Source organism: Bradyrhizobium sp. 191 (assembly GCF_023100985.1).
Lineage (GTDB): Bacteria > Pseudomonadota > Alphaproteobacteria > Rhizobiales > Xanthobacteraceae > Bradyrhizobium > Bradyrhizobium diversitatis.
This window is the reverse complement of record NZ_CP064692.1, coordinates 6,359,178-7,273,244: the sequence shown is the minus strand read 5'-3', so window position 1 is coordinate 7,273,244 and position 914,067 is coordinate 6,359,178. Positions and strand designations below refer to the sequence as shown.

The 914,067-nt window shown below is 64.2% G+C and carries 852 protein-coding genes, 1 tRNA gene, 2 other RNA genes, 9 pseudogenes and 1 riboswitch (1 of these 865 cut by a window edge); of the genes and pseudogenes, 410 read left to right on the top strand and 454 right to left on the bottom strand.

Annotated features, from left to right (window positions below):
* The first annotated feature begins 133 nt into the window (after positions 1–133).
* From IVB23_RS34075 to IVB23_RS34065, 3 genes are read left to right on the top strand one after another with little or no spacing between them, the layout of a single operon-like run.
* The gene (locus IVB23_RS34075; RefSeq protein ID WP_061878857.1) at positions 134–844 is read left to right on the top strand and encodes an SDR family oxidoreductase; all 711 of its coding nucleotides are present in this window, start codon (positions 134–136) and stop codon (positions 842–844) included.
* Between the two features lie 16 nt (positions 845–860).
* Entirely contained in the window at positions 861–1,091 is a 231-nt protein-coding gene (locus IVB23_RS34070; RefSeq protein WP_197966905.1) for a 4-oxalocrotonate tautomerase family protein, read from the top strand.
* Between the two features lie 28 nt (positions 1,092–1,119).
* Complete coding sequence (locus tag IVB23_RS34065) at positions 1,120–2,349, top strand: YbfB/YjiJ family MFS transporter (protein WP_061878855.1); 1,230 nt, start codon at positions 1,120–1,122, stop codon at positions 2,347–2,349.
* Positions 2,350–2,367: 18 nt separating this feature from the next.
* Here IVB23_RS34065 and IVB23_RS34060 read toward each other — a convergent pair whose 3' ends face one another.
* The 4 genes from IVB23_RS34060 to IVB23_RS34045 all read right to left on the bottom strand — a co-directional run bounded on the left by IVB23_RS34060 (position 2,368) and on the right by IVB23_RS34045 (position 8,100).
* The gene (locus tag IVB23_RS34060; protein WP_247801446.1) at positions 2,368–3,828 is read right to left on the bottom strand and encodes an NAD(P)/FAD-dependent oxidoreductase; all 1,461 of its coding nucleotides are present in this window, start codon (positions 3,826–3,828) and stop codon (positions 2,368–2,370) included.
* 158 nt (positions 3,829–3,986) lie between these two features.
* A complete protein-coding gene (gene ahcY, locus IVB23_RS34055; protein WP_061878853.1) occupies positions 3,987–5,408 on the bottom strand; it encodes an adenosylhomocysteinase in 1,422 nt (473 codons plus the stop codon).
* 79 nt (positions 5,409–5,487) lie between these two features.
* On the bottom strand, positions 5,488–6,684 hold the full coding sequence (gene metK, locus IVB23_RS34050) for a methionine adenosyltransferase (RefSeq protein WP_061878852.1): 1,197 nt from the start codon (positions 6,682–6,684) through the stop codon (positions 5,488–5,490).
* A 60-nt stretch (positions 6,685–6,744) separates the two neighbouring features.
* Complete coding sequence (locus tag IVB23_RS34045) at positions 6,745–8,100, bottom strand: hypothetical protein (RefSeq protein WP_061878907.1); 1,356 nt, start codon at positions 8,098–8,100, stop codon at positions 6,745–6,747.
* A gap of 111 nt (positions 8,101–8,211) precedes the next feature.
* Here IVB23_RS34045 and IVB23_RS34040 point away from each other — a divergent pair.
* A pseudogene (locus tag IVB23_RS34040) lies at positions 8,212–8,432 on the top strand (caspase family protein); the annotation flags it as partial.
* A 168-nt stretch (positions 8,433–8,600) separates the two neighbouring features.
* Here IVB23_RS34040 and IVB23_RS34035 read toward each other — a convergent pair.
* From IVB23_RS34035 to IVB23_RS34010, 6 genes are all read right to left on the bottom strand, one after another.
* Entirely contained in the window at positions 8,601–9,719 is a 1,119-nt protein-coding gene (locus tag IVB23_RS34035; protein WP_061878851.1) for a cobalamin-independent methionine synthase II family protein, read from the bottom strand.
* Positions 9,720–9,792: 73 nt separating this feature from the next.
* Positions 9,793–10,509, bottom strand: coding sequence for an ABC transporter ATP-binding protein (locus IVB23_RS34030; RefSeq protein ID WP_247801445.1), 717 nt, complete (start codon positions 10,507–10,509; stop codon positions 9,793–9,795).
* A complete protein-coding gene (locus IVB23_RS34025) occupies positions 10,502–11,257 on the bottom strand; it encodes an ABC transporter ATP-binding protein (protein ID WP_247801444.1) in 756 nt (251 codons plus the stop codon). Before IVB23_RS34025 ends, IVB23_RS34030 begins: the two co-directional genes overlap by 8 nt.
* Positions 11,254–12,282 (bottom strand): branched-chain amino acid ABC transporter permease, encoded by a 1,029-nt coding sequence (locus IVB23_RS34020; protein ID WP_247801443.1) that lies wholly within the window; start codon positions 12,280–12,282, stop codon positions 11,254–11,256. The genes IVB23_RS34025 and IVB23_RS34020 overlap by 4 nt, the downstream gene beginning before the upstream one ends.
* An 8-nt stretch (positions 12,283–12,290) precedes the next feature.
* On the bottom strand, positions 12,291–13,160 hold the full coding sequence (locus IVB23_RS34015) for a branched-chain amino acid ABC transporter permease (RefSeq protein WP_035674417.1): 870 nt from the start codon (positions 13,158–13,160) through the stop codon (positions 12,291–12,293).
* 170 nt (positions 13,161–13,330) lie between these two features.
* The gene (locus tag IVB23_RS34010; RefSeq protein ID WP_247801442.1) at positions 13,331–14,521 is read right to left on the bottom strand and encodes an ABC transporter substrate-binding protein; all 1,191 of its coding nucleotides are present in this window, start codon (positions 14,519–14,521) and stop codon (positions 13,331–13,333) included.
* 503 nt (positions 14,522–15,024) lie between these two features.
* On the opposite strand from IVB23_RS34010, the gene IVB23_RS34005 reads away from it, so the two are divergent.
* Entirely contained in the window at positions 15,025–15,309 is a 285-nt protein-coding gene (locus tag IVB23_RS34005) for a hypothetical protein (RefSeq protein WP_247801441.1), read from the top strand.
* Between the two features lie 113 nt (positions 15,310–15,422).
* On the opposite strand, the gene purU is transcribed toward IVB23_RS34005, so the two are convergent.
* A complete protein-coding gene (purU, locus tag IVB23_RS34000; RefSeq protein ID WP_197966914.1) occupies positions 15,423–16,286 on the bottom strand; it encodes a formyltetrahydrofolate deformylase in 864 nt (287 codons plus the stop codon).
* Between the two features lie 152 nt (positions 16,287–16,438).
* Here purU and IVB23_RS33995 point away from each other — a divergent pair, with 152 nt between their 5' ends.
* Positions 16,439–17,278 carry a uroporphyrinogen-III synthase gene (locus IVB23_RS33995; protein WP_247801440.1) on the top strand — a complete coding sequence of 280 codons (840 nt, stop codon included), beginning with the start codon at positions 16,439–16,441 and terminating at the stop codon, positions 17,276–17,278.
* A 124-nt stretch (positions 17,279–17,402) separates the two neighbouring features.
* Positions 17,403–18,665 (top strand): MFS transporter, encoded by a 1,263-nt coding sequence (locus tag IVB23_RS33990; RefSeq protein ID WP_247801439.1) that lies wholly within the window; start codon positions 17,403–17,405, stop codon positions 18,663–18,665.
* 92 nt (positions 18,666–18,757) lie between these two features.
* Here IVB23_RS33990 and IVB23_RS33985 read toward each other — a convergent pair whose 3' ends face one another.
* Positions 18,758–19,432 (bottom strand): Crp/Fnr family transcriptional regulator, encoded by a 675-nt coding sequence (locus IVB23_RS33985; RefSeq protein ID WP_028137580.1) that lies wholly within the window; start codon positions 19,430–19,432, stop codon positions 18,758–18,760.
* A gap of 335 nt (positions 19,433–19,767) precedes the next feature.
* Here IVB23_RS33985 and IVB23_RS33980 point away from each other — a divergent pair, with 335 nt between their 5' ends.
* Both IVB23_RS33980 and IVB23_RS33975 read left to right on the top strand, forming a co-directional pair.
* Positions 19,768–20,589 (top strand): ABC transporter ATP-binding protein, encoded by an 822-nt coding sequence (locus IVB23_RS33980; RefSeq protein ID WP_035674435.1) that lies wholly within the window; start codon positions 19,768–19,770, stop codon positions 20,587–20,589.
* A complete protein-coding gene (locus tag IVB23_RS33975) occupies positions 20,586–22,517 on the top strand; it encodes a long-chain fatty acid--CoA ligase (protein ID WP_247801438.1) in 1,932 nt (643 codons plus the stop codon). Before IVB23_RS33980 ends, IVB23_RS33975 begins: the two co-directional genes overlap by 4 nt.
* 68 nt (positions 22,518–22,585) lie before the next feature.
* Here the strand turns inward: IVB23_RS33975 and IVB23_RS33970 are convergent, their stop codons facing one another.
* Positions 22,586–22,951, bottom strand: coding sequence for an endonuclease domain-containing protein (locus tag IVB23_RS33970; RefSeq protein WP_061878906.1), 366 nt, complete (start codon positions 22,949–22,951; stop codon positions 22,586–22,588).
* Positions 22,952–23,034: 83 nt separating this feature from the next.
* Between IVB23_RS33970 and IVB23_RS33965 the strand changes: the two genes are divergently transcribed.
* From IVB23_RS33965 to IVB23_RS33950, 4 genes are all read left to right on the top strand, one after another.
* On the top strand, positions 23,035–23,928 hold the full coding sequence (locus IVB23_RS33965; protein WP_061878841.1) for a branched-chain amino acid ABC transporter permease: 894 nt from the start codon (positions 23,035–23,037) through the stop codon (positions 23,926–23,928).
* Positions 23,929–23,931: 3 nt separating this feature from the next.
* Positions 23,932–25,005 (top strand): branched-chain amino acid ABC transporter permease, encoded by a 1,074-nt coding sequence (locus IVB23_RS33960; RefSeq protein ID WP_197966918.1) that lies wholly within the window; start codon positions 23,932–23,934, stop codon positions 25,003–25,005.
* A 44-nt stretch (positions 25,006–25,049) separates the two neighbouring features.
* The gene (locus IVB23_RS33955) at positions 25,050–26,333 is read left to right on the top strand and encodes an ABC transporter substrate-binding protein (RefSeq protein ID WP_061878839.1); all 1,284 of its coding nucleotides are present in this window, start codon (positions 25,050–25,052) and stop codon (positions 26,331–26,333) included.
* A 130-nt stretch (positions 26,334–26,463) separates the two neighbouring features.
* A complete protein-coding gene (locus IVB23_RS33950; RefSeq protein WP_239625278.1) occupies positions 26,464–27,303 on the top strand; it encodes an ABC transporter ATP-binding protein in 840 nt (279 codons plus the stop codon).
* A 60-nt stretch (positions 27,304–27,363) separates the two neighbouring features.
* Here the strand turns inward: IVB23_RS33950 and IVB23_RS33945 are convergent, their stop codons facing one another.
* Positions 27,364–28,518 carry an AGE family epimerase/isomerase gene (locus IVB23_RS33945; RefSeq protein ID WP_247801437.1) on the bottom strand — a complete coding sequence of 385 codons (1,155 nt, stop codon included), beginning with the start codon at positions 28,516–28,518 and terminating at the stop codon, positions 27,364–27,366.
* Positions 28,519–28,604: 86 nt separating this feature from the next.
* Here IVB23_RS33945 and IVB23_RS33940 point away from each other — a divergent pair, with 86 nt between their 5' ends.
* From IVB23_RS33940 to IVB23_RS33900, 9 genes are all read left to right on the top strand, one after another.
* Positions 28,605–29,828 carry an AMP-binding protein gene (locus tag IVB23_RS33940; protein WP_197966921.1) on the top strand — a complete coding sequence of 408 codons (1,224 nt, stop codon included), beginning with the start codon at positions 28,605–28,607 and terminating at the stop codon, positions 29,826–29,828.
* A 323-nt stretch (positions 29,829–30,151) separates the two neighbouring features.
* On the top strand, positions 30,152–31,528 hold the full coding sequence (locus IVB23_RS33935; protein WP_061880724.1) for a CBS domain-containing protein: 1,377 nt from the start codon (positions 30,152–30,154) through the stop codon (positions 31,526–31,528).
* 22 nt (positions 31,529–31,550) lie between these two features.
* On the top strand, positions 31,551–33,470 hold the full coding sequence (locus IVB23_RS33930; RefSeq protein WP_247801436.1) for an N-acetylneuraminate synthase family protein: 1,920 nt from the start codon (positions 31,551–31,553) through the stop codon (positions 33,468–33,470).
* A complete protein-coding gene (locus tag IVB23_RS33925; RefSeq protein WP_247801435.1) occupies positions 33,470–34,159 on the top strand; it encodes an acylneuraminate cytidylyltransferase family protein in 690 nt (229 codons plus the stop codon). The genes IVB23_RS33930 and IVB23_RS33925 overlap by 1 nt, the downstream gene beginning before the upstream one ends.
* Positions 34,152–34,916: an SDR family oxidoreductase gene (locus IVB23_RS33920; RefSeq protein ID WP_247801434.1), complete on the top strand. Its 765-nt coding sequence runs from the start codon at positions 34,152–34,154 to the stop codon at positions 34,914–34,916. Before IVB23_RS33925 ends, IVB23_RS33920 begins: the two co-directional genes overlap by 8 nt.
* Positions 34,913–35,761, top strand: a complete 849-nt coding sequence (locus IVB23_RS33915; protein ID WP_247801433.1) for a TIM barrel protein — start codon at positions 34,913–34,915, stop codon at positions 35,759–35,761. The genes IVB23_RS33920 and IVB23_RS33915 overlap by 4 nt, the downstream gene beginning before the upstream one ends.
* Positions 35,758–36,519, top strand: coding sequence for an SDR family NAD(P)-dependent oxidoreductase (locus tag IVB23_RS33910; protein ID WP_247801432.1), 762 nt, complete (start codon positions 35,758–35,760; stop codon positions 36,517–36,519). The genes IVB23_RS33915 and IVB23_RS33910 overlap by 4 nt, the downstream gene beginning before the upstream one ends.
* A gap of 15 nt (positions 36,520–36,534) precedes the next feature.
* Entirely contained in the window at positions 36,535–37,374 is an 840-nt protein-coding gene (locus IVB23_RS33905) for an SDR family oxidoreductase (RefSeq protein ID WP_247801431.1), read from the top strand.
* 94 nt (positions 37,375–37,468) lie between these two features.
* Entirely contained in the window at positions 37,469–39,448 is a 1,980-nt protein-coding gene (locus IVB23_RS33900) for an acyltransferase family protein (protein WP_247801430.1), read from the top strand.
* Between the two features lie 721 nt (positions 39,449–40,169).
* Here the strand turns inward: IVB23_RS33900 and IVB23_RS33895 are convergent.
* Together IVB23_RS33895 and IVB23_RS33890 are read right to left on the bottom strand one after the other, a co-directional pair.
* Complete coding sequence (locus IVB23_RS33895; RefSeq protein WP_247801429.1) at positions 40,170–41,093, bottom strand: hypothetical protein; 924 nt, start codon at positions 41,091–41,093, stop codon at positions 40,170–40,172.
* Positions 41,094–41,103: 10 nt separating this feature from the next.
* Positions 41,104–41,844, bottom strand: coding sequence for a hypothetical protein (locus IVB23_RS33890; RefSeq protein ID WP_247801428.1), 741 nt, complete (start codon positions 41,842–41,844; stop codon positions 41,104–41,106).
* 465 nt (positions 41,845–42,309) lie between these two features.
* On the opposite strand from IVB23_RS33890, the gene IVB23_RS33885 reads away from it, so the two are divergent.
* Positions 42,310–43,194 carry a class I SAM-dependent methyltransferase gene (locus IVB23_RS33885; protein WP_247801427.1) on the top strand — a complete coding sequence of 295 codons (885 nt, stop codon included), beginning with the start codon at positions 42,310–42,312 and terminating at the stop codon, positions 43,192–43,194.
* A 42-nt stretch (positions 43,195–43,236) separates the two neighbouring features.
* On the opposite strand, the gene IVB23_RS33880 is transcribed toward IVB23_RS33885, so the two are convergent.
* Entirely contained in the window at positions 43,237–44,646 is a 1,410-nt protein-coding gene (locus IVB23_RS33880; RefSeq protein ID WP_247801426.1) for a DUF6418 domain-containing protein, read from the bottom strand.
* 10 nt (positions 44,647–44,656) lie between these two features.
* Entirely contained in the window at positions 44,657–45,526 is an 870-nt protein-coding gene (locus IVB23_RS33875; protein ID WP_247801425.1) for a hypothetical protein, read from the bottom strand.
* A gap of 426 nt (positions 45,527–45,952) precedes the next feature.
* Between IVB23_RS33875 and IVB23_RS33870 the strand changes: the two genes are divergently transcribed.
* The 5 genes from IVB23_RS33870 to neuB all read left to right on the top strand — a co-directional run bounded on the left by IVB23_RS33870 (position 45,953) and on the right by neuB (position 51,751).
* Positions 45,953–47,155, top strand: a complete 1,203-nt coding sequence (locus IVB23_RS33870) for an HAD-IIIA family hydrolase (RefSeq protein ID WP_247801424.1) — start codon at positions 45,953–45,955, stop codon at positions 47,153–47,155.
* A gap of 134 nt (positions 47,156–47,289) precedes the next feature.
* On the top strand, positions 47,290–48,309 hold the full coding sequence (locus IVB23_RS33865; RefSeq protein ID WP_247801423.1) for an NAD-dependent 4,6-dehydratase LegB: 1,020 nt from the start codon (positions 47,290–47,292) through the stop codon (positions 48,307–48,309).
* A 19-nt stretch (positions 48,310–48,328) separates the two neighbouring features.
* Positions 48,329–49,513, top strand: a complete 1,185-nt coding sequence (locus IVB23_RS33860; protein ID WP_247801422.1) for a LegC family aminotransferase — start codon at positions 48,329–48,331, stop codon at positions 49,511–49,513.
* Positions 49,506–50,684: a UDP-N-acetylglucosamine 2-epimerase gene (neuC, locus tag IVB23_RS33855; RefSeq protein WP_247801421.1), complete on the top strand. Its 1,179-nt coding sequence runs from the start codon at positions 49,506–49,508 to the stop codon at positions 50,682–50,684. The genes IVB23_RS33860 and neuC overlap by 8 nt, the downstream gene beginning before the upstream one ends.
* A complete protein-coding gene (gene neuB / locus IVB23_RS33850) occupies positions 50,681–51,751 on the top strand; it encodes an N-acetylneuraminate synthase (protein ID WP_247801420.1) in 1,071 nt (356 codons plus the stop codon). Before neuC ends, neuB begins: the two co-directional genes overlap by 4 nt.
* Here the strand turns inward: neuB and IVB23_RS33845 are convergent.
* The gene (locus IVB23_RS33845; RefSeq protein WP_247801419.1) at positions 51,748–52,317 is read right to left on the bottom strand and encodes an acetyltransferase; all 570 of its coding nucleotides are present in this window, start codon (positions 52,315–52,317) and stop codon (positions 51,748–51,750) included. The two genes, neuB and IVB23_RS33845, sit on opposite strands and share 4 nt — an antisense overlap.
* 6 nt (positions 52,318–52,323) lie before the next feature.
* Here IVB23_RS33845 and IVB23_RS33840 point away from each other — a divergent pair, with 6 nt between their 5' ends.
* The 11 genes from IVB23_RS33840 to IVB23_RS33790 all read left to right on the top strand — a co-directional run bounded on the left by IVB23_RS33840 (position 52,324) and on the right by IVB23_RS33790 (position 64,091).
* Entirely contained in the window at positions 52,324–53,607 is a 1,284-nt protein-coding gene (locus IVB23_RS33840; protein WP_247801418.1) for a nucleotidyltransferase family protein, read from the top strand.
* Complete coding sequence (locus IVB23_RS33835; protein ID WP_247801417.1) at positions 53,604–54,512, top strand: Gfo/Idh/MocA family oxidoreductase; 909 nt, start codon at positions 53,604–53,606, stop codon at positions 54,510–54,512. The genes IVB23_RS33840 and IVB23_RS33835 overlap by 4 nt, the downstream gene beginning before the upstream one ends.
* Positions 54,509–55,210, top strand: a complete 702-nt coding sequence (locus IVB23_RS33830) for an acylneuraminate cytidylyltransferase family protein (protein WP_247801416.1) — start codon at positions 54,509–54,511, stop codon at positions 55,208–55,210. Before IVB23_RS33835 ends, IVB23_RS33830 begins: the two co-directional genes overlap by 4 nt.
* A 13-nt stretch (positions 55,211–55,223) precedes the next feature.
* The gene (locus IVB23_RS33825) at positions 55,224–56,045 is read left to right on the top strand and encodes an SDR family oxidoreductase (protein WP_247801415.1); all 822 of its coding nucleotides are present in this window, start codon (positions 55,224–55,226) and stop codon (positions 56,043–56,045) included.
* A 10-nt stretch (positions 56,046–56,055) separates the two neighbouring features.
* On the top strand, positions 56,056–57,579 hold the full coding sequence (locus IVB23_RS33820; protein WP_247801414.1) for a hypothetical protein: 1,524 nt from the start codon (positions 56,056–56,058) through the stop codon (positions 57,577–57,579).
* Positions 57,580–58,470, top strand: a complete 891-nt coding sequence (locus IVB23_RS33815; protein ID WP_247801413.1) for a class I SAM-dependent methyltransferase — start codon at positions 57,580–57,582, stop codon at positions 58,468–58,470.
* The gene (locus IVB23_RS33810; RefSeq protein ID WP_247801412.1) at positions 58,467–59,399 is read left to right on the top strand and encodes a hypothetical protein; all 933 of its coding nucleotides are present in this window, start codon (positions 58,467–58,469) and stop codon (positions 59,397–59,399) included. Before IVB23_RS33815 ends, IVB23_RS33810 begins: the two co-directional genes overlap by 4 nt.
* A gap of 25 nt (positions 59,400–59,424) precedes the next feature.
* Positions 59,425–60,813 carry a surface carbohydrate biosynthesis protein gene (locus tag IVB23_RS33805; protein ID WP_247801411.1) on the top strand — a complete coding sequence of 463 codons (1,389 nt, stop codon included), beginning with the start codon at positions 59,425–59,427 and terminating at the stop codon, positions 60,811–60,813.
* Between the two features lie 4 nt (positions 60,814–60,817).
* On the top strand, positions 60,818–62,224 hold the full coding sequence (locus IVB23_RS33800) for a capsule biosynthesis protein (protein WP_247801410.1): 1,407 nt from the start codon (positions 60,818–60,820) through the stop codon (positions 62,222–62,224).
* Between the two features lie 12 nt (positions 62,225–62,236).
* On the top strand, positions 62,237–62,986 hold the full coding sequence (locus IVB23_RS33795) for a glycosyltransferase family 2 protein (protein ID WP_247801409.1): 750 nt from the start codon (positions 62,237–62,239) through the stop codon (positions 62,984–62,986).
* 142 nt (positions 62,987–63,128) lie between these two features.
* Positions 63,129–64,091, top strand: a complete 963-nt coding sequence (locus tag IVB23_RS33790; RefSeq protein WP_131873044.1) for a UDP-glucuronic acid decarboxylase family protein — start codon at positions 63,129–63,131, stop codon at positions 64,089–64,091.
* Between the two features lie 39 nt (positions 64,092–64,130).
* Here IVB23_RS33790 and IVB23_RS33785 read toward each other — a convergent pair whose 3' ends face one another.
* Entirely contained in the window at positions 64,131–67,094 is a 2,964-nt protein-coding gene (locus tag IVB23_RS33785; RefSeq protein ID WP_247801408.1) for a M10 family metallopeptidase C-terminal domain-containing protein, read from the bottom strand.
* 197 nt (positions 67,095–67,291) lie between these two features.
* Here IVB23_RS33785 and IVB23_RS33780 point away from each other — a divergent pair, with 197 nt between their 5' ends.
* Positions 67,292–67,606: a hypothetical protein gene (locus tag IVB23_RS33780; protein ID WP_247805009.1), complete on the top strand. Its 315-nt coding sequence runs from the start codon at positions 67,292–67,294 to the stop codon at positions 67,604–67,606.
* A gap of 153 nt (positions 67,607–67,759) precedes the next feature.
* Positions 67,760–68,953: a CoA transferase gene (locus IVB23_RS33775; RefSeq protein ID WP_247801407.1), complete on the top strand. Its 1,194-nt coding sequence runs from the start codon at positions 67,760–67,762 to the stop codon at positions 68,951–68,953.
* A 292-nt stretch (positions 68,954–69,245) separates the two neighbouring features.
* On the opposite strand, the gene IVB23_RS33770 is transcribed toward IVB23_RS33775, so the two are convergent.
* The 6 genes from IVB23_RS33770 to IVB23_RS33745 form a co-directional block, all read right to left on the bottom strand.
* A complete protein-coding gene (locus IVB23_RS33770) occupies positions 69,246–70,763 on the bottom strand; it encodes a tripartite tricarboxylate transporter permease (protein WP_247801406.1) in 1,518 nt (505 codons plus the stop codon).
* A 13-nt stretch (positions 70,764–70,776) separates the two neighbouring features.
* Positions 70,777–71,319 carry a tripartite tricarboxylate transporter TctB family protein gene (locus IVB23_RS33765; protein WP_197966950.1) on the bottom strand — a complete coding sequence of 181 codons (543 nt, stop codon included), beginning with the start codon at positions 71,317–71,319 and terminating at the stop codon, positions 70,777–70,779.
* Positions 71,320–71,491: 172 nt separating this feature from the next.
* Positions 71,492–72,478, bottom strand: a complete 987-nt coding sequence (locus IVB23_RS33760) for a tripartite tricarboxylate transporter substrate-binding protein (RefSeq protein ID WP_247801405.1) — start codon at positions 72,476–72,478, stop codon at positions 71,492–71,494.
* 142 nt (positions 72,479–72,620) lie between these two features.
* The gene (locus IVB23_RS33755) at positions 72,621–73,418 is read right to left on the bottom strand and encodes an enoyl-CoA hydratase/isomerase family protein (protein ID WP_061877952.1); all 798 of its coding nucleotides are present in this window, start codon (positions 73,416–73,418) and stop codon (positions 72,621–72,623) included.
* Positions 73,419–73,448: 30 nt separating this feature from the next.
* Positions 73,449–74,648, bottom strand: coding sequence for an aminotransferase class V-fold PLP-dependent enzyme (locus IVB23_RS33750; protein WP_247801404.1), 1,200 nt, complete (start codon positions 74,646–74,648; stop codon positions 73,449–73,451).
* Between the two features lie 139 nt (positions 74,649–74,787).
* Positions 74,788–75,990, bottom strand: a complete 1,203-nt coding sequence (locus tag IVB23_RS33745; RefSeq protein ID WP_247801403.1) for an alanine--glyoxylate aminotransferase family protein — start codon at positions 75,988–75,990, stop codon at positions 74,788–74,790.
* Between the two features lie 133 nt (positions 75,991–76,123).
* On the opposite strand from IVB23_RS33745, the gene IVB23_RS33740 reads away from it, so the two are divergent.
* From IVB23_RS33740 to IVB23_RS33730, 3 genes are all read left to right on the top strand, one after another.
* Positions 76,124–76,873, top strand: coding sequence for a GntR family transcriptional regulator (locus IVB23_RS33740; protein WP_247805008.1), 750 nt, complete (start codon positions 76,124–76,126; stop codon positions 76,871–76,873).
* Between the two features lie 103 nt (positions 76,874–76,976).
* The gene (locus IVB23_RS33735; protein ID WP_247801402.1) at positions 76,977–79,952 is read left to right on the top strand and encodes an FAD-binding and (Fe-S)-binding domain-containing protein; all 2,976 of its coding nucleotides are present in this window, start codon (positions 76,977–76,979) and stop codon (positions 79,950–79,952) included.
* Complete coding sequence (locus IVB23_RS33730; protein ID WP_247801401.1) at positions 79,945–80,373, top strand: heme-binding protein; 429 nt, start codon at positions 79,945–79,947, stop codon at positions 80,371–80,373. Before IVB23_RS33735 ends, IVB23_RS33730 begins: the two co-directional genes overlap by 8 nt.
* Before the next feature lie 318 nt (positions 80,374–80,691).
* Here IVB23_RS33730 and IVB23_RS33725 read toward each other — a convergent pair whose 3' ends face one another.
* From IVB23_RS33725 to IVB23_RS33700, 6 genes and pseudogenes are all read right to left on the bottom strand, one after another.
* A complete protein-coding gene (locus tag IVB23_RS33725; protein WP_247801400.1) occupies positions 80,692–81,474 on the bottom strand; it encodes an enoyl-CoA hydratase/isomerase family protein in 783 nt (260 codons plus the stop codon).
* A gap of 132 nt (positions 81,475–81,606) precedes the next feature.
* Positions 81,607–83,693: pseudogene (locus IVB23_RS33720) on the bottom strand (molybdopterin oxidoreductase family protein).
* A gap of 209 nt (positions 83,694–83,902) precedes the next feature.
* Positions 83,903–84,709: an SDR family oxidoreductase gene (locus IVB23_RS33715; protein ID WP_247801399.1), complete on the bottom strand. Its 807-nt coding sequence runs from the start codon at positions 84,707–84,709 to the stop codon at positions 83,903–83,905.
* Positions 84,710–84,731: 22 nt separating this feature from the next.
* Positions 84,732–86,024, bottom strand: coding sequence for a TRAP transporter large permease (locus tag IVB23_RS33710; protein ID WP_247801398.1), 1,293 nt, complete (start codon positions 86,022–86,024; stop codon positions 84,732–84,734).
* On the bottom strand, positions 86,015–86,566 hold the full coding sequence (locus IVB23_RS33705; protein ID WP_061877944.1) for a TRAP transporter small permease: 552 nt from the start codon (positions 86,564–86,566) through the stop codon (positions 86,015–86,017). Before IVB23_RS33705 ends, IVB23_RS33710 begins: the two co-directional genes overlap by 10 nt.
* 66 nt (positions 86,567–86,632) lie before the next feature.
* Positions 86,633–87,604: a TRAP transporter substrate-binding protein gene (locus IVB23_RS33700; RefSeq protein ID WP_247801397.1), complete on the bottom strand. Its 972-nt coding sequence runs from the start codon at positions 87,602–87,604 to the stop codon at positions 86,633–86,635.
* A gap of 285 nt (positions 87,605–87,889) precedes the next feature.
* Between IVB23_RS33700 and IVB23_RS33695 the strand changes: the two genes are divergently transcribed.
* Positions 87,890–88,666, top strand: coding sequence for a cyclase family protein (locus tag IVB23_RS33695; RefSeq protein ID WP_247801396.1), 777 nt, complete (start codon positions 87,890–87,892; stop codon positions 88,664–88,666).
* A 10-nt stretch (positions 88,667–88,676) separates the two neighbouring features.
* Here IVB23_RS33695 and IVB23_RS33690 read toward each other — a convergent pair whose 3' ends face one another.
* The 3 genes from IVB23_RS33690 to IVB23_RS33685 form a co-directional block, all read right to left on the bottom strand.
* Entirely contained in the window at positions 88,677–89,405 is a 729-nt protein-coding gene (locus IVB23_RS33690) for a Crp/Fnr family transcriptional regulator (RefSeq protein WP_061877941.1), read from the bottom strand.
* 286 nt (positions 89,406–89,691) lie between these two features.
* On the bottom strand, positions 89,692–89,820 hold the full coding sequence (locus IVB23_RS39375; protein WP_256439371.1) for a hypothetical protein: 129 nt from the start codon (positions 89,818–89,820) through the stop codon (positions 89,692–89,694).
* A 92-nt stretch (positions 89,821–89,912) separates the two neighbouring features.
* Positions 89,913–90,626 (bottom strand): helix-turn-helix domain-containing protein, encoded by a 714-nt coding sequence (locus tag IVB23_RS33685; protein ID WP_247801395.1) that lies wholly within the window; start codon positions 90,624–90,626, stop codon positions 89,913–89,915.
* 153 nt (positions 90,627–90,779) lie between these two features.
* Between IVB23_RS33685 and IVB23_RS33680 the strand changes: the two genes are divergently transcribed.
* On the top strand, positions 90,780–91,097 hold the full coding sequence (locus IVB23_RS33680; protein ID WP_061877939.1) for a cytochrome c: 318 nt from the start codon (positions 90,780–90,782) through the stop codon (positions 91,095–91,097).
* A gap of 6 nt (positions 91,098–91,103) precedes the next feature.
* Here the strand turns inward: IVB23_RS33680 and IVB23_RS33675 are convergent, their stop codons facing one another.
* From IVB23_RS33675 to IVB23_RS33665, 3 genes are read right to left on the bottom strand one after another with little or no spacing between them, the layout of a single operon-like run.
* Positions 91,104–92,207, bottom strand: coding sequence for an MlaD family protein (locus tag IVB23_RS33675; RefSeq protein WP_247801394.1), 1,104 nt, complete (start codon positions 92,205–92,207; stop codon positions 91,104–91,106).
* A gap of 3 nt (positions 92,208–92,210) precedes the next feature.
* Positions 92,211–92,978, bottom strand: coding sequence for an ATP-binding cassette domain-containing protein (locus IVB23_RS33670; protein ID WP_061877937.1), 768 nt, complete (start codon positions 92,976–92,978; stop codon positions 92,211–92,213).
* A 2-nt stretch (positions 92,979–92,980) separates the two neighbouring features.
* A complete protein-coding gene (locus tag IVB23_RS33665; RefSeq protein ID WP_061877936.1) occupies positions 92,981–94,117 on the bottom strand; it encodes an ABC transporter permease in 1,137 nt (378 codons plus the stop codon).
* A gap of 174 nt (positions 94,118–94,291) precedes the next feature.
* On the opposite strand from IVB23_RS33665, the gene IVB23_RS33660 reads away from it, so the two are divergent.
* Both IVB23_RS33660 and IVB23_RS33655 read left to right on the top strand, forming a co-directional pair.
* Positions 94,292–94,567: a hypothetical protein gene (locus IVB23_RS33660; RefSeq protein WP_247801393.1), complete on the top strand. Its 276-nt coding sequence runs from the start codon at positions 94,292–94,294 to the stop codon at positions 94,565–94,567.
* On the top strand, positions 94,568–95,056 hold the full coding sequence (locus IVB23_RS33655) for a phage holin family protein (protein WP_247801392.1): 489 nt from the start codon (positions 94,568–94,570) through the stop codon (positions 95,054–95,056).
* Between the two features lie 37 nt (positions 95,057–95,093).
* Here IVB23_RS33655 and IVB23_RS33650 read toward each other — a convergent pair whose 3' ends face one another.
* On the bottom strand, positions 95,094–97,787 hold the full coding sequence (locus tag IVB23_RS33650; protein WP_247801391.1) for a bifunctional acetate--CoA ligase family protein/GNAT family N-acetyltransferase: 2,694 nt from the start codon (positions 97,785–97,787) through the stop codon (positions 95,094–95,096).
* Between the two features lie 64 nt (positions 97,788–97,851).
* Positions 97,852–98,685, bottom strand: coding sequence for a universal stress protein (locus IVB23_RS33645; protein ID WP_247805007.1), 834 nt, complete (start codon positions 98,683–98,685; stop codon positions 97,852–97,854).
* Between the two features lie 170 nt (positions 98,686–98,855).
* On the opposite strand from IVB23_RS33645, the gene IVB23_RS33640 reads away from it, so the two are divergent.
* The 3 genes from IVB23_RS33640 to IVB23_RS33630 are packed head-to-tail and all read left to right on the top strand — an operon-like array spanning position 98,856 to position 102,387.
* Positions 98,856–99,839, top strand: coding sequence for a zinc-dependent alcohol dehydrogenase family protein (locus IVB23_RS33640; RefSeq protein ID WP_061877931.1), 984 nt, complete (start codon positions 98,856–98,858; stop codon positions 99,837–99,839).
* Positions 99,840–99,862: 23 nt separating this feature from the next.
* On the top strand, positions 99,863–101,401 hold the full coding sequence (locus tag IVB23_RS33635) for a bifunctional aminoglycoside phosphotransferase/ATP-binding protein (RefSeq protein ID WP_061877964.1): 1,539 nt from the start codon (positions 99,863–99,865) through the stop codon (positions 101,399–101,401).
* 11 nt (positions 101,402–101,412) lie between these two features.
* Positions 101,413–102,387 carry a CHAD domain-containing protein gene (locus tag IVB23_RS33630; protein ID WP_061877930.1) on the top strand — a complete coding sequence of 325 codons (975 nt, stop codon included), beginning with the start codon at positions 101,413–101,415 and terminating at the stop codon, positions 102,385–102,387.
* Here IVB23_RS33630 and IVB23_RS33625 read toward each other — a convergent pair.
* Positions 102,384–104,237: an alpha/beta fold hydrolase gene (locus IVB23_RS33625; protein ID WP_247801390.1), complete on the bottom strand. Its 1,854-nt coding sequence runs from the start codon at positions 104,235–104,237 to the stop codon at positions 102,384–102,386. The genes IVB23_RS33630 and IVB23_RS33625 overlap by 4 nt on opposite strands.
* 207 nt (positions 104,238–104,444) lie before the next feature.
* On the opposite strand from IVB23_RS33625, the gene IVB23_RS33620 reads away from it, so the two are divergent.
* The gene (locus tag IVB23_RS33620) at positions 104,445–105,173 is read left to right on the top strand and encodes a CBS domain-containing protein (protein ID WP_061877928.1); all 729 of its coding nucleotides are present in this window, start codon (positions 104,445–104,447) and stop codon (positions 105,171–105,173) included.
* 40 nt (positions 105,174–105,213) lie between these two features.
* Here the strand turns inward: IVB23_RS33620 and IVB23_RS33615 are convergent, their stop codons facing one another.
* From IVB23_RS33615 to IVB23_RS33605, 3 genes are all read right to left on the bottom strand, one after another.
* Positions 105,214–105,678, bottom strand: a complete 465-nt coding sequence (locus IVB23_RS33615) for a RidA family protein (RefSeq protein ID WP_197488662.1) — start codon at positions 105,676–105,678, stop codon at positions 105,214–105,216.
* 15 nt (positions 105,679–105,693) lie between these two features.
* A complete protein-coding gene (locus IVB23_RS33610) occupies positions 105,694–107,385 on the bottom strand; it encodes a benzoate-CoA ligase family protein (RefSeq protein WP_061877927.1) in 1,692 nt (563 codons plus the stop codon).
* A 147-nt stretch (positions 107,386–107,532) separates the two neighbouring features.
* Positions 107,533–108,051 carry a MarR family transcriptional regulator gene (locus IVB23_RS33605; protein WP_028181148.1) on the bottom strand — a complete coding sequence of 173 codons (519 nt, stop codon included), beginning with the start codon at positions 108,049–108,051 and terminating at the stop codon, positions 107,533–107,535.
* A 251-nt stretch (positions 108,052–108,302) separates the two neighbouring features.
* Here IVB23_RS33605 and IVB23_RS33600 point away from each other — a divergent pair, with 251 nt between their 5' ends.
* Together IVB23_RS33600 and IVB23_RS33595 are read left to right on the top strand one after the other, a co-directional pair.
* On the top strand, positions 108,303–109,478 hold the full coding sequence (locus IVB23_RS33600) for an ABC transporter substrate-binding protein (RefSeq protein WP_247801389.1): 1,176 nt from the start codon (positions 108,303–108,305) through the stop codon (positions 109,476–109,478).
* Between the two features lie 85 nt (positions 109,479–109,563).
* Positions 109,564–110,019 (top strand): cupin domain-containing protein, encoded by a 456-nt coding sequence (locus IVB23_RS33595; protein ID WP_247801388.1) that lies wholly within the window; start codon positions 109,564–109,566, stop codon positions 110,017–110,019.
* A gap of 9 nt (positions 110,020–110,028) precedes the next feature.
* Here IVB23_RS33595 and IVB23_RS33590 read toward each other — a convergent pair whose 3' ends face one another.
* The 4 genes from IVB23_RS33590 to IVB23_RS33575 form a co-directional block, all read right to left on the bottom strand.
* On the bottom strand, positions 110,029–111,279 hold the full coding sequence (locus IVB23_RS33590) for a flavin-dependent oxidoreductase (protein WP_247801387.1): 1,251 nt from the start codon (positions 111,277–111,279) through the stop codon (positions 110,029–110,031).
* A gap of 51 nt (positions 111,280–111,330) precedes the next feature.
* Positions 111,331–113,682, bottom strand: a complete 2,352-nt coding sequence (locus tag IVB23_RS33585) for a bifunctional salicylyl-CoA 5-hydroxylase/oxidoreductase (protein ID WP_247801386.1) — start codon at positions 113,680–113,682, stop codon at positions 111,331–111,333.
* A 101-nt stretch (positions 113,683–113,783) separates the two neighbouring features.
* Positions 113,784–114,620 carry an enoyl-CoA hydratase family protein gene (locus IVB23_RS33580; RefSeq protein WP_131871000.1) on the bottom strand — a complete coding sequence of 279 codons (837 nt, stop codon included), beginning with the start codon at positions 114,618–114,620 and terminating at the stop codon, positions 113,784–113,786.
* 43 nt (positions 114,621–114,663) lie between these two features.
* Positions 114,664–115,425: an SDR family oxidoreductase gene (locus tag IVB23_RS33575; RefSeq protein WP_247801385.1), complete on the bottom strand. Its 762-nt coding sequence runs from the start codon at positions 115,423–115,425 to the stop codon at positions 114,664–114,666.
* A gap of 211 nt (positions 115,426–115,636) precedes the next feature.
* Between IVB23_RS33575 and IVB23_RS33570 the strand changes: the two genes are divergently transcribed.
* From IVB23_RS33570 to IVB23_RS33550, 5 genes are read left to right on the top strand one after another with little or no spacing between them, the layout of a single operon-like run.
* Positions 115,637–116,434 (top strand): alpha/beta fold hydrolase, encoded by a 798-nt coding sequence (locus IVB23_RS33570; RefSeq protein ID WP_247801384.1) that lies wholly within the window; start codon positions 115,637–115,639, stop codon positions 116,432–116,434.
* A 12-nt stretch (positions 116,435–116,446) separates the two neighbouring features.
* Positions 116,447–117,736 (top strand): acyl-CoA dehydrogenase family protein, encoded by a 1,290-nt coding sequence (locus IVB23_RS33565; RefSeq protein WP_247801383.1) that lies wholly within the window; start codon positions 116,447–116,449, stop codon positions 117,734–117,736.
* A 2-nt stretch (positions 117,737–117,738) separates the two neighbouring features.
* Positions 117,739–119,274, top strand: coding sequence for a long-chain fatty acid--CoA ligase (locus IVB23_RS33560; protein WP_247801382.1), 1,536 nt, complete (start codon positions 117,739–117,741; stop codon positions 119,272–119,274).
* Positions 119,271–120,359, top strand: a complete 1,089-nt coding sequence (locus tag IVB23_RS33555) for an NAD/NADP-dependent octopine/nopaline dehydrogenase family protein (RefSeq protein WP_247801381.1) — start codon at positions 119,271–119,273, stop codon at positions 120,357–120,359. The genes IVB23_RS33560 and IVB23_RS33555 overlap by 4 nt, the downstream gene beginning before the upstream one ends.
* A gap of 3 nt (positions 120,360–120,362) precedes the next feature.
* Positions 120,363–121,355, top strand: coding sequence for a 3-hydroxybutyryl-CoA dehydrogenase (locus IVB23_RS33550; protein WP_247801380.1), 993 nt, complete (start codon positions 120,363–120,365; stop codon positions 121,353–121,355).
* On the opposite strand, the gene IVB23_RS33545 is transcribed toward IVB23_RS33550, so the two are convergent.
* The 6 genes from IVB23_RS33545 to IVB23_RS33520 form a co-directional block, all read right to left on the bottom strand.
* Positions 121,352–122,398: a peptidase M29 gene (locus tag IVB23_RS33545; protein ID WP_247801379.1), complete on the bottom strand. Its 1,047-nt coding sequence runs from the start codon at positions 122,396–122,398 to the stop codon at positions 121,352–121,354. The genes IVB23_RS33550 and IVB23_RS33545 overlap by 4 nt on opposite strands.
* 32 nt (positions 122,399–122,430) lie before the next feature.
* Complete coding sequence (locus IVB23_RS33540) at positions 122,431–123,198, bottom strand: ABC transporter permease subunit (RefSeq protein WP_028180297.1); 768 nt, start codon at positions 123,196–123,198, stop codon at positions 122,431–122,433.
* Positions 123,195–123,980, bottom strand: coding sequence for an ABC transporter permease (locus tag IVB23_RS33535; protein ID WP_247801378.1), 786 nt, complete (start codon positions 123,978–123,980; stop codon positions 123,195–123,197). The genes IVB23_RS33540 and IVB23_RS33535 overlap by 4 nt, the downstream gene beginning before the upstream one ends.
* On the bottom strand, positions 123,977–124,789 hold the full coding sequence (locus IVB23_RS33530) for an ABC transporter ATP-binding protein (RefSeq protein WP_245311933.1): 813 nt from the start codon (positions 124,787–124,789) through the stop codon (positions 123,977–123,979). The genes IVB23_RS33535 and IVB23_RS33530 overlap by 4 nt, the downstream gene beginning before the upstream one ends.
* Positions 124,790–124,916: 127 nt before the next feature.
* On the bottom strand, positions 124,917–126,611 hold the full coding sequence (ilvD, locus tag IVB23_RS33525) for a dihydroxy-acid dehydratase (RefSeq protein WP_247801377.1): 1,695 nt from the start codon (positions 126,609–126,611) through the stop codon (positions 124,917–124,919).
* Positions 126,612–126,685: 74 nt separating this feature from the next.
* Positions 126,686–127,669: an ABC transporter substrate-binding protein gene (locus IVB23_RS33520; RefSeq protein ID WP_061877910.1), complete on the bottom strand. Its 984-nt coding sequence runs from the start codon at positions 127,667–127,669 to the stop codon at positions 126,686–126,688.
* Between the two features lie 166 nt (positions 127,670–127,835).
* Here IVB23_RS33520 and IVB23_RS33515 point away from each other — a divergent pair, with 166 nt between their 5' ends.
* Complete coding sequence (locus tag IVB23_RS33515) at positions 127,836–128,753, top strand: NAD(P)-dependent oxidoreductase (protein WP_061877909.1); 918 nt, start codon at positions 127,836–127,838, stop codon at positions 128,751–128,753.
* Between the two features lie 15 nt (positions 128,754–128,768).
* Here IVB23_RS33515 and IVB23_RS33510 read toward each other — a convergent pair whose 3' ends face one another.
* From IVB23_RS33510 to IVB23_RS33495, 4 genes and pseudogenes are all read right to left on the bottom strand, one after another.
* Complete coding sequence (locus IVB23_RS33510; RefSeq protein ID WP_061877908.1) at positions 128,769–129,332, bottom strand: flavin reductase family protein; 564 nt, start codon at positions 129,330–129,332, stop codon at positions 128,769–128,771.
* A gap of 9 nt (positions 129,333–129,341) precedes the next feature.
* On the bottom strand, positions 129,342–130,547 hold the full coding sequence (locus IVB23_RS33505; protein ID WP_245311932.1) for an acyl-CoA dehydrogenase family protein: 1,206 nt from the start codon (positions 130,545–130,547) through the stop codon (positions 129,342–129,344).
* A 90-nt stretch (positions 130,548–130,637) separates the two neighbouring features.
* Positions 130,638–131,906, bottom strand: a complete 1,269-nt coding sequence (locus IVB23_RS33500; RefSeq protein ID WP_197966984.1) for a CoA transferase — start codon at positions 131,904–131,906, stop codon at positions 130,638–130,640.
* Positions 131,907–132,145: 239 nt separating this feature from the next.
* Positions 132,146–132,283 (bottom strand): annotated as a pseudogene (locus IVB23_RS33495) (GNAT family N-acetyltransferase); the annotation flags it as partial.
* A 714-nt stretch (positions 132,284–132,997) separates the two neighbouring features.
* Between IVB23_RS33495 and IVB23_RS33490 the strand changes: the two are divergent.
* Together IVB23_RS33490 and IVB23_RS33485 are read left to right on the top strand one after the other, a co-directional pair.
* A complete protein-coding gene (locus IVB23_RS33490; RefSeq protein ID WP_247801376.1) occupies positions 132,998–133,198 on the top strand; it encodes a hypothetical protein in 201 nt (66 codons plus the stop codon).
* A complete protein-coding gene (locus tag IVB23_RS33485; RefSeq protein WP_245311931.1) occupies positions 133,162–133,422 on the top strand; it encodes a hypothetical protein in 261 nt (86 codons plus the stop codon). Before IVB23_RS33490 ends, IVB23_RS33485 begins: the two co-directional genes overlap by 37 nt.
* Here the strand turns inward: IVB23_RS33485 and IVB23_RS33480 are convergent.
* The 3 genes from IVB23_RS33480 to IVB23_RS33470 form a co-directional block, all read right to left on the bottom strand.
* On the bottom strand, positions 133,416–133,685 hold the full coding sequence (locus tag IVB23_RS33480) for a hypothetical protein (RefSeq protein WP_197966986.1): 270 nt from the start codon (positions 133,683–133,685) through the stop codon (positions 133,416–133,418). The two genes, IVB23_RS33485 and IVB23_RS33480, sit on opposite strands and share 7 nt — an antisense overlap.
* A gap of 144 nt (positions 133,686–133,829) precedes the next feature.
* On the bottom strand, positions 133,830–134,078 hold the full coding sequence (locus IVB23_RS33475; RefSeq protein ID WP_061877902.1) for a hypothetical protein: 249 nt from the start codon (positions 134,076–134,078) through the stop codon (positions 133,830–133,832).
* A 433-nt stretch (positions 134,079–134,511) separates the two neighbouring features.
* Positions 134,512–134,739 (bottom strand): hypothetical protein, encoded by a 228-nt coding sequence (locus IVB23_RS33470; protein WP_197966987.1) that lies wholly within the window; start codon positions 134,737–134,739, stop codon positions 134,512–134,514.
* Positions 134,740–135,222: 483 nt separating this feature from the next.
* Here IVB23_RS33470 and IVB23_RS33465 point away from each other — a divergent pair, with 483 nt between their 5' ends.
* The 5 genes from IVB23_RS33465 to IVB23_RS33445 all read left to right on the top strand — a co-directional run bounded on the left by IVB23_RS33465 (position 135,223) and on the right by IVB23_RS33445 (position 139,476).
* The gene (locus tag IVB23_RS33465) at positions 135,223–135,543 is read left to right on the top strand and encodes a hypothetical protein (RefSeq protein ID WP_247801375.1); all 321 of its coding nucleotides are present in this window, start codon (positions 135,223–135,225) and stop codon (positions 135,541–135,543) included.
* Positions 135,544–135,554: 11 nt separating this feature from the next.
* Entirely contained in the window at positions 135,555–136,181 is a 627-nt protein-coding gene (locus IVB23_RS33460; RefSeq protein ID WP_197966988.1) for a general stress protein, read from the top strand.
* A gap of 231 nt (positions 136,182–136,412) precedes the next feature.
* Positions 136,413–136,598, top strand: coding sequence for a hypothetical protein (locus IVB23_RS33455; RefSeq protein WP_035676373.1), 186 nt, complete (start codon positions 136,413–136,415; stop codon positions 136,596–136,598).
* Between the two features lie 238 nt (positions 136,599–136,836).
* Complete coding sequence (locus tag IVB23_RS33450; RefSeq protein ID WP_247801374.1) at positions 136,837–138,123, top strand: divalent metal cation transporter; 1,287 nt, start codon at positions 136,837–136,839, stop codon at positions 138,121–138,123.
* Positions 138,124–138,261: 138 nt separating this feature from the next.
* On the top strand, positions 138,262–139,476 hold the full coding sequence (locus IVB23_RS33445; protein WP_247801373.1) for a mandelate racemase/muconate lactonizing enzyme family protein: 1,215 nt from the start codon (positions 138,262–138,264) through the stop codon (positions 139,474–139,476).
* A 3-nt stretch (positions 139,477–139,479) separates the two neighbouring features.
* On the opposite strand, the gene IVB23_RS33440 is transcribed toward IVB23_RS33445, so the two are convergent.
* Together IVB23_RS33440 and rocF are read right to left on the bottom strand one after the other, a co-directional pair.
* The gene (locus tag IVB23_RS33440) at positions 139,480–139,764 is read right to left on the bottom strand and encodes a hypothetical protein (protein ID WP_061877895.1); all 285 of its coding nucleotides are present in this window, start codon (positions 139,762–139,764) and stop codon (positions 139,480–139,482) included.
* A gap of 175 nt (positions 139,765–139,939) precedes the next feature.
* The gene (rocF, locus tag IVB23_RS33435) at positions 139,940–140,917 is read right to left on the bottom strand and encodes an arginase (RefSeq protein ID WP_061877894.1); all 978 of its coding nucleotides are present in this window, start codon (positions 140,915–140,917) and stop codon (positions 139,940–139,942) included.
* A 259-nt stretch (positions 140,918–141,176) separates the two neighbouring features.
* Here rocF and IVB23_RS33430 point away from each other — a divergent pair, with 259 nt between their 5' ends.
* Positions 141,177–141,437, top strand: a complete 261-nt coding sequence (locus IVB23_RS33430) for a hypothetical protein (protein WP_061877893.1) — start codon at positions 141,177–141,179, stop codon at positions 141,435–141,437.
* 15 nt (positions 141,438–141,452) lie between these two features.
* On the opposite strand, the pseudogene IVB23_RS33425 reads toward IVB23_RS33430, so the two are convergent.
* Positions 141,453–141,770, bottom strand: a pseudogene (locus IVB23_RS33425) (EAL domain-containing protein); the annotation flags it as partial.
* Here IVB23_RS33425 and IVB23_RS33420 point away from each other — a divergent pair.
* The 3 genes and pseudogenes from IVB23_RS33420 to IVB23_RS33410 form a co-directional block, all read left to right on the top strand.
* A pseudogene (locus tag IVB23_RS33420) lies at positions 141,770–141,982 on the top strand (ShlB/FhaC/HecB family hemolysin secretion/activation protein); the annotation flags it as partial. The pseudogenes IVB23_RS33425 and IVB23_RS33420 sit on opposite strands and share 1 nt — an antisense overlap.
* Before the next feature lie 148 nt (positions 141,983–142,130).
* Entirely contained in the window at positions 142,131–142,961 is an 831-nt protein-coding gene (locus IVB23_RS33415) for an alpha/beta fold hydrolase (protein ID WP_197966992.1), read from the top strand.
* A gap of 291 nt (positions 142,962–143,252) precedes the next feature.
* Positions 143,253–143,570 (top strand): cytochrome c, encoded by a 318-nt coding sequence (locus IVB23_RS33410; RefSeq protein WP_061877890.1) that lies wholly within the window; start codon positions 143,253–143,255, stop codon positions 143,568–143,570.
* Between the two features lie 190 nt (positions 143,571–143,760).
* On the opposite strand, the gene IVB23_RS33405 is transcribed toward IVB23_RS33410, so the two are convergent.
* The gene (locus IVB23_RS33405; protein ID WP_028178910.1) at positions 143,761–144,102 is read right to left on the bottom strand and encodes a phasin; all 342 of its coding nucleotides are present in this window, start codon (positions 144,100–144,102) and stop codon (positions 143,761–143,763) included.
* 132 nt (positions 144,103–144,234) lie between these two features.
* Complete coding sequence (locus IVB23_RS33400; protein WP_061877889.1) at positions 144,235–144,420, bottom strand: hypothetical protein; 186 nt, start codon at positions 144,418–144,420, stop codon at positions 144,235–144,237.
* Positions 144,421–145,047: 627 nt separating this feature from the next.
* Between IVB23_RS33400 and IVB23_RS33395 the strand changes: the two genes are divergently transcribed.
* Complete coding sequence (locus IVB23_RS33395) at positions 145,048–145,404, top strand: hypothetical protein (protein WP_247801372.1); 357 nt, start codon at positions 145,048–145,050, stop codon at positions 145,402–145,404.
* 45 nt (positions 145,405–145,449) lie between these two features.
* Here the strand turns inward: IVB23_RS33395 and IVB23_RS33390 are convergent, their stop codons facing one another.
* Together IVB23_RS33390 and IVB23_RS33385 are read right to left on the bottom strand one after the other, a co-directional pair.
* A complete protein-coding gene (locus tag IVB23_RS33390) occupies positions 145,450–146,025 on the bottom strand; it encodes a hypothetical protein (protein ID WP_197966996.1) in 576 nt (191 codons plus the stop codon).
* Between the two features lie 46 nt (positions 146,026–146,071).
* Positions 146,072–146,605, bottom strand: a complete 534-nt coding sequence (locus IVB23_RS33385; RefSeq protein ID WP_247801371.1) for a GcrA family cell cycle regulator — start codon at positions 146,603–146,605, stop codon at positions 146,072–146,074.
* A gap of 156 nt (positions 146,606–146,761) precedes the next feature.
* On the opposite strand from IVB23_RS33385, the gene IVB23_RS33380 reads away from it, so the two are divergent.
* Entirely contained in the window at positions 146,762–147,370 is a 609-nt protein-coding gene (locus IVB23_RS33380; protein WP_035705094.1) for a S24 family peptidase, read from the top strand.
* 110 nt (positions 147,371–147,480) lie between these two features.
* The gene (locus IVB23_RS33375; protein ID WP_197966998.1) at positions 147,481–147,756 is read left to right on the top strand and encodes a hypothetical protein; all 276 of its coding nucleotides are present in this window, start codon (positions 147,481–147,483) and stop codon (positions 147,754–147,756) included.
* A 38-nt stretch (positions 147,757–147,794) separates the two neighbouring features.
* On the opposite strand, the gene IVB23_RS33370 is transcribed toward IVB23_RS33375, so the two are convergent.
* Positions 147,795–148,769 carry a quinone oxidoreductase gene (locus IVB23_RS33370; protein ID WP_197966999.1) on the bottom strand — a complete coding sequence of 325 codons (975 nt, stop codon included), beginning with the start codon at positions 148,767–148,769 and terminating at the stop codon, positions 147,795–147,797.
* 223 nt (positions 148,770–148,992) lie between these two features.
* Between IVB23_RS33370 and IVB23_RS33365 the strand changes: the two genes are divergently transcribed.
* From IVB23_RS33365 to IVB23_RS33355, 3 genes are all read left to right on the top strand, one after another.
* Positions 148,993–149,193, top strand: coding sequence for a hypothetical protein (locus tag IVB23_RS33365; RefSeq protein WP_061877882.1), 201 nt, complete (start codon positions 148,993–148,995; stop codon positions 149,191–149,193).
* Between the two features lie 147 nt (positions 149,194–149,340).
* On the top strand, positions 149,341–150,288 hold the full coding sequence (locus IVB23_RS33360) for a MoxR family ATPase (protein ID WP_035678446.1): 948 nt from the start codon (positions 149,341–149,343) through the stop codon (positions 150,286–150,288).
* Positions 150,289–150,293: 5 nt separating this feature from the next.
* Positions 150,294–151,670, top strand: a complete 1,377-nt coding sequence (locus IVB23_RS33355; protein ID WP_247801370.1) for a VWA domain-containing protein — start codon at positions 150,294–150,296, stop codon at positions 151,668–151,670.
* A 19-nt stretch (positions 151,671–151,689) separates the two neighbouring features.
* Here IVB23_RS33355 and IVB23_RS33350 read toward each other — a convergent pair whose 3' ends face one another.
* Entirely contained in the window at positions 151,690–151,872 is a 183-nt protein-coding gene (locus tag IVB23_RS33350; protein ID WP_061877881.1) for a hypothetical protein, read from the bottom strand.
* A gap of 352 nt (positions 151,873–152,224) precedes the next feature.
* On the opposite strand from IVB23_RS33350, the gene IVB23_RS33345 reads away from it, so the two are divergent.
* Entirely contained in the window at positions 152,225–152,443 is a 219-nt protein-coding gene (locus IVB23_RS33345) for a hypothetical protein (protein WP_035678447.1), read from the top strand.
* Positions 152,444–152,451: 8 nt separating this feature from the next.
* Here the strand turns inward: IVB23_RS33345 and IVB23_RS33340 are convergent, their stop codons facing one another.
* Positions 152,452–153,837 carry a hypothetical protein gene (locus tag IVB23_RS33340; protein WP_061877879.1) on the bottom strand — a complete coding sequence of 462 codons (1,386 nt, stop codon included), beginning with the start codon at positions 153,835–153,837 and terminating at the stop codon, positions 152,452–152,454.
* Between the two features lie 95 nt (positions 153,838–153,932).
* Positions 153,933–155,207: an allantoate amidohydrolase gene (locus IVB23_RS33335; protein ID WP_247801369.1), complete on the bottom strand. Its 1,275-nt coding sequence runs from the start codon at positions 155,205–155,207 to the stop codon at positions 153,933–153,935.
* 386 nt (positions 155,208–155,593) lie between these two features.
* Between IVB23_RS33335 and IVB23_RS33330 the strand changes: the two genes are divergently transcribed.
* From IVB23_RS33330 to IVB23_RS33310, 5 genes are all read left to right on the top strand, one after another.
* On the top strand, positions 155,594–156,079 hold the full coding sequence (locus IVB23_RS33330) for a nucleoside deaminase (protein ID WP_247801368.1): 486 nt from the start codon (positions 155,594–155,596) through the stop codon (positions 156,077–156,079).
* A gap of 220 nt (positions 156,080–156,299) precedes the next feature.
* The gene (locus IVB23_RS33325; RefSeq protein ID WP_247801367.1) at positions 156,300–157,871 is read left to right on the top strand and encodes an ABC transporter ATP-binding protein; all 1,572 of its coding nucleotides are present in this window, start codon (positions 156,300–156,302) and stop codon (positions 157,869–157,871) included.
* A complete protein-coding gene (locus IVB23_RS33320) occupies positions 157,855–158,946 on the top strand; it encodes an ABC transporter permease (protein WP_247801366.1) in 1,092 nt (363 codons plus the stop codon). The genes IVB23_RS33325 and IVB23_RS33320 overlap by 17 nt, the downstream gene beginning before the upstream one ends.
* A complete protein-coding gene (locus tag IVB23_RS33315; RefSeq protein ID WP_247801365.1) occupies positions 158,933–159,850 on the top strand; it encodes an ABC transporter permease in 918 nt (305 codons plus the stop codon). Before IVB23_RS33320 ends, IVB23_RS33315 begins: the two co-directional genes overlap by 14 nt.
* 75 nt (positions 159,851–159,925) lie before the next feature.
* Positions 159,926–161,002, top strand: a complete 1,077-nt coding sequence (locus tag IVB23_RS33310) for a BMP family ABC transporter substrate-binding protein (protein WP_247801364.1) — start codon at positions 159,926–159,928, stop codon at positions 161,000–161,002.
* 110 nt (positions 161,003–161,112) lie between these two features.
* On the opposite strand, the gene IVB23_RS33305 is transcribed toward IVB23_RS33310, so the two are convergent.
* A complete protein-coding gene (locus IVB23_RS33305) occupies positions 161,113–162,462 on the bottom strand; it encodes an 8-oxoguanine deaminase (protein WP_247801363.1) in 1,350 nt (449 codons plus the stop codon).
* 153 nt (positions 162,463–162,615) lie between these two features.
* Here IVB23_RS33305 and IVB23_RS33300 point away from each other — a divergent pair, with 153 nt between their 5' ends.
* Both IVB23_RS33300 and IVB23_RS33295 read left to right on the top strand, forming a co-directional pair.
* Positions 162,616–163,443 (top strand): FAD binding domain-containing protein, encoded by an 828-nt coding sequence (locus tag IVB23_RS33300; RefSeq protein WP_061877873.1) that lies wholly within the window; start codon positions 162,616–162,618, stop codon positions 163,441–163,443.
* Complete coding sequence (locus IVB23_RS33295; RefSeq protein WP_247801362.1) at positions 163,440–166,166, top strand: molybdopterin cofactor-binding domain-containing protein; 2,727 nt, start codon at positions 163,440–163,442, stop codon at positions 166,164–166,166. Before IVB23_RS33300 ends, IVB23_RS33295 begins: the two co-directional genes overlap by 4 nt.
* Here the strand turns inward: IVB23_RS33295 and uraD are convergent.
* From uraD to IVB23_RS33275, 4 genes are all read right to left on the bottom strand, one after another.
* Positions 166,163–167,050, bottom strand: coding sequence for a 2-oxo-4-hydroxy-4-carboxy-5-ureidoimidazoline decarboxylase (gene uraD, locus IVB23_RS33290; RefSeq protein ID WP_197967014.1), 888 nt, complete (start codon positions 167,048–167,050; stop codon positions 166,163–166,165). The genes IVB23_RS33295 and uraD overlap by 4 nt on opposite strands.
* Before the next feature lie 4 nt (positions 167,051–167,054).
* On the bottom strand, positions 167,055–167,990 hold the full coding sequence (gene puuE / locus IVB23_RS33285; RefSeq protein WP_197967006.1) for an allantoinase PuuE: 936 nt from the start codon (positions 167,988–167,990) through the stop codon (positions 167,055–167,057).
* Complete coding sequence (locus IVB23_RS33280; RefSeq protein ID WP_131870951.1) at positions 167,991–168,404, bottom strand: DUF3830 family protein; 414 nt, start codon at positions 168,402–168,404, stop codon at positions 167,991–167,993.
* A 1,295-nt stretch (positions 168,405–169,699) separates the two neighbouring features.
* Positions 169,700–170,098, bottom strand: a complete 399-nt coding sequence (locus tag IVB23_RS33275) for a hypothetical protein (RefSeq protein WP_061883442.1) — start codon at positions 170,096–170,098, stop codon at positions 169,700–169,702.
* Between the two features lie 316 nt (positions 170,099–170,414).
* On the opposite strand from IVB23_RS33275, the gene IVB23_RS33270 reads away from it, so the two are divergent.
* Positions 170,415–170,666 carry a DUF2798 domain-containing protein gene (locus IVB23_RS33270; RefSeq protein WP_247801361.1) on the top strand — a complete coding sequence of 84 codons (252 nt, stop codon included), beginning with the start codon at positions 170,415–170,417 and terminating at the stop codon, positions 170,664–170,666.
* Positions 170,667–170,673: 7 nt separating this feature from the next.
* Here IVB23_RS33270 and IVB23_RS33265 read toward each other — a convergent pair whose 3' ends face one another.
* The gene (locus IVB23_RS33265) at positions 170,674–172,461 is read right to left on the bottom strand and encodes a chloride channel protein (RefSeq protein ID WP_247801360.1); all 1,788 of its coding nucleotides are present in this window, start codon (positions 172,459–172,461) and stop codon (positions 170,674–170,676) included.
* Between the two features lie 13 nt (positions 172,462–172,474).
* Positions 172,475–173,128 (bottom strand): class II aldolase/adducin family protein, encoded by a 654-nt coding sequence (locus IVB23_RS33260; RefSeq protein ID WP_247801359.1) that lies wholly within the window; start codon positions 173,126–173,128, stop codon positions 172,475–172,477.
* Between the two features lie 341 nt (positions 173,129–173,469).
* On the opposite strand from IVB23_RS33260, the gene IVB23_RS33255 reads away from it, so the two are divergent.
* The 5 genes from IVB23_RS33255 (at position 173,470) to IVB23_RS33235 (ending at position 177,453) form a co-directional block, all read left to right on the top strand.
* On the top strand, positions 173,470–173,676 hold the full coding sequence (locus tag IVB23_RS33255) for a hypothetical protein (protein ID WP_061883443.1): 207 nt from the start codon (positions 173,470–173,472) through the stop codon (positions 173,674–173,676).
* A 110-nt stretch (positions 173,677–173,786) separates the two neighbouring features.
* On the top strand, positions 173,787–174,353 hold the full coding sequence (locus tag IVB23_RS33250) for a DUF892 family protein (protein ID WP_061883444.1): 567 nt from the start codon (positions 173,787–173,789) through the stop codon (positions 174,351–174,353).
* A 165-nt stretch (positions 174,354–174,518) separates the two neighbouring features.
* Entirely contained in the window at positions 174,519–174,902 is a 384-nt protein-coding gene (locus tag IVB23_RS33245; RefSeq protein WP_197969438.1) for an Hsp20/alpha crystallin family protein, read from the top strand.
* A gap of 8 nt (positions 174,903–174,910) precedes the next feature.
* Positions 174,911–177,292 (top strand): endopeptidase La, encoded by a 2,382-nt coding sequence (gene lon, locus IVB23_RS33240; RefSeq protein WP_247801358.1) that lies wholly within the window; start codon positions 174,911–174,913, stop codon positions 177,290–177,292.
* 5 nt (positions 177,293–177,297) lie between these two features.
* On the top strand, positions 177,298–177,453 hold the full coding sequence (locus tag IVB23_RS33235; RefSeq protein WP_162832024.1) for a hypothetical protein: 156 nt from the start codon (positions 177,298–177,300) through the stop codon (positions 177,451–177,453).
* Between the two features lie 70 nt (positions 177,454–177,523).
* On the opposite strand, the gene IVB23_RS33230 is transcribed toward IVB23_RS33235, so the two are convergent.
* The 6 genes from IVB23_RS33230 to IVB23_RS33205 all read right to left on the bottom strand — a co-directional run bounded on the left by IVB23_RS33230 (position 177,524) and on the right by IVB23_RS33205 (position 183,776).
* Positions 177,524–177,826 carry an HU family DNA-binding protein gene (locus IVB23_RS33230; RefSeq protein ID WP_035705209.1) on the bottom strand — a complete coding sequence of 101 codons (303 nt, stop codon included), beginning with the start codon at positions 177,824–177,826 and terminating at the stop codon, positions 177,524–177,526.
* 343 nt (positions 177,827–178,169) lie between these two features.
* Positions 178,170–179,402 carry an acetyl-CoA C-acetyltransferase gene (locus tag IVB23_RS33225; protein ID WP_247801357.1) on the bottom strand — a complete coding sequence of 411 codons (1,233 nt, stop codon included), beginning with the start codon at positions 179,400–179,402 and terminating at the stop codon, positions 178,170–178,172.
* 261 nt (positions 179,403–179,663) lie between these two features.
* Positions 179,664–181,127: a GH1 family beta-glucosidase gene (locus IVB23_RS33220; protein WP_247801356.1), complete on the bottom strand. Its 1,464-nt coding sequence runs from the start codon at positions 181,125–181,127 to the stop codon at positions 179,664–179,666.
* 171 nt (positions 181,128–181,298) lie between these two features.
* Positions 181,299–182,870 carry a hypothetical protein gene (locus tag IVB23_RS33215; RefSeq protein WP_247801355.1) on the bottom strand — a complete coding sequence of 524 codons (1,572 nt, stop codon included), beginning with the start codon at positions 182,868–182,870 and terminating at the stop codon, positions 181,299–181,301.
* Positions 182,871–183,138: 268 nt separating this feature from the next.
* Positions 183,139–183,546, bottom strand: a complete 408-nt coding sequence (locus IVB23_RS33210; RefSeq protein ID WP_061883449.1) for a hypothetical protein — start codon at positions 183,544–183,546, stop codon at positions 183,139–183,141.
* 62 nt (positions 183,547–183,608) lie between these two features.
* Positions 183,609–183,776 carry a hypothetical protein gene (locus IVB23_RS33205; RefSeq protein WP_197488839.1) on the bottom strand — a complete coding sequence of 56 codons (168 nt, stop codon included), beginning with the start codon at positions 183,774–183,776 and terminating at the stop codon, positions 183,609–183,611.
* A gap of 297 nt (positions 183,777–184,073) precedes the next feature.
* On the opposite strand from IVB23_RS33205, the gene IVB23_RS33200 reads away from it, so the two are divergent.
* The 5 genes from IVB23_RS33200 (at position 184,074) to IVB23_RS33180 (ending at position 188,629) form a co-directional block, all read left to right on the top strand.
* Positions 184,074–185,033, top strand: coding sequence for an AraC family transcriptional regulator (locus IVB23_RS33200; protein ID WP_247801354.1), 960 nt, complete (start codon positions 184,074–184,076; stop codon positions 185,031–185,033).
* A 97-nt stretch (positions 185,034–185,130) separates the two neighbouring features.
* Positions 185,131–185,400 carry a hypothetical protein gene (locus tag IVB23_RS33195; RefSeq protein WP_197969448.1) on the top strand — a complete coding sequence of 90 codons (270 nt, stop codon included), beginning with the start codon at positions 185,131–185,133 and terminating at the stop codon, positions 185,398–185,400.
* Positions 185,401–185,521: 121 nt separating this feature from the next.
* Positions 185,522–186,727 carry an NAD(P)/FAD-dependent oxidoreductase gene (locus IVB23_RS33190; protein ID WP_247801353.1) on the top strand — a complete coding sequence of 402 codons (1,206 nt, stop codon included), beginning with the start codon at positions 185,522–185,524 and terminating at the stop codon, positions 186,725–186,727.
* 91 nt (positions 186,728–186,818) lie between these two features.
* Positions 186,819–187,736 carry an MBL fold metallo-hydrolase gene (locus IVB23_RS33185; protein ID WP_197969444.1) on the top strand — a complete coding sequence of 306 codons (918 nt, stop codon included), beginning with the start codon at positions 186,819–186,821 and terminating at the stop codon, positions 187,734–187,736.
* Positions 187,737–187,831: 95 nt separating this feature from the next.
* Positions 187,832–188,629, top strand: a complete 798-nt coding sequence (locus tag IVB23_RS33180) for an SDR family oxidoreductase (protein ID WP_247801352.1) — start codon at positions 187,832–187,834, stop codon at positions 188,627–188,629.
* Between the two features lie 113 nt (positions 188,630–188,742).
* Here the strand turns inward: IVB23_RS33180 and IVB23_RS33175 are convergent, their stop codons facing one another.
* A complete protein-coding gene (locus IVB23_RS33175) occupies positions 188,743–191,178 on the bottom strand; it encodes a TonB-dependent receptor (protein ID WP_247801351.1) in 2,436 nt (811 codons plus the stop codon).
* A 353-nt stretch (positions 191,179–191,531) separates the two neighbouring features.
* On the opposite strand from IVB23_RS33175, the gene IVB23_RS33170 reads away from it, so the two are divergent.
* Together IVB23_RS33170 and IVB23_RS33165 are read left to right on the top strand one after the other, a co-directional pair.
* Positions 191,532–193,700, top strand: a complete 2,169-nt coding sequence (locus IVB23_RS33170; protein WP_197969446.1) for a PQQ-dependent dehydrogenase, methanol/ethanol family — start codon at positions 191,532–191,534, stop codon at positions 193,698–193,700.
* Between the two features lie 100 nt (positions 193,701–193,800).
* Positions 193,801–194,439 carry a response regulator transcription factor gene (locus IVB23_RS33165; RefSeq protein WP_063816744.1) on the top strand — a complete coding sequence of 213 codons (639 nt, stop codon included), beginning with the start codon at positions 193,801–193,803 and terminating at the stop codon, positions 194,437–194,439.
* A 16-nt stretch (positions 194,440–194,455) separates the two neighbouring features.
* On the opposite strand, the gene IVB23_RS33160 is transcribed toward IVB23_RS33165, so the two are convergent.
* On the bottom strand, positions 194,456–194,854 hold the full coding sequence (locus IVB23_RS33160; RefSeq protein ID WP_156505554.1) for a calcium-binding protein: 399 nt from the start codon (positions 194,852–194,854) through the stop codon (positions 194,456–194,458).
* A 259-nt stretch (positions 194,855–195,113) separates the two neighbouring features.
* Between IVB23_RS33160 and IVB23_RS33155 the strand changes: the two genes are divergently transcribed.
* Positions 195,114–196,013, top strand: coding sequence for a transposase (locus IVB23_RS33155; protein WP_247801350.1), 900 nt, complete (start codon positions 195,114–195,116; stop codon positions 196,011–196,013).
* Between the two features lie 192 nt (positions 196,014–196,205).
* Here the strand turns inward: IVB23_RS33155 and IVB23_RS33150 are convergent, their stop codons facing one another.
* Positions 196,206–197,564, bottom strand: coding sequence for a histidine kinase (locus tag IVB23_RS33150; protein ID WP_197968731.1), 1,359 nt, complete (start codon positions 197,562–197,564; stop codon positions 196,206–196,208).
* A 207-nt stretch (positions 197,565–197,771) separates the two neighbouring features.
* Between IVB23_RS33150 and IVB23_RS33145 the strand changes: the two genes are divergently transcribed.
* Together IVB23_RS33145 and fghA are read left to right on the top strand one after the other, a co-directional pair.
* On the top strand, positions 197,772–198,392 hold the full coding sequence (locus IVB23_RS33145) for a response regulator transcription factor (RefSeq protein WP_028180673.1): 621 nt from the start codon (positions 197,772–197,774) through the stop codon (positions 198,390–198,392).
* Positions 198,393–198,461: 69 nt separating this feature from the next.
* Complete coding sequence (gene fghA / locus IVB23_RS33140; RefSeq protein WP_247801349.1) at positions 198,462–199,307, top strand: S-formylglutathione hydrolase; 846 nt, start codon at positions 198,462–198,464, stop codon at positions 199,305–199,307.
* 46 nt (positions 199,308–199,353) lie between these two features.
* Here fghA and IVB23_RS33135 read toward each other — a convergent pair whose 3' ends face one another.
* Entirely contained in the window at positions 199,354–199,926 is a 573-nt protein-coding gene (locus tag IVB23_RS33135) for a DUF3280 domain-containing protein (protein WP_131870933.1), read from the bottom strand.
* Positions 199,927–199,986: 60 nt separating this feature from the next.
* Here IVB23_RS33135 and IVB23_RS33130 point away from each other — a divergent pair, with 60 nt between their 5' ends.
* The 6 genes from IVB23_RS33130 to IVB23_RS33105 all read left to right on the top strand — a co-directional run bounded on the left by IVB23_RS33130 (position 199,987) and on the right by IVB23_RS33105 (position 205,009).
* Positions 199,987–201,168: an ABC transporter substrate-binding protein gene (locus tag IVB23_RS33130; protein WP_247801348.1), complete on the top strand. Its 1,182-nt coding sequence runs from the start codon at positions 199,987–199,989 to the stop codon at positions 201,166–201,168.
* 218 nt (positions 201,169–201,386) lie between these two features.
* Positions 201,387–202,325: a YVTN family beta-propeller repeat protein gene (locus IVB23_RS33125; protein WP_061883460.1), complete on the top strand. Its 939-nt coding sequence runs from the start codon at positions 201,387–201,389 to the stop codon at positions 202,323–202,325.
* Complete coding sequence (locus IVB23_RS33120; protein ID WP_247801347.1) at positions 202,322–203,131, top strand: ABC transporter ATP-binding protein; 810 nt, start codon at positions 202,322–202,324, stop codon at positions 203,129–203,131. Before IVB23_RS33125 ends, IVB23_RS33120 begins: the two co-directional genes overlap by 4 nt.
* On the top strand, positions 203,128–203,976 hold the full coding sequence (locus IVB23_RS33115) for an ABC transporter permease (RefSeq protein ID WP_247801346.1): 849 nt from the start codon (positions 203,128–203,130) through the stop codon (positions 203,974–203,976). The genes IVB23_RS33120 and IVB23_RS33115 overlap by 4 nt, the downstream gene beginning before the upstream one ends.
* Positions 203,973–204,581, top strand: a complete 609-nt coding sequence (locus IVB23_RS33110; protein WP_247801345.1) for a hypothetical protein — start codon at positions 203,973–203,975, stop codon at positions 204,579–204,581. The genes IVB23_RS33115 and IVB23_RS33110 overlap by 4 nt, the downstream gene beginning before the upstream one ends.
* A 125-nt stretch (positions 204,582–204,706) precedes the next feature.
* Positions 204,707–205,009 (top strand): copper-binding protein, encoded by a 303-nt coding sequence (locus IVB23_RS33105; protein WP_061883464.1) that lies wholly within the window; start codon positions 204,707–204,709, stop codon positions 205,007–205,009.
* A 55-nt stretch (positions 205,010–205,064) separates the two neighbouring features.
* Here the strand turns inward: IVB23_RS33105 and IVB23_RS33100 are convergent, their stop codons facing one another.
* A complete protein-coding gene (locus tag IVB23_RS33100) occupies positions 205,065–205,625 on the bottom strand; it encodes a PQQ-dependent catabolism-associated CXXCW motif protein (protein ID WP_061883465.1) in 561 nt (186 codons plus the stop codon).
* A complete protein-coding gene (locus IVB23_RS33095) occupies positions 205,622–206,506 on the bottom strand; it encodes a substrate-binding domain-containing protein (RefSeq protein WP_061883466.1) in 885 nt (294 codons plus the stop codon). Before IVB23_RS33095 ends, IVB23_RS33100 begins: the two co-directional genes overlap by 4 nt.
* Before the next feature lie 128 nt (positions 206,507–206,634).
* On the opposite strand from IVB23_RS33095, the gene IVB23_RS33090 reads away from it, so the two are divergent.
* Both IVB23_RS33090 and IVB23_RS33085 read left to right on the top strand, forming a co-directional pair.
* Positions 206,635–207,558: a quinoprotein relay system zinc metallohydrolase 2 gene (locus IVB23_RS33090; protein WP_247801344.1), complete on the top strand. Its 924-nt coding sequence runs from the start codon at positions 206,635–206,637 to the stop codon at positions 207,556–207,558.
* A 53-nt stretch (positions 207,559–207,611) separates the two neighbouring features.
* Positions 207,612–208,430 carry a quinoprotein dehydrogenase-associated SoxYZ-like carrier gene (locus IVB23_RS33085; RefSeq protein WP_247801343.1) on the top strand — a complete coding sequence of 273 codons (819 nt, stop codon included), beginning with the start codon at positions 207,612–207,614 and terminating at the stop codon, positions 208,428–208,430.
* A 119-nt stretch (positions 208,431–208,549) separates the two neighbouring features.
* Here the strand turns inward: IVB23_RS33085 and IVB23_RS33080 are convergent, their stop codons facing one another.
* The gene (locus IVB23_RS33080; RefSeq protein WP_061883635.1) at positions 208,550–208,909 is read right to left on the bottom strand and encodes a hypothetical protein; all 360 of its coding nucleotides are present in this window, start codon (positions 208,907–208,909) and stop codon (positions 208,550–208,552) included.
* A 138-nt stretch (positions 208,910–209,047) separates the two neighbouring features.
* Between IVB23_RS33080 and IVB23_RS33075 the strand changes: the two genes are divergently transcribed.
* From IVB23_RS33075 to IVB23_RS33055, 5 genes are read left to right on the top strand one after another with little or no spacing between them, the layout of a single operon-like run.
* Positions 209,048–209,995 (top strand): ABC transporter substrate-binding protein, encoded by a 948-nt coding sequence (locus tag IVB23_RS33075; protein ID WP_247801342.1) that lies wholly within the window; start codon positions 209,048–209,050, stop codon positions 209,993–209,995.
* Between the two features lies 1 nt (position 209,996).
* Complete coding sequence (locus IVB23_RS33070; RefSeq protein ID WP_247801341.1) at positions 209,997–210,734, top strand: ABC transporter permease subunit; 738 nt, start codon at positions 209,997–209,999, stop codon at positions 210,732–210,734.
* Entirely contained in the window at positions 210,724–211,464 is a 741-nt protein-coding gene (locus tag IVB23_RS33065) for an ABC transporter ATP-binding protein (RefSeq protein WP_061883469.1), read from the top strand. Before IVB23_RS33070 ends, IVB23_RS33065 begins: the two co-directional genes overlap by 11 nt.
* A 48-nt stretch (positions 211,465–211,512) precedes the next feature.
* Positions 211,513–212,304 carry a pentapeptide repeat-containing protein gene (locus tag IVB23_RS33060; protein ID WP_247801340.1) on the top strand — a complete coding sequence of 264 codons (792 nt, stop codon included), beginning with the start codon at positions 211,513–211,515 and terminating at the stop codon, positions 212,302–212,304.
* A 26-nt stretch (positions 212,305–212,330) separates the two neighbouring features.
* Positions 212,331–212,678 carry a hypothetical protein gene (locus tag IVB23_RS33055; RefSeq protein WP_197968722.1) on the top strand — a complete coding sequence of 116 codons (348 nt, stop codon included), beginning with the start codon at positions 212,331–212,333 and terminating at the stop codon, positions 212,676–212,678.
* A 22-nt stretch (positions 212,679–212,700) separates the two neighbouring features.
* Here IVB23_RS33055 and IVB23_RS33050 read toward each other — a convergent pair whose 3' ends face one another.
* The 5 genes from IVB23_RS33050 to IVB23_RS33030 all read right to left on the bottom strand — a co-directional run bounded on the left by IVB23_RS33050 (position 212,701) and on the right by IVB23_RS33030 (position 215,365).
* A complete protein-coding gene (locus IVB23_RS33050) occupies positions 212,701–212,910 on the bottom strand; it encodes a hypothetical protein (protein WP_028181807.1) in 210 nt (69 codons plus the stop codon).
* A 188-nt stretch (positions 212,911–213,098) separates the two neighbouring features.
* Entirely contained in the window at positions 213,099–214,187 is a 1,089-nt protein-coding gene (locus tag IVB23_RS33045) for a hypothetical protein (protein WP_247805006.1), read from the bottom strand.
* A gap of 2 nt (positions 214,188–214,189) precedes the next feature.
* Entirely contained in the window at positions 214,190–214,270 is an 81-nt protein-coding gene (gene pqqA / locus IVB23_RS33040; protein WP_008562446.1) for a pyrroloquinoline quinone precursor peptide PqqA, read from the bottom strand.
* A gap of 216 nt (positions 214,271–214,486) precedes the next feature.
* Positions 214,487–214,822 (bottom strand): hypothetical protein, encoded by a 336-nt coding sequence (locus tag IVB23_RS33035; RefSeq protein ID WP_247801339.1) that lies wholly within the window; start codon positions 214,820–214,822, stop codon positions 214,487–214,489.
* A 138-nt stretch (positions 214,823–214,960) separates the two neighbouring features.
* Positions 214,961–215,365: an EF-hand domain-containing protein gene (locus IVB23_RS33030; RefSeq protein WP_247801338.1), complete on the bottom strand. Its 405-nt coding sequence runs from the start codon at positions 215,363–215,365 to the stop codon at positions 214,961–214,963.
* A gap of 343 nt (positions 215,366–215,708) precedes the next feature.
* Between IVB23_RS33030 and IVB23_RS33025 the strand changes: the two genes are divergently transcribed.
* The 4 genes from IVB23_RS33025 to IVB23_RS33010 all read left to right on the top strand — a co-directional run bounded on the left by IVB23_RS33025 (position 215,709) and on the right by IVB23_RS33010 (position 219,841).
* Complete coding sequence (locus IVB23_RS33025; RefSeq protein WP_247801337.1) at positions 215,709–217,373, top strand: methanol/ethanol family PQQ-dependent dehydrogenase; 1,665 nt, start codon at positions 215,709–215,711, stop codon at positions 217,371–217,373.
* 11 nt (positions 217,374–217,384) lie between these two features.
* Entirely contained in the window at positions 217,385–217,741 is a 357-nt protein-coding gene (locus IVB23_RS33020) for a cytochrome c (RefSeq protein ID WP_061883475.1), read from the top strand.
* A complete protein-coding gene (locus IVB23_RS33015) occupies positions 217,738–218,667 on the top strand; it encodes a transporter substrate-binding domain-containing protein (RefSeq protein ID WP_247801336.1) in 930 nt (309 codons plus the stop codon). The genes IVB23_RS33020 and IVB23_RS33015 overlap by 4 nt, the downstream gene beginning before the upstream one ends.
* Before the next feature lie 172 nt (positions 218,668–218,839).
* On the top strand, positions 218,840–219,841 hold the full coding sequence (locus IVB23_RS33010) for a tripartite tricarboxylate transporter substrate binding protein (RefSeq protein WP_061883477.1): 1,002 nt from the start codon (positions 218,840–218,842) through the stop codon (positions 219,839–219,841).
* A gap of 60 nt (positions 219,842–219,901) precedes the next feature.
* Here IVB23_RS33010 and IVB23_RS33005 read toward each other — a convergent pair whose 3' ends face one another.
* Complete coding sequence (locus tag IVB23_RS33005; RefSeq protein WP_197968719.1) at positions 219,902–220,870, bottom strand: helix-turn-helix domain-containing protein; 969 nt, start codon at positions 220,868–220,870, stop codon at positions 219,902–219,904.
* A 513-nt stretch (positions 220,871–221,383) separates the two neighbouring features.
* Between IVB23_RS33005 and xoxF5 the strand changes: the two genes are divergently transcribed.
* The 7 genes from xoxF5 to IVB23_RS32970 all read left to right on the top strand — a co-directional run bounded on the left by xoxF5 (position 221,384) and on the right by IVB23_RS32970 (position 229,277).
* On the top strand, positions 221,384–223,189 hold the full coding sequence (xoxF5, locus tag IVB23_RS33000; protein ID WP_061883479.1) for a lanthanide-dependent methanol dehydrogenase XoxF5: 1,806 nt from the start codon (positions 221,384–221,386) through the stop codon (positions 223,187–223,189).
* A gap of 122 nt (positions 223,190–223,311) precedes the next feature.
* Positions 223,312–223,803 (top strand): c-type cytochrome, methanol metabolism-related, encoded by a 492-nt coding sequence (locus IVB23_RS32995; protein WP_028177982.1) that lies wholly within the window; start codon positions 223,312–223,314, stop codon positions 223,801–223,803.
* A 61-nt stretch (positions 223,804–223,864) separates the two neighbouring features.
* A complete protein-coding gene (locus tag IVB23_RS32990; protein ID WP_061883481.1) occupies positions 223,865–224,974 on the top strand; it encodes an S-(hydroxymethyl)glutathione dehydrogenase/class III alcohol dehydrogenase in 1,110 nt (369 codons plus the stop codon).
* Between the two features lie 33 nt (positions 224,975–225,007).
* Entirely contained in the window at positions 225,008–225,571 is a 564-nt protein-coding gene (gfa, locus tag IVB23_RS32985; RefSeq protein WP_061883482.1) for an S-(hydroxymethyl)glutathione synthase, read from the top strand.
* Positions 225,572–226,195: 624 nt separating this feature from the next.
* The gene (locus IVB23_RS32980; RefSeq protein WP_061883483.1) at positions 226,196–226,648 is read left to right on the top strand and encodes a (2Fe-2S)-binding protein; all 453 of its coding nucleotides are present in this window, start codon (positions 226,196–226,198) and stop codon (positions 226,646–226,648) included.
* 1 nt (position 226,649) lies between these two features.
* Complete coding sequence (locus tag IVB23_RS32975; protein WP_247801335.1) at positions 226,650–228,962, top strand: molybdopterin cofactor-binding domain-containing protein; 2,313 nt, start codon at positions 226,650–226,652, stop codon at positions 228,960–228,962.
* 54 nt (positions 228,963–229,016) lie between these two features.
* A complete protein-coding gene (locus IVB23_RS32970; protein ID WP_061883485.1) occupies positions 229,017–229,277 on the top strand; it encodes a hypothetical protein in 261 nt (86 codons plus the stop codon).
* Between the two features lie 166 nt (positions 229,278–229,443).
* Here IVB23_RS32970 and IVB23_RS32965 read toward each other — a convergent pair whose 3' ends face one another.
* The 4 genes from IVB23_RS32965 to IVB23_RS32950 form a co-directional block, all read right to left on the bottom strand.
* A complete protein-coding gene (locus IVB23_RS32965) occupies positions 229,444–231,168 on the bottom strand; it encodes a methanol/ethanol family PQQ-dependent dehydrogenase (protein WP_247805005.1) in 1,725 nt (574 codons plus the stop codon).
* A 128-nt stretch (positions 231,169–231,296) separates the two neighbouring features.
* Positions 231,297–231,950, bottom strand: coding sequence for a Rieske (2Fe-2S) protein (locus tag IVB23_RS32960; protein ID WP_061883486.1), 654 nt, complete (start codon positions 231,948–231,950; stop codon positions 231,297–231,299).
* 242 nt (positions 231,951–232,192) lie between these two features.
* Entirely contained in the window at positions 232,193–232,657 is a 465-nt protein-coding gene (locus IVB23_RS32955) for a group III truncated hemoglobin (protein WP_061883487.1), read from the bottom strand.
* A 285-nt stretch (positions 232,658–232,942) separates the two neighbouring features.
* A complete protein-coding gene (locus IVB23_RS32950) occupies positions 232,943–233,794 on the bottom strand; it encodes a 3-hydroxybutyryl-CoA dehydrogenase (protein ID WP_247801334.1) in 852 nt (283 codons plus the stop codon).
* A gap of 296 nt (positions 233,795–234,090) precedes the next feature.
* Between IVB23_RS32950 and IVB23_RS32945 the strand changes: the two genes are divergently transcribed.
* Complete coding sequence (locus IVB23_RS32945; RefSeq protein ID WP_061883489.1) at positions 234,091–234,789, top strand: ABC transporter permease; 699 nt, start codon at positions 234,091–234,093, stop codon at positions 234,787–234,789.
* Here the strand turns inward: IVB23_RS32945 and IVB23_RS32940 are convergent.
* Positions 234,763–235,572, bottom strand: coding sequence for a substrate-binding domain-containing protein (locus IVB23_RS32940; protein ID WP_197968714.1), 810 nt, complete (start codon positions 235,570–235,572; stop codon positions 234,763–234,765). The two genes, IVB23_RS32945 and IVB23_RS32940, sit on opposite strands and share 27 nt — an antisense overlap.
* Before the next feature lie 187 nt (positions 235,573–235,759).
* On the opposite strand from IVB23_RS32940, the gene IVB23_RS32935 reads away from it, so the two are divergent.
* From IVB23_RS32935 to IVB23_RS32915, 5 genes are all read left to right on the top strand, one after another.
* A complete protein-coding gene (locus IVB23_RS32935; RefSeq protein WP_197968713.1) occupies positions 235,760–236,356 on the top strand; it encodes a hypothetical protein in 597 nt (198 codons plus the stop codon).
* Positions 236,353–238,929, top strand: a complete 2,577-nt coding sequence (locus tag IVB23_RS32930; RefSeq protein WP_247801333.1) for an autotransporter outer membrane beta-barrel domain-containing protein — start codon at positions 236,353–236,355, stop codon at positions 238,927–238,929. Before IVB23_RS32935 ends, IVB23_RS32930 begins: the two co-directional genes overlap by 4 nt.
* A 191-nt stretch (positions 238,930–239,120) precedes the next feature.
* A complete protein-coding gene (locus tag IVB23_RS32925) occupies positions 239,121–240,245 on the top strand; it encodes a hypothetical protein (RefSeq protein ID WP_247801332.1) in 1,125 nt (374 codons plus the stop codon).
* A gap of 63 nt (positions 240,246–240,308) precedes the next feature.
* Positions 240,309–240,587 carry a TonB-dependent receptor plug domain-containing protein gene (locus IVB23_RS32920; protein WP_061883493.1) on the top strand — a complete coding sequence of 93 codons (279 nt, stop codon included), beginning with the start codon at positions 240,309–240,311 and terminating at the stop codon, positions 240,585–240,587.
* 295 nt (positions 240,588–240,882) lie between these two features.
* Complete coding sequence (locus tag IVB23_RS32915; RefSeq protein ID WP_247801331.1) at positions 240,883–242,892, top strand: EAL domain-containing protein; 2,010 nt, start codon at positions 240,883–240,885, stop codon at positions 242,890–242,892.
* A 102-nt stretch (positions 242,893–242,994) separates the two neighbouring features.
* Here the strand turns inward: IVB23_RS32915 and IVB23_RS32910 are convergent, their stop codons facing one another.
* Genes IVB23_RS32910 through IVB23_RS32875 form a run of 8 tightly spaced genes read right to left on the bottom strand, consistent with a single transcriptional unit; the run spans position 242,995 to position 251,355 of the window.
* A complete protein-coding gene (locus IVB23_RS32910) occupies positions 242,995–243,714 on the bottom strand; it encodes an ABC transporter ATP-binding protein (protein ID WP_247801330.1) in 720 nt (239 codons plus the stop codon).
* On the bottom strand, positions 243,707–244,462 hold the full coding sequence (locus IVB23_RS32905; protein WP_061883496.1) for an ABC transporter ATP-binding protein: 756 nt from the start codon (positions 244,460–244,462) through the stop codon (positions 243,707–243,709). The genes IVB23_RS32910 and IVB23_RS32905 overlap by 8 nt, the downstream gene beginning before the upstream one ends.
* On the bottom strand, positions 244,459–245,457 hold the full coding sequence (locus IVB23_RS32900) for a branched-chain amino acid ABC transporter permease (RefSeq protein WP_061883497.1): 999 nt from the start codon (positions 245,455–245,457) through the stop codon (positions 244,459–244,461). The genes IVB23_RS32905 and IVB23_RS32900 overlap by 4 nt, the downstream gene beginning before the upstream one ends.
* Positions 245,454–246,329: a branched-chain amino acid ABC transporter permease gene (locus IVB23_RS32895; protein ID WP_124161847.1), complete on the bottom strand. Its 876-nt coding sequence runs from the start codon at positions 246,327–246,329 to the stop codon at positions 245,454–245,456. The genes IVB23_RS32900 and IVB23_RS32895 overlap by 4 nt, the downstream gene beginning before the upstream one ends.
* A gap of 11 nt (positions 246,330–246,340) precedes the next feature.
* Complete coding sequence (locus IVB23_RS32890) at positions 246,341–247,582, bottom strand: ABC transporter substrate-binding protein (protein ID WP_247801329.1); 1,242 nt, start codon at positions 247,580–247,582, stop codon at positions 246,341–246,343.
* 22 nt (positions 247,583–247,604) lie between these two features.
* A complete protein-coding gene (locus IVB23_RS32885) occupies positions 247,605–249,980 on the bottom strand; it encodes a xanthine dehydrogenase family protein molybdopterin-binding subunit (RefSeq protein WP_247801328.1) in 2,376 nt (791 codons plus the stop codon).
* Positions 249,977–250,498, bottom strand: a complete 522-nt coding sequence (locus IVB23_RS32880) for a (2Fe-2S)-binding protein (RefSeq protein WP_247801327.1) — start codon at positions 250,496–250,498, stop codon at positions 249,977–249,979. Before IVB23_RS32880 ends, IVB23_RS32885 begins: the two co-directional genes overlap by 4 nt.
* Positions 250,495–251,355, bottom strand: a complete 861-nt coding sequence (locus tag IVB23_RS32875) for a xanthine dehydrogenase family protein subunit M (protein WP_247805004.1) — start codon at positions 251,353–251,355, stop codon at positions 250,495–250,497. Before IVB23_RS32875 ends, IVB23_RS32880 begins: the two co-directional genes overlap by 4 nt.
* A gap of 254 nt (positions 251,356–251,609) precedes the next feature.
* Here IVB23_RS32875 and IVB23_RS32870 point away from each other — a divergent pair, with 254 nt between their 5' ends.
* Positions 251,610–252,230, top strand: coding sequence for a TetR/AcrR family transcriptional regulator (locus IVB23_RS32870; protein ID WP_247801326.1), 621 nt, complete (start codon positions 251,610–251,612; stop codon positions 252,228–252,230).
* 5 nt (positions 252,231–252,235) lie between these two features.
* On the opposite strand, the gene hutU is transcribed toward IVB23_RS32870, so the two are convergent.
* Genes hutU through hutI form a run of 3 tightly spaced genes read right to left on the bottom strand, consistent with a single transcriptional unit; the run spans position 252,236 to position 256,687 of the window.
* Positions 252,236–253,906: a urocanate hydratase gene (gene hutU, locus IVB23_RS32865; RefSeq protein WP_247801325.1), complete on the bottom strand. Its 1,671-nt coding sequence runs from the start codon at positions 253,904–253,906 to the stop codon at positions 252,236–252,238.
* Between the two features lie 10 nt (positions 253,907–253,916).
* Entirely contained in the window at positions 253,917–255,476 is a 1,560-nt protein-coding gene (gene hutH, locus IVB23_RS32860) for a histidine ammonia-lyase (RefSeq protein ID WP_247801324.1), read from the bottom strand.
* Complete coding sequence (gene hutI, locus IVB23_RS32855) at positions 255,473–256,687, bottom strand: imidazolonepropionase (protein WP_247801323.1); 1,215 nt, start codon at positions 256,685–256,687, stop codon at positions 255,473–255,475. Before hutI ends, hutH begins: the two co-directional genes overlap by 4 nt.
* Positions 256,688–256,769: 82 nt before the next feature.
* Here hutI and IVB23_RS32850 point away from each other — a divergent pair, with 82 nt between their 5' ends.
* From IVB23_RS32850 to IVB23_RS32815, 8 genes are all read left to right on the top strand, one after another.
* Positions 256,770–258,128, top strand: a complete 1,359-nt coding sequence (locus IVB23_RS32850; protein ID WP_247801322.1) for a formimidoylglutamate deiminase — start codon at positions 256,770–256,772, stop codon at positions 258,126–258,128.
* Positions 258,125–258,850, top strand: coding sequence for a histidine utilization repressor (hutC, locus tag IVB23_RS32845; RefSeq protein WP_061883505.1), 726 nt, complete (start codon positions 258,125–258,127; stop codon positions 258,848–258,850). The genes IVB23_RS32850 and hutC overlap by 4 nt, the downstream gene beginning before the upstream one ends.
* A gap of 105 nt (positions 258,851–258,955) precedes the next feature.
* Positions 258,956–259,900: an ABC transporter substrate-binding protein gene (locus IVB23_RS32840; protein ID WP_061883642.1), complete on the top strand. Its 945-nt coding sequence runs from the start codon at positions 258,956–258,958 to the stop codon at positions 259,898–259,900.
* A 71-nt stretch (positions 259,901–259,971) separates the two neighbouring features.
* Positions 259,972–260,745 (top strand): ABC transporter permease, encoded by a 774-nt coding sequence (locus tag IVB23_RS32835; protein WP_247801321.1) that lies wholly within the window; start codon positions 259,972–259,974, stop codon positions 260,743–260,745.
* Positions 260,742–261,527: an ABC transporter ATP-binding protein gene (locus tag IVB23_RS32830; protein ID WP_247801320.1), complete on the top strand. Its 786-nt coding sequence runs from the start codon at positions 260,742–260,744 to the stop codon at positions 261,525–261,527. The genes IVB23_RS32835 and IVB23_RS32830 overlap by 4 nt, the downstream gene beginning before the upstream one ends.
* A complete protein-coding gene (locus tag IVB23_RS32825; protein ID WP_247801319.1) occupies positions 261,520–262,752 on the top strand; it encodes a Zn-dependent hydrolase in 1,233 nt (410 codons plus the stop codon). The genes IVB23_RS32830 and IVB23_RS32825 overlap by 8 nt, the downstream gene beginning before the upstream one ends.
* A 571-nt stretch (positions 262,753–263,323) precedes the next feature.
* Complete coding sequence (locus IVB23_RS32820; RefSeq protein WP_247801318.1) at positions 263,324–264,484, top strand: MFS transporter; 1,161 nt, start codon at positions 263,324–263,326, stop codon at positions 264,482–264,484.
* A 261-nt stretch (positions 264,485–264,745) separates the two neighbouring features.
* The gene (locus IVB23_RS32815) at positions 264,746–267,589 is read left to right on the top strand and encodes a winged helix-turn-helix domain-containing protein (protein WP_247801317.1); all 2,844 of its coding nucleotides are present in this window, start codon (positions 264,746–264,748) and stop codon (positions 267,587–267,589) included.
* 209 nt (positions 267,590–267,798) lie between these two features.
* Here IVB23_RS32815 and msrA read toward each other — a convergent pair whose 3' ends face one another.
* The 7 genes from msrA to IVB23_RS32780 all read right to left on the bottom strand — a co-directional run bounded on the left by msrA (position 267,799) and on the right by IVB23_RS32780 (position 273,200).
* Positions 267,799–268,317: a peptide-methionine (S)-S-oxide reductase MsrA gene (gene msrA, locus IVB23_RS32810; RefSeq protein WP_061883644.1), complete on the bottom strand. Its 519-nt coding sequence runs from the start codon at positions 268,315–268,317 to the stop codon at positions 267,799–267,801.
* A 29-nt stretch (positions 268,318–268,346) separates the two neighbouring features.
* The gene (locus IVB23_RS32805) at positions 268,347–268,802 is read right to left on the bottom strand and encodes a cupin domain-containing protein (protein ID WP_247801316.1); all 456 of its coding nucleotides are present in this window, start codon (positions 268,800–268,802) and stop codon (positions 268,347–268,349) included.
* A gap of 22 nt (positions 268,803–268,824) precedes the next feature.
* On the bottom strand, positions 268,825–269,247 hold the full coding sequence (locus tag IVB23_RS32800; RefSeq protein WP_061883511.1) for an OsmC family protein: 423 nt from the start codon (positions 269,245–269,247) through the stop codon (positions 268,825–268,827).
* 114 nt (positions 269,248–269,361) lie between these two features.
* Positions 269,362–270,210 carry an enoyl-CoA hydratase/isomerase family protein gene (locus IVB23_RS32795; RefSeq protein ID WP_247801315.1) on the bottom strand — a complete coding sequence of 283 codons (849 nt, stop codon included), beginning with the start codon at positions 270,208–270,210 and terminating at the stop codon, positions 269,362–269,364.
* Positions 270,211–270,241: 31 nt separating this feature from the next.
* On the bottom strand, positions 270,242–271,555 hold the full coding sequence (locus IVB23_RS32790) for an epoxide hydrolase family protein (RefSeq protein WP_247801314.1): 1,314 nt from the start codon (positions 271,553–271,555) through the stop codon (positions 270,242–270,244).
* A 241-nt stretch (positions 271,556–271,796) separates the two neighbouring features.
* Positions 271,797–272,486 (bottom strand): VOC family protein, encoded by a 690-nt coding sequence (locus tag IVB23_RS32785; protein ID WP_247801313.1) that lies wholly within the window; start codon positions 272,484–272,486, stop codon positions 271,797–271,799.
* 45 nt (positions 272,487–272,531) lie between these two features.
* The gene (locus tag IVB23_RS32780; protein ID WP_247801312.1) at positions 272,532–273,200 is read right to left on the bottom strand and encodes a sensor histidine kinase; all 669 of its coding nucleotides are present in this window, start codon (positions 273,198–273,200) and stop codon (positions 272,532–272,534) included.
* 327 nt (positions 273,201–273,527) lie between these two features.
* On the opposite strand from IVB23_RS32780, the gene IVB23_RS32775 reads away from it, so the two are divergent.
* From IVB23_RS32775 to IVB23_RS32765, 3 genes are all read left to right on the top strand, one after another.
* Complete coding sequence (locus IVB23_RS32775; RefSeq protein WP_247801311.1) at positions 273,528–276,371, top strand: winged helix-turn-helix domain-containing protein; 2,844 nt, start codon at positions 273,528–273,530, stop codon at positions 276,369–276,371.
* Between the two features lie 118 nt (positions 276,372–276,489).
* The gene (locus tag IVB23_RS32770) at positions 276,490–277,197 is read left to right on the top strand and encodes a hypothetical protein (RefSeq protein ID WP_247801310.1); all 708 of its coding nucleotides are present in this window, start codon (positions 276,490–276,492) and stop codon (positions 277,195–277,197) included.
* A 128-nt stretch (positions 277,198–277,325) separates the two neighbouring features.
* Positions 277,326–278,282: an alpha/beta hydrolase gene (locus IVB23_RS32765; protein ID WP_247801309.1), complete on the top strand. Its 957-nt coding sequence runs from the start codon at positions 277,326–277,328 to the stop codon at positions 278,280–278,282.
* A gap of 25 nt (positions 278,283–278,307) precedes the next feature.
* Here the strand turns inward: IVB23_RS32765 and IVB23_RS32760 are convergent, their stop codons facing one another.
* On the bottom strand, positions 278,308–281,187 hold the full coding sequence (locus IVB23_RS32760) for a winged helix-turn-helix domain-containing protein (protein WP_247801308.1): 2,880 nt from the start codon (positions 281,185–281,187) through the stop codon (positions 278,308–278,310).
* A gap of 353 nt (positions 281,188–281,540) precedes the next feature.
* Between IVB23_RS32760 and IVB23_RS32755 the strand changes: the two genes are divergently transcribed.
* A complete protein-coding gene (locus tag IVB23_RS32755; RefSeq protein WP_061883518.1) occupies positions 281,541–282,518 on the top strand; it encodes an AraC family transcriptional regulator in 978 nt (325 codons plus the stop codon).
* 235 nt (positions 282,519–282,753) lie between these two features.
* On the opposite strand, the gene IVB23_RS32750 is transcribed toward IVB23_RS32755, so the two are convergent.
* Both IVB23_RS32750 and IVB23_RS32745 read right to left on the bottom strand, forming a co-directional pair.
* Complete coding sequence (locus IVB23_RS32750; RefSeq protein ID WP_247801307.1) at positions 282,754–285,075, bottom strand: molybdopterin guanine dinucleotide-containing S/N-oxide reductase; 2,322 nt, start codon at positions 285,073–285,075, stop codon at positions 282,754–282,756.
* Between the two features lie 463 nt (positions 285,076–285,538).
* A complete protein-coding gene (locus IVB23_RS32745) occupies positions 285,539–285,733 on the bottom strand; it encodes a hypothetical protein (protein WP_061883519.1) in 195 nt (64 codons plus the stop codon).
* Positions 285,734–285,819: 86 nt separating this feature from the next.
* On the opposite strand from IVB23_RS32745, the gene IVB23_RS32740 reads away from it, so the two are divergent.
* Entirely contained in the window at positions 285,820–286,335 is a 516-nt protein-coding gene (locus IVB23_RS32740) for a ferritin-like domain-containing protein (protein ID WP_061883520.1), read from the top strand.
* 91 nt (positions 286,336–286,426) lie between these two features.
* Here the strand turns inward: IVB23_RS32740 and IVB23_RS32735 are convergent, their stop codons facing one another.
* Positions 286,427–287,284, bottom strand: a complete 858-nt coding sequence (locus IVB23_RS32735) for an SDR family oxidoreductase (RefSeq protein ID WP_247801306.1) — start codon at positions 287,282–287,284, stop codon at positions 286,427–286,429.
* Between the two features lie 443 nt (positions 287,285–287,727).
* On the opposite strand from IVB23_RS32735, the gene IVB23_RS32730 reads away from it, so the two are divergent.
* On the top strand, positions 287,728–288,639 hold the full coding sequence (locus IVB23_RS32730) for a DMT family transporter (protein ID WP_247801305.1): 912 nt from the start codon (positions 287,728–287,730) through the stop codon (positions 288,637–288,639).
* Between the two features lie 30 nt (positions 288,640–288,669).
* On the opposite strand, the gene modD is transcribed toward IVB23_RS32730, so the two are convergent.
* From modD to IVB23_RS32690, 8 genes are all read right to left on the bottom strand, one after another.
* On the bottom strand, positions 288,670–289,587 hold the full coding sequence (gene modD / locus IVB23_RS32725) for a ModD protein (RefSeq protein WP_247801304.1): 918 nt from the start codon (positions 289,585–289,587) through the stop codon (positions 288,670–288,672).
* 252 nt (positions 289,588–289,839) lie between these two features.
* Positions 289,840–290,139 carry a hypothetical protein gene (locus tag IVB23_RS32720; RefSeq protein WP_247801303.1) on the bottom strand — a complete coding sequence of 100 codons (300 nt, stop codon included), beginning with the start codon at positions 290,137–290,139 and terminating at the stop codon, positions 289,840–289,842.
* A 425-nt stretch (positions 290,140–290,564) separates the two neighbouring features.
* Positions 290,565–291,350, bottom strand: a complete 786-nt coding sequence (locus tag IVB23_RS32715) for an ABC transporter permease (RefSeq protein ID WP_247801302.1) — start codon at positions 291,348–291,350, stop codon at positions 290,565–290,567.
* Complete coding sequence (locus IVB23_RS32710) at positions 291,347–292,159, bottom strand: ABC transporter permease (protein WP_247805003.1); 813 nt, start codon at positions 292,157–292,159, stop codon at positions 291,347–291,349. The genes IVB23_RS32715 and IVB23_RS32710 overlap by 4 nt, the downstream gene beginning before the upstream one ends.
* A 148-nt stretch (positions 292,160–292,307) precedes the next feature.
* Complete coding sequence (locus tag IVB23_RS32705; protein WP_247801301.1) at positions 292,308–293,357, bottom strand: ABC transporter substrate-binding protein; 1,050 nt, start codon at positions 293,355–293,357, stop codon at positions 292,308–292,310.
* Between the two features lie 28 nt (positions 293,358–293,385).
* Entirely contained in the window at positions 293,386–294,693 is a 1,308-nt protein-coding gene (locus tag IVB23_RS32700; protein ID WP_061883651.1) for an FAD-binding oxidoreductase, read from the bottom strand.
* A 16-nt stretch (positions 294,694–294,709) separates the two neighbouring features.
* Positions 294,710–295,426: an HAD family hydrolase gene (locus IVB23_RS32695; RefSeq protein WP_061883531.1), complete on the bottom strand. Its 717-nt coding sequence runs from the start codon at positions 295,424–295,426 to the stop codon at positions 294,710–294,712.
* Between the two features lie 34 nt (positions 295,427–295,460).
* Positions 295,461–296,540 carry an ABC transporter ATP-binding protein gene (locus IVB23_RS32690; protein WP_247801300.1) on the bottom strand — a complete coding sequence of 360 codons (1,080 nt, stop codon included), beginning with the start codon at positions 296,538–296,540 and terminating at the stop codon, positions 295,461–295,463.
* Positions 296,541–296,750: 210 nt separating this feature from the next.
* Here IVB23_RS32690 and IVB23_RS32685 point away from each other — a divergent pair, with 210 nt between their 5' ends.
* Positions 296,751–297,689, top strand: a complete 939-nt coding sequence (locus IVB23_RS32685) for a LysR family transcriptional regulator (protein ID WP_061883533.1) — start codon at positions 296,751–296,753, stop codon at positions 297,687–297,689.
* A 160-nt stretch (positions 297,690–297,849) separates the two neighbouring features.
* On the opposite strand, the pseudogene IVB23_RS32680 reads toward IVB23_RS32685, so the two are convergent.
* The 3 genes and pseudogenes from IVB23_RS32680 to IVB23_RS32670 form a co-directional block, all read right to left on the bottom strand.
* Positions 297,850–298,170, bottom strand: a pseudogene (locus tag IVB23_RS32680) (BamA/TamA family outer membrane protein); the annotation flags it as partial.
* Between the two features lie 281 nt (positions 298,171–298,451).
* Positions 298,452–299,690 carry a cytochrome P450 gene (locus tag IVB23_RS32675; RefSeq protein ID WP_247801299.1) on the bottom strand — a complete coding sequence of 413 codons (1,239 nt, stop codon included), beginning with the start codon at positions 299,688–299,690 and terminating at the stop codon, positions 298,452–298,454.
* A gap of 166 nt (positions 299,691–299,856) precedes the next feature.
* On the bottom strand, positions 299,857–300,477 hold the full coding sequence (locus IVB23_RS32670; protein ID WP_247801298.1) for a DUF1127 domain-containing protein: 621 nt from the start codon (positions 300,475–300,477) through the stop codon (positions 299,857–299,859).
* A 296-nt stretch (positions 300,478–300,773) separates the two neighbouring features.
* On the opposite strand from IVB23_RS32670, the gene IVB23_RS32665 reads away from it, so the two are divergent.
* The 3 genes from IVB23_RS32665 (at position 300,774) to IVB23_RS32655 (ending at position 305,165) form a co-directional block, all read left to right on the top strand.
* Complete coding sequence (locus IVB23_RS32665) at positions 300,774–302,126, top strand: nucleotide disphospho-sugar-binding domain-containing protein (protein WP_247801297.1); 1,353 nt, start codon at positions 300,774–300,776, stop codon at positions 302,124–302,126.
* An 88-nt stretch (positions 302,127–302,214) separates the two neighbouring features.
* Positions 302,215–303,474 carry an MFS transporter gene (locus IVB23_RS32660; protein WP_247801296.1) on the top strand — a complete coding sequence of 420 codons (1,260 nt, stop codon included), beginning with the start codon at positions 302,215–302,217 and terminating at the stop codon, positions 303,472–303,474.
* 380 nt (positions 303,475–303,854) lie between these two features.
* Positions 303,855–305,165 (top strand): glycosyltransferase, encoded by a 1,311-nt coding sequence (locus IVB23_RS32655; RefSeq protein ID WP_247801295.1) that lies wholly within the window; start codon positions 303,855–303,857, stop codon positions 305,163–305,165.
* A gap of 236 nt (positions 305,166–305,401) precedes the next feature.
* Here IVB23_RS32655 and IVB23_RS32650 read toward each other — a convergent pair whose 3' ends face one another.
* From IVB23_RS32650 to IVB23_RS32620, 7 genes are all read right to left on the bottom strand, one after another.
* Positions 305,402–306,601 carry an LLM class flavin-dependent oxidoreductase gene (locus IVB23_RS32650; RefSeq protein ID WP_247801294.1) on the bottom strand — a complete coding sequence of 400 codons (1,200 nt, stop codon included), beginning with the start codon at positions 306,599–306,601 and terminating at the stop codon, positions 305,402–305,404.
* 7 nt (positions 306,602–306,608) lie between these two features.
* A complete protein-coding gene (locus tag IVB23_RS32645) occupies positions 306,609–307,478 on the bottom strand; it encodes a LysR family transcriptional regulator (protein WP_197964665.1) in 870 nt (289 codons plus the stop codon).
* A gap of 336 nt (positions 307,479–307,814) precedes the next feature.
* Positions 307,815–308,249, bottom strand: a complete 435-nt coding sequence (locus IVB23_RS32640; protein WP_061883542.1) for a cupin domain-containing protein — start codon at positions 308,247–308,249, stop codon at positions 307,815–307,817.
* A gap of 443 nt (positions 308,250–308,692) precedes the next feature.
* A complete protein-coding gene (locus IVB23_RS32635) occupies positions 308,693–309,679 on the bottom strand; it encodes a tripartite tricarboxylate transporter substrate binding protein (protein ID WP_197964664.1) in 987 nt (328 codons plus the stop codon).
* Positions 309,676–311,313, bottom strand: coding sequence for a hydantoinase B/oxoprolinase family protein (locus IVB23_RS32630; RefSeq protein WP_247801293.1), 1,638 nt, complete (start codon positions 311,311–311,313; stop codon positions 309,676–309,678). The genes IVB23_RS32635 and IVB23_RS32630 overlap by 4 nt, the downstream gene beginning before the upstream one ends.
* Positions 311,310–312,932 (bottom strand): hydantoinase/oxoprolinase family protein, encoded by a 1,623-nt coding sequence (locus tag IVB23_RS32625; RefSeq protein ID WP_061883545.1) that lies wholly within the window; start codon positions 312,930–312,932, stop codon positions 311,310–311,312. The genes IVB23_RS32630 and IVB23_RS32625 overlap by 4 nt, the downstream gene beginning before the upstream one ends.
* Positions 312,929–314,167: an FAD-dependent oxidoreductase gene (locus tag IVB23_RS32620; protein ID WP_061883546.1), complete on the bottom strand. Its 1,239-nt coding sequence runs from the start codon at positions 314,165–314,167 to the stop codon at positions 312,929–312,931. The genes IVB23_RS32625 and IVB23_RS32620 overlap by 4 nt, the downstream gene beginning before the upstream one ends.
* Before the next feature lie 70 nt (positions 314,168–314,237).
* Here IVB23_RS32620 and IVB23_RS32615 point away from each other — a divergent pair, with 70 nt between their 5' ends.
* Positions 314,238–315,182 carry a LysR family transcriptional regulator gene (locus IVB23_RS32615; RefSeq protein ID WP_247801292.1) on the top strand — a complete coding sequence of 315 codons (945 nt, stop codon included), beginning with the start codon at positions 314,238–314,240 and terminating at the stop codon, positions 315,180–315,182.
* Positions 315,183–315,372: 190 nt separating this feature from the next.
* Here IVB23_RS32615 and IVB23_RS32610 read toward each other — a convergent pair whose 3' ends face one another.
* The 8 genes from IVB23_RS32610 to IVB23_RS32575 are packed head-to-tail and all read right to left on the bottom strand — an operon-like array spanning position 315,373 to position 323,697.
* Positions 315,373–316,497 (bottom strand): mandelate racemase/muconate lactonizing enzyme family protein, encoded by a 1,125-nt coding sequence (locus IVB23_RS32610; RefSeq protein WP_247801291.1) that lies wholly within the window; start codon positions 316,495–316,497, stop codon positions 315,373–315,375.
* A 39-nt stretch (positions 316,498–316,536) separates the two neighbouring features.
* Complete coding sequence (locus IVB23_RS32605; protein WP_247801290.1) at positions 316,537–317,574, bottom strand: tagatose 1,6-diphosphate aldolase; 1,038 nt, start codon at positions 317,572–317,574, stop codon at positions 316,537–316,539.
* On the bottom strand, positions 317,571–318,518 hold the full coding sequence (locus tag IVB23_RS32600; RefSeq protein WP_247801289.1) for a sugar kinase: 948 nt from the start codon (positions 318,516–318,518) through the stop codon (positions 317,571–317,573). Before IVB23_RS32600 ends, IVB23_RS32605 begins: the two co-directional genes overlap by 4 nt.
* Positions 318,519–318,526: 8 nt before the next feature.
* The gene (gene ugpC, locus IVB23_RS32595; RefSeq protein ID WP_247801288.1) at positions 318,527–319,600 is read right to left on the bottom strand and encodes a sn-glycerol-3-phosphate ABC transporter ATP-binding protein UgpC; all 1,074 of its coding nucleotides are present in this window, start codon (positions 319,598–319,600) and stop codon (positions 318,527–318,529) included.
* Positions 319,601–319,606: 6 nt separating this feature from the next.
* Positions 319,607–320,611, bottom strand: a complete 1,005-nt coding sequence (locus IVB23_RS32590) for a zinc-binding dehydrogenase (protein WP_247801287.1) — start codon at positions 320,609–320,611, stop codon at positions 319,607–319,609.
* Positions 320,612–320,616: 5 nt separating this feature from the next.
* Entirely contained in the window at positions 320,617–321,444 is an 828-nt protein-coding gene (locus IVB23_RS32585; protein WP_247801286.1) for a carbohydrate ABC transporter permease, read from the bottom strand.
* A 4-nt stretch (positions 321,445–321,448) separates the two neighbouring features.
* Positions 321,449–322,336 carry a sugar ABC transporter permease gene (locus IVB23_RS32580; RefSeq protein ID WP_197964654.1) on the bottom strand — a complete coding sequence of 296 codons (888 nt, stop codon included), beginning with the start codon at positions 322,334–322,336 and terminating at the stop codon, positions 321,449–321,451.
* Positions 322,337–322,395: 59 nt separating this feature from the next.
* Complete coding sequence (locus tag IVB23_RS32575) at positions 322,396–323,697, bottom strand: sugar ABC transporter substrate-binding protein (RefSeq protein ID WP_197964653.1); 1,302 nt, start codon at positions 323,695–323,697, stop codon at positions 322,396–322,398.
* Positions 323,698–323,885: 188 nt separating this feature from the next.
* On the opposite strand from IVB23_RS32575, the gene IVB23_RS32570 reads away from it, so the two are divergent.
* From IVB23_RS32570 to IVB23_RS32560, 3 genes are all read left to right on the top strand, one after another.
* Positions 323,886–324,926: a LacI family DNA-binding transcriptional regulator gene (locus IVB23_RS32570; protein WP_247801285.1), complete on the top strand. Its 1,041-nt coding sequence runs from the start codon at positions 323,886–323,888 to the stop codon at positions 324,924–324,926.
* A 10-nt stretch (positions 324,927–324,936) separates the two neighbouring features.
* The gene (locus IVB23_RS32565) at positions 324,937–325,671 is read left to right on the top strand and encodes an SDR family oxidoreductase (protein ID WP_247801284.1); all 735 of its coding nucleotides are present in this window, start codon (positions 324,937–324,939) and stop codon (positions 325,669–325,671) included.
* A 352-nt stretch (positions 325,672–326,023) separates the two neighbouring features.
* Positions 326,024–326,269, top strand: a complete 246-nt coding sequence (locus IVB23_RS32560; protein ID WP_156505568.1) for a hypothetical protein — start codon at positions 326,024–326,026, stop codon at positions 326,267–326,269.
* Here IVB23_RS32560 and IVB23_RS32555 read toward each other — a convergent pair.
* From IVB23_RS32555 to IVB23_RS32545, 3 genes are all read right to left on the bottom strand, one after another.
* The gene (locus IVB23_RS32555) at positions 326,262–328,448 is read right to left on the bottom strand and encodes a xanthine dehydrogenase family protein molybdopterin-binding subunit (RefSeq protein WP_247801283.1); all 2,187 of its coding nucleotides are present in this window, start codon (positions 328,446–328,448) and stop codon (positions 326,262–326,264) included. The two genes, IVB23_RS32560 and IVB23_RS32555, sit on opposite strands and share 8 nt — an antisense overlap.
* Positions 328,448–328,891, bottom strand: coding sequence for a (2Fe-2S)-binding protein (locus tag IVB23_RS32550; protein ID WP_247801282.1), 444 nt, complete (start codon positions 328,889–328,891; stop codon positions 328,448–328,450). Before IVB23_RS32550 ends, IVB23_RS32555 begins: the two co-directional genes overlap by 1 nt.
* A gap of 170 nt (positions 328,892–329,061) precedes the next feature.
* The gene (locus IVB23_RS32545; protein ID WP_247801281.1) at positions 329,062–330,054 is read right to left on the bottom strand and encodes a DUF3108 domain-containing protein; all 993 of its coding nucleotides are present in this window, start codon (positions 330,052–330,054) and stop codon (positions 329,062–329,064) included.
* 40 nt (positions 330,055–330,094) lie between these two features.
* Here IVB23_RS32545 and IVB23_RS32540 point away from each other — a divergent pair.
* Positions 330,095–330,936, top strand: a protein-coding gene (locus IVB23_RS32540) for an IS5 family transposase (RefSeq protein ID WP_247801096.1) whose coding sequence is annotated in 2 segments (ribosomal slippage) — positions 330,095–330,467 and positions 330,467–330,936 — 843 coding nt in all. Because the reading frame shifts where the segments join, the coding sequence is not laid out codon by codon here.
* Between the two features lie 109 nt (positions 330,937–331,045).
* On the opposite strand, the gene IVB23_RS32535 is transcribed toward IVB23_RS32540, so the two are convergent.
* Together IVB23_RS32535 and IVB23_RS32530 are read right to left on the bottom strand one after the other, a co-directional pair.
* Entirely contained in the window at positions 331,046–331,636 is a 591-nt protein-coding gene (locus IVB23_RS32535; protein WP_247801280.1) for an SRPBCC family protein, read from the bottom strand.
* Between the two features lie 254 nt (positions 331,637–331,890).
* Positions 331,891–332,805, bottom strand: coding sequence for an SDR family oxidoreductase (locus tag IVB23_RS32530; protein ID WP_247801279.1), 915 nt, complete (start codon positions 332,803–332,805; stop codon positions 331,891–331,893).
* 368 nt (positions 332,806–333,173) lie between these two features.
* Between IVB23_RS32530 and IVB23_RS32525 the strand changes: the two genes are divergently transcribed.
* Positions 333,174–333,794 carry a TetR/AcrR family transcriptional regulator gene (locus IVB23_RS32525; protein ID WP_197964647.1) on the top strand — a complete coding sequence of 207 codons (621 nt, stop codon included), beginning with the start codon at positions 333,174–333,176 and terminating at the stop codon, positions 333,792–333,794.
* Positions 333,795–333,922: 128 nt separating this feature from the next.
* On the opposite strand, the gene IVB23_RS39310 is transcribed toward IVB23_RS32525, so the two are convergent.
* Positions 333,923–334,465 carry a helix-turn-helix domain-containing protein gene (locus tag IVB23_RS39310; protein WP_346659129.1) on the bottom strand — a complete coding sequence of 181 codons (543 nt, stop codon included), beginning with the start codon at positions 334,463–334,465 and terminating at the stop codon, positions 333,923–333,925.
* Positions 334,462–334,641, bottom strand: coding sequence for an AraC family transcriptional regulator N-terminal domain-containing protein (locus IVB23_RS39505; RefSeq protein ID WP_346659159.1), 180 nt, complete (start codon positions 334,639–334,641; stop codon positions 334,462–334,464). The genes IVB23_RS39310 and IVB23_RS39505 overlap by 4 nt, the downstream gene beginning before the upstream one ends.
* A gap of 57 nt (positions 334,642–334,698) precedes the next feature.
* On the opposite strand from IVB23_RS39505, the gene IVB23_RS32510 reads away from it, so the two are divergent.
* Together IVB23_RS32510 and IVB23_RS32505 are read left to right on the top strand one after the other, a co-directional pair.
* Positions 334,699–335,154, top strand: coding sequence for a DUF2141 domain-containing protein (locus tag IVB23_RS32510; protein ID WP_247805001.1), 456 nt, complete (start codon positions 334,699–334,701; stop codon positions 335,152–335,154).
* A gap of 1,135 nt (positions 335,155–336,289) precedes the next feature.
* Positions 336,290–337,720, top strand: coding sequence for an aminotransferase class V-fold PLP-dependent enzyme (locus IVB23_RS32505; RefSeq protein ID WP_247801278.1), 1,431 nt, complete (start codon positions 336,290–336,292; stop codon positions 337,718–337,720).
* A gap of 208 nt (positions 337,721–337,928) precedes the next feature.
* On the opposite strand, the gene IVB23_RS32500 is transcribed toward IVB23_RS32505, so the two are convergent.
* From IVB23_RS32500 to IVB23_RS32485, 4 genes are read right to left on the bottom strand one after another with little or no spacing between them, the layout of a single operon-like run.
* Positions 337,929–338,108, bottom strand: a complete 180-nt coding sequence (locus tag IVB23_RS32500; protein WP_247801277.1) for a hypothetical protein — start codon at positions 338,106–338,108, stop codon at positions 337,929–337,931.
* A 25-nt stretch (positions 338,109–338,133) separates the two neighbouring features.
* Positions 338,134–339,009 carry a DUF3313 domain-containing protein gene (locus IVB23_RS32495; RefSeq protein ID WP_247801276.1) on the bottom strand — a complete coding sequence of 292 codons (876 nt, stop codon included), beginning with the start codon at positions 339,007–339,009 and terminating at the stop codon, positions 338,134–338,136.
* 6 nt (positions 339,010–339,015) lie between these two features.
* Positions 339,016–340,173 carry an acetylhydrolase gene (locus IVB23_RS32490; protein WP_247801275.1) on the bottom strand — a complete coding sequence of 386 codons (1,158 nt, stop codon included), beginning with the start codon at positions 340,171–340,173 and terminating at the stop codon, positions 339,016–339,018.
* Positions 340,174–340,186: 13 nt separating this feature from the next.
* On the bottom strand, positions 340,187–340,891 hold the full coding sequence (locus IVB23_RS32485; protein WP_346659158.1) for an efflux RND transporter permease subunit: 705 nt from the start codon (positions 340,889–340,891) through the stop codon (positions 340,187–340,189).
* A 120-nt stretch (positions 340,892–341,011) separates the two neighbouring features.
* Between IVB23_RS32485 and IVB23_RS39500 the strand changes: the two genes are divergently transcribed.
* A complete protein-coding gene (locus tag IVB23_RS39500; protein ID WP_346659128.1) occupies positions 341,012–341,281 on the top strand; it encodes a helix-turn-helix domain-containing protein in 270 nt (89 codons plus the stop codon).
* Positions 341,282–341,656: 375 nt separating this feature from the next.
* Here the strand turns inward: IVB23_RS39500 and IVB23_RS32475 are convergent, their stop codons facing one another.
* From IVB23_RS32475 to IVB23_RS32460, 4 genes are all read right to left on the bottom strand, one after another.
* Positions 341,657–342,880 (bottom strand): allantoate amidohydrolase, encoded by a 1,224-nt coding sequence (locus IVB23_RS32475; RefSeq protein ID WP_061883569.1) that lies wholly within the window; start codon positions 342,878–342,880, stop codon positions 341,657–341,659.
* The gene (locus tag IVB23_RS32470; RefSeq protein WP_197964639.1) at positions 342,877–344,049 is read right to left on the bottom strand and encodes an iron-containing alcohol dehydrogenase; all 1,173 of its coding nucleotides are present in this window, start codon (positions 344,047–344,049) and stop codon (positions 342,877–342,879) included. Before IVB23_RS32470 ends, IVB23_RS32475 begins: the two co-directional genes overlap by 4 nt.
* A gap of 64 nt (positions 344,050–344,113) precedes the next feature.
* Positions 344,114–345,481: a glutamine synthetase gene (locus tag IVB23_RS32465; protein ID WP_247801273.1), complete on the bottom strand. Its 1,368-nt coding sequence runs from the start codon at positions 345,479–345,481 to the stop codon at positions 344,114–344,116.
* Positions 345,482–345,498: 17 nt separating this feature from the next.
* Complete coding sequence (locus tag IVB23_RS32460) at positions 345,499–346,842, bottom strand: aspartate aminotransferase family protein (RefSeq protein ID WP_247801272.1); 1,344 nt, start codon at positions 346,840–346,842, stop codon at positions 345,499–345,501.
* Between the two features lie 340 nt (positions 346,843–347,182).
* Here IVB23_RS32460 and IVB23_RS32455 point away from each other — a divergent pair, with 340 nt between their 5' ends.
* The 3 genes from IVB23_RS32455 to IVB23_RS32445 all read left to right on the top strand — a co-directional run bounded on the left by IVB23_RS32455 (position 347,183) and on the right by IVB23_RS32445 (position 349,924).
* On the top strand, positions 347,183–348,019 hold the full coding sequence (locus IVB23_RS32455) for a DeoR/GlpR family DNA-binding transcription regulator (RefSeq protein WP_247801271.1): 837 nt from the start codon (positions 347,183–347,185) through the stop codon (positions 348,017–348,019).
* Between the two features lie 13 nt (positions 348,020–348,032).
* A complete protein-coding gene (locus IVB23_RS32450; protein ID WP_061883573.1) occupies positions 348,033–349,067 on the top strand; it encodes a helix-turn-helix domain-containing protein in 1,035 nt (344 codons plus the stop codon).
* A 65-nt stretch (positions 349,068–349,132) separates the two neighbouring features.
* Positions 349,133–349,924, top strand: a complete 792-nt coding sequence (locus IVB23_RS32445) for an inositol monophosphatase family protein (RefSeq protein WP_247801270.1) — start codon at positions 349,133–349,135, stop codon at positions 349,922–349,924.
* A 20-nt stretch (positions 349,925–349,944) separates the two neighbouring features.
* Here the strand turns inward: IVB23_RS32445 and IVB23_RS32440 are convergent, their stop codons facing one another.
* Together IVB23_RS32440 and IVB23_RS32435 are read right to left on the bottom strand one after the other, a co-directional pair.
* Entirely contained in the window at positions 349,945–350,901 is a 957-nt protein-coding gene (locus IVB23_RS32440) for a choline/ethanolamine kinase family protein (RefSeq protein ID WP_061883574.1), read from the bottom strand.
* Entirely contained in the window at positions 350,898–351,665 is a 768-nt protein-coding gene (locus tag IVB23_RS32435) for a phosphotransferase (protein WP_247805000.1), read from the bottom strand. The genes IVB23_RS32440 and IVB23_RS32435 overlap by 4 nt, the downstream gene beginning before the upstream one ends.
* A 408-nt stretch (positions 351,666–352,073) precedes the next feature.
* Between IVB23_RS32435 and IVB23_RS32430 the strand changes: the two genes are divergently transcribed.
* Complete coding sequence (locus tag IVB23_RS32430; protein WP_247801269.1) at positions 352,074–353,480, top strand: amidase; 1,407 nt, start codon at positions 352,074–352,076, stop codon at positions 353,478–353,480.
* Between the two features lie 3 nt (positions 353,481–353,483).
* Here the strand turns inward: IVB23_RS32430 and IVB23_RS32425 are convergent, their stop codons facing one another.
* The 4 genes from IVB23_RS32425 to IVB23_RS32410 all read right to left on the bottom strand — a co-directional run bounded on the left by IVB23_RS32425 (position 353,484) and on the right by IVB23_RS32410 (position 358,882).
* On the bottom strand, positions 353,484–355,304 hold the full coding sequence (locus IVB23_RS32425) for an ABC transporter ATP-binding protein (protein WP_061883576.1): 1,821 nt from the start codon (positions 355,302–355,304) through the stop codon (positions 353,484–353,486).
* A 1-nt stretch (position 355,305) separates the two neighbouring features.
* Entirely contained in the window at positions 355,306–356,223 is a 918-nt protein-coding gene (locus IVB23_RS32420; protein WP_061883577.1) for an ABC transporter permease, read from the bottom strand.
* Between the two features lie 2 nt (positions 356,224–356,225).
* On the bottom strand, positions 356,226–357,206 hold the full coding sequence (locus tag IVB23_RS32415) for an ABC transporter permease (RefSeq protein ID WP_061883578.1): 981 nt from the start codon (positions 357,204–357,206) through the stop codon (positions 356,226–356,228).
* A gap of 113 nt (positions 357,207–357,319) precedes the next feature.
* On the bottom strand, positions 357,320–358,882 hold the full coding sequence (locus tag IVB23_RS32410) for an ABC transporter substrate-binding protein (RefSeq protein ID WP_247801268.1): 1,563 nt from the start codon (positions 358,880–358,882) through the stop codon (positions 357,320–357,322).
* A 316-nt stretch (positions 358,883–359,198) separates the two neighbouring features.
* Here IVB23_RS32410 and IVB23_RS32405 point away from each other — a divergent pair, with 316 nt between their 5' ends.
* Together IVB23_RS32405 and IVB23_RS32400 are read left to right on the top strand one after the other, a co-directional pair.
* On the top strand, positions 359,199–359,426 hold the full coding sequence (locus IVB23_RS32405; RefSeq protein ID WP_247801267.1) for a hypothetical protein: 228 nt from the start codon (positions 359,199–359,201) through the stop codon (positions 359,424–359,426).
* 23 nt (positions 359,427–359,449) lie between these two features.
* Positions 359,450–360,406 carry a phosphotransferase gene (locus IVB23_RS32400; protein ID WP_247801266.1) on the top strand — a complete coding sequence of 319 codons (957 nt, stop codon included), beginning with the start codon at positions 359,450–359,452 and terminating at the stop codon, positions 360,404–360,406.
* A gap of 8 nt (positions 360,407–360,414) precedes the next feature.
* On the opposite strand, the gene IVB23_RS39370 is transcribed toward IVB23_RS32400, so the two are convergent.
* The gene (locus IVB23_RS39370) at positions 360,415–360,543 is read right to left on the bottom strand and encodes a hypothetical protein (protein WP_256469029.1); all 129 of its coding nucleotides are present in this window, start codon (positions 360,541–360,543) and stop codon (positions 360,415–360,417) included.
* A gap of 121 nt (positions 360,544–360,664) precedes the next feature.
* On the opposite strand from IVB23_RS39370, the gene IVB23_RS32395 reads away from it, so the two are divergent.
* The 14 genes from IVB23_RS32395 to IVB23_RS32330 all read left to right on the top strand — a co-directional run bounded on the left by IVB23_RS32395 (position 360,665) and on the right by IVB23_RS32330 (position 376,171).
* Positions 360,665–361,420, top strand: a complete 756-nt coding sequence (locus IVB23_RS32395; protein ID WP_247801265.1) for an ATP-binding cassette domain-containing protein — start codon at positions 360,665–360,667, stop codon at positions 361,418–361,420.
* Positions 361,417–362,139 carry an ABC transporter ATP-binding protein gene (locus tag IVB23_RS32390; RefSeq protein ID WP_247801264.1) on the top strand — a complete coding sequence of 241 codons (723 nt, stop codon included), beginning with the start codon at positions 361,417–361,419 and terminating at the stop codon, positions 362,137–362,139. The genes IVB23_RS32395 and IVB23_RS32390 overlap by 4 nt, the downstream gene beginning before the upstream one ends.
* Before the next feature lie 2 nt (positions 362,140–362,141).
* Positions 362,142–363,056 (top strand): branched-chain amino acid ABC transporter permease, encoded by a 915-nt coding sequence (locus tag IVB23_RS32385; RefSeq protein ID WP_247801263.1) that lies wholly within the window; start codon positions 362,142–362,144, stop codon positions 363,054–363,056.
* Positions 363,057–363,095: 39 nt separating this feature from the next.
* A complete protein-coding gene (locus tag IVB23_RS32380) occupies positions 363,096–364,133 on the top strand; it encodes a branched-chain amino acid ABC transporter permease (protein ID WP_245312273.1) in 1,038 nt (345 codons plus the stop codon).
* Between the two features lie 28 nt (positions 364,134–364,161).
* Positions 364,162–365,349 (top strand): ABC transporter substrate-binding protein, encoded by a 1,188-nt coding sequence (locus IVB23_RS32375; RefSeq protein WP_247801262.1) that lies wholly within the window; start codon positions 364,162–364,164, stop codon positions 365,347–365,349.
* Positions 365,350–365,438: 89 nt separating this feature from the next.
* The gene (locus tag IVB23_RS32370) at positions 365,439–366,167 is read left to right on the top strand and encodes a LamB/YcsF family protein (protein ID WP_247801261.1); all 729 of its coding nucleotides are present in this window, start codon (positions 365,439–365,441) and stop codon (positions 366,165–366,167) included.
* A gap of 37 nt (positions 366,168–366,204) precedes the next feature.
* Complete coding sequence (locus tag IVB23_RS32365) at positions 366,205–366,447, top strand: acetyl-CoA carboxylase (protein WP_061883588.1); 243 nt, start codon at positions 366,205–366,207, stop codon at positions 366,445–366,447.
* Between the two features lie 16 nt (positions 366,448–366,463).
* Positions 366,464–367,864, top strand: a complete 1,401-nt coding sequence (locus IVB23_RS32360; RefSeq protein ID WP_197964624.1) for an acetyl-CoA carboxylase biotin carboxylase subunit — start codon at positions 366,464–366,466, stop codon at positions 367,862–367,864.
* 43 nt (positions 367,865–367,907) lie between these two features.
* Positions 367,908–368,783 (top strand): carboxyltransferase domain-containing protein, encoded by an 876-nt coding sequence (locus IVB23_RS32355; protein WP_197964623.1) that lies wholly within the window; start codon positions 367,908–367,910, stop codon positions 368,781–368,783.
* Positions 368,773–369,750 (top strand): biotin-dependent carboxyltransferase family protein, encoded by a 978-nt coding sequence (locus IVB23_RS32350; protein ID WP_197964622.1) that lies wholly within the window; start codon positions 368,773–368,775, stop codon positions 369,748–369,750. Before IVB23_RS32355 ends, IVB23_RS32350 begins: the two co-directional genes overlap by 11 nt.
* Before the next feature lie 211 nt (positions 369,751–369,961).
* Entirely contained in the window at positions 369,962–370,927 is a 966-nt protein-coding gene (locus tag IVB23_RS32345) for a LysR family transcriptional regulator (protein ID WP_247801260.1), read from the top strand.
* Positions 370,928–371,057: 130 nt separating this feature from the next.
* Positions 371,058–372,017 carry a helix-turn-helix domain-containing protein gene (locus IVB23_RS32340; protein WP_247801259.1) on the top strand — a complete coding sequence of 320 codons (960 nt, stop codon included), beginning with the start codon at positions 371,058–371,060 and terminating at the stop codon, positions 372,015–372,017.
* 164 nt (positions 372,018–372,181) lie between these two features.
* On the top strand, positions 372,182–374,206 hold the full coding sequence (locus IVB23_RS32335; RefSeq protein WP_346659157.1) for a hydantoinase/oxoprolinase family protein: 2,025 nt from the start codon (positions 372,182–372,184) through the stop codon (positions 374,204–374,206).
* 3 nt (positions 374,207–374,209) lie between these two features.
* Positions 374,210–376,171, top strand: coding sequence for a hydantoinase B/oxoprolinase family protein (locus IVB23_RS32330; RefSeq protein WP_247801257.1), 1,962 nt, complete (start codon positions 374,210–374,212; stop codon positions 376,169–376,171).
* Between the two features lie 569 nt (positions 376,172–376,740).
* Here the strand turns inward: IVB23_RS32330 and IVB23_RS32325 are convergent.
* Positions 376,741–377,334: a winged helix DNA-binding protein gene (locus tag IVB23_RS32325; protein WP_063816741.1), complete on the bottom strand. Its 594-nt coding sequence runs from the start codon at positions 377,332–377,334 to the stop codon at positions 376,741–376,743.
* Positions 377,335–377,538: 204 nt separating this feature from the next.
* Here IVB23_RS32325 and IVB23_RS32320 point away from each other — a divergent pair, with 204 nt between their 5' ends.
* From IVB23_RS32320 to IVB23_RS32280, 9 genes are all read left to right on the top strand, one after another.
* A complete protein-coding gene (locus IVB23_RS32320) occupies positions 377,539–378,771 on the top strand; it encodes a dienelactone hydrolase family protein (protein WP_061883595.1) in 1,233 nt (410 codons plus the stop codon).
* Positions 378,772–378,855: 84 nt separating this feature from the next.
* Complete coding sequence (locus tag IVB23_RS32315) at positions 378,856–380,394, top strand: ABC transporter substrate-binding protein (RefSeq protein ID WP_197488843.1); 1,539 nt, start codon at positions 378,856–378,858, stop codon at positions 380,392–380,394.
* 32 nt (positions 380,395–380,426) lie between these two features.
* Positions 380,427–381,434, top strand: coding sequence for an ABC transporter permease (locus tag IVB23_RS32310; RefSeq protein ID WP_061883597.1), 1,008 nt, complete (start codon positions 380,427–380,429; stop codon positions 381,432–381,434).
* Positions 381,427–382,314: an ABC transporter permease gene (locus IVB23_RS32305; protein WP_247801256.1), complete on the top strand. Its 888-nt coding sequence runs from the start codon at positions 381,427–381,429 to the stop codon at positions 382,312–382,314. The genes IVB23_RS32310 and IVB23_RS32305 overlap by 8 nt, the downstream gene beginning before the upstream one ends.
* The gene (locus IVB23_RS32300) at positions 382,311–383,186 is read left to right on the top strand and encodes an ABC transporter ATP-binding protein (protein ID WP_247801255.1); all 876 of its coding nucleotides are present in this window, start codon (positions 382,311–382,313) and stop codon (positions 383,184–383,186) included. The genes IVB23_RS32305 and IVB23_RS32300 overlap by 4 nt, the downstream gene beginning before the upstream one ends.
* Entirely contained in the window at positions 383,183–384,037 is an 855-nt protein-coding gene (locus IVB23_RS32295) for an ATP-binding cassette domain-containing protein (protein WP_247801254.1), read from the top strand. Before IVB23_RS32300 ends, IVB23_RS32295 begins: the two co-directional genes overlap by 4 nt.
* Positions 384,034–384,753 (top strand): SDR family oxidoreductase, encoded by a 720-nt coding sequence (locus tag IVB23_RS32290; RefSeq protein WP_197964612.1) that lies wholly within the window; start codon positions 384,034–384,036, stop codon positions 384,751–384,753. The genes IVB23_RS32295 and IVB23_RS32290 overlap by 4 nt, the downstream gene beginning before the upstream one ends.
* A gap of 46 nt (positions 384,754–384,799) precedes the next feature.
* Entirely contained in the window at positions 384,800–385,402 is a 603-nt protein-coding gene (locus IVB23_RS32285; protein WP_247801253.1) for a VOC family protein, read from the top strand.
* A gap of 1,347 nt (positions 385,403–386,749) precedes the next feature.
* Positions 386,750–386,896 carry a hypothetical protein gene (locus IVB23_RS32280; RefSeq protein WP_197488844.1) on the top strand — a complete coding sequence of 49 codons (147 nt, stop codon included), beginning with the start codon at positions 386,750–386,752 and terminating at the stop codon, positions 386,894–386,896.
* A gap of 23 nt (positions 386,897–386,919) precedes the next feature.
* On the opposite strand, the gene IVB23_RS32275 is transcribed toward IVB23_RS32280, so the two are convergent.
* The 7 genes from IVB23_RS32275 to IVB23_RS32245 form a co-directional block, all read right to left on the bottom strand.
* The gene (locus IVB23_RS32275; protein ID WP_247801252.1) at positions 386,920–387,711 is read right to left on the bottom strand and encodes a crotonase/enoyl-CoA hydratase family protein; all 792 of its coding nucleotides are present in this window, start codon (positions 387,709–387,711) and stop codon (positions 386,920–386,922) included.
* Positions 387,712–387,761: 50 nt separating this feature from the next.
* Positions 387,762–388,862, bottom strand: coding sequence for an NADH:flavin oxidoreductase (locus IVB23_RS32270; RefSeq protein WP_247801251.1), 1,101 nt, complete (start codon positions 388,860–388,862; stop codon positions 387,762–387,764).
* A gap of 64 nt (positions 388,863–388,926) precedes the next feature.
* On the bottom strand, positions 388,927–390,120 hold the full coding sequence (locus IVB23_RS32265; RefSeq protein WP_247801250.1) for an ABC transporter substrate-binding protein: 1,194 nt from the start codon (positions 390,118–390,120) through the stop codon (positions 388,927–388,929).
* Between the two features lie 83 nt (positions 390,121–390,203).
* Positions 390,204–391,799 (bottom strand): AMP-binding protein, encoded by a 1,596-nt coding sequence (locus IVB23_RS32260; RefSeq protein ID WP_247801249.1) that lies wholly within the window; start codon positions 391,797–391,799, stop codon positions 390,204–390,206.
* Positions 391,800–392,031: 232 nt separating this feature from the next.
* Positions 392,032–392,811, bottom strand: a complete 780-nt coding sequence (locus tag IVB23_RS32255; protein WP_197964607.1) for an SDR family oxidoreductase — start codon at positions 392,809–392,811, stop codon at positions 392,032–392,034.
* 120 nt (positions 392,812–392,931) lie between these two features.
* Positions 392,932–393,936 (bottom strand): NADP-dependent oxidoreductase, encoded by a 1,005-nt coding sequence (locus tag IVB23_RS32250; protein ID WP_197964606.1) that lies wholly within the window; start codon positions 393,934–393,936, stop codon positions 392,932–392,934.
* Positions 393,937–393,970: 34 nt separating this feature from the next.
* Positions 393,971–394,834, bottom strand: coding sequence for an alpha/beta hydrolase (locus IVB23_RS32245; RefSeq protein WP_247804999.1), 864 nt, complete (start codon positions 394,832–394,834; stop codon positions 393,971–393,973).
* Positions 394,835–394,993: 159 nt separating this feature from the next.
* On the opposite strand from IVB23_RS32245, the gene IVB23_RS32240 reads away from it, so the two are divergent.
* Positions 394,994–395,425, top strand: coding sequence for a helix-turn-helix domain-containing protein (locus IVB23_RS32240; RefSeq protein ID WP_247801248.1), 432 nt, complete (start codon positions 394,994–394,996; stop codon positions 395,423–395,425).
* Between the two features lie 78 nt (positions 395,426–395,503).
* Here IVB23_RS32240 and IVB23_RS32235 read toward each other — a convergent pair whose 3' ends face one another.
* The 4 genes from IVB23_RS32235 to IVB23_RS32220 form a co-directional block, all read right to left on the bottom strand.
* A complete protein-coding gene (locus tag IVB23_RS32235; RefSeq protein WP_247801247.1) occupies positions 395,504–396,325 on the bottom strand; it encodes an enoyl-CoA hydratase-related protein in 822 nt (273 codons plus the stop codon).
* A gap of 70 nt (positions 396,326–396,395) precedes the next feature.
* Positions 396,396–397,100, bottom strand: coding sequence for an SDR family NAD(P)-dependent oxidoreductase (locus tag IVB23_RS32230; protein WP_247801246.1), 705 nt, complete (start codon positions 397,098–397,100; stop codon positions 396,396–396,398).
* A 17-nt stretch (positions 397,101–397,117) separates the two neighbouring features.
* Positions 397,118–399,439: a molybdopterin-dependent oxidoreductase gene (locus IVB23_RS32225; protein ID WP_247801245.1), complete on the bottom strand. Its 2,322-nt coding sequence runs from the start codon at positions 399,437–399,439 to the stop codon at positions 397,118–397,120.
* Between the two features lie 14 nt (positions 399,440–399,453).
* Entirely contained in the window at positions 399,454–400,077 is a 624-nt protein-coding gene (locus IVB23_RS32220) for a TetR/AcrR family transcriptional regulator (protein ID WP_247801244.1), read from the bottom strand.
* 161 nt (positions 400,078–400,238) lie between these two features.
* Between IVB23_RS32220 and IVB23_RS32215 the strand changes: the two genes are divergently transcribed.
* On the top strand, positions 400,239–401,435 hold the full coding sequence (locus IVB23_RS32215) for an acetyl-CoA C-acyltransferase (protein WP_247801243.1): 1,197 nt from the start codon (positions 400,239–400,241) through the stop codon (positions 401,433–401,435).
* A gap of 96 nt (positions 401,436–401,531) precedes the next feature.
* Positions 401,532–402,734 (top strand): multidrug effflux MFS transporter, encoded by a 1,203-nt coding sequence (locus tag IVB23_RS32210; RefSeq protein WP_247801242.1) that lies wholly within the window; start codon positions 401,532–401,534, stop codon positions 402,732–402,734.
* A 118-nt stretch (positions 402,735–402,852) separates the two neighbouring features.
* Here the strand turns inward: IVB23_RS32210 and IVB23_RS32205 are convergent, their stop codons facing one another.
* From IVB23_RS32205 to IVB23_RS32170, 8 genes are all read right to left on the bottom strand, one after another.
* A complete protein-coding gene (locus IVB23_RS32205; protein ID WP_247801241.1) occupies positions 402,853–403,509 on the bottom strand; it encodes a flavin reductase family protein in 657 nt (218 codons plus the stop codon).
* 127 nt (positions 403,510–403,636) lie between these two features.
* The gene (locus IVB23_RS32200) at positions 403,637–404,650 is read right to left on the bottom strand and encodes a nitronate monooxygenase family protein (RefSeq protein ID WP_247801240.1); all 1,014 of its coding nucleotides are present in this window, start codon (positions 404,648–404,650) and stop codon (positions 403,637–403,639) included.
* A 22-nt stretch (positions 404,651–404,672) separates the two neighbouring features.
* Positions 404,673–405,860 (bottom strand): acetyl-CoA C-acyltransferase, encoded by a 1,188-nt coding sequence (locus IVB23_RS32195; RefSeq protein ID WP_247801239.1) that lies wholly within the window; start codon positions 405,858–405,860, stop codon positions 404,673–404,675.
* A gap of 14 nt (positions 405,861–405,874) precedes the next feature.
* A complete protein-coding gene (locus IVB23_RS32190) occupies positions 405,875–407,011 on the bottom strand; it encodes an acyl-CoA dehydrogenase family protein (protein ID WP_247801238.1) in 1,137 nt (378 codons plus the stop codon).
* A gap of 23 nt (positions 407,012–407,034) precedes the next feature.
* On the bottom strand, positions 407,035–408,216 hold the full coding sequence (locus IVB23_RS32185; protein WP_061883619.1) for an acyl-CoA dehydrogenase family protein: 1,182 nt from the start codon (positions 408,214–408,216) through the stop codon (positions 407,035–407,037).
* 14 nt (positions 408,217–408,230) lie between these two features.
* On the bottom strand, positions 408,231–408,968 hold the full coding sequence (locus tag IVB23_RS32180; protein WP_061883620.1) for an SDR family oxidoreductase: 738 nt from the start codon (positions 408,966–408,968) through the stop codon (positions 408,231–408,233).
* Positions 408,969–408,986: 18 nt separating this feature from the next.
* The gene (locus IVB23_RS32175) at positions 408,987–410,378 is read right to left on the bottom strand and encodes an AMP-binding protein (protein ID WP_247801237.1); all 1,392 of its coding nucleotides are present in this window, start codon (positions 410,376–410,378) and stop codon (positions 408,987–408,989) included.
* Positions 410,375–410,590, bottom strand: a complete 216-nt coding sequence (locus IVB23_RS32170) for a hypothetical protein (RefSeq protein ID WP_247801236.1) — start codon at positions 410,588–410,590, stop codon at positions 410,375–410,377. Before IVB23_RS32170 ends, IVB23_RS32175 begins: the two co-directional genes overlap by 4 nt.
* A gap of 235 nt (positions 410,591–410,825) precedes the next feature.
* Here IVB23_RS32170 and IVB23_RS32165 point away from each other — a divergent pair, with 235 nt between their 5' ends.
* Together IVB23_RS32165 and IVB23_RS32160 are read left to right on the top strand one after the other, a co-directional pair.
* A complete protein-coding gene (locus IVB23_RS32165; protein ID WP_197964597.1) occupies positions 410,826–411,569 on the top strand; it encodes an SDR family NAD(P)-dependent oxidoreductase in 744 nt (247 codons plus the stop codon).
* A gap of 1 nt (position 411,570) precedes the next feature.
* Positions 411,571–412,248 (top strand): glutathione S-transferase family protein, encoded by a 678-nt coding sequence (locus IVB23_RS32160; protein WP_197964596.1) that lies wholly within the window; start codon positions 411,571–411,573, stop codon positions 412,246–412,248.
* A 25-nt stretch (positions 412,249–412,273) separates the two neighbouring features.
* Here the strand turns inward: IVB23_RS32160 and IVB23_RS32155 are convergent, their stop codons facing one another.
* Both IVB23_RS32155 and IVB23_RS32150 read right to left on the bottom strand, forming a co-directional pair.
* Positions 412,274–413,473, bottom strand: a complete 1,200-nt coding sequence (locus IVB23_RS32155; RefSeq protein ID WP_061883624.1) for a CoA transferase — start codon at positions 413,471–413,473, stop codon at positions 412,274–412,276.
* A 101-nt stretch (positions 413,474–413,574) separates the two neighbouring features.
* On the bottom strand, positions 413,575–414,207 hold the full coding sequence (locus IVB23_RS32150; protein WP_061883625.1) for a 2-hydroxychromene-2-carboxylate isomerase: 633 nt from the start codon (positions 414,205–414,207) through the stop codon (positions 413,575–413,577).
* 241 nt (positions 414,208–414,448) lie between these two features.
* On the opposite strand from IVB23_RS32150, the gene IVB23_RS32145 reads away from it, so the two are divergent.
* Positions 414,449–414,964, top strand: a complete 516-nt coding sequence (locus IVB23_RS32145; protein WP_060735362.1) for a helix-turn-helix domain-containing protein — start codon at positions 414,449–414,451, stop codon at positions 414,962–414,964.
* 430 nt (positions 414,965–415,394) lie between these two features.
* Here the strand turns inward: IVB23_RS32145 and IVB23_RS32140 are convergent.
* The 8 genes and pseudogenes from IVB23_RS32140 to IVB23_RS32105 form a co-directional block, all read right to left on the bottom strand.
* Positions 415,395–415,589: pseudogene (locus IVB23_RS32140) on the bottom strand (amidohydrolase family protein); the annotation flags it as partial.
* Between the two features lie 7 nt (positions 415,590–415,596).
* A complete protein-coding gene (locus tag IVB23_RS32135) occupies positions 415,597–415,860 on the bottom strand; it encodes a PepSY domain-containing protein (protein WP_247801235.1) in 264 nt (87 codons plus the stop codon).
* 187 nt (positions 415,861–416,047) lie between these two features.
* Entirely contained in the window at positions 416,048–416,683 is a 636-nt protein-coding gene (locus IVB23_RS32130; protein WP_197964594.1) for a response regulator transcription factor, read from the bottom strand.
* 163 nt (positions 416,684–416,846) lie between these two features.
* Positions 416,847–417,476, bottom strand: a complete 630-nt coding sequence (locus IVB23_RS32125; protein ID WP_061880476.1) for a response regulator transcription factor — start codon at positions 417,474–417,476, stop codon at positions 416,847–416,849.
* 105 nt (positions 417,477–417,581) lie between these two features.
* Positions 417,582–418,577: a sensor histidine kinase gene (locus tag IVB23_RS32120; protein ID WP_247801234.1), complete on the bottom strand. Its 996-nt coding sequence runs from the start codon at positions 418,575–418,577 to the stop codon at positions 417,582–417,584.
* Positions 418,578–419,357: 780 nt separating this feature from the next.
* Positions 419,358–420,485, bottom strand: coding sequence for a hypothetical protein (locus IVB23_RS32115; protein ID WP_247801233.1), 1,128 nt, complete (start codon positions 420,483–420,485; stop codon positions 419,358–419,360).
* Positions 420,443–421,705: an arginine deiminase gene (arcA, locus tag IVB23_RS32110; protein ID WP_247801232.1), complete on the bottom strand. Its 1,263-nt coding sequence runs from the start codon at positions 421,703–421,705 to the stop codon at positions 420,443–420,445. Before arcA ends, IVB23_RS32115 begins: the two co-directional genes overlap by 43 nt.
* 25 nt (positions 421,706–421,730) lie before the next feature.
* Positions 421,731–423,164, bottom strand: a complete 1,434-nt coding sequence (locus IVB23_RS32105) for a basic amino acid/polyamine antiporter (protein WP_247801231.1) — start codon at positions 423,162–423,164, stop codon at positions 421,731–421,733.
* Positions 423,165–423,518: 354 nt separating this feature from the next.
* On the opposite strand from IVB23_RS32105, the gene IVB23_RS32100 reads away from it, so the two are divergent.
* Positions 423,519–424,022 carry a DUF1269 domain-containing protein gene (locus IVB23_RS32100; protein ID WP_061880480.1) on the top strand — a complete coding sequence of 168 codons (504 nt, stop codon included), beginning with the start codon at positions 423,519–423,521 and terminating at the stop codon, positions 424,020–424,022.
* A 19-nt stretch (positions 424,023–424,041) separates the two neighbouring features.
* On the opposite strand, the gene IVB23_RS32095 is transcribed toward IVB23_RS32100, so the two are convergent.
* A complete protein-coding gene (locus IVB23_RS32095) occupies positions 424,042–424,755 on the bottom strand; it encodes a Bax inhibitor-1/YccA family protein (protein ID WP_247801230.1) in 714 nt (237 codons plus the stop codon).
* Positions 424,756–425,010: 255 nt separating this feature from the next.
* On the opposite strand from IVB23_RS32095, the gene IVB23_RS32090 reads away from it, so the two are divergent.
* The 11 genes from IVB23_RS32090 (at position 425,011) to IVB23_RS32040 (ending at position 435,893) form a co-directional block, all read left to right on the top strand.
* Positions 425,011–425,238, top strand: coding sequence for a hypothetical protein (locus IVB23_RS32090; protein ID WP_197964724.1), 228 nt, complete (start codon positions 425,011–425,013; stop codon positions 425,236–425,238).
* Between the two features lie 149 nt (positions 425,239–425,387).
* On the top strand, positions 425,388–426,827 hold the full coding sequence (locus tag IVB23_RS32085) for a basic amino acid/polyamine antiporter (RefSeq protein WP_247801229.1): 1,440 nt from the start codon (positions 425,388–425,390) through the stop codon (positions 426,825–426,827).
* Positions 426,828–426,856: 29 nt separating this feature from the next.
* Positions 426,857–427,096, top strand: a complete 240-nt coding sequence (locus tag IVB23_RS32080) for a hypothetical protein (RefSeq protein WP_247801228.1) — start codon at positions 426,857–426,859, stop codon at positions 427,094–427,096.
* 41 nt (positions 427,097–427,137) lie between these two features.
* Positions 427,138–428,259 (top strand): AI-2E family transporter, encoded by a 1,122-nt coding sequence (locus IVB23_RS32075; protein ID WP_247801227.1) that lies wholly within the window; start codon positions 427,138–427,140, stop codon positions 428,257–428,259.
* A gap of 84 nt (positions 428,260–428,343) precedes the next feature.
* Positions 428,344–429,095, top strand: a protein-coding gene (locus IVB23_RS32070) for an IS5 family transposase (protein WP_247800519.1) whose coding sequence is annotated in 2 segments (ribosomal slippage) — positions 428,344–428,674 and positions 428,674–429,095 — 753 coding nt in all. Because the reading frame shifts where the segments join, the coding sequence is not laid out codon by codon here.
* 58 nt (positions 429,096–429,153) lie between these two features.
* Positions 429,154–429,687: a hypothetical protein gene (locus IVB23_RS32065; RefSeq protein ID WP_247801226.1), complete on the top strand. Its 534-nt coding sequence runs from the start codon at positions 429,154–429,156 to the stop codon at positions 429,685–429,687.
* On the top strand, positions 429,688–430,173 hold the full coding sequence (locus IVB23_RS32060; RefSeq protein WP_082822080.1) for a DUF992 domain-containing protein: 486 nt from the start codon (positions 429,688–429,690) through the stop codon (positions 430,171–430,173).
* 138 nt (positions 430,174–430,311) lie between these two features.
* Positions 430,312–430,869: an HdeD family acid-resistance protein gene (locus IVB23_RS32055; RefSeq protein ID WP_061880487.1), complete on the top strand. Its 558-nt coding sequence runs from the start codon at positions 430,312–430,314 to the stop codon at positions 430,867–430,869.
* Between the two features lie 465 nt (positions 430,870–431,334).
* Entirely contained in the window at positions 431,335–431,478 is a 144-nt protein-coding gene (locus tag IVB23_RS32050; protein WP_245312071.1) for a hypothetical protein, read from the top strand.
* Between the two features lie 54 nt (positions 431,479–431,532).
* Complete coding sequence (locus IVB23_RS32045) at positions 431,533–432,774, top strand: efflux RND transporter periplasmic adaptor subunit (protein WP_247801225.1); 1,242 nt, start codon at positions 431,533–431,535, stop codon at positions 432,772–432,774.
* A complete protein-coding gene (locus IVB23_RS32040) occupies positions 432,771–435,893 on the top strand; it encodes a multidrug efflux RND transporter permease subunit (protein ID WP_247801224.1) in 3,123 nt (1,040 codons plus the stop codon). The genes IVB23_RS32045 and IVB23_RS32040 overlap by 4 nt, the downstream gene beginning before the upstream one ends.
* A 197-nt stretch (positions 435,894–436,090) precedes the next feature.
* Here IVB23_RS32040 and IVB23_RS32035 read toward each other — a convergent pair whose 3' ends face one another.
* The 4 genes from IVB23_RS32035 to IVB23_RS32020 all read right to left on the bottom strand — a co-directional run bounded on the left by IVB23_RS32035 (position 436,091) and on the right by IVB23_RS32020 (position 440,379).
* Positions 436,091–436,858 (bottom strand): DeoR/GlpR family DNA-binding transcription regulator, encoded by a 768-nt coding sequence (locus IVB23_RS32035; RefSeq protein ID WP_061880491.1) that lies wholly within the window; start codon positions 436,856–436,858, stop codon positions 436,091–436,093.
* A 148-nt stretch (positions 436,859–437,006) separates the two neighbouring features.
* Positions 437,007–438,005 carry a 4-hydroxythreonine-4-phosphate dehydrogenase PdxA gene (gene pdxA / locus IVB23_RS32030; protein ID WP_247801223.1) on the bottom strand — a complete coding sequence of 333 codons (999 nt, stop codon included), beginning with the start codon at positions 438,003–438,005 and terminating at the stop codon, positions 437,007–437,009.
* Complete coding sequence (locus tag IVB23_RS32025; protein ID WP_247801222.1) at positions 438,002–439,309, bottom strand: four-carbon acid sugar kinase family protein; 1,308 nt, start codon at positions 439,307–439,309, stop codon at positions 438,002–438,004. Before IVB23_RS32025 ends, pdxA begins: the two co-directional genes overlap by 4 nt.
* Before the next feature lie 29 nt (positions 439,310–439,338).
* Positions 439,339–440,379, bottom strand: coding sequence for a 2-keto-3-deoxygluconate permease (locus tag IVB23_RS32020; RefSeq protein ID WP_247804998.1), 1,041 nt, complete (start codon positions 440,377–440,379; stop codon positions 439,339–439,341).
* A 960-nt stretch (positions 440,380–441,339) separates the two neighbouring features.
* On the opposite strand from IVB23_RS32020, the gene IVB23_RS32015 reads away from it, so the two are divergent.
* The gene (locus IVB23_RS32015) at positions 441,340–441,540 is read left to right on the top strand and encodes a hypothetical protein (RefSeq protein ID WP_247801221.1); all 201 of its coding nucleotides are present in this window, start codon (positions 441,340–441,342) and stop codon (positions 441,538–441,540) included.
* Here the strand turns inward: IVB23_RS32015 and IVB23_RS32010 are convergent.
* The 11 genes from IVB23_RS32010 to IVB23_RS31960 all read right to left on the bottom strand — a co-directional run bounded on the left by IVB23_RS32010 (position 441,528) and on the right by IVB23_RS31960 (position 451,794).
* A complete protein-coding gene (locus IVB23_RS32010) occupies positions 441,528–442,439 on the bottom strand; it encodes a flagellin (RefSeq protein ID WP_247801220.1) in 912 nt (303 codons plus the stop codon). The two genes, IVB23_RS32015 and IVB23_RS32010, sit on opposite strands and share 13 nt — an antisense overlap.
* A 12-nt stretch (positions 442,440–442,451) precedes the next feature.
* A complete protein-coding gene (flgK, locus tag IVB23_RS32005; RefSeq protein ID WP_247801219.1) occupies positions 442,452–444,227 on the bottom strand; it encodes a flagellar hook-associated protein FlgK in 1,776 nt (591 codons plus the stop codon).
* 19 nt (positions 444,228–444,246) lie between these two features.
* Positions 444,247–444,711, bottom strand: a complete 465-nt coding sequence (locus tag IVB23_RS32000; protein WP_135168687.1) for a flagellar protein FlgN — start codon at positions 444,709–444,711, stop codon at positions 444,247–444,249.
* 9 nt (positions 444,712–444,720) lie between these two features.
* Positions 444,721–444,981, bottom strand: a complete 261-nt coding sequence (locus IVB23_RS31995; protein WP_025037908.1) for a hypothetical protein — start codon at positions 444,979–444,981, stop codon at positions 444,721–444,723.
* Positions 444,982–444,984: 3 nt separating this feature from the next.
* Complete coding sequence (flgE, locus tag IVB23_RS31990) at positions 444,985–446,250, bottom strand: flagellar hook protein FlgE (protein ID WP_247801218.1); 1,266 nt, start codon at positions 446,248–446,250, stop codon at positions 444,985–444,987.
* A 31-nt stretch (positions 446,251–446,281) separates the two neighbouring features.
* Positions 446,282–446,950 (bottom strand): FlgD immunoglobulin-like domain containing protein, encoded by a 669-nt coding sequence (locus IVB23_RS31985; protein WP_197964580.1) that lies wholly within the window; start codon positions 446,948–446,950, stop codon positions 446,282–446,284.
* A 571-nt stretch (positions 446,951–447,521) separates the two neighbouring features.
* A complete protein-coding gene (locus IVB23_RS31980; protein ID WP_247801217.1) occupies positions 447,522–447,794 on the bottom strand; it encodes a hypothetical protein in 273 nt (90 codons plus the stop codon).
* A gap of 169 nt (positions 447,795–447,963) precedes the next feature.
* Entirely contained in the window at positions 447,964–448,389 is a 426-nt protein-coding gene (locus IVB23_RS31975; RefSeq protein ID WP_247801216.1) for a flagellar export chaperone FliS, read from the bottom strand.
* A gap of 2 nt (positions 448,390–448,391) precedes the next feature.
* Entirely contained in the window at positions 448,392–450,065 is a 1,674-nt protein-coding gene (gene fliD, locus IVB23_RS31970) for a flagellar filament capping protein FliD (protein ID WP_247801215.1), read from the bottom strand.
* 62 nt (positions 450,066–450,127) lie between these two features.
* Entirely contained in the window at positions 450,128–450,952 is an 825-nt protein-coding gene (locus IVB23_RS31965; protein ID WP_061880515.1) for a flagellin, read from the bottom strand.
* Positions 450,953–451,095: 143 nt separating this feature from the next.
* On the bottom strand, positions 451,096–451,794 hold the full coding sequence (locus IVB23_RS31960) for an RNA polymerase sigma factor (RefSeq protein ID WP_247801214.1): 699 nt from the start codon (positions 451,792–451,794) through the stop codon (positions 451,096–451,098).
* 747 nt (positions 451,795–452,541) lie between these two features.
* On the opposite strand from IVB23_RS31960, the gene IVB23_RS31955 reads away from it, so the two are divergent.
* The 3 genes from IVB23_RS31955 to IVB23_RS31945 are packed head-to-tail and all read left to right on the top strand — an operon-like array spanning position 452,542 to position 456,634.
* The gene (locus IVB23_RS31955) at positions 452,542–454,716 is read left to right on the top strand and encodes a hypothetical protein (protein ID WP_346659127.1); all 2,175 of its coding nucleotides are present in this window, start codon (positions 452,542–452,544) and stop codon (positions 454,714–454,716) included.
* A 60-nt stretch (positions 454,717–454,776) separates the two neighbouring features.
* Positions 454,777–456,084: a hypothetical protein gene (locus tag IVB23_RS31950; protein WP_247801212.1), complete on the top strand. Its 1,308-nt coding sequence runs from the start codon at positions 454,777–454,779 to the stop codon at positions 456,082–456,084.
* A 13-nt stretch (positions 456,085–456,097) separates the two neighbouring features.
* Positions 456,098–456,634, top strand: a complete 537-nt coding sequence (locus IVB23_RS31945; RefSeq protein ID WP_247801211.1) for a hypothetical protein — start codon at positions 456,098–456,100, stop codon at positions 456,632–456,634.
* 97 nt (positions 456,635–456,731) lie between these two features.
* Here the strand turns inward: IVB23_RS31945 and bamA are convergent, their stop codons facing one another.
* Positions 456,732–459,245, bottom strand: a complete 2,514-nt coding sequence (gene bamA, locus IVB23_RS31940) for an outer membrane protein assembly factor BamA (protein ID WP_247801210.1) — start codon at positions 459,243–459,245, stop codon at positions 456,732–456,734.
* A 293-nt stretch (positions 459,246–459,538) separates the two neighbouring features.
* On the opposite strand from bamA, the gene IVB23_RS31935 reads away from it, so the two are divergent.
* From IVB23_RS31935 to IVB23_RS31900, 8 genes are all read left to right on the top strand, one after another.
* Positions 459,539–459,907 (top strand): hypothetical protein, encoded by a 369-nt coding sequence (locus IVB23_RS31935; RefSeq protein WP_061880508.1) that lies wholly within the window; start codon positions 459,539–459,541, stop codon positions 459,905–459,907.
* 914 nt (positions 459,908–460,821) lie between these two features.
* Positions 460,822–462,369 (top strand): efflux transporter outer membrane subunit, encoded by a 1,548-nt coding sequence (locus IVB23_RS31930; protein WP_346659126.1) that lies wholly within the window; start codon positions 460,822–460,824, stop codon positions 462,367–462,369.
* Complete coding sequence (locus IVB23_RS31925) at positions 462,366–463,598, top strand: efflux RND transporter periplasmic adaptor subunit (RefSeq protein ID WP_247801209.1); 1,233 nt, start codon at positions 462,366–462,368, stop codon at positions 463,596–463,598. The genes IVB23_RS31930 and IVB23_RS31925 overlap by 4 nt, the downstream gene beginning before the upstream one ends.
* Position 463,599: 1 nt before the next feature.
* Entirely contained in the window at positions 463,600–465,561 is a 1,962-nt protein-coding gene (locus tag IVB23_RS31920) for a MacB family efflux pump subunit (RefSeq protein WP_247801208.1), read from the top strand.
* A gap of 91 nt (positions 465,562–465,652) precedes the next feature.
* Positions 465,653–466,366, top strand: coding sequence for a response regulator (locus IVB23_RS31915; protein WP_197964572.1), 714 nt, complete (start codon positions 465,653–465,655; stop codon positions 466,364–466,366).
* A complete protein-coding gene (locus tag IVB23_RS31910; protein WP_247801207.1) occupies positions 466,363–467,679 on the top strand; it encodes an ATP-binding protein in 1,317 nt (438 codons plus the stop codon). Before IVB23_RS31915 ends, IVB23_RS31910 begins: the two co-directional genes overlap by 4 nt.
* A 305-nt stretch (positions 467,680–467,984) precedes the next feature.
* Complete coding sequence (locus IVB23_RS31905) at positions 467,985–469,436, top strand: type II and III secretion system protein family protein (RefSeq protein WP_247801206.1); 1,452 nt, start codon at positions 467,985–467,987, stop codon at positions 469,434–469,436.
* A 424-nt stretch (positions 469,437–469,860) separates the two neighbouring features.
* Positions 469,861–470,337 carry a GntR family transcriptional regulator gene (locus IVB23_RS31900; protein ID WP_247801205.1) on the top strand — a complete coding sequence of 159 codons (477 nt, stop codon included), beginning with the start codon at positions 469,861–469,863 and terminating at the stop codon, positions 470,335–470,337.
* Between the two features lie 459 nt (positions 470,338–470,796).
* Here the strand turns inward: IVB23_RS31900 and IVB23_RS31895 are convergent.
* The 5 genes from IVB23_RS31895 to IVB23_RS31875 all read right to left on the bottom strand — a co-directional run bounded on the left by IVB23_RS31895 (position 470,797) and on the right by IVB23_RS31875 (position 475,377).
* Positions 470,797–470,872 (bottom strand) — tRNA-Lys (locus IVB23_RS31895).
* 177 nt (positions 470,873–471,049) lie between these two features.
* Positions 471,050–471,658, bottom strand: coding sequence for a Spy/CpxP family protein refolding chaperone (locus IVB23_RS31890; RefSeq protein WP_061879266.1), 609 nt, complete (start codon positions 471,656–471,658; stop codon positions 471,050–471,052).
* A 197-nt stretch (positions 471,659–471,855) separates the two neighbouring features.
* Entirely contained in the window at positions 471,856–472,860 is a 1,005-nt protein-coding gene (locus tag IVB23_RS31885; protein WP_197967830.1) for a TRAP transporter substrate-binding protein, read from the bottom strand.
* A gap of 283 nt (positions 472,861–473,143) precedes the next feature.
* Positions 473,144–474,706: a 2-isopropylmalate synthase gene (locus IVB23_RS31880; protein WP_061879268.1), complete on the bottom strand. Its 1,563-nt coding sequence runs from the start codon at positions 474,704–474,706 to the stop codon at positions 473,144–473,146.
* Between the two features lie 398 nt (positions 474,707–475,104).
* Positions 475,105–475,377, bottom strand: coding sequence for a hypothetical protein (locus tag IVB23_RS31875; protein ID WP_061879269.1), 273 nt, complete (start codon positions 475,375–475,377; stop codon positions 475,105–475,107).
* Between the two features lie 176 nt (positions 475,378–475,553).
* Between IVB23_RS31875 and IVB23_RS31870 the strand changes: the two genes are divergently transcribed.
* Positions 475,554–476,792, top strand: coding sequence for an SMP-30/gluconolactonase/LRE family protein (locus IVB23_RS31870; protein WP_247801204.1), 1,239 nt, complete (start codon positions 475,554–475,556; stop codon positions 476,790–476,792).
* Entirely contained in the window at positions 476,789–476,974 is a 186-nt protein-coding gene (locus tag IVB23_RS31865; protein WP_247801203.1) for a hypothetical protein, read from the top strand. Before IVB23_RS31870 ends, IVB23_RS31865 begins: the two co-directional genes overlap by 4 nt.
* A gap of 204 nt (positions 476,975–477,178) precedes the next feature.
* Here the strand turns inward: IVB23_RS31865 and IVB23_RS31860 are convergent, their stop codons facing one another.
* The gene (locus tag IVB23_RS31860; protein ID WP_197967831.1) at positions 477,179–477,535 is read right to left on the bottom strand and encodes a hypothetical protein; all 357 of its coding nucleotides are present in this window, start codon (positions 477,533–477,535) and stop codon (positions 477,179–477,181) included.
* Between IVB23_RS31860 and IVB23_RS31855 the strand changes: the two genes are divergently transcribed.
* The 5 genes from IVB23_RS31855 (at position 477,526) to IVB23_RS31835 (ending at position 483,578) form a co-directional block, all read left to right on the top strand.
* Positions 477,526–478,401: a branched-chain amino acid ABC transporter permease gene (locus tag IVB23_RS31855; RefSeq protein ID WP_061879272.1), complete on the top strand. Its 876-nt coding sequence runs from the start codon at positions 477,526–477,528 to the stop codon at positions 478,399–478,401. The genes IVB23_RS31860 and IVB23_RS31855 overlap by 10 nt on opposite strands.
* Position 478,402: 1 nt before the next feature.
* Entirely contained in the window at positions 478,403–479,329 is a 927-nt protein-coding gene (locus tag IVB23_RS31850; protein WP_247801202.1) for a branched-chain amino acid ABC transporter permease, read from the top strand.
* Positions 479,329–480,810: an ATP-binding cassette domain-containing protein gene (locus IVB23_RS31845; RefSeq protein WP_247801201.1), complete on the top strand. Its 1,482-nt coding sequence runs from the start codon at positions 479,329–479,331 to the stop codon at positions 480,808–480,810. The genes IVB23_RS31850 and IVB23_RS31845 overlap by 1 nt, the downstream gene beginning before the upstream one ends.
* Before the next feature lie 40 nt (positions 480,811–480,850).
* Positions 480,851–482,086 carry an ABC transporter substrate-binding protein gene (locus IVB23_RS31840; protein ID WP_247801200.1) on the top strand — a complete coding sequence of 412 codons (1,236 nt, stop codon included), beginning with the start codon at positions 480,851–480,853 and terminating at the stop codon, positions 482,084–482,086.
* 181 nt (positions 482,087–482,267) lie between these two features.
* Positions 482,268–483,578, top strand: a complete 1,311-nt coding sequence (locus IVB23_RS31835) for an ABC transporter substrate-binding protein (protein ID WP_247801199.1) — start codon at positions 482,268–482,270, stop codon at positions 483,576–483,578.
* A gap of 194 nt (positions 483,579–483,772) precedes the next feature.
* On the opposite strand, the gene IVB23_RS31830 is transcribed toward IVB23_RS31835, so the two are convergent.
* The 3 genes from IVB23_RS31830 to IVB23_RS31820 all read right to left on the bottom strand — a co-directional run bounded on the left by IVB23_RS31830 (position 483,773) and on the right by IVB23_RS31820 (position 486,137).
* Positions 483,773–484,942 (bottom strand): Gfo/Idh/MocA family oxidoreductase, encoded by a 1,170-nt coding sequence (locus tag IVB23_RS31830; RefSeq protein WP_247801198.1) that lies wholly within the window; start codon positions 484,940–484,942, stop codon positions 483,773–483,775.
* A 44-nt stretch (positions 484,943–484,986) separates the two neighbouring features.
* Positions 484,987–485,301 (bottom strand): septal ring lytic transglycosylase RlpA family protein, encoded by a 315-nt coding sequence (locus IVB23_RS31825; RefSeq protein WP_061879275.1) that lies wholly within the window; start codon positions 485,299–485,301, stop codon positions 484,987–484,989.
* 374 nt (positions 485,302–485,675) lie between these two features.
* Positions 485,676–486,137, bottom strand: a complete 462-nt coding sequence (locus tag IVB23_RS31820) for a hypothetical protein (RefSeq protein ID WP_197967837.1) — start codon at positions 486,135–486,137, stop codon at positions 485,676–485,678.
* 348 nt (positions 486,138–486,485) lie between these two features.
* Between IVB23_RS31820 and glgC the strand changes: the two genes are divergently transcribed.
* The 3 genes from glgC to IVB23_RS31805 are packed head-to-tail and all read left to right on the top strand — an operon-like array spanning position 486,486 to position 489,492.
* Complete coding sequence (gene glgC / locus IVB23_RS31815) at positions 486,486–487,748, top strand: glucose-1-phosphate adenylyltransferase (RefSeq protein WP_197967838.1); 1,263 nt, start codon at positions 486,486–486,488, stop codon at positions 487,746–487,748.
* Positions 487,745–489,199 carry a glycogen synthase GlgA gene (gene glgA / locus IVB23_RS31810; protein WP_247801197.1) on the top strand — a complete coding sequence of 485 codons (1,455 nt, stop codon included), beginning with the start codon at positions 487,745–487,747 and terminating at the stop codon, positions 489,197–489,199. Before glgC ends, glgA begins: the two co-directional genes overlap by 4 nt.
* A 32-nt stretch (positions 489,200–489,231) precedes the next feature.
* The gene (locus tag IVB23_RS31805) at positions 489,232–489,492 is read left to right on the top strand and encodes a SemiSWEET transporter (protein ID WP_061879279.1); all 261 of its coding nucleotides are present in this window, start codon (positions 489,232–489,234) and stop codon (positions 489,490–489,492) included.
* Positions 489,493–489,539: 47 nt separating this feature from the next.
* Here IVB23_RS31805 and IVB23_RS31800 read toward each other — a convergent pair whose 3' ends face one another.
* On the bottom strand, positions 489,540–490,334 hold the full coding sequence (locus tag IVB23_RS31800) for a class III extradiol ring-cleavage dioxygenase (protein ID WP_247801196.1): 795 nt from the start codon (positions 490,332–490,334) through the stop codon (positions 489,540–489,542).
* A 158-nt stretch (positions 490,335–490,492) separates the two neighbouring features.
* Here IVB23_RS31800 and IVB23_RS31795 point away from each other — a divergent pair, with 158 nt between their 5' ends.
* Positions 490,493–490,672 carry a hypothetical protein gene (locus IVB23_RS31795; RefSeq protein WP_247801195.1) on the top strand — a complete coding sequence of 60 codons (180 nt, stop codon included), beginning with the start codon at positions 490,493–490,495 and terminating at the stop codon, positions 490,670–490,672.
* 7 nt (positions 490,673–490,679) lie between these two features.
* On the opposite strand, the gene IVB23_RS31790 is transcribed toward IVB23_RS31795, so the two are convergent.
* Both IVB23_RS31790 and IVB23_RS31785 read right to left on the bottom strand, forming a co-directional pair.
* Complete coding sequence (locus IVB23_RS31790; protein ID WP_061879280.1) at positions 490,680–492,146, bottom strand: carboxylesterase family protein; 1,467 nt, start codon at positions 492,144–492,146, stop codon at positions 490,680–490,682.
* Positions 492,147–492,221: 75 nt separating this feature from the next.
* Positions 492,222–492,470 (bottom strand): hypothetical protein, encoded by a 249-nt coding sequence (locus tag IVB23_RS31785; RefSeq protein ID WP_061879281.1) that lies wholly within the window; start codon positions 492,468–492,470, stop codon positions 492,222–492,224.
* 190 nt (positions 492,471–492,660) lie between these two features.
* On the opposite strand from IVB23_RS31785, the gene IVB23_RS31780 reads away from it, so the two are divergent.
* The 3 genes from IVB23_RS31780 (at position 492,661) to IVB23_RS31770 (ending at position 496,136) form a co-directional block, all read left to right on the top strand.
* A complete protein-coding gene (locus tag IVB23_RS31780) occupies positions 492,661–495,342 on the top strand; it encodes an alpha/beta hydrolase fold domain-containing protein (RefSeq protein ID WP_247801194.1) in 2,682 nt (893 codons plus the stop codon).
* Positions 495,343–495,472: 130 nt separating this feature from the next.
* Complete coding sequence (locus tag IVB23_RS31775) at positions 495,473–495,745, top strand: hypothetical protein (RefSeq protein ID WP_061879283.1); 273 nt, start codon at positions 495,473–495,475, stop codon at positions 495,743–495,745.
* Positions 495,746–495,830: 85 nt separating this feature from the next.
* Positions 495,831–496,136, top strand: coding sequence for a hypothetical protein (locus tag IVB23_RS31770; protein ID WP_247801193.1), 306 nt, complete (start codon positions 495,831–495,833; stop codon positions 496,134–496,136).
* Between the two features lie 100 nt (positions 496,137–496,236).
* On the opposite strand, the gene IVB23_RS31765 is transcribed toward IVB23_RS31770, so the two are convergent.
* The 19 genes from IVB23_RS31765 to IVB23_RS31675 form a co-directional block, all read right to left on the bottom strand.
* Positions 496,237–496,401: a hypothetical protein gene (locus IVB23_RS31765; RefSeq protein WP_197488710.1), complete on the bottom strand. Its 165-nt coding sequence runs from the start codon at positions 496,399–496,401 to the stop codon at positions 496,237–496,239.
* A gap of 104 nt (positions 496,402–496,505) precedes the next feature.
* Positions 496,506–497,024: a septal ring lytic transglycosylase RlpA family protein gene (locus IVB23_RS31760; RefSeq protein WP_061879285.1), complete on the bottom strand. Its 519-nt coding sequence runs from the start codon at positions 497,022–497,024 to the stop codon at positions 496,506–496,508.
* 190 nt (positions 497,025–497,214) lie between these two features.
* Entirely contained in the window at positions 497,215–498,810 is a 1,596-nt protein-coding gene (locus tag IVB23_RS31755) for an NAD-dependent malic enzyme (RefSeq protein WP_061879286.1), read from the bottom strand.
* 341 nt (positions 498,811–499,151) lie between these two features.
* A complete protein-coding gene (locus IVB23_RS31750) occupies positions 499,152–501,482 on the bottom strand; it encodes a mechanosensitive ion channel domain-containing protein (protein ID WP_197967840.1) in 2,331 nt (776 codons plus the stop codon).
* Between the two features lie 805 nt (positions 501,483–502,287).
* Positions 502,288–503,325 carry a patatin-like phospholipase family protein gene (locus IVB23_RS31745; protein ID WP_061879287.1) on the bottom strand — a complete coding sequence of 346 codons (1,038 nt, stop codon included), beginning with the start codon at positions 503,323–503,325 and terminating at the stop codon, positions 502,288–502,290.
* A complete protein-coding gene (locus tag IVB23_RS31740) occupies positions 503,322–504,251 on the bottom strand; it encodes a polyphosphate kinase 2 family protein (RefSeq protein WP_247801192.1) in 930 nt (309 codons plus the stop codon). The genes IVB23_RS31745 and IVB23_RS31740 overlap by 4 nt, the downstream gene beginning before the upstream one ends.
* Positions 504,211–505,230 (bottom strand): branched-chain amino acid ABC transporter permease, encoded by a 1,020-nt coding sequence (locus IVB23_RS31735; RefSeq protein WP_247801191.1) that lies wholly within the window; start codon positions 505,228–505,230, stop codon positions 504,211–504,213. The genes IVB23_RS31740 and IVB23_RS31735 overlap by 41 nt, the downstream gene beginning before the upstream one ends.
* Positions 505,227–506,108 carry a branched-chain amino acid ABC transporter permease gene (locus IVB23_RS31730; protein ID WP_197967844.1) on the bottom strand — a complete coding sequence of 294 codons (882 nt, stop codon included), beginning with the start codon at positions 506,106–506,108 and terminating at the stop codon, positions 505,227–505,229. The genes IVB23_RS31735 and IVB23_RS31730 overlap by 4 nt, the downstream gene beginning before the upstream one ends.
* Before the next feature lie 5 nt (positions 506,109–506,113).
* Positions 506,114–506,818 carry an ABC transporter ATP-binding protein gene (locus tag IVB23_RS31725; protein ID WP_061879291.1) on the bottom strand — a complete coding sequence of 235 codons (705 nt, stop codon included), beginning with the start codon at positions 506,816–506,818 and terminating at the stop codon, positions 506,114–506,116.
* Between the two features lie 3 nt (positions 506,819–506,821).
* Positions 506,822–507,589, bottom strand: a complete 768-nt coding sequence (locus tag IVB23_RS31720) for an ABC transporter ATP-binding protein (RefSeq protein WP_061879292.1) — start codon at positions 507,587–507,589, stop codon at positions 506,822–506,824.
* Between the two features lie 15 nt (positions 507,590–507,604).
* Positions 507,605–508,927: an ABC transporter substrate-binding protein gene (locus IVB23_RS31715; RefSeq protein WP_247801190.1), complete on the bottom strand. Its 1,323-nt coding sequence runs from the start codon at positions 508,925–508,927 to the stop codon at positions 507,605–507,607.
* A 92-nt stretch (positions 508,928–509,019) separates the two neighbouring features.
* Complete coding sequence (locus tag IVB23_RS31710; protein ID WP_247801189.1) at positions 509,020–509,724, bottom strand: NUDIX hydrolase; 705 nt, start codon at positions 509,722–509,724, stop codon at positions 509,020–509,022.
* A gap of 30 nt (positions 509,725–509,754) precedes the next feature.
* A complete protein-coding gene (locus IVB23_RS31705) occupies positions 509,755–510,780 on the bottom strand; it encodes an ABC transporter substrate-binding protein (protein WP_247801188.1) in 1,026 nt (341 codons plus the stop codon).
* A 141-nt stretch (positions 510,781–510,921) separates the two neighbouring features.
* A complete protein-coding gene (locus IVB23_RS31700) occupies positions 510,922–511,695 on the bottom strand; it encodes an anti-sigma factor (protein ID WP_061879296.1) in 774 nt (257 codons plus the stop codon).
* Positions 511,692–512,210: a sigma-70 family RNA polymerase sigma factor gene (locus IVB23_RS31695; protein ID WP_247801187.1), complete on the bottom strand. Its 519-nt coding sequence runs from the start codon at positions 512,208–512,210 to the stop codon at positions 511,692–511,694. The genes IVB23_RS31700 and IVB23_RS31695 overlap by 4 nt, the downstream gene beginning before the upstream one ends.
* Before the next feature lie 39 nt (positions 512,211–512,249).
* Positions 512,250–513,719 (bottom strand): YncE family protein, encoded by a 1,470-nt coding sequence (locus tag IVB23_RS31690; RefSeq protein WP_247801186.1) that lies wholly within the window; start codon positions 513,717–513,719, stop codon positions 512,250–512,252.
* Positions 513,720–513,730: 11 nt separating this feature from the next.
* Complete coding sequence (locus IVB23_RS31685) at positions 513,731–514,273, bottom strand: DUF305 domain-containing protein (protein ID WP_247801185.1); 543 nt, start codon at positions 514,271–514,273, stop codon at positions 513,731–513,733.
* Between the two features lie 101 nt (positions 514,274–514,374).
* Complete coding sequence (locus IVB23_RS31680; protein ID WP_247801184.1) at positions 514,375–515,163, bottom strand: ABC transporter permease; 789 nt, start codon at positions 515,161–515,163, stop codon at positions 514,375–514,377.
* Positions 515,163–515,981 (bottom strand): ABC transporter ATP-binding protein, encoded by an 819-nt coding sequence (locus IVB23_RS31675; protein WP_247801183.1) that lies wholly within the window; start codon positions 515,979–515,981, stop codon positions 515,163–515,165. Before IVB23_RS31675 ends, IVB23_RS31680 begins: the two co-directional genes overlap by 1 nt.
* A gap of 129 nt (positions 515,982–516,110) precedes the next feature.
* On the opposite strand from IVB23_RS31675, the gene IVB23_RS31670 reads away from it, so the two are divergent.
* Positions 516,111–516,893 carry an ABC transporter ATP-binding protein gene (locus IVB23_RS31670; RefSeq protein ID WP_247801182.1) on the top strand — a complete coding sequence of 261 codons (783 nt, stop codon included), beginning with the start codon at positions 516,111–516,113 and terminating at the stop codon, positions 516,891–516,893.
* Complete coding sequence (locus IVB23_RS31665) at positions 516,890–518,446, top strand: glycine betaine ABC transporter substrate-binding protein (protein WP_247801181.1); 1,557 nt, start codon at positions 516,890–516,892, stop codon at positions 518,444–518,446. Before IVB23_RS31670 ends, IVB23_RS31665 begins: the two co-directional genes overlap by 4 nt.
* Positions 518,447–518,601: 155 nt before the next feature.
* Here the strand turns inward: IVB23_RS31665 and IVB23_RS31660 are convergent, their stop codons facing one another.
* The 10 genes from IVB23_RS31660 to miaA all read right to left on the bottom strand — a co-directional run bounded on the left by IVB23_RS31660 (position 518,602) and on the right by miaA (position 529,386).
* Positions 518,602–520,314 (bottom strand): sulfatase-like hydrolase/transferase, encoded by a 1,713-nt coding sequence (locus tag IVB23_RS31660; protein ID WP_247804996.1) that lies wholly within the window; start codon positions 520,312–520,314, stop codon positions 518,602–518,604.
* 173 nt (positions 520,315–520,487) lie between these two features.
* A complete protein-coding gene (locus IVB23_RS31655; protein WP_247801180.1) occupies positions 520,488–520,757 on the bottom strand; it encodes a hypothetical protein in 270 nt (89 codons plus the stop codon).
* Between the two features lie 655 nt (positions 520,758–521,412).
* On the bottom strand, positions 521,413–522,432 hold the full coding sequence (gene ilvC, locus IVB23_RS31650) for a ketol-acid reductoisomerase (RefSeq protein ID WP_027577255.1): 1,020 nt from the start codon (positions 522,430–522,432) through the stop codon (positions 521,413–521,415).
* 133 nt (positions 522,433–522,565) lie between these two features.
* Positions 522,566–523,168, bottom strand: coding sequence for a LysE family translocator (locus IVB23_RS31645; RefSeq protein WP_247801179.1), 603 nt, complete (start codon positions 523,166–523,168; stop codon positions 522,566–522,568).
* Between the two features lie 7 nt (positions 523,169–523,175).
* The gene (locus IVB23_RS31640) at positions 523,176–524,051 is read right to left on the bottom strand and encodes an EamA family transporter (protein ID WP_247801178.1); all 876 of its coding nucleotides are present in this window, start codon (positions 524,049–524,051) and stop codon (positions 523,176–523,178) included.
* 49 nt (positions 524,052–524,100) lie between these two features.
* Entirely contained in the window at positions 524,101–524,796 is a 696-nt protein-coding gene (locus IVB23_RS31635; RefSeq protein ID WP_197967856.1) for a class I SAM-dependent methyltransferase, read from the bottom strand.
* Between the two features lie 3 nt (positions 524,797–524,799).
* Entirely contained in the window at positions 524,800–525,342 is a 543-nt protein-coding gene (ilvN, locus tag IVB23_RS31630) for an acetolactate synthase small subunit (protein ID WP_028177127.1), read from the bottom strand.
* A gap of 23 nt (positions 525,343–525,365) precedes the next feature.
* The gene (locus tag IVB23_RS31625) at positions 525,366–526,337 is read right to left on the bottom strand and encodes a threonine dehydratase (RefSeq protein ID WP_247801177.1); all 972 of its coding nucleotides are present in this window, start codon (positions 526,335–526,337) and stop codon (positions 525,366–525,368) included.
* 4 nt (positions 526,338–526,341) lie between these two features.
* Complete coding sequence (locus IVB23_RS31620) at positions 526,342–528,117, bottom strand: acetolactate synthase 3 large subunit (protein WP_247801176.1); 1,776 nt, start codon at positions 528,115–528,117, stop codon at positions 526,342–526,344.
* Between the two features lie 327 nt (positions 528,118–528,444).
* Positions 528,445–529,386, bottom strand: coding sequence for a tRNA (adenosine(37)-N6)-dimethylallyltransferase MiaA (gene miaA, locus IVB23_RS31615; protein WP_247801175.1), 942 nt, complete (start codon positions 529,384–529,386; stop codon positions 528,445–528,447).
* 10 nt (positions 529,387–529,396) lie between these two features.
* Here miaA and serB point away from each other — a divergent pair, with 10 nt between their 5' ends.
* The gene (serB, locus tag IVB23_RS31610) at positions 529,397–530,302 is read left to right on the top strand and encodes a phosphoserine phosphatase SerB (RefSeq protein WP_197967859.1); all 906 of its coding nucleotides are present in this window, start codon (positions 529,397–529,399) and stop codon (positions 530,300–530,302) included.
* A 95-nt stretch (positions 530,303–530,397) separates the two neighbouring features.
* Here serB and IVB23_RS31605 read toward each other — a convergent pair whose 3' ends face one another.
* The 12 genes from IVB23_RS31605 to IVB23_RS31550 all read right to left on the bottom strand — a co-directional run bounded on the left by IVB23_RS31605 (position 530,398) and on the right by IVB23_RS31550 (position 541,131).
* Entirely contained in the window at positions 530,398–531,915 is a 1,518-nt protein-coding gene (locus IVB23_RS31605; protein WP_061879312.1) for a Do family serine endopeptidase, read from the bottom strand.
* A gap of 143 nt (positions 531,916–532,058) precedes the next feature.
* The gene (locus tag IVB23_RS31600) at positions 532,059–532,265 is read right to left on the bottom strand and encodes a DUF2065 domain-containing protein (RefSeq protein WP_028177121.1); all 207 of its coding nucleotides are present in this window, start codon (positions 532,263–532,265) and stop codon (positions 532,059–532,061) included.
* Positions 532,266–532,336: 71 nt separating this feature from the next.
* Positions 532,337–533,233: a protease modulator HflC gene (locus IVB23_RS31595; RefSeq protein WP_061879313.1), complete on the bottom strand. Its 897-nt coding sequence runs from the start codon at positions 533,231–533,233 to the stop codon at positions 532,337–532,339.
* Complete coding sequence (gene hflK, locus IVB23_RS31590) at positions 533,230–534,366, bottom strand: FtsH protease activity modulator HflK (protein WP_061879314.1); 1,137 nt, start codon at positions 534,364–534,366, stop codon at positions 533,230–533,232. The genes IVB23_RS31595 and hflK overlap by 4 nt, the downstream gene beginning before the upstream one ends.
* A 153-nt stretch (positions 534,367–534,519) precedes the next feature.
* Positions 534,520–535,029, bottom strand: coding sequence for a dihydrofolate reductase (locus IVB23_RS31585; protein ID WP_247801174.1), 510 nt, complete (start codon positions 535,027–535,029; stop codon positions 534,520–534,522).
* Entirely contained in the window at positions 535,029–535,514 is a 486-nt protein-coding gene (locus tag IVB23_RS31580; RefSeq protein WP_131869806.1) for a GNAT family N-acetyltransferase, read from the bottom strand. Before IVB23_RS31580 ends, IVB23_RS31585 begins: the two co-directional genes overlap by 1 nt.
* A 5-nt stretch (positions 535,515–535,519) precedes the next feature.
* Complete coding sequence (locus IVB23_RS31575; RefSeq protein WP_247801173.1) at positions 535,520–536,314, bottom strand: thymidylate synthase; 795 nt, start codon at positions 536,312–536,314, stop codon at positions 535,520–535,522.
* A gap of 184 nt (positions 536,315–536,498) precedes the next feature.
* Positions 536,499–537,479, bottom strand: coding sequence for a tripartite tricarboxylate transporter substrate binding protein BugD (locus IVB23_RS31570; RefSeq protein WP_247801172.1), 981 nt, complete (start codon positions 537,477–537,479; stop codon positions 536,499–536,501).
* 148 nt (positions 537,480–537,627) lie between these two features.
* On the bottom strand, positions 537,628–539,142 hold the full coding sequence (locus tag IVB23_RS31565; RefSeq protein WP_197967863.1) for a tripartite tricarboxylate transporter permease: 1,515 nt from the start codon (positions 539,140–539,142) through the stop codon (positions 537,628–537,630).
* A 7-nt stretch (positions 539,143–539,149) separates the two neighbouring features.
* The gene (locus tag IVB23_RS31560; protein ID WP_061879319.1) at positions 539,150–539,911 is read right to left on the bottom strand and encodes a tripartite tricarboxylate transporter TctB family protein; all 762 of its coding nucleotides are present in this window, start codon (positions 539,909–539,911) and stop codon (positions 539,150–539,152) included.
* Between the two features lie 96 nt (positions 539,912–540,007).
* Entirely contained in the window at positions 540,008–540,538 is a 531-nt protein-coding gene (locus IVB23_RS31555) for a chromate transporter (RefSeq protein WP_197967864.1), read from the bottom strand.
* Positions 540,535–541,131, bottom strand: coding sequence for a chromate transporter (locus IVB23_RS31550; protein ID WP_131869800.1), 597 nt, complete (start codon positions 541,129–541,131; stop codon positions 540,535–540,537). The genes IVB23_RS31555 and IVB23_RS31550 overlap by 4 nt, the downstream gene beginning before the upstream one ends.
* An 84-nt stretch (positions 541,132–541,215) precedes the next feature.
* Here IVB23_RS31550 and ssrA point away from each other — a divergent pair.
* The 8 genes from ssrA to IVB23_RS31510 all read left to right on the top strand — a co-directional run bounded on the left by ssrA (position 541,216) and on the right by IVB23_RS31510 (position 547,423).
* Positions 541,216–541,581, top strand: a transfer-messenger RNA (tmRNA) gene (ssrA, locus tag IVB23_RS31545).
* Between the two features lie 117 nt (positions 541,582–541,698).
* Positions 541,699–542,217, top strand: coding sequence for a ClpXP protease specificity-enhancing factor SspB (locus IVB23_RS31540; RefSeq protein WP_061879322.1), 519 nt, complete (start codon positions 541,699–541,701; stop codon positions 542,215–542,217).
* An 86-nt stretch (positions 542,218–542,303) separates the two neighbouring features.
* On the top strand, positions 542,304–543,731 hold the full coding sequence (gene fumC / locus IVB23_RS31535; RefSeq protein WP_061879323.1) for a class II fumarate hydratase: 1,428 nt from the start codon (positions 542,304–542,306) through the stop codon (positions 543,729–543,731).
* Between the two features lie 287 nt (positions 543,732–544,018).
* Entirely contained in the window at positions 544,019–544,207 is a 189-nt protein-coding gene (locus IVB23_RS31530; RefSeq protein WP_028177109.1) for a DUF4169 family protein, read from the top strand.
* Complete coding sequence (locus IVB23_RS31525) at positions 544,204–544,455, top strand: ribbon-helix-helix domain-containing protein (RefSeq protein ID WP_025038043.1); 252 nt, start codon at positions 544,204–544,206, stop codon at positions 544,453–544,455. Before IVB23_RS31530 ends, IVB23_RS31525 begins: the two co-directional genes overlap by 4 nt.
* Before the next feature lie 115 nt (positions 544,456–544,570).
* On the top strand, positions 544,571–544,846 hold the full coding sequence (locus IVB23_RS31520; protein ID WP_061879324.1) for a FeoA family protein: 276 nt from the start codon (positions 544,571–544,573) through the stop codon (positions 544,844–544,846).
* 35 nt (positions 544,847–544,881) lie between these two features.
* Entirely contained in the window at positions 544,882–546,750 is a 1,869-nt protein-coding gene (locus IVB23_RS31515) for a ferrous iron transporter B (RefSeq protein WP_247801171.1), read from the top strand.
* A 175-nt stretch (positions 546,751–546,925) separates the two neighbouring features.
* Positions 546,926–547,423 (top strand): GNAT family N-acetyltransferase, encoded by a 498-nt coding sequence (locus IVB23_RS31510; RefSeq protein ID WP_197967879.1) that lies wholly within the window; start codon positions 546,926–546,928, stop codon positions 547,421–547,423.
* A gap of 94 nt (positions 547,424–547,517) precedes the next feature.
* Here the strand turns inward: IVB23_RS31510 and IVB23_RS31505 are convergent, their stop codons facing one another.
* Both IVB23_RS31505 and IVB23_RS31500 read right to left on the bottom strand, forming a co-directional pair.
* Positions 547,518–548,003: a DUF417 family protein gene (locus IVB23_RS31505; RefSeq protein WP_061879326.1), complete on the bottom strand. Its 486-nt coding sequence runs from the start codon at positions 548,001–548,003 to the stop codon at positions 547,518–547,520.
* 235 nt (positions 548,004–548,238) lie between these two features.
* Positions 548,239–548,421 (bottom strand): hypothetical protein, encoded by a 183-nt coding sequence (locus tag IVB23_RS31500; protein ID WP_197967880.1) that lies wholly within the window; start codon positions 548,419–548,421, stop codon positions 548,239–548,241.
* Between the two features lie 116 nt (positions 548,422–548,537).
* Here IVB23_RS31500 and IVB23_RS31495 point away from each other — a divergent pair, with 116 nt between their 5' ends.
* Both IVB23_RS31495 and IVB23_RS31490 read left to right on the top strand, forming a co-directional pair.
* On the top strand, positions 548,538–550,049 hold the full coding sequence (locus IVB23_RS31495) for an ATPase domain-containing protein (RefSeq protein WP_197967867.1): 1,512 nt from the start codon (positions 548,538–548,540) through the stop codon (positions 550,047–550,049).
* A complete protein-coding gene (locus IVB23_RS31490) occupies positions 550,049–551,767 on the top strand; it encodes an ATP-binding protein (protein ID WP_197967868.1) in 1,719 nt (572 codons plus the stop codon). The genes IVB23_RS31495 and IVB23_RS31490 overlap by 1 nt, the downstream gene beginning before the upstream one ends.
* Before the next feature lie 32 nt (positions 551,768–551,799).
* On the opposite strand, the gene IVB23_RS31485 is transcribed toward IVB23_RS31490, so the two are convergent.
* The 4 genes from IVB23_RS31485 to IVB23_RS31470 all read right to left on the bottom strand — a co-directional run bounded on the left by IVB23_RS31485 (position 551,800) and on the right by IVB23_RS31470 (position 558,571).
* Positions 551,800–552,042, bottom strand: coding sequence for a hypothetical protein (locus IVB23_RS31485; RefSeq protein WP_197967869.1), 243 nt, complete (start codon positions 552,040–552,042; stop codon positions 551,800–551,802).
* A 47-nt stretch (positions 552,043–552,089) separates the two neighbouring features.
* The gene (locus IVB23_RS31480; protein WP_197967870.1) at positions 552,090–553,214 is read right to left on the bottom strand and encodes a DUF2336 domain-containing protein; all 1,125 of its coding nucleotides are present in this window, start codon (positions 553,212–553,214) and stop codon (positions 552,090–552,092) included.
* Positions 553,215–553,537: 323 nt separating this feature from the next.
* Complete coding sequence (locus IVB23_RS31475; RefSeq protein WP_247801170.1) at positions 553,538–557,209, bottom strand: AsmA-like C-terminal region-containing protein; 3,672 nt, start codon at positions 557,207–557,209, stop codon at positions 553,538–553,540.
* A gap of 132 nt (positions 557,210–557,341) precedes the next feature.
* Positions 557,342–558,571 carry a cytochrome P450 gene (locus IVB23_RS31470; RefSeq protein ID WP_247801169.1) on the bottom strand — a complete coding sequence of 410 codons (1,230 nt, stop codon included), beginning with the start codon at positions 558,569–558,571 and terminating at the stop codon, positions 557,342–557,344.
* A 130-nt stretch (positions 558,572–558,701) separates the two neighbouring features.
* On the opposite strand from IVB23_RS31470, the gene IVB23_RS31465 reads away from it, so the two are divergent.
* Together IVB23_RS31465 and IVB23_RS31460 are read left to right on the top strand one after the other, a co-directional pair.
* Complete coding sequence (locus IVB23_RS31465) at positions 558,702–559,340, top strand: TetR/AcrR family transcriptional regulator (RefSeq protein WP_061879333.1); 639 nt, start codon at positions 558,702–558,704, stop codon at positions 559,338–559,340.
* A gap of 208 nt (positions 559,341–559,548) precedes the next feature.
* A complete protein-coding gene (locus IVB23_RS31460; protein WP_247801168.1) occupies positions 559,549–560,340 on the top strand; it encodes a CPBP family intramembrane glutamic endopeptidase in 792 nt (263 codons plus the stop codon).
* A gap of 290 nt (positions 560,341–560,630) precedes the next feature.
* Here IVB23_RS31460 and IVB23_RS31455 read toward each other — a convergent pair whose 3' ends face one another.
* Positions 560,631–561,896, bottom strand: a complete 1,266-nt coding sequence (locus IVB23_RS31455; RefSeq protein WP_247801167.1) for an IS256 family transposase — start codon at positions 561,894–561,896, stop codon at positions 560,631–560,633.
* Between the two features lie 834 nt (positions 561,897–562,730).
* Here IVB23_RS31455 and IVB23_RS31450 point away from each other — a divergent pair.
* Complete coding sequence (locus IVB23_RS31450) at positions 562,731–563,654, top strand: catalase (RefSeq protein WP_247804995.1); 924 nt, start codon at positions 562,731–562,733, stop codon at positions 563,652–563,654.
* 9 nt (positions 563,655–563,663) lie between these two features.
* On the opposite strand, the gene IVB23_RS31445 is transcribed toward IVB23_RS31450, so the two are convergent.
* Both IVB23_RS31445 and IVB23_RS31440 read right to left on the bottom strand, forming a co-directional pair.
* A complete protein-coding gene (locus IVB23_RS31445) occupies positions 563,664–564,596 on the bottom strand; it encodes an AraC family transcriptional regulator (protein ID WP_247801166.1) in 933 nt (310 codons plus the stop codon).
* A 421-nt stretch (positions 564,597–565,017) separates the two neighbouring features.
* Entirely contained in the window at positions 565,018–565,362 is a 345-nt protein-coding gene (locus tag IVB23_RS31440) for a hypothetical protein (protein WP_247801165.1), read from the bottom strand.
* A 349-nt stretch (positions 565,363–565,711) separates the two neighbouring features.
* On the opposite strand from IVB23_RS31440, the gene IVB23_RS31435 reads away from it, so the two are divergent.
* The 3 genes from IVB23_RS31435 (at position 565,712) to IVB23_RS31425 (ending at position 566,680) form a co-directional block, all read left to right on the top strand.
* The gene (locus IVB23_RS31435) at positions 565,712–565,978 is read left to right on the top strand and encodes a hypothetical protein (protein WP_131869778.1); all 267 of its coding nucleotides are present in this window, start codon (positions 565,712–565,714) and stop codon (positions 565,976–565,978) included.
* Complete coding sequence (locus IVB23_RS31430) at positions 565,971–566,267, top strand: hypothetical protein (RefSeq protein ID WP_247801164.1); 297 nt, start codon at positions 565,971–565,973, stop codon at positions 566,265–566,267. Before IVB23_RS31435 ends, IVB23_RS31430 begins: the two co-directional genes overlap by 8 nt.
* Before the next feature lie 122 nt (positions 566,268–566,389).
* Entirely contained in the window at positions 566,390–566,680 is a 291-nt protein-coding gene (locus IVB23_RS31425) for a DUF1488 domain-containing protein (RefSeq protein ID WP_061877615.1), read from the top strand.
* A 90-nt stretch (positions 566,681–566,770) separates the two neighbouring features.
* On the opposite strand, the gene rpsU is transcribed toward IVB23_RS31425, so the two are convergent.
* Positions 566,771–567,046, bottom strand: a complete 276-nt coding sequence (rpsU, locus tag IVB23_RS31420) for a 30S ribosomal protein S21 (protein ID WP_025038058.1) — start codon at positions 567,044–567,046, stop codon at positions 566,771–566,773.
* A gap of 438 nt (positions 567,047–567,484) precedes the next feature.
* On the opposite strand from rpsU, the gene IVB23_RS31415 reads away from it, so the two are divergent.
* The 3 genes from IVB23_RS31415 (at position 567,485) to IVB23_RS31405 (ending at position 568,307) form a co-directional block, all read left to right on the top strand.
* Complete coding sequence (locus IVB23_RS31415) at positions 567,485–567,694, top strand: cold-shock protein (protein ID WP_028181638.1); 210 nt, start codon at positions 567,485–567,487, stop codon at positions 567,692–567,694.
* A gap of 96 nt (positions 567,695–567,790) precedes the next feature.
* Positions 567,791–568,033 (top strand): transcriptional regulator, encoded by a 243-nt coding sequence (locus IVB23_RS31410; RefSeq protein WP_082821951.1) that lies wholly within the window; start codon positions 567,791–567,793, stop codon positions 568,031–568,033.
* Positions 568,034–568,085: 52 nt separating this feature from the next.
* Entirely contained in the window at positions 568,086–568,307 is a 222-nt protein-coding gene (locus IVB23_RS31405) for a hypothetical protein (protein WP_061877614.1), read from the top strand.
* A 377-nt stretch (positions 568,308–568,684) separates the two neighbouring features.
* On the opposite strand, the gene IVB23_RS31395 is transcribed toward IVB23_RS31405, so the two are convergent.
* The 3 genes from IVB23_RS31395 to IVB23_RS31385 all read right to left on the bottom strand — a co-directional run bounded on the left by IVB23_RS31395 (position 568,685) and on the right by IVB23_RS31385 (position 575,273).
* Complete coding sequence (locus IVB23_RS31395; protein ID WP_247801163.1) at positions 568,685–571,270, bottom strand: EAL domain-containing protein; 2,586 nt, start codon at positions 571,268–571,270, stop codon at positions 568,685–568,687.
* A gap of 158 nt (positions 571,271–571,428) precedes the next feature.
* A complete protein-coding gene (locus IVB23_RS31390; protein WP_247801162.1) occupies positions 571,429–572,727 on the bottom strand; it encodes an MFS transporter in 1,299 nt (432 codons plus the stop codon).
* A 152-nt stretch (positions 572,728–572,879) separates the two neighbouring features.
* Entirely contained in the window at positions 572,880–575,273 is a 2,394-nt protein-coding gene (locus tag IVB23_RS31385) for an EAL domain-containing protein (RefSeq protein ID WP_247801161.1), read from the bottom strand.
* A 326-nt stretch (positions 575,274–575,599) separates the two neighbouring features.
* On the opposite strand from IVB23_RS31385, the gene IVB23_RS31380 reads away from it, so the two are divergent.
* The gene (locus tag IVB23_RS31380) at positions 575,600–576,766 is read left to right on the top strand and encodes an ABC transporter substrate-binding protein (RefSeq protein ID WP_247801160.1); all 1,167 of its coding nucleotides are present in this window, start codon (positions 575,600–575,602) and stop codon (positions 576,764–576,766) included.
* A gap of 6 nt (positions 576,767–576,772) precedes the next feature.
* Here IVB23_RS31380 and IVB23_RS31375 read toward each other — a convergent pair whose 3' ends face one another.
* From IVB23_RS31375 to IVB23_RS31365, 3 genes are read right to left on the bottom strand one after another with little or no spacing between them, the layout of a single operon-like run.
* Positions 576,773–577,750: a hydroxyacid dehydrogenase gene (locus tag IVB23_RS31375; RefSeq protein WP_061877610.1), complete on the bottom strand. Its 978-nt coding sequence runs from the start codon at positions 577,748–577,750 to the stop codon at positions 576,773–576,775.
* Positions 577,751–577,761: 11 nt separating this feature from the next.
* Positions 577,762–579,615, bottom strand: coding sequence for a TRAP transporter large permease subunit (locus tag IVB23_RS31370; protein ID WP_247804994.1), 1,854 nt, complete (start codon positions 579,613–579,615; stop codon positions 577,762–577,764).
* Positions 579,616–579,622: 7 nt separating this feature from the next.
* A complete protein-coding gene (locus IVB23_RS31365) occupies positions 579,623–580,654 on the bottom strand; it encodes a TRAP transporter substrate-binding protein (RefSeq protein WP_061877609.1) in 1,032 nt (343 codons plus the stop codon).
* Between IVB23_RS31365 and IVB23_RS31360 the strand changes: the two genes are divergently transcribed.
* Positions 580,653–580,967: a hypothetical protein gene (locus IVB23_RS31360; RefSeq protein WP_197968114.1), complete on the top strand. Its 315-nt coding sequence runs from the start codon at positions 580,653–580,655 to the stop codon at positions 580,965–580,967. The two genes, IVB23_RS31365 and IVB23_RS31360, sit on opposite strands and share 2 nt — an antisense overlap.
* A 37-nt stretch (positions 580,968–581,004) precedes the next feature.
* On the opposite strand, the gene IVB23_RS31355 is transcribed toward IVB23_RS31360, so the two are convergent.
* The gene (locus IVB23_RS31355) at positions 581,005–581,448 is read right to left on the bottom strand and encodes a DoxX family protein (RefSeq protein ID WP_061877608.1); all 444 of its coding nucleotides are present in this window, start codon (positions 581,446–581,448) and stop codon (positions 581,005–581,007) included.
* A 96-nt stretch (positions 581,449–581,544) separates the two neighbouring features.
* On the opposite strand from IVB23_RS31355, the gene IVB23_RS31350 reads away from it, so the two are divergent.
* Both IVB23_RS31350 and IVB23_RS31345 read left to right on the top strand, forming a co-directional pair.
* The gene (locus IVB23_RS31350) at positions 581,545–582,465 is read left to right on the top strand and encodes a LysR family transcriptional regulator (RefSeq protein ID WP_247801159.1); all 921 of its coding nucleotides are present in this window, start codon (positions 581,545–581,547) and stop codon (positions 582,463–582,465) included.
* A gap of 204 nt (positions 582,466–582,669) precedes the next feature.
* Complete coding sequence (locus IVB23_RS31345; protein WP_246515731.1) at positions 582,670–584,079, top strand: caspase family protein; 1,410 nt, start codon at positions 582,670–582,672, stop codon at positions 584,077–584,079.
* A 127-nt stretch (positions 584,080–584,206) separates the two neighbouring features.
* On the opposite strand, the gene IVB23_RS31340 is transcribed toward IVB23_RS31345, so the two are convergent.
* Entirely contained in the window at positions 584,207–585,631 is a 1,425-nt protein-coding gene (locus IVB23_RS31340) for an FAD-linked oxidase C-terminal domain-containing protein (RefSeq protein ID WP_247801158.1), read from the bottom strand.
* 85 nt (positions 585,632–585,716) lie between these two features.
* Here IVB23_RS31340 and IVB23_RS31335 point away from each other — a divergent pair, with 85 nt between their 5' ends.
* The gene (locus IVB23_RS31335; RefSeq protein ID WP_247801157.1) at positions 585,717–586,223 is read left to right on the top strand and encodes a thioesterase family protein; all 507 of its coding nucleotides are present in this window, start codon (positions 585,717–585,719) and stop codon (positions 586,221–586,223) included.
* A 3-nt stretch (positions 586,224–586,226) separates the two neighbouring features.
* Here IVB23_RS31335 and IVB23_RS31330 read toward each other — a convergent pair whose 3' ends face one another.
* Positions 586,227–586,400: a DUF1328 domain-containing protein gene (locus IVB23_RS31330; RefSeq protein WP_018319670.1), complete on the bottom strand. Its 174-nt coding sequence runs from the start codon at positions 586,398–586,400 to the stop codon at positions 586,227–586,229.
* Between the two features lie 236 nt (positions 586,401–586,636).
* Between IVB23_RS31330 and IVB23_RS31325 the strand changes: the two genes are divergently transcribed.
* Positions 586,637–589,282 carry a UvrD-helicase domain-containing protein gene (locus IVB23_RS31325; RefSeq protein WP_197968127.1) on the top strand — a complete coding sequence of 882 codons (2,646 nt, stop codon included), beginning with the start codon at positions 586,637–586,639 and terminating at the stop codon, positions 589,280–589,282.
* 12 nt (positions 589,283–589,294) lie between these two features.
* Here IVB23_RS31325 and IVB23_RS31320 read toward each other — a convergent pair whose 3' ends face one another.
* Positions 589,295–590,122 (bottom strand): hypothetical protein, encoded by an 828-nt coding sequence (locus IVB23_RS31320; protein ID WP_247801156.1) that lies wholly within the window; start codon positions 590,120–590,122, stop codon positions 589,295–589,297.
* Between the two features lie 77 nt (positions 590,123–590,199).
* Between IVB23_RS31320 and IVB23_RS31315 the strand changes: the two genes are divergently transcribed.
* The 8 genes from IVB23_RS31315 (at position 590,200) to IVB23_RS31280 (ending at position 595,875) form a co-directional block, all read left to right on the top strand.
* A complete protein-coding gene (locus tag IVB23_RS31315) occupies positions 590,200–590,484 on the top strand; it encodes a type II toxin-antitoxin system HicB family antitoxin (protein WP_197968129.1) in 285 nt (94 codons plus the stop codon).
* 88 nt (positions 590,485–590,572) lie between these two features.
* The gene (locus IVB23_RS31310; RefSeq protein ID WP_061877602.1) at positions 590,573–590,989 is read left to right on the top strand and encodes a hypothetical protein; all 417 of its coding nucleotides are present in this window, start codon (positions 590,573–590,575) and stop codon (positions 590,987–590,989) included.
* The gene (locus IVB23_RS31305) at positions 590,989–591,654 is read left to right on the top strand and encodes an OmpA family protein (protein WP_197968130.1); all 666 of its coding nucleotides are present in this window, start codon (positions 590,989–590,991) and stop codon (positions 591,652–591,654) included. The genes IVB23_RS31310 and IVB23_RS31305 overlap by 1 nt, the downstream gene beginning before the upstream one ends.
* Positions 591,655–591,825: 171 nt before the next feature.
* The gene (locus tag IVB23_RS31300; RefSeq protein ID WP_197968131.1) at positions 591,826–592,344 is read left to right on the top strand and encodes an Mpo1-like protein; all 519 of its coding nucleotides are present in this window, start codon (positions 591,826–591,828) and stop codon (positions 592,342–592,344) included.
* A 28-nt stretch (positions 592,345–592,372) separates the two neighbouring features.
* Entirely contained in the window at positions 592,373–593,404 is a 1,032-nt protein-coding gene (locus tag IVB23_RS31295; protein ID WP_197968132.1) for an NAD-dependent epimerase/dehydratase family protein, read from the top strand.
* 27 nt (positions 593,405–593,431) lie between these two features.
* A complete protein-coding gene (locus tag IVB23_RS31290) occupies positions 593,432–594,058 on the top strand; it encodes an isoprenylcysteine carboxylmethyltransferase family protein (protein ID WP_061877598.1) in 627 nt (208 codons plus the stop codon).
* 163 nt (positions 594,059–594,221) lie between these two features.
* Positions 594,222–594,431 (top strand): hypothetical protein, encoded by a 210-nt coding sequence (locus IVB23_RS31285; RefSeq protein WP_061877597.1) that lies wholly within the window; start codon positions 594,222–594,224, stop codon positions 594,429–594,431.
* 139 nt (positions 594,432–594,570) lie between these two features.
* Complete coding sequence (locus IVB23_RS31280) at positions 594,571–595,875, top strand: sorbosone dehydrogenase family protein (RefSeq protein WP_061877596.1); 1,305 nt, start codon at positions 594,571–594,573, stop codon at positions 595,873–595,875.
* Between the two features lie 199 nt (positions 595,876–596,074).
* On the opposite strand, the gene IVB23_RS31275 is transcribed toward IVB23_RS31280, so the two are convergent.
* A complete protein-coding gene (locus tag IVB23_RS31275) occupies positions 596,075–596,899 on the bottom strand; it encodes an aspartate dehydrogenase (protein ID WP_061877624.1) in 825 nt (274 codons plus the stop codon).
* A gap of 148 nt (positions 596,900–597,047) precedes the next feature.
* Between IVB23_RS31275 and IVB23_RS31270 the strand changes: the two genes are divergently transcribed.
* A complete protein-coding gene (locus IVB23_RS31270) occupies positions 597,048–598,121 on the top strand; it encodes a tartrate dehydrogenase (RefSeq protein WP_247801154.1) in 1,074 nt (357 codons plus the stop codon).
* Positions 598,122–598,183: 62 nt separating this feature from the next.
* On the opposite strand, the gene IVB23_RS31265 is transcribed toward IVB23_RS31270, so the two are convergent.
* The 4 genes from IVB23_RS31265 to IVB23_RS31250 form a co-directional block, all read right to left on the bottom strand.
* Positions 598,184–599,131, bottom strand: coding sequence for a LysM peptidoglycan-binding domain-containing protein (locus IVB23_RS31265; protein ID WP_061877595.1), 948 nt, complete (start codon positions 599,129–599,131; stop codon positions 598,184–598,186).
* A 115-nt stretch (positions 599,132–599,246) separates the two neighbouring features.
* Positions 599,247–599,630: a hypothetical protein gene (locus IVB23_RS31260; RefSeq protein WP_247801153.1), complete on the bottom strand. Its 384-nt coding sequence runs from the start codon at positions 599,628–599,630 to the stop codon at positions 599,247–599,249.
* 9 nt (positions 599,631–599,639) lie between these two features.
* Complete coding sequence (locus IVB23_RS31255) at positions 599,640–599,885, bottom strand: hypothetical protein (RefSeq protein ID WP_197968137.1); 246 nt, start codon at positions 599,883–599,885, stop codon at positions 599,640–599,642.
* Positions 599,886–599,890: 5 nt separating this feature from the next.
* Positions 599,891–600,229 (bottom strand): hypothetical protein, encoded by a 339-nt coding sequence (locus tag IVB23_RS31250; RefSeq protein WP_346659125.1) that lies wholly within the window; start codon positions 600,227–600,229, stop codon positions 599,891–599,893.
* A gap of 162 nt (positions 600,230–600,391) precedes the next feature.
* Between IVB23_RS31250 and IVB23_RS31245 the strand changes: the two genes are divergently transcribed.
* Positions 600,392–601,054, top strand: a complete 663-nt coding sequence (locus IVB23_RS31245) for a TetR/AcrR family transcriptional regulator (protein ID WP_061877591.1) — start codon at positions 600,392–600,394, stop codon at positions 601,052–601,054.
* Between the two features lie 166 nt (positions 601,055–601,220).
* Here the strand turns inward: IVB23_RS31245 and IVB23_RS31240 are convergent, their stop codons facing one another.
* Complete coding sequence (locus IVB23_RS31240; protein WP_061877590.1) at positions 601,221–601,940, bottom strand: hypothetical protein; 720 nt, start codon at positions 601,938–601,940, stop codon at positions 601,221–601,223.
* A gap of 281 nt (positions 601,941–602,221) precedes the next feature.
* Between IVB23_RS31240 and IVB23_RS31235 the strand changes: the two genes are divergently transcribed.
* Both IVB23_RS31235 and IVB23_RS31230 read left to right on the top strand, forming a co-directional pair.
* Positions 602,222–603,145, top strand: coding sequence for an ABC transporter ATP-binding protein (locus tag IVB23_RS31235; protein ID WP_247801152.1), 924 nt, complete (start codon positions 602,222–602,224; stop codon positions 603,143–603,145).
* Complete coding sequence (locus IVB23_RS31230; protein ID WP_247801151.1) at positions 603,142–603,903, top strand: ABC transporter permease; 762 nt, start codon at positions 603,142–603,144, stop codon at positions 603,901–603,903. The genes IVB23_RS31235 and IVB23_RS31230 overlap by 4 nt, the downstream gene beginning before the upstream one ends.
* A 114-nt stretch (positions 603,904–604,017) precedes the next feature.
* Here IVB23_RS31230 and IVB23_RS31225 read toward each other — a convergent pair whose 3' ends face one another.
* Positions 604,018–604,341 carry a hypothetical protein gene (locus IVB23_RS31225; protein WP_197968140.1) on the bottom strand — a complete coding sequence of 108 codons (324 nt, stop codon included), beginning with the start codon at positions 604,339–604,341 and terminating at the stop codon, positions 604,018–604,020.
* A 330-nt stretch (positions 604,342–604,671) separates the two neighbouring features.
* On the opposite strand from IVB23_RS31225, the gene IVB23_RS31220 reads away from it, so the two are divergent.
* Both IVB23_RS31220 and IVB23_RS31215 read left to right on the top strand, forming a co-directional pair.
* Entirely contained in the window at positions 604,672–605,457 is a 786-nt protein-coding gene (locus IVB23_RS31220) for a L,D-transpeptidase (protein ID WP_247801150.1), read from the top strand.
* A 38-nt stretch (positions 605,458–605,495) separates the two neighbouring features.
* The gene (locus tag IVB23_RS31215; RefSeq protein ID WP_247801149.1) at positions 605,496–606,491 is read left to right on the top strand and encodes a glycerophosphodiester phosphodiesterase; all 996 of its coding nucleotides are present in this window, start codon (positions 605,496–605,498) and stop codon (positions 606,489–606,491) included.
* A gap of 149 nt (positions 606,492–606,640) precedes the next feature.
* Here the strand turns inward: IVB23_RS31215 and IVB23_RS31210 are convergent, their stop codons facing one another.
* Positions 606,641–608,920: a fused MFS/spermidine synthase gene (locus IVB23_RS31210; RefSeq protein ID WP_247801148.1), complete on the bottom strand. Its 2,280-nt coding sequence runs from the start codon at positions 608,918–608,920 to the stop codon at positions 606,641–606,643.
* 217 nt (positions 608,921–609,137) lie between these two features.
* Between IVB23_RS31210 and IVB23_RS31205 the strand changes: the two genes are divergently transcribed.
* Positions 609,138–610,748: an NAD(P)/FAD-dependent oxidoreductase gene (locus tag IVB23_RS31205; RefSeq protein ID WP_247801147.1), complete on the top strand. Its 1,611-nt coding sequence runs from the start codon at positions 609,138–609,140 to the stop codon at positions 610,746–610,748.
* Positions 610,749–611,032: 284 nt separating this feature from the next.
* Here IVB23_RS31205 and IVB23_RS31200 read toward each other — a convergent pair whose 3' ends face one another.
* Positions 611,033–611,197 (bottom strand): Flp family type IVb pilin, encoded by a 165-nt coding sequence (locus tag IVB23_RS31200; protein WP_035700501.1) that lies wholly within the window; start codon positions 611,195–611,197, stop codon positions 611,033–611,035.
* Between the two features lie 153 nt (positions 611,198–611,350).
* Between IVB23_RS31200 and IVB23_RS31195 the strand changes: the two genes are divergently transcribed.
* Positions 611,351–612,238, top strand: coding sequence for a 50S ribosomal protein L11 methyltransferase (locus IVB23_RS31195; RefSeq protein ID WP_247801146.1), 888 nt, complete (start codon positions 611,351–611,353; stop codon positions 612,236–612,238).
* 35 nt (positions 612,239–612,273) lie between these two features.
* On the opposite strand, the gene IVB23_RS31190 is transcribed toward IVB23_RS31195, so the two are convergent.
* The gene (locus IVB23_RS31190) at positions 612,274–612,453 is read right to left on the bottom strand and encodes a hypothetical protein (RefSeq protein ID WP_082821949.1); all 180 of its coding nucleotides are present in this window, start codon (positions 612,451–612,453) and stop codon (positions 612,274–612,276) included.
* A 186-nt stretch (positions 612,454–612,639) separates the two neighbouring features.
* On the opposite strand from IVB23_RS31190, the gene IVB23_RS31185 reads away from it, so the two are divergent.
* Together IVB23_RS31185 and IVB23_RS31180 are read left to right on the top strand one after the other, a co-directional pair.
* Entirely contained in the window at positions 612,640–614,469 is a 1,830-nt protein-coding gene (locus IVB23_RS31185) for an aminopeptidase P family protein (RefSeq protein ID WP_247801145.1), read from the top strand.
* A gap of 296 nt (positions 614,470–614,765) precedes the next feature.
* Positions 614,766–616,040: a multidrug effflux MFS transporter gene (locus IVB23_RS31180; RefSeq protein ID WP_247801144.1), complete on the top strand. Its 1,275-nt coding sequence runs from the start codon at positions 614,766–614,768 to the stop codon at positions 616,038–616,040.
* A gap of 117 nt (positions 616,041–616,157) precedes the next feature.
* Here IVB23_RS31180 and ligA read toward each other — a convergent pair whose 3' ends face one another.
* From ligA to rsmH, 20 genes are all read right to left on the bottom strand, one after another.
* Complete coding sequence (gene ligA / locus IVB23_RS31175; RefSeq protein ID WP_247801143.1) at positions 616,158–618,311, bottom strand: NAD-dependent DNA ligase LigA; 2,154 nt, start codon at positions 618,309–618,311, stop codon at positions 616,158–616,160.
* A 179-nt stretch (positions 618,312–618,490) separates the two neighbouring features.
* Positions 618,491–620,179 (bottom strand): DNA repair protein RecN, encoded by a 1,689-nt coding sequence (gene recN / locus IVB23_RS31170; RefSeq protein WP_197968149.1) that lies wholly within the window; start codon positions 620,177–620,179, stop codon positions 618,491–618,493.
* A 13-nt stretch (positions 620,180–620,192) separates the two neighbouring features.
* Positions 620,193–621,083, bottom strand: coding sequence for an outer membrane protein assembly factor BamD (locus IVB23_RS31165; RefSeq protein ID WP_028177055.1), 891 nt, complete (start codon positions 621,081–621,083; stop codon positions 620,193–620,195).
* 246 nt (positions 621,084–621,329) lie between these two features.
* A complete protein-coding gene (lpxC, locus tag IVB23_RS31160; protein ID WP_061877578.1) occupies positions 621,330–622,292 on the bottom strand; it encodes a UDP-3-O-acyl-N-acetylglucosamine deacetylase in 963 nt (320 codons plus the stop codon).
* Positions 622,293–622,653: 361 nt separating this feature from the next.
* Positions 622,654–624,447, bottom strand: coding sequence for a cell division protein FtsZ (gene ftsZ / locus IVB23_RS31155; RefSeq protein ID WP_061877577.1), 1,794 nt, complete (start codon positions 624,445–624,447; stop codon positions 622,654–622,656).
* A 90-nt stretch (positions 624,448–624,537) separates the two neighbouring features.
* A complete protein-coding gene (gene ftsA / locus IVB23_RS31150; RefSeq protein ID WP_061877576.1) occupies positions 624,538–625,860 on the bottom strand; it encodes a cell division protein FtsA in 1,323 nt (440 codons plus the stop codon).
* Positions 625,857–626,891: a cell division protein FtsQ/DivIB gene (locus IVB23_RS31145; protein ID WP_247801142.1), complete on the bottom strand. Its 1,035-nt coding sequence runs from the start codon at positions 626,889–626,891 to the stop codon at positions 625,857–625,859. The genes ftsA and IVB23_RS31145 overlap by 4 nt, the downstream gene beginning before the upstream one ends.
* 350 nt (positions 626,892–627,241) lie before the next feature.
* Positions 627,242–628,228 (bottom strand): D-alanine--D-alanine ligase, encoded by a 987-nt coding sequence (locus IVB23_RS31140; protein ID WP_247801141.1) that lies wholly within the window; start codon positions 628,226–628,228, stop codon positions 627,242–627,244.
* 96 nt (positions 628,229–628,324) lie between these two features.
* Positions 628,325–629,245, bottom strand: coding sequence for a UDP-N-acetylmuramate dehydrogenase (murB, locus tag IVB23_RS31135; protein WP_247801140.1), 921 nt, complete (start codon positions 629,243–629,245; stop codon positions 628,325–628,327).
* A 187-nt stretch (positions 629,246–629,432) separates the two neighbouring features.
* Positions 629,433–630,836, bottom strand: coding sequence for a UDP-N-acetylmuramate--L-alanine ligase (gene murC, locus IVB23_RS31130; RefSeq protein WP_247801139.1), 1,404 nt, complete (start codon positions 630,834–630,836; stop codon positions 629,433–629,435).
* A gap of 218 nt (positions 630,837–631,054) precedes the next feature.
* Positions 631,055–631,885, bottom strand: coding sequence for a class I SAM-dependent methyltransferase (locus tag IVB23_RS31125; protein ID WP_247801138.1), 831 nt, complete (start codon positions 631,883–631,885; stop codon positions 631,055–631,057).
* 90 nt (positions 631,886–631,975) lie between these two features.
* The gene (gene murG / locus IVB23_RS31120) at positions 631,976–633,076 is read right to left on the bottom strand and encodes an undecaprenyldiphospho-muramoylpentapeptide beta-N-acetylglucosaminyltransferase (RefSeq protein WP_247801137.1); all 1,101 of its coding nucleotides are present in this window, start codon (positions 633,074–633,076) and stop codon (positions 631,976–631,978) included.
* A 176-nt stretch (positions 633,077–633,252) separates the two neighbouring features.
* A complete protein-coding gene (ftsW, locus tag IVB23_RS31115) occupies positions 633,253–634,404 on the bottom strand; it encodes a putative lipid II flippase FtsW (RefSeq protein WP_247801136.1) in 1,152 nt (383 codons plus the stop codon).
* A gap of 239 nt (positions 634,405–634,643) precedes the next feature.
* Positions 634,644–636,044, bottom strand: a complete 1,401-nt coding sequence (gene murD / locus IVB23_RS31110) for a UDP-N-acetylmuramoyl-L-alanine--D-glutamate ligase (protein ID WP_247801135.1) — start codon at positions 636,042–636,044, stop codon at positions 634,644–634,646.
* A 108-nt stretch (positions 636,045–636,152) separates the two neighbouring features.
* Positions 636,153–637,256, bottom strand: coding sequence for a phospho-N-acetylmuramoyl-pentapeptide-transferase (mraY, locus tag IVB23_RS31105; RefSeq protein WP_061877567.1), 1,104 nt, complete (start codon positions 637,254–637,256; stop codon positions 636,153–636,155).
* 180 nt (positions 637,257–637,436) lie between these two features.
* Complete coding sequence (gene murF, locus IVB23_RS31100; protein ID WP_247801134.1) at positions 637,437–638,819, bottom strand: UDP-N-acetylmuramoyl-tripeptide--D-alanyl-D-alanine ligase; 1,383 nt, start codon at positions 638,817–638,819, stop codon at positions 637,437–637,439.
* Complete coding sequence (locus tag IVB23_RS31095; RefSeq protein WP_247804993.1) at positions 638,816–640,288, bottom strand: UDP-N-acetylmuramoyl-L-alanyl-D-glutamate--2,6-diaminopimelate ligase; 1,473 nt, start codon at positions 640,286–640,288, stop codon at positions 638,816–638,818. The genes murF and IVB23_RS31095 overlap by 4 nt, the downstream gene beginning before the upstream one ends.
* An 83-nt stretch (positions 640,289–640,371) precedes the next feature.
* Complete coding sequence (locus IVB23_RS31090) at positions 640,372–642,126, bottom strand: penicillin-binding protein 2 (protein WP_247801133.1); 1,755 nt, start codon at positions 642,124–642,126, stop codon at positions 640,372–640,374.
* Positions 642,123–642,515: a hypothetical protein gene (locus tag IVB23_RS31085; RefSeq protein WP_061877563.1), complete on the bottom strand. Its 393-nt coding sequence runs from the start codon at positions 642,513–642,515 to the stop codon at positions 642,123–642,125. Before IVB23_RS31085 ends, IVB23_RS31090 begins: the two co-directional genes overlap by 4 nt.
* Positions 642,516–642,518: 3 nt before the next feature.
* Positions 642,519–643,508 carry a 16S rRNA (cytosine(1402)-N(4))-methyltransferase RsmH gene (gene rsmH / locus IVB23_RS31080; protein WP_247801132.1) on the bottom strand — a complete coding sequence of 330 codons (990 nt, stop codon included), beginning with the start codon at positions 643,506–643,508 and terminating at the stop codon, positions 642,519–642,521.
* Between the two features lie 441 nt (positions 643,509–643,949).
* Here rsmH and IVB23_RS31075 point away from each other — a divergent pair, with 441 nt between their 5' ends.
* Positions 643,950–644,813: an N-acetylmuramoyl-L-alanine amidase gene (locus tag IVB23_RS31075; protein ID WP_247801131.1), complete on the top strand. Its 864-nt coding sequence runs from the start codon at positions 643,950–643,952 to the stop codon at positions 644,811–644,813.
* Positions 644,814–644,932: 119 nt separating this feature from the next.
* Here IVB23_RS31075 and IVB23_RS31070 read toward each other — a convergent pair whose 3' ends face one another.
* Complete coding sequence (locus IVB23_RS31070) at positions 644,933–646,165, bottom strand: RNA polymerase sigma factor (RefSeq protein ID WP_247801130.1); 1,233 nt, start codon at positions 646,163–646,165, stop codon at positions 644,933–644,935.
* Between the two features lie 136 nt (positions 646,166–646,301).
* Positions 646,302–646,655 (bottom strand): YciI family protein, encoded by a 354-nt coding sequence (locus IVB23_RS31065; protein WP_131869719.1) that lies wholly within the window; start codon positions 646,653–646,655, stop codon positions 646,302–646,304.
* Between the two features lie 151 nt (positions 646,656–646,806).
* On the opposite strand from IVB23_RS31065, the gene rnpB reads away from it, so the two are divergent.
* Positions 646,807–647,225: RNase P RNA component class A (gene rnpB, locus IVB23_RS31060), an RNA gene on the top strand.
* A 245-nt stretch (positions 647,226–647,470) separates the two neighbouring features.
* Here the strand turns inward: rnpB and IVB23_RS31055 are convergent.
* Together IVB23_RS31055 and IVB23_RS31050 are read right to left on the bottom strand one after the other, a co-directional pair.
* Positions 647,471–648,184 carry an alpha/beta hydrolase gene (locus IVB23_RS31055; RefSeq protein ID WP_247801129.1) on the bottom strand — a complete coding sequence of 238 codons (714 nt, stop codon included), beginning with the start codon at positions 648,182–648,184 and terminating at the stop codon, positions 647,471–647,473.
* Between the two features lie 66 nt (positions 648,185–648,250).
* Positions 648,251–648,721, bottom strand: a complete 471-nt coding sequence (locus IVB23_RS31050; RefSeq protein WP_247801128.1) for a DUF983 domain-containing protein — start codon at positions 648,719–648,721, stop codon at positions 648,251–648,253.
* 49 nt (positions 648,722–648,770) lie between these two features.
* Between IVB23_RS31050 and IVB23_RS31045 the strand changes: the two genes are divergently transcribed.
* Positions 648,771–650,141, top strand: a complete 1,371-nt coding sequence (locus IVB23_RS31045; RefSeq protein ID WP_247801127.1) for a PLP-dependent aminotransferase family protein — start codon at positions 648,771–648,773, stop codon at positions 650,139–650,141.
* A 1-nt stretch (position 650,142) separates the two neighbouring features.
* On the opposite strand, the gene IVB23_RS31040 is transcribed toward IVB23_RS31045, so the two are convergent.
* Positions 650,143–650,406 (bottom strand): hypothetical protein, encoded by a 264-nt coding sequence (locus IVB23_RS31040; protein WP_247801126.1) that lies wholly within the window; start codon positions 650,404–650,406, stop codon positions 650,143–650,145.
* Between the two features lie 228 nt (positions 650,407–650,634).
* Here IVB23_RS31040 and IVB23_RS31035 point away from each other — a divergent pair, with 228 nt between their 5' ends.
* Complete coding sequence (locus tag IVB23_RS31035; RefSeq protein ID WP_247801125.1) at positions 650,635–651,378, top strand: sulfite exporter TauE/SafE family protein; 744 nt, start codon at positions 650,635–650,637, stop codon at positions 651,376–651,378.
* On the opposite strand, the pseudogene IVB23_RS31030 reads toward IVB23_RS31035, so the two are convergent.
* Both IVB23_RS31030 and IVB23_RS31025 read right to left on the bottom strand, forming a co-directional pair.
* Positions 651,379–651,471, bottom strand: a pseudogene (locus IVB23_RS31030) (IS5/IS1182 family transposase); the annotation flags it as partial.
* A gap of 208 nt (positions 651,472–651,679) precedes the next feature.
* Positions 651,680–652,681: a transporter gene (locus IVB23_RS31025; RefSeq protein WP_197968222.1), complete on the bottom strand. Its 1,002-nt coding sequence runs from the start codon at positions 652,679–652,681 to the stop codon at positions 651,680–651,682.
* Between the two features lie 652 nt (positions 652,682–653,333).
* Between IVB23_RS31025 and IVB23_RS31020 the strand changes: the two genes are divergently transcribed.
* The 3 genes from IVB23_RS31020 (at position 653,334) to IVB23_RS31010 (ending at position 658,612) form a co-directional block, all read left to right on the top strand.
* Complete coding sequence (locus IVB23_RS31020; protein ID WP_247801124.1) at positions 653,334–655,796, top strand: arylsulfatase; 2,463 nt, start codon at positions 653,334–653,336, stop codon at positions 655,794–655,796.
* Between the two features lie 88 nt (positions 655,797–655,884).
* The gene (locus IVB23_RS31015; RefSeq protein ID WP_247801123.1) at positions 655,885–656,166 is read left to right on the top strand and encodes a hypothetical protein; all 282 of its coding nucleotides are present in this window, start codon (positions 655,885–655,887) and stop codon (positions 656,164–656,166) included.
* A gap of 46 nt (positions 656,167–656,212) precedes the next feature.
* Positions 656,213–658,612, top strand: coding sequence for a multiheme c-type cytochrome (locus IVB23_RS31010; RefSeq protein WP_247801122.1), 2,400 nt, complete (start codon positions 656,213–656,215; stop codon positions 658,610–658,612).
* A gap of 190 nt (positions 658,613–658,802) precedes the next feature.
* Here the strand turns inward: IVB23_RS31010 and IVB23_RS31005 are convergent, their stop codons facing one another.
* The 4 genes from IVB23_RS31005 to IVB23_RS30990 form a co-directional block, all read right to left on the bottom strand.
* A complete protein-coding gene (locus tag IVB23_RS31005) occupies positions 658,803–660,212 on the bottom strand; it encodes an MATE family efflux transporter (protein WP_247801121.1) in 1,410 nt (469 codons plus the stop codon).
* A gap of 54 nt (positions 660,213–660,266) precedes the next feature.
* Complete coding sequence (locus IVB23_RS31000) at positions 660,267–662,063, bottom strand: ABC transporter ATP-binding protein (RefSeq protein ID WP_247801120.1); 1,797 nt, start codon at positions 662,061–662,063, stop codon at positions 660,267–660,269.
* Between the two features lie 349 nt (positions 662,064–662,412).
* Positions 662,413–663,999 (bottom strand): DHA2 family efflux MFS transporter permease subunit, encoded by a 1,587-nt coding sequence (locus IVB23_RS30995; protein WP_197968171.1) that lies wholly within the window; start codon positions 663,997–663,999, stop codon positions 662,413–662,415.
* Positions 664,000–664,214: 215 nt separating this feature from the next.
* Positions 664,215–665,522 (bottom strand): HlyD family secretion protein, encoded by a 1,308-nt coding sequence (locus IVB23_RS30990; protein WP_247801119.1) that lies wholly within the window; start codon positions 665,520–665,522, stop codon positions 664,215–664,217.
* Between the two features lie 196 nt (positions 665,523–665,718).
* Here IVB23_RS30990 and IVB23_RS30985 point away from each other — a divergent pair, with 196 nt between their 5' ends.
* On the top strand, positions 665,719–666,354 hold the full coding sequence (locus IVB23_RS30985; protein ID WP_247801118.1) for a TetR/AcrR family transcriptional regulator: 636 nt from the start codon (positions 665,719–665,721) through the stop codon (positions 666,352–666,354).
* A gap of 43 nt (positions 666,355–666,397) precedes the next feature.
* A complete protein-coding gene (locus IVB23_RS30980) occupies positions 666,398–666,742 on the top strand; it encodes a DUF6665 family protein (RefSeq protein WP_247801117.1) in 345 nt (114 codons plus the stop codon).
* A 40-nt stretch (positions 666,743–666,782) separates the two neighbouring features.
* On the opposite strand, the gene IVB23_RS30975 is transcribed toward IVB23_RS30980, so the two are convergent.
* Complete coding sequence (locus IVB23_RS30975; protein WP_247801116.1) at positions 666,783–667,988, bottom strand: extensin family protein; 1,206 nt, start codon at positions 667,986–667,988, stop codon at positions 666,783–666,785.
* 86 nt (positions 667,989–668,074) lie between these two features.
* Between IVB23_RS30975 and IVB23_RS30970 the strand changes: the two genes are divergently transcribed.
* The 3 genes from IVB23_RS30970 to IVB23_RS30960 all read left to right on the top strand — a co-directional run bounded on the left by IVB23_RS30970 (position 668,075) and on the right by IVB23_RS30960 (position 670,990).
* Complete coding sequence (locus IVB23_RS30970; RefSeq protein ID WP_247801115.1) at positions 668,075–668,260, top strand: hypothetical protein; 186 nt, start codon at positions 668,075–668,077, stop codon at positions 668,258–668,260.
* 339 nt (positions 668,261–668,599) lie between these two features.
* Positions 668,600–669,358: a DUF2147 domain-containing protein gene (locus IVB23_RS30965; RefSeq protein WP_247801114.1), complete on the top strand. Its 759-nt coding sequence runs from the start codon at positions 668,600–668,602 to the stop codon at positions 669,356–669,358.
* A gap of 285 nt (positions 669,359–669,643) precedes the next feature.
* Positions 669,644–670,990: a FecR domain-containing protein gene (locus IVB23_RS30960; protein WP_247804992.1), complete on the top strand. Its 1,347-nt coding sequence runs from the start codon at positions 669,644–669,646 to the stop codon at positions 670,988–670,990.
* Positions 670,991–671,041: 51 nt separating this feature from the next.
* Here the strand turns inward: IVB23_RS30960 and IVB23_RS30955 are convergent, their stop codons facing one another.
* Both IVB23_RS30955 and asd read right to left on the bottom strand, forming a co-directional pair.
* A complete protein-coding gene (locus IVB23_RS30955) occupies positions 671,042–671,608 on the bottom strand; it encodes an NUDIX hydrolase (RefSeq protein WP_061877546.1) in 567 nt (188 codons plus the stop codon).
* A 64-nt stretch (positions 671,609–671,672) separates the two neighbouring features.
* Positions 671,673–672,536 (bottom strand): archaetidylserine decarboxylase, encoded by an 864-nt coding sequence (gene asd / locus IVB23_RS30950; protein ID WP_061877545.1) that lies wholly within the window; start codon positions 672,534–672,536, stop codon positions 671,673–671,675.
* Between the two features lie 35 nt (positions 672,537–672,571).
* Between asd and IVB23_RS30945 the strand changes: the two genes are divergently transcribed.
* Positions 672,572–674,236 (top strand): aminotransferase class III-fold pyridoxal phosphate-dependent enzyme, encoded by a 1,665-nt coding sequence (locus IVB23_RS30945; protein ID WP_247801113.1) that lies wholly within the window; start codon positions 672,572–672,574, stop codon positions 674,234–674,236.
* Positions 674,237–674,541: 305 nt separating this feature from the next.
* Here the strand turns inward: IVB23_RS30945 and IVB23_RS30940 are convergent, their stop codons facing one another.
* From IVB23_RS30940 to IVB23_RS30930, 3 genes are all read right to left on the bottom strand, one after another.
* Entirely contained in the window at positions 674,542–675,201 is a 660-nt protein-coding gene (locus tag IVB23_RS30940) for a hypothetical protein (protein WP_061877543.1), read from the bottom strand.
* A gap of 176 nt (positions 675,202–675,377) precedes the next feature.
* A complete protein-coding gene (locus tag IVB23_RS30935; protein WP_061877542.1) occupies positions 675,378–676,067 on the bottom strand; it encodes a methyltransferase domain-containing protein in 690 nt (229 codons plus the stop codon).
* A gap of 33 nt (positions 676,068–676,100) precedes the next feature.
* Positions 676,101–677,153, bottom strand: a complete 1,053-nt coding sequence (locus tag IVB23_RS30930) for a glycosyltransferase family 1 protein (RefSeq protein WP_061877541.1) — start codon at positions 677,151–677,153, stop codon at positions 676,101–676,103.
* Positions 677,154–677,426: 273 nt separating this feature from the next.
* On the opposite strand from IVB23_RS30930, the gene IVB23_RS30925 reads away from it, so the two are divergent.
* Together IVB23_RS30925 and IVB23_RS30920 are read left to right on the top strand one after the other, a co-directional pair.
* On the top strand, positions 677,427–678,152 hold the full coding sequence (locus IVB23_RS30925; protein ID WP_061877540.1) for a L,D-transpeptidase: 726 nt from the start codon (positions 677,427–677,429) through the stop codon (positions 678,150–678,152).
* A gap of 97 nt (positions 678,153–678,249) precedes the next feature.
* On the top strand, positions 678,250–678,678 hold the full coding sequence (locus tag IVB23_RS30920; protein WP_247801112.1) for a c-type cytochrome: 429 nt from the start codon (positions 678,250–678,252) through the stop codon (positions 678,676–678,678).
* A 13-nt stretch (positions 678,679–678,691) separates the two neighbouring features.
* On the opposite strand, the gene IVB23_RS30915 is transcribed toward IVB23_RS30920, so the two are convergent.
* Entirely contained in the window at positions 678,692–679,087 is a 396-nt protein-coding gene (locus IVB23_RS30915) for a nuclear transport factor 2 family protein (RefSeq protein WP_247801111.1), read from the bottom strand.
* A 131-nt stretch (positions 679,088–679,218) separates the two neighbouring features.
* On the opposite strand from IVB23_RS30915, the gene IVB23_RS30910 reads away from it, so the two are divergent.
* Complete coding sequence (locus IVB23_RS30910) at positions 679,219–679,698, top strand: Lrp/AsnC family transcriptional regulator (RefSeq protein WP_247801110.1); 480 nt, start codon at positions 679,219–679,221, stop codon at positions 679,696–679,698.
* A gap of 115 nt (positions 679,699–679,813) precedes the next feature.
* Here the strand turns inward: IVB23_RS30910 and IVB23_RS30905 are convergent, their stop codons facing one another.
* Together IVB23_RS30905 and IVB23_RS30900 are read right to left on the bottom strand one after the other, a co-directional pair.
* Positions 679,814–680,086, bottom strand: a complete 273-nt coding sequence (locus IVB23_RS30905; RefSeq protein ID WP_247801109.1) for a hypothetical protein — start codon at positions 680,084–680,086, stop codon at positions 679,814–679,816.
* The gene (locus IVB23_RS30900; protein ID WP_247801108.1) at positions 680,079–680,873 is read right to left on the bottom strand and encodes a DUF899 domain-containing protein; all 795 of its coding nucleotides are present in this window, start codon (positions 680,871–680,873) and stop codon (positions 680,079–680,081) included. The genes IVB23_RS30905 and IVB23_RS30900 overlap by 8 nt, the downstream gene beginning before the upstream one ends.
* 147 nt (positions 680,874–681,020) lie before the next feature.
* Here IVB23_RS30900 and IVB23_RS30895 point away from each other — a divergent pair, with 147 nt between their 5' ends.
* The 7 genes from IVB23_RS30895 (at position 681,021) to IVB23_RS30865 (ending at position 689,632) form a co-directional block, all read left to right on the top strand.
* Positions 681,021–682,241, top strand: a complete 1,221-nt coding sequence (locus IVB23_RS30895; RefSeq protein WP_197968183.1) for a helix-turn-helix domain-containing protein — start codon at positions 681,021–681,023, stop codon at positions 682,239–682,241.
* Between the two features lie 29 nt (positions 682,242–682,270).
* Positions 682,271–682,909: a PQQ-binding-like beta-propeller repeat protein gene (locus IVB23_RS30890; RefSeq protein WP_061877535.1), complete on the top strand. Its 639-nt coding sequence runs from the start codon at positions 682,271–682,273 to the stop codon at positions 682,907–682,909.
* Between the two features lie 236 nt (positions 682,910–683,145).
* Positions 683,146–684,714: a DUF4403 family protein gene (locus IVB23_RS30885; protein WP_247801107.1), complete on the top strand. Its 1,569-nt coding sequence runs from the start codon at positions 683,146–683,148 to the stop codon at positions 684,712–684,714.
* A gap of 321 nt (positions 684,715–685,035) precedes the next feature.
* On the top strand, positions 685,036–686,145 hold the full coding sequence (locus IVB23_RS30880) for an ABC transporter ATP-binding protein (protein WP_061877532.1): 1,110 nt from the start codon (positions 685,036–685,038) through the stop codon (positions 686,143–686,145).
* Positions 686,146–686,201: 56 nt separating this feature from the next.
* Positions 686,202–687,260: an ABC transporter substrate-binding protein gene (locus IVB23_RS30875; protein WP_247801106.1), complete on the top strand. Its 1,059-nt coding sequence runs from the start codon at positions 686,202–686,204 to the stop codon at positions 687,258–687,260.
* 282 nt (positions 687,261–687,542) lie between these two features.
* Complete coding sequence (locus IVB23_RS30870) at positions 687,543–688,805, top strand: ABC transporter permease (protein ID WP_061877530.1); 1,263 nt, start codon at positions 687,543–687,545, stop codon at positions 688,803–688,805.
* Positions 688,802–689,632, top strand: a complete 831-nt coding sequence (locus tag IVB23_RS30865; RefSeq protein WP_247801105.1) for an ABC transporter permease — start codon at positions 688,802–688,804, stop codon at positions 689,630–689,632. The genes IVB23_RS30870 and IVB23_RS30865 overlap by 4 nt, the downstream gene beginning before the upstream one ends.
* Positions 689,633–689,740: 108 nt before the next feature.
* Here IVB23_RS30865 and IVB23_RS30860 read toward each other — a convergent pair whose 3' ends face one another.
* Both IVB23_RS30860 and IVB23_RS30855 read right to left on the bottom strand, forming a co-directional pair.
* The gene (locus IVB23_RS30860) at positions 689,741–690,256 is read right to left on the bottom strand and encodes a PRC-barrel domain-containing protein (RefSeq protein WP_061877528.1); all 516 of its coding nucleotides are present in this window, start codon (positions 690,254–690,256) and stop codon (positions 689,741–689,743) included.
* A gap of 225 nt (positions 690,257–690,481) precedes the next feature.
* On the bottom strand, positions 690,482–691,030 hold the full coding sequence (locus tag IVB23_RS30855; RefSeq protein ID WP_197968189.1) for a hypothetical protein: 549 nt from the start codon (positions 691,028–691,030) through the stop codon (positions 690,482–690,484).
* A 180-nt stretch (positions 691,031–691,210) separates the two neighbouring features.
* Here IVB23_RS30855 and IVB23_RS30850 point away from each other — a divergent pair, with 180 nt between their 5' ends.
* Both IVB23_RS30850 and IVB23_RS30845 read left to right on the top strand, forming a co-directional pair.
* A complete protein-coding gene (locus tag IVB23_RS30850) occupies positions 691,211–691,951 on the top strand; it encodes a response regulator (RefSeq protein ID WP_247801104.1) in 741 nt (246 codons plus the stop codon).
* A gap of 11 nt (positions 691,952–691,962) precedes the next feature.
* Positions 691,963–693,285, top strand: a complete 1,323-nt coding sequence (locus IVB23_RS30845; RefSeq protein ID WP_197968190.1) for an ATP-binding protein — start codon at positions 691,963–691,965, stop codon at positions 693,283–693,285.
* Positions 693,286–693,291: 6 nt separating this feature from the next.
* Here IVB23_RS30845 and IVB23_RS30840 read toward each other — a convergent pair whose 3' ends face one another.
* The gene (locus IVB23_RS30840) at positions 693,292–693,507 is read right to left on the bottom strand and encodes a hypothetical protein (RefSeq protein ID WP_028178064.1); all 216 of its coding nucleotides are present in this window, start codon (positions 693,505–693,507) and stop codon (positions 693,292–693,294) included.
* 286 nt (positions 693,508–693,793) lie between these two features.
* Between IVB23_RS30840 and IVB23_RS30835 the strand changes: the two genes are divergently transcribed.
* The 13 genes and pseudogenes from IVB23_RS30835 (at position 693,794) to IVB23_RS30780 (ending at position 703,933) form a co-directional block, all read left to right on the top strand.
* Complete coding sequence (locus IVB23_RS30835; RefSeq protein WP_247801103.1) at positions 693,794–694,342, top strand: lytic transglycosylase domain-containing protein; 549 nt, start codon at positions 693,794–693,796, stop codon at positions 694,340–694,342.
* Between the two features lie 188 nt (positions 694,343–694,530).
* Positions 694,531–694,659: riboswitch (TPP riboswitch) on the top strand.
* The gene (locus tag IVB23_RS30830) at positions 694,647–695,672 is read left to right on the top strand and encodes an FAD-dependent oxidoreductase (RefSeq protein WP_247801102.1); all 1,026 of its coding nucleotides are present in this window, start codon (positions 694,647–694,649) and stop codon (positions 695,670–695,672) included. Its footprint overlaps the riboswitch before it by 13 nt.
* Complete coding sequence (gene thiS, locus IVB23_RS30825; protein WP_247801101.1) at positions 695,663–695,860, top strand: sulfur carrier protein ThiS; 198 nt, start codon at positions 695,663–695,665, stop codon at positions 695,858–695,860. Before IVB23_RS30830 ends, thiS begins: the two co-directional genes overlap by 10 nt.
* 253 nt (positions 695,861–696,113) lie before the next feature.
* Entirely contained in the window at positions 696,114–696,896 is a 783-nt protein-coding gene (locus IVB23_RS30820; protein ID WP_247801100.1) for a thiazole synthase, read from the top strand.
* The gene (locus tag IVB23_RS30815; protein WP_247801099.1) at positions 696,883–697,491 is read left to right on the top strand and encodes a thiamine phosphate synthase; all 609 of its coding nucleotides are present in this window, start codon (positions 696,883–696,885) and stop codon (positions 697,489–697,491) included. Before IVB23_RS30820 ends, IVB23_RS30815 begins: the two co-directional genes overlap by 14 nt.
* 168 nt (positions 697,492–697,659) lie before the next feature.
* Positions 697,660–699,558, top strand: coding sequence for a phosphomethylpyrimidine synthase ThiC (gene thiC, locus IVB23_RS30810; protein ID WP_247801098.1), 1,899 nt, complete (start codon positions 697,660–697,662; stop codon positions 699,556–699,558).
* Between the two features lie 92 nt (positions 699,559–699,650).
* Positions 699,651–700,217 carry a hypothetical protein gene (locus IVB23_RS30805; protein ID WP_247801097.1) on the top strand — a complete coding sequence of 189 codons (567 nt, stop codon included), beginning with the start codon at positions 699,651–699,653 and terminating at the stop codon, positions 700,215–700,217.
* Positions 700,154–700,995, top strand: a protein-coding gene (locus IVB23_RS30800; protein ID WP_247801096.1) for an IS5 family transposase whose coding sequence is annotated in 2 segments (ribosomal slippage) — positions 700,154–700,526 and positions 700,526–700,995 — 843 coding nt in all. Because the reading frame shifts where the segments join, the coding sequence is not laid out codon by codon here. The genes IVB23_RS30805 and IVB23_RS30800 overlap by 64 nt, the downstream gene beginning before the upstream one ends.
* Before the next feature lie 251 nt (positions 700,996–701,246).
* The gene (locus tag IVB23_RS30795) at positions 701,247–701,558 is read left to right on the top strand and encodes a hypothetical protein (protein ID WP_247801095.1); all 312 of its coding nucleotides are present in this window, start codon (positions 701,247–701,249) and stop codon (positions 701,556–701,558) included.
* A 36-nt stretch (positions 701,559–701,594) separates the two neighbouring features.
* Positions 701,595–701,915: a hypothetical protein gene (locus IVB23_RS30790; RefSeq protein WP_247801094.1), complete on the top strand. Its 321-nt coding sequence runs from the start codon at positions 701,595–701,597 to the stop codon at positions 701,913–701,915.
* A 133-nt stretch (positions 701,916–702,048) separates the two neighbouring features.
* Positions 702,049–703,191, top strand: coding sequence for a hypothetical protein (locus IVB23_RS30785; RefSeq protein WP_247801093.1), 1,143 nt, complete (start codon positions 702,049–702,051; stop codon positions 703,189–703,191).
* 101 nt (positions 703,192–703,292) lie between these two features.
* Positions 703,293–703,464, top strand: a pseudogene (locus IVB23_RS39495) (uracil-DNA glycosylase family protein); the annotation flags it as partial.
* Positions 703,465–703,606: 142 nt separating this feature from the next.
* Entirely contained in the window at positions 703,607–703,933 is a 327-nt protein-coding gene (locus tag IVB23_RS30780; protein ID WP_247801092.1) for a hypothetical protein, read from the top strand.
* 148 nt (positions 703,934–704,081) lie between these two features.
* Here IVB23_RS30780 and IVB23_RS30775 read toward each other — a convergent pair whose 3' ends face one another.
* On the bottom strand, positions 704,082–704,567 hold the full coding sequence (locus IVB23_RS30775) for a DUF4262 domain-containing protein (protein WP_247801091.1): 486 nt from the start codon (positions 704,565–704,567) through the stop codon (positions 704,082–704,084).
* A gap of 102 nt (positions 704,568–704,669) precedes the next feature.
* Between IVB23_RS30775 and IVB23_RS30770 the strand changes: the two genes are divergently transcribed.
* The 3 genes from IVB23_RS30770 to IVB23_RS30760 all read left to right on the top strand — a co-directional run bounded on the left by IVB23_RS30770 (position 704,670) and on the right by IVB23_RS30760 (position 707,006).
* Complete coding sequence (locus tag IVB23_RS30770) at positions 704,670–705,179, top strand: mismatch-specific DNA-glycosylase (RefSeq protein ID WP_247801090.1); 510 nt, start codon at positions 704,670–704,672, stop codon at positions 705,177–705,179.
* Between the two features lie 258 nt (positions 705,180–705,437).
* A complete protein-coding gene (locus IVB23_RS30765) occupies positions 705,438–706,088 on the top strand; it encodes a glutathione S-transferase family protein (protein WP_247801089.1) in 651 nt (216 codons plus the stop codon).
* Positions 706,089–706,310: 222 nt separating this feature from the next.
* Positions 706,311–707,006 (top strand): glutathione S-transferase family protein, encoded by a 696-nt coding sequence (locus IVB23_RS30760; protein ID WP_247801088.1) that lies wholly within the window; start codon positions 706,311–706,313, stop codon positions 707,004–707,006.
* A 143-nt stretch (positions 707,007–707,149) separates the two neighbouring features.
* Here IVB23_RS30760 and IVB23_RS30755 read toward each other — a convergent pair whose 3' ends face one another.
* Positions 707,150–707,584 carry a hypothetical protein gene (locus tag IVB23_RS30755; RefSeq protein WP_061879483.1) on the bottom strand — a complete coding sequence of 145 codons (435 nt, stop codon included), beginning with the start codon at positions 707,582–707,584 and terminating at the stop codon, positions 707,150–707,152.
* 462 nt (positions 707,585–708,046) lie between these two features.
* Between IVB23_RS30755 and IVB23_RS30750 the strand changes: the two genes are divergently transcribed.
* The 3 genes from IVB23_RS30750 to IVB23_RS30740 all read left to right on the top strand — a co-directional run bounded on the left by IVB23_RS30750 (position 708,047) and on the right by IVB23_RS30740 (position 709,267).
* A complete protein-coding gene (locus tag IVB23_RS30750; protein WP_061879482.1) occupies positions 708,047–708,430 on the top strand; it encodes a RidA family protein in 384 nt (127 codons plus the stop codon).
* Positions 708,431–708,571: 141 nt separating this feature from the next.
* Positions 708,572–708,832, top strand: a complete 261-nt coding sequence (locus IVB23_RS30745) for a hypothetical protein (protein ID WP_061879481.1) — start codon at positions 708,572–708,574, stop codon at positions 708,830–708,832.
* A gap of 183 nt (positions 708,833–709,015) precedes the next feature.
* Positions 709,016–709,267: a hypothetical protein gene (locus IVB23_RS30740; protein ID WP_061879480.1), complete on the top strand. Its 252-nt coding sequence runs from the start codon at positions 709,016–709,018 to the stop codon at positions 709,265–709,267.
* Positions 709,268–709,380: 113 nt separating this feature from the next.
* On the opposite strand, the gene IVB23_RS30735 is transcribed toward IVB23_RS30740, so the two are convergent.
* Complete coding sequence (locus IVB23_RS30735) at positions 709,381–709,923, bottom strand: transposase (protein ID WP_247801087.1); 543 nt, start codon at positions 709,921–709,923, stop codon at positions 709,381–709,383.
* Positions 709,924–709,983: 60 nt separating this feature from the next.
* Positions 709,984–710,469, bottom strand: coding sequence for a J domain-containing protein (locus tag IVB23_RS30730; RefSeq protein ID WP_247801086.1), 486 nt, complete (start codon positions 710,467–710,469; stop codon positions 709,984–709,986).
* Between the two features lie 111 nt (positions 710,470–710,580).
* Here IVB23_RS30730 and IVB23_RS30725 point away from each other — a divergent pair, with 111 nt between their 5' ends.
* The 3 genes from IVB23_RS30725 to IVB23_RS30715 all read left to right on the top strand — a co-directional run bounded on the left by IVB23_RS30725 (position 710,581) and on the right by IVB23_RS30715 (position 712,668).
* On the top strand, positions 710,581–711,348 hold the full coding sequence (locus IVB23_RS30725; RefSeq protein ID WP_061879478.1) for an SDR family oxidoreductase: 768 nt from the start codon (positions 710,581–710,583) through the stop codon (positions 711,346–711,348).
* A 357-nt stretch (positions 711,349–711,705) separates the two neighbouring features.
* Complete coding sequence (locus IVB23_RS30720; protein ID WP_061879477.1) at positions 711,706–711,954, top strand: helix-turn-helix domain-containing protein; 249 nt, start codon at positions 711,706–711,708, stop codon at positions 711,952–711,954.
* A gap of 198 nt (positions 711,955–712,152) precedes the next feature.
* Positions 712,153–712,668 carry a collagen-like protein gene (locus IVB23_RS30715; protein WP_247801085.1) on the top strand — a complete coding sequence of 172 codons (516 nt, stop codon included), beginning with the start codon at positions 712,153–712,155 and terminating at the stop codon, positions 712,666–712,668.
* 9 nt (positions 712,669–712,677) lie between these two features.
* Here IVB23_RS30715 and IVB23_RS30710 read toward each other — a convergent pair whose 3' ends face one another.
* Together IVB23_RS30710 and IVB23_RS30705 are read right to left on the bottom strand one after the other, a co-directional pair.
* Complete coding sequence (locus IVB23_RS30710; protein ID WP_247801084.1) at positions 712,678–712,893, bottom strand: hypothetical protein; 216 nt, start codon at positions 712,891–712,893, stop codon at positions 712,678–712,680.
* Positions 712,894–712,987: 94 nt separating this feature from the next.
* The gene (locus IVB23_RS30705; RefSeq protein ID WP_028182409.1) at positions 712,988–713,257 is read right to left on the bottom strand and encodes a DUF2277 domain-containing protein; all 270 of its coding nucleotides are present in this window, start codon (positions 713,255–713,257) and stop codon (positions 712,988–712,990) included.
* 282 nt (positions 713,258–713,539) lie between these two features.
* Here IVB23_RS30705 and IVB23_RS30700 point away from each other — a divergent pair, with 282 nt between their 5' ends.
* Positions 713,540–713,893, top strand: a complete 354-nt coding sequence (locus IVB23_RS30700) for a hypothetical protein (protein WP_247801083.1) — start codon at positions 713,540–713,542, stop codon at positions 713,891–713,893.
* Between the two features lie 71 nt (positions 713,894–713,964).
* The gene (locus IVB23_RS30695) at positions 713,965–714,567 is read left to right on the top strand and encodes an MSMEG_1061 family FMN-dependent PPOX-type flavoprotein (RefSeq protein ID WP_197968209.1); all 603 of its coding nucleotides are present in this window, start codon (positions 713,965–713,967) and stop codon (positions 714,565–714,567) included.
* Between the two features lie 182 nt (positions 714,568–714,749).
* Here the strand turns inward: IVB23_RS30695 and bfr are convergent, their stop codons facing one another.
* From bfr to IVB23_RS30680, 3 genes are all read right to left on the bottom strand, one after another.
* Positions 714,750–715,238: a bacterioferritin gene (gene bfr / locus IVB23_RS30690; RefSeq protein WP_024339472.1), complete on the bottom strand. Its 489-nt coding sequence runs from the start codon at positions 715,236–715,238 to the stop codon at positions 714,750–714,752.
* A gap of 131 nt (positions 715,239–715,369) precedes the next feature.
* Positions 715,370–715,642, bottom strand: coding sequence for a (2Fe-2S)-binding protein (locus IVB23_RS30685; protein WP_061879473.1), 273 nt, complete (start codon positions 715,640–715,642; stop codon positions 715,370–715,372).
* Between the two features lie 162 nt (positions 715,643–715,804).
* Positions 715,805–716,116, bottom strand: a complete 312-nt coding sequence (locus IVB23_RS30680; RefSeq protein ID WP_247801082.1) for a hypothetical protein — start codon at positions 716,114–716,116, stop codon at positions 715,805–715,807.
* Between the two features lie 128 nt (positions 716,117–716,244).
* Between IVB23_RS30680 and IVB23_RS30675 the strand changes: the two genes are divergently transcribed.
* Together IVB23_RS30675 and IVB23_RS30670 are read left to right on the top strand one after the other, a co-directional pair.
* Positions 716,245–716,565: a hypothetical protein gene (locus IVB23_RS30675; protein WP_197968211.1), complete on the top strand. Its 321-nt coding sequence runs from the start codon at positions 716,245–716,247 to the stop codon at positions 716,563–716,565.
* 213 nt (positions 716,566–716,778) lie between these two features.
* Positions 716,779–717,063 carry a hypothetical protein gene (locus tag IVB23_RS30670; RefSeq protein WP_028179902.1) on the top strand — a complete coding sequence of 95 codons (285 nt, stop codon included), beginning with the start codon at positions 716,779–716,781 and terminating at the stop codon, positions 717,061–717,063.
* 79 nt (positions 717,064–717,142) lie between these two features.
* Here the strand turns inward: IVB23_RS30670 and IVB23_RS30665 are convergent, their stop codons facing one another.
* Positions 717,143–718,369: a lytic murein transglycosylase gene (locus tag IVB23_RS30665; RefSeq protein ID WP_061879471.1), complete on the bottom strand. Its 1,227-nt coding sequence runs from the start codon at positions 718,367–718,369 to the stop codon at positions 717,143–717,145.
* Positions 718,370–718,376: 7 nt separating this feature from the next.
* Positions 718,377–720,026, bottom strand: coding sequence for an energy-dependent translational throttle protein EttA (ettA, locus tag IVB23_RS30660; RefSeq protein ID WP_197968213.1), 1,650 nt, complete (start codon positions 720,024–720,026; stop codon positions 718,377–718,379).
* Positions 720,027–720,260: 234 nt separating this feature from the next.
* Between ettA and IVB23_RS30655 the strand changes: the two genes are divergently transcribed.
* Both IVB23_RS30655 and IVB23_RS30650 read left to right on the top strand, forming a co-directional pair.
* Positions 720,261–720,476, top strand: coding sequence for a hypothetical protein (locus IVB23_RS30655; protein WP_061879469.1), 216 nt, complete (start codon positions 720,261–720,263; stop codon positions 720,474–720,476).
* A 129-nt stretch (positions 720,477–720,605) separates the two neighbouring features.
* The gene (locus IVB23_RS30650) at positions 720,606–721,568 is read left to right on the top strand and encodes a D-2-hydroxyacid dehydrogenase family protein (protein WP_061879468.1); all 963 of its coding nucleotides are present in this window, start codon (positions 720,606–720,608) and stop codon (positions 721,566–721,568) included.
* Positions 721,569–721,626: 58 nt separating this feature from the next.
* Here the strand turns inward: IVB23_RS30650 and IVB23_RS30645 are convergent, their stop codons facing one another.
* On the bottom strand, positions 721,627–722,820 hold the full coding sequence (locus tag IVB23_RS30645) for a L,D-transpeptidase (RefSeq protein WP_197968215.1): 1,194 nt from the start codon (positions 722,818–722,820) through the stop codon (positions 721,627–721,629).
* Between the two features lie 367 nt (positions 722,821–723,187).
* Here IVB23_RS30645 and IVB23_RS30640 point away from each other — a divergent pair, with 367 nt between their 5' ends.
* Entirely contained in the window at positions 723,188–723,955 is a 768-nt protein-coding gene (locus IVB23_RS30640) for a hypothetical protein (protein WP_247801081.1), read from the top strand.
* A gap of 141 nt (positions 723,956–724,096) precedes the next feature.
* On the opposite strand, the gene sseA is transcribed toward IVB23_RS30640, so the two are convergent.
* From sseA to IVB23_RS30625, 3 genes are all read right to left on the bottom strand, one after another.
* The gene (gene sseA, locus IVB23_RS30635) at positions 724,097–724,951 is read right to left on the bottom strand and encodes a 3-mercaptopyruvate sulfurtransferase (protein ID WP_247801080.1); all 855 of its coding nucleotides are present in this window, start codon (positions 724,949–724,951) and stop codon (positions 724,097–724,099) included.
* A gap of 137 nt (positions 724,952–725,088) precedes the next feature.
* On the bottom strand, positions 725,089–725,502 hold the full coding sequence (locus tag IVB23_RS30630; protein WP_028179894.1) for a rhodanese-like domain-containing protein: 414 nt from the start codon (positions 725,500–725,502) through the stop codon (positions 725,089–725,091).
* 129 nt (positions 725,503–725,631) lie between these two features.
* Positions 725,632–726,807: a VWA domain-containing protein gene (locus IVB23_RS30625; RefSeq protein ID WP_061879466.1), complete on the bottom strand. Its 1,176-nt coding sequence runs from the start codon at positions 726,805–726,807 to the stop codon at positions 725,632–725,634.
* A 164-nt stretch (positions 726,808–726,971) separates the two neighbouring features.
* On the opposite strand from IVB23_RS30625, the gene IVB23_RS30620 reads away from it, so the two are divergent.
* On the top strand, positions 726,972–727,217 hold the full coding sequence (locus IVB23_RS30620) for a GlsB/YeaQ/YmgE family stress response membrane protein (protein ID WP_028179892.1): 246 nt from the start codon (positions 726,972–726,974) through the stop codon (positions 727,215–727,217).
* 106 nt (positions 727,218–727,323) lie between these two features.
* On the top strand, positions 727,324–728,166 hold the full coding sequence (locus IVB23_RS30615) for a MoxR family ATPase (RefSeq protein ID WP_247801079.1): 843 nt from the start codon (positions 727,324–727,326) through the stop codon (positions 728,164–728,166).
* A 978-nt stretch (positions 728,167–729,144) separates the two neighbouring features.
* Here the strand turns inward: IVB23_RS30615 and IVB23_RS30610 are convergent.
* Entirely contained in the window at positions 729,145–729,582 is a 438-nt protein-coding gene (locus IVB23_RS30610) for a DUF5958 family protein (protein ID WP_247801078.1), read from the bottom strand.
* A 44-nt stretch (positions 729,583–729,626) separates the two neighbouring features.
* Here IVB23_RS30610 and IVB23_RS30605 point away from each other — a divergent pair, with 44 nt between their 5' ends.
* Complete coding sequence (locus tag IVB23_RS30605) at positions 729,627–729,998, top strand: hypothetical protein (RefSeq protein WP_247801077.1); 372 nt, start codon at positions 729,627–729,629, stop codon at positions 729,996–729,998.
* A 158-nt stretch (positions 729,999–730,156) separates the two neighbouring features.
* Here IVB23_RS30605 and IVB23_RS30600 read toward each other — a convergent pair whose 3' ends face one another.
* The 4 genes from IVB23_RS30600 to IVB23_RS30585 all read right to left on the bottom strand — a co-directional run bounded on the left by IVB23_RS30600 (position 730,157) and on the right by IVB23_RS30585 (position 734,685).
* On the bottom strand, positions 730,157–731,803 hold the full coding sequence (locus tag IVB23_RS30600) for a GMC family oxidoreductase N-terminal domain-containing protein (RefSeq protein ID WP_247801076.1): 1,647 nt from the start codon (positions 731,801–731,803) through the stop codon (positions 730,157–730,159).
* 222 nt (positions 731,804–732,025) lie between these two features.
* Positions 732,026–732,619, bottom strand: coding sequence for a GNAT family protein (locus tag IVB23_RS30595; protein WP_247801075.1), 594 nt, complete (start codon positions 732,617–732,619; stop codon positions 732,026–732,028).
* Positions 732,620–732,777: 158 nt separating this feature from the next.
* Complete coding sequence (locus IVB23_RS30590; RefSeq protein WP_247801074.1) at positions 732,778–733,704, bottom strand: SMP-30/gluconolactonase/LRE family protein; 927 nt, start codon at positions 733,702–733,704, stop codon at positions 732,778–732,780.
* A gap of 135 nt (positions 733,705–733,839) precedes the next feature.
* Positions 733,840–734,685 carry an AraC family transcriptional regulator gene (locus IVB23_RS30585; protein ID WP_197968793.1) on the bottom strand — a complete coding sequence of 282 codons (846 nt, stop codon included), beginning with the start codon at positions 734,683–734,685 and terminating at the stop codon, positions 733,840–733,842.
* Positions 734,686–734,857: 172 nt separating this feature from the next.
* Between IVB23_RS30585 and IVB23_RS30580 the strand changes: the two genes are divergently transcribed.
* On the top strand, positions 734,858–735,961 hold the full coding sequence (locus IVB23_RS30580) for a mandelate racemase/muconate lactonizing enzyme family protein (protein ID WP_247801073.1): 1,104 nt from the start codon (positions 734,858–734,860) through the stop codon (positions 735,959–735,961).
* A 9-nt stretch (positions 735,962–735,970) separates the two neighbouring features.
* Here the strand turns inward: IVB23_RS30580 and IVB23_RS30575 are convergent, their stop codons facing one another.
* On the bottom strand, positions 735,971–736,327 hold the full coding sequence (locus IVB23_RS30575; RefSeq protein WP_247801072.1) for a hypothetical protein: 357 nt from the start codon (positions 736,325–736,327) through the stop codon (positions 735,971–735,973).
* A gap of 184 nt (positions 736,328–736,511) precedes the next feature.
* Between IVB23_RS30575 and IVB23_RS30570 the strand changes: the two genes are divergently transcribed.
* Entirely contained in the window at positions 736,512–736,736 is a 225-nt protein-coding gene (locus IVB23_RS30570; protein WP_024339451.1) for a hypothetical protein, read from the top strand.
* Between the two features lie 278 nt (positions 736,737–737,014).
* On the opposite strand, the gene IVB23_RS30565 is transcribed toward IVB23_RS30570, so the two are convergent.
* Positions 737,015–737,671 (bottom strand): glutathione S-transferase family protein, encoded by a 657-nt coding sequence (locus IVB23_RS30565; RefSeq protein WP_197968796.1) that lies wholly within the window; start codon positions 737,669–737,671, stop codon positions 737,015–737,017.
* 147 nt (positions 737,672–737,818) lie between these two features.
* Between IVB23_RS30565 and phaZ the strand changes: the two genes are divergently transcribed.
* Positions 737,819–739,042: a polyhydroxyalkanoate depolymerase gene (gene phaZ / locus IVB23_RS30560; protein WP_156505032.1), complete on the top strand. Its 1,224-nt coding sequence runs from the start codon at positions 737,819–737,821 to the stop codon at positions 739,040–739,042.
* Between the two features lie 6 nt (positions 739,043–739,048).
* Here the strand turns inward: phaZ and IVB23_RS30555 are convergent, their stop codons facing one another.
* From IVB23_RS30555 to IVB23_RS30530, 6 genes are all read right to left on the bottom strand, one after another.
* Positions 739,049–740,917, bottom strand: coding sequence for an ABC transporter ATP-binding protein (locus IVB23_RS30555; protein WP_247801071.1), 1,869 nt, complete (start codon positions 740,915–740,917; stop codon positions 739,049–739,051).
* A gap of 201 nt (positions 740,918–741,118) precedes the next feature.
* Positions 741,119–742,045, bottom strand: coding sequence for a glyoxylate/hydroxypyruvate reductase A (locus IVB23_RS30550; protein WP_247801070.1), 927 nt, complete (start codon positions 742,043–742,045; stop codon positions 741,119–741,121).
* A 7-nt stretch (positions 742,046–742,052) separates the two neighbouring features.
* The gene (locus tag IVB23_RS30545; RefSeq protein WP_247801069.1) at positions 742,053–743,381 is read right to left on the bottom strand and encodes an FAD-binding oxidoreductase; all 1,329 of its coding nucleotides are present in this window, start codon (positions 743,379–743,381) and stop codon (positions 742,053–742,055) included.
* Between the two features lie 66 nt (positions 743,382–743,447).
* Positions 743,448–744,323 carry an ABC transporter permease gene (locus tag IVB23_RS30540; RefSeq protein ID WP_247801068.1) on the bottom strand — a complete coding sequence of 292 codons (876 nt, stop codon included), beginning with the start codon at positions 744,321–744,323 and terminating at the stop codon, positions 743,448–743,450.
* A 2-nt stretch (positions 744,324–744,325) separates the two neighbouring features.
* A complete protein-coding gene (locus IVB23_RS30535; protein WP_247801067.1) occupies positions 744,326–745,276 on the bottom strand; it encodes an ABC transporter permease in 951 nt (316 codons plus the stop codon).
* Between the two features lie 27 nt (positions 745,277–745,303).
* Positions 745,304–746,995, bottom strand: a complete 1,692-nt coding sequence (locus tag IVB23_RS30530; protein WP_247801066.1) for a peptide ABC transporter substrate-binding protein — start codon at positions 746,993–746,995, stop codon at positions 745,304–745,306.
* Positions 746,996–747,213: 218 nt separating this feature from the next.
* Between IVB23_RS30530 and IVB23_RS30525 the strand changes: the two genes are divergently transcribed.
* Positions 747,214–747,858 (top strand): cupin domain-containing protein, encoded by a 645-nt coding sequence (locus tag IVB23_RS30525; protein ID WP_247801065.1) that lies wholly within the window; start codon positions 747,214–747,216, stop codon positions 747,856–747,858.
* 8 nt (positions 747,859–747,866) lie between these two features.
* Here the strand turns inward: IVB23_RS30525 and IVB23_RS30520 are convergent, their stop codons facing one another.
* Positions 747,867–748,892, bottom strand: a complete 1,026-nt coding sequence (locus IVB23_RS30520) for an AraC family transcriptional regulator (RefSeq protein WP_247801064.1) — start codon at positions 748,890–748,892, stop codon at positions 747,867–747,869.
* 187 nt (positions 748,893–749,079) lie between these two features.
* Between IVB23_RS30520 and IVB23_RS30515 the strand changes: the two genes are divergently transcribed.
* From IVB23_RS30515 to IVB23_RS30490, 6 genes are all read left to right on the top strand, one after another.
* The gene (locus IVB23_RS30515) at positions 749,080–749,529 is read left to right on the top strand and encodes a cupin domain-containing protein (RefSeq protein ID WP_061027189.1); all 450 of its coding nucleotides are present in this window, start codon (positions 749,080–749,082) and stop codon (positions 749,527–749,529) included.
* 184 nt (positions 749,530–749,713) lie between these two features.
* Entirely contained in the window at positions 749,714–751,207 is a 1,494-nt protein-coding gene (locus IVB23_RS30510; protein ID WP_247801063.1) for an NAD(P)/FAD-dependent oxidoreductase, read from the top strand.
* A gap of 99 nt (positions 751,208–751,306) precedes the next feature.
* Positions 751,307–752,377, top strand: a complete 1,071-nt coding sequence (locus tag IVB23_RS30505; RefSeq protein WP_247801062.1) for a hypothetical protein — start codon at positions 751,307–751,309, stop codon at positions 752,375–752,377.
* A 69-nt stretch (positions 752,378–752,446) separates the two neighbouring features.
* The gene (locus tag IVB23_RS30500) at positions 752,447–753,442 is read left to right on the top strand and encodes an NAD-dependent epimerase/dehydratase family protein (RefSeq protein WP_247801061.1); all 996 of its coding nucleotides are present in this window, start codon (positions 752,447–752,449) and stop codon (positions 753,440–753,442) included.
* Between the two features lie 275 nt (positions 753,443–753,717).
* Complete coding sequence (locus tag IVB23_RS30495) at positions 753,718–754,911, top strand: efflux RND transporter periplasmic adaptor subunit (RefSeq protein WP_247801060.1); 1,194 nt, start codon at positions 753,718–753,720, stop codon at positions 754,909–754,911.
* 13 nt (positions 754,912–754,924) lie between these two features.
* Positions 754,925–758,080 (top strand): multidrug efflux RND transporter permease subunit, encoded by a 3,156-nt coding sequence (locus IVB23_RS30490; protein ID WP_247801059.1) that lies wholly within the window; start codon positions 754,925–754,927, stop codon positions 758,078–758,080.
* A gap of 120 nt (positions 758,081–758,200) precedes the next feature.
* On the opposite strand, the gene IVB23_RS30485 is transcribed toward IVB23_RS30490, so the two are convergent.
* Both IVB23_RS30485 and IVB23_RS30480 read right to left on the bottom strand, forming a co-directional pair.
* Positions 758,201–760,468: a cation:proton antiporter gene (locus tag IVB23_RS30485; protein ID WP_197968812.1), complete on the bottom strand. Its 2,268-nt coding sequence runs from the start codon at positions 760,466–760,468 to the stop codon at positions 758,201–758,203.
* A gap of 398 nt (positions 760,469–760,866) precedes the next feature.
* Positions 760,867–762,039: an MFS transporter gene (locus IVB23_RS30480; RefSeq protein WP_247801058.1), complete on the bottom strand. Its 1,173-nt coding sequence runs from the start codon at positions 762,037–762,039 to the stop codon at positions 760,867–760,869.
* A gap of 51 nt (positions 762,040–762,090) precedes the next feature.
* On the opposite strand from IVB23_RS30480, the gene IVB23_RS30475 reads away from it, so the two are divergent.
* Both IVB23_RS30475 and IVB23_RS30470 read left to right on the top strand, forming a co-directional pair.
* Positions 762,091–762,930 (top strand): helix-turn-helix transcriptional regulator, encoded by an 840-nt coding sequence (locus tag IVB23_RS30475; protein WP_197968814.1) that lies wholly within the window; start codon positions 762,091–762,093, stop codon positions 762,928–762,930.
* A gap of 333 nt (positions 762,931–763,263) precedes the next feature.
* Positions 763,264–764,616: a malonyl-CoA decarboxylase gene (locus IVB23_RS30470; protein ID WP_247801057.1), complete on the top strand. Its 1,353-nt coding sequence runs from the start codon at positions 763,264–763,266 to the stop codon at positions 764,614–764,616.
* A 462-nt stretch (positions 764,617–765,078) separates the two neighbouring features.
* Here IVB23_RS30470 and tarD read toward each other — a convergent pair whose 3' ends face one another.
* From tarD to IVB23_RS30450, 4 genes are all read right to left on the bottom strand, one after another.
* The gene (tarD, locus tag IVB23_RS30465; RefSeq protein ID WP_247801056.1) at positions 765,079–766,248 is read right to left on the bottom strand and encodes a D(-)-tartrate dehydratase; all 1,170 of its coding nucleotides are present in this window, start codon (positions 766,246–766,248) and stop codon (positions 765,079–765,081) included.
* A 154-nt stretch (positions 766,249–766,402) separates the two neighbouring features.
* On the bottom strand, positions 766,403–766,645 hold the full coding sequence (locus tag IVB23_RS30460; RefSeq protein ID WP_029674077.1) for a DUF3297 family protein: 243 nt from the start codon (positions 766,643–766,645) through the stop codon (positions 766,403–766,405).
* A gap of 11 nt (positions 766,646–766,656) precedes the next feature.
* Complete coding sequence (locus tag IVB23_RS30455; RefSeq protein WP_061879436.1) at positions 766,657–767,133, bottom strand: glutathione peroxidase; 477 nt, start codon at positions 767,131–767,133, stop codon at positions 766,657–766,659.
* Between the two features lie 2 nt (positions 767,134–767,135).
* Positions 767,136–768,536: an amidase family protein gene (locus IVB23_RS30450; RefSeq protein ID WP_247801055.1), complete on the bottom strand. Its 1,401-nt coding sequence runs from the start codon at positions 768,534–768,536 to the stop codon at positions 767,136–767,138.
* Positions 768,537–768,877: 341 nt separating this feature from the next.
* Here IVB23_RS30450 and IVB23_RS30445 point away from each other — a divergent pair, with 341 nt between their 5' ends.
* Entirely contained in the window at positions 768,878–770,149 is a 1,272-nt protein-coding gene (locus IVB23_RS30445) for an IS110 family transposase (protein WP_247799878.1), read from the top strand.
* A gap of 149 nt (positions 770,150–770,298) precedes the next feature.
* Here the strand turns inward: IVB23_RS30445 and IVB23_RS30440 are convergent, their stop codons facing one another.
* Entirely contained in the window at positions 770,299–770,556 is a 258-nt protein-coding gene (locus tag IVB23_RS30440; protein ID WP_061879435.1) for a hypothetical protein, read from the bottom strand.
* A 261-nt stretch (positions 770,557–770,817) separates the two neighbouring features.
* Here IVB23_RS30440 and pqqA (IVB23_RS30435) point away from each other — a divergent pair, with 261 nt between their 5' ends.
* The 11 genes from pqqA (IVB23_RS30435) (at position 770,818) to IVB23_RS30385 (ending at position 782,842) form a co-directional block, all read left to right on the top strand.
* A complete protein-coding gene (pqqA, locus tag IVB23_RS30435; RefSeq protein WP_007595659.1) occupies positions 770,818–770,898 on the top strand; it encodes a pyrroloquinoline quinone precursor peptide PqqA in 81 nt (26 codons plus the stop codon).
* 165 nt (positions 770,899–771,063) lie between these two features.
* Positions 771,064–771,993: a pyrroloquinoline quinone biosynthesis protein PqqB gene (gene pqqB, locus IVB23_RS30430; protein WP_247801054.1), complete on the top strand. Its 930-nt coding sequence runs from the start codon at positions 771,064–771,066 to the stop codon at positions 771,991–771,993.
* A complete protein-coding gene (pqqC, locus tag IVB23_RS30425) occupies positions 771,990–772,769 on the top strand; it encodes a pyrroloquinoline-quinone synthase PqqC (RefSeq protein WP_061879433.1) in 780 nt (259 codons plus the stop codon). Before pqqB ends, pqqC begins: the two co-directional genes overlap by 4 nt.
* Before the next feature lie 12 nt (positions 772,770–772,781).
* The gene (gene pqqD / locus IVB23_RS30420) at positions 772,782–773,093 is read left to right on the top strand and encodes a pyrroloquinoline quinone biosynthesis peptide chaperone PqqD (protein ID WP_247801053.1); all 312 of its coding nucleotides are present in this window, start codon (positions 772,782–772,784) and stop codon (positions 773,091–773,093) included.
* The gene (pqqE, locus tag IVB23_RS30415; protein WP_247801052.1) at positions 773,090–774,271 is read left to right on the top strand and encodes a pyrroloquinoline quinone biosynthesis protein PqqE; all 1,182 of its coding nucleotides are present in this window, start codon (positions 773,090–773,092) and stop codon (positions 774,269–774,271) included. Before pqqD ends, pqqE begins: the two co-directional genes overlap by 4 nt.
* On the top strand, positions 774,261–775,247 hold the full coding sequence (gene pip / locus IVB23_RS30410; protein ID WP_247801051.1) for a prolyl aminopeptidase: 987 nt from the start codon (positions 774,261–774,263) through the stop codon (positions 775,245–775,247). Before pqqE ends, pip begins: the two co-directional genes overlap by 11 nt.
* 160 nt (positions 775,248–775,407) lie before the next feature.
* Positions 775,408–776,085: a DUF4286 family protein gene (locus IVB23_RS30405; RefSeq protein ID WP_061879429.1), complete on the top strand. Its 678-nt coding sequence runs from the start codon at positions 775,408–775,410 to the stop codon at positions 776,083–776,085.
* 298 nt (positions 776,086–776,383) lie between these two features.
* Positions 776,384–777,655, top strand: a complete 1,272-nt coding sequence (locus IVB23_RS30400; protein WP_247799878.1) for an IS110 family transposase — start codon at positions 776,384–776,386, stop codon at positions 777,653–777,655.
* Positions 777,656–777,997: 342 nt separating this feature from the next.
* Complete coding sequence (locus IVB23_RS30395) at positions 777,998–779,797, top strand: FAD-dependent oxidoreductase (protein WP_247801050.1); 1,800 nt, start codon at positions 777,998–778,000, stop codon at positions 779,795–779,797.
* The gene (locus IVB23_RS30390) at positions 779,767–781,614 is read left to right on the top strand and encodes a 2-oxoacid:acceptor oxidoreductase subunit alpha (RefSeq protein WP_061879427.1); all 1,848 of its coding nucleotides are present in this window, start codon (positions 779,767–779,769) and stop codon (positions 781,612–781,614) included. Before IVB23_RS30395 ends, IVB23_RS30390 begins: the two co-directional genes overlap by 31 nt.
* Before the next feature lie 172 nt (positions 781,615–781,786).
* Positions 781,787–782,842, top strand: a complete 1,056-nt coding sequence (locus tag IVB23_RS30385; RefSeq protein WP_061879426.1) for a 2-oxoacid:ferredoxin oxidoreductase subunit beta — start codon at positions 781,787–781,789, stop codon at positions 782,840–782,842.
* Here the strand turns inward: IVB23_RS30385 and IVB23_RS30380 are convergent, their stop codons facing one another.
* Both IVB23_RS30380 and IVB23_RS30375 read right to left on the bottom strand, forming a co-directional pair.
* Entirely contained in the window at positions 782,843–783,292 is a 450-nt protein-coding gene (locus tag IVB23_RS30380; protein ID WP_061879425.1) for a DUF4399 domain-containing protein, read from the bottom strand. It abuts the gene before it with no gap.
* 118 nt (positions 783,293–783,410) lie between these two features.
* Positions 783,411–784,949 (bottom strand): SUMF1/EgtB/PvdO family nonheme iron enzyme, encoded by a 1,539-nt coding sequence (locus IVB23_RS30375; protein ID WP_061879424.1) that lies wholly within the window; start codon positions 784,947–784,949, stop codon positions 783,411–783,413.
* Between the two features lie 309 nt (positions 784,950–785,258).
* Between IVB23_RS30375 and IVB23_RS30370 the strand changes: the two genes are divergently transcribed.
* The 6 genes from IVB23_RS30370 (at position 785,259) to IVB23_RS30345 (ending at position 788,048) form a co-directional block, all read left to right on the top strand.
* Positions 785,259–785,897, top strand: coding sequence for a hypothetical protein (locus IVB23_RS30370; protein ID WP_247801049.1), 639 nt, complete (start codon positions 785,259–785,261; stop codon positions 785,895–785,897).
* Between the two features lie 40 nt (positions 785,898–785,937).
* On the top strand, positions 785,938–786,387 hold the full coding sequence (locus IVB23_RS30365) for a DsrE family protein (protein WP_197968827.1): 450 nt from the start codon (positions 785,938–785,940) through the stop codon (positions 786,385–786,387).
* A gap of 214 nt (positions 786,388–786,601) precedes the next feature.
* On the top strand, positions 786,602–786,925 hold the full coding sequence (locus IVB23_RS30360; protein WP_061879421.1) for a metalloregulator ArsR/SmtB family transcription factor: 324 nt from the start codon (positions 786,602–786,604) through the stop codon (positions 786,923–786,925).
* Positions 786,922–787,353, top strand: a complete 432-nt coding sequence (locus IVB23_RS30355) for an SRPBCC domain-containing protein (protein WP_197968920.1) — start codon at positions 786,922–786,924, stop codon at positions 787,351–787,353. Before IVB23_RS30360 ends, IVB23_RS30355 begins: the two co-directional genes overlap by 4 nt.
* A 42-nt stretch (positions 787,354–787,395) precedes the next feature.
* Positions 787,396–787,611 (top strand): hypothetical protein, encoded by a 216-nt coding sequence (locus tag IVB23_RS30350; protein WP_247801048.1) that lies wholly within the window; start codon positions 787,396–787,398, stop codon positions 787,609–787,611.
* Positions 787,611–788,048, top strand: a complete 438-nt coding sequence (locus tag IVB23_RS30345; protein ID WP_247801047.1) for a DUF1801 domain-containing protein — start codon at positions 787,611–787,613, stop codon at positions 788,046–788,048. The genes IVB23_RS30350 and IVB23_RS30345 overlap by 1 nt, the downstream gene beginning before the upstream one ends.
* A 377-nt stretch (positions 788,049–788,425) precedes the next feature.
* Here the strand turns inward: IVB23_RS30345 and IVB23_RS30340 are convergent, their stop codons facing one another.
* The gene (locus IVB23_RS30340; RefSeq protein WP_247801046.1) at positions 788,426–788,902 is read right to left on the bottom strand and encodes a universal stress protein; all 477 of its coding nucleotides are present in this window, start codon (positions 788,900–788,902) and stop codon (positions 788,426–788,428) included.
* Positions 788,903–788,937: 35 nt separating this feature from the next.
* Between IVB23_RS30340 and IVB23_RS30335 the strand changes: the two genes are divergently transcribed.
* Positions 788,938–790,091 (top strand): IS3 family transposase gene (locus IVB23_RS30335; protein ID WP_247800703.1). Its coding sequence is split into 2 segments (ribosomal slippage): positions 788,938–789,187 and positions 789,187–790,091, totalling 1,155 coding nucleotides; the frame shifts between segments, so codons are not numbered across the junction.
* Between the two features lie 420 nt (positions 790,092–790,511).
* On the opposite strand, the gene IVB23_RS30330 is transcribed toward IVB23_RS30335, so the two are convergent.
* The 4 genes from IVB23_RS30330 to IVB23_RS30315 form a co-directional block, all read right to left on the bottom strand.
* The gene (locus IVB23_RS30330) at positions 790,512–790,883 is read right to left on the bottom strand and encodes an Arm DNA-binding domain-containing protein (protein WP_197968916.1); all 372 of its coding nucleotides are present in this window, start codon (positions 790,881–790,883) and stop codon (positions 790,512–790,514) included.
* Between the two features lie 406 nt (positions 790,884–791,289).
* On the bottom strand, positions 791,290–792,828 hold the full coding sequence (locus IVB23_RS30325; protein ID WP_061877062.1) for a SpoVR family protein: 1,539 nt from the start codon (positions 792,826–792,828) through the stop codon (positions 791,290–791,292).
* Positions 792,825–794,102: a YeaH/YhbH family protein gene (locus tag IVB23_RS30320; protein ID WP_197488628.1), complete on the bottom strand. Its 1,278-nt coding sequence runs from the start codon at positions 794,100–794,102 to the stop codon at positions 792,825–792,827. The genes IVB23_RS30325 and IVB23_RS30320 overlap by 4 nt, the downstream gene beginning before the upstream one ends.
* A 30-nt stretch (positions 794,103–794,132) precedes the next feature.
* The gene (locus tag IVB23_RS30315; RefSeq protein WP_061877064.1) at positions 794,133–796,076 is read right to left on the bottom strand and encodes a PrkA family serine protein kinase; all 1,944 of its coding nucleotides are present in this window, start codon (positions 796,074–796,076) and stop codon (positions 794,133–794,135) included.
* Positions 796,077–796,382: 306 nt separating this feature from the next.
* On the opposite strand from IVB23_RS30315, the gene IVB23_RS30310 reads away from it, so the two are divergent.
* The 7 genes from IVB23_RS30310 (at position 796,383) to IVB23_RS30280 (ending at position 804,523) form a co-directional block, all read left to right on the top strand.
* On the top strand, positions 796,383–796,916 hold the full coding sequence (locus IVB23_RS30310; protein ID WP_247801045.1) for a hypothetical protein: 534 nt from the start codon (positions 796,383–796,385) through the stop codon (positions 796,914–796,916).
* Between the two features lie 109 nt (positions 796,917–797,025).
* A complete protein-coding gene (locus IVB23_RS30305) occupies positions 797,026–799,875 on the top strand; it encodes a bifunctional transaldolase/phosoglucose isomerase (protein ID WP_197968914.1) in 2,850 nt (949 codons plus the stop codon).
* A gap of 13 nt (positions 799,876–799,888) precedes the next feature.
* Complete coding sequence (gene gnd / locus IVB23_RS30300; protein ID WP_197968913.1) at positions 799,889–800,887, top strand: phosphogluconate dehydrogenase (NAD(+)-dependent, decarboxylating); 999 nt, start codon at positions 799,889–799,891, stop codon at positions 800,885–800,887.
* Between the two features lie 37 nt (positions 800,888–800,924).
* Entirely contained in the window at positions 800,925–802,436 is a 1,512-nt protein-coding gene (gene zwf, locus IVB23_RS30295) for a glucose-6-phosphate dehydrogenase (RefSeq protein WP_061877067.1), read from the top strand.
* Positions 802,436–803,185 (top strand): 6-phosphogluconolactonase, encoded by a 750-nt coding sequence (gene pgl, locus IVB23_RS30290; RefSeq protein ID WP_247801044.1) that lies wholly within the window; start codon positions 802,436–802,438, stop codon positions 803,183–803,185. Before zwf ends, pgl begins: the two co-directional genes overlap by 1 nt.
* Positions 803,172–803,714, top strand: coding sequence for a gluconokinase (locus tag IVB23_RS30285; RefSeq protein ID WP_247801043.1), 543 nt, complete (start codon positions 803,172–803,174; stop codon positions 803,712–803,714). The genes pgl and IVB23_RS30285 overlap by 14 nt, the downstream gene beginning before the upstream one ends.
* Positions 803,711–804,523 carry a Cof-type HAD-IIB family hydrolase gene (locus IVB23_RS30280; protein ID WP_061877070.1) on the top strand — a complete coding sequence of 271 codons (813 nt, stop codon included), beginning with the start codon at positions 803,711–803,713 and terminating at the stop codon, positions 804,521–804,523. Before IVB23_RS30285 ends, IVB23_RS30280 begins: the two co-directional genes overlap by 4 nt.
* Before the next feature lie 165 nt (positions 804,524–804,688).
* Here IVB23_RS30280 and IVB23_RS30275 read toward each other — a convergent pair whose 3' ends face one another.
* Positions 804,689–806,488: a glycoside hydrolase family 15 protein gene (locus IVB23_RS30275; protein ID WP_247801042.1), complete on the bottom strand. Its 1,800-nt coding sequence runs from the start codon at positions 806,486–806,488 to the stop codon at positions 804,689–804,691.
* Between the two features lie 31 nt (positions 806,489–806,519).
* The gene (gene malQ, locus IVB23_RS30270) at positions 806,520–808,481 is read right to left on the bottom strand and encodes a 4-alpha-glucanotransferase (RefSeq protein WP_247801041.1); all 1,962 of its coding nucleotides are present in this window, start codon (positions 808,479–808,481) and stop codon (positions 806,520–806,522) included.
* Between the two features lie 204 nt (positions 808,482–808,685).
* On the opposite strand from malQ, the gene IVB23_RS30265 reads away from it, so the two are divergent.
* Genes IVB23_RS30265 through treY form a run of 6 tightly spaced genes read left to right on the top strand, consistent with a single transcriptional unit; the run spans position 808,686 to position 822,683 of the window.
* Entirely contained in the window at positions 808,686–810,632 is a 1,947-nt protein-coding gene (locus IVB23_RS30265; RefSeq protein WP_247801040.1) for a maltotransferase domain-containing protein, read from the top strand.
* Between the two features lie 11 nt (positions 810,633–810,643).
* A complete protein-coding gene (treS, locus tag IVB23_RS30260; protein ID WP_247801039.1) occupies positions 810,644–813,937 on the top strand; it encodes a maltose alpha-D-glucosyltransferase in 3,294 nt (1,097 codons plus the stop codon).
* On the top strand, positions 813,930–816,068 hold the full coding sequence (glgB, locus tag IVB23_RS30255) for a 1,4-alpha-glucan branching protein GlgB (protein ID WP_061877075.1): 2,139 nt from the start codon (positions 813,930–813,932) through the stop codon (positions 816,066–816,068). Before treS ends, glgB begins: the two co-directional genes overlap by 8 nt.
* 3 nt (positions 816,069–816,071) lie before the next feature.
* Positions 816,072–818,150, top strand: coding sequence for a glycogen debranching protein GlgX (gene glgX / locus IVB23_RS30250; RefSeq protein WP_247801038.1), 2,079 nt, complete (start codon positions 816,072–816,074; stop codon positions 818,148–818,150).
* On the top strand, positions 818,147–819,895 hold the full coding sequence (gene treZ, locus IVB23_RS30245) for a malto-oligosyltrehalose trehalohydrolase (protein WP_197968906.1): 1,749 nt from the start codon (positions 818,147–818,149) through the stop codon (positions 819,893–819,895). Before glgX ends, treZ begins: the two co-directional genes overlap by 4 nt.
* A gap of 1 nt (position 819,896) precedes the next feature.
* Entirely contained in the window at positions 819,897–822,683 is a 2,787-nt protein-coding gene (gene treY, locus IVB23_RS30240) for a malto-oligosyltrehalose synthase (protein WP_247801037.1), read from the top strand.
* Between the two features lie 2 nt (positions 822,684–822,685).
* On the opposite strand, the gene IVB23_RS30235 is transcribed toward treY, so the two are convergent.
* Positions 822,686–823,003 carry a polyhydroxyalkanoic acid system family protein gene (locus IVB23_RS30235; RefSeq protein WP_061877079.1) on the bottom strand — a complete coding sequence of 106 codons (318 nt, stop codon included), beginning with the start codon at positions 823,001–823,003 and terminating at the stop codon, positions 822,686–822,688.
* A gap of 181 nt (positions 823,004–823,184) precedes the next feature.
* Here IVB23_RS30235 and IVB23_RS30230 point away from each other — a divergent pair, with 181 nt between their 5' ends.
* The gene (locus IVB23_RS30230) at positions 823,185–823,349 is read left to right on the top strand and encodes a DUF3309 family protein (protein ID WP_074117325.1); all 165 of its coding nucleotides are present in this window, start codon (positions 823,185–823,187) and stop codon (positions 823,347–823,349) included.
* Between the two features lie 114 nt (positions 823,350–823,463).
* On the opposite strand, the gene ligD is transcribed toward IVB23_RS30230, so the two are convergent.
* Positions 823,464–826,145 carry a DNA ligase D gene (gene ligD, locus IVB23_RS30225; protein WP_247801036.1) on the bottom strand — a complete coding sequence of 894 codons (2,682 nt, stop codon included), beginning with the start codon at positions 826,143–826,145 and terminating at the stop codon, positions 823,464–823,466.
* A 116-nt stretch (positions 826,146–826,261) separates the two neighbouring features.
* Here ligD and IVB23_RS30220 point away from each other — a divergent pair, with 116 nt between their 5' ends.
* Positions 826,262–827,146, top strand: a complete 885-nt coding sequence (locus IVB23_RS30220; RefSeq protein WP_197968902.1) for a Ku protein — start codon at positions 826,262–826,264, stop codon at positions 827,144–827,146.
* Positions 827,147–827,281: 135 nt separating this feature from the next.
* Here the strand turns inward: IVB23_RS30220 and IVB23_RS30215 are convergent, their stop codons facing one another.
* The 6 genes from IVB23_RS30215 to IVB23_RS30190 all read right to left on the bottom strand — a co-directional run bounded on the left by IVB23_RS30215 (position 827,282) and on the right by IVB23_RS30190 (position 835,741).
* A complete protein-coding gene (locus IVB23_RS30215; RefSeq protein WP_197968901.1) occupies positions 827,282–827,971 on the bottom strand; it encodes a response regulator transcription factor in 690 nt (229 codons plus the stop codon).
* Positions 827,968–830,691 carry a sensor histidine kinase KdpD gene (locus tag IVB23_RS30210; RefSeq protein ID WP_247801035.1) on the bottom strand — a complete coding sequence of 908 codons (2,724 nt, stop codon included), beginning with the start codon at positions 830,689–830,691 and terminating at the stop codon, positions 827,968–827,970. The genes IVB23_RS30215 and IVB23_RS30210 overlap by 4 nt, the downstream gene beginning before the upstream one ends.
* Before the next feature lie 237 nt (positions 830,692–830,928).
* A complete protein-coding gene (locus IVB23_RS30205; protein WP_247801034.1) occupies positions 830,929–831,534 on the bottom strand; it encodes a K(+)-transporting ATPase subunit C in 606 nt (201 codons plus the stop codon).
* A gap of 158 nt (positions 831,535–831,692) precedes the next feature.
* Positions 831,693–833,810, bottom strand: a complete 2,118-nt coding sequence (gene kdpB, locus IVB23_RS30200; RefSeq protein WP_247801033.1) for a potassium-transporting ATPase subunit KdpB — start codon at positions 833,808–833,810, stop codon at positions 831,693–831,695.
* A 24-nt stretch (positions 833,811–833,834) separates the two neighbouring features.
* Positions 833,835–835,538, bottom strand: a complete 1,704-nt coding sequence (gene kdpA / locus IVB23_RS30195; RefSeq protein ID WP_247801032.1) for a potassium-transporting ATPase subunit KdpA — start codon at positions 835,536–835,538, stop codon at positions 833,835–833,837.
* 113 nt (positions 835,539–835,651) lie between these two features.
* Positions 835,652–835,741, bottom strand: coding sequence for a K(+)-transporting ATPase subunit F (locus tag IVB23_RS30190; RefSeq protein ID WP_239626727.1), 90 nt, complete (start codon positions 835,739–835,741; stop codon positions 835,652–835,654).
* Between the two features lie 598 nt (positions 835,742–836,339).
* Between IVB23_RS30190 and IVB23_RS30185 the strand changes: the two genes are divergently transcribed.
* The 7 genes from IVB23_RS30185 to IVB23_RS30155 all read left to right on the top strand — a co-directional run bounded on the left by IVB23_RS30185 (position 836,340) and on the right by IVB23_RS30155 (position 841,248).
* Complete coding sequence (locus tag IVB23_RS30185; RefSeq protein WP_247801031.1) at positions 836,340–836,807, top strand: hypothetical protein; 468 nt, start codon at positions 836,340–836,342, stop codon at positions 836,805–836,807.
* Positions 836,808–836,817: 10 nt separating this feature from the next.
* A complete protein-coding gene (locus IVB23_RS30180; protein ID WP_197968896.1) occupies positions 836,818–837,096 on the top strand; it encodes a hypothetical protein in 279 nt (92 codons plus the stop codon).
* A gap of 139 nt (positions 837,097–837,235) precedes the next feature.
* Positions 837,236–837,490 (top strand): hypothetical protein, encoded by a 255-nt coding sequence (locus tag IVB23_RS30175; protein ID WP_197968895.1) that lies wholly within the window; start codon positions 837,236–837,238, stop codon positions 837,488–837,490.
* 18 nt (positions 837,491–837,508) lie between these two features.
* Positions 837,509–838,426, top strand: coding sequence for a 4-hydroxy-tetrahydrodipicolinate synthase (gene dapA / locus IVB23_RS30170; protein ID WP_247801030.1), 918 nt, complete (start codon positions 837,509–837,511; stop codon positions 838,424–838,426).
* A 212-nt stretch (positions 838,427–838,638) separates the two neighbouring features.
* Entirely contained in the window at positions 838,639–838,827 is a 189-nt protein-coding gene (locus IVB23_RS30165) for a hypothetical protein (protein ID WP_247801029.1), read from the top strand.
* A 177-nt stretch (positions 838,828–839,004) separates the two neighbouring features.
* The gene (gene upp / locus IVB23_RS30160; RefSeq protein WP_247801028.1) at positions 839,005–839,640 is read left to right on the top strand and encodes a uracil phosphoribosyltransferase; all 636 of its coding nucleotides are present in this window, start codon (positions 839,005–839,007) and stop codon (positions 839,638–839,640) included.
* Positions 839,641–839,673: 33 nt separating this feature from the next.
* Positions 839,674–841,248, top strand: a complete 1,575-nt coding sequence (locus IVB23_RS30155) for an AMP-binding protein (RefSeq protein WP_247801027.1) — start codon at positions 839,674–839,676, stop codon at positions 841,246–841,248.
* Positions 841,249–841,280: 32 nt separating this feature from the next.
* On the opposite strand, the gene IVB23_RS30150 is transcribed toward IVB23_RS30155, so the two are convergent.
* Complete coding sequence (locus IVB23_RS30150; protein ID WP_061877093.1) at positions 841,281–842,447, bottom strand: acyl-CoA dehydrogenase family protein; 1,167 nt, start codon at positions 842,445–842,447, stop codon at positions 841,281–841,283.
* Between the two features lie 231 nt (positions 842,448–842,678).
* Here IVB23_RS30150 and IVB23_RS30145 point away from each other — a divergent pair, with 231 nt between their 5' ends.
* Positions 842,679–843,131, top strand: a complete 453-nt coding sequence (locus IVB23_RS30145) for a MaoC family dehydratase (RefSeq protein ID WP_197968891.1) — start codon at positions 842,679–842,681, stop codon at positions 843,129–843,131.
* On the top strand, positions 843,131–843,982 hold the full coding sequence (locus tag IVB23_RS30140) for a CoA ester lyase (RefSeq protein WP_197968890.1): 852 nt from the start codon (positions 843,131–843,133) through the stop codon (positions 843,980–843,982). The genes IVB23_RS30145 and IVB23_RS30140 overlap by 1 nt, the downstream gene beginning before the upstream one ends.
* 64 nt (positions 843,983–844,046) lie before the next feature.
* On the opposite strand, the gene IVB23_RS30135 is transcribed toward IVB23_RS30140, so the two are convergent.
* On the bottom strand, positions 844,047–844,430 hold the full coding sequence (locus IVB23_RS30135; RefSeq protein ID WP_247801026.1) for a hypothetical protein: 384 nt from the start codon (positions 844,428–844,430) through the stop codon (positions 844,047–844,049).
* A 368-nt stretch (positions 844,431–844,798) separates the two neighbouring features.
* Here IVB23_RS30135 and IVB23_RS30130 point away from each other — a divergent pair, with 368 nt between their 5' ends.
* Positions 844,799–845,017: a hypothetical protein gene (locus IVB23_RS30130; RefSeq protein WP_131869881.1), complete on the top strand. Its 219-nt coding sequence runs from the start codon at positions 844,799–844,801 to the stop codon at positions 845,015–845,017.
* Positions 845,014–845,190, top strand: a complete 177-nt coding sequence (locus IVB23_RS30125; protein WP_247801025.1) for a hypothetical protein — start codon at positions 845,014–845,016, stop codon at positions 845,188–845,190. Before IVB23_RS30130 ends, IVB23_RS30125 begins: the two co-directional genes overlap by 4 nt.
* A 62-nt stretch (positions 845,191–845,252) precedes the next feature.
* On the opposite strand, the gene IVB23_RS30120 is transcribed toward IVB23_RS30125, so the two are convergent.
* The 5 genes from IVB23_RS30120 to IVB23_RS30100 all read right to left on the bottom strand — a co-directional run bounded on the left by IVB23_RS30120 (position 845,253) and on the right by IVB23_RS30100 (position 849,491).
* The gene (locus tag IVB23_RS30120; RefSeq protein WP_247804991.1) at positions 845,253–846,359 is read right to left on the bottom strand and encodes a trypsin-like peptidase domain-containing protein; all 1,107 of its coding nucleotides are present in this window, start codon (positions 846,357–846,359) and stop codon (positions 845,253–845,255) included.
* Positions 846,360–846,522: 163 nt separating this feature from the next.
* Positions 846,523–846,858, bottom strand: coding sequence for a hypothetical protein (locus IVB23_RS30115; RefSeq protein ID WP_061877098.1), 336 nt, complete (start codon positions 846,856–846,858; stop codon positions 846,523–846,525).
* A gap of 85 nt (positions 846,859–846,943) precedes the next feature.
* Complete coding sequence (locus tag IVB23_RS30110; protein WP_247801024.1) at positions 846,944–847,435, bottom strand: Hsp20/alpha crystallin family protein; 492 nt, start codon at positions 847,433–847,435, stop codon at positions 846,944–846,946.
* Between the two features lie 77 nt (positions 847,436–847,512).
* Positions 847,513–847,974: an Hsp20 family protein gene (locus IVB23_RS30105; protein WP_061877099.1), complete on the bottom strand. Its 462-nt coding sequence runs from the start codon at positions 847,972–847,974 to the stop codon at positions 847,513–847,515.
* Positions 847,975–848,189: 215 nt separating this feature from the next.
* Positions 848,190–849,491, bottom strand: coding sequence for an MFS transporter (locus IVB23_RS30100; protein ID WP_247801023.1), 1,302 nt, complete (start codon positions 849,489–849,491; stop codon positions 848,190–848,192).
* A 363-nt stretch (positions 849,492–849,854) separates the two neighbouring features.
* On the opposite strand from IVB23_RS30100, the gene IVB23_RS30095 reads away from it, so the two are divergent.
* From IVB23_RS30095 to IVB23_RS30085, 3 genes are read left to right on the top strand one after another with little or no spacing between them, the layout of a single operon-like run.
* Positions 849,855–851,069, top strand: a complete 1,215-nt coding sequence (locus IVB23_RS30095) for an ABC transporter substrate-binding protein (RefSeq protein WP_247801022.1) — start codon at positions 849,855–849,857, stop codon at positions 851,067–851,069.
* An 8-nt stretch (positions 851,070–851,077) separates the two neighbouring features.
* The gene (locus tag IVB23_RS30090; protein WP_247801021.1) at positions 851,078–852,811 is read left to right on the top strand and encodes an FAD-dependent oxidoreductase; all 1,734 of its coding nucleotides are present in this window, start codon (positions 851,078–851,080) and stop codon (positions 852,809–852,811) included.
* A 20-nt stretch (positions 852,812–852,831) separates the two neighbouring features.
* Positions 852,832–853,626 (top strand): IclR family transcriptional regulator, encoded by a 795-nt coding sequence (locus IVB23_RS30085; RefSeq protein WP_247801020.1) that lies wholly within the window; start codon positions 852,832–852,834, stop codon positions 853,624–853,626.
* A 152-nt stretch (positions 853,627–853,778) separates the two neighbouring features.
* Here IVB23_RS30085 and IVB23_RS30080 read toward each other — a convergent pair whose 3' ends face one another.
* The 5 genes from IVB23_RS30080 to IVB23_RS30060 all read right to left on the bottom strand — a co-directional run bounded on the left by IVB23_RS30080 (position 853,779) and on the right by IVB23_RS30060 (position 859,390).
* Positions 853,779–854,558 carry an SDR family oxidoreductase gene (locus tag IVB23_RS30080; RefSeq protein ID WP_247801019.1) on the bottom strand — a complete coding sequence of 260 codons (780 nt, stop codon included), beginning with the start codon at positions 854,556–854,558 and terminating at the stop codon, positions 853,779–853,781.
* A gap of 140 nt (positions 854,559–854,698) precedes the next feature.
* Positions 854,699–855,442: an aspartate/glutamate racemase family protein gene (locus tag IVB23_RS30075; protein WP_247801018.1), complete on the bottom strand. Its 744-nt coding sequence runs from the start codon at positions 855,440–855,442 to the stop codon at positions 854,699–854,701.
* Between the two features lie 9 nt (positions 855,443–855,451).
* On the bottom strand, positions 855,452–856,717 hold the full coding sequence (locus IVB23_RS30070) for an FAD-binding oxidoreductase (RefSeq protein ID WP_247801017.1): 1,266 nt from the start codon (positions 856,715–856,717) through the stop codon (positions 855,452–855,454).
* 4 nt (positions 856,718–856,721) lie between these two features.
* Positions 856,722–858,383 (bottom strand): thiamine pyrophosphate-binding protein, encoded by a 1,662-nt coding sequence (locus IVB23_RS30065; protein WP_247801016.1) that lies wholly within the window; start codon positions 858,381–858,383, stop codon positions 856,722–856,724.
* Positions 858,384–858,643: 260 nt separating this feature from the next.
* A complete protein-coding gene (locus tag IVB23_RS30060; RefSeq protein WP_247801015.1) occupies positions 858,644–859,390 on the bottom strand; it encodes a metallophosphoesterase family protein in 747 nt (248 codons plus the stop codon).
* A gap of 218 nt (positions 859,391–859,608) precedes the next feature.
* Between IVB23_RS30060 and IVB23_RS30055 the strand changes: the two genes are divergently transcribed.
* Positions 859,609–860,298 (top strand): aspartate/glutamate racemase family protein, encoded by a 690-nt coding sequence (locus IVB23_RS30055; protein WP_197968881.1) that lies wholly within the window; start codon positions 859,609–859,611, stop codon positions 860,296–860,298.
* 128 nt (positions 860,299–860,426) lie between these two features.
* Complete coding sequence (locus IVB23_RS30050; RefSeq protein WP_197968880.1) at positions 860,427–860,834, top strand: nuclear transport factor 2 family protein; 408 nt, start codon at positions 860,427–860,429, stop codon at positions 860,832–860,834.
* A 24-nt stretch (positions 860,835–860,858) separates the two neighbouring features.
* Here IVB23_RS30050 and IVB23_RS30045 read toward each other — a convergent pair whose 3' ends face one another.
* The gene (locus tag IVB23_RS30045; protein WP_247804990.1) at positions 860,859–861,668 is read right to left on the bottom strand and encodes an HAD family hydrolase; all 810 of its coding nucleotides are present in this window, start codon (positions 861,666–861,668) and stop codon (positions 860,859–860,861) included.
* A 113-nt stretch (positions 861,669–861,781) separates the two neighbouring features.
* On the opposite strand from IVB23_RS30045, the gene IVB23_RS30040 reads away from it, so the two are divergent.
* Positions 861,782–862,630, top strand: a complete 849-nt coding sequence (locus IVB23_RS30040) for an SDR family oxidoreductase (RefSeq protein ID WP_247801014.1) — start codon at positions 861,782–861,784, stop codon at positions 862,628–862,630.
* Positions 862,631–862,752: 122 nt separating this feature from the next.
* Positions 862,753–864,018, top strand: a complete 1,266-nt coding sequence (locus IVB23_RS30035; RefSeq protein ID WP_247801013.1) for a serine hydrolase domain-containing protein — start codon at positions 862,753–862,755, stop codon at positions 864,016–864,018.
* Positions 864,019–864,074: 56 nt separating this feature from the next.
* On the opposite strand, the gene IVB23_RS30030 is transcribed toward IVB23_RS30035, so the two are convergent.
* On the bottom strand, positions 864,075–864,962 hold the full coding sequence (locus IVB23_RS30030; RefSeq protein WP_247801012.1) for a dienelactone hydrolase family protein: 888 nt from the start codon (positions 864,960–864,962) through the stop codon (positions 864,075–864,077).
* Positions 864,963–865,627: 665 nt separating this feature from the next.
* Here IVB23_RS30030 and IVB23_RS30025 point away from each other — a divergent pair.
* Complete coding sequence (locus IVB23_RS30025) at positions 865,628–866,206, top strand: MarR family transcriptional regulator (RefSeq protein ID WP_061877114.1); 579 nt, start codon at positions 865,628–865,630, stop codon at positions 866,204–866,206.
* A gap of 8 nt (positions 866,207–866,214) precedes the next feature.
* Here the strand turns inward: IVB23_RS30025 and IVB23_RS30020 are convergent, their stop codons facing one another.
* A complete protein-coding gene (locus tag IVB23_RS30020) occupies positions 866,215–867,180 on the bottom strand; it encodes a hypothetical protein (RefSeq protein ID WP_247801011.1) in 966 nt (321 codons plus the stop codon).
* A 214-nt stretch (positions 867,181–867,394) separates the two neighbouring features.
* Between IVB23_RS30020 and IVB23_RS30015 the strand changes: the two genes are divergently transcribed.
* Both IVB23_RS30015 and IVB23_RS30010 read left to right on the top strand, forming a co-directional pair.
* The gene (locus tag IVB23_RS30015) at positions 867,395–867,667 is read left to right on the top strand and encodes a hypothetical protein (protein WP_197968876.1); all 273 of its coding nucleotides are present in this window, start codon (positions 867,395–867,397) and stop codon (positions 867,665–867,667) included.
* A gap of 329 nt (positions 867,668–867,996) precedes the next feature.
* Positions 867,997–868,767 (top strand): winged helix-turn-helix domain-containing protein, encoded by a 771-nt coding sequence (locus IVB23_RS30010; RefSeq protein ID WP_035670259.1) that lies wholly within the window; start codon positions 867,997–867,999, stop codon positions 868,765–868,767.
* A gap of 186 nt (positions 868,768–868,953) precedes the next feature.
* Here IVB23_RS30010 and IVB23_RS30005 read toward each other — a convergent pair whose 3' ends face one another.
* The 37 genes from IVB23_RS30005 to motA form a co-directional block, all read right to left on the bottom strand.
* On the bottom strand, positions 868,954–869,412 hold the full coding sequence (locus tag IVB23_RS30005; RefSeq protein ID WP_061877116.1) for a hypothetical protein: 459 nt from the start codon (positions 869,410–869,412) through the stop codon (positions 868,954–868,956).
* Positions 869,409–869,921 carry a flagellar biosynthesis protein FlgN gene (locus tag IVB23_RS30000; protein WP_247801010.1) on the bottom strand — a complete coding sequence of 171 codons (513 nt, stop codon included), beginning with the start codon at positions 869,919–869,921 and terminating at the stop codon, positions 869,409–869,411. The genes IVB23_RS30005 and IVB23_RS30000 overlap by 4 nt, the downstream gene beginning before the upstream one ends.
* 39 nt (positions 869,922–869,960) lie before the next feature.
* Positions 869,961–870,431, bottom strand: coding sequence for a rod-binding protein (locus IVB23_RS29995; protein ID WP_247801009.1), 471 nt, complete (start codon positions 870,429–870,431; stop codon positions 869,961–869,963).
* Entirely contained in the window at positions 870,428–870,847 is a 420-nt protein-coding gene (locus IVB23_RS29990) for a hypothetical protein (RefSeq protein ID WP_247801008.1), read from the bottom strand. Before IVB23_RS29990 ends, IVB23_RS29995 begins: the two co-directional genes overlap by 4 nt.
* 7 nt (positions 870,848–870,854) lie before the next feature.
* Entirely contained in the window at positions 870,855–871,607 is a 753-nt protein-coding gene (fliR, locus tag IVB23_RS29985) for a flagellar biosynthesis protein FliR (RefSeq protein ID WP_247801007.1), read from the bottom strand.
* Positions 871,604–873,685, bottom strand: coding sequence for a flagellar biosynthesis protein FlhA (flhA, locus tag IVB23_RS29980; RefSeq protein WP_061877120.1), 2,082 nt, complete (start codon positions 873,683–873,685; stop codon positions 871,604–871,606). Before flhA ends, fliR begins: the two co-directional genes overlap by 4 nt.
* A gap of 76 nt (positions 873,686–873,761) precedes the next feature.
* The gene (gene fliQ / locus IVB23_RS29975) at positions 873,762–874,028 is read right to left on the bottom strand and encodes a flagellar biosynthesis protein FliQ (protein WP_027572776.1); all 267 of its coding nucleotides are present in this window, start codon (positions 874,026–874,028) and stop codon (positions 873,762–873,764) included.
* Entirely contained in the window at positions 874,025–874,447 is a 423-nt protein-coding gene (flgD, locus tag IVB23_RS29970; protein WP_061877121.1) for a flagellar hook assembly protein FlgD, read from the bottom strand. The genes fliQ and flgD overlap by 4 nt, the downstream gene beginning before the upstream one ends.
* 15 nt (positions 874,448–874,462) lie before the next feature.
* Positions 874,463–874,873, bottom strand: coding sequence for a flagellar biosynthesis repressor FlbT (flbT, locus tag IVB23_RS29965; RefSeq protein ID WP_061877122.1), 411 nt, complete (start codon positions 874,871–874,873; stop codon positions 874,463–874,465).
* A complete protein-coding gene (flaF, locus tag IVB23_RS29960; RefSeq protein WP_061877123.1) occupies positions 874,873–875,217 on the bottom strand; it encodes a flagellar biosynthesis regulator FlaF in 345 nt (114 codons plus the stop codon). Before flaF ends, flbT begins: the two co-directional genes overlap by 1 nt.
* A 69-nt stretch (positions 875,218–875,286) precedes the next feature.
* Positions 875,287–876,333 (bottom strand): flagellar hook-associated family protein, encoded by a 1,047-nt coding sequence (locus tag IVB23_RS29955; RefSeq protein ID WP_061877124.1) that lies wholly within the window; start codon positions 876,331–876,333, stop codon positions 875,287–875,289.
* Between the two features lie 3 nt (positions 876,334–876,336).
* On the bottom strand, positions 876,337–877,812 hold the full coding sequence (flgK, locus tag IVB23_RS29950) for a flagellar hook-associated protein FlgK (RefSeq protein WP_247801006.1): 1,476 nt from the start codon (positions 877,810–877,812) through the stop codon (positions 876,337–876,339).
* Positions 877,813–877,846: 34 nt separating this feature from the next.
* Entirely contained in the window at positions 877,847–879,079 is a 1,233-nt protein-coding gene (locus tag IVB23_RS29945) for a flagellar hook protein FlgE (RefSeq protein WP_131869544.1), read from the bottom strand.
* Positions 879,080–879,169: 90 nt separating this feature from the next.
* The gene (locus IVB23_RS29940; protein ID WP_247801005.1) at positions 879,170–879,751 is read right to left on the bottom strand and encodes a transglycosylase SLT domain-containing protein; all 582 of its coding nucleotides are present in this window, start codon (positions 879,749–879,751) and stop codon (positions 879,170–879,172) included.
* Positions 879,702–881,054 (bottom strand): flagellar hook-length control protein FliK, encoded by a 1,353-nt coding sequence (locus IVB23_RS29935; protein ID WP_247801004.1) that lies wholly within the window; start codon positions 881,052–881,054, stop codon positions 879,702–879,704. Before IVB23_RS29935 ends, IVB23_RS29940 begins: the two co-directional genes overlap by 50 nt.
* Entirely contained in the window at positions 881,051–882,229 is a 1,179-nt protein-coding gene (locus IVB23_RS29930; protein ID WP_247801003.1) for a chemotaxis protein, read from the bottom strand. Before IVB23_RS29930 ends, IVB23_RS29935 begins: the two co-directional genes overlap by 4 nt.
* On the bottom strand, positions 882,226–883,539 hold the full coding sequence (locus IVB23_RS29925) for a MotB family protein (RefSeq protein WP_061877130.1): 1,314 nt from the start codon (positions 883,537–883,539) through the stop codon (positions 882,226–882,228). Before IVB23_RS29925 ends, IVB23_RS29930 begins: the two co-directional genes overlap by 4 nt.
* Before the next feature lie 6 nt (positions 883,540–883,545).
* Positions 883,546–884,238 (bottom strand): hypothetical protein, encoded by a 693-nt coding sequence (locus IVB23_RS29920; protein WP_061877131.1) that lies wholly within the window; start codon positions 884,236–884,238, stop codon positions 883,546–883,548.
* Entirely contained in the window at positions 884,235–885,860 is a 1,626-nt protein-coding gene (fliF, locus tag IVB23_RS29915) for a flagellar basal-body MS-ring/collar protein FliF (RefSeq protein WP_165935957.1), read from the bottom strand. Before fliF ends, IVB23_RS29920 begins: the two co-directional genes overlap by 4 nt.
* 305 nt (positions 885,861–886,165) lie before the next feature.
* The gene (locus tag IVB23_RS29910) at positions 886,166–887,080 is read right to left on the bottom strand and encodes a flagellin (protein ID WP_061877133.1); all 915 of its coding nucleotides are present in this window, start codon (positions 887,078–887,080) and stop codon (positions 886,166–886,168) included.
* 277 nt (positions 887,081–887,357) lie between these two features.
* Positions 887,358–888,266: a flagellin gene (locus tag IVB23_RS29905; protein WP_061877134.1), complete on the bottom strand. Its 909-nt coding sequence runs from the start codon at positions 888,264–888,266 to the stop codon at positions 887,358–887,360.
* A gap of 265 nt (positions 888,267–888,531) precedes the next feature.
* The gene (fliP, locus tag IVB23_RS29900) at positions 888,532–889,272 is read right to left on the bottom strand and encodes a flagellar type III secretion system pore protein FliP (RefSeq protein ID WP_197968869.1); all 741 of its coding nucleotides are present in this window, start codon (positions 889,270–889,272) and stop codon (positions 888,532–888,534) included.
* Entirely contained in the window at positions 889,269–889,712 is a 444-nt protein-coding gene (locus IVB23_RS29895; protein WP_247801002.1) for a flagellar basal body-associated FliL family protein, read from the bottom strand. Before IVB23_RS29895 ends, fliP begins: the two co-directional genes overlap by 4 nt.
* 42 nt (positions 889,713–889,754) lie before the next feature.
* Positions 889,755–890,462, bottom strand: a complete 708-nt coding sequence (gene flgH / locus IVB23_RS29890; RefSeq protein WP_247801001.1) for a flagellar basal body L-ring protein FlgH — start codon at positions 890,460–890,462, stop codon at positions 889,755–889,757.
* Positions 890,463–891,233 (bottom strand): MotE family protein, encoded by a 771-nt coding sequence (locus IVB23_RS29885; RefSeq protein WP_247801000.1) that lies wholly within the window; start codon positions 891,231–891,233, stop codon positions 890,463–890,465.
* Positions 891,234–891,300: 67 nt separating this feature from the next.
* The gene (gene flgI, locus IVB23_RS29880; protein ID WP_061877138.1) at positions 891,301–892,431 is read right to left on the bottom strand and encodes a flagellar basal body P-ring protein FlgI; all 1,131 of its coding nucleotides are present in this window, start codon (positions 892,429–892,431) and stop codon (positions 891,301–891,303) included.
* Positions 892,428–892,904, bottom strand: coding sequence for a flagellar basal body P-ring formation chaperone FlgA (flgA, locus tag IVB23_RS29875; protein ID WP_081494926.1), 477 nt, complete (start codon positions 892,902–892,904; stop codon positions 892,428–892,430). The genes flgI and flgA overlap by 4 nt, the downstream gene beginning before the upstream one ends.
* A gap of 13 nt (positions 892,905–892,917) precedes the next feature.
* On the bottom strand, positions 892,918–893,706 hold the full coding sequence (gene flgG / locus IVB23_RS29870; RefSeq protein ID WP_035670189.1) for a flagellar basal-body rod protein FlgG: 789 nt from the start codon (positions 893,704–893,706) through the stop codon (positions 892,918–892,920).
* A gap of 18 nt (positions 893,707–893,724) precedes the next feature.
* Positions 893,725–894,054, bottom strand: coding sequence for a flagellar hook-basal body complex protein FliE (locus IVB23_RS29865; RefSeq protein ID WP_061877139.1), 330 nt, complete (start codon positions 894,052–894,054; stop codon positions 893,725–893,727).
* A gap of 2 nt (positions 894,055–894,056) precedes the next feature.
* Entirely contained in the window at positions 894,057–894,473 is a 417-nt protein-coding gene (gene flgC / locus IVB23_RS29860) for a flagellar basal body rod protein FlgC (protein ID WP_035670180.1), read from the bottom strand.
* Positions 894,474–894,484: 11 nt separating this feature from the next.
* A complete protein-coding gene (gene flgB / locus IVB23_RS29855) occupies positions 894,485–894,886 on the bottom strand; it encodes a flagellar basal body rod protein FlgB (protein ID WP_061877140.1) in 402 nt (133 codons plus the stop codon).
* A 66-nt stretch (positions 894,887–894,952) separates the two neighbouring features.
* On the bottom strand, positions 894,953–896,038 hold the full coding sequence (gene flhB, locus IVB23_RS29850; protein ID WP_197968867.1) for a flagellar biosynthesis protein FlhB: 1,086 nt from the start codon (positions 896,036–896,038) through the stop codon (positions 894,953–894,955).
* A 13-nt stretch (positions 896,039–896,051) separates the two neighbouring features.
* On the bottom strand, positions 896,052–897,092 hold the full coding sequence (locus IVB23_RS29845) for a flagellar motor switch protein FliG (protein WP_035670173.1): 1,041 nt from the start codon (positions 897,090–897,092) through the stop codon (positions 896,052–896,054).
* A gap of 2 nt (positions 897,093–897,094) precedes the next feature.
* Positions 897,095–897,469: a flagellar motor switch protein FliN gene (fliN, locus tag IVB23_RS29840; RefSeq protein WP_061877142.1), complete on the bottom strand. Its 375-nt coding sequence runs from the start codon at positions 897,467–897,469 to the stop codon at positions 897,095–897,097.
* A 76-nt stretch (positions 897,470–897,545) separates the two neighbouring features.
* On the bottom strand, positions 897,546–897,860 hold the full coding sequence (locus tag IVB23_RS29835; RefSeq protein ID WP_061877143.1) for a hypothetical protein: 315 nt from the start codon (positions 897,858–897,860) through the stop codon (positions 897,546–897,548).
* Positions 897,841–898,782 (bottom strand): FliM/FliN family flagellar motor switch protein, encoded by a 942-nt coding sequence (locus IVB23_RS29830; RefSeq protein WP_061877144.1) that lies wholly within the window; start codon positions 898,780–898,782, stop codon positions 897,841–897,843. Before IVB23_RS29830 ends, IVB23_RS29835 begins: the two co-directional genes overlap by 20 nt.
* Positions 898,779–899,675 carry a flagellar motor stator protein MotA gene (gene motA, locus IVB23_RS29825; protein ID WP_247800999.1) on the bottom strand — a complete coding sequence of 299 codons (897 nt, stop codon included), beginning with the start codon at positions 899,673–899,675 and terminating at the stop codon, positions 898,779–898,781. Before motA ends, IVB23_RS29830 begins: the two co-directional genes overlap by 4 nt.
* 142 nt (positions 899,676–899,817) lie before the next feature.
* Here motA and IVB23_RS29820 point away from each other — a divergent pair, with 142 nt between their 5' ends.
* From IVB23_RS29820 to IVB23_RS29805, 4 genes are all read left to right on the top strand, one after another.
* Positions 899,818–900,606: a DUF1217 domain-containing protein gene (locus tag IVB23_RS29820; protein WP_061877146.1), complete on the top strand. Its 789-nt coding sequence runs from the start codon at positions 899,818–899,820 to the stop codon at positions 900,604–900,606.
* 3 nt (positions 900,607–900,609) lie between these two features.
* The gene (gene flgF / locus IVB23_RS29815) at positions 900,610–901,338 is read left to right on the top strand and encodes a flagellar basal-body rod protein FlgF (protein ID WP_061877147.1); all 729 of its coding nucleotides are present in this window, start codon (positions 900,610–900,612) and stop codon (positions 901,336–901,338) included.
* A gap of 102 nt (positions 901,339–901,440) precedes the next feature.
* Complete coding sequence (gene fliI / locus IVB23_RS29810) at positions 901,441–902,781, top strand: flagellar protein export ATPase FliI (RefSeq protein ID WP_061877148.1); 1,341 nt, start codon at positions 901,441–901,443, stop codon at positions 902,779–902,781.
* 807 nt (positions 902,782–903,588) lie between these two features.
* The gene (locus IVB23_RS29805; RefSeq protein WP_061877149.1) at positions 903,589–904,224 is read left to right on the top strand and encodes a MarR family transcriptional regulator; all 636 of its coding nucleotides are present in this window, start codon (positions 903,589–903,591) and stop codon (positions 904,222–904,224) included.
* Positions 904,225–905,582: 1,358 nt separating this feature from the next.
* Here IVB23_RS29805 and IVB23_RS29800 read toward each other — a convergent pair.
* Positions 905,583–907,124 (bottom strand): porin, encoded by a 1,542-nt coding sequence (locus IVB23_RS29800; protein WP_061877150.1) that lies wholly within the window; start codon positions 907,122–907,124, stop codon positions 905,583–905,585.
* A 534-nt stretch (positions 907,125–907,658) separates the two neighbouring features.
* Here IVB23_RS29800 and IVB23_RS29795 point away from each other — a divergent pair.
* Positions 907,659–908,138 carry a MarR family transcriptional regulator gene (locus IVB23_RS29795; RefSeq protein WP_061877151.1) on the top strand — a complete coding sequence of 160 codons (480 nt, stop codon included), beginning with the start codon at positions 907,659–907,661 and terminating at the stop codon, positions 908,136–908,138.
* Between the two features lie 80 nt (positions 908,139–908,218).
* Here IVB23_RS29795 and IVB23_RS29790 read toward each other — a convergent pair whose 3' ends face one another.
* Positions 908,219–909,301, bottom strand: a complete 1,083-nt coding sequence (locus tag IVB23_RS29790) for a hypothetical protein (protein ID WP_061877152.1) — start codon at positions 909,299–909,301, stop codon at positions 908,219–908,221.
* Positions 909,302–909,939: 638 nt separating this feature from the next.
* Between IVB23_RS29790 and IVB23_RS29785 the strand changes: the two genes are divergently transcribed.
* The 3 genes from IVB23_RS29785 (at position 909,940) to IVB23_RS29775 (ending at position 913,922) form a co-directional block, all read left to right on the top strand.
* The gene (locus IVB23_RS29785; RefSeq protein ID WP_247800997.1) at positions 909,940–911,004 is read left to right on the top strand and encodes a 2-dehydropantoate 2-reductase; all 1,065 of its coding nucleotides are present in this window, start codon (positions 909,940–909,942) and stop codon (positions 911,002–911,004) included.
* 479 nt (positions 911,005–911,483) lie between these two features.
* On the top strand, positions 911,484–912,302 hold the full coding sequence (locus IVB23_RS29780; RefSeq protein ID WP_247800996.1) for a YkgJ family cysteine cluster protein: 819 nt from the start codon (positions 911,484–911,486) through the stop codon (positions 912,300–912,302).
* A gap of 105 nt (positions 912,303–912,407) precedes the next feature.
* Positions 912,408–913,922, top strand: coding sequence for an ATP-binding protein (locus IVB23_RS29775; protein ID WP_247800995.1), 1,515 nt, complete (start codon positions 912,408–912,410; stop codon positions 913,920–913,922).
* A 10-nt stretch (positions 913,923–913,932) separates the two neighbouring features.
* On the opposite strand, the gene IVB23_RS29770 is transcribed toward IVB23_RS29775, so the two are convergent.
* On the bottom strand, positions 913,933–914,067 hold the 3' portion of the coding sequence (locus IVB23_RS29770) for a HoxN/HupN/NixA family nickel/cobalt transporter (protein ID WP_247800994.1). It continues 954 nt past the right edge of the window; only the last 135 of its 1,089 coding nucleotides appear in the window; the start codon falls outside the window, past its right edge; it ends in the stop codon at positions 913,933–913,935.

The following is a 914,067-nucleotide window of genomic DNA, read 5'->3' as shown; positions in this document are numbered from 1 at the left end:
CCCGCATTCGTTCGCGCGGCGAAAGGGTGTGTGCCGGACAGCGGCTATTCGCGACCGGGCCGCCGCGGCGTACCTCAGCACGCAAGCCAGCCGCTGCTGGCGCAGATCTCAAAGCCAACAACAGGAGCCCATCATGGGTATCGAGCAGAAGGTCGCCATCGTCACCGGTGCATCGCAGGGTATCGGCGCCGCATTGGTGCAGGGCTTTCGCGATCGCAACTACCGCGTCGTCGCGACGGCGCGCTCCATCAAGCCGTCCAGCGACGATGATGTCCTCGCCGTTCCCGGCGACATCGCCGACCGTTCCACTGCCGAGCGCGTCGTCTCGCAAGCGATCGCCCGCTTCGGCCGGGTCGACACGCTGGTCAACAACGCCGGCATCTTCGTCGCAAAGCCGTTCACGCAATACACGGCCGAGGACTATGCGGCGGTGATGGGAACGAACGTCGCGGGCTTCTTCAACATCACGCAGCTCGCCATCGCCGAGATGGAGAAGCAGGGGTCCGGCCACGTGGTGCAGATCACGACCACGCTGGCGGATCAAGCCAATTCCAACGTGCCATCCGTGCTGGCCTCGCTGAGCAAGGGCGGGCTGAACGCTGCGACCAGATCGCTCGCGATCGAGTACGCCAAGCGCGGCATCCGCGTGAACGCGGTCTCACCCGGCATCATCAAGTCGCCGATGCATCCGGTCGCGACGCATGCGCAGCTCAGTGCGCTGCACCCGGTCGGCCACATGGGCGAGATGTCCGACATCGTCGATGCGGTCCTCTATCTCGAGGGGGCCTCCTTCGTCACCGGCGAAATCCTGCATGTCGACGGCGGCCAGAGCGCCGGCCATTGAGACGAGGAGAAGCACGATGCCCATCGTCACCATTCAAGTCACCCGCGAGGGAACGACGCCGGAAGCGGCGTCGCTCACTGCGGAGGAGAAGGCCGCGCTGATCAAGGGATCGAGCCAGCTCCTGCTCGACGTGCTCGGCAAGCCGCTCGATTCCACCTTTGTGGTGATCGAGGAAGTGGACACCGACAATTGGGGCTGGGGCGGCCTGCCGGTGCAGGAATTCAGGCGCCGCCGCGCCGCCCGATGATCCACGCCCCCTCGCGCAGGAGGATGACATGACCAACGCAGACACGAAGCGACATCTCGAGACCCATCCGCAACCGCGGCCGGGCTCGGCCTCACGAACAACCTGGCGGTATGCCGTGGCGGGTTTGTCCGCATCGCTGGTCGGGCTTGGCCTCGCCCGCTTCTCCTACACGCCGCTGATCCCGGCTTTGATCGCCGCAAAATGGTTCAGCGCATCCGACGTCGTCTATCTCGGCGCTGCGAACCTCGCCGGCTATCTCGCCGGCGCGCTCGCAGCACGAGCGCTTGCCACCCGCATCGGCGCGGTCCGCGCGTTACGGGCGATGATGCTGCTCGCCACCCTCTCCTTCCTCGCCAGTTCGGCCCCGCTGTCGTTCAGCTGGTTTTTCGCGTGGCGCTTCCTCGCCGGCCTCACCGGCGGCATCATCATGGTGCTGGCGGCGTCCGTCATTCTGCCACATACATCGGCCGCACGGCGCGGCATCGTCGGCGGTGTGATCTTCGCAGGCGTCGGCCTCGGCGTCGCGGCATCGGGCACGCTGGTGCCATTGTTGCTGCAACAGGGTTTACAGCAGAGCTGGTATGGCCTCGGCATGCTGTCCGCCTTGCTCACGCTCGCGAGTTGGTGGAACTGGCCTGCTGAGATCAAGGCCGATACTGCGCCTTCGCATCCAGCCAAACCTCATCGCGTCTCGCCGGCCGCCCGCGCGCTGCTGGTTCAGTACGGCCTCAACGCCGTGGCGCTGGTGCCGCACATGGTCTTTATCGTCGACTTCGTGGCGCGCGGCCTTGGCCAGGGCATTGCCGCGGGATCGCGCTATTGGGTGCTGTATGGCCTCGCCGCGATCGTCGGCCCGTTGATCACCGGTCATGTCGGTGACCGCTCGGGTTTCGGCCCGGCCCTGCGCGCGGCCTTCCTGATCGAGGCGGCAGCCGTGCTGCTGCCAACCGTCAGCACCGCGCCGGTTTCATTGATCGTGTCGAGCGTCGTGGTCGGCGGCTTCACGCCAGGCATCGTACCGCTGGTGCTGGGTCGCATCCATGAGCTCGTGCCTCACTCCAGCCTACAGCAACGCGCGATATGGAGTCATGCCACCACCAGCTTTGCGCTGTTCCAGGCGACCGCCGCTTACGGCTTCTCCTGGATCTACGCCCAGACGGGCGGCGACTACCTGTTGCTGTTCGGCCTCGGCGGCGGCGCAGCGGTGCTGGCGCTCGCGATCGATCTTGGGTTCGCGCTCACCACACGCAAGGCATAGAGGCGATCAGCGGCGCGATCAGGAATATTGCATCACACCGTCGTCGATCCGGCCGAAGCGCAGGGAGACGATGTCGAGCGCGTAGTTCTGGTGCAGCCGCCACGGCCGCTTGGAACCCTGCTTCGGCAGTTTTGCCACCGAGCGCTGCACGTAGCCCGAGGTGAAATCGAGCGAGGGCTGCGCGGTGATCTCGGGGTCGTCATTGTGCGGCATGCATTGACGGAAATTATGCCGGTCCATGTAGTTGATGAGCCGGCAGACATATTCGCAGGTGAGATCGCATTTCAGCGTCCAGGATGCATTGGTGTAGCCGAACGCCGAGGCCATGTTGGGCACGTCGGCATACATCATGCCCTTGTAGGTCAGCGTATTGGCGAAATCGACGGCGCGGCCGTCGACGCTGACCTCGAGACCGCCGACGACCTGGAGCACCAGCCCGGTCGCCGTCACGATGATGTCGGCCGCAAGCTCGCTTCCGTCCTTCAGACGGATACCGTCGCGGGTAAACGTGTCGATCTCGCTGGTGACGACGGAGGCGCGCTGCTCGCGGATCGCCTTGAACAGATCGCCGTCGGGAACAAGGCATAGCCGCTGGTCCCAGGGATTGTAGCGCGGCGTGAAATGGGTGGCGACGTCATAGCCGGGGCCGAGCGCCATCTGCACGCCTTTGAGGATAAGGTCCTTCACCTTGGCCGGACGGCGCCGACTGAGCTGGAAGAAGAACATCCCCCACATCACGTTGCGCCAGCGGATCAGATGATAGGCGAGCCGCGCCGGCAAATTGCGGCGCAGCTTGTTGGCGAGGGGATCCTGCGCCGGGCGCGACACCACATAGGTCGGCGAGCGCTGGAGCATGGTGACCTGCGCCGCTGTCTTGGCGAGTTCCGGCACGAGGGTCACCGCTGTGGCGCCCGAGCCGATCACCACGACACGCTTGCCCGCGTAGTCGATGTCCTCGGTCCACTTCTGCGGATGCACGATGCAGCCGGCGAAATCCGCCGTGCCCTTGAACTCCGGCGTGTAGCCCGCTTCGTATTTGTAATAGCCCGAGCACAAGAACAAGAAATTGCAGGTGAACCGCACGAGCTCGGTCGCGCCCTCGCCCGAGATGCGCTCGGCCTCGACGGTCCAGCGTGCATCAGGCGTCGACCACGACGCGCGCTTGACGCGATGGCGGAAGCGGATGTGCCTGTCGATGCCGTTCTCGGCCGCGGTCTCGCGCACATAATTCAGGATCTGCGGTCCGTCGGCGATCGCCTTCGGATCCGTCCACGGCTTGAAGGAGTAGCCGAGCGTGAACATGTCGCTATCGGAGCGGATGCCGGGATAGCGGAACAGGTCCCAGGTACCGCCGATGCATTCGCGCCCCTCGAGGATGACGTAGCTCTTGGTCGGACACCTGGTCTGCAAATGATAGCCCGCGCCGATGCCCGACAGGCCGGCACCGACGATGAGGACGTCGACATGTTCTGGTTGCATGGTTTCCTCCGCCGCCGGGGAGTGTCCGCCCGCCGCTGCTGGCCGTCAATCCGCAATCAGCCGTGCAGCAACTAAAAGGCGAACCGAATTCCATGCCCCGAAAACAACGAAGCCCCGGATCGCTCCGGGGCTTCGCGTCGAGATCGATCGAACCAGCATCAGTACCGGTAGTGGTCCGACTTGTACGGGCCTTCCTGCTTGACGCCGATGTAGTCGGCCTGATCCTTGCGCAGTTCGGTGAGCTTGACGCCGATCTTGGCGAGGTGCAGGCGCGCGACCTTCTCGTCGAGCGTCTTCGGCAGCACGTAGACCTTCTTCTCGTACTTGCCGTCCTTGTTGTTGGCGAACAGCTCGATCTGCGCCAGCGTCTGGTTGGTGAAAGACGCCGACATCACGAAGGACGGATGGCCCATGGCGTTGCCGAGGTTCACGAGGCGGCCTTCCGACAGCATGATGATGCGGTGCTTGTCGGGGAATTCGATCTCGTCGACCTGCGGCTTGATGTTGGTCCACTTCAGATTGCGGAGCGCCGCGATCTGGATCTCGTTGTCGAAGTGACCGATGTTGCAGACGATGGCGCGATCCTTCATCGCGCGCATGTGCTCGATGGTGATGATGTCCTTGTTGCCGGTGGCGGTGACGAAGATGTCGGCGCGGGGCGCGGCGTCTTCCATGGTCACGACCTCGTAGCCCTCCATCGCGGCCTGCAGCGCGCAGATCGGATCGACTTCCGACACCATGACGCGGCAGCCGGCCTGGCGCAGCGAGGCCGCCGAGCCCTTGCCGACGTCGCCGAAGCCGGCGACCATCGCGACCTTGCCCGACAGCATCACGTCGGTACCGCGGCGGATGCCGTCGACTAGCGATTCACGGCAGCCATAGAGGTTGTCGAACTTCGACTTGGTGACGCTGTCGTTGACGTTGATCGCGGGGAACAGGAGCGTGCCCTTGTTGGCCATCTCGTAGAGGCGATGCACGCCCGTGGTGGTCTCTTCGGAGACGCCCTTGATGTTCTTGGCGATCTCGCCGAAATAGCCCTTCGGCTTCTCCTTGAGGAGGCGCTTGACCAGCGCGTAGAAGATCTCTTCTTCCTCCGAGCCCGGCTTGTCGAGGAAAGCGGTGTCGCCCTTCTCGGCGCGGACGCCGGCATGCACCAGCATGGTGGCATCGCCGCCGTCATCGAGGATCATGTTCGGCGTGCCGCCGCCATGCCAGTCGAACAGCTTTGCGGTGTAGTCCCAGTACTCGGTCAGCGTCTCGCCCTTGACGGCGAACACCGGAATGCCGGCGGCGGCGATCGCGGCCGCGGCGTGATCCTGCGTCGAATAGATGTTGCAGGAGACCCAGCGGATGTCGGCGCCGAGCGCTGCCAGCGTCTCGATCAGCACCGCGGTCTGAATGGTCATGTGCAGCGAGCCGGCGATGCGCGCGCCCTTCAGCGGCTGCTTTGGGCCGTACTCCTCGCGGGTGGCCATCAGGCCGGGCATCTCGGTCTCAGCGAGCGAGATCTCCTTGCGGCCGAAATCGGCGAGCGAAATGTCCTTGACGATGTAATCGGTGAAGCCGGGCTTCGCGTTCATAGGGGGTTCCTGTTTGTTGGCTGGTCATTCCGGGACGCTCGTGAAACGAGCGAACCCGGATGACGCAAGAGAACTAGAACTAGAGTGCGCGCTTGAGCGGCTCGACGAGATCGGTCTTCTCCCAGGAGAAGCCGCCCTCGTTGTCGGGCGTGCGGCCGAAATGCCCGTAGGCAGACGTCCGCGCGTAGATCGGGCGGTTGAGGTCGAGATGGCTGCGGATGCCGCGCGGCGTGAGATCCATCGCCTGCGCCGCCGCCTTCTCGAGCTGATCCTCCGACACCTTGCCGGTGCCGTGGGTGTCGATGTAGATCGACAGCGGACGCGCGACACCAATGGCGTAGGCGAGTTGGAGCGTGCAGCGGTCGGCAAGACCGGCCGCGACGATGTTCTTGGCGACGTAGCGCGCAGCGTAGGCCGCCGAGCGGTCGACCTTGGTCGGATCCTTGCCGGAGAACGCGCCGCCGCCGTGCGGGGCCGCGCCGCCATACGTGTCGACGATGATCTTGCGGCCGGTCAGGCCGGTGTCGCCGTCGGGACCGCCGATGAAGAACTTGCCGGTCGGATTGATGTGCCAGATCGTCTTCGGCGTGATCCAGTCCCTTGGCAGCGCTTCGCGCACATAGGGCTCGACGATGTCACGGATTTGCTTGGAGGTGAGGTCCTCGACCAGATGCTGGTGCGAGACCACGATCTCGCGCACGGCGACCGGCTTGCCGTTCTCGTACTGCACGGTGACCTGGCTCTTGGAATCCGGGCCCAGCACCTTCTCCTTGCCGGAGTGACGGGCTTCGGAGATCAGGCGCAGGATCTTGTGGGCGTAGAAGATCGGCGCCGGCATCAGGTCGGGCGTCTCGTTGGTGGCGTAACCGAACATGATGCCCTGGTCGCCCGCGCCTTCTTCCTTGACCTCGCCCGGCTGAAGCGCATCGACGCCCTGGGCGATGTCGGCCGACTGCGGATGCAGGAGGATCTCGATGTCGCAGGTCTTCCAGTGAAAGCCCTCCTGCTCGTAGCCGATGTCCTTGATCGCGCCCCGGACGACGCTCTCGATCTGCTCGTTGGTCACCGACTCCGGACCGCGGGTCTCGCCGGCGATCACCACCTTGTTGGTGGTTGCGAGCGTCTCGCAGGCGGCGCGGATGGCCCACGGATCGATGCCCGCCTTCGGCCCTTCGCGATAGAACAGGTCGACGATCTCGTCGGAGATCCGGTCACAGACCTTGTCCGGATGGCCCTCGGACACGGACTCGCTGGTGAAGAGATAGGACGCGCGCATCAGTAACCCCTTGTTCCGCCGCTAGCCGGCGGGCGTTTGCGATGTTTACCTTTAATGATGTCAATCACGCCGGCGCGAGATGACGTAGGATTCGTCGAGAAACCAGAGCCCATTGTACTTTCGAAGCACGTCCCTGGCGGCGTCCAGGGTGCGGCTGTTTTGAGTCATTTCCGTCAACCGGTCGTCCTCAATCTGAGCGACATACACTGCCGCATTCCACGCTGCAAAGGCCGTCGAGGTTCCGATAGTGCCCGTGACCTCGTTGGGCAGAGCTTCCATATCATACCTGAAGATCGAACGGTTGTCCGCGTAGGCATTAAAATTTAAGTCGCGGCCCACCGATCCAAGTTCATACTTAACTGCGCGCAATAGCTCATGACGGCTCACTGAGAAAGGGTTTTCTCCCGGCCAGATCGCCTGGATCATTTCCATGCCCGGATCCTGGCCGTGGGAGTGGATTCCGATCAGCCGCCCCCCCGGTCGAAGCGCCCGCGCCAGGGGGGCAATGATGCGCTTGGCCCGGAAATTGACCGAGGACAGGGCCCGGTAGGGCTGGGAAGCGATGACGAGGTCGAAATTGGCCTCGGCCTGGCCCGGCCGCGGAATGGTCGCATCCAGAAGAAACCTGTGGTCCTCGCGATAGAGCACGAGGACGACGGGCCGCTCGTAGAGCGGCATGGCGGTGCGGGGGCTGATCGCGGCGCGCCAGTTCTGCTCCAGGAATGGCCTCAGCTCCGCGATCTGCTGCTCGAACTCGCCCGACGAAGCGCCGCGGAGCGGCACCTCGTGCCAGACGGTAGCGGCCGCCGCAGCCGGCGATGCCGGCGTGAGCCAGGGCGCCTCCGCGTAAAACATGTTGGTGAAGACGAATACCGATGCCGGATGCTCGAAAATGCGATCCGGCACCTTTTCCAGGGTCAGGCGCAGGTCCTCCAGACTGAGCTCCTTGCCGGCGACATAGAACGGCATGTGCGGAAAGCGCTGATGCGTTGCGCGCAGCACCCGCGCCAGCACCGTGCCGTCGCCGACGCCGGCATCGAACAGGCGCAAGGCCGGCGGGCGCGGATGGATGGAGGCCAGTTCCAGCGCGACCCTGTCTGCGATCACTCGCTTTTCGCTGCAGGTGTGGACGAACAGCAGGTATTTCTGGCGGTTCTCGAAGAACCGGAAATTGCCGCGTGGATCGCGCTTTTCGGGCGGGACCTGAAGTCCCCGCGGCGGCGGCATGCCGCCGGCGATCGATGCGGCCATATAGGCCTGGATCCGCTCCAGGGTGTCGATGGTGATGCGTTTTCCCTCGCGCAGGCGATGCACGAGCTTCCCATCATTCACCGCGCGCCGGCCGAACGTCGATTCCGCCATGTCCGCCTTGCGGCAGAACTCCGTGATCTGGCTCAGGATTTCGTCGTTCTTCATGAAGTGGGACACAGTGGGCAGGTAGGTTGGGTTCTGTGTCCTAGCAAATTCTGCCCACTCGGGGAATAGCGCATATGTCCGGCGCCTCGATCCGTCCGCGGCGAGCCGCCGCTGATGGGCTACGCGACCGCGCCAGGAGAGGTTCCACCCGACGGCGAAGGCGCGAGCTCGCGGTGCTCCGCCGCTCTCGCGCCAACTCGGCACGCCGGGCGTGGAGGCGCAGAAGATGTTGAGGCGGGTGCGGGCTGAGGTTGATGTCGGCCACGAAGAACAATCAGGTGCCGTGGTCGAACTCGTCGCTGCTGGGGGAGGTCGATCGGGCGGAGCGGTGAGATGCTCTCGTGCCCCGGACGCAGCGCAGCGCCTCTTCAGCGGTGCGCTGCAGAGCCGGGGCCCATATCTCCGAAGAGCAAGTCGAGCAGCATGGATCCCGGCTCTGCGCAGCAACGCAAGAGCGTTGCAGCGCGTCCGGGACATGCGTGAGCCTTAGCTGCGGAGACTTACTGGCCCCACACTTCCTTCGCGATCTCGACCGCAAGGCTGAGCTTGGCCCATTGCTCCTCCTCGGAGAGGACGTTGCCCTCTTCCGTCGAGGCAAAGCCGCATTGCGGCGAGAGTGCGAGTTGCTCCAGCGGGGCGAACTTGGCGGCTTCTTCCAGGCGGCGCTTGATGTCGTCCTTCTTCTCGAGCTCACCGAACTTCGAGGTGATGACGCCGACCACGACGACCTTGTTGCCCTTGGGCAGGAAGCGAAGCGGCTCGAAGCCGCCGGCGCGGTCGCTGTCGTATTCGAGGAAGTAACCGTCGTAATTGGTGCCGGCGAGCATGGTCTCGGCCACCGGCTCGTAGCCGCCCGAGGAGATCCAGGTGGAGCGGAAATTACCGCGGCAGACATGCGTCGTCACCACCATGTCGGCTGGCTTTTCGGCCAGCGCATAGTTGATGATGCGCGCATAGATCTGCTGGAGACCATCCGGGTTGTCGCCGCGCTCACGCGCCTTCTGCAATTCGTCCTGCGAGCAGAGATAGGCCCAGACGGTATCGTCGAACTGGAGATAGCGGCAGCCGGCGTCATAGAAGGCCTTCAGCGCCTTGCGATAGGTCTTGCCGAGATCCTCGTAGAACGCATCGAGATCGGGATAGACGTCCTTGGAGATCGACTTGCGGCCGCCGCGGAAGTGGAGCACCGCCGGCGACGGGATCGTCATCTTGGCGGTAACGTGGGCCTGGTCTGCGTATTTCTTCAGGAAGCGGAAGTGATCCAGCATCGGGTGGTTGTCGGGGAAATCGAGCTTGCCGATGACGCGGACCGCATCGTGGCGGGTTTGCACGCCCGCGAACTGGATGCCGGTGTCGGGGTGGAACAGCTCGCAGCCGGTGAGCTTGGCCAGGAAGTCGAAATGCCACCAGGAGCGGCGGAATTCGCCGTCGGTCGCGAGCTTCAGGCCAATCGAGGCCTGCTTGTGCACGACCTTCTCGATCTCCAAATCCTCGATCTTGCGCAGATCGTCGGCCGAGATCTCGCCCTTCTCGAGCCTGGCGCGCGCCTCCTTGATCTTGGCCGGACGCAGGAGACTGCCGACCTCGTCGGCGCGGAAAGGGGCTCTGGTTCGCTGCATTTTTGTTTCTCCCGAAATTTCAGTCAGCGCTCGTTGTACTCCTTCTCCCCGCAAGCGGGGAGAAGCGAAGAAATCAGTGGACCGCTGCCCCTGCGACGCCGAGGTGGCGTTCCAGGACCGAGGGATCGGCCTTCAGCGCGGCACTCGGGGCGTCGTGGACGATCGTTCCGCGCTCCAATATCACAACGCGGTCGGCGAGCCCCAGAATCTTTTGGGCATTTTGCTCGACGATGATCGAGCAGATGCCGCCCGCCCGGGTGATGGTCCCGATCGCCTTGAGCAGCTCCTCGACGATAATGGGGGCGAGGCCCTCGGTCGGCTCGTCCAGCAGCAGGACTTTCGGGTTGAGGGTCAGCGCGCGGCCGATCGCCAGCATCTGCTGCTCGCCGCCGGAGAGCTGGTTGCCAAAGTTGCTGCGCCGTTCCTTCAGCCGCGGGAACATCTCGTAAACCTTCTCGACGGTCCAGGGACCGGGCTGCTCCACCGCCGTCATGTTCTCTTCCACCGTCAGCGAGCGGAAGATGTTGCGCTCCTGCGGCACCCAGCCGATGCCGGCGCGGGCCCGCTGGTCGGGACGCAGCGTCGTGACGTCGGCGCCGGCGAGCGCGATGCTGCCTGCGAAGCGGCGGGTGACGCCGACGATGGAGTTGATCAGCGTGGTCTTGCCGGTGCCGTTGCGGCCGAGCAGCGCCAGCACCTGGCCCTCGGCGAGGCGCAGGGACATGTTGGGCAGGACCACCGCCTCGCCATAGCCGGCGCGCAGGGAATCGATCGCGAGCAGGTCAGACATTGACCGCCTCCTCGCCGAGATAGACAGCCTTCACCTGCGGATCGCGCGCGACCTGCTCGGGTGCCCCCTCGGTGAGCAGCGCGCCCGAGACCAGCACCGAGATGCGGTCGGCGAAGGAGAATACGAGATCCATGTCGTGTTCGATCAGGAGCACGGTGACGTCGCGCGGCAGGCTGCCTACGACGGCGAGAATGTCATGGCGCTCGCTTTCGGGCACTCCGGCGGCGGGCTCGTCGAGCAGCAGCACGCGCGGCTTGGCGGCGATTGCGACCGCAATCTCGAGCAGGCGCTGCTTGCCGTAGGGCAGCGTCACGGTCTGTTCGTTCATGACGTCGAGCAGGTGGAAGCGCGCCAGCAGCTCGGCAATCTCGTCATTGACGTCATTGCGCGTGCCCATCCGTCGCCACCAGTCGCCGCCATGGCCGAGACGCTCGGAAACGGCAAGGCCGATGGTCTCGAGCGGGGTCAGGTCGGGATAGAGCTGGTTGATCTGGAAGGTGCGCGACAGGCCGCGCAGCACGCGCTTGTGCACCGGCAGATCGGTGATGTCCTGGCCTTCGAGCAGGATGCGGCCCGAGTTCGGCTTGAGCACCCCGGTGAGCTGGTTGATGACCGTGGTCTTGCCCGCGCCGTTCGGGCCGATCAGCGCGTGGCGGGCGCCCTGCTCGATCCTCAAGGACAAATCGCGGGTGACGCGCAGGCCGCCGAACTGCTTTTCGAGATTCTTCGTTTCGAGCGCGATGGTCATGCGTCGCTCTCCGGCACGGCGACGACGGCCTTGCGCCCGGCGACCTGCTTGATGATCAGGTTGGGTACGTAGAGCACCCAGCGATGCAGCCGCTGGCGGCCGACCAGAACGATCACGACCAGCACGAGCCCGATCCAGAACTGCCAGTATTGCGGCGTGATGGTCGAGAACAATTCCTGGAGCATGCGGAACACCACCGCGCCGATCAGCCCGCCATAGAGATAGCCGGTGCCGCCGATCACGAGCACCAGCATCAGGTCGGCGGATCGCTCGAAAGCGAACACATCGAGCGAGGCGATCGCAGTGGTCTGGGTGAACAGCGCGCCCGCGATGCCGGCATAGAACGCAGCCAGCGTGTAGATCGCGACCAGGCGGCGGTTGACCGGAATGCCGATGGCGGCGGCCCGGAGCGGATTGTTCTTGATCGCGCGCAGCGACAGGCCGAACGGCGAATGCACGACACGGCGGGCGAACAGGAACAGCAGGAACAGGACAGCCAGCGAATAGAAGAAGCCGGCCTTGCCGAACATGTCGAAGGGGATCACGCCGAAGATCGGCTGCATCTCGATGCCCTGCAGGCCGTCGGTGCCGCCGGTGATGTTGGAGAAGCGCTCGGCGAGCGCCTCCAGCAGCAGGGCGATGCCGAGCGTCACCATCAAACGCGTCAGGTCGACGCCGCGGATCACCAGGAAGCTGGTGGCAAAGCCGAGCACCATCGCGGCAAGACCGGCGACGACCAGCGCCAGCACGGGCTCGGTGACGATGCCATGAAGCGCAAGGAGTCCCGCGGCATAGGCGCCAACGCCGAAGAACGCGGCATGGCCGAGCGAGACGATGCCGGCATAGCCGAGGATCAGGTCGAGCGACATCGTGAACAGCGCGAGCCGCAGGATGTCGGTCATGATCAGATAGCGGTTGGGAAAGGCGAAGCCGCAGGCCAGCACGATCAGCCAGAAGGCGACTTCACCGTAGTGCCACCGCGCGTGGCGCTGGGCGTGATAACCGACGTCGGACGAAGCGCTCATCGGCGAACTCAACGCGCGGCCGTGCGGCCGAACAGGCCGTTCGGGCGCCAGATCAGGATCACGATCATCATGGTGTAGATCACGAACGGCCCCATCTTCGGCACGTAATATTTGCCGGCGACGTCGCCGATGCCGAGCAGGAGCGAGGCCAGGAACGGGCCGGTGATCGAAGAGGAGCCGCCCACGGTGACCACGATCAGGAAGTAGATCATGAACTTCAGTGGAAAATATGGGTCGAGGCCGAGGATCTCGGCGCTGAGCGCGCCGCCAAGGCCGGCGAGCCCGCATCCGAAGGCGAAGGTGAAGGCGAACACCTGCGGCACGTTGATGCCGAGGCCGCTCGCGGCGCGCGGGTCGTCGACCGCGGCGCGCAGGCGGCTGCCGAAGCGCGTCTTGGCCAGCACCATCTGAAGCGCGATGGTGAGCAGGCCGCAGATCACGATGATCATCAACCGGTAGCGGCCGATGCCGACGCCGAACAGGTCGAACTGGCCCTGGAGCGCGGCCGGCAAATTGATGAAGACGCGCGAAGAGCCCTGGATGTAGTCGACGGCCGCCACCGACATGAAGGTCAGGCCGATCGTGAACAGAACCTGGTCGAGATGGCTGCGCGCATAGAGGTGGCGGTACAGCGTGCGTTCGAGCACAATACCGATTGCAGCCGAAGAAACGAAAGCGAGCGGCAGGGCGGCGAAGAATGGCCAGCCCATCCGGTTGACCAGCACCATGCAGACATAGCCGCCGGCCATGGCGAAGGCGCCATGGGCGAGATTGACGAAATTCATCAGGCCGAGCGTGACCGCGAGCCCGCAGGCGAGCACGAACAGCAGCATGCCGTAAGCAACGCCATCGAACAGGTTGGTGAGGATTGCGGTCATTGTCTCAGCTTGGAGTTGGTCGTCATGGCCGGGCTCGTCCCGGCCATCCACGTTCTTGTCCGGGCCGCCGCGTGGATGCCCGGGTCAAGCCCGGGCATGACGCTGGAGCAAGCGGCATGAGATCCCGGTTTCGCGCTAATGCGCGCTCCGGGATGACGCGCTTTCGCGCGTCACTTCTTGGTCTTGCCGAGGTCCTTGACGGCTTCGAAGGTCGCGAACTCGACGTTGTAGAGCTCGCCGTCGACCTTCTCGACCTTGCGGATGTAGATGTTCTGCACGATGTCACGGGTCTCGGGATCGATCGAGATCGGGCCGCGCGGGCTTTCCCACTTCATCCCCTTCATGGCCTCGACAAGCTTGGTGCCGTCCGTGTCGCCGCCGGTCTTCTTCAGCGCCTCGTAGATCAGATGGATGCCGTCATAGCCGCCCACGGCCATGAAGCCCGGACGGTTGCCGAAGGCCTTCTTGTAGGCTGCGACGAAATCCTTGTTCGTCTGCGAGGGATGCGCCGCAGAATAGAGGTGCGCGGTGACGGTGCCGAGCACGGCATCGCCCATGTTGTTGAGCAGGTCGTCGTCGGTGACGTCTCCGGGCCCGATCACCTTGATGCCGGCCTTGTCGAGGCCGCGCTCGGCATACTGTTTCATGAAGTTGCCACCCTGGCCGGCCGGCACGAACACGAAGATCGCATCGGGCTTGGCGTCCTTCATGCGCTGGAGGAACGGCGCGAAGTCAGGATTTTGCAAGGGCGTCTTGACCTCTTCGACCACCTCACCACCGCCCGCGGTGAAATGCTGCTTGAAGAAGTTGAGCGCGTCATTGCCCGGCGCGTAGTCCGAAGTCAGCGTCGCGACCTTCTTGATGCCGTTCTTCACCGCCCAGTCGCCGATGATGGTCGAGGACTGCGCCAGCGTGAAGCTGGTGCGCACGATGTAGGGCGAGCGCTCGGTGATGATGGAAGTGCCGGCCGCCATCACGACTTCCGGAATCTTGGCCTGCGTGGCGAGCGGCGCGGCAGCAAGCGCGGCTGGAGTCACGCCGAAGCCGGCGATGAAATTGACCTTGTCGTTGACGATCAGCTCCTGCGCGGCGGTCTTGGTCTTGTCCGGGATCGCAGCATCGTCCTTGACGATGATCTCGATCTTCTTGCCGGCGACGGTGTCGCCCTTCTGCTGCATGTAGAGCTTGATCGCGTTCTCGATCTGCTTGCCGGTCGAGGCTTGGCCGCCGGTCATCGGCAGGATCAGTCCGATCTTGACGCTGTCCTGGGCCTTCGCAGGCGCGAGGCCGGCAAGGCCTGCAATGGCCGCAACCGCGGCGGCCCAAGTCGCCTTATGCGACAGTTGTTTGCGTTCGAACATCAGATGTCCCTCCCCTTTATTCCTGACCGTTGTGCCCTGGACCGAGTGCCCGGCCCTTGCCTTCACCTTAGCTGCCGCAAGTGCTCGGCGGCGCCACATGGGCGTCTTTCGCGCCCTGCTTGTCAATCGGACGTTCGGCGGCCCTTCGGCACAGCCCGAGTGTCCAGAAGACCGATCGACTGGACGCGGTGCCACCGCATCGGAGTAGCTCGAGCACCGCCTTCATTTGTACGAATGTACAAACAAAATGGACTTGTCAACGAAAACCCCTGCCCGCGGACCAAGCCATGTTGTCGCGAGCCTCACACCAAGTCCAGAAATGCGAAGGATCGCGTGCATGGAGGATTTCGCCTTTCTTTTGCAGAATCTGTACATCCACGCGCCTCACTCGGGCGCAACTCGGTAACAAATTACCTACCTCGAATAAGTCTATTTTACCTTGTTGAAGGCTACGCTTCTTCCTGCCGGCCAGAACTGGCGTCCAATCACCGAACGCGCGCACCATGCCCAAGACTCTTCGTTCCGCCCTCGTCCTCGTTGCGCTCGCCGCGGGGCTGTCCGGCTGCGGGACGGTCAACGAAAAACTCTCCGCCGGCATGGGCGACTACGTCCCGCAATGGGCCGGCGGCCTGCCCGCCGATGCTCCGCCGCGACCGGGCACGCCGCAATACGACGCCTACATGAAGGAACGCGAACGCAAACGCCTGCTGCCGGCCGCGGATCGCGAGAAGGAAGAACAGGCCCAGAAGGGCGCAGCGGGGACGATATCGGGCAACGCGGTGCGTTGAATCGTCATTCCGGGGCGCCTCGAAGTGGCGAACTATGGTGCGCAATTGCGCACCTGAGAATCTCGAGATTCCGGGTTCGATGCTGGCGCATCGCCCCGGAATGACTCCCACGATCAATCCACGAACACCACCGTCTTGCGGCCGTTGAGGATGACGCGATCGTGGAGATGGTAGCGGATGGCCCGTGCCAGCACGCGGCGCTCGATGTCCCGGCCCTTCCGGACCAGATCCTCAGGCGTGTCGCGATGGCTGATGCGCTCGACGTCCTGGTCGATGATCGGGCCCTCGTCGAGGTCGCGCGTGACGTAATGCGCGGTGGCGCCGATCAGCTTGACGCCGCGCTCATGGGCCTGGTGATAGGGCTTGGCGCCCTTGAAGCCAGGCAGGAACGAGTGGTGGATGTTGATGCAGCGCCCCGACAGCTTTGCCGACAGATCGTCGGACAGGATCTGCATGTAGCGGGCGAGCACCACCAGATCGGTCTTTGTCTTGCCGACGAGGTCCATGATCTGCGCTTCCTGCTCGCGCTTGGTCTCCTTGGTCACGGGCAGATGGTGGAACGGGATGCCGCCGAAATCGAGCCCGGAATAGACTTCGCGCGGATGGTTGGAGACGATCGCGGTCGGAATCATCGGCAATTCGCCGGTGCGCCAGCGATAGAGGATGTCGACCAGGCAGTGGTCGGATTTCGACACCAGCAGCATCACCTTGCGATGCGCGGCGCGGTCCCGCATCTGCCACTCCATGCCGAAACGCTCGGCGATCGCGGCAAAGCCGGTCTGCAGCGCCGACAGTTCCACGGCAAGATCGGCCGCGGTGAACACCACCCGCATGAAGAACTTCTCGGTCTCGACGTCGTCGAACTGCTGGGCGTCGAGGATGTTCTGTCCGTTGTGGGCAAGGAACGTCGACACCGCCGAGACGATGCCGGGGCGATCCGGACAGGACAGGGTCAGGACATATTGATGGTCGGGCATGTTGATGAACAGGCTTGATTCTTGATGAAGGTTTGTGCAGCGGAACTATCCGCGATTTGCGCCCTGCTCTAGCACCGACCCCGCCCTTGCGCCAATCCCGGGCGCAGAGTCAGGATGAACGGACGATTGCAATCCATGATCGGAGCATACCCATGGCCGACCGCTTGAACGGCTACCGCATCTTAATTCTGGAAACGCGGGAGGAGGCGCAGTTTTCGAAGCTTCTGGCCGAGCAAGGCGCCGAGGTCGTGCAATGTCCGATGTTCACCATCCATGATGCGCCGGACCCGGCTCCGGTGGAGGCCTGGATCCGGCGTGCCATCGACCAGCCCTTGGACGATCTCGTGCTGATGACGGGCGAAGGCCTGCGTCGGATCATGAAGCTCGCCGGCGGACGCGGGCTCGACACCGCCCTTGTCGCGGCACTCGCCAAAGCGCGAAAATTCACTCGCGGCCCGAAACCCGGCAAGGCGCTGCGCGAGATCGGTCTCGAGGCGCAGCAGACCACGGAGAAGCCGACCACCGAGGGGGTGATCGAGATGCTGGCCAGGCTCGACCTGAAAGGACGACGCCTCGGTCTCCAGCTCTATCCTGACAAGGACCACGGCGCGCTGACCGGCGCGCTGGCCGCGCGAGGCGCCGCCGTCGATACTGTGCTGCCCTATGTCTACGATTCCAAGGCAGCGGATGCGAACATCGTCGCCGCCATCGACGACATGGCCGAGGGGCGGATCGATTCCATTGCGCTGACCAATCTCGGCCAGGTCCGCCGCCTGATCGAGGCGGCGAAGGCGTATGGCGCCGAAGCAAAACTGCGTACAGGCCTCGAACGGACGTTGATCGCCTCGGTGGGGCCGGCGGTCTCTGGTGAACTCGCCGCGCACGGTCTGCGCACGGACGTCTCGCCGGCGGATGAAGCCTATTTCATGCGTCCGCTGATCTCGGCGATGGCCGCGGCGCTGGCGGAGCGGAAACCGGCCGCGACCAGATAAGAGCTGAGCGCGGGAGCGCGCATGCGGCCGCTCTGATTGACACGCGCGTCGGCGGCCCTACGTTGCGGGAAATGAAAAGAAACCACACGGGCCAGGGAATCGCCGTGACACGCGCCATCGCGTCTTGAACACAGCCGCACGACGTTCTGCGCTCGCGCCGTTCCGCATCCGCAATTACCGCTTTCAATGGCCATCGGATCTGCTCACATCCTGGGCCTTCGAGGTCGAGACACTGGTGCTCGGCTGGTACATCATTGTCGAAACCGGCTCGGTGCTGCTGCTCACCGTGCTTGCTTCACTCCAGTTCGTCGGAACACTGGTCGCGCCCGTGTTCGGCATGATCGGCGATCGCATGGGCCATCGCGATCTCCTGGTCGCGATGCGTCTTGCCTATACGGCGCTGTCGTCGACCATCATGGTCCTGGCGCTGACTGGTCTCCTGTCGCCGCTGAGCGTCATGATCATCGTCGCGATCATGGGCCTGATCCGCCCTTCGGATCTCGGCGTCCGCGGCGCGCTGCTTGCCGAGATCATGCCGGCCGGGCAGCTGGTCGGCGCCATCAGCGTCGCGCGCACGACCCAGGACAGCGCGCGCATCGCCGGGGCGTTGACTGGCGCCGGGCTGTTCACCGTCCTTGGCATTGGGCTCGTGTATATGGCGATCGCCGGGCTCTACCTCATGGCTGCGCTTCTGATGCTCTGCCTGACACGGCCGGAAAGGTCGGTCACCACCGGCAATCTCCCGGCGAACGGCCACGCGGTTTCGAGATTGCTGGGCGACCTGAAGGAAGGCGTCGTCTATGCCTGGAACGGCCCGGGAATGCTCGCGGCGCTGTGCGTCGCCTTCCTCGTCAATCTCACCGCATTTCCCTTCACGGGCGGATTGTTGCCCTACATCGCGCGGGAGATCTTTCACACCGACCAGACCGGCCTCGGTTATCTCTCGGCGAGCTTCGCCGTCGGCTCGCTGATCGGCTCCGTCACGCTCAGCCTGGTCAGTGGCGTGCGCATTGCCCGGCTTCTGATCGGCGCGACGCTGGCCTGGTACGCCATGCTGCTGGTCTTCGTCGAGGTCAGGACCATGCCGGTGGCGATGGCCTGCCTCGTTCTCGCCGGCATCGCCCAGAGCATGTCGATGATCTCGGCCGCCGTCATTCTGATGCGCACCGCGAGCGCACATCTGCGAGGCCGCGTCATGGGCGTGCGCATGATGGTCATCTATGGCTTGCCGATCGGACTGCTCGCAGCCGGCAGCCTGATCGACGTCATCGGCTATTCCGCGACGGGCTCGCTCTATGCCGCCGCGGGCTTCTTCGCGATGCTGGCGATCGCGGTGCGTTGGCGCGCCGACCTCTGGCCTGTGCACGCCCCCGCCAATGCGAGCTAGAGCCCCGTTCCGATGAATCGGAACGGGCCATAGATTCTCGTTTCGACGCGCTTTCTTGACGCGAGCCGGTATCCACTTCGCTCGAAAACGCTCTAATCCCCATAGCCGCGCAGCCGCTCGATATCGAGGATGGTGACGCCGCCATATTCCAGCCGCAGCAGCCCCTCTTTCTCCAGCCGGTTCAGCGCGCGGTTGGCGTTCTGGCGGGACATGCCGGAGAGCGCCCCGATCTCCTCCTGGGTGATCTCCAGATGCGCGGTCGATTCGGGATAGAGGATCGGATTGAACAGCGAGGCGATGCTGCGGGCGAGGCGCGCGGTGGCATCCAGGGTGCGGTTGACCTCGAGCATGCCGATGAACTGGCCGAGCCGCTCGTTGAGCTGACGCACTAGAAAGCGGTTGAAGCCGACGCTGTTCTCGAACAGCCACATGAATGCACTGCGCTCCATCAGTGCGACGCGGCTGTCGCGCAGCGCGACCACGTCATAGCGGCGCGGCTCGTTCTTGAGCACGCTGCCCTCGCCGAACCAGGCCCCTGCCGTCAGCCCGGCAAGGCTGGTCTCCTTGCCGTCGCGCGAGACCCCGCCCATACGTGCCAGGCCGCTCACCATGCCGGCCCAATAGGCAAAAATGTCACCGCGCATGAACACGGTCTCCCCGGTGCCGTAGGACCGCTCCGTGATTCCGGCACGCGCGACCTCGATCTCCGCTTGCGTGAGCTCGCGCGACCAGGCGGCGACGCGCTTCAGATGATCTTCTGAAATCATGATCTGGCGGCCAGCCGCACGATTTCGTCACTCCGCTTTCTGCTGCATTGCAACATGATGGTATCGACCGCCATTCGACCAAAGATGAACGCCGCAGCGGGCCCGCAAACTTTGTCGCAGAATTGTCAGCCCGGAGACATTTCAAAATAGCGCTTTCCCCTATTGAGGACCACCTCGGGCGATACGGCTTTCGATCCCAAACGGGAACGAGAGTACGCGGCTCCGGTCGAGACCATCTGATGCATGGCCTCACCGTCACCGCCGTACTAGGATCGCTCGACAGAACGGACGAAGAGCGCCGCTGAAATGCGCCATGACCGGGAGGGATTCGTTTGGTGGCTACCAGTCTTGAAGTGCGCGGCGTGTCCTTGCGATTCGGCGGTGTTCGAGCGCTGACCGACGTCGGCTTCGCCATTCGGGAGGGCGAGCTGTTCTCGATCATCGGCCCCAACGGCGCCGGCAAGACCTCGATCGTGAACTGTATTTCCGGTCGCTACAAGCCGACCGAAGGCCAGCTCTTCTACCAAGGCCGCGACATCACCGGTTTGACGCCGAATGCCCGCGCCTCGCTCGGCATCGGCCGCACCTTCCAGAACCTGGCGCTGTTCCACCATATGAGCGTGCTCGACAACATCATGGTCGGCCGCCATCACCTCCTGAAGAACAACTTCCTCACGGGCTCGCTGTATTGGCTCACCGGCGCGCGTAAGGAAGAGCTCGAGCACCGCCGCAAGGTCGAGGAGATCATCGACTTCCTCGACCTGCAGTCGGTGCGCAAGGCGACCGCAGGCACGCTCTCCTACGGCCTGCGCAAGCGTGTCGAGCTCGCGCGCGCCATGGCGCTGGAACCGCGTCTCATTCTCCTCGACGAACCCATGGCCGGCATGAACTTCGAGGAGAAGGAGGACATGGCCCGCTACATCGTCGATCTCAACGAGGAGTTCGGGATGACGGTGGTGATGATCGAGCACGACATGGGCGTGGTGATGGACATCTCCCATCGCGTCATGGTGCTGGATTTCGGCAAGAAGATCGCAGAAGGCGATCCGGCCACCGTGCTCGCCGATCCCCACGTCAAGCGCGCCTATCTTGGCGAGGAGGACGAGGTGCTGGTCGATCCCGACGACGCGCCGCCGGCGCAGGAGAGCGCGGCATGACGGACTATGCAGGCCGCGTCGCGCAGGCCGACACTTATCCGAAGATGCTCCGGCTCAATGCCAGGGAGCACGGCAACGAGATCGCTTTGCGGGAGAAGGATCTCGGGCTCTGGCGCATTTTCACCTGGAACGACTACCAGACAAGGGTGCGCGATTTCGCCCTCGGCCTGGTCGAACTCGGCCTTGGCCGCGGTGATGTCATCGGCATCATCGGCGACAATCGGCCGGACTGGGTCGCGGCGGAAGTCGCGACCCACGCGATCGGTGGACTGAGCCTCGGGCTCTATCGCGACGTGCTGGACGAGGAGGCCTCCTATCTCCTCAACTATGGCGAGGCGCAACTCGTCTTCGCCGAGGACGAGGAGCAGGTCGACAAGCTTCTCACCCTTGCCGAGCGCGCTCCCAAGCTGAAGCACATCATCTATTCCGATCCGCGCGGGATGCGGAAATATGACGACCCCCGGCTGATGTCGGCGGAGAAGTTTGCCGAGCTCGGCCGGGCGCGTGCTGCGCGGGAGCCGGAGCTCTACGACAGGCTGGTCGATGCCACCAAGGGCGAGGACGTCGCGATCCTCTGCACGACGTCAGGCACCACCTCGCATCCGAAACTCGCGATGCTCGCGGCCGGGCGCGTGCTCGGCCATTGCGCGACCTATCTCGCCTTCGATCCGAAGGGACCCGATGACGAATACGTCTCGGTGCTGCCGCTTCCCTGGATCATGGAGCAGGTCTACGTGCTCGGCAAAGGCCTCTTGTGCCGGATGAAGATCAACTTCGTCGAAGAGCCCGACACCATGATGAACGATCTGCGCGAGATCGCGCCGACCTTCGTGCTCTTTGCCCCACGTGTCTGGGAATCGATCGCGGCCGACGTCCGCGCCAAGGTGATGGATGCGACGCCCTTCAAGCAGCGCCTGTTCGACATCGGCATGAAGAGCGGCCTCGCCGCACTCGAACAGGGCAAGCGCTCCGGTTTTGCCGACGCGATCCTGTTCCGCGCGCTGCGCGACCGCCTCGGCTTCACCCGCCTGCGGTCGGCCGCGACCGGCGGCGCGGCGCTCGGCCCGGAAACCTTCAAATTCTTCCAGGCCATGGGCGTGCCGCTGCGCACGCTGTACGGCCAGACCGAGCTGCTGGGGGCCTATACGCTGCATCGCGAGGGCAAGGTCGATCCTGATACGACAGGCGTGCCGATGGCCGACAGCATCGAGATCCGCATCGACAATGCCGACGTCCACGGCGTCGGTGAGATCGTGGTGCGGCATCCCAACATGTTCCTCGGCTATTACAAGAATCCCGAGGCGAGCGTCGCCGACATCAAGGACGGCTGGATGTGCTCCGGCGACGCCGGCTATTTCAATGCCGACCAGCAGCTCGTCGTCATCGACCGCATCAAGGATCTCGCGGAGACTTCGCGCGGCGAGCGCTTCTCGCCGCAATTCATCGAGAACAAGCTGAAATTCTCGCCCTATATCGCGGAGGCCGTCGTGCTGGGCGCCGGCCGCGACGCGCTCGCGGCGATGATCTGCATCCGCTATTCCATCATCTCGAAATGGGCGGAAAAGAATCGGCTCTCGTTCACCACCTACAGCGACCTCGCCTCGCGGCCCGAGGTTTACGCGCTGCTGCAGAACGAGGTCGAGACCGTCAACGCCACGCTGCCGCCGGCCCAGCGCATCTCCCGCTTCCTGCTGCTCTACAAGGAGCTCGATGCCGACGACGGTGAGCTCACCCGGACCAGAAAGGTCCGCCGCAGCGTCATCAACGAGAAATACGAGGGCATCATCGACGCGATCTACCGCGGCGATTTCGACATCCCTGTCGACACCGTGATCCGCTTCCAGGACGGCACCACGCAGCGGGTACGCACCACGTTGCGGGTGGTGGATCTGGGGGTGCATGGGCACATGGCGGAGGCGGCGGAATGAGCCGGGTGTCCATCGCGCGCGGTGCTGCCCTTCGCCTCTCCCCGCTTGCGGGGAGAGGCCGGAGCGCGTCAGCGATCCGGGTGAGGGGGAGTCGCCGCGAGGGTGGTGACAATCGTTTCGAGAACGCCAGCCAAGTTGCTCGAGACGTCGTTGTTCCAGAAGCGCAGTATCCGGTAATTTCGGTCGGCCAGCCACCTGTCGCGTGCGGCGTCATGGGGACTGTCGGCATGCTGCCCACCGTCCACCTCGATGATCAGTCGGGCTTCGCGGCAAATGAAGTCGACAATGTAGGGCCCAATCGGCTCTTGTCGGACGAACTTATAGCCGTTCAGTCGGCGAGCGCGCAGGCGATACCACAACACCCCTTCTGCATCCGTCGAGGCGCTGCGCAGACTTCTGGCACGTCCGGTCTTGGACTCATCGACACCTCGCATGCGGAGACTCCCCCTCACCCGCCGCGCGTTTCGCGCGTCGGCCTCTCCCCGCAGGCGGGGAGAGGCGAAGGACAGCATATCACATGAACACCGCCTTCCTCATCCAGCTCCTGGTCAACGGCCTCGTGGTCGGCACGCTCTATGGCGTGGTCGCGATGTCGTTCGTGCTGATCTACAAGGCGACGCAGGTCGTCAATTTCGCGCAAGGGGAATTGCTGCTGGTCGGCGCCTGGGTATGCTGGGCGCTGCTGGCGAAATACCAGGTGCCGTTCTTGATCGGCATGCCGATCACGCTGGTGTTCATGTTCGTATTCGGCATCGCGATCCAGGTGCTCATCCTGCGGCCGATGATCGGCGAGCCCATCATCTCGGTGATCATGGTCACGATCGGCCTCTCCACCGTGCTGCAGGCGACGCTGAAGTGGATGTTCGGCGTCAATCCGCAGCCGTTCCCGCGGGTGTTCGAAAGCCAGTCCGTCAGCCTGTTCGGGCTCCAGATCCAGACCGTCTATGTCATGAGCCTCGTCGTCTCGGTTGCCATGATGATCGGCATGGCCTGGTTCTTCCGCGCCTCCAAATACGGCCTCGCCATGCGCGCCACGGCGTTCAACCAGCAGGTCGCACAGTCGCTCGGCATTTCCGTGAAGAGCGTGTTCGCGATGGCCTGGGCGATCTCGGCGACGGTCTCGGCGGTTGCCGGCGTCGTCGTTGCGGTCGTGAACGGCGTGTCCTCGGGCCTTGCCGCCTACGGCATCAAGGTGTTCCCGGCCGCGATCCTCGGCGGGCTGGATTCAGTTGGCGGCGCCGTGCTTGGCGGCATCATCATCGGACTGCTCGAGAACGTCGCCCAATATGTCGACAGCGAGTATCTGCACTGGGGCAATCTCTACGAGATCGCGCCGTTCTACGTCCTCATCATCGTGCTGATGATCAAGCCCTACGGGCTGTTCGGCACCCACGACATCGAGCGGATCTGACCCATGGCCGGCCCTGCCCTCATTCCTGCTGGTGATTTCCGCACCTCCTACGCGGCCGACACCACGATCTTCCCGACCGCGACGAGCCGCAACTTCGCCATCGCAGGCGTAGCGCTGCTGTGCCTCGCGCCGCAATTTTTCAGCGGCTATTGGCTCAGCATCCTGATCCAGATCGGCATCTTCTCCATCGCGGCGCTCGGGCTCAATATCCTGGTCGGCTTCACCGGCCAGATCTCGATCGGCCATGCCGCCTTCTTCCTGCTCGGGGCATTTACCTCCGCCTACATTTCCAACAACGCGCCGATCCCGGTGTTCTTCGCAATCCCGCTCGCCGGCGTCGTCACTGCGCTGGTCGGGCTGATCTTCGGCATTCCGGCGGCGCGGCTGAAAGGTCTTTACCTCGTCATTGCGACGCTGGCTGCGCAGTACATCCTGCTCGACTTCTTCTCGCGCGCCGAATGGTTTTCCGGCGGCTCGGTGCCGGCGAGCGCCGCGCCGTTCTCGATCTTCGGCTACACACTGCGCGGCGACAGGCAGTACTTCTACGTCGTGCTGGCCTATGTGCTCGTGAGCTACGTCCTCGTCACCAATCTGATGCGCACCCGTGACGGCCGCGCGCTGGTGGCGATCCGCGACCACTATCTCTCCGCCGAAATCATGGGCATCAACCTCACCAAGTACCGGACGCTGTCGTTCGGGCTTGCCGCCTTCTTCGCCGGCATTGCCGGCGCGCTCTATGCGCACTACCAGCTCGTGGTGTCGCAGGAGGGCTTCGGCATCGAGCGTTCGATCCTGTTCCTCGCCATGATCATCATCGGCGGCACCGGCTCGATCATGGGCACGCTGATGGGTACCGCCTTCGTGGTGCTGCTGCCGGAATCGATGGAGTGGCTAAGCCATCATCTGAAGGGCGGAGCGATCGACCAGGCGCTCTCGCTCAACAACAACATCACCTTCCTGCGCGAGATCGCGATCGGAGTGATCATCATCGCATTCCTGATGTTCGAGCCTGACGGGCTCGCGCATCGCTGGCGGCAGATCAAGGCGTACTGGAAACTCTACCCGTTCTCGCATTGAGCGCGGGCAACTTCACTTAAACAATAAACAGGAGGAACCGACCCATGACGATGAAGTCCCTTTTGAGCACCGCATCGCTCGCGATTGCGATCGCCGCATTCTCGGCCGGCGCGCAGGCGCAAATCGCGATCGGACATCTCGCGGACTATTCCGGCGGCACCTCGGACGTCGGCACGCCCTTCGGGCAGGCCGTCGCCGACACCTTCGCCTGGGTCAACAAGAACGGCGGCATCGGCGGCAAGCAGGTCAATCTCGACACCAACGATTACGGCTATCAGGTGCCGCGCGCGATTGCGCTCTACAAGAAGTGGTCGGCGCCCGACTCCAAGGTCGCCGCAATCATGGGCTGGGGCACGGCGGACACCGAGGCGCTGACCGGTTTCCTTGCCCAGGACAAGATCCCCGACATGTCCGGCTCCTATGCCGCCGCCCTGACCGATCCCGGAGGGGTCAGCGGCAAGGCCAAGCCTGCGCCTTATAATTTCTTCTATGGCCCGAGCTATTCGGACGCGCTGCGCGCGATGCTGATGTGGGCGGCCGAGGACTGGAAGGCCAAGGGCAAGTCCGGCAAACCCAAATTCGTGCACATGGGCGCCAACCACCCCTATCCGAACGCGCCAAAAGCCGCCGGCGAAGCCATGGCGCAAGAGCTTGGCTTCGAGGTGCTGCCGCCGCTCATATTCGCTCTGACGCCCGGTGACTACAGCGCGCAATGCCTGAGCCTGAAATCCTCGGGCGCCAACTACGCCTATCTCGGCAACACCGCCGCCTCCAACATCTCGGTGATGAAGGCCTGCAAGACGGCTGGGGTAGACATCCAGTTCCTCGGCAATGTCTGGGGCATGGACGAGAACGCCGCCAAGACCGCCGGGGATGCCGCCAACGGCGTGATCTTCCCGCTGCGGACCGCGGTGAGCTGGGGCGGCGATGCACCCGGCATGAAGACGATGATGGAGATCTCGAAGATGTCCGATCCCACCGGCAAGGTCTATCGTCCCGTGCACTACGTCGCGGCCGTCTGCTCGGCGATGTACATGAAGGAGGCGATCGACTGGGCCGCCAAGAACGGCGGCGCCACCGGCGAGAACGTCGCCAAGGGCTTCCACCAGAAGAAGGATTGGGTGCCGGCCGGGATGGAGGGCGTCTGCAATCCCTCGACCTGGACCGAGAAGGATCATCGCGGCACGCTGAAGGTGGATCTCTATCGCACCAAAATCTCGGGCGCGACCGACGGCGACCTCAACGATCTCATGGCCAAAGGCACGATCAAGCTCGAGAAGGTCAAGACCGTCGAGTTGCCGCGCAAGCCGGAATTGCTGGGGTGGTGAGCTAGTGCGTCCGTCGTTCCGGGACGATGCGAAGCATCGGACCCGGAACCTCGAGATTCTGGGTTCGGTCCTGCGGACCGCCCCGGAATGACGCGATAGAGCCGCGACGACACCGAGAGAGTAACCAGCCATGAGTGAAACGGCTCAGATCGAGCGCCCCTCCCCAAGCATCGTCCCCGCACCGCCCCTCCTCGCCGTGCGCAACATCGAAGTCGTCTACGACGACGTCATCCTGGTGCTGCGCGGCCTCAGCCTCGACGTGCCGAAAGGTGCGATCGTGGCGCTGCTGGGCGCCAACGGCGCCGGCAAGTCGACGACGCTGAAGGCGATCTCCGGGTTGCTCAAGACCGAGGACGGCGAGGTGACGCGCGGCGAGATCCTGTTCGAAGGCGAGCGGATCAACGGCATCGACCCCGACAAGATCGTGCGCCGCGGCATCTTCCAGGTGATGGAGGGCCGGCGCATCGTCGCCGACATGACGTCGCTGGAGAACCTCAAGCTCGGCGCCTTCACCCGCAGGGACCGCGAGGTCGATTCCGACCTCGACATGGTCTTCAACTACTTTCCGCGCCTGAAGGAGCGCACTGGCCTTGCCGGCTATCTCTCTGGCGGTGAGCAGCAGATGCTCGCGATCGGCCGCGCCCTGATGGCGCGCCCCAAGATGATCTTGATGGATGAGCCTTCGATGGGCTTGTCGCCGCTGCTGGTGAAAGAGGTGTTCTCGATCATCCAGAAGATCAACCGCGACCTCGGCGTCACCATCCTGCTCGTCGAGCAGAACGCGCGCGCTGCGCTCTCGGTGGCAAGCCACGGCTACATCATGGAACAGGGCAAGGTCGTGCTCGACGGCAGCGCGGACGACTTGCGCGACAACGAGGACGTCAAGGAGTTCTACCTCGGCGGCGCCGGCGACCAGCGCAAGAGCTTCAAGAACCTCAAGAGCTTCAAGCGGCGCAAGCGCTGGCTGTAGCGTTTTCAAGCGAAGTGGGAACCGGTTCGCGTGAAGAAAACACGTCGATACAGAAGAGCTTCAACTCTCAAGCACCTGTTCCGCTTCCGTGACTGCGCAGAGAACATGATAGAACGACGACGCAGGAATGATGTCGATCAGCGATTTGCCGTCGCGATCGAACTGGTCGTACCAGCCGCCCTTCACGGGATGGCTGAGATAATGCCGTTCGAGCCGCACCAGCGCCGCGCGCGCCTCGTCCGCCGCCCCCGCCTCGCCCGACTCGGCCTGCGCGATCCACGCCTTCGCGATCTCGGTCTGCGGCCACAGCCGACGCGTGCTGCGGCGGATGTTGCCGACGTCGTCCCCCTCGTCGATCAGGCAGCCGGTGGCCTCGTCGCGATAGCGCAGCGCGGTCGACAGCAGTTCGGCACGCCGCGGCGCGGTCGGGCAGCCCGTGATGCGCTCGAAACCCTTCAGCAGCCAGACCCATTCCGCCTGGTGACCGGGCTCGACGCTGACGGGCTCGATCTTCGACCAGTCTTCCTCGAAGTACTCGGTCAGGATGCGCTTCTGCTTGTCGTAGAGATTGGCCAGGAACAGTGCAAAGAATTCTCCGGCACGGTTCTGGAACGACAGATCGTGGGTCGCCTCGAAGCACGCGATCATCGCCTCGAACAGATGCATGTGCGGGTTCTGCCGGCGCGGCAGCGAGACCGGAAGGCCTTCGTGAACGCCCCCATGCGGCGAGCGCAGATGGCCGTCGAGGAAGACGAGCAGCGCATCGATCTCGGCACGGACCTGCGCATCCTGGTCGAGGGCGTAGACGGCCGCGAGCGCAAAGAGGACGAAGGCGTGGTCATAGGCATCGCGCCGGGCATCCAGCACCGCTCCCTCGGGCGTCAGCCGGTGCACATAGCCGGGCCGGCCGTCGGGCGCCTTCGCTCTCACCAGCAGATGCTCAAGCCCCTTCAGCGCGATGCCACGCCCCTCAGGATACCACCCCATCTGCGCCGCCTTGGCGTAGCACCAGATCTGGCGCGCCTGCACGAATACGCGCCGGGGTGCGGCCGCATCCGCCGCGCCGTCGCGGTGCAGCCGGTCGATGAAACCACCCGCAGCCTGATCCCAGCCGACCGTCGACCACAGCGGCAGCGCCTCGTCGATCATGCGGCGCTTCAGGCGCGCGACTACGTTCGACGCCTCGTCCGCCGCAATGATTCCTTCGTCTGCCATCGGGTCCTCTCTAGGCCTCACCAATGGCGGTCTGATACCCATGCTGGTGGCGGCGCGCAACGGATGCCAACACGGAAAGAACAGCCATGACCGCCCATTACGACGCCCGCGAGACCCGTGAACAAGCAGCGCGCGAGGCCGACCTGTTCTCCCGCCTGCCAGGGGTGCTGCGAGCCGCGATGGCCGCCCCGGCCTATGCCGAGCGGCTCAAAGGCTGCGATCCCGACGCCGTGACCTCCAGGGCGGCCCTGGCGGGCCTGCCGGTGTTGCGCAAATCGGAGCTGCCCGCCCTGCATAAGGCCTCTGCGCCTTTCGGGGGCCTCGTGGCGGGGCCTCCCGGCTCGTTCGCCCGCCTCTTCACCTCCCCCGGCCCGATCTTCGAGCCGGAAGGACGGCAAGGAGATCCCTGGCGCGGCGCAAGGGCGCTGTTCGCGGCGGGGTTTCGTCCTGACGATATCGTCCTCAATACCTTCAGCTATCATCTCACCCCCGGCGGCTTCATCTTCGACGCCTCCGCACGCGCGCTCGGCTGCGCGGTTATCCCCGCCGGCCCCGGCAATACGGAACAGCAATTCGAGCTGATCGAGGCCTACCGGCCGGTTGGCTACAGCGGCACGCCGGATTTCCTGAAGATCCTGCTCGACGCCGCAGCAAGCTCCGGGCGCGACATCTGCTCGATCAAGCGCGCGCTGGTCTCGGGCGCCGCGTTCCCGCCCTCGCTCCAGGCCGAGATCAAGGCGCGCGGCATCGACGCCTACCAAGCCTTCGGCACCGCCGATCTCGGCCTCATCGCATTCGAGACCGAGGCGCGCGAGGGCATGGTCGTGAACGAGGACCTGATCCTGGAGATCGTCAAGCCCGGCACCGGAGATCCGGTTGCGCCGGGCGACGTCGGCGAGATCGTCGTGACCTCGCTCGATCCGCACCATCCCTGGATCCGGCTCGCCCTCGGCGATCTCACCGCGGCCCTACCCGGCACGAGCCCATGCGGGCGCACAAACATGCGCATCAAGGGCTGGATGGGCCGCGCCGACCAGACCACCAAGGTCAAGGGCATGTTCGTCCGGCCCGAGCAGATCGCCGAGATCGGCAAGCGCCATACCTCGCTTGGAAGACTACGCCTCGTGGTCACACGGCAGGGCGAGAGCGACGCGATGACATTGAGAGCGGAAACGGCGACCGCGAGCGAGGCGCTACGCGAAGAGATCGCCGGAACTCTGCGCGCCGTGACCAAGCTCGGTGGCGCCGTCGAACTGGTCAGCCTCGGCGCACTGCCGAATGACGGCAAGGTGATCGCGGACGAACGCTGACCTCAAGTGACGTCGAGTCCCGGATGCGTGAAGCGTATCCCTTGCAGCCGAGATCCACTCGCCGTCGCGCAGAAGCAATGCTGATGCCCGTACTTGATCCCCGAGTTGCCTCCAGTCGCGACCATCTCGTTCGGCCCCGTTACGGAAGCCTTCTCCAAGGGCCCCGGCCGATGTAAATCGGCTACGGCCCGGCCAAAGTGCTTGCACCCGCCATTCTGGCGCGAGTCCGGCGTGGCCTAGAAACCTTGCATCGTCGCTGCCGCTCCCGTATTACCAACCTTGCTACGATATGGCCGGAATCGGCCCTTTCTGGACCCCAAAACGTGCTTGAACGAACCCTCGTCACCATCGCCGAGACCGAGACCATTGAGGAAGCTTTCCGGCGCCTGAATGCGAATATGCTCGGCATCCTGTTCGCGCAGGACGCGAGCGGACGAATCGTCGGCGCCGTGACGGACGGTGACATCCGCAGGCGCATGCTGACCGGCATCACGATCCAGGACCGGGTCGCGTCCTGCATCAATCGCAACTTCGTCTGGGCGCCGATCGGCGGCCCGCGCGAGCAGATCCTGAAGCTGCTCGACCAGCGCGTGCACGTGGTGCCGATCCTCGATGGCGAGGGACGGCTGGTCGACGTATTCAGCCGCGAGCTGTTCAACCTCTCGGAAGAGAGCGAGGTGTTCGCGCGTGCCCGCTCGCCGGTGCGGATCAGCTTCTCCGGCGGCGGCACCGACCTGACCCATTACTTCGTGGCGAATGACGGCGGCGCGGTCATCAGCGCCACGATCAAGATGTACGCCCACGCGACGCTGCGGCGCCGGAGCGATCCCAGCATCCGGATCTACTCGCACGATTTCCGACGCACGGTCGAGGCCGACAATCTCGCAGAACTCGGAACGGGCGGAGATCTCGCGCTGATCAAGTCGGTCGTGCGCCTGATCAAGCCGACCTATGGATTCGAGCTCGAGGTGTCCGCCGACTTCCCGGTCGGTTCCGGCCTCGGCGGCTCCGCTGTGGTCTCGTCCGCGATCATCGGTTGCTTCAACGAATTCCGTGGGGATCAGTGGGACCGCCACGAGATCGCGGAAATGGCTTTCCAGGCCGAGCGGCTGATGCTCAACATTCCCGGCGGCTGGCAGGATCAGTACGCCACCGTGTTCGGCGGCTTCAATCACATGGAGTTCTTCTCCGACCAGAACACCATCGTGCCGCTTCGTCTCGATCCCAACATCATCGCCGAGCTCGAGGAAAGCCTGGTGCTCTGCTACGCCGGCTCCGGCCGCGATTCAGGCGCCATTCACCGTGACCAGAAGGCTCAGCACGAGACCAGCGACGCCGTCGCCGCCGCTGCCAAGCAAAAGGAAGTGACGCGCGACATAAGGCGGCATCTGCTGCGCGGCCAGCTCCTGGAATGCGGCCGGCTGATCGACGAGGCCTGGCACGCCAAACGGAAGCTGAGCTCGAAGATCTCGTCGGAGGCGATCGACGCGATCTACGATTTCGCCAAGCAGCACGGCGCGGTCGGCGGAAAGCTCCTGGGCGCCGGCGGCGGCGGTTACTTCCTGTTCTTCGTACGTCCGTTCGAGCGCTACCAGCTCATCGCGGCGCTGGAACAGCAGGGGCATCGCTGTTCGCGCATCATGTTCGAAGAGAACGGGCTGCGGACGTGGAAGTCGCGCGTTCCCGCGCGGCTCGCCTGACGCATATGAGACGAGAATGTTGATGACATCGCCCAAACAGTCTGCTCCGGTCCGTATTGGCAACCGTCTTCTGGGCGAGGGCGAACCCTGCTACGTCATCGCCGAAATCGGCAACAACCACAATGGCGACTTCGACCGCGCCATTGCGCTGGTCGATGCCGCGGTCGCGGCCGGGGCGGATTGCGCCAAATTCCAGATGCGCAAGCTGGAGGAAGTCTATCGCGCCTCGAGCCTGTCCGGGAAGGACGACGACCTCGCCGTCGAATATACGCTCGATCTGCTTCGCCGCTTCGAGTTGCCGACCGCGCAGCAAAAGAAGATCGCCGAGTACTGCGCAGCCAAGGGTATCGAGTACCTCTGCACGCCCTGGGACGCCAAGAGCGTCGCCGTGCTCGAAGGCTTCGGTGTGCACGCCTACAAGATCGCCTCGGCCGACCTCACCAATCTGCCGCTACTCGCCCGCCTCGCGGCCACCGGCAAGACGCTGATCGTCTCGACCGGCATGAGCACGACGGACGAGATCAAGGCCGCGGCGAAATTCCTCGACGACCGCAATGCCAGCTACGTGCTGCTGCATTGCCAGAGCACCTATCCGGCCGCGCTCCACAACATCCATCTGCGTTTCATGGAAATACTGCGCGAGATCCATCCGGTCGTCGGCTATTCCGGCCACGAGCGCGGCATCGCCGTTTCGACGGCCGCCGTCGCGCTTGGCGCCGTCGTCATCGAACGCCACATCACGCTTGATCGCGAGATGGAAGGTCCGGACCATGCCGCAAGTCTCGAGCCGGAGGAGTTCAAGGCGCTCGTCTCCGGCATTCGCGAGGTGGAAGCGGCGCGCGGCGAGAAGCTCGCCGAGCGCGCGCTGAGCCAGGGCGAGTTGATCAACCGCGAAAACCTCGCCAAGAGCCTGGTGGCCGCGCGCGACCTTCCGGCCGGTACGATGATCTCCGAAAGCGACATCGCCGTGAAGAGCCCGGGACAGGGCCTGTCGCCGCTGAAGATGCCGGCGCTGCTCGGCCGCAGGCTGACACGGACGATGGCGGCGGACGACTATTTCTTCCAGAGCGACCTCGACGAAGGCGTCGCAAAGGCACGGCGCTACCGTTTCGACCGGCCCTGGGGTGTGCCGGTGCGTTATCACGATACCGCGCGCTTCCTGGAGATCTGCGACCCCGACATCATCGAATTCCACCTCAGCTACAGCGACATGGAGCGCGATCCCGCGGCCTATCTCTCCGGCACCTATGATCTCGGCTTCGTCGTGCATGCACCGGAGCTGTTTGCCGGCTCCAAGCTGATGGATCTTGCAACCCCCGACGAGGCGCTGCGGCGCTACTCGCTGGAGCAGACGCAAGCGGTGATCGACATCACGCGCGGCCTCAAGAAGTTCTTTCCCAAGACCAAGCGCCCGCCCATCGTCGCCAATGTCGGCGGCTTCACCATGGACGAGCCGCTGCCGCCGGAGGAGAAGGCCGAGCGCTACCGCATCTTTGCCCAGAGCTTGACCGAGCTCGACATGGACGGCGTCGAGCTGACGCCGCAGACCATGGCACCGTTCCCCTGGCATTTCGGCGGCCAGCGTCATCAGAACATCTTCATCTTCCCGGAGGAGTCGGCCGCATTCTGCGCCAAGCATGATCTGCGCATGTGCGTCGACATCTCCCACACCAAGCTCGCCGCCAATCATTTCGGCTTTGACTTTGCACAAGGCCTCGCCCAGCTCGGGCCGCACACTGCACATCTGCATTTCGGCGACGCCAAGGGGCTCGACGGCGAAGGACTCCAGATCGGCGAAGGCGAGATCGATTTCGACGAAATCGGACAGGTGCTGCGCAAGCATGCGCCGACGGCGTCGTTCATTCCCGAGATATGGCAGGGCCACAAGAACATGGGCGAAGGCTTCTGGACCGCGCTCGAGCGTCTCGAGGGACATATCTGATGGCGCGCAAGACGCTGGCCGTGATCGCCGCGCGCGGCGGCTCCAAGGGCATTCCGCACAAGAACCTGCTCGATCTCTGCGGCAAGCCGCTGATCGCCTGGACGGTCGAGCAGGCGCGCGCCGCACGCGGCGTCAACGTGGTGGCGGTCTCGTCGGACAGTGACGCGATCCTCGCCGCGGCCCAGGCCGCCGGCGCCGTCGGCGTGCGGCGTCCGGACGACATTTCGGGCGACCTCGCCTCCTCCGAATCCGCCTGGCTGCATGCCCTCGATGCGACCGAGGCGAGCATGGGCCGGTTCGAGCGCGTGGTCGCGCTTCAGGCCACATCGCCCATCCGCGAGCCCGGCGACATCGAGAACGCGCTTGCGACCTTCGATCGCGATCATCTCGATAGCCTGCTTTCGGTCTGCGAGGTCGAGGACTACTTCAACTGGCGAATCGGCGCGAGCGGACCGGAGCCGATCAATTACGACTATCGCAACCGCCGCATGCGGCAGCAGATCGAGAAGCGCTACCTCGAGAACGGCTCGTTCTACGTCCTGATCCCATCCCTCCTGCGCGAGCAGAACAATCGTCTCGGCGGCAAGATCGGCTTCCACGTGATGGAGCGTCACAAGATGTTCCAGATCGATCGTCCCGAGGACGTCAAGCTTTGCGCCGCCATCATGCGCAGTTACGGCTATGCCTGAGCTCAGCCCCTTCTCTCTCGCAGGCAAGATCGCGGTGGTCACCGGCGCCTCACGCGGTATTGGCGCAGCGATTGCCAGCGGCCTGCAGGGTGCGGGTGCCACGGTGTTCGGCCTCAGCCGGTCCGGGACCGCGCCGCAGGGCGTCACTGCCATTGCCTGCGACCTCTCCGACGACGAAACGATCGACAACGCGTTCCGCGCCATTGCGGCAAAAGCCGAGCGCATCGACGCGCTCGTGAATGCCGCCGGCATCAGTCTTCCGGCCCAGAGCGCCGAAAGCGAGATCGCGCGCTTCCGCGCCACGGTCGCAACCGATCTTACCGGCGTCTACGCCACCATCCTCGCCGCCTATCCGCTCCTGAAGAACGCCGGATCGGCCGCAATCGTCAACGTCACCAGCATCAACTCGATCCGGGGCTTTCCCGGCAATCCCGGCTACGTGGCGGCGAAGGCGGGCCTTGCCGGGCTGACGCGGGCACTCGCCGCCGACTACGCACCGGACGGCATCCGCGTCAACGCGCTTGCGCCGGGTTATGTCGCGACCGAGATGACAGCGAAGAGCTTTGCCGATCCGGTCATGCACGAGGCGAGACGCCGCCACACCATGCTCGGCCGTTGGGGACAGCCCGCCGACATGATCGGTGCCGCCATCTTCCTGGCCTCCGAAGCCTCCGCCTACGTGACCGGCCAGGAAATCTTCGTCGATGGGGGCTGGACCACCAAGGGTCTTGCCATCAGCTCGGATAGCACATCGTGACCGCAACATTGCAACGCATCGGCTTCATGCAGGGACGCCTGTCGGCACTGGTCGACGGCAAGATCCAGGCGTTCCCGTGGAATGAATGGCGCGAGGAATTTCCCCGTGCCAAGGCGCTCGGCCTGACGCGAATGGAATGGACCATCGATCAGGAGCGGCTGCGCGAGAACCCGCTCATGACTGAGCCGGGACAACAGGAGATTCTGACACTGTCGCACGAGAACGGCGTGCGCATCCCGAGCCTGACCGGTGATTGCTTCATGCAGGCACCGTTCTGGAAGGTCGACGCCGTGGTACGCGACGCGCTCGTCGCCGACCTCGACCTCCTGATCGCCGCCTGCAGCCGGATCGGCATCGAATTCGTCGTGATCCCGCTGGTCGACAACGGCAAGATCGAGCGGCAGAGCGAGAGCGATACGTTGAAGCGCGTTCTGCTCGCGCGTTCGGAGACACTTGCAAGGCGCAATGTCAGGATCGTCTTCGAGTCCGATCTGCCCCCGCGCGAGCTCGCCCGGTTCATGGAGGCATTTCCGGCGGAGGTCTTCGGCATCAACTACGACAGCGGCAATAGCGCTTCGCTCGGCTACGACAGCGCCGAGGAGATCGGCGCTTACGCGCCACGCATTCTCAATGTGCATGTGAAGGACCGTGTCAGGGGCGGCACCACCGTGCCGCTCGGCACCGGCAATGCCGACCTTCCCAAGACCATCCGCCTGATCGAGCGTTCCGGCTACAAGGGTCAGTACATCCTGCAAACCGCGCGCGCCGCCGACGGCGATCACGCCGGAGCGCTCGCCAGGTATCGCGACATGACGATCGGCTGGATCGAGGACGCAGCGCGATGAAGCTCGAGCTGAACGATCGCGTCGCTCTCGTCACCGGCGCCAGCCGCGGGATCGGACTTGCGATCGCGATGACGCTCGCTGCGGAAGGAGCCAAGGTCGCGCTCGCCGCGCGGGGGGCCGATGCGCTTGATGCGGCCCGAGCTGCGATCGGCGGCAGCACATCGGCGCACGCGGCCGACGTCACCGACCCGGCCGCTGCCGCGACGCTGGTACACGAGGTTGAGCGGCGCTGGGGGCGCCTCGACATCCTCGTCTGCAACGTCGGCAGCGGCGCCTCCGTACCGCCGGGAAAGGAAACCGCGGCGGAGTGGTCGCGCATAATGGACCTCAATCTCTTCGCCACGACCAATATGATCGAGGCCGCCCGGCCGTTGATGGCGCGCGGCAGCGGCGACCGGGCCATCGTCTGCATCTCTTCGATCGCAGGCATGGCGGCGCTTGGGGCGCCCGTCACCTACTACGCCGCAAAGGCGGCGCTGAATGCGACCGTGCGTGGCCTGGCCCGGCCGCTGGCGCTCGAAGGCATCCGCATCAATGCGGTGGCACCGGGCAACATCCTGGCCGCAGACGGCACCTGGGCACGCAAGCTCGCCGAGGACAGCGCTGCGGTGGACGAGATGCTCGTCCGCGACGTGGCGCTGCGCCGGCTGGGTAAGCCGGAAGAGATCGCCGACCTCGTCGCCTTTCTCGCCTCGCCCCGCGCTTCGTTCATTACCGGCAGCGTGATGGTCGCCGACGGCGGCCAGTTGCGTAGCTGAACAGGAGCCTTCCCGATGGCAAGCCCGTCCTCACGCTATGACCTGACCAGCCGCACCGCTCTCGTGACCGGCGCAGGCGGCCTGCTCGGGCGGCAGCATGTCGCCGCGCTTTCGGAAGCGGGCGCGCGCGTCGTCGTCACCGACGTCGGGCTTGCGCAGGCCGAAGCAGCCATTGCCGCGCTCAAGCAGAACGCGCCGTCCGCCGACCTGATCGCGCTTGCGATCGACGTCACCTCCTTTGACTCGGTACGGGCTGCAAACGAGCAACTTTCCGGCCGCGGCGTCTCCGTCGACATCCTCGTCAACAACGCGGCGATCGACCCCAAGGTGACCTCCGCACCCGGCGTGACGCATTCTTCCCGCTTCGAGGCGTTTCCGGTGCCGCAATGGCAGACCGAGATCGCCGTGGGCCTGACCGGTGCGATGCTGTGCGCGCAGGTGTTCGGCGGCGCGATGGCGGCGCGTGGCCGCGGCGTGATCCTGAACATCGCCTCCGATCTCGGCGTGATCGCGCCGGACCAGCGAATCTACCGCCTGCCACAGGTGACACGCGAGGAGGAGCAGCCGGTGAAACCGGTGACTTACTCGGTGATCAAGCACGGCCTGATCGGGCTGACGAAATATCTGGCGACCTATTGGGCCGGCCACGGCGTCCGCGTCAACGCGATCTCGCCCGGCGGCGTCTTCAACAACCAGGATCCCGCCTTCGTCGAGCGACTGACGCGCCTGATTCCCATGGCTCGCATGGCCGATGTCGACGAGTACCGCGCTGCGGTGCAGTTCCTCTGCTCCGATGCCTCGAGCTACATGACCGGGCAGAACCTGGTGATCGACGGCGGGAGAAGCGTGTGGTAGCGGCACCAGCGCCCACGCGCGAGACGGCTTCCCAGGACGACGGCGTCCCTTCATAGGAACTCTCGATCCACGATCACCATGTGTCAGATTCGACATGAATCAGGTTTCTCAAGTGGAATATCGCCCCGAAATCGATGGCCTTAGAGCGATCGCCGTTCTCTCGGTTATTCTCTTCCACGCCGGGCTGGATGCGGTTCCGGGCGGCTACCTCGGCGTCGACATATTCTTCGTCATTAGCGGCTATCTGATCACGTCTATCATCAGCACGGAGATGGAGGACGGCAGATTCACGTTTGCAGCCTTCTACGAAAGGCGGGCACGGAGAATTTTGCCAGCACTCGTTGTGGTTCTACTAGCCTGCGTTCCTTTCGTTCTCATTTTCATGCTTCCACACGAGGTGTCCGAATTCTCGAAGAGTGTTATCGCTGTATGCGTGTTCGCGTCGAACGTGTTCTTCTGGGCGCAGAGTGGTTACTTCGACAGGGCAGCCGAACTGAAGCCGCTGTTGCACACGTGGAGCCTCGGTATCGAAGAGCAGTTTTACCTGATTTTCCCCGTTTTTCTGATGGGCGCACTACGATTTGGCCGTAAGCGAGCGGGCATGCTGTTTGCCACGATTGCGGTCGCGAGCATTGCCTATGCCCAATGGGGCCCTCAGGCCAAAGAGACTACCTTCTATCTGATACCAAGCCGGCTCTGGGAGTTGCTCATTGGCGCTCTTCTGGCCTTGTGGCCCGTGACGAAATTAAGGGCTGTATTGTCAAGTACTACACTCGACATTTTCGTTGTCATCGGCATCGGACTTATCGGTTATGGCCTTCTTGACCACAGCGAAATCCGATACCCAGATTTGCGCGCTCTTCCTGCTGTGCTTGGAGCTTGCCTTATCGTCGCATTCGCTACCGCACGGACAACGACCGGCAGACTGCTCGGTAGTCGGGTTCCCGTTGCGATCGGGCTCATTAGCTACAGCGCCTATCTATGGCATCAGCCGGTGTTTGTGTTCGCAAGATTGAATGGCTTCCAGCGACTAAATGTCGGCGAGGCTCTTGCGCTAACGGCACTTTCTCTCGTGCTTGCCGTCTTGACCTACCGCATCGTCGAGCAGCCGGCCAGAAATCGCAAATGGTTAAGGAGACCGGCGCTGATCGCACTTACCTCGCTCGGAATATCCTGTCTGGCGGGTGCCAGCATCTTTGCGATCGCCACGAACGGGTTCGAAAAGCAAGGCCTCTACTTCAGCAGCAACGATACCCGACGTCTCTACGAATTGCTTGAGCGTAGTACGGGAGGCGACTTCATGCGCGACATGGCCTCGGACGGCGATTGCGTATTCTGGACGACTAAATTCGATCCCGCGGCATGGAGCCGACTCATCGATTGCTCGAAAAGGTTCGGACCCGCGACCGTTGTTCTTGGCGATTCCCATGGGATGAACCTCTACAATGCTCTCTTCAGAAACGACTATGGCAAATTCGTAGTTGGCTTGGTCGGACCCGGATGTCGGCCTTGGGCTAGAACCCGGGAATGTCCCTACGTAGGGTTCGACGAATTCTTGGACGCCCATCGAGAAGCCGTCGCGACGGTCATATTGCATTTCTCCGGATCTCACCTCGTGATTGACGAACATGATCGGCAGGAGCCGGCCGATGTTCTTAGATTTGGAGGCAAATACCACTTCAACGAACGCCCGATAGCCATGACAATTGCTTATCTTCAGAACCTGTCCAAACTGACCAGGACAATCTGGCTAGGTCCTTTTGTCGAACCGAGAATCGACCTCCGAGACTTCGAAAATATGAAACGGGTTGCGCGCGGGGGATTTCATCTCAATCCCGTGACGGCGGACATCTTCTCGGCGCTCGAGAAGCACCTTCGCAAGAAAATCGGCCTGCAGCGAGTGGACTTCCAGTACATATCGTTCTCCGATGTCATCAACCAGGAAGCAAAGGGACTGCTGGACGGCGATTGCCTGATGTACCGAGATTTCGATCATCTCAGCGTCTGCGGAGAAGGTATCGTTGGGAAAGACCTAAAGGCGCTTCTTCTGAGATACACGTCCGCGGGACAGTGATCACGAGCGACCTCTGACGGATTCCATCGGATTCAGCCCGGAACTCTCCGCTATTGCCGAAGGGGGAACGCATCGATCTCTCCCTGCCCTCCGCTTGGATGCGCGCAAGCCGGCTCCGCTGCCGGCCTTCGCCGTCGTGCCTTCCTTCCAGCAATCTTCCAAGTCCTTCGCTAAAGCGTGATGAGATTTGGATGCATCGCACTTTAGGTCATTGTTTGAACGTGATCTTTTCGGAAACTTGCTACACACTTTTCCCGATCATGCTCTAGGATAGCCAAGAAGGCGAGTCCGGCGAGCGCAAGCATGATGAACCGCGCCTGAGTGATCCTGGTGATCGGCGGTCGGATGCAGCCTCCGATGAGGTGAGAGCTGCAGAGCTGATTTCACGATCCAGGTTAGATCGCGTTTGATCCTGGATCAGGTTGGCTTCGTGCGCCGCGATGGAAGGTGGGGCAGCAGTTCACGGGCAGTCCAAGTGCGACTGGATTAAGGAAGAACTTTCTGCCCTTGAAGAACAACTCTGTCGGAACGGGGGCTGACGATGACGCAAAATCTATCGCAGCGTATCACAGCACGCCCGGGAGATATGTCGGATACTTCTATCCACCACTAACTTAGGCGACGACCAGAACGCTCAAGACGCCCCAGAAGCCGAGCACCAGGCTGAGGGTGGAGTATTCATGTGCTCGTCAGACTTCAGCAAGCGGTCAAGACCGCTAGATCAATGCTGCAGAATGCCCGCGAGGTTCATGTGCGCAGGTCGCGAGTGCTCGATGCCCAGCAACGTCCGCCGATTGTCGTTCGTTCGTTGCAGGTGCAGGCTCGCGAGCGTCATTCCGGCGCAAGTGGTAACCGTAGTCCCACGCCCGCCGAACGGCTTTAGGAAGTCGAACACCCGATTGCCGAACATATCGACGACCGACATCTCGCGCGCCCCGAGCGGCGGAATCTCGCCGAAATCGGCCTCGATCTGCTCGCCATCCTCGCGGATCAGCTTCGATGTCGGCCGCGCCGCATGAGCATATTCGGGATCGGAGGAGTGATTGATCAGCATCAGGCTGCTGACGATGTCGCTGGTCGCAATGATCTTCGGATTGATCCCGGTGAACCCGACATGCGCCTTGAGCCTGCCTTCGTTCAAGGGCCGGGCAAAGGCTCCGGTGCGATAGATCGCGACGTTGTCCTGATCGACATAGGTCATCGAATAGCTGGCAGGCGAGGATCGGAAGCCGTCCATACGCCCACGCGACATCACGGCGATGACCAGATAATCCTCCTGTGGCAACTTGAGCGAGGCGAAAAGACGCGACAGCTCGATCTCGACGGAGGAGCCCGGCGCATAATTGTCCGGAAACTCGTAGGTTGCCCGGTACTCGCCGTCGCGGGACAGGATGTGCAGCTTGAACCTGAGCTTCTTGCTGAAACCCGAGGCGACCAGGCTGGCAAGTTCGGGAACGAGATCCTTGACTGTTTCGCGGAAATTCTTGCGCAGGCTGCCGGCGACGAGGCTGCGGAGATACCTGATGTCGACAGGGCGATACCAAGCAGGGATCGAGAAGCCCATGCGCGACTCGACACCCGCAAAGGTCGGGAACATGAATCTGGGCTCGTAGGGCTTCCAGGGACTGGACGAGAAACGTGTCACGGACGCGCCCCTAAAAATGATGCAAGCTGAATTTGCCGTTGGCAAACTCATAATAGCTGAACGGGCTGGCGATGTTGGTGCCCTTGAACTCCAGAGCGAAACCTTCGGCCGCGCCGATCAACCTTTCAGCCTCGGGGAAAAGATCAAGCGTGCTGATGCGGACGGCTCCCATCGGCGCGATCTCTGGCAGCGCGCGCTCGCCCAATGCAGTGCCATCCAGGGCCATGAGCCGGGCGCTCCCAACCGAGACGCCCTCGGGCGCCATGCAGGAGTTCACGAGCACCACACCAGACTCCTTCAGGAATCGCGTAAGATAGGATTGCATCCAGGCTGAGGTCGGGAACGGCGCCGCCGCCACGGGTTCGCGCTCATGTGACAATGTCACCGCACCGTGCTGCGAGAAATATTGTGCATAGTAGCCGGTGGTCACCTTCCGTCCGGGACGAAGCTTGGTCTCGTGTTTCGGGACCAGCGCCATCGCCACCGTTCCCGAAACCTGCGGACACAGCTCCGAAGTCTGCAACTGCAGCTGTCCGTTGACGCCGAGCTCCCTGTGGAAATACCCGGCCTGCGTGCCCGCTCCGTCGAAGAGCCAGACATGCGCATCCACTTCCGGATGATCATTCATAAAGACCGAGAAGTAGTTGAATGCGCAGACTTGCGTCGTGACGGTCTCGTCGTTGCGCAGGTAGAGCACGGCGGGCGGATAACCTCTCGCGACGGCCTCTCCGATCTGCAGTTCACCGGACATTCGATAAGACTCGGCGGGAGAGCAATGGACCGGCATAGGCCGAACCGGCCGGCGGCTTTCGACAAACCATACGCGATTTCCGGCCCGCATGCTGAAACGGCGACGTAACTTGAGCGTCTGTTTACGCTCAGCCGACCGTGGAATCAACCGGGAATGGCGCCATGCCGAGCTGTTCCGAAGACACGGCTCGCCACGAGCACGTCAGCAGGTTGGAGGGCAACCTGTCTCTGCGGCCGCGACGTAGCCGGAAGAGGCACTTCGACCTCGGTCGGACTCGCTCCCGAGCCCCCCCCCCCGCAACCTTGCGTTGCGCCTGCGGCTCCCATATAAGCAAAGCTGGCCATGCGATTTGGCACCCGCCTGAACAGCCGGATCAGGGCCCATCCTGGACGTCCACCATGCTTCGCCGACCGTTCGTCAGTACCACGCCAACCACGACGTCCATTCAACCGAGGAATCACTGAGGTGCGCTGGCAGACAAAGGCGCGAGCGTTCTCGGTGCTGTCGAACATCCCCTTTGGCGAAGACATCCACTACGCCCTGCAGCGCTACGTCACACGACGGCTGCCGCGGCCCGAGAAGCAGGTTAAATCCGTCTACACGCTCGCGCAGCGGCTGCTGGGCGTTCACCAAGCTTACAGTCTAAGGCCGCTACGGGATTCGACCTGCTTCGAGTTTGGCACCGGGCGCGATCTGATCATTCCGCTCGCCTTCAGCGCGCATGGAGCGCAGCGCTTCATCACGGTCGACATCGCGCGCTTGGCCAAGCTGGAGCTGATCCGCTCCAATGCCGCCATCATTTCCAGACTCAGCGGCAACAGCCACCCCGATATCAATTCCCTTGACGACCTCGAACGTTCCTGGAGGATCGAGTATCACGCGCCAGCCGATGCCCGGACGACAGGCCTGCCGGCCGGTTCGATCGACTGCGCGGTCTCCGTCGAAACGCTCGAACACATTCCCAAGGATGACATCGCGGCGATCTTGAAGGAGCTGCGACGCATCATGCGTCCTGATGGACTGGTCCTCATGCAGATCGACTATGGCGACCACTTCAAAGGCTTCGATCCGTCCATCAGCTCGTTCAACTTTCTGACCTATTCCGAGGAGGATTGGGCGCCCTTCCAGTCGCGCTTCCAGTACGTCAATCGTTTGCGCCACAGCGAATATCTGAAACTATTTAGAGAGGCGGGGTTCGAGCTACTCAGCGATCAGCCCGATCGCCGGCCGCCGGAGCGGCATATTCTGGAACGATTGGCACCATGCTTCAGAGGCTTCTCCGAAGAGGATCTGTTCACGCTTGGCTCCCTGATCATCGGCCGTCCGGCCGATCCATCGAACCGAAACTGAAGATCGCCGTTTGCTCGTTGCTTGGCAGAATTGCGGGCTGTGTCAGGGCAGTTGCGGACGTCGCATCACAAAGCGGCGAAACAATCGAGGCCTGTCGGCCAGCACCCACGGAAGAATGGGCGCCCGCTCCTCGATAATGATTGCCGCAAACAGCGCAGCAATCTTCACCCAATATGTCGGCGTCGCGACAAAGTTCAGCATGCCGCCGATGTACATCACGTAGATGCCGTACAGCACGTAGAAAGATAGAGCCGCCGTCAGATATCGTTCGACGATGATTGACCGGATCATAACAGCTGAGAGGAGCGCAGTGAGCCAACCGGCCCCCAGCAGGAAGATCCAGCCGAAATAGGGACCAAGCAGTTCGAAGAAAATTTCGGGGAACCCGCCCGCGAACTGAAAACCGCCTGTGATGTGTTCCGTCGTCCGCGGCTCACCAATGGTTTCGGACATCAGAAGCTGCGGGGTCGTATTCCGTCCCGCAACGATGGGGCGGTCGAACAGGAAATCGAAGACGTGGCGCGCGTCCCAATCTCCGTTGACCAGAACGCGTTGATAGGACGCCCATCCTATCTCCGAGGGCTGCACCAGAACGCGCTCGACAAAAGCATCCAGCGCCGCCTGACCTTCGAACCCTCGGACTCTGGTCAGATTCCAATAGAGTGCGAATGCAATCATCGTGGCCGTCAGCACAATGACGCCGGTGCCGGCCAGCACGATGCGGCGGTCGCTAATCCGGGGCAGCAAGTTGAACAAACTTGCGCTCCCGAGATCTCGCGCCTGAACGATCAGCACCGCGGAAAACGGTATGACAAAGAACGCACAATATCGGTAGAACGGCGAGAAGCGCCCGCCTGCGAGAAACATGTAGAAGGTGAGGACGGCCAGCAAACCCACGAAGCGGTAATCGTATCGCTGGCGTCGCAATCGCTCGGCCACAAACATGGTCCCCCACCAGAAGCAGAGCATGTCCCCTCGCTCGACCACCAGGCGATGGAGGAAGCTGGCCTGTTCGTTGAAGGTCCAACGCTCGATCTTGGCAAACAACGGAATGACACCTCCCTGAATCAGGGCACCGAAAAGCAAGATCAAGAAGAGGACGGACGCGTAGAACGTGACGTCCGAAAGGGTCAGTTGAGATTGGGACGCAGGCAGTCCGGGAGTTGGAGCCTCCCGTGCCCATTCATCGAGCGCCCTCGAATTGAAGACCCAGAGGAAGGGAAGAAGCGTCAGAAAATAAGCAATCGACTGGAACACCGTCATGACGCCGGGTCCAATGAACATCTGAAGCTGGGACGAGAATACAGGCCCCGTGAGGTCGACATAGAGCGACGAGATCGTCCGCCATGCGAAGGTAAACAAAAGGAAGGCAAGACAAATGAGGACCGCCGACCTGAATAGCCCCAGCCAGACGAAGAAGAGGAGTATGGAGGCTCCAGCCAGAAGGGTCATTGCCGAAGTCCTAGCCCAGACGCGCCGGCCGCCTCAGAAAGAAGGTCAAAAGACCGATGAAAAGCAGAATGCCCAAGCCCGCCAGGATGGCTCTTTGCACGAGATTGACTTCCCTCGGCCCTTCCGTCGCGGGAGACAAGCCATCCTGCGGCCCCGTCATCCTCACGGTGCGTTCGATATAAGCCAGGAGAGCAATGCGCGTATCAATGTTGAGCATCCTGTCGACCGAAGCCCCTGGACTCTCCACGAAGGCAGCCCCGATGGAACCCCCGTCCGGCCGAACCGGCGCGAAGTCCATACTGTTCTTCCTCAATGCATCGTTGAGCAGCGCTCTCGCATCTTGCAGGCGCGCGCGCACCGAATGCAACAACTCCATCCTCGGCTCGAATAATCTCTGGTGTGCGGCCTGGATCGCAAGAACAGCCTGTTGAAGCAGGGTCGCCGCCTCCTCCTTCGAGGCGGCGCTCGCCTCCAGGCGGATCGACGAATCGCCAATAACGATCCCGCGCAGTGAGGCTCCACCGAACGCCCCACGCGAGTCGGGAAGCGCCTTGCGAGCATCGGCCAGAACAGTGCTCTGAAATTGGACCGCTCCGATTCGCATCACCAGGTCACGGGCACTCTCCATGGGTTCAACTCCTGCCCCAGCCAGCCCGAGAATACTTTGAAGGGTGGGCACGGTACCAATCGCGATCGTCGAGGTCGCGGTCCAGGATTCCACCTTCCGGCCGACGGCAAGAGAGCCAAGAGCAGCCAACAAGATCGCCCCGATCATGAGCGAAAGGACCCAATGCTTCCGCGCTGCTCGAACAGCAACATGGAACCGTCTCGCGAGCTGCAGAAACGCTGGAGCTCGCGGCGTACGCTCGGCCATCGGCATGTGACTCTTGTCCCCCGGCAACCCCCACAATTCGGATGGGGAACCCGGTCACTATCATACTGAGCTATCTCTGGTTGATCAATCGGCCCATGGCCAGGAGGCTCTCGATGATCGACCCTCGTATGATCGCCCGCCTGCGCTTCGCCCGGCCGGGTCGTTCGACAAGAGAATCCTCGCCTACTCCCTTGCTCGTTGCCTCCGGGCGCCGCCAAGCGTAAACAGAGCCGCAACAGTTCCTGTCGCAGCGGGCAGCTTGCCATTGACGGGCGTTGGTGCGGGGTCTTTGTCACTCAGTGTCGCGTTCGCCAAGCGTTTATCGAGGATCGAGACGATCCGGCCACCACAGCTCGATCCAACGAGAGCCAGAACCTTGAGACAGACATTTGCTGCTCGCCTTCGACTGAGATGCCGACGGGAAGAGCCAACATGCTGAGACAGGCTGTCGTCCTCATCGGGGGACTCGGCACCCGCCTCGGCGAACGCACCAAAACCGTGCCGAAGCCGATGCTCGATGTTGGCGGCCGGCCGTTTCTCGACACGCTGCTCGACGAACTCGTACGCTACGGCGTGTTCGATGAGATTCTTCTGCTTGCGGGCCACAAGGCGGAGATCGTCGAGACGCACTACGCCGCGGCCGCCAGGGGATCGACGCGAATCATCGTGTCGCGCGAGCCCGAGCCGCTCGGCACCGGCGGTGCGCTCGTGCATGCGCGCGACCTTCTGCATGACCGGTTCCTGTTGCTCAACGGCGATTCCCTGTTCGATTTCAACCTGCTCGACCTAATCATGCGCGCCCAAGGGGGGCGCGTTCACATGGCACTGCGCGACGGCGTCGTCGGGGACCGTTATGGACGCGTCGTCCTCGACGGTGACGTGGTGCGTGACTTCATCGCCCCGGGTGTGGGTGCTACTGGACCGGTCAATGCCGGCATCTACGTCATCGACAAGTCCGTTCTTGCCGACATCACAATGCTTCCCGCCTCGCTCGAGCAGGACGTATTTCCTGGCCTGACCAAGTTCAGCGCACTGCGCGGCACGGCCTATCGCGGTTACTTCATCGACATCGGCATTCCCGACGACTTTGCACGCGCCGACCGCGAATTGCGGGACAAGCTGCGACGGCCGGCGGTGTTCTTCGATCGCGACGGCGTGCTCAACCATGATTCGGGATACACTTTCGAGACGCACAGGCTCGAATGGATCGAGGGCGCACGCGAGGCCGTGAAGGCCGTCAACGATGCCGGCTATTTTGCCTTCGTCATCACCAATCAGTCCGGAGTCGCGCGCGGCTATTACGAGGAGCATCACGTGGTCGCGCTGCACCGCTGGATGGCGGACCAGATGGCGCTGATTGGCGCGCATGTCGATGCATTCGAATATTGCCCCGATCATCCCGACGGAACCGTCGCGCGCTATTGCCGCCCGAGCGACCGGCGCAAGCCGGCGCCGGGCATGATCATCGATCTCGCACAGCGCTTTCCGGTCGACATGACGCGCAGCATGGTGATCGGCGACAAGCCGAGCGACATCGAAGCCGCTCGTGCGGCCGGCCTCGCGGGCCACTTGTTCGAGGGCGGCAACCTGGAGACCTTCGTGAGACAACGCCTCATCCCGGCCGGCCAGGCCTAGGCGCGCGTCACGAAAACTGCTGCATCCCCGGGCATTTGGCAGCTTTCTGGCGCTGCTCTGTTGCGCGCGACCGCCAGTGTGCTATAGCGCCATCTTGTTGCGAACACAGGCTTAATCGCCTTCTGGGGTCCGGCATGGCAGATCTAAGGGACGCCCGCGTCCTCGTTACCGGCAGCGACGGCTTCATCGGTTCGCATGTCGTCGAGGAGCTGGTGAAGGCCGGGGCACGCGTCAAGGCGATCGTCTACTACAACTCCTTCAATTCCTGGGGCTGGTTGGACACGGTTCCCGCTGACATCATGAAGTCCGTGGAGGTGGTCGCCGGCGACATCCGCGATCCGCACTTCATGATCGCAACCGCCAGCGGCTGCACCGACGTGCTGCACCTGGCGGCGCTGATCGCGATTCCCTTCTCCTACGTCGCGCCCGACTCCTATGTCGACACCAATGTGAAGGGCACAGTGAACGTGCTCCAGGCGGCGCGCATGGCGGGCGTGCGTCGATTCGTGCAGACCTCGACCAGCGAGGTCTACGGCACGGCGCAGATCGTCCCGATCAAGGAGAACCATCCGCTGGTTGGCCAGTCACCCTACTCGGCCTCGAAGATCGCATCCGACCAGATGGCGCTATCGTTCCACGCCTCGTTCGACATGCCGGTCGTCGTGATCCGCCCGTTCAACACCTTCGGCCCCCGGCAGTCGGCGCGCGCGGTGATTCCGACCATCATCAGCCAGATCGCGACCGGCAAGCGCAAGATCCGTCTCGGCGCCGTCAGTCCGACGCGGGACTTCTCCTTCGTCACCGATACCGCGCGCGGCCTCATCGCAGGACTTACCGCGCCGGCCGAGCAATGCGTCGGCCAGACCATCAATCTCGGCAGCGGCTTCGAGATCTCGGTCGGCGCCACCGTCGAGATGATCGCCGACGTCATGGCGACCACGATCGAAATCGAGACCGACGAGACGCGCCTCCGTCCGGCCAACAGCGAGGTCGAGCGGCTCTGGGCCGACAATTCCAAGGCACGCCAGCAGCTCGGTTGGAGCCCTGAATTCGGCGGTGTCGAGGGCATGCGTCGCGGCATGGTCAAGACCGTCAACTGGTTCACCAATCCCGCAAACCTCATCCGCTACAAGGCAGACGTCTACAATGTCTGAGGTGATGGTGGACAGTGTCGTGGCCAGCTCAGACTTCAAGCCGGAGACGATCGTCGACGCCGTGCGGCGCGCGGTGGGAACGCCGAACGGCGTGCTCGGCCTGCACGAACCGGTGTTCGCCGGAAACGAGATCGCCTACCTCGAAGAGTGCATCAAGAGCACCTTCGTTTCCTCGGTCGGCCCCTTTGTCGATCGGTTCGAGCGCATGCTGGAGGAGGTCACCGGCGCCAAACGCGCGGTCGCCGTCGTCAATGGTACGGCCGCGTTGCATGCCTGCTTCAGGCTCGCCGGCGTGGAGCCCGGCGACGAGGTCATCTCGCCAGCGCTGACCTTCATCGCGACAACGAACGCGATCGCCTATTGCGGCGCAACGCCCCATTTCGTCGACAGCTCGCTTGCCACGCTCGGCATGGATCCCGACGCCCTCGCGGTGCGCCTCGGGACGATTGCGGAGCGGACTGCAAGAGGCACGATCAATCGCGAGACCGGACGCCGCATCGCGGCGATCTCGCCGATGCACACGTTCGGGCACCCCGTCGCACTCGACGAGATCGCAACGATCGCACACGACTGGGGCATCGCGCTGGTGGAGGATGCCGCGGAATCGCTCGGCTCGACCTACAAGGGTCACGCCGTCGGATCGCAGGCGCGGCTCGCGGCGCTGAGCTTCAACGGCAACAAGATCGTCACCACAGGCGGCGGCGGCGCCATCCTCACCAATGACGAGGAACTGGGACGACGCGCGAAGCATCTCACCACGACCGCGAAGCTGCCGCACAAATGGGCCTTCGTGCACGACGAGATCGGCTTCAACTACCGCCTGCCCAACCTGAACGCCGCGCTCGGCTGCGCCCAGCTCGAGCAGCTCGATGGCTTCCTGGCGAGCAAGCGCCGGCTGGCGGCCACCTATGAACGTGCGTTCGCGCATGTCCCGGGGGTACGCTTCTCGCGGGAGCCGAAGGACACCACGAGCAACTACTGGCTGAATGCGATCCTGCTCGACGAGGCGCATGCCGAGCGGCGCGACGACGTGCTCACGGCACTGAACGAGGCCGGCTTCGGCGCGCGCCCGGCCTGGACGCTGATGCACAGGCTGCCGATGTTCGCGCAAAGCCCCCGCGGCGATCTTTCCACCGCGGAATCCATCGAACGGCGGCTGATCAACTTGCCCAGCAGCGCCAGCATCAGGCCCCGCGATGAGTAGTCGCGCACGAAAAATCTGCTTCGTCACCGGCAGCCGGGCCGATTTCGGCCTGCTGGTCTGGCCGATGCGCGCAATCCGTCAGACGCCGGGCCTGACGCTTCAGCTCATCGCCACCGGCATGCATCTCGCGCCGGAATTCGGCTACACCTTCAACGCCATCCGCGAGGAGGGATTTGAGGTCGACGAGCGCATCGAGACGCTGCTGAGCAGCGACAGCGGCGCCGGCGTAGCCAAATCGGTCGGACTCGGCGTGATCGGATTTGCCGACGCCTTCACGCGGTTGCAGCCAGATCTCGTGGTCGTGCTCGGCGACCGCTTTGAGATGTTCGCGGCTGCGCAGGCCGCGATGTTCATGCGACTACCGATGGCGCATCTGTTCGGCGGAGACGTCACCGAAGGCGCGGTCGACGAATCCACGCGCCACGCCATCAGCAAGATGTCGCATCTGCATTTCACCAGCAATCATGGCTCGACGCGGCGATTGATGCAGCTTGGCGAGCACCCGTCCCGCATCCATACCATCGGCTCGGTCGGCATCGACGCCATCAAGCATCTCGATCTGATGAACCGCGACGACATAGGCGACGCGATCGGGATGCCGCTCGGCGAACGCAATGCACTCATCACGTTTCACCCCGTCACGGTCGAAGCCGGGCGGTCGGTGGCTGAGTTGGATGAGTTGTTTGCTGCCCTGTCGACACTCGATCCCGCCTTCCGTCTTGTCTTCACGCTTGCCAATGCCGATGCCGAAGGGCGCGCGCTGAACGATCGGACCAAGGCCTTCGCGGCACGCCGGCCGAACACGATCGCGGTCGCCTCGCTCGGGCAGCTCCGCTACCTCAGCCTGATGAGCCAAGTCGACGTGGTGATCGGCAACTCCTCGAGTGGCGTGCTCGAAGCACCCTCCTTCGGCGTTCCCACGGTGGATATCGGCGACCGTCAGAAGGGGCGTGAGCGCGCGGCCTCGGTGTTTCATGCAGCGCCCGAACGTGGCGCAATTGCCGCCGCGATCTCGGCAGGACTCCAGCGTGGCCGCGAAGCCACCGTCAACCCCTACGGCGACGGTGAATCCAGCCGGCGATTTGCCGACATTGTCGCCGCCATCCCCGATTTCAGGCGGCTTCTGGCCAAGGGCTTTTACGAACTTCCCGCAAGCGGAGCGCGGCCATGACGACGCACACGCTGATCATCGCGGAAGCCGGGGTCAATCACGACGGCAGCCTGGAAAAGGCGCTGGCCTTGGTCGATGCGGCAGCCGATGCCGGAGCCGACATCGTCAAGTTCCAGACCTTCAATGCAAAGGCGTTGGCGGGCGGCGCGGCGAAGAAGGCCGACTATCAGCAGCGCACCACCGATGCCGGCGAGAGCCAGCTAGCCATGCTCGAACGTCTCGAGCTGCCGCAGGCTGCGCATGAAACGCTGATCGCGCGCGCCAAGGAGCGCGGCATCGAATTTCTGTCGACGCCGTTCGATAATGCTTCGCTCGACTTCCTTTTGTCTCTGAAATTGTCGCGCCTCAAGATTGGTTCGGGCGACCTCACCAATGCGCCGCTGCTCCATGCAGCGGCGAAAGGCGGCGCCATACTGATCCTGTCGACCGGCATGGCAACGCTCGGCGAGGTTGAGGAAGCGCTGGGTGTCTTGGCCCATGGCTATGCGCATCGCAGGGATCCTGCAGGCGTCGCCTCGTTCCGCGCAGCATGGCGCGATCGGGCGGCACGCGCCGCGGTGGCGCGGCACGTCAGCCTGCTTCATTGTACGACCGAATATCCCTGCCCCATCGCCGATGTGAACCTCGCCGCGATGGCGACGATGCGATCGGCGTTCCAGCTTCCGGTCGGTTATTCCGATCACACCGATGGGTTCGAGATTTCGGTCGCCGCGGTCGCGCTCGGCGCGACCATCGTCGAAAAACACCTGACGCTGGATCGCAATGCGCCCGGCCCCGACCACGCAGCCTCACTCGAGCCGGACGATTTCAAGCGCATGGTCGGCGCTATCCGCAATGTCGAGACCGCACTCGGCGACGGCGTGAAGACGCCGAAGGAATCCGAAATCAGGAACGTCCCGGTGGCGCGCAAGAGCATCGTGGCGGCGCGCGCGCTGAGGGCCGGCGAGATCATCGGACCGGCCGACATCACGGCCAAGCGGCCGGGCACCGGACGGCCACCGATCGATTATTGGTCATTGATCGGAACGGCGGCGCCGCAGGCGCTTGACCCGGACGACCCGGTTTAACGACGGGGCTTGGCAGGGACCCCGCGCAGCACGGACCCGGGCGGCCATGAAGCCGTAACGACGGAACCCATCGCCACCAGCGTATCATTGCCAATGGAAATGTGATCGCGGACCCGACTGCCGAGCCCCACAAAGGAGTTGTCGCCGATCTCTGCACCGCCGCCGACTACGGTTCCGGGAGACAGATGCGTGCAGTGCCCAACTCGCACATCGTGCTCGACGACCGCGCCCGAATTGATGATGCAGTGATGGCCGATCATGCTGCGTGCATTGACGATGGCACCCGGCATGATGACGCTGCCCGCGCCGATCGTTGCCGAAGGCGAGACGAACGCGCGCGGATGGATCACCGACGCCCAGCGCTTGAGCTGCAGCCGGCCGATCAATTGCCGGCGCGCGGGCCCCGCCTGCATCGTTCCGATCCCGACCACGAAGGCGGCATCCGGATAGTTGGGCGCAACGTCATCGGTTCCGAGGTAGCGCGCATTGCCCAGCGTACCCGGCTGGCGATCGAGGAAACCGACGACGTTGAACTCGCCCGACAAGAGAGCGGCCTCATAGACCATGAAGGCATGCTCGCCGCCACCGATGATGATGAGATCGTCCATCGCATTTCCCCTGCACAGACCAATCTTAGCGACGGGGCTGCGGTACTTCAAACCGACGGGGCCTGGCCGGAAAACACGGGTATTAACAAGGTCAACGCCCGGGCCCCTGGCGGGGTTGACGCCGCCTCTCGCAGCCGCGATATAGCAGGCTCAGCCGTGGGCCGCCCCCAATATCTGGCGTATACGAGGCAAATTGCCATGAAATCCTGGCGCAAAGCCGTCGTCGGTACCCAGGCGACTGTGGGCGAGGCCATCGCCGCGATCGAGAGCGGAAGCATCCAGGTTGCGCTGGTGCTCGACGACCACAATCGCCTGCTGGGCGTGGTCACCGACGGCGACGTGAGGCGCGGGCTGCTGCGCGGCATTCCTCTCACCGGACTTGCGACCGACATCATGAACCGGACGCCGGTGTCTGCCCCTGCGACCTTGCCGCGCGAGGATCGCCTGCAGCTGATGCGGCAGAGGTCGATCAAGCAGCTCCCGCTTGTCGACGAGGGCGGCCATCTGGTCGTGGTCGAGACGCTCGATGAGCTGCTCGAACCTCGTCACTATCCTAATCCTGTGCTGATCATGGCCGGCGGCCTCGGCGAGCGCCTGGGTGCGCTGACGCGCGACGTGCCGAAGCCGATGCTCAATGTCGGCGGCCGACCACTGCTGGAGACGATCGTCCGCAACGTGGTGCAACAGGGGTTTGCCAACATCTTCATTTCGGTCAACTACAAAGCTCAGACGATCAAAGACTACTTTACCGATGGCGCCGCCTTCGGTGCCAAGATCCAGTACGTGCACGAGACCGAACGCCTCGGTACCGCCGGCGCGCTCGGGCTCTTTTCGACACCGCCGGATCTGCCGATGATCGTCACCAACGGCGACATCCTCACCACGATCAACTATGGAGCGCTTCTCGACTTCCACAACGGAACGCCGGCGGAAGCGACGATGACCGTTCGCGAGCACAAGGTGCACGTCCCCTATGGGGTGGTTTCCACGTCGGAGGGCTTTCTCCAGACTATTCGCGAGAAGCCGACCGAGAGCTGGTTCGTCAGTGCCGGCATTTACGTGATTGGAAGCTCGGTCTTCCGCCATGTCGCCCCCGGCGTCAGCATCGATATGCCGACCGTGCTGGAGCGGGTGATCGCCGATAAGGGACGCGTCGCGGTCTATCCCATTCGTGAATACTGGCTCGACATCGGCCGCCTGGAGGATTTCGAGCAGGCGCATGCAGAGTTTCACGAGGTCTTCCCGTGACCTCAACAACCGCCGTCGTGGTTGGCCTCGGCTCGATTGGCGCAAGGCATGCGCGGGTCCTGCGCGAGCTCGGACTTCGGGTCACGACTGTCAGCCGGCGCGAAGGCGGCGACTACGGGTCGATCGCGCAGGCCGTCACGGCGGCGCATCCGGACTACGTGGTGGTCGCTACCGAGACTGCGCGTCATGCGGACAATCTGCAAGAGCTCGCGCAGACCGGGTTCCATGGCAGCGTCCTCGTCGAAAAGCCGCTATTCGCAACACCGGCTCCGGCCCCGAAATATCCCTTCGCCCGTGTCAGCGTCGGATACAATCTGCGCTTTCACCCCGTGATGACGGCGCTGGCGGAACGACTGCGCGGGCGCGACGTGATCACGGTCGACGCCTATGTCGGCCAGGACATCAGGGACTGGCGGCCGGGCCGCGATCACCGTGCGACCGCATCCGCCACGGCCGATGCCGGAGGCGGCGTGCTGCGGGATCTCAGCCACGAACTGGACTATCTTTTGTGGCTGTTCGGGCCATGGCATCGCGTCGCAGCGCTCGGCGGCTCCTCCGGCGCTCGCGACATCGACGTCGACGACCATCTCGACCTGCTGCTCGACATGCAGCTGGCGCCATCGGTGCACGTCCACATGGACTATCTCGATCGCCAGGGCATCCGCCGCATTCGCGTCAATGTCGACGACGATACCATCGAGGCCGATCTCGTCGGCAGCCGTCTCACGGTCAACGGCAAGGCAACGGAGATTCCCAGCGAACGCGACCAGAGCTATCGCGACATGCATGTCGCGGCGATGCGCGGCGCGAGCCCGGTCTGCTCGCTACCCGAGGCCCTCGGCGTCGTGCACCTGATCGACGCCAGCGAGCGCGCGCTGCGCACCAAGACCTGGATATCGCCATGAGTCTCGTCTGCACCATCTGCGCGCGAGGCGGCTCGAAAGGGGTGGTCGGCAAGAACGCGCGCGATCTCCTGGGCAGGCCGGTGCTCGCGTGGAGCATCGCGCAGGCGCGAGAGACCGGCCTGTTCGATGCGATCGCCTTCAGCAGCGATTCGGACGCCCTGCTCGGGGCGGCGCTGAAGGCTGGCGCCGACATCGCGGTCAGGCGCCCCGACGAGATGGCGACCGATACCGCGCCAAAGCTGCCGGCGATCCGCCATTGTCTCGAGCAGGCCATCGCGCAAATGGGCACGACGCCCGAGATCTTCGTCGATCTCGACGTAACCTCGCCGCTCAGGCTCGCCTCCGACATCACCGGTGCGGTGGCACTGCTGCGCGAGAGCGGCGCGCGCAATGTCATTACCGGGTCGCCGGCGCGACGGTCGCCCTATTTCAACCTTGTCGAGCAGCGCGCCGATGGCAGCGTCGGCCTGTCCAAATCTGCCGATCCTCCGATCACGCGCCGGCAGGATGCGCCGCGCTGCTTCGACATGAACGCGTCGATCTATGTTTGGCGCGTCGCGTCATTCCTGGAGCGGCCTGCGGTATTCTACCCGGACACGCGTCTGCTCGAAATGCCGGAAGAGCGTTCGATCGACATCGATTCCGATCTCGATTTTACGTTGGTGGAACTGTTGCTCCGCCAACGACTGGCGGCCTGAGGAGGCACAAGCGATGACCACGAGCTTCAAGGCTCTGTTCGATCTGACCGGCCGCACTGCCGTCGTTACCGGTGGGTGCGGCATTCTCGGTCGTCGCTTTGCCGAGGGCCTTGCCGAGTTCGGCGCCAAGGTTGCGATTGTCGATCTGGATCAGGCCGCAACCGATGCCGCGGCAGCCGAAATCGCCTCCCGCCATGCCGTCCGCGCCAGAGGCTACGGTTGCGACATCACCAGCCCTGAAGCGGTGCGCAACACAGCCGATGCGATCGAGGCCGACCTCGGACCGGTCTCGATCCTGCTCAACAACGCGGCCAGCAAGACCCGCGACGTCGACGCCTTCTTCGCGCCCGTCGAGAAATTCTCGCAGGAGACCTGGCGCGAGATCATGGCTGTCAATCTCGACGGCATGTTCAACGTCGCGCAGGTGTTCGGCGGCCGGATGGCCGAACGCGGCTACGGCGCCATCGTGCAGACCGCCTCGATCTACGGACTGATGGCCCCCGATCAGCGCATCTACGAAGGCTCCGAATATCTCGGCCGCGCCATCAACACGCCGGCGGTATACACCGCTTCGAAGGCCGGTGTCATCGGCCTCACGAAACACTTGGCGACCTACTGGGCGAGCAAGGGCGTTCGCGTCAACACGCTGACCCCCGGCGGGGTGGAGAGCGGGCAAAACGAGACCTTCAAGGCGCGCTATGGTGCCCGTATTCCGCTTGGCCGCATGGCCCGTGCCGACGAGATGGTCGGGACCATGCTGTTCCTGGTCTCCGATGCTGCCTCCTACGTGACTGGGCAGAACATCGCCGTCGACGGCGGACTAAGCGCCTGGTAACAAAACACCAATGATCAAGCGCCTGATCCAGAACACGGTGATTTCGGCGCTTGCCTTCGGCGTGGCCGCCTTGCTGGGCCTCGCGGTCATTCCGCTGATCATCGGAACCTGGGGGGTGACCGAGTTCGGCCTCATCGTCATCTCGCGGCTGCTGCTTCCTAGCGGCATGATGGCGGTGCTGGACCTCGGTCTGTCCGAGGTCGCCACCCAGGTCGTCGCGCGCGCGCGCGAGCACCGCAATTGGACGCGGGCCAGCCGCCAGATCGCCTTTTTGGGAGCGGCCTCCATCGCTCTCGCCTTGATCCTGAGCGCCGCCATCTGGCTCGCGACGCCCCTCTTCGTCATGGTGATGAAGGTTGACGCCGCGCACCTCGAGACGTTCACCCAGATCATGCACTACACGGCCCTCGCGAATCTCATCTTCGTTCCGGCGCTGGTGTGGGAAGGTATTGTCAAAGGCTTCGAGCGGTACAACCTGCTCCGCGTCGCGGAGGTCTCGTCGACGACGGCCTATGTCGGTCTGACATTCGCGGCCTCGTGGGCGGCGGAAGGCTTTGAAGTGGTCGCCTACATCTATCTCGCCACGCTGGTCGCCCGCGCCGTCGTCATTGGAATTGCCGCCTTCGTCGCCCTGCGGCACAAGCACGTGCGATTGCTGCCATGGACCCCGGACATCCGACGGGATGTTCTGCATCGCTGCCTGCTGCTTCTGCAAGGCAAGCTGATGGGCGGCATTTCCGGGCCGCTTCAACCCTTCCTGATCGGATTGCTGTTCGGGCCCAAAGCCGTCGGCACCTACGACGCGCTGATGCGATTGTCGCGGGTATCCAAAGTTGTCGTCGGCCTCCTGACATCCGCTTTGCTTCCCGTTGCCAGCCGGCTCGACGAGCGCGGCAGCGCAGCGTCATTCCAGCGTCTCGGCGACCTCGGCCTCGTCATGATGCCGATGTTCGTGGTGCCGCCGCTTGCCGCCACCGCGATTCTCTCGCCTGAGATCATGGACATCTGGATCGGCCCCCTTCTTGCCCCCTACGCGTTCTGGATGGGCCTGAGCTTCCTGGTTCCGATCTGCACGCAATATGTGGCGATCGGCAGCCTGATCTTCCTGACGCGGCCCGAGGTGCAGGCCAAGCTCAACAGGCTGGTCGCCATTCAGCTTCTGATCTGGGCTGTGGTCTCTGCCGCGACATTGCATCTGTTCGCGGAACGCGCCCTGATCCTGGGCCAGGTCATCGGCAGTATCGCCATCCTGCCCTTGCAGCTGGTAGCGTTGCGCGATGCCCTCGAACTCGACCGCAAGAGCTTCGCAAGGGTGATCGGAACCCAGCTCGTAATCCTTGTCCTGGCCAGCGCTTTTCTAGCAACAATTGCAGGTTACATTCGGCTCGACAGCGTGCTAAAGCTCGCGCTCGGTTCCATGGTTTTCTGCCTGATTACCTGGACGCTCCAATACTTCCTCGTGCTTGAAAAACGGCACCGGACTGTATTTCCAGCCGTTGGGCTACTGATGGGACTGACATCCAAAAGCGGTTGAATGAACATCCACGCGACAGACACGAAAGCCGCCACTACGGGTTTCGCTCCGGCATCGCTGTCGGACAAGGCGACGACCTACGCGCTCGATGCGGCAAGGAGCCTCGGCCGTCTCGCGATGCGCCGCGTGAAACGCACGGCCGATGTCGTCGATTCCGAGTACAATCTGTTGCACTGGCAGCGAACGCTGTCGGAAAAGAACTGGACTAAGGCCGCAAGCATCGACGAGTTCCTGGTCCCGAAGAATCCCGCCCGCGGGCTTCGTAAGGTCGACAACGAGATCTGCCGGGTCGCGGCCGACGACTATTATCGCTACCGCGCCAAGGCCCTCGGCGAACTGCTCGCGCGACACGCGGGCGGTGCCACGGAGATCGTCGAGCTCGGCGCGGGCTGCGGCATCAATCTGCTGTCGCTTCACCTCAACCATCCCGACTGGCGGCTGCACGGGTTCGACATCGCCCCGAACGGCATCGCCGCAGGCCGCGAGATCGCAGCGCATTATGGCCTGTCGGACCGGATATCGCTCGACAGGATCGACCTGACCGACGGCAGCGACCCGAACTACGCAGCGATCAGGGATCAGGTCGTTTTCACCTATTTCTGCATCGAGCAGATTCCTTATGACGTGCACAAGGTGGTGGACAACATCATTGCCGCGAAGCCGAAACGCGTCATCAACATCGAGCCGACGACGGAGCTGCTGAACCTCGCAAGTCCGCGAGATATCGTCAGCTTCCTCTACATCCGTTCGGTCGACTACCAGACGCAGCTGTTCTCGACGCTCGATGATTACGAGCGACAGGGTCGCGTCCGCATCTTGGCGCGTGAACGCATGCCGTTCGCGCCGACGATCCACAATGATGGTTTTTTGTATTGCTGGGAGCCCACATGACGACCGTCGACACGACGGCTGATCGGCCTGCCCCGAAGAAGGCGAAGATCAGCCAGTTCCGCCGCCTGCTGTGGCACGTCAACCGCACCGACCTCGGATGGGCGATCAAGGCGGCTCTGACCTGCCTGCAATTGCCGGCCCGCGCCAAGCGTGTCGCGCTGCTCAGGCAGCTGCCGACGAAGCCCGAATGGACCGAGGCCAGCCGCAAGCTCGGCGAGGACGGTTATGTCGACGTGACCGCGCTGGTCGACCGCAGCCTCGCGGAAGCCGTCGCCTCGTTTGCCGACGGCAAGGTGCAGCGCCTCAACGAGCTCGTCGGCCGGCAGAAGGAAGGACACAAATCGTTCTGGGTCAGCCTGCTGGACGAGGATCTCGTCAACGGCGCCTTTGCGACCGACCATCCCTTCGTGCGCAACGCACTGCAGCCGGCCGCGCTGCGCATCATCGGCGATTTCATGCACGACCTGCCGCAATTGTCGGATGTGGTGCTGACACTGTCCCAGCCGACCCCGAACCGGGCGCTGAGCTATTCCCAGCTCTGGCATCTCGATCACGACGACAAGCGCGTCTGCAAGCTCTTCATCTACCTGACCGATGTGAGCGACACGGCCGACGGTCCGTTCACCTTCATTCCGGCCAGACCGTCGAAGGCCTTCCGCAACACGCTGAAGAGCCACATGAGCGACGCGCAGGTGTTCGCCAAGACCGGCCCCGACGCGGTCAAGGAGATGATCGCGCCCCGCCTGTCGTGCTTCATCGTCAACACAGCTCGCTGCCTGCACATGGGAAGCCGGATCCAGTCCGATCACAGCCGCCTGCTGTACACGGCGACCTACATCCAGCAGCCGCGCATCTATCCCGAACCGCCGGCGCGCTTCCGCGCTGTTGGCGCCCTGACGGATCTCGAGCGCACCGTGATGCGGCTCTGATACGGACCTGCCGGGAGCTCACATCTTGCGTATAGGCCTGGTGGTCGATCACCCCAAGCGTGACTTGCCGGGTGCGGTCATGCTCGGTTATCAGCTTGCGCGGCGCGGCGTCTCCGTCGTGCTGGTGCCGATGTACGAGCAGGCCGTCGACGTTCCTCGGCTCGGGCTCGACGCGCTGGTCGTCAACTACGCGCGTCCCGTCAACCTCGATCTCATGCGCAGCTTTGCGAGGGACGGGCTCGCGCTCTACGTCCTCGACACCGAAGGCGGCGTGCTCGCCGAGAAGGGCGGCAACTCGCCGCCGGCAATGGCCGCGCACGTCAAGGGCAGCGGCTACGCCGACATCCTGGCGGGTTATTTCTTCTGGGGCAGTCGGCTGCACGAGGCCTTCCTCGCGGCCGGAACCATGAAGCCGGAGCAGCTTCACCTCACCGGATGCCCGCGCTTCGACTTTGCTGCGCCGCGCTGGCGCGCGCTGCTCGATGGCGAACCGCGCGACTACCTGCTCGTCAACGCCAACTTCCCGCTGGTCAATTCACGCTTCACCGGCAAGCCGGGCGGCGAGCGCGAAGCGATGGTGCGGGCCGGTTGGGATGGCGGCTATGTCGATCGCTTCATCGCGGACCTGAAGCAGGTCTTCACCAACTATCTCGCCGAGATCGACCGCCTTGCCGCAGCGCGGCCCGACCGCACCATTCTGGTGCGTCCGCATCCCTTCGAGAGCGAGGAGGTCTATCGCAACGCGCTGGCGCGCCACCCCAACGTCATGATCGACGGCACCGGCAGCGTCCTCGACCGCATCCGCAATGCGGCCGCCGTCGTTCATCTCAACTGCGGCACGGCCGTCGAATCGGTCCTGCTCGGAAAGCTTCCGCTCCAACTCGAATATCTGAACACACCGACCACCGCCGGCCATGCGGCGCTGCCCGCGCGCGTGAGCCGACCGGTCGCCTCGTTCGAAGAGCTGCTTGGCGCGATCGACCAGATCGAGCGCGAGACCGAGAGCTTCGATTTCGCCCGCGTTCATGCCGCCGATATCGAGGCCTTCTTCCATCTCAACGACGGGCAAGCCGCAGAACGGGTCGCTGACGTCCTGACGCGCGCTGCGGGTGCGCGCCGGCCTTACGTGTCGTTGCTGGCGACCGTGAAGGGCACGCGCGACAAGCCGAGTGTCGGCCAGATCGTCAAGGGCGCTGCCAGTGCCGCGCTCGGATCGGCCGTGACGGAACGGCTGCGCAGCCGGTTCAACCCGGCCCGGCGCGACAAGCGAATCGAGCCGGTCGTCGTCAGAACCCTGCTGCAGCGTATCGCAGCTCATGACCGCGCGAGCCCGGCGCAATTCGCCACAAGACGCGCACACTGCGCGACGACAGGCTTGCCGCTCGCAAGCATTGCCATCGACCCCACCCGATAGACTCATGGCCACACCCTCAAAGACCATTCTCATCACCACGCTTGCCGAATACCAGACCCGGTTCTGGATTCCGGTCGCGCAGCGGCTGCGTGCGGCAGGCAACGATGTCGAGCTGCTCGCCTTCGACGATCGCAGCGCCGAAATGTCGGCGGCCGAAGGCGTGCCGGTCACCAACATGTACCGCGACGGCCTCAGGACGGGTCCCTCCCCCGACGACCGCGGCGCGTTCGACGCCCGCGTTGCCGCCTACGGGCTCGACGGGACCAATTTCCTGTTCAGCCATGAGCGGTTCACGTTCGGCATCCGCGACACCGCAGCGCTGCGCCGACGGTTCATGATCTATGCCAACGCGATGGAGGCGCTGCTCGACCGCCTGGAGGCTGAAGGCAAACGCGTCGAGCTGGTTCAGGAGCTCGGCGGCTTCCTCTCCGTCATCGCGAGCTTCTACGCCGCCAGGCGTCGCAACATCCGCAACTGGTTCATCGAGCCTTCGTTCTTCCGTGGCCGGATGTATTTCACGCCCGACAGTCTCGCCGCGCCCGACGTGATGCCGACACCGGCAGATGCGGTGTCGGCCGAGGTTCGCGCCTATCTCGACGACACGCTGAAGCAGCGCGCGATCGTCATCCCCAAAAAGGACCAGCATCATTATTCAGCGGCCTTCAAGAAGGTCGTGAACCTGCGCAATGCCCGCCGCCTCACCGAAAAGCTGTGGGACCAGTTCGCGCTCGGAAAGCACCAGGAGTTCGGACACAATCTGCGTCACGCCCGCGTGCACGCGGCGATGGCGCTCAATGCGACGCGGCTGCGCAAGCTCTACAAGCCGATCCCCGGGGCGCCCTTCGTCTACTATCCATTCCACGTTCCCGCTGACATGGCACTGACGCTGCGCTCGCCCGACTACCTCGACCAGGTCGCAACGGTCGACTTCCTGCTGCGGACGATCCCGGACTCGCATGTGCTGGTGGTGAAGGAACACCCCGCCCAGATCGGCGCGATCTCGGCCGACCGCCTGTTCGAGTTGGCGCGCCGCTTCGACAATTTCGTGCTGCTGCCGCCGCAGACCAACAATTACACAGTGCTCAACCGCGCCGATGCGGTCATCTCCGTCAACAGCAAGTCGGGCGCCGAGGCCTTGCTGCTCGGCAAGCCGGTCGTGGTGATGGGCGATGCGTTCTACCGTTCCTGCCCGCTGGTCTACGCGGTCGACAGCCTGGCGGACGTGCCCGCAAGGCTGCGCCAGGCGCTCTCCGCCGGGCCATTCGATCCGGCCAAGGGCGCGCCCTATTTCGAATCGGCCTGGCGCAGCTCTTATCCGGGCGAACTCTATATCGGCGATCCCAGGCTGCTCGACACGTTTGCGGCCTCGTTGTGCGCCGCGATCGCTGAGCCCGCTGCCCGCGCGAATTGAACGGACCCCGTCATGCCGCTCGTCTCGATCATCACCCCATCCTGGAACGTCGAAGGCCTGATCGAGGAGACCATCCGCTCGGTGCAGAGCCAGAGCTTTTCCGATTGGGAGCTGCTGATCGCCGACGACTGCTCGACCGACAGGACACCGCAGATCATCGCGGACATCGGCGAGCGCGATCCTCGCGTCAGGCTGATCCGGCAGGCGAAGAACGGCGGGCCGGCGCTGGCCCGCCAGGCCGCGATCGACCGGGCGCAGGGCCGCTATCTCGCCTTCCTCGACAGCGACGATCTGTGGCTGCCCGGGAAACTGGAGCGGCAGCTCGCCTTCGCGAAGGCGAAGCAGGCCGCGCTGAGCTTCACCGCTTTCCGCCGCATCAACGAGACCAACACGATCACCGGACGGCTGATCGAGGTGCCGGCCTCGCTGAGCTATGGGCAGCTCCTGAAGAACACCGCGATCGCGACGCTGACCGCGATGGTGGACCGCGAGATCGCCGGCCCCATCGCGATGAAGAACGAGGGTTATGACGATTTCTGCCTGTGGCTCTCGATCCTCAAGCGCGGCCATGCCGCATACGGCCTCAACGAGGATCTGGCGCGCTACCGCGTCAGGGGCTCCTCGGTCTCGAGCCGCCCGATACGCTCAGCCAAATGGGTCTGGCAGATCTACCGCAATGTCGAGCACCTCTCCCTGGTCCGATCGGCCTGGTGCTTCGGCCATTGGGGGGCGCGGGCCTGGTTGAAGCGGCGGGAGTTCTAGGCCCAACCTAAAAAGTGCGAAAACAACCCCATGCACAGTAGAGGTGTTTAGATACCTCGATCCAAGGCATTTGGCTATTGGCGAGTCCGGCCGTTGCCGATACCACTCAGCCGCTCCCTTTGCGAACAATCTGGAACCGATCATGCCGTTTGAAAACTACAGGAACAGCCGCATCCTCGTGACCGGGGGAGCCGGGTTCATCGGATCGCACCTCTGCGAACGACTGCTCGAGACCGGGGCCGAGGTGGTATCCGCGGACAACTATTTCACCGGCAGCCGGCGCAACATTGCCCATCTGATCGCAAATCCGCTGTTCGAGGCGGTCAGGCACGACGTCACCTTCCCGCTCTACATCGAGGTCGACGCGATCTTCAACCTGGCCTGCCCGGCCTCGCCGATCCACTACCAGCGCGATCCGGTACAGACCACCAAGACCTCGGTGCACGGCGCCATCAATATGCTTGGGCTCGCCAAGCGGCTCAAGGCGCGCATCTTCCAGGCCTCCACCAGCGAGGTCTATGGCGATCCGCTGATCCATCCGCAGACCGAGGATTACTGGGGCAACGTCAACCCGATCGGCATCCGCTCCTGCTACGACGAGGGCAAGCGCTGTGCCGAGACGCTGTTCTTCGACTATTGGCGCCAGCACGGCCTGCCGATCAAGGTCGCGCGCATCTTCAACACTTACGGCCCGCGCATGCAGCCAAATGACGGTCGCGTGGTGTCGTCCTTCATCGTCCAGGCGCTCAAGGGCGAGCCGATCACCGTGTTCGGCGACGGCGGCCAGACCCGCTCGTTCTGCTATGTCGACGACCTCGTCGAGGCCATCACGCGGTTGATGGTGAGTGCGGAAGACGTCACGGGACCGATCAATCTCGGCAACAATTCCGAGTTCACCATCCGCGAGCTCGCCGAGAAGGTCATCAAGCTCACCGGCTCGCGCTCCAAGCTGGAGTTCAAGCCGCTGCCGCAGGACGATCCGCGCCAGCGCCAGCCCGACCTCACCAAGGCGAAGGCGGTGTTGAACTGGGAGCCGAAGGTCGCGCTCGAGGACGGACTGAAGGAGACGATCGCCTACTTCAAGCACTCGCTCGAAATCGCCTGATCCCGCTCGCAACGTCCCCCGTCGGCCAGGCCCATGGCGTCAGCTCAGCAGGAAACTGGAGCCGTGCAGATCGTGAGGCACATCCATCACCATGTCGGTCACAGCCATGTCGTCACTCCCTGCCGCCTGCGTCCACGGCTCCGACGCGGTCTTCGGATCCGCCGGCGCGGGCATTGGGTCGGGGACCTCGAACGGGGTGGTCGATGAGGTCCCACCCTGAGTGAAGTTGAACGCGAAGCTGTCACCGAGCGGCGCAGCGCCGACGGTACCGTCGCCATTGAGATCCTGCTGGAGCGTCGGCTCCAGCGCTTTCAGAGACGGATCGGTCCCGAGCACTTCCGGAGCCGCGGCAAGTGTCGTCACGAAATTCCCAGCGCTGTCCGTGCTCCAAACGGAGTAATGGGCGTTCGCCGAATTCTTCCAGACCACGTCGTAGCCGCCGCCCGACACCTGCTCGGCGCCAATGACCGACCAAGTGCTGTAATTGGCCGCGACCACCGCGGCGCCCGCATATTTCAGAGCGGGGCCACTGCCGGCCGCGTCGTACAGGTAGTAGTAGCCACTCGACAGAACCGCACGGGTCGATCCAAATGCCTCGATGGTGATGCCGCTGACGGGGACGACGGAGGCACCGATCGTGCCGTCGCCGTTGAGATCCTGGTGAAGCGTCGGCTCCAGCGCCTGCAGAGACGGATCGCTTCCCAGCACTTCCGGGGCTGCGGCAATCGTCGTCAGAAAGTTGCCAGAGTTATCCGTGCTCCAGACAGAGTAGTGAGCGTTGGCCGAATTCTTCCAGACCACGTCGTAGCCACCGCCTGACACCTGCTCGGCACCAATGACCGACCACGTGCTGTAATTGGCCGCGTTCACGGCGGAGCCCGCGTACTGCAGGGTGGGTCCGGTGCCGGTTGAAATATTGTCAAGGTAATAGTTACCACCAGACAGAACCACGCTTGTGGATCCGAGCGCCTCGATCGTAACGCCGCTAACGACGGGTATAACGGAGACGCCCGTCATGCCGTCGCCATTGAGATCCTGGTGGAGCGTCGGCTCCAGCGCCTGCAGAGACGGATCGGACCCGAGCACTTCCGGAGCCGCGGCAAGTGTCGTCACGAAATTCCCAGCGCTGTCCGTGCTCCAAACGGAGTAATGGGCGTTCGCCGAATTCTTCCAGACCACGTCGTATCCGCCGCCGGACACCTGCTCGGCGCCAATGACCGACCAGGTGCTGTAATTGGCCGCGGCCACCGCGGCGCCCGCATATTTCAGAGCGGGGCCACTGCCGGCCGCGTCGTACAGGTAGTAGTAGCCACTCGACAGAACCGCACGGGTCGATCCAAATGCCTCGATGGTGATGCCGCTGACGGGGACGACGGAGGCGCCGATCGTGCCGTCGCCGTTGAGATCCTGGTGAAGGGTCGGCTCCAGCGCCTGCAGAGACGGATCGCTTCCCAGCACTTCCGGGGCTGCGGCAATCGTCGTCAGAAAGTTGCCAGAGTTGTCCGTGCTCCAGACAGAGTAGTGAGCGTTGGCCGAGTTCTTCCAGACCACGTCGTAGCCACCGCCTGACACCTGCTCGGCACCAATGACCGACCACGTGCTGTAATTGGCCGCGTTCACAGCGGAGCCCGCGTACTTCAGGGTGGGCCCGTTGCCGGTCGAGATGCTGTTCAGATAGTAATTGCCGCCAGATAGAATCACGCTGGTCGCCCCGAATGCCTCGATCACCGTCGACACGAGGCTGGAGGCAGCGATGGTGACGCCGCCAAACCGGAAATACTCGACCGTCGTGACGGTATCGGTGCCGTCAGGTGAGCCACTGCGCAGGTCGGTCAGGGTGAAGGTCTGTGCCGCCTCATTGTAGGAGATCGTGTAGCTTGCCTGGCTGCCCGAATACACTGCCGTGTCGGTGCCCGAACCGCCATTGATGGTATCGTTTCCCGCGCCGCCCGTGATCGTGTCGTTGCCGCCGCCGCCGTTCAGCGTGTTGGCGATGGCGTTGCCGAGGATCGTGTCATTGCCGGAGCCGCCGATGGCGTTGTCGATGTAGGAGCGCGTGTCGCCATTGTAGAGATAGGCGTTGTAGACGTTGCCCGATGCATAGTGGCCGTTGCCGAGATAGGCCAGCTGCACGGCGGAGAACACCGACGAGGCACCGGGATTGAGGTTGATGCTCAGGTTGGTCGTGTAGTTCGACAGGTCGTAGGTATCGACGCCGCCGCCGTCCCAGACGGTCTCGTAGATGCGGTTGGCCGAGCCGCCGACGCCGCCGCCCGGCGCGAGCTGACCGACGCCGTTGATGAACTGCTGCCCGGTGGTCGAATTCCAGGTGTAGACGGTGTTGCTGCTCTGCGTCGTGTAGTCCGCGCCGTACATCGTCTGGAGCGCGAGGATATCGTTGGCCATGTAGGTCTGCGAATATCCGTAGGCTTCGTTGGTGTAGCCGCCCGTGGTCGAAGCGCCGACATAGCTGCGATAGCTCATGACGGTGTATTCGCTACTGTCATGCGCGCTCGGCACCGCGACGTTGGCGGGCCCGCCGGCCTCCTGGCTGTGCTTGAGGCCGAGGGCATGGCCGAGTTCGTGCAGCGCGGTGGTGAAGTAGTAATTGCCGAGCTTGGCCAGCGAGAAATTGTATTGGGTGCCGAACCAGATGTCGCCGCCGGGCGCATAATTGCCGGGATAGTAGGCGTAAGCGGTCGGATTGGCCGCCGGCGACTGCGCGACCATGATGTCGGCGCCGTTCGTGCCTGCGTACTGGATGTCGGCGTTGGTGTAGCTGAGAATCAGCCCGATCGCGTAGTTGATCGCCGCCTGTATCTGCGTGGGCGCCGAAACAAAGCCCGAGGTGGTCGGCTCGCTGTAGCCGCCGCTATAGGGATTGGCGTAGTCGCTCGGCGCGTCGGCAAAACTGTAGGTAATGGTGCCTGACCATTTGGCGCCCGACAGCAGGCCGTCGATCTCGGCGTTGTTGGTGGCACTGACATTCACAGCGGTAGCCAATTGACTCTCCAGAGCAATGCCTCGCCAGGTTCGCGGCGGAGGCGCATGATTCTAGCCTGAGAGTTGAACGTTTGGTTTAACTTGGGCTGCGGCGTCCGCTCCCTTCCGTAAGACCTTGTTAGGCGTCAAATCCCGTAGTCATACGGACACCGATGGGATACGGCTTCCGGCCCCTGTCATGTCCCAGAGACGATATGATGAAACGAGGCGCATTGTCAGCCGGTCTGATCGGCGTCCTCGCGACGTTCGCGGGATCGGATCATCTGTCCAACGGAGAACAGCCTGCCATGTTCGGGAAAGCCAAGGCGGATGACGGCAGGAAGGAGAGCGGCGAGGCAGGGCGCGCGCCCTCCATGCCAATCGCCCGCGATCCTGCCGTCGCGGTGGCAGAGGAATACGAAGCCGCCCGCCGGAAGGGAACGCGGGAAGCGTTCGAGCTCTTCATTGCGCGCCACGGCGATGATCCCTTGGCCGAGCAGGCGCGCGCGGAATTGAAACACCTGTCGCGCTGACCCTTCCACGCGCCGCAGCCAAGCCGCCACGCACCGCAGCAAAGCCGTGTCAGGCATGGCATTTCGGCAGGCGGCATGCGCATCGCACGAGGGTTGCCGCAAGGTCTTTCGGCACTATGGTAGGCCCCGCAATCCGTCCCGGAGCCTCTCAAGATGCCCTTTCCGCATGCCTCGGAAGCCCTGTCGCGCTTCACCGTGCTCGATCTGACCCGCGTGCGCTCCGGGCCGACCTGCGTGCGGCAACTCGCGGACTGGGGCGCCAACGTCGTCAAGATCGACGCGCTGACCGAGGACGCCGGCGGCGAGCAGCCGGGCGGCCCCCGGCAGGGTTCCGACTTTCAGAATTTGCACCGCAACAAGCGGGCGATGACGCTGAACCTGAAGGATGAGCGCGGGCTCGCCGTCTTCAAGCGCCTGGCCACCAAAGCCGACGTCGTGGTCGAGAATTTCCGGCCCGACGTGAAAAAGAAGCTCGGCATCGACTATGACAGCCTCGCCGCAATCAACCCGCGCATCGTCTATGGCAGCATCTCCGGCTTCGGTCAGGACGGCCCCTACCATAAGCGCCCCGGTTTCGATCAAATCGCGCAAGGCATGGGCGGGCTGATGTCGATCACCGGCGCGCCGGGCGGAGGCCCGATGCGGGTCGGCATTCCCGTCGCCGATCTCACCGCTGGCCTGTTCTGCGCCATGGGCATCCTCACCGCACTGCTCGAACGCGAGGTCTCCGGCAAGGGCCAGTGGGTGCAGACCTCGCTGCTCCAGGCCCAGATCTTCATGCTCGACTTCCAGGCCGCGCGCTGGCTGATGGAGAAGGAGGTCGCCAGGCAGGCCGGCAACAACCACCCGACCAGCATTCCGACCGGCGTGTTCAAGACTTCCGACGGCTACATCAATATCGCTACCACCGGCGGCCGGATCTGGGAGCGCTGTGCGCAGGCGATCGGCGCGCCGGAGCTCTTTGGCCATCCCGACTATGCGACGGCGCCTGCCCGCTCCAAGAACCGTGATGCGCTCAACGCCGAGATCGAGAAGCGCACCGTGACGAAGTCGACCGATACCTGGGTCCGCGAGCTCAACGAGGCCGGCGTGCCCTGCGGTCCCATCTATGCCATCGACCAGATGTTCGAGGACGCGCAGGTGAAGCATCTCGGCATTGCGCAGGACGTGCCGAACGACGATGGCCGCCATATCCGCCTGGTCGGCCAGCCCGTGACGCTGTCGCGCACGCCGAGCAGGATGGTGGCGCGGCCGCCGGAATTCGGCGAGCAGACCGACGAGCTACTGAAGGAGTTCGGTTTCGGCGCCGACGAGATTGCGAGGCTGCGGGACGCCAAGGTGGTGTGAGTATCGCTGACCTTGGCACTATCAGCCCTTCGGCCGTCGAAGCACGAAGCCTCGCTGAAAGGCGGAACGAAACGAGGCTTGATGGCTGCAACGACGACGGTGCGCTCCCTCTCCCGCTTGCGGGAGAGGGCTGGGGAGAGGGTGCTTCCGCAATGGGACGATCCCCAAGAGGAGAAAGCCCTCACCCGGCGCGCGGGACGATGCTTCACATCGCCCGGAACGCGCCGACCTCTCCCGCAAGCGGGAGAAGTGAACGACCCGCCGCAATCGATTCAACCTAAGGCAGTCCGGCTTATTGCGATGTCGCTCTCGCCCCCTGTGTCCATCCGACGCGACCAAGCAGGGCGTCGATGACCGGCCAGAACAGCAGCACAATCGCCAGGGTCGTGATCGAGCCGACCAGACCGTTCGACCAGAACACCTTCAAGGTCCCGCCGGAGCCGATCATCGACAGGCGGAAGGCATCCTCGGCGCGGTTGCCGAGCACGAGCGCGAGGGTGAACGGCGCCAAGGGAATGCCGATCTTCTTGAAGACGTAGCCGACTACGCCGAAGCCGAGCATTAGCCAGATGTCGAACATCGCGTTCTGGATCGCATAGGCGCCGATCGCGCAGGACACCACGATCATCGGCGCCACCGCCGCGAACGGCACGCGCAGGATCGAGGCGAAGATCGGCACCGTCGTCAGCACCAGCACGAGGCCGACGACGTTGCCGAGATACATCGAGGCGATCAGGCCCCAAACGAAGTCCTTGTGCTCGACGAACAGCAGCGGCCCCGGATTGAGCCCCCACACCATCAGGCCGCCGAGCAGGATCGCCGCAGTGCCCGAGCCGGGAATGCCGAGCGCCAGCATCGGCAGCAGCGCCGAGGTGCCGGAGGCATGCGCCGCCGTCTCCGGCGCGAACACGCCCTCGATGCGGCCCTTGCCAAAACTCTCGGGCTCTTTGGCGAAGCGCTTGGCGAGATTGTAGCCCATGAAGGAGGCAGCGATCGCACCGCCGGGGGTGATGCCGAGCCAGCAACCGATGAAGGACGAGCGCAGCAGCGTCACCCAGTATTTCGGCAGATCCTTCCAGACGCCGAGCACGACGCGCAGCGAGATGCCGGCCGCATGTCCGCGCAGCGCAAGGCGCTCCTCCATCGTCAGCAGGATCTCGCTGATGCCGAACAGGCCGATGACGGCGACCAGGAAGTTGATGCCGCGGAGCAATTCCGGCGAGCCGAAGGTCATGCGGAGATTGCCGGACACGGTATCCATGCCGATGCCGGCGAGCAGCAGCCCCAGGGACATCGAGATGACCGTCTTGTGCTTGGCCTCGCGGCCGAGACCGACGAAGGAGCAGAAGGTCAGGAGATAGACCGCGAAGAACTCGGGCGGGCCGAACTTCAGCGCGAAGGACGAGATCATCGGCGCGAGGAACGTGATCAGCAGCACGGCGACCAGCGAGCCGATGAACGAGGAGGTGAATGCCGCGGTCAGCGCCTCCGCCGCCCGACCCTGCTGCGCCATCGGATAGCCGTCGAAGGTGGTCGCGACCGACCAGGCTTCGCCGGGGATGTTGAACAGGATCGAGGTGATGGCACCACCGAACAGCGCGCCCCAATAGATGCAGGACAGCATCACGATCGCCGAGGTCGGGTCCATCGTGAAGGTGAGCGGCAACAGGATCGCGACGCCATTGGGGCCGCCGAGCCCCGGCAGCACGCCGACGAAGATGCCGAGCACCAGCCCGACCATCATCAGCACGAGCGTCTTCCACGTCAGCAGGACGGCAAAACCGTGGAGCAGGAGCCCGAAAGCTTCCATCGCGCGGGCCCGCCTAGCGGCCGAGGGCCGCTTCGAGCGGCCCTTTCGGCATGATGACGTCGAAGGCGACGTCGAAGGTGACGAACATGATCGCCGTGAACACGAAGGCGGTGAGCAGCGACTTCCACAGCGTGATCTTGCCGACGAGGCGCATGAAGCCCGCGATCAGGAAGAAGCTCGCGACATAAAGGCCGAGGAACTGTGTCGCCGCGCAGAACAGCAGTGTCGGTACGAACACTGCCATCACGCGGCGGGCCTGCGCCCGTGTGACGAAGGTCTCACGCGCCGCGCGCCGCGCGAGGAGCGCCGCGATCAGGCCGTAGAGGCTGCCGCCGCCGAGGATAATGGCGAGGTAGAACGGGAAATAGCCCGGCTCCGGCCCGGTCGCATCCCATGACGCGCCGGTACGCCAATTGTCGTAGCCGAGCGTGGCGGCGAGCGCGAGCAGCAGGAGACAGACGACGATCTCGATCGTCGCGGAAGAGACGACGGAGGGGGAGTCGTCTTCGGGCGCGGTCGGATCATCGACGACGATTTCAAGTTCGGTTTGGGACATGGTGACCAAATGCTGTGGCCAATCCCCTTTCCCCGCTTGCGGGGAGAGGGTCTGGGTAACGGGGAGTCTCCGCGGAAACGGCGAGAGTTGGCCTCGCGGAGAGTCCCCCTCACCCGGATTGCATCTTCGATGCAATCCGACCTCTCCCCGCAGGCGGGGCGAGGTGAAACAGCTACTTCGCGACGAAACCGGCTTCCGTCATCAGCGACTTGTTCAGCGCATCGTCCTCCTCGAGGAACTGCACCATGTCCTTGCCGGTGAGGAAGATCGGCTTCAGCGCCTGCTTCTCCATGTACTCCTTGTATTCCGTGGTCTGCGTCACCTTGTGGAACAGATCGACATAGAACGCCTGCTGTTCCGGCGTCACCTTGCCGGGCAGGAACATCGCGCGCAGCATCAGATACTGCACGTCGACGCCCTCCTCCTTGCAGGTCGGGATGTCGGCCCAGGACTGCGTCTCCGTCACCTTCGTCGAGTAGGAGATGCGCTCCTTGTCGAACACGCAGAGCGGACGCACCTGGCCCGCGCGCCAGACTTCCAGATTTTCCGAGGGGTTGTTGACGTTGGCCTCGGTGTGGTTGCCGACCAGCTGGGTCGCGGCCTCGCCGCCGGACTTGTAGGGCAGATATGAGAATTTCGCGCCGGTCTTCTGCTCGAGGAACACGGTCAGCACGTGATCCTCACGCTTGGAGCCTGTGCCGCCCATCTTGAACGGCGAGCTTGCTGCCTTCGCCGCGGCGACGAACTCCTTCAACGTCTTGGGACCGGCGCTGTTGTCCCAGAGAACGAACTGATCGAGTGCGACCACGGAGACCGGGGTCAGCTCACGCCAGTTGAACGGGATCTTGGCCGACAGCGGCAGCATGTAGATCAGCGAATAGGCGATCAGCACCTTGTTCGGGTCGCCCTCGCTGGATTTCATGTACATCAGCGCTTCCGCGCCCGAGGCGCCGCCCTTGAGCGAGACGACCATCGGCTGCTTCATCAGATTGTTCTTCTGGATCGCGGCCTGCATCATCCGCGCCATCTGATCGGAGGCGCCGCCCGCGCCCGCGGCCACCACGATCTCGACCGGCTTCGCCGGTTCCCAGCCGGCGAAGGCCGGCGTGGTCAACAACAGCGCCGCCGCAGCGCCGACGGCTTTGACTGAAATTCGCACGAGTTTCGCCCCCTGATGTTTTTTGAGTTGTAGTGCGGAAGAATTCTATCCCTGCATAGTGCGGACTAAAGCTGACGAGTGCAAGCAGCCCGGCAATTCGGCGCCTATGACTTTCGACTGACGACGCCGATAGCGCGAGAGTTTACTTGCCCTTCCAGACGGGCGCTCGTTTGTTGAGGAAGGCATCCATGCCCTCGCGGAAATCTTCGCTCATATAGGCTTTCAGGATCAGGTCCTCGCCCTCCTCGCGCGACAGCGTGCGGCGGATGCGGCGCACCGCCTCCTTGGTCGCCTCCAGCGTGAGCGGCGCGTGGCTGGCAACGAGCTTTGCGGTCTCGTCGGCGCGGCGTTGCAGCGTCTCGACGTCGGGCACGACCTCGTTGAGCAGGCCGAGCGCCAGCGCTTCCTGTGCCTCGACGAGGCGCGCCTTGAAGATCATGTCCTTGGTGCGGGCGGGGCCGACCAGCGCGACGATGCGGCTGATGTTCGACATCGACAGGCAGTTGCCGAGCGTGCGCGCGATCGGAAAGCCCATCCGCGTCGTCTCGGTGCCGATGCGCAGATCGCAGCAGGCCGCGATGCCAGCGCCGCCGCCGGTGCAGGCGCCGGCAATGGCCGCGATCACGGGCACGCGGCACTGCTCGAGCGTGCCGAGCACGCGGTCGATCCGCGCCTCGTAGTCGAGCGCATCCTGCGCGGTCTTGAAGGCGCGGAATTGCGAGATGTCGGTGCCGGAGGCGAACGCCTTGTCGCCGGCGCCGGTCAGGATCAGCGCCTTGATCGAACGATCGGCGTTGATCTCCTGGCAGATCTCGGCCATGCGGTCATACATGGCGAAGGTCATCGCGTTGCGCGCCTGCGGGCGGTTGAAGGTGATCCGCGCGATGCCGTCCTCGACGGAGTAGAGCAGGTCTTCGTTGGCAGTCGTCGGTGCGTTCATCGCGCAATCTCTTTCTTCAAGTTGGATGGATCAAGCCACCTGGGCCTTGGCCATCGGCACCACGTCACGTCCCTTCAGGACGTCCATGGCCGCGAGCACGCCGCCGCTCCGGTGCGGAATCTTGGCAAGATCCAGGCCCATCTCGACGCCGGCAAGCGTCCCCATCAGCATCAGGTCGTTGAAGTGGCCGATATGGCCGATGCGGAACACCTTGCCCTTGACCTTGTTCAGGCCGGTGCCGAGCGACATGTCGAAATTTTCCAGCACGACCTTGCGGAAGGCGTCGGCGTCGTGTCCTTCCGGCACGCGCACACCGGTCAGTGCGGGCGAATGCGCGGCGGGATCGGCACATTGCGCTTCGAGACCCCAGACCTTGACCGCGGCGCGCGTCGCAGCGCTGTGGCGCTTGTGGCGGGTCCAGACGGTCTCCAGCCCCTCCTCTTCCAGCATCTTGACCGCTTCACGCAGGCCGTAGAGCAGGTTGGTGGCGGGTGTGTAGGGGAAGGTGCCGAGCTTGTTGAAGTTGATCACCTCCTGCCAGTCCCAATAGGAACGCATGCCCGGGTTGGCCTTGGCCGCGGCAAGCGCCTTCTCCGAGACGGCGTTGAAGCCGAGGCCGGGCGGCAGCATCAGGCCCTTCTGCGAGCCCGCGACCGAGACGTCGATGCCCCAGGCGTCGTGCTCATATTCCATCGAGCCGAGGCCGGAGATGGTGTCGACCATCAGCAGCGCCGGATGCTTGGTGCGGTCGAGGATCTTGCGCACCTCCAGCGGCGGCGTCACGCAGCCGGTCGAGGTCTCGTTGTGGACGACGCAGACCGCCTTGATCGCGTGCTGCTTGTCGGCGGCGAGGCGCTGCTCGATCTCGGCGAGATCGGCGCCGTGGCGCCAGTCGCCCGGGATGAAGTCGACGTCGAGCTTGAACTTGTCGGCGATGCCGCGCCAGAGCACGGCGAACTGGCCGGTCTCGCACATCAGGACCTTGTCGCCGGGCGCGAACACATTGACCATCGCCGCTTCCCAGGCGCCGGTGCCGGACGAGGGAAAGATGATCACGGGCTGCTTGGTGCGGAACACGCGCTGCATCGCAGCGAGAACGGCAAAACCGAGCTCGGCGAACTCCGGGCCACGATGGTCCAGCGTCGGCATGTCCATCGCCCGCAGCACCCGGTCGGGCACGTTGGTCGGTCCTGGAATCTGTAAGAAATGCCTTCCAGTATGCACGGTCATCGGCGTCCTTCCCGGTCTCGTCTTGGTTTGGTGGCCGCCGAATAGCACCATTTGACCGGCTTGTCCTCTCTCGAAAGGCTCCGTCCGTGCATGACGGACCGGCTTGCCCTCGCCTGCCTTCCCGTCCATCGCACTCCCCTTACGTGCCGACGATCTTCAGATGCGGCGAGGCATTGCCCTGCGGGCGCTGCTCCAGGAGCGTCATCGCGACGTCGACACCGCCGGAGCGATGCGGCACGCCAGCGACCGACAGGCCCATCTCGACGCCGGTGAGCGCGCCGAGCAGCGTCAGCGCGTTGCATTCGCCGAGGTGACCGATGCGAAAGACCTTGCCGGCGACCTTCGACAGGCCCGAGCCGAGCGACATGTTGTAGTTGTCGAGCACCACTTTCCGGAACTGATCGGCGTCATGCCCCGGCGGCATCAGCACCGCGGTGAGCACCGGCGAGAACTCCGAAGGCTCCTGGCAGAGCACTTCGAGACCCCAATGGTTGATGGCGGCCCGCGTCGCGGCCGCCAAGCGCTGATGCCGCGCAAAAACATTGTCGAGCCCCTCTTCGAGCAGCATCGCGATCGCCTCGCGCAGGCCGTAGAGGAGGTTGGTCGCGGGCGTATAGGGGAAGAAGCCCTTGGCATTGGGCTTGAGCATCTCCTCCCAGTCGAAATAGGAGCGCGGCATCTTGTTGGTCTTGGACGCGGTGAGCGCCTTCTCCGAGATCGCGTTGAAGCCGAGGCCGGGCGGCAGCATGAAACCCTTCTGCGAGCAGCTGACGCTGACGTCGACTTTCCACTCGTCGTGGCGATAGTCGACCGAGCCGAGCGAGGAGATGGTATCGACCATCAGCAGCGCGGGGTGGCCTGTGCGGTCGATCGCGGCGCGGATCTCGGCGATGCGGCTGGTCGCGCCGGTCGAGGTCTCGTTGTGCACGACCATCACGGCCTTGATCGCGCGCGCGGTATCCTCAGCGAGCTTGGCCTCGATCACCGCGGGATCGGCGCCGCGGCGCCAGTCGCCCGGGACGAAATCGACCTCGACGCCGAAGCGCCCCGCCATCTGCCGCCACATGGTGGCGAAATGGCCGGTCTCGACCATCAGCACCTTGTCGCCCGGCGACAGCGTATTGACGATCGCAGCTTCCCAGGCGCCGGTCCCCGATGAAGGGAAGATCACCACCGGCCCCCTGGTCTGGAATATCTTCTGGCTGCCTTCGAGGACGGTCCGACCGAGCTCGCCGAATTCGGCGCTGCGGTGATCAATGACAGGCATATCCATCGCGCGCAGGACGCGCTCGGGGACCGGGCTCGGGCCCGGAATCTGCAGGAAATGGCGTCCCTGATGCATGAAAACCTCCCTGTCGGCGGGTTACGGCCGGCTTCGCCGGCCATTTTGCATTCATTTTTTGTCCATTCAATCGAAATCTGGTATTCGATTGTGGGCGTCGACGCGACCAAACGGGCAAACTACTGTACTCCAAATGAAATCCACGATTACCGACACCGGGGTCCCGATCACCCCGCCAACCGGCAACGGCGGCGACCGCCAGGAAAACCGTCACGAGGCCTCGCTACATGGCGAGACTGTGCTGCGGCTGCGCGACTACGTGGTTGAGGGCAACATTCCCGAGGGCGGGCGCGTTCCCGAGCGGCAGCTCTGCGAGATGCTCGGCATCTCCCGCACACCTTTGCGCGAGGCGTTGAAGGTGCTCGCCGCCGAGGGGCTGATCGAGCTGTTGCCCAACCGCGGCGCGCGGGTGCGCCAGCTCAGCCAACGCGACCTGGAAGAGCTGTTCGACGTCATGGCCGGACTGGAAAGCCTGGCCGGGCGCCTCGCCTGCGAGGCCATCACGGACGCGGAGATCACCGCGATCGAGCAGCTGCATTACGAGATGTACGGCCATTATCTGCATCGCGACATGCACGGCTATTTCCAGACCAATCAGCGCATCCACGAGAGCATCGTCGCGGCCGCGCGCAACGAGACGCTTAAGAGCGCCTACGCCAACTTTGCGGGCCGCATTCGCCGCGTCCGCTACTCCGCCAATTTCGCCCGCAAACGGCAGCGCTGGGCGGAAGCCATGCGCGAGCATGAGGCCATCCTCGATGCACTGCGCCGCCGCGCCGCAAGCGAGCTCAGCGACATCCTGTTCCAGCACCTGCGCAACAAGCGGACGGCGGCGATCGAGCACCTGACCGAGCCCCGAGAGGACGCGCCGGCCTCGCCCTGAGGGCGTCCGGCTTGCTCATTTTGCATTCACAATATAATCGGTCAGGAAGCATAATGAATAACTCGGCAAGGCTGAGCCTTACTGGGTCAGTCCGGGATCAGGGATGACAAACGCCTCCTCGCTCGAACGGCGCCTGCGGTCGGAATTGACCGGCGACGTCCTGTTCGACCCATTCAGCCGTGGCCGCTACGCTACCGACGCCTCGTTCTACCAGATCATGCCGGCCGGCGTGGTGGTGCCGAAGACCATGGACGAGGCCTTGCTGTCGCTGGCGATTGCCCGCGACGAAGGGGTGAAGGTCATCCCGCGCGGCGGCGGCACCTCGCAATGCGGCCAGACCGTCAATGACGGCCTCGTGGTCGATCTCTCCAAGCACCTCAACCGAATCCTGTCGCTCGACGTCGAAGGCCGCACCTGCGTGGTCGAGCCCGGCATCGTGCTCGACGACCTCAACCGGCAGCTGAAGAAGCACGGCCTGTGGTTTCCGGTCGACGTCTCCACGGCCTCCCGCGCCACCATCGGCGGCATGGCCGGCAACAATTCCTGCGGCGGCCGCAGCCTGCGCTACGGCACCATGCGCGACAACACGCTATCGATGGAGGCATCGCTCGCCGACGGCACGCTGAGCCGTTTTGGCGAGGTCTCGCGCGATCTCTCCGACCTCGAAGCCAGCGACAGCACCCGCGCCCTGTTCCGCGACATGCTCGATCTCGGCACCCGCGAGGCCGACGAGATCGCGGCGCGCTTTCCAAAAGTGCAGCGCCGCGTCGGCGGCTACAATCTCGACGCGCTGGTGCCGCGCAATGCGCCGAACAACATGGCGCATCTCCTGGTCGGCTCCGAAGGGACGCTAGCCTTCACCACCAAGGTCGAGCTGAAGCTCTGGCCCGTGATCCGCAACAAGGCGCTCGGCGTCTGTCATTTCGGCAGCTTCTACGAGGCGATGGATGCGGCCCAGCATCTGGTGAAACTCAAGCCGATCGCGGTCGAGCTGGTCGACCGCACCATGATCGCGCTCGGCCGCGACATCGCGATGTTCCGCCCCATCATCTCGGCCGCGATCAAGGGCGATCCGGATGCCGTGCTGGTGGTCGAATTCGCGGAGGAGGACCAGGCGGACAATCTGGCGCGGCTCAAGCAGCTCGGCGAACTGATGGGGGACCTCGGCTTCGGCTGGAATAACGAGCCGCGCAAATGGGGCGGCGTGGTGGAGATCATCGAGCCCGCGCTGCAGAGCGGCATCGCCGATTTCCGCGCCGCCGGCCTCAACGTCATGATGTCGATGAAGCAGGAGGGCAAGCCGGTCTCATTCGTCGAGGACTGCGCGGTGCCGCTGCCGCACCTCGCCGACTACACGGCGCGGCTGAACGAGGTGTTTGCCAGGCACGGCACAAGCGGCACGATGTACGCGCACGCCTCGGAGGGCTGCCTGCACGTGCGCCCGGTGCTGAATCTGAAGCTGGAGAAGGACGTCAAGGCGATGCGTGCCATCGCCGAAGAGGCCTTTGCGCTGGTGCGCGAATACAAGGGCTCGCATTCCGGCGAGCATGGCGACGGCCTGGTGCGCTCCGAGTTCCACGAGAGCATGTTCGGCGAGCGTCTCGTCACCGATTTCAGAGAGGTGAAGCAGCGCTTCGATCCCGCCGGCGTGCTCAATCCCGGCAAGATCGTCGATGCGCCGAAGATGGACGACCGCTCGCTGTTTCGCTTCAAGCCGGACTATCGCGTCGCTGAGCTGAAGACCAGGCTCGACTGGTCGGCTTATCCCGGCGCCGGCAGCGGTTTCCAGGGCGCGGTCGAGATGTGCAACAACAATGGCGCCTGCCGCAAGCTCGAGGGCGGCGTGATGTGCCCCTCCTACCGCGCGACGCGCAACGAGAAGGATGTCACGCGAGGGCGTGCGAACACGCTGCGCCTTGCGATCTCGGGCCAGCTCGGCCCCGACGCGTTGGCGTCAGACGAGATGATGGAGACGCTGAAGCTCTGCGTCTCCTGCAAGGCCTGCCGCCATGAGTGCCCCACCGGGGTCGACATGGCCAAGATGAAGATCGAGGTGCTGGCCGCGCGCGCTGCCACGCACGGCCTGACGTTGCGAGATCGGCTTGTGGGCTACCTCCCGCGCTATGCCGGACTCGCGTCGCGCTTCGCGCCGCTGGCGAATTTGCGCAATCGCAGCCCGCTGTTGCGAAAGCCGTTCGAGCACTTTGCCGGTATCAGCGCCCGCAGGGTCCTGCCCGCCTTCCGCAGCGACGTGTTCGTGCCGCCGGCCGACAGCGTCGGCCCGGACGCCGGCCGCGAAGTCGTTCTGTTCACCGACACGTTCAACCGCATCTATGAGCGGGAGAATCTCGACGCGGCGCTACGCGTTCTGGTGGCCGGCGGCTATCGCGTGCATCTGCCGAAGCCTGCGCGTGGCGGCCGGCCGCTCTGTTGCGGCCGCACGTTTCTCTCTGCCGGCCTCGTCGACGAAGCGAAATCTGAGCTCGATCGCCTCGTGGCCGCCTTCGCGCCCTTCGCCGCGCGCGGCGTGCCGATCGTCGGGCTCGAGCCGAGCTGCCTCTTGACGCTGCGCGACGAGCTCGCTTCGCTGCGCAAGGACAACGACGCCAAGGCCATCAGTGCCCATGCCCTCACCTTCGAGGAATTTTTGGTGCGCGAGGCCGCGGCCGGCCGTCTGCAACTGCCGCTCGGGGCCGTCGCCGACAAAGCCATCGTGCACGGTCATTGCCATCAGAAATCCTTCGGCGCCTTCAAGCCGGTCGAGCAGGTGCTGCGCCTCGTCCCCGGCCTGAAGGTCGAGACCATCGAGTCCAGCTGCTGCGGCATGGCCGGCGCCTTCGGCTACGGCGCGGACACTTATGACGCCTCGATCGAGATGGCCGAGCTGTCGCTGCTGCCTGCCGTCCGGCGCGCGGACCCAGATACGCTGGTCGTCGCCGACGGCACCTCGTGCCGGCACCAGATCCATGACGGCGCGCAACGCGAGGCGCTTCACGTCGCGCGCGTGCTGGCGATGAGCCTCGATCGCGCCGAAACCCATTCCTCCTCTCAAGCTGCAAAGGAACCCAGCCATGGCTGACCTCACGCTCGACACCGCCCGCAAGATCCTCGACGCCGCCTTCGCGAAAGCCGGCGAGCTGAAGCTGAAGCCGCTGGTCGTCACCATCCTGGACGCGCGCGGCGTGCTCAAGCTCGCAGCCGCGCAGGACGGCACCAGCCTGATGCGCGCCGAGATCGCGCACGGCAAGGCCTATGGCGCGCTCGCGATGGGCATGGGCTCGCGGGCCCTGTTCCAGCGCGCGCAGGAGCAGGCCTATTTCATCGACGCCGTGAACACGATTGCAAAAGGCGCGCTGGTGCCGGTCCCCGGCGGTGTGTTGATCATGGACAGCACGACGCTGCTCGGTGCCGTCGGCGTCTCCGGCGACACGTCCGACAATGACGAGGCCTGCGCGGTGGCGGGTATCCAGGCGGCGGGGCTGAAGGCGAATGCGGGGTGAGATTGTCATTCCGGGGCGCGCCCACTTGGCGCGAGCCCGGAATCCATTTCTCCATATCGCGTGCTGCACGATGGATTCCGGGTTCGCGCTTCGCGCGCCCCGGAATGACGGCGGAGGATGAGGCTACATTCACGTTGAAAATCGGACTGAGCTGGTAAACCCCGCTCTCGTGCCCCGGACGCAGCGCAGCGCCTTAGCGGTGCGCTGCAGAGCCGGGGCCCATGTCGCTACATGTCCCCGTGCCGCCCTGGGTCCCGGCTCTGCGCAGCAACGCTGACGCGTTGCGGCGCGTCCAGGATACGAGAGCGGTGCCCTCCTCTACCTCCCCGTCCAGACCGGCTTCCGCTTCTCGCTGAACGCCTTCAGCCCCTCCTTGGCGTCCTCGGTCATCGCGAGCAGCGCGATCTGGCTTTCGGTATAGGCGATGCTCTCGTCGAACGACATCGAGGCGATCGCGCGCATGGCGTACTTGCCGCGGCGGATCGCGGTCGGCGATTTGTCGACGATGCGGCCGATCAGCCAGTCGACCTTGGCATCTAACTCGGCGGTGGGCACGACGTAGTTGAGGAGGCCCGCGGCCTGTGCGGCCTTGGCGTCGAACGGCTCGCCCGTGAGCGCCCATTCGTTGACGAGGCGCGGCGGCGCGATGCTCTGGAGCAGGCTCAACACCTGCATCGGGAAGACGCCGACCTTCACCTCCGGCAGGCCGAAGACGACGTGATCGGCCGCGACCGCCATATCGGTCATGCACAAGAGGCCCATGCCGCCGGCCATGCAGACACCACCGACCCGCGCAATCGCCGGCTTGGTGGCGTTCTGTGACAAACGCAGCAGATCGGCATAGTCGACATTTGGTTTGGAATGATCCATCGCGAAGGCCGCGCCGGAATTCTGCAAATCGGCGCCGGCGCAGAACGCCTTGTCACCGGCGCCCGTCAGCACGATGACGCGGACGTCTTTGTCCTCATGCGCGTCGCGATATCCTTTGCTGATGCCGGCGATCACGTCGCCGTTCAGCGCGTTGCGCTTCTCCGGCCGGTTGATGATGATCCAGAACGCCTGCCCGCGCTTTTCGGTGATGACGGCTGTGGTGTCGATCATGGCACGCTCGTTTCCTTGGCTCCGCTTGCAGCCATTTGCGGCAGCTCGGGCGGGAGGTGCAAGCGCAAACTGCGGCGCGCCGCTGCTTTAGCGCCTCGACACAAATTGCAGGCCGATAGCGGTGCGCGCCGCTCAGGCGACCGCTTTCCTGATCCAGACCTTGTTGTCGTGGAACGCGGCCCCGCCGATCGGCGCGATCGTGTCCGCACCCGTCAGCGTGTTGATGCCGCGGCCGCCGATGTGGTTCTTGTTGGGATGAACGGACTCTGCGATCAGCACACCGCGCCGCACGCCCTCGAACAGCGTTGCGACCAGCGTGGTCTCGCCGCGGCTGTTGCCGAGCGTCACGGCGTCGCCATCGGCGATGTCGAGCGCTGCCGCATCCAGGGGATGGATCATCACACTCGCCTTGCCCTCGCGCGCCTGAGAGGACGGCGTCTCGTTGAACGTGGTGTTGAGGAAGCTCCGCGAGGGACTGGTCGCGAGCCGGAATGGGTGGGCTTGATCAGCGTGCTCGATCGCCGCCCAATGGTCCGGCAGCGCCGGCATCTTGTCGACATCGCCCATGGTCACACCGAACGGCGGATGCGCCCAGTCAGCCTTGAAGTGGAACTTCTTGTCGGCATGAGCAAAGCCATCGAGGTAATGCGAGGTGCGGAAATCCGGCTGCAGGTCGCGCCAGAGATCGGCTTCGAGGCCGGCGATGTCGCCGTGATCGCTCAACCTCAAGGTCGCATCGATCAATTCGCGCGGCGTCATCTCGAAACCCGGATGCTTGGCGCCGAGCCGCGGCGCCAGCGCCTGCAGCACCTCGTGGTTGGAGCGGCATTCGCCGGGCGGATCGATCAGCTTCGGCCCGACGGAGATGTGCTGGTGGCCGCCGCCGTAGTAGAGATCGTCATGCTCCATGAACATGGTGGCCGGCAGCACGATGTCGGCCATCTGGGCCGTCTCGGTCATGAACTGCTCATGCACGGCGACGAACAGGTCCTCGCGCGCAAAGCCCTGCCGGACCAGCGCCTGCTCCGGCGCCACCGTCATGGGGTTGGTGTTCTGGATCAGCATCGCCTTGACCGGCCCCTTGCCCTGGAGGGCTTCGGCATCGCCGGTGAGAATGCGACCGATCTGCGACTGGTCCAGCGCGCGCGTGGTCTTGTCGATCGCATCGTGGCCTTCGATGATGGATTCGTTGAAGTGCCACAGCGCGAAATTGTTGAAGAAGGCGCCACCGCCTTCGTACTGCCAGGCACCGGTTACCGCGGGAATGCAATTTGCCGCGTGCATCTGCGTCGCACCATTGCGGCTGCGCGTAAAGCCGTAGCCAAAGCGGAAGAAGGTCCGCTTGGTCTCGCCAACCGCTTTGGCGAACGCCTCGATCTCCGCCACCGGCACGCCGCAAATCTTCGACGCCCATTCCGGCGTGCGCGCCGTCAGATGCGCCTCGAGCTCGGCCGGACAGTCCGTGTACTTGTCCATATAGGCGCGGTCGGCATAGCCGTCGCGGAACAGCACATGCATCACGCCGCAGGCAAAGGCGCCGTCGGTGCCGGGCGCAGGATGATCTTGATGTCAGCCTGCTTCATGGTCTCGTTGTCGTAGATGTCAACCGCGGCGATCTTCGCGCCGCGCTCCTTGCGCGCGCGGGCGGCGTGCGTCATCACATTGACCTGGGTGTTGACGGGATTGGTGCCCCAGATCACGACGAGGTCGGACAGCGCCATTTCGCGCGGATCGACGCCGGCGATCTTGCCGGTGCCGATCGCAAAGCCGATGCGCGCGACATTGGCGCAGATGGTCTGATAGAAGCGCGAATATTTCTTCACATGGGTAAGGCGGTTGAGGCCGTCGCGCATCACAAGGCCCATCGTGCCGGCGTAGTAGTAGGGCCAGATCGATTCCGCGCCGAACTCGCGCTCGGCCTCGTTGAAGCGGTGCGCGATCTCGTCCAGCGCCTCGTCCCAGGAGATCCGCGCGAATTGCCCTGAGCCCTTCGCACCCGTTCGGCGCATCGGATATATCAGCCGTTCGGGGTGATGGATCCGCTCGGCATAGCGGGCGACCTTGGCACAGACGACGCCGGCCGTGTAGGTCTGCTGCTTCGAACCGCGGACGCGGCCGATGCTGCGGCCTTCGATCACCTCGACATCGAGGGCGCAGGCCGAGGGGCAGTCATGCGGACAGGTCGAATGGCGGATTTCGATCTTGGCGTGCTGGTTCATGTCCCAGTTCGTAACACCAAAATACCGGCCAGCCGAGCGCGTTTATCCGGCAAGACCCATGCGATTTGCACAAAGCGCACGCGCCATGGGTTCCTGCTGCAACCGCGAAGACGGCTTGGCCGGGGGGCAAAAGCGGCGATTGCGCGCCGGTCAATTCCCGAGAGGCGCGTGCCGCCAGCTCTACGGCGAGAAGCGAATGCCTTCCTTCCCTATTTGTGCAGTTGGGTGAGACCAGTCGGTGGGCCGTCGACCGCCGTCCAGCCGCCGTCGACGAACAGTGTGCTGCCGCTGACATAGCTCGCGGCATCCGAGGCAAGATAGGCCACCGCGGTGGCGACCTCGTCGGCACTGCTCCAGCGGTTGAACACGGTGTGGCGGGCGTAGAGATTGTAGATGTCCGGCCGCTGCTTGAATGGGCCGGTCAGCGCCGTCTCGGCGATGCTCGGCGCGATCGCGTTGACGCGCACGCCTGCGTGCCCGACCTCGGAGGCGAAGCCCTTCACCAGCAGGCCGATCGCCGCCTTGGTCGAACCGTAGACGCCGAGGCCCGGCTCGATGGTGACCGCGCGCACCGAGGAGCAGGCGATGATGCTGCCGCCCTTCTGCTCGACCATGATGCGACCGAAGGCCTGGAAGTACCAGACCGTGCCCTTGACGTTGAGGTTGAGGACGCGGTCGAGATCCTCCTCGGTATAGTCGAGGATGGTCTTGCGAATGTTGAGCCCGGGCGTCGTCACGGCGATGTCGAGCCGCGGAAACTTCTGCATCACGGTTCTGGCGAGCGCGTTGACCTCCGCAGCACTCGCGGCGTCGCAGCCAGCCGCCTCCGCCCAGCCGCCCTTGTCGCGAATGCCGGCGGCGGTCGCCTCCGCAGCGTCAAGCGCGCGATCGGCGCAGACGACGCAGGCGCCGAGCCCGGCCAGCGCCTCGGCCGACGATTTGCCGATGCCCGAGGCGGCGCCGAGCACCACGGCCGTCTTGCCGGTGAGATCGAAGAGCTTGCGATAGTCGGTCACTGATGGCTTCTCCCTGGTACTGCTAGCCCTTGTAGCCCATCAAGAGGCGCGGCAGCCACAGCGAGAATGCAGGGACATAGGTCACGAACATCAGTGCTGCGATCAGCGCGGCATAGAACGGCAGGATGGTGCGCATCACGGCACCGACCGAGATGCCGCCGATGGCACAGCCGACGAACTGCGTGGTCCCAACCGGAGGAGTGTTGAGTCCGAGGGCGCAGTTGATCAGCATCAGCATGCCGAACTGCACGGGATCCATGCCCGCCTTCATCGCGATCGGCAGGAAGATCGGGGTGCAGATCAGGATGGTCGCTGCCATGTCCATGAACGTGCCGAGCACGAACAGGATGACGTTGATGAGAAGGAAGATCATCCAGGGTTGCGTGGAGACCTTGCTCATCATTTCGCCGGCAAGGTCGGCAACCTCGTAAAGTCCCATCAGATACTGGAACATGGTGGAGACGCCGATCAGCAGCAGCACCACGCCCGTCGTCTTCACCGCCTTGGCCGCGGCCCGCAGGAAGTTCTGCAAGGTCATGGTGCGGTAGATGAGGAAGGTCAGCAGGATCGTGTAGGTGACTGCGACGGCTGCGGACTCAGTTGCCGTGAAGACGCCGGACAGGATGCCCGCAAGGATGATGCCGACGATCAGAAGGCCCGGCAGCGCGGCCGCGAGCGAGCGGAAAACCTCGCTCCAGCCCGGAAACTTGCCGGCGGGATAGCCGCGCTTCACCGCGACTGCGTAGGCGGCGACCAGCATACACACCATCAGCACCAGCGCCGGCAGCAGACCCGCGGCGATCAGCGCGCCGATCGAGACCTTGCCGCCGGCCGCCAGCGCATAGATGATCATGTTGTGGCTGGTCGGCATCAAGGCTCCGACCAGCGAGGCATGGGTGGTGACGTTGACGGCGTAGTCGGTGTCGAAACCTTCCTTCTTCATCATCGGGATCATCACCGCGCCCATCGCCGACACGTCGGCCACGGGCGAGCCGGAGACGCCGCCGAACAGCGTACAGGCGACCACGTTCGACATGCCGAGCCCGCCGCGGATATGTCCGACGAGGTTCTTGGCGAGTTGCACGATCTTGTCGGCGACACCGCCATGCAGCATCAGCTCACCGCTGAAGACGAAGAACGGAATGGCGAGGAAGGAGAAGATGTTCATCCCCGACATCATCTGCTGGAAGATGACGGCGACCGGCAGGCCCTCGTAGAGGATGGTGCAGATCGCCGACAGGCCGATCGCAAAGGCGACAGGGACGCCGAGGATCAGAAAGCCGAAGAAGGTGGCGCCGAGGATGATCAGTTCCATGAGGGCACGACCTCTTCGCCGCGCAGGAGAGCGATGATGTGCTCGATGGAAAAGGAGAGGATCAGGACGCCGGAAGCGATCAGCGGCACGTAGCGGATGACTTCAGGCAGACCGAGATTGGGAATCTTCACGGTGCCGACCGACGCGCCGAGGATCCAGCCGTTATAGGCCATCGCAATGCCGAACACGGCGACCAGAACGTGGATCACAATCTCGATCTTCTCCCGCACGTGATCCGGAAGCATGACCAGCAGACTGTCCATGCCGATGTGCCCGGCATCGCGCACGCCCACGGCGGCGCCGATCAGCGTGACGTAGAGGATCAGGACCAGCGCCAGGTTCTCCGTCCAGGTCGGGCTGGAGTTGAGCACGTAACGACCGAACACCTGGTAGAAGACGATCGTGACGATGACCAGCAGGCCGCTCACCGAGAGATACATCCCCACGCGCGCAACGGGGGCGTTGATCCGCGACAGCAGGCCGGTGGACGGGCGTGCGGCCACGGCGCCCTGCTCGTGGCTTGCGACGTGTGGGTCTGTCATCCCGCGCCTCCATGCGGAGTCCGGTGCCCGCCGCGCGGCGACGCCGGACCCGGTCGCCGCCGTGTCTTACTTCGTGTCCTGGATACGCTTGACGAGGCTCTGGAGCTTCTCGTCGCCGGCGAACTTCTGGTACACCGGCTTCATCGCATCGACGAATTCCGCCTTGTTGGCGATCGTGACGACCTGAACGCCGGCGGCCTCGACGGTCTTGCGGGAGGCCTGCTCACGCTCGTCCCAGAGCTTGCGCATGACGGGCACCGAGTCCTTGGCCGCCTTGCGGATCATGACCTGATCGTCCTTGCTCAGCGTGTCCCAGACCTTCTTCGAGATCACGAGGACTTCCGGAGCGAGGGAATGCTCGGTGATGTTGTAGAACTTGGCAGCCTCGAAGTGACGCGAGGATTCGTAGGACGGCCAGTTGTTCTCGGCAGCGTCCACGAGGCCGGTCTTGAGCGCGGTGTAGACCTCGCCATACGGCATCGGCGTCGGGTTGGCGCCAAGGCTCTGGATCATGCCGACCCACAGATCGGACTGCTGGACGCGAATCTTCAAACCCTTCAGATCAGCAAGCGATTTAACCGGCGCCTTCACGGTGTAAATGGATCGGGCGCCGCTGTCGTAATAGGCAAGCCCCACCAATCCCGCGGGCTCCATCGCCGCCAGGATCTCGTCGCCGATCGGCCCGTCGAGGACGGTGCGCATGTGCTGCGTATCCCGGAAGACGAAGGGCAGGCACAACGCGATGGTCTCAGGCACGAAGTTGTTGAGCGGCGACGCGTTGATCCGCATCATGTCGAGCGCGCCGATCTTGAGCTGCTCGATCGTGTCCTTTTCGGAACCCAGGGCGCCGTTCGGAAACACCTTGACGCCGAGCTTGCCTCCGCTCGCCGCCGCAAGCTGCTTGCCCATGAACTTGACGGCCTCGACGGTCGGATAGTCGGCGGGGTGAATGTCGGCGGAACGGAAGTCGCGTGCGGTCGCCAGGGGCGCTGAAACCGCCAATGCAACGGCTGTGATGATGCCGGCGAGTGTCTTCATCTGGGCTTTCCTCCTGGATTGATTATGTCGTTGTCGGGGCAGATGCTCGGCCGCCTTGGGTCGCTCCCCTTCCGGTGTGAAGTCAAGCGCCAATGTCGTCCCTAGGGCGGGCGGCATTTTCTGTCCAAGCCAAATCCGGCATCGATCAATGCAAGAGTTGCATCGATCGATCTGGCCCAATCATGGAGAGGGCGGACCGGGTTGATGTCGCCGGCACGTGACTTGACCCAACCAATGGGCCCCCCTCAAGATATCAGGAACTCCGGACCATCTCGAGGAATGCCCATGCCGCGGAAGTTGATCGATATCTCGGTGCCGCTCGCAAACGACGTGACCGCCGATCCTCCGGGCAATCACCCGGCGATCCAGTATATCGATCACCAGCAGGGGCTGCCGCGCATGCTGCAGTTCTTCGACGGCCTCAAGGCGCAGGATCTGCCCGATGGTCAGGGCTGGGCCGTCGAGCAGGTCTCGCTGTCGACCCACAACGGGACGCATCTCGATGCGCCCTGGCACTTCCATCCGACCATGAACCGCGGCGAGCGGTCATGGACGATCGACGAGGTACCGCTCGAATGGTGCTTGCAGCCCGGCGTGAAGCTCGACTTCCGGCATCTGCCCGACGGCTACGTGGCAAGTGCGGCCGACGTCGAGACGGAGCTGAAGCGCATCGGGCATACGCTGTCACCGCTGGAGATCGTCGTCGTCAACACCAGCGCCGGCGCGAAGTTCGGAAGGGCCGACCACGTCAATTCCGGCTGCGGCATGGGCTATGAAGCCACCATGTACCTGCTCGAACGCGGCGTGCGGCTGACGGGCACCGACGGCTGGAGCTGGGACGCGCCGTTCGTCTACACCGCGCGGAGGTATGCCGAAACGAAAGATGCCAGCCTGATCTGGGAAGGCCACAAGGCGGGACGGCACATCGGCTATTGCCATCTCGAGAAGCTGCACAATCTCGACCAGCTGCCATCGACCGGATTCACGATCTCGTGCTTTCCGGTGAAGATCGAGCGCGCGTCCGCGGGCTGGACCCGCGCGGTCGCCATCATCGACGACTAGGTCAGCGGCGTCAGTCGTCGTCGAGGCCGCTCTCGGCGAGCTCGCGCAGCGCGTCCGTATCCAGCACCACGATGGCGCCGTGCTCGAGGCGAACCCAGTTACGTCCGGCCCAGACGCGCAATTGCTTGTTGATGCTCTCGCGCGTCATTCCCACCATCTCGCTGATTTCCTGCTGCGTGATGGCGAGCGTGCCGCTGCCGGAATCGAGCTTGCGCTCCTCGGTGAGGCCGAGCAGCGCACTCGCGAGCCGGCCCGGCAGATTCTGGAGGATCACCTGCTCGACCTGCTGGCTGGTCCAGCGCAGACGCGCGCACAGCAGCTCGATGAATTTCATCGCCAGCGCCGGCTGGCTCTTGACGAAGGGCAGGAAGTCCCGGCGATCGATGACGTAGAGCTCGCAGTTGGTGTTGGCGGTCGCATCCGCCGACCTGGGAGCGCCGTCGAGCACCGCGATCTCGCCAAAGATTTCTCCCGGGCCGATCAGATTGAGAATGGCGTTCCGCCCATCGGGCGATGAGGAGGAAATCTTGACTGTCCCCGCGACCACCGCGAACAGGCTGTTGCCGGGATCGCCCTTGGCGGCGATCGTCGCGCCGCGCTTGACGGTGGTGTGCTTGGCGTAGCGGCAGAGCTGATCGAGCGCTTCCGGCTCCAGATCCGCGAAGATCGGGTGCTTGCGCAGGACCGATAATTTGCTGCCCGCCGACTGTCGGGGATCGCCGATCTTGTCCTGAGGCACGCCGCGGGGCTCCTAAGACTACGAGGCACTAGGTTCCTGCGTAGTCAACGTTATCAGGCTTTTCAACCGGAAAGCACGCGCGGGATTCGAGGTAAATGCCACCAAAAGGACGTGGTACGGCCGAGAATTCACATCCGAAGGATGCATGGATGCGTCTCGGCTGACGCAGAGTTGCAGGCAGCACAGGCTGTGGTTGCGTCGAGCTGCCGCCGAAGGTCACCGCCGGGCCCGGCAAGGGTCGGCGGTCGACACGCCGGAAGCGGACGAAGACCGAGGCGCTTCAGCTTCAGCGCTTGGTATCCGGATCGAGCCGGCCCGCGCTGGTTTGACGGTCTGCCCAAGCCAGAACCGCGGCGAATGCGACGAAGATCGCGACGACGACGATGGTCACCAGCAATGCGTCAGCAGGCATCATGCTCCTCCCGGATTGTTTGCAGCATTGTTTTGCTGCGCACGGCCGGCGTCATTGATCGGGATCAAATGCCCTGGGGCGTTGTGGACAGGAGGTCAGGCCGCAGCCATGGCCTCGACGCGAGCCGGATCGCGCAGGCTGATGCCGCCGTGGATGATCTCGATCACGCCCTGACGCTCCAGCTTGGTGAAGGTGCGACTGACTGTTTCGATGGTCAGGCCGAGATAATCCGCGATGTCCTGACGGCTCATCGGAAGCGATACCGTGTCGGAGAGGCCCTTGAGCGTGACCAGCCGCTCGCGCCAGCCGAGCAGAAAGGTCGCGACCTTCTCGTCGGCCGAGCGTCGGCCGAGCAGGACCATATGGTCGCGAGCCTGGCTCAACTCGCGAATGGCCAGCTCGTTGATTCGCCTGAGCAGCTGCGGCCGGTCCTCGATGAAACGGCTGAAGGACGCCTTTGCGAATTGGCACACGGTCACCGCACCGATCGCATCGGCCGAGAAGTTGTGCCGGCCGGACAGATTCATCCCCAGGAAGTCACCGGGCAAGGCAAAGCCGACGATCTGCCGCCGGCCGTCGGGCAGCAGCTTGTACAGCCGCATGACGCCTTCGAGAACGTTGTAGAATGAGGTCGTGATCTCCTCCTCGGAGAACACGGTCTCGCCCGAGCCAAAATGGACACGGCGACCGAGATGCTCGAATTCCCTGAGCTCGGCCGCATCCAGCGACGAACAAACCGCAGCTCCGCGCACGGCGCAATCGTCGCAAAAATGTCCGTTCGGCTCGATCGTGACCACGGAAGGCTTCATCCACCGCTCCTCGCGCCGGCTGTCCCCGACACCAGACCGAGTCCACCGCGCGGCTGCATTTTACTGCATCGCGCCACAGCCGATTGACTCAGATCAAATTTGAGTGGCATCCCCGTCTTATTCTGCGCCCACGGTTCGACGGGATCACCTTCCATGCTGCAAAGCGCGCTGCGTCACGGCCTGATTGGGCTGCTTCTGGTTACGCCTGCGCTGGCGGCCCCGACCGCCGAACAGCGCGGCAAGGCCTTTGCTCGGGCCAATTGCGCCCGCTGTCACGCCATCGACCGCGTCTCCAAGAGCCCGGTCGAGATCGCGCCTCCCTTGCGCACCCTGCATCGCCGTTATCCGATCGACAGCCTTGGCGAGGCGCTGGCCGAGGGCATCTACACCGGTCATGCCGACATGCCGGTCTTCGAGCTCAATCCGGACCAGATCCACGACCTCCTGTCCTACCTGAAGACGCTGGAATAGTCGGCCTCACACCGCCTGCACGGTCCAACCGATCAGCTCCTTTACGATGCGCGCGAAGGCCGCATCGAAGGCGGCGACGGCCGCGGCCGGCTCGACCTTGTCGAGCTTTTCGCTGGTCTCAATGAGGCGCGAAGCGATCACCTTGCCGTTCTTGTCGACGATCCGCGCAGACAGTCCGATCTCGGCCCTTGTCTCACCCTCCGTGGCGATCCGGAAGCGCCGGATATCGATCAGGAGCTGGTAATCCGCCTGCCCGAGGTCCGACGTGCGCAGCGGGGCGTGGGCGATGTCGTAGTTCTCGAAGCTGTCGATCAGGCGCGCCTGCACCAGTTTCGGAATGCTGTCGGCCCAGAGGAAATCCCCAAAGCCCGGCCAGTCCCCGGCGGGCGCGAAAAGCATCCGCTGGGTCTGCAGCATTGCGACCGCCGTCGGCTCGGGAATCGCCAGTGAAGCGGCCAGCGTCTTGCCGGCCGGGCCGAGGTTCTGCGGCGTGCGCAGGTCGTAGGTGACCTTCTGCGCGGGCGTGCCGCCGCCCGTCATCTTCTCGAGGCCCGCCAGAATCCCGTCGATCTTGCCGGTGTTGCGGGCGAGCCCGTCGGAGAAGGTCTTGAAATTCGCAATGGTGTCCTTCAGCGGGCCGGAATTGTCCTGCAGCACCGTGTCGACCCGCCGCAGCGCGTCGCGCGCCGCCTGCGTCATGCTCTGGCCGGCGCCGGCCTCCGCGATCAGGGTCAAGGGTTCGCCGGATTTGGCGACGATGACGCCGCCCTCCAGCGTCACCACCGGCACACCGGTGAGGCCCTGGAATTCGAGACCGACCTTGGTGTCGGAGCGGACCGGCGTCGCGGTGGCAACCGAGATCGTCGCATTGACAAAGCGCGGGTTGTCCGGCGCGAGCCCGAGCTGGGTCACCTCTCCGACGCGAATGCCGTTGAACAGCACGCCGGCGCCGACCAGAAGGCCGGGCACCGGTCCCTGGAATTGCACGTGGTAGTTCGTGCGCGGCCCGATGCCGCCGGTGTTGTTCAGCCAATAGACGAAGCCGAACACCGCGAGGATCGCGGCCAGCACGAAACTGCCGATCAGCACGTAGGGAGCGCGGGTTTCCATCTCTCATCTCATCTCGTGTTGCAGCATCTGCGAGCGCTTGCCGTGGAAATAGGCGCGCACCCAGGGATGCTCGGATTGCAGCAATTCGCGCATCGGGCCGATCGCCACGATCTTGCCGTCGGCGAGCGCGGCGACGCGGTCACAGACCGTGGTCAGGCTCGCGAGGTCATGGGTCACCATGAACACGGTGAGCTCCAGCGTCCTTTGCAGCGTCTTGATCAGCACGTCGAAATCGCCGGCGGCGATCGGATCGAGACCCGAGGTCGGCTCGTCCAGGAACAGGATCGGCGGATCGAGCGCGAGCGCGCGCGCCAGCGCCACGCGCTTGGTCATGCCGCCGGACAGCTCCGCCGGATATTTGTCGGCATCCTCGGCGCGCAGGCCGACCATTTCGAGCTTGGCGATCGCGATCTCGTCCATCAGCTCCTGCGACAGGACGAGATTCTCACGGAGCGGAAACTGGACGTTCTGGCGCACCGTCAGCGAGGAGAACAGTGCACCCTGCTGGAACAGGATGCCCCACGCCATCGCTGCGCCTCGACCGTCGCCGCCGGCGGACTGCCCCATGACCTCGATGGTCCCGCCGCGACGCGGGATGAGGCCGATGATGGTGCGCATCAGCACCGACTTGCCGCCGCCGGACGCCCCCACGAGCCCAAGGATCTCGCCCCGGCGAACGTCGAGCGACAGATGGTCGAGCACGGTCTGACGACCGAAGCCGACCACGAGGTCACGGACACGAATCGCGAACTCGTCTTGCGGTCCGTCCATCGTCACATTCCGATCGAGGCAAAGAAGACAGCGAACAGGCCGTCGAGCACGATGACGAGGAAGATCGACTTCACGACCGACGTCGTGGTCTGCCGCCCCAGCGACTCGGCGCTGCCCTTGACGCGTAATCCCTCGCTACAGGCCACGATCCCGATCACCAGCGCCATGAATGGCGCCTTCAGGATGCCCACCTCGAAGTGGGTGACCGAGATGGCCTCATGCAACCGAGCGATGTAGATCGCCGGTCCCATGTCGCCATAGAACTGGGCAACAAGGCCGCCGCCATAGAGCGCGGCAATGGATCCGATGAAGGTGAGGATCGGCAGGGCAATGACCAGGGCCGCGACGCGCGGCAGGATCAGGACGTCAACGGGATCGAGCCCCATGGTTGAGAGCGCGTCGATCTCCTCGCGCATCTTCATCGAGCCGAGCTCGGCGGTGTAGGCGCTTCCCGAGCGACCAGCGACCATGATGGCGACGATCAGCACGCCAAGCTCACGCAGCACCAGGATGCCGACCATGTCGACCGTATACGACTCCGCGCCGAATCTGCGGAAGTGGAAAAAGCCCTGCTGCGCGATGATGGCGCCGATCAGGAAGGTGATCAGCGCGACGATGGGGATTGCCTGCCACCCGATGCGGTAGAGCTGATAGACCAGCGACGTCAGCCGCAGCGAACGCGGCCGGCGCAGCACGCCGATCACGGCCATGAACAATGCGCCGAGCATCTGGAGGAAGATCGTGATGTCTTCCCGCGACCCGACCGTGGACTTGCCGAGATCGCCCAGCCTCGCCAGGACCGGATTGGGCGCAGGCGCCGGGGCCGGCGTGTGGCGGTTGACCTGGCGCACCTCGTCCATCAGGCCGCTGAAATGGTCGGCGACGCCGACGAATTCGGCCGATCTGCCTGACGATGCGGCCCTGCGCGACAGCTTTTCAAGGACCCAGGCGCCGAGCGTGTCGAGCGCGCTGATGCCCGACATGTCCAGGGTTACGACGCGCGACCGGTCGACGTCGCCTCCAACCGACCGGGACAAAGTTTCGAGCGTCATCACATTGGCGGCAGTCCAGGGCCCTTCAGGGCGCAATTTCAGCTCGTCGCCGGACGGCGTCGCGAGCAGCAGCGGTTCGTGGTTCACGCTTCCACCTCATCGGGACAATCGGTCCCCATTCAGCCGGCATTTCTAGGCTAGCATGTGGCGGCCGGTTTGACCTGTCTCAAGACCCGAACACGCCCTGCCCCTTGACGCAAATCAAGCGCGGTCGCACGGTGGGTCTTAGACTTGCCTCGATTCAACGAGGATACCAGATCCATGTTCGACAGTGACGGGATGGGCGAAGAACTGCGGGCGATGAAGGTCGACGTCACACGTCTGCTGAGCACCGCCGGCGAGGAGTTGTTCGAGAGCTCGAAAGACCGCGCCGACGCACTCGCCGATCAGATCAGGGCCGCGCTCACCGAACTCGGCGAGACCGTCGAACAAGAGCAGGAGCAGCTTCAGGGCCTCGTTGCGGAGCGTCCGATCACATCGCTCGCCTCCGCCTTCGCGCTGGGCGTGGTTGTCGGCTTCATGTTGAGGAGACACTAGGTGAATACCGAGAACGTCGTCAAACATCTGCGCGTGCTGTGGCGTACCGACAGGATCATCGCGGACATCAGGCTGCGCCATCTGCTGATCGGCGTCGGCCTGCGCGCCTTCGCGGCGCTGATCGCCGCGTTCGGGCTCCTGATGCTGGAATTGTCCGCCTATTTCGCGCTGGTGCAGCTCTGGAGCGCAATTGCTGCAGCTGCGATCCTCGGCGCCGTCAACTTTGTCATCGCGGCCGTTCTCTTCGTGATCGCCGGCCGCGCTCCGTCGGGACGTGACATCGAGCTCGCCAACGAAATTCACGGCGCCTCGATCGAAGCCCTCCAGCTCGAGGCGCGCGCGCTCCAGGCCCAGGTGTCGGGCGCGGTGCATCATCCGCTCAGCACGATCGTGCCGGCGCTGCTGCCGCTGATCGCAATCATCATCAAGAACCTGCGGACGCCGGCCAAGGCGTCCGCCGATGCGACATCGGCCGAAGCGCGCTCCTGAAGCCCCGCATCTTGCGCTGACGCGCTCCAGCGCACGCTCAAAGCTTCAACTTGACGTCGCAAAGGTCAGGCTCGGACGGATCCGGCTTGACCTCGAAGCCGAGCTGCCGGCACATGTCGAGCATCACGGTGTTCTCCTGGAGCACGTCGCCCGATATGGCCTTCAGTCCTTCCGACCGCGCATAGTCGATGATCAGCTGCATGAGCGCCCAGCCGAGCCCCCTGCCCTTGAGATCGGACCGTAGCAGGATCGCGTATTCGCCGCTCTCGTAGATCGAGTCCGAATGGAGCCGGACGACGCCGACCATTTCGCCGGTGGCCTCGTCGAATGCGATGAAGGCCATCGCGCGCGCATAGTCGAGCTGGGTCAGGCGTGCGATGAATTCGTGCGTGAATTCCTTCATCGGTGCGAAGAACCGCAGACGAAGGTCATGCGGGGTGACGTGGCCCAGGAATTCGTGGATGATCGGCTCGTCCTCGGGCCGCATGGGCCGCACGAAGATGTGCCAGTCGTCCTTGAGCTTGAGGCGGCGCTCCCATTGCGACGGATAGGCGCGAACGGCGAAATTGGCCGGGCCGGAGCCGACAAACTTCCGCTGCGGCGGCCCGACCGCAACGCGGGCATCGACCGCGGTCACGCCGGATTCGTCCGCCAGCAGCGGATTGATGTCGAATTCGCGGATCTCGGGAATGTCGGCCGCCATCTGCGCGAGCTTGACCAGCACCATGGCGACTGCGTCCGGCTTCACAGCCGGCACGTCCCGGTAAGCGCGGAGCAGCCGCGACACGCGCGTGCGCTCGATCAGGTCGCGGGCCAGCTGCAGATCGAGCGGCGGCAGCGCAAGCGCCTTGTCATTGATGATCTCCACCGCCGTCCCGCCCCGGCCGAAAACGACGACCGTGCCGAAGGTCGGATCGTCGGCGAGGCCAAGGATAAGCTCGCGCGCTTTTGCCTTGACGACCATCGCCTGGACGATGACGCCGCCGATGCGCGCCTCCGGACGCAGCTTTTTCGCGCGCGCGATGATGCCCGTGGCGGCCACTCGCACTGCTTCAGGCGTGGTCAGGTTGAGAACGACGCCGCCGACGTCGGATTTGTGGACGATGTCCCGCGACATGATCTTCAGCACGACGGTGTCGCCCTGTGCGAAGATGTCGTTCGCATAGGCAACCGCCTGCTCGACATCGGTCGCCGCATAGGTCGGCACCATCGCGATGTCATAGGCTTCGAGCAGGTGCTTGATCTCGACAGGTTCGAGCCATTCACGGCCATCCGCGACCGCGGCGGTGACGATCTGCCTCGCTCCCCGGGCATCCGGAACGAAGGTATCAGGCATCGCGGGAGGAACCTGGCTCAGCTCCTCCACCACCTCGCGGTGCCGGACCAGATACATGAAGCCGCGCACGGCGTCGTCCTCGGTCGGATAGTTCGGCACACCGGCGCTGGAGAGTGTCTGGATGATGTGCTGATCGGCTCCAACCCAGGCCGCCAATACGGGCTTCGCCCAGCTGCGGTGCTGCTCGCGATATCTTCTGACGAGCTGCGTCACGGTCGTGGCGATCTCGGCAGCCGAGGCGATCGCCGTTTGCACGTTGAGGACCAGGACTGCGTCGTTGTCACGATCGGCCAGCAGCTCCTCCAGCGCCACCGCATAGCGCGAGGCGTCGGCATCGCCCACGATGTCGACGGGATTCGCACCGGACCAGGTCGGCGGCAGCGCTGCATCGAGCTTCTTACGCGCTTCAGCCGAGATGGTTGCAGGTATTCCTCCGAGTTCGACCAATCGATCGATAGCAAGCACGCCGATGCCGCCACCGTTGGTCAGGATGGCGAGACGCTTTCCCGTCGGCGATTCGACACGGCCGAGCGTCTCGGCACAATCGAACAGCTCACGCAGATCGGAGACCCGCAGGACACCCGCGCGGCGGAACGCCGCGTCGTAGACAGCGTCGGCACCGGCGAGCGCACCGGTGTGCGTGGCAGCCGCCTTCGCGCCCTGCGCCATGCGGCCGGATTTCACCACGACGACGGGCTTCACGCGCGCGGCGGCGCGCGCCGCCGACATGAACTTGCGCGCGTCCTTGATGGCTTCGATGTAGAGCAGGATCGCGCGGGTCTTGTGATCCATCGCGAAATGGTCGAGCAGATCGGCAATATCGACGTCGATCTGATCGCCGATCGAAACGATGCCGGAGAATCCGACGCCGCGCTGCGCGGCCCAATCGACCATGCCGGCGGCAATTGCGCCCGATTGCGAGATCAGCGCGAGGTTACCCGCCCCCGGCATGTGCGCGGCGAAACTGGCATTCAGGCTGACGCCGGGCATCATGATGCCGAGGCAGTTCGGCCCGATCAGGCGCATGCCGTATTTTCGGGCAGCAGTGCTTGTGGCCTCGTGCAGCGATCCCGGTCCCTGGCCGAGCCCGGCCGAGACGATCAGCGCGCCCGCAGACCCGAGACGCCCGGCCTGGTCGACAATGCCTGGAATCTCGCCTGCGGGGGCGGTGATGACCACGAGCTCGGGCACGAAGTCCAGCCTGTCCAGGCTCTTCACCGCCGCGACGCCGCCGATCTCGGCATGGCGCGGATTGACGAGGCCAAACTGCCCCTTGAATCCGGCCTTGCGAATGTTCTCCAGAACGGCGCGTCCCACGGACCCCGAACGGGCGCTCGCCCCGACGAGCGCGACCGAGCGCGGCGACAGCAGGTTGTTCAGACGATAGGTTGACATGAAAGAAAATGCGCCGGGTCAGCGGCGGTTCCGATTGGTTGACGATCAAGACGAAAGAAGGAGCCTAGTGCGAGATCATAACCCAGCACGGTGGCTGGCCAATGACGGTCTTTGTCACACCGCCCCAGACGATCTCGTTCAGGCGCGAATGATGATAGGCGCCCATGACGATCGCATCGATGCCATGGGAATTCGCCCAGCTTCCCAGTACCTTGCCGATCGAGCTGCCGCCGCATTTCGTTGTTTCGAACGAGGCATCGACCCCATGTTCCCTCAAATGATCGACGAGAGCCGTGCCGGATTGCACGACCGCCTCGGTCTTGTCGTCCGCCACGGTCACCACACGGACCGAGGTGGCAGCCCGAAGAATCGGCAACGCGTCGCCGACCGCACGCGCGGCGCGAGCAGAGTGATCCCAGGCAATCAAGACGTTTTCGAATTCAGGCCGAAGTTCGTCCGCGAGATGTTCGGGACAAAGCAGAAGCGGCCGGCCGGATCCGAACAAGAAGGCCTCGACAATGACCTCTGTTCGGCTGTCGTGCGGTTTCACGGGAACTAGCGTGAGGTCGCTGAAGCGGGCATGCTCGGCCAGGATCGCGCCGATCTGATCCGCAGGCACCTTGCCCGATCGGCTCTGGGCGCGAATGTTGGCGCGGGAAGCTGCGCCGGTGAAGGCATTCAGGAGCTGCTGCATGTCGGAAGCCTCGGGGCCGGCGTGCTCGAAATCGCGGTCGTAAGGCAGCATCACCCTCGGTCGCTCGAAGATTTCTTCCTCGAGCGCGAGCGCGGTGATCCTGGCGCCGAGATCGGCGGCAACGGCCACGCATTTCTCTATCGCGACCACAGCCGGTCCGCGCGGCGGGCCGACAAGGGGCAGAAAGACGTCCTTGATGGGCATCCGCATTCTCCTGGGTCGCACGATAGGCCGGCGCGCGTCGAGGCGCTTGATCCTCGTCAAAGGCAAACTGTATCCGGTCACCCGGGAACCGGCGTTGACCGGCATCAAGGACTGGTCGCTTGGTCATTCTATGAATAATTCAATCGGAGCGGTTCGCCCCGGAGAGACTTATGCGTGCGATGGTGTTGCCGGCTCCACGAGCGCAGCTCCAGATGGAGGAGCGGCCTGACCCGATTCCGGGTGAGGGCCAGCTCCGGGTGAAGATCGGCGCCTGCGGCGTATGCCGGACCGATCTCCATCTCGTCGATGCCGAGCTGCCCGATATTCGCTATCCGATCGTGCCTGGGCACGAGATCGTCGGCCGGGTCGATCTCGTTGGGCCGAACGTGGCAACACATGCGCCTGGTGACCGGGTCGGCATCCCCTGGCTCGGCTTCACCTGCGGAAAGTGTCGATTCTGCCGGGAGGGCATGGAAAACCTGTGTGACGCACCGCTCTTCACGGGCTATACGCGCGACGGCGGCTACGCGACCCACATCATCGCCGACGCTCGCTACGCTTTTCCGCTCAGTGAGGCCGGCAGCGACGTGGAGATTGCGCCCCTGCTGTGCGCAGGGCTGATCGGCTGGCGCTCGCTGATTCTGGCCGGCCCCGCCGACCGGCTCGGCCTCTACGGCTTTGGCGCAGCCGGCCACATCATTGCGCAGGTCGCGGTTTGGCAGGGACGATCCGTCCATGCATTCACGCGACGCGGCGACGCCGCTGCACAAGACCTTGCACGCCGTCTCGGCGCGGTCTGGGCGGGGTCATCGGACGAAGCGCCCGACGAGCCGCTCGACGCCGCCATCATCTACGCACCGGCCGGCGAGCTCGTTCCGGCCGCGTTGCGCGCCGTCCGCAAAGGCGGGCGCGTCGTATGCGCCGGCATCCACATGACCGACATTCCAAGCTTTCCGTATGACTTGCTCTGGCAGGAACGGCAGTTGGTCTCGGTCGCCAATCTGACCCGGCAGGATGGCCTCGATTTTCTAAAGGTCGCCCCGCAAGCCGGCGTGCGTACCGAGACGACGGCGTTTCCGCTCGATCAGGCCAACGAGGTTCTTGGCATGCTGCGGAATGGCCAGATTCTCGGCGCAGCCGTGCTGACGCCGTGATGGTGCTTCGAATGCCCGCTCCGATCGAGGATGAAACGGCGGCCCAGGAGCGCATCTTCCAGATGCTGACCGACCATCCCGGCGTGACGCGGATCGACACGCATGGAGCCTCGGTGTTCCTGGATGCGAAGCGCGCGCTGAAGATCAAGCGCGCCGTCCGGTTTCCGTTCCTTGATTATTCGACACTCGAGAAGCGCAAGGCGGCCTGCGAGGAGGAGATCAGGATCAACCGGCCGCTGGCGCCGCAGATCTATCACGGCGTCGTGGCGATCACCGAAGAGCCGGATGGATCTCTGAAGGTCGGCGGCGCCGGCCGGCCGATCGAATATGCGGTCGACATGTCGCGCTTCGACGAAAACAGGACGCTGGATCTTCTGGCAAAGGCCGGCCCGCTGGAGACGAAGCTCGCCTCGGCTGCCGCTGACGCAATCGTGGCGTCGCACGCGGCGGCGACACGCGCAGACGGAGAAGCCTGGGTCTCATCCATCCCGGCCCTGATCGACGGCAACAGTGACGGCCTGCGGGCCGGCGGACATTTCAACGCGGAAGACATCGAAAGGCTCGGCAAGGCTTCGCACGAGGCATATCTGCGTATTCGTCCCCTGCTCGCAGAGCGCGGCCGCCAGGGCTTCGTGCGCCGCTGTCATGGCGATCTGCACCTCGCAAACATCGTTCTGATCGATGATCGGCCCGTGCTGTTCGACGCCATCGAGTTCGATGCGCAGTTGGCAACGGTCGACGTGCTCTACGATCTCGCGTTCACCCTCATGGACCTGTTGCAGCACGACCAACTGCGCGCGGCGAATATCGCCCTGAACCGCTATCTTGCAGCGACGCCGGCCGACAATCTCGACGCGCTCTCCGCCCTGCCGCTGTTCATGTCCGTCCGTGCGGCGATCCGCGCCCAGGTGGCCCTGGCACGGCTGAAGCGGCCGCATTCCGATCGTCCCGGCATCCTCGACCAGGCGCAGCGCTACTTTGACCTCGCCAGGACGCTGATCCGTCCTCCCGCTCCGCGTCTGATTGCGGTCGGCGGACTGTCCGGCACCGGAAAGACCGTTCTGGCGTACGCGCTCGCGCCGCTCGTCGCGCCGCAGCCGGGAGCCGTCGTGCTGCGCAGCGATCTCGTCCGCAAGCAAATGTTCGGGGTCGAGGACACGCACCGCCTGCCGCCATCCGCCTATACGCCGGAGGTCACGGCCCACGTCTACGACGCGCTGGCTCAGCGCGCCCGGCGGGTGCTGGCGCAAGGCCATTCGGCGCTCATCGACGGCGTATTCGCCCGCGAGGACGAACGTGACGCGATCGCCGCGCTGGCGCGCGAGCGCAACGTTTCACTGAACGGTCTATTCCTGGTCGCGGACCTCGCGACCCGGCAGGCGCGGATCGGAAGCCGCCGGGGGGATGCATCGGACGCCACGCAAGAGGTTGCCGCGCTGCAAGAGCACTATAAGATCGGCCATGTCGGCTGGGCGACCATCGATGCATCCGGGACAGAAGAACAGACGCTGCAGAACTGCCGGGACGTGATCGCCAAGGGGCAAACAACGCAACCTGATTGATGCAGGCAAGGATGTCGGGACCCACCACAAGCTCGAGGGCGACCACGCGTGCCAAGCCGGCGACGCGGCGCAATACCCTGCCCGGCCGCCTCAGCCCCGGCATGGCCTGCGACACGGCCTTCCGGATCATCGCCCGCCGTCACCTCGATGACGTGATCGCTCAGCACGACGGGACCTGCCGCGGCGATCCCGAAGCTCTGCACCAGATCCGCATCGCACTGACGCATCTGCGTACTGCCATCCGCTTCTTCTCGCCGATGGTCGACGACGCCCTGCGCCCGAAGGTCTGGGCCGAACTGAAATGGCTGAACGGCCAGCTCGGCATGGTGCGGGACCTCGACGTGGCGATCGAGCGGGTCGTCGCCGAGACTGGCCACGAACTCGCCGTGGTCGCCGAGCTTCAGCAGTGGGACGAGAAACGGGCCGAGAGCCACAGGCTGCTGGCGCGTGCGCTGCAATCCGCACGGTACCGCCGCCTGGCCGAACAGACCTCGACGTGGATCGAAAGCGGCCCCTGGTCGACCCGGCGCAGCAAGGAAGCCATTCGACTGCGCCGCCGCACGCTCGCCGAACACGCGATGGAGCGGCTGACCGAGTGGGAGACGAGGCTGCTCAAGAAAGCGCGAAGACTCCGCAAGCTCGACGTGGAGAAACGACACAAGCTGCGACTCCTCAACAAGCGGCTGACCTATTCGATCGAATCGCTTCAGGACCTGTTCGCCGCGGAAACGCCGACGAAACACAAGTCCATCCTCAAGCAATTGCGCAAGGCACAAAGAGCGCTCGGACAATTGAACGACGATGCACGAGGACAGGCGCTGGCGGCGTCCTTGAACGGCGCCGGCCTCGGTGCCACCGATCGCTTTCTCAACCGAAAGCGGGAAAAGAAGCTGTTGCGAACCGCGTCGGTGGCCTACCGAAAACTGGACAAGGCCAAGCCGTTCCGCTCCTCGGATCTCGCGCCGGGCTCCGAGCCGGAGGTTTAGGTGTGAACATAGTCTCCCGGCGCATCGGGCAGGCCGGGTGCGCCTCCAAACCCGATCTGCGGCGGATCGCAGGGCGCGCCGGAGCGCGCCGCGAGCCATTTGGCCCATTCCGGCCACCACGACCCTTCAACGCGCGGGGCCAGCTTCACCCATTCATCCGCGCCGACATAGGGCGCATCAGCAGCCTTGGTCAGCACCTGATAGCTGTGGCCGGGCTCCTCTGGAGGCGCCACGACACCGGCATTGTGACCGCCGCTGGTCAACAGGAACGTCACGTCGGCATCGACCTGATAGTGGATCTTGTAGACGGATCGCCATGGCGCCACGTGATCGGCGAGCGTGCCGACCACGAACATCGGCACGTGAATATCGGAGAGCGAAATACTCCTGCCTCCGACGAGATAGCGCCCTCCCGCCAGATCGTTGTCGAGGAACAGCTTGCGCAGATACTCCGAATGCATGCGATAAGGCAGCCGCGTGGCGTCGGCGTTCCAGGCCATCAGGTCGCTCGGCGGCGCGCTCTCGCCCATCAGATAGTCATGTGAGAGCCGCGACCAGATCAGTTCGTTCGAGCGCAGCAACTGGAAGGCGCCGGCCATCTGCGTCGTGTCGAGATAGCCGCGCTGCCACATCATGTCTTCGAGAAAAGCCACCTGGCTCTCGTTGATGAAGAGCGTCAGCTCCCCGGCCTCGGTGAAATCAGTCTGCGCGGCAAGGAGCGTGACCGAGCCGAAGCGGTTATCACCGTCGCGCTCCATCGCGGCGGCGGCGATCGACAGCAATGTGCCCCCCAGACAATAGCCGAGCGCATGGGTCTTCCGACCCGGCATGATCAGGCCGATCATGTCCAGCGCCGCCATGACGCCCAGCCTGCGATAATCGTCAAAGGCGAGATCCCGATCCCTCGCATCCGGATTGCGCCACGAGATCGCGAACACGGTGAAACCTTGACCCGTCAGATATTTGACCAGCGAGTTCTGCGGCGAGAGATCGAGGATGTAGTACTTCATGATCCAGGCCGGCACGATCAGGATCGGCTCGGGCCGCACCTGCGCGGTGGTCGGATAATACTGAATCAGCTCCATCAGCTCGTTGCGGTAGACGACCTTGCCGGGTGAAACCGCCACCGTCTTGCCGACCACGAACTGCCCGTCGTCCGCCAGTTTCGAGTTGGAGAGCAGGCGCATCAGGTCGCTGCACCAGTTCTGCCAGCCGAAGATGAAATTCTCCCCGCCGCTCTGGAACGCCTTCTCCAGCACCTTCGGATTGGTCGCAGCGAAGTTCGACGGCGCCAGCATGTCGAGCAACTGACGCATCGAGAACTCGACGATGGCTTCATTTGCATGCGACACGCCGCGTACGCCCGTCGCAGCATCACGCCACCAGCGCTCTCCGAGCAGAAACGCCTGCGCCAGCAGGTTGAACGGCGCGATCTCCCATTGCGATCCCCTGAACCGGCGGTCCCGCTCCTGCGGCTGGATCACGGACCACGGCTTTTGCCCGGGCGACGCCGCGTGCGCGGCAGCTTTCGCGAGCCGGCCGACATCGCGAAGGGCGTTCCGCGAAATCTCCATCTGGCGCTGCGGCGCCGCGGCGAGATGCGAGCTCCAATCGAGCCAGGCGAGCGAGAGGGCAAGTGGCGAAATCCCGCCCGTGAACCGCGCCAGCATCGCGTGCAAGGCGCGGTCCAGAGGATATGGCTCTGATGCAGGCACGGAATCGGCCGCGACCGGAGTGCTTTCGAGTTTTCCGGGGCTCACAAGCGAGGCTTCGGGACCAGCGGCGGGATCGGCGGAGAGAACCTGCACCGCCGGCTCTTCAGCCCGTGGAAATTTCTGCACGACGCTCATAGCTCATGTTCCTGCGGGCTTCAGTTGTACGTGGATAAAGGGTACCGCGAGGCGTCGAAGCCGTGTTGAGCTGCATCAAGCCCGGGTCCGGATCACAATTTCTCAATCGGGATCGATCGTGTTTCGCCCGATTGACTTGCGTCAAACGGCACCTCGATGCCGGAGCTAGGTTGCGCGCATCGAAGTTTCAACAAAGCGGAGTCGTCCATGCGCGCCCATCAGATCATGACCCGGTCGGTCATCTCGGTCACCCCCGACACCAGCATCGTCGAAGCGGCAAATATCATGCTGAAGCGGCACGTCAGCGGTCTCACAGTGGTCGACGAGTCCGGCAAGCTGGTCGGCGTCGTGTCGGAAGGGGATTTCATCCGCCGCAGCGAAATCGGCACCGGCCGCAAGCGCGGACGCTGGCTTCGCTTCATCCTCGGTCCGGGCAAATCCGCGAGCGATTTCGTCCATGAGCACGGCCGCAAGGTCTCGGAAGTGATGACCGACTCGCCCGTGACGATCACGGAGGATACGGCGCTCGCGGAGATCGTCGATCTCATGGAGCGGAACAACATCAAGCGGCTGCCGGTCGTGCGCGGCGACAAGGTCGTCGGGATCGTATCCCGCGCCAATCTGCTGCAGGCGGTGGCGGGCCTCGCCCGCGAAGTACCGGATCCCACCGCGGATGACGACCACATTCGCAGCCGCATCATCGATACCATGGAGAAGAGCGACTGGTGCCCGTTCGGGCTGAACGTGATCGTGCGCAACGGTATCGTTCATCTCAGCGGCGTCATCACCGAAGAGCGCGCACGGCAGGCCGCGATCGTCGCCGCGGAGAACGTCGAGGGCGTGAAGAAGGTGCACGACCATCTTTGCTGGGTCGACACCATGTCGGGCGTCTATCTGAACTCGCCCGAGGACGATGAGCTCGCCAAAGCAAGCTAACCAGGGCGGGTCGATCAGGGAGAGCCGATCGCGACAGAGTTCAGCGAGGAATGACGGCGGTGGCTTCGATTTCGACGCGCGCCGCCTTCTCCACGAGGCGGACCACCTGAACCAGCGCCATCGCAGGATAATGGGCTCCGAAGACGTCGCGATAGACCCGGCCCAGTTCCTTCAGATTGGCCAGGTACTCGTCCATGTCGACGACGTACCAGGTCAGGCGCACGAGGTGCTCGGGCCGGGCACCGGCCTCGGCCAGGATCGCGGCGATGTTGCTCAAGGTCTGGCGTACCTGCGCGACGAAGCCTTCCGCGAGGCGCTCTTCTGCATCCCAGCCGATCACTCCGCCGGTGACGACGATACGTCCTTCGGCAGCCATGCCGTTGGCGTAGCCTTTCGGCACCGGCCAGCCTGACGGCTGGAGGATCTGCGCCCTGATGCGCGTTCCTTCCTCGGCTGCCGTCGGCAGTACCGCGAGTTGCGAGCCTTTCGGGGGCGTCACGGACAATTCTCTATCCTTCTCTCATTCCGCAGCGACGCCTGACGACGTCGCCGCGACCTGCGCCAGCTGCCGCAGGGCAAAGCGCTTCAGCTTGCCGGTTTCGGTCTTCGGCAATTGCGTCACGAACTCGATCGCGCGCGGATATTTGTAAGGCGCAATCTCGCGTTTGACATGCTCCTGCAGCTCCGCCACGAGCTGCGCGTCGGCCGTCACGCCGGGCGCGGCGATGACATAGGCCTTCACGATCATGCCGCGCGCCTCGTCCGGAGCGCCGACCACGCCGCACTCGGCAACCGCCGGATGCGTGAGCAGCGCCGCTTCGACATCGGTCCCCGCGATGTTGTAGCCGGCCGACACGATCATGTCGTCGGAGCGCGACTGGTACCAGAAATAGCCGTCGCTATCCATCAGATAGGTGTCGCCGGTGATGTTCCAGCCGTTCTGGACGTATTTCCGCTGCCGCTCGTCGGCCAGATAGCGGCAGCCGGTCGGCCCGCGCACGGCGAGACGGCCCATCGTTCCAGGCGGCACGTCGCGGCCCTCATCGTCGACGATCTTGGCTTCATAGCCCGGCACGGGCTTTCCGGTGGCGCCGGGGCGGATCTCGTCCTCGGTCGCGCTGATGAAGATGTGCAGCATCTCGGTCGAACCGATGCCGTCCATCAGCTTGATCCCGGTGGCCTTGAACCAGGCATCGAATGTCGGCTTGGGCAGTGTTTCGCCCGCGGAGACGCATTTGCGAAGCGAGGAGATGTCGCGGCCCGGGAGCTTGCCGATCATGGCGCGGTACGCGGTCGGCGCGGTGAAGCAGACTGTGATCTTGTACTGCTCGATCGCCGACAGCAGGTCGTCCGGCGTCGTCTTCTCCAGCAGGACGAAGGACGCGCCGATATGCATCGGAAACAGCACGCCGCCGAAGCCGAAGGTGAAGGCGAGCGGGGCCGAGCCGATGAAGCGATCCTTCTGCTCGGCCCGCAGGATGTTGCGCGCATAGCCGTCGCAGACCGCGAGCATGTCGCGGTGGAAATGCATGGTGCCCTTGGGATCGCCTGTCGTGCCCGACGTGAAAGCGATCAGGCAGATGTCATCGGCGGCGGTATCGAGAGCCCCGAACTCCGGGCTCGCATCCGCGATCAGCGCTTCGAGCGAATCGGAAGCGCCGTTGCCCCAATAAACGACGCGCTCGAGACCGGGCGCTGCGGCCTTCGCCTTCTCCATCTCATCGGAGAGTTTTCCGTCACACAGTGCCAGCGTGATCGCCGCTTTCTGGATCGGATAGGACAGCTCCTTGGCGCGTAGCAGCGGCATCGTCGCCACGACGATGCCGCCGGCCTTGATCACCGCGAGATAGGTCGCAACCATCATGGGGTTGTTGGCAGAGCGCAACAGCACCCGGCCGCCGGGAACGAGATTGAGCTTGCCGACCAGCACGTTGGCGATGCGGTTCACCAGCGCCTGCAGCTCGCGATAGGTGTAGCTGACGGAAGGGCTGATGACGCAGGGTGCCTCGCCATGTCCCTGCTCGACCCAGCGATCCAGGAAATAGCTGACGCAGTTCAGTCGCGGGGGGTAGTGCAGCTCCGGCCGCGTGAAGATGAATTCGGGCCAGAGCTCGCGCGGCGGCAGATGTTGCCGCGCGAACGTATCGACATGGGCCGTCGCGGCGTTGCCGTCACACGAACCCGACATTTGAATCTTGGCGGCGTTGGCCATCGCACGCTCCTTTCAGCATGGATTGCACCCGGCAGCACGATCTGAAAACATTTTAGGCTTAAAACAATTCGGCGCAATAGCGGATTTTGGGCAAGCCGTGCTTTTTCCTGCGGCAAGAGGGATCGGCGCCCCGCCCAGCGCCGGGGCTTACGACCGGCGGCGCGCGGCCGATTTCTGCGCGGACGCCTTGGTCTTGGCCAGGAGCCGCATCAGTTCGCGCACGTCCTTTGGGGTCAGGTCGGCGAAGAGATCGGCGATCCAGGTTTCGTGTTCCGCAGCCATTCGGCGAAACTCGGCGCGTCCGAGCTTCGTGAGTCGGATCACCTGGACGCGGCGATCCGTCTCCGAGGTCCGGCGGTCGAGATGACCGGAGTCCACCAGACGCTCCACGAGGCCGGTCACATTGCCGTTCGACACCATCATGCGCTTGGAGACATCGGACAGCGTCATGCCGTCAGGCGCCTTGTCGAGCTGCGCCATCAGGTCGAAACGAGGCAGCGTGACGTCGAATCGCTGCCGCAGCCGGCCGCGCACCTCGCCCTCGATCAGCGTCGTGCAGGTCAGGAGCCGCAGCCACAGCCGAAGCTCCTCGGCGTGGTCCTCCGGCGTTTCGACGGCCTTGGTCTCGGAATCGAGCATGTTGATGCAGCCACTCACGGCCGGCATTGGCGCCGGCACGGATTCCCCAACGTTTTGAGCTTCAAATAAATCGGAGCCGGCTGCAAGTCCAAAGCTGCAACAATCAACCGCAGGACAATTTCTTTAGGCTTCAAACAATTGGCGCGCCGCTTGCATGCGGCGCTCCCCGCAGAATGCGACGCCTCGAGCTCGGCTTGCCGCGGCGACCATCATCGGCATAAGTTTGAATTTGGAGTACGTGGCTTGCTGCGCAAGCCAATCGTCACGAGGGACAGATCATGAAGACGCAAATGACCTTGGCCGCAGCCGCCGTGCTGCTCGGCACCGTGGTGACCCCTGCCCTTGCCCAGGAAAAAATCAAGCTGGGCGTGATCGTGACCCTGTCGGGGCCTGCCGCCGCGCTTGGCCAACAGGTTCGGGACGGCTTTGCGCTTGCGGTGAAAGATCTCGGCGGCAAGATGGGCGGCCGTGATGTCGAGGTCGTCGTCGTCGACGACGAGTTGAAGCCGGATGCAGCGGTGACCAAGGTCAAGGGCCTTCTCGAGCGCGAGAAGGTCGACTTCGTGGTCGGACCGATCTTCTCCAACATCCTCCAGGCGATCCACCGGCCCATCACGGAATCGAAGACCTTCCTGATCAGCCCCAATGCCGGGCCGTCGACCTTCGCCGGCAAGGACTGCAACCCGTTCTTCTATGTGACTTCGTATCAGAACGATCAGGTGCACGAGATCCTCGGCAAGGTCGCGCAGGATCGCGGCTACAAGCGCATGTACCTGATGGTGCCGAACTATCAGGCCGGCAAGGATTCGGTGGCCGGGTTCAAGCTCGACTACAAGGGCGAGATCGTCGAGGAATCCTACATGCCGCTGAACACGCTGGACTTCCAGCCGGAGCTGTCCAAGATTTCCTCGCAAAAGCCCGACGCTCTCTTCACGTTCATGCCCGGCGGCCTCGGCGTCAATCTCGTCAAGCAGTACCGGCAGGCGGGCCTTGCCGATACCATTCCGGTGCTCTCGGCGTTCACGGTGGATGAATCGACCCTGCCGGCGCAGCAGGACGCCGCGGTCGGCATGTTCGGCGGCGCGAACTGGGCGCCCAATCTCGACAATCCCCAGAACAAGAAGTTCGTTGCCGCCTATGAGGCCGCTTATAACATCGTGCCCGGCACCTATGCCTTTCAGGCCTATGACGCCGCGATGCTGATCGACAGCGCGGTCAAGGCGGTGAAGGGCGATCTATCGAACAAGGACGCCGTTCGGGCGGCGCTCAAGAAGGCCGACTTCACCTCGCTGCGCGGCACCTTCAAGTTCAACACCAACGGCTATCCCATCCAGGATTTCTACCTGACCAAAGTCGCCAAGCGTCCGGACGGCAAGTTCCAGACCGAGATCGTCCAGAAGGTCTTCGAGAATTACGGCGACCGCTATGCCAAGGACTGCAAGGCGGCGAACTGAGCATGATCCGGAAAAGTGCGCAGCGGTTTTCCGAGAAAGATCATGCTCTGACAATAGCCGCGCATCGCGTTACGGGAGGACTAAAATGAAAAGCGAAATCACCGGCATCACCCGGGCGAATGAGGGCATCCAGGGCATTTCCTGGAACATCCTCGGCCAGACCTATGTGCCGAAGAGCTACGCCGAGCACAGCTTCTCCTGGCATGCGACACTTCCGCCGGGCACGTTTGTGCCGCCGCACATTCATCCCGATCAGGATGAGTATCTCTACATGCTGGAGGGCAAGCTCGACTTCATGCTCGGCAATTCGGAGTCGCAGGCGACGGCCGGCGACCTGATCCGCCTCGGCATGGGCGTGCCGCACGGCATCTTCAACAAGTCGGAGCAGACCGCAAAAGTGCTGTTCTGGGTCTCCCCGAGCCGCAAGCTGTTCGACCTGTTCTGGGGCCTTCACAACATGAAGGAGCAGAAGCCCGAGGACGTGGTGGCGCTGGCCGCCGAGTTCAACATCCACTTCCTGCCGCCACCGCCCGGCGGCTAGCAGCGTGTCTTAGGCGCGTACCGCCGCAAGTCCCGGGACGGCGGCAAAGCCGGCCTTGGTGGCGTAGCCACGCACGATCGCCTCACGCTGGGAATAGCTCAGCACGTTGTCGACATTGTCGAAACCGTCAGGCGCGAGCTGCTCGACGGCGTCGATGACGCCTTCAGGACCGCCGCGCCGGTTGGAGCGGACGATCTCGGCCGTCATGGGCAGGCGCTTCTTTTCATATTCGAGCAGCGCCTGACGCGGATGTTCGGCGCGCACCAGCGCGTCCGCAAGGCAGCGCGCATCGAGGATCGCCTGCGAGGCGCCGTTCGACCCCACCGGATACATCGGATGCGCGGCGTCGCCGAGCAGCGTGACCCGGCCCGACGACCAATAGGGCAAGGGATCGCGGTCGCAGGTCGGATATTCGTAAAATTCGGGCGTTGCCGAGATCAGGCTCTTCACGTCGATATAGGGCACCGAGAAACGTGCGACATGCGGCATCAGCTCTTCGCGCCGCCCCGGCCGCGACCAGTCTTCTTTCCGCGGCGGCGGTGCATTGCCCTCGCCGACCTTCACCAGCACCGCCCAATTGGTGAGGCGGCTTGCCGGGCTCGATCCTTCCGCGATCGGATAGATCACCACCTTGGCATTGAGGCCGCCAGCCACGATCATCGATCTGCCGGTGAGGAACAGCGGCCAGTCGCGGGCGCCGCGCCACAGCATCAAGCCGTTCCAGCACGGCGGCCCCTCGTTCGGGAACAGCGTCTCCCGGACGCGCGAGTGGATGCCGTCGGCGCCGATCAGGATATCGCCGCGCGCGGTGTGGACATGGGCGCCTGCGCGATCGAAGAAGTAAGCGGTGACGCCGCCCTCGTCCTGCGTGAACGCGCCGAGCCGGCAACCGGTGTGGATGGCATCAGCCCCGAGCCGCTCCTCGACCGCGCGGTGGATGACGCCCTGAAGGCGCCCGCGGTGGATCGAGAATTGCGGCACGTCGTGGCCGGCGTCTATGCCGCGGGCCTCGCGCCAGACCTCCTGGCCGTGGCGGTTGAGGTAGTAGAGCTGATCGGTGCGGATCGCGACGTCGTCGAGCTTCTGCAACAGACCGAGCCCGGCCAACTCGCGCATCGCATGCGGCAGCGTGTTGATGCCGACGCCGAGTTCGCGGATGGTGTCGGCCTGCTCGTAGATCTCGCAATCCAGGCCCCGCGAGCGGAACATCAACGCCGTGGTGAGACCACCGATACCGCCGCCGACGATAATCGCCTTCATCGCCCTAACTCCACTCGAAACACAGGCAATGGGTTAACGTCGCACGGGCGGTCACTCCGCCGCAAGCGGCTTTGTCGCCTCCACCTTGAGTTCGGCCCGGGTCTTGGGCTTAGCCTTAATTCTCAGCTCCTCAAGATCCTGCCGGTCGCGCACGCTGTTGCGGAAAATCTGATCTTTTCCTGGCAGATATTGCGGCGGGCAGAATGCGTCGTCGGCACCGTACCAGGCAGCCGCCCTCATGGTGAAGAAGGGATCGACGAGATGCGGACGGCCGAGCGCGACGAGATCCGCGCGGCCAGCGGCCAAAATGGTATTGGCCTGGTCCGCCGTGGTGATGTTGCCGACGCACATGGTGGCTACCCGCGCCTCGTTGCGGACCTGATCGGAGAACGGCGTCTGGAACATGCGCCCGTAGACCGGCTGCGCATCGCGCACCGTCTGGCCTGTCGAGACGTCGACGAGATCGACACCCGCCTCGGCGAAGGCCCGCGCAATGGCGACGGCATCATCGCCGGTGATACCGCCGTCAGCCCAATCGGTTGCGGAGATACGCACCGACATCGGCTTGTGCAACGGCCACACTGCGCGTAGCGCCTCGAAGACCTCGAGCGGAAAACGCAGCCGGTTGGCGAGCGAGCCGCCATATTCGTCCGTGCGGGTATTGGTCAGCGGCGAGATGAAGCTGGCGAGCAGATAGCCGTGGGCGCAGTGCAATTCGAGCATGTCGAAGCCACAGCGCTCGCCGCGCTCGGCCGCCGCAACGAAAGCGTCCCTCACCTCGTTCATGCCGGAGCGGTCGAGCTCACGTGGTACCTGGCTGTCGGGGAAATAGGGCAGCGGCGATGCCGAAAAAACCTCCCAGCCGCCCTGTTCCACGGGACGGTCCATGCCGTCCCACATCAGCTTGGTCGCGCCCTTGCGGCCGGCGTGCCCCAATTGCAGGCAGATCTTTGCGGCCGAGTTGCCATGGACGAAATCCACGATGCGCCGCCATGCGGCTTCCTGCTCGTCGTTCCACAGGCCGGCGCAGCCAGGTGTGATCCGGGCCTCGCGGCTGACACAGGTCATCTCGGTGAAGATCAGCCCGGCGCCGCCGATCGCACGCGAGCCGTAATGGACGAGGTGGAAGTCTGTCGGCACACCTTCCTTCGCCGAATACATGCACATCGGCGACATCACGGCGCGGTTGGCGATCTCCATCTCACGCAGGCGGAACGGCTGGAACAACGGCACCATCGGCCGGTCGGTGTCGACATCGAAGCCGCTGCTGCGCACCTGCCTGGCAAACGATTTTTCGACCTCCGCCACGAAATCCGGGGCGCGGAGTTTCAGATTGTCATAGGTGATCGCCTTCGAGCGCGTCATGACGCCGAAGGCGAACTGCACCGGGTCAAAATCCCAGAAGCGGTCGACGTGCTCGAACCAGACCAGCGAGACGTCGGCGGCATGCTGCATCTTCTCGACCTCCTCACGGCGGCCATGCTCATAAACCTCGAGCGCCGCCTTGATGCTGGGCGCCTTCTCCATCGCTTCGGCCAGCGCAATTGCATCCTCCATCGCGAGCTTGGTGCCCGAGCCGATCGAGAAATGCGCGCTCGCCTTGGCGTCGCCGAGCAGGACCATGTTGTCCTTGACCCAGCGCTTGCTGCGGATCATGGGGAAGTTGCGCCACATCGAGCGGTTGGTCAGCAATCGATGCTCGCCGAGGAACCAGCCGAAGATGTCTGCCATCCGCGCGGCGGACTGGGCTTCATCCAGCCCCGTCAAGCCTGCCCGCTCGAACGTCTCCGGATCGGTCTCGAAGATCCAAGTCGAATGACCGGCCTCATACTGATAGGCATGGGCGATGAAAGGCCCCCACTCGGTCTCCTGGAAGATGAAGGTGAAGGCATCGAGCGGCCTGGTCGATCCCATCCAGGCGAACTTGTTGGAGCGGATGTCGACCTCCGGCTGGAAATGGTCGACGTATTTCTCGCGGAAGCGGCTGTTGATGCCGTCGGCGATGAGAATGAGATCGGCATCGGCAAAACGGGACTCGTCGTCGATGTCCACCTCGAAATGCAGGACGACGCCAAGCTTGCGAGCGCGCTCCTGAAGGATCAGAAGCAGCTTGCGTCGCGAACAGCCGCAAAAGCCGTTGCCGCCCACCCGGTGCACCGTGCCGCGGAAATGCACGGCGATGTCATCCCAGTAGGCGAACTCCTGGATGATGCGGCGATAGCTCGGAAGATCGTGCTTCTCGAAATTGTCGAGTGTCGCATCCGAGAACACCACGCCGAAGCCAAAGGTGTCGTCGGCGCGATTGCGCTCATACACGGCGATGTCGGCGCTTGGCCGCTGCTTCTTCAGCAGGATCGCCGCATAAAGACCCGCAGGTCCGCCACCGATGATCGCGACTTTCATGGGAGCCTCGCCAATTCACCCGGCCATGGAAACTATTTTAAGCCTAAAATAATTTGGCGCAAGTCCCCGTTGCTGGCGTGGACACCGTCGAGGCGATCGGTTTAGTCGCCCCTGAATACCGGCTTGACCTTGTTGGCGAAAGCCTCGAAGGCGCGCTCGAAATCCGCCGTGGTCATGCACAACGCTTGGGCAACGGCCTCCGCCTCGATCGCCTCCTCCACCGACATCGCCCATTCCATGGCCAGCATCCGCTTGGTCATGGTGTTGGCGAAAGTCGGCCCTTCCGCGATCTGCTTCGCCAGAATTTGCGCCTGGGGCAGCACCTGCTCCGGCGTGACGATGCGGCTGAAGAAGCCCCAGCGCTCGCCCTCTTCCGCGGTCATGAACCGGCCGGTGTAGAGCAGTTCGGAGGCGCGCGACTGCCCGATGATCCGCGGCAGGATTGCGCAGGCCCCCATGTCGCAGCCGGCCAGCCCCACCTTGTTGAACAGGAACGCCACCTTGGCCCCGCTCGCCGCAAGGCGCATGTCAGATGCCATGGCGATGATCGCCCCGGCCCCGGCGCAGATGCCCTCGACCGCAGCCACGATCGGCTGCGGACAGGCCCGCATCGCCTTGACGAGGTCGCCGGTCATTCGAGTGAAGGCGGTCAAGCCCTTCGTGTCCATCTTCACGAGCGGACCGATGATCTCGAACACGTCGCCGCCCGACGAGAAATTGCCGCCGGCACCGCTGACGACGATGGATTTGACCGCATCGTCGAAGGCGCAGGCACGGAAGAAATCGGTCAGCTCCCGATAGCTTTCGAACGTCAGCGGATTCTTTCGTTCGGGGCGATTGAGCGTGACCGTCGCGACGCCATCGACTACAGCCAGCATAAAGTGTTGCGGCGAGTAGTCTGCAAGCGGCACGGTGACGGGATTGGCGGGTCTGCTCATGCGATCTCCTTGGCTTCCTTGTTCCGCGACTGCACCTGGCACGCTAGACCTCCCCCCCGGCCACGGCAATCGCCTGCCCGGTGATTGCGCTCGCGCCTTCACCGCACAGCCAGAGAACCGCGTCTGCCACTTCCTGCGGCGTGATCAGGCGTCCTTGCGGGTTGTGTTTCGCGAGTTCTGCAATGGCTTGCTCGCGCGTCCGCCCCGTCTTCTTCATGATGTTCTCGATACTGCTTGCGACGAGATCGGTGTCGGTGAAGCCGGGACACACCGCATTCACGGTCACATTGCTTCCAGCCATCTCGAGGGCGAGCGAACGCACGAGACCGACTACGGCGTGCTTTGCAGCAGCATACGCGCTGACATAGGCATAGCCCTTGAGCCCGGCCGTGGACGCGACAGCGACGATACGGCCATAGGGGCGGTCCTTCATGCCCGGCAGCACGGCCTGGACGGCATGCACGACGCCCATGAAATTGACGTCCATCATGCGCGCAAAAAGGGCGGCATCCGATTTCGCGAACGGCGCCGATTCGGCGCTGCCTGCATTGGCAATCAGGATGTCGATCGGCTTGCGCGCACTCGCTCCGGCAATGGCGGCTTTCAGGGACGCTTCGTTCGAGACATCAGCGACGGCCGCAAAGTGCGCCGCACCCGCATTGACTACCTCTTCGAGAACCGCCGCGTTCCGGCCAAGCACGGTTACGGTCGCGCCAGCGTCGACGAGAGAAGCAGCGATCGCGCGGCCGATGCCGCGACCGCCGCCGGTCACCAGTGCGTGCGGCGAGTGCGGCAATCCGGACATGCGCTGTCTCCCTCGGATCTCGTGATCGTTCTTCCGATATATTTTAACCTTCAAATTTTTGCAACGAAACCGGCGCTGGCCTCCCGAACACCGCCGCACAGAAGCGGCCCGGAAATTGCTTTAAGTATAAAATTATCTCTTCCCATCCCCTACAGGCCTGTTAGCATCAACGGGCCAAGCAAAAGGATGTCGCGTGTCGCAGCCTGCGCCAATGATAACAAAGGACGGACGCTTCGCCTATGAAGCTGCCGGCGATCCGGGTGCGATGCCCCTGATTTTCCTGCATGGCATTGGCGGCGCGGCGCGAAGCTGGCGGCAGCAACTTGCCACGTTCGGCGACCGCTTCCACACGATCGCATGGGACATGCCGGGCTATGGCGGATCGGCGCCGCTCGCCAGCGTCAGCATCGCTGCCCTGGCCGATGCGCTTCAGCAATTCATCGAACAGCTTGGTGCGGTCAAACCTATTCTGGTCGGCCATTCCATCGGCGGCATGATCGTCCAGAAGTGGCTGGTGCAGTCCCCTAGACTGGCACGAGCGGTCGTGCTGGCGCAGACCAGCCCTGCCTTCGGGAAGGCCGACGGCGATTGGCAGAGATCATTCATCGCGGCACGGCTCGGGCCGCTCGATCGTGGGGAGACCATGAAGTCGCTGGCGCCAACGCTGGTGAAGGAGCTGGTCGGCGATGATCCCGATCCGAACGGGATGGAGCTGGCGCGCGAATGCATGGGAAGCGTGCCAGAGGCAAGCTATCGCGCCATGATGCTGGCCCTCATCGGCTTCGATCAGCGGAGCACGCTTCGGGATATTTCTCTCCCAACACTGCTGCTGTCCGGCTCCAGGGACAACAATGCGCCCGCCCCGATGATGGCAAAGACCGCGACCTATATCCCTGGGGCTGCATATGTCGAGCTCGCCGGCGTAGGCCATCTCGCCAATCTCGAACGCCCTGCCGCCTTTGACGAAGCTCTCGGCGGGTTTCTGAACTCTCTCGCGGCCAAAGCCTAAGGTAACTGCGCGATGACCATGCAAGTCAGCAAGACGATTGGCGCGACCGACAAGGTCGCGCTGGATGCGCCGATCTTCGATCCTGTTGCTTTCCGCCTGAGCGAGGAGCAAGCCGGCATCATTGCACGCGCCCGCGAGATCGGGCAGAGCGTCTTTGCCGGTCGCGCCGCGATCTATGATCGCGAGGCGATCTTCCCGACCGAAAACTATCGCGACTTGCATCGCGTCGGGCTGCTCGGAATCGCAGTCCCCAAGAAGCACGGCGGACTTGGCGCGAACTACCAGACCTATGCCTTGGCTGCCGCCGAGATCGGCCGCTATTGCGGCGCAACCGCGCTCACCTGGAACATGCATGTCTGCTCGACTCTGTGGTCGGGGCCCCTCGCCGACGATCTCGACATGGATACAGAGACGCGCGCGGAGCATGAGCGGCGGCGCGCGGTCCACTACAAGCGCATCGTCGAGGAGGGCGCGATCTATTCGCAACCCTTCTCTGAAGGTGGCGCGGCGGCGGCCGGCGGTATCGCGTTTGGCACGGAAGCGAAGCCGGTTGCGGGGGGCTGGATCGTCAATGGCAAGAAAATCTTTGCCTCGCTCTCCGGCCACGCCGACTACTACGGCGTGCTTTGCACCGAAATCGAAGAAGGCGAGAAGGCCTCGCGCCGCAACACGCTTTACCTCGCAATCCCCGCAAAGTCGCAAGGCGTCTCGGTCGTCGGCGACTGGGACCCACTCGGCATGCGCGGCACGGTCTCGCGGACGCTTCTGTTCAAGGACGTGTTCGTGCCGGAGGATTCTGCGCTGATGCCACGCGGCGTCTATTTCCAGGCAGCTCAGCGCTGGCCGCACATGTTCCTGACGCTGTCGCCGACCTATATGGGCCTCGCACAAGCCGCCTATGACTTCACCGTGCGCTACCTTCGCGGCGAGGTGCCGGGCATGCCGCCGGTCAAGCGGCGGATGTACCCGACCAAGCAGATCGCGGTCGCGCAGATGCAGATCAAGTTGGAGCAGATCAAGGGGATCTGGTTCCAGGCCGTCACCGAAGCCTGCGCCAATCCGAGCAAGGAGCAGGTGCTGCGGGCCTATGCCGCGCAATATTCGGTGATGGAAGGCGCCAATGAGCTCGCCGCACTCGCGATCCGCACCTGCGGCGGTCAGGCCATGCTCAGGTCGCTGCCGCTCGAGCGGATCTATCGCGACAGCCGCTGCGGCTCGCTGATGCTGCCCTGGACCGCCGAGCTCTGCCTCGACCGGATCGGGCGCGAAGCGCTGTACGAGGCCGGTGAAACGGACGACTGACGGTGGACCTCTGCAGCCTGATAGACCGCAATGCGGCGTTCGCTCCAGACAAGACGGCTATTTCCTTCGAAGGGACGCGGCTGAGCTATGCGGCATTCGCCGCACGCATCGAACGGACAGCAGCCGCCTTGAAGCAGGAGCTTGGTGTCGGCCGCGGCGACCGCGTCGCAATTCTGAGCCTGAACCGACCCGATTATCTGGTGCTGCTCTATGCGTGCGCGCGGCTCGGGGCTATCCTGGTGCCACTGAACTGGCGACTGGCTATCGCCGAGCAGCTGTTCATTCTCAGCGATGCCGGCGCCAAGGTTCTTGTGCTTGAGCAAGCCTTTGAGGGACTTCTTTCCACGCTCGCGCAGTCCGCACCGGGGACTGCCGTCGTCGGCCTCGATTTCGCACCACCCGGCGGCACAACGCTCGAAGGCCTGCTGGCCAGGTGCGACGGCACCAGCCGAAACCCGCACACCGATCTCTCGTGTCCGCTGCTGATCGTCTACACGTCGGGGACGACCGGGCGCCCGAAAGGCGCGGTACTGCGCCAGGAGGCGCTGTTCTGGAACGGCGTCATGAGCCAGCACATGCACAACATGACGTCCGACGACCACGTGCTGACCGTGCTGCCGTTCTTCCACGTCGGCGGCCTCAACATCCAGACCACGCCGGCGCTCCAACTGGGCGCGACGGTCACGATCCATGCGCGCTTTGCGCCGGATACCGCGCTTGCGGCCATCGAACAGGAGCGGCCGACGCTCACGGTGCTGGTGCCAGCGATCATCCAGGCGGTGAGCGAGCATCCCGCCTGGGCGACCGCCGACCTTTCGTCGCTCAAGGCCGTCGCAACAGGCTCGACCATCGTGCCTCCACACCTGATCGAGCGTTTTGTCGCGCGCGATGTCCCGGTGCTTCAGGTCTACGGCTCGACCGAGACCTGCCCGATCGCAATCTACACGAGGCTCGGCGGCGATCTTTCGCGCGTGGGATCGACCGGCCTTGCCGGCCTGTGCTGTGAAGCCAAAGTGATCGATCAGGCTGGCAATGAGATGCCGGCGGGCACACCGGGCGAGATCGCGGTGCGCGGGCCCAACGTGTTCTTTGAATATTGGGGCAACGAGGCCGCAACGCGCGATGCCTTGCATGACGGCTGGTATCGCACCGGCGATATCGGCCTGTGCGATGCTGACGGCCATTTCTGGGTTCGCGACCGCAAGAAGAACATGATCATTTCAGGCGGAGAAAACGTCTACCCGGCCGAGGTCGAGCGCGTCCTGCTCGAACATCCTGATGTCAGCGAATGCGCCGTGATCGGCCGGCCCGATCCGCGCTGGGACGAGGTGCCGATCGCCTATGTCATTGCGAGATCCGGTTGCCGGCTCGAGGCCGACGAATTGAGGACGCATCTTCAGGCGCAACTCGCGCGCTACAAGGTTCCGCGCGAAATCGTCTTCGTCACCGATCTGCCGCGGACGGCGCTCGGCAAGGTCCAGCATTTCCTGCTGAAGCAGCTTGATACGCAGTCGCGCGCGCAAGGAGAAGCATCTTGAAGATTGCGGTTCTGGGTGGGGGGAACGGCTCTTTCGCGGCCGCGGGCGATTTTGCACTGTCGGGACAAGAGGTGCGGCTTTGGCGCCGCGATGCCGATCAGGTCGCGGCACATCGTACCGCGGGCGCGCGCATCCTGGTCAAGGATCACAACGGCCGCCACGACGTGAAGCTCGCGCTGGTCACGACCGACATCGCCGAAGCCGTCAACGGCACGGAGCTGATCCTGTGCCCCGCCCCTGCCTTCGCACAGCCGGATATCGCCCACCTGCTCGCCCCGCATCTGCGAGACGGCCACGTCGTGTTTCTGCCGCCGGCGACATTCGGCTCGATGATCTTCGCCCAGGCGGCGCGGGATGCCGGCAACCACGCCAAGGCAAGCTTTGCTGAGACCGGCACGCTGCCGTGGCTGACCCGCAAGCACGGACCATTCGAGGTCGCGATCACCATCCGCGCCAAGCGATTGCCAGTCGGTGTGTTCCCGTTCGACCAGGCGCCTCACGCACTCGATGTCATCGGACGTGCCTTCCCGGGCGTGATCGAGCCGTGTGGAGACGCGCTGTCCGGAGCGCTCATGAATGCAGGACCCATCATCCATCCGCCACTGATCGTGATGAATGCCGGCCCGATCGAGCATTTCGAACGTTGGGACATTCACAAGGAAGGCACGCAAGCCGCGATCCGCCGGGTTACCGACGCGCTCGACGCCGAGCGGATCGCGGTGCGGGAGGCGCTCGGCTACGGCGCACCGCATTTCCCGCTCGCTCATCACTACGCGAAAGAAGGCGAGATCTGGATGTATGGCCGGGGCTCGCACGACCGGCTGACCGATTCCGGCGACTGGCGCGAATGGATCGTGCTGACCGAACACCGCTACATGCGCGAGGATCTGCGGCTCGGGCTGTCTCTGCTAGTGTCCGTCGCCGATCTGGCTGGTGTGGCCACGCCGCTCGCCAGAGCGTTCCTGTCGATAGGTGGCGCGGTCTGCGGGGAGGATTTTGCGCAAGGTGGCCGGACGCTCGAGACGCTAGGGCTCGGCAATCTCAGGAAGGCCGAATTGCAGACGCTGCTTCGCAATGGATTTTGATCGATGACCAAGCGCGCCAACATCGTCTGTCTAGGCGCCGGCCGCATGGGGCGCGGCATCGCCGTCGCGTTCGCCTATGCAGGCCACAGGGTCACGATGATCGATATCAAGGCGCGTTCCGCGGAGGATTTCACCAGGCTGGAAACGGACGCGCTCGGTGAAGTCAGGAAGACCTTCGCCAGCCTGTCGAAGCTGGGGCTCTTGGCTGAGGCGGATGTCGATCCGCTCATCGCGCGCGTCTCGGTCGTCGCGGCCGCCGGACGCGATGCGGCACTGGCCGAGGCCGGCATGGTCTTCGAAGGCGTACCCGAGGTGGTCGAGCTCAAGCGCGAGGTATTGGCGGCAGCGTCAAGCCAAGTCGGCCCGGATACGATCATTGCATCGACGACATCGACAATCCTCGTCGACGATCTCTCGGGCGCGATCGTGAACCCTCGCCGCTTCCTCAATGTGCATTGGCTCAATCCAGCCTATTTGATTCCGCTGGTCGAAATCTCGGCCGGCAAGGCCACCGATCCGGCCGTCATCGACGATGTCAAGGCATTGCTCGAGGGCATCGGCAAGGTACCGGTGGTCTGCGCCGCCACACCGGGTTTCATCGTCCCCCGCATCCAGGCGCTGGCAATGAACGAGGCCGCGCGCATGGTCGAAGAAGGCGTCGCCAGCGCCGAAGAGATCGACAAGGCGATCCGCTATGGCTTCGGCTTCCGCTATGCCGTGCTCGGGCTGCTCGAATTCATCGACTGGGGCGGCGGCGACATCCTGTACTATGCAAGCCGCTATCTCGAAGGCGCACTCGGGAGCGAGCGCTATCGCGCGCCGGACGTCATTACACGCAACATGCATGAAGGCCGGATCGGCCTGCGCACGGGCGCTGGTTTTCTCGATTATTCCGAGCTCGACATCGACGCCTATCGCGCGAAGCGGCTCCAGGCCATGGTAGACCTGCTCCGGCATTTCGGACTGGCGCGCCCCCCGGTGCTCGACCGCAACTAGCCGAAGACGTCCTGGAGCGCGCCCTCCCGGACCACCGCAACGCCGTCGAGTTCGATCGTCGTCCCCATCATCGGCAGGTCGAAATGTCCTGCCGTGTAGCGCCCCGCGAATTCATTCGCTCCGGTCGAGAACAGGAAATTGCCGGAGACGGCCCGAATCTCGGTGCCGTTGGTGTCGCGCTGGTCGTACATCGACAGCGCCTCATAGCGCGCGCCCGGATTCATGCCGAAGCCGACGTGCGACACGGCGTAGGCTTCGCGATCGCCCCAGGCGGCGAGATAGGCACGCATCATCGCAGCATCCGTGCCCTCGCCTTCCAGCTCGACGACATAGTCGTCCTTCAACGTCATCTTCACAGCAGACGTCAGGTAGCGCTTGAAAGTGAGATTGATGTCGCCGGGCGCCATCACCAGCGTACCGTTGATGCTGCCGCTCTTGGGGAAACTGACGACAATGCCGCCTGGCCAATGCGCCAGCGTTCCGGGTTTGTCGGTCCAGCCCCACACACCGACCGTGGAGGCGCCGACCATGTCGATGTCGAGCGCCGTTCCGGCCTTCGACGTCACCCGCATCCGCTTGGTCCCGCGTAGCATCTTCGCCGCGGCGCGAACACGCTTCTCGAGCGCAGGATCCGGCACCATCCGTTCCAGCGCCTCGGGATGCTCGTTGGAGATCACCAGGATCCGCGCGCCAGCTTTGAGTATCTCAGGCGTCTCCACCGCGTGCATCAGGCCCTCGATGGTGCAATCCACCACGAAACCGGCCTGCTGCAGCGCGCTGATCACCGGTCCTAGGCGCTGGATCGCCTCGCTCGCTCCGGTCGAACGAACCGGAACGATATTCCGGTTACGCGGCGTCGGCATCACCACATGAAACGGCCGCGCTCCCATTCGCAGCAGGGCAAGCTCCGCCAGATGCACGTTCAACGTACGCGACTGGGTTTCCGAGAGGATCGCCGCGGTATCTCCGGCCTTGACGGCACATCGCTCGAATATCTCGCAGAATGCATCAATCCATTTTGCTTCGATGCGATCGGCCAGCATGGTTCTCTCCCGGTCTTCAGAGTTCTTGTTTGTTACGCTTCAGGGAAGCCCCGGAGCAAGTACGAGCGCAGCGCTCCCAGCAGGCCGTTCAGGATCAGCCCCAGCAGCGAGATCGTGATCAGGGGCACGAACATATCGACGGCCTGGAAGGTTCGGGCCGCCGTCACAAGTGCATGGCCCAATCCGTCCGTCGACGTGATCATCTCGGCCAGAAACACCACGATGCAGGAAATGACAAGGCCGATTCGGCATCCCGTCAGGATCGACGGCATCGCGGCCGGCAGCACCACCTTGAAGAGGATTTCATAGCGCGGCGTTCCTGCCGCCATGGCCGACCAGATCAGCTTCTGCTCGACGGTCGATGCACCGTAATAGGTGGAGAGCAGAATGGGAAACAAGGCGTCCGCGGCGACCAACGTGATCTTCGATCCGTGGCCGAACCCGAGCAGGAGCAGGAGCGCCGGATAGAGGGCAACCTTGGGCAACGGCGCCAATACGCGGACGATAGGACGGACCACGGCGTTGATCGCAGGGTTGGCGGCAGCCGCGATACCGATGCTCACGCCTAGCACGACCGCAATCGCGAACCCCGCAAACAGCCGGATCAGCGTTGCCGCGATCTCCTGCTGAAACGCGAACGTCACGAGCTGCTGAAGCAGCCGGCCGAAGACGAACCCCGGCGGCGGCAGCAAGACCGCGGGCGCAAAGCCGAATGACACCAAGCCCTGCCATACCGCGATCACCAGCACGATCGGGGCAATCCCAAGAAAGACGTTTGGGGAGAAAAAGCGCGACATCATGAGAAGCTCAGCGGCATGTCGAACTGCGGTTCGGACCAACGCACAAGTCTGGCACGAGCCCTTTCGAAAAGCGCGTCGAGGAAAATTCCCATCGCCCCCACGATGATGATCATCGCAAAGACGGTGTCGTATTGGCCCATGTCGAGCGCATTGAACAGGATATTGCCGGCGCCCGACTGACGGGCGATCATCTCACTGGTGATCATCGTGATCAGCGCCAGCACCAACCCTGTGCGGCACCCGGTCAGAATTTCCGGCAGCGCCGCGGGCAGCACGATCCGCACTAGGCGTTGTGCGGGCGAAAGCCCCATCGCGGCACCTGACCACAGCATCTTCTCCTCGACCGCCTTGGCACCCTCGAAGCTGTGGTAGATCACGGGGAGGCTGACGCCCAGAAAGATCACCAGTGTCTTGGTGACGTCTCCAACGCCCAGCCAAAGCATGATAATCGGCATCAAGGCGGCCTTCGGCACCGGATAAATCACCATCAGGAGCGGATTGAAGAAGGCCGCGACGCCCCGGCTGCGTCCCATCAACAGCCCCAGTGGAATCGAAACCAGCACCGCTACACCGAACCCGATCGCCATGCGGCGAAGCGAAGCAAGGATGTTGAGCAGGGACTCCTTGTCGCCGAGAATGTCCGGAATTGCCCGGACCGCCTCAATCGCCGTCGGGAAGCTGTCGTTCTTCAGCGCCAGCGAGGCAACCTGCCACACCGCCAGCAATCCGATGCAGGCCAGTACCGGAGCAGCCCGTTTGGTCAACGCAGCCGGTGTCATCATGAGACAGGCCCGGCTTCGTCGCTCTCATCGAACATGCGCTCGATATCGACGACGTACTTCTGATAGCGCGGGTCGAGCAACAACTCGTTGCGGCGGCGCGGCCGCGGCAGATCGATGTCGATGACTTGCCGGATGCGCCCAGGTGATTTCGACATCATGACGACCTTGTCCGAGAGGAAGACGGCCTCATCGACCGAATGAGTGACGAACAGCACCGTCTTGCGGTCGCGCTCCCAGATGGTCAGAAGATCGTTCTGCAGGCGCGTCCGGGTGTGCGCGTCGAGCGCACCGAACGGCTCGTCCATCAGCAGAACTTCGGGATGGTAGGCGAGCGTGCGCGCCAGCGCCACGCGTTGCTTCATGCCGCCAGAAAGCTCTTTCGGATAGAAGTTCTCGTAGCCCTTGAGGCCGACCATCTCGATCAGAGCCCGGCTCTGCGCTTCGGCCTCGGCGGTGCGCACACCTTGCTGGCGTGGGCCATACATCACATTGCCCAGCACGGTCTTCCAAGGAAACAGGGCGAACTCCTGGAACACGGGTCCGCGATCCGGACCGGGCCCGGTAATCGCATGTCCCTTGATCTTCGCCATGCCGCTGGTCGGGCTGACAAAGCCGCCAACGATATAGAGCAGTGTCGACTTGCCGCAGCCGGATGGACCGAGAATTGAGACGAAGGCGCCCTCCTCGATCGTCAGCGAGATATCCGACAGCGCCAAATGATCCTTGCGCGCCGAGGTCTGAAAGACCTGCGAGACGCGATCGATCTCGATGATTGCGGAAGCCGGCTCTTGTGATGTCACCGGTCTCATCCATTCGCTCGATCTCGCAGCCACTACCGTCATCCCGTATCTCGTCTCACTCGCGCGAACATTCAGCAGCACGAGCTTAGCAAGAAACCTGCCAGACAGGCCGTCGCCTTCGCACACGTGCGGTGCGTCATTCGAACCACGGCCATTCTGCCGGGCCTTCATGCGTAACGGCTCCGCCCGGCGCTTGGCCGACCAGCCGCGCATATTTTGCGAGCGCACCTGCACGGTGACGCGGCGGGCGTTGCTTCCAATCGCGCCGCCGCGCGGTGAACTCCTGCTCGTCGAGCAGCACGTCCATCCGCCGATTTGCGGCATCGATCCGGATCCTGTCGCCGTCGCGAACAAGCGCCAATGGACCGCCAACAAACGCCTCGGGAGACACGTAGCCGATGCACATGCCGCGGGTCGCCCCCGAGAACCGCCCGTCGGTGATCAGGGCAACTTTTTCGCCCATGCCCTGTCCGTAGATCAGCGCGGTGACGCCGAGCATCTCACGCATGCCGGGGCCGCCGACCGGCCCTTCGTTGCGGATCACGAGGACCTCGCCCGCCTTGTAGCTGCGGTCGCGAACCGCTTTGACGCAGGCTTCCTCATCCTCGAAAACACGCGCGACGCCCTCGAAGAACTGGCTCTTCAAACCGGCAACCTTGATCACCGCACCGTCCGGACAGAGGTTGCCCTTCAGAACTGCAACGCCCCCATCTGGCATGATAGGCGCACGAGACGCGTAAACGACCTCGCCATCGGGAGCATTGGCCGCATCATATTCTTCGGCAAGCGTTCGGCCCGTGATGGTGATGCAGCTGCCATCGATATGCCCGCTCTGGATCAGCTCGCGGATGACCACCGCCGCGCCGCCGATGTCGTAGACATCTTTCGCCGTGTATTTGCCCCCTGGCCGCAGATTTCCGATCAGCGGCGTCCTGGCAAATACCTCGCCCACATCGTCGATCGCGAATGCAATGCCGGCCTCGTTCGCGATGGCAGGAAGGTGCAACGCGGCGTTAGTCGAGCCGCCCGTCGCGGCCACGATCGCCGCGCCGTTCTCCAGGGATTTGCGCGTCACGATATCGCGCGGCAGCGGTCCACCACGCCCCAGCATCTCCATGATCAGCCGTCCGGCACGCCGCGAGATCTGCGCACGCTCAGCGTAGACACCGGGCACCATCGAAACGTTTGGAATGGTCAGGCCCATCGCCTCCGACACCATTCCCATGGTATTCGCGGTGAACTGGCCGGCGCACGCGCCGATCGTCGGCAAGCAGGCGCGCTCGATCCGCTCGAGCGTAGCGCCGTCGATCTCACCGGTCATGAAGCTGCCGACGGCCTCATAGGAGTCCAGCACCGTCAACGTGCGACCGTCCACGCGGCCCGGCAGCGAGCTGCCGCCATAGATGAAAATGGACGGCACATTGCAGCGAACCATACCCATCATCACGCCGGGAAGCGTCTTGTCGCATCCGCCATATCCGATCAGCGCATCGTAGGCCAGCCCATGCACGACGGCTTCGATCGAATCGGCGATCAGCTCCCGCGAGAACAGGGAGAACTTCATCCCCTCGTGGTTCATGCTGATGCCGTCGGAGACCGACACGGTCGAGAATTCGCGTGGTGTGCCGCCGGCTTCCTCGATGCCTGTCTTGGCCGCGGCGACCTGGAAATCGTGGGTCATGTTGCAGGGCGTCTGCTCGCCCTTCATGCTGACGATGCCTACCATCGGCTTGGCGATCGCAGCGTCGTCCAGCCCCATGGCGCGCATGAATGCACGATGCGGGGCCCGGTCAAGCCCGTTTGTGGTGACGCGTGATCGCAACTTCTTCATATGTGCATCTTCTTCATTCAGCGTCCCGGATGATCCGGAACGCTGCGGTCTCACGCACGATCGTTCGTCCGCTTCTATTCCAGCGGAGCGACGATCGTCTGATGCTTGAATTGCGCGACATCCAACTTGGGCAGCATTCCTGTCTCTGCATAGATATCCAGCATCTTCTGGATCGCGGGGAAGTTTGGTGCTGCGCCTGGATCGCGACCGAAATCATTGTCCTTGAGCAGATAGGTCTCGAGCACCGGAACGGGCGCCTTCAGCACCTCCGATACGACCTTCAGGGTCTCTTCGCGGTTCGCCAGCGCCTTCTTCATTCCTGACGTGATGTCGCGGACATAGGCTTTGACCAGCTCCGGATTCTTGTCGACGAAATCGGCACGGCAGGCTTCCAGGATGTGCACGATGTTCGGCATGGCCTGGGACAGCGAGAACAGCTTCCTTGTGCCGCCCTTGGCCTCCGCGCGTGCGGCAAACGGCTGGTTCATGTTGACCGCATCAACGCGGCCTTGGCGCAGCGCGTCCTCGGAAACTGCAAAGCCGACCTCGACCAGCTTGATGTCCTTGGCCGGATCGACGCCATTCTGCTTCAAGAGCAGGTTGAATGGCCCTTGCGTGCCGCCACCGATCACGGAAATGCCGACCGTTTTGCCCTTGAGATCGGCGATCGTCTTGATGGGCGAGTCATCCTTGACGGCCCAATAGACCGAGAAACCGCCAGGCTTTTCGAAGACGTGTTGCGCGACGATATAGGCCTTGAGATTGCCGCCGACCACGCCATTGGAGAGCGACAGTGGCGCCTGCGTCGCGCAGTCCAGCGCGCCGGCCGCCAATGCCTGCGTCATCGGCGCGGTGCCCTGGAATTGGGTCCATTCGACGTTGTAGGTCTTGCCGATGCTGGGAAACTCGGCCGGCCTGCGCATCATCCAGTACTTGGATTCCTCGGCCGGGATCGTCCAGCCGACGCGGATCGTCTGCTGCCCCCATGACGGGCTTGCCGCTGCACTCACGGCTGCTGCCGCCCCCAAAGCCAGGATCCATTTCGAAACGGTTCGCATCGTACCCACTCCGCTGCTCCGGCGCCGACAGGCGCCCCCAACCCGACCTCCTCAAATGTTTCATGGTTCAAACAATCAGGCAAGCCATGCAAGCCGGGAGGTTTTGCCGTCGGATGCACAATGTATGGTAAAGGGGCCGTCGCATTGCGACAGAAGGAGGCAACCTATGGCTGATGAGAGCAAGGCAAACCCGCAAGGCACCGAGAGGCTCGGCTATCTCGGCCTTGGGCTCATGGGCACGCCGATGACCCGACGCCTGCTCAAGGCCGGCTATCAGGTCGCTGTCTGGAACCGCTCGGAGGGCAAGGTGGCGCCGCTCGCCGAGGCCGGCGCCAAGCGCGCGGTCACGCCTCGTGATCTCCTGGTGAACTCGGATATCATCTTCATGTGCGTGACCGATGCGGCCGCGGTCGAGGAAGTGATCTTCGGGCTCGAAGGTCTGGCAGCGGCACCCGGCGCGGGCAAGCTTGTCGTCGACTTCTCGTCCATACATCCCGACGCGGCGCGCGATCTTGCAACGCGACTGAGAGACGCGAACGGTGCAGGCTGGATCGATGCGCCCGTGTCCGGGGGCACGAAGGGCGCCGAGGAAGGCACGCTCGCCATCATGGCGGGCGGGGAAGCTGGCGACATCGAAAGGGTGCGGCCTTATGTGCTGGCCATGGCGCGCAGGTTCACTCACATGGGCCCGATCGGAGCCGGCCAGACCACGAAGCTGTGTAACCAGGTGATCGTCGGATGCGCGATGGCCGTCCTCGCGGAAGCGACGCGCCTTGCCGTGAATGCCGGAATCGATGCCAACCGGTTGCCCGAAGCACTCGCCGGCGGCTTTGCGGATTCCATTCCGCTCCAGCTGTTCGTGCCGCGGATGGTCCAGGGCATTCACAACCCACCGCTCGGTCACATCGCCACGATGCTCAAGGACCTCGATACGGTCGCCGATGTCGCACAGGCGACGTCGACGCCAGTGCCGATGGCCACCCTTGCCGGACAACTTTTCAGGCTGGCGAAAGCCGCGCGAGGTGCGGAAGCGGACGCCCTGGAAATCTACAAGCTATCGGCGCCGGAACGCCAGGCTGTCTAGGCGACCTGAAGCGCGTTACGGCGCCTTCTTGCGTTCATCGTCGGCCATGAAGCGGCCGAACACCCCCCGTGCGAAGAGCAGCGGCTCCTTCGCATTGTAGGTGTAGGCCTCGACCGCGCCGAGAAAGATCACGTGGTCGCCGCCATAGTAGCGATTCACGGAGCGGCATTGAAAGTTGGCAACGCTCTCGGCGAGTACCGGCGCGTTGCCGAGGCCCGGCGCCCAGTCCACGCCGGTGAACTTGTCGTCCGATGATTTTGCGAATTTGTTCGCAAGCGCCTGTTGCGAAGCACCAAGCACGTTGACGGTGAAATGGCTGGCGTTCTGGAAGATGGTCAGGCTCGAGGAATAGACGACGAGGCTCCACAGAACCAGCGGTGGGTTCAGAGAGACCGACGCAAACGAATTGCACGTCAGTCCGTAGGGCTTGCCGTCAGGCGCTGCCGCCGTGATGATCGTGACGCCCGTTGCATAGGTTCCGAGCGCGTTGCGAAAATCGCGGGGATCGATCAGCGAGCTGTCGCTCGCGAACTCGTTGGCGGGATCAGGAGCGCGGGGCTGCTTCGGCAGATCATTCATCGGCCGGCCTCACAGCGTCAGATTCTCGGACGGCAGGCCGAGTGCCACTCGTCCATAATTGGTCCCGGCCGCATCGAAGTTGAACGCGAGATGCGAGTTGATCGCGTGCGCGTCGCGGAACTGCCGCTGCAACATGCCACTTGTGAACAGACCACGCGCGCCACTCGCGGCAAACAGCATCGAGACCGAGTCCGTGCACAAGTTCACTGAGAAAGATCCGTCGCGCCGGTATCTGGTCTTGGTCGCCATGTCAGGGATATGGCCGCGCCGAGCGTCCGTCATGGCATCGAGGCAGGCCGACCGCATGATCAGGCGTGCGGCATCGATCTTCGCCGATGCCTCCGCGATCTTGATCTGCGTGCTTTGAAAATCGCTCAGCTTGGCACGATTGTAGGTTGAAATGCGATGACGCGCGACCTCTGTGTAATCGTCGAGGCATGCCTGCGCATTCCCCAGCGCGACGCCGGAGAGAACGTATGGGAAGAGCGAGAACACGGGTAACGCATACAGCGGATTCGGATTGACCTTGCTTCCCGGTGTCGGGCCACCTGAGAGGTCACCGACAGCGACTGTCATGTAGTCGGCCACGAAAGCGTCCCGGACTTCGACGTCGCAAGATCCCGTCCCGCGCAATCCTGCGACATTCCAGGTGTCCAGCACCGTGTAATCGCCCTTCGGCAGCAGGAAGATTCGATACTCGATGCCGTCCGCCTCGTCCTCGGAGTAGACCACGCTTGCCAGCATGTTCCATTCGCAGGAGGCAACCCCCGAGGAGAACGGCCAGCTTCCGTGCAACCGGTATCCACCCGCGACCCGCGTAGCGCGTCCGGCGGGAAAAATGAACGAGGATGCGATTAGCGCGTCCGGATCACTGCCCCAGACCAGATCCTGCGCTTTCTGCTCGAACATGCCGAGCATCCAATGATGGCTCGCCAGGTTGGCGAGATTCCAGGCTACCGACGCATCCGCGTGCCCGAGCAGCTCGGCGCAATCGACGAGGGCGACATAGTCGAGCTCGGCGCCGCCGATCCTGGCCGGCTGGAGCATCCGGAACAGGCCGGCGTCATGGAGATCCTTTTCGGTCTCCGGCGGAAGACGCCGCAGCTCCTCCGTCCGTGCGGCGCGCTCGCGTACTCGCGGCAGGAGCGCCCGAGCCTTCGCAATCATTGCCGCATAGACTTCTCCGCCGTCTTGCTGTCCGGTGGGCTGAGTCATGCGCGGCTCCTGACCGAGCGCCATTCGAGTCCCTCGCTTTCACACATTTATGCGGCGAGACCCTCGCTAAATCAAGCCGAGGCAAGGTCCTCAAGCCGGCGTCGGAGGCTTGGCCGAGCCAAAGGCGCCCTTCTCGGCAAATTGGGCGATGCGACGTTCGTCGTAACCGAGCGTATCATGCAGGACCTGCTTCGTATGCTGGCCCAACAGAGGTGCCGCAACGGGATCGATCGCGCCGGTCATGCCCATGGCAATCGGTGGCTCGATGTTTGGCACCCACTCCGCTGTCGGGTGCGGAATCCGGTTCAAGCGATGGCGCTCCCGCGCCTCGGGCGCATTGAACCCCTCCTCGACCGTGCGGAGGTAGCCGACCGGAATATTGGCCAGCTTCATCTTCGCCATCCAGTTCTCGAGCGTATCGCTTGCAAAGACCTCTGCAATGGCTGCCCGCAACAGCTCCTTGTTTTCCGAACGCGCCTTGCGCGTGGCAAACTGCGGATCGGTGATGAGATCGGGTCGGTTCAGGACCTCCACCACGAGCCGGCGGTAGAGCCGGTCGTTGGCGCAGGCCATGTAGAGCGGCCCGTCGGAGGCCTCATAGACGCCGACGGTCGGAGACCCGCTCGGCGAATTGCCGAACCGGCCAGGGTTTTCGCCGTTGATGAGATAGGCCATGCCGTAGAAGCCGGTCATCCCCATCGCAACGTCGAACAGGGCGACTTCGACATGCTGGCCGCGGCCGAGCCGGTCCCGCGCCAGCAGCGCCATCAGGATAGCGTTGCAGGCGGACATCCCCGTCGCCATGTCGACGATGGGCGGGCCGGTACGGACCGCCGGGCCGTCGGCAAATCCGTTGAGCGACATGAAGCCGCTTTCCGCCTGGGTGATGGGATCGAAGCCGGGCCGCGAAGCAAACGGGCCGGTGCGTCCATAGGCGGAGATCGAGCAATAGACCAGCCGCGGGTTGAGCGGCGCGACCGACTCATAGTCGAGCCCGAACTTCTTCATCACTCCGCTCGAAAAGTTCTCCACGACCACATCTGCCTTGCGGATCAGATCCAGCGCGATCTCTCGGGCCTCCGGCACGGCAAGGTCGAGCGCAATGCCGCGCTTGTTGCGGTTCAGGCTGAGATAGGCAGCGCTTTCGCCGCCAATCTCGGCATGCTCATAGGCGCGCGTGTCGTCGCCGCCGTCGGGATTTTCGATCTTGATGACGTGGGCGCCATAATCGGCGAGCGTCTGGGTGCAGGCCGGGCCGGCGACCACGCGCGTGAAATCGACGACCAGCAGACCATCGAGCGCGGTCGGCCCTCCAGTCCCTCGCGACGAACGCACCGGCAATTGAGGCTTGGTGGGCATGATAGCGCTCCCTTACATCGGCTTATGGCCGCCGAATTTCCCGCAAGAGCGAACTTAAAGCCCGGCATGGTCGACTTCGCAAGTGCTTCGCCCGCATCGCCCAAATACGCAAAAAGGGCCCGGCAGCCATCAGGCTACCGGGCCCTTCGATATTCCTGGCACATAGGCTGCGTGACGTCTCGCACCGGCTATTCACCGTTGCCACGTTCCGCATTACGGGAAAACCCCGCCCCATTCTCTCAGCGGAGCCACTTTCGCCAGTAAAGCGTGTGCGACCAGGCCCACGGCAATTCGGGTTCATAGAGCCGATAGCCCGCCTGGATGAAATTATTGGCAGATATCGGATTGTCCGTCGTATCGGAAACGATGCTCTCCCATCGTGCACTCGTCCACCCGCAGCGAGCCCAACAACACTCGGAAGAGAGCACCACCTTTAAGTTCTTCGGGGGACGATCGGAGGGAGATCCGACACGTCTTCGAATAACATGCCCCCTCAGGCTCGCCGACCTCCACGCACCCTTTAGAGTTCGGTCACATATGACACATTGTTTCGCCGATGACGGGCCAAGGGGCTTTCAATGCTCCAGCCGACGCACCGCGTCACCAGCCACCGCCATCCTCCTCCTTCGGAGGCGCGTCCATTGTCTTCCGTCCGAGAAACAGATCGGATCGCGGTTGCTTCAACAGCTCGCGGCATTCGCGCGCGATCCGCAGCATGTGTTCGGCCCGCTCGCGCCCGGCGGGCAACGGCCGATGGATGCGCACCTGTGCTCGCTTCGCTAGCAGGCAAGAGCGCGCCTGCTCTCTCAACCACCGCGTCCACGGACGAGAGACTGGCCGATCATGTCGTGCAACCGATCCGACGTCGCCTTTGTTCAAAAGTGAACTCAGAAATCGCGACGCCGCAAGATGAGTAAGCGGCTCAAATGGCTGAACTTGCACTCGAAAATTTAATCTGCGGATGTATCAAATGATGTGACTCGCCTTCGCCGGAAGCGTAACCTTGGTCCATCACCGCAAGGCCCGTGGCATTCATCGGTGATGAGAACGCCAGTTGCGCTCCCGCCACACCCCAACGAGGGAGCAGCGCCATGCTGACACGGCGTCGGTTCAAGCAGACCAGAACCCTGAACGAAAGACTCGCTGACGAAGCCGCTCGCTGTCGCGAGGAGGCACGCACGCTGGCGCCGGGGCGCCGCCGCGAGAGGCTGCTGCGCCAGGTGCGGCAGGACGAGACCGCCATGCAGATCGAGACGTGGCTGCGCTCGCCCGGCCTGAGGGCGCCGACATGATGCAGCAATATCGCGCTTATCTCGTCGGCGAGAACGGCGTCTTCCGCTCCGCTGAAGCATTCGAAGCCCCGTCCGATTCCTCCGCGCTGGCCGTTGCGAAGCAGTTCACGCGGCTGGGCAAGGTCGAAGTCTGGCAGCTCGGCCGCAAGGTCGCCGTGCTGGAGTCCGAGCAGTCTCGGCCGCCGCTGCCCGAGCCATCACGCCCCATGCTGACGCGTCAATGATCGCGTGACCGGGATCGCGACGTGAGATCTTCGATCTCGAAGCAGAACTTCACCTGCATGACGGGGCCGCCGGCGTCGCGAACGTCGATCGCCATCTCCTGTCGGCCGCCCGAGACCTGCGCGGAGAGCACCGCATCGCGCGCCATGTCGGCGACCGACTTGGCGGCCTCGGCCTGAACCGCGCGCGGGCCGGACAATTCCAGCCCCTCCTCGTCCAGCGCAATTCCGTTCTCGTCGCGAAGGTCGAAGTAGTATCGGGGCATTGTTGCATCCTCCGCCGTAATAGGCCGAGCGGCGGACAAAGGTTTCCAGCGGGACGAAAATATTCGCTTGGGATCAAAGGGTTTCGGGAACGGAGCGCGCAGGTTCAGCCGGGACCGGAGTACGCCAGCTCGCGCGCTCGCCTCTCACTCCTCCGCAAGCTTGCGCTCGATATAGGCGTCCACGGTCTCGGCGAACGAGCGCTGCACGCCGACCGCGGCATCGTGCTGGTCGAGCGCGTCGCGCTGGAGCACGCGCAGGCCGCGCCCGCGGGCGCTCGCCGGCGCCGTGTTCAGGAACTCATCGATGGCGCCCCTGGCGAGCGGAATGGCCTTGGGATCGCCCTTTGCGATCAGGAGCCGCAACAGGCTCTGGCATTCGGCAAGGCCCGGCATGGCTTCTCTCACCTTTGCTGCGATTTCGGCTTCGGCCGCTTGACCGGCTGGGTATGGGTGCCGAACAGCGCCAGCAAGAACGCGACTTCTTCCTTCGAACCGATCTGGATCATGATTGTCTCTCCTGTTCGCTTTGTTTGGTCGGGGCCCGGAGCCGAGCAGTTCAGGACAATCGGGTTTCAGCACTGTTTCAGGCGTGTTTCGTCGAGGTCATCCGCACGGCCCCGCCTGTTTGCGTCCTCAAAATCAAAGCCCGCGACGGATTGCTCCGCGCGGGCTTTCATCGATCGCGCTGTTGCCTCGGGAGGCGCCGAAGCCCTGGCGGGACCACGGCCACCGCGCCTTCCGTCTCAGTGCATGTGACCGATTAGGTAGGCGCGCCGCCAAGAAGGATCACAGCGGGATGGCCCGAAGCAAAAGCACAGGCATTTCCTCAGTGCGAGGTGCAGACCTTGACGGTCTTCATGCCGGCCTCGGCTTCAGACCTGGTCTTGTAAACGGTGTCGCCGCTGACGACGGTCGTTTCCGTTGTCGTCGGCTTGGACTCGGTGATGGTGCACTTCTTGGTCTTGACGTCCTGCACCACGTAGAACGATTGCGCAAATGCGGGAGCCGCAACTGACGTCAGCACGGCGGCTGCAATGATCGCTTTGATATTCATCGTGTCCTCCTCCGGCAGCCTGATCATCAGGCCTGTCATCTACAAACAGGACAAATTGCCACTTGTTCCCGGTCTGGGATTCGAACCAACCGGCACCGACCGCGTTGGTGCGCCAACAGGAGGCTTCGATGTTGGACATGCGGCTCGTGACAACTTCTCTGGCGATGCTGATCGCGCTGCCGGCCGGAGCAGTAGCAGAGCCCGTCAAGGACCAGGCCGCGCCTGTTGTTCAAAGCTCCGCCGAAGCCCGCCCCATCCGCGTCATACTCCCAGCGCCCTGGGAGGCCACGAGGAGCCAAGGCGAGCCTGTGAAGTCTTCAAAGTAGCAGTCTGCTGGCGAACGTCCCTGCGGCGGTCGAGCGAAGGCCACGGCTCGCTCGACATTGCCGAGCAAACCGCCGCTGCAAACTCCACCAGCGTATTAGCAACCAATTCGAATCTCGCATGTTGTCGCCGGCACAATCACTTGCAGGAGACAAAAGCATGTCACGTCTAACTATGCTGGCCGCAACCCTGTTGCTGCTCGGCGCGGTCCCCGCGGGCGCACAGTCGCAGCCGGCGCAAAGCGGGCCCGGAAACAACGCCGTCAACAGCTCGGACCAGAACAACTCAAATGCGCCGGTCGCCGGCCGCAACAGCTTCACAGAGGGACAGGCGAAATCGCGGATCGAGGACGCGGGATATTCCAACGTCTCCGGCCTGCAGAAGGACAACGAAGGCGTCTGGCGCGGCAAGGCCGACAAGGCCGGCACCAAGACCGATGTCAGCGTCGACTTTCAAGGCAACGTCAATCCCGCCAAGTAGGAGGAATTAGCATGACGACAACCATTTCCCGTCTCTACGACAATTATTCCGATGCGGAGCAGGCTGTCAGGCGGCTCGAAAACGCCGGCGTACCGCACTCCGACATCAGCATCGTCGCCAACAATTCGGACAATTGGTACGGCTCGTCGTCCGGCAAGGTCGACCGTGACCGCGACGGCACCGACGATCGCGCCGAAGGCGCCGGAACGGGTGCCGGCATCGGCGCCGGCCTCGGCGGCGCGGCAGGCTTGCTCGCCGGTCTCGGCCTGCTGGCGATCCCTGGCCTCGGGCCCGTCGTCGCCGCCGGCTGGCTCGCCGCGACCGCAGTCGGTGCGGCAGCCGGCGCGGCAACGGGCGGCATCGTAGGCGCCCTGACGGAAGCCGGCGTCTCCAGGGAGGATGCATCGCTCTATGCCGAGGGCGTTCGCCGTGGCGGCACGCTGGTGTCGGCAAGGGTCCCGGACCAGGATCGCTCACGCCTCGATGCGCTTCTGCACGAGAGGTCCGTGAACCTGCAGGATCGCAGCTCGGCCTGGAAGAAATCCGGCTGGACCGATTTCGATGCCGCCAGTCCGCCGCTCGCTCCCGACGACATCCGCCGCGAGCGCGAACTGTACGGCGCGGGCGGTCGGCGATAGGCCGGTAGCAGGCCCAACACGACAAAGGCCCCGCGACGCGGGGCCTTTGTTTCAGATCGAACGCCGGTCATCATTGCGACGCCGGCACTGTCCGATGGTCTCATCCTGCCAGTGTTTTGCCCGACGGGTCAAACTTTATCTTAAATGCAGCAAAGCGGATTCGGCGAAACGAAATCTCTTCGCGTCATGCTGGGACATGTCGCCTGGACGGGGCAAGCCGGGAGATCGTCAATGTACTACGTCGCCGCTGCATTGCTGGTGCTGTCGGGACTGTTCTATTCCGCGAGTCGTCATGAGCTCGGCCAATTCGGAGCGGACGTGTGCAGCTACGGCGGCACGTTCTGCGACAATCCGGTGGTGCTCTTCACCGGCGCGGCGCTGGCCGCAGCCTGGGGCATGTTCGTCAGCGTGAAGTAGACGACCCGGGCCGCTTCATCCGAGACTCAGTTTGGTTTTCCCCCGCCGGTTGCGAGTTGCGGACCGGGCGAACTTTCGAGACGTCTTGCGATGCTGGCAATCTACCCCTGTTTTGCCCGACGGAGCAAGTGCATTTAGTATTATCAGAAATATTCGCGCTGGCGCGGCAGGAACCTATGTTCCCTCATTCGCATTTGTCAGGCACACGCCAAGCACCCCTTGCGAGGTCCCCCCGTTCATGCGCGACAGCGCCCTCACCCCGGCGAAATCCGCGCCGACGCTGCTACAAAGGCTGGGGCCGGGCCTCGTCACCGGAGCTGCCGACGACGATCCGTCCGGCATCGCCACCTATTCGCAGGCCGGCGCGCAATTCGGCTACGGGCTGCTCTGGACCGTATTCCTGACCACGCCGTTCATGATCGCGATCCAGCTCGTCAGCGCGCGGATCGGCCGCGTCACCGGCAAGGGGCTCGCCGCCAACGTCATGCAGATCGCGCCGCGCTGGGCGGTGCTGGCGCTCGTCGCCATGCTCGTTGCCGCGAACACGTTCAACATCGCCGCCGACATCGCCGCGATGGCCGAGGCGCTCTCGCTCGTCATCGGCGGCCTCAACCACGAGCACGCGCTGATCTTCGCGGCCGGCTCGACCCTGCTCCAGGTGTTCCTGCCCTATCGGCGCTATTCGCCGGTGCTGAAATTCCTCACCCTGGCGCTGTTCGCCTATGTCGCGACCGCCTTCACCGTCAATATCCCGTGGAGCACGGCGCTGCTCGCCGCGGTGTGGCCGGAGGCGAATGTCAGCGGCGACTATTTCATGATGGTGGTCGCCGTGCTCGGCACCACGATCAGCCCCTATCTGTTCTTCTGGCAGGCCTCGCAGGAGGTGGAGGAGATGAACCAGGGCCAGCGCGACAAGCCGCTTCGCGAGCTCAAGCGCGGCGGCGATCCGGAGCTCGCGCGCATCAGGGCCGACACCATCTCCGGCATGCTGCTGTCCAACGGCATCGCCTTCTTCATCATCCTCACCACGGCCTCGGTCCTGCATGCCAACGGCATCACTCACATCAATTCGGCGACCGAAGCGGCCGAAGCGCTGCGGCCGCTCGCCGGGGATTTCACCTTCGCCCTGTTTGCGATCGGCATCATCGGCACGGGCCTGCTCGCCATCCCGGTGCTGGCGGGCTCGGCCGCCTACGGCGTCGCGGAGATCTTCGGCTGGCGTGCCACGCTGGAGGCCAAGCCGGACCAAGCGGTCGGCTTCTACACCATCATCGCGGCGGCAACCCTCATCGGCTTCGGCCTCGGCTTCACCGGAATCGACTCGATCCACATGCTGGTGTGGAGCGCAGTGCTCAACGGCATCGTTGCCGTCCCCATCATGGCCATGATGATGCTGATCGTCTCGAGCCGCGTGATCATGGGCCGCTTCAGGGCCCGCTCATGGCTGATCGCGCTGGGCTGGCTCGGCACTGCGCTGATGGCGCTGGCCGTCCTCGCCCTGCTCGTCTCTTCGGTGGTTGGCTGACGAGACAGGCGAAAGCGCCGCCGGGACGCGGTCGCTGGCTCATCGATGCGCCCTTCACGCCGGTCCTCGGTTGGCCTAACAATGCGCTCCGCGCCCGGATCGAGCCACAAAGAAGAAGCCCGGGCGACAGGGAGCGACATGAGCAAATCATCAAAAGCAACAAGCCTCGAGATCCTTGCCTGCGATGCCGGCTGGAGAAACTATCATTTCGTCAAGCTGACGACCGAGGACAGCATCGTCGGCTGGAGCGAATTCGACGAGGGTTTCGGCTCGCCCGGCGTTAGCGCCGCCATCCAGCGCCTCTCGGCCCGTGTCATCGGGCAGAACGTCTTCCAGCACGAGCGCGTCTTTGCCGAATTGTTCGGAGCGACGCGTCCCGCCGCCGGCGGCGTGGTGGCGCAAGCCCTCGGTGCGATCGAGAATGCGCTGCTCGATGCCAAGGCGAAGTCTCTCGGCGTCCCCTGCTACGAGCTGCTCGGCGGCAAGATCCGCGACCGTATCCGGGTCTACTGGTCGCATTGCGCCACATGGCGCATCAATCACCCATCCTGGTACAAGCCGCCGATCGAAAGTCTCGACGGCGTCAAGGCGATGGGGCGCGAGGTCCGCGAGAAGAAGTTCACCGCGCTCAAGACCAACATCTTTTCCTATGACGACGGCAAGCCGACCGGCTGGCGTCCCGGCTTCGGCTCACCCTTCGCGCCCGAGATCAACGTCGACCGCAAGATCCTGCGCGACCTGCATATGCATCTGGAGGCGATCCGCGACGGCGCGGGTCCTGACGTCGACATCCTGCTGGATTGCAACTTCAACGCCAAGACCGAAGGCTATCTGAAGATCCTGCGCGCCATTGCCGACCTCGACATGTTCTGGGTCGAGATCGACAGCTTCAGTCCGGAAGCCCTCGGTTATATCCGAAGGCAGAGCCCGCACCCGATCTCATCCTGCGAGACGCTGCTTTCCTTGCGGGAATTCCTGCCCTATTTCCACGAGCAGGCGATGGACGTCGCGATCATCGACACGCCCTGGAACGGCGTCTGGCAATCGATGAAGATCGCGAGCGCGGCGGAAGCCTTCGAGGTCAACGTCGCCCCGCACAATTTCTACGGTCATCTCTGCTCGATGATGAACGCACATTTCTGTGCCGCGGTGCCGAACCTGCGCATCATGGAGATCGACATCGATCGTCTGTCCTGGGACCACGAGCTGTTCACGCATGCGCCGGAGATTCAGGACGGCCATCTGATCGTCCCGGACCGGCCCGGCTGGGGCACCGAGCCCAACGAGGTCGCCTTGCGCGCGCACCCGCCGAAGACGAGCGGGGGGCTCCTCAATTACGGCCGCAAGAGCTGAGAGCTACGGCGTCACGGGATTGACGGTCGGGGACGTCTTCGGCCCCGGCCGTGCCGGCTCGACCGGTGACTTCGGTTCGGTCGGAATTACGGCGGCGCCCGCGGCGCGCGCCGCTTCTCCCGTGGTCGCGTACATCGCGACATGGGCGGGCTGGGTCTTGGCGCGGCTCCACGGCCCGTGGTCGACGATCAGCATTGCCGCAATCGTCACACCCGCCACGATCAGCGCGATCACACCGGGATGCCGAAGGGCGGTGGAAATGGAGTTTGCGAAACGACCACTCGTCATTGAAGGATCCGCCATTTTCCTGTCGCAGGTTAACTCGATCGCGCCCCACCTGGTTCCCCGCGCCCATGAAGCAAGTTCCAGGCCAGCACGTCCGACCCTGCTGCGGCGGCCGAATCCCAACTAGAATCACGCCTCCGACCGCCGCGCCTTCAGCGCACGAACGCCGACCGCCGTTTCACTCACCCGGAGCGATTGCGTTGCTCGGCGTCGGCCGGTCTGTGATCTGCTGGCCGAACAGGCTGCCGATCAGCTCGACTGCAGCACGCGCCGTCCGTCCACGTTCATCCAGGAAGGGGTTGAGCTCGACGATATCGACCGATCCTACCAGGCCGGAATCATGCAACAGCTCCATGATCAGGTGCGCCTCGCGATAGGTGGCGCCACCCGGCACCGTGGTGCCGACGCCCGGCGCCACGCAGGGGTCGAGGAAATCGACGTCGAAGCTGACATGCAGCACGCCATTGCTCGCCTTGACCCGTTCGATGACGCGCCGGATCATGACGGCGACGCCGAACTCGTCGATCTGGCGCATGTCGACGATCCTGATCCGACGCACGCGCATCAACTCCTTTTCGAGCTTGTCGATCGAACGCGCGCCGAACAGATCGAGCTTGTCCGGATCGATCGACGCGCGTGGATCGTCGCCGAGCAGACCATCGAGCCCGGGCTCGCCGCACAGGAATGCGGCTGACATGCCGTGCATGTTCGCGGTGATCGTCGTCTCCGGCGTGTTGTAGTCGGCATGGGCGTCGAGCCACAGCACGAAGAGTTCGCGTCCACGCTCCTGCCAGTGACGCGCCATCGCATTGACCGACCCCATCGACAGGGTGTGATCGCCGCCAAGGAAGATCGGCAGCGCACCTGATGTCGCGATCTCATAACCTCTGCGGCTCAGGACTCGTGTCCAGCGCTGGATTTCGCGGTAGTGATTGGCATTTTCGGGCGGCGTGTCGGTGAGGTCCCGGACGTCGGCCACGGACAGATCGCCATGATCGACCACCTCGAAATCGAGGCTTTCCAGCACCGTCGCAAGGCCTGCGGTGCGCAGCGCCGCGGGTCCCATCAAGGTGCCGCGCTGCGAAGCCCCCATGTCGATGGGAGCACCGAGCAAGGCGATGCGCCGGGCTCGATCCGTCATGGTCCGGTCGGTCACGGCTGTCTCCTGACATCAGCAAGGTTGTCCCAGCCTAACAGAGATTCGCACCCGTCGTTTCCCGGGGAGTTCGAGCGATCGGCAAATCATCCGGAACAAAATCCCGTGCGCTGAATTGCCCAACCAAGGCCGGCACCCGCCGTCAATCACGGCGCCTGTCGCGGATAGCCAAAGGTCGGCAGACCCGCTGTTCAAAACGAGCGCTCGCGCGGATAGCCAAAGGTGCCGGCTTCCATCATCACGCCCGGAGGTCGCGCCCTTGAGCACGGAGATACCGCAATCCACGTCCCAGCCCGGCATGGCCGAGCGTGCCATCGATACGGCCGCGGACGTCTCCCGTACCATCGGTGAAGTCGCCGGAGGCTTGCACGCAGCCGTCGATCGTCTGACCTCCGCAGTCGAGGAATCGCGCAAGCCCGGCGGGGCACTCGCGACGGTCGCAGCGGTCACCCGCGAAGCGCCGCTTGCCAGCCTGTTCGTTGCGTTCCTCTTTGGCATGGCGGTGGCGCGCCGGCGGTAGAAGCGAAGCCCCCGCTCAGGCAGCGCTAGCAGCCTCGTGCCCAGTCGCGAGGAACTGCCGATCGAATGCTTCTGCCGGCATCGGACGGCCGAAGAAATATCCCTGGCCTTCCTCGCATCCCATGCTGACCAGGAAGTCGGCAGTTGCCTTGTCCTCGATGCCTTCAGCCACGACTGTCAGACCGAGCTGCTTGCTGAGACCGATTGTCGAGCCGATGATTGCAGCATCGTCGGAATTCGCGAGAAGACCAAATACGAACGACCGGTCGATCTTGAGCCCGTCGAGCGGAAACGTCTTGAGATAGCTCAGGCTCGCATAGCCGGTGCCGAAATCACGACGGTTATCGCCTGAGCGACGGCCTATCGCTGACATCAGCCGGAGCCGGTGTGCGGTTCTTCTTTCCGTGCGATCTCCAGGCGGATCTCGGGGTGGCTGTCCCCTTGAGCTACCGGGCGCCGGACAACGAGCGCCGCAGCCCACGCTTCCTCACACTTTCGAGCACGTTCCGGGTCTGCCCCGAGCGCGGCAGGGCCTACTGTCTCTAGCTGTCCTTCCGTCGATCGAGCCGGCATGCGGCCCTTTTGCGGCCACGTCACAGACTTGCCTAAATTTAATCCCGTAACCTGCTCACGATCACTCGACCGGGAGTTCCCGATCACCATGTTCAGTCAAAGGTGATTTTGAGACAGAACCATGAGGAAGGTGTTTGCGATCCTGGCTTTGCTCTGCGTCCTCGGTGTCGGGCAGTATTTTGTCGTCAGCCAGTTCGCAATCCGCCATGAGACCCTGACCCTATTCGACGCCTCCCGCCAGCGGCCGATCTCGGTGGAGATTGCCGTGCGGCGCGACGCTGAGACCAAGGCCAATCTCGGGCTGTGGAAGCTCCCGCTCGCCATCATCAGTAACGGCAATACCGTCAAGGCCACCGAATATTCCTTCCTCGCCAATGTCCTCGCCGCACGAGGCTATCTGGTCGCCAGCATCCAGCAGGACTTGCCGAGCGATCCGCCGCTGATGACCCGTGTCGGTCAGCCATATGTCGGCCGGCGTGAAGTCTACATCCGCTGTGAAGCCAACATTCTCTTCGTATTAGGCGAACTGAAGAAGCGGCAGGAGAACGTCGGATACGACCATATCACCCTCGTCGGCCACTCCAACGGCGGCGATGTCTCCATGTACGTCGCCCATCAGCACCCGGAGCTGGTGTCGAAGGTGATCACGCTCGACAATCTGCGGGTGCCTTTCGTGCTCAGCGACCACATGAAGATCCTATCGTTTCGATCGAAGGACCCGCGTTTCGTGACAGATCCCGGCGTGCTGCCGTCCCCGGAAGAGGCCAAGGCACGCGGCATCGATATCGTCCACACCGGCGCGCAGCACACCGAGATGAGCGATCGCGGTCCGAACTCGGTCAAGGAGAAGATCCAGGAGACGCTCGACCGCTTCCTGCGTGACAGCGCCAGCAGCGCGCTTGCACCGGCGGATACGAAGAGCCCAATGATCATGAACCCAGGCGACTATTAGCCGGGAATGCTTTGCGGCAGATCAAAGGCAGCTGCAAAGCGGCACGATAGAAGGGCCATATGGCCTCGGAGAGACACGTGTCGCACTATACCGAAACTCTTGATACGAAAAGCCTTCATACGAAAGGCTCTGGCCTGCCCGCGGCAAGAATGCCGTCATTCCCACGGCATCTCTATCGTTCGACCCGCAAGCTGCTGCGGTCGATCATCGCCCGAATTGACCTCTCGCAGTTTCCAGGATCATGCTGCGGATGAGCGCGGCGACCACGTGCGAACGCAGAAAGATTGCCCGATGTCCCGGCATGTGAGACGGATTTGCCTGCTGCTTGGCGTAATCTCTGGCGTCGGCACGTCGTCCGCCCTCGCAGCTGACGCGGATCACGGCGCCGATCTCGCCAAGCGCTGGTGCGCGAGTTGCCATGTCGTGGCGAACGGGCAAACCCAGGCGAGCGCCGACGTTCCCTCCTTCGCATCCGTTGCGCGCAGGCCGGACTTCAGCCCGGAAAGGCTCGCCTTCTTCCTGCTCGATCCGCACCCGAAGATGCCGAATTTTCCCTTGAGCCGGAGCGAAGCCGCCGATATCGCGGCCTATATCTCATCGCTGCGTTAGCAGCCGCCGGACGATCACGACCCGGTGCAAATGCAAATCCCTGCCGGAGGCCGGCAGGGATCAGCAGAAAGGATGACGGACGGCGAATGAGGTCATTCGGTGGCCCATCATGGACCTGCGCCTGTATCGAAGCGCGGATCTCCACACCGCACAAGGTCAATTTGTGGGCACCCTGTGCACACACCGAGAATCAGGACTTGCCCTTGCCTTGTTGCATGAGAGTGCCGGTCATCTCGCGCATGTGATCTCCGGCGCTGGTGAACTGACTGCGCAGGAAATCCGACTGGATTCGCATCGCTTCCTGGAGATCGGTGGCATGCACCAGCTTGCGTGCATGCTCGAACGCCGACTTCATGTTCTGCTCGGTGAAAGCCAGCGCCTGCTTCGACACCTCCGTCCCCGCGCCCGGAACGGACGACATCGACTTGGTGGCGGCGTCAAAAAACATGCCGAATGCTTTTTCCGCCTGGTCAATCGTCTTCTCAGCCAGGTCGCGCAGTTCGGCCGGAACTTCGAGCTTCGGTTCGATCATGGTCGCACTCCTCCCTTTTCTTCAACTGAATACCACACTTGCCCGACCGCCTTCCAGCGGCCAGCCTCAGGGGAACGACGCCGGGGCGGCGGCCCAGGCAGAAAAAGGAAGGGAACGGCGCAGGGCCGGACTTTAGGACAAGGGGTGCTCGGGAAAAGCTTCTTCCGTGGCGAGATCTTCGACCAGCTTGATCACTTCGAAACGCTGTCGAGGCGCGAGCTTCAGGAACGCGCGGAGAAGGCGCAGACTTTCGACAGTGCTGCTTGCAGGCACACCGAGCTTGAGATGCAACTCAGCCGCGAAATCGAGGTTTTTCATCTCGCACCTATGACAAGCACCGGCCTTCGTGATCCGCTCAAGAACCGAACGCCGCACCAGAACCAATCGCGACGAAGCCTCGGCCGCGGGCCGCCGAGTTCACACACTGAACTACATCCGAACAATGGCCTCAACCGCTCGGTTGTAACTATGCCAAGGAACAACCCATCCGGCAAGCCCAACCGTGGGTGTAGCGACGCTTCGTCTGCATCGCATCACCGCGATTTCCGGATAACAGGAATATCGACCGCCGTCACCCACCTGCGTCAAGAAGTTGCATCAATCACGCACGCAGCCCTGATCGCGATCAATCCGCACAACGTTTCAGCTTGTTTCCGATGTGAATGCACATCTGGCGCACGAATTGGCCGATGCTTCAGCACGCACACGTAATTGTTGAGCCCGACTTCGGCGGTTGTATCGCCGGCGCGAGAGGTCGATCTTGCAGCCGGTCCTGGTCTTGACGCGACAGTTCGCAGCCGGAACCGTCGGTCCGGGTGCAACTCCGCCGTGAACCGCCGTCCGCGAGCGAGCGACCAAGCCGTTGCGGCACGGCCACGCAGATACGGGCGCCATGGCTGGAAGACTCTTCGATTTGGGCGCGCGTCAGCACCAAAGGACAACGGCATGCTTTCTCGCTGCGATCTCATCAAGGGCGCCGCGGTCGCGCTTCTCACCCTCTCGATACAAGGCGCATGGGCGCAGGAGACCAGGATGAACCTGTTCAAGATCGTCACCATCAAGGACGAGATCGTCGTCGGATTGTCGCAAGAGGAGCTTCAGTCGCTCGGCGGCAATGATGCGAGCGCCGTTGCACACGCGCTGGCACAGAAGGGCGACCTCACTGTCTGGCAATACAACGTGCATCGAGGCCCGAACGGCGAACTGCAGCAGGCGCCGACCGCCAAGATCGGGCTGCTGGCCCATGCCTCGCTGCGCGTCGAGCCCTACACCACGCCCTACCAGATCGTCCCTCACCCGTAAGCAATGGGCGGGACGCCGGCGGCCGCGACCGCCGGCACTCCACAATCATCCACGCCGGTCCCCGCGCGCCGTTCCCGTCTCCGTCGCGAAGCCGTAGATCAGCGCCAGCCGGTCCAAACATTCGCGAAAACGCCGCGCAAAGTAATCGTTCCAGCGTTGCGTGCGGACGGCGCGACGCTGCCCAACCTGATCCATGGTCAGACCCAGCACCAGCACGTCGTGCACCAGCGCGGCGCCGTCGGTGCCGAGCTCTCGTTCAGCCCGGTTGAGCCGTAGCACCGCCTGGCGCTGGCTCTCGGTGACGGGCTCGCGCGTGCCCGTCCCATCGACATATTCGCGCGTCGTATCCACCGCCTGAGGGCCCCGCTCCGCCCGCTCCCAATCGTTCTGGAAGGCGCGCCCGCCGCGGTATTGCGCCTCGTCAATCTGGTGGTGTGCGTGCAGCCGGCCGAGCGGATCGTTGCGGATTGAGCGGATGGCCAGGATCTTCTCGCCTGAATCGAGCGCGAGCGGATTGTCGACCTCCACCTCCGCCACCTCGGCATTGAACGGCACCTCCCGCGACCGCCGGTCGTAGATCTGCGCCAATTTGTAGGACCTGTTACGTCGGGCACGAGCCACTCGGGTACTCCTTGCAAGTCTGACGATTGAACGGACGGCTGCCGCTTCAGGCGGCCGAGACCAGCTTCAGCACGACGGGGCCTGCGGCACGGGCTGGCGCAGCCTCCGAACGGCGCGCCAGGCGAGCATGCGGCGCGCAGTAGCTGGAGCCCGGCTGGCGCGGGTGGCCGCAGAAGGTGATCTCTTCACCGTCCTTGTCGCCGCCATAGGGATAGCGGCAGTCGTCCGGCTCGAGTTCGACCAATTGGATCAGGCGCGGCTGGATGCCGACACAGCGCAACTTCACCCGCGCCGCAGGCTTCATGGCGGACTTCGGCGGCAGATTGAGGCTCGGCCACCCCACCCGGCGCGGCGAAAGCAGGCTGGGTTCACCCGGCAAGAGCGGCGCGAGCGCCGGGCTCGTCATCCATTGCGGCACGATGAGCCCGAGCCGCTTGGCGCGGCCAGCCACCGCGCTGCGCGTATAAGCCGTTCCAAACCTTGCGTTTATTTGTCTTCCGATCTCCGCATAAGACATGCCTTTGTGAAAATAGTCGCGAAGCGCGTCGGAGTGCTCCGACGGCCAATGGCCCGGTTCCATGCTGATGTCCTGTGATGCGCCTCCACCCGAGGAGGCGGGACGTACATTCCGTTATTCCGAATACAGAGTCAAGTCGTATTTCTGATATTCATAATTGCATCAATTCCGAATTTCGGATTACAAGAGGCGAGACGGCGCGCAATCGAGGGAATCACCATGTTGGACGTTGCAATGATCGAACGAGGCCTGGAGAAGACGGGCAAGAGCAAGGGCGGCCTGGCAGCAGCCATGGGCGTGCGACCCGGCGCGGTCTCGGAGATCCTCGGCGGCGAGCGTCTGGTAAAGGCATCGGAAATCATTCCGATCATGGAATATCTCGAGCTCAATCTCGCGCCGATCATGGGCCGCGTCGGAGCCGGCGCGGTGATCGAGCCGGACTATGAACAGGTCCCCCCGGAAGGTCTCGGCGACATCACATTGCCCTTCCCGATCATGGAAGAGACGGTTGCGTTCGAGATCGTGGGCGATTCGATGCTGCCCAAATACGAGAGCGGCGATGTGATCGTGGTCTACAAGGACCAGCGCCATCCGCTGTCGAGCTTCTACGGCGAAGAGGCGGTGGTCCGCCTCAAGACCGGCGAGCGCTATCTGAAGACCATCGAGCGGGGAAAATCACCCTCCGTCGTCAATCTCACGAGCTTCAATGCCAAGCCGATCGTCGGCGTCAAGCTCGACTGGGTGGGTGAGATCTGCCTGTCCATGCCGAAGGGGCAGCTCGAGCGGCTGCGTGCGAAATCGGCGCGTCCTCGCAAGAAAGGCAAGTAAGGACTATACGATCAGCGATTTCTGATTTATAGAAATCGCGATTGACAAAGTTCCGTTTTTCGGAAATACTCTGCCGCGTCCCCGACCACAGGGCGCGGCAGGATCGTTTCATGCAATACTTCGTCGTGATGATCGAATATGGGCGGCGGGGCCGCGAGGCGGTCGTCGATCCCGAAATCACGAGGCGAGAGGTCATCTCCCGCATCGCCTCGGGTGAATACCGGAACATCTCGTTCATCCACGAAATCGTGGAGAATACCGTCGAGGACGTAACCGAGGCCATGCTGACCGAGGCCGCCCTGCCCCAGATTGCGCCCGAGGATGTCGACCTCCAGGCAATCCGCCTTGATCATATCCGCGATCTGCGCAAGCACGAGCGGACGTGACGCAGGCCAAGCAGCTTGCGTCACGGCCCGGACGAGCCTCAGACCAGAAGAACGGTCGATCCCGTGGTCTTGCGCGCCGCAAGATCGGTATGCGCCTTGGCGGCGTCCTTCAGCGGATAGGTCTGGTGCACCTCGATCTTGACCGCGCCGGACTTGACGACGTCGAACAGTTCGTTCGCCATCGCGACCAGATTTTCGCGCTTGGCGGCGTAGGTGAACAGCGTCGGACGCGTGACGTAGAGCGACCCCTTCTGTGCCAGCAGGCCGAGATTGAGCGGCTCGACGGCTCCCGAAGACTGGCCGAACAGAGCCGCGACACCGAGCGGCGCGAGGCAATCCAGCGATTTGAGGAACGTGTCCTTGCCGACGGAATCGTAGACCACCGGCACCTTCTTGCCGCCGGTGATTTCGTCGACCCGCTTTACGAAATCTTCCCGCGTGTAGATGATCACATGGTCGCACCCATGTGCCTTGGCGAGTTTTGCCTTCTCGTCGGTGCTGACGGTGCCGATCACGGTCGCGCCGAGATGCTTGGCCCACTGACTCAAGATCAGACCGACGCCGCCGGCCGCAGCGTGAAGCAGGATGGTATCGCCGGCCTTCACCCGATAGGTCTGCCGGATCAGGTATTGCGTGGTGAGCCCCTTGAGCATCATTGCCGCCGCAGTCTTGTCATCGACGCCGTCGGGCAATTTCAACAGCCGGTCGGCGGGGATCAGCCGCGCCTCGGAATAAGCCCCGAGCGGCGAGGCGCCATAAGCGACGCGATCGCCCGGCTTCAGATCGGTGACACCGGGCCCGACCTCCTCGACGACACCAGCCGCCTCGCTGCCGAGCCCGCTCGGCAATTGCGCCGGATAGAGACCCGAACGGTTGTAGATGTCGACGAAATTGAGGCCGACAGCCGTGTGGCGGATGCGCGCTTCGCCAGGTCCAGGCTTGCCGACACTGACCTCTTCCCAGACCAGGACTTCCGGACCGCCGGTCTTGTGAAAGCGAATGGCATGCGTCATGGGCGTTACTCCCTTATCGTTACAGTGAAATCCAGTGAACCCGGTCGGCCTGCGAAACAGGCATTTGGTCCGCCCCTTACAGTACCATCCGTAACAAGAATGTCACAGCGAACTACAAACGCTCGCCGTTCCGCCTCTGTTCGAAAGAGTTGATGAGGGCTCTGGGGCAACCGGCAGTAGCTTTCGCGCGGGGGTTGGTGGTCGCCTGCGAAGGAGAGCCGCGATGCCAGCTTACGTTCAGCATCATCAGGACGTCGAGATCGCGCCTGTGAATTGCCCCACCTGCATGGGGTTCCTGCCGATGTATGTGCGCGAGGTCGAGCCGCATTGGAGCCTTGCCATAATCGACTTCGTCTATGAATGCGCCGATTGCGGCGCCGAGGTCAGACAGACGATCCGCAAGCCGGAGCTGCTGCGGCACTGATCGCACGAACGGCGAACCGCTTAACTATTTGCGCTAAGCGGAAAAAACGCCGTTCACGCGGGTCTGATGTCTCCCAAACGAGGCTTGTTCTTTGCCGGGAACGCAGGCAGAACAAGCCTCAACCAAGACCTTTGGGAGCGCCCATTCGTGGCTGATCAGAAGGCCTCGACGTCGATCGAGGCAGTGGAGAGCGGCCTCGCCGCGCAAGGCTATATCGCGAGCCGGCAGATCGCGACCGCCGTCTATTTGTCGCAGCAGATCGAGAAGCCGATCCTGGTCGAGGGCCCCGCAGGCGTCGGCAAGACCGAACTCGCCAAGGCGATCGCGGCCTGGCGCGGCATGAAGATGATACGCCTGCAATGCTACGAGGGCCTCGACGAGGCCAAGGCGCTCTATGAGTGGAAATACGCCAAGCAGCTGCTCTATACGCAGATCCTGAAGGACAAGCTCGGCGAGGTTCTCGGCGGCGCGCAGACGCTGCATGCGGCGCTGGATCAGCTCCACGATTTCGGAGACGTGTTCTTCTCCAAGGAGTTCGTCGAGCCGCGTCCCCTGCTCCAGGCACTGGAGCAGCCGGGCGGCTGCGTGCTCCTGATTGACGAGATCGACAAGTCGGATGCGGAGTTTGAATCGCTGCTGCTGGAAATCCTCTCGGACTTCCAGGTCACGATCCCCGAGCTCGGAACCGTGTCGGCCATCACACCGCCGACCGTGATCCTCACCTCCAACAGCGAGCGCGATCTCGGCGACGCCCTGAAACGGCGCTGCCTGCATCTTCATATCGGCTTTCCCGAGCAGCGCCTCGAGGAACGCATCGTCGAAAGCCGCGTGCCCGGCATCTCCCAGACGTTGCGCCGGCAGATGGTCGGCTTCATCCACGAGATCCGCTCGCTGGATCTGAAGAAGCTGCCGTCGGTCAGCGAGACCATCGACTGGGCGCGCGTGCTGGTGCTGCTCCAGGCTTCCGAGCTCGACACCGAGATCGTCAAGGACACACTAAACGTCCTCCTGAAATACGAGACGGACATAGAGGCAGCGGCGCCGCAGGTGACGACCTTCATTGCCAAGGCGGCACGGTCCAACGTCTTCGGTTGACGCCGATGCGCGAGAACCTCCATCGTTTCTTTCGAGCGGCGCGGGGCGTCGGCGTTCACGTCTCGCCTGCCGAAAGCATCGATGCGATGCGCGCAGTCGCGCAAGTCGGCATCTCCGACCGCGCCGTCCTGCGCGACGCGCTGCTCCTGACACTTGCCAAGTCGCAGGACGAGAAGCTCGCGCTCGGTGACTGCTTTGATCTGTTCTTCAGTCAGCCGGAGCCGCGGCAGGACCAGCCCGAGGCCGGCGAAGACGACGCTCCGCAGGACTCAGGTCAGCCGCCCTCCTCCGGCGCTCCCAGCGATGCCGGCGAAGGTCAGCCTCCCGAAGGTCTAGGCCCGCTCGCTCAGATGCTGCTGTCGCAGGACCGCAATACGATTGCGGCTGCGATTGCCAGCGCCTCCGGGGCGGCCTCCCTGTCCGACATCCGCTACTCCACTCAGCGCGGCATCTTCTCCAGCCGCATCCTCGACGCCATGGGCCTCCAGCGCCTGCGTGACGATCTCGACGGGCTGACCGCGACCAACCCGTCGCTGGCCGAGCGTCTGCGCGCCGCGCTGGACGCCTTGCGCGAAGCCGTGCGCGATACGGTCTCTCAGGGGCTTGCACTCTATGCCCGCGAGGAGGCCGAAAACCTCCGCAACGAGATCTTGCGCAATGCGCCGCTTGCCCGCATCGAGCGGCGCCAGGTCGCCGAGATGCGCGCCCTCATCCGTCAGATCGCGCGCCGGCTGCGCGAGCGCTACTCGAAGCCGCGCAAACGCCAGCGCCGCGGCCATCTCGACGTCCGTCGCACGCTCCGCCGGAATGCGGCCTGGGGCGGCGTGCCCTTCCTTACGGCATGGAAGCGCAAGCATCGCGACCGGCCGAAGATCGTAGCACTGTGCGACGTCTCGGGCTCCGTTGCGCAAGTGTCCGATTTCTTTCTGCTGCTCATCCACTCGCTGCACGAGGTGGTCGACGATGTCCGCTCCTTCGCCTTCTCCTCGCACCTGATCGAGGTGAGCAGGATCCTGGAATCGAAGTCGCCGGAGGAGGCGATGTCCGAGATCATGTCCAAGGTCGGCTTCGGCTCGTCGGACTACGGTTCCTCGCTGCTCGATTTCGAGAAGGAGTTCATGAGCACGCTGACGCCGCACACCACGGTGATCGTGCTCGGCGATGCCCGCAGCAACAATCTCGACCCGCGCGCTGACATTTTGCGCCGGATCTCCGATCGCTCGAAGCGACTGGTCTGGCTCAATCCCGAGGGGCGGCTCGCCTGGGGCTTTGGCGATTCCGAGATGCCGCGCTACGCGACCTTTTGCACCGTGGTGCGCCAATGCGCCACTGCGCACCAGCTCGAGCGCGCCGTGTCCGATATCGTGGCGACTTATCAGTGAGCAATATCAGCCGCCCGCGTCAGGCGGCATTCCGCTCGCCCTGCGCGAGATTGCACTCCCGGAAGTGATAGGCGATTTCGTCGAGCGCGCGCTGCTCCCATTCCTCAGCCTGCGCGAGCCAGAATACCCGACGTTCGAAATCGCGCGCCGCGCGCTCGCGGCATAGAAATTCCTGACTACGGATTTCAACCAGCCTCTTCATGCACTCACACTCCTGTCGTGTGAAGCCATTCCCTACGGAATAACGTAGCAGAGCCCGGAACAACCCGTCTCGCCATTTCTGTGCATATCGCGACGCAGAATAGGACAGCGACGCTTCCCGTGCAGCGCGACAATTCGCACTGCAACATCAAGCGCAGATCATCATTTAGTGATCGGTAGTTGAGACGTTATTCGCGAGCAAATGATCTTAACTCTTGTGGCGCAACGAAGTGCGGCAATTTGTGAAGAGACGTTCTAAACATCTCATCGAATTCCGGACTCATTGTCGTCGCATGGTCTTCATGCAGCGCCGATAACAGAGGCGCGTGAACGTTACGACCGCCTGAGGCAACATGAACGACGATTTCGACTTTGAGCTTTCGCCGGACCAATGGGCAGCCCTGCGCTCACTTCGCAACCCGCTGTCGAACGGCCGTCTCAAGGCCCATCTCGTCGAAAGCCTCGTCGCACTCGGCCTCGTCGTCATCAATGACGGCGTGCCTGCCATGACGCCGACCGGACGCAAGGTGCTCGTGCGCGGATCGTGCCGGCTGCTGGATCTCGTAGCGTGAGCGATACGTCACCGAGTGGATTCGTCAATCCACCGGAGGAGCGGCGTTCCATACGCCCGCCTCCAGACGGACAGGAAGCGCGGAAACCAGGAATGAGCCACGGCGCCCTTATAGGCCCAGGTGCGATACTTCAGACCCTGTTCTGAGATCAGCTCCTGATAGCCGCCGTGAACCTCGGTCGCTGTCCGAATATCCTTCAATATTCCTTGGGCGCAGGCCCGATAGGCCTCGCCGCCAGTGAATTCGTCATAGTCCAGCATGCGATCCGCGAACTCGACGTTGAACGTCGGCCAGCAGGAACGCCCCTGATAGGCTGGTGCCGCAATCCTGTGGATCATCTTGTTCCTGGGATTGTCGGCTGAGACCAGGAAATGAAACGTGCTGGGGATACGAAACCGCGGCTCCGCAATGATCAGATCCGTCGTGGCCGCGAACAGCGCCCGCTCGCTCGCATCGCTCATATTCCAGAATCCACGATGCACGCTGACGAAATCCAGCGCGACCGATGAGGCCGGCGAGCTCGCCGAACCTTCCAGGGAATGCCTGATATGGCCGTCCTTGCCGAACAGGCGGAGCAGGTCCGTCTTGTACTGCGCAAGATCACGCCCGAGCAGCCGCTTCAGCTCGTTCTCGTCGACGACCCCGAGCTGCACGCCCCACACGAAGGTCGTGTAGACGGAAGCATTGGTCACGAAGCGCCTGCGTTCGGCGCGGGTGTCCGTTGCGGCGGAGCGCGGCGTGTGGACATCGCAAAGCAAATACCTGGTACCGTCGTCATTGAACGGTTCGAGCTCGCTCGCGAGCTGGAGGATCGCTCGCTTCAGGTCACCGCCATACTCGGCCAGCAACAGGCGACCTGCATGCGCGCATTGTGACATTGCCAGATAGGCGGCCGTCCTGTCTTCGGCAGAGATCATCTGCTGGAGACCGGCGAGAATGCCGAGCAGCGTGTCCGACGGGCGCGAGAAATAGTTCACGCCGAGGTACCGACCGCGTCCCGCCGGGACAATGGTCGTCGTGACGACGCCGGCGCGAACCGCCTCCAGCAACAAACGGACGCTCTTTTCGAGCAACCGGACCCGCCGCACCGCATCCTGCGGATCCATGACGGTTTCGGGATCGAGAACGTCGGGATAGAACCACGCGAAGTCTCGCGGATAATAGGCGGAGGCGTGCGGCGCGCCCGTGACGAGGAAAGCCTCGGTCACCGAGAACGCGCTGTCCATCGAGTGCCGATAAAGGTCCTCGATAGCCGACAACGAATGATGCGACTTTCTCAGGAACCGATCACCGAGAAAATTGACCGCCTGGAGAGCGTTGGCGACAAGGGTCGCAACCCCGCCCTGGTAAAACCTGTTTCCGCGATGTGACGGCAGGGGAATGTCGCTCTTCATGTGCACCTGATGTCTCGCGATCCCGGCGATGGCCGGTCACCATTCCAAGTGTGACTGATTCGTGTCTCGCCACGATGACGAACGGGGCCGGCCGTTCAGCTCGCGGCGGCGCGGCTCTCCCGCGTCTGAAAATTCTCGATGACCCTGAGCAAGACCCGCGCGCCGGCGTCAGCATCCGCGAGCTCGACGTGCTCGTCCGGGTGATGGCTGATGCCGCCGCGGCAACGGACGAAGATCATGCCGACATCGGCAATGTCGATCATCGCCATGCCGTCGTGCCCTGCCCCGCTCGGCAGCTCGAACACGGAGAGGCCTTCGGCTTCGATCGCCGACGCGATCTGCTCCTTGAGCCACGGCGCGCAAGGCGCCGTGCGGTTCTCGTGGGTGACGTCAAGCTGAAGGGTCAGCTGCCGGCGCTCGGCGATCGCCTCGATCCGGCGGACGATATCGGCGACCGCGCGCTTGCGGTGCATGTCAGTGGGGGCGCGCATATCGATGGTGAAGGATACTTCGCCCGGAATGACATTGGTCGCGCCGGGCCTCGCCTGGATGTAGCCGACGGTGCCGACCAGGCCGCCCTCGTCGGTGCGGCAAAATTGTTCGATCGCACCGATGCATTCGGCCGCCCCGGCGAGTGCGTCGCGCCGAAGCTCCATCGGTACGGTGCCGGCGTGACCGGCCATGCCGGTCAGCCGCGCGGCAAGGCGCGTGGCACCGGCAATCGCGGTGACGACGCCCACGGGCAGGTTCTGCGCTTCCAGCACCGGCCCCTGCTCGATGTGCAATTCGAGGTATGCGAGCAGCTCACGCCGCGCTCGCGCGGCCGCGCCGATATGGTCGGGGTCGAGCCCGAACTGCACGAGCGCATCGCGCATCGACACGCCATCACGGTCGCGCGCGTTCAGCACATTCTCGTCAAAGGTGCCGGCCACCGCACGGCTGCCCAGCAAGGTCGAAGCGAAGCGCACCCCCTCCTCATCGGCAAAACCGACCACCTCGATCGCAAACGGCAGGCGCTTGCCGCGGCGGTTGAGATCGGCGACGCAAGAGATCGCCGTGATCACACCCAGCGGTCCATCCCATTTGCCGGCATCGCGCACAGTGTCGTAGTGCGAGCCGAGCATCAGGCAGGGCGCCCCCGGCCGGTCGCCTTCGTAGCGGCCGCAGACGTTGCCGATCGCATCGAGGCGCGCGCTCATGCCGGCTTCGCGCATCCAGCCCAGGATGAGGTCCGCTGCCTCGCGCAATTCCTTGGTGAGATAGATGCGGGTGAGTTTGTCACCCTCTTCCGAGATCGTGGCCAGATCGTTGATCCGACGCACGATCGCTTCGCCGAGCGATGCATTTTGAACGGCGTTAACGGACCCCATCTCGACAAATTTCCTCTTCTCTGGACCGCGGCGACGGCCGTCCTGGCGACCGGCACCAGCTCGGTGCCAGCAAAAATCACGTACCAGCGCCTGCCCAACAACCGCGTGATTAGCATGAATGCGAGTACGCGCCACGCTGCCTCGCGCCGGTCATGCGCGCGGGAACCCCACGCCTGCAATTGCGTCTGGCATTTCTTCCCAATCAGGGATCGAACGGGCCACATTATTGATATTTTTCAATCGGTTATCCAGAAAATTCCGTTGTCAGCATCCGTCCGGCCGGCTGGTGATGTTCCACGGCAAATTGTGTATGAAGCACGGACCAGCGAAGCCGACCTTCACCTTCGTCGGCCCGGCGCATGGCGGGCATTGACCGCGGAGTAGCGATGGACGCCGCGTCCGAACGTGACGAACACTTCCTGCGCCTGTCGTTCGCGGTCGCCCGCCGCTCGCTTAGCCATGGCAATCATCCCTTCGGCTGCATCGTTGTTGCGGCCAACGGCAAGGTTCTCATCGAGAGCGAGAATGGCTACATGCCGGACCATGACGGCACCGCGCATGCCGAACGTCTCGCGGCCACCCAGGCCTGCCGCACGCTCGGGCGCGAAGTGCTGGCGAAGGCCACGCTCTACTCGTCGGCCGAGCCCTGCGCGATGTGTGCCGGCGCGATCTACTGGGCCGGCATCGGCCGCGTCGTCTTTGGCCTCAGCGAGCATCGCCTGCGCGGCATCACCGGCAACCATCCGGAGAACCCGACCCTCGACCTGCCGTGCCGCGAGGTCTTTACCAGCGGCCAGCGCCCGACAGAGGTCATCGGCCCCCTGCTCGAAAAGGAGGCTGAAGCGCTGCACGACGGCGCTTGGACGAAGTAGCAGCACATTCAGAGGGAGATGACGCCGTTTTTCTGATCGCGCCCGATGTGATGCCGAGTTGGAGCAGCTGTCGCGACCTGGTCGCTCAGCACGGTAGACGACCCGCTGGGCCGATCGCCCGCCGAAACGTTGAGCAAGGGATGATGCTTTTTCACATCTTACAGCGCGGTTCAAATTGGCCCACTATCGAAACACGTCACGCATGCAAGCGCATCAGCGAATGTTAGATCCGACGCCCAACGGCCAGCATTCCGGTGATTTCCCGCTCCTGAGGACGAGCGGCCTCACCAAGCGTTATGGCGATTTCCTCGCCAACGATTCCATCGACATCGACATCTGGCCGAGTGAAATTCACGCCCTGCTCGGCGAGAACGGCGCCGGCAAGTCGACGCTGGTCAAGGCCATCTACGGTCTGATCCAGCCCAGCGCCGGCGAGATTCGCTGGCAGGGCCAACGAATCGTGCTTTCCGGTCCCTCGGAAGCTCGCTGCCTTGGCATCGGTATGGTGTTCCAGCATTTCTCGCTGTTCGACAATCTTACCGTCGCCGAGAACGTCGCGCTCGGCCTCGACGGCAAAGAGTCCTTCAAGGACATGTCGGCGCGGCTGGAGCAGGTGTCGAAGACCTATGGACTGCCGCTCGATCCCAGGCGCGAAGTCTGGCAATTGTCGGTCGGCGAGCGCCAGCGCATCGAGATCGTCCGCGCCTTGATGCAGGATCCGAAATTCCTGATCCTGGACGAGCCCACCGCGGTGCTGACGCCGCAGGAAGCCGACCAGCTCTTCATCGTGCTGGAACGCCTCAAGGCCGAAGGCCGTGCCATCCTCTATATCAGCCACAAGCTGGAGGAGGTGAAGCGCCTCTGTGACACCGCGACGATCCTGCGCGGCGGCAGGAAGGTCGAGACCTGCAACCCGCGGCTCGAGACCGCGGCCTCGCTCGCACGGATGATGGTCGGCGGAGAGATCAAGGAAGTGAAGGCCGCATCCGGCCGCAAGACCACCGTGCCGCGGCTCGTCGTCGACGATCTTTCGCTGCCCCCCGCAGACGCGCATGGCGTGCGGCTCGAGCACATCTCGTTCGAGCTGAAGGGCGGCGAGATCCTCGGCATCGCCGGCGTCGCCGGCAACGGCCAGGACGAACTGTTCGCCGCGCTCTCCGGCGAGCGCCTCTCGAAGGACCCTGGAACGGTGGTGATCGAAGGCATCGCCGCCGGCCATCTCTCGATCACCCAGCGGCGCAGGCTGGGCGCCGCTTTCGTACCCGAGGAGCGGCTCGGCCACGGCACCGCGCCGCGCATGAAGCTGTCGGAGAACGCGCTGCTCACCGGGCACGCCGCCAGCGGCATGGTCCGCCGTGGCTTCATCGACACCGCAGCCACGCTGAAGGCGGTCGACCGTGCGACCGAGACATTCGATGTCCGCAAGGCCAAACGCGATCCGGAAGCCGCGAGCCTCTCCGGCGGCAATCTGCAGAAGTTCATCGTGGGACGCGAGATCCTGCGCTCCCCCGCTGTGCTGGTGGTGAACCAGCCGACCTGGGGCGTCGATGCCGGCGCCGCCGCCGTCATCCGGCAGGCGCTGCTCGATCTCGCAACCGCAGGCGCCGCCGTCCTCGTGACCAGCCAGGATCTCGACGAGCTCGCGGAGATCGCCGACCGCATCGCCGTGATATTCCACGGCAAGCTTTCCGCTCCGCTCGCAGCAAGCGACGCGAGCCGCGAAAAGCTCGGCCTCCTGATGGGCGGCAGCAGCCTGGAACCGAAGAAGGTCGCGCATGCAGCTGGTGCTTGAGAAGCGCGTCGAGCGCTCCGGCACGATCGCGCTGGTGTCCCCACTGATCGCGATCGGCCTCACCATCCTGACCATGGTCATCCTGTTCGCGATACTGGGCAAGAATCCGCTGCTCGCCCTGCACGCCTATTTCATCGCGCCCTTGACCGACGGCTATTCGCTCCAGGAGATCGCGGTGAAGGCAACGCCGCTGGTGATGATCGCGATCGGGCTGTCGCTCTGCTATCTCGCCAACGCCTGGAACATCGGCGCCGAAGGGCAATTCCTGATCGGCGCAGTCGCCGGAAGCTGGATCGCGGTGAAGACGCAAGGCACCGACGCCGGCGCCTGGGTGCTGCCGGCCATGTTTGTCCTCGCCGCCGCAGCGGGCGCGCTCTATGCGCTGATCCCGGCGATCTGCAAGGTCAAGTTCGGCGCCAGCGAGATCCTGACCAGCCTGATGCTGGTCTATGTCGCCGACCTCTTCCTCGACTATCTCGTGCGCGGGCCATGGCGCGACCCGCAGGGCTTCAATTTCCCGACCACGGCGGAATTCGATCCGGTGGCGACCGTCCCCCTGCTGATCGAAGGCGGCCGGCTGCATCTGGGCTCGATCATCGCCTTGCTCGTCGTCGCAGCAGCGGCGATCCTGCTCGGGCGCACCATCAAAGGCTTTGAGATCCGCGTGGTTGGAGCTGCGCCCCGTGCGGCACGGTTCGGCGGCTTCAATGCCAATCAGCTGATCGTCCTGACCTTCGCGGTATCAGGCGCACTGGCGGGCCTCGCCGGGATCATCGAGGTTGCAGGTCCGATCGGGCATCTCCAGCCCGGCATCTCGCCTGGTTACGGCTTTACCGCGATCATCGTGGCCTTCCTCGGCCGTCTGAACCCAGTTGGAATACTCATCGCAGGCCTATTCCTGGCATTGACCTTCATCGGCGGCGAGCAGGCGCAGATCGCGATGAAGATCCCGCTGGACGTCACCAAGGTCTTTCAGGGCATTCTGCTGTTCTACGTGCTCGCCTGCGATTCCCTCATCCTCTACCGCTTCAAGCTGGTCTTCCCGAACCGAGAGGTGACTCGTGGAGCTGGTTGAAGCCATCATCCTCGCGGTGCTCGCCGCGTCGACGCCGCTGCTGATCGCGGCGACCGGCGAACTCGTGACCGAGCGCTCCGGCGTGCTCAATCTCGGCGTCGAGGGCATGATGATCGTCGGCGCGGCCTGCGGCTTTGCCGGCGCTTGGCTGACCGGATCGATCTTCATCGGCGCGCTGTTCGGCGTGGTCGCGGGCACGCTGATGTCGCTCGTCTTCGCGCTGATGGCGCTCGGGCTCGCCGTCAACCAGGTTGCGACCGGTCTCGCGCTGACCATCCTCGGCGTCGGGCTCTCCGGCCTGATCGGCGCCGGCTTCGTCGGCGAGCGCATCACGCCGGCAATGCACCTCTATATTCCCGTCCTGACGGACATTCCGCTGATCGGCCGCGTGCTGTTCGGCGAGGACGGCTTTGTCTATTTCTCGGTCGCACTGATCGTCGGCGTCTGGCGGTTCGTGTACCGCACGCGGGCGGGGTTGATCCTGCGCGCCTGCGGCGACAATCATGTCTCCGCACATGCTCTCGGCTATCCCGTGCTGCGCATCCGCACCTTCGCCGTGATGTTCGGCGGTGCCTGCGCCGGCCTTGCCGGCGCTTATCTGCCGCTCGCCTATACGCCGTTCTTCGTTCCAGGCATGACCGCCGGCCGCGGCTGGATCGCGCTGGCGCTGGTAGTGTTCTCGTCCTGGCGGCCAGGCCGGCTCGTGGCCGGCGCCTATCTGTTCGGCGCGGTGACGATCCTGCAACTGCACGCGCAAGGCTGGGGCGTCGGCATTCCCTCGCAATTCATGTCGGCACTGCCTTATCTCGCAACCGTTATCGTCCTGGTCCTGCTCTCCCGCGCACGCGGCGGTGGCTCGACCGCGCCAGCCGCGCTCGGCACAGTGTTCGTGCCTGACCGCTGAACCTCATTCCGCGGCGGGCGCGATGGGGCGCGCGCGTTGCGGATCGTGGCTTTCCCCTGATGTTGGAGATCGATGATGAGGAAATCACTTCTTGCGCTGACTGCCGGGCTTTTGCTTGCCGGGAACGTCAGTGCAGCCTCCGCCGCCGACAAGCTGAAGGTCGGCTTCGTCTATGTGGGTCCGATCGGAGACCTCGGCTGGACCTATCAGCACGACCTCGGTCGTCAGGCGCTGGTGAAGGAACTGGGCGACAAGATCGAGACCACCTACCTCGAGAACGTGCCCGAAGGCCCCGACGCCGAGCGCTCGATCGAGCAACTGGTCCGCGCCGGCAACAAGCTGATCTTCACCACGTCCTTCGGCTACATGGACTCGACGCTGAAGGTCGCCAAGAAATATCCGAACGTGCATTTCGAGCATGCCACCGGTTACAAGCGCAACCCGAACATGTCGACCTATTCGGCGAAATGGTATCAGGGCCGCTACATTCAAGGCCTGATCGCAGCGAAGATGTCGAAGTCGGGCGTGCTCGGCTACATCGGCTCGTTCCCGATTCCGGAGGTCGTCTCCGGCATCAACGCGACGATGCTGGCGGCGCAGACCATCAACCCGAACATCAAGATCAAGATTATCTGGGCCAACACCTGGTTCGATCCCGGCAAGGAAGCCGACGCCGCCAAGGCGCTGATCGACCAGGGCGCCGACGTCATCATGCAGCACACGGATTCGCCCGCCGCCATGCAGATCGCCAGCGAACGCGGCAAGCTCGCCTTCGGCCAGGATTCCGAGATGATCAAGTTCGGGCCCAAGACCCAGCTCACCTCGATCCTGGATACCTGGGGCCCCTACTACATCGAGCGCGTCAAGGCCGAGCTCGCCGGCACCTGGAAGTCAGAAAACACCTGGGGCGGCCTCGACAGCCACATGTTCGCGATGGCGCCCTACACCAACATGCCGGACGATGTGAAAAAGATGGCCGAGGATGCCCAGGCCGCGATCACAGCGGGCAAGCTGCATCCGTTCAAATGCCCGATCGTTGGGCAGGACGGCAAGCCGGTCGAGTGCAAGGGCGGCGATCACCTCGACGACGGCCAGATCCTTGGCATGAATTTCTACGTGAAAGGCATCGACGACAAGCTGCCGGGCAAGTAGCACGCTTCTTGCATTCCCCAATTCACCTGCTCCTCCCGGAGGAGGTTCGGAGGGGGTGGCCAGAAGCACCCGGCACTTGTGGCTGCCCCCTCTTTCCATCTTGCCCGGGCCTATTCCGCCCGCATGGCCCGCGCCGCGGAACCGTGGCGGCGGATGAGGTCTGCCACGTCCAGGCCCGGAATCGCGCCGTCGATCACCGTCCATTTTCCGGCCACCATCACCCGGTCGGCCCGATGCGCCCCACACAGCACCAGGGCAGCCAGCGGATCGCCGTGACCGGAGAAGCGCAGCTCGTCGAGCCTGAACAGCGCGAGATCGGCGGCCTTGCCGACGGCGATCGCGCCGAGTTCCGGCCGGCCGACACAGGCCGCCGAGCCCTTGGTGACCCAGCGCAGCGCATCCTTGTGCCTGACTTTCGTCACCCCGTAGCGGGCCCGTTGCAGCAGGAAAGCGGCGCGTACCTCCTGCATCAGGTTTGAGCCGTCGTTCGACGCCGAGCCGTCGACGCCGATCCCGATCCCGACGCCGGCCTCCTCCATCTCGCAGACGGGACAGCAGCCGGACGCCAGCAGCTGGTTGCTGCAGGCACAATGGCTGATGGTCGTCTTCGCCTTACCGAGGCGCTTGATCTCGTCGTCGTTGAAAAAGATGCCATGGGCGAGCCAGGTTCGCGCATTGAGCCAGCCGCATTGCTCGAGATAGTCGAGCGGGCGGCAGCCGTACATCTGCTGACAGAATTTGTTCTCGTCCTCGGTCTCGGCGAGGTGGGTGTGCAGGCGCACGTCGAGCTTGTCGGCGAGATCGGCGGTCGCGCGCATCAGCGAGGTCGTCACCGAGAACGGGGAGCACGGCGCGAGCGCGATCTGCACCATCGCATCCGCACCGCGCTGGTGATGCTGTGCGACCACGCGCGCGCTGTCGGCGAGGATCGTATCCTCGTCCTGCACGACGCTGTCAGGCGGCAGGCCGCCGTCGCGCTGCGACAGGTTCATTGAGCCCCGGGTCAGCAGCACCCGCACACCCAGTCGCTGTGCCACTGCCACCTCGATGTCGACGGCGTCCTCGAGCCCTGCCGGGAAAACATAGTGGTGATCGGTCGTGGTGGTGCAGCCGGAGAGCAGCAGCTCGGACATCGCCACCGTGACGCCGAGCTCGAGCGCCTCAGGCGTCAGCCTCGCCCAGACCGGATACAGCGCCTGGAGCCAGGGAAACAGCTGCCGGTCCATTGCAGCCGGCAGCGCCCGCGTCAGCGTCTGGTAGAAATGATGATGGGTATTGATCAGGCCCGGCAGCACGACATGCTCGCCTGCATCGAACACTGCGACATCCGCGGTTGCAGGCGCACCGCCGGCCGGCACCAGCTCGACGATCAGGCCGTCCTTCACCACGATGCCGCGTTCGGCACCATCGGCAAGGATGGCGAGGGGATCCCTGACCCAGAGGGGCTTCGCATCGCTCATGATCCTGCTTCTCCACACGCCGAATGACGACCAGCCTGCAAGGGGAACGCCAGCCCGAACACGGTATTGCTACGACTTGTTTGTTGCGGCTTGGCTCCGGTCTTGCAAGACTCGTCTCCACGATTCACCCTGGGCGGAAGCGCTGGCGCAGCCATGGATTTGAATACCATCACGACGGTGGCCCACCCGCAAACGCGCGCGCAACTGCCTGCCTGGACGACAGGTGATGCCTGGCTTGCAGGGGGCACCTGGCTGTACTCGGAGCCGCAGGTCCACCTGAGGCGACTGATCGATCTCACCGATCTGAGATGGCCGGCGCTGACGATCACGGACAGCCATCTCTCCATTGCCGCCACCTGCACGGTTGCACAGCTGGACGGTCTATCCTGCCCGCCCGACTGGCTCGCAGCGCCATTGATCGGCCAGTGTTGCCGGGCCTTCCTCGCCTCCTTCAAGATCTGGAAGACAGCCACGGTCGGCGGCAATCTCTGCATGTCGCTGCCGGCGGGACCGATGATCTCGCTCACATCGGCGCTCGACGGCGTCTGCACCATCTGGAAGGCCGGGGGCGGCGAGCAGAACATTCCCGTCGTCGATTTCGTCACCGGCAACCAGAGCAACCGTCTCATGCCCGGCGACCTGCTGCGCCAGATCGATATCCCGATTGCGGCATTGCGCCGTCGCGCGGCCTTTCGCCAGATTTCGCTGGCCCCCGTCGGCCGCTCGGCAGCGCTTCTGATCGGCAGCCTCGATCCGGACGGCAAACTGACATTGACGATCACCGCATCGACGGTGCGGCCGGTCCAGCTCTCGTTTGCCAAGGCGCCGGACGCCGCTGCGCTCCGCGCCGCCGTCTCGGAAGGGGTCACCGAGGAGTTGTACAACACCGACATCCACGGCAAGCCACTCTGGCGCAAGCACATGACGCTGCGGCTCGCCGAGGAAATTCGCTGTGAACTCCTGGGAGCAACGCGGCCATGAGCTTCGAGGTCAACAGCAAGGCATTTTCTCAGGAGCCTCGCGCCGGCCAGTGCCTGCGCACGTTCCTGCGCGAGCTCGGCCATTTCGGCGTCAAAAAGGGCTGCGATGCCGGCGATTGCGGTGCCTGCACCGTGCTGCTCGATGGGGAGCCGGTGCACAGCTGCCTGATCCCGGCGTTCCGCGCCGAGGGACGCGCCGTCACCACGATCGAAGGTCTTGGCGGAGATGACGGCACGCATCCGATGCAGCAGGCCTTCCTCGATGCGCAGGGCTTTCAATGCGGCTTTTGCACCGCCGGCATGATCCTGACCTGTGCCTCGCTGAACCAGGCCCAGCGGACCGATCTCGGCGTAGCTCTGAAGGGCAATATCTGCCGCTGCACCGGTTATCGTTCGATCGAGGATGCGATCCTCGGCAAGACCAATGTCGAGGCGAGCGTCGAGGCCGGCGCCGCGTTCGGCCGTAGCCTGCCGGCGCCGGCGGGTCCCGACATCGTGCGCGGCAAGACGCGCTACACCTTCGATACCGCCATCGACGGACTGCTGCACATCAAGCTGCTGCGTTCGCCGCATGCTCACGCCAGGATCCTCACGATCGACAGGTCGGACGCCCTTCGCGTAGCCGGCGTGCATGCCGTGCTGACGCATGAGGATGCGCCATCCGTGCTGATGTCGACCGCGCGGCACGAGAAGGACTGGATGGACCCCGAGGACACCCAAATCCTCGACGATGTCGTGCGTTTCATCGGCCAAAGGGTTGCCGCCGTCGTCGCCGAGACCGAAGCCGCCGCCGAGGAGGCATGCCGCAGGCTGAAAGTCAGCTACGAGATTCTGCCGGCGCTGAGCGATCCGGAGCAGGCGATGGATCCGGGCGCGCCCATCATTCATCCTAACCGCACCATTGCGAACCGCGTCGCGGACGCGCAGCGCAATCTCGTCGCAGAAACGCACGGCGAGTTCGGCGACGTCGCCGCGGCGCTCGCCACGTCCGCCGTGACCTACGAGGCCACTTTCCACAGTCACCGTGTACAGCATGCGGCACTGGAGACGCATGGCGGCCTCGCATGGCTCGATGACGCAGGCGCGCTCAATGTCCGGACCTCGACGCAGGTCCCATTCCTGACCCGGCGCGCGCTGTCGGACATTTTCCAGCTTCCCATGGACAAGGTCCGCGTGTTCTGCGAACGCGTCGGAGGCGGCTTTGGCGGCAAGCAGGAGATGTTCGTCGAGGACATCCTGGCGCTCGCTGCGCTGAGGACCGGGCGGCCCGTGAAGCTGGAGCTCACCCGCGAGGAGCAGTTCATCGCGACCTCGACGCGGCATCCGATGCGGGTCCACATCAAGGCGGGCGCCGATGCCGACGGCAAGCTCACCGCGCTCCAGCTCGACGTGCTCTCCAATACCGGCGCCTACGGCAATCATGCCGGCCCCGTGATGTTCCACGCTCTGGCCGAGTCCATCAGCGTGTACAATTGCCCGAACAAACGGGTGGACGGCTTCGCCGTCTACACTAACACGGTGCCGGCGGGGGCGTTTCGCGGTTACGGCCTGCCGCAGGCGCTGATCGCGGTGGAAGCCGCGATCGACGAGCTCGCGCGTCAGCTCGGCATCAGTCCCTACGAGATGCGCCGGCGCAATATCGTCAAGCCCGGCGATCCCATGCTGTCGCCGCCGCCGTCCGACTATCACGACGTGCTCTATGGCTCCTATGGGCTCGACCAGTGCCTCGACCTCGTCGAGCGCGCGATGCAGGCTGATGGCCCGCAGCCGGACCTGTCGCCGGAATGGCTGATCGGTAACGGCATTGCGCTGACCATGATCGATACGGTGCCGCCGGCTGGCCACATCGCCGACGCGACGATCGCGCTCAACGATGACGGCGGCTTCGATCTCACCGTCGGCACGGCCGAGTTTGGCAACGGCACCAGCACCGTGCACCTCCAGATCGCCGCGACGACGCTCGCGACCACGGTCGAGCGGATCCACCTTCGCCAGTCCGACACCGCCCATGGCGGCCACGACACCGGCGCCTATGGCAGCGCCGGCACCTTCGTCGCGGGCAAGGCGACGCATGCGGCGGCGATGCAGCTTGCGACCGAGCTGAGGGCGGCCGCCGCCGGCGCGTGGCTGTGCGACGTGGACACTTGCGTGCTCGATGGGGACGCCGTCGTCAGCGGCGTACGGCGCATGCCGTATACGGAACTGGCGAAGCTCGCCCGCGAGCGCGGCCAGCCGTTCGCAGGCACCGGCAATTCCACCGGCACGCCGCGTTCGGTCGGCTTCAACGTGCAGGGTTTTCGTGTCGCCGTGAACAAGGGCACCGGCGAGCTCAAGATTCTCAGGAGCGTGCACGCCGCGGACGCGGGCGTCGTCGCCAATCCCATGCAGTGCCGCGGTCAGGTCGAAGGCGGCGTGGCGCAGGCGCTCGGCGCTGCGCTCTACGAGGAGATGGTGATCGACGCGAACGGCCGCGTCGTCAACCCGAAATTCCGCGACTACCACCTGCCCTCTTTCGCCGACGTTCCACGCACGGAGGTGCACTTCGCCGAGACGTCCGACACGATCGGACCGCTCGGCGCAAAGTCGATGAGCGAGAGCCCGTACAATCCGGTCGCCGCTGCACTCGGCAACGCAATTGCGGATGCCACCGGTATTCGCTTCACCGCACCGCCCTTCAAACCGGATCGGCTGTTTCCGGCGCTGCACGAGAAGTTCGGCAGCTAACTGCCGCGATAGGTCGAATAGCTCCAGGGCGTGACCAGCAGCGGCACGTGGTAATGGCTTTCCGGCTCGCTGATCGCAAAGCGCAGCGGGATCTCGTCGAGAAACGGCGGATCGGACAGCGGCACATTGCGCTCCGCGTAGTATTGGGCAACGCGGAATCTGAGCTCGTAGCGGCCGATCGGCAGCGGGCGACCGCCGATCAGAGGCTGGTCGGTGCGCCCGTCGGCATTGGTCACCGCGCGCGCGATGATGCGGCTCTCGCCAAGGCTCGCGAGCTCGACGAGCTCGATCGGGACGCCCGGCGCGGGCTTGCCAATGTGATTGTCCAGCACATGGGTCGAGAGCCGGCCGTGCACCTTCAGCCTGTCGTCGGCCATGACGAGCTGATCTAGCCGCAGCGCGGAGATGCGGCCAATTTCCTCGATCGCACGTCGCGTCTCGGTCTTGGCGATATTGAGCAGTCGCGTCTCGAAGTCGCGCAGCACGGAATCCCTGGTGTGACGGCGCACGCAGACGATATAGGGGAAGCCGAACTTGTCGCGGTAGGCGCCGTTGGCACGCTCGAACGCCGCATATTCGGCCTCCGACAACCGGTCGAGCCCGGCGCTGTTCTGCTCGTCGGTCGATTCCGCGGTGAGGCCGGCGGCGCGCTGCGTCTTGTCGGCGAGATCGGGATGCGCCCGGATCAGCGCCAGCTGCACGTCAGGCTCGGCACTCTGGATCGCCGCCATCAGCGCGGCGTGCAGCTCATTGATGCCGGCGAACGGCCGCTTTGCCGCGAGTTGCTCGGCGATCCATGGCGAATATTCGACGACATTGGCGAGCGCGGCGACGAAGTCGGCCTTGCTGGCGGCGTTGAGGTCGGCGAGCGAGATCTGCGACATCATCTCACCCGATCTCGAATGCGTTGACGGCAAGATGGGCGTGCCTATCGTGCCAGTGCTGCGCGATCTGCAGCCGCGTCGGCACCCAGACGCGCTCGTGCTTGCCGATATAGTCGAGGAAGCGGATCAAGCCTGCTGCGCGGCCGGGCCGGCCGACGAGGCGGCAATGCAGGCCGACCGACATCATCTTCGGCGCGGTTTCGCCTTCGGCGTAGAGCACGTCGAAGGCGTCCTTCAGATAGGTGAAGAACTGCTCGCCTTCCGCGAACCCTTGCGGGTTGATGAAGCGCATGTCGTTGGCGTCCAACGTATAGGGAATGATGAGCTGCTTGCCGCCCGGACCCTTCACCCAATAGGGCAGATCGTCGGCATAGGAGTCGCAGAGATAGAGGAAGCCGCCTTCCTCCATCAGCAGCCGGTTGGTGTTGATCGAGGAGCGCCCGGTGTACCAACCCAGCGGCCGCGAGCCGGTCGCCTCGATATGCACGCGGATGGACTCGGCGATCTCGGCGCGCTCCTGCGCCTCCGTCATGTCCTTGTGCTCGATCCATTTCAGGCTGTGGCTGGCGATATCCCAGCCCGCCTCCTTCATCGCCGCGACGATTTCCGGATTGCGTGCGAGCGCGGTGGCGACGCCGAACACGGTGGTCGGCCAGTTGCGCGCGGTGAACATCCGCCACAGCCGCCAGAAGCCGGCGCGCGAGCCATATTCGAACATCGATTCGATATTGGCGTGGCGCTGGCCCGGCCAGGGCTGCGCGCCGAGCACGTCGGACAGGAAGGCTTCCGAGGCGCGGTCGCCGTGCAGGATGTTGTTCTCGCCGCCTTCCTCGAAATTGACGACGAACTGCACCGCGACCCGCGCGTCACCGGGCCATTGCGGATGCGGCGGGTTGCGGCCGTAGCCACGCAGATCGCGCGGGTAGCGGGGCTCAGTCACTCAGACTTCCTCGAACCGGATCGGCAGGGCGCCCTTCCACAGCACGCTCTTGCCCAGCGTCGCCAGATTCTCCAGGCCCGAGGTCAGCGTGATGAAATGGTTGCCCGCGAGCTGGCCCATCTTGCTCGCGAAATGCACGCCGCCATAGGCGAGCAGGATCTCGGTCTCGCTGATGCCACCCGGGTAAAGGATGATCTGGCCGGGCGCGGGATAGCTGGTGTGGTTCTCGTAGCCGACGCCGAAATCGAGGTCGCCGAGCGGCATCCATACGCCCTCACCGCTCCAGCGCACATGGATGATGTGGCTTTCGAACGGCAGTGCCTTGCGAAACGCGGCGACGGTCTTCGGCGCCAATTGCTCTTCGAAGCGGGCATCGAAGGTGAAATCGCCGGCGCTGATAACGAGTTTGCTCATCTCATCTCTCTGAATCGGGACCGGTGGCCCCACGGATAACGCTCAAGCAAAGAGCATTCCCGACAGTTTCACGCAAGTGGTGGAGTGAAGCCCGGCAGCGCCGGGACCAGAAGATGTCTCGACACCCTCGTCGCCTGAAAACTCAACCGGTTCATTGAACCGGATTGTGGCGGGCAAGTCCACCGGCGCCGCCGCCGGAATTGCCGAATAATTGGCCGCGCCCCAGGGGCCACACGGCCCGATGCCGCAACATGGGCCCCGGCTCTGCAACGCACCGTCGAAGAGACGCTCCGCTGCGTCCGGGGCACGAGAGTGGAGTTTGGCGCACGCTCTCTCCTCCGCGTCATTGCGAGCCACCGGGTCGGCGCGAAGCGCCGCCCGATGACAGGCTCCGCGAAGCAATCCAGAGTCTTTCCGCGGAGGGGATTCTGGATTGCTTCGTCGCTACGCTCCTCGCAATGACGGTGGATGTGGCTGCAGACACGCCGTCGCGTTCTCGCGGCTGAACTCGCCCGAGCTTTGCTTCGTCGCTCACCCTCTCGAGCCAAGAGGGCACAGGGAAGACCGGGTGCTGACCTCGCACCCGCGGTCCGCTGCGCGAAGATGTAGCGCAAAGAGACCGCACAGCAGCATACAGGTGGTGCCAATCACTCGGCCTTCCCTGCGCGATGGTCGGACGGCTTATGCCGCGCTCTCCCGGGAGCCGAGTTCGTTCTGGCCTCCCTCACCCTCGCGAAATTCACCGACCTCCGCGCCGGTTGACGCGACTGCCGCCTCCGCAAGAGCTTGACCGTAGCAACGACGGCCAGGACCACACGGTTTTGCCGTACGCGCGGTTCGCCATTTCGCCGCAGTTTTCCCGGCCCTGTCGACGGAGCCGGAAACTTACAGGCGAGACGAAGCCTAGCAGCGCCGTTCGTCCGCGCGCGGCCACGGGCTCACCGGGGACTACCCTCCCTGCCCGCACCTTTCGCGCCCGACGCTGCCGCGTCCACCGCAAGCCCGGCTCGCGACAATGACGACCTCATGATCGCCCCTCAAGAATGAGCCGGGATGGGCGACACATACGACAAATCCGAATTTCGGTAAAGTGGAATATTTTCGCGGTGGTGGATTGACAAGAGGGCGACACAGCAAGGTGCCGTAGCCCAGATGAGCGAAGCGACATCCGGGTTTTCACAAGCACGGTCCCGGGTATCGCTGCGCTCACCCGGGCTACAACGTACCGATACATCAAAGAGGGCGGCACGCAGCGCAGCCCTCTTCTGGGCAACTCAATCCGTCAGCTGGCCTGCTCAATATGGCGCGTAACCATAGCCCGGACCGTAATAATTGGGACCGCCGCCGTAATAGCCCGGGCCGCCATAGTAAGGACGCGGGCCATAATAGTAGCGGTTCTCATAGTACTCGCGGCGGCGGCTCTCGGCGATCGCGCCTCCGATCAGACCTGCCGCCATGCCCATGAAGGCGAGACCTGCGGCGTTCGCCCCGCGTCGGTGGTAATGGCGACGCCGGGCTGCGCTGAAATCAGTGACGTCGGACGCGGCCTGGCCGGCAACGGCCGCCTTCGCGGCCGGTGTCCCGGCCGAGGCGGCCGTGGACGGGGATGCGGAGACCGCGATCAGGGCGAGGCTTGCGAACGCGGCCACGACCGTGTTGCGGCCGGCTGCGGAAATCATCGGTCCAATACTCATCTCGACCTTCCTCTGTTCTCGCCTCTGTTCTCGCCTCTGTTCTCGCCAAAAAGACATAAGCAAACCTCCTACAACGCGCAAACCATTGAAATAGTTTCATGATCGCGGCGATCTGCCACGCTTTGAACGATTGTAAACCGAACGATCAGGTCCAGCTTGAACCATCCAACCTGAGCGGTTAATGAACAGCCGCGCCGTTTCTCGGTCGCCGTAAGCGTTTCACGTGAACCAACGCATCAACCGACGCCGTCGGGATCGATGCAATTTTCAAGGTTTCAACGTGATCGACGCGTCCTTTTCCTCGAAAGAAGTTCAGATGATTGCGGTTCGCAAACTGCCGGCGCGCTATGCGCCGATCGTCATGCCATTCGTGCTGTCCATCCTCATGACCGCGGTGGGATCGGTCATATCGACGCTGCGAAGCCTCGGCGCAACACCGGCGTTCCTGGCGACCTGGCCAGGCGCCTGGGCGCTGTCCTGGCTCGTGGCGTTTCCGACGCTGCTCATGGTCCTGCCACTGGTCCGCCGGATCGTGGCCTGCCTCGTCGCAGCGCCGCCCGGCCGATAGCCGATCCTTACGAGAGCGCCCCAAGCACGCCCCTCGTCGCCTTGTCGATCTCCTCGACATAGCGGCGGCGGGCGAAGCTCTCGGTGAGGAAGCCGACCACCTTGCGGCTGTCGGTGGAATCGACCACCGCCAGCATCTCGGCCTCGGCCTCGTCGAACACCGCCATCGCCGATTTCACGTTCATTTCCGGGATCAGCACGATGTCGATCAGGCGGGCGAGCTCGATCACCTGGATATCGTCGGCAATGGTGTCGAGATCGCCCGAGAACAAATCGGGCAGCAGGACGAGGCCGACATATTCGTCCGCATTGTTGACGATGACGACTCCCGGCCGCGAGCCCAGCGCGAACTCGCGGCGGACCGCGGCGATCGTCGTGGTCGACGGCACCTTGCCGACGTCGGAGCGCATCAGCCGTTCGACCGTGAGGTTGCGCAGCCAGCCGACGTCGTTGGCGCTGCGGATGGTCTCGCCGCGCAGATGCAGCCGCCAGGTCGAGAAGGAGTGGCCGAACATGAAGCGGACGCAGATCGAGGTGACGATGCAGCCGGCGAGCACCACGGCGGTGACGTCGACATTGCGGGTCATCTCGAGCACGAGGAACGACATCGTCAGGGGACCGCCGACGATGGCGACACCGAGCGTCGCCATTCCCGTCAGCATCGCCACCAGCGGATCGATCGCGAAGTTCGGGCTGATCAGAAGCAGCACCGCGGCAAAGAACTTTCCGATCAGGCTGCCGACGAACAGCGAGGCGAAGAACAGGCCACCGCGAAAACCCGAGGCGAGCGAGATCAGGCAGGCCGTTACCTTCAAGGCGATGACCAGCGCGATCAGGCCGATCGTCATCTCGTGAAAGAGATCGAGCACCATGGCACCGTGGCCGGCTGCCAACACCTGCGGCGTGATGATCGCGAAGCCGCCGACGATGAGGCCGCCGATCACCGGACGCAGCCAGACCGGCATCCAGGCGAACAGGCGCTCGAACATCGGCGAGGAGCGCATCACGGCGATGCCGACGCCGCTGGTGATGAGGGCGAGCACGATCAGGGCCAGGTACTGCTCGACGCCGACGGCGCTGACCTTCGGGATCTCCAGCGAATAGGGTGCACCGCCCAGCCATTGCGCGGTCAGGGCGCCCGCCAGCGAGGCCGCCAGGATCGGCGCGGCGCTGCCCACCGAATAGACGCCGACGATCAGCTCGCAGGCGTAGAAGGCGCCGGTGATCGGCGCGCCGAACGCCGCCGCGATCGCGGCCGCCGCGCCGCAACCGACCATCAGACGCAGATCGTTGCGGCGAAGATTGAAGAACTTGCCGAGCAGCGAAGCGATGCCCGAGCCGATCTGGGTATAGCCGGCCTCGAGGCCGACCGAGGCGCCGCAGCCGTTGGAGATCAGCGTCTGGCTCGACACCACCACGCTGTCGCGCATCGACAGATTGCCGCCGCGCAGCGCGTTCGCCTCGATCGGGTCGACGGCGTTCGATATCTTCATGCGCCGCCGCGACCATTCCATGATTCCAAGCGACAGCCCACCGAGCGCAGGCGCGATCAGGGCCGCCCACGGACTGACGCTCTCGTGAGCCGACAGGTGAACATCAATGGGAATGCCGTAGATCACCACATGCGCGAGCTGGGCAATCTGGGCCATCAGCGTCACGACCGAGCCCGCGAGCGTGCCGATCACGAGCGCAAGCGGGATCAGGTAGAACTCGTTGCTGCGCAGCAGGGCGCGCAGCCGAACCATGGTGCGGTTCGTCCCCTTGCGATCGACGAGATGCCTGATCCGCACGAACACCCTCTGCCCGCCCCTACCCTTCCGCCAGTCCGTAGCCGGCCATGCGCCGGCGGACCCGCTCGATCTCGTCGCTGGAGAGCAGCGGCGGCCGTCCGATCTGGAGGCAGCCGTGATATTGCCGCGCCAGCGTCTCGACCTCGACGACGAGCCACATCGCCTTGTCCAGCGTCTTGCCGATCGCGATCATGCCGTGGTGGTCGAGCAGGCAGGCAAGCCGGCCTTCCAGCGCCCGCACCGCATGTTCGGACAGCTCCGCCGTTCCGAATGTCGCATAGGGCGCGCAGCGGATGCTGTCGCCGCCGGCCGCCGCGATCATGTAGTGCACGGGCGGGATCTCCATGCCCATGATCGCCAGGATGGTGCAATAGGTCGGATGGGCGTGCACCACCGCATTGACGTCGGGCCGCGACTTCAGGATGTCGCGATGGAAGCGCCACTCGCTGGACGGTTTCTGATCGGGCGCGTGTGTGCCGTCCATGGCCATGAAGACGATCTGGTCCGGCGACATGGCGTCATAGGGCACGCTGGTCGGCGTGACCAGGAGCCCGTCGACATGCCGGACACTGATATTGCCCGAGGTGCCCTGGTTGATGCCGAGCGCGTTCATGCGCCGGCAGGCATCGATAATGGCCTGTCTTGTGGCGAGTTCGTCTGCTCTCATCGACATCGCGATTTCCTGACGAAGGGCTTGTTAGACCGGAAGTACGTCAAAGCAATATGGCAGCGCAAGCGAAAGAGTCCCGGATCCTCTCCGTCTCGGCGACGCCCCTGCCAAACCACGAAACGGATGGAAATATGAAGGAATCTACGGATTGTCGCGGCCCAATGGCGGGCTCGCCCGGACCGCAGCAATCCCGGTGATCACGAACCACGCCGAGGAGGCCGCGAGCAGCATGCGAGGACGCGCGAGAGCACGGCACTTCCAGTGCGACCAAGGGCGCTTGGAACGAGGTTTCGACAGCCGACTTAGCTCAGCATGACCGCAATGGAGATCGGTGGAGACCAATCATGAGTGACAGCGGAGTTGGCATGCTCCTGGGCCACGCCTCGGCTCAGATGCTTTGGCTCTGGTTCATCGGCGCGTTCGTGCTCGGCGGGGTCCTCGTTTACGGGGTGATGAAGGCCGGCCACCTGCGCCGCAGCGAGCGGGCACGCCTCGATCGCGCGACGGAAGAGCGGCAGCGTCAGGAAGACCCGTACAAGCGCCCGACCTGAGCGATCCGCGAACGCGGGTTGCAGTTTGGAACTTTCGTTCTCCGAAGGTTTTGATCGCCCGAGGATTGAGGAAGGCGATGCCTTCCCGTGTCACCTCAAGAGGAGGACGTATGGCTAAGCGAGCAAAGAAACGCGCGACCAGGAAGACAGCGGCGCGGCGACCGCGTCAGGCGCCGAAGATGCTCAGCGACCTGTTTCTGGCGACGCTGAAAGACATCTATTTCGCCGAGAACAAGATCATCAAGACCTTGCCCAAGATGGCGAAGGCAGCGCAGTCGAAAGAGCTGACCGCCGCCTTCAACAAGCACCTGCGCGAGACCCAGGGCCAGGTCAAGCGGCTGGACCAGATCTTCAGGATGCTGGGCAAGCCCGCACGCGGCAAGCCCTGCGAGGCCATCAACGGCATCACCGACGAGGGCGCCGAGATCATGAAGGAGTTCAAGGGAGCGCCGGCGCTCGATGCCGGACTGCTCGCGGCCGCCCAGGCGGTCGAGCACTACGAGATCTCCCGCTACGGCACGCTCCGCACCTGGGCCGAGGAACTCGGCATGCAGGACGCGGCAAGGCTGCTCCAGGAAACGCTGGACGAGGAAGAGGCCACCGATCACACCCTGACGGAGCTCGCCACCTCCGTGATCAACCTGAAAGCGGAAGAAGAGTACCGCGCCGCGGCCTGACCCGCACCGGCCAATGACGAAACGCCGCGGCCCGCGCCGCGGCGTTTTCTCGTTCGACGCTTTCTTGTTCGATACAATGACGGCGCATGGCACACCGGCGCCACCGCACTGGATTTCCCGGGAACCAGCCCCATATGCAGGCTTTCCCACCCCCGAGCCCGCATCATGCAACCCAAAAATCCCCTCGACTGGATGCTGTCCGAAGCCCTGGATTCGCTGACCCGCGCCGATCGGCTGCGCCAGCAGTTCGGCCGCCAGGAAGCCTGCTGGGAGCCGCCGATCGACGTGCTCGAAACCGAGCGTGAGCTCCTGATCCTGGTGGCGCTTCCCGGCGTCAATCCGGACAATGTCGAGACGGTCATCCATGACGGCGTTCTCGTCATCTCCGGCCAGCGCACCCTTCCGTCGGAGCTTCGCAACGCCCGCATCCATCGGCTCGAGCTGCCACAGGGGCGTTTTGAGCGCCGCATTGCATTGCCCCTTGGCCGCTACGCCATCAGCCGCTTCGTGATGGACGGCTGCGTCGCGCTGCGCCTCGCCAAATCCTGAGGTCGATCATGGCCAACGAACAGATGAACAACGAACAGACCAATAACGACGTGAAGATCCCCGAGGACGCGCTGATCATCATCCCCGTGCGCGAGATGGTGCTGTTTCCCGGCGCCATCGCCCCGATCACGATCGGCCGGGCGAAGTCCATCGCCGCCGCGCAGCAGGCGCTGCGCGAGCAGCGGCCGATCGGCATCGTCCTGCAGCGCAGCCCCGAGACCAATGACCCCGGGCCGGACGATCTCTACAGGGTTGCAACCATCGCCAACATCGTGCGCTACATCACCGCGCCCGACGGCACTCATCACATCGTCTGCCAAGGCGTGCAGCGCGCGCGCATCCTCGACTTCCTGCCGGGGACGCCGTTCCCGGCCGCCCGCTTCCAGCAGATCCCCGAGCCGACCACGACCTCACCCGAGATCGAGGCGCGCGCGCTGAACCTGCAGCGCCTGGCGATCGAGGCGATCGAGCTGCTGCCGCAGGCGCCGCCCGAGCTGGCCGCGGTCTTCCAGGGCACCAGCGCGCCCGGTGCGCTGGCGGATCTGGCGACCTCCTTCATGGACATCAAGCCGCAGGACAAGCAGGAGGTGCTGGAGACCATCGACCTCGCCCTGCGCGTGGAGAAGGTGTCGAAGCATCTGGCCGAGCGGCTGGAGGTGCTGCGCATCAGCAAGGAGATCGGCCAGCAGACCAAGGCCTCCTTCGACGAGCGGCAGCGCGAGGCGATCCTGCGCGAGCAGATGGCGACCATCCAGCGCCAGCTCGGCGAAGGCGACGGCAAGGCGGCCGAGGTCACCGAGCTGACGGCGGCGATCGCCAAGGCCAACATGCCCCCGGAGGCGGAGGCGCACGCCAAGAAGGAGCTGCGCCGCTACGAGCGCATGCCGGAAGCCGCCGGCGAAGCCGGCATGGTCCGCACCTATCTCGACTGGCTGATCGAGCTGCCCTGGGCGCTGCCCGCGGAGAAGCCGATCGACATCAAGGAGGCGCGCCGCATCCTCGATGCGGATCATTTCGGCCTGGAGAAGATCAAGAGCCGGATCATCGAATATCTGGCGGTGCGCAAGCTCGCCCCGCAGGGCAAGGCGCCGATCCTGTGCTTCGTCGGCCCGCCCGGCGTCGGCAAGACTTCGCTCGGTCAATCCATCGCACGCGCGATGGATCGCCCCTTCGTGCGCGTCAGCCTGGGCGGCGTGCATGACGAGGCCGAGATCCGCGGCCACCGGCGCACCTATATCGGCGCGCTGCCCGGCAACATCATCCAGGGCATCAAGAAGGCAGGCAGCCGGAACTGCGTCATGATGCTGGACGAGATCGACAAGATGGGCCGCGGCGTGCAGGGTGATCCTTCCGCCGCCATGCTGGAGGTGCTCGACCCCGAGCAGAACGGGACGTTCCGGGACAACTACCTGGGCGTGCCCTTCGACCTGTCGCGCGTGGTGTTCATCGCGACCGCCAACATGCTGGACCAGATCCCGGGTCCGCTGCTGGACCGCATGGAGCTGATCAGCCTTGCCGGCTACACCGAGGACGAGAAGCTCGAGATCGCGCAGCGCTATCTGGTGCGGCGGCAGCTCGAGGCCAATGGCCTCTCGGCCGAGCAGGCCGAGATCGAGCCGGAGGCGCTGAAGCTGGTGGTCAAGGGCTATACCCGCGAGGCCGGCGTGCGCAACCTCGAGCGCGAGATCGGCAAGCTGTTCCGCCACGCCGCGGTGCAGGTCGCCGAAGGCACGGCCACGAAGGTCGTGATCGCGCCGAAGGACATCGCCACCGTGCTCGGCCAGCCGCGCTTCGAAGGCGAGATCGCACTGCGCACCAGCGTTCCCGGCGTGGCCACCGGCCTTGCCTGGACGCCGGTCGGCGGCGACATCCTGTTCATCGAGGCGACGCGCGTGCCCGGCAAGGGCGGTCTGATCCTGACCGGCCAGCTCGGCGACGTCATGCGCGAGAGCGTGCAGGCTGCGCTAACGCTGGTGAAGAGCCGGGCCTCTCAGCTCGGCATCGATCCGCAAGCGTTCGAGAAGAGCGACATCCACGTTCACGTCCCCGCGGGCGCAACCCCGAAGGACGGGCCGAGCGCGGGCGTCGCGATGTTCACGGCGCTGACGTCCCTGCTCAGCAATCGCACGGTGCGCAGCGACACCGCGATGACCGGCGAGATCTCGCTGCGCGGCTTGGTGCTGCCGGTCGGCGGCATCAAGGAGAAGGTGGTGGCTGCGGCTGCCGCCGGATTGAAGCGGGTGATGCTGCCCGCGCGCAACAAGCGGGACTACGACGACATCCCGAAGAGCGCGCGGGACAACCTTGAGTTCATCTGGCTGGAGCGCGTCGACGAGGCCATCGCCGCGGCGCTCGAGCCGACCGAGGTCAAGGTCGAAGCTGCGGAGTGAATGCGATGAAGAAACTGCTGGAAAAAGCGAAGAGATCGCGGAAGACGCAGCGGCTGCGCCAGTTGCTCGATCGCGCGATCGACCGGGTTCGTGATGCGCTTGCGGCACCTGAGCCGCGGCTTCAGCCGGTCCCGGTCCGGGTGAAGCGCCGCAAGGGTTGAGCCCTCCGTCTCAAGCCCTCGCGGCTGCCCCAAACAAAAGGCCCCCTCCTGCAAGGGGGTCTTTGCGTTCTTAGGACACGGCGTCCTTGGCGGCCTTGACCGGGCGGGCGCGGACGATCTTCCGGGCCGGCTTGGCCTTGAACATCATCTCTTCACCCGTGAACGGGTTGGTGCCCTTGCGCGCCTTGGTCGCGGGCTTCTTGATGACCACGAACTTGGCGAAGCCCGGCACCAGGAACAGGCCGTTCTTCTTGAGCTCCTTGTGGCCGACGTCGGTCAGCGTCTCCATGACGTTCTTGACGTCGCGCTTGGAAAGCTCTGTGGCGGTCGCAATCTTTTCGATCAACTGCGATTTGGACATTTGGGTTGCCATCGTGTCTCCTCTGATTCGTGACGGCTGCATATTAGACCAACCGGCGAAGGCCTATAGCCTTCTGCACAGTTTTGTCGCGATTTTACGGGCTTTTTTGGCCCTCTGTGGCAAAAAACCCTGCATTTTAGCCACTTCCAGTGCGGAAGGAGCCTTGAGCAGCGGATTTTGCCTTGTTTCAAAGGCCCGCACGACATCTTGCTAGAACTGATTCGCCGCTTTCGACAAGCGAAGACCGGCCTCTTTGTGAAAGGCCGGTCGTGTTTCACCCTGAAAAATAAGGGTCGGATCACATGTCGCCGGTCTTACGCCCCGCAAAAACAGGGAGAAAGTAAGGGGCGATCGGCTAGACGCGCTCGATGATGATGGCGGGCGCCATGCCGCCGGCGGCGCACATGGTGACGAGACCACGCTTGAGGTCGCGCCGCTCGAGCTCGTCGAGCACGGTGCCGATCAGGATCGAGCCGGTGGCGCCGATCGGATGGCCGAGGGCGATCGAGCCGCCATTGACGTTGACCTTGGCGCGGTCGAGCTTGAGGTCGCGGATATATTTTTCCGTCACCACCGCAAAAGCCTCGTTGATCTCGAACAGGTCGATGTCGTCGATGGTGAGGCCCGCCTTCGCCAGCACCTTGCGCGTCGCCGGCACCGGGGCGTTCAGCATCAAGGTCGGCGAGTCCCCCATGTTGGCCATCGCGACCACGCGGGCGCGCGGCTTCAGGCCGTGTGCCTTGGCGTAAGCCGGCGAAGCCAGAAGGATCGCGGCGGCGCCGTCGACGACGCCGGAGGAGTTGCCGGCGTGATGCACGAAGTCGATGTTCAGATCGGGATATTTTTGCAGGATCAGGCCGCGATAGGTCGTGCCCTTGTCGTCGAGCGCGTAGTCCGCGATCGCGGGGAATGCCGGCTTCAGGCTGCTGAGGCCCTCCATCGTGGTCTGCGGCCGCGGATACTCCTCGTGGTCGAGCGCGAGGCTGCCGTCCTCGCGGTGGACGGGCACGAGGCTCTTCTTGAAGTGGCCGTTCGCGATCGCATGCGCGGCACGCTTCTGGCTCTCCAGCCCGAGCGCGTCGACATCCCTTCGCGTGATGCCTTCCATGGTCGCGATCGCATCGGCGCAGACGCCCTGATGCGACTGGGGATGCCGCGCGCGCAGACGGAGATTGCCGCCGTCCATCATCATCGGGCCGCTGCCGCGACGTCCGTCCATCGACATCATCTCGCAGCCGCCGGCGATGACGAGGTCCTCAGTGCCGCCCATGATCGAGTTCGCGGCCATGTTGACGCTCGTGATGCCGGAGCCGCAGAAGCGGTCGAGCGTCACCGCGCTGGCGCGCACGTCGTAGCCGGCATCGAGCGCGGACATGCGGCCGAGATCGCCGCTTTGCGTTGCGACCTGCGCGCTGCAGCCCCAGACGATGTCGTCGACGTCGGCCGTATCGATGCCGGTGCGATCGGCAAGCGCGCGCAGCACGGTTGCGCCCAGTTGCTGCGGATGAATGCCGGAGAGCGCTCCCTTGCCGGCCTTGCCGATGCCTCGTGGGGTCCGGCAGGCATCGATGATGAGTGCGTCGGTCATGGGCGCTGTCCTCTTGTTATGAGTGTTGAGGACAGTTCTGAATAACGGGGAGAGGAGAGTCAATCTGGATGGGCTTCTTCGCCTCTCCCCGCGTGTGGGGAGAGGCCGGATTTTACGCGCAGCGGAAAATCCGGGTGAGGGGGGCTTCCGCGAACTTGGTGGCAGACGGACTCGCGGAGAGTCCCCCTCACCCGGAATTTGCTGTCGCAAACTCCGGCCTCTCCCCGCAGGCGGGGAGAGGCGAAGAGACCTCGACCGCCGCTACACCCCCGCTGCGTTCTTCGCGATCACGTTGCGGTAGAAGCTGGCGCTGAGTTTGGGCGTGCGAACCTGGGTGTCGAAATTGACGTGGTAGAGGCCGAAGCGCTTGTTCAGGCCATAGACCCACTCGAAATTGTCCATCAGGCTCCAGAGGAAATAGCCGCGCACCGGTACGCCCTCGCTGGTGGCGCGCTGGAGCTGGGCGAGATAGTTGCGCAAATACATGATGCGGTCGGTGTCGTAGATCTTGCCGTCGGGCGTCACCGCATCGTCGCCGGATGCACCGTTCTCGCTGATATAGATCGCATCCGTCTTCCAGATCTTTGCCGCCAACCTCGGCACCCAGTAGATCGTCTCGGGCCCCACGCGCAGCCAGTCCGAATTCATGTGCGGAAACGATTTCGGGATCGGCAGCGGCATGAAGCCCGCGCCCTGGTCGGAGGCCACGACGTAATTCTGTGGCGCGTAGATGTTGAGGCCGAGGAAGTCGACCGGCGAGGAGATGATCTTGAGCTCCGCATCGGTGAATTTCGGCGCGTTGGGCCCGGCGAATTTCAGGAAGGCGTCGGTATAGCGCCCCGTCATGATGACGTTGAGATAGCCGGCATTCATCTCACGCAGCGCGATCTCCGCTGCGCGAACGTTCTCCGGCGTGTCGATCGCGGGGGCGCAGGCATCGACGTTCTCGGCCGGCCCCACCCGGGTGCCGCGGCGGCCATGGGCGCGCACCGCCTGCACCGCGAGTCCGTGCGCCAGCGCGCTGTTGTGCCTGATCTGGTTGACATCGGCCTGCGGCAGCGTCAGGCCCGGCGCGTCGATGCCGATACCATAACCGAAATAGACGAAGCGGCCGCTCTCGTTCAGCGTGAACACGTTCCTGACCCGGTCGGTCAGACGCTCGGCGACATAGGCCGCGTAATCGCCAAAGATCTTGCAGGTTTCCGTCGAACGCCAGCCGCCAAAGCGGTCCTCGAGCGATTGGGGCAGGTCCCAATGATAGAGCGTCAGCCACGGCTCGATGCCGTTCTTCAGGAGCTCGTCGACGAGACGATTGTAGAAGTCGAGCCCCTTCGGGTTGGGCTTGCCGTCGCCGTCCGGAAACAGCCGCGGCCAGGCCACCGAGAAGCGATAGGCCCTGCAGCCGAGCTCCTTGATGAGCGCGATGTCCTCCTTGTAGCGGTGATAGTGCTCATTGGCGCGGTCGCCCGTGGTGCCGTCCTCGATCTTGCCGGGAATGCGCACGAATTTGTCCCAGATCGACGGCCCTCGCCCGTCCTCGTCGACCGCGCCTTCCACCTGGTAGGACGAGGTCGCCGTGCCCCAGACGAAGCCCGACGGAAAGCTGCTTCCACCGCGCGGCGGCCGTGCCGGCTTGGCTTCGGCTGCGTCGAGCGCGCCAGTCATTCCGGCTGCAGACAGCCCCGCGATTTTCGCGAACCGGCGACGCGAGACCTTGTTCGACATTGATGCCTCTCCGCTTCCGAACTGTTGCGGGCGCACAATGGCGTGTCCAGGGCGGTTTGAGAAGCGGGCGAACGCGGGATGAGGGTGCAGAATTGCCGACCTGGCAGATTGCCCTCCCCTTTGCCTGGTTGGATCGATCGCAAAGCTGGGAGAAGCGCCCTCAGCTCTCCTTTAAGGTGTACGGCGGATCTTATAGAGAACGAAGCGCCCGGACCTGTCCAACTCCTTCAGCAGCTCTGGCAGCGGGTTCGCGATGGCGGGGCCCACCAGATAAAGATAGTCGAAGTCTCGATACCAGGTGCGGACGGCGCCGGTGTCATCGGGAGCCGCCGTCTCTCCTGTGGCAATTGCACTCAGGCGGCGTATCGGCACAAGCCCCCCATTCGAGATGACGAGACGCCGGACCTCGGCGCGCGCCTGAATCGGCTGCTTGCCGGTCTCGGTGAATATGTTCGACACGAAAGCATTCGCGTAATGCACCGCGAGCGTCGGCGCATAATACATCGGATATTGGGTGAGGTCCTTGAATGGTGGATCCTCGCTCTCTCCGGTGGTCCCAATCAGTATCTTCGAACCGCGATCGATATGCTGAAAAGACTCGATGACAGCTGAATACTCTGAACGGTAGGACAGCCAGACCTCGAGCACGACGCCCAGATTGGCGAGCGTTATGCCCCCGACCACGGCGAGCGCAGCTATCGTCCATCGCCGACTGGGCAATGACAGCGAGCAGAAGGCCGGAAGGATCAAGGCGACTGCAGGAAGAACCCGGATATCCGCAAACGCCGTACCAAACAGCGTCGGCGGCATAGCAAGATAGAGGAGCGCGAAGCCGGTTGCGATCCAGATCCCGGCAGGCTTCAGCTTGAGCATGCTGCACCTGGCGGCGACATATAACGCTGCCATGAGCAGGATCGCACTCGCTCCCGAGACAGCCATGCTGTAGCCGTTCATGATGAAGAACGGCCAGAGCAGCTTGTAGTTAAAATACCAAAAGGTGCCCTCGCTTCCGACAGAGCCGGCGGTCAGCCGCATGATGACCAACAGGGCTACGACCGGCATCGCGAGCGTGACGAACCGCAGTGCGACATCGCGCGCAGGACACTTCCGGTCGAAGGCGCGCCACAACTCGTAGAGCCCAAGCGTCGCGCCATAGACTCCCAAGGGAAAGAAATGCGCCGCAAACAGCACCATGACGGAAGCTGCGTTGACAACGAAACGGACAGGCGCTGACTGCTCGGCAACGACCAGATAGGCGGCGATACTGCAGAGACCGATGCCGAGGGCGCATTCGAAATTGATGAACCCCCAGGAGAACGGAAGGCAGTAGAGGAACATGAGCGCCGCGAAACCGGCGAGGTGAACACGCCGCTTCACAGCCCATTCGAGCGCGAGCGCGCCGACGACGACGAATATCTGGCTGAAAAGAAGAAACAGCCGGGCGGCATTCTCGGCGCCGAACAGCCGCGCCATCTGCGGGACCACCAGGTCCATCGCCAGGTTAGGATAGAAAGCCCAGGCCGCCTGGTAGTATGGATTGGCATTGGCGCTGCCCATTTGGCTCAGAATATACATTCGGGCGAGATGGTTGACGTAGTCCCCCATCGCCGGAACGGGAGCAAGCAGCGTGGGGAGAAGCGAGGCGACGGCGAGCAGGGCGAACACGACGGTCGCGACCGATCGATCGGAGCGAGTGCCACGAGCGATCAGATTTTCTGCGGCCAGGAGAGCAGGTACATTCACGCAAATGCTCCGGGTATTGCAGCCCGGCAGGGTTGTTATTTTCTTCTCGATCCTTTTTCGATAGAGCCTTCTAATAATGCGTTAATTGGTTGAGTTACCAAGCACCTTCTACCCGAGGAAGAGCATTGGACTGTTGCTAAGTTCAACTGGGGGGTCAGGATCGACCACGTCGTGAAGCGGCCGCGGAGCAGAAGTCCTCGGCCGCTCGGCGGCTTCGCCGGCAGGATGTCAGTTCAAGACGATCAGGCGACTGGCGCCGTGCCCGCGATCAGCGCGAGCGCTTCGGCAATTTTCGCAGCTTGTCGGGATTGAAAGCCGGCACCTGCTCGGCTCGTTCGCGTGCGGGCGGCTGCTGTTCCGTCAGGATGAGCGTGCCATGAAGGATCATTCCCGGCACCTGTTGTGCCGTCGCGGTGTAGCTCGCGATCCTGCCGGGGCAGCGTCCCTCGATGTCCAGCGTGAGCTCATCCTCAACGCCAAAGACCGTCGAACGCCCATCGGTGTGACGCTTCGTCGATACGGTCGCGGTGAAGCGGTCGCCGTCGACCGAGCAGGAGCCGTGATACGTCATCAAGCTGTCACGGCCCCAAATCTGGCCGTCTGCGACATGGACGATCCCGGTACCCTGGTCGAGGGGCGTCCTGTACCACGCCGCGTAGGTGCCGTCCTTCAGCATGGGAGTAGTCTCTCCTGATATTCCCACGCGGACCATTGGCACGATTTAATGCCAAGAAATCGTTAAAGGCCGTGCCCGTGCCAATCCGGTCTTTCCTTGCGCAGCTCGGCCTCAAGCTCCTCGATGATGCTGTGAAGCAGATGCGCGGCAAGCGGGTCGGTGACTTCGCGCTCCAAATGCCGGTAACGCGCGATCAGGAATTCCTGCTCTCTCAACTGGCGTTCTGTCATCAGACGGGCCCTCCGACAAACCGACGCGCAGAAGACCGAGCAGTTTCATTAAAGTTTTCAGATCATTTTCTATGGTTTCTGATCGGTTAAAGGCGACGCCAAACCTGCGGCGCCGGGCGGCAGCTCAAGTCGCTCATCGTGCGTTCGTGAAACCCGCACAATTGCCCGGAGCAGGATCGGGCAAAACAGAACCGCTTCAGGCAAGACCCGGAGCCTGTGCACCGCATAGAACCCGCGCGACCCGTAAAAGCACGGGCACCTGATCTGAGGCAGCAAGCGATCAGAAGGAGCCACGCAATGACCGGGAGCACCGCACCTATGCGCAATCCCTCGTCCAAGGACCAGCCGCCCCTCCCCAGCGCACACCCCGTCGACATCGTCACGGCCGAGCGGCGCGCCGCCGAGGCGGAGATGGCGCGGGTGCTCAGGACCGAACCGACCCGCATGGCGCTGGACTCCTCCGGCGCCGGGATCGCGCACTGGAAACACGATCCATTGCATGACGTCGTCGAGCCCATGAGCCACCACGTGATCATGGCCTATAACGGCGTGATGCAGCGCATGGAGCGCCGGTCGGGAAAATCGGTTTCGATCGGCACGTTTCGTCCTGGAGTCGTGATCATCATCCCGGAAGGATCGAGCTCCCGATGGGACATTCCGAAGCCCGTCGATGTCGTTCAGCTCTACCTTCCGAATGCGACACTGAAGCGCGTTGCCGGCGAAGCCGGGATCACAGGAGCGAACGACCTGCTGGAGCGGACCGCGCACCCTGACCCCATTACGTCCCGACTGCTCTTGAGCGCAGCGGATGCGCTCGAAGGCAATGGGGTTCTCGACACGCTGTTCCGGCACCAGGTGACGGATCTTCTTGCCACGCGCGTCCTGGCTGCGCACACCGGTTCACCGGCCACGTTCCAACCGACCATGGGCGGGCTGTCGCCGAAGGTCCTGCTCCGCGCGATCGAACGGTTGCGCTCGGACAGCGATGCGGACGTCTCCCTCGATGCGCTGGCGTCCGATGCCGGCCTCTCGCGCTTTCACTTCTGCCGCGCCTTCAAGGAGAGCACCGGGCTCTCGCCGCATGCCTGGCTGCGCCAACACCGGCTCGAGCAGGCCATGAACATGCTGCGGGAGAGCGACGACCCAGTCGTCTCGATCGCTGCGGCACTTGGCTATTCCTCGCAGACGGCGTTCGCCGCGGCCTTCAGGAAGCTCACCGGCGAAACGCCGAGCGAATGGCGCAGGCGCATGCGTTAGCAGCAATCGCTCGATGGCGACAGCAATCGCTCTGGGGCAGCGGCACGCGTGATCGGTTAGAACATCATCATGTCCAATCCCATGACGGAGGCAAATGATGATCGGGAAAGACCTTGTCCACCGGTTGGCCATCACTTCATCGCGCAAGGGTCTCGCCACCGCGGTCGTGTACGGACTTACGCTGACTGTTCGCTTCACTTCAGCAACAGGTGACGACATCCCGCCGCAATCCGCACAACGCGCCCACCCGGTGATTTCGGTGATCAGCGGGGACAGCTTCCGCCTTCCCTACCAGGACTGGAGCCGCAAGTCCGCGCGGTCGATCGTCTTTCGTCAGGACTGGCCGACCGGCTGCCAACTCCAATAGGCGTCAGCAAGCTCGCTTCAACCATTCGCGTCGTCGCTGACCGCGACAGGACTTGCCGCAAACCCGCAGCGGCAGCGGCAACGCGCCTGTGCCCAGGAAGATCAACCAAAGGAGACCGTCAATGCGACTAGTCATCATCGGCGCCGGCTTCGCCGGCATGTATGCCGCCCTTTCCGCCGCCCGCCTGCGCGAGATCCAGGGCGTCTCGCCCGACGAACTCGAGATCGCGCTGGTCGCACCCGAGCCGACGCTGGTCGTCCGCCCGCGGCTCTACGAGAAGAATCCGGAGACCTTGACGGCACCGCTCCTCGATGTGCTCGAGGCGATCGACGTCACCTATGTTTGGGGCAGCGTCGAGACGGTCGAAACCCAATCCCGCATGGTGAGGATCGCAACGGCGAAAGGCACCAAGAAGACGCTCTCCTACGATCGCCTCGTGGTCGCCACCGGCAGCCGGCTGTTCCGCCCGAACATCCCGGGTCTTGCCGAGCACGGGTTCAGCGTCGACTCGCTCGACGATGCGATCGCGCTCGACAGGCACCTGCGTGGCCTTGCCAAGCGACCGGCCGTGAACGGACGCGACACGGTCGTCGTCGCCGGCGGCGGCTTCACCGGCATCGAGGCGGCCACCGAAATGCCGGCGCGGCTCCGCGCAATCCTCGGCCCGAATGCCAGGACTCGCGTCATCATCGTCGAGCGCAACAGCGCGATCGCACCCGACATGGGTGCAGGCCCGCGGCCGGTCATCGAGAGCGCCCTCCACAAGCTCGGCGTGGAGACCCGCCTCGGTGCCGGCGTCGCCTCGCTGGACGAGTGCGGTGTCACCCTGTCCAGCGGCGAACACATCGAGACCGAAACCGTGATCTGGGCGGCGGGTATCCGTGCCGCCCCTCTGACGGCGCAAATCCCCGCCGAGCGCGACAATTTCGGCCGGCTGCTGGTCGATCGCTGTCTGCGGGTGCCAGGCGTCGAGGGCGTCTTCGCGACCGGCGATGCGGCCCGCGCCGCGTGCGACGACGAGGGCAATTACGCGCTGATGTCCTGCCAGCACGCCACGCGCATGGGCGCCTTTGCGGGCAACAATGCCGCAGCCGAGCTGCTCGGCGTTCCGACCAGGCCCTACCACCAGAAGGCCTACGTCACCTGTCTCGATCTCGGCGAAGCCGGCGCACTGTTCACCCGCGGCTGGGATCGCAAGGTCGAGATGGTCGGTGATGTCGCCAAGAAGACGAAACAGGAGATCAACACGGTCTGGATCTACCCGCCGAAGGCCGAACGCGCCGCCGCGCTCGCGTCTGCCGATCCGGAACGCGTGACCAGCCTCTAACGCGCGACGCGATGGCAGGCGGCGCTCCCCTGGCGGAGCGGCCTGCTCAAACAGAGACCAGCCAGAACAAGAACCGTAACAGGAGACCAACATGAACCTGCACAACACCTCCTCCCCCGCGACATCGAAGCCCGAAGAGCTTGTCCCGTCGCGCTACGCGCTGAAGGTCGGCGACATCGACGTGCTGGTGGTGAGCGACGGCGTGCTGCCGCTACCCTCCAAGATGTTGGCGCACAATGCCGACCCCGCGGTCCGCGCGGCCTGGCTGGACGACATGTTCCTGCCGCCGGACGCGTTCGACTGGGCGTTGAACGTGGTCGTGGTGCGCAGCGGAGCGCAGACCATTCTGATCGACGCCGGGCTCGGATTGGACCCGGACCTGCACCTCCCGCGAGCCGGGCAGCTGGTCAGGCGACTGGAGGCCGCCGGCATCGATCTGGCATCCGTGACCGACGTGGTGCTGACCCACATGCACATGGACCATGTCGGCGGGTTGCTCGTCGAAGGCGTGAAAGACCGACTGCGTCCGGACCTGCGGATCCATGTGGCAGCCGCCGAAGTCAAGTTCTGGGAGTCGCCCGATTTCTCCCGCGTCTCCATGCCGCCGGGATTCCCCGAGGCACTTCGACAGACGGCCAAGCGGTTCGCGCACGAATATCACAACCAGCTCCGGACGTTTGAAGCCGAATTCGAGGTCGCGCCGGGAGTGGTGGTCTGCCGCACCGGCGGTCACACCCCCGGACACAGCGTGGTCCGCCTGACTTCCGGCGGCGAGCGACTGACGTTCGCCGGTGACCTCGTGTTCACCGTCGGGTTCGAACACCCAGACTGGCACAATGGCTTCGAACACGATCCCGAGGAAGCCGCCCGCGTCAGAGTGAACCTTTTGCGGGAGCTTGCGGCGAACCGCGAACTGCTGGTGGCCACGCATATGCCGTTCCCGTCCGTCGGCCATGTCGCTGTCGCCGGCGACGCTTTCCGCTGGGTGCCGGTGTCCTGGGACTATTGAGCGCTTGCCGGACCGAATCCAACCGGGGCGCGCGCTCATCGCGACGGGTTTGCGCTCCGGGACTCCACATGCACTGAGCCGTCGAAGCCGAAACGTTGGTCTACGGTCGCTCCGGCGATTTCGAACGGCGCAACCACGCGAACGACATGCAAGAAAACAAAGTCGTGATCATCACCGGCGGCAGTTCCGGCATCGGTCGAGCCGCAGCTCTCCGTTTCGCCAACCAAGGCAACAAGGTGCTCATCACCGGCCGTCGTGCCGCAGCTATTGAGAAAACGATGGCGGAGCATCAGAACATCGCCGGCCTGATTGCGGACACCGCTTCCGCGGAAGACGCCGGGCGGACCATCACCGAGGCGATCAGCAGATGGGGCCGGCTGGACACGCTCGTCAACAACGCCGGCGCGGGAGCCATCCTTCCGTTGTCGGATGTTGCGGCCGAGCGGATCGCGGACATATTTTCCGTCAATGTGGTCGGTCCGAGCCTGCTGGCCCGCGCCGCCCTTCCTCACCTGCAGTCAACGCGGGGCACCATCATCAACATCTCCTCGACGTTTGGTCACCGGCCGGCCGCGGGACTGTCCCACTACGCCGCGAGCAAGGCGGCGCTGGAGCACCTGACACGCTGCTGGGCGCTCGAGCTCGCGCCACTTGGAATAAGGGTGAATGCGATCGCGGCCGGCCCGACCGAATCCGGCGCCTTGACCGGAATGATGGGGCTGTCCGCGGACGCGGCCGAAGCCGTCAAGGACGAAGAGCGCGCGCGAATACCGCTCGGTCGGCGCGGCGTTCCCGACGACATTGCGCGATGGGTCCTACAGCTTGCAGGTCCCGACTCGCAATGGATAACGGGCCAAGTTCTCGCAGTCGATGGTGGCCTGGGACTGGCCTAGTTTAGAGCATGATCCAGAAAGGTGTGCAGCGGCCTTCCGAAAAAGGCCCTGCTCGAAGAATAACCCGAAGCACGGCAACGAATCATCCCAATCGCACCGCACTTCGCATGCGCCTAGAACGTCACCCGCATTCCTGCGTAAAATGCCCTTGGCCTCGCTGGGCTCAGCGAGCGCGGGTCGACGAACTCCGCGCCATTGGTGAAGTTGGGCAGGGCGTCGCGATCGAAGAAGGTGCCGAGTGTCGAGTAGCGGTGGTCGAAGATATTGTTGACGCGACCATAGAGCTGAACGTTCTTCGTGACCCGATAGGACGTGTGCAGATTGAAAACCGCGTAGGACGGCAACTGCGGAAACTGGTTGGATTCGTCGCCGACGAAAAACTGGCTTGAGACAAAGAGCGCGTCGCCACCGACTTTCCAGACATCGGTAACTGCGTATTCGACGCTGGCCTTGATGAGATGGCGCGGCAGGCGCGGAATCTGATTGCCCGGCAAGACCTGGATATTGCCGTCGGCGTCTGCGAACGGGCTATCCGAGCCCAGCGTTAGCGCATCGAGGAAGCGCGCATCGAGGAATGCATAGCTCGCCTGGAACTGCAGCACGTTCGACTTCAGGCTCACCTCGGCTTCGAGCCCCTGCCTGCGCGTGCGACCAACGTTCTGGAAGAAGCCGAAACCGGTCAAGCCCGGGATCGGGGTCGCGACGATGTCATCGTAGTTGGTGGCCCGGAAGGCGCCGATCTTCCATCCGAGCGAACCGATCATCAGCTCCTTCGTACCACGGAAGCCCGCTTCCACCGTCTTGGATACCACTTGCTTTAGTGGAGGGTCGGCGACCAGGAATTGTCCGATGATACACGGCCGCGCCGGATCCGCGCAGCCGAGCTCGAGCGGTGTCGGCACTCTGTTGGCTTCGGAGTACCCGGCATAGGCTGTTATTTCGGGCGTAATCTTGAAGGTGCCCCCGATGATGGGATTGAAGCGATAAAAATCGTGCTCGCCGTTGAGCGCGGTGCCGAGCTGGTCCATCAGCGAGATATGGGCCGCATTGAACCGCCCACCTCCGGAAACCGCAAAGCGATCCGTCACGTTGAACGTGTCCAGCGCATAAAGTCCCTGATACTGGTTGACGGTGCGCAGCGATACCGGGCCGATTGATGTCGGCTCGCCTGACTGGCCCAAGAATATCCCGCTGCCCGTGACGACGTAGTTCGTGCCTATTGTTCCCAGTTCCGTGCTGCCGTTGAATTGCGTGTTGCTGAGGTCGTAGCTTGCGCCAATGACGAAACGGTTGTCATGACCGAACACCTGATCTGTGTTGGTCGCCTGTCCGGACACGCCAAACGAGGTTGACCTTGTGCTGGTGCGATCGATCTGGCTGAGAATGGCACCAGGTCCAAAGGTGTTGGCGAGCTGCACGCCATTCAGGCCGAATGCTGGGACGTCATCATCGTCAAAGCACAACAGGGATGGATCGTCGCAAGGCAGGGTATCGGTCGGGTTACCGTCGACCGTACTTTGTTTGAAGCGCCGCAAGCGTGCCGTGCCCTCAAAGGTCCACGTCGGCGTCGCCTCCACCTTGCCGGTCAAGTTGAGGTAAGCGACCTTGTTGGAGATGGTCTGTGGCGTCGTGTAGGTGGCCCCCCAATATTGCTGGAGCAATTCGGCCGGAACAGTACTGGGACCAGCCAGCGAATTGTTGGCGACGCCACCATTGAGGTGAAATTCGTTCCCTTCAAAGCGATAGCCGACGTCGCCGTAGAAGCGCCGGACGTCCGATGACGAGAAATTGCGGAAGCCGTTGTCGTGAATGCCTTCGAGTGCACCATAGACAGACCAGTTTCCATCGACCTGCTTGCCCCATTGCGCAGAACCCTGAATGCGACCGAACGAGCCGCCCATGATGTCGATTTCGGCACCCTGATAGTTGAAACCGTTCTTCATCTGCAGATCGATGGCGCCGCCGAGGGCATTCAGGCCGTACGCCGGGTTGTTGGTCACCACGACCGCTGACCGGATCGCAGCCGTCGGAATCAGATCCCAATTGACGATATCGGAGAAGGCCTCGTTGATGCGCACGCCATTCTGATAGACGGCGAGCCCTTGCGGCGTCCCGGCCAGAGGTGAAGCAACGTAACCGCGAAACTGAATATCGGGCTGAAAAGGATTACCGGTCACTTCGTTGATGCTGACGCCGGGCACGTACTGCTGCAGGGCATCGGCGATATTCGGCGAATTGGTGCGCTTGATCTGACTGGCATCGACGGCATTGATCGCCGATGGAACCTTGTCGACGTCGAGACCCCGGCCGGTGCCCGGCGAGGTCGGATAGACATAAAGCCGTGTCCTCGGGGCGGCTGACCCCGGCGCCCCCACGCGTGCGACCGGTCGCGCCGGTGCGACGCGCCTCGCCGCCGCAGGGGGCGGCGCCGCAACCTCGACCGGCGGCAGGTTCTGGATGTTGGTCTCCTCGTCCTGCGCGGCCATCGCGCTGGTCGCAACAACCATTCCCGTGGAAACTGAAATGATGACCAGACCACGAACGCCCATTCCTGCCCGCCTCCACCCGTATCGTCTGGCTCTCTCGGTTCCCCGCCGGTTAGGCGAACGATACAGGCCAACAGCCGAAGAGCACCAGCCGTAAAAGGTCCGCCCGGTCCGGCGCACGAATTCCCGACCAAATCGGGAATTATTCCCGACCCGTCCAACGTCGTGCGCGCGCCTCATCGGGCGCGACCGGGAACTATTCCCGGCCGCCGCGAGACTTTTTGCCGAACCTCGCGAAAGACCTTCGTGCAATCCTTGGCTCGACATCGCGATCCGATCGCGAGTCATTCATCCGTAGACTCACCCCGCCCTCGCGGGCGGGGTGCCTTTACGGCAAGCAAGAATACAGGAGGAAAATGATGACGTTGGGGGACCGCTTTTCCGCTCGATATTCATCGGCTCGGCCAGTCCGCAGCAATCTTGTCGTCGGTCTTCTCGCAGGCTTGGGCCTCGCCGCATCCATCACCGCCGCGTCGGCGCAGGATTCCGCGAAGACCCCGACGCCGGAGAGCATCAAGGCCATCACCTCGCAGGTCGACGGCGCCTACATCAAGGCCAACACCGCAACGTCCAACAACTGGCCGACGATCGGTCTCGACTATGCCGAGACCCGCTTTTCGAAGCTCAACCAGATCACGAGCGACAACGTCAAAGGCCTCGGCCTGGTCTGGACCTACAACCTCGAATCCTCGCGCGGCGTCGAAGCGACGCCGGTCATCGTCGACGGCATCATGTACCAGACCGCCCCGTGGAGCGTCGTGCATGCCATCGAAGCGCGAACCGGCAAGCGCATCTGGACCTTCGATCCGGAAGTCAACCGCGAGCTCGGCTACAGGGGCTGCTGCGACGTCGTCAACCGCGGCGTTGCCCTCTACAAGGGCAAGGTGTTCGTGGCCGCCTATGATGGCCGCCTGATCGCGCTCGACGCGGCAACCGGCAAGAAGGTCTGGGAAAAGGACACGCTGATCGACCACGAGCATTCCTACACCATCACCGGCGCGCCGCGCGTCTTCAACGGCAAGGTCGTAATCGGACAAGGCGGCGCCGAATATGGCGCGCGCGGCTACGTCACCGCCTACGATGCCGAAAGCGGAAACCAGCTCTGGCGCTGGTTCACCGTCCCCGGCGATCCGTCGAAGCCGTTCGAGGACGAGTCGATGGAGAAGGCGGCCAAGACCTGGGATCCCGCCGGCCAATATTGGCTCAACGGCGGCGGCGGCACGCCATGGGACACCATCACCTTCGACCCCGAGCTCAACCTCGTCTACGTCGGCACCGGCAACGGCTCGCCCTGGAACCGGAACGTGCGCAGCCCCGCCGGCGGCGACAATCTCTATCTCGCCTCGATCGTGGCGCTGAACGCCGACACCGGCAAATACGCCTGGCACTATCAGGAGACGCCCGGCGATCACTGGGACTACACCTCGACCCAGCCGATGATCCTCGCCGACATCAGCATCGACGGCGCGCCGCGCAAGGTCATCCTGCACGCGCCCAAGAACGGCTTCTTCTTCGTGATCGACCGCACCAACGGCAAGTTCATCTCGGCGAAGAACTTCGTCGATGTGAACTGGGCCACCGGCTACGACGCCAACGGCCGCCCGGTCGAGGTGCCGGCCGCACGCGGCGACGCGGCCTATGACTCGATCCCGGGACCCTACGGCGCCCACAACTGGCACCCGATGTCGTTCAACCCGCAAACCGGGCTGGTCTATCTGCCGGCCCAGAACGTGCCACTGAACCTCATTCCGGAAAAGAAGTTCAAGCAGAATGCCGCAACGCCGGGTAAATTCGGCGGCGCCACCGGCTGGAATGTCGGCTTCGTGCTCAACGGAGAGCCGCCCAAGAGTCTTCCGTTCGGACGCCTCGTCGCATGGGATCCGGTCAGGCAGAAGGAAGCCTGGCGCGTCGAATACCCCTCGCCATGGAACGGCGGCACGCTGACCACGGCCGGAAACCTGGTGTTCCAGGGCACCGCGGATGGACGCTTCGTCGCCTATGACGCCACCACGGGCAAGACGCTGTGGGAAACACCGACCGGCACCGGCGTCGTCGCCGCGGCTTCGACCTACATGCTCGACGGCGTGCAGTATGTCTCGATTGCCGTCGGCTGGGGCGGAGTCTATGGCATGGCGCAGCGGGCGACCGAGCGGCAGAGTCCCGGAACGGTCTACACGTTCGCGCTCAACAGCAAGGCACCGCTGCCGGAATTCGTGAAGTATCAGACCGAAGGCCTTCTCCAGGGCGTGAAGTACGATCCGAAGGACGTGCCCGAAGGAACGGCGCTCTATGTCGCCGCCTGCGCCACCTGCCATGGCGTGCCCGGCGTCGACAAGGGCGGCAACGTCCGCAACCTCGGCTACGTGCCGGCGGAGGAGATCGCCAACCTCAAGAACATCGTGTTCAAAGGGCCGTTTCGCGACAAGGGCATGCCGGACTTCACGGGCAAGTTGACGGAAGCCGACGTCGTGAAGATTCAGGCTTTCATCCAGGGCACGGCCGACGCTATACGGCCGAAGAAGTGACGCGGCGATACGGCTGCGGCAGGCATTGCCGCAGCCGGCTCACCCGACGCTCGCGGCAGGCCTCAATCCCTCGAAGCATCATGCCTTTCAGAGATATCCCTTGAGCCCCATACTCGTCGTCGACGACCATCCCATCATTGCCGAAGCCTGTCGTATCGTGCTGGGGGACGTCGAGGACGTGGTCGCTGCGCGCGATGTGCCGAGCGGCTATGAAGCATTTCTGGAGCACCGGCCCGGGGTCGTCATCCTCGATTTGACCTTTCCGGGAGAAGTACTCGGCGGTGTCGACTTGCTGCACCGCATCTCCTCGGATGCGCCGCTCGCGCGCATCCTGGTTTTCAGCATGCATGCGGACGCGAATATCGTCGCGTCCGCGATCAAGGCGGGAGCCATCGGATATTTGCTGAAGGACTCTCCGCCGGACGAACTGCCAAAGGCTGTGCGTCAGGTCAGGCTCGGCCATCGCTATGTCGACGAGCGGATCAATTTGCGCGGCGTGCCCCTGCCCGATCACGTCGACTCCAGCAACGTCGCCATACTGACGCGCAGAGAACGAGAGGCGCTCAGCCTGCTTGGCCAGGGAAATTCATATTCTGCGATCGCCGAAGAGCTGGTCATCTCGCCCCGGGCCGTCGCCCGGCTGATCAAGCAGGCGAGGACCAAGCTCGGCATCCGTCGCACGAGCGACCTGCTCCGCCGGGCGCGCGATCTTGCCGGCGGAGAAGACAGCTCGAACTGACGCGCGACCGCCTGATCTATTGCAGGAGCTGAAGCAGCGCGCGCCCGGCAGACGTCTTCAATTCTCTCCCATCCAGCGTCCCGTCGTGATCCGGATCGGCTGTGTCGAAGCGCTGCGAGACGACGGCGAGATATTCATTCACCGAGAGCGTTCCATCGTGGTCGGGATCTGCTGCCGCTATCTCTTTGGCGGATAATCTACCCCGCAACTCCCGCACGTCCAGCGTGCCGTCGTGATCCGGGTCGAGCCTGGCGAAAAGCGCCGTCGCCGCCTTCCTGACCTCGATATGGTCCAGCGTCCCGTCGTTGTCGGTATCGAACTTCTTGACCGGATCACCGCGAGAAGCCGCCAGCGCAGATCCCGACACCATCACGGCAGCCAGAATCGAGACCATCCACCGGCCAAATTTCTGCATTTCGAGCTCTTGTGTCCGCAAAATCTGCCAGGATGTGACAACGGGCGGTTCTGACCAACCGCCCGTCGCTGGATCCGAGCCCGTTCGTGCTCAAAGGCCTAGAGCCTGTCGGGGAGCGTGGGACGGATTCGGCGTGTCTTCCTCAACCCGAACAGTTGCATGGGCTTCGAGCCCGAACCGAGCAAGGAAGGGAGTGGATGATGGCACAAAACAGTCGCGTTGTCGTCGGGATTGATGTGGCCAAGGACAAGGTGGATGCATGCATTCGCTCGCTGTCGCAACGGCAAGCGTTCCCGAGCGGTGCGAAGGGGCGGCGCAAGCTGGTCGCCTGGCTGCGCAAGCACAAGGTCGACAGGGCGGTGATGGAGGCGTCCGGCGGCTACGAGCGGACTGGGCCAAGGCGCTGCGCGAAGCCTGCTTCGCGATGCGGATCGTCGATCCACGGCGAGTGCGTAACTTCGCCCGATCGGCGGGGCGGCTCGCCAAGAACGATACGATCGACGCGGACACGATCGCCTGGTTCGCTGAGACGTTTGAAGATGCGCCGAGCCAAACCCACGATGCGGCGCGCGAGGAGCTGGCGGCACTGGTCAAAGCACGCAAAGCCGTGATCGATCTGAAGACCCGCTTGCAGAGCCAGAACGAGCACGCCGTGCCGGGAGCGGTGCAGAAAGCCCACGCCCGCGTCTTGAAGGGCCTGGATGCTGAGATTGCCAAGCTCGAGGATGCAATCGTTGTCACGGTCAAGGCCACACCGGCATTTGCCGCGCGCGCCGAGATCATCGAGAGCGTGCCGGGCCTCGCCGAAACGGCCTCTGCGGTCCTCATTGCGGGGCTCCCGGAACTCGGGACGGTCCGCGAGGAGATCGCCGCCGCGTTGTTGGGCGCTGCGCCTTATGATGACGACAGTGGCAAGCGACGTGGCGAGCGCCATATCAAGGGCGGCCGCCGCTGGGTACGCAACGCCCTCTACATGCCCTGTCTCGGCGCAGCCACCCAGAACAACCCGTTGCTCAGGGCGTTCTATCAACGGCTGATTGCCAAGGGCAAGGAGCCGAAAGTTGCGCTCATTGCCTGCATGCGCAAGCTGATCGTCATCCTCAATACGATGATCGCCCGCGGCGAGAAATGGGATCCGAGCCGCTACGCGTTGCGGTGAGCTGATCGAGCGCGCCCTACCGCGCTCGGTCCTCGACCGAGCGCATGCCAAGCCGACAGACCGGCGAGCGGACGGGGTCAAGGCCGTCAGCCGCCAAAGGCGGTGGCGCGTCCAGCGCCAGCCTTGAGGCCGGCCGATCGGCGGTCTACTTCAGCACAGTTGCTCCCCGAGGTCGTAGACGTCACATTCAGATCAGGACGAGGCAGTTGGAACCAAGGCCTCCACGGTCAGGCCGGCATCGCCGGAGACGACATTGAGCGTACCGCCCAGCGCCAGGATTCGCTCGCGCATGCCGACGAGGCCGAAGCCCAGCTTCTGCCCCGGCTCCATGCCGCGGCCGTTGTCGCTGACCCGCACCCGGGCGCAGCCGCGGCCGTCGTGAGTCATCTGCTCCACCGGCTCGATGACGACATTGACCGTGGTCGCACCGGCGTGGCGGAATACGTTGGTGAGCGCCTCCTGCACGATACGATAGATGGTGAGATCGGCCGTCTCGCCGGTTGTGCCCAGCGCCGGCGAGATCACGGTCTCGATCGCGACGTCGGGATGCGACTGCCGCCATAGCCGCGACAGGGATTCGAGCGCCTTGCGCAAGCCGAGCTCGGCAAGGCCCACGGGCCGAAGGCGCTCCAGCACGCGGCGGTTGAATTGCTGGAGTGCATTGATCTGCTCCAGCATGGCGCTGCCATGTTTTCGCACGGCATCCGCACTCGGGTCGCGTCCATCCGCCAGCTTCGCCAGCGCGCTCGCATGCGCGCGCAGCGAGAACAGGTAAGGCCCGAACTCGTCATGGAGCTCGCGGGCGATCTCCTTGCGCTCCATATCCTGAAGCGACACCGCGCGCTCGGCAAGACGCCGCTTGTCCTCGACCGCCTCACCAAGCGTCGCGGCAAGGTGGTTGAGCTTGGTGCAGATCGCGGCGAGCTCCGGCGCGCCGCCCGGCGCGACACGGGCATCGTAATGTCCACCCTCGAGCTTCCCCATTGCCTCCGCCAGAGACTGGAGCGGTGCCAGTGCCCGGCCGACCACGTTCATCATCAGGAAGAACAGCGCGAGCGCGATCACCGAGCCGACCTCGAGCTGGGTCACGATCCCGTCCCAGATCTCGGCGATCTCGTCGTCGGGATGCGAGGTGATCAATAGCGAGCCGGGCTTGCCCTGAATCGAGACCGGCACGCTGACCGCGGTCTGCTCGGGATGAACCAGGGCGACGAACCAGGCCGGCGGCGCGCGCGTGTCCGCGTCGGCATCGGCCCGGGGGGGCGTCAGCGGATGGCCGCCGGCGTCCCGAAGCGTGATGCTGACGTGGCGCAGGCGGCTGAGATCGCGCGCGATCTGGTTGAGCCTGGCATCCGGATCGGGGGCCTCGTTGAGATCCGCCACGATCATCTCGATGAACTCTCGGGCAAGGCGGATCACGCTCTGGTCCTCGGCCTGCACGCGCGGCCCGGCCTCCGCGACCTGCCGGCCGATATTGACGGCGAGCCCGAGCGCCAGCAGCAGCGCCAGCAAGAGGTTGATGCGCCCGCGCAAGGATAAATTTTGCCACATTGGTATCGCCTGTGCCTCGCGAAGGATGCCCGCGCCTGTCCGATGACGTTGACAGAGGCGAAGCGCCGGATATCTAATCGGAAGCGTACAGCAATCCCAGCCGGGTTGCATGAGGCCACATGAGACACGCAGCTCCTCATGCCGGCAGCGTGCAGCGCAAAACAGGCAAATTCCAACACGGGACACGCGCTGTCGCGGGGAACGCCTATGCGCATTCTGATCGTCGACGATCACCCCATTGTCGCCTCCGGCTGCCGTGCCGTGCTGGCCGACGAGGGCGAGATCGAGATTTTGGAGGCCGCCGACGCCGAAGACGGCGAGTGTGTCTTCATCGTCGAACGCCCCGAGCTCTGCATCATCGACATCAACCTGCCGACCGTCTCCGGATTCGAGCTCGCGCGCCGCATCCTCGAGCGCGCGCCCGAGGCCCGCATCATCATGTTCAGCATGAACGACGATCCCGCGTTCGCCGCGCGGGCGATCGAGTGCGGCGCCAAGGGCTATGTCTCCAAGACCGGCGATCCCGACGATCTGGTCGAGGCGATCCGCGCCGTCGGCGGCGGCGGCACGTACCTTCCGACCGCGATCGCGCGCAGCATCGCCTTTGCCGGGCCGACTCTGGCGCAAAGCCCGCTGTCGAAGCTGAATGCGCGCGAGATGGAGATCCTGCGGCTGCTCAGCGCCGGCAAGAGCCTGTCCGAGATTGCCTGGCTGGTGCAATCGTCCTACAAGACGGTTGCCAATACTTCGTCGATCATGCGCCAGAAGCTCGGGGTGAAAACCTCCGTCGAGCTGGTGCGGCTGGCGATCGACAGCGGCGTCGCCTGACGGCGCCACAAATTTCGGTCACACAAGCGTTGCAATGTTGAGGTGGTGAGATGCCACGGAGTTTCAGGCATGACGATCCAGACCGTCTCGACCAATAAATCCTATGGCGGTGTGCAAGGCGTCTACCGCCATGCAAGCCAGGCGACCGGAACCGACATGGTGTTCTCGGTCTACGTTCCGCCGCACGCGAGCGACGCCAAGCTGCCCGTGGTCTGGTACCTCTCCGGGCTCACCTGCACACATGCCAATGTCACGGAGAAGGGCGAATTCCGCAAAGCCTGCGCCGAGCTCGGCCTGATCTTCGTCGCGCCGGACACCTCACCGCGCGGGCCGGACGTGCCGGGTGATGCCAACAACGCCTATGATTTCGGCCTGGGGGCCGGCTTCTATGTCGATGCGACGCAAGAGCCGTTCGCGCGCAACTATCGGATGTGGAGCTATGTCACCGACGAGTTGCCCAAGCTGATCGCGGAAAACTTTCCGGTCGACGTCCAGCGGCAATCGGTGATGGGTCACTCGATGGGCGGCCATGGTGCGCTGACGGCTGCGCTGCGCAACCCGCACCGGTTTCGCGCGGCAAGCGCTTTCGCGCCGATCGTGGCCCCTTCGCAGGTGCCCTGGGGCATCAAGGCCCTGACCGGCTATCTCGGGCCGAACAAGGATACCTGGCGCAACCACGATACGGTGGCGCTGATCGAGGACGGTGCGAAATTCTCGGGCTTCCTGGTCGACTATGGCGATGCCGACAATTTCTTGAAGGAGCAGCTCAAGCCGGAGCTGCTCCAGGAGGCCTGCACCAGGACCAATATCCCGCTGACGCTGCGCCGGCAGGTGGGCTACGACCACAGCTATTGCTTCATCTCGACGTTCATGAGCGATCATCTGCACTGGCATGCGGCGAGATTGACGGCGTGATCTCCCTTCTCCCTCGCCCCGCTTGCGGGGAGAGGCGAAGAAACCCCTACTCCGGCTTGCCGTAATTCGGCGCCAGCAGGCGGTTGCGGACCAGATAGCTCATCGTGCGCGACCAGGATTCGTCGGTGTTGCCGCGCATGTCGGCGCTGGCGACGGTGATCATGTTGCCGGTCTTCACGTCGCGCAAATAGATGTTGAGATTGATGATCAGGTTCGAGACCTTCTGCACCAGGCCAGTGATCTCCAGGTCGGCGCCGAGCTGGCCGGCGAGCTTGAGGTCGCAGCCGCCGCAGGCCTGCAGATTCGCGTGACGGGCGGCGTCCCGAACTGGTGCGATGTCGAGCATCTGGAACTTGCCTGAATCTGCCAGTTCCTTGCGCAGCTGCTCGCTGATGCGCTCGAGCCGCGCCTGCTCGGGCTTCGAGCCGTAGAACTCGCCGGGCAGGCTGGTGTCGATCAGCTCGAAATCGAACACCGCGAGTTTCGGCGGATCTGCGAGCGCGACCGAGCCCGTCAACAGCAAAGCCGAGAAACAGATCAGTGCTCGCATAATCGTGATTCCCGGTCTCGCGCGCGCGAGGACGAAATGCGGGGTTGCAAGGCGGGCCAAATCGGTCATGCTTGAAGCAGAAACAATTCTCCACCGGCGGTCAAGCCGGGGAGAACACCTGGAGGAAACATGATCCGATGGTTGGTCGGCCTGATCGGCTGGAGTCTTGCCGCGACGAGCGCGCTCGCGGCCGACCCCGTCACGATCGGCGTCGGCTATCTCGGCATCGCGGGCACCAGATCGACGCTGTCGCTGGTAGAGCAGCCGGCCGAGAATGACGGCGTTGCCGGCGCCCGCCTCGCCATCGAAGACAACAACACCACCGGGAAATTCCTCAACCAGCGCTTTACGCTGGAGGAGCGCCGCATCAAGGAAGGCGAGGACGTTGTGCAGGCGGCGTCCGCGCTCGCCGAGAAGAACGGCTTCATCGTCGCCGACCTGCCGGCCGATGCGCTGCTAAAGGCCTCGGACGCCTTACGCGACCGCGGCACGCTGCTGTTCAACGTCGGCGCCATCGACGAACGGCTGCGCGAGGCCGATTGCCGCGCCAACGTCATCCATACCGCCCCGACCCGGGCAATGCTCGCCGACGCGCTCGGGCAATACCTGGTGTGGAAGCAGTGGAAGCGTTGGCTGCTCGTGGTCGGCTCCCATGACGCGGACAAGCTGTTCGCCGACGCGCTCCGGCGCACCGCCACGCGGTTCGGCGCCAAGATCGTGCAGGAGCGCACCTTCGAAGACAAAGGCGGCGCACGCCGTACCGATAGCGGCGTGACACTGGTACAGCGCCAGATGCCTGTCTTCACTCAGCAGGCGCCGGCCTATGACGTGCTGGTCGCCGCCGACGAGAGCGAGGTGTTCGGCGCCTATTTGCCCTATCGCACCTGGGAAGCGCGGCCCGTCGCGGGCTCGGCCGGACTGGTGCCGCGCAGCTGGGACGCCGCGCAGGACCAGTGGGGCGCGATCCAGATGCAGAACCGCTTCTTCAAGCTGAATTCGCGGCGCATGACCGCGCTCGACATGCAGGCCTGGACCGCGGTGCGCATGATCGGCGAAGCCACCTCGCGCACCAATTCCGGCGACGTCAGGAAGGTGACCGATTTCATCAAGGCTCCGGATTTCTCGGTCGCCGCGTTCAAGGGCACGCGGCTCACCTTGCGCGACTGGAACCTGCAGCTGCGCCAGCCGATCCTGCTGGTCGACGGCCGCATGGTGGTGTCGGTGTCGCCGCAGGAGGGATTCCTGCACCAGGTCTCCGAGCTCGACACGCTCGGCTACGATCGTCCGGAGAGCAAATGCAAGCTGAAGTGAGCGAAGTGACGCGACGGAGCCTCCGCAGAGATGGTGCGCCCCCTCCCCCGCGTGCGGGCGAGGGTTGGGGAGAGGGTGTCTCCGCTCGCGAGAACCCCCAAGAGGAGAGAGCCCTCTCCCGTATCGCATCTGTCGATGCGATACGACCTCCCCCGCAAGCGGGGGAGGTGAGGACCGCTCGCGGACGGAGATCGCACCTGCTAAGAGCAGCGTTGCTGATGGTTCTGGCGACCACCGCAGCGCCCGCACACGCGTTCATCGCCTATGTCTCGAACGAAAAGAGCAACACGGTGTCGGTGATCGACACCGACAGCTGGACCGTGACCAAGACCATCAAGGTCGGCCAGCGCCCGCGCGGCATCGATTTCACGCGGGACGGCAAGTTCGTGCTGGTCGCGGTCGGCGACGACGACACCATCCAGGTGATCGATGCCAAGACGCAAACCGTGGTCGACAGCCTGCCCTCCGGACCTGACCCCGAGCTGTTCGCACAGGATGCCGCCGGCAAGATCCTCTATGTCGCCAACGAGAACGACAACACGGTGACCGTGATCGATCTCGAGAAGCGCGCACGCCTCGGCGACATCCAGGTCGGCGTCGAGCCCGAGGGCATGACCATCAGCCCCGACGGCAAGACGCTGATCAACACGTCCGAGACGACCAACATGGCGCATTTCATCGACACCGCCTCGCGTCAGATCGTCGCCAACGTGCTGGTCGACGCCCGCCCGCGCTTCGCTGAGTTCAAGCATGACAGTTCGGAAGTGTGGGTATCCTCGGAGATCGGCGGGACCGTGTCGATCATCGATCCCAGGAAGCACGAGGTGATCGGCAAGGTCACTTTCGAGATCCCGGGCCTGCGGAAAGAGGCGATCCAGCCCGTCGGCATCGGCATGACCAAGGACGACAAGACCGCCTTCATCGCGCTCGGCCCCGCCAATCGCATCGCCGTGGTCGACGTCGCCACGCGCAAGGTGACGAAATACCTGTTGGTCGGGCAGCGGGTCTGGCACGTGGCGTTCACGCCGGATGAAAAGTATCTGCTCACCACCAACGGCGTGTCGAACGACGTCTCGGTCATCGACGTCGCCGCGCAAAAGGTGATCAAGACCATTCAGGTGGGCGAACTGCCCTGGGGCGTCACGATCGCGCCATGACCAGCCCTGCCCCGATCGCCGAACCACACGACGCCGCACCAGGGCCCGATCCCGCCGCGGTGCCGGCGCTGGCGATCGAGGGCGTCAGCCACGCCTATGGGCCGCGCCGCGCGCTGATGGACGTCTCCTTCAATGTCCAGCCCGCGAGCTTCACTGCGCTGCTTGGGCTGAACGGTGCCGGCAAGAGCACGCTGTTCTCGCTCGTCACGCGCCTGTTCGGCATCCAGTCCGGCCGTGTCGCCATCTTCGGTCATGACATCAGCAGGAGCCCCGGCGAGGCGCTGCGGCTGTTAGGGGTCGTGTTCCAGCCGCGTACGCTCGATCTCGATTTGTCGCTGACGCAGAACCTGCTCTATCACGCCGCGCTGCACGGCATCAGCCGCCGCGAGGCCGCCGCGCGCAGCGCCGAGCTGCTCGGCCGCATCGGACTCGAAGAGCGCACCAGCAGCAAGGTGCGCGATCTCTCCGGCGGCCAGATGCGGCGGCTGGAGATCGCGCGGGCGCTGCTGCACCGGCCGCGGCTGCTGTTGCTGGACGAGCCTACGGTCGGCCTGGACGTCAAGGCGCGCGCCGACATCATCAGCCATGTCCGCCAGCTCGTGACCGAGCAGGGCATCGGGGTGCTCTGGGCCACGCACCTGTTCGACGAGATCAACGCCGGTGACGATCTCGTGGTGCTGCACCAGGGCAAGGTTCTGGCGAAGGGGCCGATGAGCCGCGTCATCGCGGAGGCCGGCGCGCAGGACGTCAACGCCGCCTTCATGCGCCTGACCGGCGCGCAAGTGATGCCGGGAGGCGGCGCATGAGCAGCATCACCACGCGCGAGACCCCGCGCGGCTTCTCGGTCCAGGACTACCTGACCTGCCTCACCGGCATCGTCTGGCGCGAGGGGCTGCGCTTCCTGCATCAACGCGAGCGCTTCGTCTCGGCCCTGGTGCGCCCGCTGGTGTGGCTGTTCATCTTTGCCGCCGGCTTCCGCCAGGTGCTCGGCATCTCCATCATCCCGCCCTACGAGACCTACATCCTCTACGAGGTCTATATCGCGCCGGGCCTGATGGCGATGATCCAGCTCTTCAACGGCATGCAGTCCTCGCTGTCGATGGTCTATGACCGCGAGATGGGCAACATGCGCACGCTCCTGGTGAGCCCGCTGCCGCGCGGATTCCTGTTGTTCTGCAAGCTGCTCGCAGGCACCGCTGTGTCGCTGCTCCAGGTCTACGCATTCCTGCTGATCGCCTGGCTCTGGGACATCACCCCGCCGCCCCAGGGCTACCTCACCGTGCTGCCGGCGCTAATCCTGTCCGGGCTGATGCTGGGCTCGCTCGGCATGCTGATCTCCTCGGGCATCAAGCAGCTGGAAAACTTCGCCGGGGTGATGAACTTCGTGATCTTCCCGATGTTCTTCGCCTCCTCCGCGCTCTACCCGCTCTGGCGGGTGCAGGAGGGCAGCCCTTATCTGTACTATCTCTGCGAGGCCAATCCGTTCACCCATGCGGTCGAGCTGATCCGCTTCGCGCTGTACGGGCAGATCAACTGGATCTCGCTGACGGTGGTTGCAAGCTGCACAATCGTCTTCATGGTCGGAGCGATTTTGGCCTATGATCCCTCGCGCGGGCTGGCGCGACGCGGGCCTGCGGGAGGCGAAGGATGAAGGTCTGGCTCCTGGCTGCCCTGGTAATCGCGCTGTCCGGCACGACCGCGCGCGCGGCCGATCCGCGCTATCCGGACTGGCCCTGTACCCAGGCCAAGGTGCCGGAGATCTCGCTGGCCGCCGTGTGGGCCGGTCCGCCGCTCGAGGATGTCCAGAACAAATGGAAGGACGACGCCAAGGTCAGCGCGCTGGTCGCAAAATTGGCGGCGCGCAAGACGCCGCTGGACGAAGCCGAGACATCGGTGAAGGAGTTTCTGGCCGCCTCCGGTTCCGACAAGACGGCGAATGCGAAGCTGCTATTTGCCGGCCTGTTCGACACGCTCAATGCTCAGCGCTCGCAGGTCATGAACGGGCTCGAACGCGTCAGCCGGAAGCAGCGCGAGGCCGGCGACAAGATTCGCGAGGAAACGCTCCAACTCCACACCCTGCAAGGCGCGACACCCCGCGACGAGGCCAAGGTCGAGGCGCTCAGCAACGAGTTGATCTGGAAGACCCGCATCTTCGAGGACCGTACCAAGGTGGTGCGCTTCGTCTGCGAGGTTCCAACCACGATCGACCAGCGCCTGTTCGCGCTCGGCCGCGTGATCCAGCAGGAAATGGAATAGCGGCAGCCTCGCTGACGGCTTTCGCGAAAGTTCCGCAATCGTTAACCTTTTGCCGAGCTATCTGCCGGAACCAAATCGATCCAGGATGCCTTGTCGAAGTGAACCCCATACGTCGGGAGGCCTCGATGGGAACCACAAGATTCATCTTCGCGGGCGCCGCGGCCCTTAGCTTGCTCGCATCCAGCGCTTTTGCCGAAGACATGACCGGAACGATCACGCGAATCGACCGGCTCAACGGCACGATCTCGATCCAGCAGACGCAGAAGGGGACGGTCGGCGCCAGCGCCGGCAGCGCCGGCGCGCTCCAGGAGTACAAAACCAAGGATGCCGCGATGCTGGATGCCGTTCATGCCGGCGACAGGGTGAACTATACGGCCACCGAGACGAACGGCACCGGCACGCTGACGAAGCTGCAGAAGCAGAAATAGAGCACTTCGCTTGACCTCTCTCCGCTTGCGGAGAGAGGAAGCGTATCTTCGCTGATCAATGTTGCTCGGGCCGCGGCTCCGGCTGCGCCTCATCGGTCGGAAGCTTCGCGCGCTCCCAGCCGTCGGTGCCGTCTGGGTACCAGGCGATGTTGGAATAGCCGTAAGCCAGCGCACGCTTGGCGGCATTCCAGGACATCCAGCAATCGGCGAGGCAATAGATCACGAGCAATGCGGCCTTGTTGCCGCGCGAGGCGCGCGCGAGGCCGCGCTGGAGATAGTCATCCATGGCCGGCGGCAGAGTGCCGTAGCCGGTGTCAGGCAGCCACATGCTGCCCGGAATGTTCCGGCGCGGCGCATCGCGCCACACCGTGCCCTCGGGAAGGTTGTTTGGTTTCGGCGGGCGCGGCATCACGTCGACGAACGCGCCGCTGTTTGCGCGCCATATCGCCTCCGCCTCCTCGGTCGTCAGCACGCGCGCGCCGGCAAGCGTCGCCGGCACCGGCGCGCGATAATTGTCGGTGCGATAACCCTCGGGCTCGAACGGCTCCTGCTGCCGCGCCGACGCCGGTGCCAGGAGCAGAGCAACGACAATCGCAGCGGCAAGCGGCCGTCTCATGGCGTCTTCTTGGCCGCCTCCGCGCCGAGCGGCCGGTCGCTCTCGTCCAGCAGCGGTACGCCGAAATCGAGCAGGATCTTGTTGATCTCGCCCTGGTTCTCCTGGATCAGCTTGTTGAGCTGCCGCTTCCAGTTCTGGTCGGCAGGGCGCACGCCCATGCCGATGCGATAGACCAGCTTCGGCCCGGTGGTTTCCTTCACCAGCGGCGTGACATGGAGCGAAGAGCCGGCCTTCTTCGCATGGTAGCCGGCCATCGGTCCCCACAACACGCCGGCGTCGATCTTTCCGGCGGCGAGGTCATTGATCATGGCCTGTGCCGAATTGTCGAAGCGCGTGTCGATCATCAGCGGATAGGGCTTTGCATCGCCCATCAGGCCGGCCAGCGCCATGTTGGTCGCCGGCGGTGTGCCGGCGACGATGCCGACATGTTTGCCCTTCAACTTGGGATCCTCAAGCGTATCGACGTCCTCGAGCCCGCTGCCGGCCTTCGAGACCAGCGCATAGCTCGTGCGGTAGTAGGGATTGGTACCCTGCACGAGGTCGTCGCCTTGCGGGAAACCCATGATGACGTCGCAGCGATGCGCGCCCAGCGTCATCCGCACGAAACCGGTGGCCTGCGGAAAGAACACGTAGTCGAGCTTCTTCTGGAGCTTGTCCGCAAGAAACTCGGCGAGCTTGTTCTCGAACCCCTCGCCCTTCTCGTTGGAGAACGGCAGATTGCGCGGATCGGCACAGACGCGCAGCACCTTGGGATCGACCAATTCGAATGAGAGATCGCCGGTCTCGCTGGTCTGCGCGATGGCGGCATCGCCGAACGCACAGGATGCGACCACGACCCACAGTGAAAACAACCAGCGACGATGTCGTCCGGCCTCCGTCATCGCGCTTCCTCCTCGTTTTGGTTGGATGTTATCCATGCAACGCATGACGCGCCACCTGTGCCAACTTTGCGCTGGCCCAACTTGTTGCAGTGCAACGAGACGAACCCCTTGAACTGAGGCAGAAAAAAGTGTCTCGCATCGCTCTGATGATCGCAGCCTGGTTCCTGCTCGAAGCGACGCTAGCACGCGTCTGCGCAGCCGAATTGCCTGTGAGCGAAGTCGCACCGGGAATCTTCGTGCACTCCGGGACCATCGCCCTGATGACCCGCGAGAACGAAGGTGACATTGCCAATGTCGGCTTCATCGTCGGCGATGAGGCCGTGGCCGTGATCGATACCGGCGGCAGCCTTCGCGAAGGCGAGGCGCTGCTGGCCGCTGTGCGGGCCCGCACGCCCAAGCCGATCCGCTATGTCATCAACACCCACGGCCATCCCGACCATGTCTTCGGCAATGCCGCCTTCGTTGCGGAGGGCGCGAGCTTCGTCGGGCACAGCAGGCTGCCGCAGGCGCTCGCGACGCGCGGGCCGTTCTATCTCGACAATTTCCGCCGCATCATGGGCAGCGAGCTGATCGATCCCGTCAAGATCATCGCCCCGACCCTGCTCGTGACCGATACGATGACGCTCGATCTGGGATCGCGCCGCCTGAGCTTGCGTGCTTGGCCGGCCGGACACAGCGACAGCGACTTGATCGTGTACGACGAGACGACCAGGACCCTGTTTGCTGGCGACCTGGTCTTTCTCCGCCACATTCCGGTCATGGACGGCAGCATCCGCGGCTGGCTCGACACCTTGAACCGGCTTGAGGCCATCCCGGCGCTACGCGTCGTTCCCGGTCACGGCCCCGTGAGCGACTGGCCCGCCGCGCTGATCGATGAACGGCGCTACCTATCAACGCTGCTGTCCGACGTCCGCACGCTGAACAAGAAGGGCGAGCCGATCCGAGCCGCCGCAGACAAGGCGGCCGCGTCGGAACGGCCGCATTGGCAGCTGTTCGACGACTACAACGCCCGCAACGCAACTGCAGCATTCTCTGAAATTGAATGGGAGTAGCGGGCGCGCTAGGCTGTCACCGACGATCGTTTCGTCCGCGCGGGATCATGACCATGACAGGATGCACACGCCGCCTGACCCTCACCGCCCTCCTGCTCGGCCTCGCTTTCGCGACGCCGGCGAAGGCGGAAGAGGCCTATGATCCCTGGCCCGGCCTGGTGCAGGACATCTTCAAGAGCCGTCCGATGAATGACGGCAGCGCCGTCATCGGCATCGAGATGCCCTACCGCGCCGAGGATGCGGCGATCGTGCCGGTCACCTTGCGCAGCAAGCTGTCGCCCGGCGATGCGCGGCGCATCCGTTCGATCACGCTGGTGATCGACCGCAATCCGGCTCCGATGGCGGCGAAGTTCGAACTCGGGCCCGACGCCAATGTCACGGAGATCTCGACGCGCGTTCGCGTCAACAACTACACCGATGTCCACGCAGTCGCCGAGCTCAGCGACGGTCAGCTCTATGTGTCCAAGACTTACGTGAAAGCCTCCGGCGGCTGCTCGGCACCGGCGGGCAAGAACGTCGAGGAAGCCAGGAACCGGCTCGGCCAGATGCGCTATCGCCAGTTCGCCCGCGAGGACGCGCCGGCGAGCCGCGTCCGCGAGGCGCAGGTCATGATCGGCCATCCCAACAATTCTGGGCTCCAGATGGACCAGGTCACGCAGCTCTACATTCCCGCTTTCTTCATCAACCAGCTGAAGCTGACGCAGGACGACAGCCCCGTGCTGTCGATGGAAGGCGGCATCTCGATCTCGGAGGATCCCAACCTGCGCTTCACCTATGTCTCCAACGGGGCCAAGCATTTCCGCGCGGAGGCGAAAGACACGGACGGGCACGTGTTCCGCAACGAGTGGGATGTGGAGAAGCCGGGGACGTGAGTCTCTCGATCGTCATGGCCGGGCTTGTCCCGGCCATCCGCGAACTGCGGGCCTATCCAAGAACGTGGATGCCCGGGACAAGCCCGGGCATGACGAATACGGCTGCTCATCATGCACTGTCAGAAACACCTCACCTCGGCTTCCGCCTGCGCGCGCCTCAAATCGTTCACCGCCGAGTTCGCCTGCTCCGAGGTGCGGAACTGGACGCCGAGATTGCCGCGCACCTGCGACATGCTGAGCGCGGTCTCGGCGGTAACGTAGCGCTCGTAAGGTATGATCGAAGCCACCACGTCGATCGAACAGGAACATTGCTCGATCGCAGCCCGCGTCTCGCCGGTGGCCTTCATGCAGCCATAGACATACTCCGCGCGCGCCGAGGTAGGATAGTCATTGACTTCCTCGGCCCGTGCCACGCACGCGCCCGCAGCCAGCATCACCAATGCGGCGACAATCGGTCGTAGCTGTCCCGCCAGATTCATGCGCATCCTCCCGCTGGTTGCGACCAAGGCTATGCTATGCGTATTGTCCTGAAAAGCATTCCGTCAGAGGAAACGGCTCACAAGGTGATGAGAGCACTGGGTGTGACAAGGGCATTTGGTCGAACATTGGCGCTTGCAATGACGCTGGCGCTGACGCTCGCCGCGCCCAGCCGCGCCGCGGACGCGATCCGCCTTGCGGTGCAGAAGACCGGAACATTCTCCTGGGAGCTGGCCGCAATCCGCGCGGCCGGTCTCGACAAGGAGGCCGGCCTGTCGCTCGAGGTCACCGAGCTCGCGAGCACCGAGGCCGGCAAGATCGCGATGCGCGCCGGCAGCGCCGACATCATCCTGTCGGACTGGCTGTGGGTGTCGCGCGAGCGTGCGCTGGGCGCCAAGCTCACTTTCTATCCCTATTCGAGCGCGTTGGGCGCGGTGATGGTTCCGGCGGCTTCTCCAATCAAGACGCTGGCCGACCTCAAGGGCCGCAAGCTCGCCGTCGCCGGCGGGGCGATCGACAAGAGCTGGCTGCTGCTCCAGGCGCGCATGAAACAGGACGGGATCGACCTGAAGTCCGAGGCAACCATCGTCTATGGCGCGCCGCCCCTGATCGCCGCGAAGGCGCTCGACGGCGAGATGGACGCGAGCCTCAATTTCTGGAATTTCTGCGCCCAGCTCGAAGCCAAGGGTTTTCGTCGCCTCGCGGGTATCGAGGACATCCTGCCGAAGCTCGGTGCCAAAGGTGCTGTCTCCGCCGTCGGCTATGTCTTCGACGAGAGCTGGGCCGCGAGCCATCGCGACGCCGTGGCGCGCTTCATCGCGATGACCCGCAAGGCCAAAGAGTTGCTGGCGACCTCGGATGCGGCCTGGGACAAGGTCGCGCCGCTCACCGGCACCAGCGATCCGGCCGTGCTCAAGACCTACCGCGACCGCTACCGCGACGGCATTCCGCGCCGGAGCATCGACGACGAGGAAAAGGACGCACGCGTGCTCTACCGCGTGCTGGCCGAGATCGGCGGCCGCGATCTCGTTGGCCCTGCGGCCGAGCTCGACCCCGGCACGTTCTATCACGCAGTCCCCGGAGACTGAGGTGCTGCGTCTGCTCTCGTTCGCCCTGTTCCTCGCAACCTGGTGGACCGCCGCGCTGTTCGTCGGTGGCGCGAAGCTGCCCTCCCCGCCGGCCGTGCTCCAGGTCATGATCGCGGAAGCATCAAGCGGCGCGCTGTTCCTGCATCTCGGCGCCACGCTGGCGCGCGTCGCGCTCGCCTTCACCCTCGCGATGTCGCTCGGCAGCGCGATCGGCTATTTGATGGGCCGGGTCAAGCTCGCCGACCGGCTCGGCGATCCCTGGCTGATCCTGCTGCTCAACCTGCCCGCATTGGTCGTGATCGTGCTGGCCTATATCTGGGCCGGGCTCACCGAGGCCGCCGCGATCGCGGCGATCGCCATCAACAAGCTGCCGACCGCCATCGTCACCTTGCGCGAGGGCGCCCGCGCGCTCGACCGCTCGCTCGACGAGATGGCGAGCGTGTTCGCGATGCCGCGCTGGCGCGCCTTCCGCCACGTCGTGCTGCCGCAGCTTGCGCCCTATATCGCGGCCTCCGCGCGCTCCGGGCTGTCGCTGGTGTGGAAGATCGTGCTGGTCGCCGAGCTCCTGGGTCGTCCCAACGGCGTCGGCTTCGAGATCGGCGTCGCCTTCCAGCTGTTCGACACGCCGCGGCTGCTGGCCTATTCCCTGACCTTCGCCGCCGTCGTGCTCGTCATCGAAACCTTGCTGGTGCAGCCGTTCGAAGCCCGCGCAAACCGGTGGCGGCCCCGTGCGGCTTGAGGTCGAGATCACAGGCAAGTCCTTCAGGAGTGCCGCCGGCGAAACGCACGAGGTGCTGGCGCCGGTCCGGTTCGCGCTTCAATCCGGCGAGGTCGGCGTGCTGATCGGGCCGTCCGGCTGCGGCAAGAGCACGATGCTGCGCATCATCCTCGGCTTGGACCACGACTTTGCAGGCCGCGTCGCACGACCGCCAGAGGCGCGGATCGGCATGGTATTCCAGGAGCCGCGGCTGCTGCCGTGGCGCTCGGTCGAGCAGAATGTACGGCTTGCGGCCCCGGAGGTTTCCGACGCGAAGCTGTCGGAGCTGTTCCGGATCCTGGAGCTGGAAGCGCATCGCAGCCACTTCCCCGGCGAATTGTCGCTCGGCCTTGCCCGCCGCGTCGCACTCGCCCGTGCCTTCGCGGTTGAGCCCGATCTCCTGGTGCTCGACGAGCCCCTCGCCTCGCTCGACGATGCGCTCGCCGGCCGTTTGCGCGACGAGATCGCAACGCTGGTCGCGAGCCGTCCGATGATGACGCTGCTTGTCACCCACAGTCTCGACGATGCGATCCGGCTCGGCGACCGGCTGTTCTTCTTGTCGCCGCGTCCCGCACGGATCGTACAGGAGCTTCCGATCGCCATCCCCCGCGCCGCGCGCAGCGAAGCCGAGATTGCGGCGATCAGGACCGAGCTTGCACGGCGCATCCAAGCGGAACAGGGCGACGTTCACGCCGGGCGGGATGTCTCATAGGCAACCGCGCGAGGCCCGTGCTAAATTGGGTTGCTTCGGAGTCTGCTGATGAAGCGAAGGATCGCCCTGACGGCACTTGGCCTTGCTCTGCTCGCGACAACGACGCGCGCGCAGGACATGATGCGCGATCTAGATCTGACGTCACCCGCGATGGTCTCCGCCGAGATGAGCCGGCAGGAGGTCGAGGCCGCGCTGGCCAAAGCGAGCGGCGCCCCCGCCGATTTGACTGGCAAGCGGTTATCCGGGCTCGATCTCAGTGGTCTCGACCTGGCCAACGCAATTCTCCGTGCGGCACGGCTCAACAAGACGAAACTCGCCGGTGCCCGCCTTGATGGGGCGATCCTCGATCAGGCGTGGCTGCTGGATGCAGATCTCACGGGCGCGAGCCTGAAGGGCGCCAATTTGTTCGCGTCACAGATGGCACGTGCTCGCCTCGACGGCGCCGATCTGACTGGTGCGCGCATCGCGGCAGATCTCACCGGCGCGAGCATGGTCGGCGCGTCGATCGCGGATGCGCATCTCGGTGCCGACATGCGCAATCAGTCGATGGGGCTGATGCGCGCGGTGCTGAGATCCGCCAATCTGGAACGGCTGAACGCGCGCAACGCCGATTTGTCACGCGTCGACCTTGAATTCGCGGTCCTCAGGGGCGCCGACCTGAGCGGTGCATCACTGAAAAACGCCCAACTCGGCGGAGCCGATCTGACCGGCGCGATCGTCATCGACGCCGATTTCGACGGCGCCGATCTCGCCTCGGCGAAGCTGATCGCGCCGAACGGCCTTGACCGCGCCAAGAATTTCGACAAGGCAAAGAACCGCGAACGCCTGATCAGGGAATGACGGCGCGCCTGTGGGAGGACTGCTCGATGCGTTGGGTACTGGCTCTGATCGCGTTGTCGACGCTTGTCGGCGAGGCCGCCGCGCAGACCAAGGGCAAGGGCGTAAGGCTCTGGAACCTGACGACGGAGACGATCTCCGGTTTCCAGCTCGCGCCGGCCGGCAAGACCGACTGGGGTCCGAACCAGTGCTTGAACGACAAGGACAAGGAGGTCGATCACGACGAGCGGCTGCGCATCACCGGGGTCGAGCCCGGCCGCTATGACGCCAAGGTCAGCTATCCCGACGCGCGGCAGTGCATCGTCCGTGACATCGAGATCAAGGCGGACGCCGTGTTCTCGATCGCCGACAAGGATCTGAAGGACTGCACGAAGTAGCGCTCGAACAGATCCTTGCGCCCTATGCCCTGTCGTTGGGGTGTGGATATTCGCAGCGCCAACGCACCGCCTGCCACTTCGGATGCTCGCTGACCCATTGCGCGATATAGGGCGGCGCGGCCATCACGCATTGGCGGGGCGACCCGGAATAGTTGAACACCAGATGCTGCTCCTCGCAGGTCGCAGGCGAGAGCACCGCACACACAGTCACCACCAGGTCGATCGGGTTCATGCCGGATCCTCTCGCAAGGGACGCTGGAGATTAGCACGAAAGGTTACGTTGCAAGGAGGGGGAAGTTTCAGGCGGAGGTCGGGATGACGATGGGAACTGCCTCCATCCCTTGCTGCCTTGCGATGCAAAACGCCGAGTTCTCCAGAGGTCATGGCCGGGCTTGTCCCCGCCCCATGACGATCTCGCAGCTAGAAGTTGATCCCGAACACCATCCTGGCCTGGTGCCGCTCGAAATTGACGAGGTCCAGCTTGCCGCCCGATCCGGCCGGACGCCCCCAGGCCTGCATGCTCCAGCTCAAGGTCAGCCGCGAGCGCTCGGATAGCTGGAAATATGCGGTGGGGCCGACGAACAGGGCCTGGCCTGCAAATTCTCCGAGGCCGATCCCCTCATATTGCCGGAAATAGCGCAACTCGCCCCCGAGCAGCACATTCGGCCGCACGCGCGCCAGGCCAGCAAACGCAGCGCCGATCGTTGAGCTCTTCTCGGATATTCCTCCAACCTCGAGGCGTGCCCATTCCGGTTGGTAGATCAGGTTGAGGGCGCCGATGGCGAAGTTCGGGATCAGTTCGCGGTCGAATGCCAGCGTGAACTCGGTGCCGTACATTCGCCCTTTCGCGCCGCTGGTCTCGTCAATGCGGTCGCCGTGCAGCTCGGCAGCGATGGTGAAGCCGAACGGGGCGCGGTTGCGATCGAGCAGGCGATAACGCAGGTCGAGCGAGGCGCCCTGGAAATTGAATTGGCGGCGGTCGTCGATATCAGGGACGCCGGTGATGTCGTGCAAGCTGGCGGTGCCGCCGAGCTCGATACGAAAATTCGGCAGTGGCACCACCTCGATCTCGACCTCGTGCTCGAGCGCGCGATACGCCGCCCCGCCTTTGCCGAAGCGCGCTGTCGTTTGAGTCTGGAATTCGCGCTCGCCGACATTGCCGACATCGGTGCCGATCATGAAGCCGAAAATGTGCTCGGTATCAAAGCCTTCTTCGGCGCTGCTGCGTGCCGGCGCCAGCACGATTGCGCACCCGATCACCATCCAGAACTTACAGGTTCTGCCGTCCATCCCCTGCCCCGAAGGCGCGCCGCCGCGATGCGGCAGCAACGCTCGCCGAGCATCAGCGTAGCACAGAGCGGCAGAGCACGGTCGAGATTTTGGTGGAGAGGTCGAAGCCTGCGCACATGCCGCTTCGCGACCATCGCGAACCACGATGAGGCCAGGCCGAAATCCGACACTGCCGCGGCTTCGACGGCGTTCGCCATCGAAGCCGCGGCAGGTCGTCAGTCTTACTTGCGCGAAGCGCAGGCGTACATGTTGATTTCCATGCCGACCGGCACTTCCACGATCTTCGGAGCTTTCCAAGCCATTCGGGGTCTCCCAAGGTATTGAGCGCGACATCGCGCGGCGCAAAACGTAGGGCTGCGTCAGGTGCAGTTCAAGCTTCGATTGGACTGCCGAGCGCATCTGTGTCGATTCTTCGCCATTGTATTTCTCTCTCGGACAAAGCCAGTTCCCTCTTGGTCAAGCACGACCAGCGAGACAACAACTTGTGCAATGCACCGCGCGTCTGATCGACAGTGGCGTCAGCAGCCCTTGTCAGCCATTTCGGTATTCGGCTTGGCGCCTTCGGCGCGCTGGGCCGCGGTCGGCTCGCTCTGCATTTGCCGCTGAGCATCCTCGGACGAAGCCGGCGTTTCACCGCTTGCACGGTTCATCGTGCTGGTCGGCGGATGCTGGTTGGTATCACTCGTTGAGCTGGACGAGTGCGATTGAGCTGAGCCCACGGTGACCGGACCAGAGCCGGCATCCTTGTCGGTGCTGGCGCTACCGGTGTTGCACGGGCCGGCGACGGCAACGCCGGCGCTCAATGTCAGGATGGCGCAGGCAGCAAGAACGGAACGTTTTGTGTTCATCTGCATCTCCTCTTCGCCTGCCGCGCAGCCCCGGCGCCAGGCAGGACGTTGCGGAGAAAACAGGCCGAGCAGCCCGATGTTCCCGAGCGTCAGGCCGGAATGATCGCAAATACGGCCTCGTCACGTCAGTTCCGATTGCCCCGCTCACCGTAACAATCGCAGCAGGGTGCGGCCTGCGCGCGAGTTCAGCTCCTTCGCATCCAGCGTTCCGTCCTTGTCGGGATTCGCCGCGTTGAAGCGTTGCTCGACCACGGACAGATATTCGTCCAGCGTAAGCGTCCCGTCGCGGTCAGGATCGGCGGCGGCGAGCTCTTTCGCCGACAATCGTCCGCGCAATTCGCGCGCATCAAGCGTGCCGTCATGATCGGGATCAAGCTTTGCGAACATTGCGGCGGCCACCTTCTTCACCTCGGCAAGATCGAGCGTGCCGTCATTGTCGGTGTCGAACAACTTGACCGCGTTGTCGGAGGCCGACCACGCCGGACCGGCCGACAATGCAATCGTAAGCGAAAGGGCAAGGGCAAGGGCAATTGAACGACTCGAAATCATCTAGACCTCCCTGACGATGAGCCCCGAATCGACGGGACATGAACGACATAAATCCGCAAGCGGGCCTTGGTTCAAGTCCGGACTTGCAACTTGCGCGCACCACAACCCGGGACAACCCGGCCGTGCGCCGGCACGCCTGCACCCCGGGACCGCTTCGTAGCGCGGAATTTTCTCAGCGTCTCAGCACAAGTGGAAGTTGCTTTCGCAAGGTTTCCGTAAGGTGACCGACACCCGCGTCCGACGATATCGGCACGGCACTTACGACTTTCGTATTGACGTGTTTTGCTTTCAGGCGGAGTGTTGCAATCGCAGCGTCAAAAGGCGCGCATATTGGGAGGAACGGATGAAACGCTTTGCGATGGCCGCAGGCCTCGTCATGCTTGCGTCAACCTGTGCAAATGCACAAACCACCGAGCAGCTGGTCAAGGGCGCGACCGACACGTCGAACGTTCTCAATTATGGAATGGGCTACAATCTCCAGCGGTTCTCGACGCTGAAGCAGATCAACAAGGATACGGTCAAGAACCTCGTCCCGATCTGGAATTACAGCTTCAATGACGACCGTAGCGAGGAATCCCAGCCCATTGTCTATCAGGGCGTGATCTATGTGACCACGCACAACGCGACCATGGCGGTGGACGTCAAGACCGGCAAGCAGATCTGGAAGAGCAAGATCGAATATCCGGCGGAGACGCCGCGAATTGTCTGCTGCGGCATCATCAACCGCGGCGTCGCGATTCATGAGGGCAAGCTGTTCCGTACGACCCTCGATGCCCACGTGATTGCCATCGACGCCAAGAACGGCAAGGAGCTGTGGCGGCAGAAGGCGGCGGACATCAAGGAAGGCTATTCGATGACGGTGGCCCCGCTCGTTGCCGACGGCGTCGTAATCACCGGCATATCCGGCGCCGAATTCGGCACAAGGGGCTTCATCGACGGCTGGGATCCGGCAACGGGCAAGCATCTCTGGCGCACCCATTCGATCCCCTCGCCCGACGAGCCCGGCGGTGACACCTGGAAGGGCGACACCTGGAAGCTCGGCGGCGGCTCGACCTGGATCACCGGGTCTTATGATCCCGAGCTGAACACGATCTATTGGGGCATCGGCAATCCCGGCCCGTTCAACTCGGCAGTGCGCCCCGGCGACAATCTCTACACCTGCTCCGTCCTGGCGCTGGATCCCAAGACCGGCAAGATCAAGTGGCACTACCAGTTCTCGCCGAACAATCCGTTCGACTACGACGCCGTGGCCGAGATGGTGCTCGCCGACGTGAACATCGATGGCAAGCCGACCAAGACGCTGATGAATGCCAACCGCAACGGCTTCTTCTACGTGCTCGACCGCACCAACGGCAAGCTGCTCGCGGCCAACCCTTACGTGAAGGTCAACTGGGCAACCGGGATCGACATGAAGACCGGACGTCCGATTGAGACCGACGTTTCCAAGGACGCACGCGAGGGCAAGAAGGTGACGGTCTATCCGTCCATCCTCGGCGGCAAGAACTGGGAGCCGATGTCGTTCAATCCGCAGACCGGCCTTGCCTATGCCAACACGCTCGCCTTCGGCGGCAGGTACAAGACCGAGCCAGTCACCTACAAGCAGGGTGAATGGTACCTCGGCATGGACCTGACCGACCTCTGGGAATACGGAGACGGGCCGCGCGGCCATCTCAAGGCCATCGACCCCATGACCGGCAAATCGAAATGGGAAGCGCCGAGCGACATTCCGCGCTTCTCCGGCGTACTCTCGACGGCCGGAGGCGTCGTGTTCTCTGGCGCGCTGACCGGCGAGTTCGAGGCCTTCGACGTCGACACCGGCAAGAAGCTCTGGCAGTTCCAGACCGGCTCCGGCATCGAGGGACAGCCGGTGACCTGGCAGCAGGATGGCGTGCAATATGTCGCCGTGACGAGCGGCTATGGCGGCGTCTACTCGCTGTTCTCCGGCGACGAGCGGCTTGCCAACGTGCCGCCCGGCGGCTCGCTGTGGGTCTTTGCGGTCAAGCAGTAACCACGGGTACGATGCTGAAAGTGATCTCTCATAAGACGGCGGCGATGATCGCCGCCGTCGCGGTGCTGTCGGTCGCGCTTGCGGCGGCCGGTCGTGCCGATAACAACACCACTGGCAATTCCATGCAGGCGCAGATCGACCATGGCAAGTCGACTTACGCCTCGAAATGCTCGCACTGCCACGGCCCCAATCTGATGAACTCCGGCACCGTCACGCCGGACCTGCGTGCCATTCCCGACGACAAAACGCGCTTCGTCACCACGGTGAAGAACGGCAAGAACAACAAGATGCCGCCCTGGGCCGACATTCTCAGCGACGACGAGATCGGGAACCTCTGGGCCTTCGTCTCCAGCCGGAGAAAGCCATGAGACGATGCCTCTCCATCTGGAGCGTTGCCGCGATCCTCGCGGCGGCGCCTCTCGTTGCGGGCGCGGCCGAGGATCCGCTCAAGGTCTGTCTCGACGAGGACCGGCCACCGCTGTCGGTGCATCGAAAGGGCAAACCGGATGCCGGCTTCGACGTGCTGCTGGCGCGCGCCGTGGCCGAACGCCTGCGACGGCCGCTCGCGATCCAGTGGTTCGAGAGCAGGCTCGATGAGGATTCCAGCCCGCAGCTCGAGGCCAATGCGCTGCTCTCGGATGGGCGTTGCTCGCTGGTCGGCGGCTATGCGCTGACGCAGGACTCGCTGGTCGTGCCCGGGATGAAAACGGCGCGCCTGCCGGATTTCGCCGGAGCTACGCGCGACGACCGGCGGCGTCGCGTCGCGCTCGGCGTGCTCGCGCCAAGCCAGCCTTACATCTATTCGCCAATGACGGTGGTGCTCGGGCCGAAGGCCCGTGGCCGCAAGATCGGCGACATCGGCGATCTCGCCGGCCTGCGTCTCGTCATCGACAGCGGATCGCTCGGCGATGCCATCCTGATGACCTTCGACAAAGGGCGCCTGATCGAGAATATCACGCACCTCGTCCCCGGCCGCGACGATCTCCTGGGCGCGCTCGAGCGCGGCGACCATGACGCGACCCTGATCGATCTTGCCCGCTTCGACGCCCATCGCGCCGCGCACCCCGACACGGCGATCACGGCGTCCGGCTACTATTACCCGATCGGAGCCAATCGCGGCTATGTCGGGCTCGCCAGCGATGGCGCGCTGGTCGAGGCCGTCAACAAGACGCTCGGCCAGCTTGCTACCGAAGGCAAGATCGCCGAATTCGGCAAGCAGGCCGGCCTCACCTATCTGCCGCCGCGGGAGCCAGCGATTCTGGGCGACGTCTGGACGCAGATCATTCAGCGGTGATTGCAAGCACGCTGATGTCCCGGACGGCACGCAGTGACGCTCCGCAGAGCCTGTGCCCGGGCACGTACTCCCTGCGCGCTGCGCACGCATCGTGCGCCAATCTGTCTCGCCTGCTTGCCATGCCCGGCGCCAGCCTGATGCAGTAGGTTCCGCAGAGATCTGGGAGAGAATCATGTCCGCCAAACTCGATCGCCGCCACTTCATCGCCGCCGGTACCACTACACTGGCGATGCCATTCGTCGTACGCGGCGCCTCGGCGCAAGGCGCATCACAAGGCACCTGGCCGGCGCGGCAGATTCGCATGATTTGCAGCTATCCGGCCGGCGGCCAGACCGACCTGCTCGCGCGCGCCTATGGCGAGTTCATCTCCAAGCAGGTCGGCAAGACCGTCGTCGTCGAGAACAAGCCCGGCGCCTCCGGTGCGATCGGCACGGCGGAGGTCGCCCGCGCCGAGCCCGACGGGCACACCATCCTGTGCTCGATCTCGACGACCTACATCATGAACCGGGTGGTGATGAAAAATCCCGGCTACGACATGGACAAGGATCTGACGCTCGTCAGCGTCATTCCCGGCGCCGGCCTGCTGCTGGTGGCGAACCCGAAAACCGGGGTCAAGACGCTGGAGGATTTCGTCGCCTTCGCGCGCAAGAGCGGCAAGGTGAACTTCGGCACCTACAGCGCGGGCTCGGCCCCGCACATGACGATCAACGAGCTCAACAAGCAGTACGGCCTCAACATCGAGCCGGTCCATTATCGCGGCGAAGCGCCGATGTGGACGGGCATGCTCGAAGGCACGCTCGATGCCGCCATGGGCAGCTACACGGCCGCACAATCGGTGCTGCAAAGCGACCGCGGCACCGTCTTCGCCGTGCATTCGAAGAAGGTCGACGCGATCCCCAACGTAAAGACGTTGCCCGAACAGGGCGCTACGTCAAAATTCTTCACCGTGAGCGGGTTCACCGGATGGGCCGTGCCGAAGGCGACGCCACAGCCGGTGGTCGATCGCCTCGCCGAGCTCTGTGTCGCCGCCAACAACGATCAGAAAGTGAAGGAGGTCCTCGCGACTTTCGTGCTCGAGCCCGCGATCGGCTTCAAGGAGACCAACGCGCTGTACCAGCGCGAACTGCCGATCTGGATCGAGAGCGCGAAGTCGTTGGGCCTCGAGCCGGCCTGACCAGACAGCCGGGGCTTATCAGGAGGATGGCCTCTCCGGCCGCCTTCTGAAAAACCACGCCTAATGTTCGCCCGAGGCCACGGTGCCCTGCTGTGCCTTGTGGATCGAGGACGGCACCACGCCGAAATATTTTCGGAACACCCGGCTGAAATGCGACGAGCTGGAAAAGCCCCAGGAGAACGCGACGTCGGTGATGGTCTTGCCGGCGTGGGCTTCGAGCTCCTGGCGGCAGTTCTGCAGCCGCGCCTGCCAGATGTAGTCGCTCACCGTCGTACCGCGCTCCGAGAACAGCATGTGCAGATAGCGCTTGGAGCAGCCGAGCTCGGCCGATATCTGGTCGATGCACAGATCCGGATCGCGCAGGTGCTCGCGGATGAAGAACTGCGCTCGCACATACATCGCTTCGGGTCCGACGCGATCGAACATGGTGTCGGCTTCGCGCAGCGGCAGCAGCAACAGGTCGATCAGCGAATCGGCCACGCCGACCGCGCTGTTCGCCGATAGCTTCGCCGCCTCGTCGAACGTCGCGTGGACGAAATCATGGGCGATCCGCCCCGTGCCTGTTTTTGAGGAGAGCTTGCAGGCAGGCATCCGCTGCGATGGGAATCCGCGGTCGCGCAGCAGGGCCTTCGGCACGATCACCACGTCATGACGCGTGAAGGCCGGGCTGATGATCGAATGCGGGCAGGAGACATCGTAGGCGATGATGTCGCCGGGATTGATTTCGATGTGACGGCCTTCCTGTTCGAAATAGGACACCCCGTAGGTCTGGAAGTGGATCTTGATGTACGGGTGTTCATTGGCCTTGGCGCGTGCGAGCGTGTGCGCGATGCGATGCTGGCTCACCTCGATCTGGCAGAGCTTCAGGCGCGAGACACTGGTGTAGTCAATGCGACCCTCCAGCGAGGACGCCTCCAGCGGATCGACATCGAAATGCCCACACAGGCTCGTCAGCCCATCGATCCAGCTCTGGATCTGGCGCTTCGGCGTCATACCGGTCGTCGAGAGCGTGTGAATGGTGTCGGACATTAATCCAGCCACTGGTTTGATCCGGAGATTCGACGCGAATCGCGACCAGCGCTGCCGGAGCCCTCGGCCGTGATTGCGTGACGTTTACCTCGAATTTGAGCGATCTTGTGGAACAAGCGCCACCGTTCCATTGCCACTCTTGAAACTTAATCCTCCGCCTTCGTTGCAGCGCCGTCAAGGGGAACCTGGGCGTTGAGCGCGGCCCGCCGCGGCGCGGAAACGGCTGAATTCGCTACTGCAAAATCAAAATCTTTGCCCCCGTGCGCTGTCGAGCAAACCGGCTTCTCTCTTGGGCAAGTTTCCCAATGGCGAAGTCGTTAGGGATTGCGGCAGGAACAATAAGAACGGGCCGCTCCTGCACGTGGACCCGTGGCTCTCATCAGGAGGAGGAAACAGCACAGCATCGTTTCTGGTCCCAATCGTGACCGCCCTGCACGAGCAAACGCCGGACGAGAAGCCCGGCGGTCGAGCAATGCTTCGGAAACAATAAACGAGACCAACGGAGGAATGACTATGCGCAAGGTGCTACTGGCGACCTATCTCGGCTCCGCGGCGGCTCTCGCCGTCGGCAGCGCTTCAGCCAACGACGAGCTGATCAAGATGTCGCAGAACCCGAAGGACTGGGTGATGCCGGCGGGCGACTACGCCAACACCCGCTATTCCAAGCTGAACCAGATCAACGCCCAGAACGTCGGCAAGCTCCAGGTCGCCTGGACCTTCTCGACCGGCGTGCTGCGCGGCCACGAGGGCGGCCCGCTGATCATCGGCAACATGATGTACGTCCACACGCCGTTCCCGAACAAGGTCTACGCCATTGACCTTTCCAACGAGAACAAGATCGTCTGGAGGTACGAGCCGAAGCAGGATCCGAACGTCATCCCGGTGATGTGCTGCGACACGGTCAATCGCGGCCTGTCCTACGGCGACGGCAAGATCATCCTGCATCAAGCCGACACCAACCTCGTCGCGCTCGACGCCAAGACCGGCCAGGTGGCCTGGTCGGCGACCAACGGCAATCCCGCGAAGGGCGAGACCGGCACATCGGCCGCGCTGGTCGTCAAGGACAAGGTCATGGTCGGCATCTCCGGCGGCGAGTTCGGCGTGCAGTGCCACCTCACCGCATACGACCTCAAGACGGGCAAGCAGGCTTGGCGCGCCTATTCTGAAGGTCCGGACGACCAGATCAAGGTCGATCCGGTCAAGACGACGGCGCTCGGCAAGCCGGTCGGCGCGGATTCATCGCTGAAGACCTGGCAGGGCGACCAGTGGAAGATCGGCGGCGGCTGCACCTGGGGCTGGATCTCCTACGATCCCGCACTGAACCTCGTCTATTACGGGTCGGGCAATCCCTCGACCTGGAACCCGAAGCAGCGTCCCGGCGACAACAAATGGTCGATGACGATCTTCGCGCGCGATGCCGACACCGGCATGGCGAAGTGGGTCTACCAGATGACGCCCCATGACGAGTGGGACTATGACGGCGTCAACGAAATGATCCTCACCGATCAGCAGATCAACGGTCAGCCCCGCAAGCTGCTGACGCACTTCGACCGCAACGGCCTCGCCTACACCATGGACCGCGAGACCGGCGAGCTGCTGGTTGCCGAGAAGTACGACCCCAAGGTGAACTGGACCAGCGGCGTCGACATGGACAAGAACTCGCCGACCTACGGTCGTCCCAAGGTCGTCGCTCAATACTCGACCGAGCACGGCGGAGAGGACAAGAACACGAAGGGCATCTGCCCGGCCGCGCTCGGCACCAAGGACGAGCAGCCGGCGGCCTACTCGCCGGACACGCAGCTGTTCTACGTTCCGACCAACCACGTCTGCATGGACTACGAGCCGTTCAAGGTGAGCTACACCGCGGGTCAGCCTTATGTGGGTGCGACGCTCTCGATGTATCCGCCGCAGGGCGAAAGCCACATGGGCAACTTCATCGCCTGGGACAACAAGACCGGCAAGATCGTCTGGTCGAACAAGGAGCAGTTCTCGGTCTGGTCGGGTGCGCTCGCAACGGCAGGCGGCGTGGTGTTCTACGGCACGCTCGAAGGCTACCTGAAGGCGGTCGACGCCAAGTCCGGCAAGGAGCTCTACAAGTTCAAGACTCCCTCGGGCATCATCGGCAACGTCACCACCTATGAGAACAACGGCAAGCAGTACGTTGCCGTGCTCTCCGGCGTCGGTGGCTGGGCCGGCATCGGCCTTGCGGCAGGTCTGACCGATCCGACCGCAGGTCTCGGCGCAGTCGGCGGCTACGCGGCCCTCAGCAACTACACGGCACTCGGCGGTACGCTGACCGTGTTCTCGCTGCCGAACTAGGCCTCGCTCTGCATCGCTCCGGCGCGTGGATCAACTCCACGCGCCGGCTCGTCTCCCACCGGGTCCCACCGGGCTCCTCGAGGAAAAATCTCTTGCGTAAAATCTGCTCTGTCATTGCTGCGATGATCTTGGTTGCGTCCGGAGGAATTGCGGTCGCGGACGGTCCGGGCGACCCCACCGCAGTGAAAAAGGAAGACGACGGAAAGTGGCTCGATAAGGAAGGGGTTCCGACCTACAAGATTTCGGCCGACGGCACCGTGGACTGGTTCACCTATTCCGGATACCGCCGCTATCATTCCGACTGCCACGTCTGTCATGGCCCCGACGGCATGGGCTCCACCTACGCGCCGGCGCTGAAGGATTCCGTCAAGAGCATGAGCTATGGCGACTTCCTGGGCGTGGTCGCCTCCGGTCGCAAGAACATCTCGACCGCGCAGGAGAACGTCATGCCTGCTTTCGGCGACAACCCGAACGTCGCCTGCTACATGGACGACCTGTACGTCTATCTGCGCGCCCGCTCCACCGAAGCATGGGGCCGGCAGCGTCCCGCCAAGAAGGAGGAGAAGACAGAGGCGTACAAGAAGGCGGAAGACGCCTGCATGGGCAACAAATGAACGTTACGAGGACTGCCGAGACCACCTCTTGGCGTCCTATGAGAATCTGAGGAGTCTTACGATGAAAACACGTGCCGCCGTCGCCTTCGAGGCCAAGAAGCCGCTCGAAATCGTCGAGGTCGATCTGGAGGGACCCAAGGCCGGCGAGGTCCTGGTCGAGATCAAGGCGACGGGCATCTGCCATACCGACGCCTATACGCTCGACGGCTTCGACAGCGAGGGCATTTTCCCGTCGATCCTGGGGCATGAGGGTGCGGGCATCGTCCGCGAGATCGGCCCCGGCGTGACCTCGGTGAAGCCGGGCGATCACGTCATCCCGCTTTACACGCCGGAATGCCGGCAGTGCAAAAGCTGCCTCAGCCGCAAGACCAATCTCTGCACCGCGATCCGTGCGACGCAGGGCAAGGGCGTGATGCCTGACGGCACCAGCCGTTTCTCCTACAAGGGCAAGCCGATCTACCACTACATGGGCTGCTCCACCTTCTCGAACTTCACCGTGCTGCCCGAGATCGCGGTTGCCAAGATCCGCGAGGACGCACCGTTCGACAAGAGCTGCTACATCGGCTGCGGCGTCACCACCGGCGTTGGCGCCGTGGTCAACACCGCCAAGGTCGAGCCCGGCGACAACGTGATCGTGTTCGGCCTCGGTGGCATCGGCCTCAACGTGATCCAGGGCGCCAAGATGGCCGGCGCCGACAAGATCATCGGCGTCGACATCAACGATTCCAAGGAGGAGTGGGGCAAGCGGTTCGGCATGACCCACTTCGTCAACCCGAAGAAGGTCACTGGCGACATCGTCCAGCACCTCGTCGGCCTCACCGATGGCGGCGCCGACTACACGTTCGACTGCACCGGCAACACCACGGTGATGCGCCAGGCGCTGGAAGCCTGCCATCGCGGCTGGGGCACCTCGATCATCATCGGCGTTGCCGAAGCCGGCAAGGAGATCGCCACCCGCCCGTTCCAGCTCGTCACCGGTCGCAACTGGCGCGGCACCGCCTTCGGCGGCGCGCGCGGCCGCACCGACGTGCCGAAGATCGTCGACTGGTACATGAACGGAAAGATCCAGATCGATCCGATGATCACCCACGTGCTCAAGCTCGAAGAGATCAACAAAGGCTTCGATCTCATGCACGAGGGCAAATCCATCCGTTCAGTCGTCGTGTTCTAGCTCGAAAGACATCACACCAAGGAGGATCGACCCATGACTGTTGCACTCCATCCCTCGATCGACAACGGCATCAAGCAAGGTAGCGGCAACTTCGCCGGCGGCACGCTGGTCTGCAAATGCACGGACCATCCGGTCAAGGTCGGCATCAAGGGCGACGTCGCCCACAACCACGCCTGCGGCTGCACCAAGTGCTGGAAACCGCAGGGCGCGACCTTCTCCGTCGTCGCCGTGGTGCCGCGCCAGAACGTCACCGTGCTCGAGAACGGCGACAAGCTCCAGATCGTCGACCCCTCGGCGGTGATCCAGCGCCACGCCTGCAAGGCCTGCGGCACGCACATGTACGGCCGCATCGAGAACAAGAACCACCCGTTCTACGGCCTCGACTTCATCCATCCCGAATTGTTCCAGGAGCAGGGCTCGCAGGCGCCGCAATTCGCCGCCTTCGTCTCCTCGGTGATCGAATCGGGCGTGAAGCCCGAGCAGATGTCAGGCATCCGCTCGCGGCTGAAGGAGATCGGGCTCGAGCCCTATGACTGCCTGTCGCCGGCACTGATGGACGCGATCGCGACCCATGTGGCGAAAGCCAAAGCCGCCTGAGAAGGCCGCCTGATCGGACCAGCCGAACCTTCGCCGGTCCCCCCATCCGCTCGTTGGCGCCTGCCGCCAGCGAGCCGGACCGGCCGCCGTCCCGGGACCAGCGCGGCGATGCTGCCGCTTCTGCACCAGACATGTATGAGGGCCATCAGTTCCTCAGTCCTGGTCTCTGAATGACTGCGCAGGCTGCCCGCTTCCTGCTTGAAGCTCGCGAAGCCTGCGTTTCTTCCTCCCTCGACTGAGGCATCCTGCTTCGTCCGCGCAGTTCCTGGCGGACGAAGCTTTTTTGCTTGGGACCGTGGCAGAGGCGCGTAGCGCAATGACCGCGCCCTGCTTTTGACAAACCACCGATGCAATCTTTTCCCGGTGAGAACACTCGGCTGTGAACGCCGGGTCGGAGCGATCCCTGCTACGGTCGCGCCGTCACGATGCTGCGCGAAGTACAATCAATCAAGAAGAAGACGGGAGTATCGAGCAAATCCAGACATCGCTATCCGCGCTCCTGCCTGCCTCCGGGATTTGCCCGCGCGGGACGACGGCGGAATGCGGCGAGACGACGCACGAACCGTCGCCACCGGCGTCGGCGGACTTTGAATTTGGCATGCTTATGAAGAGCGAGGGACGATCATGATCAAGGTGAAGATCAACGGCCAGGAACAGAGCTGGGACGGCGACCCGGACCTCCCGCTACTCTGGTTCCTGCGTGACGAGGCCGGGCTGACCGGCACCAAATACGGCTGCGGCCAGGCTCTGTGTGGCGCCTGCACGGTCATCGTCGACAAGCAGGCGGTGCGGGCCTGCATCACGTCCATCAACGACGTCGCCGGACGCGAGGTCACCACGATCGAGGGATTGCATCCCAACGGCGATCACCCGGTGCAGAAGGCCTGGCGTCAGGTCAACGTGCCCCAATGCGGCTTCTGCCAGGCCGGCCAGATCATGCAGGCTGCAGCCCTCCTGATGGACAACCCGAAACCCTCGCATGACCAGATCCGCGAGGCGATGTCGGGCAACATCTGCCGCTGCGGCTGCTACCAGCGCATCGAGAACGCCGTCCATCTCGCATCGACGGGAGTGTGACATGAACTTCATCGACAATCCCCGCAAGCTTCGCGGCTTCGAGAAGCATATCAGGGTCGAGAAGGTTTCGCGCCGCAGCATCCTGAAGGGGCTCGGCGTCACCGGTGGCTTCGTCCTCGCCGCCCCCGTGATGTCGCGCCAGGCGCTCGCCTATGAGACCGGTGCCGGCCAGATGCCGCACGGTGTCGTGGTCGATCCGCGCGTGTTCGTTTCGGTCGCCCCGGATGGCATCGTCACCATCATCGGGCACCGTTCGGAAATGGGCACCGGCGTGCGCACCAGCCTGCCGCTGATCGTGGCCGAGGAGATGGAAGCCGACTGGTCCAGGGTCAAGGTGCAGCAGGCCCATGGCGACGAGGTCAGGTTCGGCAACCAGGACACCGACGGCTCGCGCAGCACGCGGCACTATCTGATGCCGATGCGCCAGATCGGCGCCTCCGCCCGCACCATGCTGGAGCAGGCCGCGGCCAAGCGCTGGGGCGTACCGGCGACCGAGGTCAAGGCGGTCAACCACGAGGTCGTCCACAGTGCCAGCGGCCGCAAGCTGGGCTTCGGCGAGCTCGCAGCGGATGCGGCCAAGGAATCGGTGCCGAGCATCGAAGGCCTCAAGCTGAAGAACCCCAAGGACTTCCGCTATCTCGGCAAGGGTCAGGTCGGCATTGTCGATCTCCACGACATCACCACCGGCAAGGCGCGTTACGGCGCGGACGTCCGCTTGCCCGGCATGAAGTATGCCGTGATCGCGCGCCCGCCCGTCACGGGCGGCAAGCTGGTCTCGTTCGATCCGGAGGCGGCTCTCAAGATTCCCGGCGTCGAGAAGGTGATGCAGGTTCGCGGCTGGCCGTGGCCCTCGAAGTTCCAGCCGCTCGGCGGCGTCGCCGTGATCGCGCGCAACACCGGCGCGGCGATCAAGGGCCGCGACGCGTTGAAGCTGGTATGGGACGACGGTCCGAACGGCAAATACGACTCCGTCGCCTATCGCAAAGAGCTCGAGGAGGCCTCGCGCAAGCCCGGCCTCGTCCTGCGCAAGGAGGGCGATGCGGACGCCGCCCTAAAGGGGGCGGACAAGGTCATCGTCGGCGAATACTACGTCCCGCATCTCGCCCATGTCGCCATGGAGCCGCCGGTCGCGGTTGCCAACGTCAAGGGCGACAAGGCGGAGATCTGGGCGCCGGTGCAGAGTCCCGGCGGCACCCGCGAGGACGTCGCCAAGACGCTGGAGATCCCCGAAGGCAACGTCACCGTCAACGTGACGCTGCTCGGCGGTGGTTTCGGTCGCAAGTCGAAATGCGACTTTGCGCTCGAGGCCGCCCTGCTGTCCAAAGAGCTCGGCGCGCCGGTGAAGGTGCAGTGGACACGCGAAGACGACCTCCACAACGGCTTCGTGCACACCGTCTCGGTCGAGCGGATCGAGGCCGGTCTCGACAAGAGCGGCAAGGTGATTGCCTGGCGCCACCGCAGCGTGGCTCCCAGCATTGCCTCGACCTTTGAAGCCGGCACGGTGCATCAGGCCCCGTTCGAGATCGGCATGGGCCTCGTCGACATGCCGTTCGAGATCGCCAACATCTCGTGCGAGAATCCGGAAGCAGCCGCGCACACCCGCATCGGCTGGTTCCGCTCGGTCTCGAATATCCCGCGCGCCTTCGCGGTGCAATCGATGGTCGGAGAAATCGCGCAGGCAACCGGCCGCGACCAGAAAGACATGCTGCTCGAGCTGATCGGCTCGCCCCGCATCGTCAAGCCGAACGTGAAGGACCTCTGGAACTACGGCGAGCCCCAGGAGAGCTACCCGATCGATACCGCGCGCCTGCGCAAGGTGGTCGAACTGGTCGCCGAGAAGGGCGAGTGGGGGCGCAAGGTGCCGAAGGGCCACGGTCTCGGCATCGCCGTGCACCGCAGCTTCGTCAGCTACATCGCGACCGTCGTCGAGGTCGCCATCGACGACAAGGGCAAGCTGACCGTGCCGCGGGTCGACACCGCGATCGATTGCGGCACCTATGTCAACCCCGAACGCATCGCTTCGCAGATCGAGGGCGCGGCGATCATGGGGCTCAGTCTCGCCAAATACGGCGAGATCACCTTCAAGGACGGCAAGGTGCAGCAGAAGAATTTTGACGACTTCCAGGTCGTCAGGATGGACGATTCTCCTGTCGTGACCAACGTCTACATCGTGCCGCCCGCATCAGACACGCCGCCGAGCGGTGTCGGCGAGCCCGGCGTTCCCCCGTTCGCACCGGCCCTGATCAACGCGATCTTCGCGGCGACGGGAAAACGCATCCGCTCGCTTCCGATCGGCAAGCAATTGGAAGCGTGAGACGGAACACAAGCGGCCTCGCGCCGTTTGCATCGATCTGACAGGAGCAGATCGATGACCAACATCTCAAGGGCGCTCGCAGTCTCGTTGCTGTCGGGCGCCTTTCTTTTGACCACCGCCGGTGCGTTCGCGCAGGACAGCACGACTCCGCCGACAACGGCCACGCGCCCCGCCACGCCGGACCAGACTTCACTCCCCAACGCCAATGCCCCGCCCGCCTCCACCACGCAGACGACGGGACAGCACAACACGGATCCGAAGATCCGTGAGATGAACCAGAAGGAAAAGGACAAGGTCGAGCGCCAAGGGAAGTAGCGAGGGCCTTGTGTGCACACCATCGTGGCGACCACTGTCGGCGGTGCCAGTTGATGTGCCCTCTCCCCTTGTGGGAGAGGGCAGCCCCAAAAATGCGGCGGACGTTGCCGTCCGCCGCATTTACCACCCCCCTTGCTGCTCCGCTACTTTCGATCCGCCCGCGGAGCTATTTCTTCAGCGCGAAGACCCAGATGACCCCGCCTTGGGGCACATTGGCTTCGATGCCGATATTGTTGGTCACGAGTGCATCCTGGATGCGCTGTGCGTCCACGCCCCATCCCGACTGGATCGCGATGTACTGCGTGCCGTCGATCTCATAGGACACCGGCATGCCGACGATGCCGGAGTTGGTCTTCTGTTCCCACAGAAGTTCGCCGGTCTTGGCGTGGAAGGCTCGGAAGTTGCGGTCGTTGGTGCCGCCGACGAAGACGAGATCGCCCGCCGTCGCCGTGACGGAGCCGAACAGCTGCGACTTCGGGAAGTTGTGCTGCCACACCTTCTTGCCCGTGGAGGGATCCCAGGCCTGAAGCTCGCCGAAATGATCCGCGCCCGGCCTCGTCTTCAGGCCGATGTCCTCTGGCTTGGTGCCGAGCCAGAGCTCGCCCGGCTTGAGCGGGACCTTCTCGCCGGTGAATCCGCCGCAGAAATTCTCGTTGGCGGGCACGTAGACGAGGCCGGTCTTCTGGCTATAGGCGGCCGACGGCCAATCCTTGCCGCCCCACAGCGACGGACAGAACTCGACGCGTTTCCCGATGACTGGCTTGTGCGCGGGATCCACGATCGGCTTGCCGGTCTCGTCGATGCCCTTCCAGACGTCGGTATAGACGAACGGCCAGCCTGCGACATAGTTGATCTTGGTCGGCGTGCGCTCGAGCACCCAGAAGATCGCGTCGCGTCCCGGATGGACCAAGCTCTTGATGGTGCGACCGTTGCGTTGCAGATCGATCAGCATCGGGGCCTCGACCTCGTCCCAATCCCAGGAATCGTTCTGGTGATACTGGTGATAGGCCTTGATCTTGCCGGTGCCGGGATCGAGCGCGAGCACCGACGCAGTGTAGAGATTGTCGCCGGGATGGGTCTCGCCGGGCCACGGCGCCGCATTGCCGACGCCCCAATAGATCGTCTTGGTCTCCTTGTCGTAATTTCCGGTCATCCAGGCCGATCCACCGCCGTTCTTCCAGTCGTCGCCCTGCCAGGTGTCGTGACCGGGCTCGCCTTCGCCGGGGATGGTGTAGGTCCGCCACAACTCCTTGCCGTCCTTGGCATCATAAGCCACGATATAGCCGCGCACGCCGAACTCGCCGCCGGAGCCGCCGACGATGACCTTGCCGTCCACGATCAACGGCATCAGGGTCATGTACTGGCCCTTCCTGTAGTCCTGCACCTTGGTATCCCACAGCACTTTGCCGGTCTTGGCATCGAGCGCGACCACATGGTCGTCGGTGGTGGCGAGGTAGAGCTTGTCCTCCCACAGGCCGACGCCCCGGTTGGTCGGATGCAGCTGGAACAGATCGTCAGGAAGCTGCCGCTTGTAGCGCCAATATTCGTCGCCGGTCTTCGCGTTCAGCGCGATCACTTGCCCCATTGGAGTCGTCACGAACATCGCGCCATTGTTGACGATCGGCGGCGCCTGATGGCCTTCGACCACGCCGGTGGCAAAGGTCCAGACCGGCGTGAGGCTCTTCACGTTCGAGGTGTTGATCTGGTCGAGCGGACTGTAGCCCTGCCCGTCATAGGTGCGCCGATAGAGCATCCAATTGCTCGGCTCCGGATTCTCCAGCCGCTGCGCCGTGACCGGTGTGTAGTTCTCTATCGGGCCCGATACGGCGGCGGTCGAGGCGAGGCAGGTGAAGGCGACGAAGCCGGACAGTAACCATTGCTTCCTTGCCATGGAAGTTTTCATGGACGTTCCCCTTTTCATCCGTTTGAATTCTTGTTGTGAATTCTTGTCGTTCGTCCCGTCGTCCGCCCATCGGCGGAGGCGGCCTCTCGTGACGCGGGCATGGCCCGCAACGTCCATCATCCTGGCTGCGCGCCACCTACCTTTCCGACGAAATTGCCGGCGACGCTGAGTGATCCGTCAGCCAGTGTCAGAGGCAACGCCGCGAGCCGTCGCGGCGCCGGTCCGAACACGACCTGCGCGCCCGCGCGAGGGTCGTATTCGGAATTGTGGCACATGCACTTGAACACCTCCTTGTCGCCGACATCGCTCTTCACCCAGGCGGTGACGGGACAGCCCGCATGCGAGCAGATCGCCGAATAGGCGATGATGCCGTCGACAGCACGCGCGCGGGTTTTTTCGTCGAGCTCGGCGGGATCGAGCTTGATGATCAGGATCTCGTTGAGCCGCGAGGCGCTGCGCACCACCGATGTGTTGGGATCCTTCGGCCAGGCATGGACCGGCGGTCCGCCGGCATGCAGATCGGCCGCGGTAACGAGCTTTCCTTCCTGGTCACCTTCGGAGAAGACGAGCAGGTCGCCCCTCTGCGGCCGTTCGTCGGCGCCGGGCGGATCCTCGCCTGCACGCGCCGGCGGGGAGCAGCCGAGGCACGCCGTCGCCGCCAGCGCACCGAGCAGCACGGATCGCCGTGTCTGTTCGGCGTCCGCTTCGACGTCGGGTTCCGCAGCATTCTCGGAGGATGATGAATGGGTATCGAACGATGCGCGAGCCATGCCCGCTAGCAGGCGCTGGAACTCTGCCGAAATGAAGGCGAAGACTTGGCGCCGCAGTGCATCAATGTGGCTTCACTCTCTTTGATTGAATCAATCCCAGCGAGCAAGCGCGTTTTCGCAAATTCTACATCGCATCACGCGAACCGCATGATGATTTTGCAGATCAGACCGATGATGTTGGAATTGGTGCAGCGCGCCATCGCGGGATGCGAGCCGCGCGTTTCTCAGGCGGGCATCTGTGTTCAGGATCTGAGCACGTGACGCGGCGAAGCGATGCGGCCCGCAACGGTTGCCGACGCCATTTCGAAACTGTCGGCGATACGACGCGCCTTGTCGATGAACAACGCGGCCGCCGCCGGCGGGCAGACCTCGCGCGCGGTCTGTTCGAACAGATCGAGCCAGCGGTCGAAATGATCTCCCACCAGATTCAGCGGCAGATGCGCCCGCATCGGCGAGCCATGATAGCGGCCGCTCATCAGCACGACCGAGGACCAGAAATCCCGGAGCTTGGCGAGGTGCTCGTCCCAATTCTGCACGGTGGCGAAGACCGGACCAAGCAGCGCGTCCTCGCGCACGCGTCCGTAGAAGCGGGTGACGAGCTCCCCGATCATCTCCTCCGTGATCCCGGTGCGCTCGATCGCATCCTGGGTCAACAGGCTCCGCCGCGCGGCCGCCGCTTCGCGCTCGGCCTTCAGTCGATCCGACATGTCCTTGCTATCCGTTCCTTCTTCCCCTCTCCCCTTGTGGGAGGGTAGATCAATCGCGCTCCGCGCGATTGAGACGGGTGAGGGGTTCTCTCCGCGTGCTCCTCAAGCAGTTGCGCTTGCAGAGACGACCCCTCATCATCCGGCGCTTCGCGCCACCTTCTCCCACAAGGGGAGAAGGAAGGGCACCGACGACATTGTCGGGCCAGTTGCGCGCGGCGTCTTTGTCGCAGCGCAAAGTGCGGGATCCGGTGGCGAACGCGAAAGGCCCGCCGCCGGTCGCCCTGATCAGGCGCTGTAGGTGTAAAAGCCCTGCCCGGTCTTGCGCCCGAGATGGCCGGCATCGACCATCTCTTTCAGCAACGGGGCTGGCCGATATTTGGGATCGTTGAAGCCTTTGTAAAAGACCTCCATCACCGAAAGCATGGTGTCGAGCCCGACGAGATCGGCGAGCGCCAGTGGCCCGATCGGATGGTTGCAGCCGAGCTTCATGCCGGCGTCGATCTCTTCCGCCGTTGCGATGCCCTCCTGGAGCGCGAAGATCGCTTCGTTGATCATCGGGCACAGGATGCGGTTGACGGCGAAACCCGGGCTGTTCTTCGCCGTGATCGCCACCTTGCCGACGCGCTTGGCGAAATCGAGCGCCTTGGCATGGGTGTCGTCCGAGGTCTGCAAGCCGCGGATGAGTTCCAGCAGCGCCATCACCGGCACCGGGTTGAAGAAGTGCATGCCGATGAACCGGTCGGGACGATCGGTCGCCGCAGCGAGCTTGGTGATCGAGATCGACGACGTGTTGGTCGCGACCAGCGTGCGCGGCGACAGCTTGGCGCAGAGATCCTGCAGGATCTTGACCTTGAGCTCCTCGTTCTCGGTCGCGGCCTCGATGACCAGATCGCAATCCGACAGCTTCGACCGGTCGGTGGTGCCGGTGATGCGCTTGAGCGTCGCCTCGCGGTCGGCCGCCGACATCTTGTCCTTCTTGACCAGGCGCTCGAGGCTGCCGCCGACGGTCGAAAGGCCGCGGTTCACCGCCGCATCGGAAATGTCGACCATCACGACCGAAAGCCCGGCCGCGGCGCAGACCTGCGCGATGCCGTTCCCCATGGTCCCTGCCCCGATGATGCCAACCGTCTGGATCATTGCGTCACATCCTTCTCATGCTGCAGCCGATGCCAGCATGGCCCGGCGCCTTTGTTTCCGCATCAGGTCTAGCACCGCCGCAAGACGGCTGCGACCCGATCCTGCCCCTCCCTTAAAGCATTCATGGACGGAATAAAGCGCCTGAGGGGCTTCAAACACCGGCCTCGGGCGCCCGGAGGCCGGTTTGCGGCCTCCATGCCCTCCCGCGGCAGCCCAGTCGGGTCTTGATTATGGCAGCCGCAACGGCCAGAACGCACGTCGCGGGAGCCCCGCGGAACGGAGTTGCCTGAGGCCGGATGAACGACTTTGCACGATCTATCGGCTCCGCCCTCACCCTGATCGCCGAGGCCGACGCCGAGCTGCTCGGCATCGTCGCATTGTCGGTGCGGGTCAGCCTGACCGCCAGCATCGTCGCGCTCCTGATCGGCGCACCGCTGGGAGCCCTGCTTGCGATCACCCGCTTCCGGGGACGTCAGGTTATCATCGTCGTGACCAATGCGCTGCTCGGCCTTCCGCCGGTCGTGGTCGGGCTCGCCCTCTATCTCCTGCTGTCGCGGTCCGGTCCGCTCGGGGCGGCGGGCTTGCTGTTCACGCCGGCCGCCATGGTGATTGCGCAGACGTTGCTCGCCACGCCGATCGTGGTGGCGCTGGTGCACCGGCCGGCGAGCCTGCTGTGGGCGGAGTATGGCGACCTGGCGCGGATCGACGGGCTATCGACACTGCGCAGCATCGGCCTGCTGTTCGCGCTCGGGCGAACCTCGCTGCTGACGGCCTTTCTCGCGGCGTTCGGGCGCGCCATTGCGGAAGTCGGCGCCATCATCGTCGTCGGCGGCAACATCCGCGGCTTCACCCGCACGATGACGACGGCGATCGCACTGGAAACCAGCAAGGGCGACCTGCCGCTGGCGCTCGGACTCGGGCTGATCCTGCTGGCGCTCAGCATCGCGGTATCGACCGTCGCCTTCGTGCTAGTGGGACGCGTTGGGGAAAAATAGCTGCTCGCCGCCGACCTTGTACCCGGCGATCGCGTCCTGCCCCTTCGGCGAAACCAGCCAGTCGATGAAGGCCTGCCCGTCCTTTGCCTTCACGCTCGGATGCTTTTCAGGATTCACCAGCATGACGCCGTACTGGTTGAACAGCCGCTTGTCACCCTCGGTCAGGATGGCGAGTTCGCCACGGTTCTTGAACGACAGCCAGGTGCCGCGGTCCGACAGAAGATAGGCGTTCGACGACGAGGCCATGTTCAGCGCAGGGCCCATGCCCTGACCGATTTCCCGGTACCAGTTGTCCTTGCCGGCATTGAGGTCAACGCCAGCCTCTTTCCATAGCCTCAACTCGGCCGCATGCGTGCCGGACTTGTCGCCGCGCGAGATGAACGGCGCCTTGGCCGCCGCGATCTTGCGCAGCGCGTCCGCGACATCCTTGCCGCCGGCGATCTTCGCGGGGTCGCTCTTGGGGCCGATGATGACGAAGTCGTTGTACATGACGTCGAAGCGCTTCACGCCCTGCCCTTCGGACATGAACTTGTCTTCGGCAGCACGGTCATGGACGAACACCACGTCGGCATCGCCGCGCCGCCCGATATCCAGCGCCTGGCCGGTGCCGACGGCGACGACCTTGACGCTGATGCCCTCGTCCCTAGAGAACAGAGGCAGCAAATGGCCGAACAGCCCCGACTGCTCCGTCGAGGTCGTCGAGGCCACAGTGATGGTGCGATCCTGTGCGAATGCAATGGCGGACCAGAGCAGAACCGCTCCGATGGTGGCAAGCTTCCTCATGCGCCGTCCTCGACCAGACAATGACGGTCCTCAATAGCCGCGGGCAACGACGACGGGAACCCCGACATTAGGCCGCAACGAGAGTTGATGCGCGCGGTGCACCTCGTCTGGCAGAACAAGCGCGCCGGCGCAGGCCAGGCGCGCCCGCAAAATAAAGAGCGAGAAAACAACCCCATGCACAGTAGCGATGGGGTTGAAAGGCTTGAGGATTTTCGGTCTTGCCGAAGACGCGCTTGCGGCGTCGGGCAAAACAGGGGTATTATTACAACATCGGCGGCTGTGGCGGTTCGCAACCCGGGCGGATGCGAGTGCCCCTTCACCTTTTCCTGCACGCGCGGCCCCCATCCTCCCCTGGAGGGCGCGGCGAGTCTCGGCTCGCTTCCTGTTCGGCGCACTCTATGAAGCGCGCGCGCAAGATCGCGGGTCGCAATCCTGCAACATGCCGTCGCGCATCCAACAGATCTGGCGTGGTTACTGCTCCACTAACTTTGACGACCTGACGTTGCACCGGAAACACACTGCGCATCCTTCCCAATGCGCGGCAATGATCTGCATTGACCGGTCACCGGCAGCCACATACCGTAACAACCACGATCCGCTGTCGATGATGCTTGGCAATCTGCCATCCGGGGCACAGCAAGACAACAAGGGCTGTGCGCCATGCGCGAATGCATCGGGGCTGCAACGTCTTCACGGCAATCGAACGGCGATCAGGGCAGACATCCACATCGCCCTTCGTCCTTCGGAGGCAAGCGATCTGCGTTCCTTCGCCTGCTGTCAATGAGCGCCTCGGCGGCCGCGCTCTCGATGCTCTTGCCGGGCGCAACGGCGGCGCAGACCTGGACCGGTGCGACCAGCAATGACTGGACGGTGGGCACGAACTGGACGGGCGGAACTCCCCCGGTTGCCGGGGGCGCCGTCAACATTGCGCCCGGTTCAACCGTGGTCCTCGGCGTCAACCCTGGCGCGGTCGGTGCGACCGGCAACATGACTGTTCGCACGGCTGCCGGCCTCACGACGAGCCTCACGATCCAGAACGGCAGCACGTTGACGAGCACTGGCAGTGTTTCGATGGGCGATCTCCCAGATGGTACAGCCATCATCACAGTGACGGGGGGAGGCTCGCGGTGGAACACCACGGCGGTGACCGTCGGCACCTCCGGCACAGGCATCGTCAACATTACGGACGGCGCGACCGTCGTCGCGACGAATCGAATCATCCTCGCCACGCCAGCCGCCGGACGCACAGGCATTCTCAACATCAGCGGCGGCACGCTGCAGACGGGCAGCGTTTCGGTCAACAGTGCAGCCAGTCAGGCGACCTACGACAACGCCGTCGTGCGCGCGATAACCAACCATGCGAGCTTCTTCGGCGGAACAGTCAGCCAGCACGGCATCGCCGCAGGCGGGCTGACATTCGACACCAACGGGTTCGACGTCGGCACGCTCGGATTCAGCGGTGTCGGCGGGCTCACGAAAACAGGCGTCGGGACCTTCACATTGGGTGGCGCGAGTACGTTCACCGGGCAAACGGTGATTCAGCAAGGCACGCTCGCGCTGGCGGGCGCCGGCTCCGACGATGCACTCGCCAATTCAAGCCGCATCGTGGCCAACGCGACCTTCGACATTTCGGGCATCGTCGGCACCTCCCACATCAGGAGCCTGGCAGGAACTGGCACGGTCGCACTCGGTACGAAGGCGCTGGCGATCACGAATGCAACTGACACGTTCGCGGGCACAATCAATGGCACAGGCGGCCTGACGGTGACAGGTGGCGTGCAGACGCTCTCCGGCGCCAACGGCTACACCGGCGCAACCACCATCGCCGGAGGCACGCTGCGCGCCGGCGCGGCGGGCGCCTTCAGCGCCGCGTCCGCCTATGTCGCGGCCGCCGGCGGAACATTCGACCTCGACGGCTTCAACCAGACAATCGCATCGCTGGACAATGCCGGCCTGGTGCGAACCGGCGGCGCGCCGGGGACGACGCTGACGGTGACCGGCAATTACACCGGCAACGGCGGCACGGTTCTGCTCAACACCGCGCTCGGCGGCGACGGCTCGATCACTGATCGACTGGTCGTGCAGGGAGCCACGTCTGGCACATCCACCCTGCGCATCGCCAATATCGGCGGCAGCGGTGCGCAAACGGTGGAAGGCATCAAGGTGATCGACATCGCCGGTGCCTCGAACGGCAATTTTGCCTTGCAGGGCGACTACGTCATCAACGGCCAGCAGGCTCTGGTCGGCGGCGCCTATGCCTACACGTTGCAGAAGAACGGAGTTGGTACGCCGGCGGACGGCGATTGGTATCTGCGCTCCAGCCTGATCGACCCACTGGGGCCGGCCGCCGCCGGACCGCTCTATCAGGCCGGCGTCCCCCTGTACGAGAACTACGCACAGGTGCTGCTCGGCATGAATCAAGCGCCGAGCCTTCGAGAGCGCGTCGGCAACCGTTACTGGGGCGGCAGCGAGGCGATGGCGCGCGCGGGAATCGATACCGCGCAGACCACGGACGGCTCATGGACGCAATCGGCCTTCTGGGGCCGCATCGAGGGCGGGCAGTCCAAGCTGCGGCCGTCCAACACGACCGGCTCGACCTATGATTCCGACGAGATGAAAGCGCAGGTCGGCCTCGATGGCGCCGCGCTCGACAACGCGCGCGGCCGGCTGATCGTCGGCCTCACTGCGCAATACGGCCTGACCACGGCCTTCGTCAATTCAGTGTTCGGCAACGGCCGCATCCGTGCACAAGGAACGGGCGTCGGCGCCACCGCGACCTGGTACGGCCATGATGGCTTCTATGTCGACGGACAGGCGCAGACCATGTTCTACCGCGGCGACCTGTCATCGGCGCTTGTGGGCAGCATGACGCATGGCAATGAAGGCTTCGGATACGCCTTCAGTGTCGAGGGCGGCAAGCGCATCGCGATCGGCAACGGCTTCTGGCTGGCGCCGCAGGCGCAGCTTGCCTACTCGAAGGTCGGCTTCGATGCGTTCACCGACCGCTTCGGCGCGCTGGTCTCGCTCGGCAATGCCGACAGCCTGCTCGGCCGTCTCGGGCTGTCGCTCAATCATCAGCGCACCTGGAACGACGGCACGGGCATCGTCCGCTCCGACCTCTACGCCATCGGCAATCTGCACTACGAGTTCCTGGGCGGCACCAGGATCGATGTCGCCGACACCGGATTCGCGAGCGGCCACGACCGCCTGTGGGGCAGCATCGGCGGCGGCGGCACTTATGGATGGGCGAACGGCCGCTATGCCGTGTTCGGCGAGATCACCTACCGCGCGAGCGTTGATGATCCCGCTGACAATCACGGCTACAGGGGCACCGGCGGCTTCCGCATCGTTTGGTAAGCTTGCGGCGCAATCTCGATCCGATGGCGTCGCCATATGCGCATTGGATGCGCGGATGTTCTGCAATTGGTCCTGCCTACATTGACACGGGTGTGACGGCCGGGGCAGGTTTTCGCATTGCTGGCGAATCAGCGATTGCCTCACGCCGAGTACACCTTGGACAACTCCCAGTGCTTTCGAGACTGATATCGTTGCTGCGCCGCATCCCTGCGGTGAACTGGGCGTTTACCCGACTTCGGCCCTTGCCGCACAGCAACAGCATTGACCTCGCGCCGGTCACCACAGGTGCGTCGGCCGCCATCATCGAAGATGTCGCCGCCACTGCTCAAGCTCCAATCGCCGAGATCAGCACCGACCCGGTGCGCGACGACGCTGCCCCCGCCACCCAGGCTCCGGCCGCGGATACGGCTGTGTCTGTCGTCGCGGAGAATCCGTCCGACGATATCCGTATAAGCGACGACTCATCTCCGGAGGCAGTGACAGAAGTCGAGGCGCCCGAGACGCCGCCAGTCGCCGAGGAGGTCCTGATTTCACCGACCGACGCGGAGAACGAGCCGGTTGCGGACGCTGATCTCGCCATCATTGGCGATGCATCTCCCGCCGAAATCGTTTCCGTCGTCGTAGAAGAGGTTGTGGTTTCATCATCAGACGTTGCGACCGCTTCGACTGACGTCCCTGGTGCCGTTATCGAGGCCGCCCCCTCGCCCGACGTTTCCGCCGAGGTCGAAACGGTCGCCGTCGAAGCAATCCCGGTCCTGCTCGGCGACGCCAACAACGTCGCGCCTGACGTTTCTGAAGCCGGAGCCGACAGCGACCCGGCGCACGCCGTCGAGGTCGCGCCGGCCCCTGAAAACGATGTCCCGCTCGCCACAGCCGTTGCGACAGCGGCCAACGAGTCAGCCAGCGTCGCCACCGAGATCGAACCGGCTCCGCCGCTCGAGTCTCCTGCTCCGGAGATCCGCAGGGCACCGAAAGCTCGCGCGAGAGCCGCGGAGCCCGCCGATCGCGCCGCGCTGATCCGGCAGCGCTGGGCGGAGACCGGAATCCGTATGTGGAATCCGCGGCTTCACGGCAACGGCGAGGCCACGCTGAACATCCAGGGAAGCGTCGGGCTGCTGCCGCCGGCACCCGGCGAGACAATGCCGCGCTACGACAAGCTGGAATTCAGGATGCTCGGCGGACAGATCGTCTGCGAGGGCGTCATCGTCGAGGCACCCGCGCAGGCGAGCCATCGCAGCTTTACGCGACTCGCCGAGCCGCGGAACATCGACCGCGTCCGTGAACCGACGCGGGAGCGTCAGGCTGTTCTCGCCTGATCCTTTCTTCTGCGACCACGCTCCCGATGTGCTAGCCTGAAGTCCCGACATGGGAGATCGCACATGCGCGCAAGGCCGTTGCTTCTGGTCGTGATCGCCTTCTCCATCTCACAGCCAGCGCTCGCCGCCGGCAAACGGCCGCGTCCCGCAGCCATGGCCATTCCCGCCACCGATCCGGCCGCGCCCTATAAGGCCGATCGGCTCTCTTCCTCGCGCGGAGAGACGATCCTCGACACGCCCGGCCAGACCACCGTGCTGACGCGGCAGGTGCTCGACGACAAGAAGGCAACCAGCCTTCGGGACGCCATGCGCTCGACCGCCGGCGTGACGATCGGGCGCTGAAGCATACACGTTCGAGCGACGGCAACCGGCCGATCAAAACGACAAGCACCGGGACGCGCGCACCGGCCAGCACCATGGTCAGCGGGCTGTAGCTGCGGCGGACAGCTTGGCCGAGAACACTTGCCCTTGGCGCTGGATACCCTTAACGCGGCCTCACCAATTGCACGCGGCCGGAAAGTCCTGAGGTAGCGCGCAACCTGTGCTGGCCTTCCGCGCGCCGCCCGATCTAACGCGCCCTTTACCCGCGCCGTGCAAGATCGCCCGCGTTTTCAGGGGATCCGGGGCTCGTATTTCAATGCCTGTTGCCGATTTGAAGTCTCATCTTGCCGCCGCAACGCGGCTGTTTCGCGTACCGGCCGATAACCCGGACCTGACGCGTGCGCAGTTCGACGCGTTCTCCAAGCAGATCCCGCTGCTCTACTTCATCCTTATCAGCAACACGATCGCGGTGGCCTATACGTATGTGAACGTGGCGCCGGACTGGCTGACGATGATCGTGCCGAGCGCGCTGACCGTGCTCGCAGGCTTGCGGACCTTCTGGTGGCTGCGCCAGCGCCGCTGCGTGCGCAGCGATGCCGACATCCTGCGCAATCTGCGCGCCACCAACTGGCTGACCTTGCCGATCGGCGCCGGCTTCACCGCCTGGTCCTTCGCGCTCTACCCCTACGGCGATCCCTTCGCCAAGAGCCAGGTCGCCTTCTACATGGCGGTCACCGTGATCGGCTGCATCTTCTCGCTGATGCATCTGCGTTCGGCAGCGTTGATCGTGACGCTGATCGTCGACGTGCCCTATGTGCTGTTCTTCTTCGCCACGGGCGAACCGACGCTGAAGGCGATCGCGGTCAACAACCTCCTGGTTTCCGGCGCGATGGTAACGGTGCTGTTCATCTACTACCGCGACTTCGCCGATCTCGTCGCCAGCCGCAAATCGCTGCTGGCGCAACAGGCGGCGACACAGGCACTCTCGGACGAGAACTTTCGCCTTGCCAATCTCGACACCCTCACCGAGCTGCCGAACCGCCGCCGCTTCTTCGCCGAATTGTCGAGTGCCTTCGCAGATGCCGAGCGCAGGAACGTTCGCGTCGCGGTCGGCATCATCGATCTCGACGGGTTCAAACCGATCAACGACAATTACGGCCACTCGGTCGGCGACCGCGTCCTGATCGAGGCGGGCCGGCGCATCCGCGAGGTCTGCGAGGGCTTTGGCCCGCAGCGCGTGGAGTTCGCCCGGCTCGGCGGCGACGAGTTCGGCCTCATCGTGTGCGGCGACCCAGACGATGCGGATCTGATGCGGCTGGGCGAACGCATCGGCGGCCAGGTCAAGCTGCCTTACCAGCTCGATACCGCCCACACCGGGCTGTCGTGCTCGATCGGATTCGCATCGTTTCCGGACTCTGCGGCCACGTCGGAAGCACTATACGAGTGCGCCGACTACTCGCTCTATCACGCCAAGCGCAATCTGCGCGGCCGCACCGTGATCTTCTCGAGCGAGCTCGAGGCCGAGATCCGCAGTCGCGGAGTCATCGAGAACCTGCTGCGCACGGCCGATTTCAGCACCGAGATGGATCTGGTGTTCCAGCCGATCGTCGACGCCATGAGCGAGCACACCGCCGGGTTCGAGGTTCTCGCGCGCTGGCACAGCACTCGGCTCGGCATGGTTTCCCCGGCCGATTTCATTCCGGCCGCCGAGCGTATCGGTCTGATCCGGCCGCTGACGCAGGCGCTGCTGGTGCGCGCGCTCGCCATCGCCAGGACGTGGCCCGATCACATCCGCCTGTCGTTCAACCTCTCCGCCCACGATGTCTGCGCGGCGGAAGGCATTTTGCCGTTGATCTCCATCGTCGAGAAGAGTGGGTTGCCGCCGCATCGGATCGACTTCGAAATCACCGAGACCGCCGTGACCTTCGACTTCGTGCGCGCGCAGCAGTCGATCGCGACGCTGAAGGCGATGGGCTGCGGGATTTCGCTTGACGATTTCGGCACCGGCTATTCGTCGCTGAGCCACGTCCACCGGCTGCCGCTCGACAAGATCAAGGTCGACCGCAGCTTCGTCGCCGACATCAACGAAAATCCCGTCAGCCACAAGATCATCAAGTCGCTCACGGGCCTGTGCGACGACATGGAGATCGCCTGCGTCGTCGAGGGAGTCGAGACCCGCGCCCAGCTCGACAGCTTGCGCCGGCTCGGCTGTGACTTCATCCAGGGTTACTATTTCGCAAAGCCCATGCCGGCCGATGCGATCCGCGACTATCTGGCGAAGGAAAGCCAGCGCCTCGAAGGCACCGGGGCGAAGGTCGTGGCCTGAAGCATGATCCGGAAAAGTGCGCAGCGGTTTTCCGAAGAGATCATGCTCAAACACAACTTAAACCGCGATGAACGATTGATCCAATCTCATCGCGCTTTATAATCACACCGCGCAATAGCGCTCCTGGATATCCTTGTCCGCGAGCAGCGCCGCCGCGCTGCTTTGATGCACGACCTCGCCTTGATCAATAATGACGGCGCGGTCAGCCAGCCGCAGCGCCCATTCGACGTTCTGCTCCACCAGCAGCAGCGTCTTGCCCTCGTCGCGCAAGCGGCGGAACAGCACGCCCATCTCCTCGACGAGAACAGGCATGATGCCCTCCGAGGGCTCGTCCAGCAGGATCATCTTCGGCTTTGCGATCAGCGCGCGCGCAATCGCCAGCATCTGCTGTTCTCCGCCCGAGAGCGTCACGCCCGCCTGATCGAGACGTTCCTTCAGGCGCGGGAAGGTTTCGGCGATCTCGTCGATCGCCGTGCGCTCCTCGATATCGCCGCCGGCCGCGACCAGACCGAGCCGCAAATTCTCGCGCACGGACAGGCCGGGGACGATGCGGCGCTCCTCGGGAACGTAAGCGAGGCCGAGGTGGAAGCGCTGATGCGCACGGAGCGGCAACAGCTCCCTGCCTGCGAAGCGCACGCGGCCCGCCGCCTTCGGCATCAGGCCCATCATCGCCCGCAAGGTCGTCGTCTTGCCGGCACCGTTGCGGCCGACGAGGGCGACCACCTCACCCCGGTTCACGTGCAGGGAGATGCCGTGGAGGATATGGCTTGCGCCATACCAGGCATGGAGATCGTCGATTTCGAGCAGCGCGGTCTCAGCCATAGCCTTCACTCTGTCCGAGATAGACCCGGCGGACCTCCGGATTGCTCCTGATCTCGTCGGGCGCGCCGTCCGCCAGCAGGCGGCCGTGATGCAGCACGACCACGCGCTTGCTGAGTCCCAGCACCATCTTCATCTTGTGCTCCACCAGGAGCACGGTGCGCTTCTCGGCGAGGCGCTCGAGCAGAGCGACCATGTCCTTGGTTTCTTCCGGCCCCATGCCGGCAGTCGGTTCGTCCAGCAGCAGCAATTCCGGCTCGGAAACCAGTGCGATCGCGATCTCCAGTGCGCGCTGCTGGCCATGCGACAGGAATTTCGCCAATCCGTTCCGCCTGGCCAGCAGCCCGACTGCGTCGAGCGCGGCGTCTGCGCGCGAATCCAGTTCAGCGAGCCGGGCGCGGTTGCGCCAGATGTCGTAGCTCACGATCAGCGCCTGGGCAGCCACGCGCACGTTCTCGTGCACGGACAGATCCGGAAAGATGTTCGTGATCTGGTAGGAGCGCGAGATGCCCTGATGCACGAAGCGGTGCTGCGGCAACCCGTTCAGCTCACGTCCCCTGAAGTGCAGCTTGCCCGAGGTCGGTGTCAGCGCGCCCGAGAGGATGTTGAAGAAGGTGCTCTTGCCGGCGCCGTTCGGCCCGATGATCGAGGTGAGCTGGCCGGCCGCGAACGAAACGGTGATGTCTTCGAGCGCGACGAAGCCGCCAAAGCGTTTGCCGATGCCTTCGGCGCGAAGCAGCTCGCCGCTCATCGCCGCACCTTTCCGACGCCGAGCGCATCGAGCAGCGTACCCCAGATGCCCTTGGGAAGGAACAGCACGAACAGCACGAAGATCGCGCCGACGAAGATTTGCCAATGTGGCGTCCAGAGCGAGATCACGTCCTCCAGGATCAGGAAGCTGGCAGCACCAACGAAGGGCCCGAAGAAGCTGCGGGCGCCGCCGAGCAGCACCATCATCACGATCATGCCCGAGGTCTGGTAGTGCAGGATGTCCAGCGGCACGATGGACAGATGCAGTGCCAGCATGCAGCCGCCGAGCGATGAGATCGCGCCCGATAGCATGAACACGACCAGCTTGCTGCGTTCGACGTCATAGCCGCAGGCCCGTGCCCGCTGCTCGTTCTCGCGGATCGCCTCGATGACGGCCCCGAAAGGTGAGTTCAGGATACGCGACTGGAACCACATCGCCAACGCCGCGAAGGCCATCAGCACGTAATACTTGTTGACGGGATCGAGGAAATTGACCTGAAGGCCGAACAGACTGATGCGGTCGACCGTGAAGCCGCGCAGCCCATTCTCGCCGCCGGTGAAGGAGGCCGCCTGAAGCGCGACGTAGTAGACGAGTTGCGCCAAGGCGAGCGTCACCATGGAGAAGTAGATGCCGCGGGTGCGCGTCGAGACGATGCCGATCGCGGCGGCTAGGCAGGTGCTGAGGAGTACGGCGATCGGTACGGCGGCGAACCAGGGTATGCCGTAGCGTCCGATCGCGATGCCGGTGAAATAGGCGCCTGCACCGAAGAACGCAGCCTGGCCGAACGACAGCAGCCCGGTGTAGCCGAACAGCAGATTGTAGCCCATCACCACGACGCCGTAGATCAGGACGTTGACGGCCAGCGCCTTCGACGGCAGCAACCAGGGCAGCAAGGCAAGCACGGCAATCGAGAGGAGCACGCGCTGGTCGAGCAGCCAGCCGAGCCCGCTGGAGGCAGGTTTGGCGACCGCTTCGCCGCTCGAACGTAGCGTCACGCCGTCCTCCCTCTCACACCGAACAGGCCTTGCGGGCGGATCAGCAGCACCACCGCCATCAGCGCGAACATGACGATGGTCGCCATCTCCGGCGCGAACAGCGCCACCATGCTGATGGATACGCCGACCATCAGACCAGCTACGACCGCGCCAACGATCGAGCCGAGCCCGCCGATCACGGTCACCACGAAGGCTTCCGCCAGAACCAGCGAGCCCATCTCCGGATTGACGCTGCGCATGGGGCCGGCGAGCACGCCGCCGAGCGCGGCAAGCCCGACGCCGAGCCCGAAGATCGCGAGCCAGACCCGCCCAATATCGACACCGAGCACCTGCATGATGGTCGGATCGCGCGCGCCGGCGCGCACGATCAGGCCGACGCGGGTCTTCTCCAGCGTCAGCCAGAGCGCCAGCAGCACCACCGCCACGAGCACGATGACGAACAGGCGGTAGCGCGGGAAGAAACCGATGCCGAGATCCAGCACGCCGATCAGCTGCGGCGGCGTCGGAAAAGGAATGCCGTCGCTGCCGAACACGATGCGCACCCCCTCGACCAGGATGTAGCTGAGGCCGAAGGTCAGCAGCAGCGGATCGTCGATCGAGCGTCCATACAGTCTCCTGATCAGCACGAACTCGATCAGCATGCCGAAGGCGCCGATCAAGATGGGTGCGAGCAGCAGCCCCCACCAGAAACTTCCGGTGAGCGATGCCAGATACAGCCCCGCATAGGCCCCGATCATGAACAGCGCGCCGTGGGCAAAATTCACCACCCCGAGCATGCCGAACACGATCGTCAGCCCAAGCGCAGTGATCACCAGGACCGCCCCAAGGGCGATCCCGGAGAGAAGCTGCATGATGATCAGCGACAGGTCCATCGTGACAGGCTTCAGGTCGCGTGGCCGAGCTCGCTGCAGCTGCGCAGCATGTCGTCGGCCCCCGCGTCGTTGGCCAGGATCGCGAACAGGTCGTTCTCATTTGCCATGGCGGACTTCTTCTTGGACTCCAGAACCAGCACCGACTGCACCGATTGGTGGTCGCATTTGCGGTAATGCTGCGGGCCCTTGGTCAAATCGTATTGCAGCTTCTCCAGGGCATCGACGACCTTGTCCGTATCGGTGCCGCCGGCGGCCTGCATGGCGGCCAGCAACGATCCGACGCCGGAATATCCGTAGGCGCCATAGTCGGTCGGGATCGCGCCGCCATTGGCAGCCTTGAACGCCGTGTTGAAGGCGGCTGCCGACTTGCTCTGCGTCTCCAGGCCCCAGTAATAATTGGCGCCGCCGACCACGCCCTCGAACACGTCAGGGCCGACGGCGAGACGCTGATTGTGCAGGATGACAGGCACGACGATCTTCATCTGCTGCTTGACGCCGAAGTCCACGGCCTGCTTGATCGCATTGGCCTGGTCGCGACCGAAATTCGAGATACAGAGCACGTCCGGCCGCATCGACATCAGGCGGGGCATGAATGTGGAGTAGTCCGCGGCGCCGAACGGATGCAGGATCTCGCCGACACTGTCCGCACCGATCGCGGCCTGCGCGCGCTTGAAGCCGCGCAGCATCTCGTGACCGTAGGCATAATCGGCGACGAGATGGGCGACCTTCATGCCCTTCTTCAGGGTCTGCCGCGCCACGGCTGATGTCGTCATGTGCGGGTTCAGCGCCTCGTGGAAGGTGTATTTGCTGAAATCCTTGGCCTCATTGATGGTGTCGGACTGGCTGATCGAGACGTAGATCACGCCGCGAGCGCGGGTGACCTCGTTGACCGCCAGCTGCACCGCGCTGGAGAGCGCGCCAACCACGGCATGGACCTTGTCCTTCTCGATCAGCTCGAGCGTGCGGGTCGCGGCTTCACCGGCATTCAGCTTGTCGTCGCGCACCAGCAGCTCGACCTTGCGGCCGGCAATGCCGCCCTTATCGTTGACGAGCTTCACCGCGAGCTCGGCACATTTCACCTGGTCGCGCGCTTCAGCAGCGAACGGCCCGGTCAGCGGCGTCGGGAAGCCGATGCGGATCGTCTCGTCGGCGGCGCGGCCGAGCCGCGGCATGGCGAGCAGGGCCGCGCCGGCCGAGAGGCCGGCGAGCGCGGTGCGGCGGGTTATCTTCGGGGTCGAACCGGATTTTGGCATGATTTCCTCCAACTGTTTTTTTCTAGAAACGCTTCAGGGCTTTCAGGACTTTGGTGGGCGTGATCGGAATCGAATTGACGGCGGCACCGAACGGCGCGAGCGCATCGTTGACGGCATTGAGCACGCAGGCGGACGCTGCCGCGGTGCCGGCCTCGCCGACCCCCTTGGCACCGAGCTCGGTGTCGGCGGTCGGCGTCTCGACATGGGCGATGACGATGTCCGGCATCTCCATCGGCATCGGGACGAGGTAGTCGGCGAGCGAGCCGTTCACGAGCTGGCCGGTCTCGCTGTAGCGGCACTCCTCGAGCAGCACCGCGCCCAACCCCTGCACGATACCGCCGCGCAGCTGCTCGTCCACCAGCATCGGATTGATGACCCGACCGCAATCCTCGACGATGAAGTGCTTCAGGAGCTTGATGAGGCCCGTGTCGACATCGACCTCCAGCGAGCAGCCCTGGATGCCGTTGGTGAAGGCGAACGGATAACCCTGTGGCGCGAAATGATGGCTGACGGTGAGCTGCGCCTGCGTGCCCGGCGGCAGCGTATCGGAGCGGAAATAGGCAATGCGCGCGATCTCCGCGATCGGCATGCGCTGGTTCCGCGTGCCTGCGTCCACGACATCGCCATCGACGATGTCGAGGGCCGACGGCTGCTCCTGAAGGATGAGCGCCGCAATCTCCAGAATGTTGCGCTTGAGCGCGCGCGCGGCCTGGAGCGCGGTCTCGCCGCCGATGCCGGCGCCGCGGCAGGCCCAGGTGGCGCCGCCATGCGGCGTCACCTCGGTATCCCCAGTGATGACCTTGACGTGCTCCTGCGCAAGGCCGAGCTGATCGGCCACGATCTGGCTGATGATCGCCTCGGTGCCCTGCCCCTGCTCGGTGACCGAGATCAGGCAACGCACCTCGCCCGACGGCGTCAGGCTGACGATCGCCCCGTCCTGCGAGGAGATGCGCGCGCCGCCGACGCCATAGAATGCCGGGCTGGGGTTGGTGATCTCGACAAAGGTGGCAATGCCGATGCCGCGATAGATGCCGCGCTTGCGCAACTCCGCCTGCTCGGCACGCAGGCCCTCATAGTTCATCAGCTCATGCAGGCGCTTCAGGCAGGCCTGATGCGACAGCGCCTCGAAGCGGTAACCGGTCGGCGAGGTCTGAGGATAGGCATCGTCGGGGATCACGTTCTGCGCGCGGATGGCGAAAGGATCGAGGCCGAGCTTCACCGCCGCCATATCGACCATGCGCTCGGTAACGGCGCATGCGATGGGATGGCCGACGGCACGATATTGGCTGGTCTGCACCTTGTTCTGGAAGATCACCTCCAGCGTGGCGCGGTAGTTCCTGAAGCGGTAGGGCGCGCCGATCAGGCGGATCACCTGGTTGCCCTCGACCACGCTGGTGCGTGGATAGGTCGAGAATGCGCCGATCGCGGTCAGATCCAGCACGTCCATCGCGAGAATCTCGCCCTTGGCGTCAAGCGCCATGCGGGCGCGGACGCGGTGGTCGCGGGCGTGAATGTCGGAGACGAACGACTCGATGCGGTCGGCGACGTACTTCACGGGGCGGCCGAGCAGGATCGAGAGGCCGACCACCGCCATGTCCTCGTGATAGACATGCAGCTTCATGCCGAAGGAGCCGCCGATGTCGGTCGCGATCACGCGAACACGCGCTTCCGGGATGCCATAGTGCCGCGAATAGAGGTCCTGGAACTGGTAGGGCGTCTGGGTACCATGATGCACGGTGAGCATGCCGGCGGCGGGATCGTAGTCGGCGACGATCGCACGAGGCTCCAGCGTCACCGCGGTATGGCGACCGAAGGTGATCTCCTCCTCCACCACATGGGCTGCATGCGCGAAGGCGTCATCCACTTTGCCGCTGTCGATCTGGCTGCGGAAGCAGATATTGCTCGCGGTGCCGGGATTGACCAGCGGGCCGCCGGCCTCACGTGCGACGTCGATGTCGACGACAATAGGAAGATCCTCGTAATCGACTTCGATCAGCTCCAGCGCATCCTCGGCAGTCGCACGGTTCTCGGCGACGACGGCGACCACTGCCTGTCCGGCCCAGACCACGCGATCCAGCGGCAGCGGCAGTTGCGGCGCGGAGGTCATGCCCTTGAAATGATCGAGCGTGCCGGTCCAGGGCGTGCAGATCTTTGCGAGATCCGCCCCCGTCGCGACGAGATGCACGCCTTCCAGCGCGCGCGCCTCGTCGGTCCTGATCGAGACGATCTTGGCGTGGGCATGCGGACTGCGCAGGAACGCAGCATAGAGCATGCGCGGCAGACGGAGGTCGCTGACATAGCGCCCGCGCCCGGCGAGCAGGCGCTTGGCATTCGGCCGTGGCAGGGAGCGGCCGATGTAGGAGTTCGGGCGGTCGAGCGAGGTCAGCGGCGCCGTCATCTCGCGCCTCCGGCGCTGCGTGCTTTGGCGACAGCGTCGATGGCATCGACGATGGCTTCATAGCCGGTGCAGCGGCAATAATTGCCCGACAGCGCGTCGCGGATCTGCTCGCGACTCGGTCGTGCCACCTGCGAGAGCAGCTCGTAGGCGTTGACCAGCATGCCTGGCGTGCAGAAGCCGCATTGCAGCGCGTTGCGGCGATGGAATTCGGCCTGGAGATCGGCGATCGCCCCGCTCTCGGTGAGTCCCTCGATCGTATCGATCCTGGCGCCGTCCGCTTGCACGGCAAACATCAGGCATGAGTGCACGGTGCGGCCGTCGACCTGCACCAGGCAGGCGCCGCAGGCTCCCATCTCGCAGCCGGCATGCGTGCCCGTCAGCTCGAGCTTGTCGCGCAGGCAATCAACCAGCGTCTCGCGGGGAGCAACCTCGCAGGCGACCTTGCGGCCGTTGACGACGAAGCGGACCCGCACAGTCTCATCGGCCTCGTCCAGCAGGGTTTCGTCAAAGCCTCTCATGCGCCCTCACCGAGACGTCCAAGCAGGCGGCCAAGCAACACGCGGGCGAGGTGCAGGCGCATCGCAGGCGGCACCTCGTCGTTCTCGGGCGGCGCGAGATCACCCGCGAGCGCGGCCTGCGCGGCAGCGATATGTTCCGCATCGAGGCCGAAGCCGATCAAAGCCGCCTCAGCGGCTTTCGCCCGCGTCGGCCTATTGCCGACGGAGAAGAAGGAGATGCGGATGTCGTCGATCCGATCACTCGCGAAAGTCGCGAGCATGCCGCAACCGACCAGCGCATAATCCCCGCGCCGCCGCGCCAGCTCGTCGAACGCAAAGCGCTGATCGGCCTTGAACAGCGGAACGTAGATGGCCGTTATCAGTTCGCCGGGCTGCAATGCCGTCTCGAACAGGTCGATGAAGAACTCATCGGCCCTCACGCGCCGCCTGCCCGAGGCACCTGCGATCTCGATCTCGGCATCCAGCGCCAAGGTCATCGCGGGAAATTCGGAGGCCGGGTCGGCCAGCGCGACGCTGCCCCCGAACGTGCCGCGGTTGCGGATCGCGGGATGGGCGACGAAGGGTGCGGCGGCATGCAGCAGCGGAGCAAACTCCGCGATCAGCGGCTCGCTCAGCATCTCGCAGTGGCGCGTCAGTGCGCCGATGCGCAAATAGGCGCCTTCGCGCCTGATGCCGCGCAGCTCGGCAATGTGCGTGATGTCGATCAGCAGCCGCGGCGCCTGCAGCCGCAGCGACAGCGCCGGCACGAGGCTCTGGCCGCCGGCGATGAAACGCGCATCGTCCCCGGCGCGCGCATGAGCGTCCAGCGCCTGGTCGATCGTCGCAGCACGAAAATAGCTGAAAGCCCTCGCCTTCACTGCCGTTTCCTCGAAATCCATCGGCTCATCAGCCGGGAGCCAGATTTGTAACCATCTGGTCTCAAAATCCTGACACGCCGCCGGGAGGCGGTCAACAGGAAATGACCATTTGGTCACAAATGCGCCTTGGGCTATGAAGGCACCGAGACGCACGATTCAGCGACGAAATGGCCCGAAAAGCGCAGAGAACCGCGAAACGACCGGTCCACAAGCGGACCGAGACAGGCAACAAGTCTGCGCCAAAGCGCCGCAACATGCGCGCGGCGGATCGGGAGCGCGCGATCGTGGACGAGGCGATCCGGTTCTTTGCGGAGCGCGGCTTCGAAGGCCAGACCCGCGAGCTCGCCAAGCGCATGGGCATCACGCATTCGGCGATCTACCGTCACTTCCCCAGCAAGGAGGCGCTGATCGAGCGGGTCTACCAGGAAGTCTATCTCAGCCGCTGGTCACCCGATTGGGGGCCGATGATCCGCGACCGCACTTTGCCGCTGGAGGCCCGGCTCACGCGTTTCTATCTCGACTATGTCGAACGCGTGTTCGAGTACAATTGGGTGCGGATCTTCGTGTTCTCCGGCATGAAGTCGTTCGGCATCACCAGCCGCTATCTCGACATCGTCCGCCGCGAGGTCATCGAGCCGGCGGCCGCCGAGCTGCGTCATGAGCTGAAGTTGCCCGACCCAAAAGCTCACCCATTGAGCGAACGCGAGACCGAGCTGTTCTGGGGCCTGCACGGCCGCATCTTCTATCTCGCGATCCGCAAGTTCATTTACGCGACGCCGATCCCGCCCGATCTCGGCGCCATCGTCCGAGACGCCGTCCAGACTTTCATGGACGGCGCGAAGACGACGATGCCCCGGCTCCTGGGAAGCAACTGACGACGCTACTTCGCCAAGCTCGGCAGATCGAGCCCCTTGTCACGGGCGCAGTCGGTCGCGATCTCGTAGCCCGCGTCGGCGTGGCGCATGACGCCGCTGGCCGGGTCGTTCCAGAGCACGCGCTCGATGCGCCTGGCAGCTTCCGGCGTGCCGTCGGCCACGATCACCATGCCGGCGTGCTGGGAATAGCCGATGCCGACGCCGCCGCCGTGATGCAGCGACACCCAGGTCGCGCCGCTGGCGCAATTGAGCAGCGCATTGAGCAGGGGCCAGTCGGAGACTGCGTCCGATCCGTCCTTCATCGCCTCAGTCTCGCGATTGGGGCTCGCCACCGAGCCGCTGTCGAGATGATCGCGGCCGATCACGATGGGAGCCTTCAACTCGCCGCGCGCCACCATCTCGTTGAAGGCGAGGCCGAGGCGATGGCGATCACCGAGGCCGACCCAGCAGATCCGCGCCGGCAGGCCCTGAAACTTGATGCGTTGCTTGGCCATGTCGAGCCAATTGTGCAGATGCCTGTCGTCGGGCATCAGCTCTTTGACCTTGGCATCGGTCTTGAAGATATCCTCGGGATCGCCCGAGAGCGCAGCCCAGCGGAACGGTCCGATGCCGCGGCAGAACAAGGGGCGGATATAGGCAGGGACGAAGCCGGGGAAATCGAAGGCATTCTTCAGGCCCATGTCCTGCGCCATCTGGCGGATGTTGTTGCCGTAGTCGAGCGTCGGAATGCCCTGCGCGTGGAAATCCAGCATGGCCTGGACGTGCTCGACCATCGAGGTCTTTGAGGCGCGCTCAACGCCCTTCGGATCGGAGGTGCGCTTGGCCTCCCACTCGGCGAGCGTCCAGCCTTTCGGCAAGTATCCGTTGATCGGATCGTGCGCGCTGGTCTGGTCGGTGACGATGTCGGGCTTGACGCCGCGGCGAACAAGCTCCGGGAAGATCTCGGCGGCATTTCCGAGCAGGCCGACCGAGACCGCCTTCTTCGTCTTCGCGGCGTCCGCCATGATCGCGAGCGCCTCGTCGAGCGTTGCGGCCTGGCGATCGAGATAGCCGGTGCGCAGGCGCATCTCGATGCGGCTCGGCTGGCATTCGACCGCGAGCATCGAAGCTCCGGCCATGGTCGCCGCGAGCGGCTGCGCACCGCCCATGCCTCCCAAGCCGGCCGTGAGAATCCATTTGCCGGCGAGGCTGCCGCCGTAATGACGCCGGCCGACCTCGACGAAGGTCTCGTAGGTGCCCTGCACGATGCCCTGGCTGCCGATATAGATCCAGGAGCCCGCCGTCATCTGGCCGTACATCATCAGGCCCTTGCGATCGAGCTCGTTGAAATGGTCGAGCGTTGCCCAATGCGGCACGATGTTGGAATTGGCGATCAGCACCCGCGGTGCGTCGGCATGGGTGCGGAACACACCGACCGGCTTGCCCGACTGGACCAGCAACGTCTGGTCGCCATCAAGCTTGCGCAAGGCCGCAACGATGCGGTCAAAGCTCTCCCAGTCGCGCGCGGCGCGGCCGATGCCGCCATAGACGACGAGTTCGCTCGGACGCTCCGCGACGTCAGGGTCGAGATTGTTCATCAGCATGCGCAAGGGCGCTTCCGTCAGCCAGCTCTTGGCGCTGATCTCGCTGCCGCGGGGGGCCCGGATGGTGCGATCATTGTCCAGTCGATGGTTCATGTGGACCTCTTCAGGCGAGTCTCGGAAACGGATCGGTGGGAAGCTGCGCGCGCGCAGCAGCCGGCAGCGCGTCGGCCTCGACCAGCGCCGCGGCCTTGGCGAGATCGCCAGCCATGTAGCGATCTGTACCCAGCGAGGGGACCTGCTCGCGCAAGGCGGCGATGACGGCAGCCAGCGGTGCGCTCGTTGCATGCGGCGCACGCAGCGTGATGCCTTGCGCGGCGACCAGGAGCTCGATGCCGAGGAGGGCGGCGAGGTTTTCGGCCATATCGGACAGGCGCCGCGCGGCATGTGCGGCCATCGACACATGGTCTTCCTGGTTGGCACTGGTCGGCGTCGAGTCGATCGAGCAGGCGGCTGCGCGCTGCTTGTTCTCGGCATAGAGCGCGGCCGCCGTCACCTCGGCGATCATGAAGCCGGAATTGATGCCGGGATCGGGGGTGAGGAACGGCGGAAGTCCGAAATTGAGCGCGGGGTCGACCAGCGTGGCGATGCGCCGCTCGCTGATTGCGCCGATCTCCGCCAGCGCCAGCGCGATAGCGTCGGCAGCGAAGGCGACCGGCTCGGCGTGGAAATTACCGCCTGAGACGATCTCACCGGTCTCGACCAGCACCAGCGGATTGTCGGTGACCGCATTGGCCTCGACGATCAGCGTGCGCGCGGCCTGCGTGACCAGATCGAGCGCGGCGCCGGCGACCTGCGGCTGGCAGCGCAGGCAATAGGGATCCTGGACACGCTCGTCGCCTTCGAGATGCGACAGGCGGATGTCGCTGCCGTCGAGCAGCGCGGTCAACGTCGCGGCCGCGGCGATCTGCCCGGCATGGCCGCGCAACGCCTGGATCTCGGGCCGGAACGGCGCCGTCGAAGCCATCGCCGCGTCCACCGACAATGCGCCGGTGACGAGCGCGGCCCGCGCCAGGCGGAATGCACGCAGCACGCCTGATATGGCGTAGGCGGTCGAAAATTGCGTGCCGTTGATCAGCGCCAACCCCTCCTTGGGACCGAGCGTCAGCGGCGCGAGGCCGGCCGCCGCCAGCGCTTCAGCGCCGGACACCGTTTTCCCGTTCACGATCGCCTGCCCTTCACCGATCATCACCGCGGTCATATGCGCGAGCGGCGCGAGATCGCCGGAGGCGCCCACGGAGCCCTGCTGCGGCACCAGCGGAGTGACACCCCGCGCCAGCATGTCCTGCAGCTGCCCGATCACCTCGCGGCGCACGCCGGAGGCGCCACGGCCGAGCGAGATGATCTTCAGCGCCATCATCAGGCGGACGATCGGCTCTGGCGTCGCCGCGCCGACGCCGCAGCAATGTGAAACGATCAGGTTGCGCTGGAGCAGCGCGGTCTGATCGGGCGGAATGCGCTTCGACGCCAGCTTCCCGAAGCCGGTGTTGATGCCGTAGACGGGGACATCCGCGCGCGCAGCTCTTGCCACGATCTCCGCCGCCGCTTCGATGCGCGGCCAGAACGAGGGATCGAGCACGATGGGCGCACCATCGAGCACGCACGCGAGGTCATCGAGACTGACCGTTCCCGGCTTGACGACGATCGCTGCGCGCTCGTTCGTCATTGTCCCCTCCACACCCGGCGGTGCAGCGGATTGAAGCCGATGCGGTAGACCAGCTCGGCGGGCCGCTCGATGTCCCAGATCGCGAGATCGCACCATTTGCCGACCTCCAGCGTGCCGGCTTCGCTGAGGATACCGAGCGCACGTGCACCCTCACGGGTGACGCCTGCGATGCATTCGGCCACATTCATCCGGAACAGTGTCGCGCCCATATTCATCGTGAGCAGAAGCGAGGTCAGTGGCGAGCTGCCGGGATTGCAGTCGGTCGCGAGCGCCATGGCAACCCCATGCGTGCGGAACGCGTCGACTGGCGGCTTCTGCGTCTCGCGAATGAAGTAGAAGGCACCGGGCAGCAGCACCGCAACCGTCCCGGCCTTCGCCATTGCGGCGGCGCCGGCCTCGTCAGTGTGCTCCAAATGATCGGCCGACAGCGCCGAGAATTTCGCGGCAAGCGCAGCACCGCCGAGGTTCGAGAGCTGATCGGCATGCAGCTTGACCGGCAGGCCGAGTTCCCTCGCCGTCTCGAACACCCGCGCGGTTTGCGCAGCCGAGAAAGCAATGCCTTCCATGAAGGCGTCGACCGCATCGGCGAGGCCCGCCTTTGCGACCGCCGGCAACATCTCCCGACAGACGAGATCGATGTAGCGGTCCTTGTCGCCATCAGCTTCCACCGGCAGCGCATGTGCGCCGAGAAAGGACGTGCGGACCGCAACCGGTCGCCGGCGTCCGAGGCTGCGTGCGGCTGCGAGCTGCCGCATCTCGGTCGCAGTGTCGAGGCCGTAACCCGATTTGATCTCGATCGTGGTTGCGCCCTCGCCGATCAACGCATCGAGCCGCGGCAGCGCACTTGCGACGAGATCGGCCTCGCTCGCCTTGCGCGTCGCGGCCACCGTCGACACGATGCCGCCGCCGGCGCGCGCAATCTCTTCATAGCTCGCGCCCTTCAGTCGCAGCTCGAACTCATGCGCGCGGTTGCCGCCATAGACGAGATGGGTGTGGCAGTCGACGAGGCCGGGCGTGATCCAGCGCCCTTCGCAGTCGACCCGTTCGGCGACATCGGCGTCCGCCGGAAAATCGGCCTGCGCGCCGGCATAGACGATACGGCCGCCGCGCGCGGCAATCACGCCGCGCTCGATCTCGCCGAGGTCGGGGCGGTCGGCCCGTAGCGTGGCGAGCCGGGCATTGTGCCAGATCCGGTCGAAGCGCTCTGCCATGCAACGGCCCCTTCGTGGGATGCTTGACTTATATGTCTAGACATATAATCGTGCGGGAGTTCTGTCCAGCCGGCATGGAAACATGACACGACTGCATTTCGCCTCCGCGCTCCTGCCCTCGGGCTGGGCCAATGACGTGCAGGTGGTGATCACTGCCGGCGCGATCGCCGAGGTGACGCTGAATGTCGCACCCGTGCCCGGCGATGAGCGCCACGCAATCGCACTGCCTGGATTGGCGAGCCTGCACAGCCACGCGTTCCAGCGCGGCATGGCGGGACTTGCGGAGCTGCGCGGAGACAGCACCGACACCTTCTGGACCTGGCGCGAGACGATGTATCGCTTTGCGCTGGCAATGACGCCGGACGACGTTGCGGCTGTTGCGACGCTGCTCTACGTCGAAATGCTCGAGCAGGGCTTCACCCGCGTTGGCGAGTTTCATTACTTGCATCATGATCGCGACGGCTCGCCCTATGCGGATCCTGCCGAAATGGCCTCGCGCATTGCGCTGGCTGCTGAAGCATCAGGCATCGCCCTCACGCTGCTGCCGAGTTTCTATGCGCATGGCTCGTTTGGAGGAGCAGCGCCGCATGCCGGCCAGCGTCGCTTCATCTGCTCGGTCGATCAGTTCGCCGCATTGATGGCTGCTTCGCGCAAAGTTATTGCAGAATTGGCGGACGCCAATATCGGCATCGCGCCGCACAGCTTGCGCGCAGTGACGCCGGACGAGCTCACGGCGATCATTCCGCTGGCCGAAGGCGGACCGGTGCACATCCATGCTGCCGAGCAGGTCAAGGAGGTCGAGGATTGCCTCGCCTGGTCCGGACAGCGCCCGGTGCAATGGCTGCTGGAGCACGCGCCAGTCGATCAGCGCTGGTGCCTCATTCACGCAACGCACACGACGGACGAAGAGGTCAGCGCCTTTGCCAAGACGGGGGCAGTCGCCGGCCTCTGTCCTGTCACCGAGGCGAGCCTCGGCGATGGCATCTTCCCAGCGCGCGAATTTCTTGCTGCCGGCGGTGCACTCGGTGTGGGCACTGATTCCAACGTGCTGGTCGGCGTCGCGGACGAGCTCCGTCAGCTCGAATATGGCCAGCGCCTCAAGCATCGCCAGCGCAACGTGCTCTCCAGTGGCGCGGGTCGTTCGACGGGACGCACGCTGTTCGATCATGTGCTCGCGGGCGGAGCACAGGCGCTGGCGCAATCGACAGTCGGCCTCACGCCCGGTGCGCGCGCTGACATCATCACCCTCGACACTGCGCATCCATCGCTGGCCGGACGTCAGGGGGATGCGGCTATCGATGGCTGGATTTTTGCGGCCGGCAGCGGTGCGATCGATTGCGTTTGGGCCGGCGGCGCCAAGGTCGTCGAAGGCGGCCGGCACAGGCTGCGTCAGCCAGCGCGCGAGCGCTTCAATGCATCGGTCCGGAGGCTCGTCGCATGAGCCTCGTCACCGATGCCGACAAGCCGACGCTCTACAAGCGCATCCGCGCCGACATCGAGAAGCGGATCCTGACCGGCGAATGGCCGCCCGGCCATCGCATTCCCTTCGAGCACGAGCTGGTCGCGCGCTACGGCTGCTCGCGCATGACCGTGAACAAGGCACTGTCTGAGCTGGCGCAGGCAGATCTGATCGAGCGGCGCCGGCGCGCCGGCTCGTTCGTGCGCCGGCCGCAGCATCAGTCGGCGGTGCTCAAGATCGCCGACATCCGCGCCGAGATCACCGCCCTCGGCCGCGCTTACGGCTACGAGCTGATCGGCCGCAAGCTGCGCGCGGCGACCGCTTCCGACCGCGATCGCCTCGGCGTCAAAAAGGCGGGCAAGGTGGTCGCGATCACCTGCCGCCACAGCGCCGACAACGTGCCCTTCGCCGCCGAGGACAGGCTGATCGACCTGTCGTCCGTGCCGGATGCCGCGACCGCGGACTTCTCGCGCGAGCCGCCCGGCTCGTGGCTGCTTCACCATGTCCCATGGACCGAAGCGGAGCACACGATCAGCGCCATCGTTGCAGACGATCGCACCGCGGAGGCGCTCGACATCGCCGTCGGCGCGCCCTGCCTCGTGATCGACCGCTACACCTGGCGGAGCGCGCGCACCATCACCGCGGTGCGCCTGCTCTATCCCGGTGACTCTCACCGCCTTGTCGCCCGATTCAAGGGAGGCTGAGAGGACATGTCGGCACAATTCGTGCAACGCTTCGGGCAACGGTCCAGATGGGCCGACAGTGATCAACAGGACGTCAATCCATCGATCGGCAAGAGGACGACAATCATGCGTAGTTCAAAGCTATTTGCGACAATCATTGCCCTCGCGGCCACGACCCCGGTGCTCGCCGACGACGTCAAGGTCGGCGTCGGCATCTCCGGATGGACCGGCTTCGCGCCGCTGACCCTGGCGAAGGAGGCGGGCATCTTCAAGAAGAACGGCCTCGACGTCACCATCAAGAAGATCCCGCAGAAGGACCGCCATCTCGCGATCGCCTCCGGCGACATCCAGTGCGCGGCGACCACGGTCGAGACCTGGATCTCCTGGAACGCCAATGGTGTTGCGACCAAGCAGATCTTTCAGCTCGACAAGAGCTATGGCGCCGACGGCATGGCGGTGCGCAACGACGTCGCCGCGATCAAGGACCTGAAGGGCAAGACCGTCGCGGCCTCCGCGCCCGGTACCTCGCCCTATTTCGCGCTGGCCTGGATGCTGAAGAAGAACGGCCTCACCACGAAGGACGTGACCGTCGTGAACCTCGAGCCGGCGGCTGCGGCGCAGGCCTTCGTCTCCGGCCAGAACGATGCGGCGATGACCTATGAGCCATACTTGTCGACCGTGCGTGCCGCGCCGGACAAGGGCAAGATCATCGCCACCACGCTGGACTATCCGATGGTCATGGACACGTTCGGCTGCACGCCGAAGTTCCTCACCGACAATCCCAAGGCGGCCAAGGCGCTCGCCGACAGCTATTTCGAGGCGCTCGAGATGATCGCCAAGGACCAGGCCAAGTCCTACGAGATCATGGGCGCCGACGTGAAGCAGACCGGCGAGCAGTTCGGCAACTCGGCGAAATATCTGCGCTGGCAGGACAAGGCCGCAAACCAGAAATTCTTCGCCGGCGACTTCCTGACCTTCAACAAGGAGGCCGCCGAGCTCCTGCTCGAGATCGGCATCATCAAGGCCGCACCGAAGGTCGAGGACCTCTACGACGCGAGCTTCATCAAGTAAGCTTCTGCAAGCCGCCGGTTCCGCCACGAGGCGGAGCCGGCCCGTGATCGACTATTCGGATAGACAGTTTGATGCGTCCCCTGGACCCTGTTACATCGAGGCAGCGCGTGGCCTACGGCCTCGCGTTCTTCGTGCTGTTCGTCGCCCTCTGGTCGTGGGCGACGTTCGGCGGCCATGTGTCGAAGACCTTTCTCGCCAACCCGCTGACCATGGTGCAGGAAGGCTTCGACCTGCTGACCAAGCAGGGATTCGCGTTCGACATCGGCATGACGATCTGGCGCGTCGTCGGCGGCTTCGCGCTCGCGGCGATCATCGCGGTGCCGCTCGGCGTCTTGATGGGCGCCTACAAGCCGGTCGAGGCGTTTCTCGAACCGTTCGTGTCTTTCGCGCGCTATTTGCCCGCTTCCGCATTCATTCCGCTGCTGATCCTGTGGGCCGGCATCGGCGAATTGCAGAAGCTGCTCGTGATCTTCATCGGCTCGGTATTCCAGGTCATCCTGATGGTCGCGGTAACCGTCGGCGCCACGCGGCGCGATCTGGTCGAGGCCGCCTATACGCTTGGAGCGAGCGACCGCGGTATCATCCGCCGGGTGCTGCTGCCCTCCTCCGCGCCCGAGATCGCCGAGATCCTGCGGCTGGTGCTGGGCTGGGCCTGGACCTACGTCATCGTCGCCGAGCTGATCGGATCGTCCTCCGGCATCGGTCACATGATCACCGACAGCCAGGCACTGCTCAACACCGGCCAAATCATCTTCGGCATCATCGTGATCGGACTGATCGGCCTGATCTCGGACTTCCTGTTCAAGGCGTTCAACGCCTGGCTGTTTCCCTGGAAGCTCGCATGACGACGCTGAAGATCGAACGGGTCTCGCGCACCTTCCCCGCGCGCCACGGCAACGCACCGACCAGGGCGCTGGAGCCCACCGATCTCGTCATCGGCAACAACGACTTCGTCACCATCCTCGGTCCCTCCGGCTGCGGCAAGTCCACGCTGCTGCGCATCGTCGCCGGCCTCGACCGCCCGACCGGCGGACGCGTCACGCTCGACGGGCGCGAGGTGATGGGCCCGGGCGCCGATCGCGGCATGGTGTTCCAGTCCTACACGCTGTTCCCTTGGCTGACGGTGCGCGAGAACATCGCCTTCGGCCTGCGCGAGCGCGGCGTGGCGCAGGACGAGCGGAACAAGATCGCAGATGCTTTCATCCGCCAGGTCGGACTGTCCGGCTTCGAGAACCATTGGCCGAAGCAGCTCTCGGGCGGCATGCAGCAGCGCACAGCGATTGCCCGCGCGCTCGCCAATGATCCGAAGATCCTCTTGCTCGACGAGCCCTTCGGCGCGTTGGACAACCAGACCCGCGCCCTCATGCAGGAAATGCTGCTGGGGATCTGGGAGCGCGACCAGAAGACGGTGCTGTTCGTGACCCACGACATCGAGGAAGCGATCTTCCTTGGCAGCCGCGTCATCGTCATGAGCGCACGTCCGGGACGCATCAAGGCCGAGATCCATGTGGACCTGCCGCATCCGCGCTCCTACAAGATCAAGACCACGCCGGAATTCGTCCAGCTCAAGGAGCGGCTGGTCGAGGAGATCCGCACCGAGGCGCTGAAAGTTGCCGAACATGCCTGACACCCAACCCCGCGCCGACGGAAATCGCGTGCTCGCCGACCTCCATGCGCTGCGCGCCTTTGGCGCCTACAAGACCGGCGTGCACAAGCCGACCTTCTCCGAGCCGCACAAGCTTTCGCTGGAATGGCTCGTTCAGAAGCTGCCCGAGGACAACCTCTCCGCGACGATCGACGGCATCGGCAATGTCTTCGGCACCAGCACGAAGCCCGGACCGAAGTTGCTGACGGGCTCGCACCTGGAAAGCCAGAACTACGCCGGCTGGCTCGATGGTCCACTCGGCGTCGTCTACGCGCTCGAAGCCGCGCGCGTGCTCAATACCGATCCATCGCTCAACGGCGCGGTCGAGGTCGCCGCCTGGTGCGACGAGGAGGGACATTTCGGCCATTTCCTCGGCTCGCGCTCCTATGTCGGACAGGTGACCGAGGCCGACATTGACGCCGCGCGCGACCGCACCAGCGGCCGCACCATGCGCGATGCGCTTGCCGACATGGGTCTCGCCGGACGCCCGCGCATCACCGTCGAGCCGGGGCGGCACGTTGGCTATCTGGAGGCGCATATCGAGCAGGGCGATACGCTCGAAAGCGGCGGCCTCGCGATCGGCGTCGTGACCTCCATCGTCGGCATCTGGCAGTACCAGATCAATTTTACCGGCGAGCAGAACCACGCCGGCACCACGCGCATGGCAGTGCGGAAGGATGCCGGCCTCGCGCTGGCAAAATTCTGCGTCGCGATCGACGAACGCTTTCCGTCTGCCTGCGGCCCGCGCACGGTCTGGACCACCGGGCGCATCGCGCTCGATCCGGGCGCTCCGAGCATCATTCCGGGTGGCGCAGAGATGCTGTTCCAGATCCGCGACGATGATCCGGCCGTGATCGCGCGGCTGGAGCAATTGCTGCGGACCATGGCGGAGGAGGCCAGTGCGAACGGTCCCTGCACCGTCACCGTCGAGAAATTGCGCACTGGTGCGCCCGCCATGATGAATTCCGGCTTCCAGGACGCAATCGAGGCCGCGAGCAGGGCACTGGCCGGCGGCCGGTCCCTCCGCATGCCCAGCGGCGCCGGGCATGACGCGCAGATGCTCGCGACCGTCATGCCCGCGGGCATGCTGTTCGTGCCTTCGATCGGCGGCATCAGCCATCACTGGACCGAGAACACCGCCGACGCCGATATCGTCACCGGCGCAGAGGTCTTCGTCGACGCCTGCCGGCGGATCCTCGGCGGCTAGAGCGAGATGCGGCTGCCGATCTGCGGCAGTCGATCGCGCGGCACAAGCGCTCGTGTCCCGGACAAGCTGCAATGCGTGGAGCATTGCGGCGCAGAGCCGGGACCCAGAGCCACGCGGCAATTGCGGCCACAGGTGAAGCCCAACACGCGGCCTTCCCTGCGCGATGGTCGGACGACTTATGCCGTGTCTCTCCCGGGAGCCGAGTTCGTTCTGGCCTCCCTCACCCTCGCGAAATTCACCGGCGCCGCGTCATCCCGAGGTGCGAGTGGCGCGATGCGCACAGCATCGCACCGGGAGCCTCGAAGGATGAACGGCCACAGTTGGGCCGTCCCCCTTCGAGGCTCGCCGAAGAGGCGAGCGCCTCAGGGTGACGGTGATGGAGTCGCGATCATTGCTTCTACGGGTCATACGAGACAGCCGCGTTCGTTACGAATCTGCACTGGTTCCAACGATCGAATGCACATCGACCGAAGGTCCCCCGCGACCGCGACACCTCGTGTGCGCCACAGACATAAAGTCGCGACAATCGTCGGGCTTGTCGATCGCCCTGCCTGCTTCCCCGGGAGTTCTCATGTCTTCAGCCGACCGGCCGGCGACCCGCCTTGCGACCAGACTTGCCTTCTTCGTCGCAGGCTTCGGCATCGCATGCTGGGCGCCGCTGGTGCCCTTCGCGAAGGCGCGGCTCGGCGTCGACGACGGGGTCCTCGGGCTGCTCCTGCTTAGCCTCGGCATCGGCTCGGTCGTCGCGATGCTGCTGACCGGCGTTCTCAGTGCGCGCTACGGCAGCAGGCCAATCATCGTCGCAAGCGGGTTCATGCTCGCGCTGATCCTGCCGCTGCTCGCGATCGCAGGCTCGCCCACGTCTCTGGCGCTGGCGCTCTTTGCGTTCGGCGCCGCGCTCGGCTCGATCGACGTCGCCATGAACATCCACGCCGTGGAGGTGGAGCGCGCCGCGGGACGCCCGCTGATGTCCGGCTTCCACGCCTTGTTCAGCATCGGCGGCTTCGCCGGATCCGCGCTGATGACGGTGCTGCTCTCGTTGCAACTCGGTGCGCCGGCGTGCACATTGATCTGCTCCGTCCTGATGCTGCTCGCGATGTTTGCGACCTGGCCGCGCCTGCTTCGCTCGGTGCAGGTGCAGGACGGCCCGTTGTTCGTGCTGCCGCACGGATCGGTGCTGCTGCTTGCGCTGCTCGGCGCCATCACCTTCCTCGTCGAAGGCGCAATGCTCGATTGGGGCGCGCTCCTCGTCATCGGCGCGGGGCTCGTCACCGAGGCGCAGGGCGGAGCCGGCTACATCGTGTTCTCGATCGCCATGACGATAGGCCGGCTCGGCGGCGACGCGGTCGTTGCGCGCATCGGGGACCGCACGACCTTGCTCTGGGGCAGCCTCATCGCGATCGCGGGCTTTGTGATCCTGCTGACGGCGCCTGCCGCGGCGGTCGCCCTCGGCGGATTCCTGCTGATCGGGCTCGGTGCGTCAAACCTCGTGCCGGTGCTGTTCCGGCGGGCCGCGCGGCAAACGGTGATGCCTACCGGGCTTGCGGTCGCGGCGATCACGACTGCGGGATACGCGGGGGTCCTGATCGGCCCCGCCGGCGTAGGCTTCGTCGCACGTCTTGGCGGATTGCCCATGGCGTTCTGGCTGCTGGCCGGATTGATGGGCCTCGTCACGCTGTCGGCGCGGATCGTCACGGCGGAGCAGCGCCGGATGACGCGCGTCGATGCGTGAGCAGCCCTGCGCCGAATGACGGATGGGAGGGGCGGGATTGCCATCGGCCGCCATGGTCCCATGCGCGCGGGTCCAGGACCATCATCTTGGCATGCCAGCCTAAACCGTTCTTTTGCAGGCACTATTTTGGCTGGCCGAAGCAAGCCCAAGCCATCTGCGCCGGTCTGTCTGCCATGCGGCTTTCGGCCAGTTTACTGGACGCGTCGTTCTGCTAGATCACAACCGAATACCTTTTGACTCCCGTGGAGGGGGCAATGGCACGTGGAAACTCATAGTAATCACGACTCGCACATTTCCTTTGGCCCATTTCGGCTGTTTCCAAAGTCGCGGCTCCTGGAGAAGGAGGGGGCGCCGCTTCACATCGGCGGCCGCGCGCTCGATATTCTGATCTTGCTTGCCGAGCGCCCCGGTGAAGTCATCGACAAGAGGGAGCTGGTCAAACGCATCTGGGCCGACGTGAATGTCGACGAGGGCAGTCTGCGATTCCATATCGCAGCACTGCGCAAGGCGCTCGGCGATACCGGCAAGTCGACGCGCTATGTCCTCAACGTGCCCGGCCGCGGCTACTGCTTTGTCGCGCCGTTCGTTCAAGCAGCTCCGCCGGTCTCCTCAGTCGCGGCCGAGATCTCCCCTCCTCGCTCCCTGCCTGCTCAGCTTGCAAAGATGATCGGGCGAGAGGAGGTCATCGAGAAGATTTCGAACGGATTGACGGTGCATCGCTTCATGACGGTGGTCGGCCCGGGCGGCATCGGCAAGACCGCCGTCGCCGTCACGGTCGGGCATCGCCGCTCGGCAGATTTCGGCGGACGCGTCTTCTTCGTCGACTTCGGTCCGCTGCGGGACGCCAGCCATGTCACGACCACCGTCGCCTCGGTCCTCGGACTGACCGTGAGCTCGGAGGATCCGACGCCGGCCCTCCTGACATTCCTGAAGACCGGCCCCGCCCTGCTGATCTTCGACAGTTGCGAGCATGTGCTGGATACGCTGGCCCCGCTCGTGGAGCGTATCGTTCGCGAATCGCCGCAGCTTCGCGTTCTCGCAACCAGCCGCGAGTCATTCCGGAGCGAAGGCGAGCGGATCTTTCGTCTGTTCCCGCTGGATTGTCCGCCGGAGCGTGGGGGTCTCGAGGTCGCCGAGGTCCTCGCCTATCCCGCGGCTCAACTCTTCGTCGAGCGCATCGCGCAGAGCTCGGGTGCGTTCCAGCTCAGCGCTGAAGAAGCGCCGCTGGTGGCGAGCATCTGCCGGCGCCTCGACGGCATAGCGCTGGCGATCGAGCTCGCGGCGGGCCGTGTCAACGCATACGGCATCGCCGGAACGGCCTCCCTGCTCGACAGCCGCTTTTCGCTGCAATGGCGGGGGCGGCGCACGGCCGTGCCGCGGCACCAGACGCTCGCCGCTGCGCTCGACTGGAGCTACGACCTCCTGTCTCCGGCGGAAAGCGCCACCTTGCGGCGACTGTCGGTTTTCGCCGGGCCGTTCGCGCCGGAGGCGGCCGCCGCGGTCGCATCCGGCGAGGGCCTCAGCACCTCGGAGACGTTGGAGGCGATCGACAGCATGGTCACCAAATCGCTGATCTCGCCATCCGGTTCGCGGACGCTGCGCTATCGCCTGCTCGACACCACGCGCACCTACGCACTCGGGAAGCTGAACGAGCTCGGAGAGGCGCGGACGTTCGCGCGGCGCCATGCCGAGCATTTTCGTGATTTCTTCGAGCATGCGGAGGCCGATACATCGACACCGCTGCCCGAATGGCTGAGCATCTATGCGGGCGAGCTGGACAATGTGCGCGCCGCGCTGGATTGGGCTTTCTCGCCCGACGGCGACGCAAGGCTCGGCATCGCGCTGACGGCGGCCGCAATCACCCTCTGGGTGCGCCTTTCGCTGTTCGCCGAGTGCCGAGAGCGCAGCAGAACGGCACTGGCAGCGCTCGGAGACGGCACGGACAACGACCGCATCCGCATGCAGCTGCTGTCGGCACTCGGCTGGTCGCTGATGTATGGCGAGGGTCGCGCGCGCGAGGCGCGCCCGATCCTGGAGACGACTCTCGAGCTGGCGGACAGGCTCGACGATAAGGATTTCCGGCTGCGCGCGCTCTGGGGCCTGTGCATCGACCAGTTCAACAACGGACAGTTCGGCAAGGCCCGTGCGTTCGCCGATCGTTTTGCGAGCGCGGCGGCGAACTCTCCCGACAAGACCGACGTCATGCTGGGCGACCGGCTGATGGCTGTCGCGCTGCACTATCTCGGCGACCAGAACGAGGCGCGGCAGCGTATCGACCGGGTCAATGCATCGCTGCACTTTCTGGCGGAGAAGCCCAAGATCTTCCCGCTCGATCTCAGGATCTCGACGCAATATTTCCGGGCCCGCATCCTGTGGCTGCAGGGTCTCGCCGATCAGGCGCAGGCGCTGGCGGCAAGAAACATCGAGGAAGGCCGAGCCAACGGCCACGCCCTGACCTTCTGCAGCGTGCTGGGCCAGGCCGCGTGCCCGATCGCCTTCTGGGCCGGCGATCTCGACGCCGCGGAACGCCACGGCAAGGAGCTGCTCGAGCACACCGATCGGCACGCGATCCGGCTGTGGGGCCTGTGGGCAAGAGCCTTCAATGCGGCAGTCGTCGCCAAGCGCGGCGACGTCGCGATCGGCCTGCCGCTGCTGCGCGAAGAACTCAACCGCGCCGGCGATGCACGCTTCCTGCCGCGCTTTCTTCCACTGCTCGGCGAGCTTGCTGCGTGCTTTGGCGAAGCCGACCAGGTCGATCGCGGCCTCGACGTCATCGATGACGTCCTGACCCGTTGCAGCGACCGGCAGGAGCTCTGGTATCTGCCTGAGTTGATGCGCATCAAGGGAGAGTTGATGCTCAGGAGCGCGCGGCATTCAGCGGACGCCGAGGCACGCTTTCGCGAGGCCATGGAGATTGCCGTCCAGCAGGGCGCGCGCTTCTGGGAGCTACGCTGCGCGATGAGCCTCGCGCGGCTCAGGATGGGGGCCGGCCGGAGTGCCGAAGCTCTGGCCGATCTGAAGAATGTCTCCGGATCGTTCGCGGAGGGTGCCGAGATCGCCGACATGCGCACCGCGCGCGAGTTGATGGCACAACTCCGGAACTGACGGCGCCGCCTCGCCCCCAGCAGCAGCCGAGGGAGCAGTTCACGAGTTGGTCATCATGCCCGGGCTTGTCCCGCCTGCGCGGCCGAAGCCGCATCGGCGAGGCGAAAGCCCGAGCATCCACGTTCTTTGTGCGACGTGGCAAGGCGTGGATGGCCGGGACAAGCCCGGCCATGACGTCGTGGAGAGTTCGGTTTCTCCAACGCTCACTATCATACGCCCTGAGCGGCAGCCGCACGCCGTGGCAGCTTCCAGTCGGGCCGGATGAAGTGGCAGGTGTAGCCGTCAGGATAGCGTTCGAGATAGTCCTGATGCTCCGGCTCGGCCTCCCAGAACTCGCGAGCGGGCGCGACCTCGGTCACCACCTTGCCGGGCCACAGGCCGGACGCCTCGACGTCGGCAATGGTGTCTTCGGCGATCCGCTTCTGCGCTTCACTCGTGTAGAAGATCGCGGAGCGATAGCTGGTGCCCAGATCATTGCCTTGGCGATTGAGCGTGGTGGGATCGTGGATCTGAAAAAAGAACTCCAGCATCGTGCGGAAGCTGGTCCTGGCGGGATCGAAGATGATCTCGATCGCTTCGGCGTGCCCTTCGTGATTGCGATACGTGGCGTTCTTCACATGCCCGCCGGTGTAGCCGACGCGGGTGGAGATCACGCCCGGCTGCTTGCGGATGAGATCCTGCATGCCCCAAAAGCAGCCCCCGGCCAAAACTGCGCGTTCTGTCGTCATCTGACGCTCCATTGGTTTGATTGAGATATTCAGCGCTTGTCTCCCGCAGTATGCAAGCGCGGATCATCAACGTCATCGTGATATTCGAGGCCCAACGGCCCGATGGCCGAGACCTGCGTGACATATTCGCCTGATTTCGCCCAGTGAAAATGCCAGGTCTCGCCGGGCAGCACGATGACGCTACCGGGCGGATAGGCTTTCACCTTGTCGCCATCGAAGCGCTCGCCGAGCCCGATGTAGAAGACGCCCGACATGACCGTGTAGATGCGGTCCTCCGGATGCTTGTGCGGCATAAGCTTCGTGCCGCCGGGCACCTTCACCCGGACAAGGTATGGTCCGGGCTCGGAGGGATGGCCGACCATCACCGCCAGCCGCGCGCCCGCCGGGAAAGCGGGGAACGGCTGCCATGCGACGTCCTCGGGCAGGATTGCCCGAAACCTGTCTTCGTCCGGCTGATGTTGGCGAGGCAGATCCTGGCGCGGCATGGCAGCGTCTCCATTGTCTCGATCAGCCCAGCTTGGCGTCGAGCGTGATCGCGGCGTTGAGCACCTTCGACACCGGGCAGTTCTTCTCGGCCTCGCCGGCGAACTTCGCAAAGCCGGCCTCATCGAGGTTCGGCACTTTTGCACGCAGGGTCAGCGCGGACTTGCTGATCTTGAAGCCCTTGCCTTCAGGCTCGAGTGTCACCGCGGCTTCCGTCGACAGTTCGTCCGGCGTGAAACCCGCCATCTGGAGGCCAAACGCCAGGGCCATCGTAAAACAGCCCGCATGGGCCGCCGCGATCAACTCCTCGGGATTGGTCCCCTTCTCGTTCTCGAAGCGGGTCTTGAACGAATAGGGCGTCTGCGCGAGCACGCCGGATTCGCTCGAGAGATGACCGGTCCCATCGCGACCGGTGCCCTTCCAGACTGCCGTTGCCTTGCGGATCATTTCAGTTCTCCTTGTTTGATTTCAGCACCGGCGCTGCGTACCGGTGGAAAGGCGACATTGGCACGACCGCCCGTCATCGTTCCAACCGGCCGAACGCCGCAGCGGTTCCGTCAGCTAGGTGCCGATCTGCCCGACGTGGAAACCGAGCCGGTTCTCGACATCACCGGCGCGGTGGAAGCCGCGCGCCATCAGCGCCTCGATCCGGGTCTGGCTGGCGGGGCGGCCGAGCGCGGCCAGGAACGCATCCCATTCCGGCTTGATCTCGGCGTCGGACGGCAGGCTCGCGACGTCGACGAGGCGCTTGGTCTCGGCGATCGCCTCCTTGTCGAAGGACGCGATGCGCATCGCGAGCGCCTCGACGAAACCGTCGAGCTCGGCATCCGGCAAGGACCGGTTGACGTAGCCGTAGCGCTCGGCGAGATCGCCGTGGATGTCGTCCGCGCCGAGCAGCACTTCGAGCGCGCGGCCGCGGCCGATCAGGCGCGGCAACCGCGCCATCGGCCCGCCACCGGGCACGAGGCCCGCGCCGACCTCCCATTGCGACAGGATCGCCTTCTCGCGGCTGGCAAAGCGAATGTCGCTGGCGAGCGCGAGCTCGCTGCCGACGCCGGTGGCGCGGCCCCGGATCGCGGCAATCGAGACCACCGGCGCACGGCTGAGGCGGACCAGCATGTCGGGCAGCGCCTGCAGGCCGGTCGGCCCGGGCGGGATGCTCAACGACTCTTCCAGCGGTGCGAGGAAATCGTAGTGGGTAATGAAGAAGCCCTCGACGGCGCTGTCGAACACCACAACCTTCACGTCCGGATCTGTCTCGATCGCCGTGACGATGTCGCCCAGCAGCGGAAGCTGCTTCGGCCCGAAAATATTCACCGGCGGCATATCGAAGGTGACGCGCCAGTATGACGGCAGCCGGCGCTCCAGTCGGATGTCACCGGTCGTGAGATTGCGTTCGGGACGGTTCATCTCTTGTACTCCTGATGCATGTGTTCCCGCTTCAGATCGATTGCCGCAGCGGACGGAACGCGGTGCGCATCTCCGCACAGAACAGCGCGGGTTGCTCCCAGGCAGCGAAATGTCCACCCTTGTCGAGACGACTGTAGTGGATCAGCTTAGGGTAGGCCTTCTCGGCCCAGCTCCGCGGCGCGGCGTAGATCTCGTCCGGAAAGACGCTCACAGCGACCGGTATCTTGACGTGCTTGGGCGCGAAGAACACGAGCTTGTTCTCCCAATAGAGCCGCGCCGACGACACCGCGGTGTTGGTGAGCCAATAGAGCGTGATGTTGTCGATCACATCGTCCCGTGACAGACCTTCGGTCTTGCCGTCGAAAACGCGCGCGATCATTGCGGCACTGCGTGCGTCGTGGTCGAGCATCCAGGAGGCGAGACCCGCCGGCGAATCCACGAGGCCATAGAGCGTCTGCGGCCGGTTCGACATCTCGATCGCGTAGCCGAGACCATGCTTGTAGAAGTCGTCGAGCTGGTCGTAGGCGATGCGCTCGTCGGTCGAGAGATCCGGCGGCCGCATGCCACCCGGCTGAAGCGCCTTGGCGATGTCGTCGGGGACGGTCGCGGGCATATTGGTGTGGATGCCGAGCAGTTCGGGCGGTGCGATCAGCGCCATCTGCTCGGTGACGGCATTGCCCCAATCGCCGCCTTGCGCGACATAGCGGCTATAGCCGAGCCGCTTCATCAGCACGATCCAGGCTCGCGCGATGCGCTGGGGATCCCAGCCGAGCTCGGTCGGCTTGCCCGAGAAGCCGTGGCCGGGAAGCGAGGGGATCACCAGATCGAACGCGTCCGTGGCGCTGGCGCCGTGCGCGGTCGGATCGGTGAGCGGGCCGACGATCTTCATCTGCTCGATGATCGAGCCGGGCCAGCCATGCGTGACGATCATCGGCAGCGCATTCTCGTGGCGCGAGCGGACGTGAATGAAATGGATGTCGACGCCGTCGATGTCGGTGACGAATTGCGGCAGAGCGTTCAGCCGCGCTTCGATCTTGCGCCAGTCGTAGTCGCTCTGCCAGTAACGCACGAGCTCCTGCACCGTCTTCAGTTGCACGCCCTGCGATTGATCGGTGACGATCTCGCGATCCGGCCAGCGGCTGGCCGCGAGACGACGACGGAGGTCGAGCAGATCCGCCTCGGGCACGTTCACGTGGAAGGGGCGGATCGTGCCGTTCGTAGCCGCCCTCGCCGGCTGCAGCGGCAGCAGACTCGACACGCTGGCGGCAACCGCGCCCATCGCGGCCTGGCTCAGCAATTGACGGCGATCGGGGTTGAGGATGTCGGTGCGGACTTGCGTCGTCATTTGGATCTCCCTTGCTTCGACCAATGCCCGGGATCGGGTTCGAGAGCGGCACATCGGTCCGTTCTGTGCAGACATTGACGCGGGCAAGTCCGATTTGCGCGTTATGGCTTGTTAGGCCTCGTTAGCCCTTGCGAGTCCGCGCGATGAACCAGAACAGGCGATACCGATGCGGCACGGCGCGCGACGAGGTCAGTCATCGCGCGCCGTATCGGCCAAAGTCAGGAGATGCGCTGGCTGCAATTCACGACGGCAGCGGCTGGCCGGCCTGCTCGCGGACGACATAGTCGGCGTACCAGTCCGCCCAGTTCTCGTCGTGTCCGCCGGTCCGCGTCTCGTGCTCGCCATGCGCGGTCGCCGCACGGCGCAGCGCCGCCGCCAGATCGGTCGTCGACGCGAATGTCGTGGCGCCGCCCGCGATGCGCCCAGGCAGTCGCGTCGTGACCTCCTGGAACAGCCAGCCATTGCCGTCGGGGTCGCTGAACGATGCGAAGGAGCCGTAGCTGCCGCGTTTCGGGTCGGCACCGCCGACCCGAACGCTGCCGAACAGATACGGCTCGTCGGGCCCGGCATGAACGTCGCCGGCACCGTGAAATGGCGCGCTGACCTCGACGCCGCGGTCGAGCAGGTCCTGCCGGGCGACCTCCAGATCGGAGACGATCAGGTACAGGCCTCGCGCCGAACCGGGCGCTGCGGCCGTCACATTCCTGCCGAAGATCACCGAGCAGGCCGAGCCCGGCGGCGTGAACTGGATCACGCGCCAGTCCTCGCCCGACGAAAAATCGGCGTCCAGCCGCCAGCCGAGGCGGGCGTAGAACGCCTTGGCACGGTCGACGTCGGACACGGGGATCACGACGACCTCGAGCTTCAGGTCAACGCTGCGCGATGTCGAGGGCCTGGTTCCGGTTTCGCGATCGATTTCGATGGTGGTCATGTCGAACTCCCTGATGTGAGACGCGGCTGCATACATGGAAAAGCTTCATGCGACAGTCGGCATCACGATCGTCACCCGCGTGCCGCCCTGCCCCGCCTCGCCGTGCAATCGCGCGTGGATGCTGCGTGCGAGCCCTTCGAGGATCCGGCTGCCGGTGCCCTGAAGCGGGCCAGTCGCACCAATGCCGTTGTCGGCCACCGTGCAGAGCCAGGCGCCGTCGCGGTTCGCCAATTCGATGCGGATCAGCGCATCGCTCCGGTTCGGGAAGGCGTGCTTTGCCGCGTTCGTGACCAGTTCGGTGAGCATCAGCGCGAGCCGGTGACATTGAGCAGCCGGCAGCCTGCCGCTCTCGATCGCGGCTTCGCAGCGGATGCCTGCCGGCTCCAGCACCGCTTCGGAGAGGGCTCCGCACAGCTTTTCGAAGAACGGCTCCACGGCGATGGCCGATGGATCGTCGTTGTCGGACAGGAGCTGATAGAGCCGGCCGAAGGCGACGATGCGCCGCTCGAGGCGGTCCACCGCCAGCGACACATCCCTCTTACTCGCGCGCGTGAAGTCGCGGCGGACCGAGGCACCGAGCAGCGTCAGCGTGTTCTTCATGCGATGGTGGGACTCCCGCAGCACGAGTTCCCAGTCACGCGACTGATCATCGAGACTGGCGACGAGTTGAGGTCGAACGACGTGGTCGTTCGACCCGGCGCCGATACTGGACATCATAGCCTCCCCGTTGAAACAGGATCTCACTCAAACGCTATAGTGGATGCGTCGCGCGCGTTTTGCCCGTTAGACGTTGCAAGATTCTGTTATGATCGGCGGCGCCCGCGATCGCGCAGCGGACACGCCTGTCTCAAGGGTCAGGCGCGCTGACGAATCGTCGCGGTCGCGTCGTAAGCCGCTCGCGTTTAAGCAAAATTTGCGACACACGTCCCAGTGCAATCGGCGGTCGGCCACGCGATTTCGCCACTTTCGGCCAGTTTACTGGACGCCTCGATCTGCTAATCAAATTGCACACTTCAGCTCATTGACTGGAATTGTTGGCCCGTGCCGGACACTAACGAGCAGGATTCGGTCATAGCCTTTGGGCCGTTCCGCCTGTTCGTGAAATCGCGGCTGCTGGAAAAGGACGGCGCCCCGCTTCCCCTCGGCGGCCGTGCGCTCGACATCCTCATTTTTCTCGCCGAGCGCGCCGGAGAGGTCATTGACAAGCGGGAGTTGATCAAGCGCATCTGGGCCGACGTGAACGTGGACGAAGGCAGCCTGCGCTTCCACATCACGACGCTGCGCAAGGCTTTGGGCGATGCAGGTGAGGCCTCCCGTTACGTCGTCAACGTCCCGGGACGCGGCTATTGTTTCACGGCTCCGCTGCTCCGGCCCGCAGCATCGGAGAGCAGGACGAGCCCGCCCGCCGCTTCTCCCTCCTCGCTGCCCTCGCCGCTCGCGAAGATGATCGGCCGGGACGATGCGGTCGGGAGAATCTCCGCCGAGCTTGCCCAGCATCGCTTCGTCACCATCGTCGGCCCCGGCGGGATCGGCAAGACGTCGGTCGCACTCGCCGTCGCGCAGGGCGAGCTCGCGGCCTTCGACGGCCAGGTGTGCTTCGTCGATTTCGGCGCGCTGACCGATACCCGGCTCGTCCCCGGAACCATAGCGGCCGTGCTGGGCCTGACCGTCAATTCCGAGGACCCGATACCGGATCTGCTGACGGTCCTGCGCAGCCGGCGGATCCTGCTGGTGCTCGACAGTTGCGAGCATATCCTCGACGAACTCGCCCCTCTGGCTGAGCGCCTGGTCCGTGAGACGCCGCAGCTGCATATCCTGGCCACCAGCCGCGAATCCTTTCGCGCAGAAGGTGAACGCGTCCATCGGCTGTTTCCGCTGGATTGCCCGCCGGAGCGCGAGGGGCTCGGCATTGCTGACATCCTTGCTTATCCCGCAAGCCAGCTCTTCGTGGAACGCATTGCCGAGAGTCTGAGCGAATTCGAACTCCGCGATGAGGATGCCCCGCTCGTCGCCGAGATCTGCCGGCGACTGGACGGCATTGCGCTCGCGATCGAGCTCGCGGCCGGACGTGTGAACGCCTATGGCATTGCCGGCACCGCCTCGCTGCTGGACAGCCGCTTCTCGCTGCTGTGGCGGGGACGGCGTACCGCAATTCCGCGGCACCAGACCTTGAGCGCGGCGCTGGCCTGGAGCTACGACCTGCTGCCGCCGGCCGAAAGCGCGACGCTGCGCGGCCTGTCGGTGTTCGTCGGGCCGTTCACGCTGGAGGCCGCGCTTGCCGTCGCATCCTGCCAGGGGATCAGTGAGCCCGAAGCCGTCGAAGCGATTTCGAACCTGCTGTCCAAATCCCTGATCGCGACCTCGCCCACGGAGCGGCGGCTGCGCTATCGCCTGCTCGACACCACCCGCGCCTTCGTCGCGGACAAGCTCGTCGAGAACGGGGAAGCGGACCGCGTCGCACGCGCCCACGCCGAGTATTTCCGCGACTTCCTCCACGACATTGCCCTCAAATCCACTGGCATGCAGAGCGCCGGCGGCTTCCTTCCCTATGCCGACCATTTGCCGAATGTCAGGGCCGCGCTGACCTTCAGCTTTTCGGAGAGCGGCGATCGGACGATCGGCGTCGATCTGGCGGCCTCGGCGGCGCAGTTCTTCCTCGAACTGACCTTGCTGACGGAATGCTACCGCTGGACCCGGCAGGCGCTGGCGTCGCCGGATGCGCGCGCCGCGGACAGCCGGAAGGAGATGACCTTGCAGGCCGCGCTCGGCGTCTCCGTGATGTTCACGCAGGGCAACAACGAAGGGGTCCGGTCGGCCTTCACGCGCAGTCTCCAGCTTGCCCGGGGGCTCGAGGACCTGCACTGGCAGCTCTGGCTGCTGCGCGGATTGCACATCTACCTGACAAGGGTTGGAGATTTTCACGGCGCGCTCGGAATCGGCGAGCAGGGCGAGAGCGTCGCGCGAAAGCTGAACGATCCCACCGCCATGCTGAACGTCGAATGGATGCTGGGCGTGGCGCATCATCTGATCGGCAACCAGGACAAGGCGGTTCGGTTCTGCGAGAGCGCGATGGTGCACAATCCCGGCTCGCAACGGCTGAACATCGGCCATCTCGGCTATGACGACCGCATCGTGGCGCTGGTGGCGCTGGCGCGCGGACTCTGGCTCACCGGCCGGCCCGAGCGTGCGATCGAGGCCGCCAGATACACGGTTCGCGAGGCCGAGCTGCTCGAACAGCCGCTGACCCTCGGCATCTCCCTGATCTGGACGATTTACGTGTTCCTCTGGGTCGGCGACTGGGACAACGCCGAAATCCTGATCGAGCGGCTGATCGACCATTCGGCGCGGCACTTCCTCGGGCCCTATCACGCGGTCGGCATCGGCCAGAAGGGCGAGCTGCTGCTGCGACGCGGCGACGTTGCCGCGGGCATCGAGCACCTTCGCCGCAGTCAGGCCACGTTGCACGCGGCCCGGCACCGGATCATGACGACCGTGTTTGCGACGGCGCTCGCGGAGGGTCTCGCGTCCCAGAATCAGCCCGACGACGCCCTGCGGACGATCAACGAGGCGATCGCCCAGATTCCCGATCATGGGGAGTCCTTCGACATGCCGGAGATGCTCAGGGTCAAAGGCGACATCCTCGCCCGGTCGGGCAGCGCGGTGGAGGCCGAGAGCTGCTTGCGCGAATCGCTCGATCTGTCGCAGCGCCAATGCGCAGTCGGCTGGGAGCTCCGGGGCGCGATCAGCCTCGGTCGCATCTGGCGCGAGGCCGGAAAGGCCGGCGACGCACGCGACTTGCTCGCCCCGCTCGTCGGGCGCTACCAGGAGGGGCTCCAGACCCGCGATCTGGTCGCCGCAAGGGAGTTGCTGGGTACGCTGAATTGACAGCATCTTCAACGGCATACCGCCAAACTGCCTGCTCGCAACTCCTAACAACTTCTAACACGCCAAGCCGCCTGCGCCCCGCCATGGTGACGACACTTCATGGTGGATATGGCGGGACATGGCGCTTCTTGACGACGTAATGGATGCCAGCGGCGGCTTGACCCACTGGAACAGCCTGAACCGGTTTACGCTCCACCTTTCCGTCGGCGGATCGCTGTTCTCCAGCGCCGGACATGCCCAGGAATTCAAGGACGTGACCGCGGAAGGCTCGACCCGCGCGCAGTCGCTCCGGTTCACCGGCATCACCGGGGGCGAACACTCCGGCTCCTTTCAACCCGACGCGATCACGATCGAGAGCCTGGATGGTGAAGTTCTGCGGACCTGGCGCAACCCGAGCCTCGCGTTGACCGAGGCCGGCTCGCCTGCGCTTGCGGACGAACTGCATCTGGTCTTCTTCTGCGGCGTCGCAATCTGGAACTATCTGACCAGCCCGTTCCTGCTCGCCCATCCCGATGTCATTGTGGAGGAGCTGCCGCCCTGGCGTGAGGGCGCCGAGACGTGGCGGCGGCTCCGGGCACAATTTCCCCCGCACCTCATCACGCTCGCGCCCGAACAGATCTTCTATTTCGACGAGAGCGCCCTGCAACGTCGGACGGATCACGATCTCTTCGGAAACAAGGTCGCACACTTCTCCTGGGCTCATGACAGCTTCTGCGGCATCGTCGTGCCGACACTTCGACGCGTGCAGACGCTGCAGCCTGACGGAACGGTCATCGCCAGGCCCGTGCTGATGGACGTCGAGATCTTCGACGCCATCTTCGAGTAGAGACGACCACCCGCGGGAGCGGCGACCACTGCTCTCAACGCCTAACAATACATAACGAGCCAATAGACGGCACCTGGTGCAGATTGCACACGCGAGCAACCAACGACGTGTGCCATCGGAGCAATGACATGAAGGTTCCAGCTACCCTTGCACTCTCGGCAGCCCTGGCCTGCGCGACTGCGCACGCCTCGGCACAGGACCTGCGATCGAGCCGGCGTTCGATCAGCTATCACACCGTCAATATCCAGGGCCTCGAGATCTTCTACCGCGAGGCCGGCCCCGCCGACGCACCGACCCTGCTGCTGCTGCATGGCTTCCCCTCCTCGTCGCGGATGTGGGAGCCTCTGCTGCCGCTGCTCGCCGACAGATATCACGTGATCGCACCTGATTATCCCGGATTCGGCAACAGCAGCGCGCCGCCGCCGTCCACTTTCACCTATACGTTCGACAACATCGCCGGCGTGATCGGAGAGCTCACGACGAAGCTCGGTCTCGGCAAATATGTTCTGTTCATGCAAGACTACGGCGGTCCGGTCGGCTTCCGCATGGCGCTGGCGCATGCCGAACGTGTCCGCGGAATCATCATCCAGAATGCGGTGTCGCACGAGCAGGGTTTGAGCCCGCTCTGGGAAGCGCGTCGCAGGTACTGGGCCGATCCGGCACACGAGCTCGAGGCGCTCAAGGCCAATTTCACCTCGCTGGCGGCGACGCGTCAGCGGCATCTCGGCTCAAGCCCGCATCCCGAACGCTACGACCCCGACACCTGGAACGACGAATACGCGTTCCTGACACGCCCCGGCCAGGCCGAGATCCAGGCCACGCTGTTCCTGGACTACCGGACCAACGTCGCCTCCTGTCCCAAATGGCAGGATTGGTTGCGCAAGACGCGGCCGCCGACGCTGGTGGTCTGGGGCAAATACGATCCGTCTTTCACCGTCGCCGGCGCCACAGCCTATCGCGACGATGTGCCGGATGCCGAGGTTCACATTCTAGAGGCGGGCCACTTCGCGCTGGATGAAGCCGCCGACGAAATCGCCGCGCTCGTTCGCGACTTCCTTGCGCGCCTGGAAAAGGACAAGGGCTAGGCCCGGGATTTCGGACCGCGCAAAATCAGGCCGACTGATCCAGCATCAGCCGTGCCGCCCTGAGATCGGCGGTCTCGAACCCCTCGGAGAATCGGGCGTAGGTGCTGGCGAGCCGCTCAAGCGAATCTGGCACACCTTGACGGTCTCGCAGCCGCGCCAGCGACATCTCGGTTCGCAACAGCCAGGCCAATGCGCCCTGGTGCTCGGCGAGCGTCGCCGACGCGACCAGACTTGCCTCGGCAGCTGCGAGGTCTCCGCCATGCGCCTCGAGCTCGCCCCGCAGACGGAGCAGCTCCGGCATGTCGAAGGCGCCGCCTTCCTGCTCGATCCGCGCAATGGTCTCGTGCAGCATCTCTTGTGCGTCCGGCAGCCGTCCGAGTGCCGCCAATCCCCGGGACAGATCGGCTGCGAACGCCGACGCGTAGAGTTCGTAGCGATCCGCGTGCAGGCGCGGGAGCGCAGTCCGCAACAGGTCGATGCCGCCGGGGACCTCGCCGCGGGCGATCATGGCCTGCGCCCGAAAGCCGGTCGCGACGGCTTCGTAAGGAACGAGCCCGTGCAGGTTCGCATGCTTCACCAGGCGACCGGTCATGGCCTCGACGGAGGACCAGTCGCCAACCCAGCCGAACACCGAGGCGGACCAGCATAACGCGATACAATGCATGACCACGTCGCGCGGCGCTGACGCGCCGACGAGCGGACGGATGCATTCGAGCGCACGGTCGGGAAAGCCGCGCAGCCATAGCACGCGCGCAAGCGGAATCTGCGGCGTGCGCGAATAGGCGAAATGTCCGGGTTGAGTGCCACGCAGCGCGGCGTCGTCGCGCAGGCCCTCGTCGAGATGGGCCTGGGCCTCGAGCTGGTCCCCGGCGAGGTGATAGGACACGCCGAGCAGCGCCTTGCTGCCGGCAACGCCTGCGGTATCGCCGATCAGGCGGGCAATCCGCTCGGCGTGGCGCGCAGTCGGCACCAGATGCCGATAGCCGCCGGTCCGGCGGTAGAACATATTCAGCCGCGACAGCAGCCGGAAGGTATTGGCATGGTCGCCGAGCGTTTCCGAAATCTCCAGCCCACGCCTGAGCGCCGCTTCCGCCTGCCCGCTGTTGCGCTCGGTGAACATGAGGGCATGACCGAGCGTCGACTGGAGCTCGAGCTCCCATCTGTCGCCCCGCTCGGCCTCACCGAGCGTTGCGAGTGCCCGTTCGGACCATATGCGCGCTTCGTTCAGCAAACTGAGCTCGACGAACAGCCTCGTGCAGCTGCCCGCCAGCGGCACGCGCAGGCCGGCGCCGTCAACATTGGCGTAGCTCCACGCCAGTGCCGCGCGAGCGTCGGCGAGCAGGCCGGCCCGCTCCTGTGCCCGGGACGCCTGGTCGCGGCTGCCCGGCTCCGTCATGCCGGCTTCGAGCGTGCGTTGAACATATCCGGCATGGCGGCGCGCGATCGTGTCGGCCTCGCCGCCACCTACCAGCTTCTGCATGGCATAGGCACGCGTCGCATCCAGCAGGCGATAGCGCCGCGACGCGCCGTCCGGTTGCGCCGACACCAGCGACTTGGCCACGAGTTGCTCCAACGCGTGGACGACGCGATCCTCCGCCGTCGCGGCGTCAGTCGCCACCGCTATCGCGCCCTGCAACGTGAAGGGACCTGCGAAGATGGCGAGGCGCTGAAACACGATGCGCTCGCTCTCGCCGATCAGGCCGAAGCTCCAATCGAGCGTGGCGCCGAGCGTCTGCTGGCGCGGCGGCGCCGTTCGCCGCCCGCGCCATTCGAGCTGCAAATGGCTGTCGAGCAGCGCCGCCATCTCGCGCAATCCGTAGAGACCAACGCGCGCGGCGGCCAGCTCGATCGCAAGGGCGATGCCGTCGAGCTTGCCGCAGATCCGGACCAGGACTCCCACGTCCTCGTCCGTGATGGCGTCCCGATGGCCTGCCGCGACGGCGCGGTCCACGAACAGACGCGCTGCCGGATAACCCAGCACCTCACCGGCGCTGAGACGAGCGTTCTGCGGCGGACCTGGCAGAGGAGCGAGTTCAAAGATCTGCTCCCCCTCCACCAGCAGGGACTCGCGGCTGGTTGCCAGGATGGCGACGCCGGGCGCCTCACGGTAGATGGCTTCCGCGAGACGCGCGACCTCGTCGATGACGTGCTCGCAGCTGTCGAGAATGAAAAGCAGCCGTCGCCCGCGCAGAAAATTGACGATGCTGACTGCGGGGTCGTTGTGATGCACGACGAGGCCCAGCGCGGCGGCAACCGTGCTCGCGACCAGCGCGGCATCCTGCAGCGGACCGAATTCGAGGAAATGGACGTTTCCCTCGAATCTGTCGCACATGTCATGCGCGAGCGCGGCCGCAACGGTGGTCTTGCCGATGCCACCCGGCCCTCGCAGCGTGACGAAGCGATCGCGGAGCAGGCGCTTCGACAGCTCGGTCACGACGTCGTCCCGCCCGACCATCTGGTCCAGGCGACGCGGCAGAAACGGCGGCGAGACTGACGTTTCGGGCAACCGCGATGCGGTCACAGGCGGCTCTGCGCGTTCGCCACGCCGCACGGGCGCGACGAAGCAATAGCCCCGGCTCGGAATGTTGGTGATGTAACGGGCGCCATCCTTGCCGTCGCCGAGCACCTTGCGCAGCTCCGCGACATGGACCCGCAGGCTGATCTCCTCGACGGAGAGGCCCGACCATGCGTAGGCGAGAATCTCGTTCTTCGGCACCACCTCGCCGGCACGGCTGACGAGCAGCCGCAAAATGTCCATCGCCCGGCTGCCGAGCTTGACCGGCACGCCGTCCTTCTCCAGCAGCCGCGAACGCAGCGAAAATGGTCCGAACGAGACGGCATCGAGATCAAGGATCAGCCCAGTGTCGCCGCTGCGGCGGTCATGTCCTGCCGAAAGCTCGGTCACATCGCGCTCATCTTGACGACTGCTTCCTCGAAACGCAGCGCGACTATACAAGGCGCCGCAGCGCGGTCCAGCGAAGGCACTGCACGAACCCGCACCGCGCGTTGGTCGCCTGGCGATGCCTTGTGCCCTCCTCGAGCCAGTCCCGTTCGCGCAAAATGCGTAACAAATTGGTCCTAACCGGCCCCTCTGCGACGAGCTGTCACACCTGATGCACACCCACAGAATCTAACAGTTCCTAATCACCCCTAACGAGCGTCCTGGCCAGCTCACGTTTATCCTCTCAGCATGGAAAGCATTGGTTTGCGCGCCTGCCGGTCGTTGCAAGCCACGGCGAAACCAGGAGAGGACGAACGATGTCGAGCAACTTGCACGCGGCGCGCGCCTGGATTGAATTTCCGGCCGCCCCGCGGGATCATGAGGGTCATCGCCCCACACAGGCGATCGCCCGGGAGAGCCGGTGGCGTCAGATCGATCGCACTCAAGAGGGCATGATCGAGGAGATCACGATCTCGCGATGGGACGACCCGCGGAGCACCTCGTCGCACGAAACGACGACGCCGGATGATCGCTATTTCGTCGGCATTGCCCTGAAGACCACGCGCGCGAAGCTGATACGGGATGGCCGGATCATCTTCGAAGGGACCATGCCGGCGGGGTCGCTGTATGTCACCGCGCCGTCGAAGCCTCTCGGCGTACAATTCCAGTCGCCGAGCGCCTTCCTGCACGTCCACATCTCCACGGACCATCTTCCGGCGCACGCCGACGGGCTGAATGACCTCGTGCTGTTGCGCGATCCGCTCGCTGCGGAGCTCGCCAAGGCGCTGATCGAACATGGTGACGCCGCGGACCTGCAGTTCACGCGCTGCATCGGCCAGACCCTGGCGATGCATCTCACCCGGATGGAGCTGCCGCGCGTCAAGGTCAATGCCTTGCCGAAATGGCGGCTGCGGCGCGTCGAGCAGCACATCGCCGATCATTTCGACCGCTGCATCAGCCTGTCCGAGCTCGCCAATGTCGCCGGCCTGTCCAGGATGCACTTTGCGGCACAATTCCGCGCCGCGACCGGTTATCGTCCCCGCGAATATCTGCTGACGCAGCGGGTCGAGCATGCGAAGACGCTGCTCGCGACCACCGAGCGGCCATTGGCGGATATCGCGCTCGCGGTGGGCTTCAGCACGCAGGCGCATTTTTCGACCGTCTTCAAGCGCATCAGCGGTCAATCTCCGGCGCGCTGGCGCCTTGCCAACGTGGACGGACAGCTCAAGGTCGAAGCGCGGCCGAGGCGGCACGCGTCTCCGGAGCGGGATTGGATCGCCAGCGCGGCTGCATAGCTGATCCGGCGAGCGACGGACGACAGGGATCACGAGGGGTATGCCTCAACTTGTTTGCTGCTCCCGATCTCGCCGCTGCAAGTCCTCGTGTCCCGGACGAGCTGCAACGCGCAAGCGTTGCGGTGCAGAGCCGGGGACCCAGAACGCTCCACGGTAGCTTGCGGTGAGATGGGCCCCGGCTCTGCAGCGCATCGCTGCGCTGCGTCCGGGGCACGAAAGCGCAATACTGACGCCCCTACACCGGATCGAACGCCCGGATCGGCGGCAGATTGCCGGTAAACTTCTCCACCTCGACGGTCGTCAACTGACCGGTGCAACCTTGCGCCAGGGCGGAGGTGCCGATGTCGCGGGTGAGTACGTTTGGATTGCCGTGGACGCAGAGCGGCGCCTCGTCTTCGGGATCCATCGGATCGTACCAGGCGCCGGTCGGAAGCTGGACCACGCCGGGCGCGATACCGTCGGTGACGTGAACGGCAGCAAGGCATGCGCCGCGCTCGTTGAACAGGCGAATGATGTCGCCGTCCTTGATGCCACGCGCGTCCGCATCAACCGGGTTCATGCGCGCGACCTCGCGGCCGCGATGCTTTGCGGCAAGCGAATGTCCGCCGAAATCGAGCTGGCTGTGCAGGCGCGTCGCCGGCTGGTTGGCGACGAGGAAGCACGGCGCCCCGGGCTTGGGCGTATCGGACTTGTCGAGCCAGACCGGATGGCCGGGACAATCCGCATCGCCATGACCTGCGATCTTGGCCGAGAAGATCTCGATCCGCCCGCTCGGCGTCGGCAGGGCGTGATTGACCGGATCGTCGCGGAAGCGGCGCAGCCGGCCACCGTCATCGGGCTGCTGGGGCACGACCAGGCTGCCGCGCGCCCAGAACGCGTCGAAATCAGGCGCTTCCAGGCCGCGCTTGGCCAGCGATGCGCGAGTCGGCTCGTAGAGATGTTCTAGCCACTGCCGCGACGTACGCCCTTCGGTGAAGGGTTCGCGCGCCCCGAGACGTTCGGCGAGATCGGCAAAGATCTCGTAGTCGTCGCGCGCGAGCCCAAACGGCTCGGCGATCCGGTGCATCGCGACCATCAGGGGATCGTTGCTGGAATAGCCGATGTCCTCGCGCTCCAGCGTCATCGTCGAGGGCAGCACGATGTCGGCGTGACGGGCTGTGGCGGTCCATGCGAGCTCGTGCACGACGAATGTGTCCACTTGCGCGAATGCCTTGCGCAAGCGGTTGATGTCCTGATGGTGATGGAAGGGATTGCCGCCCGCCCAGTAGACCAGACGAATGTCCGGATAGGTGCGCGTCTCGCCGTTGTAGCGATAGGTGCTGCCGGGATTGAGCAGCATGTCGGCGATGCGCGCCACCGGGATGAAATCGGCAACACCGTTACGGCCCTGCCCCAGCGTTGGCCCCGGCACGTCGTTGACACGGCGGCCGTAATAGCCGATCGCACCCAACGAATAGGCGTAGCCGCCGCCGGGAAGGCCGATCTGGCCGAGGGCTGCCGCCAGCACCATGCCCATCCACACCGGCTGCTCGCCATGCTCGGCGCGCTGAAGCGAATGGGAGATGGTGATGAGCGCGCGCCGTCCGGCAAGGCGCCGCGCCAGCTTGCGGATCGTATCCGCCTCGACGCCGCAGATTGCGGCGGCCCACTCGGCATGCTTTGCTTGCCCATCGCTCTCGCCGGTGAGATAGCGCAGGAAGACCGGCCAGCCCTCGGTGTAGCGATCGAGGAAGGCCTGGTCGTGCAGGTTCTCACTGACCAGGGTATGGACGATGCCGAGCATCAAGGCGGTGTCGGTGCCGGGCACGCAACTCATCCATTCGGCGCCGGCCTCGACCGGCAGATCGTCGCGCAGCGGGCTGACCAGGACGAACTCGCAGCCGCGCGCCCGCGCCGCCGCCATGGTTCCGCGCTCGACATGCTTGCTGATCGAGCCGCCGGCCACCATGGAGTTCTTCAGCGCCATACCGCCGAACGCCAGCACGATCTCGCTCTCGGCCGCGATCTGCTCCCAGGTGACGTTGCGCTTGGTGATATCCTCGTAGCCCGCCAGGATCTGCGGCAGCAGCACCGAGGACGCTCCGGAGGAATAGGAATTGACCGAGCGCACATAGCCGCCCATCGCGATGTTGAGGAAGCGATGCACCTGACTCTGGGCGTGATGAAAGCGGCCGGCGCTCGACCAGCCATAGGAGCCGCCGAACACGGCGCCCGGCCCGCGCGTGTCGCGGATGCGGCTGAGCTCGTCCCCGAGCAGATCGAGCGCCTTTTCCCAGCTGACGGAGACGAACTCGTCGCGGCCGCGGCGATCGTCGGGGCCCGGCCCGCGCTCCAGCCAGCCGCGGCGGATCGCCGGCTGGGCAATGCGCGCCTGGTGGCGGAGCGCGCCGGGAAAATTGTCAATGATGCCGTTCGGATCGGGATCGCCCGCATAGGCCCTGACCTCGAGGCCGGCCGCGCCCTGGCGCGCGGAGAACACGCCCCAATGCGAGGTGTGCGGCTTGAAGCCGCCCGACAGGTCGAGACCCGGGTCGGGGAAGCCAATCGTATCGTTCATCATCTGATCCTTGTTCCGGCGGCGTCGACAATGGAGCGGTAATATACCGATCCGATCGGGACGTCGTCGAAATCAGGGTTGACGTGAACGCTGACCTGCCCCGCGCAAAGTCCGCCTCAGGGGTCGTCGGACGTCCCGAGCGTCATGGCAAGGACGAGCATCATCCGCGTGCGCAGCAATCGACCAGCAGGTCCCAGATTCGCTGCGTCTGTTCTCTCTTGCGAGTCTGCGGCACCTCCGCGCTCGACCGATCGAAGGCGGCGATGGCGCGGGTTTGGCGAGGCACGATCCACCGCTCCGAAATCGGGTCGTACCATTTTCCGATATTCATCTCAGTCACGTCGGTCGACTCACGGATTGACAGGGTCGGGCGGTGCGCCTCGCGCGGTCCTCATCCGAGCCGTGTGACGCGCTACCCGATTCACCAATCAGGAACTCGCACGATCGTTCCTGGCCCGCTGCATCAGCCTGGCCGGGCCGGATGCAGCGTGCGCGGATGCCGCTCGTGCAGCAATCGCGCCAGCTCCTCACGCTCCGTCGGGCGTCCCTTCATGGCGGTCTCGAACAGCGCTTCCTGGATGTCGCGGGGCATGTCGCCCCACACGTCCATCGCCGCGCGTCCGAGCAGGCCTGCAAGATGATCCTGTCCGTCGTTCATTCGGCTCTCCCGATCTACCCACGGCAATGGAACAGCCACGGCCCCACGGCGTTCCACTGCCATCATTGTGAAAAGGAGACGTCTTTATGGGATTCTTCACCAAGGACATCAAATCGATGGAAGACCTGCTGCTGCACGGGCTCCAGGACATCTATTACGCGGAACAGCAGATCCTGAAGGCGCTGCCGAAGATGATCGACAAGGCGACCAACAGGGACCTCGTCACCGGGCTGAAAGCCCACCTGGAAGAGACCAACAAGCAGGTCGAACGCCTCGACAAGGTGTTCGCGAAACTCGGCAAGGAGCCGAGCGGCACTCATTGTCCGGCCATCGACGGCCTCATCAAGGAAGCCGACGAGACCGCCGGGGAGATCGAGGACAAGTCCGTGCTCGACGCCGCGATCGTCGCGAACGCACAGGCCGTGGAGCACTACGAAATGTGCCGCTACGGCACGCTGATCGCGTGGGCCGAAGAGCTCGGCCACGACGACATCGTGCGCTTCCTCACGACCAATTTGAACGAAGAGAAGGCCGCCAACACCAAGCTGAACACGGTGGCCCTTCGCAAGGGCGTCAACGCCAAGGCGTCGAACGCCGCGTGATCGAGGCCGATTGTTCGAAAGGATGGCGGCGGCGGCCGCCGCCATCCTCCTTCCGCCGCCGCTCATCTCCACCGCTAGCGGACACGTCCGATCAGATGAACGGCTTGCCACCGGTGACGGCCAGCGTCGCCCCGGAGGTGTAGCTCGAGAGTGGATCGGCCAGCATGACATAGGCGGTTGCGAGCTCCGCCGGCTGGCCGGCGCGCTGCATCGGGACCTGCTTGCCGAAGTTCTCGACCCTTTCCTCCGACATGGTCGAGGGGATGAGCGGAGTCCAGATCGGACCCGGGGCCACCGCGTTGACCCGAATGCCTTTCTCGGCGAGCATCTGCGCTAGCCCACCCGTGAAATTCTGGATGGCTCCCTTGGTCGTGGCGTAAGCCAGCAGGCTCGGGTTCGGCATGTCGGAGTTCACCGAGGCCGTGTTGATGATCGCGGCTCCCGGCCGCATGTGGGGGACCGCGGCCTTGGCCAGATAGAACATGGCGTGGATGTTGGTCTCGAACGTGCGCTGCCATTCCTCGTCGCTGATGTCCCCGATGTCCTTGAACGTGGCCTGATGCGCCGCGTTGTTGACGAGGATGTCGATGCCGCCGAGCTCCTCGACGGTGCGACGCACGATGGCGCGGCAGTGCTCGGGATCGCTGATATCGCCGGGGATGAGGACGGCCTTGCGTCCCTCCCGCTCCACCAGCGCCTTCACCTCCGCGGCATCCTCGTCCTCGTTCAGGTAGGATATGACGATATCGGCGCCTTCACGCGCATAGGCGATCGCCACCGCGCGGCCGATGCCGCTGTCTCCGCCCGTGATGATGGCTTTCTTTCCCGCAAGCCGCCCGGCGCCTTTGTAACTCTCCTCGCCATGATCCGGCCGGGGCTGCATTGCTCGCGTCGAGCCGGGCATCGGTTGCTGCTGCGCAGGATAAGGCGGCTTTGGATAGTCGGTCATGGACAACTCCCGGCGTTTGCTGCGCTAACGGGGCGGCGCCGGAAGTGTTCCTGGCTTTGGAGCGTGTCCGGCCCGCCGACATCCGTCATGCGGAAAGCCGAAGCCGGCAACCGTCGGGATTTCCGCGAGCAGCAGCCACACGAATGCGAGGGCGAAGTAGCTGGACGGTCCATTTACAGAGGTTGGTTCCGACCACTGGCTTGCTTCATCGCCCGCACACAATCTCGTGCCAGGGCGCGGAAAACCAGGCCGCTGACCTCTTTATCGAGGCGCAAATTCCTCGCCTTTCGCGGCTCGCCCCGATTAGAGTTCAACGCACCGTTCTAATTCTCGCGAATGGCCGCTCACCATGGCGTCACCTTTGAGAACCATGTTGCGGAGAGCATTTGAAACTCACAGGTGCTTTAGGTGCGTGAAGATATCTCAAGCAATCGGACACCGGCTTGACTCCAGCAGCCCAAACGAACGAGCGGATTCTCGGACTCCTGAGCGCAGCCGGTGTATTCTGCATCTGGTCTGGCTTTCTCGTCTTCTCGAGGGCCGGCATGCAATCCGGCCTGACACCCTTCGATTTGACGGCGCTCCGGTTCATGGTCTCCGGCGCCCTGGTTCTTCCGTTCGCCAAGGCCTGGTGGCCGCGCCACCTGCCGCTGCACGCAATCCTGTCGATGTCGATTTTTGGCCCCGGCGCGCTGTACAATATCTTGATGTACTTCGGGTTGAAGGGTTCGTCGGCAGCATACGGGGGAGCATTCGCCAACGGTTCGTTGCCGATCTTCACCATTCTGCTGGGTTTGCTTTTCGTACGGCGCGTGCCGTCATTGCGGCAACTCATTGCAGTTCTCGTCCTGCTCGTCGGCGCTGTGCTCATCGGCGTTCCGGGCATGCGCGCCGGCGGCAATAGTGTGGCATCGGCCATTGCGTTCTTCCTCGCGGCGTCAGCTGTGCTCTCGATCTACTTCATGGGCGTGAGGCACTGGCAGGTCGAGGCGCGTCAGGCGCTGGTTTTGGTCAGTGTGCCGAACGCGCTGCTTTTCCTGCCGGTCTGGTTTCTCTTTCTTCCCTCCACCATCCACGATGCGCCGTGGTCGACGGTACTGCTTCAGGCTGCCTTCCAGGGCCTGGGGCCCGGTTTTTTGGCGGTCATCCTGTTCTCGATTTCCGCGAGGATACTCGGGCCGACGCCCTCGGCCGGTCTGGCTGCGGCGGTACCGGCAAGTGCGACGCTGTTGGCGATTCCGATACTTTCGGAGATTCCAACAACCATCGAGTGGATCGGCATCGCGATTGTCACTGCCGGGCTCGTTCTGCTCCTCGGAGGAGGCCAACCCGAAACCAGGAGCCTGTCCAAATAGCGGTGGCGACTTGGAGAGAGGCGGCTCCTGCTACGTCGATGCCGGAACGGCTGCATCCTTCCTGAGATTAAGCCGCGCACTGCGTGTGCCGTCGTCGGCTGACGCAATCTGCACCTGCACGTCTCTCGGCTTCGCCAGATAGGGCGAGGACGTGACCAGGACATCGGCGCCAGCTTCCGCATAGGCCGCGGCATTTGCCGCATTGACGCCACCGGCCGCGGCGATGAGCGGACGAGCGCGTGTATAGGCCAGGGATGCCATGCGCTTGACCAGCGCGGCTATCTCGGCGGGCGAGAACTTCTCGGCTTGAATCACGTCGAAACCGGCGACCGCCGCGGCAAGTGCGGCATCGGCGGTCTTCACCTCGATCACGAGCTTCTTCTCCGGCGCCGCCCGGCGCAATCGCTCGACGGCTTGAAACAGCGGCAGGTCGCCGAGAAAGACGCGGTGCTCGGGAAACACCAGCACGGTCTCGGACAGGCCGAGCCGGTGCATCACGGCGCCGCCCGCCTTCACGGCCGCCACCGCAAAGCGCTTGGTGCCCGGCACGTTCTTGCGCGTGCAGGCGACCGGGATACGAGGCGCGACCGCCCTCGCCGCATCGACGATGGCGCGGGTCTCGCTGGCCACGCCCGACCAGATCTCGATCAGGGTCTGCGCCACCTTCCAGCTCCGCAGCAGGCCCGCGGCCGGACCGCGCGCCTGAAGGATCGGCGCGCCCTGCTCCAGCGCCGCGCCGGATGCGCAGAACAGTTCCACCTCGCAGCCGGCGAGCGTGATGATCGCGGCGGCTTCCTCGGCGAGCGCCAGCACCATCGGCGCGCGCGCCGCGAACTGCATCACGCCGACGGCCCCGCCGATCCCGAGCGCCTCGGTGGTGAGATCGCCATAGGGGACATCGTCCTCCAGCAGGCGTTCGAGTTCGGCGCGCGATGCAACGGTTGCCATGTCGTGCGTCCCTTCACTGGTGTCGGCTTGCCGACGACATTGTCGGAAATCCGACACGGATCATCAGGCCCGCCGCCGCAAGCGACGGGAAGCCGCCGCTTTTGGCGCCGTTCCTGCAAGGCGCACACCAGACTCGGCCGCTCATTCGGCATGCCGATTGCTGGGAGCCTTCCAGGCGGCGCATCGCAGCAATCGGGCGGCGCGAAAGCAATTACCGTCCGCTGGAGTTCACCATGAAGCTGCTTCGCTCGATCACCATTGCCGCAGGATTGCTGCTCGCATGCGCATCGGCGCAGGCCGCGCAGACCAACATCGCCGTAGGTCGCGGACGGCGAGCTTCGTCGCTGCCCAGATCTCGCCGAGCTGCTGCTGCGCCGTGGTCTCGTCGCGCATGCAGTCGGAAAAGCTCTGCGGCAGTGCCAATGCCATCGCCTTGTCCGTCTCGGACGTCGCCTTGCACAGCGCTTCGACTTTCAGCTCCGGAACTTTGTCCGAGACCTCTAACAACGAGGAACTCGCCAGCAGCGCAAGCGAAAATATGGTCGCATTCATGTCTGTCTCCGCTCCCAATGCCGCCCTGGCTGCGCGGGCGGGCTCGGCCAGTCGAACATACTGTTCGGATCGGCACGATCGAATAGGTCCTGTCGCAGCACGATTGTCTCTTGCAGCGGAATATGCCGCGGCGGTGCGGGCTTGGCGATCGCCGTGACCTGGGTCGCGAATCCAGTGGCAGCAAGAGCAAAGACGCGCGACGCAACCTGGTACATGCAAGGTTCTCCGGCATGTTCGGTAAAACGTCCGTTCGCAAGGAAGCCACGCCTGTCAAGAGCTTGCGTTGATCCAGATCAACGCCGGCGTGTGCCCAGAGATTGCGGCGCTGCGCGCTCCATCAATTGGGTGGGGCCGATCTCGTTCAGTAGCAGGATGCTGTTTCCATCGCCGCGATCAATCGCTGCGCCCCCCGAACGCCGGGCGCCTTAAGAATTCCTCCGCTGCCGCGCGCTCGCCAGCAGCACCAGCATGAAGGACGCCGCCGTCATCAGCGTCGAGATCGCTGCGATGGTCGGGTCGATCTCGTCGCGCAGCGCGGTGAACATGCGCTTGGTCAGCGGCTGGTACTGGCCACCGGAGATGAACAAGGCGACGATGGTCTCGTCCATCGCCGAGATGAAGGCGAAGACGCCGCCGGCGATCACGCTGGACTTGATCTGCGGCAAGGTCACCGCGAAGAAGCTGCGCAGCCGGTTCATGCCGAGGCTGCGCGCCACCATCTCCTGCGCCGGATCGAAGCTCTGCAGGCCAGCCAGGACCGAGATGACGACGTAGGGCAGGCCCAGCATCACGTTCGCCAGCACCAGGCCCGGCATGGTCGCCACGAGGCCGACCCTGGCGTAGACGAAGAAGATCCCGACCGCGATGATGATGATCGGCACCACCAGCGGCAGCAGCAGCGCCAGATGGATGATGCGCATGATGCGCAGCTTCGATTGGCTGATGGCATAGGCGGCGGCGACGCCGAGCGGCGTTGCAATCAGCACCGTCAGAAGCGCGAGCGTGAGCGTCACCCGCGTTGCCTGCATCCAGGCGGGATTGGCGAAATATTGCTGATACCAGCGCAGCGAGAACGAGGGTGGCGGGAAGGTCAGGAACCGCGCGCTGGAGAACGAGATCGGCGCGATGATCAGGACCGGCAGGATCAGATAGACCAGCACCAGGGTGCTGACCACATAGAGCGCAATCCGTGCGGGCGAGAGGCGCGTCATTTCTGCCCCAGGATGCGATCGAGCGCGACGAAGCGGCTGACGGCGGCGAAAATCAAGAGCACGCCCAGAAGCAGCACCACGGCCACGGCGCTTGCAGCGCCGAACTGGTTGTAGAGCTCGACATTTCGGCTGACCAGCATCGACACCATCACCGTGCGGCCGCCGCCGAGCAGCTCCGGCGTGATGTAGAAGCCGAGGCAGAGCACGAACACCATGGTGCAGCCCGCGAGTACACCCGGCAGCGACAGCGGCAGGAAGACCCGCACGAAGGTCAGCGTCGGGCTCGCACCGAGGCTGGCGCCGGCCTGCATCAGATCGCCGGGGATCTTCTGCATAATCGCATAGAGCGGCAGCACCATGAACGGCAGCAGGATGTGCACGGTTGCGACGACCGTGCCGAACGTGTTGTGGACCAGCGCGAGCGGTTCGCTGATGACGTCGAGATAGCGCAGAAACTGGTTGATCACGCCGGACCGCTGCAGCAGTGCCAGCCACGCATAGGCGCGGACCAGCACGCTGGTCCAGAACGGCAGCACGACCAGCGACAGGATCAGGATGCTCCATCCCTTCGGCACGGAGTTGGCGAGATACGCCACGGGATAGCCGAGCAGCAGCGCGATGACGGTTACCGCGAGACTGATCTCGAAGGTCAGCGCGAAGCTGCGCCAGTAGATGGCCTCGGTGAGGACGCGGCGGTAATGTTCCAGCGTGAAGCCGTCCTGATAGACCGATTGCCAGGCCAGCCAGCCGACCGGCAGCACGATCAGGAGCAGGATCACGAGCAGCGCCGGCGACACCAGCGCCAGCATCAGCCCGTTCTCGCGGCGCCGATGCTGCTCCGATGGATCGGGCACTGATCTCTTCAACGCGGCCTCGCTGCTCTCGGTTGCTGCACCTCTCCCACAGGCGGGAGAGGCAAAGGTGCCGCTGCTCCTACGGCTCATTTCTTCGCTCGACCTACTTCTGCAGGAACGACGCCCAGCGCTTCTCGGCGGCTTCACCGGCCGGCGAGGACCACCAGGCGTAGGACATCAGCGCCTGCCTGGCTGCATTCGCCGGCTCGCTCGGCAATTGTGCGGCGCGCTCCGGCTTGATCACGCCGGTCTCGAATGCCTTGGGATTGCCCGGGCCGTAGTCGATGTGGAGCGGCAGATTGGCCTGGTGCACGGGATCGACGGCCTCGTTGAGGAACTTCACGGCCGTGTCGAGGTTCGGTGCGCCCTTGAGGAGGCAGAGCGAGGTGCTCTGCAAAATGCCTTGGTTGTAGGTGAAGGCGACCTTGGCGCCTTCCTTGGCGAGCGCGCTGACGCGGCCGTTCCAAGCCATCTCGATATCGACCTCGCCGTCGTTGAGCAGCTGCGCCGACTGCGCGCCCGAGGTCCACCACACCGTGATGTGCGGCTTGATCTCCTCCAGCTTCTTGAAGGCACGGTCGACGTCGAGCGGATAGAGCTTGTCCGGCGCGACGCCGTCGGCCATCAGCGCCGCCTCGAGCGTGGCGATCGGGTGGTTGCGCAGCGCCCGGCGGCCTGGGAATTTCTTGACGTCCCAGAAATCGGCCCAGCTGTTCGGCGCGTCCTTCGGGAAGGTCTTCTGGCTGTAGGCCAGCACGCTCGAATAGAACTCGTAGGAGATCGAATAGGGGCTACGATAGGCCTCCGGCATCGCCGCCGCGTTCGGGATCCTCGAGAAGTCGAGCTTCTCGATCAGCCCCTGCTCGCCACCGCGCAAGCAATAGCCGGTTGGCGTGTCGACCACGTCCCAGATCGGCTTGCCGCTGCCGACCTGGGTCTTGATCGCAGGCCAGGCATCGGGAATGGAATCCTGGTTGATGGTGATGCCGAGCTTCTTGGCGGAGGGATCGAGGATCGCCACCGTCTGCGCCTGCTGATAGGCGCCGCCCTGCGAGACGAAGGTGATCTGCTCGGCGGCATCCGCCGCCGGGCCGCCGAGGGCAATTGCGCCCGCTACGGCACAGCCCAGTCCAAAAGTCCGTGTCGTCGTCATCCTCGCCTCCTCCATCGCCAAAACAATGTCACTGACCGATCGCGTCGAGAAACTGATACCAGCCGGCGACCATGCGGACGGCCGGCTCGCGCAGCGGATAGAACGGGATCGCTTTCATGCGCCGCGCATCGAGCAGCGCCAGCTCGGGCGTCTCGCCGCGCACGAGGGCGGCGAGATAGCGGCCCATCAGGCTCGACATCGCGACGCCGGCGCCGTTGTAGCCGACCGAGAACAGCGTGCGGTCGTCGAGCCGGCCGATATGCGGCACCGAATCCAGCGTCATGCCGACGAGTCCGGACCATGTGTAGGCGAGCGGAACGTCGGCGAGATCGGGGAAGATGCCGACCATCGCCTTGCGCAGCGCGTCGAATGCAGCTTGCGAGTCCTGCTTGCCGAAGGCGCCGCGGCCGCCGAAGATCACGCGGTTGTCGACCATGCGGAACCAGCGCATCATGCGCTTGGTCTCGGTGTAGGTGCGGCCCGTCGGCATCAACTTTCCGGCGAGGTTGCGCGGCAACTTGTCGGTTGCGATGATGGCGCTGCGGAACGGGATCAGCGTGCGCTGCAGCTGCGCCGTCGCACCGGTAAGGTCGGAATAGCTGTTGGTGGCGATGATCGCCTGCCTGGCCCGCACGACGCCTCGCGGCGTCTCGGCGACAATGCCGTCGGTATCCCGCCGGAGCTTCATCACCGGCGATTCCTGGAAGATCGGAGCGCCCCTGCGCGCCAGGCCGTCGGCGAGGCCGCGCAGATAGTTCAGCGGATGAATGCCGCCCGAGCCTGGGTTGAGCACCCCGCCGACGAACACGTCGGAGCCGGTCTCCTCGCGCACGCCGCCCCTGTCGAGGATGCGGACCTCGGCCGAGCCCATCTCGCGCGTCATCCAGTTGGCCTCGTCGATCGCGGCCCGCAGCGTCGTCTCGTTGTGCGCGGCCTTGACCTGGCCGGTGCGCGTCAGGTTCGCGCTGGTGATGCCGAATTCGGAGACGAGCTCCTCGACGATGTCGGTCGATTCATGTGCAATCTCGTACATGCGCCGCGCCATGCCGCGGCCATGCACGGCATCGATCTGCCGGAACGATAGCCGGAATTTGGCGGTGATCACCCCGCCATTGCGCCCGCTTGCGCCCCAGCCGGGACGGTTGGCTTCCAGCACGACCGGTGACAGGCCGCTTTGGGCGACGTGGTGCGCAGCGGACAGGCCGGTGTAGCCCGCACCGATGATCACCACGTCCGCCTGATGCTCGCCCGCGAGCACCGGAAAGTCGCGCGCCGGCTCCGCCGTGGCAGCCCACAGCGAGTTGGCCGATGGCAGCGCGTTCCACTCCCCTGTCATGCCCACGCTCACGTCCTTACGCCGTCGGCCCGATGGCCGCATCGGCCAGCGCTTTCAAGGTCGGGAAATGGAAGTCCGGCCGGGTCAACGTCTCCACAGCCGGCGTGCCGCCGAACCCGGCGATGCCCTGGCGGCGCTCGATCCAGCACACCTTGTAGCCGAGCTTCCGGGCGATTCCGATGTCGTGATACTGGCTCTGCGCGACGTGCAATATGTCGGACTGCTTGTAGCCGAAGGCGGACTGCCGCCCCTTGTTGTAGGCGAAGAACTCGGGGTTCGGCTTGGCGACGCCGGTATCGTCGGCGCATACGGTGTCGTCGAAGGGATCGCCGAGTGCATGGGCGTAGGCGGACAGCGCGACGCGGTCGGCGTTGGTCATCGCGACCAGGCGGAATCTGGTGCGCAGGCGCTTCAGGGCCTCGACGGAATCGGCGAAGGGGCCCCAGCGCAGCACCGAGAGCTGGAATGCATCGCAGGCGGCATCATCGGCCGGCAGACCCAGCTCCTGGGCGAGATGGCGATAGACGTGGAACATCGCCTCGCTCGAGCGCCCATAGTGCCTGTCGCGGCCGCGCTTGTAGGGCTCGAAGATCCGGTCATCGCTGAGCTCGGCCGGGGTCTTGCCCGAAATCCGGCGCACCGCGGCAAGGACGCCACTCTCGAAATCGATCAAGGTGCCGACGACGTCGAAGGTGAGGACCTTGAAATGGCTGAATGCGGCTGGGCTGGACATGGTCGTTTCTTCTCTCGGTTGAACGGACGTGGGTTCAGTCCACCCGGGGCACCACGATGGTGTCTTCGGGGTGGAGGGTGACGGTGAGGCCGCCGCCGAGCGGCGGAATCCGGCCGTAGGCCTGGTGATAGGCCGGCTGGCGCAGGCTGAGCTCGATGCCGCCTTCCAGCGCCAGGAAGATGCGCAGGCTCTCGCCCTGATAGACGATGTCGGTGACCGTCCCGGTCAGCCGGTTGCACACGGGATCCTGCGCGCCGTCGTCGATCAGCAGCTTTTCGCTGTGCACCGCCAGCATCAGGGCGTCGCCATCGGGAAGGGCGCGCGCACTGCGCAGCAGCACATTGCCGAGTGCGACGCTGGAGGCGTCGACGCGGCGGACCGAGAGCATGGTCGCCTCGCCGATGAAGCTGGCCACGAAGGAATCGGCGGGATGGTCGTGCAGCCGCTCGGGTGTGTCGATCTGGATCAGCCGGCCGTCCTTCATCACGGCGACGCGGTCGCTCATGGTCAGCGCCTCGCGCTGGTCATGCGTGACATAGATGATGGTGGCACCGATGCGCTTGTGCAGCGCCCGCAACTCGATCTGCATGGATTCGCGCAGTTGCTTGTCGAGCGCGGAGAGCGGCTCGTCCATCAGGATCAGGCGCGGCTCGAAGATCATCGCGCGGGCCAGGGCCACGCGCTGGCGCTGGCCACCCGAGAGCTGCGCGATGCCGCGCTCCTCATAGCCGGTGAGCCCCACCATCGCGAGCGACGCACGCACCTTCTCCGGCCAGGTCGCTTTGGGCAGCCGCCGCGCGCGCAACGGAAAGGCGACGTTCTCGCCGACGCTCATATGCGGGAACAGCGCGTAATTCTGGAACACGACCCCGATGTCGCGCTTGTGCGGCGGCATATAGGTGACGTCGCGGCCGCCGAAATGGATCGAGCCCGACGATGGCAGGATGAAGCCGCCGAGAATGCCGAGCAGCGTGGTCTTGCCGGAACCTGAGGGACCGAGCAGCGAGACGAACTCGCCGGCGCCGACATCGAGGGACACGTCGTCCAGGGCGCGAACGGCGCCATACGCCTTGCTCGCGGACCTGATCTCGACGCTTTCCGCTCGCTTGTCCAACGACCGACCTCACCCATCCCTGCAATGGCGTGCCTCACTGCGCGCCATAAGCCTGCTTTATAGACAGGGATTCTGAGCACTCACGGCTGAAGCGTGCGGTGCACCTAACCTTCTCTCGCAAGCCCTGTCTTTAGGCTGTGATACCAATGACAACAGACTTGGCAAAACCCGGCAATTGCCAAATTATTACGGGCCTCATAACATGACGTTATGCCTGAGTTGCGCCGGATGCTGCCGTCCAGTAACGCCCTGTTCGTCTTCGACGCAGCGGCGCGCAATGGCAGCTTCACCGCGGCGGCCGCCGAATTGAACGTCACGCAACCGGCGGTGAGCCGCATGCTCGGTCAGCTCGAGGAGCATCTCGGCGTGCGCCTGTTCGACCGCACAGCGGGCCGCGCGGTGCTCACCGAGGAAGGCGAGCTGCTCTATCGCCGCGTGCTCGAGGGCTTTCGCAGCATCGAGAGCGGGCTCGTCGAGATCGAGCGGCGCCGCAAGGGCACCGAGACGGTGACGCTGTCGGTCTCTTCCGCCTTCACCACCCACTGGCTGATGCCGCGCATCGACAAGCTGCAGAAGCAGTTTCCGCAAGTCGATCTGCGCTTCCAGCTCATCTCTGGTGCGCTACGCGGACCGGTGGAGAACGTCGATCTCGGCATGCGCTTCCGCGATCGCGACGAGCCGTCATCCGGCGGCACCTTGGTGATGAAGGAAGTCATGCTGCCCATGTGCAGCCCCGGTTATCTCGGCGAGACCGATCCAACGGAAGGCAACACCATCATTCGACTCGCCGAGACGCCGGGCGACTGGGCCGCGGATTACGCCTCGCTGCTCACCGGGCGCCGCGGCGCGGCCAAAGCGCTGAGCTTCACCGACTATGCCGTCGTGGTGCAGGCTGCGCTGCTTGGCCAGGGCATTGCGCTTGGCTGGCTGACGGTCACCTCGCATTGGCTGCTCACCGGCGCGCTGGTGCCGGCCTCCGACACGCTCACCACCACGCGCCGCATCTGCGAATTCTTGCCGCCGCGCAACCGGCCGATGCGCCCGATCGCCGCCGAGATCCGCGACTGGATCACCGCGCAGATGAAAAGCGAGATCGCCGCGATCGATCGGCTTTATCCGAAGCTTGGTGCGATGGCTGCGTGCTATTGATACGATTCGCGCGGATCGTATTGCCGCTCGTCCAGCGCCTGCGATGATGAACTAAGGGCCGCCAGCGCGGTATGAGGCTGCGCCAGGAGTGCCTGCCGGTGCTCCGGCGCCGCCGATCGCGATCATCCGGCGCCCCACACGGCAAGGCCACAGCGTCCAACTAGAACGAGGTGCCACCCCCAAACCTGAACTCCTGAACCGTGTCGTATTTGCCCTTCGTCAGCGGCACGGCGTAGTCGAAGCGCAGTGGCCCGAACGGCGAGGCCCAGATCAGGCCGACGCCGACGGACGACCGCACAAGGTTGCCGTCGTCGTATTGCAGTCCGCAGGTTGGGCAGGCCTTGGTGTTGACTTCGTCCGTGGCCGACCATGAGGTCGGCCCCTGGTAGCCCCAGAGCGATCCCGCATCGGCGTAGACCGCGCCCTTCAGGCCGACTTCCTTGGGCAGGAACCAGAACGGCATCTGCAACTCCATCGATGCGCGAAAGCCCTTTTTATCGAGATCGTATTCAGTGAGCGCGGCGACGACCTGGACGTCGGCGAAGCCGTTCTTGAGGTAGAAGCGGAAGCAAGGGCGGGCGGTGCCAGGCCCTTACTCCTGTAGACATTCATCACTTGACTTGCCCCTGCCCTCCACGGCGTGGACGAGCGCGGGCCGACCGCCCTCATCTGTCGCGCCGCATCAGAGAGCTCTCAGCACTGGTTTTGGATTCCCGTGCTTCCGGGAGGCAGGCCGTTCGCCGTGCGTGGCCTCGTCCGGTGTCACGGCCGCCAGGATATTCGCATGGTGTCGAGGCGACGGATGCCGCTGTGCCCCTTGATCGCCGGCGCTTCATCCAATCTGAGCTGAGGAATGCGGGCCGCGAGCGCCGCCAGGCTCTCCTCGAGTTCGATCCGCGCCAGCGCTTCACCGATACAACGATGGGCACCGGCCCCGAAAGCGGGCAGCAACCGTGGTTGGTCGGTTCGACGGATGTCGAATACGTCGGGCCGTTCATAAGCCCCTTCGTCACGCGCGGCGGACATGGTCGACAAGATGACGAGTTGCCGGGCCGGGAGCACAGCGCCGCCAACCTCGATGTCTTCGGCCGTCACCCTGATGAACGATGCCACGCTCGGCTCGAATCGCATCGCCTCCGCAACCGCGCCTGGAATCAACGAGGGATCGCGGCATACCGCCTCCCATTGCTCCCGGTGCTGGAGCAGAAGCGCCAATTGCATGACGATGGCGACGCGAGTCGTGTCGGTGCCGCCGACGATCAACTGCACGATCTGGAATATGATCTCGAGAGGTGACAACTCACCTGCTGCGTCGGCCTTCCCAAGGAAATCCGAGAGGAAATCGTCCCGAGGGGCGCGTCGCCGGTCTTCGATCGTCTTCTCCACGTAGGCGCGCAACTGTTGGCAGGCCACCTCCGATTCGGGGATTTCGTCCGGCAATATGCTGGCGCTGAGGAATCGAGTCACCGCGTAGACGAGTTCTGTAAAGGAAGGGATATCGGCTCGCGGCAGGCCGAGAAGATCGCCAATGACCTGGGCGGGAAGCTGAGCTGCGAACCGACCGACGAATTCGACCTGACCATCGGCATACCAGCTCTCAATCAGCTGCTCCGCGGAGCGTCGTATGTGCGGCCGCAGATCGGCCATCATACGGGCCGCAAAGCTTCTGGAGAACGGTGAGCGCCGGCGGCGGTGCACGGCACCGTTCGCGGTGAGCATTCCGTGCGCGAAGAGGTCAAACAGCGCTCCCTCCGTGACACCGAACAATTCCGGGTGGGCGGTTTCGGATGCGGCTATACGGAGATCACTGCCGAGCCGCTCAATGTCGGCATGGCGGAGCACGAGGTAACCTCCCGTCTCATGCCTGACAAAGGGATAGGCGGCACGATACTTGCGGAACATTCCGTGAGGATCCGCGTCGAGGTCTGCCGCACTGAGAACCGGCAGGTCCTCAACAGCGGCGAGAGCTGCCCGATCGTCGGCGCCGACAACTTCTGCCATTGGGATTCTCTTGTCCTTGACTGCGATTTCTCCTCCCTAGGCCTGGCGCGTTACGTCTCGATTGCCGGACAGTCGAAATTCGTTGCAATCGTAACGGGCGGCCGCGCGGTCGCCTGTCAGCGCGGCGCGGCCCAGGCTCAGTCCGGCGATGGCAAGATCGCCCGCCTCAGCAATCATGGAAGCCCCGCACCGCCCACTCGATCTCCGAACGGCCGTGGATTCCAAGATCGCGCAACGTCCGGTCGTCGAGTTCCATCAGAGCAGCAACAGCCCTTCTGATCTCCCGCTCTCGGCGAAAATGCAATCGCAAGACAGTCAGCATCTCACCGGCCGAACGCAGCCAATTCCAACGTCGCGCGGGTTGCGCGGCGCGCGGCGGCACGCCGCCGCATTTGACGGCGCTGCCGTTGCGCTCGGCGCCATCGCGACCGCCGCTGCGCATCGGCTCTGCCGGTTCACCGGTCTCCCGGTCCGTCAGCCAGTCTTTTCGTGCCACCAGTATCGTGTGAGCCGGCATGGCCGCGGCCGGATGCAACGCTGCACCGTAGAGCGCAAACCCTTCCATGAAGGAAAAGATCACCGACCACAACATGCCGACGTCCCGGTCCGGCGCGGCTCCAGCCGGCGCCGGATGCGAACCAGTGTCCGCGAGGTCCTGCCTCCCGTTACGGCCAGCACCGAGACCGGCCGTACCGCGGTCATCGGGCCATGCGGCCAGATCTTGACCATCGAGCTCCCCGTCAACCGGGCGGGCAAGCCGGACCATACTGCGAGAATGCGACTTCATCGTAGATCTCCCACGCATTGTTCGTGGGAGCCTATGTGCAGGCCGGCCGTTACACCGAGATCACCGTCATCGGCAAAAAGGCTACGGTTGCAATCCGCCGACCGCGTTCAGCACGGATCCACGGTGCCGGAAGACGCGGCGACGCCAGCCTTGGTCACGCCACGTTGCGTTTCCGCTGTAACCATTCGATGGCCGGCGGAAGCATTGGTGTAACGGCGATCCCGTCAACTCGCTCTGCGCAATCGCTCGGCCGCCCTGTTGCGGCCGTGCACCGATCCATCAAGAGGTCATCTCCCATGAAGATTCTTATCGCTTCGACGCCTGCGACGGGCCATCTCAATCCACTGCTGGCGATCACGCAGATCCTGGCTGCCGAAGGCCACGAGATTGCCCTTGTGACAGGTACCGCCTTTCGTGCCCGCGTCGAAGCCAACGGCATCAGGTTCTTTCCTCTTCCCGAGGGCGCGGACTTCGATCCGAACGACGTCTTCTCGTTGGTCCCCGAGCTTAAGATCATTCCCCCGGGGCTGGAGTGGCTTCGTGTTGTTTGCGAGCGCATCTTCGTCGACGCCATTCCGGCCCAGCACCAGGGGCTGCTGGAGGCGTTGCGGCAATTTCCGGCGGACATCATTGTCGCTGACGACATGTTCTTCGGCATCCTGCCGATCCTGCTCGGACCGCGATCGCATCGGCCTCCCGTCGCGCTCTGCGGCACCTCGATCCTGCATTGGGCGCGCGAGGACGGCGCACCCAATTTTCTCGGCTTGCCGCCGGCAAGGACCGACGAGGACCGCGATCGATATGCGGCCCTGACGCGGGACTATGACGCGACGGTCGATCAGCCGGTATTGCTGCGCCTGAACCGCGCCTTGAAGGGCCTCGGGGTCGGTCCGGTAGCGATGCCGCTATTCCATTCCGTGGTCGCTCTCGCAGATTCTTATCTGCAACTGTCGGTGCCGAGTTTCGAATTTCCGCGCGACATGCCGTCTTCGGTGAATTTCGTCGGCACGCCTCCGATCATTGCCAACCAGGTCTCGCTGCCGCCCTGGGCCGAGGACCTCGACGGCTCGCACAAGGTCGTGCTCGCGACGCAGGGCACGGTGGCCAATCACAACCTCAATCTGCTGGTCGCCCCGACGCTGGCGGCGCTCGCCAACGAGCCCGACATCCTGGTGATCGCGACGGCAGGCGGCCGTCCAGTCGACGCCATTCCCGGCAAGGTGCCGTCGAACGCCCGCGTCGCCAGCTATTTGCCGTTCGAATGGCTGCTGCCGAAGGTCGACGTGCTCGTCACCAACGGCGGCTATGGCAGCGTCAACCAGGCCATGAGCTTCGGCATCCCCCTGGTTACCGCGGGACTGACCGAAGACAAGGCCGACGTCAACGCACGGGTCGCGTGGTCCGGCGTCGGCATCGACCTCGCGACCAATGAGCCGACGCCAGAAGCCTTGCGCGAGGCGGTGCGGACGGTGCTCGACCAGTCGCGCTATCGATTGCGCGCGTTACAGATCGCGGACGAGTTCGCAGGGATCGATACACGGAAGAAGATTCTCCGGATCATCGGCGAACTCGTTGCCGACGAAACCAAGCTGTCGCGCCTCCGCGCGACCATGCCAAGTCGGGGTCGGCGCGCCGGGCGGCGCGGATGATCCGATTGCCGAACTGAGCCATGGAGGGCGGTGCGACCGTCCTCCGTCGTTCCATCAATGTCTGTCGGAAGCCATCGGATGTTCGTTCATGCGCATCAATCCTGAATCCTTCGCCTTCATGGTGCTGCTCGGGCTGCTGGCGGCCGTGCCATATTCCGGTATCGACATCAATCTGCCCGCACTGGCGGCCACCGGCTCCACATTTGGCGTGAGCGCGTCGGACGTCGGGTTGACGACGAGTGCCTTCATGCTCAGCCTCGCAACAGCGCCGCTGATCTATGGACCCGCCTCCGACCGCCTTGGCCGCAAGCCGATCCTGGCATTCGGCCTCGCGCTGTTCGTCGCCGCCAGTTTCGGCTGCGCGCTTGCTTCCTCGCTGCCGGCTCTGCTGGTGTGCCGTTTCATTCAAGGTATCGGCGCCGCCGCAACCGCCACCACCTTTGCCATCATACGCGACCTCTTCGACGGTACCGCGGCACGAGGCGGGATCGCCAACGTCATGGTCGCAGTCAACGTTGCCACCGTGATCGCGCCCACCGCGGGGGCTGCCCTGCTGGCCGCTGCCGGCTGGCAATCGATCTATGCGACCCAGGCCGCGATGGGTCTGGCGCTGCTGGTGGTCGTGATGTTTCGCTTCGCCGAAAGTGCGACCATCGCTCCATCCGCCCGCCTGGTGCCCGCAGCCGTGATTCACAGCTATCGCCGCGTCCTGACGCATCCCGTTTCGCTTCCCTACATCCTGGTCGGTGCAGCAGGCGGCGCGATGGTGTTTGCCTACGTCACCGGCGCCTCGCTCTTCTTCGTCGGGGCCGTCGGGCTCTCGCCCGAGCAGTTCGGCCTGATCTTCAGCGCCTGCTCGGCGTCCGTGATGGGCGGCGCCTTCCTCGACGGACAGCTCGGCCGGCGCGGGATATCTTCGGCATGCATGCTCGCCACCGGGCTGACGCTGTCGGCGGCGGCCAGCGTTGTCCTGCTCGCGATGACATTGACCGGCTGGATGCCCACGGTGCCTGTCGCCGCGCTCCTCATGGCGGTGGCGCTCGGCTTCGGACTCAGCGTGCCGAACGTGGTGAGCGCGACGATGCAGCACTTTCCCGACATCGCCGGCGCCGTCAGCGCTGCTGCCGGAAGCATCCAGCTAATCGCCGGTGCCATATCGAGCGGACTGGTGGCCGCTTGCTTCGACGGCCGGACGGCGCTCTCGACGACGGTCGTCATGGCTGCGTCTGCGCTCCTCGCGCTCGTCCTGTATTTCCTGGTCGCGCGTCCCGCCGACCGTCGTCTGCAATCTCAGACGATCGAGCGGCTGATGCGCGCCGGCTCGATGCCGAAATCGACCGCAAGCTGATCATCTGGCGGCCGCTGATCATGCCTAAAGGCGGCTCGTGACAAGCCGCTTGCGCTCGCGTGAAAAACATCTGGCTTCGGCGCGCTCAATGCCCTGGTTTCCCCTACAGGAGCAGCCATGCGGATCAATTAATTCGCACGAAGCTGTGACAGCGATCGCCGAGGCGATGGCCGCCGGGAACGTTGCACATGATCGCGCGTGCCATTCTTACAGAGGTAACCATTTCGTCTCGACTAGACATCATTCGGTAGCAGCATTGCCCCATCGTTGGCGTGGCCAGCGCGGCTACACCCGCGGTCACGCAATTGTCCCATCGCCTGCTCCGGTCGCGAAAGGAACGATTGCGTCAGTGAGTTTCGCGACCTGATGAGGCTTCTGGAATGTTATACCATTTTCTGCTGGCATCGTGGGGCACATTGGGAAACCTCTCTCCTCTCCTGACTGCGGGACGGAAACTGCGCCGGAATGGTCATCATGTCCGGGTGATGGCGGATCCGGCAATGCGTGCCGAAGTGGAGAGCGCCGACTTCGAATTCGTGACATGGCGCCGCGCCCCGACGGGCAAGGCCGCCGATCCGACAGATCTCTCGGACGTGTCGCAATGGATACGCCGCGTCGTATTCGACCCCTGCTCAGCCTATGCGGCCGATATCCGGGACGAAATTCGCCGCGGGCCGACGGATGCGGTTCTCAGCTTGGACGTATTGTTCGGCGCCGCGCTCGGAGCGGAGGCATCGGATGTGCCCCTCGCTCTTTTATCCCCCCATGTCAGCCTGCGCACCCTGCCGGGAATGCCGCCGGCCACGAGCGGGTTGGGCCAACCGAAAACTCCGCAAGAGCGTGCCGAAGTTGACGTGGCCAATGCCGCCGTATCGCAGATGCTGAATTCGTTTCTCCCTCTTCTCAACCGGGCCCGCGTCGATCTGGGACTCGCCCCGCTCGCGGATGTCATGCACCTGTTCGATCGGGCCGACCGGCTTCTGCTCGCAACCAGTCGGGCGTTCGACTTTCAGGCTGATGCTCTGCCGTACAATTTTCGGTATGTCGGGCCGCTGCTCGACGTGCCGAACTGGTCCAAGGCCACGCAACCCAATTCGCGGCAGGCCGCCACCTGGCCAGCATCGTCCATGCGATCGGGGCGCCGCCGCGTCTTGATCGCTTGCAGCACCGGCGCTCAAGGCCAGCGCGATCTGTTTCAACGCGTCGTCAACGCGATGGGCATGCTCGAGATCGATGCCATCACGACCACTGGCCCCAATCTGAAGGTTACAGATCTGCGGGCTCCACAGAATGTGCAATTGATCAGCGGCGCTCCCCATGACCTGATCATGAAAGACGTTTCTGCCGTGGTGTCGCAAGGCGGCCACGGAACCGTCACCCGTTCGCTCCTCAACGGCTTGCCGCAGCTCGCTCTTCCGATGGGGCGGGATCAGGCCGCGAACGCGGCGCGGGTCGAGGCCAGGGGCGCCGGGCTTCGATTGCCGCCAACGGCCTCGGAGATGGAAATCGCCGCGGCAGTGGACCGGCTGATCACCGAGCCGCAATTCACGACGACGGCTCGCTTCCTCGGCGAGGCCATCAAGGTCGATATCGATCGGTCCTGCCTCGTCGACGAGATGGAGACCATCGCCGCCGCCGGCCGCCGAATGAGACGGCCGTCCCCTGCAACGACGGCGTCTCGTCGCGCCTGACGAACCTCGATGCGGCGGCCCGTCCATGATCGGCCCGGTGCCGCTGACCGACGCCGCGAAATGCTCCGAGCGTTCGCAAGAGCGCGCGGGCATCGCCAAACGAAAGCGCCTCCCGACCTTGCGCGCATTTTGAAGCGGGACCGACGGCCGCTGACGACCAATGCCGGGGAGATTGGCTGCGTTTTCGACGATCCGGCGCGGGCGGCAGATGCGAAATGAGACCTACATTCTGGCGATTACCCCGGCTGAATGGGTTCGTCAGCCGCTCCTCTATCGATATCCTGGCAGACACTGGCGACGATCTGATAGGAGCGATGGGCCGCGGCGGTGTCCTGGATGAACGTGATGATCATGAGTTCGTCTGCCTGCGTTCTCCTGATCATCGCCTGGATACCGGAACGCACCGTTTCCGGTCCGCCAACGATGGCGTAGGATAAGCGGTCGGGCATGGCTGCGACGGGCGCCGCAATCGCGTCCGTCGCCGATGCCGGCAGCTTCTTGCGAAACCATTGCACCAGGATCGGCCGGACGCCAGCCATCATTTCCTCCGCTTCTGCATCCGTGTCTGCCGCGATGATAAAGGCCGACACCATCGCATGCGGAGATCGCATTGTGGCGCCCGGCCGGAAATGCGTGCGATACGCCTGCATGGCAGGAATCAGATCATCGGGCGCGATATGGGTCCCGTAGGAGAACGGCAAGCCGAGCTTGCCCGCCATTGTCGCCGAGGCCGTTGAAGACCCCAGCAACCAGACGGGTACATCGAGGCCGCGCCCAGGTGCATGTGGACTATCGCCCGATTGCGGCTCGCGCAGGAGCGCCAACAATTCGTCGAGGTCAGCGTCAAAACGCATGCGCGCATCGGGCGCCTTGCGTAGCATCCGGAGCGTGTCAGCGTCCGACCCTGGTCCGCCCGTTGCGCGTCCGATTCCGAGATCGATCCGGCCGGGATGTAGCGCCGCCAATGTTCCGAATTGTTCGGCAATCAGAAGGGGCGAATAGTTGGGCAACATTGCGCCGCCAGAGCCGACGCGGATCGATCGCGTACGGCTCGCAACATGAGCAAGCACGATAGGTGGCGCCGCATTGGTCAGCCGCGGCACGTTGTGATGCTCGGTGAACCAGAAGCGTCGATAGCCCAACGCCTCCGCATGCTGCGCTCGCTCGACAGTGCGGGCCAGAGCTTGACGCGTACCGTCGCCATTGTACTTCGGAGAAAAATCGAGCATCGAGATCGGAAGCGATCTGTCCATCATGAATCCCTTTGTGTTGTCCGGCCCGATCCTTCGGCCATGGGGCTGCCAATGAAGCGGCGTCGTGACGACGCCTTCACTGGCCGCGATCTCCAGGGCCCGGGTGCTCAGCCGATATTCTGTCGTAAAGACGCGCAGCGCATAGCCTGCGCTTCTGGACAGAACGGCCAGCAAGATCGCCAATCGGCGCTCAGGCGACGGCCGCTTTCAGATGACGGGCAAGTATCTCTGCGAACACCTTCACCTTCGAGGAGATGTCGGCGCGCGAGGGATAGGTGAGTTGGAGTCTGACCGAAGCCGAAACGGGGAAGGCCTTCACGAGAGCGCCGGACGCCAACGCCGTTCTGCATAGCGACCCGGGCAGGAGGCCGATGCCCTGACCGAGCAGCACCAGTTCGCGGATGAACGTGAAACTGTCGACCGTAACGTGGAACTGAGGCAGGACCCCGCCATCGAGGCACTGTTCGAAAAGGCGGCGCAGTTCCGGCTGCTGTGGACCGATCAGCCGCGTTGCCCTGGCGATGCTCGCCGGAGCACCGTGACGGCGCATATAATCGGCGCTCGCATAAAAGCCCAGTTCCATGTCGAGCGCCCCCCGCACGACGGCGTCCTGGGGATTGGCGGCACCGATCCGCAGTGCGACATCGACATTCTCGGAGACGAGGTCGAGCACCGCGTTGGTCGGAACCACATTGACCCGCACCTTCGGATATGCCGCGCAGAATTCCGAGATAGCCGGGGCAACGATCTTTGCTGGAAAGTCCGCAGGCAGCGTCATGCGGATCTCGCCTGCATGAGATGGTCCGACCTGCTTCAGATCGGCGAGTGTATCGGCCAGGGACGCCAGGGCGCCCTCCGATCGCTGATACAGATCCTGCCCTTCGGCGGTCAGAGCGAAGGCGCGTGTCGACCGTTTGAAGAGGCGAACGCCCAGCGAGCTCTCGAGATTGCGAATGCGCAGGCTCACGGAAGACCGCGGCATCCCTGTCCGGCGTGCGGCTCCGGAGAAGCTGCCCGCGCGAACAACTTCAATGAATGTCTTGAGCGCGTTGAGATCCATCAGCGCGCCCTCAGCGAGCCGTGATCCTTGATAGGATCACGGGCGAAATGGCGTGCCGCCTCCGGAAGCCAGCCATGAGCGCTCCGGCGACCATCCCCAAGTATGGATGGGCGGGATCGGGAGTGTTTGAGAGTCCGCATCTATCGCGCGATAGTACGATATCGGGCGCTGTCCCCTTCTTCACATCCTCGTTTTTACGAACGCCCGCAGGAAGATGGGTTGGTCACGGTCAGGGATGAGACATCCGGGGATCGGGGACCTCCTTCGACCCGTCTCCTCGCTCGATTTGCGGGTCGACATGGCCCTTCAGAACCCGGGTGCCGCAAGGCGCGCACGCTATGGCAAGGGTCCGACGATCATTTGATCGTGCCGTTGGGCGATACCGGGCAGGAGATTCATATTCTGCTCCCGTGGTTCGGGGATGTCGCGGAGATCGCGAAAGAATTCCTCGTGCTTTCGCGGTGTCGAGATCAAGATGTGGCGCGCATCACGGGAGCCGACATTCGTGAACCCATGAATCATGCCTTTCGGAACCTGCACGCGTGCCCCGGGCTCCACGACCTCGGTCTGGTCGCCGATGAGATATTTCAGCGTTCCCTCGAGAACGACGAACAGCTTATCCTCGGATGCGGAAATATGAGCCGGTGCGCCGAAGCCTGGCTTGATCGTCATGTCCAGAATCGTGAACGGGCTTGTGCTGGAATTGATGATCCTGGTGCTGATCCCCGCGAAATCAGTCTGCTCGAATGTGGTTGCGATGCCAGCTTCCATTGTCGGTCTCCGAGGCTCGAGTGGGCGTCGGTTCATACTTCGTCGCTCCGGAGCATCGCGCATAGCCCAAGCCTCTGGACAGACCGGCCAAGACAATCGCCAATCGCCCGCATTGGGATGATGTCGCAATCTCAGAACCGCACGTGCCAGATCCACGGCACCACGCGCCCCTCGCGGCGGAGGGGTAGGACCGTGCCGGCCATCAGTCGTCGGGCGTCCGACCCTCAGTCTAAAGCTGCGGTGCATTGCGGATTGCTATTCGCGAGTGAGCCGAGCGACCCTCCGTTCTCCTTGCCCGACGGCATTCCCGCGAGGCAATGGTGCGCCCCGCAGGCTGATGCCACCGGACGACCCATTGCACCGACCTCAGCAAGCGAAGGGACAAGGTCGAAAGTCCTTTGCCGCGGGCGAATTCCAATTGGCACCGCGCCGGCGGCGCCAGCTCAATTCACCTGGGCACCCGAATTCTTCACGATCGGCGTCCACTTCTGCACCTCGCTCGCGACAAAGGCCCTGAAGGCCTCAGGGGTCGAGCCCTGGACGATGAAGCCCTGCGCCGCAAAGTAATCCTTGATGTCGGGAGACTGCATGGCCTTGTTCACTTCCGCGCTCAGCTTCTCGACCACCTCGGGCGGCGTGCCGACCGGCGCAAACAGGCCTTGCCATGACAGCGCCTCGAAACCCTTCAGTCCCGATTCATCCAGCGTCGGCACGTCCGGCAGCAGGGGGTGCCTGATTTTCGAGGTGACGGCCAGCGCGCGAATCTTTCCGGCCTGGATCTGCGGCATCAGCACCAGGACGTCGCCGAACGTGACCTGGATTTGACCGCCCATGAGATCGGTGAGCATGGCCGCGCTTCCGCGATAGGGAACGTGCACCATCGAAACATCGGTCGCCTGCTTGTACATCTCGCCGGTGAGATGCATCGACGTGCCGTTGCCGGCCGAGCCGTAACTCAGCTCGCCCGGTTTCGACTTGGCCAGGGCGAGAAACTCGGCCGGCGTGTTCGCCTTGACGTCGGGATTGACGGCCAGCACCAGCGGCGAGTTCACCATCATCGACACGGGTGCGAAGTCGTTGATCACGTTATAGGGCAACTTCGGATACAGCGCCTGCGCGATGGCGTTGCTGCCGGTCACCCCCGCCAACAGGTTGTAGCCGTCGGGTGCGGATTTGGCCACGAAGTCGGCGCCCAGGGCGCCGCCGGCGCCGGGGCGGTTGTCGACCACCACCGGCTGTCCCCACGCCGCGGCGAGTTTTTCTCCCACACGCCGCGCCAGCACGTCGGTGCTGCCGCCAGGCGCGAACGGCACCACGATGTGGATCGGCTTGTTCGGGTAGGTTGATTGCGCATTGGCCAGTGCAGGCATGAGCATCGCGAAGCTGGCCAACGCCAGCGTCGCACAGCGCGACATCGGGAAACGGATCATGGGCAACTCCTTGCGGGTGGATTGGCGGATTCAATTGGAGCGAGACGACCCCAGCCGCCGCCGCCAGCGGTTTCAATGATCAGCAGGTCGCCGGCGGACCACGCGATGCGGGCGCGCGCAGGCAAGAGCTCGATCGCTCCGTCCACACGCAAGACCCGGGCCATCGACGTTGCGCCGGCCCCGCCGCCTCGAGCACCGCGCGCACGGCCGACATGGCGCTCGCCGCGATAGGCGATCCACCCCTGGCCTTCGAGCAGCCGATAGGCGCGCCGCACGCCGTCGCCGCCACATTGCAGACCGCCGCCGCCGCTGCCGCGGCGGATCTCGTAGCATTCCACCCTCAGCGGCGCTTCGGTCTCGATCACCTCCACGGGGGTATTGCGCGCATTGCCGACGTCGGTGGAGACACCGGCGCGGCCGGGCGCGTGGACGCTGGCGCCGGCGCCGCTGGCAATGATCTCGGTGAACATCCAGCGCCGCCCGTCCGCCCGCGTGCCGCTGAGCGCGAGGACGGTGGCTACCCCGGCGTGCGGCGCCACGCCCATCCCGCCTGCCGACTGTGACCAGGCTCCGAGAATCGCGTTGCACGCCAGCTTCACGGTCGCCGTGCGCGCATTGACCGCCGCCGGCAGCGCCGGATTGACCAGGCTGCCGGGTGGCAGCTTCAGCGTCAGTGGCGCAAGGCAACCGGCGTTATTGGGTGCATCCGGTGCCAGCGTCCGCATGAAGAACAGAGCCGCCGACAGCATCGCCGCCGGCGATGCATTGAGCGGCCCCCTCACCTGCGGCGCGGTCCCCTCGAAGTCGATGACCAGTGTGTCACCCTGCTTGCGCAAGCTCACCGCGATGGAAACCGGGGCGGTGTCGATGCCGTCGCCGTCGAGTTGATCACGCCAGGTCCATTCGCCGTCGGGCGCGGCCGCAAGGGCGGCGCGGGTCATGCATTCAGTCTGCGCAATCAGGGCATCGCAGACGTCGGCAAAACGAGGTCCGGTGTGACGCGCGATCTGCTTCAGTTCGCGCGCGCCTTGCGTCAGCGCGATCCACTGCGCTTCCAGGTCGCCGCGCAGGTTGTCAGGCGTGCGGGAGTTGGCGGCCAGGATGGCGTCGATATCGGGCTGCACGCCTTCGGCGCTGCGCCAGCGCACCGGCGGCAGGCGCAGGCCTTCCTGGTACACTTCGGTTGCATCAGGCGGAATGGAGCCGGCGGCCATGCCCCCGACATCCTGATGGTGCAAATTGGCGGCGGCGAAGGCGATCACCTCGCCATCGTGGAAGACCGGATGGACCAGAGCCAGGTCCGGCAGATGCGTGCCGCCGGACCAGGGGTCGTTGAGCAGATAGGCGTCGCCCTCGGACATCGTTGCGAGCGGAAAGCGTGCGAGCACACCGGCAACGGCCGGAATCAGCGAGCCCAGCAACAACGGCAGCGAGCGCGCCTGGGCGAGCAAGCGTCCGTCCGGCAGGAACAGCGCCGCGGCACAGTCGCCGCTCTCGCGGGCGATGGACGACACGGCGGCGCGCATCATGCCATGCTGCATGCGGTCGGCCGTGCCTTGCAGCGCCAGACGCAGCGGCTCCATGCGCAGGGCGATGACCGGATCAGGCGGGACGTCGTGCGCGCGCGGCATCATGCCTTCGCCTCCAGCGCCAGCGCCTGGTCCGGCGTCACCCGCCACGACCAGCCCGCCGGCACAAAGACGGTTGTCATCGGCGCGAACAGAGAATGCGGCCCCTCGCCTTGCGGCGGCAGCGAATCCCACGGGCTTTCGCTCGCCGCCAGGCTGACGTCGCCCTCGTCCGGACTGTAGAGCATGCCCAGCGCCGCCATCACGCCGGCGTGCGGCATCACCAGCACGCAGCGCATACCGGCCAGTTCGGCAATCTCGGCCGCATGCTGCGCGCCGCCGCCGCCGATGGCGACGAGCACCGCATCCGCCGGATCCAGGTTGCGCTGAAAGGCGTGGGTCTTGAGCGCCTCCGCCATCCCGGCGGCGGCCGCGCCCACGACGGCTTCAGCGGTTCGAAGCACCGACAAGCCGAGCGCGCCGGCCACGCCGCCAAGCGCGGCCTCCGCGGCGGCGCGGTCCAGCACGATCCCGCCGGCCAGCCGGGGCGGCAAGCGGTCCAGGACGCACAGTGCATCGCTCAGCGTCGGCAAGTCACCGCCGAGACCAAAGGCGGCCGGTCCTGGCCAGGCTCCTTGCGAGCGCGGCCCCAGGCGAAGCGCGCCACCCGGCAGCACCGACACCACGCTGCCACCCCCGATGCCGATGGAGGCGATATCCGCGCAGCGCTGACGGATCGGCAAGCCGCCGCATTCCAGCGCATCGGTAAAGGTTGGCCTGCCGTCGAGCAGAATGCTGATGTCGGCGCTGGTGCCTCCGATATCCAGAACGATCGCGGGATCGGAGGCTGCGAGGCCGGCGGCCACGCCCTGCAGCGCCGCGCAGGGACCGGACATGGCAAGGCCGATCGGCTGCTCGGCGAGATCATGCCAGGGCGCAGTGCCGCCGGCCGATCGCATCAGGCGCAACGGCGGCAAGCCACGCACCTTCAATGCGTCGGCCAGCGCGTGCAGGTAACTCGCTGCCAGCGGTTTGGCATAGGCGTCCAGCGCCGTAGTCAGCCAGCGTTCGAATTCCCGCGGTTGCGGATCGACTTCGCTGGACAGTGAAATGTGCAAGCTCGGAAGGCGCGCATGCAGCGCCGCACGCAGCGCGTGCTCATGGGTCGGATTGCGGTGCGAGAACAACAGACCGACCGCCAGCGCGCGCACGCCGGCGTCGCTCACTGCATCCGCAATGGCGTCCACGGCCGACAGGTCGAGCGGCTCCACCTCGCGCCCCTCGGCATCGATGCGCCCGCCGATCTCGAAACGCAGCGGCTCCGGAAACAGCTTTGCTTCGGGCACGGCCGGCATGATCACCGGCTCATACAGTTCCTTGCGATCCTGGCGCGCCAGGACCGGTACGTCGCGCATGCCGCGCGTCAGGACAAGGGCCACCGGCGGTTCGTTCAGCTCCAGCAGCAGATTGGTGATGACGGTGGAGCCGTGCACGACGCGGCCGACGTCGTCTGCCCCGATGCCCGCCTGCGCGCACAACTGATCGAGTGCCTCGACGACCGGCTCCGCCAGCCGGCGTCCGGCGCGCGGATGTTTGAGCGATGCAACGTGCCCGTCACTCCGCAAGGCCACCACATCGATGAAGGTGCCACCCATGTCCACCGCGAGTGACCAGGACGCGTTCAACGGAAGCGCTCCGGCGAAAACGGCGTCAGGTCCACCTGCGTCGGTCGTCCGGCCACCAGATGCGCAATCTCGCGGCCGGTCGCCGCGCCCATGCACATGCCCATATGGCCATGGCCGAAGGCGAGCCAAGCGTTGTCGGCCGCGCGGACCGGACCGACCACGGGAAGACTATCGGGAAGACAGGGACGATGACCCATCCAGCGCGTGAAGGACGATGTGTCCAGGTGCGGGAATAACTGCTGTCCCTGACGAAGCAGGGCATCGGCACGCGCCATGTTGGGTGGCGCTTTCAAGCCGGCGAATTCCACCGTACCGGCCAGCCGCAGACCCATGGCCATCGGGTTGACCATCAGATTGTGCTCCACCGCCATCACGGTGTGGCGCAGAGCCAGATTCGAGCTCTGCACGGTGACGTGGTAACCGCGCTGCGTCTCCAGCATCACCGGGCTGTCGAGCTGTGTCGCCAATGCGCCCGACCAGGCCCCGGCTGCCACCACCACGCCGTCCGCTGCCAGCGGCTCGCCCTGCTCCAACAGCACTGCCGTGACGCGCCGGCCCTGCCGCTCGAAACCACGGACGCGGTCGCGGACGTGACGCGCGCCATCGCCGATGCAGCGATTGTAGATCGCCTTGACGAGGGCAGATGGATCGGACGTGGAGCCGTTATCGGGCGCCAGAATACCGAACCGAAAACGTCCCTTGAGGTCAGGCTCGAGACTTTCCAGCTCGTCCTGCTCCACGTCCCGCATCCGCACGCCCAGCGATCGCCGCAGATTCATGCCCCAGGCCCACTGCGCCGCTGTCTCGCGAGAGGAAAAGACGTACAGGCAGCCGCTACGCCGCACCAACTCCCGGGCATCGGCATGGACGAGCAGCGGATCATAGCAGTCGAAGATAGGCGCCAGCAGCGAACGTAACGCGGTGGCGATGCGGGTCACCTCTTCGCGTGATGAATGACGCAGCAGTCGCAGCAGCCATGGCGCCACGAGCGGGGCATAGGCCCAACGCACCGTCAGCGGTCCCAATGGGTCCAGCAGCCAGCGCGGGACCTTCTTCCACATGCCTGGCATGCCGACCGGCAGGCAGGCGCTGGGCGAGAGCGAGCCGGCATTGCCGAAGGAGCAGGCCTCGCCCGCGTCCAGCGGGTCGACGAAGGTCACCGCGTGGCCGTCGCGCTGCAGCCACGCCGCAGTGCAAGCGCCGACGATTCCCGTTCCTATGACGACAATGTGCATGCGGGAATTCTGAAAAATAATTCCCCCATCACACAAGCCAATTCTTTTAATATGATCATCAGGTTTCCTGATGATCGATCCGTTCGAGCGAGGACATGTGATGCGGCCCGCCATTCTCTCCACTCTCAGCCTGCGCCAGATGCGCGCCTTTGCCGCGGTCGCTCGAGCGGGCAGCTTCACGGCGGCGGCGCGACAGATCAATCTGACGCAGTCGGCAGTCAGTATGCTGGTTCAGCAACTCGAGGAGACCCTCGGGCTGAAACTGTTCGACCGCGGCGCGGTCGTGTTGTTGACGGCGGCCGGCCAGCAATTGCTCCCCCTGGCGCGCCGCATCCTGGATGACGTGCAACAGATCGCGGAGGGCGCTTCGGACCTTCGCTCCCTTCGCACCGGCCTGTTGCGCGTGGTGGCGCCGCAGATGCTGGCATGCACATGGGTGGCCGCAGTGCTGGGCGAGTTCGAGCAAGCCCATCCGGATGTCGGCCTGCGCGTGACCGACGCGATGGCGGACGAGGTGGTGAGCACGGTGCGCCGGGGCGAGGCGGAACTGGGCGTTGGCCCGGAGCGCGCCACCGGCGAGGACGTCACCAGCACATTCCTGATGGATGTGCCGATCCGAGTGGTCTGCTCAGCACAGCACCCGCTGGCGCAGCAACGCGCCGTCTCGTGGAAAAAACTGCGCGACGAGCGCTGGGTCATCTATTCCAGTGAGTTCAACCGGCACCTGGAGAGCCTGCTGCAGGCGCACGATAGCTCGCTCTCCATGCAGACCGCCGTCGAGGTCAAATATCTGACCACCGCTTTGGCGTTGGTGGGCGTCGGCACCGGCCTGGCGGCCGTTCCCGACTACGGACGGCTGTTCGCGCCGAATTTCGACGTGCGTTTCATCAAGCTGCGCGCTCCGGAAATCCGCCGCCGCTACTACATATATCAACGACGCGGGCTCGTGCTCTCACCGCCTGCGGAGGCGTTCGCCAAGCTGCTGCGCCAACGCGCGGCACGCAGCGGTGGGTGAATCCGTGCACACTAACTTGCGAGCGCACGGCTCCCGGCGTGGCCATGGAAGTCCCACGTCGGACGAGCGCATAATCAGGCCGCCGTGTCGCCGAGCCACCCTTTTTCCTGACGATCCGACAGGCCATGCGCGTCTGGCACCTTCCGGAAGTGCCGGCAGCAGACGCCAATGATGACGAACGGTCGCCGGCTTAGATGCTGCGATAGCGCTCGATACGTGAGAGCTCGGGCGCTATTCCGAGCCCCGGCTCTTGATCCAACTCAACCGCGCCCTCCCTCACGCCAAGAACCGGGCCGCAACAGAGATCGCGCAACGGGTTGTCGTTGACGTCAACCTCCAGCCAGCCATGCCCGCCGATGCCGGCGAGGAGATGCGCGGACGCAAGCAAGCCCAGGCCTCCGCCGAGATAGTGCGGACAGAACGTCTTGCCCGCCTTCAGAATGTCGCGGGCCAGTGGACCGCACACGCTCAGCCCGCCCCATTTCGCAATATCGGGCTGAACCACACCGAGCACGTCGTCGGCGAGAACCTCCTTGAAGCCCTCGACACTCGAAATGTTTTCGCCGGCGGCAATCGGCATCTTCGCTGCGGCGTGCAGCCTGCGCCATTCCGCGCGCGGGCGATCGGCCCGAATCGGCTCCTCCAGCCAGCGTAGATCGAACTGGGCAAGCCGCGGCAGCATCTCGATCGCCTGCCTGACTGGCCAGCCCTGATTGGCATCGGCGGCAAGCATGCCGGCGCCGAGGATCCCACGCAGCGCGGCCAAATTGGCAATATCGGTTTCGGCGCCGAACCCGACCTTCAGCTTCAGCGCGCAATGGCCGCGCTTGAGCGCGGCTTCCGCCGTCTGCGCCGCGCCGGCGGGATTGATGCCGCTGGCGTAGACCTTGATCTTGCCGGACTGTCCGCCGAGCAGCCGCCATAGCGGCAACCGCCGACGCCGTGCGCAGACATCCCACAGCGCAAGATCGATGCCCGAAATCGCCTGCGCAAATGGACCGGGCTCGCCGCATTGAATCACCAGCACCTCGATGGCCTTGGTCAGGGTCTCGAAAGCCTGAGTGGGACCATCGAATTTGCGCCCGATGAGCGCGGGCGCAAGCACCTCGTTGATGAGCCGGGCGCGATGCTCCGCGCCTGGCGCTGGAAAGTTGCACCAGGCTTCACCCCATCCCTCGACGCCGTCTTCGTCGACAGCGCGAACGAAGACGGCGGGACGGTTGAGCATCTTGCCGAAAGAGGTCACCACCGGCATTGCCAGCGGATAGCGATAGCAGAACGCTTCGATCGAACGGATGGTGAAGCTGTCAGTCATGTTGCAATTCCTGCAAGACCACGCCGGACCGCTACCATCCTAGTAGGCGCGTGCGAAGTCACCTTCCAGCTTGATATCGGTAAAGACCGGAAAGCGGGGCTTCCAGGGCGTGCCCTTGGCTGTGGTCAGCTCGTTGAGCCGTTCCAGCACGTGGAGACCATCCTTGCTCAGGCTCGCCGAGACTGCCGCGCGGTCCGGGAAGTTCTTGAGGACGGCATCGAGCCAGATGGTCCGACCAGCGAGGAAGCCGCTTGCGCCTGCGGCATAGGAATAGTCGAGCACGCGCTCGAACTTCTCCGGCGCGGCGCCGCCCGAGAGCAACACCCAGGGAATGTTGCGCGCGCGGCAGATATCGCCGATCGCATTGAACTCCTTCTGCGCGGCCTTCGCCTCGGCGCTGCCGTCACGTGCCGGCAGGCTGCCTGCCGCAAGCGGGCTCTCCAGCTTGAGGAGATCGACGCCGTATTCGGGCTTCGCGAACTCGCCCACGCTGTCGATGACGAGGCCCGGCAGCTTGCCCGGCGATTCCACGTAATCGGCAGTGTGATTGGCGCTGCCGAGGAACGGATAGACCAGCAATTCGAGCACATAAGGAATGTCGTGGCGGGCGCAATCCTCGCCGATCTCGCGCACGAACTTCTTCTGGTGCTCGTTGACGGCGGCATCGGCGTCGGGCCGGTACCAGGCCAGCACCTTGACGGCGTCGCCGCCCATGGCGCGGATCTTCTCCACGCTCCAATTGGTGATCGCGCGCGACTTGCGGCCACCCGCGGTCTCCTCGACGCGGTGCTCTTCCAGCGTCACGATGAGGCCGCAGCGCGGCGGCAGCAGGTCGATGGCGGCAGGCACGGCAAAGTTCGGATCGAACAGCATCGAGCTGCAATGCGGTGCGAGGTTCTCGACCAGGAGGCGCTTGGCCGCCGTGACGTCGGAAAACTCGACCTGCTCCCGCGTGATGCCCTTGGCTTTCGCGATGGCATCGAACAGTGGCGGCCGCTGATCCAGCGCGACCATGCGAAAGTGGCCGTCCGCGTCAGCAAGCCGTGCCAGGCCCCGGTTCTTTCCAATCGCTCTCATGGCTTCGTCCTCATGAATACAAGACACTCATTGATGGTGGGGATTCCATTGCGGCCGCCGGCATGGCGGCATTTCATGGCGGCCGTGGCCGCCGAAAACGCCATGGCGGCGCGCACGTCGATGCCGGCGCCGATCGCAAGCGTATAGGCGCCGTGGAAGACGTCGCCGGCGCCCGTGGTATCGACGACGTCGACGGCATAGGCGACCTGCCGATGCAGCTGGCCGTTCTCGTGCCAGCTCACGCCGCCCTCGCCGCGCGTGACGGCGATGACGCGGCATCCGAAGCGCGCCAGCGTTGCGAGGGATTTAACATCGGCCGATCCGGCAAAGGCTGTGAGCGCGGGCTCCGAGAAGATCGCGTGATCAGTCAGCGGCAGCAGCCGCTCGAACACCTCGGCGTCGGCCATGTCGCCGTCGAGCACGGTCGGAATGCCGCGCGCACGCGCTTCGCGGAACAGCGCCGCCGCGCCCTCGACCCAGCGCGGATCGGCCAGCACAGCAGAGGCGTGCGCGACGATTTCGAGCGGAATCCAATCGGCTGCCTCCGGATACAGACCGCGGAAGTTGACGATCTGGCGCTCGCCGGAGTTGTCGACGATGATTCCGGAGACCGACGAACGGCCTTCGGGAAACAGCCGGAAGTTCTCGACGTCGACGCCTTCGGCGGTGAAGGCCGACTTCATCTCATGGCCGGCAGCATCGTTCCCTGCCCGCCCCCAGAACGCGACAGACGCGCCGAGCTTCGCCACCGCGACGGCAGCATTGGCAGCCATGCCGCCGCCAAGCGTGCCGTACTCGACCGCCCTGATTTTCTCGCTTCCACCCGCGAACGGCCGATCGACGCGCCAGACCTGGTCGAGCGCGGACAGCCCGAGACAGATCACGTGCACGGGCCTCTCGCTGGACGCGACGTCCGCCAGCGCCGAGAGGTCACCGATGTTCACCGGCGCGCTCACCGCAGAACCTGTCCATTGATGGCATCGAACAGATGCGTCTTGCCCGGCTGCGGACGCAGGTTGATGCGATCGCCGACCTTCGGCCGCAACGCTGGATCGACCCGCGCAATGGCGGGGCCGCCGGCGAGGTCGAAATGGATCAGCGTGTCCGAACCGAGCGGCTCGACCAGCTTGACGTCGATGGCGTTGCCATCGGCGGCATCGGTCGCGACGGCGAAATGTTCGGGGCGAATGCCGAGCACGGCGTTACCGGCCTTGCTCAGGCGGCCTGCGGTCTCGTCGTCCAGCGCCACCACCGTTCCACCTTGCGAAAGAATTGCCTGCTCCTGGCGCCACTCGACCGGGAAGAAATTCATCGCGGGCGAGCCGATGAAGCCGGCGACGAACTGGTTGGCGGGCCGCTCGTAGACCGTCTCGGGCGTGTCGTATTGCTGGATCGTGCCACTCTGGAGCACCACGATCCGGTCCGCCATGGTCATGGCCTCGATCTGGTCGTGGGTGACGAAGACCATGGTGGTCTTCAGCTCCTGCGACAGCGCCTTGATCTCGGCGCGGACCTGCCCGCGCAGCTTGGCGTCGAGGTTGGAGAGCGGCTCGTCGAACAGGAACGCCTTGGGATTTCGCACGATGGCGCGCCCCATGGCGACGCGCTGGCGCTGTCCGCCTGAGAGCTCCTTCGGCTTGCGGTCGAGATAAGGCTCGATGTGCAAAAGCGCGGCGGCGCGCCTCACGCGCGCATCAATTTCCGCCCTGGACACTCCACGCAGCTCCAGCGCGAACGACATGTTGTCGTAGACGCGCATATGCGGATAGAGCGCGTAGTCCTGGAATACCATCGCGATGTCGCGCTGCGCGGCCTGCACGCCGTTGACGCGCTTGTCGCCGATATAGAGGTCTCCAGACGAGATCGGCTCGAGGCCCGCGATGATGCGGAGCAAGGTCGACTTGCCGCAGCCGGACGGGCCAACGAACACGACGAACTCGTGGTCCGCGATCTCCAGATTGAGATCGGGGATCACGGTGAAATTGCCGTAACGTTTGGTGAGGTTGCGGATCGAGATCGAGGCCATGATCGCTCAGTCCAGCGCCAGCACAGGCTTGATCAGCTCGCCTTTGGCGAAGCGGGCGAAATTCTCAGGGAGTGTCGAGAGGCCGAACTCGCCATCGACGAGGACGCGATACTCGTCCTTGTACTTGCGCAGCAGCTCGACATTCGGCTCGAAATCCGCGACCGGGAAATAGAAGGTCCGGATCATGTAGAAATCCTTGCGGCGAAACACCTTGCCTTCCTCGATGGTCCAGGGCGCCGCGTTTTCGCCGACCAGCACCAAGGCGCCGCGCGGCAGGACCAGCTCGATGCCGAGATTGCGCGCCGCATGCGCGCCCGAGCATTCCATGATGAGGGCAAAGCGCTGGGAGGTATCGCCGACCGGGTGCGCCTTCGCGCCGAAGGATTGCGCGATCCTGAGGCGCGCGGCGTTGGGGTCGGCGACATGGACGTCATCGTAGCCGAGCGCGCGGAGCGCCAGTACGACGCCGAGACCGACGGGCCCCGCCCCCATCACGAGCACCGGTCCGGCCTCGGCCGGCGACACCACGCGGCTGACGAAGCGCACGGCATGGCCCGAAGTGCCGATGGTGTCGAGCAGCAACGGCGCGAGGCTGTCCTCGATGTCGTCGGGGACCGGGAGCAGGCAGTTTTGAGGCACCGGCACGTATTCGGCATAGCCGCCCGGCCTGTTCCAGCCGATCAGGCTGGAGACCTCCAGGCACATCTGGGTGTCGCCGCGCTGACAGGCGGCGCAGCGGTCGCAGTGCAAGGGGATATAGACGGCGCAGCGCCGGCCATGCAGGCGATGACCCGGCTGCTCGACCACGCCGAAGATCTCGTGGCCCGCGGTGAACTCCGCACCCTTGTGCCAGAGCTTGAAGTCCGAGCCACACAGCGCGGTGCGCGAGACGCGCACCAGCACCTCGTCCTTGCCGACGTCGGGCATCGGCACGCGTTCGATGGTGATGCGATCGTTGCCGTGGAAGACCGCGGCCTGCATGATCGAATTCGGACGGGATAATGCATTCATGAGGCCTAGCCTTTCACCGCGCCGAGCGTCAGTCCGGACACGAGCCAGCGCTGAACCAGGGCCGCCAGCACCAGCGGCGGCAATGCGATCAACGTCGCCGCCGCCATGAGCGCACCCCACTGCGTCGAACCCTCGCCAATGAAGTTGAAGGCCGCCGCGATCAGCGTCTTGGTGTCGCCATTGGAAAGCACCAGCGCAAACAGGAAGTAGTTCCACGAGAATACGAAGGCGAGGATCGCCGAGACCGCGACGCCCGACGCCACCAGCGGCAGCGCGATGCGCCAGAGGATGCGCGTGACGCTGCATCCGTCCACCTGCGCCGCTTCAAAGACGCTGCGCGGGATGCCGTCGAAGGACGGCAGCAGGACCCAGATCACGATCGGCAGCGTGATCACGGCGTGGCTGAGGATCAACGCGGTGGAGGAACCGATCATGCCGACCTGCCGGAACATGACGTACCATGGCAGCAGGAACAGCGTGCCCGGCGCCATGCGCGCGGCCAGCGTCAGGATCGCGGGCCAGGAAATCCGCGTCCAGGAGACCGCGAACGCAGCGGGAATGCCGAACAGCAGTCCGAGCGCGGTCGAGCCCACGGTGACGATGAGGCTGTTGAGCGCATAGCTGAGGAACGGCGTGGTTCTCGTCAGCTCGACATAGTTCTCCAATGTCGGCGTGAAGACCAGCGTCGGCGGATAGGCGGTGACCTCGAAGGACGGCTTGAACGAGGACAGCACCATCCAGACCGTCGGCGCCATGATGAGCACGCCGGCCAGCACGAGTTGCGCCAGGTTGAGCCGGCGGATCCAGCGGTCGGTGTTGGTGGCATCGGTCATGACATCACCACGCCACTGCGCCGCGCAGGCGGTTGAAGGCGAGCACGGCGCCGAACACGATCGCGGTCAACGTCAGCATCAGGGCGCTGGCATAGCCGATGTTGAAGAACTCGAAGCCGACACGGAAGCCGTAGATGTTGAGCGTGTTCGAGGCGTTGCCCGGCCCGCCCTGTGTGGTGATGTAGATGATGTCGAAGAAGCGCAGGAGATCAACGCTGCGCAGGATCGCCGCGGTGACGATGGTCGGCAGCAGCAGCGGCAACGTGATGCGGTGGAAGGTCTTGAACGGGGATGCGCCGTCGATCTGCGCGGCCTCGTAGACGCTCGGCGGCAGCGACTGCAGGCCGCCCAGTACGATCAGGGCGACGTAGGGCGTCCACTGCCAGCTGTCGATCAGCGCGACGGTCGGAATCACCCATGTCGGCGACGCCAGCCAGTCCGACGGCGGCAGGCCGAAGGATTGCAGGATGTAGTTGGCGGCGCCCAGCGAGGGATCGAGGATCACCAGCCACATCATGCCCGCGACCACCGGCGGCATCATGAAGGGCGAGATGAACAGCGAGCGCACGATGCCCGGCAGACGCTTGGCGTGGAACAGTACCAGCGCCAGCCAGACGCCGAACACGAGCTGCAGCGCCAGCGACAGCACGAACAGCGCGATGGTGATCCACAGCCCGTGCCAGAATTCGACGTCGGAGATCAGCTTCGAATAATTGGCGAGGCCCGCAAAGGATTGCTTGCCGGTCGAGGAGAACGTCTGGAAGCCGAGCCAGATCGTATAGACGACCGGAAACGCGATCATCGCGACTGTAAAGACCACGGCCGGCGCCGAAAGCGCCGCCATCTCCAGCTTCTGCCGGTCCTGCGTGAGTGTCGCAGCCGTGTCAGACATCCGCCCGTTTCCTTGAGAATGAGGTGCCGGCAGGCAGCGAGCCTGCCGGCATGAAACCGTTACTTCCGGGCGATCAGCGCATCGAGCGCCTTGTCGGCATCCGCGCAGGCCTGCTCGACCGGCTTCTGCTTCAGGATCAGATCCTGCACGGCCTGGCCGATGAACTCGCGCGATTCCGGGTTGGCAACGATGGGATAGCCGACCTCGGAGGAGCCCTTGGTGGCGAGCACGTCGAGCGCGGCCTGCCATTCCTTGCGGACCGGCTCCTCGTCGATCCACTTGCGATATTCAGGGTCCTTGGCGACCGACGGACGCGGCGGGGCAATGCCCTGCAGCGCCATCTTCTTCTGCACCTCGGGGCTGGTCGCCCACTGCACGAAGTACCAGGCTGCCTCCGGCTGCTTGCTGTGCGAGGACACCGCCATGCCCCAGCCGATCGTGGTCGGCACCTGGCCGGCCTCGCCTGCCGGGAACGGCAGCAGGCCGGTGTCCTTCAGGCGCGCACCGCCTTCCATCACTGTGCGCAGTTCGTTCGAGGATTCGAACGCCATCGCCGCGCGGCCGCTGCGGTAGAGCGCGGAGATCTGCTGAAAGCTGTAATTGACGACGCCCGGCGGACCGAAATCGCGCATCAGCCGACTATAGGTATCGAGCGCCTCCTTGCCCTTGGCGGAGCAGAGGTTCGACTTTCCGCTTGCGATGTAGGTGCCGCCGATATTGTGCAGCATGTTGCTGAAGGTGTAGGCGATCGCGGGCTTGAGGCCACGCGAGACGAACGGCGTCACCGCGCCATCGCAGGTCTTGATCTTCTCGGCGGCAGCCTCGACGTCCTTGATGGTCTTCGGCGCCTCGAGGCCGCACTTCTTGAAGATGTCGGTGCGGTAATAGAAGATCGGACCTTCGATGTTCATCGGCATGCTGGTGAGCTTGCCGTTGAAGGTCGCGGCCTTGAGCAAGGCCTGGCTCAATCCATTCGGATCATAGTCCTTGGCAACCTCGTTCCTGGCCATCGTGGTGAGATCGCCGTACCAGCCGGCAGCGGCGAACTGCTCGCCCTCGCGCGAGGGCAGCGTCATGAACACGTCGACCTCGTCGCTGTTCGCGTTCATGACGGTGACCAGACGCTGGCGCATCTGCTGTTCCTGATAGGCGTCGACCTTCAGGGTCATGCCGGTCAGCTTCTCGAAATCGGCCTTGTAGGTCAGCAGCGCCTGCGCGACCGGATTGTTGTTGGCGAGAAAGGTGACCGTCTTGCCCTTGAATTTCATCCAGTCGAAATCGGCCGCGTGTGCTGGCGCGCTGGCGGCGGCAATCGCGAAAACGGGCAACGCGACATGGGTCGCGAGCATCCTGGCCTTCATCGAACTCTCCTCCCGGCTGACCGCCTTAAACTGGCGGACCATTTTGAGTACGTTTGATCACTATCTGAAAACGGTTACAAAATAGACCTCGCATCCGCCGTGTCAAGCGATGGACAAGCAGCACAATCTGCGGCAGATTCGCGACATTCCCGCTAACGCTCGGGTTGCGCCGCACAATGTAACGTTACATGAGACTGACCAACGCCAGATCTGCGAAACAGGGTATCCGCGCCGTGGCGGCGCGCGCTGGCGTCTCGACGGCATCGGTGTCGCGCGCGCTCAACAATCCCGATGCGGTGAGCCCGTCCCTGCGCGCGCGCATCGAAAAGGCCATTGACGCGCTCGGCTACATCCCGCATGCGCCGGCACGGATCCTGTCGTCGCGGCGTTCGCGCACACTCGGCGCGATCGTGCCGACGATCGACAACACGATGTTCGCGCGCGGCATCGCCTCGCTGCAGCAATATCTGTCCTCGGTCGGATACATGCTGTTTCTCACCACGAGCGGCTACGACCTCGACGTCGAGTTGCAGCAGGCGCGCAATCTGATCAGCCGCGGCGTCGACGGCCTGGTGCTGCGCGGCGATTGTCATCACGACGGCTTGCGCAAGCTGCTCGCGGACAATGCAGTCCCCTTTATCAACGTCGGCATCTATCAGCCTGATAGGCCCTACCCCTGCGTCGGCACCGACAACGAAGCCGCCGCCCATCGCGCCGCCGCGCATGTGATCGAGCTCGGCCATCGCCGCATCGGGATCGTCTCGGCGCTCCAGCGCAACAACGACCGCGCCAGCGCCCGCGTCGCCGGCTTTCGCCGCGCGCTCGCCGAGAACGACATCGAGCTTCCCTCGCAATGGCATGTCGAGGTGCCCTATACGCTGGACGACGCGCGCGAGGCGGCGCGCTATCTCCTCAATCTCAAGGACCGTCCGACGGCGGTGGTGTGCGGCAACGACGTCATCGCCTACGGCGTCCTGCTCGAGGCGGAGCGCGACGGCTTCTCCGTGCCGCGCGACTTGTCCGTGGTCGGCTTCGACGACCTCGACTGGAGCCGCCATTTGCGGCCGAGCCTGACCACGATCCACGTTCCGACCGGAGAAACCTGGCAGCGCGCCGGCGAATATCTGGTGCGGAGCCTTGCCGGCGAGCAGACCATCATGCATCGCGAGATCGATTTCTCGCTGGTGGTACGTGAATCGACGGCCCAGCCTCCGAAATCCCTGAAATGAGACCCTGCCCATGAGTTCGAATTTCTCCCTCGCACCCGGCTTCCACGCCGTCGTGATCGGCGGCGCCGGCGACATTGGCGCTGCGATCAGCAACCAGTTTTGCGATCTCGGCGCGACCGTGACGGCCACGGGCGCCAACGAGGCGGATCTCGCGCGCACCCTGCTCAAGCCGCGCGCGGGCCTTACGCTCGCGACACTCGACGTGACCGATGATGCCGCCGTCACGTCCTTCGCCCGGCAGCAAAAGCGCGTCGATGCGCTGGTCAACTGCGCCGGGATCCTCGCGCGCGACAAGGAATTCGAGATCGAGACCTTCATGAAGGTGCTCGACGTCAATCTCACCGGCACGTTCCGAACCTGCATGGCGTTTCAGCCGCGGCTCGCGGAGACTAAAGGCTCGATCGTCAACATCGCCTCGATGAATGCGACGCTTGCGCTGCCGCGCATTCCCGCCTATTGCGCCAGCAAAGGTGGCGTCGTGATGCTGACCAAGGCGCTGGCCTTGAAGTGGGCCGAAGACAGCATCCGCGTCAATGCGGTGGCACCCGGCTATATCGAAACGGCGATCAACGCCGCCGGCCGTACTGATCTCGCGCATTACCAGCGCATCGCCGATCGCACCGCGTTCAAGCGCTGGGGACAGCCGGAGGAGATTGCCGGCGCAGTTGCTTTCCTTTGCATGCCGGCGTCGCGATATGCGACCGGAACCGTCGTTGCTGTGGATGGCGGGTTCCTCGCCGGATGAGCCATAGGATCAGGATGCAATATTCTTCGTAGCCACACTATTGCGGACTACCTCGTGCGTGCCTGCGGGCTCGTCGCCTCATTATCGATCTTTACCCCTTCATAGCGTGGGCGTTGGTCTCACAACATACGCCCCCGTCCATCACGAGACAGCGCGCGGCGCGGGGTTAGAGGCGAAGTGCCACATTGCGGCAGCGGGGCCCTGGGTTGATCAGCGTTCGCGAGAAACAACCGCTTGAAAATCTGACCGCTAAACCGGTTTCTCTGGCCGCGATCTGTTTCGAGAACGCTTCGCATGCTTGGTACCCGCCGGCCATCCCGCCGTCAGGCGTTCCGCAGACGGTCGGATGCACTTGAAGGACTACCTCGCATTCTCGCACATCCTCGTCACCGTCGTTGGGGGCAGAACCGGACCGGTCGATACCGCGCTTGCGACACGAGGCCATACCCGGCACGTCGCGAAGACGAAGAACGGTTCAGTAAACGAAGACCGCGCCGACCGCGAGCAAACCGGCCACGAGGGCAAGACGAATGCCGAAGTCGAAGGCGGCGATCCATCGCATCAGGGGCCTCCAAAGCTGCCGCATCAAATCATATGACGAACGGGAGACTGCTGGTCGGTCGCCCGGTCAGACTCAAAAGAGCATTCGCTACGGCGGGAGCGATCGGCGGGACACCCGGCTCGCCTATGCCTGTGGGAGTTTTCTTCGATGGCACGATATGCGTTTCTACAGCGGGTGCTTCGTCCATACGGAGAACCCTGTAAGCGTCGAAGTTCGTCTCTTGCGGGATGCCGTGATCAAGCGTGATTCGTCCATATAGAGCCGCACCAAGTCCGAAGCACACTCCACCCTCGATCTGTGCGGCGATCTGATTCGGCGCGATTGCCATGCCGCAATCGACCGCACACACCACCCGGCGCACCTTGAGATTCCCTCCGAGCACCGAGACTTCGGCGATCTGGGCCACGACCGTGCCAAAGCATTCGTGGATGGCGAGCCCCCGCGCCCATCCAGCGTCCAATGGACCGCCCCACCCTGCCTTCTTGCAGACAAGATCCAGAACGGCCAGCTTGCGGACGTCGCCTACTTTCGTAAATATAGCTCGGCGATACTCGGCCGGATCCCGCTTCGCGCGTCGCGCCAGTAGATCGACCGTGTGTTCCAGGACCATCGCCGACTGCGAATTGCCGACGGATCGCCATAGGCCAGGGGGCACAGCGAGCTTCGGGGTGAAAATCCTGGCATCCACCACGCTGGCCACAGACAGATAGGGTGAATTCTTCACGCCGTGTGTGGGGAGCTCGTTGGCGCCGAAAGGAACGATCGCTTGCGACACGATGTTGTGGCGCCAGGCGATCGGCAGCCCACCTTCGTCGCATTTGATGGAAACCTTGTGATGAGCCATCGGCCGGTAGTATCCGCTACTCATATCGTCTTCGCGCGTCCAGACGAGCTTGACAGGGCGACCGCCGCCGACGTGACGGGCGATGTTGACGCATTCGACAATGTAGTCGGACGTCAACGTGCCGCGACGTCCAAATGATCCGCCCGCCGGCAACGTCTCGATCTCCACCATGCCTGGAAGCGTGATCGCAGCCAAGGCGCAGTTGATCTGGTCCACCGTCTGGATCTGCGCGGCGAAAGTAAGCTTCACCCGGCGTCCGTCAACCGAAGCAACGCAGTTCATCGGCTCCATGGGGGCATTTGCGAGGTAGGGAAAATCGAACGACGCTTCGAACAGCTCGCCATCGAAGGCATCGTCGACCTTGCCTTTTGTCTGGAACGCCGCCCCGGTTACATCGGTCTTTCCTTTCGCGATTTCACGATAGAGCGCTCGCAGCTCATCGGAAGATCGTGTCTCGGCCTTTGCATCGTCCCAATTGATCTTGAGTGCGTCGCGCCCGAGACGGGCGGACCATGTATCCTTGGCAACTACGGCAACGCCGCTCGCGATCTCGAAAACGTCCACAACGCCAGGCACCTTTCGCGCCGCACCCATGTCGAGGCTGCCGAGCTTGCCGCCGAAATGAGAGGGATGGGCGACCATCGCCACGAGCATGTCCGGAAGCCGGACATCCTGCGTATACAGCTCGGTGCCATTGCTCTTGGATTGACTATCCTTGCGGCGCACGATCTCCGTGCCGATCAGCTTGTAGTCCTTCGGATCCTTGAGCTTGGGATGCTCGGGTGGCGCGATCTTCGCCGCGTCAGCAAGCAGATCGACGAACGTCGCGCTGCGCTGGGAAGCCAAGTGATACACGACGCCGTTCCGCACGCCGATCGAGTCGACTGGCAGACCCCATTTCCGAGCAGCAGCCTGGACGAACATCGCCCGCGCTGCAGCGCCGGCCTGGCGAAGCTGGTTCCAAGAACCCGCGATCGCATGCGAGGCGCCGGTGCCCTGAATCCCCATCGTCACGTCCCGATATACGGCAGCATTGGCGGGAGCGCTCTCAAATCTCACCATCTCCCAATCGGCGTCCAACTCCTCAGCGACGATCGCGGCCAAGCCGGCATGGGTACCTTGGCCCATCTCCAGGTATCGGTTGACGACTGTAACCCAGCCAGCTTCGTCGATCTTTATGAACGGCCCGAACACGCCTGGATTCACATCTACAGCGCCAACACTCAGCGCACCGGCGGCGACGGCCCCAAAGTTGGTCGCCGCATAGCCAACCACCAAAGTTCCGCCCAGCAAGCTGCCACCCAGGACCAGGCGACGGCGGGTGAGGACCGGCGACGGTTGCGCTCCTTCTCCGAACTTCCGCTCCGACATCACGCCACTCCCGCCGCGTCTTTGATTGCCGCCTTGATGCGCCGGTAGGTCCCACAACGGCATATGTTGCCGCTCATGGCAGCATCGATGTCGGCATCCGTAGGCTTCGGCTTTTCATCGAGAAGCGCCGCCGCTTGCATGATCTGCCCGGACTGACAATAGCCGCATTGCGGAACGTCGTGCTTGACCCAGGCGACGAACAATCGATGTCCAGCGCTCACGCCTTCGATCGTCGTGATCTTCATGCCTTGCGCCTCAGCCGCAAGCACGGAGCACGAACGCGCAGCTTTGCCGTTCAAGTGTACGGTGCACGCCCCGCATTGAGCGATTCCGCAGCCGAACTTCGTGCCGCTCAAATTCAGATGGTCTCTAAGAACCCAGAGGAGCGGCATATTCGGATCGCCATCGAAATCCCGATCCTCGCCATTGACGTTAAGCTTCATCGACGAGCCCTTAAGTTGCACTTCATGCGAAAATATATCGCACTCAGTGCAACATTCAAGACATCCAGGGAATGATTTCGCATTTGACGCCGGCCCCGACGTCATACCGGAGCTCTGCCGGGCAGAGCTTGTGCGGAATCGACGAGAACTCGGCTTCAGACGCCGCCGCTTCACCGAGAATCGGCAGACCTTGCAGAGTCGGCGCTGAATGCCGTCAAGAGAACGCTTACGGCTCCAAGCCGCGTCTGCGCCTGGATGGAGACCGGAATGTAGAGATCGATCGTGCTGGTCCGGCCGAATGTCATCGTGATCTGATCGACGTTGGAGTTCGGAGACGAACTTCGCGCCCTGTCTCCTTCGCCAATCCGCCCAGCCACAGGTTTGAAGACTGCTCGGCAGATGGTCGTGCTTCCGCCAAGGCCTTTTTGTGCGGTCGTCCCTGTCCCTTGGTGCTCGAGCTTGACGTCATATCGTCTCAGACCGTCAAAGATCGATAGCGCCCGATCGCATACTCCCCCCTGTGCTCTTCCTTCGATCTTGGCGGCTCCCATTAGGAGAGCGCTCAAGGGATCGACGATTGCCACGAGATGCTTCGGTTCAATCGGAGCTTGATTCGAATCCAGGGCCAGCGGCGGATCGACCACCATAGTCTTGACGACGCCGTCGGTCATGCCGAGCTTCACTTTCTGCCGGCGTGAACCGCTTCGATGATCGAGATCGAACTCGGTCGGGACGAAGTGCCCTGCGTTGTGAGTGCCGGAAGAGGACGCGACGCCTGCAGAATTGCTCAAGAGCCGCATCGCTCCGGAGACCTGATAATCGACTTGCGCAGCGTAGGTACTGCTGCGGAGCGCCACATGCAAAGTCACATGAGCCAACGGCACCCCGGCGAACGATACGGCATAGGAAGCACGCACGTCGCCTTCGGCGGCGCTCGCGCTTGGGGCACCGAACGCGGCCAGCCACATCCCGAGGACGAAAACCAGGCGCCCGCTCCTGGAGATCAGATGCCAGCTCCTACGTTTCACCGGAAGTGCCGTGCTCGGCACCTCGCCCAAAACGGCATGAGCTCGAGTGATCACCCCCGAGCGAGAGCCAGGCCCGCTGCCGTTGTTCGAAGATGTGAGTGTCTGTCCGGGAACATCTTGAATCATCGGAATCATTTGTGATTCAAGGGTGGCGGTCCGATTCGAAGGGGCGCCCATGTGGACGAAGGAGAACCGCGGTCGTTACGACCGAAGCCGGCTACGCTATCCAAGCGATTTGACTGATGAGGAATGGGCGTTGGTGGAGCCGCTGATTGCGCCAGCCAAGCGAGGCGGCAACAAGCGCACGGTCGATGTGCGCGAGGTGATCAATGGCCTGATGTATGTGCTGAGCACCGGTTGCCAATGGCGAGCGATCCCGAAGGACCTGCCGCCACGCAGCACGGTGCACGACTATTTTGACTTGTGGGCTTGGAACGGCACGCTCGATCGCATCCATCACGCGCTCTATGTACAATGTCGAGAATTGGCCAACCGAGAACCCAGCCCGAGCGCCGCCATCATCGACAGTCAAAGCGTCAAGAGCGCGGAAAAAGGGGGGCGTGGATCGACCCGCATGGCTACGATGCGGGCAAGAAGATCAAGGGCAAGAAGCGCCACATCCTAGTCGATACTCAAGGCTTGCTGCTCCACGCCCTCGTGCATTCGGCGGACATCCAGGATCGTGACGGTGGGGTGCTGGTGATGGCCACGCTGTTTGGCCTGCATCCATTCCTGCTGAAGCTTTATGCTGACGGCGGCTATCAGGGGCCGATCTTTCAGTCCGCCGTTCGCAAAATCCTCCGGCAAATCGACGTCGAGATCGTCAAGCGCTCCGATACAGCAAAGAGTTTTGCGATCTTGCCCAAGCGATGGATCGTCGAACGCACCATCGCCTGGCTCAACCGCTGCCGCCGTTTGGCCAAGGATTGGGAGTGCCTCAACCGAAAGGCATTGGCGTTCTTGCGCCTCGCCTCAATCCGCCTCATGCTGCGAAAGCTCTGCCAAAAAACAGCATGATCCCGGACAGACTCTGAGGGCAATCGAAAGGCGTGCACGCACGATAGTATTGGGAATGACTTCCGAATATCTACTTCTCTGGTCGATGCTCAAGCTCATCTACTCCCACTCAAGACGACCGCGCGCTGCGTTTTGGAGCGAGATCCGTCACCGCCTTGTCTCGCATTGCTTGCAGGCCGACCTCCATAAACTTCCGAAAGTCGTTCTGGACGTAGGGCCGGATGAGATAGCCGTCCGGCCAGATCTTGGGCCGGAACGAATAGGTCCAGCGCACGCGCGTCGCCTGGCCGTTACCGATGAACTCCAGCTCGCTCACCGCATACCTGATGTAACGCCCAGTACGGTTGGTAAGATTCCATATCTGGTATTGCAGAAGCTGCGGTTTGCGATCCGTAATCTCTTCCAGCGCAGTGTTGTTGTCCGAGAATACGACTCGCCGACGGTCGCCTGGCTTGCTCCAGGCTCCGCTCAGCGACTCGGTGCTCACGACGCCCGGCACACTGTCCGTTCCCGTAAGAAACGAGCCGAATGCGGCGGCGCCGCGGTCAGCGAACCAGGTCGTTACGGAAGCCAAGGGTGCCTGGATCTCGGTCTCGACGCTGATCATCTCGAAGTCCGCACTGCGCTCCAGCTCGGGCCGAGCGGCTTCACGTGCGTGGTCGAGGTTCGACGTAGAAGGTACCGGATCGGCGCCGATCAAGGGTGTGCCGCACCCGCTCAGAACGAGCGAGACGACGGCGCAAATCAAGAAAGCGCTCGGTCTGACCCTGGCATAGAGCCTTTTCACCATGTGCGGGCGAGCACGCCGGGAGACTGCCAAGAATATTCTGCCTGTCAGAGGCCCAATAGGGCTGTGCCCGGCTTGTGCGCCGCTGCGGAAGGCGCTGCCATCGTCAACGGTGGGAGCGCGGGCGTTAAAGACCGCTCTTCCGTCACGCTTGATCGTCGAACAGCTCATGAATAACGAACGCCGGTGAGTTTTTCGGAAACCTCCCAGAGCCGCGCGGACGCGGACGCGTCCTTTGCTTGTCGGGGTACTCGAGCGGCGGCCGGTACGCCGCGGGTCTCGCCCAGCCTGTCCGGCCCGTAATAGCCTCCAGGTTCGGCAAGCGGAGACGTCGCCGCGAACAGCGTCGGCAGCGCCCCTTGAGCTGGCGGTTGAAACAGGAACCAGAGGAAGGACCGAGTGAGGCGCTGCAAACTGCGAGGTCCGGCGCCGTTTGGAATCAGCTCGGTGCGGGCGATGCCGGGATGCGCGGCGATGCTCCTGATTCCCCATCCGGAGACATCGCTTCTCGTCTGAAGCTCGAACGCGAACATGAGGCACGCGAGCTTTGATTGACTGTAAACCCGCATGGGCCTGTATTCGCGCTCCGCCTGAAGATCGTCGAAGTCGATCACGCCGCCTTGGGCGGCTAGGCTCGAAACGTTGACGACGCGTGGCTCCTTGCCGTTGCGCAACAGCGGAAGGAGCTGCGCCGTGAGCGCAAAGTGGCCAAGATAGTTGGTCGCCAGTTGCAGCTCGAAGCCATCGCTCGTCGCCTTTCGCAGCGGCGGGGCCATTACGGCGGCGTTGTTGATGAGCATATCGAGGCTCGACCGTTGGGCTCGCATCCGGGCGCCGAAGTCCTTCACCGACCTCAGACTTGCGAGGTCGAGCTCTTCAAAGCGCACTTTGGCGTCGGGAAACGCCATGCGGATCCGTGCAATGGCGCTCGCTCCCTTCTCCAAGCTACGGCCCGCGATGATGATTTCACAGCGGGCCCGGGCCAACGCCAACGCGTCTTCAAAGCCGATCCCCCCTGTCCCCGTGACGACGGCTGATCGCCCCAATTGAGAAGGAATATCCTTGATGGTCCATTCCGGCATAGCTTCCCTGCAAGTCCACAAGTTAGGCACAGGGGACAAATATTACACTCAGTGCAGTTTGTACAAGGTTGGCCACGAAGAAAATTTGCGAACCTTTATGCAGCCGCAATTATTCCAACGATGGCGGCCGGCGCACCGACCAGACCCGCCTCGATAAAATTACATCAAGTGCATTTTTTATTGCACTTCGTGCGATCTTTCAAGGCAGTTGCGGGCACCGGCTGCGCGACCACTGGCCGCAGGCGCGGCGATCAACTGACGGCCGCGATCGCATCGCAAGACAGCCTAAGTCACGGCAGGCAAATCGCTTTTTCCTTGCACATTGTTTGCGCAGCGTGTAGTATATTGCACTGGGTGCGATTTTTTGGATGGGGCTTTCCTTGCCGGCAAAAGTAGCAGCGGACGACAAAGTTGCGGAGGAGGGTCTTCGCGAGCGCAAACGGCGTGAGACGCTGGCTCGGATCGCGGAAGCAGGCCTCAAGCTGTTCATGACGAATGGCTACGAAGAGACGACTCTCGAGGCGATCGCCGAGGCGGCAGGCATTTCGCGGCGGACGTTCTTTTATTACTTCAAGTCAAAAGAGGAAATCCTGCTTGCGTGGCAAAGCCACTTCACGCAGCTCATCAGAGCTGCGGTGATCGCCGAGCCTTCGGATCAATCTCCAATCGACACGGTCAAGAACGCTTTGCTGAAACTGACCGGCAACTACAATTCGGAGCAGAGCCTTGCCCTCGATCGGGTCATCCGCTCGAGCCCGGCGCTGATTTCCGCGAGTCACGCGAAGTATATCGCTCAGGAACAGGCGATATTCGAAGCTCTTTGCGTGAAATGGCCGCAGGCCAAGCGGCGGAAATCTCTTCGATACGTCGCCATGGTCGCCGTCGGAGCGCTTCGACTGGCGATCGAATCCTGGAGCAACGACAACGGCAGGCGACCGCCGGCAGCCTATCTCCGCGAATCCTTCGCTAATTTGCAGGGCATCCTTTGAACCGAAGAGCGGCCCGTAAGAGGCTGCGCCCGCGGCGCGCTCTGATGGAGTACCAGTCGACGTATTGAGTACCAGTCGATGTGCGACGAACCTGCCCGCCTCAACTTTCCGGCGCGCGACAAGATGCCCTAGCTGCTGTATGCGTTCTGTGCTTTTCGGTTGATGTATTGGCTATATAGCCGCTGCTTTGCCATGGCGTCCCGCTTGGGAGGAGCTCCGAACATGCGAGAATACTCCCGGCTGAACTGAGATGCGCTTTCGTAGCCGACCTGATACGCAGCCTCCGTCACGCTTGCGTTCTCTGTCACCATTAGCCGCCGTGCCTCGATAAGGCGCAATTGCTTCTGGAATTGAAGCGGCGTCATAGACGTTAGAGCCTTAAAATGCTGATGGAATGACGAAAGGCTCATTCGGGCTGCTTCTGCCAGTTGCTCGACACGCAACATCCGGGCGAGATCGGTACGTATGAGATGGATCGCCCTTGAGACACGCGCCGCGTTCGTTTCGGACAATACCAGCCTACATAGTTTTCCGCCATGCGGGCTAGTCAGAAGCCAATAGCAAATCTCTCGCACGGCGGTGGGGTAAAGGATCGGTATCGCCTGCGGCGCTTCGTTCATCCGGATAACACGCAGGACGCAGTCGGCCAGAGGTCCATCAACCTTGCTCACGAACACGCACCGACCTGAATCGGGCGGAAGTGTTGGGGGCGTCTCGAGATTCTCCAGCACTCACGCATTATCGCCAAATCGAATTCTATCGTGACGCCTATATACGGAGAGTCCGGACCTGCTTCGACGATGCGTCCAGTAGCCGGCAGCTCCATGCCGATGGCAAGGCACTCCATCGCTCCATACTGGATCATCTCCTCACCGATGAGGATTTGTTTCGCGCCTTGTATCGGATGCAGCTTCCTTCATCGGGTTGGCGTCGCTCTGCCATTCATCTCGCTTTGACTGCTGCTGCGCTCTTCGGGTTTGTACCCGTCGCGGCCGCGCTAGATGTGACCGTGACGAGGCTGAAGACTACCGAGGGGGACATCGTCGTCTGCCTTTGGCGTTCGACGGACGAAGGCTTTCCCAGATGCGCCGAAGGGCGTCCCTTCAGGAAGGCTACCGCGCCAGCGTCCGGTGCACGAGTGTCCTTCCCCAATCTGCCCGCAGGACAGTACGCAGTCTCGATGTTTCACGATCCGAAACGAACGGGCAAACCTGAAACGAATCTGCTGGGAATCCCGACATCGGGAATAGGCATAGCGAATAATCCACGGATGAGTCTGACAAACAGACCCACCTTCGAAAAGGGAAAAGTCGAGATCCCCGAAGCGAAGTCGATCGAAATCGAAGCACAGTATCCGTGAAGCCCCAATCGGCAGCCTGATAAGCGGCAGCCTAAAGCGCTTCGGGTTGCGAGCACTATACCGGGCCGGCTTCATTCGCCGGCCTCCCAATACGGACGAACAAGACTTCGTCCAACTGCCTCCTCCATATCATAACCATCGTTGCGCAAATTTGCGCACGGGACGTCTTGCCTTGCGGGCGAAGCGAGGTCTCCACAGGATGAAGATGCCGCTGGCAGACGCGCGTCCTCATGGCCCGGGCCACGAAATCGCCCAAATAATATTACACCAAGTGCGAAATAAAGTTGGGCTTGGTGCGAGATTTCTGAAATGACTGCCCTTGAGGCATCCCGACCGTCGTCCGCGGGGACGAACAAGGAGTCATCAAATGACGTGTGACACACCGGATGGGACGGATATCACTGTTCCACAACAAGGGCGGGAGCGAGATGCTAAGCGACCATTTGCCGGCGGCGGGTCCGCAAGCCATAGCGGTAGCCCCGATCACCTTCGACCGCGTCCGCGCGTGTGGCCGATCGAAGCGCCCATAAGGCGTAGAACGATTGCTCAACACCGAACGTGCGAACGGCGCGACCGACCTCGTGGCTCCTACCGGCCGGCCAAGGCGTTGAGGCCCATCCAGCCCGGCGATCCCGCGAAACACGAAGAAACCCACGTTGCTCCAATTTCCTGTGGTTTCGCCGCACGCGTTGTGAAGGCACTCCGATCGCCAATTCTCACGAATGTCGGGATCGCTGCTCTCCTGTATGTGATCTCATTCCATCCCTATTTCGATCTGACCAGCATCGTTTCAGGCAGCCTCGTTTGCCCCGGCGCGAAGGGAATATTGGTGGCGACGGTGGATTTCCTGCAGGAAGAGGTGACGCCCACGATACAAGCGTTCCTCTCGGGTCGACTGATGAGGTGGATCGGTCTTACTTTGCTGTTCGCCTTGTTTCCCGCATTCAGCGTGCTTCGGACCGGAACGATGGCGAGGATTCGCGCGCTGGCCACGTCTGCGGTATCCCAGATTCGGCGCCTCAGGCTATCGCGCCGGCACATCCAATCACTGCACTTTGCGGAGCCATCCGAGATACGCTCTCCCTTAGTTTGGAACGCCCGTCCGACCACGAAGTGAACAACCAAAGAGGCCTAGATGACGCCCGAGGAATTCCGACGACGAGGTCACGAGATCATCGACTGGCTGGCGGACTATCATGCCAAGATGTCCGACTATCCGGTCCAGCCTGCGACACAGCCGGGTGACGTCAAAGCGATGCTTCCGGCCTCCCCGCCGATAGAAGCTGAGGGGTTCGGTGAGATCATCGCTGATCTTGATTCAGTGGTTCTTCCCAACATCTCGCATTGGCAACACCCGCGGTTCTTCGGCTACTTTCCCTCCAATTCACTCGGCTCCGGCATCCTTGGTGACCTGGTAAGCAGCGGACTTGGGGTGCTGGGCCTGTCCTGGCAGTCGTCGCCCGCGGTGACGGAGATCGAGGAGGTCACGGTCGACTGGTTCAGGCAGATGGTTGGCTTGTCTTCCGCCTGGTTCGGCGTGATCAACGACACTGCGTCGACAAGCACCTTGGTTGCTCTGCTCTGCGCCCGGGAAAAGACGACAGGCTTTTCGCTCGTTCGCCAGGGTCTGCAAGCGGAACTCAAGCCATTGACGATCTATACATCGGCAAGCGCTCATTCTTCCGTCGAAAAAGCGGCGCTGCTGGCGGGGTTCGGCCGTGAGAATGTCCGCATGGTCGATATCGACGACAGTTTCGCGATGCGGCCAAGGGCGCTCGAAGATGCAATCCTTGCGGATATTCGCGCCGGGTTCAAGCCATGTGCGATCGTCGCGGCAGTGGGCGGGACCGCTACCGTGTCCATTGACCCGGTATCGGAGATCGCTGCCATAGCGAGGAGGCATGGTTTGTGGCTCCACATCGACGCTGCCATGGCCGGGAATGCGATGATCTTGCCCGAGCTACGGTGGATGTGGGAAGGGGTCGAGGATGCAGACAGTGTCGTGATCAATGCGCACAAGTGGCTCGGCGTCCCATTCGATTGCTCGCTCTATTTCGTTCGGGACGAGCCTCACCTTCTCAGGGTGATGTCTGCCGATCCGAGCTTCCTCCAATCTCAGGCCGACGAGAAGGTGCGTAATCTGCGTAACACAGGTATTCCGCTCGGTCGGAGATTCAGGGCGTTGAAACTGTGGTTCGCCATACGGGAACAGGGCGTTTCCGGGTTGCAGGCCAGGTTGCGGCGAGACATGAGCCTGGCCCAAGATCTTCGGTCGAAAGTCGAAGCAACACCCGGTTGGGAAGTCGTCGCACCCGTCGCTCTGCAAACCGTATGCATTGTGAATCGCCCGAAGTCTGTGCCTTCCCATCGTCTCGATGACTTCACGCGCGCATGGGCGCACGCGGTGAACGCCTCAGGCCAAGCCTATGTCACGCCCGCTACCGCGGCCGGGCATTGGATGGTCCGCGTCTCGATCGGCGCAATATCCACCGAGGCGAGCGACATAGAGGCGGTCTGGCACACGATCCAGGAAGCGGCTGCCGCAGTCGTTCCAAAATTTTCGTGAATGGCCAACGTAAGTGGCTTCTGTTGCGATCTGCGGAATTTATAAGTGGTCGGGAGCTGCCAGGCAGCGTCTGGATTTTGAAGAAATGGTCTCCCCCGATGTTCGGGGCAAGATCAACGACTTGGCTCCCGATGCCGGGCTGGTGAATTCTTTCACATGCTGGGGAATGGCTGGTGGAGAGGATAGGCCTTCGTCAGAGCTCGTTGCTTCAGCTGTTTTCCCGACAACCCGGATAGACCGGGTGCATGGCGCGCGGCATCGGTAACGTCGCGATGCCGCGGTTAGGTTGTAACTGGGGTGCGGAATCAGGCGGCAACTGGTTGCGCGTCCGGATCGACTTCATACCCGACGCTCGCCGGCGCCCGGCACGCGCGTCGACATCGCCCATGTCGGGGATCCGCGCTTCGCCGACTTCATGTCGCAGGCGAACGCTCGCTGACCGGTGGCACGGCAGTCGGAGACGATGGAGACACCGCGCCTTTGTCGGTCCAACTTGGAGGAGCTCCAACTCCCTGGCCGATGAATCCAGCAAGTCCCGGAGCCCTTCCGTACACTTCGCACGCCGCTTGCTTCGGCGCACCGCCCAGGGACGTGTGCAGGCTCTTGAGCGACGGCAGCGCTGGAAGGGTTCCGAAAGGCGTACTCCCCGTGACCAATAATCGGCTGAAGTCGGCGGCAAATGCCGTGGAAAGGTCGTAGGCATCGCCATCAGGCGATACGCGGGGAGAACTTGTGAAAGAATTCGCCCCCCGGCCCCACACCATAGCCGCCTTCTGCTGCCCTCTTCTGTCTCTCGCCTCACCTTCGACCGACAGGCTGCCAAGCCCCAACGGAATGCGCGGAACTGGTACTGGCACGCCAGGCAGGAGCACGGCTTTCGCAACCCGCGCGACACCCGAGGCGCCTGCCGCTGCAGAATCGGTCGCCGCCGCATGGGTGATGACGGCCTGAATGGTCAGGTCGGCCTGATCCGCCGGATCGACAATCTGGAATCTATCGCTCAGTCCGAAGCACAGAGCACGGTCGATGGCGTTGCCGATGATCTTGCGCTGCTCCGGCGAAAAGGAGACCTCCGCCGCCGCTTTGGACGAAAATCGAGTCTCTACCAGCCGCACGGTCTTGGCGCCGAGAACGTCCTCCTTGTCGACGCGAACGATTGACTTCGTCAGAACGCCGTCGGATGGCGTCAGACCATCATAACTGGCAAGTGAACCCGCCCTGTTCAGCGGCGCAGTCGCGCACCCGGCGGTCAGCAGACACAAAGTCGCCATAAGCAGGAACCGCTGCATCGGAGTCTATCGATGCAATGCAGATGCCGACGAGTCGATTTCTGCCGCAGCCCGACGTGCCGCGCCCCCAAGAGGAGGATAACTCTTCTGTTGCTCGCCAGTCATAGCACGGCCTGTCTCGGCCGCGGTCGCAGGCATGTTATCTTGCCAATCTGCCCGTGCGGACGCGCCTGAGATCGGCATTGCGTTTCGCATGGTAGGCTCCGCGAGAATATCCTGCCAGTCGACGCTCCATTGCGCCAAACTTCTGGAATCTCCGGCGAACGCATAATCCAAGAATGCGAGCGTTAATTCTCCGGTGGCTTCCTTGACCTTCGGATTCAATCCTGGTCCCCCGGTCAGAGCGCGGTCCGTAAATATACTATGGGATCCGCCTCGGAACATGACCAGCAGCTTACGTCGATTGGCGATCGCGTCGAATATTGCGACTCGATCGCGTGCACTCGAATAGAAGCCGGGAATCTTGATGACGTCTTGTGTAGCCGTCACGTGAAGCGTCGGCACAGCGACGTTGGCGAGCACGCTCGACAAGTCGCTCTCACCATAGAAAGGCGGGGCTGAAATCACGATCGCCGCCTTGAAGCGTCGGTCGCGGAAATTGAGCCAACGACCATCCCGAATGACCCGGGCACCGACCGTCAACAACGCGGTGTTCGCGCCGTACGAATGTCCAGCTACGGCGACGCGTCGCATATCGATAAATCGGGCGTAGGGACCGGTTGCAAATAACAGCATCTGGTCGAGCGCAAAACGGAGATCTCCGACACGCGCCGCAGCTTCATCGTCCCGGGTCGCCGCTTGCAGCCGCCCCACGAGCTCGAAGGGATTTCCACGCCAGAGAGAAGCATCGCTTCCGATATGCTGGACATGCAAACTCGCAATGCCGTGTGCGGCCCACCGGGCAGCGAGGTAGGTGTAACCGTTTCGTGAACCGCCCATCCCGTGCGAGAAGACGATCAGTGGCACCCTTCCCGGCGATACCTCGGTCGGCCAATACAAGCGAGCAGGAATTTCGCGACTTCGAGACGTATCCCTCCAATCGAAGTCGATCGCGCGAAACGCCGTATGCTCCTGTTGCACCTGAGCATTCTGCGCATTTGCGCCCTGAGGCAGCACCATCGCGATGGCACATGCCAATGCCATAGCAGCGAGCCAGCTCTTCATGACCATACTCCTGCTACTTCCCTGCGCCATGCATTTTCAGCACTGGACCGATGCCAACTCGGTAGCGGTCGGAGCTCTCCCTGTCAATAAAAACTACACCGGGTGCATTATTTTGACGCAGGGTCAGTGGGCAAACATTCCCCGGCTTGAGGCACAACCGACCAGCGCTGCTGCAATGAGCTCGGAAATGCCATATTGGCGTGCCGCCTGTGAGCGCCCCAGAACGATCTTGCTGCTCGGCCCATACCGGACATCGATCGCCCGGCCATTTGGGTACATGGCCTACAAGGAACGTTACCGCAGCTTTGCTGTAACCTTCACCGTGAAACCCATCGAACAGCTCTTGCATGCGTTCGGAGTCGCCCGCGGGCTTGTAGAGCGCTCCCGCTGGCAACCGCTTCATCGAAGGCATTTGAGCGACCAAATTTTCCGCCTCGCCTACCGTCAAACCACCTAGCTCTGCTTCGATCGTCTCGCTTCTCGTGCGATCTGTCCGTTCAATCTGAAGCGGACCCGAGCCGAAGCTGATATCGGCAACAGACGACAAAGGCACCGGCTTCTCGAAGGTCGGCACCTGCAGCATCGACAGACTTGCCATGTCGGAGCGAGCAACGTCGCTCAATAGAATACGAACGGGAATCTGTCGCGCTCCCAGGCTGAACTTCGACAGGTTCTGGTCGATATCACCTACGGTGGCCATATTGACGGTCTTGGCTATCGCGCTCGTCGAAACCCCGAGCAGAGCGGCCTTGTCCGCCTTCGGAGTTATCTATAGCTCAGGCCTCGCGAAGCTGCTCATCACTCTCGCGCGGTGGAAGCCCGGAGTGGTGCGCATATCGTGCGCCAACAGGCGTGCCGCATCGGCAAGTGCAACGGCATCATCGCTCAACAAGGATACCTGGATTTTCGCACTGGACGACCCGTCCTCTCCGAGACGGATACGGACGCCCGGAATGACCGAGACGTGCTAGACAGATCCATCGACGTGCTGATCAGTCGATTGCGGCGCAAGCTCGCGGAGAGGGGCGCGAACCACATCTTCAAAACGGTGCGGAACGGCGGCTATCAGCTTGCTGCCAAAGTCACCTATTTGGACCAGCACTCTTGAGCCTGTTGCACATCAGTCCTCCGACCGGAGGTGCCGGGCGCGCTCATCAACCGACACTGCGAGGTGTGGACGACGAAGAGCTGGCGAATGCCGCTCAATTTAAAGCCCTTGCGGGCCAATCTCTTAAGGGTGGTGGGCGCACCAGGGCTCGAACTGGGACCCGCTGATTAAGAGTCAGCCACGGGTTAAGACGAATCAATGACTTACCGGTCGCACACTCGGGTTTGTCCGGCCGAATATGTGCATTCGTCGCACGATAATCGTTGGTTGACTTGATCCGTTGTCGCAGCATCCCGAGTCGTCGGCGTATGCAGGCACGCCCTGTAGTCCCGGCGATGCGCGAGAACCGAATCTTGCTGCCGGATGGCTGTCACGCTATGCGGCAGTGACCATGCGCCACAACGTCTCGACCAGCACGGCATAGCCTTTGTCGAGAGCTTCAGGTGCCGTGAACTCGCGCGGATTGTGACTGAGCCCGCCCCGGCTCGGCACGAATATGAGCGAAGCTGGGATGCGTTTCTGGATCGCCAACGCGTCATGCCCCGTGATGGTCTTGAATGTCAGGGCCTTGCAGCCGACATCGCTCGCAACGGTCAGGATCAACTCGACACCATCCGGATCGAGCAAGGGGGCCGAGCGCCTGTCGTCGGCGGCGATCGAGATGCCAACGCCGATCTCGCGGGCCTCGCGTTCGATCCGCTTCAGAAAACGGTCACTGATGGCGACAACCGCGGCTTCATCTTCGTGTCGGATCTCGAACCAGACCCTCACTCGGCCTGCAACGACATTCGGCGAATTCGGGTAAGCGTTGATGCGGGCCGCGGAGGCGTGTGCGCCGACGTCTTCGCGCGCGACTTCGACGTAGAGGGCTTCGATCGCGCGGGCCGCCGCGCGCAGGGCATCCCGGCGCATTGGCATCGGCGTCGGTCCCGTATGCGAGTAATCGCCTTCAAATACGACCGATATCTTGCGAGTCATCCAGGCGCCGGAAACCGCGGCAATATCCCCTGAAACCTGCTCTAGTCGATCACCCTGCTCGACGTGAAGTTCCACGTAGCGTACGGGGCGATACTCGAGTGGCGTGACACCACAATAGCCGATCGCGGCCAGCGCAGCGCCGAGCGTGACGCCGTCGCCGTCCGCACAGGCGTAGGCGTCCTGCAAGCTCAAGCTGCCGGCGAAAACGGAGCTGCCGGTCAGACTGGGCTGAAAACGGGCTCCTTCCTCATTGGTCCAATTCGCGACGGCCAGGTTGCGTCGTGCGGCGCCGGGGTTCGCAAGACAGCGCTCCCTGACCGCTTCAACCGCAAGGAGCCCTGCCAACACACCATAGGCACCATCGTATCGGCCGCCCGTCGGCTGGGAATCAAGATGCGATCCGGTGATCACAACGTCGTCGAACGCAGGATCAAGAATTGCGACGCCGAACATGTTGCCGATCGCGTCGATCCTCGGGACGAGGCTGCGGTTGCCGATCTCGCGCAGAAAGAGGTCTCGGGCCCGCTTGTCGAGTGCCGTCGCCGCCAGCCTGCAAACGCCGCCGTCGTCGGTCGCGCCAATCGCCGCGAAGCCCGCAATGAGATCGTGCAAGGCGGTCATGGTCCGAGATCACCGCGAATAGCCGCAAGCGCCAATTGTTCGAACTCCGCTTCGGTCAAACGCCGGGGATTGGAGCCCGCAGTCGGATCCTTCACCGCATCGGCGGCAATTGTCCGGGCGTCACTCTCGTCCACCCCGAGCTCGGCCAGGGTATGCGGTACGCCAAGCTTCTTTCGCAAGGCCAGGATCCAGCACAACACCGCATCGAAATCATGGCCCGGCAAATTCAACGCGCGCGCTATGTGCGGGATCTTGTCGGTGATCGCATCCCTGTTGCAAACAAGGGCATAGGGAAAGACTACACCATTGGTCAGCCCATGATGGGTGTCGTAGCGCGCGCCGACCGGATGAGAGACGGAATGGATCGCGCCCAGTCCCTTCTGGAACGCGGTAGCTCCCATCGACGCCGCCGCGAACATGTAGGATCTGGCTTCGAGATCACGCCCATTCTCGACCGCGCGTGGCAGGTAGGTGTCGACAATCTTCATCCCCTCAAGGGCAATGCCGTCGGCGAGTGGATGGAATGCCTTGACGCAATAAGCCTCGAAGCAGTGGGACAGCGCATCCATGCCGGTCGCCATCGTCAGAAATGGCGAGAGTCCAACCGCAAGCTGGGGATCCTCGATCGCGATCTTCGGCATCATCATGGGATGAAAGATGATCTTTTTCTCATGGGTGTCTTCGCGCGTGATCACGACGGCACGGCCCACTTCGGAACCCGTGCCGGCCGTGGTCGGCACGGCGATGATCGGCACGATGCCATCCGTGTTGGCGCGGGTCCACCAGTCGCCGATGTCCTCGAAGTCCCATACCGGCCGCGACTGCGCCACCATGAACGCCACGCATTTTCCAACGTCCAACGCTGAACCTCCCCCGACCGCGATTACGCCGTCATGGCCGCCCGCCCAAAATGCCTGCACTCCCGCGCGCAAATTCGATTCGGTCGGATTGGGCTTCACGTCGGAAAATATGCCGAGCGGAATGCCCGCCTCGCGAATGCGGCTGACGATGCCCGCGATGAGGTCGGTCTTCACGAGGCCATGGTCGGTCACCAGCAAAGGCCTGGCAAGACCATATGTCCGGCACGCCGCGGGAAGCTCGGCGATGCGGCCCGGACCGGAGATGACGCGCGTCGGAAAATTCCAGGCCCCGGTGATATGAACGTCCATATGCGGCTCTCAGTGCTCGATGCGAAGGTGGAATGATTTTGGCCGGGTCAGCACTCCAACGGGATCAGATGATCTCGAAGTAGCGCGCAAGCTCCCAATCGGTGATGGTCTTGCGGAATTCGCGTTCCTCCCACTGCCGTGTCATGGCGTAGTGATCGACGAAGACGTCTCCAAACAGATTGCGGGCCGCCTGCGAAGCCATCAATCGCCCGGCAGCATCCGACAGCGTGCGCGGAAACGCACGCTCGGGCGGGTGCGTTCGCTCATAGGCATTACCGGCGATTGGCTCGCTCGGTTCGATTCTGTGCTCGATCCCCCATAGCCCCGATCCCAGTGCCGCGGCGATCGCAAGGTACGGATTGATATCGGCGGCGGCGACCCGATATTCCACGCGCTGACTCGCCGGTTGTCCGGGAATGACCCGCAGCGCACAGGTGCGATTCTCGATTCCCCAGGTCGCATCCGTCGGCGCCCAGAAGCCAGGTACCAGACGCGAATAGCTGTTCACGGTGGATGCAACCATCGCAAGCAGCTCCGGCAGCAATGCCTGCTGGCCGCCGACAAACCAGCGCATGGTGTCGGACATGTTGCCGGGACGCCCACTCTGGTGAAATGACGGATTGCCGTCCTTGTCGCGCAGCGAAAGATGCAGGTGCCCGGATTGTCCGGGATACGCGTTCGACCATTTGGCCATGAAGGTGAGCATCTTGCCATGACGCTCGGCCCAGACTTTTGAAAAAGTCTTGAACAGAACCGCGCGATCCGCAGCGGCGAGCGCATCGGTGTACAGGATCGCCGCTTCCAGGACCCCGGGGCCGGTCTCGGTGTGCAGCCCCTCGATCGGCATGTCCATCTCGTCACACAGCTTGAGCAGCGAGCGATGGAATTCCGACTCCACGGAGGCGCGCAGCATGGAATAGCCGAACCAGCCCGGCGTGAAATTCTTCAGCTCGCGAAAACCCTTTTCCCGCACGCTGTGGGGCGTTTCGTCGAACACGAAAAATTCGAACTCGGCAGCCACTGACGGGACAAATCCCATGCCTTCGGCACGGTCGATGACCCGGCGAAGCAGCCGGCGCGGGCAGAGCTTCTCCGCCTCGTCCACGAACTCGCCGAGGAAGAACAGCATGTTCCCTTCCATCGGGATATCGCGGCAGGTCGCAGGATCGATGCGGGCCCTAGCGTCCGGAAAAGCCGTGTGCCAACCGGTAAACTTGCCGGCGTCGTATATCTGGTCGTTGGAATCCCAGCCGAAGATGATGTCGCAGAAGCTGAGGCCACCTTCCAATGCGCCAAAGAACTTGTCTCGCGCGAGATATTTTCCACGAATGACGCCATCGAGATCGACGACCCCAAGCTTGACGTGGGACAGGCCCCGTTCCTCGACCAGGGCCCTGGCATCGGCGGCGGTTTTTACGTTTCTTGCGCCCATGAACTTCGAACACCCTCTCAAGCCGGCGCGATCGCGCGCAACACTTCGTCGCAAGCGGTGATGAACATATCCGCGTGATCCGTGCCGAAGCACAGCGGCGGACGAATCTTGAGCGTGCTGCCGAACGGTCCGGCGGCGCCGATCAGGAAGCCGCGCTGGCGCAGCCGGTTGATCAGCATGATTGCGAGCTCCGGCGCCGGCTCCTTGCCGTCGCGATCACGTACGAGCTCGATGCCGATGAACAGACCGGCGCCTCGAACGTCCCCGATCTGGACGTGGCGATTGCCGATCTCGCGCAATCCGTCCATCAGATGACGTCCAACCTCGCTCGCATTCTCCAAGAGGCCCTCATCTTCGATCACGTCGAGCACCGCAAGTCCTGCCGCTGCGGCCACTGGATTGCCGCCGAACGTGTTGAAGTACTTCACTTCGGCCGCAAAGCGATCAAGCAGTGATGCACGCAGAGCGACGCCTCCCATGGGAAAGCCGTTACCCATGGGCTTTCCCATCGTCACGATGTCGGGGACAACACCATGGCGCGCGAAGCCCCACATGGCTGCCCCCGTGCGCCCGAAGCCGGGCTGCACCTCGTCGGCGATGAACAGCCCCCGGCGTTCATGGACGAGCCTTTTGGTGGGCTCCAGGAAGCCGGCCGGATCGGCATAGATGCCGTCGCTCGAAAAGATCGTGTCCACCAGCAGCCCAGCAAACCCGATACCGCTTCGCTCAAGATCGGCAATTGCCGCAGCAACACTGGCAGCGAAACGCCGACCGGGATCACCGACCGGATCGCGGAACATCTCGGGCGCTGGCACCACCCGCACATGGAGCGGCAATGGTTGGCCGGGACATGAGGACGGCGACACGTCGGTTACGGCTGCGGTGTTGCCGTGATAGGCCGTCTCCGTAACGATGAAGCCGGTCCGACCCGTGACGACCTTTGCGATCCGGAGCGCGAGATCGTTCGCCTCGCTGCCAGTGCACGTCAGTACCACACGATCGATTTCGGATGGAAATGTCGCCAGCAAGCGCTCCGCATAGGCATCGACCACGTCGTTGAGATAGCGCGTGTGGGTATTGAGCAAACCCACCTGGCGGCGAATTGCCTCGACGACGCGAGGGTGCGAATGCCCGACCGACGGGACGTTGTTATAGAGATCGAGATATCGGCGGCCGTCGACGTCGAACATGTAGACGCCTTCAGCACGCTCCATTCGAATCGGCTCCTCGTAGAACAGGACCGAAGCCTTGCCGAAGGACCGCAGGCGTCGTTGCACCGCCTCTCCGAGTTCGGCGCCCATCGCCGACGCATGGCCCTGGTCGAAGGCGTTCAACGCCAGAATTTCTCTTTCCCGCTGCACCATACGCCTCCTCTGACCGCGCCTTGCGCAAGTCAAAGCGACGGCCGCGCCGATCGCGCCGCAATCACTCCCCAATCAGCTTGGAGTTTTGTGCAAATTCCCACAATGGCAAGCTGCCAAGAGGCAAAAGACACCGGAGCCTCAGACACACAGCCCCGGGCTACCAGTGTTACCTTAGCAATATCAATCGACTACACATGGACACGCGACAACTTGCGGAGATACTGGGCACTTTGCTGCCCAACATTTGAGGGACCTGCCACATAATTAGTGTATCTTTCCAAATCGACGTGAGAAAGACTTCCTCGTCCCGACGGCCGAGGCAGATGAGGACACCTCAATGACGAGCGAGCCGCTACTGACCAGCGACGCCTCCGCGGCCGAGAAACGGCCACGAAAGAGCGATGGCGATCGCCTCTCGAAGCTGGCGCGCCACAAGCACATCGTCGCGCAACTCACCGCCGCCCCTACTCTGCGCGCCTCCGAGATTGCGGCCGCGCTTGGTGTATCCGGTGAAACCATACGCCGAGATCTCGTGGAGCTTCAGGAACAGAAGCTCATCAACCGGACCTATGGCGGAGCTTCGCGCCCGTTTGCTCTCGAGCCGGCTCTCACCGATCGCAAGACGCTCATGATTGCTGAACGCGAAGCGATCGCCGTCGCGATCGCGGACCTCGTTCTACCGAACGAAGTCCTGATGCTGGCGGCCGGCGCCACGACGTTTCATATCGCCAGACGGTTGGCTTCGCGTGCGCGCGACATCACGGTCATCACGCACGACTATGCGATTGCAGGCGCACTCGCGGTCAACTCATCGATCCGTGTGCTGTGCTGCCCGGGCCGCTATCACCCGACCGAAGGCTACGTGTTCGGTACGCAGACGATCGCCAACATCAACAGCTACGAGGCCAACCGCGCTATCGTGAGCGCGACAGGCATCAGCGCCCGAGGCGCGAACGATGCGGACGACGAGGCCGGTGCGATCTATGGCGCGATGGTCAAGCGCGCTGCGGAAGCTATCCTCGTCGCCGATCACAGCAAGTTCGACCAGCGCGCTCTGACCGTATTTGCGCATTGGACCGATATCGACCGTCTGGTTACCGACCGGCAACCGGAAGGAGCTCTGGCAACGGCACTCCGTGAAGCCGGAACGGAGGTGATCATTGCCCAACCCTGAGAAAGACCAGACCATGGCAAGCCTCACATCTCTTGCTCCTCGCGAGGAGTATACCGGCCTTGATGGTGGTGACGGAGACAAGGGTCCTGCACCGCATCAGCGAACCAGGATCGGACGCCTGGATCTCGAACTCGTCGAGCCGCATAGAGCCTTCACTTGCAGCTGGACACGCACCGCCAGTATTCACGATGCCTCCTATGCGCTTGTCTTTCCACTGACGGGATGTGTGGCATTCAGCCAGGACGGCCGCGTCGGCATTGCCCGAGCCGGCGAATATGTCCTGCTCAGCGAACTCGCCTTCTATGAATTGTCGTCCGACAAGGCCGCACGCTTTCTGGTGCTTCGGATCCCGGCTGCGGAGCTGCGCGGACGTCTCGTCTCGATCGAGGATCACATCAGCCGACGCTTCAAGCCGAACGAACAGATGACCCGCCTTCTAGCCGGGATGATCGGAAGCGTGGCCGAGCTGTTCATCGAGTTTCCGGCGCCGAATCCACAGGCGCTTGCGACCGAAGTCATCAGCTTCGTGGCGCTCACGATCGGCGCGGAGGACCGGGGCGCCGCTACAGACGTCCGCAATGCGCGCTATCATCTGCGCCGCAGGATCGTTGATTTCATTGAAAGCCATCTCGGCGACCAATCCCTGTCACCGAAGAAAATTGCGGCCAGCAGCCGAATCTCGCTGAGCTATCTCTACAGTCTGTTCACGGACAACGAGACCACAGTCAGCCAGTTCGTGCAGACCAAGCGGCTGCAGCGAGCCTACGAAATCCTGGTTGCCGATCCCAAGGGTCACCGTACCGTCTCAGAGGTCGCCTACGAAGTGGGCTTCAAGAACGTCTCGCATTTCTCGCGCTGCTTCAGCCGTCACTTCAAGGTGGCCCCGCGTGACGTTCGCCAGGCGCAGGAAGCCGCGCCGCGGCCGGGGTCAGCTACACGCGCTGTCGAACCGAACGGATCGTCTTCGCCGCGAATGGCCTCCTCGCGCAAGGCTTTCGGATCTCCGTATTGGGACGTCCACAAGCAAGAGCTTCGCGAGACGGTTTAGAGCCGAATTCCGAAGGCCAGCCGTTGCGCCGCTCATGCGCGACGTGCTCTCTGCTGGAGCAGGCATTGGACGACATTCAAGACAAGATTTTTGCGGACGAACTCGCTTCGTTCTTCCATGAACTCGCCGACGTAGCCGGTCGGATCGCGTTGACCCACTTTCGGTCCAGCGCCAATTTCGAGCGCAAGCAGGATTTGACGCCGGTAACGATCGCCGATCGCGCGATCGAAGTGGAACTACGGCGCCTGATCAGCGCCCGCTTCCCCGATCACGGCATTCTCGGGGAGGAGATGGGATCGACCTTGGGCGATCGCTACACCTGGTATCTCGATCCGATCGACGGAACGAAGAGCTTCATCTCCGGAATGCCGCTGTTCGGCACGCTTGTTGCGCTCGCCGACGAGCGCAAGGGCGCGGTAGTCGCCGGCATGATCGACATGCCGGCGCTGGCCGAACGGTGGTACGGCACGCCGCGTGGGGTCACGTTCAATGGCAAGCCCGCAAAAGCGAGTCGCACGGCAAGACTGGAAGACGCACAAATCTATACATCCTCACCGGACTTCTTTACGTCGCAGGATTGGGCTCGCTACGACTTGCTGAGCAAGAAGGCCATGTTCCGACGATTCGGCGGCGATTGCTATCAGTACGGCCTGCTGGCATCCGGCCATTGCGATCTCGTCGTCGAGACGTCGCTCAAGTCGTTCGACTTCATGGCATTGATTCCCGTGGTCGAGGGCGCCGGCGGAATCATACGCGACTGGGATGGGCGGCCACTCACGCCGGACTCCGACGGACGCGTGATCGCCGCCGCGAACGACAGCCTGCTCAAGCAGGCCCTGACGGTCCTGAAGCAATAGAAGAGACGGCCGGGGCAGGCTCACACCAACCGTAACCAGCTGTCCCAGCGCGGGTCATACATCACGTCGTGGGCGCGCATGTATTTCCAGACGCCGTATTTCTGGTAGTCGAAATCCCAGGTGTTGAGCTTGCGGTTGACGACCGCCCATGAGGCCCATTTCATGTCCGCGAGCGCACGGTTGAGAATGACGCGCGCAATCATCTGCGGACGAGCCTCGCCGAGATATTGCTCGATGAGCGCTTCCGTCAGCTTCTCGTCGAAGAACATTTCGGCAAACAGCACGCCGAGCTCGTAGCTGCGCTCATTGTTGGAGGCAAATTCGTAGTCGATCAGCTTCATCGGCCTGGGCGCGCCGGTTTCAGCCGAAATGAGGAAATTCCCAGGCATGGGATCGTTGAAGCATGGCACGAGGTCGAGGCCCGACGCCAGGAAAGCCGACTTGGCCTGATTGTAGCGATGCATCAGCCAGGGCATGTCCTGCGGGAAATGCGCCCCCAGTTCCTTGCCCTGCTCGATATGTTCCTCAATCATGTCGAAGATTGTCTTGGTCTGGCCGAGCTTCGGGCCGCCATGCAAGCGGCGATAGAGAGCGAGAACGTCGGACTGGATGGCGGGATCGCCGAAATCGGCGTTCGTGCAGGCGCGATAGCCCTCCAGAAATTCGCTGATCTCCAGCCCATCCGCCGCGTCGAAGAAGATCACCTCCGGCCCGACACCCATAGCATGGGCATTGCGCGCGGCCTCGTTGGCGGTGACGCGATTGATGAACATCTCCGAGCCTTCGCCCGGCACCTTGACGAAATAGCGGCGCCCGTCGCCGGAAATCTCGACCAGCCAGTTCTGGTTCGACAGGCCTCCGACCAGCGGCGCATAGGCGCCCTTCTTGCCGTTCCATTGCGGGACGCGGGCGATGGCGGCTTCGACGTTGCGCTCGTGAACCGTGGTCCCCTCGCCAACTTTTCTGCGAACGGTCATGCGATCCTCCGAAGCATCTCGCCAAAGCGGGGCTCCCGAACCGCCATGCGGCAACGCACGAAGCGCCAACTGGCGAATTTGTAGAACTCCAGCGTATTGCGCGCCGATTTGGCGGCGAGCAGCGCGCCGATCAATCCCCAGCGCAGATCATCAGCTACGCCATAAATCCGCGCACGGTTGAACGCAGCCTCCTCGAACGTCCCGGTGCTGCGGGTGAAAATGTCGCGCGCCTCAGGCTCCTGTGCACAGGCCTCGACGAGGAAGCTGCCGATATCCTCCAACGGGTCGGTCGTTGTCGCGCGATCCCAGTCGATCAGACGGACCTCGCCCGCGTCGCTGATCAGGATATTCGAAACATTGCCGTCGCCATGGATCGGCACCGCCTTGATATCCAGCGTCCGGAAGGCTTCGGCCGCAAACAGCAACTCCTTGACCAGCCATTCAGCATCCGACGGCAACTGGGCTTTCGCAGCTGCCGCCGCAGCGTAGAAATCCTCGATCTCATCAAAAACACTTCTGCGGCGCGGCAGCGGCGATCCGGATTGAAACAGCCGCATCGCCGCAATGACGGCGTCGACAATATCGGGCTCGAGCATCCGTTCCAATGTACCGACCCGCCAGCCCATGTTGAGATCCTCCATCACCAGCAGTCCCGCCTTCGGGTCGGCCATCAGAACTTTGGGCCCGATGCCGAGATCGGATGCACGCTGCGCCGCCTCGAAGGCGCACGCGACGTCGATATAGAGCTCGGCATCACGATCCATGCTCTTGATGAAGATGCTTTCGCTACCGCCCTTCCTGGTGGCGCGCCAGGGAAAGCCGTCGACACCTCGCCAGCTTGGCGAAGCCAGGATCGGGATGGCAGGTTCGATCACGATGTCTCCAGCCCCCCATCCGGGGAGCTCGGCAATGGAATTCCGGATGGTGGCCAGTTCCGTTCCAGATTGACTCATGGCGACTTCTGATCTCTTGCGATTGCCGTTCAGCCGACCTTCGTGTCTGCCAAATTTGATCAAGACAGATTTTGATCAGGACAAATTTTGATCAGGACAGATGCAAAAGGGATGCCTCGGGCTCCACCAAATCATGCCGTTGACGCAGCGGCCCTACCCCAACGCAGGTCATTTTCGCTATCCGGACAATGACCCGGGACGCTACCCATTGAGGCCCACATGTCCGCTGCAGAACTGATCGGGATGAGCCTTGCCGAGCTGACAGACGCTTACGCCTCGCGGGCGCTATCGCCGGTGGAGGTGCTACGAGCCACCCTCAGCCATTCCGAGAACGTCAATACAGCGATCAACGCCCTGTTCTGCTTCCGTCCGGAGCAGGCCATGGCCAGCGCGCTACGCTCGGAAGCGCGATGGAAGGCCGGGGCTGCGCTGGGTCCGCTCGATGGCGTTCCGATGACCGTCAAGGATAGCGTCGCCATGGTCGGCTGGCCCTACTTTCATGGTATCGGGGCCAACCGCGCCCTGCCGCCCTCAAACTACGATTCACCACCGGCGATCGCGTTGCGCGAAGCCGGCGCGGTGATCTTTGCAAAGACCACGATGCCGGATTGTGGCCTGATGGCGTCAGGCATCAGCTCGCTGCACGGCATCACCCGCAACCCCTGGGGGCTTGTCTGGAACACCGGTGGCTCGTCGGCCGGCGCCGGCGCCTCCATCGCCGCCGGCGCCGGATATGTCTCCGTCGGCACGGATATCGCGGGCTCCGTCCGCCTTCCGGCCGCGCATTGCGGCCTCGCCGGACTGAAGCCCACCCACGGGCGCGTCCCGCATCTGCCCGCCGATACCATGCGCATGGCCGGTCCCATGGGCCGCAGCGTCGACGATATCGCCCGCCTGCTGACCGTGCTGACGCGGCAGGACGAGCGCGACACCTGGAGCCTCCCCGCCGATGGCGTGCGCTATCACGAGCGTCTCAAGCGCGACGCGAAGGGATTGAGGATCGGCGTCCTCACCGACATGGGCTTTGGCATGAAGCCCGAGGCGGTCGTGCGCGAGACCGTCGAGGCGGCCGGAAAGCTGCTCGCCGGCGCAGGCGCCAACGTCGAACCGTTCACCTCGCCGCTCGATCATGACGCCTACGAAGCCATCGACCTGCTCCTCCAGGTCCGCGGCTATCTCGAATACACGTCACTGCCCTCACATACTGACACTCCTCGCGACATCAATCCCTTCGTTCGCGCCTGGTCCCTGGGTGGAGCAAAGCACTCGGGCATCGACCTTTACCGGGCCCTGGGGCAGATCGCCAAAATGAAGGCGGCGCTGCTGGGGGCCTTCGAAGGCTGGGACTATGTCATCTCACCGACGCTGCCGGTGGTGAACTTTCCGGCCGAGGAACCCGGCGTCTCTCGCGAAATGCCGCTCGAGCACACGCTCTTCACGGCCATGTTCAACCAGACCTGCCAGCCCGCCGCCACGGTCTGCATGGCGTTCGATTCCCGACATCTGCCGATCGGCGTCCAGGTCATCGGCCATCGCTTCGATGATCTTGGCGTGCTGCAGGTGACCAAGGCGCTTGAGGATATGCGTCCCGTCGCGATGGATTGGCCTTTCAAGCCGCGGTCCTGACGGTCAGGCCGCGGCCTGCGCCTCATCGCCATCGAGAAGGTGACAGGCGGCAAGGCGCCCGGGCGAATGCTCGACAAGCCTCGGCGTCTCCACCCGGCAGCGGCCGAATGCCTTCGGACAGCGCGACACAAAGCTGCAACCCGCCGGGATGTCGATCGGGCTGGGCGGCTCGCCTTCCAGCAGGAAATCGGAGGGATCAAACGGCTTCTCTTCCAGCGTCGGGGCTGCCGACAGCAACGCTTTGGTATAGGGATGCTGCGGATCGAAGAACAGATCACGGTTGTCGGCAATCTCGACCATCTCGCCGAGATACATCACGGCGATCCGGGTGCAGACCTTCCGCACCATCGCCAAATCGTGCGAGATGAAGACATAGGTGAGGTCGTTCTTGTCCTGCAATTTCGAGAACAGCTCGATCAGCCTGCCCTGCTCGCGCTGGTCCAGCGCTGACAGGGTCTCATCGAGGATCAGGAGCTTGGGATCGAGAATCAGGGCTCGCGCGATCGAGATGCGTTGGCGCTCGCCGGTCGAGAGCGCATTGGGTAACAGATCATACATCTCGGCGGCGAGACCGACTTCCGCCATCGCTGCGATCACCCGCTTTCGCAAATCGGCGCGCTTGAAACTGCCACGGATCAGGAGACTTTCCTCGATCATGCGGCCGACCGTGGTGCGCGGCGGCAAGGCATTGTAGGGATCTTGCAGGAGAAGCTGGAACTCGTTGCGCTTGCGGATCAGGTCCCGCGATGACAGAGCGCCGAGGGAGGTCCCGTTCAAGACGATGCTGCCGCTGTCGGGCGTCTCCAGCCAGGCCAGCAGGCGGGTCAGGGTCGACTTGCCGCAGCCGGATTCCCCGACAATCCCGAAATTCTCGCGCGGCATGATATCGAGTGTCACGCCACGCACGGCCTGCACGTTGCTGTAGGTGTTGAAAGTGCCGCGCTTGCGGGCACGATAGGTACGATGGACATTCTCCACCTTCATCAACGGGGCTTCGCCTTGAGCCTGATGGCGAGCAAGCGGGCCCTCCGCCGTCTCCCACATCCGCGGTACGCTCGCGATGGCCTTGCGCGTGTAGTCGGATTGCGGCGAAGCCAGCAGTTCGGCGAACGCCTGTTGCTCAACGAACCGGCCCTGGTACAGCACGGCCGTCCGATCGCCGAACTGCCCGAGCGTCGGCAAGGAGGAGGACAAATAGATCGTCGCCATCTTGTGCCGCGTGCAGAGGTCATGGAGCAAAGCCACGATCTGCGCAGCAATAGTGACGTCCAGCGGCTGGGTCACGTTGTCGGCGATGAGCACGGCGGGCTCGGCGCAAATGGCGTCCACGATCATCGCGCGCTGCATCATGCCGCCGGAGAATTTCGACGGGTAGTCCCAGTAGCGCTCCTTTGGCGACGGGATGCGGACCTCGCCGAGCAGCTGCATGACCCGGTCGCGGCACTCGCGCCCGTTCCATTCAGGCCTGACGCTGCGCAGCTTCTCCGCGATCTGGACGCCGACCGGCACGGTCGGATCGAGTGAACTCTGCGGCTTAGAGCCGATATAGGCGATGTCGCGGCCAATCCGGACTTCGCGCGCTCCGGCGCCGAGGATATCGTGTCCGGCGAAAGCGACCCGTCCGGCGCGATATTCCAGGCTCTCCGGCAACCAGTTCGCCAGCGCGCGGCTGAGCACCGTCTTGCCGGCACCGCTCTCTCCGTAGACGCCGAAAATCTCCGACGTGCTGAGGCGGAAACTGATGCGATCGAGAATCGGAGCCGCCCCCGGTGTCGTGGCACCGACCGTCAGATCGTCGATTGCGAGAATGAGCGAGAGATCCATCTCAGAGACCTCCATAGATCCGGTTGCGCGCCTTTTCCAGCGCCGAGCCCATGAGATTGATCGAGGTGAGCGCGACGGCGAGGAAGATGCCCGGGATGGTCCCGATCCACCAGGCATTGAGCAGATATTTGCGGGAATCGGCGATGATGCTGCCAAAGCTTGGGGTCGGCGGCTGAATGCCGAGCCCAAGGAAGCCCAGGATCGCTTCGAAGATCATCATGCGTGCAACGTCGAGCACCGCGACGAACGCGATCGGCGGCAGGATGTTGGGCGCCGCGAACAACAGCAGAATCCGCCAATCCCCGGCCCCAAGCACGCGCAGACCGCGCACATATTCCTTGCCGCGCTCGGCGACGGCGGCACTGCGGGCCACTCGGGCATAAAGCGGCCAGCCGGACAGCGCCAGCACGATGATGATCGTCGGGACGGTCGGCCGCGACACGCCGAGAATCGTGATCGCCAGGATGATCATCGGAATCGAGAGCTGGGCGTCGGTGATCCGCATGATGATGGTGTCCCACCACTTGCCCTTGAAGCCTGCGAACAGGCCGAGGCCGCAGCCAATGATGAAGATCAGGAGCACGGTGACGATGCCGACGAGCAGTGAATAGCGCAGCCCGATCAAGCTGCGCATCAGCATGTCACGGCCGAGCTGATCCGTGCCCAGCAGGTGATCCCAGGTCCATTTGTCGCCGAGATAGACCGGCGCCAGGAATTTGTCCTTCACCACCATCTTGGTGGCGCTGACCGAGGACACCTCGGGATAGATCGCGGACGCAAGCAATAGCGCGATGAAGACAAAGAAACCGATCTTGAAGCTCGACATGCCCCAGGCTGCAGCCAGGATACGCCGATTGACCGACCTGACGCGGACCGATCGGGGCTCGGGCTCCGCAGCAATGACCGTGGTGGCCGTCATGGTCAGATCTCCACACGAGGATCGATGAGATAAGCGACCAGGTCCACGATGATATTGATGAAGACAAACACCGCGCTGGTCGTAATGGCGATGCCCTGGATGACTGGGAAATCACGCCCGACCACGGACACGACGGTCAAATTGCCGAGGCCCGGATAATCGAAGATGTATTCGATCACCAGCACTCCGCCGATCAGGGTCGAAAGCTGGATCCCGAGCAGGTTGACCAGCGGCACCGCTGCATTACGCAGAGCATGGGAATAGACGATGCGGCGGCGCGACAGGCCGCGAACCCGGGCTTCATCGATGAACGGCGCCTGCATCACCTCACCGAGCGACGTCGTCAGCGTCCGGATGATGAAGGGCGCGATCTCCACCGCCAGCACCACGGCCGGAAGAATGACATAAGAGAACCCCTGGTAGCCGAGCGCCGGAAGCAGCTTCAGCTTGACCGACAGAAACAGGATCAGAACAATCGCGAGCCAGAAATTCGGGATCGACACGAACAGCGATTGCATGCCGAACGCCAGGGCGTTCTGCCATCGATGCTGATGCAGGCCACCGGCTATTCCGACCGGAAACGAGATCAACAGCGCGAACAACAGGGCCATGCCGCCCAATTGGAGCGTGAACGGCAAGCGTTCGAGAATGAGGTCGGTCACGGGCGCCATGTCCGACTTGGTCGGATCGACATATTGCCCGCCGGCAGCAATCATGCCGCTGCGCGGCCGCAGATAGGATTGTCCGAGGTCGCCCTGGAGCAGACCGCGCATATAGCGGCCGTATTGCACGATGATGGGATCGCGCAGCCCCATCTTGGTCGCCACCTTCTCGACCACATCGGGCGGCGCCATGCCGCCGACGATCAGGCGGACGGGATCGCCTGGAACCACGCGCAACAGTGTAAAGATGATCAACGAGGTGATGAAGACGATCAGGAGGCCCTGCGCGATCCGCTTGACCAGGAATTCCAGAATCAACATCGGGAAGAGCTACCCTTGCATTCGTCGGGAGTTCCGGCAGGCGGGGTTGTCTGACCTGCACCCAACCTGAGAAGACCGGCAGGTCGGACGCGTCCGACCTGCCGGAGCAATCATCATGCCAGCTTGGCTTTCGTCATGTCCTGCATGCCGTTCGGGTAGATGTAGAGGCCGTCGAGCTTCTTGCTGTAGGCGTGGATGAAGACAGACGTGAACAACGCAAGTGCCGGCGCCTTCTTGGCGATGGTCGGCAGCGTCTCGGTCTGGAGGATCTTCTTGCGCTCTTCGATGGAGGTGGCGTTGCGCTCCTTGTCGAGCACCGCGTCAATGTCCTTGTCGACGATGCCGGTAATGCGCTTCGACGACGAGTGGAAGTGGGTGCGCAGCACCAAATCCGGCTCGGGCGAACCCGTGCACCAGCCGCAGTCGATCATGTTGCCTTCGCCGCCGCCCGGCTTGTCATAGAGCAGGTTACCCCAGGCCGCGACTTCGAGGGTCTGGAGATTGACCTTGAAACCCTGCTCCTGAAGCATGCCGGTGATCAGTTCGGCATATTCCTTGGTCTTCGGGTAGAAGCCGACCGAGGTGTAATAGGTGAGTTCGGGAAGGCCCTGGCCCTTCGGGAAGCCGGCCTCCGCCAACAGCTTCTGGGCCTTGGCTGGGTCGAATTCCGGATAATCGGCGACCTCCGCGTAGCCGAACTTCACCGGCGAGATATGCGCCTTGGAGTAGGTTCCGGAGACGCCAAGCACCTCCAGCACCTGCTTGCGGTCGATCGAGTGGCATGCCGCCAGCCGGATGCGCGGATCGTCGAACGGCTTCTTGGAGCAGCGGAAGAACAGATACTTGTTCTCGACCGACACCGCCTTGTGGATGTTGAAGCGAGCATCCTTGGAAATCGTCTCGACCTGCTCCTGCTCCAGCCGCTCGATGATGTCCGCAGAGCCATTCAGCAACGACAGCGTTCGGGTCGTGGTGTCGCCGACGAAATGATATTCGACGCCGGGAATCTTCGGCGCACCGAGGAAGAAATCGGCGTTGGCGGCGAGAACGGTCGTGTCGCCCTTCTGCTCGACGTATTTGTACGGTCCGGTGCCGTTCATGCGAGCCGACAACTGAGCCTTGTTGGCGACGTCCTTGGCAGACATGATCGGAAGGAACGAAGAGAGATAATAGTAGAGCGCCGCCGGATAGCCGTGCGCCTTGGTATTGATGCGGCAGGTGAAATCGTCGACGACGTCAACGGTGACGAGACCGGGATACCACTGCGCCGGCCGGTCGGGCTGGCAGCCATACTCGTATGTCGCCTTGACGTCGGCCGCCGTAAACGGCGTGCCGTCATGAAACTTGACGCCCTTTCGCAGCTTGACCTCCATCGTGGAAGCATCGATCGGCGTCATGGACTCGGCCAATTCGAAGATCAGTTCGTCCGGTTTGTCCGGCCGCATGGGCGCTCGCGTCAGATAGCCGAAGACGAATCCCTCGACGATCAACTGACCCAGATTGGTGTGCGTGGTCGGATCCCAGCTGCCGGTCAGCGCTTCCGCGCCGAGAAATCGCAGCGCCTTGCCTTCGGCCGCGAAAGCGGAATTGACCAGAAAGTCCGGGTTGACCCGTCCGAAGCCGAACGCTGCAACACCGGCGAGCCCCCCTAACATCACATCTCTACGGTTGATCATGTCCTATCCCTCGATGATTTTGGCAACGCTGAAACTGCTGCCGAGGGCGCGGGGCACTCAGCCGTTTCGATCGTCTCGCGCAACTCGTCGCAACCTGCAAAGCGTAGACCAAAGGCCACGCCCGCCCGATTCCTGCTGCTCCACGATTCCGTTGCTGACGCTCCCGGATGCGGCGATTGCGCGCGGCGGATTCCGATAATCCAGAATGCACCGCCCAACTCAGAGGCAATCGCGCCTCTCCGCTGAGCAGGACAAGAATAATGGACGCTCGGAACAGCGGCGGGGAGACGGCGAACCTATAATTCCCGTGTTTCGAATGAGCGGAATCGCAGCCTTGGAAATACAGGAGTCCCCGGCCTGCCACACCCGTCGCGGCATCATCTCGGACTTCGACGGCGTGGCCGATCGCGAAGATACCGCGATCCCGAGTTCGGTCAGAGCGTTTCGCGCCTGGCATGAGCAGGGCGTGCTTTATGCATTCGTCACCACCAACCCGACGCAATCTGCCGCGCAGTTTTTCGAGATCCCCGGCTCACTCTCATGATGACTCCGAGCTTGATCGCGCGCATGCAGACCGATCTCGGCGCGGCCTTGCCGCGCTGGAATCTCTCATCACAATCGACGATCTCCTTCCTGAGCCATTCCGAGAACACAACGTTTCTGGCACGAGACCCGGCATCTGGACGGAGGTTGGTGCTGCGCGTGCAGCGGATCGGCTATCACACGTCCGCCGAGATCAGGTCCGAGCTCGCCTGGATCGACTCGCTGATCGCGGAAGATGCCGTCGTCACGCCTCGCCCGGTCGCCGACGGTGAGGCCCGACCGCTATCTCAGATCGTCCTGAACGGCTCACCGCGACAGATTGCGGCATTCGAGTTTCTCAGCGGCAAGGAGCCCGATCCATCAGAGGATCTCGTCGCCTGGTTCGGCAAACTCGGTGCGATCAGCGCCAGACTTCACGCGCATAGTCGCCGGTGGAAGAGACCGCCGGACTTTCAGCGGAAGGTCTGGGATTTTGACGCAATGTTGGGCACTCGACCGTTGTGGGGTGATTGGCGCGCCGGTCTTGGCCTTCGCGACGATGGCCTGAAATTGCTGGAGAGGGTCGCAGACACCCTGAAGCAGCGTCTTGACAGCTACGGAAGCACAAACGACCGGTTCGGCCTCGTCCACGCCGATCTGCGGCTGGCCAACCTTCTCGTCGACGGCCCGCGCCTCGGTGTGATCGACTTCGACGATTGCGGCTTCTCCTGGTTCTTCTACGACTTTGCCGCCGCCGTCAGCTTCATGGAGCATGAGCCCGTGCTAGCTGAGCTCCAGGCGTCTTGGCTCGCCGGGTATCGCGAGATTGCGCCGGTTTCGCGCGGGGACGAACTCATGCTGCCCGTTTTCGTCATGCTCCGGCGCATGCTGCTGACGGCATGGATCGCGTCGCATTCCGACACCGAGACCGCACGACAATTAGGATCGGCCTACACCGACGGAACCGTCGCGATGGGAGAGCGATTCCTGCAAGCGCTTTGATGGCCCCGTCACGCGACCGGATCGCTTGCTACCTTCACGCCGGTCTGTCCTTCACTCCAGTCCTGCTGTTCCGCGACTCCAGGGCGCTTCGACCAGCATTGCTTGGCCACAAAATATTCCTGGAATGTCAACGTCATCATAATTTCCGATATCGACGAACGATATTTCTAATTTTACAAGCGTCTCCCTCAACGCAAAACTCAGTTTGTGATTGGCGGCGAGTGAGAAGGCGTTGAGATGACTTCCGGTGACTTGGAGTTGGGCGCGCGCGACGTCAGCGTCCAATTCGAAGGCTTGAAAGCGCTGTCCAAGGTCACGCTTACGGTTCCCCGGGGACGCATCACCGGACTGATCGGTCCCAACGGCGCCGGGAAGACGACGCTCATCAACGTGCTGACAGGCTTCCAGCCGGTCGGCACAGGGACCGTCGACCTGGAAGGTGAGGTGCTCAACGGCATCGCGGCCCACAAGCTTCGACGCAAGGGCGTCGCGCGCACCTTTCAGTCCGGCCGCCTTTTTCGCGACCTGCCGGTCGTGGACAATCTCGAGGTCACGGGCGTGGGTATGGGCCAGACGCGGCGCGAGGCGATCACGGAGGCCGAGCGCGTGATGACTTGGCTTGGCATCTCGCACCTCGGCAGCACGATCGCAGGCGCCCTGCCCTACACCGACGAGCGCCGCGTCGCCATCGGCCGTGCCATCATGTGCACGCCGCGCTATCTGCTGCTGGACGAGCCCGCGGCCGGCATGTCCGAGCATGAAAGCCACGATCTGGCCTTCATCATCAGGCGGATCGCCGGTGAACTCGGCGTCGGTATGCTGCTGATCGAGCACAACATTGGCCTCGTGCTCGAACTCTGTGAGCGCATCTTCGTGCTCGATTCCGGCGAAATCATCGAAGTCGGGGTTCCTGCGCAAATCCGCAACAGCGACGCTGTTCGGCATGCCTATATGGGCACGCAGCGCGACGAAGTGATTCCGCCGCTCGCGACCGAGATGGGTGCCGCATCATGACGCTGCTCGCCGTCGACGACATCACCGTAAACTACGGACGCCTGACGGCCTTGCGCGGCGTCACGCTCAGGATCGCCGAGGGTGAGGTTCTGTTCGTGACAGGCGCCAATGGCGCAGGCAAGTCGACCCTGCTGAACGCGATCGCCGGCGTCGTGCCGGCGGGCTCGGGCTCCATCATCATGGACGGCGCCAAAGTGACGGGTGCCTCACCGGAGGACATCGCCCGGCGGGGATTTTCGCTGGTTCCGGAAGGACGCAACGTCTTCGGCGCACTGAGCATCGAGGAAAATCTGAAGGTCGGCGCCGGTATGCGAGCCGACAGGAACAAGATCGCCGGCGATCTGGAGTCCGTCTACGCCGAGTTCCCGATGCTGGCCGATCGCCGTCACGACGCGGCCGGCATGCTCTCCGGCGGCCAGCAGCAGATGCTCGTCATCGGTCGTGCGTTGATGACGGCCCCGCGCATCATGGCCATCGACGAGCCTTCGCTGGGACTTGCACCCAAGATCATCGATCAGGTCTACGAGATCCTCGTGCGGCTACGGGCGCAACGCAAGCTGACGCTGCTGATCGTCGAGCAGAGCTCGACGCGCGCCATGATGACTGGCGGACGCATGATCCTGATCCGCGGCGGGCGCATCGTCCTCGAGGGGCCCGCGGCCGACATGATCAAGGACGAGCGCCTGAAGCAGGCCTATTTCGGCTTCGGAGACCACTGAGAATGACGGCGGTTCTGCAGATCATCTTCGACGCGCTGAGCCTCGGCAGTCTCTACGCTCTCGGCGCGCTGGGTATTGCCCTGATCTTCGGCGTCATGCGGCTCGTCAACTTCGCCCATGGCGACTTCATAGCGTTCTGCGTTTTCGCAATGCTATGGCCGTCGATCGATGCAACGGCGGTCGTTTTCGCCGGAATGCTGCCGTTCTATCTCCTGATTCCGCTCTTGCTGATCATCGGCGCGGCACTGTCGATCCTGTCGGAGATCATCGTATTCCGCCGTTTCCGCAACGCCAATCCGGCGACCATGATGATTGCGTCCTTCGCCCTCGGATTCGTCATCCGGCACCTGCTGCTGATGCTCTATTCGAGCCGACCGAAATCCATCACGCTTTGGCCGGGCCTCGGCCTGCCCGTCGATTTTCTCGGCGCCCACATCCCGATGCTGCAAGTCGTGACCATCATCATCACGCTGGCAGCACTCGCCGTGCTCGTGCTGTTCCTCAAGCGCACGCGCTATGGCCTGGAGATGCGCGCTGCGGCCGACAATTTCACCATGGCGCGCATGCTCGGAGTCCGCGCCAACGGCGTCATCCTGCTGGCCTTTGCCATCAGCGGCATGCTGGCCGCAGCGATCGGATTGATCCTGGCGACCATCTCCGGCACCGCCGACATCAACATGGGCGCCAACGTCATGCTGATCGCCTTCATCGCCACCGTGATCGGCGGTCTCGGCAGTGTGCCCGGCGCCGTCGCGGGCGGCTTCATCATTGGTGCCGCCAGTGTCGTCTTCCAGGCAACATTGCCACACGACGCGCGCGTCTTTCGCGATGCCTTCGTCTATGGCGCGGTGATCGTCGTCCTTCTGGTGCGGCCACAGGGCCTGTTTGCACCGAAATCCGCCAAGCAGAGGGTCTGATCGATGTCAAAGCGGCCGTCTGTCATCCGGCAAACGATCATGACCCCGATCCTGCTGATCGTCGTGCTGCTCATCATGGCTACGCTGAGTTATCAATTCGGCAGCCGCGCGTTCAACCGGACTGCCGTCGAGATGTTCATCAACATCATGGTGGTCGTCGGCCTCTACGTCTTTGTCGGAAATTCCGGCCTGCTGTCGTTCGGCCACATCAGCTTCATGTGCCTCGGCGCCTACATGACCGCCTGGCTCGCGATTCCGCCCGTGATGAAGTCGATCACGCTCAAGGGACTGCCCACATGGCTTCTGCATACGCAATTGCCGATGTGGGTCGCCACACCCATTTCGGGCGTGTTCGCGGCGTTGGTCGCGCTCGTCGTCGGGCGCGTCATCATGCGCCTGTCGGGGATTGCAGCCTCGATCGCGACCTTCGGACTGCTTGGCGTCGTCAACAACGTCTACTCGAACTGGGATTCGGTCACGGGCGGACAAGGTTCGATCGTCGGCATACCACCGACCATGAACGTATGGATTGGCTGGCTGGGTGCGGCGGTTGCGATCGCGATCGCGTACCTCTACGCGACCTCCCGCTCCGGGCTCGCGCTTCGCGCCACACGCGACGAGTCCGTCGCCGCCAGCGCCTCCGGAATCGACATCGTTCGTGAACGGCTGATCGCGTTCGTGGTCAGCGCCTTCATCATCGGCATCGCCGGCGCGCTCTACGCGCACTTCCTCAGCATCGTCAACCCCGGTGCCTTTTATCTGCGGACGACCTTCATCACGCTGTCGATGCTGGTCGTCGGCGGCATGTACAGCCTCAGCGGGGCAGTCACCGGCGTGGTCGCAATCTCGGTGCTGATCGAGTTCTTCCGCAACCTCGAAAAGGGCATCAGCCTCGGCACACTCAAGGTGGCACTGCCGAACGGGGCTCAGGAGATCGCGATCGGAATCATCACCATCGTCATCCTGATGTACCTGCCGGCCGGCCTCACCCGCAACCGGGAGTTTTCCTGGCGCGGCTGGCCGATGCTGCGACGATTGTCGCGCCCTGTGCAGACGGCGGTGAAGGAACTGAACTGAATGTTACTGCACACCTGGAGGAATGATTATGCGTCTTGCGAGAACACTAGGCGTCCTGATTGGACTGTCCGCACTCTGGTTTGCGCCGGCCAGGGCGGCCGACGAGATCGTCATCGGATTTGCGACCGCAGCTTCAGGCTTCATGCAAGCCTACGACAAGCCGGCACAAGATGCGGCAATGATCCGCATCGACGAAATCAATAAGGCAGGCGGCTTGCTCGGCAGGAAGATCAAGGCCGTCTTTGCCGACACCAAGACCGATCAGGCTGAAGGCGCCAAGGCCGGCCTCGCGGTGCTCGACCAGGGCGCCGACCTCGTGGTCGTCTCCTGCGATTACGACTTCGGCGCGCCGGCGGCACTCCAGGCGCAAGCGGCCGGCAAGGTCTCGTTCTTCCTCTGCGCCGAATCGATCAAGGCCGGCATCCCCGGCGTCGGTCCCTACTCGTTCTCCGGCTCCGTCCTGGCCGCCGTGCAGGGCGCGACCATGGCGGAGTGGGCCTACAACCAGAAGAACGCTCGCACCTTCTATAGGTTGCTCGATAGCTGGACCGTCTACAACAAGGGCATCTGCGACGGCTTCGACTGGATGATGCCGAAGCTAAAGGATGCGAAACTGGCCGGAAGCGACACGTTCAAGAATGATGACGCTTCGATTGCGTCCCAGATCACGCGTATAAAGAGCCTGCCAAAGGAACCCGACGCCATCATGGTCTGCACGATGATGCCAGGCGCGGTTTCGGCCATCAAACAGATCCGGGCCGCCGGTATCAAGTCGATGATCCTCAACGGCTCGAGCATGGACGGCAGCTACTGGCTGAACGCCATTCCGGATCTGTCGAATTTCTACGTTCCGGTGCAGGGCTCGATCTACGGCGACGATCCCAATCCGAAGGTCAACGAGTTCAACAAGAAGTACAAGGAAGTGACGGGCGGCGATCCGTCCAGCCAGTACGTCTATCCCGGTTATGTCCTGATCGAAGTCTGGGCCAAGGCGGTCGAGCGCGCCAAGACCACGGACGCTCCGGCCGTCGTCGCCGAGCTGGAAAAGATGAACAACGAGGCCACGCTGTTCGGTCCGCGTACCTTCAACAAGGACATCCACCATCAGAACCAGGGTCGTTACCTGATCATCGACACCGAGGGCGGCAAGCCGAAGATGGTTGATCAGTGGACGATCTCGGAAAAGATCCCGGTCGATTATCTGGTGTCGAAGTAAATCGGCATTGTGCCGCCCGCGGTGCCTGTCGCACCTGCGGGCGGCCCTACCCCTTTGATCGAACGCAAGCCGTTGAGAGGAAGCAGGAGATGGTCATGATTAATTGCGACATGGGCGAGGCTTACGGTCTCTACAAAATGGGCGACGACAACGGGCTGATGCCCCACATCGATGTCGCTAACGTGGCTTGCGGCTTCCATGCATCCGACTTCAATCACATGCGCAAGACGGTGCATCTCGCCAAGCAATTCGGCGTCAAGGTCGGCGCCCACCCGTCACTGCCGGACTTGCAAGGTTTTGGACGGCGGGAGATGAAGATCGACCGTGAGGAGTTGACGAACTGCCTGCTCTATCAGATCGGCGCGCTCAAGGCATTCCTCGATGCCGAAGGCATGCCGCTCAATCACATCAAGCCGCATGGCGCCCTCTATGGCATGGCCGCGCGCAACGAGAACATCGCGGAGGCCGTCGCAGACGCCGCCGATGTCTACAAGGTACCCCTGCTCGGCATGAAGGGCACGCTGCATCAGATGGTCTATGAGCGGCGCGGCCACACCTTCGTCGCCGAATACTACGCCGACCTCGACTACAACGCCGATGGCAGCCTCATCATCACGCGCGAGCACGAGGCCAAGGATCCGGCCGATGCGGCGACGCGTTGCACGCGAGCCGTGAATGAAGGCAAGACCCGGTCGGTGGCTGGAAACGACGTACTGGTCGGCGCCGACTCGATCTGCATCCACTCCGACACGCCCAATGCCGTCGCAATCGCGCACGCCGTTCGCGAGGCCGTCCGTCCCTACCTCACCGCGCGGTGAGGCGGGCTGGACAACGACGATCCTTCAGGAGCACTCCATGGCAACACAGCAAATATTCTCGCCGCTACCGGGCATATTCTATCGCAAGCCCGCCCCCGACAAGCCGGACTACAAGACTGACGGCGACATCATCGCGGAGAGCGATACGATCGGACTCATTGAGGTGATGAAATCGTTCAACGAGGTCAAGGCGGGCGCGGCGGGCAAGATCGTGCGATTCCTGGCCGAGAATGAGGAAGCCGTGATGGCGGGGCAGCCGATTGCCGAGATTGACGTTTGAGACCGCCAAACCGGCCATGACGATCCAGAAACTCCTCATAGCCAATCGCGGCGAGATCGCCGTCCGCATCATCCGTGCGGCGCGCGAGCTCGGCATTGCGACCGTTCAGGTCTATAGCAAGGCCGACAAGGACTCGCTCGCGGTTCGGCTCGCGGACGAGTCGATCGAGATCGGTCCGCCGCAAGCTTCGAAATCATATCTCAACCAGGCGACGATCCTCGCCGCTGCGAGGACGACCGGCGCCGACGCAATCCACCCCGGCTATGGCTTCCTGGCGGAGAACGCCGAGTTCGCAGCCGCCGTCGAAGCGGCCGGACTGATCTTTGTCGGCCCGACAGCGCAATCGATCAGACTGATGGGCGACAAGGTCGCAGCCCGCGAGGCTGCGGCAGCGGCCGGCGTGCCGACCGTCCCCGGCAGCGCGGGACGCCTGGAGTCTGCCGACGCAGCCTTCGCACTGGTCGAAAAGACCGGCTTTCCGGTGATGATCAAGGCCGCGGCTGGCGGTGGCGGACGCGGCATCCGTATCGCGCGTTCAGCCGAGGAATTTCATCATCTCATGCCGCAGGCGCAAGCGGAAGCACTCGCGGCTTTCGGCGATGGCGGGCTCTATGTCGAGAAGCTGATCGAAGGCGCGCGGCACATCGAGGTGCAAATCCTCGGCGACGGGTGCGACGTCATCCATTGTTTCGAGCGCGAGTGCTCGCTGCAACGACGCCGTCAGAAGGTCTGGGAAGAAGCGCCCTCGCCTTCGCTGACGCCGGCCGTTCGCGACGAGCTGTGTTCGTCGGCAGTCGCGCTCGCCAAGGCCGTCGACTATCGCGGTGCCGGAACGCTCGAATATCTCTATGACGACCGGAGCCACGAATTCTACTTTCTGGAGATGAACACACGCATCCAGGTCGAGCATCCCGTCACGGAAATGGTCACCGGCATCGACCTCGTGGGCGAAATGATCCGGATTGCCGGCGGCGAGCCGCTGCGTATCAGCCAGGATCAGGTTCGCGTCCGCGGTCATTCGATTGAGGTCCGCATCAACGCCGAGGATCCCGCGAAGGGATTTCTTCCATGCCCCGGCACAATCAGCACGCTCAGCGTACCCGAAGGCGAAGCCGTGCGTTTCGACAGCATGCTCTATCAGGGCTACACCGTACCGCCGTTCTACGACAGTCTGCTCGGCAAGCTGATCGTGCACGGCGAGGACAGACCGAGCGCGATCCGGCGGCTCGAGCGCGCCCTTGCGGAGCTCAGCGTCGAGGGCTTGGCGACGACAAAGCCCTTGCATCAGGCGCTCGTACGCGATCCGGACGTCCGGGCCGCGCGCTTTCATACAGCCTGGCTCGAGCCATGGTTGGAAACCCATGCGGCAGCGCTAACGACAGCAGAGCCGTCAACGACCGCCAAGGTCGCCCGATGACCGCAAGAGAATCCGCCCCGTCGGCAACAGGAGGCCGCTAGTCATGCAAACCCGATTTTCCTACGGCGGCGACGAGCACATCTTCGCCGAGGTCGCCGAGTCCATGTCACTGGAGGCCTTCTTCAAGGGCCTCTTCGTCACCAATGCAGTGCGCGACGCCAGGATCAAGGGCGTGATCGAGATCTGCCCCGCCAACGCGTCCTATCAAGTCAAGTTCGATCCGGATCAGATAAGGCCCGACGATCTGCTTGTCGAGCTGAAACAGCTGGATTCCGCATCTGAAACATCCGCACCGGTCATCAAGACGCGGATCATCGAAATCCCGGTTCTTTACAACGATCCCTGGACACACGAGACGCTGATGCGCTTCCGCGAGCGCCATCAGGATCCGAACGGCACCGACCTCGAATATGCTGCGCGCATCAACGGGCTCGACGGAGTCGACGCCTTCATCAAGGCGCACTCCAGCGCGCCATGGTTCGTCTCCATGGTCGGCTTCGTCGCAGGCTTGCCGTTCCTCTATCAGATGGTGGAACGCCAACGGCAGATCCAGGCGCCGAAGTATCTTCGCCCACGCACGGACACGCCAAAACTCACCGTCGGGCACGGCGGATGCTTCAGCTGCATCTACTCGGTACGCGGCGCCGGCGGCTACCAGATGTTCGGCATCACGCCGATGCCGATCTACGATCCCAACCAGAAGATCAGCTACCTGCGTGACTTCATGTGCCTGTTCAAGCCGGGCGACATCGTGAAATGGAAACCGATCGACCGACCGGCCTATGACGCTGCGGTGGCCGATGTCGATGCGGGCCGTTTCGCGCCGATCATCCGCGACGTCTCATTCTCGCTGACCGAGTTCAACAACGACATCGACGCCTACAATCGCAAACTCGAGGGGGTTCTCCATGGCAATTAAGGTCCTGAAGCCCGGCCTTGCCACAACCGTCCAGGACTTGGGACGTCCCGGCTATTATCACATCGGCATCCCGCTTTCCGGCGGCATGGATCGTCACGCGCTCGCCGCCGCCAACCTGCTCGTGGGCAACGAGGAAGGCGCTGCGGTTCTCGAGGCCGTGTTCATGGGGCCGGAGCTCGAATTTACCGATGACGCCGTGGTCGCGATCACTGGAGCCGAGCTGCCGCCAAAGCTCGACGGCGAGCCGCGCGAGACCTGGACGAGCTTCAAGGTGAAGCGCGGCCAGAAGCTCTCCTTCGATTTCCTCAAGCAGGGCGCGCGCGGCTATATCGCGATCGCCGGTGGCATCGACGTGCCGCTTGTCCTGGGCTCGCGTTCCACCTACGCGCTCGGCGCGCTTGGCGGCTTCAAGGGCCGAAAGCTCGAGGCCGGTGACGAACTTCCAATCGGCAAGGCCGCCGCAGCGGTCAAGGAAGGCCGCTCGGTCGGGAAAGATCTGCGCGGCCTGCCGGCGGCGATGCCAACGGAACTGCGCGTGATGCCGGGGCTATATTGGCATCGCATCACCGACACGGCTGGCAACGGCTTCTTCGGCGACACCTGGAAGGTTGCGCCGGAAGCCGATCGCATCGGCTACCGTTTCAAAGGTGGCAAGCCGCTCGAGTTCGTGCCGCGCGAGCCGCCCTTCGGGGCCGGTTCAGATCCGTCCAATATCACCGATGCCTGCTATCCCTACGGGTCGATCCAAGTTCCCGGCGGTACCGAACCGATTGTACTGCATCGCGACGCCGTCTCGGGCGGCGGCTATTTCATGGTCGGCACGGTCATCGCCGCGGACATGGATTTGATCGGCCAGCTCCAGCCGAATACACCGGTCAGGTTCGTCAAGGTTGGGATGGATGAGGCGCTTGCGGCGCGCAAGAGCCGGGCCGGGTTGCTGGGCAAGCTCCGGAGCGCGTTGGCGTAACGGCCTTGGGCTGAGGGGGTGGTACGCGCGGCTGCCAAGCCCCGAGGCAATCGTGCGTGGTCGCTCTGACCGCCCCTCCACTCCACTGACTTTGTTCCTCCAGTTGTCGGAGCGAGCGTTGGGCACGGGAGTTGCAAAGAAAATTGATGCGCGAGAAGCAGCGCTCAAGCGCTCATGAGTTAGGCAAACTCAAAATATCGGATCGACTGCGATGTCCGTTTCTCTGAAACAAATCCGCTATTTCATCGCCGCTGCCGAAACTGGACGGATCAGCCAGGCGGCCATCGACCTGAATGTCTCGCAGTCCGCAGTCACCGCCGCGATCCAGCAACTCGAAGCGATAGTCTGCGCCCGCCTGCTGGAACGTACCCCGGCCGGGGTAACCGTCACCATGGAGGGCAGCCGGTTCCTGTCGCAGGGACGCCAGATCCTTGCTTCAGTCGCCGAAGCCGTCCGCGGGACGCATATCTCCGCCGGTCCGCTGTTCGGAACGGTGCGCATCGGCGTCACCTATACCGTATCCGGCTATTTTCTGCCGCGCCATCAGATGCGTTTCCAGGCAAGCTTTCCCGGGATCACGGTCGAGCTGTACGAGGCGCCGCGGGACGTACTCGAACGTGCCGTCGTCGACGGTGCGCTCGATCTCGCGGTCATGCTGGTCTCGAACCTGCACAACAACGCCATGCTTGCGAGCGAGACGTTGTTGCGGTCGCCGCGCCGGTTGTGGCTCGCTCCCGATCATCCATTGACCCGCGCCGAGCGCGTCCATCTCGCTGAGATCGCGACCTACCCTTACGTCATGCTCACCGTCGACGAGGCCAAGCATACGTCGATGCGCTACTGGAACGCCTTGTCGCTCGAACCGCGAACGATCTTCCGCACTTCCTCCGTCGAAGCCGTCCGATCCATGGTTGCAGGCGGAATGGGCATTACGATCCTGTCCGATCTCGTCTACCGTCCCTGGTCGCTCGAGGGACAACGGATCGAGACCCGCGTCATCGAGAACGAAGTGCCCAGCATGGACGTCGGACTGGCCTGGCGCCGTGACACCCAATTTTCGGAGGCCGCCAAGGCGTATCGCGACTTCATGCGCTTCGCCGTGGCGGGTGTTGGTCCCGTACGTCCTCCTGTCGGCATCGACCACAGACAACGATCGGACGAGGCCATCGAAATCTGAGATATCGGCACCTGCTGAAATTCGAATTGACGTCGGCAGGTCGTCCTCGCCAAGCTTGGGCCAACCACGGCAGTCGGCGCGATGAAAGACCGTAAGGCCCAAACGGACGACGACAAGGACGGAGTGCGGCATGCAGGCCACTTATGCGACCAGCGATGTTCCCTTGCAAAATCGACGGCATTTCTGGCGGGACGTTGTCTCCAACACCTACTTCCCGCTCGATCTTGTCTTTCCCGGCGGTCGCAACTTCCATGCGGGCCTGGGCGCATGGTCCATGGGTCCGATCTCGATATCCCGCAATGTCTCAAATGGCCTGCTCTACAGGCGCCGCGAGCGGCACCTCGCGAATGAGCGGGAAGAATGCTTCCTCATCACGGTCCCCGAGCTCGCCGAGATCCGTTTCGTGCAGGACGGCAAGGACGTTCGGTGCCGGCCCGGCGCATTCGTGATCGAGCGAAGCCATCTGCCCTATGAATTCAGCCATCATGATCCGGCGGCGCTCTGGGTGCTGAAGATCCCGAGCGCCGTCCTGCGTGCTCGGATATCCCGCCCGGAACGCCTTGCCACGCTGCAATTCGACGCCAGCCGCAGCGTGGGCGCACTTTTCGTCGACACGCTGCGACTTGCCGGCGAACGCATCGCGGATATGGACGACACGGCTCGCGCCGTAATGGGCAAGCATCTCATCGATCTCTTGGCGATGGTGATCGAATCCGACGACCGCGTGCTGGTGGGCCATTCCTCGTCCGTTCGCAATGGCCATCTCCATCGCTGCGAGCAGTTCATTCGCACTCGCCTCGACGACATGCGGCTCACCCCGCAAATGGTCGCAGACGGCTGTGGCATCTCACTCAGATATCTTCATCAGGTCTTTGAGGGCGAAGGTGTCACCGTTTGCGCCTATATCCGGAACCAGCGCCTGTCGATGTCCGACGCCATGCTGCGCGATCCGTCCTGCCGCAAGAGCATCTCGGAAATCGCCTACCATTGGGGTTTCGGTGACCAGGCCCAGTTCAGCCGGAACTACCGCAGCCGGTTCGGCTGCACCCCGAGCGAGGCCCGCGCTGCGGCACGCACCGCCCTATCCTGAAGGCACATTTGCGCGCCTGACCAACCCTTAGGCAGCCGATAGTCGGCGTCGGCACGTCGACCGTTGCTGCTCTCTCGCACAAATTTTCCTGCGCTCAGCGTCAAGAACTGCCGCCACCGATTTGCATATGATCGGTGATCGCAATTCGATGAGGAAGTCGCATGGTGCAGAACCTTCGTGTGGCCGTCGACGTCGGCGGCACCTTTACGGATATCTGCATCATGGACGAGGCAACCGGCCTCATCCGTATCGAAAAGACGTCGTCGACGCCCGATCCCATCGAGGGGATCATGGGCGGCGTATCCAAGGCAGGCATCAATCTTACCGATGTGGCGCTATTCTCCCACGGCACGACGGTTGCGACCAACGCACTGATCACGCGCCGCCTGCCACGCACCGCCGTGGTCACGACCAAGGGGTTTCGCGACGTCATCGAGATCCGGCGCGCCAACAAGGAAGACCTCTGGGACACCTACAAGGATGTCGTCAAGCCTTATGTCCCGCGGCGCGACCGCCTGACCGTGCCGGAACGGGTCGACGCCGGCGGCATCGTGATCGAGCCGCTCGATGTCGAGGCCGCGCGCAACGTCGCGCGCATCCTCAAGCGCCGCGGCGTTGCCGCGATCGCGGTCTGCTTCATGAACGCCTATCTCAACGGGGCGAACGAGCGGGCCATGCGCGATATCCTCATCGAGGAAATGCCTGACATTCCGGTCTCGATCTCCTCGCAGGTGCTCCCCGAAATCTTCGAGCACGAGCGGTTTTCGACGACCGTTGCCAATGCCGTCGTCAGCCCGGTCGTGGTTAGCTACACGAGTAGGCTCGGCGAGCGCCTCGCCGAGGAAGGCTATACCCGCGATCTCCTGCTGTTGCACACCGGCGGCGGCGTCATGACGCCGGCCAGCGTCAAGGACTTCGCCGCGCGTCTGGCTGGTTCCGGAATCGCCGCCGGTGCCATCGCCAGCCGCTACATCGCCGGTCTTTGCGGCTTTCCCAATTCGATCGGCCTCGACATGGGCGGCACCTCGACCGACGTCTCGCTGGCCTATGAAGGGCAATCGCGCATCACCAAGGACTGGCACATCGAGTTCGGCTATCCGATCCGCTTCGCGTCCATCGAGGTCCTCACCATCGGAGCCGGTGGCGGATCACTGGCCTGGACCGACTCGGCCGGCTCCTTGCGCAACGGGCCGCAATCCGCCGGCGCCTTTCCGGGTCCCGCCTGTTACAGCAACGGCAACACGCAGCCCACCAATACGGATGCCAACGTCACGCTGGGCCGGCTCGGCACTAATCTCGCCGGCGGCAAGGTGAAGCTGGACCCCATGCTGGCACGCCAGGCAGTCGAGGACGGCGTCGCAAAGCCATTCGGCCTCGGCCTGCACGAGGCTGCCGACGCGATCGTCAAGGTTGCCAACGCCAACATGTCGGATGCTGTGCGGCTGATCTCGATCAGCCGCGGCTACGATCCGCGCGATTTCGCTCTGGTCGCCTTCGGCGGCGCAGGTGCCCTGCATGGGGTCGATGTCGCGCGCGAGCTTGCCATCCCCGTCGTCATCGTGCCGCCTAATCCCGGCGTGACATCGGCTCTTGGCTGCCTCCTGGTCGACATGCAGCACGACTTTTCGCAGAGCTGTATGGTCGGCGCCGACGAGGCTGATGCCGCCGATATCGAGGCGCAGTTCGCGGCGCTGGAGAAGGACGCACTCGCCCGGCTCACCTACGAAGGCATCGCACCACAGGATATCGTGCTCCAGCGATCGATCGACATGATGTATCGCGGCCAGTGGCGCTCGCTCGCGGTCCACGCGCCGAGCCCCATCGGCGCGATCGCCGACCTCGTCCAGAGCTTCCATTCCGAGCACCAGCGTGAATACAATTTCCGCCGCGACAGCGCGCCGGTCAGCTTCTTTCGTCTCAATCTGAAGGCGGTGGGCGTCGTCCCCAAGGCGGAGTTCGCCGTCCACGAACCGACCGGTGCGATCCCTGAGCCGGTTGGCCGCCGCAGGGTGTGGTTCGAAGGCAACGGATTGGACACGCCCGTCTACGAGCGCGACGACCTGCCCTGCGGCTTCTCCTTTCAGGGCCCCGCGATCGTCGAGCAGGTCGACGCAACCACTGTCGTGCCGCCAGGCGCCAGCGCCGAGGTCGACAAATATCTCAACATCATCATCCGCGTGAAGGAGTGAACCATGGCCGGAGACCTCCCGCTCGACCCCGTCACCTTCGAAGTTCTCAAGAACTCCTTCATCACCAGCGTCGACCAGATGGGCGAGCAGGTGCTTCGGACCTGCTACTCCTTCGTCATCTACAACCGCGATTTTTCCAGTGCCCTGCATGACGCCCGCGGCGAGTGCGCCGCACAGGGCAATCAGGACATCGCGGTCCATGTCGGCACGCTGCATTTCACCTGCAAGGACGTCATGCGCTTCTTCGACGGTGACATGCATGAGGGCGACGTCTTCGCCATCAACGACCCCTACGCCGGCGGCACGCACTTCCCGGATGTGCGCCTGATCCGGCCGATCTTTGCCGACGGCAAGATCATCGCCTTCAGCCAGTCGAACGGTCATTGGTCGGACGTCGGCGGGAGCGTGCCGGGATCGTTCGACGTCGCCGCACGCGAAATGTTCCGCGAGGGGCTGCGCATCACGCCGATCCGCCTGTTCGACAAGGGGCGCTTCTGCAAGGACGTTGCGCATCTGATTGCCTCCAATACCCGCGATCCGGCGTCGATCATCGGCGACATCCAGGCGCAGTCCCAGGCCACCCAGGTCTGCGAGCGCGAGATCCTGCGTCTCGTCAACAAATATGGTCGCGACACGGTCGAGACCGGCCTTGGCGCCGTGCAGGACTACGTCGAGCGTTCAGTGCGCCAGCGCATCGCGGCGCTGCCCGACGGTGAATGGGAGACCGTCGACTTCATCGACCGCGATCCCGCCGGCAGCGAAGGCATGATCCCGATTCGTATCAAGCTGACGATCGAAGGCGACCGCGCCATCTACGACTTTACCGGCAGCCATCCGACCATCAGCTCGATCTACAACTCGGCCTTCGGCACAACCTTCTCGGCCGTCGCAGCTGGCATGAAGACTTTCTTCCCGGATCTCCCGCTCAATTCCGGATTCTACCGCTGCTTTGAAATCATCGCGCCGGAAGGCTCGATCATCGATGCCAAATGGCCGATCGCGGTCACCGGCTTCCTGATGCCGTTCGAGAAGATCATGAACTCGATCTACGAGATGTGGTCGAAGCTGATGCCGGAGCGCGCGCTCGCCTGCGCGTTCAATCTCGAATATCTGCTCACGGGTGGTCTCGACGCCCGCAGCTCCGACAAGCCAATCTTCATGTTCTACGACTGGCTGCCGGGCGGCTGGGGCGGGCGCAACGGCAAGGACGGCAGCAACGTCACGACGGCTTGCTTCGGCACAGGTCTTATGTCGCAACCCGTCGAAGGCCAGGAGCGCGCCAATCCGATCCTGACCACGGAATGCGAAATCCTAAAGGACTCAGCCGGTCCGGGCAAATGGCGCGGCGGCGCCGGCGTCGTGAAAACCTCCCGCATGCTCCAGGCGGAGAAAACCGTGATCTCCTATATCTGCGACCGCGAGCGTGCGGTGGTGTGGGGCATCGAGGGCGGTCTGCCGTCCATGCCGCACGGCCTGACATTGACCCGCGCCGACGGCAAAGGCGAAGAGCGGCTCGGCTCGATCTTCTCGGATGTCCCGATCGGCGAAGGCGATATCTTCTCACGCCCGACTGCGGGCGGCGGCGGGTTTGGGGATCCACTCGAACGCGACCCGGCCCTCGTGATCGAAGATATCAAGGACGACTACGTCTCGATCGAACGCGCCGCCAAGGATTATGGCGTGGTCGTGCGCACCGTCGATGCTGAACTGTGCGAATATGAGGTCGACATGGCCGCGACTGCGGCGCTTCGCGCCAAAATCAGGGCCGAGCGTGTCGCCAATGTGCGGCTCGATCCTGAGATCGTAGCGGAAAATTATCGCAGCGGTATGATCAGCGCGCTCGACGCGATCCGCCAGCATGCCGTGATCCTCGACTGGGGCACTGGAGCGCTTCTTCCAAAATCCACAAGTCAGTTCCGCGACGTGTTCGAGCGGCGCTCAGTAGCGAAATGGAGCACAGGCTGACCGATCAAACCGAGAGCTCCAGACGCCATGCAGACCCCCGCTTCGAGGTCCGTCGACGTCGCACCATCTCTGCCGGCCGCGCTCGAAGCCCACGACGAAGGCGGCTCAGCGGCCGCGGCCCTGGCCGGTGGTACCTGGATCATGCGCGCTCCAATCCGGCATGAGCCGCTCACCGTTACGTCGCAATAGAGAAGATTCCGGAGCTCCACGCGATCAAGGTCGATGCCGATGTGGTCGAGGTCGGCGCGGCGGTCACGCGCGCCACGCTGGCGGAACTTCCGGCGTTCGACGTGCTCACGGCCGCAGCCAGCCGCTCCGTCTGGCGCATCCGCGAATGGGCTACAGTCGTCGGCAAGGATGCCGTCCTCGATCGTGCGGCCGGAATGATGGCAAGAACCTGCCAGTGCCGACCGCCGCACGGGATGCAGTCTGCGACGCGCTTACCGGAGACAAGGCATAGTCAACCGCCGTTAGAATTAACCAACTTATTCCCACGCCGTAAGTCGCATGTTCGAGTCATGCCGGGATATCTCTCCCTTTGCAATCGCAGGCGAGACTGCACAGCAGCTTCAGGGCTGATGCCGCCGTATGAGCGCGGCCTGGGCGGCCTGCGTATAGAGGCTCGACACCAGTTCGAGATGGGAGCCCGCGGCCTCCGATTTTTCGGCCCAGTCGTCCAGTGCTTCCAACATCGGCGGGAGCGTTTCCGCGCGCAAGGCGGCATAGGCTTCAGTGACGTCGTGGCCCCGGTCGGTCACGCGGTAGCGCGTCTCCTTGCGCGAGGACGAGCCCTCGGTCTCGATCAAACCGGCCTTTACAAGCTTGCGAGTCGCATATTGCAGATTGGGGACGTCGACGCGGTTGAGCAGCTGGCCGATCTCTGACAGTCGCTTGGGTTCATCGCCCATGCGCACCACGTTGAGCACGGCGACGTCGTCTCCGGTCAACGGCACGTCGCAGACGGCGGCAAGGCAGGCAGCCTTCCACCGATAATAGGCTTGCGCCAGCCGCTCCAGCCTGAACTCGAACTCGGAGAGGCGCAGCTCGGTCTCGGTGCGCGCCAGGTGCCACGAGCCTGGCCGCTCCGTCGCGGCCGGCCGCTGCTTGTCTCTCGCGGCGGTGCCCGTTCGTCGCGCGGCCGCCTTCTGCGTCTTCCTCAACATCGTCTCCTGATTCCCGCCCTCGCTTACTGCCTGGGCAGGCTGTGCTCAATCAATGCTATTTACAAGTTCGATTCTTACATTAAAAATTCAATTAAGAAAGCATGATGACAAGGCAACCGCCTTTGCCTCGTGCCCGACGCGTCAAACAGACGCGCCGCGATGGGGAAGGCTCCAAGGGCTCAACGAGGAGAGGGGACGATCACGATGGCTGGACAGTGGATCGAGATCGCTGCCAAGGATGGTGGCACGTTCAAGGGGTACCTCGCGGTCCCAGCTTCGGGCTCCGGTCCCGGCATCCTGCTGTTGCAGGAGATTTTCGGCGTCAACGAATCGATGCGTGAGGTTGCCGACCATTACGCCGAGGAAGGCTATGTGGTGCTGGCACCCGATCTGTTCTGGCGCATGGAGCCCGGCGTCGAGCTCGGCTACACTGAGGCCGATTTCGGCAAGGCAATGGGCTATTACCAACGCTTCGATGCCAATCAGTCGATCAAGGACGCTGCCGACGGGCTGAAGGTGCTGCGCGCGCGTCCCGAATGCAAGGGCAAGGTCGGTGCGCTCGGCTTCTGTCTTGGCGGCAAGCTTGCTTATCTCGTTGCCTCGCGGACGGATGTCGACTGCGCCGTCAGCTATTACGGCGTCGGCATCGAGGCCGATCTTAGCGAAGCGGCCGACGTCAAATGCCCCGTGGTCTTCCATTTCGCCGAGCTCGATCGCTTTGCGCCGGCGGAAGCGCGAGCACAGATCATGGCGGCGTTCAAGGGCCGGCCTGAGATCGAATTCTACCTCTACCCCGGTTGCGACCACGCCTTCGCTGCGCCGGAGCGCACAAGCTTCAACAAGCCCGCGACGCTGATGGCCTATACACGCTCGATCGCGCTGTTCCGGAAGGTGCTTGGCCCGCACTACGACCTCTCGGCGCTGTGGGACAAGCACACCGAACTCGAATTCGCGACGCGGTCGGCCGAGCAGACCATGACGACCATGGTTGCCGAGCCCTATGTCAACCACATCCCGACCATGACGGGTGGCGTGGGCCATCGTGACCTGCTGCGTTTCTACAAGAACCACTTCATTCCGAAGACGCCGCAGGACACCAAGCTGGTGCCGATCTCCCGTACCATCGGTTCGGACCGCATCGTCGACGAGATGCTGTTCTGCTTCACCCACGACATCGAGATCGACTGGATGCTGCCCGGCGTGCCGCCGACCGGCAAGTATGTCGAGATCCCGCTGGTGGCGATCGTGCGCTTCCGTGGCGACAAGCTCTACAACGAGCACATCTATTGGGACCAGGCGTCGGTGCTGGTGCAGATCGGCCTGATTGATCCAAGCAAGCTGCCGGTGGCCGGCGTCGAGACCGCCAAGAAGTTGGTCGACGAATCGCTGCCATCCAACACGCTGATGGCGCGCTGGTCCGAGAGCGCCGGGAAATAAGCAGATCTAATCGACGGCGCCGCTTGCGGCGCCGTTTTCGCAAATGCTCGCAATCTCTCGTCCATCGTGTTGGGGGTCATGAACATGTCGTATCTCTCTCGTCGCTCGCTTCTCCAGCTGGCCGGCGGCGTCGCCGCGCTGCCGCTCGCCTCGGGTCTCACCGGTGGCGCACTTGCGGCTACGCCGGGCACGCTGACCATCGCTTATAACGTCAATTTGCCGTCGTTCGACCCGACTGTCGGCCTCTCGGCCGTGAACCCGACCATCCAGTCGATCTATCAGGCGGTGTTCGACCCCTATATCGGCCAGGCGCCGGACCTCTCCTTCAAGCCCGGGCTGCTGACGAAATGGGGATGGAACGAGGATCGCAGCAAGATCACGATGGATGTGCGCAAGGGCGCAACCTGGCATGACGGCTCGCCGGTGACGCCTGAGGATGTCGTCTGGTCGCTTACCCGCGCGGCGGATCCGAAAGGCGGCAATCCGATCCAGTTCGTCTGGGCCAAGGTCGGCAATTACACGATCGACGGCAACACCATCACCGGCGACGTACTCGAATTCGAGCCGACGCTGTTCAAATGGATGGCGTTCCTCACCGGTTATATTCTGCCTAAAGCCTATTTCGAGAAGGTCGGTGCCGAAGGTTTCGAGAAGGCGCCGATCGGATCGGGCCCCTACAAGGTCGATGCCTTCGAGCGCAACGCCTTCCTGCGGCTGAAGGCGCATCCTGGCTACTGGGGCGGCAAGCCGGCTTTCGAGACCGTGGTTTTCAAGTTCATCACTGATCCGACGAGCCGCGTCGCCGAGATGGAATCCGGCGGCTCGGATCTCACCTTCGAGATCCCTTACGAAGAGTTCGACCGCCTCAAAGCCAAGCCGGGCCTGGCAGGGCAGACCAAGCCGGTATCCGACATCGCGATGATCTTCATCACCGACATCGACCCAATGCTCGACCGCAACGTGCGGCTCGCCGCCCACCATGCGATCGACAAGAAGGCGATCGTCGACCGGCTTCTCAAGGGCTACGGCGTGCCGATCTCGACACTCGAGGCGCCGGGCTATGCGGCATTCGATCCCTCCATCAAAGTTGCCTACGATCCCCAGTTTGCGAAAAGCCTGCTCGCCAAGAGCGGCTATTCTCCGGACAAGCCGGTCAAGTTCACGATCCAGACCACGCGCGGCTTCAAGCCGAAAGACTACGAGATGATCCAGGCGATCGTCGGCATGTGGCGCAAGGTCGGCATCGACGCCAATATCGAGATATACGAGATCGCCAAGCATTTCGAGTTGCGCGCACGCCACGCGCTGGCGCCGGCCGCCTTCTACAATTGGGGCAACGCGATCGGCGATCCCTCGACCTCGACCGGCTTTGCGATGTTTGGTCCCTCGCCGCATTGCGCCTGGAAGGGCAAGGATCTCGTCGAGCGCATCGGGCCCCTCTGGGGCGAGAAAGACGAGGCCAAGCGTATCGCCGGCTACAAGGCCGTCGACAAGTACATCGCCGAGGAGGGCGAGGTGATTCCGCTGTTCCAATATGTGCAGCCGATCATCCACAAGAAGGGTCTCAAGGTCGTGTCGCAATCCAACGGCATGATCCTTCCGCAGCTCGTCACGCCGGCTTGAGCCGCCGGCTTCGAAAAAGGGGGGGCACAAGGATGCGATCGGGCGAGCTGATCAGGCGACTTGTCCTCGTCCCACCCACATTGTTCGGTGTGGCGGTGATCGTCTTCGTGCTGCTGCGCGTCGTGCCGGGCGATCCCATTGCCATGATGATCCCGCCCGGCGCCTCGGAGGCCGACATCGGCCGGCTCCGTGCGCTCTATGGCCTCGACCAGCCGATCCTCCAACAATTTGCGACCTGGCTTGGCCAGGTCGCAAGCGGCGATTTCGGCCGCTCCATCAGCGTGCGGCAAAACGTGCTGGAATTGCTACTGGCGCGGCTGCCGGCCACGATCGAGCTTGCGCTGTTGGCGACGATGATCGCCGTCGTGATTGGCGTTGTCGCAGCGCTTGTCGGCATTCTGCTGCGGGGCCGGCGCGCCGAATGGGTCGTCGATGGCGGCATCGGCGTGCTGCTCGCGATTCCGGATTTCCTCTGGGCGCTGATCCTGCTGCTGTTGTTTGGTGTGCTGATTCCGCTGCTGCCGATCTCCGGCCGGATCGATCCGGAGATCGACCTCAACCTGCGCAGCAATTTCTTCCTGATCGAGAGCATCCTGACCGGCCACTTCGACATCGCCTTCGCGCTTCTGCATCACATGATCCTGCCGGCGCTCGCGTTGGCGCTGCCGTTTGCGGCCCTGGTGGCGCGTCTGTTGAAAGCGTCGCTGGCGGAATCCGAGGATCAGGACTATGCCCAGATCGCGCGCGCCCGCGGCTATTCGCGCCCGAACATCCTGCTGCACGAGGTGTTTCCTAACGCGCTGATCCCGACGGTCGCGCTCGGCGGCGTGCAGGTGACGCTGCTGCTCGGCGGCACCGTGCTGGTCGAGCGCATCTTCTCCTATGAGGGTATCGGCAACATGGCGATCGATGCGGTGATCAACCGCGACTTTCCGCTGATCCAGGGCTTGGTCCTCACTTTTGCGGTGCTATTCATTGCGCTCAATCTCTTGGTCGATCTCATGGTCACCATGCTGGATCCGAGGCTGCGCCATGGCTGACATCGCAATCGCCTCGCTTGCCGCGCCGCCGTCGCGCCTGCTTGCGGGCTTGAGGCGGGGCGGTCCGCGTCTCTGGATCGGCACGGTGCTGGTCGCTCTCCTGGTGCTGGCCGCGATATTCGCGCCCGTGTTCGCGCCGCACGATCCGCTCGAGCAGGATTTGATGTCGGCGCAATTGCCGCCGGCCTGGATGACTGGCGGGGATCACGCGTATCTCCTCGGCACGGACAGCCTCGGCCGCTGCGTGCTGTCGCGCCTGACCTATTCGGCGCGTACGGCCGTGATGGTCGCACTGATCGCGGCAACGCTCGCTGCGCTGATCGGCGTCGCGCTCGGCCTGTTTGCCGGGAGTTTTGGCGGCTGGGTCGATCAGTCCATCTCGCGGCTGATCGACGTCTGGATGGCCTTTCCGCCGGTGCTGCTGTCGATCGTGCTGGCTACCGTGATCGGCGCCGGACTAACCTCGGTGATCGCCGCGATCGTGGTGATCGATTGGACGCGCTTTGCCCGCGTCATTCGCGCCGAGACCATGGTGCAGCTCACGCGCGACTATGCCGCCGCCGCGCAAGTGATCGGCCTGAGCCGGGCCAGGCTGCTGCGGCTGGAGATATTGCCCAACCTCGTTCCCCTGCTGGTGACCCTCCTCGCCGTCGAGATGGGCATTGCGATCCTGGTCGAGGTCATCCTGTCCTTTGTCGGCATCTCGGTGGCCGGTGACACGCCGACCTGGGGCAGCATGATCGCCGAGGGTCGCCAGATCGTCTATCAGGCGCCGTGGATCATGGCGCTGCCGATCGTCTGCATCATCACCAGCGTGATCGGCCTCAATCTGTTCGGCGACGGCCTGCGTCTCGCGCTAGATCCGGTACAACGCTCATGACGGCGACACTCGCGGTGGAAGGGCTGAAGGTCGCGATCGGGGCCGCCAATGTTCTGCGCGGTGTCAGCCTCGATGTGCAGCCGGGCGAGGTCCGCGGGCTGGTCGGCGAATCCGGCGCCGGGAAGTCCATGCTCGGTCGTGCCGTGCTCGGGCTGTTGCCGGCGAACGCAAGCATCACCGCAGGGCGCATCGCCTTCGAGGGCCGCGATCTGCTGGCCATGGCCGAGGCCGAACGCCGCAGCCTGCTCGGCCGCCGCATTGCGCTCATCCCACAGGATCCGATGACCTCGCTTAATCCGGTGAAACGCATCGGAAGGCAGATTGGCAATCTGCTGCGGCATCATCTCGGCCTGTCGAAGCGTGCGGCGCTGGCGCGCACCACCGAGCTTCTGGCCGAGGTTGCGATCCATGACCCCGAGCGGGTCCTCGCGCTCTATCCGAACGAGATCTCCGGCGGCATGCGCCAGCGCGTGCTGATCGCGATGGCTTTTGCCTGTGATCCCGCGCTCGTCATTGCCGACGAGCCGACCACGGCGCTCGACGTTACCGTCCAGCGCCAGGTGCTGCAGCTCGTCGAGCGGTTACGCCTGCGCCATGGCAGCGCCGTGCTGTTCGTCACCCACGACCTCGGCGTGGTCGCCAAGATCTGCCGCAGCATGACGGTGCTGCATGCCGGCCGGGTGCTGGAGGAGGGCGAGACGGCCAACGTGCTGGTGCGACCGCGCCATGCGTATACCCGTGCGCTGCTCGCCGCGACGCCGCGCGCCGACCGGCCTGCGGAAGCGCTGCGTCCAGTGCCGCCTGATCTCATCGACCAATTGTGGTCGGAGGCGTACCGACTCGATCAGGTTCCGGCGGTGGGGGCTGCATGAGCGATATCCTGCTCCAGACAGGCAGCCTCGGCTTCGGCTATCCGCAGCGTAACGGCCTGTTCGGGAAGCCGACTCTTCGCGAAGTGATCAAGGGCGTCGATCTCGCGGTGCCGCGTGGCTCGGTGGTGGGTCTCGTCGGGGAATCCGGTTCCGGCAAGACCACGCTCGGCCGTTTGCTGGTGCGGCTGTTGAAGCCGACCTCTGGTAGCATCCAGTTTGACGGCCTCGAGATAGGTCAGCTCGACGAGGCCGCGCTGCGCCCGTTGCGCGCACGCATCCAGATGATCTTTCAGGACCCGCAGTCTTCGCTCAATCCGCGGCTCCGGCTCGGCACGACGCTGACGCGCCCGCTCGGCGTGCACGGGCGGCTGAAGGGCAAGCGCGATCAGCGCGAGCGCGCGGCCGCGCTGCTCAATCTGGTCGGCCTGCCGTCCGATTTCGCCAATCGCTATCCGCACGAATTGTCCGGCGGCCAGCGCCAGCGCGCCGGCATCGCACGCGCCCTTGCGCTCGAGCCCGATTTCATCGTTGCCGACGAGATCGTGTCGGGTCTCGACGTCTCGACCCAGGCGCACATCCTGCTCCAGCTGAAGGAGTTGCGTGCGCGGCTTGGCCTCACCATGGTGTTCATCAGCCATGACCTCTCGGTCGTGCGTGTGCTTTGCGACGACGTCGCAATCCTGCATCACGGCGAAGTGGTCGAATCCGGCCCGGTCGCACGCGTGTTCGGTGCTCCGCAGCACGCCTATACGCGGCAATTGCTCGCCGCGATTCCGTTGCCCGACGTCGAGCCGGGCTGGCTCGATGAATCCTCGGTCGTCTCTCCGCAACAGCAAGGATCAGCCGCATGACCGAGACAATCAGAGGTTCCGTCGTGCTCGTCACAGGTGCTGCCGGAGCGATCGCGCAGGCGCTCATCGCCGAACTGAAGGCGCGCGGGGCTGCGAAGATCTATGCTACCGCGCGCGATGTTTTCGCCCTGACAGCCTCGGACGGCATCGTCCCCGTCAAGATGGATGTGACGAGCGACGACGATGTGTCGAAAGCCGCCGATCAGTTCGGCGACGTCGCGGTGCTGATCAACAATGCCGGAATCAACCACAACACCGGCTTCATGGTCGCTCCCGATCTTGCGATCGCCCGCGAGGAGATTGAGATCAACTATCTCGCGCCGCTGCGGGTGACCAAGGCCTTCGCGCCCGCGCTGGTCAGGAACAAGGGGGCGGTCCTCAACATCCTCACCATCCTCGCACGCGTGAATCTGCCATTCATGGGATCGTACTGCGCCTCCAAGGCGGCGGGCCTCAGCCTGACTCAGGGCCTGCGCGGCGATCTCGGCCCGAGGGGCGTGCGTGTCGTTGCCGCACTTCCCGGTGCGATCGACACCCGCATGACTGCGATGCTGACTATCCCGAAGATGACGACCGCGGATGCGGCGAAGGAAATCCTCGACGGCTTCGAGGCCGGCGAGGAGGAGATCTATGTCGGCGAGATGGCGCGCGGCCTTGCACAAGGCCTTGCCCATGATCCCAAGGGTGTCGAACGCCAGCTGGCGTCGCCGGGTTGAATTTCGCGTCAGACCTTGTGCTGCTGCAAACCATGAGGAAGTGATCATGATCCCGTTGAGAGTACTGCTTGCCTCCGCCGTATTGTCGCTCGGAGCCTCGATCCTGCCGGCTTCGGCGGATTCCATTCCGGGCCTGCGTGGTCACGACCACACCGGCATCACCGTGCCGGACGTGAAGGCCGCGACTGCGTTCTTCACCGACGTCCTCGGCTGCTCGCATGCGATGTCGTTCGGACCGTTCATGGACGACAAGGGCACCTTCATGCAGGACGTCGTCAACGTGAACCCGCGCGCCGTCATCGACGAGATCAGCATGGTCCGCTGCGGCTACGGCTCCAATATCGAGCTGTTCCAGTATCAATCACCCGACCAGGCCAAGACGGTGCCGAAGAACAGCGATATCGGAGGCCACCACATCGCGCTCTATGTCGACGACATCGCAAAGGCTGCCGAGTATCTGCGATCGAAGAACGTCAAGACCATGCAGGGACCGATTCCCGTGAACGAGGGGCCGGCGGCCGGTCAAACCATCCTCTATTTCCTGACACCGTGGGGAATGCAGATGGAGCTGATCAGCTATCCCAAGGGCATGGCCTATGAGAAGAACGCCAAGACCGTGCTGTGGTCGACGACCGAGCCGACAAAGTGACGCGCGCCATAGACGAATTCACACTATGGAGACCATGGCACCGGTCCAACTGGAGACGGCGGAGATCAGGCGCGTCGTCGAGCGCGAGGGGGCTGCGTCGTCTGGGGCGGCGCGATCAATCTTAGGCCGGTTGAAGCTGAGAACGCGGCGCTTCGACATCAGTTGATGGACTTGCGGTGGAGGCTGCAGGGTCGCGTCCGGCTCACGAACCATGATCGCTGGTTCTTTGTCCAGTTGTATCGTTGGTTTCCATCAATCTCGTCCGTCCTCACGATCGTGCGTTGGCACAGGACTGGTTTTCGCTGCTACTGGCGTTGGAAGTCACGATCTTCGGGAGGCCGATCGCAGATCGACACCGAGCCGCGCGTGTTGATCCGGCGGATCAGCATCGAAAATCCGCTTTTGGCCATCCGGGATCACGACGGTCTATGGCAGCGTCGTCACGCGCCGAATGCACTCCAAGGGCATCCGCGACAGCCTACTGCACCGGCCTCGCCGCGCAGAATTGGAGCTGCCGAACGGTCGATCGGATCGATCCGCCGCGAGTGCTTAGATCACATCATCGTCTTTGGTGAGACGCATCCTTGGCGGACTTCACCACCACTACGGCCGAGCTTAGATTTTCGGTATAGACAGGGCTTCACGGAGGGGGCGGATAGCGATCTCACGGACGCCGAATTGCGCGCTGCGGGCCGTCATCGATCAGCGCGGCAACTGCCGACATATGCAAAACGCACGCGCAAGCAACTGATCTCAGGCAGTAAAAAGCGTCGCGAGGAGCGAACAAAAGCAGCTGGTTTGTCGGAATAGGTGCTGACCGCTTGTCGGAATGGCTGTCGCGAGAGGCACCCAAGCTATTGAGAAGCTTGGTGGGCGCACCAGGGCTCGAACCTGGGACCCGCTGATTAAGAGATAGCGGCGGGGTGAGAACAATCAATGACTTAGTGGTCGCACCACTGGGCTTAACCGACCGACTATGGGCATTCGTCGCACGAGATCAAAGAGCGCTCACTCGAACTCTTCGGGGACGAAAAGCTGGAAACGTTAAGCGAAAGATCGGGATCTGGCTTCGGCCATTCATTGATGCGGCGCGCGGCTTCGAGGCGGAGACAATTATGCTGACGCGCAGCGAATCCCATCAAGGGGCATGCACTGCAGCTCAGAACAACCGTAGGAACGGGCTGCGGCGTTGGTGCCGCAAGCAGCACAAGACCTAGCAAAGGCGCGCCGCGCTCGGTCCAAACTGCGCTTGCTGAGCGGCAGCAAGATATCGCCGAACGCCGCAGCCCCTTAGAGAGGTTGCGGAGCAGAAACAACGGCGGCGTACAATTCATATCGCAGAGCTGAATGAAATGGGCGCCCTTCAATACGCTATCGCTGAACAATACACTCGCCGATGTAGCCGCTGCCGCCATGGATCTGCACCGCCTGTTCCTGCCGGAGAGATCGAATGCCTTCTTGATGCTTCCCATGGTCAGATCCTCCGGCTCGTGAGCGACGTCCAACTGTGCCGGATTCTATTTCCCGCGGAACACGGCCGACCGACGTTCCACGAAAGACTGGATGCCTTCTTTCATGTCCTCGCTGCTGAAGACGCGATCCTTGATCTTGGGAATGTAATCGATCGCCGCGCTCTCGCCGGCCTCGATGAATTTCAACGCAGCCTCCTTCGTCACCTGAATGCCGATCGGCGCGTTCTTGGCGATCAGATTCGCAATCTCCATCGCGCGCGCAATCTGCTGGCCGGGTGCAACGACTTCCTGAACGAAGCCGATCTTGTGAGCCCGGGCTGCGCCAAACTCGTCGCACAGGAACAGATGATACATCGCGTCTCCCCAGCCCGCCCGCGTCAAATACCGGAAATGGGCACCACCAAGAGGCGCGATCCCGCGTTTGGATTCCATCTGGCAGAACCTGGCGTCGTCGGCCGCCACGACGATGTCGCCAGCCAGCATCATTTCGATTCCGATCGTGAAGCAGATCCCCTGTACGGCCGTCACAATCGGCTTGCGGCACCGGCTCTTCAAGGCGAACGCATCAATGTTGCCGGGCTTTAGCTCGGTATTCTCGGCCTTGGGTCCGAAGAACTTCGGCATATCCAGTCCGGCGGTGAAATCCGGACCCTCGGCGCAGAGTACCCCGACCCAATAATCGTCGGTGCGATCGAGAAGCGTCATCGCATCCGACACCTGCGCCATCATCTGCGGACTGAATGAGTTCTTCTTCGGCACGTTGTCGATGATGATCTTGAACACATGCCCGTGCACCTCGGTGCGGATTCGGCCGGCTTGGGTCTTGGTGTCGCTCATTGTCTATCTCCGAATTGCTTCCAGGCGACTGCACAATGACGCGCACCAGCCTAGCTCAGTGCCGCAAACGCGGTCCGTTCGAAAGCCATCAATTCCTCCGTCCGGCCGTCGCGTATCTTCAGGAGCCATTGCGGATCCTGAAGCAGCGCCCGCCCTACCGCGACAAGATCGAACTCCTCGCGGTCAAGGCGGCGGTTCAGTTCGTCGAGGGACGCCGGACGGGAGCTCTCCCCGCCATATGCGGCGATGAACTCGCCGGTCAGGCCGACCGACCCGACCGAGATCGTCGGCACTCCCGTCACCTTCTTGGCCCATCCTGCGAAGTTCAAATCGGACCCCTCGAACTCCGGCTCCCAGAAGCGCCGTTGCGAGCAATGAAGAATATCGACCCCCGCGTCGACCAGCGGTTTGAGCCAGGCTTCCAACGCGCGAGGCGTATCTGCAAGTTTCACTTCGTAGTCCTGCTGTTTCCACTGGCTGATCCGCAGCAATATTGGAAAGTCGGGTCCGACCGACTTGCGCACCGCGTGAACGATATCAGCGGCAAACCGGGCCCGGCCCGGCAGGTCCTTGCCTCCATAGGCATCCTCGCGGCGATTGGTGCCTTCCCAGAAGAATTGATCGATCAGATAGCCGTGTGCCCCGTGCAATTCGACGGCGTCGAATCCCAGGCGCTTCGCGGCAAGCGCCGCATCGGCGAAAGCGCAGATGGCGTCTGCGATGTCCGCTCCGCTCATCGGCTCGCCGAACTTCTTCTCCGGTCGCGACAGGCCGGACGGACTGTCGTAGGCACCCGGAGGAGACCAATCCTTGGCGCGGGTGCGAACGGCTCCGACGTGCCATAGCTGCGGTGCCATCAGACCACCCGCGGCATGCACCTCGTCAACCACACGCCGCCACCCCGCCAGCTCCTTCTCGCCGTGAAAACGGGGAACGTTCGGATCGTTCAGGGACGCCGGACGATCCACGCCGGTACCCTCCGATATGATGAATCCGACCGCTCCTTCGGCACGCCGGCGGTAATACCGCGCGACGTCTTCGGTCGGGATTCCGCCCGGAGAGAATGAGCGCGTCATCGGCGCCATCACAACCCGGTTCGGCAAGTTCAACCCTTTCAGCTTGAAGGGGCGGAAAAGAACGTCGCTGGACATCCGTGCTCCATGAGCAAGTTGGTCGTGCTACGGACCACCCGCGATGCATTTCAGAAGATGCCATTCACTTTCCGTCGGCGCTGAGTACGCTACCAAATTGCTCCCACGTGGTCCCATTCCAGCGCTGCAGCTGCAGCTGCGTGTAGGCCATGCTGCTTTCCGGGCCCGTGTTGATGACGACACCGGGTATGACAGTGGGAAGCGCCAGCCCGCGTATGCTCCGCGATTGCTTGACGATGTTCTCGCGCGAGAGATCGTTGCCACACTGCTTTAGCACCTGCTCCAGGATCTGTCCCTGCTGGGTCCCGAACAGATAATTGTTGTCTCCGATATCCGCGCCCGGCAGGTATTTGGCAAAGAAGTCGCGGTACCATTTAATGCCGGGATCGTCCGCCCACTTCTTGTCGTTCGGATCCTTGGTGATGGTCGCCGCGACGATGCCCACGGCCTTTTCCGGTCCCGCCGGGACGATGGTCGACGACACTGAGCTCGAAACGAAATTGATCAGGAACAACGGCTTCCAACCGATCTCATCGGCTTTCTTGATGGCCTGCGCTGCGAATTTGGGCGTGCCGGCCACCAAAAACGCCGACGCGCCGGACGATTTCAGCGAAACGACGTGGGAATCAATGGTCGGCTCGGTCACTTCGTACGACGACGCGACGACTTTCCTGTCGAAATCGTCCTTCAGGTAGCCCTTGAATGCATTGACGAAGTCCTTACCCAGATCGTCGTTCTGATACAGGATGGCAATCTTCGCGTCCGGCCGGGTCTGGGTGATGTATTTCGCGTAGATTCGTCCCTCGGTGTCGTAGCTCGGCAATCCCGTCGTAGTCATGGGGAATTCAGCGAAGTTCGTGAATTTTGTGACTCCGCTCACGACAAACAGATGCGGGACTTTCTTCGCGTTGACGTACTTGATAGTAGCGCTGATGCCGGGCGTACCCAGCGGGCCGAACAGGAACGCCACCTCGTCACTTTCCACGAGTTTCCTGGTCTGCTCCACCGTCTTGGGAGGACTGTAGGCATCGTCGTAGGTGACGAGGTTTATCTTCCGCCCGTTGATGCCGCCACGCTCGTTGATCGAATTGACGTAGGCGATCATGCCCTTTCCGGTATTGCTGAGCGGCGAAGCGGGGCCGCTGAAAGGGAACGTCGCTCCTATCTTTATCTCGGATTCGGTGACGCCCGGCGTCTGCGCATGCGCGCCGGCTATGGATGCCGCGAGCGCGGCTGCAATCATGGCGCTTCTCAACATTGTCATCTCCCTTTGGCGACAAGTCCGTCGCTAACGTTCTTTCTTGAACCGCATATTGCCGTGCAAATCACTCCTGACGCCCGTCAGCCAGCGGCTGCCGCACGCGACGCCTTCGGGGCGGCCTGTTCGTTCGCCATCTCCCGCAGCTTGTGTTTCAGTATCTTGCCGGTTGAGGCCGAGGGCAGAGCGTCGAGCACGATCAATTCGGTCGGACGCTTGTAGGACGTGAGCAATTGGGCCGTGTACGCCTTGAGGACTTCCGCGCTGATGCTCGCACCGGGGAGAAGCTGAACGAACGCGACGACCTCCTCGTTGCCTTCGACCTTTCGTCCGACGACGGCCGACTGGACGACCTGGTCGTGCGCATTCAGGACCGCCTCCACCTCGGCGGGATAAACGTTGAAGCCGGAGCGGATGATCAGCTCCTTGGTGCGACCGGCGATATAGAGATGCCCCTTGCCGTTCACCCGCGCGAGATCCCCCGTGTTGAACCATCCCTGCTCATCGATCGCTGCCGCCGTCAGGTCGGGCGCACGATAGTAGCCGAGCATGATGTTCGGACCTCGAACGTGTAATTCGCCCACTTCACCGGTCGCCACCTTTTTTCCTTGTCCGTCCACGATCCGGTGCTCGATGCCGGGAAGAAACGGGCCGACCGACTCGTCCGGGACAGGCTGTTCCGAACGGACCCCCGTGAGTCCCGGTGAGCATTCCGTTATGCCGTAATTGTTCAGCAGCGGGATTCCAAACTCGTCCTCGATCCGCTTCTTGAGATCGAGGTCGAGCGGAGCGCCGGCGACGGCCATGATCCGCAGCCTGCCCCGCTCGAGCCGTTGGAGGCCCTTGACCGCCTTGTGTTCGAGCAGACGCTGATATGTGGCGGGCACGCCGAACAGGCTCGTGATCCCCTCCTCGGCGATGGCATGAGCCAGCGCAGCCGGATCCGCCTTGGCTACGACATGCAACGTGCCGCCGTGCATCAGCGTCGAGATCAGCAGGATCGCATACCCGACGATGTGCGACATCGGCAGCACGCCGTAGACACGGTCGTCTGGACTGCTCCGGCGAAGGATTCCCGACGTCCTTGCGGTGAAGAGGAGGTTGCGGTGACTCAGCATGACGCCCTTCGGCGCACCGGTCGTGCCCGAGGTGTATAATAGGCCTGCGACCTGGCGGGCGCCATCCTTCACGACGGGCTCTGCTTCCGCATCCGCATTGAGCGGACCGATGCCGATTCCGCCGAGCGGCCCTACGGCGCCGATCTTCGCACCGAGGCGGGAGGCATGATCGGCCGCTTCCTTCGAGAGCGCCGAGTTGAACAGCACGCGTCTGGCGCCACTGTGCGTCCCGATCAGGTCGATCTCCCTGGGCGAAAGGCGGGGATTGACCGGAATACCCCAGGCATCGAGCTTGCTCGCTGCGAAGAGCATCGTTCCCAGGGCCACGCTGTTCTCGCTTGCAATGATCACGCGATCACCGGGCCTGATGCCCAAACCGGCGAGATCCTTTGCCGCAGCGTCGACCGCATCCGCGAACTGCCGGTAGCTCCAGGAACGCCCGCCTTCCACGAAGGCCGGATGATCCGGAATGTCCCGCACGAATGGCGCGTAAACCTCGTGCACTCTGGACGGCAGGCCGTCCAGCAATTCGGCTGCGGTGAGCTCGTCCACGCTTCTCATGCCATCCTCCCCTGTGCCTTGTTTTCGGCAGCGTGCGCGGCCCCCTTCAACCGGGAGGTCCGCACGCCTTCATTCTATTGGCCGACGGAGTAAACCGTTCTAAAATAGAACTGTCAAGACGCGCGAACGTCAATAAATCAGTAAACGCCGCAATTATCGGTGCGGAAGCCACATTCCAATTTGGAATTAGAAACTGCCGCACGATTTGTTCGGAGGGATCAGCTGAGCGCGATTACCATTTCTCAACCCACGGCCGCAGCACGACTTCAAAAGCCCAGGTCGACCGATGCTGGCGGTGCAGTTGCAGATAGGTCTCGGCAATATGAGCGGGGTCGGCCATGTTGTCGTCGACAGTCGTTCCCGCCAGCCGGTGCGCCCGGGTGCCGTCCTCCTGAGTCCAGCCGATCGCGGCGTCGATCGGCACATTCGCCACGTGGATTCCCCGCGGCATCAATTCTCTCGCCATGCTTTGCGCAAGCCCGGACTTGGCATGGCATGCCATTGCAAATGGCCCTCCTGATGGAAAGCCCTTGAGCGCCGCGCTGGCGTTCGTGAAGATGATCGTTCCTCGCGCGCCATTGGCATCAGGCTCGTTTCCGAGCATCAGCCGAGCGGCCTGTTGGCCCACCAGAAACGCAGAGAACGCGGCGTTGCGAAGCGTCTCGAACACCATGACCGGGTCGGCCTCGACCACCGTCTTGCGGAAAATGCCGGGAACGCGACCGTCGATGTTGTGCACGACAAGCCTTGGCGTCCCGACCTCTTGAACGACGTCTTCGAACAGCTGCGCCACGGCCGCCGGTTCGCTTGCATCGCAGGCGTACCGACGCACGCCGTGCGTCTTTTCGAGAGTCTCGAGGACGGCTTTTTCCGGATTCCTGGCTGCAACGGCGACGCGCATGCCGTTCTCCGCGAACAGCCTGGCGCAACTCGAGCTGATGCCCGGCCCACCGCCGACGATGAGTGCAACGTCCTGTGTGGAAGTCTGGGTGTCGCGGCTGGATTGAGTCATGTTCCTTCCTCCGATGCATTTGATGGCCGGCCTCGGTGGGCCCCGACCTATGTCGATCTATCCTCGGTGTCTTCGTTGGTCATCAGCCCAAGTCTTGGCACCGCAGCGTCATTGCGGGACCTATGGCCTCACCGCAATTACGACCTTGCCGTTTGCGCGCCCGGTCTCGACATAGGCGAGCGCGTCGCCGGTTTTTTCGAACGGGAAAACCTTGTCCACGACCGGACGGATCACGCCGGATTCGATCAGGGACGTGACTTCGCGGAGCTGCTGTCCCTGCGCGCGCATGAACAGGAATGAGAAGCGCACACCGAGTTTTCTGGCTTTCTTCCGCACACCATGGCTCAGCAAGCGCAGCACCAGCTTCATCAAGATATTCATCCCCTGCTCCCTGGCGAATTCGGGGTCGGGCGGCCCGGAGATCGAGATGAGCAGGCCGCCCGGCTTGAGCACGCGTAGAGATTTATCAAGCGTCTTGGCGTCCTGGCTATGCAGGACCAGATCATAACCCGACAAGATCTTCTCGAAATCCTGGGTCTTGTAGTCGATGACCAGGTCCGCGCCGAGGCTCTTGACCAGGCCGGCATTCTTCGCGCTCGTCGTCGTCGCCACGACCGCACCGAGGTGCTTGGCGAGCTGGATCGCGAAAGTCCCGACGCCACCGGAGCCAGCCTGGATGAAGACGTTCTGGCCGGGCCTCAACTTGCCCACCTCGATTAGCGCCTGCCAGGCGGTCAGCCCCACCAACGGGATGGAAGCGGCCTCTTCCATACTGATGTTCGCAGGCTTTGGCGCCACGTCGGCTTCGTTCATGGCAATGAATTCGGCGAATGTTCCGATCCGATGATCGCGCGGCCGCGCATAGACCTCGTCGCCCGCCTTGAATCGCCTGACGTTGCGGCCAACCCTGACGACCGTGCCGGCAACATCGTGGCCCAGAATGAAGGGCGGACGATACGGCAGGATGAGTTTGAATTCTCCATCCCTGAGCTTGGAGTCGAGAACGTTCACGGCTGTTGCGTGGATCCGAACCAGGACACCGTCGTCCCGCACCTCCGGCTCCGGCATGGTTGCCAGGCGAACAGCGCCTTTCTTCTCGTATTTGTCGACGACGAATGCCTTCATGATGTCATCTCCAATCTGGAATCTGGTTGCGGCGTCAGGCGTCGAGGAACGACAGCGCCTTCGGCACGAAATCGGCGTGGTACTGGAAAATCCCGCCATGCCCGGCATCTTCGTAGATGACCAGTTGTGCGCACGGGATACGCCGTGCCATGTCGGTGCTGTTTGCGGTCGGCACCATGATGTCGTTATCGCCATTCGCGATCAGGACGGGGATGCGGAGGCTGCCGAGATCCTGAGGTGCCTGCTGGCCCCAGCCCTTGATCGCCTTGAGTTGCCGCAACAGGGCCTCCGGTGTGGCTGCTTTGTCGCGACCTGCCTTGCGTTCCTTCAGCCTTGCCAGGAACGCCTTTGCGGCCCGGCGGCCATTGGCCGTGGAGGTGAAGAACAGGTAGAATTTCGGGTCTCGCAGTGTCAGCAGACCCTTGATCATCAGCGGCCAGGACACCGGCCCAACCTTCTCGATGCCTTTGCCGCCTGCTGGGCCCGTGCCGGTCAGAATCAGCTTTCGTACCAGACCCGGCGCCTTCAGCGCGATGTCCTGGGCCACGAAGCCGCCGAGGGAAAAGCCCAGCAGATCGACTTTTTCGAAGCCGAGCGCGGCGATCAGAGCAATCGTATCCTGCGCCATTTCGCCAACGCTAACGGGCGCTTTCCCACCTGAAGCGCCGATACCCCGGTAGTCGATCGCGATGACGCGATGCCTGGTGGCGAGCCCATCGACGATCGGCGGATCGAAATTGTCGAGAACCGCGCCCCAATGATTGAGAAGGATCAATGGCACGCCGGTGCGCGGACCGATGTCGCGATAGGCAAAGGTCGTTCCCGCAGCACTGATCGAAAGATTCGGCGCATCGACATAGCGTATGACCGATCCCGGGTGGCTGACATAGTTTGACATCACTTGCTCGATCGTTCGGCTGGCACCGGAAGCACCCGTAATCAGCGCGATTCCCTGTTCTGTCTTGCTCATTCCGGCTTTCTCAATTTGCTCTGGAACATCCACAGACAGCATGTTACTATCAATTTAGTACTAAGTAACTACTAAAATGAGACTGACATGAATAAACTTTCGACCCAGCCCTGCATGATCGCCCGCAGCCTGGCGATTGTCGGGGACGCATGGAGCATGCTGATCATGCGCGATGCCCATGCGGGGCTGACCCGCTTCGACGATTTTCGCAGGAGTCTCGGTATCGCGCCGACGATGCTGACGGGGCGCCTTTCAGCCCTGGTTGACGAGGGATTGCTGGAGAAGCGCCGCTATTCAGACCGTCCGCCACGGGACGAATATGTGCTGACAGAAGCCGGGCGCGACTTCTTGCCGGTGCTCTTCGCGATTGGCGCGTGGGGACGCAAGCATCGCAGCGGAGGCAAGGTGACCCGGTTCTTTGATGCCGAGAATGGAACGGAGATCGATCCCCTCACCATCGACCGCGCGACCGGCGCTCCGATCGGAACGCGTCCCATTCGTATCGCCGCAGTCGAATGAGCAATTGGCTTGGCAGCTCCAGCTTGTGCGGTTGCGGGTGCGGCCCGCCAGTCCTTCGAAGCAATGAACTGAAGAGTTTCACCTGTAGATCGGCGGACGTTTCTCAATAAATGCCCGGACGGCTTCGGCGTGCTGCGCCGTGCCCGCCGCGAGGACCATCCTCTCGGCCTCGTAATCCAGTGACGTCAGGAAGTCGGCCGACAGCGCGAGGTCGAGATTATCCTTCATGGAGGCATATGCGGTCGCCGGGCCATTCGCCAATGCTCTCGCCATTTCGAATGCTTCGCTTTGCAGGTCGGAGTCAGGCACGACGCGATTGATAAGGCCCAATGCTTCGCAGCGCCGTGCACTGATCCGTTCAGACAGAAACATCAGTTCGCGAGCACGTGCCGTCCCGGCAAGCCGGGTCAACAGCCACGAAATGCCGTAATCGCCGGTGAGCGCAATCCTGGCATAGCCTGTCGTCATGATCGTGGATTCGGCCGCAATACGAAGGTCGCAAGCGAGTGCGATCGCAAGCCCCGCGCCGGCCGCCGGTCCCGGCAAAGCCGCGATGGTGGGCTTCCGCACCGAAACAAGTATGCCGGTCAGGGTTCGCTGACGTTCCCGCAATCGCGCAACCTTGTCTCTGAATGAAATCGCCGGCGCGGCAGCGTTGCCGCCCATCCCCTTGACATCGCCGCCCGAACAGAAGGCAGTGCCTGCGCCTGTTATCAGGAGGGCTCCGACCTCAGGATCATCTCCATTCTGTTTGATCATCCGGCGCAACGCCGGCGTAAGATGATCGGACAATGAATTTCGGGCTTCGGGTCGGTTCAAGGTAATCACCGCGACGCGATCCCGGATCGTGCACAGCAGTTCGTCCGTCCCCGTATCAACCGAGATGGATCCATCAGTCATGATTCTGACCTTTCAAGTCCCGGGGAGAGCTCTGCAAAGTGACCCAGCGCGCCGTGTCCGTCTTCGAGCATCACCAATTTTCGTTGAACGGCCGCAGTTCCGTGAGGAACGACCAGGCCGAGCGATCCTGACCGTAGAGATGCAATAATTCGTCGGCGATCGCCGCCGGCTTGATGAAGAACTCATCCGGTTTGTCGCTCATCCGCCCACGCATCCGGGGCGTATCGATAACGGCGTCGATGAGAACGTAGGAGACGTGCACGCCGAGAGGCCCCAAGTCGCGTGCGATCGACTCGGCCAAAATGCGCTGCGCCGCCTTCGTCGGAGCGAAGCCGGCGAAATTGGCTTTGCCTCGGATCGAAGACGTGTTGCCGGTCACCAGGATTGCGCCCTTGCCCCGATCGATCATGTCAGGCGCCACTTCCCGCGACAGGTACAACAGGCCCATCACGTTGACTTCGAAATTGCCCTTCAGCATCTTCGGATCGATCTCGCGAAAATTCCCCCAGCCCCCGCCTACCGCGTTGTGGATCAGAACGTCAGACGGGCCGAACCGCCGCTTTACGTCACTGATTGCGGTCCGCACCTGAGCCTCCTCCGAGACGTCGCAGGTCACCGCGTGCACGTCGGGAAGCTCTTGCGCAAGGCGATTGATGAGCTCCGTAGAGCGAGCAAGCGCGATGATACGAAATCCCCCAGCAGAGAAGCGCTTGACGATGGCAGCTCCGGTGCCTGGCCCCACCCCCGTCACGATCGCGATTGGTTTCTCGGTCATTCGACGCTCCCTTCGAGCTATTGTCCGGCCGCTCTCTTGTGAATCCGGTCGGATTGCGACTGATAGGCGGCAGCTTCGTGCTCGGTCACCGGGGCCAGTCGAACCGCGACGTTCTTGTGGTAGGGCGTGCCTGCAATGGGATCGCGGTTGCCGCTTTCGGTGAGTAGATTGATGCGCGGCCCGTTGATCAGGCGCTCTCCGCCTGATGTAGGGTATGCCTGACCGTAGCCGTGCGGCAGCGCCAATTGGCCGTTCCGCATGGCGTCATCGACCTTGCAGCGGACGACGAGCCGCCCGACGGCCGACTCGACCGCGATCCAGTCACCATCCTTCGCGCCCAACTCGCTCAGATCGCTCGAATTGATCAACAGGGCGCCGTCCGGGTCGTCGCGACGCCACGCGGGATCGCGAAATATCTGGTTGGCATTGAACATGCGGCGGCCACCAGCCGCCAGCACGAACGGGAACTCTTTTGGTGCGCCCGCGGCCCCTGGATCGAGACGGGCGAGCCATTCCAGCATCTGCGGGACGACCAGCCGAACCTTGCGATCGGAATGGCTGATCAACGACCAGACTTCGTCATACTCGTGCCGGGTAACCGCCGTGCCCTGCCGGGCGCCCACGATGGTGTCGAACAGGAGATCTCCGAGCTGATGGTCCGCCACCTCCTCGGATGCGCCAATCGCCCGCCGCACCGCTTGCGACGACCGCTTCGCGCAAGCCAGTGCCGCGCTCCACATCGGCGCCGCGGCCGCGGTACCGTCCGGAAGCGTCTGCCCCAGCGTATGGTAGAGCACCAGGGCAGGCACTGCCGCAGGGTTTTCCGCGATGAAACCGCGGAAGGCAGCGGCGAATTCAGGTCGCGAGCGCCGTGCTATTTCGCGCAGCGGCGCGAGCACATTGTCACCCGGTAGAAGCCCCAGGGCGACGGCAAGCCGCGTGTAGATCTCGGGCTCCGGCAAGGTGCCGGCAAGTGGCCGTAGAACACCGGCGCGGACATGAAAATAGTTCGTCGGAAATTCGAAGTTGAATAGGGTAAATTCAGTCTTCTCGTATTGCGTGGACGCTGGAAGAACATAGTGCGCGAGCCGTGCGGTTTCGGTCATCGCAACGTCGACGACAACGCATAATTCGAGCGATTGCAGCGCGCGTTCCACCGCCTCGGTGTTTGCCGCGGTGTTGGCTGGATTGGAGCTGTCGATCCAGGCGCAGCGTAACCGGTCGGGATGGTCCTTGAGAACCGTTTCGGGGAAAATGTTGGGCGGCAGCAAGCCGCCAATGATGGCGTCGCCGGTCGGCGCGAATGTCTGGTTCGGAGAATTTCCCCAGAGCGGCTGAAGCCAGCTATGCAATTGGTTGGTACCTTCACGGCCAAAATTACCGGAAAGCATGATCAGGAGCTTCTCGAGATAGGAATTGAGAGTCGAATTGACGCCTTGCTGGATGCCGAGCTCAACCCGAACCACCATGGCCTTCGCGGCCGCGATCATAGCCGCGCATCGCTCCAGCTCCGCGATCGAGATATCGGCGGCGGCCGCCCATTCCTCAACGGGGATGTTCAATAGCGCTTGCCTCACTTCCGTGAAACCGATCGTGTGCTCCTGAATGAAGGCGTGGTCGATCCGGTCGGAACGGACAAGCGTTGCCAGCAGTGCGCCAAGGAGAAACGCGTCGGCGCCGGGACGAACCGCGAGATGCAGGTCCGCCATTTCGGCGGTTTCGGTCCGCCGTGGATCGACGACGATCAGCTTGCGTGCGGGATCCTTGCGGATCTGATTGAGATGGTCGCGCGCATTGGGGAAGCCGTGCGCGATCCACGGATTTGCCCCGATGACAAGCAAGAGATCGCAATGATGGACGTCCTCTGAGGTGTGGCAGGTTTGACTGCCGAACATGTGGCCATTGACCCAGAAGTCGCCGGTTTTCTCCTGCGAAAGGGCGTTGAAGACGCTGCGCGAGCCCAGCGCACGCAACAAGCCACTGGCGTAGGCGCCGCCAGCATGGTTGCCCTGCCCGCCGCCGCCATAAAGGGCAATACTCTTGCCGCCATACCTGTCGACGACGTCTCGAAGCCGCTCCGCGATTTCTGCGATCGCGACGTCCCACTCGATTTCATCAAAGCCGCCATCGGCGCGACGACGCAGCGGGGTCGTGAGCCGATCCCTGTGATGGGCATAGTAGGGAATGCGCGCCGCCTTGTTGCACAGATAGCCTTGCGACTTCGGGTTTGAACGGTCGCCTCGTACCTTCTCGAGGCGCCCCTCATTCACCCAGACCTCGATGCCGCAATTTACGTAACATAGGTTGCAGGCTGTCTTGAGCCACTTGCCGGCCGTCATGGGCACCTCCCAGATTATGGTTTGTCGCAGCTCATCGCCTTTGCTGTTCTGCGCTGCCGCTTGTAAGTCCGGCCGCAGACAGTCATCCGTCCGGCGTCGAGAATATCGTCAGAAAGCTTCCCGGCGCCGACAGCACGCGACAGCACGATCGATCCAACCATGGTCGCAATCGCGCTCGTCGCGATTTGGCGTGCCTGTTGGGGACTATCGGCCGGAAGCACTTCGACCAGGATGTCGATCATCTCCTCCAGCTTGGAAGCAAGCGCCCGTTGCTCGCTCGGGCTCGATCGGGCGACATCCGCGGCCAGGGCTGGAAGCGCGCAACCTTGTCTGGGATTGTCGCGGTGGCGGGAACTTAGGTAATCGGCGATCAGCGTCTCGAAACGATCCCCGCTGGCCCTCCGGTTCGCCAGCTTTTTCCATCGCTCGACCATTTGGTCCATTGCAAACGCGATTGCCTCGCCGACGAGTGCGGCACGCGACTCGAAATGGTTATAGAACCCGCCGTGCGTCAGACCCGCGAGCTTCATCAACTCCACAACGCTAAGTCCTTCGGCTCCGTTTTGACGCAAGCCGTAGGAGGCACTTTCAACGATCCGGCTGTGGGTCTGGCGCCTATGGTCTCCTACGTAACGCATCTCCCCTCCGTGCAAGCTGCTCGGTAACCGGCTGTTCGACCGATCCCATCCACCAGCGCTTCTGGACCGCGCTTTTGAAGCGACGGCAATATTTCATTGCAATGTCGCCCATGTTATATGACTATCGTCATATAACGAAGTGATCAACAGGAGAATTCGCCATGGCCGCCGCTTCCGATCCCGTCGTCATCCTCTCCGCGGCCCGTACGCCGCTCGGCCGCTTCATGGGCGAGCTCTCGCCACTCAGTGCCCACAAGCTCGGCTCCCACGTGATTGGAGCAGCTCTGGAACGGGCCAAGCTGGCACCCGAGCGGATCGACGAGGTCTTCATGGGCAACGTGCTGCCGGCCGGACAAGGCCAGGCGCCGGCGCGCCAGGCCGCGCGCGGCGCCAAATTGCCCGATGCCACCGGCGCCACCACCATCAACAAGGTCTGCGGCTCCGGCATGAAGGCCGCCATGCTCGCTCACGACATCATCAATGCGGGCTCCGCCGAGATCGTTCTGTCCGGCGGCATGGAGAGCATGAGCAATGCGCCCTATTTGCTGGCCAAGGCGCGCGGCGGCTATCGCGCCGGCCACGACCGCATCATTGACCACATGCTGATGGATGGGCTGGAAGACGCTTACGAGACGGGACGCTCGATGGGCGATTTCGGCGAGGCCACCGCGGAAGCCTATCAATTCACCCGCAAGGACCAGGACGACTATGCAATCGAGACCTTGACCCGCGCACGCAAGGCAGTTGAAGGCGGCGCCTTCAAGGCGGAGATCGCTCCGATTACGTTGACCGAGAAGGCCGGGCCTCGGATCATCTCCAACGACGAGCATCCGCTCAAAGTCGATCCCGCCAAAATCCCCGGGCTGAAAGCTGCATTCCGCGCCAACGGCACCATCACGCCCGCTGCCTCATCCGCCAATGCTGATGGCGCTGCGGCGCTCATCTTGGCGAAACGTGCGCTGGCCGATCGCGACGGCCTCCCGGTGCTCGCCGAGATCAAGGGCCATGCCACCCACAGCCAGGAACCACAATGGTTCACCACGGCCCCCATCCCCGCTATTCGCGAGTTGCTCGACAAGGTCGGCTGGAGCGTTGGCGACGTGGATCTGTTCGAGATCAATGAGGCATTTGCCGTCGTCGCGATGGCGGCACAGAAGGATCTCGGCATCCCCAGGGAAAAGCTGAACGTCAACGGCGGCGCCTGCGCGCTAGGTCATCCCATTGGCGCGACCGGCGCGCGACTGATGGTCACGCTGCTGCACGCGCTCGAAACGCGCAACCTCAAGCGCGGCGTCGCGTCACTGTGCATCGGCGGCGGCGAAGCTACCGCCATCGCGATCGAGCGCGTCGTCCGCTGATAACACGGCTGGGCGGACAACGACGGACAACGCGAGTGGCGCCAACGGCGTCACTCGCTGCCCTAATCCACCTGTCCCTGGCACGCGAAAGATCCCATGGCTGACCTGACGAATCCCGTGCCGCGGGACATTCCGACCTCGAGCACCCTGCCCATCGCCGTCCTTTCCGTCCTGGCTGCGATGGGAACACTCGCGACCAACATTCTGCTGCCGTCTTTGCCGCAGATTGCGATCTCTTTGAATGTCACGACTGCGGCGGTCACATCCGCCATCACCGTCTTTCTTGCCGTATTCGGGTTGGGCCAGCTCCTGGTCGGACCGCTTTCAGATCGCTACGGAAGACGTTGGCCGGTCCTGATCGGGTTCGCCGTATTCTTCGCCGGCAGCGTTTGGTGCGGTCTGGCAACTGACCTGCCCAATCTCCTCATCGGCCGCGTCGTGCAGGCAACAGGTGCTTGCGCGACATCAGTGCTGTCTCGCGCCATCGCCCGCGACATGTTCAGTGGCGCGGCACTGGCACGCGCGATGGCGCTCATCATGATCGTGATGTCCGCAGCTCCCGGGTTCTCGCCGCTGCTTGGCGGCACCCTCGACCATAGCCTGGGCTGGCGCGCCGAATTCGCGCTAGTCGCGGCCTTTGCCGCCGTCGGCGCCGTTGCCTACGCCATCGTTCTTGGCGAAACCCACAATTCGATCCGCACGCCGTTCAATCCAGTTGTCGTCGGCAGGACCTATGCCGGTCTGATTGGAGACCGTCGCTTCGCTACCCCCGCGGCCGCCTCGAGCCTCACTATGGGCGGCTTGTTCTCGATGTTTTCCTCTGCGCCGCGCCTATTCATCGAAGCGTTGCACTTCACGCCGATCCAGCTCGGGCTCTTCTTTGCCGGCACCGTCTTCATCGTATTCGCCGCGGGTATGCTTGCCACAAGATTGGCACCCCGCTACGGGCTCGATGGTCCGATCCGGGCAGGATTGTCTGCGACGGCCGCCAGCAGCCTTGCGATCCTGCTCATCTCGATGATCAGCCCGACTTTCTTGCCCTTTCTAGGCGCGATGAGCGTATATCTCCTCGGCATGGGCGTTGTCAGTCCGTTGGCCACGGCGCGCGCGTTGTCTCCATTCGGCGAGAAGGCCGGCGCCGCCTCGGCGCTGCTCGGTTTCTTGCAGATGATGATCGCCGCGACCGGCGTATGGCTTGCTGCCACAGTGTCACCGGAAGCAATGTTCGCGTTGGGCGTCGTGATGAGCTCGTTTTCGCTGCTGGCTCTTGGCCTGTACGCACGAGGCCCGGGATCTTGATGGGCATATGATTCCGCGCGGGTCTTCCGTTCAGTCACTCATCAGCTTTGCGAAGCCGGGCTCAGGCCTGTCGATCAAATGCTTGGCCAGCCCGGCCGTTGAGCCTGTTCCAGCGCAATCAAGTGCCGTGGAATTCCGGTTTGCTGCTGCTGCCAGGTGGGCGTTTCATCTCGAACATGTTCTCGGTCCTGACCTCGAGGTAATCTCCACCCCGGCCGGCGCGCAGAATGGGACGCGCAAGTGCCGTGTTGTAGACACCGTCTTCGATCAATGCCTTGTCGATGTAAACCGCGACGACCTCGCCAAGTACGAACCACCCTTCCACCTTCTCACCACGCGCATTCGCCAGTTGAGAGACGTCGACGACCTTGCATTCCATTGCGGCCCTGCTCTCGCCCACCCGCGGCACAGCAACGTGGCGTCCGGGTATCGGCGTCAATCCGGCCGCTTCGAACTCGCTCACGCCGTGATCGAGCGGCGTCGCTGTCACGTTCATGCGCTCGCCGAGATCCATGGTGACCAGATTCCAGACGAATTCGCGCGTCTCGCTGACGTTCTTGACGGTGTCTTTCCACGAAATCGAGGAAAACCCGATGATCGGAGGATCGTAGAGGAACGCGTTGAAAAAGCTGTAGGGGGCCAAGTTCAATCGACCGGCTGCATTGCGCGATGAGATCCACCCAATCGGACGCGGCGCGATTATCGCATTGAACGGATTATGCCGGAGCCCGTGGCCTTTCGAAGGCTCGTAGTAGTGGAAGTCGGCCTGGTCCATAAATGCCCCCGAGGCTGCCTAGGGCCGCCTATCTGGCCCGTCGAGCTTCAACAAAGATCGGCGCACGCATGACCATGCGTGCGCATAGCCTCCGTCAGACCCCCCGGAAGCGGTATGTTCTCCCCGGCTAAGCCATCGCCCGAGCCGCAGCCGGCCGCTGCCCGGCGCCGTCGAGGAAACCAGTCAGGCGCTGCCGAATGAGTCTTTCCGCATCCGCCATGATGCGGTCGATCAGTTCCTTCACGGTTGGAATGTCGTGAATGAGCCCGACGACCATGCCGCAGCTCCAGGCGCCCGCATCCATGTCGCCGTCGATCATCACCTTGGGATAGACGCCCGCCACCTGGTCATGGATGTCCTCGATCTTGAGGCTCTTGCCCTTCTCGCGCTCGATCTCGAGCAGTTGCTCGACGCCCTTGTTGTTCAGGACTCGCTCTGTATTCCGGAGCGCGCGCATCACGAGCCTGGTATCGAGTTCCGTCGCCGCGACCAGCGCCTCCTTGACGTTCTCGTGCACCGGCGCTTCCTTGGTGGCGATGAAGCGCGTGCCCATGTTCATGCCCGCAGCGCCCATCGCCAGGGCGGCAACCAGGCTGCGCGCATCGGCCATGCCGCCCGAGGCAACGAACGGGATCTTCAGTTCCTCCGCGGCGCGCGGCAACAGGATCATGTTCGGCATGTCATCCTCGCCGGGATGGCCGCCGCACTCGAAGCCGTCGACGCTGACGGCATCGCAACCGATCTGCTCGGCCTTCAGTGAATGCCGGACGGAGGTGCATTTGTGGATCACCTTGATGCCGCCCGCCTTCAGGGCCGGCATGTACTGTTCGGGGCTGCGCCCGGCGGTTTCGACGATCTTGACGGCGCCCTCCCTGATGGCCGCGATGTATTCCGGATAGGGCGGCGCGCTGAAGGTCGGCAGGAACGTGAGGTTGACGCCGAACGGCTTGTCCGTCATGTCGCGGCAGCGAGCGATCTCCTTGGCCAGGAGTTCCGGCGTTCTCTGCGTCAGCCCCGTGATCAAGCCGAGCCCGCCGGCGTTGGAGACGGCCGCCGCCATTTCGGCGAAGCCGACATAGTGCATCCCGCCCTGGATGATCGGGTGCTCGATGCCGAACAGTTCAGTAATCGCTGTCTTCACGAATGATCTCCCGCGTTGCCGTTCAGTGGATGATTTCGAACAGGCCCGCCGCGCCCATGCCGCCACCGATGCACATGGTCACCACGCCGTACTTCGCCTTGCGCCGCCGGCCCTCAATCAGGAGATGGCCGGTAAGCCGCGCTCCCGTCATGCCGTAGGGATGACCGATCGCGATCGAGCCGCCGTTGACGTTGAGCTTGTCCGGGTCGATGCCAAGCTTGTCGCGGCAGTAGATCACCTGCACCGCGTAAGCCTCATTCAGCTCCCAGAGGTCGATGTCGTCGATCTTGAGGTTATGGCGCTTGAGCAGCCGCGGGATCGCGGCGACCGGGCCGACACCCATCTCGTCCGGCTCGACGCCGGCGGCGACAAAGCCACGAAAAATGCCAAGCGGCTTGATACCCTTTCTGGCCGCAATCTTGTCGCTCATGATCACGCAGGCCGAGGCGCCGTCCGAGAGCTGGCTGGCATTTCCCGCGCTGATCGTCTTGCCCTCGAACACCGGCTTAATCTTGGCGAGGCCTTCGGCGGTGGTTTCGGGGCGTGGCCCTTCGTCCTTGGTGAGCGTCACCTGCTCGTAGGTGACCTCCTCGGTGTCCTTGTTGACCAGCGCCATCCTGGTCGTGAACGGCACGATCTCGTCGTTGAAGCGGCCCGCCTGCAACGCGGCCCCGACGCGGCGTTGGCACTCGAGGCTGTATTCGTCCTGCTTGTCGCGGCCGATCTTGTAGCGCTCGGCAACGACCTCGGCGGTATCGAGCATCGACATGTACATCTCGGGCTTCATCGCCATCAGCTCGTCGTCGACGGCGTGAAACTTGTTCATGTGCTCGTTCTGCACGAGGCTGATCGACTCGATGCCTCCGCCGATCGCGACCTCGACCCCGTCGAGCATCACCGAGCGCGCGGCGACCGCGATGGCCTGCAGGCCGGACGCGCATTGCCGGTCGATCGTTGTGCCGGCCACCGTGATGGGCAGGCCGGCGCGGATCGCGCCCTTGCGCGCCACGTTCATCACCATGGTGCCTTGCTGCATCGCGCAGCCCATGACCACGTCTTCTACTTCTCCGGGCGCGATGCCGGCGCGCTTCACGGCTTCGGCCATCACGTGCCCGGCCATGGTGGGGCCGTCCGTGTTGTTGAGCGCGCCGCGATACGCTTTGCCGACGGCCGTTCGGGCGGTGGAAACGATGACTGCTTCAGTGGTCATGCCTGCCTCGCTGCTTATGCGGCCGCATCCAGCTGCGCGTAACGCAGCACATGGAACGCGGGATCGCCAAACTGGATGTTGATGGAGGAGATTCGCTTAAAATAATGCCCGACGTTGAGCTCGTCGGTCATTCCCATGCCGCCGTGAAGCTGCACCGCCTGGTCGGCGACGAACTTGCCCGCATAGCCGATCTTCGACTTGGCACCGGAGGCGAGCCGCGACAGGCCGGCATCGCCGTCGCTGAGGCTGAGGCTGAGGCTGAGATGCTGCATCAGGGAGAGCGCCTCCTGATGGGCGATGAACATGTCGACCATGCGATGCTGCAACACCTGGAACGAGCCGATCGTGGTGCCGAACTGCTTGCGCGTCTTGGAATATTCCAGCGTCGCCGAGTTCAGCTCGCCGATGGCGCCGACGGCTTCCGCGCAGAGCGCGCCGATGGCGCGGTCGCGGCAGGCTTCCAGCGCGGCAACGCCCTCGCCTTCCACGCCCAGCAATTGGCCGCGGACATCGCGCAGGCTGACTTCAGCAGCCCGGCGGCCGTCTACGGTCTTGAAGCTCTGGAGATCGACGCCGGTCGCGCGCCGATCGACCACGAACAGGCTGACGCCGCTGCGTTCACGGTCATCGCCGGAGGTCCGGGCCGAGACGATCAGATAGTCCGCCCAAGGCGCTGCGATCACCACGGTCTTTGCGCCTGTCAGGACGTAGTCGCTCCCTTCGCGCCGCGCTCTCGTGGTGACATTGGCAAGATCGAAGCGCGATGCCTTCTCCGTCCAGGCCAGCGTCCAGATTTTCGAGCCGTCGATGATCTCAGGAATGAAGCTTTGCTGCTGCTCTGGCGTGCCCACGTGCTCGATCAATCCGCCGGCCAGCACCACCGTCTCGACGAACGGCTCGACCACGAGGTGACGGCCGAACTCATGCATCAGGATCATGGTCGACAGCGGACCGCCGCCGAGACCGCCAGCGCCCTCGGAGAACGGTGCAGCGAGAAGGCCGAGGTCGGCGAAAGCGTCCCATTGCCTTCGGCTGAAGCCCTCCTCGCTTGCCACGATCTTGCGCCGCGCCACGAAGTCGTACTGGTCGCGCAACAGGCGCTGGACGCTGGATCGCAGCAATTCCTGCTCTTCCGTGAACTGAATATCCATCCGATCCTCCCGATCCGCCGTGGCTAGAGCCCGAGCACGGCTTTGGCGATGATATTGCGCTGGATCTCGTTGGATCCGCCGTAGATGCTGAGCTTGCGCGCGTTCAGATATTTCTCCGACGCGGTATGGCCGTAGTCGGGGCCGGGCATGAAGCGGTTGGCGCTCACCGGATGCTCGCGGATGGCAAGCCCGTAGTTGCCGATCGCGCGGTGGGTAAGCTCGGTAATATTCTGAAATATCTCGGTGCCGCGAATCTTGAACAGTGAGGCCGCAGGTCCCGGATCTATGCCGCGCGCCATCTGGGCGACGACACGCAGCTCCGTCGCCTCCAGCGCCAGCACGTCGAGCTCGATGCGGGCGATGTCACGCAGGAACTCGAGATGCGCGGGGTCGTCGGCCGGGATCTCGGCCTTCACGATCTGCTTCAGCTTGTTGATATAGCGGGTGGACCGGCCAATGCCGGCCATGCTGGTGCGCTCGTTACCGAGCAGGAACTTGGCGTAGGTCCAACCCTTGTTCTCCTCGCCGACCAGATTCTCGACGGGCACGCGGACGTTTTCGAGGAAGATGTCGTTGACCTCATGGCTGCCGTCGATCGTGATGATCGGCCGCACCGTGACGCCGGGCGACTTCATGTCGATGAGCAGGAAGGAGATGCCGGATTGCGGCTTCGCGCTCGGATCGGTGCGCACGAGGCAGAAGATCCAGTCGGCGTGCTGCGCCAGCGTGGTCCAGGTCTTGTGACCGTTGACGATGTAGTGGTCGCCGTCACGCACCGCCTTGGTTCTGACGGTTGCGAGATCCGACCCTGAGCCCGGCTCCGAATAACCCTGGCACCACCAATCCTCGCCGGACAGAATCCGCGGCAGAAACTTCTTCTTCTGCGCCTCGTTGCCGAACGTGTAGATCACCGGCCCGACCATGGTGACGCTGAAGGCGAGCGGCGGCAGCGTGCCGGCGCGAGAGGTTTCCTGCTCGAAGATGAAGCGCTGCGTGACGGACCAGCCCGGGCCGCCGTACTCCTTCGGCCAGAGCGGCGCGATCCAACCCTTCTTGTGGAGGATCCGGTGCCAGAGCAGCGACTGCTCCTTGGTCAGGTCGGTCTCCGGATTGGGAACGCGCATTTCCGGCGGATAGTTCTCAGCAATGAAAGTGCGCACCTCGTCGCGAAACGCGGCATCCTCGGGGGAAAGCTTGAGCTCCATCGTGGCAGGCTCCGCTACCACTTCTCGCCGAAGGGGCGGATCTCCATCTCGAACGTCCACGCGCTTTTCGGCTGCTCGTAGAGCTGCCAATAGGATGTTGCGACGGAGGACGGAGGCATCAAGGCGTCCGGATCATCCAGCGCGGTGGGCCCGAGAGCCTCCAGCCGCCGTTGCCGAACCCACTCGGTATCCACGCCGGAATCGATGATCAGATGCGCGACGTGAATATTTTTCGGGCCAAGCTCGCGGGCCATGGCTTGCGCGACCGCACGAAGGCCGAACTTGGCGCTTGCGAAAGCTGCATAACCGCTGCCACCGCGGAGCGAGGCGGTCGCACCAGTGAAGAAGATGTTACCACCCCCGCGCGGCAGCATGAGGCGGGCGGCCTCGCGACCGGCCAGGAAGCCGGAATAGCAGGCCATCTCCCAGACCTTGCGGAAGACGCGTTCTGTGGTTTCAAGAATCGGGAAATTGACGTTCGCTCCGATGTTGAAGATGCAGACTTCCAGCGGCGCATGCCTGTCTGCATCGTTGAGAAAGGAGACGATCTCGTCTTCCTTGCGAGCATCGAGCGAACGGGCGTGGATCTCTCCGCCGGCAGCCTCGATATCCCTGACGAGCGGAGCCAGCTTGTCGCCGTTACGGCGGCCGGCGAAGACCGTGAAGCCTTCTGCTGCGAATTTCTTGGCGATCTCGCCGCCGATGAAGTCACCCGCGCCTATCACGGCCGCGGTTGCGTTTCTCTTTTGCAAGATGTCCTCCCAGTAAAGTTAGATCTGTTGCCTGCGAAATTCGGGCGCCTGCACAGGAGAGATTGCGCGACCTTCGCGCAAGGACTCCGCGAGCTTGTGCTTGAGTATCTTTCCGGTCGAGGTCGCCGGCAAGGCATCAAGTATGACAATTTCGGACGGCCGCTTGTAAGAAGTAAGCTGAGACCGGACAAAGCTCATCAGGACCTCGGGCGTCGTGCGAGATCCCGGCAGCAATTGCACAAAGGCGACGATCTCCTCATTGCCGTCTGCGGCACGACCGACCACGGCGGATTGCACGACGTCCTGGTGTGAACTGAGGACCGCTTCGACCTCCGCGGGATAGACGTTGAAGCCGGAACGGATGATCATTTCCTTGGTGCGGCCGACAATGTACAGACACTCGCCGTCGAAACGCGCGAGATCGCCGGTATTGAACCAGCCCTCGCTGTCAATCACCTTCGCGGTAAGCTCCGGGGCACGATAGTAGCCCAGCATCACGTTGCGCCCGCGAACATGCAGCTCGCCGACTTCACCCGATACAGTCGGAAATCCTTCGATGGTTCGCACCCGCGCTTCCACGCCAGGCAGCAGCGTGCCAACAGCCTGATCCGAGCGTGGCCTATCGAAACGTACGCCTGATATTCCCGGCGAGCATTCGGTGATCCCGTAGCCGTTGAGCAACGGAAGACCGAACTCTTTTTCCACACGCAACTTCAGGTTCAAATCCAGCGGCGCGCCGGCGACGGCAATCAAGCGCAACGAGCCTCGGGCGAGCTGTTCCACGCCTGATACGCTCTTGTACTCCAGCAGGCGCTGATAGGTGGCAGGCACGCCATTGAGGATGGTGACGCCCTCCTCCGCGATCGCCTTTGCGGTCGCCGCCGGATCGTATTTGCTGACCATCCGCACCGTACCGCCGACCATCAGCGTCATGATCAGGAGCGAAATGCCGACGATATGCGAGATCGGCAACACAAGATAGATTTTGTCCTTCTCGTTCATCCTGCGGAAATACGCGGTGGTCTTTGCACTGATCAGCAGGTTGTCATGCGAGAGCATCACGCCCTTGGGAGTCCCCGTCGTCCCTGACGTGTAGATCAAAACCGCGACCTGCTTTGCTGGATCGGTCTCCACCGGCCGGACGGTCGCGCTTTCGTTGAGCGGGCCAACACCAATTTCCGGCAGCGGGCCAATTCGCCGATTGTCGGCGCCGTAGCGGGAGGCATGAGCAGCGGCCTCCTTCGAAATGCCGGACGTGAAGAACATCCGTCGGGCGCCGCTATGATCGCGGATCTGGTCCAGTTCGCGCGCCGACAAGCGCGGGTTGGCGACAATCGCCCAGGCGTCGAGCCGGCTCGCCGCCAGCAGCAAAGCGGCAAGTGCAATACAGTTCTCGCTGACAATAATCATCCGATCGCCGGCCCTGATCCCAGCGATGAGAGCATGGTGGCGATGTCGCCAACGCGCTGCTCCAGATCTCGATAGCTCCAGGAAGCCCCGTCCTCGACCAGCGCAACCCGGCCGGGTGCCCTGGCAACCGGCCCTGCCGTGACTTCATGGATTCGGCTCGGCAAGCCGACAGCAATCTCGTCTACACTGATCGTCTCTGAAAGCTCCGCCACGACTGACCTCCCGACCGACCATGCCGACGTTGCAATACGGCACAATTGGTTTCTACTTATAGTTCTTTTTTAGAACTCGTCAATCAGTAAATCGTCGTCAACCTTTTCCGGAGTCGAATAGACAATCCATCTGTGAGCGTCGTTTTCTGCGTGGCTCTTAAAAACCTCCGTTTACAACGCATCATCCGGCAGCTAGGTTATAGTATCCAATAAGAACTTAAAGGGAGGATCGAGGATGGCGGCGGGCCGCGGTGTAGCGATACTTGTTGGCGCAGGCGATGCCATTGGCGCGGCGGTCGCCCGGCGTTTTGCCCAAGGCGGCTATACGGTCTGCATCTGCAGGCGCGATGCGTCCAAATCGCAGGGACTCGTGGCCGAGCTGAGGGCTGCGGCGCATGACGTTCACGCATTCAGCGTGGATGCGCGTCAGGAAACAGAAGTCCAAGGCATTTTCGCGCGTGTCGAGAAAGAGCACGGGCCTGTCGAGGTCTGCCTCTACAATGCGGGCTCGAACGTCAACAAGCCTCTGCTCGACACCACGGAGAAGTTGTTCTTCAAGGCTTGGGAACTCGCCTGTTATGGTGGTTTCCTGGTTGGACGTGAGGCCGCCCGCGTGATGCTGTCGCGCGGACGCGGCACCATCTTTTTCACCGGCGCGACGGCAAGCGTGCGTGGCGGCCCCGGGTTTTCAGCATTTTCATCAGCGAAGTTCGGCCTTCGTGCAGTGGCCCAGGCGATGGCACGCGAGCTTGGACCGAAGAACATCCACGTCGTGCATCTCCTGATCGACGCTGGCGTGGATAGCGAGGCGATTCACCAACGCATGAAGGCAGCGAAGGGCATCGAAGCAAGCGACATTCCGCCCGATAGCCTGACCAAGACGTCTTCCATCGCCGAAGCTTATTGGTTCACCCACCAGCAAAGCAAAGATGGCTGGACCCACGAGCTCGATCTCCGTCCGTCCGTGGAGAAATGGTAATATGAATGCGACACCAGACCTGACCCTGTGGGGCGTTGGCACGAGTCGCACCATTCGTCCGCACTGGGCCATGCACGAACTGGGCTTGGCCTACAAGACAAGGCCCATTGGCCCGCGAACCGGCGAAACCAAGACCGCGGAATACTCGAAGCTCAATCCGCGCCAGAAGATCCCGCTGCTTCAGGATGGCGACTTCTGCATCGGGGAGAGCGCAGCGATCGTTGCCTATTTGTCGCGAATGTATTCCACGGCGGGACGATCGCTGATTCCGGAAGCTACCCGCGAGTATGCGGCATGGCTGGAATGGTGCTTCTTTATCGTCACGGAGCTGGATTCCACCAGCCTTTACGTGATGCGCCGCCATCGGGCCGACGCGCTCGGACCGATCTACGGCATTGCGCCCGAGGTGGTTGCGCAAGCCGGCGAGTATTTCCGCCAGCAGCTACGGCATGTCGAAGTCGCACTTGCAGACGGCCGGCAATTCCTGATGGGCGAACGGTTTACCAGCGCAGACATCCTGCTCACGACGTGCCTGGAGTGGGCCATCGCCTATGGCGTCGGCATTTGCGACAACGCTCAACCCTATCTCGAGCGCATCCGGAAACGAGAAGCCTTTCAGCGAGCCGTTGCGGCGAATGTTCCGATGGCACCGATCACGCCGGCGCCGGTGAAGGTCTAGAATACGTCGCCAACGGGTTTCGCGGTCAGACCGCGACACGCACGCTGCGCTCGGCGACCATCTTGTCGATGGCGCCGTCGTCGTAGCCCAGCTCGTACAACACGTCGCGGGAGTGCTCGCCCACCCTGGGAGCAGGCCCACCGATCGCGGCCTCGTTGATCGCAAAACGCGCTGCCGGCTTCGGTTGCCGCACCCGTCCGACTTTCGGCTGATCGAACTCCGCGATGATATCGCGCGCGACCACCTGTTCATTGTGGATGATCTCGCCCCGCCGCAGGATCGGTGAGCAAGGAACATCGGCGGCGTCCAGACGCTCCAGCCATTCTGCGGTGGTGTGCTGGCTGATATACTCCGCCATCTTGTTGATGCGCGCCGTGGCGTTGACCGAGCGCGCCGATGGCGTCGCAAACCGGGGATCCTTGGCCAGCTCGGAGTCGCCGGAGGCCTGGCAAAAACCCTGCCATTCGGAGTCGGAAATGGTACCAGCGGTGATGTAGCCGTCGCTGGTCTTGAACACGAGATCGGGCCGATCGTTGGGATCGGCAGCAGTGGCCTCGGCACCCACCACCGTGTATTGCATCATGCCTTCCGGCCACAAATACGAGATCATCGCGTCCAGCATGGCGACCTGGATGTGATCACCCTGCCCTGTCTTCTCGCGCGCGTAGAGGGCTGCCGCGACCGCCTGGGCGGTGAACACGGCGGTGGTCTTGTCGCAGACGATAGTCCGGATCATCTGCGGACGGTTCGTGACCGGCTGCGACTGGATATCGGCAAAGCCCGACAGGCCCTGAATGATCGGGTCGTAAACACGTTTCTTCACATAGGGTCCGCTGTCGCCAACACCGCTGATCGAAACATAGATCAGGCGCGGATGGCGCTGGCGCAACTCTTCGACGCCGAGACCGAGGCGCTCCATGGTGCCGGGCCGGAAATTCTGCACCAGCACATCCGCCTTCGCGACCAATTTGGCCAGAACCTCACGGCCGGCCGCGCTTTTGACATCAATCGACAGCGAGCGCTTGCCGCGATTTGACGAAATGAACAGTGCCGAAAACTCGCCATCCTTGTCGATGGTAGCGCGGCTGCGTCGGGTAATGTCGCCGCCGATCGGCTCGATTTTCAGGACGTCCGCGCCCTGATCCGCCAGGAACATGGTCGCGAAAGGACCCGACACCACGCCTGTCAAATCGAGGACACGAACGCCGTTGAGGGGGCCGGGCATGACATTCTCCCTGAATTGGTTTTGTTATAAGGCCGACTGAGCTTTCGTCACGCAGGCGCGCGGACGTCTACCCGGCTCTGCAAAGGCTCCAGGTTCTGGCCTCAGGCCGTCTTCGAAACGGGTTGGCCGATCTGCTCGACGATCGACTCCTCCACATCGCGAAGCTGGTCCTTCCCGAAGAACATCTCATCTCCAACGAAGAAGGTCGGCGAGCCGAATGCGCCGCGGTTGACCGCGTCGGTGGTGCGATCGATCAGCCCCTTCTTGACGTCGTCCTGCTGCGCACGTGCAAGCAACCGATCGATATCGACGCCTGAGGAGATGAACGCTGCTCGGAAGGTTTCGAGGTCATCCATCTTCTTCGGCTCCTCCCACATGTGGTGGTAGGCCGCGCGGAAATAGGGTTCGAACACGCCTTCGAACTGCGCCGCGACGGCGCCGCGCATCAACATCAGCGTATTGACCGGAAAGAACGGATTGGAGCGGAATTTCGTCACGTTATGCCGGCGAATGAAGCGCTGCGTCTCCAGCGCCTGGTATTCGGGTTTGTTCTTGATGCCATGAAGCGACTCGAACGGAGACATGTTGCCCGTTGCCTTGAAGATGCCGCCGAGCAGGATCGGGACATACTCGAATTTCACGCCGGTGCGCCGTTCGATTCCGGGAAGGGCTAGTTCCGCGAGGTAAGCGTTCGGGCTGCCGAAATCGAACAGGAATTCAACTTTCAGGGACATGTCAGCTCCTCCCGCAGAGCGCGATGTTTGTTAGGCCTGGCGTGATCTTGTAGGCCGAACGCAGCCTGCCCCTCCTTCTATAGTTCTAAAATTGAACTGTCAAATCTACTTTGAATTCCGTTGGTTTGAAACGACCGGCAAGGTATTGTATCCACTTTAGTGCCTATCTAGAATGGTAGGAGTGGCGTCTGCCACTCCCCTGATTCGAGCGGAACAGGCGCCGGTCGACCGGAGAGCAGGAATGAAATGGGATGAACTTGAGGAAGAGCCATGTTCGATGGCTCGCACCATCGGTGTGATTGGTGACCGCTGGACTCTTCTGATTCTCCGCGAATGCTTCCTGCGCACGCGCCGTTTCGAGGGGTTTCAGTCAGCGCTTGGAATCACCCGCCATCTGCTCGCAGAGCGACTGAAAAAGCTGGTTCGGCTGGGCGTCCTGCGCCGCATTCCTTACCAGGAGTCGCCTAAACGCCACGAGTATATCCTGACGCAAAAGGGCCTCGACCTCTATCCGATCATGATGGCGCTCGTACATTGGGGCGACACCCACATGGTCGACGAACGCGGACGTCCCCTGCTGCATGAGCACCGCAAGTGCGGAAAGATGTTCGATCCCGTGATGGTGTGCTCGGAATGCGGCGAGCCGCTTTCAGCCAAGGAAGTTCATGTCCACCCTGGTCCAGGCGCGCGCCCAGCTCCAGAGAGGGTCTTGCTCGACAAAAAAGCAAAGCCGAAGCCCCGCAAGAAAGCGGCGTAAGAGCGCCAAGCCGCGTTTCCCGCGCAATGGCCGCAGGCGAGTTCATTGGCGTCGCTTCTCGTGAAAAATCTTGTCCAAGTCGCAGGCAACGTCGGCAATCCCGGCTCCCGCCTTGGAAGACGTCGTCAGGGCGGCAGTCGTGTCCCTGGTGCCGCGGAGTGATGGAACCGTGGCGCAGATTGGAAAACGCGCATAAATGTTGTCTTTGTATTTTGGGGTGGAAGGCGCGGACCTAGCGACCAAAAAAAGCGACGCGCGCTTCAACCCTTCCCGCAGCTCTTGCGAAAGCCACCTCTCTCATCGATCAAGTTGCGGACATTTGTTTTTCATTGTGTGTACATTTATGGCGCCTCGCGGAGACATGGCCCGAGTGACAGTTAAGGGTAATACTCTAGTCTTCATGTAAGTCCGAAGCGCACCGCTACATAGATTAGGCGTGCTGTTGTGCTAACGCATTCTTGTAGATCGTTCCGTCCTTCATGATAACGACGAACTTCGTGGGGTCGCCGACGGGATTGATATTCTCCAGTGGATTTCCTTCGACCAGAAGCAGATCGGCCAGAGCGCCGTGCTCCACAACGCCAATCTTTCCCGGATAGGGATTGCGTTTGCCGGATAGGGCCAGCGCCTATCTAGCGGTCAGGCCTGGTAGATATGATCTCGCCTGTCTTTGGGTCGGCGAGAAACTTCATCTTCTGACCATCCTTGATGCCTTCGCCTTCCCAGCGACCGTCATCCGCTTCGATCTTGCTGACCAGCGCAAAGCCCGACTTAAGGACCTTCTCGATGACTTGCTGGATCGGCATCCAGTCAGGCCCCGGTCGGTCAGCAAGCGCGACGTTTGCGGCAACAGCCGACAGAACGACTGCGAAAACAACAGGTGTACTCCTACTCATGCCGGCCTCCTTGCTGCGTGTGCTGACAAGTCTCGCAGCATTGCGGAATCGAGTCACTCCCAAATTCCGCCTGGGGCGCTTAGGGGTAAATACCGACATCGGCGGCAGCGTGCGCCCCGAGTTGAAGACAGTCGATGATCTCTCGGCTCACACATCTGGCGAAATATCTTTCGGCCGGAGATGTCTCTCAGGGAGCTACCAATTTCTTGCGGATGGCGTAACGGACCAGTTCAGCGGTCGAGGACATTCCCAGCTTGCGCATCGCGGAAGCGCGATGGGTCTCGACGGTCTTCACGCTCAACTGCAAAATGGAGCTTATGGACCTGTTGGTATGTCCTTCCGCTATCAGTTGGACTACGCTCTGCTCGCGCGAGGTGAGCAGCATATCCGACTTGTTCAGCTTGTTGAGCTGGTAGTCGTGGAGCAGTTTCTCCAGCAGCACGCTCGTGAAATAGGGCCTTCGATCCAGCAGCGCCTCGACGGCGGACAGCAGGTGTTTCCTCGCATCCGATTTGAACAAGAAGCCTCGGACACCGGCCAGAATGGCTTCGGTCAGCAGCTCTTCGTTTTCATGCATCGTCAGAATCAGAACTTCGCTGCGCAAGCGAAGTGACTTCACTCGGCGACTGACCTCTAGCCCGTTCATGAGGGGCATCGAATAGTCGACGATCACGACGTCCGGCTTTGTCTCCAGAGCCAATGCGACGGCCTGCTCACCATTCGTTGCTTCACCGACAACGATCCAGTCGGAGCGCGTATCGACAATCGCGCGCAGCCCTGAACGCACGATTTCATGATCATCCGCAATCAAGATGCGTTTCACGACATCGTTCTCCTATCCGACCGCAATCGGCGGAGATCATCGGCAGCAGAACAGTCGAGCGATCATACAGATCGCGGGCTGAAGCATCATCCTATAAAACCCCCAGATGGCCGAGCGATTTTACCGACGCCGCCTCGGCCCACCCCACCCCAGAAAGGCATTGTCATGCCTCGACCAGCTGCGCGCGGACGGCGTATCGTACCAGCCCCGCGGTCGAGCTCACGTCCAGCTTGCGCATCGCGGCGGCGCGATGAGCTTCAGTGGTCTTGACGCTGAGGTTGAGGATCGCGCTGATGCCCTTGTTGCTGTAGCCTTCTGCAACCAGCTTAACGACGACCTGCTCGCGCGGAGTGAGGCCCGGATGCCGGTCTGCATTGCTGCCTGATCCGCCGTTCAGTTCGTTTCGACATTTTTCGGTACAGAACTGCTTGTGCGCCAGAAGGGCATCGACGGCCGTCATCAGCAATCTGCTTGCGTCCGATTTCGCCAGGAAAGCGCGCGCGCCTGCCTCGAATGCTTGTTGGGCGAGCAGACCGGAGTTGTGGACCGTGAAAATCAGAACCTCGGTTTGCAGCGGGTATTCCCTGATTCGCCGCGCGACCTCCAGTCCGGTCATTCGCGGCATGGAAAAATCGACGATTGCCACGTGAGGTCGACTCTCGATCGCCGCTGTCAGCGCCTTGCTGCCGTCGCTCGCCTCGGCGACTACTTCCCAATCCGCTCGTTGTCTTAGCACCGCACGCAAGCCCGACCGTACCGCTTCGTGATCGTCTGCTATGAGAATACGCTTCATGGCGAGCACTCCAGTCGCTACTCGGCGGCTGGGTCGAAACGAACTCGTTTCCGCTTGCCGCCGGTGATCAGTGCTTTTCTTCTCAATACGTGCCTGCGGGGGCCCTCATGACAGTGGCGTCCCTTCGCCGGCTTCTCTCGTGACCGAGGCATGCGGAAAGACTGCGCACAGAACGGTACCGGAATGATGCGGACCCGAGCGGATCTCCAGTGAACCTCCGATCTGCTCAAGTCTTGCTCTCATGGCCGGAATTCCAACGCCGGTCGATATCGGCTGGTTCGTGGGGCCAACCTGAAGCCCACGCCCATTGTCGCTGACGGTTAGCCGAAAATGGCTGCCGGTCCCCTCGATGACGATGCTCACTTGCGTCGCCTTTGCATGGCGGAATACGTTCGTGAGCGCTTCTTGAACGACCCGAAGCAATGAGCGCTGGTTTTCGTAGGGCAGTCGGTCGACGCCAGCCACGATCCTCGTCGTGATCCGCAAGGACGTGCGCGTCGCGAATCCATCGGCATAGCGCTCGATCGTGGCCCTGAGCCCGTCGTCTGTCAGATTTTGCGGGTGCAGCAGGTAGGCAAAAGCGCGGATCTCCCTGAGCGCCGCGTCGATCGACGCGTCGATCTCATCGCAAAGGCGCTCGGCCCCGACCGGGTCGCCCATGCTCTGTCGGAATCGCATCATGCCAAGACTTGCGGCAATCAGATGCTGACAAGTCGAGTCGTGCAGATCAGACGCAATCCTTTGCTGGATATCCTCCTGAATGGACAGCAAGTTGACGCTCTCCTGCGCAAGCGAGCGTCCAGCAGCGTTATGGAAAGATCCTTTGCCCACGATACGATGGCTGCCGATCAAGCGGACCGCACCATCGGCTACGGCATCCATGATCGGAACAACGGTAGTTTCCATGTTCTGGCGCTCGCCGCCAAACGCAAGGGAATGGCGAATCCTGACCTCTGTTCCTTCTGCGCGGCACGCGCGGAGAGCTTCGCTGACGGCTTTGGCGTCGTGCCTGTTGAGGCAATTGGAGATCTCCATCTCCCGGACATCTTCAGACGAGATGCCGAGACGAAGCTCGAATGCCGGATTAATTCCCTCGTACACGAAGTGCCCTCGAAACGAAGGACGGGCTACAAAAAGAAGATCGGGTGAGAACACCCAGTACCGGCGTTCGCTGGTTTCTTCCGAGCCAAGTCGCAACCACCTTCTAGCACTGGTTCCACTCGACTCACGGGCGGGCGAGCTATGTAGCTTCACGGTACGCACCACTATTCACTGGTGACGCCCGATATTGAAGCTCAACATATTGAAGCTCAATATATTGAGGCCGAACATCAGGAGTCTCCTCCTTGCCCCGCCGGCGAGGTATCAATGGATCAGGCGACGCGCCCTTGGGGTAGGCGGAGTATACACCGTCAGGTTGCTCACACCACCAGGTAGTGTTGCTGACGGAATAAAATCTTGCATCGGTGAGACGCATCGGGCGGATCGGATGAGCGGTTTTTTGCCAGATTATCCCGCTGCAATTCAAATAAGGTGCAACAGATACTCAAGCGCAGCAAACAGCTTTCATGATGGCGTCGAGGGGATCGCACCATGCTGAGTCGCGGTGTGTTAGCGGCTCACGTCGCCGCTCGTATTCGGCTTGTTCTTCTTTCTTTTCGTCGCGTTTGGAGCTCCCTCTTGCGGCGGGGCGATCACCAGCGGATGAGACGGCATCCGCAGCCGTTGAGTGCCGGCATCGTCCCTGAGTGCATCCGTATCCAGACGTTGGCTTCGGTCCACAGAGTCGCGCGGGTCCGCGGCTGCGGCGGATGCGGCGGTCAAACCGACAACAACTCCGATCAGCACCCAAGCACGTCTCAACATCATCTTGCAGACCTCTCAAAAGGCGAAGTCGAGACGGGGACCGATCCTGAGATCCCTGTAGCGCCGCACCATGACGTTCGATTCTCGTGCCTCGTACAGCACAGTGGTTGTAAGCGAAACGTTGCTGGCAAAACTATACTTCAGGCCAATATCCGCGGAGTAGATTTGATCTTGCCGACCCCTATTCAGCCCGTCGGTGAACCAGAAGGCTTCGAACAACGGCGTGCTCACGATCGACCATTTTGGATCGAGTTTGACTTCTATGCCGAGCAAGGCATCGAAGCGCCAGCGGCGAGCTTCCGCAAGGTCGGAAAATCGGTAGGTCAGGAGCAAGAGCGGTGAGAGCGTCACATTGTTGACGCGGAAGTCGCGCGCCACCGAGCCCATCACGTCGTCTGAGGTGAAAGCGAGATCGCGATAGATGCCGTCGAAATCGTATCGGTGCTCGTAGATGGCGGAGAAGCGCCAGCCCTCCCAATTCTCCGTCAGGCGCGCTCCCATCCGCGCCACTGCGGCATTGCCGTCTTTCTCTCTCGAAAAGGCGTCATATTGTGCGCGTGCATAGAGCCGGTACGACAGGTCATCTGTGAGGTTCCCATCCAGCCTGACGCTGACGTCGGGCTCGTAGAAGAAATCCGACCTGCGGTTGTCCCGGCTGAACAAGGCATTATCCGTGAAATTCGGCGTGACGGAGCCGACCACGCTCCAGGACGGAGCGGAATAATACGGGACAGGGCTGCTCGCCTTCAGTTCGGTGAGATCGACGTCCGCCGCCCAAGCAGTGCCGGTTCCCAACAATCCCAGTACCACCAAAAGAGCTCTCGATCCGCGCATGATGTTCCTCGATGGCTTTGCGTGCACCAGGAATCGCCTCAGCCTGGGCGACGATTGTGGCGTGTTAGTGGTATGATTCAAAATCAGTGATTGAATCGATCGATCGCCATTTCGTAAATTGCCGAAAGGTTCTCCCTCGCCGCCGCGGAACAAACGCGCGGAGCCAACGCTGCGCTTGCGATCGACCGCGCAGGTACAAGGGGGCCGGAGCGGCGCTCCGCCCATAAACGCCGGCTTCACGACCGAACCCGGTCGATCCGCACGGTCTAGTAGTTCGCCGCGTCCCTGATAATCGGACAGGTCATGCAATGACCGCCTCCCCGGCCCCGCCCGAGCTCTGCCCCGACGATGGTGATCACCTCGATCCCTTCCTTGCGCAGCAAGGTGTTGGTGTAGGTGTTGCGGTCATAGGCGAACACCACGCCTGGGGAGGCGCAAACCAGATTGGCGCCGCTGTCCCACTGCGTTCGTTCCCGCATGTAGGCGTTGCCCCCGGTCTCTATGACACGCATCTTCTTCAGGCCAAGGGCTTCAGCCACGACATCCACGAAAGGCTTTTCATCCCTGCGCAGCTCGAGGCCGGCCGAATTGTCGGCCGGCCGGTAGGAAAAGGCCGCGATGTTGTTGACGATGTCGGGATACAGCAGAACGCAATCCCTGTCAGCGAACGTGAAGACGGTATCGAGATGCATCGCCGCACGGAGCTTCGGCATCGCAGCCACGATCACACGCTCCGCCGCCTTCTTCTCGAACAAAGCCGCGGCGACCTGGCTGATCGCCTGTCGCGAGGTGCGCTCGCTCAACCCGATCAGCACGTTGCCCTTGCCGATCGGCATCACGTCGCCGCCCTCCAGCGTCGCAAGGCCGTGGTCCCGCGTCGGGTCGCCCCACCAGACATTGACCTTGCCGGCGAAATCCGGATGGAACATGTAGATGGCTGTCGCGAGGATCGGCTCCTCGTGTCGCGCCGGCCAGTAGAGCGAGTTCAGCGTGACCCCGCCGTAGATCCAGCAGGTCGTGTCCCGCGTATACAACGTATTGGGAAGCGGCGGCAGCAGATACTCGGTCATGCCGGCGGCCTCGCGGACGAGCTTGAGCATCTCGCCGCCATGGGCGTCCGGGAAGTCATGGGTCGAAACGCCCCCAATCAGCGTTTCAGCCAGATCGCGCGGCTTGAGGCTTTCAAGGTAGCCCCGCAGCTCATCGACGAGGCCGAGGCCGACCTGATTGGGAACGACCTGGTTGTCGAGAATCCACTTCTTGGCCTCGGGGATCGCGACGGTCTCCGCCAGCAGATTGTGCATCTCGACGACTTCGATGCCGCGGTCGCGCATCTTCTGCACGAAGTCGAAGTGATCGCGCTTGGCGTTCTCGACCCACAGCACGTCGTCGAACAGCAGGGTGTCGCAATTGGACGGCGTGAGGCGCTGATGGGCGCGGCCGGGGGAGCAGACCATCACCTTCCGGAGTTGACCGACCTCCGAATGGACCCCGAAGGAAACCGAGCTGTCCGACGCCTGCTTTGCCATGGGAGTTCTCCCCGGGATGCCTTGCCTAGATGGTGATGTAGCCAGTCGCCAATCCGTGGATTCCGACGGCAGCGCCGACGGCAGCGGCGATGAAGATGACCCACTCGACGGCTGTAAAGACCCGCGCCTTCTGTTCCAGACGCGCCCAGAAATAGAGCGCCGTACCGGGCGCATAGAGGATCAAGGACAGCAGCAGGAACTTCATTCCGGCGGAGTAGATCAGGAATAGCGTGTAGACGACGGCAATGCCGGCGAAGACCATGTCGCGCGTTCTGTCGCTGCTTTCCTTACCATAGGTCTCGCCCCGCCTGACGAGCAGAAGCCCATAGGCCGCGACGAGGAAGAACGGAATGAGCGACATCACGCTCGTCAGATTGAGCATCAACGCGAACGCATCCTGCGACCAATAGGTGCTGATGACGAAGAGCTGAACGATCCCATTGGTGAGCCAAAGCGCTGCAGCCGGCACCTTGTTCGCATTTTCCGTGCCGAACAGGGCCGGCATGTCCCTGGTCCGCCCGGCGGCGGATAGCACCTCGGCGCAGATCAGCGACCATGCGAGATAGGCCCCCAACACCGAAACCAGAAGCCCGACGCTGACGAAGATCGCGCCCCAATGTCCGACGACCGCCTCCAGCACCGTCGCCATCGAAGGCTGCCGCATGTCGGCAATCTCGGCGCGGGGAAGCACGGCATAGGGCAGCATGGTCACGAGCACCATCAAGCTCGTCACGATCGTAAATCCCAGAATGGTCGCAGCGCCGACGTGCGCACGTTCCTTGGCGTAGCGTGAATAGACGCTGGCGCCCTCGATGCCGAGAAAGACAAATACGGTGACCAACATGGTCGCACGAATCTGCTCGAACAAACTCTTGTCCGGCATGCCATCTCCGCCCCAGAAGTTCGTTCGAAACAGGTCCGCCTTGAACCCTATGATCAGGATGACGATGAAGACGAGTATCGGCACGATCTTTGCGATCGTCACGATCGTGTTGATCGCGGCCGCCTGCTGCACACCGCGCAGAATCATGAAATGAAACAGCCAGATTCCGATCGAGGCGACGACGATCGCGATCACCGTGTTACCGTCCCCGAAGACCGGGAAGAAAGCACCCAGCGTCGACTTGATCAGCACCCAATAGGAGACGTTGCCGATACAGCTGCCTATCCAGTATCCGAATGCCGACAGGAAACCGGGATAGTCGCCAAACCCCTCCTTCGCATAGGCATAGACGCCGGCATCGAGCTCGGGCTTTCGTTCCGCCAGCGCCTGGAACACCCGCGCGAGGGTGTACATGCCGCCGCCCGCGATGCACCAGGCGAAGATGGCTCCGAACGGTCCGGTGGCGACACCAAAGGTTCTCGGCAGCGAGAAGATACCCGAGCCGACCATCGAGCCGACCACCATCGCGGTCAATGCGAACAGCGAGAGCTTCTGGATTGACGGGTTCGCAGTCATGTGAGGACCTCGCGACGGGCGTGCGTTGCATCCCGGTCGATCGACTTGCCCACCGTTTGCACCATGCGCCTTGCGCCGGGCCTGGAATATCGGGTGATTACCTAGTCAAAGATCGGGATTCTCCTCGCCATCGAGCGAGCGCTCACAATGAGACGAAGCCGAAACTTCGGCTTTCGATACGATGCCGCCGTAATTGCCCCAGGGGGCGGCAGCGTCGCGCATCAGGAACATTCATCCCCAGGGCCTTAGGGTTTTCTCCGATGCCGTGCCAGGGGGGCGGCAGCTAATCTTTCAGCGTGTCGCGCCGGACCGACCAGGCTTGGCCGGCGGAACTCGACCCAGCAGGAGGCTTGCATGTCCGATCTAGTAGCGATCGTGTATCCATCCGAGGCGAAGGCCGAAGAAGTGCGTCAACGGCTGCTCAGGCTGCAGAAAGAATATCTGATCACAATCAGCGACGCAGTGATCGCCGTGAAAACCGATTCCGGCGGCATCAAACTCAACCAACTCGTCAACACGACAGCGATCGGCGCGATGACCGGAAGTTTCTGGGGACTGCTGATCGGCGTTATCTTCCTCAATCCGATCCTCGGTGTCGCGGTCGGCGCGGCATCGGGCGCGCTCGGCGGCGCCCTCTCCGATTTCGGCATCGACGACGCCTTCATGAAGGAATTGTCTGCGTCGCTCAACACCGGCAACGCCGCCTTGTTCGTCCTGGTCAAGAACATGACGGCGGACAAGGTGCTGAAGGAGATCAAGGAGGCCGGGGGGACCGTGCTCAAGACGTCCCTGGATGATACCAAGGAACAAGCGCTGCGCGACGCGCTCGCAAGCGCGGCGAAGCAGCCTGCGGCCTGAACGGCTGCCCTTGGCCCGCTCAGCGCCGGCCGCCGGCGAGGCGCAGCAGCATCATGAACAGGTTGATGAAGTTGAGATAGAGGGACAGCGCCGAAATCACGGACTTGCGGCCAGCCGAAATTTCATCATCCCTGTTGTCGTACATCGCCTTGATCCGCTGCGTGTCATAGGCCGTGAGTCCGGCAAAGACACCGACGCCCACGACCGAGATCAGCCAGTCCAGCCCGGAAGACTGCAGGAAGAGGTTGACCAGACTGGCAATGATGACGCCGATCAGGCCCATGAACAAGAAGGTGCCGAGACCGGATAGGTCGCGCCGCGTGGTGTAGCCGAACACGCTGAGCGCCCCGAAGGTCGCGGCCGCGATGAAGAAGACGCGTGTGATCGACGCACTGGTGTAGATGTGGAACAACGTCGAGAGCGAGACGCCTACCAGGGCGGCATAGATGAAGAACAGAAGCCGTGCCGTTGATACCGACAGCGTATTGATGCGCGAACTGATGAAGAAGACCAGTGCAAGCGGCGCCAGGATGAAGACCCACATCAACGGGCTCTCCAGCAAGGCCGGACCCGTCAGCTGATAGGTCAGCCACGCGACAACAGCGGTCAGGCCGACGCCGGCGGCCATGTAGTTATAGATGCGCAGCATGTAGTCGCGCAGTCCGGCGTCCACCGCGATTGTGCCACCGCCGCCCGCGCTCGATGCCGCCAGGTTCTGATCATAATGTGACATTGCTCGTCTCCTCTCAGAGCTTGCTGACAGCGCCTACGCTATCGCTCGGGCTCAGAGGACGGCATCGGACAATCACCCGAACGGCGGCGGGGAAACCACCCTGTTGTCCCTGCAATGTTCCGGCGATCCACAGCGACCATCCCGCTCATTACAAATGGGCAACCTGGAACCGCCGCTCACCCCTCCTCCTTCTGGAGGGGGAGCCTTACGCGTTTGTCACTAGGAGATGATCGCGGCGCGGCCTAATCGGCTGACATGCGCTTCTATTTCCACATCGTCGACAAATACGGTCTCACTCCCGATGGGACCGGATGCGAATACGCCGATCAGGATGCCGCGGTTCTGCATGCCCAACGCATTGCGGCCGAACTCGCGAAGGCCGGTGAATTCTGCCGTTCCGGCGTCGTGCTGCTGGCAGCCGTTCCCGGGCGGCCATCACCCAGTGCTTGCGAAGGCGCAACCGACCCTACGGCAGGGGCCTGACCGGCGCCGCGCCGATCTGCCTGGCGATTTCCTGCCCCTACTCCCTACAGAGAATCCCTGATGTCCGAGGGGGAAAGCCGCCTCTAAGGTCTTCGCCGGGTTGGCCGGCATCAGTGCCCGCCGATCGCGGATTGGAAGGCCATCTTGCCATGGCTTCATCAGCGAACGATGTCGATCAAAAACTTTCGCGCAATGCGCTAATCGCGCTCGTGATCGGATCGATGGTCGGCTCCGGCATCTTCGCATTGCCGGCGCAGTTCGGGCGCACCACTGGCGCTTTGGGAGCGATCATTGCCTGGATGATCGCAGGCACCGGCATGCTGATGCTGGCCTTCGTGTTCCAGACCTTGTCACACCGCAAACCGGACCTCGATGCCGGCATCTATGCCTACGCCAGGGCCGGGTTTGGCGAGTATATCGGCTTTGCTTCGGCCGTGGGATACTGGGTCGGATGCTGTCTTGCAGATGTCGCCTGTCTCGTCTTGATCAAGGCGACACTCGGACAGTTTTTCCCTGTCTTCGGTGACGGCTCAACTGCGGTGGCGATCGCTTCGGCGTCCGTCCTGCTGTGGGGAGTGCACGTTCTGCTGCTGCGCGGCATCAAGAACGCCGCCGCGCTCAATACGATCGCGACCTACGCCAAGATCGTTCCCATCCTGCTGTTCATTGCAGCCGCCGCCATCGCCTTCGACGGCAGGCTTTTCTCCCTGAACTTCGCGGGAGCGGAGCAGCCGGAGCATTCAAATGTGCTCACCCAGGTTCGCGGCACGATGCTGCTGACCGTATTCGTGTTCGTCGGGATCGAAGGCGCCAGTGTCTATTCCCGCTATGCCCGCAGCCGCAGCGATGTTGGATTCGCGACCGTTGCCGGCTTTCTGGCGGTGCTCAGCCTGCTCGTCCTCGTGACACTGCTGTCCTATGGCGTGCTGCCACGACCGGAACTGGCGGATTTGCCGACTCCATCGATGGCCGGCGTCATGGAAGCGATGGTCGGCGGCTGGGGCGGCGTGTTCATCAGCGTGGCACTCCTGATCTCGGTCCTCGGCAACTACCTGTCCTGGTCACTGCTGGCGGCTGAGGTGCTGCATTCCGCCGCGGTCCAGCGCACCATGCCCTCCTTTCTCGCGACAGTGAACGCGCACAAGGTCCCTACGGGAGCGCTCTGGCTCACCAACTGCGTCATCCAGACCTTCCTCCTCGTCACCTGGTTTGCGGAATATGCATTCACGCTCGCGTTGAAGATGACGAGTGCGATGACGCTGATCCCGTATTTGTTTGTTGCGGCCTACGGTCTCAAGCTCGCCTGGACCGGCGAGTGCTACCGCGCTGGCGAGCGCGCCCGCCTTGGCGACTGGATCCGCTCGGCCGTCGCGACGTTCTACGCGGCCGGGATGATCTACGCAGGCGGGCTGAAATTTCTCTTGCTGTCGTCGATCCTCTATGCACCCGGCACGCTGCTGTTCCTTCTCGCCAAGCGCGAACGCAAGGAAACACCGTTCAGGCCGTTCGAGGCGATCCTCTTTGCGGCGATCACGGTCGCCGCTTGTGCCGGCGTCTACGCACTTTCCACGGGAGCCATCTCGGTTTGAGCCCTTTCCTTGGCTGCATGGAGGCGAATATGAGCATTCGAGCTATCTTCGGCGTCCTGATCCTGGGCGGGTTAGTAGCGGTTTCCGCATCTCCAACCCTGTTGCTGGCCCAGTCGGCTGACAAGAGCGGGGTGGCGCCGAAGGACACCGATGTATCGGCGCCGAAGAGCGTGGCGCCCAACACCAACACGAACCCGACCAAGCACCGCTACTGGCGTCATCGCGGCGGAAAGCATCCGCACTTTGGCAGCCGACGCGTCCGCACCTAGGCGCCGCGAACGATCATCCACCCTCGCGATTGGACCGATCCATGAGCGATTCCAGGATAGGGCCGGAACGGCTTCGCGAACTCCTTCCTCACGACGATTCCGCCGGCCTGGCGGAGCACGCCGGACGCGGCGTTCTCGCGACCGGGCTCAGCCTGCTCGCTGCCTGTGTTTTCCTGTTTCTGGCGTGGCAGACAGTGTCCAGTCTCCTGCTCATCTTTGCAGGCGTGCTGTTCGGGGCATTTCTGGATGCCTGCGCAAGAGCGCTGGCCCCAGTCCTTCCGCTCGCGCGCGTTTGGCGGCTGACGCTGGTCCTGCTGCTGTTCTCCGCTCTGTCGACATTTGGACTGGTATGGGGTGCGGGCAAGCTACCGGAGCAGACGCGTCTCCTGCTGAAGGTCATGGACAGCCAGATCGACGTCCTGCAGGAGCACCTCCTGTCATACGGCGTCGACCTGCTCGGCCCGGAATGGGGCCGCGACTTTGCGCAATGGCTGTTCTCGGATCAGGGACGTTTTCTTAGCCACGCTCAATTCCTGCTCGGTGGAGCATCGAGTCTGCTAACCGGCGCGCTGGTCATCGTGTTCCTCGGAATCCTCTTCGCGTTCGATCCGACCAGCCATCGCGAGAGCCTGGTCATGTTGGTGAAGCGACCCTACCGCGCGCGAACAAGAGCGGTCATGGACGAGATGGGCAGCGTGATGCGGTTGTGGCTGATCGGACAGTTCATCCGGATCATTCTCATGACGCTATGCGTCTGGGTCGCACTCTATCTGGTCGGACTGCCCGGACCTCTTGTGCTCGGACTGCAGGCAGGCTTGTCGAACTTCATTCCATACCTCGGACCGATCGTGGCGGCGCTTCCGATCGCGCTGGTCGCAATGCCACTCGGCGGCTCGCTGCTGATCTGGGCAGTTCTCATCTACACAATCATCCAGTCGATCGAAGGCTATGTGATCGGTCCGTTGATCCAACGCCAGGCGGTCGAGATCCCCCCTGCCTGGACGCTGGTCGCGATCGTCATGCTTGGCGCGCTGTTCGGCGTCCTGGGCATCGCGATGGCCATGCCCCTGGTCGCGATCGGCCGTGTCGCAATCATCCGGTTCTACGTCGAGGACTATCTCGGCGACGACCCCACAGTGACATTCAGCGGCAACAGATCGTGAATGGATGGCCCATGAGCGAGACCGATCTAGGGCCTGTTTGGATTCAGGATTCTCATTTGGGCTTGGCTGTGATTCAAGCTTGGGATGAACCGATTCGTTTTGACTGACGCCCAATGGGCGAAGATGGAACCACATTGTCTTGGCAAGCCGGCTGATCCCGGCCGGAGCGGCAAGAACAACCGGCTATTTGTCGAAGCAGTCTTGTGGATCGCCCGGACAGGCAGCCCATGGCGCGATCTGCCGCGCGCCTTCGGCAACTGGATAACCGTATACACGCGTTTCCGCGACTGGGCGAAGGCAGGTGTCTGGAAGCGTCTGTTCGATGCGGTCTCGGACGAGCCGGACATGGAATACGTCATGGTCGATGCCACCATCGTCAAAGTCCACCGCCACGGACAGGGCGCAAAAGGGGGACGCAAAACCAAGCCATCGGCCGCTCGAAAGGCGGTATGACCACCAAAATCCTGGCACTTACCGACGCGCTCGGTAATCTCGTGCGTTTCGTGCTGCTGCCCGGCCAGCGCTTCGACACGGTCGGCGTCTCGCCGCTTATCGAAGGGCTGGCCTTCGATGCGCTGATCGCAGACAAGGCGTTCGACAGCAATGCCATCATCGCCGACCTCGACAAGCGCGGCGCCAAGGTGGTCATTTCCCAGCACCCACGTCGCGCCAAGCCTCTCGCCATCGACAAGGAAATGTACAAATGGCGGCATCTGATCGAAAATTTCTTCTGCAAGCTCAAGGAATTCAAGCGGATCGCCATGCGCGCCGACAAAACCGATTTGAGCTTCGAAGCAATGATCAATCTGACCGCCGCCGTGACAAACTCAAGATGAATCCAAACAGACCCTAGAACGGAACGGGAGCACGGAGCCTCCCCCGCCTCAATTCAGGATGGCCCAATTCCTGTGGCAGCAACTCCCTTATGCGGTGGCGTTGGTGCTCGCCGTCGCGGGCGTCGCCTATACCAACGTCTCCCACCAGCCTCTCGTCGGCTACTGGGAATTCCTGGCGCTCGCCATCGGCGTGGTCTGCGTCGTGACGAAATGGCCGGAGACGCAAGGCAAGGAGGCCCAGCTCCGATTGATCTGGACCCAGGCGCTGCACTGGATCGCCGTCCTGGTCACGATGAACATCATGCTGATGTCGGGGGTCCAGCAATTGCTTCCGACACCGGCAACCGGCCTGGTCCTGCTGATGTTGCTCGCGCTAGGTACGTTCCTCGCGGGCATCAGTCTTCTGTCGCTGCAAATCTCGTTTCTCGGGCTTGCGATGGGCGTGACCGTCCCGGCGATATCCTGGCTGAAGCAGTCTGTCTTCTTCTTCCTGCTGGGTGCGGTGCTGCTGATCGGCCTCGGCATCACGTTCTGGCTTCGCCAGGACCGACGGCCGGCGGCCGCGTCCACGGACAACCAGATGGAGGCTTGAATGCCAATGATACGGTTCCTCTGCATTGCCGCGTGCGTGTTGCTTTGCACCGCCGCCTCGCCCGCCCGCGCCGACGCATTCCGGGTCGGCCGACTGTTGTGCCTCAGTTCCCCACGCGTGGGCTTGGTGCTCGGATCGGCACAATCGCTGCGCTGTACTTTCTTCTACGCACGCAGACCTCCTCGACAATACATCTACGAGGGACGCATAAGGCGCGTTGGGCTTGACCTGGGTGTGACCTCGGCAGGTAGCCTCTCCTGGGCCGTCTTCGCCAAGAATTCGCGGATCGGCCCCGCTACGCTGCGAGGAAATTATGTGGGTGCGAGCGGCAGCGTCGCATTCGGCCCCGGCCTCGGCGCCAACGTCCTGATTGGCGGCTCGCGTCGGAGCGTGATGTTGCAGCCGCTGTCGATCGAGCGGTCTATCGGAATCAATCTCGCGGCGGGCGTGACCAACCTGACTCTGGGTCCACGCGGCCGGCGGTAGGTCGTTCGCGGGGATCCCTCCACGACGCCATGCGAACATTCCCGCACGGTCGCTCAGGGTTTCGTCGGATGTCGACGTTCCGGCTCGGAAGCTACCCTCGCCTCGGGGTGGCGATCACTAGTAGATCAGGAGCGTGGCATGACAGTCTATGACAGCCGGTCCGGCATCGCAGCTCTGGGCCCTCCCCCCCTGTGGGTCTGCGCTCTCCTTGGCGTTGTCATGATCGCCGCCGGTATCGCAGCTCTCAGCGATGTAGTGTTCGCGACCATCATTAGCGTGAAGTTGATCGGACTAACGGCGATTGCGGCTGGTGCGTTCGAGATCGCCCACGCCTTCTGGACCAAAGGATGGGGCGGCTTCCTGTGGCAGATCCTCCTCGGCGCTCTCTACGTCGCCTTCGGGCTCGTGCTGCTGACCCAGCCCGCCTCCGGCGCTCTTATTCTCACTTATTTCCTCGGCGCGGTCCTGATCGCCTCAGGCGTCATTCGATGCATGCTGAGCTTCGCCCATTGGCGCCAGAACGGATGGATGATGCTGATCTCCGGCATCTTCGGGTTGGTCGCGGGCGCGCTGATCCTGTTCAGCTTCCCCACCATGAGCGTGTGGGTCCTCGGCTTCCTGCTTGGCGTCGACCTGATCTCGCACGGCCTCGCGTGGCTGCTTTATGCGCTTCAGTCCGTGCGGCGGACTGCGTGAAATAAGGAGAGGAAGATGATGTCCCCCCCGACACGCCGCGCCTTCCTAGGCCTTGCCCAAAATGCCGCAGCTGCCGCGGCGATCGGCGCCATCGGCGTCCGCTTCATTGCGGCGGCGGAAGCGATGCCGATCGCACCCGAGCTCGGCCGGTCCGGCCGGCCATCGGATCTCCTGACGCAAGCTCAATGGGGACCACCGCCTCATCCTGGCTGGGGCCGCCGGCGACCTCGCAGGCGCCGCTGGGTTTGCTGGTGGCATCGGGGTCGTCGTCGCTGCGGATGGCGGTGGATCTAGGCCTTGCGCAATCGGCAGGCTGCCGATGGGTTGTGAAGGCGATGCAACCCCAACCAGACGAGGGAGGAGATCGTGCGCCACACCAACCTATGGCCTTTCGGAGCCGTTCTCGCAGCGCTTCTCATTGTGGCGACCTGGTTTTCCGTGGCGGTATGGCAGGAAACGCCATCAATGCCGCTTTACCGCGACGTCATCCTCGTGGGGGCTGCAATCCTGATGCTGGTGTCCGGCTGCGGCCTGATCGCACTGATGTTCTATAGCCGTCGCAAGGGTTACGGCGAGCCGGTGCGCAGCGATCGAACACCGCGGGACTGACAAGGCGCGAGTGAAGCAACGGCTCGGTCTCAAGTCCGATGCAAGGAGCAGACAATGAACCTTGCTGGCGTCTCGATCAGGCTGCTGGCGGCGACGCTCCTGACGATCATCGCCGGCGGGCTGGCCCGGACCGAACCCGCCGCGCCGGGCCCACCCGCGGTCGGCTTCGTGGAAGCGACAAGGCGATCCATCACCGAGAGCACTGAATTTCTCGGGCGGATCGAAGCAATCAATCGGGTCAACGTCGTTGCTCGCGTCACCGCATTTCTGGAACGGCGCTTGTTCGAGGAAGGCGCCGAGATCAGCAAGGGCGATGAGCTCTACCGGCTGGAGCGTGGTCCGTTCGAAGCGGATCTGGCATCGAAAGAGGCGCAGGTTGCGCAGCTTCAGGCGACACTCGAGAATGCCAAACAGACGACGGAACGTGCGCGGACCCTGCTCGGAGGTCCTGCCGGCCAACAGTCCACCTTCGACGCCGCCATCGCGAACCAGCTCAGCCTCGAAGCCCAGGTCCAGGCCGCGCAGGCCCAGGTCCAGGCCTCCCGGATCAACCTCGACTACACCACGATCAGCGCCCCGATCGCCGGCAAGATCGGACGCACAGCCTTGACGGAAGGCAACGTCGTCGGCCCAAGCTCGGGCGTGCTGACCACCATCGTCAGCCAGGACCCGATGTACGTCACCTTTCCCGTGCCGCTGCGCCAAGGACTGGAGTTGCGGGAGCGATACGGGCCGCAAGGCGGCCTGGAAGCCGTCGTTATCAGGCTGCGACTGCCCGACGGCCGCATGTACGGCCAGTCCGGCAGGCTGAACTTCGTGGACAACACCATTGCCCAGAACACCGACACGATCACCGTGCGCGGCGAGATCGGCAACCCTATCCTGCGGGCGTCCTCCGTGGCTGGCGTCACCGTTCACGAGCTGACCGACGGCGAGTTCGTTACTGTCGTGCTGGAGGGCGTCCAACCGATCGAGGTGCTGGCGATCCCGCGCTCTGCCGTGCTCTCCGATCAGCAGGGCGATTATGTCCTCGCTGTCGGTGCCGGCAACAAGGCCGAGCAGCGCCGCATCCAGCTCGGGCAATCGACTCCGACCATTGCGGCGGTCATCGCCGGCCTCGCGGCCGGCGACAGGGTCATCGTCGAGGGTCTGCAGCGGGTTCGCCCCGGCCAGGTCGTTTCGCCGGGGCCGGCAAGTTCCCTGATCCTGTCGAGCATGAAGGCTGCGGATGGTGCGGCTCCGCAGGCACCTCCCAGCACCTCCGGCAAAGCCGGCCGGGCGGACGACAAACCATGATCTCTGCGGTCTTCATCGATCGTCCCCGGCTCGCGATGGTGATCGCCTTCATCATCACCATCGCCGGCGCGCTCGCGCTGATGCAGATCCCGGTGGCGCAATTTCCGGACATCGTGCCGCCACAAGTCACGGTTTCAGGCACGTTCCCGGGTGCATCCGCCGAAGTCGTCGAGAGCAGCGTCGCCCAGCCCTTGGAGGCACAGATCATCGGCGTCGACCGCGCGCTCTACATGAAATCGACCAGCGCCAGCGACGGGAGCTACACACTGACGGTTTCGTTCGCGCTCGGCACGAACCCCGACATCAACACCGTCAATGTCAACAACCGCGTGCAGAGCGCGCTGTCGCAATTGCCGACCGAAGTGCAGCAGCAGGGAGTGACGGTCCGCAAGCGGTCCTCGTCGATCCTGCAATTCCTCGTGCTCTACAGCGCTCGTGGCGAGCAGGATCCGCTGTTCATCACGAACTACGCCATCATCAACGTGCTCGATGCGATTGCGAGCACCCCGGGGGTCGGCCAGGCCAATCTGTTCGCCAAGATGAACTACTCGATGCGGATCTGGTTTGACACGCAGCGGCTCACCAGCCTCAACCTCACGCCGTCGGATGTCATTGCCGCAATTCGCACGCAAAGCGTCCAGGCGCCGGTCGGCCGCATCGGCGCGCGCCCGATCAGTGACGACCAGCAATTCCAGTTCAACGTGCAGACCCTGGGCAGGCTCGCGACCGTCGATCAATTTGCCAATATCGTGCTGCGCGCCAACCCGGACGGCTCATCCCTACTGGTGAAGGACGTTGCCCGTGTCGAGATGGGCGCGCAAAACCTCGACAGCGAAGCGCGGATCGACGGACGCGCAGCCGTCCCGGTCGCGATCTATCTGGCGCCGGGCGCCAATGCGGTGACCACCGCACAAGCCGTGGCGGCGACGATGCAGCGGCTGTCGCAGCACTTCCCGACCGGACTGAGCTACCTCGTGCAATACGATTCCACGAGCTTCGTGCGCGACACCATCGCGGAGGTGTTGCAGACGCTGGGCGAGGCCTTCGTGCTCGTCGTGATCGTGGTGTACCTCTTCCTCGGCAATCTCAGGGCCACGGTGATCCCGGCGATCGCGGTTCCGGTGAGCCTGATCGGCACATTCGCCGTCCTGCTGGTGCTGGGCTATTCCGCAAATACGGTGTCCCTGCTCGCGATGGTTCTCGCGATCGGCATTGTTGTGGACGATGCAATCGTCGTCGTCGAGAACGTCGAACGGGTCATGCAGGAGGAGCCGGATCTTTCCCCCACCGAGGCCAGCAAGAAGGCCATGACCCAGATCACCGCGCCGATCATCGCGATCACCCTGGTGCTGCTGTCGGTCTTCGTACCTATCGCATTCATTCCAGGGGTTTCCGGAACGCTATTCCGCCAGTTCGCGGTGACGATCAGCGCCGCGATGATAATTTCGGCGTTGAACGCGCTGACCCTGTCGCCCGCCCTGTGCGCGCTGCTCCTGCGCCACACAGGGCCCAGGCGCGGCATCATGGGTCGCGTCCTCGCCTCCATCGACTGGATTCGTGATCGCTACAGCAGCGGCGTCCGACGCCTGGTGCGCGTCGCGGGCCTTTCCATGCTGCTCGTCGTGGTCCTTGCCGCCGGCATCTTCGGCATCTCGCTGATTACGCCGACGGGTTTCCTGCCCGAGGAAGATCAGGGCGCCTTCTTCACCTCGGTCCAACTGCCGGACGGAGCGTCGGTGGCGCGGACGAGCGAGGTCACCCAGCAGGTTGAAGACATCCTGAAGCAAATGCCGGCTGTCGACCACGTTCTTGCCATCGTCGGTTTTTCCCTGCTCGACGGCGCATCGGAATCGAACAGCGCGCTGGTCGTGACGCGCCTGAAGCCATTTGCCGACCGCAAGGCGGCAACGGATTCAGCGCAAGCACTGATCCGGCGGACCTTCGCGGCCGGCGCGCAGATCCGACAGGCCAATGTGCTGCCGTTCAACCTGCCACCGATCATCGGCCTCTCCACCGGCGGCGGGTTCGAATACCAGCTCCAGGCGTTGGAAGGACAGACCCCGGCCGAGATCTCGAGCGTCACAAACGCGCTGATCGGCGCCGCCAACGCCGATCCACGTTTGGCGCGCGTCTTTTCCACCTTCACAGCGACCAATCCGTCCATCCATCTCGATATCGACCGCGGCAAGGCGCAGGCGCTCGGTGTGGGGATAAGCGACATCTTCACCGCCCTGCAGGCGACGCTCGGCGGCATCTACGTCAACAATTTCAACCGGTTTGGCCGCACCTGGCAGGTCAACGTCCAGGGCGAAGCGTTCGATCGCAGCGACATCTCGGACATCTGGCGCATCTATCTGCGCAACAGTACCGGGCAGATGGTGCCGATCAGATCACTGGCCGGGATCAGGATCGTGACAGGGCCCCAGGTGATCACGCGCTACAACAACTACCGCTCAGTGACGGTGAACGGCAGTCCGGCGCCCGGAGTCTCGTCAGGCACCGCAATGGCTGCGATGGCCGATGTCTCGAATGCCATACTGCCTACGGGTTACAGTTTTGCGTGGACCGGCACTGCCTTTCAGGAGCAACAGGCCACCGGCCAGACCGGCATCGTGCTGATGCTTGCCGTGCTGTTTGCCTATCTGTTCCTGGTGGCGCTCTATGAGAGCACGGTGATCCCGATCCCGGTGCTGCTGTCCGTCGTCGTCGGTGTCCTGGGCTCCTATGTCGGCATCAAGCTCGCAGGCCTCAATCTCGACCTCTACGGCCAGATCGGGCTGGTGGTCCTGATTGCGCTCGCCGCCAAGAACGGGATTCTGATCGTCGAATTCGCCAAGGAGCAACGCGAGGCAGGCGTGGCGCTCGACGACGCCGCGGTCCAGGGCGCCCATATGCGCTTCCGCGCGGTCATGATGACCTCCGTCGCCTTCATCCTTGGTCTCCTGCCGCTCGTGATCGCAACCGGCGCTGCGGCGCTCAGCCGCAGGGCCGTCGGCACAGCGGTGTTTGCGGGCATGGTCGCGGCGAGCTCGATGGGAATCTTCCTGGTGCCGATGCTTTACGTGACGTTCCAGCGTCTGCGGGAACTGATGAAGAGCAAGCCATTGCCTGCCCATTGAGTTGACCGGCGAAAGTCCATTTCAGACTACCGTTCAGTTGTTGGCTAATCGTAGCCGAGCTTTTGGCGGACGCTTCGCCACCTGGCATATGGCGATTCAACTTGACCGCATTGCGCTCCAGTTCAGCGATTGCTTATCGCAACCTCGCCTCGGGTCGATATTTTTCTCCGATCACGCGCAAAAATTGCGATGCCGGCTCAGCGAACGCTGGCAACGATCACGCGCGCTCCCGCATCGGCGAGACGCTTGCACTGCTCCTCAGATGCGCCGACATCAGTCACCAGAGTCCAGCGGGGCGGCAGCGGCGCCCAGGCCATCTGTTCGGCGCGGCCGAGCTTGCTGGCGTCGGCGAGAACGATGACTTCCTTCGACTGCTGCATCATCAGCGACTTCAGTGCGACCTGTTCGAGATCCGCTTCGCACAGGCCACGGCCATTCACCACGCCGTCGGCGCTCATGACGGCGTGGTCCGCGGTCATGCGCCGCAGCGCCTCATTGGCAAGCGGCCCCATGGTGCTCATGCTGGTGGTGCGCAGCGCGCCGCCCAGCACCACAAGCTCTATGGTTGGAGCCTTGGCGAGAAAGGGTAGCAGCGCAAGATTGTTGGTGATGATGCGCAGCCGCCGGTGCTGCAGCAGTCGGCCGAAGGCTGCGACCGTCGAGCCGGCATCGAGAATCAGCGTGTCGCCATCCTCGATCAGATCGATCGCCGCGCGCGCGATCGCCTGCTTCTGTTTGCCCTGAACCGCGAGGCGCTGCTCGAGCGTCGTCTCGTTCGCGTGGGCGGTGAGAATGGCGCCGCCATAGGTGCGGCGCACGGCATTGTTCTTGGAAAGATGCTGCAGGTCGCGCCGCACGGTGGAAGCGGAGACGTCAAAGCGCCGCGCGAGATCATCGACATCGATCTCTCCCGCGTTCAGTGCTTCCAACAGACGAGCGTGACGCTCCTTGCTGCGCATCGACATCGAACCTCAGCCCCCGGATTCACTGCCGTCAGCCGAACTCGACGTATCGGCTTCGCGGCACGGCCGATGGATACCACGATGCATCGGCCCCGCAATGTCAGCGTTTAACGCGCATCTCGCTCCTCATCCTGAGGAGCCCGCAGCCCCCTCAAACCGCCTGCTTCGGCGCAAGATCGACCGCCTGCCGCAACGCCTCGATCAGGCTGCGCTCGTCGGCGATGCCTTTGCCTGCGATGTCGAAGGCGGTCCCGTGATCGACCGAGGTGCGGATCACCGGCAGACCAACAGTGATGTTCACACCGGCTTCCAGCCCCAGCACCTTGATGGGTCCATGGCCCTGATCGTGATACATCGCGACCACCATGTCGTAGTCGCCGCGGCCGGCCAGGAAGAACAGCGTGTCGGCAGGCAGGGGGCCGCGCACGTCCCAGCCCTTGCGCTGACAGGCTTCCACGGCCGGCGCGATCTTCGCGGCTTCCTCGCCGCGACCGAACAACCCATTCTCGCCGGCATGCGGATTGATGGCGCAGACGCCGATCTTCGGATTGGCGACGCCGGCGCGCACCAGCACGTCATGTCCGCGTGCGATGACACGCCCGACGAGGCCGGGCTCGATCTTCTCGATCGCATCGAGCAGGCCGATATGCGTGGTCACGTGAATGACGCGGAGTTTCGGCGACACCAGCATCATCGACACTTCCGGCGTGCCGGTCAGATGCGCCAGGAGCTCGGTATGGCCCGGATATTTGTGGCCGGCCGCATGGAGCGCTTCCTTCGAAAGCGGCGCGGTGCAGATGCCCTGCGCGAGCCCTGCCTGCACCACCTGCACGGCTTTCTCGATATAGCGATAGGCCGCCTCACCTGCCGTCGCCGACACCTTGCCGAACGGCAGATCGTCCGGCACAAGCTTCAGGTCAACGCACTGCACGGCCTTCGACGCAAAATTCGCCTGCTTCGCGTCGCTCAACGCATCGACCTCAAGCGGCACGCCGACGATCTGACCGGCTTTGCGCAGACGGTTGGAGTCGCCGATCACCAGCGCATTGCAGATCGCCTGCACCTGCGGCTGCGCCAGCGCCTTCATGATCACCTCGGGCCCGATACCGGCCGGATCTCCCATGGTGATCGCAATGGTCGGACGGGTCATGTGAAACTTCCTCTGGTTCGGACGGCGCGAAGCCGCTCGCTGATGCGGATGAGGCTGGTCTCGTCACCGAACGCGCCCGCTTTGGTGGCGATCGGAACAGACAATCGGCCAAGAGTCAGGCCGAGCGACACGCCCGGCTCGATTTCGTCGGCAAGACGGATGCCGTTGACGCCGAAGCGCGACAGCATTGCCGCGGCGGTTTCGCCGCCGGTCGCAGCGAAGGCGCCGATCGAGGGTGCGACGGCCTCAAGAGCGTCGGCGAGCCCCTTGGCGAGCTGCGGGCCAAGTGACATGTCGGGGTGATCATCCATCATGATCTCAACCAGTGTATCGCCGCCGCCGGCAAGTCGTTTCATCACGTCCGCGGCGAGCGCCGCCCGGCCGGCACCATCGTTCAGCAGCGTCGCCGGCGCGACCGGAAAATGCGCCACGGTGCCGGTCGCCTCCAGCTCGCGCGCGGCGGCGCGAGATGCGCCGGCGAGCGAGCCCACCACGATCAGGGTGCCGGAAGCGCTTGTCGGAATGCGCAATGGCTCGATGGCATGGCTGGCTTCGAGGCCGGCCAAGGCGTGCGCGAGGCCGGCGCTGCCGATGAAGAAGGTTGCGGGCGATGCATGCAGGCTCGCCCCCGCGATCAAACGCAGATCGTGGTCAGTCTCGGCGTCGCAGGCCGCGACCACGTCGCCCTCCCGGGCGAGCCTCGCGAACGTGGCTTTGAGATCGCCACCGCGGACGGCAGCGAGCTTGACCTTCTCACCGCGGACGCCCGCGGTCGCGAGAACGTCGACAAGATCGGCGTTCGGGTAGGTGTGGTCGCGGCGCCAGACCTCGGCCTCCTCGAGGGGGTGGCCTTTGACCAGGATACGCCCGTCGATGGTGGTGCGGCCGGTGGCCGGAAAGGCCGGCGCGAACACGCCGAAGGCCGGACCCGACCGTGACTTGAGATGCGCAAGCGCGGCTGCAATCTCTGCTGCAGGTTGCCCCCGCAGCGTCGAGTCAATCTTCTTGAAGAGAATACGTCCGCCTTCGCACAGGCGCGCCAGCACATCGGCATGGCGGGCTGCAGCGGCCCCGGCCGAAAGGCCTCGACTCGCGGCATCGTAGGCCAGGACGGGCAGCTGGTAGCCCGATGCGTCGGTCATCTCACCCCACGTCACCGCAGCCGCACGCCCCCTTCTGCCGAAGGCGATCGCACAGTCCGCGGCACCGGTGAGATCGTCAGCGACGATCAGCCAGCTTTGGCTTGATGCGTTTTCCTGACGCGAACCGGCATCCACTTCGCTCGAAAACGCTTTAGGGGCCATCCTCAGCGACCTGCTTCGGTGAATTTGTGTCAGTGACTTGCCTCAGTGACAACCGAGCGCGCCGCGGGGGTCATCTTGCCGGCAGAAGCCACGTTGTTCTCTTCCGCAGGCTCCTCGACGTCGCGACCAACAACGCGGGCTGTCCAGGCGGTGACGATCGGCACGAGGATTGCGGTAACCACGACGCACGCCGCGACGAGGATAGTCGCAGGCCGCGCCGCGTCCGCATAGGCCGGATTCGCCGCGGCGACAATCGCCGGGACGGCCGCCGCATTACCGGCCGTCGAGGCCGCCGCAACACCCGCGACACCATTCCCGCCAGTGATGCGATCGGCGAGGAACAGCGGGATGCCGGTCACAACCACCACGGCCACTCCCATGCCGAGGCCGAGCAAGCCGGCCTGCCAAACCTTCGACAGATCGAGGCCGGCGCCGAGCGCGAAGGCGAAGAACGGGATCATCACAGGTACCGCGCGGCTCAGGAAGTCGCGCATCTCTCTGTCGAGATTGCCGATGATCATACCCACCACCAGAGGCAGGATAGCGCCCACGAGGGTCTGCCATGGAAATGCCGAGAGGCCGGCGACGCCCAAAGTGATCATGGTGAGGAATGGACCGCTCTCCAGCGACATGACGGTATATGCGCCGACATCACGCGGACGTCCATATTGGCCCATCAACGCCATATAGAGACCGCCATTGGTGTCGTTCATGGCGGCGACGACCGCGAGCGTCGAGACACCCGCGAACATGCCAGCTGCGACCGGCGTCTCTCCCAAAATGCGGCCGAAGATCAGGCCGAGGACAATGGCCACGCCAACCTTCACGATCAGCAGGGTGCCGCCCTTCTTCACAATGTAAGGGGTCGCGCGGAAGTCGATGCTCGCGCCCATGCAAACGTAGAACACGGCGAGAATCGTCAGCGCTCCCGAGAACAGTGCGCCGGTGAAGGAGCCAAAAAACTTCGGGGTATCGGGAAAGAAGGTGGCAATAAGCGCCCCGACCAACAGAGGGACCACCATCATCCCGCCAGGCACGCTCTCGATCGCCCGCTTAATTGGAACCTGCATCTTTATTGTCCTCCCCGCACACCGCACACTTCCGATCATTTTGCGCGTTTTGCTATAAAAACGAGCAAGTCTCTGGCCGTATACGCTCATAACGCGCAATATTCAAGAATATTGCGCATTTTGCGCAAATTGACCCGATCATTCGCTCCGTCAGACGTGATTGATTTTGCTAGCGGGAGAATGCCAGGGAATCGGGTCGTGAGAGGTTGGGCATGGTGCTCATCGCGCAGATGCTCGAAACGCTTACTTGGGGCAACACCCACCGAAGCCTCCGTTGGTGCAACTTTTGCCGACGTTATCAAGGTCAATCACTATTTGACCGACATTCGGGCACAATTGCCGATCTTGCGCGAGGTACGCGACTCCTTTGTCAACACCGCCGCCCCTCCTGCGAGCACGACCGTAGAGGTTTCCCGGCTGGCCGCCGATGCGGCTTTGTTTGAGGTGGAAGCAATCGTGGCATTACCCCCGCGTTGAAGCGACTGAGCACGCGTGGAGACGCAACATCGGAGGATACGACGTGACGCGACTGTTTAGGTTGATCGGCCTTCTCGCTATTCTTTTGGTCACCTCTCTCCAGATGCAGCATTCGCAAAGAGCAAGCGCATCTTGGTGTTCGGCGATTCCAATACATGGGGTTCGACGCCTCGAATGTCCGAGACCCAACGCCGGGGGCGAGAAGTATTTCCGCGTAGGTCGGCAACACTCGGGCCGCTCTGCCTAAACCCCTCGTCCTTCGACCGACCATTTGCAAGCGAGAAGGAAGGGTCCTGAGCGACTTCAGCCAGCAATCCAGCAAAGTTGCTATCTTGCTGAGCGATCGCTCTACCGAAAGTAATAACTGAGAAACCCAAGAAGGATAGCTGCAAAGAGCTTCGTCGGCTAAGCATTATAAGCGCCCTTCGTGTGTAAAACTTGCTGAACGCGCAAAGATTGTACAGCCTCGGGCGAAACAATTGAATGAAATCCTTCGGCCAGACGATGAAGTCGTTCTCGTTCCTCCACCTCAAGGGCATCGGCGGGCAGATCGCCGCGCTAGCGCTGGCCTCGACCGTCGCGCTCCATCTCGTCGTCACCCTGGAAGGGCGTCCGTACCATCCGGTCGAGCCCGGCGACTCCCTCCATTACCGAACGAACCCAGCCCTTGTTCACTTCAGATAACTCGCAAGATTCAGGCTCAAGATCTTCCCGAGAGCAGAATAGGACGCCGTGAGTTGCGTCTCGTAAGTCGAAAGCTGCGCCGTAATGGCGGCGACGTCGACGCTGGTCAGGTCGTTCGACAAGGTCTCCGCGTAACTCTTGTAGTCGGCCTGGCGAGCGCTCGCGGTCTCGATCGATGACGCGGCGCCGGACAGCTTTGCCTGCACGGCGGCGGTGTCGTCGAGCGCCGTGCTGGCGAGATCCAGCGCGCTGGTGATATCCGCAGACGACAGCGTCGTGCTGTTGGCCACAAACTTCAGGACGCGCATCACCTCCTCGAACGCCGAATTATCCGCGGTGACGCCGTAAGACACGGTTTCATTGGCGGCAACCCGTACCGAGACGATCTCGCTGTCGCCATTGTAGTAGCTGGTGTCCGCAGTCGTGGTCGAACCAGTACCAGACGAAAAGCTCGTGAGATCGACCGGAGCCGTGTCGGTCTTGCCGCCGGCAAACACGTATTGGCCGTCATACTGTGTGTTCATCAGCGAGCCCATCTGCTCCAGCATCTGCTGGGCTGAGCTGATCGCCGAGTTCACCTCGGTCGAGCTCCCGGTCGAGGCGGCGCTGAGCTGGGAGCGCAGCTGCGTGAGGATGTCGGTCACCGAGCCGACCGCTGAATACATCACCTGGACCTTGCTGCCGGCGAGCGTAGCCGCGTCGATATAGGATTGCGCGCGCGTCACCGAGACCTGAAGGTTGATGACGTGCTGCGCGTCCGCGCCATAGCCGCCGAAATCCGTCGAGACTACGCCCGTCGATTCCTGGATCTGCTTGGTGGCCATGACCGACTCCACGCGCATGGCGTCGGCGATCATTCTGTTCGACTGGGCGAAGGTGGCCACGCGCATCGCGACCATAATCGTACCCCCTTACGTCGACTGCACGGCGGTGAGCAGCGCCGAATACATGGAGTTGATGGCCTGGATCAGCGCCGACGCTGCCGAATATTTGTTCTGGAGCGTGCTCAGATTGGCCGATTCCTCGTCCAGATTGACGCCGGACTGCGACGACAGGGAATTCGCATAGGTCGACTGCGCGGTCTCCTTGGCGGTGTAATCCGTGGAGGCCTGCGAAGCCTTGCTCGATACGTCGGAGACGATGACCGAGGCGTAGTCGGCGAGCGACCCGGTGCTGGCGGCAAGCCCGCCCGTCGATGCAAACGTCTGCGAGGCCGTCAACGCATCGTAGAAGGCATTGATCACGGTGGCGGAGCCGGACGACAGCACCGAACTTCCGACAGTCAGGCTCGACGACGAGTCCAGCGTCGCAAGCTGGAGCTCGTTCGTGCCGGACAGAATCTTGCTGTTGACTGCGATGTCCGAAGCGCTCGTTCCCGTCACCAGATCGTTGAAGCCGAAATATTCCGAGAATCCCTCGCTGGAGCTTCCGACCGAGCTCGTCATCTCGTTGATGGCGACGCCGTTGCCAGATCCGGTCGCCGTGATCGAGAGATGGCCATCCGAATCGATCGAGGCGGACAAGCCGGAGATGCCGTTGATGGCGGTGACGAGATCGCCGACCGTCGCGTAGGATGACAGGTCGAGATCGGCGTAGGAGACCAGGTTGCCGCTCTGGTCGGTGGCCGCGATACGCACCGAGCCAGAGGCGGACAGGGCAGAACTGCTGGTGACGGCCGTCGTCCCCGTCAGGCTGGTCGGCGCCGGCACCGAAGAGGCGCTGTTCGAGACGTTGTTCATCACGGACGCAAGCTGCTGCGCGAGCTGGTCGAGCTGGGACTGCGCGTCCGGCAGAGTGTCGTCACGGAGCGTGATGAGTGCGCCGATATCCCCCCCGGTGATCTGGGAGGTGATGTCCACCCCGTTCACGGTGATCGCGCTGAAGCCGCTCGACGAGGAGCCGGCGGTGTACGTCGTTGACGCCGTCACGTTGGACGCAGCCGTATAGCTGATCGTATGCGCGGAACTGTCGACCAGTGCCTGGCCTGATTTGGTGTAGATCTGTATGTCGCCGTTCGAAGCGGTGAAGTAATTGATGTTCATCTTCGAGGCGAGGTCCTGAAGCGCGGTGTTGCGCTGGTCCTCGAGGTCGGCGGTGGACTGGCCGGAGGCGGCCGTCTGCTTGATTTGGGTATTCAGATCCGCGATCTGCTGCAGGTCCGCGTTGACGTCGTCGATCGAGGACGCGATGTCCTGATCGGCGTCGGACCGGAGCTTCTGGATCCCGCTGGAGGTCTCCCGCAACTGGCTCGCGACGTCGTCGAGCGCGCTGACGACGTTGGATTGCAGCGAGGCGCTGCTGGGCGTGCTCGCCAGCGACGACAGCGCCGATTCCAGCGAGGCGATGCTGTTGGCGAGCGAGGTCCCGGACGAGGAATCATCACTGCTGCTGATCGAACCGTAGAGCTGCTGGAGCGACGTCAGGTAGGTGTTGGTGGTGTCGGCCGCGCCGAGCTCGGAATCCGCGCTGACCAGCGACTTCAACAGCAGTTTGTCGACGGTCGAGGTGATGCCGGTCACCGTGACGCCGGTGCCGACGCCGTTGGTGACGCTGCTCGACTGGGTCGCGGACTTCCTGGTATAGCCCGTCGTGTCGGCGTTCGAGATGTTTGACGACGTCACGCTGATCTGCACGGACGTCGCAGACAGCCCGCTGAAAGCGACCGATCGAGCGATATCGAGCGACACGGCGGCCTCCCCCGTTCCGTCAGGCGCTGCGGCTGGTGCCGCTGGACACTGCACGGGCGGCAGCGACGCGGCCGGATGCACCGTAGGGCGAAACGGCGACGATCTGCTCGCGGATCGCCTGCATGACGGCCTCGATCCGGCGGTTGCTGGCCTCGATCGCAGCGCGCAGACGCACCAGATTCTCGTCCATCTCCGCCCGCAGCCTCAGGATCCGCTCCAGCAGCTGCTCGCGCAGGATCCGGTCCCGCACCGTCAGGCTGGTCGTGCCTGCCGCGCACTCGGCCACGGTTCGCTCGAAGATCTCCGCCAGCTTGTTCTTCTCGTCGACCTGCTTCAGGCGCGAGGCCGGCAGGCCCTTGGCAAGCTCCGCGTTCTCCTCCGCGATCAGTGCAGTCAGGGTGTCGATCAGCGTGATCAGCGACTTGATCCGGGCATCGCCGTTCACGGCACTCGTCCTTGTGGCTTGGGCTACAGTCATGGTCATCGCCTTCTTCTAGTTATTCCGTTTGCCGCGGCCGCCTTGCGAGTTGCGCAGGTAAGCGCCGATCGCGGCCGTCCTGGCGGCCGTCTGCCTCATCTCACCGTCGATCTCCGCGGCTTCCCGCACGAGGCCACGCCGTGTCGTTTCCACGTCGTCGAGCAGCACGAGCAACTGCTTGCGGTCGCTGCCCTTGACGGTTGCGGCCCGTGCCATCAGCCGCTTGAGCCGGCGCAGCAGCGCCTCCCCAACGGCGTTCGCCTGCTCACCGCGCATCGCTCACCTCATCGCCGAGATCAGGGTGTCGTACATCTCGTTGACGGTGGAGATGATCTGGGACGCAGCGGAATAGGCCTGCTGCGCCGAGATCATGTCCGAGAACTGGCTGGAGGTATCGGTGGTCGATGATTCCAGCTCGCTGCCGTAGATCGTGCCCGCTCCGTTCTCGCCGGAGCCCTGCAAGGAGGCATTGCCCGACGTCACGGTCGCCGAATAGATGCCGTTGCTGGAGGCGGCGAGCCCGTTGGGATCGGCGAAGGTCGCCACCGCGATCTTGTAGATCGCGATGGTCTGGCCGTTGGAATAGGTCGCGTTGACGAGGCCGTCATCACCGATCGAGACGCTCGACAGCTTGCCATAGGACAGACCGTCCGAGTCGATGCTGGTGACATTGACCGACGGCGTGGTTTCGCCCGACGCATATTGCGTGAGGCCGTCGGTCTTGCCGGCGGTTCCGAGATTCATGGTGATGGTGCTGTTCGCCGCACCATCGGTCCAGCCGGTGATAGAGACGGTGGCCGGATTCGGGCTGGTACTGGCGAGCGAACCGTCGCTGTTGAAGGTGATGTTGATCGTGCCTGAGGCCGTGCCTGTTGCGGTCGTGGTGTCCGAGGTCGAGGTCGGATTGGCGAAGCTCGCGCTCCAGGTGTTGGCGCCCGTCTTGGTCCAAGTGACCTGCATCGAATTCGAGGCGCCGAGCGAATCGTAGACCGTCATCGAGCTGGTGTAAGTGGCGCCGGTCGCGGCATCCGACGGCAGGTTCGCCGCGATGGTGGTCTTTGTGGTGGCGCTGCCGCTGGTCGAGGCGACCTGGGTGTTGATTGTCTCCAGATTGCTCGCCGACTCGCTGCCGACGACATTGCCATCGGCATCGGTGCGCCATCCCTCGAGATAGTAGCCGTTGTTCTGGAGATAGCCGGCATTGTCGGTGGTGAAGGCGCCGTTACGGGTGTAGGCGACCGTGCCGCCCGACTTGGCGTCGGTCACCACGAAGAAACCCGAGCCCTGGATCGCGACATCGGTGGCGTTGGAGGTCGCGGCGAGCAGGCCCTGCTGGGTGATGTTGGCGCGACCGGAGACGGTGACGCCGCCCGAGGCGTAGGAGGTCGTGTTGCTCGCCGCCGTCACCAGCGCGTCGAACATTCCCGACGTCGTCTTGTAGGCGGTCGTGTCGGAATTGGCGATGTTGTCGCTGATCATCGACAGGGACTGGCTCTGGGCGCTGAGCGCCGAGATCGCCGATGACAATGCGCCGGTGAGACTCATGATGAAGCTCCGAGAAAATCAGGACTTGAGATCAGGATGTGACGCCGAGGATGTTAGCGGCGCTGACCGCGACGCCGTTCACCGTGAGCGAGGGCGTGGACGTCGAAGTGTCGATGCCGGTCACCGTGCCGGTGACGGTCGTGTAATTGAGCACCGAGTTGCCGGCGGTATCCGTCGCCGTCACCGAGATGCTGTACTTGCCGCCGTCGGAGAGCTGGTTGCCGTTGGAGTCCTTGCCGTCCCAGGTGAAGCTGTTGGAGCCGGAGTTGCCGGTGCCGGTGCCGGTGTAGACGACGTTGCCGGAGGAATCCGAGATGCTGATCGAGACGTCCGAAGCGGTTGACGACAGCGAGTAGCCATAGGTCGCCGAACCGTTGCTCAAGGTCGCCGTATCGGACTTCGCCTCGACAGTGTGGCCGATGTAGTTCACCGAGTTCAGCGTCACGAGGCTCGAGAACGAACTCGCGAGCGACGACAAGTTGGAGTTGATCGACTGCTGCGAGGTGAAATTGGCGTAGGAGGTGAGCTGATTGACGAGGTCGGTGGTCGAGGTCGCATCCAGCGGATTCTGGTTCTGTAGCTCGCTGACCAGAATGCTCAGAAAATCGTCGGATGTCAGCGTCGAGTTGGACGACGTGCTCGACGACGACGATGTCGTGGTGGTCGCGGTCGTTGCAGAACTCACGGCGGAAACGGTCATCGGAGGCTCCGGCGTCATTCGCTGCCGGCGAGCGGATGTCGGCTCGCGGCGCTTGAAATCTGTGTGCTGATGAAACGGGTGGGCGTGCGGATTCAGGCGGCGATTCACGCGGCTTTCGACACGGCAAAATCTGCCGTGTGCGCGCGTTTGAAATGCGGCTGGCTCAAGCTGATTTGCGGCGACGGTGGCGGTGCGCTCCCTCGCCCCGCCTGCGGGGAGAGGGTGAGGAGAAATCTCCGCGAGGACGGCGGCAGTTGGACTCACGCAGAGCCCTCCCTCCTCACCCGAGTTCGATCTCTTCCCGCGAGCGGCAGGGCTATCGCATATGAGTTCTTGGCGAGGGCCTGAGCGAGCGCCTCGTCCTTCGAGACGACCGCTTCGCAGTCTCCTCAGGATGAGGCTGAGTGGCATCGGCGGCCGGTGAAATTGCTGCCGCGCACTCAGTCCTCATCCTGAGGGCCCGCCAAAGGCGGGCGTCTCGAAGGATGGCCGCAGGAAAAGCTCTCAAATGCGATAGCCCTGCCGCAAGCGGCGAGACACTAAGCCAGCAACGAGATTCACTCGAAGCTGATCAGCTCTCCGCCGTCTCGCCTTCGGTGCGCGGCTCGGCAGTGTCATCTTTCATTCTCGCGGCCGCAGCGACGATGCGGTCGGCGAGGCCTGCTGGCGCGCGCACCGGCGGTGCCGCGAGCGCACGGCGCAGGGCGCGCGCCTCTTCCAGCAGGGCTTGCGCGGCGGACGATCGCGACAGCAGCTCTTCGGCGGGCAAGCGCCGATCGTCGGGCCAGAGGGAGAGATCCTCGCCCAGCCGATCGATCAGTTCCTCAAACTCGGTGACGTCCATCGCCCGCCGATCCCGCCTCGGTCAGGCTGTCATAGAGCATTGCAAGCGCTCCGAAAACCGGATTTGAGCGGCATCGCGCGCCAAATATGCCCGCAGCACTACGGAAAGCCGTGGAAACGGCGACCGTTCCGGCGCCCGCCCTCCCCCGCCTCGCGGAGGAGCAGGCAGCTCAGCCCCTGCGGGCCGAATCGGCCGGTCCAGGCTTGCTGCTCCGCACGGTCGTGTCGACGAACTCCCAGGCCTCCCGCAGTTCGGTCAGCCCGGCGATGATGCGGCCGAAATTTTGCCGGGCGTGCGGACGGCCAAAGGCCCGGTGGCTCGCCAGGATCATCGCGTTGTAGGTCTGGAACAGACGCTCCGCCACGTCACCGCCTTTGGCGAAATCGAGATTGTGGCTGAGCCCACGCAGGATCGCGGTCGCCTTCATCAGGTGCTCGTGCCCTTCCTCGAAACGCCTTGCCTCCTGGGCGGCGAGCGATCTCTGGAGAGAGATGATCGTGCCGCCGAGCAGCATCGAGACCGCCTTGAGCGGCGGCAAGGTCGTTGCCGTTCCCCGATAGGCCTGGTTGGCCATGTACGCCATCGGATTATGCATCGTCAATCACTCGAGTTGAGCAGGGCCTTGAGATAATCGAGCGTGCTGTTCGCACTCTCGATCGCGGCTTGGTATTTCGCGTATTGCGTCTGCAGCTGCGACTGGAGCGTCGCCGCGGCGCTGTTGATGTCATCGACCATTTTCTGGAGCTCGTCGTCGCGCGTCGTCAAGCTGGTGATCTGCGTTTGCAGCGCGCCGGTCGATGACGAATAGTCCTTCGCAAGCTGGTAGATCTGCGATGCAATCCCGGTGCTCGAGGTGACCGTGATCGACTGCGAAGTCGAGCCGGTATAGGTGAAGGCCATGCCGGCATAGATTGAGCCGGACGCGCCGATGATCGTGGTGCCGCTGACCGTAAACAGCGAGGAGTCGCCGCCGACCGAGGCCGAGGACAGGTTGCCGTCGGAATCGACGGTCAGTTCCAGGGTGAAGGATTGCGGCGACGTCCCGGTGTTGACGACGCTGAGCTGGCTCGACGACGTCGTGGTTTGCGCCGACAGCAGCTTGGTCACGCCGCTCAGGTTGGTGCTCAGGATCTCCGACAACGTGCTGGTGTCGAGCTCAAGTTCATTGCTCTCGTTGAAGGACAGGCCGAGATCGGCCATCGTCATGCCGCCCACGGTGCTGTTCAATGCGTTCTGGAGCGCATCCATGATGTTGCGCATGGTTCCGTCGCCGAACAGGACCGCGCTCGAATCTGCGGTGCCATCGGTCGTGGTCGCCTGCTGGGCGATGACCTCGTCGCGAAAGGCATTGTAGTTGGTGACGAAGGTCTCCAGCGCCGATTGGATCTGGCTGGTGTCGGTCTCGATACTGATGTTCAGCGAGGTTCCGTCCGGGGTCGCCTGAAGCAAGCTGAAAGTGACCCCGCTGAGAACGTCGGTGATGTCGTTGGTGTCGCGCGTCATCGAAATGCCGTCCAACGTGAATTCGGCCGACTGCGCTTCCTGGATGACGTTGGTGAAGCTGCCCGAGCTGTCGGTCACGCCGAGCTTGTTCAGGATATCGTCGCCGGACGTGCTCGAATAAGTGATGTCGGCGGCATCCTCCGTGCCTGTCAGCACCATCTGGAAGGACGTGCTGGAGACCTGCACGATTGAGGCCTGGACGTTGGTCGTCGAGGTCTGGGCATTGATGGCATCGACGACGTCCTGAAGCGACATCGTGCTGGTGATGGTGATATCGGACGTAGCCCCGCCGTCCAAACCGATGGAGAACGTGCCGGAATAGCCGAGCTCGTCGGTCTGGCTCGATTGCGAGGTGCCGACCACCTTCTGTGCGGCCGCGAGCTGACTGATCGTCAATGTATGGTCGCCGATCGCCGCCCCGTTCTTGATCGTCATGGAAAGCGCCGAGGAGGCACTCACGTCTCCGGTCGAGCTGATGCTCGCCGCGCGCGTCGCGAATGCGCTGGTGGAGAGCGAATTGACCACCGCCGTGGATAGTGACGACAAGCCGGAATACAGCGTCTGCAGATCGCTCTGAAGCATCTGATAGGCCGAGATCTTGGCCTCGTTGTTCGTGATCGTGGTCGAGATCGTATCCGCCTGCGCGGTCTTCGCGTCCACGGCGGACTGTATCAGCGCTGACCAGTCGATACTGCTCGAATTGGTCGACCCGCTCGTGGTGACGGTGACGCCCGAGCTTGCGCTGCTGGTTGAGCTGACGCTGGCCACTTTGGTTGCCTATTCCCTGGTAGTGAGCGGGCCGGCCTCATGCCGGCCCGCTCGGATCGTCATCAGTTCAGCAGCTGGAGCAAGTACTGGGGCATCTGGTTCGCCGCGGCGAGCGCCGACACGGCAGCCTGTGTCTTCACTTCGGCCGAAGACAGCTTGGATTGCTCGGACGCGATATCCACGTCCTCGATCGCGGAGTTTGCCGCCTGGAGGTTCTGCGTCTGGGTCGAGATCGAATCCGACGAGAAGTTGAACCGCGATTCCTGAGCGCCGATCGAGGCGCGCGCGGCGGAAACGGTGTCGATCGCAGTATCGATGGCATCGAGCGCCGATGTCGCGCCGGACTGAGTGCTGACGTCGAGCGTGGAGACGGCGAGAGAGGACGCGGTCAGGCTGGTCAACTGGATGTCGATCGTGTCAGAGCCGTCCGAGCCGACCAGCACGGACACACCGGACGAGAACACGCTGGATCCATCGAGCAAGCTCTGGCCGGAATAGCGGGTGCCGGTCGCGATCGAGTCGATTTGGGCGTTGAGCTGCGAGAATTCCGATTGGATATAGGCGCGACTGGAGTCGGTCACGGTGCCCGACGCGGATTCGGACGCCAGCGACTTCATGCGGGCGAGAATGTCCGAGATGTTCGACGCGCCGCCGTCGGCGGTCTGGAGAATCGCGGTCGCCTGCGAGGCGTTGGTCGCAGCCTGCTGAAGCGTGGTGACGTCCGAGGAGATGCGCGTGGAGATCGCAAGGCCCGCGGCGTCGTCGGATGCCGAAGTGATGCGCGATCCGCTCGACAGCTTCGAGAGCGAGCTGCTCTCCTGCGCAGCGTTGATGTTGAGATAGCGGACTGCCGCATTGGCGGCAGTGTTGGTGTTGATTGCGGGCATCTGAAGCTCCTGTTTGATGGGCACGGCGTGCCGCTTCGTGGGAATCGACTTACGACGACGCGGACCGCAGCCCCGTCCGTTCGCTCAAACGGCGGAGCGCGAGGGGATCAGGCGCGAAAATCTTCGCGAGGCGATTTTTATGGTTAGCAGTCGGTAAACGCGGTGCGGATGTCGCGCTCGTGCTTGCGCAGGAGCTGGCGAAGCTGCTGGCGGCCGCGCTTGAGCAGCGACTCGACGGCGGCGACGGTTGTATCCATCACCTGGGCAATCTCGCCGTTGCTCATGTTTTCGTGGTAGGACAGGATCACCGCGACGCGTTGTTGCTCGGGCAAGCGGTGCATCGCGAGCTCCAGCATGTCGTTCAGCTCGTTGCGCTCGATGAGCTCGACGGCGCCGGGCTGCTTGTCGGCGACTTCCGGCACGGCCTCGACGTTCTCGGTGCGCGGCTTGCGACGCAGATCGATGCAGCGGTTGGAGATGACACGGTAGAGCCAGGTCGAGAATTTGGCGCGGCCGTGCTGCCATCGTCCGCGATGGCTCCAGATCTTGAGCATGGAATCCTGCACCACGTCCTCGGCGTCCGCGGCATTGCCGACGATGCGCAGCGCAATGGCATAGGCGCGATCGATGTGACGCTCGACCAGCATGCGGAATGCGACTTCGTCGCCGGTGGCGAGCTTGTCCAGGAGTTCGCTGTCCTCGTCGTAGACGACATCGGCGGCATCAGGCGCGCCGCCCGGCGCGAGCGGCGCGGACGGCATCATCGGCACCGTCTCTTCGGCCGGCACCGTCGTCGCGATCTCGGCCTCGGCGGGAGCCCAGACATCAGCAGCGTAACTCATCCCGCAACCTCCAACCCGCAATGCCCGCGGCGCCCATGCCACACGGCTTCCAAGCGTTGAACGCGGGACGAAAGCAATCCAGGCGGTGAATTTCCGTTGTTTTTCAAAATGTTACCCGGTCATTTGTTGCCGAGTATCGGGCAATAATTGCCGGCCGCGCGATCATCTTGCGCGTCGTACCTGCAATCATCACATCGTCTCGCGCCATGGCGGATCGTTCATCCTGAGCAGATGTCGTCGAGAGAAAACGCTGACATTACGCGGCACTAGGTGATCAAACGCGATACGCGCATGGTGCATGAAGAGACAATTGTTTCCGAGTGTGAATGAACGCGAGACGACTTTCGCACCCGGCAATTTTTTCCGAATCACCATTTTCGAACCTAGCGATTTTTTTGAATCTGTCAGTCGCGACGAACGCGATTTCGAATCGCGCGTGAACTTTTTTCGTATACGTGGCGCCTGACTCGACACATGCGCACGTTAATCGTCCTGGTGACGGGGAATTGCAGCATGAAGATCGCAACGAGTGGCACGGAGCGCCGCACGCAAATTGTTTCTGCTTGGTCATTCGATGTTTTCGATACATTTCTGCTTCGCGCCTGCGCGACGCCGGATGGCGTATTTGAAAGGACTTACGAGCTTTCGGGCATTTCACGATCTTGTCCGAATGTTTCCACGAGTTTCGTTCAGCATCGTATCCAGGCCGAATCGCGTGCACGCCGGACCGCGAAGGAGAAACGCGGCGTGGGCGAAGTGCACATCGACGAGATCTATTCCTATTTTCCGTTCAGGCTCTTCGGTCTGGCGCGCGGCGACCTGACAGATCTGGTCGAATCGGAGTTTGCGGCGGAGATCGAGCTCTGCCGCGCCAATCCGGACATGCTTTGGCAATATCAGGACATGAAGCGAGCGGGCCACCGCGTCGGATTCATCTCCGACACCTATTGGGAGGCCGACCGGCTGGCGCGATTGCTGCGGGCTTGTCATCCGGGCCTGAGCTGGGACTTTCTCTACGCATCCTGCGACCACGGCAGCAGCAAGAGCGAGTCGCTGTTCGCGACGTATCTGTCGGAGCAGAGCATCGACGCCAGCGCCTCCTTTCACGTCGGCGACAATGAAAAGGCCGACATCAGGGCCGCGAAGCGCCACGGCATTCGCCCGCGCTACTATCCGCAGGCCACCGCCCAGCTTGCGGCGAGGTTTCAGCGCGAGACCGCGCTGTTCGAGCTGTTGTGCACGGGTGCGCCGTCTCGACTCGATCACGGCGCACGCACCCTGCGGCGCATGGTCGTCGCGCGCAGCGCCGAGAGGTCGCCGGCCTTCCATCTGGGAGTGACGGTGCTCGGCCCGGTGATGAAGGCATTCGATGCCTTTGTTGCACGGCGCTACGAAGAGGTCGCAGGTCCCGACCGAAAGGTCGCCCTCGGCTTCCTCGGCCGCGACGGCTTTCTGTCGCACCAGATGTGGCAGCGGCTGCACGGCATGACCTCGGCCTATATCGAGATCAACCGCCGCGTCAGCCTGATCGCCTCCGCCGACACGATGCAGCCGATCATCGATCTTCTGGGCAAGATCCTGAAGATCGACGCTCCGACCTTTCGCGACATGATGAAGATCCTGCCGCCGAAGGTCGCCGCGTTCTTTGCGAAGTCGCCCGGCGGGATCGTGACCGGCCTCGAGATTGCCGAGGCGCTACCCGAGCTGATGGGAGCGGATGAGATCGGCGAGCTCGCGGCCGGCCTGCGCGCGAGGTTGCTTTCCCATCTGCGCCACGTGATCCCCGGCTTCGACGACTGCACCGATCTCGTGCTCGCCGATCTCGGCTATTCCGGGAGCGTGCAGAAGGCGCTGCGTCGGATCTTCAAGCTGGAAGGCCTCGACATACGCCTCCACGGCGCCTATCTGATCTCGCTCGATGACGCATTCGACGACGTTGCGGAGGAGGACAGCGCCACGGGCTTCATCTCCGATCTCGTCGTCACGCCCCATGTGAAGCGCATGCTGATCCGCAACATTGCGCTGCTGGAGCAGGTCTGCTGTTCGGCCGACGGTTCGGTCCGGGACTATGACGGCGGCACGGTGCTGCGGGAGATCAATCCGCGACCCACCAGCCAGATCATGCTGGCGGCAGACATCCAGGCCGGCACGCTGGCCTTTGCGGAATGCGCCGAACAGGTCGCGGTGGATTTTCGTCTGAGCCCCTATGCCGCGCCCGACGTCGCCGCGCGCTGGTGCGCGGCGACCTTGGCCCGGCTTCTGCTGCTGCCCGATGAGGACGAGCTGGCGCTGCTGGGCGAACTGAAGCATGACGTCAATCTCGGCACCCATGCGCTGGCGCCAATGATCGACGGCGACTACATCCGTCGGCAGATCACCGCCCGCGGTCTCTCAGCCGCCTGCACGACATCGGCACCGCCGATGTGGCTCGCGGGTTGCTTTGCGCGCCTGTCGGCGTCCCACTCCTATCTCTACACGCTGTTCGGTGCCAACCGCCTGCCGGCCGACGTCTTCGAGGACAGGCCCTGCGGCCAGGTCCAGGTCGGACTGTTTCGCGCGAACGGCGAAGCGACGCTGGAGACGGTGACGCTTCACCGCAACGGCCTCGGCGAGCTGCGCGTCCGTATTCCGGTCTCGCGTGCGATGGGTATCGCCACGATCGTCCTGCCGCTGCCCAAATTCGCCGCCGAAGGTCTGCTGCATGGCGTGACGATCCAGAGCGCCGCCGATGTCCGCGACGCCGCGGAAAGCCAGAGCGGCATCGCGGCCGAGAGCCTGGTCTTCGCCGGGATAGAGCGGAACGGCGACCATTATCGCGCCCAAAGCGAGGATGGCTGCCTGCTGATCCCGGTCGCCCCCATGACCGAGGATATCGCGATCTACTCCGTGGCAATTACGCCGCTTGGCGCCCATCCCAAATAGTCCGCCTGATCGCATCGCCTCGACCGTTGAAGTCCAGGGCTGAGACCGGGGGGTACGGAATTGACGGACGAAGACCTTGATCGGCTGTTGCAATCCGGCGGCGTGAGGCTCGGCCGGTCCCAGCGCGACCGCCTGGACTGGCTGTTCAAGCAGTATGGCGCGCCGCGCGACGATTTCAGCGAGTGCCGCCGGAGCGGCGTCATCATCCTCAAGGAGCCGCCAAGCGGCGCGGCCGCCGAGCTGTTCTATCGCTCGCTAACGCCCGCCTGCGCCGTCGTCATTCCCGGAAGCGAGAACCCCGGCTTCGACTTCCTCAAGTCCAAGCTGACCGAATTCGGCACTGTCGGCCCCTGCGGCGCGGACGGACCGCACGAGATGTGGTGGGGCGGCATCGGCTGGTCGAAACTCCTCTCTGCCGTCGATTCATCAACCCTGCGTCCGCGGATCGTCTCCTGCTATCCGCGCGGCTGCGACGCAACCGCGGCCTTCGCGCTCCAGCATTCGCTCGAACGGCTTGACCTCGCCTGCCACATCGAGCCGGTCGAAGCCCAGCTCGGCGACCGCATCCTCTGCTTCGAAAAGGCCGAGTTCATGATGCGGATGTGGAACAAATATCGCGAGCCGCTGCTATTCGTCGAAGCCGGCGCGGTGGTGCGCGAGGCGCCGCTGCTGCCGTCCTTCCTCGGCTGCGACGTGGCCTTGCACAAGTGGAATCGCTGGGAGATGTCGGCGCGCACGCTCTATCTCGGCCGCACCAAGGCTGCGGAGATGATGCTGCGCACATGGCAGCAACTCGCCGCGTCCTATCCTGCGATCTGGGAGGGCTATCTGATCGATCAGGCCTGGAGCCTGACGTCGTCGCAGGTGCCGCTCGACACCGTATGGCTGCCGCGATCCTATCACGCACTGAAAGGCGACCTCGGCGCCTCGCGCGCCACGATCCTGCATGACCAGCAGACGACGACGCTGGAGCTCGGTCCCGATCCCGGCTTTGCGCGCATGGTGCGTGCCGCCCGTCGCGCCGGCCGCACCGGCACGCGCGACGCCTTCATGGTGATGACCTCGAAAGCCGAGACCGGCAACGGCATCGCCGTGATCCTGCGCAACGTCTCGGCCAGCGATGCCGGCGCGGTGGCCGCGGCTGTGGAGGCCGTGACCGGCGCCTATGCCGCCGATTGCGGCGGATACAGCCGGCTCGAGCTGTCGCTCTGCGCCTCGCAGGAAGACGTCGGTGCCGCGCGCGAGGCTGCCGCGCAGGCGCGCTGCCGCATCCTGGAGATCGCGCCGGGACAGCGCATCGCCAACGACTTCTTCGCTGCCCACGCTTCCGACGAAGCGCTCATGACCGCTCGCCACCTCTTCCCCTGACGGACACCTCACGATGCTCAAGACCATCATCCTGCTCACCGACACCGTGCAACGACAGCAGCCGCTGGCCAATCTGCTCCGCGAGCACAATCGCGATCTCTCCTTCTGCTCGGCGCTCCGCGCATCGGACCTCAGCGCGATCGAGCCTGACATGCTGAACGAAGCACGGCTGATATCCTTTGCGGCCGATGTCGCAGTTCCCGAAAAGCTCCTGCTCCAGCTCGGCTATGGCGCCTACAAGTTCTACGCCGCTCCGGTGCAATATCCGGGCTTGCCACCGGCGCCCGACGAGAGCGACGACGATCCGCGTTGCTATTCCGTGATCGCGCAATCGATGATGATCTGGCCGGATTTCAAGAAGGTGGTCGGCCTGGAGACCGTGACGATTCCGGACGGCACCGTTGCTGCCGACCGCGAGCGGATGGTGTTATCTCGCCTTGCGTACCTGTTCTGGCAGATGTCTGGCATGATCGCTGGCGAGGCCACCGATCTCCCCGGCATCATGGAGTCCAGTGAAAACCGGCGTCCAGCGCTCGCGATGATGAACTAAAGGCTGCTAGCGCAGTGCGAGGCGGCCGAGAGTGCCCGGCGCTGCTCCGGCGCCCCCGCACGGCAGGGCCGCAGCCGGCAGAGCGGTGGGCGCCCAACTAGAACGAAGTGCCACCCCCAAACCTGAACTCCTGAACCGTGTCGTATTTGCCCTTCGTCAGCGGCACGGCGTAGTCGAAGCGCAGTGGCCCGAACGGCGAGGCCCAGATCAGGCCGACGCCGACGGACGATCGCACCGTACTGCTGTCGTCATATTGCAATCCGCAGGTCGGGCACGCGTTGGTGTTGACTTCGCCGGTGGCCGACCATGAGGTCGGCCCCTGGTAGCCCCAGAGCGATCCGGCATCGGCGTAGACCGCGCCCTTCAGGCCAACTTCCTTGGGCAGGAACCAGAACAGCATCTGCAACTCCATCGACGCGCCCCAGTATTTCGTGCCGCCGAGCGCATCGCCGCTCGAGCCCAGGCTCCAATAGGTGATGTCGCGCGGACCGATACCGTTTGACGCGAAGCCGCGCACGAGGTTCGGCCCCATCTGGAAGTGATCCAGCATGCGCAGGTCCTGGCTCCCGAGCTTGCTGAGGAGACCGCCTTGGAGATGGATCACACTGACGATGTCGGACACGAGCGACGTGTAGTATTTGGTATCCAACGCCGTCTTCAGATAGGTGACGTCACCGCCGACACCCGCGAAATCCTGCTTGAAGTCGACCAGCAACCCGTCCGTGGGGTTCTTGGTGTTGTCGAGCGTGTTGTAGTTCAGCGTGTAGCCGAGCGCCGACGTCCAAGTCGCGCCGTTCGCCAGTTCCCGCCGGACCGGCAGGCTCGACTCACCGTCGCCATAGCAGCCGTATCCGTAAACGCCCGAATCCGTGGAATTGGTCGGGTCCACGCCGCCCAGAACACTCCTGATATAGGCCGGCGTCGGATTGAAGGCCAGCGACGCGTTCGATGCGTTGTTGTTGCAATTGTTATAGGCGCTGGCGAGCGTGATGCTCTGCTGATAGAGCGAATAGCGGAGCTGGAGTGAGAGGTCCTCGCGCAATGCAAAGCCCAGGCGTGGAGAGAAGCCCAGCGTCGTCACGCCGTAGCTCGTGTAGCTGTTCGACAATTGCTGGCGCCAATAGGTGTCGATTCCGAGCGCCAGCCGGTAGTCGAGCAGATAAGGCTCGACGAAGGACAGCGATATTCCGCGGGAGTATTGACCGTAGCTGACCGAGACCTTGCCGTACAGACCGCGACCGAGCAGGTTGCGCTCGGAGACCGACACTTCGGCCAGAGCGCCGTCGGTGGTGGAGTAGCCGCCCGAGATCGAGAAGTCGCCGGTCGATTTCTCTTCCATGTCGACGATCAGGATGACGCGGTCACTCGACGAGCCCGGCTCGGCCGTGATCTTCACGCTCTTGAAATAGTCGAGGTTCTTCAGGCGCCGCTCGGCGCGATCGACCAGCGCGCGGTTGTAGGCGTCCCCCTCCGAGAGATCGAATTCGCGGCGGATCACGTAATCGCGCGTGCGGGTATTGCCGCGCAGGGTGATGCGCTCGATATAGGTTCGCGGGCCTTCGTCGACATTGAACACGACGGAGACGGTGCGCGCCTCGAAATTGCGGTCGCCTCCGGGACGGACCAGGGCAAAGGCATAGCCGCGGCGCGAGGCCTCGATCTGCATGTCTTCGGTCGACTTCTCGACCGATTCGACGTTGTAGAGCGAACCGACATGGACTCGCGAATAGACGCGCAGCGAGGATGGATCGAAGTTCGGAATGCTGGAGCGGAAGTCGACTGCGCCGACACGGTACTGCGCCCCCTCCTCGGTCTTGAAGGTGACGAGAAAGCCCTTTTTCTCGGGATCGTATTCAGTGAGCGCGGCGACGACCTGGACGTCGGCAAAACCGTTCTTGAGGTAGAAGCGACGGATCAGGTCGCGGTCGGCCTCGACGCGGTCGGGATCATAGATGTCGTTGCTGCCGAGAAAGCTGAGCAGATTGCTTTCATGGGTCTTGATGACGTCGCGCAGTCGCGAGGCCGAGAAGGCGTTGTTGCCGATGAACTCGACGGACTTGACTGGAGTCTTGGCACCCTCCTCGACCGTGAAGATGAGATCGACGCGATTATTCGGCTGCTCGATGATCTCGGGCGTGACGCGCACGTCATAGCGGCCCGAGCGCCGATAGATCTCGGCGATGCGTAGCGTGTCGGACTGCACCAGCGCCCGCGAGAAGGTCCCGCGCGGCTTGGACTGGATCTCGGCCGAGAGTTGCTCGTCCTTGATCTTCTTGTTGCCCTCGAAGGCAACGCGGCCGATCACGGCATTTTCCACCACCGAGACCACGAGGCGGCCGCCGGACTGACTGATCTTCACGTCCTGGAACAGGCCTGTCCCGATCAACGCCTTGAGTCCGTCATCGAGGGCGGATTGATCGAGGCGACCGCCGGGGCCGGGCCTGAAATACGAGCGGACCGTCTCGGCCTCCACCCGGCGATTGCCCTCGACTACGATCGTCTCCACGCCCTGCGCAGCCGCCGGTTGCGGCAACAGCACGACGGGAATTGAACTCGCAATCGATACACCACTCATCGCCACCGCGATCAGCAAGCCCCGCAACACCGACATTCCACACCTCAAGAGCACCTGTTGCTCTGAAACGAAACGGCTGTGGCCGCGATGTGGCTTTGAGATTGCTGTACTGTTTCCGGTCGTTGAAATTGATTGGCGGGTCGGTCGCGCGAATACGGCGCCCTGACGACCGCGTGAGCCTTCCGCGGCCAGCGGCCGACGTGCGGACGGTCTCGTACGGGCCGACCAGGCAAGCGCGCAGCAACATCCCGCAACGCCTGAATTCTTTACAGCCTCTGAAGTCGGTGCGAGAGGCGACGGCATCAGGAATTCGCACGGGGCATTTGCCGATGAACGCGCTTGTCATGACCAGAACGGTGCTGGTCGTCCTCCTCACCTCGACCCTCACCGCTCATGCCGCAGCCACGCGCAAGCGCGATCGACAGCAAGCAATGCATGATGTCGTCTATGAGTATGGTCCGCACGGGCCCAATCGGTCCTACCAGTCCGGTCCGCATACGCGCATCTATGTAAGCAAGCGGTCGTGGCTGGATGGCGGGACCGAAGTGCTTCCCGGCGATCGCAAGTTCACCGACTACGCCTTGCCGCCCGGCACGTCGTTCGCACGCGAGAACAACAACCGGCCGCTCGACCGTCAACCGCTGAGCCCGGATTCGGACCTAGGCGGATTTGCGCAGCGAATCCCGATCTCCTGGTGAGTGGGCTCCTTTCTGTCCCCGACGCGGCGCAACGCTTCTCAACTCGCACTGACCAGACACATCTTCGCGTTCTCGCGGCCGAATTCGCCCGAGTTCTGCTTCGTCGCTCACCCTCTCGAGCCAAGAGGGCACAGGGAAGACCGGGTGCTGACCTCGCACCCGCGGTCCGCTGCGCGAAAATGGAGCGCAAAGAGACCGCACAGCAGCATACAGGTGGTGCCAATCACTCGGCCTTCCCTGCGCGATGGTCGGACGGCTTATGCCGCGCTCTCCCGGGAGCCGAGTTCGTTCTGGCCTCCCTCACCCTCGCGAAATTCACCGACCTCCGCGCCGGTTGACGCGACTGCCGCCTCCGCAAGAGCTTGACCGTAGCAACGACGGCCAGGACCACACGGTTTTGCCGTACGCGCGGTTCGCCATTTCGCCGCAGTTTTCCCAGCCCTGTCGACGGAGCCGGAAACTTACAGGCGAGACGAAGCCTAGCAGCGCCGTTCGTCCGCGCGCGGCCACGGGCTCACCGGGGACTACCCTCCCTGCCCGCACCTTTCGCGCCCGACGCTGCCGCGTCCACCGCAAGCCCGGCTCGCGACAATGACGACCACACGATCGCCCCTCAAGGATGAGCCGGGATGAGTGACACATACGACAAATCCGAATTTCGGTAAAGTAGAATATTTTCGCAACGAGGGCTTGACGCAGCGGCAAAACAGGGTCGACGTCCGGCCTGGCAGGCACCGTGCGGCGGGGCCCGAGATGCCCCGCAACATCTGTTTACATCCAGCAATATTCCGGCTGCCGAAAGGCCACGATCGCGCGGCTAGTGGGCCCTGTTCGTCGTACCCTTCCGAAGGCCATGGGCACCGCACGTCCCGCGGCAAGGCCCATGGATCTCAACCGATTTGATGCCGTCACACTTGTTCGCCGCAGTTCTCACGCCATCCACAGAGGAGAACCATCACCCGACGCCGCCCCCACTGCGCGCCGGCCTGTCGCGCGCCGGATCGGCCTGCGTCGCGCTGATGCTGGGTGCTACATTGGTTGGCTGCGCCGTCGGGCCCGATTATGCGGGGCCGCCCGGGCTGGACATGCCGTCGCATTGGAGCGCGCGACCCACGTCCCGGCGACAAGCCGGCACGCTGGATCGCTGGTGGCAGCGGCTGCGCGACCCCCTGCTCAACCGGCTGATCGAACAGGCGGTCGATGCCAACCCCGATGTCGCCAAGGCCAAGGCGGTCGTGCGCGAGGCGCGCGCAACGGTGCAACAGACCGGCGCCGGCCTGTTTCCCTCCGTCAGCGGCTCGGCCTCGGTGACCAACAACAAGACCAGCGCGGGCTCCGCCTCGGCCGTCGTCGACACAGCACCCTACAAGCTGCACCAGGCGAGTTTCGATTCGAGCTGGGAGCTCGACTTGTTCGGCGGCACGCAACGGAGCATCGAGGCAGCGGTGCGTGGGCAGCAATCGGCAGAGGAGGATCTGCGCGACAGCCTCGTCACGCTGATCGGCGACGTTGCCGCCTATTACGTGGAGGCGCGCGGCTACCAGGCGCGGATCGCGCTGGCGCAGCGAACATCGGTCTCGATGCGCGACACCGAAAAGCTCACCCGCAGCAAATACGAAGCCGGCAGCGGCAACGCCGTCGATCTCGCCAAGGCGACTGCACAAGCGGCGAGCACGGAGGCGAACGTTCCGACCTATCAGGCGGCGCTTGCGGCCGGCATTCACCGGCTCGGCATCCTGCTCGGGCGACCGCCCGACGGCGTCGCTTCGCTGATGGCACGGTCCGCGCCCGTGCCTGCACCGCGCATGCCGCTGCCGACGGGCCTGCCGGCCGATCTCCTCATGAGTCGCCCCGACGTCGCCAGCGCCGAGCGCAAGCTCGCCCAGGCCACCGCCAAGATCGGCGCGGCCGAGGCCGACCGCTATCCTGCGGTGTCGCTGACCGGCTCGGTCGGCACCTCTGCGCTGCGCGCCGGCGATCTCGCAAAATATTCCAACGTGAGCTGGTCGGTGGGCCCCTCGGTCACGGTGCCGGTGTTCGACGCGGGCAAGCGCCTGGCGACCGTCAAGATCGCCGAGGCGCAACGCGACCAGGCGTTCGCGACGTTCCATTCGACCCTGCTCACCGCCCTTGAAGACGTCGAGAACGCGCTGGTGTCGATTTCGCAGGAGCGCGTCCGCGGGGTCAAGCTGGCCGAGGCAGCAAAGAACTACCGGGAGGCCGCCCGGCTGTCGCGATCGCTGTTCGAGACCGGCAGCGCCAGCTTCATCGACGTGCTGGACGCCGAACGCTCGCTCTACTCGGCTGAGGATTCGCTGATCCAGAGCAAGGTGTCCGCGGCCAAGGATTACATTTCGCTCGCGAAGGCGCTCGGTGGCGGCTGGTTCGATCCGGTCGATACGTCGACGCCGATCATCGTGGACACCAATACAGGACCACACTTCCGGGAGACGGCGAAGTGACTGATATCATCACCGCCAAGCGCGTGAAGATTGCCGCCGCGGTGGTTGCCGTCGTGGCAACCGGGGTGGTGGCCGCCATGCGCTCTCCGGGGACGTCGAGCAAGGCACAGTCCTATATCACTGCGCCGGTCACCGTCAACGATCTGCGCGAGGAGGTGCTCGCCAGCGGCACGCTCAAGCCGGCACGCCTGACTGCCGTCGGCGCGCAGGTGTCGGGCCGGATCACCGCCCTCAATGTCCGCGTCGGCGACACGGTCAAGGCCGGCGACGTCATCGCCCAGATCGACCCCGTCACCAAGCAGAACGATCTGCGCAGTTCGGAAGCTTCGCTCAAGAACTACCGCGCTCAGAAACTCGAGAAGGAAGCCGCGTTGGTGCTGGCGGAAGCCAACCTCGCGCGACAGCAGGCGACACTGGCGCAGCGTGCCACCTCGCGCAGCGATTTCGACAGCGCGGATTCGACGGTGCGGCAGACCCGCGCCCAGATTGCCGCGCTCGAAGCTCTGATCGTGGGAGCCGAAGCCAGCGTCGAGACGGCGCGGGTCAACCTCGACTACACCAGGATCACCGCGCCCATCGACGGCACGGTGCTCGCCACCGTGGTGCAGGAGGGACAGACGGTCAACGCGGTGCAGTCCGCTCCGACCATCGTCGTGCTCGGCCAGCTCGAAACCATGACGGTGCGGGCGGAGATTTCCGAGGCCGACATCGTCAAGGTCAGGCCGGGCCAGGCGCTGTATTTCACCATCCTCGGCGACCAGGACCATCGCTACGAGGCCAGGCTGGAGCAGATCGAGCCGGCGCCCGAATCGATCAAGAGCGACGCCAGCTTCTCTTCGACCACCACCTCGAGCTCGAGCACGAGTTCGAGTTCGTCGAGCTCCACCAGCACCGCCATCTACTACATCGGCGTCTTCAACGTCCCCAACAGGGATCTTTCGCTGCGGACCTACATGACCGCCGAGGTGCACATCATTACCGGTGAGGCCAAGCGCGTGAAGGTCATCCCCGCGCTCGCGCTGATGCGAAAATCCGACGGCCGCAGCACCGTCCGCACCCTCGATGCGTCGGGTGACGTGCGCGAGCGCGAGGTCAAGACCGGCCTCAATGACCGCACCACGGTCGAGATCAGGTCCGGCCTCGACGAGGGCGACCGGGTCGTCACCGGAGAAGCCAGCGAGCAGACCGCATCGCCCAGCATGCCCGGCGGCCCGCCGGGAGGTCCCTGAGATGGCCGATCCGATCATCGCCCTCGAGAACGTCAGGCGGGAATTTGCGGCCGGTGACACGCGCGTGGTTGCGCTCGACGATCTGTCGCTGAGTATCCAGCCCGGCGAGATGGTGGCGATCATCGGCTCGTCCGGATCCGGCAAATCGACGCTGCTCAACATTCTTGGCTGCCTCGATCGCCCGACCTCCGGCACATATCGTGTCGCCGGCAAGAACGCCTCCGAACTCGACGCAGACGAGCTGGCGGCGCTGCGGCGCGAGCATTTCGGCTTCATCTTCCAGCGCTATCATTTGCTCGGCGACCTCTCCGCCGCCGAGAACGTCGAGATCCCGGCGATCTATGCCGGGATGAAGGCGCGGGAGCGCCGCACGCGCGCAGAGCAGCTGCTCGCAAGGCTTGGTGTGGACGACCGGCGCGGCCACCGCCCGAACCAGCTGTCGGGCGGCCAGCAGCAGCGCGTCTCGATCGCACGGGCACTGATCAACGGCGCCGAAGTCATCCTGGCGGACGAGCCGACCGGCGCGCTCGACCGGCGCAGCGGCGAGGAGGTCCTGAAGATCCTGAAGGAGCTGCACGGCGAGGGACGGACGATCATCATCGTTACCCACGATGCCGACGTCGCCGCGCGGGCCGAGCGCATCATCGAGCTGCGCGACGGCAGGATCGTTTCCGATCGCCGCACCGAGACCGCAGGCGCATCGGCACCGCCTGTCGCGGCGGCTCGGGCCCCTTGGGATAGCGGCCCCGGCTGGCCCCGCGCGCTGCGGCGCCTGCGGGAAGCCACGCGGATGGCGCTGGTGGCGATGGCCGCGCACCGGCTGCGCGCCTTCCTGACCATGCTCGGAATCATCATCGGCATCGCGGCAGTGTCCTCCGTTGTTGCGCTCGGCAACGCCTCACAGCGCAAGGTGCTGTCGGACATTTCGAGTCTCGGCACCAACACGATCGAGGTGTTTCCGGGCAAGGACTTTGGCGACGCGCGCGCCGGCAAGATCAAGACGCTCGTGCTCGGCGATGCCCGCGCGCTCGGCCAGCAGAGCTTCATTGCCGGGGTCACACCGACGGTCTCGACCAGCACGACGGTGCGCTACCGCGGCAACGAATCGAACGTGCTGGTCAACGGTGTCGGCGAGAGCTATTTCCAGGTCAAGGGCGCCAAGCTGGCGAAAGGCCGCCTGTTCGACTCCGACGCGGTGCGCAACATCGAACGGCAAGCCGTCATCGACGACAACACCCGCAAGACCTTCTTCGCCGACGACCAGACCTCGGGGATCGGCCGCGTCATCTGGCTCGGCAAGGTGCCCTGCCGCATCGTCGGCGTCATCGCCCAGCAGCAGGGCGGCTTCGGCTCGAACCAGAACCTTTCGGTCTATCTTCCCTACACCACGGTACAGGCGCAGTTCACGGGCGACCGCTCGCTTCGCAGCATCCTGCTCCGGATCAGCGACGAGATTTCGACCACGCTGGCCCAGGACGCGGTCACCACGCTGCTGACGCAGCGGCACAACGTCAAGGATTTCGTCATCCTCAATACCGACGACATCCGCCGCACCATCACCAGCACGACGCAGACCCTGGCGTTCCTCGTGGCGGCGATCGCGGTGATCTCGCTGGTCGTCGGCGGCATCGGCGTGATGAACATCATGCTGGTGTCCGTCTCCGAGCGAATCAACGAGATCGGCGTGCGCATGGCGGTCGGCGCCAGACGCAGCGACATCCTCCAGCAGTTCCTGGTGGAGGCGACCTTGATCTCGTCCATCGGCGGCATCGCCGGCATCCTCGTCGCGATCCTGCTCGGGACGCTGGTCAACATGGCGATGCCCGGATTCCAAGTCAGCTATTCGCTGTTCTCGATCGGCGCGGCATTCCTGACCTCGACCGGGATCGGGGTGGCCTTCGGTTTCTTCCCCGCCCGCCGCGCCGCCTTCCTGGACCCCGTGGTGGCGTTGAGCCGTGACTGACCGTAGGATTGCAGACATGACCGTAGTTCTTCGGGCGAGACAATCGTCCGCAAATCGATCAACGATCGGCAGCCCCGATGCGATCTCAAACATGACCAACGGCACCCAGAACATCCTGATCGTCGAGGACGACCGACAGACCCGCGACCTCATCGCGCGCTATCTGCGCGAGCATTCGTTCGAGGTCCACCTGGTCACGAACGGCAGGGAGATGGACCGGCATCTCTCGCAAAACCGGGTGGACCTGATCGTGCTCGACCTGATGCTGCCGGGCGAGGACGGTCTGAGCCTCTGCCGCCGCGTGCGCATGGAATCCATGACGCCGATCATCATCCTCACCGCGAAGGGCGAGGATCTCGACCGGATCCTCGGTCTCGAGATGGGCGCCGACGACTATCTGCCGAAGCCGTTCAACCCGCGCGAGCTTCTCGCCAGGATCAACGCTGTGCTGCGCCGACAGGCGAGCGGCCGTGCCGCCGCCGGCGCGGCGACACGCCTGAAATTCCTGGGCTGGATCATCGATCTTCGTTTGCGGGAGTTGCGCGATCCCGAGGGCGCGCAAGTGCCGCTGACCAGCGCCGAGTTCGATCTGCTGCAGGCTTTCTGCGAACGAGCCGGACGCATCCTCACCCGCGACAATCTCCTGAGCATGACGCGCGGCCGGCCCGGAGGCAGCTTCGGCCGCAGCATCGACGTGCTGGTCAGCCGGTTGCGCCGCAAGCTCGATCGCACCCAGGACACGTCCGTGATCAAGACCGTCCGCACCGGCGGCTACATCTTCACGCCGGTGGTGGAGGAAGCATGAGACGCGCCGCCGACATCGTCGCGCTGTTCAGCTTCAGGCGTATCAGCGGCCAGATCGCGGCCTTGGTTCTGGGATCACTGATCCTGATCCATTTTCTGGTTGCCGGATACTTTCTGCTCAGCCGGCCGAACGTTCTGACGGACAGCCCCCTGAAGCAGTTCGAGCTGATTGCGAGGATCATCGTCAATACGCCGCAGGGAGAGCGAGATGTCGTTCTCGAAAACGCCAGCCGGACCTTTCCGGCGCTGAAGCTGCAGTTGAGAAGGGATGTTTCCGCCTCCACCGCTCCATTGCCGGAGCGGACGCGCATGGCCACCCCCTCGACTATCGGAGGCCCGGTCGATCTCATTCGCGGTTCCACACCGGAAGACAATCGCCTCTGGTTCTATCTGGCAAACGGCGACGTGCTCGAGGCGACGATCGGGACATTCAAGATGCCTGACTTCGTGAGCGGCCTCTGGACGAGCACGCTCCTGTTCCTGGTGGCAAGCGTGACGCTGCTCGGCATCTGGGCCGGCCGCGCGCTCAGTTCACCCCTGTCGGCCTTCGCGCGCGCGGCGGAGGACTTCAGCTTGAATCGCTCGTCCGAGCCGTTGCCTGAAAACGGCCCGGAGGAAATCCGATCCGCGGCGAGAGCACTCAACCGGATGCGCGAACGCGTTACCGCACTGATGAACGATAGAACTCGAATGTTGGCCGCCATCAGCCACGACCTGCGCACCCCGATCACGCGCCTGCGGCTGCGCTCGGAGTACATCGAGGATCCAGCACAGCGTACCCAGACCGTACGCGACCTCGATCAGATGCAGTCGATGCTGGAGTCGGTGCTCTCGCTGCTGCGCAGTGAAAGCGCTGCCAGACCGACACTGGTCGACGTTGCCGCGCTGCTCCAGATGGTTTGCGACCAGTTCTCCGATAGCGGCTACGCGGTGCACTATCTCGGTCCGGACAGAGCCGCGTTCATCGTCCGGCCGGACGAGATCATCCGCGCGGTCACAAACCTGGTCGAAAACGCCACGCGCTTCGGAACCGAAGTCGGCGTCGAGCTCCTGATCTCCGGCAACCAGATCGTCATCGACGTCGTCGACGACGGCCCTGGAATACCCGATGAGAGGAAGGCGGCGATGCTGGAACCCTTCGTGCGAGGAGAGGAAGCCCGCACCATGGACGAAACGGCGGGATTTGGCCTCGGCCTCTCGATCACGCAGGCGATCGTGACCGCGCATGACGGAAGGCTGCTGCTGCTCGACAACGAACCGAGGGGTCTTCGCGTCCGCCTGCTGCTTTCCAATGCGGGCCGTAGCCACGATTGAAGCAGAGGTGGCCCCTCTCCTTCGAAAACCATGGCAATAGGCGAAGCCTGGCTATGTTGCGTATTGGTGCGGAAGCGGATGCGTCAAGCAAAGCCACGCTGGCATTACGAGCCATCGGTTCGATGCCTGCCGCGAGGGGAACGTTAGCGTTCTTTTTCCTCGTATGTCGCTGATTTCAATTTTGTTTCAATTGAGTTGGAGGCGCCTGACCGCCTGACCTGCAGCGTTCAATCCGCGTAGTCGTCACGTGCTCCTGCGAGGAACCCGTGATGCCCTCCGAGAACGAGATGTCAAGGATAATCGTTATGCAGGGCGACATCAGACCATCGTTGCGTGCTTCCAGGCACCGGCTTCCAGTTCTCCTCGTTCTGGCAGTTGTTGCCTTTGGACCCTCGTCGGGAGCGGACGCATCGGACCGCAGATCCGCAAGACAAGGAGACCCGATCGGCCAGTTCGATGCGCGGTTTGTGTCCCTCGGCATAGGTAAATCGATCGTCATCGACCTTCCACGTGATGTAAAGGACGTGCTGGTCGCGGATCCCAAGATAGCAAACGTGGTGCTGCGATCGACACAGCGCGCCTACATCATCGGCGCCGCTGTTGGGCAAACCAACGTCGTGTTCTTTGATACTGTCGGCCAGTCGATCGTCGCCTACGACATCGCCGTCAAGCGCGACCTGAACGGTGTTCGTGCCGCATTGAAGCAGGCGCTTCCCACCGCCAAAATCCAGATCGACGGAGTCGGCGATGGCGTAATCCTGACCGGCACCGTCGCCACACCCCTCGAAGCCCAGCAGGCCAACGATATTGCTGCACGCCTCACGGGAGCGGCCGACAAGGTCGTCAACTCGATCGCGGTTCGGGGCCGCGACCAGGTCATGTTGAAGGTGACGGTCGCCGAGATTTCACGCGAGATCGTAAAGCAGCTTGGCGTGGATCTCAGCACGAGCCTCAGCTCAGGCACATCGGTTGTGAGCCTGACGAACTCGAATCCATTCACAGCTTACGGCAAGAATCTTGTCGATGGCAACAGCGTGGCTCTGTCAGCCGGTGGAACGACGGCCACGTTGAGGGCAATGGAGAAGGCGGGTATCGTACGCACGTTGGCGGAACCTACGCTGACGGCGATATCGGGAGAGGCCGCCACCTTTGTTTCCGGTGGGGAGTTTCCTGTTCCCGCCGGGTATTCTTGCGACCCCACAACCCATGTGTGCACGACCCAAATCAACTTCAAGAAGTTCGGAATGTCGTTGAGCTTCACGCCGGTTGTGCTGGCGGAAGGCCGCATCAGCTTGCACTTGATGACCGAGGTGTCGGACCTCTCGAACGAGAATTCGATCACCTTGTCCCAGGCGGTGAGCGACAACACGACCAACTCTCTGACGGTTCCATCCATCAAGACGCGGCGAGCCGAGAGCACGCTCGAGATCCCGTCGGGCGGGTCCATGGCAATCGCCGGCCTGATTCAAGACCAGACAAAGCGAGCCGTGAATGGAATGCCCGGGCTGATGCAGGTGCCGCTGTTGGGTGCGCTCTTCAGGAGTCAGGACTTCGTCAACAACCAGACCGAACTCGTCGTCCTCGTGACGCCTTACCTCGTTCGCGCCGTGAGTCCGAGAGAACTGTCGCGGCCGGACGACGGCTTTGTCGGGCCGGGCGACCCGCAAGCCACTCTCATCGGCAACATCAATCGCCTTTATGGCCGAACAGGATCAACAGGAGCCCGTCGCGGTGATATCGGCTTCATCACCGATTGATGCATTCCCGCCGCGCGCCGGCAACGTTCAGGTAATCTCTGCAACATCCATAAACATGCTCGGCGATATCCCGCCGTTGTTCGGGCATAGGAACGGACCGAGGCTTTACGGATCAGGATTGGCGAAATGCTCTTTGAATTCTTGGTCTTGCGCATGGGCTTTGGTGCGGCCTGCCTCGCCCTCGTCGGAATCAGCCCCGTACGAATGAGAACGCTGTTAATCATTCTCGGCATCGTTCCGCCAGCAATGCGTAAGGCCCGCCGTTCACAAATTGCGACCCGAGAGAGGTGCCAGCATATGTGCTATCGCCGCCCGCGAGCCAGTTCGCAATTTGATTTCCGCTTGTGTCCTTGACCGGCGTTAGCGCCAAACCCGCTGCGGTCAAGTTCAGGTAGCAAAGCTGGGACGGTTGACCCGGGCAGCTTTGGATCTGCTGATTGCCGACGACGTGATTTTCAGAAGAGCGAAACGTGTTGAACTTGCCGCCCAATACAACGTATCCTTGAGCGCCGTGCGTGAAGCGCTCGCGCGGCTAGCTGCGGAAGGCCTGTTGGACTGGGAGGACCACCGTGGCTATCGCGTCGCATCTATTTCGGCGGACGATCTGATCGACCTGACCCAGACGCGCATCGATCTGGAGAGTCTCGCTTTGCGCCGAGCCATTGCGCGTGGCGACGACACCTGGAAGAAGAAAGTGAGCGATGCGCTCACGGCGCTTCTGGAGAGAAGGAAACGCACCGAAACGATCAGAGGCGACATAGCCTTCATGCTGATTATCACGGAGCCTTGTTCGAACCCTGCGGATCCCTGTGGCTGCTCCGCCTGGGGGGCATGCTGTTTGAGCGCGCAGCAAGGTACCGACTTCTATCGCCCAACTACTCGAAGATGCGTGGCGAAGTAGATAAGGAGCACGTGCAATTGTATCGTGCCGCAGTCGAGGAGCGCCGACAAGGCCTGCAAGATTCTGGTTCGACACATACGAGCCACCACAAAAACTCTTCTTGACGTGGCGCCTTCTTCGAAAGTGGCTCGCGAGCTCCGCACTAACAAAAAGAAGCGTGCCGCAAAAGCATTGCCATCCCTGGTGCGGTAGAACCCAGCACACACCGCTTTCGCGATGCACCGTATCGTTCAAACATTCATAGACTTGCTCGCGGCAGCCAACTAAAGATTCCGCGGATTTTTCGGATGCGATGACGGTCACCGCAAAGGCCCGCCATTGACGATCGCTGTGCCTGGTGGCACGCGCCCAAATTGTCCGACTCGTCGCACGGCGTACGACCATCAAAAGCGTCGCACGAGACCCGTTCTGTTCTGCCGAGGAATTAAAAAAAGCCCTTGCGGGCCAATCCCTTGAGGGTGGTGGGCGCACCAGGGCTCGAACCTGGGACCCGCTGATTAAGAGTCAGCTGCTCTACCAACTGAGCTATGCGCCCGAAAGGCGGCTAAAGCCTTGCGAGGCCGGTCGTTTAGCAAAGCGATCCGGGTCTGGCAAGCGATCCGGTGAAGGTTTTCCAAGGGTTTGCCGAAGCCTCTTCCGCGGGACGTAAAAAGCGAAAAGCCGCTGGATTCCAGCGGCTTCACCAGGGTTAATGGCCGGAAACCCGATCCGCTCAGAGCCGGCCCTCGCGGTCCCGGTCCGGACCGCCGTCGCGGTCGAAACGGTCATGGTGGAAGTGGTCCATGCCGCGTTCCATCATGCGGTCCATGCCCCGCTCCATGCGCTCCATGAAATGGCGGTGCCGCGGCCCATCCTCGCCGCCGCCGAACGGGCCGCGGTGGCGGGTCAGCACCGCGAGGCGCCGCTTCTGGCCCTCGTCCAGGGTCTTGTAGAGCGGATCGGCGGCATCGGCGATCTTCTTCAGGGCGGCGGAGCTGGCGCCCATGTCCTCGGCGCGCTGGCGCAGGCGGGCGATCGGATCCTCGGGCCTGTCGGCATCGCCCGGCCCGGCATTCATCCGCGCGTTGGCGCGATCGATGCGCAGCTTGGCGAACTCCCGCACGGCGGTCTCGACCGGCGGCCACAGCTTCTCCTGATCGGCGTTGAGCTTCAGCCCGGCATGGACGGCAGCGATCCGCGCGTCGACGAAGGCGGCGCGGTCCTCGGGGTTCATGCGCATGTGGCGGACGTGCTCCATCCACGGGCGATGATATTGGGCATAGACCGCGCCCGAGCCGGCGATGCTGAGCACGGCGATGGCTGCGATGGTGAATTTCCTCATACGAACCTCCTCTGGAAGGATGCCCGAGGATGAGCGCGGCGCGGCTGACGCGCAACTTACAACTTGGACAGGGAGCGCGTTGTTACGAAGATGTAACGGCCGATTTTACCTCCAGCCGCGATCGGAAATCATTCGCAACAAAAAGGCTTCCGTGCGGACCGCACGGAAGCCTTTTCATCATTCATCGTCCGTCAGGATCAGTTCGTCGTGCTCTTCGCTTCCTTCTGGAACTCGTCGATCAGCGACTGGCCGACGCGGGTCGCGGCGTCCTTGTAGACCGGCTCCATCGCCTTGCGCATCGCCTCGTCCTGCTCCGGCGTGAGCTTGATGATCTCGCTCTTGCCGCTCTTCTTGATCTCGGCGAGCGCGTCGTCGTTCTCCTTCTGCGACTGCGTGTTGCTGAAGGCGGTCGCCTCCTTCATCGCCTTGGAAAGCTGGTCGCGGATGTCGGCCGGCAGATCGTCCCAGAACTTCTTGTTCACGATCACGACGTAGCCGATGTAGCCGTGGTTGGTCTCGGTGATGTACTTCTGCACCTCGTGCATCTTCTGGGTATAGATGTTCGACCAGGTGTTCTCCTGGCCGTCGACGACGCCGGTCTGGAGCGCCTGGTAGACTTCCGAGAACGCCATCACCTGCGGCAACGAGCCGAGCGCCTTGAACTGGGCCTGGATCACGCGCGAGGACTGGATGCGGAATTTGACGCCCTGATAGTCGGCGGGCGTGATCAGCTTCTTGTTGGCGCTCATCTGCTTGAAGCCGTTGTCCCAATAGGCAAGGCCGGTGATGCCCTTGGCATCCAGCAGCTTGAGCAGCTTCGTGCCGAGCGGGCCTTCCGTCACCTTCCGCAGCGTCTTCAGGTCAGGCAGGATGTAGGGCAGATCGAACACCTCGAACTCGCGAATGCCGAGCGGCCCGAACTTGGAGTTGGACGGAGCCAGCATCTGCACGCTGCCGAGCTGGAGCGCCTCGAGCTCTTCCTTGTCCTTGTACAGCGTCGAATTCGGGTAGACCTCGACCTTGACCTTGCCGCCGGTGTATTTCTCGGCGAGCTCCTTGAACTTCTCAGCCCCCTTGCCCTTCGGCGTGTCGGTGGCGACGACGTGGCTGAACTTGATGACGATGGGTGATTGGGCCAGTGCCGGCCCGGTCAGGCCAAGTGCCAATGCCGCGATGGACGCGGCGATCGCGAAGGTGCGCATAATCTCTCCCTGGTGTTATTTGGGCCGCCCGGCATGCCGAGCGGCCTTTCTTCATGCCGGCTGTATCAATACAGGCCGCCGGCTTACGCCGCTATTGGCCCTTAGCAGGGCAGGCATTCATGGTGAATACCGCACGCACGCCCACACTCCCTCTTCCGCTTGCGGGAGAGGTTGGGGAGAGGGTGTTTCGGCAACGGGACATTCCCCGTGGGGAAAGAACCCTCACCCACCACGCTTCGCGCGTCGGCCTCTCCCGCAAGCGGGAGAGGCGAAGCCAACGGCGTCAGCTCGCCGCCGCCGTCGTCACCGTGTCGCGCTGACGCTTCATGACGATCTTGTTAAGCGCGCCGAGATAGGCCTTGGCCGAAGCCACCAGCGTATCCGGATCCGCAGCGCGCGCGGTCATCGAACGTCCCTCCTGCGACAGCCGCACCGACACCTCGGCCTGCGCGTCGGTGCCTTCGGTCACCGCATGCACCTGATACAGCTCCAGCTTCGCCTCGTGCGGCACCAGGCGCTTGATGCAGTTGAACACCGCGTCGACGGGACCGTTGCCCTCGGCCTCCTCGATCCTGATCTGGCCGTCGACGTCGAGCTTCATGGTCGCGCGCTGCGGACCATGGGTGCCGGCGATCACCGTCAGCGAGGTCAGCTTGATGCGGTCGTGCGAGGCCGCCATCTCCTCGTCGACCAGCGCCTCGATATCCTCGTCGTAGATGTCCTTCTTGCGGTCGGCCAGCGCCTTCATCCGCGTGAACGCATCTTCCAGCTGGTTGGGGCCGAGCTTGTAGCCCATCTCCTCCAGCTTGTGCACGAAGGCATGACGGCCGGAGTGCTTGCCGAGCACCAGCGAGGACTGCTTCAGGCCGACCATCTCCGGCCGCATGATCTCGTAGGTGGAGGCGTCCTTCAGCACGCCGTCCTGGTGGATGCCGCTCTCATGCGCGAAGGCATTCCGGCCGACGATGGCCTTGTTGTACTGGACGGGAAACGAGGTCGCCGCCGATACCAGCTTCGAGGCGCGAGTCAGCTGCGTGGTGTCGATCTTGTTCCAGTAGGGGAATTTGTCGTTGCGCACGTTGATCGCCATCACGATCTCTTCGAGCGCGGCGTTGCCGGCGCGCTCGCCGATGCCGTTGATGGTGCACTCGACCTGGCGCGCGCCGCCGACGATGCCGGCCAGCGAGTTCGCGACCGCCATGCCGAGATCGTTGTGGCAGTGCACGGAGAACACCGCCTTGTCCGAGTTCGGTACGCGCTCGATCAGCGTCTTCATGAAGTGGGTGTATTCCTCCGGCACCGTGTAGCCGACGGTGTCGGGAATGTTCACCGTGGTGGCGCCGGCCTTGATGACGGCCTCGACGATGCGGCACAAAAAGTCCATCTCGCTGCGGGTGCCGTCTTCCGCCGACCATTCGACGTCGTCGATCTGGTTGCGGGCGCGCGCGACCATGGCGACCGAGGTCTCGATCACCTGCTCCGGGGTCTTGTTCAACTTCACCCGCATATGCAGCGGCGAGGTCGCGATCACGGTGTGGACGCGGCCGCGCTTGGCGAATTTCACCGCCTCGGCGCAGCGGTCGATGTCGGCCGGATGCGCGCGCGAGAGGCCGGCGATGACCGCGTTCTTGGAGCGGCGGGCGATCTCGCTGACGGCCTGGAAGTCGCCTTCGGAGGTGATCGGGAAGCCGGCCTCGATGACGTCGACGCCCATATCGTCCAGCAGCTCCGCAACCTCGAGCTTCTCCTCGAAGGTCATGGTGGCACCGGGGCACTGCTCGCCGTCGCGCAGCGTGGTGTCGAAAATGATGACGCGGTCCTTGTCGGACTTGTTCTGGGTGGCCATTACGAAATTTCCTTTTGAGCGTTTGCGCCGTTCAGACCGATTTGTCCCTTGGCGCTTGAGGTGTCCGGTGATCTCGACCAACCCCTGAGCGCCCAGGCGCGTGGCGCCCAGCCGGCCCTCAGGGGCAAGTAAGAAGGAGGCCGCCAATAAGGAGGGTGGGCAGCAACGCGGCCGGGATCGTGGCGGCGGCCCGAGCCGTCTCCCCCGAAATCCCCTCGATTTGGCCGCGAATCAGCATTGCCGGACCCTTTTGAGCCACAAATCCTCGGCCAAAACCGTTGAAGGTTCGTTGCCGGAAGGCTCAGTACGGCCCGTTTCTAGACGAAAAACGGCTGTAACTGCAACGCCAAAAGATGGTCAGCATGTTTGACCTAGCAGGCCCACATGGCCCGAGGCGGCTATCCCGCGCCGGTGCGGCGGGCACGGGCCCTGCTCTCCCAGCGGTCCAGCATCTGGCCGAGCTCGCCGGTCGGCACGGGTGCAGCGGTGCCGGCTTTCGCAAGCTCGTTGGTATTGGCCGGCGCGTTCGCATGGAGCCAATCTGGTTCGGCGGCGTATTCGCGCCAGCGGCGTGCCTCCGCACGCCTTTTGCGGGAGACGTAGTCGCGCGCGAAATAGCCGGCCGCAAATGCGATCGCGAGGATGAAGACCAGGACGACAATCTGCACAATGAGCTCCGGTTTTATCCCGTCAGCCTCTCATCCAAAACGCACTCGAAGGTGACGAAATTGCGACCCGCCATCGCGTCGTGGTTTCGATTCCACCTCTCGCAACCGACACCGGACCGGACTAACCTTCGACCGCTCGGCCGGATCAACCGGCCAGTGAACATGATCGGGAGAACGCGATGACACGCCAGGAGGCTCGTGACCACGAGCAGCGTGACCAGCACGCTGCGCTTTCACGACGAACGCTTGTCCGGGGACTTACGCTGGGCGCCGCTGCGACCGCGATCGGAGCCGGCCCCGCGCTGGCCCAGACCGGGCCCGCCGCACCGCCGACCACCATCACAAGCCCGCCGCGCGATTTCGGCCCGGGCGGCGCGCCGACGACTTATTTCTGGGACCCCGACATCATCGCGGTCGATCCCTCCTTCAACGATCTCGCGCAGCCCAACACCGCGATCAAGCGTCTGTACACCGGACTGCTCTGGGCCGAAGGCCCGGCGTGGAGCGCGCAGGGCCGCTATCTCTTGTGGAGCGACATTCCCAACAACCGGCAGATGCGCTGGAGCGAGGACGACGGCCGCGTCAGCGTATTCCGCTCGCCCTCCAACAATTCCAACGGCAACTCGTTCGACTTCCAGGGCCGCCAGCTCTCCTGCGAGCACCTGACGCGCCGGGTCACGCGCTACGAGCATGACGGCACCGCCACGGTGCTGGCCGACTCCTATCAGGGCAAGAAGCTGAACTCGCCGAACGACATCGCGGCGCATCCCGATGGCAGCTACTGGTTCACCGATCCGCCCTATGGCGGCCAGCTCTACGAGGGCGAGCCCGACGTCGCGGGCGGCCCGAGCAATGCGGGCGGCAAGCTCAATCCGCGGATCGGTCAGCCGGCCGGCTTCGTGCCGGGCAAGCGCGAGCTGCCGACCAATTGCTATCGCATCGATCCCTCCGGCCGCACCGACCTCGTCGTCACCGAGGACCAGGTGCCCGACCCGAACGGGCTCTGCTTCTCGCCCGACTACAAGAAGCTCTACATCGCCTCGACCGGCAAGGGACCGGGCGACACCGGGCCCGGCGGCAAGGGCGAGATCTTCGTGTTCGACGTCGGCAGCGACAACAAGCTGTCGAACCTGAAGAAGTTCAGCGATTGCGTGATCGACGGTGTGAAGTGCGGACCGGATGGCCTGCGCTGCGACGTCAACGGCAACCTCTGGGCCTCCAGCAATGCCGGCCGCTCCGTCGGCTACAGCGGCGTGACCGTGTGGTCGCCCGAAGGCAAGCTGCTCGGCCGCATCCGCCTGCCGGAAGTCTGCGGCAACGTCTGCTTCGGCGGTCCGAAACGCAATCGTCTTTTCATGGCCGCCAGCCAATCACTCTATGCAGTGTACACGGCGACGCAAGGCGCGGGCCCGGGTTGAGCGAGGCGACCAATGTCGACCACACGGCGCCGGCGTGCCACGCCGGCGCCGAATTCTTCGACAGTTCTTTCGATGCAAAAAGGATCGTCAGGGCAGAGACCGTTGTGATCTGCGCCGGCGTGATCGGGGCCTGTATCGCGTGGTTCCTTCTCCGCCGCGGCATCGACGTCATCGTGGTGTAACGGACCGAGGTGGCGGCGGCCGCCTCGGGCAAGGCCGGCGGCTTCGCGGCGCATGGATAAGCCTGCCCGCTGTCTATGGCCAACGCCCAAGCATCGTGTACGACACGACCTCTCACCATTCGATCCCGCTCGATCCGTCTCTGCTGCGCGCGCTGACGTACATGCATGGGAGCCGCCGAAATCTGCATGACTGCGCTGCTCTCTCTATTTGCGCCGCGCCAGACTCAATCCGCCTCGCGCAATCCTGAACGCAGTTTCACTTGCCGAGACTGCGGTCGCCGGTATAGTCGCGCTCCAATAGCTCACGAGAAGCTTGTTCAAGGAGAGAAACAACATGAAGAAAAGACTCTCTGTTGCGTTGCGAATTCGCTCAACACCGCCCTGATCGGCGCGAAGGACGTCGTCAGAACTGACGTCGGTCTCCCGAACATCATCCAGCCTACCCGCGAACTGATCGGACCGCATCCGGGCCTTGCACGGACGGCTTTCTGCATGCGGTTCACGCAGCACCTTTCCTTCAAGCGGCAGCCAGATTGCCCGGCAAATCAGCAATGCGAGCATTCCAGATTCTGATCGATGGCTTTGCCATCAGCGCTCTCTACGCTCTCGGCGCCACCGGTTTCACCCTGATCTTCGGCGTCTCCGGCGTACTCAACCTCTCCCACGGTGCCATCATGGTAGCAGCAGCGGTCGCGGCCTGGGCTGCAGCCAGCATGCTTGGTGTCGGCACCTATGCCGGCGCGCTGATCGGCGTCGCTGTCGCGCTTCTCACTGCATTTGCCACGTATTTCGCGGTCGTGAAGCCGATCCAGGATTCGCGGCGCATCCCCAATGAGGAGAAGGAGATCTTCGTCCTCACCGGCACGCTGCTCTGGGGCATCATGATCCAGGAGCTGATCGCCTACTTCTTCACCAACAACGCCAAGACTGTGCTGCCGATCGTCGAGGGCGTGGTCGAGATCCTCGGCGTCCGCACGCCACGAAACGAGATTTTCACGGCAATCGTGTGCTGTCTCGTGATTGCGCTGCTATGGCTATTGGTGAACCGCACCCGCACCGGCAAGGCGGTGCTGGCGGCTTCCATGAACCCGCGCGGCGTCACCCTGCTCGGGCTCGAGCTTACCAACATCTACATCGTGGTCTGGGCGATCTACGGCATCTTGGCCGGCATCGCCGGTGTACTGCTCGGAATGTTCCTGGGTGTCAGCTCCTACAGCGTCGGACCGCTGACCGCGAGCGCATTCTCGATCGTCGTGCTCGGCGGCCTCGGGAGCGTCTCCGGCTCGCTGATTGCGGCCTTCGTGGTCGGCTATCTCGAGACTCTGACGGCCTATCTGGTCTCGCCCGCCTACCGCACCATCCCGGCACTGCTGCTGCTCGTGTTCGTGATGTACATCCGGCCCCAGGGCCTGCTGGGGAGACGCTGAGATGTCCACCTTCTTCACCTCGCGCCTGTTCTTCATCTCGCTCGCGCTCGTCGTCATCGCGGCAACCTTGCCGCTCTACGTCTCCGGCTATGTGCTCGGCCTGCTCACCGTCGCCTTCTATTTCGGCGTGTTCGCGATGGCCTGGGACCTTCTGTTCGGTTTTGCCGGCGAGGTGAACTTTGGGCCCACCTTCCTGATCGGCGTCGGCGCCTACACCGCCGGAATCCTGAATGCGCAGTTGGGCTGGTCGGTTTATGCCTGCATCGTGCTCGGCGCGCTCGCCTCGGTCATCGCCGGTCTCCTGCTGGCGCTGCCTGCGCTGCGCGTGCGCGGGCCCTATTTCGGCCTGACCACCCTGGTCGCGGTGCTGATGCTGCAGAATTTCATCGTGGTGTTTGCCGATCTCACCGGCGGCGAGATCGGCCTCACCATCCCCGACGTCATCAGCATCAATGCCGGCACCAACTACTGGATCGCACTCGGCTTCATGACGATCTCCGCGGCCATCCTCTACGGCCTGTCGCAATCGCCGATCGGCCTCGTGCTGCAGGCCAGCGGCCAGGATCCGGTGCAGGCCGGCGCGCTCGGCTTCAACATCGTCAAGCACAAGCTCGCCGCCTTCGTCGTCAGCGCGTTCTTCTCGGGCCTGTCGGGTGCTCTGCTGGTGTTCTATTTCGGCACCGCCTCGGTCGGCACCGTCGTCGACGTCGCGGTCGGCGTGAACGTGATCGTCGCTGCCGTGCTCGGCGGCCGCCGCACGGTGCTGGGCGCCGCACTCGGCGCGATCTTCCTGATCGTCGCCGGCGAATTCCTGAGGCCGACCGGTGAGCTCGCGACCTTCATCGTCTCGGCGGTCGCGCTTCTCGTCGTGCTGTTCTTTCCCGGCGGCTTCCTCGGAGCGGCCCTCTCGCGCGAGGCCCGCACGTGATGGATATGAGGCTTTCAAACCGGGCCGTGCTCGAAGTCCGCGGCCTGACCAAACGATTTGGTGGCCTGACGGCGGTGAAGAACCTCGGCTTCGAGGTCAATGGCGGCGAGATCTTCGGCCTGATCGGGCCGAACGGCTCGGGCAAGTCGACGGCGATGAAGACCGTAATGGGAATCGAACGCCCGACATCGGGCGAGGTGATCTTTGAGGGCGAGAACGTCGCCGGCCTGCCCGCGCATAAGATCGCGCGCAAGGGCTTTGGCATGGTGTTCCAGCACTCGCGGCCGCTGAACCGGCAAACGGTGCTGGAGAACATCCTGGTCGCGCTGCTGCCGGACAGCCTGTTCATGCTGTTCCCGGACAAGGCGCTGGTCGAACGCGCCGAATGGATCGCCGAGCGCGTCGGGCTCGGCAATGTGATGAACCGCCGCCCGCCGACGTTGCCCTTCGCCGACCTCCGCCGGCTCGAGCTCGCCAAGGCGATCGCGCGTGATCCAAAGGTCGTGCTGGTGGACGAGCCCTTCGCCGGGCTGACGCGCGCCGAGGTCGAGATGTTCTCCAACCTGATCCGCAGCTTCCGCGACGAGGGCCGCGCGGTGATGCTGGTCGACCACAACGTCAAGAGCGTGGCCGCTCTCGTCGATCGGGTGCTCGCGATGTATCTCGGCGAGGAGATCGTCACCGGCAGGGCTGACGAGGTCATGAAGAATGCGACCGTGCGCCGGGTCTATCTCGGCGGCGCCATCGAGACCCATGCGCGGCCCGAGACCAGCTTCAAGGACAAGGTCCCGCTGCTCCAGGTCGAGAATGTCAGCGTGTTCTACGGCAAAGCCCAGGCGCTGGAGAACGTCTCGATCCACGTCCACGAGGGCGAGTTCGTTTCCGTGGTCGGCCTCAACGGCGCCGGCAAGACGACGCTGTTCAACACCATCTCAGGCTTCCTGCCTTATAGCGGCGAGATCGTGCGCGGTGGCGAGAAGCTGCGCGGGACCAGCCCGGCGAAGATCGCGCGCAGCGGCCTCGTTCAGTGTCCGGAATCGCGCGAGCTGTTCGGCGAGATGAGCGTTCGCGAAAACCTCGACCTCGGCGGCCAGCATCTCTCCGACGAGAAGCGCGCCGCACAGCTTGCCTGGCTGTTCGAGCTGTTCCCGATCCTGAAGGAGCGCCAGGGCCAGCTCGCGCAAACTCTGTCCGGCGGCGAGCAGCAAATGCTCGCCATTGGCCGCGCGCTGATGATGCAGCCGCAGATCCTGATCCTGGATGAGCCGACGCTGGGCCTTGCCCCCGTCATTCTCGAGTTACTCTCCAAGGCGCTGACGAAGCTGCGGCAGACCACGGCTATCACGGTGCTGCTGGGCGAGCAGAACGTGACCTTCGCGCTGCCACATGCCGACCGCGTCTATGTGCTGGAGCATGCAAGGATCGTCTGGGAGGGAGATCCCGGTCGCTTCGCGGCGGAGGCCGGCGCCGATTTTCTTTGAGTGCGTCAACATCAACAAGAACATGGAAAGGGAAACGACCATGCGACCATCAATTCTCGGCAGCAGCTTGCTCGCCTCCGCGCTGGTGCTGTGCTTCGCCGCACCCGCCTACGCGCAGTCGAACGGTCCGATCAAGATCGGCGTCATCGCCGAGGTGCAGTCGATCGCCGGCGCGGCGACGCCAGGCGGCGCGCAGATCGCGGCCGACGAGATCAATGCCAAGGGCGGCATCCTCGGCCGCAAGGTCGAGATCGTCACCTATGACAACAAGAGCTCGTCGGCAGACTCCGTGCGCGCCTTCCAGCGCGCGGTGAGCGAGGACAAGGTGTCCGCGGTGATCGCAAGCTACATCAGCGAGGTCGTGCTGGCGCTGGAGCCGTGGGCCGCGCGGCTGAAGATGCCCCTGATCACGCCCGGCGCCGCCTCGAACGAGATCACCAAGGCGATCCACAACGACTACGAGAAGAACAAGTACACATTCCATGGCTATCTGACCTCGGCCGCGCAGGCCCAGCTCGTCTGCGACGCGGCCAAGGACCTGCTCGTCGATAAGCTCAAGTTCAAGACCGTCGCGATCATGAGCGAGGACGCGGCCTGGACCAAGCCGCTCGACGTCGGCTACGAGGCCTGCCTGCCCAAGGCGGGTCTCAAGGTCGTCGAGCACGTCCGCTTCTCGCCTGATACCACCGACTTCACGCCGATCTTCAACAACATCGAGAGCAAGAAGCCCGACGTGATCGTAACAGGCATCTCGCATGTCGGCGTGCAGCCGACGGTGCAGTGGAAGAACCAGCAGGTGCCGATCCCGATGTTCGGCATCAGCGCGCAGGCGTTGAGCCCGACCTTCTGGAAGGACACCAATGGCGCCGCCGACGGCATCCCGTCGCTCGCGGTGGCGACACCCGATGTCGCCGTGACCCCGAAGACAAGGCCGTTCGCCGCCGCTTTCAAGGCCAAGTTCGATAGCCCCCCGGCCTATACAGGCTACACCGCCTACGACGAGGTCTACATCATCACCGACGCGATCAAGCGCGCTGGCTCGACCGATCCCGACAAAATGGTCGCCGAACTGGAGAAGACCGACTACGAGGGCACGATCGGCCGGATCCAGTTCTACGGCAAGAACGACGAGTTCACCCACGGCATCAAATCCGGCCCCGGCACCGTCACCGGCCTCGTGTTCCAGTGGCAGGACTCCAAGCAGGTCGTGGTCTGGCCCGAGAGGATCGCCGAAGGCAAGATGAAGTTTCCAAACTTCGTGAAGCTGTCACAGTAGTCGGCTCGCCGATGTCGGGTCCATCGCTTCCCGGGGAGCGGTGGGCCGTTTAGTTGTCTTTCGCAGCTGCGTTGTGGCGGTGCCCATCGACCTTGGGCCATGTTGACTTTCCGCCGCGCCGCTCCCCATACTTCGCAAAAAAATAACAACCAATCATAAGACGGTTTTGAGGGAGGATAGGATGCCGACTTCACGCAGGCAGCTGCTGAAGAGCTCGGCGGCTGCCGCCGCCGCACTCAGCCTCGATTGGACACGGGCCCAGGCGCAAGCCGAGACGCTACGCATCGGCCTGATCTACGACCTCACCGGCCCCTTCGCCGCGGGCGGCTCGGTCGCCTCGTCGATCGGCGCGCAGATCGCGATCGATCTCGTCAACGAGAAAGGCGGTATCGGCGGCAAGACCAAGATTGCTCCGGTCGCCGCGGATTCCCAGAGCAAGCCCGATGTTGCGATCAACGAGGCCGAACGGCTGATCAGCCAGGAGAAGATCGACATCCTCAACGGCGTCTATGCGAGCTCGCATGCGGTGCCGCTCGCGGCCAAGGTCGAGCAGCAGAAGAAGATCCTCTGGATCACGACCGCGGTTTCGACCGCCGTGTTCAAGGACAAGAACCTGCAATACGTGTTTCGCGCGCAGATCCATTCGGATCAGTACGGGCAGGCCTTTGCAAGCTTCATCAACGAGCATGCGAAAGCCAAGCTCGGCATGGACCCGAAGGAGGTCAAGGTCGCGTTGATCCACGAGGATGGGCCCTACGGCGTCGGCGTCGCCACGGCCGACGAAGCCTATGCCAAGCAGGCCGGCATCCCGGTGGTGCTGCGCGAGGGCTATTCGGCATCGGCGCCGGACCTGTCGGTGCTCGTCACGAAGATCAAGCGCGCCAAGGCCGACGTGATCTCGCATGCCGGCTACAACCCTGACATCACCCTGTTCCTGCGCCAGGCGCGCGAGAGCGGCCTGCGTTTCAAGATGCTGTTCGGGGCCGGCGCCGGCTATAGCCAGCTCGACAAGCTGCGCGCCACCTTCGGGGCCGACATCGACAATTTCTGCAACATCGACCCGGTGCCGGCGCAACTGCTCGACTCCGCCAAGCTCGCGCCGGGCATTGGCGATCTGATCAACGCCATGGTCACGCGCTACAAGGCCAAGACCGGTGCGACCGACGTGCCGCCACACTGCTCGATGGGCTTCAACCAGACCTGGGTGCTGCTCAACAACGTGCTGCCGGTCGCCAAGGAGAAGTACGGCAGCTTCGAGCCCGAGGCCATCCGCAAGGCCGCGCTCGACGTCGACATCCCCGCCGGCGGCACCATCCAGGGCTACGGTGTGAAATTCTTCCCGCCGGGCACCCCGCTGTCCGGCCAGAACGAACGCTCGACACCGGTGGTGATGCAGAATGCCGGCGAGCACATCTCCGTGGTGTGGCCGACCAATATCAGGACACAGGACCCGGTGTTCCCGCTGCCGAAGGGCTCGACCTACGGGGCGTGAGGCGCAGGCCGCGACGACGGTGCTGCGCTCCCTCGCCCCGCTTGCGGGGAGAGGGTTGGGGTGAGGGGGAGTCTCCGCAGGGGCGGTGACAGTCGGACTCGCGGACAGTCCCCCTCACCCGGAATCCAAGCTTCGCTTGAATTCCGACCTCTCCCCGCAAGCGGGGCGAGGTGACATTGCCGCTCCGCCGGTGTTTACAGCACCACCCGCCGCCCCTCCTCCGCCGCCCAATAGCCGGCGTAGTTCACCTTGATCGTCTCGTACGCGAGCGCGAGGTCCGACAGCGGCTGCCGTCCGGTCGCAACGCATTCCATGAAGTCCTGGATCTCCTGCAAGTACCCGCGCGTCCATTCCTCCTCGAGGCAGACATATTGCCAGCCGGTCTTGCGGTCGACCTTCTCGGTGATATAGACGCCGGCGAGCTTGTCCTCGCTGGTCTGGTAGCTCATCAGATGGGTGTTCGGGGTGATGTTGGCGAACAGCGAGCCGCCGCTCGTATAGGTCTCGATCAGATTGCGCACGCCGCCCATGATCATGTCGCCGGAGAACACGGTGGCCTTGGTGCCGTCGGAGAAGGTCGCGGTGAGAGTGCCCCAGTCCTCGACGTCGACGGGATTGGCCTTGATGTAGACGCGCTCTTCGGGTTTGAGGCCGGCGGTGACGTTGCCGACGTCGCCGGTGACGCTGGCGACGCGGATGCTCTCGCCGCGCGCCTTCGCTTCGACCTGCTTGAGATAGAGCACGGCCGAGAGCGGATGGCAGCCCATGCGGATCAGCGAGCCGCCGCCGGTCATCGCCCATTGCGCGGCATGGGCGGCGTGCGAGCCGGAATGGCTCTCCTCGCCCTTCATGAACAGGATCTTGTCTTTCGTCGCCTTGATGATCTCCGCGGTCTTGGTCACCGCCGGCGCGTAGATCCAGTCCTCGGCGTACATGAAGAGCTTTCCGGTCCGCTCGATCGCGGCGCGCGTCGCGTCCATCTCTTCCAGCACGCGCTCGTACATCAGCGCCTTCGGCACGTGCTTGCCGATGGGTTGCTCGTCGCCCTCGTGGCCGAAATAGCCGGCGAAGGGCTTTTCGCAGATCACATGCTTGCCGGCCTGCATCGCGCCGACGATCATCCCGGCATGGAGATTGGGCGGCGTGCAGATGTCGATGACGTCGAGATCGGCGTCCGCGACCAGATCGGCGAAGCTGCGATAGACGCGCGGGATGTTGTGTCGAACGGCGAATTCAACGACGTGGTCGCCACGCGCCGCAACCGCTGCGACCTCGACGTCGACTCCATAAACGCGCCGGAACGCATACATGTGCAGCTCCGACACGAAGCCGCAGCCGACGAGCCCTACCCTAATCCTGGCCATGGCGCCCCCTCGCTTTGGGGCGGCACTATAGCGCGCACAGAGGACTATTCCACCGAGACCCTCACCACGCCCGCGCTCATCATGCCGAGCGCGCGGGCGGCCGGCACCGAGAGATCGACGATCCGCCCGCGGATGAAGGGACCGCGATCGTTGACGCGGCATTGGATCGTGCGCCCGCTATAGGACACCTTGAGCACGCTGCCGAACGGGCGCGTGCGATGGGCGCAGGTCAACTCGCCGCCTCTGCCGGCCTTCCCGTATCCGTAATAGGAGGCGAGCCCGCTTTCGGCCTTTGCAACGGACATGAAGGCAAGGGATGAAGTCACGAGACCAAGCAATAAAGTCGGCTGCGCGCGCACGGCACCGCTCCCGGTTGCCCACTGCCCGGAGCTGCAAACGTCGTTTTGTTCCCTGAAGTTCCTGGAAAACTGCCGTCCGCTTGGCGGCAGGCCATCACACATTGTTTCCGTTTGCGAAGGACCAGCCTGCGTGCTTCGACGATCTGGGTCTGCCGAACAGGCCTCGGTCAAATCGACCAATGATGGCTCGGATTCTATTCTCTCCGAACAAAACGTGCCGCGCTGACCAGCGCAGGATTAGAACGAGCGCGACGAAAAGCAACGACGCGCGTGGGCTTCGCCTCAAGCCCGGCCCATTGCATCTCGCCGCGATCGTGCTCATGCACCTGGCATGCATGAGCTTGATCGTGTGGCTCTCGTTCTAGCCGCGGCGCTCACCATCTGCGGTAATAGTGTCGGTGATAGGCACGGTACGGCCGGTAATAGCCATAGCTGTAATACGGACGATAGGGACGATAGTATCGCGGATAGGCATAGTATCGCGGATAGGCATAGGCCGGCGCGTAGCCATAACCGCCGTAATATGCCGGAGCGTAACCATAGCCGTAGCCCGGATATCCGTAGCCGCCATAGTACGGGCGACCATAATAGCCGTAGCCGTAGCCATAAGGCGCGCCGCTGGCGATGGCGCCGCCGATGATCGCGCCGGCAGCGAGACCACCAAGGGCAAATCCCCATCCGCCGCCGCGCCAATGCACCTGCGTGACATCGTCGCCGGCCGCAGCCTTCATCGTCGCAACGTTGGTCGGCATCGGACCCGCCGTGGCCTGCCCGATTTGGCCTGCCATGACCACGCCGGCCAACGAGCAGGCAATTGCCGTCTTCCAGATCCTCATCGTCTTACTCCCTGTCTGACCTTTCGCTTGGAGAAGGATCGCAGCGTCATGATCGGGCATCCTTGCGCCAAGTCAAAGCCCGGAATTTCAAAGCCTGGAATTTGCGTGCACCGCACAAGACGCATGCCTCCGTTCTGATCAACCTGTGCCCGGCGAAGCTCGGGGACCTCGCCTCGTGTGACACCGGCGCGACGGTGCCTGATGTCCGAACACCCGCAAAGCATTAAGCTTCCCGCGCATTCGCAACCAACAACCACCTTCACGATTTACTATTCGTGCCATTACTATCGGTTCCAATGTGCGCAGCCGGGAGGCTTCTCGCGAGCGCCAGAGTTGTGGGAGGATCACATGAGTGCCGCGAGACCCGAGCCGCTTGCCCGTCAGGCGCTGGCGTTCGTCCTGGCTGGCGGGCGCGGCAGCCGGCTCCTGGAGCTGACCGACCGGCGTGCCAAGCCCGCGGTTTATTTCGGCGGCAAGTCCCGCATCATCGATTTCGCGCTGTCGAACGCGGTGAACTCGGGCATCCGCCGCATCGCGGTCGCGACCCAATACAAGGCTCACAGCCTGATCCGGCATCTCCAGATGGGCTGGAACTTCTTCCGCCCCGAACGCAACGAGAGCTTTGATATCCTTCCCGCCAGCCAGCGCGTCTCCGAGACCATGTGGTATGTCGGCACGGCGGACGCGGTGTACCAGAACATCGACATCATCGAATCCCACGCCTGCCGCTTCATCGTGGTGCTGGCCGGAGACCACATCTACAAAATGGACTACGAGGTGATGCTGCGCCAGCACGTCGAGAGCGGCGCCGACGTCACCGTCGGCTGCCTCGAAATGCCGCGGACCGAATCCTCCGGTTTCGGCATCATGCATGTCGACGAGAACGGCTGGATTCAGGAGTTCCTGGAGAAGCCGAAGGATCCGCCGCCGATGCCGGGCAAGCCGGACGTCTCGCTCGCCAGCATGGGCATCTACGTGTTCGACGCGAAATTCCTGTTCGATCAGCTCAAGCGCGATGCCGAGGACCCGAACTCGAACCACGATTTCGGCAAGGACATCATTCCCTACCTCGTCAAGAACGGCCGCGCGATGGCGCACCAATACTCGACCTCCTGCGTCCGCTCCGGCAGCGACACCCGCGCCTATTGGCGCGACGTCGGCACGGTCGACGCCTATTGGGCCGCCAATATCGACCTCACCGACGTGGTGCCCGAGCTCGACCTGTTCGACCAAGCCTGGCCGATCTGGTCCTATGCCGAGATCACCCCGCCGGCGAAATTCGTCCATGACGAGGAGAGCCGGCGCGGCCAGGCGGTGAGCTCGCTGGTCTCCGGCGGCTGCATCATCTCCGGCGCCTCGTTGCGGCGCTCGCTGCTGTTCACCGGCGTGCGCATCAACTCCTATGCCAATGTCGAGAACGCCGTGATCATGCCCTATGTGAATGTCGGCCGCGGTGCCCACTTGAGGAACGTCGTGATCGACCGCGGCGTGGAGATTCCGGAAGGCCTCGTCGTCGGCGAGGATCCCGAGTTCGACGGCAAGCGCTTCCGCACCACCGAGCAGGGCATCTCGCTGATCACCCAGCCGATGATCGACAGGCTCAATACATGACGCCTGTTCGCGTCCTCGCGGTCGCCTCTGAAGTCTATCCTCTCGTCAAGACCGGTGGCCTTGCGGACGTCGCCGGCGCGCTGCCGGTTGCGCTGAAGGCGCATGGCGTCGAGATGCGCACCTTGATGCCCGGCTATCCCGACGTGATGCGCCTGGTCTCGGGCGCGGAGGAACTCCGGAGCTGGCCGGATTATTTCGGCGGCCCCGGCCGGCTGCTGGCGGGCTCGTATGACGGGCTCGACCTGTTCGTGCTCGACGTGCCGCATCTCTATGCCCGGCCCGGCAACCCCTATGTCACCACTGAGGGCATCGACTGGCCCGACAACGGTGTGCGCTTCGCGGCGCTGTCGCGCGTCGCCGCGGATATCGGCCACGGCCTCGTTCCGGCATTCGTGCCCGATATCGTGCACGCCCATGACTGGCAGGCCGGGCTGGCGCCGGCCTATCTGCACTACGACGATCGTCCGCGGCCCGGCACCGTGATGACCATCCACAACATGGCCTATCAGGGCAAGTTCGCTCCCGAGCTGATCGGATCAATCGGCCTGCCCTGGCGCGCCTTCAACGCCGACGAAGTGGAATATTTCGGCGGCATCAGCTTCTTGAAGGCGGGCCTGCGCTTCGCCGATCGCATCACCACGGTATCGCCGACCTATGCGAAGGAAATCCAGAGCGACGAAGGCGGCATGGGGCTCGGCGGTCTGCTTCGTGAACGATCCAGCGTGCTGAGCGGCATTCTCAATGGCATCGACATATCGGTGTGGAATCCGCAGGAAGATCCGCACATCGCCTACCGCTTCGGCGCGGAGGACCTGACGTTCCGGGCCGCGAACAAGGCGGTGCTGCAGCAGCAGTTCAACCTCGATTCCTCCGACGAAGCGCCGCTGCTCGGCGTCATCAGCCGGCTGTCGTGGCAGAAGGGGCTCGATCTCCTGCTCGAGGCCATTCCGACCATTTTGCGCGAGGGCATGCAGCTCGCACTGCTCGGCAGCGGCGACCGCGATCTGCAGGATCGCTATCAGGCTGCGGCCCGCGCCAATCCCGGCCGGATCGGCGTCGTGATCGGTTACGACGAGATTCTGGCGCATCTGATCCAGGCCGGTTCGGACGCCCTCGTCGTTCCTTCGCGGTTCGAGCCGTGCGGCCTGACCCAGCTCTGCGCGCTGCGCTATGGCGCCGTGCCGATCGTCTCCCGCGTCGGCGGCCTCGAAGACACCATCGTCGATATCGGCGAGGCCGATGCGTCCGGCCACGATGCCACGGGGTTCAAGTTCGGCCCCGTGACGGCGGATGCCCTCGCCGGCACGTTGCGCAAGGCCAACACCGTCTTCCACGACAAGCTGACCTGGCGCCGGCTGCAGCGAAGCGGGCTTGCGACCGACGTCTCCTGGCGCAATCGCGCGGGCGACTATGCCGCGCTGTATCGCGACCTCATCGCGGCCCGCGCGTGAGGCGTGGTCGAATCCATGCTATAGAGCCGGCCATGGACCCCTTCGCGATCAAGCTGATCGGCTTTGCCGCCGCCACCTGCACCACCGTCGCCTACGCGCCGCAAGCCATCAAGGTATGGAAGACCCGCTCCACCGGCGACATCTCGCTCGGCATGTTCCTGGTCATGGTGCTGGGCCTGGCGCTCTGGCTCGTCTACGGCCTGCTCTCGGGCGATGCCCCGCTGGTCGCCGCCAACGCCATCACCATGGTACTCGCCGGCGGCATTCTGGTGATGAAGCTGCGATACGGGTGATGTTTTTTTCGCCTCTCCCCGCAAGCGGGGCGAGGGAGAAGAGATCATCATCCAAACACATACGACCCCATCGCGACATTCGCGACCTCGTCGACGAAGACGCGGCGTCCGACGTCGCTGTCGGCAGCGCCGGCCGCCACCATCAGCGGCAGCAGATGATCCTCGCGCGGGTGCGCGAGGCGCGCGCTCGGTGCATTCTCCCAGTCGACCAGCATCGCGTTGCGGCGCGCCGCATCCGGGTTGCTGATCGCCTCGTTCAGATAGGCCTCGAAGTCGTACGAGACCGGCTTGGACTCCGGCCGGTTGAAGCCGCGCATGTTGTGATAGGTGAGCCCGCTGCCGACGATCAGGATGCCGGTATCGCGCAAGGGTGCGATCGCCTGTCCCACCTTGATGTGCTCGGCCGCATCGTAGCTCGATTTCAGCGACAGCAGCACGATCGGCATGTCGGCGTTCGGATACATCAGCCCGAGCGGCACGAAGGTGCCGTGATCGAAACCCTGGTTGGGGTCCTCCCGGCAATCGAGACCGGCGCGTGCGAGCAGCGCCTTCACCTCCGCGGCGAGCTCGGGGTTGCCGGGCGCCGGATATTTCAGGTGATAGGTATGCTCGGGGAAACCGTAATAGTCGTAGACCATCGGAGGATGCGGCGAGGTCGACACGGTGAAGGCATCGGCCTCCCAATGTCCGGTGATGACGAGCACGGCCTTCGGTCGCTCCGGGAGAAGCTGCGGCAGCCGGCCGAATTCCTGCGCAGTTTTCGCGTATTGCACCCGCCTGTCCTCCATGAACGGCCAGGGGCCGCCGCCGTGGGACAGGAAGAACGTCGGAAATCGAGTCATGGATGCCGGCTCGTCTGGTTCGCAACATGCGCGTGCATGGCCGCACGATCGTCGGTGAGCATAGGCAAACCCGCATGGTTAGCAAGCCGTTAACGATTTGCCGCTCAGAATCCCCGGTGTGGCCGAAGGAGTCGGCCTCAAGGCAAGTGAGACGTGAGATGAAGAAGTTTGCGCTGGGGGACGTCGTCAACAGTGACAAGGGCCGCCGTGGTGTCGTCCGCGCCGCCTTCAAGTCGAGGGACGGTCAGCAGTTCTACGCCGTCGAGAAGGACGGCGCGATGGACTATCTGGAGGAGGACCGGCTGAGCCCGGCGCCGCGCGTCGAGCTCGCCGCGTAACTCCAACTCATTTCCTGCCCTCACCTGCGAGCCGGTCGAGGCGCTCCGCCAATGGATCGTCGCTGCTCGCGATGCGGTCGTTCGTGATCAGCAGCAGGCGATCGCCGCCCGCCGCGTCCCAGCGTGGCAGGTCGGGACCGTTGGGATCGCCGCTTCTCGCGAAATTGATCCAATAGGCGCGCATGCGGCTCGCGACCGTGCGATCACGTCGCGACAAGATGCCGGCGCCGGGCACGCCTTCCGCACCGAAGATGAACTGCAACTCCCGACCGTGGCCAGCTTCCGGATTCGCGCGGCGGCCCTCCGGCACATAGGCGAAGCGATAGCGAAACGTCGGCGCAGCACTTGCGACGTGCAGGCGAGCCAGCAATCGCACCGGCTCCGAGAAGACCTTGTCGGTGTAGAACCTTGCCGCGAGATCCGAGGATCTGGCAAGGTCCGGATAGAGCTTGCGCAGCTCGTCGATGGGAATGCCGGACGACGCAAGCTCCTTCCTGATGGCGATCTCATTGTCCAGACCCGTCTCGTCGTCGTTCGAGCCGATGATCAGGGGAATGCGGCTTTGATGTCCGGCCGCGAAGCCCGGGGCAAGGTCCTCGGTCACCAGGCGTCCATCCATCATCGGCGCGAAGCTGCGCGGCGAGTTCTCCAGCAATTGCTGTTCGGCGGCCAGCACGCGCCGTGGCTCGGCTGCCCGCAAATCTGCCTCTCGTCCAAGCGCGGCCACGAACTGCCGGCCGATGGCATCCGCCTCTTGCACTGAGCGCAGGCGCGCGCGGCCGGGCACCGATTGCAGAATGGCTTTCTGGAAGAGGTCGCGTGATTGCGCAGACAGCATCAGGAGCGCGACCGACGTCGCGCCTGCACCGCTGCCAAGCAAGGTGACGTTATCAGGATCGCCGCCGAAGGCCGCGATGTTGTCGTGCACCCAATGCAGCGCGGCGATCTGGTCCATCAGGCCGTAATTTCCGCCGCTGTCCGCAAGCGCGGGATGAACGATCCAGCCGAGCGCGCCGAGGCGATAATTCACGGTGACCACGATGAGGCCTGCCTGCGCCAGCCTGGCGCCATCGAACAACGGATCGTTCGCCGTGCCCGAGACGAAGCCGCCGCCATGGATGAACACCATCACCGGCAATGGGCCGTCGACCCCGAAGGGACGGAACACGTTCAGCGTCAGGCAATCCTCGCTCGCATCCTGCAGCGACGGTTGAAGGCACGGCGCACCATAGCCGTAGGCGGTGCGCATCTCCGAGCTTTCGGTCGTCGGCTGCGGCGCGCGCCAGCGCAACGCGCCGACCGGCGGCGCCGCGTAGGCCAGCCCCTTGAAGGACGCCACCTCGCCTTCCACGGCGCCGAGCATCTGTCCTTCACGCGTCAACGCGAATGGAAACTGTCCGACCGGCTGGCCCACGGCCGATCGTGCGCAACACAGGACTACGCAAGCCGCAACGAGTGCAAGCAAAGACCGCATCTTCGAAGATCTCGATGAAGGATCCCGGGCAGGTTATGTCCAGGGCCGTCAACGAGGCAAGCCTCGCGCCCGCGCCTAGCCGCCTTTGCCGATCAACTCCGCCAGCGCGCGCCGCGCGACGATGCCGAGCTCGCCGAGCGTGCAGTGGCCGGACTCCGCCGCCTCGATCAGGCGCTCGGCGATGAACCTGCGGCTGTCATGATCCCCGCCATGCGGCAATTGGCGGCATGTCTGCTCGAGAACGACGTCCATGTTCGCTTTGGTTCGCTCACTCAACTCTGTCATGACGCCCGGCCGGTACGCGTGGCTTGTAAGCGCAAGCATACACAGAAGGATGCGCTCTGATTACCCCGGGCTATCACGGCCATTGTGCATCGCGATGCGTGTGGTGCCGCAGACATTCGCGCGGTCACGATGCGCCGCAAACAACCACCGGGGATTGCACTTGCTCTAATGACAAGCTGAACCTGCGGCGATAGCCTGCCGGCAAAACAAAACATACGGGAGGAATGCCATGCCTGACGCAATGGTTGCCACACGTGTCTCCGATGAGCGCGGAACCGCTCAGCAGGTCGACGTCGCCGTGGTCGGCGCCGGATTTGCCGGCCTCTATCTCTTGCACCGCCTGCGCAAGGCCGGCTTCTCCACGGTCGCCCTCGATGAGGCCGGCGATGTCGGCGGCACCTGGTACTGGAACCGTTATCCGGGCGCGCGCTGCGACATCCAGACCATCGACTACAGCTACACCTTCGATCCGGAGCTCGAGACCGCCTGGACCTGGTCGGAAAAATACGCGACCCAGCCCGAGATCCTGCGCTATCTCGGTTTCGTCGCCGATCGCTACGGTCTCAGGCGCGACATTCGTTTCAAGACCAAAGTCATTGAAGCCAGATGGGACGAAGCGTCCGAGCGTTGGCAGCTCACGACCGACAATGGCGCACCGGTCTCCTGCCGCCATTACATCATGGCCACCGGCTGCCTCTCCGCGCCGAAGCCGCCGGAGATCGACAGCGTCAAGGACTTCAAGGGCGAAGTCTATTTCACCGGCCGCTGGCCGCATGAGGGCGTCAACCTCGCGGGAAAACGCGTCGCCGTGATCGGCACGGGCTCGTCGGCGATCCAGTCGATCCCGCTGATCGCCGAGCAGGCCGCACACTTGACCGTGTTCCAGCGCACGCCGAATTTCGCGTTGCCCGCGCATAACGGCCCGGCGCCGTCGGACCGCATGAACCTGCTGCAGGGCGATCGCGCCGCCTATCGCGAACAGGCGCGCCAGTCGATGGCCGGTGTGCCCTATCCGCAGCAGACGGTCGTGAGCTGGCAGCTCACCGACGCCGAGCGCCGCGCGCGGTTCGAGGAAGCCTGGGGCAAGGGCGATCTCGTCTACATCCTGACGCAGTTGTGGGCCGACCAGGCGGTCGACCTCGAAGGCAACAAGCTGATCTGCGATCTCATCCGCGAGAAGATCGCAGCCGCCGTGAAGGACCCGCAAACCGCCGCGGCGCTGATGCCGGACGATCATCCGTTCGGGGCGAAGCGCCCCTGTCTCGACACCAACTACTACGCCACCTACAACCGGCCGAACGTCACGCTGGTCAATCTGCGCCAGGAGCCGATCAAGGCGATCACGGCAGGCGGCATCACGACGGCCAGGCGCAGCATCGACCTCGACGTCATCGTGTTCGCGACCGGTTTCGACGCGATGACCGGCGCGATCCGCGCCGTGCACCCGATCACCGGGCGCGGCGGCAAGTCGCTCTCCGACGTCTGGGCGAAGGGACCGGAGACCTATCTCGGCCTCACGGTCGCGGGCTTCCCGAACTTCTTCATGATCACCGGCCCCGGCAGCCCGTCGGTGCTGTCGAACATGGCGGTGTCGATCGAGCAGCATGTCGACTGGGTCGTCGATCGCCTTGCTGCGCTGCGCGAGGCCGGCTTCACCACGATCGAGCCGACAGAAACTGCGCAGGCCGGCTGGGGCCGGCACATGGGGGACTGTTCGACGCTGACGCTGCACCGGCTCGCCAATACCTGGTATACGGGCGCCAACGTACCCGGCAAGGTCCAGGGGTTGATGCCCTATACCGGCGGCGTCGGCCCCTATCGCAGCATCTGCGACGAGGTGGTCAACCGCGGCATGCTCGGCTTCAGGCTCACCGGTCCCTACGTTGCTGCGCAGTGCAATGATGGCGAGGTGGTAAGCCTGCAGCCGGACGTGCGGCTGGTGCTGAACCTGCTCGCATCGCTCAATTTGCCGCCGATCGAGTCGATGGGCGCGATCGGGGCGCGCGCCTTCGTCAACGAGTTCAACAAGAGCCGCCCAGCCGGACGACCGATCGGCGAGATCGTCGACGGCACCCTGCCCGGCGCCGACGGTCCGCTGCCCTATCGCGTCTACAAGCCGGCAACGCCCGGGCCGCATCCGGTCGTGGTCTATTTCCACGGCGGCGGCTGGGTGCTCGGCGACGAGCAGTCGGACGAGCCGTTCTGCCGCGACATGGTGCGGCGAACCGGCATGATGTTCGTCAGCGTCGGCTATCGCCATGCGCCGGAGCATCGCTTCCCGACTGCGGCGGAAGACGGCTATGCGGCGACGCGCTGGATCGCCGAGCACGCCGGCGAGCTCGGCGGCAAACCGGGCCCGGTGCTGGTCGCGGGCTGGAGCGCCGGCGGCAACATCGCAGCCGTCACCTGCCAGCTCGCGCGCGATCGTGGCGGCCCCGAAATCGCGGGCCAGCTCCTGATATGCCCGGTCACGGACTGCACCTTCGATCGCCCGTCCTACAACGACAATGCGACCGGCTATTTCCTGACGCTTTCGCTGATGTACTGGTTCTGGGACCTCTACTGCTCGCCGGCCGACCGCACCGATCCGCGCGTCTCGCCGCTGCGCGGCAAGGTCGAAAGGCTGCCGCCAGCGTTTGTCGTCACCTGCGAGTTCGATCCGTTGCGCGACGAGGGCGTCGCCTATGCCGAGGCAATGGCCGCAGCCGGCGTCCCGGTCGAGCAGCTTCAGGCCCGCGGCCATTTCCACTCGTCCTTCACCATGGTCGATGTGGTGATCACCGGAGTGCCTGGCCGGGTGCGGATGGCCGAGGCCTTGCGCCGCTTCGCCGGGCTCCCGCCGGAGGTCGGCCGCGGCGACGAGCACAGCAGCGGTCGGGCCAGCCTCAAGATCGCGGCGGCAGCGAGCTGATCGCGACGAGACGGCGGGAACCTTTTCCCGGCTGCCGCGTTGAGGCGCTTGCGGCATCGAGATGCAGCGATAGGTGCGAGCCCCGGCACGCAAATCGGCGTGCTGGGGGCTTCCTGCGTGAGGCGAGGTGATGGGGGATTCGGTCGCGGGTTCAAAGGTCGATTTTGGTGCGCTCGCGGTGCTGCATAAATGGCCTTCGCTTGCAAACCAGCGCCGGCTGGACCGGGAATCATACCAGATCAGCGAAGGTACCCTCGACGAGTGCATCTCGGCCTTCATGGAGAAGCCGGCAGCGACCCGGCATCTCTATGAGATCCGGACGGCGCCGCAGCCGCCACTCGTGACCGAGATCCTCTCGCCCGAGCACGTCACCGAGCTGTCGCGGCTGAGGGAATTTCTCTGACGGCAGCTTGGAAGCACGCGCATAGGAACCTTCATCCGGACTTTTCCGTTGTCAGCGATCGGAAGCCAAGGCGTGAGCGCCTCAGATGCTTGAAGCTGGCATATCTTCACCTGCCGTGCCCTATGGCGCAGACCAGACTCTCTTCGTGGTGATCGATCGCCTCGACCGGTCGACCGAAATCCGCATTGAGCGGTGCGATCTCGAAACCACGATCGACGAGCTCGTCGCCGGCTGCTTCAACGACCCCGTCAAGGTGATTTCGTTCAACACGCTCGAGCATTGGATGAAGGACATCTCGGCCGATGTTGCCGGCGAGATAAAGGCGCGCTGCGACATCGATGGCGTGACGCTGCCCGACTATCTCAGCGACTTCGTCGAGAGCCACCGCTAAAGCCCCGCTGCGCCGATTGCAGGCGATAAGGAAGCGCCGGTTCCGCGGCGCTCTTTGAGGGCACGCCGAATGACGTGGCGCGATGCGCTCAAGGCATGGTTTACGGGGAACGAGTGCCGCGGTGCTTGCCGGCGATGACCTCGATCTCGCGGCGGCGCTCGCCGGCGAAGGTCAGGAGCTTTTCGATCGTCGGCGTATCCGTGATCCGTTTGGCGAGCCGCTCGGCGCGCGCAGCCTGATCTTCGAGATACTTGATCGTGTTCAAGCGCCGCCTCCCCGAATGCCCCGAATTGTGTGGGCAGCCATGGTGATCGAGAAGCAGCTAACAGCCGGTTAAGCAGGTCGCATCGGTCTTGCCGAGTCGTGCCCCTATTGCACGACCTCCAGCCTGACATTGGTGATGCCCTTATCGACCATGCCGAGCGCCTCGGCCGCAGAAGGGGTGATGTCGACCACGCGCCCGCGAACATAGGGTCCGCGATCGTTGACCCTGACGGTGACGAAGCGGCCGGAGGAGGTATCGGTGACGCGCAGCTTGGTGCCGAACGGCAGGGTCGGATGCGCCGCGGTCAACTCGTTCTTGTCGAACCTCTCGCCGCTCGCGGTTTCCGTATCCGAATAGAAGCTGGCGACGCCGTGCGAGGGGGTCTGCTTGGCGTCACGGTCCGGGGCACGCGCCCGGCTGATCGGGCGTGGATGCAGCGCCGCCACCCTGTGCGGCCGCTCCACCGCGGCATGCCGGCCGGTCGCGGCGAGATCGGCCTTCTGGCGGCCGACCGGCGCTTGCGCGCAGGCGGCGAGCGATGCTGCGGCGACGACCGCGAGCAGCGGCCGGCACGAGGTTGCGAAGGAAATCCGGGCAGTTTCGGCACGTGCAATGCGAGACATGGTACGCCCTCCGAACGGCCGGATTTTCGGTCGGCAATGAGGGCAGAACCTTGTCGGAACAAAAGCGGCTCTGGGGCCGCGGACGTTTCACGACCGGCTGTGACGATTCCACCACAGTGCGTGTTCTGAATCGGAACAGCCGGCCCTTGGCCAGCGTGCGAGGCGGCCTGATCGCATCGCGCTTTGGGCCTCAGTATTTCGGCTCGTACATCTGCGACTGGACCAAAGCCTTCACGTCATTCGGCGCAGGTCCGTCCGCGAGCCCGCGCTGATAGGCGACGTCGGCAACGGCCGCAGCGATGCGGACCGAGACCTCGCGGATGCGCGGCAGTGCCGGATAGAGACTGCCTTGCGCGAGGTCCTCCTTGCCGACGCAATCGGCAAGCGTATGAGCTGCCGCCATGAACATCTCGTCGGTGACGAGGCGCGAGCCGCTGGCGATGACGCCGAGGCCGACGCCGGGGAAGATGTAGGAATTGTTGCCCTGGCGCGGCACGAAGCTGCGGCCGTTGAGCTTCACCGGATCGTACGGGCTGCCGCAAGCGAACAGCGCACGGCCCTCGGTGTAGCGATAGGCATCCTCCGCCGAGCACTCGGCCTTCGACGTCGGGTTGGATAATGCGAACACGATCGGCCGCTCGTTGAGTTCGGCCATCGTCCTGAGCACGTCGGGTGTGAAGGCGCCGCCAACCGCGGCAACGCCGATGATCGCCGTCGGCTTCAGCGTCTTGATCGCGGTGAGGAAATCGGCGATCGGCGCCTGGTCGGTGTGGGCATAGCGGAGCTTGTGACCGGAGAGGCCCTCGCGGCCGCTGACGACGAGACCACGGGAATCCACCAGCCAGTTGCGGCGGAGCGCCTCGGCCTCGGTGGCACCCTCGGCGATCATAGCGGACACCACGAGATCGGCGATGCCGGTTGCCGCCTCGCCCGCGCCGAGGAACAGGATGCGCTGATCCCTGAGCTTGCCGCCGGAAATGCGCAAGCCTGAGAACAGGCCCGCGAGCGCCACCGCCGCGGTGCCCTGGATATCGTCGTTGAAGACGCAGGCTTCATCCCGGTACTTGTGCAGCAGCTTGAAGGCGGAGTGATTGGCGAAATCCTCGAACTGGATCAGCACGCCCGGGAACGTCTTTCGCGCAGCCTGCATGAACTCGTCGACGAGGCTATCATAGGCTTCGCCGGTCAGCCGCCGCTCGCGCAGGCCGATATAATAGGGATCATTCAACAGCTCCTCGTTGTTGGTGCCGACGTCGAGCACGATGGGCAGGCACGCTTCCGGATGCACGCCGGCGCAGGCCGAATAGAGCGAGAGCTTGCCGACCGGAATGCCCATGCCGTTGGCACCGAGATCGCCGAGGCCGAGGATGCGCTCGCCGTCGGTGACGACGATCAGCCTGGCCGGATAGGGCCAGTTCTTCAGGATCTCCGCGATCTGGCCGCGATCGCGCGAGGAGATGAACATGCCGCGCGGCCGCTGGAAGATCAGGCCGTATTTCTGGCAGGCGAGCCCGACCGTCGGCGTGTAGATGATCGGCTGGATTTCGTCGATATTGTCGACGACGACACGGAAGAACAGCGCCTCGTTGCGGTCATGCAGCGCGTTCAGGGCGACGTATTTTTCCAGATCCGTCGGCAGCGTGCGCAGATGGGTGAGCACGCGCTGGGCCTGCGTCTCCATCGTCAGCACGCAGGGCGGCAGGAGGCCGCGCAGGCCGAGCGTCTCGCGCTCCGCTTCCGTGAAGGCAGTCCCCTTGTTGAGCAAGGGATCGCGCAGCAGCGTCATGCCTTGCTGCGAATTGGACGACGTCGATTGGGCAACGACCCGGGCAGGTCTATTCACGAATTCCCCCAAGGAGCTTCTATTTGAACCGCGGGCATTGTCGGCCAGCGCTCCATCCAGATCAAGGACGGAGAGGACTCGAGAATGGACTATGATCTCGCACCGCAGCGAGATTCTCGCGAACGCCTGGCAGTTGCGTGCGAGAAAAGGGTTGACGGGGCTATTCCGGCTTGATGTCGGCCGTCTCAATGAGAGGCTACCATTTCACCGTCTCGGCCTCATGAAAGCGGCCATGTTCGCGCTGCCGCATCAAGAGAGGGCAAGCCGGAAATCTGGGGGGCTGCTTATCCAGCCGCCCGCCGCGGCGTCAGACTGGCGGCGCTATCCGCCGGTGGCGCGATGTGCATCAAAATGGTCTGGGTAGCGGATGCGACCTCGATACCGTTCTGCTGGAAGCGCAGCTTCATGCGCCGGTTGAATTCGCGCTGGACCGGCCAGCGCCCGGCCTCGGTGCAGCGGATCTGGCCGACGATCGACACCATCGCACCGTCGACCTTGTCGACGCCCCAGAGCTCGAGGTCGCCGCGGATCAACGCACGGAATTCCGGTTCGCGGCGCATCTCGTCGACGATGTCCTTGAGGATCTGGCCGGCACGGTCGGTGTCCTCCTTGTAGGCGACGTTGACGCTGACCGAGGCGTTGCCGGCGCCGCGGCTGGCATTGGTGATGGTCGTGACCGCGCTGAAGGGCACGATGTGGACGGCGCCGTCGCCGGCGCGCAGGCGGATGGTTCGGATCGAGACGTTCTCGACCACGCCCGAGAGCCCCGAGACGCTGACATTGTCACCGACCTGGACCGTGTTTTCCAGCAGCAGGAACAGGCCGGTGATGAGATCCTGCACCAGCTTTTGCGAGCCGAAGCCGATCGCGATGCCGACGATGCCGGCACCCGCGAGCAGCGGCGCGACATTGACGCCGATCTCGCTGAGCGCCGTGAGGCCGACGACCGTGGCGATCAGGCAGAGCAGCGCCGTGCGCAGCATCGGCTGGAAGGTACGCAGACGCGCGGCGCGGGCATAATGGCCGTCCCGGGACAGCGCATTGATCTGGCGGTCCAGCAGCGCGTTGCTGGCTTCCCAGATCGCGGCTGCGATGAACACGGCAAGGCCGATCGTCACCACGGCGGAGATCAGCCTGCTGCCGATCTGGCCGCCATAGAACCAGACGATGGCGTCGACGCCCCAGACTTCGAGCACGGCGACGAAGCCGATGAAGGTGATCACGCCGGACACGATCCTGCGCAGCAGCGGCAGATAGCGGTTGGCGCGGATCTCGAGGCCCGGAAAGCGCTGGAGGATCTCAGGCTTGATGCGGAAGCCGCGGTCGATCAGGCTCAGCGTCACCATGATGACGACGCGCGTGACCAGCGCCACTACGGCCGTGCCGACGAAATATTGCAGCAGCAGCGAATAGCCGTTGCGGATGTTGAGCGCCCAAACCGCCCACAACGCGAGATCGAGCGCGATGGCAGGATAGTGCCAGCCCCCGGCGATGCGGTTGCGCAAACGGGCCGCAATCCCCTGCCGCTCGGCCGGCGCGCGGATGGCGTCGGCGACCTGGCGGCGGCATTGCAGGATGATGACGACGATGAAGAGGTGCACGACCAGCATCACCATGCGCAGCAGCGCGGCGTAGCCGGCGCGGTGCAGGCCGAGCAGCAGCGCCACATTGGCGAAGGCGATGCCGGAGACGCCGACACCGACGATGCGGCGCGCCCAGATCTCGATATAGGCGGCGGTCTCGGCGCGCACCGGGAACAGGCCGAATGGCCCCACCAGTGCCCGGACCATGCAGATGAGCCCGCGCGAGAACGCATAGGCGTTGACGACTGCGAGGATCACGAGGCGGACGGTGGTGGGCTCGCCGATCTCGGTCCCGAGCAGCGCCGTAGCAACGCCCACGAAGACGATCACGGGAAGCAGTTCGAGCACGATGCGACCCAGCACGAAAGGCAACCGCAGCAACAGTTGCCAGATCCGCGCGAGGCTGTGACGGCGCTTGTGCAATTCCGGCTGCGGGGTGACATCCGCGACCGATGACGGCGGATCGGCGATCGGCAGGGCCTGCCCTGGCAGACGTGCTGTTTGCGGCGCGCGTGCTTCCAGGAACGCGGCCGGACGCCGGATCAGGCGGAAGATCACCCATTCCGCGCAGAAGGCAGAACCGAACACCAGCGCCAGTTTCCAGGCGATCTCGATCAGGAGATTGTAGGCCGCGGGATCGTTCGCGGTCCGCATGATCCAGTAATAGAACGCCGGGAAGTGCGTGAGCGTCCGCGCCATGCCGGCGATCTCACCCGAGATCTCGCCGATCTCCTCCGACACCGTGAGCAGGAGCTGCGCACCGAGGCCGTCGGCCGAGAGCGGGATCGGCGATTTTGGCTCGGGCGCGGGTTGCTGCGGACCGGACGCGTTGGCGATCGCGCGGAGCGTGTCGATCATCTGCGCGCGCTTCTTGTCGTCCTGAAGGGTTTCCAGCGCGCGCTTCGCCTCGTCGGGCGATAGTGCGGCAGCGCTGTTTGCCGGCGACGGAGACGGCTCGGCACGGGCGCCGGAGGAATATGGAATCGTGAGGAAGAGAGCGGCGAGGAGCGCCGCGGCCAGCTTATGCGACACGAGGATTCCCTGGAAATATGAATGCGCCAGCGGCGTCGGGACCGTCACCGACGAAGCACATGCATCATGTCGGATTGCCGCTATTCGCCCCGGCCCTGTGTCGGAAGTTGGCCTTTGAGGCGACATTCTCTTGGCATTTGCCGCAATGCAAGATCAGGGGCCCTGGCGTCAGCGAAACGCCTTCAGGCCCCGTGCGCGCAAACACCTCTCCCCTCATTGCGGAATGACGGCGAGGAGGAGGACGGCGGACAGCAGAATGTCATGGATGCTCATCGCAACGGCCTCGTCACGGCCGTCAGACGCAATCGATGTGCTGCAAAAATTCAGCGCCGGGAAGGTAGGGGCTTTGCCTCACTGATGCAGCCCGCTAAACCTTGTCCCGGCGTGCCGTTCGCGGTTTTGCCGCTATGCGATAGTCCGAACGAGCTCCATCGCAATTAACGCGGCTGGATTTGCGGAGGTGGCGTCATAGACCTCCCCTTGCTCATGAGGTGGACGTTGCGTGTCGCTTGTTTGCGACCCTTGGCATGGTCCTCCTGCGACACAAAACTGTCAAGCAGGACCAAAGAATATGACGATCACATTTGACGCGCGGGTTCCCTGAACGGCTGCGCTCTTGTCCAATCGCGGAGCGCTTGCGCACGGAGATGCGGACCTCAGGGGGGCGGCGAGGCATGGTGACATTATGCCCCTGTTTTGCCCGACGAGTCAAACGAGCTTCGAAAAAACCGCAAATGCATTACGCAATGGGCAATTCATTGATTTCGCTCTCCCCGGCTACTGTGCATGGGGTTGTTTTCGCGTTTTAGAGAAACATGCCCGCCAAGTCGACGGTCGATGCCTTTCCGATCTGGTCGAAGTTTTGCGCCAACCAGCTTCGCGCCGCCGCGCGGCCCTCGTCGCGCAGGCGGCACAACAGGCTCCATTCGGGATGGAATTGCGTGGCCGTGCCGAGCTGCGACATCAACGCGTCGTTGCCGATCCAATGCATGTACATGCGGCTGTGCTTGTTGCTGTCGAGCTCGCCATCGTCGATCAGCCGGGTGGCGAAAGCGATCGCGCGCATCTCGCGCATCAAGGACGAATTGAAGCTGATCTCGTTGATGCGGTGGAGGACGTCGGCGGCACTGGCCGGCAGCTCGTCGCGCCGGATCGCCGTGACCTGCACGATGATGACGTCGTGGCTTCCCTTGCGGTAGATCAGCGGATAGATCGCGGGATTGCCGAGATAGCCGCCATCCCAGTAATGCTCGCCGTCGATCTCGACGGCCTGGAAATAGGGCGGCAGGCAGGCCGAGGCGAGCACGGTTTCCGCCGTCAGCAGCGGGCTCTGGAACACCTTGATCTTGCCGGTGCGGACGTTGGTGGCGTTGAGAAACAGCTGCGGCGCCTCGGGCGAGGAATTGAGCCGGTCGAAATCGACCACGCGCTGCAGCAGCGCTCGGAGCGGATTGAAATGAAAGGGATTGAGCAGGTTCGGCGGCAGCGTGTGTGTCAGCGTATGGATGAATGCGTGGACCGGATGATATTCCGGCGGCAGCTTCAGGGCCTGGATCCACTGGTTCAGCGGCGACATCAGATCGTACGCCATGTCCATGCGCGACACTTCGTACCAGAATGCGTGCAGGCTCTCCCGCGCGGCCTCAGCGCCTCCATGCGCCATGCCGGAGGCCATCGCCACCGCATTCATCGCGCCGGCACTGGTCGCACTGATCGCCTCGATCGCGAGCCTGCCGTCCTCGAGCACCTGGTCGAGCACGCCCCACACGAAAGCGCCGTGCGCGCCGCCGCCCTGGAGCGCGAAGTTGACGTCCTTGCAGTTCGTGGTCCCGCTGGCTGTCACTTTGCTTGCTTCTTGCCTCCCGTCCCTTCTTTCTCCAGCGCCTTGCGCACCTGCTTGAACTCCTCCAGCGAGGCCTTGTCGGCCCGGGGGAAGCGCAGGTCGAGCTTTTCCAGCTCGGCATTGATCACCGAGCCGATCACGACGCGGGCGAACCATTTGTGGTCGGCGGGCACGACGTACCAGGGCGCATGGGACGTCGCCGTGTGGCGAACGATGTCCTGGTAGACCGCCTGGTAGCGCGGCCACAGCGCGCGCTCCCTGATGTCGTCCATGGAGAACTTCCACTGCTTGGCCGGATCGTCCAGCCGCGCGAGGAAGCGCTCGCGCTGCTCATCCTTGGACACGTTGAGGAAGAACTTCAGCACCACGGTGCCGTTGCGGCAGAGATAGCGCTCGAACGCCGAGATGTCCTCGAATCGCTCCTTCCAGATGTTCTTGGTCACGAGCTTTGGCGGCAGCTTCTCCTTGGCGAGAATCTCCGGATGCACGCGCGTCACCAGGCATTCCTCGTAGTGGGAGCGGTTGAAAATACCGATACGCCCGCGCTCGGGCAGCGCGATCATATGGCGCCAGAGGAAGTCATGGTCGAGCTCCTTGCTGCTCGGTGCCTTGAAGGCATGAACCTCGCAGCCCTGCGGATTGATGCCCTCGAAGATTGCCTTGATCGCAGAATCCTTGCCGCCTGCGTCCATCGCCTGGAACACGATCAGGAGCGACCAGCGGTCCTGCGCGTAAAGCTTCTCCTGAAACTCGATCAGCCGCTTCTTGTTCGAATCGAGGACCGCCTGCGCCTTCTCCTTGTCGAGATCGCCCCTTTCGTCGGTCTTGTGGTCCTTGAGGTGAAACTTGCCCGAACCATCGTGGCGGAATGGCGAGATGTAGCGGTCAAGCTCCCGGGCGAGCGATTTGGACGGCTTCTTGTTCATGAGCGCGGGGCACCTTGCGTTGCGGCTTCAATCGGTCGAGCAAGCTACCAAGGATGCCCTTGGGAAGGAATATGATGAAAAGGACGAGCAGCACGCCGTAGACGAGGTTGTCCCAGCCGACCGCCTTGGTACCGAAGCCGATGCGCAAGGTCTCGGCCAGCAGAATGGTGATGATGGCGCCGACGGTCGGGCCGAGCGAGACGAACAGGCCGCCGACGATGGCCGCGAACACCATCTGGAGCGACACCGCGATGCCGCTGACCGTGTCAGGCGTGATGAACATCTGGTACTGGCAGTAGATCGCGCCGGCGAGCGCCGTCATCAGCGCGCTGAGCAGCGTGATCTTCAGCTTCTCCGCCGTGACATCGACGCCGGCGGCGGCAGCGGCATCCTCGTCCTCCGAGATCGCGTCCAGCGCATAGCGAGCCATGCTGCGATCGACCCAGTGCCAGACCACGATGCCGAACAGCCAGACCGCGAGCGCAATCAGGTACCAGGTCGTCTTGTCGTCGAACTGCAGCGCCAGCAGCTTGTTGCCGGACGCGCGGTCTGGGGTAAGGCCGAGCGAGCCGCCGGTATAGTCGCGCGTCGCCGTGATCACCTGGAGCACGATGCCTGACAGCGCCAGCGTCACCAGCACGAAATAGTGCCCCGTGATGCGGAAGCGGAAGCAGGGATAACCGACGATCAGCGCCAGCGCGCCGGCCGCCACCATGCTGATGGGGATGCCGATCCAGGGCGACAGGCCGAGATGATTCCAGAGCAGCGCCGTGACATAGGCGCCGATCCCCATGAAGCCGCCGTGGCCGAGCGAGACCAGGCCGAATCGCCCCATCATCGACCAGGAGGTGTAGGCGAACGACCAGATCAGGATCAGCACCAGAATGTGCAGATGATAGGGATCGCGATAGACGAAGGGCAGCGCGACCAGCGCCGCCAGGCCTATTCCCCAGGCTGCAAGCCGCCCCTGCCCCATCATCGGCGCCTCGCAAGCAGGCCCGCGGGCCGGATGAACATCATGACGATGAAGAAGGCGAAGGCGAGCACATAGCCCCATTCGAGATCGGAGAACAGGCCGCCGAGCGAGATGATCTCGGCGAACACGAAGGCGGCGATGAAGCCGCCGATGAAATTGCCGAGGCCCCCGAGCACGCAGATCAGGAAGGTGATCGGCCCGAAGGAGAGGCCGACGAAGGGATGCACGTCGTATTGCAGCACCAGGAGGCAGGCGGCGAGGCCGGCGAGCGCGCCGCCCAGCGCCGAGGTGATCAGATAGATCCGCCTGGTATCGACGCCCATCAAGGCCATGATCTGCCGGTCCTGCGAGATGGCGCGGATCGCAGTGCCGGTGAAGGTTCGCGTCATGAACAGATAGACGGCGACCATGCCAATCAGCGCCGCCAGGAACGATAGCAGCCGTGCGTAGCTGAAGTTCATGTCGCCGAAGGCAAGCACCGGCAGGCGGATGCCGAGATTGCGGAAGTCGATGCCGAAGGCGACGGTGGCAAAGCTCTGCAGCACAAACAGCACGCCGCCGGTCGCGAGCAGCTGGTTGATCGGCGGCGCAGTCAGCAGCGGCGCGATCACGAGGTAGTGCAGCGCCGCGCCAAGCACCGCGACCAGCAGGATGGTGAGCGGCGCGGCGACGAAATAGCTGAGCCCGTAGTACTGCACCATGAAGTACATGCCGTACATGCCGATCATCACGAGCTCTGCATAACAGATCCACGTGACGTCGATGACGCCGAAGATCAGATTGAGACCGAGCGCGAGCAGCGCCAGCACGCCGCCGAGCAGGATGCCGTTGATCACGGCCTCCAGCAGGTAGATGTCGAAAATGTCCAGGAACGCCTGCATGCCCGTCACACCCCGAGATATGCTTCCTTGACCGTGTCGCTCGCCAGCATCTCGGCCGAGGTGCCGGACGCCCTGATCGTGCCCGCCTCGATCAGATAGGCCCGGTCGACCACCTTCAGCACCTGCTGCACGTTCTGCTCGACGATCAGCACGGTCAGCCCGCTGGCGCGAATCCGTTTCACCAGCTCGAACACCTGCTGCACCACGACCGGCGCAAGCCCCGCCGAGGGCTCGTCGAGCAGCAGCAGCTTCGGATTGGACATCATCGCGCGGCCGATCGCGCACATCTGCTGCTCGCCGCCGGACATGGTGCCCGCCATCTGGTGGCGGCGCTCCTTCAGGCGCGGAAACAGCTCGAACACGACTTCGAGCCGCTCGATATAGCGCCCGCGCGCCTCCTTCATGAAGGCGCCCATCTTGAGATTGTCGTCCACCGTGAGCTGCGGAAACAGCCGCCGGTTCTCCGGCACATGCGCAATGCCGAGGCTGACGATCTTGTGCGAGGGCGTCGCCACGAGGTCGACGCCTTCCATTCTGATCGAGCCGCGCGAGGGCCTGATCAGGCCGGAGATGACGCGCATCAGGGTGGTCTTGCCGGCGCCGTTCGGGCCGATGACGCCGACGGCTTCGCCGGCCTTCACATCGAGGCCGACGTCGAACAGGGCCTGGAAGGTGCCGTAGCCGGCATTGACGCCGCGAAGCTCCAGCATCGGCTACCCTCCCGCGCGGCGGCGCGCTTCGGCGGCCGCGGCCTGCGTGGTCTCGGCATCGGTGCCGAGATAGACCTCGATCACGCGCGGATCGCCGGCGACCGCACTCGGCAGGCCTTCCGAGATCTTCTCGCCGTGATCCAGCACCATGACGCGATCGACGACCCGCATCAGCACGCCCATGATGTGCTCGACCCAGATGATGGTGATCCCGAGCTCGTCGCGGATGTTGCGCAGCATGTCGGCGGCCTGATCCATCTCGGCCTCGTCGAGGCCGCCGAGGCTCTCGTCGGCGAGCAGCAGCTTCGGCGCGGTGGCGAGCGCTTTCGCAAGTTCGAGCTTCTTCAGGCCGGCAGCTCCGAGGCCATCGACGCTGGCATGGCGATCGGTGGGCAGGCCGACCATGGCGAGCGAGCGCTCGGCCGCCTCTTCCGCCCTGGCGCGGCTGTGGCGGCCCTGGCCGTAGAAGCCAGCGAGCGCGACATTCTCGAAAATGGTCAGGCGGCGGAAGGGGCGCGGAATCTGGAAGGTGCGGCCGATGCCGCTGTTGATGATCCGGTGCGGCGCGAGGCCCGCGATCTCGTGGCCGGCGAAAAGTATCGAGCCTGATGTCGGCGCCAGCGTGCCGGAGAGCATGTTGAAGATCGTGCTCTTGCCCGAACCGTTGGGGCCGATCAGGCCGAGGATCTCGCCCTCGTCGACCTTGAACGACACGTTGTTCACGGCGGTGAAGCCGCCAAACCGCTTCACCAGCCCGTTCACTTCCAGCACCGCCGTTCTCCGCCGCTACTGGTTGCTGTAGGTGGTGCCTTTCGGCAGCGGCAGCACGGCCTCGCGCTGCGCCTGACTCTTGGGCCACACCACGTAGGACTTGTCATCGACGTACTGGATCACGACGGGGAACGAGCGCTCGTTCTGGCCGGCCATTGGCGAGCCCTCGCCGTGGAATTTGACGCCGAAGCCGAGCATGGTGCCGCCTTCGGGTATGTCGGTGTCGAGTGCTGCCTTGCGCAGGGCGTCGGGATCTATGCTGCCATATTTCTTGATCGCTCGCGGCAGCACGTCGGTCAGGAACAGGTAGGTGTTGGACGCAGCCATGCCGACATGGGCTGAACGGATGGCGATGCCCGGCTTGCGCTTGTCGAACTCCTCGCCAACCGCCTTGATGATCGGCGGCAGCTTCGGATCCATGCTCTTCTGGTTGGCGAGCCAGATCGAGATCGGATCGGTGTTGAAGACGTAGTTGACATCGGCGCCCAGGCCTTCCTTCAGCTTCTCATAGACCCCGTAGCCGGCGCCATGTCCCACCAGCGCACCGAACTTCAGCCCTTGTTCGCGGGCTTGCCGGAGCAACAGGGTGATGTCGGGATTGTAGCCGGTGTGGAAGATCACATCCGGCTTGGCCCGCTTCAGCTTGGTGACCAGCGCAGACAAATCCGGGGCCGTGGCCGAATAGCCTTCCCTGAGCACGATGTTGAAACCGGCCTTCTTGGCACCGGCTTCATTACCTTTGGCAACGTCGACGCCGTAGGCGCCGTCCTCATGGATGATGGCGACCCGCAGGTCCTTCGGATCCTTGCCCAACTTTTCTTTCGTGTTCTGCGCGATGAAGTCCATCGTCATCATACCGAACTGATCGCCGGAGGCCTGCGGCCGAAACACGTACTTGTAGTTCTTGTTCTCCAGCACCGCGGACGAAATGCAGGTCGTGATCCACATGAACTTCTTCAGCTGCTCGACGCGCGCTGCCACCGGCACGCACTGCGCCGAGGAAAAGAAGCCGAGCAGCATGTCGACCTTTTCCTGCTCGATCAAACGTATCGCTTCATTGATGGCGACGTCCGGCTTGCTCTGGGCATCGGCATAGATCGCCTCGATCTTGTAGCCCTCGACATCCTTCGCGCTGTACTGATCCAGCATGATCCTTGCGCCGGTATATTGCAGCTCCGAGCCGCCGCCGGCGAGCGGGCCGGTCAGATCATAGATGACACCGATCTTGAGCTTCTTCTCCTGAGCCTTGTCTTGGGCCTCGGCGGACGCCGCCAAGCCCGTCGCCGATACGGCGACCAACAACCCACGTACCAAACGGGCAGCCATGCGCAGGCGCATCAAAACCTCCCTGGACGATTGTGCATTGCATTCTTGGTGCAATTCTTCGGCCCATCACATGGGCTGCGCGCGGCGATGTCAAGCCTCGCGCATCAGCGCGCTGCGAACTGCTGCTCGACGAAGGCCGTGACAAATCGCGGCATGGACGGTCTGAGATCGCTGGTCCCGCGCACGAGGTGAATGGCCGACAGCTCCGGCTCGGTTTCGCGCGCAAGGTTGGCTTCGATCCGGGCGCGAGCCATATCGCCCGGCATGTCCAGGTTGATGACCTGCAACATCGCGATCGTGGGGCCTGTGACCACGCAATGCCAGCCCGGCTCGATCCGATAGTCGGCCGCGGTCAGGCCGGTCTCCTCGCCGAGTTCGCGGACGACACTGCCGGGAATGTCGAGCGCGCCGTCCCTGACATCGTCGAGATCAGGCGTTCCCGAGGGGAAATAAATGCGGCCTGCGTTGGCGGTGTGGGGCGCCATCTCGCCCATGATGAAGGCGCCGTCGGAGGCGCGCAACGCGCCCATGCCAAAGCCGTTAAACACGGCCTTGTCGGGAAAGCCCCAGTCGCGCCAGGCGAGGAAGCTTGCGAAATCCGTCTCGAAATAGGTCGCCGTCAGGTGACCGCCGTTGAACGCGGCGTCGCACCCGAGCAGGACGCGGCCGTTCCAGATCTTCGGCCGCTCGCGCTGCTTCTCGGCGAAATGCGCCGCGATCTCGGCGCGCCGTTCCTCGGCGAACGGCCAGACGATCGACCGCACCGCAAGATCGAGCGTCGTGACGCGATGTATGACCGGTGACGTCATGACCGGGCGATTACCAGGCCTTCGCGTCGGCTATTTGGCATTGCCCGTGGTCTTCTTGGCCTGCTCGACGAATTTGTTGGTGAAAGTCTTGCTGACGTCGATCTTGGCGTTCGCGACCTCGGGCGAGCCGACGCTGAACACCGCGAGCACGGCATCCGCGCCCTTCGGATCCATCTTGCCGGTCTCGGAGAACATCGGGATCGTGTTCTTCAGCGCGGCGAGATAGAGGTCCTTGTTCTTGCCGACCGTCTCCTCCGGCATCTTCGCCATGATCTCCTCAGGGCTGTGCGAGTGGATCCAGGCCAGCGTCGCGAGGATCGCATTGGTGAGCGCCTGCGTCTCCTTCTCATGGCCGTTGATCCAGGCCGCAGTCGAGTACAGCGCGCCGCCCGGATATTCGCCGCCGAACGTCTCGAGCGTGTCCTTCTGGGTACGGGTGTCCGAAAGGATGCGCAGATCCTTGTGGCTGCCCTGAAGCACGGTCACCGAAGGATCGAGCATCACGGCCGCGTCGATCTGGCCCTGCTGCATGGCGGCGACCGCGGTGGCACCGAGGCCGACGCCGATCACGGCGGTGCCGGCTGGATCGAGCCCGTTCTTCTTGAGCATGTATTTCAGAAAGAAGTCGGTGGAGGAGCCGGGCGCACTGACGCCGACCTTCTTGCCGGCGAGGTCCTTGATCGACTTGATGTCGTTGGTCCGCGAGGGCGCGACCACCAGGACGAGGCCGGGATAGCGGTCATAGACCACGAAGGATTGCAGCTCCTGCTTCTTGGCCGCGAGATTGACGCAATGGTCGAAATAGCCGGAGACCACGTCGGCGCTGCCGCCGAGCACGGCTTTGAGCGCGTCCGAGCCGCCCTTGAGGTCGACGAGTTCGACACTGACGCCGGCCTTCTCGTATTCGCCGAGTTGCCTGGCCAGCACCGTCGGCAGATAGCACAGGCAGGAGCCACCGCCGACCGCGATGGTCACCTTCCTTTGCGCCGCGGCAAGCGAGGTGGTGAGCGTCAGCGCGAGCAGCGCGCCGGCGAGCCTGGCAATCGTGTTCTTCATTGGTGTCCTCCGTTCGGCCGGCGGCACCATAGAGCAGCGGGACGGGCTTGAGAAGCGCTGCCTGGGTGGGCTGGCCATCGGCCTTGAGCCCTCGCGATCGGGCTCGCGCCGATGCGCGGGCCCGTTTCGTGAATTTCGCCGCTAGATCGGACGCGCCTGCTTCCGGATCTCGTTCGCGATCGGCTTGAGGGTGTCTGTCGGAAGCTGGCCGACGAGGGTATAGCCAAGGCCGTCGTCTATCCAGGCAAAACCCGCGACGTCGCCGGACGACTGCGGCATCATCGGCGCATCCTGATTGCGGCTGCTCATCGGACGCGTCAGTACCACGAGGCGATCGCCGCGATCGTCGTCGTACATGAACATCGCGGCCGGACCGTGCGAGGTCGCGACCAGACGCCCGCCCATCAGCCGATAGCCCGAGACGGAGAGGTCCGGTACCTTGACCGGCTGTTTCAGCCGGTTGGATATCCATTGCGTGAGCTCTGCGCTGTCGGACGCCCGTATCTCGACCGGGCGCACGCGATCCGGTGCGTAAACGCCATAGGTATAGGCTGCTTCCTGGGCCAACGCGGATAGTCCGTTCGAGCTATCCTGCAGTACGCTGCGCATGGTCCATCCGCCGAGGCCTCCGATACCTAGAAGCAACATCGCAGCGATTGCCCGCCACGCCCGCAGGGGACGGCGCTTCCGGCTCTCGATGATGTGCGACAGGTTCAATTCCGCGGGCAATGGCTCGTCGGCGATCGACGCGAGCGCGCCACGCAGCTGCTCGCGCTGGTTGGCGAAGCCCGCAACGCGGCTGGCGACATCCGGATGCTCGTCCAGATAGGATGCGACCTCGGCGCGACGCTCGGGCTCGAGGGCCTGGTCCACATAGGCGTGGAGATCATCTTCCGTGATCGGCCGCTGGTTCATTTCAAGCTCCGCAATGCGACGACGTTCCTCGGCCCCACCGCATCCATCTCCTGCTGCAACCGCTCCCGTGCGCGCGACAGGCGCGACATCACGGTGCCCAAGGGAACGCCGAGAACTTTCGCAGCATCCGCGTAGGAGAGATCCTCGACTGCGACCAGCAGCAAGACCGCTCGTTGCTCTTCCGGCAGTCGCGCAAGCTTGCTCAGGACGTCCCGGTAGATCAGGCTTTGTTCCTGCGCTGCCGCGCTGACAAGCTCCTGCTCACCCGCATCGTCGATCGGCATATGCCTTCCCCGCGCTGTGGCCTGGCGGAATTGCGTGATCGCCAGATTGTGAAGGATGGTGAAGAGCCAGGCGCGGACGCTGCCATCGCGCCGCTGCTGCCAGCGGCTGACGGCGCGCTCCAGGCAGTCCTGGACCAGATCGTCAGCTACCGCGTGATCGCGCATGAGCGCACGCGCATAGCGGCGGAGCGCGGGGATCAGCGGCTCGACCTGAACCAGCATATCCTTCATGACGCGCTCCGCCCCATCTCGGTTGATGCCCGCTGAACGTCATCGCGCCTCGAGTTGAATGACGTCGCCCGGCATGGCCGCGTCGCCGGACGCAATCACCAGATATCGCCTGGCAGCCGCGGCAGACTGGTCGACGATCTGCCGGATCGGACCGACCGCGTTGACGATGGCTGATCCGGCCGGATTGGTCATGAACGCTGCCAATGGCTGCAGCGGCCCGCTTCCATCGCCATGGTCCGCCAGCGCCAGCACATATTTCTGCCTGGGCTGAAGTCCCGTCACCGAAGCCTGCAGGACCTGTATCAAGCCCTGATCGAACAACGACACACTGGTCGGCGCCTGGCCGCCCCCCGCACCACCTTTCGATACAAGCGCGAGATGGGCAACCTGGCCGGCAACGCCGAGAGCCTGCAAGTTTTGGCGGTCATCCGGGTCAGGCGCGGCGTTCGGGACATAGGCGATCGCCTGCGGCGCCTGGCCGATCGGAACGTTTGCGATGACCTTGTTGGTTACCGTATCGATAGCCGCAAGCGCGTCGGCATTCTCCAGCCCGACATAGATGCGGGTCCCGTCGCCGGACGGCCACACACCGTGCGGAAGACTACCAACCGGGATCGTCGCGACCTGCGAGAAGTCGTCGGTGCGGAATACCTTCACTTCGTTCAGGCCACCGACAGTGACATAGGCATACGTGCCCTTGGTCGTATGCGCGAAGTTGACGTGATTTGTGATCGGGCCGGTTTCGATGGTCTTGATCGCATTGAACGGCGGCCTCGCGTTGAACACCTGGGTCCGGCCCACGTCTTTCAGCGTGAACCATACTTGGTTCCCATCCGGCGTCGCCGCGATGTTCGGGCAGAATGGGCTCTCCTGCTTCACCCTCGCTATGATCTTATGCTCGGCAACAGCGACCACGTCAGTCTCGGGATTGAAGGACGAGCAGATGTAGCCATACTTGCCGTCGGGTGAGAAAATCTGCATGCCGGGCCCGTTCGGGGTCGTGATGCGGGTTTTCTCCTTGAAGCTGGTCGGGTCGATGACGGAGATATAGTTTTCGCCGCGGACGGTGACCCACACCTCCTTGCCGTCCGGCGTGTAGAACGCCTCGTGTGGCGACCTCCCGACGTAAGTCACGTGCTTGACCGCGTTGGTCGCGGTATCGATGAAACTCACGGAGTTCGAACCGATCGAAACCACGGCGAGCGTCTTGTGATCCGGCGAGAAGCCCATGCCGTGCACGAGGACCTGGCCCTTGTAGAGCGGGCTGAAATTGCCGGGTTGCGGGTCACCCAGCCGGATCACACCAAGCAGCTTGTTGTCGACGGGGTCGGTGACCGAAACCGTATTCGAGAATTGTTCTGCGGCGTAAACGCGGTCGTGATGGCTGATCGGAATATCGGGGGCGGATAGCGCGCCCGGTGCCTGCCCCGCCCATGCGGCGGATCCGCCTGCAAGCATCGTGGCGGCCAGGAAAATGCTTCTCACAACCCTGCATTTCGATGTGCTCATGTAAGTCGCTCCTACTTCTTCATTCCGGCGGGCATATCCATCCGCATGCCCGAATGATGACGAACGTTGGCCACCGGAGCGGATGCCGGTTGCGTCGGAGCAGGTGCGGTGTCCGTGGCCGGCTCGCCTATGGCGAGCTTCATGGCCGCGATCTCTTGCATCTGATCGACAATGATTTCCTGGGCGATGCGCCGCAGCTGCTCGTTCTTGCCATAGCGCAATTCGATGACCGCCATGTCGATCGCGCCCTGATGATGCGGATTCATCATCGCGACGAAGTCGCGATCGACATCGCCGGTCGGCTTGACCGCCATGTCGTTCATCATCTTGGTCATGGCGGCTTCATTTTCTTCCAGAAAGGCCCGTTCTTCCGTGCTCAGCGCAGCCGGCGGGTTGCCGGGATGGGACTCATGCGCGAACGCGAGCGGAGGCACCGCGAACGCGACGAGAATGTGCGCGGCGAGGAACGCCGCGCCGAAGCCGAAGCCGGACCTGGGCCATCGACATCTGGCTGAGAGCGCCGCTACGGCGCAGCGAAACTGTGACGGGTACATCAAGAACTCCCATGCTGGTGGTCGCATGGGGGTTTGACGCGCGGCCGCGCGTTCTATTCCGGCCTGCCGATCACATAAATGTCAGCGCGCAACGAGGCGGCTTAACCACGCCCATCCGACGCGGTCGGCCGCCACACCAGCAGCCGCCGCTCCACCAGCGTGACGCCGAAGTCGATCAGGATCACGAAGGCCGAGAGCACGAACATGCCGGCGAACACACCGGCAACGTCGAACACGCCCTCGGCCTGCTGAATGAGATAGCCGAGCCCCGCCGCCGATCCCAGATATTCGCCGACGACCGCGCCGACCACCGCGAAGCCGACCGAGGTGTGCAGGGAGGAGAACATCCAGGACAGCGCCGACGGCCAATAGACGTGCTGCATCAACTGCCGCTCGCTCATGCCGAGCATGCGGCCGTTGTCGAGCACGGTGCGGCTGACCTCTTTCACGCCCTGATAGACGTTGAAGAACACGATGAAGAACACCAAGGTGACGCCGAGCGCGACCTTGGACCAGATGCCGAGGCCGAGCCACAGCGCGAAGATCGGCGCCAGCACGACGCGCGGCAGTGCGTTGACCATCTTCACGTAGGGATCGAACACGGCGGCGACCAGCGGCTGGCGCGCGAACCAGAAGCCGACCAGCACGCCGCCGAGCGATCCGATCACGAAGGCGAGGATCGATTCCGCCAGCGTGATGCCGAGATGCTTCCAGATCACGCCGGACGAGAACCATTTCACGATCTGGCTGAACACGTCGAACGGGTTGGAGAAGAAGAACGGCGGCAGCAGGATCTTGCCGAAGACGGGAACGGTCGACAGCACTTGCCACAGCACGGTGCAGACGACCGCGACCAGGATTTGCAGCGCAAGCAGCGTCGGACGCGACATCAGATCGCCTCCGCCGCGTGCGTCGATTGCGCGTAGCCCTTCATCACCTCGTCCTTGAGCACGCTCCAGATCTCGCGATGCAGCGCATGGAATTCCTTGTCCAGCCGCACCTCGAAGATGTCGCGCGGGCGCGGCAGGCTCACCTGCCAGTCGCCGATGATGCGCGAGGACGGCCCGGCCGACATGATCACGACGCGGTCGGCGAGCGCGATCGCCTCTTCCAGATCGTGGGTGACGAACAGCACGGCCTTGCGGTCGGCGTTCCACAAGTCGAGCAGCAGGTTGCCCATGACCTGGCGGGTCTGTGCATCGAGTGGCCCGAACGGCTCATCCATGAGCAGGATTTTTGGATCGCGGATCAGCACCTGCGCCAGCGCCACGCGCTTGCGCTGGCCGCCGGAGAGCATGTGCGGATAACGGCTCGCAAAGGCGCCGAGGCCGACGGAGGTCAGCCATTTCTGCGCCCGCGGCAGCGCATCAGTGCGCGGCGTGCCCTTGATCTCGAGCCCGATCGCGACATTGTCGAGCGCGGTCTTCCACGGGAATAGCGCGTCGGCCTGGAACAGGTAGCCGGCATCCCGGTTCAGCCCCGCCAGCGGCCGGTCGAAAATCCGGACGCTGCCGGCGGCGGGCTTGAGCAGCCCGGCCGCAACGTTGAGCAGCGTCGATTTCCCACAGCCGGTCGGGCCGACGATGGCGACGAACTCGCCCTGGGCGACCGTGAGATGGGCTTTCTCGACCGCCGTATAGACCCGCCCGTCCCCGAGGCGGAACGCGACCTTGGCATCTTCCAGCGCCACTGCCGTGGGCGTCGTCATGTGCTTCCTCCGAATTCAGGCCGATGCCTTAGCCGCTCGCGCGGCCAAGTTCAATCAAGGCGCCAAGCGTGCTACGCATGGGTCCCGTCACCCCGCCCCTCAGAGGCAACCGAGCCGAGCGCAGGTCTGATGCCGTCCAGTCCCATGATCGGCTATGCACACGTCACCAAGAGCTTCGGCTCCCTCATGGCTCTGAGCGATGTATCGCTCGACGTCGCCGAGGGCGAGTTTGTGGCGATCGTCGGCGGCTCCGGCTCGGGCAAGACCACGCTGCTGCGGCTCGCCAACCGGCTGATCGAGGCCGACGGCGGCACCATCGCCGTCGAGGGCGAGGATGTGAGAGACGTCGATCCGGTCGCGCTGCGGCGGCGGATCGGCTACGTGTTCCAGAGCGGCGGGCTGTTCCCGCATTTGAGCGTCGCCGACAATATCGGGATCACACCGAGACTACTGGGTGTATCGGCGGCGGATATCGCGGCGCGTGTCGACGAGCTGCTCGAGCTGGTGCAGCTCGACCGTGCCGCCCATCGCGACCGTCTGCCGGAAGCGCTCTCCGGCGGCCAGCGCCAGCGCGTCGGCGTGGCGCGGGCGCTCGCGGCAAGGCCTCGCATCGTGCTGATGGACGAGCCGTTCGGCGCGCTCGATCCCCTCACCCGCGATGCGCTCGGCGACGACTATCGCTCGCTGCATCGCAAGCTCGGCCTGACCACAGTGATGATCACCCATGACATGACGGAGGCTCTCTTGCTCGCCGACCGCATCGCAGTGATGCGCGGCGGACAGCTGCGCGCGCAGGGCACGCCCGATGAGCTCACCAGGAGCGGCGACGGCTACGTGCTGGAGCTGCTGCGCACGCCGCGGCGCCAGGCCGATCGGCTGAATGCGCTGTTGCCGCAGAGCGGTGCGGCATGAGCCTCCTCGCCGATCCACGCTGGGGCGAGGCGCTGGCGCATCTGCCCGACTATCTCGGCAACCATGTCCAGGTCAGCCTTGCCGCACTGGCGCTCGGTCTCGCCGTCAGCCTGCCGCTGGCGATCCTCACGCGCAATCGCCCGGCGCCGCGCGCCATGCTGCTCGCGTTCGCCAGCATCGTGCAGACCGTGCCGGGACTGGCGCTGCTCGCACTGTTCTATCCGCTGCTGCTCGCGGCGGCCTCGGTCGCGCTGACCTGGTTCGGCGTTTCCTTCTCCGCCTTCGGCTTCCTGCCGGCGATGCTGGCGCTGGCGCTCTATTCGATGCTGCCGGTGCTGCGCAACGGCATTACCGGGCTCAACGGCATCGATCCCGCGCTGATCGAAGCCGCCAAGGGCGTCGGCATGACCGCGCGGCAGTCTCTGGTCATGGTCGAGCTGCCGCTGGCGCTGCCGGTGATGATGGCGGGCATCCGCACCGCCGCGGTCTGGGTGATCGGGACCGCGACGCTGTCGACCCCGATCGGGCAGACCAGCCTCGGCAATTACATCTTTGCCGGACTCCAGACCCAGAACTGGGTGTTCGTGCTGTTCGGCTGCCTGGCCTCGGCCCTGCTCGCGCTCGCCGTCGATCAACTGCTTGGCCTGATCGAGAATGGTCTGCGTCGTCGCAGCCGTCTGCGCGCGGCGCTCGGCTGCATCGGGATCGCAGCTCTCGTTGCCGCAACATTGGTGCCGACAATGGGCCGCTCCTCGCAGGGCTACGTCGTCGGCGCCAAGACATTTGCCGAGCAGTATGTGCTGTCCGCGCTCCTCAGGGACCGTCTCCAGGCCGCCGGCCTGTCCGCGACGGCGCGCTCGAGCCTCGGTTCGAGCGTGATCTTCGAGGCGCTGAAGGCCGGCGACATCGATCTCTATGTCGACTATTCCGGCACGCTTTGGGCCAACCAGCTGCATCGCAGCGATATCAAGCCGCGCACCGAGCTGCTCGCGGAACTCAAGACAGCGCTCGCCAGGGACAACATCACCCTGCTCGGCGACCTCGGCTTCGAGAATGCCTATGCGCTGGTGATGCCGAGGAAGCGCGCCGAGGTGCTCGGCATCCGCACCATCGCCGATCTCGCCGCACACGCATCGACGATGTCGATTGCCGGCGACTACGAATTCTTCTCGCGGCCCGAATGGGCGGCCCTGCAAAGGGCCTACGGCCTTTCGTTCCGCGCCCAACGCCAGATGCAGCCGGATTTCATGTATGCGGCAGCCGCCAGCGGCGAGGTCGACGTAATCGCCGGCTACACCAGCGATGGCCTGATCGCGAAGTACGATCTCGTCGCGCTCGACGATATCAGGCACGCCATCCCGCCCTACGACGCCATCCTGCTGCTCGCGCCGAAACGCGCCGGTGACGAGCGACTGCAGGCGGCGCTGCGGCCGCTGCTCGGCAGGATCGACATCGCCACCATGCGCGAAGCCAATTTGCGCGCCAGTGGCAATGACGCGAACTCCTCGCCGGATGCGGTCGCTCGATGGCTGTGGGAGAAGATTAAGCAGTAGGTCAGCGGTTCACCCCGTCATCCTGAGGTGCGAGCTGCGCGGCGCATAGCACCGTGCGGCGAGCCTCGAAGGATGAACGGCCACGATGCAGCCGGGTCGTGCATCCTTCGAGGCCTCCGCTACGCTCCGGCACCTCAGGATGACGGTGACAAAAACTAAAGCCCCCTGATCATCCCCGCGTCGATCAGCAGCCGGTTCAATCGCCGTGCCTCGGCGCCGTCCTTGCAGCCGTAGAAGACGCCGTTGCAGCGGAGCATGATCTCCTTCTGTTCGGCGAAGGACGGGTCGAGCGGAATGCCGGCGGCTTCCTGGATCACCAGCGGCAGATAGGGGCCGTCGATCGTGTCCATCACGGCCGCGCTCTTCAGCGGCTCGAAATTGACGGCGTCGATCGCATAATAGGTCGCGTAGAGACGCGGATCGTAATTGTCCAGCTTCTTGCCGAGAGCGCCCTCGTCGAGCCCGGGCTCGAGGATCTGCGCTGCGAATTCCGGCTGGTGATCTCCGTAGCGCACGATCAGGAAGGGCTCGCCCGGAAAATTCTTCCTCAGGCCTGCGACGAAGGACTTGTACTGCTCGGCGCTGATTGCCTGCCGGCGCAGATATTCGTCGATCGACGGCACATTGCCCGGCGCGCGCCAGTTCGGCAGCAGGTCGGGACGGAAGCGCGTTTCCCAGGGGAAATGATTGGCGCCGAGATAGATAAAGGTGAACAGCGGCTTGTTCGGCGGCTGCTGGCCCATCAGCTGGAGTGCCTTGTCGTAGAAGAAGCTGTCGGGCTCGACATCCTTCGCGCCGAGGTCCTTCGCATCGAGAAAGCGCTCGATGCCGGTCGTCATCTGGAAGCTGCGCGCGCCCATGAAGCCGCCATTGGCGGGATAGAGCGAGAGCGTCTCGTAGCCGCAGCGGCGCAGCGCCAGCGGCAGGCCGCGCTCAACCCGGCTCGAGGCAATGCGCGTCACGAAATAGGCGAAGCGTCCGAACGAGCGCGAGGAAAGCCCCGCGAGCACGTTGTATTCGGTGAACCAGCTCGGTCCGCCATTGCTCTCGGCGAGGAACGTGCGCTGCTTGCCGTCCCAGGACGTGAAGTGGCTGCCATAGCCCTGCGACACCTTGATGCCCTGCGCCGCGCGGATATCGAAGCTCGATTCATCATGGATCATGATGATGTTCGGCCGGCGGCCGGCGGGATGGCAGGCATCGACCAGCGGCATGTTGAGCCGTTCATTGGTCGAAGCGGCCGCCTCCATGAAGCCGTACTGCGCGAAATCCGACACCGCGCTGACGCCCGAGCGGAAGAATTTCGAGAGATAGCCGTCGTCGTAATAGCTGCGCCAGGCTTCATCCGGATGGTAGAGCGAATACCCGACAAGCCCGGCGAGGCAAGCGAGCTTGCAGGCCAGCGCCGGCAGGCGGCGGACGCGGAACGGGTCGAGCCACCACAGCGAATACATCAACGGCAGCGTGATCAGGCCGGCCAGAATCACCGACCAGCGCAAGTTCGGGAAGATCGTGAACAGGAACGCGACGGTGTCGCGGTCGATCATCATCAGGTCGATGAAATTGACCGTCATCTGCACGACCTCGTGCTTGAGCTGCGACAGCAGCACCAGCACGACGACCATGGTCAGCGACAATGCGCCCGAGAGCGCCGGCCGCCGCAGCAGCGTGATCCAGAAGAAGTTCAGGATGCCCCAGGCCAGCGCAAAGGACAGGCGCGAGCCGAAATCGGTCTCGGTCTCGTACATCAGCGCGAGCGCAGCGAGATGCGGCGCTGCAACCGCGAGCAGGCGCCAGATGCCGAGCGCGGCGACGCTCGCCAGCACGGCGGTCGCGGCAGAAGGACCTGGATTGGGCGCGGACGCCATCGACAATACGCTGAACTTCAAGTCCGGCCCTGTGACACGTCTGACCGGCCGGTCAGGGCGTCCGGCGCAGCCGGAAGCCTGCACCGTGTCATAAAACTGTAACGGAATGGTCAAGGACAGGCAACGCACGGAGCGGCCCGACCTTCGCCTAATGTTAGCGAGCGGCGAAGCTGCTACGGCTTGGCAACGCCCGCGATGAACAGGTCGAGCACCGCTTCCGCCACCCGCTCGATTTCACGCTCCTGCACGCGCCAACGCCATGGACGAAATCGCGCCCGTTGGAGATGATCTGGACATGCGCGGGGTTGCGCCGTGGCCCAGTGCAGACAAGCGAGGCGGAACGCGTGAAAGCCGGCCAGCGGGTCGGCGGCCGGCAACGAGGCCAGCGCCGTCTCGATCTTGGCACGAAAGCGCCGCTGCGCCTCCTCTGCCACGGCCAGCATCAAGGCATCGCGGTTTCGGGAAGCGCCGGAACGGCGCCCCCGCCGACATTGCCGCCCGGCAGGCGGCCTCACGGACGGAGATCTCGATTCCCTCCGCCGCAGGTTGCAGCGCAGCATCGATCAGTACGCGGCAGCGGCAAGACGGCCCCGATCGGGTGGCGCATCGGCTCCGGCGTGATCTGACGGCGCACCTTGGACCTGCCGCGGTCAGCGCTCGAGCACGATTTCGGCGATGCGCTCGGCCGACATGCAACGGCCCGGCTCTCAGTGGACACGAGATGAGAATGCGGATGAAGAGCCGAATCCTTGGCCCTGAAGACGCAGAGGTTTTGATGTTCGGAATGCAGCGAGAAAGTGCGACAAACGCCGCGATGCCAAGAATGTGGTTTAAAAGTCGGTTCTTCGCGTTCAGGCCGCGCGTCAACTTGCGAAGAATTTGAATAAAGCAGCAGCGCTTCGCGCGGGATGGAAAGAGCGAGACCACTGCTTGCGATCTCGCTCGATCATAGCCGCGAAGATTTAAGATTTGGTTTGGCGAGCAAGGTTGCGTTCGTCCGTCATTCCGGGGCGCGCGTTAGCGCGAACCCGGAAATCTCGATCCACAACCTCTGGACTCCGGGTAGCGCTTCGCGCCGCCGGAATGACGGCGTAGCCGTCAGTTCTTGCTCTTGTCGACCAGCGCGCCCTTCTTGATCCAGGGCATCATGTCGCGGAGCTTCGCGCCGACTTCCTCGATCGGGTGCGCGGCGAGCTTGGCGCGGGTCGCCTTGAACGAGGTCTGGTTGACCTTGTTCTCGAGCATCCAGTCGCGGGCGAACTTGCCGCCCTGGATGTCGGCCAGGACCTTGCGCATCTCCTTCTTGGTCTCGTCGGTGATGATGCGCGGGCCGGTGACGTACTCGCCGTACTCGGCGGTATTGGAGATCGAGTAGTTCATGTTGGCGATGCCGCCTTCATAGATCAGGTCGACGATCAGCTTCACTTCGTGCAGGCATTCGAAATAGGCCATCTCCGGCGCGTAGCCGGCTTCGACCAGGGTCTCGTAGCCGCCCTTGATCAGCTCGACCAGGCCGCCGCAGAGCACGACCTGCTCGCCGAACAGGTCGGTCTCGCACTCTTCCTTGAAGGTGGTCTCGATGATGCCGGCGCGGCCGCCGCCGATGGCGGAGGCGTAGGACAGGCCGAGGTCATGGGCATTGCCGGAGACGTCCTTGGCGATCGCGATCAGGCAGGGCACGCCGCCGCCGCGCTGATACTCCGAGCGCACGGTGTGGCCGGGGCCCTTCGGCGCGATCATCAGCACGTCGAGGTCGGCACGCGGATCGAGCAGATTGAAGTGGACGTTGAGGCCGTGGGCGAACACGAGGGCGGCGCCCTTCTTCATGTTGTCGTGCAGGTGCTCGCGGTAGATGTCGCCCTGAAGCTCGTCCGGAGTCAGCATCATGACGAGGTCGGCCCATTTGGCGGCTTCCGCAACTTCCAGCACCTTGAAGCCGGCGGCTTCCGCCTTCTTGGCCGAGGCCGAGCCCTTGCGCAGCGCAATGGCGACTTCCTTGACGCCGGAATCCTTCAGGTTGAGCGCATGGGCGTGGCCCTGGCTGCCATAGCCGACGATGGCGACCTTCTTGCCCTTGATCAGGTTCAGGTCGGCGTCGCGATCGTAGTAAACACGCATGGTCGTTTCCTCGTTCAGGGCCGAAAATCGGCCGATGGTCAGTGTCCGAAGGGTGAAATTTGCGGATTTCGGGGGCTGTCTAGAGCATTTTCAGCCCTGAGGGAAACCCGTTTCTGCATGGAAATCCGCGACATCATGCATCCATGAAAACGGGGTAGAGGGAAGCGAGCAGCAGGACCGCCATCAGGATATTGAAGGCGCGGACCAGCCGCTCGGAGGTCAGGACCGGGCGCAGCGCGGTGCCGAACAGGGCCCAGACCACTGTCGAGACCGTGCCGACGACGAGGCTGATCACGGTCTGAATGGCGATGTTGAGCGGGAATTGGGCGATCGCGGCATAGGCCGTGATGGTACCGATCACGATCACCCAGCCCTTGGCGTTGATCCACTGGAACATGGCCGCGCCCCAGAAGGTCATCGGGCCGCGCGCCTTCTCCTCGCCCGGCTTCGCCGGACCGGACAGCGCGATCACGGCGGCCAGGTAAATCAGGTAGGCGGCGCCGGCATATTTCAAGACGGTCTGGAGGATCGGATAGGCCAGGAACACGGTGCCGAGCCCGAGGCCGACGGCGGCGATCATGAAGGCGAAGCCGATGACGATGCCGACGATATGCGGGATCGTGCGCCGGAAGCCGTAGGTCAGGCCGGAGGACAACAGCATGATGTTGTTCGGCCCCGGGGTGAAGTACATGACCGCCATGAAGGCGAGGAAGGCGTAGAACAGCGAGTAGGTCATATTCACCTCACGCGGTCTTGGGCAGGACTTGCGGGCGTTTCGCCAGGACCATCACGGCGATGCCGCCGATCACGGTCAGCATGCCGGCGAGGCGCAACGGTCCGAACCGCTCGCCGAAAATGATGCTGGAGGCGGCCGAGCCGACGAACGGCACCAGCAGCGCGAACGGCACCACTTGCGCGGCGGGATAGTCGCGCAACAGGCGGCCCCACAGCCAATAGGCGATGCTGGTGGAGATGCCGCCGAGCATCAGCATGCAGAGCGCCGACGTCAGCGATAGGTGCGTCAGCGACGTCCATGTCGGCGCTGGTCCGTTGGCGATCAGTGCCAGCACGAACAGCGGCACCGCCGCGGCGAGGCAGAGCCATGCGAACAGATCGAACATCGGCACGCCGCGGGCGCCGCGCAGCAGCAGATTGCCGATTGCGAAGCTGAGCGGCGAGATCATCAGAACCGCAAAGGCGCCGACGCTGAAATCGTACCCGACGGTGCCGCAGATCATCAGAAGGCCCGCCGCGGCAACGACGATGCCCAAAGTCTGCATCGGTGTCGGCCGCTCACCGAACGCGAGCGCGGCAAAGCCGATCGTGAAGAGTGCCTGGCTCTGCACGACGACGCTGGTCAGGCCCACGGGCACCCCATGAGCGATGCCGTAGGCCTGCGACAGGAACTGACCGAGGAAGAGCGTGAAGCTGATCGCGATCAGCAGTGACCAGGCGATTTTCGGCTTGGGAATGAACAGGCAGGGCGCCGCGGCGATCGTGAAACGCAACGCCGTCATCAACTCCGGCGAAAGCTCGTCGAGCGCGATCCGGCTCGCCACGAAGGCAAGCCCCCAGATGATCGCCACCATGACGGCGATGAGGATGTCGGCCGGCTTCATTGTTGTTTCCGGTTCTGCTTTGTCTCGCAGCCCTGCTTGTTGTTCTGGTCTAGCCTTGCTCGCCGGCTTTCGGTTTCCGCAGCAGATAGGTGCCGTGCATCGGCGCGTGGTAATCGGCCGAGACCAGCGTGAAGCCGACGTCGGTCAGCATCCGCTCCATCACCCAGCCGAAGGTGGAATATTCGTCGCGCATATGCGTCACCACGCCCTCGCGGGAGAAATCGTGGTTCTTGATCTGGAAGTCGGCCCATTGCTCGACGTCACGCTCGATCGCGTCGGGCATCGATGAGTAAACAATGTCACGGAGATAAAACGTCGCTCCGGGCTTGAGCGCGCGAAAAATCCGCGACATCGCCACCGCCTTCCAGAAATCCGGCAGATGGTGCAGCGTGAACTCGCTGACGATGAGATCGTAGGATTCCGGACGGTAGGCGAAGCTGAGCAGACCGGCGGATTGGGTGCGCACGGGCGCCTTGCGGTCGCGGGCATAGATCTCGGCCAGCGCCAGCATTGCCGGCGAAATGTCGATGGCGTCGACGTCGGCCCCCATCAACGCCGCTTCGGTGGCGAGCACGCCGTTGCCGCAGCCGATATCGGCGATGCGCCAGCCACGCTGGACCCCGAGCATCTTCAGAGCGGCGCGCGCCCGCAGATCGGCATCGTCATGGTTGTCGTAGATCGAGGCCACAGCGGGCTCGATCCCCATCCGGTTCCGCTCGTTGTAGTACCAGTCGCGCGCCAGCATGGCTCACATCCCTTCAGGCCCGCGACCGATCGCGGCGACGCCGGTGCGCGACACCTCGACAAGGCCGAGCGGGCGCATCAGGTCGATAAATTGATTGATCTTGTCCGTATTGCCTGTGATCTCGAACACAAAGCTCTCGGTCGTGGCGTCGATCACGCGGGCGCGGAATGCATCCGCCAGCCTCAGCGCCTCGACCCTGTGTTCGCCCTGCCCGCGCACCTTGACCATCGCCAATTCGCGCTCGATCGAACGCCTGGTCAGGGTCATGTCGACGACGCGGTAGACCGGGATCATGCGATCGAGCTGGTGCTTGATCTGCTCGATCACCATCGGCGTACCCGTGGTGACGATGGTGATTCGCGACAGATGCTTCTGGGCCTCGGTCTCCGAGACCGTAAGGCTCTCGATGTTGTAGCCGCGACCCGAGAACAGGCCGATGACGCGCGCGAGCACGCCCGGCTCGTTCTGCACGAGCACCGCAAGCGTATGCGTCTCGTTGGGATCGTGACGGTCCTCGATGAAATAGGCGGATGCGGGCTGGTTCATTGTCGTCCCCTCTTGTCTCTCCGTCACGCCATCGCTGGCGCGTCCGTCCCGACCCAACGGCGGAACAGATCGAAATCGATATTGCCGCCAGACAGCACGAGACCGACGCGCTTGCCCTTCAGCTTGCTCTTTTCCTGCAGCGCCGCCGCCAGCGCCGCTGCGCCGGCGCCTTCGGCGAGATTATGCGTATCGGTCCAGTAGGCGCGGATCGCGGCGGCGACCTCGTCGTCGGTGACTTTTACGATGCGCGAGGCGCCCTTGCGGATCAGCGCGAACGCATCCTCGTCGGGGATGCGCGTCGCCATGCCGTCGGCGAGCGTGTTGCTGGTCTCGGTCGTCACGATCTTGCCCGCCGCGAACGACAGCGCATAGGACGGCGCTTCCGTCGACTGCACGCCGACGATCTCGGTCTTCAGGCCGAGCAGGTCGCGCGCCATGATGCAGCCGCAGATGCCGGAGCCCTGCCCGATCGGCACATAGAGGATATCGAGGTCGGACACTGCGTGGAACAATTCGAGAGCGTAGGTCGCAACGCCAAGAACGAGATCCGGGTGGAACGAGGGCACCATGTGGAGCCCGGCGAACTGCGCGCGGCGCTCGGCTTCCTCGCGTGCCGCCTGAAAGTCCTCGCCGTGTTCGACGAGTTCGGCACCAAAGGCCTTCATCGCGCGGTTCTTCTCGACCGAGTTGCCGCGCGGCACATAGATCACCGCGGGCACGCCGTGGCGGCTCGCGGCAAAGGCGAGGCTCTGACCGTGATTGCCGCGCGTCGCCGAGATGATGCCCGGTGTCCTCGGCCGCTCGCGCTTCAGCCGTTCGAGATAGACGAGGCCGCCGCGCACCTTGAAGGCGCCGATCGGCGTGTGGTTCTCGTGCTTGACCACGACCTCGGTGCCGAGCCGACCTGCGAGCAACGGCCAGGCATGCGCCGGCGTTGCCGGCACCGCCTGCCCCACGATCGCATGTGCGCGCTCGAGCTCCCTCAGGTCGAACATGGCCTCACACCAGCGCCTTGCCGCCGGCGAATGCCTTCGCGGTCGCCTCGTCGTTGGCCTGCTCCGGCAGCAGCATCTCGTTGTGGGCCTTGCCGGAGGGGATCATCGGGAAGCAGTTTTCCAGCGCCGCGACGCGGCAGTCGAAGAGCACCGGACGCTTGACCGAGATCATCTCCTTGATCGCACCATCAAGATCGGCGGGCTTGTGCACCTGGAGGCCGACGGCGCCATAGGCTTCCGCGAGCTTGACGAAATCCGGCAGCGCTTCCGAGTAGGAATGCGACAGGCGGTTGCCGTGCAGCAGCTGCTGCCACTGCCGCACCATGCCCATGTACTGGTTGTTCAGGATGAAGATCTTGATCGGCAGCTCGTACTGAACCGCCGTCGACATTTCCTGCATCGTCATCTGCACCGAGGCATCGCCCGCGATGTCGATGACGAGACTGTCGGGATGGGCAACCTGCACGCCGACCGCCGCCGGCAGGCCATAGCCCATGGTACCGAGACCGCCGGACGTCATCCAGCGATGCGGTTCCTCGAAGCCGTAGAACTGCGCCGCCCACATCTGATGCTGGCCGACCTCGGTCGTGATGTAGGTGTCCTTGCCGCGCGTCGCCTCGAACAGGCTCTGGATCGCGTGCTGCGGCAGGATGACGTCGTTGCTCTTCTTGTAGTAGAGCGAGTTGCGGGCGCGCCATTGCGCGATCTGCTGCCACCACGACTTGATGTCGGGCTTCTTCGCCTCCGCCTTGAACACCTGGAGGATGTCGCCGAGGATGTTGCCGCAATCGCCGATGATCGGAACGTCGACGCGGATGTTCTTGTTGATCGAGGACGGGTCGATGTCGATGTGGATCTTCTTCGAGCCGGGCGAGAACGCATCGACGCGACCGGTGATGCGATCGTCGAAGCGCGCGCCGACGCACAGCATGACGTCGCAATCATGCATGGTCATGTTGGCCTCGTAGGTGCCGTGCATGCCGAGCATGCCGAGCCAGTTCTTGCCCGAGGCCGGGTACGCCCCCAAACCCATCAGCGTGGAGGTGATCGGGAAGCCGGTGACCTCGACCAGCTCGCGCAAGAGCCTGGTCGCCTCGGGGCCGGAATTGATGACGCCGCCGCCGCTGTAGATCACGGGACGCTTGGCATTGGCCAGCAGCGCCACGGCCTTGCGGATCTGCGTCGCATCGCCCTTCACGCGCGGCGCGTAGGAGCGGTGCACGTCGGACTTGCGCGGGGGATGGTAGGTGCCGGTCGCGAACTGCACGTCCTTGGGGACGTCAACCAGCACCGGGCCCGGACGGCCCGAGGTTGCGACATAGAACGCCTCATGCAGCACCTTGGCCAAATCGTTGACGTCGCGCACCAGCCAATTGTGCTTGGTGCAGGGGCGCGTGATGCCGACGGTGTCGCATTCCTGGAACGCGTCGTTGCCGATCAGATGCGTCGGCACCTGGCCGGAGATGCAGACCAGCGGGATCGAGTCCATCAGCGCGTCGGTGAGTGGCGTCACCATGTTGGTGGCGCCGGGACCGGAGGTCACCAGCGCAACGCCCGGCTTGCCGGTCGAACGCGCATAGCCCTCGGCGGCATGGCCCGCGCCCTGCTCGTGGCGGACCAGGATGTGCTGGACCTCGCTCTGCTGGAAGATCTCGTCATAGATCGGAAGCACGGCGCCGCCGGGATAGCCGAAAATGTCGGTCACGCCGTGATCGATGAGCGCGCGGACGATCATCGCGGCGCCGGTCATCTGGTTCGGATCGTGGCTCTTGTCGCTCATTGGCTTGCTCCGGATGCGCTGTTGTCAGCGGCTTCGTTCGTGTCGGGTTCGGGAAATAAAAAAGGCCCCGAAGAGGGCCCATGCACACCGCCTGTCTTGTGGATGGCAGCTAGCCATCCCCGGCGGTGTGCCTGGGTACGACGGCGATAAGGAGTTTGGCAATAATGTTACGCATGGCAGGCGATCGGCTTCCCAAAGGTTGCGCGAAACATAGCGGCCAAAGCCCGGATGTCAAGGCAATGCGGCCGTTCCCACGCGATTTTGCCAGTGTAGCCCTGTTCCCCGGGTTCGGCGAGAGGTAAATTCGAGCCCCGCCACAAAACCGCGTTAGTCGGAAGCCCTGCCCGCGTTCACGACCGCCGCGAGCCAACCCCTTGCCTCCTCCGGCCTGACCCATTCGAATTCCGGCAATTGGTGCCGGAACCAGGTGAATTGCCGCTTGGCGTAGTGGCGGGTGTCGGCGCGGCCAATGCTGGCGGCCTCCTCCAGGCCGAGTTCGCCGCGCAGATGCCGGATCAGGGCCGGCACGCCATGGGCTTTCATCGCCGGCAGCAGCGGATCGAGGTGTCTGGCGGCGATCCGCTCGACCTCCCTCAACGCGCCAGCACCCAGCATGGCGTCGAAGCGGGCATCAATGCGGGCATAGAGCTCGTCCCGCTCGGGCGCGAGAAACACCGCGCGAAAACTGTCCTTCGGCAGTAGCGGCGGCTGTCCCTCCCGGTGCCAGTCGAGCAGTGAACGCCCGGTCGCCTCGATCACCTCGAGCGCGCGCGCAATCCGCGTGCGGTCGCGCAGGTTCAATCGCTCGGCTGCTGCCACGTCCCGGCGCGCAAGTTCCGCGTGCAGCGCCTCGACGCCGTTCCGCTCCAGTCGCCCCCTCACGTCCTCCCGCACCTCGGCCGGGATCGGCGGCACCACTGAGAGGCCGGCCGTCAGAGCCTTGAAATAGAGCCCTGTGCCGCCGACGAAGATCGGCAGACGGCCTTGAGCCCTTGCTTCATCGAGCGCCTTCGCCGCGTCGCTGACCCAGGCGCCCGCCGAAAAATTCACGGCGGCATCGACATGGCCATAGAGGCGATGCGGCACGAGCGCCTCGTCCGCTGCTGTCGGCCGCGCCGTGATGATACGGAGGTCGCGGTAGACCTGCATGGAATCGGCATTGATGACGACACCGCCGGTGGCGAGGGCAAGCTCGAGCACCAGCGCCGACTTGCCGCTGGCGGTCGGGCCTGCGATAAGCACGGCCTTGCTTGAATGCCCCTCGCTCACGAAAACCTCAATGTCCCTCGTTGCCACGCTGATCTGCAACCCCGACAATCCCGCGCTCGACTCGACCATCGTCGACGGCGCCCGCGCCGTGCTGCCACAAGCGGCGCCCGCGCACTGGCTGTTCGACGGGGTCGCGGTCGACATCCCCTTCGGCACCGACAGTAACCTCGGAAGTGACCGTCACGCCATCGAGCAGCGGCTCCGCGAGCTCCGCGGCGACCTGCCCATCGATATCGTCGTGCAGCCTGTTGGCTTCAGGCGCAAGAAGCTTTTTCTCGCCGACATGGATTCCACCATGATTGGCCAGGAATGCATCGACGAGCTCGCCGATTTCGTCGGGGTGAAGGCGCATGTCGCCGCCATCACCGAGCGCGCGATGCGCGGCGAGATCGAGTTCGAGCCGGCGCTGCGCGAGCGCGTCGCGCTGCTCAAGGACCTGCCCGCAAACGTGGTCGACGAGGTGCTGGCCAAGCGCATCACGCTGACGCCGGGCGGCCGCGAGTTGGTCGCCACCATGCGCGCGAACGGCGCCTATACCTGCCTCGTCTCCGGCGGCTTCACCTTGTTCACCCGCGCGGTCGCCGCCAGGATCGGCTTCCAGGAGAACCGCGCCAATGAGCTCGTCGTGCGCGACGGCAAGTTCACCGGCGAGGTGAAGGAGCCGATCCTCGGCCGCGCCGCAAAGCTCGCGACGCTGGTGGATCTGATGGAGTCGTTCGATCTCGATGATATCGACTCGGTGGTGGTCGGCGACGGCGCCAACGATCTCGCGATGATCCAGGCGGCGGGGCTCGGCGTGGCCTATCACGCCAAGCCCGCGGTGGCCGCGGCCGCGGCCGCGCGGATCGATCACGGCGATCTCACCGCGCTGCTCTATGCGCAGGGATATCGGCGGGAGGAGTTCGTGGAGGGCTGACACAATCGTCGTTCCGGGATGGTGCGAAGCACCAGACCCGGAACCTCGAGATTCCGGGTTCGATGCTTCGCATCGCCCCGGAATGACGGATGAAGTTACTGCACGCTCAGTGCGACGAAGCGCAGCTCGCCGTCGCCGTTGGAGACCAGCAGCAGCACCGATTTCTTGCCGTCCTTCTTGAGCTGATCGACCCGCTTCTGGATGTCGGCGCCGCTGGAAACGGCCTCCTGCGCGACCTCGACGATGACGTCACCGGCCGAGAGGCGCTTCTCTGCAGCGTCTGAATTGGCGTCGACATTGGTGACGACCACGCCCTTGACGCTGTCCTTGATCTTGTAACGCGTGCGCAGATCCTTGTTGAGCGCTGCGAGGTCCAGGCCAAGCGCCTTCTGCGTCACCGGCTTCTCGGGCGCGGGCTCGTCGGTCTTCACCGCGGCCTGCACCTTTTCGGGGTCCTGGAGGCGGCCGAGCGTGACCTTCTTGGTCTCTTCCTGCCCCTTGCGGATGATGACGACGTCGACCTCCTTGCCGACCGCCGTGTCGGCGACGACACGGGACAGGTCCTTCGGGTCCTTGACGTCCTTGCCGTCGAACTTGACGACGACGTCGCCGGGCTCGATGCCGGCGGGCTTGGCCGGGCCCTTGTCGTCGACGCCGGCGACCAGCGCACCGCGCGCCGGCTTGATGTTTAGACTCTCGGCGATCTCGTCAGTGACGCTCTGGATGCGCACCCCAAGCCAGCCGCGGCGCAGCTCGCCGAACTGGCGGAGCTGATCGACGACGCCCACCACCGTCTTCGACGGCACGGCGAAGCCGATGCCGATCGAGCCGCCGGATGGGGAGATGATCAGCGTGTTGACGCCGACGACGTCGCCGTCGAGGTTGAACAGCGGACCGCCGGAATTGCCGCGATTGATGGAGGCGTCGGTCTGGATATAGCTGTCGTATGGCCCTGAGGAGATGTCGCGGTTCTTGGCCGAGACGATGCCGGCGGTCACCGTGCCTCCCAGGCTGAAGGGGTTGCCGATCGCGACCACCCAGTCGCCCAGGCGCAACTTGTCGGAGTCGCCGAACTTGACCGCGACCAACGGCTTCGGCGGCTTGATCTTGAGCACGGCGAGATCGGTCTTCTTGTCGACGCCGACCAGCTCGGCCTTGATCTTGGTGCCGTCGTTGAGGATGACGTGGATCTCGTCGGCGTCCGCAATGACGTGGTTGTTGGTGACGACGACGCCCGATGCATCGATGATGAAGCCGGAGCCGAGCGAGTTGGTCTTGCGCGGCGGGTTGTCGCCGCCCTTGCTGCCGCCACCGGGACCCCGGCGGTTCTTGAAGAAGTCGTCGAAGAACTCTTCGAACGGCGAGCCGGGCGGCAGTTGCGGCATGGTGTTGCTGCCGCCGCCGCCCTTGGCCTCGACCGTCTGGGAGGTCGAGATGTTGACGACCGCGTCGATCACCTTCTCGGCGACGTCGGCGATGCCATCCGGTCCCCGCGCATGGGCCGGCGTGCCGAACGCGCTGAAAGCACCGACGGCGAGCGCGGCCAGCCCAATTCGCACACCAAGTCGCACGCAACGGCGCGAGCGGGACGGGGCAGTGGTGGCAGCGGTCATTGTGATCTCCAGGCAAAGGGATTCGGCGCCAGACTGCGCTCGAACGGGGGCACGGCGCAAGCGCGGAGCTTAACGGGCCTCAAGACACCGACAATACGACGAAAACCGGTCTGGCGCCTTCACTTTGGCGTTGGCCTGATGCCCTAAATCGGGCGCCGGATAACCCAGATCAGGACCAGACCGGCCACGGCCGAACCGATCCCAACCGCCCGCAGCACGTTGTCCGGCGTAGCGATGGCGCTCTTCATGGCCTTGCGCATCCAGTTGGGACTGGCCGCGAACATCAAGCCTTCAAGCACGAACAGGATGCCTAGGCCGATGAGGAAGTCGGCGAACGCAATGGACCTCATCGGAATGGAACCTCCCGCTATACTGTTCCTGTCTGGACAAAGGGCGGCCAGACCGGCCGCCCTTGTCTAGCTTACGGCTTCGCCGGCGTCTCATTTGCCATCTTGCCGGACGGATTACTGAAGTACCGGAAGAAATCCGAGTCCGGCCGCAGCAGGAAGCGGGTGTCATTCGAACGCAGACCATTCTCATAGGCCGTCATCGACCGGTAGAAGGCGAAGAAGTCGGCGTCCTTGCTGTAGGCTTCCGCAAACAGGCGGTTGCGCTCGGCATCGCCCGCACCGCGGGTCTGTTCGGCCTGCGAATTGGCCTCCGCGACGATGACGGTGGCCTCGCGGTCGGCCCTGGACTTGATCTCCTGCGCCTTCTGTCCACCCTGTGCACGGAACTCGGCGGCCTCGCGCTCACGCTCGGTCTTCATGCGCTGGTAGACCGCCTGGCTGTTCTGCTCCGGCAGGTCGGCACGGCGGATCCGGACGTCGACGACCTCGATGCCGTAGCCATCGGCCTCGCGATCCAGCTGGTCGCGGATGCGCAGCATCAGTTTCTCGCGGTCGTCGCGCACCACATTGATGAAGGTGACCTCGCCGAGCACGCGGCGCAACGCCGCGTTCAGGAGCGTGGTGAGCTGGATGTTGGCAGCCTGGATCGAGCCGATGCTCTGATAGAAGCGCAGCGCATCCTTGATGCGGTAGCGCGCAAAGGCGTCGACGACGAGCCGCTTCTGGTCGGATGCGATCGCTTCCTGCGATGGATTCTCCAGATCGAGGATCCGCTTGTCGATGTTGATCACCGAATTCCACGGTGCCTTGAAATGCAGGCCGGGTGTGGTGACGACGTCGACGGGCCGGCCGAACTGGAGCACGATGGTCTGCTCGGTCTGCTGTACCGTGAACAGCGACATGTAGCCGACGATCAGGACCAGGAGCAGCCCGAGCAGAGTGACGAAACCTGTAACCGGAGACCTCATCGGCTGCCTCCGCTCGACTGCGGACCGGTGGTAGGCGGCCGCTTGGTCGTCAGTTCGGGTAGCGGCAGATAGGGCACGATTCCCTGCCCCGAGGCGCCGCCGTCATAGACGAGCTTGTCGGCGCCGCCGAGGACGCGCTCCATCGTTTCAAGATAGATCCGTTCACGCGTCACGTCGGGCGCCTTCTTGTATTCCTCGTAAACTTTCAGAAAGCGCGCGCTCTGGCCCTTGGCCTCTGCGACCGCCTGCTCCTTGTAGCCTTCGGCGGCCTGAAGGATCTGCGCTGCACGTCCGCGCGCCTGCGGCACCACCTGGTTGGCGTAGGTCTGCGCTTCGTTCTGCAACTGCTCGAGATTGGCGCGCGCCGCCTGCACGTCGCGGAAGGCGTCGATCACCTGCGCCGGCGGATCCACCTTCTGCATCTGCACCTGGCTGATCTGGATGCCCGCGCCGTAGCTGTCCAGGGTCCTCTGGATCAGTTCATGCACGTTCTGCTCGGTGACGTTCCGCGCGCCGGTCAGGATCGGCTGGATCTGCGAGCGGCCGATCACCTCGCGCATCGCGCTCTCGGCGACCGCCTTCACGGTGCCTTCGGGATTCTGGATGTTGAAGAGGAAATCGCCGACGCCGTCCGGCTTGATACGCCAGAGCACGGTGAAGTCGACGTCGACGATGTTCTCGTCGCCGGTCAGCATCAGGCTCTCTTCCGGCACGTCACGAACCGAGCGGCCGCGCCGCGCCGGATCGTCGATCAGCGTCATGCCGATGGAGATGGTGTTGACGCGCAGAGCCTTCGGCAGCAGCACGGTCTCGATCGGGTAGGGCAGGTGATAGTTCAGGCCCGGCTGCACGGTGCGGACATGCTTGCCGAAGCGCAGCACGACTCCGAGCTCTTCGGACTGCACACGGAAGAAGCCCGACAGCAGCCAGAATGCCACAATCAGCAGGATGATCAGCGTGATTCCGATGCCGGAGAAATAGCCGCCCGGCATGATCTGCTGGAGGCGGTCCTGGCCGCGCCGCAGAAGGTCTTCCAGATCCGGCGGCCTCGGCCCGACCGGTTGCGGGCCTGAGCCCCATGGTCCCTTTGGACCCGAGCCCCACGGGCCACCGCCCTGATTCTTCCACGGCATTCGACGCTCTCCTCGGCAGGGTGGAATTGCCCCCGCCCGCTTTCTCCGGTCCGGCTTTATAGGGGACAGGCAGGTCCCTTACAACGCAGCCCGGGTCGTCTTCCGAGCTAAGCCTAGGGGCAGAAAAGTCAATGTTAACATTGGCAAATGCGGTTAATGGCCCGCCCGCCGACGATATGTCACATAGGAGAAGTCTGCGCTGTCATCGGGTCCGGCAGGATGACATATGCGCGCCGTCTCCTCCCACCCGGCCTTGTCGATGTCGAAATGCGTATCGCCTTCGGGCCGCGCATGCACTTCGGTGATTTCGAGACGATCGGCGCGATCGAGCCATTGCCGATAGATCTCGGCGCCGCCGATCACGGCGATCTCAGTGACCGAACGTCGCAGGGCATCGCCGCGCGCGACCGCCTCCGCATCCGGAGCCGATGTCGTGACGACGGCACCAGCAGCACGATAAGCCGCATCGCGCGTGATCACGATGTTGGTGCGGCCCGGCAACGGCCGGCGCAGGGATTCGAAGGTCTTGCGGCCCATGATGACCGGCTTGCCGATCGTGAGCGCCTTGAAGCGGGCCATGTCGGATTTCAATCGCCACGGGATGGCGCTGCCGGCGCCGATGACGCCGTTCTCCGCAATCGCAACGACGAAGACGATCTCCATCAGGGCGTGTTCCCGGCAAGCCGCGTCAGCGCAGGCCCGGTGACGCGGCACAGCGTCCAGTCGTCCATCATGACGGCACCGAGCGACTTGTAGAACGCGATCGACGGCGCGTTCCAGTCGAGCACCGCCCATTGCAGGCGCGACCAGCCGTTCTCGATGCATTCCCTGGCGAGATAGACCAGCAGCGCCTTGCCCAGGCCCCTGCCCCGATGCGACGGCCGCACGTAGAGATCTTCGAGATAGATGCCGTGGCGGCCGCTGAAGGTGGAAAAATTCGCAAACCACACCGCGAAGCCGACCGGCTCACCTTTCCATTCGGCGATCGCGCAATAGAGTTGCGGCCTATCACCGAACAGCGCGTCGTTGATGTCAGCCTCGGTCGCCTCCACCTCGTGCGAAAGCTTTTCGTATTCGGCAAGCTCGCGGATGAAGGACAGAACGAGGCCAGCTTCTCCAGCCTGGGCACGACGGATGGCCAACGACATCGGCGCTAGACCGCGACTTCCGCCTTGATGTGCGGATGCGGATCGTAGCCGACGAGCTCGAAATCCTCGAAGCGGAAGGAGAAGATGTCCTTTACATCAGGGTTGATACGCATCACCGGCAGCGCGCGCGGCGCGCGGGTGAGCTGGAGCTTCGCCTGCTCCAGATGGTTGGAATAGAGATGGGTATCGCCGAGCGAGTGCACGAAGTCGCCTGGCTTCAGCCCGGTGACCTGCGCCACCATCATGGTGAGCAGCGCATAGGAGGCGATGTTGAAGGGCACGCCGAGGAAGACGTCGGCGGAGCGCTGATAGAGCTGGCACGACAGTTTGCCGTTCGCGACATAGAACTGGAACAGCAGGTGGCAGGGCGGCAACGCCATCTTCTCGACGTCGGCCGGATTCCAGGCGGTGACGACCAGCCGGCGGGAATCGGGAGTGCGCTTGATCATGTCGATGACATTGGCGATCTGGTCGATGCTGCGCCCGTCGGCCGTGGGCCAGGAGCGCCATTGATGGCCGTACACCGGGCCGAGATCACCATTGGCGTCCGCCCATTCGTCCCAGATGGTGACGCCGTTGTCGCGCAGATATTTGATGTTGGTGTCGCCCTTCAGGAACCACAACAGCTCGTGCACGATCGCCTTCAGCGGCAGCCGCTTGGTGGTCAGCATCGGGAAACCGGCGGAGAGATTGAAGCGCATTTGGTGGCCGAACACCGAGAGCGTGCCGGTGCCGGTCCGGTCGGTCTTCTCGGCGCCGTCGGAAAGAATCCGCTCGAGCAGGTCCTGATACTGGTGCATGTGCCAAAAACCTTAGGAAGACGGCAGCCTCTGGGGGAGGCGGCAAAGTTAGCGGCCGCTCCCATGCTGCGACAGCAGCGATTCGCTGTCCGCCGCCATTATACCCGGAAAAATGAGTGGTCCCGGCACAAACGACGGCGGAACCTGCGTCCCGCCCTTCTGCCTATCAGCTTGATCGCATTGCCTAAGTTGCCGGCTTGAGCACCGGGGTCCACTTCGCGATCTCGCCCTTTACGAGGGCGGCCAGCGATTCCGGCGTCCGTTCGGGAGGACTTGGGATAACGCTGCCGAGTTCGAGCAGGCGCTTGCGCACGGTCTCGTCATCGAGCGCCTTGACGGCCGCAGCGTTCAGGCTGGCGACGATCGCAGGCGAAGTTCCCTTGGGCGCGAATATCGCATTCCAGGCCTGGGCCTGGAACTTCGGCAGGCCCGCTTCGGCCGTCGTCGGCACATTCGGCAGCGACGGATTGCGCTCCGGCGTTGCGATCGCATAGGCCTTGATGGTGCCGGCGTTGATCTGCGGCACGGCGTTGACGATCTGGTCGCACATGTAATCGACCTGGCCCGCCACCAGCGCGTTCATCGCGGGTCCCGTGCCGTTGAAGGGCACGCCGACCGGCTTGATGTCGAGGATCGAGTGCAGCAATTCGCAGGAGACATGCGAGACCGAGCCGACGCCGGCATGCGCGGCGTTCACCTTCTCGGCGTTCGCCTTCACATAGGTGACGAACTCCTTCAGGTCCTTCGGTGGAAAGTCCTTGCGCGCGAGGATCAGGATCGGCGTGCCCGCGAGCAGCGCGATGGGCTCGAAGTCCTTCTCGGGATGGTAGGCGAGCTTCGGATAGAGCGGCACCGATGCGGCATGCGTACCCATATGCCCGGTGATCAGCGTATAGCCGTCATTGGCCGCGCGCGCGGCGCGCGTGGTCGCGATGGTGCCGCCGGCACCGACGACGTTCTCGATGATGATGCTTTGTCCCAGCGTCTGCGCCATGTGCGAGGTGACGATGCGCGCGACGACGTCGGTCGGGCCCCCGGCCGCAAACGGCACGATCATGGTGATGCTGCGCGTCGGATAGGTCTGCGCCTCGACCGGTGCAACAAAGGCGCCCAGCGAGGCGAGCGCTGCGGCACTTGCGCCCGCGAGCGCGCGAATAAAGGTCATGTCGATCCCCTGTAGTCCCCTTGGCTATACACAAATGCCGGCCAAGAGGCCGGCATTTTCACTTCACGAAGCCGTCACACAAGTCGATTCGACTTTCGAATGCGGCACGCCGACGCAGGACCCGAGCCGACGCAAGGCGCAGGCGACCTCAGTTCTCGGACTCCGTGAACACCTCGTCGCGCTTGGCGCGCAACGCCGGTAGCACGGTGAGGATCAAGAGGCTCGCCGCGACCGCAAGCAGCACCGCCGACAACGGGCGCGTGACGAACACGCTCCAGTCGCCGCGCGAGATCAGCAGCGCACGGCGCAGGTTCTCTTCCATCAGCGGTCCGAGCACCATGCCGAGCAGCAGCGGCGCCGGCTCGAAATCGTGCTTGATCAGCCAATATCCGACCAAACCGAACACGCCTGCGAGGATGACGTCGACCGGCGCGTTGTTCACCGAATAGATGCCGATCGCGCAGAAGATCACGATCGAGGGGAACATCAGCCGGTACGGCACGCGCAGCAGCCGCACCCAGATGCCGACCAGCGGCAGGTTGATGATGATCAGCATCAGATTGCCGATCCACATCGAGGCGATCATGCCCCAGACGAGATCCGGCTGCTTCTGCATCACCTGCGGACCCGGCACGATGCCGTGAATGGTCATCGCGCCCACCATCAGCGCCATCACCGCGTTCGGCGGGATGCCGAGCGTGAGCAGCGGGATGAAGGAGGTCTGCGCCGCGGCGTTGTTGGCGCTCTCCGGCCCCGCGACGCCCTCGATCGCGCCGCGGCCGAACCGCGACGGGTTCTTGGCCAGCTTCTTCTCGAGCGTATAGGCCGCAAACGACGCGATGACCGCGCCACCGCCGGGCAGGATGCCGAGGATCGAGCCGAGCACGGTGCCGCGCAGGATCGGCGGCGTCGAGTCGAGCAGATCCTTTTTGGTCGGCATCAGGCCGGTGATCTTCTGCTGCACGAGATCGCGATTCATCTCGGCGCCATGGTCGAGATTGCGGATGATCTCGGCAAAACCGAACACGCCCATCGCCACGGTCGCAAAGCCGAGGCCGTCGGCGAGCTCGGGAATGTTGAAGGCCATGCGCGAGGCGCCGGTCTCGATGTCCGAGCCGACCATCGACAGCAGCAGGCCGAACACGATCATGGCGATCGCCTTCAGCACCGAGCCCTTGGCCAGGACCACCGCGAAGATCAGGCCGAGCACCATCAGCGAGAAATATTCGGCCGGGCCAAAGGCAAGCGCGAGCTTCGTAAGCGGCGCGCCGAGGATGGCAATCAAGACGGTCGCGACGCAGCCGGCGAAGAACGAGCCGATCGCGGCGATCGCCAGCGCCGGGCCGGCGCGGCCCTGCTTGGCCATCTGGTGCCCGTCGATGGCGGTGACGACCGATGTTGCCTCGCCGGGTATGTTGACCAGGATCGACGTGGTCGAGCCGCCATACTGGGCACCATAATAGATGCCGGCGAGCATGATCAACGCGCCGACCGGCGGCAGTCCGAAGGTGATTGGCAGCAGCATCGCGACGGTAGCGATGGTACCGATGCCCGGGAGCACGCCGACCAGCGTCCCGACGAGGGCGCCGATCAGGCACATCAGCAGGTTGATCGGAGAAAAGGCGACGGCGAAGCCGTGAGCGAGGTTGGCAAAAATATCCATTACGCCCTCACTGGTTCAGGAAACGCGGATACATCGGCATCGGCAGCCCGAGCACGTAGGGAAACAGGATGGCGCAGCCGACCGTCAGGCAGGCGCCGACGATCACCGCTTCGAGCCACCGCGTCTCGTGCGAGCCCGTCGCCGCGATCATGAAGCTCGAAAAGGCCGTAACCACGAGGCCGAGCGACCGAATCGACAGGGCGAAGAAGAGGATCGCGGCCACCACGAACAGCGGTCCCCGCCAGGAATAATGAGCCATCGGCGGCCCATCGGTTAGAAGGCCGGTCAAGGCGATGCCGGCGGACAAGGCGACCAGCAGCCCGCCGAACATGCGCGGCGCGGTGCCTGCGCCGAAGGAGAAGCCCCGCATGCCCTGCAAGTCGCTCCCTGCCCACAACGCGAACAGCGCAAGCGCCATGAGAACGACGCCGCCGACATAATCCTGTGCCGATCGGATCGTCATGAACAGCGTCAGGATCGCCACGGCGAACAGCGGATAGGAATAGATCAGCGCCAGCAGCACCTCGGACGACATCTTCTTGGTGCCGCCGCCGAACGATCCGAATATGGCACTGGGCGCGTCGGCGAGCAGCGCCGTCGCGTGGCTGGTCACGACCGCCGCCGGACCGCGGCCGGTGCCCCAGCCGAAGATCGTCCCGATCGACCAGATCAATTCGAAAATCTGCGGCGCAATCGCCAGCAGACAAAAGCCGAGCGCTACCTTGGTGTTTCGGGTAGCTGTCGCTGAGTGGCCCATCGTGTCGGCCATGCCTGTCTCCTCCGCGACCCGTAAGTCACGAGCACTGTTGTTCTAAATCCGCTGGAACTGGATCCCCCGCCCCGGATCACTGCCTAGCGATTTTCATTACACAATGCCAGCAAAACCCAACACGCCCCCAGCGAGCAGGAGCCACAGGGGATTGACGCGCGAGACGGACGCCATCACGGCAACCATTGCGGTCAGAAGCAGTGCAGCAATGCTGCGATCGGTGGACTGGGCCAGGATAAGGGCACTCGCCGCCATCAAACCAATCGAGAGCGGAACCAATGCAGCCTGGATCAGGCCGGGCCAGCGCGATTGGCTGGGGCGATTCAGGAGCCGGCTGACATAATAGGCAAGCAGCGCCGTCGGCAGGCACATCGCCAGCGTCGCCGCCAGCGCGCCGGGGACGCCGGCCACGGCATAGCCGATTAACGTCACGATAAGCACGTTCGGACCTGGCGAGAGCTGCGCGATCGCATAGGCGTCCGCGAACTGCTTGTCGGTCATCCAGTGATTCACCTCCACCGCGATCCGGTGCATCTCGGGCACCGCTGCCGCGGCCCCGCCGACGGCAAATAGCGACATCAGACCGAAGGTGGAGATCAGCGACCAGATCGGGCTGTGGCCGGTCATGCTGCTACTTTCCGCCGCAGGAAATAAGTGAGACCGATACTGATGGGGATCGCGATCAGCAGCACCGCCTGGAGCGGCAGGCGAAGCACGCCGATGGCGAGGAACACGCCGAGCATCAGGATCACCGCGAAGGGATCCGCCCGCTTGAGCAGGGGCATCATCATGCGGAAGACCACGGCGATCAAGAGGCCGACCGCCGCGCAGGAGATGCCGGCAAGGATGCGGCGCAGCACCTCGAGATCGCCGAAACGGGCGTAAGCGATCGCCAGCGCCGTCATGATCAGCGTCGGCGGCAGCAACAACCCGGCAAAGGCGGCAACGCCGCCGGCGATGCCGCGCAGCCGCGATCCGAACACCATCGACAGATTGACGATGTTGGGCCCGGGCAGGAAGTGGCAGAGCGCAAAGGTCTCGTTGAACTCGTCCGCCGTCATCCAGCGGTGCTGCTCGACGATCGCTCGCCGGGCAAACACCAGGACCCCGCCGAAACCCGCCAGCGACATCCTGGCGAAGGCCAGAAACAGCGCGACCAGGCTTGGCGGTGCGGTGGCGAGATCCGGCTCTTGGACGGCCGGTGCTGAACCCGAGGACATGGCAGGAGCTTAGAACGAGGGTCGCGCCGTGGCCAAGACGGTCCGGAACCTATCCAAAGGGAACCGCAGCCAATCCGCTCGAAACCCCTGTTTTTCGAAAGCTTTGCGTCCTATATTGGGAGTGCCGGTTCGCCGGCTATGGAAATAAACGGTCGTCGCAATAAACCATTCGGACCCGGGGGCGGTACCCGGCGCCTCCACCAAAGCCCACCATCGGGCAGTCCCGAAGCGGGCTTTGGCGGGGGCGAAATAGGATCGACGAGGGCGTAAAGGGCGTACTTTTTCCCGGTATTGTTCCGCCGTTATCGGGCTACTGCAATAGTTGCCAACGACAACTTTGCTCCGGTTGCTCAGGCTGCGTAACGCAGTTTGAAAGACCACTCTAAAGTCCTAGCGGGTTAAGCTCCGCTAGGCGGGGTTCGGAGGCACCTGGCAACAGAAGCCTCCACTTTAACTCTTTCATTTCTTCCCCGGCGGGGACTCCTGCTCACCCGTCAGGCGCGGTACTATTGCGGCTTGGCGAGTCGGGCCGGCAGGGTCCGGCTTCGGGGATGCAACAGGACCACCATGGCGACCGATCATATCCGATATGATGTGCTGGCCCGCGACGCGCTGCGCGGCGTGCTGCGGAAGGTGCTGACCGACGCCGCGGCCCATGGCCTGCCGGGCGAGCACCATTTCTTCATCACCTTCGTGTCGAAGGCCGAGGGCGTGAAGCTGTCGCCGCGGCTGCTCGCGCAATACCCGGAAGAGATGACGATCATCCTCCAGCACCAGTTCTGGGACCTGACCGTGCTCGAGGACCGGTTCGAGGTCGGCCTGTCCTTTGGCGGCATTCCGGAGCGGCTGGTGGTGCCGTTCAGTGCCATCAAGAGCTTCCTCGATCCGTCCGTGAAATTCGGCCTCCAGTTCGACACCTCCGACGTCGCCGAGGTCGCGCCCGAGACTTTGCCTGCAGCGCCCGCGCCGTCGGCCGTCTCGGTCCCGGCACCTGCGACCGAGACAGCGGAAGCCACCGACGAGCCGACCCCGCCGAGCCAGGGTGGCGCCGAAGTCGTGCGGCTCGATCGTTTCCGTAAGAAATGATCTAGGTTGGGCTCGAGCCCGTCGCACGCAGCCAAACTGCGTATATAGAGAGCACATGAATGGCCGTGCGGCTTTCGCGCGGCCGAATGGATGTGCTCATGGCCAAGAAGACCCGCCCTTCAAGCTCCGCGACCCGCATCGAAACCGATAGCTTCGGTCCCATCGAGGTCCCCGCCGACCGCTATTGGGGGGCCCAGACCGAACGCTCGCGCCAGAATTTTCGCATCGGCACCGATCGCATGCCGATCTCGCTGGTTCATGCTCTCGGCATCGTCAAGCTCGCTGCGGCGCAGTCCAATCTCGAGCTCGGCCTGCTCGACCGGCGCCGGGCGGGCGCCATCATCCGCGCCGCGCGCGAGGTGATCGAAGGCAGGCTGGACGATCATTTTCCGCTTGTCGTGTGGCAGACCGGCTCCGGCACGCAGAGCAACATGAACCTCAACGAGGTGATCGCCAACCGCGCCAATGAGCTGCTCGGCGGCGAGCTCGGCGCCAAGAAGCCGGTGCACCCGAACGACCACGTCAACATGAGCCAGTCGTCGAACGACTCGTTTCCCACCGCGATGCACATCGCGGCCGCAAGCCGCATCAATGCCGATCTCGTCCCTGCCCTCGGCGAATTGCTCCGCGCGCTGCGCAAGAAGGAGAAGGAGTTCGCAAGGATCGTCAAGATCGGCCGCACCCACACCCAGGATGCGACGCCCCTGACGCTGGGCCAGGAATTTTCCGGCTATGCCGCGCAGGTCGAAAGCGGCATCGCCCGGCTCAAGATCGCGGTGAAGGAGCTCTATCCGCTGGCGCAGGGCGGCACCGCCGTCGGCACCGGCCTTAACTCGAAGCCGCGCTTTGCAAAACTGTTCGCAAGGCATGTTGCCGGGATCACGAAGCTCCCCTTCACCAGCGCCGCCAACAAATTCGAGGCGCTGGCCTCGAACGACGCCTATGTGCTGGCGCACGGCGCCATCAATTCGGTCGCGACCGGCCTGTTCAAGATCGCCAACGACATCCGCCTGCTCGGCTCCGGCCCGCGTTCGGGCCTTGGCGAATTGATCCTGCCGGAGAACGAGCCGGGCTCCTCGATCATGCCCGGCAAGGTCAATCCGACCCAGTGCGAGGCGATGACCATGGTGTGCTGCCAGGTATTCGGCAATCACACCGCCATCACCGTCGCCGGCAGCCAGGGCCATTTCGAGCTCAACGTCTACAAGCCCGTGCTCGCCTACAACATGCTGCACTCGATCCGCCTGATGGCGGATGCCGCACGCTCTTTCACCGAACATTGCGTCAGCGGCATCCGCGCCGACGAAAAGCGTATCAAGGAGCTGATGGAGCGCTCGCTGATGCTGGTCACGGCGCTGGCCCCGAAGATCGGCTACGACAACGCGGCAAAGGTCGCCAAGACGGCGCATGCCAACGGCACCACGCTGAAGGAGGAGGCGCTGCGGCTCGGCTTCGTCTCGGCCGACGAGTTCGACCGTCTGGTACGCCCCGAGAAGATGACCAGCCCGGGATAGATTTCCGAATTCCGACAGCCATCCGTAATGATACGGAGCCTCGACCCTCCAGAAATATGCGGTTTTGGGGGAGGGATTTGATTACCGTCAATGTTACGGCGGAGCGGCGTGTTACGCAGCTATTCTGCCCTCGACGGGCGAAATTCATCGTTTGATGGCCCGATGGGCCGATTGACGAGGACGAGCGAATGGCGATCAAGTCTTGCGGGTCTTGCGGGGCGCAACGCGGCACCCTGTTTCTGAATGTTTCATCCTGCCTGAAGAGGAGCGGATGATGGAGACGCGGCATGGGGAACGTCATCAACCTGAATCGATTCAGGAAGCGCGCCGAGCGGGAAGCCTCGGCGAAGCAGGCGGACGCCAACCGGGCGAAATTCGGTCGCACGAAGGCGGCACGCTCGGCGGAGGAGAAGCGGGCGGACCAGGCCAAGGAGCATCTGGACCAGCACCGGATCGATCACGAGGAGCAGCCATGAAGTCGCCCGTCGTGAAGCGCTCGATCGTCGTCGCCGGCCACAAGACCAGCGTCAGCCTGGAAGAGGCATTCTGGAACGGCATGAAGGAGATCTCCGGCCTGCGCAACATGACGTTGTCCGAGCTGGTCGGCGAGATCGACAACAACCGCCAGCAAGGCAATCTGTCTTCGGCGATCCGCCTCTTCGTCCTGGACTACTTCAAGAGCCGCGCCATGGCCGCCCAGCCGGACAAGGTCCCGGCCCAGTAGCCTTCGGGGGCGCCCACGAGGGCACCCCGGCTGCCACACTTTAAAATCACTCTAAGGTGCAGCTTCCGCGAACGTGCGCGCTTGACCTCGATGCCTTGCGTTGAAAATACAGGGCATGACCGACACCACTGACACGCGTCCGCACATGCCGCTGGGTCTGGCCCAGCGCGGCTATACCGGCGTCATCCAGCACCTTTCCGCCAAGCAGGCGGGCTCGGCGCTCTCGGACGTCGAGCTCGAAAGCCGCCTGATCGAACTCGGCTTCGTCGAGGGCGCCCGGGTCGAGATCCTGCATGAGGGGCTGGTCGGGCGCGATCCGATCGCCGTACGGGTCGACAGCATCACCATCGCGGTCCGCCGTCGCGAAGCCATGGCCATCATCGTCGCCTAGATCGCGACGGGACGCCTCATCCGGGCCCTGATCACATGGAACTCCCCCTGCTGCATCTCGCCCTGGTGGGCACGCCGAACAGCGGCAAGACCTCGCTGTTCAACGCCCTGACCGGCAGCCGGCAGAAGGTTGCGAACTATCCCGGCGTCACGGTCGAGCGCAAGGAGGGCTTCTTCGTCACCCCCCTCGGACGCCAGGTCTCGGTGGTCGACCTGCCCGGCACCTATTCGCTGCGCGGCCGCAGCCCGGACGAGGAGATCACCCGCGACTTCGTGCTCGGCAAGGCCAGCGGCGAGACGGTGCCCGATCTCGTGCTCTGCGTCGCCGATTCCACCAATCTGCGCCTGACCATCCGCCTGCTACTCGAGCTCAAGCGCACGGGACGGCCGATGATCCTCGTGCTCAACATGTTCGACATCGCGAGCCGTCGCGGCATCACCGTCGACGTCGAGCGGCTCGCCAAGGAGCTCGGCGTGCCCGTGGTCACCTCGATCGCGGTGCGCAAGGGCGGCACGGCCGATCTGCTCCAGTTGACCGACGACATCTCGGCGAAGGTCGCCGAGCCGCAGGAGAACAGCTGGCGCGCGCTCAGCGTCAGCGAATTGCGCGCCACCCAGCGCGAGGCCGACCGCATCATCGCCGACTGCGTCAGCCTGCCTGCCAGACCCGACACCTGGACCGCGCGGATCGACGCCGTGGTGCTGCATCCGGTCGGCGGCCTCATCGTGCTCGCGCTGATCCTGTTCGTGATGTTCCAGGCGGTGTTCGCCTGGGCGCAGCCGCTGATGGACCTGCTCAATTCGGGCTTCGATGCGCTCGGCGAGTTCGTCCACGACACCCTGCCCGGCGGCCTGCTCCAGAGCTTCCTCCAGAACGGCGTGATCTCGGGCGTCGGCAGCGTGATCGTGTTCCTGCCGCAGATCATCATCATCTTCCTGTTCATCCTGCTGCTGGAAGATTTCGGCTACATGGCGCGCGCCGCCTTCCTGATGGACCGCATCATGGGCGGCGCCGGTCTGCACGGCCGCGCCTTCATTCCGCTGCTGTCGAGCTTTGCCTGCGCCATTCCCGGCATCATGGCGACGCGCGTCATCGACAACAAGCGCGACCGCCTCACCACGATCCTGATCGCCCCGCTGATGACCTGCTCGGCGCGCATTCCGGTCTACACGCTGATCATCTCGGCCTTCATTCCGGCCAGGGACGTCTGGGGCTTCATCAACCTCCAGGGGCTCGTGATGTTCGGCCTCTATGCCACCGGCATCGTCAGCGCGCTTGCCGTCTCGTTCGTGATCAAGTTCTTCATGATCCGCGACTTTGCGCCGGCGCCGTTCATGCTGGAGCTGCCGGACTACAAGATGCCGCGGCTGAAATCGATCGCGATCGGGGTCTATACGCGGGCCAAGATGTTCCTGCACCGCGCCGGCACCACGATCTTCTCGATGATGGTGCTGATCTGGTTCCTGGCCTCGTTCCCGCAGCCACCGGCGGGCGCGACCGAGCCGGCGATCGATTTCAGCCTGGCGGCGATGATCGGCAAGGCGCTCGCCCCGCTGCTCGCGCCTGTTGGATTCAACTGGCAGATCGCGGTCGCCCTGATCCCGGGCATGGCGGCGCGCGAAGTCGCGGTCGCTGCCCTCGGCACCGTCTACGCCATCGAGGGCGGCAAGGAGGCGGCCGAGCAGATCGGCCAGGTGCTGGCGACGAAATGGTCGCTGGCGACCGCCCTGTCGATGCTCGCCTGGTACGTGTTCGCCCCGCAATGCGCCTCGACGCTGGCCGTGATCCGGCGCGAGACCGGAAGCTGGGCCTGGATGGCCGTGACCTTCGCCTACATGCTGGTGCTGGCCTATGCGGCGAGCCTCGTGACGTACAATGTCGCGGTCGCGTTCGGGGCGGGATAGCCCTCGCCGGATCAAAATGCGAAAACAACCCCATGCACAGTAGACGGGGGTTGTGAAATCAATGACTTGCGGATTATCCTAAATCAACTTGCACCGTCGGGCAAAACAGCGGCATAATGGCATCATCGGCCCGCTACGGCATGGCGACCTTCTCGAAATGCGTCCATCTGGCTCCATCGATCGCTTCGTCACCGAACGACTGACCGCCGAACGACTGCGCAAGGCCGATCTCGCAGATCTCGTCGCATTGCATCTCGATCCCGAGGTGTCCCGTCATCTCGGCGGCGTGCGCTCGGCCGAGACAACGAAGGAATATCTCGACGTCAACATGGCGCATTGGGACCGGTATGGCTTTGGGCTGTGGGCGCTGCGAACGAGCGACGGGTCGTTTGCAGGGCGGGCGGGCCTCCGGCACATCCTGGTGGATGACATCGACGAGATCGAGATCGCCTACGCGTTCACGCGCGACCTCTGGGGCCGGGGACTTGCCGGTGAGATCGCGACTGCGATGACGCGCATCGGACTGGCACAGCTCGCGCTGACGTCCGTCGTCGGCATCGTCCATGTCGGGAACGGTGCATCCCGCCGCGTGCTGGAGAAATCGAACTACCTTCTCGAGCGGAGCACGAACCGCCACGGCGAGGATGTCGTGATTTACCGCATCCGGCGCTGAGGGCTCCCAGAGGGGCTGGAAGCCGATACGATTTGCTATTCTCGAAGTTGAGCCCGGCAACGGCCCGCTTCGCAAATGACCTCGACGGCCTGACTCAGCCGGTGCGGAGCCGAACGAGCGACCGCGGCAGCGAGGTGAGAAACAGCACGACGCAAACACACAGCAGGACGATGTCCTTGAACAGGAACTCGCCGGTCAAATTCCACGCCATCGGATCGGATGACAGGCTCCAAGTCACGACCCCGGGCGTCGTGAAGAAGAACGACCATGTTATTGCGAAGGTCACGATACCCATGAACGAGCCGAGGGCAGACAGGATCGGGCTGAACGCGCCGGCTGCGAGCAGCGCCGCAATCACGAACTCGGAAACACCGAGAAAATAGGCCTCTCCCCTCAAGCCGAACACCGACAGCCAGGAGATGAACGGGCTATTGCTGATGAACTGCGCGATGCCCTGCGCCGATTGCAGCGTGAACTTCTGCATTCCAAACGACACGAAGATGACCACCATGACCCAGCGAAGAATGGCGAGAGGACGATAAGAACCCTCGCCATTCTCGGCGACGTTGAACCCGTTCATGTGACGATTTCTCCCGGCTACGCGTTCTTTGATTTGCGAACGAAACGTCCGCTGCAGGCTGTACGGCGGGGAAGCCTGCCGCGTTACCGGCGGCACAGGTTCCACCGATCACAGCCGCGTGCAGTGCGCGTACCCGCGACGAAGATCCTGCTGCGCAAGATGAAGTTGGTCCTACCCGTCCATGGAATCTAAACAGGAGCACGATGGGCATCGTCGCTCTCCCGGGCCCGGCCAGTCACGGCGGGTCGCTGCGTCCATTCTCCGATTCGCTCTCCTGCTCCGGGATCAGCACCGCCGGTTCGTCATAGCCTTTGCGGCTGCTGTAGAACACCAGCGCCATCAGGCCGACGCCGACGACCAGGGAGAACACGACGCCGAGCACCAGCGCGACGTAGCCTGCCGCCGGCACCTCGGCCATGCGATCTTCTCGGGGCGGGAACTCGGTGCCGGCCCATGAGTTCCTTTCCCGGGCCGCTGGCCTGCGGGAGGCTTGGACGCCAGCCTGCCCGGAGCGAAGAAGCGTAAGGGATTTCAATGACCGGTACGTCCACGGGCGCTGCAGACGGTAGCCCCACAGATTTGCCACGAGTTTCCACCGGCAGCGACGGCCTGGACGATATTCTGGGCGGCGGCTTCGACGCCAATCGGATGTATCTGTACGAGGGGCGGCCGGGCACGGGCAAAACCACGATTGCGCTGCAATTCCTTCTCAGCGGCGTGCGTGATGGCGAACGCGTGCTCTATATCTCCCTGTCCGAGACCAAGCGGGAGCTGACGGTCGTAGCCCAACGGCACGGCTGGTCCCTGCAAGGCGTGGACATCTTCGAACTGGTCCCGCCCGAGACCACGCTCGATCCGGACCGGGAGCTCACAGTCTTCCATCCCGCCGAGATGGAGTTGAGCGAAACGACCGGTCTGATCTTCAAGGAGGTCGAGCGGATCAACCCTACGCGCGTCGTGCTCGACAGCCTCTCCGAACTGCGTCTGCTTGCCCAGAACCCGCTTCGTTACAGGCGCCAGGTGCTGGCCTTGAAGCATTTCTTCACCAACCGCAATTGCACCGTCGTGCTCCTCGACGATCTCTCGTCCTCCCAGGATGATCTGCAACTGCATTCGATCGCGCACGGCGTCGTCATGCTCGAACAACTCGCGATCGACTACGGGGCAGAGCGACGACGGATCCGCGTGATCAAGATGCGCGGCATTCGATTCCGCGGCGGCTTCCACGACTTTACGATTGCAAAGGGCGGCTTGCGGATCTTCCCGCGCCTCGTGGCGGCCGAGCATCACAAACCGTTTCCCGGCGAGTTCACGCCCAGCGGCAATCCCGAGCTGGACCAACTGCTCGGAGGCGGGCTCGAACGCGGCACCAACGCGCTGTTCATCGGCGCTGCCGGAGTGGGTAAATCCTCGCTCGCGCTCACATATGCGATAGCGGCCGCGGAACGCGGCGAGCACGCTGCGTTTTTTGCCTTCGATGAAGGCCGCGGCACCGTGGAAGCCCGCGCCCGGACGCTCGGCCTGCCGCTCGAAAAGTACGTCGAGTCCGGCCTTATCCGCTTTCAACAGATCGATCCAGCCGAGCTGTCGCCGGGCGAGTTCGCAGCGACCCTGCGCAGGAGCGCGGAAATCGATAACGCCCGCGTGGTCATCATCGACAGCCTGAACGGCTACCTGAACGCGATGCCGGACGAGCGGTTTCTCATCCTGCAGATGCACGAACTTCTGACCTACCTTGCGCAGCAGGGAGTGCTCACCATCCTGATCCTCGCTCAACATGGGCTGGTCGGTCCGATGGATACGCCGCTCGACATCAGCTATTTGAGCGACGCGGTGCTCATGCTGCGCTATTTCGAGGCCGGCGGATCGGTGCGGCGCGCCTTGTCTGTCGTCAAGAAGCGCAGCGGCAACCACGAGCACACCATCCGCGAGTTTCGGCTCGGCAGCACCGGTGTCAAGCTCGGCCCGCCTCTCACCGACTTCATGGGCATCTTTTCGGGCAATCCGCGTTATACCGGCACGGACATCCCGGAAGGATCGGCCTGATGAGCGCCGACCGCGGACACCGCGTTCTCATCTTCGCTCCGATCGGCCGCGACGGGCCGGCGTCGGCCGAGCTTTTCCGCAGTGCGAGCCTCGAAGCGGTCAACTGCCGAAGTCTGCCCGAACTCGTCAGCGAGATGAGTGCCGGCGTGGGCGCGGTCTTCCTTGCCGAGGAAGGACTATTCGGGAAAGACACGGCGCCGCTCGCTGAATGGATCGCGAGCCAACCGCCATGGTCCGACCTCCCCTTCGTCGTTCTCACCAGCCATCGAGAGCAGCCCGCGGTCGTCGCCTGGCGCCGCAATATCGTCGCCCTGCTTCGCAACGTTTCGCTGCTCGAACGACCGGTCCAGCCGATCACGCTGACCAGCGCGGTTCAATCGGCGATGCGGGCACGGCGGCGTCAATATGAGATCCGGGCCCTGATCGCAGCGCGCGAGCAGACTGCGCAGGAGCTCGAAAAACTGGTGGTCGAGCGCACGCGAGAGCTGGAGGAGGCCAACGAGCAACTGCGTCTCGAAATGAACGAGCGCGCTCGCGTCGAGGAAACGCTTCGCCAGGCGCAGAAAATCGAAGCTATCGGCCAGCTCACCGGCGGGGTCGCGCACGACTTCAACAATCTGCTGATGGTGATTTCCGGAGGCCTCGACATGCTGGACCGCCAGACAGATCCAAACCGGCGCCGGCGTCTGATGGACGGGATGATCCAGGCCGCACAGCGCGGCGCCAGCCTGACCAAGCAGCTGCTGGCGTTCTCACGCCGGCAGAGGCTGCGCCCGGAAGCCGTCGACGTCGCCATGCAGATCGGCGGTATGCGCGAGCTGCTCGATCGAAGCCTGCGAGGCGACGTCCACGTCGAATTCGACTTCCCGGATGCTCTTTGGCCGGTCGAGGTCGATCCCGGCGAGCTCGAGCTGGTCATTCTCAATCTGGCCGTCAATGCCCGGGATGCGATGCCCAACGGCGGCACCATCGTCGTCCGCGGCGAGAATCTGCCCGATTTGAATGACGGGGAGATCGCCGGCGACTATGTCAGGCTGTCGGTCATCGATACGGGCGTCGGCATGCCTCCGGAGATCCTGTCGCGGGTCTTCGAGCCGTTCTTCACGACCAAGGACGTCGGCAAGGGATCCGGACTGGGGCTCGCGCAGGTCCACGGGTTTGCGACCCAGTCACGCGGGACCGTCCGCATCAAATCGCAAGTCGATCAGGGCACCAGCATCGAGCTCTACATGCCCCGCTCGTTGAATCTCGCTTCCAAGCAACGACACTTGATCGATTTCAACAGGGCGGTACGGCCGAAGAAGAACGACCAGGGCCAAATCCTGCTGGTCGAAGATGACGACGAGGTGGCCGCACTCGTTGGTGAGATGCTTGGTCAGCTCGGCTACGAAGTCACGCGGGCCGCCAGCGCCGCAGCTGCTCTCGGTGCTCTGGCCGATGGTCGTTCCGTCGATCTCATCTTTTCGGACATCATGATGCCGGGCGGCATGAATGGCGTGGAACTCGCGCGGGAGATCAGGAGACGGCGTAGCGACATACCCGTACTGCTGACCAGCGGATACGCCGAGGCCGCGATCCATGAAGCCGAAACGGCGGGCATCCAGATATTAGCCAAGCCGTATCACATCGACGAGCTGGCCGCGGCGCTGAATGCCGCGAAATCGACCCTTCAAGTTGATACGCAATCCAAACGCTCTAGCTCTTTGCTGAACTCTTGAGGTTCGGCGCGTCAGGCAGGATTGACTCGTGCCTACCGGAAATATCCCAGCACGAGGTCGACATCCGCGCTGCCTGCGACCGCGCCGTTCAACTCCGCGTCGATGACGCGACGGCAGGCATCGACGGCGGCGTGGTCGCCGAGATCGTTGGCGGCTTCCAGCACGAGCCAGGCGGCGTCGACCGACGCCTTGTCCGGTGCGCCGCCGCCGAGATCGGCGGTGACAGCATTGCCGAGGTTCTTCTTGCGAACGGCGGTGCCGAATTGAGGCAACATTGCAAATACTCCCCTTCGAATTCCGGGATGATGCTCAGTGCACCCGACTAGTGGACCTGAAACTCGGGCTGACGGCCCGTAACGGTCTCGGCACCCGCGCCATTCTTGCGCGACTGGTAGAACTTCAGAATGCTGCGCGAGGTCTCGATCTTGAGCCGGCCGTACTCGCGCTCGTTGTCCTGGAGCTCGCGCGCCGTGATCAGATGATCCTTGGCGCCGAGGAACAGGAGCGACATCGTCGTGTCCCAGGAGAAGTCGAGCGCCTTGCACAAGACCAGGATCATCTCGCGGTTGCGATCCATCAGCGCGCGCTCGATCACGTCGACAGGCAGCGACGAGAGCAGCGACAGGCCGATCTGCACCTCGTCGAAGCGGTGCTGGCGCGCATAGTTCGAGATGGAGTCCTGGTTGAGGTTGCCCTGCCGGTACTGCGTCGTGACCACGCGCTTGGCGACGAAATAGCTGCGCGAGGACGGGCCGAACTTGGACTGGAGATCGCCGGTGAGCTCGGTCACCGAGCTCTGGATCTGCGCCATCATCTCGGGCCGCTCGGTCTCGAGGCGGCGGCGGACGTCTTCCGACGCCTTCGAGATCAGCTGCTGGAAGATGTGGCGCGGCACGTCCTTGCGCAGGCCAAGCTGTTCGGCGAGAATCGAATCGCCCTCGGCACGGCGGACCATGTGCAACAAGCCGGACCCGGAGAAGCGCGCGCCGTCGTTCCTGGCAACCGACGTCACGACCTCCTGGTTGCCGCGCTTGACCAGCACGTCGGTCACGGCTTCGCCGATCGACTTGCGCTGGGCGATCGCGAGCAGGTGCGACTGGCTCTTGGTCAGGGCGCTCTCGACCAGCATCTTCTCGTCGAGACGATTGGACTCGCGCAGCACGGGGCCGGCGACCTCGATCTCGTCGTCGAGCGCGAGCTTTTCGATGACGTTGAGCGGCGCGTGGTCGCAGGCCGCCATCAGCTCCGAGAGCTGCGCCCGCGCGGCGACCTCGATCTCCTCGGCGAGCCGGCCGATGACCTCGCCGAACGTGGAGATCTCGTCGTCGCTGTAGCGGCCGGTGATCAGGATATCGGTCGCATGCCACAACGCCTTCGCCCGGCTTTCGTCGGTGCCGCGCGCGATCGCGTCGTCCAGATCCTGCAGAAGCGATTTCGCCCCGTTCATCTCGATCACCCCAGTTCTTGGTAGCCGTTTGGCAAGCCGTCCCGCCGCTCTTGGCGCGACGCCGAATTCCTCTGGGAACCGACGCTAGAGATGAAACGCGAGAACTCAGTAAAATCGGCAAATCAGTTTTGCCGACGAAAATTCATTCAAATGCGAGGGAATGCGTTAACGGGCGGGCAGCGGAGACGGTGCGCCCCCTCTCCCGCTTGCGGGATAGTCTCCCAGAGGAGAGAACCCTCACCCGGCGCTTCGCGCCGACCTCTCCCGCAAGCGGGAGAGGCTAAACGAGCCCGCGGCTCCGTCTCTCCAAACCGACTTCGCGCTCACGGATTCTGCGGCGTCAGCACCAGCGGCGGCTTTGGCCTGGGCTTGGCGGGCGGCGGGCCCGGAGCCGGCTTCACCTCGATCGGCGGCGGCAGCGGCGCGACCTGCTGGCTTGCGAGCGGCGGGCTTGTGAGTGGGGGGCTTGTGAGTGGGGGGCTTGGCGCAGCGGGAGCCGCCTGCGGCGCCCGCGGCGTCGGCGCGGGCCTCGACTCCGCCTTGGGCCTTGCCGGCATGCGGCGCGGGTCCTGACCCGGCAGGGGCACATGGGCCGGCGCCTGCTCAGGCGCTGCATCCGGAGACACCAGCGTCGGCAGCGCAGCGGTGGCCGGCGGCGGCTCGCCGCGTTCGATGGCATCCAGCCGACGCGTCTCGCGATCGATCGTGCGCACCGCAAGCCACGAGGACAGCGGCGTGAGGTCGATGGTGCGGCTCAGCTTGTCGGGGGGCCCTGCCGCGAACAGCTGGATCTCCGGCGGAGCGCCGGAGAGGCCGGTCATGATCGGCGTCAGGCTGGCGCGGATGTCGGCCTGGTCGGCGGGAATGTCGTAGCCGCCGGAAACGATGGCGCGGGCGTTCTTGGCCTCCAGCGACGTCGCGCCGACGCGCAGCCGGCCGTCGCGGATCGTGAACGGGATCTGGGCCGAGGCGATCGTAATGGGAGCGGCCGACAGCGCGGGCTCGACGAGCTGCAGCAGACGGTTGTCGTCGGCGACCTGGCCGCCGTCGCTGGCGCGGATCGCGATCTCGAACGCACGCGGATTGAGGCCGCTGATTTCCGCGGACTCGAGCGTCACCGTGCCGTTGCCGGCGAGCGCACCGGTCAAAGCCGCGACGCTGCGGCCCTGGCTGGTCAGCGCCATCTGCACCGAGGCGCGCCCCTTGGACAGCGCGAGATCGCGATAGCGCAGCGTCGCCGCATCGACATTGCCGAGCTCGATGCGCGCGTTCAGCGCAAGACCATTCGCGCCGTTGCGCGCGTCGAGGCTCGCGGACATCTCGCCGCCACCGACGCCGCCCTTGAGCGCATCGAGCGCGAGCGACTGCCCGTCGCTCCGGATCGTGCCGCCGAAGGGGCGCAACTCGATGCCGCCCGGCAAGGTTCCGCGCAAGGCCTGGAAGGCGATGCGGCCGCGCCAGCCGCCGACGAGCCCCGGACTGAACGGCTCGCCGGACTCATGTCCGGCCGCGCCGATCGCGATTGCGAGCGCCGGGGCAAGATCGAGCGAGTCGAGGCCGACCTCGCCGTCGACGCTCTTCTCCTGATCGAGCGTCATCGAAAGATGCCCGCGCAGATGCGAGCCTGCTGCATTGCCGTCGAGATCGTCGAAGGTCAGGCGATTGCCCGACAGCGTGAGGCGGGAGGACAGGCTGACGTTCTGCGCCGATTTGTCGGCCGGCCCGGTGCCGAGCAGCGGCGCCAGATTGACGTTGCGCACCCGCAGGTTCACGCTGGCCTTAGGTTCGGACGATTTGGGCTCCGACAGTTCGACGCTGCCTTGCGCATCCGCATCGAGCCCGCCGCCGCTGAGCTTCGCGTTCAATTGCAGCGGCCGGCGCCAGGCGCCGCTCAGGCGGCCTTCGAATTGCGAGGCGCCCTCGCCCGCGGCCACGACGCGATCGAGCCCGAGCAGCGCCAGCAGCGCGCCGGCCTGCGATGCCGAGCCCTTCGTATCCAGCGTGAAGTCGCTGTTGCGCAACCTTTCGAGGTCGATTCCTCCGATGGCCGCCGCCGGCGTCTGCGCGACCAGGGTCGTGGTCGCCTTGAGCTGCGGCGCGTCGAGGTCGAGCACGATTCGCGCATTGCTGCGATCGGCATGCTCGGTGTTCCTGTCGAGGCTGAGATCGAGCTTGAGACGGGCCGCGCCGGGTGATGACGGCAGCGCATCGAAGCGCGCGCGCACCGCGGGCGCAAACGGCTCGATCAGCGCGGTGAGCTCGCGCAGCGAACTGGCCGAGGATTTCACCGCGAGCTTGCCGGTGGCTTTGGTGCGGTCGAAGCTGCCGCTCGCCTCCGTGGTCAGGCCGCTGGCCTGGCCGAAGCGCAACTGCTCCAGCGACAGCGATGCGGGGCTGTAGGCGAGCCTGGCTGCGAACGGCCGCAGCTCCTGGCCGGCGGAGATCGCGCGGCCGATATCCAGTGAGAGCTTCGCCTCTTCCGGCCACTCGCCCTGCGGCCCCGCGAGCGCGCGGACAAAACTCGCGGCGGCATCGAGGTCGAGCCGGTCGGCCTTGAGCTCCGCGTCGATGCGCGAGCCCTTGCTCGCGCCTGTCTGCACGAAGGCGATGCGGCCCTCCACCGCGCCGCCGTCGATGTCGGCCTTCAGCTTGTCGATGGCGAGGTGATTGGCGGCGATGGTCACGTCACCGGCGAGGCGCAGCGGCCGCGTGCTGCGCCGGTTGACCTCGCTGCGGCCCTGAAGCCAGGCCACCAGCGTGTCCGGATCGGACGATTCGATGCGCAGACGGCCGCTGAAGCTGTCCGCGCCGGGGGTCGCGCCGTTGAGTGAAAGCTGCGTCGTGCCGGGCGCACGCAATTCGAGCCGCTGGAAGGTCCATGACCTGCCGTCGGTCTGAAGCTCGGCCGCGATGTTCTGAAGTGGACGGCCGCCGAGCATGATCTGATCGGCATTGAATTCGATCTGCGCCGGGATTGGCGTCTGCGGGATCGCCGCAAGGCCCGCCCGCAGCGCCGGCAGGACGCGCTGCGGATCGGCATCGTCCCTGGCCGTCAGCCTGTCGGCATCGACCTGCCGCGCCGACAGCACCGCGCGCAGCAGCGGCGAGGCGCCGAACCTGAGTTCACCAACGCCGCCGAGCTTCAGCGCGGCGTCTTCCGCGCCGAAGCTGGCGTCGATCTGCTCGAATTTCGCGCCGGCCGGATCCGCCTTGAGCCTGGTCGCGAGCTTCCAGGGCGGCGGCCCCGCCTCGCCCGCCTTCCTGATCGCGGGCACGGCGAGCGTCAGCGCGCCGTCGAATTTCGGCTGGCGGTTGTCGAAGGCGAGCACGCCTTCGAGATCGGCGAGGATGGCGCGCTCGCCGGGATCGATGTTGAGGTGGAGACGGGTGGCGTTGCCGTCGGCGCTCGGGCCGGAGGAGACGCGGAACGGATAGCGCACCCCGGCGGCGCTGAAACTGCCGTCGCCCCGCACCGAGCCCGCGAGCGAGCGCACGTCGCCGGAGAAGGCGATGTCGTTCAATTCCAGCGTCGAGCGGCTGGCGGCATCGTGCAGGGCGATGCGGCCGGTGAGATTGAGCCGTTCGATGGCGAGGGACGCCAGATCGAAGGCGCCGCTCGCGATCGAGGGCAGATCGACCCGCCCGCGCGTGTCCAGGCCGAGATCCAGCGCCATGCCGCCCACCGAAAGCTCGGTGGCGCGCCATTCGCCGCGCATCAGGGAGCCGAGGCTGAACTCGACGTCGAGCTTGTCGGCGCGCAGGCGGCCGAGATCGTTGTTGCCGCCGAAGGTGACGCCGCGCAGCCGCAGGGTCGGCGCCGGCAGCAGCCGCGCGTCGAGCTCGCCCGCGACCCGCACCGGCACGCCGATGATCTTGGCGGCCTCCGCCTCGAACTGGGGCCTGAACTGGTTCCAGTCAACGTAGTAAGGCCCGATCAGCGCGGCCAGCAGCGCAATGATGAAGGCAATCGCCAATCCGAGCAGCGTCGTCTGCACGGGTCTCCCCTCGGCCAAACCGGCCCGGGCCGAACCTGAGGGCCTCAGGCGCGCCGGAACAGCCCCTTATATAGAGCGAAGTGTGGCGAAGTCACAGCGACTGTTGCGCGCGGAGGTTAACGCGGGCGCGCCTCACCAGCTCGCCGGCAACCGCTTCAGGCCACGCAGCACGAAGGTCGGCCGCCATTCCGGATTTTCGACGTCGTCGATGCGCAAGTCGGGCAGCCGTCGCAGCAGCGTGGCGATGGCGATCTCGGCCTCGATGCGCGCCAGCTGGGCACCCAGACAGAAATGGATGCCGCCGCCGAACGACAGCGGCTTGACGTTCGCCCGGGTGACGTCCAGCCGGTCGGGCCGATCGGGATAGACCGCGGGATCCCGGTTGGCCGAGCCGAGCAGGCACAGCACGCTCTCGCCCTTGGGAATCTTCGCGCCGCCGAGGTCGACATCCTCCAGCGCGACGCGCCCGGTCATCTGCACCGAGGAATCGTAGCGCAGGAATTCCTCGATCGCCCCCTCCATCAGCTCGGGCCGCGCCTTGAGCAGCGCCAGCTGATCCGGATTGCGGTGGAGCGCGAGCAGGCCGTTGCCGATCAGGTTGACCGTGGTCTCGTGGCCTGCGCCGAACAAAAGGATGATGTTGGCGGTCAGTTCCTCGTTGGTGAGCTTGTTGCCGTCCTCCTCGGCCTGCACGAGCTGGGTGATGAGGTCATCCCCGGGAGTGCGGCGGCGCAGCTCGAACAATTGCTGGAAATACATCTGCGCCATCAGGTTGCCGGCGTTGCCCTGTTTGATCTCCTCCGCAGACAAGGGCACGGGATCGAGCAGCCGCCCGCCGTCGCGCGAGCTCTTGTAGAAGACTTCGCGGTGCTCCTCGGGGATGCCGAGCATGTCGCAGATGATGGTGACGGGCAGGCGGAAGGCGAAATCCTCGATCAGGTCCATGTGGCCGCGATCGATCACGGCGGCGATGGCCTCATCGACGATCTGCTGAATCCGCGGCCGCATGTCCTCGACCCGGCGGGCGGTGAAGGCCTTCACCACGAGGCCGCGCAGCCGGGTGTGGTCCGGCGGATCGGCCTGCAGCATCCAGTAGCTCATGCTGCGAAACACCGGCTCGTTCATGATCTCGGGGCCGTAGCGTCGCGTGCTGCGCTCGACGAAATCCTTGCCGAAGCGCTTGTCGCGCAGCACGAGACTCACCTCGGCGTGGCGGCTGGTGACGAACTGGCCGAACGGCGTCACATGGATCGGATCGAGCGTGCGCAGCCGATCGTAATACGGATAGGGATCGCGGATGAAGTCCGGCGAGAGCGGGTTGAACAGCGGTCCGCCGCCGGCGCCTTGCACGTGCTCGTTCATGGTGACCTCAGACCGGTTGCCGCATGAATCGAATACGCCGGGCAGCCCCTCATGCGCAGCGTAACCATCCCTGAATTATCGAACTCGATACATTGTTGTATCGAGTTGCAGTCTGCCCTAACCTGTGCGGATGTCAAGGGTGAGAACGAGACCGACCAGGGACGATACGCGCGACAGGCTGTTCGAGGCGGCCGCGCGCGTGTTCGAACAGGACGGCATCGGCGGCGCCAGCATCGAGGCGATCGCGGCGGCGGCGGGCTTTAGCCGCGGGGCGTTCTATTCGAACTTCAAGAGCAAGGACGAGTTGATCATCGCCATGCTCGAGGACCATGTCGAGCAGTCGATCCGGCGCAACATGGACATCCTCGCGCAGCACGACAATCTCGACGATTTCATCGCGGCGCTGAAGACGATGGACCGCAGCCGGCAGGATCCGCTCGGCCGCTCGCCCCTCCTCCACATGGAGATGATCCTGTTCGTCGCACGCGCCGAGAAGCGCCGCCCGGAGCTTGCCAAGCGCCTGCGCGCGCGGCGCAAGCTGGTCGCCGACATCGTCGAGGCGACATTGAAGAGCAACGGGCGCAACGACAATCTGAACCCGCCCTGGATGGCCTCCGTCGTGCTCGCGCTGGAAGACGGCTTTCGCCTGCACCGGCTGATCGACCCGGAGACGACGCCGGCCGACAGTTTCCTGCGCGCGATCACGGATCTCAGGCGCAGGACGGGATTGGCCTCGGACCACGTCGAAGTGGTCCGCGTCGAGCCCTGATCAGGCCTCGTCGGGACCGACCGGCTCCACGGGCTATCCAAATACGAATACAGGAATTCCCCGACCTCGCGGTCAGTTAGGTTGACCCGTAGTCGGAGACCGATCGGATGGATGCGCAGGCTCATGGAAAGAGTAGACTCCCTTGATGGTGCGGGACCACTAGAGAACCCGCAAAGGTTGTTATACGGTCAGGCGCGCGGAGCGAGGGGTGATTGATCGCATGTCGCAAACCGAGGGGCCGCCCACCGGCCTGAACGTCACTTCGCGCGCCGGTTTCGAATGGCGTCGGAGCATCATAACTTTGATGCTGGTTCTTGCCCCTATGGCGCTTGCGGTCATTGTGATGACCATTGGACTTGCCGCCCGGGCGATGTGGCTCTTCATACACGGCGCTTCCGCCGAGCTGCCCGCGCCACCCAGCTTCAGGCTCTATGGCCTGCTGTCGTACGCAATCAGCAGTTGGCTTGCCGTAGCCTTGGCATTTGTCTGGACAACGCGTCAGACCTTGCGCCCGGACGTCTTCAGATTTCGCAGACTAACCCTCCCCGCCATCGCCGCGAGCCTCATTGGCTTCGGGATCGTCACAGCCGGCGTGCCCATCGTGACACATTGGTTGGCTAGCGTAACTGGACATCGAAGCCAGGATGTTCGGATCGATTTTCATGACGCGAAGGCAATCGCAATTGTGGTCTTTCTTTTCGTCGTGACAACGCCGGTGACCGAAGAAATCCTCTACCGTGGCCTCTTGGTATCCTGGCTGCGTCGAATTGGCTGGCAAGATTCCAACATCCTGGCCTTTGGAACCGTGATCTTTGCCGCCAATCATATTATTCCGCTCGGTCTCGTTTGGGCTGCAGCGATGATCTTGCTGGGCCTGGTGACGTACGCGCTGCGCCTGCGCTACGAATCGCTTTCTCCCGCTTGGCTCGTCCACACACTTTTCAACGCGCAGCTCACGCTGTCCTATCCGTTGATGGCTTGGTTCGCGCAAGCCGCCTAATTGTTCGAGCGGCTTAGAAGGCAATGCGGCACTCGACCCGTCGCATACTTTCGCCAGCGACCTCGTCGCGACAAATTCCGGCCGACCTCTAAGTCGGTCGTGAGGTGTAAACCGGGCGCCACTTTGACCGGGCCAAACCGACTCGATTAACCCATTGCGGACATGATCCGTGTCCGACATATTGGTCGCATGCCGAAGGATGAGAGCTATCTTGAAAGAATTTTTGGTGCCGTCCGGAAAGTGGTTGGAATTTAGAGTGGCGCATTCTCCGGTCACATGAAGGTATCGTTTCAGGCGGCAAGGTCAATTGGCTGATCGATGGGTTTTGTGGCGAGCGTCTGCCAACCATCCACCTTGCGCATGTTGATCTGCCCTGAAGCAAGCAGCGCCCAGAACAACATCGCAGCGGTGTCGGCCGATGGCAGGACGGTTTGCGTCTTGATCCGTCGCTTGAACTCTTCGTGCAATCGCTCGATTGCATTGGTGGTGCGTACGCTGCGCCATTGGTTCGGCGGCAGGCGGGTGAAGGTGAAGAGGCGATCGCCGGCTTCCTCCAGGCTGTCGGCAACAGCGCGATGCTTCAGCCTCCATTTGCGGATGAAGGCCTTGCGGCGCGTTTCGATCTCCTCAGGCGTCGTCGCGTAGATCATGTCGTTGTAATCTGCGGTGATCTCGTCATGCAGCCGCTCGGGGGCATGGGCGAACAGGTTCCTGTGCTTGTGGACCGTGCAGCGCTGGACCGGCACGCCGTCCCAGACCGAGGCAATGGCCTTGTCGAGCCCCGGCGCGCCATCGACAATGAGGAACTCTGGCCGCCGCAGTCCGCGCGTGATGAGATCGTCCAGGACAGTGCGCCATGCTTCGGCGCTCTCGCCGCCCATGCTCTTGATCGCGAGCAAAACCTTCTGGCCGTCCGCGCGCACGCCGAGAACGACGAGCAGCGAGATCGAGGTCGCCTTGCGGTCGAGCCGCACGCGAACAATGGTGCCGTCGAGGATCAGGCGCACGACCGGCTCCCCGGCCAGCAGGCGGGTGTTCCAGGCGTCCCAGTCGCTCTTCACCTTGCGCCATGTCCGGCTCACCGTGTCCTTGCCGACCGTTCCGTCGAACAAGGCCGCCAGCGCACGACGCACCCGGCGGGTGTTGGTGCCGGCGAGATACGTGCTCGCGATCAGCGCATCGGCGGCCAGCGTCCGGCGCTGGTAGGCCCGCAGCGCCTGGCTCTTCCATTCCGTCGTCTTGCCCTCGGACGTGGTCAGCCGGGCGCGCGGCACCGCGATCTCGATCGGCCCGAATGTGCCGGTCAGCGACCGCGTGCGGCTGCCGTGGCGGTGGCCCGCAACGCCGGCTTTTCCTTCATTGCCGGCCATCTGGCTTCGCTCGTAACGCGGTCGCGCCAACACGGCGTCAAGTTCGCTGCGGATCAGTTCTTCGATGAACTGACGCGATCGAGCCCGTACCTCGGTCTCGATCGGATCGAACCAGTTGTCGAAAAGTCGGGAAGCTGTCTCTGCTGCTGGCTGCGAGGAATCAGACTTCGTGGTAAGGCTCGTCATGGCGTGGTCTCCAGTCCGACGCTTCAACGCCGGATGATTCGAGGTTGATCACCCGGAGACTACGCCACCCTCAATTCCTACCAACCTCGCGACGGCACCGAATTTTTGATCTTGCACCTCAATTGAGAGAGGTGCTCGCTAAACTAAAGGCCGAATGGTCGCCTGAAGTGGTGCCTGTAACGATCGTGGGTACCGCATTGGCGGAGACTCTTGTCGAGCATTTCAATCGATTGCCAAAAAGCACAATACAGTCCGTCTTTGAACTCTGCGAGCAAGCGCTCGCAGACGGCGCGGCTCAAGAACGTGCCGCTTTATCAACCGGCTTTCTTGAATCACTGCAGCACGCAGATGGCAGAAAGGCATTCGATTTCAGGTCGGTGGTAGGCTTTCTGGGGCCGAAGTCCAGAGAGCATTGCTTAGCGATGGATAGGTTTTGGAAAGCCACGACGACCGGCTTGTAGAGGTCCGCTTGGGTGAAGGGTTTCGGATGCCGGCCGCTTGAGGGACGGCGCGGCGTATTCGGCGGCCGGCGTCCGAAAGCCTCCAAGGGAGGAAACCGCGCTGTCTTACCGCGCGAGCGGTTTAGTCCTGTGACCCATCTGCGACCTGCGAGACCATTCGCTCTTCGGCCGCTCTAGGCGGAAGACCGAACATCGGGCGGCCATCGCTTGTTGAGGACATGCCGTAGTCGTGTCTCGAGCGAGCGGCTGGTCCCGAGCCAGCGAGTTGCGAGATTCGTCGCAGGATCGGACAAGGCATGTCCGCTTTGGGAAAGATTTTTCGGCGCGCCCTGCGCCACAAACAAGCCCACCGTTCGAATCCAAAGGTTCGGTTCTGCCTCAGTTCCCGAGCGGCGCAGCCACGCCGATGTCCGTCGTCGATGCCTTGAGGGCGGTTGCCGGTCTTCCGCCGCAGGCGCGCGCGAGCTTTTGCTGGGGCCGATGCGTTCGCGGCACCTATGCCCCCTCGGATCAGGCCAAGGAGATCACCAAGTCCCGCAGCTTCACCATGCCCTCCCGGGTGCTGGCGCGCTTCTCGGCGGACGGCGTCCCCGCAAACGCGGTCGATACGGACGGTCTCGCACTGCGCGGCTTCAGCTTCCGGCTCGGCAACGGCGATCAGCGCTCCGAAATCGTCACCCAGAGCGTCCCGGTTCATTTCGCCAGAACGCTCGACCAGATGCTGGCCTTCCTGCAAGCGCGCATGCCGGGACCGGACGGCCAGCCGGACATGACCCGGGTCGAGGCATTCTCCGCCGCCAATCCCGAGACGCTGCGTCAGGCAAGCTACCTTGCCGCGAACCCGCCGCCGGCAAGCCTCGCCTGCACGACCTATTGGGGCGTGCACGCCTTTCCCGCAACGAATGCGAGGGGTGAGACACGGTTCATCAAGTTCAAGGTCGTGCCGGTCGGCGACGAACGCAGGTCGAGCGAGCACACCGCCACGGCCAAGTCCACCGGCTTGCTGCGCGATCTCGACTCCCGGATCGCGGCGCGCGATGTCAGGTTCAGCGTGATGGCGCTGCTGGACCATCCCGGCGATCCCGTCATGGACGTGACCATCCGTTGGCCCGACGAGGATGGACGCGAGGCGGTGCGCCTCGGAACGATCGTGATAACGGGCACTGAACCAAACGGAGCGTGCGAGGCGTCGGTGTTCAATCCAGCCAATCTTGCCGAAGGCATCGGCCATCCGCCGGACGAGATATTTGCGGCGCGGCGCGACGCCTACGCCATCTCCCAGACCGAGCGCCGCTGAACGGTGGGATCACGTTTCGCCGTCCGGCACGCCCTGCGCCTCACGGCGCCACATTCCCGGGCTGATGCCGACCACCGAGGAAAACACCCGGGTGAAGTGGCTCTGATTGGCGAACCCGGCCGATATCGCGATCTCCGCCAGCGACAGGTCGCGCACCGTCATCAATTGCTTGGCCGTGTCCACGCGCTGGCGCAGCAGCCATTGGTGCGGCGGCAGGCCGGTCGAGACGCGAAATGCGCGCGAAAAATGACTGACCGAGAGATCGAACTCGGCTGCGATCTTCTCCAGCGAAAGCTTTCCGCGGAGATCGGACTCCAGCCTTTCGCAAGCCCGCTTCACCTGCCAGGGGGCAAGGCCGCCGCGCGCCGGCTCGGCGGCGCGCCGCAATCCGCCGTAGGTCGTCGCAACATGTGCGGTGAGCGCGAGCATCATGTGGTCGATGAAGAGCTGGTTGGCCTCTTCGGGCTGCCGCAACGCCGCCAGGAACGACGCGCCGAGATGACGGATGGTCATATCGTCGTGGCCGACGCCGGGCTGATAGGCGAGCTCACCGATCCGCGGCGCGCCGCTTTGCCTCGCCATGTCGTTCAATGCCGAACGGGGCAGATGGAAGAACAGAGAATGGAAGGGCTTGTCGATCACGTAGCGCGGATCGCGTTTCAGGTCGTACAGGTAAGTGGCACCGGCGCGGATATCGCGCTTGATCACGCACCGGCCGCGCTCCCAGCACTCACAATCGGCGAAATCACGGAATTTGAGGCTGACGAGATAGGCGTCCTCCGACGGCATCGAGTCGGAGAGACGCGGAATCGGATGGTCATCCCGTGTCTCGGTGACGGCGAGCTCGGCGCTGCGCAGCGAACGCGTGACCAGCGTTGGCGGCGCATCCCTCAAATGCAGGAACCGTTCGAACTTCTGCGCGAAGGCGCGCGCCTGTGCCATGGCATGTGTCTCAATAATGTGAGGAGCCTGGGGAGCGGAAGCGCCACACCAGATCCACGCAATTATCCGACATCGGCAACCGACGGTCCAGATTTACGCGTTGGAACGCCAGCCGTGTGACCGCTCGCCGCAGCTATCGTTCACAAGAGGTTTTCACATGAGATTTCAACGGATTCTGATGCCTCTCACACGATCTCCGTTCAGTGCCTCGACTACTCGTCGTCCGCCCATCGTGCATTTGTGAAAGCGTGCGCCTGCTTGGAGCATCCGCCACCGGCCGATCAACCCTGAGACGATGCCGGCCGACAGCTTCTTGCGCGCGATCACGGTTGCGGCGTCGGAGGGGATCGGCGTCGCATCAGCACCTGTGCCTTCGATCGCCGCGCGGCATGCTTGTCGCGCTTCAAATGCGGTCCCCTCGCTACTTCTTCTTCGCAGGTCCGAAATCCGGCTGCCAGGCGGCTTCCTTGCGGGACGGCGCCGCGGCGATCACCTTGGCTTTGTCCTTCTTCGGTTTCTTGACTTCGCGGTTGCCGCGTTGCTGGCCCTTTGCCATGTCGCTCTCCCTTGCTGGTTTGAGTTCGTCGAATTCACTCGGCTGCAGGACCCGGCCGCGCGGGGTACAGACCCTGACGCCCATGTAGCCCTCGCGCAGCAGTTTTTCCGCAAGACGCAGCGCGACCGCCGCAGTTCCCCGGCCGAGATTGGAGCTGCCGTATTCGTTGGTTCCACAGACCAGATACGGCACGCGTATTGTCCTAGCCATTGAGGACCACGGCTCCGCACACGAGAAGCAGAAGAAACAGCGGAACGATCACCGGCGGCACGATCCATTCCGAAATGCGATCACCCGACATCGAACGCTCCAGCGCAGCCTTCGGCGGGAGCACATTTGCCCACAGTCACCGGTCGAAGCCGTCGAGACGCGCGGTGATGGCAACGAGCCTACGCCCGCGCCGAACCAATAGCGAGCGTTAAGTGCCTCTTGTCGTCGCACCGCGACGTGACCGTTCGCCCGTAAGGACACGATAGTGCTGGCTATTGCCGTGCCAAAGGCGCATGCTTGCAATAGCCGGCACCGGTTGGGGCTTCACTTGCGAAAGGCAGGCCTGCGCATGACCATCCGCTCGCGGCGAGAGACCGTCACCTTCAGGCATCCGTTCCACATCCGCGGCATCGAGCGCATCTTGCCGGCCGGCGCCTATGAGGTCGTCACCGACGAGGAGACGATCGAAGGCCTGACCTTCGCCGCCTATCGCCGGGTCGCCACGATGATCACCGTGCCCGCCGAAGGTGGGGGCGGTACCATGGAGATGCTGTCGATCGGCTCTGTCGATCTTGCGAATGCGCAAGCTGCAGACGCGAGCATCGCCAATGACTGACCAGCCGGTCGATCTCGACAAGCGCCGTGGCATGGCCGCGCAAAAGGCCACCGACCTGCGCCGCGCGCTGGCGGAGGTCGAGGCCCATGTCAGAGAGCTGCGCGAGCGCGAGGCCGACCTCGAACACCGCATGATGACAGTGCCCGCTGCGTCCTGGCAGGAAGCCTCGGTAAAGGCGCGCCATCTGCTCAACCTCTATGCTGCGGGCCTGCCGGCCGAGGACACCCGCCATCGCGCGCTCGTCTCGGCGTTGTTCGACGATTTCGCCCGGCTGTCCGGAGAGGGCTGAGCGAGGGCCACCTGCATTCTCGACGTGCATATTCGGCGGGAGCCGGGAAGCGGGCGCGCGGTACCAGTCAATGATTGGAGGGCGCGAACTCGCAAGGAAGCCAACACGTAACGGAGTGAGCCATGACACTGACCAGCACACTGACCAGCGGTCGCTTTATCGACCACGAATACGACCGGATGATCGTCCGGTTCTCGATGCATGACGGCGCCCGGGAGATTCCTTGCGCGATCTCGACCTCAGCGATGGATGATCTCGAGCACGGTGCACACGTCAAGCCCGAGCAGCGGGAAGCCCAATTCGCCCGTCTACGCGATCGCATCGAAGCATGCGCCGAGAGCAAATATCGCGCCACCGAGTTCGAAGGCACCCCGCCGGGCATCGTGCTTCGAGGCATCGATTTCAGGCCATAAGGAAAACAGCAGCCGGGACAGAGCAAGGTCCGGCCCTTCTGCGGCCTCAGCGGTGGCGCGCCGTCATGATATCCGGAATCAAGATCGCTTCTACTCCGGCCTTGCTTTGATCTCCGGCAGGGGCGGCTTGCGCTCGAAGGGCTTCTTCTTCGGTGGCGCGGGCAGCAATCCCTCCCTGATCGCCTGCTTCCGGGCGAGCTTGCGGGCGCGGCGAATGGCCTCGGATTTCTCGCGGGTCTTTCTCTCGGACGGCTTTTCGTAGGAACGGCGCTGCTTCATTTCCCGGAAGACGCCCTCGCGCTGCATCTTCTTCTTGAGAACACGGAGTGCCTGCTCAACGTTGTTGTCTCTGACGAGTACGTGCAATTTGTTCCTCCTGGCCCGGGCTGCGAATGCGACACGTCCTGCAGGGCAGCCAATTGCGCAGGAGCTTCATTGCGAATTTTTGAGGATAGTGATGGCGACATCGTCGCGGCTTCGGACGAGCCGATCTGCCTGTCACGGCGAGCACCTTGGTGACGTCAACGTGACCACTGTCGCGCGGCGCTGTCAATCGATAACGTCCTGCTTGAAGCTCGACGGACACACGCAAAGCGCCTCGACGGACCGGAGGAAGTGGCCTGCAGAAAACAAACCGGCTTCGCTCCTTGCAAAACCGCGAAAATCATATATGTTGAGGCCGTTCGATTAGCCGCTGTGCCTTGTTGAATGCGCCCGCGGGCTCCTTTTCCAATGTCATCGACGAAGTTGAAGATAGCTGCGTGATTGTCGCGCGGGATGCGCTTGTGCGCTTTGGAGAAGAGAATGACGACAGGTACAGTCAAGTGGTTCAATGGCCAAAAGGGCTTCGGTTTCATCCAGCCGAGCGATGGCGGCAACGATGTGTTCGTTCACATCAGCGCGGTTGAACGCGCCGGTCTTGCTGGTCTCGGCGAGGGCCAAAAGGTCAATTTCGAGATCAAGACCGACAAGATGCGAGGCAAAGTCAGCGCTGAGAACCTCTCGCTGGCTTGATATCGTGGCGCCGTTTCACGGATGTACTGAAACGGTTGCTTCGCCCGCTCAATCCCGGGATTGAGCGGGTTTGGCCGTTGCGGATCCGGGTGAACGATGAGCACCAAGAAACCGGTAGAGCCGTCACCCGAAAGCATTGCGCGTTCCGATCGCAAGCGCCTCGCCGCTGAAGAGGGAGCCCGGGCATTGGCAGACGTCGAAAGACAAGCCATCGAGGTTCGCAAGAACATGGCGCGGCTTCGAGAGGTGCGCGAGGCGAAGGAAGCGGCTGACGACGCGCTTCGAACAGCTTTGCCGGCGCCTACACTGAAGAGGCGTTCAAGAAAGCCGGCGCGATAGTCGACTTCAACGCCGCCGGCCAAACTTGAAGTGCCGATCTCATTGCCGGAGAGTGCAGATCGTGCCTAGAATCAAACCAGACCACGGAACCATCACCTTCTTCCTCGCATCCGGCGCAAACCGCCAGATGTGCCGGCTTGCCACGACATTCAACACCCAGAAGCAGGCCTTCAGCTATCTGCAGAAGCACCGAACGGAGTTCGAGCGTATGGCGCGAGCGCGCCTTGCTTCAGGGGAGCTCGAAGACGGGATTGTCGTGCTTCCGATGCTCTAAAGCATGATCGGGAAAAGTGCGCGGCGGCTTTTCCGACGATTCACCACCCCAGATGTCAAAGCAGAACAGCGACACTCAATTCGTCTTCCCGGATTGGCTTCGTCGTTCAGCTTCCCTCGCCAACCGTTCAGCCTTGAGTCGTTCACGATTTGCGTGGAAGGTCTGTTCCGCCTTCTCGTAATCGGTCGCGGGCTTCGTCACGGTCTGCTTGAAGAGACTGTTCGCCTCCTTCGCCGCATGCGATTGGGAATACCGTCTCATCGCTTGTCGTCCATATCGCTGGTGGTTCGAACTGCTTCGGTATCGGCGACGTCCTGGTGCCCAGCCTTATGCGGTTTGATGCGTTCCTATCGGCCGGAAATATCGCTCGAAGGCAGCTACGCCGACCGCTTCACCGCATCCTCGCCCGCCGGCGTGATATCAAGCCGCCGCAGCATCGCCCTCGCCTGCTCGGCGCAGTGGTCGATCAGCCAGCGCTCGAAGGCGACAGGAGGCAGCGCGGGTGAATAGAGGAAGCCCTGGACGATGTCGCAGCCGAGCTCGGCCAGCGTCCTGCGCTGCCCCTCGGTCTCGACGCCCTCGGCGACCACGGTCATGCCGAGGCCCTGACCGACGCGGACCACGGCGGTCGCGATCGCGAGCGCGCCCGGGTCTTTCTCGATGTCGCGCATGAAACTGCGGTCGATCTTCAATTCGCGGATCGGCAGATGCGCGAGCCGGCTCAGGCTGGAATAGCCGGTGCCGAAATCGTCCACCGAGAGGCCGACGCCGAGCTCGCGGATCGCGTTCATCGTCTCCAGCGCTGCGACGCCGTCCTGCATGAACGCGCCTTCGGTAATCTCCAGCATCAGCGCGTCCGGCGGCAGATCGTATTCGGCCAGGATGTCCTTCAGCCGCGCCGCCAGCGCGACGTTGCGGAAATTGATCGGCGACAGGTTCACCGAGACGCAGGGAATGTTGAGCCCCGCGTGGCGCCAGCTCGCGATCTGTCGGCAGGCCTCGCGCACGGACCACAGGCCGATCTGCTCGATCAGGCCGCATTCCTCGGCGAGCGGGATGAACTTTGCCGGCGAGACGTCGCCGAGCGCGGCATCGCGCCAGCGCGCCAGCGCTTCGACGCCATGGATCGCGCCGTCGCAGCTGCGGATCTGCGGCTGGTAGCTGAGACTCAGTGCGCCTTCCGCGATCGCGCGGCGCAGTGCCGCGATCAGGGCCAACCGCTGCTCGGCGAGCACGTTCATCTCGGCACTGAAGATGCGATGGGTCGAGCGTCCGGCCTGCTTGGCCATGTACATGGCGGCGTCCGCCTGCTGCATCAAGGTGTCGATATCGGTGGCGTGATCGGGGTAGAGGCTGATGCCGATGCTGGCGGACATCGGCATCAGCTTCGACCCGAGCCGGAGCGGGCGCGCCAGAGCTTCGGCGATATCGGCCGCGGCGCGCTCGGCGCTCTCGACGTTGCGTTGCGGCAGCAGGATGACGAACTCGTCGCCGCCGAGCCGCCCCAGCATGTCGCCGGGACCGATATGCTCGCGCAGGCGTTGCGCGAGCTGGACCAGGAGCTCGTCGCCGGCCGCGTGACCAAGCGTATCGTTGACGTCCTTGAAATGATCGACGTCGAGGAAGGCCAGCGCGACATGGCTGCTGGTCGGGCAGGCATCGATGGCCGTGGTGATCAGGTGCCGCAACTGGGCCCGATTGGGCAGGCCGGTGAGGATGTCGTGATAGGCAAGCCGCGCGATCTCGGCGCGCGCCTCCTTGCGCTCGATCGCGAAGGCGCCGAGGTTGACGCAGGCCTCGACGATGCGCCGGTGCCAATTGCTCGGCGCGCGCGGCTCGCGATAGTAAAAGGCGAAGGTCGCGATGACGCGGCCGTCCTTGGCCTTGACCGGGGTCGACCAGCACGCACGCAGGCCGATCGCGAGCGGCATCGCCTTGTAGGGCTGCCAGCGCGGATCGGTGTCGAGATCGGTCGCCAGAACCGGTGTACCGTAGAAGGCCGCGGTGCCGCAGGAGCCGACATTGGGGCCGATCGCGATGCCGTCCAGCGCGCGGGAATAGTCCTCAGGCAGGCTGGGACCGCCGAGCGGATGGATCAGGCCGGCGGCATCGACGTGAAGCAGCGAACAGACCACGTCGGGCGCGATCTCCTCGACGCGGCGGCACAGCCGGTCGGCAATCTCGCCGATCGGCACCTCGTCGGCGAGCGCGCTCATGATGAGCTGCTGAAGCGAGCGCAGTTGCTTGGTCTCGGTGATATCCTCGAGCAACGCGAAGATATGCTTGACCCGGCCCTTGCTGTCGCGGAACGTGTCGATCCGGGCGGAGACCCAGATCTCCTCGCCGTCCTTGTTGTAGACGAGCAGCTCGGCCTCGCCGCGATGTCCGCCACGCATCAGGCGCCTGACGAGCTTCGCGAGGGCCCTGCGATCGGTGTGACGACCGGCAACGAGCCCGTCGGCGCTGCGACCTGCGGCCTCCTCGCTGGTGTAGCCGAACAGCGCCGTGAACGCCGAATTGACGTAGACGATGTTCTGCCCGACGTCGGTGATGATCACCGCGCGGTTGGTCTGGTCGGCGACGGCGTGGAGAAGCGCGATCCTGACGCGCCGATCCGCATCAAGAGTGACGTCGCGAGCGAACACGATGCGATGGGTCGCGCCGCCAATCGTCGTTGATGACATCGACACCAGCGCCTTGATGCGGCTGCCGTCGCGCCGCACGAGGCTGATCTCCTCGCGGAACTCCGCGGTCGCGCCGGCCTCAAGACATTTGAGGGTGAGCACTGCGGCGTTGCGGCCGAGCACTTCGGTCGCAGCGAGCTTCCAGATCCGCTCCGCGGCACGGTTGAAGTGCGTGATGCGATGCGCGTCATCGACGATGACGACGCCATCCTCGGCGCGTGCGAGTGCGGCGCGCAGCACGTCCGGCATTTCGGTCGTGGGACAATCGGAGGCAGACATCGTTGGAACCGGACGGCGTCGGGAAGAAGTGGTACTAAACCGACGCTAGTGCTCCGATGGTGTCCAAGACGTTTTTGCGGGCCCGTGGCGTCACGCCAAGACGCGATATGCTTAACGCTCTCCGAAGAGGAAACGTCCAATGCGATGCTTGAGACAACCTACCGCGCAATACCGCCGGGGAGCTTGTGCAGCCGGCCGGCGACGGCCCGCACCTTGCGCGGCGCGGCCCGCCAGATCGAGAGCGCCGACAGTCCGCTCATGACGATCGCGATGGCAAAGGCAAGCGTGTAGTCGCCGGCACGATCATAGAGGAAGCCCGTCACCCACGGTCCTGCCGCACCACCGGCCAGCGCCGCCAGCATGATCGTGCCGAAGATGCTGCCCTGGTGCCTTCCCTGGAAAATCTCGAACACCACCGCCCCCATGATCGAGGTGAGACCGTAGCCGAGCGCCCCTTGCGTGAGGACCATCAGGTAAACCAGCCACAGCGACGGCTGGAACTTCAGCGCCATCAGCGCCGCAAAACAGATCGCAAAGCCCGCGCAGCTGATCGCCCACACCCATTCTCGCCCGATCCGGTCAGAGACATGGCCGAGCAGGATCTGGCCGGGAATTCCGAGCAGGCTGACGATGCCGAGTGCCCACACCGCAACATTGGCGCTGAACCCGATGTCGAGCAGGAATTTGGTCTGATGGACCTGCACCGCGTACCAGATGTAAAGGCCGCAGAAATAGCCCAGCGCAATCCACCAGAAGCGCGCGGTCGCGACGGCGCGTTTCAGCGTCCAGTCGGTACTGACCCAGACGGCGTCGACCACATTGGAGATCGGTTTTGGAGCGCCTGCGGCCGGGGCGGCATCGCCGTCCGGCTGAAGGCCGATGTCCTCGGGGCGCTTGCGCAGCAACAGATTGATCGGCGCCAGCACGATCAGGACGAGCAGTCCCATCGCGGTGCAGGCGGTGCGCCACCCGGTTTGCTCGATCAGGTGCTGCACCCAGGGCAGCAGCGTCACCGAGCCGATGCCGACGCCGGCAAAGGCGATACCGATGGCGAAGCCGCGTTTGCGGATGAACCAGTTCGGCAGGAACAGCGACTGGCCGGAATAGCCGAGGCACACCGAGCCTGCACCGACCATGACGCCGATGGTGACATAGAGATGCCACGGCGCGCTGGTCAGCGGTGCCAGCAGCAGCCCGCCGCCCATCAGCACGACGCCGAGCTCCATCACTGCGCGCGGCCCGGCGCGATCCATCAGGCGGCCGATCAGCGGGCTGACCACGCCCGACACCACGAAGCCGAAGGAGAAGGCGCCCGCCGTGACGCCGCGCTCCCAGCCGAACTCGGAGATGATGGGCGGAAAGAACAGCGAGAAGGCGGTACGCGCGTTGACGCCGATGGCCATGGTGACGAAGGTCACGGCGACCACCACCCAGCCGTAGAAGAACGGAAGCCGCATGTTGTGCTTGTTTCATCCCTGGACGTTCCTTCGGATCATCCGGGGATGCACTGGTCAAGCGCTTTTCGCGCATGCCCGCTGGGCGAGGACAGGGCTTCCGCAGCGTCCGACCCGGGCATCGTCCCGGCCATCCACGCCTCGCCGAGCCGCGTTCAGGCGGCGTCGCGCCGCGACGGCTTGGCCGGCTCGTCGAACTGGATCCCTTCGATCGGTTGCGGCCTGCCCAACAGATAGCCTTGCGCGAAATTGACGCCGAGCACCTTCAGCCGCTCGAACTCCTCGCACGTCTCGACGCCCTCGGCCGTGACCGACATGTCCAGCCCGCGCGCCAGTGTCACGATCGCGGAGATGATGGCGGAGCTGCGCGGCTGATGCGTGAGGTTGCGGATGAACGACTTGTCGATCTTGATCTTGTCGAACGGGAACGCGGTCAGGTAGCTGAGCGACGAATAGCCGGTGCCGAAATCGTCGAGCGCCAGCTCGATCCCGATGCTCTTCAGCCGCTCCATGAAGGCGTGGTTCTCGACCGCGCGCTCCAGCAGCACGGATTCCGTGATCTCGATCTCCAGCCTCTGCGGCGGCAGGCCGGAATCGGCGAGCGCCGCGCAGATCATGTCGAACAGCTCGGCCTCCTTGAACTGGATCGGCGACAAGTTGACGGCGACCATGAGATCGGAGGGCCAGCCGGCGGCGTCAGCGCAGGCGCGCCGCAGCACGAATTCGCCGAGCGGCACGATCAGACCGGTCTCTTCCGCTAGCGAGATGAACTGGTCCGGCGGGATCAGCCCGCGCGTCGGATGCCGCCAGCGCACCAGCGCCTCGAAGCCGCGCCGTACGCCACTGAGGGCATCGACGAACGGCTGATAGTGCACCTCCAGCTGGCACTGTGCGATGGCGTCGCGCAGATCTCCTTCCAGCGTGTTGCGGGCCTCCAGCTCGGCCGACATCGCCTCGTCGTAGATGGTGAAGCAGTTGCGGCCCGCCGATTTCGAACGATAAAGCGCGAGGTCGGCTTTCTTCAGGAGCTGCTCCTGATCGCTGCCGTGATCCGGCGAGATCGCGATGCCGATGCTGGTGCCGATCTCGACGCGGTGTCCCGGCAGCAGGAAAGGTTTGCTCACGAGCTTGGCGATCTGCGCCGCCAGCTCGGTCGAACAGGCGCGCTGGTCCTCGCAGGCTTCCTGGATGATGGCGAATTCGTCGCCGCCGAGCCGCGCCAGCACGTCGTTCGCGCGCATCGCGGATTTCAACCGCTGTGCCACCTGGCGCAGCAGCGCATCGCCGGCTGCGTGACCGAGGGAGTCGTTGACGTTCTTGAAGCGGTCGAGGTCGAGCATCAGGATCGCGAAGGGCGGACCCGTCACGCCGGATTGCCGGTGCATCTCGTCGAGCCGGGTGAGGAAGTAGGCGCGGTTCGGCAGTCCGGTGAGTATGTCGGTCTGGGCAAGTTCGAGCACCCGCCGGTTCGCCTGCGACAGCCGCCGCGAATTGCGGCTCGCGAGCATCAGATAGGTCGACAGCGACATCGTCAGCAGCATGCCGACGATCAGCACCGCGCCGGCGCGATCGTAAGTCGTCGCCAGCGGACCGCCAGCGGTTGGAACCGCCCGCACCTGCCAGGCGGTATCGCCGATCTTGAGACTGCCCGACCAGTGCACGGCCTGTGCGATGTCCCGCATCGAATGCGGCGCGGTGGCGCCCGACGAGTAATCCGGCAGCGCTTCCTCCTCGTTGGCGACCTGCGCCGCGAAGGGCGGGTACACGTTCATGCTGACTGCCGGGCTTGCTCCGGTGGTCACGCGAATGGACTGGATCAGCAGCGGCAGGTCGAAGATGCCGACGACGAAACCGGCGAGATTGCGGCGCCGGTCCGCGATCTCCTCGCGCGACGTGCCCTTGGCGTAGACGGGAATGGCGACGAGAACGTCGGGCACCCGGCTGCCCCCCTGCTTCGGCTCGAAGAGGCGGGTGCGAATGGCTGCGACGCGATCGTTGTCGCGCGCGCGCTGCAGCAGCGCCCGGCGCTCCGGAACGGTCGCGTAGTCCATGCCGTAGACCGACGAGGTCTTCGGCTGAGTCGAGTAGAACACCGGAAAATATTCGTCGCCCTGCGTTGCGGTGACGAATCTCTCACCCTGCAGCGACTTGATCCGATAGCCGGACACGCCGTCGGCGATCGCCGCAGCTTCGTATTCGGCGCGCTCCTTGCTGTTGACGCGCGGCAACCAGGCAAGGCGCAGCATGCCGGGATGGCGCTCGAACAGGCGGGCGCTGAAGGTCTCGAATTCGCTGCGAGTGACTTCGTCGCTGGTCGATTCGAACAGCGTGCGCAGCGCGAGAAGCCGTGAGATATACTCGTTCATGCCGTTCTGCATGACGATCGACTGGGTCTCGGCCGCGTTCTCGAACTCGCCCCGGTTGACGCGATCCTCCCACCGCGCCACGGCGGCAGCGCCCACGATCGAGAACAGCAGGCCGATGCCGACCGCCACGAGCGCAGGGCGATAAAGCCCGAGCAGCGGCGCGGCACGCCACCATCCGCTCATATGCCTCCGATCCTGATCGTTCTGATCGCGACCGCCCATCTTGATCTGCAAGTCCCCATCGGTACGGCGGCACGAACTTCTGGTTGAGCCGCCGGCGCGACTATCGGACCAGGATCGGGGTTAAGAACTGGCCAATTTCGCAAACCGCACCGCCGCGCATCGCGCGGCTTAGTTAACGATTGCCCAGAAAGTTCCGGCAGAGTGGCAGTAACTTGCCGATTTTGCCCGGAGTCTTACGGACCGTCGACGCGGCACAAATTAGCGTCCTGTTCAGCCCGCAGGATTTATCGTCTCCGCAACCCATCCTGTATTCGGCAAGCATCCTCATGTCACGATCGCAGTTCGCGACCTACGTCGGCTTGACCATCGCATTGTTGGCCGCAGCGATGCTTTCCGCCAAGGGCGACGAAGTCGGCGTCGGCGAGGACGCGATCCTGTTCGGTCAGGCGGCAGCGCTCGAGGGCCCCTCCTCCGCGCTCGGACAGCGCATGCGGCAAGGCATCGTCGCGGCCTTCACCGAGATCAACGCCAAGGGCGGCGTCCACGGCCGCAAGCTCCAGCTCATCAGCCGCGACGACGGCTACGACCCCGATCGTTCGGTGACGCAGACGCTGCGCCTGATCGAGGACGACAAGGTGTTCGCGCTGATCGGCGCGGTCGGCACGCCGACCGCCATCGCCACAATTCCGATCACCAGCACCAGGAACATTCCCTTCATCGGCCCCTTCACCGGCGCCGAATTCCTCCGCGACCTCGAGCTTCCCAACGTCGTCAACATCCGCGCGAGCTACGGCGCGGAGGCCGAGGCCTGGGTCAAGCACCTCACCGAGGATCGCCGCTTCAGCCGCATCGGCATCTTCTACCAGGACGATTCCTTCGGCCGCGACGGCCTCCTCGGCGTCAAGCGGGCGCTTGCGAGGCGCGGCCTCGAACTCGCCGCCGAAGGCACTTTCGAGCGCAACACCCGCGCGGTCGCCGCGGCCTTGCGGGTGATCAAGCGCGCCGAGCCCGAAGCCGTCGTCATGGTCGGGACCTACGGCCCCTGCGCGGAATTCATCAAGCTCGCGCGCCGCAGCGGCTTCTCTCCGACCTTCGTCAACGTCTCCTTCGTCGGCGCCAACGCGCTCGCCGGGGAGCTTGGCCCGGACGGCGAAGGCGTCATCGTCTCGCAGGTCGTGCCCTTTCCCTGGGACCGCTCGCTCAAGCTCGTCGCCGACTACCAGAGGGCGCAGCACGCGTTCGATCCGACGCTGACACCGGACTTCGTGTCGCTCGAAGGCTATATCTCCGGTCGCCTCGCGGCCGCGGCGCTGGAAAGGGCCGGACCGCAGCCGACGCGCGCGAGCCTATTGCGCACCATCAACGATATCGGCCGTTTCGACATCAGCGGCTCCATCGTCACCGTCGGCCCGCGCATGATCGATACGCCGCCGAAGGTGTTTTTGACGGTGATCCAGAAGGACGGATCGTTCAGGGCGGTGGATCGGCTGTAGGGCCCTTCACGGCCGCCGCATCCAGCGGTCGGCGTTGACCGCACCTGGCGGCACCTCGCCTTTGACGATGGCCTCGACTTGCCGCACGGTTTCCAGCGACTGATATTCGATCGCCTGCGGCGTCAGCCCGCCGACATGCGGCGTGGCGATCACATTGGGCAGCTTCGCCAGCTCGGGCGTCGGCATCTGGTCGGGTGCGCGGCCGACATCCATCGCCGCGCCGGCGATGCGGCCCCCGCGCAGTGCGCGCGCCAGTGCGGCTTCGTCGACGAGATTGCCGCGCGAGAGATTGACGAAGACTGCATGCCTCTGCATGCGCGACAGCGCCGCTTCGCCGATCAGGTTCTCGGTCTGCTCGTTGGCAATGGCGAGGCAAACGACGTAGTCCGATGCGGCGAGCAGCTCGTCGAGACCGACCTGGCGGATGGCGCTGTCGCTGACGTTCGCGAAGGGATCGGCGACCAGCACCTCCATGCGCAGCACCTTTGCCACTTCGGCAAGATAGCGCCCGATGCTGCCATAGCCGATGATGCCGATTCGGCTGCCGGCGAGCTGGCGGCCCATCCGCGCCTCCGCCTTGCGACCGGCCTGATAGTCGGCAGTGGTCCGCGACACCCCGCGGGAGAGATCGACCATGAAGCCGAGCGCGAGCTCGGCCACCGCCTGCACGAAGCCGGGTCCGGCGCGGGTCACGAGCACGCCGGCCTCCGAGGCCGCTTCGACGTTGACGTTGCGGATGTCGACGGCGCAGCGGACGAAGGCTCGCAGGTGCGGCAATTGCGCAAAGATCTCGCCGCAGCCCTCGGTCATGCGATCGGCGACGATGATGTCTGCCTCTTTGGCGGCGCGTACGAGGCCGGCCGCGTCCAGCGGGTCATCGCCCTCGTGCAGGATCACCTCGGCGGCCGCGCGCAGGCCGTTCAGGCTGCGATCGCCATAGTAATTGCGCCGCATCTCCGGCGTGTGAGCCAGCAGGACCTTCACGGCAGCCCCCTTCAGTAGCCGAATGCCCGCGGCAGCGCAGTCGAGAGCCACGGCACGAAGGCGATGACGAGCAGGCAGAGGAACAAGAGACCGAGATAGCCCATGATCGGCTTCACGGTCTGCTCGATCGGCACGTTGCCGATCAGGCAGGCGCCGTAGAGGCCAAGTCCCAGCGGCGGCGCGAACAGGCCGATGCCCATGGCGATGACGAGCACGACGCCGAAATGAAGGGGATCGACGCCGAGCTGCACGGCGACCGGCAGCAGCAGCGGCCCGAAGATGATCAGGGCGGCCGCGCCTTCCAGCACCGAGCCCATCACGATCAGCACTGCGATCGCCAAGAGGATGAACAGCCAGACGCCCGAGGTCTTGGACAGGCCGAGCATGAAGTCGCCGACCGCATGCGGCACCTGCTGCAAGGTCAGCATGAACGCCAGCGACTGCGCGGCGGCGACTATGAACAGCACCAGGCCTGCGCGCGTCGCCGCCTGCACGAAACTGTGCGCGGCCGATTTAAAGCCGAGCTCGCGGAACACCACGCTGCCGACGACGAGCGCATAGGCCACCGCGAAGGCCGAGATCTCGGTCGCGGTGGCAAAGCCGCTCTTGAAGCCGAAGAAAATCATGAAGATCAGGCCGAACGAGGCGATCGCGCCGCTCCACAGACCCGACACCGGCATTTGCGGCTCGACATCCTCCGCCTCCGCCGGCCGCGTGCCGAAGATGATGGACACCGCGATCAGCACCAGCGCCATCAGCGCCGATGGCAAGAGACCCGCCACGAACAGGCCGCCGATCGAAAGGTTCGCCACGAAGCCGAGGATGATCAGGTTGATGCAGGGCGGAATGGTCTCCGCCATCACTGCGGAGGCTGCGAGCAGCGCCACTGCGCCGCCGGGGTTCTGCTTCGAGCGTCGCGCCGCCGGGATCAGCACCGAACCGACCGCGGCGACGTCGGCCATCTTCGAGCCGGAGATGCCGGAGAACAGCACCATCGAGGCCACCATCACAACGTTCAGCCCTCCGCGCATCCGGCCCACGGCGCGCTGCAGCAACTCGATCAGCCGCACCGACATGCCGTTGGCTTCCATGAGATAGCCGACCAGGATGAAGAAGGGGATCGCGAGCAGCACGAAGTTGTCGATGCCGCGTGCCATCTGCTGCGCGAAGATGACGCCGGGCAGCGCGCCCTCGACCCAGATGAAGATCAGTGCGGCGAGCGCCAACGCAAATCCGATCGGCAAGCCGCCGAACAGGGTAGCGAAGAAGCCGATCAGCATCAGCATGCCCGCCGACGGCACCGACGACGGCGACAGATAATCCCAGGCGAGATAGAGGCCGGTCACCGCGATGATGGCAACAAGGCCCCTGACGATCTCGGGGAACGGCCTCGCGCAGAGATGATCAATCGCGAACACCGTCATGAACAGCGCGCCGATGCCCATCGGATAGAAGGTCAGCTCCAGCGGCAGGCCGGAGCCGGTGGTCTGCCCCGACGTCAGCGAGCCCAGCTTGATGGCGTTGTAGGCGACATAGCCGGAGATCACCACGATCAGCAGCGCGCTGGCGGCATCGACCAGTGTGCGCAGCCGCACCGGCAAGAGATCGCGGAAGAACGACACACCGATATTCTCGCCGCGCGCGAGCGCGCTCGCCGCGCCGAAGAAGGCCGAGCCGACCATCAGTCCGCGAGCAACGTCATCGGACCATTCGACCGGCGCGTTCAAAAAGAAGCGCAGCAGCACGGAGGCGCACACCACCACGAGATCGGCGGCCAGCAGAATGGCCGCGATCGCATCGCTGAGCCGAAGCAGCAGCACGATGCTGCCGTTGCGGCCGCCCGAGAGGGGCACGGCGGCTGTCATCGCCATATCAGGCTTGCGTCGCGCGGATGATGTCGATGACGGCCTTGGAGCCAGGCCGCGCCTTGATGAAGTTCTCGGTCTGCGGCTCCACGCGTTTCTTGAACGCCTCGCGGTCGCATTCGGCGACCGTCACGCCCTTCTCAGTCAACGCCGCAAGCGCCTCCTTCTCGACCGCGAGTCCATGGGCACGGGTGTCGGCCGCGGCCTTCTTGGCGGCATCGAGGAAACCCTCGCGCAGCTTCGGATCCATGCGATTGTAGGTCATGTCGCTGAAGTAGATCGCGAGCGGCGAGAAATTGTGCTGCGTCAGCGCGTAGAACTTCGCCGTTTCGAAGAACTTGCTGGCCAGGATGGTCGGCGGGTCGTGCTCGAGCCCATCGAGCACGCCGGCCTGCAAGGCCGTGTAGATCTCGCCGAAGGCAAGCGGCGTAGCGGCCGCGCCCATCAGGCGCAGGCATTCGGTGATGACGGGATTTGGCAGGGTGCGGATCTTGAGGCCGGCAAGATCCTCCGGCGTCTTCACCGGCTTCTTCCCCAGCACGCTGCGAGAGCCGAAATTGTAGGCCCAGGCGATGATGCGGATGTTGCCGCCCTTGAGCAGCGCATCCTCGATCGGCCTGGCGGCGCCGGCCTCGAACGCCTTGGTCTGCTGCGGGAAGCTCGAGAACAGAAAGCCGAGGTCGAAGGTGCCGACCAGCGGCACCAGATTGGCCGAGATCGACGAACCCGACACCATGAGGTCGATGACGCCGAGCTTCACCGAATTGATGACGTCGATCTCCTGACCGAGCTGATTGTCGGGAAAGAAGGCGACCTCGATCTGCTCGCCGAGGCCGTTACCCTTCAGATTCTTGATCAGGTTGTCGTAGTAGACGCGGCCATTGGCGTATTTGGGATCGTTCGGCAGCGAGGAGGAGCACTTCAGCTTCAGCGTCGCAGCTTCGGCTCGGCCGATGATAGCGGGGGAGAGCACAATGCCGGCGGTGACCGCCGCCGATGACTTGATGAACGCGCGACGGTTCACGGGCACGATGGTCATGGTGCGGCTTCTCCCTGCTCTTTTTCTTCGCCACGATCGTTGCCGCAGCCTGTTGCGCGGACTGTATGGCCAAAGCGACGGCACAGGCAAGGGATGCGGCCGGCAACGTCGCGATGACACGAGCGACGGGCGCTCCGCGGAAATCGCGACGGAACGCCTCCGTTTGTCGGTGTTTTCGCACATGCCGCACGGCAGCGACGAGACCTGCCATGCAGGATTGGGGGAGATCGATCCAATTCAGGTATGGATCGATGCCGAACGCAGATTGATCGGATTGCAACGAAGCAAACGACGAAAGCCGCGGGCATCGTGATCCCGCGGCTCCAGAGGCTTGAGCGAATGCGGTGACGTCAGCGCGAATGTGCGCCGCTGAGCTGGCCGCCCGCCGCCGCGACATCGCGCGAGGGACGCAGCGCGTAGGCGCCGTCGCCGAGCAGGGCCTGCGCCGCGAGCGCGATTGCCCAGAAGGCGGGGAATTCCCAGCCGCCCTTGGGATTGGTGAAGAAAAAGCCGGCCGCGCCGTGCACCGTGAAGATCGCGCCGAGCAGGATCGGGATTCCTGCCAGCGCCGCATAGCGGGTCCAGACGCCGAGGATCAGCGCGACACCGCTGAGCACTTCCACGGTCATAATGAGATAGGCGAGCTCGGGCGGAAAGCCGAGGCTACCGAAGAACTTTGCGGTACCAGCCGGCGTGAACACGAACAGCTTCAGGCTGGCATGGGCCAGGAACAGCGCGCCCAGGGTCACGCGCAGCACCAGCGCGGCGTAAGGGGCGGTACGGGAATCGATCATGGCAGTCTCCTTTGCGCCTCAAGATGATCTATTCTCATATCGGTGATAATCTGGTATTTTTGAAATATACTTCACACCAACAGAGCGAGATCGGCTTTGCTTGACCGCCTGACCAGCCTGGAGGTCTTCGCGAAGGTTGCCGCGGCCGGCAGCCTCTCCGGCGCGGCCCGGGCCATGGGGCTGTCGCAGACCATGGTGACTAAGCATGTCGCCTCGCTGGAGGCGCGGCTCGGCACAAAACTGTTCCACCGCACCACGCGGCGGCTCTCCATCACCGAAGCCGGACGGAGCTATCTGGAATCCGCCGAGCGCATTCTCGCCGACATGGAGGCCGCCGACTCGGCGATCTCGCGTGAACGCGTCGAGCCGCGCGGGCTGCTGCGGGTCAACGTCCCCGTCGTGTTCGGTACGAGGCAGATTGCGCCTGCAATCGCGGAGTTCTCGGCAGTCCATCCCGAGGTCACCGTCGAGCTCGGTCTCAACGATCGCCTCGTCGACCTCGCCGAGGAAGGCTGGGACCTCGCGATCCGCATCGGCAGCTTGCGCGACTCCAGCATGGTGGCCCGAAAGCTCGCGCCGAACCGCCTCGTGGTCTGTGCCGCACCTTCCTATCTTGCCAGGCACGGCACACCGCGCACCGTCGCCGACCTCGCCCGGCACAATTGCCTCGGCTACACGCTTTCGCAGCAGGCGAGCGCGGCGGAATGGCTGTTCGGCGTCGAGGGCGAGATCCGCGTCCAGGTCAGCGGCACCTTGCGTGCCAACAATGGCGATGCGCTGCGCGCGGCGACGCTGGCCGGCCTCGGCCTTGCGCGACAACCCACCTTCATCATCGCCGACGATTTGCGCTCAGGCGCGCTCGTCGCGCTCCCGCTCGACCAGCCAGAGATCCAGACGTCGGCCGTGCATGCGGTCTATCTGCCCGATCGCCGCCCGCCGGCCAAGGTGCGCGCCTTCATCGACTTTCTCGCCGCGCGCTTTGCGCCGGTGACGCCCTGGGACCGCGGACTGCCGTGACGGCGCACGGCCTGAGGCGCAGCTCCGGCCAGATCCACTGCCCGATTTGTCGCCCGCGTAACGTGATCCAGCGCACAGACGCTCTCATGGCGCGGACTTAGGAAAAGTGACATCATCGTGCGCATTGCCGTTGGAGGTGACATCATGCGCCGTCCAGTCTTTTCGAATTTTCTTCTTGCGTCCGGTCTTCTCGCCCTTGCTCAATTGGCGACTCCCACGGACGCGGCCGCCGAAACGCGGCTTGCGCTGGTGATCGGCCAATCGGCCTATCGCACCGTGCCGGAGCTGCCCAACGCCGCCAACGATGCCAAAGGCATGACGGAGCTGCTCGGCAATGCGGGCTTCACCGTCACCACCGCGGCCAACCTGTCGCAGAACGAGATGCGCGCGGCGATTTCGGATTTCGCCGGCAAGGTCGGTGCCAGCGGCGCCGATACCGTCGCACTGGTGTTCTATGCCGGCCATGGCCTGCAGATCGACGGCGAGAATTACCTGGTGCCGGTTGATCTCGACCCCAAGCGCGAGGCCGACATTCCGCTCCAGGGCGTGCGGCTGAACGACCTGCTCAACACGCTCGGCGCGCTGCCGACGCGGGCGCGCATCTTCATGCTCGATGCCTGCCGCAACAATCCGTTCCCCGCGCTCAGCGGCGCCGGCCACGGACTTGCGATCGTCGACACCAAGGCCGGCGCGCCCGGCTCCTTCATCTCCTATTCGACCTCGCCCGGCGCCGAAGCCGAGGACGGCAACGGCATCGACAGCCCCTACACCGCGGCCGTGCTGACGGTTGCCAAGCAGCCCAATCTGGCAATCGAGGAAATGTTCAAGCGCATCCGCGTCGCCGTGGCGCAATCGACCGACGGCCGGCAGATCCCCTGGGAGAGTTCGTCGCTGACCACCGACTTCAGGTTCTTCGGCGAGAGCAGCGGCAGCACGCCCGCTCTTCCCGGCGCATCCGCGATGGCGCTCGCCGGCGGCACGCGCAGCCTCGAAGACTGGCGCAAGGAATTACGAGGCAAGCCTGCCATGGTCGCCTATGAACTCGTGATCACCGAGGACACGGTGCCCGCTTATCAGGCCTATATCGAACTCTACGCACAGGACGCCCGCACGCCGCGCCTGCGCACCGTGCTCGAGCGGCGGCGGCAGATGCTGGCCTGGGAGCGCGCGACCGCGATCAACACACGCGCCTCGTTCGAGGCCTATCTGGCGAACTGGGACAACAGCGATCTCGCGGCAACCGCGCGCCGGCTGCTGCTCCGCGTGCAGAACCGCAACTACGCCTTGCCCGTGGCCGCCACGGCGACGCCCGTCGCGGTCGCGATGGCGCCGACCTGCCCGTGCTCGACGCCGTCGCCGGCGACGCCTGTCAATCCGAGCGTTCCGCCCACCATCAAGAAACGCGTCGACACCCCACCGAAGCGCAAGGTGGTCGAGACGCCACCGAAGCCGCGTCGGCCGCCACCGCCCGACGAAGTGGTCGTCTACGAGCGTGCCCCGCCGCCCCCGCCCGCAGCCGTGGGTGTCGGCATCGGAATCGGAATTGGCATGGGCCGCGGCGGCTACGGCGGTGGCTATGGCGGCTCGGCACGCGGCGACTACCGCAGGTATTGAACCGATCCGGCATGAACTCGCACCGGACCGCGCCCATCGCGCGGGCCGCATCTATTGCGCCAGTGCCGGGACAATCGCGCTGAACGGCTTCCCGCATCCAGCCGGCCTGGATCGCGCGGACTGTGCGCTAGGCCTCCGGCACGATCTTGCCGGGGTTGAAGATGTTGAGCGGATCGAGCGCCTTCTTCAACGCCCGCATCGCATCGAGCGCCTCGGAGCCGAGCTCGGCCTTGAGATATTTCTGCTTGCCCTGTCCGATGCCGTGCTCACCGGTGCAGGTGCCGTCCATCGCCTGCGCGCGCTCGACCAGCCGATGCATGAACTCCTCGCCGCGTGCCATCTCGTCGGCATCGTTGGTGTCGCAGACCAGCGAGCAGTGGAAATTGCCGTCGCCGACATGGCCGACGATCGGCGACAGCAAATTGAGGCGCTCGAGATCCTGCTCGGTCTCGCTGACACAATCGGCGAGCCGCGAAATCGGCACGCAGACGTCGGTCGCAACCACGCCGATGCTGTCGCCGGGCCGCAACGCCTTCACCGACCAATAGGCGTCGTGCCGCGCCTGCCAGAGCTTCGTGCGGTCCTCGGGCTTGGTGGTCCAGGAGAAATCGCCGCCGCCGCAGTCCCTTGCGATCTCGCCGAACGCTTTCGACTGCTCGCCGACCTCGATCTCGCTGCCGTGGAATTCCATCAGCAGCAGCGGCGTCTCCGGCAGCGTCAGCTTGGAATAGGCATTGCAGGCTTTCACCTGCGCGGCATTGAGCAGCTCGATGCGCGCGACGGGAATGCCGGTCTGGATCGCCAGGATCACGGCCTGACAGGCGCCGTGCACGGTCTCGAACGACACCGCGCCGGCCGCGATTGTCTCGGGGATGCCGCGCAGGCGAATGGTCAATTCCGAGATGATGCCGAGCGTGCCCTCGGCGCCGACGAAGAGATGCGTGAGGTCGTAGCCGGCCGACGACTTCTTCGCGCGCGTGCCGGTGGTGATGATCTCGCCGTCGCCGCGCACCACTTTCAGCGCCAGCACGCTGTCGCGCATGGTGCCGTAGCGCACCGCATTGGTGCCGGAGGCGCGGGTCGAGGCCATGCCGCCGAGCGAAGCATCCGCGCCGGGATCGATCGGGAAGAACAGGCCCTGGTCGCGCAGATGCTCGTTCAGCGCCTTGCGGGTGACGCCGGGCTGGATCACGCAGTCGAGGTCTTCGGCATGCACCGCCAGCACCTTGTTCATGTCGCGCAGGTCGATCGAGATGCCGCCCGCGGGCGCGTTGACCTGGCCCTCGAGCGAGGTGCCGGTGCCGAAGGCAATGACCGGCACGCGGCTTTTCGCGCAGATCCGCACCACGTCCTGGATGTCGGCGGTCTCCTGCGCCATCACCACGCCGTCCGGCGGCTGGTTGGGGATCCATGTGGTGGTATGGCCGTGCTGCTCGCGCACGGCCTGCGAGGTGATGAGGCGGTTGCCGAAGCGTGCGGCAAGCTGCTCCAGCGTGCTCGCGAGGGCTTTCGGCTCCGGCCGCGGCGGATTATTGGTGATGGTCGTACTCACGGAATTCCTCCCGAAAGAAGAACCGTGGCAAAGGACATAAAACCGGTCAAGTCAAGCGACCGGACGCATAGCTTGGGAAGGAAACATGCCGGAGACTGCCGCCTCAAGGCCCGAAGCCGCGCCGTTCCGCGCCTCGATCATGCAGATCGAGCCGCAATGGATCGACTATAACGGCCATCTCAACATGGCCTATTACAACGTGATGTTCGACCGCGCGATCGACCAGCTCTGGCTGGAGCTCGGGATCGGACCGACCTACATGAAGGAGCGCGGCGGCTCGACCTTCACGGCCGAATGCCACGTGCGGTATCGCCGGGAAATCCATTTGGGCGATCCCGTGCAGATCCTCGTCTGGCTGCTCGAGGCCGACGACAAGCGGCTGCACACGTTCGAGGAGATGCGGCACGCGACCGAGGGCTGGCTGTCGGCCACGTCCGAGAACATGTCGCTGCACATGGACATGAATGCACGACGCGTTGCGCCGTTTCCGCCGGATATTCGCGAGCGCATCGCTGCGGTCACAAGGGCCCACAGCGCGGGAGCACGCCCCGAGGGCATCGGCCGGAACGTGGCGATGCCCTCGAAGCGATAAGCGCTATACCCTGTTGCGGCCGCGCGCCAGGCCGACCACGGCCGAGACCAGGAACAGGACCACCGCGATGAAGAAGATGATCTTGGCGATCTCGATCGAGGCGCCGGCGATGCCGCCGAAGCCAAGGATGCCGGCGATCAGTGCGATAACCAGAAACGTCACAACCCAGCCTAGCATGGTCAAACCCTCGTCTTGATGTTGTCTGCGATCGACGCGGCTGGCCGCGCCACCTGTCCTGACAATCTCGACGCGGGAACGATAGTTCCGGTCCCGGCGGGAGCGAAATTCGCGGCCCGTGCTGGAACAAATCGGCCTGCCGCGCACGTGGAAAACCCGGCCCGGCGCCCCATATACGCACCAATCCCTGTTAAGAAGGCTCCCTTCCACCACCCCGCGGTGCCATCGTGGGGCCGATGATTCGCATGACCGAGCCGAGCAAGATCACGTCCCAGAATGTCCCCGACCACCAGCCCGCAGCCGGCGGCATCGCCGCGCGTGCGCGCGCCTCGGTGGGCCCGAAATACCTCGCCGGGCTCAATCCGGAGCAGCGCGAGGCGGTGGAGACGCTGGACGGCCCGGTCCTGGTGCTGGCCGGCGCCGGCACCGGCAAGACCCGCGTCCTGACCACGCGCATAGCGCACATCCTGAGCCAGGGCCGCGCCCGCCCCGCCGAGATCCTGTCGGTGACCTTCACCAACAAGGCCGCGCGCGAGATGAAGCACCGGCTCGGCCAGATGCTCGGCCATGCCGTCGAGGGCATGCCGTGGCTCGGCACCTTCCACTCCATCGGCGGCCGCATCCTGCGTTTCCATGCCGAGCTGGCGCAGCTCAAGTCGAACTTCACCGTGCTCGATGTCGACGACCAGGTCCGGCTGCTCAAGCAGCTGCTGCAGGCCGAGAACATCGACGACAAGCGCTGGCCGGCGCGCATGCTGGCGGGCTTGATCGACGGCTGGAAGAACCGCGGCCTGATGCCCTCGCAGGTGCCCTCTGGCGAGGCCGCTGTCTTCGCCAACGGCAAAGGCGGCAAGCTCTATGCGAGCTATCAGGAGCGGCTGAAGATCCTGAACGCGGCCGATTTCGGCGATCTCTTGCTGGAGAACATCCGGATCTTCCGCGAGCACCCGGATATCCTGCGGCAGTATCAGCAGCGCTTCAAATACATCCTGGTCGACGAGTACCAGGACACCAACGTCGCGCAATATCTATGGCTCCGGCTGCTGTCGCAGGCGCCCTCTTCTGCTTCCTTCGCCTCTCCCCGCGTGCGGGGAGAGGCCGACGCACGCAGCGCTGCGGGTGAGGGGGACTCTCCAAGCACCGCGCTCGTGGAGACTCCCCCTCATCCCGACCTTCTCAGCGCGAGCGAAGCTCGTCGCGCCCCCGCATCCGCCTTCGCCAAGGCTTCGGCGGACATGAGCGGGGAGAAGGAGAAAACCAAGAACATCTGCTGCGTCGGAGACGACGACCAGTCGATCTATGGCTGGCGCGGCGCCGAGGTCGACAACATCCTGCGCTTCGAGCACGATTTCCCCGGCGCCAAGGTGATCCGCCTCGAGCGCAACTATCGCTCGACCGGCCATATCCTCGCCGCCGCCTCGCATTTGATCGCGCACAATGAAGGCCGGCTCGGCAAGACGCTGCGCACCGAGGATCAGGACGGCGAGAAGGTCACGGTGACGGGCTCCTGGGATTCGGAAGAGGAAGCCCGCGGCATCGGCGAGGAGATCGAGCAGCTGCAGCGCCAGGGCGAGAAGCTCAACGAGATCGCGATCCTGGTGCGCGCCTCCTACCAGATGCGCGAGTTCGAAGACCGCTTCGTCACGCTCGGCCTGCCCTATCGCGTCATCGGCGGCCCGCGCTTCTACGAGCGCGCCGAGATCCGAGACGCGCTGGCATACTTGCGCGTCATCAATTCGCCGGCCGACGACCTCGCCTTCGAGCGCATCGTCAATACGCCGAAGCGTGGGCTTGGCGACGCCACCGTGCAGATGCTGCACGACCATGCCCGCAAGCGCCGCATTCCCCTGTTCGAGGCCGCGCGCGCGGTGGTCGAGACCGACGAGCTGAAGCCGAAGGCGCGCGGAAGCTTGCGCGATCTCGTCGCCCAGTTCGACCGCTGGCGCGCCCAGCGCGAGGTCACCGCGCATACCGATCTCGCCCAGATCGTGCTCGACGAGAGCGGCTATACCGAGATGTGGCAGAAGGACCGCTCGGCGGACGCCGCGGGCCGGCTGGAGAACCTGAAAGAGCTGGTGCGCTCGATGGAGGAGTTCGAGAACCTGCAAGGGTTCCTGGAGCACATCTCGCTGGTGATGGACCGCGAGGGCGGCGCCGAGGACGACGCGGTGTCGCTGATGACGCTGCATTCTGCCAAGGGCCTCGAATTCGACAACGTGTTCCTGCCGGGCTGGGAGGAAGGCCTGTTCCCGAGCCAGCGCACGCTGGACGAACAGGGCCGCGCCGGCCTCGAAGAAGAGCGCAGGCTCGGCCATGTCGGCCTCACCCGCGCGCGCCGCCGTGCAAAGATATACTTCGCGACCAACCGGCGGATCCACGGCACCTGGTCGACCACGATCCCGTCGCGCTTCCTGGACGAGTTGCCGGCGGCCAATGTCGAGATCACGGAATCCAAGGGCGGCTCGGGCTGGGGCGGCACCGGCGGCTACGGCGCCTCGCGCTTCGACGACATGGAGGCGTTCGGCTCCAGCTATTCGACGCCGGGCTGGCAGCGCGCCCAGGCCAATCGCAACCGCGGCAGCGGCCGCAATGGCGGCGGCAGAAGCGGCTTCGAGGAAGAGACGTCCACGTTCTCGACCTCCTCGTCATCCGGCCCCGATTTCGGCAGCTTCTCCTCGCGCCGCCGCGGGCCTCTGACGATCGAGGGCGAGCTGGTCGCCAAGTCCACCGGCACGACCTCGGAGTTCTCGCTCGAAGACCGCGTCTTCCACCAGAAATTCGGCTACGGCCGCGTCACCAGGATCGACGGCAACAAGCTCACCATCACCTTCGACAAGGCCGGCGAGAAGAAGGTCGTGGACAGCTTTGTGCAGCGGGCGTGAACAGCCTTCCGCTCAGCCGTTCAGGATGATGGCGCCCTGATCGTAGATTTGCTGATCGACGTGCCCGGCGCCAGGCGCGATTTCGAGCTTCCAGCCCAGCGTTCCACTAAGACGCCCGGCTAACTCCTTGCAGTGTTCGAAATGCCAGAGACCACGCGCAAGACGGTGAGGCCCTTGGGCCATCGCCTCGTCCCAGCGCGGCAGATCTGGGGCGTCCGGATCGTTGTCGGCAGCGCCCAGCAGGATGACAAGCGGACGCGCCAGATACCTGCGCAGATGACCTTCGTCGAGGCCAATCCCTCCCATGCCGACCGGATAGTCCTTGGTGAGGTTCGGCAGCATGTAGCATCCGCAATTGGCGGCAACGGCGAGATCGACGGACGCGGCCTCGTTGAGCGCGAGATAGCGCAGGACAAACTGGGCACCCGCGGAGTTACCGAACAGGCCAAAGGTGTCCCGGCTCGACCCGATCGCATGTCGAACATGATGAAATAGCCGGTCGATCACCCCGAAATTCCAATGATCGCGCGGCAGAACCGTGTTGTCGGGCGGCGGCAGCCGCACGCCCCCGAAATTGTAGGCGTGGACACCCGGAAACTGATCCGAATCAAACTCCGGAACCAGCACGATCTGCCCATTGCGTTCGGCCTGAGGTGCGAGCAGATCGCGAAACTCCTCGGCAGCGCGGTCGACGCCGTGCATCGCCACGATGATGCGCGTGTGCCGATGGCTCGATCTGGCGCAGAACGAGAAGATCCGAATCGATCGTGGCGATGGGACCGCACCATCATCGTGAAACACGAACGAGCCGGCGCCTTCCGCCATAGTGAATTTGCTCAATTGCCTGCCTCCCCGGATCAGGTATTCATTATCGACGCAAACCCAGCCGGACAACCTTCGAGGCCACCAATCCTGCCATGGCTCAGTACGTTGCCATCATCGAGGACGCCGATCCGGACTCTGTCAGCCTGTGGTTTCCCGACCTGCCCGGCTGCATTTCCGGCGGTGACGATCTCGAGGAGGCGCTGGAGAATGCGCCCGAAGCGCTCGCGTTCTTTGCGCAGGAGCTGACCGCGGACGGCCGCCAGCTGCCCCCGCCGCGGACGTTGGCCGAGCTCAAAGCCGATCCTGATTTTGCCGACGATCTCGGGAAACATACGGCTGTCCTGATCGAATGGCCGCCGCTCGATGCCTCGGAGTGAGGACTGTTCGCCGCACTCGCCGAACTCTCGACGGTTCTGGTCCGAACAGGCCTTGACCATCGCGAACTTCCCCGTATCAGATAAACCCATGTTCCGGGGCTCCATCACATTGATCGTGCTTGCATTGGGGATGCCGTCGCTGGCGGCGGCGGAGACCATGAGCTTTGGCGATTCGATCGGAAAGCTGGCGGCGAGCTGCGGCGCGGAAATCGTCGCCAATTGCCGCGGCGTCAACCCGGATTCGAACCGGCTGAAGGAGTGCCTGTCGCGCAATCGCGACGTGCTGTCGCCGCAATGCACGAGCGACTATTTCGGCGTGTTCGACGCCATCCAGAAGCGCGTCGCCGCGCGCGTCACGGTGGCGAACGCCTGCCAGCGCGAGATCGTCAAGGTCTGCGGCGGCTCGACCAAGGAGACCAGCAAGTCGGTCCCCTGCCTGGTCTCGACGCCCAAGGGCATCAGCAACAACTGCCTGAAGGCCATCGACGACGCGGGGTATCGCTGATGCGCGCGACGGGGCTCGCCATCGCACGAACAGGCATCGCGCTGGGCTTCGTCCTGCTCGCGGGCACTGCCGGCGCGCAAACGGCAGCGCCGACCCGCGACGACATCGTCGGCAAGCTGAACCATTTCGAAGAGGCCGCCGAGGTCGATCTGTCCGCGCTGAAGCAGCAGGTGATGGAGCGCGCCAAGACCAGGATCAAGAACGATCCGGGACCCGTGAACCGGCCGCTGATCGCGCCCGACCTCGCCAAGCTGCCGGCCTTCAATGCGCAGATCCAGTTCGACACCGACACGCCGATCATCCAGCCATCGTCCTATCAGACCGTCGGCCGGATCGCGGATGCGCTGGTGCACGCCTCGCTGCTGCCCTACACGTTCCTGATCGTCGGCCACGTCGAATCCAATTCGAAGACGCGCGAGGCCAACGCGATCCTGAGCCAGCGACGGGCAGACGCGATCCGCGACGTGCTGGTGAACACGTTCAAGATCTCGACCAAGCGGCTGCATCCGATCGGCCTCGGCGAGGAGCAATTTCTCGACCGGGCGAAGCCGACCTCGGCCGTCAACGGGCAGCTGCAGATCCTGACCTATGCCAAGCTGCCGGAGGAGCCGCGTCCGGCTGCGGCCCCTGCGCCTGCGGCGAAAAAACCCGCCAAGAAGCGCTGAGCGAATGCGGTTCCGCGGCGAGCGGAACCCTTTGAAGCGGCGCCGTTTTGCAGCCTGTCCCGGGGCGCATCAGCACGGCTTGGCGCGACAAAAGCGCCGGTTTGTGCACCGCCGGGTCCGGTGCTATAGCCTCTGTTCGCCCTTCCTGACCCCGTGCAGCATGAGACCGAAATGGGTGGCTTTTTTCAGCGCCAACTTGCCGTTTACGTTGAGTACCATCGCGATCCCCGGAACACGGCGATGCATGTGGTCGGCATTTTGTTGCTGTTCACCGGCGCCGTGCTGCCTCTGACTCTGGTCAAGCTTCCGCTGCTCGGTTTCAACGTCAGCCTGGCCGTGATCCTGGCCTTGCCGGTATTGGTCTATTGGCTGCTGCTCGACATGGCGCTCGGGCTCGGCATTCTGGCCGTCTCCGTCGTACTATTTTCAGTTGCGACGACGACCGCCGCGCAAGTCAGCACTGCGGCCATGTGGGCAATTTTCGCCACGCTGGTGGTGCTCGGCCTCGCCGCGCAGACCATCGGCCACAAGGTTTTCGAGGGCCGCGAGGCCTCCTTGTTCACTTTTCCTTCGCATCTTTTGCTTGGACCGATGTTCGTGATGGCAAAATTGTTCATTGCCTTGGGCTTCCGTCGCGACCTTGCCGCGATTCTGGCGCCTCTTCCGACCAATTCCCTTTCGACCCGATAACTCCAAAAGCGAAACAGCAACCTTCTGCATGGCTCTCGTCCTGGTTACCGGTGGCAGTGGCTTCATCGGACATCATCTCGTCGAAGCGCTCCGCGCCCGCGGGCAGCGGGTCCGTGTTCTCGATGTCCGAGTGCCGGCCGCAGCGAATGCCGACGTTGAACATGTCCACGGCTCGGTGCTGGACGGCGCTGCGGTCGATGCTGCGATCGCCGGTGTCGATCAGGTCTATCACCTCGCCGGCCTGCCCGGCATGTGGGTCGCCAACAAGCAGGACTTTCACGACGTGAATTGCCGCGGCACCGAGATCGTGCTCGCGGCTGCCATGAAGCGCGGTGTCTCGCGCTTCCTGCACTGCTCGACCGAATCGATCCTGTTCCCCTATTCCGACCTCAAGGGCGTTCCCGCCGAAGAGGCGCTGCAACCGGCCAATGCGATGCCCGGCGCCTATACGAGGTCGAAGTCGCTCGCCGAGCACCATGCCGCAAAGGCGGCGGCCGCGGGCTTCCCGCTCGTGATCGGCACACCGACCATGCCGATCGGCGCTGCCGACCACAATCTGACGCCGCCGACCGCGATGCTGTGGTATTTCCTCCAGAAGAAGGTGCAGCCGCATCTCAACTTCCTGGTCAACCTGGTCGACGTCCGCGACGTCGCGATGGGCCTCGTGCTGACCATGGAACGCGGCCGCCTCGGCCAGCGCTACATTCTCGGCGGCGATTGCGTTCCGCTCGGTCGCATCCTGCGCATGATGTCGGCGATGAGCGGCCGCCGGCAGTTTCCGGTCGTCGTGCCCGGCAAGATCGCCGAGCTCTCCGCGATCATGCTCGAATTCATCGCCGATCACGTCACGCGCCGGCCGCCCAACGGCACCGCCGAGGGCGTGCGCATCGCGCTCGCCGCGAGCGATCTTTCGATCGGCAAAGCCCGTAACGAGCTCGGCTATTCGCCGCGTCCGATCGAGCCGGTCTTGCGCGAAACCATCACCCATCTGCTCGCCCGCAACGGCCAGCAGCCCTCCGGCGCCATCGAGCATCACGCGCTCTCCTCGCGCGCGAGCTGATCGCTCCGCCCAACGCAAAGAACCTTCATGTCCTTCGATTTCAGCAAGATTCTCTCTGTCGCCTGGGGTGGTTGGACCACGACTTGGCCGACCGAACTTCTGGCTCTGCTTTGGCTTGCCTTTCTCGCCAGCTGGGTCGGCGCCTCGTTCTGGCAGGGGCGGACCAAGAAGCAGGTCATGACGCTGGAGTCGCAGCGCTATCGGCTGCCGATCCTGGTCGGCGGCATCCTGTACACGCCGTGGGTTGCGGAGATCATGGGCTGGAAGCCGCTCTGGGTACTCGACAACACAGGCATCGCCGTCGCAGCGGTCCTCTCGGCCGCTGGCATTGCCTTCGCCTGGTGGGGCCGGCTGCATCTCGGGAAATTCTGGTCCAACACCATCACCCACAAGGAAGACCACCGCGTCATCGACACAGGTCCCTACGGCATCGTGCGCCACCCCATCTACACGGGGCTGATCTTCGGCATGCTGGTGACCGGCGTTGCGATCGGCTTGGTGACGACGATCCTCGGCGCGATCCTGATCTCGCTCGGCATGTGGCAGAAGGGCCGGATGGAAGAGGTGTTCCTCTCCAAGGAGCTCGGCGAGGACGCCTACGGCGCCTATTGCCGCCGCGTTCCGATGATCATTCCGTTCCTGTCGCCGCGGTGAGGTCGCAAGCGCGAGACCTGTAGCCCGCATGAGCAAAGCGAGATGCGGGATCAGTCGCCCCGGATGTCGCTTCGCTCATCCGGGCTACGATCTTCGCCGAGGAACCGCCCCCACACTCGTCCGTTACCCTCGACACCTGCTACCAGCCGCAGAGCATCGAGCCATGTCGGACGCCTACGATTATTTCCGCGCGCACGCGATTGCCGCGCTCCGCAAGGCGCGGGCGCTGCCGCCCGGGCGGACCAAGCAGAAGCAGCGCACGGTCGCGCGGGTGTATCATCTGTTGTCCAGGGAAGCCGCGCTGGCGCCGAACATCCAGCACCTGGGTGATTTTCGCGCGGCACGGCGGCTGGAGCGACAGATCGGCCGCTGATCTCCGGCGTAAACGCCACGCCCCTCCCATGCAAATTCGATCGGCTGCCATTCCATGGGAATAGGCCCGCGCGGCCCGCCGCACAGGTTGACGTCTGCCCCGCCAGCCAGTTGGATGCGCGCGCACACAGGGGCTTCTCATGACGTTTTCCAGCATCTTCGCGCAGTTCGTCGCGTTCATCGGCGGCATCGCGCTGCAATGGCGAAAACTGTCGGGCACGGAGCCCGCACCTGCCTGGGGCGAGAAGCCGGCCATTCCCGAGGCGAAGCCGCAAGGCGCGATCCCGACCTTGAAGATGCCGACCGCACGCGGCTGGCGCGAGGGCCAGAAGCCCACGGTCGCGCCCGGGCTCAAGGTCAATGCGTTCGCGACCGGCCTCGACCATCCGCGCTGGATCGAGGTGCTGCCCAATGGCGACGTGCTGATCGCGGAAGCAACGCAGATCGCCGGTCCCCCGCGCTCCATGTTCCACTATGCCATGCAGGCGACGATGCGGCGTGCCGCAGCGCTCGGCGTTTCCGCCAACCGCATCACGCTGCTGCGCGACAAGGACGGCGACGGCGTCGCCGAAGTTCGCGGCGCCTTCATGGAGAATCTCAGCCAGCCCTTCGGCATGGCGCTGGTCGGCGACACCTTCTATGTCGGCAACACCGACGGCGTGATGGCGTTTCCCTACGCCGCGAACGCCGACCGCATCACCGCCCCGGGCAAGCGGCTCACCACGTTCAAGCCGGGCGGCCACTGGACGCGCAGTCTTCTGGCAAGCCCCGACGGCAAGAAGCTCTATGCCGGCGTCGGCTCGCTCAGCAACATCGCCGAGATGGGCATGGAGGTCGAGGAAGGCCGCGCCGCGGTCTACGAGCTCGACCTCGTCGCCGGCACGCATCGGATTTTTGGTGCCGGCCTGCGCAACCCGGTTGGATTGGCATGGGAGCCGAACACGAATGTGCTCTGGACCGTCGTCAACGAGCGCGACGGCCTCGGCGACGAGACCCCGCCCGATTATCTCACTTCGGTGCGCGACGGCGGCTTCTACGGCTGGCCTTATTGCTATTGGGGCAGGACGGTGGACGACCGCGTGCCACAGGATCCGGCGATGGTCGCCAAGGCGATTCAACCGGACTATGCGCTCGGCGGCCACACGGCTTCGCTCGGCCTGTGCTGGATGCCCGCGGGCACCCTGCCCGGCTTCGGAGACGGCATGGTGATCGGCCAGCACGGCTCGTGGAATCGCAGCAAGCTGTCCGGCTACAAGCTGGTGTTCATCCCGTTCGTGAACGGCAAGCCCTCCGGCCCCGGTCGCGACATCCTGTCGGGCTTCCTGTCGCCGGACGAGAAGGAATCCTACGGCCGTCCGGTTGGCGTCGCGATCGGGCCGGACAAGAAGTCGCTGCTGATGGCGGACGACGTCGGCAACGTGATCTGGCGCGTGACGGGGGCGTAAGTAGGCGCTACGGCGCATATGCGTTCCGTCATCCTGCGGTGCGAGTGATGGGGCGCTCAGCGCCCCAATCGGGAGCCTCGAAGGATGAACGGCCGAGATGCAGCCGGGCCGTCGCCCTTCGAGGCTCGCCGAAGAGGCGAGCACCTCAGGGTGGCGGGGATAGAGCGCGCCACGTCTGGACTAGTTAAGCCTCAACCCGTCACGTCCCCACGCACAGCGTGGCGCGCTGCTTGCGGAGCAGCGCGATCACCGACAGCGCCGTGATCAGGCCGGTCTTGGGATTATCGGATGGGATGTTCTCGATCGACATCGAAAACCGTGCCGAATCCGCCTCGACCTCGATGCGGTGAACGTTGCGCGTCACGGTCGGGTCGGCCCAGATCTGCACCATCGTGCGGTCGGGCCCGACGCCCGCGAGCGACAGCGCAACCGCGACGTTGAGATTGGCCGGAAAGCCCTTCGCGGCCTCGCGCGCCGTGCCTTCGAACAGCTTGAGCGGCTCGCGCAGATTGTCGATGTCGATATTGTTCTGCACGATGAACGGCGCGCCCTTCAGCCCATCGATCGGCTTGCGCGTCACCATCTTCACCGAATGGATGGTGCCGACCGCGGCGGCGTTCACGGCATCGAGCCCGATCAGTGCGCCGGTCGGCACAAGGATGCGGCCGCCATTGGCGCGGGCGAGATCGACGAGATCGAAATTGTCGAGCAGTCCGCCGACACTGACGACGACCGCGGCCTTGCCGCGCTTCACCGCGGGCTCGACGATCGCGCGCAGCTGACTGCTCGGCGCGCACTCGACCACGATATCGGCGGCATCGCCGAGCTGGTCGAGAGACAGAACCTGCGGCGGACGATTCAGGCCGTCAAGGAAAGCCTGATGCTTGGCGGGATCACGCACAGCGACGGCGGACAGCGCCAGTCCTTCGATGCCGTGGTCGAGTGCGGTCGCGATCTTGGTGCCGATCGAACCCAGCCCTGCAATGGCAACCCGCAACTCACTCTGGCCCCTCTGATCGGTCATCGCATCCCACTTTCCCACCGGATTGATGTCATAGCGTATCATTTTCGGTATAAGCCAGCGTCAATTGAATTGGCCCTGCGGCCGGCAAGGACTCGCTGCCGCCCGGACCGTGATCCTCGCCGCAATCTCACTGATACGGAGCATTCCCATGCGCACCCATTCGATCGCAGCCATCCCCGCCGACGGCATCGGGCCCGAGGTGATCTCGGCCGGTGTCCGCGTGCTGGAGGCTCTGGCAAAGCGCAGCGGCGATCTCGCCTTCAACGTCACCACGTTCGACTGGGGCTCGGACTATTACAAGAAGCACGGCGTGATGATGCCGGCCGACGGCCTCACCGAGCTGAAGAAGTTCGACGCGATCTATTTCGGCGCGGTCGGCGCCCCTGACGTGCCCGACCACATCACGCTGTGGGGCCTGCGGTTGCCGATCTGCCAGGGCTTCGACCAATACGCCAATGTACGGCCGACAAAAATCCTGCCGGGCGTCGCCTCGCCGCTGCGCAATGTCGGCGTCGGCGATCTCGACTGGGTGATCGTGCGCGAGAACTCGGAAGGCGAATATGCCGGCATGGGCGGCCGCGCCCACAGAGGCCTGCCGGAGGAGGTCGGCACGGAAGTGGCGGTCTTCACCCGCGTCGGCGTGACGCGGATCATGCGCTACGCGTTCCAGCTCGCGCAGTCGCGTCCACGCAAGCTGCTGACCGTCGTGACCAAGTCGAACGCGCAGCGCCATGGCATGGTGATGTGGGACGAGATCGCGGCCGAAATTGCCGGTGAATTCCCCGACGTCAGCTGGGACAAGATGCTGGTCGACGCCATGACTGTGCGCATGACGCTGCATCCAAGGAGCCTCGACACCATCGTGGCGACCAATCTCCACGCCGACATCCTCTCCGATCTCGCCGGTGCGCTGGCAGGAAGCCTCGGCGTTGCGCCGACCGGCAACATCGATCCGCAGCGCCGCTTCCCCTCGATGTTCGAGCCCATCCACGGCTCGGCCTTCGACATCACCGGCAAGGGCATCGCCAACCCGGTCGCGACGTTCTGGACCGGCGCGCAGATGCTCGAGCATCTCGGCGAGAAGGATGCCGCCTCGAGGCTGATGGCGGCCGTCGAACGCGTCTGCGCGGCCGGCGTGCTGACGCCGGATGTCGGGGGCAAGGCGACTACCAAGGAAGTGACCGATGCCGTGATCGACGCGATCAACGGATCGAATGCGTAGGCAAGTTGGTGCCAAGACGCCAGTGTGCTCCCTCGCCCCGCAGGCAGGGAGAGGCGAAGGAGCTACTTCTTCCCTGCCGCCGGCGCTGGCGGTGGCAGTGCCATCGCGGCGGTCGGCTCCGGCGGCGTCAGGTGACGCGGCACGATGATGGTCTGGCCCGGCGTGAGCTGCGCGTTCTCCGGCAATGAATTGCTCTGCGCGAGCGTCCACAGCGGCACGCGATTGGCTGCGGCGATGCTTTCCATGGTGTCGCCGCGGCGCACCGGCACCCGCACGCCGCTGTCCCACAATTCGACCAGCGCGTCCGCCGGCACCAGATAGCGCAGCGGCACGGCATCGGCCTGGGCTTGCGGCGGGATGCGCGGGAGCTGCGTCACCATCTCGACGATCTGGCGGTGGATGTCGTCGGACTTCTCGATGTTGATGTGGCTGACGCGCGAGTTTTCCTTCAGGTCGTAGCTCGCATAATGGCCGCGAAAGCCGGGCACGGCCACGACGTCGCCGCCGCCGAGCACGCTGTCGGAGAGGAAGATGTTGATGAAGCGCTCGACGTTGAGCGGCACGTCGCCGGTCGCATGCGCAGGATCGATGACGATGACGAGGCTGATCGGGATGTTCTCCTTGGCCGCCATCTCGGAGATGACGATCGAGCACAGGCCGCCCATGGAGTGGCCGATCAGCACGATCGGCGCCGGCGATTCCTTGTAGCTGGAGATCGCGCGATCGCCGATCCACCGGCAGATGGTGAATTCGTAGACGCTGGCCGAGAAGCCAGCCTTGGTCAGTTTCTCTTCGAGCCGATCCATGCCGGTCGAGAAGATCGGACCCATGGCGCCGCGGAACAGGTAGATTTTTGGCGGCGGCAATGGCTCGAACGGCGCAGGCGGCGGCGCCGCGGCGGGAGCGGCCGCAGTGGTCTTGGACTTGGCTGGTGTGGCAGCGGCCGTGCCGGTGCCGAAGGCGAGCAGCGCAATCGCTGCCAGCGCGACGATTCGCCTTGGATCAAGCATCAGTCCAGCAGTCCCACTACAGGAGGCAGAGGCTCCCCCAGCGCGCTTAGTGACCGCCGATTGGGTGGAATTTGGGGCACGGAACCGGGACCGTGACGCCCGCGGCATCGTGGCATCATTGGAGGGAACCGATTTGATTGAAGGGTGTCCATGCCTCGGCTTCGCAGGCCTCGAGAATCACCGAAGTCTGGACACCCTTGTAGGTATCATCGTCGAAAAAGACCGAATAGGCGGGGCGCCTGCTGGCTGATGGGCCACTCTGCCTCAGGCAGACGAAATACGATCCCGGCCCGTGGTCGGAATGGCGGACGGCGGATGTCTCCAGTCCCCCGCTCAGCTTGGCTTCGGCAGCCGCTTTCGTGACGCCGTCTTTCACCGCCTTGGCACTGGGCGGCTGCGGAGGTTGATACGCCGGAGGAAGATCGAAGCTCGACCCGCAGCCCGCCAGCAACAGTGTCAAGACCGCGGACAAGGCCGCCGCGCTCGATACGCGCCTCATCCTTGGGCCTCATCCTTGGGTCAGAAAGAGATAGAAGCAGCCCGCGACCGTGGGCAGGAACGCAACCACGGTCGCCATCCAGAAGCCGGATTCCAGGATCGAATCCTGGTCGTCCGTCTCGCCGGCCGAACGACGATCCGCGTTGGTTCGGCTCCACACCTCATCGGCCGTGAACAGGGGCGCGCTCGTCGCGTACACGCGCGCATCGGCGCGCGCTGCATCTTGGCGCAAGGGACGGATCGTTGCTTGGGTCATGTCATCTACTCTGGTGAGCCACGAATGTTGTTGAAGTCGGATGTGACGGCAACCGCATCCGGATCATTGCGTGAGCGTCGGCTGACGGCGTTTGCGACCAGGCGCCGCTCCTTTTCGTTCAGCGCGACGTCGGAACGCGCGGGAAAGACCGTCGTCGCGATCCGGATCGTCTTCGCCGCCAGCAAATCCTTCTTGTTCACGCGGATCTGCGATCGCGTCACCAGCCCATTTGCATCCGACATCCGGTCGTAGCTCCTGAGCGAGCCGCCCCGTTCGAGCGGCGCGGTCGCGCAACCACCGATCGCGAGCGTGACAGACACCAGTGTCACCCATCGAACGCGCATGGTTCCGCTCAGGCCCGGACTCTTTACTAGAGAGATCACTCTATTAACGTTCTCAACGCCGGTTGCTGCCCGTCAGCATAAATAGATGGAACTCTCTAATTTTGAATTTCTCGTGACGGACCGGCATGCTAAATTGGGCCTTCACGAAAAGGAGAACGGGCCTTGAGGAAGGTGGACCCCGTCAAGCATGAGCGGAAGCGCGGGGAGATCCTCGACGCGGCGATCCGCTGCTTCACCAGGGACGGCTTCCGCGGCGCCAGCACGACCGACATCTGCACCGAGGCCGGGATCAGTCCGGGGCACCTCTACCACTACTTTCCAAGCAAGATCGCGATCATCGAGGCGATGATCGATTTGGGTCTGTGCCGTTCGGCGGAGCGTTTCGAAAAGATTCTCACGGCCACGGACGTGATCGAGGCGCTGCTCGCCGACATTGAGGAAACCAGCCTGCGGTTTCGTCCTGCCCAGATCCTCAATCTGGATGGCCTCGCGGAGGCCGCACGCAATCCGGAATTCGCCAAGATCATCGAACGGCACACCGAAGCGGTTCGCCGCATGTGGGCCGACTTCCTGCGCCGGGCGCAAAGCCAGGGGCGGGTGGATCCGGGACTGGACCCGGAAGCGACGGCGAACATCCTGATCGCGATCATCGACGGATCGCGCGCAATGCCGATCCGCAATCCGAAGCTGGATATCAAGCAGAGCACTGCGCATCTGAAGACGATGCTCGTCCGCTTCCTGAGCCCGCCCGAAGCCGGGAGCGCAGCGAGCAAGCCCCGCGATCAAAGGGCCAGCCGTCCCCTCACGCTGGTCAGGAAGCGATAGGGCGTCACTTGCTACAAAGCGCTCTATCCCGCCTTCCAGGACTATTTCTGCAAGCACACGCCGCCGTTCCCTGCGGTCTGGGCAAGAACGATCCGTTCTTCCCGACCGCGCTGTTCCCGCGATCGCCGAAGGGTGGCTGCGCGACGAGTCCGTCGCGCAAGGAAGCTCAGTTCCTGGCGGGAGCGGCCGCCGCCGCCGAGCGTGCCCGTCGCGGCGTACCGGGTTCGGCGACCGGCGCTGCCGGTGCGCGCGAGCGCATGATGGCAGCATCGATCTCGGCAATGACGCGACGCTGGATCGCCTCGTTCTTGTCGATCGAGATGTGGCCGACGCCGGTGCCGCGCACGTCGACATTGTCAAGCTTGCCGCGAAAACCCGCTGCGGCCCGCACCGGCTCACCGGGACCATCGCCGATATAGATGTTGATGTACCGCTCCGCGCCGGTCGAGAGCTTGGTCTTGAACACGGAGTCGAGGCCGATCGCGAGCTTCACGGGCACGCCGAGCTGATTGAGCTTGGCGATCATGTCCGGCAGCGCCGTCGCGCCGGAGGAATGGCCGACCAGGACGATGGTCTTGAGCCGGCCGGCCCTGTAGGCGGCCGCCGCTTCATCGGCGAGCGAGGACCAGGACACGAAGTTGGCGACGGTCACCGGGATGCCCTGCGCCTGGAGCCGGGCGCCGATCGTGTCGAGCCCGAGCGAGAAGATGTTGAGCACGCCACGAAGCAGGTAGACATGCGTGGTTGCCACAGCGGCCTGGCTCGGCGCGGCCTTGGCGGTGGTCGGGCTGATGGCAACAGCTGACAGCAGGAGCAGGCCCATCGCCCACACACGCAGTGTGGACAATTGGCGGGCGCCGGCGGTGTGACGGCCGTTCGGTCTCATCGATTTTTTCCCTGGAGACAATACGCTTGGCGATTGGCCGGAATCGTAGCCACGGCCCGCTCGCAGACGCAATAAAGAGACGCGTGAGCGACAATCTTCGCAGCAAGCCGTGGCCATCGCGCAACACCTGCCCGGAACATGCCATTGAACGGCCTGTTTTGAGACCATTTTCCTCCGGGGAATTGCGGGCCGAAGACAGCGTTCCTATTTCAGGGCTCCGCCGACCCGCCTTTCCGAGTGGGTCCGGCGTTCCCCTTTCCCTCCCCAGCCCGCCGGCCATCATGTCTTCCATCATTTCCGTCGCCAATCTGTCGAAGACCTATGGGTCCGGCTTCAAGGCGCTCAAGAACGTCAATCTCGACATCAAGCGTGGCGAGATTTTTGCGCTGCTCGGCCCCAACGGGGCCGGCAAGACCACGCTGATTTCGATCATCTGCGGCATCGCCAACCCGAGCCAAGGCAAGGTCTTGGTGGGCGGCGAGGACATCCAGACCTCCTACCGCAAGGCGCGCTCGCTGATCGGCCTCGTGCCGCAGGAATTGCACACCGACGCCTTCGAGAGCGTGTGGGCGACCGTGAGCTTCTCACGCGGCCTGTTCGGCAAGCCGAAGAACCCCGATCATATCGAGAAGGTGCTGAAGGACCTCTCGCTGTGGGACAAGAAGGACAACAAGATCATCACGCTCTCCGGCGGCATGAAGCGTCGCGTGATGATCGCCAAAGCGCTGTCGCACGAGCCGCAGATCCTGTTCCTGGACGAGCCCACCGCTGGCGTCGACGTCGAGCTGCGCAAGGGCATGTGGGAGGTGGTGCGCGGGCTGCAACAGTCCGGCGTCACCATCATCCTCACCACCCACTACATCGAGGAAGCCGAGGAGATGGCCGACCGCATCGGCGTCATCAACAAGGGCGAGATCGTTCTGATCGAGGACAAGACGACCTTGATGCAGAAGCTCGGCAAGAAGCGCCTGACGCTGCATCTGCAGGGCAAGATCGCCTCGCTGCCGGAGAGCCTTCGCCATTACGAGCTCGAGCTCTGCGATAGCGGCGCGACGCTGGTCTACGACTACGACACCAAGGGCGAGCGCACCGGCATCACCAGCCTGCTCGGCGATTTGCGCGCCGCCGGCATCCGCTTCAACGACCTCGACACGACGCAATCGTCGCTCGAGGACATCTTCGTCGACCTTGTGAGGACGTCATGAACCATCGCGCCATTCGCGCCATCTATCTGTTCGAAATGGCACGCACCTGGCGCACGCTGCTGCAAAGCATCGTCTCGCCCGTGGTCTCGACCTCGCTCTATTTCGTGGTGTTCGGCGCCGCGATCGGCTCGCGCATCAGCCAGGTCGAGGGCGTCAGCTACGGCACCTTCATCGTGCCGGGCCTGATCATGCTCTCGGTGCTGACCCAGAGCATCGCCAACGCCTCCTTCGGCATCTACTTCCCGAAATTCACCGGCACGATCTACGAGATCCTGTCGGCGCCGATCTCCTATTTCGAGATCGTGCTCGGCTATGTCGGCGCCGCCGCGACCAAGTCGATCATTCTGGGCCTCATCATCCTGGCGACGGCCGGCCTGTTCGTGCCGCTGCACATCCAGCATCCGGTCTGGATGCTGGCCTTCCTGGTGCTGACCGCGGTGACGTTCAGCCTGTTCGGCTTCATCATCGGCATCTGGGCCGACGGCTTCGAAAAGCTGCAGATGATCCCGATGCTGGTGGTGACGCCGCTGACCTTCCTCGGCGGCAGCTTCTATTCCATCGACATGCTGCCGCCGACCTGGCGCACGGTCGCGCTGCTCAATCCGGTCGTCTATCTGATCTCCGGCTTCCGCTGGAGCTTCTACGAGATCGCAGACGTCGGTATGTCCGTCAGCATCGGCATGACGCTGGCGTTCCTGGTGATCTGCCTGGTCGTGATCTGGTGGATTTTCAGGACGGGGTACCGGCTGAAGAATTGAGCTGTCATTCCGGGGCGTGCGCGGCACGAGCCCGGAATCCATTGCGCGACAGAGTTGGTGGATGAATGGATTCCGGGCTCGCTCTTTGGGCGCCCCGGAATGACGGCGTTGGACTCACCGATAGCAACGGAAACGGTGATGGCTGTCGTAATATCCGCGACAGCGGTGCCGGTAATGGCGGTGGGGAACGCCGAGCACGCCCTCGACTGCACCGACAGCCCCGCCAACGCCGGCACCGACGACACCGCCGACCGCGCCGCCCACGGGCCCGGCGATGCGGTTGCCTTCATAAGAGCCCTCCTGTGCGCCGCGCACGATGCCCTGGGCGTGACTGACTTGCGGCAACGACGATAGCGCCAGCAGCGTGGCGGCGGCGAACAGTAGACGGATGGGCAGACTGGCCGGCAAAGGCGCAGCGGCGAGACGGGCTTTGTTCATTTTCGGGTCCCCAGGGAAGGTAAAGAGGTAAACGGCGGCGGACGTGCCGCCAGTCGAGAGAGGCCATCATCAACGCGCCGCGCGGCGGAATGGTTGCGCCTTTGTGACGAATTGTCGGTGTTGTGAACGCGCCTCTGCTCGCGAAAATGTCAGCGCTGCCGCGCGCGGCGCGGCACGAAGCGGCCTTGCTTACATCAGGCATCGCGTTAACGATGGGCCGGCAGCTCGCTGGAACGAAAGCCGGATTGCAGGCATATTGCACGCCGGGGACGGAGAGCCGCGGCGCCTAGCGTGAACAGGCCGGAGGCCGAGATTGATATGCGTTTCCAGATGCGTTGGTTTTTCATTGCTTTCACCTCATCGCTGCTGTTCAGCGCGGGCGCCGCGCAGGCCAAGGTCGAGATCACCGTCGACAAGGACAACCAGCAGATGACCGTCGCCGTCGACGGCGTCGCGCGCTATCACTGGCCGGTGTCGACCGGCATCCCCTCGCGCGAGACGCCGAACGGCGCGTTCCGCGCCTTCCGCATGGAAGAGGATCACTACTCCAAGGAATTCGACGACGCGCCGATGCCGCACGCGATCTTCTTCACCAAGGTCGGGCATGCCATCCACGGCACGGACTCGGTCGGCCGGCTCGGCTCCCCCGCCTCCCATGGCTGCGTGCGGCTGTCGCGCCAGAATGCCTCGACACTCTATGCGCTGGTTCAGCAGCAGGGCGTGCTCAACACCACGGTGACGCTGACCGGCTCGGCGCAGGTGGCGCTGGCTCGCAATCCGCGCGGCCGCAATGCCAATGCAGTGGCGCGCGCACCGCAGCCGGCTGAGGAGCAATACGCGACCGCCGGTGATCCCGTGAACCTGGCGCCGCCGGCACAGCCCGCGCGCCGCTACATGCCGCAGGACGACAACTACATCTATCCGGCCGACGGCAGCGACACCGGCGCGCGCTATCCGGCGCCGCGCTCGGCCACCCGCCCGCTCTACGACACGCAGGTCTATCAGCAGCAGCAGCCGCGGACCTATTACGACCAGGGCTACGGCCAGCAGGGCTACTACTATCAGCCGCAGCCGCGGCAGTATTATCAGCCGCGCGGCTATTACTATCAGAACTGACGCAGCCGCCATCAACCGCCCTCGCCGGCCGAGGCACCATGAAGCCACGTGCCACGACCATTCTGATCGTGCTCTGCGTTCTGATGGCGGGACGGGCCATGGGATTTGATGTGGCCTTTGATCTCGAGGCGCATCGCGGCGGGCGGGCGCTGTTGCCGGAAAACACCCTGCCCGCCTTCGCCAATGCGCTGTCGATGGGCGTGGACACGCTGGAGCTCGACGTCGGTGTCACCGCCGACGGCGAAGTTATCCTGTCGCATGAGCGCAGGCTCAACCCCGATCTCGCCCGCGGCCCCGATGGAGCCTACATCGCTCCGCCCGGCACGCCTTTCGTGAAGCTGCGGCTCGACGAGGTCAGGACCTATGACGTCGGCCAGATCCGGCCGGACAGTGCCTACGCAAGACAATTCCCCGACCAGCGTGCGCTGCCGGGGACGCGCATTCCCACCTTGAGGGAGCTGTTCGCGCTGGTGCGCAAGTCCGGCAACGCGCGCGTCGGCTTCAACATCGAGACCAAGATCGATCCGAACCATCCGAACGAAGCGCCTGATCCGCAGGCCTTCGTCGCGAAGCTGCTCGGAGTGATCGAGGCCGAAAAACTCTCCGACCGCGTCATGATCCAGTCGTTCGACTGGCGAACCCTGCTTCTCGTCCAGCAGCAGGCGCCGAAGATCCCGACCGTGTACCTGACGCTCCAGCGCGGCTCGCGCCCGACGGTGGCACGCGACAAGGCGACCAACTGGACGGCGGGTTTCAACCCGGCCGATCACGGCGGCTCGCTGCCAAGGACGGTCAAGGCTGCGGGCGGCGCGATCTGGTCGCCTTACTTCGGCGATGTGACCGCGTCACTGGTCACCGAGGCCCATGAACTCGGATTGCGTGTCGTGGTCTGGACGGTCAACAAGCCCGAAGACATGGCGCGCATGATCGAGCTCGGCGTCGATGGGATCATCTCGGACAGGCCGGACCTGCTGCGCCAGATCGCCGGCGGGAAGGGGATCGCGCTGCCGGCAGGGACGCCGGTAGCGCCATAGCTCCGATCTCGCGTCCCGGACGCGACGTAGCGCGTAGCGGTGCGGCGGAGAGCCGGGACCCAGAACGCTGCGCCATGGGCCCCGGCTCTGCAGCGCATCACTTCGTGCTGCGCTGCGTCCGGGGCACGAGATCACTTGAGGCGCGAAGCCTACTCCCCGTCCCGCAAACGCCGATACAGCGCGCCCAGGATATTCGAATAGTCGTCGGTCCAGACCCGCACCCTGTCGTCGGCCTCGGTCTGTACCCATTGCTTGGAGGATGCGAGCCTGCCGATGTCGGCCTCCTCGCGCGCGGAGATGACGACGTCGGTCGAGAAGATGTAGTCGGAATCGCGCCCGGAATCCTCGTTGAAGACCCAGCTCGTGAGATCGTTGGCATCCGCAATGCCGACAACGACCGTCTCGAGATCCAGATGCCGGTTGGAGACGTGCATCACCACCGCGCCGTGGGGCGCGAGCTTGTCCTTGTAGATCTTCATCGCCTCTTCGGTGGCGAGATGAATCGGGATCGCATCGGACGAATAGGCATCGACGATGACGAGATCGTAAGCGCCATCGGGCTCCTTCGCGAAGGTGAGGCGCGCATCGCCGATGACGGGCTTCATGTCCGGCATGCAGCTCGAGATGTAGCGGAAATTCCTGGGGTCACGCGCCGCGTCGACCATGGACTGGTCGATCTCGAAGAAGGTCCAGTTCTCCCCCGGCTCGGCGGCGCAGGCGAGCGTGCCGGAGCCGACGCCGATCGCGGCGACCTTGAGCGGCGCGCCCTTGCGCTCGCGGATGGCGCTGACGGCCTGACCGATGCCGCCGTCCTTGTGATAGTAGGTGATCGGCTCCGGCCGGCCGATGACCGGCGTGCCGTCATCGTTGCGGAAGCGCTCGGCGCCGTGGATGGTGGTGCCGTGCATCAGCACATGGAAATAGCCGCCCGGCGTCACCACGATCTTGTGCACGCCGAAGAAGCTGCGCACCGTCGTGACGCGGCCCTCGTCCGCGGGATAAACACGGATCAACGCCAGCGCGAGCGCGACGGTGGCAAAGATCTTCCAGCGGCCGGCATTGAGGATCAGCGCGAGCAGCGCGGCGAGCACGCCGACGGCGCCGGCGACCCAGACGCGGTGATCCTCGAGCCAGGTCGAGAGGTCGCCGGTCGTATAAGACGGCGCGACGAGCGCCACCGCGAGCGCGGCGAGCGCCAGCCAGTACCATTTGACGATGCCGGCGAGGCGTTCGTTCGCGGAGGGGCGGCACAGCGCGGCAAGCGCAATCAGGATCGGATATTCGGCGATCCACGAGAAGGTGAATGGAGCAACGAGCCCTGCGAACAGGCCGCCGACCATGCCGCCGAATGACAGCGCGACGTAGAAGCCGGTGAGATATCTGGCGGGCGGCCGCGTCCGCGCCAGTTCGCCGTGGCAGGCCATGGCGATGACGAAGAAGCACAATTGATGACCGCCGAGCGTCAGCAGCAGATTCTGCTCGCCGCCGAACGCCAGCAGCACGACGACGCCGGCAATGGCGACCGGCTGGAGCATCAGCATCCATTTGTGCGGCAGCAGCGGACGCGACTGGAACACGACGACCCAGGTCAGCAGATACAGCGACAGCGGCAGCACCCACAGAAGCGGCGCTGCGGCGACGTCGGTGGAGATGTGTGCGGTCACCGCGATGAGCAGGCCGGACGGCACCGCGGCCAGGAAGATCCAGCGCAGCCGCGTGATAAGCCCGGGCGCCGGTGCGTTCACCTCCTCGTCTCGCGCTTCGACCTCAGCCAGCCTCGGCGAACGCAACAACAGCGCGCCGCAGGCGGCGATGAGAAGGATCAACAGGCCATAGCCTGCCGTCCAGAACCGGTTCTGCAGGTGCAGCGTGAACATCGGCTCCAGCAGGAACGGATAGGACAACAGTGCGAGGAAGCTGCCGATGTTGGAGGAGGCATAGAGGAAATAGGGATCGTGCCCGTCGGGGTGGCCGGTGCGGACGAACCAGGCCTGCAGCAGCGGATTGTTGGCGGCGAGCGCGAAGAACGGCAGCCCGATCGAGACCGCGAACAGGCCGAGCAGCCAGAACGCATAGCCGGAAGCAGGCGGCTCGCCATAGGCGGAGGCGATGCCGAGCGGCAGCGTGGCGAAGGCCGCGATCAGCAGCACCAGATGCACCGCGACCGGAACGATACGGCTTTTGGCCTGCATCAGCAGATGCGCATAGGCGTAGCCCGCGAGCAGCAGCGACTGGAAGAACACCATGGCCACCGACCACACCGCCGGCGAGCCGCCGAGCCGCGGCAGCACCATCTTCGTGAACAGCGGCTGCACCGAGAACAGCAGCAGCGCGCTGACGAAGATCGCAGCCGTGTAGACCGCCAGCAGCAGCCGGTTGCGCGACGACGAAGGCTGCTCCGTGACGGCGGGTTGCACGATGGAATCCATGGATGCTCCGGCAAGACTCCGGCGGGCGCCGGACGCGCGCAATGGAGCACAAGGCGCCTGATCGGGCAATAAAGTGTGACGTGATGTTGCAGCAAGGAATGCTTGATATAAGGAGGTCGTTCCGGGGCGATGCAAAGCATCGAACCCGGAACCTCGAGATTCCGGGTTCTCGCTTCGTGAGCCCCGGAATGACAGCAGACTGGGCCTTGCATTCTTCATGAGTGAAACCGACGTCGTCATCATCGGCGCTGGCCATAACGGCCTCACCTGCGCGGCCTATCTTGCGATGGCGGGCCTGCGGGTGCGCGTGGTCGAGCGTCGCAAGGTGGTTGGCGGGGCCGCAGTCACGGAGGAGTTTCATCCGGGATACCGCAATTCGGTCGCAGCCTACACCGTGAGCCTGCTCAATCCGCGGGTGATCCGTGACCTCAAGCTCGCCGAGCACGGCCTGCGGATCGTCGAACGGCGCGCGCAGAATTTTCTGCCCGCGCCAGATGCAAGCTATCTCCTCACCGGCGAGGGGCGGACGAAAGCGTCAGTCGCCCGTCTCAGTGCGCATGATGCGGAGGCCCTCGACGGCTTCTCGCGCGAACTGGAGGACATCGCCGACGTGCTCAGGCAGTTCGTGCTGCGCGCGCCGCCGAACCTGCTCGACGGGTTCGGCACGAACGCGATCCGCGAGGCCGTGAACGCGCTCCAGAGCGCCAACATCCTGCGCGGCCTCACGCTGGAGCAGAGCCGCAGCCTGCTCGATCTCTTCACCCGTTCCGCCGGCGAAATGCTGGACGAACGTTTCGAACATGATCTGGTCAAGGCGCTGTTCGGTTTCGACGCCATCGTCGGTAACTATGCCAGCCCCTATGCCGCCGGCTCGGCCTATGTGATGCTGCATCACGCCTTCGGCGAGGTAAACGGCAAGAAAGGCGTCTGGGGCCACGCCATCGGCGGCATGGGCGCGATCACGCAGGCGATGGCGCGCGCGGCCCGCGACCACGGCGTCGTCATCGAAACCGATGCCGGCGTCCGTGAGATCATCGTCGAGCGCGACCGCGCCGTCGGCGTCGTGCTGGAGAACGGCTCGGCCGTCCGGGCAAGATATGTCGCGGCCAATGTCAATCCAAAGCTGCTCTACACGCGGCTGGTCGCGGCCGACGCTCTCCCGGCGGACTTCCTCACCCGCATCCGGCACTGGAGGAACGGGTCCGGCACCTTCCGCATGAACGTGGCGCTGGACCGCCTGCCGTCCTTCACGGCGCTGCCGGGCGAGGGCGATCATCTCTCTTCCGGCATCATCCTGGCGCCGAGCCTCGACTACATGGACCGCGCCTGGCTCGATGCGCGAGCGCAGGGCTGGAGCCGCGAACCCGTCGTCGAGATGCTGATCCCCTCGACGCTCGACGACACGCTGGCACCCGCCGGCAAGCATGTCGCGAGCCTGTTCTGCCAGCATGTCGCGCCGGAGCTTCCCGATGGAACGTCGTGGGACGAGCATCGCGAAGAGGTCGCCGATCTCATGATCGCGACGGCGGACAAATACGCGCCCGGCTTTGCGGCGAGCGTGCTCGGCCGCCAGATCCTGTCCCCGCTCGATCTCGAACGGCAGTTCGGACTGTTGGGAGGCGACATCTTCCACGGCGCGCTGACGCTGAACCAGTTGTTCTCGGCGCGGCCGATGCTGGGACATGCCGATTATCGCGGACCGCTGAAGGGCCTGTACCATTGCGGCTCCGGCGCCCATCCCGGCGGCGGCGTCACCGGCGCCCCCGGCCACAACGCGGCGCAGGCGATCCTGCGGGATCACCGGTCGCTGTTCGGAAGCCGTGGATAGGTCTGTGGATTGCTTGTGGACAGGTTGTCGAAAGGTCTGTGGTCGGGCGGTGGATGCCTGGGCCAGAACCCCGCGCCGAAGCTGGGGAAAGTCGGTGGAAAATCGCAGGGACAATTGCGGGAAAAGCGGTGGATAGGTCCCGGCAAGCCGGCGGATAACCTGTTGAAGATCCGCAGAACTGACGCCGCGGAAACGACCTCGCCCGCCAGGGAAATCCCTGGCGGGCGGTGATCAGGAACAGCCTCTGAAGAAAAACAGCCCCCGCTGGGAAATGCAGGCGGAAATTACTTCAAGGAGGTGCTAATCGAAGTGAACTTCTCATTCATGGCAGTGCCCAGGCCGTTCACCACGGTGATGATCGCCAGGGCGATACCCGCGGCAATCAGACCGTACTCGATCGCGGTTGCACCGGACTCGTCCGACCAGAACTTCTGAATCATGCGCTTCAAGACTCGCCTCCGTTTCAACTCCAAGCTGTGCTAGCTGGATCCAACATCTGAGAATGTATCGGGCGGAACCTTCGTCCCAGTTAACCCGGGAACCGTAACTTGACGGGAAATTGGTACCAAAAGTTCCAAAAATTGAACTCAACGGAACCCTGAATGCAGCCTTCGCCCACCCATCGTGCCAGCTTTTCAATCGGCAGCGAGGCCGACGCCAAGCGCGTCGTCGACGTGCTCACCGAGGTGTTTTTCGACGGCGATGCCGCTGTCGCCGCCTTCGAGCGGCCGGACGGACAATGGGACATCACGCTCCATTTCGCCGAGGCGCCGGATCAGGCATGGCTGCGCGAACTCGTTGCAACTTCAGCAGGAAATGAGATCGCCGCAACCCTCGCCTTCGACACCGTCGAGGCCAGGGACTGGGTCAAGGCCAGCCTTGAGGATCTCGTGCCGGTCCCGGCCGGGCGCTTCGTCGTACACGGCAGCCATGACCGTGACCGTGTCGCGCCAAACAAGCTCGCCATCGAGATCGAGGCGGCGCTCGCCTTCGGCACCGGTCACCACGGCACGACGCGCGGCTGTTTACTGCTGCTTGACCATGTCCTGAAGAGTTCCCGGCCGCAGAACGTGCTCGACCTCGGCACGGGGACCGGCGTGCTGGCGATCGCAGCGGCGAAGGCGCTGCATCGCGCCGTGCTCGCCTCCGACATCGATCCGCCCTCGGTGCGGGTGGCGGCTGAGAACGCCTCCCTGAACGGAGTCGGCAACCAGGTCCGGGTGATCCGCGCCACCGGGTTTGCGGCACCGGATTTTGCGCGCGCCGGCCCGTTCGACCTGGTGCTCGCGAACATCCTTGCCAATCCGTTGCGGCAATTGGCGGGCTCGATGGCACAGCACCTTGCGCCCGGCGCCCGCGTGATCCTTTCCGGCCTGCTGACTCACCAGGCCCCTGCCGTGATCGCCGCCTATCGCGCGCGCGGCCTCGTGCCCCTGAAGCATCTGCGGATCGAGGGGTGGAGCAGCCTGTTGCTGCGGATGATCGGGTGAACTGGGGCGAGGTGATGACGCCGCCACCGCTGAGGCTACTCTGCCGGCTTCTCGTCGCGGCGCATCGCGCGCTGCTGCTGCAAGGTGCGCCTCGCGCGGCGCTCGGCTAAACGGTCGATCATTTGGCTGATGAGGCCGCGCGGCTTCTTCGGTGGTGTTGCAGCCGGGCCGCGGCGTACTGGCGGCGAAATCTTCTCAAACGTGAACGCTGGCATCGTGTGTCCCCTCGCCGTTGAGATGAACCACTTGCTCGAATTTCCCTGTTATCCGGACGAAGCGCAACTGCCGCATCCTTACTCCACTCGATTCGAATAGAACTATTTCAAGCACAGTCCATGCCACATGCGACGTAAATGCGTCGAGATTGCGGACCGATCCTCATGATCCTAAAGTGATCCACCATGTTCGAAGCATACTTCCAGACATTCGAGGAGCCGGAGGCCGGTGTCGCATTAACGGCACGGCTGGCCGCACTTCGCGAAGAACTCGCCCGTCGCAAGCTGACCGGCTTCGTGATCCCGCGCGCCGATCAGCAGCAGAACGAGTATGTGCCGCCATCGGAAGAGCGGCTGGCCTGGCTGACCGGCTTTACCGGCTCGGCGGGACTAGCGGTGGTGCTGTCCCAAGAAGCTGCGGTGTTCGTCGATGGCCGCTACACGCTTCAGGCCGCCAAGCAGGTCGATGCAAAGGCCTGGGCCGTGGAATCGCTGATCGACCCGCCGCCGGAGAGCTGGGTGGCGGCGCATCTGAAAGCCGGTGACCGCCTCGGATTTGATCCGTGGCTGCACACTTTTGCGGCAGCCGAGCGCCTGTCCGCAGCCTGCGCCAAGGCTGGCGCCGAGCTGGTGGCCGTCGACAGCAATCCGATCGATGCGATCTGGCAGGACCGGCCGCAGCCGCCGCTCGCTCCCGTCGCCGTGCACGGCCTCCAGCATGCCGGCGTCACTGAAGCCGAGAAGCTGACGCAGATCAGGGGCGAGATCGCCAAGCTCGGAACCGATGCGCTGGTGCTGTCCGACAGCCACGCGGTGGCCTGGACCTTCAACATCCGCGGCGCCGACGTCGCGCACACCCCGCTGCCGCTGTCCTACGCGCTGGTGCCGAAGGAGGGACGGCCGACCATCTTCATCGACCACCGCAAGCTCTCCAACCTGACGCGCGACCATCTCGAGCAGTCCGCCGACGTGCGCGAGCCCGATGCGATGGCGCCGACACTGATGGCGCTCGCCAAAAGCGGCGCGGCGATCGCGCTCGACAATGCCACCGCGGCCGACGCGCTGAGCCGGCTGATCGCGGGCGCCGGCGGCAAGCCGGTGCGCGGCAACGATCCGGTCGCACTGCTCAAGGCGGTCAAGAACGCAACCGAGATCAAGGGCACCAAGACGGCCCATGTGCGCGACGCCGTGGCGCTGGCGCGCTTCCTTGCTTGGATCGATCGCGAGGCGCCAGGCGGCAAGCTGACCGAGATCGATGCGGTGGAGGCGCTGGAAACGTTCCGCCGCGATACCGGCGCGCTCAAGGACGTGTCGTTTCCGACCATCTCCGGCACCGGCCCGAACGGCGCCATCGTGCACTACCGCGTCACCCGCAAGAGCAACCGGCGGATCGCGCCCGGCGACCTGCTGCTGATCGATTCCGGCGCGCAATATGAAGACGGCACCACCGACGTCACGCGCACCATGGCGGTCGGCGAGCCCACGGACGAGATGCGCGACCGCTTCACCCGCGTGCTGCGCGGCCATATCGCGATCGCGCGCGCGGTCTTCCCCGACGGCACCACGGGCGCGCAGCTCGACACGCTGGCGCGGCAATATCTCTGGGCCGCCGGCGTCGATTTCGAGCACGGCACCGGCCACGGCGTCGGCAGCTATCTCTCGGTGCACGAAGGCCCGGCGCGGATCTCGAAGCTCGGCACCACGCCGCTGAAGCGCGGCATGATCCTCTCCAACGAGCCCGGCTACTACAAGACCGACGGTTTCGGCATCCGTATCGAGAACCTCGAGCTGGTCGTCGCCGCCGACATCAAGGGCGCCGAGAAGCCGATGAATGCGTTCGAGACGCTGACCCTGGCGCCGATCGACCGGCGGCTGATCGATGCGGCGATGCTGAGCCGCGATGAGCTCGACTGGCTCAACGCGTACCACGCGCGGGTGAGGGACGCGGTGTGCCCGGCGCTGGACCAGGCGACGAGGACCTGGCTCGATCAGGCCACGGCGGAGCTGAAGGCGTAGAGTCTCACTGCCGCAGCGCGCATGGCGCTACGCCACCGACGCAACGCTCCTTCCTCAACAACGCTGTCATGCTCCGCGAAAGCGGGGCATCCAGTATTCCAGAGACAGAAAACGTAGCACGAGACGCCGCCGTGTACTGGATTCCCCGCATGCGCGGGGAATGACAGCGGAGGCTGGCGCGACCATCGTGCCACCATCAGCACCCTCCCGAAATCCGTATAGCCGCATTCCGAAACGCCGATATCCGTCTTGCGCGGGCGCGCTACAGTCGATTCGAATTCGAGAGACGGACACGCATGCACGGCATGATCAGCAAGCCGCCGGGAGCGGCCACCAGCATCGCGACATCGCGCGTCGTGTTGCTGCTGCTGGTCGTCATGACCGGGATCGCGCCGATCTCGCTCTACATGCTGGTTCCGGCGCTGCCGGTGCTGGCGACGAATTTCGGCAGCGACATCTCGATCGCGCAGATGACGGTCTCGCTCTACATGGTCGGCATCGCGCTGTCGCAGCTGATCATGGGACCGCTGTCGGACCGGTTCGGACGGCGCCCGGTGCTGCTCGGAGGGCTGGCGCTGATGGTTGCGGCCAGCATCGCCTGCATCTTCGCGCAGAACCTGCCGCAACTGATCGCCGCGCGCTTCTTCCAGGCGCTGGGCGGCGCCGCCGGCATGGTGGTGAGCCGCGCCATCATCCGCGACATCTACGAGCGCGACCGTGTCGCCTCGATGATCAGTCTCGTCATCGCCGCGCTGATGATCGGACAGATGGTGTCGCCGCTCACCGGCGGCCTGATCGAGACCGCGTTCGGCTGGCGCGCGATCTTCTACGCCATCACCATCGCCGCGATCGTCGTCGCCGTGGGTATCGCGGTGGCGCTGCCCGAGACGCGCCGCAGCCGCGCCGCCGGCAGCGGCTTCCGCGGCGACGTCGGCATGCTGATCCGCAATCGCGCCTTCGTCGGCTATGTCATGTGCCAGGTGCTGGCCTCGCAGATCATCTTCACCTTCGCCGGCGGCGGCCCCTACATCGTGGTGACGCAGATGGGACGGACCAGCGCCGAATACGGCGCCTGGTTCGCGACCACGGGCTTTGCCTATCTGGTCGGCAATCTGCTCTGCGTGCGCTTCGCGCCCCGGCACTCGCTGGAAAAGCTGATCTGGTTCGGACTCGGCCTGCAACTCTGCGGCAGTCTGCTGAACCTGCTGTGGAGCTTCACGGGCTGGAACGAAGCGCCCGCCTGGCTGTTCGGAACGCAGATGATCGTGATGGTCGGCAATGCGTTCGTGATGGCGAATTCCGCCGCCGGCGCCATCAGCATCCGCCCGGAGGCCGCTGGCACCGCCTCGGGTGCCATGGGTTTCCTCCAGCAAGGCGTCGGCGCGCTGATGTCGCAATTCGGCGCCTATCTCGGCGGCCATTCCGCAACGACGCTGCCGCTCACCGCCGCGGTCCTCGCGATCTCGCTGCTCTGCGCCTGCACGATGATCTTCGTCGTCCCTCGGCGCGAGGTGATGGTGAGCGAGACACTGATCGAGAAGGCGGAGGAGGAAGAGACAGGGATGATGTAGGGGGCCCGGTGCTCTCTCCCGCGTCATTGCGAGCGGAGCGAAGCAATCCAGACTGTCACTGCGGAAGGATTCTGGATTGCTTCGTCGCTACGCTCCTCGCAATGACGGAGAGAGACCTCACTCCCCGATCAGCTTCAGCCACTCGTCCTCGGTCAGCACCTGGACCCCGTGCTTGTTGGCTTCCGCCAGCTTCGAGCCCGCGCCGGGGCCGGCGACGACGAGATCGGTCTTCTTCGACACCGAGCCCGACACCTTTGCCCCCAGACGCTCCGCCGTGGCCTTGGCTTCATCCCGCGTCATCTTCTCCAGCGAGCCCGTGAACACCACGGTCTTGCCGGCGACGGCCGAATTGCTCTTCGGCTTCTCGGCATCGACGATCTCGACCTCCTTGGTCAGCCGCTCGACGATGCCGCGGTTGTGGCTCTCGCCGAAATAATCGGCGATGCTCTTGATCACGGTGTCGCCGATCTGGTCGAGCGCGTCCATCTCCGCGATCGCCTCCTCGTCGCCCTTGGCGACCTTGAGGCAGGCGTCGTGGAAGGCGTCCCACGAGCCGTAGCCGCGTGCCAGCGCCAGCGCCGTGGTCTCGCCGACATGGCGCATGCCGAGCGCATAAATGAAGCGTTCCAGCGCGATTCTGCGCCGGCTCTCGATCGCACCGAACAGGTTGCGGACCGAGGTCGTGCCATAGCCCTCGATCTCCTCGAGCTTGAGCTTCGCGTTGCGCTTCTCCAGCGTGAAGATGTCGGCGGGCTCCTTCACCCAGCCCTCGTCGAAGAAATACTGGAGCTGCTTCTCGCCGAGGCCGTCGATGTCGAAGGCGCGCCGCGAGACGAACAGCTTGAGATGCTCGATCTTCTGATAGGGACAGGCGAACTCGCCGGTGCAGCGGGCGCGCGAGCCCTCCTCGCCCGTCGCGGTCTCCTCGCGCACGACGTCGGTGTGGAGCGGACACGGGCACTTCTTCGGGAAGTGGAACTCCCTGGCGGATTTCGGCCGCTTGTCGAGGACGACGTCGACCACCTGCGGGATGACGTCGCCGGCGCGCTGGATCACGACGGTGTCGCCGATCCTGATGTCGCGGCCCTCGCGCAGCACCTCGCCCTTGTTGCCGATGCCCTTGATGTAATCCTCGTTGTGCAGCGTGACGTTCTGCACGATCACGCCGCCGACGCCGACCGGCTCGAGCTTGCCGACCGGCGTGAACGAACCGGTACGGCCGACCTGGATCTCGATGTCGCGCAGCACCGTCATGGCGCGCTCGGCTGGGAATTTGTGCGCGATGCCCCAGCGCGGCGTGCGCGAGACGAAGCCGAGCCGCTCCTGCCAGTCGATGCGGTCGACCTTGTAGACGACGCCGTCGATGTCGTAGTCGAGCCGTGCGCGCTGCTCCTCGATCGCATGATGAAAGGCGAGCAGTTCCTCGACGGAGTGACAGAGCCTGGTCAGCGGATTGGTCTTGAAGCCGCAGCGCTCGAACCAGTGGATCATGCCGCTCTGGGTCCCTTCCGGCATCGCGCTCATCTCGCCCCACGCATAGGCGAAGAAGCCGAGCGGGCGCGAGGCGGTGATGGCCGGGTCCTTCTGCCGGAGCGAGCCCGCAGCCGAGTTGCGCGGATTGGCGAAGATGGTACCGCCTTCGGCCTTCTGCCGCTCGTTGAGGGCAAGGAATGCCTTCTTGGTCATATAGACTTCGCCGCGCACCTCGCAGATATCGGGAACGTTGCGACCCTTCAGCTTCTGCGGCACATCCTCGAGCGTGCGGATGTTGGCGGTGACGTCCTCGCCGACCGCGCCGTCGCCGCGCGTCGCGGCGGTGACGAGCTCGCCCCCCTCGTAGCGCAGCGACATCGAGAGGCCGTCGATCTTCGGCTCGGCGGAGAAATCGACCTTGTCGTCGTCGAGCTTCAGGAATCGCACGATGCGGCCGACGAAGTCGCGCACGTCCTCCTCGGCAAAGGCGTTGTCGAGCGACAGCATGGGAACGGCATGCCGGACTTTCCTGAAGCGGCCCGACGGCGCCGCACCGACCTTCTGCGAGGGCGAGTCCGCGGTGACGAACTCGGGAAAGCGCTTCTCGATCGCGTTGAAGCGCTGGCGCAGCGCGTCGTACTCGGCGTCGGTGACGGTGGGCGCGTCCTCTTGATAGTAGCGCTCGTTGTGCCCCTCGATCTCGAGCGCGAGCCGCATGTGCTCGACCTTGGCCTGCGCCTTGGTGAGGTCGGCGACGTCGCGAAGCGGTGTTGCTTTGGATCTTGCTGCTCTGGCCATGGTGCTTGGATACGACGGAGCGGGCGGAAGGGTAAAGGCTTGTGGAAATCTCGTGCCCCGGACGCAGCGCAGCGCCTCTTCGGCGATGCGCTGCAGAGCCGGGGCCCATGCGACGGGAGCTCTGGATCCCGGCTCTGCGGAGCAGCGCTACGCGCTGCACCGCGTCCGGGACACGAGAGTCAAGCCGTTGCCGCCTTGAGCAGCCGTTCCGCAGCGGCCCTCGCTTCCGCCGTGATCTCGGCGCCGGCGAGCATGCGGGCGATCTCCTCGCGGCGGTGGTCGGCGGCGAGCGCATTGACGCGGGTGGCGACGCGCTTGCCCTTGTCGAGGGCGTCCTTGGAGATCAGGAGGTGCTGGTCGGCGCGGGCGGCGACCTGTGGGGCGTGGGTCACGGCCATGACCTGGACCTTGCCGGCGAGGCGCGCGAGGCGCCCGCCGATGGCGTCCGCAACCGCACCGCCGACGCCGGTGTCGATCTCGTCGAACACCAGGGTCGGCGCCGAACCGCGGTCGGACAGCACGACCTTGAGCGCCAGGAGGAAGCGCGACAGCTCGCCGCCGGAGGCGACCTTCATCAGCGGGCCCGGCTTGGTGCCCGGATTGGTCTGGACCCAGAACTCGACACGGTCGAAGCCTTGCGGACCGGGTGCGGCCTCATCGGTCTCGACCTGGGTCATGAACTTGGCCCGTTCGAGCTTGAGCGGCGCGAGCTCGGCATTGACGGCCTTGTTGAGCTTCTCCGCCGATTTCTGCCGCGCCAGCGACAGTTTCTTGGCGGCGGCGGCGTAGCGGCCGTCGGCCTCGATCGCGGCCTGCTCCAGCTTCTTGAGCCGCGAGGCGCCGGCATCGATCAGCACGACGTCAGCGGCATATTTGGCAGCAAGCGCGGCGAGGCCGTCGACCGGCGTCGAATATTTGCGCGAGGCGGCGCGAAGGGCGAACAGCCGTTCCTCGATGCGCTCGAGCTCGGCGGGATCGAAATCGGTCGCGGCCAGCGCCGCCTGGAGATGCTGATCGGCTTCCTCCAGCGCGTTGATCGCAGCGTCGATCGCCTTCACCGCAGGCTCGACCAGCGCCGGCGAGTTGACGCCGCGGCGCTCCAGCCGGCGCACCGCCGCCGACAGCGCAGCGACCGGCGAATGATTGCCGCCGACCGCCTCCTGCGCCTCGCGCAGGTCGGAGGCGATCTTCTCGCCCTGCATCATGGTGGTGCGGCGCGAGGCCAGCGCGGTCTCCTCGCCATCCCTGGGCGCGAGCTGCTTCAACTCATCGGAGGCATGGCGGAGATAATCGGCCTCGCGCGCGGCGCTCTCCATGGCGGCGCGATGCTCCTCGAGCGCGGTATTGGCGGTGCGACGGGCGTCCCAGAGCGATTCGACCGCCGCGACGTCCTTCTCCAGGCCGGCAAAAGCATCGAGCAGGCGGCGGTGGGTGGCGGCATCGACCAGCGCGCGCTCGTCGTGCTGGCCGTGGATCTCGACCAGGGCGGCACCGACCGCCTTCAGCGTCTGCACGCTGATCGACTGGTCGTTGATGAAAGCGCGGGTGCGACCGTCGGCGAGCTGCACCCGACGGAGAATCATCTCGCAAGACTCTTCGACACTCGTATCGTCGAGGCCGTTCTCGGCGAGGATCTTCGCCGCGGGGTGATTCTTCGGGATATCGAACACGGCGGTGACCTGCCCCTGCTCCGCGCCGTGGCGCACGAGGCCGGCATCGCCCCGGCCACCGAGCGCCAGTGCAAAGGCATCGAGCAGGATGGATTTGCCCGCACCGGTCTCGCCGGTCAGAACCGCGAGGCCGGAGGCGAATTCGATATCGAGCCGTTCGATCAGGACGATGTCACGGATCGACAGACGCGCCAGCATGGAACCAAATTTCCTAGCCGAGACCCATCTTCTTGAAGGTCCGGCTGATCCAGGACCCCTGATTCTCGCTCGGCTCGAGACCGCCGGATTTTACAAGATTATAGGCGTCCTTGTACCAGCGGCTGTCAGGAAAATTGTGCCCAAGCACGGCCGCCGCGGTCTGCGCCTCGCCGACGATGCCGATCGCCATATAGGCCTCGGTGAGCCGGAACAGCGCCTCCTCGACGTGGCGGGTGGTCTGGTACTGCGTGACGACGGTCTTGTAGCGGTTGATCGCGGCCGTGTAGTCGCGCTTTTGCGCGTAGTAGCGGCCGACGTTCATTTCCTTGCCGGCGAGCTGGTCGCGCGCACCCTCGATCTTGGCCTTGGCCGAAGTCGCATATTCGGACGTCGGATATTTGCGCACCACCTCTTCCAGAGCGGCGATCGCCTTCTCGGTGCGGGCCTGGTCGCGGCTGATGTCCGGGATCTGGTCGTAATGGGAGGCGGCGATCAGATATTGCGCATAGGCCGCGTCCGGGCTGCCCGGATGCAGCGTGACGTAGCGGGTGGCAGCGCCGATGCAGCCGTCATAGTCGCCGCCCTGATAGGACGCATAGGCCGACATCAGCAGCGATTTGCGGGCCCAGTCGGAATAAGGATGCTGGCGGTCGACCTCTTCGAACTTCTTGGTCGCCGCCTTCATGTCCTTCTTCTCGTTCATGAGGTACAGGCCCTCATTGTAGATCTTGTCGGCGGGCTCCTCGACGAAGGTGTCGTCCTTGGCAGTGAACTTGTCCCAGAGCGATCCCGTGCCGCAGCCGGCGAGCGGCAGCGCGAGCATGATGAAGGTGACGGCCTGCAGCAGCCCACGGGCTCGCGACGAGACCGAGAAATATCCGCGCGTCATACGCTGTGCCGACATGAGTTTAAGCCCTGACGCCCTGTGATGCGGTGTCCGCCAGCCCACGAACCCCGTCCTGGGCGCGAATTGTAACCGTGGTGCCTGCCATGCGACCACGCCAATGTACCCGACAAACGATCGTAAACCACCGGATAGGCAGGCATTTCGCCCGGATTAAGGCGAACGTGCCGCAATCCTAGCCGATCTTGGTTACCAGGAGTTTCCCAGGTGGGGTCGCCAACCGAACGCCGAGGCGACGGGTCTCTTTCAGGACACGTCCGGTCCGAACGCCGCGGCAACCCGGCCACCGACGATACCGCGACCGACTTCGCCCACGGGACGCGGGGTGCGGCGGGCAGCCTCGCCTTCGACCACGCGCCAAGCGGTACGGTCGGCGAGCAGCGCGGTCAGGACAGCGTGGTTGAGCTTGTGGCCGCCACGCACCGAGCGGTAGGCGCCAAGCAGCGGCAGGCCGGCCAGCGAGAGGTCGCCGATCACGTCGAGCACCTTGTGGCGGGCGCATTCGTCGGCGTAGCGCAGCCCCTCGGGATTGAGCAGCCGCTCATCGTCGAACACGACGGTATTGTCGAAGGAAGCGCCGAGGGCATAGCCCGCGCTCCAGAGCCGCGCGACATCGCACATCAGACCGAACGTCCGGGCCCGGCCGATTTCGCGGCGGAAACCTTCAGGGTTGAGGTCGAAGACGTAGCTCTGCTGGCCGATGACGGGATTGGTGAAGTCGATCTCGACCTCGACGCGGAACCCGCTGGCGTGCGGCCTGATCTCGCCGAAGGAGTCGCCGACCTTGACCGAGATCGGCTTCAAAACCTGAATGAGGCGGCGCTGCGCCGGCTGGGTAACGATACCGGCCTGGTCGATCGCCGCAATGAAGGCGGCGGCGCTGCCGTCCATGATCGGCACTTCGGGACCATCGATCTCGATGGTAGCGTTGTCGACGCCCATGCCTCGCAGTGCGGCAAGCACGTGCTCGGCAGTGGATACCAGCGGCCCGCTGCGGTCGCCGAGAACGGTCGCGAAGTCGGTCGCCACCACCTGCTCGGCGGTCGCCTGAACTTCGCGATCACTTCCCTCGAGGCCCGTACGGACAAAAATAAAACCTGCATCGACAGGCGCAGGCCCAAGGGTGACAGTGACGGGAAGACCGGAATGAACGCCTACGCCTGCCACAGAGGCTTGCGCACGAAGCGTTGTTTGCCGGTTGAGTTTCATCAGGAACCGCCCCACTACGACCATCGCGACTTATACAAACCCGCTTCGCCGGCCAGTGCCGACGCCCCGCGAATCCGTATCCCCAAGTCACGGCAAACCATAGTCACTGCCTCAAACAGCGCCAACTCACGCTTTTTTACCGATTGTTACCCCAAACCCGCCGTATTCGCGCCAAGGCTTAACCAAATTGAGCTCCGGCTCGAGGCGGTTATCGGCAGTTTTACTGAACCACCGAATGTGTAATTAATCATTTAAAATCAGTTGCTTGGTAGAAAAAATCTAGGTCTGAGCGGGAGAAAAGAAAAGGTCCCGGCAAGCTTGCTGCCGGGACCTTTTTCCGTCTGCCTTATTGTAACAATCCTCAGGTCGCCTGCCGCCGCAGGAAGGCCGGGATATCAAGATGATCGTCGCCCTGTGGCGCCGGCGCAACAGGCGCGGGGCGGCCGTGCATATCCAGGCCCTGCGGCGCGGGACGACGAGCATACTCGGATACCGGCTCGCTGGATGCGATCTGCTGCGCGACGGTCTTCTGCGGGCGCCGCTCGGGCAGCGGCGGCATGGCGGGGCCGGCGGTGCGGGCGGCAACCGGCGGCTCGCTCTCCTCGTCGCGACGGCCGAGGCCGACATTGGCGAGGCGCTGCAGCAGCGACAGGCGGGTCTTCTGCGGGGTCTCTTCCTCGGCCTCGCCGCGGGCCTGACGAATCTCGGCCTGGGCCGGCATCGGCAGTTCCTCGATACGCGGCATCCGCGGCGCGCGGACCGGCGGACGTTCCGCCTGCGGCGGAATGAAGTTTTCCGGCGTCATTGGCTCCTGCATCGCGACCGGGGCCATGTCAGGCTCCGGAAACAGGGTCGGTTTCTGCGCGATCGGCCGCACGGTGACGTCGCCATAGGTCTGCGTCGGCGCGGGCGCCTGCGGGGCTTCGGCAACGGCAGCGGCGATGGCGGCGAGCGCAGCGCGCTCGACGTTGGGACGGGGCGCGGCAGCACCCGGAGCCGGCGCGGCGGCCGGGCTCTGCGCTTCCAGCTTCTGGGCGCGCTCGGCCAGGCGCTGGTTATCGGCACGGAGCCGCGCGGTCAGGTCGGCGAGACGGCTCTCGGCAACGGCGGCAGGTGCGGCAGCCTGCTGCGCCTGCGGTGCCGGGTTTGCGACGGGCGCGGAGGTCGCCTGGCTGTTGCGGGCGATCGCGGCCTGCTCGATGCCGGTGGCGACCACCGAGACGCGGATCAGGCCGTCGAGGGCTTCGTCGAAGGTCGCGCCGACGATGATGTTGGCGTCCTGGTCCACTTCCTCGCGGATGCGGGTCGCGGCCTCGTCGACCTCGAACAGAGTGAGGTCCTTGCCGCCGGTGATGGAAATGAGGAGGCCCTTGGCGCCCTTCATCGAGCTATCGTCGATCAGCGGGTTCGCGATCGCAGCTTCCGCGGCGGTCAGCGCGCGCTTGTCGCCGGAGGCTTCGCCGGTGCCCATCATCGCCTTGCCCATCTCGCGCATGACGGCGCGGACGTCGGCGAAGTCGAGGTTGATCAGGCCTTCCTTGACCATCAGGTCGGTGATGCAGGCGACGCCCGAATAGAGCACCTGGTCGGCCATCGCGAACGCGTCGGCGAAGGTGGTCTTCTCGTTGGCGACCCGGAACAGGTTCTGGTTCGGGATGATCAGGAGCGTATCGACGACCTTGTGCAGTTCGTTGATGCCGGCTTCCGCGGTGCGCATCCGGCGGCCGCCCTCGAAGTGGAACGGCTTGGTCACGACGCCGACGGTGAGGATGCCCATGTCGCGCGCGGTCTTGGCGATCACGGGAGCGGCGCCGGTGCCGGTGCCGCCGCCCATGCCGGCGGTGACGAACACCATGTTGGCGCCCGAGAGATGGTCGCGCAGCTCGTCGATCACCTCTTCCGCCGCCGCGGCACCGACGTTCGGCTGCGAGCCGGCGCCAAGGCCTTGCGTGACCGCCGTGCCCATCTGCACGATGCGCTGCGCCTTCGACATCGTCAGCGCCTGCGCGTCGGTGTTGGCGACCACGAAGTCGACGCCCTGGAGGCCCGCCGTGATCATGTTGTTGACGGCGTTGCCACCGGCGCCGCCGACGCCGAACACGGTGATCCGGGGCTTCAGTTCGTGAATATCAGGAACATTGATGCTGATGGTCATGGTTGCTGCCTCTCGATCACGCGCGCGTGGGTTCGCCCCGGCCGGCGGCCGCGGGAGTTGGTGAAAATCGAAGATTGCGGAAAGCAGTCATCAGAAGCCCTCGCGTAGCCATCGTCCGACCTTTCCGAAATATCCGCCGGTCCCTGTCCTGACCTGCTGCCGCGTATGCCGCGGTTCGACATGTTCGAGGTGAACATATTGCGGGTAGACGAGGAGTCCGGCCGGCACCGCGAACGCGGCGTTCTTCGCCTCGTTGGGCAGCCGGCCGAAACCGAGCGGACGACCGACCCGCACGGGCCGGCCGAGAATCTGGGTGCCGAGCTCGACGAGGCCGGTGAGCTGCGAGGCGCCGCCCGACAGCACGACGCGGCCGTTGGGCTCCGAGGCGAAGGGCGAATCCTTCAGCTTGTCCCGAACCATTTCGAAGACTTCCTCGGCGCGGTGCTTGACGATGTTCGCGATGGTGGCGCGGGAGACGATCTGCGGCAGATCCTGCTCGTCACCGGCTGTCGGCACAGACATCAGCTCACGCGAGTCCGATCCGCCGGTGATGACGGTCCCGTATAACGTCTTGATTCGCTCGGCATCGGCAATGGTCGCGGAGAGTCCGCGCGCGAGATCCATCGTGATGTGTTGCCCGCCGACCGCAAAACCCGCCGCATGCACGAAACGGCCGCCGGCATAGACCGCGATCGTGGTGGTGCCCGCGCCCATCTCGACGACGGCGGCGCCGAGATCGGCCTCGTCGTCGGTCAGCACCGACAGGCCGGCCACGTAGGGGCTCGCCGCCATGGCTTCGACATTGATGTGGCAGCGTTCCACCGCCAGCATCAGGTTCCGCGCCACGGTGGCATCGCAGGTGACGACGTTCATGTCGACGCCGAACTGGTGCGCGACCATGCCGCGGGGATCGCGGATGCCCTTGACGCCGTCGAGCGTGTAGCCGACCGGCAGCGCGTGCAGCACGGTGCGGCCCTCGCCGGTGGCGTGGCGCATGCCGGTGGAGGTGACGCGGTTGACATCGGCCGGCGTCACGGCGCCGCCACGGATGTCCGCGGCGGCTTCGACCAGCTGGCCGGAGAGCCGGCCGCCGGAGACCGAGAGCAGCACCGACTCGACCCGCACCTTGGCCATCTTCTCCGCGAGCCCGACGGCCTGGCGCACCGCCTGCTCGCATTCGCCGAGATCGATCACCGCGCCGGCCTTCATCCCGCGCGACTGAATCTGGCTGTAGCCGATCAGTTCCACCGCATGGGTGCGGCCGCGCAGCGCATCGCTCGGCGGCGACGGCTTCAGCCGCGCGATCATGCAGGCGATCTTGCTGGTGCCGATGTCGAGGCAGGCGACGATGCCGCCGCGCTTGTGCGGCATCGGGCGCGTCTTCGGCGTCTGGGTGCGATCGAGACCGGTCATGCGGAATCCCCGGCCTTCTTTTTCTTCTTGTCCTTGAACTGATCCTCACGCGCCTTGGCGGCGTCCTCGGACAGCTGCACCACCAGCCGATCGGGCAGGCGCATGTCGACGGCGACGATATCGCGGGAGAACAGCCTGTCGTCCTTGTCGAGCTTCGACAGCATCGCCAGCGCGTTACCGACGTCCTGCTCGGGTAGGCGGATGTCGAGGCCGTCCTTGAGCCTCAGGTTCCAGCGCCGCTCGCCAACAAAGATCGCGGCTTTCGTCACCGAATTGACCTGCGGATAGCGCGCCAGCAGCGCCAGGAAATCGCGCGCCTGTGTATCGGCCCCCTTGCCGACCACGAGCGGCAGCGACAGGAAGCGGCGCGAGACGTAGGGTTCGAGCACGGCGCCGTCATCGGCGATGACGGAGAGCCGGCCGGCCTCCTGCCACAGCGCGAACGCCTTGCGCTCGGTGAGCTCGATCATGAGCTGGCCCGGATAGAGCTTCAGCACGGTCGCATCCGCGATCCAGGGATTGGCCTTGAGCTTGTCGCGCACCGCTTCGGCGTCGAGGAACAGCAGCGAGGAGCGGCCGCTGACGCCGCCGATGGCGAGGATCTCGTCCTGGGTGAGCTGCTTGCGGCCGTTGATCACGACCGAGGTGATACGGAATCCGGCGGAATTGGCCAGCGCGTTGCGGGCATTGCTGACCGCGGTGACGAAGTCCTGGAGATGGCCGCCCTTGACGATGCCGAAGCCGCAGCTTCCGATCAGCAGCAGCACGGTCATGCCGAGTCCGACCCGGTGCGGCAGATAGCGCTCGACCAGCGCAACGACGCGCGGTGTCGGCTCACGCTCGACGACGGCCTTGGTCCTGCTCTTGATCTTGTCCTTGGCGGCGGTGCGCGCGGCCTGGAGTCTTTGCCGGCGCTTGTCCTGCACCCACTCGCGCAGAAGCACGACCGCTCCGACAGCGGCCGCCTTCAGGTCAGCTTGGGGCCTCAGCGATCTGAAAAGCGATCGGGTGAGGCTTCCTGCTCCATCCATTGCACGAGCTCGTCAACAGTTTCCCCGCGACAGCGCGCGGATCCTGGCGAACATGACGTCTCGGACCTGCCGGGCCGGGTGCTGGTCTTCAGCAGAAGAAAACCTCTCCCCTTCAAAGCGTTCGCTGGAGGTGACATCACCCGCGACAGCTCACGCGCCGGCAGCCAAAGCGCCATATGCGCCGCCAGCGTTAACCTTCGGACGTCCTGGTAAACAAAAGGTAAAATTCGTTAACGACATGCGCATTTTGCCCGGCGATATCCGGCATTTGTGGCGCGATGTCCGGCATTTTACCGGTTTTGGCCGCCAAACCGGGCGATTTCGCCGATCCGGCCGTTAACCAGTCCCGACTATTTCCGCACGCGCTGCCCGGCGAGCTCGACCAGGCCGCGCAGGAAGTCGACGAACTCGATCCCTGCGGCTTTCAGCGCCTTGGGGTAGAGCGAGGACTTGGTCAGCCCGGGGAGCGTGTTGGTTTCGAGATAGACGAGGCCCTTGTCGGAGACGATGAAGTCCGAGCGGGAATAGCCGGTGCAGGACATCGCGCGATGCGCCAGCATCGCCTGCTCCTCGAGCGCGGCGGTGATCTCGGGTGCGAAGCGGCCGGGGCAGATCTCCTGGGTCGACTTCAGGAGATATTTCGCGGCGTAGTCGAAATTGCCCTCGCCCGGAATGATCTCGATCGGCGGCAGCGAGATGATCGAGCCATCGGTGCGCTCCAGCACGCCGCAGGTCGCCTCGACGCCGGCGATATAGGGCTCGATCACATACTCTTCGTGCCTGGCCGCATTGCGGACGGCGACGAGATCCTGCTTGGCGTTGACGAAGATCAGCCCGTAGCTCGAGCCGTCGCGCGCCGGCTTCGCGATCAGTCTTCCGTATTCGGCGAAGGCCTCGTCGACCTTATCAAGCGCAACGTTCGACGGCGGCGTCACGCCGCCGAGGGCGGCGAATCGCTTGGCCGCGAGCTTGTCGAAGGCCAGGTGCGAGGAGGCCGAGCCCGAGCCGGTGAAGGGCACGCCGCGCACCTCGCACATCACCTGCAATTCGCCGTTCTCGGCCCGTCCGCCATGCAGGCCGAGCACCAGCACCCGCCCTTCCGCCTTGGCCTGGTCGAGCGCCTGCTCCAGCGGAATGCCCGATGTCCCCGGCTTGAACTCGTCCTCGAACGGACGGGCATGTTCGAGCAGCTGCCGGGACTGCACGACATGCACCTTGTCCTCGACGTCCCACCACCAGAGATCGGCCTCGGGCAATGCCTGATGCAGGGCCTGGGCCGAGGCGACCGAAACCAGACGCTCCCGATTGGAGCCGCCGAAAAGAATGGTGATGCGCATTCGCTGCCTCGCATTTCCGTCATTCCGGGATGGTGCGCAGCACCAGACCCGGAATCTCGAGATTCCGGGTTGCGCTGCGCGCCCCCGGAATGACTGTTAGGGGGACACCCCGATCCGCTTGATTTCCCAGTGTAGCTCGATTCCGGAATTTGCCTTCACCCGTTCGCGCACGGTCTCGCCCAGCGTCTCGATATCGTGCGCGGAGGCATCGCCGGTGTTGATCAGGAAATTGCAGTGCATCTCGGAGACCTGCGCGCCGCCAACGCGCAGGCCGCGGCACCCGGCGGCGTCGATCAGCTTCCAGGCGGAGTGTCCTGGCGGGTTCTTGAAGGTCGAGCCGCCGGTCTTTTCCCGGATCGGCTGCGCAGTCTCGCGATGGCTTTGCACCTCCGCCATGCGCGCGCGGATTGCTTCCAAATCCCTGATCTCGCCGCGAAAGCGGGCGGAGGTGAAGATGATGGAGGGATCGACGCCGCTGTTGCGGTAGACGAACTTCATGTCGGCGTTGGAGAAGACGTGCTTCGTGCCGTCGCGCCCCACACCCCTCGCCTCGATGAGGACATCCTTGGTCTCGCCGCCATTGGCGCCCGCATTCATGCGCAGCGCGCCACCGATCGTGCCGGGAATGCCGAAGTAGAATTCGAGCCCGCCGATGTTCGCCGACGCCGCCACCTCCGCCACACGCTTGTCAAGCGCGGCCGCGCCGGCGGTGACGACGTCTCCGCTCGCGCTCGCATCGCCGAAGGCGCGCGGCGCAAGCCGGATCACGACGCCCGCAATGCCGCCGTCGCGCACGATCAGGTTGGAGCCGACGCCGACGACGTAGACCGGAATGTCGCTGGCGAGATGCGCGAGGAAATAGGCGAGATCGTCCTCATCCGCCGGCGTGAACAGCGCTTGCGCCGGGCCGCCAACGCGAAACCAGGTGAGCTCGGCGAGCGACTGGTTGGCGAGCAGCCGGCCCCGCAGATCAGGCATCGCGACTTTGAGGTCGGGCATGATGTCCGGAAAGCTCATGCCGCCTCCGAGAGTGAGGTAGGCAAGCTGCTTCCGTTCCCTCCCCCCTTGTGGGGGAGGGTCAGGGAGGGGGGTAGCCCCAGGCGAGAACGGAGTTTGTGGCTACCCCTCTCCCCCGCCCTGCCCCACAAGGGGGGAGGGAGCGCAGTGTGCCGCGTGGCGGCATAGGAGCTGCACAAGCGCATGCTCACCCCAGCGCCTTCAACTGGTCCGGCAATGCATACGCCCATTGCGTGATGTTGCCGGCCCCGAGGCACACGACGAGATCGCCGGATTTCGCGAGCCCCTTGACGATGCCCGCCAGCTCCGATGCCGCCGGCAGCGGGATCACCTCGCGATGGCCGTGGGCGCGCAGGCCGGCGACGAAGTGATCGCGGTCGATGCCCTCGATCGGCGCTTCGCCTGCGGAATAGACATCGGCCACGATCACCGCATCGGCGTCGTTGAAGCAGGTGCAGAATTCCTCGAACAGCGATTGCAGGCGGGTGTAGCGGTGCGGCTGCACCACGGCGATGACCTTGCCGGTGTAAGAATCGCGCGCCGCTTTCAGCACCGCCGCGATCTCCACGGGGTGATGGCCGTAATCGTCGATAATGGTGACGCCGTTCCATTCGCCGGTCTTGGTGAAGCGGCGCTTGACGCCACCGAAACCTGCGATGGCACTGCGGATCGCCTCGTCGGACACACCGAGCGCGTGAGCGACCGCAATCGCCGCCGTCGCGTTGGAGGCGTTGTGCCGGCCCGGCATCGGCAGCGCGAGGTCGGCGATCTCGTGCGTGGTGCCTGCCTTGCGGTCGCGGATCACGACCTTGAACTTCGAGCCGCCGCCGCCCGCGGTGAGATCGACCAGGCGCGCATCGGCCTGCGGATTTTCCCCGTAGGTGATGATGCGGCGGTCCTCGATCCTGCCGACGAGGCTCTGCACCACCGGATGATCGATGCACATCACGGCAAAGCCGTAGAACGGCAGATTCTCGACGAAGTGACGGAAGGCGTCCTGTACGGCCCCGAAGGTCTTGAAGTGGTCGAGATGCTCGGGGTCGACATTGGTGACGATCGCGACATCGGTCGGCAGCTTCAGGAAGGTGCCGTCGCTCTCGTCGGCCTCCACCACCATCCAGTCGCCGGCCCCCAGCCGCGCGTTGGAGCCGTAGGCATTGATGATGCCGCCGTTGATCACGGTGGGATCGAGCCCGCCGGCATCGAGCAGCGTTGCGACCATCGTGGTCGTCGTGGTCTTGCCGTGGGTGCCTGCGATGGCGACGCAGCTCTTCAAGCGCATCAGCTCGGCCAGCATCTCGGCGCGGCGCACCACGGGAATGCGCCTCTCGCGCGCTGCCATCAATTCCGGATTGTCGCGCTTGATCGCGGAGGACACGACCACGACCTCGGCTCCATCGACATTCTCGGCCTTGTGGCCGACCGAAACCTTCGCGCCCTTCTTGCGCAGACGGTCGAGATTGTAGTTGTCGGAGGCGTCCGAGCCCTGCACGGCATAGCCGAGATTGACCAGCACCTCGGCGATGCCGCTCATCCCGATCCCGCCGATCCCGACGAAGTGGATGGGTCCGATCTCGCGCGGCAGTCTCATGGCTGTATCTCTGTCAAGTCCGGCTGCGGCCGCGGCATTACCCCCGTCGTGGCCGGCCAGCGGCGAATCTCCCCCACTTCATGCAAGACCGGACGGATCGGGACAAGCCCGGTGCGGCCTCCAAACGAGGTAATTTCCCGCTTGGATGCCCCATTTTGGCCGGTTTCGCGGGCCGCGAGACCCGCATTCGGAGCACGGGGACCATGTCGCCGCTGCGGTCAGAGGAAGCCGGTTCGCGCGACCGCCTCATCCTGGAGATCGAGCACGTGAAGATAGTTGCGCAGGCGATTGGCCTCGAGCGCGCCAATGAGCTTGTTCTGATGATACGGCAACAGGAGATCGGCGAGCGGCGCGCTCCAGGGCGCGTCCAGATCGAAGATCACGCCGAGCCCGAATACGGCCGGGATCTCGGCAAAGCCGAGCTCGCGGCCGCCCCTGAGCGCGTCGGCCAGAAAGTCGTCGATCGCCGTCATCACGCCGTTGCGCGCACCGCCGGAGACCTCGGCAAACGCGAACTGGCCCATGCCGCGAAAGCCGCGCCCTTTGACGAGGGCTGCCTGACCGGGAACCGCACCGGCGTCAAAGCTGTAGGCGTGGCGATACTCGGCTGGAATTCGCTCGGGCGCATAGTAGAAATCGCGCCGACCACACGGCCAGCCGATGTCGTGCACGAAGACCAGAAGCGGCTTGCCGGCGCGACGGCTGATCGCATCGATGTGGCCGAGCTCGTTGTAGACCGTGTACCAGTTGTGATCGCCATCGACGACCCAGGCATCGGCCTCGTCAACATCGGCGAACGCCTCCAGGCTCGTTTTTGCGAGATGGCGAACGTCCGGGCTGATCTTTAGCCACTCCATGAATTCGTGCTTCGGCGCGGGATCGACGGCGGTGAGGTGTCCGCCGCGCTCACGACAATGCGCGGCAAGGAAAGGCGACATGCCACCATATTCCGAGCCGATCTCGACGATCTCGCGCGCATCCGCGAGCCTGAGTGCCTCGAGGACCAGATCGGAAAACTCCGCGAGGGAGTGAATCAGCAGGCCTGCCACCAACAAATCCTCCACCGGGCACGATTGAACCTGCCGCGCGTGCGACCATCGAGCCGAGCGACCCATGTGCAAGCTTGAACGGCGCGGAGGCTAAATTCCGGCGGTCTTCACCACGAGGTCCGCGAGCCTCTCGGCCGCGTCGAGCCGCCCTGCCCCCTTCGCGGCCGCGGCCATCGCGGCGAGGCGCGCGGGCTCGGCGGCCAGGCCGGAGATCTCAGTGGCGAGACGATCGGAGGTGAACTCGGTCTGCGGGATGCGGATCGCGCCGTCGACCTTGGCCAGCACGCCGGCATTGGCGAACTGGTCCTGGTCGATCGAGCCGGGCAACGGCACCAGGATCGAGGGCCGGCCGATCGCCGCGAGCTCGGCGACGGTACCCGCGCCGGAGCGCGACACCACGAGATGGTTGGAGGCGAGCCGCGCCGGCAGATCCGTGAAGAACGGCGCGAGTTCCGCCTTGATCTTGAGCTTGTCATAGACCGCGCGCACGCGGCTCATGTCCTCTTCGCGCACCTGCTGGGTGAGAACGAGGCGGCTCCATAACGCAGGCTCGAGCCGCTCGATCGCGCCGGGTACGATGTCGGCCATGATGCGCGCGCCTTGGCTGCCGCCGACGACGAGCAGGCGCAGCGGACCATTCGGTTCGGGGGGGCTATACTTTACCGCAGCGGCGGCGAGAACCGCCGGCCGCATCGGGGTGCCGACAGTCGTGGTCTTGCTCGCCAGCGCCGGATCGCGGTCGAGCACGCCGGGCAAGGACGTTGCGATGGCGCGGACCCGGCCCGACAGAAACCGGTTGGCGCGGCCGAGCACGGCGTTGGCGTCGTGGATGATGCCGGGCACGCCGGCGAATTTCGCAGCGACCAGCGGCGGCAGCGTCGGATAGCCGCCGAAGCCGACGACCGCGACCGGCTTGAGCCGCTTGATCAGGCGGTAGGCAGAGAACGTGCCGGCGGCGAGCGTGAAGCCGGCATAGGCAAGCTGAAACGGATTACGGCCGCGCGCGGTCTCGCTTGCCACGACGTCGATCATGTCCTTGCTGAACAGCCCGCTATAGCGCAGCGCGCGCTCGTCGGTGACCAGGCGAACGCGAAAGCCGCGCCGGATCAACTCAACGCCGAGCGCCTCGGCCGGAAACAGATGGCCGCCGGTGCCGCCCGCGGCGAGAAGAATCAGGGGGGACGTATCCATGGTCGGAGGTTTTACAGGGAGTTTCCCGTCATTGCGAGCTGGCTGCGCGGCGCTCGTGCCCCGGGCGCAGCGCAGCGCGTCGCTCTCGGCGACGTGGTGCGCTGCTGAACCGGGGCCCACGCTGCGGCAGTCTGGGTCCCGGATCTGCGCTTCGCTTGTCCGGGACACGAGGGCGGTTATGCGTAGCTGCGCATCGCCTCGGCGTGGCCGCTGGCTTCGACCTCGGTACGCGGGCGCAGCCGCGTCAGCGCCAGCATCATGCCGACGCCATAGGCCAGCGACACGATCGAGGAGCCGCCATAGGAGATGAACGGCAGCGTCATGCCCTTGGCCGGAATGAGCTGCAGGTTCACCGACATGTTGATCGCGGCCTGCACGCCGAACAGGATCGCAAGTCCCGAGGCCGCAAAGCGCGAGAACATGTCCTCGTTGGCATAGGCCCGCGACAGCGTGCGGATGACGACGAAGGCGAACAGCGCCAGCATCGCAAGGCACAGGATGATGCCGAACTCCTCGGCGGCGACTGCGAACACGAAGTCGGTGTGGCTGTCCGGCAGGCTGCGCTTGGCGATGCCCTCGCCCGGCCCGAGGCCGAACCAGCCGCCGTTGTAGAAGGCTTCCATGGCGGTATCGACCTGGAAAGTGTCGCCGGAGGCCGGATTCATGAAGCGCCTGATGCGGCCTGCGACATGCGGAACGAACAGATAGGCGCTGAACAGGCCGGCCGCCCCCAGACCCGCGAGGCCGAACACCCAGATCATGCGCATCCCTGCGATGAAGAACAGCGAGCCCCACACCATCAGGACCAGCATGGTCTGGCCGAAATCGGGCTCCATCACCAGCAGCGCGACCAGCATCAGGAGCAGCACCACAGCCATCGAGGTCGCCGGCATCTCCGGCCGCTTGGTCGATTCCGCGAACAGCCAGGCGGCGATGACGACGAACGACGGCTTGGCGATTTCGGAGGCCTGGATGTTGACGCCGAGCAGCGTGATCCAGCGCCGCGAGCCCTTCACCTCGGGGCCGATCGCGAGCGTGAGCACGATCAGGATGATGCTGATCGCGAAGATGATGAGCGCGCTGCGGCGGATGGCGCGCGGCGACAGGAAGGACACGCCGACGAGCACGATGCAGGACGGCACCAGGAACAGCACGTGGCGGCTGAAGAAATGGAAGGGATCGAGCCCGATGCGGGTCGCAACCGGCGGGCTCGCCGCCAGCGACAGGATCACGCCCGTCAGCATCAAGGCCAGGATGGCGCCCATCAGCGGCTTGTCGACGGTCCACCACCACTCGGAAAAGGGGGTGCGTTCTTCACGGGAGAGCATGGGCGGCCGCTTTCGGACGGAGGTCGGTCCATTGGTCGCCGAGGTTGGTTACCGGAGGGTTAAGGAAGTGCGGATGTTTGGAGATGATCTTGGCCTCGCCACAAGACACACTGTCATGCCCCGGCTTGACCGGGGCATCCAGTACGCCGCGGCTTCTCGGTCAATCACAAACGTCTCTGGAATACTGGATCGCCCGCCTTCGCGGGCGATGACGGCGGAGCAAGGAGTAGCGGCGCGCCCTACACCACCGGCTTCACACCGGGCAGCGCCTGCACCAGCTCGCGGAACCTGGTGCCGCGGATCTCGAAGTTGCGGTACTGGTCGAAGGAGGCGCAGGCGGGCGACAGCAGCACGACGGCATCGGTGAGGCCTGAGGCTTCCGCATCGCGCGCGGCATGCTCGACGGCGACATCGAGCGTCTGGCTGATCTCGTGCAGCACCTCGCTGCCCAGCGTTCCCGAAAATTCCTGCGCGGCCTCGCCAATCAGATAGGCTTTGCGGACGCGCGGGAAGAAGCCGGTGAGGCCCGTGATGCCGCCGGCCTTGGGCTTGCCGCCTGCGATCCAGAAAATGTCGGCAAACGACGACAGCGCATGCGCGGTCGCGTCGGCGTTGGTGCCCTTGGAATCATTGACGAACAGCACGTTGCCGCAGCGGCCGACCTGCTCCATGCGATGGGCGAGGCCGGGAAAGCTGCGCAGGCCATTCTGAAGCACGTCGAGGCTGATGCCCATGGCGAGCGCAGCGGCGGCGGCGCAGGCCGCGTTCTGCGCGTTGTGGAGGCCGCGCAGCGAGCCGATGCCGCCGAGCGCGGCGACCTGGCTGCGGGCGCCACCCGCGGCGCGCACGATGGTGCCGTGCTCGACGTAAATGCCCGACGCGAGCGGATTCTTGACCGAGATGCGCACCACATTCTTGCCCGAGCGGTCGAGCCGGTCGGCGATGTCGCGGCAAAAGCCGTCGTCAACGCCGACGATCGCGGTGCCGCCTCCTTGCACGCCCGCAACGAGGCGCTCCTTCACCGCGGCGTAGTGCGCGATCGTACCATGCCGGTCGATATGATCCTCGCTGACATTGAGCAGGATGCCGACGGAGGGATCGAGCGAGGGCGTGAGGTCGATCTGGTAGGACGACATCTCGATGACGTGGACGCGGCCCATGCGCGGCGGCTCCAGCGACAGGATCGCGGTGCCGATATTGCCGCCCATCTGCGTGTCATAGCCGGCGACTTTCGTGAGGTGCGCAATCAGCGCCGTCGTGGTCGACTTGCCATTGGTGCCGGTGATGGCGACGAACGGCGCGTCCGGCGCGTGCCGGCGCCGCTCGCGGCAGAACAGCTCGATATCGCCAATCACCTCGACCCCGGCCTCGCGCGCCTTCAGCACGCTCCAGTGCGGCACCGGATGAGTGAGCGGCACGCCGGGCGCGAGCACGAGCGCGGCGAAATTCCCCCACGAGACGTTGCGCAAATCGGCGGTGATGAAGCCGGCCTGAATCGCCTTGGCGACGTTCTCGGCATTGTCGTCGGCGGCGATCACCTCGGCGCCGCCGGCCTTCAGCGCGTGGCAGGAGGCGAGCCCCGAGCCGCCGAGGCCGAACACCGCGACCGTCTTGCCGGCGAAAGAGGTGACGGGGATCATGACCACACCTCTGTCATTCCGGGGCGCCCGGAGGCGAACCCGGAATCTCGAGATTCCGGGTTCTCGCTTCGCGAGCCCCGGAATGACGGTGCTGGGCAGCCATCCTCATCACCGCAGCTTCAGCGTCGACAGGCCGGCGAGCGCCAGCATCACCGAGATGATCCAGAAGCGGATCACGATCTGCGGCTCGGTCCAGCCGAGCTGCTCGAAATGGTGATGGATCGGCGCCATGCGGAAGATGCGCTTGCCCGTGAGTTTGAACGACACCACCTGCACAATGACGGAGACCGCCTCCAGCACGAACAGGCCGCCGATCACGGCGAGCACGATCTCGTGCTTCACCGCGACCGCGATGGCGCCGAGCATGCCGCCGAGCGCGAGCGAGCCGGTGTCACCCATGAAGATCGAGGCCGGCGGCGCGTTGAACCAGAGGAAGCCGAGGCCGGCGCCCAGCAGCGCGCCGCAGAGCACAGCGAGCTCGCCGGTGCCGGCGACATATTTGATCTGGAGATATTCGGCGAACACGGCGTTGCCGGCGAGATAAGCGATCATCGCAAAGCTCGCGGTCGCGATCATCACCGGCACGATGGCGAGGCCGTCGAGACCGTCGGTGAGATTCACTGCGTTGCCGGAGCCGACGATGACGAAGGCGCCGAAGATGACGAAGAACCAGCCGAAATGCAGCACGGTGTCCTTGAGGAACGGGATCGTCAGCGCGGTCGAGGCGGGATCGCGGTTCAGCCGCACCAGCGCGTAGCAGGCAACCAGCGCGATCACCGCCTCGATCAGCAGGCGAAGCTTGCTGCCGAACCCGGTCGTGGTCTGCTTGGTCACCTTGAGGTAATCGTCATAGAAGCCGACGAAGCCGAAGCCGAGCGTCACCGCCAGCACGATCCAGACATAGGGGTTGAGCGGATTGGCCCACAGCACCGTGCCGACGGTGAGGCCGGACAGGATCATCAGCCCGCCCATGGTGGGCGTGCCCTTCTTGGCGAGATGCGATTGCGGGCCGTCGGAGCGGATCGGCTGGCCCTTGCCCTGGCGGATGCGCAGATGGTCGATGATCCAGGGCCCGAACAGGAACACGAACAGCGCGCCGGTCACGACCGCCCCGCCGGTGCGGAAGGTGATGTAGCGGAAGACGTTCAGGAAGGTGCGAATGGCACCGAAGCCCGGAAATGTGTTGGAGAGCTCGATCAGCCAGTAAAACATTCAGACGGTCCTATGGCGCCTTTGCACACGCAGCCTTGGCCTTGTTCGTGGCCGTTATCCTGGCCTCGATGTGCCTCACGGGCATTCGCTGGTCTTCGTCATGGCTCGCGCGACCTCTGGGAAAACGGACGGCTTCGCGCCACAAAGGGTGGGATTCGGGAACAGCGCCTTCCAAGCAGTTTACGCCTTCGCCTGCAAGGCGGTCATCAGGCCCGGCACGAACTTGTTGACCCAGAACATCTTTTTGCTGCCCTTGACAACCACGACATCCCCTGCCTTCAGCAGACTCGCAACCTCGCCCGGCTTCAGCGTGGCGGGATCATCGTGCCAGCCGAGGCCCTTGCCTGATGGCAGCACGTCGTAGAGGTGGCGCATCAGAGGACCGACGCAGTAGACGCCGTCGATGCCTTCGAGATATTTGGCGAGTCCGGTGTGATAGTTCGGTGCGTCCTCGCCCAGTTCGAGCATGTCGCCGAGAACCGCGATGCGGCGGCCTTCGCTCACATGGCGCGCCTGCAGGCTTTGCAGCGCAGCCGCCACGCTGGCCGGATTGCCGTTGAAGCTGTCGTCGATCACGGTGATATCGCCGACCGCCTGCTCGACGCCGCGGCCGCTCATGATGCCGACCCGGTCGAGCTTGATCGCCAGCGTCGCGACGTCGAGATGCGCAGCATGAACGGCGGCGAGCGCGGCCAGCGCATTATGGACCCGGTGCGGCGCGCCCGGCGTCAGGCTGAAGGCGATCTCCTTCTTGCCGATCGCGGCCACGACCTGCCAGCTCTCGCCGTGCGGCGCGTGCGCGACCTCGTGCACCTCGGCATGCTCGCCGCCGAAGCGCACGACCTTGCCCTTCCACTCGGGCGCCTTGATCCCGGCGGGCAGCACCAGCACACCATTCTCGGGCAGGCCGAGCGCGATCGACACCTTCTCGCGCCGGATGGCTTCCAGCGAGCCGAGCTTTTCCAGATGCACGGGCTGCACGTTGACGACGAGCGCGACCGTCGGGCGCGTCAATTCGCTGAGCCGCGCGATCTCGCCTTGCTGGTTCATGCCCATCTCGACGACCCAGAGGCTGGCATCCCGCCTGGCATTGCACAGCGTCAGCGGCACGCCCCAGAAATTGTTGAAGCTCGAGGGGCTCGCATAGGCGTTCGGATAGGCGGCGAGAAATTCCTTGGTGCTGGTCTTGCCCGCGCTTCCGGTGAGCCCGATCACCGGTCCGGCAAAGCGCGCGCGCGCGGCACGTGCAAGGCCCCAGAGACCGTCGATCAGCGTGTCCCTGACGACGATCTGCGGAATGCGGATGCCGGTGATCTCGTGCGGCACGATCATCGCGACTGCGCCCGAAGCTTCCGCCTTGTCCGCGAACTCCCAGCCGTCGCGCGCGCTGGCGAAGGCCGAGACGAAGCCGCCGCTCGGCGTGCCGCTGAGCGCGACGAACAGGCTGCCCGGCTTCACCAGCCGGCTGTCCTGCGTGACGAAGTCGATTCCCGTGTCCGGGAACGATCCGGTGACACCCAGCGCACGCGCGACCTCGGCAACCGTCCATATTGGCGCGCTCATGCAACCCTCGACTCTAGTGCGGCGGCAACCGCCTCGTGATCACTGAAGGGCAGAACTTCTCCGCCGACGATCTGCCCGGTCTCATGGCCCTTGCCGGCGATGAGCAGCGCATCGCCGTTTTCCAGTTCCTCGATCGCAGCGCGGATCGCGGCGGCGCGGTCGCCGATCTCGCGGGCGCCCTTCGCGGTGGCGAGGATCGCGGCGCGGATGGCTTCCGGCTTCTCGCTGCGCGGATTGTCGTCGGTGACGATGATGCCGTCGGCGTTCTCGGCCGCGATCTCGCCCATGATTGGACGCTTGCCGGCATCGCGGTCGCCGCCGGCGCCGAACACGACGACCAGCCTGCGCTTTGCATAAGGCCGCAGCGCCTGCAGCGCCTTCGCGAGCGCATCGGGCTTGTGCGCGTAATCGACGAAGATCGGCGCGCCGTTGCGCTCGCCGACGCGCTCGAGCCGGCCCTTGGCGCCCTCGAGATGTTCGAGGCTTGCGAACACGTTTGCAGCGTCGCTGCCGGTGCCGATGGCAAGACCGGCCGACACCAGCGCGTTCTCGATCTGGAATTCGCCGACCAGCGGCAGCCGGATGGCGAAGCGTTTGCCGCGATGTTCGAGCGTGAGCTTTTGCGCGAAACCTTCGACCACGGCCTCCGTCAGGCGGATGCCCTCGCCTGCTCCGTCGCCGTTGCGGCCGACCGCCATGACGCGCAGGCCGCGCACCCTGGCGGCCTCGATCGCTTCGGCCGAGCAATCATGATCGGCCGAAATCACCGCGGCGCCACCCGGCGGCACCAGCTCGCGGAACAGGCGGAGCTTCGCCGCGAGATAATGTGCAACGCTCGGATGATAATCCATGTGGTCGCGCGAGAGGTTGGTGAAGCCGCCGGCGGAGACGCGCACGCCGTCGAGGCGATACTGGTCGAGCCCGTGCGAGGAGGCCTCGAAGGCGAGATGGGTGACGCCCTCGCGCGCGATCTCGTCGATCTGCCGGTGCAGCGCGATCGGATCGGGCGTCGTCAGCGAGCCATAGACGGTGCGCTTGGGCGAGACGAGACCGATGGTGCCGATGCTGGCGGAGGCATGCCCCAGCCGCTCCCAGATCTGACGTGTGAAGGCGGCAACCGAGGTCTTGCCGCTGGTTCCGGTCACGGCGGCGATCGTGGCGGGCTGCGCGGGAAAGAACCTTGCCGCGGCCAGCGCCAGTGTGCGGCGCGGATTGGCCACAGAGACAAACGGCACCTTGGTCGCCGCAGGCGCATGGTCGCCAACGACTGCGATCGCGCCCGCGGCAATTGCCGCATCGATGAAGCGCGCGCCGTCGGTCTTGCTGCCCGCGATTGCGACGAAGAGATCGCCCGGCTTGACCACGCGGCTGTCGAGCGCAATGCCGCTCACGTCGAGCGCCGCAACAGCAGGCTCGATCGCGGCATCATTGCCCAGAACATCCTGACCCAAGAGGTCGCACAGCTTCATGGTCTTCCAGTCGACATGCCTGCCGGAAAGCCGAATCCCTTTCAAAACCCCGACTCAGCACCGGCGATGGCGCACCCGATTGATTACTGGGTTGTCCTGGATGCTGCAAGAATAAGGCGGTCGGACGGCGGCAGGTCGAACCGCGGCTCGACGCCCAGGAGCGGCGCGATCCGCTCGATCACCTTGCCGCCGGTCGGCACCGCGTTCCAGCCCGAGGTGATGAAACCATGCGTTTCGGGCAGCGCCTGCGGCTCGTCCAGCATGATCAGGACGTGATATTTGGGATCGTCGCAGGGCAGGATGGCGGTGAAGGAGTTGAGCACGCGCTTCTTGGCGTAGCGCCCGTTGATGACCTTCTCGGACGTGCCGGTCTTGCCGCCGACGTAATAGCCCTTGACGTCCGCCTTTCTCGCCGAGCCGACTTCGGCATTGAGCCGCATCAGGAACCGCATCTTGTCGCTGGTCTCCGTCTTGATGACGCGCTTGGCCATCGCCATCGCTTCGGATTCGCTGCGCTTCATGAATGTCGGCGGAATCAGATAGCCGCCATTCACCAGCGCGTTGATGCCCATCACGGCTTGCAGCGGTGCCACCGACAGGCCCTGGCCGAACGCGGCGGTGACCGTGTTCAACTCGCTCCAGCGCCGCGGGATCAGCGGCGCCGCGCTCTCCGGCAGCTCGGTGCGCAGCCGCGTCATCTGACCCATCTTGGCGAGGAACGCCTTGTGCGCCTCGACGCCCTGATTGAGCGCAATGCGCGCGGCGCCGATGTTGGACGAGTAGGTGAACACTTCCTTGGTGTTGATGAAACGCCCGAGCGGATGACTGTCGTGGATGGTGAACTTGCCGTAGTGCAGGTTGCCGCGTGCGTCCCACATCGAATTCAGGTTGATCTTGCCGGAATCGAGCCCCATCGCCAGCGTGAACGCCTTGAAGGTCGACCCCATCTCGTAGACGCCGGTGGTCAGGCGGTTGATGCGATCGGGGTCGTGCGCTTCCTTCGGATTGTTGGGATCGAAATCCGGTAGCGAGACCATCGCCACGATCTCGCCGGTCTTGACGTTGGAGACGATGCCGGAAGCGGCCTTGGCGTGGAACTTGTCCTTGGCCTTGAGGAGTTCGTCACGCAGCGCATGCTCGACGCGCAGATCGACCGAGAGCTCGATCGGCTTCTGCAGCCGGTCGGTTGCAAAGCCGGCGCGGTGGAGATCGGCGAGCCCCTGGTTGTCGAGCCACTTCTCCAGGCCGGCGATGCCCTGGTTGTCGATGTTGACGAGACCGATGATGTGGGCGACCTCGTTGCCCGTCGGGTAGACGCGCTTGTTCTCGCGCAGGAAGCCGATGCCGGGAAGGCCGAGCTTGTGGATGGCCTGCTGCTGCGCCGGCGTGACCTCGCGCTTGAGCCAGGCGAAGCCTTTGCGCGACTTCAGGCGCTCGCGCACCTCGGCCTCGTCGAGGTCGGGAATGGTCGCCGTCAGGAGCTCGATCGCCTCATCCTTGTCGATGATGCGGCGCGGCTCGCTGAACAGGCTCGCGGCCTTGACGTCGGTCGCAAGGATCGCGCCGTTGCGGTCGACGATGTCGGGCCGCGCGGTCGCAACCACCTCCTGCGCCGCGGCGCGGCGCGCCCCGTGGGCGTCCGCGCCGATCGCGAACATCACGAGCCGCCCGCCGATCAGGGCATAGACCGAAGCGAAGGCGAGTATCGCAAGCCCCACGCGCGCTCGCGCCTTCACGGCGCGATCGACATTGCGCCCGTAGAGCAGGCTGCGGATCAGCCGCTGCCGCCACGGTTCAGCCGGCTTCTCGGTCGGTTTTGCAGGCGTTGCCGCGCTCATTGCTTGTCCTCGGGCTGAGGCACGGAGCCCGTCACGGTATCGGGATCGCTCGCGGCTTCGATGGCGTTCAGCATGGCCCCGATCGGATCGGGATCGCCCGGCCTGAACAGCCGCGGCGGGCGCTCCGGCAGATTCTTCAGCGAGTCATATTGCGTGCCATTGACCGGCTTGAGGTGCAGATGCCGGTCGGACAGGCCTTGCAGCCGCAGCGGGGCATCGAGCTTGGCCCACTCGGCCCGCAGCGCCGCGATCGCGTCGCGCTCCTCGCGGATCTCTGCACGCAGCCGCAGCACCTTCTCGGTGCGCGCCGTGGAGTCCATCTTGATCCGGTAGACATGGGCCGCCGCGAAGATCAGCGCGCCGATGACGAGGAGGTGGATGATGCGCATGCGCTAACCGCCCCTCATCACGTCGGAGAGTTTCGGCCAGGGCGATGCCTCGTCGGTCTCGTGCGCCGGCGCCGCGGTGCGCTCGGCGGCGCGCAGCTTTGCGGAGCGTGCGCGCGGATTATGCGCAACGTCGTCTTCACCGGCGACGACGGGCCGCCGCGTCAGAACCCGGAAGCTCGGCGTCACTTGCGCCACTTCCGGCAGATGCCGCGAACCGCCGCCGGTCCTGGAGCGCTCAGTGAGAAAATTCTTGACGATGCGGTCTTCCAGCGAATGGAACGAGACCACGACGAGGCGGCCGCCGGGCTTGAGCATGCGCTCGGCCGCAGCGAGCGCGGCCTGGAGCTCGTCGAGTTCCTCGTTGACGAAGATGCGCAGCGCCTGGAACGTCCGTGTTGCCGGATGAATGTCCCCCGGCTTTGAGCGGACCACCCTTCCGACGAGATCGGCAAGCGCGCGCGTGGTGGTGAACGGGGTCTCCTGGCGGTCCGCGACAATGGCGCGTGCGATGCGGCGCGAATGCCGCTCCTCGCCGAGGAGATAGATGATGTCGGCGAGATCGCCTTCCGACGCACGCGCGATCACGTCGGCCGCGGTCGGGCCCGTCTGCCCCATCCGCATGTCGAGCGGACCGTCGAGGCGGAAAGAGAAGCCGCGGCCGGCCTGGTCGAGCTGCATCGAGGACACGCCGACGTCCATCACGACACCGTCGATCGCCTCGACGCCTTGCGCCGCGCAGATCTCGGCAAGATCGGAGAAGCGGCCCTCGACCAGCATCAGCCGGCCTGCGGAACGTTCGACCAGCCCGGCGCCGCCGGCAATCGCCGTGCGGTCGCGATCAATGGCGATGAGTCGGGTTCCCGGCACCTCCAGGATCGCGCGGCTATAGCCGCCGGCGCCAAAAGTGGCGTCGACATAGACGCCGCCCTCGCGCGGAGCGAGATGCGCGACGGCCTCCCGGCCAAGGACGGGGATGTGCGGAACCGAGCTCATGCGAAACGCCTGCCGACCGACCGGCCTGACATCCAAGCAAGATCGGGGACGAACAAGCCCATAACGCCTCGAATCATTACGCGTCGCGGCGGTTCCACGACAAAGCCCTCGTCCAGCATGGTTACCGGGCCCGGTCGTCCCAGGCCACAAACCCAGTGTTCCCAGTGGAATTTGTCGGGCAGCCATGGGATTTCGAACCAAAATACGCTTTGGCCGCCTCCGGACGCGGGTCGGCACTTCATCCCCCAGTAACGGCCCTTAGCGTTAAGAAAGCGTTGCTCGACTCGATACAAGTCGTAAAGGTGACGAGCGGGGTGATGCCTCATCCACACACACCGCCGAAATGCATCCGTTAACCGCGCCGCGCGATTGCGCGCCGTGGACGGTAAAGGAATAGTAAAGAGAAGGGCTTGCCCTACTCTCCGTTCGTTCGAGCTGCTCATGCCCTCCGGTTCGTCCACACCGTCTGGATCTGATTCGAAGCGCCAACGCGTTCTCCCGGTTCCCAAGACCGTGGCGAGCCTGCGGACGTTCGAGCCCGACTCGTCGATCGTCTCGGATATCATCCCCTCGCCCAATCATGGTGAGCGCAACAAGGGACGGCAGCCGGACATGATCGTGCTGCACTACACCGGCATGCCCGATGTCGAGGGCGCGCTGGCACGGCTGTGCACGGCCGGCAGTGAAGTCTCGGCGCATTATGTCGTGCTGGAGGACGGCCGCATCGTGCAATGCGTGCCCGAGGCCAAGCGCGCCTGGCACGCAGGTGTCTCGTCCTGGGCCGGCGAGGACGACATCAACTCCTGCTCGATCGGCATCGAGATCATCAATCGCGGCCACGACTGGGGCTATCCCGAGTTTCCGTTGCGCCAGATCGCCGCCGTGATCGCGCTGTGTCGCGGCATCATGCTCCGGCGCAAGGTGCCGTCGCACCGGGTGCTCGGCCATTCCGACGTCGCGCCCGCGCGCAAGAAGGATCCCGGCGAAAAATTTCCATGGCATTCGCTGGCCAATTCCGGCGTCGGCCACTGGGTCACGCCCGCTCCGATCGTGCGCGGCGAGACTCTGATGCTCGGCACCATCAGCGACGCCGTGCTGAGCATGCAGCAGGCGCTCGCAAGGTACGGCTACGGCGTGCCGCTGACCGGCAAATACGACGCCGCGACGCTGGAAGTCGTCACCGCCTTCCAGCGCCATTTCCGTCCGGCGCGGCTCGATGGCGTCGCCGATCATTCGACGCTGTCGACATTGCAGGCACTGCTGGCGAGCCTGCCGGCGGAAGGGACGACGGCGGCGTCGAAGTGACGGCGTAGGCCACATCCGCCGTCATTGCGAGGAGCTCTTGCGACGAAGCAATCCAGAATGTCTCTGCGGAAAGACTCTGGATTGCTTCGCTACGCTCGCAATGACGGAATGTGTGGCGACTACTCCATCTCCCTCATCCTTCGCGCATAGAGCCTCCGCAACGGCTCGAGCTGCGTCGCCTCCATCGCCGCATGATAGGCCTCGCGCGCCTGCTCCGTCCTGCCGAGCCTCCGCAACAGATCCGCGCGCACTGCCGGCAACAGCTCATAGCCGCGAAGCCCGCCGCGCGCGGTGATCGCATCGACGAGATCGAGCGCTCGTGCCGGCCCGTCGACCATCGACACCGCGGCGGCGTGGTTCAGCTCGATCACCGGCGACGGGTTGATGCGCAGCAAAACCTCGTAGAGTCCCGCAATCTGCGGCCAGTCGGTTTCCTCGAAGCTCGGCGCTCTCGCATGCAGCGCGGCGATCGCGGCCTGCACGGCATAGGGCTGCGGCCGGCCGGGCACGCGCAGCGCATCGTCGACCAGACGCAGGCCCTCATCGATCTGCGCGCGGTCCCACAGCGAGCGGTCCTGCTCTTCGAGCAGCACGATGTCGCCGGCCGGCGTCTCACGTCCGGCGCGGCGGGCGTCGTGCAGCAGCATCAGGGCCAGCAGCCCCTTGATGCCGGCGCGATCGGGCATCAGCCGATCGAGCAAGCGGCCGAGCCGAATGGCCTCGGCCGCAAGATCGGGCCGCATCAAGTCCGCGCCCTCGGTCGCGACATAGCCTTCGGTGAAGACCAGATAGATCACGGCGAGCACACCATCGAGCCGCGGCGCCAGCGCGTCGCGCTCGGGCACTTCATAGGGGATGCCGGCAAGCCTGATCTTCTGCTTGGCGCGGACCAGCCGCTGTGCCATTGCCTCCTCGCCCACGAGGAACGCGCGCGCGACCTGCGCTGTCGAGAGCCCGCAGACGGTGCGGAGCGTCAGCGCGACCTGGACCTCGGGCGCGAACGCGGGATGGCAGCAGGTAAAGATCAGCCGCAGCATGTCGTCGTCGAGCGTTGCCGGCGGCTCGTCGGAGCCCAGCGCGTTCAGCTCGAGCTCATGCACCAGCGCCTGCTGCTTGCCGCGGAAGACGGCCTGGCGGCGGATGCGGTCGATCGCCTTGTGCTTGGCGACATTGACCAGCCAGGCGCGCGGATTGCCGGGGACCTCAGACCCCGCCCAGCGTTCCAGCGCGACGGCAAAGGCATCCTGGAGCGCGTCCTCGGCGAGATCGAAATCGCCGACGAGACGGATCAGCGTGGCCAGCGCCCGCCCCGTCTCGTCGCGGAAGATTTTGTCGATCTCGCCAGGGGCCATTGAACGCGATCACTCCCCTCTCGTCATTCCGGGGCGCGGCAAAGCCGCGAGCCCGGAATCCATAACCGCGATTCGGGGATATGGATTCCGGGCCTGCGCCTTGCAGCGCATCCCGGAATGACGAAGGTGAGAGTTGTCACTTCTCATACACCCAGATCGGCCGTACCTCGATCGAGCCGATGCGCGCGCTGGGAATCCGCGCCGCGATCTCGATCGCGGCATTGAGATCCTTGGCCTCGACGAGATAGTAACCGCCGAGCTGCTCGCGCGTTTCCGCGAACGGACCATCGGTCGTCAGCGTCTTGCCCTCGCGCACACGCACGGTCGTTGCAGTCGTGGTCGGCTGCAGGCGGTCGCCGGCCTTGAAATTGCCGCCCTGGATGATGGATTGCGTGAAGGCCTGGTATTCGGCCAGCATCTTCTGGCTGGTCGCCGCGTCGTTCTTCGCGTACTCGACCTCGTTCTGGTAGATCATCAGCAGATATTGCATTGCTTCACTCCTGTTGCCCGGCTGTGTTGCCGACATTCAGTCGAACGGAACACGCACCAAACGACATCTTCAGGATAGATTATTCGCCGGCGAGGCGCGCGTCGCGATATCGGCTTGACGAAACCGTCACAAATGCCCCATGCGTAATCCGTCAGTCGGCCGGACGGCCGCTCCGGCACGTGCCGAAAGGCCGCCGGGGAGGAAAGTCCGGGCTCCCTTGACATGCGGTGCCGGATAACGTCCGGCGGGGGTGACCCCAGGGAAAGTGCCACAGAGAACGAACCGCTTCCTCCTCGGAGGAAGTAAGGGTGAAAAGGTGCGGTAAGAGCGCACCGCGGTTCCGGCAACGGAGCCGGCATGGCAAACCCCACCGGGAGCAAAACCGAATAGGGACGGCTTAAGCGGGCTGTTCGCTTTGAGCGATAACGCCGCGGGGCGATGTCAGGCCCGCCGTCCGGGTAGGTTGCTCGAGGCCATGTGCAAACACGGTCCCAGAGGAATGGTCGTCACGTATCGTTCGCGCAAGCGGACGGTGCCCTACAGAACCCGGCTTACAGGCCGGCTGATACTCTAAAGCGTTTTCGAGCGAAGTGGGTTTCCGGTTCGCGTGAAGAAAGCGCGTCTTGCTCGGTAAGCGACGAGGGGTTCGGTGCCAACGCATCGGACCCCTCACCATTTTGGCCGAGCGCCCTGCCATTCAACCGGTGTCATTCCGGGGCTCGCGAAGCGAGAAGCCGGAATCCATCGAGCGGCGGAGACGGAGGAAAAATGGATTCCGGGCTCGTGCTGCGCACGCCCCGCAATGACGGCGAGAACTAGGCAACGATCTCGTTCAACACCGCCATCAGCGCCTCCGGCGCCGTCACATTCGGCGCGTGACTGGCGTCGAGCTCGACATAGCGCCAGCCGTCCTCGCTCTTCGTCCGCTTGGCGAACTGCCCGAACACGTCGCCCGGCGGGATGCGCGTGCAATAGATGTAGCTGCGCGGCATCGCCGGCTCGCCGTGCTCGAGCCTCAGCCTGGTCTCGAAGCACTTGATCGGCATTGGGACCCGGCGTGCATTGAGCCAGTCGAGATCGGCTTGGGGCGTGTCCGGCGGCGGCGGATTCGGCGGGATGCGATAGCCGTCGCCCGAGCTTGCCGCCCTTCGCATCGGCTCGCGACCGCCCTCATTGAGGTCGAACAGCGACTGGCCATCGCGCGGCACGAAGGCGTCGAGATAGATCAGCTGCGTCACGCGCTCGCGCGCGCGATCGGCGACGCCGGTCGCGACCATGCCGCCATAGCTATGGCCAAGCAGCACGATGTCGCTGAGATCCTCGAAGGCGATGACGTTGAGGATGTCCTGGATGTGCGTCTCCAGATCGATCGTGGGGCTTGCGAGATGCGCGCGCTCGCCGAGCCCGGTGTAGGTCGGCGCCACCAGGCGATGGCCGGCCTGCGCCATCAGCGGATGCATCTTCTTCCAGGCCCATCCGCCGGACCAGGCGCCATGACAGAGCAGGAAGGTCTTCGCGCGTGCGGCCATCGGCGTTTCCATCGTTCTTGTTGGTACGACGGAGTGTACTGGCCGGCCGCGCGATGTAAACGCCGCTCAGGCCGCGCGCGTATCCGCCTTCACCAGCACCGGTGCAAGCCCGGCGGCCTCGCGCCGCAGCTTGCTCGCCTCGAATCCGTGCATGCCCAGCTGCCATTGCAGCCCGACGATGGCGCCCTTGGTCGGTTGCAGCAGCGCGAGCGAGGCGAACAGCGTCACCGGCAGCCACACCGCGAGTTGCAACCATTCCGGCGGCGCATAGGCGGTCTCGACCGCGAGAATCGCCGGCACCACGAGATGGCCGACCACGACCATCACGAGATAGGCGGGAAAGTCGTCCGCGCGCTGGTGGAACAGCTCCTCGCCGCAATGGTCGCAAGCGTCAGCCACTTTCAGGAAACGGCCGAACATGTGCCCTTCCCCGCAATTCGGACACTTGCCGCTGAAACCGCGCCACATCGCCTTAGCCAGAGAGACCGGCGCCAGAGAGACCGACATGACCACACCTCTTCCCTTTCGGAGATCCATACAATAATATCTCGTATCCATACATTCAAAGGATATGGGGCTAGATTGCATGGATTGGACCCCTACAATCTCGGAGCTGAGCGGCCCGCGCTATCAGCGCATCGTCGATGCGATGGAGGCCGACATTGCTGCGGGCAGGCTGGTGCGCGGCCAGCAATTGCCGACGCAGCGCGCGCTCGCAAAAGCCCTCGGCATCGACCTGACCACGGTGACGCGCGCCTATACCGAGGCGAGGCGCCGCGGCATCATGGAAGCCCGCGTCGGACAGGGCTCGTTCGTGTCGGAGACCAGCGCGCGCCGCGCGGTCGACCTGCCGCATCCCGTCGCGATCGATCTCTCGATGAACGTGCCGCCGCATCCGCTGGAGGCGCAGCTCGACGAGCGCATCATCGCCGGCATGGAAGCCATCCGCGCGCAATCGGGCCTCACGGCGTATCTCAACTATCAGCCGCCCGGCGGCAGCACGCATGAGCGCGAGGTCGCGGCGCGCTGGATGCGCGCACGCGTTCCGCATGCGCAGGCCGACAGGCTCCTGATCTTCCCCGGCGCGCAAACCATCCTGTTCAACCTGCTCGCCCATCTCGCGCGGCCCGGCGACATCGTTCTGACGGAAGCCCTCACCTTTCCCGGCATCAAGGCCGCCGCGGCACGGCTCGGCGTCAAGCTCGTCGGCGTCGCCATGGATGACGGCGGCATCCTGCCCGATGCGATGGCGAAGGCGTGCCGCGCGCACCGGCCACGGGCCGTCTATCTCATTCCGACGCTGCACAATCCGACCACCGCGACGCTGTCCGCCGAGCGGCGCAATGCCGTCGCAAAGATCATTCGCGATGCCGACACGACCCTGATCGAGGACGACGCCTACGGCCTGCTCGACCGCTCGGCATCGCCGATCGCGAGCCTCATTCCGGAGCGGACTTATCTCGCGACCACACTGTCAAAATGCATCGCGCCCGCGCTGCGCGTCGCCTACCTGGTGACGCCCGACAGTAGCGCGCAACGGGACATGCGCACGTATTTGCAGGCGACCGTGCAGATGCCGGCGCCATTGATGGTCGCGCTGGTGACGCATTGGATCGAAAGCGGCATTGCCGATCGCATCATCGCCGCCATCCGCAGCGAGGCGGTCGGCCGCCAGCAGCTCGCGCAGCGCACGCTGAAGGGTTTTCAATTCCTGGCCAGGCCCGCCGCCCACCATCTGTGGTTGCGGCTGCCGGAAGGCCGGCCCGATATCGCGGCACATCTTCTGCGGAACGGACTTGCGGTCGTCGCCGGCGATGCCTTCACGGTCGACGGGGCGCCGCCGCATGCGGCACGTGTCTCACTGGGGGCGGCGCGGAACAGATCGGAATTGGCAGAGGCGCTACGCATCCTGGTCGGCGCGCTGCAGAAGCCTTCCGACACCAGGCAGATCGTCTAGATCATCGGCGATGACGGCGATGGCCGGAGCGCACGGGGGGTGCCACAGGTGACGGATAGGCCTGCGACGCATACGCATCATCAGGCATTCCCCGCTGACCGAGAGCCGCACGCCCCGCAGGCGTGAGCTGGCCGCCATTGAGCACATCGCGATCCGGATGAGCGGCCTGATAGGCCGCTGGCTCGGAAAACTGTGCCTGGGCCATTGTCGGCGTCAACGCGACCGCCAGCAGCGCAGCTGCAACGGCAATCTTGGTGCGGCTCATGGTCATTCTCCATCATCGCATTCAGGACTGACCGATCCGGGCGCATGATCGCGTCGGGCGGCCCCCGGGATTGAAGTACGGCCATCATGTAGGCGTGTCTTCCGGGAAAGCCCGACACCGCAGATCACGCTTGCGTGCAGCATGGATTGACCGGAACGGCGGCAAGCATGTTATGCGAGCGATGGCGATCAGCAATCCGGGATCGCCCCTCTCGACAAGGCTAATCTGTTGGAAACGCTCACCTACGTCCTGCTGCTGTTCGGCGCGCTGGCCGGCGGCTTCGTCTCGGGACTGGCCGGGTTCGGCACGGCGCTGATGGCGCTCGGCATCTGGCTCTACGTCCTGCCGCCCTCGCTCGCGGTACCGCTGGTGCTGATCTGCTCGGTGATCGCACAGACCTCGACGCTGCCCTCGATGTGGAAAAGCTTCGACCTTTCGCTGGTCTGGCCGTTCCTGATCGGGGGCCTGATCGGAGTCCCGCTGGGAACCATGATGGTCGCCACGGCCGATCCGAAGGTGTTCAAGCTGAGCGTCGGTGTGCTGCTCCTGATCTTTTCGAGCGCGCTGTACCTCAACAAGAGGCCCCTCGCCTTCAAGTTCGGCGGCAGGATCGCCGACGGATCGATCGGCTTCGCCGGCGGCATTCTCGGCGGCCTCGCCGGACTCTCGGGGCCGCTGCCGATCCTGTGGGCGAACGTCCGCGGCTGGAACAAGCATGAGCGGCGCGGCATCTTCCAGCTCTTCAACTTCACGGTGCTCGCCACCGCGCTTGTGCTGCAGACGGTATCAGGCCTGGTCGAACTGAAAGTGGTCTGGCTCGCGCTGGTCGCGTTTCCGGGCACGCTGGTCGGCGCATGGGCCGGCGCCCGGGTTTATCACGCCCTGAGCGACAAGCATTTCGGCGATGTCGTGCTCGGCCTGTTGTTCCTGTCAGGCCTTGGCCTCGTCTGGAATAGCCTTGGCACGCATTAGTTAGCCCGCGGACTCATCAAGACGCAGCCATAACCTGATTGACGCAAGTTGAACGAAGGCAAGGTAGTTGGCGGCAAGCCTGTCGTAGCGCGTTTATTCGTCAGAACTTCCTCTCCTCTCCAGCAGCTGATCGCGGACAGTGATTGCCCAAAACTGACTAGGCTGGGTGGGCGGAGCGCATCGTTCGGCTTGTCGATCGAACAGGTCTCGTCTGCATCCGACGACAGCTATGCAGCCATTCATCACCGACGTGCGTTGGCGGACGGTCGCCGGCGGCACGCTAAGCCATGTCGGCCGGCTCTTATTTCGTCACAATCCGCCGCGTCGGCGCGACTGTGCTCGTCGGCGCCATGGGCGAAAGCGAGAAAGTCAGCCAGGTATTCCAACCTGCTGGACGGTTTTCAGCGGCAAATTCGCCGTATCCCTTTAGGTTCAAATATCCCTGCCAGTCTCCAACCGGAAACAGGTATCCGATCTGAGGGCCCACTCCCACGACGCGCGACCGGAAACCACCCAGGATCGGATGCTGACCAAAATCGTCCGTGATCTGTTGGTAATAGTAGCCAACCGCCCCGACGAAGAGTTGCTTCGAGAGGAACTGCGAAGCCCCCCAATCGATGTGGAAATCGATGCCGCTTTGGTATTGCGTATCCGGGTTCTTGAAATTGTAAGTGAGCCCAGCGACCGCTGAAAATTCGTGCCCCAACTTCTCATTGAAGTACGTGTAGCCGCCGCCGCCGTCGATCGCGCCGTGGCCGATGCCAAGGTTTGCAAGACGCAACGGATCGTAGGCGCCGACCGGAATGTCGCCGGTCAGATAGGTCATGAAGTTGTGGACGCCCGCGTTCCACTTCAGTGTCATCTGCGGATATAGGTCTCCAATGGAGGTGACTGAATCAGAAAGCGTGCCCGTGCGGGTTGTCGCAAACGGCCCGACCGCCGTCGTTAGTGTTCCGTCGAGCGTTGCGGCGGATCGGCCAAACAAGCCGGTGACGCCGATTGCTAATTGTCCGCCGAGTACCGGCGTTGCAAATGTGTAGGTTGGGTTGAGCAGGAGAAGGTCTCCCTGCGCGTTCAAGCGCAAATTCAAATCGACATTGACGTTGGCGGGGATTCGGCCAACGCGAATTTCTCTTGCCGCCGCGGCGCTACCGAAGGCCGAGACGCTCGTGTGATAATAGACCTCGGCCATTGACCAGCCAGGGACCGCAGGCACTGCCGCGAGGCTGCTGAAGCGCCCCGGAAGCCAGTACGAAACACCGTCTTCATCAGCATATGCGGCTTCGGACACGAAGCCGGCCATTGCCACAGCTACCCCGATCGTTGCCCGAATAAGGCAACGAGACCTGGGTTCGGGTATGCCCTGCATCATCTGTTGTCCTCCCGCCAATAAATAACAGTGTATCAAACCGTGATTCTATGTGTCGCTCCAAGGTAGCGATCTCCTCAAATTGCGCTCGGCCTGTTGCGCTTAAGTCACGTAGGCTCGCCGCTTTTCGGGCAACCATAAGAACACTGTTGAGGGACGATGCTTTTCGCCATCTACCGGGCGTCACTACCGGCAAGACAGCAATACTGCCACAAGTGCAATGAATGGTATCATCCTGCTCATTGTGATGGTGACGCCGATTCTCGCGCGTCATTTGCATTGATTTGGATCAACGCTCGACGATCGGATGCGATCTGAGGTGGAGCGGTTGTGCGTGGGGAGTGTATTTGCAATGGATATTCGCAAAATCGCTGATCTCACTGCCTTTATCGTCAACGCTCAGGCATTTGAGCAGCAAACATAACGACGGACGAGCCGGTCGAAGCACTGCACGTCCGCGAACGGCCCTTGAGTCAGACTAAGACCGAAACAGCCTCGCGTTGCAGATGGGGCGACGTACCGCTTTCTAGAAGAGGGGATCCGGTTTCCAGCCAATTCAGACCAATTTGGTCTTCGGGAGGAGCCAATGACGAGTGTCTCGAACCTGCATCACCGAGTTACCTCACGCATTCTAGTCGGTTCTCTCTTGCTGTTACCATTGACAGCACTTAACGCGTACGCTCAGCAAACCACCGGCGTCGCGGGTTCGCCGGGAGCGACGACTACCATCGACGGCAGATACCTGCCGAATCCCCCACAGCCGTTCAAGGGCGAGATCAGTCCCAATGCGGTGCAGTCGAAGCCGTATTGGCCCGCGCTCGTGACGCCGCCGAAGGGCGCGCCCAACGTGCTTTTGATCATGACCGACGACGTCGGATTCAGCGCGCCGAGCACCTTCGGCGGCGTCATCCCGACACCGGCCCTGGATCGGATCGCTCAAACAGGTCTGCGCTACACGCGCTTCCACACCACGGCGCTCTGCTCTCCAACGCGAGCCGCTCTCCTTACCGGCCGCAACCATCACTCGGTGGCCACCGGCGTTGTCGTCGATCAGGCCACCGGCTATCCCGGCTACAACAGCGTCATCCCACGCGACGCCGTCGCCATCGGCGAGATCCTTCGGCAAAACGGCTACGATACATCCTGGTACGGGAAGGACCACAATGTGCCGCAGTGGGAGGGGACGCAAGCGGGCCCCTTCCACAACTGGCCGACCGGGCCCATCAAGGGTTTTGACTACTATTACGGCTTCGCCGGCGACGACGCGAGCCAGTGGCAGCCGAACAATCTGTTCCGCAATACCACTCCAATCCAGCCCTTCCTCGGCAATCCCGGTTGGAATCTGATCACGGCAATGGCCGACGAGGCGATCGGGCGCATCAAGATGCTGAATGAGGTTCAGCCCGGCCGACCCTTCATGATCTACTACGCGCCGGGCGGCACGCATTCGCCGCATCATCCAACGCCCGAGTGGACCAAGAAGATCAGCGACATGCATCTGTTCGACAAGGGCTGGAACGATCTGCGCGAGCAAACCTTCGCCAACCAGAAGAAGCTCGGCGTGATTCCGCAGAACGCTGAGCTCACGTCCTGGCCAGACAGCATCCCGAAGTGGGATACGCTTTCCCCAGAGGCGAAGAGGCTCTACATCCGCCAGGCCGACGTCTATGCGGCGTATCTCGCCTACACCGACCACGAAATCGGTCGCGTGATCCAGGCCATCGCAGATACCGGCAAGCTCGACAACACGCTCGTCATCTACATCAGCGGTGATAACGGCGCGAGCCCGGAGGGCACGCTGCACGGGCTGTTCAACGAGTTCGCTGTCGCCAACGCCGTACACCCGACCGTCGAACTGAACACGAAGTTCTACGATGCCTGGGGCTCCGACCAGACCTACCCACACTACGCGGTGGGATGGGCGTGGGCCTGGGACACGCCGTACAAATGGACAAAGCAGATCGCATCCTATTTTGGCGGCACCCGGAACGGCATGGCGATGGCTTGGCCGGCGCGGATCAAGGACGCGGGCGGCATTCGCCACCAGTTCCACCATGTGATCGACGTCGTCCCGACGATCCTCGAAGCAGCCGGTCTTCCGCAGCCGGCGATGGTGAACGGCATCGCGCAGAAGCCAATCGAAGGCGTTAGCATGGCCTATACGTGGGGGGACGCCAACGCGCCGGGCCAACGGACGACGCAGTATTTCGAGATGTTCGGCAAGCGCGCCATCTATCAGGACGGCTGGGTCGCCGCGACTCCTCCATTGAGCCCGCCATGGGACCTCAGTTTGGCCGAGCCGCCCTCGGACGTCATGAACGCGTACCGTTGGGAGTTGTACAACATCAATGAAGACTGGACGCAGGCCAACGACCTCGCGGCCAAGATGCCCGACAAGCTGCGCGACATGCAGCAGCTGTTTGCAATGGAGGCCACAAAGTACCAAGTCTTCCCGCTCGACGACACCCGCCTGACCAGGTTCATCTCGCACAAACCAAGTTACTCTGCAGACCGGACGCTCTTTACCTACACCGGCGAGCTGAGCAACGTGCCCTTCCCGGAAACGGGCTCCGCACCGAGCCTGCTGAACCGGTCGTACACGATCACGGCCGAGGTCGATATTCCCCAAGGCGGCGCCGAGGGGATGCTGGTCACCGACGGCGGCCGATTCGCCGGCTATGGCTTCTATCTGCTAAAGGGCCGGCCGGTGTTCACCTGGAATCTGGTCGCCCTCGAGCGCGTCAAGTGGCAGGGCAAAGAGGCACTTGCTCCGGGCAAGCACACGCTGGAGTTCGACTGGAAGTATGATGGCCCCGGCCTGGGCAAGGGCGGCACCGGCACGCTGAAGGTAGACGGCAACGTCGTGGAAAGTCATCCCATGCCACGCAGTCTGCCCATCACTCTGATGTGGGATGAGACCTTCAACGTCGGTCTCGACACCGGCACGCCAGTGGACGATCAGGACTACCAGGTGCCCTTCAAGTTCACCGGCAAGATCAACAAGCTGAATGTGAGGCTTGGACCAAACAAGATGTCATCTGCGAACTAACGCGAGTCGCAAGGTGGGGCGGGTTTACGCGCCCCACCTTCTCGCCTGATCTTGGTATTGCCTGTCATTGATAGAAGGTGGAGGCATCGTGAAGGCTCGGAGCTTCATCATTTTCTCAGCTTGCCTGTCTTTCGGCATTCTGCCCGGCGGATCCGAGTCCTTTGCGCAAACCGCCGGCGAAACGCCTCAGGGTATGCTCGCGGCCCAGATCCGCCTGCAGGGCTTTGCGTGTGACAAGCCGCTCGGCGCCAGCAAGGACACAAAGCGCTCGAAGCCGGATCATGAGGTCTGGGTTCTCAAATGTAGCAATGCGACCTATCGGGTCAGCCGCTTTCCCGACATGGCCGCAAAGGTGGAGGTCCTTCGATGACCCTGTCACGGCGACGCTTTTGATGTTCTGCCTCCGGTGAGCGAACGTGGCAAAAGGTTCGCGAAAGAACCGCAAGCGCGAAAATGCCGGCACGAAGGCGCACACGCCTGAATCTGCTCATCCCGCGCAACGGTCCTCGGCCACCAGGCTGAAGGCCGCTGTACTGCTGGGCGGTTCGCTGCTCGTTCTGATCGCGGGGGCACTACTATGGCCCAGAGTTTCGAAGGTCCCAGCCAAACCACGGCAAATCGCCGAACGGACATTTGTCGGTAGCGAAGCGTGCAGCGGCTGCCATGCGACGCAGGCAAAGCTCTGGCAGACCTCGCAGCACCGACACGCAATGGATCATGCGACCAACCAATCCGTTCGCGGCGATTTCAACGACGCGGTGCTTGAATACGCCGGCACGCGCTCGCGCTTCTTTCGTCGCGATAGGAAATTTCTTGTCGAGACAGACGGGCCGGACGGCAAGCCTGCGACGTTCGACATCAAATACACGTTTGGCCTCGACCCGCTGCAGCAATATCTGATCGAGTTTCCGGACGGCCGCATCCAGGCTCTGTCGATCGCCTGGGACACCAGGCCGAAAGACCAGGGCGGACAGCGCTGGTTTCATCTCTATCCGGATGCCGCGATCACCAGTAACGACCCCTTGCACTGGACCAGGCTGAACCAGAATTGGAATTTCATGTGCTCCGAGTGCCATTCGACCGGCGTGCACAAGAACTACGATGCGGCCAATAACCGCTTCGCAACGAAGTTCGCCGAGATCAGCGTAGGTTGCGAGGCCTGTCACGGTGCAGGTTCGCGCCATATCGCCTGGGCCAATCAGAAGCCGGCGTGGCGCGGCCCGGACGACGGTTTGTTGGTGAGGTTCGACGAGCGAACGGGCATCACCTGGTCAACCGAGACCGAAACGCTGAGGCCGAAGCGCAGCGTGCCCGCAACGGCCTTGCGCAAGGAGGTCGAAACCTGCGGACGCTGCCACGCGCGCCGTGATCAGCTTTCGGAGGACTGGACGCCCGGCCGTCCGCTCTCGGAAACCCACCGAGTGTCGCTGCTCGACCGGCAACGATTCCATGCCGACGGTCAGATGCGCGACGACGAGGAGACCTACAATTACACGCCGTTCAGGCAGAGCAAGATGTTCGCCAAGGGCGTGACCTGCAGCGACTGCCACGACCCGCATAGCGCCGCATTGAAGGCCCCTGGGGACGGCATCTGCGCGCAGTGCCATGCGGCGGCGAACTATGAATCCGCCGCACACCGGCACCACGTCGAGGTCTCGCCCACACCAAGTTGCGCGTCCTGCCACATGCCGGAGCGGCGCTACATGGTTGTCGACCGCCGCCACGACCATGGCTTCCGCATCCCGCGCCCCGATCTCTCGATGCACACCGGCGCACCGAATGCGTGCAACGATTGCCATCAGGACAAGCCCGCGGCGTGGGCGGCCCAGCAGATCGAGACCTGGTTCGGTCCGGAGCGGCACGACCATCAGACCTATGCTCGCGCTTTTCACGCCGCCTGGAGCGAAGCTGCCGACGCGCAGTCGCTGCTGGCCGCCATTGCCGGTTCCGGCGACGTTCCCGGTATCGTTCGCGCCAGCGCGCTGGCCGAGCTCCCGGTGCCTGACCTAATTCTGATCCGCCGCGGGCTCTCTGATCCCGATCCGCTGGTGAGATTGGGATCGCTCGATGCGCTGGAGGGGGTACCAACCGATCAGCTCTGGGCCCTCGCATCTGCGCAACTGGCCGATCCGATTCGCGGCGTGCGCATTCGCACCGCCGAGGTGCTCGCCTCCGTGCCTCCCTTTCAACAGCCTGCCGCCGACCGCGATAGGTTCGCGCAAGCCGTGGCCGAGTTTGTGGCTGCGCAGAAATTGAATGCAGATCGTCCGGACGCCCGGACAGCGCTCGGCAATTTCTATGCACGACAAGCCAGCGCCGCAGGGGCCGAAGCAGAATATCGGGCTGCCCTTAGGCTTGACCCCTCGTTCTCGCCCGCGGCCGTCAATCTTTCCGATCTGTACCGGCAACTCGGTCGCGAAAGTGATGGCGAGCAACTTCTTCGCGAAGCTCTGTCCAAATCGGGGCAAAATGCCTCGCTTCACCATTCGCTCGGCCTCGTCCTTGTACGCCAAAAGCGCGCCAATGAGGCTCTCGACGAATTGCGCCAGGCGGCAGTCCTGGAGCCAAGTCAACCGCGCTATGCTTACGTTTACGCCGTGGGGTTACATTCCTCTGGCCGCCGCGACGACGCCCTTGCTGTTCTGAGGAACAGCTTGCTAATGCATCCCAATGATCGTGATACCCTTTCTGCGGCACTCGCGCTGAGCCGCGAAAAAGGCGATTCCGCATCTGCGCTGGGCTATGCTGAGCAACTCGCGCGCCTGATGCCCCACAATCGCAAAATCGAAGACCTCATCAAGCAACTCAAGCAGTAGAGAGCTGCTTTAAGCCTCGAGATAAGCGCCTCGCGGAATCCGCAATTTGACCATGGCTGCGGCGAGCCCCGCTTTGCGCAAAAAAAGACTGCCAAGCTCGGTTCTTGCCATTCCGACCTTTGCTGCCGTTGCACGAAAGCGGTCGGTATCGGATCGAAGCTGACAGTGACGAAGATTTTTGAGTCGCCCCCTAAAGCGCGGGCACGCGTGCAGGAGGCACGACCGGCTCGGACCCCGCCTCCTCCATACCTTGCTCCGGAGGAGGCAATACCAGCCGCCTACCGAATTCGCGACGCAACAGCCACAGGCTCAACGCGGCCTGGAGCGTCGTCGCCGCGATCGACAGGTACCAGACGTGCTCCATTCGGAAGCCTGGCCGCGTCGACAGCCAGATCGCCGGCAGCGAATAGGTGAAGACGCGCGTCGCCGAGCTCAGCAGCACCGGCTTGGTGTTGCCGAGGCCCTGAAACATGCTCGAGCAGGTGAAGATGAGACCCTGCGCCACCATGTTGAGCGAGATGATCCGCAGGAACAGGTAGGCGATCTCCATCGTCTCCCGGTCGTTCGAGAATCCGGCGAGCAGCAGCTCCGGCTTCAACTGCGCCAGCATCATGAAGCCGACCATCACGGCGCTGGTGATCAGCGCCGACTTGACGAAGGTTTCCCGTACGCGCGCGCCATTGCCGGCGCCGACATTCTGGCCGGCGATCGGTCCGGCCGCCAGCGCCACCGCAAGCGCCGGCATCTGGATCAGGCCGAGCACGCGCTGCCCGATGCCGAATCCGGCCTGCGCCGCCGCGCCGAAATCGCGCAGCACGTAGTAGACCACCGCCATGAAGATGAACATCATCGCGAACTCGCCGCCGGCCGGCAGGCCGACATTGAGAATGCGCATGAGATGATGCGGCTGTGGACGCCACTGCGCCGGATTGAAGGTGACATAGCGCTCGACCTTGCGGAAATAGACAAGCAGCATCAGCGCGCCGATCGCGACCGCGATCGAACTCGCCAGCCCCGCGCCGGCAACGCCGAGCGCATAGCCGGTGCCCCAGCCCGAGATCAGCACCGGGGCCAGCGCGATATTGATGACGACCGCGACGACCCGCACCAACATGGCCGGGCGCACGATGCCGGTCGCGCGCAGGGCGGATGCCGTCACCTGCATGACGAATTCCAGCGCGAGCGCCGGCATGAACCACAACAGATAAGTGGTTCCCGCCTCGATCGTGGCCTCGTCCGCGGCGACCGAACGCATGTAGGCGCGCGACAGCACCGCTCCCGCGACCAGGGTCAACACGCCGAACAGCACCGACAGCGCAACCGCCTGGTTGAAGATCAGATTGGCATCGGGTCGATCCTTGCGCCCGACGGCGTGTGCGATCAGCGCCACCGTGCCGACGCCGAGCACCTGCATCAGCGCGTTGACGAGAAAGCCGGCATTGCCGGCCGCGGCGACGCCTGCCACGGCGGCATCGCCCAGGCCCGACACGAAGTACAGGTCGACCAGCTGGCAGACCATGATCGAGACCATCCCGGCCATGATCGGCGGCGTCATGGCCAGGATGTGTCTCACGATGGAGCCGTTCGCCAGGTCTTTCATGTCATTCATCTATGGCGGCGTGACGTCGGGACCTTCGCCCCGCCGCCGCGCGCCTCACTCCGCTGCGATCTGTCCGAGCTCCACCACCTGGCGCTCGAACAGGCCGCGATAGACGCCGTCTTGCTTGGCTGCGAGCATCGCATGCGTGCCCTGCTCTACGATCTCGCCGCGGTCGAACACCAGGATGCGATCGAGGCTCCTCACCGTCGACAGGCGATGCGCGATCACGATCGAGGTACGACCCTTCATCAGGCGTTCCATCGCCTGCTGGATCAGCGCTTCCGATTCCGAATCGAGGCTCGACGTCGCCTCGTCCAGAATCAGCACCGGCGCGTCCGTCAGGAAGGCGCGCGCCAGCGCCACACGCTGCCGCTCGCCGCCCGACAGTTTCACGCCGCGCTCGCCGACCAGCGTGCCGTAGCCCTTCGGCAGGCGCAGGATGAAATCATGCGCGTTGGCAAGCCGCGCCGCCTGCTCGATCGCCTCGAGGCTGGCGCCCGGCCGGCCATAGGCGATGTTCTCCGCAAGCGTGCGGTGGAACAGGATCGGCTCCTGCTGCACGATCGCGATCTGGCTGCGCAGCGATTGCTGCGTGGCGTGCGCGATGTCCTGCCCGTCGATCAGCACGCGGCCGCCGGTGACGTCGTAGAGCCGCTGCACCAGCTTGACGAAGGTGGTCTTGCCCGAGCCGGAGCGTCCGACCAGACCGACGCGTTCGCCGGCGCGGATCTTGACCGACAAGCCGTCGTACAGCGGCGCGCGATGGCCGCCATAGTGGAACGTGACGTCGTCGAACACGATCTCGCCGCCCTCGATCGCGATGGGTCGTGCGTCGGAAGCATCCGCAATGCCGATCGGCTCGTCATGGATCGCCACCAGCTCATCCATGTCGTTGACCGAGCGCTGGAGGTTGTTGATGTGCATGCCGACGTCGCGCAAGTACGCGTGAATGACGTAGTAGCTCGTCAGCACATAGGTGACGTCGCCGGGCGATGCGTGACCTGACATCCACAGCAGCACCGATCCGCCGATCACGGACGCGCGCAGGCACAGCAGCAAGGAAAGCTGCGACATCGCCGTGTAATTATAGCGATACCAGGTCCGCCGCACGCGCACGCGCCAGCGGTTGATGACACGGGCAAGCCGCGTGTCCTCGCGCGCTTCCGCGCCGAACGATTTCACCACGGCATTGCAGGTCAGCGCGTCCGCCAGCGTGCCGCCGACCTTGGTGTCCCAGGCATTTGAGACGCGCGCGGCCGGCGCGATGTAGCGGGTCGAGAACACCACCGTGATCGTGACGTAGAAGATCGCCCCGACCGCGATCACGAGGCCAAGCGAGGTCCAGTGCGCGCCGATCAGGATCATCGAGCCGACCAGCACCAGCAGCGACGGCGCCAGAGCCATCAGGATGGTGTCGTTGAGCAGGTCGAGCGCCCACATGCCGCGGGTGATCTTGCGGACGGTGGACCCGGCAAATGAGTTCGCGTGCCAGTCGGTCGAGAAACGCTGTACGCGCGTGAACGCGTCCTGCGCGACGTCGGACATGATTTTCAGCGTGAACGGCACGATCGCCTGGAGACCGACGAGACGCAGCACCATCGAGGCCGCGCCCAGCGCCACGATGGCGCCGAACGCAACCAGCGCCGCGTGGCGCGCATCGGGATCGGACGGACCGCGGGTCAACGCATCGACCAGATGTCCCGAGAATACCGGCATGAACAGGTCGGCAACGGTCGCGCCCAGCAGCCCGCCGGCCACGATGAGGCCGCGCCCCGGCTGCTTCAGCCAGTGCCGGAACACGAAGGGCAGCACCACGCGAATTGCGGCGGGCTTCTTGGACAGAGCGGTCATGACATCATCCGGCCGCACACGCGGGCCGGCTCCATCGATGGACGCAAGCCGGCCGCGAAAGGCCGGAACGGCGTCACTCAAAACTGATTTTGACTTGGGAAGCGGAGCGATCGGGACGCTGGGTCGAAACCTTGGCCCAATCGAAGCTGGCGGAAGAGGCCTCTAACAGGCCGCGTACATACCGAGCCAGAACGTGATCGAGGTCATCATCGAGCGCGGGCGTACGATCTGCGAATGCGACGAAATCATGCAAATCCCTCCCGGTTCGAATGAATGAGGTGCGCTTTATAGATGTGCCGCGCGTGGATTGCAACGGGGCTCGCGCGAGATCACGCACGAGTGTTGCAAATTAGTGCGCGTCGCCGCCGGCGCCGAACGGCGAGGCCGGCTTGCTCAGCAGCGCGACCAGCAGGCTGAGGCCGAGATAGAACAGCGTCAGCATGAGGAAGGTGTCGCCGAAACTCATCACCACGGCCTGGCGATGCACGAGCTGGGAGAGCTGCTTCATCGCCATCAGCGTGGAATCCCCTAACCCCTGGAATTTCTGCATGAACATGCTCAGGGTTTCGATCGCGGTCGCGTTGCCCCAGGTCACGCGCTCCTGGAGGCGGGCGATGTGCAGGTCGGTGCGGTCGTTGAGCACGGTGTTGATGACGGCAAGACCCACCGCGCCGCCGAGGTTGCGCATCAGGTTGAACAGGCCGCTCGCGTTCTTCACCCGGTCGGGTGGCAGCGTGCCGAGCGCGACGTTGTTGGTCGGCACCATCGCGAACATCATGCCGACGCCGCGCAGGATCTGCGGCACCAGCAGCTCGTAGAAATCGTATTCGCGGGTGATCCAGGTCATCTGGTAGGAGCCGATCGCGAACACGATGAGGCCGAACGCGATCATGTAGCGCATGTCGAGCGTGGCCATCAGCCGGCCGACCAGCGGCGCGACCAGGAACATGGTGATGCCGGACACGAACATGGTCTCGCCGATCATCAGCGCGCTGTAGCCCCGCACCTGGGCGAGATAAAGCGGATAGATATAGGTCAGGCCGTAAAGGCCGATGCCGATGCAGAACTGCAGCGTGCAGCCGACGGCGAAATTGCGATCGGAGAAGGTGCGCAGATTGACGATCGGCTCGTCCACCGTGAACACGCGCCAGAAGAAGGCGATCGCCGAAATCGCGCAGATCCAGGCGCAGATCGCGACCGACGTATCCTGCATCCATTCATATTGCGGGCCTTCCTCCAGCACATATTCCAGCGTCCCGAGGAAGCTGGCCATGAACAGCAGGCCCCACCAGTCGAAGCGGTCGAGCAATTCGAACTGCGGCTCGTCGAAATCGACCAGCGCCAGGACGCCGATGGTGATGCCGATGCCGGGCACGACGTTGATGAAGAACAGCCAGTTCCACGACATCAGGTCGGTGATGTAGCCGCCGACCGTCGGCCCGATCGTGGGTGCGAGGGTCGCGACCAGCCCGATGATGGGCCCGACGATGTGGAATTTCGTCCGCGGAAAAACGGTGTAGGCCGAGGCGAACACCGTCGGAATCATGCCGGCGCCGAGAAAGCCCTGAAGCGCGCGCCAGACGATCATCTCCTCGATGGTGGTGGCGAAGCCGCAGAGCAGGCTCGAAGCGGTAAAGCCGGCCGCCGAGATCGCGAACAGGAGCCGCGTGCCGAAGGCGCGCGATAGGAAACCCGACAGCGGAATCGCGATCACTTCGGCGATGAGATAGGCGGTCTGAACCCAGGAGACCTCGCTGGAGCTCGCCGACAGTCCGGCCTGGATCTCGCTGAGGGAAGCCGAGACGATCTGGATGTCCAGGATCGACATGAACATCCCGAACACCATGATGATGAACGCGAACAGCCGCTTCGGCGCAATGCGCTCCGAAGCGGGATCCGCCGTCATGGCCGGTGAAGCGGTGGTGGCATTTGCCATGGTGTCAGCTCTGACTGGAGCAGGCTGCGAGTTGGGTACACCTCTCCCGCTTGCGGGAGAGGTCGCCGCGCTCAAAGAGCGCGGCGGGTGAGGGCTCTATCCTCTTGGGGAATCTCCCTGGCGGAGACAACCTCTCCCCAACCCTCCCCCGCAGGCGGGGGCGGGAGCGCACCTGCGCTCGGGGTAAGAGTGCGTCGAGGCTCATGTCACCGCGCTTACTGCGGATGGACCGCGGGATCGTCGAGATCGACCTCGCTTTCGGCGTCGGCGGCGCCCTTGTTGGTGTCGACGGTGGCGTAGACCGACATGCCGGCACGGAGCAGGTTCTGCTTCGCCACCGATTTCGGCACGCGGATGCGGACCGGCACGCGCTGCACGATCTTGGTGAAATTGCCGGTGGCGTTGTCCGGCGGCAGCAGCGTGAACACCGAGCCCGCACCCGCCGCGATGCTGTCGACGACGCCGGAGAACTTGCGCATGCCGTAGGCGTCGACCTTGATCGTCACCGGCTGGCCGGGCCGGATGCGCTTGAGCTGTGTTTCCTTGAAGTTGGCGTCGATATAGACGTCGTCGAGCGGCACGATGTTGCCGAGGCGCTGGCCGACCGCGACGAAGTCGCCGGTATTGACCAGGCGGTTGGAGAACGTGCCGTTGACCGGCGCGCGCACCGCGGTGAAGGCGAGGTCGCGCTCGGCCTTGGCCAGCGTGGTCTTGAGCTCGGCGAGCTGGGCCTGGGCTTCGGCCTGCTGGGCCCTGGCGACATCGACATTGCTGACGGCAACGTCGTAGGCGGCCTGCGCGGCCTTGACCGCGGCGGCGCCCTGATCGCGGCCGGCTTCCGAGCTCTCGAAGGTGGCGCGCGAGGCAAAGCCCTTGCTGCTCAGCGCCTGCTGGCGCTCATAATCGAGGTCGGCGCGCTTGAGGCCCGCCTCCGCGGAGACGAGCTGCGCCTTGGCCTGCGCGACCTGGCTGTCGAGCGCGGCGACCTGGCGGCCGATGCGATCGATGGTGGCCTGCTGGGTCGCGATCTTGGTCGCCGCGGCTTCGACCGCGATCTTGTAGTCGCCGTCGTCAATGCGGAAGACGATGTCGCCGGCACGCACCGGCGTGTTGTCGCCGGCGAGGATCGCGGCAATGTGGCCGGCAACGCGCGCGCCGAGCATGGTGTTGTTGGCGCGGACATAGGCGTCGTCGGTGGAAACATAGAAGCGGCCGACCAGCGTGTAATAGCCGGCGTAGCTCGCGGCCGCGAGCGCGAGGACGAGGCCGACGCCCATCAGGACGAATTTGCGCTTGCCCGATTTGGGCGCACCGGCGGCGGGCGCGCCTGGCGCGGGTGCGGCCGGCTTGTCGGTCACGGGCTTTGGCGCCTCCGGGGCCGGATGTTTCGCTTCGTCGGCCACATGAGCGCGCAACTGCTCGGCATGGGGTGCGGCTGTCTCGGACGCAGCATCATCGCCCGACTGCAGCTCCACCGCGTCCTGGCGAAGGACGCGAGCAGTCTGGTCTCTCGATACGGCCATAAAGGCCTCCCCCAAATATGTGCGATCGAGGGCGGCCGCCGCGCAGCCGGTTCCCTCTCGCTGACTCCAAGTACCATTGACCGAACCGTTCGGTCAATATAGACAATCTTCGCAGGACAGACCATACGACCTTGAAGGCTTTATTCGGGTTTCATGGAACTGATCCGGTCCAAAAACCTTCCGAGACACTAAACCAATGGTTGTAGCTGCCAACGAACATCCGCAGGTTGTCCATGAAGAGGACAGCTCCAAGCGCCGCCAGATCCTCGACGGCGCCCGCAAAGTGTTCATGGACCTCGGTTTCGATGGCGCCAGCATGGGCGAGATCGCGCGCGCCGCTCAGGTCTCGAAGGGCACGCTCTACGTCTACTTCGCCGACAAATGCGCGCTGTTCGAAGCCATCCTCGAGCAGGAAGCGCTCCAGCACGGCCAGGTCGTGTTCAATTTCGATCCCACCCGTGATGCCAAGACCACGCTGAAGGAGTTTGGCCTCGCCTACCTTCACCTGGTGTGCCGGCCCGGTGGCGGATCGGCGATCCGCACCGTGATGGCGATCGCCGAACGCATGCCCGATGTCGGCCGCCGTTACTATGGGCGCGTGCTCGACAAGTCCATCAACCGCCTTTCCGATTATCTCAAGGCCCGCGTCGCCGCGGGCGATCTCGATATCGACGATTGCGATCTAGCCGCCTCGCAGTTCATGGAGCTGTGCAAGGCCTCGCTGTTCCTGCCTTTCGTCTTCCAGGCCGCGCCCGCGCCCTCGGAACAGCGCATGACCGAGGTGGTCGACAGCGCAACGCGGATGTTCCTGGCGGCGTACAAGGCGAAGTAGCAGCGCGTTGCGCAGACGGGCTGGGCGGCACTATATTGCGGCCATGTCTCGTGATCTTCGCCCGCCGGTCGACATCCTCCACTACGAGATCGTTCAGGAACAGGCCTCGGCGCTTGGACGGATGGGCCGCGCGCTCGAACAGAGTCTTGCGCGTTTGCGCGAATTCGACGCCGCCCACGCCCCCTCGGAGGTTCCGGCCGCGATGCAATCGGTCAGGCGCAAGCTGGTGATGGAAGCCGGCCACGCGCTTTGGATGTTCGTCGTCCAACGTGAGGCGTCCGGCTTGCGCGACAGCCGCCACATCATGCGCACCTACAACGTCCCGGGTGAGGTGCAGCGGTGCATGGGGCTGGCCCCGGCACCGTCAAGCCGGCCTCGTAGATCGTAGCATGTATGGAGCGAAGCAGGATACGGGGACGATCGCGCCACTACTCGTCGATGTACTCGTCTTCTTCGCGCTTGTGCATCGCGCTCCTGCGCGCACCGAGTGAACCGGTCACCGATGGCTCGCGCGCACTCGCATAGGGTCTGCGCGACTGCGCGCGCGCGGCGACCTCCTCGCCGGACACGGCGGCAGGCTGGCAGATCAGGCGGCGGCTGGCGCGGCGCATCAGGTCGACGTGAATGTGATCGTAGTGAAAGACGTTCGAGCCCGGCGCGAGCACGGTGGTGAAATGCGCGCACGCTCCCGACTGCACGTCGCGCAGGAAACCCTGTTCCTCCGGCATGCCGCGCCAGCCGTCCTTCACCGTGACGCGGCGGCCGTCGGCCAGCACGAAGGCGGAGATGTCGAGCGCATTGCCGAAAGCGTGCTCGGAGATGTGAGCCCGCGAGTTGCCGTTCATGCCGCGGCAGGAATAGGCGGAGATCTGCTTGATCTCGGCGACGCGGACGCCGAACCAGCGCATCGCCGAGGGCTGCACGGTGTCGGCGAGCCAGCGGTCGAGCTCGGACACGATCGGACAGGCGAGCGTCGCCGTCGGCTTGATCGCGACGGGACCGACCGCGGTGACGGGATTGCCCTGCGCCGGACCAAGGCGCGGCAGTGGCTGCTGCGCGGGCGCCTGCGAGTAAGGCGCCGGCCGTGCCGGATAGCTCGGCGCATTCATGTAGCGCGCAGCCCCGGCGGCATCGGTGCCTTCGGGCGGCAGATCGATCTCGTCCTCCTGCGGCGCCACGCCGGGCGCGTTCAGCGACATCGGCCCGGTCGCGGCCCCATAGCCGGACGGCTGGCGCGTCGCGCTCTCGGGATAGTTCGACCGCGGCGGATAGGAGGAGGCCGGGTAGTTCTGGCCCTGCGGATAGTTCGATTGCGGCTGTGTCACGGGCCAGCGCGGCTGGTTGCCGATGCTCCCCGGCGGACGCAATGGCTCGTCGGCAAAGCCATAGGTGCTGGAGGCTTCGCCGATCGCTGCGACCTTGAGTGGAAACTCGGCGCCGCACTGGCCGGGGCCGGAAATCGGGTCGATGCGGACGATGTCCGCACTCTCCTTCACCGCGCCCGATTTCAGGCATGCGGCTTCTGCCTCGGCCCGCCACGGTTCGCGTTCGGCCTGGAAGAAGCCGCGTCCGCAACCCGCTAGCGAAACAAGGACGATGGAGCCGACGAGATACAAACGAACTCCGCGCGTCATGCACGCACGTTCGGTGAATTTACTTAAAGACTCTTCAACACGTTGATTTCAGCCTTCCTTAACCATGCCGGCCGGCGCGCGCCCGGATGCACGGCCCGATCGACAGCAAGCCTGACTTTTTCGGAAGGAGACTCTCTGTTAACCATGATGCCCGCGCGCAAAGCGGCGCGCTTGGAGAGAGCGACCTCATGACGTTCGCCTGCAGACTGAGCGTTGTCGCCGCCTACCTCGCCATGGCCTTCGTCGGCGCTATCGTGCTCGGCGTGATCTAGAGGCTTCAGGCCGCCACATCGAACGCTGCCACGTTGCCGTTCCCTTCTCGCCCTGTGGAAGGTGGCATAGGCGAGCTTTGGCCGCCGTTCCTGGGAACTCCGACTGCCATCGTGCGATGCATGTGCGAAGGCGCAAGCCGCGGCATCGGCGTCCGGCCCAGCGTCGCGACGACTCTATGCAGAAGAGCGGGACCTGAACGTGCGCTGCCTCACCCAGACGCGCTCGCCGGTCGTGACGTTCATCACAGAACGCCTGCCCACCCCGGCGTAGGGTCGAACCACGCTTCATCCACCAGCGACACTTGTCATATCGCGACCACGCCATTTTCGGAGGTTGTCATGAACAAGCTCTCCATCGCCGCCACCGCTCTCTTCCTCGCTTCGACTGCCGCCGCACATGCCGGCAATTCGATCTCGTTCCAGATCGAAGGCCAGCGCATTCGCATCGAGACGCCGCGCAACTGCGCCTCGCTCGATTGCGTGACCATCGTCGCGCCGGGCCTGTCGGACAAGCCGATCAAGCTGAACGACATCAACCTCAAGGGCCTTGGCGGTTTCAAGGACGATGACGCCGACACCGCGCCGGCTCCCGCCCCCGCGACGGCGCAGCCTGCGCCGGCTCCGGTCCAGGCGGCTGCGCCCACGGCGCCGGCCGTGACCACGCCCGCCGCCCCGGCAGCAACCGTCGCCGCCGCTCCGTCCGTCGGCGTCGACGCCACGCAGCCTGCGCCCGCTCCGGTTGCCCCGCCCGCTCCCGTCGTTGCGGCTCCCGCGCCGGCCCCGGCTCCTGTTGCCGCCGCGCCCGTGGCGGCGCCGAACTCGCCGATCGGCCTGTGGGCAACCGAAGGCAACAAGGGCAATGTCCGCGTCGAGCAGTGCGGCGCCAATCTCTGCGGTTACGCCGAGAAGACCAATGCGCGCATCCTGATCAACATGAGGCCCGACGGCTCGAAGTGGAGTGGCCGCATCCACGATCCCGACTCCGGCCGCAACTACGATTCCACGATCGCCATGAAGGGTCCGAACGCAATGCGCGTTCAGGGCTGCGCCTTCGGCGGCATGTTCTGCGGCGGCCAGACCTGGAAGCGTGTGAGCTGATATTACCACGGTCATCCCGGGGCGATGCGAAGCATCGAACTATGGTGCGCAATTGCGCACCTGAGGATCTCGCGCCGCAGACACCCATTCCAATTTCGAGATTCCGGGTTCGCGACTTCGTCGCGCCCCGGAATGACGAGCAAGAAGGCGACGCCACATTCTGGGCGAACGTGGCTTTCAAACACTCCTTCCCCTGCGAAACATGTTCATCCGCCATTCAGCCAAGCCCGGCTCATATCCGCAGCTCTCGCCTCGTGTTCTCACCGGAACTTCCCCGTGACTCCATTGGTGGCTTGGCGCCGCTTCGCGTTCGCGCTTGTGCTGCTGGCCTTGCCGCTGGCTGGCAGCAACGCGGCTCGTGCATTCGAGGCCATCGAGTTCGCCCAGGCGCAGCCGCAAGCACAGCCGCTACCCGGCCCCTCCCCGACGCCGTTGGCCTCACCGACACAAGCTGCAGACGCACAGCCCGCCGCCGTCGAGCCGATCGGCAACGTCGCGACGGTGACGGGAATCGCGACCGTGATCCGCGACAAGAACTCCTATCCGCTGCGCGTGCGCGATGACATCTATCTCAACGACGTGGTGCAGACCTCGTCGAACTCCTCGCTCGGCATCACCTTCAACGACGCCACCACGTTCAATCTCTCGGCCAGCGCCAGAATCACGATCGACAATTACGTCTACGAGGACGGCAGCAGGCAGAATTCTGCGATCTTCGACGTCGGCAAGGGCACGGTTGCCTTCGTGGCGGCGGCGGTGGCGAAGACCGGCGACATGAAGATCACCACGCCGACGGCAACGCTCGGCATCCGCGGCACCACCGGCGTCGTCGAGGTGCCGGAAGACGCGGCAGCGAGCAGGGCCAGCAACGTCAACATCAAGCTCTATCCCGACGCCGACGGCCGGGTCGGCCACATCGATGTCGACGACCGCAGCAGCGGCACGCGGCTCGGCGCGCTGACACAGCCGTCCAGCGGCTTTGCGATCCGGCCGGGTGCGGGCGGCGCCGGCGGCGTCATGCGCTTTGCCGCGGTACCGATCACGATTCCCGCGCAGCAGATCGCGCGCGACCGCGGCTTCGTCAGCCAGGTGCATCTGGCACAAACCACGGGCCGGCAGATCGTCACCGAGCAGCGCAACTTCCGCCGCGCCCATCCGGGCGCGCTCAGCCGCATTCCGCGACCGGTCCAACCGCAGCAGCAGCAATTGCGGCCGAATACGCCGCCGGGACAACAGCGACCGAACGGCCAGCCCGGCCAGAACATCCGTCCGGGTCGGCAGCAGCCGGGTACGCCTGACCGGCAAGGCGCGCAGCCGCCGCAGCGGCAGGGGCAAGGCGGCGCTGTGCAGCCGGGTGGCCGGCGCGCAGGCCAGGGACAGCAGCAAGGCGCAGGTCGCCCGACAGGCGCGCCGCGCCGCGGAGAAGCAACGCAGCCGGGCGCCGCGCCGCAAACCCGGCCGCAGCGCGGTGGACAGATGCAACCTCAGCCCGGCGGAATCGTGCCGCCGCAGCCGGGCCAGCCGGCCGCGGCTCAACAGCCAGACACGCAGCGCCCCGGTGGATTCCAGCAGCGCCTCACACCGCCACGAAGACCGGCGCCTTCTCCGAAGGAAAGGAAAGAGCGGCGGTGACGGCGCCGCCCCTCCGTCATTGCGAGCGTGGCAGAGCGGCGTGAACAGGTCTCACGCCTCGCCGCGCAGCCACGCCTTCACCTTCTGCAGCAAACCGTGGCGCAGCTCATCGACAGAGGCCGCCTCGGCCGGAGTCAGCGTCTGCAAGGCGGCATCGATGTCATCGGCCGCTTGCGTCGGCTCGGGCGGCGGGAGCGACGCTGCCAGCCCTGCCGCCGCAAGCGCGATCGGACCGACCTGGTTGAGGAACGCGCGCTCATATTCGCGCGACAGGCGGGCAATCGCATCGTCCAGCGTCAGCCAGTCGACCGCCTTGATGTCGTTCATCAGCTTGCGGACCGGTCCGCCGTCAGCTTCCATCCGCCAGAAATGCACGACCTTGGAGCGCCCGCCGGACTGATAAACGAGGGTACCCAGAAATTCGTGCACGGCAACCTCGTGGCCGGTCTCCTCCAGCACCTCGCGATGCGCAGCTTCCTTCGGCGTCTCGCCGTCGTCGAGCTTGCCCTTGGGGAGGACCCATTCGTTGCGCTTGCGCTGGCGCACCACCGCGATCAGCGGCGCCGAGCCACGCCGCAGCACAATACCACCCGCGGCCATGACCGGCGCCCGCGCCATCGCTCACATCCGAAATCGTCGTCCCCGACAGACGATATAGCCAGCGGGGACGGCAGATTGAAGGCTACTTTCTCCTCAAGAGCGCTTGACCCGCGCGAATGCGCGAACCCTCGGCGATGCCGTCGCAAAAGTTGAAATCGCCGGGCGCCAGGATGATGATGGTCGAGCCGTGCTCGAACCAGCCGAGCTCCTCGCCCTTGGCCACGTTGACGTCACAGGGGAAATTGACCGGCCCCTTCGTCTGCGCGTTCAGCACCATGTCGAGGAAGTGCAACCGGATGCTCGCGACCAGGATCGCCGCAACGGGCACCAGTGTCACCGCCTCGCCGGTGGAGAGGTGGGCGCGGATCACCGCGCGCTCGTTCTTGCAGAACAGACGCTCGACGCGCTTGAGCGCGATCGGGTTGACGTTCCAGACGTCGCCATGGATCAGCGTGACGCGTTCGATATGGGCGTCATAGGGCGCGTGGAAGCGGTGATACATGCTCGACGTCAGCCGCAGCGTGACGAAGGAGCCGTTGCGGTGCTGGTCGACCAGCGCGGAATCGCCGAGCAGGTCGAGCAGCGAATAGGGCGCACCCTTGACCTGGAACAGCTCGGTGTCGGCGATCTTGCCGTGGGCGCCGACGATTCCATCAGAGGGACTCGCCACCACCGCCGGATCCGGATCAAACGGCCGCAGGCCCGGCTTCAGCTCCCGGGTGAAGCAGTCGTGCAGGCTCTTGAAATGCGTCTTGCGCGCCTCCGACAGATCGAGGTCCGAGAACAGCTTCCACAGCGCGATCGAGAAGTCGCGGACGAGCGGATTCTCGACCTTGGAGAACCAGCCCATGAAGCGGGTCAGGGCCGCGCGGGGGATGCGGTTGGTCAACAGGAAGTTGAGGTCTTCCTGCTGGGTGAAAGAGGCGATGAGGGCTTTGACTGTCATGAATCTGTCAGCTCGCAGGGTTAGCGCTTGTTGTCATGGAAACGACACTCCCGATTCTCTCGATGTCCGTGGCCGCCGCAGCGTCCGCTGTCGCCGCCTTCCCGAAGCTCAAGGCGCGCATCGAACTCTCCCGCGCCAAGCACCGGTCGCTCGCCGGGCACTCCAAGATGTCGCGCCGGGTAGCGCGGCTGCTGCCGTTCTATGAGTACGGAGAGAACGACTATTTCTCCTGCGACGGTGCGCCCGCGAACATCGCCGCGCAACGCAAGGACGGCTTCTTCCGCCTCGCCCGCCTCTACGCCGAGCGCTACCCGAAGGGCCGCGCGATGACGAAGGAGGCGGCGGAGAAGATCTCCGACCTGAACTTCACCGAGAGCTACCGCGTGCCGTTCCAGTTCTCGCATCTCGTCCGCGAGCACCTGGGCACGTCGACCTTCATGGAGTCCTCGCGCGGCGTCACAGTCACCGACGTCGACGGCAACACCTCTTACGATCTCACCGGCTCGTACGGCGTCAACATCTTCGGCAACGACTTCTACAAGGAATGCATCGCGGGCGCCGAGAAGCGGGCGCATGCGCTCGGACCGGTGCTCGGCCCCTACCACCCCGTCATCCTGGAGAACGTGCAGCGGCTCTGCCAGATTTCCGGCCTCGACGAAGTCTCGTTCCACATGTCCGGCACCGAAGCCGTGATGCAGGCGGTGCGGCTGGCGCGCTACCACACCAAGCGTACCCATCTCGTCCGTTTCGCCGGCGCCTATCACGGCTGGTGGGGCGACGTGCAGCCCGGCGTCGGCAATCCCATCCCCGCGCACGAGACCTACACCCTCGCCGAGATGTCCGAGAAGACGCTGCACGTGCTGAAGACGCGCAAGGACATCGCCTGCGTGCTGGTCAATCCGCTGCAGGGCCTGCATCCGAACGCCAACGCGCCCGGCGATTCCTCGCTGGTCGATTCCTCCCGCGGCGGCAATTTCGATCGGGCCGCTTACACGGAGTGGCTGAAGAAGCTGCGCGAGGTCTGCACCGAACGCGGCATCGTCTTGATCTTCGACGAGGTCTTCGTCGGCTTCCGTCTCGCCGCCGGCGGCGCCCAGGAATATTTCGGTGTGCGCGCCGACATGGTGACCTACGGCAAGAGCCTCGCCGGCGGGCTGCCGGTCGGCGTGGTCTGCGGCAAGAAGGAATTGATGCGCCGCTTCCGCGACGATCGTCCCGCCGACATCTGCTTTGCCCGCGGCACCTTCAATTCGCATCCCTACGTCATGACGGCGATGGACGAGTTCCTGAGCCGGCTCGCCAGCCCGAACTTCCGCGCGGTCTATGACGGCCTCGAGGAGACCTGGAACGGCCGCATCCAGAAGCTCAACCGGATGATGGAGAGCGCCGACCTGCCAGTGCGATTCGCCAACTTCTCCTCGATCTGGACGGTGAAATACACCACGCCGTCCCGCTACAACTGGATGCTGCAATACTACCTGCGCGCCGAGGGCCTGGCGCTGAGCTGGGTCGGCACCGGCCGGCTGATCTTCAGCCTCAACTACACCGACGCCGACTTCACCGAGGTCGCCGAACGCTTCGTCCGCGCCGCCGAAAAGATGAAGGCCGACGGCTTCTGGTGGCACGACGGCGTGCTCACCAACAAGCAGATCAAGCGGCAGATCCTGAAAGAGATGCTGGCCAAGCGCCTCGGGCGCTGAGGCTTTCTGACACTTGGCCCCGATCACCGCTCGCCCTTCTCCCTCGCCCCGCTTGCGGGGAGAGGGTCGGGGTGAGGGGGACTCTCCGCGCGTGCGGTGAGCGTTGACGCACGACCATCTGGCAGCCCCCCCGCGGAGAGCCCCCCTCACCCGAATTTGCGCTCCGCGCAAATTCGACCTCTCCCCGCACGCGGGGAGAGGTGAAGGAAGCACCGCGTTCGCAGCACCCAACACGTGGATGCCCGGGACGAGCCCGGGCATGACGTAACCATCAGACATCGGAGTGCGTCGTGCGAGCAGCGCGCTCAGGCGTGTTGCTCTTCGAGCACGGGCTCGTCGATGAAGCCCAGCGTATGCTCGGGATTGAGGTGCAGGCCGGGATCCATCAGCTCGCCGCGCATCAGCGCCAGCGGCGCCTTGTGATAGAGCATCAGGTCGTGGAACGGATCGGTCAGGATTTTGGTCATCCAGACGAGGCCGGTCTCGACGTCGCGGATGAAGAACAGGTGCACGGTGCGGAACAACAGGCCGCCGCCGCCGACCACGAGCCAGATCTTCGCCACCTGCCGCATGAAGTCGGTCGCGCTCTGCCAGGGCGTGAAGATGCCGAACAGGGTGGGATCGACGACCAGCACCAGCGGCGACAGCGCCCAGATCGCCATCAGCACCACCTTGCGCTGAAGGTTGTAACCGACCTTGATCTCTTCCTTGTATTCGTGCGTCGCCTGGTTGACGTGATCGTAAGTATGCGGCTCGAAGAAGAAATGTCCGGCCTGGCGCGAGGTCATCGACACCAGCCAGCCGACCAGCGCCGAGACCACGGGGTCGATGAACAGCCAGACATAGGCGAACAGGAAGCTCAGCGCGCTGACGAAGTGCAGGCTCTGGTTGATGCGGCTGTGGTGATAGTAGCGATGGTCGTCCCAGCGCTGGATCCGCAGCTGCTCGAGATAGTTCTTGATCATGCTCTCCCCCAAAATGCTTTCGGGTGCGGGATTACAGGGATTCGATGTAGGCCGTGTGACATCATCATTTTGTCATGTGACGATGCGCAGCGGCGCGATGACGCACGGGTTACTCTCTTTTTTCATCCTGAGGAGCGCGCTCTTGCGCGCGTCTCGAAGGATGAAGGCCGAGGAACTCAAGCCGCCTTGGCGACGTCGACCTTGCGGAAGCGCACCAGCGAGAAATGACCGAGCGGCGGGATCAGGCGGCGCTCGGCGAGCTCAATACCGTTCGCACCGGAGAGCCACTTGGCATAGCGCGACCAGGCGAATTCGGCCGTGCGGAAGCCGAGCGGGCGCACCACCGGCTGCAGCTTCTGCTCGATGAAGCGGCGCATGCCGGTGTCGGCGCTGACGCGGGTGAGGATGATCAGCTCGCCGCCGGGGCGCAGCACGCGGGCGAATTCGTCGAGCGCCTTCTCCGGGTTCGGCACGGCGGTGACGACATATTGGGCCATCACGACGTCGAAGGAATTGTCAGGGAATTCGAGCTTCTCGGCGTCCATCACCGCGAGGCCCTCGACGTTCTTCAGCTTCTGCTCCTTCACGCGGCGGCGCGCCTTGTCGAGCATCGCTTCCGAAATGTCGGTCCCGAAGATGCGAACGTTGGGGGCATAGAGCGGCAGCGAGATGCCGGTGCCGACGCCGACCTCGAGCACGCGGCCGCCGATCTTGTTGGTGGCCGCGATCGCCGCCTGCCGGCCCTTGGCGAACACGCCGCCGAACACGAGATCGTAGACCGGCGCCCAGCGGTCATAGGCCTGCTCGACCGTGCCGCGCGTGAGGTCGAGCTGCTGGGTGCCGTCAAGGTTCATGATCTTAGCCATCGATGGGGTTCTCGCTGTGGTTCGAATGGACGGTCAACCGCGCACCGGCCGCCGCGCCATGCGAGGCGAGGCGCGCAGGACGCGGCTGGGCTGCAGTGAGGTGAGATTGCCGACGAACTGGCGCGCGCTGTTCTCCCAGGAGCGCTCCAGCGCGAAATTGCGGCAGGTCTCGCGCGACATGGTGAGCGCGCGCAGGCAGGCGGTGCGCAGATCGTGGTCGATCGCGCCGATCGGGTGATCGGCAATGACGTCCTTCGGTCCCGTGACCGGAAACGCCGCGACCGGCGTGCCGCAGGCGAGCGCCTCGAGCTGCACCACGCCAAAGGTGTCGGTCAGGCTCGGAAACACGAAGACGTCGGCAGCGGCGAGATGCGCGGTCAGATCCGCGCCCTTCTTCTCGCCGAGGAAGACGGCGTCCGGGTACTTCTTTTCGAGCGCCGCCTTCTGCGGCCCGTCGCCGACGACGACCTTGGTGCCGGGCAGGTCGAGCGAGAGGAATGCTTCGAGATTCTTCTCCACCGCCACGCGGCCCATCGTCATGAAGATCGGGCGCGGCAGGTCGAGCTCGGCCGGACTATCGGGATGGAACAGTTCGGTGTCGACGCCGCGCGTCCAGAAACCGAGCCGCTTGAAGCCGCGCTCGGACAGCTCCTGCCGCAGCGAGGGCGTCGCCACCATCGTCATGGCGGCGGCATCGTGGAAGTGGCGCAGCACGGCATAGCCGATTGCGGCCGGGATGCCGGTCCGCACCGCGACATATTCCGGAAAGCGCGTCGTGTAGGAAGTGGTGAAGGCAAGCCGGTTGCGGCGGCAATAGGCCCGTGCCGCCCAGCCGATCGGGCCCTCGGTCGCGATATGCAGCGCATCCGGCGCGGCCTTCTCGATCCGCCGTGCGATCTCCTTGCCGCCCGGCAGCGCAAAGCGCAGGCCCGGATAGGTCGGCAGCGGCCAGGACGGAAAGCCGTCGGGGGTGAGGAAGTCGATCTCGACCTCGAGGGCCTTGGCCGCATTCGCCAGCGAGGTCAGGGTGCGGACCACACCGTTGACCTGCGGATGCCAGGCGTCCGTCGCGATTAATACCCGCATGGGAATATCCCGAGAGTTTGATGATTCTCAGGCATCGACCATCAACGAAGGATATTTCAGGCGTGTGACGTCACAGAAGTGTCGGCGTGCTGTTTTGTTCGTTAACGGGCCGTCGGGGCCACGAAACCGTCATGAAACAATCCTTTCCGCGACGAAACCGTTTTCGGTTTTCCGCGCAAATGTCCCGAAACGTTTCGCCGTTAGGACTTGAGGCAACGGAGCACCGAAATGGTGCCGCGGTGAGCAGAAACACCGAGCAAACAGGGGCGACCAATGTTCAATCTGGATATGTTCAAGACGTTTTCGCGCGCCGCTGCGTTCAGTGCAGCCGCGATCTCCGCAATCGCGTTCGCTAGCGCAGCCAAGGCCGCGCCGGTGCAGATCTTCCCGTTCTTCCAGCCGCTGCCGCCGATGACCGCGCCGCAGCCGCTGCAGCCCTATCAGCCGTATCAGCCCTATCAGCCGCCGACCTACCAGACAGAGCCGTCCGAGGATCAGGACGCAGTCGAGCTGCCGGCCCGCTTCCGCCGCCAGACCGTGTCTTATGCAACGCGCGAAGCGCCGGGCACGATCATCATCGACACGCCCAACACCTATCTCTATTATGTGCTCGGCAACGGCCAGGCGTTGCGCTACGGCATCGGCGTCGGCCGCGACGGCTTCACCTGGTCCGGCATCCAGTCGGTGAGCCGCAAGGCGGAGTGGCCGGCCTGGACTCCGCCGCCGGAAATGATCGCCCGCCAGCCCTATCTGCCGCGCCACATGGCCGGCGGCCCCGGCAATCCGCTCGGCGCCCGTGCGATGTATCTCGGCGGCACCATCTACCGGATCCACGGCACCAACGCGCCCGAAACCATCGGCAAGCGTGTCTCCTCGGGCTGCATCCGCATGACCAACGAGGACGTCACCCACCTCTATTCCCGCGTGAACGTCGGCACCAAGGTGATCGTGCTGCCGATGACCGAGCGCAGGGCCGAGCTCGGCACGGCAACGCGCTGAACGACCGGACATTGTGACGCAAGCGGCCCCGGAACCCCCCGGGGCCGTCTTTGTTTGCCCTCGACATCCCGACGCGCCTGTTGCGGCGCGATCCCCGATGGAGGCGCAAATGCAACCACGCCTGCAACCTTCGTCAGAAGCGTGGGTGCACGCGATCGGCGCCGGGGCACTGACGCTGCTGTTGTCCGCACCCTTCTCACTCGCGCAGCAACCCGCGAGTGACGATAAAGGCCAGCAAGCCTTCAACAACTCCTGCCGCACCTGCCACTCCATGAAGGAGGGCGACAATCGGCTCGGTCCCAACCTCAACAAGATCGTCGGACGCAAGGCCGGCTCGCTGCCGAACTACAACTACTCCTCGTCGATGAAGGAAGCCGGCTTCGCCTGGGACCAGGACAAGCTCACCCGCTTCATGGTCAAGCCGGACGAGGTCGTGTCCGGCCACAAGATGCAGCCCTATGGCGGCGTCTCGGCAGAGGAAGCGGGCAAGGTGTTTGCGTATCTGCAGGCGGCGGGAACGCAATAGGATCGAAGCGGCGTTAGGTGGCCACCGGCTCGTGCCGTCGCTCGATATGGAACGACTTCGCCGTGATCAGCCAAACATTGTGGATGCGGTGATACGCCAGATAGTCGATGTACTGGAGCAGATCGATCCGAACGCGAACCTTGACCATGGCCTGCTGCGCCGACGCCAGCTCGATCAGCAATATCTCCTGAAGGCGCGGTGCATTCTTGGACTTGGGCGACGGGGCCGAGGCCAGCATCGTCCTGTAGTCCCGGACCGGCAATATCCGCAATTCGTCATCGCGAAATCCGTGGAGCTGCGCGGTCGGCGCAAAGACGCGGTCAAACTGCGCGACGTCGTTGTCGTACATCAGCGTGAAGTAGCGTTCGACGGCCTCCAGCAGAGGGGCGATATCCGGGCTTTCGGTCATGGTTCACTCCATCAGCGGCAACATCGGAGCAGTCATCCCACGGAAAGCCGAGGCATGTCCTAGCGAACTGGGCTAGTCTCGACGGCTCGGGCGCAACATTGTGCCTTTCTCGATCCAACAGGATGCACTTCATGCCAAAATGCGAGCTGGATGCGATCGACCGGCGCATCGTCACCGAACTCCAGAGCAATGCACGATTGAGCAACATCGAGCTGGCGGAGAAGGTCGGATTGTCGCCGTCACCCTGCCTGCGGCGGGTGAAGCGGCTGGAGCGGGACGGCTATATCGACGGCTACCGCGCGTCCTTGCGGCGCGGCCGGCTCGGGCTCGGCTTCTCGGCCTTCCTCGGCGTCAAGATCAACGGCCATGCCAACGATCAGGCATTGAGCTTCGAGAGGACGGTGGTCGCCATGCCCGAGGTCGTGGCCTGTCACCTCGTCGCCGGCGAAGCCGACTACCTCCTTGAAATCGTCGTGCCCGAGTTGGAGGACTACCAGCGCTTTCTGGTCGACAAGCTGCTCAACCTGCCCATCGTGCGGGAAGTCCGCAGCAGCATCGCGATCCAGACGCTGAAGGCGGGTGCACCCTTGCCGCTGGCGCACCTCTCATAGCCATGATCAGGCTGCTCACGCCGGCCGATGCGGCCCTCTATCGCACCATCCGGCGAAATCTGAGCGACGCGGCCCCCGGTGATGCCGGAACCGTTCTCGTTGCTACCGCGATCGCTTAACCGCCGCCCCGACGCTCCGCGATCAATCTCAGCCACGCTGCCGAGTGAAACGCGCTCATCAAGACATACATCGGCACCATTCCGCCGAGCAGAGATCCCTGCCCGGCGGCACACAGCAGATCTGCCGGCCCACCCCCGGTCATGGCCGTCAGCGCGGCCATGATCGCGAAGGTCGGCGTGGCCGCCAGAGTGAGCCATCGGGCGACGTGACGTGCGGTCGCCGCGCCGTCGCGGCCGGCGCCGACAGTTGCGCTGACGGGACTAGTCACGTCCTTCCGCAGCCTCTTTGCGAAAGGCCTTCTCGCCGGCGTCCGAGATCTCGACCCATTTCTCGTCGGGCGCGGCGCCCTCGGTGTAGCTGTCGTGCCAGTTCCACCATTTGTAGGTCGGCGTCTGCGGATAGCCCTCCGGCGAGTCCTCCCACACCTCCTGGCGGCCGAGCGGGGTGATGTCGAGATAGTTCCAGGTGCCGCCCATCTGCTCGTCGCCCCGGCTCTTGACGAAATAGGTACGAAAGATGCGGCTGCCGTCGCGGTAGAACACATTCGTCCCGTGCCATTCGCCGACGCCGAAATCGGCATCGAAGCTGTCGGTGATGGTGACCCAGGGCATGGTCCAACCCATCCGCTTCTTCAGCCGCGCGATGTCGGCCTGCGGCGCGCGCGAGGCGAACACCAGCGTGGTGTCGCGGGCGTTGAGGTGCGCGACATGGGCGACCTGGTCCGCCACCATGGAGCAGCCGCGGCAGGCATGATCGGGCCAGCCGAACACGCCGGGCTCGAAGAACGCGCGGTAGACGATCAGCTGCCGCCGGCCCTGGAACAGGTCGAGCAGACTGAGCTTGCCGCCGGGCCCCTCGAACGCATAGGTTTTGTCGACAGCCATCCAGGGCATCCGGCGCCGCTCGGCGGCCAGGGCATCGCGGGCACGGGTATGCGCCTTTTCCTTCACGAGCAGTTGCTGACGGGCTGCCTCCCAGTCCTGCGGCGACACCACCGGCGGTGTCTGCATGGCGGTCTTTCCGTGCGTCGCTGCGTTGTCTGCTGAACTCATCATGGTCCTCCAATTCCCTTGCCTGGGCGAAGCTCCGCCGCACCTTGACGGTCGCGGAACCGATCGTCCCTCGCCGCACATCGTCGGCCGTCAACGATTTCTGGCACCGGACAGCTGCGCGGTGGGAGTAACAAGTGTGGCGGGATTGACATGGAGTCGCTGATCACCGCCGCGGCGCGCGCGCTCGAAGCCGGCGATCCACTCGGCGCGCTGAACCGCGTTGCGTTGCGCAACGATGCGCCGTCGCTCGCGCTGCGCGGCATCGCGATGGCGCAGCTCGGCGATCTCGCCAAGGCCAAGACGCTGCTGCGAAGCGCCGCGCGCGGCTTCGGTCCGCGCGAGGCGGTGGCACGCGCAAGATGCGTGGTGGCCGAAGCCGAGATCGCGCTGGTCTCGCGCGATCTGAGCTGGCCGGTGAAGACCCTCGCGGCGGCACGCGCGACGCTCGAAAACCATGGCGATCTCGCCAATGCCGCCCATGCAGGCCACATCGAGGCGCGGCGTTTGCTTCTGGTCGGGCGCCTCGACGAGGCCGAGCGCACGCTGGCCGAGGTCCGTCCTGCGCCGCTCCCGCCCGCCTCCCAAGTCGTCCGCGAGCTCGTGGTCGCCGGCATCGCCATCAGGCGGCTCAGAACGAAAGACGCGCGCACGGCCCTCAGCCGCGCGGCTCACGCGGCGCGTCTGGCGAAAATCCCGGCGCTGGTGGCCGAGGTCGACAGCGCGAGCCTCATGCTCGACACGCCGGCAGCGCGCCTGATCACGCGCGGCAGCGAACATCCGTTGCTGCTCGGAGAGATCGAACGACTGGCGACCTCGACGGCGCTCGTCGTGGACACCTTCCATCATGTCGTGCGCAGGCAAGGCGTCGTCGTGCCGCTCGGAACGCGGCCGGTGCTGTTCGCGCTCGCTCGCCTGCTGGCGCAGGCATGGCCCGCCGACGTCTCGCGAGAGGCGTTGATATCAGGCGCCTTTCACGCAAGGCACGCCGATGAATCGCACCGCGCGCGATTGCGCGTCGAGATCGGACGGCTCCGCACCAAGCTGAAGCCACTGGCCGAAATCAGCGCGACGAAGCCGGGCTTTGTGCTGACGCCGCGGAAGACGCGCGACGTCCTCGTGCTGGCGCGGCCCCTCGAGGAGAAGCACGCGGCCGTGCTGGCCTTTCTCGCCGACGGCGAGCCATGGTCGAGCTCGGCGCTCGCAGTTGCGCTTGGGATCAGTCCGCGCACCGTGCAGCGGGCGCTCGACGAGCTGGCGCGGTCGCACAAGGTGCAGTGCTTCGGACACGGACGGGCACGCCGCTGGATGACGCCGCCTGTTCCGGGTTTCCCGACAGGCTTGTTACTCCCCACGCTGCTCCTGAAGACGTAGGATGCGCGCAAGCATCAGGGAGCGAGCACATGAAACGTTCAGCCGCCGAGATCGTCACCGAGTATGGGCCCTTTCCTGGCGTGGAAGCCGTGCATGGCGTCAGCTACGACGGCAAGCATGTCTGGTTCGCATCCGGCGACAAGTTGAACGCTTTCGATCCGGCGAGCGGCAAGATCGCGCGCTCCATCGACGTCGCCGCGCATGCGGGAACGGCGTTCGACGGCCGGCACCTGTTCCAGATCGCCGAGGATCGCATCCAGAAAATTGATGCCGCCTCGGGCGAGGTGCTCAGCACCATTCCGGCACCCGGCGGCGGCGGCGATTCCGGCCTTGCCTGGGCCGAGGGCTCGCTCTGGGTCGGACAATATCGCGAGCGCAAGATCCATCAGGTCGATCCCGACACGGGAAAGGTCCTCCGCACCATCGAGAGCAAGCGTTTCGTGACCGGGGTGACCTGGGTCGACGGCGAGCTCTGGCACGGCACCTGGGAGGGCGAGGAGAGCGATGTGCGGCGAATTGACCCTGATACGGGCAAGGTGCTGGAGCAGCTCGACCTGCCCGCCGGAACGGTGGTGTCGGGGTTGGAATCCGACGGCGGCGACCGATTCTTCTGCGGCGGCGGAGATCGCGGCAATGTGAGGGCGATCCGCCGTCCTCGGCGCGGCTAAAGCATGATCCGGAAAAGTGCGCGGCGGTTTTCCGAAAAGATCATGCTTAAACGACAGCCTGGAGCGCGATGCCGATTCATCCCGATCGCATCGCGCTTTAGCCCGCAATGCTTGAAGGCCTGGTAGCGGCGCGTTCGCTTCCGTTAACCTGTTCGCCCCAATTCCACCCCACCGGTGCGCTCTAGCGCCCTCTTCGCCCGCCCTGTAGAATCCCACCGGGGCTGCTTGGGGGATTGATGCGACCGACGTTGAATCTGAAGACCATCCTGATCGGCCTGGCAGTGCTCGCGGCGTCGTTCTTCATCAGCCTGAAGGCGATGGACTTCCTGTCGCCGCACGCGCCGAACTCGGCGCCGCCGGTCGCACAACTGCCGCCGCTGCCGCCGGCGTCGAAGAGCTCCATCGTCATCGCACCGGTCGCCATCGCGCTGTCGGCGATCCGCGAGCAGGCCGAGAAGGCCGCGCCGCGCAATTTCGCCGGCAAGGCCGACAACCCGATCTCGCAGATCCTGGAGAACGCCGATATCGGCTGGTCCGCGGCGCGCGGCCCGATGGCAGCTAGCGGCGACAAGGACGTGCTGACGATCTCGACGCCGCTCAGCGGCAAGCTGAACGTGACGGGGTCGCTGTCGTCGACAGCCACGGGCGCGCTCGGCGACGCGCTCGGCAGCGTGCTCGGCGGTGACGCGGCGAAACGGATCGGCGCCGTCAACATCAAGAACCTGAACGCCAGCGCCGAGATCAAGGGCAACGTGGTCGTCACCTCGCGCCCGAAGCTCGCGGCCGCCTGGCATCTGGAGCCCAATCTCGGCGCCCAGGTCAATCTCGGCGACACCAATCTCGCGGTCGCCGGCGCCAAGGTCAACGTGCCGGCGCAGGTGAAGCCGCTGATCGACAAGACGGTCGGCGAGCAGATCAACGCGGTCGCCGAACGCATCCGCAACGATCCTTCGCTGCGAGAGAACGCCAGGGTGCAATGGGCCAAGGCGTGCCGCTCGATTCCGCTGCAAGGCTCGGGCTCCTCGGCCGCGCTGCCGCCGCTCTGGCTCGAGATGAAGCCGGTGCGCGCGATCGCGGCGCAGCCGCGCGTCGATGCGCAGGCCGTGACGCTGCTGCTCGGCCTCGAGGCCGAGACACGTGTCACCTCGGCGGCGACCAAGCCGGAGTGTCCGTTTCCCGACAAGATCTCGATCGTGCCGCCGACCGGCACCGGTGTGAGCATCGGCGTGCCGATCGACGTACCGTTCACCGAGATCAACAAGCTGATCGCAGCGCAGATGGTCGGCCGCACCTATCCCGAGGACGGCTCCGGCCCGGTCGACGTCACCGTCAAGAGTGCCAACGTGACCCCTTCGGGCGACCGGCTGCTGATCTCGCTTCTGGTGCGCGCCAAGGAGAAGAAGAGCTGGTTCGGGCTCGGCGCCGAGGCGACCGTGCACATCTGGGGCCGGCCGATTCTCGACCAGGCACGGCAGACACTACGGCTCGACGACATCGAGCTCGCGGTGGAATCCGAGGCCGCCTTCGGCCTGCTGGGCGCCGCCGCGCGCGCGGTGGTGCCGCAGCTGCAGCAGGCGCTGTTGCAGAGGGCAACGCTCGATCTGAAGCCGATCGCTGCGAACGCCCGCGAGAAGATCGCGGCCGCAATCGCCGACTACCAGAAGAGCGAGGACGGCCTCAAGGTCGAGGCCAAAATCGACAGCCTGACGCTCGCCGACATCGCCTTCGATTCCAAGACCCTCCGCGTGGTCGCGGAAGCCGGCGGAACGCTGAACGTGTTCGTGACGAAGCTGTCGGGAATGTAGCGCCCTTACAGAGCTATCGCATTTGACTTTGTTGCGCGACCTGCGCGCACGCCTCGTCCTTCGAGACGGCGCTTACGCGCCTCCTCAGGATGAGGCTATTCGGCCTCAGTGCCCTTTGAACTGCAGCCACGCACTCCGTCCTCATCCTGAGGAGCCCGCCCAAGGCGGGCGTCTCGAAGGATGGCCGCAGGAAAGAGCTCTGAAATGCAATAGCCCTGCCACTCACCGGACCCGCACACGTCCTCGTCGCTTGCGCCGCTGGCATTCTCGCTGCACGATGCTAATCTCGCAAGGCATTGGACGGGACAACGCGAGGACGACATGGAAGCCGGCATGGTCACACCTGCGCCGGCACTGGTACGCTTTTCCGGCATTCAGAAGACCTATGATGGCGAGCATCTCGTGGTGAAGAACCTCGATCTCGACATCAGGAAGGGCGAGTTCATCACCCTGCTCGGCCCCTCGGGCTCGGGCAAGACGACGACGCTGATGATGCTGGCCGGCTTCGAGGTGCCGACCCATGGCGAGATCTATCTCGCGGACCGCCCGATCAAGAACGTGCCGCCGCACAAGCGCGACATCGGCATGGTGTTCCAGAACTACGCGCTGTTTCCGCACCTGACGATCGCGGAAAACATCGCCTTCCCGCTCTCCGTTCGCAAGTCGAGCAAGGCGGACGTTCAGGACCGCGTGAGGGCGGCGCTGCGCATGATCAAGATGGAAACTTTTGCGCACCGGCGGCCCGGGCAGCTGTCCGGCGGTCAGCAGCAGCGCGTGGCGCTGGCCCGCGCGCTGGTTTTCAATCCGCAACTCGTGCTGATGGACGAGCCCCTTGGCGCCCTCGACAAGCGTCTGCGGGAGCAGATGCAGCTGGAGATCAAGCAACTGCACGAGACCACGGGCATCACGATCGTCTACGTCACCCACGATCAGAGCGAAGCGCTCACCATGTCGGACCGCATCGCCGTGTTCAACGACGGCATCGTGCAGCAGATCGACAAGCCCGATGCGCTGTATGAGCATCCGGTGAACAGCTTCGTCGCTCACTTCATCGGCGAGAACAACGTGCTCCCCGGCACCGTGGAAACCGTCGAAAGTGACTATTGCCGCGTCGCGCTGGCCGGTGGCGGCACTGTCGCCGCAAGGGCGGTCAACGTGTCAGGCGCGGGCGCATCGACCTCCCTGTCGGTGCGGCCGGAGCGTGTCGCGATTGTTCGGGATGGCAGCGCCAGCGAAGGACCGAACCGGCTGCCGGCAAAAGTGCAGAACACCATCTATCTCGGCGATCACGCGCTGGCTGTGCTCGAGGTCGCCGGCAACGGCGAGTTCATGGTCAAGCTTCAACCGGGAGCGCATCACAGCCTCCCACAGGGCGAATGCGTCTTCATCACCTTCCGCCCCGAGGACTGCCTGGCCCTCGATCCCGTCTGATCAGGACCCGCCTCGATCAACCTCAACGCAACTCACATGTAGAAGGAAAAAGAACCATGTTGAAGCGCAAGATTGGCAAGATCGCTCTGGGTTTGGTCGCGGCACTGAGTGCCAGTGCTGCGCTGGTCACGGTTGTAGAAGCGCGCGACCTCACCGTCGTATCGTGGGGCGGCGCGTATCAGGATGCGCAGAAGAAGGTCTATTTCGAGCCGTTCAAGAAAGCTTCCGGGATTCCCATGAACGACGAGTCCTGGGACGGCGGCGTCGGCGTGTTGCGCGCCAAGGTGCAGGGCGGCGCCGCCACCTGGGACGTCGTCCAGGTCGAGAGCGACGAGCTGGCGGTCGGCTGCGAGGAAGGCCTGTTCGAGAAGCTGGATTATGCCAAAATCGGCGGCGAGGCCGCCTATATCCCGCCATCGGTCAACCCTTGCGGCGTCGGCGCCATCCTCTACGATTTCGTTCTCGGCTACGACAAGGACAAGCTGAAGCAGGCCCCCGGCGGCTGGGCCGACTTCTTCGACACCAGGAAGATTCCGGGCAAGCGCGCCTTGCGTCAGGGCCCGAAGACCACGCTGGAAATCGCCCTCATGGCCGACGGCGTAGCGCCGAAGGACGTCTACAAGGTGCTGGCGACCGACGAAGGCATCGATCGCGCGTTCAAGAAGCTGGACACCATCAAGGGCGACATCGTTTGGTGGAAGGCCGGCGCCCAGCCGCCGCAATTGCTCGCCTCCGGCGAGGTGGCGATGACCTCGGTCTACAATGGCCGCATCGACACCGCGAACAAGAACGAGAAGAAGAATTTCGGCATGGTGTGGGACGGCGCGCTGTTCACCCTCGACAGCTGGGTCATCCTGAAGGGGAGCCCGAACAAGGACGCGGCCTACAAGTTCCTGGACTTCGTCGGCAAAGCGGAGAACCAGTCAAAGCTGTCGGAGAACATTGCCTATGGCACGTCGAACAAGGATGCCGCCGGACGGCTCCCAGCCGCCGTCCTGAAGGATCTGCCGACCGCGCCTGACAACATCAAGAACGCGGTCGAGATCAACGTTGCCTTCTGGCTCGAGAACATCGACCGCCTGACCGAGCGTTTCAACAAATGGGCGGCGAAATAGCAAGCGACCGAACCGTTGTATGGCGCAGGCGGAGGGAAAAACGTGGCGGATAGCTCGCCCGCGGCGCATCCTTCGAGACGCCCGCCTACGGCGAGCCCTCAGGATGAGGTCTAAGTCTGTGGCAACGATTCTACAGGCACCGATCTCGAGGAGCCTCATCCTGAGGAGGCCGCGAAGCGGTCGTCTCGAAGGACGAGGCGCTTGCTCAGGCCGCGCCGAAAGGCCACATGCAATAGCCCGCTCCGAATTGGCGAGTGATGTCCGTTCAAAAGGGCTCGTGCCATGACGGATGCACTCTTGACCGGCGCCGATGCGTCGACCGAGGTGCCGCTCAAGCGCCGATTGAGGCGCGCCGAGCGGACACGCCAGCTCAAGGCGTTGGCGCTGGTAGCACCGCTTCTCGTCTTCCTGCTCTTCACCTTCGCAGGTCCGATCGCCGGCATGCTGTGGCGCTCGGTCGAGGACTGGGAGGTGCGTCAGGTCCTGCCGAACACCTTGGCTGCGCTCGCCGCGTGGGACGGCAAGGACCTGCCGGACGAAACCGCCTATGCTGCGCTGGCAAGCGACATCCTGGCGGCGCGCGCCTCCGGCACCATCGCCATCGCAGCCAAGCGGCTGAACTACGCGCTGAACGGCTTCCGCACGATCCTGACCAGCACGGCTCGCAATCTGAAGGCGGAGCCGGAGCGAGGGACGGCCAAGGAGACGCTGGGCAGGATCAACCCGGCCTGGCGCGAACGCACCACCTGGACGACGATCAAGAGCGCCGGCGGTCCACTGACCAGCTTCTACCTGCTTGCGGCGCTCGACCTGACGCGGAGCGTGGACGGCGCGATCGTCGCGGCCCCGCCGGACCAGGCCATCTATCGCAGCCTGTTTGCCCGCACCTTCATCATCAGCCTCAGCGTCACCGCACTCTGCCTGATCCTCGGCTTCCCGGTCGCTTACCTCCTGGCGACGCTGCCGCCGGCCCGGTCGAATCTGCTGATGATCTTCGTGCTGCTGCCGTTCTGGACGTCGCTTCTGGTCCGCACCTGCGCCTGGATCGTCCTGTTGCAGAGCAAGGGAGTCGTGAACGACGGCCTGCTGTGGCTCGGCATCGTCGACGAGCCGCTCCGCCTGATCTACAACCGCTTCGGCGTCTGCGTGGCCATGACCCACGTTCTGTTGCCGTTCATGATCCTGCCGCTATACAGTAGCATGAAGGCGATCTCGCCTGCCTACATGCGTGCCGCCGCTTCGCTCGGCGCGCCACCCCTCACCGCCTTCCTGCGGATCTACCTGCCGCAGACCCTGCCCGGGATCGGCGCGGGAAGCCTGCTCGTTTTCATCCTGGCGCTCGGCTACTACATCACGCCGGCCCTCGTCGGCGGCGCCGCCGACCAGATGATCAGCTACTTCATTGCGCTCTACACGACCGAGACGGCCAATTGGGGCCTCGCTTCGGCTTTGGGTGCGGTGCTGCTGCTGGCCACCGTTCTGCTCGCCCTCGTCTACGGCAAGCTGGTGCAGGGACAGCAGGTCACGGGAGGCATGAAGAATTGAGCGATAGCCCCTCCCTCCGCACGCCCAGCCAGCGCATCGCGTGGACCGCGACGATCATCGTCTCCACGCTGGTGTTCGTCTTCCTGATCGCGCCGATCCTGGCGATCATGCCGCTGTCCTTCAGCTCGGGCTCGTACCTCACCTATCCGCTGCCGGGCCTCTCCTTGCGCTGGTACGACGATTTCATCAGTTCGCCGCGCTGGATGAACTCGCTGAAGAACAGCATGATCATCGGCGTCGCCTCGACGGCGCTGTGCATGGTCCTTGGCACGACGGCCGCGCTGGGGTTGGCGCAGTGGAAGAGCCGGTTCAAGCCGCTCGTGCTGGCTTTCGTGCTGTCGCCGGTGGTCGTGCCGGGGGTCATCACCGCGGTCGGCCTGTATTTCTTCTTCGCACCGATCGGGTTGACCGGCAGTTATCTCGGCCTGATCCTGGCCCACACCGCGCTGGCGACGCCCTTCGTGGTGATCACGGTCGGTGCGACGCTGCAAAGCTTCGACACCAATCTGGCACGCGCCGCCGCCTCGCTCGGCGCCTCGCCGCTTCAGGCGTTCCGCCGCGTGATCCTGCCGCTGATCCTGCCGGGCTTGGCGTCGGGTGCGCTGTTCGCCTTCGCGACCAGCTTCGACGAGGTCGTGATCGTGCTGTTCATGGCAGGCCCCGAGCAGCGCACCCTGCCGCGCGAGATGTTCAGCGGCATCCGCGAGAACATCAGCCCGACCATCACGGCAGCGGCGGTGATTCTGACGACGGTCTCGGTCATCCTCCTCGCCACCCTGGAAGGCCTGCGCCGGCGCAACGAACGGCTAAAGGGCACCGGGGCCTGACCGGCGGCGTCGCAATTTCGTGGCGAGCTGCTCGCGATGGCGAAAAGACACGACAGCGCGCCCAGTGAGAACCGGGCGCGCTTCGTTCAGGCAGTTACGCGAGCCGCATTACTCCGAGTACTTGAACTCGGGCATGTTCTTCAGCTCGTCCTTGCTGGCGTTGAACACGGCGTGGTCCGGATACCATTTCGACGTGGACGACGTCGCGGTCGCAGCGGGCCTGTCGGTCGCAGCGCCGGTGGTGGTGGTGGTGGTCGCGCCCGGCTTGGCGCTCGTGCCGGTATAGGCGACGGCCTCGTTGACGAACTTCAGCTTCTCATAGGGCACGGCGACCAGATGCTCGCCCACGCCGAGGAAGCCACCGACGCCGATCACGGCGATCTTGATGTCGCCGTTCTTGTCCATCAGCAGATCATTGATCGTGCCGATGTTCTCGTTGGCTTCGTTGTAGACCTTCAGGCCGTCCATCTTGGACGTACGCCACTGGCCCGACGCGGTCGTGGATGTCGTGGTGGCGGCCGCGGTCGGCGCCTTGTCGGTGGTGGCGGTCGGCGCTTGCGCGAACGCGGCGGTTGCAAGAAGTGCGGTGCCGGCAAGGCCGGCGGCGATCGATTTCGTCAGCATGTTTGTCCTCTCCTTCACAGAAAACTCGTGCGGGGAAAACAGCGCTGATCACTTGCAGTTCCTTGCGCGCCGCAATTTCGTCGCGCAATGCGCGAGCGGGAGCCACAACTATTGTTCCTGCGTCACTCAGGAACATTTTGCGATGCACGGTTCCCCGCCGACAATCATGCGCCCTGGGCGACGCATGACCGCGGCGAGGACTGCGCCGACCTCAACTCGCTCAGGTCAGCTCTTGAAGTCGATCAGGAGCGCGGAGAAATCCGAGCTGCTCGATGAGCTGCCGTTGGCGCCGTAGGACGATGCCGACGATTGCGACTGTTGCAGCGCCTGCAGGAACTGCTGGAGGATCTCGGCCGTGGTCTGGTCCGTCGAGCTGTTGCTCGAGTCCGTCGTCGTCGAATCCGAAGAGTCGTCGTCCGGCGGCGGACCGGGCGGCGGGCCGCCTGCGCCACCCGCGCCGCCCGCGAAGGCGGATTGAAACACGCTTTTCAGCTCCTCGGCCTGGTCCGAGGTCAGCGTCCCGTTCGACACTTCATTCGAGATGAGGTCGTCGATCTTCGACTGCATCTCCTCCCTGGAGGGAGGCGCACCGCTCGACTGGTCGCTCGATCGGCTCTGCTGGAGCGCCGTGTCGATATCGGTCAGCGCCGTCGAGAGCGCGGACTGGTCCGACGACGAGATCGTGCCGGCGGAGACTTGCGATTGCAATTCCTGCTGAAGCCGCTGGAGCGGCGATTGATAGCTGCCGGCGGACGCCGCCGAAATCGAGGTCATGATGGCTCCGTGGTTGTTGCGGGGTTTCGTCGCCGACCACGCCACGGTATGGTTAACGGCCTTAACGCAGTCTTGCCACTCCGCCATCCGTCGATTGCCGCTCGTTTCAGGCAACCGAACAGAAACAAATCGAAACAAAAATATTCGCCATTTGGCCCGAATCTTGGTCAAACAAATCGCATGGCCATCCCCAATCCCAACATCCTGGTCGTCGAGGACGACCGCGAAACCCGGGCGTTGATTGCGAAATATCTGCGCAGCAACGCCTGCAACGTCACCGCCGTGGGCGATGGCCGCGAGATGTCGCGCGCGATGGCCGACCATCGCGTCGACCTCATCATTCTCGACGTCATGCTGCCCGGCGAAGACGGCCTCAGCCTGTGCCGCAAGGTGCGCGCCGAATCGCAGACGCCGATCATCATGCTGACCGCGCGCGGCGAGGACGTCGATCGCATCGTCGGCCTCGAGATGGGCGCGGACGACTATCTGCCGAAGCCGTTCAACCCGCGCGAGCTGCTCGCCCGCATCAACGCGGTGCTGCGCCGCCAGGCCGCGGCGCAGGCGGCGAGCGCGGTCGAAGGCGCGAGCACGCTGGCCTTCGAAGGCTGGCGCATCGATCTGCGCCTGCGCGAATTGCGCAATCCCGAGGGCGCGCGCGTTGCGGTGACCAGCGCCGAGTTCGATCTGCTCAGGACGTTCTGCGAGCGGCCGGGCCGCGTGCTGTCGCGCGATAGCCTGCTCGATCTCACGCAGGGACGCAACGCCGGCTCGTTCGAGCGCTCCATCGACGTGCTGGTCAGCCGCATCCGCCGCAAGATCGAGCCGAATCCGGCCGATCCCACCCTGATCAAGACGGTGCGCTCCGGCGGCTACCTGTTCACGCCGAGGACGGAAGCGGTCGCGACGCCTCTGAGCGGCTGAGCCTGCCGAAGATGAAGCCGCCCGGGTTCTTCCACCTCAACGGCATCGGCGGGCAGATCGCCGCGCTGGTGCTGGCGTCGACTGTCGCGCTCCATCTCGTCGTCACCACCGCTTTCCTGATCGGCCGGCCCGACCGCCAGGAGACGCCGCCGGACGGCGCCCATCAACTAACCGATGCCGCACAGCTGCTCGGCGCGGCCGAGGCGAGCGAGCGGCCGCGCCTCGTCGCCGATCTGGCGCGCGCCTTTCCCAGGCTCGGCATCGAGATGCTGGCACCCGGCACCGCGGCCGTCGAGACGAGCGACAGTCCGCACCTGCGCGAGATGCGCCGCCACCTCCCCCCGGGCTTCAAGGCGGTGCAGCTCGCCCCGGACGGGAATGCGCGCCGCGTCGGCATCGAATTTCCCGACGGCACGGTGATCGCAGCCCGTGGCGATGGCGGCCCGCGGCCGATGTTCTGGGGCGCGCCCTGGCTGATGGCGCTGATGACCGCCTTCATCTGTGTCACCGTGCTTGGCCTGTGGGCGGCGCGTACGCTGACGAGGCCGCTGTCGTCCTTCGCCAAGGCCGCCGAGAATTTCAGTCTCGACCGCACCTCCGAGCCGCTGCCCGAGCGCGGGCCGGAAGAGATCCGCCAGGTCGCGCGCGCGCTCAACCGCATGCAGGAGCGGATCGCGCGGCTGATGGCGGATCGCACGCGGATGCTGGCCGCGATCAGCCATGATCTGCGCACGCCGATCACGCGGCTGCGCCTGCGTGCCGAGTTCATCGAGGACGAGGGCAACCGCAGGCGCATGCTGATCGATCTCGACCAGATGCGCTCGATGCTGGAATCGGTGCTGTCGCTGCTGCGCAACGATCGCAAGATCGAGGCCTTGACGCTGGTCGACATCGCCAGCACGCTCCAGCTCATCGCCGACCAGTTCGGCGACATGGGTCATGTCGTGCGATACGACGGGCCGGCGTCCGCGACCGCCGCCGCGCGGCCCGACGATCTGCATCGCGGCGTCACCAACCTGGTCGAGAACGCGGTGCGCTTCGGTGCCGAGGTGACGATCCGTCTCGTCGTCTCGGGCACGACGCTCGTCATCGACGTCGAGGACGACGGCCCCGGCATTTCGGATGCGCGCAAGCAGGAGATGCTGGAGCCGTTCGTGCGCGGCGACGACGCACGCACCATGGACGAGTCCACCGGCTTCGGGCTCGGCCTCTCGATCGCGCGCGCGATCGCAATCACCCATGGCGGCGAGCTGTCGCTGCACGACCGCGAGCCGCACGGCCTGATCGTGCGGATGCGATTGCCGATCTGGCAGGAGCCGCGGCTCGCGGCTTGACGCACCTCACGCCGCGAGCGGCGGGTGCTCGACAGCCTCATGCGGGAAGATGGCCACCGCCTCGAAGCGATAGTTGCAGGCGCGGCAGGTCCACAGGTAGGAGACGCGCCCCTCGCCCGGCTCGATCCAATCCGGCTGCGCGATCGGCGTGCCGCACTGGGCGCAAGGGTTGTGTCTGGGGATGTCGCCGGTGTGTGCACTGACGAGGCTGGCTTTTGTCATGGCACCTCTCCCGATTTGCAGCGCTTGCGTGCTCGCTTTCGCGAGCCGGCACGAATAGACAGGCGTGCTGTCGCGAGCGGGGGTCATCCGCCCCGGAAGCCCGATTACGCCAGCTTTGAGTCGTAACGGCGGCACGGCACCGCAAAAACGTCAGCGGCGTCGTTTGGTCACATCATCGCCGCGTTCGGGGGCCTAAAGCATGATCCGGAAAAGTGCATCGCGGTTTTCCGAGCAGATCATGCTCAAACAATAAGGCAGCCGGACCCAGGTAAGTCGGGAATAAATGATGAAAATTTTACGCGTTGCCGCGCTGCTCGCGGCCGGATCGATTTTGCCGCAGGCCGCTATTGCCGGCGAAGCCGAATATGCCGAGATGGTCGCAGCCCATGCCCGCGCCAACGGCGTGCCGGAAGCGTTGGTGCATCGCGTCATCATGCGCGAAAGCCGCTATCAGCCGCACCTCGTCGGCCGTGGCGGCACGATCGGGCTGATGCAGATCAAGCTCGCGACCGCCCGCGGCGTCGGCTACACCGGCGATGCCGCCGGCCTGCGCGATCCCAACACCAACCTCACCTATGCGGTCAAATACCTCGCCGGCGCCTATCGCGCCGCCAACGGCGATCATGCCCGAGCTGTGCGTTATTTCGCGGGCGGCTATTACTACGCTGCAAAGCGCCAGCGCCAGGAAGCCGTGCAACTCGCCAATGCGGGCGAGACCGTGGGTCAGCCCTGGCTCGAGCCGAACGGCAATCCGCAGCCGATGTTCGGAACCGCGCCGACGCACAGGAAGCTCGCCCAGCGCGTCCGCAACGCGCGGGCGCAGGCCTCGCAGTAGCCTCATGTCCCGGACAAGCAGCAGCGCGAAGCGCTGCTGCGCGGAGCCGGGACCCAGCAACCTCACGCTCCAGCCTTGTGCCCCGGCTCTGCGACGCACCACGCCGCAAAGGGCGGCGCGCTGCATCGCGTCCGGGGCACAGTTCCGGCCAACACGCGTTGACACCGGCCGCCACTGGCATACATTAGCACCGTTCCGAGGGGTGCTCCGAGGAGGAGCTGAGATACCGCTAAATGGGCAATAACGCCCAGGACCGCGGTGACCCTTTGAACCTGATCCGGGTCATGCCGGCGAAGGGACAGGGATGTTGCAGACCACCAAGCGACCGGATTCCCCGGTATCCATCATCGGCGCAGGCATTGCGGGAGCCTGGCAGGCCTTGCTGTTCGCGCAGGCGGGTCACGCCGTGACCTTGCACGAGCGCGGTGACGAGGCGATGACGGACGCCACCAGCCATTGGGCCGGCGGCATGCTCGCGCCCTATTGCGAGGCCGAGGTCGCAGAACCCATCATCAGCCGCCTCGGGCTGCGCTCGCTTCATATCTGGCGGCGCGAGCTGCCCGACACGCCTTTCAACGGCTCGCTCGTCGTCTCCCATCCGCGCGAGCGCAACGATTTCGAGCGCTTCGCCCGGATGACCGCGGGCCACGAGCGGCTCGACGCCGCGGGCCTTGCCGCGCTGGAGCCCTCGCTGGAGGGACGCTTCCGCGACGCGCTGTTCTTCCCGGCCGAGGGCCATGTCGAGCCGCGCCGCGTGCTGCCGAAGCTGCACGAGCGCATCCGCGCCGCCGGCGGCACCATCAGGTTTTGCAGCGACGTCACCGCAGACGACCTCGCGAACCTGGCTCCCAAGGGCGTCGTGATCGACTGCCGCGGCATCAGTGCCCGCGACGAACAGCCCGAGCTTCGCGGCGTCAAGGGCGAGATGATCCTGATCGAGACCAATGAGGTGCAGCTGGCGCGCCCGGTGCGGCTGATCCATCCGCGCTGGCCGCTCTACGTGATCCCGCGCGAGGCCGGCCTGTTCATGCTGGGCGCGACCTCGATCGAGGCGGAGGACACCGGCGTCAGCGTGCGCTCGGCGCTGGAGCTTTTGGGCGCGGCCTATACGGTGCACCCGGCGTTCGGCGAGGCCCGCATCCTCGAATTCGGCTCAGGGCTTCGGCCTGCCTATCCCGACAACCTGCCACGCATCGGCATCCATGGCGGCAGGATCAGCGTCAACGGGCTCTACCGCCACGGCTTCCTGATCGCGCCTGCTCTCGCCGAGCTGACGCTGGCCTATGTCCAGCGCGGCCAGATCGACAATGAGGTGATGCAGTGCGGGTGATCGTCAACGGAGAGCAGCGCGAGGTCAGCGCGGCCAGCGTCGATGCGCTGCTCGCCGAGCTCGACTACGAAGGCACCCATTTCGCCATCGCGCTCAATTACGACGTCGTGCCGAAAAGCCGCTGGGCCGAGACCGCCCTGAAGGCCGGCGACGAAATCGAGATCATCACGCCGCGGCAGGGAGGGTGAGCGGGATGAGTGAAGCTATCGCCGTCCTTCGCCTCTCCCCGCCTGCGGGGAGAGGCCGGAATTTGCAAAGCAAATTCCGGGTGAGGGGGACTCTCCGCGAGTCCAACTCTCACCGTCCCCGCGGAGGCTCCCCCTCACCCATAGCCGATGCTGCGCATCGGCGTTCTACTAAGAAGAGCGGCGGCCGCAGGCCGCCGATGCCTCTCCCCGCAAGCGGGGCGAGGGAGCGCACTGAATTCGAGGAAACACCGACATGGTGACCTTCTACGGCAAAACCTTCTCTTCCCGCCTCCTGATCGGCAGCGCGCTCTATCCCTCGCCCGCGATCATGCAGGACGCGATCCGCGCCTCCGGCGCCAACATCGTCACGGTGTCGCTGCGGCGCGAATCCGCCGGCGGCAAGACCGGGGACGCGTTCTGGAAGCTGATCCGCGAGCTCGACGTGTCAGTGCTGCCGAACACGGCGGGATGCCGCACCGTGCGCGAGGCGGTGACCACCTCCAAGCTCGCGCGCGAGTTGTTCGGCACGAATTGGATCAAGCTCGAAGTCATCGCCGACAACGACACGCTGCAGCCCGACGTCGTCGGCCTGGTCGAAGCTGCCAGCATCCTGGTCAAGGACGGCTTCGAGGTGTTCCCCTATTGCACCGAGGATCTCTCGGTCGCGAGCCGCCTGGTCGAAACGGGGTGCAAGGTGGTGATGCCGTGGGCCGCGCCCATCGGCAGCGCCAAGGGCATCACCAACCGCGACGCGCTGAAGCTGCTGCGCGACCGGCTGCCCGACATCACGCTGGTGGTCGACGCCGGCCTGGGCGCGCCCAGCCACGCGGCCCAGGCGCTCGAGCTCGGCTACGACGCCGTGCTGCTCAACACCGCAATCGCCAAGGCCGCCGATCCCGTCGCCATGGCCAACGCCTTCCGTCTCGGCTGTGATGCCGGCCGCACCGCTTACGAGGCCGGGCTGATGAACGCCCGCGATTTCGCCTCCCCCTCCACCCCTGTCGTTGGGACCCCGTTCTGGCATGCCGTATCCTGATCGTTTCTATCCCGTCGTCGACAGCCTCCAATGGGTCGAACGCCTGACCAGGCTCGGCGTCGGCACCATCCAGCTGCGCGCGAAGGAGCTCGACGATTCCCAGGCGCTGCAGATCGTCAGTGACGCGCTGGCGATCACGAAAGGCACGCAGGCCAAGCTGGTGGTGAACGACTATTGGCGCGCGGCGGTCGTCGCCGGCGCAGAATATCTGCATCTCGGCCAGGAGGATCTGGCCGACGCCGACCTCAAGGCGATCCGCGAGGCCGGCCTCAAGCTCGGTATCTCCACCCACGACGACGCCGAGCTTGCGGCCGCGCTCGAAGCCCAGCCCGACTACGTCGCGCTCGGCCCGATCTTCTTCACCACGCTCAAATCGATGCGCTTCGAGCCGCAGGGCATTCCAAAAATCACGGAATGGAAGAAGCGCATCGGCAACATCCCGCTGGTCGCCATCGGCGGCATCAAGTTCGAGCACGCCGCGGAGATCTTTGCCGCCGGCGCGGATTCGATCGCGGTGGTCAGCGACGTGACGCAAAGCCCCGACCCCGATGCCCGCGTGCGGCAATGGCTTGGCTTATCCAAGGAGGCGCCGTGATGCAGCCCCCGCTCTCTCCACGTCATTGCGAGCGCAGCGAAGCAATCCAGGATCTTTCCGCGGAGGCAGTCTGGATTGCTTCGTCGCAAGGGCTCCTCGCAATGACGGAGCAAGAATTCACCGCCGTCGTTCCAACGCACGCAGAACAGAATTAAACCGGAGGATCCCATGAACATCCGCTCCAACCCGCAACAGACCGTCCCCGCCGTCACCACCGGCCCCCTTCCCTCCTCGCGCAAGATCTTCGCGACGCCGGACGCCGCGCCCGACCTGCGCGTGCCGCTGCGCGAGATCATCCTCTCCGAAGGCGCGGGCGAGCCGAACCTGCCGGTCTACGACACGTCCGGCCCCTACACCGATCCGAGCGTCACCATCGACGTCAACGCCGGCCTGCCGCGCAACCGCAAGGCCTGGGTGCTGGAGCGCGGCGGCGTCGAGGAATATGAGGGCCGGCAGATCAAGCCGGAGGACAACGGCAGCGTCTCCACCGACAAGGCCGCGCGTGCGTTCAGCGCCTATCACAAGCCGCTGCGCGGCCTCGACGGCCACAAGATCACCCAGCTCGAATTCGCCCGCGCCGGCATCATCACCAAGGAGATGATCTACGTCGCCGCGCGCGAGAATCTTGGCCGTAAGCAACAGCTGGAGCGCGCCGAAGCAGCCCTCGCCGACGGCGAAAGCTTCGGCGCCTCCGTGCCCGCCTTCATCACGCCGGAGTTCGTGCGCGACGAGATCGCGCGCGGCCGCGCCATCATCCCCTCCAACATCAACCACAGTGAACTCGAGCCGATGATCATCGGCCGCAACTTCCTGACCAAGATCAACGCCAATATCGGCAACTCGGCGGTGACCTCGTCGGTCGAGGAAGAGGTCGAGAAGATGGTGTGGGCGATCCGCTGGGGCGCCGACACCGTGATGGACCTCTCGACGGGCCGCAACATCCACACCACCCGCGAATGGATCTTGCGCAACGCGCCGGTGCCGATCGGCACCGTGCCGATCTACCAGGCGCTGGAGAAGTGCAACGGCGATCCGGTAGCGCTGACCTGGGAGCTCTACAAGGACACCCTGATCGAGCAGTGCGAGCAGGGCGTCGACTATTTCACCATCCACGCCGGCGTGCGCCTGCAATACATCCACCTCACCGCCAACCGCGTCACCGGTATCGTCTCGCGCGGCGGCTCGATCATGGCGAAGTGGTGCCTCGCGCATCACAAGGAAAGCTTCCTCTACACGCATTTCGACGAGATCTGCGACCTCATGCGCAAGTATGACGTCTCGTTCTCGCTCGGCGACGGCCTGCGTCCCGGCTCGATCGCCGACGCCAACGACCGCGCGCAATTCGCGGAGCTGGAGACGCTCGGCGAGCTCACGAAGATCGCCTGGGACAAGGGCTGCCAGGTCATGATCGAGGGCCCCGGCCACGTGCCGATGCACAAGATCAAGATCAACATGGACAAGCAGCTGAAGGAGTGCGGCGAGGCGCCGTTCTACACGCTTGGACCGCTGACCACCGACATCGCGCCGGGCTATGACCACATCACCTCAGGCATCGGCGCGGCCATGATCGGCTGGTTCGGCTGCGCCATGCTCTGCTACGTCACGCCGAAGGAGCATCTCGGCCTGCCCGACCGCAACGACGTCAAGACCGGCGTCATCACCTACAAGATCGCCGCCCACGCCGCCGACCTCGCCAAGGGCCACCCCGCCGCGCAACTGCGCGACGACGCCCTCTCCCGCGCGCGGTTCGAATTCCGCTGGACCGACCAGTTCAACCTCGGCCTCGACCCCGAGACCGCGAAGAACTTCCACGACGAGACCCTGCCGAAGGAAGCCCACAAGGTCGCCCATTTCTGCTCGATGTGCGGCCCAAAATTCTGCTCGATGAAGATCACCCAGGACGTGCGGGATTACGCCGCGACGCTGAACGATCCGAACAGCGTGGGCATGTCGATGAGCGGGACGGCCGAGGACGGCATGGCCAGGATGAGCGCGAAGTTCAAGGAGATGGGCGAGAGCTTGTACCTGGATGCTGAGAAGGTGAAGGAGAGCAATCGGGTGTTGTGAGGGGGCGATTCTTTCGAGTTTTGCTCAACTTAGGCGGGTGACAAACGCACGGCGGCCCGTTAAGCTGACGACCCCTAATAAGGGAGATCAGCGTGAGACGCCGACAACAGCTCGATGTATTGCGCATTGATAGACTAGCAACAAAATGCTGCGGTGAAATCCTCGCCGCAGCCGTGCTGGCTGCGGCGCCCGACGGGGTAAGCACAATAGAGCAGGCGGCAACCTACGCCGAGAACAACGAGGTTATCTCGATCGAATTAGTCAAGAAGGACCTATTCTTTGGATGGATCTACGAAGACCTGATCTCGATTAAGCACTCGCTTTCACAGATTAACTTTGAAGAAATTGAGCAGTTTGACCGAGCGAAACAGGATACTTTTAGAGTATTGGATATTCACCTCATCGCGATTTGTGAGAGGATCGAAAATAATACCTCCGGCATCAAAGCCTGCATTAAGAAGATCTTTGCGAACCTAACAAAACGCCCAAAGATTTCGCACATCGCGCTTCAGCTCTTAGTGTCTGTCCGGGAACATCTTGAATCATCGGAATCATTTGTGATTCAAGGGTGGCGGTCCGATTCGAAGGGGCGCCCATGTGGACGAAGGAGAACCGCGGTCGTTACGACCGAAGCCGGCTACGCTATCCAAGCGATTTGACTGATGAGGAATGGGCGTTGGTGGAGCCGCTGATTGCGCCAGCCAAGCGAGGCGGCAACAAGCGCACGGTCGATGTGCGCGAGGTGATCAATGGCCTGATGTATGTGCTGAGCACCGGTTGCCAATGGCGAGCGATCCCGAAGGACCTGCCGCCACGCAGCACGGTGCACGACTATTTTGACTTGTGGGCTTGGAACGGCACGCTCGATCGCATCCATCACGCGCTCTATGTACAATGTCGAGAATTGGCCAACCGAGAACCCAGCCCGAGCGCCGCCATCATCGACAGTCAAAGCGTCAAGAGCGCGGAAAAAGGGGGGCGTGGATCGACCCGCATGGCTACGATGCGGGCAAGAAGATCAAGGGCAAGAAGCGCCACATCCTAGTCGATACTCAAGGCTTGCTGCTCCACGCCCTCGTGCATTCGGCGGACATCCAGGATCGTGACGGTGGGGTGCTGGTGATGGCCACGCTGTTTGGCCTGCATCCATTCCTGCTGAAGCTTTATGCTGACGGCGGCTATCAGGGGCCGATCTTTCAGTCCGCCGTTCGCAAAATCCTCCGGCAAATCGACGTCGAGATCGTCAAGCGCTCCGATACAGCAAAGAGTTTTGCGATCTTGCCCAAGCGATGGATCGTCGAACGCACCATCGCCTGGCTCAACCGCTGCCGCCGTTTGGCCAAGGATTGGGAGTGCCTCAACCGAAAGGCATTGGCGTTCTTGCGCCTCGCCTCAATCCGCCTCATGCTGCGAAAGCTCTGCCAAAAAACAGCATGATCCCGGACAGACTCTTAGCTGAGATATCGCAGAGCGCCGAAACGATAAGAAGCATCTGCCTACTACTATTGAAGCCCTGGCTTTATCGACTAATGGATCGACGGATAATCCTTGCGCTAATTGCCCTGTCTATACTCTCCATTCCCGGTTGGTACATTTGGAATGCTCTCGATTCGTCTGCCGGACAATCTTCTAACGTAGTCGATGCTTTTGCAGATAAGATTCACCGAGACGTGCATCGGTTTCATAGCGTGGCGAACGACAAGAATTACCTGACCCTGATTTGGACGATGTTTGCGTTTGTTTGGGACAGCCTGTTGAAGCTACCATCAATCTTTGTTGCCTTGGCGATCGCTTTGCAAATCCTACGGCGGTTCCTGAAAGCCAACAGCAATGCCTCCCTTCGTATTGGCGCCTACGAAAAACTGCTCCGAAAATTATCTGCCAGCTTCGGAGCAACAGGAGGACCGACCTTTACTATCGCAAAATACAATATTTCCGGCGGGGCTATCGGCGCAGTGGGCGATCAAGCGCAAGCAAACAACTTCCGCCAACAGAATTGACAAGGCGGCACTCCCTTAAATTCCTCAAGGAAAGGTATGACCATGGGAACGTATAACATACACGGCGGCACTCAGGCGGCCGTTGGCGACAACGCTCACGCTGAGAATTTCACTCAGAACTCGCCGGCCACGAAAGAACTCATCTCGCTTAGCGCGGAGCTAAAAACGAGAGCCAAAACACCGGAAGAGCTGTCTGCGGCCCAAAATGTTGCCGACGCTGAAAGAGCGGCTAACAGCGGAGACACGCAGACGGCACTTCAGAAGCTCGGCGCCGCAGGCACGTGGGCATTGCAAGTCGCGACGGAGCTTGGAAAAGATATCGTCGCCAAGGCGATAACAAAACAGCTGGGACTATAGTCTAACGCGCGGGACCGACGCCATCTCGTTGAAATGACCTGTCGAGCGATGGACCTATCGATCCCGCTCAAGGCTTTCGGCGTAAATTTGTTGCGAGTTCTTTTGGAAGCGCTCCTCCTTAGCGAGACGAAACATGATCAATAAAGACGATGTCATCAAAGCACCTCGACAATTGGAGCCGCTCACTTACACATTCGGGGGAGTCATAACGACCCATGCCGAAACTTCGATCTACAGGGTCTCTCCAAGAGTTCCAGCCCAACAACAATCCAAACGAAAGCGCTTTCATCACAACAACAGCCTCTGGGAAGCGCTCATCGACAAAAGGCTGACTCACGGATCGCCGATTGACCTAGAGAGCTTCTTCATTTTCGAATGGTTTCCAAGATCCCCCGGACTTTACTGGACAGAGCGCGGACGACAGGCAAGAGCGCAAGCCAAAGCCAGGGTGATCGAGATCAACAAAGGCAGCGTGATATACGATCCGCATGGGAAACAATCGATGCTGGATGGAGGCATCGGAAATATTCGACTGGGCCCGATTTTAATAGGCTCTCAACAATGGATACTTATGTCGGCATCCTCTAATGGAAATTGCCACGAGGGCTTTCCAATTGCGATTTCTAGCGCACTGTTCAGGGAAATCTTCGATGAGATCAGATCGCGCGGAGCATGCGTCAGAACAATTTCGGGCCAGTTAAGAATGATACCATCGCAGCTATCAGAGGTTTATCACGGCTACACGGGCGTCCCGAAGTTTTATCTTGAAGTTGAAGACCTCACAGCGCCGAGAGAACAAAAAAGTCGTTCAATGGAGGAATTGGAGGTCTCGCTCGCTGTTAGCTTCAAGGGAACGGTAAATGGAAAAGACGGTATCTACGCTGCCTATGTAACGCATGATCCCAGCAGCAAAAAGTCGTTCGATGAACAGATCGGCTGGATGCGAGACAAATACGTGCGAGCCTACAATGGGACAATATTGACAGATTTCGATGAACAAGAGAACCATTTTCCCGAAGCGCGTTTCAGCCTAAAGAAAGTCATGAGTCTCCAGTTGACCAGCGGCGACTTCGAAGGGGCCGGCATTAACCTCAACGTCCAACGCCTCATTTCGATCCAAAAATTCGTCCAGAAGGAAAGCAACTACACCGTAGAAGGCGGAAGTATCGCCGCACTAGGCGACAGCGCTAGAGCTACGAACTTCACACAAAGTGCGAGTAATGCATCTCCTTCGCCTAGAAAGGCCGCAAAGAAGAGCACGCGGAAGAAGAATTAGCCAATCGGCACAATAAGTGGATTCGGGTACCGTTATTTGGCAAATTGAAAGCTGACTTACTAGGCCAAGGGTCGATATCTTCTGTCGCTTGGACGTATAATTTGATCGATCCGATCACCCTTGTCCCAGACCAGCTCCATCCCAACCTCCACCCCGTCTTCGTCGGCACCGCCGCATCGACGCGTCAGCCGAGCTCGGGCATTACTACGCCGATCCCGGCAACCGGTTCTGGCGCGCGATCCATGAGGCCGGATCACGCCGCGTCGCCATCAGTTCGTAGTCGCCGCGAATGCTGAAGAGGTGGGGTTACGCCTTGCATCAGCGATGGTCGAACGAGGGAATTTTTGAGTGGCTCACCCACGTCTAAGAGACGTCCTGCTCTCGCTCACGTCGGCCTCACCGATCTCTGCAAGACGTGCGTCTCGACAAGTCCACGCTCCGCGCCTATCCTGATGGCATGAACATCATTCGCCGCACGCTAGATATCGACGCCAACACCGACGTACGCTTGCGCGAGATGGCCGACGAGCGCGGGCAGGATGTCGCGGCCGTGTTCGCGGAAGCCATGGTGCTGCTCGATTCCGTGGTCGATATGGCGGGCCCCGACTTTGCCGAGGATCGCCGGCGGCTGGATGCTTTCCGCAGGAGCGGCGCCGCTGTGCCGCTCAACGAGGTGAAGGACTGGGTCGCGAGCTGGTGGGCGGCGAAGGAGCTGCCGCGACCGGTGGCGCACAGGAGTTGAACTCTCCACATGCACAAGCCTCATCCTGAGGAGACCGCGAAGCGGTCGTCTCGAAGGATGGTTGCAGGCGGGATACGGGCCTCCATGGTTCGAGACGGCGCTCCGCGCCTCCTCACCATGAGGGTCGAGGTCTGTGGTCGTCGATACTTCAAGACACGATGTTCTTCAGAAGCGGCTGGTCCTTTTTCACCGCGGCTGAACAATCTGCTTCCCAGGGGAAACGCCGATTGACGTCTTGCCAAACCACTTGAAGGCAGGGGAATTTCAGCCGCGATTTCCAGTAAAACCAGATCGCGGTGCCGAGGTATGCAGGATAGGCCCCGAATGGCACCTGCCAGAAGCCAAGCTTGTAACCGTCTTCCAGCATCTCGTTGCAGATATCGCCATCGACGAATTTATGTCCTGCCGCCACCCGATCGCGGATGAGGTTGATGATGGCTTGCGCGTTGCCGGCGTTTTGGCCGAAGATGATGAGTTCAGGGTGGCCATAGTTCAGAAACAGGCCGATTGAAAATGCGAACGGCGGATCGGCGTCGGCGATGCCGGTGATGTGGCAGCCGTGCTTGCGGACGTTACGCAGAATAGCCTCGTCGGCTTCGTGCTCGGGCTCCGGCCACTCGAACTGGTCTTGCATTCCGCGCCTTTGCATTCTCTAGGCCAACCTCTGAGGTCGGCAAGCTCCGCTCGAATACCGACGCAAATCTGGACAAGAAGCAAGTCGCTGGTTGCACCGAGAATGTCCAACAGCCCCCACCGCCTCCCCGACCAGCTCCGCCCCAACCTCCGCCTCGTCTTCGTCGGCACCGCCGCCTCGACGCGCTCGGCGGAGCTCGGGCACTACTACGCCCATCCCGGCAACCGCTTCTGGCGCGCGATCCATGAGGCCGGGATCACGCCGCGGCGCTATCAGCCGGGCGAGTTCGCCGCGTTGATCGATCTCGGCATCGGCTTCACCGATCTCTCCAAGACGGGCGCGGGGATGGATCACCAGATCGCGGCGGAGACGATCGACGTGCCGGGGTTCAGGGCGAAGATCGAAAAGTATCGGCCGCGGACGATTGCGTTCACGAGCAAGAAGGCGGCGAGCCTGTTTTACGGCAGGCCGTCAGCTGCGATTGCGCTGGGGCGGCAGCCGTTGGATGGAAGCTGGCCGGAGACGTTCGTGCTGCCCTCGCCGTCGGGTGCCGCATCCGGGCATTGGACAATCGAGCCGTGGCGCGAGCTGGCGGCGTGGATCGCCGCGTAGGTTCAGCGAACAATAGCGCGTCACATTCCGCTGTCGTCCCCGCGAACGCGGGAACCCATAACCCCAGGGAGTAGTTTGGCGGAGACTCGGCGTTTCGGTACTGCCACCAACCGCAATAGATAGATCTCGCGGTATGGGTCCCGGCGTTCGCCGGGACGACACCGTTGGTTTGGCGGCACGCGTATAAAAAGGAACGTTGTCGGAATCCGCGCAGCCCATTCGTCCTCTGGACCAGGCGCAACCACCCGGAGACCACACATGCCTCCCACCATCACCGCCTTCGCGAACTCGCCCGATCGCGGCCGCGGGCAGGCCCGCGACATGCGCATTCGCTGGGCGCTGGAAGAAGTCCGCCAGCCCTACGACGTTCGTCTCGTCTCGTTCGAAGAGATGAAGCAGCCGGCGCATCTTGCGCTGCATCCGTTCGGGCAGATCCCGACCTATGAGGACGGCGACCTCGCGCTGTTCGAGTCGGGCGCGATCGTGCTCCACATCGCCGAGCGTCATGCCGGGCTGTTGCCGCTTGATGCGAACGCGCGGAGCCGTGCGATCGCGTGGATGTTCGCCGCGCTGAACACGCTGGAGCCGCCGATCCTCGAACTCGGCATGGCCATGCTGGTCGAACGCGACAGGAGCTGGTATGCGGAGCGCTTGCCCATGCTGCAGGACCGCGTCCGTGTCAGGCTCGGCGAACTGTCCCGCCGCCTCGGCGGTGCCGACTGGCTCGACGGCGCGTTCAGCGCCGGCGATCTCCTGATGGTGACGGTGCTGCGCCGGCTGAATACATCTCGCCTGCTGGACGAACATCCTGCCATCGCCGCCTATGTCGTCCGCGGCGAGGCGCGGCCGGCGTTCAAGCGCGCGTTCGAGGCACAACTGGCGGTGTTCACCGCTGCGTCGCGTCCGTAATTCGTAGGGTGGGTTAGACGTGCGGCTGCGCGAAGCGCAGACCGTGCGGCGTAACCCACCACTTCTGTCGCCGTGGATGGAGAAGAGGTGGGTTACGCCACGGGACTGCGCTTCGCGCAGCCCGCGGCTAACCCACCCTACGAGAGCTGCGCCGCACGGCTACCATTGCGTCCGTCACCACACCCCTTCATGCTGGGCCCACCACGCCAGAGGAGCCCGCCGATGCTGACCCTCTACTCCTACCCGGAACTCTTCGGCGTCGCCGACAACAACGGCTACGGCCTCAAGGTCTATGCCTTCCTGAAGCTCGCGGGCGTGCCGTTCGTGCAGGAGCATGTCTTCGATGCCTCCGCCGCGCCGCGCGGGCAGCTGCCTTACATCGTCGACGACGGCGAGACCATCGGCGACAGCGAAACGATCATGGCGCATGTCGTCGCGAAATACCGGCTCGGCATCGATGCCGCGCTGTCGGCGGCGCAGCGCCGCACCAATCACCTGGTCACGCGCATGCTGGACGATCTCTACTGGGTGATGTCGTATTCGCGCTGGAAGGACGAGCGCTTCTATCCCGCGTTCCGCGACGGCTTCATCGCGCAGCATCGGCAGATCGACGCGGAAGGGTTCGAAAAGGCGAAGGCCTACAACGCGCAGCGCTATCACCACCAGGGCATCGGCCGCTACACACCCGAGCAGGCCTATGCGCGGGGGCTTGCCGATCTGCAGGTGCTGGCGGAGATTGTGCCGGCCGCGGGCTTCGTCCACGGCGCGGCGCCGACCAGCGTCGATGCCGGCATCTACGGTTTCATCGCCAACATCTATTTCGTTCCGATCCCGACCCCATTGAAGGCCTTCGTCGATACGCACGAAAATCTCGTCGCGCATTGCGAGCGGATTCACGGGATGGTCGAGAAATCGTAGGGTGGGTTAGCTTCGGGCGGCGCGAAGCGCTGTCCGAAGCGTAACCCACCGCTGTTCGTCTCCGGAGACGCCAAAGAGGTGGGTTACGCCCCGCGGATTCGCTTCGCGCATCCGCAGGGCCAACCCACCCTACGCGACCTCCCCTACCGCATCGTGATCGCGAGCCCGCTGAGATCCGCGTTCGCCATCAGCCCGACCTGGTGGCCCGTCAGCTCCAGCACCGCGCCCTTCTGGTTGGTCAGCACGATGGCGCGGGCGCCGCGGCCGACCGCGAGGCCGGCGCCGGCGGCGCCGTAGACGCCGGCGACGTCCGAGGGGCGGTTGATGTTGGAGACGCGCCCGCGCAGCACGGTTTTCGAGCCGCCGAACACGAGGCCGTAGTCGAGGCCGCCGGTGGAGAGCGCATAGGAGCGGCCGCGGAAGTTCAGCACGCCCGAGCCGCCGGAGCCGCCGATGATCCAGCCCGCCTTGTAGATCGTCAGCGTCACGAAGCCGCTGTCGGCCCGCGCGGCGGTCGAGAGGCCGGCCAGGGCGGCGATGGCGACCAGCGCGGCGCGAAGGGTGGATGCGAGCTTCATGGGTGTCTCCGGGGGCTATTTTTCAAGAGTGGATTCGAATCAGACGCGGCGAATGTATCCGATCGATCGCGGCGGCAACATGATGGGGCGGAGGATGTGGGTTGCGAGGTGCAGCAACACCCTCAACCGTCATCCCCCGCGCAGGCGGGCGATCCAGTATTCCAGAGGCCTGCGTTGGGAAGCTCACTCTCGCCACGTCCGCCGCGGCGTACTGGATGCCCCGGCCAAGCCGCAGCATGACAGCGGAGATTGGGGCCGCGCACCGACCTTCGCCAGCATGCCATAATGCCCCTGTATTGCCCGACGGAGCAAGCGAATGCTTCGCCTTTCACGAATTCTGGAAAACATCAATGATTTCCGTGCGGCGTCTACTGTGCATGGGGTTGTTTTCGCACTTTCGTTTTGCGAGGGTCCTCCCTCGCCACCGTCCATGTGTCCCGCGACCGTCCTTGAGGTGATCCCATGCCGATCCAGCACTTCGCGCCCCCGCCGCACGTCAAGGCGCCGCCGCTGTCCTTTGCGACGCGCGTCGGCGATCTCCTGTTCGTCTCGGGCATTCCCGGCTTCGACGCATCAGGCGAGCTGCCCGACGGCTTCGAGGCGCAGTTCGCCAACGTCGTCGTCAACATCCGCCGCGTGCTGGACGAGGCCGGCGCCACCTTCCGCGACCTCGTCAAGGTCAACGTGCTCCTGACCCGCGCCGGCGACGTTGCCGCCATGAACGCGCTCTATGCCGGCGCCTTCGGCCCGCCGCCCTATCCGGCGCGGACGACGTGCGTGGTGCAGGCGCTGCCCAGGCCGGAGATGCTGATCGAGATCGAGGCGGTGGCGTCACTGGCGAGGTGAGCGTGTGGCCTGCCGGGCACGCGGCCGAACCAAATGCGAGCGGAACGACTGACATGTCCGTGAGCGGCTGCGCCCCGGCTTGCAAAGATCCTGCTTTTACCGCACGAACTCTAAGATCCACTTTCCCACAGGAGATAGTTCATGCGTCGCGTTCTCGCCCTCTGTGCCGTTGCCGGCATCGCTTCGTCCGTGTTCGCCGTGCCGGCCTCGGCGGCGGTCGGCTATTACGTGATCCGCTGGGACAACACCGGCATCTGCCAGGTCTGGAACGAGGACCTGAAGTACAAGCCGTTCCAAATCGGCGCGTCGACCTACAAGGTCGTCAGCAAGCCGTTCCCGACCTTCCAGCAGGCTTCCGACCTCCAGATCAAATTGCGCTCCGAGCGGAAGTGCACGCTCTGAACGCGCTCACGACGGACCGGATTCGAAGGGCGGGTCGCGCGAGCGATCCGCCCTTTGCTTTGAACCTCGGCGCCAGGCGGAACTACTCACATCTTGTCCGGGGCGCTGGCTCAACCGCGTCCCGCGCACCCCTCCCGTCATTGCCGGGAGGCGCATCACGTCTTTCATTTTGAGGAGCTGATCATGCGTCGTATTTCCCTGCTGTGCGCTGCCGTCGGTCTTGCCGTCACCGCCTTCGCCGCCGCGAGCCCTGCCGAAGCCAGCTATCATCTGATCCGCTGGCAGGACAGCGGCTTCTGCCAGATCTGGGACGAGAGCATCCCGACCACGCCGTGGCCGGCCGGCTACCACCGCGCCAGCGCGAGCGTGCCGACCTTCATCGACGCCCTCGCCATGAAGGACGCAGCGCTCAAGAACGGCCAGTGCACCTGGTAACAATTCGATCGGCGAACGAAGAGCCGGGCAGGACGCCAGCGTCCTGCCCGGTTTTTTTCCACTCCGTAGCCCGGATGAGCGAAGCGATATCCGGGACGCGACTCGTTCTCCCGTCAGCCTTCCTCGGCACGCTCACCAAAGGCATCCCCACTTTCGCTCACCTCACCGGACCAATCCCCCGGGAGCAGCCCAGTCTGCACGTATCGGTGAAAGGACGAATGCGGCCAATCACCAACGCGCCGAACGTAGCCGTGCTTGACGGGATTGAAGTGAACGTAATCGATATGACGTGCAAAGTCGTCTTCGTTGCGGACCGTGTGCTCCCAGTATCGCCGCTGCCATAGCGCCAATTCTCCATTGGAGTGGCGGGCTATGTCGACACCGGCATGCAGCAGAGCACTGCTGAAGTGCCCCTTGATCCGACGCCACCGTCCTGCAAAATCAGAGTCGTCCAGCGGCAGTTTCATGACCGCATGCAGATGATCCGGAAGGATCACGATGGCGTCGAGCTCAAATGGTCGCTCGTTCCGAGCGGTTCGGAAGGCGTTGCGAAGAACATCGATGTTGTCAGTAAGGACGCTCGACCGACGGTCGAAAAGCGTCACTGTGAAAAAGTAAGTGCCGCCGGGAATGAAATTTCTGCGGTACAGAACCATGGCGAGACCTTCCCCGGATATCGCTTCGCTCATCCGGGCTACAGTCTAGCACATTGATACTCACGCGTCCTTGTGCGCGCCGGGATGGATCAGGAGATCGCGCGCGGCGGCGAGGTCGATGAAGCCTTGCGCGCTGCCGCCTTTGTCGGGATGCATGCCTTTGGCGGCGCGGCGATAGGCCTGGTTGATGTCCTCGCAGGTGAGCTGCACCGCGAGCGGGAGGCCGAGCACCTTGCGGGCGCGGTCCTCTCTGGACATCTGCTTCGGCATGGCGTTGCGGCGGCCGAAGCGCGGGGCGGAGAGATCGTGGACGACCTCGAGCACCACGCCGAGACGGCGCTGCGCCGCCAGCGTCACACTGTGATCGTCATTGTCGACGGCCTGGCGCAGCACCGGCAGCGCCTGCTCGGCGGCCTGGCGCAGCGTGACGTCGCTGCTCATCCGCGCGATCTCGGCGACGAGCCGGGCCGCCTCGGCCCAATCGGGCGCGTGCGCCGACCGCAGCCGTTCGAGAGCGAGTTTCCAGGAGTCCAGCCGTTCCATCATGCGCGCAACGTTTAGCAATCAGGATCAGTATGCCAAGGCCGCCGTTTCCGCCCTCTTAATTTCGAGTTAGCTTTTCGTGAAACTTCGAAAAGAAACCGGGAGGAATATGTCATGGCATTGCTCGCAAACCACATCGCCGTCGTCACGGGTGCCGGCTCCGGCATCGGCCGGGCGATCGCGGCTGGCTACGCGCGCGAGGGCGCACAGGTGGTGCTGCTCGACGTCAACGCCGAGACGGTGGCGGAGGCCGCGCAGGAGATCCGAACAGCGGGCGGCAAGGCCGAGAGCTTTCCGCTCGACGTTGTCAGGCGCGAGGACTGCTTTGCCTTGGCCAAGCAGGTCGACGCCAAGATCGGACAGGTCTCGATCCTCGTCAACAATGCCGGCATCACCCGCCGCAACGCCTTCACCGCCGAAACGGAGACGGTGGCGAAGGACTGGAACGACATCATCTCGCTCAACCTCAACGGCGTCTTCAACATGACGCAGGCGTTCCTCGCGCCCTTGCGCGCGAGCAAGGGCCGCATCGTCAACATCGGCTCGATCCAGTCCTTCATGCATCTGCGCACGCCGAGCTCGGCGGCCTACACGACCTCGAAGCACGGCGTGCTCGGCTTCACCAAGGCGCTCGCCGCCGAGCTCGGCAAGGAAGGCGTGCGCGTCAACGCGATCGGTCCCGGCTTCATCGAGACCAACATCAACGCCAATGTGCGCGCAACCAATCCGGCGCTGGTGCAGGCCTTCCTCGATCACACCCCGCTGGCGCGCACCGGCAAGCCCGAGGACATCGTCGGCCCCGCGATCTTCCTGGCGTCGGACCTGTCGGCCTATGTCACCGGAACGATCGTGATGGTGGACGGCGGGTACCGCACGGTGTGAGGGAGAACGCTTTCACCACATACACGGTGTCATCACCCGCCTTGTGCGCAATTGCGCACTGGAGCGGGTGATCCAGTATTCCAGAGACGCCAAACATCCCACGAGGGGCCGCGGCGTACTGGATCGTCCGCTTCCGCGGACGATGACACCGTACTTGTCGCGCGAGATAGGTCCGCATCGCGATGCATCCTGCGTCAATCGCGGCGGCTTCGCGGCATTCCCGGGGTCAATTGGTGGGTTCGCTCCCGATTAACCTTTCATTAACCAAACAGGACCACCGTGAAATTACGGCTTGGGGTCGTTGGTTCTCGATCCGCTTCCAATGATGGAAGCGGGCGTTGATCGGGGAGTGTGTTGATGACCACTGTACATGTCGCTGCGTCCGAACCGGGCGCGCAATTCCTAGCCCCTAATCAGATCGTTCCGATGCTGATCGGCGCCACGGTCGACGAGGTCGAGCGTGAGCTCGTGCTCCAGACGCTCGCACGCTGCGACGGAAACCGGACGCGTGCAGCGCGCGTGCTCGGCCTGTCGGTGCGCACGCTGCGCAACAAGATCAGGCTCTATGCCGCCTCCGGCATCGAGGTGCCTGCCTATCAGGACTGACGGGTGAGATCAGTCCGCCCGCGACGACGCGCTGCGCCGCGAGCGGCGCAGCTCGTGCCGCAGATGCACGCCGGCGATGACCGCAAGCGCGATCATCGCGACCGAGATGTTGATCAAGCCCGACACGGTGCGCGGGCAGAATTGCTGCTGTCGTCAAAGGCCGCTAAGTAGCTTGCTTCCGGTCAAGGGAGCAGTGGCGTGGCAGACGATCAGGGACGACGGCAGGGACCTCAGGGGCCGCGCGGGCGGCAAGGCGAGCCGGGGCGGCCCGGGCCGCAGGGCCATCCTGGCCGGCGTGGCCCGGACGGGGCGCGCGGCAAGCCCGGACCGCAGGGCAAGCCGGGGCCGGTCGGAAAGGCTGGCCCGCCCGGCAAACCCGGTCCGCAAGGCAGGCAGGGCGAAGCCGGCCCGCGCGGCACAGCCGGCGCACCGGGACCTGCCGGACCTCAGGGACCGGCGGGGCCGCAAGGCCCGCGCGGCGAACCGGGTCCGCCCGGCCAATTGCCGTCGATCGAGCAAGTACTGCCCTGGCTCGACCAGCTCTTCGACGCCTGGGACGAACGCCGCCGCCAGCGCGAGCGCGAAGCCGCTGAGCGCGAAGCGCTCGCGGCCGCCGTCCAGGAGCCAGACGAGACATTCGTCGATGACGAGAGCGATGACGGCGACGACCACAAGAAGAAAAAGAAAAAGAAGAAGCACGGCGACAAGGCCTAGCAGACGGGTCTATTTCGGCCGATCCTCGTCTTGCGGCAACATGCCCATACGCTCGAACTGCCAGCGCATCGCGCGATACCAGAGATAGCCGACCGCCGCGCCGCACACGGCGAGGATGACCATGCTCGCGCTCGAGAACGAGCCACTCCACCACATCATCCACGCAGTCCACAGCAGCGTGAAGGCGATGGCACCTGCTTTCAAGGGAAGAAGGGCGCGGCTCATGGTCGTGCTCCGGGCGGTCAAAACCCCGGCCGACACCATCGCAACCTGACGCAGCAGATACCGTGAGCCAGGTCACGGAGTGCGCCGTTCGAGCTCACGAACCGAAGCGCAGCCGCGAGCGCTCTTTCGCCTTTTCCGCCTCGACCTCGCGGTCGCGCGCCGGCGCATGGGTATGCAGCGACGTCAGGAGTTTTCGTGCGGCCTCCGCGACCTCCGCCACCGCACGCTCGAACGCCGCCTCGTTCGCCTGCGACGGCCTGTTGAAACCGGACAGTTTTCGCACGAACTGCAGCGCACTGGCATGGATCTCGTCCTCCGTCGCCGGCGGCTCGAAATTGAACAGCGTCTTGATGTTGCGGCACATGCACTCTCTCCCAACGTTTTCTTGAAGACGAAGGTCTGGGCCGAAATCCTACATCCGCCTTCGCGCTTCTGCGAAGTTCCATCGCGCCATGCCGATCAACTCCGTGGCTGCGCACCGCCACAAGCTGTCTCATCTCGCAACGCATCATGTGCGGCGCCCCGGCGCAGCGTATTATTTGAGCATGCATTGCGCCGACAGCTCGGGCTTAATTGCGGCGACGAGACGAATCGGCGCGCGGGACAATCGCGCGCCGGTGGCAACATACGCGATGAGGAGGATCGCATGCACAGGCTGGCACTGTGCGTCTGGCTGGCTGCAACGACAGTGCTCTCGAGCGCGGCGTTCGCGTTCGACAACGGCCAATACGACCACGTCCCGCCCGATATCCGCGCCTGGTTCAAGAGCGTGATCGCGCCGAACGGCGTGCCCTGTTGCGACATCTCCGATGGCCATCGCACCGAGTATGACGTGCGCGGCGGCGCCTATTGGGTGCCGATCGACGGACAATGGATGGAGGTGCCCGCGCGCGCCATCATCCGCGACCGCGGCAATCCGGTCGGCCAGGCCGTAGTGTGGTACGTCCACCATCGCGGCGCCATCATCATCAGTTGCTTCGTGCCGGCGGATGCAGTTTAGCGCGCCGGATTTCGTTGGCTGGGGGCGCCTGATCGGCTAGCTTGAGGACAAGCTGATACGGAGGCACGCCGTTGACCGATCTTAGCGCCGAAGACCTCGCCACCATCTACGCCAAGCCGACCCCGCGCGTGATCGCGAAAGCGCGGCCGGCGATCGATGCGCATGCGAGGAAGTTCATCGAGATGTCGCCGTTCTGCGTGCTCGCGACCTCGGGCGCGGACGGCAGCGTCGATGCCTCGCCGCGCGGCGGCGGCATCGGCTTCGTCCACGTCGCCGGTCCCAACCAGCTGTTGATGCCCGACCGCTCCGGCAACAACCGCATCGACAGTTTTCGGAACGTCGTCGAGGGCTCGGGCTTCGTGCAGCTGCTGTTCTTCGTGCCAGGGATCGACGAGACGCTGCGCGTCGGCGGACGCGGCACGCTGTCGGCCGATCCGGATCTGCTCGCCGCCATGGTGGAGTTCGGCAAGCCGCCCCGCGCGGTGCTGAACGTCGCGGTCAGCGAGGTCTATTTCCACTGCGGCAAGGCGTTGATGCGCTCGAAGCTGTGGTCATCCGAGAAGGTACAGCGATCGGTGATGCCGAGCATCATCGAGGTCATTCACGACCAGACGGGCTTGGGAGAACCGGAGAGCCAGGAGATCGTGGAGGCTCGGTACAAGACGCAGCTGTAGGCGAGCGACAATCGCGGTGTCGTCCCGGACAAGCGAAGCGCAGATCCGGGATCCATAGCCACAGGACATCGTTTGGCGAAGACTCGTCGTTCGGTACTGCTACTGGCGACGATCGATAGATTCCGCGGTATGGGTCCCTGCTTGCGCAGGGACGACACCGGGTGCGCGGCTGGCGCCGGAGCTTAATGCCCCTCGCCCTCGAGCCCGCCGACGTGCTTCTGGGTGTAGAGCTCGAGACCGATGCGACCAATCAGGTCGAGCTGGGTTTCGAGGAAGTCGATGTGGTGCTCCTCGTCGCTCATCAGCTTCTCAAACAGGTCACGCGTGACGTAGTCCTTGGCGCCGTGACAGTAGGTCGCCGCTTCCTGGTAAAGCGCACGCGCGCTCATCTCGGCGGCGAGATCGCATTCGATGATCTCCTTGACGTTCTGGCCGATGCGCAGGGGATCCAGCACCTGCATGTTCGGAAAGCCGTCGAGGAACAGGATACGCGCGGTGAGCTTGTCGGCATGCTCCATCTCCTCGATGGACTCCTTGCGCCAGACCTTGGCCATGTCCAAGAGGCCCCAATTGTCGAGGAAGCGGTAGTGCAGCCAGTACTGATTGATCGCAGTCAGCTCGTGACGCAGTGCCTTGTTGAGATAGTCGATGACCTTCGCGTCGCCCTGCATGGTTCACTCCAGCTTTGCAGTCCAAATCGGCCCTAACCGAGTTTAGAATGCTTCTAAATGAGTTTGCGCATGCCGGCAACCGGCTATGCGGACGCAGCCGGGGAAAAGGTCAGCTGAGGATGCGGAAGTTTTCAGCAGGCCGCGAGGGCGAATTGGGCGGGTTCGGCCGTCTCGTCATTGGCGGCGACGGTATGGCCATGGGGACAGCCGGCGCAGCAAGACTGGGCGCAGGGGCCAAGCGCTTCGTCGATGATGGTCTTGATGGTCCGGGCACAGCGGCCGCATTCGGCGCTGCAGCCGAGACATCCATAGACCTGCTTGGCATGGCGCACGGCGTCGTCGGAGTCGGCGACGGCGGCGCGGATGTCCTCATCGCTCAGCACGTTACAGGAACAAACGATCATGGAAGCGGCAGGCCCTTCGGTGATGCGCCATCATCGATATTTAACGGGCCGGCCGGATGCAAAAGGAAAAAGCGGTATTTGAAGCTATTCCAAACTGGCCCGGCAATCAGCCTAGAACGGCTCTAAAATCAGGTGTTGCGGTTGATCAAGCCTCTGGCGGAGCTAATCGCCGCCACCGCCTCCACCACCATCGCCGCCACCTCCGCAGTCCCCGCCATTGCTGCCGCCATCGCTGCTGGAACAGCTGCCGCCGTCGGTTGAATTCCCCGAACGGTCGCTGGAGAACCAGCTTCCCAACGACAAGCCGTCGCTTGTCCCCATGTAGGTGTCGGCGCCACTACCACCGCTATCACCGCCGGCCCCGACACGCGTGCGCCGCCGGCCCCGGTTCTGGAGGTGAGCGATCCAGCCGTAGCCGATCGCGAAGACGACCCCAGCAGCCATCAATGCATTGACCATCGCGTTGCCCATCATCGTCTCCTGATGAAACTGGGGGCCATGCCGGTTGGTCGTCTCCGGCAAAGATGCCGTTCATTGATCATTCAAACGAAATATGGAACCTTACGCTCCAAAGAGTTCCCGCGTGTGATAAGGTCGAGCGCATGAAGAAGTCGTTCCTGGCAGTCGCTGCCGTCCTCACTCTGGCCCTGACGGCCGGCACACCGGCCCATGCCCAGCGCGGTGTCGCAGCAGGCGTGGCGGCCGGGATCATCGGCGGCGCCATCGTCGGCGGTGCGCTGGCCTCTCCGTATTATTACGGACCAGGCCCCGGCTATTACGAACCGGGCTATTATCCGCCCCGCTACTACGCCCCCGGTCCGGGCTATGTCGCCGACGACTATTACGGCAACTGCGTCTGGCAGAAGCAGCGCTTCTGGGATGGCTATGCCTGGCGCGTCCGCCGCGTCAGAGTTTGTGGCTGAGGCGCGCTTAACCGGTTCACTACGGATGCGCCGTTCATCTCGGAGCCCGAAAAAGACCGCTTTTTCTCGTCACAGCTCCGTGTGCGTTTACCGTGGATTGACCATTTGCGCGCTTCCTAACCGCAAGGCCAAATTCCATCAGAGTGTGCGTGAACCTTTGAAACCCGGGCCGTCCCTTACAGGGGAAGTCCATCTCCCAGGAGAGCAAAGAGCATGAAGAAGACTTTGGTTGCTGCCCTCACGGTTGCGACGGTCGCCGGATCGCTGGTGACCGCCACCCCGCCCGCCAAGGCCGGTGACAACATTGGCGCCGGCATCGCGGCCGGCCTGATCGGCGGCGCGATCGTCGGCGGCGCCATCGCGTCGAGCCGACCGGCCTATGGTGGTCCCGTTTACGTGGCCGAGCCCGGCCCGCCGCCCCCGCCCTGCTACTGGCAGCGCCAGCGCTATTGGGACGGCTATGGCTGGGTCGTTCGCCCGGTTCGCGTCTGCTACTGATCTGATCGCACGGCGCTCACAAGCGCCGCGATCGAAGCCCGGCCGAGACCATCGGCCGGGCTTTTTCTTTGGTCCTGCGCTATCGCCCCGCCTGGATCGAGCGCAGCACCTCTTCGCTCGGCCAGCAATCGACCTTGAGGCCGGCCGACTTCTGATAGGCGCCGAGCGCTGCGCGCGTCTGCATGCCGGCCTTGCCGTCGATCTTGTCCTTGTAGAGCCCGATGCGCGTCAGCTCGCGCTGCATGGTCTCGACGTCTTTCGTGCGCAGCTGCTTCGAAGCCGACCACGGCGTTGCAAATGGCAGCGGGCTCGTCATCCGGTCGCTGAGATGGCCGACGAACAGCACGTAGAGGTCGGAGAAATTGTACTCCTTGATCACGAAGTAATTCTTCGTGGTCAGGAACGACGGGCCGTAGATGCCTTCGGGCTGGAGCAGCGAGGCCTGCTGCGCCTGCTCGGCGGCGCTGAGCCTCGCGCCACGCACCGGCACAAAACCTTCGCGAAGCCATTGACCGATCGGCTTCGTCACCTCCGGTACGCCCGTGGTGCAATCGACCTTCGCGGGCGCCTGCACCTCATAGGCCCAGCGGAGGCCACTCTGCCAGCCCTTGTTGACGAGCTGCTGCGCGGCGGAGGCCAGCGCATCCGGCACCGAGCGCCAGATGTCGATACGGCCGTCGCCGTCGAAATCGACGCCGTGCTTGTAATATTCCGAGGGCAGGAACTGCGTGAGCCCGGTGGCGCCGGCCCAGGACGAGCGCATGTCCTTGCGCGTCACCACGCCCTCGCCGAGAAGCTTGAGCGAGAGGATGAATTCGTTGCGATATTGATCCTTGCGCCGGCCGACATAAGCCTGTGTCGCCAGCACGCGCACGAGATCGTAGGGCAGCGCGTAGCGGCCGTAGTCGGTCTCGCGGCCCCAGATCGCCAGCATCACGGTCGCGGGCACGCCGGACTTGTTTTCGATCTCGCTCAGGACCGGGCGATATTTCTGCAGCAGCCGCTGCCCCTCGCCTGCGAGCCGCGCGATCGACGCCTCCTTGACGTAGTCGGCAGGCACCTGCACGAACTCGGCCTGCGACGGCGCGCCCGTCGCCGGCCGCCCCGGCAGGATCAGATCGGGCAGCTTGTAGTCGGGCTCGAGCCCGCGCGTCTCTCGCTCGAACGTCGCGCGCGAAACGCCGGTCTGTTGGGCTTCCGGCCACAGCGAGGCGATGAACTGCGTGAAGGCGGCGTCGGCAGCACGGGCGGACGACCAGCCGCAGGTGACCACGATCACCGCAGCGATGAGCGCCCGCCGCATCATGCCGCCATCACCGCGTCAGCTTCTTGTACTTCACGCGGTGCGGGATGATGCTGTCCTGGCCGAGCCGGCGCATCTTGTCCTTCTCGTAGTCCTGGAAATTGCCTTCGAACCATTCGACGTGGCTCTCGCCCTCGAACGCCAGGATGTGCGTCGCGATACGGTCGAGGAACCAGCGATCGTGGCTGATGATGACGGCGCAGCCGGCAAAGTCCTCCAGCGCCTCTTCCAGCGCGCGCAGCGTGTCGACGTCGAGGTCGTTGGTCGGCTCGTCGAGGAGCAGCACGTTGGCGCCGGACTTCAGCATCTTGGCGAGATGGACGCGATTGCGTTCACCGCCCGAGAGCGCGCCGACCTTCTTCTGCTGGTCCGCGCCCTTGAAGTTGAAGGCCGAGCAATAGCCGCGCGAATTGACTTCCTTCTTTCCGAGCAGGATCAATTCGTTGCCGCCGGAGATCTCCTCCCACACGGTCTTCTTGCCGTCGAGCGCATCGCGCGACTGGTCGACATAGCCGAGATGCACGGTCTCGCCGACCGTGATCGTGCCTGCGTCCGGCTTCTCCTGGCCGGTGATCATCCTGAACAGCGTGGTCTTGCCGGCGCCGTTGGGGCCGATCACGCCGACGATGCCGCCGGGCGGCAGCTTGAACGTGAGATTGTCGATCAGGAGGCGATCGCCAAAACCTTTGCTGAGGCCGTCGAAATCGACCACGTTGGCGCCGAGCCGCTCGGCGACCGGAATGATGATCTGCGCGGTCTGGGTCTGCTTCTCGCTCGCCTTCTTGAGCAGCTCCTCGTAGCGCTGATAGCGTGCCTTCGACTTGGCCTGGCGCGCCTTCGGCGAAGATGCGACCCATTCCTGCTCGCGGGCGAGCGTCTTCTGGTGTGCCGCGTCCTCGCGGCCCTCCTGCTCCAGGCGCTTCTGCTTCTGCACCAGCCAGGACGAGTAGTTGCCCTCGTAGGGAATGCCGCGGCCGCGATCGAGCTCGAGGATCCAGCCGGTGACGTTGTCGAGGAAGTAGCGGTCGTGGGTGACGATCAGGATCGCGCCGGGATAGTTGCGCAGGTGACCTTCCAGCCACGACACGGACTCGGCGTCGAGATGGTTGGTCGGTTCGTCCAGCAGCAGGAGTTCGGGCTGGTCGAGCAGCAGCTTGCATAGCGCGACGCGGCGGCGCTCGCCGCCGGAGAGCTTGGTCACGTCGGAGTCATCGGGCGGGCAGCGCAAGGCATCCATGGCCTGGTCGACCTTGCTGTCGAGATCCCACAGGCCCTGGGCCTCGATCTCGTCCTGGAGCTTGGTCATCTCGTCGGCGGTCTCGTCGGAATAGTTGACCGCGAGCTCGTTGTAACGGTCGAGGATCGCCTTCTGCTTGGCGACGCCCTGCATGACGTTCTCGCGCACGGACAGCTTGGGATCGAGCTGTGGCTCCTGTTCGAGATAGCCGACGCGGGCGCCCTCCGCGACCCAGGCCTCGCCGGTGTACTCCTTGTCGAGGCCAGCCATGATCTTGAGCAGCGTCGACTTGCCCGAGCCGTTGACGCCGAGCACGCCGATCTTGGCGTCGGGGTAGAAGCTCAGGTGGATGTTATCGAGCACCTTCCGGGTCGGGTAGCTCTTGGTCAGGCCCTGCATGAAATAGATGAACTGGCGCGCCATCGGTCCCGTGACACCTTCGATTTGAGGAAATTTTGCTTGCCGCCGATGTAACGATCCCGCCCCAAAAGGGCAATGTTTTCCGTCCGTTCACCACGGATGAATACGGAATGGACACCATCCCGACGCCAATCCGGACAATTGAAACTATCTTTTAATAAATCAGGCCGAAAGCTCGGTTTCGCGCGGAAACAGCGCCACCCGCCAGAATGAACGGGAGCACAGCGAGGCCGCATCATGGCTCTGATCGAGACGCATTCTCATCCTGTTCCGGCAGGAGCCGGCCACGTCTTCGGGTTCGTTTCGGAGGTCAAGGGCTTCTGGAAGCGCTTCTTCACCACCGCCTTCAATCCCTACCGGCCCGAACTGCACTACATGCGTGGACCCGGTCCCGCCTGGCGCGCCAAGCACGGCATGGATGCGCCGTTCCGCCTGAAATCCCGCGATCTCTGAGCCTCTCCTTCCTATCGGACTTTTGAAGTCGTCAGCTGCTTGCGCACAGGTGTGATTGCGCGCAACCATGGCCGGGCTCCCTCGACGGTGCCCGCCTGCGCCGTCATCTCTTGCCATGGATGAACGCTGATGAGCCGGCTGCGCTGTGCAATTCTCGACGATTATTTCAACCTCGCGCTCGACGTCGCCGACTGGCAGAAACTGTCCGACCGGATCGACGTCACCGTGTTCAGCCATCCCTTCGCTTCGGAGCAGGCCGCGGCGAGCGCACTGGCGGACTTCGACGTCATCTGCGCGATGCGCGAGCGCACCGCCTTCCCCATGAGCCTGTTCGAGAACCTACCGAAGCTGAAGCTGCTGCTGACCTCGGGCATGCGCAACGCTTCCATCGATATGGAAGCTGCGAAGGCGCGCAATGTGGCCATCGGCGGCACGCAATATTCGCGCGATCCCACGGCGCCGCTCGCCATGGGCCTGATCCTGGAGCTGACCCGCGGCATCGGCCGCGAGAATGCGCGCATGCATGCGGGCGAGCCCTGGCAGACCTTTGCCGGCGTCGAGATCGAGGGCTTGACGCTCGGCATCGTCGGGCTCGGCAAGCTCGGCAGCAAGATGGCTGGGATCGCGAAAGCGTTCGGCATGAACGTGATCGCCTGGAGTCCGAACCTCACGCCGGAGAAGTGCAAGGAGGCCGGCGTCGGCTACGCCAGCAAGGAGGAGCTGTTCGCCAAGGCCGATATCGTCACCATCCATGTGGTGCTGAGCGATCGCTCGCGTGGCCTCGTCGGCCGCGCCGATCTCGCGCGGATGAAGCCGACCGCATTCCTCGTCAACACCGCGCGCGGGCCGATCGTGGACGAGCAGGCGCTGCTCGAGGCGTTGCAGCAGCGGAAGATCGCGGGCGCGGGGTTGGACGTGTTCTCGGTCGAGCCGCTGCCGGTCGACCATCCCTTCCGCAAGCTCGACAACCTCGTGCTGACGCCACACCTCGGCTACGCCACCGCGGACGGCTTGCGCATCCATTACGGTCAGATGGTCGAGGCGATCGACGCCTTCACCAGGGGCGGCGAGCTGCCGCGCAGGCTGGCCTGAAACGAAAAGGGCGCGCCGACGGCACGCCCTTTCTGCAATCTGGTAGGGGACGAAGCGCTCAGCGCACGGTGACCGGCGCGGGCAGCGGCGGCACCACGGTCGGCTGCGTCCCCGGGACGGGACCAGCCTGGGCGGAGATCGGAGCCGGCCCGGCAGCGCCCTGCGTCGGCGCAGCGGAGGCAGTCGCCGTTCCCGGCGGCGGGCCGCCCGGCAGCACCACCACGCGGGTGCCGACCTTGACGCGATCGAACAGGTCGGAGACGTCCTCGTTGAGCATGCCGATGCAACCGGAGGAGACGAACTTGCCGATCGTCGAGGGCTGGTTGGTGCCGTGGATGCGGTAGACGGTCGAGCCGAGATACATCGCGCGGGCGCCAAGCGGATTGCCCGGGCCGCCGGCCATGAAGCGCGGCAGGTAGGGCTGACGCTCGATCATCTCGGTCGGCGGATGCCAATCCGGCCACTCGGCCTTGCGGGTGATCTTTTGCACGCCGGTCCAGGTGAAGCCGTCGCGGCCGACGCGGACGCCGTAGCGGATCGCGCGGCCGCCTCCGAGCACGTAATAGAGGTAGGTGTTGGGCGTATCGACCACGAGCGTGCCGGCCGGCTCCTTGGTCTGGAACGCGACCTCCTGGCGGCGCAGGTTCGGCGGCAGCTGCACCGGCGCAGCATCGGGCTGCTCCTCGGGCGGCAGCGCGGCCAAAGTCATCGGCCGGCCATCGGCGCCGACGGGCGGCTGGGCGGCATCGACCGTTCCGGTCGCGGCGGGACCACCGACCGCCTCGGGCGGACGCAGGCCGTCACTGGCGGGCGCCTGCTGTCCCGGACGATTGGCATAAATCACCGGCGGCGGACCGGCGGGCCGGCCGTAGCGCGGATCGTCGGGCGACATCACGGGCCCCTGGGGCGCCGCCGAATAGACCGGCGGAGCGCCAGCCGGACGACCGTATCGGGGATCATCCGGCGACATCACCGGCCCCTGCGGGGCGGCCGAATAGACCGGGGGCGCGCCGACCGGGCGACCGTAGCGCGGATCGTCGACTGGGCCGGGAGGCGGCAGCGAGGCCTGCGGCATCGCCTCGTCGTCTTCGTCCAGTGCGTCGAAATTCGGTGTGCGGTCACCGGGCCGATATTCGGCCGGGGCGCCATAGCTCGGCGCCTGCTGGACCGGATAGCTCTGAGCCTGAGCGAGCGAGGTTCCCGCCGCAGCGACTGTTGCGGCAGCGCATATCGTCAGAAAATGTTTGATCATCATCGCTCTTGTATAGTCCCGAAGCCCGATCGGACCGTTAACGGCCAGATGACGGAAGATAGCGGCACATTCAAGACATATCAGGCCTATTTGCGCCGGATTTGCCGATTTGTGATCCGCAAGACGACCGTTGCCCCGTTGCATCACGGGGCTGAAATCGTATTGCGCCATCAATTGCCGCGTTATTCGGCCGCGATTTTAGCGGAACGGCGCGGGATCGTTGCGATATGGTCGAATCAGCCTGATTCGCCACCTTTCCGAGCTCCGATCCCGCGTGGCGAACGCGGCAATCAGTACCGTCACCGCGTTCAGATGGCTCTTTGGCCCAGGCCTCCTCGCCGCCGGGGCGGAAATTCGCAATCGCTCGATGCTTCCCGGCTTTCGCTTCCTGTTTGCCGCGATCCTGTTGTCAACCTCCATCCTGGTGTTCGGCCTGGGAGCCGCCGCGCTGCTGCGGGCGACCCATCAGCAATATGTCAGCACCCCCTCCTGGCGGAACGGCCCGCAGGAGCAGGTGTTTGCGCAAGTGCCCGAACCGGCTCAACCGGTGCTCGCGGTGCTGCGAGCGGAGCCGGAGATCGCGCCCGCGCCCGCACCGTCGCTGCGGGACCGGGTGCCGACGATCGGGCTGCCGGCGAGCGGGCCCGAGCAGGTGGCCGCGCTGACGGCCGAGGCCGATCCGGAGCCGCAGGTCACTGAAGCCGCGCCTCCGGCCCCCGAGCCGGCCAAGCCCGAGACGATGACGGAAGCTGAAGCGCCAGCGCCCACCGACACGCTCACTCAAGCCGACACGACGGCCTCGATTCCCGACGCCAAGCCTGACTCTCAACCTGCCGCTGTCGCGACCGCCAGCGAGCCGGCACCGGTCGATCCCAGTGCCGCCCTCGCCTCCTCAGCGCCCGACGTCGCTTCGAGCAAGCTGGCCGCGCTGAACGATCCGGCGACGACGGCCGTGAAGGATGCGCCGGCGAAGGCCAAGGTCGAGAGCAAGGCCGACGACAAGGCGACCAAGCGCAAGGCGAAGGCGAAGAAGCCGCACCGCGTGGTGCGGCGTCCGCCGCCTCAGCAATTGCAGCAGCAGCTGGATCCGTTTGGACAGCAGACGTTTGCCACGACGACCACGCGTACGCGGTGAGGCGCCTTCCTTGCGGCCCTGCAATCGTTTCGACGATCGTCATGCCCGGGCTTTGTCCCGGGCATCCACGTTCTTTGTGCCGCGCCTCAAGACGTGGATGGCCGGGTCAAGCCCGGGCATGACGATGTGGAAATAGCGAGGCTACGCCGGACCGGTTGCGATGGCCGGGCCGCCCTCCTGGCCCCATTCCGACCAGGAGCCGTCATAGAGCGCGGTGTCGGTGATGCCGAGCCGATAGAGTGCCAGCGTCAGCACGCCGGCGGAGACGCCGGAGCCGCAGCTCGTGACGATCGGCGCATCGAGCTTGACGCCGGCGCCCGTGAAGGCAGCGCGGAGGTCATCGAGCGGCCTCATCTCGCCGGTCGCGGCGTCGAACAGGAGATTATACGGCACGTTGCGGGCGCCTGGGATGTGCCCGGAGCGGATGCCCGGCCGCGGCTCGGGCGCGCGGCCCTCGAAACGGTCGGCGGCGCGCGCATCGATCACCTGCTCCTTGCGGCTTTCGACATTGGCGATCAGCTGCTGCATGCTGCGCACGCGGTTTGAATCATAGCTGGCCTTGAACGTCGCAGGCTTCGGCTTGACCTCGCCACTCTCCACAGGGCGGCCCTCGGCGCGCCACTTCTTCAGGCCGCCATTGAGGATTCGCACATTGCTGTGGCCGTAGGACAGGAACATCCACCAGGCACGAGGCGCTGCGACCCAGCCGCCGGCATCGTAGATGACGACGGTGTCCGCGTTGGAGATGCCGAGATTGCCGACGTCGCGGCCGAACTGCTCGGCGCTCGGAAACATGTGCGGCAGCGGATTGGAATGATCCGACACCGCATCGACGTCGAAGAATACCGCGCCCGGCAGATGCGCGGCGAGATAGTCGTCCTTCGGCAGCGGCAAGACGCCCGGCAGCTTGAAGCTGGCGTCGAGGATCTTGACGTTGGAATCGCCGATGTGCGCGGCGAGCCATTCGGTGGAGACGAGGGGGTCGGTGGCGGTCATTGGCATGCTCCGGCAATTGTCTCGGTCGTCATGGCCGGGCCTGTCCCGGCCATCCACGTTCTGTCCTGTGGCGAAGACGTGGATGCCCGGGTCAAGCCCGGGCACGACGGAGTATGTGAGGCGAGGGAGGTGCCCCCTCACCCCTTCTTCTTCGGCTCCCACTTCTCCGTGGGCCCGCCGGCATCGCGCCAGGCGGCGTAGCCGCCGGCGATGTGGGCGACGGGCTTGAGGCCCATGTCCTGTGCGGTCTTGGCGGCGAGCGCGGAGCGCAGGCCGCCGGCGCAGTGGAAGACGAATTTCTTGTCCTCCTGGAAGATCGGCTTGGCGTACGGGCTCTGCGGATCGATCCAGAATTCGAGCATGCCGCGGGTGCAGGCGAAGGCGCCGGGGATGCGGCCGTCGCGCTCGATCTCGCGGGGGTCGCGGATGTCGACGATGACGACATCGCCGTTCTTGGAGATCTCGATGGCGTCCTTGGCGGTGAGGGTCTCGATCTCGGCATTGGCCTCGTCGATCAGCGCCTTGATGCCGCGGGTGATGGTCTGGGGCATATACGTCTCCCTCTTGTTGTCATTCCGGGGCGCGCGCAGCGCGAGCCCGGAATCTATTCCTCTACATGCGCTGCGGCCCGATGGAGTCCGGGTTCGCGACTTCGTCGCGCCCCGGAATGACAGCAACCATCAGTGCGTCAATTCCTTCATCGCACCTTCCAGCCCCTCGATGGTGATCGGGTACATCCGATTGGCGAAGATGCGCTTGATGATGGTGGTCGATTCCGAATAGTCCCAGTGCTTCTGCTGCACCGGGTTCAGCCACACCGCGTGCGGATAGGTGCGGATGATACGGTCGAGCCAGACCGAGCCCGGCTCCTCGTTGACGTGCTCGACCGAGCCGCCGGGCACCATGATCTCGTAAGGCGACATCGAGGCGTCGCCGACGAACACGACCTTGTAGTCGTGCGGGTATTTGTGCAGCACGTCCCAGGTCGGCGTGCGGTCGGTGAAGCGGCGCTTGTTCTGCTTCCACACGCCTTCATAGAGGCAGTTGTGGAAGTAGAAATACTCCATGTGCTTGAACTCGCTCTTCGCCGCCGAGAACAGCTCCTCGACCTGCTCGATATGCGCGTCCATCGAGCCGCCGATATCGAAGAACACCAGCAGCTTCACCGCGTTGCGCCGCTCGGGGCGCATGTGCACATCGAGATAGCCGTGATTGGCGGTCTCGCGGATCGTGGTGTCGAGATCGAGCTCGTCCGGCGCGCCGGTGCGCGCGAACTTGCGCAGGCGTCGCAGCGCCACCTTGATGTTGCGGATGCCGAGCTCGACATTGCCGTCGAGATCCTTGAATTCGCGCTTGTCCCACACCTTCACGGCGCGGTTGTTGCGGTTCTTCTCCTGGCCGATGCGCACGCCCTCGGGATTGTAGCCATGGGCGCCGAACGGCGAGGTGCCGGCGGTGCCGATCCACTTCGAGCCGCCCTGGTGCCGTCCCTTCTGCTCCTCGAGGCGCTTCTTCAGAGTCTCCATGAGCTTGTCCCAGCCCATGGCCTCGATCTGCTTCTTCTCTTCTTCCGTCAGATATTTCTCGGCGAGCTTCTTCAGCCACTCCTCGGGGATCTCCGCCTTGTCCATGGCCTCGAGCAGGCTTTCCAGCCCCTTGAACACCGTGCCGAAGACGCGGTCGAACTTGTCGAGGTTGCGCTCGTCCTTCACCAGGGAGGCACGGGACAGATAATAGAAATTCTCGACCGTGTAGTCCGCAAGGTCGGCGTCGAGCGCCTCCATCAGCGTGAGGTATTCGCGCAGCGTCACGGGGACCTGCGCGTCGCGCAGAGAGGTGAAGAATTGCAGGAACATGGCTGACAGATTGCCCGTCGGGTGGCGCACGTCAAGGGGCGCCGCTCCACCTCTCCCATCGGGAGAGGTGAACCACGCGCGTCGGCGGACCAATTCAACGTGGACCCGAGGCCTTTTTGCTCTAGAATTGCCCTTCTCACGGGGTTGTTTTGGGGACGTTTGCAATGGGAATTCTCGCAGCGCTCATCATCGGCGCGATCGCAGGCTGGCTCGCGGGCAAGATTGTCCACGGGGCGGGATTTGGGCTGGTCGGCAACATCGTCGTCGGCATCATCGGCGCACTGGTTGCGGGCTGGGTGCTGCCCCAGCTGCACATCCAGCTCGCCACCGGCACGGTCGGTGCCATCGTGGACGCCACGATCGGCGCGGTGATTGTGCTGGTCATCCTTTCGCTGATAAAACGGGTCTGAAAGCCTGACCGAACCAGGAACGGCCGCCATGCGCGGCCGTTCGCTTGTCGTGACCGAGGCAACGAAATCGGCATTGCCTCACGACGACGACCAACAAGGACGCGCGATGAAATTTACCGGCACCAAGGACTATGTTGCGACCGACGATCTCAAGGTCGCCGTCAATGCCTCGATCGTGCTCGAGCGCCCGCTCCTGGTGAAGGGCGAGCCCGGCACCGGCAAGACGGTGCTGGCGGAGGAAGTGGCGAAGGCGCTGAACGCGCCGCTGCTGACCTGGCACATCAAGTCCACCACCAAGGCGCAGCAGGGCCTCTACGAATACGACGCGGTCTCGCGCCTGCGCGACAGCCAGCTCGGCGACGCGCGCGTGTCCGACATCAAGAACTACATCAAGCGCGGCAAGCTGTGGGAGGCCTTCACGGCAGAGCAGCGCCCGGTGCTCCTGATCGACGAGATCGACAAGGCCGACATCGAATTCCCGAACGACCTGCTGCTCGAGCTCGACCGCATGGAATTCCATGTCTACGAGACCGGCGAGACGATCAAGGCCAAGCAGCGCCCGATCATGATGATCACCTCCAACAACGAGAAGGAGCTGCCGGACGCCTTCCTGCGCCGCTGCTTCTTCCACTACATCAAGTTCCCCGACGCCGACACGATGGGCCGCATCGTCGACGTCCACTTCCCCGGCATCAAGAAGCGCCTGGTCCAGGAAGCGTTGCGCATCTTCTTCGAGGTGCGCGAGGTGCCGGGCCTGAAGAAGAAGCCCTCGACCTCGGAGCTCTTGGACTGGCTCAAGCTGCTGCTCAACGAAGACATGAGCGCCGAACAGCTGCGCGAGCGCGACCCGCGCAAGCTGATCCCGCCGCTGCACGGCGCGCTGCTCAAGAACGAGCAGGACGTGCATCTGTTCGAGCGGCTGGCGTTCTTGAGCCGAAGGGAAGTGTGAGCTCTCGTGTCCCGGACGCGCTGCAGCGTGCAACGCTGCTGCGCAGAGCCGGGCCCCAGAAGGCGGCACGGCCCGCTCGCAGAGATGGGCCCCGGCTCAGCAGCGCACCGTCGAAGAGACGCTGCGCTACGTCCGGGGCACGAGAGCGACATTGAGGCGCACACTCTCTCCCCTCGTCATTGCGAGCGCAGCGAAGCAATCCAGAGTCCCTCCGCGGCGGCAGTCTGGATTGCTTCGTCGCAAGGGCTCCTCGCAATGACGGAGCAAGCAGCGTAGCCGCGCCCCTCCAACTGACCTCCTGACTCGCAGACATATGTTCGCAGCCTCGCTGCGCATCTCGCCCGAGCTTTGCTTTCATTCCTCGCCCAACAGAAAGAGGGCGCAGGGAAGGCCAGGTGCCGACAGGCACCCGCGGTCTGCTGCGCAAAAGGCACACGCAGAAAACCGCACAGCAGCATACAGGTGGTGCCGAACACACGGCCTTCCCTGCGCGATGGTCGGACGGCTTATGCCGTGCTCTCCCGGGAGCCGAACTTTCCCTCTGGCCTCCCTCGCCCCGCGAATTGACGATGCCGTCCGCCCGGTTGGGCTCGCGCACATCTCCGCGGAAGGCTTGACCGTAGCAACGACGGCCAGGACCACACGGTTTTGCCGTACGCAGCTCATCCGGCTTCGCCAAGAGGCTTCGCCGGACTTCAGCGCCGCTCGTCCGCACGAAGCCTCGGGCTCACAGGGACTACCCGCCCTGCCCGCACCATCTCGTGCCGACGCTGCCGCGTCCACCGCAACCCGGCCCGCGTTTCGAACGACTCGCGAACCGCCCCTCTTCGTCGGGCCGGGCTGTGTCGATTTATGCCGCAATTCCGAATTTCGGTAAAGTGGAATATTTTCGCGGAGAGGGGTTGACGGGGTGCGGGTGTTTTGCCCGACGGGTAAACTTGTAGAAATATCAGGCCAGCACGCTTTGAATAGCCAATGCTATGCTCCCTTGGTCCGCTTGATGTCGTTCACGACGTCCGGGTCACTCAAGTCCCTGTGCCACCAATGATTTACGGGATCCAGCGGCTGCTCCTTACGCCGCCTGCTGTCTGCCGCAGCGAGCAACTTGATGAGGAGCCGAAACGCGCGAGGCAATTCAAACTCCGGAAGCGCGGGGAGCTTCGCCAATTGAACCCGGAGATTGGGCATTGCGATCAAGACGCACGGGGTAAGCGTCGGCTTCAGCCGCGACTCCGCGATTGCGGCTGCAACATCTTCAGGCTTAGGCCGTGCCCGCGATATGAAGTTACTCAAGCCGCGAAGGAGCCTGCGCTTGTCATCCTCGCTCTGCGTGCCGAACCAATCCTCTCCCTTTGCATCGCTTGCAATCCCCTGTGCCAATTGATTCAACAGGATTTCTTCATCGACATTCAGCATCGCGCCACCCAGTGCAGCGCGGCCCCCCAGCCCAGGATAAAGTCATGGTGATTGCTGCAAAGGAGATAGCTCGCCTCCTCGTCACAGACATAGAACTCGAGTGCCGGACAGTCTTCCAGAACCCGAAGCAGGTCCGCACCGCACAAAATCTCCAGATCGACTGTGCGCCATCCAGAAACATCAAACATTGGTTCTTTCCCACGAACTTCGGGATGAGCTCCCAACCATCAGGCCTCAGCGTCCCCTCCGATGAGGCATCATCCCACGGCGCGCGGCTCGTCACAGGGACACCAAGCCGCTCCAGCAACCTGATCGCGATGTTCTGTCTCTCCGCCTTGTTGAGCACGCCCGCCTGCACGCCTGTGCTCACGATCGCTGAAGAGACATGGTCAAAATTCATAGCGTCGCTCAACTGAGGCACGACCTAACTTTCCCCCAGATCCTTTAGCCAAGCTCGTAGGGTGGGTTAGCGTCAGCGTAACCCACCTCTTTCGTTTCCGCATCAGCGGATGTGGTGGGTTACGCCAGCGGCCGCGCTTTGCGCAGCCGCTAGCTAACCCACCCTACGAAGGCCTCACGCTACCGCCGCGTCCGGAATACGCGCGGCTTCCATCGGTGCCTTGCCGCGGATGAGGTCCGAGGCGCGGTCGGCGATCATCATGGTGGAGGCATTCAAATTCGCCGAGATCATTCGCGGCATGACGGAGGCGTCGATGACGCGGAGGCCTTCCAGGCCGTGGACACGGAGGTGGTCGTCGACCACCGCCCACGTGCTATCCGCCGGGCCCATGCGGCAGGTGCAGCCGGGGTGGAACGTGGTGGTGCCGCGCTCGGTGGCGGCTGCCAGGAATTCGTCGTCGGTGTTGACGTTGGGGCCGGGGAAATCCTCGTAGGCGTAGTAGGGCGACAGCGGCGCACTCTTCAGCAAACGCCGCGCGAGCTTCATGCCGCCGACGATGACGCGGCGGTCGAGCTCGGCATCGAGATAATTGGTCTGGATGATCGGCGGCGCGAATGGATCGCTTGAGCGGATGCGGACATAGCCGCGGCTCTCCGGCCGCTGCTGCCAGGATGCGACCGTCATGCCGGGCTCGTCCTCGAGCTGGCCCTGCACGCCTTCCTTGTAGCTCGCCGGCGTGAAGGTGAGCTGGAGATCCGAGCTCTCCGCGCTCTCGCCGGAATGCCAGAAGCAGTAGACCATGGTCGGCGACAGCGAGAGCAGGCCGCGGCGCGCGGTCGCCCATTTCAGCGCCTCGATCCAGAGCGAGAGGCCGCGGCGGAGCTCGTTGATGGTCTTGATGTCCTTGACCCGCGCCACCGTGCGCGGGGCGTAATGGTCCTGCAGGCCTTCGCCGACGGGGAGCGCGTGCCGCACCGCGATGCCGTGCTGCTGCAGCAGATCCGGCGAGCCGATGCCCGAGAGCTGCAACAGCTGCGGCGAATTATAGCTGCCGCCGGAGAGGATCACCTCCTTGTTGGCGCGCACCTCGACGGGATGGCCGCCGCGGCCGCCCTTCATGTAGCGCACGCCGACGGCGCGCTTGCCTTCAAAGATGATCTCGGTGGCGTGCGCATGCGTGTGCACATGCACGTTCGGCCGCTTCATCGCCGGCTTGAGGAACGCAGTCGCGGCGGAGACGCGCAGGCCGTTGTTGATGGTGCGCTGGCAGTAGGAGACGCCTTCCTGGGTCTTGCCGTTGTAGTCGGGGTTGCGGGGAATGCCGAGCGAGACGGCACCCTCCATGAAGGCCTCGCAGAGCGGATCGCGCCAGTCCATCGTCGTAACCGTGAGACTGCCCTCACGGCCGCGATAGAGCGCCTCGCCCTCGCCGACGCGTTTCTCCAGCCGCCGGAAGTAAGGCAGCACGTCGGCATAGCCCCAGCCGCGATTGCCCATCTGCGCCCAGGTGTCGAAATCCATGCGCTGGCCGCGATTGTAGATGTGGCCGTTGATGGAGGACGAGCCGCCGAGTGTCTTGCCGCGCGGCGCATAGATGCTGCGCCCACCGGTCCAGGGCCCCGGCTCCTGCTGATAGGCCCAGTTGATGCTCTTCATGTGGAAGGTCTTGATGAAGCCCGCCGGGAGATGAATGTAGGGATGCCAGTCCCTCGGGCCCGCCTCGAGCACACAGACGCTGGTGCTGGGATCTTCGCTCAGCCGGCTGGCGAGCACGCAACCGGCAGAGCCCGCGCCGACGATGACATAGTCAAATCTATCCATGGTGGCATCCTTAGCGCGCAATGAGTGCTGAATAAATGGTGCTGGCCACGAGCTCGCTCCAACCTCTCCCGCTTGCGGGGGAGGTCGGCGCGAAGCGCCGGGTGAGGGCTCTCTCCACGCGGGGAGTCCCACCGCGGAGGCACCCCCTCCCCAACCCTCCCCCGCAAGCGGGAGAGGGAGCGCAGTGCGACCGCGTATGCACCGAACCAATCACGCTCATTGCTAGCGCGGCTTGTCGTTGAGCTGGAATTCGAGATGCGCCTGCACCGTCGGCCATTCGGCCGCGGTGATGCTGTAGACCACGGTGTCGCGCAACGTGCCGTTCGGCGCGATCTGGTGACTGCGCAGGATGCCGTCCTGCTTGGCGCCCAGGCGCTCGATGGCGCGGCGGCTTTGGTGGTTGAAGAAATGGGTGCGGAACTCGACCGCGATGCAGTTCAGCGTCTCGAAGGCATGGCGCAGCAGCAACAGCTTGCACTGCGTGTTGAGCGGGCCGCGCTGCGCGCCCTTTGCGTACCAGGTCGAGCCGATCTCGACGCGGCGGTTCGTGGCATCAATGTTCATGTAGGTGGTCATGCCGACGATCCTGCCGGCGGCATCGAACACGGTGAAGGGCAGCATCGAGCCCGCGGCTTGCAAGGCCAGGCGCCGGTCAATCTCCTTCGCCATGCCCTCAGGCGTCGGGACCGCGGTGTACCAGAGCTTGAAGAGTTCACCGTCCCTGACAGCCTCGACCAGCCCCTCGCGATGATCATGCGACAGCGGCTCGAGACGGGCGTGCTGTCCGCGCAGGGTGATGGGATCGGGCCAGGGCATTTCTCACTCCATAATGACTGCCGTCATTCCGGGGCGCGACGAAGTCGCGAGCCCGGAATCCATAATCACGGTTCGGGGTTATGGATTCCGGGCCTGCGTGCTGGCGCGCGCATCCCGGAATGACGACCGATGTATTGGCACACTTCGTCCAGATACATTCACTTGTTCAAAAAATTCAACGGCAAACCGCCGCGCGGCCAGTCCATGGCGATCAGCTCGCCCTTGCCTGATAGCGTGATGTAGGCGGTCTTCAGCTCGGGACCGCCGAAGGCGATGTTGGTGGTGACGCGGTCGCCGGTCGGGACCTGCTCGACCAGGGTGCCGTCGGGCGCGATCACCGAGATGCAGCCGGAAACCAGGGTGGCGACGCAGACGTTGCCGCCAGCTTCCACCGCGAGCGAATCGAACATCTGGTAGCCGCCGAGGCCGCAGATCGGCTTTCCCCGCTCGCCGCGGTAGATCACGTCGCGCGGCTTGAGCGTGCCGGGCGCCGAGAGCTCGTAGGCCCAGAGCCGCCCCGTCGGCGTCTCCGCGATGTAGACGGTGTTCTCGTCCGGCGACAGCCCGATCCCGTTGGCCGGCAGAATCCCGTGCACGACCTCCACGATCTCGCTCATGCCGGGCTTGAGGTAATACATGCCGCCGACGTCCATCTCGCGCGCGCGGCGCTTGCCGAGATCGGAGAACCAGAGGCCGCCCTGCCTGTCGAAGACGAGGTCGTTCGGCCCGCGCAGATCATGCGCGCCACATTTGCTCACGACGGTTTCGACCTTGCCCGACTGCAGGTCGACGCGCTGGATCGAGCCGCCGAGATAATCGGCGGGTTGCGGACCCGGCATGATCATGTTGCGGGTCGGGATCCAGGAGAAGCCGCCATTGTTGCAGATGTAGATCTTGCCGTCGGGGCCGAGCGCGGCGCCGTTCGGCCCGCCCGGAATCCTGGCGACGATCTCCTTGCGGCCGTCAGGATAGACGCGCGTCAGGCGCTGGCCGCGGATCTCCACCAGCACCACCGAGCCGTCGGGCATCACCACGGGGCCTTCGGGAAATTCGAGGTCGGTGGCGAGAACGCGGATGTTGGACATTTGGGACCCTCCCGGCTGCTTGTTATGGCTTGCACGGGATGTCCGGCACGGGCTCCGCAGGCAAGGTTTGCTTGCGGTTATGACAAAGTCGCCAAGGCTTGCCAAGCAAGCGGGACGGTATGCCAGCGTTGCAGCTTACTCGCGCACTGGTATCCAAATCTCGAAGCCGCCATTGCCGGTCGCAGGATCGAATTTCTCGTCGTAGCGCTCGAAGTTCGGCGCGTCCGCGGCTCTGAGCCCGGATGCCGGCAACCACTGATTCCAGATGGTATTCACGGTACGCCGGATCGAAGCGACGTGCTCGGTATGCGTGAACACGGCATAGCGCTGCTCGGGAATGCGGATGCGGCCGAAACGGCGCGGCAGGTCGGAGAAATCGGCGACCTCGACCCCGGCGATATAGTCGAAATTGCCGGCGTCATCGCCGTTGCAGCAGACGCCGTAGGCGACTTGAATTTTTCCTTGGCCGACCCGCGCGGGAATGTCGGCGATCTCCCGATGGAAGCGTTGCCAAAGACCGGGGATCATGGCGCCGTTGTCGCAGGAGATGCGCTCGGCGGGGCCGGCGACCAGGAAGGCCTTTGCCGTCTCGAAACGCGGTGGGGCAAGATGGTCGAGCATGGTGGAGTTCATGAGGATCGGCTCCTGAAGCTCGAGCTGGCTCACGCACGTTGCCGCCCTCACCGCTTCGGGCGTGGTGCCGAAATGGTCGCGGAACGCGCGGGTGAAGGCTTCGTGCGAGCCGTAGTCCGCCTCCAGCGCCAGCGACAGGATGTCGGGTGCGCCCTTTGCCAGACTGCGCGCCGCCTCGGTCAGCCGCCGCGCGCGCACGTACCGCATCACCGGAAAGCCGGTGGCTGCGGCAAACGCACGCACGATGTGGAACCGCGATACGCCCGAGATCGCCGCGATCTCGTCGAGCGTCATCGGCTCGGCCAGATGGCTCTCGATATACCAGAGCGCGCGCTGGGCTGGATTCATGGCGGTTCAGGCTCACGTTCGAAGCGCGGCGATGATGCGCCGGTCTCTGCCGCTCTGCTTGATCGGCATTGCTGTCCTTCGCATGACGATAGCTCGGCAATCGTCGCTGGCAACGCCCTGCTATTCGCGGCTACACTCGTCGAAACCGCTCACGAGAAAGAGGAACCGGGTCATGGAAATCACCGATGTGCGGGCGCACCATATCCGCATCCCCTATGATTCCGGTGTCGCGAGCTTCCGCCAGGGCGCTTCCGCCATCACGGCGCTCGACATGGTCCTCGTCGAGGTCTCGACCGATGCCGGGCTGACCGGCTGGGGCGATGCCTTCGCCTATGTCTGCCCGCGCACCACGCGCAGCGCCGTCGAGGAGATGATCGCGCCGCAGGCCCGCGGGCTGAAGGTGCCCGATGCGGCCGGCATTCCCGCGGTGATGGAACAGATCGAGCGCAATCTGCATCTATTCGGCCGCTACGGCATCACCATGTTCGCGATCTCCGGGCTCGATATCGCATTGTGGGACCTGGCTGCGAAGGCCGAAGGCGTGCCGCTGCATCGCCTGCTCGGCGAGATCAGGCGCACGGCCATTCCGGCTTACGCGAGCCTCTTGCGAATCGGCTCGCCCGGCAACATCGCCGCCGAATGCAGAAAGGCGCTCGCGCTCGGCTATGGCGCGATCAAGCTGCACGAGTCCACGGCGCCGGCAGTATTCGCCGCACGCGAGGCAATCGGGCCAGCCATTCCGCTGATGGTCGACATGAACTGTCCCCTGACGGGCGAGCAGGCGATCGCGTTTGCGAAAACATGCCGGGAGGCGCAGCCGATGTTTCTGGAGGAGCCGGTCTGGCCGCCGGAAGATTTCGCCACGCTCGCCGACGTCCGCAGCAAGGGCGGGCTCGGCGTCGCCGCCGGCGAGAATGCCTGCACCGAATATCAATTCCGCCAGATGATCGAAGCGGGCGCGGTCAGCCACGCCCAGCCCTCGGTCATCAAGGTCGGCGGCATCACGGAATTCCTGAAGGTCGCAGGCCTGGCCGATCGGCTCGGCGTCAAGATCGTTCCGCACTCCCCTTACTTCGGCCCCGGCCTGCTGGCGACGCTGCATCTGCTCGCAACGCGCGACGACGGGCTGGTCGAGATGTTCTATCTCAAGCGCGAGGCCTGCCTCTGGGGCGGACGCGCCGATGTCGATGCCACCGGTCATGTCGCGGTGCCCTCAGGCCCCGGGCTCGGCTACGACCCCGATCGTACCGTGATGGAGCGCTATCGCATCGCGTGAACGGCGCGCTTATTTCGCGGCGTCCTTGGGCGGCGGGGCATCCTGCTTCTTCTTCAGATCCTCGGCGGTCTTCGCCTGCGCGGCCTGGAGATCGCCGAGCGTCTTCTGCAAGCCGGCGAGGCTCGACTTCAGCGCGTCGATCTGGCGATTGGCGGCATCCAGCTTCTGCTGATGATCAAGGGCGAGCTTGGCGATCGTCTTCTGCAGGAAATCGACATTGCTCTGCAGGCAGCTGGTGCGCCGCTCCATGGTCTTCTCGACGGTGCAGATCTCGATTCCGGGCACGTCCTGCGCGCGGAGCGGCAGCGGCGCCAGCGCTACGAGCAGCAACATCGCGAAACAAATGCCGGCGTTTCGAAGCAGCATGCAGGTTCCTCGTCCAATCGATCACGGCAATGTGCGCCGTTTGCGCGCCGCAGCGAGACGCTACCACACTCGTACCGCATTCTCGCGTTGAGCTTGCGTCCGTTCCCAGGGATGGGGAACGATGATCCGCACGCGGAAGAAGTGGGCATTCTTTCCGCGGCTTTGTTTAGGGGAGATTTTTGGAATGGCAACGCGCGACAGACGTTTGGCGGAGTTCGACGGAGCCGGAGAACCACCGCCGGGCCTGCCACTCGAAGTGCTCTGCGAGGATCACAGCGGAACATATCAACTGCCGTTCGCCTGCCGCTACGTCGAGGGACGCTGGCAGAACCACGAGGCCGGCATTGCGGTCGAAGCAACCGTCATCGGCTGGCGCCTGCCGCGCGTGAAGCAGCGTGGGGCCGCCTGAGGCGGTTTCTGTTTCAAAATGCGACGGCGCCGCGCTCCGCCTTAACCTTCGGAACGCGGCCCGAACGAATCACGTCCGAATCAGCCGAAAGGCCGTGTACGCAGCTGTTCACGGCTAGATGTCGACATGGCAGTGCGGGCGCGCACAATATCTGCGCAGCACGCGGGATGGGCCCGGCCTGTCACCGGCGCCAAAGGTTAATCGCTGCAAAGGCATCGCTGTGAGGCCGCCGCGCGAGGGCACCGCCCCCGAAACAGGCAGGGCGGCGCAACACTTGCCTAATATTCGACCTCGAGCTCCTCGATCTCGGCTGGCTCCTCCCGCGCCGCAGCGATCCATTCCTGCATCTCCGGCATGGCCATGATGGTATCGGCATAGGCCTTCAGGCGCGGCTCGAGCTTGACGTCGTAGGTCACAAAGCGCGTCACCACCGGGGCGTACATCGCATCCGCCATGGTGCGCTGCGCGCCGAACAGGAACGGGCCGCCCGATTTCTCCAGACAGTCGCGCCAGATGAACCAGACGCGGTCGATGTCGGCCTGCGCCCGCGACCAGATCTTGAAGCCGGGAAAGTGCCCCTTCAGGTTGACCGGCAGTGAGGCGCGCAGCGTGGTGAAGCCGGAATGGATTTCGCCCGAGATCGAGCGGCAATGGGCGCGCTGGATGCGGTCGGCCGGCAACAGACCGGCGTCCGGCATCACCTCGTTGAGATATTCGGCAATCGCCAGCGTATCCCAGACCACGGCGCCCTCGTGCCGCAGGCACGGCACCAGGATCGACGACGACAGCAGCAAAATCTCGGCGCGTGCCGACGGATCGTCCGGGGCGGTGACGATCTCCTCGAAATCGAGCCCGGAGAATTTCGTCAGCAGCCAGCCACGCAGCGACCAGGACGAGTAGTTCTTGCTGCTGATGGTCAGTGTCGCCTTCGCCATGTGGCCTCTTCCTTGGTCCCGACTTCAGCCCGGCCCGCGTGCTTCCCGTGTCATGAGCAGCAAGCGACGTGCCAATTCAGCGGCGACCCGGACTGCCGTCTGGCGTCCTTATTGCATGGCAGCACGGGACGGGATGGGCGTTTCAGCATGATGTCGATGTTTTATCAGGCCTTTCAAAACCACATGGACCTGACGGCGCCATGGCGCGCAGGGGCTTCGTCGGCACTCAAATTCCTCAATCTGGTGCCGCAGGGCAGGTCGGATCAGGTCGTCGGCCGGCTGTCGGCCGCGCTGGAGCTGATCTCGCGCTCCACCCTCACCTACGATCGGCCGGCCTACGGCATCGACAGCGTCATGGTCGGCAACCGCGAAATCGCCGTGACCGAGGAGATCGCCTACGCGACGCCGTTCGGCTCGCTGCTGCACTTCAAGAAACACGGCGTGGGCGAGCAGCCGCGCATGCTGCTGGTGGCGCCGATGTCCGGCCATTTCGCCACGCTGCTGCGCGGCACCGTGAAGACGCTGCTGCAGGACCACGACGTCTACATCACCGACTGGCACAATCCGCGCGACATCCCGCGCAGCGAGGGCCGCTTCGGGCTCGACGACTACACCGATCATCTCATCGACTTCCTGGGCCAGCTCGGTCCGCGCCCGCACATGGTGGCGATCTGCCAGCCGTCGGTCTCGGCGCTCGCGGCCGCCGCCGTGATGTGCGAGGGCAACCATCCGTCACGCCCGGCGACGCTGACGCTGATGGCGGGGCCGATCGACACACGCATTCAGCCGACCCGGGTCAACGAGTTCGCCAAGAGCCGGCCGATCGACTGGTTCGAGCAGAACCTGATCAACTACGTGCCGGTGCAGTGCCGCGGCGCGCTGCGCAAGGTCTATCCCGGCTTCGTGCAGCTCACCGCTTTCGTCTCGATGAATCTCGAGCGCCACATCAAGCAACACATGGATCTCGCCAACCACATCGCCAAGGGCGAGAAGGAGAAGGCGGCGACCATCAAGACGTTCTACGACGAATATTTCGCGGTGATGGATCTGCCGGCGGAGTTCTACATCGAGACGGTGCGCGACGTGTTCCAGGAGCACCTGCTGCCGCAGGGCAAATTGATGCACCGCGGCCGTCCCGTGAATACCAAGGCCGTCAGCCGCATGGGCCTGATGACAGTCGAGGGCGAGAAGGACGACATCTGCTCAATCGGCCAGACGCTCGCCGCGCAAGACCTCTGCACCGGCGTGCGCGCCTACCGCCGCGTCCACCACATGCAGGCCGGCGTCGGCCATTACGGCGTGTTCTCCGGCAAGCGCTGGAACAACGAAATCTATCCGCTGCTGCGTGATTTCGTGCACGTCAATTCGTGAGGCGCCTCAGGCCGACCACTCCTCGCCCCAGACCTGCACGACGTGGCCGGGCGAGACCTCGCGATATTGCCGGCGAGGCGGCTGGTAGTCCGGCGGGCGCACCGGGCTTCTGATCTCGTCGTTCGAGGCCTCGCGCCGGACGCCGCGACGCGACGGGTCGGGCACCGGCACGGCGGCCATCAACTTCTTCGTGTAGGGATGCTGCGGATTGCCGAACACCGCAGCGCGCGGGCCGATCTCGACGATCTCGCCGAGATACATCACCGCGACGCGATGGCTCATGCGCTCGACCACCGCGATGTCGTGGGAGATGAAGAGATAGGCGAGGCCCATGCTGGCCTGCAGGTCGAGCATCAGATTGACGACCTGCGCCTTGACCGAGACGTCGAGCGCGGAGACCGCTTCATCCGCGACGATCAGCTTCGGCCCGAGCGCCAGCGCACGCGCGATGCAGATGCGCTGGCGCTGCCCGCCGGAGAACTCGTGCGGGAAGCGCGCCGCCATGTCGGCGGTCAGGCCGACGCGGACGAGCAGATCGGCGACTTTCTCCCGCGCCTGCGCCGCCGAGGCGAGCCCATTGGCGAGCAAGGGCGCGGCGATCGCCGTTCCCACCGACATGCGCGGATTGAGGCTCGCGAACGGGTCCTGGAACACGATCTGCATCTGCTTGCGAGAATCGCGCAAGGCTCGGCCGTTCATGGCCAGCACGTTCTCGCCGTCGACCAGGACCGTCCCGCTGTCCGGCTCGAGCAGCCTCAGGATCGAGCGCCCCGTCGTCGACTTGCCGCATCCGGATTCGCCGACCAGCGCCAGCGTCTCGCCGGCGCGCAAGGTGAACGAGACGTTCTCGACCGCGTGGACACGGCCCGAGACCTTGCCGAACAATCCGGAGCGGATGGGGAAACGCGTGGTGAGGTTTGAGACTTCCAGCAACGGCCGCTCGGCCGTCGAAACCGTGTCGGGCGTCTCCACCGGCTGGTCCGAAGTCCCCGTCACCTTGTCGACGATCGGAAACCGCATCGGCCGCGCCCGTCCGTCCATCGAGCCGAGCCGCGGCACGGCCGCGAGCAGCGCGCGCGTATAGGGATGGAGAGGCGCTGCAAAGATGCGGGCGGTGGCGTCCGTCTCCACCGCCTGCCCGCCATACATCACCACGGTACGGTCCGCGATCTCGGCCACCACGCCCATGTCATGGGTGATGAAGAGGATCGACATCCCCTCCTCCTGCTGCAGCTCCTTCAAGAGCTCGAGGATCTGGGCCTGGATGGTGACGTCGAGCGCGGTGGTCGGCTCGTCCGCGATCAACAGCCTCGGCCTGCAGGCCAGCGCCATCGCGATCATCACGCGCTGGCGCATGCCGCCGGAGAAGCGGTGCGGATGCTCATGGAAACGCGATGAAGCCGCAGGGATGCGGACGCGATCGAGCAGGCGGATGGTCTCCGCCTCCGCCGCCGCGCGCGACAGGCCGCGATGCTGGATCAGCGCCTCCGCGATCTGGAAGCCGATGGTGAGCACCGGATTGAGGCTCGTCATCGGCTCCTGGAAGATCATCGCGACGTCATTGCCGCGAATGCTGGTCATGCTCGCCTCGGGCAGCGCCAGCAGATCCCGTCCGGCCAACATGACGTGGCCCTCGACGCGACCGATCTCCTGCGGAATCAGCCGCATGATCGAGAGCGCGGTGACGCTCTTGCCCGAGCCGGACTCGCCGACGATCGCCACGGTTTCCCGGGGCGCGATGTCGAACGAGACGTTGCGGACGACCGGGATCCATCGCCGCTCGAGCATGAAGGAGGTGGTGAGGCCGGAGACTGACAGCACGGGGGCCTGCGCGTCGGCGATCACTTGGTGAGCTCCGCTCGCACCGATACTCATGCAAAGCCCCCTGGACATGCCGCGCAGACGGTGCGCTCCCTCCCCCGCATGCGGGGGAGGGTTGGGGAGAGGGTGTCTCCACAATCGAGAACCCCCAAGAGGAGAGAACCCTCACCCGGCGCTACGCGCCGACCTCTCCCGCAAGCGGGAGAGGTAAACTGCGCCCGTGGCTGCACCGATATTCCCATCACTATCGCGCCCTCAGTAACCACGACTGCGATCGACGAGCCCCGGCAGCTCCTCGCCGCGGCGATGCCGAGCGATGACGTCGAGCACGAAATCGACCGCCGTATCCGGCGTCGTCATGCTGGCATTGTGCGGCGTCAGCAGGATGCGCGGATGGCTCCAGAACGGATGTCCCGCAGGCAGCGGCTCGGGATCGGTGACGTCGAGCACCGCACCGGACAACGCGCCGCTGTCGAGCGCCGCAAGGAAGTCAGCCTCGACGAGATGCGGGCCGCGTCCGACATTGACGAGCCCTGCCCCGCGCGGCAGGCGCGCGAACAGCTCGGCATTGAGAATGCCGCGCGTCTGATCCGTCAGCGGCAGCAGGCAGACGAGAATGTCGGCCTGCGCCAGAAATTCTGGCAAGGCATCGGCCCCCGCATAGCAGATGACGCCTTCGATCTCGCGCGGCGAACGATTCCACCCAAGAAGCGGAAAGCCGAACATCTTGAGTCGTTCCAGCACCGCCTGGCCGAGTTGGCCGAGCCCCATCACGCCGACCCGCCGGCGCCTGGCCGGCGTGATCCGGATCTCGCGCCAGACCTGCTGCTTCTGCTGACCGATGAAATCGAGGAGATCGCGGTGCAGGCCGAGCACGGCCATGGTGACGTATTCGACCATGGTCTCGGCGATGCCGGGCTCCAGCATGCGGACCAGCGGGATGTGCGCTGGGACTTTCGTGGTGTCGAACTGATCGACGCCGGCGCCCACCGAGAAGACCAGCTCAAGATTGGGAAAGGTCGTCGCGATATCATCCGGCGGGACCCAGGCCACGAGATAACGCACCGCGGCGGGGTCGCCGATATCAGGCCAGAGCCGGAACGGCACGTCGGGCGCGCGCTCCGCGAAGAAGCGCGCCCACTCGGCACCGCGCACCATGTTGGCCTTGTAGAGAACCGTCATGCCGGCCTCAGAACGGGCTGACCGGCGCGAGACGACGGCCGTCGATCATGCGCTTGTGGCTGTAGGCGGCCGGATCGACCAGCGGCGTCGCGCCCGTCACGAGGTCGGCCGCAAGCTTGCCGGCGGCGGGACCGATGCCGAAACCATGGCCGGAGAAGCCGGTCGCGAGGAAGAAGCCCGGCAGCGCATCCACCGCTGAGATCACCGGAATCGTGTCCGGCGTGCAGTCGATGGTGCCGCCCCAGGCTTCCGCGATCTCGATGTCCTTCAGCTCGGGATTGGACTTGATCAGCGCCGCCAGCGCCGAATTGACCAGCGACATGTCGGGCGCGGGATCGCGCACGCGCTCGGCCTCGAACGGCGACGGCTTGTCGAAACTCCAGCTGGTGCCGCGCATGAGCTGGTCGAAGAACGACTTGCCGAACGACAGCTTCAGGCCGTTCTTGCGATGCTGATAGGTCGGCCAGAAGGTCCAGGCGTAGCGCAACAGGTCCGGCGACAGCTCGACCGTGCCGCGGTTGCGCAGCGCCAGCGTGAAGCCGCCGTCGAGACGGCGGCGGATGCAGTAGAAATCGGTGCCGAGCGCGCCGGAGGTGATCTCCGGTCCCGGCGTGGTCCGGCACGCGGTAGCGTTGACGAGGCCGATCGGCAGCTCGATGCCGTGGCGGCGGCAGAACAGCGACGACCACGCGCCGCCCGCCAGCAGCACGGCTTGCGTGCGGATCGTGCCCTTCTCGGTGACGACGGCGCTGACGCGCCCGCCCATCGTCTCCAGCCCGCGCGCGGCGCAGCTCTGATGGATGGTGACGCCGTGCTTGCGCGCGGCGGTGGCGAGCGCGGGCACGGCCATCGACGGCTCGGCGCGGCCGTCGCTCGGCGTATGCAGGCCGCCGACCCATGTGTCGGCATTGTCAGGCATGCGCTCGGCGACCTCCGCCGGCGTCAGGACGGTGGAGTGCACCTGCATCTCGCGCGCGACCGCGGCCCAGCGTTCCCAGCTTGCGAGCTCGTCCTTGCTCTTGGTCAGGAACAACACGCCGGTGCGGCGGAAGCCGGCATCGACGCCCGAATCGTTCTGCATGTCCTCCCACAGAAGCAGCGCCTCGCGCGCGAGCGGGATTTCCTCGCGGGCGCGGCCCTGCTGCCGGCACCAGCCCCAATTGCGGCTCGACTGCTCGCCGCCGACATGGCCCTTCTCGACCAGTGCGACCGAATGGCCCTTCTTCGCGAGATGATAGGCCGCGGAGACGCCGATGACGCCGCCGCCGATGACGACGACATCCACCTGCTGCGGCAAGCGTTCGTCGCTGTTGATACGGTTGAGCGGCGGGGACATGGGGCACTCCTGGAGTTCAATTCGAGGTCTTTGCGTCAGAGGTCTTTGCGTCAGAGTTCCTGCGCGTCACGGGATGTTCATGCGCGGATCGAGCGCATCGCGCAGGCCGTCGCCGAGAAAGTTGAAGCTGGTCACCGCGAGCGTGATGGCGACGCCCGGCGCGATCGCGAGCCAGGGCGCGCTGGTGAGATAGATCTGCGCGTTGTTGAGCATGTTGCCCCAGCTCGCGGCCGGCGGCTGGATGCCGTAGCCGAGATAGCTGACATAGGATTCGAGCAGGATCGCTTTCGCCACGTTCAGCGTCGCCGCCACCACGATCGGCGCGATCGCGTTGGGCACGAGCTCGCGGAACATGATCCGCAGGTTCGACGAGCCGAAGGCGAGCGCAGCGACCGCGAACTCGCGCTCCCGCAGCGACCGCACCTGGGCCTCGACCACGCGAGCGACGGCCATCCAGGCCGTCGCCGCGATCAACACGGTGGTGGTGACGAGGCCGGGCTCGGTGAGCGCGGCCAGCGCCAGCAGGAGGAAGATGGTCGGAAAGCACAGCACGGCATCGACGAGCCGCATCAGGACCGCACCGACCACGCCGCCATAGAAGCCGGCGAAGGCGCCGACGGCAATTCCGACCGCCATCGCGATCACCATCGCGACGATGCCGATCGAGAGCGAGACGCGACCGCCCATCATCAGCCGCGCCAGCACGTCGCGGCCGAGCTCGTCGGTGCCAAGGATATGCGCGCCGGAGAGCGGCGGCGCGAACCGCTTCATGATGTCGATATAGGTGTCGTCGAACGGCAGCAGATAAGGGCCGAACGCCGACCCGAGGACGAGAACGAGGATGATCACCGCGCCCGCGAGCGCGAGCCGGTGGCGACGAAAACGACGCCACGCGGCCTGGCCGGGTGCGAGCTGAACGGTGGAGATGGTCGCAGCCGTCATCGCTAGCCCACCCGGATGCGCGGATCGACGACGGCATAGAGGATGTCGGCAAGCAGGGAGCCGATCAGCACCATGGTCGCCGAGAACATCAGGATGCCCATCACCACGGGATAATCGCGATAGCCGATGGAATCGAGGAACAGCCGGCCCATGCCGGGCCAGGTGAACACGGTCTCGGCGACCAGCGCGCCGCCGAGCAGCGTCGGAAACTGCAAGCCCGCCACCGTGATCATCGGCAGCAGCGCGTTGCGAAGCGCGTGCACCGTGAGAATGCGCCATTCCGGCATGCCCTTGGCGCGCGCGGTGCGGATGTAGTCCTGGTTGATCACCTCGAGCATGGAGGAGCGCATGAAGCGGCCCCACATCGCGGTTTCGACCAGCGCCAGCACCATTGCCGGCGCGATCAGATGATGCAGCAGGTCGAGGAAGGAGCCGTCGCCGATGGTCTGCCTGTTGCCGGCCGGCAGCCAGCCGAGCTTGACGGAGAAGACGTAAATGGTGACGAGGCCAAACCAGAAGGTCGGGATCGACAACGCGATCATGGCACCGACGGTGACGAGCGTGTCGAACAGCGAATAGCGGCGCAGCGCGCCGAGCACGCCGATCCAGCAGCCGAGCAGCACCGCGATGATCGTCGCCGTCGCCATCAGCTCCAGCGTGGCGCCGAGATGCGAGGAAATCACCGACAGCACCGCCTCGCCGTCGCGATAGGAGCGCCCCCAGTCGCCCCGTACCATGCGGCCGAACCAGTCGAGATATTGGATCGGCACCGGGCGATCGAGCCCGAGCTGCCTGGTGACGCGGTTGAGATCCTCCTGCGTCATCTGTCCGGAGACGGCGAACTGCGACAGCGGACCGCCGGGCGCCAGATGCAGGATGGCAAAGCCGATCGCCGAGACGATCACCAGCAGCATGATCGCCTGCGCCAGGCGGTTGACGACGTAGCGGGCCATCTCAGGCGATCCAGCGTGCCTGAGACATCAGGCCCAGTACCATTCGCGGATGTTCCAGCAGTTGATCGAGGTGTTGATGTTGGGACGAAAGCCTTGCAGCCCTTCCTTCACGCCTTCGGCGATGAAGCCCTGGAACAGCGGCAGGATCGCAACGTCGTTGCGGATCAGCTTCTGCAGTTCGCCATAGGTCGTCTTGCGCTGGGCGAGATCGAACTGCCTGGCGCCGTCGGCGAGCAGGCGATCGGCTTCGGGATTCTTGTACTGATAGGTGTTGTAGCCGCGGCCGCCCTTGGCGGGAATGGCGCCGGAGCCGAAGCGCGGCGTCACGTCGGGGTCGCTGCCCAGCATGAAGTTGACGGAGACCAGTACCGAGTTGAACTTCGACTGCTGCCAGAAATCGCCCCAGATCACGGCCGCCGGCATGTTGTTGACGCGCATCGCAGCGCCGATCGCGCGCCAGTCCTGGATCAGCAGCTGCTGGGTCTGCTCGCGCACCGCATTGCCCGACGTCGTCGAATTGGTGAATTCGAGCTTGACGCCGCCCTTCTCGCGTACGCCACCGGCGCCGCGGATCCATCCTGCCGCATCGAGCAGCGCGTTGGCCTTGGCGGGATCGTATTTGTGCTGCGGCAGTCCCTGCTGAAACGACCAGGCCTGCTGCGGCACGAAGCTCTCGGTCTGCGTCGGCAGGCCGTAATAGAGCGCATCGATGATCGCCTGCTTGTTGATGGCGAGATAGAGCGCCTCGCGCACCGCACGGTCGGCGAAGGGACCGAACTCCAGATTGGGCGCGATGTGCTCCACCGAGGAGGTCGAGGAGACGAAGACCTTGCGGCCCTTCAGCGTCTTCGCCTCCTGCACGAAGTTCGGCAAGATGCCTTGCAGGCCGGTGTAATCGACCTGGCCGGTGCGGAACTGGGTGTAGAGCACGGTGAGGTCGGGAATGTACTTGAAGACCACGCGTTCGACGTAAGGTCCCTTGCCGTGATAGCCGGCGTGAGCATTGAGCAATATGTGGTCGCCGGGCACGCGCTCGCCCCAGCGGAACGGTCCGGTGCCGACCGGCGCGTTGTGGAACGGCGAGGCGTTCGGATCGGACACCTTCTCCAGGATGTGCTTCGGCACGATGAAGGTCAGCGATCCCAGGATCGACATGTAGGGCGAATAGGGCGCTTCCATGCGCCAATGGATCTCGTCGGGTGCGACGACCTTGATGTCCTTGACGAGGCTGTGGCCGACGCGGCTGCGCGCGCGGAAATTGGGATCGTTGATCAGCTCGAGCGAGAATTTCACGTCCTCGGCCGTGAACGGCGTGCCGTCATGCCATTTCACGTCGTTGCGCAGCTTGATCCTCCAGGTCAGGCCGTCGGCCGACAGACCACCATTCTCGATGGTCGGGACTTCGCGGGCGAGGTCGGGAACGAAATTGCCGGCGGGATCGATGAACCAGAGCAGCGAGAACACCTGCCACCAGACGCCCTGGTCGACCTCGATGCCCGGCATCAAGGGATGAAAGACGGTCGGCTCCTGCGACAGCGCCGCGATCACCTGTCCGCGCGGCTTGTCCGGCGGATTGGTGGGACGTTCGGTCTGCGCGAAGGCGCTGCCTGAAAGCGTCCACCCCGCCGCGGCTCCCGCACCGAGCTGGAAGAATTGACGGCGATTCGGAATGCCGAGATGCAGTGCCCCAACGCCGAGCTTGCCGGTGTCGCCTGCCATGACCACTCTCCGTTGTCGCACGCGGCACCGTCTCCCGCGCCCCCGAGACCCCGGCAAAAGGGACAGGAGTGGGCTTTAGTGCTTCTAAATTATTGTGCCAAAATTTCATCACGACTAAATACAGCTGTCAATCAGATTGCTAGTATGCGCAATCTTTTCACTCTGACTGACGCTCCGACCGGTGCGGTCGCGGGCAGATGATGCATTGGGAGAGCGACATGGACGGTCGCGGCGGCACGAACGGCCCCAAGGATCTCGCGACGGCCGAGCCCGATGACGCGGTCGACCAGCGTCTGGGTGAAACCGTGCGGCTGCTGCGGCAGCGCGCCGGCCTCTCGATCCAGGACGTCGCCAACAAGACCGGCTTGTCCACCGGCATGATCAGCCAGCTCGAACGCGCGCGCGCCATGCCGTCGATCCGCACGCTGCGCCTGCTCAGCATCGCGCTCGACGTTCCCATCTCCTATTTCTTCGAGAGCAGCGATCCCGCCGACGTGCCGCGCTACATCGTGCGCAAGACCAACCGGCGGCTGCTGCGTCTCACCGCCAGCGGTGTCGTCAAGGAAGCACTGACCCCGGAAGGCAAAGGCCAGCTCGAGCTCTACGAGCTCACGCTCAATCCCGGCGCCTCCTCCGGCACGGACTTCCTGCAGCACACCGGCGAGAAGGCGGGCTACATCCTCTCGGGCAGCCTGCGGCTGTGGCTCGACAACCAGGCTCATCTGCTGGAGGCCGGCGACAGCTTTCGTTTTCCGAGCATTGTGCCGCACATGTTCGACAACCCGACCCAGCAGGTGGCGCGCGTGATCTGGGTGACGACGCTGCGCGAAGACCGTGGGCCGCAGTCGCAAGAACAGATCTAGCCGATGGTTCAGCTCATCCTTCGCCGCAGCGTTGCCGATGGCGTCTCGCCGAATTTTTCGCGGTAAGCGCCGGCCATGCGGCCGAGATGGGTGAAGCCGAGATCGAAGGCGAGGTCGGTGATGGAGACACCGGCGGAAGCCTGCGCGAGGCGGGCGTGGAGGCCGGCGAGTCGCATGTCGAGCAGCATCTGCGAAATGGACACGCCGAAGTGACGGCGGAAGCCGAGCTGGAGCGCGCGGATGCCGATGCCGGACACGCAGGCGAGCTGCTCGAGATCGAGCGGGTCGCCGGCATTGTCCACCAGATGGTCGCGCGCGGCGCGGAGCGCACGCGGCAGGCGCTCGGCCTGCCCCGAGAACGTCCGGATCGCATCCGACAGGCCATGCCGCTGCCTGTTGAGGAGATGATCGAGTAGCAGTTCGCGCCAATCGGCCATCGCGGCCGGCGAAAGCCTTCCCGATGGCCCGAGACGCTCGGCAAGCGTCATCAGCCCGGCGAGGCTGGTCTGCAAGGCCCACCCGGACGGCGCCTCCAGGTCGATTGCGGGATCGAACTCGACCACTCCGGTCGCCCTGCCCGACAGCGCCGCTGCGCGCTGCTCGACCAGGCGGCGATCGAGCAGCAGGATCGCTTGCGCGCAGTCAGCCCAGATCATCCGGGTCGGGACGGTCGGCGACAGCAGCGACGCCGTCCGGTCCGGCGCGACGTCGAGCTCGCTGACGCCGGCACGAATGCGGGCGGAGCCCGCAAGCGGGACCTGCACCAGGAAGAAGCGCTCGAGGCAGCCGGGATCGATGCCGACCGATCCGCCATAGACGACGTAGTTGATGGAGAAGCCGTCGAAATCCGCGCAATTGTGCCGGGCGGAGAAGCCGTCCGCCCGCGTCTGCGCCGGCTTGAGATCGTGAGGGCAAAAGATACGCCCGATCTGCTCGGCCGCCTCGTCGACATCATCCGTGGTGACGCGGGCGAAGGCCGCAAGCCGCTCGGCTGCGGGCGCCATCGCGTTCGTTTCCAGCACGGCTGCGGACATCGTCGACCACGCTTCGCGTCACGGATTGCTTTAAGCCTATAATAGTTCATCAGACGCGAAAAGGGGTGCGCCATGAAATCGCCCGTGCTGCATGGCAACAGCCGTATCCGGATTCGTTTAGCGGATAGACAAGCGGCCCCTGGCTGGTCGACGCTCCGTCCCCGCCGGTATCCATGAGGAGGTGAGCATGACTGCACTCGAAAAGGGCATTACTGCAAACGGCACGGGCTATGGCGGGAAGAGCTGGAATATCCTGGGCCAGGTCTATTTCCCCAAGGCCGTCACCGACTCCACCTTCGCTTTCGAGACCAACAGCGATCCCGGCCAGTTCGTGCCGGTGCACATCCACCCGACCCAGGATGAATTCATCCTGGTGCAGGAAGGCACGCTCGACCTCAAGCTGGACGGCCAATGGGTCAAGGCACATGCCGGCGACCTCGTCCGCATGCCGCGCGGCATCCCGCACGGCTATTTCAACAAATCCGACAAGCCGTGCCGCGCGCTGTTCTGGGTCTCGCCGATGCAGAAGCTGGAGGCGCTGTTCGAACAGCTGCACAATCTGACCGACCCTGCCGAGGTCGTGCGCATCTCGGCGCTGCACGAGGTCGACTTCCTGCCGCCCGAGGCCAACGACTAAAGCGCGACCATCGCGCTTTAGGTTGTTGTTTGAGCATGATCTTTCCGGAAAACCGCTACACACTTTTCCGGATCATGCTCAAGGCGACCCGCCTTCTCGTCCACTTTCATCTGCTTGCAGCTCGGCCGGCCGCGCCTTGCGGCCGAACGTGGCCGCTTGCGCACCAAACACATCGAGCAATCCCATGGTCAGCCCAAAACATGTCTGCGTGATCGGCGCCGGCGTCTCCGGCCTTGCCGCCGCCAAAGCATTCTCCACCCGCGGCCACCGCGTCACGATCGTCGAGCGCAGCTCGGATCTCGGCGGCGTCTGGGAGCCGGCGCGCTCCTATCCTGACGTGCAGACGCAGAGCCCGAAGGAGCTCTACCGCTACACCGACCGCGCTATGCCGGAGGCCTATCCGGAGTGGCCGACCGGGCCGCAGGTCCATGCCTATCTCGCCGACTACGCGAAGAGCTTCGGTCTCGACCGCATGCTGCGGCTCGACACCGAGGTTACCGGCATGGCGCGCCGCGCCGGCGGCAGACCGGGCTGGACACTCGCGCTGAAGAACAGCGACGGCGCGACGACCAGCGAAGATTTCGATTTCGTCGCGATCTGCACCGGGCAGTTCAACGAGCCGCGCGAGCTGCATTGCCCCGGCGAGGACGGCTTTCTGGCGCAGGGCGGCCAGGTCCTGCACTCGTCGAAATACGGCGATCCGACGCTGGCGAAGGGACGCCGCGTCGTCGTGCTCGGCGGCTCGAAGTCCGCAACCGACATCGCCGTGAACGCGGTGAAATCGGACGCGCGCGAGGTCACGATCGTGATGCGTGAGCCGGTGTGGCGCATTCCCTATTTCATCGGCGGCCTCGTGAACTTCAAACACATCCTCTACATCCGCGCGCAGGAGGAGATGTTTCCGGGCTGGGGCATCGGCGCGATGGGGCGACTCGCGCACCGCCTCGCCGCGCCGCTGGTCTGGGCCAACTGGCGCGGGCTGGAGAGCCTGTTGAAGGCCCAGCTCAAGCTGAAGCAATGCAAAATGGTGCCGAACGAGCGGATCGAGGACGGCGTCAACTGCTCGGTGCCGATCGCGACGCCGGGCTTCTATCCCATGGTCGCCGACGGCCGCATCAAGGCGGTGTTCGGCACGTTCGACCATTATGAAGGGGACAGCATCGTGATGAGCGGCGGCGAGCGCGTCGGTGCCGACGTCGCGGTGCTCGCGATCGGCTACAAGCTCGGCGTGCCGTTCCTCCCCGAAGCTTACAGGCAGAAGCTGGTCGATGCCGACGGACAGTACCGGCTCTATCGCCTGATCGCCAATCCCGATCTGCCTGAGCTCGGTTTCGTCGGCTTCAACTCGTCGTTCTGCACCGTGCTCTGCGCCGACCTCGCCGCCAACTGGCTGGTGCGCTATGCCGACGGCCAGCTCGCCAACCAGCCGACGGCGCAGGCGATGCGCGACAACATCGAGATGATGCTGCACTTCAAGCGCGTCGAGCGGCCGGCCGCGGGCGTCTATGGCGGCCTCTGCGTCGCCCCCTATCACTACCGCCATTTCGACGAGCTGATGGCGGACATCGGCGCGAAGAACCAGAAGCGCGGCGGCCTCGCCGGGCGCTTCTCGCCGCCGGACGCCAATGAATATGCCAAGTTCCTGGCTTCCGCGCCGGAGTACCCGGTGACGGCGTGACGGCTGGCGGGTTGGCATCGACCCGAACTCGCGGCTCGCCAGACCAGCCCGCATTGCCTACGATTCCGGCTGCCGAATCGGCCGACCCGGGAGCCCGCGATGGAACCAAGACGTCACGCCGCCGCGATTGTCGCCGTGCTTGCCCTGCTTCTCGCGGCGCCTGCCATGGGACAAGGCGCGCTCACGGCCAGGCAATCGGAGGTGCTTGCGGCCTATGATCGCGCGCTCGGCGATTTCAAATCCATCCTCGCCGAGCGACGGCGCCAGATCGAAGCGAAGCAGCCGCTGCCGAACCTGCCGGGACAGGCGCTCTACCTCGCGCGCGTCGCCGTCATCAGCAGCTACAAGGATCTCACCGACGCGATGCCGTCGCGGATCGGCCGTCCCAACAAGTTCGAGATTCCGCCGGCCTATTTCGATGCCGACATCGAGCCGCTGGTCGACGAATATGGAAAGCTGTTCGACATCATGGAGGCGCCGCCTGCCAGCGCGCAGAACTCGCCAACGCCCTTCAAGGACGTGGTCGATCTCGCCGTTGCGATCGCGCGCGCCAAGGGGCTGGCGCCTGAGCATGCCGAGACTGCGGGCCGCATCAGCCTCGGGCTGTTCTTTGCAGAGACCAATGGCAAGCAGAATGTCCGCAATGCCCGTTCGAACACCTATATGGGTAGCTTCCAGACCGGCCCCTCGGAGGACCGCAACGGCAGCAGGAAATGGGAGAATATCAAGGGCGACGTCGCTGCGATCGATCCAGGCTTAGTTGCGCGCGACGACAGGGAGGAGGCGCGCGCCCGCGGCACCGATCAGCGCTTCAACCACTGGACCAATGTGCGCAACGGGCTGATGAATGCGCACGCAGATATTTTCCGTGAGATCCCTGGAATCGTGAAGACGCTGCCCGACCCGATCGACCAGATGAAGCTGTTCGAGCTGATCCAGATCGTGCCGACCCCGACACGGTCTGCGCTGAAATCGGGCGATCTCCTGAACTACCGGGTCTCCAGCCCCACGATCATGAAGCACCTGCGCAACAACAGCATCTTTGCCTTCGGACAGGCCGACCGGGCGCGCAGCTCCGCGAGCTACCGCGAGATCCTCGCTGCCATGTGGCTGTTCAACCGGAAGTTCGAGCGCGCGATGGCGAAATATGCGGAGATCAGAGCGCGCTGATGGATCGGTTGCAACCGCCGGTGGAAATTGTAGTCTCGCGACCTCATCGGCGACACGGGACCCCGGTTCATGCGCGTTCTCATTCTCGGCGGCAGCCAGTTTCTGGGGCGCGCGATCGCAAGCCATGCTTGCGCGACCGGCCATGACGTGACCTGCGCTGCCCGCGGCCTTGCGGGGCCGATTGCCGCGGGCGCGCGCTTCGTACGGATCGACCGCGACGTCGCCGACGGTCTTGCGCCGCTCGCGGGCGAGACATTCGACGCCGTGGTCGATGTCTCGCGTCATCCCGGCCAGGTCAGCCGCGCGGTCGCCGCGCTGAAGCGGCCGGGCGTGCATTGGACCTTCATATCGACGATCAGTGTGTATGCGGACAACCGCATTCCGGGGCAACGCGCCGACACCGCGCCGCTGCGCGAGCCCAGTTCAGCGGAGATCGAGCACAGCACCGACGCGATCTACGGCGCCGCCAAGGTCGCCTGCGAACAAGCGGTCGGCAACGACGCCTTCATCTGCCGGGCCGGCCTCATCGCCGGGCCGGAAGACCCGACCGGACGGTTCACCTACTGGCCGGCGCGGCTGGCGCGCGGCGGCGAGGTGCTGGCGCCGGGATCGCCGGAGGACGCCGTCCAGTTCATCGACGTGCGCGACCTCGCGCAATGGATCGTGCGTGCGGCAGAGATTCGCCTCACCGGAATCTATGATGGGATTGGGCCAATTCGCACGCGCGGCGAATTCCTGGCCGAGTGCGCATCCGCGCTGAACGCATCATGCACCTTCACCTGGGTCGATCGCGCCTTTCTGGATGCGCATGACGTGCGGCGCTGGGCAGGTCCGCGGTCATTGCCGATGTGGCTGCCCCTGCCCGACTTCGCCGGATTCCTGACACGCGACACCTCGCCGGCCCGCGCGGCCGGACTGATCGCGCGACCGGTCGCGGTCACCGCGCGCAACACGCTTGATTGGCTCAACGCCAGCAACGGCCCGGTCATCGGGCTTACCGCCGATGAGGAGCGGGACGTGCTTGCGGCCTGGCATGCGCAAGGGGCGGCTGCGACCCGGATCTAGCCCCATCGCGCTGACGTAGCATTCCGTCCCGATGGATGAGTCAGGCCCACTATTGTCGTGGGCCTTGCGCAGCGTGCCGTTGGTCGCGGTCGCGCCCTTGATGCAATTGTGGTCGATCGTGCACCCAGTGCGAAGCGGTCTGTGACGACAAACCTGCCAAAGGCCACGGCTGGGATCGCACTGCAAGGCCGGTGACTGCCATGGCTATGGTGTTCCACGGCCAGTCATTTGTTGCTAGCCTGCCGCACCGACAGACACTCATCGGGGACCACCGAATGACCTCAGCGAATCCCGCATCTCCGGCACGGCGCAATGGAGTGTGGCGACATATCGGGCGGGGACTGGCCATCGCGGCATCCATGGCCGTGCTCGCCGGCTGCGAGGACAAGAACACGTTCGTGGCGCCGCCCCCGCCCAAGGTGGACGTCGCGACGCCGGTGCAGCGTGCGGTGACGCGCTACATCGAGGCCACCGGCAACACCGCACCGATCAAGAGCGTCGATCTGGTCGCGCGCGTGCAGGGCTTTCTGCAAACGATCGACTATCAGGACGGCGCGTTCGTCAAGCAGGGCACCCAGCTGTTCACGATCGAGCCGGAGACCTACAAGCTCAAGCTCGAGCAGGCGCAGGCGGCCGAGGCCGGCGCGCAGGCCTCGCTGCGGCAGGCGGAGGCCGACTACAAGCGGCAAGCCGAGCTGGTGCAGCGCCAGGCAGTCTCGCAAGCAACGCTCGACACCTCGACCTCCAACCGCGACAACGCGCAGGCCAATCTGCAGCAGGCCCAAGCCAACACCAGGCTCGCCGAAGTCAATTACGGCTACACCAGGGTCGTCGCGCCGTTCGACGGTGTCGTCAGCGCCCATATGGTCTCGGTCGGCGAGCTCGTCGGCGTTTCCTCGCCGACCCAGCTCGCCACCATCGTCGCGATGGACCCGATCTTCGTGAACTTCACCGTCAACGAGCAGGACGTGCTGCGCATCCGCGCCGAAGCGGCGCGCCGCGGGCTGACGCTGGCCGACCTCAAGCAATTCCCGATCCAGATCGGGCTCCAGACCGAGACCGGCTATCCCCACGCAGGCCATCTCGATTATGTCTCGCCGACGCTCAACCAGTCGACCGGCACGCTGGCGGTGCGCGGACTTATTCCCAATGACAAGCGGGTGCTGCTGCCCGGCTATTTCGTCCGAGTCCGCGTGCCCTTCGACCAGGAGAAGAACGCCCTGCTCGTTCCCGACACCGCGCTCGGCAGCGACCAGGGCGGCCGCTATCTGCTGGTGGTCAACGGCGACAGCATCGTCGAGCAGCGCAGGGTGCAGATCGGCCCCGTCGACAACGGCCTGCGCGTGATCGAAAGCGGCCTGAAGCCCGAGGAGCGCGTCGTGATCGCAGGACTCTTGCGCGTCATCCCGGGCCAGAAGATCGACCCGCAAGCGACGAAGATCGACCAGTCTCAGGCCTCGGCCAAGTGAGGGGCTGCCAGCCATGATCTCGAAATTCTTCATCGAGCGGCCGGTCCTCTCGAACGTCATCGCGCTGTTGATGATCCTGATCGGCGGCGTGGCGCTGTTCAACCTCGCCATCGCGCAGTATCCCGACGTGGTGCCTCCGACCGTGCAGGTCACGACGCGCTATCCCGGCGCCAGCGCCAAGACGGTGATCGATACCGTTGCCCTGCCGATCGAGCAGCAGGTCAACGGCGTCGAGGACATGCTCTACATGCAGTCCTACAGCGGCGCCGACGGCACCTACACGCTGACCGTGACGTTCAAGATCGGCACCGACCTCAACTTCGCGCAGGTGCTGGTGCAGAACCGCGTCTCCAGCGCATTGTCGCAACTGCCGCAGGCGGTGCAGAACCAGGGCGTCACGGTGCAGAAGCGATCGACCTCGATCCTCTTGTTCGTGACGCTGACATCGCCGGATGCGCGGTACGACAGTCTCTTCTTGAGCAATTACGCCACCATCAACATCCGCGACGAGCTCTCGCGCCTGCCCGGCGTCGGCAACGTCACCGTGTTCGGCGCCGGCCAGTATTCGATGCGGGTCTGGCTCGATCCGAACAAGCTGCAGGCCAGGAACCTGGTGCCGCAAGACGTCATCCAGGCGATCCAGCAGCAGAGCCAGCAGGTCTCGGCCGGCCAGGTCGGCGCGCCGCCGACGCCACCGGGCCAGGCATTCCAGTACACGCTCAACGTCAACGGACGGCTCGAGGACACCAGCCAGTTCGAGAACATCATCGTCAAATCGGGGAGCAGCGGCGACGTCACCCGCGTGCGCGACGTCGGCTGGGTCGAACTGGGCGCGCAGACCTACAGCCAGATCTTCTCGCTCAACAAGCAGCCCGCCGTCGGCATCGGCGTGTTCCAGTCGCCCGGCGCCAACGCGCTTCAGGTCGAACAGGCCGTCGAGAAGAAGATGGCCGAGCTCGCCAAGCAATTCCCTGAGGGCATCAAGTACGACACGCCGTTCGACACCACCAAGTTCGTCGAGGCCTCGGTGCACGAGGTCTACATGACGCTGATCGAGGCCGGCCTGCTCGTGCTGGTCGTGATCCTCGTGTTCCTGCAGGACTGGCGAGCGATGCTGGTGCCGGCAACCACCGTGCCGGTCACCATCATCGGCGCCTTCGCCGCGATGGCGGCGCTCGGCTTCACCATCAACATGTCGACGCTGTTCGCGATCGTGCTCGCGATCGGCATCGTGGTCGACGATGCCATCGTCGTGGTCGAGGGCGCCGCCCACAACATCGAGCAGGGCATGAACGGCCACGATGCCGCGATCAAGGCGATGGACCAGCTGTTCGCGCCGATCGTCGGCATCACCCTGGTGCTGATCTCGGTGTTCCTGCCGGCCTCGTTCCTCGCCGGCCTGACGGGACGCATCTATTCGCAATTCGCGTTGGTGATTGCCGCGACCGCGCTGCTCTCCGCCATCAACGCGGCGACCTTGAAGCCGACGCAATGCGCGCTGTGGCTGCGGCCGGCGGTGCCGCCGGAGCAGCGCAATTTTTTCTACCGCGGCTTCAACGCGGTCTACGACCGCGTCGAGCGCGGCTACACGCGGCTGATCACCTTTCTTGTGAAGCACGCCACGGTCTCGGTCGCGTTCGCATTGCTGGTGATCGGCGCCAGCGGCTACGGCCTGTCGCGGGTACCGACCGGCTTCCTGCCGATCGAGGATCAGGGCTATTTGATCGCCGCGGTGCAACTGCCCGACGGCGCGGCGCTGGAGCGGACGCAAGCCGTGCTCGACAGAGCCAGCGGGTTGATCAAGGACACCCCCGGGGTGGCGCAGGTCATCACCATCGCCGGCATCTCCGCGCTCGACAACAGCGCCAGCCTCGCCAATGCCGGCGTTGCCTACATCATCTTGAAGGACTGGGATGCGCGCAAAGGCCCCGGCGAGGATCTGCGTTCGCTGGTCTTCGGGCTCAACGACAAGCTCGCTGATATCATGGAGGCGCGCACCATCGTGCTGCCGCCGCCGCCGATCCAGGGCATCGGCAACGCCGCCGGTTTCTCGATGCAGGTCGAACTGCGCGACGGCAACAGCGATTTCGCCAAGCTGCAGGCGATCACCGCGGCCGTGGTCTCCAACGCGCAGAGCCAGAGCGCGCTGCAGCGCGTGCAGTCTTCGTTCCGCTCCTCGGTGCCGCAGTTCAACGTCGAGATCGACCGCGTCAAGACCCAGACGCTGCATGTCACCACGGACCAGGTGTTCTCGGCGCTGTCGACCTATCTCGGCTCGTCCTACGTCAACCAGTTCAACAAGTTCGGCCGCGTGTTCCAGGTCTACACCCAGGCCGATCCGGCGTTCCGCGTCACCGAACGCGACATCGCCAACATGCAGGTGCGCAACTCCAACGGCGACATGATCCCGATCGGCACCGTCGCCAAGATCACGCCGGCCACCGGCCCGTCGCTGATCAGCCTCTACAACCTCTACCCGTCCGCAACGGTGATCGGCCTGCCGGCGCAGGGCTACTCCTCGGGCCAGTCGCTGAAGCTGATGGAGGAGGTCGCCGACAAGACTCTGCCGCCGGGCACCGGCTTCGAATGGACCGCGATGTCGTATCAGGAGAAGGCGGTCTCGAACCAGATCTACTGGGTGTTCGGCCTCGCCATGCTGCTGGTCTACCTCGTGCTGGCCGGACAGTACGAGAGCTGGTACGCGCCGATCTCGGTGATTCTCGCGGTGCCGCTGTCACTGCTCGGGCCGATGCTGGTCCTCTCCGCGCTCAAGATCGACAACAACCTCTATTGCCAGATCGGCCTCATCCTGCTGATCGCATTGTCGGCCAAGAACGCCATCCTGATCGTCGAGGTCGGGCTCGAGCTGCACGGCCGCGAGGGCAAGCCGATCATGGAGTCCGCCATCGAAGCCGCGCGCGCCCGCTTCCGCCCGATCCTGATGACTTCCTTCGCGTTCATCCTCGGCGTGGTGCCGCTGGTGCTCGCGACCGGCGCCGGCGCCAGCGCGCGCAAGTCGATCGGCATCACCGTGTTCTCGGGAATGCTGGCCTCGACCTGCCTCGCGGTGCTGTTCGTGCCGGCCTTCTTCGTGGTGGTGCAGCGCTTCGAGAACTGGCGGGCGTCGAAGAAGGTACCGAAGGCGCAGCCGGTGGCGGAGGTGAAGTAGGCGACCGCTATCGATCACGATCGTCATTGCGAGCGCAGCGAAGCAATCCAGAATCTTTCCGCGGTGAGAGTCTGGATTGCTTCGTCGCTTCGCTCCTCGCAATGACGGCGGAGAGAGATTTCAAGCCCTCTCCGCCGGCGCCTGCCGGGCCTCGCCGCTCGACACCAGGAGCACCGACACCTTCGACTGCCGGAGCACGGCGTCGGCAACGCCGCCAAAGGAGAGGTGGTCGGCCTGGATGCGGTCGACGCCCATGACGACGAGATCGACGTCGGTGGTGTCGATCTCGCGGAGGATCGCCGCCTCCGGCGCCCGGTTCACCCGCAGCGTGGTGGTGATGTCGACGTCGTAGCGGGCGGCGAGATCGCTGGTGTCCTTGAGGATGCCCGTCTCCTGGCTCAGGCCGCGGGAGGCCCCGCGCTGCGCGCCCTTGTCGCGCGTCGTCGCCACATAGATCACGCGGAGCGAGCCCGATCCGGCCTGCGCCAGCGCCACCGCCACCTCGGCCCCGCGTTTGGAGACGCCACTGCCCGAAACGGGAACGAGGATGTTGAGCGCGTCGGGCATCGGCTGCTTCAGGTGCTTGCCCTTGGCCGCGACGATCGCGAGCGGTCCTTCGAACGCCGCGGCGATGTCGTCGATCCTCCGGTCGAAGCGGTCCTTGGTCGCGGTCACCCTGTCGATGCCGACGACCAGAAGATCGAAGCCCTTGCGCGCTTCGTCGGCGATGGTCGCGCCGAGCTCTGCCTGCCTCGCACGGGTGACGACATCGACGTTGCCGGTGTCTCCATCACCCTTGACGGACACCGTCTCGGCGGCCTTCTTCACCACGGCTTCGTGGCTTTCCTCCTCGCCGCGTCCCTTCCCCTGTTCCTTGGCGCGCTCGCCGATATGCAGCACGGTGATCGGCAGGCCGCGCATGCCGGCGATCAGGCCCGCGATGTAGGCGGCGAAGCCGGCGTTGACGCTTTCGTCCACCGCCAGCAAGGGGCGCTCGAGATTGGCGACGAAGCCGCGCTTCTCGAATTCCTCGCGCTCCAGCCGCTCCCTCTCCTCCTCGTTCATCGGGAGCCTCGCCAGCGCCGCGCGCAGCATCGGCGGCATCGCCATCGTGGTCACGATCGCCATGGTCACGATCATCGTGAACAGGTTCTGGCTGAGCACGCCGATGGAGAGGCCGATGGTGGCGATGATGACCTCGGTCGACCCGCGCGCGTTCATGCCGCTGGCGAGCGCCAGCGACTCCCGATAGCTCAAGCCGCCCGCGGTGCCGCCGACAAAGGCGCCCCCGAACTTGCCGACGCTGGCGATCACCACCAGCAGGCCGGTGAGCATCAGGAGGTTGGGATCGCGCAGCACCGAGAGATCGGCGCTGAGGCCGGCGAGGCCGAAAAACACCGGCATGAAGAAGCTCGAGATCAGTCCGCGCAGGCGCTCGTCGATCTGCCGCGTCAGGATCGGGGACTCGCCGACCAGGATGCCGGCGACGAAGGCGCCTAACACGGTGTGGACGCCGATCAGATGGGTGATCAACGCCATGACGCTCATCAACAGCAGGATCACCGTGATGACGGCCGCCGCGCTGACGAGATTGTCGTTGGCCCAGCGGATCAGCAGGAACACCAGGCGGCGGCCGATGGTGAAGCTTACCGCGAGGAAGGCAAGCGTGCCCAGTACGGCTTTTGCCACCGAGGCGAGATCGAGCGTGCCGTGCGAGGCCAGGCTGAAGATGACCGCGATGATGATCCAGCCGATGGTGTCGTCGATGACGGCGGTCGCGACGATGATCTGCCCGACATTGCGGCGCATGAAGTTCATCTCGCGCACCACCACGGCGACGATCTTCACCGAGGAGATCGACAGTGCGGTGCCCATGAACAGCGAGGCCACGAGGCGCTCCTGCGGATTGGGCAGCAGCGCGTCCGGCAGGAATTCACCCAGCGCAAAGCCACAGGCGAAGGGCACGACGATGCCGGCGATCGAGATCGCGATCGCGGCCCTGCCGACCTTCCGGACCAGCTTGAGGTCGGTTTCCATGCCGGTGAGCAACAGCAGCAGCAGGATGCCGACTTGCGCGATGCCGTCGATCATCGCCTTCTGCTCGGGCGTCTTCGGGAAGATCGCGGTTTGCGCCTCCGGCCAGATCCAGCCGAACAGCGAGGGCCCCAGGATGATGCCGGCGAGCAGTTCGCCGATCACCGAGGGCTGACCGATCCGCTGCATGACCTCGCCGAGCCCGCGGCCGACCGCGATCAGCAGCACGATCTGCACGATCAGGAGGAATTCCGACGGACCGGCCGATTTGCCCGCTTCGGCACTGGCCGCAATGGTGGTGAGGACAAGCGCCGCGGGGACGAGAACAACCGGTCGGAGCAGGCGCCATGGCATGCAGGTGTCTTTCCCCCTTCATCCGCCCCGGTGGGGGCGCCACAGGGACAGAACCCGCGGAAGGCGGCGCGGGTTCCGCCGCGCGCGCGGCGGGGTCAAAAACGAAAAGTGCGAAAACAACCCCATGCACAGTAGGGATGGGGTTGAAATTGCTCGGGAAAATTTCGGCCTTGCCGAAACGCCTTGCTCCGTCGGGCAAAACACTGGCAGAATGGCATGATGAGCCCCGTCATCCCCGCCGTGGGAGCGCATCTCTCTATCGTCATTCCGGGGCGTCGCGCAGCGACGAACCCGGAATCCATTTGTCCACAATCTCTGCCGCCCGATGGATTCCGGGTTCGCGCTTGCGCGCCCCCCGGAATGACGATGTGGAGACAGTTGCCCGCCTTTCAACAATCCTATGCCGGCTGCGGCGTCCGGATCTCGCGCGGCAGGATGATCGCGGCCGCGATCGCGAGCAGGCAGAGGGCGGCGAAGGCGTGCAGCATGGTGACGAAGCCGCCCTGCTCGTAGAGCCAGGCGACCAGGCCGACGGAGGCGCCGGCCGCGGTGAAGCCGACGAAATAGCGCACCGCATAGGCGCGCGAGCGCCACTCCTCGGTGGTGTACTTGCCGACCATGGCGTCGTTCACCGTGACCTGTCCGAACGCGCCCATGACGATGCCGATCGAGACGATGATCAGCGGCAGATTGCTCAGGCTGGCGGCCAGATAGAGGAACGGCGCCAGCATGAAGGACAGCGGCAACGCCACCGTCTTCAGCGAGTAGCGGTCGAGCAGCCGGCCGATCGTGTACTGGGTCATCGCGCCGAACACGTAGACGCAGGCGGCGATGATTCCGAGCAGCGCCGGGCTGCTGGTCAGGTCCGCGAGCCGCTCGGCGAACAGTTTCGGCAGCGCGACGGTGACGGCGTTGAAGGTCGTGGAGATCGCGATCACCACGATCAGCAGCGCCAGGATCACGCGCCACATGTCCTGCCTGGCGACGCGGGCCTGCGCCGCCGCCTGCTTCGAGCCCTTGCGGTCCTCGTGCACGACCGTCATTGCAAACGCAATGCCGATCAGGATCGTGACGACACCGGGAACGATGAACGCAAAACGCCAGCCGAGATACTGGCCGACCACGCCGGTGACCAGCGCCGAGGAGGCAACGCCGAGGTTGCCCCAGACGCCGTTGATACCCATCTCGCGGCCGAGCCGGTCGGCATAGGACACGATCATGGCGGTGCCGACGGGATGATAGATCGAGGCGAAGATGCCGATGGCGAGCAGCGCGGCGCCGAGTTGCACGGGCGTCTGCACGAAGCCGACAGCGATCATGGAGGCGCCGATGCCGACGAAGAAGATCAGCATCATGTGGCGGCGGCTCCAGCGGTCGCCGAGCCAGCCGGTCAGCAGCGAGCCTGCGCCAAAGGCGACGAAGCCCGGCGTCGCGTAAGGCAGCAGTTCCGAATAGGCCATGCCGAGCGCCGGCCCCATGATAATGACGGCGGCGGCGAAGATCAGCATCGAATAATGGTCGATGAAATGGCCTGCGTTGACGAAACCGATCACCCGGCTGGGGCTGTTCATTCCGAATCCTCTCCTGCTCCAAAATCGGTTATATGTCGGAGCCATGATGGGATGCAGCCAATGACTGTCTTGGAAAGGCCAATCTTGGAAACGCCAAGCTTGGAAACGCCAATCCTGCGGGAGGTCCGGGGCAACCACCGCTCGCCCGCGGGCGTGCACCTGGTCGCACGCGACTATCCCAAAGGCCTGCGGCTCGATCCGCACATGCACCGCGAGGCGCAGCTGGTCTATGCCGCGAAGGGCACGATGCAGGTGACCACGCCCGCGGGACGCTGGCTGGTGCCGCCGGACCGCGCGGTCTGGGTTCCGGCCCAGCTCGAGCACGCCATCGACGTCCTCGCCGACATCGAGATGCGCACGCTGTATTTCGACCTGCCCTGGCTGAAGCGCGAGCAGCGCTACGAGGGCCTGACCAGGGAATTCGTGGTGCGGGTGTCGCCACTGCTGCACCAGGCGATCCTGGCGCTGTTCGATGCCCGCAATACGGAGGCGCGGACCGAGCTGCTGGTGCGCCTGGTGATGCTGGAATTGCACCAGGCCGAGGATTCCGCCACCTTCCTGCCACTGCCGCGCGAGCCGCGCTGCCGCCGCGCCGCCATGATCGTGCTCGACGACCCCACCGGCCTGCACGACATCGACACGCTGGCGCGCGAGGTCGGAACCTCCGCCCGCACGCTGTCGCGGTTGTTCTCGAGCGAGACGCAGCTGAGCTTCAAGAGCTGGTGCCAGCGCGCCCGCATCGCCTCCGCGATCCAGCGCCTGTCGACGGATGCGAGCGTCTCGGTGAAGCAGCTCGCCACTCAGCTCGGCTATGCCAGCGTGCCGGCATTCTCGGCCGCGTTCCGTCAGGTGACGGGGCGCACGCCGACGGAATTTGCGGGGAAGGGGTGAGGAACACTCTGGATAGCGCTAGCACAATGAACGCAAGGGCCGTCATGCCCGGGCTCGTCCCGCCTGCGCGGCCGAAGCCGCTTCGGCGAGGCGAAGGCCCGGGCATCCACGTTCTTTGTACTGCGTGGCAAGGCGTGGATGGCCGGGACAAGCCCGGCCTGACGACGTGCAGGCTTGGACGCCCAGCGCGCACCGCCTTCGCGGGACATGTCGGCATTCTCGAAACGCACCGCCCAACTGAAGTTGCCAATTTCCCCCGCTTGATTGTGATCGGCTTCCGCCCAAATCTTGTGTAAACTTCCGCAACGCACAAACCGGAATTGAAACGTCCAGATGGCCAATGCCTTCTTCTCCGACCTGCTCGCCACCATCTCCGAGCGCGGCCGCACGCTGCTTCGCCGCGGGGACTCCGCCGATGCCAAGCGGGATGCCGATGGGCTGATCGAGCTTTGCGATGCGTTGCTGTCGGGCCGGGGCGAAGCCTCCGGCACCGCGATAGCGCGTGAGGTGCTCGACATCTACCGGGAGTTGGATGCGGCAGGACGCCGCGCCTTCTTCGAGGGACTGGTGCGCGATTTCGGCCCCGATCGGGAGCGCCTGTCCAAGGCGATCGAGCAATGGCGCGCGAAGCCGAGCGACGAGGATGCGAGCTCGTTGCACTTCGCCTCGGAGCCGCGGCGGCAGGAGCTGATCCGCCGCCTCAACCGCGCGCCGGGCGGCACCGGCGAGCTCGTCAACATGCGCGCCGATTTGCTCGGCATGATGAACGGGCACACCGATCTCGCCGCGCTCGACCGCGACGTCTCGCACCTTCTCTCTTCGTGGTTCAACAGGGGGTTTCTCGTGCTGCGCAGGATCGACTGGTCGACCCCGGCCAACATCCTCGAAAAGATCATCCGCTACGAAGCCGTGCACGAGATCAGCGACTGGGACGATCTGCGCCGCCGCATCGATCCGGTCGACCGCCGCTGCTACGCCTTCTTCCATCCCGCGATGGTCGACGAGCCCCTGATCTTCGTCGAGGTGGCGCTGACCGAGACGATGCCGGGCGCGATCGCGCCCTTGCTTGCGGTCGACCGCCAGCATCTGCCGATCGAGCGCGCGCGCACCGCCGTGTTCTATTCGATCTCAAATACCCAGCGCGGCCTCGGCGGCATCTCCTTCGGCAGCTTCCTGATCAAGCAGGTGGTGGAAGAGCTGCGCCGCGAACTGCCGAAGCTCGACACCTTCGTGACGCTGTCGCCGGTGCCCGGCTTCATGGCTTGGGTGAAGCAGGACAAGGACCTGCCTCTGTCGGACGAGGACCGCGAGCTGCTGAAGCGTCTCGACGAGCCCAAATGGTTCGAGAGCCCCGAGACGGCGGCGCTGCTGCGCAGCGTGCTGGAGCCGCTCGCGGCGCACTACTTCCTCAAGGCACGCACGCCGAAGGGCCGGCTGATCGATTCCGTCGCGCGCTTCCATCTCGGCAACGGCGCGAGGCTCGAGCGCATCAACTGGCTCGGAGACCTCTCGCCGAAGGGCCTGCGCGAGTCGGCAGGCATCATGGTCAACTACCTCTACCGCCTCGACGACATCGAGAAGAACCACGAGGCCTACGCCAATGACGGCGAGGTGGTCGCGTCGAGCGCCGTGAAGAAGCTGCTGAAGAGCGAGGGACGACGGCTGCTGGATATGCGGTTGTCGTAGGGGACTCGCTCGGTCGTCGTCCCGGACAAGCGTAGCTCTCCGGCAACGCGTAGCGTTGTCGAGAGCGAAGCGCAGATCCGGGACCCATAGCCACAAGAGAACGTGGTTACGAGGACTCGGAGTTGTCAGCTTCGCGAAACGACGTCTGCCTGGGGTTATGGGTCCCGGATCGGCGCGCGCTTGGAGCGCGCTTGTCCGGGACGACAGCGAGTGTATGGCGCGGCCGTAGCTCGACACTCGGTCGTCGTCCCGGACAAGCGTAGCTCTCCGACAACGCGTAGCGTTGTCGAGAGCGAAGCGCAGATCCGGGACCCATAGCCACAAGAGAACGTGGTTACGAGGACCCTGAGTTGTCAGCTTCGCGAAACGACGTCTGCCTGGGGTTATGGGTCCCGGATCGGCGCGCGCTTGGAGCGCGCTTGTCCGGGACGACAGCGAGCGTGCGGCGCGGCCGTCCGCCCCCTACTCCGCCAGCGCCTTCATCTCCTTGTAGAGATCGGACTTGCCTTCGAAGCCGATGCCTGGCAGCTCCGGCATGGTGATGTGGCCGTTCTCGACGCGGACGCCGTCCGGGAAGCCGCCATAGGGCTGGAACAGGTCGGGATAGCTTTCGTTGCCGCCGAGACCGAGGCCGGCTGCGATGTTGAGCGACATCTGGTGGCCGCCATGGGGGATGCAGCGGCTGGGCGACCAGCCGTGGGTCTTCAGCACCTCGAGCGTGCGCTGGTATTCGCACAGGCCATAGGACAGCGCGCAATCGAATTGCAGCCAGTCGCGGTCGGGTCGCATGCCGCCGTAGCGGATGAGATTGCGGGCGTCCTGGTGGCTGAACAGGTTTTCGCCTGTCGCCATCGGGCCTGGATAGAATTCGGCGAGCGCGGCCTGCAGCGCGTAGTCGAGGGGATCGCCGGCCTCCTCGTACCAGAACAGCGGATAGTCCCGCAGCATCTTGGCGTAGGCAATCGCCGTCTCCAGGTCGAAGCGGCCGTTGGCATCGACGGCGAGCTGCGCGTCCTTGCCGATCTCTTCCAGCACGGCCTCGATGCGCTTACGGTCTTCCTCGATCGGAGCGCCACCGATCTTCATCTTCACGACGTTGTAGCCGCGATCTAGATAGCCGCGCATCTCGCCGCGCAGCATCGACAGGCCCTTGCCGGGATAGTAGTAGCCGCCGGCGGCATACACGAAGACGCGCGGATTGGCAGTCAGGCCGTGACGTTCGGCGAGCAGGCGAAACAGCGGCTTGCCGGCGATCTTCGCCACCGCATCCCACACCGCCATGTCGATGGTGCCGACTGCGACGGAGCGCTCGCCATGGCCGCCCGGCTTCTCGTTGGTCATCATCGCGCCCCAGACCTTGTCGGGGTCGAGATTGTCGCCGGCGGCATCCAGCAGCGACTTCGGATCGGCTTCGAGGATGCGCGCGGCGAACCGCTCGCGGATCAGGCCGCCCTGCCCGTAGCGACCGTTCGAGTTGAAGCCGTAGCCGACGACGCGCTTGCCGTCGCGGACCACGTCGGTGACGACGGCGACGAGGCTGGTCGTCATCTTCGTGAAGTCGATATAGGCGTTGCGGATCGGGGACGAGATCGGTTTGGTGATCTCGCGGACGTCGACGATGCGGACGGACATGGGTTCTCTCTTCCTGGCTAGCTCCCTCCACTCGTCATGGCCGGGCTTGACCCGGCCATCCACGTCTTTGCCACGGAGCAAGTTCGAAGACGTGGATGCCCGGGTCAAGCCTAGGCATGACGACGGAGGGTGTGGTGCGCCCGACGCGCGATAGCTACTTCTTATCCCTGAAATACGGCTCCACGGGTCCGTGCACCTTGATGGTCAGCGGGTTGCCGTGGCGATCCTTGGCGTTGCCGGCGGTCACGCGGACCCAGCCTTCGCTGATGCAGTACTCCTCGACATTGGTCTTCTCGATGCCCTTGAAGCGGATGCCGACGTCGCGCGCCAGAATGTCCGCGTTGTAATAGGGGCTGTTCGGGTCGACCGAGAGGCGGTCGGGAAATTCGTCGCTCATGATTGTCTCGCTCACAACAGGGTCTCGATTTGCTGCCGCAATCCTTCGGGCCGTGCGGTCGGCGCGTAGCGCGCGACCACCTTGCCGGCACGGTCCACCAGGAATTTGGTGAAATTCCATTTGATGGAGGCGCCGAGAAGGCCGGATTGCTGACGTTTCAGGTAGTCATAGAGAGGATGCGCCTTCGGCCCGTTGACGTCGATCTTCGCAAACAGCGGGAAGGTGACGTCGTAATTGGTCGAGCAGAACTCCTGGATCTCGCTCGCGCGCCCCGGCTCCTGCGCCCCGAACTGGTTGCAGGGAAAGCCGAGCACGGAGAAGCCGCGCGGCGAGAGATCGCGGTAGAGATCCTCGAGGCCGCGATATTGCGGCGTGAAGCCGCATTTGCTCGCGGTGTTGACGATCAGCAGCACCTGTCCCTCGAAACGCCTCATCGGTACCTCCTCGCCGGCAAGCGAGTTGGCCTTGAAGTCGTAGATGGCGGTCATTGCTAGCCCACGGGATCGATCGGCGACGGCGGCACGCCACCGGCCTCGATCGCTTCGCCCGCGAGCAGGCAGAGGTCTTCGCGGTAGCGGCCGGAGACGATATGCACGCCGACGGGCGCCTTGCCGACGAGCCCGGTGGAAACCACGAGGCCCGGCAGGCCCATGAACGGAATGGCGATCTGCGGCAGCTGCGCCTCCCAGACGCGCTTGAAGGACTCGTCGTCCTTGCGGTCGAGATGATCCGGGAACGGCAGCTCGCCGGAGACCGGCGTCAGCAGCACGGCGTACTTCTCGAAGAACAACATCCATTCGCGGGTCAGCGCGGCTCTTCGGGTCAGCGCCTTGGCGTAGTTCGCCTGATCCATCGGCGTAACCTTGGCGCGGTTGCCGCGCAGGCAGGCCAGCGCACCGGGATCGCCCTCGCGCTCGGCCATATCGAGCTGCGCCTCAAAGCCGTCGCCGAGCCAGAGCTTGATCTGCCACTCCACCGCCTCGCGCATCGGCGGCGTGTCTTCGATGATGTCGACGGTCCAGCCGGCGCGCTCGAGGCGCTTGCCGGCATCGCTCACCGCGGCCTTCACCTCCGGCGTTGTGGCAAGGCCGCCCGGATTGAGGCAGAGCGCGGCGCGCTTGTCCCGCGCGGGGCCTTGCAGCGGCACCGGCACGAACCAGGGATCGCGGATGTCGCGGGCCGACATCGCCTCGAGCGAAATCCTGATGTCGTTGACGGTGCGCGCCAGGGGTCCCGACACCGCCATGATCTGCGGCCCGATCGGGCGCTCCGGCAGCGCCGGGTTGAAGGCAGGGATGCGGCCGAGCGTCGGGCGCAGGCCGTGGACGCCGCAGGCATAGGCGGGATAGCGGATCGAGCCGGCGATGTCGGTGCCATGGGCGATGTGGCCGATGCCGGCCGCGACCGCCGAGCCGGCGCCGCCGGAGGAGCCGCCCGGCGTCAGCGCGGCGTCGCGGGGGTTCTTGGTATCGCCATGAATGAGATTGGTGGTGAACCAGCGGTAGGAGAAGGCCGGGCAATTGGTGCGGCCGAGCAGAATGGCGCCCGATTTCCGGAAATTGGCGACCACCGGATTGTCCTCGCGCGCGATGACATCGCGCTGGAGCTTCAGGCCGTTGGTGGTGGCAAAGCCTTCCTGGTCGACATTGGCCTTGATGGTGACGGGCACGCCGGCGAGCACGCCGGGGTCCTCCCCGCGAGCGATGGCGGCATCGACGGCATCAGCCTGCCTGAGGACGTCGTCCGGCCGGTGGTCGATCACCGCGTTGAGCTGGGGATTGACGGCATCCAGGCGCGCGAGGCCGGCCTTTGCAGCCTCCTTGGCGGAGACCCTCCTGGATTTGACGAGGGTAACGAGGTCGGCAGCCGACAGGCGCCAGAGATCTTGCATGGCTTGCTCCGTGTAATCGGCGTCTTTTAGCGCCGGGAACGCGGCAAAGCCATGCGGTTTTCGCGGAGGTGCCTCCGTCATTGCGAGTTGGGACCGGCATTGAGGAGCCGACGCGCGCTGGATGAAACTGTCGGAGCGTGGGCAAATGCGGTATTTTGAGAGGCCGTCGGCAAAGAGGTCGATTACTCTCTGGTGCGCGAGAGCCCGGTTGCGAGTTGGACCCGGGTTGCCTGGATAACCCACACTGGCGCGGAGGGGCTGCATGGCCCTCGAGCACGCTTCCTAGCATTCTTTTCTGACAGGCGCCTATGCCGCCGGCGCTAACTGTTGAGGAGAGGAGCATGGATATTTTGTATGAGCGGGTGGCGGGGCTGGATGTACACAGGGACACGGTCGTGGCCTGCGTGCGGATCATGGTCGATGGCAAGGCGCAGCGGGAGTGCCGGACTTTTGCGGCCACGACGGACCCGCTCGTGGAGCTGAGAAGGTGGCTGGAAGAAAGCCGGTGCACGCATGTGGCGGTGGAGGCGACGGGCGTCTACTGGATGCCGGTGTTCCGGATCCTGGGCGAAGGCGCCTTTGAATTGATCGTCGCCAATGCGGCGCATATCAAGAATGTGCCGGGACGCAAGACCGACATGAACGATGCGATGTGGATCGCCGATCTGTTGGCCTGCGGGCTGATCAAAGGCAGCTTCATTCCCGAGGAGAAGGTACAGGAGCTGCGCGCGCTGACGCGAACGCGCAAGCAACTGGTGCGCGAGCAGGCGCGGCACGTGCAGCGGATCGACAAGACGCTGGCGGAAGCCAACATCAAGCTCGGCTCGGTGATCTCCGACATCATGGGCGCGAGCGGCCGGCGGATCATCCAGGCGATGATCGACGGCGTCCGGCAGCCGAACAAGCTGGCCGAGCTTGCCGGCAAGCAGCTCAAGGCGTCGCCGAAGGAGCTTTACGATGCGTTGCACGGGCGCCTGACGGATCACCATCGCTTTCTGCTCGCGCTTCACCTGAAGCAACGCGATGGTCTGGATGAGACGATCCGCAAGCTTGATGTCGAAATCGCTCAGCGGATCGAGGGCATGGAAGCGGAGGCAGGCGGTGGCAAGATCCCCTTTCGCCACTTGATCGGATTGTTGACCACGGTCCCCGGGATCAGCGCGGTGGCAGCGCCGGCAATTTTATCCGAGATCGGCGCCGATATGAGCCGCTTCGAGACTGCCGGCCATCTCGTTGCCTGGGCCGGCCTGTGCCCCGGGCAGAACGAGAGCGCCGGCAAGCGCAAGTCCTCGCGCCTGCGCAAGGGGGCGCCGTGGCTCAAGACGATGCTCGTTCAATGTGCTTGGGCCGCCAAGCGCTCAAAGAACAGTTACTACCGAGCGCAGTTCTTCCGCTTGCAGGCCAGACGCGGACCTCAAAAAGCCATCTGCGCTGTCGCCGCCTCGCTCCTCACCGCCATCTACCACATCCTCAAAAACGGCACCGAGCACCACGACCTCGGCGCCGCCTACTTCGACCGTCGGCCCACCGAGGTCAAGGCAAGCCGCTTGGTCGCGCGCCTCAAAAAGCTCGGCTTCACCGTCCAACTCCAGCACATCGCGGAGGCGGCCTGACCCTAAACAACCAGCAGTTTCTTCCTAGCGCAGCGAAGCAATCCAGAGTCCCTCGGCGGAGGCAGTCTGGATTGCCTCGTCGCAAGGGCTCCTCGCAATGACGTGGAGGGAGCGGCGTGCTTCTCTTAGCGCACCGCGGACAGGTCCGGCTAATGCCTCGTCGCGGACTGGTCGGGCAAGTCCAGCAGGGCCTCGGTGAAGGGAAACTCCAGCACGATCTCACCGTCGGCGTCAGTCACCTCGATGACTGCCTCCAGCAGGGCCCGCTGGGTGCCTTCCGACTTCACGACCTCCAGGATCATCTGACGAGCGACCTCCCAGGCACGGTCGGGGTTGCGCAGGTCCTCGCCGTCGGGATCCACGATCAATTCGTTGCCGATACGGGTGTTGAAGAAATATCTGGGCATGCCTGATCCATGGGGTCGCCTGTAGCCGAATAGAAGCCGTTCCGTCCTCACAACTCGTTTATCCCGACAGGGATCGCGACCTATCGGATATTTTGCGCATGGCATTCGCTCAACTTTGCGGCCGCAAGCGCTCTCTTGCAGTGCAGCAATTCTGCCGGCCTACTACCTAGGTCGGGAAAATTTCACTGGCGAAGTTCTCCGTCGGCATTAGTCTAACGGATGGGAGGATACGTCCCGAATTCGCGAATATGGAGAGCCGAAATGGCCTGGAAAGCCCCGAAGATCGTCGAAGTGCCCTGCGGCATGGAAATCAACATGTATGTGAGCGCCACCCGCAAGTAAGCGGTTGGTGAGATTGCGTTCTGCGCAGGTGGATCTTTCGGCCCGACCGCTTTCGGTCACGATACGTTTCCGGAAGTTAGGAATTGTGTCGGCCTGAGATCCACCTTGCGACGTTACCTCCTTGCGACGTTACCTCCTTGCGACGTTACCTCCAGGAGACGGATCATGCTTCGCGTCGTCGTCCTGGGCGCCGGGGCCGGCGGCGGAGTTCCGCAATGGAATTGCGGGTGCGAGGGCTGCCGGGCGGCCCGTAGCGGCGGCCACGAGCTTCAAAGGACCCAAGCCTCGGTGGCCTTCAGCGGCGACGGCGAGCACTGGTTCCTGATCAACGCCTCCCCCGACCTGCGGCAGCAATTGAATGCCACGCCACAGCTGCACCCCAAGGCGGGCGCACTGCGTCACTCGCCGATTGCGGGCGTGATCTTGACCAACAGCGAAGTCGATGCGGTGGCGGGCCTGCTGTCGATGCGCGAGGGCTCGCCGTTCACAATCTATGCGCATCAGAAAGTGCTGGCGATCCTGGACAGCAACAGCATCTTCAATGTGCTGAACGAGAAGCACGTGCGGCGTCAGCCGATCGGCATCAATGAGCCATTCGAGCCCCGCCTGCCGGATGGTGCGCGCTCCGGCCTGGAGGTGCTGGCCTTCGCGGTGCCGGGCAAGTCGGCCTGGTACCTGGAGGGCAAGGCGCATCCGGGCGGCGAGAGCGGCGACGGCGACACGCTGGGCCTTGAGATCACCGACAAGGCGACGGGCGAGTGCTTCTACTTCATCGCGGCCTGTGCCGAGGTGACCGACGCGCTCAAGGCCCGGATTGACGGCGCCGCGCTGGTGTTCTTCGACGGCACGGTCTGGCGCGACGACGAGATGATCAGGGCCGGCCTCGGCCACAAGACCGGCAGGAGCATGGGACATGTCGCCATGTCCGGCGACGACGGAGCGATCGCGCGGCTGGCCGACCTCAGTATCGACAGGAAGCTGTTTCTGCATATCAATAACTCGAATCCGGCGCTGCTGCCCGGCTCGCCCGAGCGCAAGGCCGCCGAGCAGGCGGGCTGGCAGATACCCGCGGATGGAACGGAGATCGTGCTGTGAACGCCGCATCACTGACTGGAATGACCGCGCTCTCGATCGGCAAGGACATCAGGCTCACCAGCGCCGATGAGCTCGAGGCGACGCTGCGCCATATCGGGGCGACGCGCTATCACAGCCTGCATCCGTTCCATAAGCTGCTGCATGGCGGCAAGCTGAACAAGGGCCAGGTGCAGGCCTGGGCGCTCAACCGCTACTATTACCAGAGCACGATCCCGATCAAGGACGCGGTGGTGATCTCGCGCTTCCGCGACCGCGCCATCCGCCTGGAATGGCGCCATCGCATCGAGGACCATGACGGCGACGTCGGCAGCGAGGGCGGCATCGAGCGCTGGCTGAAGCTGACCGAAGGGCTCGGGCTCGATACGGCCTATGTGGAATCCACCGAAGGCATCCTGCCGGCGACGCGCTTCGCGGTCGAAGCCTATGTCCACTATTGCCGCGAGAAGAGCCCGCTGGAGGCGATCGCCTCCTCGCTCACCGAGCTGTTCGCGCCGAACCTGCATGAAGAGCGCATCGCCGGCATGCTGGAGCATTACGATTTCGTCAATCCCGACATCATGAGCTACTTCAAGCGCCGCCTGACCCAGGCGCCGCGCGATGCCAATTTCGCGCTCGACTATGTCAAGACGCATGCGAGGACTCCGGAGGAGCGCGCCTCCGTCTGCAATGCGCTGATCTTCAAGACCAACGTGCTGTGGGTGCAGCTCGACGCGCTGCAGCACGCCTATGTCGAGGGCCACATTCCGCCGGGCGCGTTCGTGCCCAAAGCGAGCTGAGGAACAAGCGCAATGGCCGAGCCGCGGAACATCAGCGTCAGCGAGGCAAGCCGCCCCGTGCTGCCGCGGCATGCCAAGCTGAAATATGACGAGACACGAAAAGTCTGGGTGATCCTGGCGCCGGAGCGCGTGCTGGCCCCGGACGAGATCGCAGTCGAGGTTTTGCAGCTCTGCAACGGCGAACGCAATGTCGGCGACGTCGCCGATCAGCTCGCGGCGAAATATGCCGCGCCGCGCGAGGCGATCCTGGCCGATGTCATCGCCATGCTGCAGGACCTCGCGGACAAGGGCTTTCTCACCGAGATCAGGGAGAAGACGTCATGAGCGACGTGACCATCCCACCCAGCGACAGCCTCGCGGTGCTGGAGAAACAGCGCTCGACGGCGGAGACCTTCGGCATCCCGCTCGCGGTGCTGCTCGAGATCACCCATCGCTGCCCGCTGCAATGCCCCTATTGCTCCAACCCGGTCGAGCTCGACCGCTCGGCCAAGGAGCTGACCACCGGGGAATGGAAGAAGGTCTTGAGCGAGCTCGCCGAGATCGGCGTGCTCCAGGTGCATTTCTCCGGCGGCGAGCCGACCGCGCGCAAGGACCTCGTCGAGCTGGTGAAGCACGCCAGCGACGCCGGGCTCTATACCAACCTGATCACCTCGGCCGTGCTGCTGACGCGCGAGAAGCTCGGCGATCTCGCGGATGCCGGGCTCTGCCATGTGCAGATCTCTTTCCAGGGCATCGAGGAACGCCTTGCCGATCGCGTCGCCGGCTACAAAGGCGGCCATCGCAAGAAGCTCGAAGTCGCGAAATGGACGCGCGAGCTCGACCTGCCGCTCACCGTGAACGCGGTGATGCACCGGCAGAACCTGCATCAGCTCCCCGACATCATCCAAATGGCGCTCGATCTCGATGCCGACCGGCTCGAGGTCGCCAATGTCCAGTATTACGGCTGGGCGCTGAAGAACCGCGCCGCTCTGATGCCGACCGTGGCGCAGCTCGATGAGTGCACCCGCCTCGTCGAGGAGGCACGGGAGCGGCTGAAGGGCCGGCTGACGATCGATTACGTCGTCCCTGATTATTACGCGCTGCGGCCGAAGAAATGCATGGGCGGCTGGGGCCGGCAGTTCTTCAACATCTCGCCCGCCGGCAAGGTGCTGCCGTGCCATGCCGCCGAGAGCATCACCGGGCTCGACTTCGAATCCGTGCGCTCCAACCATTCGATCGCCTGGATCTGGCAGAATTCCGAGGCCTTCAATCGCTATCGCGGCACCAGCTGGATGAAGGAGCCGTGCAAATCTTGCGAGTTCCGCGAGATCGATTTCGGCGGCTGCCGCTGCCAGGCCTTCGCGCTGACGGGTGATGCGGCCAATACCGATCCGGCCTGCGCGCTGTCGCCGCTGCACGAGACGATCTTCAAGCAGGCCGAGCGCGAAGCCGAAGGCGAGACCAACCGCTTCCTCTATCGCAATTTCGCCGGCGGCACTCTGGAATCCGAGAATGGGACCTGACGCCGACGCGGCCAGCGCGGTCAAACGCGCCGACCCCTTTGCACCGCTGACCTCCGAGATGCTCGATGTCGGCGACGGCCACGAGCTCCATGTCGAGAGCGTCGGCCGCGCTGACGGAATCCCTGCGGTCTATCTGCATGGCGGGCCCGGCAGCGGCTGCCAGCCCGACCATCGCCGACTGTTCGACCCTGATCGTTTCTGCGCCGTATTGTTCGACCAGCGCGGCTGCGGCCGCAGCCGGCCCAAGGGATCGCGCGCGGACAACACCACGGCGCATCTGGTCGCGGACATGGAGAAGATCCGCGAGAAATTCGGCTTCACACGCTGGATGGTGGTCGGCGGCTCCTGGGGCGCGACGCTGGCGCTAGCCTACGCCGAGGCGCATCCGGAGCGCGTCTCCGGCATTGCGCTGCGCGCAACCTTCCTTGGCACGCGGGCGGAGGTCGAGGCGGCCTTCACCTCGCGCCTGTCCCAGTTCTATCCCGCGCTCTACGAGGATTTCCTGAGCGTGCTGACGAGCGAAGAGCGCGCGCAACCGGTGGGCGCCTATTGGCGCCGTATCCTCGATGCCGATCCTGCCGTGCACGGTCCCGCGGCGCGGGCCTGGCACGACGTTGAACGCACCCTGTCCGAGCACAAGCCGGCACGGACCCGGCTGGACCTCGCCGCGCTGAACGTCTGGCGCACACTGCCGGCGACGCCTTTCATGGAGGCGCATTATTTCGTCAACGACAGCTTCATGAGCGAAGACCAGCTGTTGCGAAACGCGCATCGGCTCGCCGGCATTCCCGGCATCATCGTACAGGGCCGCTATGACCTGTTATGTCCTCCCGGGACATCCCAGGCGCTCGCGAAAGTTTGGCCGGGTTCCGAGATTCGCGTCGTGGAAGAGGCCGGACATTCGCTCTATGATGACGGAGTGAGGGATGCCGTCATGAAGTCGATTGCGGACCTCGCGTCGAAGATCGGGCATTAGGGTCTATCTCCTCATTCTGAGGAGCGCTCGGAGAGCGCGTCTCGAAGGATGAAAGGCCGAGATGCAGCAGCGGGGCCTGCATGGTTCACCCGGCGATGCGTAGCATCGTCCGGATGCTCACCATGAGGGTCTGGGTTCGCATGGGAAGGACAACAAGAAAATGCCGCTCGCCGCGAAAGGCATGCTGCTGACGTCGATGAACATCGACGCAGCCGATGAGGCCGATTTCAACCGCTGGTACGATCGTGAGCATCTGGAAGAGCGCGTCGCGATCGAGGGGTTCCTCGAAGCGCGGCGCTATGTCGCGCATGCCGCCAATCCCAAATATCTCAGCCTGTATTCGACCGCGACGCTCGACGTGCTCGACAGCCCCGCCTATCGGGCGCGGCTCGCGAATCCGACCGACTGGTCGCGGCAGACCATGGCGCGCTTCAAGGACATGCTGCGCGTCGTCGCGCGCATCACCATCAGCAACGGCACCGGGCGCGGGGCCGCGCTCGGCCTGGTGCGTCTGCGGCCGACGCCCGACAATGCGGGAGCGTGGCGTGATGCACTGCAAGACAGACTGATGCCGGAGACGCGCGACGGCATCATCTCCATGCATCTGCTCGAGAGCGAGCCGGAACTGTCGGGTGCAACGGCAGGAATTCCGGCGACAGCTAATGAAGGCGCGCGCGACTGGTTCGTGCTGATCGACGGCACGCATATCGGCGCAGTCTCGGCCGTGATCGCCGAGCGCTTCACGGGACCTGCCGCATCCCCGTTGCCGCCTCCCGTCTCCGTCGGCACCTACTGCCTGATGTGGGATCTCGCGAAGAGCGACATCGCGCAGAACTGATGTAGCGGGATTGCCGCGCTGTCCACCGACGCCGTCATTGCGAGTTGGGACCGGCATTGAGGAGCCGACGCGCGCTGGATGAAACTGTCGGAGCGTGGGCAAATGCGGTATTTTGAGAGGCCGTCGGCAAAGAGGTCGATTACTCTCTGGTGCGCGAGAGCCCGGTTGCGAGTTGGACCCGGGTTGCCTGGATAACCCACACTGGCGCGGAGGGGCTGCATGGCCCTCGAGCACGCTTCCTAGCATTCTTTTCTGACAGGCGCCTATGCCGCCGGCGCTAACTGTTGAGGAGAGGAGCATGGATATTTTGTATGAGCGGGTGGCGGGGCTGGATGTACACAGGGACACGGTCGTGGCCTGCGTGCGGATCATGGTCGATGGCAAGGCGCAGCGGGAGTGCCGGACTTTTGCGGCCACGACGGACCCGCTCGTGGAGCTGAGAAGGTGGCTGGAAGAAAGCCGGTGCACGCATGTGGCGGTGGAGGCGACGGGCGTCTACTGGATGCCGGTGTTCCGGATCCTGGGCGAAGGCGCCTTTGAATTGATCGTCGCCAATGCGGCGCATATCAAGAATGTGCCGGGACGCAAGACCGACATGAACGATGCGATGTGGATCGCCGATCTGTTGGCCTGCGGGCTGATCAAAGGCAGCTTCATTCCCGAGGAGAAGGTACAGGAGCTGCGCGCGCTGACGCGAACGCGCAAGCAACTGGTGCGCGAGCAGGCGCGGCACGTGCAGCGGATCGACAAGACGCTGGCGGAAGCCAACATCAAGCTCGGCTCGGTGATCTCCGACATCATGGGCGCGAGCGGCCGGCGGATCATCCAGGCGATGATCGACGGCGTCCGGCAGCCGAACAAGCTGGCCGAGCTTGCCGGCAAGCAGCTCAAGGCGTCGCCGAAGGAGCTTTACGATGCGTTGCACGGGCGCCTGACGGATCACCATCGCTTTCTGCTCGCGCTTCACCTGAAGCAACGCGATGGTCTGGATGAGACGATCCGCAAGCTTGATGTCGAAATCGCTCAGCGGATCGAGGGCATGGAAGCGGAGGCAGGCGGTGGCAAGATCCCCTTTCGCCACTTGATCGGATTGTTGACCACGGTCCCCGGGATCAGCGCGGTGGCAGCGCCGGCAATTTTATCCGAGATCGGCGCCGATATGAGCCGCTTCGAGACTGCCGGCCATCTCGTTGCCTGGGCCGGCCTGTGCCCCGGGCAGAACGAGAGCGCCGGCAAGCGCAAGTCCTCGCGCCTGCGCAAGGGGGCGCCGTGGCTCAAGACGATGCTCGTTCAATGTGCTTGGGCCGCCAAGCGCTCAAAGAACAGTTACTACCGAGCGCAGTTCTTCCGCTTGCAGGCCAGACGCGGACCTCAAAAAGCCATCTGCGCTGTCGCCGCCTCGCTCCTCACCGCCATCTACCACATCCTCAAAAACGGCACCGAGCACCACGACCTCGGCGCCGCCTACTTCGACCGTCGGCCCACCGAGGTCAAGGCAAGCCGCTTGGTCGCGCGCCTCAAAAAGCTCGGCTTCACCGTCCAACTCCAGCACATCGCGGAGGCGGCCTGACCCTAAACAACCAGCAGTTTCTTCCTAGCGCAGCGAAGCAATCCAGACTGCGGCCGCAGTGACACTCTGGATTGCTTCGTCGCAAGGGCTCCTCGCAATGACGTGGATGGAGCGCAGCGCAACATGCTGCACCGCCGCATGCCTGCGCACGCCGTTAATGCTGTGCACGCGTAGCTCCCATGAAAGCCGTGCCGCGCGCAAATTTGCCGTTGTACTTCGGAACGGTTCTAATAAGCTAACCCAATGACGTCATTCAGAAACCAGATCGAGATGCGTTAAGCGTCCGCCACGCTCAAACAAAAAAGGCCGCGGGGTCTTTGAGCCTGCGCGGACAGGGTAGGAATGAAACCGACCGATATCGCGGCCCCCGACTACTTTCACAAAGTGGTCGATTGCCAATGGGCCTGTCCTGCGCACACCCCGGTTCCCGAATACATCCGACTGATCGCACAAGGCCGCTACAGCGACGCCTACATGATCAATTGGAAGTCGAACGTGTTTCCCGGAATCCTGGGACGCACCTGCGATCGTCCCTGCGAGCCCGCGTGTCGCCGCGGACGCGTCGAGGAGACTCCGGTCGCGATCTGCCGCCTCAAGCGCGTCGCCGCCGACTTCAAGGACGACATCAAGCAGCGCCTGCCGCGGCCCGCGCCGAAGAACGGCAAGCGTATCGCGCTGGTGGGCGGCGGCCCCGCTTCGCTGACGGTGGCGCGCGATCTCGCGCCGCTCGGCTATCATTGCACGGTGTTCGATGCCGATCCGGAAGCCGGCGGCATGATGCGCACGCAGATTCCGAAATTCCGCCTGCCCAATTCGGTGATCGACGAGGAGACCGGCTACATCCTGGGTCTCGGTGTCGAGTTCAAGGGCGGTCACCGCATCGACAGCATGAAGGCGCTGCTCGCGGAGAAATACGACGCGATCTTCGTCGGCTCCGGCGCACCGCGCGGCCGCGAGCTCGACATTCCCGGCCGGAAGGAAGCCGCCGGCAACATCCATATCGGCATCGAATGGCTGGCCAACGTGTCGTTCGGCCATGTCGACAAGATCGGCAAGCGCGTGATCGTGCTCGGCGGCGGCAACACCGCGATGGATTGCTGCCGAACCGCGCGCCGCCTCGGCGGCGAGAAAGTCACGGTGATCGTGCGCTCCGGCTTCGAGGAGATGAAGGCCTCGCCGTGGGAGAAGGAGGACGCGATCCACGAGGATATTCCGATCCTCAACTACATGGTGCCGGTGGCATTCAAGCAGGTCGCCGGCAAGCTCATCGGCGTCACCTTCCAGCACGTCAAAGCCGAATATGACGCCAAAGGCCGCCGTAACCTCGTGCCCTCGGGCGACCCCGATCAGACCATTCCCTGCGACGACGTGCTGGTCGCGGTCGGCCAGGAGAACGCCTTCCCCTGGATCGAGCAGGATTGCGGCATCGAGTTCGACAAATGGCACATGCCCAAGGTCGACCCCAAGACCTTCGCTTCGACCAACCCGAAAGTATTCTTCGGGGGCGACGCCGCGTTCGGTCCCAAGAACATCATCTGGGCGGTCGCGCACGGCCATGATGCCGCGCTGTCGATCCACAAGATGCTGTCGGGTGAGGATATCAGCGAGCGGCCGCTGCCGGAGGTGCATGTCTCCTCGCAGAAGATGGGCATCCACGAATGGAGCTATGACAACGACATCTCCGTCGACAAGCGCTACAAGGTGCCGCATCGCGACAAGGTCGTCGCGCTCAAGGACATCCGCGCCGAGGTCGAGCTCGGCTACGACGTCAAGCTTGCGCTCGGCGAGGCGCATCGCTGTCTGAACTGCGACGTACAGACCGTGTTCTCGACCTCGCTCTGCATCGAATGCGATGCCTGCGTCGACATCTGCCCGATGGATTGCATCACCTTCACTGATAACGGCGAGGAAAGCGACCTGCGCCAGCGCCTGAAGGCGCCTTCACTCCATCCGGACCAGGATCTCTACGTCTCCGGCGACCTCAAGACCGGACGGGTGATGGTCAAGGACGAGGACGTCTGCCTGCATTGCGGGCTGTGCGCCGAGCGTTGTCCCACCGGCGCCTGGGACATGCAGAAATATTTGATCGATATGACCCACGCAGGTTCGACATGTCCGACAAAAAGCCGATCAGCAGCGTAAACGACTTCGTCGTCCGCTTCGCCAACGTCAACGGCTCGGGCTCGGCCAGCGCCAACGAGATGTTTGCCCGCGCGATCCTGCGCCACGGCGTGCCGGTGTCGCCGCGCAACATCTTCCCCTCCAACATCCAGGGCCTGCCGACCTGGTACGAGGTGCGGGTGACGGAAGCCGGCCATCTCGGCGCCCGCGGCGGCGTCGACATGATGGTGGCGATGAACCCGCAGACCTGGGACAAGGATGTCGCCGGCATCGAGCCCGGAGGCTACCTGTTCTACGATTCCACCAAGCCGATGCCGTCGACCAAATTCCGCGACGACATCACCGTGATCGGCGTGCCGCTGACCGCGATCACCAACTCGACCTATACCGATCCGCGCCAGCGCCAGCTGTTCAAGAACATCATCTATTTGGGCGCGCTCTCGGCGCTGCTCGACATGGACCCCAAGCTGATCGAGCAGCTGATCGGCGAGCAGTACAAGGGCAAGGAGAAGCTGCTGTCGTCCAACGTGCACGCGCTGCATCTCGGACGCGACTGGGCGCTGCAGAACCTGAAATGCCCGATCGGGCTCAGGGTGAACAAATCCGACAAGGTCGGCGACCGCATCTTCATCGAGGGCAACAGCGCCGCCGCGCTCGGCGCGGTCTATGGCGGCGCCACGGTGTGCGCGTGGTATCCGATCACGCCGTCCTCGTCGGTGGCGGAGGCGTTCACCGCCCACTGCAAGAAGTACCGGCACGATCCGGAGACGGGCAAGGCGAAGTACGCGATCGTGCAGGGCGAGGACGAGCTGGCCTCCATCGGCATCGTCATCGGCGCGTCCTGGAACGGCGCCCGCGCTTTCACCGCGACCTCGGGCCCCGGCATTTCGCTGATGACGGAATTCATCGGCCTCTCCTATTTCGCCGAGATCCCGGCCGTGATCATGAACATCCAGCGCGCCGGCCCCTCCACGGGCATGCCGACCCGCACCCAGCAATGCGACATCATCGCCTGCGCCTATGCCTCGCATGGCGACACCAAGCATGTGCTGCTATTCCCGGAAGATCCCGCCGAGGCGTTCGAGTTCGCGGCGGCCGCCTTCGACCTCGCCGAACGGCTCCAGACCACCATCTTCCTGATGCTCGATCTCGACATCGGCATGAACCACCGGCTCTCCCGTCCGCTGAAATGGGACGACGCCAAGCAGTATGACCGCGGCAAGATCATGACCGCAGAGATGCTGGAGGAGGGCCGCGACTTCGGCCGCTATCTCGACGTCGACGGCGACGGCATTCCCTACCGCACCTATCCCGGCACACATCCGACCAAGGGCTCCTATTTCACCCGCGGCACGTCGCGCGACCGCTATGCGCGTTACTCCGAGGAAGGCACGGTCTACGCCGACAACATGCAGCGCCTGGTGCGCAAGTTCGAGACTGCACAGGACCTGGTGCCGCGGCCGCTGCAGGCCAATGCGGAGCGTCCGACCAAATATGGCGTGATCTATTTCGGCTCGACCTCGCCGGCGATGGACGAGGCGATCGGGTTGCTCGAGGCGCGCGGGCATCAGCTCGACCGCCTGCGCATCCGCGCCTTCCCGTTCCACTCGAGCGTCGCGAGCTTCCTCGCCGAGCACGATTTCGTCTATGTGGTCGAGCAGAACCGCGACAGCCAGCTGCGCCAGCTCATCGTCAACGAGAACGGCATCGATCCCGTCCGCCTCGTGCCAATCGTGCATTACGACGGCACACCGATCACCGCCCGCTTCATCGCCAAGGCCATTGGCGACCACCAGGATCACCTCAAGGTGACCCCGCTCCGCAAGGCCGTGTCATGATGGCAAGCTGCATCCACATCGTCATTGCGAGCGCAGCGAAGCAATCCAGACTGCCTCCGTGGAAAGACTCTGGATTGCTTCGCTGCGCTCGCAATGACGGAGTGCGGTTGCGACGGCTCGGCCGAGTGCAAAGAGACGTCGGATTGCGGAGAGGGAGCAGAGAGAGACGGGCATGACCTACATCGCAAAGCCGAAATTCCATCATCCGGGCCTGAAGAAGAACGAGCTCGGCTACACGCATCGCGACTACGAGGGCAAGATCTCGACGCTGTGTGCCGGCTGCGGCCACGATTCGATCACGGCCTCGATCATCGAGGCCTGCTACGAACTCTCGATCGAGCCGCACCGGGTGGCAAAGATCTCCGGCATCGGCTGCTCGTCGAAGACGCCGGACTATTTCCTCGGCAATTCGCACGGCTTCAACTCCGTGCACGGCCGTATGCCATCCGTGCTGACCGGCGCCAACCTCGCCAACCGCGACCTGATCTATCTCGGCGTCTCCGGCGACGGCGATTCCGCCTCGATCGGTTTCGGCCAGTTCGCGCATTCGATCCGCCGCGGCGTCAACATGACCTATATCGTCGAGAACAACGGCGTCTACGGCCTGACCAAGGGCCAGTTCTCGGCGACCGCCGACCGCGGCTCGAAGAGCAAGAAAGGCGTCACCAATACCGACAACCCGATCGACCTCGTCGCGATCGCCCTGCAGCTGGGGGCCACCTTCGTCGCGCGCTCGTTCTCCGGCGACAAGAGCCAGCTGGTGCCGCTGATCGCCGCCGCGATCGGCCACAAGGGCGCCTCCTTCATCGACGTCATCAGCCCCTGCATCGCCTTCAACAATCACGCCGGCTCGACCAAGAGCTTCGACTATGTCCGCGAGCACAACGACGCGGTGAACCGGCTCGACGTGCTGGTCGGCCGCGATCCGATCGCCGTCGATTACGCGCCGGGGACGGTGCAGGTGGTCGAGCAGCACGACGGCAGCAGGATTGCGCTGCGCAAGATCGATGCCGACTACGATCCGCATGACCGCCTGGGCGCGATGACCTTCCTGCAGAAGCACGCCGCCAAGGGCCAGATCGTCACCGGCCTGCTCTATGTCGATCCCGACGCGGAAGACATGCACGAGCATCTCAATACGGTCGAGACGCCGCTCAACAGCCTGGAGGCGGACTCGCTGTGCCCGGGCTCGGCGGTGCTGGACAAGTTCAACGCCAGCCTGCGGTGATCATCGGCGCCGGACCGAAACGGGCTGCCTGACTCGCACGGTGATCTTCTCGGACACGACGGGCGGTTCGAACGGATAGTGCTTCGCATCGCCGAGCACCAGCTGCAACGTGTGCGTGCCGGGCGGAAGCTCGAGAAACGTCTCGGTCTGCCCTGCTCCGAAATGCAGATGGGACTTGTCCTGCGGGATCGGTTCCTTGGGATCGATGGGAGTGTTGACGTCGACCAGCAAATGATGATGACCGGCGTTCTGGTAGTCGTCGCCGGCATGCGTGACGCCCATATTGCGCAGGCCGAACCGCACCCAGAACCCGCCACGGATCTTCTGCCCGTCCTGCGGGGTGATGAAATAGAGCTTCGCGTCCTTGGGAGCGGTCTTGCCCTGAGAGCAAGCCGTGCCCGGCAGCAATGCGAGCGCCGCCGCCAGCGCGGCGCAGCAAATGATCTTCATCAAACCTACTCCAACTCAAAAGCCGCGATGCGATCGGGATGAATCGTCATCGCGGTTTGGGTTATTGCTTGAGCATGATCCTTTCGGAAAACCGCTGCACGCTTTTCCGGATCATGCGTCAGGGACTGAGTGCGATCCGGAATCCATGCGTGGGATAACGGACATTGGTATCGTAGCCATCGCGGTTGGACGGCCGCACGTATCTCGAATCGTTCTTCCAGGAGCCCGAGCGCAGGACGTGCGATGAGCAGTCGCCGCTCGACCATGCCGAACCGTCGACCGGCGCGCCCTGATAGTTCTTGTGCCAGCAGTCCTCGACCCACTGGTCGATGCCGCCGCCCATGTCGTGGAGCCCGAATGGATTGGGCTTGAAGCTGCCGACCTTCGCCGGCTGCTCGGCGGCGAGGTCGCCGCAGTCCTTGCATCCGGCCATGCCCGGCTGGAGCTTGTCGCCCCACCAATACTTGGTTTGCGTTCCGCCGCGGGCCGCATATTCCCATTCGGCCTCGCTCGGGAGCCGATACGGCTTCTTCGTCGCCTGCGACAGAAAGGCGGCATATTGCTGCGCGTCAGTCCAGCTCACGTTGCTGACCGGCGCATCGTCCTTGCCGGTCGCGGTGAAACCACACGCGCCCGCAGCCGCGCATTCGTTCCACTCCCGCACCGTCACCGGATATTTTCCGATCGAGAACGGCTTGACGGTGACCTGGTGGACGGGACGCTCGGTCGGATCATCATTGCTTCCCATCGCGAAACTGCCGCCGCGAATGGCGACCATTTCGGGCTCGCGCACCGGGGTCGCGGACGCGCTTGGCGCCGGCGCGGGCGATGAAGGCGCCGAAGCCAATGAGGGAGACGGTTGCGGCACCTGCGGCGCCTGCGTCGCCGCTTCACGCGGCGGGGCTTGCGGAGCGGGGGACGGCGCCGGAGAAGCGGCGGGCGTTGCGACCTGCTCGCCCACCCTGCCCTGAGGCTGCGCCAGCAAATACCAGAGTGCGCCGGCGGCAATGACCAGCAGCGTGATGCCCAGGAGAAAGATCAGCGTGTTCTCGCGCCGGCTTCTTGTCTTGCCGACGGCATCGGCATCCGGCAGCACCCGATAGACGCGCACGGGATCGGTGATGTTCTTGACCTTGCGGTCGCCGAGCGACTCATAGCCGCACACGACCTTGTGCTTGATCTGTTCGTAGATCGCGCCGGAGATGTAGACCTGCCCCGGTTCCGCGATACCCTCGATACGCGTGGCGATGTTGACGCCGTCACCATAGATGTCGTCCGGCTCCACGATGACATCGCCGAGATTGACGCCAATCCGATATTCGAGCCGGGAATGCTTGGGAAGCGAGGCGTTGCGGCCGATGAGATTCTGCTGGATGACGATGCTGCATCGAACGGCCTCCACGGGACTGTCGAAGATGGCGATGAAGCCGTCGCCGGTCGTCTTCACCAGGCTTCCATGGTGTTCGATGATGCTGGGCTGGATGAGATCCCGCTCGATCCGCTTGACGCGAACATGCGTGCCTTCCTCGTCGGCCTGCATCAACCGACTGTAGGAGGCGATGTCACCGACGATGATCGCGGCGAGTCGACGAGGCACTCCGCTGTGCGGCGGCGGCTCATCCTGATTTCCGGATCTGAAGTTGCGAATTTCGCCCATGCAGGGGGACTCCAGAAACTTGCGAGGCAGTCCCATCTTACGACGGCCAAAGGCGGCCGTCTGTGAAGGCTATCACATTGACGAACCGAGACAATGTCGCAGCGATCGCCGGCGTCGGGTTCCAAAGAACCAGGGCGCTGCACGCATTGAACCTTCTTGATCGCAGCAATGACTAAAGCCCGACCGAAGCCTACAGGGCCCGTGTCCCCTGCACGGGGCACACACGCGCGACGTGCGAACGTTGAACGCGAAGCATCTACCGGGCGTCTAAGGGACAGCAGTTCTGTTGTGCTGCGGTAAGGTCGTCACATGAAGCTCTTCCCCATTGCTGCCCTGACTTTTGCTGCCCTGGCTTTCGCTGCCCTGACCGGCGTCGCCCACGCCGATGAGGCCGACAAGGTCCGGGAGACCACAAAGGCCGAAGCCGACGCCTTCAATGCGCGGCTCCATGCGGGGACGCCCGGCGATAAGTCCTATGCCTGCTTCGTCCGTCGCTACGATGCCGAGCATCTGGCGCGGCATCCCAAGCAGAAGGTGGCTTCCATGAAGCTGCTGATCTCGGCGGAAACCGACAAGGAGGACAAGCAGCTGCACAATTCCTTCCGTCTGGGTTTTCGCTATCGCCATCGATCCGGCGATTTCGACTCCAGCGGCTCGTGCGGCAGCCACGCGGTGCTTCTCAGTCAGGGCGACGAGGTCCGCCTGGGCTGCGGCGTGGACTGCGAAGGCGGCGGGATCGAAGTGGCGCTGTCCAAGGACAACAAATCCGCGATCGTCCGCCTCGAGCGGATCAGGGTCTGGCAGAACAACAAGCCGGACGACGACGCCGAGCAATCGCTGGTCGCCGGCGCCGACGACAAGATTTTCCGTCTCGACCGCACCGACAACAGCGAGTGCGCCTCGCTCGTGACCGATCGCAAGGAGCTCGCCGCACTACGCCACAAGTGATAACTCTCGCGCGAACTCGGTCGAGCCGAAGGAGATCGCCATGAACCGACGGAACATCTTGTGGAGCGCCGTCTCGGCCCTGGGTGCGGCGCTCGGTGCCTCCAGCGCGAAAGCTGCGACGGAAGCCGCTGCGAGCAACAAGCTGAAGGTCGTCTATCATCTCAACGATGCCGAGAAGGTCAATTTCGTGCTCGGCAACATCCAGAACCACATCGACGGCGTCGGTGGTCCCGAGCACGTGACCCTCGCGCTGGTGATCCACGGGCCGGCGCTGAAGGCGTTTCACGCAGCGCAGGCCAATCCCGATGTCAGCAAGCGCGTCGGCGCGTTCTCCAGGGACGGCGTCGAGCTCGCCGCCTGCGGCAACACCATGAAGGCGCAGAACGTGACGCTGAAGGAGCTGCTGCCTGGCTTCGTCAGCGCGGAGAACGGCGGCGTGGTCCGGTTGGCCGAATTGCAGTCGCAGGGATATTTGTATCTGCGGCCGTAAGGGCTGAAGAGACGTGGCCTCATTCTCCGTCATTGCGAGCGCAGCGAAGCAATCCAGTCCCTCTGCGGAGGCAGACTGGATTGCTTCGTCGCAAGAGCTCCTCGCAATGACGAATGAGAGAGCCGCGCGCGAACGCCCAGCCTCATATCCCGCTTGACCTATCCATAACCCTGTGGTTATGAGTTATCCATAACTTCCTGGTTATGGATCCCGCATGTCTGCCGCCCACGATCTCCTGTTCCGGACGCTCGCCGATCCGACCCGGCGGGCGATCTTCGAGCGGCTGTGCCGCGAGGGGGAGCAGACGGTCGGGGCCCTGACGGCGCGATCCGGCGTGTCACAGCCGGCGGTGTCGAAACATCTCGGCGCCTTGAAGCAGGCCGGCCTGGTGCGCGACCGCCACGAGGGACGCCAGACCCATTACAGCGCGCGGCCCGGTGCACTCAATCCGCTGATCGACTGGACCGGCCAGATGGCTTCCTTCTGGCAGAACCGGCTCGACGCGCTCGACGATCTCCTGAAGAGGATGGACCAATGACCGAAGCCGCGACCGAAAAGCGTTCAGTCGTCATCGAGCGCGAATTTGCCCATCCGGCTGAACGGATCTGGCGCGCGCTGACGCAGCCGCATCTGATCGAGGAATGGCTGATGAAGAACGACTTCAAGCCGACCGTCGGTCATCGCTTCAACCTGCGCGGCGAATGGGGCGGCGTGCTGGACTGCGAGGTGCTCACCATCGAGCCGCAGAAGACGCTCGCCTACACCTGGAATTTCTCTCACGAGGACGCCGCGTTCGACCTCAAGAGCGTTGTGACCTTCACGCTGACGCCGACGAACACCGGCACGCATCTGCGCGTCGAGCAGGCGGGCTTCAGCCCGACGCAGAAGCAGGCTTTTGGCGGCGCGCATGCCGGCTGGAAGCAGTTTCTGGCCAGGCTGGACGACGTGCTGGCGCGGGCAGGCTAGCTCCGCCGCCGCCAGCTTTCATAAGTTTCGAGGGAGGACTCAATGAGCACGCATATGTGGATTCGGCAGATTCATCGCTGGCTGTCGATTGCCTTCACGCTTGCGGTCATCGCCAACATCGTGGCGATGATCATGCAGGTCCAGGCCGTGTGGATCGGCTTCCTCGCGCTCGTGCCGCTGATCCCGCTGCTCGCGACCGGGCTCTATCTGTTCGCGCTGCCCTATGTCCGTCGCGGCACCCGCGTGAACGAGGCGTGATGATGAAGGCGGCGAAGAAGACTGGCGCGAAGGACGCGAATGCGGCTTCGCCTTCCAAGATGATCGACGGCCGGATCAAGGAGCTCGACGACTGGCGCGGCGCGATGCTGAGACGAATCCGCGGCCTGATCAGCGAGGCCGACCCCGATGTGGTCGAAGAGTGGAAGTGGCGCGGCGTTCCCGTGTGGGAGCACGACGGCATCATCTGCACCGGCGAAACCTACAAGGACGTGGTGAAGCTGACCTTTGCCAAGGGCGCGGCGCTGGAGGATCCGGCCGGGCTGTTCAATTCCGGCCTCGACGGCAACGTGCGGCGCGCGATCGATATTCGCGAAGGCGAGACCATCAACGAGAAGGCGTTGAAGGCGCTGATCCGCGCCGCGGTGGGGCTGAATGCGTCAAAGGCGAAGAAGAAGCCGGCGAAACGATCGACTTAGAACTTCGTGTAGCCACGAACGCCTTCCTTCTCCCCTTGTGGGAAAAGGATGAATTGGCCGAAGGCATTGAGAAGAAAGGTTCTTCCCGCTTTCGGCCTCCGGGCGATACTGTAAACCGATACTGTATTTCCCCGGACCCACCTATCCCCATAAAAAAGGCCCCGTATCGGGGCCCGGGCCCTTTGATAGGGCCCGGATCGGAGGGGCGGCCATGCGGCTCAATTATCATCGGGCGGCGAATGCTGGCGGCGCCGTCGTAGCAGATCAGGCGCGTTAGAAGTCCGCTATGCCATCAACAGCGGTACGAAGGCGGACATCGCCGGAGTTCCGTGTCGGGCCCAGAAGCCGACGTTCACTCGCCGTCCGCTCCTCTCAGGCTACGGCACGACTAGCACTGGCACACTTCCATTGGCCAAGACCTCAGATGTCTGGCTGCCCAAGAACAGCTTTCGGAGGCCGCGGCGACCGTGAGAGGACATGACGATCAAATCGCAACCGCGAGATTCTGCGGTTTTGATGATCGCGGTGGCCGGGTGCGAATCTGGAATATGCAAGAGCTCTGCAGGTACTGCGAATTGCGTTGCCATTGCGCGAGCTCCGTCGAGGACCTTCCTGGCCTGCTCCTCGTTGGCGGCGACAAATCGATCCATCTCGTCCTGCGAGGGGATGATCGCTCCCGCGTGCCCGCTCCCATAGTCGATGTACATCTCTTCAGTGACGGTGATGATCGTGACTTTGGCGTCGAGGGCCTTCGCCAGGAGAATGCCGTGCTTCACGCCTTTGGCCGCGACATCCGAGCCGTCCGTGCTCAACAGAATATTGGTGTACTGAGCTGCTGCTGGTTTGATGGACACCGAGATTAGGTGTTTCATGAAGCCGGAGGTGGGCGATGAAGAGACGGAAGTTCAGTCGCGAGTTCAAGATCGAGGCGGTCAAGCTGGTTAGGGAGCGTGGGGTGTCGGTGGCGCAGGCCGGGCGCGACCTGGATGTCCATGAGAACGTTCTGCGCAAATGGGTGAAAGAGTTCGGCTCCGATCCGGTGCAGGCCTTTCCCGGTCACGGCCAGATGAAGCCGGAGCAGCAGGAGATCGAGCGGCTGCGCCGTGAGGTCGCCAAGCTGAAGGCCGAGCGCGACATCCTAAAAAAGGCCGCAGCCTTCTTCGCGAAGGAAGCGACATGAAGTTCGTCTTCATCGCGAAGCACCGGACGATCTGGCCGGTGGCATGGCTATGCGATGCGCTCGGAGTATCGCGGTCGGGCTTCCATGCCTGGCTCAACCGCTCTCCCAGCGCCAGATCCCGCAGCGACGAGGAGCTCGGCGGCAAGGTCAAGGCCAGCTTCGCCGCCAGCGACCGCACCTATGGCGCACGCCGGGTGTGGCGCGACCTGCTCGCCGAAGGGGCGGATTGTGGCCTGCACCGGATTGAGCGGCTGATGCGGCTGCAAGGCTTGCGGGCGCGGCCGCGACGTCGACGCTTGCCGAAGGACAGCGGCGATCGACAGCTTGAGACCGTACCGGCGAACCTCCTTGACCGGCAGTTCGCCGCCGAGCGTCCGAACCAGAAATGGATCGCCGACTTCACCTATCTCTGGACGGCCGAAGGCTGGCTCTATGTGGCGGCGGTGATCGACCTGTTCTCGCGCCGGGTGGTGGGCTGGTCGATGAGTGCCGCCATGACCGCACAGCTCGTGACGGACGCATTGTTGATGGCCGTCTGGCGACGCGGCAAGCCGGATGCGCTGTTGCATCACTCCGACCAGGGCAGCCAGTACACAAGCGAGCAGTTCCAGCGCCTGATGGCCGACCACGGCATCGTTTGCAGCATGAGCCGATCCGGCAACGTCTGGGACAACGCGGCGATGGAAAGCTTCTTCTCCTCGCTCAAGACCGAGCGTACGGAAAGCAAAACCTACAGGACCAGAGACGAGGCACGAGCCGATGTGTTCGACTACATCGAAAGATTCTACAACACCACCCGCAGGCACTCGACCATCGGCTATCTCAGCCCGGTTGAGTTCGAGCGCAAGGTAGGATTAGCTTAACCCGGTGTCCATCAAACCGGCAGCAGCTCATACATTGTGGATCCCTTTTGGGTTGAGCTCATCATCGCACCAACTTTATCCGTTGTGTGGTGGCCGTCCACTCCCGGACACTCCTCGCGATCTCAGTGCACTTTTATGAAAGCCCACATTGACCGCCTTGGGCGGGCGCCAAAGCTGCAAAAGTAAGACCAAACCGAAGGTTGTAGTATAGCGGATTGGTTCAGGCCCAGCTTGAAAACGCGAATGTCCGATCAAACTCGCGCCTAAGAGTTGAAGGCGGGGGAAATGAGAATGCCGCAGTTTACCGTCAGCGTCTGCTTTCGCAGGCCCGGAATTGCATGGGATCAGGGTACGTCCAGAGACATCACCACGGTGACCGAGGCGGACAATGGCGTTCAAGCCGTGATGACCGTGCTTGGGTCAATTGAGTTCGACGAGCGTGCGGAACTGGTGCACTTCATTCATGTTGGACATCCTGACCCGTGAAGCCGAACTCGAAGGACCTTGCAGTAGAGGAGAGGCGGCGCTCCTGATCGCGATGGTCCTTCGGATCAATGCCGCGCTTGACGAGACGGGCGCGTTGTCGCGCGCGGTCATCGCATCGGAGAGCGAGACTTCCGGGTAAGCGCCGATCGCGAGCGTTTTCCGTGTGCCGACCTTGTAGTCGTAGCGCCAGAGCTTCGATCCATTGGTCTTGATCAGCAGATAGAGATTGCCCCCGACCGTGCGGCGATAGTCCTCGGCGGCGGCCTTGAGATTGCGAACCTGTACGTCGGTGGTGATGGCTTTCATGATACTTGCCGGTTTGGCTTTCGGTTGCCTGCCGGGGCGCCGATACTGTAATCGGTACTGTAAAGGCCCCCGGCTAGCGGCTTACGGCGGCGGATAACCGTTGACGGGAACGTATCGAGAAAGGTTCGTCGTTCAATGGGTTACGAGGTCTTCCGAATAACAAAGGATGGCCGCGAATAGCCGCTGATAGCTAACCTTTTCCCCTTGTGGGAGAAGGTGGCGCGCTTTGGAGCGCAATTGCGCTCCTGAGCGCGCCGGATGAGGGGGCTCCCTCGACACGGGAAAGTGTGGAGAGAGACCCCTCACCCCAGTGAGCTTGCGTCTGCCGGCGGCGCTGCCCTCTCCCACAGGGGGCGAGGGCACATCAACGCACATCTCGCGGTATTGCTTCGCCCAATCGGCCGCCTCACGCCACCGCCGCGGGAATCGGACGCGGGCTCACGACGTATTCGCGCAGGACCTTGTCGTTGGCATCGACCTCGATCAGCGCGACGTCGTAGGTCCAGAGATCGGCGAGGTGCTGGAGCACGCGCTTGGCGTCGGTCTCGTTGAGCTGGGAGCCCTTGATGACGTGGTGATGCAGGATCAGCCGGCGGTCGCCGGCGAGGTCGACGTCGACCACCTCGATGTTGGCGTCGATGAAGCCGACATCGTGCTGCCGCGCCAGCTCGCGGCGGACGCGGCGGAAACCGCGCTCGTCATGGATGGCATCGACGCGGATGCCGGCGCGCTCCTCGGGATCGTCGTGCAGATGGAACATGCGGAAGTGCCGCATCAATTTGGGACTCAGGAACTGGCCGATGAAGCTCTCGTCGCGGTAATTGGCCCAGACGTCGCGCAGCACGCCCATGACGTCGTTCTTGCCGGCGATGTCGGGGAACCACTCGCGGTCCTCGTCTTCCGGCCTGGTGACGATGCGCTCGATGTCCTGCATCACGGCAAAACCGAGCGCATAGGGGTTGAAGCCCGAGAATCGCGGGTCGTCGAACTCGGGCTGGAACACCACGTTGGTGTGCGATCCCAGGAATTCGAGGAAGTTGCCGTCGGTGATGCGGCCCTGCTCATGCAGCTTGGTCATGATGCGATAGTGGACGTAGGTCGCCGTCCCCTCGTTCATCACCTTGGTCTGGCTCTGCGGATAGAAATATTGCGCGATGTGGCGGACGATGCGCAAGAGCTCGCGCTGCCAGGGCGCCAGCCGCGGCGCGCTCTTCTCCAGGAAATAGAGCAGGTTCTCCTGCGGCAGGCCGAGCAGCTTGCGGCGGCGCTCGATGCTGAGCGTGGACCGGCTCTTGGCGACGCCCTTGGGTACGGTGCGCCAGAGATCGTTGAAGACCTCCTCCTCATGCTGGCGGCGGCGCCCTGCCCGCTTCTCCTCGGCGCGCAGATCGAGCTTCTTCTTGCCGGGATAACGGTCGATGCCGTGCGACATCAGCGCATGCGCGGCATCGAGCGTGCGCTCGACCTCGATGCGGCCGTAGCGGTCCTCGCACTGCATGACGTAGTTCTTGGCGAAGTCGAGATAATCCAGGATGCCGTCGGCATCGGTCCACTGCTTGAACAGATAATTGTTCTTGAAGAAATGGTTGTGGCCGAAGGCCGCGTGCGCGATCACCAGCGTCTGCATCGTCGCCGTGTTCTCCTCCATCAGATAGGAGATGCAGGGCGAGGAGTTGATCACGATCTCATAGGCGAGCCCCATCAGGCCCTTGCGATAGGACGCCTCATGGAAAGCAAAGTGCTTGCCGAACGACCAGTGCTTGTAGAACAAGGGCATGCCGACCGAGGAATAGGCGTCCAGCATCTGCTCGGCCGTGATGACCTCGATCTGGTTCGGATAGACGTCGAGCCCGAGATCCTTCAACGCCACCTCCTCGCAGGCATCGGTGATGCGCTGCAAGGTGTGGAAATCCCAATCGGCGCCTTCGAACAATCGTTCCGTCATGGAGCGGTCTTCTCCTGGGCAGTTTCGCGGCGCTGGAACAAGTCGTGGAACACCGGAAAGATCTCGCTTCGCTCCGAGACCTTGCGCATCGAGAGCGGTGCGCCGCTGTTGCGCAGGCGCTCGTAGAGCGTCCACAGCGAGGAGTCGGAGAGATCGAAGGCGCTGCCGCCTGCTTCCCCGACCTCGAGATAGGCGAAGAACTGGCAGACCGGCAGGATCTTGTCGGTCAGCAGGAGCCCCGTGAGCTCGCCGTCGGAATAGGAATTGTCGCCGTCGGAAGCCTGCGCGGCGTAGATGTTCCAGTCCGACGGGTTGAAGCGCTCGCGCACGATCTCGTGCATCGCCTGCAGCGCGCTGGAGACCAGCGTGCCGCCCGAGGCCGGGCCGTAGAAGAAGGTCTGCTCGTCCACCTCCTCGGCGCGGTCGGTGTGGCGGATGAAGACGATCTCGACATGCTTGTAGCGGCGCTTCAGGAACACGTAGAGCAGCATGTAGAAGCGCTTGGCCAGATCCTTCATGTGCTCGGACATCGAGCCGGAGACGTCCATCAGGCAGAACATCACGGCCTGCGCGACCGGTTTCGGCACCGTCTCGAAGCGCCGGTAGCGGATATCGAGCGGATCGATGAAGGGAATGCGCTTGGACTTCGCCTTCAGCCTCTCGAGTTCAGCGAGCAGCTCCGTGCGCTCGTCCTCGTCCGTGCATGCGGCGATGGCGGCTTCCAGCTCCTCGATCTCGTCCTTGCGGGGACGCTTGAGCGCGATGCGGCGCGCAAGCGCGAGCTTCACCGTCCGGCTTACCGAGATGTTGGCGGGCGAGCCCGACATGGTGTAGCCGGCGCGCTGGATGCCCTCGCTCTCGGTCTGCGCGATCTTGCGCTTGGCGAGATCCGGAAGCTCGAGGTCGTCGAGGAAGAGATCGACGAACTCGTCCCGGCTGAGCACGAAGCGGAAGGCGTCCTCGCTGTCGCCTTCGCCGGGACCGGAATCCTTGGCACTGCCCTGGCCGGAGCGCTGCAGATAGTCGCCTTCGACGAACTTCTTGTTGCCGGGCAGGACCATGTCCCGCGTTCCGCCTTCACGGCGGAAGCGCGGCTCGTGCATGCCGTCGAGCGGAATCGTGACCTCACCACCCTCCAGGACGTCCTTGATGTCGCGTTCCTGCGAGGTCTTCTTGACGGCGCCCTGCACCAGGGACTTGGCCCGACGCAAGAACCGCTGACGGTTCTCAAGACTCTTGCCGCCTGGATTCAGGCGCCTGTCAATAATGTGGATGGGCACTTTTCCATTCGCCTCCCAGGCGCCTCAACCGGCCTGCTTCACGCGCATGTACCATTCGACGAGCCGGCGAACCTGACGCTCGGTGTAGCCGCGCTCCACCATGCGTGCCACGAATTCGCCGTGCTTCTTCTCCGTCTCGCCGTCCTTCTTCGACCCGAAGGAGATGACCGGAAGCAGGTCCTCGACCTGGGAGAATATCCGCTTTTCGATCACATCGCGAATCTTCTCGTAGGAGGTCCAGGTCGGATTCTTGCCGCCGTTCTGGGCCCGCGACCGTAACGAGAATTTGACGACCTCGTTGCGGAAGTCCTTGGGGTTGGCGATCCCCGCCGGCTTCTCGATTTTCGTCAGCTCCTGGTTCAAAAGCTCGCGATCAAGCAGCTGGCCGGTGTCGGGATCCTTGAAGTCCTGGTCCTCGATCCAGGCGTCGGCATAGTCGACGTAGCGATCGAACAGGTTCTGGCCATAATCCGAGTAGGATTCGAGATAGGCCTTCTGGATCTCGTTACCGATGAACTCGGCATAGCGCGGCGCCAGCTCCGCCTTGATGAATTCGAGATAGCGCTTCTCGGCCTCCTCCGGCAGCTGCTCGCGGCGGATCGCCTGCTCCAGCGCGTACATCAGATGCACGGCGTCGGCGGCGACCTCCTGCGGATCGTGGTTGAAGGTCGCAGCCAGGATCTTGAAGGCAAAGCGGGTCGAGACGCCGTCCATGCCCTCGTCGACGCCGGCGGCGTCGCGGTATTCCTGGACGCTGCGCGCCTTCGGGTCGGATTCCTTCAGGCTCTCGCCGTCGTAGACCCGCATCTTGGCGAACAGGGTGGAATTCTCGTGCTTGCGCAGGCGCGACATCACCGAGAACCGAGCCAGCGTCTCCAGCGTCGACGGCGCACAAGGAGCCGACGCCAGCTCGGAGCCCTGGATCAGCTTCTCGTAGATCTTCTGCTCCTCGGTGACCCTGAGGCAGTAGGGCACCTTGATCACGCAGATGCGGTCGATGAAGGCCTCGTTGTTCTTGTTGGCCTTGAAGCTCGCCCACTCGGCCTCGTTCGAGTGCGCCAGGATGATGCCGGTGAAGGGGATCGCACCGATATTCTCGGTGCCGATGTAGTTGCCTTCCTGCGTTGCGGTCAGCAACGGGTGTAGCATCTTGATCGGCGCCTTGAACATCTCGACGAACTCGAGCACGCCCTGGTTGGCGCGGTTGAGGCCGCCGGAATAGCTGTAGGCGTCGGGATCGTTCTGGGCGTAGGTCTCGAGCTTGCGGATGTCGACCTTGCCGACCAGCGAGGAGATGTCCTGGTTGTTCTCGTCACCGGGCTCGGTCTTGGCGATCGCGATCTGGCGCAGCCGCGACGGCTGGATCTTTGCGACCCGGAACTGGGAAATGTCGCCGCCGAAGGCCTCCAGCCGCTTGTAGCACCACGGGCTCATCAGGCCGGTGAGACGACGGCGCGGAATGCCGTACTTCTCTTCCAGCATCGGGCCGAGCTGATCGGGATCGAACAGGCTGAGCGGGCTTTCGAACACGGGCGAGAGTTCGTCGCCGGCCTTGAGCACGTAGATCGGATGCACTTCCATCAGTGACTTCAGCCGCTCGGCGAGCGAGGACTTGCCGCCACCGACCGGGCCGAGCAGGTAGAGGATCTGCTTGCGCTCTTCGAGACCTTGCGCCGCGTGACGGAAGAAACCGACGATACGCTCGATGGTTTCTTCCATGCCGTAGAAGCCGGCGAAGGCCGGATAGGTGCGGATCGTGCGGTTCAAAAAAATACGGCCAAGGCGTGGGTCCTTGGCCGTGTCAATCGTCTGGGGCTCACCGATCGCCGCTAGCAGTCGTTCGGCCGCGTTCGCGTATTTCATGGGATCGCTTCGACACGATTCCAGATATTCCGCCATCGACATGTCGTGCTGGCTTCTCGCCTCGAACGACCGAGCGAAAGCGTTGAACAAAGAATCGTTGTACATGATCCCTCTCCGCGTGAGTTCCGCTACAAGCTGAAACGAAAGCAGTTACCGGACCGTTCCTCAGGCCGTTTCGAATCAGCGTGAGCACATGACGATCATTGGACACCCGGGTGCCAACTCGACGCAACGCACAACGTAGGCACTCTCTGAGTTACGAACAGGCACATGCCTGTAATTTGTGCGAATCTTTGTCTATATTGGCTCATTTCCAGAAAATGTCACTCGGTCGCAACATCCGGGCATTCCCGGGGATACGTCCATCCGGCAATGCAGCATAGCGATCCGGGCGCGGCGATCTTATGACACTTGTACGGCGAAGCCTTGTACGCCGAGCCCTGCACCCCGAAGCCTTGGGGACCGCGTTCATCTTTCCTGCTGCAATGCAGTGCGCGGGCTGCTGGCCGCGTGACAGTCGCGGCAAGCGCGCAGCAGTGTATCAAAATCGGTCGCCTGGCCCTCCGACCGGATGACGATACGATCATTCTGGCGATCATCCTGCGGCTGCGGCATTCTTCAACCGAAATGTCGGCGCGACGCCGACATAGTCATCGTCATCTCGTCGTCGCCAAGACCATCCCAGCAGTCGATGGCAAGGCTCGCACTGAGCAAGATCATGCAAGGCCCGCCGCGACCAGCAGCCGCATCGACTGGAATTTGGAGATCACGCAATCCGTCGGCGAGACCGCAGACGCAACCTACCGCTGGCTATTGGCAACGGCCAGCGCCAAATCTTCGCGGCGGGCGAACATGTGTTTCCCAGCATGGCCCCTCGCGGCCACACCACATCACAACACCCGCTGGATCGCCATGATCGCGACGGAGTTACACCGGAGGGTATGACGCACGTACCCTTGATTGGTTCCCTCCCGGGAGCATGTAAGCTAGAGGATAGCGCGTCAGGACCGGCGCGGAAACCCCCTCGTCCGCAGGCTTGGAGAAAATAAACATCATGAATCCCGTCAAAGAACTGGAAAAGCACGGACAAGCGGTCTGGCTCGACTTCCTGGCCCGTGGCTTCATCGCCAAGGGTGACCTGAAGCGGCTGATCGACACCGACGGCGTCAAGGGCGTCACCTCCAACCCGTCGATCTTCGAGAAGGCGATCGGCAGCTCGGACGAATACGATGCCCCGATCGGCAAGGCGCTGAAGCGCGGCGACCGGAATGTGGCCGACCTGTTCGAGGCCGTCGCGGTCGAGGATATCCAGAACGCCGCCGATGTGCTCCGCCCGGTCTATGACCGCCTCAAGGGCGGCGACGGCTATGTCAGCCTGGAAGTCTCGCCCTATCTCGCGATGGACACATCAGGCACGGTCGCCGAGGCGCGGCGGCTCTGGAAGGACGTCGGTCGCAAGAACCTGATGGTGAAGGTGCCGGCAACGCCGGAGGGCCTGCCGGCGATCGAGCAGCTGATCGGCGACGGCATCAGCATCAACATCACGCTGCTGTTCTCCAAGGCGGTGTACCTCGAAGTGGCCGAAGCCTACATCGCTGGGCTCGAAAAATACGTCGCAGGCGGCGGTGACCCCTCGCATGTTGCGAGCGTGGCGAGCTTCTTCGTCAGCCGCATCGACTCGGTGGTCGACAAGCAGCTCGACGAGAAGATCGCGCGCGCCAACGATCCATCCGAGAAGGAACGGCTCGCCGCGCTCAAGGGCAAGGTCGCGATCGCCAATGCCAAGCTCGCCTATCAGGACTACAAGCGCCTGTTCTCGGGTCCCCGCTGGGAGAAGCTCGCCGCCAGGGGCGCCAAGCCGCAGCGCATGCTGTGGGCCTCCACCGGGACCAAGAACAAGGATTACAGCGACGTCCTCTATGTCGAGGAGCTGATCGGTCCCAACACCATCAACACCGTGCCGCCGGCGACGCTGGATGCGTTCCGCGACCATGGCAAGCCGCGCGACAGCCTGGAGGAGAACGTCGAGGACGCAAGGCGCGTGCTGGAGGAACTGGAGCGCTCCGGCATCTCGCTCGAGGCGATCACCGAGGAGCTGGTCAAGGACGGCGTCAAGCTGTTCGCCGATGCCGCCGACAAGCTCTACGGCGCCGTCGCGCACAAGCGCGCGGTCGTGCTCGGGCCCGCACTCGACCGCCAGCTTCTCTCGCTCGGCGACGGTCTCGGCAAGGCCGTGACTGAGAGCACCGAGGACTGGCGGGCGTCCGCCAAGATCCGCAGGCTGTGGCGGCGCGACAAGTCGGTCTGGACCGGTGCGGACGAGGACAAATGGCTGGGCTGGCTCGACAGCGCGGCCAAGGCCGACATTGCCGATTACGAGGACTATGCGGGCCGCGTGAAGGGCCAGAAATTCTCCGATGCCGTCGTGCTCGGCATGGGCGGATCGAGCCTGGGGCCCGAGGTGCTGGCCGAGACCTTTGGCAAGAAGCCCGGCTTCCCGAAGCTGCACGTGCTGGATTCCACCGATCCGGCGCAGGTGCGGGCGATGGAGGCGAAGATCGACATCGCCAACACCGTGTTCATCGTCTCCAGCAAGTCCGGCGGCACCACAGAGCCGAACGCGATGAAGGACTATTTCCATGAGCGGGTTGCCGAGGCCGTCGGGCCGAACGTGAAGACCGGCCATCGCTTCATCGCGGTCACCGATCCCGGCTCGTCGCTGGAGAAGGCGGCGAAGAAGCTGAGCTATGCCCGCATCTTCCATGGCGAGCCCTCGATCGGCGGCCGCTATTCGGTGCTATCGCCCTTCGGCCTCGTGCCGGCGGCGACCGCGGGCGTTGACGTCAAGACCTTCATCAAGCATGCGCTGGCGATGGCCCGCTCCTGCGGGCCGGACGTGCCGCCAGCTGAGAACCCGGGCGTGCAGCTTGGCCTCGCCATGGGCCTCGCAGGCCTCGAGGGCCGCGACAAGGTGACGATCCTGGCGTCGAAGAAGATCGCCGATTTCGGCGCCTGGGCCGAGCAGCTCATCGCGGAGTCCACCGGCAAGGAAGGCAAGGGCCTGATCCCGATCGAGGGTGAGCCGCTCGGCGATCCCAGCGTCTATGGCAACGACCGGTTCTTCATCGACATCCGTGTCGACGGCGAAGCGGACGCTGCCCACGATTCGAAGCTCGCGGCGATCGAGGCGGCGGGCCATCCCGTCGTGCGCATCGTCATGAAGTCGATCGAGCATCTCGGCCAGGAGTTCTTCCGCTTCGAGATGGCGACGGCAGTCGCCGGCGCGATCCTCGGCATCAATCCGTTCGACCAGCCCGACGTGGAAGCGGCCAAGATCAAGACCCGCGAGCTCACCGCCGCGTTCGAGAAGACCGGCGCGCTGCCGGAAGAGCAGCCGGTGGTCAGCACCGACGAGGCCGATCTCTACACCGACGAAGCCAACGCCACCGCACTGCGCGCCGCCGGCGCCAATGGCGATCTCACCTCCTGGCTGAAGGCGCATCTCTCCCGCTCGAACCATGGCGACTATGTCGCCCTGCTCGGCTACATCGCGCGAGACAAGGCGACGATCGACGCGCTCCAGGCCATGAGGTTAGAGGTACGCGAGAAGCGGCATGTTGCGACTTGCGCAGAGTTCGGCCCGCGCTTCCTGCACTCGACGGGACAGGCCTACAAGGGCGGGCCCGACAGCGGCGTGTTCCTCCAGATCACGGCGGACGATGCCAGGGATCTGCCGGTACCGGGGCAGAAGGCCAGCTTTGGCGTCATCAAGGCTGCGCAGGCACGCGGCGATTTCGACGTGCTCACCGAACGCGGCCGGCGCGCGCTGCGTGTGCACCTGAAGGGCGGAGTCAAAAAAGGCCTCGCTGCGCTCAATGCGGCGCTCAACGACGCACTGAACTAAGGGAATCTCTCACATGCAACTCGGCATGATCGGCCTCGGCCGGATGGGCGGCAACATCGTTCGCCGCCTGATGCGACAGGGACATTCGACCGTAGTCTACGACAAGGACGCCAGGGCCGTCGCCGGCCTTGCCGCCGACGGTGCGACAGGTTCGGCGACTCTGGAAGAGTTCGTCGCGAAACTCGAGCGGCCGCGCGCGGCCTGGGTGATGCTGCCTGCGGGACACATCACCGAGACGACGATCGAGACGATCGCGGGCGTGATGCAGGCGGGCGATGTCATCATCGACGGCGGCAACACCTTCTGGCAGGACGACGTCCGCCGCGGCAAGGCATTGAAGGCGCGCGGCATCCACTATGTCGACGTCGGCACCTCCGGCGGCGTCTGGGGCCTCGACCGCGGTTACTGCATGATGATCGGCGGCGAGAAGCAGGTGGTCGACCGGCTCGATCCGATCTTCGCCGCGCTCGCGCCCGGCGCCGGCGACATTCCGCGCACCGAGGGACGCGAGGGCCGCGATCCCCGCATCGAGCAGGGCTACATCCATGCCGGCCCCGTGGGCGCCGGTCATTTCGTCAAGATGATCCACAACGGCATCGAATACGGCCTGATGCAGGCCTATGCCGAAGGCTTCGACATTCTCAAGAATGCCAGTATCGAGGCCTTGCCGGCGGATCACCGCTACGATTTCGATCTCGCCGACATCGCCGAAGTGTGGCGGCGCGGCAGCGTGATTCCGTCCTGGCTGCTCGACCTCACCTCGACCGCACTCGCCGACAGCCCCCAGCTGTCGGAGTACTCCGGCTTCGTCGAAGATTCCGGCGAAGGTCGCTGGACCGTGAATGCCGCGATCGACGAGGCCGTGCCGGCCGAGGTTTTGACTGCGGCGCTCTACACACGTTTCCGTTCCCGCAAGGAACACACCTTCGCCGAAAAAATTCTCTCTGCGATGCGTGCAGGGTTCGGCGGCCACAAGGAGCCGAAGCAGCCGGGCGCGGCGAAGCCCAAATGAGATCGAGCAGGACGTAACAAGCGAAGGCCGAACATTCGTGACAAAAGACCCGCAGCCAAAGCGCAAGCCGGAAAATTGCGCCTTCGTCATCTTTGGCGTGACCGGCGACCTGACCCACCGGCTGGTGATGCCATCGCTGTACAATCTGGCGGCCGAGAATCTGTTGCCGGAAAAATTCTGCGTCGTCGGCGTCGCCCGCAAGGGCCAGTCGGATGACGAGCTGCGCGACAGCCTGATGAAGGGCCTGCGCGAATTTGCGACGCGGCCTGTCGACGATGACATCGCCAGGCAGCTGCTGCAATGCGTCACCTTCGTCGAGGCCGATCCGAACGACCCGCCGTCGTTCGACCGCTTGCGCGAGCATCTGGATTCTCTGGAGTGCTCGCAAGGCACCGGCGGCAACCGCCTGTTCTACCTCGCGACCCCGCCGGCCGCATTCGCGCCGACCGCGCGGGAGCTCGGCCGCACCGGACTGATGAAGGAGAACGGCGCCTGGCGGCGGCTGGTGATCGAGAAGCCGTTCGGCACCGATCTCGCCTCGGCCCGCGCGCTCAACGCCGAACTCCTGAAGATCATGGACGAACACCAGATCTACCGGATCGATCACTATCTCGGCAAGGAGACGGTTCAGAACATCCTGGTGCTGCGCTTCGCCAACGGCATGTTCGAGCCGATCTGGAATCGCAATCACATCGACCACATCCAGATCACGGTCGAGGAGAAGCTCGGCGTCGGCCATCGCGGCGGCTTCTATGATGCCACCGGTGCACTGCGCGACATGGTGCCGAACCATTTGTTCCAGCTGATGTCGCTGGTCGCGATGGAGCCGCCGACGCGCTTCGATGCCCATTCGGTCCGTTCCGAAAAGGCCGAGGTGCTGACGGCGATCCAGCGGCCGAGCCGGGACGAAGCGCTGAAGAGTTCGGTGCGCGCGCAATATCTCTCAGGCCGCATCGGCGACGAGAATATCCCGGACTATCGCAAGACCGCGGACGTCAAGCCCGGCAGCACCACCGAGACCTATGTCGCGCTCAAGCTGATGATCGACAATTGGCGCTGGGCCGGCGTGCCGTTCTATCTGCGCACGGGCAAGGCGCTGGCGCACAAGCGCACGGAAGTCGCGATCAAGTTCAAGCAGGCGCCGCTATCGATGTTCTCAGGCACGGCGGTCGACCGCCTGTCGCAGAACTTCCTCACCATCGGCATCGCGCCGACCGAGACCATCGAGCTTCAGTTCAACGCCAAGATCCCCGGACCGAGCGTCACCATCGACGGCGTCGAGATGAAATTCCGCTACGGCGACTATTTCCGCGCCGATCCCTCGACCGGCTACGAGACGCTGATCTACGACTGCATGATCGGCGACAACATCCTGTTCCAGCGCGCCGACGGCGTCGAGGCCGGGTGGCAGGCGGTGCAGCCGTTCCTGGACGCCTGGACAAGCGCCGGCACCAACGGCATCGAAACCTATGAAGCCGGCAGCGACGGCCCCGCCTGCGCCGATGAGCTGCTGCGGCGCGACGGGCGAAGCTGGCGGAAGTACTCGTGATGGCCGCGGCCGACCAGCCGAAGCTGATCGTCGAAGCTGATGCCGAAGCTCTTGCCCGCGCCGCGGCCGAACGGGTGATGGCGCGGCTCGCGGTCAATCCCGGACGGATCGCGATCTGCCTCACGGGCGGCTCCAGCCCGAAGAAGCTCTATCAGCTGCTCGGCAGCGAAGCCTGGCGCGGCCGGATTCCGTGGGACCGCGTGCACTGGTTCATCGGCGACGAGCGCTTCGTACCCGAGAGCGATCCGCTCAACAACATGGCGATCGCGCGCGCGGCGTTTCTCGATCGCAATGCGCCCGCCGGCCATATCCACCCGATTCCGACCGCGGCCGAGAATCCGGATGCCGGCGCGGAAGCCTATGCGCGCGAGCTGCAGGCCTTCTATGGCGCAGACCGGCTCGATCCGCAGCGCCCGCTGTTCGATCTCGTCCTGATGGGCGCCGGGCCCGACGGCCACACCGCCTCGCTATTTCCGGGTTATCCCGAGATCGAGGAGACCCGACGCTGGGTCGTCGGCGTCGCCAAGGCCAATGTCGCGCCCTTCGTGCCGCGGGTCTCGCTCACCCTGCCCGTTCTGGCCTCCTGCCGCGAGATGCTGTTCGAGATTGCCGGTCACGACAAGCAACCGATCTTGACGCGCCTGCTCAATGGCGAGAATCTGCCGGCCTTGCGCGCGCGCTCGAATGGCGAGACCGTCTGGCTGGTCGATAGGGCCGCGCTTCCGGAGGACATTCGTGGGCCGCGCTGAAGCACCTTGTGCATTGATCGTGATGGGCGTGTCGGGTTCGGGCAAGAGCACGGTTGCGAAGGCGCTCGGCGAGCGGCTCGGCTGGCGTTTCGAGGACGGCGACAGCTTCCATCCCGCCAGCAATGTCGAGAAGATGCGGGCCGGCCATCCGCTCACCGACGAAGACCGCTGGCCCTGGCTCAATGCCATCGCCGACGAGATCGCGCGCGTGTGCGGACGCGGCGAGCACGTCATCATCGCCTGTTCGGCGCTGAAGCACACCTATCGCGACGTGCTGCTGCGCGGTCGCGACGACGTCCGCTTCGTCTTCCTGAAGGGCACGAAGGAGCTGATCGCCGAACGGCTGGCCCATCGCAAGGGGCACTTCATGCCGCCCGAGCTGCTGACGAGCCAATTCAACACGCTGGAGCCGCCCGAGGCCAGCGAGCACGTCGTGACCGTCTCGATCGACGAATCCGTCGAAGCGATCGTGGACGGCGTGGTGCGCCAATTGAAGCTGGGCGGCGCGATACCCAAGGTCCTGCCATGACGCAAATCTCACTCGTGGTCTCCGATGTCGACGGCACGCTGCTGACCAAGGACAAGACGCTGACCGAACGCGCGCGAGGCGCGGTGCAGCGGCTGCACCAGGCCGGCATCGGATTCACCATCACCTCCAGCCGCCCCGCGATCGGCATGCGCTTCCTGATCGAGCCGCTGGCGCTGTGGCTGCCGGTCGGCCCGTTCAACGGCTCCTCGATCGTCGATCCCGAGATGAGGCCGGTCGAGCAGCACCTGATCCCCGCGCGCGCGGCCGAGCGGTCCTTGCAGATCCTCCGCGAGTTCGGCGCCGACATCTGGCTCTTCACCACCGACAAATGGCTGATCGACAATCCCAGCGGCAGCTACGTCGCCCACGAGCAGCACACGATCCGCGCCGACCCCACCATCGTGTCCGATTTCTCGCCCTATCTCTCGAGCGCCTGCAAGATCGTCGGCGCCAGTGCCGATGCCGCGGGGCTCGCGGCTTGCGAGAAGGCGATGCAGGAGGCGCTCGGCAGCGAAGCCACCGCGGTGCGCTCGCAGACCTACTATCTCGACGTCACCCCGCCTGGCTTCGACAAGGGCACCTTCGTCGAGGCGATGGCCAAGCGCCTGGGCATTGCGACCGGCGCGGTCGCCACCATCGGCGACATGCAGAACGACCTCGCAATGTTCCGCGTCAGCGGCACCTCGATCGCCATGGGCAACGCCGCCGACAACGTCAAGGACCAGGCCACCCACGTCACCGCGAGCAACGAGCAGGACGGTTTTGCCGAGGCGATGGAGATGATCCTGAAGTGGAATGGGGTTGGCTGAGCTTGCGGCGCGCTCGTTCAACCTCTCCCGCTTGCGGGAGAGGTCGCCGCGTAGCGGCGGGTGAGGGTTCTCGCCTCTCGGGGGCTCTCGCCAGCGGAGAGAGCCCTCACCCCAACCCTCTGCCGCAGGCGGGAGAGGGAGCGCACCTCCCTCGGAGCGCCCAGCTTACTTCGATCGCTGCACCGCCGCCTTCTCGCTCTCCTGCCTTGCCGCCGACAGATTTTGCGCCGTGTTGATCAGCGCGATGTGGGTCAGCGCCTGCGGGAAATTGCCGGTCTGGCGCCGTGCGACTGAATCATATTCCTCGGCCAGCAGGCCGACGTCGTTGGCAATCCCGGCCACGCGATCGAGCAAGGCTTGCGCCTTGTCGAGATCGCCTGACAGCACATAGGCGTCGGCCAGCCACAGGCTGCAGGCCAGGAACGCGCCTTCGAGCGGCGGCTGGTCCGCCGGCAGCTCGCGCGGATCGTGCCGCAGCACGAAACCGTCGCGCATCAGGCATTTCTCGACGGAAGCGATGGTGCCGCGGATGCGCGGATCGGAGGGCGGCAGGAAGCCGACGGCGGGCAGCAGCAGCACGCTGGCATCGAGCAGCTTCGAGCCGTAGGATTCGACGAAGGCGTTCTCCTCCGCATCGAAGCCCCGGTTGCAGACGTCGCGATGAATCGCATCGCGCAAGGTGCGCCAGTGCAGGAGCGGCGCCTTGAAGCCGAAGGTCTCGGCGCTCTTGATGCCGCGATCGAATGCGACCCAGGTCATCACCTTGGAGAAGACGTAGTGCTTGGGCTGTCCGCGCCGCTCCCAGATGCCGTGATCGGGCCGGTCCCAGACCTCGGCCAGATGATTGAGTACAGCGCATTCCAGCGCCCAGGTCTCGTCGTCGAGCTGGAGCTTGGCCATGCGCGACTGGTGAAAGGCATCGATCAACTCGCCATAGACGTCGAGCTGGAGCTGCGCATGCGCGGCGTTGCCGACCCGCACCGGCTGGGCACCCTCGTAGCCGCCGAGCCAGCCCGCCTCCCATTCCAAGAGCCGCCGCTGTCCCCAGATGCCGTACATGATCTGCATGTTCGCCGGCGAACCGGCGGCTGCGCGCAGCAGCCAGTTGTGCCAGGCCAAGGCTTCCTCGGTGTAGCCCGAGTTCATCAGCGCCAGCAGCGTGAAGGTCGCATCGCGCAGCCAGCAGAAACGGTAGTCCCAGTTCCTGCTGCCTCCGAGCTTTTCCGGCAGTGAGGTGGTGGGCGCCGCGACGATGCCGCCGGTCGGCGCGAAGGTCAGCGCCTTCAGCGTGATCAGCGAGCGCAGGACGAGATCCTGGTATTCGCCGTCGCGGGTGCAATGGCTGCACCAGTCCTGCCAGAACTTCTCGGTCTCCTGAAGCGCCAGTTCCGGATCGATCGGCGCAGGCGGCTCGAGATGCGAGGGGCCGTAGGTCAGCACGAAAGGCACGGTCTCGCCTTCCTTCACCTCGAAGTCGGAGACGGTGGTCAGGTCCTCGCCGCGGGTCTCGATCGGCGTGCGCAACACCGTCATGTCCTGGCCGGCGATGGCCATCAAGGAATGGTCGATCCGTCGCACCCAGGGAATGTCCACGCCGAAGCCGAAGCGGATGACGAGCTCCATCCGCATCTTCACGGTGCCACGGATGCCGCGGACCAGCCGCACGATGTCCGACGCCTTGCCGCGCGGCGGCATGAAGTCGATCAGCGCGACGGTGCCGCTCTTCGTCTCAAAACGCGTTTCGAGAATGAGGGTATTGCCGAGATAGCGCCGCGAGATGCGGGTCGCGGTCTCGCTCGGCGCGATCAGCCAGCGCCCGTTCTTGGGCGTGCCGAGGATGGCGGCAAAGCAGGCGTCGGAATCGAAGGCAGGCCAGCACAGCCAGTCGATCGAGCCGTTGCGCCCGACCAGCGCCGCGGTCTCGCAATCGCCGATCAGCGCATAGTCCTCGATCCTCTGAGACAATGTCGTGCAAACCCTGCAAATCCCCGACCGGTCAACTCCCGCCGGGCAATGAACGTTCCCGCGTCGCGGCCTTCAAGGCCGCGAGATCGATCCTGGACGCGATCTTGTCGAGCGCAACAGGAAGGCGCTGGCGCCAGTTCGGGTGCTCGTCGATCGTGCCGGGAATGTTGGGCTGGTCGATCACGCCCAGCAGGTCTTCCATTGACACCGCGAGCAGCCGGGACGGCGTGCGCGACAGGAAGGCGAGCACCGAATAGAGGTCGTTCGCTCGAATCCCGTTCTGGCGCAGGATCTCGTCGAGCCTGCCGAGCGCATCCCAGCGCGCCTGGTCGTTCTCGCCGGGATCGAGCCCGAGCGAGCGCTTCATCCTGAGGTCGCTGAAGGAGCGCCAGCCGGCATAGGTCGACAGGTCATGCGTGTTCAGCGTGACCAGCGCATTGGGCCTGTAGTGGTCGGCATTGCGGAAATGGCCCGCATCGTCGCGCTCGAACATCATGACGAGATAGGACCAGATGCCGAAATCCTGCATCATCTCGCGAAAACCTTCAGGCACGGTGCCGAGGTCCTCGCCGATCACGATGCATTTATGGGCCGCGCTCTCGCGCGCCACGGCCGCCAGCAGCGCCTCGAACGGCATCTGCACATAGGCGCCGTTGTCGGGCTTGAAGCCGCGCGGCACCAGATAAAGCCGTTTCAGGCCGAGCACGTGATCGAGCCTGATGGCGCCGGCATGGCGCATCGACGCCGCGAGCATGTCCGCGAACGGCACGAACGACTGCGCCTCGAGCCCCCCGGCGTTGAAGCCGGCGAGACCCCAGTCCTGTCCGATGGTGTTGAGCACGTCGGGCGGCGCGCCGACGGCGAGATGGCGGGAAATCGCCGTCTGCTCGTTCCAGGCATCGAAGCCGTTGGACTGCACGCCGACGGCGACGTCGAGATAGAGCCCGACCCGCATGCCGAGCCGGCTGGCGAGCTCCTTGGCGGCATGCAGCTGGCTATCGGCGGTCCATTGCACGAATTCGACGAACTCGACCTCGCGCTTGGCCGGGCCATTGCGCAGCTCGGCGCATTTCGCCTGATCCGGCTGCTGCCATTCCGACGGCCATTCCCACCAGGGGGCGTTGAAGCGATGGCGCAGCACCTCGAAGCAGGCAAAGCGGGACAGCAGCGGCGCGCGGGCGGCGCGGAAGGCGTCAAACGCCTTGCGGCGCGCCTCGCTCGCGCTTGTCACGAAGCTGTCAAAGGCGGCGCGAAGACCCAGCCATTTCAACGCCGCCATGTCGGCATAAGGAACGCGATCACCTTCGCGCAGGCGGGCGGCCGTTGCGGCCGCGTCGGGCACGAGGTCGGCCGAGAATTCGGGAATCGCCTCGACGTCGATATAGAGCGGATTGAGAAAAAGCCGGCTGTTCGGCGAATAGGGGCTGCAATCGGCCGGGTGGTCGTCGAACAGGACATGCAGCGGATTGAGCCCGACGCCGTCGGCCCCGAGCTGCTTGGCAAGCCGGACCAGGCCTGCGAGGTCGGTGAAGTCACCGATGCCCCAGTTGCGGTCCGAACGGACGCTGTAGAGCTGGACGGCGAGCAGCCAGCCGCGGTCGAAATCGCCGCCGAAGGCGCGCTCGGGCGCCACGATCATCGGCACCTCTTCCGTCACCCCTTCGGCATCGGTCAGTGTCAATCTGTGATATCCGAGCGGCAGGCCGGCAGGCCAGGCGATGACGGGCTCGCGTGTCTCGCCCTGGGCGATCACATTGCCGTTGCCGTGGATTTTCCATTGCAGCGGCGGCGCACCGATGGCCGCCAATTCCGTGCGCGGATGCCCCAATGCGCGGACCACGACCGGACCGCTGACGAAGCGGTAGACCCGCCTCTCCGGCAGGGCGTCGAGGATGGATTTGAGCGCCTCCGGCGCGGTGACCCGCAGCTTGCCGAGGGCGTCAACGAATTCGGACTGAACGCCCTTGATCCGGGCTTGAGCTAAAAGATCCATTCGGCACGCAGCTTGCAGGCCATTGTTTGGCCAAGGGCATCGATTTTAACGAGGTCGCGGAAGAGGTTAGTCAGGGGTAACTCGCAAACTGCGCTTGCCGTTCCCCAAGGAACCAATGACACACAAGCGGCTTTCTATAATGGTACCAAGCGTCGGTTCCCGGCAAGGGAAACGGGCTCCTGCTTTCTTGTCAATGGCATCACCGTGAACAAGACAATTCAAACTGTCGAAAGTGCCGCAGCCGGCAGCGCTTTCCTGGTCGAGGACGTCTATCCCTCGATCGACGGCGGCCGCTTCGCGGTGAAGCGGATCGCGGGCGAGCCGATCCAGGTCTGGGCCGACATCTATCGTGGCGGCGACGCCGTGATCGCCGCCGCCCTGATCTGGCGCCGCGAGCAGGAGCGCGAATGGCGGAGCGAACCGATGACCCATCACGGCAATGACCGCTGGTCCGGTGCGTTCACGCCCGTTGAGCCCGGCCAATATGTCTACGCGATCGAAGCCTGGACCGATGAGTTCGCCACCTGGTCTCACGCGGTCGCGCGCAAGCGGCGCACAGGAGCCGATGTCAGCCTCGATGCGATCGAGGGCGCCGGACTCCTGACCAAGGCGCATGGCGCGCGACAGGACGCAGCGGCGATCATCATCAGGCAGTGCGAGGACTATCTCAGGAACGGTGACGTCGCTTCGCTGCTCGCAACCGAGCTCGGAGAAGCCATGGCCGAAAGCCAGTCCCGGCCCGACCTGACGCGCTCGCAGCTCTTCCCGCTGACCATAGACCGCGACAAGGCGCGCTTTGGCGCCTGGTATCAGATGATGCCGCGTAGCCAGAGCGCATTGCCGGGCCGGCATGGCACGCTGCGCGACTGCATCGCGCGCGTGCCTGATATCGCCGCCATGGGCTTTGACGTGCTCTACTTCACGCCGATCCATCCCATCGGCCACACAAGCCGCAAGGGCCGCAACAACGCGCCGGTGGCGCGTGACGGCGATCCCGGCTCGCCCTATGCGATCGGCTCGGCCGAGGGCGGCCACGATGCCCTGCATCCCGAGCTCGGCACGATCGAGGATTTCCGCGCACTGGTTGCGACCTGCCTCGAATACCGCCTCGAGCTGGCGCTCGACTTCGCCGTGCAGTGCTCGCCGGACCATCCCTGGCTGACGCAGCATCCGGAATGGTTCAAATGGCGGCCGGACCGCTCGGTCCGGACGGCGGACGGCCCCTATTCCGACATCGTCATCCCCGATTTCGGCTCGGTGGATCGGGCCGGCCTGTGGAACGCGTTTCGCGATGCCATGCTGTTCTGGATCGACCATGGCGTCACCATCTTCGCCATCGACAATCACGACACCGCGCCGCTTGCATTCTGGGAGTGGCTGATCCGCGACATCCGCCACCGTCACCCCGAGGTGATCCTGTTCTCCAAGACCTATGCACGGCCAAAGCTGATGAGGGGCCTCGCCAAGCTCGGCTTTGCGCAGTCGTTCACCTATTTCCCCTGGCGCACGGAAAAGTGGGAGCTGGAGCAATATCTCGGCGAGCTGACGCGCCATCCCGAACGCGATTTTTATCGTCCGCACATGTTCGTCAACACGCCTGACCTATTGCCCTACCACCTCCAGAGCGAAGAGGCCTGGGCATTCAAGTCGCGCGTCGCACTGGCGGCGACGCTCTCGGGCAATTACGGCATCTACAGCGGCTTGGAGCTGCTGGAGCATGAAGCGGTCCCCGGCCGCGAGGAATATCTCGATTCCGAGAAGTACCAGATCAGGCAGCGCGACTGGGACAAGCCCGGCAACATCAAATCCTACATTGCCGGGCTCAATCGCGTCCGCAACGAGAACGCGGCGCTGCAGCAGACGGCCAATCTGCGCTTCCTCGGCATCGAGGATGGCGAGACGATCGCCTTCGCGAAGGAGGCGGCTGATCCGGCCAACACCGTCGTCATCGTGATCGCGCTGTCACGCCGGGTGCGCGAGTTCTGGCTGCCGCTCGGCGACGTCACCATTGACGCCGGTGGACGGCGCCACCATGTGACGGAACTCGAAGACCTTCTCACCGGCGAACGGTCCCGCATCGAATGGGGCGGGATCAGGTTGCGTATCGATCCCGACCGCGACCCGGCGCTCCTGTTCCGCTGCCTGGCGTAAGGGTTCACGCCATGAATGTTCTGTCTTCCGTCGACACCAAGAAGGCTGAGGCTGCGGAGATCGTGGATGAGCTGTGGTACAAGGACGCCATCATCTACCAGCTCCACGTCAAGGCCTTCGCCGACAGCAACAATGACGGCATCGGCGACTTCGCCGGACTGACCGAGAAGCTCCCCTATCTGCAGGAGCTCGGCGTCACCGCGCTGTGGCTGCTGCCGTTCTATCCCTCGCCCGGCCGCGACGACGGCTACGACATCGCCGATTACGGCTCGGTCAATCCCGATTTCGGGACGATGAAGGATTTCAAGCGCTTCATCCAGGAGGCGCAGAAGCGCGGCCTGCGCGTCATCACCGAGCTCGTCGTCAACCACACCTCGGACCAGCACAAATGGTTCAAGCGCGCGCGGCGCAGCCATCCCGGCTCCAGCGCCCGCAACTGGTATGTCTGGAGCGACACCGACCAGAAATACCAGGGCACGCGCATCATCTTCACCGACACGGAGAAATCGAACTGGACCTGGGATCCCGAGGCCGGCGCGTTTTACTGGCACCGCTTCTTCTCGCACCAGCCGGACCTCAATTTCGACAATCCGCGCGTGGTCAGCGCCATCATCCAGGTCATGAAGCGCTGGCTGGACGCCGGTGTCGACGGCTTCCGGTTAGATGCCATTCCCTATCTCTGCGAGCGCGAGGGCACCTCGAACGAGAACCTGCCCGAGACGCACACCATCATCAAGCGGCTGCGCCAGGAGCTCGACGCCTACGCCAAGGGCAAGCTGCTGCTCGCCGAGGCCAATCAATGGCCGGAGGACGTGCAGGAATATTTCGGCCGCGGCGACGAATGCCACATGGCCTACCATTTCCCGCTGATGCCGCGCATCTACATGGCGATCGCGCAGGAGGACCGCTTCCCGATCACCGACATCCTGCGCCAGACGCCGGATATTCCCGCGACCTGCCAATGGGCGCTGTTTCTGCGCAACCATGACGAGCTGACGCTGGAGATGGTCACCGACGTCGAGCGCGACTATCTCTGGACCACCTACGCCAACGATCCCCGCGCGCGCATCAATGTCGGCATCCGCCGGCGCCTTGCGCCGCTGATGGACAACGACCGCCGCAAGATCGAACTGATGAACTCGCTGCTGCTGTCGTTCCCGGGCACGCCGATCATCTATTACGGCGACGAGATCGGGATGGGCGACAACATCTATCTCGGCGACCGCAACGGCGTGCGCACGCCGATGCAGTGGAGCCCGGACCGCAACGGCGGCTTCTCGCGCTGCGACCCGGCCCGCCTCTACGCGCCGCTGATCATGGATCCCGTCTACGGCTATGAATCCGTGAACGTGGAGGCGCAGTCGCGCAGCCTGTCCTCGCTGCTCAGCGCCACCAAACGGCTGATCTCGGTGCGCAAGTCGACGCTCGCCTTCGGCCGCGGCAGCATGACCTTCATCCGCCCGGCCAACCGCGCCGTGCTCGCCTATGTCCGGCAATACCGCGACGAGGTGATCCTCTGCGTCGCCAATCTCTCGCGCGCCGCGCAGGCGACCGAGCTCGACCTGTCACCGTGGAAGGACCGCATCCCGCAGGAGATGCTCGGCCGCACCCGCTTTCCCGCGATCGGCGAGCTGCCCTACATGATCACGCTCGGGCCCTACGGCTTCTACTGGTTCCAGCTGCTGGAACGCGACAAGTCCGAGCCGGTGACGCCGCGCGCGGTGCCGGAGTTCGAAACGCTGGTCGTGCCGGTGAATTCGAACTGGGTCTCTCTCGCTCGCGAGCGCGGCATATTCGAGCGCGACGTGTTGCCGGGCTTCCTGTCACGGACGCGGTGGTATCCCGAGCACAATCCCAAGCAGATCAGGACCGCGCTGACCTCGGCGGTGCCGTTCTGCGACATCGGCGACAACAGGCCCTGGATCGCGTTCTTCGAGACCAGGCAAGGGGACGCAGCCGCGCGCTACGTGCTGCCGCTGCAGATCGAATGGGTGCGCTTCGACCGCGAGCGGTTCAACCCCAGGGCCCTCGCTGCCGTGCGCCAGGGCGCACGCGAGGGCACGCTGCTCGACGTCGCGACCGACCAGATCTTCATCGGCCTGTTCCTGCGCAATCTGTCGCAGCACCTGGTGGTCGAAGAGAACAATCTGCGGCTGGAGTTCAAGCCCACCAGCCGTTTCGCCGACTACACCATCAAGGAGCCCGAACGCATCCGCGCGATCGAGCAGTCGAACAGCACCGCGCTGGTCGACAATCAGTACGTCGCCAAGATCTATCGCCAGCTCGAAAGCGGCATCAGCCCCGAGATCGAGATCGGCCACTATCTCACGGAGGTCGCGCGCTTCGCCAATACGCCGGCGCTGCTCGGCAGCGTCGAGTTGGTCGAGGGTGACCGGCGTAGCGCGCTCGGCGTGCTGCACGCCTATGTCGAGAACCAGGGCGACGGCTGGACCGTGACCACGGGCTATCTCGATCGCTATATCGACGAGCAGCGTGTGTTGCCGGCGGGCGAGAAGCTCCGCGAGACCCAGGGGCAGGCGCCTTACCTGCACTTCGTCGCGCAGATCGGCCGCCGGCTCGGCGAGCTGCATGTCGCTCTCGCCGCAGCAAAGCCGGACGATCTCGCTCCGGAGCCGATCGGCTCCGCATACATCAGGTGCTTGGTATCCGACCTCAAAGCACGCGCCGAACGGGTTCTGGACCGGCTCGCCGAGAGCCGCGACGGACTGCGGGAGGCGGACCGCCCGCTGATCGATCAGCTCGCGGAGGCCCGTGCGAGCCTGTCCGACCAACTGAATGCGCTATTGCCTTCCGGGATCGGCGGGTTGAACATCCGTCATCATGGCGACTTCCGCCTGGGGCAAACTCTGATCGTGAAGGACGATATCTTCATCATCGACTTCGACGGCGATCCGCGTGTGCCGCTGGCCGACAAGCGGCGCAAGGCGCCGGCGGCGCGCGACGTCGCGGGCCTGATCCACTCGATTGACGTATCGATTGACACGGCTCTCAATCGCGCGCTCAAGGGCGCTTCCGACGAGCAGGGCCGGCTCACGGTGGCGCTCGACGAATGGCGCGAGCGCGCGACCGCAACCTTCTTGTCGGCCTACCACGAAACCATGACCGATCGGCGGGTATGGCCGGAAGATCGGCAAGCCGCGGACGGCCTGTTGAGGTTCTTCCTGCTTGATCACGCATTCAACGAAGTAGAGTACGAGCTGTCCCACCGGCCTGAGGGGCTGCATGCGCCGCTGACCGGACTGCTTCGCATTCTGTCCAGTGCCGAGAGCGAAGCCCATGCCTAAACTGCCTGCCGAGGCCTATGCGATCATCGAGGGCCGCCATTCCGATCCCTTCCACTATCTCGGACTGCATCCCGAGGGTGGTCGAAGCGTGGTGCGCGCGTTTCTACCCGAGGCCGTCAACGTCGAAGCGGTCGGCGAACATGGCGAGGTCGCCCCGCTCGACCGCGTCCACGATTCTGGCCTGTTCATCGGCGCCCTGCCCAATGGCTCGAAGCACTACCAGCTCCGCGCAAAGTTCGGCAACGACGTCGTCGAGTTCGAGGACGCCTACCGTTTTCCGCCGATCCTGACCGATTTTGATCTCTACCTGCTCGGCGAAGGCACCCATCAGCGCCTCTACGACAAGCTCGGCGCGCACCCGATGCAGCTCGATGGCGTCGACGGCATCGGCTTCGTGGTGCTGGCGCCGAATGCGCGCCGCGTGTCCGTGGTCGGCGACTTCAACTTCTGGGACGGTCGGCGCCATCCGATGCGGGTGCGCGGCAGCGGCTATTGGGAGCTGTTCATCCCGCATGCGAAGACCGGCGATCACTACAAGTTCGAGATCATCGGCCCGCATGGTCATCTGATTCCGCTGAAATCCGATCCGCTGGCATTCGCGAGCGAGGTGCGGCCGAAGACGGCGTCCATCGTGTTCGACGAAGCGCACCTGCCGCGGCCGCGGCCGGCGCCCGACGGCATCAATTCGCTGTCGGCGCCGATGTCGATCTACGAGGTCCATCTCGGCTCGTGGCGGCGCAAGAACGACAATGAATGGCTGACCTATCGCGAGCTGGCCGAGCAACTGCCGGCCTACGCCCGCGACATGGGCTTCACCCATCTCGAATTCCTTCCCGTGAGCGAGCATCCCTTCGACGGATCGTGGGGCTACCAGCCGACCGGACTCTATGCGCCGACCAGCCGCTTTGGCACACCCGACGAGTTTGCGACACTGGTCGATGCCTGCCACCGCGAAGGCATCGGCGTGCTGCTCGACTGGGTGCCCGGTCATTTCCCCGATGATCCACACGGGCTCGGCCATTTCGACGGCACCTCGCTCTACGAGCACGCCAATCCGCTGCAGGGGCGCCACCTCGACTGGGGCACGCTGATCTACAATTACGGCCGCACCGAAGTGACGAACTTCCTGGTGTCGAATGCGCTGTTCTGGCTGGAGCGCTATGCGATCGACGGCCTGCGCGTCGATGCGGTCGCGTCCATGCTCTATCTCGACTACAGCCGCCCGCCCGGCGCGTGGATTCCGAACCAGTATGGCGGCCGCGAGAACATCGAGGCGATCGACTTCCTGCGCCGCTTCAACACGGAAGTGTTCGCCCGCTTCCCGCAGGCGACCACGGCCGCCGAGGAGTCCACCGCCTGGCCGCAGGTCTCGCGCCCGGTCGAATTCGGCGGGCTTGGCTTCGGCTACAAGTGGAACATGGGGTGGATGCACGACACGCTGAGCTACATCAGCAAGGATCCGATCTACCGCAAGCACCATCACGGCGAGATCCTGTTCGGCCTGCACTATGCCTTCTCCGAAAACTTCATCCTGCCGCTGTCGCATGACGAGGTCGTGCACGGCAAGCGCTCCATCCTCGGCCGCATGCCCGGCGACGAGTGGCAGCGCTTCGCCAATTTGCGCGCCTATTACAGCTTCATGTTCGGCCATCCCGGCAAGAAGCTGCTGTTCATGGGTGCCGAGATCGCCCAGAGCCGCGAATGGAATCACGACCAGTCGCTCGACTGGCACCTGCTCGAATACAAATACCATTCCGGCGTCCAGGCGCTGATCCGCGACCTCAACCGGCTCTATCGCGCGGTGCCGGCGCTCCACCAGATGGATTGCGACCAGGCCGGCTTCGAATGGCTGGTCACCGATGACGCCAACCGCAACGTGTTCGCGTGGCTGCGCAAGGGATTCGACGAGCACGCGCGGTGCCTGGTGATCGTCAACTTCTCGCCGAACGTCTACCAGAACTATCGCGTTCCCGTGCCCCTTGGCGGCAAGTGGAAGGAAGTGCTCAACTCGGATTCCGCCCATTATGGCGGCAGCAATGTCGGGAATATCGGCGAAGTTCATGCCGAGGACGGCGAGCTCCGCCTCACCATTCCGCCGCTCGCTGCGATCTTCCTCGTTCCGGAAAGCTGACTGATGCGCCTGACTGCTGGATCGCCCGCACGCCTCGGCGCAAGCTGGGACGGACGCGGCACCAATTTCGCGCTGTTCTCCGCCAACGCGCAGAAGGTCGAGCTCTGCCTGTTCGACGCACAAGGCCGCCGCGAGCTCGAGCGCGTCGAATTGCCAGAGAAGACCGAGGATGTCTGGCACGGTTATCTCAACGACGTCTCCCCCGGCCAGCTCTACGGCTACCGCGTGCACGGCCCGTACGAGCCCGAGCACGGTCACCGCTTCAACGCCAACAAGCTGGTGCTCGACCCCTATGCCAAGCGGCTTGCCGGACGGCTGGTCTGGAGCGATGCGCATTTTGCCTACCGCACCGGGAGCCCGCGCGAGGACCTGTCCTTCGACCGGCGCGACAATGCGCGGGGCATGCCGAAGGCCGTCGTGGTCGACGAGACCTTCAACTGGGGCCGCCGCGAGATCCGCCCCAACATCCCCTGGGAGGACACCATCATCTACGAGGCCCACGTCAAGGGCCTGACGCAGAAGCGCGACGACGTGCCGCCGAATCTGCGCGGCACCTATGGCGGCCTGTCCTCGCCGGCGATGATCGAGCACCTGAAGAGGCTCGGCGTCACCACGGTCGAGCTGCTGCCGATCCACAGCTTCGTCGACGACCGCATCCTCGTGGAGAAAAAGCTCGCCAACTACTGGGGCTACAATACGCTGTCCTTCTTCGCGCCCGAGCCGCGCTACGCCCAGGACAATGCACTGGATTCCTTCCGCACCACGGTGGCGCGGCTGCACGATGCCGGCATCGAGGTGATGCTCGACGTCGTCTACAATCACACCGCCGAGGGCAACCATCTCGGCCCGACGCTGTGCTATCGCGGCATCGACAACGCTTCCTACTACTGGCTGAACCGCGAGAACCCGCGCTATTACGACGACTTCACCGGCTGCGGCTCGTCGGTGAACCTCACCCATCCGCGCGTGCTGCAGATGGTGATGGATTCCTTGCGCTACTGGGTCGAGGTCTGCCACGTCGACGGCTTCCGCTTCGACCTCGCCACCACGCTGGCACGCGGGCCGAACGGCTTCGATCGCGGCAGCTCGTTCCTGACCGCGGTCCGGCAGGACCCGGTGCTGGCGACCGTCAAGCTCGTCGCCGAGCCATGGGACCTCGGCCTCGGCGGCTACCAGGTCGGCGCCTTCCCCTCGCAATGGTCGGAATGGAACGACCGCTATCGCAGCGCCATGCGCCGCTACTGGAGCGGCGAAGGCAGCCTGATCGGCGACATTTCCAGCCGCATGACCGCGTCGTCCGACCTGTTCAATCACGACGGACGGCGACCGCGCGCCAGCATCAACCACATCACCGTCCACGACGGCTTCACGCTCGCCGACCTCTTCAGCTACAACGAGAAGCACAACGAGGCCAACGGCGAGGACAATCGCGACGGCTCCAACGACAATCACAGCAACAATTGCGGCGTCGAGGGGCCGACCGACGATCCTGATATCATCAGCCTGCGCCGGCAGCTGCGCAAGAACGTGCTGGCCTGCCTGATGCTGGCGCAAGGCGTTCCGCTGATCCTCGCCGGCGACGAGGTCGGCAACTCGCAGTCCGGCAACAACAACGCCTATTGCCAGGACAACGAGGTCGGCTGGGTCGGCTGGGACAACCTCGGCAAGGACGGCGACGACATGATCGACTTCGTCGCCCAGCTCGCCGACATCCGCCGCCGTTTCTCGCAACTGCGCAGCCATCGCTGGCTCGACGGCCGTCCCAAGGACGGCGTCTCCTACGGCGCATTGTGGCTGACGCCCGCCGGCGACGAGATGACGGAGAGCGACTGGACATTCCCGGATGGGCGGTTTCTCTCCTATGTGATGGGCCCGATGGAACCGGGCGGGGCCGCGATCTTTATCGTACTGAACGCCGCTCCCGAAGAGATCGCATTCAAATTGCCCAAGATGACCGAATACAAGAGCTGGCAGCAGCTCCTGAACACGACCGATGCCAAGCTGAATACGATCGACTTCCTGCCCGGGAGCGACAGCAAGGCGCCGCCGCGTTCCGTGCTCGCCTTCGCGGGGGCGCCATGAGGCCGTCCTTCGGGGCGAGGCCGACGAAGGACGGCGTGTCATTCCGCCTATGGGCACCCGCCGCGCGCCGCGTCGACCTCCTGCTCGACCGCGGGCACGCGATGCAGCGCCGGCAGGATGGCTGGTACGTCGCCGAGATTGCCGGCCTCTCGGCCGGCAGTCCCTACAAGTTCAGGATCGACGACGAGATCGACGTGCCTGATCCGGCTTCGGCCTTCCAGCCCGAGGACGTGTTCGGCCCGAGCGAGGTGATCGATCACGACGCCTTCGTATGGCGCGCGCGCGAATGGCGCGGCCGTCCCTGGGAAGAGACGGTGCTGATCGAGACTCATGTCGGCACCTTCACACAGGAAGGCACCTACCGCGCCATGATCGACAAGCTCGATCATCTCGCGGCGACCGGCATCACCACGCTCGAATTGATGCCGCTGGCCGATTTCGCGGGCCGCCGCGGCTGGGGCTATGACGGCGTGCTGTGGTATGCGCCCGACAGCGCCTATGGCCGGCCCGAAGACCTGAAGACGCTGATCGACGAGGCGCATCTGCGCGGGCTGATGGTGTTTCTCGACGTGGTCTACAATCATTTCGGCCCGGAAGGAAACTACCTCGGCCGCTACGCACCGACCTTCTTCACCGACGCGCACACGCCGTGGGGCAGCGCGATCGATTATCGCGTGCCACAGGCGCGAGCCTTCGCCGTCGAGAACGCGCTGTCCTGGCTCGGCGACTACCGCTTCGACGGCCTCAGGCTGGATGCCGCCAACCACATCATGGCTGTCCCGGGCGAGCAGTCCATGCTGCAAGACCTCAGCGTCGCCGCCGGCGAGCTCGCCAAGGCCACGGGACGCCACATCCATCTCGTACTGGAGAACGGCGACAATCGCGCCAGCCTGCTCGACGCCGCGCAGGACCCGCCGAACGGCAAGTATCGCGGCCAGTGGAACGACGACTATCATCACGTCTGGCATGTGATGCTGACCGGCGAGCTCGCCGGTTACTACGCCGACTACCAGACGCCGCGCATGGACCTCGCCCGCGCGCTCGCCTCGGGCTTCGTCTATCAGGGCGAGATCTCGGAATTCTGGGGCAAGAAGCCGCGCGGCGAGCCGAGCGGCCAGCTGCCGCCGGCGGCCTTCGTCAATTTCCTGCAGAACCACGACCAGATCGGCAACCGCCCGCTGGGCGAGCGGCTGGAAAGCCTGGCATCGCCAAAGCAGATCGAGGCCGCCCTCGCGGTGACCCTGCTCGCGCCGATGGTGCCGATGCTGTTTCAGGGTGAGGAATGGGGCTCGACAGTCCCCTTCCCGTTCTTCTGCGATTTCCACGGCGGACTCGCCGAGGCCGTGCGCAAGGGTCGCAAGCAGGAATATGCCTGGGCTTACGAGAAATACGGCGACGAAGTGCCCGACCCGCTCGATCCGGCAACCCTGCAATCCGCCGTGCTCGACTGGACCCGCCGCACGCCGCAACAGGACGCGCGGCTCGCGCTGGTGAAAGACCTGCTCGCGCTGCGTCGCAAGGAGATCGTGCCCCGGCTCAAGGGCGCAAGCTTCGGCGACGCCGAGGCGGCCGACAACGGCCTCGTCACCGCACATTGGCGCATGGGCGACGGCACGACGTTGCGCCTCGTCGCCAATCTGTCGGATTGCGAGATCACCTCAATCCTCAGCGCGGGCACGCCGATCTGGGGCGGCGCCAGCGAGCGGCTCCCGCCCTGGTCGGTGGTCTGGCGTCTCGGAGGTTGAGATGCCTCCTGCCATTCCGCTCGCAACCTACCGGCTTCAGCTCACCGCGGATTTCGACTTCGACAAGGCCGCCGCGGTCGTCCCCTATCTCAAGGCGCTGGGGATCACGCACCTCTATGCTTCGCCGGTGATGAAGGCGCGCAAGGGCTCGACCCATGGCTACGACACCGTCGATCACAGCCAGTTCAATCCCGAGCTCGGTGGCGAGGCCGGCTTCGCACGACTGAGCGAGGCGCTCGAGGCGCACGATCTCGGACTCATCATCGATTTCGTGCCCAACCATGTCGGCGTGCATTTCGCCGACAACCCCTGGTGGCTCGACGTGCTGGAATGGGGCCAGGCCTCGCCGCACGCCGCCTCCTTCGACATCGACTGGGATCAACTGGCCTTTCGCGCCCGCGGCGGCGTGCTGCTGCCGATCCTCGGCTCGTCCTACGGCGAGGCGCTGGAGCGCGGCGACATCGAGCTGCGCTACGATCCCGACGAGGGAAGTTTCTCCGCCTGGTATTTCGAGCATCGCCTGCCGATCGCACCGGAGCGCTATGGCGAAATTCTGCGCGTGATCGTCAAGGAGGCGGACGCGGCGGAAACGGCGGCCGGCAAGCACCTGCTGTCACTCACGACCCGCTACACGGGGCTGCGCCGTCCCAATCGCAAGGAAGCTCCCGGCTTCAAGGCCGAGCTCAAGGAGATCGCGGGCGCCGCCGACATCATCGGTCGCGGTCTCGCCGCCTATCGTGCCGGCAAGGACCGCCCGGCGCAGACGCTGACGCTGCATCATCTGCTGGAGCGCCAGCACTACAAGCTCGGGCACTGGCGGCTTGCCTCCAGCGACATCAACTATCGCCGTTTCTTCGACGTCAACGGGCTCGCCGGACTGCGCGTCGAGGACGCGAGCACATTTGCCGCCACGCACCGGCTGGTGAAGCAGCTCATCGCCGACGGCAAATTACAGGGAATCCGGCTCGATCACATCGACGGCCTGCGTGACCCCGCACAATATTGCCAGCGATTGCGCCGCTTGGTGCGCGACGCCCAGGGCAACACGAAGCCGTTCTATACCGTGATCGAAAAGATCCTGTGCGAGCGCGAGCGCCTGCAGAAGTTCGCCGGCGTCCAGGGCACCACGGGCTATGAATGGATGAATGTCATCACCCATGTGCTGGTCGATCCCAAGGGCCTCGAAGCGCTGGACGAGACCTGGCGGCAGATCAGCAACCGGCCGCCGCGGCTTGCGCCTTACGTCAAGGATGCCAAGCGGCGGGTGCTGGAGACGCTGCTCGCCAGCGAATTCACCGTGCTGTCGCGTCTGCTCGCGCGCATCGCCAACGGACATTACTCGACACGGGATTTCTCGGCCGACAGCCTGCGACAGGCGCTCGAGCTCTATGTGCTGCATTTCCCGGTCTATCGCACCTACCTGACGCACAGCGGCCCGACGGCACCGGACCGCAAGCTGATCGAGGACACCATCGAGCGCGCCCGCGGCGAGTGGTTTGCCGCTGACGAAGGCATTTTCGACTTCCTGCGCGATGCCCTCACCATGGACCTGCTCAAGCCCGGCCGTCCTCCGCACAGCGCCCCGCGCGTGCGCCGCTTCGCGCTCAAGGTGCAGCAATTCACCGGGCCGATGATGGCGAAGTCGCTGGAGGACACCGCGTTCTATCAATTCCACCGGCTGCTCGCGCTGAACGAGGTCGGCGGCGATCCCGCGAGCAGCGGCCTCACCGTTCCCGCCTTCCACCAGGCCATGCAGGCCCGCGCCAGGGAATGGCCGCAAGGCATGACCGCGACCGCCACGCACGACACCAAGCGCGGCGAGGATGCGCGCACGCGCATCGCCGCGCTCAGCGAGATTCCCGGCGAATGGACCAGCGCGGTGGCGCGGTGGAAGGTGTTGAACGCGCCGCATCTGACGCACCAGGGCAGTTTCCGCGCGCCATCGGCGACGTTCGAATACATGCTCTACCAGACCCTGCTCGGCGCCTGGCCGCTCGAGGAGCCGGCCGATGCCGCTTTCGTCGAGCGCATCCAGGCCTATTCGCTCAAGGCCGCGCGCGAGGGCAAGGAGGAGACGAGCTGGCTCAACCCGCATGAAGCCTATGAGAGCGGCATACGGGACTTCGTCGGGAAAATCCTCGACCCCGCCCGGTCCACAGAATTCCTGGAGGCATTGCAAACGCTGGCTCGCCGCGTCGCGCTGCTCGGCACGTTGAACTCGCTGAGCCAACTCACGCTCAAGGCCACACTGCCGGGCGTGCCGGACTTCTATCAAGGCACCGAGTTCTGGGACCTGTCGCTGGTCGACCCCGACAACCGCCGTCCGGTCGACTTTGCCGCGCGCCACGCGGCGCTGACCTCACTGCAAGCTCCGGACTGGAGCGGCCTGATCAAGTCCTGGCCGGATGGCCAGCTCAAGCTGGCCTGGACGCGACATCTTCTCAAGCTGCGCAATGGACTCGCCGACGTATTCGCCCGGGGCGATTATCAGCCGCTCGAGGTGCGCGGCGCACATGCCGACCACGTGATCGCCTTTGCGCGCCGTCATGGCCGCGCGGCCGCGGTCGTCGTCGTCGGGCGTCATTTCGCAGCGTTTACCCAAGGGGGCCGGGAATGGCCCGCGGTGGAAGGCTTCGATGCGACCGTCGATATCAGCGGCTATACCGCGACGGGCCTTGCGGGGAACGAAGTCCGGCTCGCGCAGGCCTGGCGGGATCTTCCCGTAGCGGTCATCGAGGCGCGGATTGCGAACGCGGTGAAGCCGATGCGCCAGCGTGTGCGCGGCTGAGGCTACTTGCCGCCGTCCTTGGTCAGCAGCAACTGGCCGCGCTTCCTGATCGTCGCCTGCGCCATCTCGGCAAAGCGCTGCAACAGCCAGGGCAGCACCACCTCGACCCGGACCTGGTCGTCGGCGACGTCGACCTGACCGGTCGCAATCTGCCCGAGCGCGCGGATGCGGAAATTCATGCTGTCGCCGGTCCAGCGTTCCTCCTCGACCTGCATCACCGGGATGCTTGCCGCGGCGCGGCCAAGCCCGGTCTTGAGCCGGCGCACCGCCTCCTCGCGGCCGAGACGATGCGGGATTGAAACGACAAGCGGTGCTGACATGATTGCTGTCCGGTGATGGCTCTTCCCACATAGTCATGCCCGCCGCACCTGCAAAGGTTCCATGCAAGTTGGACCCTCGGCCTTGTTTCAACGCGGGAACTTTACAACCTGCGGCAAGTTGCCCCCGCACGACGGGACAGGTGCAAACGACCCTTGCAACAGAGGGCTGGAGGAGACTCGCATGTCAATCGGCACGATCATTCTGATCATTCTGATCATCGCCCTGCTTGGCGGTTTCAGCGGCATCGGCGGCGGGCCGTTCTACGGCACCGGCTATTATGGCGGCGGCGGCCTCGGGCTCGTCATCATCATCCTGCTGATCCTGCTGCTGATGGGACGGATCTAGGACGGGACTCCGTAGGGTGGGTTAACCGAGCGGACTGCGCGAAGCGCAGACTGCTTGGCGTAACCCACCACTTCTGTCTCTGCGGAAACCAAAGAGGTGGGTTACGCCTTGCGGCTAACCCACCCTACTTTTCGCCGCCAGCTTCTTCATCGCCGCCTTGATCGAAGCGGCGGCATCGTCATAGTCCTCCCACGCCTTCGACCGCGGCAACAGGCCCGGCACGGTGCGCAGCGTGTAGCGCTTGGGATCGAGATCGCTCTTCACCTGCGCCCAGGTCAGCGGCATCGATACCGTGGCCCCGGCGCGCGCCCGGGGCGACAACGGGGCCACCGCCGTCGACATGCGGTCGTTGCGCAGATAATCCAGGAAGATCTTTCCCTTGCGCAGCTTCTTCGACATGTTGATCAGGTAGCGTTCGGGATCGTCGTCGGCCATCCACTGACAGACGCCTTGTGCGAAGGCCTTGGCCTCCTTCCAGCTCACCTTGTCGCGCGCACCATGGAGCAGCGGCACCACGACGTGCAGGCCCTTGCCGCCCGTGGTCTTGCAGAAGCTGTCCATGCCGATGTCGGAAAGGCGCTGCCGCATCTCCTTGGCCGCCTCGACGACGTCGGCGAAGTCGACGTCGGGCGCGGGATCGAGATCGAACACCAGCCGGCCCGGCGTGTCATAGGCATAAGGCGCGCAATTCCAGGGATGCAGCTCGACGCCGCCGATCTGCGCCACGGCGGCGAGTCCCTCGACGCGATCGATCTGGAGATAGGGCTTGCGGTCGCCGGAAACTCTTGCGAGCTCCAGAAGGTTCGACGTCCCCTGCATCGCATGGCGCTGGAAGAAGCATTCGCCCTTGATACCATCAGGCGCGCGGATCAGCGAACACGGCCGGCCCTTGAGGTGCACGATCATCCATTCGCCGACGGCTTCGAGATATCGGGCAAGGTCCAGCTTTGTGACGACGCCGCCGTCGCAGTCGTCGGGCCAGAGCTCCTTGTCCGGCTTGGAGATGACGACACCCATGATCTCGGCGTTTTGAGCGGTCTGCTTCGACTGCCGCCCCGTCTTCGTGCGCGCCGCCTTCCTGGCGGAGGGCTCGGCGAGCTCGGTATCGACGGGCGTCTCCGCCTCGACCTCCTCGGCAGGCTTGTCCTGCCGCAGTCCCTTGAACGCCGCCTGGCGAATGTTGCCGTCGGCGGTGAAGCCGGCGAACTCGATCTCGGCGACGAGCTCCGGCTTCAGCCAGTGCACCTCGCGGGTCTTCTTCGGCGCATTCTTGCCGCCGAAGGGGCTGTCCTTGGCCGCCATGGCTTTCAGCGCAGGCATGATGCGCTTGACCTTGTCCGCGCCGAAGCCGGTGCCGACCATGCCGACAAAGGCGAGATGATCACCGCGCTGCACGCCCGCCATCAGCGAGCGGAACTTGCCGCTCGTGGTCTTGTAGCCGCCGATCACGACCTCATGGCCGGCGCGGCATTTGGCCTTGGTCCAGCTCTCGGTGCGGCCGGATCGATAGGGCGCGTCCAGGTTCTTCGACACCACGCCTTCCAGCTCGAGCTTGCAGGCCGATTGCAGCACGGCATCGCCGCCGCTCTCGAAATGCTCGACATAGCGGATCTGCGCCGACTTGCGCTTGCGTGCCTCCAATAGCTCCTTGAGCTGCGCCTTGCGCTCCCCGAGTGGGAGCCGGCGGTAGTCCCGATTCTCCGCGAAGAGGAGATCGAAGGCAAAGAAAATGAGGTCGTCGGTCTTGCCGTCCGACAGTGCGGCCTGGAGCGAGGAGAAATTCGGCGCGCCGTTGTGATCGAGCGCGACGATCTCGCCGTCGATCACGACGTCCGGCAGCGAGGTCGCCTCCTTCGCGATCGAAGCGAACTTGTCGGTCCAGTCCAGGCCCTTGCGCGTCTTCAGCGTCGCCTCGCCGTCCTCGACCCGGAGCTGCACGCGGTAGCCGTCGAACTTGATCTCATGGCACCAGCCCTCGCCGGCCGGCGGCCGCTCGACCAGCGTGCAGAGCTGCGGCGCGACGAAGTCCGGCATCTCCGAGACCTTCTTCGCGTTGGTCGCCGTCGTGGCCCTCTTCTTCGCCGCCTTGCCGCGCTTCAGCGCGGTGCGCGGCGCCGGCTTCACCGTGCGCCCTTTCGTCTCCTCGACACGGTTGGACTTCCAGACTGCATCGGCCCTGCCCTTCGTGCCCTTCGCCAGCATGAACGGCCTTGGCGCGCGGCCCTTGCCGTCGGCGATCTGCTCCATCGCGCGGCCGGAGGCGACGGACCTGTCCTGCTCGAGAATGTCGTTGTCCGCGCCTTCGCGGACATAATCGTCACGATGCTTGATCAGGAGCCAGTTGCTCCGCTTCTCGCCGCCGCGGTTGCGCATGCGCACCAGGACCCAGCTGCCATGCAGCTTCTCGCCGTGCAGGGTGAACTTCAGATCGCCCTTCTTGAAGCCGGCTGCCGGATCGTCCGATTCCCAGGTGCCGCGGTCCCACAGCATCACCGTGCCGCCGCCGTACTGCCCTTCCGGAATCGTGCCTTCGAAATCGCCATAGTCGAGCGGATGGTCTTCCACCTCGACTGCCAGCCGCTTGTCGTGCGGATCGAGCGAGGGTCCCTTCGTCACCGCCCAGGACTTGAATACGCCGTCGAATTCGAGTCGCAGATCGTAGTGCAGGCGGCTGGCGTCGTGCTTCTGGATGACGAAGCGCCGCCGCTTCGACGGCGCCACGGCGCTCTTGCCCGATGGTTCGGGCGTCTTTTCGAAATCCCGCTTCTGTCGGTAAGTGGAGAGTTTTTGCAGCACGACCGGTCCCGCTTCTCTTTCGGCATTAAGCCTATCACGGCGAAAGTCCCGCCCGGAACCAAAACCCTATGGGACGGTTGGGGTTCCAAAACGCCTTGAAAACGCTGGAGAACGGAATGGCCCCGCGCGCCTATTGGAAGGGAACGTTGAAGCTGTCGCTGGTCAGTTGCCCGGTCGTGCTCTATCCGGCGACCACTGCGGCCGAGAAGACGCGGTTTCACCTGATCAACCGCGAGACCGGGAACCGGCTCAAGCAGCAGATGATCGATTCCGAGACCGGCGACGTCGTCGAGAGCGACCAGAAGGGCCGCGGCTACGAACTGCGCAAGGGCAAATATGTCGAGATCGAGCCGGAGGAGCTCGAAGCGGTCCAGATCGAGAGCAATCACACCATCGACATCGAGAGCTTCGTGCCGCGCGACGAGATCGATCAGCGCTATCTCAACCATCCCTACTACATCGCGCCCGACGGCAAGGCCGCGGTCGACGCCTTCGCCGTGATCCGCGACGCCATGAAGGACGAGGAGCGCGTCGCGCTCGCCAAGATCGTGCTGACCAACCGCGAGCACGTGATGGCGATCGAGCCGCTCGGCAAGGGCCTGCTCGGCACCACGCTGCGCTTCCCGTACGAGCTGCGCGAGGAGGACCAGTTCTTCGACGACATCAAGAGCCCGAAGATCACCAAGGACATGGTCGAGCTCGCCGGCCATATCCTGCGCACTAAGGCGGCGCATTTCGACCCCGGCAAGTTCAAGGACGAGTACGAGGACGCGCTGAAGGCGCTGGTGAAGCGCAAGGCCAGCGGCAAGAAGATCGAGCTGCCGGAGCCCGAGGAGCGACCGAGCAACGTCGTCAGCCTGATGGACGCGCTGAAGCAGAGCCTGAAGGGACGCGGCGGGAAGAAGACGGCGACGAAGTCGCATGCGCGGCGTGCGACCGGACGGCATCGCGCCGCGAAGAAGGCGCATCGGTCCACGGCGCGGCACAGGAAGGCGGGCTAATCCGGCTCGACGTGAGCTCGCGCCTCAACCTCCGTCGTCATGCCCGGGCTTGCCCCGGGCATCCACGTCTAACCCGTGCGCTGATGCACGTGGATGGCCGGGACAAGCCCGGCCATGACGGCTCGCTCGACGGTGCTAATCCCCCGCCTTCAGCCGGTACCCGATCCCGGTTTCCGTCAGCACGTATTGCGGCCGTTCCGGATCTGCTTCGATCTTCTGCCGGAGCTGGCGGACATAGACACGCAGATATTGCGCGTCGGTCAGTTCGTCCCACAGCTCCTTCAGCAGGAAGCGATGGGTGAGCACTTTGCCGGCGTGCTGCACCAGCACGCGCAACAGGTCATACTCCTTCGGCGAGAGCTTCACATCGCGCTCGCCGACCTTGACGATGCGGCGGACCAGATCGACCGAGAGATCGCCGGTGCGGAACACAGGGCGCTCGCCCATGACCTGAAGCTGGTGGCGCAGCGCGGCGCGCAGGCGCGCCAAAAGCTCCTCCATGCCGAACGGCTTGGTGAGATAATCGTCCGCGCCGAGATCCAGCGCCTGGACCTTGCCGGCCTCGTCGCCGCGGCTCGACAGCACCACGATCGGCACGGCTTCGTTGCGCGCGCGGATGGTGCGAAGCAGTTCGTGCCCCTGAACGTCGGGCAGACCGAGATCGAGGATGATCAGCGCCGGCTCTTCGTCGAGCTTCTCCAGCGCAGTCCTGCCGTTCGACGCCTCCAGTATCTCATAGCCTTGCGTGGTCAGCCCCATCCGCAGCAATTTGCGGATCGGCGGCTCGTCGTCGATGACCAGGACCTTGATCGGAGCAGCGCTCATGCGGCGGTATCCAATGCGTGGCTCTCTGCCGGAACGGGCAGGCGAATGGTGAGGACCGCGCCGCTCCGCTCGCTGCGATTGGCGGCGGAGATCGTGCCGCGCATCGCCTCGACGAAGCCACGGGAGATGGCGAGCCCGAGCCCGGTGCCGGGACGGACGTGATCGCCTTTCTGCGCGCGATAGAACTTGTCGAACACGCTCTCGAGCTCGGCAGGCGGAATGCCGGCCCCCTCGTCGGCGATATCGAGCACGACATGACCGCTCTCGCGCCGGCCGCGAATCGAGATCGTGGTCTCTGGTGGCGAATATTTTGCGGCATTGTCGAGCAGATTGAACAGCACCTGCTCGAACAGTACGGCATCGAGCTGGAGCATCGGCAGATCGGCGGCCAGCACCAGCTCGACCTTGTGTCGGCTAAGGATCTTGCTGGCGCGCCGCAGCGCGCTGCCCACGATTTCGCCGAGATCGTGCAGCGCCGTATTGGGCACGATAGCGCCGGATTCGAGCTTGGTCATGTCGAGCAGATTGGCAATGAAGCGGTTGAGCCGCTCGGATTCGTCGATCACGGTGGCGAGCAGGTCGCGCTTCTCGGTGTCGGAGAGGGCACCGGAAAGATCGCGCATGGTGGAGGCCGCCCCCAACACGGAGGCGAGCGGCGTCTTCAGGTCATGCGAGATCGAGGTCAACAGCGCCGAGCGCAGCCGCTCGGATTCGACCGTGCGCTTGACGCGGTCCATGTCCTCGACCAGCAGCACGCGCTCGATCGCGAGCGCGCCCTGGTCGACCAGCGCATCGAGCAGCCGGCGCTGGTCCGGCGTCAGCAGCGGGCCGGTGCGGTCGTTGTCGATGCCGATGACGCCGATCGGGCCGCGCCCGGTTCGCATCGGCAGGAACAGCCGCTTTGCGCCCGGCAACGTATCCGAGCCGCGGCCGGCGGGGCGATCGTTGCTCCAGGCCCAATTGGCGGCGGCAAGATCGGCCTGGTCGAGCTCGTCCTCCGGCGGATAGCCGGACTTCACCGTGAGCAGGCCCTCGTCAGGCAGCAGCAGCACCACGCGCACCTTCAGCATCAGCGCGATCTGGTAGGCGGTCGCCCACAGCACGTCGTCGAGCGTGGCGGTGCCGGCGAGCTTGCGACTGAAGGCATAGAGCTGCTCGGTCATCCTGATCCGGCCGATCGCGGTGTCGGCCTGGATGCGCACGCGCGCCGCGACATTGGAGACGATCATCGCCACCACCATGAACAGCACGAAGGCGGCGACGTTGGTCGGATCCGTGATGGTGAACGTGTAGATCGGCGGAATAAAGAAGAAATTGTAGCAGAGCGAGGCCGCGATCGTCGCCAGCAGGGACGGCCACAAGCCATAGCGCACGGCAACCACGACGACCGAAGTCAGCAGCACGAGGTCGACGTTCTCGATACCGAAACGGGGCTGGATCAGCTCCGCGGCGCCGAGACCGATCAGCACGATGCCGAGCGCCTTCAGATAGGGCAGCGGATCGAACGGCTCCGAGCGCGCGGCAGTCTGCACCGCCGTCTTTGGCGCAACCTCGCCGGGCAGCTCGTCACCGGCGATGACGTGGACGGTGATGTTGCCGGCGCGGCGCACCAGGTCGTGCACGACGGAGCCGCGCGTCATCTCGAACCAGCGCGAGCGCGTCGACTTGCCGATCACGATCTGGGTGACGTTGTTGCCTTGCGCGAAATTGACGACGTCATCGGCAATACGCCGGCCGACGGCGGGAATGGTCAGCGCTTCGCCGCCGAGAGCTTCCGCCAGCCGCAACGTGTCGGCCAGCCGATCGCGCTCCTCGTCGGACAATTGCAGGGATCGCCGCGTCTCGATCGAAATCGCGGTGAACGGCGCATGCAGCCGGTCGGCCAGCCGCTTGGTGTAGCGGACGAGGCCGGCGGCGCGCGGATCCTCGCTGACGCAGACGAGGATGCGCTCACCCGCGGCCCAGGGCCCGGCAATGGCATTGGCCTGCATGTGGGTGAGGAGCTGCTCGTCGACCCGCTCGGCGGTGCGCCGCAGTGCAAGCTCACGCAGCGCGGTGAGATTGCCCGGCGAGAAATAGTGCTCCAGCGCCCGCTCGGCCTGCTTGGGCACATAGACCTTACCCTCCTTCAGCCGCTGGATCAGATCGTCCGGCGTGAGGTCGATCAGCTCGATCGCGTCGGCGCGGTCGAATACCGAATCCGGCACGGTCTCGCGGACCCTGACATGGGTGATCTGGGCAACGACGTCGTTCAGGCTCTCGATGTGCTGGATGTTGACGGCGGTGTAGACGTCGATGCCGTGGGAGAGCAGCTCCTCGACGTCGAGATAGCGCTTGGGATGACGGCAAAGGGGCGCGTTGGTGTGGGCGAGCTCATCGACCAAAGCAATCTGCGGCCGCCGCGCGATGACCGCGTCGAGGTCCATCTCCTCGACGATCTGGCCGCGGTAGTCCAGCCTCTTGCGCGGGACCACTTCGAGATCGCGCACCAGCGCCTCGGTCTCGGCGCGGCCATGGGTCTCGACGAAACCGACCACGACATCGATGCCGGCCTTGCGCTTGGCATGGGCGCTTTGCAGCATCTCGTAGGTCTTGCCGACGCCGGGCGCGGCGCCGACGAAGATCTTCAGCTTGCCGCTCGCGCTCTCCTCCCGGCGCGCGGCTTCCAGCAGCGCTTCGGGAGAGGGACGTTGTTCGGGATCGCGGCGCTCTCGGACCATCAGGACGGTTACGGCTCGTTAGGTTGTTCGCCTGCCTCTTCGCCTCTCCCCGCGTGCGGGGAGAGGCCGGACTTCAAGCGCAGCTTGAATTTCGGGTGAGGGGGAGCCTCCACGAGTCCAATTGTCACCGTCGTCGTGGAGACTCCCCCTCACCCCAGCCCTCTCCCCGCAAGCGGGGAGAGGGAGAAGAAGGCTTCGTCCCAAATATAACCATCCGGGCGCCGCGAGCCTAGACTGCTACTTGGCGGCGATGCGATCGAGGGCGAGATTCAGCGCCAGAACGTTAACCCTGGGTTCGCCGAGCACGCCGAGCAGACGGCCTTCGGTGTTGGCGGTCACGAGCTGCTTGACCTGATCCTCAGGCAGATTCCGCGCCTTTGCCACGCGCGGCACCTGGAATTGCGCCGCTTCCGGCGAGATGTTCGGGTCGAGGCCGCTGGCCGAGGTCGTCACCAGGTCGACCGGCACGGCCGCGTTCGGATTCTCGCTCCTGAGCTTGTCCACATCCTCCTTGAGCCGGTCCGCCAGCGCCTTGCTGGTCGGGCCGAGGTTGGAGCCGCCCGAATTGGCGGCGTTGTAGGGGGCCGACACCGTCTTGGTCGAATCATTCGGGTCCGGCGCAACCGTCGCCGAGGGACGGCCATGGAAGTATTTGTCGTCCTTGAATTCCTGCCCGATCAGGGCGGAGCCTATCACCTTGCCGTCCTTCTCGATGAGGCTGCCCTGCGCCTGCACGGGAAACAACGTGCCGGCAATGGCGGTCATCGCGAGCGGATAGGCAAGGCCGGTGATGGCGGTGAGTGCCAGCAAGAGGACGATGGCGGGGCGGATTTCTCTGAGCATGTTGGGTCTCCAGTGTCTTCCGTCATTGCGAGCGAAGCGATCATCTCTCCCGTCGTTCCGGGGCGATGCGAAGCATCGAACCCGGAACCCCGAGATTCCGGGTTCGCCTCTACGAGGCGCCCCGGAATGACGGAAAACTTCGTCCCGCACTGACGGGATTAGGCCAAGTGCAAGGCAGTCACGACGAGGTCGATCGCCTTGATGCCGATGAAGGGGATGACGATGCCGCCAAGCCCGTAGATCAACAGGTTGCGCCGTAGCAGCGCGCCGGCACCGACGGCGCGATAGGCGACGCCCTTCAGCGCGAGCGGGATCAAGCCAATGATGATCAGCGCGTTGAAGATGATCGCCGACAGGATGGCGCTCTGCGGGCTCGACAGATTCATGACGTTGAGCGCGCTGAGCTGGGGGTAGAACGCCAGGAACATCGCCGGGATGATCGCGAAATACTTGGCGACGTCGTTGGCGATCGAGAACGTCGTCAGCGCGCCGCGCGTCATCAGCAGCTGCTTGCCGATCTCGACCACCTCGATCAGCTTGGTCGGGTTGGAGTCGAGGTCGACCATGTTGCCGGCCTCGCGGGCGGCCTGGGTGCCGGTGTTCATGGCGACGCCGACGTCGGCCTGGGCGAGCGCCGGCGCGTCGTTGGTGCCGTCGCCGCACATCGCCACCAGCTTGCCCTTGGCCTGCTCGTCGCGGATCAGCTTGAGCTTGTCCTCGGGAGTTGCCTGCGCCAGGAAGTCGTCGACGCCGGCCTCGGCCGCGATGGCGGCGGCCGTCATCGGATTGTCGCCGGTGATCATGATGGTGCGGATGCCCATGCGACGCAGCTCCGCGAAGCGCTCGCGAATGCCGCCCTTGACGATGTCCTTGAGCTGGACGACGCCGAGCAGCTTGCCGTCCTTGGCGACGGCCAGCGGCGTGCCGCCGGACTTCGACACGTCATCGGCAATGGCCTGGATCTCGCGGCCGAGCTCGGAAAGCGCGGCAGGCTGCATCGCCCGCGCAATGTTGCCGGAAGCGACCGCGATCGGAGCGCCGCCGCCGACATAGTTCAGCATGGCGTCGACCGCACCCTTGCGTACCGACGAGCCGCCGGCATCGACGCCGCTCATGCGGGTCTGCGCCGTGAACGGAACGAAGGTGGCGCCGAGCTCCGCCATGTCGCGGCCGCGGATGCCATACTTCTCCTTCGCCAGCACGACGATGGAGCGACCTTCCGGCGTCTCGTCCGCCAGCGAGGCGAGCTGGGCGGCGTCGGCCAACTCCTGCTCGGTCACACCGCGCACGGGACGGAACGCGGTCGCCTGCCGGTTGCCGAGCGTGATGGTGCCGGTCTTGTCGAGCAACAGCGTGTCGACGTCTCCGGCGGCTTCGACCGCGCGGCCCGACATCGCCAGCACGTTGAAGCGGACCAGGCGGTCCATGCCGGCGATGCCGATCGCCGACAGCAGCGCACCGATGGTGGTCGGGATCAGCGTCACGAACAGCGCCACAAGCACGATCACCGAGATCGAGCCGCCGGCATAGGCCGCGTAGCTCGGGATCGTCACGGTGGCGAACACGAAGATGATGGTGAGACCGGCGAGCAGAATGTTGAGCGCGATCTCGTTCGGCGTCTTCTGCCGCTCGGCGCCCTCGACCAGCTTGATCATGCGGTCGATGAAGGTCGAGCCCTGGGCTGCCGTGATGCGGACGCGAATCCAGTCCGACAGCACCTGCGTGCCGCCGGTCACCGCCGAACGGTCGCCGCCGGATTCGCGGATCACGGGCGCCGACTCGCCGGTGATGGCGGCCTCGTTGACGGAGGCAACGCCTTCGATCACTTCGCCGTCCGAGGGGATCGTGTCGCCCGCCTCGACCAGCACGAGATCGCCGACCTTCAGGCTCGTGCCTGATACGAGCTTGTAGTCGCGGCTCGCGCCGCTCAGGAGCTTGGCCTGGCTCTCGGTGCGGGTCTTGCGCAGCGTCTCGGCCTGCGCCTTGCCTCGGCCCTCGGCGACTGCTTCGGCAAGATTGGCGAACAGCACGGTGAACCACAGCCAGAGGATGATCTGGAAAGTGAAGGCGAGATTTTCCCCGCCGGTGAGGAGGTCGCGGACGAAGATCACGGTAGTGAGCGCGGCCACGATCTCGACCACGAACATCACGGGGTTCTTGATCATGGATCGCGGATCGAGCTTGGTGAAGGCAGCACCAATCGCGGGCACCACGATCCTGGGATCCAGCATCGCCGACACCGGCATGCGCTTGTTGGGTTTATGGACGGGTTCCATGGAGGTCACTCCGAAAGAGCTGGATCAGAACAGGTTGCCGGCGTTCATCGCGAGTTGCTCGACGATGGGGCCGAGCGCGAGCGCCGGGAAGAACGTCAGGCCGCCCATGATCAGGATGACGCCGACGACGAGACCGACGAACAGGCCTCCGGTGGTCGGGAACGTGCCCATCGACGGCGGGATCGACTTCTTGGCCGCGAGCGAACCCGCGATCGCCATCGCCGGCACGATCATGAAGAAGCGGCCGACGAACATCGCGCTGGCGAGCGTGAGATTGTAAAAGAAGGTGTTGCCGGTGAGGCCGGCGAAGGCCGAGCCGTTGTTGGCGGTCCCCGAGGTGAAGGCATACAGCACTTCGGTGAAGCCGTGCGGCCCGGCATTCGCCATGGAGGCGACCGCCGCCGGATAGACCACGCCGACGGCGGTCCAACCGAGAATCATCAGCGGCAGGACGAGAATGGCGAGCATCGCCATCTTGACCTCGCGCGCCTCGATCTTCTTGCCGACATATTCCGGCGTGCGGCCGACCATCAGGCCCGCGACGAAGATCGCGAGGATGACGAACAGCAGCATGCCGTACATGCCGGCGCCGACGCCGCCGACGATGATCTCACCGAGTTGCATGTTGATCAGCGGGATCATGCCGCCGAGCGCGGTGAAGCTGTCGTGCATGGCGTTGACGGCGCCGCACGAGGCGGCCGTGGTGATCACGGCGAACAGCGAGGACGCGACGATGCCGAAGCGGACCTCCTTGCCTTCCATGTTGCCGCCGGTCAGGCCCAGCGCGTGCATGGTCGAGGTGCCCTGCGCTTCCGCCCAATAGCAGACGCCGACGCCGGCGACGAACAGCAGACCCATCACGGCGAGGATCGCCCAGCCCTGGCGCTGGTTGCCGACCATGCGGCCGAACACGTTGGTCAGCGCGGCGCCGAGCACGAAGATCGACAGCATCTGCACGAAGTTCGACAGCGCGGTCGGGTTCTCGAAGGGGTGCGCAGCGTTGGCATTGAAGAAGCCGCCGCCGTTGGTGCCGAGCATCTTGATCGCGACCTGCGAGGCGACCGGACCGACCGCGATGGTCTGCTTGGCGCCTTCGAGCGTGGTCGCCTCGACATAGGCCCCGAGCGTCTGCGGTATGCCTTGCGACACCAGGAACAGCGCGTAGACGACGCAGATCGGCAGCAGGATATAAAGCGTGCAACGGGTTACATCGACCCAGAAGTTACCGACCGTGCGCATGGACGCGCGGGCAAAGCCGCGGATCAGCGCGACCGCGAGCACGATGCCGGTCGCCGCCGAGAGAAAATTCTGGTGCGTGAGGCCGACCATCTGGGTCAGATAGGACAGCGTGCTCTCGCCGCCGTAGTTCTGCCAGTTGGTGTTGGTGATGAAGGAGATCGCGGTGTTGAAGGACAGATCCTCGGCGACCGCGGACTGCCCGGCCGGGTTGAACGGCAGCACGGCCTGCAGCCGCATCAGGCTGTAGATGATGAGGAAGCCGCCGACATGGAACAGCAGCATCGCAACCGTGTAGGTCAGCCAGTGCTGCTCGCGCTTCTCGTCGACGCCGGAGATCCAGTAGATGCCGGCCTCGATCGGGCGCAGGACGGGCGACAGGAACGTGCGCTCGCCGTTGAACACGCGCGTCATGTACCAGCCGAGCGGCTTGGTCAGCGCGACGACGATCGCACAATAGAGAAAGATCTGGAACCAACCGATGACAGTCATGGCATTAACCCTTCAGGCTTCGGGTCCGGCGCAATAGCGGCAGGAGCAGCGCAAGCAGGCCAGCAACGAGCGCGGCATCGGCCAGCAGCAACTGGATGATCAGCAGCACGGCGTCAGAACCGCTCGGGCCGCAGCAGTGCGTAGGTGAGATAGACCAGGAGGCCGAACGAGACGGCGCCGGCGAGCGTATAGTCGAAGATCATGATCCGCTCCGTCACAGCCGTTCGCAGGCATAGGTGTAACCGATCGCGAGCGCGAAGAAGCCGAAGCCCAGCGCCAGCATCAGAAGGTCCATCATGACGATACTCCTCAGTTGAGACGTTTCCGGCATAGCCCGTCTCTGGATTCCGGCGGGCCGCTTGCGGCGACCGAAGGCGGCGCGGCCGGGAACTTCACCGCGCTGACTTGCCACCGCGCACATAGGTTTTCGAGATGGAGCCTATGGCGACGTTATAGGAATCTCATAAAGGCCGGCTCGCCATGACCGGCGGCGACGTGACGCCGGCAATGCATTCCAGGCGGTCGTTCCGGGCCGGCAGCGCAGCGGCGCGGCCCACCATCCCTCTCGCAATCGTGGTTACAGCAAGCCGTGGCGAAGGTCTTTTCAGAATGCCCTTCTTCCATAAGCCCCCACCTTCGGCGGAGATGACAGTCGAAGATCCGGCGCGCCTGGACGGAAGACTCCGTCCACTTATGAAATCCCTATATCTCTCGCCCGATCCCTATCTCGCTTTCAAATGCCCTCCGGGCCATCTTGGAGAGGCCGGCCGACTGACCGACGCCAACTTCAGGAGGCCTGACATGACCGCTGCTCTCCGACGCTACGATCCGCCATCACTCGGCGACCGCTTGCGCAATGCGCAGGCGATGACGCGACCGCTGATGATCGAGATCATCGAAACGGCCTCCCGGCGCATCCCCGCGCTCGGACAGAGCGGGCGCACCGCACGCCTCACGCGCCTGATCGACGCCGAGGCGTGGGCCGACGCGGCGCTGGCGCTGATGGAGCTGGAGCTGCCGATGTGGCAGGTCCGCCGCATCGCCTATGACGAGGGTGAGTGGCATTGCGCGCTCTCGCGCGAGCGCGAGCTGCCGGACTGGCTGGACGATGCGATCGAGGCGCACCATGCCGAGCTCGCGCTCGCCCTGCTGTCGGCGTTCCTCGAGGTGCGGGTGCTGGCGACGGATGTGTCGCGGCCGAGCGTTCCTTCCGTCCGCCCTTTGCCGGATCCGCTTTGCGAGCCGGTCGCCTGCGATCACTACGGCTAGACCCGACGCCATGCCGCAAGCTCCGGACATGCCGCGCACGCAGAGCCCGGCGCGCGTGATCGCGCGATTCGCCGTCCGCCTCGTGCTGCTCATGGGCTTTGCCGCATTGGGCAGCGTCGGCTTCGGCCGGAGCCTCGTCGCCCTGCTCTGGATGTCGATCGTCCTGTGCGCGCTCGCCAGCCTCGCCAGGCGGGAGCCGCTGTTCGGCGCTGCGCTCAATCATTGGGACGAGGCTGTCGCGTTCGGCGCGCTGTTCGCGCTGGTCCACGTCGTCATCGATCCGGCCTGAACGACACAGTTTCGGCTTTATGATCTTCCTATGAGATCGCGGCTCGCCCGCCCTCGAAATCATATTCGCGACTGAGGATATTGAGCACGCCGGCAAGGACCTGCGTCCGAAACCGCCGTCGTTCCGAAGGATCAAACCCGTGAAACTCGTCGAACCTCCCTCGTGCAGTTCGCCTTCGACCATCGTCTTCATCGGCCGCAATCGCCGGGGACAATGGGTCGCTCAGGAGCAGAGCGGCCTCTATGGCGGCCTGTTCGTCAGCCGCGCCCAGGCGATCAAATATGCGCTGTTCGAGAACGGACAGCATCCCGAAACCATCGTCGAGCTGCCGCGCGAGATCGAGCTCGACATGGGCAAGCGCCCCAGCACCACCGTCGCGCGGCGCGTCGCCTGAGCCAACAGGGGAAAACCAATGCTCATCCCTCCCGCCGCCTGGTTCACCGGATTCATTCCTGACCTGCCGACCCCGTTCGACGCGGCAGATGCGATCGATCTCGAGGCATTCGCCGCACTGTGCGAGCGACAGGTCGCGGCCGGCGTTCCCGCCATCGTGGTCTGCGAGACGGCGGGGGAAGCGCCGACGCTCTCGCCGGCCGAGCAGGAGCTCGTCATCCGCACCGCGGTCGACGTCGCCCGCGGCCGCGTGCGGGTCATCGCTGGCGCGGTATCCAACGCAACCAGCCACGCCATCGAGCTTGCGCGGCGCGCGGAGGCAGCCGGGGCCGATGCCGTCATGTCGGTCGTGCCCGCCTACAACAAGCCGATGCAGGAAGGCATGCTCGCGCATTTCCGCGCCATCGCCGGTGCGATCGGACTGCCCGTGATCCTGCACGACAATCCCTCCCGCACGCTGCGCCCGCTCGCCGACGAGACGCTTCTGCGTCTGGTCGAGTCCCGCCAGTTCGTCGGCCTGCGCGATGGGAGCGGTGACATCACCCGTCCGATGCGGCTGTCCCGCAACCTGCCGGCAAGTTTTCGCTTTCTCTCCGGCGAGGAAACCACCGCATTCGGCTTCATCGCGGACGGCGGCGACGGCGCGATCTCGGAAGTCGCCAGCATCGCGCCGGATCTCTGTCGCACGATCTTCTCGCACGTCAGGCAGGGCCGGCTGCAATCCGCCCGTTATCTGCACAAGCGCCTGATCCCGCTCATCGCCTGCCTGTCCAGGGAAAGTCCGGCCGCGCTCAAATACGGTCTCAACCTCCTTGGCCTGATGTCCGCCGCGACCAGGCTTCCGATCGTGCCGCTGGACGCAGCCGCGCAGAGAGGCGTGGTGCGCGCATTCGCTGCGATCGCCGACGAAGAATTGATCGACAGCGTCGGAGCCTGACTGGCGGGACGTTCCATTCCGTTCTCTCGATTTCCGTGACGTATCTCGAAGGCACCTCCACGTCTGGCAGACGCGGGCGCGAGGATCGGCATCCCTATGACATTCCTATGCGGGAACGCCGGCGCTCATCTCGCAATCCTACGCGGCGATCGACATCATAAACCGCAGATTGGCGCGGCCGTCTCGCCGCGCCAGGAATGAGGACTTCCACAATGTCGATCCTGACACATGACCTTGATCGGCCCTTGGAGGCCGAACGCCCGATGCGCATCTCCGATACGCGCAAGGCGCAGCTCTCGCGCATCGCGCTCCAGGCGCTCGGCCTGCTCTCGATGGGCAGCGTGCTCACCGCGCTGATCGCGCTGAGAACCGCAATCCATATCTGGCACTTCCCCGCCTGACCGGCGCGGCAGAGATCATGACCTTGCAGATCCGTGAGGAGGCCGCCATGGCCGCGATCGCCCTCCCGCAGCGCGGTCGCAAGGCCCGGTTGAAGCCAGCTATCCCGCGGAAAAGGCGTTGCCTAAAAGTACCTGCCCGATCTGGCGCAATTTCATGGAACGGTGTAGAGCGGTTTCATGAGCACTGGCAACGTCAACGTCGTCGCGCACCCCCTGGTCCAGCACAAGCTCTCCCTGATGCGGGAGAAGGACCGCTCGACCAAGAGCTTTCGCGAGATCCTGAACGAGATCGGGATGCTGCTGTGCTACGAGGTGACGCGCGACCTGCCGCTGGAGCTGGTCGAGATCGAGACGCCGATCGCGCCGATGCGGGCGCCCAAGATCGCCGGCAAGAAGCTCACGCTGGCGCCGATTTTGCGCGCCGGCGTCGGCTTCCTCGACGGCATGCTCGCCCTGATGCCTTCGGCGCGCATCGCCCATATCGGGCTCTACCGCGACCCCGAGACGCTGCAGGCCGTGGAATATTACTTCAAGGCGCCGCAGGACCTGTCCGACCGCACCGTGATCCTGATGGACCCGATGCTGGCGACCGGCAACTCGGCCTGCGCCGGCGCCTCCCTGCTCAAGGCGCGCGGCGCCCGCGACATCCGTTTCGTCTGTCTTCTAGCCGCGCCCGAGGGCATCGCCCGGTTTCAGAGCGAGCATGGCGACGTGCCGATCTGGACCGCCGCGATCGACGAGCGGCTCAACGACCACGGCTACATCGTGCCGGGCCTGGGCGATGCCGGCGACCGGATGTTCGGCACCAAGTAGACAGCTTGGCGCGATCGGGATACTCCGATTGCCATGAGCGCCAACGACTTTTCACTGCAATCGCTGATCCGTATCGAGACCGCCGCCGATCCCGCCCTGGTATTTGGCGACACACCCGTCTCTCGCGCGGAATTCTCGACGAAGGTCGAGCAGACTGCCGCCTGGCTTGCGGCCCAAGGCATCGGCAAGGGCGACGTCGTCGCGGTCTGGCTGGTCAACCGGATCGAGTGGCTGGCACTGCTGTTCGCCGCCGCACGGCTCGGCGCGGTCGTCGCCGCCGTCAATACGCGCTACCGCGGCGCGGAAGTCGCGCACCTGCTCAAGGTGTCCGGTGCCAGGCTGATGGTGGTCGAGGCCGCTTTCCGCTCGATCGACTTTGCCGCCATCCTCGCCGATATCGCCAAGGCCGAGGTGCCCGCGCTGCAAAAGCTCGCCGTGGTCGGCGCGGATGCGATCCCGGCGCACTGGCCCTGCGTGCGGTTCGATGCCTTCGACAAGTCCTATCCGCCGGCTCCGCCTGCTCAAGGCGACGTCGACCTGCCGGTGCTGCTCTACACGACGTCAGGCACGACCAAGGGGCCGAAGCTCGTCGCACATTCGCAGCGGACGCTGGCGACGCACGCCACCTCCGTCGCCCACGCGCTCCGGCTCGATCACCAGCGTCATTCGCTGCTGGCCATGCTGCCGTTCTGCGGCACCTTCGGCATGACCAGCCTGCTCGGCTTCATCGCAGCCGGCGCCACTATCCATGTACTCGACGCCTTCGAAGCGGCGCCGGCCCTGAAGATCCTCAGCGAGTGCAGGATCACGCACTCTTTCGGCTCGGACGAGATGTTCCGCCGCATCCTCGCCCTCACCGATGCGCCACGCCCATTTCCAAATCTCGAGGTCTGCGGCTTCGCCGCGTTTCAGCCCGGCTGGCGCGAGCTTGCCGCGGAGGCCGAGCCGCGCGGCATGCTGTTGTTCGGCCTCTACGGCTCGAGCGAGGTGCAGGCGCTGTTCTCGATCTCCCGCGCCGGTGATGCCTTCGCCTGCCGCATCGAGGGCGGCGGCTGGCCAATGTCGCACAATGCGAAAGTCCGCATCCGCGACATCGAGACCGGCGAGCTTGCGGCCCAGGGCGTCTCCGGGGAGATCGAGATCAGCGCACCGTCACGCTTCCTCGGCTATTTCAACAATCCCGAGGCGACGCGCGAGGCGATCACCGCCGACGGGTTCTTCCGCACCGGCGACATCGGCCGGCTGCGCGGCGATGGCTCCTTCGTCTACGAGACGCGCGCCGGCGACGCGATGCGTCTCGGCGGCTTCCTGGTCGGGCCGGGCGAGATCGAGGACGAGCTCAAATCGTGCACCGGCGTGGCCGACGCCCAGGTGGTTGCCGTCGATCTGAAGGGCCAGGCGCGCTGCGTCGCCTTCGTGATTCCGGCAGGGGAGCCGCCACAGCAGGAAGCGCTCACGGCGCGTCTGCGCGAGCGGCTCGCCGGCTACAAGGTGCCGGCGCGGATCTATGTCGTGGACGCTTTCCCCGTCACCGACAGCGCCAACGGCGTCAAGATCCAGCGCGCGAGGCTTCGTGCCATGGCGATGGAGCGGATCGCTGCCGAATAGGCCGCCTCTCTGGTTTCCGCTCGAACAGTCGCTCAGTACGACTTCGCGAGCCCCAGCACCTTTTCTGCGATGAAGCTGAGCGCGAGCTGCGGGCTGACCGGCGCGATGCGCGGGATCAGCACTTCGCGCAAGTAGCGCTCGACGTGGAATTCCTTGGCATAGCCGAAGCCGCCATGGGTCATCACCGCCTGCTCGCAGGCCGAGAAGCCCGCTTCGCCGGCGAGATATTTCGCGGCATTGGCTGCGGCGCCGCACGGCATGCCCTTGTCGTATTGCCACGCCGCCGACATCACCATCAGCCAGGCGGCCTCGAGCTCGACCCAGTTCACTGCGAGCGGATGCTGGATGCCCTGGTTCTTGCCGATCGGGCGGTTGAAGACGACGCGGGTCTTGGCGTATTCGGTGGCGCGCGACAGCGCGAGCTTGCCGAGGCCGACCGCCTCCGCGGCAATCAGGATGCGCTCGGGGTTCATGCCTTCGAGGATGTACTCGAAGCCCTTGCCTTCCTCGCCGATACGGTCCTCCATCGGAATTTCAAAGTCCTCGAAGAACAGCTCGTTAGAGTCGACGATCTTGCGGCCCATCTTCTCGATCTCGTGGACCTTGATCCTGTTGCGGTCGAAATCGGTATAGAACAGGCTGAGGCCGTGGGTCGGCGAGCGCACCTCTTCCAGCGGCGTGGTGCGCGCCAGCAGCAGGATCTTGTGCGCGACCTGCGCGGTCGAGATCCACACCTTCTGCCCGTTAACGATGTAGCGGTCGTTCTTGGCGACCGCACGTGTCTTGAGCTGCGTGGTGTTGAGACCGGTGTTGGGCTCAGTCACGGCAAAGCAGGCCTTCTCGCGGCCCTCGACCATCGGCGGCAGCATGCGCCTGCGCTGTTCTTCCGTGCCAAACACGACGACGGGATTGAGGCCGAACACGTTGATGTGCACCGCGGAGGCGCCGGACATGCCGGCGCCGGACTCCGCGATGGTTCGCATCATGACCGCGGCTTCGGTGATGCCGAGCCCGGAGCCGCCATATTCTTCCGGCACGCAGATACCGAGCCAGCCGGCGTCCGCCAGCGCCTTGTGGAAATCGTGCGGGAAGCCGCCGTCGTGATCCTTCTTCAGCCAGTATGCGTCGGGAAAGCCCTCGCAGATCTTGGCGACGGCGTCGCGTATGGCTTCCTGCTGATCGGTGAGCGCGAAATCCATGTCCTCGATCTCCTTCTCGGGAGCCGCGGCCGCGCCATCTCCCTTCTCTTCGCGTTCCCCACGCAAAGGCCGTGGCCGCTTGCTGCGCCCGGGCGTGCCTTCGCCCGCGTTCTTTAGCTCGAAAAACCGGGTACAGATACGTGAAATTGGCGATCAACTGTGTCTAACATGCATGGGGTCATGCGGCGCGAAGGTATGCGCGCGCCGTTATTTCGCAGGGAGGAAACCGCGATGGCCGGACTTTATTTCGAAGATTTTTCCGTGGGCCAGGAGTTCAGGCATCCCCTGACCCGGACCGTCACGGAGATGGACAACACCATGTTCAGCCTGCTGACGCTCAACCCGCAGCCGCTCCACATCGACGCGCATTTCGCCGAGAAGACCGAGTTCGGCCAGCGCATTTTCAACAGCCTTTACACCCTCGGCATCATGATCGGCATGACGGTCTATGATACGACCTTAGGCACCACCGTCGCCAATCTCGGCATGACCGACGTCACCTTTCCAAAGCCGGTCTTCCATGGCGACACGTTGCGGGCCACGACAAAGGTGCTCTCGGTGCGGGACTCCAAATCGCGGCCCAAGGCCGGCATCGTCGAGTTCGAGCACCATGCCTTGAACCAGAACGACGAGATCGTCGGCACATGCCGCCGCATGGCGATGATGCACAAGAGGCCGGTCTGATGCGTTCGATGCTGTTCGTGCCGGGCGATTCCCCGCGCAAATTCGAGAAGGCGAGCGAAGGCAAGGCCGACGCGCTGATCATCGATCTCGAGGACTCCGTCGTCACCGAGAAGAAGGCGGAGGCGCGCGGGCTCACGCTCTCGATGCTGAAGAGCCGCCCCGGCCCGCATCAGCTCTACGTCCGGGTCAACGCGCTCGACACCGGCATGACGCTGGCCGATCTCGCCGCGGTGATGCCGGGCAGGCCCGACGGCATCGTGCTGCCGAAATCGCAAGGTGGCGACGACGTGCGGCAGGTCGCGACCTGGCTCGAAGCCCTGGAAGCAGCAGCCGGCATCGCGATCGGCACGACCCGCATCGTCTGCGTCGCGACGGAGACCGCCGGCTCGATCTTCGGGCTCGGCAGCTACAAGGGCTGCTCCCCTCGCCTTGCCGGCCTGATGTGGGGCGCGGAGGATCTTTCCGCCTCGCTCGGCGCGACCGAGAAAGCGAGCGGCGGCGTGTTCCACAGTCCCTATCGGCTCGCACGCGATCTCTGCCTGATGGCCGCGGCGGCGGCCGAGGTCGCAGCCATCGACACGGTCTACACCGACATCGACAATCTCACTGGCCTCGAGCAGGAAACGCGCGCCGCGCGGCGCGACGGCTTTTCGGCCAAGGCGCTGATCCATCCCAAGCACGTCGACATCGTCAACGCGGCCTTCGCGCCGACGGAGGCCGAGCGCGCCTGGGCGGAGAAGGTGATCGCGGCGTTCGCGAGCAATCCCGATTCCGGTACGCTGCGGCTCGATGGCCAGATGATCGACAAGCCGCACCTTCGTGCTGCGAGGAAGATCCTCGGCCAACCCTAGACCGGAATGCGAGCCTCGCCAGCTCGATCGGCTGCGCCCGAAGCTTCGACTTGAGGTCCCGGCCTCAGTCGAAGCCCTGAACGGGCGGCGCCGAGGTTGGGGCTGGCACGGCAGACGCGGCTTGAACCGGTGGGGCCGGATTGCCGGCAGCTCGCATCTGACCGTTGGCTGCCATCGCCTCGCGCGTGCGCGGTGCGGCGCGGCTCGCGGCCGTGCGGCGAGGCGGCTGCCGGTGTGTTACCGGCCGCGAGCCTCTCAGGCCCCAGGAGCGGGCGATCGAAGGTCCGGCCGTGTAGCCGACCAGAGCTCCGGCGACCGCTCCGACCGGGCCCAGCACGACGGCACCGGATAGAGCACCGAGCGCTGCATCGCCCGCGCGCTCCTGCGCAATCGCGCTCGCCGGCACGCACGCCAGTATTGCAGCAGCGGTGATCAGAGCTTTGGTCATCGGAGCGCCTCCCTTTCGGGAAATCACTCCTTCCGAAATATGGCCGCACGAGGTTCGCTTGCCGGCCAACAAGAGGCAGTGGCCAGATGGAACTCGGGCAACCCGCGTCAGACCGGACCATCAGCGCCAAACCTGCGGAGCGCACGCGGCTTCCTGGCCGAGTGGATCGGGCCGAGCACGCGGCGTGGTCGAAGTTCAATCTCCGAGCGCTTCTGCCCGCCGCCATGTCTTTCTCGAGATCGCGAGGACGACAGCGGCACCGGCTTCGCACGTCTTGACACCGATCTTCCGTTGCTTATTTTTTCGCCGAGAAGAACTTCTCACCCTCTCGAAAATCAAGGATCTGAAGACCGTCTGGAGAGACGATGATGCTCGATGAGAATCTGGCCCGCATTCGTGCGCACCGCAACAACATCCACCGCTACCGGCGTCTGCTGAAGACCAGGCTGTCGGAGCTGGAGCGCCATTTCGTCGAGAGGCGCCTCGCGGAAGAGCAATCGGCGCTCGATGGCCTGACCGCGGCGACCTTCCCTGTCAGCTTCCGCGCTTCCGGAGCGCCGGCCAATGCGACGGGGATGGCGCAATGAACAGCCAGCGAGATCTGCTCATTCGAGGCAGCGAGAAGGTCATCGGCCATTACGAGCTGCTTCTTGCAAGCACCAGGACCGAGCATGAGCGCGAGTTCTACCGCCAACGCATCGAACGCGAGCGGCGGCTGATCCGGGACCTGCAGGGCGGATGGGATCACCGCGCCGCCTGAGCTGGGAGATCGTCGCAGGGGCCGAACCGCCTTTCCTTCCGCGGATGGCACCTGCATTTGGTTCAGCGAACGAGGCGATTGGGGCCTGCGAGCGCGCTGCTGGGCTCAGCCGCCGGCGCCACTCTCACCGTGGCGGTGAGCGGCGCACCCTTGCGCAGCAGAGTGAGCTTCACGTCCTCGCCGATGCGCGCAAGGCCGATCGTGTTGCGGAGCTGGGCAGCAGTGCGGATCGGGCGGTCATCGGCGCCGGTGACGATGTCACCCTTGCGCAGGCCCGCCTTCTCTGCAGGGGAATCCGCCGCGATCTCGGCGACGACCGCGCCCTGGTTCAATCCCTTGTTGATCGAGGGATGCAGGTCCTTCAGCGAAACGCCGATGCGGCCGCGCTCGACGCGGCCGCTCACGATGATCTGCTCCATCACCTTGCGCGCCATGTTGGCCGGAATGGCAAAGCCGATGCCGACATTGCCGCCCGCGGGCGAGATGATCGCAGAGTTGATGCCGACGAGTTCGCCGCGCAGGCTGACCAGCGCTCCACCGGAATTGCCGGGATTGATCGCGGCATCGGTCTGGATGAAATCCTCATAGCCCTGCTTGCCGAGGCCGGTGCGGCCCAGCGCGCTGACGAGCCCCGATGTCACCGTCTGGCCGAGGCCGAAGGGATTGCCGATCGCAAGGACGAAATCACCGACATCGAGCCCGTCGCTGTCGCCGAAGGGAAGCGCCTTGAGCCCGGCCGGGTTCTGGACCTGGAGCACCGCGACATCCGTGGGCGGATCGCGGCCGATGACCTTGGCGGAAAACTGCCGGCCGTCCTTGGTCGTGATCTGGACGGCGGAGGTGCCTTCGACCACGTGATTGTTGGTCAGCACGTAGCCGCGCTGGGCGTCGACGATGACGCCGGAGCCGGTCGCATTGACCTCCTTCTCGATCTGCCGTGGAACGTCGAAGAATTCGCGGAAGAGCGGATCGCGATAGAGCGGGTTGTCCTCGCGCACGCGGCCGTGCACGGAAATGTTGACCACGGCGGGCGTCACCTGGCGCACCAGCGGCGCCAGGGTCGGCACCGGGCCGCCGGTCTTCAGATCCGGAATCTGGCCGGCGGCAGGCTGCGACGCCGTGAGCGTCAGCACCAGCAAGGCCAGGAACAGCAGACGCACAGCATTCATCATCGTCACCCTGCCGCTTGTGTTGTGTGGATAGTTGGAACCTTGGTGCTTCAGCCTTCGTCGCCTGACGCGACGATCCAGCCCTGCAGGGCCAGAAACGGAACGGCCCAGGCGGCCGCGGACTGGCCGAGCAGCACGAGCCCGAGTACGGCGGGCGTGAACATCATGCCGCTCGCCTTTCAGCGGCGGCCCATGGCCGCCGCAGCCGCATCGGCACGCCGCCGCCCCGCGGCGGATCGTCATTGTCGTTGTCGCCGTCGAGCTTGCGCAAGGCGGCCAGAATGTCGGCGAGCCGGACCGTGTGGCTCATGCCGGGAATCTCGCGCAAGGCCGGACAGGATTCGACCGCGTACATGTCGGATGCCCAGGACGACAGGATGATGCGCTTCTCGGGCGAGGAAAGCTCCGGCGCATTCAGAACGTCGACGGGCGAGCCGTAATGGGCCGCAGGGTGAAACAGCGGATTGAGAGTGCCGGGATGGGTATTCACGTTGGTCATCGGTGTGTCTCCCTCATGCTCCTTTCCGGGGGACGGTTTTGTTGACGATGGGACGGCGGCGTCATCGCCGCCGTCCCGCTTGACACTAGTGCGTGTTGATCGCGATGCGCTTGACGCCTTCGCGCGCCTTCTCCGATTTCGGCAGCGACACGGTCAGGACGCCGTTCTTGAACGACGCCTCGGCCTTGTCCTCCTCGACGCCCTCCAGCGGGATCTGCCGCTCGAAGGCGCCGTAGTAGCGCTCGGTGAAGAACCTGCCTTCGCCGTTGCGCTCCGCCTTCTTCTCGCCGCGGACGGTCAGGACGCCATTGGCGATCTCGACCTGGACGTCCTTCTCGGTGAGGCCGGGAAGCTCGGCCGAGACGGTCAGCGTCCTGTCGGTCTCGCTGAGCTCGACCTTCGGCCAGCCGAAGCGGCCTTCCATCAGCGGCGACAGGCCGGTCCCGCCGAAGCCGCGGAAGACATCGTCGAACAGACGGTTCATCTCGCGGTGAAGCGTCAGGAACGGATCGAAATTGTCGCGCGCCGGCGCAAGCTCCTGGTTTTTCGACCAGGGAATGAGATCACGAAAAGCCATGGTTCTCTCCTTCATGCATCGGGAGCGCGGCCCGCGCATCCGCGCGCCGCGTTCCGCCACTCAATCGATCGAGCGCTTCAGGCAGCTTTCTTCTGCTCGATCTGCGATGCCGCAGGAGTGCCACCCGCGATCGGAATCCGGCGCGGCTTCATGGCTTCCGGAACCTCGCGGACGAGGTCGATGATCAGGAGCCCGTCCTGGAACGAGGCCTGCTTCACCTGGACGTAGTCGGCGAGATTGAACACGCGCCGGAACGGACGCGCGGCAATGCCCTGGTACAGATATTCGCGCGCAGCGGTCTCGGGCTTCTTGCCCTCGATGGTGAGCGCGTTCTGCTCGGCCGTCACGGTGATATCGCTGGCGCCGAAGCCAGCCACCGCAAGGCTGATCCGGTAATGGTCTTCGCCGGAACGCTCGATATTGTAGGGGGGATAATTGTCCTCGGTCGCCTGGCGCAGCGTGCTGTCGACGAGGTCGGCCAAGTGGTCGAAGCCGATGGTGGAGCGCCACAGGGGCGCGAAGTCGAAACTGGTCCTCATAACCAAGTCCTCCTGAGAGCAAGATGGATACGAAGGAGCGCAAGGCGGGTATTCAGACAGGTCCGAAACGACCAGCCCGGCGCCCGTGCCGGACCCGATCCTGGCATCCGGCACACCGCTCTCGCGGCGAAAAACGACTTAGAAAATCCGAGACCGCTTTCAAGAGGGGGCGGAGAAAAATTTCTGGGGCCGCCGCCCCCTGGCGGGGCTGACCTTCAGGATCTCAGCGGGCCCCGCGCCGTCTCCGGCGCCAGCAGCGTGGCGATGATCGTGACGACCGACAGCGCGATGATATAGACCGACACCGCCCAGTACGAGCCGGCCCATGCCAGCAGCCCGGCCGCGATCAGCGGCGAGAAGCCGCCGCTCAAAGCTGCCGCGACGTTGGCGCCGAGCGAAGCACCGCTGTAGCGCACCTGGGTGCGGAACAGCTCCGGCATGAACGCGGCCTTCGGCCCGAACAGCAGCGCATGGGTCAGCGTCATCGTGACGACCAGCGCGAGCGTGATCAGCGCCGGCTCCCTGCTGTCGAGAAACCAGAACAGCGGAAAGGCCAGCGCCACCGAGAAGACGCCGCCGGCGAGATACAGCGCCTTGCGTCCGAAGATGTCGGACAGCCAGCCGGCAAGCGGCAGCGTCGCGAATTCGACGATGGCGGCATAGACCACGGCATCCAGGATCACCTGCCGTGGCAGACCGAGCTTCGTCGTGGCATAGACCACGGTGAAGACGGTGAGGAGATAAGCGAGCCCGACCTCCGATACCGTGATGCCAATCGCGAGCAGAAAGCTGCGCCAGTCGCGGCGCAGCACCTCGAGGGCCGGCTGCGCCAGCACCTCCCTGCGTTCGACGATCTCCTTGAAGTGAGGCGTCTCCGCGAGCTTGAGCCGCACCATGAAGCCGACGCCGACGAGCAGAATGCTGATCAGGAACGGCACGCGCCAGCCCCAGCTGAGGAAGTCCGCCTCGGGTAGCTTCGTCATCAGGGCGAAGATGCCGGTGGAGGCGGCGACCCCGACGGGAAAGCCGATCTGCACCAGGCTGCCGTAGAAGCCGCGGCGATTGCCGGCGTGCTCGATCACCATCACCACCGCGCCGCTCCATTCGCCGCCGAGCCCGATGCCCTGAACGAAGCGCAGGCAGACGAGCAGGATCGGGGCCCAAAGGCCGATCTGGCTGTAGGTCGGCAGGCAGCCGATCAGGAAGGTGCCAAGTCCCATCGCGATCATGGTCGCGACCAGCATGGTCTTGCGGCCGAGCCGGTCTCCGTAGTGGCCGATGATGGCGCCGCCGATCGGCCGCGCCACGAAGCCGACCGCATAGGTCGAGAACGCCGCCAGCGTGCCGACGAAGGGATCGAAGCTCGGAAAGAACAGCTTGTTGAAGACCAGCGCTGCCGCCGTGCCGTAGATCAGGAAATCGTACCACTCGATGGCGGTGCCGAGTGCGCTCGCCCACACCACATGCGCCGTCGCCGATTTCTCCGCGGAAGCGGAGGCCCCTACTGCCGCCGTCATGCCCTGCCCCAAAAGATTCCGTGAGCATCATGGCTAAACGCACCAGGGGTTGCAACCAGCGGGCGTACCGACGCCGCGGACTAGGCTGCGAGATTTTCGCGAGGTTGCCTCAACACCCGTCATTGCGAGGAGCCCTTGCGACGAAGCAATCCAGAATGCATCCGCGGAGAGATTCTGGATTGCTTCGCTTCGCTCGCAATGACGGGGCGTTGACGCAGGGGCGCTCCTTACACGGCATTGCCCGGCCGTAGCGGAACGCACCCGGCACGTCTAATTCGCCATTGACAAACTTATTCGCTATTATCTAATTTACCTCCACAACAAACCCGCCGCGCCAAGCGGCCAAGAAGAGAGGAAACGGCAATGAAAGGGCTCCTGGCCTGCGCCATGCTCGCGGCCATGACTTCGGCTGCCATGACCACGGCGGCCACCGCGCAAGTCTCCGATGACGTGGTGCGGATCGGCGTGCTGACGGATCTGTCGAGCTGGGGCCGCGACAACAGCGGGCCGGGCTCGGTGGAAGCCGCGAAGATGGCGGTGGAGGAGTTCGGGCCGACCGTGCTCGGCAAGCCGATCGAGGTCATCAGCGCCGACCATCAGATGAAGACCGACGTCGGCGTGCAGATCGTGCGCGGCTGGTTCGACAACGGCAAGGTCGACGCCGTGGTCGACATTCCCAATTCCGGCATCGCGATCGCCGTGCACAACATGGTGCGTGAGCGGGGCAAGATCGCCCTGCTGTCCGGTCCCGGCGCGAGCTCGCTGACCGACGAGCTGTGCAGCCCGAACACCGTGCACTTCACCTATGACACCTACGCGCTGTCGAAGGTGACGGCGTCCGCCGTCATCAAGGAAGGCGGCAAGTCCTGGTACTTCATCACCGCTGACTACGCCTTCGGCCAGCAGCTCGAGAAGGACGCAACCCGCTTCATCATCGAGATGGGCGGCAAGGTGCTCGGCGGCGTCAAGCATCCGACCAACACCGCCGACTTCTCCTCCTTCGCGCTCCAGGCGCAGAGCTCGAAATCCGACGTGGTCGCCTTCGCCAATGCCGGCCAGGACACCGACAATGCCATCAAGCAGTCCGGCGAGTTCGGCCTCGTCCAGGGCGGCCAGAAGCTGGTCGGCCTCCTGATGTTCGACACCGACGTGCACGCGATCGGCCTGAAGGCTGCGCAGGGCACCTACATGACCACGGCTTCCTACTGGAACATGGACGAGGCCACCCGCGCCTGGTCGAAGAAGTTCTACGAGCGCACCAAGGTGATGCCGACCATGATCCAGACCGGCGTCTACGGGTCGGTGCTGCACTATCTGAAGGCCATCAAGGCTGCCGGCACCGACGAGTCCGCCAAGGTGATGGCCAAGATGCGCGAGCTGCCGATCGAGGATATCTTCGTTCACGGCGGCAAATTGCGCGAGGACGGCCGCGTCATCCGCGACATGTATCTCGCCAAGGTGAAGACACCCGAGCAATCGAAGGAACCGTGGGACTATCTGGATATCGTCAAGACCGTGAAGGGCGAGGACGCCTTCCGCCCCGTCTCCGAATCCAAATGTCCGCTCCTGAAGAAATGAGGTGAGGCATGACCGGCAACGAGCATGGCGCCATTGAGACTTACGAGTGCGATGTGCTCGTGGCCGGATCGGGCTGCTCCGGCATGTCGGCCGCGATCACCGCGCGGTCCCGCGGCCTCGATGTGCTGATCGTCGAGAAGGAGCCCCGCTTCGGCGGCACCACCGCGCGCTCCGGCGGCTGGCTCTGGATTCCCGGCACCTCGCTGGCAAAGGCGTACGGCATCGAAGAGACGCCGGAACAGGCCCGCACGTATTTGCGGCACGAAGCCGGCAACAATTACGACGCCGCGCGGGTCGATGCCTTCCTGAGCGCCGGCCCCGAGGCGGTCGATTTCTTCACCAGCAAGACGGCGCTGCGCTTCGACATGCCGCTGGTGTTTCCGGATTATCACGCGGAGGCGCCCGGCGGCGCGCAGGGCGGCCGCTCCATGGTGACGCGGCCTTTCGACGGCCGTGAGCTCGGCGACCTCATCAAATCGCTCGGCATGCCCCTGCCCGAGCTGACCGTGTTCGGCATGATGCTCGGCTCCGGCAAGGAGATCATCCATTTCATGCGGGTGACGAAGTCGCTGACCTCGGCGGTCTACGTCGCCAAGCGCCTGTCGCGGCATCTGATGGACGTGCTGCGCTACGGCCGCGGCATGACGCTCACCAACGGCAACGCTCTCGCGGGACGCCTCGCGAAATCCGCGCTCGATCTGAAGATTCCGATGTGGCTGTCCTCGCCGATGCGCGAGCTGACCGTCGAGAATGGCACCGTCACCGGCGCGATCGTTTCGCACGAGGGACGCGACGTGCGCGTGCTTGCGCGCCAGGGCGTCGTGCTCGCCTGCGGCGGTTTTCCCCATGACGTCGAACGGCGCAGGAAGATGTTTCCGCATGCACCGACCGGCAACGAGCACTATTCGCCGGGGCCGACCGGCAATACCGGGGATGGACTACGCCTGGCGGAAGCCGCCGGCGGGCATGTCGAGAATCGCTTGCCGAACGCGGCAGCCTGGGTGCCGGTGTCGCTGACCACGCGCAAGGACGGCTCGAAGGGTGTGATGCCGCATTTCATCGACCGCGCCAAGCCCGGCGTGATCGCCGTGATGGGCGACGGCAAGCGCTTTGCCAATGAAGGCAATTCCTATCACGACTTCGTCCAGGCCATGATCAAGGCCGCAAGGCCCGGCGAGGAGATCGCCGCCTTCCTGGTCTGCGATCACAAGACGCTGCGGAAGTACGGCCTCGGCTGCGTGCCGCCCTTCCCGATGCCGCTGGGCCATCACCTGAAGACAGGCTATCTCATGCGCGGCGACACGCTGGAGGCGTTGGCGGCGAACGCCGGGATCGATGCCAAGGCGTTCGCCGAAACGGTCGAGCAATTCAATGCGACCGCCCCACTCGGTCACGATGCCGCCTTCGGCAAGGGCTCGAGAGCCTATAACCGCTACCAGGGCGATGCACTGCACGGCCCGAACCCCTGCGTCGCGCCGATCGAGAACGGACCGTTCTACGCCATCAAGATGGTGATCGGCGATCTTGGCACCTATGCCGGCATCGTCACCGACGAGAACGCGCGGGCGCTCGACGCCGAGGGCCGGGTGATTCCCGGCCTCTATGCCGCCGGCAACGACATGGCAAGCATCATGGGCGGCAATTATCCAGGCGCCGGCATCACCCTTGGGCCGGCGCTGACCTTCGGTTACATTGCCGGACGGCATCTTGCCGACAACGCCGCCAAGCGCGACGCAGCGTAGGCCACCCCGCCAGGAGGCGCATGAAGAGAGAAAGCCGCGGCATCCAGTCGATCGAGGTCGGCGGAGAACTGCTCCGCGCGCTCGCAAGATGCGGCGAGCCGATGATGCTGCGCGATCTCGCACGCGAAGCTGGCATGACGCCGGCCAAGGCGCATCCCTATCTCGCCAGCTTCTCCCGCATCGGCCTGATCGAGCAGGACGAAACCACCGGCCGCTACGAGATCGGCGCGCTGGCGCTCGAGCTCGGCCTGATCAGCCTGCGCCGGCTCTCGGGCGTGCGCATCGCGCGTCCCAGGATCGCGGCGCTCGCGAACCAGATCGGACACGCAGTCTCGCTCGCTGTCTGGGGCACGCACGGTCCAACCGTGGTGCAGCTCGAGGAGCCGGCCCAGCCCGTCCACATCGTGATGCGGGCCGGTTCGGTGATGGCGCTGCTGGAGACCGCGACGGGCCGCGCCTTTGCGGCGTTCCTGCCGGAGAAGACGATCGCTGCCGCGCTCGAAAGCGGGCTCGATCGTCGCGGCGTCGGCTACAATCCAAAGCGCGCGGTGAAGGGCGCCAAGGTCGCCGAGATCCTCGCCGAGGTCCGCAAGCACGGCCTTGCCCGCGCCCTCGGCGATCCCCTGCCCGGCGTCAACGCATTCTCGGCGCCCGTGTTCGACCATTCCGGCCACGTCGCGCTGGCCATCACCGCGATGGGGCCGGAAGGCACGTTCGACGCGCGCTGGGACAGCCCGATCGCGCACGCACTGCGCGACTGCGCGGGGGGCATCTCGAAGCAGCTGGGTCACGGGATGACGGTTGCGGCGGAGTGAAGGGCGAGCTGCCCGCCTCACGACGACTGTCATTCCCCTCGAAAGCGGGGAATCCAGTACGCCGGGGCCCATCGATTCAACCCACGACCGCCTCGGAGTACTGGATCGCCCGCCTTCGCGGGCGATGACACCGAGTGTTGGGCGACAACACCCTACTTCTCCTTCACCGGCACCGTGTAATTCAGGACGAGCCTTCCGCCATCCGGATAGATCGTCTGGCCGGTGATGTAGGACGCATCGTCGCTGGCAAGGAACGCCACGACCGATGCCACCTCGCTCGGCTCGCCGCCGCGGCCGGCGGGCGTGCGCGACATCACGGTCCTGCGGGCCTCCTCCGAGGTGTAGATGGACGAGGCCACCATGTCGGTCAGGATCGTGCCGGGGCCAACCGCCACCACACGAATGTTGTGCGGAGCGAGCGCGACGGCCGCGACCGAGGTGAGCTGCTTCATGCCGCCCTTCGACATCGCGTAGGTCGCAAGCGCCGGGATCGCCAGCAGCGCGTTCACCGAGGACATGTTGATGACGACCCCGCCGCCGCCCTGCGCGATCATCTGCCTCGCCGCCGCCTGCACGCCGAAGAACGCGCCTTTCAGATTGATGCCGATGATCTCGTCGAATTCCTCTTCGGTAATGTCGAGGATGTCCCGGTTGCGGGCGACGCCGGCATTGTTGACCATGATGTCAAGACGGCCGAACTCCTTCACCGCGGTCGCGACCAGCTGATCGACATCAGCACGCTTGGCGACGTTGCCGACGATGGTGCGCAGCGCATCCGGCCGTCCCAGCTCGGCGGCCGTGGCAGCCAAGCCCTCGGCATCGACGTCGGAGATGACGACCTTGACGCCGTCGTCCAAAAATCTCTTCGCGCAGGCCTTGCCGATGCCGCGCGCTGCGCCGGTAATGGCGGCGACCTTGCCGGATAATTTCATGGGTTCACTCCTGGACTAAAGCGCGATGAGATGACGACGAATCGTCATCGCGCTTTGGGTTATTGTTTGAGCATGATCTTTTCGGAAAACCGCTGCGCACTTTTCCGGATCATGCTTTAGTGACGATCTCGCGGACGCGTTCACGCAAAGACGCGCGGGCGCAGCCCGGCATGAAACCAGGTGATCATGGAATAGATGTCATAGACGGGCAATCCGACCTCGGCCTGAAGCGCGGCGGCATAAGGCGGCATGTTGGTGCATTCGAGCACGATGGCACCGACATCCGGATTCCTGGCGACGAGCTCTTTGCCGGCCTCGACCACGTCGCGCTCGGCTTGCGCGATGTCCATGTCGTCCTTCTCGGCCTTAATCAGGACGCGAAAAAACTCCTTGCCGTTCTCGGTGCCGACCAGCGGCGTGTCGAGCGGTACGCCGGCGCCTTCGAGATGGGCCGGCGTCAGGGTCGAGCCCGACACCGTGACGAGGCCGACGCGCTTGCCCGGCGGCAACGTCGCCTGCACCCAGGGTACCTGCATCAGCGACGAGGTCGCGACGGGAACGCCGACGGCCGCCGCGATCTCCTTCTGGAACAGCGAGAGGAAGCCGCAATTGGTGGTGATGGCTTCGGCGCCTAACCGCACCAAATCCTTGGCCGCGTCGATGAAGTCGGGCAGCAGGCCGGCGGCGCCCTTCAGCACCACCTTCTCCGGCGAGGCGCCGCTCACCACACGATAGAGCACGGGGAACGGCCAGGTCGTGCCGTTGCCCATGTCGCCGGGAATCCGGGGGAAGCGCGCCTCCAGCATCAGGATGCCGAGCGGCGCGCCATAGATGGCCTTGCCACCACGGGCGATGCGGGAGGATGGGCTAGCTGAGACGGTCATGGTGCGCTCTCAGAGGAAACGATCGGGCGCGAACGGCGCGAGTGGAATTTCTGGCGCCTTGCCACTCAGGAGCTGGGCGACGAGACGGCCGGTGCGGGCCGAGCCGACCAGGCCGACATGGCCGTGGCCGAAAGCATAGACGATGTCGCGCGAGGCGCGCGCGTAGCCGATACAGGGACGCCCGTCCGGCATGCTCGGGCGATGGCCGAACCAGGTCTTGATGCGGGAGGCCGGGATGTCCTTCGGCAGTTTCGGAAACATGCTGAGGAGGTGGCTGCGCAGGATCTCGGCGCGCTTCCAGTTCGGCGCGGCCTCCAAGCCGGCGATCTCCACCGTGCCTGCGGCCCGCAGGCCCTTGTCGGTCCAGTTCACCACCATCTTGGCGTCGGACGCCATCATCGAGCTGCGCGGGCCCGATTCCGGATTCTCGATCACGACGTGATAGCCGCGCTCGGTCTCGAGCGGGAGGGGATCGCCGACCGACGCGGTGAGCTGCCTGGACCGCGCGCCGGCGGCGATCACCGCGGCATCGCAGGCAATCTCGCCGGTCTCGGTGATAACGGCGACGAGCTTGCCACCATTGAGCTTCAGCCCGGTCGCCTTGGCGCGCACGTGCTCCGCACCGCTCGCAATCGCATGATTGGCAAGCGCAGCAACGTAAGCGCCGGGATCGCGGCAGCGCCCGGCCTCCTCCACCACCACGCCAAAGGTGTAGCGCGGATGCAGCTCCGGCTCGCGCTGGCGCATCTCATCCGCGTTGAGCTCCAGCCATTGGACGCCGACCTTCCTGCGCAGGCGCCAGCCGAGGTCATTGTCGAAATTGCCGCGCGAGGTGAACACATGCATCACGCCGTTGCGCTCGATCAGTTCAGGCACGCCGGCCTCTTCCGCGAGCTTCCGGTGCAGCAACGGCGCGTCCTTCAGGAGATCACGCAACGCGAACGCCGTCGTCTCGACCCGCGCCGCGGTCCAGCCCGAGAGCAGATATTTGACCAGCCAGGGCAACGCCTTCGGCAAATAGGACCAGCGGATCGCGAGCGGCCCGAGCGGGTCGATCAGATAGCCCGGTACCTTCTTCCAGATGCCAGGCTCCGCCGGCGGGATCACCGAATGCGACGACAGCCAGCCGGCATTGCCATAGCTTGCCGCCTGTTCGCCACCGGGCTCGGCCGGATCGATCAGCGTGACGCGATGGCCCTCGCGCAGCGCCTCGATCGCGCTGATCACGCCGACCGCGCCGGCACCGATGATGGCGACGTGGCGGCCGGCCGGCATCGCTTTAAGCCTTCACCGCCGGCGTGAAATCCTTGCCGACCGAGATCGCGCGCGGATCGATGATGCAGTGGAGGATCGACGGCTTGCCCGACGCCAGCGCGCGCTCGAACGCCGGCGCGAACTCTTCCGTGCGCTCGACGCGCTCGCCATGGCCGCCGAACGCCTTCGCGTACATCGCAAAGTCAGGATTCTTGAGCTGGGTGCCGACGACGCGACCGGGGTAGTCGCGCTCCTGATGCATGCGGATGGTACCGTACTGCGAATTATCGACGACGATGACGACGAGCGGCGCGTCATACTGCACGGCCGTCGCGAACTCCTGGCCGTTCATCAGGAAGCAGCCGTCACCGGCAAAGGCGACGACAACGCGATCCGGACATTGCCGCTTGGCCAGCACGCCCGCCGGCACGCCATAGCCCATCGAGCCCGAGGTCGGCGCCAGCTGGGCGGCAAAGCTGTGGAAGCGGTGATGGCGATGGATCCAGCCGGCATAGTTGCCGGCGCCGTTGCAAACGATCGCGTCCTTCGGCAGGCGGTCGCGCAACCAGGTCATCACCTGGCCGTACTGGAACGAGCCCGGCAGCTCGCGGGCCTTCCCGGTCCAGGCGAGATAATCGGCGTGTGCCTTGGCGGCCTCGCCCTTCCAGGCCACCGCGCCTGATGGCTTCAGCGTCTCGACGGCGGCAGCGAATGCGGCAGGCGTCGCCTGGATCGCAAGCGCCGGCTGATAGACCCGGCCGAGCTCTTCGGAGCCCGGATGCACGTGGATCAGCTTCTGATGCGGGGTCGGAATGTCGAGCAGCGTATAGGACGAGGACGGCATCTCCGACATGCGGCCGCCGATCAGCAGAATGACATCGGCACCCTCGATGCGCGCCTTCAGGCCCGGGCTCGGCCCGATGCCGAGATCGCCGGCATAGTGTGAATGATCGGCATCGATCAGCGAGGCCCTGCGGAACGAGGTCGCGACCAGCAGGTCGAACCGCTCGGCAAAGCGCGCAATGCTTCTGGTCGCCTCCTCGGTCCAGCGCGAGCCGCCGAGAATGACGAGCGGCGCCTTGGCGCTCGCAAGCATCGCACCGACGCATTCGATATCGGCAGGTGCCGGCCAGCTCACGGCGGGCTCGATGCGCATGGCATCGGCAACGGCGGCGGTCTCGGTCAGCATGTTCTCCGGCAGCGCGATCACCACGGGACCAGGGCGGCCCTGCATGGCGACGCGGAAGGCGCGCGCGACCAGCTCCGGAATGCGGTCGGGGCGATCGATCTCGACCGCCCATTTCGCCATGGAGCCGAACACCGCCTTGTAGTCGAGCTCCTGGAACGCCTCGCGCTCGCGCATGCCGGTGTCGACCTGGCCGACGAACAGGATCATCGGCGTCGAGTCCTGCATCGCGATGTGGACACCGTGGCTGGCATTGGTCGCGCCGGGCCCGCGGGTGACGAAGCAAACGCCGGGCCGCCCCGTGAGCTTGCCATAGGCCTCCGCCATCATCGCCGCACCGCCTTCGGCCCGGCAGATCATGACGTCGATCGGGCTGTCATGCAGTGCGTCGAGCGCCGCCAGATAGCTCTCGCCCGGCACGCAGGTGACGCGCTCGACGCCTTGGGCGACGAGCTGATCGATCAGGATCTGGCCCCCGGTGCGGGTGTTGCGAATGGTCATGTCGGCTCCCTCGAGACTTCGGCGATGCCCCTCACCGCCTCGCAAAATTGCGTTCGGACGTGGCGTAGGACAGGCCGACAGGACGCGCAAGATCGAAAGGCTTTTCGCACCCTGCGCAGGCGGCATGCCCGTCCCTGCCGTTTGCACGACCGCCCCTGTCGCGGCCACCCTGGACCAGATCCGTGAACAGATACCGGAGCGCTTCGAGGTGCGCGGCGTCAGCGCGGGGACCACGGAGTGCCGTTCTGACCTGGTGCGGCCTAACTCCGCTCCGACCGAATCCAACCGGTTGCAATCGCGCTCGCCCAGGTGAGCATGCCCTTGCTGCGCGCCAGTGCGGCCATGGCCGCACTATCGTAGGGCACGTAGCGGATCGTCGCGGTCCAGGCTCCTCCGGCATGCTCCAGCAGGGCATAGCACGCGTGGGGCGTGCCGACCTCAACGACGTAAGGCACAGGCAATTTCCCGTCGTAGCCGGGCAGCCCGACGCTGCCGGGGTTTACGACCAGTCGACCATCCCTCAGACGAACGACCCTCGGAACGTGAGTGTGCCCGCACAGGATGACTTCGGCCGTGATCCCCTCGGCCTCAGACTCGATCGCCTCGATCGGACTGGCACGCACGCCGCCGTCATCGGCTATCTGATCGAGCCAAAAGGCGGCATCGTTCCTGGGTGACGCATGGCACAGGAATACCCGGTCTCTGTACATCAGCGTGGGTGGCATGCTTGCCATCCAGTCGAAATGCTTGCGCGCGAGTTGCTGGAAATCGCTGCGCGCCGAAGTACCCGCCTGCCGGAGTTCCAGGAGGATTCGATCCTGATCGCCCCGCACCGACGGAAAGCCGCGCTCGATGAGCAGGTCTGCAGTTCTTGCGGCCTCGAGCGGCCCGCTGACGTGGTCTCCAAGATTTACGACGTCGTCGATACCGAACGCGGCAATGTCCGCAAGGACGGCGTCCAGCGCCGGACGATTCCCGTGCACATCCGCGATCGCAGCAAATTTCATGTGACCCTCCCAGTCGAGATGGCCGACGATTCACGCAATGCGGGACGATGCAGGGATAGCGGTTCTCTTTAGCTGCATTTGTAGAAGCGCCCGCAAGCTGAGGATCAAATCGGCGCTGGGGAACAATGACACGACGAAGGTGCCGCAATCAAGGGACGGCTATCGGGCTTCGGCGTCTTCGTCTACGATCCGATTGAATCACTGCCGGGAGCACTGGAATGCAAACCATCGGCCTGATCGGCGGCATGAGCTGGGAGAGCACCGCGCTCTACTACAAGCTGATCAACGAGCGGGTCCGCGACCGCATGGGCAAGCTGCATTCGGCACCATTGTTGATGTATTCCTACGATTTCGAGGAGATCAAACAGATGCAGTATGCCGGCCGCTGGCAGGAGGCGGCGGCCAGCCTGGCGGAGGTCGCACGGAGGCTCGAAAGCGCCGGGGCGCGTGCGATCGTGCTCTGCACGAACACGATGCATAAACTGGCGCCCGAGATCACGGCCAGCGTGACCGTTCCGTTCATCGACATCGGCGACGCGACGGCGCAGCGGATTCGGGCCAAGGGATACCGGCGGGTCGGGCTGCTCGGCACCAAGTTCACGATGGAGCAGGATTTCTACATCGACCGGCTGCGCGCGCATGATCTCGATGTGCTGATTCCTCCGGCCGACGAGCGCGCCGACGTGAACCGCATCATCTACGACGAGCTGTGTCTCGGGCACGTCGCCGCTCCCTCGCGCCGTCGCTATCAGGAGGTGATGGCGGCCCTCGTCGTCCGCGGCGCCGAGTGCATGATCCTCGGCTGCACCGAGATCACGATGCTGGTCGGCCAGGACGATACCTCGGTCGAGACGTTCGACACGACGGCCATTCACGCGGAGACGGCAGCCGATTTTGCGATCGGATGATGCGTCTTCGCCCACCTTCCCCCGCGTGAACCGCCCACAGAGCGGACGCGAACTTGAATGCTGCACTGCGGCCAAAATCGACGGAAGTTGCGCTTGATTTTTGCCTGTCCTTGCCCCACCCCGGAGGCATGGCAAACGACAGTAAGGTCATCGCCGCCAACGCGGCCTTCTACGCCGCCTTTTCGGCCGGCGATTTCGACGAAATGCAGCGGATGTGGGCGGATGACGACGCCATCTCCTGCATCCATCCCGGCTGGCCGGCCATCATCGGGCGCGCCACCGTGATCGGAAGCTGGCGCGACATCCTGCAAAACCCGGAGCGGCCGCAGATCGTCTGCGCCGAGCCGCAGGTGATCGTCGATGGCGACAGCGCGCGGGTGCTCTGCATCGAGATCGTCGACGGCACCGCCTTGGCCGCCGCGAACCATTTTCGCCGCGTCGGCGACGACTGGCGCCTCGTGCACCACCAGTCCAGCCCGATCGCGCAGATTGTCGAACAGGCCGAGGACGATAGAGCGAGTCACCGCGTCCACTGACCGCAGCGATCACGTAGGCGTGATCTACTGTGCATGGGGTTGTTCCTCAGTTTTTGTGGCGGCACCGAGTTCCGACAGCTCGTCCAGCACGACCCGCGCCGCGGTGAAGTCATCGTCCCCAAAGAACATGCTGCGCGTGATCAGAACCGGGATGCCGGCACGCGAGGCCGCAACCAGGCCGTTGGCGGAATCCTCGATCGCGACGCAGTCCGGCGCGCTCAGCTTCAGCCGCGCCAGGATCTCGAGATAGACGTCCGGTGCGGGCTTCTTGTGCCGCACGTCATCGCCGGCGACGATCGCCTCGAAGTCCGCGGCCCAGCGCTTGCCCAGCGCCTGCGAGAGCAGCGCATCGATATTGCCGTGCGAGGTGGTGGTCGCGATGGCAAGCCGCTGGCCGCGCGCGCGGGCCGCAGCGAGCAGATCCGTCACGCCCGGCCGCAAGGGGCAGCAGCCAGTTTCGATCAGCTCGGCATAATGCGCGGTCTTGACGCGGTGCAGCTCTGCGATGTCCATGTCCGACAATGGCGGAGCGGTCCCCAGCCTCGTCTGGTAGGCGCGCATGCGCTCCTTGCCGCCCGTGACCCGCAACAGCTCCTTGTAGACGGCACGGTCCCACCGCCAGTCGAGACCGTGGCGGGCGAAGGCGAAGTTGAAGGCCTGCCGATGCAGCTCCTCGGTCTCGGCGAGGGTGCCGTCGACGTCGAAGATCAGCGCAGCCGCGCGCCGGATCAGTTCACCGGCATCGCATCGCGCTGCCGCGGGCGCTCCCGCCTGAATGATCGATCCAGTCGCCAACGACGCCTCCCTCCCGAGCTGCCTGTGACGAGCGAGCATCGCGCGAAGCGGCAGGCGCGACAAATCGCAATATCTTTTGCCGGACCCAAAAATCTCTTATGAGCGAGAGGCGCCACGGCGCGAGCGGGAACTCCGACCTGCACAGGAGACGCATGCGGCTCTTCATCCTCGGCCTCGGCTACAGTGCCCGGCACTTCGTTCGCCAATACGGCGGCAGCTTCTCGCATGTCGCCGGAACCGTGCGCGACCCCGCGCAACGGAACGATTTCGGCCGCCTTGAGGTGCATCCGTTTTCCGGCAGCCGTCAGTCGCAAGAGACGGTTCAGCAGGTTCGCGACGCCGATGTCCTCCTGGTGTCGATCCCGCCCGGCAGCGCCGGCGATCCCGCGATCAATGCGTTCGGCGACGTGCTACAGGAACGCCGCCGCAAGGTCGTCTATCTCTCCACCATCGGCGTGTACGGCGATCACGGCGGCGCGTGGGTCGACGAGGGCACGCCGCCGCAGGCCGTCCTCGACCGCACGCGCATGCGGGTTGCCGCGGAGCAGGCCTGGACGGACGCGGCGCGCGGCGATGCGGCGATCCTGCGGCTCGCGGGCATCTACGGTCCCGGTCGCAACGCGCTCGTGACGCTGCGCGCGGGAACGGCGAGGCGCATCATCAAGCCGGGACAGGTCTTCAACCGCATCCACGTCGACGACATCGCCAGCGCGATCATGGCCGCCATTCGTTACACGAACGGCGGCACCTGGAACGTCTGCGACGACGAGCCCGCGCCGCCGCAGGACGTGATCGCCTATGCGGCGAAGCTGATGGGCGTGGCGCCGCCGCCAGAAGAAGCGTTCGCGACCGCCGAGATGTCGGCAATGGCCCGCAGCTTCTATGCCAGCAGCGCCCGTGTCTCCAACGCGAAACTGAAGCGCGAGCTCGGCGTCTCGCCGGCCTACCCCACCTATCGGCACGGCCTCGACGCGCTGTGGCGGGCAGGCGAAGGACGATAGGGTTCCTGCACTCCCACGCCTCCCAGACATGCCTTGCCCGCGCTTGACTTCATCCCAGTGCGGTCGTGATCTAGCCATCGAGCGAGCCACCACACAACGAGCTCGCCTCTTGGGAGAATGCAATGAACAAGACGATCGCCATGATCGCTGCGACTGCCGTGATCGCGCTCGGTGCGGCGCGCGCCGCGCCGCTGCCCAAAGCCAATCCCGACGACGTCGGTTTTTCGAAACAGGGCCTTGCGCGCCTCGATAGCTTCTTCGCGCGCGAGATCGCGGCCAAGCGCGTACCCGGCGCAGTGGTCGCCATCGCGCGCGACGGCAAGCTCGTCCACTACAAGGCCTATGGCATGCTCGATCCCGCCAAGAGCACGCCGATGCCGATCGATGCGATCTTTGCGCTGGCCTCGATGACCAAGCCGATGGCCGCGGTCGCCGGCCTGACGCTGATGGAGCAGGGACGGCTGCCGCTCCAGGCCAAGCTGTCCGACTACTACCCGGGCTTCGCCGACATGAAGGTCGGCGTTCCCCAGGCCGACGGTTCGCTCAAGCTCGAGCCGCAGGCCTCGCCGATCTTCATCCACGATCTCTACCGGCATACGTCGGGATTGATGTATGGCGGCCGCCCGGACTCATCGAGCCCGGTGGCGCGGCAATATCCCGACGGCATCGCGCCGGCGATCGAGGGCGACACCCAGGCCTTCATCGACCGCATCACCAAGCTGCCATTGGCGCATCAGCCCTCGACCGAGTTCGAGTATGGTTTCTCGATCGACGTGCTCGGCGCGGTCGTCGAGAAGGTGAGCGAGCAGAAGCTCGGCGACTATCTCGCCGCCAACGTCTGGCAGCCGCTCGGCATGAAGGATGCGACCTTCCACCCGACCGACGCCCAGCGCCCTCGCCTTGCCCGCCCGTTCACGAACGATCCGCTCACCGGCAAGCCGCAGGCCATCAAGCTCCTGGACACCCCGACCAAGTTCGATTGTGGCGGCGCGTGCTCGTTCGCGACGGTCGGCGACTACATCCGCTTCGGACAGATGCTGCTCAATGGCGGTGAGCTGGACGGCCAGCGCATCCTCGGTCCGAAGACCGTGCATCACATGACGTCCAATCACCTCGGCCCCGAGATCAAGAACAAGGTGGCCAATGTCGAGCCGCACCGCGGCGGCTTCGGTTTCGGCCTTTCGGTTGCGGTCCGGACCAGCGAGGGATTGTCGTCAGTCCCCGGCAATCCAGGCGAGTTCACCTGGAACGGCGCCTACGGAACGCAGTTCTTCTGCGACCCCAAGGAGCGTCTCGTCGTGGTGGTGGGGACGGCGGCCCCTGGTGAGCTCAGGAAATATTACCGCGAGCAGGTCCAGGACATCGTCTACGGCGCGATGGTGAAGTGAGGTCGCTGCGTGCAAATCAAAGGGCGGCCGATCGGGCCGCCCTTCGAAACCATGCATCAACTCAACACGCCGTACTTCTTGAACCAGGCCTGCGCCTGCTTCCAGGCGTCTTCTGCGGCGTCCTTGCGGTAGCTCCCGCGATAGTCGGCATGGAAGCCGTGCGGCGCTTCGGGATAGATCTTGAACTCGGCCGTCTTCTTGTTCTGCTCGAGCGCCGCCTTCATCTGCTCGACCTGGGTGACGGGAATGCCGGTATCAGCGCCGCCGTAAAGGCCGAGCACCGGCGCCTTCATCTCGGGCGCGAGCTGCATCGGGCTCTTCGGCCACAACGGACTGGCAGGATCGACCAGCGTGCCGTAGAAGGCGACGCCTGCCTTGAGAGCGCCGCTATGGGCGGCGTACTCCCAGACCGTGCGGCCGCCCCGGCAGAAGCCGATGATGCCGAGCCTGGTGACGTCACCGCCGCGCGATCCCGCCCACGTCACCGTCGCGTCGAGATCGGACATCAGTTCGGCGTCCGGCTTGGCATTCACCACAGCCAGCAGATCCTTGATCTCCGAGACCTTGGTCAGGTCGACGCCCTTGCGGAAATAATAGTCGGGCGCGACCGCGAACGCACCGAGCTTGGCCAGGCGCCGCGTCACGTCCTTGATGTATTCGTGCAGGCCGAAAATCTCCATCGCCACGACGATCACCGGCGCCCTGGTATTTCCGGCCGGGCGGGCGAAATAGGCGGGCATCTCCTCGGAGCCGACCTTGATCTTGGCATCACCGGCCTCAAGACCGTTGGTGTCGGTCGTGACCACCTCGGCGCGCACGGGCCCGGCCGCAAGCGTGTAGCCCGCCGCCACGGCCGCGGTGGCACTCATGAATCCGCGACGTGAGACCGGGGCGCTTTTGGTCAGCCCGACGACGTCGGATGCCATGGTGGTTTCGAAGCTCATCGGTCCATTCCTTCCTGCTTCCTGCTGCCTGCTACCCCTGGGGCGACGCATTCGCCAATAGTTGCCGGCTAAACGCAAATCACCAGCCTGCGAGCACGAATCGTCGAATTCCAGGATATTGCCGGCCATAGCAATGAAGGCGGCACGTTTTTGTCGTTGAACCGCGCGGCTTGTCCAATGCCCAACGACACCCTGACATTCCCTGGATCGCGCGTGTGCCGGACTTAACCGTCTAGCTGCATTGCATCGCAACATCCATTAACCGAAAAAGTCGGTTCTTTCCCGGCCTTCCACGCCGCCAGAGGTTGCGAAGAATGCCCCTGTTCGCACACTCGACATGATCAGCCGCAACAAATGGCCATTGGAGCGGCGGCAACGACACATCATGTTGCTCGCGCATCGTACAACATCGCCAATTACCGGGCGAACCGTCGTCATTTGATTGAAATTTTCTGAGGATCCGAGCTGCGCGATTTACTCGAACTTACTTTGTGACGCCCTAGTTCCACGGCCGGAAGTTCCATCTCCGAAACGGAAAGGCTTCTTCCCCCAGCAATCCGCCGCCCGCCAAGGACGAAGGAGCGCCCGCGGGATTCATTCTCGTCCACTCAGATTGCGCTACCCAAAGCTCAATTGAATGGACGCTTATACGACCTGGAACTGAAATGAATTTGGCTCGCGAATCGATTGAACTGTTGGAGCAGGCCGCGCGAATCCTGTGGTTCGAAGGCACCAAGCACGGCTTGCGCGACCGCGAATGGATGGCGCTGCGCTTTCTCTCCCGGGCCAACCGGTTTTCCCGAACGCCATCGGCGCTGGCGAGCTACGTCGGCACCACGCGGGGCACCGCCTCGTTCATCATCGGCGAGCTCGAGCGGCTCGGCTACCTCGAACGAAAACGTTCGGCCACGGACAAGCGGTCGGTGATGTTGAGCGTGACCCAGCAGGGCAAGAAGTTCCTGGTGCGCGACCCCGTCAACGTTCTCATCGAGGCGATTGCCGTTCTCGACGACGACGTCAAGATCCGCTTCCGCGACACGTTCCGGCACGTGCTGGATCAGTCCGACGCAGCCGAGCAGCGGCATCACACCGACGTTTGCAGGCGATGCATCTTCCTGCGGGAAGATCGCACCACCACGGACGGCAAGACGACGGTCGAGTTCAGCTGCCGCCTGTTTCGTGCACCGATCGCGGAGACGGAGGTCGATCTGCTATGCACCAGCTTCGAGCATCACCGTCAATAGAAGGCTGCTCAAGGCGTCGCCTTGCGTGACGAATAGATGACGCCGCCGCTGGATTCCACCACCAGGCGCCCGTTCTCGTTTCTGATCTCTTCGATGCGACCGAGACCGGGCACTTGTTGTCCCAGCACGGCCTCGATGACCCCGTTCGGGCCTTGCAGAATCGCAATCCCCTCATAGGCCTGGCGGACCGACCAGCCCTTGATCGTCTTGCGCGGCACCGACGTACGCTCGGACGCAGGCACCGAGCCCGTGAATTCGGGCGCTGCGACCGAAGCCATCATCGGCCCTTGCTGCGACGCAGGCTGCGATTGCACCATTGCCGCCGGCGCCGGAGCCTGCGCCTGGGTCTGAACCTGTGCCTGGGCAAGCTTGTCGAGCTTCGCCGTAGAGGACGAGCTCACCCGCTCGATCCGGTCCAGGTTCTCGGCAAATCTGCCGAAGCGATCATTCGTCGCCTTGCTCGATTGATCGACCGCAGTACGCAAGCCATCAAGATTTTCGGACACGCCCGACACCTGCCTGCGCAGTTGCGCCACGGTCTCGCGCAGATTCCTGATCTCGGTATTGGTCGCAACGTTGTTCTGAGCGGGCTGGGTGGTGAGATAGGCGATCACGCCGGTGCAGGCGCAGACCACCAGCATGGCAGCGACCGCGAGAGTTGCGAGCGGTGCGACCCATGTCGGACGGGGCGGCGGTGGCTTGGCCACGATCACGGCCGGCTTGATCACGGCCGGCGCAGGTTTCGGGATCGCCATCTTGTCGAGGCGCGCCTTGGCACGAATGCGCTTCAGCCCCTCGAGAGCTTCCTTCGCGAGAGCTTCGTCGCTCGCCGCGGCCGATACACGCTTTGCGCTCGCAGCGGGCTTGTCCGCTCGCGTCGCACCATCCTTTGTATCGCGCGCCTCCGGAGCCGGCTTCGCCGCCGCGGAAGCATCCGCGGTCGCGTTGGGACGAGCTTGTCCATCGGACAACATGTGAAATGCTCCGTTCGTTCGATCTGTCGAACGGTGACGTTATTTGCCGAAGCTTGCCTGAGACGTGTGCATCGAAACTTTCCATAGCGCGCGATGCGGTGTTGCGAATCAGGATCACGTCATACACGCGGCGACAGTGCGACTCGAAAGACACACACTCGCCAAGATTTCACCAAGCTGGAGTCGTGTCGCCACAAGTGAGTCGACTTGTCGCATGTGGAAAGACAAGCGCCAGAGTCAATCCGGGGTTGAAGAGGGCTCGATTTGCAAGACCGTTGCTCTACTCAAAACAGCTGTAATTGCACGGGGATGCGGAACTTTACATCCGCCGCAGTGCAAAACTAGTTTGGAAACCAAATCAACTGATGCGATTGAATACATCAAGAAACAACCGGAAATGAATCAACAGCATCAAGCACGTGTAGCAACCGCTTTGCTGCGCACGCTTGATCGGAAATCGGCAATTGTTACGGTCCTACTCAAGTGATTCTCGCCAGTTGGCGAGGAGATCGACACGGTTCAGCAGTGTTCGGAAGCGATGAGCAACTTGGCGCAACTGATCTAGGTCGTTTCTCAATCCGCTCCGCGAGGTGATCCGCAAGGCACCCGCCGGGCCTCACGCCAGTAAGCGTTCAGTATCGAGTTGATGTAGCAGGCCTGCGTGACGCAGGCACTGAATGCGTAGGGCTGCCCGCGAATATCGAAACCATAACAACGGTTCGCGGGAAGGAATGTCGTCAAACAGCATCGTTGCCGAGCCGGAGCATCACAACAACCATCCGGCCGCAACAAGTGCGAAACAGGGGCGAAAGACTGATGTATATTATCGTTGATGATCGCGAGAGCGTCGCGAACAGCTACGTTGGAGGGCTGGTTCGCGAAGGCGTGTCGTCGATCGGCTTCTCTTCCGGAGAATTCTGGGACTGGCTGCAATCCGCGAGTGAATCGGATTTGGCGGCGGTGGACGCCTTTCTCCTCGGGGATTGCGATGCACGCGGAAGTCTGCCACGGGCAATGCGCAAGCGTTCCTCGGCGCCCATCATCGCCGTGAGCGGCCAGAAGATGCTCAAGAACACGTTGGAGCTGTTCGAATCGGGCGTCGACGATGTCGTGCACGTGCCGGTTCACTTGCGGGAGATCCTCGCCCGAACGGCCGCCATCGCGCGGCGCCGCGTAGGCGAGCTGCCGAGGCCCTGCGAGAGCAGGATTCAGGTCTTCTTCAACGGCCGTGACCCCGAGATCGCGGGCCACGCCCTCACCCTGCCCCGCCGCGAACTGCGCATTCTCGAATATATGGTCGCCAACCACGGCAAGTGGATCACCAAGACGCAGATCTTCAACGCGGTCTACGGCATCTTCGAGTCCACCTTCGACGAGAGCGTGATCGAGAGTCACGTCAGCAAGCTGCGCAAGAAGCTCCGCGACCGCCTTGGCTTCGACGCGATCGTGGCCCGACGCTACGTCGGATACCGCCTCAATATCCCGGCCGGCGAGACCCTCGACGAGCCGGTGCAGGAACTCGACGAGGTCGGGATCCTCCTGAACAGAGCCCATGCCGCCCCGGCGGCCTATCCGGCCGGAAACTGACACGGCAGGAGGCTGCCGCCAAACCTGCAACGGCCTCTGCGAGCAACTTCGCAGAGGCCGTTGTACTTTCAGCGGCAGAGACGGTAGGACATATGCGTGCATTCGCGGCGCGACTGTCGTGGCGCCGGCGTCAGCTGGCCATTTGGGGCACAATCCTCCCGGAAACGCCGTTCCGGATGGCTTGCTCTACGGCTTCTGCTGGAATTCTTCCCTGGACACGTAGTTGAAATCCTCGACCAGGACGTCCTGGACCACTTCAGCCTGCATCCGTTCGTTGACGCGCTGCTTGATGGCCGTGGTCAGGATGGACAGGTCGTAACGGGCGAGCTTCCTGAAGTCGAGGCGCTCGTCGGCATAGATCCTACGGAAGGCCTCGTCGACGACGAACGGCTCCGGCGGAACGTTCAGCTGGCGCATGGTCCGCCCCTCGACGGTGTAGACGAAGCGCGCGACGATGTAGCCCTGCACATTGCCGTTCTCGACCATGGGCACGCTCAGTGCCCGCGTCTTCTGATATTGCAGCCCGTCGAGATATTCGTCCTTCGCCGGCAGCAGGCTGCCGTTCTCCTTCCAATAGGCGACGGCATAGCTCGTGCCCGCGGTCAGGATGCATACCCAGAGCCCGGCCAGCACCAGTCTGATCATTTTCCGTCCTGCGCTGCGCGACCGGTATAGGTGCCGTCCGACTCGGCCTCCTTGATCGCCTTGACGATGATGCTCGCGACCTCACGCACCGCATCGTAGTGCATTTCCAGAATGGAACGATTCCGCTCGAGCTTCTCGCGCAGCCGCTGAATCTCCTCGGTGATCTCGACTTCGCCGCCGAGGTGCATCCGCGCCCGCATCAGGCGGACGAATTCGAGCATGCTCCGGCTCTTCCGCGCGCTGAAATCGTCGAAATCGATCTTCCGACCCGTCTCGAGCGCGGCCGTCTCCTCCTCGACGATACTCGCGAGCCGGCGGATTGCGGCCAGCAGGCCGCGCACCTCGTCCGATCTCACCGTATCCGCGGCCTCGACCACCGCCTCGCCGCCCACGATCGGCAGCAGGACGGGCAGCAGCGCATCGCTTGCTGCTGCTTCCGTCGTCATCATTTCGCTGTCCGCGACCGCCTGGTCCATCGCCATGGCCGCCGCACCTTCTTGTGCCTGCATCGGAAATTCACCCCTCAACTTCTGTCACCCGTTCGCAGATCATGATCCAGCCTTCCCCGCCGCGTCCGGTCCGGCCGGATGTGCGGCGGCGAGCTGCCTGGCAATGCCAATGCCCTTGCCCTTTGCCAGCTGGTTGCCAAGCTGCTCTGCAAGCATCGACTTCCAGACGCCGCCAGCCGTGCCCTTGCCAAACACCTCCTCCGACTCCTTCGGCAACATCGTTTCGACGAAGGTCTGGAGGATGAACGCTTCGAACTTGCGATAAACATCGCCGGATCCCGGCGCCTTGATCACCTGCACCGGCGGACCGTTCACTGCACCCGGCTGCGATTCCGCAACCTTCGCGGATTGATCGGCGGCAGCCTTGCCGATCTCCGCGTCCATCGTGGCGGCGAAATCGGCATCGGCGGATTTCAACGTGTCGAGCTTCGCGGTCGCCGCGCGCTGCGTCACGGGATCGGCGGCTTCGAGGACATCGAGAACGAGGTCGGGTGTCGCGGTCACGATCATATCTTGTCCCGGTTGGCTGGCCGTGGCATCCAGGCGCGCACGGCAGGGCTTATTCCCGTCATCTCCTCGAGCGCACGCTTCTCCGCGTCACGGAGCTTGTCGGCGAGCGCGGCCTTCGCGACCTCCTCGAGCTGCTTCACGCGGCGGCTTTCCGCGCGGACATGGTCGAGCTGCTGCGCGGCCTGCACCTGCACCGCGCGTGCGCCGACGCTCGTCCTGTTCAGGCGCCGCGCGATCGATTCGCTCGACGATCCCGCGGGCGGCCTGCCGTCGTTCAGGGCTCCGACCAGCCATTCCTGCTCGTCCTGCAGGCTGCGCTCCCGCTGCCGCAGTTGCGCGAGCTGCCATTCGGACAGCCGAAGCTGGAGCTTCACCAAGGAGACCAACCGGCCGAGCTTGTCCGAGCGCGACGTCATGACCGGATCACTCCGCCAGCCGGGACGAGACGCCGAGCATGAATTGCGTCAGCAGTTCGTCGCTGGTGAGGTAGAGCAGCAGGAAGCCGCCGAACAGCACGAACGGCACGGAGATGAAATAGACCGGGATCGCCGGCGTCAGCTTGTTGATCAGGCCGACCGCCAGGTTGACGATCACCGAATAGACGATGAAGGGACTGGTGATCCGCAGCGTCAGCACGAACGCTTCCGAGAGACGGCCGACGAGCAGCTCGAGCGCCATGCTGCCACCAATCTTGCTGCCGGGCTGCCAGACGTCGTACGAGTTCATCAGCCCGCGCAGTACCTGCCAGTGCTGGTCGGTCATGAAGAACAGCGTGGTGACGGCCGCCATGATCAGCGGCACCAGGGCCGGCGCCGGATCGGTGTCGGCGATCGGCGTGCCCGGGATGTTGCTGAGCCCGATCGCACTGGCCATCATGGTCGCCATGGTCTGGAGCGCGAGGAAGAACACGCGCCCGCCGAGCCCGATGACGCTGCCGACCACGAGCTCCGAACAGATCAGGAGCGCCAGCGTCAGCGGTGCCGCGTTGTCCGTGAGCGGCTTCAGGACCGCGATCAGGATCGGTGTCAGCGCAAACGTCGTGACCAGCGCGACGAACAAGCGCACCTGGGGCGGAACGTTGACGCTGGAATAGCCGGGCACCAGCATCAGGCAGGCGCCGATGCGGCAGAACACGATGAACGTCACCAGTACGCTGTCGGCGAGGCCGCTGATCACGATACGGCTCCGAGCGCCCTGATCTCGGCACTGCGCGCGACTTCGACATGCGACAGGATCGGCAGGGTCGGGAACACCCGCTCCAGGATCATCCGGACATAGGGACGGGCTTCAGGGGTCACCGCCAGCACCACGCTGGTGCCGTTCTCGGTGAACTTGCGGATCGCGGCGCTGGCTTCGGTCGCGAACTGCTCGATCAGGCGCGGGTCGGCGTCGAACTCGACGACGTCGCCCTTGGCATCGCGCTTCAGGCTCTGGTGGAACGCCAGGTCCCAGCGGTTGCCGAGACGGACCACGTTGAGCACGCCATTGTCGGAGAGGTCGCCGCAGATCTGCTGGGCAAGCCGCGTCCGCACGTGCTCTGCGACCTGCTCGGAGCGCCGCACATGGGGCGCGATCTCCGCGATCGCCTCGAGGATCAGGTGAAGATTGCGAATGGAGACTCGCTCGGCCAGCAGGATCTTGAGGATCGTCAGCAGGCCCGAATAGGAGATCTGCGAGGGGCAGAGATCCTCGACAAGGCGCTTGTATTCGGGATCGAGCCGGTCGAGCAGCCCGCGCATGTCCTTGTAGGACAGGAGCTGGGCGAGGTTCGCCCTGATCACTTCGCTCAAATGGGTGAGCAGCACCGACAGATTGTCGACCGGCTTGCAGCCCTGCCGCTTGACCTCGTCGGTGAAGGCTTCCGTCACCCACAGCGCCTTCATGCCGAAGGCAGGCTCGATCACCTCGTCACCCGGCACGTCGGGCTTGCCGTCCTTGTCGACCAGCACCAGCACCTCGCCGAGCCTGAGCTCGCCATGGGCAACGCGCGTGTCGTGGATCCGGATCTGGTAGCTCTTGGGATCGATCGACAGATTGTCGGTGAGCTTGATCTCGGGAATGACGAAGCCGTACTGCTTGGCAAACTTCTTGCGGATCTTGGCCACGCGGTGGGCAAGCTCGGTGCGCGAGCCCAAGAGATGGACCGAAAGGTGGCCGCCGAGCGCCAGCTCGATCTCGGCGGTCTTGAGCTGCTCCTTCACCGATTCCTTGGCCTCGGCCTGGGCGCGCTCGTCGGCCTTGGATGCCGCCTCCTTGCGCTCCCGCGCCGCCTGCCGCCTCGGCAGCGAATAGCCGACGAAGGCCATGACACCCCCAAGCAGCACGAACGGCGCCATCGGCAGTCCCGGCATCAGGGCGAGCACGAACATCATCAGCGCGGCAGCCGACACCGCGCGCGGATAGCCGCCGAGCTGCCGCAGCACCGCCTGCTCCGCCGAGCCTCTGGTGCCACCCTTGGAGACCAGGAGGCCCGCGGACAGCGAAACGATCAGCGCCGGCATCTGCGATACCAGACCGTCGCCGACGGAAAGCTTGGTGTAGACGTCGGCGGCGCGGGAGAGAGTCAATCCGTGATGGGTGACGCCGATGACGATGCCGCCAAAGATGTTGATCGCAGTAATGATGAGGCCGGCGATGGCGTCGCCGCGGACGAACTTCGAGGCGCCGTCCATGGCGCCGAAGAACGCGCTCTCCTCTTCGAGCTCGCGCCGACGGCGCTGGGCTTCCTTGTCGTCGATCAGGCCGGCGGACAGATCCGCGTCGATCGCCATCTGCTTGCCGGGAATGGCGTCCAGGGTGAAACGGGCGCCGACCTCGGCGATACGCGTCGCACCCTTGGTGATCACGACGAAATTCACCGTGACAAGGATCGCGAAAATGATCAGGCCGATGACGAAGTCGCCACCCATGACGAACTTCGAGAAGCCGGCAACGACATGACCTGCGGCCTGTTCGCCCTCCCCGCCCCGCGACAGGATCAGACGCGTCGTCGCGATGTTCAGCGCCAGGCGCAGGATCGTCGCGATCAGCAGCACGGTGGGGAAGGCCGAGAAGTCGAGCGGTCGCTGAATCCATAGCGCGACCATCAAAATCAGCGCCGACAGCGCGATCGAGAATGCGAGGCCGAGATCGATCAGGATCGGAGGAATCGGCAGGAACAGGATCGTGAGCATGGCCACGATGCCGGCCGCGAAGAAGGCGTCCGCTCCGAGGCGGCGCGGGCTGGGCAGGCTGGCAGCTAACGTATCGGCCATGGGTCACCGGCAGAAGGGTCCGGTTCGCAATCTGCCGCGCAAAGCTTACGCGAGGGTGGTGCCGGGGCTGTCCGGATCAGAAGCCGTGCTCGATCCGCGAATAGACCATCTCAGTGAAGGTCGACAGATGCGCGCCGATGAAGGAGCCCGAGACGGCAACGACGAGGAGAATGACGATGATCTTCGGAACGAAGGTCAGCGTCACCTCCTGGATCTGGGTCAGGGCCTGGATCAACGCGATGACGGTGCCGACCAGCATCGCGGCGCCGACCGCGGGACCGGAGGCGACGATGATGGTCCAGATCGCGGCCTGGACGATATCGAGAGCGTCCCGCTCGTTCATGACTGGCTGATCGTGAGTCCGGGCCCGACGGCGACCTTCGTGCCGTCCGCGAGCGTCGCGATGGAGCCGTCGCTGTTGATGGAGACCGAAACGACCTTGCCGCTGAAGCTGGCACCGGTCGAATCGGTGAAGCTGACCGTCTTCCCGATCAGCCCGTTGGCCTGCGACAGGGACTGCGAGGACAGCAGCGCGTCCAGCTTCGAATTCGTCTGCATCGCCTGCTCGACCGTCGAGAGCTGGGCGAACTGGCTCATATATTGCGAGGTATCCATCGGATTGGTCGGATCCTGATTCTTCATCTCGGCGATGAGGAGCTGAAGAAACGTGTTGTAGTCCACGCTGTTGCTCGACGTCGGCGAGTTCGTGCTGTTCGAACTGGAGCCATTTCCGGTCGTGTCGGTTGCGCTGGTGACGTTCATCTGGCCTCTCCGCTGTCAGGCAGCCTCGAATGGGGAAACGGTGGCGGCGCCGGCCAGGATGGCCTGCTCCACCGGGAACAGGGCTCGAATCCGCTTGAGCGCTTCGAAGTAGCGGGTCGCGCTTACCAGCTCGTCGACGACACCAAGTCCGTCAAGCATCTCGCGGCTCTCGCACACGGCGCACAGGGCCGCGTGATGTTGCGCGTAGAGCGCCGCGGCATCGCGGACGTCGGTCGGATTCATCAGCATGAGCTGGACGATGAAATAGAGCTGCCGCAGCGCCGTGGTGGCGTCGGAAGCCTGCATGATCTGGCCTTCGAGCAGGAACATCACGTCGTTGACGAGCTCGACGGAGACCTTGCGGTCCACGCGAAGCACCGCGCCGTTGATGTAGATCCGCTCGCCCGCCCGCAAGGAGATCTTCATTAGAGCGCGTCTCTGATCAGGCGGTTGATCTCGATGAGCTGCACCACGTCGTTCGACCTCTGCTCGCGGAGACGGTCGGCTTCCTTGACGACCCATAGGCCGATCGAGATGATGTCGGCGCGCAGCTTGTCCGGCAGCCCGTTTTCCGGGTGCGCGAGATCTTCGATGAAGATCGTCCACAGCCGCCGCACATAGAGCAGGCTCTCGACCAGGTCCTCGATACTGAAGCGATCCTTCTGGATCCGCTCGAGCCGGTCGATTCCGAGAGTGAGCGCCTGTCGTTCGCGGCTTCGCGCCTCATAGCCACTTTCGTCAACGACCGCTTCATAGGCTTCAAACGTCATCAGGACCACTCTTCGCAGGAGACCGAACAACTCGACAAGGGTTACGAGGCTTCCAGGGGCAGCCTTGGCTCAGAGATAATTGATGAGGCTGATCTTCTGGAGCTGCGAGGTGAGCGCCAGGGCGGTCTGGATCTGGGTCTGCAGGGTGTTGACACGGACCGAGGCTTCGGTCGGGTCGACCTTCTCCATACCGACGATCTGATTGTTCAGAATGTCCTGCTGCGTCTTGAGCTTGGCGGTTGCGGTGGTGACCCGCTGCTGGACCGTGCCGACGCTGCCGCCGAGCACAGCGAGGTCGTTGATGGCGTTGCCGACAAGGCCGATGGCCTTGTCCACGACGACCTGGAACGTCTCCTGACTCAGGTTCACATTCCCGAGATCGGCCATCATGGTGTAGGCCTCCGCGAGCTTGCGGAAGCCGGCCTCGTTGGCGCTGACGGACGTATCGGCGATCTCGGTCGTCGAGATGCGGCTTTGCATGGTCTGGTCCGTCGCCGATGACCAGTTGGTATTCCAGGCCGGGCTCGCGAACTCGGCATCGAACGTGGTGTCGAGGAAGGTCTGCATCTGGGCCGGGGTAATGGTGGCCACGGCGGCCGAGGATTGCGGGAAGCCGAACGCCGCGAGAAAATCCGCATCGACCTGGTTCTTGCTGGCCGAGCCCGCGGCGTACGGCGTGATCGGCGCGTTCTGCGTGTTGATGCCCGAGAACAGCGACGAGCCGTTATAGGAGACATTCAACGCGCCGATCAGGTCCTGGAGATTGGAGGCTGCAGGCGGCAGGATGACCCGCCCGCCGCCGTCGGTGCTGCGGGCCGCGATCAGATCCTTGAGGAAGTCGGTCGCGGTCTTGTTGAGCTGGGTGATGCGGTTCTGCGTCACGTCCAGGCGTCCCGCGACGAGCCCGTTGGTGTCGACGAGCTGATCGGCAAAGCTCCAGTCCGCCCGCAGCGTGAGGTCGCTTCCCGCCGTGGCGCCGAGTTCGAGGCCGACGTCGTAGAAGCGGCCGGTGGTTGCCTCCGTCGATGCCTTGCTCAGCGCAGCCTGGTTATTCGTGATCGAAGACCTCAAGGACGAGGACAGCATCAAGGTCGAGACGTAGTTCGCGCTCATCATGGCTTAGTTCCCCACGGCAGCCAGCAGGCTCTGCAGCATTTCATCGACGGTCGAAATGATCTTTGACGAGGCCGAGTAGGTTCGCTCGACCTGGAGCATCAACGCCATCTCGTCGTCCATGTTGACGCCGTTGACGTTCGACAACGCCGTGATGCTGCGGTTGAGCAGCGTGTTCTGGTACTCGGAGTTGTCGTTGGCGGTCTTGCGCTGGTTCTCGATCCAGCTCGTCGACGACGATGCGAAGTCGATCAGGTTGCCGCTCGGCTTGCCTTGCGTTGTTGGATCGAACGGTTGCGACGCATCCATGCCGTCGATGAGCTGCTGCAGCCGGGTCGAGTAGCCGCCGTTGCCCGCGGTGTTGTATTGGTAGGCGGGGTTTCCGCTGATCGCGCCGTCGCGCAGCAGGTTCGGGTTGCCGCCCAGGGCCGGATCGACCGATGCGGCGACCGAGATCGTGCCGGCGAGGCCCACCGAGACGGTGGCGCTCGCGGGCATGGCCGGCGCGCCGGGATAGGTGAACAGACCGGGGACGTCGGGCAGCGCCGCGGCGGTCTGATCGATTTCCCTGAAAGTGTTGATCAGGCCGCGCGCGATTTCGTCGAGCTGGCTCTGATAAGTGACGGCGTCCTGGTCACGCAGCTGGGCGAGACCCGCGAGCTTGCCCGACTTCAGCGGCATCACCGAATTGGCCCCGGTCACGGGGACGCCGTCGATGTAGACCGCATTGCCCGTGGTGCCGGCGGTGTAGGCATTCGTCGGCGCAAAGCTCACGGTCCGCGCCGTCTTGTCAAACAGCACGACGCCGCTGTCGGCGTAGAGCGCAGCGTCGCCGTTGGGACGGATCGACATCGTGACGCCGACCTCCTGCGACAGCTGCGAGACGATGTTGTCGCGCTGGTCGAGGTAATCGGTGATGTCGTCGCCGGAGATCGTGCCCTTCACGATCGCGGTATTCACCGTCTCGAACTGGGAGAGCAGCTGGTTGATGTTCTGGACCGACGTCCTCATGTCGGCATCGGCGCCCTCGCGGACCGACTGCACGGTCCGGGTCGCCTGGTTCAGCGCGGTGGCCATGTCCTTGGCGGACGCGACCGCCGCCTGCGCCAGCGTGGTGTTGTCCGGGGCGTTGGCATATTTCTGCAGCGCCTGCTTCAGCGCATTGAGCTGCGCCGTCGGCGATTGATCCAGCTCGGGATCATCCACGGTCGATGCCGCAATCTTCTGGAGACCGTCATAGATCACGCTTTGCTTGGCGGACGCCGAGGTCGCGGTCAGGACGTTGGTGAACAGGCCGCCGCTCGCGGCGCGCTGGATCGCCGCGACGTAGACGCCGGCACCTGGCAGATTGTCCAGCACGGCGATCTTGCGCGAATAGCCGGGAGCGCTGGCGCCGGCGATGTTGCGCGAGATCGTCGAGGACTGAATGCCCGACGCCATGAGCGAAGCGCGAGCGGAGTGGAGAGCGGAGGTCAGGGACATGGGTTGCTCTTGCCCGGAATAGGCGCTGAAGAATTCAGCGCTTCAAGTTGACGACGACGTCGAGCAGGTCGGCACCGGTCTGGAACGATTTCGAGTTCGCAGTGAAGCCGCGCTGGGCCTCGATCATCCCGGTGAGTTCGTCCGCGAGGTCGACGTTGGAGGCTTCCAGGGCGCCGGACTGGATCGTGCCGAGCCCGCCGGTGCCGGCATTTCCCGCCTGCGCGTTGCCGGAATCCAGGTTGGTCGAATAGACGTTGCCCGGCTCGGGCGTCAGATTGTCGGGACTCGCGACGTCGGCAAGCATGATCGTGTAGAGCGTCAGCTGCTGCCCGTTCTTGAGAATCGCCGTCACGTGGCCTGCATCGTCGACGTCGACCTTGTCGATGGCCGAGGGAACGCTGCCATTGACGGTCGCCTTGAAGCTGAAGTCGGTTCCGACCTGCGTCATGTTCGACAGGTCCATGGTCAGCGCCGCACCGCCGGGGACGGTCACGGTGAGACCGGTCGGGCTCGCCGCGTCCAGCGCGCCCCTGCCGGCCGCCGTGGTGTCGAAGGTGAACGTGGTGGCGGCGCCGAGCGAGGTGCCCGTCGCGGAGTCATAGACCTGAATCTGCCAGGTATCCGAGCCGGCAGCCGTCGCCGTGTGGGACATATAGACGTCGAGCGTAACGGCCTGGCCGATATTGTTGTAGGCCACGATCGAGCTCTTCGATGAGTATGACGCCGGGCCGGGCGGACCGGCGATAACAGCCGCCTTCGGATCCAGATTTCCGGTCGTGAGCGTTGCCGCCGTCGACGGCACAGGCACCTGCGGAACCTGGGCAACGTTGACGATCTGCATGCCGGACAGGCTGTTCTGCGAGAAGTTGGTCACGAGACCGGGCTGCCCTAGAAGATAGTAGCCGGCCGCGTTGACCAGATTGCCCTGGGCGTCCGGCACGAACGAGCCGGCGCGCGTCAGATATTGCTGCGTGTTGTTGGCGTTCGAGACCACGAAGAAGCCGTTGCCCTGGACGGCGAGGTCCGTGGTCGACGTGGTGAACTGCGTGTGTCCCGCGTCGCTGATGGCGTAGCGGACCGTGGTCTCGACGGCGCCGGAATCGTAATTGCCGGAGCCGCTCTTCAGGATCAGCGAGGAGAACTCCGTGGAAGCCCGCTTGTAGCCGGTCGTGTTGACGTTGGCGATGTTGTCCGAGACCGTCGACAGCTTGTTGGACTGCGCAGACATACCGGAAACGCCGGTGCGCATAACACCATACAGGCTCATGAATTGGGCTCCTTTGGTAGGTTGCAGCTACAATGGGGGGTCTTGCTTGCGCGGGGCTGATGATTGGAAGCGATGCACAACTTCATGTTGTCATGTCGTTTTCGGTTGGCAGAACGAGCGCGCCTTGTCGGTCCACGCGCCGAACCCGCTCGAGACGAGATGAGCGACGATGTGACAGACGTAGCGCTTCTGCGCCGGCTGGTTGTTGGGACCGGCATTGTAGCGCGCGACCGCCATGGTCCAGCTGCCTTCGCGCTGCTTCAGCTCCTTGAGGAAGCGCGCGGCGTAGTCGACGTTCCTGGTGGGATCGAACATCGCCCGTACCGAAGCGAACTTCTCGCCGTGGTAATAATGGTTGATCTGCATGCAACCGAGGTCGATGAGCTTGATCCCCTTGCTGCGCATCGTCTCGAAATTCGCGATTGCGTCATCCATGTCCTTGGCGAACACGGTCTGGCCGTCGGCGCCGAGGGCGTAAGGATGCAGCGCGCCGCGCCGACCGGTCTCGGTGAGGCCGACGGCGTAGAGAATGCCGAGCGGAATCCCGTGCTGCCGAGCCGCGCGCGCCATCTCGCGTTCGCAGGGGCGCGCAATGTCGGCGGCCGCCTGGCCAGCGCTCGCACTAGAGATAAACAGGGCCGCGACGATGATGCGGCGCCACGTCCTGATCATGACGCGTCTCCTGGTTGAACTGGCGCTCCTGCCGGGCCTGCTTCGCACCGCCGTCGGATTGTCCCGACGACGTGCCGGCGCCGCCGAACGTGCCTTGCGACTGCGACGAGGGCTGGTGCTGGCCCGAGAGCTGGGACTGCGATTGGCCGGAGCCGCTCTGGAATCCGTCCAGCGAGCCGTGCTGGACCGGCGCGACGTCGGCGACGTAGCCCGCCGACTGCATGAGATCGCGGATCTGGTCGCGCCGCTGGTCGAGCATCTGGCTCGTGTCCTTGCGCTCGGCCGCAAGCTGGACGGACACTTCGGTGCCGACGAGACGCAGGCGCACGGTGACGTTGCCGAGTGCCGGCGGTTCGAGATTGACGGTCAGGATCTTGAGCGGCTGATCCGGCGCATTGGTCTGGGAAGCCGCAAGGTCCGGCGCCGCCGACGCCGCCGGTGCCGAGGACTCCTTGAGCTCGGCGACGACTGCATTGGCGACCTGTTGCGGGGCGTTGAACTGCGCCGGCGGCAGATGGGTCTCCTGCTGGACCACGGTGACCTTGGTCGTCTCGGGCAGCGCGGCGCGCGCCGAGGCCTTGGCGGCGCGCTCGACATTAGCCGTGACCGCCTCGAAGCCCGCTGATGCGGGCATTGCGCTCGAAGCCTCGATGCCTTGCGTCGGTGCCGATTGAGCCGCGCCCATCGCTTGCGAAGCCGCAGCCTGCGAGCGCGCGGTGGTAGGAGCGACACCGGACGGGGCGGTGTCGACCGTCGCCACCTTCGCCGCGCCCGTGCCGGAAGCCTCGCGCTTCGTCGTGGAGGACCGCTCGTCGCGGGCGGGTCCGTCCTTGTCGGCGGACAGCAATTGCAGCTGCGTCTTCACGGCAGGCGCGGCAACGATCTCCTGCCCGACCACCACGGCAATGCCCGATTGACCCTGGACGTCCGCCCCGGCGGCTTGATCCACCGGCCGTAGTTTCTCCGACGACCTGTCGGCCTTGTTGTCGGAGGACTCCTCTATGGCCTCTGGTCCCTCGGACGCCGCGATGCGTTCGCGCACCGTCGCGTCCTTCGGCTTCTCCTGCTCGTTGGAATGGGCCAGACGCGTGCGCAGCGTTCCGGTCTTTGCGGTCGTGTCGCCGGCACCATCGCTCAGTGCCTGCTTCGCGAGATTCGAGACGGTGTGGAGCAGATCGTTGAACGACGAGTTTGCCTGCGGTCTGGTTCCGGCGCTCTTTGCGGATCGTGACGTCCCGCGCACGTTGAGGCTCTCGGCGAGACCCGAGAAGAGCTGTCCGGAGGTTCCACTGAGCTTGGTCATGGACGGCGGTCCCTGGTAAGGAGTTCGAGCTCGCCGAGCTGCTTCTGCGCGCGCGCGAGCGTCACGGTCGATGAGGACAGATCGAGCCGCGCCGGCGTTGCCGGAGGCTTGTCGGCAGCCGCAACGGATCCGCCCGCGAACGGCTTGCGGACGTCGAGCGCGAGCTGCACCGTGGCATTCAAAAGGGGGACGTCGCGCTCGGGCAGCTTCGACCGGTCGAGTGCCTTCAGCTCGGCGAGACCGCCGTCATATTCGTCGGTGAGCACCCGCGAGGCGCCGCGGAAGAAATGGGCGCGCTCGCGATCCGCCGAGGCGTCGGCGCTGAGCGCCAGCGCCCGTTCGCCGGCAAGCCGGGTCACGGCCAGCCGTCCGCGCACCATCGCGGCGCGCGCGATCACGAGGTACAGCTTGAGGCGGCTCGCACGATCAATCTGCTCCAACAGGGCTGTGATCCGTGCAAAACGGCGCTCGTCGAGCGCCAGGCTCGACTGCGTCAGCCCCGCGGAGAATCGCTGCCAGAAGTCGCCGGCATAGATCGAGTTGCGGTAATGGCGGATGTAGGCCAGCGTCAGGAACTCGAACTTCTCGAAATCCTCCGCCTGACCCACCAGCAGGATCTCGCGCCGCAGCGCCGCCTCCTCGACGAGCGTGCCGGGCAACAGCAGGCGCGCATCGTCCAGACGCTCGATCGCGAGCGATGCCTCGGCGCGCGCGAACAGCGCGCCCTGGACCAGCGCGACCTGTCCGCCAAGGCCCGAGGGAATCGTCCGCGGCTTGACGTCCTTGAGCAACTCCCGCGCGTCGTCCTGACGACCCTCGACATAGGCGAGCGCACCATTGAACAGCCGCTCGTCGACGGTCATCCTGTCGCGCGGCAACTTGCGGACGACCTGCGGCGCACCGCCGCTGAGCAGGTAGATAACCACGGCCTGGCTGTTCTGCGGATTGCTCCACACGGCGGGATCGGCCGCGAGAAACTTCTCGCCGATCTGCCGGATCAGCGCGATGTGGCTGCTGTGCGCGGCGGTGTCGCCATTGGCGATGCCGTCCTGCACCGCCTGTAGCGCACGAACGAGCTCATAGGGCTCGCCGGACTGGGGCGCAGGCTGGGCAAATACGCTCGCCGCCGTGAACGGCAGCAGCAGCAAGGCGGCGCGGCGCAGCAGCCTGATCAAGGGCGTTTCTCCCGGATCAGGATCTCGATCCGGCGGTTCTGTGCGGCCGCCGGATCGTTCGGAAGCTTCGGCCGCCGGTCGGCGTAGCCTTCGATATGCTCGATCCGCCGCGCATCGACGCCGGAGCGAACCAGCATGTAGTAGGCCATTTGCGCACGAGCAGTCGACAGCCGCCAGTTGTCGTAGGTTTCCGAACGGTATGGCCGATTGTCGGTATGGCCGCGCACGATGATCGTGCCCTGGCGTTTCGTCAGCAGCGGCCCGATCTTGTCGATCACGCGGATCAGCTCGGGCCGCGGCTCGGCCGAGCCGACCGCGAACATGCCGAAGCTCGCATCGTCGGTCAGGCTGACCAGGAGACCTTCCTCGACCTGACGCACCTCGGCCGCCGGCCCCGCCCCCGTCTTGATGTCCGACAGCGCGTCCGCGATCGCGGACTGAAGCTGCTTGAGGGTCGGCTGCTGCGTTTGCGCCGCATCGCGCGGTTCGGACTCCTTTGCCGTGTCGTTGGGACGCGCCTGGAGGCCGGCATTGGCTTGAGCGCCAGGCTGGGCGCTCCCCTCGCGCGAGGATTGCGTGGGTGCGGGGCCCGGCGGCAGCAGGGGCGACAGGCTTGCGGACGGACTGTCCGCGTTCGGAGCCACGCTTCCGCCGGCCTCTTCCGCCTTGGCCCGGCGCGCCTGCGACTCGCCCGGGTTTGGTCCGGCTGCACCGTCGCGCGCGGAGGCATTCGGCTTGGGCTCACTCTCGATGAAACGATCTGCGTCCTTGGACGCCTGCGGCGCCAGCTTCCAATAGCCGGGATCGAAAGGATCGCGGTAGGCGTCGCCGCCCTTGAGGCCGTCCTCTTCGACGGACGTCAGAGCGCCGGCACGTCGCTGCCCCGTGGACTGGTTCGCGCTGTTGGCGATCTCCGCGAGCGTCGCATAGGGGTCGCGGAACAGGACCTTCTCCTCGTAGGAGGCCGGCTTCTCGGCCGTCGGAGAGTCACCGCGACGTTCTTCGTTCGGTCCGGCCGGCTGCCGCTTGCCGTCCTGGCCTTCGAGCGAGGACGGCTCCTTCTTGGAGAGATCCTTGAGACCCTTTGGAGCAGGTGCGTTCTCCGCGAGCTTGATCGGGTTGAAGTAACTCGCGACCACCTGCTTCTGGTCCTGGTTGAGCGCATTGAGCAGCCACATGACCAGGAAGAACGCCATCATCGCGGTCATGAAGTCCGCATAGGCGATCTTCCAGACGCCGCCGTGATGCGCCTCCTCGGCGAAGGCGCTGCGCCGGCGGACGATCACGATCTCATGCTTGACCTCTTCCATGGCGGACTACCGGCGCGCTTCCTTGAGGCGTTCACTCCAGGCGGAGATCTGTGTCTCGATCACGGTCTGGTCGGCCACGACGCGGACCTCGAAGGTGTCGGCGGCCTCGTACGCGATGCCGGTTCGCCTGGACGCCTCGAGCTGCGTCTTCACGAGGTCGAGCAGTTCGCTCGGGCCGGTGACCTTGAAGACCGGCACCGGTGAACCGCCGGTCAGCACCGCAATCTGCTCGACCAGCGACCCGATGGCCTTGTCGCGCACCGCCTCGGTGAGGAACGGCAGCAATATCCGCGCAACGGAGCTTGCGATGTTGCTCTCGATCTCCCGGCAGGCCGCCTCGAAGCCGCCGACGATCGCGACCGCCTGCTGGTCGGACCATTTGGCCCGTTCCTCTCCGAGCCGGATCGCACTGCGGACGCGCTCCTCCGCCAACTTGGCGTCGCCCTCCGCGACGCCCGCGGCATGGCCTCGCCGATAGGCATCGTCCAGGAGGTTGGCGGGCGGAGCTTCCGTCGCGGGCGGCGGAGGCGGCGCCTGTAGCTGCGGTTGCGGCTGGGGCTGCGGTTGAGGTTGCGGCTCGCGCCGGGCTTCCTTCGACCGCGTCAGTACGTCCTGGATTTTCGGCGACGGAGGCGGCGACGACTTGACCCGGCCATTCGCGTCGAACTGCGTCAGGAGTTTTCCGATTGCCGCGTTCATGCCGCCTCCTCACGTCGCATCCAGTCTTTAAGGATCGCAGCCGCCTGCATCTGATCGAGCCGGACGATCTGCTCCAGCCGCTTCTGCGGCGTTCGCTGCATCTTGCCTTCGAGGTCTTCGACGAGGTTGAGCTCGGCCTCCTCGCTGTCGGGCAACGCAAGGGCCGCCGCAGCCTCGATCTGGGCGGCCTCAGCCGCCTCGGCCTGCTCCTGCTCCGCGCGATGGGTCAGAATGCCGTTGACCGCGGGCCGGAGTCCGAACCAGACCAGCATCGCAGCAACCGCCAGGATCGTCACTGCATTGATGACGCTGCCGAGCTGCTTGTTGATCATTTCGACGAAGCTGATCGGGGGCACCGGCGCCAGCTCACGCGATCCCTCGATGAAGTCGACAGCCGTCACCTGGATCTGGTCGCCGCGCGTCTTGTCCAGTCCGCCCGCCGTCGCCGCAAGCTGACTGATCTCTGCAAGCTTGCTGTCGACGATGGCCTGGTTGCTCTTGTCGCCGAGATCGGCGACCAGCCGCGCGCGGTTGACCAGGACGGCGATGAAGAGCTTCTTGACCGAATAGCCGTCGCTTACCGTCGTCGTGGTCTTGGACGAGACCTCGAAATTGGTGACGTCCTCGCGGCGGCTCTTGTCCTCGCTGGAGTTCTTGCCGCCGCCGGCATTCACCTGCTGGTCGGGAAGGTTCTGCTGCACCGTGGTCGGCGTCGAGCGGTCGGCGTTCTGCGACGATTCCTTCTCGCGTACGTTCCGGACCGAACGTTCGGCGCGGCTCTCGGGATCATAGACCGTCTCGTTGATCTGCCGCTTGTCGGTGGAGAGCTGCGGTGCAACGCTCACCTCGAAATTGTCGAGGCCGAGATAGGGCGTCAGCGCCTTGCGGATATTCTCCTGCACCATGCCGCCGACCGTCTTCTGAAGGCTGGCCATCTTGGTCGGCGCGGCGCTCGCCTCGTCCTCTTCGGCGAGCAGCATCGATCCGTCGGCGTCCAGCACCGTCACCTTGTCACGGCTCATGCCGGGGATGGCGGCGGCGACGAGATGACGGATCGACTGCGCCGTGCGCGCCTCGATCGCGCCGTCGGTGCGCAGCACGACCGAGGCCGATGGCGGCTGCTGCGTCGCGCGGAACGAGCCGCGGACCGGCAGCACGATATGCACCCGCGCCGCCTTCACGCCCTTCATCAGTTGCACCGTGCGTGCAATCTCGCCCTCCAGTGCGCGGAGCTTGGTGACCTCCTGCATGAACGACGTCAGGCCGAGCGAGCCGATCTTGTCGAACAGCTCGTAACCGGAGTTGGCGCTGGTCGGCAGCCCCTTCTCGGCAAGCAGCATCCGCGCCTGCATGGTCTGGCTCGGGCGCACCGAGACCGCATCGCCGGCGGAATTGACGTCGAAGGTGATGTTCTGCTCGCGCAGCGCCGCGCCTATGCGTGTCACATCTTCGCGGCTGAGGCCGGTATAGAGCGTTTCGAACTCGGGGCGGCTGAGATAATAGGTACCGCCGACGACGGTGACGAGAACGGCAAAGCCGATCAGTCCCAAGGCCATCAGGCGTCGCGGCCCAAGCTCCAGCAGATTGTTGAGCAGTTGCTGTACCTGCGCACGACTGAGCATATGACCTCGTACCAATGCGAACGTACAGGACACTCAGCTGCCAACCTTGTCTGAAGGTTGCGCGATGCCGCGAATGTGTCAGTTCGCTGGCGAGGCGTTGCAATTTTGCAGGAAACCAGCACGACGCAATCGGTTCGGCGGCCGCAAGCCGGCGCTCGGGCGCATGGCAGCGCTATCGGCTGCGGCTTATTGCATGAAGTCTGGCGTCGGAAGGTCGATACCGGCGTGTCGTGTGCCGTCGCATCCGCCGATCATGGCGGGGACCGTGCTCCCTGAGGGAGCACGGTCGTTTTCGAGAGCGCCGCTTAGCCGCGGAACAGCGACAGGATGCTCTGGCTGTTCTGGTTGGCGATCGAGAGCGCCTGAACGCCGAGCTGCTGCTGGGTCTGCAGAGCCTGGAGACGGGTCGATTCCGCGTTCATGTCGGCGTCGACGAGCTGGCCGACACCGCGGTCAACGGAGTCCATCAGGGTCTTGACGAACTCCGAGTTGGTCGAGATGCGGTTCTTGACCGCGCCGAGATCGGCAGCGGCCGAGCTCACCGAGTTGATCGCCGCGGTGACCTGCGCGATATAGGTATCGAGCGTGGTCTGGTCGGCGGCCGAGTCGGTCAGCGCGGAGATGTTGATCGTGTCGACCGACGCACTGCCGGCCACGGTGTCCAGAATGCCGGTCTGCGTGGTCGAGTAGAGCGTGTAGTTGGCCGTCGTCACCGTGATGGAGCCGATGGTGGGCGTGCCGCCGACACGCGAATACGACGATACGAGATTGAAGCTCGTCGGAGTGGTACCGGTCGTCGTGCTCAGCCAGTTGATGCCGTTGAAGGTGGCCGAATTGGCCTTGAGCTTCATATCCTGCTGGATCTGGGTGATGTCGGCCTGGATCTTGGTGCGGTCGATACCCGCGGTCTTGGCTTCGACCAGCAGCGCCTGCAGCTTGGTCAGGCCGGATTCCTTGTCACCGATCACCGAGGTCAGAGCGGTATATTCGGTGTCCACGGTCGCGGCCGACAGACCGAGCGAGTCGGAGACGGCGGAGAGCGCGGCGTTGTCGGAGCGCATCGACGTCGCGATCGACCAGTAGGCGGCGTTGTCCGAAGCGGTGGCCACGCGCTGGCCGGTGGAGATCCGGTTCTGGGTGGTGGCGAGTTGCGCGCTGACAGACCGCAGGGTCTGGAGCGCGGTCATGGCGGAGGAGTTGGTGAGGAGACTAGAACCCATTTTGATGTCCCTTTGAAGATTGAATCGAGCTTGGGGGACATACCGGGCTTGCACCGGTACGACAGGGCGGCGTCATGCCTTTGGGCTTCCCGCAATCGCGGGTTCAAGGCCCAATCTGTCGTAGCGGCGAGGTTAGCGAGCGAAGCTTGTGCGAGGCTTGTGGCGCTGTGCTCCAGCGGCAACAGGGAGCGGAAATGACGCCGTGCGCGTGGCGTCACGCCCCAACGAAAGGGCCGCGCTTCGCGAGAAGCGCGGCCCTCCTTGGATGACTTCCGTCTTAGCGGAACAGCGACAGGATGCTCTGGCTGCTGTTGTTGGCGATCGAGAGCGCCTGCACGCCGAGCTGCTGCTGGACCTGCAGGGCGGCCAGGCGGGTCGATTCCGCGTTCATGTCGGCGTCGACGAGCTGGCCGACACCGCGGTCAACCGAGTCCATCAGCGACTTCACGAAGTTTGTGTTGGTCGAGATACGGTTCTTGACGGCACCGAGATTGGCAGCGGCCGAGGCCACCGAGTTGATCGCGGTCGTGACCTGCGCGATGTAGCCATCGAGCGTGGTCTGGTCGGCGGCCGAGTCGGTCAGCGCGGAGATGTTGATGGTGTCGACCGACGCACTGCCGGCCACGGTGTCCAGAATGCCGGTCTGCGTGGTCGAGTAGAGCGTGTAGTCGGCCGTCGTCACCGTGATCGAGCCGATGGTGGGCGTGCCGCCAACGCGCGAGTAGGACGACACCAGGCTGAAGCTCGTCGGTGTGGTACCAGTCGTGGTGCTCAGCCAGTTGATGCCGTTGAAGGTCGCCGAGTTGGCCTTCAGCTTCATGTCCTGCTGGATCTGGGTGATGTCCGCCTGGATCTTGGTGCGGTCGATACCGGCAGTCTTGGACTGGACCAGCAGCGCCTGGAGCTTGGTCAGACCCGAGTCCTTGTCGCCGATCACCGAGGTCAGAGCGGTATATTCGGTGTCGACGGTCGCGGCCGACAGGCCGAGCGAGTCGGAAACGGCGGAGAGCGCGGCGTTGTCGGCGCGCATCGACGTCGCAATCGACCAATAGGCGGCGTTGTCCGAAGCGGTGGCCACGCGCTGGCCGGTCGAGATCCGGTTCTGCGTGGTGGAGAGTTGCGAACTCACAGACCGCAGGGTCTGGAGTGCGGTCATGGCAGTCGAGTTCGTAAGCAGGCTTGACATTGCGAATGTCCCTTTTTTGTACGCGATACATTTTCACGAGGGGACATACCGGGCTTTCACCGGTACGGAGGGGCGGCATCATGCCTTTGGACTGATGTGGGTGGGGTCCAACCCGCCGTGCCGCATTGCTAGCACGCCGAATCTTGCCTCCAGATTAAGGTCGGATAGAATTTCGCTGTAAAATCATATGGTTAACATTACCCGACGCTAACCATATCCCGCGCCTGTCGCTTAACCATATCCAGCCGGTCAGCGATCTCGGCTCTTACGAGAACGAGCGTACCAGTCCGGAGGCCAGCAGGTTCCAGCCGTCGATCAGCACGAAGAACAGCATCTTGAACGGCAGCGCGAGGATTGTCGGCGGCATCATCATCATGCCCATCGACATGGTCAGCGTCGCCACGATCATGTCGATCACCAGGAACGGCAGGATGATGAGGAATCCGATCTCGAACGAGCGCCTGAGCTCGGAGATCATGAAGGCCGGAATGATGACGCGCAGATCGACGCGCTTGTCGTCGAACTTCTTGCGGAAGCTTTCCGCGGCGAGCGCTTCGAAGGTCTGGAGATCCTTGTCGCGGACATGTGCCAGCATGAACTCGCGGAACGGATCGGTGATCTTCAGATAGGCTTGCTCTTCGGAGATCTCGTTCTTCATCAGCGGCTGGACGCCGGTCTCCCAGGCCCTATCGAAGGTCGGTGCCATGACGTAGAAGGTCATGAACAACGCGAGACTGATCAGTACGAGGTTGGCAGGCGTGGTCTGCAGGCCGAGACCGGCGCGCAGGAACGACAACGCCACCGCAAATCGCGTGAAGCTCGTCACCATGATGAGCAGCCCCGGCGCCACCGACAGCACCGTGATCAGCGCCATCAGCTGGATGATGCGGCCGCTGGTCGAGCCGTTTCCCGGCGGCAACAGGGAATTCAGGTCCGGAATCTGGGCCAGCGCCACTTCGGGCAGCACGACCAGGGCCAATGCGAGCAGCAGGACTTTCACTCTCACTGGATCACCAGCGTCTCGATGATCAATTCGCGGACCTTGCCCGACGAGCGGATGTTGGCACGCTCGGTCAGGTCTTCACGCAGATGCTGGAGCCCGCGCGATCCCTCGAACTGCGCAACCGTCGCCGACCGCAGATAGGTCACGATGTCCTCGCTGATGTGGGCGGCCAGAATGCCGGCATCCTCGTCGCTCATGCTATCGGTCACCATCGAGGCTTCGATGCGCGCCCAGTTGTTGGCCGGCGCGGCAAGATTGGTCACGATCGGAGACAGTTTCCTGAGCCGCGCGCTGCCGGCGTAGCTCGAGGCGATCGGCGGCGGCGTGTCGCTCTTCTTCGCATCGGCAACGCGCTCGGCGGTCGCGATCAGATGCAGGCCGGCAAGGGCGCCTGCGCCGACCGCGATCAGGGTCAGCACGACGATGGCGGCAATCAGGCGCATGGCGTCCCCCGCGATCACGACGCGACCCGACCGGCGCGGGACTCAGAATGGTGCCACGGCATCATAGATCCGGTGTCCCCATCCAGGCTGCTGCACGTCCGACAGATTTCCGCGCCCGCCATAGGACACGCGCGCCTCGGCGATCTTGTCGTAGGAGATCGTGTTGGTTCGCGAGATGTCGCGCGGACGTACGATGCCGCCGACGTTGAGCACGCGCATCTCCGTGTTGACGCGAAATTCCTGCGAGCCGCTGATCATCATGTTGCCGTTCGGCAGCACGTCGGTAACGATGGCCGCGATCGACAGCTTGATGTCCTCGGTGCGATCGATCTGGCCGTTGCCCTTGATCTGGGTATTGGTGTTGAGGTTGGCGTTGGCTTGGCCAGTGTCGTTCCAGCCTGCGACGTTCATCAGCCAGTCGAGCCCGAACTTGACCTGAGAATCGCGGGAGCGATCGGTCTTGTTGTCGAGCTTGGCCTTGTCCTGCATCGAGATGATCACCGTCACGACGTCACCGGTGCGCCGGGCCCGAGGATCGCGGTAGAGATCGGTGCCGTCGTCCCAGGTCGAGCGATAGCTGACAGGCGTGCGCATGCGCGGCGTCACCGGGATCGGATCGGCCTGCATCCTCAGGCCGCTGCCGACGGGCGACATTTGCGGGCCGATCAGGATTTCGGCCGGGTCATGGTAGCATCCGGCCAGGACCACGGACACCAGCAGGAATGAGGGGATGAGGATCGGCTTGTTCATCTATTTGGTCTTTCCGTCATCCACGCGACGCATGCCGCCGAGCAGGTCGGCGAGGTGGGCCGCGCGCGCCGTATCCATCTCGTTGAAGATCGCGCTCGAGTTCCTCGGGCTGAGCTTGGCGAGCACCGCGGCGGCGGTCTCGTCGCTCATGCCGGCGATCTGGGTCGCCGCGGCCTCGGGCTTCATGCGCGAATAGATCTCGACCATGCTCGCTTCGGCCTTCTTCAGGAAGTCGTCGCGCAGCGCCATCCACTTCTCGTATTCGGCGCGCTTGGCCTCGACTTCGGCAATGCGCTCGCGCAACTGGCTCTCGGCCTTCTCCAGCTCCTTGAGCTGCCAGGCCAGCCTTGCGTCGACGGCGGGATCGGCGACGTTGCTGCAGAACAGGGCGATTTCGTTGTCCGGGGCCGGCGCAGCCTGCGGCGGCGCAGGCTTCGGCGGCGCCGTGACGCTGCCGGGCCTGGCCGGGCGGACCGGTGCGGGCGCAGGCGCGGGTATCGGGGTCTCGGAAGCCGGCATCGCCCCGGTGACCGCGGGTCCCGACTCCTCGGCCGCCCATGCCGTCGCCCGGATCGGAGCACTCTCGCCGGAACCCGGGGCGGCCGGCACCTGTGGCTTCTGCGGTCCCTCCGCGCGGGCGCGCGCGAAGGAGAGCAGGTTGAGCGGCTTCGACGGCCTGACCTCGTCCAGCGCCAGCACGGGCGATGCGCTCGCGAGCATTGAGGCCGCGGCCAGCAGGAGGAGTTTGGCTTTGTGATCCAGCTTCAGCATCGGGCCGCGTGCGATTCTCGGTCGAGACTTGAGCATTGAGCGACCAAGCTTGCACGACGCTTATGCATCATTGCACGATGACGTCGGCCTGGAGCGCACCTGCCGTCTTGATCGCCTGGAGGATCGCGATGATCCCCGATGGCTTCAGGCCGATCTGGTTCAGCCCGCGCACCAGGCGCTGGAGATCGACCCCGCTCAGGATCGCCACCTGCGCTCCCGCCTCGTTGGCCTCGACCACCGTCTGCGGGACGACCACCGTCTGCCCTCGCGAGAACGGCGCCGGCTGCGACACGACCGGCATCTCCGTGACACGAACCGTCAGATTGCCGTGGGTCACGGCAACGGTCGATATCCGCACGTCGCGCCCGATCACGACCGTGCCGGTGCGCTCGTTGATCACGACCCGCGCCGGCGTATCCGGCTCGACCGTCAGTTCGCCGATCTCGGCCAGGAAACGGACAGGACCGATGTGGCGCGGCTTCGACAGCACGATGGTGCGGAAGTCGCGCTCGAAGGCGATCTGCGCGCGGTAGCGTCCACCGGCGTATCGGTTGATGGCGTCGAGGATGCGCGTCGCGGTGACGAAGTCGGGGTTCTTCAGCTCCAGCACCAGGAACTCCATCTCGCGGAGACTTCCCTGCACCTCGCGCTCGACCAGCGCACCGTTCGGGATGCGCCCGGCCGTCGGCGTACCCTGGCTGACATTCTGCGCCTGGCCTCCGACGCTGTAGCCGGCCACCGTGATCGCGCCCTGCGCCACCGCGTAGACGGCGCCGTCCGCGGCGCGCAGCGACGTCATGACCAGCGTGCCGCCGAGCAGCGACGTCGCATCGCCGAGCGACGACACGGTGACGTCCATGCGCTCGCCGGGCCCGATCGATGGCGGCAGGTCCGCGGTCACCATCACCGCCGCGACGTTGCGCGTGCGCAGCGTCGTCGGACGCGGGGGATTGTTGGTGCTGGTGGTCTCGTTCCTGACGTTGATGCCCATGTTCTCGAGCATCGATTGTAGGGACTGCTCCGTGAACGGCGCGTTGCGAAGCGTGTCGCCGGTGCCGTTCAGGCCGATGACGAGACCGTAGCCGACGATCTGGTTCTCGCGCAAACCCTTGATGTCCGCGATGTCCTTGACGCGGACGGCAGCCTGGGCGCTGACGACCGACATGAGCAGGACGAGCGCAAGCAGGAGTCTTGTCATGACCCGTCCACGACCTTGACGGTGCCGTCCGGCTGGACGACGCCCCTGATGATCACCCCGGTATCCGTATTGCGTACCGGGATGAGCGCGCCGGCCGCACCCGACTGCATCGCCGAACCGTAGGTGACGATGGAGAGGCCGCTGTCTTCGACCACCACCTTGACCGTGGCGCCGCGGGCGACGGTCCAGGGGTCTTCCACCGCATTGGTCGGAATGGGCTGGCCCGGAAACAGAGCGCGCCGCGCCATGCGGCCGACCAGGACCTGACGGCCCTCGATGAACATGGCGACACCGAGCAGGCTCGGCGCGAAGGCGCGTTCGGTGATCATCTCCTCCCGGATCAGCTCGCCGGCGCGGATCGAGACGGCCGGCACGGGAAGCCGCTTCTCCTCGGCCGCAGCGCCGCGCGCCGCGACGAGAACCAGCAGCACGGCGGCCAACCCGCGCATGATCAGGCCCACCCTGTTCAACATCGAGACACCGGAACTAGCGCATGCCCTTCGAGACCGTCTGGGCCATTTCATCCGAGGCCTGGATGACCTTGGCATTCATTTCGTAGGCGCGCTGCGCCGAGATCAACTCGGTGATTTCCTTGACCGGATCGACGTTGGAGGCTTCGAGCCATTTCTGGTTGATCTTGCCGTAGCCGGCATCGCCGGGCAGCCCGACCACCGGGGTGCCGGACGCGGTGGTCTCGCGATAGAGATTTCCGCCCAACGGCTCCAGGCCCGCTTCATTGGCAAAGTTGGCGAGGTTGAGCTGCCCGATCTGCCGCGGGTTCACTTCCGTATCCAGCTTGGCGAACACCTGGCCGGTGGCGTTGACCGTGACCTCGACCGTCCCCTGCGGCACGGTGATCGCGGGATCCAGGAGATAGCCGTCGATCGTGACGAGCTGAGCGTTGGCATTGGTATTGAACGAGCCCGCGCGGGTGTATTGCACCTCGTTGTTGGGGCCGAGCACCTGAAACCAGCCGCGACCGTTGATCGCGAGGTCGTAGGGGTTGCCGGTCTGGGTCAGCGCGCCCTGGATGTGCAGCTTGCGGATCGCCGCCGACTTGACGCCGAGGCCGAGATTGGCGCCTTCCGGGATCGGCGAGGAGCCGTTGACGTTCGCGACGCCCTGCATGCGGTCCATCTGGTAGAACAGGTCGGTGAACTCCGCGCGCGCCCGCTTGTACGAGGTCGAGTTGATATTGGCGATGTTGTTCGCGATGACTTCGATGTTGGTCTGCTGGGCGTTCATGCCCGTGGCCGCAATGGCGAGCGATTTCACTTATTTCATTCCTTCAGGTCAGATCGACATCCGAACGACTTCCTGGTAGGCCTGCACGACCTTGTCGCGAACCGCGACCGCGGTCTGCAGGGCCTGCTCGGCCGACATCAGCGCCTCCACGACGCGACGCGTCGATTCCTTGCCCTGCATCGCCGAGATCGACGCCGCCTCGCCCGCCTTCAGCGTCCCGATCGCGTCGGTCGTCACCTGCTTCATCACGGATTCGAAGCCGAAATCGTCACCGGTCTGGATCGCCGTGGTCGCCGCGGGCGAGACAGCCTGCGTCTCGGTCGCGCGGGTCGCCGCCTGGCCGGCGGATATCGCCGTGGATGAAATCGCCTCAAGCATTGTCAGCTCCTCAGAAGATCGATGGTCATGCCGAGCATTGATCTCACCTGCTTCACGACCTGAAGATTGGCTTCATAGGACCGGTTGACTTCCCGCATGTCGGCCATTTCGATCATCATGTTGACGTTGGGCAGCTTGACGTAGCCGGCCTTGTCGGCAGCGGGATGTCCCGGATCGTACTCCACGCGATACGGCGTGGTGTCGACCCCGATCTCCTTGACCTTCGCGAGCTGCGCGCCCGAGGCCCGGTCCATCGCGGCATCGAAGGTGATGGTCTTGCGCTGATACGGATCGGCGCCGGCAATGCGCCCGGTCGAGGTGGCGTTCGCGAGATTCTCCGAGACGATGCGCATGCGCGTCGACTGCGCTTCGAGCCCCGAACTCGCGACCGTCAACGAAGCTTGCAGTGAGTCCAGCATGTCAGTTCACCTCAGGCTTTTGCGCTCGACAGAACCATGCGGTGGAACGACCGCACGATCGCCGAGTTCATCGAATAGTCGCGATTGACGTCGCTGCCCTTGATCATTTCCTGCTCGAGACTGACGGAGTTGCCGGAGTGAACCACCTCCCAGCTGTCCTTCTTCGCGGTCGCCCGCGTGTCGGTCTCGGTCGCGGACAATTGCATGTGCGACGGCGACGTCGTCGCAAGCCTGACCGGCATGCCGTCGAGCACCTTGTTGAACGGCTCGACGTCGCGCGCCCGAAAGCCCGGCGTGTTGGCGTTGGCGACGTTCGTGGCGATAGTCGACTGGCGGAGTTCGAGGTACCGCGCCTGCGACGATGCGAGTTCGAAGAGATAAAGCGGTCCCACGACAGCCCCATTCTGGTCCATTCGAAGGAAGCTTAGGGCGTCAAGCTTTCGTCAGGCTGATGAGGCAGACACCATCCTCAGAAAATTCTACTGGACCTTCTCCGGCCGCGGCGTCTGCTTGGACTGGAGGAAGTAGATGATCTCGGCGACGGGTCGGAAGAATTCGGCCGGAATCACCTGATCGACCTGGACCGCCTCGTAGAGCGCGCGCGCCAGTGCCTTGTTCTCGATGACGGGGATTCGGTTCTGCTCGGCAACCTCACGGATCTTCAATGCGATCACGTCCATGCCCTTGGCTACGACGAGCGGGGCGGCATTTTCCTCGCGCTTGTAGCGCAGCGCGATCGCGAAATGCGTCGGGTTCGCGATCACCAGCGTCGCGCGCGAGGCCGAGGCGATCATGCGCTGGCGCGAACGGTCGCGCGCCAGCGAGCGTAGCCGCGCCTTGATCAGCGGATCGCCTTCCGCCTGCTTGTGCTCGTCCTTGATCTCCTGCTTCGTCATGCGCAGCTCGCGCCGCCAGTGAAAGCGCGCCCAGGCGAGATCGATCGCCACCAGGACGATGGTCGCGATGCAGATCGCCGAGACGATCCGCATCGCGATGTTGAGAATCATCTCCGGCAGCGCGACCGGATCGGTATACATCGCCTCGAACGCTCTCGCTTCGGACGAGCGCAGCACGAAGGCGACGACGGCGCTCACCGCGCCAAGCTTGAACAGCGACTTGGCGAACTCGATCAGGCCCTGCGTCCCGAACAACCGGCTCCAGCCGCTGATCGGGGAGATCCGGTTCAAGTCCGGCTTGATGCGCGTGAGCACCACGCGCGGAGCGTTTTGCAGCAGCGAGGCGGCGAGCCCGAACACCACCAGGATGACGACCAGCGGCACCAGGAACCGGAGCGCCTGGAGTCCGACCACGGTGAGCAGGTTCTGCGCGTCTGCGCCCGTGCTGAGCGGGAAGCCCTCGGGATCGTCGAGGAGGCTCTTCAGCGTCGGCGTCAATTGCTGCACGCCCTGGCCGATCAGGAAGGCCTGGATCACCATCAGCGCGGCCATCGAGGCGAATATGGAGGCCTCCCGAGAGACCGGAATCTTGCCCTGCTCGAGCGCATCACGGACTTTCTTCTCGGTCGGCTCTTCTGTCTTGCTCTCCGGATCGGATGTTTCTGCCATGCCCGTTCAGCGGTCAGCGGAAGACCAGCTCATCCTCCTGCTCGGGGTTGAGCTCGATTTCGCCCTTCTCCGCCAGCTCGAGCGCAAGATCGGTGATCACGCGTCGCGCCTCCAGCACGTCGCGCTGGTTCGATGGCTCTCCAATGGCGAGCTCGTGCTCGACGACGCGGCGGACGCGCGAGGCGACCGAGGACAGGATCAGCTCGCGGAAATGCTTGTCGGTGCCCTTGAGCGCGACGACGATGCGATCGGTCGGCACCTGGTCGAAGATCATGGTGCGCGCCTTCGGTGTCAGGTTGACCACGTCGTCGAAGGTGAACAGCAGTTCCTTCAGCACTTCGGCCGACTTCGGCCGCTTCTCCGACAGGCTCTTCAGCATGTCCTCGATATGACCGCGCTCCATCTTGTTGATGATGTCGGCGACGCGGGCGTAGGTGTCGGCACCGAGGTTGCGGGCAAAGTTCAGCGTCAGATCCTCGTGCAGCGTCTTCTCGATGATGCGCATGGCGTCGTCGACGATCGGCTTGAGGCTCAGAACGCGCCGCATCAGTTCGTTGCGCAGGCTCGAGGGCAGCTGGCTCATCACCTTGGCGGCGCAGGCCGGCTTGACCTTGGACAGGATCAGCGCCGCCGTCTGCGGATGCTCCTTGGACAGGTAGCTCGCGAGCGAGTTTTCAGACACCGACGAGACGCGGTCCCATACCGACCGGCTCGAATTGCCGAGCAGATCCGACATGATCTGCGAGACCTGGTCGGCCGGAAGCACGTCGCCGAGCACGGCTTCCAGGCCGCCGAGGGTGCCCAGGATGTTGGCGCCCATCGAGAACTGCTGGGCGAACTCCTCGACGATTCCCTCGAGCTCCTGCGCGGTGATCGGCCGCAGCTCCGCCGCCGCCTTGGTGACGATGCGGATCTCCTGCGGCTCGAACTGCTGCAGCACGCTCGCCGCCGCCTGCCGGCCCATCGCCAGCAGGAGCGCGGCAACCTTTTCCGTGCCGCCCAGCGTGGTAACACCTCGCTGCTTGGCTGGCGCGATGCCGACCGGTGCCGCCATGATCAGGTATCACCTTGGCCCAGCGGACCAACAATCTCCGTGAGCGAGACGCCGAAGCGGGAATTGTCCTCTTCGACGACGACCACCTCGCCGCGGGCGACGATGCGGCCGTTGACGACGACATCGACGGGCTCTCCGACCCGGTGATCGAGCGGAACCACCGCGCCGCGGCCGAGCTTCATCAGGTTCGCCACCGGAATGGTCGCCGAGCCGAGCACCACTTGCATGGTGACGGGGATCCGCAGGATGGCGTCGATATTGGCGAACTTGCCGGTCTCCTCGGCCGTGCGTTGGGCGATCTCCGCCAGCCGCTCGAGGGGAGACGTTTCGGCCTCTGCCGATGCGGGTGCAGATTCATAGTCGAAGGATTGCGCCATCTGGTATCGCCTCTTGGTATGTCCGCTGCCGGAGCGCCGCGGCGCTCCCGTCGTAATCGTCCTGCCGGCTTCGCCTTCAATGCTTGTTCAAGTCGGCGCCGCCTGCGGTCGCGGCGGGTGCGAGGCCGCTTCTGGCATCGAGCGCCGCGATCGCCTCGTGGGCCTGATCGATCTTCGTGCTCAGCACGTTGGCGAGCCGTCCGAGATTTGCGGTGGAATCGTGCGCCGCCGTGATGACCGTGTCGAAGGCGCCCGCCGTCTCGTGCACGATGGTCGAGAATTCGCCCTGATAGCTGCGCAGCCGCGCCAGCTCGCGGTGCATCCTTGTCACCCGCATGCTGGTGAAGGCGAGCGCAACCAACAGCACGGCATCAACGAGATAGGATATCATCGACGAACTCCCGTTTCTGGTCGACCGGATCTGCCACCTGCATGGCGTAATAGCCGTCAAGCTGGCCGATCTGACACCAGAACAGTACCTGATTGTTGCTTTCGAGACGGGCCAGCGTGCGTGGCGTGGCTTCGAGCTCGAGCACCTGCCCGACCTGGAACTTCACGACGTCGCCGAGAGACACCGTCTTCTCATCGAGCACCGCGCTGAGCGTCACCTCGGTCCGGTGGACCTCGCTCTCCATCTGCTCGCGCCAGCGTGGGTCGGCCGCGCGACCGTCGCTGACCACGACATGAGCAAGCTTCTGCCGGAGCGGATTGAGCGCGGAGTGCGGGATGATGAGGAACATCTGGCCGCCGCGGTAGAGCGCCTGCAGCATGATGTTCGCGCAGATCGACATGTTGCCGCTTCGCCCGATCGCCAGCGAAGCCATCGCCGTCTCGACCCGCTCCACGCGAAAGGTGACGTTCGAAGTGCCGGCAAAGGCGGATTGCAGCGCCTTGGCAAACCGTTCGAACAGTGCCTGCACCAGGCGGAGCTCGATATTGGAGAAAGAGCGCTCGACGTCGAGCGGCGGCTCGGCGCCGTCGGAGCCGAACATCGCCTCGACCATGGTGAACACGAAGTCACGGTCGAGCATGATGATGATGCGGGAGTCCCACTGCTCGGCATAGAGCACCGCCGCGACCGCGTTGGCCTCGTAGTCCTTGATGATGTCGCCGACGCGGTCGTTGGTGATGCCGTTGACCGAGAAATAGCAGGGTGTTCCAGCCATCGGCTGGAGACTGTCGGTACACGATGCCGCCATGCGATCGAAGATCACATTGAGCATCGGCATACGATCGATCGATATGCCGGCGGCGTCCAGCAGGTAGTTCGGCAGCTGCTTGCGCTGATCCACTTCAGCGTCTTCCATCATCATGCGCGCGCCGCCTTGGGTTCGGCCTCGGCCGCGACCGGCTTGGGACCGGCGATGGTCTCGTTCTCGACGACGTCGATCGACGGCCGCTCCGTGCTCGCGATCATCTTGCGGCCGTGCTCGACCGCGATCTGCGGCATGGCGCCGTTCATGAACGCCAGCAGCGTCTGCTTGACGATGATGTAGGGCCGGCACTTCTTCTCGCGCGTCATCTTGATCTTGATCGCGAAGGGCGAAAGCACGCCATAGGACAGGAAGATGCCGGCAAAGGTGCCGACCAGGGCAGCGCCGATGAAGCCGCCCAGCAGCTTCGGCGACTGGTCGAGCGCGCCCATGGCCTTGATGACGCCGAGCACGGCGGCGACGATACCGAGCGCCGGCAGCGCCTCGGACACCGTCACCAGCGCATGATAGGGCGCCAGCTTACCTTTCACGATGGTATGGATCTCCTCGTCCATCAGCGCTTCGATCTCGTGCGTGCGCGCATTGCCCATGATGATGAGGCGGACGTAGTCGCAGATGAACTGGAGCAGCGAAGGATCGCCGAGCACGCTCGGAAACGCCTTGAAGATCTCGGAGGACGAGGGATCGTCGATATGCGCCTCGACCTCGTTGCGCCCCTTGCCCCGCAGCTCGCGCATCAGGGCATGCAGCGCTCCCAGCAGGTCGAGATAGTAACGTTGCCCCGGCACCGCGTTGGTGATGGCCTGCATGCAGGCGACGCCCGTGTCCACGACCGTCTTCCAGGGATTGGCCACGATGAAGGTGCCGACCGCGGTGCCCATGATGATCACGAACTCCCACGGCTGCATGAGCACGGCCAGATGCCCGCCCATGGCTGCAAAGCCGCCGAGCAGTGCCGCTACCGTGATGAAAATCCCCACGAAACTGCCCAACGCGCCGCTCCATCGCCGATCCCATCGGGAATATCTAGTCGGCCACGCTTGCGCGAGGCTGGCTTCTTCGTCGCCAGCCTCGCGCAAGCAATTCGCGGCAGTTTGAGGCGAAGCCGCAACAGCGGCCAGAGGGGCGCGCGTCATGCTATCCACCATCGCAGACTACACCCGACTGACCAAGGACATGGGCAAGTCGCTGACGCAGGTCGCACAGCAGCCGGACGTCAGCCGAGAGACCGACTATTTCCTCAGCCATATCGGCAACGTGAAGACGATCGACGACTTCCTGAAGGACTATCGTCTCTATTCCTACGCGATGAAGGCCTACGGCCTCAGCGACATGACCTATGCCAAGGCGTTCATGCGCAAGGTGCTGACCGAGGGCGTTGCGAGCAAGGACGCCTTCGCCAACAAGCTGACCGACACCCGCTATCGGCAATTCGCGACCGCCTTCAATTTCGCCGCCCTCGGCGACAAGGCAACGCAGACCACAGCAGCCACGACCGGCACCGCGACCCAATACGTCACGCAGACGATGGAGGAGAAGGCCGGCGATCAGAACGAAGGCCTGCGCCTGGCGCTATATTTCACCCGCAAGGCTTCCACGATCACGACCCCCTACCAGATCCTCGCCGACAAGGCGCTGACGCAGGTGGTGCAGACTGCAATGGGCTGGTCGTCGACCATCAGCTCGTCCGACATCGATGCTCAGGCCAAGATGATCACGGACAAGATCGATCTCGCCGATTTCCAGGACCCGGCCAAGGTCACCAAATTCGTGCAGCGCTTTGCGGCGATGTGGGACGCGACCCAGGCCCAGAACGACACCTCGACCAACCCCGCGCTGGTCCTGATCGCCGGCGCCGCGACGTCGATCAACATGGATACCAACATGCTCACGACACTTCAGAACATCAAGTTCAACAGGTAAGTCATGCAATCGGCTCTCTATGTGGGATTGTCGGCGCAGGTCGCGCTCGAAAAGCGCCTCCAGACGATCGCCAACAACGTCGCCAACGTCAACACGGCGGCGTTCCGCACCGACGTGGTGAAGTTCGAGACCGTGCTCTCCAAGGCGGGCCCGACGCCGGTGGCGTTCTCCTCGCCCGGCGACAACATCATCTCCCGAGAGATGGGCAGCATCACCGAGAGCGGCAACCCGCTCGACGTCGCCGTGGTCGGACAGGGCTGGATCGCCTTCGCCGGTCCGAACGGCACGGTCTACACGCGCGACGGCCGCCTCCAGATCGCTCCCAACGGCGACCTTCAGACCGTGAGCGGCTTCCCCGTCGTCGATTCCGGCGGCGCGCAGATCACGCTCGACCCCAACGGCGGACCGGTCTCAATCGCGCGTAGCGGCGCGATCACCCAGGACAACAACGAGATCGGCACTATCGGCCTGTTCAACATTCCGCCCGACGCCAATCTCGAACGCTACGGCAATTCCGGCGTGACGCCCGACCGGCCTGCCACCGCCATCGCCGATTTCTCCCGGGACGGCTTCAAGCAGGGCTATGTCGAGGGCTCCGGCGCCAATCCGATGCTTGAATTGACGCGGTTGATCTCGGCCTCGCGCGCCTTCGACGGCACCAACTCGATGATCGAGGGCACCGAGAGCTCGCTCCAGAACGCGATCCGGACACTCGGCGAACCCGGCAAGTAGACTGCGCCTCGTGCTTTAGGTTGTTGTTTAAGCATGATCTTTTCGGAAAACCGCTGCGCACTTTTCCGGATCATGCTTCAGGATTGAGGTTGGACGGTTTCCTTGAACGCTCTTCGGCAACTCGAGTGGGCGCTGCTGGAGCTTCAGCAGAGCACTCCCCTGGCAAGCGTCAGCGGCGCGATCTCCGAGATCGCACCGACGCATTTCCGCGTCTCCGGCCTGTCGCGCTTCGTCAGGCTCGGCGAGCTCATCGGCGTCAATTCGGCCGGAAAGCGCCAGATCGGCGAGGTGGTGCGGATCGACAGCGACGGCATCGTTGCCAAGCCGTTCGACCGGCAATTTGCCGGCGGGCTCGGCTCGGTCGCCTACCGGATGCCGCCTCTGTCCTTCGCGCCCGATCCGAGCTGGAAGGGCCGCGTCATCAACGCCCTCGGCACACCGCTGGACGGACAGGGCCCCCTCATCCAGGGACCCCAGGCGGTCTCGGCGGAAGCGGAGGCGCCGTCGGCCATGAAGCGCGCTCGCGTCCACAAGCCGCTGCGCACCGGCGTACGCGTCATCGACCTGTTTTCGCCGATCTGCGCTGGCCAGCGCGTCGGCATCTTCGCCGGCTCCGGCGTTGGCAAATCGACGCTGCTTGCGATGCTCGCCCGCAGCCAGGGCTTCGACACCGTCGTGCTGGCCCTGGTCGGCGAGCGCGGCCGCGAGGTGCGCGAGTTCATCGAGGACGTGCTGGGCACCGACCGTCACCGCGCCGTCACCATCGTGTCGACGGGCGACGAAAGCCCGATGATGCGGCGGCTGGCGCCGAAGACGGCCATGGCGGTCGCCGAATATTTCCGTGACCGGGGCGAATCGGTCCTGCTCATGGTCGATTCGATCACCCGTTTCGCCCATGCGGCCCGCGAGGTCGCGCTCGCCGCCGGCGAGCCCGCGGTCGCGCGCGGCTACGCACCGACGGTCTTCACCGATCTGCCGCGTCTCCTGGAGCGCGCCGGTCCAGGCGAGGAGGGATCCGGCACGATTACCGGGATTTTCTCCGTGCTGGTCGACGGCGACGATCACAACGAGCCGATCGCCGACACCATCCGCAGCACGCTCGATGGGCACATCGTGCTCTCCAGGCACATCGCCGACCAAGCGCGCTATCCGGCCGTCGACGTTCTGGCGTCGGTCTCACGCCTCGCCCACAACGTGTGGGACCCCGAGGAGCGCGAATTGGTGAGCAAGCTGCGCGCCATGATCGCGCAATACGAGGACACGCGCGATCTTCGCTTGATGGGCGGATATCAGTCGGGACGTGATTCGGGTCTCGATCAGGCGGTCGACATGGTTCCGAGAATCTACAACGCGATGCGGCAAGGCGCTTCGGCTCCGCCGAGCGCCGATCCGTTCCGCGAGCTCCGGGACATGCTCAAGGGTGACCAGCGAACGGAAGGGTGAGGCGGCATAGAGGCGTCTGTCGCCCGTCCTGCTCGTGGTTTTCGACAGGAGATTGCGCATGGCGTTGCGCTTCCCGCGCATGCGTTCCCAGATCCATCACCGATTTCCGTCATGAGCCCGTCACCGTTCGGGTGAGCACCGCGCGGCGCCGCGGTGCAAGCGATCCAGCGCGACGATTCTGCGAACACGGCGACGACAACCGCCACGTGCAATTCCTCTGAGTTCCCTCGAGCGATTCTCCGCCGGAACGCACAAGTTGTGGATGATGTGCCGACACACATCATCGTCGTGCACAAGCTTCGGTCAATTTGCGTCGACGACAGACAACAACATGCCGCGCAATCAGCCGCTCGCAAAGTCGGGCGCATGTTGCTCGTCGAGTAGCGCATTGCGTTCACCATCATGTGTCCCGAAGAGCGCGATTGTCTTGAACGTTAAAGTCGCTTACGACGACATCCAGTCTCAGCGAGCGTCTTGACTTGATTTTGTTGAGAAGCTCATTCATCGTTTCGCTCGAGTATAAGAAACGTCTGCCTGCGACTTGAACTTTTGGGGGCTTCGGTTGAACCACTCCGATCCACCGTCTGCCGGTGACGGCAATCCGGGCTCCCGCGCGACGACGACGCTGCTGGCATGCCATCGACGCAGCCTCTCGTTCCGAGGGACGCGTTCCGCAACGGTCAAGGTGCGGCGCGTTACGGTCCGTGCCTTTGAACGAGAGTTCCGCACGACAGGCTCGTCGCACACTCTGGGCGCAGAGCGGCTCCGCGACGCCGCAGACAAAGTTCCGGGGACGAGGTAGATTCCATGCCGTTGGCGCGAGAAGCCGTCGAGCTGCTGGTTCAGGCGGCGAGGGCTTGGTATTTCGAAGGCGATCAGCATGGATTGCGCGATCGGGAGTGGATGGCGCTGCGCTTTCTCGGCCGCGCCAACAGATTTTCGCGCACCCCGTCCGCGCTGGCCGGCTTCATCGGCGCCACCCGAGCGACTGCATCGCAGATCGTGAAGACTCTGGAGGGCAAGTCCTTTCTGGTGCGAAAGCCGTCGCATGAGGACAAGCGTTCTGTCGTCCTGCACGTCACCGCCCAGGGCGAGAAATGCCTGAGCCAGCACGACCCGATCAATCACGTGGTGAATGCGGTCACTTCGCTCGGCACCGACGAGTGCATCAGGTTGCGCGACTCTCTCCGCGAGATCCTCAATCACCTCGATGCAGCCCATCAGCGGCTCAATGCCAGTATCTGCCGGGACTGCATGTTTCTCGCAGAGCGCGGTCCGGGCACCGGCAAGGGACGTGCAACGGTTGAATTCATGTGCCGGCTCTATCGTGCGCCGGTCTCGCTCGAGGAGACCGAGCTGCTCTGCACCAGTTTCGAGCGCACGCGCGACCGCCCCAAGATCGAGCAGCATCTCGACTCCGCGCGCGTGGCGAGCCGGGGCTAATGCGGACGACCCGACCGCAGCCTGGGATGACGACCCAAGACTTGCGGAAGATCCTGCAGCGGAAGAATCTCTTAGACGCGCACGTGTCCCTCCCGGGAGCACGTCGGCATTGCGAGCGCAGCGAAGCAGATCCGGTGTGTTTTCCCTGGAGGGATTCCAAAGTTTCATCCAGCGCGCGTCTGCTCCTCAAGCCTGGTTCCAACTCGCAATTGCGGAGCACAGGTGCCATCGCAGCCCCAACACCGCATCTCAACTTGCAGACATGCCTTCGCCTTCTCGCGGCAGAATTCGCCCGAGCTTTGCTTCGTCGCTCCACCCTCTCGAGCCAAGAGGGCACAGGGAAGGCCGGGTGCCGGCTCGCACCCGCGGTCTGCTGCGCATAGAGCACACGCAGAAAACCGCACAGCAGCATACAGGTGAAGCCCACACACGGCCTTCCCTGCGCGATGGTCGGACGGCTTATACCGTGCTCTCCCGGGAGCCGAGTTCGTTCTGGCCTCCCTCACCCCTCGCGAAATTCACCGGCGCCGCGCCGGTCGACGCGACTGCCGCCTCCGCAAGAGCTTGACCGTAGCAACGACGGCCAGGACCACACGGTTTTGCCGTACGCGCGGTTCGCCATTTCGCCGCAGTTTTTCCAGCCCTGTCGACGGAGCCGGAAACTTACAGGCGAGACAAAACCTAGCAGCGCCGCTCGTCCGCACGCAGTTTCGGGCTCACGGAGAGCAATCCGCCCTACCCTTCAACTTTCGTGCACGACGCTGCCGCGTCCACCGCAAGCCCGGCTCGCGACAATGATGACCTCATGATCGCCCCTCAAGAATGAGCCGGGATGGACCGACACATACGCCAAATCCGAATTTCGGTAAAGCGGAATATTTTCGCGATAGTGGGTTGACAGAGGGCGACACAGCAATGCCCGCAAAGCCCCCCGCCCCCGCAGGGCAATCGCATATGGATTTCACGGGGATTGTCCGCTGGCTTGCTCCGCCTCTCCCGCTTGCGGGAGAGGCCGACGCGCTCGCAGAGCGCGGCGGGTGTGGGCTCTCGCCACGCAGGGATGTCCTCAGTTAATCTCAATAGTCCCAGCGCGGAGACACCCTCTCCCCAACCCTCCCCCGCAAGCGGGGGAGGGAGCCTAGTGCCGATGCCGCCGCACCGTGCGCACCATATGCGATTGCCCAGCCCGCCCCCGGGGTCGCGCGCAACGTCATCCGACAATCGCGCCTCAGGCACGGACGCCCGGATGTTCGCCGCGCGCGATCGGACAAACGATCCAATTGCATGGCGCGTACCGCACAACAAAAAAGCACCCGGCGGTTTCCCGCCGGGTGCTCGTCGAAATGCTTCGACAGATCTTACCAGTTGCGCTGGGCGCGGAGCAGCAGCGTGAAGCTGTCCTGGTCCTTCAGCTCGTACACAGCGGTCGGCTTGGCCGTGTTGGCAGCCGGGCTGAGCACGGCAGTGCCCGAGTACTTCTGGTCGAGACGGGTCCAGTTGAAGTCGCCCGAGAAGGTGAGGTTCTTGACCGGGGTCCAGCGGGTGATGATACCGATCTGGCCGATGGCGAAGTCAGGGTTACAACCCGTGACACCGGCGAGACCGCCGAACACGCCGCCTGCACCGTTGGCGCCGCAGAGCGTGGTCTTGGCGAGCGTGCCGAACTGGGCCTGAGCGTAAGCACCGTAGAGCGCGGTGTTCCAGTAGGGATCCCAGTTGTGGGTGTAAGCACCACGGAAGCCCCAGGTCTTGACGGTCTCCTGCGAGCCGCCGGTCACGAACACGGTGTCCGGAGCATTGGCGAAGCCAACGCTCTGGTACGCATTGCCCGAGCTGCCGTACATCTGGTAGGAGCTGCCCGCCAGGTTCTGGAAGTTATAGCGGGTCGCACCGTCGGTGTAGACGCCCTGGATGTTGATCGTGTCACCCGCGCCGGTCGGGATGTTCTTGATCGACAGAGCGAGCTGAACCGCCCAACCCCACTTGTCGTCGGGGTGGCCAGAGGTCTCGGTCGCGCCGTAATAGGCGACGTGGTTGTCATGCGCGGCAACCGACGCCTGGAACAGACCCCAAGCCTGGTCGACACGGACCATACCGACGAGGTTCGGCGAACGCGAGCCGCCGATGGCATTCGAGCCATACGAACCGCCAACCATGCCAGCGGCAGTCGCGCCGTTCAAGTTGAGGTTGCCGGCCTGGTAGTAGGCCGTCGCATCTTCGGCCGAGAAGGCCGCCGTGATGCCCTGACCGAAGTCAGCGGTGTAGGTGAACTGGTTGACACCAGTGACCGTGCCGCTGCCGCCGACGAGGCTGTCGATGTTGTTGCCGGGATAGTTGGTCCAGGGCGCGTCGAACTGCGACACGGCCTTACCCATGGTGAAGCCGGCGAACTGGATGAAGGCGTAGTACACGCCGAGCGAACCACCCGAGGTGCCGCCGTCGGTCGAGTTGATGGTGGTGGTACCAGCCGTCGTGGCCGTGTAACCAGTCGTGCCCGTACCGGAGCCGGTGCCGACGTAGCCACCGGTCGTCCAGGTGAAGACCGCGTCGAAGTAGGTGCGGACGACGCCGTACTCGGTCGCGGTGCGCGTGTCGATGTTGAGATCCTGACGAGCGCGCATCGAGTAGTAGTTGCTCAGACGGTTGTGCGCACCGGCGGGAGCGCCGTTCGAGATGCCGTAGTTGCTGTTGGTGTTGAACGCGACTTCAGCGCGCAGATAACCACCCAGCTTGATGCAGGTGTCGGTACCCGGGATGTAGTAGAAGCCGGCGCCGTACAGCGAGCAGATCTTCACGTATTCGACGGCCTTGGCCTTCACGGGAAGATCGGCTGCGAACGCACCGGAGGCAGCCATCAGGCTGGCTGCCGAGCCGAGAAAGAGCGTCTTCGTCAACTTCATTGGTAAACCTCCACGTCGGTTCAGGGGGCTCGGCTCCTCGGCGGAGGCCGCTTAACCCTCTTTAATTTCCGTTCAATTCAGATCCGCACTGAAGGTCCGGACTGAAACGACAGCGAGGTGCCCCCCCTCCGTCGTACCTCACGTATAGTTTATAAAATTCATTGCCTCAATTTGTTGATCCAGTGAATTGAAACTTCGATGGGGGGTGTTGCCCGAGCGCAACAGGCGCCCCCAACACATCCAATAAATAGCTTGAAACAAAGGAAAAAGCCCCCAGGGGGCATCCCGGGGGCTTTCTTGGAGGTCTCACATCGCTGCCTGTCGCAACGGTCAAGAGCAGCAAATTCTGAGTGTGAGGAGACGTAATCCAATTAATTGTTTTTTGCAAGCATCGATGCGTCGGGTTTGGTTTTTGCGATGCGGTGTCTACCGTTCCATCTTTACGCGAAGTCCGAGACGGCTCCGCAATATCCGGCTAAAACACTGCTCCAGGGCACAACAAGAAGAACGATCAGAGCAGAATGGGGCAGCTGGATGATCGAGAAGAAACTCGACAGGGCGATCATGGACTTCGTCTGGAACGTCGTCGAAATTCACTCGCAGCTGGAGAACATTCACACCAGCTGGGCCGGACTGCTGGGCATTACCCAGCCGCAATGGCTGATCCTGATGGCGATCACCGAACTGGACGAGGGGCGCGGCGTCGCCGGAATCGACATCGCCAACAAGCTGCGGGTCCACCCGGCTTTCGTGACCAACCAGACCAAGACCCTCGAAAAAGGCGGCTTTCTGTCACGACGACCGGCGGCGGACGATGCCCGCTTCGTCCTGATGTCGCTCACGGCGAAGGCGACGACCGAGATCGAGAAATTATCGAAGCGAAAGCTCGCCCTGAATTCGACGATGTTCAACGATCTGGACGAAAAGACCCTGGCTGAATTGAACGCTTCGCTCGCAATGATCGCCAAGAACGCCCGGCTGGCTGCGCGATTGCTGGCTATCGACGCGTCCTGATCGGCCGATGCCGAGCCCAGAATGCGAGCTGGACGCTGCTGTCGTCGCGCCGCGGGGTCCTGCAATGCGCCGGACCCAGGTTAGAGGTGGGTCACCGGGTCGAGCTTGCGGGCAGTTCCAAGCTTGCTGTCGAGCCACTCGACAATGAAGTCGTCAACGGCGACAAAATTCTCGACCTCACCGAGGGGGTGCGGGACGTTGTTGGGCACGACGACCGAGCAATCGGCTCCAATCCGCCGGTAGTCGGCTTGCAGCTCGAGAGCATCCTGCTCCCATACCATGGAGCGACTCCCGACGACCATGAGCAGCGGGCACGGGACTCGGCGCGGCGGCAGCATTGCCTCTCTCGAGACCTCGTCAGGGACGGCCTGCCCGAAGCCGGTCATCCAGCGAAGTGACGCCTGACACATGACCGGCCTCACAAGCCCGCCGTCGCACACGGCGGCCGCGATCCTGCGATCCGAGAACGCAAGGCGGGAGGCATGAGCGGCGCCCGCCCCTTCGCCGTAGATACCGATCCGCCGCGGGTCGACGTCGGGGCGGGCTTCCAGGTAGTCCAACCAGAACTGTAGCCTGTGCTCCGGCTTGAAGGAGCGATGAACGGTCGAATTGCCGGAATCGACGAGCAGCAGCGACATGGTCCCGCAGAGCGAGGCGGGCAACAGCCTGCTCATCATCGAGCCCAAGGTGGCATCGTCGTCGCTGACGCAGATCACCGCCGGCGCGGCAGAGCCGCGACGAAGCGCGGGCAGGAAGAAGCCAGCCAGGGCGCCTTGATCGAAGCAGTCGATCTTGACGCGCTCAATCGGCAGACCCGCCTCTGTCTCGAGGCCTCTCAGGCCGGTGCCGACCTCGTCTGCGAGGTCGGCACTCTCGACATCTCCCGGACTACTCAGACTTCTGACGACTTCGAGGGCCGTCAGCGAGCACAGCCACGCTTCCCCGGCAATCTGAGCCGAACGCGTTTCGCGCGCAGATTCGGCCAATGTCCGGTAATCGTCGGCGACCCTCAGCCAGTCCGAAATCCACAGATGCCGGCGCGACTCGTGCGCAAGCTCCATGACGGACAGGCGTTCGAAAAACTGGGAGGCTCGATCCCGCAAGTGAGCCAGATTTCGTCCGGCGCCGTCGCACGAACGGTGAGGCGAAGTTTCACCATCCATGTCAGCCCCCGAACGCCGCCAACGATTGCGCGGACCTGCATCCAAACTCGCCAGCGTTGCCCTCTGCGCGGCGTGCGGCAAAGCACCTGCGCGAAACGGTAAGCATTCCAAACAAGCGGGCTTGGGCACAAAGTCCCGGCCGGCTCACCCCAATCGTCACGTCCCCAGCTCCGTCGCTGATGCACAGTCTAGCGCCACGCAACCGCAAGGCTACGCGGCGGGCTTTGTCGTTTCTTGTTGCGATCGGCGAGTCAAAACCACGCGTGCCGACACAAGAGTCATGCCTGTGTAAGCTTCGATTGTGAAAGCACGATGTGGTGAAGGGTGCAGCGCACTACCATCGTGTGCCAAGCCCGCAGGAAGACGCCAAGATCAACCATTGTGACAGTCTTTCGCGAAGGACACGTGACGACGACGGTCGCGCCCGCGAGGAGTGGAATAGCCGAAACGCCAACCCAATCCGGGAAGCTCAATCGCCTTGAAAGAACAAGGGTCCGAGCCTCAGCTCCGGGGGCAGTGGCGTCTCCTTGTATGCATTATCCCAGTTGCCAACTTCCCGCAGTTCGCCTTACATGCCGTCAACTCGCCCGCGGAGAAAGGGCAGGGCTGAAAATTGCACACATTCAAAGGGACGGAGCATGGCGCGCAACATATTGATTCTGGGGGCTTCTTACGGCTCCCTGCTGGGCACGAAGCTGCTGATGGCAGGGCATAACGTAACCCTGGTCTGCCGCGCCAAGACCGCGGAGCTGATCAACCGGGATGGTACCGAGGTGCGCATCAAGTTGCGCGACGAGGCGGTCCACCGGGCGATCTTCTCGCGCGACCTGCCCGGCAAGCTCGATGCCGTCACGCCGGCCTATGTCGACCTCTCCCGTTACGATCTGGTCGGCCTTGCGATGCAGGAGCCACAATACACCAACCACACGGTGCGCGTTCTCATGGTCAAGATCGCCGCGGCGAAACTGCCGTGCCTGTCGATCATGAACATGCCGCCGCTGCCCTATCTGAAGCGAATTCCGGCACTCGCCGGCATGAATCTCGAGGAGGCCTACACCAATGCGCAGGTGTGGGAGCGGTTCGAGCCGGGGCTGGTGACGCTGTGCTCGCCCGATCCGCAGGCGTTCCGTCCGCCGGAAGAAGCCGCCAACGTGCTGCATGTCGGCCTGCCCACCAACTTCAAGGCGTCGGTTTTCGCCGACGAGACGCACAACAAGCTGCTGCGCGAGCTCGAAGCCGACATCGACGCCGTGACGCTCGACGGCCACGACGTGCCGGTGAAGCTGAAAGTGTTCGACTCATTATTCGTGCCGCTAGCGAAATGGTCGATGCTGCTGACCGGCAATTACCGCTGCATCACGCCCAGCGAGCCGCAGTCGATCCGCGACGCCGTGCACGGCGATCTCAAGCGCTCGCAGACGATCTACGACCATGTCGACGCGATCGCCCGCCGGCTCGGCGCCGACCCGCAGGACCAGGTGCCGTTCGCGAAATACGCCAAGGCAGCCGAAAGCCTGCTCAAGCCGTCCTCGGCCGCGCGCGCGGTCGCGAGCGGCGCGCCCTTCATCGAGCGCGTCGATCTCCTGGTGAAACTGATCTCGCATCAGCTCGGCGTCCCGAACGCCGAGATCGACCGCACCGTCGACACCGTGGACCAGAAGCTGAACGAGAAGATCGTGCAGGGTGGATCGGGCGCGCAATAACGCGCCCGATCAGGAACGATTTAAGCCAGATCAGGCCGGTCACGCCGACCAGCGCGACCGCGCCGAGTGCGGGATCGCCTCTTTGCATCGCCGCTCAGTCCAGCTTCGGCCCGGCACTGTTCCCGGTGTTGCGCAAATTCAACGATAGTCGTTGCACCTCAGGGCTACGCGATCGGGTCGCGCCCCCGCGCGCGGGCGGCTGATATCACGACTGCGTGAGACGGCCGCATGCCGGTCGTCAGATCCCGGCACTTCGCGGGCAAAGCGAGCCGATTGGACGCGAAATCAGCTCCCGCACGTGCAGGTCCTTCATTCGCGCAGACGTTGCATGCGCGCAGGACGGCCACGGCGTCTTGTCCTGCCATGGGGAGATGAGCAAGATACGTTTCTAAGTCAGGTTTTCGCAACCTGTTAGCCGGTCCGTTTGTTCCGGCGCGATTGCTATGCACTGCTGAGATAGCCAGACAAGAACAACAAGAATGGATCAGACGATGCTGAGCGTCGTCCGCGCAGTGGAGGCGGGCGCGACGACGATGAAGGGCGTGATCGACGCCACCGGACTATCCCGTCTCAAGATCGAACGTGCGTTGAATGCGCTGGAGAAGCAGAAGCTGCTGGTCCGCGACGGACAAGGCTTTCGCGCGACCGGCCTGCCGAAGACGACCCGGCCGGCCCGGCAATGCGGATCGTGCAACGCCTGCTGCGATATCCTCGAAGTGGCCGCGGTCGACAAGCCGGTGAACCAGCTGTGCCGGCATTGGCAGACAGGCACGGGGTGCACGATCTATGACCGCCGCCCGCAAATGTGCCGCTCATTCGCGTGCGCCTGGCTGCAAGGCCATCTCGGCGATGACTGGTTTCCCGAGACGGCCGGCCTCGTCGTGCATTTCAGCCAGGACGCCGTCAATGTCACCGTCGACGACGACTGCCCGGATCGCTGGCGCGTGGAGCCATATTTCAGCAAGCTCGCCGAATGGTCGCTGAACGGCATCAGGCGGATCGGAAACCGCGGCTATGCCACCCTCGTCGTCTCCGCCGCCGAGCGATTCCTGCTGCTTGGACGCACCATCGTTCCCGATCCGACGCCGTTCGGCACCGCCTTCCTGCCGCTCACGGCCGACACATTCCGATTCTGGAAGGCGACATCGCCGGAGCATTTGCAGCGGCTGCACGAGCGAATCGCCGAGATCGAGCGGATCAGGCAGGAATTCGGCTCCTGCGCGATCCCCGAGACCGAGGACGATGATCCGCAAGCCCCCTATCGGCCCGCGCTTCTACAGCTATCCGGGCACGCCTGAACCCCGTCGTGGGCAACGCGGCATGATTCGCCCCGCGCCGCTCGACGCGCCGCGACGGGATTGATAAGCCCCTGTCCGCGAATGATGGGGACTTGAGTCGGGGACATGACGGTTGCGATCGAGATGGGACAGACCACGGCAGGCGCCGCGGCCGCCATGGACCTCGAGGAACTGCTGGCGACCCGCCTCCTGGTGCAGGGCAATTCGGGCTCCGGCAAATCGCACCTGCTGCGGCGGCTCCTGGAGCAGAGCGCGCCCTGGGTGCAGCAGGCCATCATCGATCCCGAGGGCGACTTCGTGACGCTGGCCGAGCGCTTCGGCCATCTCGTGATCGAGGCCGAGGACCATACCGAGCGCGGCCTGCAGGTCGCCGGCGAGCGTGCGCGGCTGCATCGCGTCTCCACCGTGCTCAATCTCGAGGGGCTCGACGCCGAGAACCAGATGCGGCGCGCCGCGGCCTTCCTCGGCGGCCTGTTCGACGTCGACCGCGACCATTGGTATCCGATGCTGGTGGTGGTCGACGAGGCGCAGCTGTTCGCGCCGGCCGTTGCCGGCGAAGTCTCCGACGAGGCGCGAAAACTGTCGCTCGGCGCCATGACCAATCTGATGTGCCGCGGCCGGAAGCGCGGGCTCGCCGGCATCATCGCGACCCAGCGGCTGGCGAAGCTCGCCAAGAACGTCGCGGCGGAAGCCTCCAACTTCCTGATGGGACGGACCTTCCTCGACATCGACATGGCGCGCGCCGCCGATCTGCTCGGCATGGAGCGGCGGCAGGCCGAAGCCTTTCGCGATCTCGAGCGCGGACAGTTCATGGCGCTGGGACCTGCGCTGTCGCGCCGTCCGCTGCGCCTGAACATCGGCCCGACCGATACAAGTCCGCGCAATTCGACGCCGCGGCTGATGCCGCTGCCGGAGGCAACCCTGGAGGATGCGCGCGCCGTGATCCTGGCGGCACCACCGCCCGATGCCAGCCGGCCGCAGCGCCGGCCTGCGCCGGACCTGCTGGAGCAGCTTCGCGCAGCGAAGGCGGCCGCCGCGCCGGAGATCCGGCCCGAGGTGGCCGAGGTGCCGGCCAGCGCAGAAGAACTCGCCGAGCGGCGCGAACGTGTCGCCCGCACCTTGCGCGCCGTGCTGGCGGAGCCCGATGCCGGCTTCCGCGCCATCGGCGTGCTCTATCAGGAGTTCGTGGTCCGCTGTCGCATCGAGGGCCTCGGCGCGGCGGTGCCTGATCTCAACGAATTCCGTCGCATGCTGACGCATGCGCGCGCCGGGCTCGGGACCGATCTCACTGAAGACGACGCCTGGCAGGACGTCACGCTGCGCGCCTCGATCCTGCCCGACGACATGCAGGGCGTGTTCATGATGATCGCGCGCGCGGCCAAGGAAGGCTGGCCTTGTCCCGGCGATGCTGCGATCGCCCGCGCCTACGGCTCGCATTCGCTGCGCCGCGCGCAGCGGCTGCTCGGCTACATGGAGGAGCAGGGCCTGATCGTCTGCCAGCTCGACGGCGGCGGACGCCGGATCGTGACCCTGGTGGAGCTCGCCTGGGCGACGGCACCGGGGGATCCCAACGCCGATGACTTGCCGGTGGAACAAGTCCAGAGCGCGGCTTCGCTCTGAACCGGTAGAATCAGGGACGTCTCACCACGACGGCCTCGGTCGCATCGAAGCCTTCTACTACGTCCGCCGAACCTCGCCCGTCATCCGAGAACATGCGGCGATAGAGCACGATCGAGGCGAGCCATGCGATCGCGAACAGCGCGAT

Excerpts from the sequence above, each read along its gene's own strand:
- IVB23_RS34075 (WP_061878857.1), top strand. The coding sequence starts at position 134 with ATGGGTATCGAGCAGAAGGTCGCCATCGTCACCGGTGCATCGCAGGGT.
- IVB23_RS34070 (WP_197966905.1), top strand. The coding sequence starts at position 861 with ATGCCCATCGTCACCATTCAAGTCACCCGCGAGGGAACGACGCCGGAA.
- IVB23_RS34065 (WP_061878855.1), top strand. The coding sequence starts at position 1,120 with ATGACCAACGCAGACACGAAGCGACATCTCGAGACCCATCCGCAACCG.
- IVB23_RS34060 (WP_247801446.1), bottom strand. The coding sequence starts at position 3,828 with ATGCAACCAGAACATGTCGACGTCCTCATCGTCGGTGCCGGCCTGTCG.
- ahcY (WP_061878853.1), bottom strand. The coding sequence starts at position 5,408 with ATGAACGCGAAGCCCGGCTTCACCGATTACATCGTCAAGGACATTTCG.
- metK (WP_061878852.1), bottom strand. The coding sequence starts at position 6,684 with ATGCGCGCGTCCTATCTCTTCACCAGCGAGTCCGTGTCCGAGGGCCAT.
- IVB23_RS34045 (WP_061878907.1), bottom strand. The coding sequence starts at position 8,100 with ATGAAGAACGACGAAATCCTGAGCCAGATCACGGAGTTCTGCCGCAAG.
- IVB23_RS34035 (WP_061878851.1), bottom strand. The coding sequence starts at position 9,719 with ATGCAGCGAACCAGAGCCCCTTTCCGCGCCGACGAGGTCGGCAGTCTC.
- IVB23_RS34030 (WP_247801445.1), bottom strand. The coding sequence starts at position 10,509 with ATGTCTGACCTGCTCGCGATCGATTCCCTGCGCGCCGGCTATGGCGAG.
- IVB23_RS34025 (WP_247801444.1), bottom strand. The coding sequence starts at position 11,257 with ATGACCATCGCGCTCGAAACGAAGAATCTCGAAAAGCAGTTCGGCGGC.
- IVB23_RS34020 (WP_247801443.1), bottom strand. The coding sequence starts at position 12,282 with ATGAGCGCTTCGTCCGACGTCGGTTATCACGCCCAGCGCCACGCGCGG.
- IVB23_RS34015 (WP_035674417.1), bottom strand. The coding sequence starts at position 13,160 with ATGACCGCAATCCTCACCAACCTGTTCGATGGCGTTGCTTACGGCATG.
- IVB23_RS34010 (WP_247801442.1), bottom strand. The coding sequence starts at position 14,521 with ATGTTCGAACGCAAACAACTGTCGCATAAGGCGACTTGGGCCGCCGCG.
- IVB23_RS34005 (WP_247801441.1), top strand. The coding sequence starts at position 15,025 with ATGCCCAAGACTCTTCGTTCCGCCCTCGTCCTCGTTGCGCTCGCCGCG.
- purU (WP_197966914.1), bottom strand. The coding sequence starts at position 16,286 with ATGCCCGACCATCAATATGTCCTGACCCTGTCCTGTCCGGATCGCCCC.
- IVB23_RS33995 (WP_247801440.1), top strand. The coding sequence starts at position 16,439 with ATGGCCGACCGCTTGAACGGCTACCGCATCTTAATTCTGGAAACGCGG.
- IVB23_RS33985 (WP_028137580.1), bottom strand. The coding sequence starts at position 19,432 with ATGATTTCAGAAGATCATCTGAAGCGCGTCGCCGCCTGGTCGCGCGAG.
- IVB23_RS33975 (WP_247801438.1), top strand. The coding sequence starts at position 20,586 with ATGACGGACTATGCAGGCCGCGTCGCGCAGGCCGACACTTATCCGAAG.
- IVB23_RS33970 (WP_061878906.1), bottom strand. The coding sequence starts at position 22,951 with ATGCGAGGTGTCGATGAGTCCAAGACCGGACGTGCCAGAAGTCTGCGC.
- IVB23_RS33965 (WP_061878841.1), top strand. The coding sequence starts at position 23,035 with ATGAACACCGCCTTCCTCATCCAGCTCCTGGTCAACGGCCTCGTGGTC.
- IVB23_RS33960 (WP_197966918.1), top strand. The coding sequence starts at position 23,932 with ATGGCCGGCCCTGCCCTCATTCCTGCTGGTGATTTCCGCACCTCCTAC.
- IVB23_RS33955 (WP_061878839.1), top strand. The coding sequence starts at position 25,050 with ATGACGATGAAGTCCCTTTTGAGCACCGCATCGCTCGCGATTGCGATC.
- IVB23_RS33950 (WP_239625278.1), top strand. The coding sequence starts at position 26,464 with ATGAGTGAAACGGCTCAGATCGAGCGCCCCTCCCCAAGCATCGTCCCC.
- IVB23_RS33945 (WP_247801437.1), bottom strand. The coding sequence starts at position 28,518 with ATGGCAGACGAAGGAATCATTGCGGCGGACGAGGCGTCGAACGTAGTC.
- IVB23_RS33940 (WP_197966921.1), top strand. The coding sequence starts at position 28,605 with ATGACCGCCCATTACGACGCCCGCGAGACCCGTGAACAAGCAGCGCGC.
- IVB23_RS33930 (WP_247801436.1), top strand. The coding sequence starts at position 31,551 with ATGACATCGCCCAAACAGTCTGCTCCGGTCCGTATTGGCAACCGTCTT.
- IVB23_RS33925 (WP_247801435.1), top strand. The coding sequence starts at position 33,470 with ATGGCGCGCAAGACGCTGGCCGTGATCGCCGCGCGCGGCGGCTCCAAG.
- IVB23_RS33920 (WP_247801434.1), top strand. The coding sequence starts at position 34,152 with ATGCCTGAGCTCAGCCCCTTCTCTCTCGCAGGCAAGATCGCGGTGGTC.
- IVB23_RS33910 (WP_247801432.1), top strand. The coding sequence starts at position 35,758 with ATGAAGCTCGAGCTGAACGATCGCGTCGCTCTCGTCACCGGCGCCAGC.
- IVB23_RS33905 (WP_247801431.1), top strand. The coding sequence starts at position 36,535 with ATGGCAAGCCCGTCCTCACGCTATGACCTGACCAGCCGCACCGCTCTC.
- IVB23_RS33900 (WP_247801430.1), top strand. The coding sequence starts at position 37,469 with ATGAATCAGGTTTCTCAAGTGGAATATCGCCCCGAAATCGATGGCCTT.
- IVB23_RS33890 (WP_247801428.1), bottom strand. The coding sequence starts at position 41,844 with ATGTCCGGTGAACTGCAGATCGGAGAGGCCGTCGCGAGAGGTTATCCG.
- IVB23_RS33880 (WP_247801426.1), bottom strand. The coding sequence starts at position 44,646 with ATGACCCTTCTGGCTGGAGCCTCCATACTCCTCTTCTTCGTCTGGCTG.
- IVB23_RS33875 (WP_247801425.1), bottom strand. The coding sequence starts at position 45,526 with ATGCCGATGGCCGAGCGTACGCCGCGAGCTCCAGCGTTTCTGCAGCTC.
- IVB23_RS33870 (WP_247801424.1), top strand. The coding sequence starts at position 45,953 with ATGCTGAGACAGGCTGTCGTCCTCATCGGGGGACTCGGCACCCGCCTC.
- IVB23_RS33865 (WP_247801423.1), top strand. The coding sequence starts at position 47,290 with ATGGCAGATCTAAGGGACGCCCGCGTCCTCGTTACCGGCAGCGACGGC.
- neuC (WP_247801421.1), top strand. The coding sequence starts at position 49,506 with ATGAGTAGTCGCGCACGAAAAATCTGCTTCGTCACCGGCAGCCGGGCC.
- neuB (WP_247801420.1), top strand. The coding sequence starts at position 50,681 with ATGACGACGCACACGCTGATCATCGCGGAAGCCGGGGTCAATCACGAC.
- IVB23_RS33845 (WP_247801419.1), bottom strand. The coding sequence starts at position 52,317 with ATGGTCTATGAGGCCGCTCTCTTGTCGGGCGAGTTCAACGTCGTCGGT.
- IVB23_RS33840 (WP_247801418.1), top strand. The coding sequence starts at position 52,324 with ATGCTCGCCGCCACCGATGATGATGAGATCGTCCATCGCATTTCCCCT.
- IVB23_RS33830 (WP_247801416.1), top strand. The coding sequence starts at position 54,509 with ATGAGTCTCGTCTGCACCATCTGCGCGCGAGGCGGCTCGAAAGGGGTG.
- IVB23_RS33825 (WP_247801415.1), top strand. The coding sequence starts at position 55,224 with ATGACCACGAGCTTCAAGGCTCTGTTCGATCTGACCGGCCGCACTGCC.
- IVB23_RS33820 (WP_247801414.1), top strand. The coding sequence starts at position 56,056 with ATGATCAAGCGCCTGATCCAGAACACGGTGATTTCGGCGCTTGCCTTC.
- IVB23_RS33815 (WP_247801413.1), top strand. The coding sequence starts at position 57,580 with ATGAACATCCACGCGACAGACACGAAAGCCGCCACTACGGGTTTCGCT.
- IVB23_RS33810 (WP_247801412.1), top strand. The coding sequence starts at position 58,467 with ATGACGACCGTCGACACGACGGCTGATCGGCCTGCCCCGAAGAAGGCG.
- IVB23_RS33800 (WP_247801410.1), top strand. The coding sequence starts at position 60,818 with ATGGCCACACCCTCAAAGACCATTCTCATCACCACGCTTGCCGAATAC.
- IVB23_RS33795 (WP_247801409.1), top strand. The coding sequence starts at position 62,237 with ATGCCGCTCGTCTCGATCATCACCCCATCCTGGAACGTCGAAGGCCTG.
- IVB23_RS33790 (WP_131873044.1), top strand. The coding sequence starts at position 63,129 with ATGCCGTTTGAAAACTACAGGAACAGCCGCATCCTCGTGACCGGGGGA.
- IVB23_RS33780 (WP_247805009.1), top strand. The coding sequence starts at position 67,292 with ATGAAACGAGGCGCATTGTCAGCCGGTCTGATCGGCGTCCTCGCGACG.
- IVB23_RS33775 (WP_247801407.1), top strand. The coding sequence starts at position 67,760 with ATGCCCTTTCCGCATGCCTCGGAAGCCCTGTCGCGCTTCACCGTGCTC.
- IVB23_RS33770 (WP_247801406.1), bottom strand. The coding sequence starts at position 70,763 with ATGGAAGCTTTCGGGCTCCTGCTCCACGGTTTTGCCGTCCTGCTGACG.
- IVB23_RS33765 (WP_197966950.1), bottom strand. The coding sequence starts at position 71,319 with ATGTCCCAAACCGAACTTGAAATCGTCGTCGATGATCCGACCGCGCCC.
- IVB23_RS33755 (WP_061877952.1), bottom strand. The coding sequence starts at position 73,418 with ATGAACGCACCGACGACTGCCAACGAAGACCTGCTCTACTCCGTCGAG.
- IVB23_RS33750 (WP_247801404.1), bottom strand. The coding sequence starts at position 74,648 with ATGACCGTGCATACTGGAAGGCATTTCTTACAGATTCCAGGACCGACC.
- IVB23_RS33745 (WP_247801403.1), bottom strand. The coding sequence starts at position 75,990 with ATGCATCAGGGACGCCATTTCCTGCAGATTCCGGGCCCGAGCCCGGTC.
- IVB23_RS33740 (WP_247805008.1), top strand. The coding sequence starts at position 76,124 with ATGAAATCCACGATTACCGACACCGGGGTCCCGATCACCCCGCCAACC.
- IVB23_RS33735 (WP_247801402.1), top strand. The coding sequence starts at position 76,977 with ATGACAAACGCCTCCTCGCTCGAACGGCGCCTGCGGTCGGAATTGACC.
- IVB23_RS33730 (WP_247801401.1), top strand. The coding sequence starts at position 79,945 with ATGGCTGACCTCACGCTCGACACCGCCCGCAAGATCCTCGACGCCGCC.
- IVB23_RS33725 (WP_247801400.1), bottom strand. The coding sequence starts at position 81,474 with ATGATCGACACCACAGCCGTCATCACCGAAAAGCGCGGGCAGGCGTTC.
- IVB23_RS33710 (WP_247801398.1), bottom strand. The coding sequence starts at position 86,024 with ATGGAACTGATCATCCTCGGCGCCACCTTCTTCGGCTTTCTGATCCTC.
- IVB23_RS33705 (WP_061877944.1), bottom strand. The coding sequence starts at position 86,566 with ATGACAGACCCACACGTCGCAAGCCACGAGCAGGGCGCCGTGGCCGCA.
- IVB23_RS33700 (WP_247801397.1), bottom strand. The coding sequence starts at position 87,604 with ATGAAGACACTCGCCGGCATCATCACAGCCGTTGCATTGGCGGTTTCA.
- IVB23_RS33695 (WP_247801396.1), top strand. The coding sequence starts at position 87,890 with ATGCCGCGGAAGTTGATCGATATCTCGGTGCCGCTCGCAAACGACGTG.
- IVB23_RS39375 (WP_256439371.1), bottom strand. The coding sequence starts at position 89,820 with ATGATGCCTGCTGACGCATTGCTGGTGACCATCGTCGTCGTCGCGATC.
- IVB23_RS33685 (WP_247801395.1), bottom strand. The coding sequence starts at position 90,626 with ATGAAGCCTTCCGTGGTCACGATCGAGCCGAACGGACATTTTTGCGAC.
- IVB23_RS33680 (WP_061877939.1), top strand. The coding sequence starts at position 90,780 with ATGCTGCAAAGCGCGCTGCGTCACGGCCTGATTGGGCTGCTTCTGGTT.
- IVB23_RS33675 (WP_247801394.1), bottom strand. The coding sequence starts at position 92,207 with ATGGAAACCCGCGCTCCCTACGTGCTGATCGGCAGTTTCGTGCTGGCC.
- IVB23_RS33670 (WP_061877937.1), bottom strand. The coding sequence starts at position 92,978 with ATGGACGGACCGCAAGACGAGTTCGCGATTCGTGTCCGTGACCTCGTG.
- IVB23_RS33660 (WP_247801393.1), top strand. The coding sequence starts at position 94,292 with ATGTTCGACAGTGACGGGATGGGCGAAGAACTGCGGGCGATGAAGGTC.
- IVB23_RS33650 (WP_247801391.1), bottom strand. The coding sequence starts at position 97,787 with ATGTCAACCTATCGTCTGAACAACCTGCTGTCGCCGCGCTCGGTCGCG.
- IVB23_RS33645 (WP_247805007.1), bottom strand. The coding sequence starts at position 98,685 with ATGCCCATCAAGGACGTCTTTCTGCCCCTTGTCGGCCCGCCGCGCGGA.
- IVB23_RS33640 (WP_061877931.1), top strand. The coding sequence starts at position 98,856 with ATGCGTGCGATGGTGTTGCCGGCTCCACGAGCGCAGCTCCAGATGGAG.
- IVB23_RS33630 (WP_061877930.1), top strand. The coding sequence starts at position 101,413 with ATGTCGGGACCCACCACAAGCTCGAGGGCGACCACGCGTGCCAAGCCG.
- IVB23_RS33625 (WP_247801390.1), bottom strand. The coding sequence starts at position 104,237 with ATGAGCGTCGTGCAGAAATTTCCACGGGCTGAAGAGCCGGCGGTGCAG.
- IVB23_RS33620 (WP_061877928.1), top strand. The coding sequence starts at position 104,445 with ATGCGCGCCCATCAGATCATGACCCGGTCGGTCATCTCGGTCACCCCC.
- IVB23_RS33610 (WP_061877927.1), bottom strand. The coding sequence starts at position 107,385 with ATGGCCAACGCCGCCAAGATTCAAATGTCGGGTTCGTGTGACGGCAAC.
- IVB23_RS33605 (WP_028181148.1), bottom strand. The coding sequence starts at position 108,051 with ATGCCGGCCGTGAGTGGCTGCATCAACATGCTCGATTCCGAGACCAAG.
- IVB23_RS33600 (WP_247801389.1), top strand. The coding sequence starts at position 108,303 with ATGAAGACGCAAATGACCTTGGCCGCAGCCGCCGTGCTGCTCGGCACC.
- IVB23_RS33595 (WP_247801388.1), top strand. The coding sequence starts at position 109,564 with ATGAAAAGCGAAATCACCGGCATCACCCGGGCGAATGAGGGCATCCAG.
- IVB23_RS33590 (WP_247801387.1), bottom strand. The coding sequence starts at position 111,279 with ATGAAGGCGATTATCGTCGGCGGCGGTATCGGTGGTCTCACCACGGCG.
- IVB23_RS33585 (WP_247801386.1), bottom strand. The coding sequence starts at position 113,682 with ATGAAAGTCGCGATCATCGGTGGCGGACCTGCGGGTCTTTATGCGGCG.
- IVB23_RS33580 (WP_131871000.1), bottom strand. The coding sequence starts at position 114,620 with ATGAGCAGACCCGCCAATCCCGTCACCGTGCCGCTTGCAGACTACTCG.
- IVB23_RS33575 (WP_247801385.1), bottom strand. The coding sequence starts at position 115,425 with ATGTCCGGATTGCCGCACTCGCCGCACGCACTGGTGACCGGCGGCGGT.
- IVB23_RS33570 (WP_247801384.1), top strand. The coding sequence starts at position 115,637 with ATGATAACAAAGGACGGACGCTTCGCCTATGAAGCTGCCGGCGATCCG.
- IVB23_RS33565 (WP_247801383.1), top strand. The coding sequence starts at position 116,447 with ATGACCATGCAAGTCAGCAAGACGATTGGCGCGACCGACAAGGTCGCG.
- IVB23_RS33550 (WP_247801380.1), top strand. The coding sequence starts at position 120,363 with ATGACCAAGCGCGCCAACATCGTCTGTCTAGGCGCCGGCCGCATGGGG.
- IVB23_RS33545 (WP_247801379.1), bottom strand. The coding sequence starts at position 122,398 with ATGCTGGCCGATCGCATCGAAGCAAAATGGATTGATGCATTCTGCGAG.
- IVB23_RS33540 (WP_028180297.1), bottom strand. The coding sequence starts at position 123,198 with ATGATGTCGCGCTTTTTCTCCCCAAACGTCTTTCTTGGGATTGCCCCG.
- IVB23_RS33535 (WP_247801378.1), bottom strand. The coding sequence starts at position 123,980 with ATGATGACACCGGCTGCGTTGACCAAACGGGCTGCTCCGGTACTGGCC.
- IVB23_RS33530 (WP_245311933.1), bottom strand. The coding sequence starts at position 124,789 with ATGAGACCGGTGACATCACAAGAGCCGGCTTCCGCAATCATCGAGATC.
- ilvD (WP_247801377.1), bottom strand. The coding sequence starts at position 126,611 with ATGAAGAAGTTGCGATCACGCGTCACCACAAACGGGCTTGACCGGGCC.
- IVB23_RS33520 (WP_061877910.1), bottom strand. The coding sequence starts at position 127,669 with ATGCGAACCGTTTCGAAATGGATCCTGGCTTTGGGGGCGGCAGCAGCC.
- IVB23_RS33515 (WP_061877909.1), top strand. The coding sequence starts at position 127,836 with ATGGCTGATGAGAGCAAGGCAAACCCGCAAGGCACCGAGAGGCTCGGC.
- IVB23_RS33510 (WP_061877908.1), bottom strand. The coding sequence starts at position 129,332 with ATGAATGATCTGCCGAAGCAGCCCCGCGCTCCTGATCCCGCCAACGAG.
- IVB23_RS33505 (WP_245311932.1), bottom strand. The coding sequence starts at position 130,547 with ATGACTCAGCCCACCGGACAGCAAGACGGCGGAGAAGTCTATGCGGCA.
- IVB23_RS33500 (WP_197966984.1), bottom strand. The coding sequence starts at position 131,906 with ATGCCCACCAAGCCTCAATTGCCGGTGCGTTCGTCGCGAGGGACTGGA.
- IVB23_RS33490 (WP_247801376.1), top strand. The coding sequence starts at position 132,998 with ATGCTGACACGGCGTCGGTTCAAGCAGACCAGAACCCTGAACGAAAGA.
- IVB23_RS33480 (WP_197966986.1), bottom strand. The coding sequence starts at position 133,685 with ATGCCCCGATACTACTTCGACCTTCGCGACGAGAACGGAATTGCGCTG.
- IVB23_RS33475 (WP_061877902.1), bottom strand. The coding sequence starts at position 134,078 with ATGCCGGGCCTTGCCGAATGCCAGAGCCTGTTGCGGCTCCTGATCGCA.
- IVB23_RS33470 (WP_197966987.1), bottom strand. The coding sequence starts at position 134,739 with ATGAATATCAAAGCGATCATTGCAGCCGCCGTGCTGACGTCAGTTGCG.
- IVB23_RS33465 (WP_247801375.1), top strand. The coding sequence starts at position 135,223 with ATGTCACGTCTAACTATGCTGGCCGCAACCCTGTTGCTGCTCGGCGCG.
- IVB23_RS33460 (WP_197966988.1), top strand. The coding sequence starts at position 135,555 with ATGACGACAACCATTTCCCGTCTCTACGACAATTATTCCGATGCGGAG.
- IVB23_RS33455 (WP_035676373.1), top strand. The coding sequence starts at position 136,413 with ATGTACTACGTCGCCGCTGCATTGCTGGTGCTGTCGGGACTGTTCTAT.
- IVB23_RS33450 (WP_247801374.1), top strand. The coding sequence starts at position 136,837 with ATGCGCGACAGCGCCCTCACCCCGGCGAAATCCGCGCCGACGCTGCTA.
- IVB23_RS33445 (WP_247801373.1), top strand. The coding sequence starts at position 138,262 with ATGAGCAAATCATCAAAAGCAACAAGCCTCGAGATCCTTGCCTGCGAT.
- IVB23_RS33440 (WP_061877895.1), bottom strand. The coding sequence starts at position 139,764 with ATGACGAGTGGTCGTTTCGCAAACTCCATTTCCACCGCCCTTCGGCAT.
- IVB23_RS33415 (WP_197966992.1), top strand. The coding sequence starts at position 142,131 with ATGAGGAAGGTGTTTGCGATCCTGGCTTTGCTCTGCGTCCTCGGTGTC.
- IVB23_RS33410 (WP_061877890.1), top strand. The coding sequence starts at position 143,253 with ATGTCCCGGCATGTGAGACGGATTTGCCTGCTGCTTGGCGTAATCTCT.
- IVB23_RS33405 (WP_028178910.1), bottom strand. The coding sequence starts at position 144,102 with ATGATCGAACCGAAGCTCGAAGTTCCGGCCGAACTGCGCGACCTGGCT.
- IVB23_RS33400 (WP_061877889.1), bottom strand. The coding sequence starts at position 144,420 with ATGAAAAACCTCGATTTCGCGGCTGAGTTGCATCTCAAGCTCGGTGTG.
- IVB23_RS33395 (WP_247801372.1), top strand. The coding sequence starts at position 145,048 with ATGCTTTCTCGCTGCGATCTCATCAAGGGCGCCGCGGTCGCGCTTCTC.
- IVB23_RS33385 (WP_247801371.1), bottom strand. The coding sequence starts at position 146,605 with ATGGAACCGGGCCATTGGCCGTCGGAGCACTCCGACGCGCTTCGCGAC.
- IVB23_RS33380 (WP_035705094.1), top strand. The coding sequence starts at position 146,762 with ATGTTGGACGTTGCAATGATCGAACGAGGCCTGGAGAAGACGGGCAAG.
- IVB23_RS33375 (WP_197966998.1), top strand. The coding sequence starts at position 147,481 with ATGCAATACTTCGTCGTGATGATCGAATATGGGCGGCGGGGCCGCGAG.
- IVB23_RS33370 (WP_197966999.1), bottom strand. The coding sequence starts at position 148,769 with ATGACGCATGCCATTCGCTTTCACAAGACCGGCGGTCCGGAAGTCCTG.
- IVB23_RS33365 (WP_061877882.1), top strand. The coding sequence starts at position 148,993 with ATGCCAGCTTACGTTCAGCATCATCAGGACGTCGAGATCGCGCCTGTG.
- IVB23_RS33355 (WP_247801370.1), top strand. The coding sequence starts at position 150,294 with ATGCGCGAGAACCTCCATCGTTTCTTTCGAGCGGCGCGGGGCGTCGGC.
- IVB23_RS33350 (WP_061877881.1), bottom strand. The coding sequence starts at position 151,872 with ATGAAGAGGCTGGTTGAAATCCGTAGTCAGGAATTTCTATGCCGCGAG.
- IVB23_RS33345 (WP_035678447.1), top strand. The coding sequence starts at position 152,225 with ATGAACGACGATTTCGACTTTGAGCTTTCGCCGGACCAATGGGCAGCC.
- IVB23_RS33340 (WP_061877879.1), bottom strand. The coding sequence starts at position 153,837 with ATGAAGAGCGACATTCCCCTGCCGTCACATCGCGGAAACAGGTTTTAC.
- IVB23_RS33335 (WP_247801369.1), bottom strand. The coding sequence starts at position 155,207 with ATGGGGTCCGTTAACGCCGTTCAAAATGCATCGCTCGGCGAAGCGATC.
- IVB23_RS33330 (WP_247801368.1), top strand. The coding sequence starts at position 155,594 with ATGGACGCCGCGTCCGAACGTGACGAACACTTCCTGCGCCTGTCGTTC.
- IVB23_RS33325 (WP_247801367.1), top strand. The coding sequence starts at position 156,300 with ATGTTAGATCCGACGCCCAACGGCCAGCATTCCGGTGATTTCCCGCTC.
- IVB23_RS33320 (WP_247801366.1), top strand. The coding sequence starts at position 157,855 with ATGCAGCTGGTGCTTGAGAAGCGCGTCGAGCGCTCCGGCACGATCGCG.
- IVB23_RS33310 (WP_247801364.1), top strand. The coding sequence starts at position 159,926 with ATGAGGAAATCACTTCTTGCGCTGACTGCCGGGCTTTTGCTTGCCGGG.
- IVB23_RS33305 (WP_247801363.1), bottom strand. The coding sequence starts at position 162,462 with ATGAGCGATGCGAAGCCCCTCTGGGTCAGGGATCCCCTCGCCATCCTT.
- IVB23_RS33300 (WP_061877873.1), top strand. The coding sequence starts at position 162,616 with ATGGATTTGAATACCATCACGACGGTGGCCCACCCGCAAACGCGCGCG.
- IVB23_RS33295 (WP_247801362.1), top strand. The coding sequence starts at position 163,440 with ATGAGCTTCGAGGTCAACAGCAAGGCATTTTCTCAGGAGCCTCGCGCC.
- uraD (WP_197967014.1), bottom strand. The coding sequence starts at position 167,050 with ATGTCGCAGATCTCGCTCGCCGACCTCAACGCCGCCAGCAAGGCCGAC.
- IVB23_RS33280 (WP_131870951.1), bottom strand. The coding sequence starts at position 168,404 with ATGAGCAAACTCGTTATCAGCGCCGGCGATTTCACCTTCGATGCCCGC.
- IVB23_RS33275 (WP_061883442.1), bottom strand. The coding sequence starts at position 170,098 with ATGAGTATTGGACCGATGATTTCCGCAGCCGGCCGCAACACGGTCGTG.
- IVB23_RS33270 (WP_247801361.1), top strand. The coding sequence starts at position 170,415 with ATGATTGCGGTTCGCAAACTGCCGGCGCGCTATGCGCCGATCGTCATG.
- IVB23_RS33260 (WP_247801359.1), bottom strand. The coding sequence starts at position 173,128 with ATGTCGATGAGAGCAGACGAACTCGCCACAAGACAGGCCATTATCGAT.
- IVB23_RS33255 (WP_061883443.1), top strand. The coding sequence starts at position 173,470 with ATGAGTGACAGCGGAGTTGGCATGCTCCTGGGCCACGCCTCGGCTCAG.
- IVB23_RS33250 (WP_061883444.1), top strand. The coding sequence starts at position 173,787 with ATGGCTAAGCGAGCAAAGAAACGCGCGACCAGGAAGACAGCGGCGCGG.
- IVB23_RS33245 (WP_197969438.1), top strand. The coding sequence starts at position 174,519 with ATGCAACCCAAAAATCCCCTCGACTGGATGCTGTCCGAAGCCCTGGAT.
- lon (WP_247801358.1), top strand. The coding sequence starts at position 174,911 with ATGGCCAACGAACAGATGAACAACGAACAGACCAATAACGACGTGAAG.
- IVB23_RS33235 (WP_162832024.1), top strand. The coding sequence starts at position 177,298 with ATGAAGAAACTGCTGGAAAAAGCGAAGAGATCGCGGAAGACGCAGCGG.
- IVB23_RS33230 (WP_035705209.1), bottom strand. The coding sequence starts at position 177,826 with ATGGCAACCCAAATGTCCAAATCGCAGTTGATCGAAAAGATTGCGACC.
- IVB23_RS33225 (WP_247801357.1), bottom strand. The coding sequence starts at position 179,402 with ATGACCGACGCACTCATCATCGATGCCTGCCGGACCCCACGAGGCATC.
- IVB23_RS33220 (WP_247801356.1), bottom strand. The coding sequence starts at position 181,127 with ATGTCGAACAAGGTCTCGCGTCGCCGGTTCGCGAAAATCGCGGGGCTG.
- IVB23_RS33210 (WP_061883449.1), bottom strand. The coding sequence starts at position 183,546 with ATGCTGAAGGACGGCACCTACGCGGCGTGGTACAGGACGCCCCTCGAC.
- IVB23_RS33205 (WP_197488839.1), bottom strand. The coding sequence starts at position 183,776 with ATGACAGAACGCCAGTTGAGAGAGCAGGAATTCCTGATCGCGCGTTAC.
- IVB23_RS33200 (WP_247801354.1), top strand. The coding sequence starts at position 184,074 with ATGACCGGGAGCACCGCACCTATGCGCAATCCCTCGTCCAAGGACCAG.
- IVB23_RS33195 (WP_197969448.1), top strand. The coding sequence starts at position 185,131 with ATGATCGGGAAAGACCTTGTCCACCGGTTGGCCATCACTTCATCGCGC.
- IVB23_RS33190 (WP_247801353.1), top strand. The coding sequence starts at position 185,522 with ATGCGACTAGTCATCATCGGCGCCGGCTTCGCCGGCATGTATGCCGCC.
- IVB23_RS33185 (WP_197969444.1), top strand. The coding sequence starts at position 186,819 with ATGAACCTGCACAACACCTCCTCCCCCGCGACATCGAAGCCCGAAGAG.
- IVB23_RS33175 (WP_247801351.1), bottom strand. The coding sequence starts at position 191,178 with ATGGGCGTTCGTGGTCTGGTCATCATTTCAGTTTCCACGGGAATGGTT.
- IVB23_RS33170 (WP_197969446.1), top strand. The coding sequence starts at position 191,532 with ATGATGACGTTGGGGGACCGCTTTTCCGCTCGATATTCATCGGCTCGG.
- IVB23_RS33160 (WP_156505554.1), bottom strand. The coding sequence starts at position 194,854 with ATGCAGAAATTTGGCCGGTGGATGGTCTCGATTCTGGCTGCCGTGATG.
- IVB23_RS33155 (WP_247801350.1), top strand. The coding sequence starts at position 195,114 with ATGCATTCGCTCGCTGTCGCAACGGCAAGCGTTCCCGAGCGGTGCGAA.
- IVB23_RS33150 (WP_197968731.1), bottom strand. The coding sequence starts at position 197,564 with ATGTGGCAAAATTTATCCTTGCGCGGGCGCATCAACCTCTTGCTGGCG.
- IVB23_RS33145 (WP_028180673.1), top strand. The coding sequence starts at position 197,772 with ATGCGCATTCTGATCGTCGACGATCACCCCATTGTCGCCTCCGGCTGC.
- fghA (WP_247801349.1), top strand. The coding sequence starts at position 198,462 with ATGACGATCCAGACCGTCTCGACCAATAAATCCTATGGCGGTGTGCAA.
- IVB23_RS33135 (WP_131870933.1), bottom strand. The coding sequence starts at position 199,926 with ATGACCGATTTGGCCCGCCTTGCAACCCCGCATTTCGTCCTCGCGCGC.
- IVB23_RS33130 (WP_247801348.1), top strand. The coding sequence starts at position 199,987 with ATGATCCGATGGTTGGTCGGCCTGATCGGCTGGAGTCTTGCCGCGACG.
- IVB23_RS33125 (WP_061883460.1), top strand. The coding sequence starts at position 201,387 with ATGGTTCTGGCGACCACCGCAGCGCCCGCACACGCGTTCATCGCCTAT.
- IVB23_RS33120 (WP_247801347.1), top strand. The coding sequence starts at position 202,322 with ATGACCAGCCCTGCCCCGATCGCCGAACCACACGACGCCGCACCAGGG.
- IVB23_RS33115 (WP_247801346.1), top strand. The coding sequence starts at position 203,128 with ATGAGCAGCATCACCACGCGCGAGACCCCGCGCGGCTTCTCGGTCCAG.
- IVB23_RS33110 (WP_247801345.1), top strand. The coding sequence starts at position 203,973 with ATGAAGGTCTGGCTCCTGGCTGCCCTGGTAATCGCGCTGTCCGGCACG.
- IVB23_RS33105 (WP_061883464.1), top strand. The coding sequence starts at position 204,707 with ATGGGAACCACAAGATTCATCTTCGCGGGCGCCGCGGCCCTTAGCTTG.
- IVB23_RS33100 (WP_061883465.1), bottom strand. The coding sequence starts at position 205,625 with ATGAGACGGCCGCTTGCCGCTGCGATTGTCGTTGCTCTGCTCCTGGCA.
- IVB23_RS33095 (WP_061883466.1), bottom strand. The coding sequence starts at position 206,506 with ATGACGGAGGCCGGACGACATCGTCGCTGGTTGTTTTCACTGTGGGTC.
- IVB23_RS33085 (WP_247801343.1), top strand. The coding sequence starts at position 207,612 with ATGACAGGATGCACACGCCGCCTGACCCTCACCGCCCTCCTGCTCGGC.
- IVB23_RS33080 (WP_061883635.1), bottom strand. The coding sequence starts at position 208,909 with ATGAATCTGGCGGGACAGCTACGACCGATTGTCGCCGCATTGGTGATG.
- IVB23_RS33075 (WP_247801342.1), top strand. The coding sequence starts at position 209,048 with ATGACGCTGGCGCTGACGCTCGCCGCGCCCAGCCGCGCCGCGGACGCG.
- IVB23_RS33060 (WP_247801340.1), top strand. The coding sequence starts at position 211,513 with ATGAAGCGAAGGATCGCCCTGACGGCACTTGGCCTTGCTCTGCTCGCG.
- IVB23_RS33055 (WP_197968722.1), top strand. The coding sequence starts at position 212,331 with ATGCGTTGGGTACTGGCTCTGATCGCGTTGTCGACGCTTGTCGGCGAG.
- IVB23_RS33050 (WP_028181807.1), bottom strand. The coding sequence starts at position 212,910 with ATGAACCCGATCGACCTGGTGGTGACTGTGTGTGCGGTGCTCTCGCCT.
- pqqA (WP_008562446.1), bottom strand. The coding sequence starts at position 214,270 with ATGGCTTGGAAAGCTCCGAAGATCGTGGAAGTGCCGGTCGGCATGGAA.
- IVB23_RS33035 (WP_247801339.1), bottom strand. The coding sequence starts at position 214,822 with ATGCAGATGAACACAAAACGTTCCGTTCTTGCTGCCTGCGCCATCCTG.
- IVB23_RS33030 (WP_247801338.1), bottom strand. The coding sequence starts at position 215,365 with ATGATTTCGAGTCGTTCAATTGCCCTTGCCCTTGCCCTTTCGCTTACG.
- IVB23_RS33025 (WP_247801337.1), top strand. The coding sequence starts at position 215,709 with ATGAAACGCTTTGCGATGGCCGCAGGCCTCGTCATGCTTGCGTCAACC.
- IVB23_RS33020 (WP_061883475.1), top strand. The coding sequence starts at position 217,385 with ATGCTGAAAGTGATCTCTCATAAGACGGCGGCGATGATCGCCGCCGTC.
- IVB23_RS33015 (WP_247801336.1), top strand. The coding sequence starts at position 217,738 with ATGAGACGATGCCTCTCCATCTGGAGCGTTGCCGCGATCCTCGCGGCG.
- IVB23_RS33010 (WP_061883477.1), top strand. The coding sequence starts at position 218,840 with ATGTCCGCCAAACTCGATCGCCGCCACTTCATCGCCGCCGGTACCACT.
- IVB23_RS33005 (WP_197968719.1), bottom strand. The coding sequence starts at position 220,870 with ATGTCCGACACCATTCACACGCTCTCGACGACCGGTATGACGCCGAAG.
- xoxF5 (WP_061883479.1), top strand. The coding sequence starts at position 221,384 with ATGCGCAAGGTGCTACTGGCGACCTATCTCGGCTCCGCGGCGGCTCTC.
- IVB23_RS32995 (WP_028177982.1), top strand. The coding sequence starts at position 223,312 with ATGATCTTGGTTGCGTCCGGAGGAATTGCGGTCGCGGACGGTCCGGGC.
- IVB23_RS32990 (WP_061883481.1), top strand. The coding sequence starts at position 223,865 with ATGAAAACACGTGCCGCCGTCGCCTTCGAGGCCAAGAAGCCGCTCGAA.
- gfa (WP_061883482.1), top strand. The coding sequence starts at position 225,008 with ATGACTGTTGCACTCCATCCCTCGATCGACAACGGCATCAAGCAAGGT.
- IVB23_RS32980 (WP_061883483.1), top strand. The coding sequence starts at position 226,196 with ATGATCAAGGTGAAGATCAACGGCCAGGAACAGAGCTGGGACGGCGAC.
- IVB23_RS32975 (WP_247801335.1), top strand. The coding sequence starts at position 226,650 with ATGAACTTCATCGACAATCCCCGCAAGCTTCGCGGCTTCGAGAAGCAT.
- IVB23_RS32970 (WP_061883485.1), top strand. The coding sequence starts at position 229,017 with ATGACCAACATCTCAAGGGCGCTCGCAGTCTCGTTGCTGTCGGGCGCC.
- IVB23_RS32965 (WP_247805005.1), bottom strand. The coding sequence starts at position 231,168 with ATGGCAAGGAAGCAATGGTTACTGTCCGGCTTCGTCGCCTTCACCTGC.
- IVB23_RS32960 (WP_061883486.1), bottom strand. The coding sequence starts at position 231,950 with ATGGCTCGCGCATCGTTCGATACCCATTCATCATCCTCCGAGAATGCT.
- IVB23_RS32955 (WP_061883487.1), bottom strand. The coding sequence starts at position 232,657 with ATGTCGGATCGACTGAAGGCCGAGCGCGAAGCGGCGGCCGCGCGGCGG.
- IVB23_RS32950 (WP_247801334.1), bottom strand. The coding sequence starts at position 233,794 with ATGATCCAGACGGTTGGCATCATCGGGGCAGGGACCATGGGGAACGGC.
- IVB23_RS32945 (WP_061883489.1), top strand. The coding sequence starts at position 234,091 with ATGAACGACTTTGCACGATCTATCGGCTCCGCCCTCACCCTGATCGCC.
- IVB23_RS32940 (WP_197968714.1), bottom strand. The coding sequence starts at position 235,572 with ATGAGGAAGCTTGCCACCATCGGAGCGGTTCTGCTCTGGTCCGCCATT.
- IVB23_RS32935 (WP_197968713.1), top strand. The coding sequence starts at position 235,760 with ATGGGGTTGAAAGGCTTGAGGATTTTCGGTCTTGCCGAAGACGCGCTT.
- IVB23_RS32930 (WP_247801333.1), top strand. The coding sequence starts at position 236,353 with ATGAGCGCCTCGGCGGCCGCGCTCTCGATGCTCTTGCCGGGCGCAACG.
- IVB23_RS32920 (WP_061883493.1), top strand. The coding sequence starts at position 240,309 with ATGCGCGCAAGGCCGTTGCTTCTGGTCGTGATCGCCTTCTCCATCTCA.
- IVB23_RS32915 (WP_247801331.1), top strand. The coding sequence starts at position 240,883 with ATGCCTGTTGCCGATTTGAAGTCTCATCTTGCCGCCGCAACGCGGCTG.
- IVB23_RS32910 (WP_247801330.1), bottom strand. The coding sequence starts at position 243,714 with ATGGCTGAGACCGCGCTGCTCGAAATCGACGATCTCCATGCCTGGTAT.
- IVB23_RS32905 (WP_061883496.1), bottom strand. The coding sequence starts at position 244,462 with ATGAGCGGCGAGCTGCTTCGCGCCGAAGGCATCGGCAAACGCTTTGGC.
- IVB23_RS32895 (WP_124161847.1), bottom strand. The coding sequence starts at position 246,329 with ATGGACCTGTCGCTGATCATCATGCAGCTTCTCTCCGGGATCGCCCTT.
- IVB23_RS32890 (WP_247801329.1), bottom strand. The coding sequence starts at position 247,582 with ATGCCAAAATCCGGTTCGACCCCGAAGATAACCCGCCGCACCGCGCTC.
- IVB23_RS32885 (WP_247801328.1), bottom strand. The coding sequence starts at position 249,980 with ATGACGGCGCCGCTGACCTCGCTCGACCGCCCGAACTCCTACATCGGC.
- IVB23_RS32880 (WP_247801327.1), bottom strand. The coding sequence starts at position 250,498 with ATGAGAGGCTTTGACGAAACCCTGCTGGACGAGGCCGATGAGACTGTG.
- IVB23_RS32870 (WP_247801326.1), top strand. The coding sequence starts at position 251,610 with ATGCGCGCGGCGGATCGGGAGCGCGCGATCGTGGACGAGGCGATCCGG.
- hutU (WP_247801325.1), bottom strand. The coding sequence starts at position 253,906 with ATGAACCATCGACTGGACAATGATCGCACCATCCGGGCCCCCCGCGGC.
- hutH (WP_247801324.1), bottom strand. The coding sequence starts at position 255,476 with ATGACGAACGAGCGCGCAGCGATCGTCGTCAAGCCGGGAACGGTCAGT.
- hutI (WP_247801323.1), bottom strand. The coding sequence starts at position 256,687 with ATGGCAGAGCGCTTCGACCGGATCTGGCACAATGCCCGGCTCGCCACG.
- IVB23_RS32850 (WP_247801322.1), top strand. The coding sequence starts at position 256,770 with ATGACACGACTGCATTTCGCCTCCGCGCTCCTGCCCTCGGGCTGGGCC.
- hutC (WP_061883505.1), top strand. The coding sequence starts at position 258,125 with ATGAGCCTCGTCACCGATGCCGACAAGCCGACGCTCTACAAGCGCATC.
- IVB23_RS32840 (WP_061883642.1), top strand. The coding sequence starts at position 258,956 with ATGCGTAGTTCAAAGCTATTTGCGACAATCATTGCCCTCGCGGCCACG.
- IVB23_RS32835 (WP_247801321.1), top strand. The coding sequence starts at position 259,972 with ATGCGTCCCCTGGACCCTGTTACATCGAGGCAGCGCGTGGCCTACGGC.
- IVB23_RS32830 (WP_247801320.1), top strand. The coding sequence starts at position 260,742 with ATGACGACGCTGAAGATCGAACGGGTCTCGCGCACCTTCCCCGCGCGC.
- IVB23_RS32825 (WP_247801319.1), top strand. The coding sequence starts at position 261,520 with ATGCCTGACACCCAACCCCGCGCCGACGGAAATCGCGTGCTCGCCGAC.
- IVB23_RS32820 (WP_247801318.1), top strand. The coding sequence starts at position 263,324 with ATGTCTTCAGCCGACCGGCCGGCGACCCGCCTTGCGACCAGACTTGCC.
- msrA (WP_061883644.1), bottom strand. The coding sequence starts at position 268,317 with ATGACGACAGAACGCGCAGTTTTGGCCGGGGGCTGCTTTTGGGGCATG.
- IVB23_RS32805 (WP_247801316.1), bottom strand. The coding sequence starts at position 268,802 with ATGCCGCGCCAGGATCTGCCTCGCCAACATCAGCCGGACGAAGACAGG.
- IVB23_RS32800 (WP_061883511.1), bottom strand. The coding sequence starts at position 269,247 with ATGATCCGCAAGGCAACGGCAGTCTGGAAGGGCACCGGTCGCGATGGG.
- IVB23_RS32795 (WP_247801315.1), bottom strand. The coding sequence starts at position 270,210 with ATGAACCGTCCCGAACGCAATCTCACGACCGGTGACATCCGACTGGAG.
- IVB23_RS32790 (WP_247801314.1), bottom strand. The coding sequence starts at position 271,555 with ATGACGACGCAAGTCCGCACCGACATCCTCAACCCCGATCGCCGTCAA.
- IVB23_RS32785 (WP_247801313.1), bottom strand. The coding sequence starts at position 272,486 with ATGACCACCATCGAAATCGATCGCGAAACCGGAACCAGGCCCTCGACA.
- IVB23_RS32780 (WP_247801312.1), bottom strand. The coding sequence starts at position 273,200 with ATGTCCAGTATCGGCGCCGGGTCGAACGACCACGTCGTTCGACCTCAA.
- IVB23_RS32770 (WP_247801310.1), top strand. The coding sequence starts at position 276,490 with ATGGCGCTTCTTGACGACGTAATGGATGCCAGCGGCGGCTTGACCCAC.
- IVB23_RS32765 (WP_247801309.1), top strand. The coding sequence starts at position 277,326 with ATGAAGGTTCCAGCTACCCTTGCACTCTCGGCAGCCCTGGCCTGCGCG.
- IVB23_RS32755 (WP_061883518.1), top strand. The coding sequence starts at position 281,541 with ATGTCGAGCAACTTGCACGCGGCGCGCGCCTGGATTGAATTTCCGGCC.
- IVB23_RS32750 (WP_247801307.1), bottom strand. The coding sequence starts at position 285,075 with ATGAACGATACGATTGGCTTCCCCGACCCGGGTCTCGACCTGTCGGGC.
- IVB23_RS32745 (WP_061883519.1), bottom strand. The coding sequence starts at position 285,733 with ATGAACGACGGACAGGATCATCTTGCAGGCCTGCTCGGACGCGCGGCG.
- IVB23_RS32740 (WP_061883520.1), top strand. The coding sequence starts at position 285,820 with ATGGGATTCTTCACCAAGGACATCAAATCGATGGAAGACCTGCTGCTG.
- IVB23_RS32735 (WP_247801306.1), bottom strand. The coding sequence starts at position 287,284 with ATGACCGACTATCCAAAGCCGCCTTATCCTGCGCAGCAGCAACCGATG.
- modD (WP_247801304.1), bottom strand. The coding sequence starts at position 289,587 with ATGGCAACCGTTGCATCGCGCGCCGAACTCGAACGCCTGCTGGAGGAC.
- IVB23_RS32720 (WP_247801303.1), bottom strand. The coding sequence starts at position 290,139 with ATGAATGCGACCATATTTTCGCTTGCGCTGCTGGCGAGTTCCTCGTTG.
- IVB23_RS32715 (WP_247801302.1), bottom strand. The coding sequence starts at position 291,350 with ATGACGCGCCTCTCGCCCGCACGGATTGCGCTCTATGTGGTCAGCACC.
- IVB23_RS32710 (WP_247805003.1), bottom strand. The coding sequence starts at position 292,159 with ATGCTGGCGCTGGTGTCGCCGGCGCTGCTCGTGATCCTGCTCCTGATC.
- IVB23_RS32705 (WP_247801301.1), bottom strand. The coding sequence starts at position 293,357 with ATGACGACGACACGGACTTTTGGACTGGGCTGTGCCGTAGCGGGCGCA.
- IVB23_RS32700 (WP_061883651.1), bottom strand. The coding sequence starts at position 294,693 with ATGACAGGGGAGTGGAACGCGCTGCCATCGGCCAACTCGCTGTGGGCT.
- IVB23_RS32695 (WP_061883531.1), bottom strand. The coding sequence starts at position 295,426 with ATGTCCAGCCCAGCCGCATTCAGCCATTTCAAGGTCCTCACCTTCGAC.
- IVB23_RS32685 (WP_061883533.1), top strand. The coding sequence starts at position 296,751 with ATGCCTGAGTTGCGCCGGATGCTGCCGTCCAGTAACGCCCTGTTCGTC.
- IVB23_RS32675 (WP_247801299.1), bottom strand. The coding sequence starts at position 299,690 with ATGGCAGAAGTTGTCGGCGCCGACGATCGGGCAGCTCTCGCCGCTGTT.
- IVB23_RS32670 (WP_247801298.1), bottom strand. The coding sequence starts at position 300,477 with ATGAAGTCGCATTCTCGCAGTATGGTCCGGCTTGCCCGCCCGGTTGAC.
- IVB23_RS32665 (WP_247801297.1), top strand. The coding sequence starts at position 300,774 with ATGAAGATTCTTATCGCTTCGACGCCTGCGACGGGCCATCTCAATCCA.
- IVB23_RS32660 (WP_247801296.1), top strand. The coding sequence starts at position 302,215 with ATGCGCATCAATCCTGAATCCTTCGCCTTCATGGTGCTGCTCGGGCTG.
- IVB23_RS32655 (WP_247801295.1), top strand. The coding sequence starts at position 303,855 with ATGTTATACCATTTTCTGCTGGCATCGTGGGGCACATTGGGAAACCTC.
- IVB23_RS32645 (WP_197964665.1), bottom strand. The coding sequence starts at position 307,478 with ATGGATCTCAACGCGCTCAAGACATTCATTGAAGTTGTTCGCGCGGGC.
- IVB23_RS32640 (WP_061883542.1), bottom strand. The coding sequence starts at position 308,249 with ATGGAAGCTGGCATCGCAACCACATTCGAGCAGACTGATTTCGCGGGG.
- IVB23_RS32635 (WP_197964664.1), bottom strand. The coding sequence starts at position 309,679 with ATGATCCGTTTCCCGATGTCGCGCTGTGCGACGCTGGCGTTGGCCAGC.
- IVB23_RS32630 (WP_247801293.1), bottom strand. The coding sequence starts at position 311,313 with ATGATGCCGCGCGCGCACGACGTCCCGCCTGATCCGGTCATCGCCCTG.
- IVB23_RS32620 (WP_061883546.1), bottom strand. The coding sequence starts at position 314,167 with ATGCACATTGTCGTCATAGGAACGGGAATCGTCGGCGCTTGCACTGCG.
- IVB23_RS32615 (WP_247801292.1), top strand. The coding sequence starts at position 314,238 with ATGATCGATCCGTTCGAGCGAGGACATGTGATGCGGCCCGCCATTCTC.
- IVB23_RS32610 (WP_247801291.1), bottom strand. The coding sequence starts at position 316,497 with ATGACTGACAGCTTCACCATCCGTTCGATCGAAGCGTTCTGCTATCGC.
- IVB23_RS32605 (WP_247801290.1), bottom strand. The coding sequence starts at position 317,574 with ATGAGAGCGATTGGAAAGAACCGGGGCCTGGCACGGCTTGCTGACGCG.
- ugpC (WP_247801288.1), bottom strand. The coding sequence starts at position 319,600 with ATGGCCTCGATCTCGATCCGCAACCTCACCAAACGTTACGGCAATTTC.
- IVB23_RS32590 (WP_247801287.1), bottom strand. The coding sequence starts at position 320,611 with ATGAATGCATTATCCCGTCCGAATTCGATCATGCAGGCCGCGGTCTTC.
- IVB23_RS32585 (WP_247801286.1), bottom strand. The coding sequence starts at position 321,444 with ATGACCGATGCCACCAACACCGACCGCTGGATCCGCCGGCTCAACCTG.
- IVB23_RS32580 (WP_197964654.1), bottom strand. The coding sequence starts at position 322,336 with ATGTCTGACACGGCTGCGACACTCACGCAGGACCGGCAGAAGCTGGAG.
- IVB23_RS32575 (WP_197964653.1), bottom strand. The coding sequence starts at position 323,697 with ATGAAGGCCAGGATGCTCGCGACCCATGTCGCGTTGCCCGTTTTCGCG.
- IVB23_RS32570 (WP_247801285.1), top strand. The coding sequence starts at position 323,886 with ATGAGACTGACCAACGCCAGATCTGCGAAACAGGGTATCCGCGCCGTG.
- IVB23_RS32565 (WP_247801284.1), top strand. The coding sequence starts at position 324,937 with ATGAGTTCGAATTTCTCCCTCGCACCCGGCTTCCACGCCGTCGTGATC.
- IVB23_RS32555 (WP_247801283.1), bottom strand. The coding sequence starts at position 328,448 with ATGTCGGAGCGGAAGTTCGGAGAAGGAGCGCAACCGTCGCCGGTCCTC.
- IVB23_RS32550 (WP_247801282.1), bottom strand. The coding sequence starts at position 328,891 with ATGAAGCTTAACGTCAATGGCGAGGATCGGGATTTCGATGGCGATCCG.
- IVB23_RS32545 (WP_247801281.1), bottom strand. The coding sequence starts at position 330,054 with ATGATTCCGATGATTCAAGATGTTCCCGGACAGACACTCACATCTTCG.
- IVB23_RS32530 (WP_247801279.1), bottom strand. The coding sequence starts at position 332,805 with ATGCCGGAATGGACCATCAAGGATATTCCTTCTCAATTGGGGCGATCA.
- IVB23_RS32525 (WP_197964647.1), top strand. The coding sequence starts at position 333,174 with ATGGGGCTTTCCTTGCCGGCAAAAGTAGCAGCGGACGACAAAGTTGCG.
- IVB23_RS39505 (WP_346659159.1), bottom strand. The coding sequence starts at position 334,641 with ATGGAGTGCCTTGCCATCGGCATGGAGCTGCCGGCTACTGGACGCATC.
- IVB23_RS32510 (WP_247805001.1), top strand. The coding sequence starts at position 334,699 with ATGCAGCTTCCTTCATCGGGTTGGCGTCGCTCTGCCATTCATCTCGCT.
- IVB23_RS32505 (WP_247801278.1), top strand. The coding sequence starts at position 336,290 with ATGACGCCCGAGGAATTCCGACGACGAGGTCACGAGATCATCGACTGG.
- IVB23_RS32500 (WP_247801277.1), bottom strand. The coding sequence starts at position 338,108 with ATGGGCGATGTCGACGCGCGTGCCGGGCGCCGGCGAGCGTCGGGTATG.
- IVB23_RS32495 (WP_247801276.1), bottom strand. The coding sequence starts at position 339,009 with ATGCAGCGGTTCCTGCTTATGGCGACTTTGTGTCTGCTGACCGCCGGG.
- IVB23_RS32490 (WP_247801275.1), bottom strand. The coding sequence starts at position 340,173 with ATGAAGAGCTGGCTCGCTGCTATGGCATTGGCATGTGCCATCGCGATG.
- IVB23_RS32475 (WP_061883569.1), bottom strand. The coding sequence starts at position 342,880 with ATGACCGCCTTGCACGATCTCATTGCGGGCTTCGCGGCGATTGGCGCG.
- IVB23_RS32470 (WP_197964639.1), bottom strand. The coding sequence starts at position 344,049 with ATGGACGTTCATATCACCGGGGCCTGGAATTTTCCGACGCGCGTCATC.
- IVB23_RS32465 (WP_247801273.1), bottom strand. The coding sequence starts at position 345,481 with ATGGGCGCAAGAAACGTAAAAACCGCCGCCGATGCCAGGGCCCTGGTC.
- IVB23_RS32455 (WP_247801271.1), top strand. The coding sequence starts at position 347,183 with ATGACGAGCGAGCCGCTACTGACCAGCGACGCCTCCGCGGCCGAGAAA.
- IVB23_RS32450 (WP_061883573.1), top strand. The coding sequence starts at position 348,033 with ATGGCAAGCCTCACATCTCTTGCTCCTCGCGAGGAGTATACCGGCCTT.
- IVB23_RS32440 (WP_061883574.1), bottom strand. The coding sequence starts at position 350,901 with ATGACCGTTCGCAGAAAAGTTGGCGAGGGGACCACGGTTCACGAGCGC.
- IVB23_RS32435 (WP_247805000.1), bottom strand. The coding sequence starts at position 351,665 with ATGGATCGTGATGCCGAGCTCTATATCGACGTCGCGTGCGCCTTCGAG.
- IVB23_RS32430 (WP_247801269.1), top strand. The coding sequence starts at position 352,074 with ATGTCCGCTGCAGAACTGATCGGGATGAGCCTTGCCGAGCTGACAGAC.
- IVB23_RS32425 (WP_061883576.1), bottom strand. The coding sequence starts at position 355,304 with ATGGATCTCTCGCTCATTCTCGCAATCGACGATCTGACGGTCGGTGCC.
- IVB23_RS32420 (WP_061883577.1), bottom strand. The coding sequence starts at position 356,223 with ATGACGGCCACCACGGTCATTGCTGCGGAGCCCGAGCCCCGATCGGTC.
- IVB23_RS32415 (WP_061883578.1), bottom strand. The coding sequence starts at position 357,206 with ATGTTGATTCTGGAATTCCTGGTCAAGCGGATCGCGCAGGGCCTCCTG.
- IVB23_RS32410 (WP_247801268.1), bottom strand. The coding sequence starts at position 358,882 with ATGATCAACCGTAGAGATGTGATGTTAGGGGGGCTCGCCGGTGTTGCA.
- IVB23_RS32405 (WP_247801267.1), top strand. The coding sequence starts at position 359,199 with ATGAGCGGAATCGCAGCCTTGGAAATACAGGAGTCCCCGGCCTGCCAC.
- IVB23_RS32400 (WP_247801266.1), top strand. The coding sequence starts at position 359,450 with ATGCAGACCGATCTCGGCGCGGCCTTGCCGCGCTGGAATCTCTCATCA.
- IVB23_RS39370 (WP_256469029.1), bottom strand. The coding sequence starts at position 360,543 with ATGACGTTGACATTCCAGGAATATTTTGTGGCCAAGCAATGCTGGTCG.
- IVB23_RS32390 (WP_247801264.1), top strand. The coding sequence starts at position 361,417 with ATGACGCTGCTCGCCGTCGACGACATCACCGTAAACTACGGACGCCTG.
- IVB23_RS32385 (WP_247801263.1), top strand. The coding sequence starts at position 362,142 with ATGACGGCGGTTCTGCAGATCATCTTCGACGCGCTGAGCCTCGGCAGT.
- IVB23_RS32380 (WP_245312273.1), top strand. The coding sequence starts at position 363,096 with ATGACCCCGATCCTGCTGATCGTCGTGCTGCTCATCATGGCTACGCTG.
- IVB23_RS32375 (WP_247801262.1), top strand. The coding sequence starts at position 364,162 with ATGCGTCTTGCGAGAACACTAGGCGTCCTGATTGGACTGTCCGCACTC.
- IVB23_RS32370 (WP_247801261.1), top strand. The coding sequence starts at position 365,439 with ATGGTCATGATTAATTGCGACATGGGCGAGGCTTACGGTCTCTACAAA.
- IVB23_RS32365 (WP_061883588.1), top strand. The coding sequence starts at position 366,205 with ATGGCAACACAGCAAATATTCTCGCCGCTACCGGGCATATTCTATCGC.
- IVB23_RS32360 (WP_197964624.1), top strand. The coding sequence starts at position 366,464 with ATGACGATCCAGAAACTCCTCATAGCCAATCGCGGCGAGATCGCCGTC.
- IVB23_RS32355 (WP_197964623.1), top strand. The coding sequence starts at position 367,908 with ATGCAAACCCGATTTTCCTACGGCGGCGACGAGCACATCTTCGCCGAG.
- IVB23_RS32350 (WP_197964622.1), top strand. The coding sequence starts at position 368,773 with ATGGCAATTAAGGTCCTGAAGCCCGGCCTTGCCACAACCGTCCAGGAC.
- IVB23_RS32345 (WP_247801260.1), top strand. The coding sequence starts at position 369,962 with ATGTCCGTTTCTCTGAAACAAATCCGCTATTTCATCGCCGCTGCCGAA.
- IVB23_RS32340 (WP_247801259.1), top strand. The coding sequence starts at position 371,058 with ATGCAGGCCACTTATGCGACCAGCGATGTTCCCTTGCAAAATCGACGG.
- IVB23_RS32330 (WP_247801257.1), top strand. The coding sequence starts at position 374,210 with ATGGCCGGAGACCTCCCGCTCGACCCCGTCACCTTCGAAGTTCTCAAG.
- IVB23_RS32325 (WP_063816741.1), bottom strand. The coding sequence starts at position 377,334 with ATGTTGAGGAAGACGCAGAAGGCGGCCGCGCGACGAACGGGCACCGCC.
- IVB23_RS32320 (WP_061883595.1), top strand. The coding sequence starts at position 377,539 with ATGGCTGGACAGTGGATCGAGATCGCTGCCAAGGATGGTGGCACGTTC.
- IVB23_RS32315 (WP_197488843.1), top strand. The coding sequence starts at position 378,856 with ATGTCGTATCTCTCTCGTCGCTCGCTTCTCCAGCTGGCCGGCGGCGTC.
- IVB23_RS32310 (WP_061883597.1), top strand. The coding sequence starts at position 380,427 with ATGCGATCGGGCGAGCTGATCAGGCGACTTGTCCTCGTCCCACCCACA.
- IVB23_RS32305 (WP_247801256.1), top strand. The coding sequence starts at position 381,427 with ATGGCTGACATCGCAATCGCCTCGCTTGCCGCGCCGCCGTCGCGCCTG.
- IVB23_RS32300 (WP_247801255.1), top strand. The coding sequence starts at position 382,311 with ATGACGGCGACACTCGCGGTGGAAGGGCTGAAGGTCGCGATCGGGGCC.
- IVB23_RS32295 (WP_247801254.1), top strand. The coding sequence starts at position 383,183 with ATGAGCGATATCCTGCTCCAGACAGGCAGCCTCGGCTTCGGCTATCCG.
- IVB23_RS32290 (WP_197964612.1), top strand. The coding sequence starts at position 384,034 with ATGACCGAGACAATCAGAGGTTCCGTCGTGCTCGTCACAGGTGCTGCC.
- IVB23_RS32285 (WP_247801253.1), top strand. The coding sequence starts at position 384,800 with ATGATCCCGTTGAGAGTACTGCTTGCCTCCGCCGTATTGTCGCTCGGA.
- IVB23_RS32280 (WP_197488844.1), top strand. The coding sequence starts at position 386,750 with ATGAAATGGGCGCCCTTCAATACGCTATCGCTGAACAATACACTCGCC.
- IVB23_RS32275 (WP_247801252.1), bottom strand. The coding sequence starts at position 387,711 with ATGAGCGACACCAAGACCCAAGCCGGCCGAATCCGCACCGAGGTGCAC.
- IVB23_RS32270 (WP_247801251.1), bottom strand. The coding sequence starts at position 388,862 with ATGTCCAGCGACGTTCTTTTCCGCCCCTTCAAGCTGAAAGGGTTGAAC.
- IVB23_RS32265 (WP_247801250.1), bottom strand. The coding sequence starts at position 390,120 with ATGTTGAGAAGCGCCATGATTGCAGCCGCGCTCGCGGCATCCATAGCC.
- IVB23_RS32260 (WP_247801249.1), bottom strand. The coding sequence starts at position 391,799 with ATGAGAAGCGTGGACGAGCTCACCGCAGCCGAATTGCTGGACGGCCTG.
- IVB23_RS32255 (WP_197964607.1), bottom strand. The coding sequence starts at position 392,811 with ATGACTCAATCCAGCCGCGACACCCAGACTTCCACACAGGACGTTGCA.
- IVB23_RS32250 (WP_197964606.1), bottom strand. The coding sequence starts at position 393,936 with ATGAAGGCATTCGTCGTCGACAAATACGAGAAGAAAGGCGCTGTTCGC.
- IVB23_RS32245 (WP_247804999.1), bottom strand. The coding sequence starts at position 394,834 with ATGTCAAACTATGTCAGCCACCCGGGATCGGTCATACGCTATGTCGAT.
- IVB23_RS32240 (WP_247801248.1), top strand. The coding sequence starts at position 394,994 with ATGAATAAACTTTCGACCCAGCCCTGCATGATCGCCCGCAGCCTGGCG.
- IVB23_RS32235 (WP_247801247.1), bottom strand. The coding sequence starts at position 396,325 with ATGACTGATGGATCCATCTCGGTTGATACGGGGACGGACGAACTGCTG.
- IVB23_RS32230 (WP_247801246.1), bottom strand. The coding sequence starts at position 397,100 with ATGACCGAGAAACCAATCGCGATCGTGACGGGGGTGGGGCCAGGCACC.
- IVB23_RS32225 (WP_247801245.1), bottom strand. The coding sequence starts at position 399,439 with ATGACGGCCGGCAAGTGGCTCAAGACAGCCTGCAACCTATGTTACGTA.
- IVB23_RS32220 (WP_247801244.1), bottom strand. The coding sequence starts at position 400,077 with ATGCGTTACGTAGGAGACCATAGGCGCCAGACCCACAGCCGGATCGTT.
- IVB23_RS32215 (WP_247801243.1), top strand. The coding sequence starts at position 400,239 with ATGGCCGCCGCTTCCGATCCCGTCGTCATCCTCTCCGCGGCCCGTACG.
- IVB23_RS32210 (WP_247801242.1), top strand. The coding sequence starts at position 401,532 with ATGGCTGACCTGACGAATCCCGTGCCGCGGGACATTCCGACCTCGAGC.
- IVB23_RS32205 (WP_247801241.1), bottom strand. The coding sequence starts at position 403,509 with ATGGACCAGGCCGACTTCCACTACTACGAGCCTTCGAAAGGCCACGGG.
- IVB23_RS32195 (WP_247801239.1), bottom strand. The coding sequence starts at position 405,860 with ATGACCACTGAAGCAGTCATCGTTTCCACCGCCCGAACGGCCGTCGGC.
- IVB23_RS32190 (WP_247801238.1), bottom strand. The coding sequence starts at position 407,011 with ATGGATATTCAGTTCACGGAAGAGCAGGAATTGCTGCGATCCAGCGTC.
- IVB23_RS32185 (WP_061883619.1), bottom strand. The coding sequence starts at position 408,216 with ATGGAGCTCAAGCTTTCCCCCGAGGATGCCGCGTTTCGCGACGAGGTG.
- IVB23_RS32175 (WP_247801237.1), bottom strand. The coding sequence starts at position 410,378 with ATGATTATTGTCAGCGAGAACTGTATTGCACTTGCCGCTTTGCTGCTG.
- IVB23_RS32165 (WP_197964597.1), top strand. The coding sequence starts at position 410,826 with ATGGCGGCGGGCCGCGGTGTAGCGATACTTGTTGGCGCAGGCGATGCC.
- IVB23_RS32160 (WP_197964596.1), top strand. The coding sequence starts at position 411,571 with ATGAATGCGACACCAGACCTGACCCTGTGGGGCGTTGGCACGAGTCGC.
- IVB23_RS32155 (WP_061883624.1), bottom strand. The coding sequence starts at position 413,473 with ATGCCCGGCCCCCTCAACGGCGTTCGTGTCCTCGATTTGACAGGCGTG.
- IVB23_RS32150 (WP_061883625.1), bottom strand. The coding sequence starts at position 414,207 with ATGTCCCTGAAAGTTGAATTCCTGTTCGATTTCGGCAGCCCGAACGCT.
- IVB23_RS32145 (WP_060735362.1), top strand. The coding sequence starts at position 414,449 with ATGAAATGGGATGAACTTGAGGAAGAGCCATGTTCGATGGCTCGCACC.
- IVB23_RS32135 (WP_247801235.1), bottom strand. The coding sequence starts at position 415,860 with ATGAGTAGGAGTACACCTGTTGTTTTCGCAGTCGTTCTGTCGGCTGTT.
- IVB23_RS32125 (WP_061880476.1), bottom strand. The coding sequence starts at position 417,476 with ATGAAGCGTATTCTCATAGCAGACGATCACGAAGCGGTACGGTCGGGC.
- arcA (WP_247801232.1), bottom strand. The coding sequence starts at position 421,705 with ATGGCAAAGCAGGCGTCGGACAGCTCGGTTTCCTTCGGGGTCCATTCG.
- IVB23_RS32105 (WP_247801231.1), bottom strand. The coding sequence starts at position 423,164 with ATGACTGCGAACCCGTCAATCCAGAAGCTCTCGCTGTTCGCATTGACC.
- IVB23_RS32100 (WP_061880480.1), top strand. The coding sequence starts at position 423,519 with ATGTCCGATCTAGTAGCGATCGTGTATCCATCCGAGGCGAAGGCCGAA.
- IVB23_RS32095 (WP_247801230.1), bottom strand. The coding sequence starts at position 424,755 with ATGTCACATTATGATCAGAACCTGGCGGCATCGAGCGCGGGCGGCGGT.
- IVB23_RS32090 (WP_197964724.1), top strand. The coding sequence starts at position 425,011 with ATGCGCTTCTATTTCCACATCGTCGACAAATACGGTCTCACTCCCGAT.
- IVB23_RS32085 (WP_247801229.1), top strand. The coding sequence starts at position 425,388 with ATGGCTTCATCAGCGAACGATGTCGATCAAAAACTTTCGCGCAATGCG.
- IVB23_RS32080 (WP_247801228.1), top strand. The coding sequence starts at position 426,857 with ATGAGCATTCGAGCTATCTTCGGCGTCCTGATCCTGGGCGGGTTAGTA.
- IVB23_RS32075 (WP_247801227.1), top strand. The coding sequence starts at position 427,138 with ATGAGCGATTCCAGGATAGGGCCGGAACGGCTTCGCGAACTCCTTCCT.
- IVB23_RS32065 (WP_247801226.1), top strand. The coding sequence starts at position 429,154 with ATGGCCCAATTCCTGTGGCAGCAACTCCCTTATGCGGTGGCGTTGGTG.
- IVB23_RS32060 (WP_082822080.1), top strand. The coding sequence starts at position 429,688 with ATGCCAATGATACGGTTCCTCTGCATTGCCGCGTGCGTGTTGCTTTGC.
- IVB23_RS32055 (WP_061880487.1), top strand. The coding sequence starts at position 430,312 with ATGACAGTCTATGACAGCCGGTCCGGCATCGCAGCTCTGGGCCCTCCC.
- IVB23_RS32050 (WP_245312071.1), top strand. The coding sequence starts at position 431,335 with ATGCCGCTTTACCGCGACGTCATCCTCGTGGGGGCTGCAATCCTGATG.
- IVB23_RS32045 (WP_247801225.1), top strand. The coding sequence starts at position 431,533 with ATGAACCTTGCTGGCGTCTCGATCAGGCTGCTGGCGGCGACGCTCCTG.
- IVB23_RS32040 (WP_247801224.1), top strand. The coding sequence starts at position 432,771 with ATGATCTCTGCGGTCTTCATCGATCGTCCCCGGCTCGCGATGGTGATC.
- IVB23_RS32035 (WP_061880491.1), bottom strand. The coding sequence starts at position 436,858 with ATGTCGATGCGCAGCAAGGAGCGTCACGCTCGTCTGTTGGAAGCACTG.
- pdxA (WP_247801223.1), bottom strand. The coding sequence starts at position 438,005 with ATGACCCGTCCGACCATTGCGATCACCATGGGAGATCCGGCCGGTATC.
- IVB23_RS32025 (WP_247801222.1), bottom strand. The coding sequence starts at position 439,309 with ATGGCCCCTAAAGCGTTTTCGAGCGAAGTGGATGCCGGTTCGCGTCAG.
- IVB23_RS32020 (WP_247804998.1), bottom strand. The coding sequence starts at position 440,379 with ATGCAGGTTCCAATTAAGCGGGCGATCGAGAGCGTGCCTGGCGGGATG.
- IVB23_RS32015 (WP_247801221.1), top strand. The coding sequence starts at position 441,340 with ATGAAATCCTTCGGCCAGACGATGAAGTCGTTCTCGTTCCTCCACCTC.
- IVB23_RS32010 (WP_247801220.1), bottom strand. The coding sequence starts at position 442,439 with ATGGTCGCGATGCGCGTGGCCACCTTCGCCCAGTCGAACAGAATGATC.
- IVB23_RS32000 (WP_135168687.1), bottom strand. The coding sequence starts at position 444,711 with ATGACCATGACTGTAGCCCAAGCCACAAGGACGAGTGCCGTGAACGGC.
- IVB23_RS31995 (WP_025037908.1), bottom strand. The coding sequence starts at position 444,981 with ATGCGCGGTGAGCAGGCGAACGCCGTTGGGGAGGCGCTGCTGCGCCGG.
- flgE (WP_247801218.1), bottom strand. The coding sequence starts at position 446,250 with ATGAGTCTCACCGGCGCATTGTCATCGGCGATCTCGGCGCTCAGCGCC.
- IVB23_RS31985 (WP_197964580.1), bottom strand. The coding sequence starts at position 446,950 with ATGACCGTTTCCGCCGTGAGTTCTGCAACGACCGCGACCACCACGACA.
- IVB23_RS31980 (WP_247801217.1), bottom strand. The coding sequence starts at position 447,794 with ATGGACGTCACCGAGTTTGAGGAACTGATCGATCGGCTGGGCGAGGAT.
- IVB23_RS31975 (WP_247801216.1), bottom strand. The coding sequence starts at position 448,389 with ATGCATAATCCGATGGCGTACATGGCCAACCAGGCCTATCGGGGAACG.
- IVB23_RS31965 (WP_061880515.1), bottom strand. The coding sequence starts at position 450,952 with ATGCCCGCAATCAACACCAACACTGCCGCCAATGCGGCAGTCCGCTAT.
- IVB23_RS31960 (WP_247801214.1), bottom strand. The coding sequence starts at position 451,794 with ATGAGTTACGCTGCTGATGTCTGGGCTCCCGCCGAGGCCGAGATCGCG.
- IVB23_RS31945 (WP_247801211.1), top strand. The coding sequence starts at position 456,098 with ATGCTCAAGACCATCATCCTGCTCACCGACACCGTGCAACGACAGCAG.
- bamA (WP_247801210.1), bottom strand. The coding sequence starts at position 459,245 with ATGTCGGTGTTGCGGGGCTTGCTGATCGCGGTGGCGATGAGTGGTGTA.
- IVB23_RS31935 (WP_061880508.1), top strand. The coding sequence starts at position 459,539 with ATGAACGCGCTTGTCATGACCAGAACGGTGCTGGTCGTCCTCCTCACC.
- IVB23_RS31920 (WP_247801208.1), top strand. The coding sequence starts at position 463,600 with ATGGCCGATCCGATCATCGCCCTCGAGAACGTCAGGCGGGAATTTGCG.
- IVB23_RS31915 (WP_197964572.1), top strand. The coding sequence starts at position 465,653 with ATGACCAACGGCACCCAGAACATCCTGATCGTCGAGGACGACCGACAG.
- IVB23_RS31910 (WP_247801207.1), top strand. The coding sequence starts at position 466,363 with ATGAGACGCGCCGCCGACATCGTCGCGCTGTTCAGCTTCAGGCGTATC.
- IVB23_RS31905 (WP_247801206.1), top strand. The coding sequence starts at position 467,985 with ATGCAGGGCGACATCAGACCATCGTTGCGTGCTTCCAGGCACCGGCTT.
- IVB23_RS31890 (WP_061879266.1), bottom strand. The coding sequence starts at position 471,658 with ATGAGGAAATTCACCATCGCAGCCATCGCCGTGCTCAGCATCGCCGGC.
- IVB23_RS31885 (WP_197967830.1), bottom strand. The coding sequence starts at position 472,860 with ATGCGCACCTTCGCGATCGCCGCGTCCATCGCGGCATTGGCACTTGGC.
- IVB23_RS31880 (WP_061879268.1), bottom strand. The coding sequence starts at position 474,706 with ATGGCCACCCAGAACAAGTCCGACAAGGACCGCGTCATCATTTTCGAC.
- IVB23_RS31870 (WP_247801204.1), top strand. The coding sequence starts at position 475,554 with ATGACACGCCAGGAGGCTCGTGACCACGAGCAGCGTGACCAGCACGCT.
- IVB23_RS31855 (WP_061879272.1), top strand. The coding sequence starts at position 477,526 with ATGCGAGCATTCCAGATTCTGATCGATGGCTTTGCCATCAGCGCTCTC.
- IVB23_RS31860 (WP_197967831.1), bottom strand. The coding sequence starts at position 477,535 with ATGCTCGCATTGCTGATTTGCCGGGCAATCTGGCTGCCGCTTGAAGGA.
- IVB23_RS31850 (WP_247801202.1), top strand. The coding sequence starts at position 478,403 with ATGTCCACCTTCTTCACCTCGCGCCTGTTCTTCATCTCGCTCGCGCTC.
- IVB23_RS31845 (WP_247801201.1), top strand. The coding sequence starts at position 479,329 with ATGGATATGAGGCTTTCAAACCGGGCCGTGCTCGAAGTCCGCGGCCTG.
- IVB23_RS31840 (WP_247801200.1), top strand. The coding sequence starts at position 480,851 with ATGCGACCATCAATTCTCGGCAGCAGCTTGCTCGCCTCCGCGCTGGTG.
- IVB23_RS31835 (WP_247801199.1), top strand. The coding sequence starts at position 482,268 with ATGCCGACTTCACGCAGGCAGCTGCTGAAGAGCTCGGCGGCTGCCGCC.
- IVB23_RS31830 (WP_247801198.1), bottom strand. The coding sequence starts at position 484,942 with ATGGCCAGGATTAGGGTAGGGCTCGTCGGCTGCGGCTTCGTGTCGGAG.
- IVB23_RS31820 (WP_197967837.1), bottom strand. The coding sequence starts at position 486,137 with ATGAGGATCTGGAAGACGGCAATTGCCTGCTCGTTGGCCGGCGTGGTC.
- glgC (WP_197967838.1), top strand. The coding sequence starts at position 486,486 with ATGAGTGCCGCGAGACCCGAGCCGCTTGCCCGTCAGGCGCTGGCGTTC.
- glgA (WP_247801197.1), top strand. The coding sequence starts at position 487,745 with ATGACGCCTGTTCGCGTCCTCGCGGTCGCCTCTGAAGTCTATCCTCTC.
- IVB23_RS31805 (WP_061879279.1), top strand. The coding sequence starts at position 489,232 with ATGGACCCCTTCGCGATCAAGCTGATCGGCTTTGCCGCCGCCACCTGC.
- IVB23_RS31800 (WP_247801196.1), bottom strand. The coding sequence starts at position 490,334 with ATGACTCGATTTCCGACGTTCTTCCTGTCCCACGGCGGCGGCCCCTGG.
- IVB23_RS31795 (WP_247801195.1), top strand. The coding sequence starts at position 490,493 with ATGAAGAAGTTTGCGCTGGGGGACGTCGTCAACAGTGACAAGGGCCGC.
- IVB23_RS31790 (WP_061879280.1), bottom strand. The coding sequence starts at position 492,146 with ATGCGGTCTTTGCTTGCACTCGTTGCGGCTTGCGTAGTCCTGTGTTGC.
- IVB23_RS31785 (WP_061879281.1), bottom strand. The coding sequence starts at position 492,470 with ATGCTTGCGCTTACAAGCCACGCGTACCGGCCGGGCGTCATGACAGAG.
- IVB23_RS31780 (WP_247801194.1), top strand. The coding sequence starts at position 492,661 with ATGCCTGACGCAATGGTTGCCACACGTGTCTCCGATGAGCGCGGAACC.
- IVB23_RS31775 (WP_061879283.1), top strand. The coding sequence starts at position 495,473 with ATGGGGGATTCGGTCGCGGGTTCAAAGGTCGATTTTGGTGCGCTCGCG.
- IVB23_RS31770 (WP_247801193.1), top strand. The coding sequence starts at position 495,831 with ATGCTTGAAGCTGGCATATCTTCACCTGCCGTGCCCTATGGCGCAGAC.
- IVB23_RS31760 (WP_061879285.1), bottom strand. The coding sequence starts at position 497,024 with ATGTCTCGCATTGCACGTGCCGAAACTGCCCGGATTTCCTTCGCAACC.
- IVB23_RS31755 (WP_061879286.1), bottom strand. The coding sequence starts at position 498,810 with ATGACGCTGCTGCGCGATCCCTTGCTCAACAAGGGGACTGCCTTCACG.
- IVB23_RS31740 (WP_247801192.1), bottom strand. The coding sequence starts at position 504,251 with ATGAACAAGAAGCCGTCCAAATCGCTCGCCCGGGAGCTTGACCGCTAC.
- IVB23_RS31735 (WP_247801191.1), bottom strand. The coding sequence starts at position 505,230 with ATGATGGGGCAGGGGCGGCTTGCAGCCTGGGGAATAGGCCTGGCGGCG.
- IVB23_RS31730 (WP_197967844.1), bottom strand. The coding sequence starts at position 506,108 with ATGCAGGCGTTCCTGGACATTTTCGACATCTACCTGCTGGAGGCCGTG.
- IVB23_RS31725 (WP_061879291.1), bottom strand. The coding sequence starts at position 506,818 with ATGCTGGAGCTTCGCGGCGTCAATGCCGGCTACGGCACCTTCCAGGCC.
- IVB23_RS31715 (WP_247801190.1), bottom strand. The coding sequence starts at position 508,927 with ATGCGCCTGCGCATGGCTGCCCGTTTGGTACGTGGGTTGTTGGTCGCC.
- IVB23_RS31710 (WP_247801189.1), bottom strand. The coding sequence starts at position 509,724 with ATGACGTCACCGGTCATACATCGCGTCACGACGCTCGATCTTGCGGTG.
- IVB23_RS31705 (WP_247801188.1), bottom strand. The coding sequence starts at position 510,780 with ATGAAGAACACGATTGCCAGGCTCGCCGGCGCGCTGCTCGCGCTGACG.
- IVB23_RS31700 (WP_061879296.1), bottom strand. The coding sequence starts at position 511,695 with ATGAACCAGCGGCCGATCACGGAAGATGATCTCCACGCCTATGTGGAC.
- IVB23_RS31695 (WP_247801187.1), bottom strand. The coding sequence starts at position 512,210 with ATGAAGGATATGCTGGTTCAGGTCGAGCCGCTGATCCCCGCGCTCCGC.
- IVB23_RS31690 (WP_247801186.1), bottom strand. The coding sequence starts at position 513,719 with ATGAGCACATCGAAATGCAGGGTTGTGAGAAGCATTTTCCTGGCCGCC.
- IVB23_RS31685 (WP_247801185.1), bottom strand. The coding sequence starts at position 514,273 with ATGTACCCGTCACAGTTTCGCTGCGCCGTAGCGGCGCTCTCAGCCAGA.
- IVB23_RS31680 (WP_247801184.1), bottom strand. The coding sequence starts at position 515,163 with ATGTCGCGTCCGACGCTGCTTGCGCTGCAAATCCTGGTCGCGGTCGTC.
- IVB23_RS31675 (WP_247801183.1), bottom strand. The coding sequence starts at position 515,981 with ATGACGACGCCCACGGCAGTGGCGCTGGAAGATGCCAAGGTCGCGTTC.
- IVB23_RS31670 (WP_247801182.1), top strand. The coding sequence starts at position 516,111 with ATGCCGTCCAGTCCCATGATCGGCTATGCACACGTCACCAAGAGCTTC.
- IVB23_RS31665 (WP_247801181.1), top strand. The coding sequence starts at position 516,890 with ATGAGCCTCCTCGCCGATCCACGCTGGGGCGAGGCGCTGGCGCATCTG.
- IVB23_RS31660 (WP_247804996.1), bottom strand. The coding sequence starts at position 520,314 with ATGGCGTCCGCGCCCAATCCAGGTCCTTCTGCCGCGACCGCCGTGCTG.
- IVB23_RS31655 (WP_247801180.1), bottom strand. The coding sequence starts at position 520,757 with ATGCTGGCCGTGGCAGAGGAGGCGCAGCGGCGCTTTCGTGCCAAGATC.
- ilvC (WP_027577255.1), bottom strand. The coding sequence starts at position 522,432 with ATGCGTGTTTACTACGATCGCGACGCCGACCTGAACCTGATCAAGGGC.
- IVB23_RS31645 (WP_247801179.1), bottom strand. The coding sequence starts at position 523,168 with ATGACCTACTCGCTGTTCTACGCCTTCCTCGCCTTCATGGCGGTCATG.
- IVB23_RS31640 (WP_247801178.1), bottom strand. The coding sequence starts at position 524,051 with ATGAAGCCGGCCGACATCCTCATCGCCGTCATGGTGGCGATCATCTGG.
- IVB23_RS31635 (WP_197967856.1), bottom strand. The coding sequence starts at position 524,796 with ATGCTGGCGCGCGACTGGTACTACAACGAGCGGAACCGGATGGGGATC.
- ilvN (WP_028177127.1), bottom strand. The coding sequence starts at position 525,342 with ATGAACCAGCCCGCATCCGCCTATTTCATCGAGGACCGTCACGATCCC.
- IVB23_RS31625 (WP_247801177.1), bottom strand. The coding sequence starts at position 526,337 with ATGTTCGACCTGAGGGAGCTCGAGCGCGCACATGCGATCGTGGGGCAG.
- IVB23_RS31620 (WP_247801176.1), bottom strand. The coding sequence starts at position 528,117 with ATGAGCGACAAGAGCCACGATCCGAACCAGATGACCGGCGCCGCGATG.
- serB (WP_197967859.1), top strand. The coding sequence starts at position 529,397 with ATGTCCCTCGTTGCCACGCTGATCTGCAACCCCGACAATCCCGCGCTC.
- IVB23_RS31605 (WP_061879312.1), bottom strand. The coding sequence starts at position 531,915 with ATGACCGCTGCCACCACTGCCCCGTCCCGCTCGCGCCGTTGCGTGCGA.
- IVB23_RS31600 (WP_028177121.1), bottom strand. The coding sequence starts at position 532,265 with ATGAGGTCCATTGCGTTCGCCGACTTCCTCATCGGCCTAGGCATCCTG.
- IVB23_RS31595 (WP_061879313.1), bottom strand. The coding sequence starts at position 533,233 with ATGAGGTCTCCGGTTACAGGTTTCGTCACTCTGCTCGGGCTGCTCCTG.
- hflK (WP_061879314.1), bottom strand. The coding sequence starts at position 534,366 with ATGCCGTGGAAGAATCAGGGCGGTGGCCCGTGGGGCTCGGGTCCAAAG.
- IVB23_RS31585 (WP_247801174.1), bottom strand. The coding sequence starts at position 535,029 with ATGGAGATCGTCTTCGTCGTTGCGATTGCGGAGAACGGCGTCATCGGC.
- IVB23_RS31580 (WP_131869806.1), bottom strand. The coding sequence starts at position 535,514 with ATGTCGTTGGCCATCCGTCGTGCCCAGGCTGGAGAAGCTGGCCTCGTT.
- IVB23_RS31575 (WP_247801173.1), bottom strand. The coding sequence starts at position 536,314 with ATGCACCAGTATCAGGACCTGCTCGAGCGGATTCTTTCCGACGGCGCC.
- IVB23_RS31570 (WP_247801172.1), bottom strand. The coding sequence starts at position 537,479 with ATGACCTTTATTCGCGCGCTCGCGGGCGCAAGTGCCGCAGCGCTCGCC.
- IVB23_RS31565 (WP_197967863.1), bottom strand. The coding sequence starts at position 539,142 with ATGGATATTTTTGCCAACCTCGCTCACGGCTTCGCCGTCGCCTTTTCT.
- IVB23_RS31560 (WP_061879319.1), bottom strand. The coding sequence starts at position 539,911 with ATGGCCGACACGATGGGCCACTCAGCGACAGCTACCCGAAACACCAAG.
- IVB23_RS31555 (WP_197967864.1), bottom strand. The coding sequence starts at position 540,538 with ATGACCGGCCACAGCCCGATCTGGTCGCTGATCTCCACCTTCGGTCTG.
- IVB23_RS31550 (WP_131869800.1), bottom strand. The coding sequence starts at position 541,131 with ATGTCCTCGGGTTCAGCACCGGCCGTCCAAGAGCCGGATCTCGCCACC.
- IVB23_RS31540 (WP_061879322.1), top strand. The coding sequence starts at position 541,699 with ATGGCGACCGATCATATCCGATATGATGTGCTGGCCCGCGACGCGCTG.
- fumC (WP_061879323.1), top strand. The coding sequence starts at position 542,304 with ATGGATGTGCTCATGGCCAAGAAGACCCGCCCTTCAAGCTCCGCGACC.
- IVB23_RS31530 (WP_028177109.1), top strand. The coding sequence starts at position 544,019 with ATGGGGAACGTCATCAACCTGAATCGATTCAGGAAGCGCGCCGAGCGG.
- IVB23_RS31525 (WP_025038043.1), top strand. The coding sequence starts at position 544,204 with ATGAAGTCGCCCGTCGTGAAGCGCTCGATCGTCGTCGCCGGCCACAAG.
- IVB23_RS31520 (WP_061879324.1), top strand. The coding sequence starts at position 544,571 with ATGACCGACACCACTGACACGCGTCCGCACATGCCGCTGGGTCTGGCC.
- IVB23_RS31515 (WP_247801171.1), top strand. The coding sequence starts at position 544,882 with ATGGAACTCCCCCTGCTGCATCTCGCCCTGGTGGGCACGCCGAACAGC.
- IVB23_RS31505 (WP_061879326.1), bottom strand. The coding sequence starts at position 548,003 with ATGAACGGGTTCAACGTCGCCGAGAATGGCGAGGGTTCTTATCGTCCT.
- IVB23_RS31500 (WP_197967880.1), bottom strand. The coding sequence starts at position 548,421 with ATGGCCGAGGTGCCGGCGGCAGGCTACGTCGCGCTGGTGCTCGGCGTC.
- IVB23_RS31495 (WP_197967867.1), top strand. The coding sequence starts at position 548,538 with ATGACCGGTACGTCCACGGGCGCTGCAGACGGTAGCCCCACAGATTTG.
- IVB23_RS31490 (WP_197967868.1), top strand. The coding sequence starts at position 550,049 with ATGAGCGCCGACCGCGGACACCGCGTTCTCATCTTCGCTCCGATCGGC.
- IVB23_RS31485 (WP_197967869.1), bottom strand. The coding sequence starts at position 552,042 with ATGTTGCCTCAATTCGGCACCGCCGTTCGCAAGAAGAACCTCGGCAAT.
- IVB23_RS31480 (WP_197967870.1), bottom strand. The coding sequence starts at position 553,214 with ATGAACGGGGCGAAATCGCTTCTGCAGGATCTGGACGACGCGATCGCG.
- IVB23_RS31470 (WP_247801169.1), bottom strand. The coding sequence starts at position 558,571 with ATGAACGAGCACGTGCAAGGCGCCGGCGGCGGACCGCTGTTCAACCCG.
- IVB23_RS31465 (WP_061879333.1), top strand. The coding sequence starts at position 558,702 with ATGTCAAGGGTGAGAACGAGACCGACCAGGGACGATACGCGCGACAGG.
- IVB23_RS31455 (WP_247801167.1), bottom strand. The coding sequence starts at position 561,896 with ATGACGAGCCTTACCACGAAGTCTGATTCCTCGCAGCCAGCAGCAGAG.
- IVB23_RS31445 (WP_247801166.1), bottom strand. The coding sequence starts at position 564,596 with ATGGCACAGGCGCGCGCCTTCGCGCAGAAGTTCGAACGGTTCCTGCAT.
- IVB23_RS31440 (WP_247801165.1), bottom strand. The coding sequence starts at position 565,362 with ATGGCTAGGACAATACGCGTGCCGTATCTGGTCTGTGGAACCAACGAA.
- IVB23_RS31435 (WP_131869778.1), top strand. The coding sequence starts at position 565,712 with ATGACCATCCGCTCGCGGCGAGAGACCGTCACCTTCAGGCATCCGTTC.
- IVB23_RS31430 (WP_247801164.1), top strand. The coding sequence starts at position 565,971 with ATGACTGACCAGCCGGTCGATCTCGACAAGCGCCGTGGCATGGCCGCG.
- IVB23_RS31425 (WP_061877615.1), top strand. The coding sequence starts at position 566,390 with ATGACACTGACCAGCACACTGACCAGCGGTCGCTTTATCGACCACGAA.
- IVB23_RS31415 (WP_028181638.1), top strand. The coding sequence starts at position 567,485 with ATGACGACAGGTACAGTCAAGTGGTTCAATGGCCAAAAGGGCTTCGGT.
- IVB23_RS31410 (WP_082821951.1), top strand. The coding sequence starts at position 567,791 with ATGAGCACCAAGAAACCGGTAGAGCCGTCACCCGAAAGCATTGCGCGT.
- IVB23_RS31395 (WP_247801163.1), bottom strand. The coding sequence starts at position 571,270 with ATGTCTGCCTCCGATTGTCCCACGACCGAAATGCCGGACGTGCTGCGC.
- IVB23_RS31390 (WP_247801162.1), bottom strand. The coding sequence starts at position 572,727 with ATGCGGCTTCCGTTCTTCTACGGCTGGGTGGTGGTCGCCGTGACCTTC.
- IVB23_RS31385 (WP_247801161.1), bottom strand. The coding sequence starts at position 575,273 with ATGAGCGGATGGTGGCGTGCCGCGCCGCTGCTCGGGCTTTATCGCCCT.
- IVB23_RS31380 (WP_247801160.1), top strand. The coding sequence starts at position 575,600 with ATGTCACGATCGCAGTTCGCGACCTACGTCGGCTTGACCATCGCATTG.
- IVB23_RS31370 (WP_247804994.1), bottom strand. The coding sequence starts at position 579,615 with ATGACAGCCGCCGTGCCCCTCTCGGGCGGCCGCAACGGCAGCATCGTG.
- IVB23_RS31360 (WP_197968114.1), top strand. The coding sequence starts at position 580,653 with ATGGTGCGGCTTCTCCCTGCTCTTTTTCTTCGCCACGATCGTTGCCGC.
- IVB23_RS31365 (WP_061877609.1), bottom strand. The coding sequence starts at position 580,654 with ATGACCATCGTGCCCGTGAACCGTCGCGCGTTCATCAAGTCATCGGCG.
- IVB23_RS31355 (WP_061877608.1), bottom strand. The coding sequence starts at position 581,448 with ATGATCGATTCCCGTACCGCCCCTTACGCCGCGCTGGTGCTGCGCGTG.
- IVB23_RS31335 (WP_247801157.1), top strand. The coding sequence starts at position 585,717 with ATGCCGGAGACTGCCGCCTCAAGGCCCGAAGCCGCGCCGTTCCGCGCC.
- IVB23_RS31330 (WP_018319670.1), bottom strand. The coding sequence starts at position 586,400 with ATGCTAGGCTGGGTTGTGACGTTTCTGGTTATCGCACTGATCGCCGGC.
- IVB23_RS31325 (WP_197968127.1), top strand. The coding sequence starts at position 586,637 with ATGATTCGCATGACCGAGCCGAGCAAGATCACGTCCCAGAATGTCCCC.
- IVB23_RS31315 (WP_197968129.1), top strand. The coding sequence starts at position 590,200 with ATGGCTCAGTACGTTGCCATCATCGAGGACGCCGATCCGGACTCTGTC.
- IVB23_RS31310 (WP_061877602.1), top strand. The coding sequence starts at position 590,573 with ATGTTCCGGGGCTCCATCACATTGATCGTGCTTGCATTGGGGATGCCG.
- IVB23_RS31305 (WP_197968130.1), top strand. The coding sequence starts at position 590,989 with ATGCGCGCGACGGGGCTCGCCATCGCACGAACAGGCATCGCGCTGGGC.
- IVB23_RS31300 (WP_197968131.1), top strand. The coding sequence starts at position 591,826 with ATGGGTGGCTTTTTTCAGCGCCAACTTGCCGTTTACGTTGAGTACCAT.
- IVB23_RS31295 (WP_197968132.1), top strand. The coding sequence starts at position 592,373 with ATGGCTCTCGTCCTGGTTACCGGTGGCAGTGGCTTCATCGGACATCAT.
- IVB23_RS31290 (WP_061877598.1), top strand. The coding sequence starts at position 593,432 with ATGTCCTTCGATTTCAGCAAGATTCTCTCTGTCGCCTGGGGTGGTTGG.
- IVB23_RS31285 (WP_061877597.1), top strand. The coding sequence starts at position 594,222 with ATGTCGGACGCCTACGATTATTTCCGCGCGCACGCGATTGCCGCGCTC.
- IVB23_RS31280 (WP_061877596.1), top strand. The coding sequence starts at position 594,571 with ATGACGTTTTCCAGCATCTTCGCGCAGTTCGTCGCGTTCATCGGCGGC.
- IVB23_RS31275 (WP_061877624.1), bottom strand. The coding sequence starts at position 596,899 with ATGACCGATCAGAGGGGCCAGAGTGAGTTGCGGGTTGCCATTGCAGGG.
- IVB23_RS31270 (WP_247801154.1), top strand. The coding sequence starts at position 597,048 with ATGCGCACCCATTCGATCGCAGCCATCCCCGCCGACGGCATCGGGCCC.
- IVB23_RS31265 (WP_061877595.1), bottom strand. The coding sequence starts at position 599,131 with ATGCTTGATCCAAGGCGAATCGTCGCGCTGGCAGCGATTGCGCTGCTC.
- IVB23_RS31260 (WP_247801153.1), bottom strand. The coding sequence starts at position 599,630 with ATGAGGCGCGTATCGAGCGCGGCGGCCTTGTCCGCGGTCTTGACACTG.
- IVB23_RS31255 (WP_197968137.1), bottom strand. The coding sequence starts at position 599,885 with ATGACCCAAGCAACGATCCGTCCCTTGCGCCAAGATGCAGCGCGCGCC.
- IVB23_RS31250 (WP_346659125.1), bottom strand. The coding sequence starts at position 600,229 with ATGCGCGTTCGATGGGTGACACTGGTGTCTGTCACGCTCGCGATCGGT.
- IVB23_RS31240 (WP_061877590.1), bottom strand. The coding sequence starts at position 601,940 with ATGAGACCGAACGGCCGTCACACCGCCGGCGCCCGCCAATTGTCCACA.
- IVB23_RS31235 (WP_247801152.1), top strand. The coding sequence starts at position 602,222 with ATGTCTTCCATCATTTCCGTCGCCAATCTGTCGAAGACCTATGGGTCC.
- IVB23_RS31230 (WP_247801151.1), top strand. The coding sequence starts at position 603,142 with ATGAACCATCGCGCCATTCGCGCCATCTATCTGTTCGAAATGGCACGC.
- IVB23_RS31225 (WP_197968140.1), bottom strand. The coding sequence starts at position 604,341 with ATGAACAAAGCCCGTCTCGCCGCTGCGCCTTTGCCGGCCAGTCTGCCC.
- IVB23_RS31220 (WP_247801150.1), top strand. The coding sequence starts at position 604,672 with ATGCGTTGGTTTTTCATTGCTTTCACCTCATCGCTGCTGTTCAGCGCG.
- IVB23_RS31215 (WP_247801149.1), top strand. The coding sequence starts at position 605,496 with ATGAAGCCACGTGCCACGACCATTCTGATCGTGCTCTGCGTTCTGATG.
- IVB23_RS31210 (WP_247801148.1), bottom strand. The coding sequence starts at position 608,920 with ATGGATTCCATCGTGCAACCCGCCGTCACGGAGCAGCCTTCGTCGTCG.
- IVB23_RS31205 (WP_247801147.1), top strand. The coding sequence starts at position 609,138 with ATGAGTGAAACCGACGTCGTCATCATCGGCGCTGGCCATAACGGCCTC.
- IVB23_RS31195 (WP_247801146.1), top strand. The coding sequence starts at position 611,351 with ATGCAGCCTTCGCCCACCCATCGTGCCAGCTTTTCAATCGGCAGCGAG.
- IVB23_RS31190 (WP_082821949.1), bottom strand. The coding sequence starts at position 612,453 with ATGCCAGCGTTCACGTTTGAGAAGATTTCGCCGCCAGTACGCCGCGGC.
- IVB23_RS31185 (WP_247801145.1), top strand. The coding sequence starts at position 612,640 with ATGTTCGAAGCATACTTCCAGACATTCGAGGAGCCGGAGGCCGGTGTC.
- IVB23_RS31180 (WP_247801144.1), top strand. The coding sequence starts at position 614,766 with ATGCACGGCATGATCAGCAAGCCGCCGGGAGCGGCCACCAGCATCGCG.
- ligA (WP_247801143.1), bottom strand. The coding sequence starts at position 618,311 with ATGGCCAGAGCAGCAAGATCCAAAGCAACACCGCTTCGCGACGTCGCC.
- recN (WP_197968149.1), bottom strand. The coding sequence starts at position 620,179 with ATGCTGGCGCGTCTGTCGATCCGTGACATCGTCCTGATCGAACGGCTC.
- IVB23_RS31165 (WP_028177055.1), bottom strand. The coding sequence starts at position 621,083 with ATGTCGGCACAGCGTATGACGCGCGGATATTTCTCGGTCTCGTCGCGA.
- lpxC (WP_061877578.1), bottom strand. The coding sequence starts at position 622,292 with ATGAAACTCAACCGGCAAACAACGCTTCGTGCGCAAGCCTCTGTGGCA.
- ftsZ (WP_061877577.1), bottom strand. The coding sequence starts at position 624,447 with ATGACCATCAGCATCAATGTTCCTGATATTCACGAACTGAAGCCCCGG.
- ftsA (WP_061877576.1), bottom strand. The coding sequence starts at position 625,860 with ATGACCGGTCTCGATCGCACCCAGACGCCGAAGACGCGCCCGATGCCG.
- IVB23_RS31145 (WP_247801142.1), bottom strand. The coding sequence starts at position 626,891 with ATGGATGGAGCAGGAAGCCTCACCCGATCGCTTTTCAGATCGCTGAGG.
- IVB23_RS31140 (WP_247801141.1), bottom strand. The coding sequence starts at position 628,228 with ATGCGCATCACCATTCTTTTCGGCGGCTCCAATCGGGAGCGTCTGGTT.
- murB (WP_247801140.1), bottom strand. The coding sequence starts at position 629,245 with ATGAGCTTTCCGGACATCATGCCCGACCTCAAAGTCGCGATGCCTGAT.
- murC (WP_247801139.1), bottom strand. The coding sequence starts at position 630,836 with ATGAGACTGCCGCGCGAGATCGGACCCATCCACTTCGTCGGGATCGGC.
- murG (WP_247801137.1), bottom strand. The coding sequence starts at position 633,076 with ATGGATACGTCCCCCCTGATTCTTCTCGCCGCGGGCGGCACCGGCGGC.
- ftsW (WP_247801136.1), bottom strand. The coding sequence starts at position 634,404 with ATGCTCTCCCGTGAAGAACGCACCCCCTTTTCCGAGTGGTGGTGGACC.
- murD (WP_247801135.1), bottom strand. The coding sequence starts at position 636,044 with ATGATCCCCGTCACCTCTTTCGCCGGCAAGACGGTCGCGGTGTTCGGC.
- mraY (WP_061877567.1), bottom strand. The coding sequence starts at position 637,256 with ATGTTTTACTGGCTGATCGAGCTCTCCAACACATTTCCGGGCTTCGGT.
- murF (WP_247801134.1), bottom strand. The coding sequence starts at position 638,819 with ATGAGCGCGCCAATATGGACGGTTGCCGAGGTCGCGCGTGCGCTGGGT.
- IVB23_RS31095 (WP_247804993.1), bottom strand. The coding sequence starts at position 640,288 with ATGAAGCTGTGCGACCTCTTGGGTCAGGATGTTCTGGGCAATGATGCC.
- IVB23_RS31090 (WP_247801133.1), bottom strand. The coding sequence starts at position 642,126 with ATGAGCGCGGCAACGCCTGCAAAACCGACCGAGAAGCCGGCTGAACCG.
- IVB23_RS31085 (WP_061877563.1), bottom strand. The coding sequence starts at position 642,515 with ATGCGCATCATCCACCTCCTCGTCATCGGCGCGCTGATCTTCGCGGCG.
- rsmH (WP_247801132.1), bottom strand. The coding sequence starts at position 643,508 with ATGAGCTCGGTTCCGCACATCCCCGTCCTTGGCCGGGAGGCCGTCGCG.
- IVB23_RS31075 (WP_247801131.1), top strand. The coding sequence starts at position 643,950 with ATGCCCTCCGGTTCGTCCACACCGTCTGGATCTGATTCGAAGCGCCAA.
- IVB23_RS31070 (WP_247801130.1), bottom strand. The coding sequence starts at position 646,165 with ATGGCCCCTGGCGAGATCGACAAAATCTTCCGCGACGAGACGGGGCGG.
- IVB23_RS31065 (WP_131869719.1), bottom strand. The coding sequence starts at position 646,655 with ATGCAATATCTGCTGATGATCTACCAGAACGAGGTCGAGTACGCGAAG.
- IVB23_RS31055 (WP_247801129.1), bottom strand. The coding sequence starts at position 648,184 with ATGGCCGCACGCGCGAAGACCTTCCTGCTCTGTCATGGCGCCTGGTCC.
- IVB23_RS31050 (WP_247801128.1), bottom strand. The coding sequence starts at position 648,721 with ATGGATCTCCGAAAGGGAAGAGGTGTGGTCATGTCGGTCTCTCTGGCG.
- IVB23_RS31045 (WP_247801127.1), top strand. The coding sequence starts at position 648,771 with ATGGATTGGACCCCTACAATCTCGGAGCTGAGCGGCCCGCGCTATCAG.
- IVB23_RS31040 (WP_247801126.1), bottom strand. The coding sequence starts at position 650,406 with ATGAGCCGCACCAAGATTGCCGTTGCAGCTGCGCTGCTGGCGGTCGCG.
- IVB23_RS31025 (WP_197968222.1), bottom strand. The coding sequence starts at position 652,681 with ATGGCCGGCTTCGTGTCCGAAGCCGCATATGCTGATGAAGACGGTGTT.
- IVB23_RS31020 (WP_247801124.1), top strand. The coding sequence starts at position 653,334 with ATGACGAGTGTCTCGAACCTGCATCACCGAGTTACCTCACGCATTCTA.
- IVB23_RS31005 (WP_247801121.1), bottom strand. The coding sequence starts at position 660,212 with ATGAAAGACCTGGCGAACGGCTCCATCGTGAGACACATCCTGGCCATG.
- IVB23_RS31000 (WP_247801120.1), bottom strand. The coding sequence starts at position 662,063 with ATGACCGCTCTGTCCAAGAAGCCCGCCGCAATTCGCGTGGTGCTGCCC.
- IVB23_RS30995 (WP_197968171.1), bottom strand. The coding sequence starts at position 663,999 with ATGGCAAATGCCACCACCGCTTCACCGGCCATGACGGCGGATCCCGCT.
- IVB23_RS30990 (WP_247801119.1), bottom strand. The coding sequence starts at position 665,522 with ATGGCCGTATCGAGAGACCAGACTGCTCGCGTCCTTCGCCAGGACGCG.
- IVB23_RS30985 (WP_247801118.1), top strand. The coding sequence starts at position 665,719 with ATGGTTGTAGCTGCCAACGAACATCCGCAGGTTGTCCATGAAGAGGAC.
- IVB23_RS30980 (WP_247801117.1), top strand. The coding sequence starts at position 666,398 with ATGTCTCGTGATCTTCGCCCGCCGGTCGACATCCTCCACTACGAGATC.
- IVB23_RS30975 (WP_247801116.1), bottom strand. The coding sequence starts at position 667,988 with ATGACGCGCGGAGTTCGTTTGTATCTCGTCGGCTCCATCGTCCTTGTT.
- IVB23_RS30970 (WP_247801115.1), top strand. The coding sequence starts at position 668,075 with ATGCACGGCCCGATCGACAGCAAGCCTGACTTTTTCGGAAGGAGACTC.
- IVB23_RS30965 (WP_247801114.1), top strand. The coding sequence starts at position 668,600 with ATGAACAAGCTCTCCATCGCCGCCACCGCTCTCTTCCTCGCTTCGACT.
- IVB23_RS30955 (WP_061877546.1), bottom strand. The coding sequence starts at position 671,608 with ATGGCGCGGGCGCCGGTCATGGCCGCGGGTGGTATTGTGCTGCGGCGT.
- asd (WP_061877545.1), bottom strand. The coding sequence starts at position 672,536 with ATGACAGTCAAAGCCCTCATCGCCTCTTTCACCCAGCAGGAAGACCTC.
- IVB23_RS30945 (WP_247801113.1), top strand. The coding sequence starts at position 672,572 with ATGGAAACGACACTCCCGATTCTCTCGATGTCCGTGGCCGCCGCAGCG.
- IVB23_RS30940 (WP_061877543.1), bottom strand. The coding sequence starts at position 675,201 with ATGATCAAGAACTATCTCGAGCAGCTGCGGATCCAGCGCTGGGACGAC.
- IVB23_RS30935 (WP_061877542.1), bottom strand. The coding sequence starts at position 676,067 with ATGGCTAAGATCATGAACCTTGACGGCACCCAGCAGCTCGACCTCACG.
- IVB23_RS30930 (WP_061877541.1), bottom strand. The coding sequence starts at position 677,153 with ATGCGGGTATTAATCGCGACGGACGCCTGGCATCCGCAGGTCAACGGT.
- IVB23_RS30925 (WP_061877540.1), top strand. The coding sequence starts at position 677,427 with ATGTTCAATCTGGATATGTTCAAGACGTTTTCGCGCGCCGCTGCGTTC.
- IVB23_RS30920 (WP_247801112.1), top strand. The coding sequence starts at position 678,250 with ATGGAGGCGCAAATGCAACCACGCCTGCAACCTTCGTCAGAAGCGTGG.
- IVB23_RS30915 (WP_247801111.1), bottom strand. The coding sequence starts at position 679,087 with ATGACCGAAAGCCCGGATATCGCCCCTCTGCTGGAGGCCGTCGAACGC.
- IVB23_RS30910 (WP_247801110.1), top strand. The coding sequence starts at position 679,219 with ATGCCAAAATGCGAGCTGGATGCGATCGACCGGCGCATCGTCACCGAA.
- IVB23_RS30900 (WP_247801108.1), bottom strand. The coding sequence starts at position 680,873 with ATGATGAGTTCAGCAGACAACGCAGCGACGCACGGAAAGACCGCCATG.
- IVB23_RS30895 (WP_197968183.1), top strand. The coding sequence starts at position 681,021 with ATGGAGTCGCTGATCACCGCCGCGGCGCGCGCGCTCGAAGCCGGCGAT.
- IVB23_RS30890 (WP_061877535.1), top strand. The coding sequence starts at position 682,271 with ATGAAACGTTCAGCCGCCGAGATCGTCACCGAGTATGGGCCCTTTCCT.
- IVB23_RS30885 (WP_247801107.1), top strand. The coding sequence starts at position 683,146 with ATGCGACCGACGTTGAATCTGAAGACCATCCTGATCGGCCTGGCAGTG.
- IVB23_RS30880 (WP_061877532.1), top strand. The coding sequence starts at position 685,036 with ATGGAAGCCGGCATGGTCACACCTGCGCCGGCACTGGTACGCTTTTCC.
- IVB23_RS30875 (WP_247801106.1), top strand. The coding sequence starts at position 686,202 with ATGTTGAAGCGCAAGATTGGCAAGATCGCTCTGGGTTTGGTCGCGGCA.
- IVB23_RS30870 (WP_061877530.1), top strand. The coding sequence starts at position 687,543 with ATGACGGATGCACTCTTGACCGGCGCCGATGCGTCGACCGAGGTGCCG.
- IVB23_RS30860 (WP_061877528.1), bottom strand. The coding sequence starts at position 690,256 with ATGCTGACGAAATCGATCGCCGCCGGCCTTGCCGGCACCGCACTTCTT.
- IVB23_RS30855 (WP_197968189.1), bottom strand. The coding sequence starts at position 691,030 with ATGACCTCGATTTCGGCGGCGTCCGCCGGCAGCTATCAATCGCCGCTC.
- IVB23_RS30850 (WP_247801104.1), top strand. The coding sequence starts at position 691,211 with ATGGCCATCCCCAATCCCAACATCCTGGTCGTCGAGGACGACCGCGAA.
- IVB23_RS30845 (WP_197968190.1), top strand. The coding sequence starts at position 691,963 with ATGAAGCCGCCCGGGTTCTTCCACCTCAACGGCATCGGCGGGCAGATC.
- IVB23_RS30840 (WP_028178064.1), bottom strand. The coding sequence starts at position 693,507 with ATGACAAAAGCCAGCCTCGTCAGTGCACACACCGGCGACATCCCCAGA.
- IVB23_RS30835 (WP_247801103.1), top strand. The coding sequence starts at position 693,794 with ATGAAAATTTTACGCGTTGCCGCGCTGCTCGCGGCCGGATCGATTTTG.
- IVB23_RS30830 (WP_247801102.1), top strand. The coding sequence starts at position 694,647 with ATGTTGCAGACCACCAAGCGACCGGATTCCCCGGTATCCATCATCGGC.
- IVB23_RS30820 (WP_247801100.1), top strand. The coding sequence starts at position 696,114 with ATGGTGACCTTCTACGGCAAAACCTTCTCTTCCCGCCTCCTGATCGGC.
- IVB23_RS30815 (WP_247801099.1), top strand. The coding sequence starts at position 696,883 with ATGCCGTATCCTGATCGTTTCTATCCCGTCGTCGACAGCCTCCAATGG.
- thiC (WP_247801098.1), top strand. The coding sequence starts at position 697,660 with ATGAACATCCGCTCCAACCCGCAACAGACCGTCCCCGCCGTCACCACC.
- IVB23_RS30790 (WP_247801094.1), top strand. The coding sequence starts at position 701,595 with ATGACCATGGGAACGTATAACATACACGGCGGCACTCAGGCGGCCGTT.
- IVB23_RS30785 (WP_247801093.1), top strand. The coding sequence starts at position 702,049 with ATGATCAATAAAGACGATGTCATCAAAGCACCTCGACAATTGGAGCCG.
- IVB23_RS30775 (WP_247801091.1), bottom strand. The coding sequence starts at position 704,567 with ATGCAAGACCAGTTCGAGTGGCCGGAGCCCGAGCACGAAGCCGACGAG.
- IVB23_RS30770 (WP_247801090.1), top strand. The coding sequence starts at position 704,670 with ATGTCCAACAGCCCCCACCGCCTCCCCGACCAGCTCCGCCCCAACCTC.
- IVB23_RS30765 (WP_247801089.1), top strand. The coding sequence starts at position 705,438 with ATGCCTCCCACCATCACCGCCTTCGCGAACTCGCCCGATCGCGGCCGC.
- IVB23_RS30760 (WP_247801088.1), top strand. The coding sequence starts at position 706,311 with ATGCTGACCCTCTACTCCTACCCGGAACTCTTCGGCGTCGCCGACAAC.
- IVB23_RS30755 (WP_061879483.1), bottom strand. The coding sequence starts at position 707,584 with ATGAAGCTCGCATCCACCCTTCGCGCCGCGCTGGTCGCCATCGCCGCC.
- IVB23_RS30750 (WP_061879482.1), top strand. The coding sequence starts at position 708,047 with ATGCCGATCCAGCACTTCGCGCCCCCGCCGCACGTCAAGGCGCCGCCG.
- IVB23_RS30745 (WP_061879481.1), top strand. The coding sequence starts at position 708,572 with ATGCGTCGCGTTCTCGCCCTCTGTGCCGTTGCCGGCATCGCTTCGTCC.
- IVB23_RS30740 (WP_061879480.1), top strand. The coding sequence starts at position 709,016 with ATGCGTCGTATTTCCCTGCTGTGCGCTGCCGTCGGTCTTGCCGTCACC.
- IVB23_RS30735 (WP_247801087.1), bottom strand. The coding sequence starts at position 709,923 with ATGGTTCTGTACCGCAGAAATTTCATTCCCGGCGGCACTTACTTTTTC.
- IVB23_RS30730 (WP_247801086.1), bottom strand. The coding sequence starts at position 710,469 with ATGATGGAACGGCTGGACTCCTGGAAACTCGCTCTCGAACGGCTGCGG.
- IVB23_RS30725 (WP_061879478.1), top strand. The coding sequence starts at position 710,581 with ATGGCATTGCTCGCAAACCACATCGCCGTCGTCACGGGTGCCGGCTCC.
- IVB23_RS30720 (WP_061879477.1), top strand. The coding sequence starts at position 711,706 with ATGACCACTGTACATGTCGCTGCGTCCGAACCGGGCGCGCAATTCCTA.
- IVB23_RS30710 (WP_247801084.1), bottom strand. The coding sequence starts at position 712,893 with ATGAGCCGCGCCCTTCTTCCCTTGAAAGCAGGTGCCATCGCCTTCACG.
- IVB23_RS30705 (WP_028182409.1), bottom strand. The coding sequence starts at position 713,257 with ATGTGCCGCAACATCAAGACGCTGTTCAATTTCGAGCCGCCGGCGACG.
- IVB23_RS30700 (WP_247801083.1), top strand. The coding sequence starts at position 713,540 with ATGCACAGGCTGGCACTGTGCGTCTGGCTGGCTGCAACGACAGTGCTC.
- bfr (WP_024339472.1), bottom strand. The coding sequence starts at position 715,238 with ATGCAGGGCGACGCGAAGGTCATCGACTATCTCAACAAGGCACTGCGT.
- IVB23_RS30685 (WP_061879473.1), bottom strand. The coding sequence starts at position 715,642 with ATGATCGTTTGTTCCTGTAACGTGCTGAGCGATGAGGACATCCGCGCC.
- IVB23_RS30680 (WP_247801082.1), bottom strand. The coding sequence starts at position 716,116 with ATGATGGGCAACGCGATGGTCAATGCATTGATGGCTGCTGGGGTCGTC.
- IVB23_RS30675 (WP_197968211.1), top strand. The coding sequence starts at position 716,245 with ATGAAGAAGTCGTTCCTGGCAGTCGCTGCCGTCCTCACTCTGGCCCTG.
- IVB23_RS30670 (WP_028179902.1), top strand. The coding sequence starts at position 716,779 with ATGAAGAAGACTTTGGTTGCTGCCCTCACGGTTGCGACGGTCGCCGGA.
- IVB23_RS30665 (WP_061879471.1), bottom strand. The coding sequence starts at position 718,369 with ATGATGCGGCGGGCGCTCATCGCTGCGGTGATCGTGGTCACCTGCGGC.
- ettA (WP_197968213.1), bottom strand. The coding sequence starts at position 720,026 with ATGGCGCGCCAGTTCATCTATTTCATGCAGGGCCTGACCAAGAGCTAC.
- IVB23_RS30655 (WP_061879469.1), top strand. The coding sequence starts at position 720,261 with ATGGCTCTGATCGAGACGCATTCTCATCCTGTTCCGGCAGGAGCCGGC.
- IVB23_RS30650 (WP_061879468.1), top strand. The coding sequence starts at position 720,606 with ATGAGCCGGCTGCGCTGTGCAATTCTCGACGATTATTTCAACCTCGCG.
- IVB23_RS30645 (WP_197968215.1), bottom strand. The coding sequence starts at position 722,820 with ATGATCAAACATTTTCTGACGATATGCGCTGCCGCAACAGTCGCTGCG.
- IVB23_RS30640 (WP_247801081.1), top strand. The coding sequence starts at position 723,188 with ATGCTTCCCGGCTTTCGCTTCCTGTTTGCCGCGATCCTGTTGTCAACC.
- sseA (WP_247801080.1), bottom strand. The coding sequence starts at position 724,951 with ATGACCGCCACCGACCCCCTCGTCTCCACCGAATGGCTCGCCGCGCAC.
- IVB23_RS30630 (WP_028179894.1), bottom strand. The coding sequence starts at position 725,502 with ATGCCCCAGACCATCACCCGCGGCATCAAGGCGCTGATCGACGAGGCC.
- IVB23_RS30625 (WP_061879466.1), bottom strand. The coding sequence starts at position 726,807 with ATGTTCCTGCAATTCTTCACCTCTCTGCGCGACGCGCAGGTCCCCGTG.
- IVB23_RS30620 (WP_028179892.1), top strand. The coding sequence starts at position 726,972 with ATGGGAATTCTCGCAGCGCTCATCATCGGCGCGATCGCAGGCTGGCTC.
- IVB23_RS30615 (WP_247801079.1), top strand. The coding sequence starts at position 727,324 with ATGAAATTTACCGGCACCAAGGACTATGTTGCGACCGACGATCTCAAG.
- IVB23_RS30610 (WP_247801078.1), bottom strand. The coding sequence starts at position 729,582 with ATGCTGAATGTCGATGAAGAAATCCTGTTGAATCAATTGGCACAGGGG.
- IVB23_RS30605 (WP_247801077.1), top strand. The coding sequence starts at position 729,627 with ATGGTGATTGCTGCAAAGGAGATAGCTCGCCTCCTCGTCACAGACATA.
- IVB23_RS30600 (WP_247801076.1), bottom strand. The coding sequence starts at position 731,803 with ATGGATAGATTTGACTATGTCATCGTCGGCGCGGGCTCTGCCGGTTGC.
- IVB23_RS30595 (WP_247801075.1), bottom strand. The coding sequence starts at position 732,619 with ATGCCCTGGCCCGATCCCATCACCCTGCGCGGACAGCACGCCCGTCTC.
- IVB23_RS30590 (WP_247801074.1), bottom strand. The coding sequence starts at position 733,704 with ATGTCCAACATCCGCGTTCTCGCCACCGACCTCGAATTTCCCGAAGGC.
- IVB23_RS30585 (WP_197968793.1), bottom strand. The coding sequence starts at position 734,685 with ATGAATCCAGCCCAGCGCGCGCTCTGGTATATCGAGAGCCATCTGGCC.
- IVB23_RS30580 (WP_247801073.1), top strand. The coding sequence starts at position 734,858 with ATGGAAATCACCGATGTGCGGGCGCACCATATCCGCATCCCCTATGAT.
- IVB23_RS30575 (WP_247801072.1), bottom strand. The coding sequence starts at position 736,327 with ATGCTGCTTCGAAACGCCGGCATTTGTTTCGCGATGTTGCTGCTCGTA.
- IVB23_RS30570 (WP_024339451.1), top strand. The coding sequence starts at position 736,512 with ATGGCAACGCGCGACAGACGTTTGGCGGAGTTCGACGGAGCCGGAGAA.
- IVB23_RS30565 (WP_197968796.1), bottom strand. The coding sequence starts at position 737,671 with ATGGCGAAGGCGACACTGACCATCAGCAGCAAGAACTACTCGTCCTGG.
- phaZ (WP_156505032.1), top strand. The coding sequence starts at position 737,819 with ATGATGTCGATGTTTTATCAGGCCTTTCAAAACCACATGGACCTGACG.
- IVB23_RS30555 (WP_247801071.1), bottom strand. The coding sequence starts at position 740,917 with ATGAGTATCGGTGCGAGCGGAGCTCACCAAGTGATCGCCGACGCGCAG.
- IVB23_RS30550 (WP_247801070.1), bottom strand. The coding sequence starts at position 742,045 with ATGACGGTTCTCTACAAGGCCAACATGGTGCGCGGTGCCGAGTGGGCG.
- IVB23_RS30545 (WP_247801069.1), bottom strand. The coding sequence starts at position 743,381 with ATGTCCCCGCCGCTCAACCGTATCAACAGCGACGAACGCTTGCCGCAG.
- IVB23_RS30540 (WP_247801068.1), bottom strand. The coding sequence starts at position 744,323 with ATGACGGCTGCGACCATCTCCACCGTTCAGCTCGCACCCGGCCAGGCC.
- IVB23_RS30535 (WP_247801067.1), bottom strand. The coding sequence starts at position 745,276 with ATGGCCCGCTACGTCGTCAACCGCCTGGCGCAGGCGATCATGCTGCTG.
- IVB23_RS30530 (WP_247801066.1), bottom strand. The coding sequence starts at position 746,995 with ATGGCAGGCGACACCGGCAAGCTCGGCGTTGGGGCACTGCATCTCGGC.
- IVB23_RS30525 (WP_247801065.1), top strand. The coding sequence starts at position 747,214 with ATGGACGGTCGCGGCGGCACGAACGGCCCCAAGGATCTCGCGACGGCC.
- IVB23_RS30520 (WP_247801064.1), bottom strand. The coding sequence starts at position 748,892 with ATGTCCGCAGCCGTGCTGGAAACGAACGCGATGGCGCCCGCAGCCGAG.
- IVB23_RS30515 (WP_061027189.1), top strand. The coding sequence starts at position 749,080 with ATGACTGCACTCGAAAAGGGCATTACTGCAAACGGCACGGGCTATGGC.
- IVB23_RS30510 (WP_247801063.1), top strand. The coding sequence starts at position 749,714 with ATGGTCAGCCCAAAACATGTCTGCGTGATCGGCGCCGGCGTCTCCGGC.
- IVB23_RS30505 (WP_247801062.1), top strand. The coding sequence starts at position 751,307 with ATGGAACCAAGACGTCACGCCGCCGCGATTGTCGCCGTGCTTGCCCTG.
- IVB23_RS30500 (WP_247801061.1), top strand. The coding sequence starts at position 752,447 with ATGCGCGTTCTCATTCTCGGCGGCAGCCAGTTTCTGGGGCGCGCGATC.
- IVB23_RS30495 (WP_247801060.1), top strand. The coding sequence starts at position 753,718 with ATGACCTCAGCGAATCCCGCATCTCCGGCACGGCGCAATGGAGTGTGG.
- IVB23_RS30490 (WP_247801059.1), top strand. The coding sequence starts at position 754,925 with ATGATCTCGAAATTCTTCATCGAGCGGCCGGTCCTCTCGAACGTCATC.
- IVB23_RS30485 (WP_197968812.1), bottom strand. The coding sequence starts at position 760,468 with ATGCCATGGCGCCTGCTCCGACCGGTTGTTCTCGTCCCCGCGGCGCTT.
- IVB23_RS30480 (WP_247801058.1), bottom strand. The coding sequence starts at position 762,039 with ATGAACAGCCCCAGCCGGGTGATCGGTTTCGTCAACGCAGGCCATTTC.
- IVB23_RS30475 (WP_197968814.1), top strand. The coding sequence starts at position 762,091 with ATGCAGCCAATGACTGTCTTGGAAAGGCCAATCTTGGAAACGCCAAGC.
- IVB23_RS30470 (WP_247801057.1), top strand. The coding sequence starts at position 763,264 with ATGGCCAATGCCTTCTTCTCCGACCTGCTCGCCACCATCTCCGAGCGC.
- tarD (WP_247801056.1), bottom strand. The coding sequence starts at position 766,248 with ATGTCCGTCCGCATCGTCGACGTCCGCGAGATCACCAAACCGATCTCG.
- IVB23_RS30460 (WP_029674077.1), bottom strand. The coding sequence starts at position 766,645 with ATGAGCGACGAATTTCCCGACCGCCTCTCGGTCGACCCGAACAGCCCC.
- IVB23_RS30455 (WP_061879436.1), bottom strand. The coding sequence starts at position 767,133 with ATGACCGCCATCTACGACTTCAAGGCCAACTCGCTTGCCGGCGAGGAG.
- IVB23_RS30450 (WP_247801055.1), bottom strand. The coding sequence starts at position 768,536 with ATGCAAGATCTCTGGCGCCTGTCGGCTGCCGACCTCGTTACCCTCGTC.
- IVB23_RS30445 (WP_247799878.1), top strand. The coding sequence starts at position 768,878 with ATGGATATTTTGTATGAGCGGGTGGCGGGGCTGGATGTACACAGGGAC.
- IVB23_RS30440 (WP_061879435.1), bottom strand. The coding sequence starts at position 770,556 with ATGCCCAGATATTTCTTCAACACCCGTATCGGCAACGAATTGATCGTG.
- pqqA (WP_007595659.1), top strand. The coding sequence starts at position 770,818 with ATGGCCTGGAAAGCCCCGAAGATCGTCGAAGTGCCCTGCGGCATGGAA.
- pqqB (WP_247801054.1), top strand. The coding sequence starts at position 771,064 with ATGCTTCGCGTCGTCGTCCTGGGCGCCGGGGCCGGCGGCGGAGTTCCG.
- pqqD (WP_247801053.1), top strand. The coding sequence starts at position 772,782 with ATGGCCGAGCCGCGGAACATCAGCGTCAGCGAGGCAAGCCGCCCCGTG.
- pqqE (WP_247801052.1), top strand. The coding sequence starts at position 773,090 with ATGAGCGACGTGACCATCCCACCCAGCGACAGCCTCGCGGTGCTGGAG.
- pip (WP_247801051.1), top strand. The coding sequence starts at position 774,261 with ATGGGACCTGACGCCGACGCGGCCAGCGCGGTCAAACGCGCCGACCCC.
- IVB23_RS30405 (WP_061879429.1), top strand. The coding sequence starts at position 775,408 with ATGCCGCTCGCCGCGAAAGGCATGCTGCTGACGTCGATGAACATCGAC.
- IVB23_RS30400 (WP_247799878.1), top strand. The coding sequence starts at position 776,384 with ATGGATATTTTGTATGAGCGGGTGGCGGGGCTGGATGTACACAGGGAC.
- IVB23_RS30395 (WP_247801050.1), top strand. The coding sequence starts at position 777,998 with ATGAAACCGACCGATATCGCGGCCCCCGACTACTTTCACAAAGTGGTC.
- IVB23_RS30390 (WP_061879427.1), top strand. The coding sequence starts at position 779,767 with ATGTCCGACAAAAAGCCGATCAGCAGCGTAAACGACTTCGTCGTCCGC.
- IVB23_RS30385 (WP_061879426.1), top strand. The coding sequence starts at position 781,787 with ATGACCTACATCGCAAAGCCGAAATTCCATCATCCGGGCCTGAAGAAG.
- IVB23_RS30380 (WP_061879425.1), bottom strand. The coding sequence starts at position 783,292 with ATGAAGATCATTTGCTGCGCCGCGCTGGCGGCGGCGCTCGCATTGCTG.
- IVB23_RS30375 (WP_061879424.1), bottom strand. The coding sequence starts at position 784,949 with ATGGGCGAAATTCGCAACTTCAGATCCGGAAATCAGGATGAGCCGCCG.
- IVB23_RS30370 (WP_247801049.1), top strand. The coding sequence starts at position 785,259 with ATGAAGCTCTTCCCCATTGCTGCCCTGACTTTTGCTGCCCTGGCTTTC.
- IVB23_RS30365 (WP_197968827.1), top strand. The coding sequence starts at position 785,938 with ATGAACCGACGGAACATCTTGTGGAGCGCCGTCTCGGCCCTGGGTGCG.
- IVB23_RS30360 (WP_061879421.1), top strand. The coding sequence starts at position 786,602 with ATGTCTGCCGCCCACGATCTCCTGTTCCGGACGCTCGCCGATCCGACC.
- IVB23_RS30355 (WP_197968920.1), top strand. The coding sequence starts at position 786,922 with ATGACCGAAGCCGCGACCGAAAAGCGTTCAGTCGTCATCGAGCGCGAA.
- IVB23_RS30350 (WP_247801048.1), top strand. The coding sequence starts at position 787,396 with ATGAGCACGCATATGTGGATTCGGCAGATTCATCGCTGGCTGTCGATT.
- IVB23_RS30345 (WP_247801047.1), top strand. The coding sequence starts at position 787,611 with ATGATGAAGGCGGCGAAGAAGACTGGCGCGAAGGACGCGAATGCGGCT.
- IVB23_RS30330 (WP_197968916.1), bottom strand. The coding sequence starts at position 790,883 with ATGAAAGCCATCACCACCGACGTACAGGTTCGCAATCTCAAGGCCGCC.
- IVB23_RS30325 (WP_061877062.1), bottom strand. The coding sequence starts at position 792,828 with ATGACGGAACGATTGTTCGAAGGCGCCGATTGGGATTTCCACACCTTG.
- IVB23_RS30315 (WP_061877064.1), bottom strand. The coding sequence starts at position 796,076 with ATGTACAACGATTCTTTGTTCAACGCTTTCGCTCGGTCGTTCGAGGCG.
- IVB23_RS30305 (WP_197968914.1), top strand. The coding sequence starts at position 797,026 with ATGAATCCCGTCAAAGAACTGGAAAAGCACGGACAAGCGGTCTGGCTC.
- gnd (WP_197968913.1), top strand. The coding sequence starts at position 799,889 with ATGCAACTCGGCATGATCGGCCTCGGCCGGATGGGCGGCAACATCGTT.
- pgl (WP_247801044.1), top strand. The coding sequence starts at position 802,436 with ATGGCCGCGGCCGACCAGCCGAAGCTGATCGTCGAAGCTGATGCCGAA.
- IVB23_RS30280 (WP_061877070.1), top strand. The coding sequence starts at position 803,711 with ATGACGCAAATCTCACTCGTGGTCTCCGATGTCGACGGCACGCTGCTG.
- malQ (WP_247801041.1), bottom strand. The coding sequence starts at position 808,481 with ATGGATCTTTTAGCTCAAGCCCGGATCAAGGGCGTTCAGTCCGAATTC.
- treS (WP_247801039.1), top strand. The coding sequence starts at position 810,644 with ATGAATGTTCTGTCTTCCGTCGACACCAAGAAGGCTGAGGCTGCGGAG.
- glgB (WP_061877075.1), top strand. The coding sequence starts at position 813,930 with ATGCCTAAACTGCCTGCCGAGGCCTATGCGATCATCGAGGGCCGCCAT.
- glgX (WP_247801038.1), top strand. The coding sequence starts at position 816,072 with ATGCGCCTGACTGCTGGATCGCCCGCACGCCTCGGCGCAAGCTGGGAC.
- treZ (WP_197968906.1), top strand. The coding sequence starts at position 818,147 with ATGAGGCCGTCCTTCGGGGCGAGGCCGACGAAGGACGGCGTGTCATTC.
- treY (WP_247801037.1), top strand. The coding sequence starts at position 819,897 with ATGCCTCCTGCCATTCCGCTCGCAACCTACCGGCTTCAGCTCACCGCG.
- IVB23_RS30235 (WP_061877079.1), bottom strand. The coding sequence starts at position 823,003 with ATGTCAGCACCGCTTGTCGTTTCAATCCCGCATCGTCTCGGCCGCGAG.
- IVB23_RS30230 (WP_074117325.1), top strand. The coding sequence starts at position 823,185 with ATGTCAATCGGCACGATCATTCTGATCATTCTGATCATCGCCCTGCTT.
- IVB23_RS30220 (WP_197968902.1), top strand. The coding sequence starts at position 826,262 with ATGGCCCCGCGCGCCTATTGGAAGGGAACGTTGAAGCTGTCGCTGGTC.
- IVB23_RS30215 (WP_197968901.1), bottom strand. The coding sequence starts at position 827,971 with ATGAGCGCTGCTCCGATCAAGGTCCTGGTCATCGACGACGAGCCGCCG.
- IVB23_RS30210 (WP_247801035.1), bottom strand. The coding sequence starts at position 830,691 with ATGGTCCGAGAGCGCCGCGATCCCGAACAACGTCCCTCTCCCGAAGCG.
- IVB23_RS30205 (WP_247801034.1), bottom strand. The coding sequence starts at position 831,534 with ATGCTCAGAGAAATCCGCCCCGCCATCGTCCTCTTGCTGGCACTCACC.
- kdpB (WP_247801033.1), bottom strand. The coding sequence starts at position 833,810 with ATGGAACCCGTCCATAAACCCAACAAGCGCATGCCGGTGTCGGCGATG.
- kdpA (WP_247801032.1), bottom strand. The coding sequence starts at position 835,538 with ATGACTGTCATCGGTTGGTTCCAGATCTTTCTCTATTGTGCGATCGTC.
- IVB23_RS30190 (WP_239626727.1), bottom strand. The coding sequence starts at position 835,741 with ATGATCTTCGACTATACGCTCGCCGGCGCCGTCTCGTTCGGCCTCCTG.
- IVB23_RS30185 (WP_247801031.1), top strand. The coding sequence starts at position 836,340 with ATGACCGCTGCTCTCCGACGCTACGATCCGCCATCACTCGGCGACCGC.
- IVB23_RS30180 (WP_197968896.1), top strand. The coding sequence starts at position 836,818 with ATGCCGCAAGCTCCGGACATGCCGCGCACGCAGAGCCCGGCGCGCGTG.
- dapA (WP_247801030.1), top strand. The coding sequence starts at position 837,509 with ATGCTCATCCCTCCCGCCGCCTGGTTCACCGGATTCATTCCTGACCTG.
- IVB23_RS30165 (WP_247801029.1), top strand. The coding sequence starts at position 838,639 with ATGTCGATCCTGACACATGACCTTGATCGGCCCTTGGAGGCCGAACGC.
- upp (WP_247801028.1), top strand. The coding sequence starts at position 839,005 with ATGAGCACTGGCAACGTCAACGTCGTCGCGCACCCCCTGGTCCAGCAC.
- IVB23_RS30155 (WP_247801027.1), top strand. The coding sequence starts at position 839,674 with ATGAGCGCCAACGACTTTTCACTGCAATCGCTGATCCGTATCGAGACC.
- IVB23_RS30150 (WP_061877093.1), bottom strand. The coding sequence starts at position 842,447 with ATGGATTTCGCGCTCACCGATCAGCAGGAAGCCATACGCGACGCCGTC.
- IVB23_RS30145 (WP_197968891.1), top strand. The coding sequence starts at position 842,679 with ATGGCCGGACTTTATTTCGAAGATTTTTCCGTGGGCCAGGAGTTCAGG.
- IVB23_RS30140 (WP_197968890.1), top strand. The coding sequence starts at position 843,131 with ATGCGTTCGATGCTGTTCGTGCCGGGCGATTCCCCGCGCAAATTCGAG.
- IVB23_RS30135 (WP_247801026.1), bottom strand. The coding sequence starts at position 844,430 with ATGACCAAAGCTCTGATCACCGCTGCTGCAATACTGGCGTGCGTGCCG.
- IVB23_RS30130 (WP_131869881.1), top strand. The coding sequence starts at position 844,799 with ATGCTCGATGAGAATCTGGCCCGCATTCGTGCGCACCGCAACAACATC.
- IVB23_RS30125 (WP_247801025.1), top strand. The coding sequence starts at position 845,014 with ATGAACAGCCAGCGAGATCTGCTCATTCGAGGCAGCGAGAAGGTCATC.
- IVB23_RS30120 (WP_247804991.1), bottom strand. The coding sequence starts at position 846,359 with ATGAATGCTGTGCGTCTGCTGTTCCTGGCCTTGCTGGTGCTGACGCTC.
- IVB23_RS30115 (WP_061877098.1), bottom strand. The coding sequence starts at position 846,858 with ATGACCAACGTGAATACCCATCCCGGCACTCTCAATCCGCTGTTTCAC.
- IVB23_RS30110 (WP_247801024.1), bottom strand. The coding sequence starts at position 847,435 with ATGGCTTTTCGTGATCTCATTCCCTGGTCGAAAAACCAGGAGCTTGCG.
- IVB23_RS30105 (WP_061877099.1), bottom strand. The coding sequence starts at position 847,974 with ATGAGGACCAGTTTCGACTTCGCGCCCCTGTGGCGCTCCACCATCGGC.
- IVB23_RS30100 (WP_247801023.1), bottom strand. The coding sequence starts at position 849,491 with ATGACGGCGGCAGTAGGGGCCTCCGCTTCCGCGGAGAAATCGGCGACG.
- IVB23_RS30095 (WP_247801022.1), top strand. The coding sequence starts at position 849,855 with ATGAAAGGGCTCCTGGCCTGCGCCATGCTCGCGGCCATGACTTCGGCT.
- IVB23_RS30090 (WP_247801021.1), top strand. The coding sequence starts at position 851,078 with ATGACCGGCAACGAGCATGGCGCCATTGAGACTTACGAGTGCGATGTG.
- IVB23_RS30085 (WP_247801020.1), top strand. The coding sequence starts at position 852,832 with ATGAAGAGAGAAAGCCGCGGCATCCAGTCGATCGAGGTCGGCGGAGAA.
- IVB23_RS30080 (WP_247801019.1), bottom strand. The coding sequence starts at position 854,558 with ATGAAATTATCCGGCAAGGTCGCCGCCATTACCGGCGCAGCGCGCGGC.
- IVB23_RS30075 (WP_247801018.1), bottom strand. The coding sequence starts at position 855,442 with ATGACCGTCTCAGCTAGCCCATCCTCCCGCATCGCCCGTGGTGGCAAG.
- IVB23_RS30070 (WP_247801017.1), bottom strand. The coding sequence starts at position 856,717 with ATGCCGGCCGGCCGCCACGTCGCCATCATCGGTGCCGGCGCGGTCGGC.
- IVB23_RS30065 (WP_247801016.1), bottom strand. The coding sequence starts at position 858,383 with ATGACCATTCGCAACACCCGCACCGGGGGCCAGATCCTGATCGATCAG.
- IVB23_RS30060 (WP_247801015.1), bottom strand. The coding sequence starts at position 859,390 with ATGAAATTTGCTGCGATCGCGGATGTGCACGGGAATCGTCCGGCGCTG.
- IVB23_RS30055 (WP_197968881.1), top strand. The coding sequence starts at position 859,609 with ATGCAAACCATCGGCCTGATCGGCGGCATGAGCTGGGAGAGCACCGCG.
- IVB23_RS30050 (WP_197968880.1), top strand. The coding sequence starts at position 860,427 with ATGGCAAACGACAGTAAGGTCATCGCCGCCAACGCGGCCTTCTACGCC.
- IVB23_RS30045 (WP_247804990.1), bottom strand. The coding sequence starts at position 861,668 with ATGCTCGCTCGTCACAGGCAGCTCGGGAGGGAGGCGTCGTTGGCGACT.
- IVB23_RS30040 (WP_247801014.1), top strand. The coding sequence starts at position 861,782 with ATGCGGCTCTTCATCCTCGGCCTCGGCTACAGTGCCCGGCACTTCGTT.
- IVB23_RS30035 (WP_247801013.1), top strand. The coding sequence starts at position 862,753 with ATGAACAAGACGATCGCCATGATCGCTGCGACTGCCGTGATCGCGCTC.
- IVB23_RS30030 (WP_247801012.1), bottom strand. The coding sequence starts at position 864,962 with ATGAGCTTCGAAACCACCATGGCATCCGACGTCGTCGGGCTGACCAAA.
- IVB23_RS30025 (WP_061877114.1), top strand. The coding sequence starts at position 865,628 with ATGAATTTGGCTCGCGAATCGATTGAACTGTTGGAGCAGGCCGCGCGA.
- IVB23_RS30020 (WP_247801011.1), bottom strand. The coding sequence starts at position 867,180 with ATGTTGTCCGATGGACAAGCTCGTCCCAACGCGACCGCGGATGCTTCC.
- IVB23_RS30015 (WP_197968876.1), top strand. The coding sequence starts at position 867,395 with ATGTGGAAAGACAAGCGCCAGAGTCAATCCGGGGTTGAAGAGGGCTCG.
- IVB23_RS30010 (WP_035670259.1), top strand. The coding sequence starts at position 867,997 with ATGTATATTATCGTTGATGATCGCGAGAGCGTCGCGAACAGCTACGTT.
- IVB23_RS30005 (WP_061877116.1), bottom strand. The coding sequence starts at position 869,412 with ATGATCAGACTGGTGCTGGCCGGGCTCTGGGTATGCATCCTGACCGCG.
- IVB23_RS30000 (WP_247801010.1), bottom strand. The coding sequence starts at position 869,921 with ATGCAGGCACAAGAAGGTGCGGCGGCCATGGCGATGGACCAGGCGGTC.
- IVB23_RS29995 (WP_247801009.1), bottom strand. The coding sequence starts at position 870,431 with ATGATCGTGACCGCGACACCCGACCTCGTTCTCGATGTCCTCGAAGCC.
- IVB23_RS29990 (WP_247801008.1), bottom strand. The coding sequence starts at position 870,847 with ATGACGTCGCGCTCGGACAAGCTCGGCCGGTTGGTCTCCTTGGTGAAG.
- flhA (WP_061877120.1), bottom strand. The coding sequence starts at position 873,685 with ATGGCCGATACGTTAGCTGCCAGCCTGCCCAGCCCGCGCCGCCTCGGA.
- fliQ (WP_027572776.1), bottom strand. The coding sequence starts at position 874,028 with ATGAACGAGCGGGACGCTCTCGATATCGTCCAGGCCGCGATCTGGACC.
- flgD (WP_061877121.1), bottom strand. The coding sequence starts at position 874,447 with ATGAACGTCACCAGCGCAACCGACACGACCGGAAATGGCTCCAGTTCG.
- flbT (WP_061877122.1), bottom strand. The coding sequence starts at position 874,873 with ATGAAGATCTCCTTGCGGGCGGGCGAGCGGATCTACATCAACGGCGCG.
- flaF (WP_061877123.1), bottom strand. The coding sequence starts at position 875,217 with ATGACGTTTGAAGCCTATGAAGCGGTCGTTGACGAAAGTGGCTATGAG.
- IVB23_RS29955 (WP_061877124.1), bottom strand. The coding sequence starts at position 876,333 with ATGATGAGCGCGAACTACGTCTCGACCTTGATGCTGTCCTCGTCCTTG.
- flgK (WP_247801006.1), bottom strand. The coding sequence starts at position 877,812 with ATGTCCCTGACCTCCGCTCTCCACTCCGCTCGCGCTTCGCTCATGGCG.
- IVB23_RS29945 (WP_131869544.1), bottom strand. The coding sequence starts at position 879,079 with ATGAGCCTGTATGGTGTTATGCGCACCGGCGTTTCCGGTATGTCTGCG.
- IVB23_RS29940 (WP_247801005.1), bottom strand. The coding sequence starts at position 879,751 with ATGATCAGGACGTGGCGCCGCATCATCGTCGCGGCCCTGTTTATCTCT.
- IVB23_RS29935 (WP_247801004.1), bottom strand. The coding sequence starts at position 881,054 with ATGACCAAGCTCAGTGGAACCTCCGGACAGCTCTTCTCGGGTCTCGCC.
- IVB23_RS29925 (WP_061877130.1), bottom strand. The coding sequence starts at position 883,539 with ATGGAAGAGGTCAAGCATGAGATCGTGATCGTCCGCCGGCGCAGCGCC.
- IVB23_RS29920 (WP_061877131.1), bottom strand. The coding sequence starts at position 884,238 with ATGAACGCGGCAATCGGAAAACTCCTGACGCAGTTCGACGCGAATGGC.
- fliF (WP_165935957.1), bottom strand. The coding sequence starts at position 885,860 with ATGCTCAGTCGTGCGCAGGTACAGCAACTGCTCAACAATCTGCTGGAG.
- IVB23_RS29910 (WP_061877133.1), bottom strand. The coding sequence starts at position 887,080 with ATGGGTTCTAGTCTCCTCACCAACTCCTCCGCCATGACCGCGCTCCAG.
- IVB23_RS29905 (WP_061877134.1), bottom strand. The coding sequence starts at position 888,266 with ATGTCAAGCCTGCTTACGAACTCGACTGCCATGACCGCACTCCAGACC.
- IVB23_RS29895 (WP_247801002.1), bottom strand. The coding sequence starts at position 889,712 with ATGCGCCTGATTGCCGCCATCGTCGTGCTGACCCTGATCGCGGTCGGC.
- flgH (WP_247801001.1), bottom strand. The coding sequence starts at position 890,462 with ATGAACAAGCCGATCCTCATCCCCTCATTCCTGCTGGTGTCCGTGGTC.
- IVB23_RS29885 (WP_247801000.1), bottom strand. The coding sequence starts at position 891,233 with ATGCTGAAGCTGGATCACAAAGCCAAACTCCTCCTGCTGGCCGCGGCC.
- flgI (WP_061877138.1), bottom strand. The coding sequence starts at position 892,431 with ATGACAAGACTCCTGCTTGCGCTCGTCCTGCTCATGTCGGTCGTCAGC.
- flgA (WP_081494926.1), bottom strand. The coding sequence starts at position 892,904 with ATGTTGAACAGGGTGGGCCTGATCATGCGCGGGTTGGCCGCCGTGCTG.
- IVB23_RS29865 (WP_061877139.1), bottom strand. The coding sequence starts at position 894,054 with ATGCTTGAGGCGATTTCATCCACGGCGATATCCGCCGGCCAGGCGGCG.
- flgC (WP_035670180.1), bottom strand. The coding sequence starts at position 894,473 with ATGCTGGACTCACTGCAAGCTTCGTTGACGGTCGCGAGTTCGGGGCTC.
- flgB (WP_061877140.1), bottom strand. The coding sequence starts at position 894,886 with ATGGACCAGAATGGGGCTGTCGTGGGACCGCTTTATCTCTTCGAACTC.
- flhB (WP_197968867.1), bottom strand. The coding sequence starts at position 896,038 with ATGGCAGAAACATCCGATCCGGAGAGCAAGACAGAAGAGCCGACCGAG.
- IVB23_RS29845 (WP_035670173.1), bottom strand. The coding sequence starts at position 897,092 with ATGGCGGCACCGGTCGGCATCGCGCCAGCCAAGCAGCGAGGTGTTACC.
- fliN (WP_061877142.1), bottom strand. The coding sequence starts at position 897,469 with ATGGCGCAATCCTTCGACTATGAATCTGCACCCGCATCGGCAGAGGCC.
- IVB23_RS29835 (WP_061877143.1), bottom strand. The coding sequence starts at position 897,860 with ATGATATCCTATCTCGTTGATGCCGTGCTGTTGGTTGCGCTCGCCTTC.
- IVB23_RS29830 (WP_061877144.1), bottom strand. The coding sequence starts at position 898,782 with ATGATGATGGAAGACGCTGAAGTGGATCAGCGCAAGCAGCTGCCGAAC.
- IVB23_RS29820 (WP_061877146.1), top strand. The coding sequence starts at position 899,818 with ATGCTATCCACCATCGCAGACTACACCCGACTGACCAAGGACATGGGC.
- flgF (WP_061877147.1), top strand. The coding sequence starts at position 900,610 with ATGCAATCGGCTCTCTATGTGGGATTGTCGGCGCAGGTCGCGCTCGAA.
- IVB23_RS29805 (WP_061877149.1), top strand. The coding sequence starts at position 903,589 with ATGCCGTTGGCGCGAGAAGCCGTCGAGCTGCTGGTTCAGGCGGCGAGG.
- IVB23_RS29800 (WP_061877150.1), bottom strand. The coding sequence starts at position 907,124 with ATGAAGTTGACGAAGACGCTCTTTCTCGGCTCGGCAGCCAGCCTGATG.
- IVB23_RS29795 (WP_061877151.1), top strand. The coding sequence starts at position 907,659 with ATGATCGAGAAGAAACTCGACAGGGCGATCATGGACTTCGTCTGGAAC.
- IVB23_RS29790 (WP_061877152.1), bottom strand. The coding sequence starts at position 909,301 with ATGGATGGTGAAACTTCGCCTCACCGTTCGTGCGACGGCGCCGGACGA.
- IVB23_RS29785 (WP_247800997.1), top strand. The coding sequence starts at position 909,940 with ATGGCGCGCAACATATTGATTCTGGGGGCTTCTTACGGCTCCCTGCTG.
- IVB23_RS29780 (WP_247800996.1), top strand. The coding sequence starts at position 911,484 with ATGGATCAGACGATGCTGAGCGTCGTCCGCGCAGTGGAGGCGGGCGCG.
- IVB23_RS29775 (WP_247800995.1), top strand. The coding sequence starts at position 912,408 with ATGACGGTTGCGATCGAGATGGGACAGACCACGGCAGGCGCCGCGGCC.